Raw genomic sequence first — 896,242 nt, 5'->3', positions numbered from 1 at the left:
CCCGTCGAACTGTTCGTCCTGCGGCTGCTGATCGGATTCGGCATCGGCGCCGACTACGCGCTCGGGCCCACACTCGTCGCGGAGTTCGTACCGCGTCGCTACCGAGGCGGCCTGCTGGCGTCCCTGACCGTCTTGTGGACCGTCGGCTACATCGCCGCCTTCTTCTTCGGCACGTACCTCGTCGGCCTGGGCGGCGACTCCTGGCGCTGGCTGCTGGCCAGCAGCGCCCTGCCCGCGATCGTCGTGCTCCTGTTGCGGATCGGCACGCCGGAATCGCCGCGCTGGCTGATCGGCAAGGGCCGGATCGACGAGGCTCGCCAGGTCATCGCCCGGCACGTGGGCGGCCAGGTCGACTTCGAAGCCTTCGTCGCACAGCAGCGCAGCGAGCGGAAGCCGGCTCCCTACCGGGCGCTCTTCGGCCGGCAGCACTGGAAGAACACGGCGTTCGGCGTCCTCTTCTACAACTGCCAGGTGATCCCGTACTTCGCGATCTACACCTTCCTCCCGCTCGTCCTCGTCAAGATCAGCCTGGACGGCCAGGGATTCCTCAGCGAGGCGCTGCTCAACCTGTTCCTGTTGCTGGGCGGTGTCGCCGGGCTGTGGTGCGTGGCCAGGCTGACCCGGCGCCGGCTGACCATCGGCTCCTTCGCCGTGCTCGCCGCGTCCCTGGCACCCATGGGCATCTGGCCGGACGCCCCGGCCGCGGTCCTCTTCCCGCTGTTCCTGGTCTTCACCTTCACCATGGCCGCGGCCACCAACCTCGACCAGGTCTACCCGCCCGAGCTCTTCCCCACGCAACTGCGCAGTTCCGGCGTCGGCCTGCTCAACGGCATGAGCCGCGTCGGCTCGGCCATCGGAACCTTCCTCCTCCCGGTCAGCCTGAGCAGTTTCGGCTTCGCACCGACCATGATCGCCCTGGCCGTGATCCTCCTGATCGGCGCCCTGGTGTCCCTGCTGTGGGCCCCCGAGACGAGCGGCGCCGCGCTGGACTGACGCCACCGGGCGGGTGTGCGTCGTCGTCGCCCCACAGGCACAGTGCCACGTGCGAACAGGCCCGGCGCTCCGGCGACCATGCGGATGATCGTCGAAGCGCCGGGCGGGAGCGGCCTCACGCGACACCGAAGTGACCGCCCGTCCGACGAGCCGCCAGCAGAAGCCCGCTCCCCGTGCTTCCCACTTCTCCGCTGAGACGACCGGAGGGATCGGAAGAAACTCCCCGATTCCTACGGTGTGTCAGATTCAGCTCACAGGAGTGCCCCGCCACATCCCTTCCTTCTGCGTCTTGCGTGGCGCAGAATCCCAGCGGCGGGCGTCGGCTTACTGATCTGACCAGACGTCAAGTCCCTGCCAACGGGAGGCTGTCATGCGTCTGCGCCGCGCCGTCCTACCCCTTGCCCTCGGACTGGCGATGCTGTGTGCGGTCATGGTTGCCGGCCCTGCCACGGAGCCGGCAGCGGCCGCGCGGACAGTCACCTGGTCCGCGCCGTTGGCCGCGCGGAACGGGCGGGCAGCCGCCTGGGCCGTCCCCTCCGGCACCGTCACCGGGCCCGACGGCCGTACGTTCTTCGCCGATCGGGACGGCCGGGTCCTGCGACCGCGCGGGCTCAACCTCGGCAAGACCGACACGGTGACCGAGGAGCACATCGCCCAGTTGGCCGGCGACGGCTTCGACCTCGTGCGGCTCAACATCCAATGGGAGAAGGTCGAACCGCACCGCGGCCGCTACGACTCCGGCTACCTGCGCTACCTCGACCGGGTGCTGGGCTGGGCCGACCGCTACCGGGTGCTGGTCCTGATCGACTGGCACCAGGACGCCTTCGGGCCGGCGTTCGGCCACAACGGCATCCCCGCCTGGGCCACCCGCACCGACGGACTGCCCTTCCACCCCAACCCCGACGACTGGTTCGCGGACTACTTCCAGCCCGCCGTCCAGGCCGCCTTCACCCACCTGTACGACGACCCCGACCTGCGCGCCGCCCAGCAGGCCGCCTACGCCAAGGTCGCGGCCGCTCTGCGGGGACACCGCTCGTTGTTGGGCTACGACCTGTTCAACGAGCCCTTCGGACCGGTTCCCGGCGATCCGACCAAACCCGACGACCAGATCCGTGCTTCCGCCGCCCTGGAGCGCGGGCGGTTGGCGGCCATGTACCGGCGGTTGATCGGCGCCGTCCGCTCCGCCGACCCCGACGCGTGGCTCTTCGTCGAACCCACCGTCCTGGTCGGCCAGGGCGTCCCCACCAGCCTGCCCGGCTTCCACGACCCGCGGCCCGGCGCGGCGCGGTTGGGCTACGCCCCGCACTACTACGACACCGCCGTAGAATCGGGCGCCGACTGGGACCCCTCGGGGCGCTTCATCGAGCGGTACGAAGCCGCCATCGGCCGCTACCCCACCGCCCACCGGCTCCCGGTACTGGTCGGCGAATGGGGCCCGCCGCAGGCCCGCACGCCCGGCAACGCAGAGCTGATACGGCGTCAAATAGTCTCCATGGACGGCTTCGCCTCGGGATGGGCGCTGTGGTACGACTGCCGCGCGGACAGCGGCGGCGGCTACTGCGCCTACGACCGCGACGGCAGCCCCGCCCCCGGAAAGGAACCGGCCTTCGCCCCGTACGCGCCCGCGGTGGCGGGCATCCCCGGCGCCGAGTCCTACGCCCCGGCCACGCGGACCTACACCCTCACCTTGACCGCGAACCGCACGACACGGCGCGCCTGGACACTCCTGTCCCTACCGACCAGGGCCTTCCCCCACGGAGTGCACGTAACCGTCACCGGGGCCGGCCCGGCCGTCGTGGTGGTCGCGGGCGGGTCTGGCCGAGCGAAGTTGCGGCTGCCCGCGGCACGACCGGGGGCTCGGGTGCGAGTAACCGTCTCGGTTCGTTGATTCTCCGTCACCAAATAAACACACAACGGAAGTTGAACCTCCCGCCCTCCCCCGCAGGCCCATCGTCGCGCGACGGCAGACATCTTCGCGGATGGGTGATCTGTGCCGAGGAGAGCCGGCCCTACCTGGGTTCCCGCGGGGGCTTTCCTCCCTGGCCGAACGCGGGCCGCTGTCCTTGCGCGTCGCGGACGGGCTGCCGCCGGATCGCGCCACTGAGGAACACGAGCGACTGGCCGAAGGCGCCTGCGGGGACGGCTCGTTCTGACGCCGTGACATCGCCGGCCGGGCGGCGGAGCGAGGGGCGGACGACTCCTTCTACGGACCCGTAATCACTAGACCGGTCGTCATAGTTGGGTTAGCGTGACGGGCATGGCTCGCCGAACTGACACCCGGCGGCGGATGCTTGAGTCCGCTGCCGAGCTCTTTCACACGCAGGGTTATCACGCCACCGGCCTCAACCAGGTGGTCACCACCAGCGGGGCCCCGAAGGGATCGCTGTACTTCCATTTCCCGGGCGGCAAGGAACAACTGGCCGCCGAGGCGCTCCGGATGTCCGGCAGCCAACTCTGCGAGGTGCTGCGGGAGGTCGTCGCGGAGGCTCCGGACGCGGTGAGTGCGGTCCGCGCGGTCGTGGATCTCCTGATCGGCGCGCTGACCGGGTCCGGTTTCCAGCGTGGCTGCCCACTCGCGGCCGTCACGCTGGACGCCGCGGCGGACAGCGAACAGATCCGGCAGGCATGCGCCGAGGGTTACGACTCCTGGCGCGAGCTGCTCGCCGGATTCTTCACCGAGCAGGGGCTGGCCGCGGAGCGGGCGGGCGCCCTGGCAACCGTTGTGCTCGCGTCGATCGAGGGTGGCCTGCTGCTGGCGAAGGCCAGTCACGACCCCGCGCCGTTGCACGCGGTCGCCGACCATCTGTACGCCACGGTCGAGAAGGAGCTTTCCTGATGCGCGTCCACCACTTGAACGGCGGCACCCTCCGTCCGCTCGGCGGTCGACTCCTCGACGGCGAGGCAGGGCTGTTTCGGCGCGCCGAGATGGTCTGCCACTGTCTGTTGCTGGAAACCGATACGGGCCTGGTCCTCGTCGAGACCGGGTTCGGCACCCAGGCCACCCATCGTCCCGAGGAGTGGCTCGGCCGGCGGTTCCTGCGGGTGAGCAGCCCGGACATCGACGCCGAGCAGCCAGTCGTCCGGCAGATCGCGCGGCTGGGATTCGACCCGGGCGATGTGCGGCACATCGTCCTCACCCACCTCGATCTCGACCACGCCGGCGGGCTGGTGGACTTCCCCCAGGCGACCGTGCACGTCTACGCCGAGGAACTCCGCGCGGCTGAGCAGCCCCGCACCACGCTCGACCGCAGCCGGTACCGGGCAGCCCAATTCGCGCACCAGCCGAAGTGGGCGCCCCACGCGGGCGGCGGCGAGCCGTGGTTGGGCCTCGAAGCCGTCCGCGAACTGGACGGCCTGCCGCCGGAGATCCCGCTCGTCCCACTCGCCGGCCACACCCGCGGTCACGCCGGGGTCGCCATCGACACGGGCGACGGCTGGTTGCTGCATGCCGGCGACGCCTACTTCCACCCCGGCGAACTCGACCCGGTCCGACCGCACTGCCCGCCCGCGCTCGCCCTGTTCGAGTCGATGATGCAGACCGAGAAACGAGCGCGGCTGCACAACCAGCAGCGGCTGCGTGAACTGGCCCGCGACCATGGCGGCCGCGTCCAGATCTTCTCGGCGCACAACTCCGCCGAATACCGCCACCACGCCGCCACACCGTCCAAGGCCGCCGCCACCTGACCGACCCGGCCCGGCACGACCGTTGACGGGCAGTGCGGAGCGAGCTTCGGACCGTCCTCCCGTCGAGGGGCGCGACCGGTTGCCGCGGACGCTGGCACGGTACGTCCACCGAGCCACCTCCCGGCCACCCGCATTCGCCTCCGACGAAAATCATGAACCCATGAGACGCACCACGCCTGCCCTCGCCCTCGGACTGTGCGCCCTGCTCGCCACCTCCGTGCCCGCTCAGGCCACGCCCGACGCCGCCAAGCCCATCCCCCACGACCACATCCGCAACCACGGCTACAGCTACAGCACCAAGGCGTCCTACGAGCCCCGACAGGATCCAGGGACCTACCAGCCGGCCCCGCACGGCTTCGTCCCCGTGTTCACGGAGAACGTCTCCCGTCACGGATCCGGCGCCGCCACCGACAGCAAGGACGGCGACCTGATCCTCCGTCTGTGGGACCAGGCCCGCAAGAGCGGCCAACTCACCGTCCTCGGGTAGGAGTTCGGGCCGAAGGTGCGTGCCCTCCTCGCCGCGATGGAAAAGGTCGGATACGGCAACCTCAGCGGACGTGGCGAGGGGGAACTCCGAGGCACGGCCGTACGGATGACGCAACGGCTGCCGCAGCTGCTCGCGACGATCGTCGAGGACCACGAGCCGATCGACGTCGTCAGCTCCGGACAGGGTCGCGCCGTCGGCAGCGGCAGCGTCTTCACCGACACCCTCACCCGGACCGACCCGGCGCTGAAGCCGCTCATCGGGCCCACCCGCACCGACAAGGACCTGCTCTACTTCCACAAGTCCGCCGGCGGCGCCGCCTATCGGGACTGGCTCGCCCGTGATCAGCGCCTGGCGCACACTCTCAAGGCCATCACCGACCAGCCCGCCACCCACACCGCCGCCCGCCGCGTACTGGCGAAAGTCTTCAAGCCGGCGTTCGTCCAGCGCGTCGTGGACGGGGAGTTCGCGTCCGTCGGCGGCGACGTCGACGCCGCGGAGGCTGTCTACAACCTGTACGGCATCGCACTGGCCATGAGCGAGGAGAGCCCGAACGGCCGTGACTGGCACCTGGACCGGTACATCGCGCCTCGCGACGCCGACTGAGCCCGGTCCTCGCCCCCGCCCGCTGCCGGCGGGCCGGCTGATCACCCCGGGGAATGATGTCGCCCTTGATGTGCCGCGAGCGCAGCGGGGCGATCTCCTGGTACGCGGGTGAGACCCACCAGGCCCGTGCCTGGTCGATCCCGGTGGGTCGGGCTCGTATGCCGGTGATCCTGGCACGGGGCTGCCCTACGGATCGATGACTTGCGACACCTCGAAAGCGACCCGGCCTGCAACTCGGGTGTCGGATGGGCCACTTCGACCGGGGTACACACCGCGGGCCGCCCACGTCCCGACGCTGCCTCGCGCACCCGCCGCCTGCGCCGCCTGCGCCGCCTGCGGGATGCCGTCCCCGCCGGAAAAGTGTTTGACACCCGCCGACGGCCGGCGATCGGATGGTGCGTCATGAGCGCAGGGCAGATGCATCCGGGCATGTACCCCATCGACGACGACCTCGTACGGCGTCTGGTCTCCGGGCAGTTCCCGCAGTGGGCGGAGTTGGCGGTGGAGCGGATCCCGTCCGGTGGCACGGTCAATGCCATGTACCGGTTGGGCGACGGCATGGTCGTACGACTGCCGTTGACGCAGGGCGGAGCCGAGGACGTCGTGAGGGAGCAGGAGTGGCTGCCACGCCTCGCGTCCCGGCTGCCCGCGGCGATCCCGGAGGTGCTCGGGGCCGGACAGCCGGCCGAGGGGTATCCGTCGCCGTGGTCGGTGTACGGATGGCTGGTGGGGGGAGTCCCGCAGGCAGGGGCGCTGAGCGGGGCGGTGCGGCTGGCCGAGGATCTGGCCGCGTTCGTGGCGGCGATGCGGAGCATCACCCTGCCAGACGCGCCGGCGGCCCACCGAGGAGGGGTGATCTCCTCGCTCGACGCGGCGACCCGGGCGGCGATCGAGGACCTGCGCGGGATCCCACAGGAGGGCGTCGACTGTGCTGCCGCGCTGGCCGTTTGGGAGGACGCACTGCGGGCTCCGGAGTGGGACGGCCCACCGGTGTGGCTGCATGCCGATCTGATGCCGGGCAATCTCCTGGTGGACGGTGGCAGGCTGACGTCAGTGATCGACTTTGGGTGCATGGGGGTGGGCGATCCGGCCTGCGACCTGTTCCCGGCGTGGAATCTGCTGCCGGCCGAGGCCAGGCAGGTCTTCCGTGCGACGCTCGGCGTGGACGACGCGACCTGGAATCGAGGCCGGGCGCGCACGCTCTCTCAGGCGCTGATCGCGCTGCCGTACTACCGGCGGACGAACCCGGCGATGGCACACAACGCCCGATACGTGATCCGGGCGGTACTGAGCGAGCGTTGACGCCCGCCGACACTCCGGCACGCAGTTACGCGGACGGTACCCGTAGTGGCATGGGGCAGTGGCCCATGGTGACTTGGGCCGGTGGACCGCAGTGACTGGGGTGGTGGGCCGTGGAAACCTGGGCAATGCCCCGTTGTGACTGGGGCGGTGGCTGGTGTTGCGCACGCCCGAGGTCCGCGATAACTGCCGTTGTAGCGCTGGGAGTTGCTTGCGGGTGGCGGCCCACACGCGCCCCTGCTGTCCGTCCGTCTCGCCGGCCCGCTCGCATACGTCGAAGGGGGTGCGGGCCGTTAGGCTGCCGGTCCGGGTCGGTCCGGGACCCGGTCGAGGAGGTGTCCGACCCGGTCCGCGACGGTGCCTGGCCGCTCGGCCTGGACGAAGTGGCCGGAGTCGACCTCTTCGAACCGTCCGTCCGGCAGGGTGTCGATCCAACCTCGCTGGTGCTCGGCAAGGACGACGTGCTGTTGGGCCCGGCCCTTGGCGGGGCGGGACGCCGAGAGCAGGACGGTGGGGCAGGTGGGGAGCGCGGGCGGTGCGGCGCGGAATTGCGGGATGGCTGCGGCGACGGCCTGCAACTCCTTCCGGGTCTGGGCGATGCCGTCGGGGACGAAGTCTTCGGCGAGCATGGTCGCGTAGGTGTCCGCGGGGAAGACCCGGCGGATGTTCCCGCTGGCCATCCGGGCCAGCGGGCGGAAACGGACCAGCTGCTGGGTCAGGCTCAGTGCGCGGTCCACCTTCGCCACGGTCTGGTCGAACGTGTCGTAGACCGGCGCGCTCTCCGGGGTCGGATCGACCAGCAGGAGCCCGCGGAGTCGTGGTTCCAGGCTCTCCACCGCGCGGCGCGCGACCAGCCCGCCCATGCTGTGCGCGACGAGCACGAACCGCTCGGGGACGACCGCCTCGACCATGGCGACCAGGTCCGCGGCCAGGTCGTCGATACTCAGGGGCGCAGCCGTCCGGCCGCTGCGGCCGAAGCCGGCCCGGTCGTAGGCGACCAGCCGTGCGCGATCCGTCAGGAGCGGCAGCACCGCGTCCCAGCTGGTACGTCCCAGACCCTGGCCCGCTTCGAAGACCACCCAGTCCGGCCCCTCTCCGGACTCCTCGACGTGCACGGTCCGGCCGTTGACCTGTACTGCCCGCCCCGTTTCCCGGCGCATGTTCCCCTCCCACAGGCTTACATTTCCAATTTAGATAATGGTATCGCTCGTGGAACAGTAGAGCCATGGACATCACCGAACTGCTTCTCCACCCGGTGCGCCTGCGCGTGGTGCACGCGCTCTCCGGCGGCCGGATGCTGACCACCGCGCAGCTGTGTGAGCGCATGCCCGAGGTCCCGAAGGTGACCATGTACCGGCAGGTCGGTCTGCTGGTCGAGGCGGACTTCCTGGAGGTCGCCGAGGAACACCGGGTGCGGGGTGCCGTCGAGCGGCACTACCGGCTGCGTCCGAACCGACCCGTCGTCGACGCCGACGCGGCCGCAGCGATGTCGCTGGACGACCACCGGCGGGGCTTCGTCGCCGCCATGGCCGTGCTGATCGCGGAATTCAACGCGTACCTCGACCGCGACGGCGCCGACCCGGTTGCCGACGGGGTCTCCTACCGCCAGGGCACGTTCTGGCTCAGCCCGGACGAACTCGCCGAGCTGAGCGGTGAGTTGCTCACGGTCCTGGCACCACGGCTCGCCAACCAGCCGGCGGCGGACCGCGCACCGTACCTGCTCAGCCCGATCCTCTTCCCGACCGAGACCGAGCAGGAGCACCCGGCCGAGGCGCGGTCGTAACCTCAAGGACGCACCGCGCGGGTGAGGACTTGCGACTCAACGGCCGATGCGGGGTCCTGCGGCCGGGCGTGGATGGCGTGGGCGGGTCCGGTCTCAGGCGCCGTGGTCGGCGAAGGGGCCGTTGGCAGTGAAGGCCAGTTTGGCGAAGCGTTCGCCCATCCGGCGGTGCGTGGCGGCGTCCGGGTGGAGTTCGTCAGGCAGGGGCAGCTCGGCGGAGTCGGACCGACCATAGAGGTCGCGGCCGTCGAGGTAGTGCAGGTTGGGGTCTTCGGCCGCCCGCTGCTGCACGATCCGGGCCAGTTCGTCCCGGATGCCGGTGAGGGTCAGCTTTCCGCTCGCGCGCTCCGTCGGATCGCCCGTGGCCCGGAACCGCAGGCGTCCGGCGCTGAGGGCGGCGAAGTCCGGGGCGCTGGGGCCGGGGGTGTCCTCGTGGATGGGGCACAGGATGGGCGAGATGACCAGTAGTGGCGCGGCGGGATGCCCCTCGCGGATGGTGTCGAGGAAGCCGTGGACGGCGGGGGTGAAGGCGCGCATGCGCATCAGGTCGGCGTTGACCAGGTTGATGCCGATCTTGATGCTGATCAGGTCCGCGGGGGTGTCACGCAGGGCTCGGGCGGTGAACGGGTCGAGCAGGGCACTGCCACCGAAACCCAGGTTGATCAGTTCCACACCGCTCAGGGAGGCCGCGAGTGCGGGCCAGATGGTGGTGGGACTGGCCGCGTTGGTGCCGTGACTGATCGAACTGCCGTGGTGCAGCCACACCTTGCGCCCCCGGTTCGGCACGGGCTCGATCGGGGCGTCGGTGCGCAGGGCGATGAGTTCGGTGGTCTCGTCGTACGGCAACCAGAGCTCGATGCCCTTGACGCCGTCGGGCAGATCGGCGAAGCGGAGGGTTCCGCTCGGGCCGGACGCGTGGTGAGCGGTCCCCTTGGCCATGTCGATGGTCAGGGTGTTGCCGCAGGTCACGCTTGCCTGGCCGGCCAGGCGGCCGTCGACGAGCAGGTCGTAGACGCCGTCGGGGCGGGGCGGGGCACCGGCGTAGACCCGCTTGGTGGGGAGCGTGTCCAGTTCGATGGCGGTGGCCCGGGTGCGGAAGACCAGCCGTACGCCGGAGGGTTGGGACTCGGCCATGGCGAGCTGCCCGTCGTCGCACTGGGCGCGGGCCCGGGCGGGCAGCCGGTGCGGGAGCACTCCGCGCTCGGTGCGCTCCAACTCCAGGGCGCCGCGCAGGATGTCGGCGGTGAGCGGGGTGGTGATCCAGTTGCGCTTGGCGTTCATCGGCTCAACCTGTTCGTCGAAGTGTGGCGGGGTGTGTTCGGATGCGGCGGCGCGGCGCGGGGGCGCCGCCGGCTCCGGCGGGCCTGACCGCGGACCCGGCCATGACCCACCGGACAGGCCCTGGCGATCAGGGCGTGGGCCAGTTCCGCAGTAGGGCGTCGAGGGCGTCCACGATGCGTGACCACGTTTCCTCCGAGTCGGGGGCGCTGTGGCTGAACCCTCCCCCCAGCTCCAAGCTCACGTAGCCGTGGAAGACGCTGCCCAACATCCGGACCGCATGGGTCTGTTCCGGTTCCGGCAGGTCGTAGCCGCGCAGGATCGCCCGCGTCATCTGGGCGTGCCGGACGCCGGCGCTGGCGACCGCCGCCTCCGGGGCGAGCCGGAACTGGGTCGCGGCGTAGCGGCCGGGGTGCTCCCGGGCGTAGTCGCGGTAGACGTTCGCGAAGGCGGTCAGAGCGTCCTTGCCGGCCCGGCCGGCCAGGGCTTCCGCGGCCCGGTCGGCGAGCTCTTCCAAGGCGAGGAGGGCGATCCTGGTCTTGAGGTCGTGGGAGTTCTTCAGGTGCGAGTACAGGCTCGCGACCTTGACGTCGAACCGCCTGGCCAGCTCGGAGACGGTCACCTGCTCGAAGCCGACCTCGTCGGCCAACTCCGCTCCCGCCCGGGTCAGGCGTTCCGTGGTCAGTCCTACCCTCGCCGCCATGTCCACCCTTTCGTTTGCCTGTATTGATTATGCGCATGCCTAAAGCTATTAGGCAAATGGCGAACGCTCGGTCTCGTGCTCGCGCTCGTCGAGGTTCCGTGATCGCTTGAGACGGGCGGGACTGGCGGGACTGGCTCGGCACCCACCCTGAGAAGAGTCAGGGTGGGTGCGTCTACAGGATGACGGCAGACGCGACCGTGGTCTGACGACGCCCGCCAACTCCCGCTACTACGTTCAGGCATGACGTTCAGACATGGACGTTCAGACATGACGTTCAGACAGCAGAGATCGATCCGGCACAGCCGAGTACGGGAGCGACATGAGCAACGAAGTGGTCAGCGCGCAGGATGTGGCGGGCCGTCGGCGGAAGGCGCGGCGGGGCCGGCGGGCGCGTGCCGGGGTGGCGTTCGGCGCGGCCATGGTCGGCGTGACCGCGGCGCTGGGCGCGGCCGGTCCGGCGCAGGCCATGTCGGGCGGCACACAGCTACCGCAGCGGGGTGCGGCACCGTGGCTGGCGACACTGGCGATCAAGGGCGACGCCCCCTTCCTGAACCGCGCCTCGTGCGGCGGGGCGCTGATCGCCCCGGACCGGGTGCTCACCGCCGCACACTGTCTCGACGGCCTGGACTTCCGGAAGGCGGAGGTGCACATCGGTTCCTCGGTCCTCTCGCGGGACCTCGGCACCGTTCGGGACATCCGCGGTGTCACCCTTCACCCGCGGTACAAGCTGCTCCCCTCGCCCGTCGATCCCCACGCCCCGGAGCTGTCGTCGGCCGCCTACGACATGGCCGAAATCCGGCTCAGTGCCCCGGTACCCGGCGTCTCACCCCTTCCCCTCGCCCAGCACCGGCCGGCCCCGGGCACCCCCGTATCGATTTTCGGCCACGGCACCACGGCCGCACCGGACCCGTCCCAGCCCGGTAAGGAGATCCGCGGCGATGTGCTGCGCCGCGGCGACCTGACCGTCCGGACCCATGCCCAATGCGCCGCCCAGACCCCAGCCGTCGTCGATGAGGCATCGGTCTTCTGTGCCCGCGATCTGCCCAGCGGCCGGACCACCATGTGCTTCGGGGACAGCGGTAGCCCCCTGGTCACCTGGGGGCGACGCGGCCCGGAACTGGTCGGGGTGTTCAGCTTCGCCGGGGAGACGGCGGGCAAGGTCTGTGGGCAGCCGGCCGACGCCGCGTTCGCCGACGTCCCCGCGCTCATCGGCGCACTGAGCTGACGCTTTGGCGGAGTGCCTGGCGGAGTGCCCGCAGTGCCGGAGTAACGATGTGATGAGGGAGCGAGGTGGTGTGGGCGCTGGCCGCCGAGGAGCACCTGGCCGGTCGTGGCGCGGAGCCGCAGGCGGTGGGCGAGGAGGCCGCCGGATAGCGCGGCGGCGGGTCAGGTCTGGGCGGCGGGGAGAGTGACCTCGAAGCGGCAGCCGCCCGCGACGTTGTGGACGGCGGCCCGTCCGGCGTGGGCCTCGACGATGCCGCGGACGATGGCCAGGCCCAGCCCGGCGCCGGCCGGTGGCGTACGGGCCGTCGTACCGCGCCAGCCCGTGTCGAAGACCCTGGACAGGTCGGTCTCGGGGATGCCGCCGCAGCCGTCGGTGACGGACAGCACGACGGTGTCGGCGCGGCGTTCCGCGGCCAGTGCCACGGTGCCGTCGGCCGGGGTGTGGCGGATCGCGTTCATCAGGAGGTTGGCCAGCGCTCGGGTCATCTCCTTGCTGTCGACTTCGATGGGGACGGCTTCGACGCGGTCGCCCACCAGGCGCACCCGGTGTTCCCGGGCGAGCGGGCCGACGCCGGCCAGTGCGTCGTCCACGAGGTCGTAGACCGACACCCGGGAGGGGGCGAGGGCCAGTACGCCGGCGTGGATGCGGGAGAGTTCGAAGAGGTCGCCGACCATGGTGTTGAGGCGGTCGACCTCGGTGCGGATCTGGCGGTGGTAGCGGGCAGGGTCGTCCGCGACGCCGTCCTCCAGAGCCTCGGACATGGCCCGCAGGCCGGCGAGCGGGGTGCGCAGGTCGTGCGAGATCCAGGCGACGAGTTCGCGGCGGGATTCCTCCAGGGCGCGTTCGCGGTCCCGGGAGGCGGCCAGGCGGGCGCTGGTCGCCGTCAACTCCGCGCTCAGTGTGGCGAGTTCGGCGGCCGCGGGGCGGTTGGGCGGGACGAAGGTGCCGCCCTCACCGAAGTCGCGGGCGGCCCGGGCCAGTGCGCGGGAGTCGAGCACGACCCGGCGACCCAGGGCGAGCGCGGTGGCCAGGGAGACGACGGTGGCCACGGCGACCACGGTGGTGACCACGCTCAGGTCGTGGGAAGACAGGAACATCGCCCAGGCGACGGCGAGTGTCCCGGCGAGCATCGCCCCGACGGCGACGGCCGCGACCACGGCCAGGGACACCGCGATCGAGCGTCGTCGCAACAGGTGCAGGACGCCGGCGCCGAGGAGTCCGGCGCCGGCCGCACCGGCGGACGCGTACAGGGCGATGAGCAGCATGTCCCGCACGGTCACGGCCTCTCGTCGGGGTGGGGGGCTGATTCGTCGGACTGGGGGGAGGATTCTTCGGACTGGGGGTCGAAGCGGTAGCCCACGCCCCACACGGTCTGGATCAGTCGGGGGCGGGCCGGGTCGTCCTCGATCTTGGCGCGCAGTCGGCGCACGTGGACGGTGACCGTCGACAGGTCCCCGAATTCCCAGCCCCACACCTCGTGCATCAGGCGCTCCCGGCCGCAGACCTGGCCGGGGTGGCGGAGGAAGTAGCAGAGCAGGTCGAATTCGCGCAGGGTGAGGGCGAGTTCCCGACCGTGGTGCAGGGCGCGGCGGGCCGCCGGGTCGACGTCGAGTCCGGCACCGCTCAGGGCGGGTCCCGGTGTGTCGGCGGTGCCTGCGCGGCGCAGTACGGACACCACGCGCAAAACCAGTTCCCGCGGGCTGAACGGTTTGGTGACGTAGTCGTCGGCGCCGACTTCCAGGCCGAGGATGCGGTCCTCCTCGTCGCTGCGGGCGGTCAGCATGATCACCGGGAGCGGGCCGTGGGACCGCAGTTCCCGACAGACGGTCAGGCCGTCCATTCCGGGCAGCATCAGGTCGAGGACCACCAGGTCGGGGCGGTGTGCGCGGGCCGCGGTGAGGGCGGCGGGGCCGTCGGCGGCCCGGCGCACGGTGAAGCCGGCGCGTTCGAGGTAGCCGGCCAGGACCTCGGAGACAGTGGGGTCGTCGTCCACGACCAGCACGTTCTTCATGCGTCCAGCCTCCCATCCCGGCGGGGCGGAGCGTCGGGCCCGGCGGCCGTACGGCGTCGACGTCCGTGTTTCGTAAGGTCTCGGAGCCCCACGGGGCGCTTCGCGGTTCGTACGGTGAGAGCCGTGAACGACTCGATGGAACAGCAGGTGGCGGGCCCTCCCGCCGCGTCCCGTGCCGCGGCGCCGCGCCGTCTTCCCTCCCCCGGCTCCCCTCCCCCGGCCCCGCCCGCCGCAGGGTCGGTCGCCGTGGTGCTGCCGTGTCTCGACGAGGCCGGTGCGCTGCCCTGGGTACTGGCGCGGATCCCGGACGGCTGGCAGGCGATCGTGGTCGACAACGGGTCCACCGACGGTTCGCCCGAGGTGGCCCGGTCGTGGGGCGCGACGGTGGTGAGCGAGTCACGGCGGGGCTTCGGGGCCGCCTGTCACGCCGGGCTGCTCGCCGCCCGCGCGGACATCGTCTGCTTCTGCGACTGCGACGCCTCCCTCGACCCCGGCCACCTGGTGCCGTTCGTCGGTCAGGTGGCGGCGGGCGAGGCCGATCTGGTGCTGGGCCGCAGGAGGCCGCAGGCCAGGGGTGCCTGGCCGGTGCACGCCCGGGCCGGCAATGTCGCCCTGGCCCGGATGGTGCGTCGGCGCACCGGCTTGCGCCTGCGGGACCTCGGGCCGATGCGGGCGGCCCGGCGCGAGGCGTTGCTCGGGCTCGACCTGACCGACCGGCGCAGCGGCTATCCGTTGCAGATGGTGGTGCGTGCCGCGGACGCGGGCTGGCGGGTGACCGAGCGGGACGTGGCGTACCTGCCGCGTACCGGCCGGTCCAAGGTGACCGGGACCTGGCGGGGCACCTGGCAGGCGGTCCGTGACATGCGCCGCGTGCTGGCCGAGCCACCGGTGGCGGTGCGGGACGGGGTCGCCCGGTGAGCACGCTGCTCGTCATCGCCAAGGAGCCGGTCCCCGGGCACGTCAAGACCCGGCTCACTCCGCCCTTCACCCCGCGGCAGGCCGCTGACCTGGCGCGCGCCGCCCTCGCGGACACGCTGGAAGCGGTGCTGCGCACGCCGGTGGACCGCCGGGTGCTGGTGCTCGCCGGCGCCCCCGGGCCGTGGCTACCGGACGGCATCGAGGTGGTGCCGCAGTGCGGCGGGGGTCTGGACGTGCGGCTGGCCGCGGCGTTCGCGGGCTGTACCGGGCCGGCCTTCCTGATCGGCATGGACACACCGCAGGTCACCCCCGAACTACTGGCCACCGGGCTGGACTTCGCCGCGGCCGACGCGCGTCTCGGTCTCGCGGCGGACGGCGGATTCTGGGGTCTGGGCCTGAAGGCGCCCGATCCCGCACTGCTGCGCGGTGTCCCGATGTCCGTACCGGAGACCGGACGGACGCAGCGGCGGCGTCTGGTTGCGGCCGGGCTGGCGGTGTCCGACCTGCCGGTGCTGCGGGACGTGGACACCGCGGCGGACGCGCGGACCGTGGCCGGCCTGGTCCCGGGCAGCCGCTTCGGCGCTCTGCACACCGCACTGGCCGGGGCGGGTGTCCGATGAGGGCGGCGCGCACCGCGGTGGTCGGGACCGCTTCCGGGGCCCCGGAGTGGCACGCCGATCCGTACACCGATGCCCTGCGCACCGGCCGTGGGCCGCTGTTCCTGCGACGCGGCGACGGCTGGCTGCTGCCCCTTGAGGTGGAGCGCTGGTGCGCCCCGCCGGACGAGGCCGATGCCACGGTGCTCGCCCGCTGCCGGGGCGGGGTCCTCGACGTCGGCTGCGGGCCGGGCCGGCTGGTGGCCGCCCTCGCCGCGCGGGGCCGACCGACGCTCGGCATCGACGTGAGCCGGCACGCCGTGGACCGGACGGTGCGGGCGGGCGGTGCCGCGCTCTGCCGTTCGGTGTTCGATCCGTTGCCCGGTGAGGGTCGGTGGACGACGGTGCTCCTCATCGACGGCAACATCGGCATCGGGGGCGATCCTTCGGCCCTTTTGACGCGCGCCCTCGAACTCGCCGCGCCGGACGGCACGTTGATCGTGGAGACGGCCGGGATGGACCTCGACGAGCGGGTCGTGGTGCGGGTGGACGACGGCCGGGGCGGGCACGGTACGCCGTTCCCGTGGGCCCGGCTCGGCAGCCGGGCGCTGCTGGCGTACGGCGGCCGGGCCGGTTGGGAGGCTGTCGAGCAGTGGCGGGTGGACGAGCGCCGGTTCGTTCAGCTGCGCCGCCGCTGAACCGTCCGCCACCACCGCACGAGGAGCCGCACCCCGACGAGGGCGCCGGTACTGGCCACTACGGCCAGTACCGACACCAGCCACCCGCGCGGGTAATCCAGCGGCAGGACCGAGGAGTTGGCGGGGGCGCCGGGCCGGAACAGGGCCGGCAGGGCCACCGCGGTCAGGGCGCCCGCGGCGATCAGCGCACCGCGCACCGCACCCCGAACGGGCCCCCGTCGCCCCGCCGGGCCCGTGAGCGGCAGCCCGGCCCCCAGCACCAGCGGTGCGAGCACCCCGTCGTGCAGGACCACCGCCCCGGCCAACCAGGCCGCCACGTGGCCCGCCCACCCGGTGCCCGTTACCAGGAGCACGCCCACCGCCATGCCGGTCGCGCCCAGGAGGCCCAGTGCGTACCGGATCCGTGTCGTGGTCACAGGACCTCCAGTCGGGTGACCCACTTGGTCTGGAGGACTCCGGGGCGGTTGGGTGCGATCAGGCGTGCGGGGTGGCCGTGGTCCAGGGAGAGTTCCTGGCCGTTGAGGCGTAGCGCCAGCAGCGTCAGCGGATCGGCGGCGTAGGTGGGGCCCATTTCCGTGACCCGGTAGGCGCCGTGTCGTTCCAGCGACACGACGCGGACCCGGGCGTGGGGGTGGGCCCCGGCGTGTTGGAGGAGGTCGCGCACCCGGACTCCCGTCCAGCGGGCCGAGACGCTCCATCCCTCCACGCAGGCCAGCGGCAGGTGCACCTCGTGCTGGGGCAGGGCCCGCAAGGCGGCCAGGCTCAGGTCGTACGGTCGCGGGCCGACGACGGTCAGCCGCCAGTCCGGGCCGACGGTCGTGATTCCGGCCGCCCGTGCCGTGCGGTTGACCGGCAGCCCTTGCGGCCCGTGGCCGGGGTGGCGGGGAGCGAGCAGGTCCAGTTTTCCCAGCGGGGTGAATGACTGGCCCACGGTGGTCAGCGTCACCGCGCCGACCGCTGCCCCCAGTCCGGCCAGCAGTGACCGCCGGTCCGGGCCGTCCTCGGCCGGCAGCCCGCGTGTTCCCGGTGCGTTGCGGGTCCAATGGTCGCTGATCTGGGGCCACTTGACGGCGATGTGGAGCAGCACCGCGCCGACCAGGAGCCAGCCGACGGCGAAGTGCACGGGCACGAACGGGAACGGCCACGGGTACCACTGCACGATGTTCAGCAGTCCGCTCAGCAACTCGAAGACCGCGCTCGCCACCAGCACCGCCACCGAGATCCGCTCCAGGGCGTGCCGTGCGGACCGCACCGGCGGCCACACGAACAGTTTCGGATACACGGTCCACAACTTGGCGAGCAGCAGCGGCAGCGCGGCGGTGCCGCTGGCCACGTGCAGCCCCTGGGTGAGTCGGTAGCCCCATGCGGGTCGGCTCGGCAGGTGGTCGACCAGCCAGTGCGGGGGGTGTTGGAGGACGTGGCTGAGCAGACCGGTGGCGAAGCACAGGCCGACGGTCAGGCCCAGCCAGCGGCCCACCACCGTCGCGGTCCGGGCATCGTGCAGCGGAGCGGAGGGGACGGGCACGGGCAGCAGCCGGTGCAGCCGGCGGCGCGGTGACGTTTCCATGCTTCCCATCACACCGCCCACAGGCCGGTACGAGGGCCTTGAACTCCTTACGAAACAGGGACGGTGGGCCGTGCGCCCTCGGCACGGCCGGACGTCGCTGCGAGGCTGCAAGCGTGATCAAGCCGCGCACTCGTCTCCTCCTCGCCGCCGCCCTGACCGCCGCCCTCGCCGCCGCCCTGGTGTGGACGATCGGCTACGACGGCTACCGCCGCGACCCCGCCGGACTGTCCTGGCGGTACGCCGTCTGCTGGGCGCTGTTCGCGGCCGCCGCCTGGGCCGTGCGGCGGGCCCCGGTGCGCCAGGCAGGCGCCCTGATCCTGGCCGGGTCGGCGGTCGTGGCCGCCACCGGGCTCCTCGCCCCGCCGCGCACCAGCACCGACGCCTACCGGTACGCCTGGGACGGCCGCGTCCAGGCATCCGGCACCTCCCCCTACGACTACGCGCCGGCCGCGCCGGAGCTCAGTCCGCTCCGCGATCCCTGGCTCTTCCCGACCGGCGCCGCCTGTGCGGGCCCCGACCGCGCGCCCCTCCCCTCCTCCACCACCACGCCCCAATGCACCCGGCTGAACCGCCCCACCGTGCACACCATCTATCCGCCGCTGGCGGAGACCTACTTCTACGGCGTGCACCTGCTCTCCCCCGAAGGGTCCCGGCTCAAGCCGCTCCAGGTCGGTGGCGCGCTGCTGTCCGTCGCCGTCACCGGGGTCCTGCTGCTGATCCTGCGCCGTCGGGGAGATCCCCGTACCGCGGCCTTCTGGGCCTGGTGTCCGGCCGTTCCCGTCGAGGCCGTCAACAACGCCCACGTGGACGTGCTCGGCGTGCTGTTCACCGTGGCGGGGCTGGGCACGGTGGCGCTGCGGCGGGTGCGCGGCGGCACGCTCCTCGGTGCCGCCGTCGCCGCCAAGCTCATGCCCGCCGTGGTCCTGCCGGGCGCCCTGTCCGGTGTGCGCCGCCCGCGCGAAGCGGCGGCGGTGCTGCTGCCCGCCGCCGCCCTGCTCGCCCTCGTCTACCTCCCGTACCTGCTCACCTCGCACGACTCCGTCCTCGGCTACCTCACCGGATACGTCAACGAAGAGGGCTACGGCGACGCGTCCGCCGGCAGCCGGTACGCGCTGCTCCGGCTGCTCCTGCCGGATGCCTGGGCGCTGCCGGTCCTGGTGGTCGTCCTGGCCGCACTGTGCGGCTACGTCCTGTGGCGCGGCGATCCCGAACGCCCTTGGAACGGCGCCCTGTTGGTGACCGGAACAACGTTCCTGCTTCTCACCCCCGGCTACTCCTGGTATGCCTTGCTGCTGATCGCCCTGGTCGCCCTGGACGGTCGGTGGGAATGGCTCGCGGTCGCCGCGGCGGGCCCGGCCGCGTACGTCACGGCACGGGCCTTCCAGGCCCACGGTGCGGTGGGGACCACGGCGTACGCCCTGGCGGCGGCCGCTGTGCTGCTGGGTTGGCTGGTGCGGCGCCGGTTGACCGCCGGCGGCTATCCGGCCCGTAGCACGTCGCAGATGGCGGCGACCACGTCAGCGGGACGCGAGAGTTGGGGGAAGTGACCGGAGTGCAGTTCGGTGACCTTCGCACCGGTCCGTTCGGCGAACCATCGTTGCAGTGCGGGATCTAGGAGCTGGTCGTCGAGGGCGAGGACGTAGCCGCACGGCAGGTCGTGCCAGGCACCGCGCCCTGAGGGACTGGAGAAGCATGCGTCGTGGGTCGGCTTCTGGACCGCCGCCAGCATCCGGGTCGTCGCCGCCGGCAGGTCCGCGCCAGCCACCGCCCCGAACAGCTCGCGGTCGAGGGAGGTCCAGCCGTCCTCGGCGAACCGGATCGCATCGGAGCCGGGGGTCTTCGGACCACGCCTGGTCAGCGTCGCGCTCGTCTCGGCCGTGTCGGGGGCGTAGGCCGCGACGAACATCAGCGCGGCGACCTGCTCGTTGGCGTGCGCGGCCCCGGATATCACCGCCCCGCCGTAGGAGTGCCCGACCAGTGTCACCGGCCCGTCGAGGCTCGCGATCTCCCGCCTCGTCCAGGCAATGTCGTCCTCCAGGGAGGTCAACGGCAGCTGGACGGCCCGCACTTGGTGCCCGGCGTCCTGGAGGGCGGGGATCACCGCCTGCCAACTCGACCCGTCACTCCAAGCTCCGTGCACCAGCACCACGTTCGCCATGTCCGCCTCCGTGTTCCGTCCGACCGCCGGCCGGCCCCGTGGCCGTCCTCGTCGCGGACGAACTGCCTTGCGAACACCAGTCAACCGTGCCGGGGCAACGGATTTCGCACCGGAGAGCCGATTTCGCCACGTTTCGACATCAGCCCGCGAACGGACGACGCTTTCCGACCCGGGACACTCGCCTGAGGGCTGTGGCGCGATGCCGCAGCCCCCAGGCACTGTCGCAGGTGAGGGATCAGGCAGTTGGCGTGCGGCGGTCGATGACGGTGCGGAGTTTGCCGCTGGTGGGGGTGCGTTCGAAGGCGAGGGTGGGGGTGGTTTCGACGGTGCAGGTCAGGAGGGCCTCCGGGCCGACCGCGGAGCCGAGTTCGGGGATGTGGGCCAGAAGGGCCGTGCGGGCGGTGTCCGGTTCGGGGGCGTAGCGGTCGTCGAGGCGGACGGTGAGGTGTTCGCGGCCGGTCTCATTGGTCACGACCAGTTGCAACTCGCCGCGGTATCCGAGGTGTTCCTCGGCGACCTGGGTGAAGCGGCGGTAGTTGAAGTGGTAAGTGCCCATGCGGAACACCTCGCCGTAGCGGCCGAGGAGTTCGATGCGCGGGGTGTGGCTCCCGCAGGGGCACACCCCCTCGACGGCGCGGCCCAGGTCGCCGATCTGGTAGCGCTCCAGGTGCTGACCCGCCCGGGTGCGGGTGGTGAAGACGAGCCTGCCCGGCTGGCCCTCGGGGACGGGGCGGTCCTCCTGCGGGTCGAGGATCTCCAATGTGTGCAGGTCGGTCAGGACGTGGTGTTCCGTGCCCTGGGAGTGGGTGCACTGGTAGCCGAGCGGGCCCAGGTCGGTGCTTCCGTAGGCGGCGGAGCGGATGATGTCCACGCCGAAGGTTTCGGTGAGGATGCGGCGTTGTTCGCCTGTGAAGTGCTCCCCGCCGTAGAACACCTTGCGGATGCCGCCGTAGGACCGCAGTCGCTCGCCTTGGGTGTGGAAGAGCTGCCACAGGTAGGACGGCATCCCGAAGAGGGTGTCCACCTGGTACGTGACGAGGGCCTCCGCTATCGCCTCGTGGTCGGGGCCCGCGGCCATCGGGATCTGGGTGGCGCCCAGGCGTTCGAGGATGGAGAAGAAGCTGATGAAGCTGCCGTACATGCCGCCGCAGTAGAAGAGGTTGGCGGCGCGGTCGTGGGCCGGTTCGAAGCCGGCGGCGAGCAGGCCGTGTGCCGATGCGCGCATCTGCGTGTCGTAGTCGTCGCAGGTGAAGACGGACAGGGCCGGCGTGCCGGTGGTTCCGCCGCTGCGGAAGTACAGCTGGGCGTGGTGCGGTGCGAGCGAGCGCAGTTGGGCCTGGGCCGCCGCCTTGTCCATCAGCGGGCCGGTGGGCGCGGCGGGCGGGGTGGTGGGCGCGATCAGGTCGTCCAGGCACGGGGTGGCGGCGAATTCCGTACCGGTGGCTTGGACGCTGACCCGTCGGCTGTAGCGCTGGAGGGCGTAGACACCGTCGTGGGGTTCGCCGTGGTAGCTGTCGAGCATGGCGCCGAGCGGGGTGATCCGCTGGACGCCTGCGGTGATGAGCGTGCGGGACAGCTGGGCGATGTCGGCGCGGGTGCCGGCCACGGAGGCGGTCTGGAGGTAGCGGCGCATGGGCCGCAGGGTCGCGACGATGTCGCGGCGGGGCAGGGGTTTGATCCAGATGGTGCGGTGGAGGGGGGAGGCGGTGAGGGCCGGGCGCGTGTCGGCGAAGACCCGCCAGCTCCCGTCGTCGGCGGTGATGACCTTGGTCAGGCCGAGGTGCTGCTCGGCCCGGGCGACCAGTTCGGTGTTGGTGATCTCGGCCTGCTCGGCCGCCTCGGCCAGGGCAGCGCCGTCGATCCGGTCAGTATGCGAAGTCTGGTCGGCGCTATCAGTGCCGTCCGCCGCCGCTTCGGCCGCGCTCCGCGGGCCGGGGAACTTGGCGGAAACCTCGCCCAGTACGGCGGCGAACTGCTCCGCGAAGGCGAAGAGTTCCTCGCGTGCGGCGGCGGCGACCGCGGCGTCGCCGCCCGTTTCGACGTCCAGGTAGATGACCTGCGGGCTGGAGCACGCCTGCTGCTCGGCCCGGCAGACGTCGGAGGCGAGCGCGGCGAGGGCGGCCCGGTCCGTGACGGCCTCGCGGGTCAGGTAGGCGAACGAGATCTTGTGACCCCATTCGACGAGCCGGCAGCCGGGCGGGATGAGGGCCGCCGCTCCTTGCACGGCGTCCTCGCCGCCCCATACGGCCACGGCGTCGGCGGGCTCGCACATCAACCGCATCAGGTCCTGGCGGCTGGAGGGGAAGCGCAGCGCGACGATGCGGCGGCCGACGGCTCCGGTGGGGTCGGCGGCGGCCAGTTCGGCGAGCAGGTGCGGGGCGAGTGCGGTGTCGCTGCTGCTGGTCTTCAGCACGTTCATGTTGCCGGCGAGGAGGCCCTCGACCACGCTCAGCGAGGCGACCGCGGCGGCGTTGCCGGGGGCGATGTGCACGAGCAGGCCGACCGGGGCCCATGCCTCGTAGACGGTCTCGCGGGCGTCGGGGCGGGTGAACCGTTCCGGGCGCGGGCCGCCGAGTTCGCGCCGGAGTTTGCGCTCCAGGGCCGGCCGGGCGAGGGCGTCCGCGATCTCGGCGAGGGTGGCGGCGGCCTCCTCGGGATCGGGGGGCGTTGCGCCTCCGGGGCCGGTCAGCTGGGCCAGGAGTCGGGCGTGGACGGCGCTGTGCGGCTGCTGGAGGGCGCGGCTGACGGTGTCGCAGGCGACCAGGACCGTCTCGGTGGACAGCGGCTCCGCCAGGGCGCGTTCGACGAGGCCCGGCAGCTCGGCGAGGCGTTCGGCCGCCTCGGTCTCGCCGATGAACTCGCCCTGCCAGAAGTGGAGTTCGCGGATCATCACATTCCCTTCAGGAGTTCTGCGGCGGCCACCGCACAGCTGCGGTTGCGGCTCACCCCGGCGCGGCCGTGGATCGTGAACCACGGGGTTTCCAGGGAGCAGGGGCACGCGTCCCCGGGGTGCAGGGAGGCCAGGTCGCCCATCACGACGCTCTGCGCCGGCACCGAGGTGATGTACGGGGAGACCAGGTGGAGATAGCCGAGTTGGCCGTACGGCAGTGGTTGCAGGGTGCGGGTGTCCCGTACCGCGGCGCGGGACCAGACCGGCACGTGCAGGTGGTGGTGGGTGCACTCGACGTACGGCACGCAGTGTTCGACGGAGCCGTAGGTGTCCCGGATCCGCTCCGGGGGGATGCCGAGTTGTCGGGTCACCTCGTCGTAGAACTCCTCCTTGGCGATCTGCCGGTCGGCGTGCCCCTTCCAGCCGCCGCCGAGGATGACCAGGGAGCCCGGTGGGAGTTGGAGCGGCGGGACGCCGGCGGCGCGCATGCGTTCCAGGGTGAAGTGCAGGAACGCCGGGAAGCCCAGGACCCGTACCGGCAGTCCGTCGTCGGCGTAGCGGCGGAGAGCTTCGATGCAGCCGTGCACGTCGAAGGCGTGGCCGGTGCCGGTGTGCCGCAGGGCGTGGGTGGTGTGCCGGGCGGGTGCGAAGTCGCAGAGGTAGTTGTCGGTGAAGGAGGTGCCCAGGCGCACTTCGGGGGCCGGCTCGTAGCTGTAGAGGAGGTAGTTGACGGGCTGGTCGGGGGTGATCCAGCCGTAGTGGTCGAAGATGCGGGCCACCATGCGCTGGGCGGCGCGGATGGTCCACCGGTCGTAGAACATCTGGGACTTCTGGCCGGTGGTGCCGGAGGAGGTCAGGTGCAGGAAGACCTCGTCGCGCGGGATGGAGAGCACTTCGTGGCGCTTGAAGAAGTTGGCGTGCAGGAGCGGGGTGCGGGTCTGCGCGCCGACGGTGGGTGCCGGGGCCTCCGGGGCGTCGTCGAGGAGGGCGCGGAACAGCGGTGAGCGTTCGGCGTGCCAGGCATGCGACTCGGCCATCGCGGTGGCGAACAGCGCGTCGGCCTCGGGGCCGGTGGCGTAGGGCGACGTGAGGTCGCAGAGGCGTTGGACGGTGGCGAGGGCCGTCGGGTCGGGGACCTCGACGGGGGCGAGATGCGGGTTCATCGGACAACCTCGTGCTGGGGCAGGTAGGTCGACGCCCAGGCGGTCAGGTATGCGCTGAGGTACGGCTGGATCAGCGGGCTGACGGCTGTGGTCCGGAAGTCGATCTGTCGGTCGGTGCGGGAGAGGACGACGTAGTCGTGGAAGCGGTCGTCGACCCGGCGCATGGCCGGGTAGCCGGCGCTGGGGACGAAGCCTGCGGAGAGGAAGGCGTGCAGTGCGGCGGTGTCGGACAGCGGCACCAGCGTCTCGACGTAGTCGGCACCGGCCCGGGTGAGCGCTGTCATCAGCGAATCGAGGGCCCGGGTGGCGGCCGACGGGTACGGGTGCACGGCGACGAGGGCACAGCTGCTGGCCGCCGGATCGAGGTCGGCGTAGATCTCGAACTCGCCGTCCGGCGTCGTCAGTACCGTGTTCGGGGTACGCAGCGGGGAGTAGGCGCCCGCGGGGTCGGGGAACAGCTCGCGGAAGCGTCGGCGGACGAAGCCGGGTGCGGTGATCACCTCGATGGGGATACGGGTGGTGGGTCGGGTGGCCACGGGGGCGGTCAGGAGGGCGCCCGGGGACGGGTCGGCCGCCGGGGTGTTGCCCGGGTGCGGCAGTGGCGGAGCGAGGTCCGCACCGGCCAGGGGAAGGACCCCGGTGCAGGGGATGCCGATGCTCTCCTCGGCCGCTTCCAGCAGGGGCAGCAGGGCCCGGGGTACGGCGGTCACCTGTTCCCGGCGTTCGAGGACGCCTTCGGCGTAGCAGGCGAACAGTGCCAGGGTCTCGCAGCCGGAGACGTCGGCGGCGTTGGGCAGCAGGCCCAGCGGCCGGTATCCGTTGCGGGCGACGACGCGTTGCGGCGCCTGGGTGACCATGCGGACGGTGGTGTGGATGGAGTCGAGGGTGCCGGCGGCGAAGGCGTCGGCGGTGACCGCACCGGTCAGTCGGCCGGCCAGTCCGCACTGGCGTTGGCGTGGGTGGACCGCGAGGCCGACGAGCTTGCCGACGCGGTTGCCCGGGTCGGTCTGTACGACCACGGAGCCGACCAGTTCGCCGCTGTCCGTGCGGCGTGCGGTGAGCCAGTGGCTGTGCGGGTCGGTGATCAGGCGGTGCATCTCGGTCGGGTCGCTGCCGAGGGCCACTGGATAGCCGTGGCCGTACACCTCGAAGTACAACTGCCGCAGTTCGGCGATGTCCTGGGGTGCGGCGGGGCGGAGGGTGGTGGTCATCGGGCCTCCCCCAGCGGCGTGCTGCCGGCGGGCGCAGGAGTGGGTGCGGTGGGGCCGGACGCGGCCGGTGCGCGTTCGGCGGCCTCCGGGGGTGCGTCCGCGCGTCGTCCGGTCCACCACAGCGCCGCGGCGAGCGGGAGGAGTCCGACGGCTTGGATCAGGCACAGGATCCGCGGTGACAGGTGGTCACCGAGCGCGCCGAAGAGGAGGGAGGACAGCGGGAAGGTCGCGCCGAGCAGGGCCTGCATCACGGCGAAGAAGCCGGGCTTGTCCGCGGCCGGGACCAGTCGTTGGAACAGCGCGACGAACCGCACGCCGATGGCTCCTACGCACCAGCCCGCGACGACCAGCGCTCCGACGACCGCGCCCCGGTCCGCGAGCAGGCCCGGTGTCCCAAGGGCCACGGCCAGCAGTGCCAGGCAGGCCCCGCCGACGGTGGTGGCCGATCCGGGCAGGCGCGCGCCGGTGAACGACCCGAGCAGGGTGCCGATGCCCAGCGCCGTCTCCAACGCGGCCGCCGTGGGACCGTGCGCGTGCAGCACGGCGCGCGTATACAGGGGCATGACAATGTAGAGGGCGGTGGAGAAGACGTTCACCGCGGCGAAGCAGAGCAGCACCCGCCGGATGAAGGGGTGGTCCGCCAGGATCTGACGGAGCGTCCGCCGGGGTGGTGCGCCGTCGGCCGGGGCGTCGCCGTCCCGCGCCGCGCCGTCCCGGGGGAAGCGGGTGACGGCCACCAGGCCGGCCGCGACGAGGTACGCGCCGGCGCACCCGGAGACGATGCCCGTCAGGTCCCAGGCATCCACCACGAGCGGTCCGAACAGCCCGCCGGCCAGGCCGGCCAGTGACTGGGTGGCGAGTTCGAAGCCGGTCGCGGCCTCGATGTCGGCGTCGTCGACGAGTTCGGGAACGGAGGTGGTCAGGCACGGGTCGAAGAGGGCCTGGCAGCCGGCCAACAGCAGCGCGGCCCCGTAGGCCACCACCATGGGCGGCGAGCCGAGGTACGTCCATCCGGCGGTGGCGGCGGCGACCAGGCCGGCCACGGCGGCCGACGCACCCAGCACGGTGCGGTGCGGGCAGCGGGCGATGACGGAGGCCACCAGCGGGGCGAGCGCCACCGCGGGCAGCGTGCTCACCGCCAGGAACACCCCCGAGGCGAGGCCGCGGTCGCCTGCGCCACCGATGGCGTGGCCGACCAGCCACCAGACCACGCCGACCTGGAACATCCGGCCCGCGGCCTGGGTGAGGACCTGTGCGACCCAGACGGCGCCGAAGGCCCGATTGCGGAGGACCACCGGGAGACGGCGCGGGGTCGAGGTCGCGGTCATGAGTGCGGCCGTTCGTCGATGACCCGCATCAGCTTGCCGGTCCGCGCGTTGACGACGAGTTCGTCGTGCCGGACCCACTCCACGGCGATCGGGTGGATGCGGGCCGCGTCGACTTCCTCGGCGTACATCGGGCGGGCCGCGAGGATCTCCTTGGCGATGGCGGCGGCGAGGTGTCCGAGCTCGCTCGGGCCCCCGGCGCCACCGGCGGTCGGGTCTCCGTCCACCGCCAGCCGCAGGACCAGTCCGTCCCGACCGTCCCAGCGGCGCACCACGAGCTGTGTGCCGATCACCCGGCCGGTCGGGTCGGCGGCGCGCACCAGGTCGTACACGTCCTGGGTGTAGAGGGACACCGCGCCCATGCGCACGCCTTCCTCGGCCCGGCCGAGGATGCGGAAGTGCCCGGCGGCGGCGTCGGTCCACTCCGCCCGGTCGCCGACGGGGTACCGGATGATCGGCATCAGCCGTCGGCGCAGGTCGGTGACGACGACGCGACCGGCAACGCCCTCGCGGGTGACCGGCTCGCCGGTGTGCTCGTCGAGAATCTCGACGACGGTGTACGGCGTGAACGCGCGGTGGACGCGGGGGTCGGCCCCCGGGACGGCCTGTCCGAGCAGCCCGGAGTCGACACCGGCGTAGCCGATGGAACGGGCCTCCGCATGCGGGAACGCCTTGCGGAGCAGCGGCCGCTGGTCGTCGAAGAGGCCCTCGCCGCCGAAGAACAGGATCCGCACCTCGGGGAGTTGACGCCCGTTCCGCACGAGGTGGTCGGCGAGGCCGCAGAGTGTCGTCGTGGTGCCGGCGATGACGTCGACGTCGAATTCCGCCAGCGTGTGCACGGTCGATTCGAGCGGTGCGGCGCCGCCGATCGGCAGCCGGACGTTGGCGACGGGTGCCCGGTGGAGGGAATCCAGGATGAAGGTGAAGCTGGCGTAGAGCTCACCTGCGTAGAAGAGGTCAGCGACCCGGTGTCCGGGGCGCAGTCCGGCTTCGACGAGTCCACTGCCGAACGCGGAGGTGAATTCCCGCCATTCTTCCCGGGTATAGACGGAGAACTTCGGCGCGCCGGTCGTACCGCCGCTCTTGAAAACCACCGCCTCGTCGAGCGATCCGGTCAAAAGGCTGTTGTTGCGGGGCGTGTTGGCTCGCCAGAATGCATCGTGCGGGGCGACCGGTAAGTCCGTCAACTCGTCCAGGCGGTCCGGGAGGCCGGCGTAGAGCTCCCGGTAGAAGGGCGAGTTGCGACGCACGAAGCGTATGAGTTCCGTTAATTGTTGAACGGGCATTGCATTCCTGCTTTTCGCATTCCGAAGAACCGGTACCGCGGGGTGTGCGGCACCAGCTCGTGAGGTGGGGGCAGCGACGGAAGGTGCGGGAAAACCCGGTCAGGGTCGTTCCAGCACGCCTTTCCGCACTGGGTACTTCGCTCAGTGATGGTATGTCATGGCCGAAGTGCCGGCTAACACACGGTGGGGCCGCAAGCGGTATTTTTCCCAACCGAGATCACACTGGATGCATCATGCATCCAACTGGTTCCGCTATACGCAGTGACGTGCCTCACCACGTAGCTTTTCGGCCGGGCACCGGATCGGTTTTTGAGGTTCAGTTGACCATTCTAGTAATTCTTCGGCCGGGTGCCTGGTAAGGGAATCGACCCCGGGGCGGGACCGTGCTCCGGCAACACCGCCGCCAGAATGCGCACGGCCTTCGGGCCGGCCCGTGCGTCGCCGGGAGTGCGGACGCGGAGGCCGGTCGGGATGTCCCGCCGCACGAAGCGCGCACCCTTCGCGAGCGGTCACTCGTGGGACGGGCCGGTCACCCTCAGGTCCGCTCGCATGGTCGCCCGCATGTCGGACAGCACCCGCCAACTCGCTTTGATCCGGTCCCGGGCGGTGCTGAGGGTGTCGCCGTCGGCCGCGGCGCCACGGGTGAGGCGGACGAGGATGCCGTAGATCCCGCCCAGGGCGGTGTTGGCCCGGCGCACCTCGGCCAACACGGTGTCCGGCACGACCATTTGCGCCTCGGCGTACCGCTGGCGGAATTCGATACGGGCGGTTTCCATGGCGTCGAGCGTCTCGTCGGGCTCGGCGGGATCACGTTGCAGGGCGTGGGCATGCTCGTTGAGGCAGGCGAGGTAGTTCCGCGCTGCGGCGTTGAAGGCCGTGTACGTGGACTGGCGGGCGGCCAGGCCGTCTTGGGTGTGTTGGGCGGCCAGTTCGGCGCGGCGGGTGCGTTCGAGGTGTTCTCGTTCCTCGCGTCGGTCGGCGTTGCTGCGGCGCTGGGTGAGCCAGGCCGAGCCCAGGGTGCCGCCCACGCCCACCAGCGCTGCGAGCAGGCCGGCTACGGCCGCGTCCATGGTGTCTCCCCTGTGGTGTGATGACCGATCCGGTCACTGTCCCTGACAGGCGAATGCCGCCCACAGTTCCAGGGCGGCCGGATCGCCGTCGTCAAGGATGTCGGCCACCCGCCGCGGCATGTCAGGGGGGATGCGGCGTGCGGGGTCCAGCAGCCACAACTGGGCCTGGCGGAGCGCGCGGACGGGGGTGGCGCCGCCGCGGAGGTGGTCGTGGAGGACATACATCATCAGGCCGGTCTGTCCGTCGGGGACCTCCCAACGTGACCCGATGACGCCGGTGGCACCCGCGGCGAGGAACGCCGTGGAGAGGGTCAGGGCTTCGTCGAAGTCGCCAGCGGCGTGGTCGCTGACGCAGGCGTCGAGGATCACCAGGCCGCCCGGCGCGCCGGGTGGGCGGCCTTGGGCCTGGTGCAGGATCTCCCGGACCGACAGGTGCCCGGCGTCCTCCTTGTCCCCCGCCCCCTCGGGGGCGAGCGCGAGGTGGGCGTCCAGGGGTGAGCTGGCGGAGGGGAAGGCGTGGCAGGCCAGGTGGAGGACGGAGGCGCCGGCCCGGTGGCGGCCGGGGAGCGCGGCCAGGATGTCGGTGGGTGTGCCGGGACCGTCGGCGCCACGCACCTTGCCCAGCAGGCGGCCCTGGGGATAGAGGGCGGCGTGGATCTGGCGGGCCTCACTGGCGGCCCCGGGGAGGGAGTCGTCCGGATTGCCGACGATGGCCGGCGCGGTGTGCAGGGGCAGGCGGGGGCGGCCCAGGACTTCTTGGAGCTGGCGGGCGGACGCCGCGTAGGAAAGGGTGAGGCGTTCGACGGCGCGGACCGGGCGGCCGCCGTGGCGCAGGCCGCTGCTGAGCAGGGCGGCGTGCCAGGGGATGCCGCCGAGTTCGCCGAACGGGACCAGGACGAGGTGGGGTTCGGGGCCGGCGGCGCGGATCAGGGGTGCGCGGGTGAGCGGCCCCATCACCGTGGGCCCGGCCCAGTCGCACAGTTCCTGGAGTGCGGCCTGCCAACGGGCGTGCGCTACCTGGTGTTCGGGGTCATCGTGGGGCAACTGCGCCAGGGCGTTCTGGCGGTGACGGTGGGCCTCCCGGTAGGTGTGAAGGTGCCGGAGGCCCTGGGGGCGGAGGAGGCCAAGGTCGAGAGTGCCGAGCCGTCCTTCGTGGGTGAGGATGACGGCGGCACCGCTGCCGGCCACTTCGGCGGAGAGGGAGCCGGCGCCGCCGGGTGGCAGCAGGTAGACCAGTGCACGGGCGTCGGCGGCGCGCAGGGTGGCGGCGATGGCGTCGGGGGTGGCTACGGTGGTCAGTGCGGTGCCCGCGTCCGACTGGGCGAGGGCGGTGAGTACGCGGTGCCGCAGGTCGTCCGGGAGCGCTGGTTCGGCGCCTTCGGCGCCTTCGGCGACGGGGCCGAGGAGGGCGTCCGGGCCGCCCAGGAGTGCCCCCAGGTCGGGGGTGGCCGGTGCCCGGCGTCGGCCGGCCCGGCCCTCCCATTCGTCGGCGAGGTCGGCCCGACCCGCCGCGCGCAGCAGCGCGGGGACGTCGGCGGTGGTGGTGGAGGCGTGCAGGACCTGTCCGCGGCCCAGTTCGAGCGCTTCGACGGCGCCGGTCAGGTCGCCGTCGGCCAGGCACCACCGGGCGATCTGCAACGCCCGGTCGGCGGCCGTGCGGGCCATCTGGAGGGCCGGTTCGGCGGCGGCCTGGAGCAGGACGACGGTGGCGGCCTCTTGGAGCGCGGCGATGCCGGTCCGTCGGGCGGCGTCGGCGTCCCCGGGGGCCGAGCGGGCCCGTAGGGCGTCGGCGAGGACGTTGCCGAGCAGGGTGCTCACCGGGGACGGGGCGCGGGTGCGGATCCGGTCACGGGCGGCCTGCGCCACCTCGACGGCGCGGTCGGCGTCGTCGGGGGCGCCGGTGTGCCGGAAGCGGTGGTGGAGCAGTAGCGCGTACAGGGCGCTGGCCCGGAGCCCCTCCTGACTCTCGGGGACGACGGCCGCCAGGGTGTCCTGGAGCATCTTCTCCGCCGCGGCGATGCCGCGGGCGCGGTAAGGGGTGGCGGAGGTCATCAGCAGGGCGCCGGCGGTCCGCAGCAGGAGGCGGGGGCGGTGCGGGTCCTCTGTGGGCAGGGACTCGACGGCGTCGACCATGAGGAGGAGGCCGTCGATCCGGTCCCGTGGGGTGCCGCCGAAGTAGGAGTACGCGAGCAGCATCAGCCCGTAGTCCGCTTCGATCGGCAGGCGCCAGGGGTCATCCGGGGCGAGGGCGTCCCGCACCCGACGCTGTACCGCGATGGCCGCCGCCATCGCCTTTGCGTTGCGGGAGTTGAGGGCGAGGGCGAACTGGAGCTGTGCCAGGCCGTGTTCGAGGTGGGGGCGGTCCCGCTCGACCAGGTGCCGGACGTCGGGCGCGACGGTGCCGCCGTCCAGGGCGGCGTTGATCTCGTTCAGGTAGTGGTGGGCGGTGTGCAGGTCCTGGAGGTCGCCGCCGGCCAGATAGCGCTGGTAGAGGCCGACGGCGAGGTTCTGCAGGTAGACGATCCGGTTCGGGTCGTCCACGGGGGTCTGCCGGAACGCGGCGGTCAGGTGGCGGAGCGAGGCGCCGAGGTCGTCGGCGGAGTGGGACAGGGCGTGCCGCTGGCTGAGCGCGGCGGCGTACGCGCCGTGTGCTTGGGAGCCGAAACCGGGCGTGGGGGACGGCATCCGCATCGATTCGTTCAGCAGCGCCAGGGTGCGGTCGATGCCGTCCAGGTCGGGGGTGGCACGGTCGTCCACGAGGGTGGCGTGGGCGAGGTGGTGGAGCAGGTTGCTGCGCATCGGGTCGTCGGCGGGGTAGCCGTCGAGGGCGCGTTCCAGGTGGTGCCGGGCCTCGGTGAGGTCGTACCGCTCGGGGTGGTGCTCCTGTAGGAAGCTCAACACGCTGCCGAGGAGGGCGTGGCCGGGCGGGCTCAGGGCGTCGTCCGGGGGCAGTCGGGTGAGGGCGGTCCGCAGCAGGTCGACCGCCTCGTGCAGTTCGGGGGGTGGCGTGCGGCCCGGGGGCTGCCGCTCGACGAGGGCGCCGCCCAGCATGACCGTCGCACGGGCGTGGTCGGGGTCGTCGGGGTCGAGCAGCCGGTGCAGGTCGCGCAGCCGGGCGAGATAGGCCGGTTCGTCGTCCGGTCGTACCGATCCGCCGCCCCGCTGCTGGTAGGCGTCGATCAGGTGCCCGCTGGCGAAGATCCGGGCGGGGTGGTCGTGCGGTGCGGTGGTGGCCAGCAACTCCAGGTGGTGGCCGGCCCGTTCGGCGTCGGTCGGCTCCGGGGACTCCTGGAGGAGCCGGATCAGTCGGATGCGGGCCTCGATCTCCAGCTGGTCGGCCTCGTCCGCCCAGGAGCCGGCGCCGTCCGCCGCGGGCCGCCAGCCGGGCGGGCGGAGCGCGTCGAGGAGTTCCGCCAGCAGGGCGGCCGCGTCGCGCAGGTCCTCCGCGGCGCGGTCGCGGGCGTAGCGGTCGGCGAGCGCGCAGGCGTAGGTGACGAACACTCCCGGGTGGGGCTCCTCGTCGAGGAGCGGCAACCCCTCCTGGAAGGCGGCCAGGGCCTCGTCCAGGTCGTCGTGGTGGGCGGTGTGCGGGGGCGACGCGGCGTCCGGGCCGGGGGCCTCGTGCCGGTCGTGCAGGAGCAGTCCCAGGCGTAGGCATGCGGTGGGGTAGGCCGGGGCGTCGTCGGGCAGGGTGGCGCGGCTCAGGGCCAGCAGCCGCGCCGCGTCCTCCCGCAGCGTCCACGCGTCGTCGATGCCGTAGGCGTCCGCCCGGCCGCCGGTGGCCTGCCAGTACCCCACCGACAAGGTCAGGCCCAGCAGGTACCGGGCCCGGGCCAGGGCGTCCGGATCGGCGGCGGCGCCCTGGGCTTCCAAGGCGTCGCGGGCTCCGTGCAGCACCGCGCGGCAACGGTTCCAGGCACGGCCCGCTTCCTCGGGCCGCTCCTGCGCGTCATGGTGTTCGAGCAGCTGCTCGGCGAGGTCGAGCAGGGGGAGCGGCCCGGTACCGGGCGCCGGATCCGGCGGAGCCGACGACGTGGTACCGGGCGCGGGCCCCGGTGGGGTGGGCGGCGCGGGTGGCGGCGTCATCGCGCGGCGCGCCGGGTGCGGCGTACGGCGAAGGCACCCGCGTACACGCTCAGCGGCAGGGCGAGCAGCAGCGCCGCCCAGAACGCCCCGTGCCCCCAGGTGGCGGCGAGGCCGGTGAAGAGGTCGTGCAGTACGGGCACGCTCAGCGCCTGGGCCGGCTCGACCGGCGGCGGCAGCAGACCGAGTGCGGCGACGGCGACGACGGCCCATCCCCACACCTGGCGGGCGCCCGCCGGCCGGCACAGCGCCGCCGCGGCACAGATCGCGGCGCAGACCAACAGGTACTGCGACTGGTAGGCGGCGCCCTGCTGACCGGTCCCCCACGAGGCGAGGGTGTGGTGTTCCCCGCTGAAGAGGGCGACCCGGATCTCGACGGCCGCCCACAACACGGTGACCAGGGTCAGCAGTGCGGCCAGACCGAACTGGACGCGGTCCCGGGTGCCGTCCGCCCCGGTCCGCCACTGCCGGAGGTTGTGGTGTGGGCGCGCGGGGAGCCCGGCCCGGACCCGCCGCCGCTCCGCCCGTTCGCGGCGCAGTCCGGCCTGGGTCTCCTCGGCCGTGCGGGCCTGTCCCAGCAGCCAATGGGCCAGGGCGCCCAACGCCACGCATCCCAGCGGGAAGATGACGAGGGCCACGAGGCCGTTCCCGCTGCGCCAGCCGCCCTCCAGGTGGCGCAGTCGTTCCGCCAGGTCGTCGCCCAGGTGCAGCAGGTCGAGCGGGGGGAGGTCCTGGCGGGCGTAGCCGAGGTAGCCGGCGAGGAGCGCGACGGCCAGCAGCAGGGGGCGGTTGAGCCTGGCGGGGGCCGCCGCGAAGGCCAGCGCACCGGCGAGCGCCACCGCGCACAGTCCGGCCTGGGTCGTGATGGCGGCGTTCGCGGCCCGGGTGAGCGGGGTGATCAGGGCGTCGTGGGGCCACAGCGCCGCCCAGCCGCGGTCGGTGCGGTAGACGTACCGGAACACCGCGCCGGACCAGATCAGCAGCCACAACAGGGTGCACAGGGTGACGGCGGCGATCAGCCGCTGTGCCAGGGGGATCCGGGTGGCCGACCACCACTCGCGCAGGGTCACTTGGTGGTCGGTGCCGAGCGCGTCCGCCCGTAGCACCCGGGGCAGGAGCGCGGCGGCGGCGACCAGGGCCGCCCGCCCGGGCACGGTGGCCGGGTCCCCGCCCGCCGCCCGGCGGTGCAGGTCCGCCCAGCTCCGCAGGAAACGGGCGTCCTCCTTGCGGCGACGCAGCAGGGCGAGCGCCTGGTGGCGCAGTGCGCTGACGTGGGCGAGGAACACCAGCAGGGCCACCGGCGCCTTGGCGGCCAGCGGGGCGAGTACGCCCGGCAGCCCGGCCAGCGGCACCAGGGCCCGCCGGCGGTTGCCGGGGTGCACGATCAGGGCCGCGGCCAGACCGTAGGCGAAATTCGTCTCGTAGGTGTTCAGGGCGCCGTCGGTGCGGTGATCGCCGCGGCGTTTGAGCGTGCCGGCCTCGGAGCGGATCCGGTCGAGGGTGCGGGGCAGTTCGTCGGCGAGGGTGAGCAGTACCTGGCAGCGTCCGTCGGTGCACTGCTCGTGGCCGCAGACGAAGCCGGCGGCGACGGTGGGAACGGAGGCGGCCAGGAGTTCCTCGACGAACCCGACCGCCTCGCCGCCCTGGGCGATCCGGGCGATGCCCTCCGCGTCCACGCGCCGCCCCCGGTACTGCGGGGTCGCGGTGGGCGCGAAGACGGCGACGAAGGCCAGCGCGGCGACCGAGGCACGGATCAGCCGCTGCCCGTCCCGGCCTCGGTTGAGGGTGAGCAGTTGCTCGCTGTCGTAGGCGGTGTCCGACAGGTCCTCGCGCAGCCAGGTCGCCAGGCGTGGCCCGCCCTCCTTCATGAGCCACTTCGCGGCCGCCTCCGAGTGCTGGGCCATGGCGGCGGCCAGGCTCTCGGCTTCGTGGTGGGCCTGGCCGCGGAAGGTGATCGGCCGGTTGGCGTGGCGGGCGGCGGCCGGGGCCGTGGGAGCGGAGGGCCGGACGACGTCCGGGGTCTCGCCCTTGAGCCACCGGTGGATCTCGGCCGCGGTCCACCGGTCGTCGGGGTCCTTGGTCAACAGGCCCTGGAGCAGCAGGTTCTGCCGGGCGTCGGTGACCGCGCTGAGGTCGACCTCGCTGTGCAGGATCAGTCCCCGGGTCCATGCCTCGTCGGTGATCCGGGCGTCGTCGTCGAGGACGTACAGCGGGCGGCCGGTGAACACCTGGTACAGCACCAGGCCGAGGGTCCACCAGGGCGTGGCCTTGAGGTTCTGGTGGACGATCTGTTCGGGCGCCATGTAGAGGGCGGTGATCTGGAAGTCGCGGTAGCTCTGGCTCGCGGTGAACTTGGCGATGCCGCCGAAGTCCGCGACGACGAACTCCGGTGGGCCGTCGGGCCGTTGCCTGACCAGGATGTTGGCGGGCTTGAGGTCCAGCGGGTTGCGGTCGATGCGGGTCTGCCAGAAGTCCAGGAGATCGGCCAGTTCGCGGACGGTGTGTTCGGTTCGGGTGTGGTCGTCGCGCCGCTGGCCGCCGCGCAGTTGGCGGGTGAGGTGGTCGTCGAGTGCCGTGGGCAGGTACTCCATCGCCACCCAGCCGCATACGGCGGGGCCGACCGGTATCTCCCCGAAGTCGTGGATGCGGGGCACGTGGCGCCGGAACTCCGGTGTCGCGAGGTGTTCGAGGGTGTCCATGTCCATGGCCTGGCCCGGGTGGGCGACCTTCACCGCCGCGTCGGAGCCGTCGGCCAGCCGCCGCACGTGCCAGACGGTGCCCTCACTGCCGGCGCCGGCGACGCCGTGGGGCTCGTAACGGTCCCGCAGGCCCGGTGGGAACTCGCGGTGCGCGGTGTTGCCAGCCTCGCGGCGGGTGGGCGGATCGGGGCGGCGCGGGTTGGGGCGGGTGGGGGCGTCCGGGGAGACGACTTCGGGGTGTTGGGCGCGGGTCGGTGGGCTCGTGGGGCGGGGTGGGGCGGCGTCCGGGTCCTGTTGGCGGGTCGGCGGGCTCGGTCGGCGCGCGGCGTCCGGGTCCTGGACGCGGGTCGGCGGGCTCGTCGGCTTCGGGGGCGCGGCGTCGCGGTGCTGTTTGCGGGTCGGTGGGCTCGGGCGCTTGTGGGGCGTCCCGGCGTCGCCTGCCGGGTCTTCGGTCGGTATGTCGGCCATGAGGGTTCCTCGTTCCGGCGTCGCGGTGCCGGGTGCGTGCGGGGACGGGTCGTGGTGCTGTTCAGCAGGGCGCGCCGAACTCGTCGAGTGCGACGAGGGTCACCTCGACGTCCCGGGCGAGTCGGAGCCGGTGGCTGCCCGGCCAGATCTGGGTGGGGCCGGTGATCCTCTCGTCGTCGACGTAGGTGCCGTTGGCGGAGCCGGTGTCGGTGAGGAGGAGCCGGCCCGCGTGCCAGGACAGTTCGGCGTGTGCGCGGGAGATCTGGTCGAGCGCGGACAGCTCCGGTACGTGCGCGCAGTCGGGGGCGTCGCGGCCGAGCAGCGTCGGTGCCCCGCCCTCGTCGCGCACCGGCACCAACGCCCCGGCGAGTACCAGGGCGAGCCGGACCGGCGGACCGGTGGCACCCCCGGCCTCGTGCCCGGTCGCCTCCCCGGCCGCCGCCGGCTCGTCCACCGCATCGCCCACCGCATCGCCCGCCGGATCTCCCGCCGGATCGACTGCTTCCTCCTCCAACTCGGCGGCGAGGAAGGTGCGTTCGGGTACCAGTCGCTCCCACTCGTGTACCGGGCAGAAGCCGCGCCGGGGCGACGTCGGGCACGCTTCCGGTGTCACGGGACAGCGGTATCGGGTGGTCACGGTCGCCATGAGTTCTCCTGGAAGGTCACACCGCGGGCCGCCAAGTCCCGTTCCAGGGCGCTGAGTTCGCCGGGTCGGGGGATTCCGATGAGGTGGACGGCGTCGGCGGTCACCCGTACCTGCAGCTCGGACCGGTCGGCGAGCCGGGTCAGATGGGGGCCGTAGCGGCGGTGGCCGAGCGGGGTGCGGGGCGCCAGTCGTTGATTGGCGGAGCCGCGCCAGACCAGCCGGGTCGGTTCGCCCACGCGGTACCGCCCGGTGATGACGGCGTCCGCGTGGGTGAGGGCCGCGGCGGCCTGCGGCGAGGCGGCGAGCTCGGCGTCCTCCCGGCCCGTGTAGACCAGGAGGTCAACGTCCGGGCGTCCGGCTTCGCGGCGTACCCGGTCGGCGGCGGCCAGCAGCGCGGCCAGTGCCCGCGGCTGTTCCAATGGTTCGCCGCCGCTGACCGTCAGCCCGTCGTAGCCGTCGGCCAGCCCCTGGCGCCACAGCGCGGCGAGCTGCCCGACGCCGACGTCCCGGCCGCCGCGCGGATCCCAGGTGTGCCGGGACATGCACCCGGCACAGGCGAGCGGACAGCCCTGCACCCACACGCCCAGGCGGCGCCCCGGCCCGAGGGTGGTGATCGGCCCCAGGACGTCGGACACCCGCAGCGTCTCCCCCGTCAGTTCCATCGCCGCACCTGCACCCTGTACGCCTCGCCCTCGCCTTCCACGGCTTCGACCTCCAGGTGTTCCCCGCGCCGGGCCGGCTGGTGGAACAGCTCCCGGGACAGCGGGTTGACCAGTGCCGACTCGACGGCGGTCACCACGCCCCGGCCGCCGTGGTCCAGTCGGCCGGCGGCCTCGACGCGCAGCACCTCCCAGGGATCGTCGGCGACCGTGAGTTCGGCGCCGTGCACGTCCCGGACGCGGGCGATCACCGAATCCAGGGACTTGTTGAGGATCAACGGCACCGATTCGGGCTGGATGAAGTCCATCGGGACGAAGCTGTCGCCGAACCGGTTGCGCAGTTCGGGCCGGCCGATGTGGTCGTTGAAGAACGTGTCGAACGCCGAGCGCAGCGCCTCCCGCACCATTTCGGGCTTGTCGTGCCGGGTGAGCCGGGGCTGTCGCTTGGCCTCCTCCGCTTCTTTGCTCCCCGCGTCACCACCGCTGTCGCCGGCGTCGCTGCCGGTACCGCCGGTGGGAGCGGCGCGCTGCGCCGAGGAACGCACCACCTGTGCGGCGACGCCCAGGTTGGAGGTGAAGATCAGGACACATTCGGTGAAGTGCACGGTGGCGCCCTGTCCGTCGGTGAGTCGGCCGTCCTCCAGGATCTGGAGGAACAGGTCGAACAGCCGCGGGTGGGCCTTCTCGATCTCGTCGAAGAGCAGGACGCTCATCGGGTGCGCGCGGACCGCATTGGTGAGCTCGCCGCCGGCGCTGTGTCCGACGAAGCCGGGCGGCGCCCCGATGAGCCGGTCCCGGGCGTGTTCCTCGGCGAACTCGCTCATGTCGAAGCGGATCGGCCGGGCGTCCTCGCCGAGGATCATCTTCGCGACGCCCTTGGCGAGTTCGGTCTTGCCGACGCCGGTGGGGCCGGACAGGAACAGCGTGCCGCGCGGTCTGCTGGGCGAGCTGGCGGACTGCGCGCCGGTGAGTCCGGCAGCCGACCGCATGAAGATCTCCACGGTGCGCCGCACGGCGTGCGGTTGGCCGATGACCTGGGCGTTGAGGTAGTCCTCGCCGTTGAGGATGTTCTCGCGCACCGCCCGGGTGGCCCAGGGGTTGTCGAGCACGCCCACCCGGTACAGCCGGGCCGCCTCGTCCAGGCGGGCCAGTGACAGCCCCCGGTCGGCGGCCATCCGCCCGACCGCCAGGATCTCCCCGACCCCGAGGCCGTACGAGGAGCGGCTCAGCGCTTCGGTGGCCCGGGCCCGCTCCGGTTCCGCCACCGGTTCGCCGCCCTCGCGCGTGCGGCGGGCGGCGAGCCGTTCGACGACGTACCGGCTGGCCTCGCGGCGCTGGTCGTGCGGTGGTTCGGGCACCGTGATCACGCGGAGCGCGCGGCTGCCGATGGCGAATTCGAGCGGCAGGTCCTCCTGCTTCTCGGCCACCCAGAACAGGGTGTTGTACGGCGTGACGCCCCCGTCGCCGGCGACCGGACGCGCGGTGTGTCCCAACTCCTCGACGGTGGCCAGCAGTCGCGCCGCCTGGCCGGCGACCGGGCCGCGCGAGGAGCCCAGCCGGTCGGTGTAGGGGACGATCAGGCCGATGGCCGGGCCGGTGTGCCGGACCGTGCCGATGATGATCTCGCGCAGCCGGGCGGTGCCGGCCTCGGTGTCGTCGTCCTCGTCCGCCTCCTGTTCGGCGTCCGGTCCGTCGTCCTCCCGCCGGGCCCGGTCCCGCTCGGTGCGGGCGTCCTCCTCGGCCATCCGGCGCAGGGCCGGCGGGAAGGTGAACCCGCCGGTGAGCCGCCAGGCGACCACCCGGTCGATCACGTTGTCCTGCCGGGCCAGGGCGCCGTAGCCGCGCGCCCGGCAGACGGATTCGACGACGTCCTCCAGGCTGTAGGGCATCAGGGGGCGGTCCGGCTCGGGCAGGGCCACTCCCCCGTCGCCGTCCTCGGGCAGCAGGAACTGGTCGCGGACGTTGCCGGTCAGCAGGATCTGCGGGTACACCGCGAGTGCCATGTCCAGTTCCCGGATCCAGGCCGGGGCCGGGGCCGGGGGCGGTGCGGGTTCCGGGGCCGGCGGGTCGGGTTTGTGGAGCGGGGTGGGGGTGTCAGCGCTCACGCTGCCGCTCCTGCGGGTACGCGGTGGTCCGCGGCGGCGTGGCCTTCTTCGCCGGCCGCCGGGCCGGTGCGCGCTCGCCGGCCGCACGGTCCTCCGCCGTGCGGTCGTCGGCCGTGCGGTCGCCGGTCGTCCGGTCGCCGGTGCGGTCGTCGTGGGCGCGTCCGGTCTCGGGCCAGGGGGCGTCGGGCACCACCACGGTGCGCCGCACGCCGGGCGGTAGCGCGGAGGTACGGTCCAGACCGACGCCGTGACCGCGGATCGCGTCCTCGATGCCCGGCAACTGGCCGTCGCAGAACCAGCGTTGGACCCGGTCGTCGGTCTCCGCTCCCGGGTCCGCGACGCTGCCGCCGTCGTCCGTGCCGACCTGCGGGGCGCGTACCAGTGCGGTGGTCAGGCCGGGCCGGTCGGCGGGCAGCGCGACCCGCAGGCCGTAGCCCTCGGGGACCGCGCCGGTGCCCGGTCCCCCGGCCGCGGCGCCGAACGGCACGATGACGCTGCCGTCCGCGGCGAGCAGGTCGGCGAAATCCTCGCCTACGGCGTAGTCGCGTTGGCGCAACACCTGCATCACGGTGTCCGCGACCGTGGAGCGGTACCGGGCCGCATCCGCGCGCTGCACGGCCTGCTCCACCTCGTCCTGGAGGTGGGAAGGGTCGGGTGCCTCGGCCACGGCCGCCGCGAGCCGCTGCCGGTCCGCCGGTTCGGTGTCCGCCAGGCGGTCGAGCAGCCGGGCCCGGAGCGCGGCGGTCCGGGCGGCGACCCGTTGCCGCAGCGCCGACTTGTGCACCAGGACCCCCAGGTCGGCCAGGAGCGTGCGGGCCGTCTCGGGGCTGTCCGCCCGGCGCAGCGCCTCCAGGCGGCGGGCGAAGCCGGGCAGGTCGGCCGGTTCGCAGGCGGGCCCGTCGCGGTGCAGCAGGGCCTCGGCCTCCACCAGCGCCGCCGCCCTGACCTGTGCGCTGCGGTCCTGGCGCGCCCGCTCCGCCTCCTGCGCGGCGCGCTGCCGGGCCGCGGGCGGAGGCGTCGCCGGGCGGTCGCTCCGTTCGGGCGGGAGGGACCAAATGCCGGCGGCGGCCCGGCCGAGCTCGGCCTCGGCCCGCCGGTTGGTCCGGCGGGCCGACTCCAGGGCCGTGCTGAGCTCCTCGGAGCCGGCCTGCGACGACACGGTGACGACGGGCACGTCGACCGGCGCGGTGCGGTGCACCCGGCGCAGCGCCCTGGCCTGTTCCTGTAGTTCACGGGCGTGGGCGGTCTCCTGCGCCAACTGGGCGCGCAGTTCCCGGCGTCGTTCGGCTTCCACGTCCACGTAGGACCACCGATATGCCGCGGAGTTGCTCACTGCCCCTCCCCCAGGGCCGTAGGTGAACCGCCCGGGACGGGCGCACGGTCGGTACCGGGCGGTGCCCGGAGCCCGTGGACCTGACGACGTGCACCGATTCCCGCGGGCGATGCGAGGTACCCATGATGCCTCACCCGACCCACCCCCGGGTCCCCTTCGACGATCTCAACTCCCCTTCGTCTCCGCGCTGTTACGGTGACCGGCGGGGAGAGGGGGTGTCGCGTTGGCCGCCAACCGCAACGAGGGCGCATCGTTCCTGGCTACGGCCGTCGAGACGATCCACCGGCACTGGGCGGACCTGTCCGGGCGACTGGACCCGGCGGCGCGCGAGGAACTGTGGGAGATCCTGGCCGAGGCGGAGGGCGACCCCGTGGCCGCCGCCCGCGACCTGCGCGAGCTGATCAAGCCGTTCGCCCCGCCCGGTCACCCCGCCCGGGAGGCCCTGACCCCGCCCGGCGTGCGCTTCCGACCCGGGGCGGCGGCACCGCCGGACCCCCATCTGCTGCCCTTGCTCCTGGCGCTGCGCACGGATGTGCTCACCACCCCCGGCCACAGCCCGGCGGCCCTGGCCGGCGCCGCGGCCCGACCCGGGACCGACGGCCCGCACGACACCGGGGACGCCGCCCCACCACCCCCCGAAGAGGCCACTCCCTACCGCCCGGACGCCGACGATGCCTGGCTGCTCGCCGAACCCGCCGTCCCCGCCGCGTCCGTGGACCTGGCCGCCGACCAGACCCATGACCTCATCCTGCTGACCGACGAGAACGACGTGGAACTGATCCCCACCTTCCAATTCGATCCGGGATCCGGTGCGCCGTACCCGGTGGTCATCGAGATCAACCGGCTGCTCTCCGCCGAGGAGGACCCCTGGGGCGCCGCCGACTGGTGGCTGGGCTCCAACGTCTGGCTCGACGCCCCGCCGGCGCGGCTGCTGGGCACCGGAGCGGACGACGCCCTGCGGTCCGCCGCCTGGGCCGAGACCCCGGAGTGGTGAGGACATGCCCGACCAGATGATCCCCGCCCCGACCGTCCGGGCCCTGCCAAGCCGGCACGTCCTGCCGGCCGGTACCGCACTGTGGCGCGTGCACAGCGCACGCCGGGCCGCCACCGAGTTCAAGGAGCTGCCCGCCGATCTGCATTGGGGTGGTGGGCGGTTCTGCGACATCCGCGACGAACTGAGCACCGGCCCGGCCCCCTACCTGTACGCGGCGCTGTCCCCGCTCGCCGCGCTGTGCGAGACCCTCGCCCGTGACCTGTGCTTCCGGCCCGACGGCCGGCGCCGCATCACCCAGCGGCGGGTGCGCGACATGCTGCTGTCCAAGGTCGTCGCGGTGGCCGACCTGCCGCTGGTCGACCTCACCGACCGGGCCGGTTTGACCGCGGTCCACCAGGACATCTGGCTGGTCCAGTCCCCGGCCCCGGACTACCCGCGCACCCGCCGCTGGGGCTCCTGGATACGCCACCAGGCCCCGTGGGCCGCGGGCTTCCGCTGGCCCTCCCGTCAGGACTTCGGCCCGGACTCCAGCGACGTCTGCGTCCTCTACACGTCCGACGACGCCCCCGCCCGGCTCGCACCATCCGGCCAGGACTCGCTGCCCCTGGACAGCGCGGCCGGCCGCGACTACGTCAACTCGCTCCTGGCCCCCTTGCGGATCCGCGTGGAAACGCCCCGCATCCGCAAGTGACCATCCCACACCCCACCGCTGTCGCCGCCGGCTACCCCCGCGAGAGCTACCAAAATCGTCCGCTCTCAGGCCATGCGCTGGCGTCGCTGCACTCGTAGCGTTTCAGTGGACCGCAGCTGATCCGGCGCTCCGGGAGTCGGGGCGTCCGGTTCCGCAACCGGTCTCGGGGGTGCTGCGTCCCCCCCGTGTGCGAGGACTCGGAGTGCCGGACGAAGCGGAAAGGGCGGTCGACGGTGAGCAATTCGTTGGGCATGGCGATGTGCGGTGCGGTTGCCCTGCTGCTGCTGAGCGCAGTGGCCTTCACCGGCGCCGCCGTACTGCTCGCCCTGAAGAACTGACCGCGGCCGCGAAAGGTCTGGTGGGCCTGTTGGGAAAGTGCTGGCACTGTGCGTGACCTCGATGTCTGATGACCGCCAGCGTCCTCCGCCCTTACTGATCACACTTGCGGCATGACGATGTCACCCACTGCAGACTCGGTTACGGTCCTCACCGGCATGTATGCGGCTGAGGCCGAGTACCTGGCGGCCGGAGGCCCTGGCGAGGCTTCATTCGACTTGCTTGCCCCCTTCTTCGCACCGGATGTCGTGCTGCATCAAGCCGAGGCTCTGCCTTACGGCGGCACGTGGCGTGGGCACTCGGGAATGACGCGGTTCTTCCTTTCGATGGGTGCGGTTTGGGAGTCGTTCAACATGGTGGAGCAGGAGTTCCTCGCCACTGGTGAGACTGCCGTAGTACTCACCCAGGTCCGTGCTCGCGCCCGTGCGACAGGCCGCGAACTCTCCTTTCCGATCCTGCAGACAATCACGGTCAAGGACGGGCGGATCACTGAGATCCGCCCGTTCTACTGGGACACACGAGTCATCGCCGACGCCTGCGCAGGGCCGGCGACGACCGGCTGACGTGGACGCGGGAGCCAAGGTTCTTGCGGTTCCTGACCTGGTCCGCCTTCTCCGGAATGGTGCCGGGCGCCACCCGGCTCGCGGCACCGTAGCCGACCGAGGTGATGTTCGCCTGGACGGCGATGTCAGCCGCGTCGGTGGGCATGCCCCTGGTCATGACGCCCTCGAAGAAGGAGCCGATGGAGCCGTTGCTGTTGTCGCCACCGGTGCCGAGGACGATGGCGCCCTCCTGGTGCATCGGGGAGTAGCCGGGGGTGTTCGGCTCCGGTCCGGCGTACTCGGTCGTGAGGCCGCCCGACTGGGCGTTGCCGTCCCGGATGGCGAAGTGGTTCTGACCGTTGTTCTTCAACAGGGCGGTTGCGAAGGGGGCGTGGTTGCCGGTGTTGGAGCTGTTCTTGCTGTAGCCGTCGTCGGACTGGAAGAGCCCGTTCTCAAGGTCGGCCTGGACCCAGGGGCCGGAGCCGCGGCACGGCGCGAACCAGCACTCGGTGCCGAAGTTGATCGCGTCCATATGGCCGTTGCCGGTGTCCTTGTTGTTGGTCTCGGCGTTGCCGTAGTCGAAGCAGCAACGGTTGTTGACGTGCGTTCCGGAGGTGACCATGTACGTTCCTTCCGGCTGGCCGTTGACGGCAACACCGGAGGTGGCGTTGTCGCGGTAGCCCATCCGGCCGGAGAAGGAGAGCCCGTAGACCTGGTGGCCGCCCGCGGTGACGGGCAACGCGTCGGCGGGGACGCCGGTGTCCGCGGAGCCCGCGCCGCCGGCGCCTTCGATGGTGAGGTGGTTGTGGCGCGGTGACTGGTCGTAGACGACCGTGACCGTACAACTGGTGGCCGCGCAGAAGGAGTCCTGGGCGGCAGCGTTCGCGTAACCGCCCCTCGACAGCAGGGCGATGTCCTTGCTGGCCCCGTCCGAGGCGCGCTTCACCCGGTACAGCGGGCCGTCGTACGCGACGTAGAGCGCGCGGGTGCTGCTGTGTGCGGCGACGCACGGGGTGCCGGCGGCCGCATAGACGTCACACGGCCGCTGGTCGGCGGCCTGGGACGGGGTGGCCGCGGTGAGCGCGCCCGCGACCACCGCGATGACGGCGGTCACGGCGAGCACCAGTCTTCTCAGATGCCGATGGAGTGGCGCAGGGATCACGGTGTCTCCCTTGCTCGATGGGGGGTGGGGAGGGGTGGATCGGCTCCAGGTGGAACGGCGTAGCGGACCGGGGGTGGGCGCTCATATCGGGGGCATGGCACGGGTGCTTTCCCGATGGGAGGCGCCGCGCGTGTCAGGTGCGCCGGGCCATGCTGCGGGCGCGCAGTCGGTCGGCGACGACGGCCAGGCCGAGGACGCAACCCAGCACGATGTTGGTGTAGTTGGAATTGACCTGAAGGGCCGTCAGGCCGTTGTTGATCAGCTCCAGGAGGGCGGTCCCGGCCACGATGCCGAGGATGCGGCCCTGGCCACCGACGAGGCTGACCCCGCCGATGACGGCCGCGGCGATGGCGGACAGCTCCCAGCCGACTCCCACACCGCTGGCCGACCCCACGCCCATCCGTCCCAGCACCATGATCCCGCCGAGCACCGACAGCAGGGAACTGGTCACGTACATCGAGATGATCCGCCGATCGCCCCGGATGCCTGCCAACCGTGCGGCCTCTGCGTTGCCGCCGACGGCGTAGACCTGCCGGCCGGCGTAGGTGCGTTCCAGGAAGAACCAGGCGGCGGCCGCCACCACGGCGAACACGATCAGCGGGAGGGGGATCTGCGCCACGTATGTCTGGCCGATGTCGCCGAACATCCCGGAGACGCCGGTGATGGAGGTGCCGGAGGTGACGGCGAGGGTGACGCCCTGAGCGACGGTGTAGGTGACGAGGGTGACGACGAACGGGGGCATCTTCAGCCGGGTGACGGCCAGGCCGTGGATCAGGCCCACCGCCCCGGCGATCGCCAGCGTGATCAGGATGGCGAGCAGCGGCGGCAGCCCGGCCCGTACGTTGAACCAGGACATCAGGATGACGCTGGTGCCCAGGAGGGCGCCGACCGACAGGTCGATTCCGCCGGTGAGGATGACGAGGGACTCACCAATGGCGATGAGGCCGTACTGGGCCAGGTCGAAGCCCATGCCTTGGAGGTTGACCGCGCTGGCGAAGGCGGGCTTGTCCAGTGCCAGCGCGGCGAAGACCAGCGCGCAGGCGACCACGACGCCTACTTCCGGTGTCTCTGCCAGGCGGCGCACCAGCGGTCTGCTCGGTTGCCTGCCGACGTCCACCGCGGCCGGGGCCGGTGCGGTGCCGAGGTTCATGCGATCGCCTTCCCTTGCGCGCCGCCGGCGTGCGTACCGGACTGCGTACCGGCCGCTGCGGTCATGATCACTTCCTTGCCGAACCGTTCGCGGGGGATGTCCGCGACCACCCGGCCGTGCGCCATCACCACGATGCGGTGACAGATCCACATCAACTCCTCCAGTTCCGAGGAGGCGGCGAGGACCGCGAGCCCCCGCTCGGCTGCGGCGTCGATCAGACCGTAGATCTCGGCTTTGGCGCCGACGTCGACACCCCGGGTGGGCTCGTCGAGGAGCAGCAGCTTGGGCTCGGCCGCCAGCCAGCGGCCGAAGATCGCCTTCTGCTGGTTGCCTCCGGAGAGGTCGCCGATGGGCTGCTCCTGGCTGTGCAGCCGCACCCCCAACTCCTCGACGATGCGGGCCGCATGGGCCTTCTCGGTCCGCGGCCGCAGCACCCCGTGGCGGCTGATCTTGCGCAGGGTGGTCAGCGTGACGTTCCACCGCACCGGGTGCGCCGGCAGCAGCGACTGCGCCTTGCGGTCCTCGGGCACCATGCCGATGCCTGCCTCGACCGCGTCGGCCGGGTGCCTCGGACAGAAGTCCGCGCCGTCGAAGAGCACCGTGCCGCCGGTACTCCGCTGGGCGCCCATGATGGTGTGCAGCAACCGACTGCGGCCGGACCCCATCAGACCGGCGACGCCGACGATCTCCCCGCTGCGCACCTCCAGGTCGACGGGTCCGAGGCCGTCGGCGGTCAACTCCCTTACGGAGAGGACCGGGTGGCGCCCCACGGTCGGCGGGGGCTCCAGTTCGGCGCGGGCGAGTTCGCCGCCGACCATCTCCCGGATCATCCGCTCCTCGGTGGCCTCGTCGGGGGTGAGGTCGGCCACCAACCGTCCCCCGCGCAGAACGAGGACCCGGTCCGCGATGGCCTGTACCTCGTCCAGGCGGTGTCCGATGAACAGCACCGCGCCGCCGGCCGCCGCATGCGACCGGGCCAGCTCCAGTACCCGCTCGGCCTCGACGGGTCCCAGGGACGAGGTCGGCTCGTCCAGGACCAGTACGAGCGGGCGGTGGCCCCACGCCTTGGCGATCTCGATCATCTGCCGTACCGGCACGGGGAACCGCTCGACCGGCCGGTCCACGTCGACGTCGGTCACACCCACCTCGGCCAGCAGGGCACGGGCCTCGGCACGAGCGCCGGCCCGGTCGAAGACCATCCGGTCCAGAAGTCGGTGCCAGCCCGAACGGCCGTCCTGGGCAGGGTGGTGGTGGGAGTCGGGCGGAAGGATGCGGGCCCGCTCCGGGCGGCGCCCGAGCAGCAGGTTCTCCGCCACGCTCAACTGCCCGACCAGCGGGAACTCCTGGGCGACGAGGGCCACGCCGAGTTCCCGGGCGTGGCCCGGGCGCCCGGCCGCCAGGCGCCGCCCCGCGACGTCGATGGTGCCGGTGGTCGGGGTGACGATGCCGGAGAGCACTCCCATCAGGGTCGACTTGCCGGCGCCGTTCTCCCCCACGACGGCCACGATCCGCCCACGCACCAGATCCAGGCACGGGATGTCCAGCACGGTCACCGGGCCGTACGCCTTACTCACATCCCTTAGCGACACGGCGAGTTGGGCGGTCGCGGCCATCAGCGGATGCCCATCTTGGCCATCTTGGCCTGGTACGCGGCCAGGTTCTGCTTGGTCACGAGGCCGACACCGGAGGACAGCGTGGTGCCGTCACTCTCCAGATAGGGCTTGACGATCTTCATAGTGGCCTCCTTGCCGAGCACCTTCAGCGCTGCCTGGAGATACGCGCCGGTGTACCCCTGCTGGTAGGGCTGCTGGAGGACGGTGGCCTGGATGACACCGGACGTGAGGAACTCCATGGTCTGCGGGTCGCTATCATCGGAGACGATTTTGACCTTTCCGGTCTTGCCCGCGGCCTGCACGGCCTGCGCGGCGGCCGGGCCGTCGTAGGAGTAGACGCCGTAGAGGCCGTTGACGTCGGGGTTGGTCTGGAACGCGGTCTGGGCGTTGGACAACGCCTTCGAGGAGTCCATGCCGTCGGAGAGCTTCTGCACCACCGTGACGCCGGACCCCTTCAGCGCGTCCTCGAAGCCCTGGATCCGCTCCACGGCGTTGGAGGTGGTCAGCGATCCGACCAGGATCACCACCTGGCCCTTGCCGCCCAGCGCCTGCTTCATCGCCTCGCCCGCCGTGTGGCCGGCCTGGTAGTTCGGGGTGCCCAGGTACAGATCCGCGCCGTCTTCCTTCGGCAGCGGCGAGTCGATCGCGAGCACCGGGATACCGGCCCGCTTCGCCGAGGCGATGGGTGCCTTGATGGCCGTGGGGTCGATCGCCGAGACGCTCAGTCCGGTGATGCCCTGGCCGCGCAGCGTCTGGATGATCGACAGCTGCTGGTCAAGACGTCCGTTGGCCGGTGCCTGGTAGGTGCCCTGCACTCCCAGGTCGGACAGGCCCTTCTGGAAGCCGGCCTTGCCGGCGTTCCAGTAGTCCACCGACACGTTGACCACCATGGACTGGCGCAGCTGCGACAGGTCCTTGCCGGCCAGCGCCTTCTTCAACGCCGCGTGCAGCTTGGCGAGGTTGGCGTCGTTGAACGCGATGTCGCCCTTGATGGCGGTCGCGCCGCCGTTGCCTGGGATGGATGAGGAGTCCCCCGCCCCCTGCTTGCTGCATGCGCCGACGGTCGCGACCAGGGAGAGCACCAACGCGGCGGCCCTCCGGTGTCCGGGTCTGACGGTGGCGGTTCGGGCTCTGCGCATAACCGATCATCCTGTTCGGGAGAGGGCCTTGCCTGGGGCTTTCCAAGGACTTTCCGAGGGCCTTCTGGAGGCCGTCTGTTAGCGCTCACATTTCGCAGTGCGTCGCATGCGCACACGGGGAACCAGCGGCCGGGAACCCCAGCCGTAGGTTTCGTTCTCGACAGATGGGGCGGTTCAGGAGTGTGGGAGGAGTCCGCCTCGATGTCCGGTCGACATCGACACGCACCTCCGGACCAGACTCCGGCGACTTCTTGGTCAGCGATTGTTAGCGCTCACGCAAGGGCCGTCAAGGTGTTACGCGGAAGAAAAACGACCGACACCGGTACCAGTAGGGGAAGTTGAGAGGCGCCAGGGGTCGTAAGTCGACGGTGCGGCCGTCGGCGAGCGTACCGGCGGTGGAACGGGGCACGGTGGACATGACTGTCTCCGGGAGTCAGGGGCCGGCGTTCGTCGACTGACCGGCAGCGCCCACCGTCCGCCGGCAACCCGGCGGGACTACCGGAGGTGAGGGGGCTAACGGCCGCCCGCGAACCGGTAGTACACCTGGTTCCACCGGATCTCCTTGGCGAACTCACGCATCGTCGTCCCCTCGTCGATGAGCAGCAGCTCGGTGCCGAGCATGTCGGCGAGGTCCGCGACTTCCTCGGGGCCCACGGCGGTGGACAGGACGGTGTGGTGCGGGCCGCCCGCCGTCAGCCACGCCTCGGTTGAGGTGCGCAGGTCCGGCGCCGGTCGCCATACCGCGCGGGCGACCGGGAGCTTCGACAGGGGCTCGGCCGGCGGGACGACCTCGACCCGGTTGGCGACGAGCCGGAAGCGGTCGCCCATGTCGGCCAGGCCGACGACGACGGCTGGTCCGGGTCGGGCGTCGAACACGAGACGGACCGGGTCCTCGCGGCCGCCGATGTCCAGGGGATGGATCTCGCAGGAGGGCCGACCGTCGGCGATGCTGGGGCAGACCTCCAGCATGTGGGCGCCGAGGATCATTTCGTCGCCGGGCGCGAGGTGGTACGTGTAGTCCTCCATGAAGGAAGTACCGCCGGGCAACCCGGCGGCCATGGCCTTCACGGTGTGCAGCAGTGCGGCCGTCTTCCAGTCACCCTCGCCGCCGAACCCGTACCCGTCCGCCATCAGCCGCTGCACCGCCAGGCCGGGCAGCTGCCGCAGCCCGCCGAGGTCCTCGAAGTTGGTGGTGAACGCGCCGAAGCCGCCGTCAGCGAGGAAGGACCGCAGACCGGCCTCGATCCGGGCGGCGTACCGCAGCGACGCGTGCCGCTCGCCACCGGGTGCGAGCTCGGGCGCCATGCGATACAACTCACCGTATTCCTCGACCAGTTGACTAACCATCACGTCATCCGCCGCATCTACCACCGCGACGAGGTCGTTGACGCCGTGCGTATTGACGGAAACCCCGAACCGCAGCTGCGCCTCGACCTTGTCCCCCTCGGTGACGGCGACGTCACGCATGTTGTCCCCGAACCGGGCCAGCCGCAGCGCACGCAGCGCGTGGCGCCCCAGCGCCGCGCGCATCCAGGCATGGATGCGGGACACCACGGCCGGAGCGGAGACATGGCCGGCCACCGTCTTGCGGGCGACACCGAGCCGGGACTGGATGTACCCGAACTCCCGGTCGCCGTGGGCGGCCTGGTTGAGGTTCATGAAGTCCATGTCGATGCTGGACCAGGGCAGTTCCACATTGGCCTGGGTGTGCAAGTGCAGCAGCGGCTTGCGCAACGCGTCCAGCCCGGCGATCCACATCTTGGCCGGAGAGAAAGTGTGCATCCAGGCGATCACGCCCACGCAGTCGGGCGCCGAGTCGGCCTCCCGGAGCGCTGCGACGATCGCCGTCGCGTCGGTGAGCACCGGTTTCCACGCGATGCGCACCGGTGATCCGGGCGGCTGGGCAAGCTGCTCCACCATCCGGCGGGACTGCTCGGCCACCTGACGCAGCGTCACCTCCCCGTACAGCCCTTGGCTGCCGGTCAGGAACCACACCTCACGCTCGTCGGTCGTTGCCATGATCCGGGCTCCTCACTCGGCGGACGATGCGGGCTGGCCGTACACGTTCTGGTGGCGGTCGTGGAGGCGGTCGATATGGGACCGGTCGATGGTCAGGGGTTCCCCGAGCTGCCGGGATATGTGCACGGTGCGAGCCACGTCCTCACACATGACGGCGGCCTTGACCGCGGCGCGCGCGTCCTTGCCGAGGGCGAAGACGCCGTGGTTGCGCATCAGCACGGCTGCGGAGCGATGCCCCCTCAGCGTCTCCACGACGCCTCGCCCGATGGAGTCGTCACCGATCAGTGCGAACGGCCCGACGGGGATCTCGGCGCCGAACTCGTCGGCCATCGCGGTCAGCACGCACGGCACCGCCTCGCCCCGCGCCGCCCAGGCACTGGCGTACGTGGAGTGGGTGTGCACCACGCCTCCCACCTCGGGCAGGTGACGGTAGACGTAGGCGTGCGCGGCGGTGTCGGAGGACGGCGCCAACCCTCCCTCGACCACAGTGCCGTCGAGGTCGCAGACAATCATGCTGTCGGGCGTCAGCCGGTCGTAGTCGACACCGCTGGGCTTGATCACGAAGAGGTCGGCGCCAGGCACGCGCGCCGAGACGTTGCCGGCGGTCCAGACCACGAGCCCGTACCGGACCAGCTCCTGATGTAGGTCACTGACCTGGCGGCGCAATGACGCGAGACGGTGGTCCGGTTCGTCGGGCGACGGGAGAACGCCATTCATACGGAGACCTCGGCTTTCTGCGGATGAGCATTCACCTGGTGAATGTGAGCGCTAACAATCTGGCGCGAGCTTCTGCGGGCGGGTTCGTCAGTCGGTGCGGCGCAGGGCACGCAGGCGGTGCATCACCTCGTTGCCGCCGCGGCCGAAGTGGTCGTGCAGCACGCGGTACTCGGCGTACAGCCGCTCGTAGCCAGCTGCGCGCGCCGGATCCGGCAGGTAGGCACGGCGCTCCAGCCGGCCCATTGTGGCGGACGCGGCATGGATGTCGGGATACGCGCCGGCGGCAACCGCGGCGTGCACGGCGGCCCCGAGGGCGGGCCCTTGTTCGGAGGAGAGCACGTTGACGGGCCGGTTCAGCACGTCGCTGTAGGTCTGCATCAGGAACCGATTGCGCAGCAGCCCGCCCGCGGCGGTGAACTCCCGCACCGGCACCCCGGACCGTTCGAACGCCTCCACGATGGTGCGCGTCCCGTACGCGGTCGCCTCGATCAGGGCGCGGTAGATGTCCTCGGGGCGGGTGTCCAGCGTCAGGCCGATCAGCAGTCCGGACAGGGCGTGGTCGACCAGCACCGAGCGGTTGCCGCTGTGCCAGTCCAGCGCCAACAGGCCGTGGCCGCCCACGGGTTGGCCGGCCGCCTTCCGGGTCAGCAGTTCGTGCAGCGAGATCCCGCGCCGGCGGGCCTCCTCGGCGTACCCGTGCGGTGCGGCGGTGCGCACCGCCCAGGCGAGGAGGTCGCCCACCCCGCTCTGCCCCGCCTCGTATCCATACAGGCCCGGCACCACGCCGTCGCGGACCACGCCGCACATGCCGGGCACTTCGGCGAGCACGTCGGAGTTCATGATGTGGCAGGTCGACGTGCCCATGATGGCCAGCATGTGTCCGGGCTCCAGGGCCTGCGCGGCCGCACTGGTGACATGGGCGTCCACGTTGCCGACCGCCACCACAGTGCCCTCGTGCAGACCGGTCAGCTCGGCGGCCGCGGCACTGAGTGTGCCTGCGGGCGCCCCGAGAGCCGACAGGGGATGGTCGAGCTTGGCGACGAAGTCACCGAAATCCGCGTGGAGTTGAGTCAGGAAGTCGGCGTCCGGATAGGAACCGTCCTGGTGCATCCCCTTGTACCCGGCCGTGCAGAGGTTGCGGTTCTCCGAGCCGGTGAGCTGCCAGACGATCCAGTCAGCGGCCTCGATCCAGCGGTCCGCGGCCGCGTACACCTCCGGATCCTCGTGCAGGACCTGTAGCGCCTTGGCGAACTGCCACTCGCTGGAGATCCGCCCGCCGTACCGGCCCAGCCAGCGCTGCCCGGTCACCTCGGCGCGCCGCACGATCAGGTCGGCCTCGGGCTGGGCGGCGTGGTGGCGCCACAGCTTGGGGTACGCGTGCGGGCGGCGGGCGAAGTGCGGCAGCTCGCACAACGGGGTGCCGTCGGCGGTTGCCGGCAGGACGGTACAGGAGGTGAAGTCGGTTGCCACGCCGATGACTTGGTCGGGTCGGACGCCGGCGGCCTGGAGCGCCCGGGGCACCGCGAACCGCAGGACATCACGCCAGTCGCGGGGCAGCTGTAGTGCCCAGTCAGGCGGCAGCTCGGGGCCGTCCGGCAGGGCGCGGTCGACCACGCCATGGGCGTACTCGTGTACCGCACCGCCCAGTTCCGTACCGTCCTCGACGGCGACGACGAGGGCGCGGCCGGACAGCGTGCCGAAGTCAACTCCGACGGTGACGGCGAGCGAATCGGTCGTCATGCTTGTCTCCAGACATGCGGGAGGTCCCAGCCGGCGCCGGAACCCCTACTGAGTGTGGGGCTGCACTCCTCAGGACGCGGTACTGGCGCGCACGATCAGCCGCGGTTCGATCGATACTCGCTGGTCGGGGCGGGTGACGCCGGACTCCAACTGGTCGATCAGAAGACGGATGCTGGCCTGGCCGACCGCGGCGAAGTCCTGGCGGACGGTGGTCAGCGGTGGGGTGAAGAACTCGGCCTCCGGAATGTCGTCGAACCCGGCGACGGCCACCTGTCCCGGCACCGAGAGCCCGGCCTCCCGGAACGCGCGCAGCACGCCGAGCGCCATCTGGTCGTTGGCCACGAAAACCGCCGTGACGGACGGTGCGCCGCCGCGGGCCCCGACGCCGCTCACCCGCCCGGCCAGCTCCTGCCCGGCCCGGTACCCCGACAGCGGCGTCCAGTCACCCACCACCGGCGGCGGCACCTCGGCCCCCGCCTCCTGGAGCACGGCCCGCCAGCCGTCCACACGGGCCTCGGCCTCCAACCAGTCCAGCGGCCCCGCCACGTGCCACACGGTGCGGTGCCCGGCGGCAAGCAGGTGCCCCGTGGCCAGGCGTGCGCCCAGGTCCTGGTCCACCGAAACGCCGGGGATCGGCAGTGCGTGCCCGCCCTCCACCGTCACGACCGGGAACGGCAGCTTCAGTTCCGACAGCGCCGCCACCGCCTCCCGATGCGGCACCATCACGACGATCCCCTCGACCCCCCAGTCACTGAGGTGGTCGATCGCCTCCTTCAGGGCCGTCGCCGAATACCGGCGCAGTGTCACGGCGGACACCATGTACCCCTCGGCCCGCGCCGCCTCCTCCAGACCGAACAACGTGCTGGTCGGCCCGAACAGCGTGGGGTTGGACGCCACCACCCCGAGCGTCCGGGTCCGCCGGGTCACCAACGCCCGGGCCGACGAGTTCCGCCGGTACCCCAGCTCCTCGATCGCCCGCAGCACCTCGCCCCGCGTCGACTCCCGCACGTTGGGGTGATCACCGAGCACCCGCGACACGGTCTGATGCGACACCCCGGCCCGCTGTGCGACGTCCGCCATCGTGGGGGCCCGACGGCGCCCGGAGCTCTCCGCGGTCTGCGACATGACCCTCCGATCAGTGACGAGAGCGATTGTTAACGCTCACAGTAGGGGGCGTCAAGAGGTCTCGAAGGGGATGGAGCGCTCGGTGGCCACCAGTCGCGCGCAGCGGGCAGAGCCCGGGGACGGGCAGGAAGGGAGCCTGAGTTCCGGATCCCGGCCGGCCGGTGGGGCCGACCCGAAGAGATCGTCGGCGCCGCCATCTACCTGGCCGGCGAGCGTCACTGAACACCACCGGCAGCTGTCTGACGGTCGACGGCGGCCAGACCGCCTACACGGCCGACTCAGGGATGGTCGACGTGCTCGAACTCGGCCGCATCACCAACACCTGACAACCGCCGCAGCGCCGGCTTCGACGCTTTCCGGCCTTGAGCCATCGGCGCACTTATCGGTGGCCCGCCGCCCGGGCCGCCACCGCAACACCAACGGCCCCCGCTGCGCCGGCAGCCTGCTGCCGGACGCGGTGTGGAGGCGGCCGGACATCGGGGCAGTTGGACGGTGGCGATACCGCTCACGGCAAGCGGCACAGCCCAGTCCAAGCGAGGCGCGGCCGGTGATCACGAGGTAGCTGCTTGCCTGGCGTGCCCAGCGGTGGGGGCGGCGGGTCCGGTGTGGGCGGCGGTGGGCTGCTGCACGGAGACCGCAACGTGGTCGACGAGCATCGAGGCGCCGGGCTTGGTGGCGTCGGTGGGGGTGGGTGAGCCCGCCACGCCGTCCGGGAACGCCCCGCCCATCGCGAGGTTGAGCAGCAGGAAGTGGCCGTGGTGGGTGGCCTTCGCCCAGGTGTCGGCGTCCATCTCGGAGGCGATGACGGTGTGGAACTGCTGCCCGTCGACGTACCAGTGCAGCGCCTCGGCGGCCGGGTTGGTGCGGTCGAGCTCCAGCGCATAGGTGTGGAATCCGGCCTGACAGGCACTGCCCGGGCAGTCTCGGGAACTGCTCTTGCCCTGGGTCTCGTTGCACGGCCCGCCGGGGTTGACGCCGCAGTGCAGGGTGCCCCAGACCTTGTTGAGGCCGTTGGCGTTCTCCATGATGTCGAACTCGCCGATGCCCGGCCAGTTTTGGTAGTTGCCGCGGTAGTCGGCGCCCAACGTCCAAAACGCCGGCCAGTAACCGAGCGCGGCGCCGCCGGAGACATCGGGCACCCGGATGCCCGCCTCGATCCGGAGCTTGCCCCCGGCCGGGGCCGCGAAGTCGGTGCGCCGGGTCTCGATGCGGCCCGAGGTCCAGGCGGCACCGTCCCGTTGCGCGGTGATCTTGAGGTGACCCGCACCATCGAGCTGAAGGTTCTCCGGGCGGTCGGTGTACGTCTGATGCTCACCGGTGCCCCAGTTGGGCGGGCCTCCCGGGTAGCCGGTACCGGTGTCGATGATCCAATCGTCGGTGGAGGGAGTCGATCCGGCGGCGCCGTCGAAGTCCGTACGCCAGACTTCCTCGAAGGCAGGGGCATGTCTCGCAGGAGCAGCCGCTGCCCCCACGGAGGCCGCGGGGAAGGCGAGGGCGCACGTGGTGAGAATCGCGGCGCTCGCGACCCAGAGCACCGCACCTCTTCTCATGCTCATGACGTTCTCTCCTCGGCGCAGTGGGGGGTGATGAGGAGTTCGATGGAGCGGCATCCGGCATGAGAGTGCTCTCATCCCGAGTCCGGTGAACCCTGCCGACTCGACGACGGAACGTCAAGTGACCACGGGAGAACGGGAATTGCATACCCCCTCGTGCGCCACTTGACCCCGCGATTTCGGCTCGTGGCACCTGGAGATCTGAGGGGTGCGCAGGGGGCGGACCCGCGGCCGGTGGACGCTCCGACGCGCCCACGCCGAGATCGCCACCGCCCTCATCCCGGCACGGCCAACGCGCCAACCACGCGTCAAGGCGTACGTCGGCGCACCCAACGGCAACCGGACGCACGGCAGGCGAAGCCGTTCGGGCACGACAGCGCAGAGCTGTTCAGGCACGACAGCGCGGGCCAGGGCGCGTCAGCAATTGCATGTACGGCACAGGAGTATGCTCGCCCCGTGGTTGAGCATCGCATGATCGACGTGAACGGTATCCGGCTGCACATCGCGGAGGCGGGTGAGGGGCCACTAGTCGTGCTGCTGCACGGCTTCCCCGAGTCCTGGCACTCCTGGCGCCACCAGTTCGCCCCGCTGGCCGCCGCCGGGTTCCATGTGGTCGCCCCCGACCAGCGCGGATACGGCCGCAGTGACCACCCGGAGGACGTGGAGGCGTACAGCATCCTCCACCTCGTCGGGGACGTGATCGGGCTGATCCATGCCTTGGGCGAGAAGGAGGCGTTCGTCGTCGGGCACGACTGGGGCGCACCGGTGGCCTGGCACACCGCGTTGTTGCGGCCCGATGTGGTGCGCGGGGTAGCGGGGCTGAGTGTGCCGCCGCCCTTCCGCGGCGAGCGCCCGCCGCTCGCGGCCATGCAGGAACGGTTCGGCGGACGGTTCTACTGGAACTACTTCAACCGGCCTGGGGTCGCCGACGCCGAGTTCGCCAAGGACACCCGTACCGCCCTGCGCAAGCTGTTCTACTCCGCCTCCGGTGACGCCCCCGGCGCCGGCCGCCCCGACCAGGCCCTGGTGGCCGACCCGGCGCGCGGCTGGCTCGCGGACATGACCGACCCCGAGGTACTCCCGGACTGGCTCACCGAGCAGGACCTGGACGAACTCACCGAGAGCTACACCAAGGGCTTCACCGGCGCCTTGAACTGGTACCGCAACCTGGACCGCAACTGGGAGCTGACCGCCGCCTGGCGCGGCGCGGTCGTCAGTCCGCCCGCACTGTATGTGTACGGTGACCGTGACCTGGTCCCGGCGTTCCCCGGTACACCCGAACTCATCCCGAAACTCCCGCAGTTGATGCCCAACCTGCGCCGGGAGCCGATCGCGCTGCGGGGCTGCGGCCACTGGACCCAGCAGGAGCGGCCCGAGGAAGTGAACACCGCACTGATCGAGTTCCTGACGGAGCTGCGGGGCTGAGGCCAGTCCACCAGCGCGACTGTGGAGTCGGCGACGCCGCACAGGGCCGACCCGAGGATGAGCGGGACGCAGCCGACCAACAGCATCCGGCATTGCCGTACAGGTCGCCGAGTCGCCCGGACACCGGGTACGGACCCCGGTGACCGGGCTGCGGCGGGGCGCGGCCGGGGCCGTGGTCCCGGCCCGCCCGCGTACGGTCAGCGTGCGCTGCTAGCCCGTGCGGCGCAGGGCTTCGACCGTGCCGAGCCCGGCGGCCGAGGCGCCGACCACCAGGACGCCGGCCGGCGACGTGCTCATGCGGACTCGTCCAGCACGATCGCGGCGGCGGGGCAGACGCTCGCCGACTCGCGCACCGCGGCGTGCTGTTCCACGGGCGGTTCGGCGTCGAGCAGGATGACGATGCCGTCCTCCTCGCGCTGGTCGAACACCTCCGGCGCGATCAGCACGCACTGACCGGCACCACAGCAATGGTCCTCAGCGACGGTGATCTTCATCGCGGCGTCTCCTTCGCAGACCAGGCCCTGTGGGCCGGAGCTTCACGGACGGTCGGGCCGTGGGGTGACGGGCGCGAGCAGCAGGCCAACGATCGCGTCGGTCAGTGCGAGGGCCGTGTCCTCCCACGCGGGCTGGAGCGGGGTGGTCCCCGCGGCCAGGGCGCGTTCGCGCTCGGCATAGGTGTGCATGATCAGATGGCGCATCATCGCGGCGCGCTCGGCACGTGCGTGTGCGGGTAGTTCGGGGAGGCAGCGGCCCAGTCCGTCCAGGGTCTGCCGTAGCGGCGCTCTGGTGAGGGCCTCGTCCTCGATGATCACCCGCAGCACCGGATCGCTCATCACCTGGACGGCGAAGCGGGCGTACCACGAGGGACTGCCGAGTGTGGCCAGATGCTCGGATGTCGGGCGGACCAGGCAGCTCACCCAGCCCCGTACGTCGTTGCTCTCTCCGATCTCGCCGAGCATGCGCTGCCGGATCCGTTCGGTTGCCTCGGCGTGCTTGCGGATGATCGCGCGGACCAGGTCGTTCCTGGTGCCGAAGTGGTAACCCACTGCGGTGTTGTTGCCCTGCCCCGCGGCCTCGCTGATCTGACGGCTCGACACCTCCGCCAGTCCGTGTTCGGCGAAGAGCCGCACCGCCGCAGCCATGATCACCTCACGGGTCTGGGCTGCCCGCTCCGTACGCGCTGACTTGACGGCCATGCTCACCACCTCACGGGGAGTTCGCGCAACGGGGTGGTGATGAGTCCCTCGACGCGATGCAGGTCCGCGGGGTCGACGGCGAGGTCGAGGGTGGGCAGGCGGCGCAGCAGCACGCCCAGCACGGTCTGTAGCTCGGTGCGGGCCAGCGGCTGGCCCAGGCAGGAGTGCGGCCCGGCGCCGAAGGCGAGGTGCGCGTTGGGGGTGCGGGCCGGGTCCATCTCGTCGGCGCCCTCGAAGGCGCCTGCGTCCCGGTTGGCCGCGGCCATGCTGCACACCACGGTGGTGCCACCGGTCAGCACCTCACCGCTGGGCAGTTCGGTGTCCTGATGGACGTAGCGGAGCATGCCGAAGCCGGTGTACGGCTCGAACCGGAGCACCTCCTCCACGGCCGGGCGGATCAGTGAGCGGTCCTCCAGAAGTCGCTGCCAGTGCCGCCGGTCGGCGAGCAGCACGGCCGTCATCGTGGTGAGGAATCCGGCGGTGGTTTCATGGCCGGCCAGCAGCAGCGCCTGCCCGGTGGCGGCCAGGGCGGCATCCGACATCGGCTGCCCCTCGGTATCCGTCGCGACGATCAGCTGGCTGATCAGATCGTCCTGGGGGTCCGTCCGCTTGTCGGCGATCAGGGTGGACATGTACGCGCCGAAGTTCCGGTGGGCCGCTGCCATTTCGGCCGCGGTGTACTTCGACAGGTTGAGGAAGGCATCCGACCAGTGCTTGAAATCGTCCCGGTCACTCTCCGGGACGCCGAGCATGTCGCAGATCACGAACACGGGCAGCGGGAAGGCCAGATGGGCCACCAGGTCCGCTGGGTGCCCGTGCGCCAGCATGTCGTCGATGAGTCGCTCGGCCGTCGCCTCGATCTTCGGCACCAGCGCCTGCATCCGCCTGGCCGTGAACCACTTGCCGATCATCCGCCGCCAGCGCGCATGTCCCTCGGCGTTGAGCGCCTGCGCCATCGGGCACTTCCGCCGCAGCTCCGGCCACTCCCCCGGCCACGGCGCGTCGAAGCTCTGGCGTTCCACCGGAGTGCCCCAGGGCCGCTTACCAGAACTACGTCAGCTAGCCGACATCGGGCGCAGACCGTACTTCGATCCGGTCTCCGGTCCGCTCCATCTCCAGCACGACGAGCTCGTTCGGCCCCCTGCGCCACAGATGGCTCGGCGCGTACAGGGTGACCTGTGGCCCGAGGGACCAGTACCGACCGAGCGCGAACCCGTTGAGCCAGACCATGCCCTTGTCCCAGCTCGGAAAGGCGAGGAAGCCGTCCGCGGGGGTGTCGACCTGGACCCGGGCCCGGTGGAACGCGGGGCCGGTCGGGGTGTCTCCGCTGCCGAACTTCAGAGCCGAGAGGTCGTCCAGGGGCAGTCGGCGGATCTCCCAGTCGCGCAGTTCTTCGTCGTCGAGGAGTACCTTGCCGCTGATTCCCTTCGGGTCGTTGAGGCCCTGGCCGAAGTTGACCCGCCCGGTGGGGTCCACCAGGAAGTCGAGGGTGCTGGACGCGCCGGCCACGGTGAAGTCGACCGAGTGGCCCGGCTGGTTGCGGTCGAAGGTGCCGATCCGTTTGCCGTCGCCGAACACCAGCGCACGGTCGCCCAGCCCCGTGATCCTCAGGCCCTTGGTCTCCTGCGGCCCACGCACCCGAGTGCGGTAGTGGATCAGTCCGTGCGGCTGCCCGAGGGCCTCCATATGGACGGGGGTGGTACGTCGCACCGGAGCGCCGCTCAGTGCATCGAGGACGTCCATCAGCGGCACCGACTCGCGGACGACGACCCTCTGGGCCGGCATCCGGCGTGGTGTGGCGGGCGGGGGCGTGGCCGGCAGCGTGGTGTATTTGGCGAGCACCTCACGCACCTTGTGGAACTTCTCGGTGAGTTCGCCGGATTCACTGATCGGGGCGTCGTAGTCGTAGCTGGTGACGGTGGGCTGATAGGCGCTACCGCTGAGATTGGCGCCCGCGGACCAGCCGAAGTTCGTTCCGCCCACCGCCATGTAGAAGTTGACCGACGCTCCCGCTTCGAGGATCTTCTCCACGTCGGCGGCGGTCCGCGCCGGGTCGGTGGTGTGGTGGCGCTCGCCCCAGTGGTCGAACCAGCCGTCCCAGAACTCCGTGCAGAACAGGGGCTTGTCCGGCTGGAATTCACGCAGCTCGGCGAAGGGACCGGTGGGGTCCCCGGCGAAGTTCACGGTGGACAGGAGATCGGGGAGACTGCCGTCCTCCAGCGCTTGCCGAGTGGCACCGTTGGAGCAGAACAGCAGGCTGTCCACGCCCTGCGCCCGCATGGTGTCCCGCAGATGTTCCAGGTACGCGTGGTCGTCGCCGTAGCTGCCGTACTCGTTCTCGACCTGCATGGCGATGACGGGCCCGCCGCGCGTGGCCTGGAGATCGACGAAGTGGGGCAGCAGTTCGGCGAACCAGGCGTCGACCGCGCGCTCGTAGGCGGGGTCGGAACGGCGCAGCGGTGCGTCCTTGTCCTTCAGGAGCCAGGCGGGCAGGCCACCGAAGTCCCATTCCGCGCAGATGTACGGCCCCGGTCGCACGATCACCTTCAGTCCGACCTCGTGCGCGGTCCGCACGAAGGCGGCGACGTCGCGCCATCCGGTGAAGTCGGCTTTCCTCTCGTACGGTTGGTGGAAGTTCCAGGCGACGTAGGTCTCCACCGTGTTCAGGCCCATGGCCCGCATGCGCGTCAGCCGGTCGCGCCAGTCCTTGGGGTGCGTCCTGAAGTAGTGGAAGGCCCCCGAGAGGATGCGGAACGGCTTGCCGTCCAGCAGGAATTCGTTTCCACGGATGGTGAGCCCCCTCGGGCTCACGGCCTGGGCGAAGGCCGTACGGCAGCTGCCCAGAGGGACGCCCACAGAAGCGGCCCCCGCCATGGCCGCGCCCAGGAATCTACGTCGGCTGAACTGCGTCATGTCTGCTCTCCTCGACTCGACCGGTCGCGCCCCAAGACTCGGACATGTTCAATGGTGAGCGTTTCTGTTGCAGTCAGAGTGTTGTGTAGAACAGCAACGAACACAAGGGCTCGTAGCCGCACGCGGTGAACCAGCGAAGGACGAGTCACACGCGAACTGCCGGGCGGGAGCGATGCTTTCAGGGCTCCGGGAAAAACCTGACTCCGGCTGGCAGCCGGAGCATGGTGCACCGCCAGGCTGGCGATGGACACCGCGATGACGAAGTCGCCGGACGACAGGCCGTGCAGGCAGAGCCAAGGCAGCAGCGCCTCCGAGGTCTTCGGGGGCTTGCGGCACTACGGCGGCAAGATCTTCGAGTGGAACCGCTTGCACTCGCCGGCGCCAGGCACGAGGCGCAGGCGTCAGGCGCCCTTCTCCCTCGTCGGCTGCAAGCGTTCCAGTAGGGCGTAGAGCGTCGCGCCCTCCACGTCGCTCAGGGCGTCGAGGGTGCCGTGCGTCCCCTGCATCTCCTCGCGCACGCGGCGGATGATCTCGCGGCCCGCGTCGGTCGCGACGACGTGCTTCACCCGACGGTCCGTAGGGTCGGCCGCGCGGCGGACCAGGTCGCGGGCCTCCAGGCGGTCCACGATCCCCGTGACGTTCGACGCGTCGCACACCAGCAGGGCAGCCAGGCCACGCATCGGCAGCGGGCCGTCGAGCCGGGCGAGGACCTTCGCCTGCATGGCGGTGAGGCCGTGGTGGGCGGCGGTGGCCGCGAAATCGCGCCATTGGGCGGCACCGATGGCGGCGAGCAGTTCCAGCAGCTGCAGCTTGGTCGGTGCCTGTGGGGCGGCGGTGCTCATGGCAGGAGCGTACCCAAGGTGCTTCATGTCATCAATTGTTTACTTGACCTTCTTAACTATTGGGGTCTACCGTCTACGGAAATACTTGATGCCATGAAACATCTATGGCCTGAAGCACCGAAAAGGTCCCCGTCAGTCATGAGCCACGCCGCATCCGCCCCCGCCGCAGGGCGGCGGAACGAGACGCTCATCATCTTCGCCCTGAGCCTTGCCGCGATGGTCGTGTCGATGATGCAGACCTTGCCCGTCCCGATCCTGGGCCTGATCCGGAATGACCTTGGCACCTCGACCGCCAATGTCAGCTGGGTGACCACCGCCACCCTGCTGTCCGCCGCCGTCTTCACCCCGCTGCTCGGCCGCTTCGGCGATCAGCACGGCAAGAAGCCCACCCTGGTGGCCGTGCTCGTCGTCATGGTCGCGGGCTCCGTCATCGCCGCGGTCGCGAGCACGCTGCCGCTGCTGATCCTGGGCCGGGTGCTCCAGGGGGCCGCCACCGCGATCTTCCCGCTGGCCCTTTCCGTCCTGCGTGAAGAGGTTCGGCCGCAGAAGCTGCCCGGCGCCATGGCCCTGGTCAGCGGCACTCTGGCGTTCGGCAGCGGGCTGGCGCTCGTCGCCACGGGCCTGCTCACCTCCGGCGCCGACGCCGATTACCGCAACGCCTTCTGGATGGCCACCGGCTTCGCGGTCCTCGCCCTGCTCGCCGTCGTCTTCCTCGTCCCGGCGACCCGGCACAAGACCGGCGGACGCACCGACTTCCTCGGCGCCCTCACCCTCGGCATCGCCCTGCTGCTGCTCCTGCTGCCGATCTCCCAGGGCCACGAGTGGGGCTGGGCCTCCGGCCGTACGCTGGGCACCTTCGCCGGCGCGGCGGTCATGACCGCGGTCTGGGTCCTGACCGAGCTCAAGGTCCGCGAGCCCCTCGTCGACATGGGGATGTTCATCCACCGCCCGGTCCTCATGGCCAACCTCGCCGGCGTCTTCGTCGGCTTCGGCATGTTCGCCAACTTCCTCGGTGTCTCCTACCTCGTGCAGATGCCCAAGGCGCTCGCCGGTTTCGGCTTCGACGCGTCCATCCTGCGGGCATCCGTCCAGTTCCTGCTGCCGGGCGCGATCATCTCCCTGCTCGCCTCGCCCATCGGCGGACAGCTCGTCCGCCACCGCGGCCCCCGGTACGTGCTCGGTGTGGCCGCGGTGTTCGGCGCCGTCGGCTTCGGCTGGCTGGCCCTCGACCACGGCCACACCGCCTCGGTGATCGGAGCCGGCCTCCTGACCGGCGCGGCCGTCAGCTTCGGCTACGCCGCCATGCCCGCCGTCATCATGGCGAGCGTCCCGCACCACCAGAGCGGCATCGCCAACGGCATCAACTCGATCTCCCGCTCCACCGGCAGTGCGATCGGCAGCGCCATCGTCACCACGATCCTGGCGTCCAAGACCATCGAGCACCTGCCGGCGGGCGTTCCGCCGCTGCCCGCCGAACCCGGGTTCACCCTCACCTTCGCCATCGGGGCCGTCGCCTTCGCGCTGGTCGCGGTGATCAGCTGGCTCGGCCTGCGCGGACAGCACGGCCCCCGAGCCGTCGAGGCGAGCAAGGCAAGCGCGGACGCCTCGTCAACTCCCGTAGTGGAGAAGGTCATTGCCGATCCGACTCCGGCGCCTGCCGGCCAGGCCGATGCCGTCCAGGCCGGGTCCGGGTTCCACGGGCTGGTGCGGGACGCCGACGGCGAGGTGTTGGGCGGTGTCGCCCTCACCCTCATCTCGCCGGACGGGCGGCAGGTGGGCCGCACGCTCTCCCAGCCCGACGGCCGGTACGCGCTGGACGCCCCGGCCAGTGGCCCGTATGTCCTGATCGCCGCCGCCGACGGCCACGAGCCGCGAGCCACACCGGTCATGGCGGCGGCCATACCGGTCGCGTACGGTGTCCGACTCCCCCGCGCCGCGGGAGCGGACGGTGCGCAGGTGCGGGGCACCGTACGCGCCGGGGAGGGTGGCCGTCCGCTGCCCGATGCCCGACTGACGCTGGTCGACGCCGCCGGGAACGTGGTGCGCACCACCCTCACGGACGCCGACGGCGGGTACGCCTTCACCGACCTGACCGCGGGCGAGTACTCGCTCATCGCCAGCGGCTACCCACCCGTGGCGTCACCGCTGGCCGTCGAGAGCCACGGTACGGACGGCTTCGACATGGAACTGGCATACCCGGCGGCGCAGTAGACGGCGGTGTCCGGGAGCACAAGGCAGCTCGCCGGACAGAGGACACGCCGTGACCGCCGGGGCAGTCGCCCTCCGCCCCTTCAATGCCCGATACCCACACCTACTGATACGTACAAGGAGCACTCCATGACCGTCACTCCGTCCTCCGCCTCGCGCGCGGCCGAGATCCTCTCCCGGCCGGTCGCGCTGAACGGCCTGACCGTCCCGAACCGCATCGCGATGGCACCGATGACCCGCATGTTCTCCCCAGATGGCATCCCCGGAGAAGACGTGCAGTCCTACTACGCCCGCCGCGCCGCCGCGGGCGTCGGCCTGATCATCACCGAAGGCACCTACGTCAACCACGAATCCGCCGGGTCCAGCGACCGCATACCGCGCTTCCACGGCGAAGAGCAGCTGGCGGGATGGGCGAAGGTCGCCCAGGCCGTGCACGCGGCGGGCGGCACCATCGTGCCGCAGCTGTGGCACATCGGCATGGTGCGCAAGCAGGGCGAGCCGCCCTACGCCGACGCCCCCGCCATCGGCCCCTCCGGCCTCCGCGTCGACGGCACCGCAGGCACCGGCAAGGCCATGACCCGGCGCGACCTCGACGACGTCATCAGCGCCTTCGCCGAAGCCGCCGCGGCCGCCGAACGCATCGGCTTCGACGGCATCGAACTCCACGGCGCCCACGGCTACCTCCTCGACCAGTTCCTGTGGGCCGGCACCAACCACCGCACCGACACCTACGGCGGCAACCCCGTGGCCCGCACGGCCTTCGCCGCCGAAATCGTCGCCGCAATCCGCGAAACCGTCTCCCCCCACTTCCCGGTCATCTTCCGCTACTCGCAGTGGAAGCAGGACGTCTACGACGCACGGCTGGCCGAAAGCCCGACAGAACTCGAAGCGATCCTCGCCCCGCTCGCCGCGGCCGGCGTCGACGCCTTCCACGCCTCCACCCGCCGCTACTGGCACCCCGAGTTCGAAGGCTCCGACCTGAACCTGGCAGGCTGGACCAAGAAACTCACCGACAAGCCCACCATCACCGTCGGCTCCGTCGGCCTCGACGGCGACTTCCTGCGCGGCTTCCAAGGCGAAGGAGCCCCCATCAAGGGCATCGACAACCTCCTCGACCGCCTGGAACGCAACGAGTTCGACCTGGTCGCCGTCGGCCGCGCCCTACTCCAAGACCCGCAGTGGGCAGCAAAGATCCTGACAAACCGATCCGAGGAACTGAAGCCGTACGACGCCACGGCGCTCAAGACACTCAGCTAGGCAGCCGACTCCGCATCAGGCAAGGTTCGCCCTCCGCCTTGCCAGCCAAGGCAATTGGGGGCTTGACGTACGATGACATGCCCCACGATGAGACGGCGACCTGCGGTGCGCCCTTGACAGTCGTTTCACCGTCGGGCGGGACGGTGGGTGCGCACTGGGCGCGGCTGTCGAGTCGGGGGCATGTGGTGGAAGATGGCGGTTCTCCGGACCACGTTGAGATACTGGAGCGTTGGGCCTGGGGCTTACAGATGCTCCATGTGGCGCACAACATCGCCTCGGAGCGATTCAACCACTGGAACCGCCTCACCGGGATCACCACAGCCATGCTGTCCGCGGTCGTCGGAACAACGCTCTTCGCCTCGCTCTCGGCCTCCAGCCTGAACGGAGTTCGTGTGGTGGCCGGCGCCTCCAGCCTGCTGACGGCCGCGCTCAGTGCCGGGCAACTCGTCTGGAACTATCCCGAACTCGCCTCGCGCCACCGAGCAGCCGCCGTGCGCTACGCGACCCTCCGTCGACAGGTCGAACTGCGGCTGGCGAACCGGGACCGGGTGACCGAGGCAGACGTCGACGTCACGTCGTCGGAGTGGGAAGAGGCCGAGCAGTCGGCTCCACAGCTGCCGATCGGCGTCCGCCGCCGCGCCAGGAAAGAGATCTCCAGCCTCCCGCCACGTGCCTGAACACCGCGACGTCATGCTGTTGCGGTGGCAGAACGCGTGCACGCCCGTGAGATCGACGACGAAGAGGGGCAGCGGCCGCTGCGGACGTCCGTCGGGGCACGGGGTCGGTGGTGGCCTGGCGGCGTGCGCTGGTGGTGCCGCTGTCCGCGCAGGGCATGAGCGTGGCGAACCCGGTAGGGACCACGCGGATCTCCGTGCCGTACACGTATCGCATAGGCTCGCCGGCGTGATGAACAGCGCCTTCACACCGCTCGTGAGCAAGGCCGGCCGGGACGGTATGCGGCGGCACAATCTGAGTCTGGTGCTGGGGGCGATCCGCAACGAGGGCGCAGCGACCCGGGCCGCGGTCGCGGCACGCGTCGGGCTCACCAAGGCCGCGGTCTCCTCGCTCGTCGAGCAGTTGCTGGCGGCCGGGTTTCTCTCCGAGTCCGGCAAGACGTCCAGCGGCCAGGCCGGGCGGCCGGGCACCATGCTCACGATGGCGCGCACCGGCGTTGCCGGGGCCGGTGTGGAGATCAACGTCGACTATGTGTCGGTTTGTGTGGTGGATCTGGCGGGGACGGACCGGGTGCGGCTGACCGAGCACCGGGACAACCAAGGCGCCCCACCCGCCGAGGTGTTGGAGCGTGCCGCCCGGATCACGACGCGGGCGCTGGCCTCGGCGGGCGAGCAGGAGTTGCGCCCGGTGGGAGTACGGCTGGCGCTGCCCGGTCTGGTCTCCGCCGGAAGGGTGCGGCAGGCGCCAAACCTGGGCTGGCGACAGGTCGCGGCGGAAGGGTTGTTCAAGAAGACGCTGGCGGCGCTGGCGCCGGACCGGTCCGCGCTCCGGGTGAGTTCCGAGAACGAGGCGAATCTGGCGGCATTGGCCGAGCTGTGGTTCGGCGGCATGGACGACCTGTCCAGCTTCCTCTACCTCTCGGGCGAGATCGGTGTCGGCGGCGCCCTGGTCATCGGCGGTGAACTCCTACGTGGCGCGCACGGTTTCGCCGGTGAGATCGGGCATGTGGTCGTCGATGCGGCGGGCCCTGCCTGCCGGTGCGGCTCACGGGGCTGCCTGGAGCGGTACGCGGGGCAGTCGGCGCTGCTGCGGGCGGCCGGGATCAACGAGGACGCGGGAGCCCCGGGCATCGCCGAGTTGGCACGGCGGGCCGCCGACGGTGACGAGCGGGCACTGGCCACGCTGCGCGAGGCCGGCACGGCACTGGGCCGGGCGCTGTCGGGGGCGGTGAACCTCCTCGACCCGGACGCGGTGGTGCTCGGCGGCGTCTACCGAGACCTGGTTCCGTGGCTGGGGCCGGCGGCGGAGGGTGAGTTGGCACGCCTGGTGGTGTCCGGGCTCTGGTCCGCCGGGAGCGGCCGGCTGCGCGCATCGTCGCTGGCGGGCGACGCGGCGCGCGGAGCCGCCGCGGGGGTCGTCCGGGACGTGGTTGCCGACCCCGTCGCGTACGCCGCGTGCTGACGGGGGCGACTCGCTCGCCCCGGCGACCGGGATCCCAAGGTCAGCACGCGCCCAGCAGGTGCTCCATGGCCAGCTGGTCCAACTGCTCGAAGGCCATGCCGCGTTCGCCGGCGGCGGTGGCATTGAACTCCTCGTAGGCGTTCCGGTCGGCGAGCAGCGCGGCGAGTCCGTCCTCCGCGGTGGGCCGGGCGAGGTCGTCCAGACGGGCGGCGCGCAGCGCCTCCCGCACCAGCGGATCGGCGCGGAAGGCGGCGGCGCGCTCCTTGAGGATCAGATAGGTGCGCATACAGCCTGCGGCGGAGGCCCACACCCCGTCGAAGTCCTCGGTGCGCGGAGGTTTGAAGTCGAAGTGGCGGGGTCCCTGGTAACCGGCGCTCTCCAGGAGGTCGACGAGCCAGAAGGCGGCGCGCAGGTCACCTGCACCGAACCGGAGGTCCTGGTCGTACTTGATACCGGACTGGCCGTTGAGGTCGATGTGGAAGAGCTTGTCCGCCCACAGGGCCTGGGCTACGCCGTGCGGGAAGTTGAGCCCGGCCATCTGCTCGTGCCCGACCTCCGGATTGACGCCGTACAGCTCCGGGCGGTCCAGCCGCTCGATGAAGGCGAGGGCGTGGCCGACGGTGGGCAGCAGGATGTCACCCCGCGGCTCATTGGGCTTGGGCTCGATCGCGAAGCGGATGTCGTAGCCCTGCTCCAGGACGTACTGGCCCAGCAGATCGAACGCCTCCTTCATGCGGTCGAGCGCGGTGCGTACGTCCTTGGCGGCGCCGGACTCGGCGCCCTCGCGGCCGCCCCAGGCGACGTAGATCGCGGCGCCCAGTTCGGCAGCCAGGTCGATGTTGCGGAGCGTCTTGCGCAGTGCGTAGCGCCGCACGTCGCGGTCATTGGCGGTAAAGGCGCCGTCCTTGAAGACCGGGTGGGTGAAGAGGTTGGTGGTGGCCATCGGGACGGTGAGGCCGGTGGCCTCCAGCGCCTGCCGGAACCGCTTGACGTGTGCTTCGCGCGCCGTGTCGCTCGCGCCGAAGGGGATCAGATCGTCGTCGTGGAAAGTGACGCCGTACGCCCCCAGTTCCGCAAGCCGCTGAAGGGACTCAACCGGGTCGAGGGCGGCGCGGGTGGCGTCCCCGAACGGGTCCCTGCCCTGCCAACCGACCGTCCACAGGCCGAAGCTGAACTTGTCGCCGGGGGTGGGCGTGAATCGTTCCGTCATGTCCGGCCGCCTTGCTCCATCGGGTCCGGCAGGCGCCGGACCTATTTGTTGTCTGACTTGACTAATCATGCCCGCAGGGGCTCCGCCGCAGAAGCCCTCGCATGCTCCGGCAGAGACAAAGCCCCGGTCCTGACTCAGGAAGCCGTCACCGCATGACGGGCCCGCGGGCATCAGCAGGCCGACGCGGTCCCCCGGGCGGACACCCGCCGCAGTCAGCCCGCCGGCCGTTCCGGCACTGGCACTGGCACTGGCACTGGCACTGGCACTGGCACCGAGAGTGGGCTGCCTGGCGGGAGGAGGAACAGGCACCACAGGACGACGGGGATGCTGCCGGGGTTGTCGCCGGTGTGGACGTTGCAGGGGCCGGGTGGTTCGACGAAGCTCGTGCCGGCTGGGTGGAGGGTGGCGCGTCCGTCGGGCAGTTGGCGGCGCAGGGTTCCTTGTTGCACGGTGGTCAGCAGCGAACCGTGGTGATAGTGCCAGCCGGTCGATGCGCCGGCGGGCAGGGTGATCCGTTGGAATTCCAGTGAGGCGATCTCGCCGTCCTCCCAGGGGAGTTGGCCGGCCAGCGGGCCGAACGCCATGGTCGTGGCCTGTGGTGTGGGGCGGTGCCGCGGCAACGGCGGCTGCGCCTGCGGGGACTGCCGTATGCCGACGGGATCCGTCGTGGTCTTGTCGGGGGACTGCGGTTGCATCGTGAACCTCCAGGCGGCGTTCAGTCCGGGTCGAAGGTGGGCCGTAGGTCGCGGGCGACGAGGACGTCGTCGTTGGGTACGCCTGGGGGGACCATCGGCCACACCATCTCGTCCGGTGAGACCACGAAGTCGATGACGACCGGGCATCCGGTGACGGCGCGTGCCGCGGCGAGGATGGTGTCGACGTCCTCGGCTCGCTCGCAGCGCAGCCCCATGCAGCCGTTGGCCTCGGCGAGTCCGACGATGTCGGGGCGCCGGTGCGCGGTGCCGAGGTCGGTGTGCGCGTGGTCGCCGTCGTAGAACAGGGTCTGCCACTGGCGGACCATGCCCAGTACGCCGTTGTTGATCACGGCAACCTTGACGGGCAGCCCGGCCGCGGCGCAGGTGGCCAGTTCGCAGCAGGTCATCTGGAAGGAGCCGTCACCGTCTACGGCCCATATGTCCGCGTCGGGGCGGGCGGCCCGGGCGCCGAGAGCGGCCGGGATGGCGAACCCCATGGTTCCGGCCCCGCCGGAGGTGATGAACGACCGTGGCCCCGGGAGCCGAAGGTACTGGGCAGCCCACATCTGGTGCTGCCCCACCCCGGTGGTGTACACGGTGCCGGGGCCCGAGGCGACCGCAAGTCTTTCCATGACGAACTGGGCGGACAGTACGCCGGGTTGGGTCTCGTAGCCGCGGGGATATCGGCGCTTCCAGTCCTCGACGCGGCACAGCCAAGCGCCGGTGCGCGGCGCCCGTCTCTCGGCTGCCGCCCGTGCGCCCAGCAGGGGCAGCACGACGGCCAAGTCACCGACGAGGGCGTGGTCGGCGTGCCGCTTGCGGGAGATCTCCCGCGGATCGATGTCGAGGTGAACGACCACGGCCTCGGGAGCGAAGGTGTCCAGTTCTCCGGTGACCCGGTCGTCGAAGCGGGCTCCCAGGGCGACGATCAGGTCCGCGTGCTGCAACGCGGCCACCGCCGCGACCGTCCCGTGCATGCCGGGCATGCCCAGATAGAGGGGATGGCCGTCGGGGAACGTGCCACGGGCCATGAGTGTGGTGACCACCGGCGCCTGGACGGTTTCGGCGAGGTCGACCAGCGCACGGTGGGCCCCGGAGGCGACGATCCCGCCACCGGCGTAGAGCACGGGGCGGCGCGCATCGAGCAGGACGCGGACGAGAGTTGCTATTTCCTCGGGACCGGGCGGCAGGGGTGTGGGCATCGGCCGGGGGTCGCAGGGCAGGTGGGCGGCGGCCTTGGCTTGGAGGGCGTCTTTGGTGATGTCGACCAGGACGGGGCCGGGCCGGCCTTCGAGCGCGGTGTGGGTGGCATGATGCAGCGTCTTGGCGATGTCGGCCGCGTCGGTGACCTGGATGGCCTCCTTCGTCACGGGCGCGGCGATGGCGCAGATGTCGGTCTCCTGGAACGCGCTCGTGCCCAGCAGATGACGGGGCACCTGGCCGGTCAGTGCCAGCACGGGTACGGAGTCCATGAAGGCGTCCATCAGCGGGGTGACGAGATTCGTCGCTCCGGGACCGGAGGTGGCGACACACACCCCGAGGCGCCCGCCTGCCTGGGCATAGCCCCGTGCCGCGTGGCCGGCGCCCTGTTCGTGGCGGACGAGGATGTGCCGGACAGCGGGCTCCGTGTGCAGCTCCTGATAAAGCGGCAGGACCGCCCCGCCCGGAATGCCGAAAAGGGTGTCCACGCCCTCGGCCAGCAGGGTACGAAGCGCGATGCGCGCACCTGTGTACTCCATCGGGGCCGTAGCCCCGTCACCGAGGTCCTCGGACGCCGCTGGCGGAACCGAGGACGAAGCAGCGCGACGGCCGGCTGAATCGTGGGAGAGCAACGGAACTCCTAGCAGAACACGATCACGGTGCAGAGCAGGACGCAGACGAACGACACAGGAGGGAGAGGAGTAGGAAGAAGCGGTGGAAACCGCTTACGCACAGGGCAATTTCCCGCACGAGCCGACGGCATGCCTCGCGGGAAGTAGATGAGTGTTGAACATGCTGAAAGCAGCTGACCCGGTGTGACCAACGCCCCGTCAGAAGCCGATGGAGGCGGTGCGGCGGCGGCCCCAGCCACCACGTGCTCGCTCCGACCCTCACGCTCGGCACCAGCGCGGTTTCTTGAAGCGGTCCAGTCGGTCAGCGTGGCAGGCGATCAGCGCGTCGGCGTTGGCCTTCGCGCCGGCGTGCGGCTCGACGACCGACCTGGCGGCCTCGCCCCACTGCTCGTCGGGCCCGTCGACCCAGGAACCCGCCCGCCACCAGCGGGAGCGACGAACCGGCCGAGGCCCTGCGGTACCACGCGGTCAGCGCCCCGGCCGGGCGAGCGTCGCGCGGACCCACTTGCCACCGTCGGCGTCCAGGCCGCAGGTCCAGCACTCGGCGAGCGCCGCGATGATCGCCATCCCCCGTCCGCAGTCCTCGTCACGGCCGGCCGTCCGCTGGACCGGCAAGATCGCGGACCCGTCGCGCACCTCGATGTGCAGCACGTCGGGTTCCAGCGCCAGCCGGAGAGCGATCACGGAATCCGGTCCTTGCTCGTGCCCATATGGGGTGCGCGGTCGAGCTCCGTGGCGAATGGCGTTCGTGGCCAGCTCGCAGACGATCAGTACGGCCGCGTCGATGAATTCCTCGTCCTCGCCCCACAGCCTCAGCGATTCCGCGGTGAAGTTCCGCGCTTGCCGGGCGGAGGACAGGACCGCCGGCAACGTGAGTGAGGTGGACGTCGGTTCGACATCCCGGGGGATGACGAAGTTGGCCACAGTAGCCATTTCATTGACCCTTCAAGCAAGCCGGCGCACGGTTGGCGCAACAGCCACATATGCGGCTTTCACTCATTGCTCAGGTGAGCATTCATAGCTCAGATATCCAGTTAGCACCCATTAAAGATGTGCAAAGAGGGATGTCAATGGATTTGGCGAAGTGGTTTCCAAATATGAGCGGAAAACGCTCAGACGAGCAGTCGGCGCCGTCTTCGTAGCCGTGTGCAGCGAACCGGCGATATCTGGTGAGCGGCCGAACGTCATTTCACGGCACCGAGCGAGAGGCCCTGGACGAGCTTGTCCTGGGCGGCGAATCCGGCGAGGAGCACGGGAAGGGAGATGAGGGCCGCGGCGGCGCACAGTTTGGCTAGGAAGAGGCCCTGGCTGGTGACGAAGCCGGTCAGGAACACCGGGGCGGTGCCGGCGACGACTCCGGTCAGGACGCGGGCGAAGAGCAGTTCGTTCCAGCTGAAGATGAAGGAGATCAGTGCGGTCGCGGCGATTCCGGGCAGGACGATCGGCGCGACGATCCGGGTCAGGGTCGCGGCCAGCCCCGCACCGTCGATCGCGGCTGCTTCAACCCCGATCCACCGGCTTGATTCCGGAGTGATCGTTTCGGTGGGTTCGGGTCCTTGAGGTTGGTTGATCCGGTGGAGGGTGTGGGGTGTCCGCTGGTCTGCCCAGCTTTTCCACATGTCCACAGGTGTCGGGCCCTCGCGGGCGGGTCGGATGGGGCGTCAGGCCGCTTGGGGTGGGGCGTGCACGGCGGCGAAGAGATTGTCGAACGCCTCCTTCCAGGGCCAGTGTTCGGGCAGGTGCAGCGTCAGCTTGCGGGCTGAACGCGCCAGCCGGGCCGGGGCGTTGATCAGGTGGTCGCGCAGGGTGGTGGTGGTCGCCTTGGCGTGGAAGGTGCCGGCCAGGGTGCCCGCGGCGCGGGTCAGGTTGAAGGCGCAGGCGGCCAGCGCCAGCCAGGCGGCGTTCGCCTGGAAGTCGCCGGAGGGTGCGTGCGCGAACGGCCCGCCCTTGACATCGGCGATCACCTGCTCGACGACAGCGTGCCGCCGGTGATCGGCTTCGGCCTCCACAAGCGGCAGCGGGGAGTCGGTAAACGCGGCGTGGTAGCGGTAGAGCGTGAACAGCTCACCCTGGCCCTGCGGGGCCGCGTCCGGGTTGAGGCGCTTGACACGGCGGACGATGAGACGGGCGGTGACCTGCTGCTTCTTCGGTTTCGAGGTGAACGCGGTGTAGGTGACCTCAGCGATCTCGGCGTCCGAGATCCAGCACTGCTCCTCCTGGTCCCACACCGCCTTCGGGTACTTGATCGGCCTCCAGGCGTCCTCGTCGATCGTCGCGATCGCCTTCTTGACGGAGGCGTTCATCCGCACCGTGATGGAGAACTTCGCGCCCAGGGACCGGCAGGCGGCGATCACCTCGGCGGCGTAGAACGCGGAATCCGCCCGCAGTACCACCAGACCACCGGCGCCGCAGGCCCTCGCAGCGCGGATCGCCTCAGCGGCGAACGAAGCCGCACCACGCACCGAGTTGGTCGCGCCCTTGCGCAGCCTGCTGGCCGCGATCACCGGGGCGGCCATCGGCGTGGAGACTACTGCCAGCAGCGCGTTGAGCCCCTTGACCTTGTTGTAGCCGTAACCGGTGCCCTGCTTCGCGTAGCCGTAGGTGCGCTTGATGGTGTCGTCCAGGTCGACGTAGGCCACCGTGTCGATGCCGAGCAGCAGCGGGGTGTGCGCGGCCAGTTCGGGCAGGAACCGCCGTGCCACCGCGTGCAGTTGCTTCACATGCCCGTGAGTGAAGGACCGCAGGAAGCTGCCCAGCGTCGAGGGCGCACGCACCCCGCCGAAGAGCTTCCCCATCGCACCGTGCCGCAACCGGTCCATGTCATCGATGCTGTCCGCCCCGGCCACCATCCCGGCGATCAGCGTCATCAGCTTCGCCGCGGCGAACGCACCGGTGCCGTCCCGGTTCTTCGGCAGCCGGATCAACTGCCCGGCCAGCCGAGGCAACCCGCACCGCTCCGCCAGGCGCACCACCGGGGCCAGCCCACCGTACGCGACCAGATTCGGATCATCGAACCGTGCGGAAACCCTCGCCGTGCTGTGAGAAGATCGCATCCCGGAAGTGCCTTGTCGATCGTGCGTGGTGGAAGCCTCAAGAACTCCCATCATCGCAGGTCACAAGGCACTTCCTCGTTCCCGGCCCCCGCCCGCCTCGATCACCGACCGGTGGATCGGGGATGAGGCAAGATCGCCTCCCCGGGCGTCACCCCGACAACACCGGAATCTGCCGCCGTCGGCGGTGTTTTTCGGACATTGCCGTTGCATTGGTGAACTCCCGTACCGGGCGTCCGCTTACAGTTCCCCGCATGGCTCACGCGCAGGGCGTTCCGCAGGCGCCCCGACACGACACGCCACTGGCGGACCCGCGGGGCGCGCGGGGTGATCTGACTGCTCGCCGGACTGGGGCTTCGGTGCTGGTCGTCGGGGCCTATTCGGTGGACCTGGTGTTCCGGGAGCTGGCCGGACCGGTCGCGTTCGGCTCTGAGGTGTGGGCCGGCGGACTGGGCATGGTGCCCGGCGGCGCGTTCACCTTGGCGATGGGTCTGCGACGACTGGGCCGCGACGTGGTGTGGGCGGCCGACTTCGGCTCCGATGTCTTCAGCCGTGAGGTCCTCACCGCGGCGCGCGCCGAAGGCTTGGACGAAGACGGATTCCGGCATCATCCGCAGCCCGTACGGAATGTGACGGTCGCACTGTCCGGCCCCGAGGACCGGGCGATGATCGCGTACGAGGACCCGATCGCCGTGCGCCCGTTGGAAGAGCTGATCGAAACCCACCGTCCCGCCGTGGTGATGTTGCCGTACCTACAGTTCGGGCCGGAGGTGTCGGCTGCGCTCGACGTGGCTGCCCGGCACGGGGCCGAGGTGTTCATGGACTGTCAGGACTATCCCGGCCACCTCGGGATGCCCGACGTGGCCAAGGCGCTCTCCCAGGTTCAGGTGTTCGCGCCCAATGAGGCCGAGGCGTTGCGGATCACCGGGGCGGACAGTGTGGTGGAGGCACTGGAGATCCTGGCGGACATGGTGCCCGTTGCGGTCATCAAGCGGGGCGGCGACGGCGCGGTCGCCGCCGAGGGCGGTCGGCGTGCCGAACGGGCGGCGCTGCCGGTACCGGTGGTGGACACCACCGGAGCCGGTGACTGTTTCAACGTGGGCTTCCTGCACGAGCGGCTGGCGGGCGGATCGCTCGACGCCTGCCTGGCCGCGGGGGTGGTCTGCGGTGCGGCCGCGGTCACCGGTCCCGGATCCAGCGCCGCGCTGGACTCCACCAGGCTACGGACCTGGCTAGCCCGCCTCCCGGCCTGAACCGACGGCACGTCAGACAGCTCAGTTGCAGTGCACCGGCGGCGAAGGAGCGAGATGCCCGAACGAGCGTGGGACGACACGGTGATGGCACAACCACCCAGCCAGGACGTGCGGGTCCTGGTGACCGATCTGGACGGCACACTGCTCGGCGGCGACCGGGCCGCGCGCCAGCGACTGCGCCGGGCCCTGGACCGGCACCCGGAGATCACCGTCGTCTTCGCCACCGGCCGCGGCCTGCCCTCGGTCCGGAGCCGCCTCGCCCGCGACCCGCTGCTCCCCGCCCCACGCTGGATCATCGCGGACGTCGGCGCCAGCATCATCGACGGCTCCGGAATGACCCACGTCGACGGGCTGGAAGCGGAACTCCGCGCCGGGTGGCCCGGCGCGGAACGCGTCCGGGCGGCCCTCCGCCGCTTCCCCGAACTCGTGCACCAGGACGGGGTGCCGCAGGACGGCCGCTGCTCCTTCTTCCTGGCCCCCGAGCACCTGTCCGCCGAGATCACCGGGGTGGTGGAACGGTTGGGCTGCTCCTGGTCCTACTCCGCCGGACGCTACTTCGACGTGCTGCCGCCCCACGCCGGCAAGGGCCAGGCCGTGCAGCGACTGGCGGACAAGGTGCAGTGGCCGGTCTCCGGTCTGCTGGTGGCCGGTGACTCGCTCAACGACCTGTCGCTCTTCCGCCTCGGCGCGCACGGCGTGATCATGGGCAACGCCGAACCCGCGCTCCCGGCGCAGGTGCCCGACAGCGATCTGGTCCACCGCCCCCCGCTGGACGGCGCGGCGGCAATCCTGGACGCCCTGGAACGCCTGGGCTGGGTGCGGCGCACCGCACCGGTGGTCATCGGCTACCACCGCCCGCCGGTGCACTGGTCGCGGGGCCAGTGGCGCCGGCCCGTCAGCCCGAACGGGATCCTGCCCACGCTCACCTCCGTCCTCGGCGACGACACCACCGACCTGGATGCGACGTGGGCTGCCGCCCTCGTCGAGGAAGAGCCCGCGGCCCGCCCCACCGCGCCCACCACGGGACTTCCGCTCGCCCTGCTGCCCGTGACGTCCGAGCGGTGGGCCGGCTACTTCCACGGCGCCTGCAAGGAAACCCTGTGGCCGGCGCTGATGTCCCAACCCCACCTCATCCGCCGTTCGCCGTCGCACTGGTCCCACTACGAAGCGGTCAACGCCGCCTTCGCGCACCACATCGGCGCGCACGCCGAGCACGGCGCGACGGTGTGGCTGCACGACTACAACCTCTGGCTCGTCCCCGGCATCCTCAAAGCGCAACGGCCGGACCTGCGCATCGGACTGTTCCACCACACCCCTTTTCCGCCCCCGGACGTCTTCCGACACCTCCCGGACGCCGACCAGCTGCGCCGGTCCCTCGCCCGACTGGACTGGGCGGGCTTCCACACCACGACCTTCGCCCACAACTTCCAACAACTGCTCGGGGAATCGCGCCACGCCCCGCGCACCGGCGTCCACCCGTTGGGCATCGACCACGAGACCGTCTCCGCCCTGGCACGGGACCGGGATCGGGCCCGTGCGACGGACCGCACCGCCGGTGCATCTCCCCTGCTGGTCCTGTCCGTTGAGCGCCTGGATTACGCCAAGGCACCCGTCCACAAGGTCCGCGCCATCGACGCACTCCTGACACGGGAACCGCAGTTGCGGGAGCGGTTGCGCTTCCGCCTGGTGTGCCCGCCCCCCGAACCGGGCATCCGCGCCTACGACGCCACCCGAACCGCCCTCGAAACGGCCGTGGCCAACGTCAATGCCCGCTGGCGGAGCGGAAGTTGGGAGCCCGTCGACTACCGTCCGTACGCGCTGCCGTTCCCCCAGGTGGTCGACCAGTACCTGGCGGCCGACGTGTTCTGGGTGACCTCCGTGGCGGACGGCATGAACCTCGCCGCCAAGGAGTACGTCACCGCCCGGGCCGCCACCGGCCGGCCAGGCGTCCTCGTCCTGTCCCGTCACACCGGCGCCGCCGAACAACTCGCCTCCGCGGCCCTCCTCACCGACCCCCACTCGCCCCAGGACCTCGTCGACATCCTGTACCGGGCGCTGACCATGCCCGCCTCCCAACGCGCAGCCCATACCGCCGACCTGGTCGCGCTCCTCGGCACCCGGTCCCCCGCCGACTGGGCCTGCACCATCCTCGCGGAGATCCGCGGCGTGACCGGTGCGGTGACTGACGACGCGAGGTGAACCGTTTCACGGTCCGTGACGCGTGACTCGTGACTCGTCACGGGTCACGGGTCACCACCCGACCGACCCGCCCGATCCCCCCGACTACGCCTGCCAGCCCGCACGTACGGACCCGGAATCACCCCTGCCCAACTCCTCGACCGTCCGTCGGGCGGCCTCCCGGAGGGCCAGGTCAGTGGCGTCCGCACGGCCGTTGGGCGCCGCACCCCTCGTCCGTGACGGAGGCGCGCTATAGGGTGCCGGCATGTCCAAATCGGGCGTGGGTTTTCTTGCGTGTTTCGGCCTGGGCTGGTGGGTGTTGGGTACCAGCGCGTTCGACGGAGCCGTGCGGCTGGTCTTGACCGTGGGCGGTTGCCTGGTGCCGGTGGGGCTGCTGCTCGCCGCGCGGCGGTCGCTTCCCACGACGGGTGGGGGCTCCTTCCCCGCGGACCGTCAGCGGCGGTTCCGGCAGGTCAACCTCGTCCAGTGGCTGCTGATCGCCGCCGTTGTCGTGGGGTGTCTGCGCATCGGGGTGCCGGTGCTGGTGGGTCCGCTGGTCGCGGTGGTCGTGGGGCTCCATTTCCTGCCGCTGGTGGCGGTGTTCGAGCAGCCGCGGTTGCGCGTGCCGGCGGCCCTGTTGGTCGCGGCCGGGGCGGCGGGCGGCGCCGTGTGGTGCGCGCACGGGTCGGATGCGACGGTCCGTCTGGTGGTGGGCCTGATGTGCGCGCTCTCGCTGTGGGGTGTGGCTGCCTGGACGCTCGCCGCGACATCGGCTGCCGGGCGAGCAGTCACGGAGTGACGGGTGCCTCCGATCCGCGCGATGCCTGGAGTGGCCTACCGCAGCGTGCGCCCCGGTCACCGCTCCCGCCAGGAGGAAGGGCCGCAACGGGCGGCCGGGCGGTGGCCGGGCTACGGCACGACCGAACCGGGCAGAGGAACGGCACGGCGGCACCGTGCCAAGGAACCGGCCGAACGGGCTCCCGCGGCGTTGCCCGTGGTCAGTTGCCGCGGGCGCGGCCCACGCGGGCGTAGCGTCCCGGCGGGACGCCCAGGATCCGCTTGAAGTGCCGGGTCAGATGCGACTGGTCGTAGAAGCCGGTCTCGGCCGCCACGGCGGTCGGTGGCCGGCCGTCGAGCAGCAACCGGCGTGCGTGCTCGACCCGGCGGGCCATCACGTACTGGTGCGGGGCGATGCCGAACGCGGCACCGAACGCCCGCACCAGGTGCGTGGGATGGGCGTGCAGCAGCCCGGCGGCCTCGTCCAGGGTCACCCCTTGCCGCAGCCGGTCGTCGAGGAGTTCCCGCAAGGTGTGCGCCACGCCCCGGGCCACCTGGCGCGGAGGGGCGGCCAGCCGGGGCCGCAGGTGGCTACGCAGGTGCTCGCCGATCAGAGCGAGCCGGCTCTCGGCTTCCAATTCGTCGCCGCGGTGGGCCAGTGCGGCGTGCAACTGTCCGACGCGGCGGCGCAGGAGCGGGTCGGCCAGGTCGGGGCCGTCCACCGCGGGACCGATGTAGCTCTCGTCCAGCTGGGTCAGGTCGAGGTAGAGCACGCGTTTACGGAATCCTCGCGCGGTGGTGGGTGAGCCGTTGTGCGGAACGTGCGGCGGGAGCAGGGAGACCGTGTCGTGCGGGGTGCCGCGCTCATGACGGTTCAGGTCGTAGCGGACCGCACCGTCGTCCACTATCAGCAGCGTCCACACATCGTGCACGTGCATCGGGTAGGTGTGCTCGGTGAAATGGGCGTGGAAGACCTCCACGATGCCCGGGACCTGCGGGCGCCATGCGGAGACCTGCTGCTGGGCGACCATCAGGACCTGGCCAGGTGACGCCCTGTTGGGGCGAGGTGGGGAATGGCTTCGCTGGCCCGGTCCGACCTCGACGCGCCGCGCGGATCTGCACTGTTCACCTGTATCACCCTGCCATCGGACTGGATCTGTTGCGGGTCTCCAGAGGCTGCTGCCCACAATTGATCTTCGTGCGATCCGCTCGGCAAGTGTCGTGCGGGCAGCGTCCCGCGAGGATCCAGCGGCAACGCCTCAACCTCCACCACAAGGCCGCGAACGATCTGATCCGCGACCGGCTGGTCCGCTGCGCGGCGGCTTGGCCGCCAACGCAGCAAGCTCGCGACTCCAGTGGGGGGGCACGCAAAGAACGTACAAGACGGCGCGGCCGACCCACCGGCAGCCTGGGGCCATGACACCAACCGAACAGGCCCCCGTACGTTTCGACACCAAGATCGCCGTGCTGTTGCGGGACGACCTGGAACCCTGGCAGCGGCTGAACGTGACCGCTTTCCTGGTCAGCGGTCTGGGGACAGGGCTGCCCGAGGTGATCGGCGAGCCGTATGCCGACGCCGACGGCACCCCGTACCTGCCGATGTTCCGTCAGCCCGTCCTGGTCTTCGAGGCCGGCAAGGAGACGCTGACCGCGGCGCACGGCCGCGCACTGGACCGCGCCCTCCCCCGGTCGGTCTTCACCTCCGACCTCTTCGCCACCGGCAACGACCTGGACAACCGCGCGGCGGTGCGGGCCGTGCCGGGGAAACAGCTCGATCTGGTGGGCCTGGCCGTGTACGGGCCGCGGAACGCGGTCGACAAGGTGCTCAAGGGTGCCCGAATGCATCCGTGAGCCGGTTCCGACGGTTTCGCACCGCGCTCGGCAGTTCTGCTGGTCCGGTCCCGGTACGCCCTCCGAACCGGTGGACGCACGCCGGCGCCGGCGCGTAGCTGCGCCGCGGTCAGGCATGCCTGGGTTCGTCGCGCCCGGCGGCGTCTCCCGGTTCCGTGCCCGGTAGCCCAGCCACGGCGCGGCAAGCGGTCTCCGCCATTGACCTGATATATCGTCAGAAATGCTCATACGCCCACACATCCGGACGGGGCGGGCGCCCCGTCCCCTGAAGACTTGCGGAGTGCCACACCCATGTCGGACGTTGCCTACGTCGGCCTGAGGGCCGTGGTGTTCGCCCCCATCGGCCTGGCCGCCAAGGGGGTCGGTCGCCCGTGAACGTGGAGAACATCGTCGGTCTGATCGTCGCCGCCGTGCTGGTGATCTACCTCATCCTCTGCCTGATCTTTCCGGAGAAGTTCTAGGAAGGGCGCGCCTGGGCGACACCGCGGCCGGTTGGCTCCAAGTGACGGCTCTGGTGGTGGCGCTGGCGCTTTCCCACCGCCCGTTGGGCGACCATCGGGCACGCGTCCTGACCACCGAGCGCCACTGGCGGGTGGAACGCCTGGTCCACCGGGTGGGTGGGGTGAACGGGGACGTCGACCACCGCTGGCCGGCCCACCTGCGCAGTCTCCTGGCCTTCTCCCAGGTGTCGGTGCTGTTCCTGTACGCGTACCTGCGCCTACGGGACCGACTCCTGCTCTCCCTGGGCCGGAAGCCGGTGCCGGCGGACCTGGCGTTCTCCGCGACGGTGGCCATCGCCGTGGCGGCCACGCTGATCCGCGGCTTCACTCAGGCTCTGGTGGCCGCCGGCGACGGTGGCGACGGGGCTTCTTCAACGCCAACTCCGCCCACCCCTTCGAGAATCCCAGCGGACTGACCAACCTGATCGAGATCTAGCTGATGCCGGTGATCCCGTTCGCGCTGCCGCGGGCCTTCGGCACGTTGGTCGGCGACCACCACCACGGCTGTGCGATCGTCACCGTGACCGTGGCGTTCCCCGGTGAACAGGCGGCCATGCTCAACCCTGGGGCGCACGGCTTCTCCGAAGTGCTCTACGCGCTGGCCTCGTCCGCCAACAACAACGGGTCGGCGTTCGCCGGGCTGAGCGCCGACACCGTCTGGTACATCACGGTCCTCGGTGTGGTGATGCTCCTGGGCCGGTTCCTGCCGATGGTGTTCGTCCTGGCGCTGTCCGACGCGGCCGGTCCAGGCAGCCGCGGGCTCAGGCGCGTACGGGGCTGACGGACGCGAAGGCCACCCCGACCTGGTTGGCCAGCGTCACCGCGACCAGCCGGGCGGCGAGCGGCGGCGCGGCGCCCGGGGCACCTTGCAGCATGAACCGGCCGTGGAAACGCCCACCGCGGCGCACCCGCAACTCCACCTCCTGGCCCGGCAGACCGTCCCGGTCGGCGTCCCAGCGGCGACGTCCCCAGGTGATCGAGCCGTCCTCCAGCAGACGGGGCGGGTGCCCGATGAGCGTGCCGTACTCGAATCGACAGCCGTTCAGGCCCAGCAGTCCCACCAACTGCCGCCGCACCTGGTCGATCACGGCGTCCGGAGCGGCGGCCGTCTCGACGAGGCGGGCGGTGTGGTGGATCTGTGCCAGGTAGTCGTCGTCGGTGATGGCGATCACCTTGAGTTCCCGGGTGCGGGCGGCCAGTTGGGACACCGCGAAGCCGACGGCGAGCAGCAGTACGGCGGTGGCGATGTCCGCGGACTTGGTGATGGCGAACCGTTCGTAGGGCCGGGTCAGGAAGAAGTCGAACCACACCGTGGCGGAGAGCGCCGCCAGCGCACCGGCGAGACGACGGCCCAGCACGGCGACGGCCACCACCACGACGACGAGCACCAGAGCCGCGTTGGTGTTGGACATCCAGCTTCGGAACGGCAGCAGCAGCGCGCAGACGGCGGGCGGGAGCACGAGCGCGGCAGCGAGGGCGACCCGGTCGCGAGCGGGACGGCGCAGCATGGAGCTCACCTCCATCTCAGGTGTAAGCGCCGGCCACCGCTTCCGGACCGGTCGCGGGCCGGCCTTGACCCGGTCTTGACGAGGCGGTCGGGGTAGGTGTCCAGGCGGGGGGCGCGCCACGCTGGGCGGGGCGGACCGCTGCGGTGCCCGGCGGTGTCCGGCATGCTGGGCTGGCACCGTCCCGTGGGAGGAGGCGCCTGGATGGGCGCGACGTACGGACTGGTGGCGGCGGTCTTCCTGGCCTCGGTGGTCGAGGCCGTGGAGGCGCTGACCATCGTCATGGCGATGGGCATGACCCGGGGTTGGAAGTCCGCCTGGGCCGGCACCGCGGCGGCCGTCGTGGCCCTCGCGGCCTTCACCGCCGCGGCGGGCTACGCACTGGCCACCTGGCTGCCCAAGGCCGCACTACAGCTGACCGTCGGCACCCTGCTGCTGATCTTCGGACTGCAATGGCTGCGCAAGGCGATCCGCCGCGGCGCCGGGCTCACGGCACGACACGACGAAGCGGCAGCCTTCGCTGAGCAGACCTCCGCGGCGCGCGGCGCCGGACGAGCCACCCGCCTCGGCCTGGACTGGTTCGCCTTCACGGTCTCCCTCAAGGGCGTCTTCCTGGAGGGGGTGGAGATCGTCTTCATCGTGATCACCTTCGGGACCAGCGCCCACAACGTGCCGGTAGCGGCCGGCACCGCGGCCGTCGCGGCGGTCTGCGTGGCGGTCGCCGGGTTCTTCGCCCATCGACCGCTGTCCCGGATCCCGGAGAACACCCTCAAGTACGGCGTCGGGCTGCTGTTGGCCAGTTTCGGCACGTACTGGGCGGTGGCGGGACTCGGTGCCTTCACGCCCAACCGGGCGAGCATCGTGTGGTTCGGCCACGACTGGGCGATCCCCGTGCTGATCGCGGCCTGGTTCGCCGTCAGCCGCCTGCTGATCCGGGTCGCCCCCGCCGTCGCCCGACGCCCCGACCCCACCCCGCCGAACGAGATCGAGGGAACGCCGTGAACGTCCTGGCTCTCGCCAAGGGCTTCGCCCGCTTCTGGTACGCCTTCCTCATCGGCGAGGACTGGAAGATCGCCGTGTCCGTGGTGACGGTCCTGCTGGTCGGCCTGGTCGCGGTGCTCGCCGGCGCCGCCCCCGGCGGACTGCTGGCCGCGCTGCTCGGCCTGCTGCTGATGGCCGGCTTCGCCCTCGCGCTCCTCCTCGACGTGGGCCGCGGCAACCGTCCTTGACGGAGCATCACCACATCAGCCATCCAAGTGCCCTGGGCCGGCCGAATCAGGAAAACGTCAACATCGCTGGGTTCCGCGGCGCGCCGGCCGGGCCGGTGTGACCATATCGGACAACCCATGTCCGCTCGGCCGCCCGAGGTCCCCCTCGCCGAACCAGGCGTCGTGGGGCCGTGCAGGCAGCGTGAGGGAGGGGCCTTCGGTGGCGCCGAGAGGATCCGTCGACGCAGCGGACGAACGGCCGGGGAAGCTCAAGGTCTTCCTCGGTGCGGCGCCCGGGGTCGGCAAAACGTACCGGATGTTGGACGAGGGGCGCCGGCGTCTCAGGCGCGGCACCGACGTGGTGGTGGCGTACGCCGAGTGCCACGGTCGGCGGCACACCGAGGAGATGCTCGCGGGGCTAGAGGTCGTGCCCCGGCTGCATCGCGCGTACCGCGGCACGACGTTCAGCGAGCTGGACCTCGATGCCGTGCTCGCCCGCGGCCCCGCGGTCGCCCTCGTCGACGAGCTGCCGCACACCAATGTGCCCGGCGGCCGGAACGCCAAGCGTTGGCAGGACATCGACGAGCTGCTGGCCGCCGGGATCGACGTGGTCACCACCGTCAACGTCCAGCACCTTGAATCGCTCAACGACGTCGTCGAGAAGATCACCGGGGTCCCGCAGCGGGAGACCGTGCCGGACGAGGTGGTCCGCCGTGCCCATCAGATCGAGCTGGTGGACATGCCCGCCGAGGCGCTGCGCCGACGCATGGCACACGGCAACATCTACCAGCCGGAGAAGGTGGACGCCGCGCTCGCGCACTACTTCCGCATCGGCAATCTGACGGCCCTCCGGGAACTCGCGCTGCTGTGGGTCGCCGGGCGGGTCGACGAGACCCTGCAGAGGTACCGCTCCGAGCACGGCATCGGCACCGTCTGGGAGACCCGCGAACGCGTGGTGGTGGGGCTCACCGGCGGCCCGGAGGGCGAAACCCTGATCCGCCGCGCGGAGCGGATCGCGGACCGCCCCCGAGCTCTCAACTCCGTTCGAGCAGGGGGGACCCCCATCTCCGGCGGCGATCTGCTGGCCGTGCACGTCGCCCGCAGCGACGGTCTCGCCTACGCCTCCCCCGCCGCCCTCGCGAAACAGCGCGCCCTGGTCGAGAGCCTGGGCGGCAGCTACCACTCGGTCGTCGGCGACCATGTCCCCACCGCACTGCTGGACTTCGCACGCGCCGAGAACGCCACCCAACTCGTTCTGGGCACCAGCCGGCGCGGCTGGCTGTCCCGCCTGGTGGCGCCGCGCGGCATCGGGGAGGACACCGTGGAACTCTCCGGGGACATCGACGTCCACATGGTCACTCACGAACGGGCCGGCCGCGGCCGTCGACTGTCGATCCCCGGCCGGCAGTTGCCGCACGCCCGCCGCATCGCCGGACCGGTCGCCGGCCTCGTCCTCCCCTTCCTCCTGACCGCCGTGCTCACCCACATCCGGGGCCCGCTCAACCTGACCAGCGAGGCGTTGCTCTTCCTGGTCACCGTCGTCGGCGTGGCCTGCCTGGGCGGTGTGGTCTCCGCGCTCCTCGCTTCCCTCACCGCCTCCCTGCTGCTCAACTACTACTTCATCCCGCCCAGCCGAGAGTTCACCATCACCGAACCCAACAACGCGCTCGCCCTCGCGGTCTTCGCGCTGGTCGCGGTCACCGTCGCGGCCCTGGTGGACCGGTCCCTGCGGCTGTCCCGGCGCGCCGCGAGCGCCACCGCGGAGGCCGAGACGCTGTCCTCTATGGCCGGCACCATCCTGCGCGGCGACCAGGGGGTGTCGGTGCTGCTGGAACGTACCCGCGAGACGTTCGGCATGGAGTCCGCCGACCTCGTCCCGCGTACGGACCAGGAGACCGAGGCCGACATGGACGGTGCCGGCCTGATCAAGGTGCCGGCCGGGCCGGACCGTCTCCTCGTCCTCCGCGGCCGCCGCCTGCCCGCCTCCGAACACCGTGTGCTGATCGCCTTCGCCGCCCACCTCGCCGCCGCCCTCGACCACGCCCGCCTCATGGAGGCCGCCGCCGAGGTCGAACCCGTCAAGGCGGCGGACCGGCTGCGGACCGCGCTGTTGGCCGCGGTCAGCCACGACCTGCGCACTCCGCTGGCGAGCGGACGGGCCGCCATCAGCTCGCTGCGCAGCGTCGACGTGCACTTCACCACGGCGGAACGGGAGGAACTGCTGGCCACCGCCGAGGAGTCGCTCATCGAGCTCAACCGCCTGGTCGACAACCTGCTCGACATGAGCCGCCTCCGCGCCGGCGCCCTCGCCCTGCACCTCCAACCCACCTCGTTCGCCGACGTGCTGCCGCTGGCTCTGTCCACCCTGGCCGCGGCACCGGTACGGATCGCCTCCCGGGGGCTGGCGGAGGTCTGCGACGTCCTCGCCGACCCGCCGCTACTGGAACGGGTCATCGCCAACCTCGTCACCAATGCGGTGCGCCACTCCGCCGCGGCACAACCGGTGTTGATCACCGCCAGCTCGCTGGGCGCGCGGGTCGAACTGCGGGTCATCGACCGGGGACCGGGACTGCGCCCGGAGGACCGGGACCGGATCTTCGTGCCCTTCCAGCGGCTCGGCGACCGTGACAACACCAGCGGCCTGGGCCTGGGCCTGGCACTCTCCCGGGGCCTGGCCGAGGCGATGGGCGGCACCCTCAGCCCCGAGGACACTCCGGGAGGCGGGCTGACCATGGTCCTCTCCCTGCGCGCCGCCGCAGCCGATCCGGTGGAGGCGGTGGACCCCAGCTAGTCGGCCCGCACACCACCGGGACGCACAACAGCACACCAGGCGAAGGGAATCCGAAGGAGTCAGCCGATGGATGGAGGAGCCGTGGCAGTGCTGGTCGTATTGGCCGGGGTTGCCGCGTTCGGCGGTCTGCTCGGCGTGCTCGCCGGCGTGCACGGGCTCCGGCAGGTGCGCCGGGTACAGCGGACGGGCGTGTGCGTTCCGGCCCTGGTCAAGCAACCCCCGGGCCGGATCACCGACGAGCCGCACCGGCCGCGCCCGCTGCTCCAGTTCGTGACGGAAGACGGCCGGGTCATGGAAATCGTCTGCCCCGTGGCACCGGTGCGCCGCCGTCCGCTCGACGACGGCGACCGCGTGCTCCTCCACTACGACCCCGCGGATCCCCGTACCGTCGTCGTCGAGGGCCGGGAACGCCTGGGGCTGGAACGTGCCTTCATCGCCGGCGGTGCGGTCGTCCTCGCCCTGTCCCTGCTGCTCACGGTCGCCTGCACGCGCCCTTGAGCAACGCCCGCTCCCCCAGTGATCGTGACCGCCGGACGGTGGTCGCGACGATCAAACCACCCTCGTCGTCCCGTGCTCCGCAACTCAACTCGTCGGCCCTCGCCGGCTACTACGCCCGACCACCGACGTGGGCGTCTTCACCCCCGCCCTCCACACAGCTCCAACGGTCTTACGCGGACCACCACATCAGCGACACCACACGGCGCCGGATGCAACACGATGCGGACCTCGAAGGCGCCGGCCTCGGCGAGGGCTGATCCGCTCAGAACCGGTCCGGGAACTTGACCCCGGCCACCAACAGCCCGACCAGTGCCACCGCCACCAGCACCCCCACGATGCGCTCCACGCTCACCACGCCACCACCGGCACGGTCCCGCCACGGCCATCCATCACGGATCTCCTCATCTGCTCCGCCCGATCGGGGTCCGCTCCACCGTGGCGGCAAGCACCGCCCCCTGTGCGTGCGGCGGCCGGTTCCCTAACGGAATCCGAACGGCGCGGCCGCCCGCGGCACGCCGGCGGCGGGCAGCGGACACTCGTCGGGGCGGGCGGCCACCAGGAGCTCGGCGGGCGACCGCGGGTCCCGGTGCAGCGCAGCGCTCTCCGACGGGGTGCTGATCGTGGACAGGATCGGGTGCACGGTGCGCTGCCCCTTGAGGCGGCCGACCTCGGCGCCCTGCTTGGCGTACCCGACCACGCGCCGGCGGGTGGGGTCGATGCCGACGAAGGCGAGGGTGTCGGCGCCGGCGCACTTCGCGCCGATCAGCGTCATCGCCTTGGCATCCGCGTGGGCGCCGGCGTGGTTGCCGGCGTTGCGCAGGTGCAGGTGGTCGGCGAGCAGGCGCGGCAGCCCGACCCGCTCGGCGAGGCGCAGGAGCGGGACGAGCCCGACGTCGGGGGACGAGGTTGGGATTCAGCACGTCGATCGAAGGCGACGGATTGGCTCTTACTTTGCTGATCTGGGGTTTTTGCGCTGGTTGGCATTGAAGCGCGCTTTCTTCTGACGATTCCCGCACGTGTTCATTTCGCACCATCTGCGGGTGCGACTTTGGCTGGTGTCGAAGAAGGCAGCTTGGCAGGTTGGCGATGCACACAAGGCCAATTTTCCGTCTCGTTCGCCCGCGATGATGCTGATCGCGTCGGCGGCGATCACGCCTAGGGCATCTTCTACGCAGGAAGCCGAGCTGAGTCGCCATCGCCGATTGCTCTCGGGCGTCAAGATAGCCGCGGCCCGACCCTGAGTGCTGCAGTCATTGATGACTTGGACAGCAGACGCAGGGAGAGAGTCTTGGATCGCGGCCGCTGTCAAGGCAGCGTGAATTGATTCCCTCAGTTCCCAAGCGAGTTCGAGCTGGGCGGTGGTGCAGGACTCCACGGCGAGGCCGTTCACTGCCAGCCAGTCGACGAGTCGCTGCGGCGTGGGAATGCGTTCCACGGCGTTGCCACGACGCTCCGTCAGAGTCGCCGTGAAGCTGGTCGCCAGCACCTTGCCGAGACGGAAGTCAGGGAACTGAGCATGCATGGAACCACCTTAGCCGGTTGCGCGCTGACATCGAGACACGCTAGAACCGTCTTAGCCGGTTCGCACAGATCCAAGCCGGTTCCACGATGACCAGGAGGTCTCATGCCCAGCGACGTGCAAGCATTTGAAGCCCACGCAACTGACGCTGACCTCGACGATCTGCGCGCGCGATTGGCCGCGGCGCGGCTGCCGGAAGCCGAGACGGTCTATCGCGCCGCGCCCGACCCTCGCCGATGGGAACAGGGCGTTCCTCTCGCCGACCTCGTCGGTGTCGTGAACTACTGGCGCACCGGGTACAACTGGCGGTCGTTCGAAGAGCGCCTTAATCGGATCGGCCAGTTCCGCACGACCATTGATGGTCTGGGAATCCACTTCCTACACCGCCGATCCGCGCGAGCAGATGCCACGCCTCTGATCTTGACGCACGGCTGGCCAGGCAGCGTTGCCGAGTTCATCGATGTAGTGGACGAGCTGGCAGATCCGAAAGATGCGGACGCGCCGGCGTTCCACGTCGTGGCCCCGTCGTTGCCAGGCTTTGGCTACAGCGACAAGCCGGCCACCACCGGGTGGGGAATCGAAAAGATCGCGGCCGCATGGGTGGAACTGATGGGAAGGCTCGGCTACAGCAAGTTCGTAGCCCACGGCGGTGACTGGGGAGGTGTGATCACCACGGTCCTCGGCGGCAGGTTCCCGGCGCACGTTCTCGGCATCCACACAACGACCGCGCAGGAACCGCCCGGGTTGACAACGGACGGGCTGACGGCGGCCGAGCGCAAATGGACCGAGGAAACCCGCGATTTCTGGCTCTATCGCGCGGCGTATGCGAAGCAGCAGGCGACCCGACCGCAGACCATCGGCTACTCGCTCGTCGACTCACCAGTCGGGCTTCTCGCCTGGATCCTTGACAAGTTCGCCGAATGGACAGACACCGAAGACAGCCCGTTCGAGACGATTTCCATGGACCGCGTTCTTGACGACGTCACTCTGTATTGGCTGACGCGGACCGGAGCGTCGTCGGCCCGCATTTACTACGAAAGCCACCTCTCGCTCGACCCCGAACTTCGGGTCGATGTCCCGACAGCAATCAGCATGTATCCCCGCGACATCGAGAAGAGTCCGCGCGCCTGGGCACAGGAGCGGTACCGACAGATCGTCCGATGGAGGTCGCCTGAAACCGGGGGACATTTCCCGTCGCTGGAGGTTCCCGAGTATTTCGTCAAGGACCTGCAAGAAGGCCTCGCGGCAGTGCTGGCCGCTAATCGGTGAACGCCGCTGGGTCTGAGCCCGAATCCACCGGCTGATGATCTGATGGCATGAGCTGACGGAGCATGAGGCAATCCGGCGAGAGCCGCCGGTTCCAGGCAGGGATCAGCCGCCGGCCCGCACCGGCACTTCCACAGGTTCGCCTTCGATCGGGCCTTTGGCGGGCGGGGCGGGCAGCGGCAGGTCAGCGCGGCGGTGGACCGTGGTCGGCGTGGAACAGTTCGATGAAGGCGTGGTGCCACCGCCACCGGACGGGCAGATGCAGCGTCAGCCTCCTCGCAGAGGAAGCCAGCCGGGCCGGAACGTGCACCAGATGCGCGCGGGTGGTGGAGGTCATCGCCTTGGCGTGGCAGGCGCCGGACAAGGCGCCTGCGGCGCGCAGTCTGCGTGTGTGCCGGCGTGGTTGCCGGCGTTGCACAGGTGCAGGTTGTCGGCGAGCAGGCGCGGCAGCCCTGTCAGCGCGTCACTCCGGCCGCACCTGCTCGGCTTGCATGCCTTTCTGTCCCCGCGCGGCGACGAAACTCACGCGTTGCCCCTCCTTCAGGGACTTGAACCCGTCCGATTCGATTGCCCTGAAGTGCACGAAGAGATCGTCACCTCCGCCATCCGGGGTAATGAACCCATATCCCTTCTCGTCGTTGAAGAACTTCACCGTGCCGCTCTGTCGGTCAGCCATGAGTACTCCCTAAGTCAAGCGCGGGGCGTGGTTTCCCCCGGCCATCACAGACGCGATCGTGCCACAACCAAGACGGTACGTAAATAGACACTCACAGTGTGTAGCAGAGTGCAGGTCCTGTTCAGCGACAGGAACAGCAACAATCCCGCCTGGCCCAAGAGTCGTGCCCCTTAGTACTCCAGTGCGGTTTCGTGATCTATCCCGTGGGTGCGCTGGTGATCCGTCGTCGGTAGTGGCTGCGTCTGGCTGTTGCCTGGTGGCGTCTGCGCCAGTTGGACCAGTGCAGCAGCCTGGTCGCAGTCACGGCCGGTGGGTGGAAGACGGCGGTGAGTAGGTGGCGGATTTCTGGGACGGTCAGCGTGATCGAATCACTGCTGCGGACAGGCGGGTGCGTGTCGGCGGGCCGTTCGGGGGCCGCATCGGCGGCGAGGGCAGTCAGGAAGGCCAGGGCGAGCATGGCGAGCGTGATGTGCCGGTGCCATGAGGTCCAGTGCCGGACCTGGTAGTGGTCGAGGCCGACCTGGCCTTTGGCGGCCTGGAAGCACTCTTCGATGCTCCAGCGGACACCGGCGACGCGGACCAGTTCGGACAGGGGCACTTCCGTGGGTGACCAGCATATGTAGAAGGCGAGTTCGCCGGTGGACCGGTTGCGTCGGATGAGCAGGTGCCGGTGGCTGCCGGTCCCGGTGTAGATCCACGCCCAGTCGTAGTATCGCGGGCCTTTTGCGCCGTTTCCGGCGCTGTACCGCTGCCAGGCTGTGGCGGGCAGCCGGTCGGCGACGGTGTCCGCGCGGACAAGGGTGCGGCCGTGGTTGATTCTCACCCGCGTCGAGCAGGCGACGGCCATCACGTAGCCGATACCGCGTGCTTCGAGTGCGGCGCGGAGCTGGGGGTCTTGTCCGTAGGCTTCGTCGCCGGTCACCCAGGGGGCGGTGATCCCGCTGTCCAGCGCGGCCTCGATCATCTCCTGGGCCAGACGGGGCTTGGTGGCGAAGTGCACGGTCTCGGGTATCCCGGCTGCAGTGCGGCGATCGCAATCATTGGACCAGGAGTGTTTCGGGAGGTAGAGCCGCCGGTCGATCAGGGCCCGTCCCCGGCTGGTGGCCAGGGCGAGGAACACGCCGACCTGGGCGTTTTCGATGCGTCCTGCGGTGCCGGTGTACTGCCTTTGCACGCCGGCCGAGGACCGGCCCTTCTTCAGGAAGCCGGTTTCGTCGACAACGAGAACGCCGCCATCTGTGCCGAGGTGTTCGGCGGCGTAAGCACGTAGGTCGTCGCGGACCGTATCGGCGTCCCAACGGGCGTAGCGCAACAGGCGCTGCATCGGCCCGGGCCGCGGAAGGCCCGCCTGCTCGGCCAGCTGCCAGCAGTTCTTCCGTTCGACGCTTGACAACAGCCCGAGCAGGTAAGAGCGAGCCGCGGCCCGGGGCTCAACTCGGCTGAATCTGCCCGCGATCCGAGCCATGGCCTGGTCGAACATCGCCCGCCAGCGGGCAGGGTCTACGCTATGGCCTGCGGCCACCGCACGATCTTCAGGAGTCCACACAACCCCCGATGATCACGCGGTGGCCGCTCCCACTGTCGGCCAGGGGCACCCCAAGAGGGCGACGTCAGACTGGAACGGCTACTCCGGCAGGCCCTCGGCGAATAGAAGTCGCCGGTCAAGTGCGACCTGACGCATTTTCAGTGCCTCTGCGTACTCGGGCGAGTCATACCACGTCTTGGCTCGATCCATGTCGGGGAACTCGACAATCACGAGACGTCGTTCGGGAGGCCAGGCGCCTTCAACAGGGTCTGGTTGCGCACCGCGGACAACGTAGCGGCCTCCGTAACGATGGATCGAAGCCTCAGCCAACCTTCTGTACTCGTCCGCAAGCGCCTGGTTCAAAATCTCCACCTCGGAGATCACATAAGCAGCCATGCGGGTCATGCTTCCACGCTCCAGGAGCGCGTGCCCTTGTATACCCCTACGACCGCCGCTGAGGCACGGTCAAATCACGCAGATCACAAAGTCGCGCTGGAGTATTAGCAGGGTGAGGTTCCTGGTTCGAGTCCGGGGGCGGGCACACAACGACGACCACCACCAGGGGGACGAAGCTGCGCGGTATCGAACTTGCCGCATTGCCCCGAGAGGTGATCCACCCAATACCGCGTAAGCCCCGCCCTCCGTGCTCCGTCACCGGGTGTCCCGAGCCGACCCGAGCCGGCGGACGCTGTAGAGCGTGGATCACGCGCGGCCCCTCGCGTTGAGAGGGACCGACACGGACGGGAATGTTCAGGTCTTGTGCCAAGGGTGCCCTCGGCTGAAGACACGTATGGAGTTTGGGGTACTGGATGCTGAGGACGGCAAGCGGTTCGCCTCGGTGGCGTGGCAGAGCCCCCAGACAGGTTGTCCAGGGGCTCATGAAGCCGCTCGCTATCAGCTGCAAGAGCCGCCGCACTGACAGGGGCCGCCACTCTGGCAGCCGCAGCTACAGCCGGGGCCGCACTGGCAGCCGCTGGCAACAGTGCCTTCGTTCGTCGTCATGACGCCTCGCTTTCACGTGTCCTGGGGTCAGTGGACGGTGCACTGTGGCATGGAAGCGTGCGGCGCCTCCATACCTCTTGATGCGTTTCAGACAGTCTGGCCGAGGGCGGCTGGTCACAGGCCGAAGCTGCCTTGCGCGGCTCGCCGTAGTCCTATAGGCCCTGGACCACGCGCGGCCCGTCGCGTTGGGAGGGACCGACACGGACGGGAATGTTCAGGTGTTGCGCCGGGGGTGTTACGCGTACGAGATAGACCCGGGTCTGGTGGCCAAGGAGAGTCCAGCCGTGGACCGTGCCCGGTACGTGTGCTCGGACATCAAGGGTGAGAAGGACTCGGCGACGGTCCAGCGGCACGCCGCAGCGCGGTTCGAAGGCGGCACGGTGCCGAGCCTCACGGACGACCAGGCCGCGAACATCGTGACCGCTGTCAAGTCGTCGTTCTGCCACTGACCAGACAGTAAGACGGACGCCCGTTCGGTCAAGTGCCGGGCGGGGCTCAGTGGTTGGCGCTGACGTGGACGTACGCTCGGAACCGGTAGGCAGGAGTGTTGGGGTCGGCCAGGGGCACCTAGCCGGTTCCGTCGGGGCTGCGGTGACCACCAACCACCGTGGCGCCCAAGGCGAGAACGCGTTCCACCTCCTCGTCCCGCGACCGGTCCTGGGGTTGCGGATCCACATGCACCCCATCGCCGGCCAGCGAGCCGTCAAGGACCGCGGCCCAGAACTGTGCAAGGCGGTAGGCGTCGGAGCAGTCGAAGGTGAGGCGCCGCACGAGAGAAGACATGCGGCGCACTGTCTGGCAGTCGCGGGTGGCCGTCCAGTGGATTCGCCCGTGGAGCGATTCCGGCCAAGAACTTGAAAGCGACAGCGAACTCATAGCGGGTGCAATCGCCCCGCGCCAGTCGCCCATTTGGCCTATATAGTGAGAAAAGTAGCCACCGTACATCCACAACCCGGGAGCTAGGCGTGGCTCGCATCACCATCAACGGCGTGACTGTCGACCCGTTGGCCCAGTCCGCAGAGCTGGCCAGTGAATCGCTGGTCTTCGAGGATGCTTCGGCATCAAACTATCTGCTTGTGCAGACCACGCATGTGCCCACCGCGGCGGAGAAGGAACAACTGTCGGCGCTGGGTGTGGTCATCCACGAGTACGTACCGGACAGTACCTACCTGTGCGGATACCGACCGTCCGACCTGGAGGCCGTCCGGGCCCTGCCGTTCGTGGCCTGGGCGGACGTCTATCTAGAAGGATTCAAGCTCGCCCCGTCGCTGCGCTCGGGCCGGTTGCGGCCGGGCATTGCCGTTCTCGCCGAACCGTTGGAAGCGGCGAAGCCGCGTACGCACACCGTTGACGTCGTCCTGCACCAGGACGTCGATCCGAGCGGGGCCGAGGTGCGGGAGCGGATCGCCGCAGCCGGTGGCGTGGGGGTCGGCGACGTCCGATCCGGCCGGCAGAAGGTGCGCATGACGGTGTCGGAGGAAAACCTGACCGCGCTGACCTCCCTGGACGAGATACGGCACGTCGAGGAAGTCCCCGACATGGTGCTGTACAACTCCGTTGCAGGGCAGCTCCTGCACGCGCGGGTCTCCCACAACGGCACGGAGTTCCGGGGCGCGGAGCAGGTGGTGGCCATCGCCGACACCGGTCTCGACAAGGGATCCACCCAAGACGTGCACCCGGCGTTCCAAGGCCGGGTCAAGCGCTTGATCGCGCTGGGCCGGACCGGACCAGACCAGACCAATGACCCCGACGGCCACGGCACCCACGTAGCCGGCTCGGTCCTCGGCAACGGCACGTCCGCGTCGATGGGCGGCGCCATCGCCGGCACCGCTCCCGAGGCGACCCTGGTCCTGCAGTCGCTGCTCGACGACAACGGTGCGTTGAGCGGCATCCCGACCGATCTGCAAGACCTGTTCGAGCCGCCCTACACCGAGGACAAGGCACGGGTCCACACCAACTCTTGGGGCCCGATCCGGCCGAGCCTGCCCTACAACGAGCAGTCGACCGAGATCGACCAGATGGTGTGGAACAACAAGAACCTCGTCATCTGTTTCGCCGCGGGCAACGCCGGCCGTGATCTGGGCGGCATCGGCCGGATCAGCCCGGCCTCCGTCAGCGGTCCGGCCGCGGCCAAGAATTGCCTCACGGTCGGCGCCAGTGAGAGCGAACGCCCCGATATCCCGCTCACCTACGGCCAGTTGAGTTCGTCGTCGTTCCCGGTCAATCCGATCCACGACGACCGGCAGGCGGACAACTCCGCCGGGATGGCGGCGTTCAGCAGCCGGGGCCCCACGCAGGAAGGCCGCATCGCGCCGGACGTCGTCGCCCCGGGCACGTCGATCCTGTCGACCCACTCGCGTGCGGCGAAGTTCAGCAATGTCTTCGGGAACTCCGATGACCCGGACTTCTTCTTCGACAGCGGCACGAGCATGGCCACGCCGCTGGTCGCCGGCTGTGCGGCGGTGCTGCGCGAATCCCTCGTGAAGAACGGCACCCCCGATCCGAGCGCCGCACTGGTCAAGGCGATGCTGATCAACGGCGCGGACGACCTCCCCGGCCAGTACAACCCGACCGAGGCCGGCCCCTCCCCCAACAACAATTCCGGCTTCGGCCTGGTCAACCTCGAACAGGCCATCGTGCTGCCGGATGCCGGCAACCAGGCGGGCTTCGCCGACGAGGACGCGTTGGACCAGGACCAGGAGCGTCCGTTGACCCTCACGGTCCCGCAAGGCGGCAGTCACCAGCTGAAGATCACGCTGGTCTGGACGGATCCGCCCGGTCCTGCCCTGCAGAACGACCTCGACCTGATCGTGCGGGCCGGCGGGCAGGAACGCCACGGGAACATGGGCACGGACCCCGGCTTCGACCGCGTCAACAACGTCGAGCAGGTGCGCTGGGCCGACATTCCGAGCGGGGACGCCCAGATCGTCGTCCGCGCGCATCGGATCACGCAGTTCGCCCAGCCGTACGCCGTGGCCTGGCGCCTGTCCTGACGGTCCGGCTCCCCCACCGGCCCAACCAGCGCCACATGACGCCACATGACGCCACACGGTGTCATGTGGCGTGCTGCGTCAGGGCGCCGGCCGTCGCCAGGAGTTCGGGGAGCGTCCCGGCGAAGGTCGGCACCAGGGCTCGTTGTCGAACTCGTCGTCACACCGGTCACCGGGCTGGTGGTCGGCATACTGCCGCGCCGCCGTGAGGGCGATCCAGGGCGGTACCAGGCCCTCGCTGCGGAGCCGTTGCAGTCGGTCCCGGGTCTACGACGCGGTCCAACGCTGCGACGTCTTCCCGGGCTCGCAGGCCGCCGTCGCCACCCCACCGCCGTAGGCGATGTCCAGGCACTGGCCGTTGTACACGCTGTGGAGCGTCCCGCCGGTGCCCGCGCGCCATGACTGACCGGTTCCCCCGCAGCCGACCGCCAAGGCGTTGTTGCCGGGCATCCCCGCCGTCAGACAGTCGCCGGTGCGCTGGTTGACCACGGTGAACGTGCCGTCCGATGCCTGGTGGTACGTCCACGCCCCGGAGGGGTCACCCGTGCAGTCGCCGAAGGCGGGGGCGTTGCCGTAGACCGTCTCGATCAGGCACTGGGCGTTGCCGGCGTTCTTGATCCGGTGGTACCCGCCCGGCGTGGGGCTCTCCGGCGGCTTCTTGGTCGCCGTGCCACCCGAACCGCCGGAGCCGTTGGCTCCCGAACCGCCGGAACCCCCCGCTCCGTCACCCCCGCCTGTCTCCTTCCGGGAGCCCGACGACGTGCCCTTGTCGTCCCCCGTGCCGGAGCCCCCGGTCGCGTCGCCCGACGAGGCGGGCTGTGGCTGCTGCCCCGGTGTCGCCCGGCCCGACGGCGCACCCGAGTGACCGGCTCCGGAGGAGGGCGCTGTCGGGTGGAGCTGCGTGGAGACCGATGCGGAGGGTGCGGCCCGTCCGTTGTCGTGCAGGGGCGACGTGTACGGAAGCAGTTGCAGTGCGAGGGTGGTCCCGCCGCCTACGACCAGGACCGGAAGGATGGCCAGCAGGAGGCGTTTGCGTCGGCGCTCGCGGGTGGGCCGGGGTTCGGTGGAGACGACCGGCGTGGCGTCCGCGCTCTCCCCCACCGGTTCCGGCGGTGCCGCGGGAAGTGTCCGTGCGGGCCTGTCGGGGGCCGCGAGATCGGTGGTCCGGACGTCCTCCGCCTGAGCTTCGTCGTCCTCGATCCGGGGCACCGTGGTGGCGAAGGCGGCACGTTCGGACAGCCGTTCCGCGACGGCCGACGGCCAGGCACCGGCCACGGACGCTCCCCGCCCGACGGCGAGTTCGTGGAGTTCGGCCGACGTGGGGCGGCCCTCGGGGTCCTTGTCCAGGCAGGACGCGACGATACGGGCGAGTTCCGGGTCCAGGTCCCGCACCGGCTGGAGATCCGGCTCGTCGTGCACGATGCGGTACAGCGTGCCCAGTCCGGCGCCGTCCCCGAAGGGCGGGTTGCCGCTCGCCGCGAACGCGATCAGCGACCCGAGCGCGAACACGTCCGTCGCACCGCTCAACTGCCGCTTGCCCGAGGCTTGTTCGGGCGACATGTAGGCAGGCGTGCCCACGATCATGCCGGTTTGCGTCAACCGGCTCTGGTCAACGGCCCGTGCGACCCCGAAGTCGATCAGGGTGAGGCCGTCGACGGTCACCATGACGTTCGAGGGCTTGAGGTCCCGGTGCACCATGTCCTGTGCGTGGACGGTCTTCAGGCCGGCGGCCGCCTCCCGCAGCAACAGCCACAAGGCGTCGGCGGGCAATCGGCCGCCGTGTAGATCGACCGCCTCGCTCAGGGTGAGGCCCGGGATGTACGCGGTGGCGAACCACGGCGGCCGAGCGGAGCGGTCGCTCGCGAGCAGCGGCGCCGTCGCCTCCGCCGGCAGTCGCGCGAGGTTGTCCAACTCGTGCCCGAAGTGCCGTAAGAATCCCTCGTCTTCGGCGAGGAGCGGCAACACCTGTTTGACGGCGGCATAGCGGCCGGACGCGACCCCCAGGTACACCCGCCCCATGCCACCGGCGCCGAGCTTGCCGACCAGCCGGATTGAACCGATCCGCTGCGGGTCCTCCTCCCCCAACGGCACAGCTCCGCTGCCGTCGAGGTCGGACCCCTCCCCCTTGAAGGTCATGTTGGAGAGGCTATCGAACGCCGGAGCGGCCGGCAGTCGGGGCTGCCCCGTCACCTACCGACAAGAGCGGACGAGCGCGGCGGCTCGGTGGCCGGAACGCCGGACACCCGCCCCGCCGCGCCGTCCTCACCCGGCAACCTTCCCACCGGCGTGGTCGGCAGACGGGTCCGTCAGGACTCGGGCGCCGGGCTGCGTTCGGCGGTGCCACGGCGGCGTCGGCGAACGAGCGAAGCGACGAGGGCCAACAGCTTGCGCAGCGGCCCGGAGCGCGGGCGCCCACCGGCGGGAGAAGAGGACGTGAGGGGAGGGGAGGTGAGGGAAGCGGGCTCGGGTGAAGGGGACGAGGGAGGAGGGGGCGAGGTGGTTGCGGGTTCGTTGTGTGGTCTGGCCGGTGGGGTGGGGTGCTGCGCCGGAACGGGGGCCGCCGGGCCCTGCGGCTCAGGCGGATCAGCCGGTGCGGGCGGGGTCGGCGGACGGGGTGCGTTGCGGCGGGCCTCGGCGCGTACGAGCGCACCGAGGGCGGCGAAGATGTCGGCGGGCATGCCGGAACTCCTGCGGGGCGAAGGCGTGGACGTTGCTGCGGCAGGCCGCGACCGTCCCATCGGCCCAGGTGCGGGGAGGGCGGGGCGTGGTGCGCGACCGGGCCCGCTCAGCAGCGCAGAACGGTCACCCGCGCAGGCAGGCCGGTGGCGGCAGCCGGGCGGACGGCCCCTGGGGCGGCGTGCCCCGGCGCGTCCGGGGACTCCCGCACGGGGGATTCCCGCAGGGCCTTGCCGTTCGGTCCGGTCGGGACGTGATGGCGCAGATGGCAGGCCGTGGCATGGCACAACCGCCGGAAGCCGTTGCCCGGATGCTGGTGTGCGTCGCTCGACGGTGCCAGTACGTGCCCCGTGGTGTCGCAGGTTCGTTCCGTGGCACCGCTGAGGGCAGGGGCGGCGGCGCGGGTGGGGCACTTGCCGACGCCGGACGATGCGGCGTCGGCGTAGCCGGCGGTCAGTGCTGTGACCAGCAAGGCCAGCAGCGCCAGGAGGAACAGCATGCGGCAGCCGCCGGTCGCCGCGGAGCGGCCGGTGCTGGCGGTGTCACACATGCGGATCTCCCAACGCTCTTCCGGGGAGGGAATCCCCTGGGAGAGATCGGGACATTCGGGAGAGAGCGGAAAGTGTCGGTTATTCCACTCGTTCCGGCTATGGGTCGTATGTGTGACCCCACTTCCGCTGGAGGGCGAGCGGCGGGGGATCTGTCGTGTGGCTGCGGCTCGGTGTGCCTGGGGCGGTTCTTCAGAGGGGTCGGGTGAAGGTGACCCGGTCCAGCGACGGGCCGTCGTAGTCGGCGATCGGGGCGGAGTTGGTGAAGCCCATGGCGTTGTGGAAGGCGATGGAGCGGCTGTTCTGGGGGGAGGTGATCGCCTTGACCAGGATGCGGCCGTCGGCGCGCGCCAGCTCGAAGAAGCGCTCGTAGAGGAAGCGGGCGAGGCCGGAGCGGCGCCAGGCGGGGGCGACGCCGGTGAAGTGGATGTACGCCTCCTCGGGCTGGGACGGTGAGAGGAAGCCGATGACGAAACCGGCCAGTTCGCCGTCGCGCTCGGCGATCAGGCTGGTCGCGAAGAAGTGGCTGACGAAGACCCGGGTCAGGTCGCGGGAGGCGGGGCGGCCCCACCAGTCGTCGATCACCCCGACGACGGTGTCGAAGTCCTCCGGCTTCGCCGGGCGCGTCGTGAAGGGCTCCAGTGTGCCCGGGCCCGGTGCGCCGAGCTTCCTGCGGAAGACCGCCCGATGCTGCGCGGGGCCGTCGTAGTCGCTGTGTACGGGCAGGCCGCGGGCCTCGTGGTCACCGGGGACCAGCTCGAAACCCATGGCGCTGTGGAAGGCGAGGGAACCGGTGTTGTGCGGTGAGGTGATGGCACACACCTCGGTGCGGCCGGCCGCGGCGGCGCGCTCGAAGAAGAGGGTGTAGAGCCGGCGGGCGATGCCCTGCTGGCGCAACTGCGGGTCCACGCCGACGAAGTGGATGTATGCCTGGTGCGCGTTGTCGGCGGAGTGGAAACCGACCAGGAACGCCCGGATACCGGTCGTGTCCTCCAGGACCAGGCTGGTACCGGCGAAGTGCTGGAGGAACAGCCGGGGCAGCAGCAGTGACAGCTCCCGCGCCTGTTCGGGCGTGCGGGAATCGCCCCACCGCTTCTGGACGCACTCCACGAGCGCGGGGTGGTCGGCCGTGCGGGCCCGGCGTACGTGGTGCATGCCTTGCCTTTCCGTCGGTTCGGTTGCCGTGGTTCTTTCGTCTGCATCGGGAGGGTCGTCGTCGACCCTACTTTTGCGGGGTGGGTCGCTGACGTGGGGCGGGCCGCCGGCTTCACGGTGATCGGTCCGGTGACGGCCGTTCCTCCCGACCGTCGGGGGCCTGGTCCGCGTGGCGGGTCATACCGATCAGGAGCAGGGCCAGTTGGGCGCCGGCCGGTCCCAGGGCTTCCCGGTAGCCGCGCAGTACGGCGTTCTCCCGCGCCAGGTCGGTACGCGCGAAGCCGGCCGCGCGGCGTGCGCCCTGCAGCAGCCGGTCCTCCCGAACACGCAGTTGGATCAGCCGGATGAGGTCGCCGTCCAGCTCGCGGAGGCGCTCGCGATGCTGTTCCACGTCCTCGCCGGCGGCTTCCCGCCGCGCAGCAGCGGGGCGCTCGCTCATGTGCGGTCCGCCCCGGCGGCCAGTTCCTGGAGCAACCGGCGGTAGGCCGCCGCCACCTCCGCCACGAAGGAGGGGGAGGTGGTCTCCGGCCGGTGCCCGAGAACCACTTCCGCGCCACCGTCGTGCTCCGGCCACACCTCCACTTCCAGTTCGTGCAGGGCGCACCCGGCCCGGGGTCGTACGAAGACGGTCTCGCAGCCGTCGAGCGCGAGGCGTTGGGGCGGGAGGCTCTGCAAGGCGAACAGCGTCTGGAACAACGGGTGGCGGGAGCGGTCGCGGGCGGGGTCGGCGGCCAGCCGTACGACCTCCTCGAACGGCACGTCCTGGGCGGCCAGTGCCGCGTGCACGCCGTCCAGGAGCGCGGGCAGGCGGTTCGCCGTACCGTCGCCGGCCGGGCGCAGGCGGAAGCAGATGACGTCGATGAGACAGCCGATGGCATCGGCGGTGTGCGGGTGGTAGCGCTTGGCGATCGGTGCGCCGATCGCCAGGTCCCGGTCGCCGGAGACCGCGGCGAGCGCTTCGGCGTAGGCCGCCAGCGCCACCGCGAAGCGGGTGCTGCCCCAGCCGTGGGCGCGCACGTCAAGCGCGGCCCAGTCGGCGGCCGGTATCCGGAAGGTGGGCCCGGGTGACGTGCCGTTCCCGTCCGGGCCCGGCACGGTGAGCGGCGGTACGCCGGTCAGCTCCTCGCTCCAGAACGTGCGCTGCTCCGCCAGCCCGGCCTCGTTCACCTGGGCCCTGGCGCCGGCGAGGACGGCCGCCAGTGGAGGAGGGGGCTCGGTGTCCGGTGCCCGGTGCCGCAGGCGGGCGGCGTAGGCCGTCGAGAGGTCGTCGGCCAGCGGTCGGGTCGAGCTGCCGTCGAAGGCGATGTGGTGGACGACGATGCCCAGCACCCACGCACGGCCTGACGCCACGGGTGCCATGACACACCGCCAGTTCTCGCCTGCCCCGATGTCCAAGGGCGCTCCGAGCGCGCGGCGGACCGCCGCCAGGCCCGCGTCCCGGTCCGCGGCCGGGGCCAGCTCCGTCGTCTCCGCCGGTGTGATCTGCCCGTCGAGCAGCGCGACGGGGCGCCGGTCGAAGACGTACCGGGCGTGCAGCGACTGGTGTCGCCGGTGCACATCGGCCACCGCGGCCCGGAACGCCTCCGGGGCGAAGTCTCCGGTCGCCTGCCAGATCAGCTCGCAGTGGGCCGAGGTATCGGCGGGGTCGAGTTGCTGTTCGTACAGGAACCCGCTCTGCGTGGGCAGCAGCGGCAGTGGTTCCCCGGGCGCCGGCGGGTCCTCGGGGGCGGGCGTTTCCGCCGCGACCGCCCGGGCCTCGATCCAGTGCGCCAGCTCCCGTACGGTCGGGCCCGCGATGAGCACCGAGGCCGGAACGGGGACGCCGGTGCGCGCCCCGATCCGCACGCACAGGCGGGCGCCGTCCAGCGAGTCGCCGCCCAGTGCGAAGAAGGAGGTGTCGTGCGGAACGGCGCCGTCGGTACGCAGGGTCTCGGCGAAGGCGTGCGCCACCTGGCCGGTGACCGAACCGTCGTCGGGGCGGTGGCGGGGGCCGGCTCCGTTCCGGGGGCTCGCGCGCCGTGTCACCAGGTCCAGCAGCGCGCCGGTGTCCAACTTGCCGTTGCCGGTCAGGGGGAACGTGTCCACGGCGGCGAGCGCCCGGGGCATCAGGTACTCCGGCAGTTGTGCGGCCAGTGCGCCACGGACGGTGTCCTCGGTCACCGCCGCCCCGTCCGCGCGGGTGTACGCGGCGGCCAGCCCCACGCAGGCGCCCTCCTCCATGAGGGGGATGACGACGCACCGGCGGACTCCGGGGAGTTGGGCCACCCGGGCCTCCACCTCGCCCGGCTCGATGCGGTGCCCGCGCACCTTGACCTGGCGGTCGGCGCGGCCCGCGTAATGCAGCACCCCGTCGGCCGAGAGGTGGCCGAGGTCCCCGGTGCGGTAGATCCGGCGCGGGCCCCCGGGACCGAGTTCGCGTTCGGTGAAGCTGTTCGCGGTCTGCTCGGGGTCGGCGAGGTAGCCGTTCGCCAGGCCGGCGCCCGCCACGCAGATCTCGCCGGTGATGCCCGGCGGGCACGGCCGCGACCGCTCGTCGAGGACGAACACCTCGGTACGGGCCACCGGGCGGCCCACCGGGATGTCCGCGCCCTCGGCGCAGTCGGCGGGCGTGATCCGGTGCGTCGTCGTGAAGACCGTGGACTCGGCCGGCCCGTACCCGTTCACCAGGGCGGTGTCGGGGTGCGCCGCGACGAACCGGCGGACGTGTGCGGGGGAGAGCCGTTCGCCCCCGACCAACAGCTGCCGTATCCCGTCGAAACAGTCGAGGTCCTCCTCGACGAGCATGTGGAAGACCGAGGCGGTGAGCCAGAGGGTGTTCAGACCGGCGCCGCGGACGAGGGTGCGCAGGGCGTCCGCGGTCAGGTAGGGCTCGTCGATCAGCACGCTGGTGCCGCCGCCCAGCAGCATCGACCACAGTTCCAGCGAGGCGGCGTCCCAGGGCAGCGGGGCGGCCTGCGGCATGACCGTGCCGGGGCCGACGGTCATGAAGCGGGCCGGGTCGAAGAGCCGTACCGTGCCGGCGTGCGGGGACAGCACCCCCTTGGGGCGGCCGGTGCTGCCCGAGGTGAAGAAGACGCACGCGGTGTCCGTCTCCCGGACCGGCGGGGTGTCCGGGCGTACGGCGGGTCCGGCGGCCACCTGCGCGAGGTCCGCCTCGGGGACCCACACCGGGCAGGACCAGCCCTCCGCATGGGGCGGGGCCGCGGCGATCAACGGGGCGGCGGTCTGCTCCACCAACTGCGCCACCCGGGAACGCGGCCAGCGCGGGTCCATCGCCGCGTAGGCGGCACCTCGTTTGAGCACCGCGAGCACGGTCGCCACGAACCGCGGTGACCTCGGCATCAGCACCGGCACCACGTCGCCGGCGCCCACCCCGGCACGGGCCAGTTCCACCGCGAAGGCGTCCGAGGCCCGCTCCAGCGTCCGGTAACTCACGGCGGTGTCCCGGTGGACCAGGGCGAGGGCGTCCGGGCGCTCCGCGGCCCGTCGCCGGAAAAGCCCGTGCATCGTGGCCCGGTCATCGCCGGGGCCGTATCCGTCCGTCATCGCACCTCTCCACCCTCCAACTGCTCCAGCCGGTCGGGTACCTCGGGCGTCCCGCCGTCGTACGTGTCCCGTGCCGACCGCGCCACCACCCGGGCTTCGGGCACCTGGCGGCCCAGCAACAACGCACCACCGGCACACCCCACACACCCCAGGCCCAGGACGACCGGCAGCAGCCAGGCGTGTGCGCCGCCGAGGAGTTGTCCGCCCAGCAGCGGACCGATCACCAGGCCCGTGGACATCGCCGCGGAGTAGGCCCCGTTGTACCGGCCGCGAACCGCGTCGGGGGCCAGGCCGTTGACCAGCGTGGGCAGCGCGACGGCGAGCAGCGCCTCGCCGACCGCGAAGACCGCCAACGCGCCGACGATCAGGGCCGCTTCGAGGGCCGTTCGCTCGCTCGTCGTCGCCAGGAGCAGCAGCAGCCAGCACCCCGCCCAGCTGGCGGCGGTGGCGGCGAGCAGCACGGCGGGCCCGGTCCGGGAGATCCGCGTGACGGCCGCGGCCTGGATCAGCACGATGCAGCAGGTGTTGGCCACGAACGCCCACGCCATGATGCGGGCGTCCATGTCCTGCACCGCGACCAGCCCCGGGATGCTGGACTCCAGCTGCCCGTATCCGACCACCGTGAGCGCGACGGTCAGTACCAGGACCTTGAGCAACCGGCGGTCGCGCAGGACCACGCCGTAGCCGCGGTCGCCGGTGGTGGGCTCGGGGCCGGTGTGCGGGTCGGACGGCACCGGCGCCCGTTGCCCGCCGATCGCGAGGACCAGCAACGTCCCGGCCACCAGGAACGAGAGGCCGTCGCACAGGTACAGCAACTGGAACCGGCCGGGATCCGCGGTCGAGGCGAAGACCCCGCCCAGCACACCGCCGAGCCCGACGCCGGCGTTGAGCGCGACGAACTGGAGCCCGAAGGCAGCGGAGCGGCCCTCGCCCTCCGTGCTGCGCGCGATGACGACGTTCCACACGGAGAGCATCGCGCCATGGGCCAGACCGTAGGTCAGCCCGGCGAGCACGGCGCCCCACACCGTCGTGACCAGCGCGAATCCGGCCGTGCCCACGGCGGCGGTGGCCATGGCCACGGCCGCCGTGCGCCGTACCCCGAAGCCGTCGGCGAGCCGCCCCGCCACCGGACCGCCGACCAGGGACGCCACCGCGATCACCGAAATGAGGGCGGTGGCGGTGCCCACGGACAGCCCGCGTACGCGGGTCAGGTACAGGACGAGAAAGGGCTGCACGAGGCCGGTGCCCACCGAGCTGACCAGGTTGGCGCCCATCACCACCCGTGTGCGGGGCGGCAGTTTGCCCAGGGCGGCGACGGACTCGAACCTCATGACCGGGCGACTCCCCCGGCGGTCGTGACCGCGGCGCCGAGCCCGCCCAGCGTGGCGTCCTCCACCACCACGCTCAATCCCACCGGGACCCCGAACTCCTCGCGCAGCCGCTGTACCAGGGCCATCGCCTGCATGGACGTGCCGCCCAGGGCGAAGAAGTCGTCCTCGACGCCGATGGCGGCACCGGGCGCCAGGTCCGGTCCCAGAATCTCCCGCCAGATCGCGGCGATCCTCTCCTCGACAGGTGACATGCTGATTCAGCCCTCCACGGCGCGTAGCAGAACGGCGGCCAGATGTGCCGCACTCGATCCCAGCAGGACGACCACGGGGTACGCCGACCTCGTGGTGCCCGATTTCGTGCGGTCGGTGAGATTGATCAGCGGATCGCTGCCCAGGCAGTGCGCGATCCGTCCCACGTTGTCCTGGTAGAGCTGCCCGGGCGCGAAGCCGGCCTCGCCCAGGAACATCCGCAGGGTGTCGGCCGCAAGGTTGCTGGGCAGGACCGCGGCGACCTCGTGCGGCGTCAGGCCGGTGGTCGACCAGAGGTCGTCGAACAGGTCCTGATATGCGGTCAGTTGCGCCTTGAGCCGGTGGGCGGCGGGGGCCGGTCCGACGAGGTCGTAGGAGACCTGACGGGCACCGCCGAGGATCTCCCATCCGTGCCGTCGGCCGGAGACGACGGCCGCGGCGGCTCCGTCGCTCGCGACCGCGGAACCGCCGAGGAGGACCCGGCTGCCCGATCGCACCGTGCTCACCAGATCCCCCGAGGCCACCGCCACGGTCCGGGCCGCCCCCGAACTCACCAGCGCCGCGGCCAGGGTGAGGGCCGCCGTAGCGGTGGAACAGTCGGCGAAGCCGAGCGTCACCGGGTACGCGTGGGGCATCCCCAGGTCGCCCAGCAGTTGGGCGACGGCGGTCTGGGACGCCTCGCCCCGGGGCAGCGACTCCGTGGCGAACAGGACGGTGTCCACCGCCGCCGGGGGCGTCCCGGCAGCGGCCAGTGCGTCGGTCAGTGCCGGGCGCAGCAGGTCCAGCACGCTGCCTCGGGCGAGCCGGTACTCGTCGAACGCAGCTCCCGGACGCGGCGGTTCCGCTGCGTATGCGGGCAGGTCGGCCACCTTCTTCCGCAGGTCGCCCAGTGCGGCGGCGCAACCGTTGAGGTAGGCGGCGCTTGCGGCCGGGGCGTTGCCGTTCAGAAGGCTCCCTCCGATGCGTGGGGCAGCGGCTGCGCGCCCAGCAGTACGGCCGCCAGGTGTGAGACCCCCGCGCCGAGCAGCACCAGGTGGCCGTCGTCCGTACCGGGCGCCGTCCGCGTACCGGCCGTGCTCGTCTCGGCGAGCCGGTCGGTGAGGTTGATCAGCGGATCGCTGCCCAGGCAGTGCGCGATCCGCCCCACGTCGCCGAGTGCGAGCTTCTCACCGCCGTAGCCGACGTCGGAGAGATAGATCTCCAGCACCATGCGGGCGAAGTTGCTGGGCAGCACTGCGCGGACGTCCTCGGGCCGGTGCGGGTGGCGCGCCGCCAGGCGGGCGAACAGTTCGCGGTGTGCGGTGATCTTCGCGGTCAGCTCCTGCCGTGCCCCGCCGCCCGTACGGGTCACCGGCGAGGTGTGGTGTGCCATGCCCAGCACCGGAAGGCCCGCCGCGGTGGCCGACACCAGCGCGGCCGCCGCCGCGTCGCTCGCGATGGCCACGCCCCCCGCCACGACGCGCTCGCCGCCGGTGGCGTGGTCGGCCAGGTCTCCGGAGACCACCAGGACCTGGCGTGCGCTGCCGTCCCGGACGAGGGAGGCCGCGGTGCCGAGGGCTGCCATGGCGGTGGCGCAGTCCATCAGGCCGAGCGTGCTCGCCGTGGCCCGGGTCAGCCCGGTTTCGGCGAGGAGTTCGGCGACCTCGCGGTGTCCCGCGCGGCCGGCCGGTAGCGAGTCGGTGGCCAGCAGCACGAGGTCGACCTCGTCGCCCGGGACTCCGGCCTCGCCCAGGGTGCGCTGGACGGCGGCGGCCATCAGCTCCGCGACGGGCGCGTCCGACCAGCGGTAGGTGTCGAACCCGGCCGCGGGGGAGGTCAGTTCGGCGGCGGTCTTGGGGTCCGCCTGGAGCTCGGGCAGCTCGGCCACCGGGGCTGCGTACTCGCCCAGCTCATAGGCCGGGGCACAGAGCCGTGCGGTGATCATGCCGGTCCCCCGTTTCCGGGTTCGGCCCTTGCCGCGCTGTCGGCGGCTTCCTCGGCGAGCGCCGTGAACCGCTCGACGATCCGGCGCGCGGTGCTCTCCTCGTACAGTTCGGTGTCGTACTCCAGCCAGCCTCGGGCGCCGTCCGGGCCGGGGTAGACGGCCAGCGTCAGGTCGTAGCGTGCGGTGCCCTTGTCGAGGTCGGCGGTGGCCACCCGGGCGCCTTGTATCTCCCGGGTGGCCTCCCCCAGGTTGTCGAAGACGAAGACGGCGTCCAGGAGCGGGTGGGTGCCCGGCACGCGGCGCCGCTCGGTGATCAGCTCGCCGGGGTAGGCGGCGTGGGCGAGTCCGGACCTGGTCGCCGCGCGGGCCGCCCGGGTGCGGGCGGCGTGCGAGCCGTCGCCGGCGTCCCGCAGCCGTACCGGCAGCACGTTGAGCAGGTAGCCGACGGCGTCGGTGCTGCCGGGCCGGTCCCGGCCTGCCGTGAACGTGCCGAGCAGCACGTCGTCACGGCCGCCGTACTCGGCGAGCGCGGCCCAGGCCACGGCGAGCCAGCCGGTGTACGCGGTGGCCGCCTCGCGCTGCGCCGCCGCCAGGATCCCGTCGGCGACGGGGCGGGGCAGCGTGAAGTCCACCCGGGCGCCCGCCCGGCCGGTCCCGGTGGAGCGCGGTCGGTCGGCAGGCAGCGGCGGCGGGGCATCGGCGACCTCGGCCGCCCAGTACGCGGCCGCCGCCCGACCCGCCGCGCTGTCCAGCCAGGCGCGCTGTGCGTGTGCGAGGTCGCTGAAGGGCGGTGCGGGTAGTGGATCGGTGTCCGCGGGCCGGGCCAGTGCGTCCAGCAGCAACTCGAACGACCAGGCGTCGAAGACGAGGTTGGGCACCACGACCAGCAGCCATGCCTCGTCGGCCGTCGCCCCCGCGGCGAGGACCACCCGCAGCAGTGGGCCGCTGGCCAGGTCGAACGGTTCGGCGGCCAGTTCGCGGGCCCGTGCGTGTGCCTCCTCGGCCCCCGCGCAGCGGGTGCGGATCAGCCGGGGAGGCAGTTGCGCGTGGACGACCGGGCGGACGCCGGCCCCGTCCCCCGCACTGTCGAACGTCGTGCGCAGCGCCTCGTGGGCCGCCACGAAGCCGAGCACCCGCTCGGCGAGCAGGTCGAGGTCGACGGGGGCCCCGGTGAGGTGGACGGCCTGGCAGACCACGTCCACCGGGCGATCGGCCACCCACTGCCTGGTGTCCCATAGCCGTAGCTGACTTGGTGTCAGTTTCCGGCGGGCGGCTCGTACTTGGGGCAGGCGGGCGCGGAGGAGTGCCCGCTGCTCGGGGGTGAGTGCGGCGAGCCGGGCCTTGAGGTCGGCGGTCATGCGTAGCGCCTCCGGAGTTCGTTGAGGTGGCTGAGGCTCTCCACGACGAGGGCTTCGTCGACGCCGAAGTCGATGAGGCAGGCGATCTCGCCCACCCCCATGCCCTGGAAACGGTCGACGACCTTCGTGCAGGAGTCCGGAGTGCCGAGCAGCGCACCCTTCTCGAAGTACTTGTCGAAGGCGAACTTGATCAGCTCGTCCTGCTCACCGGCGGAGATGTCCCGGACGCCCGCCCCCGGGGCGAGGTTCTTCTTCTGCGAGTCGATGACGGTGAAGAACGACCGCAGATATTCGCTGAACGGCGGCCAGACGGTCTTCCGCACCTCCTCCAGGTCGGTGCCGATGAAGGTGTGCAGCATCAGCGTGACCGTGGTGCTCTCGGGGTCGTGTCCGTATTCCTCAAGGGTCCTGTAGTAGAGGGCGAGCTTCTCTTCCAGTTCCTCGTTGGTCATGTCGATGAGCGCGGTCAGCACGTTGCAGCCGAGGCGCCCCGCCATCTCGAAGGTCTCGGGACTCTTGGTGCAGGTGAGCCAGATGGGGAGTTCGGGCTGTACGGGCTGCGGATGCAGTTCCACCTCGACGTGGTTGCCCAAGCCGTCCTGGACGTAGACCGGTGCTCCCTCCCACAGTTCGCGGAGGGTGCTGACCGCGTCGAAGGTGCGCTGCCTGCGGTCCTGCCAGCCGTCGGGCTTGATGGCGAAGTCCAGCGGGCTGAAGCCGGTGGCCAGTGCGATGCCGGCGCGGCCACGGGAGAGGTTGTCGACCACCGCCCACTCCTCGGCCACCCGGATCGGGCTGTGCAGCGGCAGGATGACGCTGCCGGCCCGGATCTGCAGCCGTTGGGTGGCCATCGCCAGACCCGCGCCGAGCACCGAGGGGTTGGGGTAGAGGCCGCCGAAGCGGTGGAAGTGCCGCTCCGGGGTCCAGATCGCGGTGAACCCGTTGTCGTCCGCGTAGCGGGCCGCGTCAAACACAAAGCGGTATTTGTTCTTCTCGTCTCCGGAGAAGAAGATCAGGCTGAAGTCCACGGTCAGCGCTCCTGTTCCTGCGGGGCCCCGTCCTGCCGGGCGGTGGTCTGCTGGGCCTCGGTCAGCAGTCGTTCGACGTCTTCCGGATCGAGCCCGGCCAACTCCGCCGCCAGCGCCTCGATATCGTCGTCACCGGCCGCCGCCGGTCCTTGCGCACGGGCGTCGATCCGCTCCTGTACGAAACGGGCCAGCGCGCTCGGCGTCGGCTCCCCGAGCACATCGGCGAGCGGTACCTCGGCCGAGAACTGCTCCCGGACGTCGGACAGCAACCGCACGATCAGCAGCGAATCACCGCCGAACTCGAAGATGTCACCGTCCAGCGGCATGTCCTCGCGGCCCAGCGCCCCGCGCACCAACCGCGCCACCTGGTCGGTCAGGTCGTCCGCCGCATCGCCCGGCGCGCCCTCGCCGGTGGCGGCGCCCGGCGCCGCGCCCGCCGTCGGCCGGGCGATCCGCTCGTCACGCACCCACTGGTCCAGCCGGTGTGCGATGTCCCAGGTGGAGACGGCGACATGGGAGACATCGCGCAGCATCAGCAGCCGGCGGACGGCCTCCAGGCCCTCCTCGGGCTGGATCGCCTTGTCGTCCATGCTCCGGCCGATCGCGGAGATCGCCCGTTTCTCGTCCTGATGGTGCTGCCAGACGTCCCAGGCCGCGCTGATCCACACGGTACGGTCCAGACCGCGGTTGGCGCGCTCGGCGGCGGCGTCCATGAAGTGGTTGGCGGCGCCGTAGCCGAGGAGCCGCAGCCCGCCGAGCACCCCGGCCAGCGAGGACAGCAGCAGGCAGAAGTCCACCGGGTGGTCGGCGAGGACCTTCTCCAGCGCGATCTGGCCGTGTGCCTTGGGTGCGAAGTGCCATTGGCACTGCTCGACGCTGGCCGCGGTGATCGCCCGGTCCCACTGCTCGCTGGGCAACCCGGCCGCGTGCACCACCCCGTCCAGCGCGCCGTAGTGTGCGGTGACCTGCTGTACGGCGGCCCGCAGCGCGTCCTCGTCGGCCACGTCGGCGTGGACCAGGAGCGGTTCGGCGCCTTCGGCCGCCAGCTCCCGCAGCCGGGTCACCCGCAGTGCGGTCGCGTCGTCCGCCTCGTGTTCGGCCAGCCAGGCGTCCCAGCTCTCGCGTGGTGGCAGCGGATCGCGGGTGAGCAGCGCGAGCCGGGCACCGGGGCATTCCCGGCGCAGCCAGTGCGCGAGGGTGGAGCCGATCTCGCCGAGTCCGCCGGTGATCAGGTAGACGCCGCCGTCGCGCAGCCGGGAGGTGGCCTTGGCGGTCCAGTCGGCGCGTACGGGTTCCAGGTCGGCGATCCAGCGGGTGGCGCCGCGCAGCGTGGTGGCGACCTCGAGGCGGCGCCGTCCGGCCAGTTCGGCGGCGAGGGTGCGCAGCGACCGGTCGTCGGGGGTGGCGGGGAGGTCGAAGTGGCGGGAGCCGATGTTGCCGTGTTCCTGGCCGATGACGCGGGCGGCGACAGCGAGGGAGACCAGTTCGGCGGCCGGTTCGGGCTCGGCCGGGCTGATGGCGTAGGCGCCCGCGCTGATCAGGTCGAGGTGCAGGGGGTGCGTGACGCCGTGTGCGCTGACGGCCTTGACCAGGGCTATCAGGCTGTACAGGCCGTTGCGCTGGGCTTGTTCGAAACGCTCCTTTCCCCGTTCGGCGGGCAGCGGCGAGGTGGACCAGGCGTGCACGGTGCGGTCCGGGAGCCGGTCCTCGGCGAGCAGGTCGCCGATGAGCCGGGCATGGTCCTCCTCGGAGTCCGGTCGCAGGGTCCAGGTGTCGCCGTCGCGTCCGTAGGCGGTGCCGGGGGTGACGGTGAGCACCTCGCCCGCGAAGGCGTGCCGGGCCAGCCGGGCGGCGGTGCCCTGGGGGTCGGCGAACAGCAGGACGGGGTCGGCGATCGGTTCGGCGGTCGCGTCGAGGGTGCCGACGGCCTGCCGCCACACGGGGGTGGAGAACCACGCGTCCAGCGGCAGTTTGCGTACGGCGCTCTCGCGGCTGCCGGTGCCGGTGAGCGGGCCGCTGCCGGGCTCGACCCAGTACCGGGCCCCTTCGAAGGGGTAGGTGGGCAGCGGCACCCGGGTCCGGCCGCGGTCCGCGTAATAGCCCTGCCAGTCCACGGTGAGACCCGCGGCCCACAGTCGACCGAGCGCGGCGGTCACCGCGGTCAGGTCGGCGCCCGCGTCCCGGCCCCGGGCCGCGGAGGTGAGGACCGGCACACCGGTCTCGCGGTCCGGGTGCCGGCGGGTGAAGGTGGCCAGTGTCTGGCCGGGCCCGGCCTCCAGGAAGACGTGGTCGCCGTCGGCGAGCACCGTGCCGAGGCAGTCGGCGAACCGTACGGTTTCGCGCAGGTGCCCGGCCCAGTACTCCGGGTCCCGCGCCTCCTCGTCGCGTATCCAGGTGCCAGTGCGGTTGGAGAGGAACGGGATCTGGGGGCGGCGCAGTTCGATGCCGCGCAGCACCTCGGTGAACGGGCCGACCGCGGGGTCCATCATTGCCGAGTGGAAGGCGTGCGAGGTGGCGACCTTGCGGTGGGCGACGCCGTCGGCGGTCAGCCGGGTAGTCAGGTCCCGGACGGCTTCCTTCGTGCCGGCGACGGTGCACACCGCGGGTTCGTTGACGGCGGAGAGGGCCACCTCGGTGCCTTCGAGGTACGGGGTCAGTTCCTCGGGCGAGAGCATCACCGCGGCCATCACCCCGCCGGGCAACTCGTCCATCAGGCGGCCGCGTTCCGCGATCACCCGTAGCGCGTCGGGCAACCGGAACACCCCGGCGAGGGTGGCGGCCACGTACTCGCCGACGCTGTGGCCGATCAGGGCGGCCGGGCGCACGCCCCACGCCGCCCACTGCCGGGCCAGCGCGTACTCGACCGCGAACAGGGCGGGCTGGGTCAGCCGGGTGCGGCCCAGGTCGTGGGTCTCGCCCTGGTATCCGCGAAGCCGGGGGTGGAGGGCGTCCCGCAGGTCCAGGCCGAGGTGTGGCGTCAGGAGTTCGGCGCATTCGTCCAGGACCGCGCGGAAGACGGGCAGGTGCTCGTACCAGCCCTGTCCCATGCCGGGGTGCTGGGCGCCCTGGCCCGGGAAGAGCAGGACCACCGGACGGTCGGCGGGCTGCCCGGAGTCCTGGTGGGTGAAGCGCGGATCGGCGGTGCGCAGGGCGCGTACGGCCGTGGTCCGGTCGGGGGCGGTGATCACGGCGCGGTAGTTGAAGGTGCGGCGGCCGGTGGCAAGGGTGTATGCGGTGTCGTCGAGGGCGGTGTCGCCGGGGGAAGTGGTGTCGTCCGGCGCGGTGTCGCCGGGTGCGGGCGCCGGTTCCTGCGCGAGCGCTTCCAGGTGGTCCGCCAGCTCCCGGCGCGCGGTCTCCAGCGCGGCCGGGGACTTGGCGGAGACCGGTAGCAGCACCACCGGTGGTGCGGGCGCGGTGCCCCGGGTCGCGGGGGCCACCGCCGGGGCCTCCTCCAGGACGACGTGCGCGGTGGTGCCGCCCATGCCGGTGGAGGTGACCGCGCAGCGCAGCGGTCCGCCGTCCGCGGACTGCCACGGTTCGGTGCGCGTACCGACGCGGAAGCGGGTGCCCGCCACGGCGCACTGGGGGTTCCACTCGGTGAAGTGCGGGGTGCCGACCAGGGTGCGGTGGTGCAGCATCAGCACGCACTTGATCAACCCGGTGACCCCGGCCGCCGTGCTGAGGTGGCCGAGGTTGGCCTTGACCGATCCGATGGTCAGTGGTGGCGCGCCGGTGACCTGGTAGGACTGTGCCGCGGCGGCCAGTTCGATGGGGTCGCCCATCTTGGTACCGGTGCCGTGCGCCTCCAGATAGCTGACGCTTGCGGGGTCCACGTCGGCCACCGCGAGCGCCTCGGCCAGTACGGCGGCCTGGCCCGCGACGCCCGGCGCCGGGTAGCCGACCCGGTCGGCGCCGTCGTTGCCGACCGCGGAGCCGCGCAGCACCGCCCAGACCGTGTCGCCCTCGGCGAGCGCGTCCGCCAACCTCTTGAGGACGACGACCCCGATGCCGTTGCCGAAGACCGTGCCGTCCGCCGCCGCGTCGAACGGGCGCACGGTCCCGGTCGCCGAGGTGATCCCGTCGGTCTCGTGGAGGTAGCCGGCCTCCTGCGGGAAGCGCAGTGCCACCCCGCCCGCCAGCGCCGCGTCGCACTCCTGCGCCAGCAGGCTCTGCACCGCCAGGTGCACGGCCACCAGCGAGGTGGAGCAGGCGGTCTGCACCGAAATGCTCGGGCCGGTGAGGTTGAGGTGGTACGAGGCCCTGGTGGCGAGGTAGTTGGGGTCGTTGCCCATCAGCGTGGACAGGTCCTCGCGCATCCGGGGCAGCGAGCCGTTGAATCCGCGTTCCCCGGTCAACACGTTGTGCAGGAGGTAGGTGCTGCTGAGCGCGCCGGCGAAGACGCCGATCCGGCCCGGGTACTGCTCGGAGTCGTGGCCGCTGTGCTCCAGCGCGGACCAGGAGGACTGGAGGAAGAGCCGCAGCTGCGGGTCCATCCGCTCGGCCTCGCGAGCGCTGAGGTAGAAGAACGAGGCGTCGAAGAGGTCGGTGTCCTCCAGGACCGAAGCGCGGCGCACATAACGGGAGTTGGCGACCGTTTCAGGCGCCACTCCGGAGGCGTTCAGCCGCTCCTCGTCCACGTCGGTGAGGTGTTCGGTGCCCGCCACCAGGTTGCGCCAGAACTCGCTGTGGTTCCGGGCGCCGGGCAGTCGGCAGTCCAGGCCGACGACGGCGATCCGGCCGTCGGGGGCGGGGTCGGCGGGGGTCGCCGTGGCGGCCGTCTCACCGCGGGGACGGTCAGTCACAAGTGCCTCCTGCTTGCCGGTCGTTGGGGAACGATGACGCGTTACGGGTGCGGGCCGCGGCACGGCGGACGCCATGGGCGGTACGGCGGCGGGCTCCTCGGGCGGCGCCCGCCGCGGAGTCCGGCCGGCCGCCACCACCGATGAGGTCCACCAGTCTGCGGAGGGTGGGCGCCCGGTACAGGTCGGTCATCCGCAGATCGGGCGCGACGGTGCGGGTGAGCCGTTCGTGCACGGTGGCGATCCGCAGCGAGGTGCCCCCCAGGTCGAAGAAGTTGTCGTCCGGGCCGACCGTGGCGACGCCCAGTGCCTCGCACCAGGCTTCGGCCACCGCCCGCGCCAACGGCCCGGCGCCCACGGGACCGGAGCCGCCGCCCCCTCCGGCGGTCCGGCCCGGGTCGCCCGCGCTCAGCGGGTCCGGCAGCGCGGCGCGGTCGATCTTGTGGTTGGGCGTCAGCGGCAGGGCCGTCAGGAAGACGAACGCGGTGGGTACGGCGTGGTCGGGCAGCGCGGTGCGCAGCGCGGCCCGTAGTGCGGACGGTTCGGGCCGTGCGCCGTCGGCCGTCACCAGATGGGCGGCGAGCTGCCGTTCCCCCAGCCGGTCGTCGAACGGCATGACGACCGCCTCGCGCACCTGGGGGAGATTCTTCAGCGCGCTCTCCACCTCCCCGGTCTCCACCCGGATCCCGGAGATCTTCACTTGGAAGTCACGGCGCCCGATCAGCAGTAGCGTGCCGTCGTCGAGCCGCCGGGCGAGGTCGCCGGTGCGGTAGGTGCGGCCGTCCGCGACCGCGCCCGGTGCGAGATAGGGGCTTTCGACGACGATCTCGCCCTCGCCCGGCCCCGACACCGCGCGCCCGTCGGCGTCCTCCAGCCGTACGGCCGTCTCGGCCACCGCGAACCCGAGCGGGAACACCCCGGTGGGGGGCCGGTAGTCCCGGTCGGCGACGCGCAGCAGGGCACACGAGCACTCGGTGGAGCCGTAGGCTCCGGCGACCCGGCAGTGTGCCCCGAAGGACCGCCGGGCGGCGTCGAGGTCGGCCAGGTGCAGGGTGTCGCCGCCGAGCGCGAGCATCCGCATCCCGGGCAGCTCGGTGGCACGCGACGCCATGGCCCGTACGAGCGCCCGGAAGACGGGGAGCGTGGAGTGGTAGACCGTGACGCGTTCGGCGGCCATCCAGTCCAACAGGCCGCTGATTCCCAGGGACTTCAGGTCGACGGGGTACAGCGCGGCGCCGTTGAGCAGTGCGGCGAAGGTGTCCTGGACCGCGGAGTCCCAGCTGTAGGCGGACTGGAGGGTGACCCGGTCCAGCGGGCCGATGCCCAGGCCGTCGGTCCAGACCCGGGTGTGGTGCAGCACGTTGCGGTGGAGCTGCGCGACGGGCTTGGGCCGCCCGGTGGAACCGGAGGTGTAGAGAACGTACGCCTCACTGTCCGGGCGTACCGGTACCGTCGGTGCCTCGCAATCGTGCACCGCTTCGGCTCCGGACGGGTCGGCCCCCTCCGTCCGCACCAGATCCTCGTAGGCCAGCACCGGCCGCCGCGTACCGGCCAGCCGGCCGGCGAGCGGTGCGTTGTCCGCGAGGGCGACCAGTGCCCGGACGTCCGCATCGTCGACCATGAAGCCGAGCCGGGGTTCCGGGTACGAGGCGTCCAGCGGTACGTAGGACATACTGGCCCGCAGCACCCCGAGGAGGGCTGCGACCATCTCCGCGCCGTGGGAGAAGAGCAGGCCGATCCGGTCACCGGGTCGCAGGCCCGCCGTGGTCAGCGCGGCGGCGACCTGGGCGGAGCGCCACGCGGTCTCGCGGTAGGTCCAGCGGACCTCGGGGGTGACCACGGCCTCGCGCCCGGGGTGCGCCGCGACCTGCTCCAGGAAGCGGTGGACGAGTGTCCCCGCCCGCTCCGCGGTGGGGAACGGCCGGTGTTCCGAGGCCACTTCGGACACCGGGGTGGCTGGTGTCACAGCGTTACACTCCCCTCGTGCGGGCCGTAGCCAAGGAGGACGGCGGGGTGCGCGGGGCGCTCACGCAGGTGCGCATACGCCTGCGCCGCTCGTTCCAGGGGCAACCGCGGCAGGCCCATCGCACGGGGGCGGATGGCGCCGGTGTCGATCAGGTCCAGGGCCCGCTGGAGGTTCTCGGTGACCGTGCCCTCGCCGTCCGGGGCCGTCACGTCGCGCAGTCCGCGTGCGTACGAGGCGTCCCGGTATCCGGCGCCGCAGCGGGCCGCGTAGCGGATGTCGAGATTGCCGAGTTCCACGCTGAAGTCGATGTGTGCGGCGAAGCGACCCACGCCGACCAGCCTCGGCCGGCCTGGCGCCCGGCCCGCCCAGCGGGCCGCCGCCGCGATCACCTCGCCCGCGTCGCCGGTGCCGCACAGGAACACGCACCGGCCGCCGGCCGGACGCGTTTGCGCGGTGTCCTCCGCGAGGAAGCTTCGGCCGTCGGCGGCGGCCAGGCCGAGCGCCGTCGCCGTACGCAGCCGTTCGGGGCGAAGATCGACCAACGTGACCGGGACTTCGCGGGCCGCCGCGGTCTGGGCGACCAGCTGCCCGACCATGCCCGCGCCGATCACGACCACCTCGTCGGCTGGTTCCAGCACCGCCCGGTCCACCGCGTGGACGGCCGTCGCCGCGAGGCCCGCCACCACCGCGTCCGCCAGGTCCAGGCCGTCGGGGACACGGCGGCACAGCCGGTAGGGGACGGTGACCGCCTCACTGTGCACGGCCTCGCCCCAGCCCATCGCGATCACCCGGTCCCCGGGTGCGTATCCGGGGGCCTGCGGGCCGACCGCGTCGACCACCCCGGCGGAGCAGTAGCCGAGGGGGAAGCGTTCGCCGGTCCGTGCGCTGCGGTCCAGGTAGTGCAGTTCGGTACCCGGGCTGACCAGGCTCCACTCGGCGCGCAGCCGCAGTTCGCCGCGCCCCGGCGGTTCCCGCCGCACCTGCTCCACGACCGGTTCGACCGCCCCGTTGGCTACCAACTGCCGTACCAACAAGGCGGGTTCGGAGGGTTGCCGAGTGGCGTCCGGTTCCGTTGCCGAGCCCCCCGCCGGGGTTCCGCGCACCGCCGTCACCTGCCACCCTCCCCTTCCGGAGCCGCGATCCACTTCTCGTCGGGCACGATCTCCAGCTCCTCCTGGTACCCGGGAATCGGCCCCAGCGGCACCGGCTTGCCGGACCGCTCGTAGGACGCCCGCCGGTTGCGCTTGCGCTCCAGTCCGAGGTTGAGTCCGGCCAGGTCCACCAGCGTGTGGCTGAGCAGTCCGTGTTCCCGCGCCGCGGCGACCGCTTCGACGCCGGCCCGGGTGCGGATGAACACCCTTCCGTGCTTGGGCTGTTCGGCGCCGGTCACGCTCGCGGCGAAGATGTTCGGATCGCCGTCGCTGACACTGATGTCGGCCAGCCCGGACATCCAGTCGCCGCAGGACAGACAGCGGTGCGTCTTGTTCCCCGCGAAGTCCCGCACCGCGCGCCAGAACTCCACCCGGTGGTCCGCGCCGTCGTCCGTGCGGACGGCGATGTCGCCGGGGTACGCGCCCTCGCGGTAGCGCAGCCGGACCACGGAGTCCAGCGGGACGCCCGCGCGCTCCCGGATCACGGCGGCGGTGCCTTCGGGGCGCGTACTGGAGGAACAGGCGGGTTCGACCAGGAGCACCACCTGGTCACGGGCCCAGCGGCCCACCTCCGTGTCCCTCGCCTGGAGCTTGCGCATCGCCTGGATGTGGCAGGCCACCCCGGACATGGCGACCCGGGCCTGGGGTTCCTCGACCATGAGGTGGCGTAACGCGCCTAAATACGGCGCGAGTTGATAGGTGGACTGGGCGGTCTCCACCAGCTCGTCCGGGTCTCGTACCAGGGTCGGCGCGGCCCGCCAGGGCTCCTTTTCGTCCCGCCCCATCGACAGCACCGCCGTCACGCCCAGGCGGTGCATGGCGGTCTGGAGCAGGGCGGTCAGGCTGCCGCCGCTGGCGGACGCCTCGTAGACCACGGGGTCCAGGGCGTGCCCGGCGACCACTTCGGAGAAGACGCCGATCCAGCGTTCCCGCGGGGTGCGGGTGCGGCCGAACAGCCTCGCCTCGGTCTCCGGGGTGCCGGGGTCGGCTCCCGGGCAGACGTCGAGGCAGTCGGAGCAGTCCGCGCAGTCGGCGGCGGTCCAGGACTCCGCGGTGAGCACCGGGTCCAGCCCGTCGAAGCCGATCACCCCGGCCGGGCAGGCAAGCTGGCAGACCCCGCACACGGTGCACAACCCCGGTTCCAGCACGTCCCTTTCGAGTTGCTGGAACGTCATATTCGACCGCTCCCGTCCGTCGCCTCGGCCTGCGCCACCGCCGACCCGATCCGCTCCGTCAGCCAGCGGTAATCCGCCCCGTCCAGGAGGGCCGGCGGCACCATCTTGACCGTGGCGCCCTCCGGTCCGCCCCCGAACAGCAACAGTCGCCCCCGCAGCGCAGCACCGGTGACGGCCTTGGCCAGTGCGGGGTCGGACCGCCCGTCACGTACGCAGTCGAAGGCGGCCAGCGCCCCGACCGCGCGGACGGCGTGCATCCACGGGTGGCGGGTGGCCAGCTCCGTGAGGTCGGTGTGCAGCCGCTCGCCGAGCGCCCGCGCCCGGCCCGCCACGTCCTGCCGCTCGACGATGTCCAGCACGGCCACGGCCGCGGCGCAGGAGAGGGGATGGCCGGAGAAGGTGGAGGTCTGCACGCTCGGCGGCAGCGCGTCCAGCACCGCCCGCTCCCCCACCACGGCGGCGACCGGGAAGCCGTTGCCCAGTGTCTTGCCGAGCAGTGTCAGATCCGGGGTCTCGGTCATCAGCTCGGCGGTGAACAGTCGCCCGGCCCGGCCGAGCCCCGTATAGATCTCGTCCAGTACGAGCAGTGCGCCCCTGGCGTGTGCCTGCCGGGCGATCTCGTCGAGGATCACGCCGGGTACGGGGAGCACGCCCTCGGTCACTTGGACCGGTTCGAGCACCACCGCCGCGGTGCCCCCGCGCTGGTCGGCGGCGTCCAGCGCGGTCGAGAGGCCGACCGCGAAGCGGGCCGTACCGTCGGCCGGGTCGCCGGTGCGGGGGTCGGGCAGCTCCGCGGTGACGACGTGGTCGGGCTGCGGCGCGCTGTAGGTCTTGAACTCCGGGCGCCAGGTCAGGGCCAGCGCTCCGGCGGTCTTGCCGTGGTAGCCGTACCGGAAGGTCACCACCGCCTGGTGTCCGGTGGCGGCCCGGGCGATCTTCAGCGCGGACTCCACCGCCTCGGCCCCGGTCGTGGTGGGCAGCACCGCGGGCTCCTGGTACGGGGACAGTGCGCCGATCCGCTGGACCATGCGGGTACGGGCGTCGGAGCCGACCTTGCAGCCGGTGTGGGTCAGGCGGTTCAGCTGAGCGACCGCGGCGGCCGTGACGTCCGGGTGCTGATGGCCGAGGGTCGCCGCGCCGCTCCCGGAGGTGCCGTCGAACCAGGCGGTGCCGTCTTCGGTGAAGAGCCAGGGGCCGCTGCCGGTGCTGAATTCCGGGCCGAGCGTGCTGCCGGTGGACCGCGCCTCCACGGCGCCGTGGCGCCTGTCGCTCCTCCCCCGCCGACTGGCCGCCGGGTCGGTCACTAAGTCGGTCATCGCTGGCTGTCCTCCACGATCCGGGCGCCGACGGCACGTTGCACATCGGCGAAGTCGGGAAATGACGTGTGGTAGCAGGCGCCGCCGTGCACCGTCGTGCGCCCGGGGAGGCGCATCGCGAGGGTCGCGGCGGCCATGGCGATGCGGTGGTCCTCGAAGCTGGGTACGGTCCCGGCACGCAGCGCGGCGCCGCCCCGTACCGTCAGCCCGTCCGCCACCACCTCTGCCCGGGCCCCGAACGCACCGACCATGCGCGCCGTGGTCGTCAACCGGTCGGTCTCCTTGAACCGCAGTTCCTCGGCGCACCCGATCTGTGACGTGCCGGGCAAGAGGGCGGCGACCGCCGCGAGCAGCGGTACCTCGTCGATCAGCGCGTGCAGGACGGCGGGGTCGTCGACCCGCAGCGACTCCAGAGCGTCCAGTCCGCCGCTGGCCACCACCGTTCCGGTCGGTTCACCGCCGCTGGTACGCCGTTGGTCCTCGTAGGAGATACCGGCACCGGCCCGCCGCAGCACCTCGAAGAATCCCAACCGGGTCGGGTTGAGGCAGACGCCGGGGATGCGCAGTTCCTCGCCGTCGCCCCACATCAGATGGGCCGCCACGGGATATGCCGCGAGTGAGGGGTCAGCGGGGACGTCGATGACGGACGGGACGGTGTACGGTCCGCCGTCCCAAGTGATCGTGCGGTCGTGCTCGCCCAGCCCGGCGCCGAATGCGGCGAGCATCCGCTCGGTGTGGTCGCGCGAGCGGACGGGATGCCGCACGGTGGCGGGGAGCCCCGCAGCGGCCACGGCCAGGAGCACCGCGGACCGTGCCTGTGCGCTTCCCACGGACAGTTCCACCGTCCCGGGCCGGCACACCGGTTCGCGCACCAGCACGGGTAATCGCCCGGGTTCTCCCAAGTGATCTATCGCGGCTCCGAGTTCAGCGAGGGGTTCGACGATCCACTCCATCGGCCGGTGGCGCAGCACCTCGTCACCGTCCACCACGGCGCGGGTTCCGGTCCCGGCCAGCAGCCCGATCAGCAGCCGTGCCGCGGCGCTGGATCCGCCGGTCTCCAGATAGGGCACGCCCGAGGGCCAGGTGGTGATGCCGGGGTGTTCGCGAACCGTCTGCGGGACGGGTACGGCGCCCCGGCGCACGACGAGCGTGCCACCACCGTCGTCGTCCACCCGTAGCCCCAGCGCGTGCAGGGCGGGCAGCAACGCCCGTACCGCGCCACCCGAGTTGGCGTTGCGAACGGTGAGGGCGGTGGGGGCGCCGGGCAGCAGGGCCGCCAACAGCGCCCGGTGGCTCACCGATTTGTCGCCCGGCACCACGACGGCCAGTGGGCCGCGGGGACGTGAGGTCCGCCCGCCGTACACCACGAGGTGCGCCGCTTCGGTGGCCGGTCTGTCGAATTCCCCGGCACCGTCGCCAACGGTTTCCCGGGCGGCTTCCTGGCCGTCCTTCCAGGCTTCAGGCACACCATGCTCCTTTTCCTGGGGCCACGAGACCCCGGGCAACCGACCGCACCGTTCCCTGTAGCGATTCACCCGTGCGCTGGCGCACGCAACACTCCGAAGCGGTCACCGAACGAGGAGAGGAGAAACCCCTGCCGGAGGGGGCCATGACACTCGTGAACACGGTGGAATCGAGTGACGGCACCAACGTCCGCGGCAGTTCGGCAACCCGGGGTGGGCTCCCCGGCGCGTTCGACTCAACCATCCCCGCCGAGCGAATGTCAACGAAAACGGATCACTACCCGCTAGCCGACCATCCCCCCATAAGCACAAAGAAAAGCGCCGCTTCCCCTGCGCAAGATCCCGTAATCACCCAAAATCTCAAAGGATTCCAAGGCGACCCGAGCGGTCATCTGCGGGGCGCGGACAGGGCGGCGACAGGAGCCCGGCCACCGCTGCCCACCCGTCCGCTTCCTCGCTCCGAGGGGCCCCGTTGCCCAAAGAGTTCCGAGCGTCGACCGTCCGGCCGATCACCGACCGGCTCACGGCCGCCGCCGACGGATCAGCCCTCCGCGCTGACGGCCTTGTCGTACAGGGACTTGATGGCGTCGTTGAAGTACGGGCTGTAGGAGACGTCGTCGGTGTCACCGCCGGTTTGATAGCCGCCGATGACCCCGACGACCTCACCGGTGCGGGTGGCGCGGTCGAAGTTGGCCAGCCAGGGGCTGCCGCTGGTACCGCCGCTGTACCCGGTGCAGTCCACCTTCATCTGGTCCGCCTGGAACTTCACGGTCTTGTTGGCGCACGAGATGGGGTCCTCGCCGCTCGCCGGATAGCCGGTGATCTTCACATGGTTGGTGTAACCCGCGTTGTAGCCGAAGCGGTTGGCTCCCAACACATCGGCGATCCGCTTGCCGTCCAGCTTGTCGACGACGACGAAGCCCACGTCGAAAGCGGGGTCGGAGGACTGTGTCCAGTGGTCGTCCACGATCATCTTGCTGATCAGCCAAGTGCCGTTGGGCGTCTGCCCGTTGCGGTACCCGGGGACGAAGGCCAGGTCGGTCTGGTAGCTGCCGCCCTTGCCGCCGTGGATGCAGTGTGCCGCGGTGATCACGATGGACTTCTTGGGGCTGTCCACGACGCTTCCGGTGCAGAAGTGGTCGCCGGTCCCGTCGTGGCTGAACAGCGCGCCCACGCGGGCGTTCGCCGTGGTGGGCGGCGAGGTGTGGGAGACCCCCGGCTGGTGGCGGAACGAGTGGGCGTCACGCATCCGGGCGGCCGTCCACCGTTGATGGTGCGGGGCCGACGGCGCGGACGAGGCGGAGGGGGAGGCGGAGGCGGAGTGCATGCTGCCCGCGGCCGACACCTCACTGCCGGCGCAGCCAGAGGCGGCGGCAAGCACGGCCAGGACGGCCACCGTCACAGCGAACCTTTGGTTCATGGGCGGGATCGTAGGGCACCGGACCGGAGTGGCGGTACGTGGCGAATCCGGCAGCAGCCCGACCACCTGACTGCCGACCCACCGGTGGCGTCCGACCGCGTCCGGGATCCGCAGACAGGACCGCACCCGCTCCCGCCGCCCGGGCAACCACCTTCCGCCCATACCCCCGCGCACGGCCGCATACCGGCCCGGCCAGCGCCGAAGGGGCAGCGGGAGAGATACGCGGCCACCGCTACGTCCGGGCGCCCCTCGGCGGCCGGCCCCTCCTCGGCCCGCTCGCACCCCGGCCGCTACCGCGAACTCCTCCGTAACGGACAGCCGCCGCCCTGGCCGCCCGGCGCCACAGGGCACATCAACACCGTTTCGATGCCACCGAGTTGACGGTCCAACAGGGAAGGTGCCGGTGCGGTGCAGGCAGGAGCGCTCGCACGACGGACCAACCCAGTGGGGCGCCCGTCACTCACTCTCGCGGGCGCGGGTGTAGTAGTGGGAGAACCGCTCCAGCGGCTCGCCCTCCGCGTTCCACGGCCAGGGCGCGGCCATGCCTCCGGTGGCGCGCAGGGCGTTCGCGGCCTCGCCCGGCCGCGCGGCCTTGATCAGCGCGTAGGCCAGCAGGTTCATGTCGGCGAGCGCCTGGGCGTGGCCGAGGTATCCGGGGCTCGGCCAGTAGTGCGCCGCCTGGTCGAGCGCCGCGACCGCGTCGTGACGACGCCAGAACTCGCCCGCGCCGAGTGCCGACACCCCTCCGGGGGCCATGGTCCGTTGGTGGTTGCGGACGAGGGCGGTGAGTTCCAGGCCGGCCGCGGGGGCGTTCGGGGGCATCGCGGAGCGGACGCCGTCGAGCAGCTCCAACACCTGGCTGCTGGAACCGCACTCGTCCGGCGAGAGGTAGCCCAGGGCCTGGAGGTGGGCCTCGCGGTTCCACGGGTCTCGGGCCTTGATCTCACGCCAGATCGCCGCCAGCTCGGCGGACGGACTCCGCTCCAGGCGGAGCGTGGCCAGGTACACGGTCCAGGGCGTGGGGTCGGCCGGCAGCAGTTCGGCCGCGAGGTGGCAGGTCTCCCGGGTGGCGTCGAGGTCGATGGTGGCCCCCGCCTGCCCCACGCGCAGCAGGTCGGACCAGGCATGCAGCAGCAGGGCATGCTGGTTGCGCGGGTTGTGCTGCCGCCAGATACCAGGCAGGGCCCGCCCTGCGGACGCGGCCAGCACCCGGAGACGGTGCGCCTTGCGGTCCCAGTCCTCCCCGGCGTCTTCGAGCGTCTCCGCCATCAGGGCCATGACAGGCGTATCGAGCGAACCGCGGTCCCAACAGGTCTCGACGCGCCGGCGGACCCGGCCCAGGGCGGCATCGTCGAGTTCGGGGAGCAAACGGGGACGACTGCCTTTGCGGCGTCTGAAGACGGGCATTCCGCGGTGGCCTTCCGGGAGGTGCGGACGGGACGGAGCCCCGGCATCGTACGGGCGTCGACCGGCCACGCAATCCGCCGCCCGCACTCCGAGACGCACCCGATACTCAGGCCCATCCGTTCAGATCCCGGAACATCCTCGTCCTGAACCTTCACCCACATGGGCCCCATTTTCAACTACTTTGTCAGATAGTTGTCATTTGTTGAGCGAATCTGTGCGCGGTGCGCGGCTCAACTCGGCTCCACTGCGACGCTCATCCAGGGACGATCACCGGTTCCCCCTTTGGGGAGAGCCTGGCGTACCGCACCGGCCCGATCAGCGGCACCCCGCCCACGACCGGTGACTGCGCCGCCTGCGCGCCCAGGGCGACGAGGACCCAAGTGCCGTCGGGGAAGGTAGCGGCGACGGTGGTCCCTTCGACCGCGCACTGTACCCGTGGCGGTGCGGAATCCGCGCCTCGGCCGGTGAGGCCGACCAGGGCGACGTGCACGGTCCGCGCCGTCGTGCGCCGGCCGGTGGCATGGGGAACGGCCGTGTGGCGGCCGAAGGCACTGGTGCCCTCCGCGGTCGCCACGGCTACCTCGGAGTGCCCGGCGAGGGAGAAGAACGTGCTGGTCAGGCCGTCGTCGGTGACCGCTTCCGCCAGGAGTCCGGCGGTCCGGAGACGGGGTGGCCGTTCCCCCGCGACCTGCCAGCCACTGTCGCGCAGCGGCAGGTGCGGGGGCGCGTCGACCAGATGGGCGCGCAGTTCGTACGCTCCCCAGACCACGCTCGCGGTCTCGATCCGGGCGTCGGTGACTGCCTGGTCGCGCCAGACAGGTCGGTGCCAGGACGCGGCGTAGCGGTCCTGGACGTGCAGGCGATGGATGCGGGTGCGGCGGGACGGCCCGAGTTCGGGGTGGAGGAGGGCGACATGGTTGTCCGACTGGTGGCGGCGCGGGTCGCCAGTGCCGTGGCACGGGCCGGTCGCCGTGGAGTAGGCGAACCGTGCGTAGTGCGGATCCCCGTCCGCACGCACCGGCGTATAGGTGCCGCTTCTGGCGCCGCCCGGTACCGGGTCGCCGGTTGCCTGGTCGGCCGTGGCGTAGTTGTCGCTGCCGTGGTTGACGAGCCGGACGATACCGTCCGCGCGGGTCGCCGAGATCACGAAGCCGGGGACCGGCAGGGCCTGGATCCGATCGCCCCGTTCGACCGGCAGCGGCTCCTCCGGTTGCGTCCAGCACGGGTGGTCGGCCGGCAGGAGGAGGCCGAGAAATGCCTTGGAGAGCCAGTACGGGGACGCCGGACCGGAGTAGCCCTGCACCAGGGGCGGGTACGGCCCGTACCAGCCGAGGGTGGCGATCCCGTTCCGGTCGCAGAACCCCCGGTCGGTGAAGTGTCGCAGCGCACCGCTGGCCAGTCGCCGAGTCTGGCCCGGGGTGAGCGGGGTGGCGTCGGCCAGCGCTCCCAGCCACGGTGCGGTGGCCGCCGCGAACCGGTAGATCAACGAACGCCCCTGGTGCACGGGGGCTCCGTCGGCGCCGAAGAAGAGCGCGTAGTCCGCCAGGAACCGCCGCAACCGCGCCGTGAGCACCGGCAGCCGTCCCGCCTGGTCCGTCGTGCGCTCACCCGCCATCAGGGCCCACAGGAGGGGGTAGGTGTGCAGGGCCCAGCCGTTGTAGTGGTCGAAGTTGTCCGCGGTGTGGGCGTCGCCGCCGTCGCGGTACCAGCCGTCGCCGACGTAGAACTCCTCGGTGCGCGCCAGGTCGGCGTCCATTTCGGCGCGGTCGTGGGCGCCGCCGACGCCGGCCAGGAACTCGCCGACGATCACCCGGAACATATGCCAGTTGTTGTCGGGGATCCGCAGTCCCCAGGCACCCTGCAACCAGCCGACGACCCGTTCCTGGACCGCGCCCGGCAGCTGGTCCCACAGCCACGGCCGGGTGAGGTGCAGGCCGAGTGCGAGGGAGCACGCCTCGACGAGCGTCTGCCGGCACTCCTGGCCGAGGGCCGGCCAGGCTTCGCGGTGCCCCGGGTCGGTGCCGGCGCCGAGGCCCTCGGCGTAGGACTGGAGCAGGCCGGCGGGCGCGTCCCCGCCACAGCCGGCGGTGCGGAAGGCCAGTAGTAGGAACGTCCGTGCGAAGCCTTCGAGTTGGTCGGAATCGGTGCCCGACGAGGAGGGTCTTCCGGACAGCACGATGCGGGCGCCGGAAGGGGACGCGAACCGGTGTACGGCCGTCAGCAGCCGGTCGGCGAGGGCCAGCCAGTGGGTACGGCCGTATCCGGTGAAGGGGGACAGCGTGCGGTCCTCGGGCGGCAGTGGCGGTCCGGTCCAACTCGTGTGCTGCATGGGGCCCCTTGAGGTGTTGTGGCCTGGTGGCGTGCGGCTCCCGTGGTGTGCTGCTCTTGTGGTGTTGCGCTCCCCCGTCCGTAACGAAACGCCCCACCGCTTCGCCCCGAAGGAAGGTTGACGACGTTGTCACAGACCCGGGATGAGTCCGCCGCACGGCAAGCGCCCGCAGCACAGCGGAAGTCCGAGGCACGGCGGAAGTCCGGCGCTCGGGAAGACCTGCGGCTCGCCGTGGTGGGCCTCGGCCTGCGCGGAACGCTCGGCAGGCACGTGGCCGAGCAGGGCTTGCCGGCGCGGGTGGTGGCGGTGTGCGACCCGGTCGCGGCCCGTCGGGAACGCAGTCGGGAGTGGTATCCGGAGGCGGCCCGGTTCGCCGACCACCGCCGGTTGTTCGACATGGGGCTGGACGGGGTGGTCCTGACGACTCCGGACGACACCCACGAGGAGTTGGCCGTCGCCTTCCTGGAAGCCGGCGTCGCGGTGTTCGTCGACAAGCCGCTGGCGATCACCACGGCGGGGTGCGACCGGGTGCTGGACACCGCCCGATGTACCGGCACCAGGTTCTACGTCGGACACAACATGCGGCACATGCCGGTCGTCCGGACCCTGCGCGCACTCGTCACCAAGGGCGTCATCGGCGAGGTCAAGGCGATCTGGTGCCGTCACTTCGTCGGCCACGGCGGCGACTTCTACTTCAAGGACTGGCACGCGGACCGGCGCAGGACCACCGGTCTGCTGCTACAGAAGGGTGCGCACGACCTCGACGTGATCCACTGGCTGGCCGGCGGCTACACCGCGCGGACCCAGGCGATGGGCGGGCTGACCGTCTACGGCGCCATCACGGCCCGGGGCGGGCAGGGCGAACGGACGATGACCGAATGGTTCGATCCGGAGACCAACTGGCCGCCCACCTCCCTGACCGGCCTGAACGACGTGGTCGACGTCGAGGACCTCTCGATGATGACGATGCGGCTGGACTACGGCGTGTTCGCCACCTACCAGCAGTGCCACTTCACGCCCGACTACTGGCGCAACTACACCGTCATCGGCACCCACGGCCGGCTGGAGAACTTCGGCGACACCGAGGGTGCGGTGGTGAAGGTCTGGAACAGTCGGCGCAGCGGTTACCGGGCGGACGCCGATCTGGTGGTCGAGGTGCCCTCGGACGACGGCGGGCACGGCGGGGCCGACCCACGACTCGTGGCCGAATTCGTGGACTTCGTGCGCGACGGCATTCCCACGCTCACCTCACCGGTGGCGGCACGGCAAGCGGTGGCCGCCGGCTGCGCCGCCACCGCATCACTTCGCGCGGACGGTGTTCCCGTCGACGTCCCGGCACTGTCCCGGGAGTTGGCCGGCCATTTCGCCAACGAGGTCGGGTAAATCCACCGGGGCCGCCAGGAAAACCTGAGCTTCCCGGGAGGCCAACTCCTTCGCCACGCACGCTCTTCCCACCACCAGCAAACACCACCACCCACCTACCAGAAACCCACACTTTCCCGGCACGCAAATCGCTCACATTGCCCAGACCGGTGGAATTCTCCGACGAAGCGACAGGTCGTGGCCCTCGCGCCCATCCTGGCCACTGGCGCAACTTGGACACTGTCGGACCACTCGTTCCGGTAGCAATGTCGTGGGCGACTACGGGGGTTCCGACAACGGAAAACCCGTATCGGCCATGGAGCGAACGCACACAAAAGGAGTGGTGGAAAACATGGTCAAGGGTAAAAGGATCGCCCTTGCGCTGGGACCGGTGCTGGGGCTGAGCATGGTGGCGGCGCTGCCCCTGTCGGCGCAGGCGGCTTCCCGCCCGGACGCGCTGCCGAGCAAGAGCGAATGGCTCAACGACGTCGCTCCGATTGCCGCATCTCTCCAGGACTACCTGGAACATCGCCTGGCCCACGGCAACAGCGGCAAAAGGCCCGCAGTGGTCCTGGACATCGACAACACCTCCCTGGCGACGCACTACGACCGGGGCAAGCCGATCGAGGCGATCCTCAAGGCCACGCATTACGCGCACGAGCACGGCGCGGCGGTGCTGTTCGCGTCCTATCGCGACGCCGACAAGCAGGACGCCACCACCCGGGAACTCACGTCGGCCGGATACACCGTCGACGGCCTCTGCCTCAAACCGCACGGTGACAGCCCCGGCAAGGCCCAGGTCAAGCTCGGCTGCCGGAAGAAGTACGAGGCACAGGGATACACCCTCATAGCCGACGTCGGAAATCGCAGCACCGACTTCGAGGGCGGACACTACGACAAGGGATTCAAGCTGCCCGATTACGACGGGCAGCTGAGCTGATTCCCGAACTCCCGGGATTCCGGCCGGACTCCGGGGATGCCGGTATGTGTGTGGGCCCGCCGATATCGGCGGGCCCACACACATACCGCATACCGTGGACCGCACCTCGGGACGGGGATCACCCCATGCGGGCGCCGCGCCCGCCGAGTTCCTCGTACCCTCCCCGCCCCCACCACCCCACGCCTCCCGCGAGCCCCCGAACCAGTCGCCCATCGCGCCCCCACACCCGCGATCGCGCTGCTCCCCCCACACAACCCCGCTCACCCGCCCGGAGCCCCTCATGAGCGAAGACGACCGGCCGGCCCATCTCATCCGACTCGGCCTGTCCGAAACCGAGGCCGCCACCTACCTGACCATGCTGGACAGCGGCCCCACCACCCTCACGGCACTGTCCCGACGACTGGACCAGGAAGCCGCCGACAGCGAACGCACCGTCACCCGGCTCATCCACCTGGGTCTGGCCACGAGCCACGGCTCCGATCGAGCCGGTATCGCCCCGATCGAGCCGTCCATCGGCCTGGGTCGCCTCGCCAGCGCCCGTACCGCGGAGCTGCAACAAGCCCATCTGGTCGCGCTGGACGCCTACCGCACCTACCGGCGCCAGGTGCACCCACAAGCCACCGATGATCTCGTCGAAGTGGTCACCGGACCGCAGATCGTGGAGCGCATCATGCAGGTGGAGGACGCCGCGACCGCCGAGGTGCTGCGCTTCGACGCGCCGCCGTGGCACACCGGCGGTACGCCCAACCCGACCGAGATCCGCAACCTGGAGCGCGGCGTGTCCTACCGCATCGTCTACTCCAAGTCCGCGGTGGAGCACAGCGGTTACTACTCCTGCAACATCAAACCGTGCATCGCGGCGGGCGAGCAGGCCCGGGTGTTGCAGTCCCTGCCGGTCAAGCTCGGCATCTTCGACCAGCGGCTGGCCATCGTCTCGATGGCGTTCGGTGACGCCGAGGTGAACGACTCGATGCTGCTGGTCCACCCCTCCAGCCTGCTCCGCGCGCTCACCGGCCTGTTCGAGGCGTCCTGGCGGTCGGCCTATCCGCTGCACTTCGGCGAGCGGGTGCCACCCGCACTGCGCCCGGTGCAGCGCCGGATCCTGGAACTGCTCGGCAGCGGCGTCACCGACGAAACCATCGCCGAACTACTCGGCATCAGCCGCCGGACCCTCTCCCGCCAGCTGGAACAGCTCAACCGCGCCGCCGATGCCACCACCCGCTTCCAACTCGCCCTGTACGCAGCGCGGAAGGGCTGGATCTGACGCGTGTCGTTGCGTGCGGTGGAGTGGTGCCCCGCAGGGGAACGGGGTCGGTCTCCGCCCCCGTTGAGCGCGAAGACCGACCCCGCCCGAACCCGCTCCCCTGTGGAAGGGGACATCCTGGTCGGCTATTCCCCGTCCTCGACGACGCGGACGGCGCCGGACGGGCAGAGGTGGCCGGCCTCGCGCGCCGCGGCCCGGGCGTCGGCGGCGGGGTCGGACTCCAACACCGTCACGATCCCGTCGTCATCCTGGTCGAAGACGCCGGGAGCGGTCAGGGCACACAGTCCGGCACCTACGCAGACCGTGCGATCGGCGCTCACCCGCATGGTCATTCCGTTCCCCCTTTCCCGCGTCACCAGGTGACCGGGAGCTCGTTGACGCCCTGGATGGTGGTGCCCGGCCGCAGCGCCAACTGCTCTACCGGGACGGCCAGTCGCAGCGTCGGGACGCGGTCGAACAGTGCGTTGAGGATGACCTCCAGCTCCAGGCGGGCGAGGTTCTGCCCCAGGCACTGGTGCACGCCGAAGCCGAAGGAGAGGTGGTGGCGCGCGGAGCGGCGGACGTCGAGCGTGTCCGGGTCCTCGTACACCGAGCCGTCGCGGTTGGCTATGGAGTTGGAGACGATCACGGCGTCGCCGGACCGGATGAGCTGCCCTTCGATCTCGATGTCGGCCTTGGCCACGCGGCCACCGGCGATATCGGCGATCGCGAGGTAGCGGAGCAGTTCCTCGACCGCATCGGGAATGAGGCTGCGGTCGGCGCGCAGGGCGGCGTACTGGTCGGGGTGTTCCAGCAGGGTGATCACGCTGAGGGAGGTCATCGAGGCCGTGGTCTCGTGGCCGGCGATGAGCAACAGCATTGCGGTGGAGCTCAGTTCCTCGCGGTCGATCTCGCCGTTGGCCAGTTGGTTGGCGACCAGACTGCCGACGAGCCCCGGACCGGGCTCGGCCTGGAACTGGGTGATGAGGCCGTCCATGTAGCGTGCGAGCTCATCGCGCGCGCCGGCCGCGCTCTCCGCGTCCGGGGCCTGTACCAGCCGCTTGCTCGCGTCCTGGAAGAAGTCATGGTCGGCGTAGGGCACACCGAGCAGTTGGCAGATCACCATGGACGGCACCGGCAGTGCGAACTGACTCACCAGATCGGCGGTCGGGCCCGCGGCGAGCATCTCGTCGAGGAAGCCGTGCACGATCTGCTCGATCTCGGCGCGCATGCCCTTGATCCGCTTGACGGTGAACTCACTGATCGTCATCCGTCGCTTGGTGCCGTGCTCGGGCGGGTCCATTCCGATGAATGCCTGGCGACTCTCCCTGATCACCTGGATGCGCGGTGAGGTGGCCGGGAAATTGGCGTCGGCGCGATTGGAGGACAGGCGCGGGTCGGCGAGCAGCTTGCGCGCGGCCTCGTGCTTGGTCACCACCCACACCTGGCGGCCGTCGTAGAGGGTCACCCGGTGCAGTGGTCCGGGGGCGTCGCGCAGCTTGGCGTAGCCCTCGGGTAACTGGTAGGGACAGGTCCGGTCGCTTGGGAAGGCGGGTGCGTCAGTGGTCTGGGGAGGCGTGGCGGTATCGGTCATCGGTCCACTCCGAATCGGAATCTCTCACCGTTAAAGAACGCCATGTTCTCTAATTTGGAGAATAGACTGACCCCATAGAGAACGCAACGGCCTCTACCGGACATCTTCAGGAGTCACGCTGTCACCCAACGCCGATCCCACCGCCGCCCCCGCCGCTGACCACCGCAAAGGCCCCCGCCGCCGCGGCGCGGAGCTGGAGAACGCCATCCTGATGGCAACCCTGGAGGAGCTCAGCGAGACCGGATACGCCGCACTGACGATGGAGCGGGTGGCCACCCGGGCCCGCACCGGCAAGGCCGCCCTGTACCGACGCTGGTCCAACCGCGCCGAACTGGTCGTGGACGCCTGCCGGTTGGCCGGTCTCGCCGAGATCAAGCAGCCCGACACCGGCGCCCTGCGTACGGACGTGATCGCCCTGATGCAGCAGATCGCCGCCAAGGTGGCCAGCCCGCTCGGCGGCATCCTGCGCGGCCTGCTGGCCGAGATGACCCGCGACCCCGACTTCGCCACGCTGGTCCGGGAGAGCGTCCACACCGTCGGCCCGGCGACCCTGCGCGTCATCCTGGAGCGCGCCGCCGAACGCGGCGAGATCGAAGCCTGGATCCTGGATTCCCGGCGCGCCACGGTCGCCACCGACCTGCTGCGCAACGAATTCCTGCTCTTCGGGGCCCCGGTCGGGGACGACGCCATCACGGACATCGTCGACGACGTCTTCCTCCCACTGATCCTGCACCCGGCACCGAAGCGGGCGGGCGACACCCGCTAGCACGGTCGTCACCGAGGTCGTGCCTGTTCCGGCTCAGGCGGTCCCCGGAACGCCGGTGTGCGTCGGCGCCGGCCGTGCGGCATCCGTCGTTCGCCCGTCCGGGACCGCCGTGCGGACCGGGCGGTCACCCCCGCCGTCTCCCCTCCCCTCGGCCCCGCCGTTCGAGGGACTACGGGCGCGGCGAGGGCCGCTGGCCGGTCGTCTGCCCTTACGAAGGGACCGACCTCGCACCGGGCGATCCGCCCGGTGCGGAGCGAGCGCAGCGCAGAGCGAAAGGAGCCCGCATGTCCGCACCGACCGCGATCGATCACCATGCGACCACCGGATACAGCCTTCCCCTGGCCTACTGGTTGGCTCAGGCATCCGATCTGGCTTACAAGGACGAGGCCACGATCGAGTCCGGAGCCCGCTCCTGGGGCTTCGACCAGGTGCGTCACCATCAGACGCGGTTCACTCCGCCGTTCCCGCTGGAGGACACCCAGGCGTACACGGCCGCCAGCGACCACATGATCATCACTGCCTTCCGCGGCACGGAGCCGGCGCAGATCCGTGACTGGCTGTCCGACGCCAGCACTCCCCCGTGGCCGGGCCCGGCCAAGACCGGCTACGTCCACTACGGCTTCGCCGAGGCCCTCCAGTCGATCTTCCCGGAAGTCAAGGACACCCTGGCCGAGTTGCGCACCAACAACCAGACGGTGTGGTTCACCGGCCACAGTCTGGGCGGCGCGCTCGCCATGCTCGCCGGTGCGCGGATGTACCTGGAGGAGCCGCGGCTCCAGGCGGACGGCGTCTACACCTACGGGCAGCCCCGGACCTGCGACCGCCTCCTGGCGGCCGCGTACAACAAGGGCTTCACGCAGCGCATGTACCGCTTCGTCAACAACAACGACATCGTTCCGCAGCTCCCGCCGGAGCCCGTCTTCACTCACGTCGAGGCGTTGAAGTACATCGACTCCCACGGCAAGCTGCACGACTCCATGGGCCTGCTGGGCGGTCTGGCGGACCGGGCCAAGGGGCTGACCGCAGACGCCTTCGCGCCCGCCACGGACGGAGTCCGGGACCACTCGATCAAGCGTTACATCGCCGCCATCGAGCAGAACATCTCCTGAGCGGATCGCCGGATCGGACCCGGCCCGGGCCGCGATGACGTCGCGGCCCGGGCCGGGGGGGTGTAACGGCTCGGTCGCCGGGCCCCGTCAGGCGTTGTTGAGGCTGGTGTGGTTCCACCAGCCCTGGCGGCCGACGGTGAAGTCGATCGCCGGGCTGCTCCCGTTGATCTTGCCCTGGTACTTCTGGCCCTTCTTGAGCTTGCTTTCCTTGATCACGTCCTTGGGGTCCTTGATCGACTCGATGACGAGGGTCGGGACCTTCTTCAGCATGGCCGGGTCGATGGCCTGCTGGGGGGTGACGGTGACGACCTCGTCCCAGTTCGGCTGCTTCGCCAGCTGGTGCGCGAGGTGGATCTCCTGGCCCTCGCCGAACACCAGGTAGGTGAGGTAGTCGGGGTATTCCAGGCCGCCGAGCTCACGGAAGTGCAGGACGTCCGCCGGCTTGCAGACCACCTTGGTCACGGCCGTGGTCATCTTCTGGAAGTCGCGCTTGGCGCCGCCTTCCGAGACCACGACGCGCTCCAGGTGGACGTTGAACTCCTTGCCTTCCTTCAGCTTCGGCAGCTCGAAGTGGTCCGGACAGTACAGGGAGTAGAAGACCCAGTTGTTCTCGTTCTTCTTGAGGTCCTCCAGGTACATCTTGCGCAGGCTGCCGTCGTCCTTGATCTCGAAGGTGAAGACGGCCTGGTAGTTGTGGCCGTAGGCCGGGTTGTAGAGGGCCAGGTGGTAGAAGAAGAGCTTTTCCTTGCCCAGGATGAGGAAGCGGTGGAAGTGCTGGTGGTCGCCGTGCTGGGTGGACTCGGGTGCGGTGCTCATGGTGTGTGCGTGCCTTTCGTTGAGTGGGGGGTGTGGTGCCGCCGGGCCCAGAAGGGGCGGTCGGCCCATCGGGTTTCCTGGGCGTGGACGGCGCGGTGGCCGTCCTGGTAGGCGGTACGAGCGGTGGCAACCTTCTCCGCGTAACCGGCCAACGCCCTTCGGTCGCCGCCCAGTTGGGCGTCGACCGCCTCGCCCGCGCTCAGCCCGGTGTAGAGGGCGGTCAGGATGCCCTGGGAACTGAGCGGGTCGAAGGCGGCGGCCGCGTCTCCGACGGCCGTCCAGCCGTCCCCGTGCACCCGGTCCAGATGGGCGGTGTGCGCGGGGGCGCGGCGGGGCGGCCGGAGGGCGGTGAGCCCGTGCGGACGGGCCCGGTGGGAGACGTACCGAGTGGCCAGTAGTCGGTCGCGGAATCCCTCGGCGCCGCGGCCGGCGGCGAGGGGCAGGTCGGGGTCGGTGAAGTAGGCGACCAGGCGCTGCCGGGAGGGCAGCAGGGCGGTGTACCACCAGCCGTCCTGGTCGGACTCGACCAGCGAACGACCGTCGGGGGTGCCGTCCCGTGCCGGGTCGAGGAGCAGGTGCAGGGCGGTCAGTCGGTCGCCGGTCCGGCGGCGGGCGCCGGCGCGGACCGCCAGCGCCGCGCCCCGTCCGGTGGCGTCGACCAACCAGCGGCAGCGGACCGTGCGTTCACCATGCCGATCGGCACGGTGCCGCAGCAGGACCCGCCAGGTGCCGTCCGGCTGCCGGACGGGGCGCCGGACGGCGGTGCGTTCGGCGACCTCCGCGCCGGCGGTACCGGCGGCGGCCCGCAGCCCGCGGTCGAAGAGCGAGCGGTCGAGGTGCCAGCCGTGACCGTGCGGGTCGCGGAGGAAGTCCACCTCGTGGAGTGCGGACGAGCCCCAGGCGGACTGGTTGCCGTGGCAGGGCAGGTGGCCGGCGCCCAGGGCCTGGCGTTCGGCGCCCAGATCGGCCAGCAGCAGCCGTCCCACGGGGACCAGCGCCTCACCGACCTTGGGCGGGCCGGTGCCGGCGTCGGCCAGCAGCACCCGGCGCCCCGCCCGGACGAGGGTGAGCGCGGCGGCGCAGCCGGCCGGACCGCCGCCCGCGACCACCACGTCGTAGGCGGGTCGGTCGTTCACGGGGCGTCGTGGAAGGGGTCGAGCTTCTCCAGGTAGCCGGCGGCGATCGCCTCCTCGTCGTAGCCGGTCAGCTCCTTGACCTCTTCGACCGCCTGCTGGACGAGGGCGGCTTCCACGTCCTCGGCCGCGATGGTGCCGCGCCAGGCACCGGCCGCCACGGCCAGCTGGGGTACGCCCGCCTCGGGCACTTGGATGTTGATGAGGTTGGCGTGGTCGTGGGGAGGCGGATAGCCGGGCTCGGACTCCACCTGCATGTACGTGGGGAACTTGCCGTCTCCCACGGTGTACTTGCGCGGTTCGACGACGCCGAACTTGTACCAGTCGTCGATCATCTGCCGGCGCTGCTCGTTGAAGTCGACGCCTTCCAGTCCGCGCAGCCACACCGCCCGGTTCTCGAATGCCTTCTCACGGGCGCTGTCGTCGCCGGTCGGCTTGGTGTTGACGGTCTCGAAGTCGCGCTTGGTGAGCACGTGATTGGGCATCTGGGCGGGCCAGAAGGTGGGCAGATAGGGGCTGTAGCGTGGACCGAGCCCGGCCTGCACCTGGTAGCCGAAGCGGCAGCTCGCCGTGTCGCACTGCCAGGGCGCGGCCATCCAGCGGGTGAGGTCGCCGGGACCCTGGGCGTACAGCGGGCCGTTCTTGCTCATCACCTTGTCGTGGCTGAGCACGTCGCCGTAGTCGGGTTCGGGGTCGCCGGGGTCGCGGTGCAGGATGCGGAACGGTGCCGAGAACATGGTCTTATGGCGGATCGGCCAGGTGATCTCGCTGCCGGGGTGGAAGGCGTCGGCGGCGCAGTTGTCCAGCGCGGCCCGGTCCAGCAGGCCGGGCTGTTCGGCGACGGGTGCCTGGTCCACGTCCGGGTAGCCGGTGCGGGGCGGGCCGGGCGTGAAGTCACCGGCGGCCCACCGGGCCAGTCGCCGGTCCTGGGTGGGCGAGAGGGCGAGGTGCTGCCGGACGGAGGTGGCTTCGCGGCCGACCATGGCATCGCCGTAGAGCCACGGCCAGGGCACCGGCGACATCCCGTCCCGCTTGTAGTCGCGCATCTGGACGTAGATCTGGCGGCGTAGTTCGCGACTGGTCTCGCCCGGGTCGTTGAGCCGCTTGCGCATGTCCGGGTCGAGGAAGTGGTGTGGGCCCTTCCAGCCGAACTGGGTGGCGAAGCCGTGGTTGACCCACTGGAGTTCGCAGAACCGGGCCAGCAGCGGTTCGATGTGCTCGGGGTAGGAGGGCTTGTCCTCCAACACCAGCGTCTGCTCGGTGACGAACACGTCGAACAGCAGGTCATAGAGGGTGCGGATGGTTTTCACACCCGGTGCGTAGTGGGGCGGGCCGACCACGACCCAGGCGGGGCTGGCGGTCCTGGCGGCGCCGTCGATGGTGACCTCGGCCGTGATCGGGCCGTCGGAGACGTTGTCGTACCAGGTGTCGTTGTTGGCCACGCCGCTGATCGGGTTGTTCTTCTCGTCCCAGGAGGCCGATGCGCCGTCGCCGCCGACGACGACCAGTCGGCCGTCGGCCTCGGTGCGGGCCGAGCCCAACCCGACCTTCCTGGCCATGATCTGACCTTCGAAGACGGCGGCCTCCTGCTGCGCGGCGCTGAGGGTGTGCCGGCCGGGGTCGATGACCAGCTTCTTGCGGTCGGCTCCCGTGACCTTGGCGTTCCGCCGGCCCCGCTGGGCGTCCGACAGCTTGGCGGCCTCCTCGATGTCGAGCGGGATGTGGAACTGGTACCAGGCGGGCTTCTTGTTGGCCAGGTGCACCGACCACTTGATCTCGGTGACGCCGCCTTCGCCGAGCTTCAGTTCCCTGACGACCTGCCCGGCCTTGTTGTAGCCGTATATCCGGAAGCGGGCGGCCTGCTTGATGATCTTGCCTGAGCTGTCCTTGTACGAGCCCAACGCCAGCGCCGGCTGGTCCGGTGACTCCGGCGCGATGAACGGTGTCTGGTCGCTGTTGCCGACCCGGGCTATGCCGATGGCTGGGTGAATCTTGACCTGGACTATCTGCTGATCCATTACGGGACCTCATGATGGAGAGTTGTCTGAATGTCCCCCCAGTTACGTAATGGTCGCTATCTCCGCGTCGTCCGGCGATTCCACCGCGTCCCAATGGGTGGCCATCACTCCGTCGCGCCGCCGCGGATGCAGGCGGCGCCCTCGGCGTCCAACTGGCGGGTGCAGCGGGGGGGCGGACAGCGCCTGCTCGGCGTCGTCGTGGCGGTCAGCTGCGAGGCCCGGTGACCGCCGGCCATCTCAACTCATCGAGTGCACTCCGGGGGAGGTCGTCGTCTCGGGGGCGCGGGCCCGATACCCTCCGCGCCATGGGGACCTTCGCCGACGAGGCACGGTCGCGGCTGGCGAATCTGCTGCGCATGGCAGGGAACAGCGAGCGGGACCGGGCGCTGATCATCGCCTATGTGGAGTCCACGCCCGAGCCGCCGCCGCTCGGACCGCGCGGCATCCACACCAGCGGCTGCCCGCAGTGCCGGAACACCATGTGGGGCCAGCGCGACCGGGACGGGCGGCCGATCGCGGTCTGCGCGCGGTGCGGATTCGTCAAGGAGGCCGACAGTGGACTGTCCTGACTGCCGCTTGTCGATGCTGGAGCCGGGACCGCAGAGTAACCGGCACTGTTGTTACCGGTGCGGTCGCGTCGCGGCGACGGGTGAGACCGCGGACGACATCACCATCCGCGAGCGCGGCCGGCAAGAGGCGTTCGTCCTGCTCGACTACGCGATGGCGCTGCGCGGCGACTGCCGCACGCGCCGCCCGATGGAGGATCTGCCCATGGGCCAGCTCATTGAGACCCGAGGCTGCGGCAAGTGCGGCGGCACCATGTACCGGACCGTCGAGACCGACGAGGAAGGGAATCCGACGCACGAGAGTCAGTTCGTCTGTTCCGTCTGCGGACACATCGAGTGAGACACCGTCAGCTCCGGCCGGTACGTGCGGCTTTGGTGGGTCGGGCGAGGTCGTAGGGCCGGGGGTAGGGGCCCGGCCGGAAGGGGCGGTAGCGGGCGGCGGAGGTGGGGTCGATGCGGTGGGCTTCGGCGTTGAGCGCGGTCGCTCCGGTGTCGCCCCAGTGGCCGGTGGTGATCCGCCGCTCGACGGTGTGCAGTGCGGCGATCCGCTCGGCGGGGGTAAAGGTGCAGTGGCCGGCGTTGTCCACGTACGCGTGGCGGAGCAGGCCGGTGGTGCCGGCGGTGGCCGCCGTGCGCTGGTAGGCGCTCTCGGACTGTACGGGTATCAGGGGGTCGCCGATGGTGTGGATGTTCAGCTGGGGTGTGCGGAGCCGGCCGGTGAAGGCGACGTTTTCGGCCAGGTAGGCGACGGCGGTGGGGTCGGCGCGGAGCCGGGGGGCGGTGTTGAGGGTGGCGAGGTCGCGGGTGAGGGACAGTCCGGCGGACTTGTAGAGGGCCTTGACCTCCTGGTAGTCGGCGGAGTTGCGGAGCATGGCGGTGTAGTCCACGCCGGTGTTCCACGACATGCTGCCACCGGCGCGGTGTTCGGCTTCCTGGCGCCAGGCGAAGGCGGGCATCGCGATCAGCCCGGTCAGTGCCTGGTACTGGTTGGCCTGTTGGGCGGGGAAGTCGGTGGGGGCGGGACGGGTCTGGGCGGGGTCGTTCCAGCCGGGGATGTTGTGCAACGCGGCGGCCAGCGCGATCCGGGCGCGGCCGGTGGCACTGCGCTGTGCCTGCGTGACGACGCCGGTCAGGGCCTGCGCCGCGGCCCGGGCGTGGGCCGGGTCGCCCAGGCGGGTCAGCGGGATGTCCGAGCCCGGCGCGAGCAGGGACTTGACGGCGAAGACCGGGTCGAGGGTGGAGTTCCAGTTGGCGACGCCGCCTTGGACGAGACCGCAGGTGGAGAGCGAACCGTCGATGCGGTCGGGGTGGCGTTCGGCGAGGGCCGTGGTCACCAGACCGCCGTACGACTGGCCCCAGGCGAGGGTGCGGCGGGCCTTTCCGACCTTCGCGGTGAAGGTGTCGAGGGTGGCGAGTTGGTCGGGCACGGCCTGTTCGGCGGCCCAACCGGTGCTGGCGTAGGAGGAGCCGGCGAGCGCGTAGCCCTCGGCGAGGAGCAGCTTCCGGCTGGTGTCGTCGGAGGCGTCCTCGGCGGGGTTCGGGGCGCCCGCCGGGCGGTAGCCGTGGCTGAAAAGCAGCAGGGTGCCGTTCCAGCCGGTGGGCACGTCGAGTACGTACGTGGCGCCGGAGGCCAGCGTGCCTTCGAGGCGGACGGCCGGTCCGGCGGCATGTGCCGGGGCGGTGGCGCCGAGGGTGCCTGCGGTGAGCAGGGCGGTGGTCAGGACGGCGGTGCCTCGCGAGGTGCGCGTGCAGTGTTTCACGGGCGGGCTTCCTCCTCGATCGGAGTGCAGGGAAGGGCGTCGCTGAGGACTGTGGGACGTCACTGCGGGCGGACGGGCGTCGCTGAGGACTGAGGGACGTCACTGCGGGTGGCGCTGCTGTCTCGCGGGTGAAACGGGTATCCGCCGGCCCCAGCTGCGGAACCGTGCGTCAGGTCCGGTCGGGCTCCGAGGTGCGGAGCAGCAGCGCGTGCAGGGTGTTCCGTTCGTCCTCCGACAGCGGCTGGAGCAGTTGGTCGGTGACGTCGCGGCTCATCCGGTCGGTGTCGCGCAGGAATGCCCGACCGTCGTCGGTGAGGACCACGATGCGGCTGCGCCGGTCACCGGGCGCGGGGCGCCGTTCGACGAACCCGAGACCTTCCAGATCGTCGACGAGGCCGACGATGGCGCTGGGGTCGTAGCCGAGGCGGGCGCTCAGCTCGCGCTGTAGGGCGCCTTCGACGGTGGCGAGGTAGCGCAGCAGCGCGTAGTGGCGCAGCCGGACGCCGGATTCCTGGAGTGCGGCGTTGAACAACTGCCCGGAGCGCAGGCCGAGTCGGTAGAGGAGATAGCCGGTGTCGGCGTGCAGGCCGCGCATCCAGGGCTGGTCCGCCTCGACGGGTTCGGGCTTGCGGGTCTGCGGTCGCTGACTGGTGATGGCGTGCTCCCGAGTTCGGGCCCTTGGGGCCGGTGCGATGTGCGATGTGCCCAGCATGGCGAAATCTGATGTCGACGACAACCATTGACGTCAACAATTATTGGTCTTAACGTCCCCATGGCGGATCGGTACGGATCGAGCCCGGCTCTCCGACGCCGCCGCCCGCCCTGCGCAACTCCCCGCTCAATGAAGGGACTTACCGTGTCGCACCGCACACCCATCGATCTCACCGGCAAGGTCGCCGTGGTCACCGGCTCCGGCCGCGGACTCGGCCTCGCCTACGCCACCGCGCTCGCCGCGGCGGGCGCCGCCGTCGTCGTCAACGACATCGACGAGGCCGTCGCCGAACAGGCGGTTGCCGCCCTCACCGCGGCCGGCGGGACGGCGGTCGCCGAGACCGTGGCGGTCGGGACCGCCGAGGCCGCCGACCGGCTGGTCGCCCGCGCCGTGGACACCTTCGGCCGCCTGGACGTGCTGGTCACCAACGCCGGGATCCTGCGCGACCGGGTGTTGTGGAAGATGACCGACGACGACTTCGACGCCGTCATCGCCACCCATCTGCGGGGCACCTTCACCTGCGCCCGGGCCGCCGCCGTCCACCTGCGGGAACAGGGCGAGGGCGGCACCCTGGTGCTGGTCGGCTCGCCCGCCGGCCAACGCGGCAACTTCGGGCAGACCAACTACGCGGCGGCCAAGGCCGGCATCGCGGCCATGGCGCGCACCTGGTCCATGGAACTGGCCAGGGCGGGGATCACGGTCAACGCCGTGGTGCCGGTCGCCGCGACGGCCATGACGGAGACCGTCCCGGCCTTCGCCCCGTACGTCGAGGCGATGAAGCGGGGCGAGCCGCTGCCGGACGTCCTGCGCAAGCGCGAGGGGTTCGGCACGCCCGAGGACTGCGCCGCCCTCGTACCCTTCCTCGCCTCCGACGCGGCCCGCGGGATCACCGGCCAGTGCATCGGGATCGGCGGAGACAGACTCGCCCTGTGGTCACACCCCGAGGAGATCGCGACCGCGTACGCAGACGGCGGCTGGTCCCCGGACACGATCGCCGCCGCCTGGCCCACCTCGGTCGGCAGCGCGCCCCAGTCCGTCGGCATCCCCGCCCCGACGCTCCCGGAGGCCCGATGACCGGCATCGACGTGGCCGCGCTCACCGCGATCGACGTCCACACCCACTGCGAGGTCTCCTCCCGGGGGCAGGCGTCGCTGCCGGCGGAGCTGCACGCCGCCTCCAGTGCGTACTTCAAGGTCCAGGGCGCGCGGAAGCCGACGCTCCAGGAGACGGCGGCCTACTACCGGGAGCGGAAGATGGCCGCGGTGATCTTCACGGTGGACGCCGAGCACGCCACCGGGACCGCACCGGTGCCCAACGAGGAGGTCGCCGAGGCCGCCGCCGCCAACCCGGACGTGCTGATCCCCTTCGCGTCCATCGACCCCTTCCGGGGGCGCGCCGGGGTGCGGCAGGCCCGCCGCCTGGTCGAGGAGTACGGGGTGCGGGGCTTCAAGTTCCACCCCAGCATCCAGGGCTTCTTCCCCGACGACCGGCTCGCCTACGGGCTGTACGAGGTGATCGAGGAGACCGGCACCATCGCACTGTTCCACACCGGCCAGACCGGCATCGGCGCCGGCGTCCCGGGCGGCGCCGGCATCCGGCTGAAGTACTCCAACCCGCTGCACGTCGACGACGTCGCCGCCGACTTCCCCCACCTGAAGATCATCCTGGCCCATCCGTCGTTCCCGTGGCAGGACGAGGCGTTGGCCGTGGCCACCCACAAACCGGGCGTCCACATCGACCTGTCCGGCTGGTCGCCCAAGTACTTCCCGTCGCAACTGGTGCGGTACGCCAACTCGTTGCTCAAGGACAAGGTCCTCTTCGGCTCCGACTACCCCGTCCTGACCCCGGACCGCTGGCTGGCCGACTTCGCCGACCTCCCGATCAAGGACGAGGTCCGCCCGAAGATCCTCAAGACCAACGCCGCACGGCTGTTGGGGCTCACCGGCTCCGACTCCTGAAGGGGGACGTGATGCGCAACGACGGACTGGGGTCGTGGCCCGCCCGCCGGGCCCGCAAGACCCCGCACCGCACCGCCCTGATCCACCGGTCGACCGCCGTCAGCTACGCCGAACTCCACGAGCGCACCACCCGCCTCGCCCACGCCCTGCGGGCCGCCGGCCTCCGCCGCGGCGACCGTATCGCCTACCTCGGCCCCAACCACCCCTCCTTCCTGGAGACCCTCTTCGCCGCCGGCCTGCTCGGCGCGGCCTTCGTCCCGCTCAACACCCGCCTCACCGCACCCGAACTCGCCCACCAGATAGCGGACTCCGGTGCCGCGGCCCTGCTCCACTCCCCCACCTGCACGCCACTCGCGGACGCGGTACGCGCCGGGACCGGCCTGCGGACCGTCCTCGCCACCGACGGTCGGGCGTACGAGGACCTGCTCGCCGCCGCCTCCACCGCACCGGTCGACGAACCCGTCTCCCACGACGACCTCGCCCTCATCATGTACACCTCCGGCACGACCGGCCGGCCCAAGGGGGCGATGCTCACCCACGGCAACCTCACCTGGAACGCCGTCAACGTCCTGGTCGACGTCGATCTGTCGGCCGACGAGACCGCCCTGGTGTCCGCGCCCCTGTTCCACACCGCGGGGCTGAACATGCTCACCCTGCCGGTCCTCCTCAAGGGCGGCCGCTGCGTGCTGGTGGAGTCCTTCGATCCGGGCGACACCCTCGACCTGGTCGAAGCGCACCGGGTCAGCTTCATGTTCGGGGTGCCGACCATGTTCGACCTGATCGCCCGGCATCCGCGCTGGGCGGCGGCCGACCTCTCCAGTCTCCGCATCCTCAACTGCGGCGGCTCCCCCGTACCCACCCCGCTCATCGCCACCTACCAGGCGCGCGGCCTGTCCTTCCGCCAGGGATACGGCATGACCGAGGCGGCACCCGGCACGCTCTTCCTGGACGCCGAACACGCCGTGACCAAGGCCGGATCGGCCGGCGTGCCGCACTTCTTCAGCGACGTGCGGGTCGTCCGGCCCGACCTGAGCCCGGTGGACGTCGGGGAGACCGGCGAGGTGGTCGTCCGCGGCCCGCACGTGATGCCGGGCTACTGGGGGCGGCCGGAGGAGACCACCGCCGTCTTCACCGACGGCTGGTTCCGCAGCGGCGACGCCGCCCGGATCGACGCCGACGGCTACCTCACCATCGTCGACCGCATCAAGGACGTGATCATCTCGGGCGGGGAGAACATCTACCCCGCCGAGGTGGAGAACGCCCTGCTCGCCCACCCCGACGTCGCCGAGTGCGCAGTCATCGGCGTCCCCGACGAGAAGTGGGTCGAAGTGCCCCGGGCGGTCGTCGTCCCCCACCAGGGCACCGCACCCCACCCGGACGACCTCCTCGCGTCGCTGAGCGACCGCCTCGCCAAGTACAAGATCCCGAAGTCCGTCGTGCTGGTGGCCGAACTGCCCCGCAACAGCTCCGGAAAGCTCCTCAAGCACCAGGTCCGCAGCGCGCACGGCACCGCCTGAACACCCCACCGACCCTCCCAGGAGGCCCCCATGACCCGCACCGTCAACGGACTCGACGCACTCAAGCAACTGGCCGGCAGCGACTTGGGCACCAGTGACTGGATCACCGTCACCCAGGACCGGATCACCGGATTCGCCGACGCCACCGGCGACCACCAGTGGATCCACGTGGACCCCGAGAAGGCCAAGGACGGCCCGTTCGGCGCGCCGATCGCGCACGGCCACCTGACGCTGGCGCTGTTCATCCCGCTGTTCACCGAGCTCCTCGACGTCCACGGCGTCACCACCAAGGTCAACTACGGCCTGAACAAAGTGCGGTTCCCCGCCCCGGTCCCGGCGGGCTCGCGGCTACGGCTCGCCGCGCGACTGGCCGCCGTCGACGACGTACCCGGCGGAGTCCAAGTCACCATCGACGGCACCATCGAGATCGCGCACGGGACGAAGCCGGCCTGCGTCCTCCAGAGCCTGTCCCGCTTCTACGCCTGACGCCCGCCCCGGCACGCCGGATCCGTCGCCGGCGACGAGCTGCAACCAGTCGGTGTGCAACAGGACTTGGCAGGCGCGGCTCACGGCCGGGTGAGCGCACGATCGGTGAGGGCCGCCGCCGCTCCGGTGTAGTGGGTGGGGTCGGTGAGGGCAACCAGGTCGAGGTCCTTGAGGGCCGGCTCGGCCGACAGCGCGTCGGCCAGGCTTCCACCTCCCGTACGGACGGTGTGCGCGGCCTCGGCCAGCAGGCGGCGGGCACCGGACCGGCCCAGCCGGGCGGCGAGGACGGCGGTCAGCCGCTCCGACACCACCATCCCGTCGGTCAGGTCCAGATTCGCCCGCATCCGCGCGGGGTGCACGTGCAGTCCGGCGACGAGTTCCGCGGCGTCCCGGGCCGCTCCCCCGACCAGGCGCAGCAGGTCCCGCAGGGTTTCCCCTTCCGCGTGCCAGGCACCGGCGGGCCGCTCGTCCTCCGCGGCGACACACCCGTACAGCACGGCGGCCATCGCGGGCGCCCGGCGGGCGGCCGCGGCGATGAGCGTGGCCCGCACCGGATTGGCCTTGTGCGGCATGGCCGACGAACCGCCGCCGGCGCCCTCGCTCACCTCGCCGACCTCCGTACGGGAGAGGACCAGTACATCGGCGGCGAGCTTGCCCAGTGCCCCCGCGGTGAAGGCCAGGGCGCCGGACAGGTCGGCCACCGGGGTGCGCAGGGCGTGCCAGGGCAACGCGGGCTCGGCCAGGGCGACTTCCCGGGCGTAGGTGGCGAGCAGCCGCACCGTGGACTCCGGCGGCACCGCGCCCTCGGCCTGCGCGTAGGCGTGGAAGGCCGCCAGGGTGCCGGCGGCGCCGCCGAGTTGGGCCGGGAGGGTGCGGCGTACGGCGGTGAGACGGTCCCTGGCGTCCAGTACCAGGCTGCGCCAGCCCGCGGCCTTCAGCCCGAAGGTCGTCGGAACGGCGTGCTGGGTGAGGGTGCGGCCCGGCACGGGAGTGTTGCGGTGCTCGGCGGCCAGGCGCGCCAGGGCGCCGGCGGTGGCCTCCAGGTCGGCCAGGACGAGCCCCGTCGTCCGGTGGGCGACCAGCATCAACGCCGTGTCCAGGATGTCCTGACTGGTGGCGCCGCGGTGCACGTACGGCGCATGGGCTTCGGGCACCGCCGCGGTCAGTACGGCGACCAGGGGGATGACCGGGTTCCCGCCGCCGCGCCCGCGCAACGCAAGGTCACGGGCGTCGAAGCGGGCGGCGCGGGCGGCCTCGGTGACGGCCCGGGCCGCCGCCACGGGCGCCAGGCCGAGCGTCGCCTGCGCCCGGGTGAGCGCGGCTTCGGCGTCCAGCATCGCCTGCAAGAAGGCGGTGTCGCCGGTGGCGGCCTCGGCTGCCGACCCCACCCGCACCAGGTCGAGCAGGCCGGCGTCACGCTCGCCGTGCGGCTCGGCAGGACCGTCGCACGCGTCGCAGTCGTGGTGAACATCGCAGTCGTGGTGATCGCCGTGGTCGTGGTGATCATCGTGGTCGTAGCTCATGCGAACTCCAGGAACACCGTCTCCGCCGCACCCTGCAACCGGATGTCGAAGCGATAGCTGCCCTGCGGTTCCGCGGCGGCCCACAGCGTCGCGCGCCGTTCGGGTGACAGCGCGGCCAACAGCGGGTCCATGGTCGGCCCCCGGTCCGGCGCCGGCAGGTACACCCGGGTGAACAGGTGCCGGGTGAGGCCGCGGGCGAAAACACAGATCGCGAGGTGGGGGGCGTTGCCGCCGCGGGCGCCGGGGCGGAGGGTGCGGACCGCCCAATGGCCGTCCGCGTCGGTCGGGACGCGGGCGAAGCCGGTGAAGCGGACGCCGTCCCGACCGAGGAAGCCGCCGGTCGCCGGCTCACGGCGCAACGATCCGGTGGCACGCGGCAGTTCGCCGTCCGGGCCGGGGCCCCAGAATTCCAGCAGCGCGTCCGGGACGGGGGCGCCCGCGCCGTCCAGGACGTGGCCGTGCAGGGTGAGGGTGTCCGGGTGCGCCGCCGGGGCCGCGTCGCCTCCGCCGGGGAACGGCAGGGCGTAGCCGTAGAACGGGCCGACCGTATGGGCGGGCGTGGGCAGTGCGGGTGGGGTCGTCATGTCAGCGGCCCTCCTCGATCCAGGTGGCGGTGGGGCCGTCGAGGACGATGTCCCAGCGGTAGCCGAGCGACCACTCCGGCTCCGACCGGTCGTGGTCGTAGCGGGCGATCAGCCGTTGCCGGGCGGCCTCGTCGGTGACCGACTGCAGGATGGGGTCGTGGCGGAAGAGCGGATCGCCGGGGAAGTACATCTGGGTGATCAGCCGTTGGGTGAACGCGGTCCCGAAGAGCGAGAAGTGGATGTGGGCGGGCCGCCAGGCACCGCTGTGGTTCCGCCAGGGATACGCCCCGGGCTTGATCGTGGTGAAGCTGTAGCCGCCGTCGTCGCCGGTCAGCGTCCGGCCGACGCCCGTGAAGTTCGGGTCGAGCGGCGCGGGGTGCTGGTCGTGCTGGTGGGCGTAGCGGCCGGCGGCGTTGGCCTGCCAGATCTCGACCAGTTGGCCGCGCACGGGACGGCCGGACCGGTCGAGCAGCCGGCCGCTGACGGTGATGCGTTCGCCGAGCGGCGCGCCCTGGTGCTGGCGGGTGAGGTCGTGGTCGAGTGCGGTGACGTCGGTCCGGCCGAACGCGGGCGAGCCCAGTTCGACGGCTTCGGGGTCCCGTTCCAGCGCCACGGCGACCAGCGGCTGCTTGGGGTGACGGAGCGCACTGGACCGGTACGGCGGGTAGTCCCGGGCCGGTTGCGCGGTGCGGGTGGCGCCCTCGGAGACGGCCTTCTCGTACGCCTCCCGCGCCCGCGCGATCTCCCGGTCGATCTCGCCTTGGGTCACTGCCATGGCCCTCAACTCCCTTGCTCATGCGGCTTGTTGCTGTCATCCCTGACCGGTGCGGCCGTCTTCGCGATGATCTCCTCGACGGTGACGCCCGGCGCCCGCTCGACGAGGACGAACCCGTCCTCGTCGATGTCGAGCACGCCGAGGTCGGTGATGATCCGGTCGACGCACCCCCGACCGGTCAGCGGCAGCGTGCAGTCCGTGACGAGCTTGGCCGAGCCGTCCTTGGCGGTGTGGGTCATGGCGACGAGGACGGTCCGGGCGCCGTGCACGAGGTCCATGGCCCCGCCGATCCCGGTGATCATCTTGCCGGGGACGGCCCAGTTGGCGAGGTCGCCGTGGCGCGACACCTGCATGGCGCCGAGCACCGCGACATCGATGCGGCCGCCCCGGATCATCCCGAAGGACAGGGCGGAGTCGAAGTAGGAGGCGCCGGGCAGGACCGTGACGGTCTCCTTGCCGGCATTGATGAGGTCGGGGTCGATCCGGTCCTCGGTGGGGTACGGCCCGGTCCCCAGGACCCCGTTCTCCGACTCCAGGATCACCTCCACGCCCTCGGGAAGGTGGTTGGGGATGAGGGTGGGCAGTCCGATGCCGAGGTTGACGTACTGACCGTCCGTCAGTTCACCGGCCGCCCGAGCGGCCATCTCCTCACGGGTCCAGGGCATCAGCGGCTCCCCCTTCCCCGGGTTCCGGGCGCGGTGACGGTGCGCCGTTCGATCTGCTTGTCGGCGGCCTGCTCGGGCGTGAGCGGCACGACGCGCTGGACGAAGATGCCCGGCAGATGGACCTGGTCCGGGTCGATCCCACCGGGCTCAACCAGTTGCTCCACCTCGGCGACGGTGATGCGTCCGGCCATCGCCGCAAGGGGGTTGAAGTTCCGGGCGGACTTGGCGAAGACCAGATTGCCGTGCCGATCCCCCCGGGCGGCCCGGACGAGTCCGAAGTCGGTGCGGATCCCCCGTTCCAACACGTAGGGGCGCCCGTCGAACTCCCGCACCTCCTTGGGCGGCGAGGCCACCGCGACCCCGCCGGCGCCGTCATACCGCCAGGGCAACCCGCCGTCGGCGACCTGGGTGCCGACCCCGGCCGGGGTGTAGAAGGCGGGGATGCCCGCGCCACCGGCGCGCAGCCGCTCGGCGAGCGTCCCCTGGGGGATCAACTCGACCTCCAGCTCGCCGGCCAGGTAGCGGCGCGCGAATTCCTTGTTGGCGCCGATGTACGACCCGGTGACGCGGGCGATCCGGCCGGCGGCGAGCAGCACGGCCAACCCCCGGTCCATCGCCCCGCAGTTGTTCGAGACGACGCCGAGCCCTCCGACCCCCGCCTCGTACACGGCTTGGACCAGGACTTCGGGCACGCCGCTGAGCCCGAAGCCACCGACGGCCAGTGAGGCCCCGTCCCGCACATCAGCCACCGCCTCGGCAGCCGAGCCCACCACTTTGTCCATGCCCAACCCTCCCCTACCGTCGCCGAATTACTCAGTACACTGACTAACTTCCGACAGTTCCGAAGCGTGGCATGATGAGGAAATGAGGGCAAGACCCTCAGTGCAGTGAGCATTGGCGAGAGGAACAGGAACGCACCGTGCCCGCGCTCGACCTCAGCACCCACCCCGGCCATCTGGCCCGGCGGCTCCAACAGGCACACACCCTGCTGTGGACCACGATCGTGTCGGAGGACGTCACGTCCCCCCAGTTCGCCGTGCTCAACACGCTGGTCGGCGAGGACGGCCTCGACCAACGGACCGTGGGCGAACGGGTCGGCCTCGACCGCTCCACCATCGCCGAAGTGGTCCGCCGCCTGGTCGCCCGCGAGCTGGTCGACAAGGTGCGCGACGCCAAGGATGCCCGGCGCTCCGTCCTGCGCCTCACCGAGCAGGGCACCCGGCTGCACCACAAGCTCTCCGGGCGCACCGCCCGGATGAACAAGATCTTCCTGGCCCCCCTGGACCCCCAAGAACAGGCCACGTTCCTAGAGTTGCTGCACCGGGTCTCGGACGCGGCCGAGGCGCTGCGCAACCCCACGGCACGGCCGTCGGACAGGCCGGCACCGTGACCCACCGGAGCGGACCGGACGAGAAACGACCGGGCCCGCCCCGCCCCTGGCCGGAGTGGCCGGAAGGGACGGGACGGGCCCGCTGCCTGGAAACCCTGGCTTACCGGGTCAACGGCGGTCGCCTCAGCGCTCGCCGTGGTGGCGGTGACGCTCCTCATGCTCCTTGGAGCTGCTGTTGATGCACAGGTTGCCGAAGGCCGGGTTCAACGCCCCAATCAAGTTCCCGGTGTTGCCGCACAAGTTGATGGGAATGTGCACCGGGACCTGGACGAGGTTGCCCGAAATCACGCCGGGCGAACGGACTGCGGAGCCGGCCGCGTGACTGTCGGCGAAGGCAGCCGAACTCCCGCCCAGTGCGGTTCCAGCCGCGAGAGCAGCCATGGCGGTAATCCGAGTGATCCGTGACATTCCGAACCTTTCGATCATTCCAAGCGACCCACTGCCGCTCTCTGTTCTTCCCTTCGGCACACAGATCGTCACCATTAGGGCAACCGTCGACAATTCCCCCTTTCGCGTTGTTTCGCTCATGTCGCCCACCCTCTCGTGCCCCCTTCCAGCGACCCGCGCCCCTGCACACACGGCACCATCAGGCCACCCGGCACCGGACCGACCGACCCCACCCACGCGTCAACCCTCCATCGGGGCACGGCAGTACGGGCAAGTGGCGGCGGACCGGACCACGCAATGGCGACCGCAGTCCGGGCACACCCAGCCCAACCAGCAGGCGTCGTCGCCGCCCTGCTCCCGCGGACCGCCCACCGCACCGGTCCGCAGGTGCCGCGCCAGGACCCGGGCGTGACTGAGGTGTATCGGCATAACGGCAGTCTGTAGGACCAACGGCCCGCCCCCAGCCAGCCCGTGGAGGCGCCGGAGCCCCGCGGCGCGCACCGGGTCGCCGAGTTCACGCTCGTACCGGTCGGCGAACACCGGGTACCTCGCCTCCTGCAGTCCGTACCATCGCCACAGCGCGGCCGACGGTGCGACGGCCGTCAGCCACACGTCCGGGTACGTGATCCCGGACGGGCGCCCCAGCGGCAGACTCCGGTCGACCAACACTCTTGTCCCGGGCCACGGCCGCGCGACGGCGTACATCGATTCCGTCCAGACGCTGCGGGCGGTCTCACCGGCGGCCTGGCCCTGGCGTTCCGGTCGTTCCTCACCACTCACCGGGCGCACTCCTTGTCATCGGACAGCCCTTCGAGGCTCTCACGCGCCGCTCACCCCGGAGCGGATCCGCGCCCGGCCCGTTGATCAGACCTCACCGTCGGAACCGGGAGCGCCGACCGGTCGCACGCCAGCACTAAGGTGGAGGGTGGTTCGTACGATGCGAGGACTGATGGCTGAAAGCGAGCAGGAGCTGGCGGCCGCGCAACGGCGCCACTGGCAGGAGACCTACTCCGTGCACCCCGGCATGTACGGGGGTGAACCCTCCGCTCCGGCCCGGCACGCCGCCGAGGTGTTCCGCACCGCCGGTGCCGAACGGGTGCTGGAGCTGGGCGCCGGTCATGGCCGCGACACCCTCCACTTCGCCCGTGCGGGCTTCCTGGTCCACGCCACCGACTTCAGTCCCACCGCCCTCGACCAGCTGCGCGGCGCCACCCAGGATCAGGACCTCGGCGACCGGGTCACGACCGCCGTACACGATGTCCGCGACCCCCTGCCGCTGCCGGACGATTCGGTGGACGCCGTCTTCGCGCACATGCTGTTGTGCATGGCCCTGTCGACGCAGCAGCTACGGGACGTGGTCGCCGAGGTCCGTCGCGTGCTGCGCCCCGGAGGCGTCTTCGTCTACACGGTCCGGCACACCGGCGACGCCCACTACGGCGCCGGTATCGCGCACGGTGACGACATCTACGAACACGGTGGTTTCGCGGTCCACTTCTTCGACCGCGATCTGGTGGAAGACCTCGCCGTGGGCTGGCAGCTGACCGAGGTGCACGGCTTCGAGGAGGGCGATCTTCCGCGCCAACTGTGGCGCGTCACCCAGACCCTGCCCCGGTGAGACGGGCGAGCGACCACTGAGGCAACCGCATTGCGGCCCCCTCCTGCCGGCGGCGGAGGTCACGACCGCCCCAGGCACTCACCGGTGGCACGGCCCGACACGCTGTCTGCCGACGCGGTCTCGGCGCACGGTGGCCGGGAGCCGGCCGTCACAGACTCAGGACGATGGCGGCCCCGACGCCGCCGAGGATCAGGGCCAGCGCTGCGGCGCGCCAGCTGCCGTGGCGCCAGGGGTAGAAGCGGTCGACAGCGAGGGCGCCGGGGCCGATGAGGGTCACGGCGAGCGCCACCAGGGCGATGATCATGGGGTACTCCAGGCCGCTTTCGGTCGCCCACAGGCCGTGCGGTGCGGTGACGACCATGGCATTGATCATGACGCCGATCACTGCGGAAGCGGCCAGTGGGGTCAGGAACCAGGACGGCGAGCGAGGTCAGCGAAGCATCATCGAGGCCCACGTATCCACGTGGTATCGCGCACCTGCGTGGGTGTATCGGTTCGCGGCGCGGCTCCGATCGGTCGTCCTTCGACCGCCGGACTCATTTCGCCAAAGGACATTGGCGCAAGGACATTGGCGAAATGCCGGGGGTACCGCAACGGGGGAATTCCGCCCCTCCGCACAGGTCGGGCCCCGGTGCGGGGAAGGTCCTAATGCAGGGAGTAGACGACGAGGACCTGCTCCGGGGCGTCGGCGACGGTGAACGCCGCATGGCCGAGGGTCAGCTCACCGCGGGAAGGGTGCCGGACGCGTTTGCTGCCGGTGCGGTGGGTGGCGATGTCGTACCGGGGCCACCAGGCGTCCGCCGCGGCGCTGCCGGCGCGCAGTTCCGCCGCGAGCCGGGTGAACCGCTCGTCGCCCGGGTGCCGTCCGGCGTTCGTCCGGAGCCGAGCGAGGACCGACTGCGCCACCGTCTCCCAGTCAACGAGTACGTGCCTGGCATCGGGGTCGAGGAACACCCAGCGTGCGAGGTTCGGTCGGTCGGTGTCCGGTCGGTGGATGAGCCCGGGGAAGAACTCGGCAGCCGGGTCGTTCCAGACGAGCACGTCGGTGGTGGCGCCGGTGACGTAGGCCGGGGCGGGAGCGACGAGCGCGGGGACCGCGGCCACCTCGGGAGCGACGGTCTCGACCGCGGACGGGAGGCGGCCCTCGCGGGTGACGGCGTGCCGCTGGCCGGCGGCCCCGTCGGCCAGGGCGCGGAGGTGCGCGCGCTCCTCCCCGGTGAGCCGCAGGGTATCCGCGATCGCCGCGAGGACCTGGTCGGACGGGCGCACGTCCCGCCCCTGCTCCAGATACGCGTACCAGGTCGTGCTCACCCCTGCCAGGACCGCGAGTTCCTCCCGTCGTAGGCCGGGCGTACGGCGGCGGGCCGAGCCCGGAAGTCCCACCTCGGCCGGGCCGGTCCGCTCGCGCCGCGCGCGCAGGAACGCTCCGAGCTCGCGCCGCCGCGCGACCGCCACCGCGTCCTTCCGCTCGGCGCTCATCCTGGTACTCCCGGTTCCACCATCAGGCACGTCTGGATACCGCCTCTCGCGGCGTGTGGACTACGTGGTCATGAAGGCATGGCACATGACCACACCCGAAGGCGGCCTGCATCTCGCGGAGTTGCCCGACCCCCTGCTGCGCGGCGGCGGTGCGACACTCGACGTCCTCGCCGCGCAGGTCCCTGCGTACACCGGTGTCCTCGCGGCCGGCGGACGCGGCGGATTCCCTACGCCGATCGTACTGGGCCCCGGTGGGATCGGCCGGGTGACGGCCACCGCTGACGACGTGTTCGCGGTGCGGCCGGGCGATGTCGTCGTCGCAGGCGGCCTCTTCCGGTCCGGCCGTGTGTCGCACCCGGAGGAGGCGCTGCTGGCGTGGACCGGTATCGGCGGTGACGGCCGGGCCACCCCGACCACCGCGCGCATGCGCGAGGTGTGGCGCGACGGGCTGTACGCCGAGCGGGCCGTACTGCCGGAGCGGACACTGGTCGCGCTGCCCGACGCGGACGCGTACCCGGCTCCCGAGCGGCTCGCGTTCCTGCCGTGGCTGGGCATCGCGGCGGAGGCGGTCGACCGCGCGGGGGTGCGCGCGGGTCACGTCGTCGCCGTGGTCGGCGCGACCGGACAACTCGGGGCGGCGGCCGTGCTCATCGCCCTCGCCCGCGGCTCCGCGGCGGTCGTCGCGGTCGGTCGCCATCACGGCTCGCTCGACGCCCTCGCGGGCCTCGATCCACGCGTGGTGCCCGTGCCGCTCAGCGGCGACCGCGCAGCCGACGGGCGGGCCATCGCGACGGCTGCCGGGCCGGTCGACGTGGTCATCGATACGCTCGGCGCGGTGCCGAGCTCCGACCCGACGATGGCCGGGTACGACGCGCTGCGTCCGGACGGGTCCTGGGTCCTGGTCGGCGGGGTACGGCAGGATCTGCCGATCCCGTACGGCGACTTCATGCACCGTCGGCTGACGCTGCGCGGATCGTGGGGGTACCGCGACACGACCGTCTTCGAGCTGTGGTCGATGGTCCGCGGCGGCGTCCTCGACCTCTCGGTACTCGACGTCACGGTCGTCGGGCTCGACGACCCCGCTGCGGCGCTGACCGCGGCCTCCCACTCGCACGGGCTGGGCATCGTCGTCCTGGTGCCGTGACATGTGACGAAACGGCGTGGGGACCACTGAGCAGCGGTCCCCACGCCCCGCCCCAACTCGCCCACTCCCAGGCAGGCCAGGGGTCCTTCCACGACGAGCGGCCCGGCTACTACGACGCGATGGCTGCCGCGGATGCCTGGCAACGACCTCGGAGTGCGCTCGCGCGGCACGTCCGGTCCGAGGGGGCGCAGCCGGCCCCGCCGCTCTCGGAGGCGGGGCCGGCTCCTTGCCGCACACCTCTCGCACCAACCCCCTTGGCATGGGCATGATTTGATGCTTCACTGCGCACGTTAGGAAGGTTTCCTAACAACTCTGGGCATGGGTGTTCACCTCCACTTCCGAGAGGACGGTTCTCCGATGGGCCGCAAGACCACGACGTCCCTGATCGCCGGCGCAGTGCTCACCGCCCTCCTCACGCTCACCACCCTCTCGCCCGCCGGGGCCGGTTCGGCGCGCACCGCCGCCGCGAGCCCGGTGGCCAGGGCCGCCGATCCGGGGCCGGACCGTGACCCGGCGCGGCCGTTCCGCCACCCCGGCGTCCTGGTCGGCGGCCAACAGCTGGCCTTCGTCAAAGACCGGTTGGCCGCCGGGGCCGAGCCGTGGACGTCCGCCTTCGCGGAACTGCGGGCCAGCCGGTACGCCTCCCTCGACTGGCAGGCCAAACCCCGCGCCATCGTCGAGTGCGGATCCAGTTCACACCCCAACAACGGCTGCTCCGACGAACGCGACGACTCGATGGCCGCGTACACGGACGCGCTCCAGTGGGCCCTCAGCCACGACCAGCGCTACGCGCACAAGGCGATCACGATCATGGATGCCTGGTCGGCCGTCATCCAGGAACACACCAACTCCAACGCCCAGCTGCAGACCGGCTGGGCGGGCAACAACTGGGCCCGGGCCGCCGAGTTGATCCGGCACACGGGGGCCGGCTGGCCGGCCGCCTCCGTCGACCGCTTCGCCACGATGCTGCGCACCGTCTACCTGCCCGAACTGACGCCGGGCAGCCCGCGCAAGAACGGCAACTGGGAACTGATCGAGACCGACGCACTCATGGGCATCGCGGTCTTCCTCGACGACCACGGGGCGTTCAACCGGGCCGTGACGATGTGGCGGAGCCGCCTGCCCGCGTACGTCTACCTGGCGTCGGACGGAGCGCTACCGGTGCCACCACCGCACGCCGGGATCAACGGGCGGGACGCACTCGTCAAGTACTGGCAGGGCCAGTCGGACTTCAGGGACGGGCTCGCACAGGAAACCTGCCGCGACTTCGGGCACACCGGTTGGGGACTGGAGGCAGCCGCGCAGACCGCCGAGACCGCCCGGCTACAAGGGCTCGACCTGTGGGCCGAGGGCCGCGAACGCCTGGTCAAGGCCCTGGAGTTCCACACCGCGTACGCCAACGGGGCCAGCGCGCCGGACTGGCTGTGCGGCGGAACGGTCAAGACCGGCCTCGGCCCAGCCGTCCAGCTCGCCTACGACGAGTACCACCTGCGGGAGGGCATCGCGATGCCGCAGACCGAACGGTACGTGGCCGCGCACAGCCCCTTCGGGGCCAACTACTTCATCGGCTGGGAGACCCTGACGCACACCAACGCCCCGTGAGCGGCGAGCCCGTGCTGCCCCGGCCGGAGCCCGGCCGGCCCGGCTGTCGCACCGCGGCCCGTGCCACATACGAGCAGGCGCCGCAGGACTGGCGTCAGGAACGGAAGCCGATGACACCGAAGCCTGGCCGCGCCTGCGCATGCCGCATCCACTCCAGGCACTGCATGACGGCCTCCACCACCTCGGGCTCCAGCGGCGGCGCGTGATCCGCCCGCTTGGTGGCCTCGAACTCCTCCAGCGCCTGCGCTATCTGCTCGGGCGTCCACGCGCCGCACCCCGGCGTGTCCGCATACGGAACGGGAGCGGGCGGAGTCCCGTAGCTGAACGCGCTCACGGACACGGACGTGATGCGCAGGTCCTTCAGCCCCTGGTCGACCGTCTCCAGCCAGCCACCGCGGTGCGGAGTGAAACAGTCGTTGGCCAGGAACGAACCGGTCAACGCGCAGAGCCTCTTGTAGGCGTAGCCGTACTGGAAGGCGTGGTGGGAGTGGTCGCTGAAGGGGCCGCCGTGAAGGACCGCGCGGAGCGCGTCGTACGCGTTGGGGGCGCCTGCCTCGATCTCGTGGCTGAAGTAGTCGTCGTCCCGGGCCAGATCGTCCGCGAACCGGGTACGGATCACGTCCAGTAGTTCGTCGTCGCGGGATCCGACCAGGGCGCGGGTCGCGGCGACGTCGAGCAGATAGACACTCAGTGAAGAACTCATGGCACGACCTTAGAGGCGACCACTGACAGTGCCGTTTCCCGCGTCGTCGTCGTGACCGGCTCGCTCCCCCTTAGGAAGCCGGGGCCTGCGCGGTGGTGCCGAGTCGGGCGGGAAGGTGGGCATAGCCGCGCAGGATCCGGGTGCTGCGGCGACGGGCTCCGGTACGGAGGGTGAGGTGCGGAAAGCGGCCATAGAGGGCTTGCAGGCCGACTTCGGCTTCCATGCGGGCGAGGGCGGCGCCCAGGCAGTAGTGCCGTCCGCCGGAGAAGGAGAGGTGTTCCTTGGCGTTGGGCCGGGTGATGTCGAACCGGTGCGGTTCGGCGAAGAGTGCGGCGTCGCGGTTGGCGCCGGCGAGCAGCAGGGTGACGATCGCTCCGCGCGGCACCCGCTGGCCGCCAACCCTGGTGTCGCGAACGGCGGTTCGCCCCGTGAGGAACACCGGTGGGTCGAAGCGGAGCATCTCATCGACGGCGTTCGGCCACCGGGACGGGTCGTCGTGGAGGGCGTCGCGCTGGTCGGGGTGACGGTCGAGCAGGGCGATGCCGTTGCCGAGCAGATTCACCGTGGTTTCGAATCCGGCGGCGAGCACGAGGCCGGCGGTGGCGCGCAGCTCGGTCCTGGTCAGGCCCCGGCCGTCGTCGTCGCGGGCGGTGACCAGTTGGCTGAGGAGGTTGGTGCCGGGCTGCCGTCGGACCTGTTCGATGTGCTGCGCCAGCCACCCGTCGAAGTCGGTCAGGCAGCGTTCGACGGTCAGGAAGCGACGCCAGGACAACCCGAAGTCGAGGCTGGGTGCCGCGCCCGTACCGAGGCGGAGCACACGGTGCCGCTCGGAGTGGGGGACGCCGAGGATTTCGGCGATCACGGTGACGGGCAGCAGGCCGCAGTACGTGGCGACCAGATCGACGTCGGCGGCGCCGGGCGCGCGGCGTTGGAGGTCATCGAGGAGTTCCTCGGCGATCTCCTCGGCACGGGTGCGGAGTTGCTGCACGGCGCGCACGGAGAAGACGCGGGTGACGAGCCTGCGGTATCTGGTGTGCTCGGGTGGCTCGGTGACCAGCAAAGACGGGGGCTTCAACGGCCCGACGGGCGCGGACGCACCGGCCCAGGAGGCCAGTTGCGTGAGCGGTCCCCCCGTGGCGCGTACGGCGCCGGTGCGGAAGTCGTTGCTGGTGAGCACCTCGTGGACGGTGGGGTGGGAGGCCGTGACGAAGCCGTAGCGACTGCGGTGCACGGGCCCGTCCGCACGGATGCGGTCCATCAGTTGGCGCTCGATCACAGCCGCCTCCCCCTGGGGGCGCGGGTCCCGGGAGAGCGCCACCAATTGGCCGTTGAGGTCACCCCGGCGGGCCGCGCGGTCCATGGCCAGCCGGGGCAGGGCATGCCCGAGGGCCCACCGGACGTGGCGGGCGAACAGCCGTTGGGTGAGGGGGAGGTCACTCATGACGTGGGTCGCTTCCTTCCGTGGTGCGCCGTCCCGTACCCGCTCGTGCGGCGGCACGGCCGCTCGCGTACCGGGGCGCGGAAAAGCGGGGTGGTCGGGCTCCTCGCGCGGGGCCGGCTCGGCGAGGCCGGCACGGTCACCTCACCGCGCTACGAAGACTTGCACTGCAAGTCACCGGCGAGAGGACGCTAAACTTGCAGTGCAAGTGATGTCAAGGAGCGGGTGATCGCCGCAGCCGGATCGGCCGCGGGCAGGAGGGTGATGTGACGGTTCGAGGCACTGGCCGCGGCAGAAGACTCGGCCTGACGCGGGAGAAGGTGATCGCCGCGGCCGTGACGATGATCGACCGCGACGGCGCCGACGCCTTCTCCCTACGCAAACTGGCCATCGAACTCGACGTCGAGAACATGTCCCTCTACAGCCACGTGCCCAACAAGGACGCCCTCCTGGACGGCGTGGCCGAAGCACTCCTCGCCGAGGTCGACTTCCCCCACAACGACACCGACAGCTGGCAGGACCGGATACGCGCCCACGCCGCGGCCTTCCGCGCCGAAGCCCAACGCCATCCGAAGGCGTTCCCCCTCGTGCTCACCCGCCCCACGCGGTCCCCCGCGGCGCTGCTGGCCCTCCACTCCACCCTGGCCACCCTCACCGACCTCGCTCTTGAGCCGGAGGAGCGGGTCCACGTCCTGCGCAGCTACACCGCCTTCATGATCGGCTCGATCATGCGGGAGCTGGGCCACGCCCTCTACCTGGGCTCCCTGGACGACCACCAGGTCCAGCAGCAGAGCGACGACATCGCGGCCACCGGCGACCCGATCCTGATCGCCACCGCCCCGTACCTGGCCGCCCGCAACCACGACGCCGAATTCCACTACGGACTGGAACTGCTGATCGCCGGCCTGGCAGCCCGGGCCGGCGTTCCGTACGACGGCGGCCCCTCGAAGCCCTGACGCCGGCCCGCGGCGCCCTGTCCGCGACACGGGTACGACATCAGGCGAACGGGCCCCGCACGCAGCTCAGCGCCGGTTTTCCGGCACCCTCCTCACCTTCCCGGCTCGTGTCGCCGCGCCAACCGGCCACGCGCGGCGTCGTGGGCACCGCGCAGCAACTGCGCGAGAAGGTCCCCCGTCCGCTCGCCGGGGTTGACGACGGAGATCCAGCCGAGTGCCCCGTACACCGGGTGGGGCAACACCACATCGACGGCCGAGTGGTCCCGGGGCCGGGTGAGGCTGCGCGGCTCCTCCTCCGTCAGCTCCCGGAACGTCGCCCGGTCGACGTGGATGTTCACCCGCCAGCGTCCCGCAGGGTCAAGGTCGGATGTGGCGTCGTCGGGGTAGTTCTTGGTGACGATCGTCCCGTAAGGCTGGGTGGTCCGCGGCATCTGGCCGTCGGGCGCGTAGTAGAAGAACGCGTCCCCCCACACGAGCTCCGGCAAGTCGCCGCCGGGCTCCGGGAGGACCACGAGCGCCCCGTCGAAGCCGCGCACCGTCGCGATGATCTGTTCCATACTCATGGTTCAAGCATCTCCTTCAAGTGCTTCTGTGGGGTTGGCCGATGGGTGAGCTGGTGAGCGGTGGGCAACGGGCACCGCTGCGCACGGTCGAGGTCGCCAGGGAGTCGGGGTACTCGGTGCAACAGGTGCGCGACTTGGAGCGGCTCGGGGTCCTTCCCCCGGCCGCTCGGTCGAGCAACGGGTACCGCGCCTACACGGCCGTTCACGTGCACGCACTGCGCGCCTATCGAGGGCTCGCGAGCGCCATGGGTCCGGTCGCCGCCCGACGGATGCTCACGGAACTGCGAACGGGCCCGCTCGCGGAGGCGGCCTCGGCGATCAACGAGGTCCATGTGCGGCTCGCGCGGGAACGGGACGAGGCCCTGCGCGCCCAACGGGCGTTGCGGGCGATTCAGGCCGAGGCGCAGACATCCGAGTTCGAGCAGGACAGCGACGCGATGACGATCACGGAGCTCGCCGGAGCGCTCCACGTACGCACCTCGACCCTGCGGTTCTGGGAGCAGGAAGGACTCATCACGCCCGAGCGCGTGACGTCGCTGCGAGCACGTCGTTACGATCTCTCCGCCATCAGGGCGGCCCGTATCGTCGCGGCCCTCCGCAGCACCGGCTACGGCATTCCGGCCGTGCGCGAGATCATCGGCTCCCTGCACCAGCTCGACGGCCTGGAAAAGACCCAACACGTCCTGCAACAGCGTCTTGGCCAGATCGCGACCCGGACCGTGGCATTGCTCCGTGCCGGCGCAGACCTGGCAGCCGTCGTCACGTCCCCCGTCGAACCGACTGCCACGGCCACAACCGGGACTGGGACCAGGAGCGGGACTGTCTAGGCGACATCGCACGCTGGCGATCCGGAGTCGTGCCGGGAGGGCTGCTGGGCGCCCAGGTCGCGTAGGTCGCGCAGTCATCGGCCCGACGCTGAACGTCGTGTCACCCTCCGCCCGTCCACGTCTCCGGGCCACCGCCCTGCCACTGGATCAGGTCCGGGTCATGAAGATCGACCTGGTCGGGGTCGAGGCCGGCGCGGCGGACGAACTCCAGGACGTCGATCATTCCGTAGGCCAGGCCCACCGAGTCGTGGCCGATCCAGACCCGGCGCCCGCCGTCCGCCGCCGGCGCGTCGACCATGATCTTGGGAGCGTTGTCCATGGCTCCACGGTGCAGGCTCCTTGCCGGCGGCGCGCCTGCCGTCGGCCCACCTGGGCGAGCCACCGACGGTGGCGCCGCCCCCCTCGCTCTCCGTCAGGTCACTCATTCCGCCGCGGCGGGGTCGGGAAAAGCGGCGTGCCAGGTGCGCTGGGCCGTGCCGCGCAGGTGATCGAGGACGTCGGGGTCGGCGTCGAGGGTGTAGTCCGCGTCGAGGCCGACCAGGGTCTGAGCGATGCGGGGCAGGTAGTCGTCGGAGGCATCGACCAGGCAGGTGTTCCCGTCGCCGGGGCGGACGCGGGTGGCCAGACCCGGAGTGCGGGCGCGGACCTGCTCGGCGGAGGTGTGCACGGTGGCGACGGCCCGGTAGCGGGTGGGGGCGGCGGACAGCCGGCTCGCCACGAAGGCGGCGGGGTCTTCGCCGGGTATGGGGCGGGGTGGGACACGTCGGCCGGTGGGGGTGGCGTTACTGATGCGGTCGAGGCGGAAGAGACGCCAGTCGTCCTTGTCGGTGTCGTGGGCGAGGAGGTACCAGAGGTTGCCGGAGGCGACCAGGTGGCAGGGCTCGGCCCGGCGGCAGGTGGTGGTGCCGTGGCGGGTGCGGTAGTCGAAGCCGACGATCTCGTGGTCGCGGCAGGCCACGGCGAGGGCCGCGAGGAGCACGGGGTCGGCGCGGGCCCCGCGGGTTTCCCAGGCGATGCCACTGGCGGATGCCTGGACAGCGGTGACCTGGCCGCGCAGGCGGCGCGGGAGGACCTGTTCGAGCTTGGCCAGGGCACGCACGGCGGTCTCCTCGATACCGGTCAGTCCGCCGGCGGCGGTGCGCAGGGCGACGGCGATGGCGACGGCTTCGTCGTCGTCCAGGAGGAGGGGCGGCAGGTCGGTGCCGGAGGCGAGGCGGTAGCCACCGGCGTGGCCGCGTGCGCTGTCGACGGGGTAGCCCAGCTCGCGCAGGCGGTCGATGTCGCGGCGGACGGTGCGCACCGTCACGCCGAGTCGTTCGGCGAGCTCGGCACCGGACCATTCCCGCCTGGTCTGCAGCAGGGACAGCAGCCGCAACAGGCGGGCGGTCATGTCGCTCGTCATGCATTCCACTATGCCCGAGTCAAAGGACACCGCCTGTCCTGAATTCCCGTCCGGCTGCCCGCCCACCGGATCCGCCTGGCTCCAGGCAGATCCAGGCGGTTCCAGGCAGCTCCAGGCAGCTCCAGGCAGCTCCAGGCATGAAGAACCGTCCGGGCAAGGAGAGCGGGGCGGCGCCGGTCCTGTCAGGTGAGGAGGCGGTGGCCACCGTCCACGTCCAGCACCGTGCCGGTGATGAATCCGTTGCGCATCACCGAAAGGAACGCCTGGGCAATGTCGTTGGGGGTGCCGATCCGCCTGGCGGGGAGTCGCTCGGCCAGCTCGGCGAAGGCAGCCTGCTTGTCCATGCCGAGCTGGTCCCAGATGGCGGTGTCCACCCAGCCCGGAGAGATCACATTGACGCGCACGGGCGCCAACTCGACCGCCAGGCCGTATGCCAACGACGCGAGCGCACCATTGGCCGCGGCCACGATGGTGTTCGCTCCATTCGGACGGTACGCGTTGATTCCCGAGGTGTACGTGATCGACCCGGTCACCCGCCCGACCGCGTATTTGCCGACGAGCCAGGCACCGAGCAGCTTGGTGTCCACGACGGCCTCGGCTGCCGCCATGGCGACATCGGTGATCCGGCCGTACGCCCCGGTCACGTCTGCCGCGGTGACCGCCACATGGTCCACGCGCTCCACCCGGGCGAACAGTTCGGCCACGTCCTCCTCGCGGCCGATGTCTGCCCGCACCGTGCTGATCTTCCCTTGCGCGGCCTCGCCCAACTCCTCCTTGGCGGCCGCGAGTCGGTCGGCAGACCGGCCGACGATCGTTACGTCCATGCGCTCGGCGAGCAGGGTCCGGGCCAGGGCTAGGCCCATCCCGGAGCCGCCGCCGATGATCATTGCGTCAGTCATGATCCGAGCTTCTGCCGAACGTCGGGGCCCGGGAAGGCCGTGCGGTTCCTGGGTGTGACAGGGCCACCCAGGAGTGGATCATTCGATGGCACACTCAGGGGCGTGAACGCGATGGCGGAGTTCCTTCGGATCCGGCGCGGGCGGATCGGCCCGGCAGACGTCGGATTGCCCACCGGGCCGGGGCTCCGGCGCGCCCCCGGGCTGCGTCGCGAGGAACTGGCCGCGCTGGCCGGGGTGAGCGTGGACTACTACACCCGCATCGAGCAGGGCCGGGAGACCGCGCCCAGCGACGCGGTACTGGACGCACTGGCCCGGGCCCTGCGCCTCACCGACGACGAGCACGCCCATCTGCTCGCCCTCGCCGACCGGACGGCCGGACGAACACCGCGCCGCCCGCCCGCCGACCCACAACCAGTCAGCGCCGGCCTGCGGCTGCTACTGGAATCGGTCCGGCCCAACCCGGCGTACGTACTCAACGAGATCAATGACGTGCGGGCCGCCAACCCCGAGGGCCTGGCACTGCTGTCCGGGCTCGCCGACTGGCCGCCTGGCCAGCGGAACATGATCCGGTACGCCTTCCTGCACCCGGCCGCGCGAACGGTCTTCACCGACTGGGACCGGGTGGCCCGCAACAGCGTCGCGCACCTGCACACCGCCGAGCAGACCGCCCCGGACCGGACCGCCACGCTGGTCGCCGAACTGTCCTCGGCCAGTGGCGAGTTCGCCGCGCTGTGGCTGCGGCACGAGGTATGGGTCAAACGCGGCGGCGAGACCGCGTTCCACCATCCGGCGCTCGGCCCGCTCACCCTCACCAACGAGGTGCTCAACACCGCCGACCACAGTCAGCGCGTCCTGCTCTACCAAGCCACACCCGGCACCGCCGAACACGACGCGCTGGTCCTGCTGGCGATGACGACCCAGGACACCGGCACCTCGTAGACCTCACCGACCCGCCCGCGGTCGACGAGGGCAAGCCCTCCCCCGTCGCGTACCTGCGGGCCGGAATGACGGTGTGGGGCGCGATCGCCGCCGTCGCGGTGCAGGGCGTGCACCGTCACTTCAACAGCCTGCGTGAGGCGGTCCCGCACGTCCCGGCCTTCGCGTCCGGAGCACGGGGGCACGCCGCGGCTTGAGCCCGTCCGCCAACGGGCCGGCCGCCTGCGGCCCTGGCGCGGGAAGCAACCAGGAGTTCCAGCGGTACACCGTCGTCGATCGCGGCCGACTCGGGCGGAGCTCGACAAACGGCCGGGATGCCACCCCGCTCCTCACCCACACCCCCATTTTGAACACGTTCAATTCTGCGGGTTACGCTGATGTCCACCGAAGCTGAGGGGGCTCGATGAAGGTAGTGCTGCCCGGGGGAACCGGACAGGTGGGCGCGATCCTCGACCGTGCGCTGACGGCCGCCGGCCACGAGGTCACGGTGGTGACCAGACACCCGACGCGGGAGCGTGACATCGGCTGGGACGGGACCACGCTCGGTGCCTGGGCCGAGGCGGTCGACGGCTGCGATGTCGTGATCAACCTGGCCGGACGCAGCGTCTCCTGCCGCTACACCGCCGGCAACCTGCGGGCCATGATGGATTCCCGGGTCGACTCGGCGCGGGTGGTCGGCGAGGCGATCGCCGCCGCCGCGCGGCCACCACGTGTCTGGTTGCAGATGAGTACCGCGACGATCTACGCCCATCGCTTCGATGCGGCGCACGACGAGGCGACGGGGGTGATCGGCGGCTCGGAGGCCGGGGTGCCGGACTACTGGGCGTACAGCGTCGAGATCGCGAAAAACTGGGAGCGGGCGCAGGCCGAGGCGCGGACGCCGGCGACGCGGAAGGTGGCGCTGCGCTCGGCGATGGTCATGAGTCCGGATCGGGGCGGGGTCTTCGACGTACTGCTGCGGCTGGCACGACTGGGGCTGGGCGGGCCGGTCGCCGGCGGTGCGCAGTACGTCTCCTGGATCCACGACGAGGACTTCGTCCGCGCGGTGGAGTTCCTGATCGCCAGGGACGACGTCGAAGGGCCGGTGAACCTTGCGTCGCCCGGCCCCCTCCCGCACCGGGAGTTCATGCGGGCACTGCGCGCGGCCCGGGGCGTCCCGGTAGGGCTGCCGGCGACGCGGTGGATGGCGGAGCTGGGGGCGTTCGCGCTGCGCACAGACACGGAGCTGCTGCTCAAGAGCCGCCGGGTGGTGCCGGGTCGGCTGCGTGCGGCCGGGTTCGACTTCGCGCATCCTGAATGGGAGAGGGCGGCCGCGGACCTCGTTCGGCGGACCAAGGCGTTCCGTTCGGATCACCGGGCGGGCCGGACGTACCCGGGAGCGGTACCACGGCAGCGATCCTGAACGTCGTCGGTGGTCGCCACCGCAACGCGGGCCGGGGCGACGCACGTCACATGCGTTCGTGTCACATCGTGCCGGGCCCCATCCGTCAGAGGTGTGTAGCCACCGACAACGGCAGAGGAGCTCATCGTGGATGCCCGTTTGAACGTCTTCGAAAGTCCGACCGCAGGCAAGTTCCTGAAGCACATCGTCTCGGCGGGCAAGGTGATCTCGGACTCACCACTGCCGGCCGCGACCCAGCAACTGGTGGCGCTGCGCGCGAGCCAGATCAACGGCTGCGGCTTCTGCGTCGACATGCACACCAAGGACGCCACGGCCGCCGGTGAGACATCGGTGCGCCTCAACCTGGTCGCGGCGTGGCGGGAGGCCACGGTCTTCACCGAGGCCGAGCGCGCCGCGCTGGAACTGGCGGAAGAGGGGACCCGGATCTCGGATGGTGCCGGTGGGGTCACGGACGAGGTCTGGGCACGTGCCGCCGAGCACTACGACGAGGAGCAGCTCGTCGCCCTGGTGTCCCTGATCGCGCTGATGGGCACCTTCAACCGACTGAACGTCATCACCCGGCAGCCCGCCGGCGACTACCAGCCCGGGCAGTTCGGATAGCCGGCAGCACCTGCCCCGGAGCCGGGGCCGTCCCCGCCCACACCACAGGCGGCGGCCCCGGGCCCCGGACTGCGGACTGCGGACTGCGGACTGCGGACTGCGGACTGCGAGCCCTTCGTTCCGGGACCCGAGCGGGCTCCCGGCAAGGACCGGCATGGGGAAATCGGAGAATGGCCGACTCACGGCAGGCGACCTCCCCGTCGCGGGGCGGGTCGCCTACCGTGACCACCATGTCGTTTGGGATTCCTGGCAATGACCCGGCATCGGTGCCGTCGCGCCGCCACATCTTCGGCGACGACGCCGAGCAGTACGACACGGCCAGGCCCGGCTATCCCCACCAACTCGTCGATGACGTCCTGGACTTCTCCGCTCCGGCCGCGAGCGAGCCGACACTGGAGGTGGGTGCCGGAACCGGCAAGGCCACACTCGCCTTCGCCCGGCCCGGCGTACCGATGACGTGCGTCGAACCGGACGTCCGCATGGCCCAGGTGCTGCGCCGCCGCTGCGCGCGACTGCCCGGCGGCAAGGTCAGCATCGAGGTCGCCGACTTCGAAACCTGGCGTCCCTCGCGACGCTACGGCCTGCTGTACTGCGCACAGGCATGGCACTGGGTCGACCCCGCCGTCCGCTGGGCCAAAGCGCGGGCCGCGCTCGCACCCGGCGGAGCGATAGCCCTCTTCTGGAACCACTGGTTCCTCCAGTGCGGGAAACTGACGGACCGGCTGACCGCCGCCCACACCCGGCACGGCATCGAGATTCCGCCGGACACCCTTCTCGATCCCCGCCTCCGTCCCGCGCGCCGGGGCCCCGAGGCGCGCCAGTGGCGCGAGATGACGGCGTCCGGCTTCGTCGACCCGGACCACCGCCTCTACGCCTCCGTACACGAACGGTCCACGTCTGCCCTCATCGGCCTGTTCGCCTCCTACGGGGGCTACCGCGCACTCCCGTCCGAGCCCCGCGAGCAGCTCTTCGACGACATGACCCACCTCGTGGACGAACACGGCGGACACGCCCACGTGAAGGTGATCACGAGCCTCTTCCTGGGGCGCACACGAGTCGATGCCGCCCCGGCGGCCTTGCAGTCGTAGGGAACCGACGTGACGCGAGGACACCGCCCACGCTGGCCGTCACCCACGAACTGGGCATGACGAACCGACCCACAGGGGGGGCGGCGGAAGGCGGGTCAGGCGCTGACGAGCCCGCCCGCGTGAACGCCTCCCCGGCCGGTGAACCCGCCCGAGAACACCGAGCAGACCTCAACGCACTGACGGCCCAGCTGGACGGCCGCCCGGCCAAGCTCGCCGACGACGCTGGTCTTCAACGCGCGCGGCGGGAACCGGGGCCGTCCACGGTGACGCACCGTCCGGGACGACTTCTTTCGCCGTCACTTCACTGGTACGGAATGATTACCAACCGTAACTTACTCGTCAGTCACCACGTTGGCCCTTGCGATCCGGGGCTCAGGCGAACGGCTCACGGATCATTTCGGAGTCCTCTTCCCCCGCAAGGAGCACCGTATGAAGCTGCCTTGGTCGAGACTGCTCACCGCCCTTCCGGCGGTCACCTTGGCCGCGGGTCTCACCACTGCGCCCGCCGCCGCTGCCCGCCCGTCGGCCACCGTGCTTCCCAACAAGTCTCTCGGGGTGCCCCTCCACACGCCCCCCACCGCGATTCCCCGGGGGCCTTTGGGACGGCCCCTCCTCAAGCCGTCCGCCGTAGGCGCCCCACGGCACGCCCCCTGGGCGGCCAGCGTCAGCAGTGGCTGGAACAACTTCTCCTGCGAGCCGTCCGCTCGGCACCCCCGCCCGGTCGTCCTCGTCCACGGCACCCTCGCCAACTCCGTCGACAACTGGCTGGGTCTCGCGCCCTACTTGGTGGCCCGCGGCTATTGCGTCTTCTCCCTGACCTACGGCCAGTTGCTCGGCCTTCCCCTCGTCGGAGGGCTCGGTCCGATCGACAACTCGGCCAGGCAGCTGGCCGTGTACGTCAACCGGGTGCTGGCCGCAACCGGCGCCAGGAAGGTCGATCTCGTCGGACAATCGCAGGGCGGCATGATGCCGCGGGTGTACTTGAAGTTCCACGGCGGCCGCCACAAAGTGCACACGTTGGTCGGGCTGGCCCCCGACAACCACGGCACCGACCTGCACGGCCTGGCCAACCTGCTGGACATCGCCCCGATCAAACAGTCCCTCCACGCGCTCACCCCGGGGCTGATCGAGCAAAAGGCCGGCTCCGCCCTGCTGCGTCGCCTCAACGCCGGCGGCGACACCCTCCCCGGCATCCACTACACCGTCATCGCCACCAAGTACGACGAGGTCGTCACGCCCCACGGCTCGGAGTTCCTCCACGGCCCCCATGTGCACAACATCGTGATCCAGGAACTGTGCCCGACCGATCTCTCCATGCATGCGAGCCTCGGTCTCGTCGACCGGATCGCCTTCCACGAAACGGCCAACGCGCTCGACCCGGCACACGCCACCCCCACCACCTGCGCGTCCGCCCTGACCTGACCTGACGGACCGGACCCAGCGTCCCCGTTCTGCGCTGTCCAGGCGGCGCACGCAGAGGGCTTACCCGGCCGGGACGGGGGTGCCCGGCCGGGACGGGGGTGCCCAGCCGGGGACAGCGTCCATGGGCGTAAGCGTCTTCGGCCGGACCGTCGGGGTCGTGGTACCCCGTCGTCGACGGCGACATCGTCACGGACGGCTTGCCGACCCGGTCGGACACGGTGGCCGGACGCCGCCGCGCACCCGGGGCCGGTGCCTGGCGTCAGTCGCCGGGGGCGGCCACCAGTTTCCGTACGGTCATCGGCTCGGCGAGGGCGAGTTCGAGCACCTGGCTGGTGTGTTGGAAGTGGGCGGTGGCGAAGTGCGCGGTCAGGGGCGGGCCGGGCCCGTGCCGGCGCCGGAGGTGGTGATGGCCGCGGCGGTCTCATCCAGGTCGGCCGGCGTCAGTTGCACCGAGCCGGTGCCGATCCAGCCGTCTACCTGAGTGGTCTTGCGGGCGCCGACGATGGCACCGGTGACGCCGAGCCAGGCAAGTGCCCAGGCAACGGCGGTCTCGGCAACGGTGGCGCCGTGGCGCTCGGCGACTGGCCGTAGCGCGTCGGCCAGGCGGAGGTTGGCGGCGAGTCCGGAGGTGAAGTCGCACACCGGGTCACGCCGCGACCGGGACCGGTTCGCCGGTGCGCGCGGCCCACGAACCGCACTACGGAATGCGCGAAAGCACTTGCTGGAGGCGTGCGGTCGGGGAGCGGGCACGGCCCGTAACGCTGTGCCCTCGCGGGTGCTACTTGGCCGGCTTGCCTGGTTGGTCGTGGGTCGAGCAGTGGATGCCGCCGCCGCCCGAGGCGATGGTGTCAATCTTCACCTGCACGATGTCGCGCTGCGGGAACTGGTCCTGCAAGATGCCCTTCGCGCGATCGTCGGCCTTGGCGTCGCCGAAGCGGGGGATGAACACCGCACCGTTGGCCACGTAGAAGTTCGCGTAGGTGGAGACGAAGGCGTCACCCCGGCCGGTGATCTTGTCCAGGTCGGGCTGGGGCAGGTCGACGACCTCCAGGGACTTGCCGCGAGCGTCGGTGGCGTCCTTGAGCACTGACCGGGCCTGGTCGGCCGCGCGGGACCAGACGTCCGGGGGGCTGTCGGGGAAGGCGCGGTCCACCAGGACGACACCCGGCGCGGTGAACCGGGCGATGCTGTCGACGTGCGCGTCGGTGATGTCCTTGCCGCGCACCCCGGCCAGCCAGATCACCTTCTCGATGCCCAGACTGCTCTTGATTTCGGCCTCGATCTGGTCGCGGCTCTTCCCCGGGTTGCGGTTCTCGTTGACCACCGAGCTCTCGGTGATCAACAAGGTGCCCTCCCCGTCCGTCTCGAAGGAGCCGCCCTCGGCGACCAGCGGGGCCTTGGCGCGCGGGATGTCGTACTTCTCCAGCAGGAGGCGGCCGACCTGGGCGTCGTTGCGGTGCGTCTGCTTGTTGCCCCAGCCGCTGAAGTTGAGGTCGACGCCCAGGATGCCCCCGGATTCCGCGACGAACAGGGGGACGGTGTCGCGCGCCCACAGGTCGTCCACCCCCAGCGGGATCACCTCGACCTGGGAGCCGCAGGCCCGTTGGGCCGCGTCCTGCTGCTCCGAGCGGGCCATCAGGACCACGGGTTCGTACTCCGCGACGGCACGGGCCACCCGCGCGATGTCGTCCCGTACGGACGGCAGTTGAGCACCCCAGACCGACTCCAGGGCCGGCCAGGACATGAAGGTGCGGGTGTGGCTCTCCCACTCGGCACCGAACCGGTGCCCCGTCTTCGTCCCGGAGGGCGACGAGGGGGCGGGTGCGGCCGGGGTGTCGCGCGGACCGCAGGCCGCGGCTCCGAGGGCGAGGGCACCGATGCCGGCAAAGGAGCGCAGGACGTTGCGGCGGGACATGGCGGGATGGGACACAGAGAACTCCGGAATTCAGCTGGCGAGCCTGATTTCAGGAGAGGGTGAGCATCCTGAAATTCGAGCCCTGAGGGCAAAGAACATCCGACGACTATGACGTGTTCGGGAGGGCGCGTATCGGTGCGGCGTGTGGGTGACGGGGATTACGGGACGGGTTCGTGCATGGTGGAGCAGTGGATTCCACCACCGCCGCCCATGAGGCGGTCGACGTCCAGCTGGACGACCTCGCGCCCGGAAAACGCCTCGGCCAGGATCCGGCGCGCCGCGGCGTCCTTCCGGTGGTCACCGAATTGCGCCGTGATGACCGCGCCGTTGACGAGATGGAAGTTGAGGTACGAATCCACGAACGCCGAGCTCCGCGAGCGCACGGTGTCCGGTCCGTCCACGCGGATCACCTGGAGGCGCCGCCCCTTGGCATCGGTCGCGGCCGACAGAACGGCGTACTGCTCCCGCGCGTCCCGAGCCCAGACGTCGTTCCGGTCGTCCGGGGGAACCTGCACCATGACCACGCCGGGAGCGACGAAGCGGGAGGTGACGTCGATGTGGTTGTCGGTGATGTCCCGGCCGCGGACGCCGGGAACCCAGATCATCTTTTCGGCACCGTATGCGGCCAGGACTTCTTCTTCGATCTTGTCCCGGCTCATGCCGCGATTGCGGTTCTTGTTCACCAGGCTGCTCTCGGTGGCCAGCACCGTGCCGTCGCCGTCGGTCTCGATCGATCCGCCTTCTCCGACGAAATTCGCCTCGCTGAGGGGAATTCCGTTGAATTCGGCAACGCACCAGGCGACTTCGGCGTCATCGCGGTGCGTCTGCTTTCCGCCCCACCCGTTGAAGTGAAGGCTGATGGCGTCGAGATTCCCCTGGCCGTCACGCCGGAATACGGCGCAGGTGTCGCGCATCCAGAGATCGTCCGTGGGGATGGAGTCGATGACGGTGACCCCCGGGCCGCAGGCGGCCCGGGCGGCCGCCGCGGCGGTTTCGTCCGGCGCGCACATGAGGACGGGTTCATAGGCTGCGACCGTGCGGGCGATGAGGGCGATGTCCTGCTGAACACCTGCCAGTTGGCGGCCCCAGATGGACCTCCGTGACGGCCAGGACATCCAGGTCCGGGTGTGCGGAACGTCGTCGGCGGGCACCCGCCACCGGAGACCTCCCGCGTCGTCGGGGGAAGGTCCGCGCGCCGGGCGCGGGCCGAGGAAGGCATCGAGCAGCCACCTGCCCGCGGAGAGGTCGTTCATGGGGGGGCTCCACATCGGATCCGTTGCTTCGGGCGGCCGTCGGCCGTCGGGGCCTGGGTTGCCTAGGGGCGGGACTTCCCCTCGCCGTCGCCCGGCGGCGTTCACACCGACGACGTGTGCGGCGGGATCGGGGGCGGTCACGCCGCCCGCACCCCTCCATGCAGTCGAGGCGGGGCGCAGTGCGTGAGCCCGACGTGAGCCAGAGGCACGGCGCCGCCTTGTCTCACACTGTGGCACTGACTGGATTTTCAGTCAACCCGGGGCCGCGCGTGTCCCCGTGTATGCGCGCCGCCCCGGACTCAGCCCTGCGAGACGCCGACCAGCTCACGCTCCAGCGCGGCGGCCACATGCGCCCTGGCTTCGGCAGTGGTGAGCAGGCTGGCCAACCAGCGCCCGCTCAACCCTTCCACCAGGGAGGTCAGCCGGACCGCGGCGGCCCGCGAGTCGACCGATTCGGGGATGTTCCCCTCGTCCTGCCCGTCCGCGATCAGCTCGGCGATGTCGACGAGCCAGCGCTCGGTCAGTGACGCGAGGGTCGGCCGCAGTCCTTCGTCGAAGGTCGCGGCCGCACGCACCTCGCCCCACACGGCGGAGTTCTCCCGTACGGCGGTGTCGTCCTGGAACTCCGCCGCCAGGAGGCCGAGCAGCAGATCGCGGACGGGGACGTGGTCATCGCCCGTGCTGCCCACGTAGCCCTCGGCCCGGTCGTTGACGTACTCCAGGGCACTGGTGACCAGGCCCGCGCGATCGCGGAAGTGGTAGTAGATCAGCGTCTTGGACACGCCCGCGTCGGCGGCGACGTCTTCCACCCGCAACCCCCGGACCCCCCGCAGGGCTATCACTCGGCAGGTCGCTTCCAGCAGTTTGGCTCGTCGGGTAGTCACGTTCGCACAGTAACCACTCGGGTGTACTGGGGTTTCCGGGTAAGGCAACGCCGGGCGCCGGGCCCTACCGGCGCTCCAGTCGCGCCAGCTCCGCGTCGATGGCGTCCCGCATCAGTGCACGGGCGTGCTCCAGCGGCAGGATGCCGCTGAGCCAGCGCATGCTGAGCCCTTCCACCAGTGCCGTCAGCCGCTCGGCGGCGATGGCCAGACTTGCGGCGGTCGCCATGGGGCGCACCCGGCCGAGCAGATCGGCGATTTCCTGGACCCAGACCAGCGTGGCCCTGGCCAGGTCCTCCCGCAGGTGGGGCTCGAAGATGGCGCTGGCGCGCAGCTCTCCCCATGCGGTGCTGTTCTCCCGGACGGCCTCGTCGTCCTGGAGCTCCAACAGCAGGGTCTGTTCCAGCTCTTGCCGGGGATCGAGGGGGGCGGCGTCCGGGCCGCGCTCCGTGGTGTAGCTCCCGGCGCGGTCGTTGATGAACTCCAGGGTCCGGCGCAGGATGCCGGCCCGGTCCTTGAAGTGGTAGTAGATGAGCGCGGTGGAGACCCCGGCCTCGGCGGCCAGCTCCTCGACCCGCAGCCCGCGGACCCCGCGCCGGGCGATGACCCGCGCAGCCGCCTCCATGATCGCTGTTCTACGGTCGCTCACGATTGCCCAGCTTAACCAGCCCTTTCGCGCCTGCTTCCTGCGGGGCGAATGAATTGACTGAAAATTCAGTTAGAGTCGGGGCGCGGAGCCGTGCCAGCTGCCCCGCCTTTCTGCCGGCCCGCGCTTGCCGCCTCCATCCGAAAGAGCCACCGCATGACCACCGAGCCTCCCGGCGCGTCGCCCTCCTTCGCGGTTCTGACCGCTGACGATCCGGCGGAGATCGGCGGGTACCGACTGCACGCCCGGCTCGGCTCGGGCGGCATGGGGCATGTCTATCTGGCGTACACGCCGGGCGGCCGGCCGGTGGCCCTCAAGACGGTACGGCCGGAGCTCGCCGGGGACCCCGAGTTCCGTCACCGGTTCGGGCAGGAGGTGGCCAACGCCCGGCGTATCCACGGCCTGTACACCGCCCAGGTCATCGACGCCGGCGTCGACGCGGTGACGCCGTGGTTGGCGACGGCCTACGTGCCCGCCCCCTCGCTGCACGAGGTGGCGCGTCGGCACGGTCCGCTGCCGGTGGAGACCGTGCTCCTGCTGATGGCCGGCGTCGCGGAGGCCCTCCAGTCGATCCACGGCGCCGGCGTGGTCCACCGCGACCTCAAGCCGGCCAACGTACTGGTCACCGCCGACGGCCCCAGGGTGATCGACTTCGGCATCGCGCGTGCCGCCGACGCGGTCGCGCTCACCAGCGCCGGCCTGCGGATCGGCACGCCCGCGTTCATGGCGCCAGAGCAGGCCCTGGGGCAGCCCGCCACATCGGCCACCGATGTCTTCGCGCTCGGTGCGCTGGCGGTGTACGCCGCCGGCGGCACACCCCCCTTCGGCGACTGTCCCGAATCCGTGGCCCTGTACCGGGCGGTCCACGAACAGCCCGACCTCACCCGCGTACCGGCCGAACTGCACGCCCTGTTGGGGCAATGCCTGGCGAAGGACCCCGCTGAACGGCCCACCACCAGCGCCGTGATCGAGGCCGTGCGCCGCCACCCTTCCGTGGGCGCGAGGGTGCGGTTCACCGACGGCTGGCTGCCGACCGCCGTCCGTACGGAGCTCTCCCGCCACGGCGACCTGCCCGAGCCGCCCGCATCGCCGCACGCGCAGCCCACCGTCACCGCCACACCCGTGCCCCTCCCGCGGGCCGAGGTGCCCGGCCCCGCCTCGCCGCCGGCCCCGACCCGGCGCGCCGGAAGACCCGTTCGCTGGATCGTGTTGACGGCGATCGCCGCGCTGCTGCTGGGCGGCGGCGCGGTCTACTACCTCGACTACCCCCCGGAAGATCCGGCACCGCCCTCCGGGACCGAGCAGTCGCAGGACGCACCCGGAGACGAATACCGGCCCGGGTATGCGGGCGTGGAGCTGACCTCGCCGGATCTGAGTTACGAGTTCGACCTGCAGAACGGCAAGGTCGTTCCGGAGTCCAGCGTCGACTGGTACCTGTCGCGCACGGCCACCGCATTCACGATCCCCGACGACAGCGACGCCTTCGTCGCTTCCGGCGACAGCCTGACTCCCGATGGCTGTCTCAAGGGGCTCGACAGCAGCCCGGTCACCTCGCTGAAGTTCAGCGAGCTCGAAGAACAGCACCCCTTCTGCATCCGGAGCGCGAACGGCCGGGACATCATGATCGTGCGACTGGTCGAAGCCGTTCCCGGCGGCGGTGCGGTGACCGTCTCCCTCAGCCACTACGGCAAGGACGCCTGATCCTTCCGGGCGCTCCCCGTCACGGCTCCGGCAGCTGATCGGCACTCGCCGCCAGCGTTCGCAGGAGACATGCCCGATGTATTGGCTGAATTTGGCGGCGTGCTGAGCGCCGACGACGTGGTGTTCAGCCTGGGCCGGCAGATGAATCGTCGTGGGCCTGGAACGCGCGGACGCCGGCCGGGTCGTGGTGCGCGGCCGGGCGCGCGGAGGCCGGGCCCGCGGACGGGCCGCCCGGCTGGCGCGCGCCCGGGACGTGCAGATGGTCTTCCAGGACCCCTACCTCTCCCTCGACCCGAGAGTCAGCGTCGACGCGGCGCTGCGGGAGACCCTGCGGCTCCACTTTCCCCGGGCCGACCCGTCCCACCGTCTGGCCGAGCTCCTCGATCAGGTCGGCCTGGGCACCCGCGCCGCGGGCGCACCGCCCCGCCAGCTCTCGGGCGGCCAGCGGCAGCGGGTCGCCATCGCCCGGGCCCTGGCGGTGGAACCGGCCGTCCTCGTGCTGGACGAGGCCGTCGCCGCACTCGACGTCTCGGTGCAGGCACAGATCCTCAACCTGCTCGCCGACATCCGCGAGCAGACCGGCATCAGCTACCTGTTCATCACCCACGACCTCGGGGTGGTGCGCTGCGTCACGGACGACGTCGCCGTCATGTGTCGAGGACGGATCGTCGAATCCGGCAGCACCGCCGACGTCCTCGGCGCGCCCCAACACCCCTACACCCAGCTGCTGCTGGACTCCGTCCCCCGTCCGGGATGGGATCCCCAGGCCATCGCCACGGCCCGGCGGAGCCGGTAATTCCTCTGCCGTGGTGGGTCTTCTCAGGCTTCCCATCAAGCCAGTTCGTGCGCGGTGGATGTCCGTCGTCGTACACCGGCTGTGCCTGGACGAGGCGTTGGTGGGTCGTGTGCGGAGTGGCTGCGCCGCCCTCGACGTGCCCGCCGCACGGGCCCGCACCCGCCGTCCGTGAACGGCTCAAAAGCGACGCCCACCAGCAGTCATTGCCAATTCGTGGTTGTCACATGACCAATCCTTTTCCTAACCTACTGACGCGGAGGGCGACAACCGCACTCCGCACGGGTCAGCACACGCATGACAAAACCGGGGGCACGCCACTCAAGCGTGCCCCCGATTTGCTTGGCCCGTGACGCGTCGCACCGACCACCAGCTCTGGCGGGCAACCGGTCGGCCGCGACGCGCAGTCCACGCGACCACGCATCGGAGGGTACCGTGAACCACCCCGACCGATTAAGAGCCGCGATAGAGGCGGCCGGCACCACCCCGCTGATCGGCGTCTTCGACATGTTCTCCGCGTCCCTGGCGGCGCGCCACTACGACGGGATGTTCGTCTCCGGCTTCGGCTTCGCGGCGTCCCACTACGGCTTACCGGACATCGGGTTCATCGCCTGGCCCGACATCGTCGCCTTCGTGCAGCGGCTCCGGCTGGCCTTCCCCCGGCAGCACCTGCTCGTGGACATCGACGACGGCTACGTCGACCCGGAGACCGCGTGCCACGTCGTCCAGCAGTTGGAGTCCATCGGTGCCTCCGGCGTCATCCTGGAGGACCAGCAACGTCCCCGGCGCTGCGGCCACGTCGACGGCAAACAGGTCCTACCGCTGGAGGAGTACCTCGCCAAACTCGACCTGGTCCTCCGGTCGCGCCGGGACCTGCTAGTCGTCGCCCGCACCGACGCCACCGAGGAAGAGGAGATCCTGCGCCGCGCCAAGGCACTGGCCGCGACCGACGCCGACGTGATCCTGGTGGACGGCGTGCGCAGCGTCGACTGGATCCACAAGGTGCGCCACGTCATCGACGACAAGCCACTGCTGTTCAACCAGATCGCGGGCGGCAAGTCACCCCGACTCTCGCTGACCGAGCTGCACCAACTCGGCGTCGACGTCGCCATCTACAGCACCCCCTGCCTCTTCGCCGCCCAGACCGCCATCGACCGGGCGCTGGGCGACCTGAAGCGGGCTGACGGCCGTCTGCCGGAGCACACCCCCGACGCCGTGGGCGTCACCGAGTGCCTGGCACTGCTGGAGCAGAACATCAGCCGCCACCACGACCGCATCCCGGTCGACGCCGCGCGCTGACGCCCGGCTTCCGCATCTGCGCAGGGGCCGCGCCGCCATCCCCGCCGGCGGCGGCCGCACGGCGCGGCCCCTGCTCTCCCCCGCACGTCTCCCCCGCCCCCGCCCTCCGGAGGAATCCGTGCCGCACCACTCCCCCGGCGCCGCGCGCCGGGTGCTGCGCCGCGTCGACTGGTACATCGTCGCGCTGTTCGGCGTCATCGGCCTGGCCGCACTCGCCCCGGCTAACGGGGCCGCCGCCGACGGCGTCTCGTTCACCGCCCGCCTGGCGGTCGGACTGCTCTTCTTCCTCTACGGTGCCCGACTCTCGCCGCAGGCCGCCCTCGACGGCGTACGGCACTGGCGACTGCACCTCCCCGTCCTCGCCCTCACGTTCGTCGCCTTCCCGGTGGCGGGCCTGGCGGTCGGGCTGCTGCCGCCCGGCCTGCTCAGCCCCGAACTGGCCGCCGGTGTCCTCTTCCTGACCGTGCTGCCCTCCACCGTCCAGTCCGCCATCGCCTTCACCTCCATGGCGCGCGGCAACGTGGCCGCGGCCATCTGCGCGGCGTCGTTCTCCACCGTCCTCGGCGTGGTGCTCACCCCGCTGCTGGCGGTCACCTTGCTGCGGCGGACCGGTGCCGGGCCCGGCGACGTCCCCATCACCCCGTCCCAACTCACCGACATCGCGGTCCAACTCCTGTTGCCCTTCCTGGCCGGACAGGCGTTGCGGCGTTGGATCGCCGACTGGTTGGGCCGGCACCGGGCCCTGACCACCCTCTGCGACCGCGGTTCGATCCTGCTCGTGGTCTACTCGGCGTTCAGCCACGGTATGACCGCCGGGATCTGGCACCGCATCCCGCCCTTCCGGCTGCTGCTCCTGGCCGGGGTCTGCGCACTGCTGTTGGCCCTCGCCCTGTCCGCCGCCCACGGCACCGCCCGCCTGATCGGACTGTCGCGCGCCGACCGGATCACGGCCGTCTTCTGCGGTTCCAACAAGAGCCTGGCCAGCGGGTTGCCGATGGCCACCGTGCTGTTCCCACCGGATCGGATCGGGATCACGGTCCTGCCCCTGATGCTCTACCACACCCTCCAACTCGTGCTCTGCGCCTACCTCGCCCGGCGCCGGCCCGCCCCGTCGACCGCACCGCCCACCGAGCCCCCATCCCCAACCCCGGCCCCCACCGGGCAGCATGAGCCTGGCATCCCCGGCACGACGAGGTAGGCCCGGCCCCGCACAGACGCAGCCCAGGCACAGACACAGCCTCATCCTCAGGCACAGGCGCAGACACGGACCCGACCCCGGCCCCGTCACACGTAGCCATCAGGGCTGTTGCACGCCCCATACCCGGCCTGCGCCAACGCGCGGATGCGCGTACGGAATACTGCGGTACTCAACTGCAGGCACGGGTGGGGGTACGGGTGGAACCGCTGGCGAAGAACGATCCACGGCAGATCGGACCGTTCCGGGTGATCGGGCTGCTCGGAGGCGGCGGCATGGGGCGGGTCTACCTCGGTCGCGCGAGCGACGGGCGGACGGTGGCGGTGAAGACCGCGCGCTCCGAACTCGCCGACGACCGCGGCTTCCGCACCCGCTTCGCCCGTGAGGTGGCCGCGGCCCAGCGGGTGGGCGGACCGTTCGTGGCGCCGGTGGTCGAGGCCGCGCCGCACGACGACGTGCCGTGGATGGCGACCGAGTACGTGCCGGGCGTCCCGCTGAGCGCCGCCGTGCACGACCACGGGCCGCTGCCCGCGCGGACGGTGCGGCTGCTGACGGCCGGATTGCTGCACGCGCTGACGGCGGTGCATGCGCATGGCCTGGTGCACCGCGACCTCAAGCCGTCCAACATCCTGCTCACCGCCACCGGCCCGCGCGTCATCGACTTCGGCATCGCGCACTCCGCCGCGGACACCGCTCTGACGATGACCGGCACCGCCCTCGGCACCCCGGGGTTCATGGCCCCCGAACAACTCTCGATGACGGGCGCCCGGATCACGGGGGCGGCGGACATCTTCGCGCTCGGCGGAGTGATCGTCTTCGCGGTGACCGGCGACGGCCCGTACGGGAACGCCGAGCCGCAGATCCTGATGTACCGCACCGTGCACGAGGAGCCGCAGTTCGGCGAACTCCCGGACGGCCTCTCGGAGTTGGCCGGGTCATGTCTGGCGAAGGATCCGATGCGGCGGCCCACGCTGCCCGCCCTCGTGGCGCGGATGGGCGCCCCCGGCCCGTACCACGACTGGCTGCCGGAGCCCCTCGCCCTGCAGCTACGCCGACTGTCCACACAGCTCGGCGACCCCAGGTCCGGGGAGGCTGTGCCGCACCCCCCGGTCGAGGGACCCGCCAACGTCGCCTTCGATGGACTGCAGACCCGCACGATGGCGGCCAGCCCGGCGCCCCCGCTGCCCACCGCTCCGCCCCAGGGCCCGTACCGCTCCGACCTCGCCACTGCGCCACCGCCCCCACCCGGGCAGCCCGCGTCCCCGGGCCCGAGTCGACGCGGGGTGCTCGCCGCCCTGTCCGCCGTCGGGGTCGTGGCCGGCGGCGGGGCGCTCGCCTGGACGCTGTGGCCGGACGGTGCGAACGGCCACAGCGGCGGCACGGGCGCCGGCGTCGGGCCCAGCAGCAGCACGAAGCCGTCCACCCTGTTGCCGCAGGCGATACGCGACAAGGGCATCGTCACCATCGGCTCGGACCTCGCCTACGCGCCGATGGAGTTCCTCAAGGCGGGCGCGCCCGCCGGTCTCGACGTCGACCTCGCCGACGCCCTCGGCCGTGCGCTCGGGGTGCGCTGCGAGTTCCAGAACGCCACCTTCGACGCTCTCCTCGCCGGACTGAACGCGAACCGCTTCGACCTGGCGATGTCGGCGCTGACCGACACCAAGAACCGGCAGGACGGGCGCGCGGGCGCTGGGAAGACCGTCGGCGGCGTCGACCTGATCGACTACTTCAGGTCCGGGCTGACGCTCGTCGTCCGCAAGGGCAACCCGGAGGGTGTCAAGAGACCCGAGGACCTGTCCGGCAAGCCGGTCGCCGTCCAGCGCGGCACGTTGGCCCAGAGCTATCTGGACGAGCTGAACCGGAAGGTCCCCGCGCAGGTCAAGGTCCACACCTTCGACTCACCGGCCGAGGTCTACGACGACGTCGCCCAGAACCGGTCCGTGGCCTGCCTAGACGACTTCCCGGTCGCGGCCTATACCGTGGCGACCGGTTCAGGCGGCGGCGCCCTCGCGCTCATCGGCGTACAGATCGACCCGCAGCCCCTTGGCATTGCGGTCGCCAAGACCAACCCGGCCCTGCGCGACGCCATGCGGCAGGCCCTCGACCACGTCATCAAGACCGGCGAGTACGCGAAGATCCTCAAGAAGTGGTCCGTCGAGGGCGGCGCGGTGGAGCGTGCGGTCGTCAACGGGGGCCGGTAGGACGACGCGGGGGCGGGCGTCGGCGGCGCCCGGCCCGGGTCAGCGGCAGCAGCCCGACGGATTCACCGCAGGTATGACGCCCCGTTGACGTCGAGCACGGCGCCCGAGGACCAGCCCGCCTCCGGTGAGGCGAGGTACATAACGGCGGCGGCGATCTCCTCGGGCGCAGCGACCCGTCCGAACGGGCTCTGCTGCTGCACGGTCTCGGTGATCCGGTCGGTGACCCGTTCGGTGGCGACGAAGCCGGGGGCGACGGAGGCGACCGCGATGCCGTGGGGGGCGAGGGAGACGGCGAGTGACTGGCCCAGTGCGTGCACGGCGGCCTTCGTCGCCCCGTAGGCGGGATGGTCGGGCTCGCCCTTGAAGGCGCCGCGGGAACCGATGTTGACGATCCGGCCCTTGGTCCCGTGGTCGATCATGTTGCGGGCCGCGCAGTAGGTGACGTGGGCCGTGCCCAGCAGGTTCACGTCGACGACGCGCCGCCAGGCGTCCTGCCAGTCCTCGAAGGAGGTGCGGTCCAGTGGGTGCTCGACGTTCGCCGCCGCGTTGTTGACCAGCACGTCGAGCGGGCCGAGCGCGTCGACGGCCGCGGCGACCACCGCGGCCGCACCGTCCGGGGTGCTGATGTCTCCCTGCACCAGGACGTGGCCGCTGCCCTCCAGGGCGTGCAGGGCGTCCTCGGCGGCCTCCCGGCGGGAGGCGTAGTGCAGGGCGACCCGGTCGCCGTCGGCGGCGAAGGCCGTGGCGATCGCGCGGCCGATGCCGCGCGCGGCTCCCGTCACCAGTACGGTCCGGTTCCCCTTCATCGGGCGTCCTCCAGCGGTCGGGCGTCGCGACGGCCGCGACGACCTTGCTCGACACCCTTGCACGCCACGCCACGGGACGGAAGCCCGGGGCGGCTTCCGCTGGCGGGTCCGTGGGTCCGTGGGTCCGTGGGTCCGCGAGCGGAAGCCGCCCCGGTTGTCGAGCGGGCCGGTGACGACCGACTCCGCGTACGCGCGGGCCAGTTGCTCGACTGCCGCCGGCCGTGACTCCTCCAGCGCGTGCGCGGCCGCCTGGAGCGGTGGGCCGGTGAAGGCGCCGGTGAGCGCCGGGCCCTGCCAGAGCGACAGCGCCGCGTTGAGCATCCGCACGGCGCCGGCGGGGTCGCGCTGCTCCCACGCCAGCGTCAGCAGTTCCTCGAACCGCTGGGAGTCCAGGAGGGTTTCCGGTGGCACCCGAAGTCGGGGCACTGAGGAGGAAAGCCCAGGATATCGGGGGTGCCGTGGAGGCTGCGTCGACACCGTCGGCCCGCCGGTCGGCGGGTTCGGGTCAGCCGTTCAGCGCGGCGACGCCGGCCTGGGCGAACTGCTCGTCCAGGTCACCGCTGGGCGCGCCCGCGACACCGATGCCCGCGATCGGGGCGCCCTTGGCCTGGACGGGGGCGCCGCCGGCGAGGAACAGCGTGCCCGGAATGTCCTTCAGGGTGGGTGCCTGCTCCAGGCGCTTGACCAGGGCCGAGGTGGGCGCGTTCCAGGACACCGAGGTGAACGCCTTCTCCTCCGCCGCCTTGTACGACTGCGGGCCGGCACCGTCGCCGCGCAGCGTGACGACGGTGTTGCCGTTGCGGTCGACCACGGACACCGACACGTGCTGGTTGGCCTTCTCCGCTGCGGACAGCGCGGCCTGGGCCGCCTTGGCCGCCGCGGCGATGGTCAGGTGGTCGGTGGCGACGACGTTCTGGGACTGCGCCTGGGCTGCGGTGGCCGCACCACTGCGGCTGGCGTCGTCCGGGGCCGCGACGGCGACCGCGCCGACGGCGGTCACCCCGACGGCGGCCAGCACGGCCGCGCCGGCGATGACCCGGGTACGGGTGGACGGCATCTGCATGGGATGTGCTCCTCTTCGTCGACCGGGGGCCGGGTGGCCCCGTGGTCCGCAGCGGTTGCGGTGTTTCCATCCTTGGCGGCCCCGGGCGGGCAGCGGTCCTCGGAGCGGATGGCGTCGCGGAGCATGATGGATGACGTCGGTGTCAACCGATCGGTTGACGGGCGTGGGCCGGAAACCAGGCTACGAATCAAGGATGGACGTGAAGCACGTGAGCGGTGGCCGGACCCGGGCGGCGGACGGCCTACCGCGGACGGACCCCGCCGCGAGACCGCCGCCGGCACGGCCACCGCGGGGGCCGCGACGGAGTCGCCGGGCGGGGGCCCGGCCGTGCACTTCCGGATCGACGGCGATCCCGTTCCCCTGCCACCGGCCGTCGAGGCGGGTCTGCTCCGGGTGGCCCAGGGCGCCGTCGCCAACGTCCGCGAACACGCGCACGCCAGCGATGCCGTCCTGACCCTCAGCTACCTCGGCGAGGACGTGGTCCTCGACATCGCCGACAACGGCTGCGGCTTCACCCCGGGCCAGGAGAACGCACCGGGGGCGGCGCCGCATCGCGGCCACGGGCTGCGCGCCATGGAGGTCCGGTTGCGGCAGCTGGACGGCACACTGACCATCGAGTCCCATCCCGGGGAGGGGACGGTCGTCTCCGCGGCGGTTCCGCTCCGGGCGAGCGGCCCGGGCATCGACCCGGACGAGGAGTGACCCGCATGTCCCGTACCCCCCACTCCCCCGACGTCCCCGGCGGCGCGCCCGGCCGGCGGGTGCGCCTGCTGCTGTGCGACGACCACGCCGTGGTCCGGGCCGGTCTGCGCGCCCTGCTCTCCGCCGACCCGGGCATCGAGGTCGTCGGCGAGGCGGCCACCGGCGAGGAAGCCCTGGCCGTCGCCGCCCGGCAGCGGCCCGACGTGGTGCTCATGGACCTCAGCCTCGGCGCCGGCATCGACGGGGTCGAAGCCACCCGCCGTATCGTCGCCGAGGTACCCGGCACCCGTGTCCTGGTCCTCACCACGTACGACACCGATGCCGACGTCACCCGTGCCGTCCAGGTCGGCGCGACCGGCTACCTCCTCAAGGCCGAACGGCCCGAGGAGTTGTTCGCCGCGATCGCCGCCGCCGCGGAGGGGCGGGCCGTGCTCTCCGCCCTGGCGGCGAACCGCGTGATGGAACGCGTACGGAAGCCCCATGCCGCCCTCACCGAGCGCCAGTTGGACATCCTCGGCCAGCTCGCCCGCGGACTCGGCAACCGCGAGATCGCCCGCGCCCTGTTCATCAGCGAGGCCACCGTCAAGACCCACCTGGTCCGCATCTACGCCAAGCTCGGCGTCGAGACCCGTGCGGGCGCGGTCGCGGCGGCCAAGGAGCAGCGGCTGATTCCCTGAACCGGCACGGTCGGTCGCCCCGCCCTCGGGAGGCGCGCCGCGCGACCCCGCCGCGGGCGTCAGTCGGTGTCGGTCGCGGTGAGCACCGCGAGTCGGCGTCGGTCCGGGGAGAGGCAGGCGACGCCGTAGTCGTAGATCTCGTTGTGGAACCACTCGGCGTCGGCCAGGAATTGGAACCACGTGCCGTGCAGGGCACGTCGTTCGACGTCTGCCGCGCTGCTGCCCCGTGGCGCTCCCGTCAGACCGCGCAAGGACCGCCATGCCGCGAGCCGACCGTAGGCGCCGTGCGCGCCGTCGCTGTACATGCCGCCCATCGACGCGGTGGCGAAGAGCAGGCTCCAGATGGCGTCGAGGGGCCGCTGCGCGATCTCGAAGCGGTCGGTGGGGCCGAGCCCGTCGAGGCAGGCCATGGGGAGGGTGGGGAGCAGGGCGGGCACGTCCTCGGGTGCGGTGGGCTCGTCGAGGATGAAGACCCATGCGTCGGCGTCGCCCCAACCACCGGCCGTCACGGCGGAGACGACGTCCTGGTGCACCTCCGCGGTGGCGCTGTCCTGGAGTGCGGAGCGCACGGTCGTACGGGGCGTCGGCGGGTCCGTGCGTCCCTCGGTGGGCAATCCGGTGTCCGTTCCTTTGGCGCCGCCGCGGACAGAGCGGCTCGGGAAGTCGGCATCGGACTCGAACGGGCGGCGGTCCACCGGCAGCCAGCTCAACGCGTGCCAGGCGGGCCGCACGAGGGGCCAGTACCGCAGGGGCGGGAAGTCGTCGATGTCCACACCGCGGAGCACCAGTTCGTGGAACAGGCAGGAGCGCAGTTCCTCGGACCGGCCGTGTCCGCGCCGGTCGAAGACCTCCGCGGCGAGGTCGGCGACCCGCTGGCCCTCGGCCAGGAGCGAGGCGACGGCGGGTATCCGGAGGCCGGCGTGCGCGGTGGAGGTGCGCTGTTCGTCGAGGAGGTGGAGCAGCTGCACAACATTGTCCCGGCCGGGGCTGAGCGCGAGGGTACGGACGACGTGGGCCAGGCTGCGCTCGTACGCCCGGACGCGCTCCACCGCGTCGGCGTGCCGATCGGTCAGCAGCGACCCCAGCTCCCGCAGGTATCCGGCATCGTCCGGGGACGCGGTCCGCGCCGTCTTTTCCCAGACGAGGCTTCCGAGTTCGTCGTCGGCAAGGTCCTGTGCGTGGTTCACAGGGGGTCACCCTATGCGTGCCCAAAAGCCTTGAGGACGTCGCTCATCGCCGTCCGCCGTCTCGCCCGCCCCGGTCCGCGACGCCTGCCCGGCGAACAACCCGTCTTCTTTTTCATACAGTTGACATAATACAGCTGACCGATAACGCTGGAGGCCCACGCAGGAAGGGACATGACACATGCCTGAACAACCAAGGGTCCGCACCGCGGAGGGGGTGGTGCTGGGACGCCGGCGACAACGGAACGCGGAGTTCCGCGGCCTCCCCTACGCACCACCACCCGTGGGAACGCTCCGCTTCGCCGCACCCGCCCGCCCTCCGCGCTGGACCGGGGTCCGCCAGGCGACGACGTTCGGGCCGGTGGCACCGCAGTCCGGGCCGGCCCCGACCGGCGCGTCGGCGGACACCAATTGGCTGACGCTCAACGTCTGCACGCCGGATCCGGGTGCGGCGGGCCTCCCGGTACTGGTGTGGATCCACGGCGGCGCCTACATCGCGGGGGCCGCCAGTGACCCGATGTACGATCCGGCGGCGCTCGCCGAGGCGGGCCTCGTCGTGGTCAGCATCAACTACCGGGTGGGCGCGGAGGGTTTCGCGCTCATCGACGGCGCCCCGGCCAACCGCGGGTTCCTGGACCAGATCGCGGCGTTGCACTGGGTGCGGCGGAACATCGCCGCCTTCGGCGGCGACCCCGACCACGTCACCGTCGCCGGACAGTCCGCCGGAGCCGGCTCGATCGCCGCGCTGCTGACGATGAAACCGGTGCGCGGCCTGTTCCGACGCGCCATCACCCACTCGGTACCGGGCAACTTCTGCACCCGCGCCCTGGCGGAACAGGTCACCCGCGCGCTCGCGGACCGGCTCGGCACGACGCCCACCGCCGCGGCCCTCGCCGACGTCCCGCCCGCCCGCCTGGCCGAGGCGGTCACCGCCCTCGGCGCCGAGTCCCCCGGCCACCGCGAGCGGTGGGGACGGCTCGCCCAGACGGGTGTCGCCGTGTGCCCGGTCGTGGACGGCCAGGTCCTCTCCGCGACACCCTGGTCCGCACTGGCCGACGGCAGCGCCGACGGGATCGAACTGCTCGTCGGCCATACCCGCCAGGAATTCCGGCTGTTCAGCGTCCTGAGCGGGCGGCTGGGCCGGTTCACCGAGCAGGACTCCCGAACCGCCCTGGACCTGTTCGCTCCGGCTCCGGGCGGCGCGGCGGCCTACCGCGCCGCCCACGCCCAGGCCACCGCCGAGGAATTGCTGGAAACGGTGTACTCCGACGCCCTGTTCCGGATGCCGTCACTGCACCTGGCCGAGGCGAACGCCGCAGCCGGCGGCACCTCGTTCCTGTTCGAGCTGGCACTGACCTCCCCGGGGCTCGGTGGGGCCCTGGGCGCCTGCCACAGCCTCGATGTCCCGTTGGCGTTCGGCACGCTGGACAGCCCCACCGGCAGCCAACTCTTCGGCGATCCGCCCGCCCCGGAGGCCGTCGCGGTGTCGCGGGAACTCCAGCGGGCATGGGTCCGTTTCGCCACCACCGGGGATCCCGGATGGGCCGCCCACCGCCCCGACCAGCGGCTCACCCGCGTCCTGGACGTCACATCGGCGACCGTGCCCTACCCGGAGCGGTCCTCCCGCCTCATCTGGGACGGCCGGCCCCCGACCCCCTTCACGCTCACGCCGGAGCACTGAGGCCACCAACACCTCACGACTGTACCTACTAGTATGTACGTTCATGGCCGAGGCATCCGCCAGTCGCCCGACACACCGATGCCACTCGACCCCGTACCCCGACCCCGACCCCGACCCCGCGAGGAGACCCCGACATGCCCTTCGTTCGCATCGATGCACTGCGGGCCGACGGCGCGCGGCTCGACGCGCTCAGCCGAGCCGTGCACGACGCCCTGATCGAGACGATCGGCATCCCGCCGGAGGACCGGTTCCAGGTCCTGGTCGGCCACGACGGCGTCAACAGCACGCTGCGCTACGGCAATTACCTCGGCGTGCAGCGCGACGACGACATCGTGTACGTCGCGATCACCCTGCGCGCCGGACGCACACCCGAGCAGAAGCAGGCGCTCTACCGGCGGATCGCCGAACTCGCCCGGGAGTACGCGGGGACCGAGCCACGGAACGTGTTCGTCCTCCTGACCGAGAACGACTCGATCGACTGGTCGCTCGGCAACGGGGTGGCCCAGTACGCCGCACTCTCCGGCACGCCCGGCTCCGAGGCGTCCGATTCCGACGCGTCCGAGGCGGCACGCTGAGGGCTTGACGCGCGTCGTGGCGCGTTCCCCTGCTGCGGGCCCGAAGGTCAGGCGATCCGCTGGCGGTTGGTGGTGATGAGGGTGTGGAGCACCGCCTGGGCCGTGGGGAGGCGGTTGGCCGCTTGGTTCCAGACCAGGGACCGGGGGCCATCGAGCACGTCCGAGGTGATCTCCTCGCCGCGGACGGCGGGGAGGCAGTGCAGGGCCACCGCCTCGCGCGGAGCGTGGGCCAGCAGGGCGTCGTCCACCCGGTAGGAGGCCAGGCGCTCGGCGCGTTCATCGCGTTCGTGCGGCTTGTCCATGGGCACCCACACCTCGGCGTAGACGGCCTGTGCGGTGCGGACGGCGTCGACGGGCTCGGTGGTGAGCGCGACCGAACCACCGGTCTGGGCTATCACTTCACGGGCCTCGCCGAGGATGTCCGGATCCGTCGGGTACCCGGGCGGACTGGCGATGGTGAGGTGCATCCCGGTCGCCGCACAGGCCGCGAGGAACGAGTTGCAGGTGTTGCTCGTGCCGTCGCCGAGGAAGGCCGCGGTCAGGCCGGCCAGGCTGCCGAAGTGCTCCCGCAGCGCGAGGAGGTCGGCCAGGGACTGGCACGGGTGGTGGGTGTTGGACAGGGCGTTGACGACCGGGATCGTCGCGGCTTCGGCCATCTGCTCGACCGTGGCGTGGTCGAAGGTGCGCACCGTGACGGCGTCGAGGTAGGACGACAGGACGCGGGCGGTGTCGGCGACGGTCTCGCCGTGGCCGAGCTGCATCTCGTCCCGGTTCAGGACGATGGCCGTCATGCCCAGCCGGTGCGCGGCGGTGGCCAGCGAGACGCGGGTGCGGGTGGACGGCTTCTCGAAGAGGCAGCCGATGGCGCCGCCGCGCAGGTCACGCTCCCAGCCCAGCGGTTCCTGTTTCATCGCTGCCGCCAGGTCCAGTAGCTCGACCAGGGTCTCCGGGGCCAGGTCACTGACCCGGAGCAGATAGTCGGGGATCTTGCCGGTCACCGCGGGACGGCCGTCGTCGGACGCGGATATCGGGTGGGGCATCGGGGTCTCCGGGTTCGTTCGCACGGTCGGGACACTGCGCCACCAGTGTGAACGGCGGCGGCAGGCGGGGCACCCCGGCTTCTCCCGGGCGGGTGAACCGCTGTGGCACGGCCTTGGCCGCGGCCCGACGATGGGGCGCAGGAGATCGACGAGGTTCCGGCGGCAGGGGCGACCCGGGCCCGGACGTGTGCCCGGCTCTGCTGCGGGACCTCTTCGCGTCCACCCGGTCGGCTCTTGAGGAGGCCGGGGGGTGGTGCGCAACGGCAGCGGGCCGCGTTCGCGCGCCGGGGCGATGCCCGGGACGCCGTCGACGAACTGATCCGGCACACCGCACCGGCGCACGCCCTGCACGCGGCCCACTGAGCTCCTGCCCCCCAGCCAACGCGTCCCACCCCGCCACGACCGCCTTCGCGGTGATAACCATCGGCTATCACCACAGCTCTTGGACGGGTAACGGGCGGGCGCGGCAGGCTTGTTCCGCAAGAGCCCAGGCGCGAGCGAGGGAGCACAGGGATGAGCAGGGTATGGCTGGTGACCGGGGCAAGCAGCGGTTTCGGGCGGGCGATCGTGGAGGCCGCGGTCGCCGCAGGTGACCTCGTGGTGGCTGCGGCCCGGCGCACCGCGGCACTGGACGATCTCGTCACGGCGCACCCGGGGCAGGTGGAGGCGCAGCCCCTGGACGTCACCGATGTCGCCGCCGTCGGGACCGCGGTGCGGGAGATCGTCGAGCGGCACGGCCGGATCGACGTGCTGGTCAACAACGCCGGCCGGGGCATCGTCGGGGCGGTCGAGGAGACCACCGACCAGGAGTTGCGCGAGGTGATGGACCTGCACCTGTTCGGACCGGCTGCGCTGACCCGGGCGGTGCTGCCGCACATGCGCCGCCGCCGGTCGGGGGCGATCGTGCAGATGACCAGCATGGGTGGCCGGTTCGCGTTCGCCGGTGTCTCCGCCTACTGCGCGTCGAAATTCGCCTTGGAGGGGCTGCCAGAGGCCCTCGCGGCCGAAGTGGCGCCGCTGGGGATCAAGGTGCTGATCGTCGAACCGGGTGCGTTCCGCACCGGGTTCGCGGGCGCCGGCGCCCTCCAGCTTTCCGCGGCCCTGCCTGCTTACGAGGAGACGGTCGGCCCGGTCCGGGCGTCGCTCTCGGAGAGTGACGGCAAGCAGCCCGGCGATCCGGCCCGGGCCGCCGCCGCCCTCCTCACCGCCCTCGACGCCGAACACCCCCCGCTGCGCCTGCCGCTGGGCAACGACGCCGCCGATGCGCTCTCCGCCCATCTCGACGACTCCCGTGCGGAGTTGGCGACGTGGGAGAAGCTGATCCGGTCCACGGACTTCGACGCGTAGCGGTGCGGTGCGGTGCAGTGCGGTGCAGTGCGGTGCAGTGCAGTGCGGTCGGCCTGTACGGGGAGCGCTGCGGCGCACTGCCCGACGCCCGACGCCCGGCGGCTGCCGCGCGCTGAGGAGCGCGCCGTAGCCGCCGGGCGGGCGGGTGGGCGGGTGGGGCGGAACGGCCCTACTGGCCGGGCACCGCGGTTGCATGGCGCTCGCCGCCGTTGTTCTCCTGCCAGAAGCGGTAGACGTCCACTGCCGCGTCGCTCGGTGCGTAGCGCATCGGCAGGCGGCGCTGGTCCCAGTCCTTGGCGAACTCGTCGTAGAAGGTGGCGAGTTCGAAGTACTTGCGGTCGTCTACGTAGTGCGGCTCGTAGGCGTCGCGTGTGGTGAGGAAGACGACCTCGTCCGGGGAGCAGTAGTACAGCGCGCCCAGGCACATCGGGCAGGGGTGGGCGAGGACGTAGATGGTGGTGCCGGTCAGGTGCTCGGTGCCCAGCTTCGTGCACGCCTCGCGGATGGCGAGGACTTCGGCGTGCGCGGTGGGGTCGTTGGTCTGGACGACCCTGTTGGGGCTTTCGGCCAGGATCTTGCCGTCCTTGACGATGACGGTGGCGAAGGGGCGGCCGCCCTCGATGACGTTCTGGCGGGCGAGGTCGACGGTGCGTTGGACGAAGTCCATGGGGTGGGGCTTCCTTCGGATGGGGACGGGTGGGTCGCTGGCCGGGGTCAGAAGGGCTTGGTCGGCAGGTACTTGCCATCCAGGGTGATGACGGCGCGTTCGCCGCCCTCGGGGTCGGCGACCTTCTTCACGTCCAGCTTGAAGTTGATCGCGCTGATGATGCCGTCCCCGAACTGCTCGTGGACCAGGGCCTTGAGAGTGGTGCCGTAGACCTGGAGCATCTCGTAGAAGCGGTAGATGGTCGGGTCGGTGGGGATGCCGCCGGGGATCGAACCGCGGGTGGGGATGGTCTGCAGCAGCAGCACCGCGTCCTCGTCGAGACCCAGCAGTTCGGCGACGGCCTGGGCGGACCGGGCCGGCAGGGCGTGCTGGCCGAGGACGGCGGCGGTGACGAAGGCGACCGACAGTTCGGCGGCATCGGCGATCTGCTGCCAGGTGAGGTTCTTGCGCGTCTTGGCCTCGACCGCGGCGTTGGCGAGGGCCTGGCGGGCGGCGGGGTGGAACTGGGCGTGGGGCGTGGTGGGGGTCGTGGCGTCCGCCATGGGAGAGGTTTCCTTTCGGAGGAGAGGAGAAGAGGAGGAGGAACGGAAGGGGGGAAGGGGGGAAGGGGGGAAGGAGGGGTAGGAGGGTCAGGCGGTGCGGGTTGCGTCGCGCGGGGTCGCCTCGCGTGGTGCTTCGGTTCGCTCCACGGCACCGGTCGCGATGTCGTAGACCCAGCCGTGCAGGCGGACCGCGTTCTCGGTGCGGGCCTGGGCGACCGCGGGGTGGGTGACCAGGTTGGCCAGCTGCGCGCGGACGTTCTGCCGTATCAGGTCGGCCACACCCCCGGCGTCCCCGGCGGCCGTGGCGCGGGCCCGGGAGGCGTCCGCATGGTGCAACCAGTGGGCAATCGCGGGAGTGCCAGAGAGGTCATGGTCTTCCGCGAGGGCGGTCATCGCCCCGCACGCCGAGTGTCCGCACACCACGATGTCCGTGACCCCGAGTACGGCGACGGCGTACTCGATGCTGGCCGTCACCCCGTCGCCGGACCTGCGGTCGTAGGCGGGGACGAGGTTGCCGGCGGTGCGGACGACGAACAGTTCGCCCGGCTCGCATGACGTGATCAGTTCCGGGACGACGCGGGCGTCGGAGCAGCCGATGAAGAGCGTGTGCGGTTGGTGGTGGCTGGCCAGGTGGCCGAACAGATCGGCCTTGGCCGGGTGGACGTCGCGTTGGAAACGCGCGACGCGCTCGGCGAGGTCAGGCATGGTCGTTCCCTTCGGTCGGTGCCGGCCGGTCCGGATTGGCTGGCGAGATCCACCATGCACGACCTGGCGCTATAGAGTCCAAGAGCTGCTAGCCATGTCTCCTATAGATCGCATCTATGGCTTCTTCTATAGTGGTGACATGGCCCTGGAACTGCGTCATCTGCGCTATCTGCTCGCCGTGGCGGAGCACGGCAGCTTCACCCGTGCCGCCGAGGACCTGCACATCTCCCAGCCGACCCTCTCCCAACAGATCAAACAGTTGGAGCGGACCGTGGGAGTGCAGCTGCTGGACCGCACCGGTCGCACGGTGCGGCTCACCGACGCCGGCGAGGCGTACACCCATCACGCCCGGCACGCCCTGCGCGACCTGGCCGCCGCTGAGCGGGCCGTCCATGACGTGCAGGACCTCTCCCGCGGCCATCTGCGCCTGGGGCTCACCCCGACGTTCACCGCCTATCTCGTCGGTCCGCTCACCGCCGAACTCCACGCGCGGCACCCCGGTGTCACCTTGGCGGTCCGGGAGATGCCGCAGGACCGCATCGAGACGGCGCTGCTGGACGACGAGCTGGATCTCGGCATCGCGTTCGCGGGCCCCCACCTGGCCGGGATCGAGGCGGCCGCCCTGTTCACCGAGACCCTGAGCCTGGTGACCGCCGCGCCCGGTCCCGGCGGCGGCCAGCCGGAGTCACTGCCGGTGACCGCCCTCACGGACCGCCAACTCGCCCTGCTCAGCGGCGACTTCGCCACCCGCACGCATATCGACGCCTACTTCGCCCGGCACCACGTCAGCCCGCGCATCGCGGTGGAGGCCAACTCCATCCAGGCGCTCACCGAGATCGTCCGACGCACGTCACTCGCGACCGTGCTCCCCGACGCCATCACGCACGACCACCCCCATCTGACCCCCCTGCCCCTCGCTCCTGCCCTCCCCACCCGGACCGTCACCCTGCTCCGCCGCACCGACGCCTACCGGAGCGCCGCGGTGCGCGCCTTCACCCGCCTCGCCCGGGAGCTCGTGCGCAGTCGTGGTTACGCGCCGGCCTGACGCGCGGCCGGTCGCGGTACCTCCGGCCCGCCAGGAAGCCGTACGAGAAGTTCGACTTCGTGCCCTGCGGGCCGTGCACGGACCACCGGCCCGACCCCAACAGTGCCGTTCACGACGCGCACGCTGTAGCCCCCGTGCCCCGGGCGGTGCCCGGGACGGACGGTCGGTGGCGTCGTCAGTGGTCCGTCCGGTCAGCCGCCGGTGGTCACCGGTCCGGTCTCGGGGCCGGTGGCGAGTCGGAGTTCGCGGTCGCCGAGCGGCGCGAAGAAGCGGGCGACGTCCGCGTCGGTCACCTCGGCGAGGGTGGCCGGGGACCACCGCGGGGTGCGGTTCTTGTCGATCACCTGGGCCCGGATGCCCTCGACCAGGTCGGGAGCGGACAAGGCCGCGCAGGAGACGCGGTACTCCTGGTCCAGAACGCGTTCCAGGGAGCCCAGTCGGCGGGCCCGGCGCAATGCGGCCAGGGTGACCTTGAGCGAGGTCGGCGACCTGGTGAACAGGGTTTCCGCGGCTTCCTTGGCCGCCTGGTCGTCGTCGACCGGCAGCCGTTCGAGGATCTCCTCGACGGTGTCGGCGGCGTAGCAGACATCGATCCACGACCGCCGCGCGGCGAGTTCGCCCAGCGGCGCCTGTTCGACGTACCGGCCGACGGCCTCGTGCGCGGGGACGTGGGCGAGGTCCGCGAGCAGCTGGGACAGGGACGCGGCGGGCACGAAACGGTCGGCGAGGCCGCACAACAGGGCGTCGCCCGCGCCGATCTGAGTGCCCGTCAGTGCCAGGTGGGTGCCGAGTTCGCCGGGTGCCTGGGCGAGGAGGTGGGTGCCACCGACGTCGGGGACGAAGCCGATACCGGTCTCCGGCATCGCGATCCGGGACCGCTCGGTGACGATGCGGACGCTGCCGTGTCCGGACACGCCGACCCCACCGCCCATGACGATGCCGTCCATCACGGCGACGTACGGCTTGGGGTAGTGCGCGATCCGCGCGTTGAGCCGGTACTCGTCGCGCCAGAAGGCGGCCGAGGCCGACCCGCCGCCGGTGCGGACGTCGTCGTGGATGGCGCGGATGTCGCCGCCCGCGCACAGGCCGCGCTCCCCCGCGCCGGTGAGCACGACGGTCTCGACGGCCGGGTCGGACTCCCAGGCGGTGAGCGCCTGGTCTATCCGGCGCACCATGGCGTGGGTGAGGGCGTTGAGTACCCGTGGGCGGTTGAGGGTGAGGTAGGCGGCCCGGCCCTCGGTCCGCAGCAGCACGGTGTCGTCGGCGGTCACTGGGACACCTCCGTGGTGCCGGTGGTGGTGGCGGTAATGGTGCGCATGGTGGTGACGGTTCCTTCCGGGAGTGGGGCACGGGTCTCGCTGACGATGTTCTCCGTGCCCTGGGCGTTGCGGGATCCGGCGCTGCGCCGGCTGTTTAGCATGGGCCGGTGGCCGTGTTCCGGGTCGAACGTACAACGCCCCTCTCCCCCGACGTCGCGTGGCAACGGCTGACGGACTGGGAAGCCCACGCCGCGCACGTGCCGTTCACCACGCTCACCGTGACGACACCACCGCCCACCCGGGAGGGGACCACGTTCGTCGCCCGTACCGGCCTCGGCCCGCTCGGGTTCGACGACGTGATGCACGTCGTGCGGTGGGAACCGCCGGACGCCGCCGGCGCGGTGGCGGCGGGCCGGTGCCGGCTGGCGAAGCGGGGGCGGGTCGTGGCCGGGTGGGCCGAGATCGAGGTGGGTCCCGGGGCCGGGGGTTGTCGCGTCGTCTGGCGCGGCGAGGTGCGCCCGCGCGGGATTCCCGGCGTCTTCCGCCCAGTGGTGGCCCGGTCGGCGCGGTGGTTGTACGGCCGTGTCGTGGACGGCCTGCTCGGCCCGTAGCCCGTGCGTGTCGGCCCGTAGCCCGTGCCTGACAGCGCCCGGCCGGTGCACCGCACCCCCGGAGCCGGCCGTACGGGCCGACCGCGTACGGGCCGACCGCCGCGGCCCCTCACAGCGCGGTGAGGAACTCCCTTACGGCCGTGGCGAATCCGGCCGGATCGTCGCCGTGCAGCCAGTGGCCGCACCCGGGGAACTCCCGGAGGGTGGTGGCCGGCCGTCGCTCCGCCATCTCCCGTGCCATCGACGTCGGCAGCACGAAACTGTCCAGGCCGTGCAGCAGCAGCGCCGGACAGTTGGTGGCCAGCCAGTCGGGCCACCAGTCACCGATCAGCGCTTCCTGTGACCGCACCATGTCCTCGTGGCCGAAGAGGAATCCCCAGCCGTCGGGGCGTTCGACGGCGCTCTCCAGGAAGTAGCTCGCGTCCGGGATCCCGCGGGCCTCCACCTGGCGGCGCAGCTCGCCCAGCGTCGGTGCGCGGCGCGGCCAGTCCCGGACGTCCAGAACCGGATGGGCCACCTCGGGCCGGCGGTTGAGTGCGCCGGCCTCCTCGATGATCAGCGCCCGGGCCAGTTCCGGATGGCGCGCGGCCAACCGGAAGGCCACGACCCCGCCCATCGAATGGCCGAGCAGCACCAGCGGCCCCAGCCCCCTCGCCCGCACGAACGCGGCGGCGTCGGCCACGTAGGCGTCCGGGGACATGTCGTCGTCGTGTGCGCTGAGCCCGTGGCCACGTTGCTCCAATGCGATCACCCGGAACTCCGGTGCCAGGGCGGCGGCCAGTCCGGCGAACGCCCGGGCCCGGCCGAAGTGCCCGTGCAGGGCCAGCACCGGCACCCCCGGGCCACCGGAATCCGCGTAGGCCAGTCGCCGGCCCCGCACCGTCACGGTCTCCATGGTCATGGTCGAAGTCATGGTGGTGCCTCTCCGAGTCCGATCTGACGAGGGGTGGTGGACGACGATAACCGCGGCGCCTGCCGGGCCCAACGCACCGGCCGGGCCCGGAAAACCAGTTGCCACCGCCCGTACTGTCGTGTGCGTGACGGACATCGACGGCTTGCTCGCGGCCTACGAAGAGCAGATGCGGGGCGTACCGCCGACCCCTCCCCACGGGGTCTGCTACGAACAGGACGGTCCGGTGCTGCGGGTCGTCGGCCAGTTCCGCGGCTTCGTGAGCACCCCGTCGGACGTCGGCGTGCGCGGTGCAGAACTGGACCAGCTGATCGCCCGCCAGCGTGACTACTTCGCCGCCCGCGGCGAGGCGGTGGAGTGGAAGACCCGCGGGCACGACCGGCCGGCGGACCTCACCGACCGGCTGCGTGCCGCGGGCTTCGTCCCCGAGGAGCCGGAGACGGTGCTCATCGGCCGGGCGGACGAGCGGGCCGCGGCTCCGGTCCTGCCGGACGGCGTCGTCCTGCGGCAGGTGACCGCGGACGCCGACATGCACCGCATCGCCGCGATGGAGTCGGCGGTCTGGGGGCAGGACTGGAGCTGGCTCGGCGAGGACCTGATCAGCCGGGTCGCGGCGGACCCGGACGGGATCGCCGTCATGGTGGCCGAGGCCGGCGGCGAGGTGGTCTGCGCGGCGTGGTTGGTGTTCCGCGAGGGCACCGAGTTCGCCGGTCTGTGGGGTGGTTCGACGGTCCCCCAGTGGCGCGGCCGGGGCATCTACCGTGCGCTGGTCGCCGCCCGCGCCGAACTCGCCGTGGCCCGCGGCGTCCGGTTCCTCCAAGTCGACGCCTCCGCGGACAGCGCCCCCATCCTGCGGCGGCTGGGCTTCCGCGCCGTCACCACCACCACGCCCTACGTCTGGTCGCCGCCCCGGCCCTGACCCGCGGCGGACCGGCCCTGGAAGGCGGTGCGGTAGGCGTGCGGGGTGGTGCCGACCACCCGGCGGAACCGTTCGCGGAAGGCGGTCGGCGAGCCGAAACCGGCCTGGTGGGCGATGCGTTCGACCGGGTGGTCGGTGTTCTCCAGGAGGTACTGGGCCCGGCGGACCCGGGCCCGGAGCACCCATTGCACCGGGGTGGTGCCGGTCTGTTCGCGGAAGCGCCGGCTGAAGGTCCGCTCGCTCATGCCGGCGCGGTGCGCCATGTCCTTGAGGGTGATGTCGTGGGCGAGGTCGTCCTCGATCCAGTCCAGTACGGGCTGGAGCGTGGAGCCCTGCGGCACCGGCGGATGTGCGTGGACGATGAACTGCGCCTGGCCGCCTTCCCGTTCCAGCGGCATGACGGACATCCGTGCCGCGTCCGCGGCGACCGCCGAGCCGAGGTCGCGGCGGATCATGTGCAGGCACAGGTCCATGCTCGCCGCGGCACCGGCCGAGGTGAGGATCTGGCCGTTGTCGACGTAGAGCACATCGGGCTGAACGTCGATGCGCGGGTAGCGGCGGGCGAGTTCGGCCGCCGCCACCCAGTGGGTGGTGGCCCGCAGACCGTCCAGCAGCCCCGCTTCGGCCAGGACGAAGGCGCCGACGCAGACCGAGGCGATCCGGGTCCCGGCGGCCGCGGCGGCGCGGAGTGCGCGCAGTGCCTCCGGAGGCGGTGCGGGGGCCCGTTCCGCACAGCCAGGCACGATGACCGTGTCGGCCTCTGCCAGTGCTTCCAGTCCCCGTTCGACGTGCAGGGCGAAGCCCTCGGTCCGCACCTGTGGGGTGGGGGCGCAGATCCGCGTCCGGTACGGACGGCGGCCGTCGGGCAGCCGGGTGCGGCCGAAGATCTCCAGGGGGGCCGCCAGATCGAACGGCACCACGTGGTCGAGGGCGAGGATGGCCACCGTGTGCATGGCCACACGATAGTCGGGTTCCCGCCAGCAGCCAGAGTGCGAGGTGGGCGGCTCCCGTGCTGCTGGATGCCCCTGTGTGAGGGCTGGCGGGAATCCGTTGCTCATTGTCGTTCCAGCCGCTGTGCGGGCTCCGTCGATCTTCCTAGCGTGGGTCGGGCACTGGTGATCACGACCGGAGAAGAGGCACCGCATGCTCGCCCAGTTCGTTCTGTTCGACGGATTCGACCCGTTGGACGTCGTCGCGCCCTACGAGGTACTGCACTGCGCCGGTGAACTCACCGCCGGCGCCGTCCGTACGGAGCTGGTCAGTGCCGAAGGGCCGCGGGAGGTTCCCAGCGGGCTGGCGGACGTGTCCCTGCGGGCCACCGCGGCACTGGACCCGGAGCGCGCCGACCTCGTCGTCCTGCCCGGCGCGGTGGGCGAGCTGAGCGATCCGGCGGGGCTGACCGAGGCGGAGCGGGCGCGGACGATCCCGGCGATCCTGCACCGCGCCCTCGACACCGCTCTGCCGCGCCTGGTCGGTGCCGCGCTGGCCCGGCCGGAGACACTGGTGGCGGCGGTCTGCGGCGGATCCCTGATCGTGGCGATGGCCGGACTCGCCCAGGGACGCCCGGTCACCACCCACCACCTCGGCCGACAGCTCCTGGACGGCACCGGCGCCCAGCACGTCGACGCCCGGGTCGTCGACGACGGTGACCTCCTCACCAGCGGCGGGGTCACCTCGGGCCTGGACCTCGCGCTGCACCTCGTCGAACGGGAAATCGGCCCCCGGGTGGCGTGCGCCGTCGAGCAGGCCCTGGTGTACGAGCGCCGCGGGATCGTCTGGTCGGCCACCGGTGCCGTTCCGGCCCTCGCCCTGTGACGGCGGCCACCCGATGACGAAGATCCTGCTCTCGCTGCACGTGCTGGCCGCCATCATCGCGGTCGGCCCGGTCACCGTGGCCGCCAGCATGTTCCCGCCCGCCGTCCGCCGTGCCGGGGCGCGGGGCCACGGGGCGGCCGACCGGCCGGAGGCGGTGGGCACCGTACGCCTGCTGCACCGCATCTGCCGGGTGTACGCCGGGGTCGGCCTGGCCGTGCCGGTCCTCGGCTTCGCCACCGCCTCCGCCATGGGAGTCCTCGGCGACGGCTGGCTGCTCACCTCCATCGTGCTGACCGCGGCCGCCGCCGGCGTCCTGGCCGTCCTCGTGCTGCCGCGGCAGGACCTGCTGGTGGCCGCCCTCGACGAGGACGCACCGGCCGCCCCGGACCGTGCCGGAACCTCTCAACTGGCCATGTTCACCGGCCTGTTCAACTTCCTCTGGGCGGCCGTGACCATCCTCATGATCGTCCGCCCCGGTTCGTCCACAGGAGCCTGACGTGCCCGATCCGTATCCCCGCCGCCCACTGCGCACCGCCGCCACCGTCGAGCTGATCTCGCTGATCGTTCTGCTGACCAACCTCGCGACGGTCCACCTGCCGGCCGTCGCCTCGCTCGCCGGCCCCCTCCACGGCTGCGCGTACCTCTTCACCATCGGAGCGGTCGCCCGCGATCCGCAACGCACCGGTCGGCCGGTTATCCTCGCGTGTCTCCCCGGCATCGGCGGCCTGCTCGCCCTGCACAGACTCACGCACACCGGTCCGCTCGCCGTCCGAGCTTCCTGACCGGGGTGCGGCGCCTCCGGCCGCCCCGGCCGGAGCAGCGCGCGGGCCCCGAGCCCGGGGTGGCCGGCGGATGCTGCCACACTGTGCGTGCCGCAGCTGTGCCCGCTCCCCGCGGTAGCGGCTGAGGACGGCGCGGTTTTGTGATCGGCGCCGTCGGCAAGCACATCGAACTGCCTGGTGAAAGGGTGCGCATGGTGGCCTCCGCAGGGAACACGAACAACGACGACACGACGACAAAGAGCTCCGGCGGCAAGTGGCGCACCTACACGCTGACCGCCGTCGGCCTCGCCGTGGTCTGCGGGGCAGCCGTCGTGGTCGGCCAGTTCTCCCGGGCCAGTGAGGCGACCGCGTTCGAGGCGCCCTCCGGTGCCGTGGGCACGTCGGACGCCACGAAGCTGGCCCTGCCGGTCAAGCCGACCGTGCCGGTCACGCTGACGGTGTACGAGGACCCGCGGAGCCCCCGCTCCCGCGATTTCGCCCAGCAGTACGCCGCCACGTTCTCGCAGCTCCTCGCGTCCGGCCAGGCCCAGGTCGAGTACCGCCTGGTCACCCAGAGCGATCAGCAGTACGGGGGGACCGGTGCGAAGGAAGCCGCCGCCGCGGCCGCCTGTGCGCAGGACCAGGGCCGCTTCCCCGAGTTCATGGACGAGCTCTGGAAGCGCCAGCCGGCTCCGCAGACCGACGGCCTCAAGGACCCCAAGCTCCTCAAGGCGATCGCGAAGAAGGCCGGGAAGATCCAGCACGACACGTTCGACCTGTGCCTGGACCGCAACCAGCGCCAGGGGTGGGTGAAGAAGTCGCAGGAGGATTACGCCGCCTCGGGCCTGGGGCCGGTCCCCGTCGTCCAGATCAACGGACAGACCCTCGCGGACCCGGCGAAGCAGCTGACGCCGAGCAAGCTGGCCGCGCTGGTGGCCAAGGAGGCGCGTCAGGTGGCGGCCGCCGCCCCGGCCAGCCCCGCGCCCACGGCCACGCCCACGCCGTGAGGTGAGGGCAGCGTGATCCCGGGCCCCGGCCGCCGACGCGGCCGGGGCCCGATTCGATCGCTGTCCGCCCTGATCAACCCTGATCGGTCCAAGTAGGTCCGCTGAGGCCGGATCGGTCAGGCGAGGGCAACCAGGTCCCGGTACTCCTCGCTCCACAGGTCCTCGTCCGCGTCCGGCAGAAGCAGCACGCGGTCGGGGCGCAGGGCATCGAGGGCGCCCTCGTCGTGGGTGACCATCACGATCGCGCCGGGATAGGAGTCGACCGCGGACAGGACCTCGTCGCGGGAGGCCGGGTCGAGGTTGTTGGTCGGCTCGTCCAGCAGCAGCACATTGGCTCCGGAGTGGACCAGCCCGGCCAGCGCCAGGCGGGTCTTCTCTCCGCCGGAGAGGACTCCGGCGGACTTGTCGGCGTCGTCCCCGGTGAACAGGAACGCGCCCAGGACACGTCGGGCGTCCTGGTCCGTCAGGTGCGGGGCGGCCGCCGCCAGGTTTTCCCGGACCGTGCGGGCGCCGTCGAGGGTGTCGTGTTCCTGGGCGAAGTAGCCGAGTCGTAGCCCCTGGCCGTGCACCACGCGACCGGCATCCGGGGTTTCCGCGCCGGCCAGGAGGCGGAGCAGGGTGGTCTTCCCAGCGCCGTTGAGGCCGAGGATCACCAAGCGGCTGCCCCGGTCCACGGCGAGGTCCACGCCGGTGAGGACCGCGTGGTCGCCGTAGGACTTGGCGAGGCTGATCGCACCGAGCGGCATCCGTCCGCAGGGTTGCGGTTCGGGCAGCCGGATCCTGGCGACCTTCTCGGTCCGTCGGGCCGGTTCCAGGTCGGCCAGCATGCGGTCGGCGCGGCGGGCCATGCTCTTGGCCATCACGGCGGTGGCCGAGCGGGCCTTCATCTTCTCCGCCTGGGCGTGCAGGGCCGTGGCCTTGCGTTCGGCGTTGGCCCGTTCGCGGGTGCGGCGTCGGGCGTCCGTCTCCCGCTGCGCGAGGTACGTGGTCCAGCCGGTGTTGTGGAGGTCGATCGTCGCGCGGGTGGCGTCGAGGTGGAAGACGCGGTTCACGACGTCCGCGAGCAGGCCGGTGTCGTGGCTGATCACGACCAGTCCGCCCTGGTGGGTCCGGAGGAAGGTGCGGAGCCAGCCGAGGGAGTCGGCGTCGAGGTGGTTGGTGGGCTCGTCCAGCAGCAGGGTGCCGTCGTGCCCGGCGAACAGGATGCGGGCCAGTTCGACCCGGCGCCGCTGGCCGCCGGAGAGCGCTCCGACCGGCCCGGCCAGTGCCCGCTCCGGCAGGCCGAGGCCCGCGGCCACCCGGGCGGCCTCGGCCTCCGCCGCGTATCCGCCGCCGGCCTGGAAGGCGGCCTCCGCGTGGGCGTAGGCGGCCATCGCCCGTTCCAGCCCGCGGGGGCCGTCGGCGTCCGCCATCGCGGACTCGGCCGCGCGGAGCCGGCGCAGGGCGGCGTCCAAGTGGCGGGCGGAGAGGATCCGATCGATGACGGACCCGGCCGGGTCGGCCGCGCGGGAGTCCTGGGCGAGGTGGACGACCGGGCCGGTGTGGGTGATGCTCCCGGCGGCGGGCTTGGCCCGTCCGGCGAGGGTGGTCATCAGGGTGGTCTTGCCCGCCCCGTTACGGCCGACCAGGCCGATCCGGTCGCCGGGAGAGATGGTGAACGACACATCGGACAGCAGCAGGCGGGCGCCGGCACGCAGCTCGACATCACGAATGGTGATCATGGGTTAACGCTCCGAAAAAGCACGAGGACACACTTCTGGCGGGGAAGCGGGTCCTCGGCTAGGAAATTCGGGGCGTAGACATGCGCACACCGTAACGGGCGGCCTCCGGCCGGCGCATCCGCATTTCTCCGGGCGGGGTGCCTGGTCAGCCCGCCAGCTCGCCCAGGAGTGCCCAGGTGCGGCGTCGGTCGGCGGCGCCGGCGACCTCCGTCCCGGCGAACACCACCTCGGTCGCTCCGGCGTCGCGGTAGCGCCGCACCTCGGCGGCGACCTTCTTCTCGTCACCGATCACCGCGACGTCGGCGGCCCGCTGGCCGCCGGACAGCCCGATGACCCGGGCGTAGGAGGGAACCTGCTCGTAGAACGCCAGATTCTCGGTGACCGTGGCCCGGACGGCGTCGACGTCGTCGGTGACCACGCCGTGGACGAGTGCCACGATCCGGGGTGCGGGGCGCCCGGCGGCCTCGGCGGCCGCGGTGACGGCCGGGACGATGTGTTCGGCGAGGGCTCGGGGTCCGGCGAGGTAGGGCAGGATCCCGTCGGCCAGCTCGCCGCTGACCCGCAGTGCCTGCGGTCCCATGGCGGCGACCAGCAGCGGGACGCCGGGCTCCGCACCGGGCACCCGGGCCGGGACCGGCGTGGTCGCGGTGAGCAGTTCACCGTGGAAGTCGGCACTGCCGGTTTCGTTCAACTGCCGTACCGCGGTGAGGAATTCACGCAGCCGGGCGATGGGCCGCTCGAAGGGGATGCCGAAGCCCACCTCGGTCAGGAGTTTGGTGCCGAGGGCGAGTCCGAGGTGGTAGCGGCCGTGCGTGGCCGCCTGCGCGGTCTGGGCCTGACTGGAGACGTGCAGCGGGTGCCGCCCGAAGACGGGGATGGCGGACGTGCCCACGTGCAACCCCGGTACTTCGCGGCCGACGATCGCGGCGAGCTGGGGCGAGTCCGCGCCGAAGGTCTGGCCGAACCAGGCGGAGCGCAGTCCGGCGTCCGCGGCCTCCTTGGCGAGCTGCACGCTCGCGTCGATCTGATTCGTGGGGTCGATCGGATTGAGGGAAACTCCAACAGTCATGTCCCTTCAAAACAGTCCGGGTTGATGCCTGATTCCCGTTTTTGTGTGACGGCTTGATGCCGGGCGTTTGTCATGGGGCCGGGTGGTCAGGGGCGGGCCTCGCCGCCCGCGCTCACGACGCTCCCGGTCATCAGCTTGCTCCTGCTCTTCCGACTGCTTTCACAGCCTGACGCCGCCGGTGGCGTCGATCACCTTGCCGGTGACCCACCGCGCGTCGTGCGAGGCGAGGAATGCTACGACATCGGCCACGTCGTCCGGCTGGCCGACCCGGCCCAACGCGGCCCGTGCGGCGGCGTCCGCCTCTGCGGCCGGGTTGCCGCGCAGCCACTCGGCGTTCACGTCGGTGTCGATGATCCCCGGCGCCACCGCGTTGGCAGTGATGCCTCGGGAGCCCAGTTCCTTGGCCAGATTGAGGGTGAAGTTGTCCAGCGCGCCCTTGGTGGCGCCGTAGGCGATGGCCTCGGGCATGGCCAGACGACCGGCGCCGCTGGAGACGTTGATGATCCGGCCGCCGTCCCGCAGACGCTTGAGCCCCTCCCGTACGACGAAGAACGGGGCGCGGACGTTGACCGCGAAGACCCTGTCGAAGTCGTCCTCGGTCAGTGCGGGAAGGGCCGCCAGCATCGCGATTCCCGCGTTGTTGACGATGATGTCGACCGCCGGCTGCGTCCCCGTCCCGGGGGCGCATTCCGTGATCCGTTCGTCGAAGGCCGACCACAGGTCGACGGCGTCGCCCCGGTGGCCGAGCGGCGCGTGCAGCGCGACGGCGCGGCCGCCGTCCTTGCGGATCGTTGCGACCACCTCGTCCGCCGCAGCCGCGTCGCGGGCGTAGGTCAGCGCGACCACGGCCCCGTCGCGGCCGAGTCGTTCGGCAATGGCGCGCCCGATCCCCCGGCTGCCACCGGTGACCAGGGCGATCTTTTCGTCGAGCGGGCGGGGGTTGTGGGTCATGGCAGGTGAGTCCCTCTTTGGTGTGCGGGCGCTGGTGCGCGCGCTGGTGATCGGGACGCTAAAGCCTCACACGGATGTCAGAGTCAAGCTGCGGCACTCCGACGGAGGGGTCGGGCGGCGGCCGACGGCGGTACGGATACCGAGGGTTGGCTCCCGCCTCGATCGACTCCGCCTTCTGGGATCCAGGGGAACCAAGGGTTCCGAGGCATCTAGGACAGAAACTGACCTCGATGGTCTTTAGCGTGGTCCTGACCGACGGAACGGGAACACCGAAAGGCGAAGACCATGACCGACAACGACGTGACCACCCGCGACCTGACCGCGCAGCCGGCCGTCACTGATGAGCGCGCCGAATGGCTTGAAAGCCTCGCCAAGCACCGGCATTTCCTGCGCTTCACCACCCGGGACCTCACCGACGAGCAGGCCGGACTGCGGACCACCGCCAGCGAGTTGTGCCTGGGCGGCCTGATCAAGCACGTCACCTCGGCCGAGCGGCTCTGGGTGGACTTCATCCTGAACGGCCCCTCGGCGCTGCCGGACTTCACGGCGATGACCGAGTCCGACTGGGCCCGTCGAGCAGACGATTTCCGGCTGCTGCCAGGGGAGACGCTGGCCGGCGTATTGGCCGCGTACGAGGAAGTGGCCCGCCGGACCGACGAGGTGATCGCCACCCTGCCCGACCTGGGCCGCTCGTGGCCACTGCCCAAGGCCCCTTGGTTCGAGGCCGATGCGCAGTGGTCGGCCCGCCGGGTGCTGATGCACATCGCCGCGGAGACCGCTCAGCACGCCGGCCACGCCGACATCATCCGTGAGGCCCTGGACGGTGCCAAGAGCATGGGGTAGGTGCTGTCGCCACGCTCCCGTCGTCCGCCTGCCGGGCGGAGGACGGGAGCGTGACGACAGGTTCGGGGGCGCCGATACGAAGGGGGGGGAGACCCGCGCATGAGGGTCTCCCCGTTCATCCCCCCGTCGCGGAGCGGGGGATGGTCACAGGGTGCGTTCCAGGCGGTCCGCCACGACCTTCACGAAGCGTGCGGGATCGGCCGGCCGGCCGCCCTCCGCCAAGACGGCCAAGGAGTAGAGCAATTCGGCGGTCTCGGTGAGGTCGGAGCGGTCCTCGCGTTCCCGGTACGCCTGGTTCAGGCCCTTCACCAGCTGGTGGCCGGGGTTGAGTTCGAGGATGCGCTTGGTGCGCGGCACTTCCTGGCCCATGGCCCGGTACATGTTCTCCAACGCCGGTGTCATATCGTCCGCGTCCGCGACGACGCAGGCCGGCGACACCGTCAAGCGCGACGACAGGCGCACCTGCTTGACGTCCTCGTCCAGTTGCTCCCCCATCCAGTCGAGCAGGCCCGCGTACTCCTCGGCCTGCTTCTCCCGCTCGCCCTCGGACTTCTCGTCCCCCTGCGCACCGAGGTCGATCTCCCCCTTGACGATCGACTGGAGCCGCTTGCCCTCGAACTCACCCACTGCGTCGACCCACACCTCGTCGACGGGGTCCGTGAGCAGGAGTACCTCGATGCCCCGCTCCCGGAGGGCCTCCACGTGGGGGGAGTTGTCGATGCTCTGCCGGGACTGGCCGGTGATGTAGTAGATGTCCTCCTGCCCGTCCCGCATCCGCTCGACGTACTGCGCCAGCGTGACCGTCTCGTCCTCGCCGTGCGTGGTCGCGAACGACGACACCGCGAGCACGGCGTCGCTGTTGTCGGAGTCGGTGACCAGCCCTTCCTTCAGCACGGCGCCGAACTCCCGCCAGAACGTGGCGTAATGCTCGGCGTTGTTGGTCATCATGCTCTTGATCGACGACAGCACCTTCTTCGTCAGCCGCCGCTGCATCATCTGGATGTGCCGGTCCTGCTGCAGGATCTCGCGGGAGACGTTGAGCGAGAGGTCCTGTGCGTCGACCACGCCCTTGACGAAGCGGAGGTACGGCGGCAGCAGCGCCTCGCAGTCGTCCATGATGAACACGCGCTTCACGTACAGCTGCACCCCGCGCTTGAAGTCCTGGGTGAACAGGTCGTGCGGGGCGTGCGACGGGACGAACAGCAGGGCCTGGTACTCGAAGGTCCCCTCGGCCTGCAGCTGGATGGTCTCCAGCGGGTCGCGCCAGTCGTGGCTGATGTGCTTGTACAGCTCGTGGTACTCGTCCTCGGACACCTCGTCACGGGAACGCGCCCACAGCGCCTTCATCGAGTTCAGGGTCTCGGGTTCGGCCGGCCCGTCGTCCTCGCCCGCCGGCTGCCCGACCAGCTTGACGGGCCAGGTGATGAAGTCCGAGTAGCGCTTGACGATCTCCTTGATCTTCCACACCGAGGTGTAGTCGTGCAGCTGGTTGTTGGGGTCGGCCGGCTTGAGGTGCAGCGTGATCGAGGTGCCCTGCGGCACGTCGTCGGTCTCCTCCAGGGTGTAGGTGCCCTCGCCGCGGGACGTCCAGCGGGTGCCCTTCGTCTCGCCCGCGCGCCGCGTCAGCAGGGTGACCTCGTCCGCCACCATGAAGCCGGAGTAGAAGCCGACGCCGAACTGGCCGATCAGCCCCTCCGCGCCGGCGGCGTCCTTCGCCTCCCGCAGCTCTCGAAGGAACTCGGCCGTGCCCGAGTTGGCGATCGTGCCGATGAGCTGCCCGACCTCGTCGTACGACATCCCGATGCCGTTGTCCCGCACCGTGAGCGTGCGGGCGTCCTCGTCGATCTCCAGCTCGATGTGCAGGTCGGAGACGTCAGCGTCGAGTGAGTCGTCGCGCAGCGCGGCCAGGCGCAGCTTGTCCAGCGCGTCGGAGGCGTTGGAGACGAGTTCACGCAGGAAGACGTCCTTGTTCGAGTAGATCGAGTGGATCATCAGCTGGAGCAGCTGACGGGCCTCTACCTGGAACTCAAACGTTTCGGTCGGCATGGTGGGCTTTTACCTCACTTGGTCCGTGGATCACCGATAACTGACGCCGTCACTGTAATGAAGAGCGTCCGCCAGTAGGTGATCGGATGGGTGCACAGCGGTGTCACGAGTCTGCGGCAACCGGTCCGCTTCGTGCAACGAAAGGATCATGGACCTGCGCAGGCTGTCTACGATGCGGGCATGTTGGCCTATGCCCCCGCGATCCTGTTCTTCCTGTTCTTCCTGTTCTTCTGTTTCGGCGTGCTGCGCGACCGCCGCCGGTTCGGGTCCGGGCTGATCGGTGGGTCCGAGGTGCCGCCGCTGCTGGCCAGTCGGCTGGAGCGGGGGCGCGCGATGTACGAGCGGCTGGTCGCCCGCGGTTCCGCGCCGCTGCTGCTGACCTCCGGGGGCCAGGGGCCGGACGAGAAGCTTCCGGAGTCCCATGCGAGGGCGGAGTACCTCATCGAGCGCGGGTTTCCCGCGGACCGGATCGTGCGGGAGGACCGTTCGCGGACCACGGAGGAGAACCTGGAGTCCAGTCGGGCACTCATGGCGGAGGCGAATCCGGACTACCGGTGCGTGGTGGTGACCAACAACTACCACGCGTTCCGGGCCGCGTTGATGGCCCGGAAGACCGGCGTGCGGGGGGCAGGTCGTGGGCTCCCCCACCGCCGCGTACTTCTGGCCGAGCGCGACGATCCGCGAGTTCGCCGCGGTGTTCCTGGCACACAAAGTGGTCAATCTCGGCGTGTGTCTACTGCTCGTCCTGGGCGGTGCGTTGATCTGGTGGGTCCGCTGAACGTCCGCAACGCAAGGCCGCGCGACCTGCCGACGAACCGTCGCGCCCGGCGCCGGAGCGGCACGCGGCAGGTCCGGGCGATGCCGTCCCTGAGCGGGACGACCGGCGCCCAGCCCAGGGAGACCGGATCCGGGTCAGGCGAGCTGGTCGATCAGCGAGGTGAGGAAGTCGGGGGTGTCCTTCGGGGTGTTGGCCTCGGTGCACAGGCGGTCCATAACCGCGGCGTACTGGTCGACCGACTCCTGCTTGTCCAGGTACAGGGCGCTGGTCAGCTGCTCCAGGTAGACCTTGTCGGGCAGCTCGGGTTCGGCGAACCGCAGGATGCTGAACGGCGCACCGGCCGCCGCGTTCGCCCCCACGCTGAAGGGTGCGATCTGTAGCGTCACGTTCGGCATCTGCACCGCTTCGAGGAGGTACCGCAGTTGGGCGGCCATCACCTCGGTGCCGCCGAACGGCCGGCGCAGCACCGCCTCGTCGACCACCGCCCACAGTCGTGGGGCGTCCGGTCGGGTCAGCAGCCGCTGGCGTTCCATCCGCAGGGCGACCAGGCGGTCCACCTTGGTCTGCGGCGCGTTGGGGTAGCCGATGCGGGTGACGGCGTGGGCGTATTCCTCGGTCTGGAGCAGGCCGGGCAGGAACTGCACCTGGTAGGTCCGGATGAGCGCGGCGGCTTCCTCCAGGCCGAGGTGGAGTTCGAACCAGTCTTCAAGGACGTCGCTGTACTCGTGCCACCAGCCGGCGGAGTTGGCCTGGTCGGCCAGCTCGAAGTAGTCGTCCCGACGTTCCGGATCGAGTACTTGGTAGAGGGTCAGAAGATCGGCCAGGTCCGGTCTCTTGAAGCCGACTTGGCCCCGTTCGAGACGGGTGATCTTGGCGTGAGAGCCACGGATGGCCTTGCCCGCGTCTTCGCGTGAGATGCCGGCGCCGGTGCGCAGTTTTCGGAGCTGGGCTCCCAGCACGATACGCGCGGCGGTGGGCCCCACCTGCGGTTCTTGCAGGTAGCGCGCTATCGACAGCTCGCCTTCAGGCCGCCTCATCGCGGTCATCCCAACTCCCGTGAGCGACAGTGTTGATACCCCCAGTGTCGCACTTACCGGCCGTCAGGTACAGAAATGCGCCATCGATGGCGACGGGGGCGGTCCCGCCGCGCGACGGGCCCGCACCGCGTCCGCTCAGCCCAGCATCGCGTCGAAGTCGCCGTCCTTGGCGCCGCCGACGAACGCGGCCATTTCCGCACGGGTGTAGATCAGTGCCGGCCCGTGCGGGTCACGGGAGTTGCGGACCGCGAAACCGCCGTCGGCCAGCGCGGCGACCTCGATGCAGTCGCCCCCGGGCGCGCTGCGCCGGCTCTTCCTCCAGACCGCACCCTCGATCAGGTCCGCGGCCACGCCGTTGTCGAACTGCTGCATCCCGCTACTCCCTTGCTCCACACACAAGCCTCTGACCAGGCATCACGTGCATCCGCACGGGCGGCTGCACTTACTGATGCAATTACGTTCGACTCGAATGTAATTGCAGATGCACTTGCAGCGCCAGCGGCCGCCGGGGATAGTGGTGCCGGATCACCCGTTCGTGACGAAGGTCCGAGAGGCGCCACGGAGTTCGTGATGACAACCCACCCGGCAGGTCCGGCTGCCGCCCTCTTCCCCACCCAGCCGCTCAGCCGCTGGCTCGTGCAGGCGCCGCGCGACATCCGGCTCGACGAACACGCCATCCAGCCCGCCGGACTGGCCGCCCGCGCCCTCTCGGCGGACGGCAAGGCGGCCTCGGAGGCACGGCGGTTCACCGGGGCCACCCTCAGCGGTTGGCAGCTCAAACCCCTCGTCGACAACGCCGCACTGGTCGTCACGGAGCTGCTCTCCAACGCCCTGCGGTACGGGCTCGCCAAGCCCGCCGGGCCTTCGCGCCCGGCGGCGCCGCATCAGCTCTGGATGGGACTGCTGCGCTGCCGGGACCTCGTCCTGTGCACGGTCTGCGACCACAGCACGGACGTACCGGTGCTGCGGGAGCCCGACCACCTGGCCCAGAGCGGGCGCGGGCTGCACATCATCGACTGCCTCAGCTCGTCATGGGGCTGGACCACGCCGACCGCGGCCGGCAAGGCCGTCTGGGCGGCGCTGCCGGCCACGGGTTGACGCCTCGTCACTGCGCCCCCGCGCCGGCCCAGTGACGCGGGTCAGCTCTTGCGGCCGAGCCCGGCGTACAGCGGAATGTCCGCGTCGGACCCTGCGGCGCCCACTTCCACGGCGTCCGGACGCCAGCGGTGCACCACCGTGAGCCCGGGGTCGACCAGGTCCAGGCCGTCGAAGAAGCGCAGTACCTCGTCCTTGCTCCGCGCATTCACGTGGGAGCCCTTGGCCTCGAAGTTGTCCGAGACCTCCTGTAGGGCTTGCGGCTCGAAGTCGGCGGTGACGTACGTCAGGGCCAGGAAGCTGCCCGCGGGGAACTCGCCCATCAACTCCCGGACGACGGCGTAGGGGTCGCAGTCCGCCGGGAGCCAGTGCAGCACGGCGATCAGGGTGAGGGCCACCGGTTGGGAGAGGTCCAGCGTCTGCCGCAGGGTCGGGTTGTGGAGGATCTCCCGGGGGCGGCAGAGGTCGGCCTCGATGTAGGCGGTCCGGCCCTGGGGGTGGCTGGTGTGCAGGGCGCGTGAATGCGCCAGCACGATCGGGTCGTTGTCGGCGTAGACGACGCGGGCCTGCGGCGCCGACTCCTGGACGATCTCGTGGAGGTTTGGGGAGGTCGGGATGCCGGTGCCGATGTCCAGGAACTGCCGGATGCCGGCCTCGGCCGCCAGATGGTGGGCGGCACGCTGCATGAAGGCGCGGTTCTGGCGGGCGATCGCGCCGGCGTTGGGCAGTGCCGCGAGCGTCTGCTCCGCCGCCTCCCGGTCTGCCGGGTAGTTGGTCTTGCCACCGAGCAGTACGTCGTAGACGCGGGCGGCGTGCGGCCGGTCCGTGTGCAGGTCGATCGGCTGCTGGGGCCGGGCCCCCATCCAGTCCTCCGGCACCGCCATGTCCTGGTCACCCCTCGCTCGTGCTGCCTTACGGCCCCCGCAACTTCCGTTTCCACCTTAGTGCGTTGGCCCATGCGGTCACGAAGCGTCGACGGGTCGCGGTGCCGTGCTGCCGTGCGGGGGAGCCGGGCCCTGCCGGGTGGTAGGCGCGGCCGACGTGGCACAGTGTCGGTAAGGGAGGGTTTGCGTACTGTGTCTGCTCACGTGGCGCGTCGGCGCCGATCCGTCCTGCTCGCCGTCCTCGCCGCGGTCGCGCTGCTCATTCCGGGGCTCGTCGGCGCTCCCTCCGCGACGGCTGCGGCGGCCGCGTCCGCCGCGGCCTGCGTGCACCACACGGCGTCCCAGGACACCGTCGACCGCGGCCTCCCCCACCTGACCTGTCCGACGACCCGTCACCTCCCCACTCCCGCGCCGGCGCCGGGCGCCCTGCCCCGGTCCCTCGGCGGCGGCCCGCCGCGCCGTGCGGTCCGCGCCGCGCCGCCCGGTGCCGTCGTCGCCGACTCGCTCGACTACGCCGGCCGGTGCCGGGACCGGGCCCCGCCCGTGCCTCCAGCTCCTCCGCATTTCCACCCGTCGGGGCCGCACCCGCGGCCCACGCATGCCTGCTGGAGGCACCTTGACCCGCGCCACAAGGGTGCGGGCGCTGTTCGCGCTCGCGATCCTTGCCCTTTCCACGTTCCTCGCGCTGACCCAGCCCGTACGGCTCGGTCTCGACCTGCGCGGTGGGACCCAACTCGTCCTGGAAACCCGCGACTCCCCCACCGCCAAGGCCGATCGGGAGGCCACCGACCGCACTCTGGAAGTGCTCCGCCGCCGCGTGGACGCCCTCGGGGTGAGCGAACCGCACCTCGCCCGGGCCGGTCAACACCGCATCATCGTCGAGCTGCCCGGCGTCGACGATCCCGACGAGGCCGCCGAAGTCCTCGGACGCACCGCCCAACTCACCGTCCATCCGGTCCTGGGCACCGCCCCCGGACCCCTGTCCGCCCCCGGCGACCGCGGCAGCGTTCTCCCGGACGACTCGGGCACCCCGCTGCGGCTGGGTCCCGCGGCCCTTACCGGCGCCGAAGTGCAGCACGCGAAGGCCGAGTTCGATGCACAGGACGGCAGCGGATGGTCCGTCGGACTGAGCCTGCGCGGCGCCGGCGAACGGGCCTGGGCCCAGCTGACCGGCAAGGCGGCCTGCGCCGCACCGCACGATCCGGCCCGCCGCGCGGCGATCGTCCTGGACCGCGAGATCATCTCGTCGCCGCGGGTCGAGACGTCCGTGGCCTGCGGGGTCGGCATCACCGGGGGTGCCACCCGGATCACCGGCGGCTTCGACCAGCGCACGGCGCACGAGCTGGCGCTGCTGATCAACGGCGGGGCGCTGCCGGTACCGGTCGACATCGTCGAACAGCGCGCCGTCGGCCCGACCCTGGGCACCCTGGCGATCATCTTCAGTGCTCAGGCCGCGGTCATCGGGATCGCGCTGACCGCCGTGTTCCTGACCGTCGTCTACCGCCTGCTCGGCGCGCTCGCCACGCTGGCCCTGGCCTGCTACGCGCTGATCTCCTACGCGGCACTGCTGGCTCTGGGCGCCACCCTCACCCTCCCCGGCCTCGCCGGTTTCGTGCTGGCGATCGGGATGGCCGTGGACGCCAACGTGCTGGTCTTCGAACGCGCCCGGGAGGAGTACGCGGCGGGTCCGGACGCCCGTCCGCGGACCCTGCGCAGCGCCCTGGCGGCCGGCTTCCGCAACGCGTTCAGCGCCATCGCCGACTCCAACGTCACCACCCTGCTCGCGGCGGTGCTGCTGTTCTTCTTCGCGTCCGGGCCGGTGCGCGGCTTCGGCGTCACCCTGTGCATCGGGGTGGCCGCCTCGATGGTGAGTGCGCTGCTGGTCACCCGGGTGCTGGCGGAGTGCGCGGTCGGGCTCCGACCGGTCCGGCGCCGGCCGCGCCTGACCGGTCTGGCCGGTCTCGGCCGGGTCCGGTCCTGGCTCTCGCGTCGTCGGCCGGACCTGATGCGCCACCGGCGCCGCTGGTTGGCGTTGAGCGGCGTCGCCCTGCTCCTGGCCACGTTCGGCATCGCCGTCCGCGGCCTGGAATACGGCGTGGAGTTCACCGGTGGCCGGATGATCGAGTACACCACCACCCGGCCGGTCGACGCCGAGCGGGCCCGCGCCGCGCTCGACACCGCGGGCCTCGACCGGGCCCAGGTCACCACCTCCGGCGAACGCACCCTGACGGTGCGCACCGAACGGCTCTCCGCCGAGGAACTGACCACCGCGGGCCGGGTCGTCGACGAGGTCGGCGGCGGAGCGCGGAAGGTGCGGGACGAGCTGATCGGCCCGAGCCTGGGGGGTGAACTGCGCCGCGGTGCGCTACTGGCCCTCGGCCTCGCCCTCGCCGCGCAGTTGGGCTACCTCGCCGTGCGCTTCCGGTGGACGTTCGCGCTGTCCGCCGTGGTCGCCATGGCACACGACGTCGTGGTGCTCGTCGGGGTGTTCGCCTGGCTCGGCAAGTCCCTCGACGGGGTCTTCCTCGCGGCCCTGCTCACTGTGATCGGGTACTCCGTCAACGACTCGGTGGTGGTCTTCGACCGGGTACGCGAACTGCGGGCGGCCGCGGGCCGGACCCCGTTCCCGGAGCTCGCCAACACCGCGGTGCTCCAGACCGTGCCACGCACCGTCAACACCGGGATGGGAGCGGTGTTCATCCTCGCCGCGCTCGCCGTGCTGGGCGGCGATTCGTTGGCCGACTTCGCCCTGGCCCTGCTGATCGGCATCGCGGTCGGCACGTACTCGTCGGTGTGCACCGCGACGCCGCTGGCGGTCGTCCTGGAGCGGAGCGGTGGGACGACGTCCCGGCGGCCGGACCGCCGTGCGTCGCGCCGGCGCGACGACCGCCGCGAACGCCGGGACAACGGTGCCCGCGTGTGACGGCTGATCAGCGCCGCCGGTCGCCGCACGGCTGACGTGCCGCGTCGCGTGCGTCGGTCCGCGCCGGCGGCATCCTCCGCCGGTGCGGACCGGGCGTCCTCGCCTCATCCGGGGTGCGTCAGCCGCCGGGCCGCCAGCTCCGCATAGACCGCCGCGCCGTCCGCCAGCACCGCGTCGTCGAACTCGGCCAGCGGGGAGTGGTTGTTGGGACTGTGCTCGGGGTCGGCGCCGGCCGGCGGGGCGCCCAGGGTGAGCATCGCGCCGGGGACCTCGGCCAGCACCCGGGAGAAGTCCTCGGAACCGTGCAGCGGCTGCGGCAGCGGGGCGAAACGCTCCTCGCCGAGGGCCTCTCGTACCGTGTGCGCCGCGAATTCCGCCTCCGCATGGTCGTTGACGGTGACCGGGTACAGCTCGGCGAACTCCGCGTCCACCGCGACGCCGTACGCCGCGGCGATGCCCCGACACACCTCCACCGTGCCGTCCTTGACCCGGGCCTGGGCGTCGGCCGAGAAGCTGCGGACGGTCGCCTCGAAGACCGCGGTGTCCGGGATGACGTTCTGCTGGGTGCCGGCGTGGAACGTGCCGACGGTCAGGATCACCGGGTCGAAGACGTCGAAGGTACGGGTGATCCACGCCTGGAGCGCGGTCACCATCGCACAGCCCGCCTGTACCGGGTCCTTGGCGCGGTGCGGCATCGAGCCGTGTCCGCCGGCGCCGCGCACCGTCACCCGCAGCACGTTGGACGCGGCCAGGGCCGGGCCGCCGCGGGTCCCGAAGACGCCGCTGGGCAGCCCCGCGGACATCACGTGGACGGCGTACGCGGCGTCCGGCCGCCGTCCGGCGACGTCCAGCAGCCCCTCGGCCAGCATGTGCCGGGCGCCGTCGAAGCCCTCCTCGCCGGGCTGGAACATGAACACCACGTCGCCCGCGAGCCGGTCGCGGTGTGCGGCGAGGAGTTTCGCGGCGCCGGTGAGCATCGTGGTGTGCAGGTCGTGGCCGCAGGCGTGCATCCGTCCGTTGTCGGCGGCGAAGTCCAGGCCGGTGCGCTCGGCGACCGGCAGTGCGTCCATGTCGCCGCGGAGCAGGACGACGGGGCCTGGGGCCGCCCCGCGCAGCACCGCCGTCACCGAGCTCAGTCCCCCGCCGGTGCTCACCTCCAGCGGCAGCCCGGCCAGTTCGGCCAGCACCGTCTCCTGGGTGCGGGGCAGGTCCAGGCCCACCTCGGGGGTGCGGTGCAGGGTGCGGCGCAGGCGTACCAGGTCGTCGGAGAGGGCGCGGGCGTCGTCGCGGAGGTTCATGCGTGGTCCTCACGGGTCGAGAGGGAGGTGGCGTGGGTCGCGGAGGGAGTGGTCGAGGCGCGGACGAGGTAGGTACCGAGGAAGGAGATCGCTGCGGCGCCGGCCGCCCACCAGGGCACCAGCGTCAGCTGCCCGGCTTTGCCGAGTGCCTGGGCGAGCAGGGGGAAGGTCCCGCCGAACAGTCCGGTGGCGAGGGTGAACGGGACGCCCATCGCCACCACCCGCACCGCCACCGGGAACAGCTGGGCGAAGAGCACGTTCGCCAGCCCGATCGGTGCCGCGATCAGCAGCAAGTAGACGACGGTCACCAGCCACATGGGCAGCGTCCGGTGCGCCAGTGCGGTCATCAACGGCACCGTGCCCACGGCCAGCAGGGCCAGTCCGGTGCGCAGGGTGCGCAGCGCCCCGAGCCGGTCGGCGAGGCGGCCGACGCCGGCCATCGCGGCGATCAGCACCAGCAGCGGCGGCAGCATCGCCGCGGCCGAATCGGCGGCCGAGGCGACGCCCAGCTGCGCGGCGTACTGGGGCAGGTAGGTGGTGCCGAAGTAGTAGCCGACGGTCGCGCCAAGGGTGATCAGGAAGACCGCGGCGAGATGGCGGGCGTGGGTGCGCAGCAGCGCGCGCCGCTCGGCGCCGGTGGGCCGGTGGGCGGCCTGCGCGGTGAACTCCTCGCTCTCCTGCGCGCCGCGTCGGATCCACAGCGCCAGCAGCCCCAGCACGGCCGCCATCAGGAAGCCGATCCGCCAGCCGCCGCCGGTGACGCCGTCCTTGCCGAGGGTGGTGAGCAGCAGCGTCAACACGCCGAAGGAGAGGACGTTGCCGATGATCACGCCGGAGTAGGAGATCGCGCTGTACAGGAACCGCAGGGCGCGCGGCGCGGTCTCGGTGACGTACGCGGCGGCGCTGGGGTTCTCACCGCCCATGGACAGGCCCTGGACGAGTCGCAGTACCACCAGCAGTACGGGTGCGGCCGCGCCGATCGTCGCGGCCGTCGGGAGGGCCGCGATCAGCACGCTCGCCGCGGAGATCACGGCCATGCTGAGCGTCAGCCCGAAGCGGCGACCGCGGGCGTCGGCGATCCGTCCCATCAGGTACGAGCCGAGGGGCCGGACGACGAAGCCGACCGCGAAACCGAGGTATGCGCCGAGCAACTGGGTCACGGGGTCGTCGCCGGGGAACACCTGCACGGCGAAGAACGGCGCCAGCACCGCGTAGACCGTCCAGTCGAAGGACTCGACGACGCCGCCGACGGTCGCCGCGAGCAGCGCTCGGCGGCTCTTGCGGGCGTCCTCGTCGGCGCTCAGGGTGCCGCTCCCTCCGGTCTGCGTACCGCTGTTGACGACCGCTGGAGTCATCGCGAACCTCTTTCCCCACGGGGCCCGGGACCTCCCTGGGCCGCCCGTGCCGGGCTGCCTGCCCGGCTGGGAGGACATGCTGCTCAGCGGCGTGAGCGGGGCAAACGGAATACCTTGGGAATGCAGGAAAGACACAGCAAGGCGGCACTCATGCAGGAAACCGGTGTGCTCGGCGGTCTCGACGCGCGGTTGGTCCATGCGTTGCAGATCTCCCCACGGGCGTCCTGGCAGACCGTCGCGCCGGTCCTCGACATCGACCCGGTCACCGCGGCCCGGCGCTGGAGCCGCCTGGAGAGCTCCGGGCTGGCCTGGGTCACCGGCTACCCGGGCCGCCGCCTCCTGGAGCGGCTGGTCACCGCCTTCATCGAGATCGACTGCCGGTCGGGCAGCGTGGAAGCGGTCGCCCAGGCGCTGGCCGCCGTCCCGCAGGTCGCCACCGTCGAGCACATGGCCGGCGGCCGCGACCTGCTGATCACCGTCTTCGTGCCCGGTCTCGGCGAACTCTCCAGGCTGCTGCTGGGCACGATCGCGGCGCTGCCCGGCGTCACCGCCACCCGTGCGGGGATCGCCACCCGCCTCTACGGCGAGGGCAGCCGGTGGCGGCTGCGGGTGCTGACCGCCGCCCAGGGCGAGCAACTGCGGACCGCCGCCGCGCCGCCGCCGCGCACCGGCGCGGCGGTTCCCCTCGACGGCACCGACCGGGCACTGCTGCCCGAGCTGTCCCGGAACGGCCGGGCGAGCGCGGTCACCCTGGGCCGGGCGGTCGGGCTGAGTGCGCCGACCGTCCGCCGTCGGGTCGGCCGGCTGGTGGCCGACCACGATCTGGCGCTGCGCTGCGAGGTGGCCCGTGAACTGACCGAGTGGCCGGTGTCCGCCACCTTGTGGGCGAGCGTGCCCGCGGAGCGGTTGCCCGAGGCGGTCCGGGTCCTGCTCACGCTCCCCGAGGTCCGGCTGTGCTCCTCGGTGACCGGTCCGCAGAACCTCCTCTTCACGGTGTGGCTGCACACCGTGGCGGACGTCCAGCGGCTGGAGACCCAGCTCGGCGAGCGGCTGCCGCAGCTGGTCCTGCGCGACCGCTCGGTCGTCCTGCGGCAGACCAAGCTGATGGGGCGGCTGTTGGACACGCGGGGCAGGGTGACCGGGGTGGTCCCGGTGGACCCGTGGGCGAACGGCCACTTCGCGGGGGCGTGATCCTTCCCTGCGGTATCGGGAGGCGTGGGCGTCCGGTGTCAGACGGAGTCGCTCACCCCCGGGCGCTTCCGAGACGGAGTCGTAGCTGCCGCGGTCCGCGGGTGAAGACGCCCGTGTCGGCCGGCGCGGTGTCGTCCGCGAACCCCAGGTCGGGGAAGGCGTCGAGGAGTTGGTTGACTCCGGTCTCGATCTCGGCCTTGGCCAGCAGGGCGCCCACGCAGAAGTGTCGGCCGAGGCCGAAGGCGATGTGCTGTGCGGCGGCGCTGAAGGCGTTGGCGGGGGTGAGGTCGGGGCGGAACACGTCGAACGCGTCGGGCCGGGCGTAGCGGCCGGCATCGCGGTTGGCCGCGCCGATCAGGCAGGTGACGGTGGCGCCGGCGGGCACGGTGCCACCACTGAGGGTGACGTCCGCGGCGGGCTGCCGCATGATCATTTGGATCGGTGGGGTGTGGCGCAGCGTCTCGGCGAAGGCGGCGGGTATCAGCGAGCGGTCGGCGCGGACCGCGGCGAGCTGGTCGGGGTGGGCGAGCAGGTTGCGGACGATCAGGGCGAGGGCCTTGTCCGAGGTCTCGCCGCCCGCGGACAGCAGCAGGCTCACGAACGCGGTGATGTCCTGGTCGTTCATCCGGATGCCCTCGACCTCGGCGGTGCACAGCCGGGACAGCAGGTCGTCGCCGGGCGCGGCACGCCGTTGCTGGATGATCGGGTGCAGGTAGGCGGCGAGTTCCTCCCCCGCGCGGCGGCCGGCCGCCGCGGTCCCGGGGTCCTGGGCGAGGTTGGCGATGAAGGCGACGACCGCGGTGTACCAGTGGTGGAAGCGGTCGTGGTCGGCCCGGTCCAGTCCGAGCATGTCGACGATCACGTTGATCGGGAGGCGGGTGGCGAACTGCCCGACCAGATCGGCCTCTTCCGCGTCGCGGAAGGCGTCGATCAGCTCGCGGGCGTTCCGCTCGATGATCGGCAGGAACGTCTCGCGCAGTTCCCGGCCGCGGAAGGCGGGGGCCACCAGGGCCCGGCGTACGGCGTGTTCGCGGCCGCTCATCTGCGGGAGGGTGCGTCCGCCGTGTGCCGGTTCGAGTTGCCAGATGTAGTTGTCGCTGGTGAACACCGGGTCGCGGAAGGCCCGTTCCACGTCTTCGTAACGGGAGATCAGATAGCTGTTGGTGGCCTCGTGGTGCAGGAGTGGGTAGTGCTCGCGCAGTACGCGGTACGCCGGGTAGGGGTCGGTCGCGAACTCTGGTGACAGGATGTCAGGAGCCTGCGGGATGCTAGTCACGACGCGTGACGCTAAGGCCCGGCCCGGGGGCCGTCCAGAGAGCCCCCCGGGGTGCGCGGGGGCGCAGGGGGCGCATGACGGACCGCCGGCCCATCCGGCACCGGATGCCCGCCGAGGGCGGCGCCATCGGCGGGCTCTGGCCTCCGGCCCTTCAGGCGCGCAGGAACTCCTCGATCGTCCGGGTCTGGCCGAAGATGGCGTGGCCGACCTCGGGCAGGAGGTGCACCGTGGCCCGCGGTACGCACGCGCGCACGCGCCGAGCGGTCTCCGCGGAGTCGAACAGGGCGTCCCGGTCACCGGCGATCACCAACACCGGCATGCCCAGTCGACGCAGCACCTCGTCGGGGAAGACAGGCAGCCGCTCGGTACGCGGCTTGAAGTGCGTGAAGACGAGGGTCACGGTGTCGAGAACGGAGTCGAGCGCGGGATCTTCCAGCCCCGTCCCCGCGCGCACCGAACGGCGGACACCCTTGCGTCCGAAGGCGCGCAGCAGCACGGCCTTGAACAGCCAGCCCATCTTCTGCCGTCCCACGCCGCCCGGGCACAGCAGCGCCAGCCGCGTCACCCGCTCCGGCCGGCGGTTGGCGTAGTCCAACGCCAACCATCCGCCGAGGGAGGCCGCCACCACAGCCGCGGTGGAGATGCCCAGCCCGTCCCACACGTCGTCCAGCCACTCCTGGAAGGCGCCCGAACCCAACGGCGGCCGGCTGGGCGCGCTCAGGCCGGGCTCACCGATGACGTCCACGGCGTAGGTGCGGAAGCGCTGCGACCAGGACGCGATGTCGCCCTGCCACATCGTCGCGTTGGCTCCCGAGCCGTGCAGCAGCACCACGGGCGGCGCGTCCTTCGGGCCGGAGACGACGACGAAGGTCTCGCCGTGCCGGGTCGGCACCCGCACCCGCTCGGCCGGCACCGGCCAGGCGTCCAGTGCCTCCTGGTAACGCCCCAGGATCTCCGCCGCCCCGGCCTCGGACTTGTAGAGCGCGCTCGTCCCCGCGCCCCTTCCGGTGCCCGTACTCTCGCTCGTGCTCACGACGCGAGTACCCCCTCCATGTAGTCGAACAGCCGGGCCGTGTCGGCCAGTCCACCCAGGACGATGACCTTCATCCGAGCCCGGTCCTTGTCATGGACCGTCTCGATCCGCAGAGGCTGCTCCCCCGGTCCGCGTCCGGCGGCCGCGGCCATCAGGAGCGAGGTCAGCCGGTCGACCGTCCCGGGGTCGATGTCCTCGACCTCCACGATGCTCGACACCTCGGTGTGGCGCTGCCGCCCCGCCGGTCCGCTCTCGGGCGCGGGGACCGGGCGGCCGGTGAAGGTCTCCAGATCCTCGTGCGCGATGCGGTACTGCTTGCCGATGCGAACCGCGGGGAGCCGCCCGTCGCGCACGTAGTTGCGGACGGTGCGCGCATGCAGGCCCAGCCGTTCGGCCACCTGCTCCACGGAGTACAAACGATCACTCATGAAAATACCTTAACCTTCCCTATCGGCAGCACCAATAGGGAAGGTTAAGGAAAATGAGGGAGGTGGTGGAAGGTGATGGAAGGTGAAGGGGGTGGTGGAGTCAGTCAGGGCAGCCGACCTGACTGTCCGTCACGTCAGGACTGCCGCGTCGTCATCGAAGCCGATCCGCCCGCTCGCCCGCCCGCTCGCCCGCTCACTGGCAGAGGACTCCGTCGCGGGCGACCACCTGGCCGGCCCGGACGACCATCCGCCGGTGCGGTACGTCCACCACTGCCTGGGCCAGGCACTCGCCGTCGACGAGGAGGAAGTCGGCGGGCGCACCGGGCGCGAAGCCGGTGACGGCGGCCGCGGCCGCGGCCACGGTGACCCCACCGCCGGCCAACTCACCGGCCGTCTCGGCAGCCCTCTCGGCAGCCAACGACCGTACCTCCAGCGCGATCTCCGCTCGGTGCGGCACAAGTACGATGCCAACCAGCGGTGTCATGAACGAGGACCCTACGGCTCGGAACGCCGTTCAGCAATACCGACCAAGGAGTGGTTCATGGTCCAGGCGGTGCACAGGGCGATCCACGTACTGCGGGAACTCGCCACGGCGACACCGCGCTTGGGCGTGACCGAACTGGCCGACCGGGTCGGCGTCGCCAAGCCGACCGCCCACGCACTGCTGCGCACCTTGGAGGCGGAGGGGCTGGTCGTTCAGGACCGCGAGACCGGCAAGTACCAGCTGGGACCGGGACTGGTGACGCTGGGCAACGCCTACCTGGACTCGCACGAGTTGCGGACCCGCGCGGTGACCTGGGCCGACCGGCTGGCCGCGCAGGCCGACGCGGCAGTCTGGGCCGGCATTCTGACGGACGGCCATGTCCTCGTGGTCCATCACGCGTTCCGGCCGGGCGGGGCGGTGCAGGTCCTGGAGACCGGGGCCAGTCTGCCGTGGCACGCCTGTGCACTGGGGAAGGCGATCGCGGCCTTCCTGCCGGCCGAGGGTCGTACCGCCCTGCTGGCGGGCGCACTGCCGCCGGTCACCGGCTTCAGTCTGGACGATCCGGCGCGGCTGGAGGCCCAGCTGGACCGGGCGCGCGAGACCGGATACGCGGTGGACGAGAACGAATTGACGCTCGGCGACGCGGGGATCGCGGCGCCGGTCTTCGACCGCACCGGCGATGTGGTCGGCGGACTGGGCCTGGTGGGCCCGGTGGAACGCCTGATGGCTGAAAACGTCCGTCAGGAACACGCCATTGCGGTGCGCGAGGTCGCCCGCAGCCTGTCGCGGGACCTCGGCGCACCGCGCAACGCGGGTCTGCGTGCCCGTGGTTGACGCCGACTGACGCTCCTCCGCGCCCCGCACCGCCCGAAGGCCCCGGCCCCGCCGCACCATCCCGCTCCGCCAGCGCGTCACCGCCGGTTCATCAACGTGCCCGCCGCAGGCCACCGTTCGCCCTACGAACCGTCAAGCCGGCGATCACTTGTGTGGGAAAACCTTGACGCGGTCGGGGTCGCTGCGTTTTGCTTCCTATCGGCGTTCGGTAATGCCGAACACCTTTCGGTAATGCGTTGGCAATCCGGTAGCCGCCCATCACTGCGGCACGGGGGATCGTAAGGAGCGCCTGCCATGCGGGAGCCTACGGGGGAGCCCGAGGTGTTACTGGGCCGTGCGGATGCGCCCGGCCGGGACGCGGTCGACCATTCCGTCGTCCTCGACTGGCTGCGGCGCGCCAGCACGGCAATGCACCACCACCAGGACCACCTCATCCGACTCGACTCGGCCATCGGGGACGGGGATCACGGGGCCAACATGGCCCGTGGCTTCGCCGCGGTACGCGTCACGCTCGACGCCCCGTCCCGTCCGCCGACCTCGCCCGGCACCACACTGGTCGCCGCGGGCAAGACACTCCTCTCCGTGGTCGGAGGCGCCTCCGGGCCTCTGTACGGGAGCGCCTTCCGCACTCTGGGAGAGGCCCTCGGCACCGCGCCGGAGGTCAACACCCTGCGGTTCGCGGCCGGCCTCACCGCCGCGTTGGCCACCCTGCAGCGGCTCGGCGCGGCCGTGCCCGGCGACAAGACCATGATCGACGCCTACTCCCCCGCGGTCAGCGCCTTCCGGGCCGCCGCGGAGTCCGGCGCCGGCTTCCCCGCCGCCGCCCGCGCCGCGGCCCGGGCCGCCGAGGACGGTATGCACGCCACCGTCCCGCTCCAGGCCCGGAAGGGCCGGGCCGCGTACCTGGGGCTGCGCAGCATCGGCCACCAGGATCCGGGCGCCACCTCGACCTGTTACGTCTTCCGCGCCCTCGCCGAAGCGGCGGGGGCACCGGCGGCCCCCTTGCCATGACCGCGTGGCCACCCCCTCGCGGCGTTCCGCCAGCGGAGCGGCCCGGTGCGCCCGCACACCCTCCCGCACAAGAGATTGGATCAGTGTGACCGCCCATTCCGTCGACCATGTCGAGTTCTTCGTCGGGGACGTCAACCAGGCATCCCACTACTACTGCGGCACCTACGGATTCCGTGTGGTGGCCGAGGCCGGCCCGCTCACCGGACTGGCCGGCGCCCGCTCGCTCGTCCTGGCCCACGGCGGGGTGCGCCTGGTGCTGACCTCGGCCCTGCACGCCGACCACGCCGCCTCGCACTTCGTCCGCCGGCACGGCGACGGCATCCGTGACGTGGCCCTGCGGTCCACCGACGCGGCCGGCGACTTCGCCCGCGCGGTGGCCGCGGGGGCCGATCCGGTCGCCGCGCCCGAGACGTTCGAGGACGCGGGCGGCCGGGTCATCCGGGCCACCATCGCCGCGACCAACGACCTGGTGCACACCTTCATTCAACGTGACGATGCATCAGGTCCCTTTTTGCCGGGGCGGTTCCTGCCCGTCGTCGACGGCGCGGCCGACCGCGGGCTGCTCCGATCCGTCGACCACCTGGCGTTCGTCCTGCGACCCGGTTCCCTGGACACCATGGTCGACTTCTACGGCCGGGCGCTGGGCCTGAAGCACACCTACGACGAGTACATCGTCGTCGGCGGCCAGGCGATGGCCTCCAAGGTCGTCCAGGACGAGACCCGGGGCATCACCTTCACCATGGTGGAACCCGACCCGGGCAGCGACCGCGGGCAGCTCAACGACTTCCTCGACGGCTTCGACGGCCCCGGCGTGCAGCACGTCGCCTACGCCACCGACGACATCGTCACCGCCGCCCGCGAACTCCGCAGCTCCGGCGTGGAGTTGCTCAACACGCCGGCCGGGTACTACGCCTCGTTGGCCGAGCGCGGCATCGAGGTGGGCGTCGACCCGGCGGTCCTCCAGGAGCTGGGACTGCTGGCCGACCGGGATGAGTGGGGCCAGCTGGTGCAGGTGTTCACCCGGTCCCCGTACGCCCGCCGAACGGTGTTCTTCGAGCTGATCCAGCGGCTCGACGCCCGCACCTTCGGCAGCGGCAACATCAAGGCGCTCTACGAGGCCGTCGAACGGGAGCGTGCGGGGAACGCCGTACCGGCGGGTGCCGCGGCGAGGACCAGCGAGTGACCGCACCGGCCGCCTCCCCCGACACCCGGCCCGACCTGCTGCTGAACCCGCGGGACTACGAGACCGCGGCCCGCGCCCGGCTGGACCGGCCGGTGTGGGGCTACATCGCCGGCGGCAGCGGCGACGAGGTGACCCTGCGCGAGGACCGCGCGGCCTACGGCCGCTACCGGCTGCGTCCCCGCGCCCTGGTCGACGTGTCCCACTGCGAGCCCGCCACCACCCTGCTCGGCCGGCCGGTGGCCTTCCCCGTGGGCATCGCGCCCATGGCCTACCACCGGCTGGTCCACCCGGACGGCGAGCTCGCCACCGTCCGCGCGGCTGGCACGGTGGGTGCGCTCACCATCGCCAGCACCTTCGCCAGCACGTCACTTGAGGAGATCGCCGAGGCCGCCACCGGACCACTGTGGCTCCAGCTGTACGTGCTGCGCCGCAGGGAGGTCACCGCGTCCCTGGTGCGCCGGGCCGAGGCCGCCGGCTACCAGGCCCTGGTGATCACCGTCGACACCCCGCGGATGGCCCGCCGGGAACGCGACCTTCGCAACGGCTTCCGCCTTCCACCACACATCCGCCCGGCCAATCTCGACCAGGACCACGCCGCCGGGCTGCACGAGGGCCGCTCCGGCAGCTCCACCCTCGCCGGCCACGCCGCCCAGCACCACGACGCCGCGTTCACCTGGGACGACCTGGCGTGGATCCGGTCACTGACCGATCTGCCACTGGTGCTCAAGGGCGTGCTCACCGCGGAGGACGCCGACCGGGCGGCCGGACTGGGCGTGGCCGGGCTGGTCGTCTCCACGCACGGAGGACGCCAACTCGACGGTGTCATACCGGCGTTGGACGCCCTCCCGGAGGTGGTCGCGGCCGCCGGCGACCGGTGCGACGTGCTCGTCGACGGCGGCGTCCGGCGCGGGACGGACGTGCTCAAGGCACTGGCGCTCGGGGCCCGCGCGGTCCTGGTCGGCCGGCCCGTCCTGTGGGGCCTGGCCGTCGACGGCGAGAGCGGGGTGGAGCGGGTGCTGTCCACGCTCCGCGCGGAGCTGGAGGAGGCGATGGCACTCACCGGCCGGCCCCGCCTCGACGCCCTCACCCGCGATCTGCTGCATCCCGCCGCGGACCGAACGCACCACCTCGCCACCACACATCCCCACCCCACCGAAACACATCCCCACTCCACCTACGCAAAGGACCCGGCATGACGACCGACGACGCCCGTTTCCCGCTGACCGCCGCCGAGCGGGAGCTCCTGCCCACCGCAGAGGAGGTGCAGTTCTTCCAGGAGCACGGCTGGTACCTGTCGAAGAAGCTGCTCACCGACGAAGAGGTCGACCTGCTGGACTCCGCGGCCGACCGCTTCTACGCCGGCCACCGGGACCGCACCCTGCCGGTTCGGCCGCCGCAACTGGCGTACTGGGAGCCGGAGAAGGGCGATGTGCACCGGCACAACGACTACATCTTCTACGAGGACGACACCATCCGCTCCATCCTGTCCAAGCCGATCATCGCGGCGGTCGCCGCACGGATCGCGCAGACCGGCCAGATACGCCTGTGGAACAGCACCCTGATCCACAAGCCGCCGCGCGCGGAGGACACCCGCAACATCGTGCCCTGGCACTTCGACCGGCACTACTGGCAGACCTGCTCCTCCGACGAGATGCTCACCGCCTTCGTCCCCTTCCACGACTGCGGCGAGGAGATGGGAACCATCACGATGGTGGACGGCAGCCACCGCTGGAAGGAGATCGGCGGCGACGATTCCACCAGCCGCCACTTCGCCGAGCGCGACCGGTCCGAACTGGAGGAGATGCTTGCGGAGAACGCCGCCTTCAACGACGCGGAGGTCCGCAAGGTGCCCATCACCATCCCCAAGGGACACATCAGCTTCCACCACAGCCGCACGTACCACGGCAGCGGCCACAACGTCAGCGACCGGCCCCGCCGCGCCATCTCCCTCCACCTCCAGGACCGCACCAACCAGTGGCGCCCCTACGAGCTGTCCACCGGCGACCTGGTGGTCTACAACAACGACGTCCTGGTCCGCCGGGACGCGGCCGGCAACCCCGACTACACCGACCCCGACTTCTGCCCGGTCCTGTGGGAGGACGCCAGGTGAGCCAGGATCCCCCCACCACCGTGCTGCCGGCCCACGCACTGCACGGCTCGCTCGCCGATCCGCTGATGGAAGTGATGAACTTCCTCAACGAGGTCACCTCCCGCTACCCGCAGGCGATCTCCTTCGGCCCCGGCCGCCCCTACGAAGGGCTCTTCGAGGTCGAGCAGATCGGCGACTACCTCACCGCCTACCAGCGGTACCTCACCGAGGAGCGGGGCTGCTCCCCGGACCAGGTCCGCACCCTGCTGTTCCAGTACGGGCGCACCAACGGGCAGATCCACGAGCTGGTCGCCCGCGCCCTGCACAACGACGAGGGCATCACCGCCGACCCGGCATCCCTGGTGGTCACGGTGGGCGCGCAGGAGGGCATGTTCCTCGTCCTGCGCGCCCTGTTCGCCGACCCGTCGGACGTCCTGCTGGTCTCCTCGCCGTGCTACGTCGGCATCACCGGCGCGGCCCGGCTGCTGGACATCGAGACGGTCCACGTCCCCGAGGGCCCGGAGGGGTGCGATCCGGACGTCCTGCGGCGAACGGTCGCCGAGCTGCGCGCCGCCGGGAAGCGGCCGCGGGCGTTCTACGTGGTGCCGGACTTCTCCAACCCGACCGGCACCTGTCTGCCGGTCGCCGGCCGACGCCGGCTGCTGGAGCTGGCGGCGGCCGAGGATCTGCTCGTCCTGGAGGACAATCCGTACGGGTTCTTCACCCCGGCCGGCAGTGGGCTGCCCACGCTTAAGGCCCTGGACGAGCGGCAACGGGTGATCTACCTCGGCTCGTTCGCCAAGACCTGCTTCCCCGGCGCCCGGGTCGGCTACGTGATCGCCGACCAGCACGTGCAGGGCCCGGACGGCAGTCGTACGCTGCTGGCCGACGAACTGTCGAAGATCAAGGGCATGGTGACGGTGAACACCCCGGCGCTCAGCCAGGCGGTCATCGGCGGCATGCTGCTCACGCACGACTTCCGACTGCGGGAGGCCAACAAACCCGCCGCGGACTTCTACCGGTCCAACCTCAGGACCTTCCTCGACAGCCTCGACCGGCTGCTCCCCCGCGAGCGGCGCGAGGCGGCCGGAATCAGCTGGAACGTGCCGGCGGGCGGCTTCTTCTTGACCCTGACCCTCCCGGTTCCGGCGGACAATGCCTTGTTGGAAGAGTCCGCCCGCGAACACGGAGTGATCTGGACACCGATGAGCTACTTCTATCCCGACGGTGACGGCGGTCGTCACCAAATGCGCCTCTCCCTCAGCTATCTGACACCGGATCAAGTAGCCGAGGGCGCCCGCCGGCTGGTCGGACTGCTGGAAGGGAGCTGCGGATGAACGCCGTGCTGTACGTGGTGACGGTGCTGATCTGGGGCTCCACCTGGCTGGCGATCAAGGGCCAGTTGGGGGACGTGCACCCCACGGCATCCATCGCGTACCGCTTCGCGCTGGCCGCCGTGATCCTGCTGGCCTGGGCCAGGCTGCGCGGGCTGCCGTTGCGCTATCCGCTGCGGGTGCACGGTCAGTTCGTCCTCATGGGCGGGCTGATGTTCTCCACCAACTTCGTCTGCTTCTACTTCGCCGAGCAGTATCTGACGACCGGCCTGGTCTCGATCATCTTCGCCATGTCGCTCTTGGTGAACATGGTCTTCGCCCGGGTCTTCTTCCGGCGCACGATCGCCGCGAAGATGCTGGTCGGCGGGGCCGTTGGACTGCTGGGGATCGTCACGGTGTTCTGGCCGGAGTTCCAGAACTTCGGTCTGTCCTCCGGCTCGGGCCAGGGCATCGTGCTCTCCGTGATCGGCACCCTGGTCTTCTGTCTGGGCAACGTGGTCTCCGGCAAGACCCAGGCGGCGGGCATCCCGGTGGTGCAGGGCACCGGCTACGCCATGGCGTACGGGGCGCTGTTGATGGCCCCGTTCGCCGTCTTCTTCGGGCACGGCGCGCTGTTCCAACCCACCCTGAAGTACACCGGCTCACTGCTCTACCTCGCGGTCTTCGGGTCGGTGGTGGGCTTCGGCGCGTACCTCACCCTGCTCGGCCGGATCGGCGGTGAGCGCGCCTCCTATGCGATGGTGCTCTTCCCGATCGTGGCGCTCCTGCTGTCCACGGTCTTCGAGAAGTTCACCTGGACGGCCCGGGACCTGGCGGGCGTCGCGCTGATCCTCATCGGCAACGCGGTGATGCTCACCAACCCGGCACTGCTGCGGCGCCTGACCGGCAGACCGGCCCCGGCGGAACAACCCGCGGCCCCCGCCCCGGCAGACCGCTGACACCGCCTGCTACCCGCACACCGTAGGACCGGTACGACCCGTGGGACCGGCACGCCCCCCACGGGTCGTAGGTCCAGCACCACCCGAACGCCCTTCCCGGGCCCGTCCGTCCGCCGTTCCGGCCGCGCCCGGGAACCCGCACCGCCCGCCCCCTCACGGCCGAGGAGCGCCACCTTGCACACCGCCGCAGTCGTCGGCACCGGACTGATCGGTACCTCCATAGCCCTGGCCCTGACCGCTCGCGGCGTGACCACCCATCTGATCGACCGCGATCCCGACCGCGTCCGGATCGCCGCCGCACGCGGCGCCGGCACCCCCGAGCCCCCGTCGGCACCGGTGGACATCGCGGTCATCGCCGTCCCGCCGTCGCACACCGCCCGGACCCTCGCCGACCACCAGAAGGCCGAACTCGCCCGCGTCTACACCGATGTGGCGAGCGTCAAGGCACTCCCGCACGCCGAGTGCCTGGCCCTCGGCTGTGACACCACAACCTTGGTGGGCGGCCACCCGCTCGCCGGACGGGACCGCTCCGGCCCGCTCGCCGCCCGCGCCGAGCTCTTCCAGGACCACCACTGGGTGCTCACCCCTTCCCCGGACACCAGCGAGTTCGCCCTCAACCGGGCCCTGGAAATGGTTTCGCTGTGCGGCGCGGTGCCGGTGCTGCTGGACCCGCCCGACCACGACCGCGCCGTGGCGCTGGTCTCCCACCTCCCCCACCTCATGGCGACGCTCACCGCCGCCCGACTGCGCGAGGGCGAGGCGTACGCGGTCCGGCTGGCCGGCCGCGGGATGCGCGACGCCACCCGGGTCGCGTCCGGCGACGCCGGGCTCTGGGCCGACATCCTCGCCGCCAACGCCGCCGCCCTCGCCCCGCTCCTGACCGAACTCAGCGCGGACTTGGCCACCGCCGCCCACGCCCTGTCCCGACTGTCCGCCACCGCCCCGGAACCAGAAGCGACGGCCGACGCCCTGGCCGATCTGACCGCGATACTGCACCGCGGAGTCGAAGGCCGCTCCCGCATCACACCCCCGTACGACGGCCCCGGAGCGCGCCCCCACACCGTGCTCTCGGTCACCCTCGGCGGCCGCGACCGGCCGCTGGCGCGACTGCTGGACGACGTGGACGAGGCCCGACTGGAACTGACGGGCCTGGAACTGACGGGACCTGAACCATCGGGACCGGCCACGGCAGTACCGGACCCGGCGGTCACGGGCCTTCCGTATGCCGGAGCCACACCGGCTGCGGCCGACTCCGTCGGACTCAAGGTGGCCCCGGACGTGGCCCACGCCCTCACCGAAGCCCTCCGCAACCGCGGCTGGACGGTCCGCTAGCCAACGACGACGTCCACGCCCACGTCCACGTCCACGTCCACCCACGCCCTCCCCGTCCGTCCGCTCATACCAGCGCCCCTTTCGCCCCGTTCTCCCTGAGTTCCGCGGTATCTGCTTGCACCTGGCGGTAGTTATCGGAAGTCTTCGGTGTCCGCTGCCAGCCCCACGTCTCGGAGGAGACCCCATATGCCGCACATCCTCGTCGACCACGACGCGCCACTGCGGGAGGTCCTGGACCGCCGCCGCTTCGCACACGAGCTCCACGCCCTCGCCGCGAAGACGGTCGACGGCATCACCATCGAGAGCTGCAAGACCCGGTTCCGCTGCGTCGACGACGTCGTCATCGCCCACGACGAACCCCAACAGGCCCTGATCCACGTGGACTTCGCGATCCTGCCGGGCCGCACCACGGAGACCAAGAGGGAACTGGGCCAGGCAGTCCTCGACCTGGTGCGCGCCCACACGGCGACCGCAACGGGCCTGACGGTGCACGCCTCCGTCGAGGTACGCGACCTCGACGCGGCCTACGCCAAGCACGTGCAGCCGGCGACCACCGGGCCGTGACGATCGGTAGCCGACTTCGGGAGCGTTACCGCTTTGCGGCGCTGCGGTTTCCCACGCCTCGCGGCGGGTGCGACGGGCTCAACAGTCGCCGATGGACGCTCGCGCTGTTCGCCGTGGACGCCCGAGGGCCGCGCCTCGGGTCCTCACCCGGGCGAAGGCACGCCGGACCCGGGTGGTCGTCCCCTGGCCGGACCCCGTGATCTACAGTCCTGCCCATGGTGCGGAAGCACGTGATCGTGTCTGGACGGGTGCAGGGCGTCTTCTTCAGGGACACCTGCCGCCAAAACGCGCTGGCGCGCGGTGTCTCGGGGTGGGTGCGCAACCTGCCCGACGGGGACGTCGAGGCGGTCTTCGAAGGTCCCGAGGAACGCGTCGCGCAGATGGTCGAGTGGGCACACCAGGGACCACCGTCCGCCGATGTGGCAAAGGTCGAGGTACGGGACGAGGGGCCGCAAGGGCTGAGCAGCTTCGAGGTCCTGCCCGCTCCTCGTCCGTGAGGGCGCGGCGCCCGGGCGGGGCGCAGCTCGCACCCGCCCGGCGCCCGTCTGCGCTCAGCACTGCGGTCCCCGGGCGTCCACGCTCCGCAGCCGCGCCCACCGGCCCATGAGCCGGGCCAGGCAGGTGAGCGTCAGCCCCCAGACCGTTGTGCACGCCGAGATCACCACCGCAGCGGAGGCCGTGGCGACCGAGCCCAACAGGACCCGGAACACGGCTCCCAGTCCGTGGGCCGCCCCACAGGCACCGCCACGCCGCGCGGACGGTGGTGTCCGCGACGGCCGGACGTCCCATCGCATGGTCGTCAGACGGCGGTCCAGTTCCGCGTCCTGCCCGCGCAAGTCCTGTTCGATCTGTGCCAGGAGGAATCGCTCCCGGCGGGAGAGTGCCTCAGCCATAGCGGTACGCCTCCGTGAGACCGCCCCCACGCCTTCCGCTCTCCCTCCCACTCTGATCCCGCCCCGCCCACCCGGCAATCGCTGCACCCCGGCCGCCGCGCCGCACCCCTGGTCGTCCGGGTCCCGCCCACGACGTCCCACAGGTGGCAGCAGCCGCGGCCGAGGCCGTCACCGTGGCGTGACCGCACCGTCACGACGCCGCCCACGAAGTGGAACCGACCGCCCCCGCGCGCAAGCATCGAAGTGAGGCACGCGGCACAGCCTCGTCGGATCCGCAAGTCGGCGGATTTCCGGGGCGCACGAGCGCGGGAGTTGGCATGACAACCGAAAATTCGGTGGCCCGTCATGAGACCCGGCTGGCACTGGTCCTCAACGGTGGCGTCAGCCTCGCTGTCTGGATGGGCGGGGTCACGCATGAAATGGATCTGCTGCGCAGGGCCTCCGACCTGGGCTCCGAGGAACCCGAAGACGCACGCGACCGGGAAGTCTTCGCTATCTGGCGCAGACTCGCCCAGAAGGCCCGGACGAAGGTCGTGATCGACATCGTCTCGGGCACCTCGGCGGGCGGCATCAACGGCTTGATCTTGGCGACGGCGATCGCCCGCGGAGCGCAGCTGCCGCCGCTCAAGGACCTCTGGACGCACTCCGCCTCCCTGGAGAATCTGCTGACACCGCCGCCCCGTATGAGCGTGCTGAACGGTGACACCTTCGCGTCGGAAGTCCACAACGCGCTCCAGCACATCAAGGGAAGCCCGGAAGGCAGTACGCATCCGGTCACGTTGTTCGTCACGGCGACCGCACTGGACGGGCGCGATCAAAGCTATCGCGACGGATTCGGCACGGAATTCCAGGTCCGCGATCACCGACGCCTTTACCGTTTCCAGCAGGAGAAGAAGAGCGAACACCTCAGCTACGAGCTGGACGACCAGCAGGAGTGGAATTTCACCAAGCGGGCCGTCTCGCATTTCACGGGCGAAAGCCTGCCGGAGCTCGTTCAAGCGGCTCGGGCCACCGCCGGCTTCCCGGTGGCGTTCCGGCCGGTTTCCGAGTTCCCGATGGTGGATCGCCGCGTGCTACCTAATCCCGAACTCGATTTTCCGGCCAGTTGCGTGATCGACGGCGGCGTCCTCAACAACGCGCCCTTCGGGCCGGTGCTCCAGGAAATCACCCGCCGCAAACTCGACGTCCCCATGAAGCGGGTCGTCGTCTACGTGGTCCCGTCCGTAGGCCGGCTGGCCCAGGAAAGCACCAAGAAATCCCTGTGCAGCGAGATCACCTGGAACACTGCCGCGTTGAACGCGATCCGCTATCCGCAGGAGGTGAATCTCCGGTCTGGTATGGAGGACCTCGCCGCCCTCCTCAGCACGAGCATCCGGGACCAACAGGCCGACCTGTTCCAGCGGCTGAGCGCGCCGGAGAGCCAGGGCGAGGGGAAACTGTACGAACACGTCCGCGGTGTGGCGAAAAAGCTCAACAACGAGTACCGCCGCAACCGGGCCATCGCGCTCCTCTACAACCTGCGCAAGCAGATCAGCCAGAGCAGCGACATCAGCACCCTGATCGTGACACCGGAATTGGACAGCGAACGGGTCGACGGCATCCTGGGCGCCCACCGATGCGACAACGGCACCTGGAAGAACCCGAGTTGGCTGCCCCGCTGGGACCAGGACCTGGATTTCGATCCCGCGCAGCCCTGGAACTGGGGGATCATCGCCGCGGAGCGCGTCATCCAGTGTCTGATCGGCCGCCTCCTCGAACTGCTCGAAGAGGAGAAGAGGGAACACGCACAAGAGTGCCTCGGTGTGGGCGGCCGCAAGGTCAGCCGCTGCCTGCGGGAAGTGCTGGCACTCGCCGACGCCCTCGATGCCGAACTCCGCAGGACCGCCGACCCGAACGACCTGGCGGAGGAAGGCGCCGCTCGCCTCTATGACGAGGTGTTCGTCCGACTGGGGATCCCGGACCGGCTGCGGGAGATCGTGCGGACGGCGAGCGAGAGCTACGTGCAGGCGATGGCGGAGGCGGAACTCCACAACGGCTGGAGTGCGCAGGAAGTGGTGAATGCGTGCCTGACCGTCGAAGTGCTCACCCGGGTGTACGCGCCGCCTTCGCAACTCGTGGAACCACTCGCGCCGAAGTTCGCCTTCCTGCGGCTGGGGCCAGACACGATGAGCCCGCTGTTCCACGTGGACCACTTCGACGACTTCGGCGAGCGCAAGCTGTACGGGACCCGACTGGCCCACTTCGGCGCGTTCGCCAACCCCGCCTGGCGGCAGTCCGACTTCGCCTGGGGCCGGCTGGACGCCGCCCATCATCTGCTCCGCCTGCTCGGCGGCATGGGCGAGCAGGAGCGCAGGCGCGAGGAGAAGTTGCTGCACCAGGCCATCCTCACCGCCGAGGCCCGCCGGACGGAACGCCCGGCGGGCCTCGGACGGCGCAGGGTGCCTGGCAGTGGATGGCGGGCCATCTCCTGGAACTCCGGCAAACCGACGAGGCGTTGCTGCTCGGGCACCTCAAGACCGACGAAGGGAAGAAGAACCTCAAGCAGATCGGCGACGCCGTACTGCGGCTGCTCGACGACACCGGCAGCCCGGATACTCCGGGAACTCATGGATGGCACAAGGTGTGGCGGACCGCCGTGGAATACGGCCGGTCCACCTTCGCCGACCGCCGGCACCTGGTCAGCAACGACCCCGAGCTCTCCCTCCGCCAGCGGAGCCCGGCGCGTCGTATCCCGACGGCGTACGTGCGGCACAGCGCCCGGGAGACCTACGAACGCTCCCCGCTTGACGTGCCCGAGGCCGTGAAGAAGGCGGCTGCCAAGACCGCGTGGGCGTTCCTGGCGTCCTCCTTCCTCTCCGGTGCCGCCTACCGCCGGTTGTGGCAGTCACGGCGTTCGGCCGCGCGGTTGGTGACCCGTCTGACCGGCCCGTGAGCCGGGGCGGCACGGGGTCACAGGGTGCGCAACCATCCCGTGCGGGCGAGCTCTTCGAGTGCGTCCAGGGACTGTCGGGCCCGGGCGGCGGCGGCCGGATCGCGGACCTCGATGCCGCTCTGGGCGAATTCGTCCTCGTCCAGGCGGAGCACGGTCGCCCCGTCCGCCGACTGCCACAGGTCCAGGTCCAGGTCCTCGACCGCGATGCCGTCCGGACCGACCTCGGCGGGGCGCGTCACATCGCAGTACCAGCCCTTGACCGAACCGTCGGCGGCCCGCACCTCCTTGACCGCGTACCAACGGTCACGCCAGTAGTGCTCGGTGAAGACGTCGCCCGGCTCGAACCGCACGAACCCGAAGTCCCGGGCGGTGGGCCGCGCCCAGGGTGCCCGTACGACGGCGCGTACCCCGTCATCGCTCACGACGGTGGCGGGGTACCGCACTTTGGTCCGCCCCGCCTTCGTCAGCGTGACGTGCACTTCGCCACCCACCGCCAACGTATTCCCAGTCACCACAGCTCCCCTTGCTCCCTCGCACGCGCGGATTCCGCCACCGAACGCTCGCACCCTCTCCCGGACCGCAGCCGCGAGGCCAGCGCTTTTACGGGGCGGCGCCGGCGTCGGCCCCGGCCACGCCCGGGCCGGGGCTCCTCGTCAGTCCGCCGGGCCGCTGGCGGGCCCGATCGGCCTGCGCCGCAACCCCGTTGACCTCGGGTCTGCGGAATCGTCCCTGCACCGCAGCGATAAGGTCGCGGTCATGACAGCACCGGACCCCACCATTCTCGCCACCTCCGGAGGACACCGGACGGGGGGCCGCACCATGGTGCAGTTCAACGCGCTGGTGCACCACGCGGTCGACCTCTCGGGCGCCCACGGCCGCCGGCCCCGCGTCATGTACGTCGGCACCGCCATCGGGGACGCCGAGCACTTCACCTCCCGGATGACCGAGGCCGCTCGGGTCGCCGGGTTCGATCTGACGCCCCTACACCTGTTCCCCATGCCCAACCTTGAGGACGTCGAGGGCGCGGTACTCGATCAGGACGTGGTCTGGGTCATGGGCGGCTCGGTGGCGAACCTCCTGGCCGTGTGGCGGGTGCACGGGCTGGACCTCGTCATGCGCCGCGCATGGCAGGCGGGGGTGGTGCTGAGCGGGGTGAGCGCGGGGTCCATCTGCTGGTTCCAGGGCGGCGCGACCGACTCGTTCGGCCCAGAGTTGCGCCCTCTCACCAACGCCCTCGGTTTCCTCCCGTACGGGAACGGTGTGCACTACGACGTCGACGAGGGCCGCCGGCCGCTGATCCACCGGTTGGTCGCGGACGGCACCCTGCCGGTGGCCCACTGCACGGATGACGGGGTGGGGCTGGTCTACCGCGGTACCGAACTGGTCGAGGCGGTGACCGAAGTCCCGGGCAAGGGCGCGTACCTCGTCACCCGCGACGGCGACTCGGCGGTCGAGGAGCGCATCGAGCCGCGCCGACTCGCCGCCGTTGTGTAGCGCCGCCGCGCCCCCGTCAGTCCAGGGTGCCGAGTGGGGCGGGGCCCTCGGGTGGGCCCGGGTCCGTACCGTCGGTGTGGTGCCCGGGCCGAGTTAGCCTGCCGGTATCGCCCCTACTCCAGGGAGCCGTTCGATGTCTGCCTCCGCTGCCGCGGGTACCCGTCTGATCGTGCTGCGGCACGCGAAATCGGCCTGGCCGGAGGGCGTGCCCGATCACGAGCGTCCGCTCGCGGGCCGGGGTCGTCGTGATGCGCCGGCGGCCGGCCAGTGGCTTCGGCAGAAGCGTTACACACCCGACGTGGTGATCTGCTCGACGTCCCGGCGGACCCGCGAGACCTGGGATCGGGTCGCCGCGGAACTCCGCCCGCCGCGCACGCCCCCTACGGGTCTGCCGGCCCCGGAAGTGGTCTTCGAACCCCGGGTCTACCAGGCGAGCGCGTCCACCCTGCTCCAGGTGGTGCGCGCGCTACCGGACCGGTGGCGGACCGCGCTGTTGATCGGCCACCAGCCGGGCGTACAGGACCTGGTCGTATCGCTGGCCGGTGGGGGTGACGACGACGCGCTCGCCGGGGCCCGCGGCAAGTTCCCCACGGCGGCGGTGGCGGTGCTGACGCTGCCCGGCGGGTGGGCCCGCCTGGCGCCGGGCACCGCGACGCTCACCGCCTTCGCCGTGCCCCGCGGTCCGAAGGGCGGTCGCTGAAGGCCCCGGCCCGAGGCGCGGCGAACATTCACCCCCATGGTCCGCACGCCCCGCCTGCCCGCCGCGCGGGCCGGGGAGTCCCCGGCGATCCTGTGAGGCATGGCGGATGGTACGGGCGCCGGCGACCGGACAGACGATCCGGGCCGAGGCATCGCCCAGCGGCAGGAGGAGCCGCACACCGATTACGGGGGTGCGGTCTACGGCTCCCTCCAGGCCGCGTCGGTGGTGGCCGGCACCGCCGCGTTCGGGCCGTTCCCCCGGGCCGGGCTCGTGCTCCTGCTGCTCATCACCGGCCTGGTCTTCTGGGTGGCGCACGTGTACGCCCGGCTCGTCGGTGACCTGGCGTCGTACCGGTACCTGACGTGGGACCGGATCCGGCATGTGGCGGGTCAGGAGTGGCCGATCGCGCAGGCGGCGGTGGCGCCGGCCGTGGCCGTGGCGATCAGCCCGCTGCTGCGGCTGGACCTACCGGGGACCGCGTGGTTCGCGCTCTCCGTCGCCGTGGCCGAACAGATCGGCTGGGCCACCGCGGCCGCGATCCGCGCCCGGGCCTCGCGCCGCCTGGTGGCCCTCTCGATCGCCGTGAACCTGGTACTCGGCCTGATCATCGTGGTCCTCAAGGCCAACCTGCACTGAGCGCGCCCGGCGTGACCCGACGGAGCCCTGCGCCAGGTCACGCGGCCGGCGGGTCGGGCTTGGTCGGTCCGCCCGGTGGGGAGCGGAGCACGGCCAGCCGCCGCTGGTACTCCTCGTCCTCGATCTCACCGCGGGCGTACCGCTCGGCGAGGATCCGTTCCGCCGTGGGCGACCCGCCGGGTGGGGCGCCACCGGGGCGCCAACCGGGGTAGCGACGGCTCGTCTCGTCTTCGCCGGACGGTCCCGGCCGGAGCACGGCACGGAAGATCAGCACACCGACCGTGATCACCAACGCCCAGAACAGGACCATGCCGACCGTGGCCGCCAGCCAACCCCACCCGCCGCCACCGTGGCCGTACCAGAACAACATCGGACCTCACCTTCCCGCTCGGGACGGGTGCGGACCCTGTCGAGGGCCGCACGCTCAATGGTGCCCTCACCTCGATTCTCGCTCGCCGGGGCCGGGGCAGGCGCATGCTGGAGGTGCGGGGCGGCGGCCCCGTCAGGTCGTCATGGTGGTGGCGATGCGACTGACCTTCCTCGAACCGCTCTACAAACAGCCGGGCCCGTTCGCGTCCGTGTACGTGGACACGTCGCGGGACGGCGCCCTAGCCGATCCGGACGCCGCCCTCGCGCTGCGGTGGCGACGGCTGCGCGACACCTTGGTGGCCGAGGGCGCCGATCCAGACTCGATCACCGCCGTGGCGGGCACGGTGGGCTGCGATGCCGACGTCCCGGGGGCGCACGGGCAGGCGCTGTTCACCGCGCACGGGGCGCTGGTGCTCCAGGGCGAACTGCCGGATCCGCCCGTCCGGGACACCGCCCACTTCGGTGCGCTGCCCGACACCATGCCCCTCATCGCCCAGCACGCCCCGGAGATCCCGTACCTGGCCGGTTACGTCCACTACACGGGGCGCCATTCCCTGGAGGCCACCGGCACCGTCCACGTCGAGGCCGAGGCCGGCTGGTGGCCGCTGACCAAGGTCTCGCCCGGTGAGCGGATCGACGCGCGGGTGCCGGTCGCCGACTGGCCGCAGACCGCGGAACGGCTGGGCCGTCTGCTGGCGGCGCGGGCACACCGGCTCGACGCCGAGGCGCTGGTGCTGGCCGGTGACACCTGGGCCCGCGGCATCCTGACCCGACGGCTCCCCGCGCGGCTGCGCGACCGGGTCGTCGCGGTCGACTCGGGTGGCGCACCGCGGCCGGGGCGCGCGCTGCTGGAGCTGCGGTTGGAGCGTCTGTTCCGCGGGCGGATGGCCGCGCACGACGAGTTCCTGGTGGGGGCCTTCCTGGCCCGGCGGGCGCACCGCGGGGCGGCTGCCGAGGGGCTGCCGGACACCGTGTCGGCACTCCAGCGCGGCCAGGTCAGCGCGCTGTTCCGCACGGACCGCGGCGACTCGGCAGGGCGGTGGTTGTGGGTGGGGCCGGAGCCGGCGCAACTGGCGCTGTCGGAGGGCGAGTTGCGGTCGTACGGCGTGCGCACGGTCCGCCGGGAGCAGGTCGACGCCGCCCTGGCGCGGGCTCTGGTGGGGACGGGCGCGGAGTTGGTCCTCGTACCCGAGCGGCGACTCCGGCTGCGGGACGGCACCGGTGCGCTGCTGCGGTACGCGGATTCCCCGGTGTCCCCGTGAGCGGTGTCCCCGTGAGCGTGGGGCGCCGGCCCGGCCGGACGGTCGGGTCAGGGCGGGGGGTGTGCGGGCCCGGTGGCGTGGCCTTCGGGGCCCGTTCCCGGCTGCTGCCGTAGCACGTCGTGGACGACCGAGCCGTCGATCGTCTCGCGCGTGGTCAGCAGGTCGGCGAGGTGTTCCAGGGCCGACCGGTGGTCGCGGAGCAGGGTGATGGCGCGCTGTTCGGCCTGTCGGACCAGGCGGGCGGTCTCCTCGTCGATGAGGCGTTGGGTCTGCTCGGAGTAGGGACGGTGCAGGGTGTCGCCGGGGGCTTCGTCGCCGAGCCGGTGCAGGGCTCCCGTGGTGGCGTAGCCGACCGGGCCGAGGGCCGGTGAGAGGCCGAAGTCGCGGACCATGCGGCCGGCGATCTGGGTGGCGCCGGCCAGGTCGTCGGCGGCGCCGGTCGAGCCTTCGCCGAAGACCACGAGTTCGGCGGCCCGGCCGCCGAGCCGGACGGTGAGCAGGTCGGTGAGGTAGCCCTCGGTGTAGAGGTGCCGCTCGGCTTCGGGGAGTTGTTCGGTGGCGCCCAGCACGGGGCCGGCCGGCAGGATGGTCACCTTGGCGACCGGGTCGGCGTGTTCGCACAGCGCGGCCACGAGGGCGTGGCCGGACTCGTGGACGGCGACCGCGTGGCGTTCCTCGGGGAGCAGGGCGTTGGAGGACTCCCGGCGCCCCAGGAGGACGCGGTCCCGGGCGTCATCGAGGTCCTGGGCGGAGATGACGGTGTTGCCGGCGCGGACGGCGTGGATCGCGGCCTCGTTGACGAGGTTGGCGAGGTCGGCGCCGGAGAAGCCGGGGGTGGCCCGGGCGACCACGTTCCAGTCCACGTCGGGGGTCAGTTTCTTGCCTCGGGAGTGCACGGCGAGGATCGCGGCCCGCTCGGTCTGGTTGGGCAGCGGGACGGTGACGTGCCGGTCGAAGCGGCCGGGGCGCAGGAGTGCCGGGTCGAGGGCTTCGGGGCGGTTGGTGGCGGCGAGCACCACGATGCCGCTGCTCTGGTCGAAGCCGTCCATCTCGGCCAGCAGCTGGTTGAGGGTCTGTTCGCGTTCGTCGTTGCCGCCCAGCCGGACGCCGCCGCGGCGGCTGCCGACGGCGTCGATCTCGTCGATGAAGATGATCGACGGGGCGCGTTTGCGGGCCTCGTCGAAGAGGTCGCGGACGCGGGAGGCGCCGACGCCCACAAACATCTCCACGAACGCCGATCCGGTCACCGACAGGAACGGCACCGCCGCCTCGCCGGCGACGGCCCGGGCGATCAGTGTCTTGCCGGTGCCGGGCGGTCCGACCATGAGCACTCCGCGCGGCCCGGTGGCGCCGACCACCGCGTACCGCTCGGGGTGTCGCAGGAAGTCCACGACCTCGCTGATCTCCTGTTTGACCCCCTCGTACCCGGCGACGTCGTCGAAGCGGGTGGTGGGGCGCTCGGCCTCGATGATCTTGGCGCGGGAGCGGCCGATGCTGCTGAGCCCGCCGGTGAGGCTGCGCGCGGCCTGGCGTCCGGTCCACAGGAACAGTGCGCCGAGCAGAACCAGCGGTAGCAGCACGGCGGCCAACGGTCCCACCCAGCTCCCGCCGCCGTTGACGCTGGAGGCGGTGATGTCGATGTTCTTCGCGCGCAGTTGCTGGGCGAGGCCGGTGTTGCCGAGGGCGGTGGGGATCTGGGTGGTGAACTTCCGGCCGTCCTTGAGTTTCCCGGCGACGCCGCCCTTGTCGTCGATGTCGACGGTCTTGACCTGCCCGGTGTCCACCTTGCCGAGGAAGGCGCTGTACGTGAGGGAGGTCCCCGAGGGGTTGTGCGCCCGGCTGAGCAGCAGGACGAAGATCGCCACCAGGATGATCGGCAGCAGCCACGGCCGCCAGACGGGGGCCCGTGGGTCGGCCGGCGGCTTGGGCGGCTCCCGGGGTGGCCCCGGCTTCGCCGAGCGCGTGGCGTGGCGCCCCGACAGGCGCACTGCGGTGATCACGACGGCCCCCTACGGCTCCTTCGCGGGTGGGACTTCCCCTTCCAGGAAACTCCTGGCGGCCCCGTGACGGGCTTGGCGGCGGGCTCCTCGTCTCCTCCGCCGACACGTTCCGCTCCCCCTCCTCCACGATCGGCTGTCCCGACCGGTTCCGCAGGGCGGGACGCCCGCTGTGGTGTGGGGCCGACGGGCCAGATGTGGGACGCTCGTAGAGCAGGCGAAGGGGGTGCGTGATGCCTCTTGGGAAGCTCCGTCCGCCCTGGCGGCACGGGCCGCTCCGGCGGAGCACGGACGTGGCGCAGTCCTGGATCGTCCTGGCCACGGGCGTGCTGATCGCCGTGGCGGCCCCGGCCGCGGGCGTGGTGGCCGGCAGCGCGGTGGACGCGGCGGCCCATCGGGAGAGCGCCAGCTGGCGCCCCGTTTCCGCGGTGGTGACGAAGGAACCCGCCACCCGGATCAGTGTCGACAGCGGGACCGGCACGGGGAGCCGGGTCCACACGACTGTGCGCTGGACGGCCCAGGACCACACCGTGCGGACGGGGGAGACGTCCGTGGCGCCGGGCGTCCACGTCGGGGACCGGACGACGGTCTGGCTGGACCGGAACGGGACGCTGGTACGGGACCCCAGCACCCCGACGGACTCGCTGGCCGAGAGCGTCGTGGCCGGCACCGTGGTCGCGTCCGGCACCGGGCTACTGTTCCTCGGCGCGGAGAAGGCCGCCGTCCGCTTGCTGGACCGCCGGCGCTACGCCCAGTGGGAGAAGGAATGGGCGGAAGTGGACGCCCGGTGGCGGCACCCGCAGCAGTGAGGGGCGGTGGACCCGGCCCCGCCCGGCGCCGGGTCGGCGTCTCGCGTGGCGGCCCCGGACCGTCCCTGCCACGCTGAAGTTGGCGGCTGTCCCGCCCCGACGTTCCCGGCCGGCTGCCGAGCCGGAACCGCCGAGGTCACCGACGTCGGACGCCGGGGCGCCGTCCTGGTGGTGGCGACGCCGCCGACCGAAGTCCGCGGGATTTCGAGGGGCTTCATCGACGCGGCATCGCCGCACCGCCCCTCGATCACGGAGGTTCCCATGGCATCAGCAGCAGGTCACCCGACCGGAACGCCGCACCCCGGCTACGGCGGGAGAGCGACCACTCCACGGCCAGCGGACCGCACGAGCCACGGCCTGGTGATGTTCGCCGGGGTCATGTTGGCGTTGCTGGCCCTCTTCAACGGCCTCGACGGCATCGCGGCGATCGTCAACTCCCATGTCTTCGTGGGGAACGTCTCCCTGGTCCTGGGGGACCTGCGAGCCTTCGGCTGGTTGATGCTCGCCCTGGGGATCCTCCAGGCGGTTGCCGCCGTCGGCGTGCTCACCAAGGGTTCGGAAGCCGCCCGTTGGTTCGGCGTCTCGGTGCTGGGTCTGAACGCCTTCGCCCAGATGTTCTTCATCCCCTCCTACCCGGTGTGGTCGGTGATGATCATCGCGCTGGACGTCCTGGCCATCTACGGACTGTGCATGTACGGAGGGCGGTCCTACGACACGGCCGGGCAGGAGCAACAGCAGGGAGGGTGAGCGGGAGCGGACACAGCGCAGCGGACACCTAGGCGGGCGAACCTCCTCCGCCGTCCACGAAGATCCGGTCCAGGTGGTGGGCCAGGACGTCGGCGGCGGACCGCGCGCTGCGTTGGCCGACCAGGACGCTGGTGCCGAGTCCCGCGGACATGGCCAGCAGACCGATCGCCTCCTTGCGCGCGTCCACCTCGGGCCGGGTGAGGTCCGCTTCCTGGGCCTGGCGCAGGAGCGCGGCCAGGGTGTCCTCGGCGGCGTCGGGGTTCTGGATGAAGGGCTGGTCGGCGAGCGCCTGATCGGTCACGGCCAGCACGGCGTACGAGGTGTAGACGAGGTGGAAGGTGCGGCTCGCCTCGTCGGTCGGCAGCGACGTCATCAGAAGCGCTTCGATCACCGCACGCGGTCCGGCGCCGTCCTCTCCCGCGGTCCGGAGCCGGGCGGCGACCCGTTCCCCGAACCCCTCGGCCAGCCGTTGCAGCCCGTACAGCAGCAGCTTCTCCTTGGTCTCGAAGTAGTACTGCACCAGCCGCAGTGAGACGCCGGCCTCCGCCGCCACGTCCCGCATTCCCACGGCGTGCAGCCCGCGTCGCCCGGCGACCCGGAGGAGCGCCTCGGCGATCTCGTTGCGTCGCTCTGCATGGTCCACACGCTTGGGCATCGGTCGCGTCTTCCCTCGTCGGTCGCATCGGTACGGGCACTGGACACTGCCAGATCATTTTGATGGTACAGCCGTACCAGGATCATGGTACGTTCGTATCACGAAGACCGTGAACAACCGTTTCCGGAGGTGGCCGTGTCCGAGACCACGACCCGCACCCAGGCCGATGTCGGCCGCTACGTGAGCGACGCCTTGCGCGACCGCTACTTCGCGGCCTGTGATGCGCTCTACGCACTGGGCGCGTCCGCGGTCGCCGAGGACGACGTGGAGACCTCCTTCGGCACCACGCACGTCTACCGGTACGAGCCGGCCGACCCCGTCGCCCGCTCCCGCACCCCCGTCGTCCTCGTGCACGGCTCGGGATCCTGCTCCGCCATGTGGTACCCGAACACCCCCGCCCTGAGCGCCGCCCGCCCGGTGTACGCGATCGACACCCCGGGCGAGCCCGGCCGCAGCGTGCAGCGCGTCCCCATCCACCAACCCGAGCGCGCCGCACAGTGGTTGGACGAGACCCTCGCCGCGCTCGGGTTCGACCGCGTCCACCTGGTCGGCGCCTCCTACGGCGGCTGGCTCACCCTCAACCAGGTACACCGCAGGCCCGGCCGGCTCGCCTCGGTCACGCTGCTCGACCCCGGCGGACTGGAGAAGGTGGGGCTGCGCTTCTTCGCCTGGATCTTCGTCAGTCTCTTCGCGACCTTCGCCCCCAAGGCACTGCGTCCACGGCTGGCGGCCTGGCTGGAGCAGCCGGTGCTCGTCGTACCGGAGCTGCGCAGGATGGTCAGAGCGAGCGTCCGGGCGTACCGCATCCGGCGCCCGGCCCCGCTGCCCCTGTTGGACGACGAACTGACCACCATCCGCACCCCGCTCTACCTGGTACTCGGCAAGCGCAGCCTGCTCGTGCACCCGAAGCGGCAACTGGAGCGCGTACCACGCCTGATACCGGGAGCACGCACCGAGATCATCTCGGACACCGGCCACGGACCGCAGATCGACCACGCGGACGAAGTCAACCGCAGGATGCTGCGCTTCATGGACTCCGTCGACTGACCCACCGGCCACCACCACGGCCGAGGGGCTCGGGGGCCGGCCGCAACCACCCGGCCGGCCCCTGAGCCGGAACTCGGATGCGGCGGCGATCCACCGCCCGGCATGATGGCGATCATGAACAGGTATGTCACCGCCCCCGCCCGACTCGGCGAAACCCGGCTGCCGGACGGCCGGTTGCTGGGGTGGGCCGAGTGGGGCCCACAGGACGGAGTTCCGGTACTGCTGTGCTCGGGGGCGGCGACGAGCCGATGGCTCGGTTTCGGCCCGGACGTGGTGGCGGCCCGGGGGCTGCGACTGGTGTCCCTGGACCGGCCCGGCCTCGGCGCCTCGACCCCGCACCCGGGCCGGAGCTTCGCCGATTTCGCCGCGGACGTACGGCACTTGGCGGCACTGCGCGGCCTGGGACGCCCGCCGGTGGTCGGCACCTCGCAGGGCGCGCCGTTCGCCCTGGCCTGCGCGGCGGCGGGCGCGGTCTCCGCGGTGGCCGTCGTCGCGGGGGCGGACGAGGTCGCGGCGGCCGTCGTCCCGGCAGCGGACGACGTCACGGCGGCCGACGAGGCCCTGGTGGCCGAGTTCGCCGCCGCGCTACCGCCGGAGGCCCGGGACCTCGTCGAGCGCACCGCGGCCGACCCGGCCGACGCCCAGGACTTCTTCGCCGAGTTCACGGCGGACGCGATGTGGCACCTGGTACGGGGAAACAGCCCGGCGTGCGACCTGGCCGTGTATCAGGACCCGCAGTTCGCGGCCGCGTACCGCCGGGCCCTCGACGAGGGCTTCGCCCAGGGAGCGGCGGCCGGGTACGCCCGCGACACCGTGCTGGCCATGGGCCGCTGGCCGTTCGCCCTCGGGGGGATCTCCGTCCCGGTCGACCTCTGGTACGGAGAACACGACACCAGCCACTCCCCCGACCGCGGCGCCTTCCTCACCACCCGGATTCCCGGCGCGCGCCGCCACCTGGTGCCGGGGGCGGGCGGCGCACTGCTGTGGACGGACCCGGGCCCGATCCTCACCACCCTCCTGAACCGGGCTGGCGCCTCCTGAACCGGACAGCACTGGCTGAACAGGCTGGCTGAACAGGGCTGGGGGTGGGTGCGCCGCTCCCGGCAGGCGGACCGGGCCGGAGACGCGTTGGGGACCGACGCGGGCCACGGCCGTCAGGCGGCCGGCCCCCGCAGGTCACCGACGAACAGCGGCATCTCCAGGACGTCAGGGGTGAAGGACACCCCGGTGACTTGGGCCGCCAGGGCGAACGCGGCCGCGATCCGGTGCTCGGACCGCCGTGTCTCCCCGCGCGGGTCCAGGCCGACCTGTGCCATGGCCGCGTTCAGCCGGTCCGGCGCACTGCCGTGCCGCATACCGGGCATCCCGAGGCCGAACGCGGTCACGACAGCGCCGTCCACCGCGTGCACGAAATCGTCCTCGGCGTAGTCGTGCCGGCTGACGGTCACGGACTCCGCCGCCGCGGACAGTACGGTCGCCACCTCTGTCAGGGCGCCCCGCCACCCCCACGGTTCCACGGCCACGCTCCAGTCACCGAGTTGCACAACACCCACGTAGCCGCCGCCGTCCCCGCCCTGGGTCTGCTCGACGAACTCCCCGACCCGGCCGAGGAGTTCTGCGAACCGCATCCGTTCGGGCAGTGGGGCGTCGGCGCCGAAGCGGCGCAGGACCTCTGCCGGGGTGAGCCCACGGCAGAAGGACACACAGAAGATGCTGTCCAGCGGACTGTGGGCGTCCGCCAACCAGCGGAACGGTGCCAGGGGATCGGGCTGCATACCGCGCCTTCGCCTTCCTCGGGTGGTGTCGGGTGCGCGGGCTTCCCCCGCTCTTCCGTCGCACCTGGAGTCAACCAGCCTGGCGGGCGTTGCGGAACCGTTCCGGCGATCCGAGGGGGCGAGGTCAGCGCGTCGTGTACCCGCCGTTGATGAAGAGGGTCTGCCCGTTGAGCCACCAGCCGTCGGTGAGCAGGAAGATCACATGGGGCGCGATGTCCTCGATCTTGGTCAACTCACCGTTCATGGAAGAGGACTTGTGGTACGCGATGGAGTCGTCGGTCTCGGCCGGGTAGAAGAACGGGGTGTCCATCGGGCCCGGGGCGATGTTGTTGACGCTGATGTTGCGGCCGAAGAGTTCCTTCGACAGCGCGCGGGTGAAGTGCTCGACCGGCGACTTGCTGCCGGCGTAGACCGAGTACAGGCCGGTGTAGGCGGCCAATAGCGAGGTGACGACGGTGACGATCGAGCCGTCGCGGTCGATGCGCTTGGCGGCCTCCCGCATCATGAAGTAGGCGGCCTTGGAGTTCACCGCGAACATCCGGTCGTACTCGGCTTCCGAGGTTTCGGTCATCGGCTTCTTGATCACCATGCCTGCGGTGTTCACGCTCGCGTCCACCCGCCCGAACGCATCGATCGCCGCGTCGAAGAGTCCCTCGACCTCGGCCACCCGCGTCAGGTCCGCCTGGTGCGTCACCGCGTCCCCGCCCGCCTGCTTGACCGCGGCGGCCGTCTCCTCCGCGCCGGAGCGGGAGGAGACGCTGTTGTAGTGCACCACGACCTTCGCGCCGTGCTCGCCGAGCTGTCGGCTGATCAGGCCACCGAGGTTCCTGGAGGCGCCGCCGACCACAACGACCTTGTCCTTGAGCGTACGAGCGGGCATGACGCGTCTCCTCACCACAACGATGTCCGTCCCCGCGCGTGCCTGCCGGCGCACCCCTGCGCCCGCACGCCGGGCCGTGTTCCCCCTGACGTGCGACGCGCGGCCACCCCGACGCTAAGCAGGCGCCCCGGTGATCGCATCCGCAGGCCGTCCGCAGCTCACCCGGCCGGCCCACTGCGCCGCCCTACGGCCGCACGGGCGGGGGCAGACACTCCCGGGCTGCCAGGCAGTCCCTAGTTGGCCCACGGCGGGGTGAGGGTGCTGCCGTCGGCGAGTTGGGCGTTGAGGCCGACGCGGGTGGTGACCCAGATCTCCGCGGTCCGGTCGGTGGGGTTGCTCAACGACAGCTGGGAGCCGGCGGGGGCCACCGCCGCGTCGCCTGCGCCCAGTTCGGCCGTCTCGCCGTCGATGGTGAACTCCGGCCGGCCGGAGAGTACGTAGAACGCCTCCTCATGGCTGATGACGTGTGCGGGGGCGACCGTCCCGGCGGGTATCTCGGCGCGCCAGCCGGCCAGGTCCCGGCTGCCCGTAGCCGGGCGGAGGTACGAGGTGAAGCGGGCTCCGTGGATCTCGTGGACGACGGTCTCGGCACTGCGGACGAAAGGCATGACAACCTCCAGATGGACAAGCAACTTGTCCATATAGACAAGCAGCTTGACCAGTTATAGTCAAGGCATGGATGACGCCCTCGCTCTCTCCGCGCTCGTGCTCGCGCTCTCCGGCCAACTGGTGCAGGAGATCCACACCCGCGTCTCCCAGCAGGGATTCGAAGACCTCCGACCGGTGCACGGCTTCGCGTTCGCCCGTATCGCCGCCGGCGACGCCACCACCGCGGACCTCGCCGAACACCTCGGCGTGACCAAGCAGGCCGCCGCCCAACTCGTCGCGGACCTGGTCCGCACCGGATACCTGGACCGGCGCCCGCACCCCGGCGACGCACGCGCCAGGCTCCTGGAACTCACCGAGCGCGGCCGGGCCGCCACCCGCGCCGCGGATCAGGCAGCGCGCTCCGCCGTCGCACCGTGGCGCGAGGCACTGGGCGAGGCCCGCTTCACCGCACTGGTCAGCGACCTGACCCGGATCGCACCGCGCGGACCGATCCGCCCGGTCTGGTGAGACGGCGGACGCCTACGGCCCCCGGCCGCACGGTAGCGGCCGGCGGCTCAGCTCACGGTGATGCCGGGGTAGAGGAGCCCGATCTGCCGGGCGACTCCGTCGTCCCCGCCGAGTTCCGGGAAGTCGACCATGGCGTCCGCGCAGAGCTTCTCCAGCGCCTTCCGCAGGTCTTCGCCGTGGCCGAGGGTGAAGGTGTGGAATTCGAAGGACGGGCCCACCGCCCGTCCGTTGTCGTCGGTTGCCCGCCTCATCATGAGTTCGGCGACGGGGTAGAGGACGCCCTGCATCAGCGCGATGAAGACCCGCTCCATGTGGTAGCGGTTGCTGTGGCCATCACCGTCAACGTCGTTCGTGGGCGTCGCGTACAACTGGTCCAGCAAGCGCAGCATGTAGGTGAAGGAGGCGTTGAACAGGCGCATCAACTTCTTCGCCGTATCCGTGATGTTCTCGTCGGCGACGTGCGGGTTGGGGACGGCATAGTGCCGCACGGCATCGTCGGACTCGATGTTGACGCTTCCCTCGCGCGTGCCGTCGACGATGCCGATGCCCTCGATGTGCTTCAGCATGCGCTGGAAGCGCACGTAGTGCGTGTACTCCTCCAACCCGGGCCGCGGATTGGCCGGGTCGAGCGGGACCGTGCCCTTCGCCGGGTCGGCCCCCTCCCCCTGGTCGATGACCGTGTTCAGGGCCTTCTTGGCGGTTTCGAGGTTCTCCACGACGATCGTCCGGCCACCGCCGTACTCGTTCCAGTACGCGCGCTTGTACTGGAGGAGCTTCCGCCTCTTCAACTCCTCCCCCGTCCCGAAGGAGATCTTCCCCGCCTTGGAGAGGTCTTCGAGCCCCTTGATGATCCGCTTGTACAGCTCGCCGATGCTGGCGTACTGGATGGCGTCCTCGTTCTCGTAGACGATGCCGTCCTCCAGTACCTGTCCGGCGGAGAGGAGCTCGGGCACCGGAACGGACGGTTTCTCGATGGCCAGGAAGACGTCCCGCACCAACGCGTCGGAGAGCGGCGCCAGTTCGAGCTTGAGGTCCGGCTTGCGGTGCTTCAGGTCGCTCGGGTACGTGGGGACGAAATTCCGGTCGCAGAACCTGATCCGGTCACCGGCGCCGATCCCGATCATCACGTTGCGGACCAGGCAGAGGTGGAGCATCTCCTCGATCGCGACACCGATCAGCGTGCGCAGCGCCCCCTTGCCCGGGGCCCACTGCGAGTACCCCTTGGTCTTGATCGAGTAGGCGGCGAACAGGTACGGCGGGATGGTGGACAACTCCACCTGGGCCGCCGCGTACAGGTGCTTCACCAGCTGTTCCCGCGTGGTGATCTCCTTCACCGGCTCCAGCTCGCCCGGCCAGGTGAAGGCCGGCGGCTGTAGCAGGACGGGGGCTGTGGTGGTGGCCATGGGTCGTCGCCCTTTCTGATGGCGGATGTGCGGAAGTACGTCAGTGCGGAATTGCGGAAGTGCGTCAGTGCGGAAGTGCGGAAGTGCGTCAAGACACCGGTGTCGGTGTCGGTGTCGGTGCCGGTGTCGGTGTCGCGTTCAGTGCCGGGCCGGCGGTCGCCGCGGGTGCGGGGTCCACGGCGGGGCATCCGGTACCGGCGTGGTGGTCGGCCGTGGTGAGGAAGCCGGCCATGGTCCATTCCCGTAGCCAGGGCCAGCCCCGTTGGGGATCCACACCGGCCGCGCGCAGGGCCTCCCCAGCGGTCGCCCCTTGACAGACCGCCGCCAGCACCGCGTACGCGTCCGGTCCGATCTCCCGGACCACGACGGTGAAGTCGCGTCGGCTCACCGCAAGGTGGGTGGGCCGGTACTCGGGCAGGTCCCAAGCGGCCTCGTGGCCCGGGCCACGCTGGTGCGCCGCGTGCAGATAGGGGTGCACCACGGCGCGGGTGCGCAGCAAGCGCAGGCAGGGTGCGGGGCCGAGTCGTGGGGCGTCGAGCCAGGCGGCGTCCGGGACCTGTTCGGGCAGCGGCCCACCGGCCGTGCGCTCGCCCGTCCACTCCCCGTACCGCTCGCTCCCCGGTTCGGCCTCGGTCCCCTCCGCGTCCAGTACCTCGGTGTACAGCTGCTCCAGCCGGGCGAGGTCGACCAGCAGGTCGATCCAGTCCTCCCGCCCGGCGGTCGGCAGGTCGGCATCGGGGCGGTGGCGTTCCAGGTGGTCGGCGAAGTGCTCGCCCAGGGTGCTCAGGGTGTGGCAGTGGGAGGGGTGCGCCCGTAGGTAGTCCTCGGCGAACCCGTCGAAGAGCTCCGCGCCGAGCAGGTCCACCATGGCCGGGAACAGGGTGCGCAGACACGACGTCAGGCGCAGGCGGTAGCTGTCCTGGTAGAGCGCCAGTGACTGGCGCGGGGTCAAGGCGGCGGGCGCGGTGAGGGGGAGGGCGCCCCCGTGCGTGCGGTTGTCGTCCGGGGGGCCGGTGTCCTCGGGGTACAGCAGCGCGGACTGCAACCAGTGTTGCAGTGCGGCGAGTTGACCGGTTCCCTCAGCCACTGACGCCTCCGGTGGCGACCTGGTCCTGGGACGTCCCGGCCTGGGCGTGGCGGGCCTCAATTCTGGCCTGCTCGGCGTGGGCCACCAGGTCGGGGAAGGTCGGTAGGTCCTCGTCCCATTCGATCAGGGTGGACACACCGCCGGTGAGCCGCACCGCCTGTCGGTACAGCTCCCACACCGGCGCGGCCACCGGCCGGTCGTGGGTGTCGATGAGGTGCGTACCGCAGTGCCGATGTCCGGCCAGGTGCATGTAGGCGACCCGTTCGTGCGGGATGCCGTGCAGATAGGCGTACGGATCGAAGCCGTGGTTGACCGAGGAGACGTACACGTTGTTCACGTCCAGCAGCAACGCGCAGTCGGCCGCCTCGGCCACCCTCGCCAGGAACTCCCACTCTGGCATGCTGGACGCGGTGAAACCGGCGTAACTGCTCGGGTTCTCCAGCACCAACTGACGCCCCAGGACCTCCTGGACGCAACGCACACGGCGCACCACATGCGCCAGGGCTTCCTCGGTGAACGGCATCGGCAGCAGTTCGTGGGTGTGCACGCCGCCGACGCCCGTCCAACACAGATGGTCCGAGACCCAGACGGCGTCCACGTCATCGGCCAGGCGGCGCAGTTCGCCCAGGTAGGTGCGGTCCAGCGGGTCGGTGCCGCCGATCGACAGGCAGACGCCGTGCAGGATGACCGGATACCGTTCGGCGATCTCGTCCAGGGCGCGGCGCCGTCCGCCATGGCTGCCGAGGAAGTTCTCCGTGATCGCCTCGAAGAAATCGACCTGCGGCCAGTGCGCCCGCACGTGCGGGAGGTGCGGGGTGCGCAGGCCAACGCCGAATCCCAGGTAGCGGTCGCCCGTCGGGCGCCGGGCGATGCGCGCCGGCGTCCTGGCCTCAGGCACGCTCCCGTGCTCCATCGCAGGTCAGGGCTTCGGCTTGTCGTAAGCGGGCACCAGGTTGTCCTCGATGCCTGCGCCCGGGGACGGACCGAAGGCGATGCCGGCTTCGTACATCCGCCCCTCGAAGAGCTTGCGCGCGGTCTTCCACACGCTCTTGCCCTTGTACGGGCCCGCGCAGAACACCCGGCTCTCGTTGATGGGACTGGCGCAGCTGCCGTTCCACCGGCATGCCTGCTCACCGGGGTGCGCCTGCTGGAAGTCGCTGCCGGCGTAGCCGCACCCGCCCTGGCCCCGGCAGGCCCCCTCGCCGTGGCAGACGTGCTGCACCGTGGCGCACTGCCCGGTGCCGGCCATCTCCGCCTTGCCGTCCTTGTCTTGGTGCCGGCAGGCGTTGAGCCCCATACAGACGTGCAGGTCCCTCGGTTGCTCGTCCTCCGGATACTTCTTGTCCGCCAGCAGCATCTCGCTGGCGTGCGGGTGGGCATCGCCACCGGACTCGTGACTCATCGCTTTGGCGTCGCGCACCAACGCCCGTACGTCGTCGGGGGTGACGTCCGCCACCGATTCGCCGTTCGGATGCGGGGTGATTCCCTGGCTCATGACGGTTTTCGCTCCTGGATCGACTGCGACTTCGGTCTGTACCTGCGAGGGGTACGCGAAAACACCCGAAGAAGCTGCCGTCGCGCCACCGACCATCGCTTACCACCGGACGACGCTCATATCCCGGACCGGCCGACATCGCACGCAAACGGATCAATAGCCACAGCCGGCGAACGCATCCCGCACCCGGGGAAGGCGATGCAGGTCACCGGAACCCACGCCCCTCGGCGTCGAGCCGTGATTTATCCGCGGGAATTCGGGTGATTTCTCCGTCGAGTCCGTCGCATACCACCAGGGCGCGGGCGCGGGCGGCGCGGCCCATCCCCCAATGTGGGCCGCGCCCCCAGTCCCGCCGCCTGTCTACACCAGCACCCGTTGCGTCAACTCGCGTGTGCCGCACCGGGCGGAGGTGCCGAGCCCACCCCACGATGTCCCCCAGTGGTAGCCGAGGCGCCGCCCCGGACCCCACCACGAGCGTAGGAGGAAGAGGACGACAACGGACCTGCACATGGTCAGGATGCCCGTGTCCCCGTGGACGGTTGGTGTGCGGAATTTCAGCGTCACCACGTCACCACTTCACCACCCATCGTCCCAGCAGCTCGTCGAGCCCGTCCTGGTACCAAGCCTCCGGCGACAGGTCGGGGTGTTCGAGCGGATGTGCCGCAACGGCCTGCACCTCGGCAGCCGTTGACAGCATGTCGTACCGTGCGTCCCAGTCGCGTGCGCTGCGCGCGTCCGGAGGCACGAGCTGGTCCCCCTCCAAGAGGTAAGCCAGCATCCTCTCGTGCGGAGAGGAATGGCCATTCTTCATGATCACCCTTCCATCAGAAACTGTTGGGTGTGGATCGGTCCCACCCAAGGGCCACGGGTCGGATTGCTGACCAACCCGTGGCCCCGGGGCGAAGTCCGGTCCGGCACCGCGCCAGGGCCGGGCGCGGCGACCGCACACCGCGGCCGCCGGAGCCCGGGCCACGACCTACGCGGAAGCCGGTTCCTCATCGTCCCGGCAGAGCTTGGCCCTGGCCTCGGCCGAGGCCAGCTCGCGGCTGACCGTCGCGGACGAGATCTCCAGCAGCTCGGCGATCTCCACGCCCTTCAGTCCCCAGACATGCGTGAGTTCCCAGACGGCGGCCTGCCGTTCGTTGGCGATCGCGGCCTTCACCGACTCCAGCAGTTCGAGGTATTCCAGCCCGACGGCCGGACCGGTCCCGAACTGCCGGGCATGTTCGGGCGGTTCGTCGTAGAGCCGCTCGCTGGAGGACGCCTTGCGCCAGTGGTCCCGGAGCTTGTTACGGGCGACCACGGTCGCGAACACGATGACCGGCTTCTCGAACCTGGTGCCGCGGCGGAACTCCTGGAGGACCGCGATGCAGGTCTCCTGGGTGATGTCCTGGGCCAGGTGGTAGTCGCGGGTGACCCGCGTGACCGAGGAGATCAGCCGGGGCTCGATGGCGCGCAGGGCCTCCTCCATCAGCTCGGCCTCACGTGCCTTCGACAGCCGGCGATGCGCCTCCCCGGAGTCGTCGCCGCCCCCTGAGAGCTGCCTCATGTGTCGTCCTCTCCACTGACCGGGTACCGCAACTGCGGCCCCGGGCTCAGTAGGAGGACGTGTGGGCTCCCCGATTCTTTTCATGACCGCCGGATGAAAATTCCGGTGGCCTCGACGGGACCTGAGGGCATGAAAACGCGTACTGCCCTCGCCCTCGTACTCGGCGGCCTCGCCGTCTACCTCGCCTACTACAACCCGGTGCTCGGCGCGGCCATCGGCATCGGCGTCGTCGTGGTCACCCTGCTGCTGTCGCTCCTCGACGAATAGCGGGGCCGCGGCCCCGACTCGGACAGGCCCTATCGCAGCAGGGCGAGGACGAGCGATGCGACCGCCAGTCCCAGGTACCCGGCGGGGCCCACCATGGTGGAGTAGACGCGCATCCGGACGTGGGCGACGACGGCGCCGATGAAGAACAGGACGAGGCCGGTGGCGGCGGCGATACCGAGGGAACGGACCCCCAGGAGGCCGATCAGCAGCCCTACCGCGCCAGCGCCCTTGAGCGCGCCGAGCCAGGGGAGCCAGGACCGCGGAACCCCCACTTCCGCGGAGTTGGCGAGGACGAACTCGGCCCTCGCGAAGTCCGCGGCGGCGATCCCGGCGTTCGCCACGATCGTGAGGACAGTGATGATCACGTAGGCCATGTCCATGTGCCGACGCCTCCCTTTTCCGAGTACCCGATGCGACGAACCCGCCGGCCGGTCACGGTCGCGGTGCCGCCCTGGACGTCTCGTCCGTACGGCCCGTCCGCGCGGCCAGTACCGTCCGGTCAGTGCCATGCGGTCAGCACCTTGCGGTCCGTCTGTGACCAGGCTCGTCGCGCCAGGAGCCGGCGTCCAATACCTGCAGCTATAACCTGACGGCATGGACGTCGACACCCGACTGTTGCGCTACTTCGTCGCCGTGGCGGAGGAAGGGAGCCTGACCCGTGCCGCGCAGCGCTTGTTCGTGTCCCAGCCGGCGCTGACCAAGCAGATCAGGCAATTAGAGACGCAGCTCGGGGTACGCCTGTTCACGCGGTCCCGGACCGGGATGGCCGCGACGGAGGCGGGGCGTGCCCTGGCGGAGCGGGTGCCCGCGCTGCTGGCCGACTGGGACCGGACTCTGCGGGAGACGAAGGCCGCGGCGAGCCGGGCGGAGCGCGTACTGCGGGTCGGTTTCGTGGCCAGTGGCGCCAACGAGGCGACGCCGCGCATCGTCGCGGAGTTCGCGCGCCGCCGACCGGGTTGGCGGGCCGAGATGCGACAGGCGGCCTGGTCCAACCCATCGGCCGGACTGGCCGATGCGGAGGTCGAGGTCGCCCTGGTGCGGCTGCCGTTCCCCGGCCAGGACGCCGTGCGCGTGGTGGCCCTGTTCGCCGAACCCCGCTGTGTGGTGCTCGCCGATACCCACCCTTTGGTCGCGCACGGGGTGATCCCGTTCCGCGAACTGTGGGACGAGCCGTTCGTGGCCGCCCCGCCGGAGACGGGCCGCTGGCGGGACTACTGGCTGGCTACCGACGAACGCGAGGGACACCCGGTCCACATCGGCGCCGTCACGGACCAGCCGGACGACTGGCTCACCGCGATCGCCAACGGCTACGGCATCGCCCTCGCCCCGGAATCCGCCGCCCGTTTCTACGCGCGCCCCGGCGTCACCTATCGGCCGGTCACCGGCGTCAGCCCCAGTCAGGTGGGGGTCGCCTGGGCACCTGCCGACGACACCAACCCCGTGGTTCAGGACTTCGTACAGTGCTGCCTGGACGGGCTGGGTGATTCGAGCGGCCGGAAGGACGACAACGGGCCGGTTGCGGAAGGCGGTTGAGGCCACGGGGCCACGGGCCACGGGCCGCGGAGTCGCGAGGCCGCGGAGCGACGACCGCCGAAGGTTGGCTGGGAACGCCCGGAGTTGCGGTTCGTCGTGGCCTGATACAGGCAGCGGCGTTGCCGACGAATGGCGCTGCTGAGAAGTGGCACTGTCGCGGAGTGGCGCTATCGAGGAGTGGCAATGTTGGGGAATGTTGTTCGTCGGGATGATGTTGGTAGGGCATGGCTGTTATCCACAACACATCCCTCAAGCCCACCAAGCTGGAGGTTCTCACCGCCTGGCTGCCGAGCCAGCCTTGGTACCAGGGCAGCCCCCAGGCACCGCAGCTGGCCAGGTCAGGTGGCTTCCGGATCGACGATCCGCAGGGCGAGGTAGGCATCGAATGCATGGTGGTCACCGACCGGTCCGGTGACGTTCCGCGCTCCTACTTCATCCCGCTGACCTACCGCGGGGCCCCGCTCGACGGTGCCGAGCAGGCCCTCGTCGGCACCACCGAGCACGGCATACTCGGCCGGCGCTGGATCTACGACGGGACCCATGACCCCGTGCTCGCCGCCCAATTGCTCGCCCTGCTCCAGGGGCGCGCCGAACCGCAGGCGCAGAACGCCAGCAACGTCCGGGACGAATCCGTCACCCGTCACGTCGGTGCCGGTGCCGGCGCCGGATTCGGCTCGTCGAGAGTGCTGGGGGCAGCCGGCGTCGCCAACGGTCCGCACGGCACCGACCTCACTTTGGAAACCACCACGGAGTTGGAAGAGGAACCGGAAGCGGAGCCGGACGACCACCGGTCGGGGCCGGCTCGGACCACCGTCATACTCCACATCGCGCGCGTACTGGAACCGGTGGCTGAGGCCGGGTCCGCCGCCCAGGCGGCCGACGCCCCGGGACGCCTGGCATCCGTCGCCGGTGTCTGGCAGTCGGGCGACGGTACGGAGCAGCGCGGCCTGTTCGTCGCCCTCCGCTCGTCGGACCGCTGACGCGTCGCGTGCCGCCGGTCTGCCGTTCGGCGGCGTGGACCTCGCGGTCTCGGGCGGGGACTGCGTCTTCGAGGTCAACGTCCATCCCGTCATCAATGTCGAGGGGGCCTGGAGAGCGTCACCCTGCCGCTGGTCCGGGCCCATCTGGACCGGGCGGCGCCGGGCGTAATCGACGGCACCGAGCGCTGATCACCTCGTCGGGGCCGGCGGGATGCCCGTTCCAAGTCCAGATGCCGATGCGCGTCGGGATGCCCCATGCACGTCCGGATCCCCGGCGAACGTCTGGGTGCCCGGCGAACGTGCGGATCCCCTGCGAACGTCCGGGTCCCCAGTCACGTCGCGATGCTGGGTACGGGTACCTCTCGCCTCTCGCCCGCACAACCACCCGCTGTGTCGTCTCCCCCGTTGATTGCCCACGTTGATTGCTTGATGGGTAGGGATCGGGACGCTTTGCCCACGAGGAACAACCACCCGTTGTCAAGGTCACGAGTCGATCGACTCCGGACTCACCCCCAGACCGGGTCGCCCGCACCCCGTCGGCCCGGTCCATCAGCGGTGACGCCACCATCGCGGGACTGACCACGTCCTGGTGATTGCTCGCCCGTCGCACCGGCACCCGTAGTGCCCTCGTCCTCGGCGGGGCGCTCCTCCTGTTCACCGGCCCCGGCGGTCGTGGGCGCGGCGGTGGTCGTGGGCGTGGCGCTGGCCGGGTGGCTGGACGTCGCGTCAACCAAGGCTGGATCGACGGTAGTTGTGCTGGATCGTGGTCGAGCGGACGACCTTCCCGGCGCACCGTCTCGGCTGGAACGGGGCTCGGCTGGAACGTGGCTGGGCTGGAGGGCGTCGCCGGGTTCGGCGCGGTGGTGGGTAATTTCCCTGCGGCGGGGCGGAGTTCCGGGGTGCCGGAGCGGTGGGCGGGGCGTGGTCCGGTGGGGCGGGCTGCCTGCTTCTGGGTGAACAGTGTGGTCGGGTTGGGCGCGCCGGGATTCGAAACGGGGCGCCTTCTCCCCCTTATAGCCTTGTGACCGATCCTGTGGACGTGGCGATGGTGTTGCTGGGCGGGTTGCCCGCGGTGCGTGCGGCCGGCGAGGGGGAGGACCACCGGTCGTCGGAGGGGCGGGGGCACGGTCCGGGGGCTGCGGAGGGGGCCGGTTCCGACCTCACCGGGCCGTCGCGCGCAGACGCTCCCGGAAGGCTTTGACGTGGGGGTTGCGCTGATGGGGCGCGAACCGTTGGGCCAGCCGGGGCAGGGTGCCGTGCACGGACCCCGCGGTCAGCTGCCGGTGGTGGCGCAGGGCGCGGAGGGAGTGGTCCACGGCCGCGTCGACGTCGTGCAGGGCGAGCAGGGTGTGCGCGAGCTGGGCGTGCAGCAGGGTGCGGGCCTTGTGGTGGTCGGCGGGCCGGCAGGCGAGGGAGTTCCCCAGTTCGGTCAGGGCGGCCTTGTGATCGCCCAGGCATGAGAGCACTTCGGCGCGCTGGTAGCGCAGTGCGGTCTCCGGGTAGCTGGTGAAGGGGCCTTCGGGGCCGGTGGCGCGCGCCAGGTGCTGTTCCGCGATCAGCAGGTCCGCGGTCGCAGCGCGGTTCTGGCCGGCGCCGGCCCGGACGACGGCGCGCCCCGCGTGCAGGTAGGCGCGGACGGCGCTGGGTACCGCGGATCCCGCGATGTCGGTGGCGGCCTCGCCGAGGACGAGGGCCTGGTGGTGGTCGCCGAGCTGGTGCGCTTGCACGCTCAGACAGCGCAGGATGATCGCGTAGGAGCCGCGGTCGCCGGCCGCGTGGGCGAGTTCGAGCGCGATGTCGTAGTGGTGCTGGGCGAGGGCGGGGTGGCCGGTTTCGGAGGTGCGGCCGGCCAGGAGGAGGGTCAGGTGGGCGGCGCCGGTGAGGAGGGCGCGTCGGACCGCCGGATGTGCCGGGGCGGTGAGCAGTGGCACCACTTCGGCGGCGAGGTACCCCGCCAGCGCGGACCGGCCGTGGGCGCCGCCGTACCGCTCCCCGAGTTGGGCGCTGTGAACGGCCACGGCCTCCAGGCGTCCCGGGGTGGCGGCGGATGCCTGGGGTGCGCGCGGGTCGGCCGGGGGCAGGGCCGGCGGCAGGCTCCCCCAGCCGGTGAACACGGGGGGCGGCGCGGAGAGGACGGTGCGGGCGAGGTCCGCCCGGCGCGCGGGGTGGGTCTCGGCGCGGCAGAGGACGGCGAGGCGGTGGACCGGGTCGCCGCCGCGCAGGGCGGACATCAGCGCGCCGCCGGTGGTGTCGGGGTCGGCGAACCCGGTGTCCCGGGGCGTCAGCCGGCGGCCGACGCGGTGGCTCAGTGCCTGGCCGATCAGTTGCCCGGCGGGCGGCCGGGGGCGGGCGCCGTTGAGCCAGCGGGCCACTGAGGTGCGGTCGTAGCGCAGGCGCAAGCCCTGGGCGGCGCCGAGGGCGTTGACGGCGCGGGAGAGGTCCGTGGCGGTCCAGTCGGCCTCGGCCAACAGTGCCGCGAGCATGCGGTTGGGGCGGCGCTGGGGCGTCATGGTCAGTCTGCCTCGCTCACTGTCAGGCCGTCCGGCCAGGGGTTGCCCGGTGTCACGGGGGGTGGCTTTCAACACGTTCACGCTTCCCGCCGCGGTCCGGCGTTCCGCCTCGGCTTGATTCATGGTTCCGTTGGTGGAGGGCTGTTGGCTACGGCGCGGCGGTCCGCAAGGCGTCTTTCCGGCCACCGTAAGGCTTCCCCGGAAAGATTCCGGGGATACTCTCAAGGGCTCCGGCAGCGGTGGGCAGGAAATTGATCAGGCACAACGGCAATACCAGCTACGGACATCACTCCCTATGAACTCCTTTCGCATCATCTGTTTCTCGGGTTCCCCTCCTTCAAGTGTCCACGGTGTGACCGTGGAATTGACTCGGATTGACGCGGGCAGTGTGGTCAGAACAGGACCCGAACTACCGTGCCGGGAGCCTTAGGTGTCGGCGTCACGCCGCCGTAACGTGAACTTGCGGGCCCTGCTGGCAGAGGCCCGCTGGACGCAGGCGGCGTTGGCGCGCACGGTCAACACCCTCGCCGCGGAGATAGACCTCGACCTGAACTACGACCGCACGGCCGTGGCGCACTGGCTCAGCGGGACCCACCCGGCGCCACCCGTGCCGGAGCTGATCGCGGAGGCGCTGTCCCGTCGGCTGGGCCGCTCGGTCTCCCCCGCCGCGGCGGGGCTCGCCGGGGAGCCGTCCGCGCCGGCGGGCGGGCGGCTCCCCCTCTCCAGCATTCCGGTCGGCACCGCGCTCACCGAGCTCTGCACCATGGAAAACGATCCCGCGCGCCGGGCCTCCGCCCGCATGATGCCGTACCGGGAAGCGGAGTTGGCGAAGGTGACGGTCGGGTTCGCGGACCGGGCAAGGGCGCCCGCGGTGCCACGCGGGGAGCAGGACGCCGGGGACGACCTCGGCGTCGTCCGGCTCGCGGTGCGCTTCTACTCGGCCTCCTTCGACGCGCACGGTGGGCGCCGGGCGCGCTCGGCGCTGGCCGCCTACCTCGCGGACGACATCGCTCCGCTGCTGCGCGAGCGGGAGGGCCACCAGCCGCACCGCGGCCTGCTGGTGGAGGCGTCCCGGCTCTCGTTCCTGCTCGCCCGGATGTATCAGGACGCTTCCGTGCACGGGCTCGCCCAGCGTCATTTCACCACCGCGCTGCGGCTCGCCGGGGAGTCCGGGGACGCCACGGCGCGCGCCGTCGTACTGCGCGGGCTGAGTGCCCAGGGGCTCGCGCTGGGCCACCGGCGCATCGCCCTGCACGCCGCCGAGGCCGCCGCCGCGACGCGGGCGTCCGAGGGCCCGGCCCGGGCATTCCTGCTGTCCCAACTCGCCGTGGCACAGGCGGCGTGCGGGCGCCACCGTGCGGCGCGGGACACTCTGAACCGGGCCGAGCGCGCGCTGACAATGGGCGAGCGCGCGGGCACGGCGGAACCTTTCACCGCGTACTCACCCGGCTCCCTGGAATTCCAGCGCGCCGCGGTCCTCAGATATACGGGAGACCTGCCGGCCGCGCGCACCGCCCTGGCCAACTCGCTGGCCCACCGGTCCGCCGGGGAGCACCGGGGCATGGCGCTGAGTCATGCCCAGCACGCGGAAATCCTCATGGGTCTCGGCCATGTGGAAGAAGCCTGTGCCTCGTGGAATTCCTTCCTCGACCACTACGTCCATCTGCGGTCCGGGACGGCGGATCTCGCCACGGCCCGCTTGCGGCAGCTGCTGACGCCCTTCCGCAAACTCCCGGTGGCGAACGCGGTGTTGCACCGTGCGTTCGCCGCGACGTCACCTTCTCAGCATTCCTGAGACGCCGCGTCGCCTGCGCGTTCACCCCCTTCAACAATCTCGGACGTGAAACGAAGACCACAGGCCGGGCCACGGATGTTGAATGGCACAACACCGACCGGAATCCACCGGAAATGGGGTGAGGAAATGTGTGCTGCCGCCGCGTCCAACAACGGGAATCGCAAGTCGACGCCGCTCCGCATCGTCCATGTCTTTCCCGGGCAGGGCGACTTCTCGGTAAGTCCGCTCAGTCGTGCACTGCGCACTCACACAGTCGTGCGAAAAGCAGTCCGCGAGGTATTCGAGGAAGCCGAAGAAGTGGGCGATGAATTCGGTATCGTGCCGCTGGCGAAGGCATTGCTGAGCGCGACGCCGCCCAGCGGTCGGGAGCTCGCCGCCGGCAGTGTGGGCACCCCCCAACTCGCCCTGTTCTGCTCCTCGGTGGCGGTGCACCGTGCGCTGTGCTCCGCCGGGTTGGTGCCCGACCAGGTGCTCGGGGTGAGTTTCGGGGAGATCGCCGCCCTCACCGCGGCCGGTGTGTTCGAGGTCGCCGAAGGCGCCCGCATCGCCTGTCTGTTGGCCCGTCAACTGGCCGGCTGTGCGGGCGGGATGACACTGATCGGGGCTGGTGAGGACCGCACGGAGGCCCTGCTGCGCGGCGCCGGCTCCCCCGAACTCGCCCTGGCCTGCGTCAACGCTCCCGACGAGAGCGTCGTCAGCGGCCCACTGCCGGCCCTGCGGACCCTGGAGGGGTTGGCCGCACGGCAGGGCGTTCCGGCCGCCCGGCTCCGGCTGCCGTTCTCCTCCCACCACCCGTCCCTCACCGGGCCGGCGGACGCCTTCGCCGCCGCGATCGGTCGTCTCGACCCCCGCCCGGCTCGGATCCCCGTGCACTCCGCGGTCCGTGGCGGCCCCTACGGTCCCCGGGACGACGTCCACCGCGGCCTGGCCAACTGCCTGGTCCACCCGGTCCGTCTGCCGCCGGTGCTCCGCGGGATGACCACCGGCAGCCGCACCCTGTTCTTCGAAGCGGGCACCGGTCAGGCACTGACCCACAGCATCCGGCAGACCCTGCCGCCCGACACGGCCGGCGCCCGCGCGCCGCTCGCCGATCCCACCTTTCCCTGGCCGCGGCCCGGCGCCCCGGCCGCCAGCCGGCCGAACACCGCACTCGCCGCCGCTTTCTGGAGCCATCACGATGACCACGTACACGCAACCGCTCGGTGAACTCGGCGAGATCGTCAGCGGTTCCCGCCCCTACACCCTGCGCAGCCGCCTGCTGACCGCGCTCGCGGCCGACCGTGAGCAGACTGCCCACTCCCCCGAGGACTCCGCCCACCGGGTGCACCGGCGACTGCGGCTGATCGTGGACAACCTGCCGACGGTGGGCGAGTTGTTCCGCGATCCGGAGCAGCTCGCGGTGGTCAGCGAGTGTGTGGCGCTCGCCGACCCATCTCTGTACATGGCCGTCATCAACCACTACGTGCTCTGCCTGGGTTCCGTCGCCACCCTGACCGATGCCCCGGCGGCGCTCGGCCGTCCCTGGCAGGCCCTGGCCACCGGCCGCACCAAGGGCGCCTTCCTGGTGACCGAGGTCGGGGACGCCAGCAGCCATCTGGGCATCCGGACCACCGCCCGATTCGACCGGGACACCCGCGAGTTCGTGCTCGACACGCCGGTGGCGGGCGCGGCGAAGTTCTCCGGCGTCGGCGGTTCCGGGGTGCCGCAGAGCGCTGTGGTGTGCGCCCGCCTCGTGGTCGACGGGACCGCTCGCGGGGTGTTCTCGTTCGTGGTGGAGCTCACCGACGCCGTCGGCCCGCGGCCGGGCGTGGCGGTCTCCCGCAGCATCGGCCTGCCGTCGCTGCCGCTGGACTACGCGCTGGTGCGGTTCGACGGAGTACGGGTGCCGTACGTCCAGTGGCTGCGCGACCGGGCGCACATCGACGCGGACGGCACCTTCCACGATCCGCTCGGCGGCCCGGACGCCCGGCTCCAACGGACCCTGTCCGTCGGGCAGATCCTGTGGGCCACCCTGCCCTCGGCGGTCGCCGCGATGGCCCGCCAGTGCGCGGTGACGGCCCTGCGCTTCTCCACGCACCGCCGGGCCCACGGCCGGCTGGCCCCCGGCGCGCGCGTGCTGGAGTTCCGTAACCAGCAGCATGCGTTGCTCGGGGCGCTGGCCGAGTCGTTCGCCCTGACCTGCGCCGGCCGGACCGCGCGGGAGATCTGGGCCCGGTCGCGCACTGCGGCGGCCCACCGCGCCCCGGCGCGCCGCACGGACGGGATGACCTTCTCCCCCTGGACGGCCGTCGACCGGACGTTGGCGGTACTCAAGGCGGTCACGGTGCGTGGCGCCGCGCGGGTGGCCGCCGAGTGCCAGCACCGCTGCGGGTTGGCCGGATTCCTGCACCCCAACCTGCTCGACGGCTACCACGGTTTCGCGCACGCCTTCGACACCGCGGGCGGCGACAGCCAGTTGATCCTGTTGGACGCCGGGCGGGCCCTCGCCCAGGAGAGGGGTGGCGGGGCGGGCGGCACCGTGCCGCCGGTCGACGTTCCCGCGGATCAGCTCGGGTGGTGGCCGGCGCTCGCGCGGGCCCAGGAGGGCTGCCTGCGGGACGAGCTGCAGCGCTCCGTCCGGCGGGGCGTCCAGGCCGGGCGGACCGGACTGGAGTTGTGGAACCCGCTGCTGGACACCGCGCACGGACTCGGCGAGGCGTACGGCGCCCGGCTCGTCGCGGATGCCACGGCCGCCGCCGTCGAGGCCGTTCACGACCCCGAACTCCGGTGCGTGCTCCGGCCGTTGGCCGCACTGTACGGGGCCGTCGAGGCGCGTCGGACGGCCGGCCGGCTGCTGGCCGCGGGCACCCTCGCGCCCGCCACCGTCCGCGCGCTGCCCGCGGTGATCGACGGCCTGTGCGACCGCCTGCTGCCCCATCTCCCGCTGCTGTGCGAGGCGATGGGCGCACCGTCGGGCGCGGTTCCGGCGCCCTTGGGGGCCGACGACTACGCCGCCGCCCTGTACGACTTCCTCGACCGGTGATCGGAAAGGCCGTCATGAGCCCGTACTCCTCCCCCGTGTCGCGCATCGGCGTGCTGGGCATGGGCACCTACCTCCCGTGCGACACCCGCACCAACCAGGACATCGCGGCCGCGGCCGGCGTCACCCCGGAGTGGATCGCCCAGCGCACCGGCGTGCACACCCGGCACGTCGCCGGTCCCGACCAGGCCGCATCCGATCTGGCGGCGGCCGCGGTCCGGGCCGCGGTCGCCGCCGCCGGCATCGACATCGACCAGCTCGACGTACTGATCGCCGCCACCTCCACGCCCGACGAACTGGGCCCCTCCACGGCCTGCCGCATCCAGGCGCTGACCGGCGCCCGGTATGCGGTGGCACTCGACGTCAGCGCGGCCTGCGCCGGCTGGCTGTTCGCGGCCCGGGTGGCGCACGACTGGCTGCGGGGGAACGGCGGTGCGCGGTACGCGGCGGTGGTCGGCGTCGAGGCGTACTCCAAGTTCGTCGATCCGACCGACCGGGGCACCGCGGTGCTCTTCGCCGACGGGGCGGCGGCCGCGGTACTGGGCCCCGTCCCGGACGGCGCCGGCTTCACCGACTTCCGCCTCGGCTCGGACGGCGCCGGCGCGCACCACGTCCTGATCCCGGCCGGCGGCAGCCGCATCCCGGCCAGCCCCGCCACGCTCGGCGAACACCGGCACCACATCCACATGGACGGCCGTGCGGTACGGGACTTCATCGTCGAGATCTTCCCCCGGCTGGTCCGGGAGAGCCTGGCCGCCAACGACCTGCGGCTCCAGGACATCGACGCGGTCATCACCCATCAGCCCAACCCGGTCCTGCTGCGCAGCCTCGGCGAACGGATCGGCATCCCGCCCGGGCGGCTGGTCATCGTCGGTGACGAGGTCGGCAACATCGGCGCCGCGAGCGCCCCGTACGCACTGGCCGGCGCAGCAGCCCGCGGGCTGCTGCCGCGCGGCGGGCGGATCCTGCTGGCCGTCTTCGGCGCCGGCGTGACCTGGGGCAGCGCCCTGCTGACCTGGACCGGGGCGCCCACCATCCGCATCGCACCCACCCGAGTACCGCAGGCCACCGCCTCCCCCGCCCCTTCCTCCCTCTCCGCTCCCACGTTGCAAAGGAGTTCCTCATGAAGACCCCGCACGACCCGTTCCGGCTCGACGGAGCACGGGCCCTGGTCACCGGCGCCTCCCGCGGTATCGGCAAGGCCACCGCGGTGGCCCTCGCCCGGGCCGGCGCCGATCTGGCGCTGTCCGCGCGGAGTTCGGGCGCGCTCAAGGAGACCGCCGCGCTGGTGGAGGACGAGGGCCGCAGCGCGGTACTGGTCCCCGGCGACCTCGCCGAACCGGGCGCCGCGGAGGCGGTGGTGGACCAGGCGGCGACCGCGCTCAGCGGGCTCGACGTCATCGTCCACAACGCCGGCGTGCTGCCCGCCCAGGACGACGGCACCCCCACCCTGGTGCCCCTCCAGGACTCCGCACAGGCCGACTGGGACCACGTCCTGTCGGTCAACCTCAACGCGACCGCGGCGCTGTGCCGGCGCGCCCACCGCCACCTGACCGGCTCGTCCCGGGGCAGTGTGGTGCTGATGTCCTCGCTGGCCGGGGTCGTCGGTACCCCGCGGATGGAGGCGTACGGCGCTTCCAAGGCGGCGCAGATCGCGCTCGCCCGCAGTCTGGCGGTGGGCTGGGCGCGCGACGGCATCCGGGTCAACGCGCTGTGCCCGGGCTGGACCCGCACCGACATGACGGCCTTCGCGTATTCCCTGGCGCCGCTGTCGCAGTGGCTGATGGCGCACGTCCCGTTGGGCCGCTGGGCGGAACCGGACGAGATCGCCCACGCCGCGCTGTTCCTCGCCTCCCCCGCCGCGTCGTACCTGACCGGGCAGGCCCTGGTGCTCGACGGCGGGGTCTCCGTGCCCGACGGCGGACTGGCCGGCATCCCCAAACCCCCGTCCCCGTTCACCGCCTGACCGCCCCCCGAATCGAGGGATACCGCCATGACAACGGTGAGCCCCACCGCCGTGATCGACGGCATCGGCAGTTGCCTACCACCGCGCGTGCTGACCAACGAAGACGTCCGGCGCCGCGGCGTCCTGGACACCAGCGACGAGTGGATCCGCTCCCGCACCGGCATCGCCCGGCGTCGGGCCGCCGAGGACGACACCAGCACCGGCGACCTCGCGGCGGCCGCCGGCCGGGCCGCCCAAGAGTCCGCGCAGGCCCCGGCGGACCTGCTGCTGGTCGCCACCACCACCCCCGACCGGCGCTGCCCGGCGACCGCACCGGAAGTCGCCCACCGCCTGGGCCTGGGCACCGTGCCCGCCTTCGACCTGGCAGCGGTGTGCTCCGGTTTCCTCTACGGCCTCACCGTCGCCACCGCGCTGATCCGCACCGGCGTCTGCACCCGGCCCCTGGTGATCGGCGCCGAGACCTACTCCCGCATCATCGACCCGCTGGACCGGGACACCGCGGTGATCTTCGGGGACGGCGCCGGAGCGGTGCTGCTGCGCGCCGGGGACCGGGCCGAGCCCGGCGCGATCGCCAGTACCGACTGGGGCTCCGACGGCGCCGGCAGCGACCTCATCACGATCGCCGCCGGCGGTGCCCGACTGCCCGACCCGGGGCGCCGGCTGTGCCGCGACGACCACTACTTCCGGATGCGCGGCCGCGAGGTGTACGGGCAGGCGGTGCGCCGGATGACCGAGTCCTCGCGCGCCGTCCTGGCGAAGTCCGGCTGGCCGCCCACCGCGGTCGGGGCGTTCATCGGCCACCAGGCCAACCAGCGGATCCTCGACTCGGTCGCGGACCGGGTCGGCATCCCGCCCCGCCACTGCTTCGGCAACCTCCGCGACGTCGGCAACACCGCCGCCGCGTCCATCCCGCTGGCCCTCGCCGACACCGCCGCCCACCGTCAGATCCGCCCCGGAACCCCCACTCTGCTGACCGCGTTCGGCGGCGGACTCACCTGGGCTTCCGCCGCCCTGACCTGGCCGGCCGTCCGGCCCCGCGCCCACTCCCCGGAACCCCACCGCACCGTCTCCACCACCCGTCCCACGCACCGGAGGAACTCATGGCCCCTGTCTACGACCACCTCGTGACCGTCCTCACCGACAAGTTCGAGGTCGACGCCAAGGAAATCCGCCCCGACCGCACCCTCGCCGCACTGGAACTCGACTCCCTCGCCGTCGTCGAGCTCTACGTCACCCTCCAGGAACACTGGGGCATCCCTCTGGAGGAGGACGACTCCGCCGCCGAATTGACCCTGGAGCAGGTGGCACAGGCCGTGACGGCACAGCTGTCCGGCGCGGGCGCCACCGCCGACCGGGGAGGAGCCCCGCGGTGAGCGTCCCAAGCGACGACGCAGGTCTCGCGGTCACCGGAATCGGCCTGGTCACCCCGGCCGGTTCCGGCACCGCGGCGACCTGGGAGGGGGTCTGCGCCGGGCGGGGCACCGCGGCACCGGACCCCGAACTGGCCGGCCTGCCGGTCGGATTCTCCTGCCGCGTCCCCGACTTCGACCCGCGCACGCAGGTACCGGGCGCCCGGCCCTGGCAGCACGACCGGTGCACCCAGTTCGCACTGGCCGCCGCCCACGAGGCGGTCACCGCCGCCGGACTGGATCCGGCCGCCTGGGACGCCGCCCGCGTCGCGGTGATCCTGGGTTCGGCGGCCGGCGGCGTGGGCACCTACGAGCAGCAACACCGCAAACTCGCCGAAGGCGGCCCCCGAGCCGTCTCCCCCCTCACCCTCCCCGCGTTCCTGCCCAACATGGGCGCGGGGCAGCTGGCCATCGCCCTCGGCGCCCGGGGTCCGGTCCTGCACACCGCGACGGCCTGCGCATCGGGCGCCGCCGCGGTGGCGCTGGCCGCGCTGCTCCTGTCCGCGGGGGCCTGCGACATCGCCGTGGCCGGCGGCGCCGACGCCATGGTCACCCCGCTCTGCGCCACCGCGTTCGCGCGCATGGGCGCCCTGTCCCGCCGCCACCACACCCCCGCCCACGCCTCCCGCCCCTTCGACGCGGACCGGGACGGCTTCGTGCTCGCCGAGGGCGCGGGCGTGCTCGTACTGGAGCGCGCCGCGGATGCCGCCGCCCGCCGGGCACCGGTCCAGGCCCGCCTCGCCGGCTACGGCATTTCCGCCGACGCCCACCACCCGGTGGTCCCCGACCCCGAGGGCCGGGGCCTGCGCCTGGCCACACAGGAGGCGCTGCGCTGCGCCGGCGCCACCCCGGCCGATGTCGCCCACGTCAACGCCCACGGAACCAGCACCCCCCTCAACGACCGGTCAGAAGCCGCCACTCTGGACCGTCTCTTCGGTGCCGCACCGCCCTCGGTGACCTCGGCCAAGGGCGTCCTGGGCCACACCATGGGCGCCGCCGGCGCGATCGAGGCCGCGCTCACCGCGCTGACCGTTAAACACCAACTCGTCCCGCCCACCGCCAACTTCCACCACCGCGATCCCGACTCCCCCGCCCTCGACCTGGTCACCGGTCGTCCCCGCCCCCAGACCGTCCGCCTCGCCCTCAGCAACTCCCTGGGCTTCGGCGGCCACACCACGGTGCTCGCCTTCCGACCGGCCGCCTGACGCCGGAATTTGTGCGCGCGGCCGATGCCGAGCATGGTGTGCTGGACACCTTTGCCCTTGGCACTGCAGCGAGTGGCCACCCCCACCGCAGCCCGGCTGACTCCGGAGACTCGCTCTCGTGCCCCACTGAAGAAGGGACGGCGACCATGGCAAACAGCGCCCTCCTCGTGATGGACGTCCAACGGGACATCATGGCTATCGCGGACGACGGCTCCGGGTATCTGCTGCGCCTGCGCCGAGCGATCGACGGCGCCCGAGCGGCCAAGATCCCCGTGATCTACGTGGTCATCGGGCTGCGCCCGGGCCAGCCGGACGTCAGCCCTGCCAACAAGGTGCTCACCGCGGCGGTGCGCGACGGTCTGTTCGCCGAGGGAGCCCCCGGTACCGGGATCCACGACGACGTCGCGCCCCAGCAGGGCGACATCGTGGTCACCAAGCGGCGGGGCAGCGCGTTCTCGGGCAGCGATCTCGACCTGGTGCTCAGGTCGCGTGGTATCGACAGCCTCGTGCTCGCTGGCATCGCCACCAGCGGTGTCGTGCTGTACACCCTGTGCCAGGCCAACGACCTGGACTTCGGCCTCACCGTCCTGGCGGATGTCTGCCTCGACACCGACCCCGAGGTGCATCGGACCCTCACCGAAAAGCTATTTCCGCTGTGGGCAGACGTCGTGACCGTCGGAGACTGGCTCAAAACCGTCGCACCGGCCCAGGGCCTATCCGATCCCGCCCCGTCGGCCAGGCGCTAACTCCCCTCCGCCGGCCCCCGATTGTCCCCGACCACTCCTCCTCGCAGGGCCGGTGTCGAGCCACTCGGCTGATCGACACCGTCGCCCCCGGTACCGCCCGGGGTGCGTTGGTCAGCGCGGTGCGAAGAGGGAGTTGAGTTCCGGGAAGGCTATGCCGTCGGCGAGCGACTGGTAGCCGCCGGTGCCGTACAGCTCCTGGGCGGCACGGCGGGCGGCGGCGTAGGCGGCCTGCGCCACGCCCGATCCGAGGCTGACGCGGGCCACGCCGAGGCCGCCCAGTTCGGCGACGTCCGGTGCTCCGGGGCCGGCCATGACGTTCAGCGGTACGGAGATGTCGGCCGCGAGGGCCGCGAGGGTGGTGGGGTCGGTGACGCCCGGGACGAAGATGCCGTCGGCGCCGGCCGCCACGTAGGAGCGCGCCCGTTCCAGGGTGTCCTTCAGCCGGGTGGCGGGGTCGCCGAGGCCGAACAGGTAGGTGTCGATACGGGCGTTGAGGAAGAGCTCCCCGCCCGCCTTCTCCACCGCGTCCCGGGCCGCCGTGAGCCGCTCCCGGAGCTCGGCCGGGGGCCGGGTGCCGTCCTCGATGTTGACGCCGACCGCGCCCGCCTCCACCACCCCGACGACCGTCGCCGCGACTCCGGCCGCGTCCTGCCCGTACCCGCCCTCGATGTCGGCGGTGACCGGTACGGCGACGGCCGAGGCGATACGGGCGATCAGGTCCAGTGCCCGGTCGCGGGCGAGGGCGTCCCCGTCCGGCGAGCCGAGCGCCCAGGCGACGCCGGCGCTGGTGGTGGCGATCGCGGGCGCGCCCGCGGCCTCGATGACGCGGGCGCTGGCGACGTCCCAGGCGTTGGCGAGCGCGAGCGGACGGGCAGGGGTGTGGAGGGAGCGGAAGAGCCGCACCCACTCCGCCTGTGTCGTGGTCATGTCGTCATCCAACCAGGGGCCGCTGACCGGTGTCTGGCGGAAATCCGACACGATCGCTGGCCTCGACCGGGCGCACGCGTGAGCGCGCCGGCGGACGATTCCGACGATCAGGTACGTGTCGGCGCGGTCGATCCCGTTGGCGTGCGGCGCACCAACCGGTCGTCAGCGGCGGCCTTTAAGCTCCACTGCCATGACCTTCGTCTTCCCACTGCACCTCGATGCCCGTGAGGACCTGCACCCTCACCGGCAACGCGCAGGTCCTCAACGAGCGGCACATCGACTTCCGCCACGCCCCGGTCTGCGGTCTGCGGTCTGCGGTCTGCGGTCTGCGGTCTGCGGTCTGCGGTCTGCGGTCTGCGGTCTGCGGATCGTCCTGACTGATCCGGTTTCGGCTATGGCTACGGCACCCCCTACGTCCAACTCACCGCCAAGCCAACGGAATTCACGAACCGCGCGGACGAGGTCATCCACTCCTTCACGCTGAGGACGGCGCCTTCACGGGCCGCCTTCCGTAAGGTGCGGGGCTGCACCGCCGCACCGGCCAACTCACCGTCGGACCGGCCGCCCCCCACCCACACTCCGACCCCCACCCCTAACCCTCAACTCTCCTGAAAGTCACCGGAATTGATGCGCATCCAGGCAGCCGTCGTGGAAGCCCCCGGCGGACCCTTCACCCTTCGCGACGACCTCGTCATCGACGCGCCCCGGTCCGACGAGGTCCTGGTCAGAATCGTGGCGGCCGGCATCTGCCACACCGATCTCAGCAGCCGGCAGAAGTGGCCGCAGCAGCTCAGCCCGATGGTCTTCGGTCACGAGGGCGCCGGCGTCGTGGCGGCGGTGGGTGACGGGGTGACCAGCGTGCGGCCGGGCGACAACGTGTGCCTGAGCTACCGCAGTTGCACCACCTGCGGTCAGTGCACGGCGGGCCACCCCGCCTACTGCGAGACGGGCATCTTCGCCCTCAACGCCAGCGGCACCCGGCCGGACGGCACCAGTCCGCTGTCCCGGGCCGGGGACGGGAGCACCGTCTACGGCAGCTTCTTCGGCCAGTCCTCCTTCGCCACGTACGCCCTCGCGCACACCAGCAATGTCGTCAAGGTGCCCGCGGACCTCCCGCCGGCCGTTGCGGCGCCGCTCGGCTGTGGTGTGCAGACCGGGGCCGGCACGGTCCTCAATGTGCTGCGTCCGCCGCGGGGATCGTCGGTTGCGGTCTTCGGCGCGGGCAGTGTCGGGCTCACCTCCGTCATGACCGCGGTCGCCGAGGGCTGCCGGGTCATCGCCGTCGATCCACTGGCGGCCCGGCGCGCCAAGGCCCTGAAGTTCGGTGCCGTGGCGGCCGTCGATCCCGCCGCCGTGGCGGATGTCGGGGCCGCGGTCCGCGACCACGCGGAGGGCGGCGCCCGCTTCGCCATCGACACCACCGGGCAGGCGGGGGTGATCTCCCAGGCCATCGCGGCGCTCGCCCAGCGCGGCACGCTGGCCCTGGTCGGGGTCGGTGGCCGCGCCGAATTCGACATCATGACGGTGCTGACGAAGGGCATCCGGATCCGCGGCGTCATCGAAGGGGACGCGGCACCCGCGGCGTTCCTCCCCCGCCTTATCTCCCTGTACCGCGAGGGCGTCCTCCTGCTCGACGAGATCATCACCGAGTTCCCGTTCCACGAGATCGAGGACGCCGCCCGGGCCGCGGCCGCGGGCGAGGTCATCAAGCCCGTACTGCGCTTCCCCTGAGCGGGACGGTCCGGCGGGCGCCGAGGGGCCGGCCGGCGTGGGTCGTCGGCCCCTCAGCGAGCCGGTCGGCCCGGCGTGGCGAAGCCGTAGTCGGCCCAGTTGTCGAGCACTTTCCGTTGGAGCGCGGCGGGGTACGCGTGCCGGAAGTCGGTGGTGACGCCGTGGGTGCGCCCGGTGAAGTGTTCGGGCAGCAGGCAGCTCACGACGGCCTTGCCGCCGCGGCCGGAGCGCGCCTCCTCCGCCGTCAGGTAGGGGAACCATGGGGATGCCCCGTGCGTCGGGGTACACGTACTCGCCGGCGCCAGGGTGGTAGCGGGTGGCCATCGCCCACACCACCTGGTCGATGTCGGTGATGTCGATGTCGATGTCGGTGATGTCGATGTCGTTGGCGACGAGGAGGACCTTGGGCACCAGCCATCCGGCGTGCGAACCGAAGAGGCTGTCGGCCACCGCGTCCGCCAACTGCCGTTCGCTCATTCCGGTTTCGGCCAGTCGCCGGATGTCGAGGGAGACCACGATCCAGCACGTCGCGGCCTCGTAGGAACACCAGGCCAGATCGACCGGCAGGCCGTCGGCGCGCAGCTGGTCCAGGCCGACGGCGGAGATCATCGTGCCCCAGATGGTGTGGTTCTCCTCCGGCGGCAGGCCCGCGACGCAGATCGGCAGGATCGGAGCGGAGCGGTGGGTGACGGCCTCGACGTGGAAGACGGGTTGGGGCTTGCGCTCGGTGAAGGTGTAGCCGTGGTACTCGCCCATCGGCCCCTCGGGGGCGGTCTCGTCGGGGCTGATGTACCCCTCCAGCACGATCTCGGCTTTGGCCGGGACGTAGAGGCCGTTGGTCTCGGTGCGGACCACTTCGACGGGGCTGCCGGTCAGCGCGCCGACGTAGCCGTCCTCGTTGGCCTCGGCGGGCAGCGGCATGCCGGCGGCGGCCAGCGCCGCGGGCGGGGCGCCGAGCACCATGGCCCACGGTGTGGGTTCGCCCTTCTCCTGCCACATCCGGTGGATCATGCCGAGGTGCTGCTGGGGCACGGCCAGGCCGACCAGGGTGGTGGGGCCGTGGAGCATGCTGCGGCTGATCGACCAGCTCGTCCACCGCCCGTCCGGGGTGCGCACCACGTGGAAGCCGTAGGTGCCGAATTGACTTCCGATCCCCTCCCTAAAGGGAGGAGATTCCTACCACGGTCATCTGACCGTCTCGGTGGGTTCCTGGTTCATCGCGCTGCGCCGGGACGAGTCCCGGTCTTACCCGCGCTCCGCAGGCTGACACGGCCAGTCCGGCCGCCTTGGCGACGTTGACCGCCGCGTTGATGTCCCGGTCCAGGACGGCCCCGCACGCCCCGCACTCCCACACGCGGATGTGGAGGGGTTTAGGGCCGTCCTTGACGCCGCACTGTGAGCAGACCTGAGAGGTCGGCTCGAACCGGCTGATCTTGGCGAGGGTGCGCCCGTACCGGGCGGCCTTGTACTCCAGCATCGCGACGAACGTGGACCATCCGGCGTCGTGGACGGACTTGGCCAGGCGCGTGCGGGCGAGTCCCTTGACCGCCAGGTCTTCAACGGCAACCGCTTGGTTTTCGCGGATGATCTTCGTTGAGAGCTGGTGGTGGAACTCGCGGCGTGCGTCGGCCACCTTCGCGTGTGCGCGGGCGGCCTTGAGCCGGGCCTTCGTCCTGTTCCTGCTTCCCTTAGCCTTCCGGCTCAGGTCCCGCTGTGCCTTCTTCAGCTTCTTCTCGGCCCGGCGCAGGAAGCGGGGGCTGTCGATCTTCGTGCCGTCGGAGAGGATCGCGAAGTGTGACAGGCCCAGGTCGATACCGACCTGCCCCTCTGCCTCGGGTAGGGCCTCGCCGGGCCCGGTCTCGATGACGAACGAGCAGAAGTAGCGCCCGGCTGCGTCCTTGACCACGGTCACCGTGGACGGGGCGGAAGGAAGGGGTCGGGACCACTTGACCCGCACATCCCCGATCTTCGGGAGCGACAGGTCACCACCCATCGTGATCTTCCAGCGGGCGTTCGCGGTGAACCGTACGGCCTGCCGGTTGTCCTTGCGGGACGTGAACCGGGGCGCGCCCATGCGCGGGCGCTTGCCCTTCAGCCCGTCGAAGAAGTTCCGGTATGCGGTGTCCAGATCCCGAAGGGACTGCTGGAGCACGACGGCAGACACTTCGCCGAGCCAGGCCCGTTCCCCGGTCTTCTTCGCCTCGGTGATCAACAGCTTCGACAGGTCCCCGGTCTTCGGGAACGCCTTCCCGTCGGCGCGGGCGGTCTCGCGAGCCCGAAGCGCGTCGTTGTAGACCACCCGTGCGCATCCGAACGCCCTGGCAAGGCTTGAGCACTGAGGGCCGTTCGGATACATCCGGAAGGAGTACCGAAGCTGCATGTCGATCAGCGTACTACAGTTGGTTTATGGCTGAGTACGACAACATCCGGACTGGCAGGCACTGCTTGTTCGTCATGCACGCGCATTTGGTTTTCGTGACGAAGTACCGGCATAAGGTCTTCAACGACCGGCACCTGACGCGCATGGAAGAGATCATGCGGGCGGTCTGCAAGGACTTCGAATGTGAGCTGGTCGAGTTCAACGGCGAGACCAACCACGTTCACCTGCTGGTGAACTTCCCGCCGAAGGTCGCCCTGTCGAAGCTGGTCAACTCCCTCAAGGGCGTCTCCTCCCGCAGGCTCCGCCAGGAGTACCCCGAGCTGGTCCGGCACTACTGGCGGGCACAACGGCTGTGGTCCGGCTCCTACTTCGCCGGATCGGTCGGCGGCGCTCCACTGTCGACCGTCCGTCAGTACATCGAGCAGCAAAACCGCCCGCTCTAGCCTGCGAGTCAGACCAGCGCTCAGAATCGCTTCACCTCCCCCGTAAACGGGGGAGCACTGCGATCAGTCCCGGTAGCGGCCGCCGTCCTGTTGGTGGAGCAGCGGGACCGGGAACCGTTCCAGGTCCACCGCGTCGCCCCGTAGTACGTGCTCCGTGCAGGGGCCGGATTCCACGATGCGCGGGGCGACGGGTTCGGCGTGCAGGGCGGCGATGAGCTTCTCCAGCAGCTCCCGGGGTGTGGTGTCGCGTGGCAGTCCGAAGTGCGCGGCGAGCCTGCCGTAGGTGCCGGCGGCGCGGCCGTTGAGGCCGGCGGGCGCGCCGAGCAGACGGAAGCCGGGCTCCGTGCCGATCAGGTTCCCGAACAGCGGGGCGGGGCTCCGGGTCTCGTAGACGCGCCGGGTCACGGCGGCGGCTTCGAGGGTGGGGGCGACGGGGCGGCGGATGTCCACCGCGTCGCCGGCGGCCAGCAGTTCGTCGACGAAGTCCCGGAAGTTGAGCGCACTGCCGCGTTGGGTCCTGGCGAGCCTTTCTCATGGAGGGGGGACAAGCGGAGGGAAGTATCAGGTGCGTCTCCACCTCCAGTTCCCTCAGCGCCTCCAGTAGGCGCACGCTCAGGGGCGCGCCGGTGGCACCGGTCATCGCGACGACGAGGCGCATGGCACGGTCCCCCACCTCGACAAGTCGACCGCCGCACCCCTGCTGGACCGCCTGCGGCGACGGGGCCTGGTCGAACTCGCCAAGGGACGCGACCGCCGCCGCCGCCGCAAAATGATCCGCATCACCGGCGCCGGGCGCACCTGGACCACCGGCCTCGCCCCCGCGGTCCTCGCGGTGAACGGGCAGATCCTGGCCGACTTCTCCCCCGAGGAACGCGAGCAGTTCCTCACCCTGCTCCGCCGGGCGGTCGAGGGGGCACCGGCCACGACGGATTCCCCGGCGGAATCCGGCCATGATCACCAGGAAGGTGACGCTAGGTAAGGTACGCGGGTGACAACACCTCAGCCCTCGCCCCAGGACTTCGGCGGCACGCCCGGATACGGCGCACCCGGCGGTAGCCCGTACCCCGGACCGCCGGCCGGTCCCCCACCGCAGATACCGGGCGGTCCCCCGGCGCCGGGCGCGGGCCCCTACGGTCAGCCCGGCCCTTACGGCGCCCCGCAGGCACCCTACGGAGGGGCACCACAGGCCCCGTACGGCTACCCGGGTCCGGGCATGCCCCCGCCGGTCCCGCCCCAGCGCAACACCGGGAAGGTGTGGGGCATCATCGGGGCGGTCGCGGGCGTCCTCGTGATCGGCGGTATCGCGTCCGTGCTGGCCTTCGGCGGCGGGAGCGGGGGCGGGGGCGGCACCGGCGGCACGTCCGGACCGAAGTACCGGATCACGGTGCCGCAGACACTGGCGGGCGGCACCTTCACCCTCACCAAGGACATCTCCCAGCAGGCCGGCGCCTCCGTCCCCCGGGACGGCGCCAACGAGCACGGCATCACCTCCGTGGGCGGGCAGTACACCAGCGGGACCATGTCACTGGTGATGGTGGGGCTCTACGGCACGATCGACGACCCGCAGACGACCGTCGACCACTCCATCCGCGGCATGAAGGACGACGCCGGGACCCAAGTTGCAGTGCCGGAGAAGGAGTTCAGGCCCAGCGGTGGCGGCGCCCCGGTGACCTGCGGGGTGGATGTGCGCGAGGAGATGGGCCAGAAGATCACTCTGGCGTTCTGTGTCTGGGCGGACTCCCGTACGAGCGTGAACCTCGCCCGGACCGACGCCGCCGACCTGGCGAAGGACCCGCGGTCGGTGGACCTCCAGGCGTTCGCGGACACCGCCGGCAAGATTCGCGGCGAGGTCACGAAACCGTTGGGCTGAGCGGCCGCCTGCGCGATGGCGAACCGCCGCGCTCCCCGGGGTCGGCCCGTTCGCGCCCGAGCCCCTCAGACCGTTTCCGCTCAGACCGTTTCCGCGGCGCAGGGCCGCGGCTCGGGTGCGCCGGCCTCGGTGGTCGCGGCCGGCGTGCGGGCGCCGGTCCGGGTGGCGCCGGCCCCCGCGATGACGACGAAGACCACGCCGACCGCGGACGCCAGGCCCGGCGTCTGGCCGAGCACCAGCAGCCCGATCACGAGCGCGATGGCGGGTTCCAGGCTCATCAGCGTGCCGAAGGCAGCGGTGGTCAGGCGGCGCAGGGCGAGGAATTCGAGGGCGAAGGGCAGTACGGGGCTCAGCGCTGCCAGCACCAGCATGATCCCGACCGCTTGCCAGGTCAGGTGCCCCCACAGACTGGGGGCGGCGATCGCCGTGCCGATCAGGCCGGCGACGGGCATGGAGACGGCGAGACCCGTGAGTCCGGTGACCCGGTCGCCGACGCGCTGGGTCAGCAGGATGTAGACGGCCCAGCAGCCCGCGGCGGCCAGCGCGCAGGCTAGGCCGACCACGTCCAGGCCACCGTGCCAGGGCTCGGTCAGCAGCAGCACGCCGAGCGCGGCCAGGGCCGTCCACAGTTTCCGTCCGCCGCCCGGTCCGTACAGGGAGACCGCCAACGGACCGAGGAATTCCAGTGCGCTCGCGGTGCCCAGCGGCAGGTGTGCGACGGCGAGCATGAAGAACAGCATCATGCCGGCGGTCGCCACCCCCAGCACGGCGCAGGCGAGCAGGTCCTGCCGGGTGAAGTCGCGGAGGCGGGGGCGTATGAGGACCAGCAGGAGAAGTCCGCCCCACGCCAGTCGCAGCCCCGCCGTGCCCAGCGCGCCGAGCTGTCCGAACAGCGGGACGGCCAGGGCCAGACCCAGCTGGACGGAGGTCATCGAGGCGACCGCCATCAGGAAGCCGGTCTCGGCACCGCCGGGGCGCAGTCGGCCGCGGGTCGCGGTACGGAGGCGGGGCAGGGGACGGCCCTGGGGGCGCTGGGGGTCGAACGCACTCATGGGGGCAGTAGATGCCCTGGGCATCGTTCGTGTCCACGTGCCGATCATGGACATTCTGTTCGGGAATCCCGAACAATGAAGGGATGGAAACACGCCGACTGCAACTGCTCGTGGAACTCTCCCGGCTGGGGTCGATGCGCGCCGTCGCCGAGGCGACCGGCACCACGACCTCCACCGTCTCCCAGCAGATCGCCGTCCTCGCCCGTGAGACGGGGGCCGCCCTGATCGAACCGCACGGCCGCCGGGTCCGCCTCACCCCGGCCGGCCGCCGCCTGACCGAACACGCCCTGACCATCCTGGGCGCCGTGGAGGCCGCCCACCTCGACCTCGCTCCCGGCGCGGAACCCAACGGCACCCTGCGCACCGCCGGATTCGACACCGCCATCCGCGCCCACCTGCTGCCCCTGGTCACCGAGCTGGCCACCAGCCATCCGCGGGTGCACCTCCTCATCCGCGAACACGAGCCCGCCGAGGCGCTGTCACTGCTGGCCGCGGACGAGACGGACCTGGCACTCACCTACGACTACAACCTGGCGCCCGGCACCTTCGACCCCGCGCTGCGCGCCACGGCACTGTGGACCGCCCCCTGGGGCCTGGGCGTCCCCGCGCAGGACGCGACCGACGGCGGGACGACCGTGGAGGTCTTCGCCCGCTTCGCCGCCCACGACTGGATCGTCAACTCCCGCAACACGGCCGACGAGACCGTCATCCGCACGCTCGCTTCCATGGCGGGCTTCACCCCGCGCATCACCCACCGGGCCGACAACCTCGATCTGGTGCAGGGCATGATCACCGCGGGCCTCGGCGTGGGACTGCTGCCGGCCGGCATCCCCACCTTCCCCGACGTACGCCTCGTCCCGCTGACCGCCCCCGACGCGGTGTTGCGCGCCTACGCCGTCGCCCGCCACGGCCGCCTGAACTGGCCCCCGCTCGCCCTGATCACCGAGCTCCTCACCCAGCGGTCCACCCGCCCGGATGCCGCCGGCTGGGGCGCCGGGCAGGGCGCCGGCCGGGGCGAGACACCGGGCTAGGGCCGGCCCGCCGGATCACGGCCGGCACCGCGGCGTACCGGCCCCGCCCCTTCTCGTCAGCCGTGCGCCATCCCGGCGTCCCACCGGTCGAGGCAATCCCGCAGTCGGGCCGGGGTGGTGAAGAGGTGTCCGCGCATCCCGGTCGCTTCGGCGGCGCGGACGTTCTCCTGGCGGTCGTCGACGAAGAGGATGCGGTGCGGCGGATCGGACAGCGCCCGCTGACACCAGCGGTAGGCGGCCGGTTCGGGTTTGGCGTGGCCGATGCGGCAGGAGAAGGCGCACACGTCGAAGTGGCCGAGCCAGGCATGGTGGGATGCGTAGTGGCCGGCCAGTTCCTCGGGGATGTTGGAGAGTAGGCCGATCCGCCGACCGCGCGCCGCCAACTCCGCAACGAGGGCGACCATGGTCTCGTCGACGGTGCTCCAGCTCGCGATGTCGGCGGCGATCAGCGCGGCGGTCCGCGGGGCGTCGAAGCGGGTACCGAGGCGGTCGGCGACCTGTCGCCAGTAGCCGGGCCCGTCGGTCTCGCCGCGGTCGTAGGGCGGACGCGCCGCCCAGTAGGCGTCCCAGAAGTCCGGTGCGGGCACACCCGCCGTGCGGACCAGGCGCTGCCGGCCGTCGGTGCACTGGTGGCGGGCGAGGACGCCGAAGAGGTCGAAGAGGACAGTGCCGGGCGTCATCGGTCACACCGTCCGAACGGCCACGCCCGCCGCGGTCAGCCGGTCCGTGCGGTCGTCCGGGGCGGCGTCGGTGACGATGGCGTGCAGGGCGGCGGCGGGGGCGACGTGGGCGAGGGCGGTGCGGGAGAGCTTGTCGGCTTCGGCGACGGCGATGACGCGGCGGGCGCAGCCGATCGCGGTGCGCTTGATGGCGGCGTCGTCCAGGTCGTAGGCGGTCAGGCCGTGTTCCGCGGTGAGTCCGCAGCAGCCGAGGACGGCGGTGTCGAAGCGCAGGGCGGTCAGTGACGCCTCGGTCAGCGGGCCGGTCAGCGCGAGTTCGCCCGGCCGGGGTCGGCCGCCCGGCACCAGCAGGGTGAGGTGCGGACCGTCGGCCAGGGCGTTGACGGCGTGCAGGGAGAGCGGCATGACGGTCAGCCGGCGGTGGGCCAGTGCGCGGGCCACTTCCAGGCAGGTGGTACCGCTGTCGAGGACGACCGACTCGCCGTCGGCGATCAGTCCGGCGACCTCGGCGGCGATCCGCCGCTTGGCCTCCAGCCCTTCCTGGGCACGCAACGCGAAGGGGGGCTCCACACCCCGCAGCAGCAGACTCTTGGCTCCCCCGCGATAGCGCTCGATGACGCCCTGGGCGGCCAGCGTCTCCAGGTCGCGGCGGATGGTCATCTCCGAGGCACCGGTCAACTCGGCCAATTCGGCGACGCCGATGCGCCCCGCCTCACGTACGGCCTCGGTGATCCGCCTCAGTCGTTCGGTACCAGACATACCCAGATTGAACATCAAGTGTACTTGAAGGGCAACCTTTCGCACATTTACTTTGTTCGTTATGTTTGTTTCATGGAGACACAGACACGACCGGCGACGCGACCGAGCACACCACCGGGGACCCGGCTGCGGGCCGGGCGGGCAGCGACCTTCGCCTACTTCGCCCTCAACGGCTTCCTGATGGGGATGTGGATCGTCCACATCCCGAGCATCGAGCACCGGGCGGGGATCAGTCATGCCGTGCTCGGTTGGCTCCTGCTACTGCTCGGCGCGGGCGCCTTCGTCGGCATGCAGATCGTCGGGCCGCTCACCGACCGCTTCGGCGCCCGCACCGTCGTACCGCTCAGTGCGGCACTGTGCAGCCTCACCCTGGTCCTGCCCGGACTGGCCACGCACGCCTGGGCGTTGGGGGCGGCACTGCTACTGCTCGGGCTCGGCAACGGCTGCCTGGACGTCAGCATGAACGCCCACGCCGTCCAGGTCGAACGCGACTACCGGCGGCCCGTCATGTCCGCCTTCCACGCCACCTTCTCCATCGGGGGCGTACTGGCCGCGCTGGTGGGCGCGCGCACCCTCGCCCTGGGCTGGAGCCCGGCGGTGGCCCTCGGCGCGGTGGCCTTCCTGGGCCTGGTCGTCGCCGCGCTGGCCGCTCCGGCACTGCTGCCGGCCACCCGTCGGCCGGCCCACGCCCCGGACGCGACGCCCCACGACTCCACCGCCCCGGATGCCGACACCGGCTCGGTACGCGCCCGGCGCGGCACTCCCCGCCACATCTGGGTCCTGGCCACCCTCGCCCTGATGATCATGCTCTGCGAGGGCGTGGCCAACGACTGGAGCGCGCTCCACCTCCGCACCGTCCTGGACGCGCCCGCCGCCACCGCCGCCCTCGCCTACGGATCGTTCGCCACCACCATGACCCTCGGCCGCCTGCTGGCCGACCGGGCGGCCGCCCGCCTCGGCCCGGTGGCGATCCTCCGCTACGGCGCCGCCACCGCCGCCACCGGCCTCACCGCGGCGGCCCTCTCGCCCTGGATCCCCCTGGCCCTGGCCGGCTGGACGGTGTTCGGCGCCGGGCTGTCCGGTTGTGTCCCCCAACTCTTCAGCGCCGCCGGCCACACCGACCCCGACAACGCCGGCGCCAACGTCTCCCGGGTCGCCGGCCTCGGCTACCTCGGCATGCTCGCCGGCCCCGCCGTCATCGGCCCCCTGACCCACGTCGTTCCGCTCAACCTCACCCTCCTCCTGCCGGTGGCGTTCTGCATCGTGGCCGCCACCACGGCCGGGATCCTGCGCCCCCGTCGCAGCCCTCAGCGCACCGCTGCCGCCCCGGGTGACGCCGGTGCGTCGGCATGACCTACCCCAGCATTCCGCGCGCGGGGGCGGGGAGCGTCCGCGCGGGGTTGCCAGCACGGCGCCGCGGACCGGCGGTTAACCTCGTCCTCCGTCCATCGTGCTTCCAGGGGGCCCGGCCGTGCGCAACGCCGTAGTGACAACCGAAGGTGACCGGATCCGCTGGGTCGAACTGCCGGGTCAGGAGCCGGCCCGGGTATACCTGCACGGCCTGGGCGCCACCTCCCCCGCCTACTTCACCGAGAGCGCCGTCCACCCGATGCTGACCGGTCACCGCTCCCTGTTGATCGACCTGCTCGGCCACGGCATCAGCGACCGTCCGACGGACTTCGACTACACCCTGGAAGCCCACGCCGACGCCCTCGCCGACGCACTGACCGCGGCGGGGGTCACCGGTGCGCAGTTGATCGCCCACAGCATGGGCGGCTCGGTGGCCATCGTCCTGGCCGCCCGGCACCCGCAGTTGGTCTCCCGGCTCGTGCTGATCGACGCCAACCTGGACCCGATTCCGTGCCGCCCCGGTGCGGGCGGCAGCAGCGGCATCGCCGGCTACTCCGAGCCGGAGTTCCTCGCCGGCGGCTGGGAAGAGGTGCGCGACCGGGTCGGCCCGCACTGGTGGTCCACCATGCGCCTGGCCGGCCGCGAGGCCCTGCACCGCAGCGCGGTCCACCTCACCCGCGGCACCGTTCCCACCATGCGGGAACTCCTGCTGGACCTGAAGATTCCGCGCACCTACCTGCTGCCGGCGGCCGACGGCCAACTCCCCGGCGCCGCCGCGCTCATCGAGGCCGGGGTGGCCCTGGTCCCGATCCCGGACTGCGGCCACAACATCATGCTGGACAACCTGGACGCCTTCGCCCGCGCCACTGCCGCCGCACTGACCGACCCGGAGTAGGGGTGGTGACGAGGCGGCGGACGGCGGCTGTCGGCGTCCGCTTTCCGTAGGGCCGAACCGGCCCGGCTCGCGGCCGGTCGTTCAACACCAGCCCTGCGGCGCCGCCCTGCGGCTCAGTCGTGCCGGTCCTTCGTTCGCCCCACCTTCCGCCAGAGCAGCGTCATGCCGCACGCCAGGACACCGAGGGCCGCGATCACGATGACGATCTTGATGGCGCGGTCCAGCAGCAGGTGCTCAAGGAGATCGGACGACCCCGTGGCGAGGCCGGTCATCGCCAGCCGTCCCGCCGCTTCGACCCGGACGTGCCGCGCCTCCCGCCATCTTCGAACCGTCGGGCGGCAGCACGCAGTCCGGCCCGCACCGCGGGGTCGGCGTACCGACGCACGTCGTCGAGGCGCCCGCGACGCTTGAGGGCCAACGCGACGGCGAAGACCAGCAGTGCCAGCACCACCAAGCCGCCCACGATCACGCCGAACCTGACGAGCATGAGATTGAGGTACGTCTCCACGAGAAAGCCTCCACCCGTTCTGTCACACCTGTGATATTTCCCTTCCCCTCCGTTGTATCACAGGCGTGATAGAAAGGTCCCATGCCCAAGCATGTGGATCCGGCGGCCCGCCGTCGACTCGTGGTCGACGCACTGTTCCGCGTCGTCGTCCGGGACGGACTGCAACGCACCTCACTGCGCGCCGTCGCCGCCGAGGCGGAACTCAACATCGGCTCACTGCGGCACTACTTCGCCAGCCAGCACGACCTGATGCAGTTCGCGATGGAGTCGATGATCGACCGCGTCAGCAGCCGCCTGCTCGCGCACCTCAAGCGGATCGACGACCTCAGCCGCCACCCCCGTACGGAACAACTCCGGCTCACCGCCGAACTCCTGGCCGAGCTGCTGCCCCTCGACGAGAACCGTCGCGCCGAGGTCACCGTCTTCCTGGACTTCAACGCCGCCGCCCGCACCAACACGGCGTTCGGCGACCTGTCACGCAAGGCCGCCCGAGGCACCAGGCGACTGGTGCGCGGCGCGCTCACCCGGCTCGACGCCGCGGGCACCCTGCGTCCCGACCTCTATCTCACCATCGAGACCGAGCGGCTGACGGCGCTTCTGGACGGACTCTGCCTCAGCGCCGTCCTGCACCCCGAAGCCCTCGATCCGCAGACCTGCGGCGACGTGCTGGTGACCCACCTCGGCAGCCTGTCACTGCCCGGTGAGACCGCACCCCCGGCACGGTAGGAACCAGCCGGACAACGAGACTTCCGGAGAGCCCGGAAGCTGCGGAGCCACCGGAACTTCCCCACCTCCGGGGCTTCCGGCGCCTCCGGTGACGAGAACGAGGAGTCATGATGCAGCACTTCATCCGGCCCGAGGGCGCACCGCCGGTCAACGGCTACAGCCATGCGGTGGCCTTCACCGGGCCGATGGTCGTGGTCTCCGGCCAGATCCCCGTGGACCAGGCCGGCCAACTGGTCGGTGAGGGGGACGCCGAAGCCCAGATACACCAGATCTACGCGAACCTCGCCACCGCTCTGAAGGCAGCGGGCTCCGACCTCGACCACGTGGTCAAGCTGACGGTGTACCTGACCGACCTCGCGGACCTCGACGCGTTCCGTCGCGTCCGGGACCAGTATCAGGACGCCGCACGCCCGGCGGCCTGTTCGTTGGTCCAGGTCGCCGGTCTGGTCAACCCCGCCTTCCGGGCCGAGGTCGAGGCGTGGGCGGTGGTACCGACGGCCTCCTGAGCGCCCGGCCGCCCGGCGCCTCGGCCGGCGGGGCGCCTGTCTGCGGGCGCCCGGGACCGTCGAGGGACGCCGGTCGCCCCGTCGGGTTGGTTGTCGCGGGACGCGTGAGAATGCCCAGCATGGACATCCGACAGTTGGAGTACTTCCTCGCCATCGTCGACCACGGCGGCTTCACCCGGGCGGCATCCGCGCTGTACGTGTCCCAGCCGTCGCTGTCCCAGGCGGTCCAGGGGCTTGAGCGCGACCTGGGCGGCGACCTGTTCCACCGGATCGGCCGGCGGGCGGTGCTCACCGAAGCGGGGCGGGCGCTGATCGAGCCGGCCCGCGCGGCCGTGCGCAGTCTGGAGACGGCACGGGCGAGCGTGGCGGCCGTGCAAGAGCTGCGGGAGGGGCGACTGGACGTGGCCTCGATGCCGTCACAGGCGGTGGAGCCACTGACGACCATGGTGCACGCCTTCAGCGGACGCTATCCGGGGGTGTCCGTGGCGCTCAAGGCGGCCTTCACCTCCCGGGACGTGGTGGACCTGGTGCGCACCGGCGCGGCCGAGTTGGGCCTGCTGGCCGTTCCGGGCCCGCTGCCGGAGGGGGACGTCGTCGCGCATCCCCTCGGTGAGCAGCGCTTCGTGCTGGTGGTGCGCGGCGGCGCCGACGACGCCCCATTCCTCGGCCAACGGACCGTGAACTGTGCGGAGTTGGCAGGTCAACGGCTGATCGTCGGGCAGCGGGGCACCGGGATGCGCGCGTACGTGGACGGGTTGCGGGAGCGAGGGATCGCCTTCAGCATCGCCGCCGAGACCGAGCACCGGGTGTCCGTGCTCCCCCTCGTCCTGGCCGGAGTGGGGATGGCGGTGCTGACCGAGTCCTGGCGCGGCCTGGCCGAGCGGGCCGGTGCCCGGGTGTTGGACATCGAGCCGCGGACCACGTTGCGCATCGGGCTGATCAGCCGTCGCTCCGGGTTGTCCCCGGCGGCACGGGCGTTCGTGACGACCGCCCTGGACGCGCTCGCCCCGGGCTGCTGATAAGCGCCGCCGATGACGTAGATCGGGATTGTGTCTTGGACCTGCCGAGCGCCGCTTGCTGCAATCGGACGCATGACCACCCACCACATTGCCCTCATTCCCGGCGACGGCATCGGCACCGAGGTGCTGCCCCCGGCGCGGCGCGTGCTCGACCGCGTCAGCCGCCGGCACGGGTTCGGCCTGTCCTACACCTCGTACAACGACTGGTCGTGCGCGCGGTATGTGCGCGAGGGCGCGATGATGCCCGAGAACGGCCTGGACCGGCTGCGCGACAAGGACGCGATCCTGCTCGGCGCGGTCGGCCACCCGGACGTACCGGACCACGTGTCGCTGTGGGGCCTGCTGATCCCGATCCGCCGCGCCTTCCGGCAGTACGTCAACCTGCGCCCGATCCGGGTCTTCGAGGGCGTCGACAGTCCGGTGCGCGGTGCGGTACCCGGGGCGGTGGACCTCGTGGTGGTCCGCGAGAACACCGAGGGCGAGTACAGCGAGGTCGGCGGGCGACTCAATCAGGGCCTTCCCGAAGAACTGGCCGTGCAGGAGGCGGTGTTCACCCGGGCCGGGGTGACCCGCGTGGTGGACTACGCGTTCGGCCTGGCGGCGGGCCGGGGCGGCCGGCTGACCTCGGCCACCAAGTCGAACGGCATCGTGCACACCCTGCCGTTCTGGGACGAGCTGGTCGCCGAATGCGCCACCGCCCACCCCCGCGTTGCCTGGGACCAGGAGCACATCGACGCACTGGCGGCCAAACTCGTCCTGGATCCGGCCCGTTACGACGTGATCGTCGCTTCCAACCTGTTCGGGGACATCCTCAGTGACCTGGCCGCCGCCGTGGCCGGCTCGATCGGCATCGCCCCGGCCGCCAATCTCAACCCCGAGCGCGAGTACCCCTCGATGTTCGAGCCGGTACACGGCTCCGCGCCCGACATCGCCGGTCGGGGTATCGCCAACCCCCTGGGGGCCATCTGGTCGGCGGCCCTGATGCTCGACCACCTGGGCCATCGGGAGGCGGCCGACGACATCACCGCCGCGATGGCGTCCGTCCTGGCCACGACGGACGTCCGCACACCGGACCTGGGCGGCACCGCCAGCACCGAGGACTTCACCGAAGAGCTACTCCAACTCCTTTGAAATGATGGGGAGTTGCAGCAGTCGCGGGGCCTCGGCTGCCGCGGCGGCCCCCAGTCACCGGGAGCTTCCCCACGTCCGCGCCCGACCGGGCGTGGTGGAGCGCACTCCACCACGCCCGGTGGAGCAGACGCGCAGGGGCGATGGGGTGCCAGCTGGATTCCGTCACGCGACGGGTCTCCGTAGCGTCGCCGCCATGACGAATCACTCAGCGGCGGGGGATCCCGTGCGGCGGCGGCGCGGGCCCGTGGTGTACCTGGCGATCGCTTATCTGGGCATGTGGCTGGCGATGTCGCCGCTTCTGATCGGCGGCTTCCAGCGTGGTGACGCGCGGGAGGAGACCGGGGCGCTGGCGGAGGTGTGCATCACGGCGGCGATGTGCGCGCCGGCGCTCGCCGCGCTCCTCGTGATCCGCCTGATCGAGCCGGGCCGTCGGGTGCGGGACGCGCTCGCGCTGCGCTGGCCGCGACCGTGGGGGCGCGGCGTGCGGCACTGCCTGACAGGGCTCGCCGTGCCCGCCGGCCTGACCGTCGCCGCGCTCACCGTCGGCGCCGCCGCAGGGGCCTATCCGGTGGGTGAGCTGCGGTGGAGCGCGGTGGCCGGATGGATGGGCGGCATGGTGGTGCAGATCGTGGTGTCGTTGCCGCAGTTCTTCGGCGAGGAACTGGGCTGGCAGGGTTACTTGTTCCCGCGGCTGGCCCGGGACGGCGGCGGGAAGCGCCTGGTGTCGGCGTATCTCCTCACCGGTTGCGCCTTCGCGCTCTGGCACCTGCCCACGTTGTTGATGGGTGGTCAGTATCCGGGCCGGCCGTGGTACGTCTCGGTGCCCGCGATGCTGGTGAGTTGCACGCTCATCCTGCCGATCTTCACCTGGCTGCGGCTGCGCTCCGGCTCGGTCCTGCCGGCTGTGCTCGCGCATGCCTTCGTCAGCACGGCGAGCGTCGGTATGGTCAAGCGGTTCGCCGCCCCCGACGCCGCGCTGGACCCCCTGCGCATGGGCCTCACCGGCTGGCCCGGTTGGATCGTGATGGGTGCGCTGGTCGCCTTCCTGGCCCTGACCGGCAGGCTCCGCATGCCGCCCCGCGTCCCGGCCTCCCGCACCCTCACGGGCGGCGGAACGGAGCCGGCGGCCACCGGTCCGGGCACAGTTGCCGAGGACACCGCCTCGTCATCGACCGCCGAGGCCCGGTACCCACATGGCGAACCCGCCCAGGGCCAGTGAAGACCGTCCCCTCACTCCCATCACGATCCTCGCCCGGCACGTGGCACACCGTCTCGTCGGCCTCCGAGCCGACGTCGCCGGCTCCGTTCATGACGCGCCGGACGGTTCCCTACGCGTCGGCCGGGTGGCGCGGCTCGCGCCACATCCCCCACAGCACCGGCCCGCCCCCGGGCAGCCGAACCTCCGCACGCACGGTGAAGCCGAAGTGCTCGTAGAAGGGCAGGTTGGACGGCTTGGAGGACTCCAGATAGGCGGGCAGACCCGCCGCGTCGGCCTTGGCCAGCCCCGAGCGCAGCAGGGCGGCCCCGTGTCCCTGGCCCTGGGCGGCCGGGTCGGCGCCGATCAACGCCAGGTACCAGTGCGGTTCCTGGGGCGTGTGCTTGGCGGCCGTCTCGACGGCGTCCCGGAACAGCGGAGCCCGGTCGCCGAGGATGTTCTGGAGTTCCTGGATGGTGTCCGCGTCGGGAACGGCCTTGGCCTGCGCCTCCGGCGCCACCCAGAACGCGGCCGCCGACTCGGTGCGCTCGCACACACCGTGGTGGACGTACTGCCGGGTGAAGATCGTGGCGAAGTAGCGGCCCAACGTCGCCTCGCGCGAGGTGTCATCGGGGAAGAACCAACGCATCATCGGGTCGTCGTCGAAGGCGCGGGCCAACGTGCGGCTGATCGACGGGGCATCGTCGACCGTTGTCGTCTTCGGCATGTTCGTTATCGACATACGGGTCATTCTGCACGCGGTGATCTTCGACGGAAGGGTGGGGCCGGTCCACTCACGGAAGCAATGAGACGGTAAAGTACGGAAGTTCGGGAACGGCGTCGGGCCGCTGCTGCGGCGCGCTCCGAGGCGTACAGGGCCTGTCCCGCCTGGCCACCTCCGTGGACACGACCGGCCGCACCTCCCGGTCCGGGCTCAACCGTGACGCGGCCCCTGCGGTCGGCCATCTCCTGGATGAGCCAGGGTGAGTCGAGGTCGAGCTTCTGTCCCTCGCGGCCGGTGATCAGGGCCAGCGCGACACCGACGCTGCGGCCGTTGGCCACCTGGCGCCAGTCGTTGCGGTGGTGCCCCGCGTGTTCTTCCCCGTCCGTCTCCCACCTGGCCCATGGGAGTGCGCGGGTGGCCCGGCGACCGCGTCAGCGACCTCACCCAGGCATTCGCCCTCGGCCTCCCGGCATGCGACCGCCGCACTCTGCGCCCGGCCGGCCCTGCGCCTGGGCCGCCGAATCCGCGTCACAGTCCGGCAGCTCGAAGGCTGCCGGACTGTGACGGTCGGCGGTGGCAGTCGGCTAGCTGACGGCCTTCTGCATCACCGTGTCCTCACGGTGTCCTGCGCTGTTCCACCTCACCTCACGGTGTGAAGGCCGCGGTGCCGTTCGGGGTGCCGAGGCCGGTCGGACCGTCGTAGCCGCTGCCTGCGGTGCACAGGTACGACGGCGAGCAGGAGCCGTTGGCGCCGCTGCTGACGTCGTTCAGCGCCGAGGCGTGGGAGTAGGGGTAGGACGCCGGGGTGTCGGACGCGCCCGGGGTGCCCGCGAGGGCGTAGACGCCGGCGATGAACGGGGCGGAGGCGCTGGTGCCGCCGTACACGTTCCAACCACTGGCCTGGTAACTGTCGTAGACCGCCAGGCCGGTGGCCGGGTCGGCGACCGAGGCGACGTCCGCGACGGTGCGCTTGGCGCAACCGGTGTCTTGCTGCCAGGACGGCTTGGCGTCGTACTGGGAGCAACCGGAGCCGGCACCCTCGCCGCCCGCCGTGGAGCCCCAGACACTCTCGCTCCAGCCGCGGGCGCTGCCGTCCTGCTGGAGTGAGGTGCCGCCGACCGCGGTGACGTACTGCGAGGCCGCCGGGTACTCGACGCCGTAGCCGCTGTCACCGGAGCTGACGGTGATCGCCACGCCCGGGTGGTTGAAGTACTGCTCGTCGGAGGTGGTGTCGGTCGAGTCCTCCGAGCCGCCGTAGCTGTTGGAGACGAACTTGGCCCCCATGGCGACCGCGCGGTTCACCGCCGTGCCCAGGTCGTCCATGCTGGCGCTGTTCGCCTCGACCAGCAGGATGTGGCACTGCGGGCAGGAGGCGCTCACCATGTCGACGTCGAGGGATATCTCGCCGGCCCAACCAGAGTCCGGCGCGGGGTAGTTGGTGCCGCCGTTCTGGTCGACCTTCTGGAAGCACCCGTTGGCGGTGGTGCATTCCGGCAGGCCGTACTGGGTGCGGTAGGTCGCCAGGTCCTGTTCGGCGTTGGGGTCGTCGTTGGCGTCGATGATCGCCACGGTCTGGCCGGAGCCGCCCGACTGGGGCAGGTTGTAGGCGCTCTGTAGGTCACTGGGGCCGAAACCGGAGGGGGCGACGTGCGGCCGCAGGGACAGCTGCTGCTTGACGTCGGTGCGGGCCACCGCGTTGCAGGCCATGTAACCGGGCTTGGCCGGCTCCGCACACAACCGGTGGATGGGGACCTTGGCGTGAGTCATGGACGTGATGGGGGACGTGTGGGGTGCGGGTGCCGCCGGTGCGGCATGGGACGGGCTGGCGGCGATCATGCCGCCGATGACGAGGGTTGCCGCCGACAGCAGGGTCGGGACGGCGCGGTGCGCCAGTCCACTCGTGCGATCGGATCTGCCCTTTCGTAGAGAACGCAAGGGAACGACCTCCGTGGGGGAAGGGGCCGACGGTCGACTCTCCGGAGACACCTGCCGTGCCGTGCCCTTCACGCACAATGTCAAGGGCATGACATGTTGCACCAGGTGCAGCCACGACACCCCATCAGGGGTGCGCCAATCCGCCGGTGATGAGTTGCGCACGTGCACTCACTGATGCCACCCCGGTGAGTGGTGGCTTTATGGAAAAGTAGTGAACCCTGCGTCAAGGAGACACCGAGCTACGGCAAAGGCTTCCCCTGGGTCCGTAGAACGTCCTCGCCGCCCTGCCCCAGCCTCTGGACGCCCGCCGCCCCGTCCCAGCCTCTGGACGACAGTCGTCCGGTGGCCTCTGGATGCCAGCAGCCGTACGGTGCTCGCTGGCGTCGCCAAGCGTGCGTAACGCGCCACCGGCCGGGGCCAGTTCATTTCAGCGCAGCACAGCGAGATCCTTTCGGGCGCCGGTCGATGTGATGCGGATGTGTCGGCGCCGGCCCGACTGGCCCGACTGGTTCACCCGATCCGCCTGGTCCGCCCGGTTCCCCTCCCCCACGCCGCATCCGCAACTGCAACTGCAACCGAGGTCAGGCCGTTCCCGATGCGGCCGGACGCAGCAACTCGGTGGCGAAGTCCTCGACCGTGCGCGGCGCTCGGCCCAGGACGCGCTGGACTCCGTCGCCCAGGCCGGCCACACCTTCGCGACGGTAGTTCGCGTACAGGTCGTGCAGTCCGTCGACGATCCGTGGCGCGACCCCGTGCTCCGCCAGCCCGGCCCGCCAGACATCGTCGAGTGGTACGTCGACATACCGCACCGGCGAGCCGATCGCGGCCTCGAAGGACGCAGCGAGCTCTGCGAGGGTCAGTGCCGCGGGACCGCTGATCTCGATCTCGCCACCCGTCGGACGGTCCGCGAGGAGTTCGGCGACCGCGACCTCGGCGATGTCCCGAACGTCCACATAGCCGCGTGCACCGGGCCCGGCGGGATCGGCCAGCGTGCCCCGTACGAGGGCGGGTGCCGACGGCAGGAAGTTCTGCAGGAAGCGGTCGGGCTGCAGGACCGTCAGCTCCTCGACACCGGCGGCGCGCAGGCGGTCGGTGATGACGTCGTGGTTGCCGGTGACCGCGTCAGGGACGAGGTCACCGCCGAACCGCCGGGCGCCGAGCTTGACGATCCGCCGCGCACCGGCTTCGACAGCGGCCACACCGAGCGTGGTCTCCGCGGCGATCTGGTCCTCGGCGAAGGGGTGCGCGAGGAAGAGGCGGTCCACGCCCACGACCGCGCGGCGCACATCCGCGGCGTTCGCGGCGTCCCCGCGGAAGACCTCCCCACGTACCGTCCCGTCCAACGCCTCGGCACTCGCCGCCGAACGCACCAGGAACCGCACATCGCTCCGGTCGCGCAGCGCCTCGGTCACATAACGGCCCACCGCTCCTGACGGCGTGGTCACCAACACAGTCATCGACGACTTCCTCCCTCGTCATCGTCCAGCACGACGGGCACTGCGGAGCGCCCTGGAACACCCTCGAACCGACCGTTGATCAGAACGTTGATCAGACCGTTCATTCGGTGCCAACCACCGTCCAGGCCAACGCCATTCCCCGTTCCCATTCCCCGTGCCCCATTGCCCGCACCTGGCGGGCCCGGAACGCCAACGCCAGTCAGCCAGGGCAGCCTGCATTCACCCACCAGCAACCAGCAACACGGTCCGCCACATCTGGCCATGACTCGCGACAATCGGCGACGACTCGCAACGACTGCTGCGGACGTGGCGTATGCGCGGCGCCGGAGGCCCGCAGGCCCGGAGGTCGGGTTCCTGCGCCCCCTACAGCGTCTGTCCGAGCAGGGCGACGAACTGGGCGATGCGCTGTTCGTCGCGCTTGTAGTGAGTCCACTTGCCCACGCGCGTCGCCCGCACCAGCCCGGCTCGCTGGAGTTCGGCCATGTATGCCGACACCGTTGACTGGGCGAGCCCCGCCTTGGCCTGGATGTGGCTGACGCAGACGCCCACTTCGACCGGGTCGGCGATCGCCTGCATGTCTGCGAAGTGGCGCTCGGGATCCCGCAACCACAGCAGCATCTGCAACCGCATCGGGTTCGACAACGCCCGCAGTGCATCGACCAGGTCGGGATCCGGTGAGGTCGCAGTTGCCGTCGCCGTGTCCGTCATGGGACCAGGGTACAGGCCGCCACCGACGTTTCGAAGAATCTCGATGCGAGGGTGACTGTGGGGTGCGACGCCTGGTGCGCTGGGCGGCCGCATCACAGGTGGGCCGAGCGGCCGGGCTCAGGTACGCCGAGCGACCGGGCACCGGCGCACGGAGCGACCGAGCGCAGGTGCGCAGTGCTCCGCGGAAGATCAAGCACCCCCGCCGCGCGGCAGCAGCGCCTCGCCCAGCCTGCGCCAGTGCGGCAGCGCGGACCGGCCCGGCTCGATGCCGATCACCTGCACGCCCACATGGTCGGCGCCCGCCTCGACGTGACCGTGCAGCTTCTCGACGATGGTGTCCAGGTCCCCCCAGAACACGAAGTCGTCGATGAGCCGGTCGCTTCCGCCATGGCCGATCTCCTCCTCCGAGTAGCCGAGGCGACGGAACTTCGCGACGTTGTACGGGGTCGCCAGGTAGCCCTGGAGGTGCTCGCGGGCGACGGCGCGGGCCGTGGCCGGGTCGGACTCGAACAGCACCGGGTGCTCCACCCCGAGGAAGGCGTCCGGGCCGAGGATCTCCCGCGTCTGCACGGTGTGCGCCACATTGACGTGGTAGGTGTGGGCACCGGCCGAGCGGTCGCGCGCCAACTCCAGCATCCTGGGCCCGTACGCGGCCAGGACCCGGCGCATCGGGGCCCGCGGCGCGGGGTTGGTGGACACGAGGGCGTCCATCTCGTCGAGGTAATCGATCATCGCCGCCACGGGCTTGACCCCGGGCCGCGGCTCGCCGCCGAATCCCAGGCCGAGCACGTGCCGGTCGGGGTAGGCATCGGCCAGGAGGAGGCTCGCGCCGTACGTCGAGCGGGCGCCGCGGGACCAGATCCGGGCGATGCCGTTGATGACGTGCATCTGCTCGGTGCTGGACAACAGGAAGCCGGCGTGCGTGAGCGCCTCGCGCCCGCCGACCTCAGGGATCCAGAACGTCCGCCATCCCTGCTCCTCCACTTCCTGGATCGACTCGCGCAGCTGCGACGCCGGTTGGCCCTCGAAGTCGAAGGTGTAAATCCCGAACGTTCCGAGATCCAGCCCGTCAACGCCACCCATGGCACATCCCCTCGTGCACGTCGCCGGCACCTCGCAGTCGATCAAGAACGCATCGAACTATCGCAGAATCCCGATGCGACAGGCAAGCCGCCTCGCCCCGGCGGCCGACACACACAGGACCCGCAGCACGGTCGCGCCCGGTGCCCCGGCCCCGCTCAGGCGTCGAGTCCACCGCGCCGGACGAGCTCGCGGGCGATGACGTTGCGCTGGATTTCGTTGGTGCCCTCGCCGACGATCATCAGGGGTGCGTCGCGAAAGTAGCGCTCGACGTCGAATTCGGTGGAGTAGCCGTAACCGCCATGAATGCGGACGGCGTTGATGGCGATCTGCAGGGCGGTCTCGGAGGCGAGGAGCTTGGCCATGCCGGCTTCCATGTCCACCCGGTGTCCGGCGTCCGCCTCGCGGGCCGCGTAGAGGGTGAGTTGCCTGGCGGCCGTGAGTGAAGTCGCCATGTCAGCAAGGTAGTTGGCGATCGACTGGTGTTGCCAGATCGGCTTGTCGAACGCTTCGCGCTGCTGGGCGTAGGCGAGCGCGTCCGCCAGTGCCGCGCGCCCGACGCCGAGCGCCCGGGCGGCGACCTGTAGCCGGCCGGTCTCCAGGCCCTTCATCATCTGCGCGAAGCCCTTGCCCTCGACGCCGCCGAGCACGGCATCGGCCGGCGCCCGGTAGTCCTCGAAGGTCAGCTCGCAGCTTTCGACACCCTTGTAGCCAAGCTTGGGCAGATCGCGGGAGACCGTCAGACCGGGGCCGTGCTCGACGAGGAGCAGGGAGATTCCCCGGTGGGCGGGGGTGGCGGCCGGGTCGGTCTTGCAGAGCAGGGCGATCAGTTGTGAGCGGCGGGAGTTGGTGATCCAGGTCTTGGTGCCGTTGACGACGTACGCGTCGGCGTCGCCGCTCCGGTCCTTGCGGGCGACGGTGCGCAGGGCCTGGAGGTCGGAACCGCCGTTCGGTTCGGTCAGGGCCATGGTCGCCCGGACCTCGCCGGTGGCCATCCGCGGCAGGTAGCGCCGCTTCTGTTCCTCGGTGCCGTAGTGCACGAGCAGCTTGGCGACCACGGTGTGGCCGCCCATCGCGCCGGCCAGGCTCATCCATCCGCGGGCGAGCTCCTCGGTGACGAGGACGTAGCACGGGGTGGAGACCGGCGTGCCGCCGTATTCCTCCGGGACCGTCAGTCCGAAGACGCCGAGCCGCTTCATCCGGTCGATCAGCGCAGCGGGGTAGGTGTTGGTGTGTTCCAGTTCCCGGACGACCGGCCTGACGTGCTCGTCGACGAAGTCGCGCACGGTGCCGATGATCAGCTGCTCGTCCGCGGAGAGGATGTCGAGGGTGCTCATACGGTGACGCTCCTTGGGTGGGTGCGGCGTGCCTGGATCCTTCAACGGTCTCGGTGTCTGGCGGTGGTTCCGGGAGTGAGCTGGGCTGCGCCTGCGAAGGGTCGGGGAATCCCTTCCCGGAGTACCATCATCGACGCTCATGACCGTGTGGGTGTGAAGAGCGAGAGGTGGTGTCCCATGCCGGTTGCGGAGGGCGCGGACCGGGCAGCAGGGTCCGCGTGGGGCCGTTCGGTGGGCGTCCGGGGCGTGCGGAAGCCACCCCTGCCAGACAACGATCACCGGCTCCACGCCCGTACCCGCGCCCAGGACGGGACCACCCTGGCCTACCAACACCATGGCACCGGGCGCCCGTTGGTACTCCTGGCCGGCCAGGCGAACAACCACCACTGGTGGGACGGTGTCCGCGAGGACTTCCACACCGGGCATGCCACGATCACCATGGACTACCGCGGCACCGGGCAGAGCGGCGCGCCCGACGGGCCTTACTCCACGCAGCAGTTCGCCGATGACGTGGTGTCGGTGTTGGACGACCTCGGCGTCGAGTGCGCCGACGTCTACGGCACGTCGATGGGCGGCCGGGTCGCCCAGTGGGTCGCCGCCCGCCATCCGGACCGGGTGCGGCGACTCGTCCTCGGGTGCACCTCCCCCGGTGGCCCACAGGCCGTCGAGCGCGACGGGACGGTGCGGCGGGCCCTCGCCCAGGCCGACCCGGAGGCGGCCCGGGGCGCCCTGCTCGACCTGATGTACGCGCCGGAGTGGCGGGCCGCGCACCCCGGCCCGTACACCACCCTCGGCGACCCCCGGATGCCGGCGCACGCCCGGCGGGGCCACCTGGTGGCCAGCAATGAGCACGATGCCTGGGAGGCGCTGCCCGGGATCGCCTGTCCCACCCTCGTCCTGCACGGCGACCAGGACCGGATGACGCCTCCGGACAACGTCCCGCTCCTGGCCGCACGCATCCCCCGGTCCCGTACACACCTCTTCCCCGGGGCCCGCCACGCCTACTTCGTCACCTGCCGTCCGCTGGCCAGCACCCTGGTGGCGGCCTTCCTCGACGAGGCGGAGGAAACGCTGCGCTGAGGATCCGGTGTCTGTCTGGCGGGGCAGGCACCGGGCCCAGCGAGGGAAGCTGACGACGGCCTCCTCCGGGGCAGGGCGGCGACGTCAGGGCGGCCGCACGACCCGTCAGACACGCCCTACCCTTCCTCGTGGGCCTCCTCCTCGTGAGCCTCCTCCTCGTAGGTGACGTGGTACTGACGCGTGTACCGGTTCAGTGCGGCCGGGTCGAAACGTCCTGCCCTACTGACCTCGGCCCGGTGCTCGATCAGGGTCTCCACCACACACTCCCAACCGCCGGGAGAGGAAATCTGGAGCACGCGGGGCGGCGGGGTGGAGCCGGGGCGGATCGCGTGCGGGACGCCGTGCGGCAGCAGGACGAACTGCCCCCGGCCAGCGGTGTGGACGCGCCCGTCGAAGTCGATGTGCAGTGCTCCGTCGAGCACGTATATGCACTCGTCGGCCCCGTGGTGGGTGTGCAGCGGGATCGGCTGCGCCACCGTGACTTCCAGGAACGAGAAGCGGCCGGCGGTGTCGGTGGTGCGCGCCTTGATGCCGAAGGCGGGCGGCACCGCGATCCGGCCGGGGCGCACCGCACCGCGGTCCAGGACGTAGCAGCGCCGCGGGTCGCCCGGATCGTCGCTCCGGTCGCCGGGGACCGTCAACTGGAGGGTGTGCACCAGGGAGTCGGCTCCGCCGAGGTTGTGCAGCGCGTGGTCGACGCCGCTGGGCAGCAGGGCGCACATGCCGCTGGTGAGGTGGTGGGTCCGGCCGTCGACGTCGATCCCGAGGTCGCCGTCGAGCACGTAGATGAACGTGTCGGAGGGGTGGGAGACCTCGGAGGGGCGGGCGGGGTCGTGGGTGGTGAACTCGCCCTTGGCCGGGGGCACTTGGGTGGGGACGCCGTTGCCGCCCTTCCCTCGGACCTCCATCAGGGTGAAGCGGCCCTGGGTGTCTCCGGCGCCGGCCTTGAGGGTCACCCCCGGGGGCAGGGGGGCGCGGGCGGTACGCGAGGCGTTCGCGTCCAGCAGATAGAAGCGGTCCTTGGACATCCGGAGTTCCTTTCTGGAACCGTTCTGGGCCGACATCAGCACGATACGGAATCGGAATCCGATTCCGTTTACTGAATAGCAGGAGGCTCCGAACGATGTCAAAACCTCCCGCCCGCGGCGGCGCCTACTTGGGCCGGTCTCTGCCGCGCCGGCGCGCGAACAGGGCCGTACCGCCGACCACGAGGCCGATGGCCACCAGCTTGGCTGGTCCGTAGAGGTGCGACAGGCCGTCCGGCGAGTCGGCATTGTGGAGGAGGACGAACGCCCCGACGACCAGGCCAAGCAGGACGAGCACCCCGCCACCGACCGGGCCCAGCCCCGCCCACCAAGGGTCATTGCCGACCGGCATCCGGTCCTGGGTGTCGGTCTCCTGGGTGTCGGACTCCTGGTCGGTCACGAACTCTCCTTCGTCTGCGTTCACCACGACGGTTCGCTCACTCTCGTCGCGTTGCGGAATTCCGTACTTCTGACGTGACATCAGCTTCGTTGCCACCCTGAACTCGCTCGATGCAACCAGCTCCCCGGAGCGAGACGCTGGTGGCGGCCGGCGGGTTGCCTTCTGCGATCATCACCGTCGTCCATAACCTGCCGATCAGCGCGGCCACCCCGGTCGTACGCCACCGGTCCGCGCGCCCTCATCCGGAGACAGACACCGTGACACCACCCGCAGCGCAACCATCCGAACAATCCCAACAGTCCCAGCACACCGGCCGCCCCACGCCGAACGACGCCACGGACGTCCACCAACCCTTCGACGCGGAGTTCTTCCACGATCCCCATCCGGTCTACGCCCGGCTCCGGAACTTAGGCCCCGTCCTCAAGGTCGCCCTTCCCGACGGATCCCGAGCCTGGCTCGTCACCCGCGAGGAACACGTCCGGGCGGCCTTCACCGATCCGCGACTGTCGGTGAACAAGGCGCGCTCCCGCAACGGTTATCAGGGCTTCTCCCTGCCGCCCGCCCTGGATGCCAACCTCCTCAACATCGACCCGGACGACCACCTCCGCCTGCGTCGGCTGGTCTCCAAGGGGTTCACGGCACGGCACGTCGAGCGGCTCCGCGGCCGCGTCGTCGCGGCGGCCGCCCACTACGCCGACCGACTGGCCGACCGCCTCGCGGAGCACGGAGCGGCCGATCTCGTCGCGGAGTTCGCCAATCCGCTGCCACTGGTCGTCATCGGTCACCTCCTGGACGTTCCCGAGACGGACGGCAAGGCGTTTTCCGGTTGGGTCGACGCCATGTTCGCGCCTTCGTACCCCGGTCACACCGCCGAGGCGATCGGTCACATCCACCGCTATCTGCTGGGCCTGATCGGCGCGCGCCGGGCGACTCCCGGGGATGACCTGCTGTCCTCGCTGATCGCCGCGCGGGACGCCGACGACCGGTTGAGCGAGGACGAACTGGTCTCGTTGGCCTTCCTGCTCCTGATGGCCGGCACCGAGAACGTCCAGCACCTCATCAGCGGCGGGCTGCTCGCCCTGCTGCGCCACCCCGAGCAGCTCGCGGCGCTCCGCCGCCGACCGGAACTCATGCCGAACGCCGTCGAGGAACTGCTGCGCTACGCCCACCCCAACCAGATGGCCGTCCGCCGGTTCCCCACCGAAGCCGTCGAGATCGCCGGTACGCGGATCCTGCCCGGGGACACCGTGCTGCTGTCGCTCGCCTCCGCGCACCGCGACCCGGCCCGCTATCCGGAGCCGGACCGCTTCGACATCCACCGGGCGGACCCGTCCCCGCTCGCCCTCGGGTACGGCCCGCACTACTGCCTGGGGGCGGCGCTGGCCCGGATGGAGATCAGTACGGCGTTGAGCACGCTGCTCGATCGGTTTCCTGATCTCCAACTGGCCGTTCCGGATGCCGAGTTGGAGTGGCGGCAGTCGTTCCGGTCGCATGCGCTCCGGCGGATGCCGGTGGCGGCTTCGGTGTCAACTTCGGCTTCGGTGGGGTGAGCTTGACAGGCGCGGTGCGGGCGGTTGTCCGCCCGGTGGATGACGGGGGGGGTCAGAGGCCGTGCTCGCGTACCCGCTCGACCAGGGCCGCGGCCTCCGTCCGGTTGCCGACCCGGAGCTTGGCGAAGAGGTTGTTGACGTGGGTCTTGACGGTGGCGACGGAGACGTAGAGGGTCTCGGCGATGGCGCGGTTGGTGCGGCGCTCGCTGAGCAGTTCCAGGACCCGGGTCTCCTGGACCGTCAGGGCGTAGGCCGCCGCGATCCGTTCCAGGGCCGTGCGGTGCGTCAGCCCGCGCACCATGGCCGAGGCGATCTCCGGGGCGAAGGTGCGGTGCCCGTCGGCGGTCGCGGTGATCGCGGAGACGATCTGGGCCCGGCCGGCGCTCTTGGTGAGGTAGCCGGCGGCGCCCGCCTTGAGCGCGCCGACGATGGAGGCGTCGTCGGCGTAGGTGGTCAGGACCAGCACCGCCGGTGCCGGGTCCCATGCGGCGAGGGTGCGGGTGGCGGCGATGCCGTCGACCCCCGGCATCCGCAGGTCCATCAGCACCACGGCCGGGGCCAGGCGTCGCGCCAGGTCGACGGCGGTGGCGCCGTCGGCCGCGGAGCCGACCACGTCGATGTCGGGTTCGTGGTCGAGGATGGTCACCAGGCCGTCGCGGACCGCGGCCTGGTCGTCGGCGACGATCACCCGGACCGGTCGGTCACGCATAGGGCACCCGGCATTCCACGATCCACTCCCCCTCCACTGGGCCGGCGGTCAGTCTGCCACCGACGATCTCCGCACGCTCCCGCATGCCGGGCACGCCGTGGCCGCCGGAGATGCCTGGTTCCGACCGCTCGGCCGGCGGTGCCAGTCGGTTGGTGACGCGTAGCAGCACGGCGTCCCGGCCCGCCGTGACGGTGACGTCGGCGGGGGTGCCGGGTGCGTGCTTGCGGGCGTTGGTGAGGGCCTCGACGGTCAGGGAGGCGATCACCTCGCCCACCGGGACCGGCACCCGAGCCGACTCGCCGCGTACGTCGACGTCCACCGTCATCCCCAGTGCGCGGACGCCGGTGACGATCTCGCCGAGTGCCGCGTCGATGCCTGTGGGGAGGCGACGCAGGGCGTCCACGGCGTGCTTGGCGGCCACCAGGCCGTCGGCCGCCATGGCGCGTGCGCCGCGAACCCGGGCCACCACGTCCTGGTCCGCGCCACGGGCCACGGAGACCGCCTCCAACGCGTCCAGTTGGATCACCAGGCCGCCGAGCGAGTGGGCCAGGACGTCGTGGATGTCCCGGGCGATCCTGGCGCGTTCCTCCTGCACGGCGTGCTCGGCCCGACGTTCGGCCGTACCGCGTTCGGCACGGCGGTCGAGGCTGTTCAGGCGGCCGAGGAAACCGAAGCCGCCGGCGGTCACGGCGGAGATCAGCACCGAGACGGCCACCCGGGGTCCGCCGCCGGCCGCGTCGTGGGCGACGACGAAGCCGGCGACGCCGACCGTGAGGGCGCCGCTGATCCACAGTGCGGACGTTTCGACGGCCGAGATCAGCAGGAACAGGCCGGCCGCGCCCACGAAGGCCGGGGCGGACGGGTCCGTGGGGCTGAGCCCGGCGCAGACCGCGCCGCCGACCAGCAGCACGCTCCACCCCAGGTCGGGCCAGGGTGGTGCGAGGACGTGCCGGACGGTCGCGGTCACCGTCCACAGTGCGAGCAGCGCGCAGAGCAGTGCGGTGTTCCACGGCGGGTGGGGGCTGGAGGTGTGCAGGGCCACGGTGAGGGCGATGGCCAGGGCGTGCAGGGCCAGCCGGCGGAGCCGGGCCGTGTCGAGGCCGTCCCGGAACCCGCCGGCCGGCCGTCTGGGTATGTCGTGGTCGTTCCGCACGGCTCCATCTTGCCGGCGACGGCCCGGCGTGCCGTATCGGGCCGTCGTGATCTCCACCCTTTTCTCCAACCCGGTGGTCGATCCGCGGAGGGTGGCCCGGCCCGCAGGGTGGGAGGTGGCGGCACACCGCCGCCCACGCTCGTCCTCGTACAGAAGGTTCTGGGGGTCATGGACAATCCCACCGTCACCAATCTCGCCATCACTGCCGTCGTGCTGCTGTGGTTGCTGTCCCGTCAGCTCGTGGAGCGCCCGCTGCGGGAGAAGTCCCCGGTCGGTCTGGTCCTGATCACCATCGGTGCGGTGGAGACCGGTTGGTACGTCACGGCTCATCCGCTGTCCTGGCGGGACGGTGTGCTGGTCGTCGTGAGCCTGGCCGTCGGGGTGGCGCTGGCGGCGGTGCGGGCGTTCACCGTGCGGTTGTCCGTGCGCGGGGACCGGGTCGTGCGGCAGGGTACGCCGCTCACCGCGGCGCTGTGGGTCGCCGGTCTGGGCCAGCACTTCCTGATCAACGCCGCGGTCTCGGCCGGGCTCGGCGCGGTCAGTGTCCTGTTCTACTTCGGTGTGGTGCTGCTGGCGCAGCAGCGGGTGTTGGTGGGGCGGGCCGCCACGGCGGGCCTCTCCGGTCGCTGACCGAGGACGCCCGCCGGCGATGACTGTGGGGCGCGCTCAGTGCCCGGCGTCGTCCCCGTCCGCCGCTGCCGGGGCGAAGTGGCGGATCCGGGCGGGGGTGGCGGGTTCGTAGGCGGGGATGCCCCGCGGGGTGCCGGTGGTGACGAAGGTGGCGACGGCGCCGGCGAAGGCGTCGCCGAGCGCCCGGGCGGCGGCGTCCGGGCGACCCAGCATGGGGCTGTCGGGGTAGTTGTCGAACGTGCGGAAGAGGAAGGGCAGTTCACTACAGTGGCAGGCGCCGAGGACGTTGCCGGCGCCGGGGGCGGTGTAGTCGAACTGGTAGACGTAGGTGCGGTTGCCGGCGGCGGCGTGGTGGTCGGCGATCTCCAGTGCGCCGTTGCGGAAATCGGCATCGGTCTTGGCGGCGATGGCGATCTGGCCGGGTGTGGCCTGCGGGAGCTGCCTGGCGTACCGCTGGTAGAGCTGCTCCGCTTCCCCCTCGGCGGGGGCCTGTTGGGCCAGGAGGGCCAGGGCGCCGGCGCGGCTGAGGGACTGGATGTTCGGGTCGAGTCCCATGAAGGCGGTCATCTCGTCGCGGGTGGTGCCGATCAGCACGTCCTTGCCGTCCAGGGCGCCCGCGGTGAGTGCGTCGCGCCAGGCACGGGCGGCGCCGACGCCGCCGAGCACCGGGTACATCGCCGGGGCGACGCCGCCTGCACGGGCGACTTGGACCGCCAACGTGCCGTAGGCGGTGAGGAGTTGTTCGACGGGCAGGGCGCGCAGGGCCTTGCCGGGGTCGGTCTGGCTGGTCACTTCCAGGAGGCGTAGGTATGCCTGGGCGTGCTCGGTGGCCAGGGCCGGGTCCTGTGGTGCCAGGCCCCAGGGGCCGCTCTGTAGCAGGACGCGGCGGACGAGTCCGGCGGTCTGCGGCTCGGTCGCGAGCGACAGCGCCGAGAACGCGCCGGCGGACTGGCCGCCGACCGTCACGGCGTCCGGGTCGCCGCCGAACGCGGCGATGTTGTCCCGTACCCAGCGGAGCGCCGCGGCCTGGTCCTGCACGCCGAGGTTGTCCGCGCCGATCTCCGGGAGGTGGAGGTAACCGAGCGGCCCCAGGCGGTAGTTGGCGGTGACGACGACCAGGTCGCCGTGGGCGGCGAGCCGGGCGCCGTCGTACCAGTCCCAGCCGCCCGAGCCGCTGCTGAACCCGCCGCCGTGGAACCACAGCAGGACCGGCCGGGCCGTTCCGTCCTCGCCGGACCCGTTCGGGCGCCAGACGTTCAGGGTGAGGCAGCCGTCCTCGTTCCAGTCCGGGGTGCGGCGCCCCATGACCGCTTCCAGCCGGGACGGGCCCTGGGGCGCGGCGGGTCCGGCGTGCTCCGCTTCCCGGATCCCCGACCACTGCGGGCCGGGCCGCGGCGGAGCGAACCGCAACGCGCCGACGGGGGACGCGGCGTAGGGGATCCCCCGGTAGGCCACCGCCCCCGCCTCGCTCCGCCCCCGGACCCGGCCCTGGTTCGTGGCCACGACCTGGTCGCTGTCCTGGGTCATCGTGCTCACCTTTCGTGGGTCGCGTGTTCCGCTCACCTGCTCCGGACGTTCTATCCCGGATGTGGCGATCCGGACCAGTGACCGCCGGGCGGTCGGCCGGTCGTGGGGCGGTCCGCGGCGGCCTCGGTCACGCCGGCGGGTCGTCCTGTGGCCCGGTCAGCTCGGCGGCCTGTTCCCGTAGGTGATCCAGCATCAGGCGGGCGGAGGGGGTGAGCGGCCGTCGGTCGGGCAGGGTGACGCCCACCGTGCGCCGCACCGGCTCCAACGCCACGGGCAGCGGCGCGATCTCCCCGTCGGTGCGCGCCACCAACTCCGGTAGCACCGCGATCATGTCGGTGTCGCGGACGAGGGTGCGGACGGCGAGCGCCGAGCTGCACTCGACCAGGTTGGTGGGCAGCGGCAGGCCCGCGCCGTGGAACACCTGCTCCAACTCCTGTCGTAAGGCGGTCTGTCGGAGCGGGACGACCCACGGGTGATCCAGCAGGTCAGCGAGGGTCAGACCGGGGCGGGAGCGGGCCGGGTGGCCGGGCCGGGCGACCAGGAGCACCGGCTCGCTGTAGAGGGTGATCTGACGGAGCGCCGGCTGGTCGTCGATGGGGTTGAGACGGCCCAGGACCAGGTCGACCTCGCCGTCCAGCAGCCGTGGCACCTGGGCGTCGAAGGTGGCTTCCTGGACGACCACGGTGATGCCGGGCCGGGCCGCCTTCAGTGCCGCGATGGCTCTGGGCAGCAGGACGTTGGAACCGGCGACCAGGGTGCCGACGGTCACCGTGCCGACCTCGCCGTCGGCCAGGCCGCTGATCCGGTCGCCGGCCCGCCGCAGCTCGGCGAGGACCGACCGGGCGTGCTCGATGAACGCCGCACCGAACAGCGTCGGCGTCGCCCCGCGAGGTCCGCGGACGAACAGTTCCACGCCCAGGATCCCTTCGAGTTCGCGCAGGCTCCGGGTGACCGCGGGCTGCGCCAGTCGCAGGTGTTCGGCGGCGCGCAGCACGCTGCCGTGCTCCTCGATGGCCACCACCAGCACCAGGTGCCGCAGCTTCAACCGTCCGTTCAGCAGATCCATCCCGCACCCACCCCCACCGGGCCCGCCCTTCCCCCGGAATACCCAAACGGCTATACCAGCCTCGCGAATTGGTATTGGACGAGCATATCTCGCGCCCCCAATGATGGCTCCACGGGCCGGAACACCAACCGGCCCGGGATCCACCGAGAGGAGCGGTATCGGTATGCAGCCGGCTCACTACATCGGCGGGGCGTTCCTGCCCCCGGAGCCCGAGGCGTCCGGCGGCGGTTTCCCGCTGGTCGACCCGGCGACCGGGGCGGTCGTCGGACGGGTTCCGGAGGCGTCGCGCGAGACGGTCGACGCGGCGGTGCGCGCGGCGCGCCAGGCACTGCGGGGTCCGTGGGGCGCGGCCGGGGTGCCGGAGCGGGCGGCCGCGCTGCGGATGATCGCCGACGGCATCGAGCAGCGCTTCGAGGCGTTCGTGGCGGCCGAGTCCGCCGACACCGGCAAGCCGCGCGAGTTGGCCGCCACCGTCGACATCCCGCGGGCCATCGGCAACTTCCGCTCCTACGCCGATCTGCTCTCCGCACAGGCGGAGCGGGCCTACCTCACCGACGTTCCCGATTGGAGCGGCGGCGCCGGGCAGGCACTGAACTACACCGTCCGGCGTCCACTGGGCGTGGTCGCGGTCATCGCGCCGTGGAACCTCCCGCTGCTGCTGCTCACCTGGAAGGTCGCCCCCGCGCTGGCGGCCGGCAATGCGGTGGTCGCCAAGCCGTCGGAGGAGACCCCCTCCACCGCGACGCTGCTGGCCGACGTGATCGACGAGGTGGGGCTGCCGGACGGTGCGTTCAACGTCGTCCACGGCCACGGGCCGGGCGCCGCCGGCGAGTTCCTCACCGCCCACCCGGACGTGGACGCGATCGCGTTCACCGGCGAGTCGGCGACCGGCACCGCCATCATGCGGGCGGCCGCCGACCACGTCACCCCGGTCTCCTTCGAACTCGGCGGCAAGAACCCCGCGGTGGTCTTCGCCGACGCCGACCTCGACGCGGCGGTGGCCGGCACGGTCCGGTCGGCGTTCACCCACTCCGGGCAGATCTGCCTGTGCACCGAGCGGGTCTACGTCGAGCGCCCGGTCTTCGACGCATTCGTCACCGCACTGGGCGCCCGGGCCCGCAAGCTCTCCGGCTACGGGCCGCTGATCTCCGCGCGCCACCGCGACAAGGTGCTGTCGTACTTCCGGCTCGCCGTCGAGGAGGGCGCCACCGTCGTCGCCGGCGGCAGCACCCCGTTCTTCGGCGACGAGCGGGACCACGGCTTCTACGCGGAGCCGACCGTGCTCACCGGGCTGCCGCCGACCGCCCGCGCGGTCCGCGAGGAGGTCTTCGGGCCGGTCTGTCACATCGCCCCGTTCGACACCGAGGAGGAGGCGGTCCGGCTCGCCAACGACAGCCCCTACGGCCTGGCGGCGACCGTGTGGACCAGCGACCTGTCCCGGGCGCACCGGGTGGCGCCGCGCATCGAGGCCGGCATCGTCTGGGTGAACTGCTGGAACCTGCGCGATCTGCGCACCCCGTTCGGCGGACGGAAAGCTTCCGGGATCGGCCGGGAGGGCGGCGAGCACTCGCTGGACTTCTTCTCCGAACCCACCAACATCTGCGTCCGGATCGGTGGGTGAGCGCGGTGACGGCAACCCCGACGACCGCCACCCGCGAGGTCGGCGTCAGCGCCGCCGCCCGGCAGCTGCTGGCCGCCCACGCCACCCGCACGCCCTGCGACCCGGTGCGCGACCTGATCGACGGTGTGGACGAGGCGTACGCCGTGCAGGAGATCCTGGCCCGCTCCTGGCTGGCCGCCGGCCGACGGCCGGTGGGCCGCAAGATCGGTCTGACCTCCCGCAGCGTGCAACGTCAACTCGGCGTCAACAGCCCGGACTTCGGGGTGCTCTTCAGCGATATGGCGGTGCCGGACGGGGCCGAGGTGCCGGCCGGTGCGGTGTTGCAGCCCCGGGCGGAGGCCGAGGTGGCTCTCGTCCTGGAGCGGGACCTGACCCACGAACGGCACACCGTTGCCGATCTGTTGCGCGCCACCGCGTTCGCGCTGCCGGCGATCGAGGTGGTCGGCAGCCGCATCCGTGACTGGGACATCGCGCTGACCGACACCATCGCCGACAACGCCTCGTGCGGGATGTACGTGCTCGGCAACCGCCCGGCCCGGCTGGCCGACCTGGACCTGCGGTTGTGCGGCATGGTCCTCGAACGCCGGGGGGAGCAGGTGTCCACCGGGGCCGGCGCGGCGTGCCTGGGCCATCCGTTGAACGCCGCGATCTGGTTGGCCGACACCCTGGTGCGGTGCGGTCGGCCGCTGCGCGCCGGGGACACCGTGCTGACCGGGGCGTTGGGCCCGATGGTCCGCACCGCGCCCGGCGACGTGCTGGAGGCCCGGATCGAGGGACTGGGGGACGTCCGGGTCGCGTTCGCCCAGGACGAGCCGGTCGACGACGGGGCCACAAGCGAGGAAGGCAACACGGCATGACCGACATCCAGGAGCTGGCCGCCACGCTCGACGACGCCGAACGGGGCGTCCGGGCGATCGCCCCGCTCACCGAGACCGGGCCGCTCGGCGTCGCGGACGCCTACCGGGTCCAGCGGGCCGTCCTCGCCCGCCGCACGTCCCGCGGCGAGCGGCTGATCGGGGTGAAGATGGGCTTCACCAGCCGGGCCAAGATGGTGCAGATGGGCGTCGACGACGTCATCTGGGGACTGTTGACCGACAGCATGTTGGTCGAGTCGAGGCTGGACCTGAGCGGCCTGATCCAGCCGCGGATCGAGCCCGAGATCGCGTTCCTGATCGGCCGCCGGATCCGCTCGGCCGCCGAGGCGGACGCCGCGGTCGCGGGCGTCGCGGTCGGCTACGAGGTGCTCGACTCCCGCTACCGCGACTTCGCGTTCACCCTGCCCGACGTGATCGCCGACAACGCGTCCGCCGCGGCCTTCGGCGTCGGCGCCTGGCACGACCCCCGCGACCTGGGCGGCATCGACAACATCGGCCTGGTGATGGAGATCGAGGGACGGCTCACCCAGACCGGTTCGTCGGCCGCGATCCTCGGCGACCCGATGCGCTCGCTGCGCGCCGCGGCCCGTCTCGCCGAACAGGCCGGCACCCCGTTGGAACCGGGCTGGGTGGTGCTGGCCGGCGCCGCCACCGCCGCCGTACCGCTCCCCCGGAACGCCCACGTCCGGGTCACCGGGGCGGGCCTGGGCAGCGTGGCGGTGACCACGGTATGAGCGACGCGATCCTGGTCGAGGGCAAGGCCGCACCGCGCGGGCGGTTCCCGCACCTGCGGCGAGCCGGCGACTACGTCTTCGTCTCCGGCACCAGCTCCCGCCGGCCCGACGGCAGCTTCGCCGGCGCCACCGCCGACGACCTGGGCGTCACCCGCGTCGACATCCGCGCGCAGACCCGGGCGGTCATCGAGAACCTCCGCGAGCTGCTGCGGGCGGCCGGCGGGGACCTCGGCGACGCGGTCAACCTCACCACCTACCTGGTCAACATGCACGACTTCGGCGGCTACAACGAGGTCTACGCCGAGTACTTCGACGAGACGGGGCCGGCCCGCACCACCGTCGCGGTCCACCAGCTGCCCCACCCTCATCTGCTCATCGAGATCGCGTGCACCGCGTATCTCCCGCGCCGGGCCGACCCCCGGCCCGACGGAACCGCGTCCCGTGTGTCACCGGCCAACGAGTCCTGAGGAGGGCAAAGGAATGACCCTGCCCAAGCTGTCGTGCGGAGTGCCGTTCAACTTCGAGCGGTGGATCGAGGAACACCGCGATCTGCTCCGCCCGCCGGTCGGCAACGTGCAGGTCTGGCAGGACAGCGACCTGATGGTCACCATCGTCGGCGGCCCCAACCAGCGCACCGACTTCCACGACGACCCGACCGAGGAGTTCTTCTACCAGCTCAAGGGCAACATGGTCCTCCGAGTGATGGAGGAGGAGGGCAAACCCCCCGTCGATGTGCAGATCAACGAGGGCGACGTCTTCCTGCTGCCGCCGCACGTGCGCCACTCACCGCAGCGGCCGGAGCCCGGCTCGATCGGCCTGGTGGTGGAGTTCGCCCGCCCCAGGGGCAGCAAGGACGCCTTCGAGTGGTACTGCACCGAGTGCTTCCACCTCGTCTACCGCGCCGAACTCCAACTCCACTCGATCGTCAACGACCTGCCGCCGATCTTCCGCGGCTTCTACGCCGGCGAACGCACCTGCCCGCGCTGCGGGGCCCGCCACCCCGGCGAGGACTGGCCCGAGCACCAGCGCCCGCAGACACTCCCCCGCGCCCGCAGTTGAACCCGGGGGCATCCCCCGTTCCGCCCCTGTACGGGGCCCACCATGCCCCGTGGGCGGGCCAGGCACCCCCGGCCGGCCCGCCCACGGGCCTTCGAAACGGAGTCCCGTGACCGTCACCGACGACCACCCTCGCACCCCCACCGACCGCCCCGACCGCGCCGCCGTCATCGACGTCCACACCCACCTCTTCCCGAGGATCTCCCGCGCCGAGAGCCGCATCCTGGCCGGTGCCGGGGAGCCCTGGCTGCGCGAGGTGGGCGACGGCACCGGCATGATGATGAGCGGCGCCGACGACTACCGCCCGGTCCACGCGGAACTGTGGGAGCCCGGCAGCCGACTCGCCGCCATGGACCGCTCCGGCGTCGACGTCCAGGCGGTCTCCTCCACTCCCCTGCTGTTCGGCTACGCCGCCGACCCGGCCCGCGCCGTCGACTGGTGCGAGCTGGTCAACCAGCGGATCCTGGACTTCTGCGGACAGGCCCCGGACCGGCTGCTGCCGCTGTGCCAAGTCCCGTTGCAGGACGCCGCATCGGCCGCCGCTGCGGTCACCAGGGCCAAGGCCGCCGGCCACCGCGGCGTGCACATCGGCAACCACGTCGGGCAGCGCTACCTCGACGACGCCGACCTCCTCGCGTTCCTCGCCCACTGCGCCGACGAGGACATGCCGGTCCTCGTCCACCCGTGGGACATGCTCGGCGCCGACCGGATGGCCCGCGGGTACATGCTGCCGTGGCTGGTGGGCATGGCAGCCGAAACCCAGCTCTCGCTCCTCTCACTGATCCTGTCCGGCGGCTTCGAACGGCTCCCGCGCTCGCTGCGGATGTGCTTCTGCCACGGCGGCGGCAGCTTCGCCTACCTCCTCGGCCGGGCCGACAACGCCTGGCACCACCGCGACATCGTCCGCGAGGACTCCCCACACCCGCCTTCCTTCTACACCGACCGCTTCTGCGTCGACTCGGCCGTCTTCGACCCCAGGGCGCTGCGCCTGCTGCTGGACGTGATGGGTACCGAACGGGTCATGCTCGGCACCGACTTCCCCTTCCCGCTCGGCGAGCAGGAACCCGGCGCGGCCGTCCGCGCCTGCGCCGGCCTCACCGACGCGGACCGCGCGGCGCTGCTCGGCGGCAACGCCCGCCGCTTCTTCGCCCCGTCGGCGCCCGCGGCGGACGCCCGATGAGCCTCGCCGCGCCCCGCACCAAGGTCGCGATCATCGGGTCCGGCAACATCGGTACCGACCTGATGATCAAGGTGCTCAGGACCTCCGAGGTGCTGACCGTCGCCGCACTGGCCGGCATCGACCCGGCCTCCGACGGTCTGGCCCTGGCCCGTCGTCTGGGCGTCCCCACCACCCACGACGGCGTCAACGGCCTCTTGGCGCTACCCGACTTCGACGCGATCGACATCATCCTGGATGCCACCTCCGCCGCCGCCCACCAGCACAACGCCACAGTGCTGGAGCCCTACGGCAAGCAGCTGATCGATCTCACCCCGGCCGCCCTCGGCCCGTACGTCGTCCCGTCGGTCAACCTCGACGAGCACCTGTGGGCACCCGACCTCAACATGGTCACCTGCGGCGGCCAGGCCACCGTACCGATCGTCGCCGCGGTCTCCCAGGTCGCCCACGTCCGCTACGCCGAGATCATCGCCTCGATCTCCGCCCGGTCCGCCGGCCCTGGCACCCGCGCCAACATCGACGAGTTCACCGAAACCACCGCCCGCGCCCTGGAGGTGGTCGGCGGCGCGGCCCGCGGCAAGGCCGTGATCATCCTCAACCCCGCCGACCCACCGCCTCTGATGCGCGACACCGTCCACTGCGTGGTCGACGACGACGCCGACGGCGTGGCCCTCACCAAGGCCATCGACGCCATCGTCACCGAAGTCGCCGCCTACGTGCCCGGATACCGGCTCAAACAACAGGTCCAGATCCGCCCGATCGGCCGGGACGACCCACTCACCGCACTCGCCGGCGGCAACGGACAGCTGGTCTCGACCTTCCTCGAAGTCGAGGGCGCCGCCCACTACTTGCCCGCCTACGCCGGCAACCTGGACATCATGACGTCCGCAGCACTGCGCGTCGCGGAAAGGCTGGCCACCCGATGACCCACGACCTCTACGTGCAGGACGTCACCCTCCGGGACGGGATGCACGCCATCCGGCACCAGTACGGCCTCGACCACGTCCGCGCCATCGCCCGGGCCCTGGACGCCGCGGGCGTCGCGGCCATCGAGGTCTCCCACGGCGACGGCCTGGCCGGCTCCAGCGTCAACTACGGCCCCGGCGCGCACACCGACGAGGAGTGGATCGCGGCCGCCGCCGACGTGGTGCAGCGCGCCACCCTCACCACCCTCCTGCTGCCCGGCATCGGCACCCTCGCCGAACTCAAGCGCGCGCACGCCCTGGGCGTGCGCTCCGTCCGCGTCGCCACCCACTGCACGGAAGCCGACGTCGCCGCCCAGCACATCGGCACCGCCCGCGAACTGGGCATGGACGTCGCGGGGTTCCTGATGATGGCCCACCTGGCCGATCCTGCGACCCTCGCCGCGCAGGCCAAGCTGATGGAGTCCTACGGCGCCCACTGCGTCTACGTCACCGACTCCGGCGGCCGCCTCACCATGGACGGGGTGCGCGACCGGATCCGCGCCTACCGCGACGTCCTGGACGCCGACACCGAGATCGGCATCCACGCCCACCACAACCTCGCGCTGGGCGTCGCCAACTCCGTGGTGGCGGTGGAGCACGGCGTCCGCCGGGTGGACGCCTCCCTCGCGGGCATGGGGGCGGGCGCGGGCAACTGCCCCCTGGAGGCGTTCGTCGCCGTCGCCGACCTCATGGGCTGGCGGCACGGCTGCGACATGTTCCGCCTGATGGACGCCGCCGACGACCTGGTCCGCCCGCTCCAGGACCGGCCGGTCCGGGTCGACCGGGAAACCCTCTCCCTCGGTTACGCCGGCGTCTACTCCAGTTTCCTCCGACACGCCGAGGACGCCGCCGAGCGCTACGGCCTGGACGCCCGCGAAATCCTCGTCGAGGCCGGCCATCGGGGCCTGGTGGGCGGCCAGGAGGACCTGATCGTGGACATCGCCCTGGACCTGGCGGAACACTCCTACTGACGCGAACCCCCTCCCCCGCACACTCATCGGGCACGTGTACCAGACACCGCACCGACCTGAGAACCCTGTCCGGAACCCGTACGGACCTCAGTGCGGCGCCGCGGCCACAGTGCCCCAGGCCCGCGCGATCTCGGCGGCCGGAAAGGGCGTCCGCTTGCTCTCGTTGAGCAGGCGACGGTGAAATTCGTCCAGCACCACGGCAGTTCGGGCATGCCGGTCGATGATCGCGGCGATCTCACGCGGAACGCGATCGGGCCGGTGGCCGGCGATCCACGCACGCAGGAAGGCGTCCTGCTCCATGCCGCCGAACAGCCCCTCGGGCAGGTGGTGGCGGAGCAGATGGCTCACGGAGTGGCAGCGGTCGTAGGCGAGATGGTCGGAGAGGAACTCCGCCTCGACCGCGTCCAGTTCGAAGTCGGAGCTCAGGGCGAGTCCGAAGTCCGCGAAATACAGCAGCCGGCCATCGGTCAGGACATTGGCGAAATGGGCGTCGAAGTGAACGAGTCCATGCGCGCTCATGAAGGCAGCACCGCGCATCAGCGCGTCCTCCACCCACAGGTACGGCGCGCCCTCCCCGCCTTCCGACGCGGCGGTCCGGTGGTCGTGCAACCAGTCGCCGAGTGTCTGCGGGACGTGTTCCAGGAAGAGCACCAAGCTGGACGACGACCGGCCGATGGCCTCCAGGCGCTCGCGCACGGCCGAGGAGCCCGCCCAGTGCACGACCGCCCCGTCGATGCCCCCGAGCTCGTCGGCGAACCCTTCGGGAGGGGAGTCGGGCAGGACGCGCCAGTGGTACATCAGCGGGAAGCCCGCGTACGCGTTCCCCAGGACCCAGTTGGTGGTCATGAGGTGCACGGCCAACTCGCGCCAGGCCCCGAACCCGGCTGAGCCCGCCCCGTACTGGTAGAACATCGGCAGTCCGAAGAGGTTCGCCGTCGACCGCAGGTTCTCCGGCCGCAACTCGAGGTCCGTCAGGGGGACCCGCTTGACGAACACCCGCGTGCCGTCGACGTCCAACTCCGCCGCCCGGCCGCCGATACCGGACCCGAGCGGGACTGCGCCAGTCACGATCTCGCCGAGCCGACGGTCGCTCAGCAGCGCCAGGCGCGTGGCCACGGTTCCATACGTGGCGAGCCGCGCGGCGTGGCTCGGGTCCGGGTGGTGCATCGACGACTCCTCGCTGTCCGGAACCTGACCTTCGGTGATCGCGCGGACGTGGTCGAGCCTATCCGCCTCACCGAAGCCACCGGAGGGGTACGAGCCGGTGCCGCCCTCCCCACATGGCGGCTGCCCAATGGCAGGCGGGCACTGCCGCCATGACGGGCCGCTAGCGGCTGTGCCGCTGTAGGGCGTCGTCGGTGACGGGCGTGAAGAAGTTGATCAGATTCCCGTCGGGGTCCCGGAACAGCAGGGAGCGGTTGCCCCACGGCATCGTCGTCGGCTGCTGGACGAACTCGCAGCCAAGCGGCGTCAATCGCTGGTATGCGGCGTCGACGTCGGCGACGCGGAACTCGGTGATCACCGTGCGGTTGGCGGCGGGCTGCGCGGAGCCGACGCCGAACAGCGGCACCGTGCGGTCGCTCGCGATCGCCAACGTGCACGAGGCGGTCACGAGTTCGGCGAAGTCGGGGGTCGACCACGTCGCGGTGACGGCGGTGACCTGCTCGTAGAACGCGACGAGGCGAGCGACGTCGTGGGTGATCACGCGAATCGAGACAAAGTTCATGAAGGGCTTGCTTCCTGTGAGAGGTGACGCCGGGGAAGGGCCGCCGGCTGACGGGACGCCTCGCACGCTAGGGCCGATACCGGGCAGAATCCGCCCGGTATGGGAGGCAGACTTGCCCGAGTGACCACATCGACCACTCGGGTGCTCGCCCTGCTGGAGATCCTTCAGGGCGGCGGCATCCGCACCGTCCCCGACCTGGCCGCTCGCCTCGGCGTCGACGAACGCACCGTCCGTCGCTACGTCGGCCACCTGCTGGATCTCGGCGTGCCCGTCGACTCGGTGCGCGGCCGCTACGGCGGTTACCGGCTCGCCCCCGGCTATCGGATGCCGCCGCTGATGCTCACCGACGAGGAGGCCCTGGCCGTGGTGCTCGGTCTCCTGGCCGCGCAGCGGGCCGGGCTGGTGACCACATCCGCCGCAGCGAGCGAGAGCGCCGCGGCCAAACTGCGGCGCGTCCTGCCCAAGGCCCTGGGACGGCGGCTGGAGGCGCTGCTGGATACGGCCGATTTCACCGCCCGGCCCCGCCCCGCCGCCGCTCCGGAAACGGAGGTACTGCTCGGACTTGCGGAGGCCACGCTCCATCAGCGGCCGGTGGCGCTCACTTACACCGACCGAACGGGCCGCAGTAGCGACCGCACCGTCCTGCCCTACGGCCTCGTGGCGCATTCCGGACGCTGGTACCTCACCGGCGCGGACCCGGCCGCCGCCGACGGGAACATACGGACCTTCCGGCTGGACCGGATCACCGCCCTGACCGTGCAGTCCGGTTCGTTCGTCGTCCCGGCAGAGTTCGACCCGGTGACAAGAGTGCTGGAGGGCCTCGCGCAGACGCCCTGGACCCACGACGTGTCGCTGCGCATCCGCGGCAGCATCGAACAGCTCCGCAGCCGTCTCCCGGCCGACATCGCGACGCTGTCCACGATCCCGGCCACCGCCGCACTCGGCGACACCGACCCGTCGGACGGCGGCGGGGCCCCGTCCGACGGCTCCGCCGACCCCACCACGGACGACGCGCACACCGGATGGGTCCGGGTCCGGATTCGAGCCGAGCGGCTCGACTGGATTCCCCCCGTACTGGCCGCTCTGGACCGCCCGTTCGTCATTGAACACCCCGCCGAACTGCGAGTCCTCGTACGCGCGTTGGCCCGCCGGCTTGCTGAGTACGGCGATCTCTGAGGTGGCCCTGGCTTGGCACGGCAGCGTCGTCGTAGCGGCCAGGTCTCCCCGGCGCCGGCTCCATGGGTCTCGCGCAGAGGCGGCCCGGCCGGGTCACTCCGGTGCGGCGCTCGGCACGTGGTCGACGAGGGTGAAGTAGTCGGCGGTCCCGGTGACCTCGAAGAGCCGTCGGACCACCGGCTGGAACGGGCCCGCCACCAGAAGCTTGTGCTGCCGGCGGTGGTGGGCACGCTGCGCGCCGAGCAGGACGTGGAGGACGGTGGAGTCCGCGAAGTCGGTGAGCGAGAGGTCGACCACGGTCCGTCGGGCCTCGTGCGACTCCGCCAACGCACACGCCTCTTCCAGGAGAGCGGCACTCTCGTGGTCGAGGGAGCCGGTGACGCGGATGACGAACACCTGATCCTCAACTGCGTGGGTGACCACGGCCGGTGTGGGTGCGTGCATGAGTGACAGGATGTCACGGGTGGTGGTCGTCGGACTCCCGGAGATCACGGGTACGGCCGGAATAGGCGTGCGGTTGCGGCCGGAATGAGCGTGCGGTTGACGCAACTTCCCGGCCAGGCTTGGGCGTTGCCCGGGCGATGGGCGGTCGGGCGGCATGTCGTGCGGAAGATTTGGCCGGGGGCGCATTGCGCGCGGGAGCCGGGCAGTGGAAGGGTGGGCGGCAGCCCCCTCGCACGCACGACCACGGAAGGTGAGCGGCTCCCGAAGGCCCGGAGCCCGACATCTGGTGAACTCCGCCAACCGCTCCGCCGACAGTACCTGGAGTGACGCAGCGCTGTACGCGGCGCCCCACCCGGCCCTCGTGGCCGACCCCGTGGGAACGGTGCGTAGGGCCAACGAGGCGTTCGGCCGGCTGGTGCCCGGCGCCGTCGAGGGCAGCCCGCTGCGCGAGGTACTGCCCGACTGGCTCCTCCTGGCCCACGACCGGCTCACCGCCACACCCGCGCCGCACGCCCCGCCGCCCCGGGGCGAGGTCGCCGGGCGCAGCTTCGAGGCGCACGCGACCCGCCTGCCCGACGGCGAGGTCGTGTGGTGGCTGACCGACGACACCGAGGTCCGGCTGGCCGAACGGCAACTGCTCCAGGAGCGCCATCGGGCCGCGTTCCTGGCCAGGGCCTCCAGCGAGCTGCTGTCCTCGCTGAACCTGGACCGCTGTATGGAGGTGGCCGGCCGGCTGGCGGCCGCCCACCTCGCGGATGCCGCCGTCGTCATCGCGCCCCCGCGCGGGCGGATGCTGCCGATGGTGTCCGCCGACGCCACCGGGACGTGCTCCCGCCAACTGGCCGGTGTCGAACCGGAGATGGTGCCCGGACTCGCGGAGGCTCTGCGGGGCTTTCCGCCGGTGCCCTCCCGGTGCATCGATCCGGCGGCGGCACCGGAGTGGCTGGTGCCCCAAGGCTTCGGGCCGGTGGGGGCGATGGTGGTCACCCCGCTGCCCGGCCATGGTGTCCCGGCCGGCGCGCTGGTCCTGCTCAGGCGCGCCCAGCACGTCGCGTTCAGCGAGAGCGAGGAGGTCTTCGCGCGGCTCTTCGCGGCTCGGGCCGGGGCGGCGATGTCCGCGGCCCGGCTCTACGCGGAACAGGCCCACATCACCGAGACGTTGATGCGCGACCTACTGCCGCCGCGCGTCGGCCAGGTCGACGGGATCGAGTTCGCGGCCCGCTACCGTGCGGCCAAGGACGGCGAGCGGGTCGGCGGCGACTTCTACGACATCCATCCGGCCGCGGCGTCCGGGGATGAATCCCTGGTGGTGCTGGGGGACGTGTGCGGCAAGGGGCTGGACGCCGCGGTGCTCACCGGCAAGATCCGCAACACCCTGCACGCGCTGCTGCCGCTGGCCGGGGACCACGTCCGGATACTGCGGCTGCTCAACGGCGCACTGCTCAGCTCCCATCACACCCGGTTCGCGACCCTCGTCGTCGCCTCGGCACGCCGCCGCGCGGACCGGGTGGAACTGCGGGTGACCTGCGCTGGGCACCCCGCTCCGTTGGTGGTCCGTGCGGACGGCAGCGTGGCGGAGGTCGAGACCCTCGGCAACCTCGTCGGCGTCCTGCCGGAGATCAATGCGGTGACCGCACCGCTCACCCTCGCCCCGGGCGAGTCCGTGGTGCTGTTCACCGACGGCATCACCGAGTCCAGGGGCGGCCCGCTGGGCGACGAACTCTTCGGCGACGCACGGCTGCGGCGGGCGCTCGCGCACTGCGCGGGAATGCCCGCCGAGGCGGTGGCCGAGCACGTCCAGATGCTCGCTGCCGAGTGGGTCGGTCCGAACAAGCACGATGACATGGCCGTGGTCACCATCACCGCGCCCCGGGGCGCTCCCTCCCCCGCGGCCGACGTTCCCTCGGCGGATGGGCACGGTGTATGACGACGTCCTCGACGGTCCCGTCCCCGGCGATGGCCGGAGACGACATTCCTGGAGCGCCCGACCTCGAACGGCACGACCCCGGAAAGCCCGCATGACCGACGCACCGCCCGCCCGGATACTCCGCCTCTCCTCGGCCGCCATCGGCCCCGACGCGCTCCGGATCACGGTGCGCGGCGAACTCGACGTCGGCAGCGCCCCCGAGTTCCAGGACGCCGTGGCCGAACAGCTCACCGCCCACGCGGGCCTGCGGGCCCTGCACGTGGACTGTGGTGGGCTGGTGTTGTGCGACTCCATGGGCCTGTCCGCCCTGTTGATGGTCCACCGCCGCACCAGCGCGCTGGGTGTGCGGTTGCACTTGGAGGAGCGTCCGCCGGCCCTCGACCGGCTGCTGACCGTAACCGGCACGCTGGAGCATCTCACCGCTCCCCCGGCTCCCCTGCACTGAAATGAAGCCGGTAACGCCCCGGGCGCGACCCGGCGGTGTGGCAGAGTGACCCCCTGATGCACGATTCTCAGCACGGCGGGTAGGCGCACACCCGAGGCCGGATCCTGCACCATCAGGGAGGTGAACGGTGGCTCTCACAGCGGAACTGCCCGCTACCTCAGGCGAAGCGCGCGACCGCGTGCTCGCCCTGCTGCACGCCTGTCACCGGCAGATCGACGACCTGGTGGTGGCCGACGCCTTGTTGATCACCTCGGAACTGGTCACCAACGCCCTGCGCCACGCCGGCGGGGTCACCGGCTTCGCCGCCCGCATCAGTGGGGGTCGGCTGGAGCTGACCGTCGAGGACGCCAGTGCGGTCCACCCGTTCGTCCCGTCCGACGACCGGGACGGCCGGATCGGCGGCTACGGCTGGTCGCTGGTCCGCCGGCTCGCCACGTCCGTCGCCATCACGCCGACGGCGCTCGGCAAGGGCATCCACGTCGCACTGCGCCTCGGGTGAGGAGTGTCGTGGGGGTGCCTGGCCCGGGTGATGGCCCCGGCTTCCCTCTCCTGGCCGCCCCTGGCCGGTGACCGTCGGTGTCCGGAGCGCCAGGTCCCCCGCGGCGGCGGGAATCGCCTCCGGTGTGCATGTCTCAGCCCGGGCCGGGTATGCGCCGGCACAGGTGCCCGCGGGGCCGGGCACGGAGGGAGGCGTGATGACCATCGTCGTGAACGGCACCGCGACCACGGCGCACACCACGGAACGCGACGGCGGTCTCCCGGAGGTGAGGCGTCCGAGCGCGGTGGCACCCCGGGACGCCCGCGAACTGTCCAAGCAGTTCTTCGTCCGGCTGCGCGAGCTCGAAGAGGGCACCCGCGCGTACCAGTACGCGCGGAACACGCTGATCGAGATGAACATGTCGATGGTGCGCTACGTCGCCCGCCGGTACCGCCACCGTGGCAACGACATGGAGGACATCGTCCAGGTCGGCACCATCGGGCTGATCAAGGCCATCGACCGCTTCGACCTCTCCCGCGAGGTGGAGTTCTCCACCTTCGCCGTCCCCTACATCCTCGGTGAGATCAAGCGGTTCTTCCGGGACACCGGTTGGGCGGTGCACGTGCCGCGCAGGTTGCAGGAGCTGCGCACCGAACTCGCCCGGGCCAAGGAGCAGTTGCACACGGTTTTGGACCGCGACCCCACCGTTGCGGAACTCGCGGCGCACCTCAGGCTGTCGGAGGAGGACGTGATCGAAGGTCTCGTCGCGGCCAACGGCTATTCCGCCGACTCCCTGGACACCCCGGTCGACCCCGATCCGCTCGACCAGCGACGCGCGTTGACCGAGGTCCTCGGTGCGGACGACCCCGCCTTGGAGACCGTCGAGGACCTCCACACCCTCGCGCCGCTGCTGCGGCAGCTCGACGCCCGCGAACGCCGCATCATCGAGCTCCGTTTCGGCCAGGAGATGACCCAGTCACAGATCGGGGTCGAACTCGGCGTGTCGCAGATGCACGTCTCCCGCCTGCTGAACCGGACGTTGAGCCGGCTGCGCACGGGCATGCTCACCGACCCCGAGCCCGACCCGTCGCCGGGCCCGTGAGCGGGCCGGCCCGCCCTCACGACCGTGGGGCGGACCGGCTCGCTGCTCAGCGCAGGTACTCCTCGATCACCTCGGCACCGCGTGCGGCACCGCCGCTCTCCCGTACGACCTTCCACATCCGGTCGAGGTTGGTGCGGACCGTGGCGTCGGATGCGACCCTGGCCACCGTGGAGCGCAGCGTCTCCGCGGTCACCGTGCGCGCGTCGAGCTGTTCACCGAGCCCGAGTTCCCGCACCCGACCGGCGTTGGCGGCCTGTTCGGGCATCTGCGGGACGGCGATCAGGCCGACGCCGTAATACAGGGCTTCCATGGTGGAGTTCATGCCGGTGTGCGAGACGAAGGCGGTGGCCCGCTGGAGCACGGCCGGCTGCGGGAACCGCGCCCGGACGTCGAACGACGCCGGAATCGGCCCCAATGCGGCCGGGTCCAACCCGCCCACTGACATCGCCACGTGGTACGGCTCGTCGGCGAAGGCTTCAATGCAGGTGCGGTAGAACTCTGGGCGGTCGTTGAAGACCGTGCCCAGCGATATGAACAGCACCGGGGCCTCGGGGTCCGGCGGCGACCACGGTTCGTCCTCCCGGCTACCCAGCGAGGGACCGATGAAGTGGAACCGGTCGTCGAAGGAGTCGCCGGCCGGTTGGAACTCCCTGGGTATGAATACCAGGTTGAGCTTTTCGATCACGTCCAACAGGTTCGTCGGGTCGAGCGTGAGGCCGTGCTCCGCGGCGAATTCCTCACAGTCGGGGCCGATCGCGGCGGTGACCGGATTCACCCCGTCGGTCTCCCGCATGAACTGGGAGAACAGTGAATATGTCTCGTTCGATGCGAAGTTGGGGATGAGGCGGACGGCCGGCAGGCCCAGGTCCTCGGCGAGGACCCGGGCGCACCAGTTCATCGCGTCGTAGCAGATCGCGTCCACGGACTCGGCGGTGCAGTGTTCCCGCAGCAGCGGATAGGCCGCCCGCATTCCGGTGAACAAGTGGCGCATGAAGCGGCCGAAGGTCTCCGGCCCGAACTCGGTGGGGGGTTCGATCGGTGGGAGCGGCGGCAACTCCACCCAGCGGGCGCCGGACCTGGTGACCGCATCGGCGTGTTCCGCGCTGGTGGCGTAGTCCACGCGATGGCCGCGCCGCACGAGTTCCTCGACCAGCGGCAGCGTGGGATTGATGTGACCGTGACCGAGAAGGGCCACGAATAACAGGTGTTTCGCCATGCCGAAAATCCTACCGATACCGGATTTTCGCCCCGGGTCCGCCCCCCTCACCCAACGGCGCCGCCGCCACCGCCGCCGGTTACTGCTCGGACGGCAGCCGGCGCACCAGGTTCCGCGCCAAGTGCCGGGCGGCGTGCGATCCTTCACCGTTGCCCGCCGCCAATAGTCGCAACAGTTCGATCGCGGCCTGCGCTTCCCGCAAGGTCAGCAGCGGCAGTCGTTCCTCGTCCAGATCCACCACGCCGTCGACGTGGCTGAGAAGGCGGGCGTTCATTTCGCTCATGGACGGGTTAACGGCCACTTACTTTCCCGGTTACGGTCGTGTGAACGGGCGGACGGCGGACAGCGGACGGAACGGTGGCGCACGGAGGCGCAGAAATACGGGCCCGAATCGCCCCACAGGAATAAATTCCCCACCCATACGCCAATAACGTCACCATTCGCACCACTCCCATGATTCGCATAATGGCCAGTTGTGCATGGTGGCGACCGTGCGCCGGCAGGCTCGCGGGCGCGACGGTCGGCGTATGCGCGGGCGCGAGCGCGGGAACGCCAGCCGCAACACTGCTCAACTCCCCAGGTCCGCACAGGACTTACCAATCCCTCGAAATCCCTTCCGGGCCCGACAGCCGGGGGTCATACTGCCTCCATAGCAACTCCGTCAACTCCTTACAACGGAGAACGAGTTCGATCACGGGGGTGCATGACCATGCCCGTTCCCGAACACCCGGCCACCTCACCGTCGAACACTTCACCGTCGGCGGCTCCCTCCTCCTCATCGGACACCCCACCACCTGAACACGGCCGGAGCGAGGCCACCCGGCTGCTCTGTGCGGGGGTCTACTTCGACGGGCAGTTCCGTCGCCGCGTCATCCAGGAACTGGTCGAACACGAGGAACGGCCGATCGCGCCCTCGCTGGGCTACGACGCGCTGCCGGTCCTCGCCCACGCCTTGCAGGCCCGTCGCCGAGAGGCGCAGACCGGGCTGTTACTGCTGGCCGTCTGGGGCGTGTTCGTCGGGCTCGACATGGCTGGCGTCGGCGCGCAGACGTTGCTGCCCATCCCGTGGTTCCTGGCGTACCTGGCGGTCTGTGTCGTGTCCTGGCTGGCACGCGGGACCCGCAGTTCCCTCTTCGCCCTCGGGCGCTCGGTGATCAAGGAAGCCACCCGCGGCCGACTCAAGGCCGTGCTGCCGGTGCTGCCGTTCGTGATCGCCGTGGCGTACTGGGCGGCCGTGCTCTTGACGCTGTTCCGCGGCGGTGATGCCTGGATCGCCGTGGTGTTCCCGATCCTGCTGGTGCCGCCCGTCTGGGCGTACCGGACGCACGTCGTCTCCGTGATGCGCCATCAGCTGAGCCGCGACGCCTTCGCCAAGGGAGGGCGTGCGGTGCTGCCGGCCACCGTCCAGTACCGGCGCATCGGTGCGGCCATCGCGCGAGAACAGCACGCCCGGCTGGCCATCTACGACCCGTTCCGACCCTTCGTCGGCGCCGGCACGCCGTACAAGCCGTGGTCGGTCGCCATGGAGCTGAAGCAGAAGACCTGGACGGGGTCCGAGGAGCGGGAGGAAGCAGACTCACCGCCACGGCCGCAACCCCTCTCGTTCACCAAGTCGCGGCCCGAGACCGACATCGCACCGCTCACCGGCCGCGAGGTCGTCGATCTGATCAAGCCTCGCCTGGAGGCGCTGCGCACCTCGGCCGCGGCCACCAGCCGGGACCGGCTGCGCTCCCTCGAAGTCGAGGAACTGGTCTATCTGCCGGTCGGGCTGCCGCGGCAGGAGGTGAACTACGCTCCCGACGTCATCCGCGACCACCTCGACCGGGCGGTCGGCGAGGGCGCCGAGGCCCGCCGCCACTTCCTGCGGGTGCGGGTCGGGGCCTGGGACGAGCAGGTCGCGATCTGTCTGCTGGTCCGCATCCACACCCAGGGCGGGATGTTGGTGCTGGAGGTCGCCCCGCACGTCCTGACGCCGGTGCGCCCGGAGTTCAAGTCGGTGGACGTGCTCGCGGCGCACGGCGGGGACGGCCCGCTGCGCGATGCCGTCCGCGGTGTGCTGACCAGCCCCTCGGCGGGGTGCGCCGCCGCGGTCTCGCTGGGTCAGGCGGTGGTGTCCCTCTTCCGCACCTGGCTGGCGATGCCGCAGTACGCACTGCCGGACGCGCCGGCCGCGTCCGTGCGGGAGTTGGGGAGCGTGGCGGAACTCTCGCTGTTCCAGGAGATGGACATCAGCCGTTACGTGAAGACCCTGCAGGACCGGATCGCCAACGGGGTGCAGGAGGCCCTGCGGAATAAGGGTTACGAAACGGGCGTGTTCGATCAGTACATCATCAACGTGGGTGAGGGCGGGGTGTTCATCGGCGGGATGAGCGGCGGCGCGGTCGCCTCCGGCGAACGGGCCTCGGCGAAGCACACGGACGCATCGACGGAGACGGGGGGCGGTCGAGGATGACGGTCAAGGACCGGGAACCGACGGAGGGCCGGGAGGCTTCCGCCGCCGAAACGGGCGGCTCTCCCCCGCCCCGCGACGAGGCGCCGGGCGGCAACAGCGCCAGCGGCGGCGGCATCAGCATCGGCGTACTGACCGGCGGCGCGGTCGCGGCCGGGGAGCGGGCCAGTGCCGAGGACCGCTCGCTGCGGGACGGCCGCCCGGCACCGCCGCTCGGGCTCGTGGACGGGGCCGCGGCGCCCGTCGTACCGCCGAGCACCGACGGCGGGATCAGCATCGGCGTCATGGCCGGCGGCGCCGCCGCCGCGGGCACGGATGCCCGGGCGCTCGACGCCTCCACCCAACCGGCGATCGACGCGCCGCCGGAGCTCCGCGCGGCCCTGGGCACCCTGCGCCAACAGCTGCCCCTGCTCAATGCGACGGACGAGACGGCGGAGATCGACGCCCAACTGGCCGATGCCGAAGCGGAGATCGACACCACGGGGCAGGTACGACGGGACCGTCTGCAACGGCTGCGCGACCGCCTCGACCTCGGTACGACGGCCGTGGCGGGGCTCGCCTCGGCGACCGCCGTGGTCCAGCAGATCATCCAACTCCTCGGCGGCCAGGGCTAGGAGGGGGCCGGCATGGACCAGTGGAACGAGGACACCCAGGAGTGGGTGGAGCCGTCGCGTCCGACCAACGCGCTACCGGACGGCAGGTCGCATCGCATGCTGATCGTGACGGTCACGGTGCTCGTGCTGGTCGCGGCGGCCGTCGTCGGCCTGTGGCAGCTGGCGCGCGACGACAGTCAGGGCTCCCCGGGGTGGAGTGGCATCCAGCCTTCCGCGCCCGGCGTCAGCTGGTCGGGCACCCCCGGCCAACCCACACCCTCGTCGGTGCCGGGCGACCTCGGCACGGCCGCCGACCCCTGCACGGCGCTCGACGCGAACACGGCCGCGACCTTGGGCCTGTCCCCGGGCCGCTCCGAGAATCCCACCAACCCGCAGGCCGGGCTGAAGGCGTGCAGTTGGAGCGGGACCGGGTCCTCGGGCGGCGCGTCCGTCACCTACACGCTGATCTACTCCAGGGACGTCCCGGTGTCACCGGAACCCACACCGACCAGCATCGCCGGCCTGCCCTCTGCGTCGGTCACCGGGAACGACCTGGGGTGCGTGGTCCTGTGGCCCACCTCGTTCGGGAAGGCGATGGTGCACGCCAAGTCGGACAGCGGATCACAACCGAACCTGTGCAACTCCGCCGCCGGTTTCGCCACCGAGGTGGCTCCGAGGGTGCCGTCCTGACACCGGGCAGTGGGTTCGCTGCCGTACGGGACGGTCGTCACCCTTGTCCGCAAGGTCAACGGCCAGGACGTCCCCGGCAATCCGCACTGGTACGAACTCGGTGCAGGCCCGTTCGCCTGGTCGTCGGGCCCGGGCTGGGGGCCGGCAACTGTCGAGCCCCGGCCCGTGGTTCAGGCGGCGTCGGTGCGCACGGCGGTGACCGCTACCGTCGCGTAGCCCATCGTGAAGCTGCCGCCCCGTGCGTCGATGGCGGCCCCGACGCCCGCCAGTACCTCCGTCAGCGCGGCCGGTGGGAGCCGGGTGAAGGCACCGAGGGTGGGCATCTGGTCCAGCCATGCGTCCCTGGTGTAGGTCCACTCCCAGTCGTATCGCCACTGCTCCGGTGCGTCGAACCGGCCCGCGCTCCGGATCCCGTCGACGGCCCTGGCGGACACCGGCCGGTAGGAGTCCAACCCTCCCTTCGTCATCGCCGTAAGGTCGAACGGGGCGTCGGGCAGCACCCGCCGGCAGACCTCGGCGAAGGCGTCCGCCAGGTCGGAGGGGAAGCGGAAGACGTTCCAGAACGGTGCCAACAGGCCGCCGGGGCGCAGCGCCCGGGCGGCCTTGTCCGCGCCCGCGACCGGGTCGATCCAGTGCCAGGCCGTACCGGCGACCACAGCGTCGTAGTTGCGGCCGCTGGGCTCCCAGTCCTCGAACGTCGCGACGTCGACCTCAGTACCGAAGTCCCGTGCCACGTCGGCCATCCGTGCGTCGGGCTCGACCCCGAGCACCCGGCAGCCGGCCGCCTGGAACTGCCGGGCGGCGATGCCCGTTCCGCAACCGACGTCGAGGACGTCGAGATCGGGTCGACCGGCGACGATCCGCTGTATCAGGGCGTCGGGGTAGCGGGGGCGGGCCCGGTCATAGCGTGCGGCGTCCGAGCCGAACGACTCTGCCAACCGGCGGTGTTGATGAGGTTCGGGGCGCCCGGAGGGCGGTAAAGTGGGCATGCGCCCACTATGGTGGGCACTTGCCCACTCGTCAACCGGGTGGGCAGCAACCGGGGGCCGATCAACGAAGAAGGGGTGCACCGTGCCGACAGGGGTAGCCATCCGCGACGTCCGGGAGCAGCTGTTCGACGCCGCCGAGCGGATCCTGCTGCGGGACGGGTCGAACGCACTGACCAGCCGGGCGGTCACCACGGAGGCGGGCTGCGCCAAAGGGGTCCTGCACCGGCACTTCGCCGATTTCGACGCCTTCCTGGCCGAGCTCGTACGGGACCGGATCGGCCGGATCGACGAGCAGTCCGCCGCCCTGCGCAGGTCCGCCGGGACCGGCACGGTGGCCGACAACCTCACTACCGCGCTGCTGGACGTGTTCGGATCGGTCGCCGTGGCGATCGTCGGCCTCGTCATCTCCCGCGACGGTCTGCGCGCCCGGCTGCGGCAGGGCGGCTCGGTCGGCATCCCGCTCCTCGCCGAGGCCACCGCGATGATCACCGTCTACCTGGACGCCGAGCGCGAGCTGGGCCGGGTCGCGGCGGACGCCGACGTCGACACCCTGGCGCCGACTCTGATCGGGGCCGGCCACCTGCTGTTCGCCGATCGGGAGGCCGATCGGGAGGGCACGCCACCGGCGCCCGCGGCCGTCCGCAAGGTCGTCACGACGGTCCTCGCCGCCGTGACACGACAACCGTGACGCGAGAACCAAGAGGCGAAAACCAGGACGCGAGAGTCCCGGCAGGTGTCCCCGTGCGAGAGTCCCGAAGCGGGAGTCGTGACGCCTGTGACGCCGAGGGGCAGCCGGTCAACAGTCTGTTGGAGAGGGCCCGGTGGTGGCACAGGGCGATCCGGCGGCGCTAGGTGTCCGCCTTTCGCGCGAGTCGTCGGCGGGCGTCACACCTGGCGCTTGAGGTGGCCGGCAAGGAGTTGCTGCCAGCCGCTCCTGGCCTGCTCCCACTCGTCGGGGCAGCCTTCGGCACGGTCCTCGGTGACCCGTCCGCCGGCACCGACGAGGTCCTCGTGCCGGGCCGGCTGCACACCGTAGACGTAGCAGGCGTAGTTCGCCGCGCGTTGGCCGTCCAGGCTGTGCTCGTCGAGCAGATCGGCCGGGTCGAACGGGGTCTCCTTGGCGGCCAGGGCGTAATCCGTGGCGGCGGCCAGGGCCTTGGTCTCGCCGGCGCGGCCCTGGCCGATCAGCAGCACCGCGGCGAGCTGGTCGGCCACGTCCTCCTCCCGGCCGGTGAAGCGCAGACCGAGGCGGTCGATCAGGGCGTGGGCGCTCTCGTGGTAGGCGGTCTCCTCCAGTACGGCGGCCACATGTGCGTCGGCGGCGTCCGGGTCGCCCTGCCGGTCGGCGCCCTGGCCGACGCCCTGGCCGACGTGTGCGAAGCGGTCGCGTATCTCGTCGACGTGCTCCGCGCAGAAGTCGATGGTGCCGGTCTCCGAGTCGTAGGCGGGTTCGGCCGCGCCGCACGAGCGGACCACGAACGGTATGCGGTGCGGCACCTTGACGGTGTCGTTGAGTCGCTCGGCCGCCTTGTCCAGGATGCGCCGCGTGCGCAGATACGCGGTGGCGGACGCCGCCTTGCCGCCGGTGCGGTACTGGACGACGAAGCCGCCCGAACTGCCCTTGCCGTGGGTCCGGCGGGAGGCGGCGTCCGCCGGGCCGGCCGCGTCCTGGCCGGCCGTGCAGCCGGTCATCACGGCCGCCAGGGCCAGCGTCAGCAACGCCCGTGTGCCGTTTCCCGTCCGGCGTCCCATGTCCGTTCCTTCCCGCGCCGCCCGCTGCGGCGGTTCGTCCGTTCGTCGGCTCTTTCGTCCGAGGGGGAAAGAGGTGTGTTCGGAGCCTGAGGTTCCCTTCCGTGGGCAGACATGCCGGGAATCACCAGAGTTTGTCGACGTCTCCTGAGTGGAGCGCGATGCGGCTGCCCCGGAACGACGCGCGGGCCTGCCGGGCGCGGGGCGAGAAGAAGTCGGCCATGGTGACCTTGTCGAATCCGAGCCGGTCGCTGGGGAAGGGGGCCTGCGGTGTTCCGCCGACGAGAACGGTGTCCGGGAGGTGGTGCCAGCCTGCGCTCTCGTAGAACGCGCGCAGCGGTCGGTCGCAGGTGAACAACCCCAGGTCGTACCCGTCGCCGGCCAGGGCGTCCCGGGCCGCGGTCACCAGGCGCCGGCCGTGCCCCCGGCCGCGTGCCTCCTGGTGCGTCACCACCGTGCTCAGGCCACCGGCGACGTAGCTGCGGCCGGCGTGGTGGATCTCCTTGGTGAGGACGTCCAGGGCGGCGAGGACTCTCCCGCCGGTCGTCAGCAGCATCGACCGCGGTCGCAGCGCCGGGTCGTGGACCGGCGCATCGGGCCGGAGGGACACGCCGGGCTCCGAGGGCCACGCCTGCTCCTGGATCTCCCGCACCTGGATGCGGAGTTCGACGGGCGTGGCGGCTTCGGGGAATACAAGGATCTGCACCCGCTGATTCTGTGCCGACGGAGTGCGGGCGCCGCAACGGGTTTTCCCGGTACCGGAGGCCGGCCCCGCGGCCCGGGCAGTGGGTGTCGCGTCCCCGGCGCCCGTGCGTGTCCGTCAGCGGCCGGGCGGACCGCCCGGGAAAGGATGCGGGCATGCACCCCGTCCTGCATGCGCTGTCGATCACCGGCTCGATGACCTGGGAGATCGCCTGGGCGCTGATCCTGGGCTTCGGTCTGTCCGCCGTCGTCCAGGCGGTGGTCCGCAAGTCCACCGTGGTCGCGCTCCTCGGTGACGACCGCCCGCGCACCCTCGCGCTCGCCGCCGGACTGGGTGCGGCCTCGTCGTCGTGCTCGTACGCCGCGGTCGCGCTGGCCCGTTCGCTGTTCCGCAAGGGGGCGGACTTCACCGCGGCGATGGCGTTCGAGATCGCCTCGACCAATCTCGTCGTGGAACTCGGGGTCATCCTGGCATTGCTGATGGGGTGGCAGTTCACGGTCGCCGAGTTCGTGGGCGGACCGATCATGATCGTGGTGCTGGCGGTGTTGCTGCGGTTGTTCCTGCGCGAGGCGCTGCTGCGCGAGGCCCGGGCGCAGGCCGAACGCGGCCTGGCCGGTTCGATGGAAGGGCACGCCGCGATGGACATGTCCGTCCGGCGCCCGGGCTCCTTCCTCCGCCGGCTGTGCTCCCCCGAGGGCGTCACGGCCACCGCGCACGTCTTCGTCATGGAGTGGGCGGCGATCCTGCGGGACCTGGTGATCGGCCTGTTGATCGCCGGTGCCATCGCGGCGTGGGTGCCCGACGCCTTCTGGCGGTCCTTCTTCTTCGAAGGCCATCCGCTCGCCGCCAAACTGTGGGGGCCGCTCATCGGTCCCCTGGTCGCGATGGCGTCGTTCGTCTGCTCCATCGGCAATGTGCCGCTCGCCGTGGTGCTGTGGAAGGGCGGGATCAGCTTCGGCGGTGTGGTGGCGTTCATCTTCGCCGATCTGCTGATCCTGCCGATCCTCACCATCTACCGGAAGTACTACGGCGTCAGGATGGCGCTCTTCCTGCTCGTCACCTTCTACGTCGCGATCGTCGTCGCCGGCTACGTCGTCGAGTTCGTCTTCGGCGGTCTCGGCCTCGTCCCGGACCAGGCCCGGGCGAGGATCCCGCAGGAAGGCGTCACCCTGAACTACACCACCTGGCTCAACATCGCCTTCCTCGTCCTGGCCGCCGCCCTCCTGGTGCGGTTCTTCCGCACCGGTGGCCGGGAGATGCTCCGCATGATGGGCGGCGCACCCGCTGCCGGTCATGACGGCGGGGAGGGGAACGGGACGGGTCCGGGGAGCCCTTGACGGACCGTACCGACGGTCAGTCGTCGTTCTGGTCGCCGGGGCCGTCGTCGTCGTGGTCGATGCCGTGGCTGACCACCTTTCCGTTCGCCACGCTGACGTCCACCTCGTGCTCGACGCCGTTCCCGGTGCGGAGTTCGACCTCCCACACCCGGACGCCGTGCTCGTGGTCCGGCTCCACCGAGACGACCCGGCCGTCCGGCACCACCTTGCGCGCGGCGTCGACGGCCCGCTGCTGGCCGGCGTCCAACGGCCCGACGGTGTCGCCAGTGGCCGCGACGGCGACCGCGGTGCCGCCCGCGGCGAGCACGGCCGCGGCGGCGCCGGCCGCGATCCAGCGGCGTCGGCCGGTCAGTGCGCGGCGGATGCGGGATGCTGCCATGGGAACCTCCTGGTGGTGACGGCCGGACCCGATCCGGCCGACGGTGTATCAGAACGGTCACCACCGTGCCGTCCCGAAGCTGAAGCCGGCCTGAAGCTTCCTGAAGAGCCCTTCAGGAACGGTCTGGCAGTCTGACGTCATGCGCTTGTTGCTCGTGGAGGACGAAAAACGTCTCGCCACCACCCTGGCCAAGGGGTTGGCGGCGGAGGGCTTCGCCGTTGACGTGGCACACGACGGCCGGGAGGGTCTGCACCTGGCCACCACCCAGGGCTACGACCTGCTCGTCCTCGACATCATGCTGCCCGGGATGAACGGCTACCGGGTCTGCGCGGCGCTGCGCACGGCCGGGGACGAGACCCCGATCCTGATGCTGACCGCCAAGGACGGCGAGTACGACGAGGCGGAGGGGCTGGACACCGGCGCCGACGACTACCTCACCAAACCGTTCTCCTATGTGGTCCTGTTGGCCCGGGTCCGCGCGCTGCTGCGCCGCCGGACCCGCGGCGGCAGTCCCGTGCTCCGGCTCGGCGACCTGGTCCTGGACCCGAACGGTCGCCGTTGCGCCCGCGGTGAGGAGGAGATCCCGCTCACCGCCAAGGAGTTCGCGGTGCTGGAATACCTGGCGTCGCGCTCCGACCAGGTGGTCTCCAAGGCGGACATATTGGAGCACGTCTGGGACTTCGCCTACGACGGCGACCCGAACATCATCGAGGTCTACATCAGCGCGCTGCGGCGGAAGATCGACGCCCCGTTCGGTCGCCGCTCGATCACCACCGTGCGCGGTGCCGGTTACCGGCTGGCGGCCGACCGTGGCTGAGCAGGCCACCGCCGCGCCGTCGCAGCCGCGCCCGCCCTGCTGGTGGGGATCCGTCCGGGCCCGCACCACCTTGGCATCGACCCTGGTGGTGGCCCTGGCACTGGTCGCCGCCGGGGCCGCGGTCCTCGCCGAATTGCAACGCAACCTCGTCGACAGCGCCGGTCTCCAGGCGGAAGTGGCCGCCCGCGGGGTCGCCACCCAGGTCGCGGTCGGTACGCCCTTCGACCACCTCAACCTGCCCGACGAGAACGACCGGCCCGTCCAGGTGGTCGCCGCCGACCGCACGGTGCTGGCCGCCGGCGACGACCTCCACCACGCCCCGCCGCTGGCCGACTTCGCCCGCGCACCGCACCGCACGGCGACGTCGGACGCCCGCGACGACCACGACGACGATGACGACGACACCCCGGCGCGCGGCTCCGCCGCCGACCACGCCACGTTCCGCACGGTCGCCCTGACGCTGCACGACGACCACCCCGCCGGTCAGGACTTCCGGTTCGCCGGGCTGCTCGCCACCACTCCGACCGGACGGACCGTCACCATTTACGCCGGCTCCTCCCTCAACACCGAACGGCAGGCGGTGGACGGAGTGCGCGACGCGATGCTGATCGGGCTGCCGGCGCTGCTGCTCGTCGTCGCCGCGGTGACGTGGTTGGTGACCCGCCGCGCCCTGCGCCCGGTCGAGGGCATCCGGGCCGAGCTCGCCGAGATCATGGGCGGTGACCTGTCCCGACGGGTTCCCCAGCCCGCTTCGCGCGACGAGGTCGCCCGGCTCGCGCAGACCACCAACGTCACGCTCGCCGCCCTGGAGAAGTCGGTGGAACGCCAGCGGCAGTTCGTCGCCGACGCCTCGCACGAACTGCGCAGCCCGATCGCCAGTCTCCGCACCCAGTTGGAGGTCGCCCGGGCCCATCCGCACCTGCTGGAACTGGACGGCCTGATCGAGGACACCGTCCGCCTGGAACGCGTCGCGTCCGATCTGCTGCTCCTGGCCCGTCTGGACGCCGGCGAGCGGCCCCGCGCCGGGCGCCTTGACCTGGCCGAACTCGTCCGGGACGAATTGGCGCACCGGTCCGGCGACCGCCTCCCCGTCGCCGCCGACCTGCCCGACGAGCCCCTCCCGGTCAGTGCCAGCCACACCCAACTCGCCCGGGTGCTGGGCAACCTGCTCGACAACGCCCAGCGCCATGCCTGCTCGGTCGTCCGCGTCGCCGTACACCGCGGCGCGGCCGGCACGGTCGCCCTGGACGTCACCGACGACGGCCCCGGAGTCCCCCCGGCCGACCGGGATCGCATCTTCACCCGCTTCATCCGCCTCGACGACGCCCGCACCCGGGACGAGGGCGGGGCCGGCCTGGGGCTGGCCATCGTCCGCGACGTCATCCACCGGCACGGCGGCCGCATCGAGGTCGGCGACGCCGACGGGGGCGGCGCACGCTTCACGGTCACCCTGCCCGGCGCGGCCCACCTCAACGATCACGTCCCGGCCGTTCCCTAGGTCCGGTCGTCACACCCCGGTCATCCTCCCGCCCGAGGGCCTTGCGTCCCGCGCCGTCTCACGTCAACTACCTCACACCCATCCCACCGGAGGTCAGTCATGCGTACTTTCGTCAGCTCCGCCCACCCCCTCCCCCACCCGCCGGCCGATACCGGCGTGGCCGCCGACGAGCCGTCGCACCGCCCGGCCCCCCGGGCGCTGTTCATCACCTGCTCCGACTCCCGGGTCGTGCCCACCCTGCTCACCGGCACCGCACCGGGCGAACTCCACGAACTCCGCACCACCGGCCATATCGTCCCGCGCTACCGCTCCGACGCCCACTGCGGGATCGCGGCCACCCTCGAATTCGCCCTCGGCGCACTTCAGGTCCCCGACGTCATCCTGTGCGGCCACACCGACTGCACCGCCCTCCAGTCCTTCGAGGACAAGCCGCCGTCCTCGGAACTGCCGCTCGCGCGCAACTGGTTCACCCGCCCCGCTCACCGCCCCGGGCCCGACCGCGACCAGCGGGCCGCCGGCACCCCCGGCAGCCGCACGCCGGAACAGCGCCACCTGCTGGCCCAACTCCACCACCTGCGGACCTACCCGTGCGTCACCCGCCGCCTCGCCACCCGTCGGCTCCGCGTCCACACCTGGCAGTACGACGACCGCACCGGGCGGACCCTGGGCTGGGACGCCGCCGCCCGCACGTTCCGGCCGCTGCGGCCCGCACTCCCCGCGGCGACGGCGCCGGCCGCGCGGTAGGCGGGTCAGGAGCCGGCGCGGCTCTTGATCTGCAGGCCGGGGCGGCGGCGGTGGACCGTGAGGTACGCCAGGCCGGTCCGGCCCGCGGTGAGACTGCGGCGGGACCCGTGGGGCAGCCACACCACGCTGCCCTCGGTGAGCGACTGCCGGTCCTGCGTCGTGTCCACGACGCCGTCGCCGGACACGACGTAGAGGATCACGTCGAGGTCCGGCTCGACGTGGGTGTCGATGCGCCCTTCGGGCGGGAGCCGGACGAGGTTGGCGTCGAGTTGGCGGCCGGACTCGGCCAGGCGCCACAGCGCTCCGGCCGGCGCCGGATCGACCGCGACGAGCTCCCGGGCATCGCAGAGCAGCCGCGGCACCAGGTCTGCGGTGGCGTCGGTGCCGCCGGGGGATTCGGCGCTGCCGGTGTGCGGGGCGTCAGCCATCAATGGTCACCATCCGATGCGTGTCCACGCGGTTCTTGCGCGTCCATTACTACTCCTCCGCGTCCTGGTCCTGTGCGACGACGGGCATGAGGACGCAGCCGACGCGGCCGACGCAGACACCGCGCCCTCCCCGTGGATACGACCCTTGACCACGACCTTTGAATACGAAACCACCCCTGAATAGGAACCTAACATGCGCATTTGATAACGTCGTGGCGTGCGGTTGACGAAGTTCACTGATCTGGCGCTGCGCGCCGTCATGCGCCTGGCCGTCGCGGAGCGGGGTGCCTCCCTGACCACCCGCGAGGTGGCCGAGGTGATGGACGTGCCGTACACGCATATGGCGAAGGCGATCAGCCGGCTCCAGCACCTCGGCGTGGTCGAGGCCCGGCGGGGACGCGGCGGCGGACTCGAACTGACCGGACTGGGACACCAGGCGTCGGTGGGCTGGCTGGTGCGCGAGCTGGAGGGCGAGGACGAGGTCGTCGCCTGCGAGGGCGACCCACCGTGCCCGCTGCGGGCGGCCTGTCGGCTCCGCCGGGCGCTGCGCGAGGCGCAGGAGGCGTTCTACGCCACGCTCGACCCGCTCACGGTGTCGGATGTGGTGGCCTCGCCCACCGGTCCGGTATTGCTCAGCCTCACCGGCCTGACCGGCCGACGTCCCGACTGACCCGACGCACCACCCCGCGCCGGCGCTCCACCCTGGAGCGCCCGCCACGGATCCATCGCGCTCTTAAATTGGTAGATCACATACAAGATATTGGAGGTGGCTGGTGCTCTCCGAGCAGTCCACACCCGTCATCCGTGCAACCCTGCCCGCCGTGGGCGCCGCCATCGAAGAGATCACCACGCTCTTCTACCGGAAGCTGTTCGACGTCCGTCCGGAACTGCTGCGCGACCTCTTCAACCGCGGCAACCAGGCCAACGGCGAGCAGCAGCAGGCCCTGGCGGGCTCGATCGCGGCCTTCGCCGGCATGCTGCTGGCGCACCCGGACACCCGCCCCGACGCGATGCTCGCCCGGATCGCGCACAAGCACGCCTCGCTCGGCGTCACCGCGGACCAGTACAAGATCGTCAATGAGCATCTGCTCGCGGCGATAGCCGACGTCCTCGGCACGGCCGTCACCCCCCAGGTCGCAGACGCCTGGGACGAGGTCTACTGGCTGATGGCCAACGCGCTGATCTCCGTCGAAGCCCGTCTCTACGAGCAGCACGGCACCCCCGAGGGCGGGACGTGGCAGCGGATGACGGTCGTCGGCCGGCACGAGGAGACCCCCGACGCTCTCGCGCTCTCCCTGCGCCCGGCCGACGGCACCCCGGCCCGCGACTTCCGCCCCGGCCAGTACGTCAGCGTGCAGGTCGAACTCCCCGACGGCGCACGGCAGATCCGCCAGTACAGCCTCTCCGGCGCCCCCGGCCGGCCGGAGTGGCGGATCACCGTCAAGCGCCTGTGCGCCGGCACCGGACCGGCCGGCGAGGTGTCCTCCTGGCTCCACGACCAGACGCGCATCGGCGACGTGCTCGCCGTGTCCGCCCCGTTCGGCGACCTGACGCTGCCGGACGGCGACGGACCGCTGCTGCTGGCCTCCGCCGGCATCGGCGGCACCCCCATGCTCGCCATGCTCCACCACCTGGCCGCCATCGGATCGTCCCGGCCGGTCACCGTCGTCCACGCCGACCGCACCCCGGCCGACCACGCCCACCGCGACGAACTGCACCACCTGGTCAGCAGACTGCCGCACGCCACACTCCACCTGTGGTACGAGGAGCCGAGCCACCAGACGACCGCCCCCCTGTCACCCGTGCCGGCCCCGCCCTCCTTGCCCTCGCTGCCCTCCCTTCCCGCACCGGCGACGGTGTCATCGGGCCGGGTGGACATCGGCCGGCTCCCGCTCCCCCAGGACCTCACCAGCTACCTCTGCGGCCCCCTGCCGTTCATGCGCGCTCTCCGCGGCGCCCTGCTCCACCGCGGAATCCCGCCGCAGACGATCCACTACGAGGTGTTCGGCCCCGACCTCTGGCTCGCCCAGCAGTAGGCCGGCGCCTCAGCGCTACACCGACGCCTCAGGGGCAGCGCGGCGACTCGACCTCGGGCCACGGGCCACGGGCCACGGGCCAGGCCACCGCTCGTCGTGCTGCGTTGATTCACAGGAACCTACTGTCAGCTGACCCGGACGCCCCCGGGTGAGACCCGCGTGCGAGGCGTCGGCCCGCGTCACTGATCCGGCTCGACCAGGACACATCCGACACCTGACAGCCGAAGTCGTCGGCGAATGCCTGCACGAGCATGGCGCCGCCTCTGGCGGCAGCGGTAGGTGTCCGTCACCCAGATCATTGGGTGAATGCCCGTGTTCGTCTGGCAATGTGAGGCGCTCGTCGCGGCGGAGTCGTGGGAGGGATTTCGCCGAGCGGCTCTTGCCAGTCACAATCACCCAGCACCTTTCCCCGTTTTCCCCTGGACCGGGTCCGGTCCCGCGGCGGCGACACCTGCCGCGGGACCGGACCCGACCTGTGGGGTGGGTGCTTTCGGATGCGTGAAGGAGATGAGCTCCCTTTCGAGGAGGCACGTTGGTGGAAGGAAGGCTGGACATGACGTCGGATGCGCGTATGCAGGTGGAGCAGTTCATCCTGGGCGACCGGTTCGCCTGCCTGGCGGGACGCTCCGCCTGGCGGCAGGGCGGCATCACACACCGGCACTACGACCTGCTGGGGGGCGCCGAATCAGCTCGGCTGATGGCGCTCGACCTTGCGGAGTTCGTGAACGGCGCGGACTGGAGCGCCCGCTCGTTCACCAGCTTCATCGCGACCTTCGAACGACCGGGGGGAGTGGATGAGCTGCGGTTCGAGGAACTCCTCTGGCAGCATCTGCAACTGCTGCACGAGACGGACGCCGATACCCATCGCTGGGCCGACGGCTATGCGTCGGATCCGCAGGCCAAGGAGTTCGCCTACAGCGTCGCCGGCCATCCGTTCTTCGTGATCGGCCTGCACGAGACCCACCGCCGGTGGGGCCGCCGTCCTCCCTTCCCGATGCTGGCCTTCAACTCCCACGAGCAGTTCGGCCAGATCAAGGGCGCCGGTATGTGGGACCGGCTGGCGGAGAAGATACGCAAGCAGGACATCAAACTGCAGGGCGACATCAACCCCAACCTGACGGAGTACGAGGAACTCTCCGAGGCCCGCCGCTACTCCGGCCGCCCCAAGCCCGCCGAGTGGCAGTGCCCCTTCACTGCCCGCGAAACCGAGCGGGAGCGGGAACTGACCCCGTCGGGCGCCTAGCCGCCCCGTGCACGGGGCAGCCCGCGCACCCGCCGGGCCGCCCGTACGCAACCCCAGGGACCGCCGTGATCTTCGCCCTGGTCCCGCCCTTCCCCCCTCCAACAGGCCCGGGCCTGGCCCAGACCTGGCCCGGATGCCGCTGGCTGGCAGTGCTCCGCTGCCTGGCCTCGGCCCTGCTGGTGGGGAGACGGTACGGGCGGTGTGGCTATGGGTGTGCGGGAGCGAGGAGGTCCCGAACCCGGCCCCCGCCGACCCGGACCGGACCAACCCGGTTCGGGGGGAAGGGCGACGGTCTTCCCCTTGGCTCCGGAGGCCGGAGGCCGATCCGGCTTCGGCTTCGGCTCCGGCTCCGGCTCCGGCTCCGGCTCCGGCTCCGGCTCCGGCTCCGGCTCCGGCTCCGGCTCCGGCTCCGGCTCCGGCTACCGATCGTCCTCGCGGCCGCGGGGTAGTTCGCTGGTGCCGCGCGGGTCCGGGGCAGTCGCGCGTCAGCTCCACTCGCGTGGGGAAGACGGGTCCGCCTCAGTGCGTAGGAGATCCGCGAGAGTGACCGTCGCTCAAGTGGTCACGTCCATGCGCTGGGTGCCGATGACCGACAGCAGTCGCAGCGCCTCCTCGGACGGTGAGCCGGGGGTGGCGGTGTAGATCACGACCTGTTGGTCCCGGTCGCTGATGTCGAGGACGTCACAGTTGACGGTGACCGAGCCGACCAGCGGGTGCTGGAAGGTCTTGCACAGGGTGGCCTCGGCGCACACGTCATGGGAGGCCCACAACCGGGCGAATTCGTCGCTGCCGTCGAGGAGTTCGCCCACCAGCTCGGCCACCTCGGAGTCTTCGGGGTAGCGGGCGGCGGTGGCGCGCAGCTTCTGCGCGGAGGTGCGGGCGAACGCGTCCACGTCGGACACCCCGTACAACCGCCGCCCCTCGGGACGCGGCCCCAGGAAAGCGCGCCGCACGAGGTTGCGGTCGCGCCGTGACAGGGCGGAGAAGTCCTCCATGAGGGCGGCCGCCAGATCGTTCCAGGCAAGCACCTCGTACGTCGCGGACGTGACGATCGCGGCGGCCTGCGGCAACCGGTGCAGCAGGTCGAAGATGCTCTGCCGCACCTCGCGCGACGGCCCGGGCAGGGGGCCCGGCGGTGTGCCGGCGAGGTGGTGGAGGTGGTCCCGCTCGGCGTCCGAGAGGCGCAGGGCCCGGGCCAGCCCAGCCAGCACCTCGCGCGACGGGCGCGGGCCGCGGGCCTGTTCGAGGCGCGTGTAGTACTCGGTCGAGATGAACGCCAGTTGCGCCGCCTCCTCGCGGCGCAACCCCGGGGTGCGGCGCCGCGGCCCGACGGGCAACCCCACGTCGGCGGGGGTGATCCGCTCGCGCCTGCTGCGCAGGAAGGCCCCCAGTTCTCGTCTGTCCATGAGCCCAGTGTGCGCGGCGCCGGGGAGGCTATCCAGACACTGCTGGTGCCTGGATGGGACCGGCGCACCGGTGCAGGCTCGTTGCCATGGACAACACACCCACCACAGACACCTCCGCCCCCGCCCCCGTGGGCCTGCTGGCGGACAAGGTCGCCTTCATCACCGGTGCCGGGCGCGGGATCGGCGCCGCCGCGGCACGACTGTTCGCCCGGGAGGGCGCCCGGGTACTGCTCGCGGCCCGGACGGAGGCACAGCTGAACGCGGTGACCGAGGAGGTCCGGGCGGCCGGCGGCATCGCGGACTACGTGGTGTGCGATCTGGCCGACCCGGCCGGTGTGCGCGCCGCCGTGCACCGTGCCGTGGACCTGCACGGCCGGCTCGACATCGCCTTCAACAACGGCGCGACCAACCAGCGGCCGGGTCCCCTGGACCAGCTGCCGGAGGCCGACCTCGACCACCTCTACACCGTGAACCTCAAAGGCCCGTGGCTGGCCATGGCCGCCGAGGTCGCCGCGATCCGGGCCACCGCCGGGACGGGCGCCATCGTCAACAACTCCTCCATCGGCAGCCTGATGGGCAACCCCGAACTGCCCGCCTACGGGGCGATGAAGCGAGGCGTCAACAGCCTCACCGAGTCGGCCGCCGTCACCTACGGCCCGGAAGGCATTCGCGTCAACGCGATCGCCCCCGGTCTCACGCTGACCGAGATGGTCCGTGCCTGGGAAGCGGACTCGCCCGGTGTCTGCGAGCGCGTCACGGCGCACACCCCACTGCGCCGCGCGGCCGACCCCGACGAAATCGCCCAGGCCGCCGCCTGGCTGCTCAGCGACCGCGCCTCCTACGTGACCGGTACGGTCCTGCGGGTGGACGGCGGCGCGCGGGCCTGAGTCGGGGGGAGCCGCCCCCTCGTCGGCGGGCATTCCGGGGGATGCGAGGATCGTTGCCCGGCGCCGGCGGCCGTTGTTGCCCGGTGCCGAGGATTCCCATCCGACGAGAGGACGGCACACCCATGAATGCCCTCCACTGCACCGGCATCATGAGCGGCCCGGCGATTGCCGTCGCGGTCACCTTCGTCTGGCTCGGGATGGTGCTGGCGATCTCGTTTCTGGAGGCGCCGCTGAAGTTCCGCGCCCCCGGCGTCACCGTTCCGTTGGGGCTGGGCATCGGTCGGCTCGTTTTCCGGGCCCTCAACATGGTGGAAGCGGTGCTGGCGGTGGCCCTCGTCGTCGCGGTCGTGCTCGCCGCCCCGACCGTGCCGGTCGTCGTGCTGACCGCCGTCGCCGTGCTCCTCCTGGCCCTCCAACTCGGCGTGATCCGCCCCGTCCTCAACCGCCGTTCCGATCGAGTGCTGGCCGGCGAAACACTCCCCCGGTCCCGTGCCCACCTCCTCTACATCGCCGGCGAACTCGCCAAGGTGGCCACCCTGCTCGCCCTCGGCATCACCGTCCTGGGGTCGGGCGCCTGAGGCATCCGCACCCGCGGGCGGGCGGCCGGTAACCGGCTCGGCGCACGGTCCGGAAGGAGGCCCGCACGTCGGCGACGAGGGGATCAAGACCTGACGGGACGCGAAGTGGCCGCCGGTGTCGAGGCGTTGATCGGTGCATCGACGTGGGCGCTGAGACGTTATCGGGGGCTGTCCTCCTCGGGAACGCTGCGACCGGCGAGCGCGCCGGCCCGCCTGCACCGCCCGGGGGCCGGGGGCCCGGGCGCCGCCGTCCCACGATCCGCGGCCCCGGCACGCTGGCCCCGGTCTCCCGCCACCCGGCAAACGCAGTTGACGAACGAGGGCATCCAGGATTTCCTTCGGCAATGTCCGACCTTCGCCTCATGCAGCCGGTCACCGAGGCCGAACTCACCGACTGGCAGCACGTCCACAACACGATCATCCCCACCCACGTCCTGTCCCTGGACGACGTGCGGGAACGGTCCCGGCGACACCACCTGGAGGTCGCCTACCTCGGCGACGCGCTGGTGGGTTGCAGTACCGTGCGCCCGCCGGCCGACGACACCCGGACGGCCACCGTGATCGCCCGCGTGCTCGCCGCCCACCGCGGGCACGGATTCGGAACGGAGCTCTACACGCGGGGCCTGGAACGGGCGCGGGAACTGGGTGCCCAGGTCATCGAGACGGTCGTGCTGGCGTCGAACGAGGACGGCCTGCGGTTCGCTCAGCAGCACGGGTTCATCGAGATCGAGCGCTACCTGCTGCCGGGCGACACGATCCCCTGGATCGACTTGCGGCTGCGCTGACCGCCGGCCACAGGGTGCCCCGGGCCGCTACCAGCCCCCAGCGGCGCGGCGCTTGGCGGCCGGGCCGTTCGGGCGGCCCGGCCAGGTCGCCCAGCGCAGTGCCCCGGCCTCCTCGGGCAGCAGCAGACCCGCACCGATCAGCGCCGCCCGCCCCGCCTGCGCGCCGGCTATCCGGTATCCGAGCTCGCACGAATCCACCTCGTGGAACGTGCCGTCGGTGATCAGCACTGCCGCGTCGACCCCGGCGAGTCCTTCAAGCAGCCCGGCCCGCAGCGCCGGCAGATACTCCCGGGGCAGGCGCGCCTGCGGCACCGCGCTGAGCAGCTCCAACCCACCGCCGGCCCCGGGTGGTTCGAAGCACGCCACGATGTGCGCGTAGGGACCGCAGGCACCGACATCCAGTCGCACGCGGACGGCCACGTCGGGCACGGGAACGGGGAGATCGGTCATGTCCCCCACCGTACGGGCGCCCACTGACATCGGTGGGGCCCATCCGCCTCACCTGCCCACTGTCCCCCCGATCAGCACCACTGCCACCGCCCCGGCGACCACGGCGTAGCCGGGCAGGAACCACCAGAGGAAGGCCCGTGTCGGGCAGGGCCACGGGGACGCCCCTCGGGCCGGAGGCCGCAGGCGCAGTGCGGCCCAGGCCCGGCGGGTCGCGTGCAACTCGTGGCCGCGGCGGGCGCGGGCCAGCGCCGTGAGCAGCAGGGCTGCTCCGGTGCCGAAGGCGGTGACGGCGCCGAGCGTGGTCCAGGAGGCGGCCGCCAGCAGCAGCGGGGCCGACAGCGCGATCGTTGCCCAAGCGGCCAGGCAGGCGGCGGCCGCCAGCCGTCGGGACGTGGGACGGTCGGCCCCGGCCCGTAGGTCGGCCGCTGCGGGCAGGTACCAGACGCAGCCGGAGGCGCTGAGGGCAGTGGCCCCGAGGGCGAGTACGGCGGGAGACGGCATGACCGCTCCTTCCTCCCTCAGCGGTCGGCCGTGGGGCGGGCCGCGACGAGGGCGTCGATGGTGGGGTGGTGGAGGTCGAAGGCGGGCGATTCGCTGCGTATCCGGGGCAGCGAGGTGAAGTTGTGGCGCGGCGGCGGGCAGGCGGTGGCCCATTCCAGGGAGCGGCCATAGCCCCAGGGGTCGTCGCAGCCGACCTCGGTGCCGTATTTGGCGGTCTTCCAGACGTTGTAGAAGAACGAGAGGAAGGAGAGGCCGAGGAGGAAGGAGCCGAGGGTGGAGAGGGTGTTGAGGGTGGTGAAGCCATCGGCGGCGAGGTAGTCCGCGTACCGGCGGGGCATCCCGGCGGCGCCGAGCCAGTGCTGGACGAGGAAGGTGAGGTTGAAGCCCACGGTGAGCGTCCAGAAGGTGATCTTGCCGAGGCGTTCGTCGAGCAGTTTGCCGGTGAACTTGGGCCACCAGAAGTGGAACCCGGCGAACATCGCGTAGACCACGGTGCCGAAGAGCGTGTAGTGGAAGTGCGCGACGACGAAGTACGTGTCGGAGACGTGGAAGTCCAGCGGCGGGGAAGCCAGGATGACGCCGGTCAGGCCGCCGAAGACGAAGGTGACCAGGAAGCCGGTGGCCCACAGCATCGGGGTTTCGAAGGACAGCGAGCCGCGCCACATGGTGCCGATCCAGTTGAAGAACTTCACCCCGGTGGGGACGGCGATGAGGAAGGTCATGAAGGAGAAGAACGGCAGCAGCACGCCGCCGGTGACGTACATGTGGTGCGCCCAGACCGTCACGGAGAGGCCCGCGATCGAGATCGTCGCGGCGATCAGGCCGATGTAGCCGAACATCGGTTTGCGGGCGAAGACCGGGATGACCTCAGAGACGATGCCGAAGAACGGCAGGGCGAGGACGTAGACCTCGGGGTGGCCGAAGAACCAGAAGAGGTGCTGCCACAGCAGGGCGCCCCCGTTGGCCGCGTCGAAGATGTGGGAGCCGAACTTGCGGTCCATCTCCAGGGCGAGCTACGCGGCGGCGAAGACCGGGAAGACCATCAGGATCAGCACCGCGGTCAGCAGCACGTTCCAGGTGAAGATCGGCATCCGGAACATCGTCAGGCCCGGGGCGCGCATGCCGATGATGGTGGTGATGAAGTTGACCGCGCCCAGGATCGAGCCGAATCCGGAGAGCGCCACACCCATGATCCACATGTCGGCGCCCACACCGGGCGAGTGGACCGCGTCGGACAGCGGCGCATAGGCGAACCATCCGAAGTCCGCGGCGCCCTGAGGGGTGAGGAAGCCGGCCGCGGCGATCAGCGAGCCGAACAGGAACAGCCAGAAGGCGAGCATGTTCAGGCGGGGGAAGGCCACGTCGGGGGCGCCGATCTGAAGCGGCATCAGCCAGTTGGCGAAGCCGGTGAACAGCGGCATGGCGAAGAGCAGCAGCATCACCGAGCCGTGCATGGTGAACGCCTGGTTGAACTGCTCGTTGGAGAGGATCTGGGTGCCCGGTCGGGCCAGTTCGGCGCGCATCAGCAGGGCCATCAGGCCACCGACGAGGAAGAAGACGAAGGCCGAGACGAGGTAGAGCGTCCCGATCTGCTTGTGGTCGGTGGTCGTCAGCCACCGCACCACCTTGTGCCGGCGTGGCGGCCGGGCTGTGGCCCGGCCGCGCACCGGTTCCCTGACCGCCGTTGTCCGTACTTCCCAACCATCCACGGTGCTGTGTCCTCCACCTCGTAAACGTGAATCGGTCCGGGAAGCGGCCAGGACCGGGAAGAGCCATCGGCACGGGGGAGACCGGCCCTTCCCGGCAGACACATCGTCAGCCGGCGGCAACCGCGGCCCCCAGGGCCGAACAGCCCTCCCCCGGGCCGCGACCGACCCTCGCTACGGGGCTGGCCGGCCCGGTGGCACGCCCCTCCGGATGGCCGGTCGGCGCCGGTGCCCGCCGGCGCCCCCGCGATGATCACGTACGCTGCCGAGCAGACGTACGGGATCTTTGGGAGCAGCACGGTCATGTCCGAATCGCAGCAGTACGCACCGGCCGCGAGCGGTCCGCACGGGCCCCAGCTCCACGAACCGGACCGGGTGCGCGGCCTGCTCGACGCGGTGATGAGCCTGGGCCGGGGGCTCGAACTCCCGCAGGTGCTCAGGGGCATCGTGGAGGCGGCGGTCACCCTCACCGACGCGGAATACGGGGCGCTGGGCGTGGTCGGCGACGGGCAGCTGTCGCAGTTCCTGCCCGTCGGGATGTCCGACGAGCTCATCGGGTTGATCGGCCGGACGCCGTGCGGCCACGGCATCCTCGGGGAACTGATCCGCAACCCCGCACCGCTGCGGCTGACCGACCTGACCAGCCATCCGCACAGCTATGGCTTTCCGGCCAACCATCCCCCGATGCGGACCTTCCTCGGGGTGCCGGTCCGGGTCCGCGACGAGGTGTTCGGCAATCTCTACCTCACCGAGAAGCGGGGCGGCGGCTCGTTCGACGCGGACGACGAGGCGGTGCTGACCACGCTGTCCACCGCGGCGGGAGTGGCGATCGACAACGCCCGCATGTACCACGAGAGCCGCCGCCGGGAGCGGTGGTTGGAGGCGCTGGGCGAGATCACCCGCAGTCTGTTGTCCGGTACGGACGCGGACGAGGTGCTGCGGCTGATCGCCGAGCGGGCGCGGGAGGTCGCCGGCGCGGACTGTGCGGCGGTCCTGCTGCCGGCGGCCCCGCCCGCGGACCAGCTGACGGTGACGGTGGCGTGCGGTACGGGCGCGAGCCGGATCACCGGGCTGCGCGTACCGGCCGACGGTTCGCTGCCCGGGATGGCCGTCCGCAGCGGCCGTCCGGTGGTCAGCGCCGATCTGCGGGCCGACCCGCGGGCGTACCCGCTCGGCCCGGGCAGCGGGACCGGGACCGCGGAAGCGTTGAACGGGGCGGCTCTCAACGGGGAATCCGGGGAATCCGGGGAGTCCGGGGAGCCCGGGGAGCCCGGGGAGCCCGGGGAGCCCGGGGAGGTGTACGGGCCGGCGGTCGCCGTCCCGCTCCAGGTGGACACCGGCTGCGGTGCGCTGCGGCTGAGCCGCCTGGCCGGGCGACCCGCCTTCGACGACGCCGAGGTCAGGCTGATATCGGGCTTCGCCGACCAGGCCGTGATCGCCCTGGAACTCGCCCGCCGGCGGGCCGAGTCGGAGGAGCTGACGGTCCTCCACGACCGCGACCGGATCGCCCGGGACCTGCACGACCTGGCCATCCAGCGACTGTTCGCCACCGGCATCACGTTGCAGAGCGCGACCCGGTTGATCGAACGGCCGGAGGCCGCCGAACGGGTCGGCCGCGCGGTCAATGACCTGGACACCACCATCAAGATCATCCGGTCCACCATCTTCGGCCTGCGCACCACCGGGGACGGCAAGGACGGCCGCAGTCTGCGCCGGGACCTCACCGAGACCGTGCGGCGGGCGGGCGGTCCCCTCGGTTTCACCCCGGCGCTGCGGATCGACGGCCCGGTGGACGCGGCGGTGCCCGACGATCTGGCGCAGCACCTCGTGGCGGTGACCGCCGAGGCCCTCAGCAACGCCGCCCGGCACGCCCGCGCCCGCCACCTGGACGTGGCACTGTCGGTGACCGCGGACGCGGTGACGCTGGCGGTGACGGACGACGGGGTGGGTGTCGGGGCCGCACCACACACCGGGGGCCTGGCGAACATGCGGGCCCGGGCGGAGATGCACGGCGGTCAACTGGCCGTCGAGACACCGGAGGACGGCGGTACCCGCATCGTGTGGTGCGTCCCGCTGCCCGACTGACCCGGTCCGGGGCGGTCCCGGCGGCCGCCGGGCCCCCGGTGCACCGCGCGGCTCGCGGCGCACCGGGGCGGCGGATCAGGCCCGCCGCACTCGCGAGGCCGCGCTCACGCCCGCGGCTGCCCCTTCAGCCGTTCGACGACCATCGCCGCCTGCACCCGGCGTCCCACCCCCAGCTTGGACAGGATCGCGGACACCCGGTTCTTGACCGTCTTCTCGGCGAGGAACAGCCGGTCCGCGATCTGACGGTTCGTCAAGCCCTCGCCGATCAGGTCCAGTACCTCGCGTTCCCGCGGCGAGAGCCGGTCGAGTTCGGACGGCTCCGCCTCGGCCGCCTGGTCCCGGCTCGGGCCGCGCAGGCGCTCCATCACCCGCGTCGCGGTGCGCGGGTCCAGCATCGACTGCCCCGCCGCGACCGTGCGGACCGCGTGCACCAGGGCGGTGCCGTCGATCTGCTTGAGCACATAGCCGGCCGCCCCGGCCATGATGGCGTCGAACAGCGCCTCGTCGTCGTCGAAGGACGTCAGCATCAGGCAGGCCAGCTCCGGAACCCGGGCCCGCAACTCCCGGCAGACCTCGATCCCTTCGTGGTCGTCGTCGGTACCGCCCAGCCGGACGTCGAGCACCGCCACCTGCGGCCGGACCGCCGGTACCCGTGCGAGGGCCTGCCGGGCGTCACCCGCCTCCCCCACGACCTCGATGTCCTCCTCCGCCTCCAGGAGGTCCCGCACGCCGCGACGGACCACCTCGTGGTCGTCCAGGATGAAGACGCGCAGCGGCGTTTCCGGGGCGGCGACGGACGGGGCGGGGGCAGGGGGGACGGACTGCTGGTTCATGCACTCTCGCTCTGTGGTTCTGCGCGGATCGGCCGGGCACAAGGGGCCCGACCACGAGGTTCGTCGGGCCCGGCGATCCGCACAAGGGCCGAACGGCCCTGAGGGAACGGGGCCCTTCGGGCACGGTGCGGCGTTGCGATACTGGCGCCCCCGTCAGGAGGTCGATCCCATGCAGCAGCCCCGCCAACCCGCGCGTTCCACTTCGTCCGTGCCGTCCGAACGGTCCGCCGTGGTCACCGTCGGTGGCGAGTACCACGCCCTGCTCGCCCGGCACGACGCCATGCGGCTGCGCCGGCGCATCCTCGGGCAGGGCCGGGCCCCCGCGCCGGACTTAACGGCCACCACCTACGACGGCGCCGCGGACCAGCGGCTGATCACCCAGTACCTCGACCTGGTCACGCCGTTCGGCGAGCTGATCGCCCACCTCTACGACGAAATGTTCGCCCGGTGGCCCTACCTGCGGTCGCTGTTCCCCGCGTCGATGGACTTCCAGCGCGCGCACCTGGCCCGCGCCTTCTGGTACCTGATCGAGAATCTGCACCGCCCCGCCGAGGTGGCCGCCTACTTCCGGCAGCTCGGCCACGACCACCGCAAGCTCGGGGTGCGCCCGGTGCACTACGAGGCGTTCGAGGCCGCGCTGTGTGCGGCGCTGCGGCGCACCGCCGGGCCCCGCTGGGCCGAGGCGGTGGAACAGGCGTGGGTGCGGATGTTGCGGTTCGCGGTCGGGTCGATGGTCGAGGGCGCCGACGCCGCACTCGCCGAACCCCCGTGCTGGCAGGGCACGGTGACCGCCCATGAGCGGCGCCGCCCGGACCTCGCCGTACTGCGGATCCGGATGCACGAGCCGTACCCGTACCGGGCCGGCCAGTACGCGGCCGTCGAGTCACCCCTGATGCCCCAGGCATGGCGGCACTACTCCCTCGCAACCGCGCCGCGGCCCGACGGCGAGGTGGCCTTCCACGTCCGGCAGACCGGCTCCGGCGGGGTCAGCGAGGCTCTGGTCAGCCGCACCGGGATCGGCGACACCCTGCGACTGGGCCCCGCGCACGGCACGATGACGCTCCCGGACGAGGAGCACTCCCGCGATCTGCTGATGGTGGCGGGCGGCACGGGCTGGGCTCCGGTCAAGGCGCTGCTGGAGGAGTGGGCGGGCCGGCGCCGCGGGGCCGGCGGTCTCCCGCTGCGCCGGGCGGGCCGGGTGCACCTCTTCGTCGGCGCCCGCAGCCGGGCCGAGCTGTACGACGCCGAGGCGCTGGCCCAGTTGGCGGCGCGGCACGAACGGCTGCGGGTGGTGCGGGTGCTGGACGAGGACGCCGTCGGGGAGGGCGACGGCCGGCTGACCGAGTACGGTCCGCTGGCCGAGGCGGTGGCCCGGGACGCGCAGTGGTCCGGTCACCTCGCCTTCGTCAGCGGTCCGGCGGCCATGGTCGGTGCCACGGTCGCCCGGCTGACCGCGGTCGGAATGCCGGCCGACCGCATCCGCCACGACCCGGTGCCGGACCCCGTGGCCCCGCCGGCCGGCCGCCCCGCCGTGTGCCCGGCGGACGAGGCGGTGACCGGAGCGGCACGGTGACGCGGGCCGGGCCGGGTGCGCCGTCCGGCGGGGCGGGGCCGAACGGCCCTGGCGGGCGGCCGCCGGGGGCCTTCTACTGGCCGGCAGCCAGTGCGTCAGCAGCGTCAACAGGACAGGGAGCACGCCGTGAACGACATCCCGGCCCGGCACACCGCCGGCACCGCCACCGACTCCACGCTGGGGGCCTGGGCCGACCGCGAGGCGTCCCGCCGCAGCACCGAACTGGACCGCACCGAGGCCCTCCGGCTGCTGGGCAGCGTGTCGCTGGGCCGGATCGTCTTCACCCAGGACGCGCTGCCGGCCATCCGCCCGGTGAACCACCTCCTCCACCACGGCGAGGTGATCATCCGCACCCACGAGGGGGCGGCGCTGACCACCTTGACCGAACACGCGGAGGACGAGGGGGTGGTCGTCGCCTACGAGGCCGACGCCATCGACCCGGCCACACACTGCGGCTGGAGCGTCGTAGTGACCGGCTACTGCCACCTGGTGACCGACCCCGACGACCTGGCGCACTACCAAGCGTTGCTGCACCCCTGGACCGACCACCGGATGGCCCATGCGCTACGGATCCGCCCGGACCTGGTCACCGGGGTGCGGCTGTCGCACTAGGACCGGTCCAACTCCGTGCGCCGTCCTCCTGGTCGCACGGTGGGGAGGTGGGTCACACCAGGTGCCGACCGCCGTCCACCCGCACCACCTCGCCCGTGGTGTACGCGGCATGGGCCAGCGCGTAGACCGCCTCGGCGACGTCCTCGGGGGTGCCGACCCGGCGCTGCGGGGTGTGGGCGGTGATCCACTCCTGCGAGCCCTCCCACACCTCCGGGGCCTCGTCGTACCAAGGGGTGTCCACCAGGCCGGGTGCCACCGCGTTGACCCTGATGTCGGGGCCGAGGGTGGCGGCGAGCAGCCGCGTCATGTGGTCGACGGCGGCCTTGCTCACGGCGTAGGGGATCGAACTGCCCATCGCCCGGCTGCCGGAGACCGAGGAGATGTTGACGATCGAACCGCTCCCGGTGGCCTTCAGATGCGGGACGGCGGCGGTGGTCACCTGCCAGGTGCCGATGACGTTGACGTCGAGGATGTCGCGCCAGACCGCGCCGTCGACGGCGGACAGGTCGTCGAGCGGGATGAAGCGGGTCTGGCCGGCGTTGTTGACGAGGATGTCGAGCCGGCCGAACCTCTCGATCGCGGTGTCGACGAGGCGCTGGGCATCTGCCGGGTCCGAGATGTCGCCCTGAACGTACAGCGCGTCCGGCAGCGCGGCGGCGAGGGCGGCTCCGGTTCGGGCGGACGAGGCCGAGTTGACGACCACGCGCAGTCCGGCGTCCGCCATGCGGCGGGCCACTGCGGCGCCGATACCGGATGACGAACCGGTGACCAGGGCGACGCGCTCTTCACTCACACGGACCTCCACGCAACTCACGTCAGGAATAGGGAACTTCGCCTCGCGGACCGACGGGCCGCCGGCCGCGCGGAGGATCCCTGACGACGCGCGGGTTCCACTAGAATATCACTCAGGGAAATTCTCATTCCACAATGCGAAATATAGGTAGGGCGGGCTCCCTAGCCATGGGCGTACGGACCGAGGGCCGGGCGGCGCCCCGGCCCCGCCCCTCACCGCCCCGGCGCCCCCGCGCGGAGCCCGTCCATCACGAGGTCGAGGAGGCGGCCGGCGCGGGAGTGCCAGTCGGCGTGCGGGTCGAGCTGCCAGAGGCCGGCGATGGCGAGGAGGAAGTCCTCGGGGGTGACGCCGGGGCGGATGGTGCCGGCCTCCTCGTTCGCGGTCAGGAGGAGGGCGACGGCAGCGGTGAGGGGGCCGCGGGCCACGGCGGCGAGGGCGCCGGGGGCGGTGGTGGCCTTGCGCAGGGCGGCGGCCAGGCCGGCCTTGGCCATGGCGTACTGGGCGAGGCGGTCCATCCATCCGCGCAACGCCAGGTCCGGTGGCTGGGTGGCCAGGAGGTGCGCCGCGGCGTCGCAGACCTGTTGGACCTCGTGGCGGTAGACCTCCAGGACGAGGGCCTCGCGGTTGGGGAAGTTGCGGTAGAAGGTGCCCTGTCCGACGCCGGCCTTCTTGGCGATCGCGCTCAGCGGGACATCGGCGGCGTGCGTCAGCTCGGTCAGGGCCACTTCCAGGATGCGGTCGCGATTACGTCGCGCGTCCGAGCGCAGGTGCGCGTCCTTGGGATGCTGCACGCGTCCTCCTCCCGGAATGCGCTGGTGAGTTGGGCTCGTTGACGGGTGAAGCGTGGCGAACAATTGGCCTTGCTAACCGGACACCTGTCCGTTAAGTTTCAACGGTAGTGGACAGCTGTCCGCTTGAGGACCACCATAGCGGCCGACGAGTGGCAGATGAGACCAGCTGGGGAGCCTGACGGCCACCGCGACCGGTGTCCCACCACCACGCCCCACGGCATCCCGCCGCGCTGCCCGCAGCACCTTCCGACGCTGCGACGCACCGCACCACCCGTCCGCCCGGACCACCCGATTCCGCCTGGCCGATGCCGCCCGGCGGGGACGGCCCGATCTGCTGACCTCCTGCGGGGGCCGGCGTCCCCGACCGGGGGCCGGCGCGCCCCTCGACGCGTGAGACCCGAAAGAAGGCTGAGCTCATGGCCCCATCGACGGCCGGTGCCATCACCTTGACGATCAACGGCGAGAAGCACACGCTGCCCGTCGACAACCGCACCACCCTGCTCGACGCACTGCGCGAGCGGCTCGATCTGACCGGCACCAAGAAGGGCTGCGACCAGGGGCAGTGCGGTGCCTGCACGGTGCTGCTCGACGGGCGCCGGGTGGTGTCCTGCCTCCAGCTGGCGGTGGCCGCCGAGGGGCGGGAGATCACCACCATCGAGGGCGTCGCGGACGGGGACCGGCTGCACCCGGTGCAGCAGGCGTTCCTGGACCTCGACGGTTACCAGTGCGGCTACTGCACGCCCGGACAGATCTGTTCGGCCATCGCCGCGATCGAGGAGCACGCCGCGGGCTGGCCCAGCGCGGCCACCGCCGACGTCCGGCCGGAAGCGGGCGTTCCGCCGCTGACCGCCGACGAGATCCGGGAGCGGATGAGCGGCAACCTCTGCCGCTGCGGCGCATACGTGTCGATCGTGCAGGCGGTCGCGCGGGCAGCGGGGGACTCGGCGCTCGCCGGTCCGACGGACGAGACGAACGTGGCGGGTGCGGCATGAGGGAATTCGACTACCGGCGGGCGTCCGACATACCGGGCGCGGTGGCGCTGCTCGGCGCGGAGCCCGAGGCGCGCTACCTCGGCGGCGGCACCAACCTCGTCGACCTGATGAAGAGCGGCGTGGAGCGACCCGCGCTCCTCGTCGACGTGCGGGAGCTGCCGCTCGACCGGATCGAGATCGCCGACGACGGCGGGCTGCGGATCGGGGCGACGGTCACCAACAGCGACCTGGCCGCCCATCCCGAAGTGCGGCGTCGTTACCCGGCGTTGACGCAGGCGGTGCTGGCCGGCGCCTCGGGACAGCTGCGCAACATGGCCACGGTGGGCGGCAACCTGCTCCAGCGGACCCGCTGCGCCTACTTCACCGACCTGTCCCAGCCCTGCAACAAGCGGCTCCCCGGCAGCGGTTGCCCGGCCGTCGCAGGCGAGCACCACAACCACGCGATCCTGGGTGCCTCCCCGCACTGTGTGGCCGTCCACCCCTCGGACATGGGGGTCGCGCTGGCCGCCTTCGACGCGGTCGTCCACTACGCCACCGAGGACGGGCCGGGCGCGTTGCCGCTCTCGGAGTGCTACCTACCGGTCGGCGACACCCCGCACCGGGAGACCGCACTGCCGGCCGGCGCACTGATCACCGGCATCACCCTGCCGCCCGCGCCGGTCGCCGCCGCCTCCCGCTACCGCAAGGTGCGCGAGCGGGCGTCGTACGCCTTCGCCATCGGGTCGGTGGCCGCCGCCCTCGACGTCCGGGACGGCACCGTCCGCGACGCCCGACTGGCGTTCGGGGCAGTCGCGTCCCGGCCGTGGCGCGCGCACGCGGCCGAGCGCGCGCTGATCGACGGACCGGCCACCGCCGAGGCGTTCGCCGCCGCCGCGGACGCCGAACTGGCCGCCGCCGAGCCGCTGCCCGGCAACGCCTACAAGGTGACGCTGATCCGGAATCTCGTCGTCGCCGTGCTGACCGAGCTGGCCGAGGAGACCCGGCGGACCGAGGAGACCACCCGATGACCACCACGACGACCGGAACCACCCCGGTGACCGGCGCCGTCGGCACCGCGCACACCCGCATCGAGGGCCGGGACAAGGTCACCGGCGCGGCCCGCTACGCCGCCGAGATCCCCTTCGCCGAGCTCGCCCACGGCTGGCTGGTGGTGTCCACCATCACCCGCGGCCGGATCCGTTCGATCGACACCGCGCCCGTCCTGGCCATGCCCGGCGTGCTGACCGTGCTCCACCACGGGAACTCCCAGCCCCTGGAGTCGAACTACCCCGGCCCGATGGGGCCGCCCGACCCGGCACTCCAGATCTTCCAGCACGACCGGGTGCCCTACGCCGGCTGGCCGGTGGCGCTGGTCGTCGCCGAGACCTCCGAACAGGCCCGGGAGGCCGCCGAGTCACTGGTGGTCGAGTACGACACGGAACCACACGACGTGGCGTTCGTCACTGGGCACCCGGCGACCTACGTCCCGGAGAGCACACCGCGGGCCGCGGCGGAGCAGGAGAAGGGCGACCTGGCGGCCGAACTCGCCGCGTCCGCCGTCGTGGTGGACGCGGAGTACACCACTCCGGAAGAGCACCACCATCCTATGGAGCCGCACGCCGCGGCCGCGTACTGGGACAGCGGTCGGCTCGAAGTCGTCGACTCCAATCAGAGCAGCATCTTCGTCGCCCAGGAACTCGCGCGGCTGTTCTCGCTCGACCCGTCCGCGGTCCGGGTGCGCTCCGAACACGTCGGCGGCGGCTTCGGCGCCAAGGGCACCCGCGCGCACCAGGTGGCGGCGGCGATGGCGGCAACGATCCTGCACCGCCCGGTCCGCGTCGTCCTGACGCGGCGTCAGATGTTTTCGCTGATCGGCTACCGCAGTCCCACAGCGCAGCGGGTCCGGCTCGGCGCCGACCCCGACGGGCGACTGCGGGCCCTGCACCACCAGGGGCTGAACCAGACGTCGACGGTGCACGAGTTCGTCGAGCGGAGCGCCGACGTGGCCCGGGCGATGTACGACGCCGACGCCCACCACACCGTCAACCGCGTGGTCCGGCTCGACGTGCCGACCCCGACCTGGATGCGCGCCCCGGGCGAGGCGCCGGGCTCGTTCGCGCTGGAGTCCGCGCTCGACGAACTCGCCGAGCGGTGCGGCATCGACCCGATCGCCCTGCGCGCCCGCAACGAGCCGACGGTGGGCCCCATCTCCGGGCTGCCGTACAGCGGCCGCAAGCTCCTCGCCTGCTTCGAGGAGGGCGCCCGCAGGTTCGGCTGGGCCGACCGCGACCCGCGACCCGCGGTGCGCCGCGACGGGCGCTGGCTGCTCGGGACCGGCACCGCGGCTGCCTCGTTCCCCACCCTGGCCGGTCCGTCCACGGCGGGCGTGACGGCCGAAGCGGACGGCACCTTCACCGTGCGGATCACCGCCGCGGACATCGGGACCGGCGCGCGGACCGCGCTGACCCTGGTCGCCGCGGACGCGCTGGAGGTGCCGCCGGACCGGGTGACGGTTCGGATCGGCGACAGCGACTTCGGTCCGGCGATGCTCGCCGGCGGCTCGGCGGGCACCCGCTCCTGGTCCTGGGCGGTCACCCTCGCGGCCCGCGCGCTGCGCGAACAACTCGCGTTGGGCGGCGACGTTCCACCGGAGGGGATCACCGTACGGTCGGACACCACGGAGGCCATCGGCGCCCTGCCGCCCCGTGAACGGCACGCCTTCGGTGCGCAGTTCGCCGAGGTCGCGGTGGACGTCACGACCGGCGAGGTGCGGGTCCGGCGGATGCTGGGCGTCTTCGCAGCCGGCCGGATAGTCAACCCGCTGACCGCGCGCAACCAGTTCGTCGGCGGCATGGTCTGGGGGCTCTCCATGGCCCTGCACGAGGAGGCGGTCCGGGACGGGGTCACGGGCACCCACGTCGGCCCCGACCTCGCCGGCTACCACGTCGCCGCCAACGCCGACGTCCCGCTCATCGAGGCGGATTGGGTGGACGACCCGGACGAGGACGACCCGGTGGGCATCAAGGGCATCGGCGAGGTCGGCATCGTGGGTGCCGCGGCGGCCATCGCCAACGCGGTCTGGCACGCGACCGGCGTCCGTCACCGGCACCTGCCGATCCGCCCGAACCGGGTGCTCACGTCCTGGGACGGCGCGCTGCCGCAGTCGTCCGACGGTCGCGGCTGACAGCCGGCGGTCGCCGCTCCCACCCAGGAGCGGCGACCGTCTTCGGCGGACCTGCTCCGCCGTTCCCCCCACCGTGCCACCCGGCAGCCAATGGCCGCCGGGTGGCACCGGTCATGGCCGGGTCAGCGCACGTGGACGGTCCGCACGCTGGTGGTGAAGTCCGCGCGGGGGTGGCCCCCGTGCGGGCCGTCGACGCCGAAGAGCACCCCGCGGAACTGCAGGACGCCACGGTGCGCGGCCTTGACCTTCACGTCGACCTTGGCCTCACCGGCGTCCATGTTCACGACGTGGCCACACTTGACGGTGTGCCAGGCGCCGTGCGTGCCGACGCGCTGCTGCGCACAGAACTCGGCGTACCGGAGGGCGTCGCTGTCGCCGCGCCCTGTGAGGTGCACGGCCTGGCCCAGCTTGACGGTGCCGGGTGACGCACTGAGGGTGGCGCTGCCCTTGGCGAACGCCGGGGTGACGGCCAGTACCGCCACGGCCGCGCCCATGGCCCCCACCGCGGCGAAGCGGGCGACGCCCCGACGCCCGCGGACCCCCCGCGCCGCGCGTCCGTTCCCGATCTTCTCCACTTGCTCTGTCATTTCTGTCCTCCCCTTTGAGGTGGGCCGTTGTTACGACCCACCACACAAGAGGGGGATATGGCGCAGTACGTTCCCGGCAGCGGCACCAAATGCCGTACGCCCCACCCTCGATGGGGGGACAACCCCACCCCGACCACCCCGGCCAGCAGCATGGCCCACCAGACCCGATCGTCCCTACGGTGGCCGCATGCCGATGACCGTGAACGTCCCCGCGCCGAGGGCCGGATGTGCCCCACGGGCCGCCGTACGACACCTCCCCCGCCGGGCGGCCGCCGCGCTCCTCACCGCCGCCGCCCTCCTCACCGGACTCGTCCCCGCCCGGGCCGACGCCGCGACACCCACCGCCCACCCGTCGCCCTCCCGACTCCAACGGGACGCCGACGCGGTGCGCGACACCGGTGTCACCGGCGTCGCGGTCCGACTGACGACGGACCACCGGTCGCGCACTGTCCGCAGCGGCACCGGAGACCTGTCCACCGGACGGCCCGTACCGCCAAACGGATTCGTCCGGATCGGCAGCAACACCAAGACGTTCGTGGCGACGGTGGTGCTCCAACTCGTGGGCGAGGGACGGCTGTCGCTCGACGACACGGTGGAGAGGTGGCTGCCGGGCGTGGTGCGCGGCCACGGCAACGACGGGCGCCGGATAACGGTGCGTCAGCTGCTCCAGCACACCAGCGGCCTGCCGGACTACACCGGCGAGGTCGCCCCGCACCCCAGTGCCGCCGAGTACCACCGCAACCGTTGGACGACTCACACCTCCGCGCAGCGCGCCGCGTTCGCGCTGCGTCACCCGCCGTCCTTCGAGCCGGGTGCGCGCTGGCAGTACTCCAACACCAACTACGTCCTCGCCGGGATGGTGATCAAGGCGGTCACCGGCCACTCCTGGGAGCACGAGGTGCGGGCGCGGATCCTGCGCCTGCTCCACCTCACGCACACCTTCGCACCGGGCAACGACCCGTACCTCCCCCGCCCGCACGCCGCCGACTACCAGCAGTTCGCCCCCGGCGCCCCGCTGATCGACACCACCGTCGCCTACCTCCCCTTCGACGGGGACGCCGACGGCTCGATGATCAGCACGACGGCGGACACCAACGCGTTCTTCTCGGCGCTCGTCCGGGGCCGGCTGCTGGCCCCCGCGCAGCTGGCCGAGATGCGCCGGACGGTGGCGGTGCCCGGCGACCCGGGCACTCCGCCCGGCGGCCGCTACGGGCTGGGCCTGTCCTGGACTCCGCTGACCTGCGGCGGCGGGTACTGGGGGCACAGCGGTGACGGCTACGGCTACATGCTCTGGCCCGCCACCACCGCCGACGGCCGGACCACCGTCACCGTCTCCCTGCACAGCCGCCCCGGTGACCCGGACACCGCCACCCGCCAGATCCGGGCCACCACCGCGCTGATCGACCATGCCCTGTGCGACGTGCGGCGCGCGAAGGACGGAGCACGTCGCGGCTGAATTCCGGTGCGATCCGGGGTATCTGTGCCGGTGGCTGCGCGAGCGCCGGGCCCGGGTCGCCTTGGAAGGGAGCGGTTGTGGTGGAGCGGACGACGTGTTGTGTGGTGGGCGGCGGACCTGCCGGAATGGTGCTCGGACTGCTGCTGGCGCGGGCCGGGGTGGCGGTGACGGTCCTGGAGAAGCACGGGGATTTCCTGCGCGACTTCCGGGGGGACACCGTGCACCCGTCCACGCTGGCGCTGCTGGACGAGTTGGGGCTGAGCGATCGGTTCGCCAGGCTGCCGCAACGGCGGGTGACGGCCGTTCAGCTGCCGCTCGGGCCGGACGGCGCTCTGACGACCGTGGGGAACATCGCCGCGCTGGGCGGCCGGTTCAACTACGTCGCGATGGTGCCGCAGTGGGACCTGCTCGACCTGCTGGCGGACGAGGCCCGGCGGGAGCCGTCGTTCTCCGTGCGGATGAGCACCGAGGTGACGTCGTTCCTGAAGGAGCGCGGCCGGGTGACGGGGGTGCGGTACCGCACGGCCGACGGCCGGACCGGCGAACTGCGGGCGACGCTCACGGTGGCCTGCGACGGCCGGGGTTCGCTCGCCCGGGCCCTGCCCGAACTCGGGCTGCGGGCCTTCAGCTGCCCCATGGACGCCTGGTGGTTCCGGCTGCCGCGGCACGACGGCGATCCGCACGGTCTGGTGGGCGGCGCCGGCGACCGGCTGCTCGCCGCCCTGATCGACCGCGGGGACTACTGGCAGTGCGCCGCGCTGATCCCCAAGGGCACGGACGGGGTGCGGCGCGCCGCCGGCCTGGAGGCGTTCATGGTGAACTTCGCGTCGGCCGCGCCCTGGCTCGGCGATCGGGTGCGGGCGCTGGACTCCTGGGACGAGGTCAAACTGCTGGACGTGCGGCTGGACCGGCTGCGGCGCTGGCACCGCCCCGGACTGCTGTGCATCGGCGACGCGGCGCACGCGATGTCGCCGGTCTTCGGGATCGGCATCAACCTCGCGGTGGAGGACGCGGTGGCGGCCGCCCGGCACCTGGTCGGGCCGCTGCGGGCCGGCGCGGTCGGCCTGCCGGACGTCCGTGCCGTGCAGCGCCGCCGGTGGCCGACCGCGGCGCTGACGCAGGCGTTGCAGCGGTTCGCCCACTCCCGGGTCATCGCACCGGTACTGGCGGGCCAGGCGCCGTTCGGCCACCCCCGGCGGGCCCAGTGGGTGGCCGAGCGGCTCACCACCTCACGGTGGCTGAACCGGGTCCCGGCGTACTTCCTCGCCTACGGGGCGGTACGCGAGCGCCCGCCGGCCGAGTCGGTGCGCTGAACCGGTGACGGGGGCGCGCACGCCCCCGTCACCGCCCCGTCACGCCGTCACTCGCCTCTCTCCGTCACTCCGTCACCTCCGCCAGCCGGAAGGGTCCGGCCCCTCCGGGGGCGTACATCAAGGGCAGGCTGCGGCCCAGCGGAACGACCACGATCGGTTCCTCGCGGTACTCCCGCAGGAAGTGCTCCAGCGGCTCCCAGATCATGCTCCGGTACCCGGCCTCGGTCCGCTGGCGCTCGAAGGACAGGGTCAGCGCGGATTCCTCCACGGTGACGCTCACCGCGTCCACCTCGACCCACTCCCCGCCGATCCACGCTTCGAGTCGTACGTATGACATGACGCAAGAGTGCCCCGTCCCCCACTGGACTCGCAATCAGCGGGGAACGGGGCCGGGCGGCGCGGGCCGGGTTCACGGGCGAGCGGCGTGCCGCCCAGGTCACAGAGCGCCGGGCGCGGCAGGCGTTCCTCGTTCCCGGCCGCCCCGGCACGGTGTCACGGTGACGGTGTCACTGTGACGGTCGTTGCGTTCCCACGCCGCATTTCTCGGCGATGGAATTTTTTGGGGCATCCGGGCCCGGCCCGGCGGTATCGGATTCCTTTGCGGATTGGCTCTTGGAATTCCGGCGCATTTCCTGGAGACCCTTTTGAATTCCATTGCGCAGCCATTTACCCAGAGGCCGTTCCACCAGTCGGTGCACGGCGTAGGAAAGCATCACCATGAACGCGACGATGGAGAGCAGGAGGACCGGCGCCGGCATCTTGTTGCGCAGCATGTCGATGAGGGTGAATCCGATGTACATGTGCAGGAGATACAGCGGGTACGTCAGCGAGCCGGCGGTCAGCAGCCAGCGCCACCGCACCTTGTCGAATACGCCGAGGGCGATGGCCGCCATGACGGCGAAGGCCAGGATGACGCCCACGCGGGCCGGCCAGCCGTGCGCCATGCTCGCCTTGGCTCCGACGTTCATCACCAGGCGGCCGCGGACGTAGTGCTGGGCCAGCAGGAATTCGACCGCGACGATCGCCCAGAGGAGGAGCGTGGGCTTGAAGCGGTGCATCAGGTAGAAGGCGATGCCCGCGATGAAGTAGGGCGAGTAGGGAGCGATCGCCCACACCGAAAGAAAGTTGCTGTTGGCCTTGAGGGCGACGACACCGGCCACCGTCCACAGCCCGCAGAAGAGCACGCACCTGCGGTAGGTGACACCGCGGTACACGACGAGGGCGAAGAGCAGGTAGAACTTCAACTCGACGAAGAGGGACCAGTAGACATCGTCGAGGTCGGAAACCCCCACGCCCTGCTGCAGCATGGTGAGGTTTGTCAGCACTGTTTCCAGATTGTCCGCACTGCGGACCCGCGGCCAGATCATGAGTACGGCCGCGGTCAGCAGCACCCCGACCCAGTACGCGGGATAGAGGCGGGAAGCCCGGGATTTCACGAAGTCGCCGAGCGAACGCCCCCAGGCGCTCATGCAGATGACGAATCCGCTGATCAGGAAGAAGACTTCGACGCCCAGCCAGCCGAATTGGGACAGGTGGTAGATCGTCGGCGAGATCGCATGCGGATCATTGCCCCAGCCATCACGGAGGGTGATGTAGTGATACGCCAGGACCATCAGCGCCGCCACGAGGCGTAGTCCGTCCAGGACATAGAGTCTGGATTGTCCTTGCCCCTTCCCTGGTGCGGCCAGATTTCCAGGCAGAGCAAAGGGCATACCGTGGTTCCTCAACTTCGTAGGGCAGTGTTCCACTCCATCCCATCTCATGGCCGGGACGGAGGAGGCAAGTTCGGTTGAAATAATCGCAAAGATTTTGGCCATGGCGCACATCGAGCGTTACGTAAATCACGTTTCGACCGATGCTGGATGTCGTGGGCGAATCCGGGTCAATACGGATACCCCGTACCCGATGACCGACTCTTCCACATGCCCGGGACGCGCGGGGAACACTATCCGGAACTTCTGATTCCGCCGTCGCACACCCGACCCCGGCACTGCCGTTCCCTTGCGCTTCGACTTTCAGAAACCTTCCCGCCATCCCGTATTCGTATGCTGCGCCATAAGGGTTCCGGAGCGTATTTGACAGCGGCACGGGAAAAACCGGCGCGCTGGCCGGCGGGAATTTTCCGCGGGACCGGGGGACGGGGACGGCTTGGCGTTGACGGGCCGTGGCGCCCCCTCCGCTCCGGTGGCCGACCACCGCCGCTGCGCCCTCACTCCACGTGCACACCCCTCCGGCCCAGCACCGCCCGCGCCACCCGCCCGGGGCGAGTAGGACGGAGTGGACGGCTCGCGCGGAGGAGCGGTGCGGAATGCAGATGGTGGTCGACCTCAACCGGTGCCAGGGGTACGCGCAGTGCGTTTTCCTCGCGCCGCAGGTGTTCGAGCTGCACGGCGAGGAGGCGCTGCGCTACGCCCCCGCGCCCCCGGACGCGCAGGCGGAACGGGTGCGGCGGGCGGCGGCGGCCTGCCCGGTACAGGCCATCCTCGTCGGCGCACAGGCCGGCGCGGCGGCCGGGGCGGGTGCGGATGCCGATGTCCGCTGACCTGAAGAAGGGGCGGATCGTCATCGTCGGCGCGTCCCTGGCCGGACTGCGGGCGGCCGAAACCCTGCGGGACGAGGGCTTCACCGGGGACCTGACCCTGGTCGGCGACGAGCCGCATCCGCCGTACGACCGACCGCCGCTGTCGAAGCAGGTGCTGCTGGGCCGGGTACCCGCGGCGGATGTCGGTCTGCCGGCCCGCCGCCCGGTGGACGCGCGGTGGAAGCTGGGGGTGCGCGCCAGTGGGCTCGACCCGGCCACGAAGGACGTGTTGTTGGCGAACGGCGAGCGGCTGCCGTTCGACCGACTGCTGATCACCACCGGGACCCGCGCCCGGCCCTGGCCGCATCCCGATGAAGCCCGCCTGGACGGCGTGCTGACGGTGCGGACGCTCGACGACGCGGGCCGGCTCGCCGAGCGTCTGGACGCCGGGCCGCGCCGGGTCCTGGTCATCGGGGCGGGGTTCACCGGCTCGGAGATCGCCTCGGCCTGTCGGGAGCGCGGCCTGGAGGTGACGGTCGCCGAGCGCGGACCGGCGCCGCTGGTCGGGGCGCTCGGCGGCACGCTGGGGGCGTTCGCCGCACGGTTGCAGCGCGCGCACGGCGTCGATCTGCGCTGCGGGGTGACGGTCACCTCGCTCACCGGCAGCAACGGGCGGCTGACCGGTGCCGAGCTCTCCGACGGGAGCCGGATCGACGCCGAGGTCGCGGTGGTCGCCCTGGGCGCCGTGCGCAACACCGAGTGGCTGGGCGGCACGGGGCTCGCCGCGGGCCCGCGGGGTGTGGCCTGTGACGCCGGGTGCCGGGCCTTCGACATGTACGGGATCGTCACCGACGACGTGTTCGTGGCCGGGGACGTGGCCCGTTTTCCGCATCCGCTCTTCGAGTACCAGATGTTGGCGCTGGAGCACTGGGGGAACGCCGTGGAGCAGGCAGAGGTGGCGGCGCACAACATGGTCAACCCCGGGCCGCTGCGGCGCCCGCACCTGGCGGTGCCGGCCTTCTGGTCCAGTCAGTTCGGGCTGAACATCAAGTCCGTCGGCGTCCCGACCTTCTCGGACCAGGTGACCATCGCCCAGGGCTCCATCGAGGAGGGCCGGCTGATCGTGGTCTACGGGTACCGCGGCCGGGTCACCGCCGCGGTCAGCGTCAACCGCGCCAAGTGGCTGGAGTACTACCGGCGTCTGATCGAGACCGCGGCGCCGTTCCCGCCCGAGCCGGGCGCCGCCGACCGGCCCGCGTCCCCGCAGGTCGTGCCCTCCGACGTCCCGGACCCGAAGGTGCTCTCGCACGGCCCGACCGTCGCGCTCACCGGTCATCTGCCGGACCGGCGCCTGGCCGTGGTGCGCCCGATGGGCTGACCGCCGCACCGGGTGCCGCCCGTCCGCCGCTTGCCCCTGCCCTCGACGAGGAGAGCCCCGCGCATGTCCACGGAGACCCTGCTGGAACGGATCAACGCCTACGCCAGCCGCGCCAACCCGTACCCGCTCTACGCCGAACTCCGTGAGCACGGTGTGGCGCGGCAGAACGACGGCAGCTACCTGGTCGGCACGTACCGCGAGATCGCCGCGCTGCTGCACGATCCGCGGATCAGCTCGGACGTGCGCCACCGCACCGCCCCCGACGCGCTGGGCAGGTCCGGCGAGCTGCCTCCGTCCTTCATCGGCGTCGACGACCCCGAGCACGACCGGCTCCGCCGGCTGGCGATGCGCCCCTTCGGCCCACCGCACTCCCCCGGCCGGGTCGACGCGCTGCACGGGGACATCGGGGACATCGCCCGGGAGCTGATCGACGGATTGCGGGACCGGGACCGGATCGACCTGGTGGACGACTTCGCCTACCCGCTGCCGGTCACCGTGATCTGCCGCCTACTGGGCGTCCCCCGGGAGGACATGCCCGAGATCCGTGGCTGGACGAACACCATCATCGCCTCCCTGGACCGCTCCCCCGACGACGATCCGCAGGCGAGGCAGCGTGCGGGCGCGGAGGCGCGGGTCGCGATGGCCGGCTATCTGGGCGGGCTGGCCGACCGCCGGCGGAAGCACCCGGCCGACGACATGATCTCCGCCCTGGTGCACGACGACGGGCCCGAAGGGCGGCTCAGCAAGCCGGAGTTGATGACGACGCTGACCCTGCTGATGATCGCGGGGCACGAGACGACGGTCAATCTCATCACCAACGGAATGCTCACACTGCTGCGCCGCCCGGACGCACTGGAGCGGCTGCGTCGGGAGCCGGAGCTGATGCCGTCGGTGGTGGAGGAACTGCTGCGGTACGAGCCGCCGGTCCAGATGTTGCCGCAGCGCACCCCGTTGACCGACGTCGAGGTGGGCGGGGTGACCATCCCTCAGGGCGCTCCGCTGTTCCTGATCCTGGCGTCCGGCAACCGGGATCCGCTGCGGTTCGAGGACGCCGACCACTTCGACCCGGCCCGTCGGGACAACCAGCACTTCGGCTTCGGCAGCGGCGTCCACAACTGCTTCGGCGCCCCGCTGGCCCGCCTGGAGACGCAGGTCGCGCTGGCCGAGTTGCTGCGCCGCCTGGACGGTCCGCGCCTGGTCGAGGATCCCCCGCCGTACCGGCAAAGCCCGATCTTGCGCGGGCCCCGGCACCTGCCGATCGTCAGCGGTGTCCGGGCGGGCGCGGGGACATGAGGGAGCGTCAGGGACCCGTACCTGCTGCCGTTTCGGCGGATTCCCCTCGTCCGGCTGCGCCGGGGGTGGTATCAGCGGGCCGCCCCCGGTGCCGACGACGGCCGCGATAAAGAGAGTGCCGCCCCTTCCCCGACCATGTAATGTGCACAGCCGTTAAGTGACACTTACTCGGGAGGGTTCGATGGTTCCGGAACTCGTCAGGATCTGGGCGGCCGGCTGGGTCGTCTCACGTCAGCGCCCCCGGGCCGTCGAGCATCCCTGGGGGCTCTACATCGACGTGGGCCTCCCGGACCAAGTAGGCCGCCATGTACTGCCCGACCCCGACGCGTCCTCGGTGCGCGCGGCCACCGCGTCGGTGACCGCCCCGCACACCTGGCTGAAACTGCCCGTGGAGACGGAGACGGCGGACTCGTGGCTCCCGGAAGGCTGGGTGGCGGACAAGGAGGAGTCGGGGCACCTGATGACCGCGGACCTCCGGGCCACCCATCCGGTGGCGCCGGACGGATATCGCACGACCGTGGAAACCACGGACGGCGTCACCTACGTCCGAGTACGCGACGCGCACGGCGAGTTCGCCGCCACGGGGCAGATGGCCGTCCTCGGCCCGGCCACGGTCGTCGACAAGGTGGTGACCGAGGAGGCGCACCGCCGGCGCGGTCTGGGCCGCTTCGTGATGCGCACGCTCGCCAACCACGCCGTGGCCGAGGGGGCGACGCTCGGCATCCTGGGCGCGACCGACGAGGGCCGGGCCCTGTACGAATCGCTCGGCTGGCAGCGGCGCGCAGGACTCGCGGCCTGCCTCCATCGCCCGTAGCCGAAGCCCGACGACCCCGTATCCGCAGGTGATCGGCCCCACTCGCCGGTACCACTTGACCCTCACATCAAGGTGAAGTTTCGACGATACTGAGCACGGAAGCACCGAACCACAACAGGCACAAGGTGAGCCCCATGGACAACCAGCTCTACGACTACAGCCCGATCACCGAGCGGGACCCGATCTCCTGGCCGGGCGGCGCTCGATCGCCTTCTACGTCGGGCTGAACGTCGAGCACTACCAGGTCGACCGCCCGTCGACGAGCAACTTCCCCGGCACCGCCGGACTCGCCCCGGACCCGCTCAACTACGGCTGACGCGATTACGGTCCGCGGGTGGGCATCTGGCGGCTGATCGAGAGCCTCGACCGGCACGGGATCCGCGCCAGCGTGATGCTCAACTCCGACGTCGGCGAGCGCTACCCGCAGATCATCGAGGCCGGCCGGGCCCGGAACTGGGCCTGGGTCGCCCGCGGGAAGAACAACTCCCTCTTCCAGGCGGACATGACGCCCGACGAGGAGCGCGCCTTCCTGACCGAGGTCGTCGGCGCCATCGAGAAGACCACCGGCCACCGCCCCGCGGCTGGCTCGGCCCGGCCCTCACCGAGACGTTCGAAACCCCGAAGCTCCCCTCCGAACTGGGCCTGAACTACGTACTGGACTGGAGCAACGACGACCAGCCCTACCGCCTCAACGTGCCGGGCATGCTCAGCGTCCCGTATTCCATCGAGGTCAACGACATCAGCCTGTTCGTCGGCAAGAGCCTGAGCGGCCCGGACTTCGCACAGATCGTCAAGGACCAACTGGACCAGCTGCACGAGGACGCGGCGGACAGCGGCCGGCTGATGTCGTTGGTGCTGCACCCGTTCGTCATCAACCAGCCGTTCCGCCACAAGTACCTGGACCAGGCACTGGAGCACATCGCCCAACACCCCGGGGTGTGGCTGACGACCAGCGACCAGATCGCCGAGCACTACGCCCAGACCACCGCCGAGATACGGGCCTGACCTCGCCGCCCTGACATCACCGGGCGCCGCGTTGGAGGGGCCCCCATCGGGCACCCCCCAACGCCCCGTCCCGCCCCGCACCTTCCACTACACACCCCTTCCGCCCGATTGATTGCATTTACTCCATGTATCAGCCGGAGGGCATGGCACTGACCCCGGCCGCCGCCCCTGCGGTACTGACCGGCCTGGCGGCCCGGTTGCCGCCCCCCGAGGTCACCGACGCCGACCTCCGCACCCATCTGGGCACCTCGGACACCTCAGCCACCTGGAACCGCGAACGGCTCGGCACCTCCGTCCGGCGCCGTTCGGACCCGAAGACGACCACCGGGGATCTGGCTGCCGAGGCCGGCGCCCGCACCGCGGTCGCCGAGACCCTGGGTGTCCCGCCCGAGCGGGTGCCGGCGACCATCGGGACGGCAGGGGGAACGCCTCCGTCCCCCCACTTCCGTAAGGAAGTGGCCCTGTACGCCGCCCGACTGGAGCGCACCCTCGCCACCGCACCGGATTGCCCGGCGAACCGATCGTCCCTGAGGCACCGCTCCCCCGGGCCGGCACCGTTCGCCCGGGCCGGCATCGACGCCCTGGCCGTCGCCGTGCTCTGCATCGCGCCGGAGGACCAACTGGGCCTGACGGACGGCCTACTGCCGCCCGCGCGGCAGCCCTCACGACGGTGACCTGCGGTGGGTGCTAGGGCCTGTGCGGAGTTCGGATCACTGGATCGATTGTTCCCGTCCCAGGAGAGCGTCAGCTCCGGTGCCAGGCCCGCCGACAGGGTCGTGGAGCAGTTCGCCGAATCGGCGTGCGAGCGCGGCGGTCAGCCGGTCTCGTGCCCGAGTCAGTCGCTCGATGCGCTGGTTGAGCTCGGCCACCCGCCGGATGGTGACATCGGCGACCGGGCAGTGGCCCGGCCCGTCTTCGCCGGTCACCCCGGCGGTCTCGTCATCGGAGGGAGACCTCGTGTCGAGGACATGGGCGAAGGCCCGTACGTCACCTATCGTCAAGCCCGTATCGAGCAGCTCACGGATGGCACGCAGCCGCTCGATGTCATGCTGCCCGTAGTCGCGATGACCCGACGGCGTGCGCCGCGCCGTGAACAGCCCCCGCTGCTCGTAGTAGCGCAGCGCCCTCGGGGTGAGGCCCGAGGCCGCCGCCGCATCACCGATCCGCATCGTTGCTTCCTCCTCGGGGTCAAGGCTTCAGAGCTCTACCAACACCGCTCCGACATGGCGCCCTTCGAGCAGCTCGCACAACGCCCGTGGTGCTTGATCGATTCCCGACAGCCGGGTGTGCGGGAAGGTGAGGGTGCCCTCGTGCAGCCCACGGCTGAACTCCTCGAACCACTGGGGGATCGCGTCCAGGTGATCGCTGCCGGACATGCCGCGCAACGTGATGCCCCGCAAGATGAGGGCGCCCGTGTCGATCCCGACCGGTGCGGTGAAGCCGCCCGACATCTGGCCGGACAGCGTGCCGACAAGACCGACGCGGGCACCGCGGCGGGCGAGGGCCAGCGCGGCCAGCAGCTGTTCCCCGCCGACGTTGTCGAAGACCGCGTCGATGCCGGCGGGAGCCGCCTTGCGCAACTGGTCTTCAATCGGGCCCGCATCCCGGGTGACGACGGCGTCGTAGCCGAGTTCCTCGACCAGGTACGTGCCCTTGTGCCGGGAGCTGGTAGTGCCGATCACCCGCGCCGCTCCTCGCAGGCGGGCAAACTGCCCGGCCAGGGAGCCGACGCCACCTGCCGCAGCGGTGACCAAAACCGTGTCCCCGGGCCGCACCTCGGCTCCCCGCACGATGCCCAACCACGCGGTCAGCCCCTGTGACAGGTGGGCAGCCACATCCGGCAGAGCTCCGGCATCGAGACGCTGAGCGTCGGTTTCGTCGATGACCGCATACTCGCGCCAGCCACCGTTGTGGGCGATGAGATCGCCGGGTTCCAGGCCGGTGCCCGGCGCCGCGATCACCACGCCGATCGCCGGTCCGCCCAGGACCTCTCCCGGCTCGTAGGACGGCATGGGCAGATCGGGGTTGCCCCGCACAAGGGTGTCCATCACCGCAGTGACGCTCATCAGCCGGTTGCGCACGAGCACCTGCCCTGAGCCCGCCTCGGGCACCGGAGCCTCGACAGTGCGGAAATGGCCCGCGCTGAGGGGGCCTTGCGGACGTGTGGCCAGACGTACCTCTCGATGGGTGGCGGGGACGGCAGTGGTCATCAGGACTCCTCGACAAGAAGGCGGGCGGAACCCGCAGAGCGCGGCCGCCCCGTATAAGGCCGGCGCACGAATCCCGGCGACGTTAGAACCTGACGCACACGTCAAGTGCAAGCTCCCACCCGGACCCAAGGCGCCGAGCCGGTTTCGGCGCACCGGCCCTATCACAAGTGGAGTCCTGGCACAGGCGCTACCAGGTGCACCACGGCACGCTGACGTGCTCCTCGCCCCGGGCCTAAGCACTTGGGCCGCCCTGGATGGGGCATCCACCATCCTGCGCCGTCTCGGCGTTCGTGACGCTGGTGGATTGGGGCCTGCGCGGAGCCGTGCTCAATGGGAGGGACGGAGGCTGCGGAGCCAGCTGATCGCGCCGGGTAAGTGGAGTCCGGCCAGGTAGCTGGCCGGGGTCTTGTCGTAGCGGGTGGCGATACCGCGCCACGCTTTGAGTTTGTTGATCAGGCGCTCGACGGTGTTGCGGTCCCGGTAGAGGCCGGCGTCGTGGGTGACGGGCCGCCCGCCACGACGGCCCTTCTTCTTCCGGTGGGCGGCCTGGTCGGCCTTCTCCGGGATGACCGCCTTGATCCCGCGGGCGCGCAGGTGGGCGCGGTTGCAGCGCGAGGAACACGCCTTGTCGCCGGCGACCGCGTCGGGCCGGGTACGCGGTCGGCCCACCGGGCCGGGGACCTTGATGGCCCGCGGGACAGGGATGAACTGCGGGCTGCCGGCGGCCTGCCCGGGGGTGAGCACGAAGGACAGCGGACGGCAGCGCCGTTCGGCCGCGAGGTGCACCTTGCTGGTCAGCCCGCCCCGCGAACGCCCCAGGGAGGCGGCCTTCAGCCGTGCGCGGCGCCTGCGACGGACCCGGCGCCGCTCGGCACGGGCAGGGTCGGCCGCGGCGGAGTCTTCGGCTCCTTCTTGATCGTTTTGTGTCTTTCTGCGGCCCCCTTTGAGGGCTCGATGGCTTCCTCCAGGACGGCCAGGACGTCCTCACTCACCTGTGCGCCCGCCGCGTCGTGATGCGCATGGACGACCGTGGAGTCCACGCTGACCAGCGACAGGTCTACCTGTCCGCGCCGTGCGACCTCGGTGATCATCACCTCCCTCAGGCCCTGGAACACCCCGGCATCGCGCCACTGGCAGAACCTGTCGTAGACCGTCGACCAGGGCCCGAACTCCTCCGGCATCTCCCGCCACTGGCTCCTGGTACGAACCCGCCAGACCACACCCTCGAACTGGTCCCGCAGCCGGTGCGGATACGGCCCGAATCCGCCTATCGGCAGCAACGACTCCACCAACGCCCAATCGTCATCGCTCAGTTCACGTCTCGCCACACGAATGTTCTACCGGCACGTTCATCACGACTCCGCACAGGCACTAGGTCAGCGGATCCGCTGCGAGCAGGCCCGCCAGCACCCGCCGGACCACCCGCTCGAAGCGTGCTCCGGCCTCGCCGGACGCCCCGGCACCGGGCTGGTTCCCGCCGGCCGGGCCGCCCGCCGCTCCCCCGGCCAACGCCCGTGCCAGCAGGGGATGTCCGCCCCGCCCGGCCACCGCGCCCAGGTAGGCGGACTGCGCCGCCTGACGACCCGTCGGTGACCGGCGGGCGCGGAGTTCGACCCCGGACAACATGGCGACCAGGGCGTTCAACACGGCAACCGCCTCCAACTTCCGCTGCCCGGTAAGGTCCGCCACCGGCTCCAGCGCACGCAGCGCGAACTCCAGGTAGTCCAACCCCCGCGGCCCGACCCGCATCGCCTCCGGCGCCACCTCCAACAGCCACGGATGCCGCAGTTGGACCTCCTGCGTCCGGGCGGCCAACGCGACCAGATCCGCCACCGGATCCCCCGTCAGCTCGACATCGAGGTCGATCTCCCCGGTCACGGCGTCCACCATCAGATCCACCAGGTCATCCCGGCCGGCCACATACCGGTAGAGCGACGCGGGCCCGGTGCCCAGCTCCCTGGCCACCTGCCGGACGGACACCGCGGCCAGGCCGCCCCCGTCGGCAAGCCCGATCGCGGCCGCGGTGAGCTGCTCCCGGCTCCGCTCGGGCGCGGGCCCCCGCGCACCCCGCTCGGGCCGCTCCCACACCAAGACGGCCCCGGCCTCCTGGTCCTCCTTACCGGCCATCGGACCTCACCCGCCCCTTCCGTAACCCAACCCTCTACTGATAACTATAACTACATAACCGCGAACATCGTTCGCAGTATCACGCAGGCGCCGACGCAGACACCGGCCGAGCCGGAAGGGAACACGATGACGTCAGAGGTCTCGCCCCCCGTATGGAGCCCCGTATGGAGCCCGACCCAATGGGCATCCAACGGTGAAGTCCGGCTCGCCTACGACCGGTTGCTGCCCGAAGAAGCCGGTGGGGAGCCCCTCCTCCTGGTGACCGGCCTGGGCGTCGCCCGACACTGGTGGCCCACCGGCCTGGCCCGGGCACTGGCCGCCCGGGGATTCACCATCGCCCGCTACGACCAGCGGGACGCGGGCGAATCGACACACCTGCCGCCCACCGCCCGCACCGGCCCGATCACCGCCCTGCTGCGCAAACGCGGTGACGCCTACACCGCCGAGGACATGACCGACGACGCCATCGCCGTGCTGGACGCCCTGGGCTGGGACTCCGCGCACCTCTTCGGCCAGTCGCTCGGCGGCGCGGTCGCCCAGCGCATCGCGCTGCGTCATCCCCGGCGCATCCGCACCCTCACCTCCGTCTCGGCCGTCCCTGGCGACAGCGCCGGCCTGGCCACCCTGCGCCACATCCGGCTGCGCACCCTCGCCCGACTCGCCCGCATGGGGCGGCGCTCCCACCTCCTCGAAGGGCACATCGAGGCGGGGGTGGCGCTCGCCCGCCTCCTCCACTCCCCCGCCCACCCCTTCGACGAGCCGGCCATCAGGGCCATGCTGGCCGAGACCCCCGACCCGGGCGTCCGGGACGCCCGCAGTCAGAGCCGCCAGATCGGCGCACAGTGGAGCGGGCCCGCCATCGGCCGCATCACCGCACCGACCCTGGTCCTGCACGGTCTGGACGATCCCCTCGTCAAGCCGTCGGCGGGTCGCACGGTCGCCGCCCGTATACCGGGCGCACGTTTCGTCCCCCTGCCGGGAGTGGGTCACGACCTGCCGGAACCGCTGTGGGAGGACGTCGCCCACCAGGTACGCCAACTCGCCGGCGGCTGACGCCAACTGGCCGCGCGCGACCCCGTACGCCCCCGCACTACCCCGCTCCCCGACGGCGTCCACACCGCGATGCGGGACCGGTCGGCACCCGGACTGAGCATCCGAGCCGTCGGGGGCGCGTGGCTCCCGTAGGGAAGGAGGCGTTGCGGCGGCGCCCCGTCCGCCGCCTCCCGGGACCCGCCGGACGCACACTTGCGGACGCCCACCGGGCACTGTGGACTGCTCGGGTGACGACGACTCGGACCCTGTACGTGATCGCCTGCGCCGCCCCTCCCACCCGCCGCATCGAGATCCCCCTCCGTGCCGCCCGGACCGCCGGCTGGGACGTCTGCCTGGTGCTGACGCCCGCCGCCTACCGATGGGCGACCGAGGATGCCGAAGGCGAGATCGAGGCCCTGGCCGAACTCACCGGACACCCGATCCGCCACCAGCACAAACTCCCGAGCCAGGAGGACGTACTGCCGCCACCGGACGCGATCCTCGCCGCCCCTCTGAGCTGCAACAGCCTCAACAAGTGGGCCGCCGGGATCTCCGACACGCTGGCGCTCGGACTGCTGACGGAGGCAATCGGCCTACGGATCCCGACGATCGCACTACCGTGCTGGAACGCCGCGCAGCATGCGCACCCCGCCACCGCCGGGAGCGTCGCCACTCTGCGGGCCGCCGGCGTCACCGTACTGCTCGGGGACGACGGGTTCGTACCGCACCCACCCAAATCCGCACAGCGGAGCGCCTTCCCTTGGCACGCCGCCCTGGACGCCCTCCCCTGATAGCGTCGCCCCGCACCCCCGCCTCCCCCACGTCATCCATCTGCACCTTGACGCCACCGCCGGGCGGGCATCCTCACAGAGGCGTGCTCTACTGCCGCAGCACCACCCCCCACCCTTCCCCTGCACGAAGGAGACCGCGAACATGCCGCACTCCCGGACATCCGACGACATGTCACCCAACTCCACGCCTGCCGCCTCGCCCGCTGCCGCCGATCGGCCCTTGGTGGGACGCCGCTGGGTACTGGCGGGCCTGGCCGCGGCGGCCCCGGCGGTGCTCGCGGCCTGCGGTGGCCACAAGGGGGCCGCGGCTGCCCTCAGCCCCCACGGCTCCGGGAAGGCCACACCCGGGAACTCCACCGTGATCATGATCATTCGGCACGGCGAGAAACCCGACAAGCACCACCCCGGCATCGACGAACACGGCCACGAGGACCACAAGTCGCTCACCCAGCGCGGCTGGGACCGGGCCAACGCGCTGCCCAAGCTCTTCGATCCGCCCGCCGGACGGCCGCTCCCGGCCGGCATCCAGCGCCCGCGCACGATCTACGCCGCAACCGACCAGGGCCCGAACGCCGGCGCGCACCGGATGCGACAGACCGTCACCCCGCTCGCCCGTCACATGGGCCTGACGGTCAACACCGACTTCGCCGAATCCGAGGAGGGCAACCTCGCGAAGGGCGCCCTCTCCGCCACCGGGCCGGTGCTGATCTGCTGGGAGCACAGCCGTATCCCCGACATCGTCTCCGCGCTCGGCGCGTCCGACACCGACGTCCCCAGCGAGTGGCCCGACCGCTTCGACCTGGTGTGGGTGTTCACCCACGCCAACGGCACCTGGGCGTTCCGCCAAGTCAACCAGCACCTGCTCCCCGGCGACGCCTGACGAGGCAACGCGTACCTGAGGGTGGCATCCCCCGCCGATCAACCCACGGGTGGAGACCACCATTCCACCCACGCTCCGACGCGCCACGACTCCGCTGAGTGATGCACTGTTCTCGGAACGGCACCCGCTCACAACGACGAGCGAACCGCGGGCGGCAGGCGGGACGTTACGACCCGCCGAAAGCGGCAAGCAGCAGACCGCACGCGGACAGCGACCATGAGGAGTGGAGGTGACAGCGACCGACGGCGGATGCCTTCCCTCACCCACGCCTCACCACTCACGGGGAGCCCAGCATGGCGGACAAGGTTTCACACCCACTCTTCGCACGCATCTATCCACGCATCAGCGACTACGCGGACGCGCATGGTTCGCTGGACCACCGCCGGGAGTTGCTGTCGGGCATCCGCGGCAGCGTGGTGGAGATCGGGGCGGGCACCGGCGCGAACTTCCGGCACTATCCACCGGAGGTGGAACGGGTCGTCGCGGTCGAACCCGAGCCCAGACTCCTTGACCACGCCGTACGGGCCGCGACGCAGGCGACCGTACCCCTTGAGGTGGTGCCCGGCCGGGCCGAGCGACTGCCGCTCGCCGACGCGAGCATGGACGTCGCAGTGACCTCGCTGGTCCTGTGCACCATCGCGGACGTGCCCGCCGCACTCGCGGAGGTCCGACGGGTCCTCAAACCGACCGCTGAACTGCGCTTCTACGAACACGTCCGAGCACAAGAGCCACGCGTCTACCGGCGGCAGCGGATACTCAACCCGCTGTGGCGACTGGCCGGCGGAGGGTGCAACGTCACCCGGGACACCGAAGCCGCCATCCGCAGGGCGGGTTTCACGATCGAGACCGTGCGCCGGTTCGACTTCCGTCCCAACGGCAGATCCACCCCGGCTTCCCCATCGATCATCGGGACCGCTCGCCTGGCAGGGTGAGCGGCGAGGGCGAGGGCCCACACGTGAGGCGTGAGACAGGGCAACAGGTCAACAGGGTGACGGGCGTGGTGCGGAACGCCTCGGCGGGCGACCTCCGGGGCGCGCACCACTCCTGTCGCCGCCCCCATCCCGGGCCCATCCCGGGTCCGTCCGTCGAGTTAGCCGAGGGCTCGGTCCAGGTTGAATGCCGCGCTGATCAGGGCAAGGTGGGTGAACGCCTGGGGGAAGTTGCCGATCTGTTCGCCGGTGTAGCCGATCTCTTCGGCGTAGAGGCCGACGTGGTTGGCGTAGGTGAGCATCTTCTCGAAGGCGAGCCGGGCTTCGTCCACCCGGCCGGCACGGGAGAGCGCCTCCACGTACCAGAACGAGCAGATCGAGAAGGTGCCTTCCTCGCCGCGGAGCCCGTCGGGGCTATTCCTGGGGTCGTACCGGTAGACGAGGGAGTCGGAGACCAGTTCGTTGCCGAGCACGTCCAGGGTGGAGAGCCACTTCGGATCGGTCGGCGAGATGAATTTGGCCAGCGGCATCATCAGGACCGCGGCGTCCAGGACGTCGGCGCCTTCGTACTGGACGAACGCCTGGAGCTCGGTGGACCAGCCACGCTGCATGATGCGCCGGTAGATCGCGTCGCGCGCCTGGGACCAGCGGGGCATGTCCGCGGGGAGACCGCGGCGGCGGGCGATCCGCATGGCCCGTTCGATGGCCACCCAGCACATCAGCTGTGAATAGAGGAAGTTCTGGATCTTGCCGCGCGTCTCCCAGATGCCCTCGTCCGGCTGGTCCCAGTTGTCGCACACCCAGTTCACCAGGCCGCAGACGGTGTCCCAGTGGTCACTGGAGAGCGGCTGCCCCCATTTGTCGTAGAGGTAGAGGGAGTCGATGAGTGCACCGTAGATGTCGAGTTGGAGCTGACTGACGGCGGCGTTGCCGATGCGGACCGGGGCGGACCCCAAGTGGCCTTCCAGGTGCGGGAGTTCGACTTCGGGGAGTTCGCTGCGACCGTCGATGCCGTACATGATCTGGAGCGGGCCTTGGGCGCAGTCCTTCAGGCAGATCTTCGTGGACAGGAAGTGCACGAAGGATTCCGCCTCATCGGTGAAGCCGAGGCGGAGCAAGGCGTAGATGCAGAAGGCGGCGTCCCGGACCCAGGCATAGCGGTAGTCCCAGTTGCGCTCGCCGCCGATCTGCTCGGGCAGGCTGGTGGTGGGGGCGGCGACGATGGCGCCGGTCGGTGCGTAGGTGAGCAGTTTGAGGGTGAGCGCGGAGCGGTGCACCATCTCCCGCCAGCGTCCGCGGTAGCGGGAGCGGGCGAGCCAGTTGCGCCAGTAGCGCACGGTGGCGCCGAAGAGTTGCTCGGCCTCCTGGACGGCGCAGAAGCGGGGCTCGACGCCGTCGCCAATGCGGTCGAGGGCGAAGACGGCGGCTTCGCCCTCGGCGAGCGTGAAGGAGGAGCGGGCGTCCGGTCCGTCCGGTGCGACGGGCACGCTGGAGGTGAGGGCGAGGGAGAGTTCCGGGGAGTCGAAGACGGTCACGCCGTCCTGGTGGGTGCGGACGGTGTGCGGTTGCCGGCCGTAGTCGAAGCGGGGTGCCACGCGTACGGAGAACGGGAGGGAGCCGCGGACACAGAGCACCCGGCGGATCAGCCGGTGCCGGCTCGCCTCGCGGGAGTCACCGACGATCGGCATGAAGTCCTGGACCTCGCCGACGCCGTTGTCCGCGAAGAAGCGGGTGATGAGGATATTGGTGTCGGGGAAGTAAAACTGCTTGGTGCGGGCCGGTACGTCCGGGGCGAGTTCGAAGGCCCCGCCGCGGTCGGCGTCCAAGATCGCGGCGAAGACGCTGGGGGCGTCGAAGCGGGTGCAGCAGTACCAGTCGATGGTGCCGTTGGTGCCGACGAGGGCGGCGGTGCGCATGTCGCCGATCAGGCCGTGTTCGGCGATGGGGACGTAACGGGGGGCGTCGGCTCTGCTGGGGCGGAGGCTTGGGGTCGGTGTCGCCATGGGCCCCGTGGGCGTCGTCATCGGTCCTCCCCTGCGCTGGGGGACGAGCAGGAGCAGTGGATTCAGGCTACCTCCGGGCGACCCCGTGCCGCCCGTCCGCCTGGTGGGCGGAGCCGGTCCGGGTGTCGGTCCCGGGGCCGGTCCGGGGGCCGGTCCGGGGGCCGGTCCGGGGGCCGGTCCGGGGGCCGGTCCGGGGGCCGGTCCGGGTGTCGCTGGTGGCAAGCCGTGGCCAGAGCCGTAAGAGAGCCGCAAATTCCGTTCGCGGCCGGGCCTGTGCCGGTGGGCGAGGCCCTAGATTCGATTCCGGCCGGGAGACGGTCATGGACGGCGGATGCGCAGGTCAAAGGCCGTCTGATGCCTCATGCGCAGGTCCCGGTCCGGCGTCTCCGCGGCCTCTTTCCCGTGCCCGTTCGTCCAGAAAGCATTCGCATGCCTGCTGCCCCGTCCCGTGTTCCCACCACCCCGCCGACGGCTCCGGCGCACGGCGCGGGCGGGGTCCCATTCCGGGACGTGTCCGGGGGCGGGGGCCACCGGGGGCGGCGACGACGGGCGCCGGCCGGGCTGTTCGATCCACGGGTGCTGCTGACGGCCTTGCCGGAGGCGTTGCGCAAACTCCATCCGCGGGTGCTGGCCTCGAATCCGGTGCTCTTCGTCGTGGCCTGTGGTTCGCTGCTGACCACGTTGTCCGCGGTGCTGCATCCGTCGGTGTTCAGCTGGGTGATCAGTGGCTGGCTGTGGCTGACGGTGCTCTTCGCGCAGCTCGCGGAGGCGGTCGCGGAAGGCCGGGGCCGGGCGCAGGCGGCGTCCCTGCGGCGGGCCCGGACGGATCTCATGGCCCGGCGGCTGCGGGACAACTGGCGGGTGGGCGTCCACCTCGGCAGTGCCGTCACCGAGACGGTTCCGGCGTCCGATCTTCGGCCGTTCGACTTCGTGCTGGTCGCGGCCGGTGAGACGGTCCCGGCGGACGGTGAGGTGGTCGAGGGGGTGGCGAGCGTCGATGAGTCGGCGGTGACCGGGGAGTCGGCGCCGGTACTCCGTGAGGCGGGCGGCGACCGGTCCGGTGTGACGGGCGGGACGACGGTGCTCTCGGACCGGATCGTGGTGCGGATCACCTCGCGGGCCGGGCATTCGTTCCTGGACCGGATGATCGCGCTGGTGGAGGGGGCGGCGCGGCAGCGGACGCCGAACGAGATCGCGCTGCACATCCTGCTGGCCGCGCTGACCATCATCTTCATCCTGGTGGTCATCACGCTACAGCCGATGGCGACGTACGCGGGGGCCGCCCAGCAGACGGCGGTGCTGGTGGCGTTGCTGGTGACGCTGATCCCGACGACGATCGGGGCGTTGTTGTCGGCGATCGGGATCGCCGGGATGGACCGCCTGGTGCAGCGCAATGTGGTGGCCATGTCCGGGCGTGCGGTGGAGGCCGCGGGGGACATCAACACGCTGCTGCTCGACAAGACGGGGACCATTACGCTCGGTCACCGGGAGGCGGTGGCCTTCGTGCCGTTGCCGGGACTGGACGAACTGGCGCTGGCCGACGCCGCTGCGCTGTCGTCGTTGGCGGACGGGACGCCCGAGGGGCGTTCCGTGGTGGCGCTGGCGCGGGAGAAGTACGGGCTGCAGGCACCGGACGAGAAGGAGCTGTCGTTCGTCCGGTACGTGGCGTTCAGTGCGCGGACGCGGCTGAGTGGGGTGGATCTGCGCTGGTCGGAGGGTTCCGGAGCGGCGGGTGTGGTCGGCTCCGGGGCGGCGGGTGCGGCCACGGGCGGGGCGGTCGGTGTGGCGGGCGGTGCGGGGCGTCCGTCGGAGTATCCGGGTGAGGTGGTGCTCCGCAAGGGAGCGGCCGCGCAGATCATCGAGTGGGTGGCGCAGCGGGGCGGTGAAGTGCCGGCGGAGGCACGGTATTTCAGCGATGCGATCAGTGCGTCCGGCGGGACGCCGTTGCTGGTGGCGGTGGATGACCGGCAGGGGCCGCGGGTGTTGGGGGTGGTGCATCTCAAGGACGTGGTGAAGGAAGGGATCCGGGAGCGGTTCGCCGAGTTGCGCCGGATGGGCATCCGGACGGTGATGGTCACGGGTGACAATCCGCTGACGGCCGCGGCGATCGCGCGGGAGGCCGGGGTGGACGACTATCTGGCGGAGGCCACGCCGGAGGACAAGCTCGCGTTGATAGTCCGGGAGCAGGCGGGCGGCCGACTGGTGGCGATGACCGGTGACGGGACCAATGACGCGCCGGCGTTGGCGCAGGCGGACGTCGGGGTGGCGATGAACACCGGTACGTCCGCTGCCAAAGAGGCCGGCAACATGGTCGATCTCGATTCCAATCCGACCAAGTTGATCGAGATCGTGGAGGTGGGCAAGCAACTGCTCATCACCCGGGGTGCGTTGACCACCTTTTCGATCACCAATGACGTGGCCAAGTACTTCGCGATCATTCCGGCGATGTTCACGGGGGTCTATCCGGGGCTGTCGGCGCTGAATGTGATGGAGCTGCACAGTCCGACGTCGGCGATCACATCGGCGATCATTTTCAATGCATTGGTGATCGTGGCGCTGATTCCGTTGGCGCTGCGCGGGGTGCGGTATCGGCCGGCTTCGGCGCATGACTTGTTGCGCCGGAATCTGGCGTTCTTCGGGCTGGGTGGGCTGGTGGCGCCGTTCGTCGGCATCAAGCTGATCGATCTGGTGATCTCGGGGATTCCGGGGCTGGGGTGACGGGGGCGGCTCCGGTGTTCAGCCGACGTGGACGCGGGGGCGTCGACTGCGATCCGGTTCGGCCTCCCGTAGCACTTCCCGGGTGACGGGGGCGACCTCGCCCTGGCCGAAGAGGAAGAAGCGGAGGAACTGCGCGAAGGGGTTGCCCTCGGTCCACTCGAAGTAGATGTGCGGACGTCGCCCGGTGGTGTCGCGGACGTAGAGCAGCAGGGCGGCCAGGGCGTTGGAGACGGTGGAGCTCTCCAGGCACAGCACGCGGTAACGGCCGTGCATGACGTAGCCGTGGACGTGGAGTTCGCTTTCGAATTCGGAGGGGTCAAGGATGGTGACTTCGACGAACACCAGGTCGTCTTCCGGGGGGATGTCGTTGTCGGCGCGGATCTGCTGGGCCTTGTCGCGGTATTCGGCGAGGTCGCGTTGGTCGGGCTCGTTGGCGATGAAGCGGATGCGGCGCTGGGCGATGTCGCGGACGAAGCGGGCGGCGGTGTCGTCGAGGATGACGTCGCTGACGCGCAGTTCGAAGGCGCGGGCGAGCCGCGAGGTGAAGGAGAGCAGGATGATGCCGGCGATGAAGCAGGCGCCGATCTTCACTCCGTCGGGGCGTTCGATGACGTTGGCGACGGTGGTGTAGAGGAACACCACCGCGATGACCGCGAATCCGATGGCCCAGCCGCGTTGCTCGGCGCGCCGGGCGGCGATGGTCACGGCGATGGCCGCGGAGCTGATGAGGACGAGGACGCCGGTGGCGTAGGCGCTGCCCTGGGCGTCGACGTTGGCGTCGAAGATCCAGGTGACCAGGAAGGCGACGGCGGTGAAGACCAGCACCATGGGGCGGACGGCGCGGGCCCAGTGGGGTGCCATGCCGTAGCGCGGGAGGTACTGGGGCATCAGGTTGAGCAGGCCGGCCATGGCAGAGGCCCCGGCGAACCAGAGGATGGCGATGGTGGAGACGTCGTAGATGGTGCCGAAGGCGGAGCCGAGGTATTCGTGTGCGAGGTAGGCGAGGGCGCGGCCGTTGGCGGGTCCGCCGGGTTTGAAGGCGGCCGCCGGGATGAGGAGGGTGGTGACGAAGCTGGTGATGATGAGGAAGACGCTCATGATGACGGCGGCGGTGGTGAGCAGCTTCTTGGCGCCTCGGATCCGTCCGGTGGGGCGTTCTTCGGTGTCGTCGGGGTCGCCTTCGATGTGGGGCATGACCGCGACGCCGGTTTCGAATCCGGAGAGGCCGAGGGCGAGTTTGGGGAAGACGAGCAGGGCCACCGCGACCATGGCCGGAATGCTGCCGTGTTGGGTGGTCAGGGCCCGGGTCCAGTCGGTGACGACGTGTCCGGCGGTGGCCACGTGCCAGACACCGACGACGGCGACGACCGCGTTGAGCACGAGGTAGCCGCCCACGAGGACGACGGCCACCCCGATCGCTTCGAGGAATCCCTTGAGGAAGACCGCGCCGAGCAGGGCGACCAGGATCAGCGTGACGATCATCTGCCGGCCCTGGAGCGCGCTGTGGACGTGGGGGTTCTCGACGAGGTGGGTGGCGGCGTCGGCGGCCGACAGGGTGATGGTGATGAGGAAGTCGGTGGCGGCGAAGCCAAGGAGGGTGAGGACGAACAGCTTGCCCTTCCAGAAGGACAGCAACCGTTCCAACATGGCGATCGAGCCCTGGCCGTGCGGGCTCTCCGTGGCGACGCGGCGGTACACGGGGAGTGCGCCGGCGAGGGTGACCGCGACGAGGACGAGGGTGGCGACGGGCGAGAGGAGCCCGGCGGCCAGGGCGGCGATGCCGGGCTGGTAGCCGAGGGTGGAGAAGTAGTCGACGCCGGTCAGGCACATCACGCGCCACCAGCGTTGACCGTGGTGGCCGGTTTCCGGCTCGGCACGCTCGTGTTTGCCCATGTCGGCCACCCCTTGCAGCATCCAGGTGCGCAGGCGGTGTCGCGCCGTGGGCCTGGAGCGAGCACCGGCGGGGGCGGAGGCGGCCATCGTGAGCTCCTGTCGTACACCGAAAGGATCCGGCCATCGTGAGGCAGCGGGCTCAGCGTACGCACTTCCGGGGCGCTCGCCGTGGTGTTCGATGCCTCGGCAGGATCGTGTCTCGGGTGTGCCGGCGGGTGGAGTGGTGCCCGGCACCGGACCGAGGGGGCGGTCCGCGGCAGCGGTGCGTGTTCAAACGCCGGCGGGTCGAATACCACCAATTCGATGGAATGGTTTCGCTCTTCGCCCCGGTGCGCCGCGGCGTCCTTGAGGATCGCTGGACGAGGAGGGGTCCTGGCCGATTCGGATACGGAGGCGGAATGGCACGGTCATGGCTGCGGGGTGGGGCGGCGGCGGCCGCGGTGTTCGGTGCGGTGCTGGCCGCGGTGCCACCGGCGACCGCGATGGCGGGCCGGGCGGCGCTGGACACCCGCATCGTGGGCGGGAAGAACGCGGACGTGCGGGACGTGCCGTGGCAGGTGTCGCTGCGCAGCCGCGGGGGGCACATCTGCGGTGGATCGATCATCCGTGCCGATGCGGTGGTGACCGCGGCCCACTGCACCGTGGGGGCACCGCCGGCTTCGCTGAGCGTCCGGGCGGGCAGTAACGCCCGCGGGTCGGGTGGACAGCTCGTACCGGTGGCGCGGGTGCTGCGGCACCCGAAGTACAACGCCGACACGATCGACTACGACGTGGCGGTGCTGGTCCTGGCGTCCCCGCTGAAGTTCGGGGACGGCGTGCAGGCGGTCCCGTTGATGGCGGAGGGGAACGAACCCACGGCGGGCACGCCGGCGACGGTCACCGGCTGGGGGGCGACGCACGACGGCGGTGCACTGCCGGAGCGGCTGCGGCGGGTCGACGTGCCCAAACTCAGTGACGCCTACTGCAAAGGGGCGTACGGACCGTCCTCCATCACCCCGCGGATGACGTGCTACGGCTACCAGGAGGGCCGTAAGGACGCGTGCCAGGGCGACAGCGGGGGGCCGTTGGTGGTGGACGGGTATCTGGCGGGCATCTCGTCGTGGGGGACGGGGTGTGCCGCGCCGCGGCATCCCGGGGTGTACACCAAGGTCAGCGATCCGGCGATCCATCAGTACATCGCGCAGTCGTAGGGCGGGCTTGGCACCTATGCTGACGCGGTGTTCGCACCCGAGGGTCCTACGTTCCGTGAGCTCGCCGTTCAGGCACTGTCGTCCATCGAGCGGGGCTATGGCCTGCTCGCCCCGAAGTTCGACCGGACACCGTTCCGGACGCCGGACGTGGTGCTGGATCCGGTGGTGCGGGAGTTGCGGGAGCTCGGCCCGTTCCGCAGTGGTCTGGATCTGTGTTGCGGTACGGGCGCGGGGATGGACGTGTTGCGGCGGGTGTGCCGGGAGCGGGTGACCGGTGTCGACGTCAGTGCGGGGATGCTCGCGGTGGGACGGGACCGCGCACCGGTGCCTGGGCGCGACGGGGCCGGGCCGCTGCTGGAGTGGGTACGGGCCGATGCGCGGGCGCTGCCGTTCGGGCCGGTCTTCGATGTCGTGGTGAGTTTCGGGGCGTTCGGGCATTTTCTGCCGCGGGAGCGCCCGGAATTGTTCACACAGGTGCGGTCGGTGTTGCGGCCCGGCGGGCGGTTCGTGTTCCCGGTGATGGCGCCCGCCCGGCCGGGGTCGCCGCTGTACTGGGCGCTGTGGGGTTTCGATGCGGCGATGCGGGTGCGCAATGCGCTGTGGCGGCCGCGGTTCGTGATGTATTACCGGGGTTTCCGGCTCGCGGAGGTGCGTGCCGAGTTGGCGCGGGCCGGGTTCGCGGTGGAGTTGCGGGCGGTGCCGGAGTTGGGGCGGCGGGCGGACGGCAGTCCCCGGTGCCGGCTGGTGGTGGCGACCCGGGTGGGCCCGCCGGCCGGCTGAGCGGCCACCGACGGCGGGCCGGCCGGGCTGGACGGCCCGCCGTCGGTGACCGGAGGGGTGCCGCTCGCGCCTGGTGGGCGGCAGCGGGTGTCCGGTGGTCAGCCGATACCGACCTTGGACAGTGCGGTGGTCCAGTCGGTGGCGATGGCGTTGCGCGCGTCGTCGAGGGTGACGTCGCCGTTGCAGACGGCGGTCTTCAGCCTGTTCTCGACGGAGTCCTTGCTGGCGGCGGGCTGGTTGCCGTAGCGGGGCTCGGGCCAGAGGTTCTTGGGGTCGCGGGGCGCGCCGCCGAGTTCGAGGGGGACGAGGTGGTCCTCTTCGTAGTCGGCGGTGTTGGTGTCGGTGTAGCCGTATTGGCCGATCTGCTTGATCTTCAGCGGGGTGGTGTAGGAGACCGGCGGGCGGACCGTCTTGGTCCAGCCGGGGACGCAGATGGTCGAGTCGATGGTGGACTGGGTGACGTCCGGGTTGAAGGCGCCCGGGGTGCAGACCTGGTCGGGGAGCGGCAGCCGGGACTGGGAGCAGGTGGCTGCGTGGGCGCTGCCGGTGGTGAGGAGGAGTCCGGCGGAGGCGAGGGCGAGTGCGGTGGTCGCGGAGGCGAATCGGCGTATCGATCGCATGGGGGCTCCGAGGTCGGCCCGGCCTCGTGCCGGGCAGGTGTCGTCATGGCACCACCGTGCGGTCTATGCGGGTAGATCTCAGAGATGAACAAGACGTGTACATGTCCAATTATGGCCGTCGCGTGGGAAACAATTGGCCAACTTCTAGGCCAGGTAGGGTTGTTCACATGAGGCAGGACGACGTCGCATCGTTGCCGGAGTTCGCCACCCGTGAGCCACGCCACCTGGTCACGTTTGTGTCGTTGAGTCCTTCGTGAGCTCATTTCCGGACCCCTCGATCACCGGCGCGGCCACCTGTGACCTGTGCCATGACCGTCGTCCCGCCATGGGAACGCCCGCCCTGGCCGTGCGGCCCCCGATCGCCCCGCAGCGGCAGGTGCGGCTGTGCGCACCGTGCGGGGAGGACCGCCCCGGTCGCCGGCGCCGCGAACTGATCGAGGAGGACTTCAGCTGGCAGGCGATGTCCCGCCATGCCCACGACCTGGCGGACGCGTACACGGCCGGCCGATGGCTGCCCTACGAGGACGAGCACCGCTGGGCGTGGGGCCTGGCCAGGACGCACTGGACGCGGCCCGCGCTGGAAGCCGCACTGGGCGACCCGAATCCCTACCTCCGGGCCGGCCGCCTGGTCCGGGTGGTGAAGCCGCTGCCCCGCATCCTCACCATCGTCGACCCCGGCGACCGCGCACTGCGGCCGGTCCAGGCCCTGCTGGACACCCTCGCGACACGATCCGCGCGACGCTGACTCAACTCCGCCCGCTGGTACCGACCGGTCCGCGGGCTCGGCTCCGGCCACCGCCCGAAGAACGGCGCCGGCGACGCCAGTACGAGACGGTGACAGCTCCCAGCAGCGGCCCCCACAGGAACAGCGGCTGGTAGAGGATGCCGACCACGATGTTCCCGGTGGGCGTCATGTCCCGGTGCGGATACGACCACCACCAGGGCACGCCCGCCCAGAGCACGGTCAGCGCCAGCGCGCCGAGTCCGGCCGTAACGGCGGCGGCCGCCGGGTGGACGGTCCGCCCGCCGATCAGCGGCACCCAGCCCGGCACGACCTCGCCCCACGGCCGCACCAGGCCGATCGTCAACAGCGCCGCGAGCTCGCTGAACACACTGAGCGCCAGCATCACGACCTTGGCGCCGGCGGTGTCGAACGGTACGAAGCCCTCGGTGCTGTAGCCGGCCGGGCATCCCACCACCAGGGCGAGCCGCCACAGTCCGCTGGGCAGCACCACCAAGGTCGTCAGATGCGCCGCCCAGACAGCCCAACGTGGCGCTGGAGCAAGGGAGTTGGAGGGATACGCGGCGGTGTTCGGCGTGTCTGTGTGCATACGTCGATCGTGCCGGGCGGACGGGCGGACGCCATCGGCCCGCGGGCCGGACCCGTATGGTCCGCGGGGGTGATCCCGGGCCGCCACGCTTCCGCCATGCGGCGGAGCGGCCGTCCACCCCGGTGCGCCGGACGGCGGCCGTCCGCCCGGCTTGCGACGATGGCCGGACCGCACCGCAGCCACCGGCCGTCCCCCACCGTACGGAGCCGCCATGTCCGCCAGCACCGATCTGCTCGTCGACGCCTTCGGCCGGATCCACGAGGTCGTCGAGGAGGTGGTCGACGGCCTCGACTCCGAGGAGCTCGGCGCCCGTCCGGACGGGCGCGCCAACTCCATCGCCTGGCTGGTCTGGCACCTCACCCGGGTCCAGGACGACCACATCGCCGGGGTGGCCGGCACCGAGCAGATCTGGACCGCGGACAAGTGGCACGAGGCGTTCGGGCTGCCGTTCCCCGCCGAGGACATCGGCTACGGGCATTCCCGCAAGGACGTCGCGAAGGTGCGGGGCCTGGGCGCGGAGCTGCTGACGGACTATCACGCGGCGGTGCACGAGGGCACGGTGCGGTACCTCTCCACGCTCGCTGTGAAGGACCTCGGCCGGGTCGTCGACCGGAGCTGGTCGCCGCCGGTCACCCTGGGCGTCCGGCTGATCAGCGTGGTCGCGGACGATCTCCAGCACGCCGGGCAGGCCGCCTATGTGCGCGGCCTGTTGGGCAGGTGACCCGCCACGGGGCACCGCTCACTGCCGGCGTGGCAGGCGGTGCAGCGCCACCTCGGTGAGCCGGCCACCGGCGATCTCCGCGGTCATGTACGTGCAGGCAGGCTGCCGGCGCCGGTCCGTCGGCGATCCCGGGTTCAGCAGGCGCAGTCCCGTCTCCGTCGTGGTGTCCCAGGGGATGTGACTGTGCCCGAAGACCAGCACGTCGAGGTCGGGGAAGCGGTCCGCGCAGCGACGTTCCCGGCCCTGGGCGGGGCCGGTCTCGTGCACCACGCCGAGCCGTAGTCCGTCGAGGTCCTCGTGGGCCACCTCCGGCAGGCGGGCGCGCAGTGCCGGGCCGTCGTTGTTGCCGTACACCCCGATCAGCCGGTGGGCCCGGGCCTGGAGCAGGTCCAGGGTGGCGGCGTCGGTCCAGTCGCCGGCGTGCACCACGACGTCGGCATGCGGGAGGGCGTCGAGCAGTTGCGGCGGCAGGGCCTTGGCGCGCTGCGGGACATGGGTGTCGGAGGTGAGCAGAAGGCGCAGCGGCACGGGTCAGCGCTCCTGGGCGGTGGGCCGGACCATGATCTCGTGGATGGCCACACGGGCCGGCTGGGTGACCACGAAGGCGATGGCGCGGGCGATGTCCTCGGCGTGCAGCCAGGCGTCCCGGGGCATGCCGTGGGCCGACGCGGCCTGGCTGCCGAGGGTCATCTCCGTGGTGGTCATGCCTGGTTCGACCAGTCCGACCCGGACCCCCCGACCGGTCACCTCCTGGCGCAGGGCCTCGCTGAAGGAGCAGACCGCGTGCTTGGTGGCGGAGTAGACGCTGTTGTCCTTGCGTGGCACCCGGCCGGCCACCGAGCTGACGGTCACCAGGTCGGCGACGCCGCGCGGTCCGGAGTCGGCGGCGCGCAACAGGTGCGGGAGCGCTGCGTGCGACATCTTCAGGACGGCCTTGAAGTTGAGGTCGACCATCCGGTCCCAGTCCTCGGGGTCGCTGTCCTCGACCGCGCCGCGGGCGCCGTATCCGGCGTTGTTCACCAGGACGTCCAGGCGGCCGAAGCGCTCCACGGTCCGCTGGACCGCCTCCTGGGCCTGATCCGCGTCGCTGAGGTCGGCGGAGAGCGCGACGGCCGGGCCGCCGCCCTGCTCGGCGATCGTCTCCGTCACCGCGTGCAGGCGGTCGGTGCGGCGAGCGACCAGGGCGAGCGCGCAGCCCTCCCGGGCCAGTGCCAGTGCGGTGGCGGCCCCGATACCGCTGGAGGCGCCGGTCACCAGCGCGACGCTGCCGGCCAGTGGTGTGCGGTCGGTGGCGGCGGGCGCCGGGCTGGTGGCGTGGTCCGCGGTCGCCGGGGTGTCGGTGCTGTCCGTGGCCATGGTGGTGTCGTGCCCCTCGTCGTCGGCGGTGCCCCCCGTTGCGGTCCCGTCACAATTACCCCGCCGGGTCACGGATGCACCATCATTCACCGGCGCCACTCGCCGCTACACGCTTGCGCGTCCGGCGACCCGAAGACCTCCCGTCGCGCGGTGCGGGCGCTCGAACAGCGGGTATCACCGAGGGGAATCCGCTTCTCACGCTCCCAGGAGCCGCTCATGAAGCACACCCATCCCCTGCCCGGCGACATCGGGCTCACCCAGATCTCCGGTGTCACCGGCCGGTTGATCCGCTTCGGCGAGTGGATCAACGGAGACGGCTTCGCCGACTACGAACACGCCTTCCTGGTACTGCCCGGCGACCGGCTGCTGGAGGCCGAGCCGGGCGGTGCCCGCATCCGGCCGCTCAGCCAGTACGACGGCTCCGAGGTGCTCTACGTGTGCCCGAAGCGGCTCACCGAGCAACAGCGCGAAGGGATATGTGCGGCAGCCGATCGCCACGTGGGCGTCCCGTACAGCTTCCTCGACTATCTGGCGATCGCAACGCACCGCGTCCATCTGCCCGTTCCGGGACTGCGCCGCTATGTGGCCAGCACCCGGCACATGATCTGCTCCCAACTCGTCGACCAGTGCTATCAGGACGCGGGCGTCCACCTCTTCTCGGACGGCCGTTGGCCCGGCTATGTGACGCCGATGGCCCTGTACACCCTGCTGGCCCACTGAATCGGGCGGCGGAGGCGGCCCGGCGGGGCACCGGCCGGCGGTCCGGGTGACTCCCACGGGCCGTTCGCCGGGGCGGCGTTGTCAGAAGCCTCGGCCAGCGTTCGTGGAGGGACGCTGACGCGCTGCCGTGACGATGCCCCAAAGGGCGCGGGCGTGCCGGCCGGAACGGCGGCACGCCCGCGGGGGGGGTGCTCAGGTGCCGGGCTTGCGCCCGTAGACGTACACGTCGTCGCCGTTGTGCAGCAACGACCAATACTTCTTCGCGTCGTTGGGGCGCATGTTGACGCAGCCGTGCGAGCCGGGGGCGGACCAGACGCTGCCACTGATGGCGTGGAACGCCTCACCGCCGTCGAAGAACTGGCTGTAGGGCATGGGCGTGTGGTAGATGGTCGACACGTGGTGCAGGTGCCGCCAGTAGACACGCTTGAGTCCGGTGCGAGTCTCGTCGCCGTTCCGGCCGGTGCGCACCGGTACCGGCCCGTACACCAGCCGTCCGCCGTCCTGGATCCAGCTGAGCTGACGCGTCAGGTCGACGCAGGCGATCCGTCCCTTGCTGGTGGGGCATTTGTGGGCGCTGTTCGGGTGGTCGCCGGCGGCCCGTTGCTTGGCGACCAGCTGCATCACGTTCCAGGTGACCGGGCCGGCGTAGCCGTAGTCGGGGGTGATGCCGTGACTGTTCTGGAAGGCGCGGATCGCCCGGCAGTCGGACGCCGACTGCTGGCCGTCGACCTTGAGCCCGAGGAACCGTTCGGCCTGCTTCTGGTAGGGGCCGCGGAGTCCGTAGCAGCCCGAACCGGCGGCCTGGGCGGGGGAACTCAGGGCGACCGTCAGCGGGAGGGTGAGGGTCGTGAGGGCGAGCGCCGCGCCTGTTCGGCGGCCGAGGGCGCCGGCCGCGAGTCTGCGGAGTCGGAAGGGTATGCGTCGCTTCATGTCCGGTAGGACTCCTGGCCGCGCGGGGTGGTTGCGGACGGAGGCGGGCGGCAGCACCTTATGCGCCAAAAAACGGGCGGATCGACGTCCGGTAACTGCGCTCAGGGGCGGTTCCGTCCGCCGCGGTATGAGGAGTTGATGGCTAAAGGTGACGCTTTCTCCCTTGGGTTCCCCACCAGCCCGGCAGATCGATTGACGAGGCCGAGGCGCGCCACCTAGGGTCCTCGCATCCATCGACATGCGGATTTTGCATTCCACTGCCATGTGATCACCCATGTGGCGCGCGCCGCCGACAGTCTCTGCCGGCTGCTCACCTGGGCCCGCACCGGCGTGGAGACCCCCTGGTACGCCAGCATGGACGCCCGGCCGCGGAGATCGAGGCCGGCGCCCGGCGCCCGGTCCACGAGCTGGTGGCCGATGTCGTGGCGAGCGCCGAGCGCTTCAACCACGCCGTGCGGGCCCTGCCGGACGCGGCCTGGAGCCAGGAGGTGCGCATGCGCACCGGTGAACTACGGACACCGGGCGCCCTGGCCCCCACCCGCCTGCGCGAACTCGAGGTCCACCACGTCGACTTGACCGCCGGCTACACCTTCGCCGATGTGCCGGCCGCGCGGGGGAAGCCCCAGCGCGTGGCGATGGTGTGGATGGGGGTGGTGCGCAGCGCTGGATCAGTGAGGTCGCGACGGGCGGCCTCCAGGCGCCGCCGGCGGATCCAGGCAGCGACGGTGGCCTGCTCGCACTGGAAGAGGCGGTGCAGATGACTGATGGAGATGTGGTGCGCTGCGGCGACGGCGGACGGGGTGAGCTGCGGTTCGTGGAGGTGTTCCAGGAAGAACCGCTGCAGGCGCAGGGTGAGGGTTCGGCGGTGCGTCTCCGTCGACAAGGCGCGTTCGGCATCGATGCTCTGGGCGAGGAGCGCGGTGCACAGATCGATGAGGACCGTTCCCAACCGCGCCCCATCGGTGGGCTGGTAGGAAGTGGTGTCGGAGATCAGTTGGGTGAGGAACTGCGCCAGCAGCGCACCGATCCCTTCATGGGCCGGCATCCACCCCGGGAGCCTGCGACCGGTCGTACCACCCGTCAGCGGCACCAACGCCTTGGGGATTTCGAGGGCCAACACCCACTGCGATGCCCGGAAGTCGTGGGCGTGATCACTCTTCATCCGCACGGGAGCGTGGGTGCTCCCCACACGCTCCGCCCAGTAGGCCAACCGGTCCGCCGGCGGCACGTCTTCACTCCGAAACACCGTCTCGTCCAGCATGACTTCTCCCCCCCCATTTGTGCGCCCCGGAAGATCGAACCAGGCAGCGATAAGTATCGGATAATTGATTCCAGATTACGGAAGTTGGGTGCGGGGTAAAGCCGCAGCCCGAGAACCGCAGATGCGTACGGATGTCTCCGTTCACCGAGCCGCCCACTCCCGCCCGCCGGGCAGCAGCAAGGGCATAGGTACACCCGCGGGCCCTGGTCGAGGTGACGTCGCTCGGGTGCGTCTCCGCCGACGCGCGGGGATTGCTACGGTGGATCGCGCGGACGGCGCGGACGAAACCCTCCGCGCCCGCAGGTCAGGTGGAGGATCCGATGAGCAGCTCCGGTCGGTCGTGGACCGTCGACGGCATCTCCCACGCCCTGCCACATTCCGAGTTGCGGGCGACGTTCATGCAGGAGGTCGCCTTCACCGACGTCCGCGACGTACCGGCCGTCCTGAACCGTTGGATGAAGTTCATCGAGTCCTTCGAAGCCGACCGCGAACGGGTCGAGCACCTGCGCACGACGTTCCGCGGGGCCGGGCACCTGCCCTCCACCTACCGTGCGGGCCTGATCGACGTGACTGCCGAGGAGTTGCGTTCCGCAGCCGGCGAGGACGGCTCCCGTGGGCGGGGCGCCGCGTGACCTACCGGCTCCACCTCGACCCCGCCCTCCACGCGACCTACAAGGCCCTCCCCGACGAGGCCCGTCAGGACCTGTCGGTGCTCCTGCTGGACGCGCTGATCGACCCTCCCTCCCACTCCGAGCCCTACGGAACCGACGACGGGGTCATGCGGACCATCGCGCGCAGCCACGTCGCGGGCGTCATCCTCATCGGCGACACCGAAATCACCCTCGTCCACCTCACCTACGCGGGTTGACGCGAGGCCCCCACGCGCCCCGGACGGGGCCCAGCCGCCCGGAGAAGCGGAGAAGGCTCGGCTCCGTCTCTCGCGTTGTGGGGTGAGGCGTACGGCCACAAGGTCACCGACATGTCTTTGCGTCTTCGTATGCGTCAGGCACCGCCGGAAGCGATGCGCGCCCGCGACAAGGGCCGCGGTCAGTGCGCCGCGCGCAACGCTTGCCGCGCTGGACAACGCCGAGGCGGCGCCCGTGGACGAAGCCCAACTCCGCGGTGTGACCCCTGAGCAGTCGTCGGTCGGTGTCGGCGCCACCGAAGTGGTGCGGCGTGAGCTGAGCGATTACAGGGTGGTTGATGTGGTGCGCGCCGAGGCCACCGAACGGCTGGAGGCTGCCGCGCAGTTGACCGCGCCCGCGCATGTCGGCGGTACGAACCCCAGGTTCTTCTTCGCGGCGGCGAGGTTGAACCCGTGCGGGCAGGTGAGTTCGGCCGCCAGGAAGCGGCTCAGTTGGCACGTGCCGGAGCCTGAGCCTGCACGCGTCGGCGAGAGGCCCTATCCCCAGGGTGGGCAGCCCCCGCCGATCCAACGGGCCAGGCCACGTCCGTCGATCAGCCGGAGGGGTTCGGGGAGCGAAGCGTTGGCGAGCTCGGCATCCCGGGTGAAGCGGGACGTCGTGACGATGACGGCGTGATCGCAGCGGTGGTAGGCCCGGTATGTGCCGTTCGCGGTGTAGATAGCGGGGGCACCGACCCGGTTGCCCTCGGCGTACCGCTTGCACTGCACGGCGATGCGACGACCGTCTCGAAGGACGACGAGGACGTCCAGCCCGCGATCGTTGGCGCCGCCGGAAACGGTGGCGGAGCGAACCGCGGGGTCCCGGCGGGCGAGATCGGCCACCGCGTACTCGAACTGGGTGCCGGTCATGTGCTGGAAAGCGGCAAGGGTGTGGGTGACGTCCTGGCGGGGCCCAGGGGAACCGGGAAGGTGGAGGCGGCCGGTTCGGGCGAGGAAGACCAGTGTGGCGGTGGCGAGGATGCCGAGGGTGACGGTGGCGACGGGGTGCTCGCGGGCGAACGCGACGATCGAGGCGAGAACCAGGGCGGCGAGGGCGAAGCGCGTGAAAGCCTGCTCGCGTGCGCGGCGTCGGGCGGCCTGGCCGCGGGGCCGGCGGGCAGGACGCCGAGGAGTGCTGCGTCGGCGGGCAGGACGTCGGGGAGTGCTGCGTCGTCGTCGGGCTCGCGTGGTCATGCACGTTCCTCCCCTGTCGGGCTGGCTACCACGTCGCGGCCAGTCGCCACGTCACGGCTTTCCCCTCGAAGGGGCCGGGCGGGCCCGGCCCCGTGCCGTCTGACGGCCGTGCGGTCGGCGTTCAGTCCCCGGACTGCGATACGCCGTGCACGAGTTGAGTGAGGAACTGCACGATCCCTTGCCCGACCGGAGTCGGTGCGATGAGGACGCCCAGTGCCAGCACGATGACCACGGTCACCTTCTCGTCGAACCGGCTTCTGGACTGCGTACGACGACGCAACCGCAAGAACACGATCACCGCGAGCAGCACCACGATGTTGATCGTCAGCAACCGTCCGAACCTCCAGGTCGACCGCCGTCGCCCCACTCATCAGCGGGACCCCTCCGACCCCTCTTGTGTAGCCCGAACCAGGTCGCTCCGTACCGCAGTTGCAAAGGGTTGGCGCGAAACGTACCGATGGCCGGATAGGCCAGAGGTGTGCCCGACAGCGGAGAGAACAGCAACGTCCCAAACACACCCGGCACTTGCTGGACCTCCCGGCCCGGAACCGTTGGCGGGCATCCACTGCTCAATTCCCACCCGCGCAGGCTCCACGGACGGCCCGCACTGCGCGACCGCCAGGCAACCCAGCTGCGGAAGGCCGGGCTCATCCGTCATCTGGGCCGGTCCGGTGTCACGCCCGAACTTCTCGCCGAGGCCCAGGCCATCGTGCCCGTGGTCCGTGGTCCGTGTGCAGAACGTACGGCCTTGACCGGCGGCTCACGGACACCAGTGCTGGCGATCCGATCCCAGGCACGTCCGACACCGCCCATACGACGATGTCCCTGGTGCGGCGTTGGCTGTCCTGGGCGTCTCTCTTCGACTGACGGCCGATATCTCAACCGCGCTCGCGGAGGTACGCCTCCAGCTCGGCGTGGCCGATGGCGACGAACGGGTGCCCGCCGGGGCATGCACGTTCCCGTGCTTGCGGTCGGCGGCGGGCCCTGGGCTTCTGGCAGGCCCTGGCAGAGGTGTTCCCCGCCACCCGCCAGCAGCGATGCCTGGTTCACAAAGCCGCAAACGTGCTCGATTCCCACCCGGGAGCGATCACTCGGCCTACTCGCCGGCTTGACCTTGACGCTAGCGTCAAGGTTCTAGCGTCCCCACCATGTTGAAGGAGATCGAGATGCGGATCGGAGAGCTGGCCGACCTCACCGGCGTCAGCCCGCGATCCCTGCGCTACTACGAGCAACAGGGCCTGTTGGCCCCGCAGCGCGCCGACAACGGCTACCGCGCGTACGACCCGTTGGATGCCGTGCGGGTCGCGAACATCAAGGAGCTCCTGGACGCGGGGCTCACCCTGGAGGAGGTCCGCCCCGCCCTGGAGAAGCGCTGCCTGGACGCGCCGCTGCGGCAATCCCCCTTCTGTGCCGAGGAGTTGAATCTGGCCACCGACCGGCTGGCCACGCTCGATGACCGGATCGCCGCGCTCCAGGAGCTCCGGGGACGGCTGGCCAAGCACATCGACGAGACGGTGGCCACGCGCCCGGTGGTGGGCAAGGACTGATGAGGAGCACCGCAGCGCGGTCCGGAACCCCGGCGCCGCGCCGATCACCCGTGCCCTGCCGCTGGCTCTCGCCTCGTTCGCGGCCGGCCCCGACGAAACTCCAACAGTTCCCTGGGGGGCCATCGGAGTACGAAGTGACACTTCATGACACGGAATTACAGGTGGCAGCGCCGGATTTCGGCCTCCCTGAAAGCCGACGCCGATGGGCACTCGTTCTCCTTGCCGGAGCGCTGGCGCTGGACACCAGCGGAGTTGCGGTCATCAATGCCGCCTTGCCCTCCATCGGTGATGAGTACGGCATTGACAGCTCCACGCTTCAGTGGGCGATGACCGCCTATGCCATTACCTTTGCCGGGTTCCTCCTGTTCGGGGGCAGGATCGCGGACGTCCTGGGCCGCAGGAAGATCTTCGCGGTGGGCGTCGCGCTCTTCGCCGCGGCCTCGCTGGGCGCCGCGCTCGCTCCGACCGTTGGGGTGCTGATCGCGGCTCGTGCACTGCAGGGGATCGGTGCAGCGCTGTCCGGCCCTGCGTCGCTTGCTCTGCTCAGCCAGATCTTTCCTGAAGGACCGCAGCGGAACCGGGCGTTGGCGGTCTATGCGGCGACCGGCGGGTCCAGCTTCAGCGCCGGGCTGGTTGTTGGCGGCGCTCTCACCGACATCCTTGGCTGGCGCTCGGTGTTCGCCGTCAGTGTCCTCGCCGGAGTTCTGATCCTGGCGGGGGTCCGGGCGCTGCTTCCTGCGGGCCGGCGCCAACCGCGCCCCCTGGACATCCCGGGCGCGATCCTGGTCACCCTGGGTATCGGCCTGGTCGTGTACGGCGTGAGCGAGGGCAGTGAAGTCGGCTGGGGGTCCGCACAGGTCCTGATCTCACTGGTGTTGGCCGTGATCGGGCTGGTGGGCTTCGTCGTGTGGGAGGAGGGGCGTACGGAGCCGCTGCTTCCGATGAGTATCTTCCGTAGCCGCCCGGTGCGAGCCGCCTCCCTCACCGGCGCTGTCTTCTACACCGGTGCCGGTGGGCTGCTGTTCTTCTCGCCTCTGTACGCGCAAGGAATACTCGGTTACTCGCCGTTCGAGTCCGCACTGGCCGTCCTGCCCGTGGGCGTAGTCGTGATCATCAGCTCGCAGATCGCCGGACGTCTGATGTCGCCAACGGCTTACAAGCCCCTGATGGCTGCCAGCCTGCTTCTCATCGGAACCGGCGTCACTCTGTGGGTGGGCACACCTGAGGACGGCTCGTACTGGGTGCACATGCTCCCCGGCATCGTGGTCATGAGCACCGGCCAGGGTTTGGGTTTCGGCGCGATGACGGCCGCCACGCTGGAGGGCCTGCCGCTCCACCAGCACGGAGTCGCTGGTGCGGTCAATGTGACCGCGCAGCAGATCGGCAACAGCGTCGGTTTGGCGATCTTGGTTGCCGTTTCGACCGGTGTCAGCGGCGGTGCCACAAATCCAGCCGATCAGCTGTCAGGTTTCCACGCGGCATATTGGGTGGCCGGCGCCATCGGGCTCCTGGGTGGGCTGACTGTTCTGCTCACCAGGTTTCCCAAGGTGGACACCGCGCCATCAGCTTCCGAGTTGAGGCCGTGACAGTGCAGGCCGGACGTACCTGAACATGCCCGGCGGCCGTGTCCCTGCCCCCCTTTGAGGGCAGGGACACGAGGTCGACGGCACGCCACGGACCCGGAAAGCCCGCGGCACCGGGCCCTGAAAGAACGCGTCGCGCGCGCCGCTGAGCAGGCGGGACACCCGAACTGGGGGTCTTCCCACGTGCGTTGAGGTGATCCGCCGGGTTGAGAGGTACGGAAGTGGTCGGGCGTGCAACCGGTGCCTCGCGGGGGCAGGTCTCGCCACGGGCTCCCAGTGCGGTATGCGCCGCTCCGAGAGGGCGCGGCGCTCCCGCTGCTACCGGTTCACAGTGGTGAGGGCAGGTGCACCGCGGGCAGCAGCCCCTGCTCGATCTCCCGACGCGGCAGCGACAGCCCGAGATGCTCGCCCACCGCCCCGAACAGCCGCCTCGCCAACTCCTCGTCCTCGTCCTCGGGGTCCTCGCAACCGGGGAAGGTGTCCCGCACCGCCCCGGCCTGGCGCATGGCCCCATCCAGTGCGGCGAACGCCCCGAGCCGGTCCTCGGGCGGGAACGCGGTCTCCAGCAGGCTTTCGCCGGGCTCGATGGACCTCATTTCGCCGGCTGCGTCTCCGTAGTACACCCACGGGGACTCGTGCAGGAAGCGATCCAGGCAGACGAGTTCCTCGCCCTGCCCCACCAAGGTGTCCTGGCCCAGCCGGTCGAGGAGGATGAGGTGCCAGGTAGACCGCTCAATCTCCACGACATACGCCCACTCGCCGCTACGGCCGAACATCGCCACACTGTCGCCCCAGTCCACGCTCAGCCTGTCGAAGTCCTTGAACAGTGCGGGCCGTTCGGCCATGCGGCGGTCGGCACCGAGGCGGACCACGAAGTCCACCGGGTCCACGCCCCGCACCGCCGTCAGGCAAATGTCCGAGAGCATCCCCTCCTTGACGATCGCACCGCTGTACCAGTGCTCGCCGACCCACGCCAAGCCGCCCGTCATCGTGCCAACCCCTCTCCTCGGTCTTCGCGCGCACGTTACCGAGCCTTGGGACGGCTCGTGCGGGTTGAGTAACAGCGGTACAGCCAGGCACGGCGCACGCACCAAACTCGTACGCCTGGCGGTCACCGAGGAGCAGGTTGCTGCCTACGAGCTGCCGACCGCGCCGCCCAAGCCCAGTGACCGCCACTCATTCACCCCGGCCGCGAGCACGCATCTGGAGGCCAAGCTGTCGACCGTGGCCACCGGGGCAACGCCGGCAGGGTCGGGTGCGTGTACGGCGCCGGGCGACAGGAACCGTGGAGGGCCGCGCAACCGTCCGACCCGCCGCAGCGGCGGCAGCCTCGACGGTGCGGGGGCTCCTCCAGGCGGACCTTGTCGTCCAGACCGCCGTCTCCGAGCGCATAGTTCCGGCGGCGCTGACCCGTTTCAGCAGAACGCGGCGACATTGCGGGCGGCCCAGTCGGCGAAGGGGCGCGGGGCGCGGCCCAGGACCTGTTGGACGGCCGGGCTGACGCGCAACTCAGCCGGGCTCGGGGAACCGAGGATGTCCAGCGTGTCGTCGGCGAGCTCCGCCGGCATGTTCTGGGTCATGGCGGTCTTGGCCTCGTCGCGGGTGAGTTCGTGAAACCTCACGGGCGAGCCCAGCGCGGCGGCGATGGCCTCCGCCTGCTGGCGCGGAGTGATCACCTCAGGGCCGGTCAGCTCGTAGGCGCCGCCGGTGTGCCGGTCGTCCAGCAGGCAGGCCGCCGCGACCGCGGCGATGTCCACCGGGTCGATGATCGGCACCCCGACGTCGCCGAAGGGCGCGGCGACGACCTGCTGCGCGCGGACGGACTCGGCCCACCACAGGGCGTTGGAGGCGAAGCCGCCCGGCCGGAGGATGGCCCACTCCAGGCCGGACTCCCGCAGAGTGTCCTCCAGCGCGCGCATCGCGATCCGCGTTGTGCCGAAGGGCCTGGTCACCACGCCGAGCGTGGAGAGCAGGACGACGCGGCGGACCCCGCTGGCCGCGGCTTCGCCGATGATGTCGGCGGGGTTGGCTCCAGCGGCGTGCAGGTCGCCGGAGAGCAGCAGGAACAGCGACTTCGCACCAGCCAGCGCGGGCTTGAGGCCGGCCGGCTCGGCCAGGTCGGCCACCACGTGGCGGACGCCGCCCGGCACCGCCGCCGCGTGCCGTGACACCGCCGTCACCTGCTCGCCCGCCTCGGCCAGCGCCCGCGTCAACGGCCGCCCGATGTTCCCGGTGGCCCCAGTCACTACGATCATGATCAGCTCCTTGTCGGATGTCTCTGTGGCCTTCACGCTAGGAGCAAGGGCTAACTCTTTGTAAGGGCATACCTTTAGGTAAGCTCATGACATGGTGGAAGGCGTGCAGCACAGGCGAGTTGAGGCAGGGCAGCGGTATGACGTGCTTCACACCGACTGTCCCGCGCGCGATGTTGTCAACCACGTGACCAGCAGGTGGGGCGCCTGGGTACTGATCTCCTTGCGAAGCAAGGACCTCCGGTTCTATGAGCTGCGCGAGAGCATCCAGGGCATCAGCGAGAAGATGCTCGCCCAGACCCTGCGCGCGCTGGTCCAGGACGGCCTGGTCTGGCGGGAGGTCGAGCCGACGACACCGCCCCAGGTCACCTACGGGCTGACCGAGTTCGGCCGGGACATCGGCGAGCCACTGACGGAGCTGTTCGACCGGATCACACAGCGACTGTCGCCGAGCAGCGCGGGATAGCGGGATAGCGGGGTGGCGGGGTGGCGGCTGGTGCACATCCGCGACGCGATGGAGACCTGCTGAGCCAGATCTTCGTCCTGATCCAACAGCGCCCTCTGGCCGCCCTGAACGCACCGCATGACCTCCAGGTGCAAGCTCACCGCGGCCGTGACCCAGAGGTGCTCCCCGCTCACATGTTGATCATGTGGCCCGCGAGGCCGTGGATCGCTTCCTGGATCGCCTCGCTGAGGGTGGGGTGGCCATGGACGTTGCGGGCCACCTCGTGGACGGTGAGGTCCCATTTCTGGGCGAGGGTCAATTCCGGGAGGAGTTCGGTCACTTCGGGGCCGATGAGGTGGGCGCCGATGATCTCCCCGTGTCGGGCATCGCTGATGATCTTGGCGAAGCCCGCGATGTCGCCGATGCCGTGGGCCTTGGCGTTGGCGGTGAACGGGAACTTGGCCACCCGGACGTCGTAGCCCTGGTCGCGGGCCTGTTCCTCGGTCCAGCCGAAGCTGGCGATCTGCGGCTGGCAGAAGGTCACCCGCGGGATCATCACGTAGTCCAGCTCCATGGTCTCCGTGCCGGCGATGGTCTCCGCCGCCACGATGCCCATCGCCTCGGCGGCGTGCGCCAGCATCAGTTTGGCGGTGACGTCGCCGATGGCGAAGATGTGCGGCACGCTCGTCCGGCACCGGCCGTCGATGTCGACGGCGCCGCGCTCGGTCAGTCGGACGCCGGTGTTCTCCAGTCCGAAGCCGGTGGTCCGCGGCTGGAAGCCGATGGCTTGGAGGACCTGGTCGGTCTCCAGGGTCTGGCGTTGGCCGCCGGTGGTGACCGTGACGCGGACCCGCTCCCCGGAGTCGTCGATCCCCTCGACGCGGGTGGAGGGAAGCACGTGGATGCCCAACTTGCGGTAACGGCGGGCGAGTTCGGCGGACACCTCCGCGTCCTCCAGCGGGACGACGCGGTCCAGGAACTCCACGAGGGTGACCTCGACGCCGTAGTTGTGGAGGACGTAGGCGAACTCGACGCCGATGGCGCCCGCCCCGGCGATGACGATGCTGCGCGGCAGTTCGTCGGAGAGGATCTGCTCCTCGTAGGTCACCACCCGGCGGCTGAGGGAGGTGCCGGGCAGTAGGCGGGTGACCGAGCCGGTGGCGATGATCGCGTGGCCGAACGAGAGGGTCTCGGTCCGGCCGTCGCCCAGGGTGACGTGGAGAGTGTGCGGGTCGATGAAGGCACCGATGCCCTCGAACTGCTCGATCTTGTTCTTCTTCATCAGGAAGTGCACGCCCTTGGCGCGGCCGTCGGCCACCTTGCGGCTGCGCAGGAACGCCTCCCGGTAGTCGAAGGTGACCTTGCCCTCGACGTGCATGCCGAAGGTCTTCGCCTCCCAGCCCACGAGGTGGGCGATCTCGGCGTTGCGGAGCAGGGCCTTCGACGGGACGCAACCGATGTTGAGGCAGACGCCGCCCCAGTACTTGGCCTCGACGATCGCCGTGCGCAGGCCGAGCTGGGCGGCCCGGATGGCCGCGACGTACCCTCCGGGGCCCGCGCCCAGGACCACCACGTCAAAGTGCGTGCTCATGCCGAGCGCCCGCTTCGTTCGCCCCCGGAGGCGCCGGGCGTGCACCGTCCCATGCTTCGCTCGCTCATGCTCGGCAGCCTAAGCGGGGGTGGTCGAGGTCGCAGCGCGTCGCGGTCCAGGTGGGGGGCGGCCCGGTGCGCCGCCGGACGGGTTCGAGCGGCCGCGGACCTCGCCTGCGGGGTCGGGCCGGAACGGACCGGTGTCGGTCCGGCCCCGACCCCTCGGTCGGTGCGGTCAGTTGGCGAATGGACCGGCCTCCGCAGCCGTACCGTCCGCCCGCGGTCGGGAGGTCACCGTGCCGTGCTGGGCATGTGGCGCTTCACGTGCACTCGACGGTGCCGGTCATCGACGGTCGTCCCCCGGCGCCGCGCGGAAGGCGGCGGCGTGGTCGCGAAGGAAGTCCTCCAGGGAGCGAGCCGGCCGGCCCAGCAGGCGCGGGACGGTGTCGGCGACGGTCGCGGCCTCGCCGGCCGCGTACATGCCGTGCAACTCGACCAGACCGTCGACCTGCCAGGGTGCTCGACGCCTGCCGGGGTGCGGGCTTCGAGCCCGTCCTCGACGGCACCGCTTCCGGCACCACTGCCTGGGCCGGGATAGCCGCCGGCCGCGGCATCAACCTCGTGGTGGCGTCGCTGGCCCGTCAGCTCCCCCGCAACATCACCCTGGTGTCGCTCACGCCGCCGGGCCCTTCGCTCACCATCGAGGCCGTCTGGCGTACCGATCACCGGCATCCGGCCACCACACACCTGCTGGACGTCTGCGCCGACCTCTACGGGGCGGAGGACCGTCTCGCCACCGGGTAGCACCCGCGGGCGCCGGATACGGGCCAGGGCCCGGCGACCGGAGTCGCCGGGCCCTGGCCCGTTTGCCGTTGCGGCGGGTGTGTCAGTTCACCGTGTCGTGGCTGAGCTCGATATCGCACTCGGCCTGTCCGGAGGCGGTCAGCCGCAGCGGGGCGGCGGCCGGCGGATAGCCGCTGGCGATCAGCGTGTAGTCGCCGCTGTCGAGGTCGGTGAAGACGTACTCACCGTCGTGGCCGCTGGTGGCGCTGCCCACGACGTTGCCCGCCGGGTCCAGCAGGGTCACCCGGGCGTCGTTGAGCGCGCCGCCGTTGGCGGTGCGGACGGTGCCGCGGACCTGGGCGCCCAGCGTCAGCCGGATCTCGTACCAGTTGCGGGAGCCGGAAGCCACCTCCACCTGGAGGGCGGACGGACGGTGGCGCTCCGCGCTGACCGCCAGGGTGTAGCTGCCCGGGGTCAGTTCGTTGAAGGCGAAGCCGCCGTCCTGGCCGACGACGCCGGAGGCCACGACCTCACCGCGGACGTCGGTGGCCACGACCAGCGCACCGGGCATCGGGTCGTCGTTCTTCTCCTCGCGGACCTCACCGGACAGTCCGGCCGCGCCGCTGAGCGTCAGATCGAAGGAGACCGGTTCGGCGCCCACCACGACGGTCAGCGCCTGCGGCTTGCGGGCGCCCGCCGAGCCGATCAGCACGTAGGTGCCGGGGCCGGTGGTCGGCAGCGCGTAACCACCGTCGGCGTCGGTGCTGGTGCGGCCGAGCTGCCGTCCGCCGACGCTGATCAGGGTGACTGCGGCCTGCGCCACCGGTCGGCCGCCGCTGTCCCGCACGGTGCCGTGGATCAGCGGGCCGGACGCGTCCGCTGCGGGATCCGGGACGCTCCCGGCGGCCACGGCGACGGGGGCGACCGCCTCCGGGGCCGGCACGGCGGCCGGTGCGGTCTCCGCCACGGGCGGGACCTCGCCGTTGGCCTCGGCCTCCGCCTGGGCCCGTGCCTGGAGGCCGGAGATCTGCCGCAGCGGCACCTCCTTGATGAACCACATCAGCAGGAAGGCCAGCGCGACGACGATGGCGCCCATCAGGAAGACGGTGTGCATGGAGTCGGCGAAGCCGCGCTTGAACGGCTCGGCCAGTCGCGGGTCGAGGTGCTGGATGAACGAGGAGTCGCTCAGCACGCCCGAGGAGCCGCCGTTGCCGGGGTGCTTGAGCATGTCGAGCACCGGCTTGTTGGCCGGGTTGTGGAGCACCGCGGGGTCCTTGAGCGCCTCCTGGAAGCGCACGGTGGAAGCGGCGCTCTTGAACGCGTCGCCGATCTTGTCACCGACCGTGCTGAACAGCACCGAGAGGAAGATCGCCGTACCGGCCGTGGCACCCATCTGCCGGAAGAACGTGGACGAGGCGGTGGCCACGCCCATGTCCTGCGGCGGCACCGCGTTCTGCACGGCCAGTACCAGAGTCTGCATGCAGCCACCCAGGCCGAGGCCGAAGACCAGCATGTAGACCATGGTTTCCCACAGCGGGGTGTCCCACTGGACCCGGTAGTGGAAGAGCAGCATGGCGGCGACCATCAGGGCGGTGCCGATGATCGGGAAGATCTTGTAGCGGCCGGTCTTGGAGGTGATCTGGCCGGACGCGATCGAGGCGATCATCATGCCCGCCATCAGCGGCAGCATCTGCAGGCCCGACATCGTGGGGCTGGCGCCCTTCACGATCTGGAGGTACTGCGGGATCATCAGCATCCCGCCGAACATGCCCATGCCGATCAGCACGGACAGCAGGCTGGTCTTGCTGAAGGTGCCATTGCGGAACAGTCGCATCGGGATCAGCGCATCGTCGCCGATCCACCGCTCCACGAGGATCCAGGCGATGATCCCGACCACGCCGATGACGTAGCAGGCGATCGACTGCGACGAGGTCCAGCCCCACTCCCGGCCCTGCTCGGCGACGAGCAGCAGCGGGACGACGCCGAGGGTGATGGTGAACGCGCCCCACCAGTCGATGCGGCGGTTCCGGCGGGTGTGCGGGATGTTGAGGACCTTGGCGACGACGAACAGCGCGATGATGCCGATCGGCACGTTGACCAGGAAGACCCAGCGCCAGCCGGTGATGCCGAGCAGGGTGGCCTGGCCGGCCAGCGCGCCGCCGATCAGCGGACCGGCGACGCTGGAGGTGGCGAACGTACCGAGCATGTAGCCCTGGTACCGGGCGCGCTCCCGGGGCGGGACGATGTCACCGATGATCGCCAGCGCCAGCGACATCAGACCACCGGCGCCCAGGCCCTGGAGGGCGCGGAACCCGGCGAGTTCGGTCATCGAGGTGGAGAAGGTGCAGAGCACCGAGCCCACCACGAAGATGCTGATCGCGGCCAGGTAGTAGGGCTTGCGGCCGTGGAGGTCGGACAGCTTGCCGTACAGCGGGGTGGCGATCGTGGAGGTGATCAGGTAGGCCGTGGTCGCCCAGGCCTGCTCGCTGAGCCCGTGCAGATCGTCGGCGATGGTCCGGATGGAGGTGCTGACGATCGTCTGGTCGAGCGCGGCAAGGAACATGCCCAGCATCAGACCGCTGAGGATGGTGAGGATCTGGCGGTGGGTGAGAACCCCCGCCCCCGGTATCGCCTTGGCTTGCGCCCCCGGCGGAGAGGTGGCTGTGCTCATCTACGTATCTCTCCCTGCTCCACGGCGGCGCCCTGGTCTCCCCCGGGGTCCGGCCGTGCGTGTTGACGTTCTGCGAAGTCCTTGTTGAGCCGGCTCATCAGCCGGATCAGGTCTGCCCTGTCCTGTGGCGACCAGGATTCGAGGATCCCGGCCAGCTCAGCGTCGCGCTGACGCCGGTAGTCCTCGAAGCGGGCCCGCCCCGCCTCGGTGGCGGTCAGCAGCGAACCGCGCCGGTCCTCCGGGTCCGGGCGCCGGGCGACCAGGCCGCGCTCGACCAGCGAGCGCACCTGTCGGCTGACGGTGGACAGGTCAAGGAACGCGTCGGCGGCCAGGTCGGTCGCCCGCTGGTCCCCTCCGCACACCAGCCTGGCCAGCAGCACGCGGTCGGCGGCGCCGGCGTCGTGTTTGACTCGCTGTTTCCAAGCTGCGATCAGCCGGGTGAAGCGGACCATTTCCGTCCCCAGCCCGGCGGCTGCTTCGTCCAGGCTCGACGCGGTGGTGATCTCCGAGACCCCAGCCCCATCGCAGGCATGGACCGTGCCGTTGCTCATCGTCGTGATCCCTCGCACTGAATGCGTGCATGCGTGATCCAGCCGGTCCACTGGATACATTGCTTGTATCCAGCAAGCATAGCGGCTGCGCGAGGGTGCCGCCGACCACGGGGGGATTCACTGCGGCACGGAGGAGCGCCGAAGCGTCAACCGCGCGCCCCTGACACCACCACCGCCCCCCCTTGAGGCAAAACCCTTTGAAGCCCTCCACGCTCTAAAGGACGTGGATTCCAGCCTGGGTCGTCTGACCCTTCTGGGGGGTTCCTGCTTCACCGCGCTGTGCGGGCACGGATGCCCGTCTTACCGGCGCTCCACAGGCGTTTAGTCTGTCGGCCCTTCCGGCCGCCAGGATGTTGCGAGCTGCGTTGACGTCGCGGTCGTGGACGGTCCCGCACTCCTGGCACGTCCATTCGCGGACGTGGAGGGGCTTGGGGCCGTCCTTGATGCCGCAGGCAGAGCAGACCTGAGAGGTCGGCTCGAAGCGCCCGATCTTGCCGAAGTACCGGCCGTGCTTGGCGGCCTTGTATTCCAGCATCGCGACGAACGTGGACCATCCGGCGTCGTGCACGCTCTTGGCCAGGCGGGTGCGTCCGAGGCCGGACACCGTAAGGTCTTCCACGTACACCGCTTGGTTGTCGCGAATGATCTTCGTGGATTCCTTGTGGTGCCAGTCTCGGCGCCGGTCCGCCACTTTGGCGTGCTGCCGGGCGACGAGCTTGCGAGCCTTCGCCCGGTTGTTGCTGCCCTTGGCCTTGCGGCTCAAGTCCTTCTGCAACCGCTTGAGCTTGCGTTCGGCACGTCGTAGGAACTTCGGGGCGTCGATCTTCTTTCCGTCGGCCAGGACCGCGAAGTGCGACAGGCCCAGGTCGATACCAGTTTCGGTCTCCAGCTCGGGGAGGAACTCGGGGTCGGTGTCGATGACGAACGACGCCCAGTACCGGTCGGCGGCGTCCTTGGTGACGGTGACCGAGGTCGGGACGGCGGGAAGTGGTCGGGACCAGCGGACCTCAAGGTCTCCGACTTTCGCCACGTACAGCGTGCCGTTGTCGCGAAGGGTGAAGCCGTTCGCGGTGAGCCGGATCGACTGCCGGTTGTCCTTGCGGGACTGAAAACGCGGGGGCGCGACCTTCGGCCCCTTGCGCTTGCCGGTGACGGAGGAGAAGAAGTTCCGGTACGCGGTGTGCAGGTCCCGCAGGGACTGCACGAGCACGACGGAGGACACCTCACCCAACCAAGCGCGTTCCTCGGTGCGCTTGGCGGCGGTGATGACCTGCTTTTGCAGGTCAGTGTCCTTGAGGTACGGCTCCCCGGCCGCGTGGGCTTCCTGACGCGCCCGAAGGCCGTCGTTGAAGACCACGCGGGCGCACCCGAATGCCTGGGCCAGCGCACGGCGCTGCGGGGCATCCGGATAGACCCGGTAGTTGTATCGGAGCCGCACGATCGCGATCGTATCATTTGGTCTATGAGTACAGACACTGAGTACAGGCGCGGCAGACATGTGGATTCCGCGATGCACGTGCATTTGGTCTTTGTGACGAAGTGCCGGCACGGGGCCCTGGACGACGAGATGCTGACGCGCTGCGAGGAGACCATGCGGAAGGTGTGCGAGGACTTCGAGGCGGAGCTGAAGGAGTTCAACGGCGAGCACGATCACGTACACCTGCTCGTGCACTACCCGCCGAAGGTGGCCGTGTCCGCCCTGGTGAACAGCCTCAAAGGCGTCTCCTCCCGCTACCGGCGAAAGGAGTTCACCGGCCGCGTGAACCGGGCCATCATGCACGGGCACTTCTGGTCGCCGTCCTACTTCGCGGCCTCGTGCGGCGGGGCACCGTTGGCGATCATCCGGCAGTACATCGAGCAGCAAAAACGTCCGCTCTAACCTACGGCTTAGAGCAGTCCTGAGATGCGCTAACCCCGCCCTGAAGGACGGGGCTTGCACGCAAGACCACTGGTCAAGGTGATAGATATGCCGGAAATGCACCATCGGCCCCTTGGTCAGAAGGGAGAACCCATGTCGTCGAAGCGTCGCCGCAAGAAGAAGTCACGCCGCAACCACGCGGCCAATCACGGTAAGCGCCCGCAGTCCTGAGCCCGGCCCGCGGCTAACTTGGGCGGGGCGTCCTGGGGAGCTGCTGGGTGATGCAGTGGGCCCCGCCGCCGAAGGCGAGCGTCGGGGCCGGCACCCCGACCACCCGGCGACCGGGCAGCGCGGCGGCGAGCACCGCGGCGCCCCCTCGCCCCGCTCGCCGCCGCCGACCGGAACCACCGCCCCACCGGTGGCGCGGTAGAAGTTGAGGTACCGACCTCGACGTCGGGGCCGCACATCGCCTCGGCCGCCGCGTCGTGGCCCGGCGCGGCCACCTTGATCACCGGTTCGAACGCGGAGACCCGCGCCGACCATCTCCGCGTACTCCCGCCGGGCGGCGTCGCACCCGTCCCCCACACCGGCGTCCGACTGGGCCAGGCCATCAGGTGGCCGGCTTCGCGCCCGGCCTGTTCGGCGGGCGTTCGGGGTCCCAGATGGTGCGGGGGGGGGCGTCGCGGTCAGTGCGCGATGCCGTCGATCAGCTCGCGGGCGCCCTGGCGCAGCAGCGCCACGGCGACGGAGGTGCCCAGCGTCTCGGGGGTCAGCGGACCGGCCCACTCGTGCGCGTTCAGGACGGTCTTGCCGTCGGGCGTGAAGACGCTGGCCCGCAAGGAGAGTTCCCCGCGCCGGTCGGTGGTGGCGAACCCGGCGATCGGGCTGTTGCAGTGGCCCTGGAGGACGTGCAGCAACATCCGCTCCGCCATGGTCTCTCGGTACGTCGCGGGGTCGCCGAGGCCGCTGACGGCCGCAATGGTGTCGGTGTCGTCCTCGCGGCACTGGAGCGCCAGAACACCGGCGCCGATGGGCGGGCACATGACGTCCACCGACAGGATCTCGGTGATCGCGTCGCGGCGGCCGATCCGCTCCAGTCCGGAGACGGCCAGCAGCAGGGCGTCGGCCTCGCCCGCGGCCAGCTTTTCCATGCGGCGGTTGGCGTTGCCGCGCATCGGCACGAATTCTAGGTGCGGGTGCGAGGCGGCGAGCTGGGCGATCCGGCGTACCGAGGAGGTGCCGATGCGGGTGCCGGCGGGCAGCTCGTCGAGGGTGAGCCCGCCCGGGTGGATCAACGCGTCCCGGACGTCGTCCCGCTTGAGGAAGGCGGCGAAAGCCGTCCCGGCCGGCAGCGGGCGGTCGCCGGGGATGTCCTTGACGCAGTGCACCGCGAGGTCCGCCTCGCCGGCCAGGAGGGCGGCGTCGACCTCCTTGGTGAACGCCCCCTTCCCCTCCACCTGGGAGAGCGCCCCCATCCACCGGTCGCCGGTCGTCTTGACGGGGACGACCTCGGTGGTGATGCCGGGATGCAGCGCAGCCAGTTCGGCGCGGACGCGCTCCACCTGGGCGAGGGCCATCGGGGAGTCACGGGACACGATACGAATCAGTTCTGGGGCGGACATGGCGCCGATGATAGACCGTCAAATTCGGACAGTTACCGACAGCTCGTCGGAGTTCGCGTGCGTCGCGTCACCTCCGCTCCGGCCGTGGACGGACGGCCGGCGGCCCACCGATCGGGCCGCCTCGCGCGGCTCTCCCCCGGCCCGACGCCCGCGGTAACGTCCAGGCATGTCCCGATCAAGCAACCAGGCCGGAGCGGACCACCGGCCCCCTCCCGTCAGCACGACCCCCGTCACCGCGGGTCCCGTGACCGCCGACGACCTCGCCCGCGCCGTAGGGCTCTCGGTGCACCTCCTGCGGACCGCGCCCGCCTCTGCCTGGGAAGGCCGGGCGGCCGGGTCGTTGGAGTGGGACTGCTGGGAGACCGTCGAGCACCTGAGTGACGACCTTTTCGCCTACGCGGCCCAACTGGGGCCCAGCACACCGCCGTTGGACCGCGAGGTGCCCTTCTCCTGGCAGCGTCGCCGCCCCGGCGGCCCGGCCAACGCGGTGCACGCCGACCGTGCCGCCGGGCCTGCCGGGCTCCTCCAGACCCTGGAGGCGTGCGGCGCCCTCCTGGTCGCCATGGTGCGGACCACGCCCCCGCAGGTGCGTGCCCATCACGTCTTCGGCGTCTCGGACCCGGAGGGCTTCGCGGCGATGGGGATCGTCGAGACGGTGGTCCACACCCACGATCTGGCCTCGGGGCTGGGGCTCGACTGGGATCCGCCGGCCGAGGTGTGCGCGCGGGTCCTGACCCGACTGTTCCCGGACGTTCCGACCGGGGCGGACCCCTGGCCGACGCTGCTCTGGGCCACCGGGCGTGCCGCGCTCCCTGGGCACCCGCGCCGCACGGAATGGCGCTGGGACGGCACCGTGCGCTCGTGAGGGCCCGGCCGCACGGGCGGTTCGGTGGCCGGGATCGGCGTGGTCAGTGTCGGGCCCAGGGGTGCCGGAGCCGGATCCAGATGTCCCGGGCCCGGCGGCCGGCCTCGGTGCGACTGTGGGCGACCAGCTGCCGGGCCTGCTCCGTGGTCTCCACCATCGGGCCGGAGCCCCGCAGCGGCTTGCCGGCCGTCTCGTGCAGGAACAGCGTCGACACGAAGCCGACCAGGCCGGCGGCCATCAGGTAGTACGCGGGGACCATGTGGCTCCCGGTCAGCTGCACCAGTCCGGAGGCGAACAGCGGCGTGGTGCCGCCGAAGAGCGACACCGAGATGTTGAAGGAGATGGACAGCGCGCCGTACCGCAGTCGGGTCGGGAAGAGCGCCGGCAGTGTGGCGGCCGAGGTGCCGGCGAAGCACACCAGCAGCAGGCCCAGGATGAGGCAGCCGAGGGCGGGCAGCAGGATGCCGCCGGCCCGGATGAGGAGTACCGCGGGGGCGGCGAGTGCGATCAGGGCGATGCTGCCGGCCATGAAGACGGGGCGTCGGCCCCACCGGTCGGAGGTGCGGCCGACGGTGGTGATGGTGAGCGCCACGACGATCATGGTGCCGAGGACCAGGAGCTGCGCGGTGAGCGGGTCCTGGCCGAGCGTTTCGGTCATGAAGGTCGGCAGGTAGGAGGTCACCATGTAGTTGGTGACGTTGTAGAGGAGCACCAGGCCCATGCAGATCAGCACCGCCTGCCAGTGCCTGGTGAAGATCTCCTTCAGTCGGCCGTGGCCGGACTGGCGGGCGTCCTCCACCGGGTCCTCGCCACCCGCGGCGCGGGCCTCCGCCGCCGCCTGGTGGGCCTGCTCGGCCTCGCGGAGGAAGGCCGGGGTCTCCTCCAGTCGCAGCCGCATGTAGAGGCCGATGAGCCCGAGCGGTCCGGCGACGAGGAACGGCAGCCGCCAGCCCCAGGACACCAGTCCGTCCTCGCCGAGTACCGCGGTGAGCACGGTGACCAGACCCGAGCCGAGCGAATAGCCGACGAACGTGCCGAAGTCGAGCCAGCTGCCGAGGAATCCGCGTCGCGTGTCGGACGCATATTCGGCGATATAAGTGGTGGCTCCGGCATATTCGCCGCCGGTGGAGAATCCCTGTACCAACCGGCAGATCAGCAGCAGAATCGGCGCGGCGAAACCGATGGCGTGATATCCGGGCAGGAATCCGACGGCGAAAGTGCTGATCGCCATCATGATCATGGTGGCGGCCAAGACCCGTTGGCGCCCGATACGGTCCCCGAGCGGCCCGAACACCATGCCGCCGAGGGGCCGGACGAGGAATGCCGCGGCAAAGGTCGCGAACGACGAGACCACCTGGGCGCCCGGTGAACTGGTGGGGAAGAACACCTTTCCCAAGGTGCCTGCCAAATAGGCGTAGACGCCGAAGTCGAACCACTCCATCGTATTGCCGAGGGCGGCTGCCGACACCGCCCGGCGCACCGCCGGCCGGTCGGTAATCATCACGTCCGCGGCGCTCAGCGGCTGTTTGCGGCGGCGCAGCAGAATGCGCAGGAGGCGGTCGGTGGAAGCACTGCCTCCGGCCGCTTTTCGGGTCGGGCGCCGACTCGGCGGATTACGGCGGCCGGCGCTCATTTCACCTCATCGGGGAGCGGAATTCGGTGCCTCATATTCGCCATTATTTCCCCGTGGGTTCCGCGGTGAGAGCAGCTCCGCCGGCGCCGCGTGTCGAACGGCGCCCCGGGCACTCGCCCCCGCCCGGCAGTCGGGAGCCCGGTCCGGTGAGGAGCCGGCCCGGGCTCCCGGCCCGCGCTGGCGTGCGGACCTGTGGTGCTCTACGCCTAGGCGTGCTTCGACGAGACGAGGTGCGCGAAGGCCACCACGTTGGCCACGTAGTCCTTGACCTTCCGGTCGTACGAGCCACCGCAGGTGATCAGGCGGAGCTGGGCGTCCGGTGTGTCGGCGTAGACCTTGTCGTTGGGGAAGGTCGCCTTGCTGAAGGTCTCCACGGAGTCGATCTTGAACGTGGCGACGATGCCGTCCTCGCGGGTGATCTCGACGGTGGCACCGGGCTTGAGGAGCTCCAGTTGTAGGAAGACCGCCGGGCCGGTCTTGGTGTCCACGTGACCCGCGACGATCGCGGCGCCGCGCTCTCCCGGCGCCGCACCGTCCTGATACCAGCCGACGAGGTTCTTGTCGGCGGCCGGGGGCGGGTTGAGCTGTCCGGTGGGGCCGAGGGTCAGCGAGGTGAACGGCGCGTCCACGGCGATTTCCGGGATCGTCAGCCGCTTCGGCGCGGAGCGGGGCAGCGCCAGGTCGGGGGTGGGCGAGGCGGCTCTGCGCTTGACGGGGGCGGCGACCCCGGGACGGGACTGCGATTTGGCGTCCGCCGAGGTGTCCACGGAGTTGTAGACGAGGAAGGCACCCAGCAGAAATGCTCCCGCGGCCCAGATCAGGCCACGTCCCACGGGGCGGACTGCGGTGGCTGCCTTGGGCGGATCGGGTTTCGGATTCGGCTGGGGCGACTGCTGGGCGGTCATGAGGGGCCTTTCGTGAGCGGGCGGGGCACGGTGCGGAGGGACCACGCGGCGTCGGCAGCGGGTCCGCGCGGACCTGCGGAGCGGCGACGACTACGCAATCGCCGCGGCCACCGTCCGGTGAGGACGGTGGCCGCGACTGCACATCGACCTCCGGAGGTGGCAGCCTTATCAGGCCGCAGTGCCCGACGTGTTGCGGCGACGCAGCATGTAGGCACCGGCACCCAGACCACCGAGCATCAGGACGGAGCCGGCAGCCAGGCCACTGCCGGACATCGCCATGCCGCCGCCACCGGTGTGGACACCGCCGTGCGGGCGACGTCCCCAGTGGTCGTGGTCGCCGTAGCCACCGTGGTCGCGGTCGCCGTAGCCACCGTGGTCCCGGTCGCCACGCCCGTGGTCCCGGTCGCGATCGCCGCGGCCGTGGTCCCGGTCCCGGTCGCCACGTCCGTTGTCGCGGTCGCGGTCGCCGCGGCCGTGGTCCCGGTCCCGGTCGCCGCGGCCGTGGTCGCGGTCGCCACGCCCGTGGTCGTCGCCGTAGTTGCTGCTGGTGTCCCAGTCCCCGATCACGGCCGTGGCCAGCGCGCCACCACCGGTGTGCACACCACCGTGCGGCATGCGGTGGTGGCCCCAGCCGTGGTCGCGGTCGCCGTAGCCACCGTTGTCGCGGTCCCGGTCGCCGTAGCCACCGTTGTCGCGGTCGCCACGTCCGTAGCCACCGTTGTCCCGGTCGCCGCGGCCGTTGTCGCGGTCGCCGCGTCCGTGGTCCCGGTCGCCGCGGCCGTGGTTCCGGTCGCCGCGGCCGTGGTCGTCACCGCTGACCGAGGTCCCGATGCCCGAGGCGAAGCCCTCGGCCAGACCCATGGCAGTCGCGGCGGGTGCAGTGATCGTGAGCGCCGCCATCACGGCGGCGGATGCGAACAGAGTGCGGGCAGTGCGCATGGAGTCATGTTCCTTTCGGCGCGACTGCGAAGGCTGACACTTCGTCGGCACATCGGATCGCAGTAGCGACGTGATCACCGTCAGTCGGAATCCGGCTCGGCACCACCGGAGAACGTCGCATTCGGGGGACAACGTCGGCTCTTCGGGTGGCGGAAGGCGGCATATTCACCCGTTGGACGGCGCGTGGCTCCGGCGTGTCGTCATCAAGGTGGGCTAGAGGGGGTCTAAGGGCGCCCGGAAGCGGCTTCCGGGCCCGTGGCAGAGCGCTTGGCGCGGGCCGCCCGGACGTCCAGGCCCCTGTCGCGGTTCCGGTCGGGCGGCGGATGTGCGGGCGTTTCCCAGGCACCGTTTCGCCCGTCACGGGTCGGGAGCGGGCCGGTAGCTGACGCGGCCACAGACACGAACACAGACACGGACAGACACGAACGCAGACACAGCCCCGGGCCCGGGCGCAGACTGCCTGGCCTTCCTGCTCCTGGCGGTCGCTCCCTGACGTTGCGTCAATTGATGGTGTGCACCGTAGAGTCCCGGAGGGGACGGCGCGGGCCGTCGGACGGCGGCGGTACGGCGGGGAGCGGAGGGTGGCGGGTGACCATCGGAGGTCCGGGCGGGCCCGCGATCCTGCTCGACATCGGCGGGGTCCTCTCACCGGATCACCTGCCGGCGGCCGCGGCCGAGTGGGGCGACCGGCTCGGAATCCCCCAACACGCTTTTCTGGCCGCGCTGTTCGCCGGCAACGACGACCAGGCGCTGATCGGCCGGACCAGCCAGGAAGCCTGGTGGCGCACGGTCCGGCAGCGACTGGGGGCCGACCGCGCTCTGATGGCGGAGATCCGGCGGGACCTGGCGGCCCGACAGCGCTGGGACGGCGACCTGGCGGCCGGGCTACGGGCGCTGCGTGGCCGGGCCAGGACCGTCCTGGTGAGCAATGCCTGGCCGGAGATGCGCCCCGCGCTCGCCGCCGCCGGAGCGCTGGACGCCGTCGACGGCACCGTGCTGTCCTGCGAGGTCGGCCACGCCAAGCCCGACCCCCGCAGCTACGCGCTCGCGCTGCGGCGGGCGGGCTTGGCGGACCCGGCACGTGCCTTGTTCGTCGACGACACCGTGGGCCATGTGCGCGCCGCGCGGGCGCTGGGCATGGCCGGTCATCTGCACACGGACACCGGGGGCACGCTCGCCCGGATCGAGGAGTTCGTGCGGAGGGCGGGCGGCGGCGGGTGAGGGGCGGCCGCGCGGGTCAGCCGGTGCCGGCCCGCAGCGCTTCTTGGACGATGGCCTCCAGGCGGGCGTGATGGGCGCCGCGCCAGTAGACCCGTCCGCACGAGGTGCACTGCGCGAAGATGTCGTAGGTGCGCTGCGTGCCGTGTTGGAGCTGCTCCTGGACCGCGTCCTTGTCGGCGGCGGCCAAGCGGCCGTTGCACGCGGTGCAGCGGGTCCAGGGGGCGAGGGTGGGCGCGAACCTGCCGAGTACGTCCCGGAGTTGGTCGTCCGGTCGGTCGCTGTAGATGTAGGCCCCGGCCCAGATCTCCCGGCGTTGCAGCAGCCCCCGGTCGCGGGAGAGCAGCACCCGCCGGTCCTTGGCGGAGAGCGTGGCCAGCGCAGCGTCGCCGGGGTCCTCGTTGGTGTACGCCGCATCGACGCCGAGCAGGCGCAGCCGGCGGGCCAGCGTCCCCAGGTGCACATCGAGCAGGAACCGCAGCGGAGCGCCGGGGACGCGCTGCGGCCGCTCGACGGCCCGTACCTCGATGTGTTCGCCCGGCCGCGGGACGTGCGAGACGGATGCCTGTGCGCCGTCCACGACCAACCGCCCGACCTCGGTGAGCGGGACGCCCAGCGATTCGACGAGGTGGCCGAGGGTCGAAGCGCCGTCGGTCACCAGCGGCGTGCGTCCGGCGCGCCGTTCCGCTCCGACGAAAAGGTGCAGCTCAGGGGCGAAGCTGAGGGCGATCTCGGGTCCGTTCACGTCGCCCAGCATGGCATCGGGCGGGCCGTGCCAGCCAGCGGATTCCGTGGTGGGGGCGACCGGGGGCGGTATCCGCCGGTGTCGTATCCGGCCCTTGTGGCGCTACATACGGACCGTAGCGGTCCGACGAGCGGATTGTGCACCGTGGCACAGGACCGGTCCGGCCACCGCCCCTAGCCTCACCTGCACGTCGGCAACATCAGCGACACCAACGAGGGGCGGCACCGGTGAACTGGCTCATCCACGACTACCGCGAGAAGGACCTCGCCGAAGTGGTCCACCTGATCGACTCCACGGCCGAGCTCGGGCAGGAGTCCGTCTTCTCGCTCGCCGAGTGCATCAGCGCCCTGACCTCGCGACAGCCCGCCGTGGTCGCCGTCCACCAGGGCGTTCCCATCGGGGCGGCACTCGCCTGTGTCGCGGGCGAGCGGGGCTGGGTGATGCGGATCGCGATCTCCTCGGCCTGGCGCGGCCGGGGACTGGCCAGTGCGCTGCTGGTCGAGCTGGAGCGGCGTCTGATCGCCGCCCGGGTGAGCCGGATCGCGTACGTGCTCCCCGAGGAGGACCTGCTCGGGGAGGGGCTGCTCAACGCGGGCTACACGCGGCAGCCCGCGGTCGCCTACTTCGAGAAGGTCGAGCCGCACCACGGGCCGGCGGCCAGTCTCCTGGACGACCTGGGCGGGCGGTTCCTGCCCACCGACCTGTGGGCCAAGGTCGCCGGTATGGAGGCGGAGAAGGACCTGATCGAACGGCGCGTGGTGCTGCCGCTGGCGGAGCCGGAGCGGGCCGCCCGGCACGGGGTGCGGCCGCCGCGGGCGATCGCCCTGTTCGGGCCGCCGGGGACCGGGAAGACCACGTTCGCCCGCGGGATCGCCGCCCGACTGGGCTGGCCGTTCGTCGAACTGTTGCCGTCCCGGTTGGCGGACGAGGGCAATCTGGCGGCGGCGCTGCGCAGCGCGTTCGCCAGGATCGCCGAGTTGGAGCGGGTGCTGGTGTTCATCGACGAGGTCGAGGAGATCGCGCCGGTGCGCGGTGAGCCGGCGCAGCCGGGCGGTCTGCACGGGGTGACCAATGAGCTGCTCAAGCTGATCCCCGGCTTCCGGGAGCAGGACGAGCGGCTGCTGGTCTGTGCGACCAATTCCATCCGCTCGCTCGACCCGGCGTTCCTGCGCCCGGGGCGCTTCGACTACCTGATTCCGATCGGGACGCCCGACCAGGCCGCCCGGGCGGCGATCTGGTCCCGGTACACCGACGGCCGGCCCGATGTCGCCATTCCGGCGCTGGTCGCGGCCAGTGAGCTGTTCACCCCGGCGGACATCGAGCACGCGGCCAGGGTGGCCGCCCAGGCGTCGTTCGAGCGGGATCTGGAGGCGATCGGTGGCGGGACGGCTGCCCCGGGCCGGCTCGGTGCGAGCACCGAGGACTACCTCGCCGCGATCGGGCAGTGTCGGCCGACCGTCACGCCCGCGATGATCGACGAGTTCAGCGCCGACATCACCGCCCACGCCCGCTGCTGAAAACCCAAGAGCGCGGCGGCCACCGCCGGCCGCCGCGTTCTCGGCCAGGGGCCGGGCATTCTCCACCACCGCGATGACGCCGTCGCACTGCGTCTGGAGGAGGTCCGTCCGCGCCGGCTCCTCCGCTGGAACGACGTTGCCGCGTCGCCGGCTGCATACGGTGAGAAGTGCAGCCGGACCGCACGGTGCGGCATTGCACCAAGTGTGGTGGAACACCGAGACAGTTGCGAGTCGAGAGAGGCGGGACGGCACATGCCGGAGAATCCGCAGGCCCCGCAGGCCGGGCAGACCCCTCGGGCCCCCGAGGTCACACAGGATCCGCACGGGTCACAGGGGCCGCAGGGCTCCGAGATATCCGCATCACGGCCTGCCCCGTCCACCGAACCCGCGGACGATCCCGGGGTCCTTCCGGTGGTCGATCTGCCCGCCTACGGCGAGGACTTCATCACCGACCCGTACCCGTATTACGCCAAGCTGCGGGCCCAGGGCCCCGTCCACCGGGTGCACACCCCGTACGGCCAGGAGGCGTGGTTGGTCGTCGGCCATGAGGCGGTCCGTTCCGCACTCGCCGACCCGCGGCTGGGCAAGGACTGGAGCGGCGCCAACCTGAAACGCCTCGCCGGTGACGAGACGCCCCTGTTCACCAACATGCTGGACGCGGATCCGCCGCACCACACCCGGCTGCGGAAGCTGGTGGCGAAGGAGTTCACCAGTCGCCGCGTCGAGGCACTCCGCCCCCGCGTGCAGCGCATCACCGACGAACTCCTCGACGCCATGCTGGCCGCACCGGACGGCCGGGCCGACCTCATCGAGGCGCTGGCCTTCCCACTGCCGATGACCGTCATCTGCGAACTGCTCGGCGTCCCGTCCATCGACCGCGACGCCTTCCGCGACTGGTCCCACGAGCTCGTCTCACCGTCCAGCCCCGAAGCGTCGCAGCAGGCCGTCCAGGAGATGGCCGCCTACCTCACCGCCCTCGTCGAGGTGCTCCGCCGCGAACCAGGCGACGGATTGCTCAGCGACCTGGTCCGGACCAGCGACGAGGACGGCGACCGACTCTCCCACGAGGAAGTGATCGGCACCGCCTTCCTCCTGCTGGTCGCCGGCCACGAGACCACGGTCAACCTGATCTCCAACGGTGTGCGGGCCCTACTGGAGCATCCCGCCCAACTGGCCGCCCTGCGGGCCGACGACGGTCTGGTGGACAACGCCGTGGAGGAGATGTTGCGCTACGACGGCCCGGTGGAGACCACCACCTGGCGATGCGCGTCCGAGCCGGTGGAACTCGGCGGCACCGTGATCCCCGCCGGCTCCGCCGTGCTGATCTCGCTGGCCTCGGCCTCCCGCGATCCCGAACGGTTCGTCAGCGCCGACGACTTCGACATCACCCGCGATCCGCGCGGTCATGCCGCCTTCGGCCACGGCATCCACTTCTGCCTCGGCGCACCGCTGGCCCGTCTAGAGGGTCGGATCGCCCTCCGCTCCCTACTGGACCGTTGCCCCGACCTCGCCCTGGACACCGCCGCTGACGCCCCGGCCTGGCGCCCCGGTCTCCTCATGCGCGGCATGAACCGGTTGCCGATCCGCTGGGACGGTTAGCGGGCCCGGTGCCTGTCCGGTGGATCAGGGTCGGACAGGCCCTTGACGCATTGTGGGGGGGAGGTTGGTGACGAGGCTGGTACGACCGCTGCGGCCGACCGGCCTCCAATGGTCGCTGGCCTGCCCTGGTCGTAGGGCAGGCCACGGCCGGCCGGCAGCTACGGGGACGTACCCCGACGGCCCAGTGCGGGGCCGTCCACCACGCTGTGCCACAGTGTCCCGATGAAGACCATCGGATTGATCGGCGGCATGAGCTGGGAGTCCACGGCGGAGTACTACCGCCTGCTGAACGAGCTGACGCGGGAGCGACTGGGCGGGCTGCACTCGGCCAAGTGCGTGCTCTACTCAGTGGACTTCGCGGAGATCGAATGCCTCCAGGTCGAGGGGCGCTGGGACGAGGCGGGCGCGGTCCTGGCCGAGGCCGCAGGGGCCCTGGAAGCGGCGGGCGCGGAGCTGTTGCTGATCTGCACCAACACCATGCACAAGGTCGCCGACCAGGTGTCGTCCGCGGTCGGCGTCCCGCTCCTGCACCTGGCCGACACCACTGCGGAGGCCGTACGAGGCCAGGGACTGCGCCGCATCGGACTGCTGGGCACCGCGTTCACGATGGAGCAGGACTTCTACCGCGGCCGCCTCGTGGACCACGGCCTTGACGTGGTGGTCCCGGATGCCGCCGGCCGCGAGACCGTCCACCGCGTGATCTACGAGGAGCTGTGCGTGGGCGTCGTCAAGGAGGAGTCCCGCACCGCCTACATCGCCGTCATCGACGAGTTGATCGCCGCCGGGGCGGAGGGCATCGTGCTCGGCTGCACCGAGATCGAACTGCTCATCCGCCCACAGGACAGCCGGGTCCCCCTCTTTCCCACGACCCAGCTGCACGCCGAGGCCGCGGTCGCCCGCGCACTGGCCACGCCCTGAACACCGCGCACCCCGTCGCCGGCCACCTGCGCCAACTCACGCCCCTTGTGGTCGCGTTCGTCGCCGTACCTCCGTCGCAACCCGGGCGCGTCGTGACGGCAGGTACGCTGACAGGGTGTCTCACACCGAGTTAGAACGCCTGGCCAGGATCCGGATACAAGTCACCGGAGAAACCCTCGAACGCGCCCTGGCCGTTCTGCGCGGAGACACCACCGAGGCGGGACCCGCCCCCCTGACCAGGGTCGGGGCGGGCGCTCGCCCCCATCCCGGCCCTAACCTCGACTCCGAAGCCGCCGCCACTTCCGCCTCCGATCCCGAGGGGGAAGCGGAACCCCCGCATCAGCGCCCGCACCCTCGACATCCGCACCTGCGCGGCCTGTGACAACTCCGGGTCAGCACCAGGGCGTTACTGCCGGCAGCCACCGACTCCCCCATCGGCGAAGCGACGCGCCCCCGGGCCCCACCTCCCGCAGTGACGCACACAGCTCCCCCTCCCGTCCCTCTTCCGCTCCCCCGTACCCCGCACTTCCCCTGCCGCCCTATGGGAGCGAACGCCCGCTACGCCACCGCCGTACGTGACCGCACCAGCCTCCGCGCCATGCCGGCACCCGCCAGGACCGCGGCGCAGTGCAGCACCCCGGCGACCGCAAGGTTCTCCGGCGGCAACGCGTCCGCCGGCTCGGCCAGGGCCACGAACACCGTCAGCGCCAGCTTCCAGGCGCTCCACGCGAACAGCGACCCCGAACCGAGCCAACCGAGCGCCAACGGGAGCCAGCGGGGCAGCCGCACCGGACGGGCCCGCTCCAAGGTCCAGACGGCGGCGGAACCAACGAGCGCCCAGAGTGCCCCCAGGCCCATCAGCAGGTATCCGTCGCCGTTCCACCGGGCGGCATGGTCGATTCCCCAACTGCCACCGAGTGCCCAGTACAGCCAGACCGCCCCGATCACCGCGCCCACGACGGCCGGCCACGCCACGCCGGTACGGGCGGCACCGTCCCCGACCCGCCCGGCGAACAGCTCCGGCCGGCGGCGTCGTGCGTAAGCGGGCAGCGCGACCGCCAGCCCCACCCCCGTACCCACGAAACTGCACTGGATCAGCACGGCCTCCCAGCCAGGCATCGCCGGCTCGCCGCCCCCGCCCGGTTCGCCGGGCGCGCTGGGCAACCGCAGCACTGCGCTGAGTACGAAGTACGGCAGCACCGACACCAGGAATCCGGCTCCCGTCCAGGCGCAGAACGCCAGCGGCCGGCCCGGTATCCGCATCCCCCACGGCCGTACCAGGGCGAGCGCCAGGACGATCCCGAGGGCCGCCATGCCGATCGTCACCAGGTTGAGCAGGACCCATCCGAGCAGGTCGAAGCCCGCTCCTATGGGGGCCGCCCCGAGGATCGCAAGGACCACCCACGACACCTTGACCAGCGCATACGGCGTCAATGCCCACGCCGCCCCATACGCCGCCCAACTCCCGACCCGATCCCAGCGCTCCACTGGACCTCCCCTTCCGCCAACGGGAACCCCAGCTTCACCCACCTCCCCACCCGTCCTCCTCCACCGTGGGAACCATCCGCCTCCGCCACCAGGCGGAGCCCGGCATACGACCAGCTTCCGGGCAGGCCCCACCGCTGAGCCGTGGGGAGCCCAGGGGTGCGGCCGAGAGGTGCGGCGGATCAGCGCGTCATGGAACCAGCCGCCTCGCCAGGAGCGGGGTCCGGGGTGCCTGGTGCCCTCCGCTGGCCACCATGCGGACCTCCCCCCGGTCGCTGATCTCTGCGCGCACGATCCCCGATTCGTCCTCGTAGATCGGATACCCGCCCGCTCCCGCCTGGTCGGTACGCCGGACGATCACCACGTCGTCCTCCACCGCGAGGGCCTGAAATACCAGCTCATAGCGTTCCGGGTAATCCATCGGGGCCTCCCGATACTGCTCTGCGGGTTCTGCCGCCCAAGACGCCGCCCCGCGGCCGCTCCGCGCGGGCCGCACCGCCCCGGCCCTTCCATCCTCGCCCACGCCGGAGCCGCACGCCTCACCACACATCATTGAACGCTTAACGGATTACGGCGATGGCGATGCATGTCACACCACGCTCGTACTCCCACCACAGAGATTCGAGATCAAGGTAGACCCGTGGGTTGATGTCTCGTGACGTGAGCGAAGCGAAAATCAAAGCAGTGAAACACCGATGAGTGACCTACACCGATCCGCCCCTGCCTTCTAGGCCCCGAACTCCCGGAGCAACCATGCCCATTGACTATTCCTCACGCCGCCGCCCGCGGCTGACCCTCACCACCACTGCCGTCGCGTTATCCCTCCTCGCCCTCCCCACCACCGCCTCCGCGGCCGCCCTCACCTCCCCCGTTCCGTCACGGGCCACAGTCGCCGGCGCACCGGCCGCAACCTCGACGTCGACGAGCCCCACCCACGACACCGGGCTCGACCGCCAGGCCCTGACCAAGTCCCTCCAGGCATTCCACGACGCGGGTATGTACGGCGCCTACTCGGCCGTGCGGGACGGCTCCGACACCTGGCAAGGCGCGACCGGGGTCGCCGACATCGGCACCGGGCGCCCCACGACGCCGCAGATGCAGCACCGCATCGGCAGCATCACCAAGACCTTCACCGCGGTCGCCGTGCTCCAGGAAGTCGGCAAGGGCCGCATCGGCCTCGACACCCCGATCAGCCACTATCTGCCCGATCTCATAACGGGCGAGCGCGGCCGGGCCATCACCGTGCGGATGCTGCTCAATCACACCAGCGGCATCGGCGAATACTCCGGAGCGATCTTCAACACCGCGGACAGCTTCGAGGGCAATCGCTACCACCAGTTCGCCCCGGAAGAACTGGCCCGTCTCGGAATCGCGGCACCCCCATTCGGCAAACCAGGTCAAGGCTGGCACTACTCCAACACCAATTACGTCCTCGCCGGCCTCCTCTTGCGCAAGGTCACCGGCCAATCCCCCGAGTCCTACATCACCGCACACGTCATTCGTAAAGCCGGCCTGCGGCACACCTACTTCCCACAGTCGCCCACCCTCTCCGGACCGCACGCGAAGATGTACGAGGCCGCCTACGGAGGTTTCAACCCGCCGCGTGACTTCAGCGTCTACAACATGTCCTGGGCCTCCACGGCCGGCTCCCTCATATCGACGATGCCCGACCTCAACCGCTTCTACCGCGCCCTGCTGGGCGGCGAGTTGATCGCCCCGGCAGAGCTGCGCCAGATGAAGACGACCGTGCCGATCGAGGGCTCATTCATGCGCTACGGCCTCGGCCTGCTGAAGACGACCTCCGCCTGCGGAGACTTCTGGGGCCACAACGGTCTGGTACTCGGCGCGATGACCTGGTCCCTCTCCAGCCCGGACGGTCGCCGCCAGGTGTCCCTCGGCTTCAACCTCACCCGCTACCAGAAGCTCGATGCCCACAACCAACCCATCACGGGCCCGATCGACGACGCCATGAACGCCTACATCGCGCAGGCCGCCTGCGGCACCAAAGCCAACACAGGCACCGGCACCGGCACCGGCACCGGACGCCCACTTACCGCGACCCCACCCACCCACCTGGCCTTCACTCCAGAACACCAGGCCCGATAGGTCTGTACGCAACCCGCGAGCGTGGATGCCCTCCAGGCCGCGCACACCCCAGGACCAGACATGGACGACAAAGCAAGCGCCCCCATGGACCAGCTACTCGCCGAGCGAGCCTGCGAACGTCTGATCATCGACTTCGTGCACCGCCTCGACCTCGGAGACCCGAGCTCCGTGGCCGAACTCTTCACGGCCGACGGCATCTGGGAGTGGCCCCACGGCAACCGCCGCATAGCAGGCCGCGAAGCACTGCGCGAGTACTTCGGCTCCCGCCCGGCGGACCGCCTGTCACGCCGCCTGATGACGAACGTCCTGGTCACCGTCACCTCCGCCACGACAGCAACCGCCACGTCCTACCTCACCACCTACCGCGTCGACGGCTTTGTGGACGGCATAGTCCCGTCGCAACACCCCACCAACGTGGGCCACTACGAGGACGCCTTCCGCAAGGTCGACGGCACATGGCTACTCGCCACCAGAACCACCCACCTGGCCTTCGGGACCGACACCCAGCGCGTCACGCCCCCGAACAGCAACTGAGAAGGAGAGGCCGAAGAGAGGGGAGAGAGAAGGGCCCCGCTCCCGTGCATTGCCACGGGAGCGGGGCGGGTCCGAGAAGCGCCAGCAGCTCGGATAGTGACGAGGACTACCGTACGGGCGACCACTGACACCGCCGCTCTGTACCGGCACAGACCGGCAACGCACAGCAGCAAGGCGCCCATCCACAGCCGTACGCCCTGGCCAGCCCGGCGGCACCTTGCCGCACACCCCCGCCCTCGTCCCAAGCCCCGACCCACACCGGACCCACGCAAGAAGCACCACCCGATCCAGGGAATGCACTCCGACAGCATGCACGTCGACGGATCGGCACGGGATCCTCATCCGGCGGCGGATCGGCCGGCTGAAGAGCCCTGCGCGACCTCGGACGCCGTCACCGCGAAGCACTTGGCGCTGCTGACCGGTCACGCGACAGCGGGCCGACGCTCCGCGGGCGACAGTAGGAGGACCTCCAGGGCGCGGGCGCAGGCCCGAGCCTGGGTGAGGAGCCAGTCCGTGCGGTCCGGCGTGATCATCTCCGGTGTGCCGCGGACGGCCAACGCGAAGCGGGCGGACTCGGCGCGGTCGAGGACGGGCACGGCCAGCGTACGGACTCCGTACGCCGACTCACCGTCGTTGACGGCATGTGCATCGGCGCGCACCCGCGCCAACTCGGCGGCCAGCCGGGTGGGTTCGACGATGGTGCGGTCGGTGAAGGCGTACAGCGGCGGCAGTGACTCCGGGCCGCCCTCGCCGGCCCGCGGCCAGGCCAGCAACACTTTGCCGAGCGCGGTGGAGTGAAGCGGCCGGCGCAGCCCCACCTTGGGCGTTACCGAGCCGCCCGCGACGATCACCGCGTACGGGCCGCTGCGTAGGGCCAGGTCGACCGTGGTGCCGGTGCGTTGGGCCAGGTCGGCGAGCTCGGGCGAGGCGAGGTGCAGCCCGCGCTGATGGTAGGAGAGACGGCCCAGCTCGGTGACGGCCGGGCCGAGTCGGTAGCGGGCGGTGCGGGGGTCCTGCTCCAGGAATCCCGCGGCCAGCAGGGTGCGGGCGAGCCGGTGGGCGGTGGAGGTGGCCAGTCCCAGTCGGCGCGCGAGTTCGGAAGCGCTCAGGTCCGGGGCGTTGTCGTGGAAGCAGTGCAGCACGTCCAGGGCGCGCCGGACCGCCTGGGCGCCGGTGGGCGCCGGTGCCTGGGTCATGGGTGGCTCCTCCCGCCGCCCCGGCGACTGCCGGGGAGTACCGCAGGGGGCGCCGGTGCGGGGCCCTCCGCGCTCACCATCAGTCCCACATTACGGCACATGGAGGCGGCTCGAAGGAGTTCGCGGAAGCAGCTGAGAAGAGGAGTGGGCAATGTTCACAGGGACTCAAGATGGGCTGTGCAATGCCGCGTTCACGCTCAGTCCCATATCGTGGGAAGCAGGTTGTCTGGGTGGCGAGGCCGTGCCAGGCTGCGGTCAGCCGCTGGGGAGTCCGGCGCCGAACCGGAGGAAGGGAGCCGTGCGATGCGTATCACCGCTGCTCCCGGTCTGTTCACCGCGCGCCGTCATATCGACTTGGGCCGTGTCTTCAGCGCTTCCTGTCGCTGATCACTCTCCCCAACGGCCCCACAACGCGGCTCGCCACGTCCCTGCGCCGCATCTGCTGCACGTGCGGCGGGTACTGCACGTGCTGTATGTGCCGCACGTGTCGCACGTGCCGCATGCCGCGACGGCGTAAGCCGCGCTCACGTGTGGTGCCGGACGCCCCGGCCGCGCACACCACGTCAGGCGCCCTACCCCACAACCACCACACACCCCGTCACGCGTCCTGCCACACCCCCATCACGCGTCCAGTCGTGCGTTCTGTCGTGCGTTCTGTCTCGTGACGGCCGGACGCATCGGTGCCCGTCCCGGTACGTGAAGTCAGGAGAGCCGTGCCAGGCACGTGCCGGATGACCGGCCGCGCCCCCACCGGCCGCCCCCTCGACCGCGCCCCGCCGCACAGGCACCTCCCCCACCTCATCAATGCCTGCCCTTCCCACGCCCGTTCCCGCGTGGGCCCGCCCACTCCTTCCCGGAAGCCCCATGACGACGCATCCTCCGCTGCCCGACACCCTGTGGTTCACCCGCTGTCCGGTGCCCACCGCCACCGGGATCGCCGCCGACCGGAACTGGCTCGCCGACGAGTTCGCGCCCGACGGCATCGCCGTGCGGTCCCTCCAGGACGCGGCCCCCGACCTCGACACCGCGGCCCGCCAGACCCACTACACGCACGCCCTGCCCGGACTGTTCCGCGAGGGCGGTAACGTGCCCGCGCTATGGGCTCGTTCGGGCGGTGCGCCGACCCGGCTGATCGGCCTGACCTGGATCGAGGAGCGGCAGTCGGTCCTGGTCGCGCCGGGGTCCGGGATCCGCGGCGCCGCTGCCCTGCGCGGTCGGCGCCTGGCGGTTCCCCGGCATCCGATCGCCATCGACTTCTGGCGGGCCATGGCGCTGCGCGGCTTCGAGGGCGCACTCGCCTCCGCCGGACTCGCCCTGGCGGACGCCACCCTCGTCGACGTACCCGCCGACGGGCACACCGGGCAGTGGGCCGCCGGCCTCGACGCCCTGCGGCGCGGTGCCGTGGACGCCGTTTACGTCAAGGGCGCGCTGGCCGTGGAGGCGGCCCGGCGTACCGGGGCGGAGGTCGCCGTCGAACTGGACGCACTGCCCGACCGGAGGCACCGGGTCAACAACGGCACCCCGCGCCCGATCACCGTTCACCAACGCCTGTTGGACGAGCACCCGGACCTCGTCGAGCGCTTCCTCGCGGTGCTGCTGCGGGCCGCCGACTGGGCCGCGGACCGGCCGGCGGAGGTCACCCGCATCCTGGGCGCCGAGACCGGTGCCGGCGCGGAGGGCGTGCACGGCGCCTACCGGCCCGGCACCCACCGCACCCTCCACCCCGATCTGTCCCCCGAGCGGCTGGGTCTGCTCGTCCAACAAGAGGCTGCCCTACGAGCCCAAGGCTTCCTGCCCGAGACCGTGGACGTGCACGCCTGGGCCGATCCCGAGCCGCTGCGACGCGCCCGCCGCCGGCTCGCGGCCACCGCTCCCGCCGGCACCCGCCACGCCGCGGAAGCCGTATCCGTGCCGGGCCGGTACGGCACGCCCACCCTCCCGTCCGGTACGGACACGTAAGGACCCACCATGCGCATCCCCGACATCCCCCGCATCCGCCGCGTCCCCCGCACTCCCCGCTGTGTCTCCATGGCGCTCGCGGCCGTCGCCGTGCTCGCCGTCGTCACCGGATGCGGCGCCTCCGGGGCCGACGCCGACTCCGGGCGATCCGGGATCACCATCCGCATCCCCGACCCCGGCAACTCCGGTGTGCTGGCGCGCGGCAAGAAGGACGGCTCCCTGGCCAAGGCCCTGGCGAAGGTCAACGCCACGGTCGTCTGGACCGGCAGCGCCGGCCCCTTGGCCCCCGCCGCCCAGGCACTCAACGCCGACCAGTTGGACATCGCCACCGGATCGATCACCTCCGGCCTCACTTCGCTGGCCCAGACCCCCGGTTTCGCGTTCTTCACCGCCACCGCGCCCGACCCGGTCGGCGAGGGCATCCTGGTCAGGAACGGTTCCGGGATCAACTCCGTACAGGACCTGGTCGGCAAGAAGGTCGCCGTCAATCAGGGCGGCACCGGCGAGTACCTGCTCCTCAAGGCCCTCGCCAAGGCGGGCGTCCCGGCGGACAAGGTGGAACGGGTCTCCCTGCGCCCGGACCAGACGGCCGCGGTCTTCAACACCGGCAAGGTGGACGCCTGGGCCGTGTGGTCAACGTACTCCGTGGCCGAACTCGGCCGCGGCAGCGCACACTTCATCGCCGACGGACGGGCCGTCGACTCCGACAACTACAGCCTGACCGCGGTCCGTTCGGCCTTCGCCGACCGGCATCCGGAAGTCGTCACGGCCCTCTACCGGTATCTGCACGACGGCAGCGTGCAGGAGAAGCGAGATCCGGCCGGGTTTCTCAACGTCACCACCGACGCCGGTCCGCAGGCCCTGACCGGCGCGGCCAAGCGCACTCAGATCGCGTTCACGCGGCAGGGCGGCACGGTCGAGCCGATCACCGACGCCGACGTCAAGCGGTTCAAGGACGTCGCCCGCTTCTACGCAGAGCAGAAGGTGACCCGGGCCGAGGTGGACATCGCCGCCCACGTCATCGACGTGCGCAAGCTCGCCGCGGGGAAGGCGTCATGAGCACGGCCCTTGAGGGGCTGGTCGCCCCCCGCGCCACCGTGCGGCGGCCACGCTCCCGCGCCCACACCCTAACGGTGCGTGCCCTGGGTCCGCTGGTGCTGCTGGTGCTGTGGTGGGTGGCGTCCGCCACCGGTGCGCTCGCCTCCGACGTCCTGGCGTCGCCGGCCGGCGTGCTGCGGGCGGTCGGTGAGCTGTGGGGCAACGGACAGTTGCCCGACGCGCTCGCCACCTCCCTCGCCCGCTCCGGTCTGGGCCTGCTCATCGGTCTCACCGCCGGACTCACGCTGGGCATCACCACCGGCTTCACCCGGCTCGGTGACGAACTTCTCGACTCCTCGCTCCAGACGTTGCGCACCGTCCCGTTCCTGTCGCTGGTGCCCCTGTTCATGGTGTGGTTCGGGATCAACGAGATCGCCAAGGTCCTGCTGATCGCGGTCGCCACCACCTTCCCGATGTACGTCGCCACGTCGAGCGGGGTCCGCAACGCCGATCACAAACTGGTCGAGGCGATGCGCAGCTTCGGCATGAGCCGGTTCGGCGTCGTCCGCGAGGTGGTGCTCCCCGGCGCCCTGCCGTCGCTGCTCGCCGGACTGCGTCTGTCCATGACGCTCAGTGTGATCGCGCTGATCGCTGCCGAGGAGATCAACGCGACCGCCGGCATCGGCTATCTGATGGCCCAGGCGCAGAGCTACGCCCGCACCGACATCCTGGCGGTCTGCATCCTGGTGTACGGGGTGTTCGGGCTGCTCGCCGACGGGATCGTGCGGCTGCTGGAGCGGGTCCTGATGCCCTGGCGAAAGGCGGCCCACCGATGAGCGACACCGTACGGACGTCCGTCCCCGCAGCCACCGCGACCCGCGCGCCGTCGACCGGCGGCGTCGCCGTACATGTCCGCGGTCTGCGGCGGGCGTTCGGGCCGCGGGCCGTGCTCGACGGGCTCGAACTCACCATCGGACGCGGGGAGTTCGTGGCACTGCTGGGTGCCAGCGGCAGCGGGAAGACCACCCTGCTGCGCATCCTCGGCGCACTGGACGGCGCCGACGCCGGCGAGGTCCTGGTGCCCGAGGCGCGCACCATCGTCTTCCAGGAGCCCCGGCTCGTCCCCGCCAAGCGGGTGCTGGCCAACGTGACCGTCGCGCTGCCGCGCGGCCAGGCGGAACGCGGCCGCCGGGCACTGTCCGAGGTCGGTCTCGAAGGGCACGCCGATGCCTGGCCGGCGACCCTGTCGGGCGGTGAGGCCCAACGGGTCGCGCTCGCCCGGGCCTTGGTCCGCGAGCCCGAACTCCTGTTGCTGGACGAGCCGTTCGCCGCCCTCGACGCGCTCACCCGGCTCCGGATGCAGGACCTGGTGGGCGAGCTGTGCCGGACCCACCGCCCAGCCGTGCTGCTCGTCACCCACGACGTCGACGAGGCCGTACGCCTGGCGGACCGCGTCTGCGTCCTGCGTGACGGGCAGCTTGTCACCGACGCACCCGTCGCCGTGGACCGCCCCCGGGACCCCGGCGCCCCCGCGTTCGCCGCCCTGCGCCGACGGTTGCTGACCGACCTCGGCGTGCACCCACCCGAGGCCGCCCCCGGCACCGACCGCCCCACCCCACCGCACCCGCCCCGTCCGTCCGATCCGAAGCGAGCGTGATCTGAATGCCCGTCACCATCGGTGTACACCACAGCAATCCGACCCTGTACTACCTCTCCCGACTCGACTACGCGGCCCAGGAACTAGCCACCGTCGGCGAGACCGCCGCCTTCCACACGTACACCAACGGCGTGCGCACCGGCGAACTCCTCACCCAGGGCGTCATCGACTTCGGCGGTACGGGCTCCACCCCGCCGATCACCGCCCAGGCAGCGGGCCACGACATCGTCTACACCGCGGTCTCCGCGCCCCGGCCCGACCACGGCGCGCTCCTCGTCACCGAGGACGGTCCGGTCCGCACCGTCGCCGACCTCAAGGGCGGCACCGTCCACCTGGCCATCGGCTCCTGGCAGACCCACCTGGTCGCCAAGGCCCTCGACAACGCCGGACTCTCCTACGCCACCGACATCACCGCCGTGCACGGCGACGAGCACAGCGAACGGCTGCTGCGCTCCGGCGGGATCGCCGCCTGGGTCGCCCAGGGCGCGCAACTCGTGGCCGCGCGCCGGACCGGCGGCGTACGGGTCCTGGTCCCCACCGCCGACGTGCTCACCGACCGGTCGGTGTTCTTCACCCGCCGGGACCTCGCCGAGCAGCGGCCGGAGGTCGTGGCGGCCCTGACCCGGGCCCTGCACCGCGCCGACGCCTGGGCCGCGGCCCACCCCGGGGAGGCCGCCGAGATCGCCTCCGCGCACCAGGGCGGCACCGCCGACGACTGGGAGACCGCACTGCGCGCCCTGCCCTGGCGGACCGAGGACGTGAGCGGGGCGTTCCTCGCCGAACAGCAGCATGCCGCGGACGTCTTCGCCCGCACCGGCTTCATCGCACACCCGGTGACCGTCGCCCGCGCCGTCGCCGCCCGGTCCTGAGGAGCGTCCCCGACCATGCCCTCCGAAGTCCTCTGGTACCTCATCCCGCTCGAAGGCGCCTACCCCTGGGAGCCGGCCGGGCGTCGCCCCGTCGACCTCCGCTACCTCCAACAGCTCGCCGGCACCGTCGAACGGCTCGGCTTCACCGGCGCACTGCTGGCCACCGACCTCTACGACGTATGGCCACTGGGCAGCGCGCTGTCCGCCGCCACCAGCACCCATTTCAAACCGCTCCTGGCGGTCCACCCCGGGCTGATCTCCCCGACCCTGCTCGCCAAGATGGCGCTCAGCTTCGACAACCTCTTCGGCGGCCGGCTGCGCTTCAACGTCGTCAACGGTTCGACACAGACCCTGCGCGAGTACGGGCTCCAGGTCGGGCACGACGAGCGTTACTCCCTCAGCGCCGAATACTGGTCGATCGTGAAGCGACTGACCGCCGGCGAGGTCTTCGACCACAAGGGCCGCTTCTACGAGCTGACGGATGCGGGCGCCTCCTTCCGCGACCTCAAACCGGTCCAGAGCCCGCACGTCCCGCTCTGGTTCGGCGGCTCCTCGGCCCCCGGCATCGAGATGGCCGCCGAGCACGTCGACGTCTACCTCACCTGGGGCGAACCCCCGCATCTGCTCCAGGAGAAGCTCGACCGGGTCCGCGAGCGCGCCGCCGCCCACGGGCGCACGCTGCGCATCGGACTGCGCCTGCACCTGATCGTCCGCGACACCGAGGACGCGGCGTGGGCGGCCGCGGACCGGCTCCTCGACGTCACCAGCGAAGCCACCTATGCCCGCCAGCTCGGTGCGCGGGCGGGCGAGGACGGCGTGGGCTGGCAGCGCCAGTTCCGCCAGCACGGCGGCAAGGTCCCGGCCCGGGCCAGGGAGTTGGAGACCCACCCCAACCTGTGGCCAGGCATGAGCCTGTTCCGACCCGGACCCGGCACCGCCGTGGTCGGCTCCACCGCTCAGGTCGTCGAGCGGTTGCAAGAGTTCGAGGCACTCGGCGTAGACACCTTCATCCTGTCCGGCAACCCCCTGCTGGAAGAGGCGTACCGGGTGGCCGAGACGGTGCTGCCGGCCCTGGGGGTCCGCCGCCCCACCACCCCGTAGCGGAGGAGGCGGGGCAGCCCGGCCGCTCCTCGGCCCGGGGGATCGGCTGCCGCCAGTCCTCCGGGCCGACAGGGGCACCGTCACCTGCTGCGACAACCAGGCCGTCGGGGGCCGTACCGCTGACGACCCGGCGCACATGCCCGACGGACGGTCGACGCCGCGATCTAGGCGCGCCCGGTCGGATGTTGGTGCAGGTACTGGAGGCGGGTCTGTGCCGTGTACACATGGCGGGGGTCGAGCGCGGGCAGCTGCCGCAGCAGGTTGATCAACTCGGGGCCGTTCTCGATCGCCTGCTCGGTGTCAGCGATCTGGTTCCAGCAATAGTGCGCCCCGCGCGCCGCGTTGAGGACTTCGGCGGAGTCGGGCGACTGATGGGCCAGCCGGGTCCGGGCAGCCGCCACCCACAGCTGTGTGGCGAGCGGCCAACGACCCGCGATACGGGCGAGGTCGGCGCGGATTTCGGCCCATTGCGTGGCTTGCGGCGAGTCGTACCCGTAACGCTGGAGTGCCTGCTGTTCCCATGACGCCGCCATCTCCGCGGCTTGGTCGTGCCGCCCGGCCTGCGCCGCCTGCCAGATGAGCGGCCTGGGGTCCGGGGCGTTCGCCGGCCCGGCGGACGGGACGGGTGACTGTGGGGCGGGAGGGGCTACGGATGGCGCCGGGGCGGGTGCCGGTGCCGGTGCCGACGGCGAGGGAGATGCCGCCGGGGAGGGTGATACCGGTGCGGCCGCTGCTGGTGGGAGTTGTTGCGGAAGTGCGGGTTGCGACAAGGGCGTTGGCTGTGTCACAGGGGCCGGCTGCGGGTGAGGCGCAGGCTGTGGCTGCGGGGACTCCAGGGGCACGTTCCCCTGGCCCGGGGAAGCGGGGAGGGTCGGGCCGGTGCGGGACACGGCGGCGGGAACGGGCGCGGGGCTCTGTGTGGGCGCGGCGGCAGGAGCGGGCGGGAGCGGCGCCGACTGCCCTGCCTGCACGGGGAACGGCCCCGGCACAACGGGCGCGGGGTACGGACCCGGCGCGACGGGCTGCTGCTCTCGGGGCCGGTCGTCGACGAAGGGCTGGGCCCCGTACCTCACAGCCGTCGGGAGCGGCGGGAAGTGATCGAAGTCCGCCGGGGCCGGTGCAGGCTCGGGTTCCCTGCGCCGCAGAGCCGGGAGGAGGGCACGGTCGCCGGAGAGCAGGCGCTTGATCGGTGCTTTTGGCTGGGTTTCTGCGGTGTCGTGCGGGTAAGAGGGGGCGAGTTGTGGTGTGTTCGGCAGGACGAGCGTTCCGGGCGGTATGGCGGCGGCGGCCACGGCCAGCGCGTGCAGCCGGGCGTTCGACGGCCGGTCGGGATGGGAGCGCAGCACGTCGATCAGGTGCTGGGTGTAGACGCTGATGCCGTCGGCCGTACCGGAGAGACCGGGGGGCGTCACGACGCCGTAGACCTCGGCGTTCACCTCCGGCAGGCCGCCGAGTTCGTGGAGCACGGCCCAGGCGCCCTTGTCGGCGGCCATGTCGATCAGCACGGTCGAGGGGCCGCGCCGCTGTCGCAGCTCGTTCTTCAGCCATTCCCAGGGCAGCGCCGTGTAGCGCGTGGTGGCCGCGGTCGAACCGGCGGAGGCGAGGTGGAGCCGATGATGCTTGCGGTCCACGGTCAACTGACCGGCGAGATAGACGAGCAGGGGCCCGGAGGCCGCGGCGGCCGTTCGCAACCTGATGAGCAGGGTGTTCTGGTCACGTGCGCCGTCGAGGTGGACGAGGTCGGCCGGCAGGGTGCTGCCGAGCAGCGCGGGCACGGGAACGGCGGTCAGCGCGGCCAGATTGGCGCTGGGTATCACCTGGACGGTGCGTCGGTGCGTGGCCCTGGCCCCCGCGATCAGCAGCACGTGGCCGCGCTGTTCCTCCCCGCTGGTCTGCATGGATGCACCCTACTCATGCGGCGGCCCGGACGTCGGATCGGCTGTCGGTTATTTGCCGGACCGGGGCGCGCCGCGCCACACCGCGTCGTGCCACGCCACACTGCGTCGCGTCATGTCGCACCGCGTCGTGCCGAACCGCACCGCGTCGCGGCATGGGGCGCTCGGCGGGCCGGGCTCGTAGGACGCAGACCCGGAGCCCAAGGTTCCGATCAGTCGATGGGGCCGGCGGGGACAACAGCGACGTAGGAGGCGCGGGCGGCCCACACACCGGCGCAGCCGTGCTCCGCGCCCGGAGCCGGCGGTCGTTGCCGGAGCGGCCCAAGTCGGCGACGGGACAACGCGCTTGCTCGGCCGTACTTACGCTCGCACCGGCCGAGGCACGAAGATGGGGCATGCTCAGATGGGTCCTGGATGTTTTGTTGGGCGTCGCGCTCACGGCCGTCGAGGTGGCGGCCCTGGTCGCGTTCTGGTTCGCGGAGAACCTCAAGCTGTGGGCCGCCCAGGGGAAGCACCCACCCGGCTCGGCGGTGCGGCTCTGGCTGGTACTGACGGCGGGACCTGCCGGTCTGGCCCTGGTCAGCCTTCAAGCCTTCCGGGCCGGCCTACCCGCGACCGGCCTGACCCAGGCCCTGATCGCCGCCCCCCTCGCCGTGATCATGACACTGGGACTCGGAACAGAGTCCTCCCGCTGGGTCGCCCGCACCTTCGAACGTCACCTCGGCAAGCGCCGACACCCCCACGCCAGACACGGTACGCACGGACGCGACACGGGCAGACATGACACTGGCAGATGCAACTCGGGCAGACATGACGTGGGCAGACGCAACTCGGGCAGGCATGACACGGGCACGGACGACTCGGACGGGGGCGGCCCGGCCGGGGGCTGAATTCCGGGCCGGTCGGTCCAGGCAAGCAGGCCGGACGGACGGACGGACAGCAGGCGATGACGGTCCACACTCAAGGTGCAAGGGCACGGGGCACCCACCCTCCCCCCGACCTCGACGCGACCGGCGGCCCGCACCCTCCCCTGCCATCGCATCCACCACTTCCACTACCACTTCCACTTCCACTTCCACTTCCCACCGCTCGGCGGGAACCCGCGTATCAGCCCGCCCCGCGCGACCTGTCACCGGGGCGCGGTGCACCGTGCCCCACGCATGGCCGAAGATAGGTGCATAGCGAATACGTACGCGAGAGGTCCGTCATGCCCCACATCACCGTCGATTACTCCGCACAGCTGGCCGGCGCCTTCGACCTGCGGGCATTCGTGCGGGAGCTGCACCCGATGGTGCGCGAAGAGACCGGTTCGGCGGGTGTGTGCAAGACGTTCTTCCGTCCGGCTGCGGACACCTACGTCGGCGACCGGGATGCGGGGAAGGTGGCTTTTGTGCACGTGGAGGTGGGCCTGCTGCCGGGGCGCACGGAGGAGCTCAAGGCCCGGCTGTCGGAGGACGTGCTGGCCCTGCTCGGCAAGCATCTGCCCGGGGACGACGCGCACGAGGTGGTGTCCTCGGTGGAGGTCCGGGACCTGGCCGGCTCGTACCGCTTGCACCACTCCCCGTAGGAGCCGCGGCCGGGCATGGGCGAGCCGCTAGCCTGCCGTCATGTCCGGGGCTTCGGCGGTGGCACGCTTCTACGATCGGCTCCCGGCCGAGGGAATTTCGATCGTCGTGGCCAGCTCAGCGGGCCGGTTTCTCCCAGGTCAGCGAGTACCGGCGGAGCACGTGTCGGCGGTAGCGCATACCCGGCAGCAGCCGTCGTGCCGCAGCCCGTACCTGCCCGTAGCTCATCTGCGGGACGGCGACTGGCATGCCCTCCGGCCCGCGGGCGCGATGCAGCACCTTCGCGATCCGCACGATGGGGGCAGCTGCGATCATTGCTGCCCACTCCGACCGGCTCGCCTCGCGGGCCAGGCCGACGACCACCAACGTGCCGCCGGGCCGTAACAGCTCACGCATGCGGACGAGAGCCGCCTCGAAGTCGATGTGATGGATCGTGGTGACCGAGCAGATGAAGTCGTAGCCCGCGGCGGGGAGTTCGGTGGTGAGGAAGTCACCCTCGACAAAGGTGAGATCCGGGTGGCCGGCAGCGAGCTCGTGTGCGCAGGCGATCATCTCCGGCGACTTGTCGATGCCTGTGACGCGCTTCGCCCGCTCGACGAGCTTCCGCGCCAGCAGCCCGTCCCCGCAGCCGACGTCCAACGCCTCGCCGCAACCCTCGGGCACGGCGCGGAGGATGCCCGGATGCCGGGCGACGTTGGTGTTCCAGTACGGGTTCGGGTGGGCCTGGCGCATCGGGACATGGTAAGGGCACGGCCCAGGCTCTCCCAGTGCGCACCGACGGACAGTCCGCATGCTCGCGAAGCGCCACGGCCTCCGCTGCTGGGACGTCCGCTTCGCCCTGGAGGCTCAACGCCCGAACACCTCAGAGACGCATCAGATGGCCGATCCGGGGCCTATCGAGGGCCTATCGGGGGCCTACCGGGGGCCTATCGGGGGGTCAGCACACAGAACTCGTGACCGTCGGGGTCGGCGAGCACCACATGCCCCTCCTCCGGGCGTTGGCCGATGTCGATGTGCCGGGCGCCGAGTTCCAGCGCCCTCTCCACCACCTGCTTCTGGTCGTCGAGGGAGGTGCTCGTCAGATCGAAGTGCATGTGGTTCTGGCCCGTCTTCCGTTCCTGGGTCGGGAGGAAGCGGAGCTGGAACCCGGTGCCATCGCCGGGCAGCAGCGTGATGCCGTCGGAGGAGTCCTCGGACGTCTCCCAGCAGAGAAAGTCCGCCCAGACGCGCGCGAGAAGGAGCGGGTCGTGCGCATCAAGGCAGAGCGCGTGCGGGTGAGAAGTCATCCGTGGGTCTCCCGGTGGTAGGAGGCGGGTCGCGCTGGAGCCTGCCCAGTCGGTGTCACCCGGTGAACTGATTGACGTCCCAAGCCCGTTCGCGGTCGAGTCACATCGAAACGGCGGCCCGTCCACGACCTCACAGTCTCGCGAAGAGGCCGTCGAGCGGGGGCGGTGTCCGGTCCGGTGCGAGGGCCTCGACAAGGAGACGGCCGTAGCGGATCTTGCGGCCCTTCTTCGTGCCGAGGAAGCGTCGCACCTGCTGATGCCGGGGTCGGCCGTGCTGTGCGGGCTGGCGCTGGAAGGTCAGCCAGGCGCGGAAGTCGCCCTCGGCGCGGAAGATCTCCTCGACTCCTGCCGTGCCGAGCGCGCGGATGAGTTCGTCCTCCAGGTCCGCAGCGCATACGTAGATGTCCTGGAGCGGTGCCTGTGCGCGCGTCAGGCCGCGCTCGTAGAAGCCCTGTTCGCGCTCGTCGCACAGTCCTGTCAGGCGCAGGCCGAGGCCGGGCGGCCCGAGGAGGCCGGCATAGCGGCCGACGCTCATCGCCCCGCCCATCGGCACGACACACACTCCCTCGGCGGCCAGGTCCCGACCACGCCGGGCGGCCAGCGCCTCGACGGCCGCGAGATCGCTCAAGCCTTCCAGGAGCACCGCGGTCCGCGCCCCCAGGCTTTCCGCCAGCTCGCGCGCCGGCCCGTCGGGACCGCCCGCCGCCCAGCTGGTGACCGCCTCCCGGAACGCCCTCATGTCCGCCATGGGGCGAGTCTGCACGTCCACCGGCGGCACGGCATGTGGTTATTCCACGGCCTCGGGAGCCGCTACGGCCCTCAGGCCCCGACCCCGGCCCCGGCCCCGGCCACCGCAGGCCCGCACAGCTCGCAGAGGTCCGCGCCGTCCCACTGCGGCCCATCGTCAAGGCCGAACGCAACGGGGTTGCCATTCCCGCGTGTTGGGCGTTCGTATGCCGTCGGTCACGGTGCGAATGTGGCACCCGGCCGGGCGGAAGGGTGTCGGCCGCCGGAACGATCCCCTTCCGCCTGCGGGGTGAGCGGCCCGGCTCCTTGGGTGCCCGCCGTCAGATGTCACTCAACGCGGCGGGTGGGGCGGCGGTAGTCGGGCGTCGTCCACGCGCATGGCGGCGAGCGCGGCGTCCGGGGTGGCGGCCAGCGGACTGGTGGCGTGGGCGTGCGGGACGGTGCAGGCGCGTAGCCAGGCACGTAGGAGGGTGCCTGGCCAGGCGGCTGTGCGGGCCGGGTTCATCGGGCCCGGGCATGGTCGACGGCCGCGGTGGCCAGGCCGGTGATCAGTGGGTGGGCGCGGGTGCCGTCGCCGTCCAGTTCGGGTTGGAAGAGGGTGGCCAGGAAGAAGGGGTGGTCGGGCAGTTCGGCGATACGGACGTCGCCGGCGTCGTCGGTGCCGGTGAAGGCCAGGCCGTGTGCGCGCAGCAGGTCCAGGTGGCGGGGGTTGGGGGTGTAGTTGCAGTGGTAGCGAGCTGGGGTGCGCTCGGTGCCGAGCAGTCGCGCCGCCCGGGACCCGGGGGTGACGTCGACGGTTCCCTCGTGACCGACCAGTGAGCAGGCCAGCGGGACTACCACCGCGTCCTCGTCGGCGAGGTCCGGGGTGTTCTCGGCGTGGCCGGCGCGGGTCAGTCCGCACACGTTGCGGGCGAACTCCAACAGGGCGTGTTGGAAGCCGCCGCAGGTGCCCAGGAAGGGGATGCCGGACTCGCGGGCCGTGCGGATCGCGGCCAGGACGCCGGCCTCGCTGCGGTAGGGGCTGCCGGGCAGTACCCAGATCGCGTCGAATCCCGTCAGGTCCTCGTCCGCGTCAACGGACGGGATCCAGTAGGCGTCCAGGTCCAGCCCGTCGCGTACCCGCAGGGCGTCGAGGAGGGCGGGGATGCGGGCGTGCGAACGGACCGCTTCGGAGCGGTCGCCGACCAGGGCGATGCGTGCGACAGGTGCACTGTGTGCGGTGTGGTTCATGACAGTCATCCTGCTGCGCACACAGGATCAGGTCCAACGATGATTCATGCATTGCGGATAAGTGATTCTGATCGGCGTGCGATACTGAGGCCCATGGACCCGCATCTGCTCCGCACCTTCGTCGCGGTCCTCGACCACCGTTCCTTCTCCGGCGCCGCCGTGGCGCTCGGCTACACCCAGTCCGCGGTTTCCCAGCACATCGCCGCGCTGGAAGCCGACTTGGGCAGCCGGCTGGTCGAGCGCCGGCCGGTCGCTCCCACACCGGCCGGCGCGCGCCTGTTGGAGCACGCTCCCGCCCTCCTGCTGCGCCTGGATGCCGCCCGCGCCGACGTCGCCCGCCTGCACCAGGCCCGGCCCACCCGGCTGACCGTCGTCTGCGCACCGGCCGCGCTCGGGACCACGGTGGCCCGGGCCCTCGCCGATCTGCGCGCCGCGATCCACGCGCTGGACCTGGAGGTACGGGTCGCGGGCCGGGAAGCGGTGCTCGCGGACGTGCTCACCGGACGCGCCGACCTCGGGTTCGTGGACGGTGCCGCCGCCCCCAGCGACCCGCTCCCGATGCCGGACCTCGGGCCCACCACCACCCTCGCGGCAGCCGAAGAGACCCTGGCGGTGCTGTTTCCGCACGGCCATCCGCTGGCGGGGCGCCGAGCGGTGCGGCTGACCGATCTGACCCAGGCACAGTGGATCGACGCCCCCGACACCGCGGTCCCGCTCGACCGGTTGCGTGCCGTCTGCCGCACCGAGGGGTTCCGTCCGCGGGTCCGCCACCGCGGAACCGACCTGCACGGTCTGGCCGCGCTGACCGCCGCCGGACACGGTCTGGCCGCGCTTCCCCTGCCGGTGGCGGCCGCCCTGCCCGGCATCGCCACCGTACCGGTCGAGGATCCCCGCCTGGTCCACCGCACCGAGCTCATCCACCCCGTCAACCCCACTGCTCCCGCACGGCAGTTGGCCGATCTGATCACCGGCCGACCAGTGGCCGATGCCTGACCGACCTGGGCCCGGCAAGGCATCGCGGTCCGCACCACAGCCGGCCGACAGACGCCAGCGATCCGCCGCGACCACCCCGATAGCCCGGCGGGTCATGCACCCCATCGACCCGTTCGAGGAACCGCTGATACCCACGGTCCGGTCGCCGGGCACCCGCTCCGGCCGGGACGCCGCCGGACTCCGCGACCGGCGGACTGGCCGGCGGTCGCCCACCCACCGAGGGCAGCACGGGCACTCGACCCCTACGGCGACTTCGTCGTACGACGGCTTCAGCACGGCGAACGCGACCAGTTGCAGCGCCTGTTGTGGCGGGCGCAGGGCGACGCCTTGCGTGCGGCGCAGGGCGAAGGCGACTGAGCCGGCGCCACGCCGCACACTCTGGACGTACGCGTCGCACGCCTGAGCGCCTGCGGGGCCAGACCGCCTGGCGTCTGCCCCGGAACTCCCGACGCACCACCGCCACCCCCGGTCAAGGCACCGGTCGGCGAACCCCATCGGCCGGCTTCTGCCCTGGCCGGAGGGCTGCCAGGCAACTGACCGCCCGCTGCCCGGAGCGCGTTACGCAGGCACGGATCGCCCCACCGGGACAGGGTGTCGCTTCCGCCAGATCACCCCGGCAAGGCCGTCCCCTCTCCCGCCGCACGGTCGTTGGGCGTATGGTGACTGGAATCTCATTCCCCCGTGAGGTTAGGAAACACATGACTGACTCCGTTCTCCACCAGACGATCCAGAATCTCGAAGGCGTACTGCCGGAACTCGAAGAGCAGGAACGGCACCTGCGCAACCAACTCGACGCCGTGGTGCAGCAGGCGACCTCCGCCCGCAGCGCCCTGGAGCACCTCCGCGTGCTGACCGGTGCCGCTCTCTCCGACAGGCAGCCGGTGGCCGCTGGTTCGGCCGCCGCGGACCTGCCGGCGGATGCGCATCCCACCGCCGGCCAGGAAGAGTCCGGCGACGTCCGGACTGCGACTGCCAGCAAGGCGGCCTCGGCACCGGTCGCCGCCGAGCCGGCGGCGGATGCGACGTCGGAGCCTGCCGCCGAGGCGGACGGTGCGACATCCGTCGTCCCCCAACCGCGGACCGCGACGTCGCCGCGCAGCAAGCGCCGCACGGCGAAGAAGCCGGTGGCCAAGAAGGCCCCGGCGGCGAAGCCCACGGCGAAGAAGGCCGCCACCAAGCGGGCCGTGGCCGCCAAGCAGCCGGCCGTACAGGAGAAGGAGTCCGGCAGCCTGTTGGACGCCGCACTGGACGTGTTGAAGGACTCGGGCGCACCGATGCGTCCGCGGGACATCAACGCGGCACTGGGCCGGGAAGCCACCCCGGGACAGATCGAGTCCGTGCGCAACACCCTTGACCGGGCCGTGAAGAAGACGGACCTGGTCACCCGGCCGGGACGGGGCACCTACGCGGCGGCCTGACCCGTCCGCAACGGTGTGACTGCGGGCCCGCCCACCAGCGGGCCCGCAAGGCACCCGCCCCACCCGTCCACCTTCCCCCCTCTCCCCTCAACTCCCTTGCGGCACAAGGCCATTGCTGCGTTCCTTGAGAGAACACTCTCGGCTGATCGAGGAAGACGCCGGCGCAGGCACCCGGAGGGGTGGCGGGACGGGCGCGGCTGAGCGTCCCGACTTCGACGAGTTCCCGCACGTGCCGGCCCGGCCGTTGACCGTCGCGCCCGCCTCGGGAAGCCTCCCCCGCTCCCTGAGCAACACTTGTACGGGCCAAGGGGTACGGTGTGGAAATGACCAACGTGCAGGGTGTATCACTCGACCTCCCCACACCGGACGGTACCGCCGACGCCTATTTCGCCCACCCCGACGACGGCGCCCCGCACCCCGGAGTCCTGCTCTACATGGACGCCTTCGGGTTGCGCCCGAGGCTGGAGGAGATGGCCAGGCGACTGGCCGGGCACGGCTACGCGGTGCTGGTGCCCAACGTCCTCCACCGCGCCGGACGCGCTCCCTTGGTGGAGCTGCCAGAACATATCAATCCCGCCGAGCGGCCCGAGCTCTTCCACCAACTCATGCCCCTCATCGAGGCGCTCACCCCCGAGCTGGCGATGCGGGACGCCGGTGCCTACCTCGACTGGCTGGCCGCCTCGCCACTGGTCGCCGACGGCCCCGTGGGCGCCACCGGATACTGCATGGGCGGCGTCCTCGCGCTCCGTACCGCCGCGGCCTACCCCGACCGGGTCGCGGCGGTGGGTTCCTTCCACGCCGGCCGTCTGGTGACCGAAGCGGAGGACAGCCCGCACCGACTCCTCGACCGGATCACGGCGGAGCTGTACTTCGGCCACGCCGACCAGGACGCTTCGCTGCCGACCGAGCAGATCCAGGCTCTGGAGCGGGCGCTGGACGTTGCGGGGATCCGGTACCGCAGCGAACTGTACGAGGGTGCCCACCACGGGTACACCCAGGCCGACACCGCCGCGTACAACGCCGAAGCTAGCGAGCGTCATTGGCAGGCGCTGCTGGACCTCTTCGGGCGGACGCTCTGAGGCAGGGCGCTACCGGGCTCGGTGGCCGGGCGACCAACCCCGGCTACCGGGCCGCCCGGGACACCGCCCGGGTGCTGCCGCGGGCGGTGCCGTCGGGGATCAACAGCCGGTTCCGGTCGGGGTGAACCGCAGGCGGGCGCGGGTGTCCGTGCCGAGTGCCTGGTGGTAGGTCGTGGAGGTGACGCGGTACCAGACGGCGTCCTTCTTCGGGTCGCCGTTGACGTCGTCCAGCTTCACGCACCACCGCTCCGGCCGGATCACCCGGCGGTAGGTCTCGGTGCCCCTGGCGGTCTTCCGGCAGTCCTGGTAGTGCTCGGTGGTGTACCAGGTCTTCTTGCTGCGGCCACTGCGCTTGGTGTGTTTGACCTGCCTGGTGGCGGGCGTGCAGGTGGTGACCAGGTGCGGGCGGGTGCCGCTGGTCGTCTGTTGGGTGAGGTGGCGGACGCCGGACCGCAGCCCGAAGACGCCGTCCTGGTGCGGCGGAGCGCCCTGACCGCTCGTACCGGTGCCGCGGCCGTCGTTGCCCGGGCCCGCGGCACCGTTCGGGCCGGTGCCGCACGCGCCCAGGCCGGCCATGAGGAGTGCCACCAGTCCCACGCGTACCAGTCCGTGCTTGTTGCGCATGTCTCCCTCTGCGGTCGGTGGGCGGGTCCACTGGGCCGCCCCGGCCCGGGCTCCCGGATCGTGGTGGCGCCCGCGGCCGCCGGACGGTCCTCCGGCAGTTGGGCGCCGCCTGCGCTGCGGCAGCGGTCAGGGTATCCGAGTGCCTGTTCCGGGCCGTGGCCGGGGCGTTGGCGGACGCCGCCCGATGGTCGGTGTCAGCGTCTGAGCACCTTGCGGGAGAGGACGTTGCCCAGCAGCTGCGCCGCCTGCACCAACACGATGAGGATGACGACGGTCACCACCATCACCCGGGTGTCGAACCGCAAATAGCCGTGCGTGATGGCGAGGTTGCCGACTCCCCCGCCGCCCACCGTGCCCGCGATCACCGAGAAGTCGATCAGGGCGACCAGCATGAACGTCATGCCGAGGATCAGCGGTCCCAGTGCCTCCGGTACCAGCACCGTCAGCAGGATCCGGACCGGTCCGGTGCCCATGGCGCGGGCCGCCTCGATGACGCCGGGCTCGACGGCGAGCAGGTTGCTCTCCACGATGCGGGCCACCCCGAACGTCGCGATCACCGTCATCGGGAAGATCACCGCATCGGTGCCCACCGCGGTCCCGATCAACTCCCGGGTCATCGGGGAGAGGACGACGATCGCGATCAGCGCGGGCACCGGACGGACGACGTTGACCACCGTACTGAGGACGATGAAGACGGCGCGCTGTTGGAGGATCCCGCCCTTCCGGGTGGCGTAGAGGGCCAGTCCGACGACCAGGCCGAGCAGGCCGGCGAAGGCGAGGGTGGCCAGCACCATGTACAGCGTTGCGCCGGTGGCATCGACGATCTTGGGCCAGAGCAGGCTCCAATCCTGCTGGATCATGCGCCCACCTCCGCCAGTACCGACGCGGCGACGGCCTCGGACACACCGTGTTTCCGCAGCGCCGCGGGGAGCAGGTCGAGGAGCGGCGAGGCCTGCACGGCGCTGCGGACGAACGCCCGGGTGGTGGGGTGTTGCGGCGCGGCAAAGATCTCGTGGACCGGGCCCGTCTCCACGATCCGTCCGCCGTCCAGCACCGCCATCCGGTCGCAGACCGCCCGGACCACCTCCATCTCGTGGGTGATCAGCACGATCGTCACGCCCAGTTCGTCGTTGACCCGTCGCAGCAGCGCCAGCACCTCCTGTGTGGTCTGCGGGTCGAGGGCCGAGGTCGCCTCGTCGCAGAGCAGTACCCGGGGCTCGGTCGCCAGTGCGCGGGCGATGCCGACGCGCTGCCGCTGCCCGCCGGAGAGCTGCTCGGGATAGCGCCGGGCCTGTTCGGCGAGTCCGACGAAGTGCAGGGCTTCCGCGGCCCGTTCGCGGGACTGCGCCCGGGAGGCTCCGGCCTGCCGCAGGGGGTAGGCGACATTGCCCAGGACGGTGCGGGAGCGGAAGAGGTTGAACTGTTGGAAGACCATGCCGATGTCCCGGCGGGCGGCGCGGAGTTCGCGGCTGCCGAGGGCGGTGAGTTCCTGCCCGGCCACCGTGACGGTGCCTGAGGTGGGTGTCTCCAGCAGGTTGATCAGCCGTAGCAGCGTGGACTTGCCGGCGCCGCTGTGGCCGACGATGCCGAAGACGCTGCCGGGTTCGACGGCGAGCGTCACCCGGTCGACGGCGACCGTACCGCCGGTGAACTCCTTGGTGACGTCGTGGAGTTGGATGACGTGGCGGGGTGTTGCGGAGTGGGGCGGGGTGGTCATGACGTCCCCTTCAGCTGTCGGTCGACACGGGCCAGTTCGTGGGCCAGTTCGGCCGCGGAGAGGTTGAGGTGGACGGCGGTGCCGTTGGACGTCCGTCGAGCCTCGTCCTGTACCGCCTTGCTCGCGTAGAGCTTGACGACCTTGGCGTAGTCCGGGTAGTCCCGGTCCTTGGCACGGGCCGCGATGACGTTGAGGTACGGGCGGATGTCCGGGCTGTGCGGGTCGTCCTTGAACAGTGCGGTCTGCGCGCGGAGGCCGGACAGCGTGGCGACGCCGTCGTTGATGACCGCCGCGTCCACGTCGGACAGCAGCCGGGGGGTCTGTTGGGCGTTGACGGGGGTGAAGCGCAGGTGGTGGGGGTTGGCGGCGATGTCGTCCGCGGTGGCGAAGAGTCCGGTGCCCTTCTTCAGCTCGATGAGCTTGGCGCGGGCCAGCAGGCGCAGGGCGCGGCCTTCGTTGGCCGGGTCGTTCGGGTGGGCGATGCGGGCGCCGTCCGGAAGGTCGGCGAGCCGTTCGACCTTCTTGGAATACAGGCCCATGGGGACGACGCTGGTGGGGGCCAGCGGCACGATGTCGGTGCCGTTCTCGGTGTTGGACTGGGCCAGGAACACCAGGTGTTGGAAGGCGTTGAGCTCGATGTCGCCGGCGGCGAGCGCCTTGTTGGGCAGGGAGTAGTCGTCGAAGGGCACCACCTCGACGTCGAGGCCCTCCTTCTTCGCCTCCTTGGCGAGCACGTCCCATTCGGTGGAGTCCCCGCTGACGCCGACCCGGATGTGGTGGGCCTGGGAGCCGGCGGAGCCGCAGCCCGCGACGACGAGGGCGAGGGTGGTCGCGGCGGCGGTCGCCAGGAGCGCGCGGCGGCGCGGTGCGGTGGGGCGTCTCGGGTCGGAGCGCCGTGCGGCGGTGCGCGAGGTGATGTGGTGCATCGTTGCCATTCCCTTGGGTGGTGGGTGTGGGTGTGGGGCGCCGGACTCTTGTGGAGGAGCGGCACCCCGGGCCGGGTGGGCGTGGAGCCGGGCCGGTTACGGCAGTTCGGCGCAGCGGCAGGCGACCGCGGCGCGGCCGGGACCAGGTGCGGTCAGGGTCGGGGCTTGCCGTTCGCAGTGGATACGGCGGTCGGCGTCGCGTGGCGCGGACAGCGCGGCGTACCGCGGGCAGCGACCGCGGATGCCGCAGCCGGTGGCCCGTCGGGTGGGGCTCGGTGGGACACCGGCGAGGAGGATCCGTTCCAGATTCCAGACGCTATCGCACCGAGCGGGCCGCGCCAGGCAGTTGCGTGAACCCTTCATTGCAGCCTTGATAAATGCCCTGACCTGGGACTTTGGAAAGGTCTGGACCGGCTTACGGTGCCTGTGTGCCGCGGTCGTGCGGCACACAGGCACCGAGAGGAAACGCGGTATGAACCGGGCCCGCAGGGCGACTACACCTTCAAGAGTTGCGGCGGGATCTCCTCCCCCGACGTCAACCGGTGCTACTGGAGGCGTCCCGGTCCACGGCCCACCGACGCAAAGAAGCGGATCGGCCTCTGCGGCAAGGTCGACGCCATGGACTGGCAACTCGGCCACTCGCTTCCGCGCCAGCGGCGTCCGCAGCTCTCCGCGGTCCGCGAGGACCGGGCCGACTACGGTTCGACCGGGCTCGGGGGCGAACACCTCGCCGATGTGGGCCAGTTGACTTGGCCAGGACGCCGGAGGACCGGCTCACTGGGACGCGCCGGTGCGGGGAACCTCCCGCCCCGACGCGGGACCGTGTCGTCAGCTCCAGAGTTTCCACGTGACGACGCGCGGCGTGTCGGCCGGCCGGTCAGCGGGGTACGTCAACGTGACCTGGGTGAAGTGGCGCTGCCCGGAGTGACCGGACCGGGATTGCGGGTTGTCCAGGCGCACCTTGACGGGGTAGCCGTGGAAGTGGCCTGCCGCGCAGTAGGGCCGGCAGTCGTTGACCATGTCCGTGCCCCGGGCCACCGCGGACCCGGACTGCCACTGCGACCAGCGCAACGACGTCAGGACGTTGTTGCCGTCGCCGCAGGCGAGCATGAAGGTGCCGGGTCGTTGCTGGGCGTTCCCGGTGCAGTCGATGACCGCCACGCGGTTGCCGGTGGACGGTGCGGGGGCGGTGGACGCGGATGCCGGCATGGTGGCCGTCGCCAGTGCCACCCCGGCACAGACCATGAGTGCTGCCGTTGCCCTGTGAACTCGCATATCCGCTCCTCAGCCGCTTCGCACGGGTGGACGCCTCGGACACCGGCTGCGACGCAGGGTGCGGTTCCCGTCACGGCCCGAACACGTCCCCGCGGGGCTGTCGCTGCCTCTCTCTGCGGAGAGGCTACGACCGCTGCACCCGGCGGCGCCACCCGGGCCGACACAGACCGGCGGACGTTCCGCAGCGTAGGTCGGGAAACACGGAACGTGCCTCTCGCCGGAGCGTATCGCCGCGTCAGGACGATGCTTTGTGCGCCCGCCACTCCGGCGCGAGCACGGACCAGATCTCCATGTCGTGCCGCTCCCCGCGGTACAAGTAGTTCTCGCGCAGCACGCCTTCCTTCGTCATGCCGAGCCGGCGGGCCACCGCGATGCTGGGCGCGTTCGCCGACGCGACCCACCACTCGATGCGGTGGATCCCCCGTGCCTCGACGGCCCAGTCGACGACCGCACGTACGGCCCGGGTCACCAGCCCCTTCCCGGCCGCCGACGGCTCCAACCAGCAGCCCGCCTCGGCGACGCCCTGCTCGATGTCCATCGTCCGCAGGAGGATCGCCCCGACCAGCTCGCCGTCCGCCCGGATGCCGTAGATCCGCCCGGTGTCGGAGGCGGTCTTCTCGGCGTACGACTGGAGGTACGCGCGGCTCGACGCCAGGTCGGTGATGACGTCCGGCAGTCCGTTGTACCGGCCGATGAACTCCCGGCCACGGTCGATGTGGGCCAGGAACTCATCGGCCTGCCACGGCTCCAGCGGCCGCAGCTCCGCGCCGTCCGTACCCAGGGTTATCGCGAACACCGTCACCCTCCACGGCCGCAGCCGGTTGCCGTTCCCATGGCGCGCTCAGGCACCGCTCGCGCCGGGATCTTCTCACGGGTGCGGTCCTGGTCGTCCCGGGTGGTGAGCCGCCGCGGAGCGGGCCGCCCGGCCGTCGCTCAGGCGGGTTCGTCAGTCACGGCCAACAGGCGTTCCACCGCGGCGAGTTCGACGCACAGGGCCAGGCCCTCCACCGCGTCGCGGAGCTCGTCCGGGCCCGGGTAGCTGGGGGCGAGGCGGATGTTGCGGTCCCGGGGGTCCTTGCCGTAGGGGAAGGTGGCCCCGGCGGGCGTCAGGGCGATGCCCGCCTCCCCGGCCAGTGCCACCACGCGGGCCGCGCAGCCGTCCAGGACGTCCAGGCTCACGAAGTAACCGCCCTGGGGACGGGTCCAGGAGGCCACTTCGGTGTCCCCGAGTCGCTTCTCCAGTACGGCGTTGACCAGCTCGAACTTGGGTTGCAGCACGGCGGCGTGGCGTGCCATGTGGGCGTGCACGGCCGGCGCGTCGGGCAGGAAGCGGGCGTGCCGCAGCTGGTTGACCTTGTCGGGCCCGATCGTCCGCTTGGCGAGGTGGCCGAGGAGCCAGGCGACGTTGGCCGGCGAGGAGCCGAAGAAGGCGACGCCACTGCCGGCCGTGGTGATCTTCGAGGTCGATCCGAAGACGAACACCCGGTCGGGATGGCCGTGTTCCGCACTCAGGCCGAGCACGTCCGCCAGCGGCTCGCCCGTCCCGGCCACGCGGTGCACGGCGTAGGCGTTGTCCCAGAAGATGCGGAAGTCGGGGGCGGCGGTCTCCATGGCGGCCAGGCGGCGCACCGTCTCGGCGGAGAAGGTGACGGCCGTGGGGTTGCTGTACTTGGGGACGCACCATATGCCCTTGACCCGCTCGTCGGCGACGAGGCGTTCGACCTCGGCCATGTCCGGGCCGGTCTCCGTCATCGGCACGGGAATCATGTCGATGCCGAGCTTCTCGCAGATCGCGAAGTGCCGGTCGTAGCCGGGCACCGGGCACAACATGGCTGTTCGGCCCTCCCGCTGCCAGGGCGCGGCCGCACCCGCCACACCGAACAGCACGGCGTCCACCAGGCACTCGTACATCAACTCCAGGCTGGAGTTGCCGAAGGCGACCAGCTGCTCCGCCGGCACCTGGAGCGGTCCGGCGAACGTCGCCCGCAGTTCGGGCAGGCCGTGCAGGCCGCCGTAGTTGCGGCAGTCGGTGCCGTCCTGCGCGGTGTGGTCGTCGAGGCCGGGCAGATCCAGCAAGGGCTGCGACAGCGCCAGCTGCTCGGCGGCGGGCTTGCCGCGGGTCAGGTCCAGGCGCAGGCCCCGGCGCGTGAGCCGGTGATGCTCGTCACGGAGCGCGGTGAGCCGGTCGGACAGTTCGGCGGGCGTGAGTACGGTCAGGTCCATTCCTCGTCCTTCGTCGGGTCCTGCCCCCGGCCGGTGCCGGCGCGGGGCAGCGCCAACGGTAGCCAGGTCGGATCAGGAACACCTGCCCATTTCTGCCCGACCGATGCCTGGCAGGTGCCGGGCAAGCGCCTCACCGGTGCCCGCCGGGTGCCTGGCACCGCGCGGGCGCTCGCGGCGGCCCGGCGCGGTCCGCCCGGCGCGGTCAGCCCTGCGTCACCGGATGCGGCGGGGCGGAGGCCAGGGCGTTGCGCAGGGCCGCCAACCAGTGCGCGGTGGTGCGCCGGGCCAGTTCGGAGCCGGGTGCATAACCTTCGAAGAAGTGCCAGGCACCGGGGACGTCCTTGGTCTCGACGGGGACGTCGGCCTCGGCCAGGCGGCGCGCGTAGTCGAGCCCCTCGTCGCGCAGGGGGTCGAGTCCGCAGGTGAGGACGTAGGCGGGCGGGAGGCCGGCGAGGTCGGCGGCACGGGCGGGAGCCGCGTAGGCGGGGGTGTCCGGGTCGCGGTCGGGGCCGAGGTAGGTGTCCCACGTGTGCCCGATGCCGGCGCCGCTGATGATCCGGCGGTCGGTGAAGCGTCGCGCGGAGGCCGTGCGGCGGCGGTCGTCCAGGCAGGGGATGAGGAGCCCCTGCCAAGCGATGCGGGGGCCCTGGCGGTCGCGCGCCATGAGGCAGACGGCGGCGCTGAGGTTGCCGCCCGCGGACGCGCCGGTGACGGCGATCCGTTCGGCGTCCAGGCCGAGTTCCCCGGCGTTGGCGACCATCCATTCCAAGGTGGCGTAGCAGTCCTCGACGCCTGCGGGGTAGCGGTGTTCGGGAGCCAGTCGGTAGTGGACGTTGACCACGACCGCGCCGGCCGCGACGCATGCGTCGCGCGCCATGGGGCTGGGCCCGTCCAGTTCCCCGTAGACGAAGCCGCCTCCGTGGAGGTAGAGCACGCCCGGCAGTACGCCCTCCGCGCCGGCGGGCCGGAGCACCTGTACGTCGAGGGTGTTGCCGTCCGGCCCGGGCAGCGAGAGGTGCCGGACGGTGACGCGGCTGTCGTGCGCAAGCATCAACGGGGCCATCAGCTGCTTGAAGTGGGCGCGGAGGGCCGCGACATCGGTGTAGGGATTCTCCGGCCGCTCGGGCAACGTGGCGAAGATGTCGGCCAGTTCGGGATGCACGGCGAGGTGCGACGAGGTGGTGCGGGCGTCCATGCGGTATCGGTCCCCGTTCTTCGTCAAGGAGACGGCCACTTCCGCAACCATCTCATTGATATCGTCTCAACGGAAGGAAAGGTATGGTCTCAATGAGACCGTGTCAAGGGACTGGGACAGACAGGGGGAACGATGGCGGAGTACAGCCCGGCGAGATACGTCGTACTGGGCCTGATCGCCCGGCACGGCCCGATGACGCCGTACGAGCTCAAGGCCCGGGTCGAGGACGACGTCCAGCCCTTCTGGCCGATCCTGCACGCGCAGCTCTACCGGATTCCGCCCGAGTTGGCGCAGGCAGGTCTGCTGCGGGAGGAGTCCGAGACCACCGGGCGGCGGCGCCGGGTCTTCCACCTCACCACCGCCGGCCGCGCCGCACTGGCACGCTGGCTGGCCGACCCGGACACCCCCGAGGCGGAAACCCGCGACCCGGCACAGCTCAAGCTCTTCTTCGCCGACCTCGGCGACCCGTCGGACATCGTCGCGCTCGCCACCCGCCAGGCGGCACGGCACCGCGAATGGCTCGCGCACTACACGTCGCTGCGCGCCGAACTCGATCCGGCGGAGGATTCGCGGCAGCGGTCCCGGGCCCGATTGCTGCGGCTCGGCGTCTTGCACGAGCAGGCCCACGCGGAGTTCTGGGAATCGGTGGCCGCCGACCCGGGCCGCCTGGACGACCCCCTTTCCTAGCGCCCCGCCACACGAAATTCCGGGCGTCACGAGTTACTCCGACACCGGAATTGGCGTCACGGACGGCCCGGATACGGGAATCACGGACGGGCCGCCGACCCCCGCACCACGAATTCCGCCGCGGAACCACACCTCTGATTCCAGCCGCCGCGAATCCCCTGCACTGGCCGGCGGCACACCAACCGCATCCGGCCCCGGGAACAACTACCCCTGGTGACAACGCAGTCGCCGCCAGGAACAAGGGACATCGGACAGTCCCAGCAGGTCGAACAGGGGTAGCATCTTGTATAGCGGGTGACTCATAGGCGACTCATGCCCTCACCGCATTCCGGGAGTTGACCCGAGGCGGTCGCATGATCCGCTGTCGATTCCTCTCCGCCGCGCGATTCCATGTGCGGCGGATCGAGCCAGGTCGAGTCATAGCTCTGCTTCCGGCCCTCAGATGGAGATCACCATGAACACCGCGGCAGGGAACCAATCCACGGCAGGGACACACACCGAGCACGAGAACCACCCATGGACGATTTCCGTGGCGGACCACCCCCAACGCACCGAAAGTGACCAGTACAAGGCGAGCCGGGCACTGATGCTCAAGCTCGTCGACACGACCAGTGACTGGACGTTCGCACCGGCTCCGTACCAGGACCACCACGGCGGTGGGGTGTGGGTCAAGGACACGAACGGCTGGCTGTGCCTGTTCCTGCCGCTCGGCATCGAGTGGTCGGCACAGTTCTGCGCGGACCCGGCGAAGGTGGACCAGGTCCGCACCTGTGCGGCGCGCGTGGTCGCGGCGTTCCCCGACACACTGCCGGGCTATGTGGAGTTCGGCTACGAAGACGGCGAACGGCTCCTGAACACCCCGATACAGACCGCCGAGCAAGTGTCCGAGTGGACCGATTCGATATTCAACGCTTCGGTGCCACTACCTGCCGGTACCCACTCCGGGGTGCTCCCGACAGCGGCCGGCTACCACCACTACCCGAAGCCGATCGTGGACATCGACCACTTCCGATTCGACGACTTCAGCCTGTTCGTCGAGGACAGCAACGGTCTCTCGGTCGCAGTCGTCCCGGTCGCCCCGCGCGGCTCCGGCGACGGCCGGGTACGCGTCCTGGCCGCCCACCCCAGCTCGCCGTACGCCAAACACCTCGTACCGCCCAGCGGCGGCAAGCGCGCCGAGACGACCGGCCACACCGAAGCCCTGGCCGCCGATGCCGAGGGGGCCGTCCTGCCCGCCGACGACGCGCTGGCCCAGCAGGCGTTCCGCCGACAGCAACCCCAACTCGCCTAGGTCGGGTCGTCACACTCCCCCGTCTGCCTGGAGGCACCTCATGCCCATCGCGTCATACGGCGTCCTAGCTGGCCGTGCCGTGGACCGGCGCCGCGAGGGCGCCGGCGGCACCCCGCACTACCAGATCCACCTCACCGACGACGCCGGCACCCACTACCGCGCCGCGGTGAACGTCCTGTCCCAACAGAGCCCGCCCGACCTGCGCTACCTGGCCGACGACGACTTCCGGCATCCGCTGACCCAACTGCTGCCGGACGCAGGCAGCGGATGGACGGCGTTGGAATCACACGCGGGTACGGCCAGTCTCGACTACATCCGCGGCAACATGTTCGTCCCGTCCGCGATGCGGATCCTGCCACCGGACCTGCCCGGCGTGGACAACGACCTGGCCGACCTCCTGGACCACTACGTCCAACGCGCCATCGCCGATCCCACCATGGCGGTGTACGTGTTCGGCCAGCGGTTCGGCCCCGAACCGTCCGTCCGCGACAAGGCATTCCACTTCCGGCCGGACAACGGGGTCCATGACATCCACATGAACCAAGGCAACACCGGCCGGTTCCAGGACGACGACGGTGTCTGGCAGGACGGCGGACTGCTGATCCAGGTGCCGGCCGAGTCGCGCTGGATCGCGGTGTTCCTGGCCTTCCAGTCCCAGTCCTGGCACACCGACGACACCACCGGCCACACCATCGAGACCGAGGCCCTGGTTCCCGGCGACGGCGGCGCACCCCTGCGCATCGTGGCCGCGCTCGTCCACTCCGGCGGAGCGATGCCTGGCACCGAATCCGTCACGCTGCTCAATACCTCGCCCGGCCCCGTCGACCTGGCTGGTTGGCAACTCGCCGACCAGCAGGGCCACCGACTCCCCCTGCCCGCGCAGACGGTCGCGCCCGGGACCACCCTGGCCGTTGCCGGCGGCGACGGGTTCCACCTCGGTGACCACGGCGGAGCGATCACCCTGCTCGACCCGGCCGGACTCAACGTCCACGGCGTCGCCTACACCGAGGACCAGAGCCGTCGGGAGGGCTGGACGATCGCCTTCTGACGGGCCGCCACCATTCATCTGCATCCCCCTGCATCTGTGGGCCCGCCCCCGACCACCCAGCCGGGGGCGGGCCCACAGACCTGCTCAGGCACCAATCAGGACTCAGGCATTCGCTCAGGCAACGACGGTGGAGGCGGCGGAGGTGGCGACGGTCGCCGGGGCGTTGATGCAGAACTGCAGGAGCCCCGCGTTCACGTCCTTGATGATGTTCTCCATCTCGTTCCACGACGGCTGGAACTCCGTGCCCCACTCGATGGTGTAGGCGAGGACCCTCTCCTTGGACGGATCGACGAAGTGCCGGCCGAACGCGTAGTCGTCACTGGTCCCGGACGTCGGGTACAGGTCGAAGGCCGACTTGGCGGTGTACGTCCGGCCGCGCACCCCCTGTACCCCGTCCTGGAAGTCCCGGGCGAGTGCGGTCTCGTGATCGAAGTCGATCTTGGGGATGAACTCGCGGTACCCGGTGTCCCCCGCATCACCCCGCAGACCGTCGAAGGCGTGGTTGAGGAAGTTCATCGACGGGTCGGTGGACTGGTCCTGATCGTCTCCCCAGACGTACAGCATGTCCTCCGAGTAACTGTGCACGTCGATGAACCAACGGGTCCGGGGGTGGGCGTCCAGCAGCCACCGGACGTTGCGCGTCTCGGGCTCGGAGAACGGCGCGGGGCCGTGGTACAGCTGCGGGTCACACGGATCGGTCGACACCCGCACGCCCGAGGTGGGCGAGAAGGCCGTCGCGGCGTCGAAGAGGAAGTCGTAATTGCGGTTGATGTCGACACCCACGCAGTCACCCTGGCCGCTCCCGTAGGCGGGGTTGCGGTTCTTCCGCCACATCGGTTCGGCGGTCTGGCTGTAGTTCCGGCCGTCCGGGTTGACCAGGGGGAAGAGCACGATCTCCACGTTCCCCAGGAGTGCCTTCACCTCGGCTGCGGTGTACTTCTTGCCGCCGTAGACCAGCCCGGAATCCGTGGTGTACGCCCGCAACAGATCGGCGGCGAAGTAGACGAGGATCTCGCAACTGCCCCATTCCCGGGCGTGCACGCCCCCGATGAGCATCACGCAGTCCCGAGTGCCGGCCGGTGCCGCGCCCAGGCGCAGAGCGTGGCAGTCGACGCCCTCGATCGACCGCTCGGGAAGGTCGATCAGCTCACTCAACCCCGGGTAGGCCCGGGACAGGTTCACCAATGCGGAATCGACCTCGGTGGTGTTGAGGTACGACATCTCAGCCTCCTGGCCCTTCTTCCTTCACCATCTCGCCCAGTCCGTACGGCACTTCGTCCGCGTTGGCGTACCGGTTGCCGCGTCCGACCTCCGCCTGCCGGGCGTGCCCGGTCTCGGTCGCGTCCCTGAGGACGTCCACGGAGACGCCCGCGCGCTCCAGGCGATCGGCCCTCCCGCGCGGTACATACGCCTCGATGGTCATCTCGTTCCCGGGCCCCGGGGTCTCCCGCGGGCGCCCGCCGACGTCCAGTGGCTCCTCCCGCAGCAGGGTCCGCAACGTCTCGGCGTCGTCGGCGGTCACCCGCACGTGCAGGATGTTCTCGCGCTCCGACATGTCAGCCTCTTCGTGGTGTCGAGCCGTGGCGGTGTCCAACGACTCGTCTCGTGGTATCCGATGTCTGGGGTTGTCCGGTCTCTGGGGTTGTCTGATGTCTGGGGTTGTCCAATGTCTGGGGTTGTCCGGTGTCCTGGGGTTTCCTGGACCTTGTGGTGCCGGCGCAGCCGTCCCGCCGCCCGGCACCTCCGGCACCTCCGCAAGACGACGCTCAAGGACTGACGGCTGCACCGCCCTCACCGATCAACCCACGGTGTGCCGTCAGTCCATGGCGTACCGGCTGCGGAACGGACGGCCGGCACGCATCCCAGCTGCTCACGACAGCATGCCCAATCGGGCGTCACCGCGGCGTCACCGCGGCGTCATGCCCGTGGGCGACCGGGCCCGCCGGCGCACCGGGTCGCGGCCGAGCGCAGATCGGCGACGAGACCGAGCAGCCGGGCCGTCGGACGCAGCCCCAGCTCGGCCTGGAGCAGGGCCCGGTAGCGCTGGAATTCGCGGAGGGCCTCGGACTGGTTGCCCTCGGCGAGGTGCGCCTTGATCAGGATGGCCCGGGCGGTCTCGCGCAGCGGCTCGGCGCGCACCGCGGCACCGGCGGCCCACACGGCGTGACCGAAGTGTTGGGCGCTGATGAAGCGGGTGGCGAGTGCTTCGAGGGCGTGCATCCGCAGTTGCCGCCATTCCTCGGCCTCACGCAGCGCCCACTCGTCGCACCAGCCCGGCAGCAGGTCCTGGGACAGCGCGTCGATCTCCGAGGCGCCCAGGCCCAGGGACACGGCCGTTCCTGGGGACGCCAGAGCAGAATCGACCAGCAGGTGCGCGAGCGGCCTGAGTTCCTGGAAATCGACTCCCACGCCGCCCGCGAGGGCGAGTTCCACGGGGCCTACGTCGAGGATCCGGCACCCGGCACCGCGCAAGCGGTTGAGCGCCGACCGCAAGGACGCGTACGCCCGGCAATCGGACACGTCCGGCCACAGGTTCTCCGCGACGACGCTCCGCGGCACCGGGCCCGAATGCAGCGCGACGAAGGCGAGCAACCGCTCCGATCCCGCGGGGATCCGTGCCGGATCGCGGCCGGTGACCAGCCGAAAGCCGCCGAGCAACGCGATGCGGGCGTCGGCGCTCCGGCGTGGAGGTGGGGCGTACTGCGCTTCCCCCGTCCCGGGCGGACGAACCACCGGGATTCCGCGCACGGCGCCGAGATCCGTACCGATGCTGTGGCTCATCGCCTCCGCATCTCCTGATGGCCGGCCAGACACTCCCATGGGATGCGGGTCATATGAGGAGGGTCATATGCCCTCGCGCATCCCTTTCCTCCATCGTGCGTCGCGCATCCGACCGATGTCGAATGCTCCGGGGCCACACCACCGAAAAGAGGACCCGGACATCCGCCCGTTGAACCCGAGGAAGTCGAACGGACAATATTTGCCACTTCAAGCAGGCATCCGGACTCCCTGAACTCCCCGCACTCCCCGCACTCTCCGGAAAGGTCTGAACGCCAGGTGCCGTGGCGATCCGAGGATCGCCACGACGACGCCACCGCGACCACTCCGCAGCACGCCGCTCCAGATGCCCCGGCCGCACCACGGCGAGAAAATGGAAACGGCCCCTGCGCACGACCAGGGGCACCGGTGCTGCCCCGACAGCACGCCCTCCCAAGGCGCTGCGACGCCTCCCTCACCGCCACGGTGCGATGCGCCATGCCGCCATCCGCCGGAAAACGAAAGAGGCACCGTCAATAACCGGCAAGGAATGAACCGACCATGACCGTCAAAGGGATCGACGTTTCGTCAGCCCAGCCGGAGAAATACAAGACATCCGGCAGCGACTTCGTGTTCATCAAAATCACCGAAGGCACCACCTACACCAACCCCAAGTGGGTGGCCCAGCGAAAGACCGGGCGCGATGCGGGACTGGTGACCGGCTTCTACCATTTCGCCCGCCCGGGCCCGGTCACCGCCCAGGTCAACTATTTCCTCTCGAAAATCAATCTGATCGACGGTGACGTTCTCATCCTCGACTGGGAGGACGCCCGCGTCCCGAATTCCTGGAAGGACAGCTGGCTCCAGCAGGTGCAGCAGCGCACCCCCGGCCACCAGACGATCCTGTACTGCAACCGGGACTTCTGGCTGCACCGCGACACCACGTCCTTCGCCGGCAACGGGCTCTGGATCGCCCAGTACAACGGCAAGCCCGGCCAGCCGGACATCAAGAGCCGGTGGCTGTTCCACCAGTACACCGACAAACCCATAGATACGAACCTCGGCAACTTCAAGGACCAGACGGAACTGCGCACTTGGGCCCGCCACGTCGCCGTCCCGGCATAGCCCGGCACAACGAACACGTTCGCCACGTACTTGTTCGTAACGAACGTGTTCGTTACGCTGGAGCCATGCCCACCACGCCAGGACCAGCCGAGCCCACCGAGCCCCCCGCCCCGCGCGGCCGCCGCGAGCGCCCCGCGAAACCCGCCCTGACCCGTGCGGGGATCGTCGCGACCGCGGTCGCGCTGACGCGGAGCGAGGGCCTGGAACGGGTGACCATGCGCCGCCTGGCCAAGGAGCTGGACACCGGCCCGGCCTCGCTCTACGTGTACGTGGCCAACACCGCCGCATTGCACGCAGCCGTCCTGGACGACCTGCTGGGCGAGGTCGATCTGCGGCCGGCCCGGGCCGACGGCGCCTGGCGCGAGCGGCTGGTGCGCATCCTGTCGTCCTACACGACGGTGCTGTTCAGGCACCCGGCACTGGCCCGCTCGGCGTTGGTGACCCGCCCGTCGGGACCGCACTACCTGGAGCTGTTGGAAGCCGTCCTGGCCCTGCTGGCCGAAGGCGGCGTCCCCGACGACCGCGCCGCCTGGGGAGTGGACGCCCTCCTCCAGTTCGGCACCGCGACCGCCGCCGAGCAGTCCGCCCGCGACGCCGCGCCACACGCCCAGGACGAGCACGACGCCCTGACGGCCGCGGTGCTCAACGCCTCCCCCGAGGCGTTCCCACGACTCGCCGCGCTGGGCACCGAACTCTTCTCCGGCACCGGTGAAGACCGTCTGGTCTGGGGTTTCCACGTGCTGATCAACGGGATGTCGGAGACCGCCCGGCCGGACCGCACCGACCCCGCCTGACCGCCCCCGGAGCGCCCCTCCCCGGGCACACCGCACCCCAAGGAGCCTCTCCCCCCATGACCACCCACCACCCCCTCGCCGTCATCGGCGGCGGCCTCGGCGGCCTGACCCTGGCCCGTGTCCTGCACGTGCACGGCATCGAGACGGCCGTCTTCGACCGGGAGGACTCACCGGCCGCCCGCACCCAGGGCGGCATGCTCGACATCCACGAGGACTCCGGGCAGTTCGCCCTGCGCGCCGCCGGTCTGTACGACGCCTTCCGCGCCTTGGTCCACCCCGGCGGAGAGGCGCTGCGCATCCTCGACCCGCACGGTGCGGTCCGTCTGACGGAGGAGGACGACGGTACCGGCACCCGCCCCGAGGTCGACCGCGGTCAGCTGCGAGACCTGCTGCTGAGCGCCCTCCCCCAGGGCACGGTCCGCTGGGGCAGGAAGGCCACCGGGGCCCGTTCCCTGGAGGACGGGCGGCACGAAGTCACCTTCGCCGACGGCAGCGCGATCACCACCGACCTGCTCATCGGGGCCGACGGCGCCTGGTCCCGCGTACGCCCCCTGCTGTCCGATGTGCTCCCCGCCTACACGGGGATCTCGTTCGTGGAGAGCGACCTCTGGGAGGCCGACGTCCGCCACCCCGGCAGCGCCGCCCTGATCGGCGACGGCTTCTTCCTCTGCCTGGGTGACGAGAAGGGCCTGCTCGCGCACCGCGAGAGCGACGGGAGTCTGCACGTCTACGCCGCCCTCAAGACCGGCGAGGAGTGGCTCGACACCATCGACTTCACCGACCCGGACACCACCAAGAAGGCCGTCCTGACCCAGTTCGAGCACTGGGACGACGGTCTGCGGAAGCTGATCGCCGACGCCGACGGCGCACTCGTTCCCCGCCGCATCCACGCCCTGCCCGTCGGCCACCGCTGGCCCCGCACCCCCGGTGTGACGTTGCTGGGTGACGCCGCGCACCTGATGTCCCCCTTCGCCGGCGAAGGAGCCAACCTCGCCATGCTGGACGGCGCCGAACTCGGCCAGGCCCTCGCCGCACACCCCGACGACCGCGAAGTCGCCCTCGCCGCGTACGAGGAGGCGCTCTTCCCACGCAGCGCCGCCTCCGCCGCCGAGTCGGACGCCAACCTGCGGATGATGTTCGGCGACGACGCCCTGGCGCATCTGCTGGACCAGTTCACGGCCCGCCCGCAACACGAGCACTGATCGCCCAGGGCGTGAGCGGCGCACCCGATCCTCGGAATACACCCCGGTGCAGGGGAGTTGGAAGCAGGGAAACCCACCGACCCCTTCGGGTGGCGATCGGCGCATGCCGCCGCGGCAGCCAAGTCCGGAGACCCTAGACCGGAGCAGATATGACCACGCCCAACGCCTCGGCCACCGGCCCGGATCGTTCGTTCCTCTTCGTCCTCGGCAGCTCCCGCCCCGACGGCAACACCGAAATCCTCGCCCGCGCTGCCGCCGCCCAACTCCCCTCCGACGTCCGGCAAGAGTGGGTGGACCTGTCCCGGCTGCCGCTGCCCGACTTCCAGGACGGCCGGCACGAGTCCGGCACCTGGACGGCCGGGGAGCACGAGGAGGCACTACGACAGGCCACGCTCCGGGCCACCGACGTGGTCATCGCCTCGCCGCTGTACTGGTACACCCTCTCCGCACAGGCCAAGCGCTACCTCGACTACTGGTCGGGGTGGCTGACGGTCCCCGGCTCGGACTTCGAGGAGCGGATGGCGGGCCGGACGCTGTGGGGAGTGACGGTCATGGCGGACCACGACGAGACCGTCGCCGACGGCCTGGTGACCAGCCTCCACCACAGCGCGGCGTACCTGCGGATGCACTTCGGCGGGGTGTTGTTCGGCAACGGCTCCCGCCCCGGTCAGGTGCGGAACGACGACCGCGCCATAGTCCGCGCCAAGAGCTTCTTCCAAGGCCCGGCCGCCCTCGCCCGCTTCCCTTCCCAGGAACAGCCGGCGCAGCCGTAGCCCGCCACCCGGTCGCCGGCGGGGCGCGGACCCCGCCGGCGCTGCCCCGTACCGGTGCTGGCGCGGCTCAGTCGGCGTCGATGCGCAGGGAGGCGAAACGCAGGTTCCGGTGCTTGCCGGGGCCGAGGTCGGCGACCGGCCGCCCCTCGCAGTGCGGCCGGGCGTAGAAGTGGGCGGTCTTGCCGACCAGGGAGAGGTTGGAGGTGGTGCCGGCGCCGGCGATGGCGTAGCAACGGCCGGGTTCGGGCTGCTTCAAGGTGGCGGCCTGGCCGGCCGGGGTGGTGTAGGTGATCATGCCGAGGTCAGCCGCGTCCGCGGTCGCCACCGGCAACAGGACCGCGCCGACGGCGAGCGCCACGGCCGCGACCGCGCGGCCACGCCCATGACCACGACCACATCCACGGCCTCGTACAACGGAGTTCATGAAGGGCTCCAAATGAGGGGAGAGCAGGTTGTCGACCGGTCCAACGACGGACCGGCCGCCCCGTGACGCCGACCGCGCCAACTCCCCTGCTCCCCCACTCTGCTGCGTCGTCGGACGCTGCGCCGGGCGTCACGTCCGCATCGCGTCGCTCGCGGTGAGGTTCCGGGCGTCGCCCGAGGCCCGCGGTGCGGCCGGCGCCGGCAGGCCGAAGAGCGGAATGCCGTACCGGTCGCGGAAGGCGCGGCTGCGGCGCATGGTCAGTGCCACCATCGTGCCGAGGATCGCGAAGGACTCGATCTTGCCGATCACCGGCACCAGGTCGATGGGCAGCCCCAACGCCGCCACGGTGCTCAGCGCGGCATCGAGCAACTGCGCGCCACCCCACAGGAGGGTCAGTCCGCGCAGTGCGTTCCGGAATTCCGGGAGTTCGCGCCAGGCACGCTCGGCCGCCTCCGCGCCGGCCGGCCCGCCCAGCCGCCGCCCGAAGTGGAACGCGAAGGGCCGGGCCGCGAACAGGGTGCCCAGGATCCACAGTCCCAGGACGGCGGGGATGCCCGCGTCCTTCAACAGCAACACCCGTGGGCTGCCGCTGATCGCCGAGAGCCCCGCCGACGCCGCCAGCAGCACGACCACGAGGAGGTCGAAGACCTCGACGCGCCGGCGCACCAGGGCCGTGCCCACGGCGTGCGCGGCCGGGATCACACCGCTCAGCAACAGGGCCTGCCACTGGGCGACGCCCTGCGCGCGCAGGACGTAGTACAGGACCAGCGGTAGGAGGAGGTTGACGGTCAGTGGTACGCCCATGGCACGCCATCGCTGCGCACCACGCGTGTGTACGGTTCCCTCGGTTCCCACGACGGCCTCCGACGGTCCGGTACCGGACCCTCCGGCACCACGTTGACCTGCCTCGACGCTAGGAGTCGGGCGGGTGGAGAGGCATCGGCCCCCAGGCCGGACCCGTCGCGCCGGCTCTCCGCCCGCCCGCTCCACCATCGGGTGGAGGGCCGCCAACTGGCCTGTCTGATCCGCTCGTAGGAAGAGTCCGCCCGGCCGTCGGGCGGCCGGAGCTGACCGGGCGGGTGCGGCGGCGTCGGCTCGGCGGCCGGCGCGGCCGGCGCGGCCAGGCGTGCCGCTCGGCTCCGGCTTCCGGCGTCAGAAGCTGTCGCCCAGCCGCTCGATCAGCGGCGCCGCCGCCTTCAACGTCGCCAGCTCCGCGTCGGTGAAGCGCTCTCCGAGGGCCTTCGCCAACTGTTGGGCCCGGGCGTCGCGCTTGTGTCGCAGTACCTCGACGCCGGCCTCGGTCAACGACATGATGATCCGTCGGCCGTCGTCGGGGTCGCGGCGGCGCTCGACGAAGCCGCGCTCCTCCAACACGCCCAACGTGGTCCCCATTGCCTGGGACGTGATCTGCTCGGCCCGCGCCAGTTCGGCCGCCGTCGCCGGGCCGCCCCGGTCCAGTCGCGCCAGCGCGGCACGCTCGGGCAACGAAAGGTCGCCGGGCGCCTGTAGCTGACGCAGCCGGCGGGCCAGCAGCCCCATGCTTCCGTAGAGCGCACCGGCCAGGTCGTCGACGTCCGAGCTCTGAGTCATGGTGATAAGCCTAGGTTGATCAACTCGGCCAATCAACCGACGTTGATCGAGGTCCCCGCGCCGGCGCTCCGAGGGCGGCCGGAGGCTGCCGTGCCAGCCGGCACCACCGCACATCACACGATTGCAGCAGGCCCGCGTGAAAGACCCGGAAGGGGGAACCAGTCTGTACGCATCGGCCGGTCTTCAGGAGAGGGTGCGGACATGGGAATCATCGCGTGGGCCTTGATCGGGCTGCTTGCCGGTGCCATTGCGAAGGCGCTGATGCCTGGCAAGGACCCCGGTGGCTGCCTGATCACCATGCTGATCGGGATCGCCGGCGGCCTGCTGGGTGGCTGGCTCGGCAAGGTGATCTTCGGAGTGCACTCGATCAACGGCTTCTTCCACCTTTCGACGTGGATCGCCGCCATCGTCGGCTCCCTCATCGTCCTGCTCCTCTACCGCTTCACCCTGGGACGCAACCGCGAGCACTGACCGCGCGTCCGACGTGGCGCGGACCGACACCCGGCGGGGCCGGAGGGCGATGCCTTCCGGCCCCGCCGCACGGGAAAAACCAGTTGCCCAGGCCACCCCGAGGCCACCAGGGTGGTCGCCGGCCGATCGTCAGCAGAGCAGGAGCACCGCCATGCGCCGATTCCTCGAAAACCCCCAGCGCCCTTACCGGACGGTGAATTTCGAGGACTTCGGCACCCATGCAGATCCAGCACACCCTGAACATCGGCATTCTCGCGCACGTCGACGCGGGTAAGACCAGCCTGACCGAGCGTCTGCTGTTCGACACCGGCGCCATCGGCCGGCTCGGCAGCGTCGACGCCGGTGACACCCAGACCGACACCGGCGCCATCGAGCGGCAGCGCGGCATCACCGTGCGCTCGGCGGTGGCCTCCTTCACGGTCGGCGCCACGCAGGTCAATCTGATCGACACCCCCGGGCACTCCGACTTCGTCGCCGAGGTGGAGCGCGTCCTCGGCGTCCTGGACGGCGCCGTGCTGGTGCTCTCCGCCGTCGAGGGGGTCCAGGCACACACCCGCGTCCTGATGCGGACGCTGCGGGAGCTGCGACTCCCGGTGCTGCTCTTCGTCAACAAGATCGACCGGCCGGGCGCCCGCGGGGACGCGCTCCTCGCCGACATCCGGCGCAAGCTGGCCCCGCACCTCGTCCCGATGACGGCGGTGCGGGACCTCGGCACGCCGTCGGCCCGCGCGGTCCCGCGGGCGCTCGACGACCCGGAGTTCCGCACCCGCGTCGCCGAAACGCTCGCCGAGGTCGACGACGCCCTGCTCGCCCGTGTCGTGGACGGTCCGTTCCCCACGCCGAACGAGGTGCGCACCGCACTCGCCGAGCACACCCGGAAGGGGCGGGTGCATCCCGTCCAGTTCGGCTCGGCGCGCAGCGGACAGGGCATCGGAGCGCTCATCGACGGCATCACCGGCCTGCTCCGGCCGGCGCTCGTCGGCGGCAGTGCGGACCCGGCCGGTGCGGCGCCCCCGCGCGGCACGGTGTTCGCCGTCGAGCGCGCTCCGTCCGGGCGGAAGACCGCCTACGTGCGCCTGTTCTCCGGCACGTTGGCCGCCCGCCAGCGCGTGACCCTCCACCGGCACGGCCCGGCCGGCACGCCCCTGGCGTACCCCGGCCAGATCACGGCCCTCCACATCGTCGGGTGCTCCGGCCCCGGCAGCGACGCCACCCGGCACTTGGCCGCGGGCGACATCGGGAAGATCAGCGGCCTCCCGGAGGCCCGGGTCGGCGACCGGCTCACCGACCCCGCCGGACAGGACGACGGCCCGCGCCCGCCGCACTTCCCCGCGCCGACCCTCCGGACGCTGGTCCGCCCCCGGCGCCAGGCACCCGGCGCGGCGGCCCGCCTGTACGCGGCGCTACAGCACCTCGCCGAGCAGGACCCGCTCATCCATGCCGACACCGGGCCCGAAGGCGCCACATCGGTGCTGCTCTACGGCGAGATCCAAAAGGAGATCCTGGCAACGACGCTCGCCCACGACTTCGGGATCGAGGCGGTCTTCGAACCCAGCCGGATCGTCTGCCTGGAACGCCCCGTGGGCGTCGGCGAGGCGTCCGAGGAAATGGGCCGGAAAGCAGCCAGTCCCAGTGGTTTCGTGGCCACCGTCGGGCTGCGCGTCGAGCCCGCGCGCCGGAATTCCGGAGTTGTGTTCCGGTACGAAACCGAATTGGGCGCCCTCCCCCACGCCTTCCACACCGCCATCGAGGAGACCGTGCACACCGCTCTCCGTTCCGGCCCGCGCGGCTGGCCGGTCACGGACTGCGCCGTCACCCTCATCCGCTCGGGCTTCGCCAGCCCGGTGAGTACGGCGCGTGACTTCCGGGGCCTGACCCCGGTGGTCCTCGGCCGTGCCCTGGAGCGTGCCGGCACCCAGGTCTACGAGCCCTGCCACGCGTTCGACGTGGACATCCCCCTCGACACCCTGCCAGCCGTCACCTCGTGCCTCGCCGCCCTGGGGGCCGATATCGAGGACACCGCGGGCGGGCTGACGTCGTGGCTGGTCAAGGGAACGATCCCGGCCAGTCGGGTGCGCTCCGCCGAACACCGGCTGCCCGGCCTGACCCGTGGTGAGGCCCTGTGGTGGTCCCGGCCCGGCGGGGACCGGCCCGTGAGCAGTACGGCCGCCCGGGCACTCGGACACTGATCCGCAGGCCGAACGCGCGGCACCACGGTGGGATTTCCTCGGCCGGGCCGGCTGAGGAAATCCCGGCCGGCGGCCGGTCCGTCGGCCAGCCCGCCCCGGCCCGCGCACCGTGCCGGAGAAAAGAAAAAACCCCGACGCATCCGCATGCGATCGAGGTTTGACAACCGGGGTATTTCTCCGCGTATATTGAGCGTTTGCATATCGCGAGAAAAGCAACCCAATTCATTTCACTACGGCACAGTCTATTCGAGCGGAGCTGAATTGTCAAACGAGGAATTGCGTAAGGAGCAGGAATTCATGGACCTGCTCCACGAACGCCTCGACGCCCTGCGATCCGGGGCACGGGCGGCCATGGATCGAGCCCTCCCCCAGACCGGGGGAACGTTCCAGGCACGGCTGGAACGGGACGTGATGGTCGCCGAACAGGCCGAGCTGCTGGCCGGTTTCGAGGCCGGGGAACACGGACTGTGCTTCGGCCGACTGGCGTTCCGGGACGGCCGCGACCACCACATCGGCCGGATCGGCATCCGGCGTGCCGACGCCGAACGCACTCCGCTGGTCATCGACTGGCGGGCCGACGTCGCCCGCCCCTTCTACCTCGCCACCGGGCACACCCCGATGGGCCTGCGGCGCCGACGCCACCTCACCACCGAGGGCCGCCGGGTGACCGCACTGCACGACGAGATCCTGGATCTCGCCGACACCGAACGCACCGGCCACGAAGGAGCGGACGCGGACGCCGTCCTGCTGGCCTCGCTGGACGCGGCGCGCACCGGCCGGATGCACGACATCGTGCAGACCATCCAGGCCGACCAGGACCGCATCATCCGCGCCCCGCACCACGGCGTCCTCGTCGTGGAGGGCGGTCCGGGCACCGGCAAGACGGTCGTGGCGCTGCACCGCGCCGCGTATCTGCTGTACGCGCACCGCGAGCAACTCGCCCGCCGCGCGGTGCTGATCGTCGGGCCGAACCCGGCGTTCCTCGGCTACATCGGCCAGGTGCTGCCGTCGCTCGGCGAGACGGGCGTGCTGCTGGCGACGCCCGGCGAGCTGTTCCCGGGCGTGACCGTGACCGGCACCGACACGCCCCGCGCCGCCGAGATCAAGGGCGACGCGGCGATGGCGGACGCCCTCGCGCGCTTCGTGGCCGACCGGCAGACACTTCCCGATCCCGTCCTCGTCATCGACCACGAGGACGGCGAACTGCACCTGGACGCGGAGATCGCGGACGCGGCCCGCCGGCGGGCCCGGGCCACCCTGCTGCCGCACAACCTCGCCCGCCCGCACTTCGCGTTCCACGTGATCGACGCGCTCACCGCCCAACTCACCGAGCGGATCGGTGCCGACCCCTACGGCGGCCCCAACCTCCTCGGCCCGGACGACGTCGCCCAGCTCAGCAAGGCCATCGCCACCAGCCGCGACGTGCACCGTGCCATCGAGGAGCTGTGGCCGCCCCTCACCCCCCAGCAGCTCGTCGCCGACTTCCTCGCCGAACCGGTCCACCTCCCCGACGCCGATGCGGCGGCGATCCGCCGCGCGGAAGGTGCCTGGACCCCGGCGGACGTCGCGCTGCTGGACGAGGCGGCCGAACTCCTCGGCGAGGACGACGCGGCCGCCCGGGCCGCCGCCGAGGCGGAACGCCAGGAACGCATCGCCTACGCGCAGGGCGTGCTGGACCTCTCGTACGGTTCGCGCACGCAGGAGTTCGAGGACCGGGAGGACGAGGACTCGGAGGTGTTGGCCGCGCACGACCTGATCGACGCGGACCGGCTCGCCGAACGCCAGGAGGAGGCAGATCACCGCAGCGCCGCCGAACGCGCTGCGGCCGACCGCACCTGGGCCTTCGGCCACATCATCGTCGACGAGGCACAGGAGCTCTCACCGATGCTGTGGCGGCTGCTGATGCGTCGCTGCCCGACCCGCTCGATGACCCTGGTCGGTGATCCCGCGCAGACCTCGGAACCGGGTGGCTGCGGTGCCTGGGAGACGATCCTCGCGCCGTACGTCGAGGACCGTTGGGAGCACGTCCGACTCGGCGTCAACTACCGCACGCCGAACGAGATCATGACGGTCGCGGCGGAGATTCCCCGGACCGCCGACCCGTCCTTCGTGCCGCCGCGGTCGATCCGTTCCACCGGCGTCCACCCGTGGGCCGAGCGGACCGACGACCTGCCGCGGGCCGTCGCGGAGGCGGTGGCGCGCGAGACGGGGTACGACGCTCAGGGCCGGCTCGCCGTGATCGCGCCGCGCGAGCGCTGTGCCGCCCTGGCGGCCGCCCTCCCGGCCGCGTCCGCCGGCCCCGCCCCCGACCTGACCCGGCCGGTGGTGGTCCTCGATCCGCGCCAGGCCAAGGGGTTGGAGTTCGACACCGTCCTGGTGGCGGAACCGGCGGAGTTCGGGATGAGCGATCTGTACGTCGCGCTCACCCGGGCGACGCAGCGGCTGGGTGTGCTCCACACGGGCGCGTTGCCCGCGGGGTTGGCCGGATTGGTGGGCTGACCGGGCGCGGGACGCGAAGGGCGGTGTGCGGGCCCTCGCCGTACGGGTGAGACGGCGAGGGCCCGCACCGCGCGGCGGTGACCGCCCGTGGTGCGGCGGCGGGCGGCGAGCACGAGCGCGGCGCCGGTGGTGAGGGCGGCGGCCGGCCGCCGATCGCCCACGGGGTGGCCGGGCCGACCCCGGTGGCGGCCAGTTCGCGGTCACCGACCGCGGAAACGGAGCCGGTGCTCAGCGGGGCCACGACCGTGGGCCGGGCGCCGGCGCGACGCGGTCGGCGGCCATCGCCGGCGAGGAGAAAAGGACGGCCGGTGCTATCGCAGCAGCGGCGATAATGACCGAAATACCGGCCAACTTCACGCACTACACCCCCTTGCCCAAGAACTATCCACAAGCTGTCATTGGCATGGCACAGCAGACGTAGGCTGATGTGATCAGCGGGGTAGTCGCGTGATGCGGCAACCGCCTCGCCCGGCATGTCTGACGCCTCGCCTTCCCGGCAGGCCATGGAGGAGAAAAGGATGACCCGTCACCACCACCGCACCCTGCACTCCGCCCTCATCGGCGCCGTCGCAGTGACCTCACTGGGCATCACCGCAACACCGGCCTCGGCGAAGTCCTCCCTCTCCTTCACCGCCGGCCCCCGCTCGGTCGGCCTGGGCGGACTCGTCCACACCTCCGCCAAGGCGAGCGACGACAACCCCTCGTTCAACAAGGTCTGCGTACAGCAACGCTGGACGGCCGCCTCCTGGCGCAACGTGACGTGCTCCAAGCCGGTGCGCCGCGCCGGCGGCACCGTCAACGTCGCCCTCCGCGTCAAGCAACGCGGCCACCTGCACCTGCGCGCGGTCCTCTTCGAAGGCCGCTCACCCCAGGACAAGCACCCCAGGACACTCTCGGTTTCCCACCCGGTCACCGTCACGGTCCACTGAGGCCCCATCGAGGGGACCCAGGTCAGCGATCAAGGGCGGGGAGTCCGGCCAGACCGGTTTCGTGCAGGATGCGGTGAGCGGTCTGCGCGAGGGTGCTGTCCGGGCCGATGACGGTTTCGATGCCGTCGGGCAGCAGATCGCGTTCCCGGTACCACTGCCGCATTTCCGCCTCGCCGTACGCGGTGGCCTCGGGCTTGGTCTCATGACGCCGCAACGTCTCGGCGAACGGGACGTGCAGGTAGTAGCAGTGCGTCGGGCCACGGTGATCCGCGCACAGTCGTTGGAGCATGGCGCCGTAATGCGACGTGTAGAGGATGCCCTCGACGATGACGTGGTAGCCGGCGTCGAGGGCGTATCGGGCAACGGAGTCGATCAGGCCGATATTGATGCCGTCGGGCCGGTCGCGTTCACGGAGGACGACCCGGCGGAGGTTGTCCTGGCCGACCAGGGCCAACCCGCGACCGAAACGGTGCCGGATCTCGGCGGCAGCCGCGGACTTGCCCGAGGCGCTGTTGCCGCGCAGGACCACGAGTCGGGTTTCCGGGGAGCCCACCATCGCCATTCCGGCACGCTACCGGGAGTGCGGCGTCGGCGTCAGTCCCGCCGGGCGTTCCAAGGCGGCGGGGCGCAGGAGCACTCCGACTGCGAAGGCGCCGGCCAACGCCACTGCGCCCACTGGATCCACTGCATCCACTGCATCCATCGCGCCTCGCGCCTCGCGCCTCGCGCCTCGCGCCTCGTTCCCACGTGCATGTGGTGCGTCAATCCGTATCGAACTTCAGTTCGCCGCCGCGCCTCCGGTCGTGAAACAATCGCGGTATGTCAGTTTCTGTACAGGTTTATCGGGAGTGTGGGGCGGTCCCTGAGTTCTGGTCCGACGACCGGACGTTCGCCGTGGTGGTGGCGCGGGAGGCCGGGTCGGTCATCGGCTCGGTCGTGGTGTTGGACTTGGGGGCGGACGACCCCGATCTCCGCTTCGTGGGTGTGGTGGAGGGATCCGTGGACGTGCGGGTGCCGTTGGTGGAGGCGGCGGCGCCGGTGGTGCGGGACGCCGGAGGTCGGACCCTTCGGTGGGTCGAGGAGACCGGCGAGATGTCCCTCGGCGCTGCTGCCGCGCTGGAGCAGTTGGGTGCGGTTGCCGGGGACGAGGTCCATCGCTGGTGGCGGCGGGAGTTGCCGGCGGAGCTGCCTGCCGCTCCTGACGGTCGGGGGACCGAGTTGCCGGCTGCGGAGGGCGCCCTGTTCCGGGTGGGGGTGGGTGATGCCTGGTGCGAGGTGGAGGTGGACCGCGACCGGGCGGTGCTGGTGCACGACCGGCAGGAGGAAGGGACGGCCGATGCGCTGGCGGCGCTCGTGTCGTTGGCGGTGCGTCAGGTGACGGCGGGGTCTTCCGGGATCCGGGCGGTGGAGACGGGCGTGGCGCCGGGGGACGACGTCTTCGAGACGGCCCTGGTCTCGCTGGGTTTCGCACCGACGACCCGGCGGGCCGTCGAATACCACCTGGCGTTGGGTGCCTGACGAGCGTCGGCCGGGCCGAGGGGGTCGGAGGGGATGGGAAGGGATGGGAGGGGGTCGGAGGCGGTCGGAGGGGTGTTGCGGCCGGGTCGCCAACCACCGTTCCGGGAGCTGAGGCAGCCCCCGGACGACTCGCCTCTGACCTCAACACCGCACACTCCGCGTCGAGTTCAGCGGAATGCGGCCGCGTTCTCCTGCACCCAGGAGCGGAAGGTGCGCGCCGGCGCGCCGGTGAGTTCGGCCACCGTGGACGTGACCACCGTGGAGGCGGGCCGGTTCTCGGCGCTGGACAGCAGGGCCTCGACGAGAGCGGGCGGCCGGCCGTCGGCGAGCATCTGCTCCCGTGCGGCCGCCACGGGGACCGGCTCGAACGCCACCGGGTGGCCGATCTCCTCACCGATGGTGCGCGCCTGGTCGGCCCGGCTCAGGATCTCCGGGCCGGTCAGCAGATGGACGGCGCCGGTCTGTCGGTCGTCGGTGAGTGCCCGGGCGGCCACGGCCGCGACGTCCTGCTCGTGGACCACCGCGGTGGCGGCGATCTCAGGGCCGCGGACGGTGTGGGTGGTGCGGATCTGCTCGGCCCAACCCCGTGCGTTGGCGGCGAGGGTGTCCGAGCGGAGGAGGGTGTGCGGGACGCCGGATTCCTCGATGAGGCGTTCCATGTCGGCGTGGAGTTGGTTGATCGCGTCGGTTTGGCGTGCGGCGGCCGGGTTCACGCCGGTTGCGGAGAGGTAGACGAGACGGCGGGCATGGCGGGCGATCGCCTCCAGGACGTCCGGGGCACCCTCGGCGGTGAGGAAGGGCCAGATCAGGAAAACCGTGTCGATGCCCTTCAGGGCCGCCACCAGGGTGTCCGGTTCCGTCAGGCTTCCGCCCACGGCCCTTACCTGCTCGGGCAGTTGGGCCGTGGTGGGCTTGCGTACGAAGGCCCGTACCGGGGCGTCCGCGGTCTGGAGGTGGGCCACGACGTGCCGGCCGACATTGCCGGTCGCGCCCGTCACGAGGATTTCGGTCATGATCGGCTCAGCCATGGGCGGGCGCCGCTTATTCCGCACGGCGGTGCGTGGTGGTGGCGGCACACAGGCACGGGTGTGGGCGAGCGGGAGCCTGCGGCCGCGCCGGGCTTGAGTCCGACCGGCGCACCTGCCACGGGGCGCCGGCCAGGGGGATCCCCACCGTCCGCCACCGCCACCGCCATCGGAGGGAGTGGACGGACGGTAGTGGTTGATGCCGCTTCCCCTCGGAGGGGGGAGCATGGGCCGTCAACCAGGCCCAAATCGACGTCAGCCAAAGGGAGTTCGAGGGGGATCTGACGCCCGGCGCGGCGGTCTCCTACTGCCCGTGCGGACCGTCTCCGGGGAGGAAGTCTTGGTAGTCCAGGCGGGAGTGCGCCCAGGCGATGCGGGGGTCGAGGCGGCGGACGAGGGTGTAGCGGGCGGGGGTGAAGCCGTGGCCGCGCCAGAAGGCGTCGCTGACGAGGTTCACCGATGACCACGACACCGCACAGGCACGGTGGCCCTGGCGCGTGGCCCATTCCAGCACCCCCGACAGCAGGGCGGTGCCCAGTCCCCCGCCCCGGACCGCGGCGGTCACGGCCGCGATGCCGATCGCGACCGCTCCCGGGATGCCGCTGTGGGGTTCGACCACCATCAGCCCCGCCGGGCGGCCGTCCACCTCGGCGACCAGGGCCAGTCGGCGGGCGTCGGTGACGGACGCCTGGAGGTTGTCGCGCATGGCGTGCAGGTCGATCAGCGCGGGCAGGTGGATCGGCGCCTCGGCGTGGAACTTCTGCACCTCCAGTACGAGAGCGAGGAGTTCCGGCAGGTCCTCGGTGGTGGCCTGGCGCACGCGGGCCTTTCCGGCGGTGCCGTTCGGGGGTGTCAGCGGGCGCAGGCCCCTGATCTGCTCGATGCCGAAGCCGAGCTGGACGAAGACGGCGAGGGTGTCGCTGTGGTCGGCGGCGACCTTGATGCGGTGTTCGAAGCAGCCGATGTCGACCAGGCGCCGGGACAGGGCCCGGTAGAGGTGCCGGTAGGTCGCGCGGGCGCCGCCGGGGGCGGTGGCGTGGTGCGACAGGGGGATCCGGCCGACGGGATCGCCGGGGGACGGGGCGACGTTGGCCACCATGAAGCCGGCGAGGGTGCCGTCACCGGCGAGTGCGGCGACCGCCGGCCCCGCGGCGCGCCAGGCATCGAGGTGGCTGCGGGCCGTGTCGGAGTCGGCCGGATCGACTGCGGCGGCCGGTGTCCCGGCGGCGGGTGTGTGGACGGCGGCGAGGAGTTCCCCGGCCGCCTCGACCATTCCATCCTCGAACGGGACGACGTTCAGATCCATCAGGCATCCGGCCCTTCACGTGCGGCGGCGGCAACCCTATCGAGTCGGCAGGGCCGGTTCCACACCACACGAACGATCCGCGCAAGCGCCCTACACGAGCGATCTGCACAACCGCTCTACGCAACCGGGCCACCCAACGCCCCCCACCAGCGATCTCCACAAGCGACCCCCACCAGCGATCCATACATACGTCTTAGACAAGCGTCATACGTGCATGTACTGTTCGGCAACAGGCGCTCGGGACGGTCCTGTTGCGCCGGCCTCAGCGCAGGGGCGCCACCACGTGATCAGCGCAGGGGCAACCACATGAGGGGGATGGCGATGTCCGAATCGACCTTGGACCACCACGCCGTACGGTGCGAACTGTCCATCGGCGGGCGCAGGTTGTCGTACCTCGACTTCGGCGGGGACGGCCGTCCGCTGGTCGCGCTGCACGGCCATCTGTCGGAGGGCGCCACGTTCGCCCACCTCGCCCGGGAACTGGCCCCCGCCTGGCGGCTGATCGCCCCGGACCAGCGCGGCCAGGGCGAGTCCGACCGCGCCGACGACTACACCCGCGAGGGATATCTAGCCGACCTCCGAGCCCTCCTGGACCACCTCGCACTGGACCGGGTGGTGCTGCTCGGGCATTCCCTGGGCGCCATCAACGCCTACCAGTTCGCCGCCCGCCATCCCGATCGCGTCGGTGCACTGGTCAACGTCGAGGGCCCCGCCGCGCTCGGCCTTGAGGGCCCGAACCCCCTCGCATTCCTGCTCGACCTGCCCTTCCAGGCAGCCACCCGGGAGGCGTTGGTCGCCGGTCTGGGCCCGGCCGGCCCTTACTTCTCCGACCGGCTGCGGCAGCACACCGACGGCAGTTGGCGACTGCCCTTCCACCCCGAGGACATGTACCAGTCCGAGGAGCACGTGCACGGCGACCACTGGGACGACTGGACGGCCGGCACCTGCCCTGCCCTGCTGGTCCACGGTACCCAGGGGGTCATCCCGCCCGAGCGGGTTCGCGCCATGGTCGACCGCCGACCCGGCACCGTGGTGGCCGAACTGGACGGCGACCATCTGTTGCCCGCCACCGCTCCGGAGGCGTTGGCCGGCGCGGTCCGGGACTTCCTCGCGACGTTGTAGGCACGGCGGTGACGCGGTCCGGCCCCGTCGGTACGGTGCGTCAGGCGTTCCGGCCGGGGTGTCCACCGTCACCCGGCCGTACGCGCCGCCCCCACGCCATTCCCGCGATCACCGCCCACCGTGCCCGAGACTGACCTAGGAAATCGGAAACGTGCCATGCGGCACCGGCCGCAGGCACCCGCAGGACCAGACCCTCGGTCGCGACGGAGGAACGCATGACGGAGGAGGACCGTGACGCACCGGCCCCGGTGCCCGGGACGGCCGGCGACGAGCGGCGGTTGCGCTATGAACTGCTGAGCTGCGCGCTGCACGGTCACCACCTCGAAGGCGTGACGGCGGAACGGGTGCGGCCGGGCGACGCCCTACTGGTCCGCGAGGACCGGGACGGACTGCGCTGGCACCGATGCCTGCGGTGCGATGCCTGGGTGCCGGTGGCCCCGCCGCGACAGCCGGACCGTCCGCACCCACCCGACCGGCACGAAATCGCCCTCCCGTTGCGCGGCAAGGCCCTGCGCGACCGCTACGTGCTACGGCTGATCGCACTCGACCGGCTCCTGCACTTCGTGGTACTCGGGGCGCTGGCCGCCGGGATCCTGATCTTCGCGGACAAGCGCGCCAGTCTCCAGGCACCGTTCTACCGGTACATGGATCTGCTCCAGAACGGGGTCGGCGGGACCGGCGGCGTCTCCGAGCGCGGGCTGCTCGGCGAGGTGGCCAAGGCGTTCGCGGTGCGCTCCTCGACGTTGTGGCTGATCGGGCTGGTGATCGCCGCATATGCGCTGTTGGAGGGCGTCGAGGCGGTCGGACTGTGGCGCGGCAGGCGGTGGGCGGAGTACCTCACCTTGGTCGCCACCACCGTCCTGCTGGTCCCGGAGGTCTACGAGCTGACCTCTAAGGTGACCGTCACCAAGGTCCTCACCCTGATCATCAATCTCGCGGTGGTGGTCTACCTGCTCTTCGCCAAGCGACTGTTCGGTGTGCGTGGGGGCGGCCGGGCGGAGGCCGCCGAGCGGGCACGGGACGTCAGTTGGGAAGCGCTGGAGCGGGTGCCACCCGGCAGGACGACGGACTGAGCGGCACCGGCATCGGTCGATGCCGGGCGGTATCGGTCGATGCCGGGCGGCGTCAGGGGGCGTCAGGCGGTATCGGTATGCCGGGCGGCGTCAGGCGGCGTCCAACGCCCGCCGCACCTCCGTCGCCACCGTCTCGTCCGTCAGCAGGTCGTTGTGCTTCAGGCAGGGCGCTTCGATGTTGTCGGCCCCGGTCAGCGCCGTGCTGGACACCGGGACGATCTGCTCGTCGCAGCGGGACCGAACGGTGGTGTACCGGACCGGCCCCGGCGTTTCCGTCCCCTCGTTGAGCCGGTTCACGACGTAGGAGCCCGGCGTCATGTCGCGACATCCCTGGTCGTACGGGGCGCAGAGCCAGGCCAGTTGCGTGCCGTGGTTGGGGCCGGCCAGGGACACCCAGTGGTGGACCTTGGCCGCGCCGGTGCCGAACTTGACGTACCAGCGGGTGGTGAGGCTGCCCAGACTGTGGGCGACGATGTCCACCTGGGTCGCGCCGGTCCGCCGCAGCACCTCGTCGACGTACGCCTGGAATTTCGGTGCGAGCGTTTCGTTGGCGGACTGCGCGGTGTCGTAGTCCCAGGCGAAGAGCCGGTCCGCCGGCTTCCCGGCCGCGGTGAACCGGCTGATCATGCTGTCCCAGACACCCGGACCGGCATTGCGGCCGTGCACGAAGATCACCGGACGGTCGGAGCCGGCGGGCGCCCGCTCCGGTGCGGCCGCGGCCGGCGCGCTCACCACCACGACGGACATCAGCGCTGACAGGACGGGCACGGTGAGACGGCGCACGGGGGACCTCCGCGGCGGTTGCGAACGGGCGGCGTCAGGCGGCGAGCAACGGGCGAGAGGAATTCTCGACCGTCGAGGGGGCGTCCAAACGTACGAGGGAGGCCGGCGGCCGGCCTCCCCCGCGCGCACCTGCCGCACCGTCACCTCAGGCCGAGCGCCTCGCGGATGGTGGTGAACAGATCGGTCTGGTTCGTGACACCGAGGACCCGGTACGCCTGCGGGCCCTGGGCGGCGATCCGCACCTGGGTGCCGGTGTGTTCCTGTGACTGGCCCGGGGCGTTGGTCGAGTAGTTGACCTTCAGCTGCTGGCCCTCGTTGGTAACGAGGGTGGAGGTCAGGCCGGGCGGGGTGGCCTCCAGGGGCACGATCTGGCTGGTGTGGCCGTGGTCAGCCGTGGTCACCACGAGCGTGTCGGGGTGCTTGGCCGCGTAGTCGCGGGCCACCTTCACCGCACGGTCGAACGCGGCCGTCTCACCGATCTGCCCACAGGGGTCGGCCGCGTGGTCCTGCTTGTCGATCGACGCGCCCTCGACCTGGAGGAAGAAGCCCTTCTTGGTGTGCTTCTGCTTGGCTTCCAGGAGCCGGATCGCCTGGGTGGCCGAGTCGGCGAGGCTCGGGGTCGCCGACGGGCGCTTGGGGTTGGAGGTCACGCACCGCTGCGGGGCGGTGCCGCCGACCGCCGCCGGCTTACCGGTCCACTCGGTCGGCACGTTGCCGGGCGCGAACAGGCCGAGGACCGGCTTGCCCGCCTTGACCCCCTTCAGTCCCGTGGTGTCGGTGACGACCTGGTAGCCCAGCTTCTCGGCCTGTTCGGTGACCGTCAGGCCCTTGTACCTGCCTTCGGTGACCTTCTGGTCGAACCGCTGCTTCCCGCCGCCGAGGAGCACGTCGACCTTGTGGTTGACGGACTGCTCGGCGATCGAGCCCGGACCGCCCTGGGCGAGGGTGTCGGTGGGGCACTTGGCCATGTCGCCGGGCCCCTGGCAGGACCGGTCGGTGGCGTGCGAGGCGAGCACCGCCGGGGTGGCGTCGGTGAGTTCGGCGGTGGTGACGCTCCCGGTGGCGTAGCCGCTCTTCTGCGCCAGTTCGAGGATGGTGGGGACGGCCTTGTCGGTGTCCGGGGTCTTGGAGATCCGGCCGTTGACGGTCTTGCGGCCGGTCGCCCAACCGGATCCGCTCGCGGCGGAGTCGGTCACGTAGTCCGGGGTGCCGTCGGCGTGGACCGCGTACGTCGTGTAGGCGCCGGTGAGTGGGAACGCGTCCATGTTCAGGCGGCCGTTGGCGCCGACCGCGTAGTCGCGGGCCAGCGTGATCTCGGAGTCCCCCATACCGTCACCGATCAGCAGGATGACGTTCTTTGCCTTGCCGCCCTTGATGGCGTGCTGGGCCTGCTGCCTGGTGTCGGAGGCGCCGGCCGCGGTGGTCACGGCCACGGCAGCCGCGGTGGCGGCGACCAGGGCGGTGGCGGTCACGACGTGCCTGCGGGAGGGTCTGTGCATGGAACGACTCCTTGAAGCGTTCGGGGAACGGGGCATCGGGTCCAACGCGCCCCAGCCCACCAGCCGTTGGTGAACCGAAAGTGACGCGTCGACAGCACCGCCGCATCCGGGACATAACGGCACGGCGCGGGACCGGCGGCGACGAGGGCCGGTCGGCCGGCGAAGGACTCCGCCCCGAGGCCGAGCCCTCCGCCCCGGATGCCCGTCCGCCGCTCAGGCCCCGGCCAGCAGTCGTTCGGTGCTGCGCCGGAGTCGCCGGGCCACCGCCACCTCCCAACCGGGGCCGTCCGGCCGAAGCGGCACGCCCTGCACGAAGGCGCTCAGCGGTGCCTCGGGCGGGGCGTCCAACACCGCGGCGAGCGGTCGCACCGCGTTCTCGACCATCTGCGCGGAGCGCCGGATGGCGTCGACCTGGGCCTGTACGGCCGGCGTGTACTGCCCGGAGAAGCTGGTGTTGACCGTGCCCGGGTTGACCAGCACGTACCGCGTCCGCGCCGTCGGCCAGGCGTCCGCGAAGCCGACACCGAGCAGGTCGTTGAGGCGCCCGCCCTGTGCCAGTGCCCGCAGCCCGTCGTACGCCCGGGCTAGTTGGAGGTCGCCCCAGGCGATCTCCCCGGCACCGCCCGGCCCGGCGACGTTGAGGATCACCGGCCGGCCGGCGGCTTCGAGTGGTTCGACGAGGCCGTGGCTCAGCAGGAAGCGGCTCAGGTAGAAGTGCGCGAAGGTGTTCTCGAAGCCCTCGGTGGTGACCAGGCGTGTGGTCCGGAAGTGCCTGGCGCAGAGCACCAGCGCATCGATCCTGGGGAAGGACGCCCGGAGGCCGTCGATCACCGCCCGGTTCTCGGCCACCAGGCTGAGGTCGGCGGGCAGGAAGTGCGCCCGCTCGGCGGCCCCTTGCTCCCGGGCCGCCGCGAGCCAGGCTGCCCCCTTCTCGCCGCTCCGGCCGACGACCACCACCTCGTCGCCCCGTCCCAGGCACCGGAGGGCGAGCGCCTTGCCGATACCGTCCGTGCCCCCCGTGATGACGTATGTCTTCACCCTCGTCCTCCTGCTGTTCCGGCGCCGGTCGCCCGGTCGCGCCGCTCGCGCCTCGGTTGGTGTTTCACAGGAACCGGGCCGCGATCTTCTCGGGGGTGAGGTGCACGGTGACCAGCTCCGGAAGCGCTGCGTACGCCTCCGGGTTGTGCTCGGCGTACGTCAACCCGGTGTATTTGACGGCCAGTTCGTCCATCCGTCGGCGGCTTCCGGAACTCTCGAACCGTGCGGTTCCGCTGATCACCGCGTAGCCGTAGGGCGCGTCCGGCGGGTTCACCGTCACGCTCAGCCGGGGATCGCGCCGCAGATTGCGGATCTTGCGCTTGTCGACGCCGGTGACGAAGAACAGGTCGTTCCCGTTCCGCCCCACCCACACCACCGACTGATGCGGACTGCCGTCCGGCTGGAGGGTCGCCACCGTGCCGAAGACCTGGGAATCGAGGAGGTCCTGCAACTTCTCGGACATACGGACTGGACTCACGGAGCACTCCAGGGGTGAGGAACGAGTTCAGGCGCGACACCGAACGGGCGCGCCACCGGGCCGCACCGGTACGACGGCCGGGCAACCGCCACAACTCTGTGACAATTACTGCTTGGATTGCAATAGCCATGTGTCGCTTTCTGGTCAAACGGCCCCGCGCCTGCCTAAGCTCCGAGCACGATGAGAGCTGACGCGGCACGCAACCTGGACGCGGTCCTCCAGACCGGAGCACGCCTACTGGCACACGACCCCTCGACGAGCATCGCGGCGATCGCCACCGCAGCAGGTGTGGACCGACGCACCGTCTACCGTCGTTTCCACACCCGCGAGGCGCTGATGGCCGCGGTGTACACCGCCAAGCTCGACGCCTGCGAAACGGTCCTCGCACAGTCCCGGCTGACCGAGGCGCCGGTGACCGTGGCCCTGCACCGGTACGCGGAGGGCATCATCACCGCCAGCCGGAAATGGCCGGTGGATCTGCGACAGGTACCGGACGAGGCGGCAACCGCCCGTCTCGATCGGCTGCTCCAGCACCTCGACGCGTTCATGGCCCGCGCCGTCCGCGAGGGCGTCATCCGCCCGGGGCTACCGGACCGGTGGGCGCGCACCCTGCTGACGCACCTCACGAGCATGGCTTCCCACGAGATGCCCGACCTGACTCCCGCACAGGGAGCCGACATGGTGACCCAGACCCTGCTCGCCGGACTGGGTCCGGCCTGACGACCGTCCGGACCGCCGGTCAGCCGCGAGCGGCTCCGACCCCCACTCCCCCGGCGTTCACCGCAACCACTCCCCTTCCTTACTGCCGATTTACGGCTCCTTTGAGCACTATGGGTGTGTCTTGGCAACTTTCGTGTGCCTCAGCACACCTGAGGAAGAATCAAAGGACCAGCAGTGCGCCCACTCGTCATCCCGTTGCCCCTCCCCTCCGCCGCTTCGCCGGGGCATCTGGGCTGACCACCGTGACGACCTCTCCCCACCCCACCGCGGCGCTGCGGCCGGTCCCGCCGAAGCCCTCCCGGCGCCCGCTGCCCGATCCGCACCACCGTCCCGCACCGTGGTTGCGGCCGACCATCCGGATCCGGCTCACGCTGCTGTACGGCGGCATGTTCCTGATGGCCGGCGTCGTCCTGCTCGCCCTCATCTACATCCTGGCGGCCAACACCCTCAGGCAAGGCACCCCCGACTTCAGGGTCTTCGGCACCGACCTCAGGGTCAGCAACGTCAACTGCCCCATCCTGCCGATGTCCGGCACCGTCGACGAGATCAACAAGGCGATCAGCACCTGCATACAGGACCAACGCTCCCTGGCGCTGGGCCAGTTCCTCAACCGTTCGATGCTGGCGTTGTTGGGGTTGACGATCGTGGCGTTCGCGTTCGGTTATGCGATGGCGGGGCGGGTGTTGTCGCCGTTGGGGCGGATCACGCGGACCGCGCAGCGGGTGGCGGGGTCGGATCTGCACCGGCGGATCGAGTTGGGGGGTCCGGATGACGAGCTGAAGGAGTTGGCGGACACCTTCGACGAGATGTTGGACCGGTTGGACCGGGCGTTTGAGTCGCAGCGGCGGTTCGTTTCGAACGCGTCGCATGAGTTGCGGACGCCGTTGGCGATCAATCGGACGTTGTTGGAGGTGCAGCTGGCCGATCCGGAGGCTTCGGCGGAGGTGCAGCAGCTGGGGAGGACGCTGTTGGCGACCAATGAGCGCAGTGAGCAGTTGGTGGAGGGGTTGCTGCTGCTGGCGCGTAGTGAGAACAAGATCGTGGACAAGCGTCCGGTGGATCTGTCGGAGGTGGCCTCGCAGGCGGTGGATCAGACCCGGGAGGAGGCGCAGGGCAAGGGGGTGGCGCTGCGGGGGGTGCGGCAGCAGGTGTTCGTGCAGGGCAATGGTGTGCTGCTGGAGCGGATCGCGTTGAACCTCGTGCAGAACGCGGTGCGGTACAACGTGCCCGAGGGGGGCTGGGTGGAGGTGACCACCGAGCCGCAGCCGGGGTGTGCGGTGCTGGTGGTCTCCAATACGGGGCCGGTGGTGCCGGCGTATGAGGTGGAGAACCTCTTCGAGCCGTTCCGGCGGCTGCGCACCGAGCGGACCGGCAGCGACAAGGGCGTCGGCCTGGGCCTGTCCATCGTCCGCTCGGTGGTCCGGGCCCACGACGGCACCATCACCGCCGCACCACGCGAAGGCGGCGGACTCGACATGCGGGTGGTACTCCCCCACGCTCCGTGACGCCCGCACGCCCGCGCAGTGCCCGGTCATCGCCACCACGGTCCGGGTCGGCCCGGACGGCGAACGCCCGCCGCCCGGGCGCCGGGTCGCCCGGGCGGCGGTCAGGCGGAGGGGCAACGGAGCGCGTGGCCGGCCGGTCCGCCAGCCAGTCGGTCCGCCAACCAGCCAGTCGACCAGTCAGCCAGTCGGTCAGTCACTCGGCCGGTCGGTCAGTCGGCCGGTCGCTCAGTCCGGGAGCAGCGGCCCGGCGGCGAGCTTGGCCCGGGTCAGTTCGAGCAGGCGCCCCATCCATGCGGGCACGCTACCGCCCGGGCCCGACCCCCTCCCGACCAGCTCCGTGCCGCCCCGGGGCGGGGCGTCTCCCCCCTCGCCTCAGGTACGGCGCGCCAGGACATAGCCCCGACGGGTGGCGACCTCGTGGGCGTAGTGGGTGCGCTCCGTCCGCATCTCCACGACGAATCCGGCGGTCTCCAACAGGTCGGCGATACGGGCGGGGTCGAGGAAACGGAAGTCGACGTTGACCCGGTGTCCCCACCACGTGTCGAAGTGCCGGATCTCGTCACCGATGTGGAACGAGAGCAGGAGGAGCCCGGAGGGGCGCAGCACCCGCCGCACTTCCTTGAAGGCACGGTGCAGTTCGCCCGGTTCGAGATGGATGATCGCGTAGAAGGCGACGGCAGATCCGAACTCGCCGTCCTCCGCGGGGAGTTCCAGCAAGTCCCCCTGCCTGAACTCCACCGTCGGATACCGGTGGCGGCCCACCTCGACCATCGTGTCCGACAGGTCGACGCCGACCGTCTTCGTACCGTGGGCGGCGAGCCAGGCCGCCACATGTCCCGGACCGCACCCCAGGTCGGCGACGGTGGCGCCGGGCTCCGTCTGTTCCAACAGGCTGCTGAGCAGGGCCCGGTCGAGCGGTTTGCCGGCCAGCTCGTCGCACAGACGGTTCGCGTACTCCTCAGCGACGGTGTCATAGCTGCGCCGGACGGCATCGTGGTGCGGTTGCTCACCCATACGGGCCAGCATGGCACGGTCGTCCTCCGGACGCTTCCGGGCCGCCTGGCGGGCAGCCCACCAACCGGTCGCCGGGACGTCCCGACGGATCCAACTCACCGCCAGCGCCGCGCTGTTGACCGCCTCGCCGGCCGGCCTGCGGCGGCTGACCGGCCGTCTCCTTGTCCGTCTGCTACGCGCCGCTGGTCCTGTGTGGGCCGTTGCCGGCCGTGCCGACCGTGGCCCACGGGGAGCGCCGTCGCGCGGCTGGGGGTGTGCCCGGCAGCACTGCCTGACCACAGGGTTGCGGTCTTGCGTCCCCACTCCCAGCCCGCGGCGGTCCGCCCACCCGTCCTTACCCCTCGGCGGCCGGCCGATAGGTACACACCTGGGCTCCGGTGCCGCTGCTGACCGTGGACACCAACTCCAGCGCCCGCAGTGCACCGTCGTCCGGGAAGATCCTCTTCCCGCCGCCGAGGAGCACCGGCATGACGATGAGTCGCAGTTCGTCCATCAGGCCCTCGCTCAGCAGGGTGCGGACGAGCGTGGGACTTCCCATCACCAGCAGGTTGCCGCCGTCGCTCGCGCGCAGCTCGCGGATCCGGGCGACGGCCTGGTCACCCGGAATGAGTTCGGTGTTGTCCCACGTCAGCTCGTCGGCGCCGAGCGTCTTGGACACGACGTACTTCGGGATGGCGTTCATCCGGTCGGCGAACGGGTCGCCGGCCCGCTCGGGCCACGCCGCGGCCATCGTCTGCCAGGTGCGGCGCCCGAACAGCAGCGCCTCCGCCTTCTCCAATGCCGCGGCGAAGGCCCCGCCCACGACCTCCGGATCGAAGAACTGGTGCGACCAGCCACCATGGGCGAAGCCACCGTCCCGGTCCTCATCCGCTCCGCCCGGCGCCTGTACCACGCCGTCCAGGCTCATGAACTCACTGATCACGATGTGCATGGGACTCGCTCCTCTTCCACACTCAGGTCCTGCTCACGCAAGGAACAGGGGTTACGGCAGTGGAGACTGCCGCGTCACACGAGAATCATCGCTCCCCTGCGCACCACAGCGGTGACGTGACGCACAGTGCGTGGCATCCGTGCTCCGCCGACCGCGCAACCGGCGCGGCCCACCCCCAGCGCCCTCCCCTGCCCTCGGTCCCCACCACCCGGCGGAACACCTCCCCTTTCCCGTACGCGATGCCCCACCAGCACAGGAACGGCGGAATCTCGTTTCCGCAGCGGCGCAACGCAAGAATGTGGGGTACGGCCACACCGCACACGTCGCTCAGAACTCTGCCGAATCAGCCGGAAAGCAACGGGAGATGTCCGCGGCCACCCGCCACATGAAGCTCAGCTGCGATGACGGCCCGAGTCATACATGAGTCACTCCTGAGCCACCCGCGAGTCATCCCCAGTCACTTGATCATGGATCTTATAACCTCTCGTCATGGCCATGACCCTGAGACAACTCCAGTACTTGGTGACCATCGTGGACGCGGGATCCTTCACCAGGGCCGCCGAGCGACTGCATGTCTCGCAACCCGCCCTGTCGCGCCAGTTACAGATCCTGGAACGATCCTGCGGCGGGCCCCTGATCGAGCGTGGCATACGCCCGATCACCCCCACACCACTGGGTCGGGCGATACTCCCGCACGCGCGCGCCGCCTTGGTCGAGGTCGACAAGGCCCACTCGGCCGCCGTGCGCGTGACCAACGCTCACGGTGGCGAGTTGCGACTGGCCACGTTGCATTCGGTCAGCCTCGGCGTGCTGCCCAACGTTTTGGGCGTATGGCGGCGCGCACACCCCGGAGTTCGCCTGTCGCTGGTCGAAAAACTGCATGACAACGAACTCCAACTCACCTTGGCTGCCGGTCAGGCGGATGTGGCCATCGGCCCGCCACCCATTGACTGGACGGGCCCCATCTTTCCCTTGGAATCGGAAGAGTTCGTTATCGTTCTGGCCGCTGACGATCCCCTGATCTGGCGGGCCGGTTCCCGGCTCAGCCTTTCCGAACTCGCGGCACGGGAATGGGTCCACTTCACCGAGCCGAATGGCTTGTCGAAGATCTTCGACCACGCGTGTGCGAGCGCCGGATTCCGTCCGCAAGTCGCAGCGCGGACGCAGCAGACGGCGGCCGCACTCCAACTGGCGTTGGCCGGGGTGGGCCCGACGCTGCTCCCCGCGAACATGATCCCCGCGCATCTGGTCGCCCGGGTCCTGCTGCCCGATCCACCGGTCCGGCGCCCCTTGGCGGCGTACACCCGCAGCCAACCCGATGCACTCACGGCCACCTTCATCGACGTCCTCACCGAGCACGCCCGCCCGGTCCCGGCCCATGTCGCCTCCCTCGCCGGCATTCCGGCGCACCGCCCGGCGCAGACCCCGTAACACCACGGCCACCACGGCCCCCACGGCCCCCACGGCCCCCACGGCAGCAGCGGAACAGACACCTCCGCACCACCCCTCCCCTCTTTTCACGTCCCCCTTGCCCCTGCACGTAATATGCAACATGCTTGACGGGTCCTTACCTCCCGCCCAGGATGCGGAGCCACGTCATGCCCCGTCTGCTGCCGGACGCCGGACCCCAACGCGTCATCGCCGCCTCCAACTTCGTCAACACCATCGGCAGCGGCCTCTACCTGACCGCCGGGGTCCTGTACTTCACCGAGGACGCGCGCATCCCGGCGGCCCAGGTGGGACTCGGACTCGGTATCGCCGGCGTCGCCTCCCTCGCCGCGGGCATCGCCGTCGGCCACCTCGCGGACACCCGCGGCGCACGTGGCGTCTACGCCGGCACCCTCGTCGTTCGCGCACTGGCAACGGCCGGCTTCCTCCTTGCGGACAGCTTCTGGCCGTTCGTCCTCGCGGTCGGCGCGGCCACCGGCGCTCATACCGCCGGACAGGCCGCCCGCGGCCCGATCATCCGGAGCCACGGCGGTGACCGGCCACAGGAGTTCCGCGCCTACCTCCGTGCCGTGACCAACATCGGCATCTCGCTCGGCGCGCTGCTCGCCGGCTGGGCCATCCAGGTGGGCACCCACACCGCCTACCAACTCCTCGTCCTCGGCGCCGCGCTCTCCGTCGCGGCCTCCGCGACGATCCTGGTCCGGCTGCCGCCGGTCCCGCCCGGGCGGACCGCCCGCGGCCCGCGCTGGATCGCCCTGCGCAACCGGCCCTACCTCCTGCTCACCGCCCTCGATGGCATCATGGCCATCCAGTTCAAGGTCCTCACCGTGGCCGTTCCACTCTGGCTGGTCCAGGCCACCACCGCCCCGCGCTGGCTGGTGTCGGGCAGCATGCTGGTCAACACCGTCATCGTCATCGCGTTCCAGATGCGCGCCAGTCGCCACATCGACACCCCCATCGCCGGTGGGAACGCCTACCGCCGCTCCGGCCTCACCTTCCTTCTCTCCTGCGCACTCCTCTCGCTGGCCGCAGGCATCCCGGACTGGGCCGCGGCGACCTTGCTCATGGCCGCCGTGGTCATCCACACGATCGGCGAGTTGTGGCACTCCGCCGCCGGCTTCGAGGTGTCCTTCGCCCTCGCCCCGGCCCACGCCACCGGCCAGTACCTCGGGGTGTTCGGCCTGGGCGCCGGACTGTCCGACGCCGTCGGGCCGGGTCTGCTCATCTCCCTCTGCATCACCTGGGGCCGCCCCGGGTGGTACGTCGTGGGCGCGCTGTTCGCCCTGACGGGGCTGGCCGCACCCTTCGCCGTCCGTTGGGCCCGACGCGCAGGCCGCACAGTGGCCGGAGGCGAAACCCGTACCGCTGCCCCCAGGGTGGCCACCTGACGCGGGTCCGTGTCGGAGTCGGGACGCACTACGGGTCGCGGGTAGTTTGCGGGGAGAGCAGCCACGCCTTCCACCTGCGTCAGACGTTGCGGCCCAAGGGAGCGTCCCACGATGCGTCCGCGCTTCTCCTCTTTCGGGACCGGTCCCCGGTGACCGGCGACGAGCAGGCGCTCACCCGTCGGCACCTCGTGACGGGGATGGCGGCGCTCGCCGCCACCTCGGCCTGTTCGAGCTCCGGCGCCCCGGGCCCAGGCAGCACGCCGGGCTATCCCCAGGCACAGTGGGTGCCCGCCAACATCACCAACTACACCCCCGCCGACCGTCCGACCAGTCACCCGGTGCAATTGGTGATCGTGCACGTCACGCAGGAGACCTTCCCCGACACGCTGATGCTGTTCGGCCGCCCCGGCTACCGCGCCTCCGCGCACTACACCGTGCGGTCCCACGACGGCTACCTCGCCCAGTGCGTACGCGAACAGGACGTCGCCTGGCACGCCGGGAACGCCGCGTACAACTGGCGCAGCATCGGTGTGGAGCACGAGGGACGGGTCGACGAACCCCGCTGGTTCACCGATGCGCTCTATGAACGATCCGCCGCCCTGACCGCCGCGATCTGCCACCGGTACCGGATCCCCGTCGACCGCCGGCACATCATCGGCCACAACGAGGTGCCCGGCGCCGACCACACCGACCCCGGCCCGCTGTGGGACTGGCCCCGCTACCTGCGCCTGGTGACCGCCGCCTTCTGAGCGCCGTCCCGCGCGGCACGCCCGTGACCCGGCCCCGCCGGGCCCACCCCGACCGGGTCAGCGGTTGCCACCGGATCAGCAGGTGAGGCTGAGCGAGCGCAAGGTCACGCTTCGTCCTTTTCGGGAGCCGATCTCGGCCTCCGGCACAGTGCCCCATGCCCCCTCACCTCCAACGGCCCGTGCAGGGACGCGTGTTGGCACCGGGCACTCCGGGGACCGGTCATGCGCCGCCGCTTCGCTCCCCACTCCGCGAGGACTGTTCGGCCGCATCCGCATCCGCATCCGGCTCGGGCGCTTCGTCGAACGCCGCAAGCATCTCCCGGGACCACGTCAGGCTGCCGTCCCTCAGGTCGTCGATCACCCCGCGCAGCCAGCGTTCCTCGGCGCCGAGGACGGTGAGCAGGTACTCGTTCTCGATCAGCGTGATGCGCGGGAGTCCGGCGGGGGCTCCGGCGGTCTGGCGCTCCAGTTCGGCGCGCTGGGCCGTGAGCCGTGCCAGCCGGCGCTCCAGGATCGGCGCCACCTCGTCCGGGTTGAGCATCAGCATGTTCGACAGTGCCGCCGGGAACACCGGGAACTCCGCCTTGGGGACCGCCAGCATCTGCTCCAGCCACTCGCGGGTGACCGCCCGACCCTCGTCGGTGACCTCGTAGACGGTCCGCTCGGGGTACTGCTGGTCCCGCTCGGTGTGCCGGACGGTGATCAGCCCGCCGGTCTGCAGCCGCTCGATGGTGCGGTAGAGCCCGGCCCGCTGGCCGACGTTGACCACCTGTTCCTTGCCCCACTGCTTGAGCAGTTGCTGGATGCCGTACGGGTGCAGCGGGCGGTGGTGCAGCAGCACCAGCACGGTCAGGCCGAGCGGCGAGCTCTTCACGGGGGCGGTCATGCAGGTCATCGTAGTCACCATTCGAACTAGTTGCACTGAGACTAGTTTCTTTGCAACTATGTGCGCGTCAGGTCCAGGCACTTCCTTTGGGAGGGGTAATGAGCAACAACAGCGGCCGCAACGGCCACCGCACCGGCATACGGACGGCGCTCGTCATCGGGGGTGGGGTGGCGGGGCCGGTGGCGGCCCTCGCGCTGCGCAAGGCGGGCATCACGGCGACGGTCTACGAGGCGTACCCGACCGCGGCGGACGGCGTCGGGGCCTGGCTGGGCCTGGCGCCCAACGGGCTGGCGGCACTGGCGACGGTCGGTGCCGATGCGGCGGTGCGGGCGGCGGGACAGCCGGTGCCGGGGATGGTGATGGCGGACGGTGCCGGCCATCACTTCACGAGCTTCGACGGCTTCCCCGAGCTGCCCGCCACGATGACGATGCCGCGCGACCGACTGTTCCGGGCGCTCGCCGATCACGCGGCCAGCGAGGGCATCCGGTTCGTGTACGGGAAACGGTGTGTCGACGCCGAGGAGACGCCCGACGGGGTCACCGCCCACTTCGCCGACGGGACCTCCGCGACCGCCGACCTCCTGATCGGCGCCGACGGCATCCGCTCCACCGTCCGCACGGTGATCGACCCGCAGGCGCCCGCACCGGAGTACGGCGGGGTGCTGAGCTTCGGCGGCCAGACGGCGGCGGGCAGCGGCATCGACGCCGAGGTCGAGGTCGAGGCCGCACCGGGCACCATGTACTTCGCGTTCGGCCGCGCCTTCATGGGCTACTGGCGGGGCCCGGACGGGCGGTTGATCTGGTTCGCCGGGCTGCCCACGGACACGCCGCCGAGCCAGGAGGACCTGGTGCGGGTACCCACCACCGAGTGGTTGCGCAAGCTCCGCGACCTGTACGCCGGCCACGTTCCGGGCGAACGGCTGCTGCGGCACACCGACCCCGACGCGCTGATGGTGGTCGGCCAGATGGAGCGGATGCCGTCCGTACCGCACTGGCACCGCGGGCGGATGGTGCTGGTGGGCGACGCGGTGCACGCGCCCTCCTCCAGCTCCGGGCAGGGCGCCTCACTCGCCATCGAGAGCGCCGTCGAACTGGCCCGCTGTCTGCGCGATCTCCCCACGCACCGCGAGGCGTTCGCCGCCTACGAGGCGCTGCGCCGGCCGCGCGTGGAGGCGATCGGGCTGAACGCCGCGGCCGTCAACAAGGTCAAGGCGGGCAAGAGCGAAGCGCCCGTGCCCGCGTTCCCGGCACCCGAGGAGATGTTCCGCGCGCTCCACTTCCATCGGATCGCATGGGAGGAGACGGTGCGGCCGTGACCTGGTACGGACCGATGTCCTGGGCCTCGCCGCCGACGGGGAGGTCGTAGGGGGCGGCCGCGCCCGTTGCGCGGGCGGTGGCGCAGGCCATCGGGCGGCGGCCACTCACCCTCCCCGCTCACCTCTATCGCACTCCCTTCTCACTCACCACCGCCCAGTCATCACCTCCCAGTCACCACCTCTCACTCACCACCTCTCACTCACCGTTCGGCGCTTCCGGCACGGCAGTTGCCAGGGCGTTCAGGCAGGCCCGGACCGGTGGGCTCTGCGCGCGGGTGTTCCAGGCAACGCGGATGTCGCGGCGGAGGGCGGGACGGGTGGGGAGGAACCGCACGCCGGGCGGGGCGGGTCGGCGGGACATGGCGGGCGTGAGACAGGCGGTGAGGTTGCGGGAGACCAGGGCGAGTTGGGTGGGGTGGTCGGCGAGGAGGTAACGGACGTCGGGTTCGACGCCGCGGGTGCGGAGCGTCTGGACGAGGGCTTCGTACGCCTCCGTACCGGGTGGGCAGCAGGCCCAGGCGGTGTCGGCGAGTTCACCGAGGTCGGCGGGGGCGGTGAGGTCGAGGGTGGCCCGGTCGGCGAGCGGGTGGTGCGCGGAGAGCGCGACGTAGACCTCTTCGCTGACGAGGGTGCGGAGTGTGACGCCTTCGGGGACGGTGAGGGGGCGGGGCGCCCAGCTCTCCACGAGGAGCAGGTCCAGTTCGTCGTTGGCGAGGCGGGGCAGCAGGTCGATGGCCTCGCCGTCGACGACCGTGGGAAGAAGGCGGGGGTGCGCGGCGGCGAGGGCGGCGAGCGCGTCGGGGAGCAGGGTACGGATCGCGCTGCCCACGCCGCCGATGCGGAGGGGGCCCAGGACCTCGCTGCCGAGGTCGGCCAAGTCGGCTTGTGCGGCGGCTAGTTGAGCGATCAGGTGGTCGGCGTGGGCGGCCAGGACGCGGCCGGCGTGGGTCAGGCGGACGCTGCGGCCGTGCGGCTGGAGGAGGGAGTGGCCCGCCTCGCGTTCGAGTTTGGCGAGCTGCTGGGAGACGCCGGAGGGCGTCAGGTGCAGGGTGCGGGCTGCCTGGGCGATCGATCCGTGGGCGGCAACGGCGGCGAGCGCCCGGAGCCGGTCAATGCTGAACACGTTACGGATGCTACCGATTATCGGGCTTGAATCATTGCTTTTCGTTCACGGTCAGGCCCGGCACAGTGGATTCCATGACGACTGGAGACAAGGCGGTGGAGTCCGGGTCGGGGACAGGGGCGAGGGCAGGGACAGGGGCAGGGGCAGGGACAGGGGTGGGGTCACGCGAGACGTCGTCGAAGGCTCGGGTGGGGGCCGGGTCGGGGGCCCTCGGCTCCGTGTGGCGGTGGTCCCCACCAGGCGGCCGGGCGGGGAATCCCGTAGTGCTGGCCATCGCGGGGTCGGCGTGCATCTCCGCCTCGGCCGTCTTCATGAAACTCTCCGGGACGAACGCCGGGACGGCGGCGTTCCTGCGCTGCGCACTGGCGCTGTTCCTTCTGGTTCCGCTCGCCTGGCGGGAGGTGCGGCGGATCGGTCCGCGGCCGGTGCGCTACCAGGTGATGGACGTCGGCGCCGGGGTACTGCTCGGCGTCGACATGGTGTTCTGGGCGGCCAGCGTCCTCACCGTGGGCGCCTCGGTCTCCACGGTGCTGCTCAACGTCCAGGTGGTGGTCTTCCCACTGCTAGCCCGGCTGGTGTCGGGGACCCGACTGTCCGGGCGGTTCGTACGGATGGCCCCGCTGATGTTGGCCGGGGTGGCGCTCGCGAGCGGGGCGATCGGGCATCCGCAACCCGGCAGTGACCCGGTCGCCGGGGTGGCGTTCGGATCGGCGGCGGGGGTGGCGTACGCGGGATACCTCTTCCTCATGCGGCTGGGTGGCGGACGGGAGCACACCCTCAGCCCGGTGTGCCTCTCGACCGCGGCGGCCGCGGTGACGGCGGCGGTGATGGGCGGACTGTGGACCGGGATCGACCTGAACCCGGGTTGGCCGGCGTGGGGTTGGCTGATCACGCTCGCCGCCGTCGGGCAGGTCCTTGCCTGGCTCCTGATCACCTCCGCGTTGCCAGGACTGGCACCGAGCGTCGGTGCCGCGCTGTTGCTGCTCCAGCCGGTGATGGCCTTCGCGCTCGGCATCGCGATCGGCGAACGCCCGACCCTGACCCAGGCCGCGGGCTGCGCCCTGGTGGTCGCGGCGGTCTGGCACAACAGCCGGCCGGTGCGGGGGCGTCGGAGGGCGGCCCGGTGAGGAGGCGGTGCCCGTCCGTCCCGAGGGCGCGCCGCCCGGACGCTGCGCCGCGATACGGTCACGGCATGGCTGATTCCCCCCGGGCAGACCCCCGCCTGACCACGCCGTCGTTCCTCGTGCTCGGCTTCATCGACCAGTTGGGCGAGGCCAGTCCGTACGACATCAAGGGCGCGGCCGCCAGCACGGTGGCCCCCTTCTGGTCGATGCCGCACGCGCAGGTCTACGCGCAGTGCGACCGGCTCGTCGCGGCCGGCCTGTTGTCGGAGTCCCGGCAGGCGGGCGGGCGCAACCGGCGGCTGCTGAAGCTGACTCCGGCGGGCCGGGCGGCCTTGCAGGAGTGGCTCGCCGACTCGACCTTCGTCCCCGTCGAGGCGCGGGAGCGCGGCATCCTCAAGCTGTGGTTCGGCGGGCGGCCGGAGGTCCACTCCCCCGTACAGCTCGAAGCACACCACCGCACGCTCGCCGAGTACGAGGAACTCGCCGAGGAAGTAGGGGAGTTGCTGACGCGGGGACAGCGCGAGGCGCTGGAATTCGGCATCCGCTACGAGCGGATGATGATTGATTTCTGGCAGTGGGTGGAGCAGCGCGGCGAGTAGGACGCCCGGCAGGAAACCACGACCGACGGCACCGAACCGGCGGCCGATGTCGCCGCCCACCCGGCGCCCATCCGCCGCCCGTCCACCGCTCATCCGCCGTACTCACGGCGCCACTTGGGGCACCCACCCTCCCCCTGCCTCCACGCTCCTCCCCATTTTTCCGCCAACGCCACGTGTGTCCTACCGGCGCGTAAAGACGAAGCCGCGCCACCCATTGACCACGGCACGGATCCCCTTTACCTTCGCGACAGTCCAATTAGGACCATCCAGTAAGGACTGTCCAGTAAGGACAGTCATCGGCCACCGGGTCAGTCAGGGACAGGGCCGCGATCCAGGGAGTCGCCATGAACCGTCTGAGGGGGGCCACTTGGCGCCGCACGGCCACCATCGCCGTGGTCGTCGTCTGCGTGGGGTATGCACCGATCGCGATGACCGAACTGTGGCCGTACGCGCACCGGGGCGCACCGGCCGTCGGCGAATGGCTGCTGGGCCGGGCGGTGTCGCCACGGTACATCGCCGACGCCCTCGCCACCCGCATCGGCCCGTACGGGCGCAGCCTGGCCGCGATGATCCTCCATTCGGTGTTGGGCGGCGTCCTGATGCTGCTCGGGCCCGCGCAACTGCTCTCGGCGGTCCGGCGGCGCATCCGGCTGCACCGCGCCCTGGGCGTGGTGTTCGCGCTGACGGTGTACGCCTCGATGACGGGCGCCGCGATCTATCTGGCGCGGACCGCGCCGCGTGACGCCTTCAGCGGACCGGCGTTCTGGATCGTGCTCGCCACCATCCTCGTCGGCACCGTCCTGAGCGTCACGTTCGGCATCCTCGCCGCCGTCGGCAACCGCCCCGATCTGCACCAGCGGTGGATGCTGCTCTGCTACGGCTACCTGATGACCGCGCCGCTGCTGCGCCTTGAGTGGGGCGCGCTGCCGGTGCTCCTGCCCGGGCTCTCCATGGCAGACGTGAACCGCGTCGCGGTCATGCACCTCGGGTCGGTCGTCGCCTTCGGGGCGCTGCTCGCCTCCCGCGCGATGGACAAACGGGACACCGCCCCCGGAGTGCGCGGCACCTGGGTGCCGATGCCCGTGCTCGCCGCGGCCCACGTGGTCGGTGCGTCGGCCCTCGTCTGGATCGTCAAGTCCTTCCTGGGATGGGGCGCTACGGGACAGCGCCTGCTGGCCGCCTACCTGATCCCGTTCCTGGCGACCTACCTCATCATGTTCGTCTGCCAACGGCGGGCGGGCCAGAGCGGCAGGAGTTGGGCGCGCGAGGAGTGGCGGCTGCACCTGGTCGCACTGTGCCTGGCCCCGCTCTTCTCCGCCGCCGCCGGGCTGTTCTTCGAACGCTCTATGGGTCTGGACCGGGGTACCGCACTGGCCGCGGGGATCGCCATCGGCTGCGGGATGTTGGCCTTCGCGGCGACCACGATGGTCAGTCTGCGGCTGATGTTCGGACGCGAGGTGCTCAAGCGGGAACGGCTGACGACCACCGCGCGGCCGGAACGGGGCCCGGCCCGGGTGGGGTGAGCGGAGGGACGACACCGAGCCGTTGACCGGACCACCGCAGGGCACGCCAGGCCCGAACGCCTCCCTGGCCTGGCCCAGTCGGTAGGCGTCGCTCCTCCGCACAACAAGCCCGGAGTCCAGCGCGCGCTGGAGGTCGCCGACGGCCGCGAGGGGCTGCGCCCGAAGCCGCGCCCGACAACGGCACGGCAGGCGGGAACCGCCCTCCTTTGGGTGGGCGAGGATGTCAAATCAAGCACGGCTGGTGTGTAGACGGCGGACGACGGCCCGGCTCCGGGGGGGAGCCGACTACGTGCGGATCGAGGTACGCCACGACGCCCCTATGCGCCGGCCACCCGGCACCCGGCACCCGGCCATCACCGCAGCCGATTTACGCGCCTTCATGTGATGCCGGCTCGGATCCGTCGCGGGCTCGGGGTAGCAGATGCCCAACTGGTCGACGTCGACGAAGTCGGTCTCGATCCCGGGCCGGGTGAGGCGGGTGTACAACTCCCAGGCAGCAGTGGGCCTACCGACTCCTGGCGGGCCGCAGAGCCACGGCACGGGCGACACCGCGTTCCTCATCTGCCCAGCACCGGCCCCCGGCGACGCGCCAGAACTCCGGGGAAGGGCGAGTCGGCGACCGGCCCGGCGTCATGCCCCGGAATGTCACGATCACGTCCATGCCCGTCGACGGACTTACCGCAGTCCAGCAGGATCGGACGGGTCCCGACTCAACCAGGCAGCCAGCAAGCACGTCTTACGGACAGCCACAATCCACAATCCACCGTCCGCAGCCCGCAGCCCGCAGCCCGCAGCCCGCAGCCCGCAGCCCGCATGACAGAAAGCCCGGCAGTCCATGTCCCTGCAAGCCCGTCGCCGTTCCCTCGGCACTGCCTGTCTCGCGCTGGGCGGGCTCGTCCTGGCCTGCCTCGTCGTCGGTTCCGGACTGTGGGCCAAGGACCACACCGTCTGGTTCAAGCGGTTGCGGGGCGGGAATGCCTGGGCCCTGACCTACCAGGGCGATGCCGTCGGCGGCCCGGGCCGTGCCACCGCCGTCCGTTACCGGTTCAACCCGGACAGTTTCCGGCCGGTCCACCGCATCGAACGGCTCGGCCGCACCCCGCTCCCGTGGAGCGGCCACGTACTGGTCAACACCGGAGAACTGGCCTGGGTGGAGGTGGACCCGGCAGGTGACAAGGTCGCGACGTGCCGGATCCTTCTCGACGGTGTCCGCGTGGTCGCCGAGGGCAGGTCTCCCGCCCCCGGGCGCCCCGCTGTCTGTCAGGTCACCACCAGCAGCACACCCGAGAAGTGGCCGCACTGATCCGCGCCGAACGGTCAGGAGCCGCAGAACCTCCGCGGCGCCGGCCCCACGCCCCTCCCCCATAAGGTCGAGGCATGCTTCTGTGGATCAACGGCCCCTTCGGCGGCGGCAAGACGCAGACCGCGCATGAACTCCAACGACGCCTCCCCGGCAGTGTCCTCTGCGACCCGGAACCGCAGTTCACCGAGCACGTCTGGACCGACCACCTGACGATCCATCAGGTCGCCGACCGCATCGCCGCCTCGGCCGGCCTGACGCTCGCCCCGAACACCGACGGCCCACTCCGCGCCCGACTCCGCCGGGCCTGGACCGGCATCCGGCACATCCGCTTCGACTGACCCGTGCCGAGGCCGGCCGGACCGACTCATCCGGCCGGAGGACTACGCATCGCGGCCGGCGCGCCCGTACTCATCCGCCAGCCGGACGACCCGTTCGGCGAGCGGTCCCAGCTCCGGTTCCCGGCGCACCGCGGCCCGCGCCAGGCGCGCGACCTCAGCGGCCCATCCCCGCCGGTCTCCACCGGCCTCATCCCTCTCACGTACCTCTGGCACCTCCCGCACCTCGTGCGGTTCGCCGATGCGGGCGAAGCCGCGGTCGAGCAAGCCGCGGGCTTCATCCGGGTGGTGCCTGGCCAGCGCCTTGACCGCCCCGAGGGCATTGGCCAGGGCACTGGCCGGCCGCGACCATTCGTCGTCCCGGGCGCGCGCCCGCGGGTTGTCCCGGTCGTAATCCGGATCGTCCTCGATGGACTCCGCGCGTACGGACAGGTCGAGCCGCCAGAACAGCGGCAGCCGGGCGAAGCGGACGAACAGCAACCGGCGCCGGTCGGAATGGCGAAAGTCGGGATCGCAGCGCACTTCCGCCACCGGCTGCACCCGCCCCAGTACGCCCCCCACCCGCGCCAGGCACGCCGCGAACGCGCGGTCCGGCACGACCCATTCGACGTCGATGTCGCTGTAGTCGTCCGCGGTGCCTGCCGCCAGGGAGCCCAGCGGCAACGCCCGTGAACCGGGGCAGTCGGCCTCCAGGGCGGCTCGCACCGCGTCCGCGAGCGCCTGGCGATCGGCCGCACCGTCCATGGCGGAAGCGTAGGGCAGCCTCGGCCGAACCGCGCCCAGGTCGTCGACCGCTGAGCCGTCCCGACCCTGACCCCACCGAACAGGCCCTAACCGCGCAGCGCGCCGTACACCGACCACACCACCGACACCAGCGGCACCGCGACGACCGCACCGAGCACCCCGGCCGTGACGCCCCCGCAGACCACCGCCAGCGCCACCACCACCGGGTGCAGGCTCACCGCGCGGCTCATCACCAGGGGGTGCAGGATGTGGCCTTCGAGCTGACCGATGACCACGATGAGCAGGACGACGAGCAGGGCCACCAACGGGCCCTTGGCTGCCAGGGCCACCACGGCCGCCACCGCCAGCGCGACCGGCGAGCCGACGAGCGGGATGAACGCCGCGAAGAACTCCAGGACCGCCAGGGGCAGGACCAGCGGAACGCCCAGTACGAACAGGGCACAGCCCACGAGGACGGCGTTGGTCGCGGCGATCAGCACGATGCCGCGGGTGTAGCCGGTGAAGGTCGTCCACGCCGCGCACCCCGCCGTACGCGCCGCACTGCGTCCACGCTCCGGCAGCTGGCCGCCGAACCACAGCCACATCCGGCCGCCGGAGTGCAGGAAGAAGATGGAGCAGAACAGGGCCAGCACCGCCACCGTCAGAACCTCCGCCAGGCGGCCCACGCCGCTGAGCGCGGTGTTGATCAGGTTGGCGCGATTGCTGGACACGAAGTGCGAGACCCACGTTTGGAGGTGGGCGAGGGAACCGTGCTGGAGATGGAACGGCGGGCCTTCGAGCCACCGCTCGATCCGCGCCACACCGCCGGTGAACACCTCGCGCAGACCGGGCCACTCATCGGCCACATTGGCGCCGATCAGGCTGAGTACGCCTAAGAGGAGCACGATCCCGAGCAGCAGTCCGAGAGTGACGGCCGCGGAGCGCGGCAGCCACCGGTCCAGCAGACCGGTCAGGGGTTCCAGGAGCGCGGTGAGCACCAGGCCCAGGAACACCGCCAGGGTGACGAGGTGGAACCGCCCCAGGCCCATGAAGACCACGTATACGGCGGCGCCCACGACGAGCAGCCGCCACCCGTAGGCGGCGGCCACCCGCAGCGGCCTGGGCACGACGGCGGCCTCGCGCAGCCGTGAGCCCGGGATCTCGCCGGCCGGCGGCCTGGTCGGCCACCGTCTCCGGCGCAGGACGGCCCGTCGCGCCGGGGTCGCGGCATCCCGCGGCCGGCGGCTCGGGTGGGCTCGGCGGGCTCCGTTCGACACCTTGAGCCGCCACCTCCTCCCTCCCACGGGCCTCCATATGGGCCCTCCTGCCACGGGCCCTGAAGGGACCGGTATCACCGCTGGGCGGTCACCGAACGCGACCGGCCGGTATTCCCTCGAAGGCACCCGGCCGGCGTCGTCGGGCGTCGCCCGTCGTCATCCGGCGTCACCCGTCGTCATCTGTCGCGATCTGTCGTGGCTGGCTGCTGTACGTGGTGCCGCCCCGCCGGGGAGTCCTGCCGGGGAGTCCCGCCGGGCACCGCCGCGCCGGAAGCCTTCCAGGGTACGGCGCGGTGCCAGTGGCGCCCGGGCCGATCGTCCGGCCCCGGCTTGCCGATACCGGGCGTGACCTGGGCCGTTACGCCCGCCCCGCCCTGCCGCGAGAGGAGTTGCCGTTACTCCGACTGAGGCACACAGTGAAAGAGAAGACTCGAACGAGATCGGAGCACATCGTGGTCGTTCTCGGCATCATCTTGCTCATCATCGGCTTTCTGACCCACCTGGCGTTCCTCTGGACCATCGGCATCATCATCCTCGTCGTCGGCGCGGTCCTGTGGCTGCTCGGCGCGGTGGGACACGCGGTCGGCGGACGGCGACACTACTGGTAGCTGCCGGTGACACCGCTGGCAGCGGCTACGGGTGGCGGTCGGTGGGAGCGGCCGCCGGCCGGACTGTGGGAACCGGCTCGTTCTTCCGCGGGGATGCCCGAGCCCCCGCCGCACCTCACCGACACCCCACCGCGGGACGGTCCAGAGCCAGTCAGGAGACAGACGGTATGAGTGCGGAAGCGGACCACGGCGGGACGACGTACATCATCCAGCCGGCCGGCGGAAGCGGGCAGCACGCCGGTCACCACCAGACCTTCCCCCATCCGCTGAAGGCCCGGGTCGTGGACAGTCAGGGCCAGAAACCGGTCACGGAGCTGCCGGTGACCTTCGCCTGGGATTCGCTCAGTCAGCAGGCCCTCTTCGAGGGCGACCAGGCCGTCGTCACCGTGCTCACCGACCCACAGGGGTACGCGGAGACCCCTCGGCTTGAGGCCGGCGACGCGGCCGGCACCGCAGCCTTCACCGTCACGGCGGCCGGCGCGCCCCCGGTCCACGTCGAGATCATGGTCGACCACTGAATCATGGTCGATCGCTGAGTGGATCGCTGAGTCGCTGAGTCGATCGCTGAGTCGCTGAGTGGATCGCTGGGTCGATCGCTGAATGGTCCGCCGCCGGTCGCGCCGCCAAGGGTGCACGGCGGCCCCCGTCCCGGGCCCGCAGTCCGCAGTCCGCAGGTCGCTGTGCTCGGCCCCGAAGCTGCCGCCCCGGCTCGTCAACCGACCAATGTCCGGACGTCGGTGTTGGCTCCGCACAGCACGATGCCGGTCGTCGTTCCCTTGCCTGGCTCCGCACCCCCGCGGGGCGGCCAGGCATCCTCCGCATCGAGGGGGCTCGCCTGCCATGCGGCCCAGGCGGCCAATGCGGCGCCCGCCGCATGCTCGACCGCGATGCGCTGCTCCGCCCACAGCAGCGCGCGGGCGCGCACGATCTCGGCGTCGGACACGGTCACGCAGTACACCCCGTCCTGTTGCGCGGCGTGCAAGGCCAGCGCGGAGGCCCGCCGGGCGCCCAAGGAGTCCGCGGCCACCGAATCCACCGTGACGTCGACCGGCCGTCCGGCCCGCACGGCGGCGTTCAAGGCACAGCAGTTCTCCGGTTCGGCGGCGATGACGCGGATGCCGTGGTGTCGGGCGGCGGCCGCCACTCCCGCGAACAGTCCCCCGCCACCGACCGCGACGACGACGGTGTCCAGGTCCGGCACCTGGGCGCGGAGCTCGTCCAGCACGGTTCCCGCACCGGCGGCGATCAACGGGTGGTCGTACGCGTGCGAGGCGAGCGCGCCGGTCGCGGCGGCGAACTCCCGGCACGCCGCCAGTGCCTCCGCGTACTCCGCGCCCACGAGTCGCACCTCGGACCCGTACGCCGCCAGTTTCGCGACCTTCACCTCCGGTGCGTTCTTCGGCAGGAAGATGGTGGCGGGCACGCCCTGCTGCTGCGCGGCCCAGGCACCGGCCAGTCCCGCATTGCCGCCGGAGGCGAGGGTGACGCCGACGTCCGGCAGGGTTCCGGCGGCACGGTGCGCCAGCAGGAAGTTCTGCGCGCCGCGGGCCTTGAACGACCCGGTGTGCTGCATGTACTCCAACCCCAACCACACCGGCCCGCTGCCGGGCGGCTCCGCCGCACCCTCCGTGCCCGCCGCTCCCGTCGTGCTCCGCTGGAACGCCGCCACATCGAGCGGCGCGACGGCGAGCGGCCGCACCTGCCCGGCGATCCGCCCGGCCGCAGCCGTCACCTCGTCGTAGCTCAGGTCCTCACCCATCGCTCGCCCCTCACTCCCCACAACTCTTCCTCGAAGGACGGCCAGCCCCCTCCCTCCACCCTACGTGCAGCCGGCGCCACGAACTGCCCCGGCACAGACGCTGACCCGCGATACAAAGACCGCATGCATCGCATCCCCGTCTGCGGCCCAGAAGGCCCCCTGCGCGTGTCCCCCGCCGCCCATGCCCCGGGACCGCACCCGATGGCGGAACCCCCGGTCCGGGCCGTGCTCTTCGACTTCTCCGGGACGCTGTTCCAGATCCGCTCGTACTCGGAACGGATCCGGGCGGCGCTCCCGCAGCCGGTCGACGACGCGACAATGGAGCGCATTCTCAACGGACTTGAGGCAGGTCTCGCCGACCCCGTCGTGGTGGCGGCGCAGCGCGCCCGCGACGTCTCACCGGAGGCGCACCGGCACGCCTTCACCACCTGGTACTCCTCGGCGCCCGAACTGGCACCGTTCGCCGACGCGCTGTACGCGCACCTCAAAACCCCCGAGCAGTGGCAGCCGTACGCCGACACCGGGTCCACGCTGCGACGACTGGCGGACAGCGGCCTGGCGTTGGGCATCGTCAGCGATGTCGGCTGGGACCTGCGCCCCACCTTCGCTCACCACCGCCTGGACTCCTACTTCTCCTCCTGGGTGCACTCCTACGAACACGCCACCGAGAAGCCGGATCCGCGGCTGTTCCACCACGCCTGCGAGGAACTCGGCGTCGAGCCGGCCGCGACGCTCATGGTGGGCGACCATCCCGCGAAGGACGGTGGCGCGGTCGGCGCCGGTCTGCGCTCCTACGTCCTGCCCGCGGGCGCCGCAGCCGGCTCGTACCGCGGGCTGGCGGCGGTACTGCGCCTCGCCGCGATCGGCTCGTGACGCGTGAGGTGCCCGCCCGCCGTGACGTACTTGCGTGCGGCCCCGGGGCTGCCGATAGCCTGAAAGGCTTTCCACTCCCGTGGAGGGCAGCGTAGTTCGAGGAAGCGGAAGGAGCGTGACGCCGTGAAGTGGCGAACCTGGCCGCCCGCCCGGAAAGTCCGGGAGCCCGGGTGGCGGTTCCGGAAGGAACGCGATGTCCCGTACGGACAAAACGAAGCCCTTGTGGGTGCGCCACGCCGAGCACGGCCCACGGCCGGTCCACGATCACCGCTACGGCGTCTGCGACCTGCCGCCCCGACCGACGCGGGAGACCCCCGACACCCGGTGCCGGTGGGAACACCCCGGCATGCTGCTGTTCGGCCGCACCTGTTGCGCAGGATGCCATGCGCGCGGGTGCGTCAAGGAGTGGCAGGGGTTCGTCAAGGCCGGCAACCGCAAGGAGCGCTACGCGGGCCGGCGAGCGGCCCGCCGCCTTGTCGCCGTAGGGGACGACGGCTGACTGCGGAGCAGGATCGACGGGGAGCCGTCGCACCTCGTCAACGGGGAAGTGAGCCGCTGGCCGGATCGCTGCGCCGGCGGCCGCTTCACCGGTGCTGCCGGCCGGTGACTGGGCTATGGTCGCCGGCATGCGCGGCGTGCGGGTGGTGCTCATCGGAGGGACCTCGAATGTCGGCAAGTCGACGGTGGCCCAAGTGGTCGCGCAGCGGCTGCGGTTCGCCTACCGGTCGACGGACAGACTGGCCCGGCATCCGGGGCGCCCCTGGCGGACACCGGAACGGGCCGTCCCGGCGCATGTCGCCGAGCACTACGCCACGCTCCCGGTGGACGAGCTGATCGACTCCGTCCTCGATCACTATGCGCGGCTCTGGCCCCGCATCGAGGCGCTGATCACCGCCCATGCGACCGGGGCGGAGGCGGAGACGGGGCTCGTTCTGGAGGGCTCGGCGCTGTGGCCCGCCCAAGTCGCCGGGCTGACGGTCCCGCACACCGCCGCCGTATGGCTCGCCGCCGATCAGGGCGTGGTGCGCTCCCGGGTGCACGCCGGCGGCGGCTATGCGACGGCAACGGCCGAGGAACGGCACCTCATGGACAAGTTCCTGGCCCGGACCGAGCGTTACCAGGAGCTCATGCTGTCCGTCGTGCACCGCCTGGGCCTCGATCTCCTCGACGCCGGGGACGGTCGGTCGCCCGGCGAACTCGCCGACGCGGTCCTGGCGGTCGTCTCGGCACGGCCCTCGAAAGAATCGTGACAGCACTTATATAAGTGCTGTTATTGTGGTGGGATGGGTGAGGAGAGGGCGGACGGGCGAGGGACTGCGACGGGGGCCGCGGGCGATCCGAGTCGGGAGAGTCTCTGGCGGCCGTTGCGGGCGCTCCAGGAGGCGATGGATGCGGAGATCGCGCGGGTCTACTCGGAGCGTCGGATCGAGGGTCTGAAGCCGAGCTTCGTACGGGAGATGCTGCGGCTCAACGCCCACGGGCCGATGACCATCGGCGAGTTGGCGGAGTCGGTCGGCCTCACGCATTCGGCGCTCAGTCAGAAGGTGGCCGCGATGCGGGCGGCCGGCTGGGTCGAGACCGTGCCCGGTGAGGACGCGCGCAGCAAGAAGGTGACGCTCACGGCGAAGACCCGGAAGGTCATCGGGCGACTGGCGGCGGAGTGGCGGGCCACCGAGGCCGCGCTCGCCGAGATCGAGGCCGAGGTGCCGTATCCGCTCAGCAGGGTCGTCGTCGACATCGAGCAGGCACTGGAACGCAAGAGCTTCCACGACCGGATCGCGGAGAAGCTCGCCGAGGATCCCGCGTGGGAATGAGGCGCGCGCTGATCGACGTCTCGCCACTGCGTGCGTCGCCGGCCTTCCGGCGGCTGTGGGTCGGGCAGACGCTGTCCGGGTTCGGTGGCCAGATGACGGTGGTCGCCGTGATGTTCCAGGTTTGGCAGGCGACGCACAGCACCACCTGGACCGGTGCGGTCGCGCTGGCCCAGGCCGTGCCGCTCATCGCGCTGGGGCTCTTCGCCGGGGCGGTCGTCGACCGGGTGGACCGGCGGAAGTTCTATCTGGCGATGACGGCCGGACAGGCCGTTTCTTCGGTGTTGCTCGCGGTACAGGCGCTCGTCGGCGGCGTACCGGTGGTGGGGGTGGTGCTGCTGGTGGCGGTGCAGTCCTGTTTCGTGGCGGGGGGCGGGCCGGCGTCGAAGACGTTCGTTCCGGCGTTGCTGCCCCGGGAGCAGTTGGCGGCCGGGCTGGCGCTGCGGCGGATCTCCTTCCAGGGCGCGATGTTGGTCGGACCGGCGTTGGCCGGACTGGTGCTGGGTGGGCTGGGGGTCGGTGCCTGTTACGCGATCGACGCGGTCAGCTTCGCCGGGACGTTGTACGGGGCGTGCAGGCTGCCGTCGATCACCGCGGAGGGCGGGACGACGGCCCGTTCCGGGGTGCGGGGCGTCCGGGACGGGCTGGTCTTCCTGGTCCGCACACCCGTCATTCGCGGGGCGCTGCTGACGGATCTGGCAACCACCGTGTTGTCGATGCCGATCAGCCTGTTCCCGCTGGTCAACGCCGAGCGGTTCGGGGGCGATCCGCGCACGCTCGGCCTGTTCCTGTCCGCGATCGCGGTCGGCGGCATCGGTGCGTCGCTCTTCTCCGGGACGTTCACCCGGCTTCCGCGGCCCAGTCTGGTCATGCTCGGTGGGTCGGCCGCCTGGGGCCTGGCGATCACCCTGTTCGGCCTCGCGCCCGGCAGGTGGCCGGGGCTTGCCTGCCTGGTCCTGGCGGGTGCGGCGGACACCGTTTCCGTGGTGTCCCGGAACACCCTCGTCCAGGCGCACACCCCGAACGCGCTGCTGGGCCGGGTCGGCGCCGCCGAACAGATCGTGGGGCAGGCCGGTCCGGACGTCGGCAACATGCGGGGCGGGGTGGTGGCGGATGCGACGTCGGGGGTGGCGGCGCTGGTGAGTGGCGGGGTGTTGTGCGTGGTGGCGGTGGTGTGGGTGGGAGTTGCGACGCCGGGGTTGCGACGGGGTTCCACCGGTGCGGCCGACGGCGCCGATCCCGGTGACGCGGGTGACGTGGACGGCCTGCCGGCTCCGGGGTGAGGGTGGTGGAAGGGGCGGAGAGCGACAGAGGCATACTTGCCCGTCGGCGCGACGCGATCTTTCCCGCATGTGAGGAGCAGTCATGTCCGACCAATCCACCACCGAGAAGACGGCCTTCAAGACGGTCTTCGAGGTGAGCCCCGCCGTCCTGGGACAGGTACAGGCCATTGCCGACACCTTCCAGTACGCGATCGCGCCGGCAACCGTGGACTTCGACTTCGGCGAGATCAGCCGGGCCGCGAACGCCATCCCCGAAGGTTCGACCGTGAAGATCGTCCGGGGTTGGGGGCTCCAGGAGACCGCGCCCATCGGCGTCATGGTGATGTCGCTCAGGGAGGCCGTCCGCCAGGCGCTCACCCAGCCGTTCGGCAACCCCGCCTTCTGGGAGCGGACCGAGGCCGCGCTCACCGACGTCTTCGTCGGCCTGGCCGGTCAGGAGGGCCCGCACCTCTCCTTCTACGGTGACTCCCCCGACGCCACGAGCTACTACTACAACCTGCTGTTCGCGCTCCAGGACGAGGAGACCGAAGGGTACGTCTACGCCCTCGCCTTCTGCGTGAACGTGACGATCGCGCTGAGCGCGGACCAGGCCGGTGCGCTGGCGATGGACGACGTCGCCCAGTGCGCGATCCGGCTGAACGCGATGGCGGTACGGCAGCCGGTGCACGCGGCGGCCTGACGGCGGTGGTGGGGAGCGATCCCCACCACCATCCCGGCGGCACGAGGGGCCGGCGGCCCACGTCAACCGCCGTGCCCCCGCCCGGAGTTCGACGGCCAGCGTCAGGGCGCCCCGGGAGGAAACGCTGCACGGACGGCGGCACGGTGCCGGGGCCGAACCCCACGCACCCGAACCGTGCCCCCGTTGCCGAGCAGCGCGTCCGTCACCTTCAGCGGGGGACGTGGGAGATCGGCCCCACCGGGTCCTGCCGGTCCGCTGTCGGCGCCGGCAACTGCCGGTCCGCTGTCGGTGCCGGCAGGATCCGGTGGTCGTCGGGCCGGTCCGTCGACAGGCCGGCGGCGAAGCGGGGCCAGGCGAGCAGGACGATGGGGTAGATGGCGTAGCCGATGCGGGTCGCCGGGGACAGCACGATCGCCAGGATCAGGCCGAGAGCCAGCCGGTCGGCGCCGGCCACGGCGCTCCGCGGCGGGCGGAACAGGAGCGATGCGCCCACGCCCAGGGCGCTCAGCCCGATGAGTGCCACAGTGACCGTCTCGCCGTGGGGGACGAGCGTGCTGATCAGGTGCCCGAGCAAGGGACTCTGGGCGGAGGACGCCGTGGGGCCGAGGCCCAACGGGTAGAGGACGACGTTCTGGTAGAACGCGCCGCTGTCCACCAGGGCCGCGGGCAGGACGGCGCACACGGCGATCCCCAGGGATCCGACGGCGCACTTGGCCGCGGCACGCTTCCCCTTGGATACCGCGAGGACGGCGACGAGCACCGGGATGGCCGGCCAGGCGGTCCACTTCAGCGCGGCCGCCAACCCCAGGGCCAGGCCCGCGCGTCCGGCGGCGCCGCGCTGGGTGAAGGCGAGGGCCAGGCATATCAACCCGATGACCGGCGGGTCCACGCCGCCGATGGTGAGCGGGAGCGCGACGACGGGGCAGGCGATCAGCCACAGCACCCCGGTCCGGCCGGTGGTGCCGCGCGAGGTGGCGGCCTGACCGATGCTCAGGTTCCGGCCGCGCGTCAGCACCCGCACGGCCCCCGCTACGGCCACGAGAAAGCCGATCAGGAACCACAACCGGGCGCTGGTGAACGGGGTGTCGCCGAACAGCATGTGCGGTATCCCGAAGAGCGCCATACCGGGGAGGTAGGGATTGAAGTCCCGGACCACCTGCGGTGTGGGGTGGTACGGGGTACCGGAGGCGAACAGCAGGTCGGCCGCCCGTTCCACCACGCCGACTTCCATCTGCGCCTTACTGATCACCGTCAGGTACACCAGGGGGACGACCGCCGCCCCGACCACCGCGACCACGGCCGGGGTCGGCGCCCACGGCGTGGACGACTTCGCCGCGATCAGTGCGGCACAGCCGTATCCCAACGCGGCGGCCAGGCCCCATGCTTCCTGCGACGTGTCGGCGGGTGAGAGCAGCCCCACCACGAGCGCGGACACCGCGCAGACCACCAGCAGCGGCCAGTCCCACCGCCGGCCGGCGCGTGGTGACCTACCGGCGGCCGCGGTGCCCGCCTTCCGTGCGCGAACGTCCAGCAGCATCAGGCATCGGCCCTTCGCGCGGTCCGGGAGCCGAGGGCAGCCGCGCCGCACCTCTGCCGGTGGATACCGGATGCGGGCAGGCCAGGTGGGGGGAAGTTGGTGATCATGAGGCGACTATACATGCGCTGTATACCCGTCGCGTATACAGGGGTTGTATACGGAGACCGCATGCGGGCTCCGTATACGGGCTCCGCATACAGCCGTGGGTGGAGGTGGAGGTGGAGGTGGAGATGCGTGGTTCCCGACGACCGGGCGGCCCCGTTGCACGATGCCCGTTACCCGTTGGCCGTTACCCGTGGTCGTTGATCGTTGGCCGTTGTTAGTCGTTGACCATTGGTCGTTGGCCGTTGCCAGGAAGGCGCCGCCCGCCCCGGTGTTCGGGGCGGGCGGCCGGCCCGGAGGTCACACCTCCAGGGCCAGATGGATGCCTTCGTAGGCGAGCCACTGGGCGTGGGTGTGGAGGCCGTAGTGGAGCTCCGTGACGGGCTTCCAGCCGGGTGGGGGCGGAGGCCAGGCGGCGCCCTGGGAGGCGGGGCGCGCGGCGGGTCCGGGTGGGGTGAGGGGGACGGGGCGGACCGCGGTGCGCACGGCCTCGGCCAGTTCGAGGGCGGTGACCGGGGCGTCCGCCAGGCCGACCACCGGTTCCGGGGGTGGCGTGCGGAGCAGTTCCGAAAGGGCGGCGACCAGGTCGCGGGTGTGCAGGGGGCGCAGCGGTTCGGCGGGGTCGTCGAGGGTCAGCGGGAAGCTGCGCAAGGCGTCCCAGACCAGGCGGCCGATGCGCGAGTCGTGGGGGCAGCCGGGGCCGTAGAGGTCACCGAGACGGAGGGCGAACTCGGCGGCACCGATGGGGAGTTGGCGAGTGAGGGTGAGGGTGAGGGTCGGAGTGTGGTGGGTGCCGGGCGGCTCGGATTGCGGGAGGGTGAGGGCGGTGAGGTCCAGGAGTGCGGGGGCGGGGTGACCGGCCGGCCGGTGGGGCGAGGTGGTGACCCGGTGTCCGGCGTCGGCCAGCCCGCGGACGAGGTGTTCGCCGAGGGGGGTGGCGGCGCCGACCACCTCGACGTGCGGGAGATCGCTCCGGTCGGCAGCACTCCGGTCGGCAGTACTGCGGTCGGCAGTACTGCGGTCGGGGTCACTGCGACGGGGATCGGGGCGGCGGGAATCGGACCGGCGGGCAGCGCTTCGGTGGGCAGCGCTCCGGTGAGAATCGCTCCGGTGGGATGCGGACGGCTCGTCGCGGAACCGGCGGGCCGGTCGGGCGCGTTCGGCCGTCTCGTGGCCGGCTTCCAGACCGGCCAGGGTGATCCGCGCCAGTTCGTCCCGCTGCTCGGCGATCCGGTCCTCCGCCTGGGCGTAGCTGATCCCGCCGGGGCCCACGGTGGCCAGGGCTTCGGCGAGCACGGCCGGGTCCGGCAAGGCGTCCGTCGCGGCGCCCGTTGCCGGGGCCGGGCCGGAGTGGCCGTCGGGACCAGCGGTCGACGGATCGCAGCGGAGTCCGTCCCTCCGGTGGACGATTCCCATCGTGAAGGCGGTCAGCCAGGCCCCCTTGGCCGCCTCGGGGGTAGTGTCTTCGGCCATTCGCACAATGGCTGGTTGATGCCTTTCCAGGCGGACACCGGCGCCCTCCAGGTACTGCTCGCAGTCGAGATGAAGCCAGCGGCCGCTGCCCTGGGCGAGCCCGTCGCCGGGGTCGTCGACGCGTACTGCGCATTGCGCCACGCCCTGTTTGAAGAACGGCAGCACCCGCAGGCCGGTCAGCCGCGACCCTTCGCGCCCGGGAACGTCCTGAGGCACGAAGCACACCGAACGGCGCGGTCCGCGGAAGGCATTGCCGGAGATGCTGCCGTGGTCCTCGTGTTCGGCGAGGCTGGGCACCGAAACGTATGCCGGGATTCCGTGTGCGCGTAAGTAGTGGTTCATCAGGATGTCGTCGGGCCAGCTGTCAAGATGGCGTCGGCCGAAAGCCGCAAATCCGGAGGCGACTTCCCTGGGAAGAATGATGGCCACGCAGGGGAAGTACTCGTTGACGGCGCCCACCCATCGGGCACCCGTCAGGGCACCGAAACGCACCGCGGCGCCGTTCCGGGAGTCCCAGAGCGCGAAAAGCGCGAGAGCGGCGTGCGGCATCTCGGCAATCGCCATCCGGGCACGCTCGAAGAACGTATCGGAAAGGATCATGTCGTCCTGGACGACGAGCTGATGCGTGGCGCCGTCCTCGATTGCCTCCCAGGCGCACAGTGCGGTCCGCAATACGGACGGTTTGCCGGCCGGGTCGGGGTCCATGACGACCTGCAGCGCTCCCGGTGGCGCGTCCCGCGCCAGCCGTTCCGCCGCCGCACGGCGTTTGGGGTGGGTCATCACGGCTCCACTCAGCCGATAACGCGTCATCAATTCCTCCGGTTCTCCGCTTTTCCGGCCCGCCGGGCTTTTGTGTCGGGCCGGGTCGATCCGGCACAGGTGAATCCGGACAGTACGGCGGTCCGGATGCGCGCCGCAAGACTGCCGAAATGGCGCTCTGGCCACCGGAATCGGCGCCGGACATGCTGACCGCTGGCCCACGCCGGGCCGGCTCGTGCTCCGTTATGCGGGAAGAGAGGGACCCATGCCCGGAACGGTGAACGGAAAGAAGAACGTCGGGGCGCACGACAATGCGAACGGTAATGGCGCTGCCGGAACGGGGAGTCCGGCACATGATGTCTTCGAGGAATCGGTGGAGGCGCGACTGGAGAAACTCCGGGATTCCCGGGTGGTGGTGACCGGCGGTGCCGGACTGGTCGGCAGCCGACTGGTGCGGCTATTGCGCCGGGCGGACGCCGAAGTGACGATTCTGGACCGGCTGGACGCCTATCCGGATGCGGTGCACTCCACACTGTTCGGGGTCGACCGCCTCGGAGCGAATGTGGTGGTCGGGGACATCTGCGACCGCGAAGCGGTACGCCGTGTGCTCACCGGTGCCGACTACGTGGTGCACGCCGCGGCATATGCCGACGTGGCGGCCTGCACCCGGCGGCCGGACACCGCCTTCCGGGCGAACATCCAGGGCACCGAGGTGGTGTTGGAGGAGGTCGCGGTCTCCGACGTGCGCCGGCTGGTGCTGGTGTCGTCGGCCGCGGTGTACGGGAACGGCGATGCCGCCATACGGGGACCGCAGGTCTTCCGCGAGGACCAGCAGTTGCTCCCGGTATCGGTGTACGCCAACTCCAAGCTCTGGGCGGAGCATCAGACCCGGCTGCTGCTGAGCGGACCGCACACCCCGGAGTACGCGGTGCTGCGGTACTTCTCCGTCTACGGCGATCCACAGATACCCAAGCCCGGCAGCCACTCGTGGATGGTCGCCTGGCTGTCCATGCAGGCCCGGCTGGGCCGCCCGATGCGGCTCAACGGGGGCGGAGTCCAGGTGCGGGACCTCGTCCACGTCGAGGACGTGGCCGCGGCCACCGCGCTCGCCCTCGTGGAAGAGGGAATGGCCGGGGCGACCGTCAACGTCGGTACGGGCGCGCCGACATCGGTCCGCGAGGTCGGCGAACTGATCGCCCCGCATTTCCCTCGGGCGCACTTCGTCACCACTCCGCTGCCGGAAGGCGATCCGCTGGGCGGCTATGCGGCCACCGAGCTCTGCCGTGAACTGCTGCGCTGGGCGCCGCGGATCGACGTCCGGGCGGGCGTGGAGCGGTACGTGCGTTGGCTGTCCACCACCCCGCACGCGGTGCCGTCATGGCTGACCGCCGAGCCCGCCGCATGACAACCTGCCACCACACATATGGACAAGACGCCAGGAAAGGTGACATCCAGGTGAGTTATGTCGGCTCGTACCTCTGGGAGTTGCGGCAGAAGGTGGGCAGTCGGTCGCTCCTCGTGCCCGGTGCCCAGGTCCTGCTGTTGGACGCGGCCGGCCGGGGGCTGTTCCAGCAACGTGCGGACACCGGTGTGTGGGAGCTGCCGGCCGGTGCGTGCGAGGAGGGCAGCGACTTCGCAGGGACGGCCCAGCGGGAGCTGGCGGAGGAGACCGGGCTGCGCGTGGAGCGGGGCGACCTGGAGGCGTTCGGCTCCCTGTCCGATCCCACGGTCCACACCCTGACCTATCCCAACGGCGACATCACCCACTGCTTCGCGCTCTGTTTCGTGGCGCGCCGGTGGTCCGGGGTGCTCTCCCCCGGCCGGGACGAGGTGACCCGGGCGCAGTTCCGGGTGCTGGCGGATCCGCCGGGGCCGCTGCATCCGCCCACCGCTGTGGTCCTGGAGATGTTCCGGGAGTTCAGCTCGACCGGAAGGTTCCAGGCCCGATGAACGGACCGACGACGGTGTCCGGAGCGGACGAGGGGGCGGCGATGCCCGACGCCGCCCCGACGGCGGGGCCTGCGGTGGTGCCGTGCCGGGCCTGCCTCGCCGGGGAGGACCTGGACTGGCTGGGCGGCAGGTCGGTCAGCCTGGCGCTGGACCTGATGACCTCGGTCACGGTGCGGCCGCCGGGTGCCCGGCCGTCCGGCGGTGCGGCCCCGGAGGGCGGTGCGGTACCGGACGGTGGTGCCGGTGCCTGGGCGGACGAGGTGTGGGCGTTCCTGCGCCAACGGCTGCCCGGCCTCGGTGCCCGGCCGCCGGCCGTGACCGCGCACAGCGACGCGCCGGCGGCCAGCGGACTGTCGTCGTCGACCGCGCTGATCGTGGCGCTGTTCCGGGCGTTCACCGGGGCCGCGGTGCCGGCGGCCGGGGGCGGCGGGAGCTGGCCGGTCCCGGCGCGGACGCTGGCCCAGTGGGCGTACGAGTTCGAGTTCGCGATCTTCAACGGTGGCGGGATGGATCATCTCGCGGTCATCGCCGGCGGTCTGCTGCTGCTCGACGGGCGGACCACCGGTCTGCCGGAGATCCGGCATCGGACCGCCTTCCCCGACGAGTGGGCGGTGGTCGTGCTCGACTCGGCGACCAGGAAGGACACCAGCGACCACATCCGTTCGGTGCGCGCGCAGTTGGCCGCCGGGGACGCCCGGCTCGCCGCGTACCGGGAGCGGACCGACGCGGCTTCGGCCGCGGTGTGGGAGGCCGTGCGGGGCCGTGATCTGTCCGGCCTCGGTGCGGCGATGAGCCGGGCGCACTGCGCGATGCGGGACCTCCAGGGCATGTCCACACCGCTGTTGGAGGAGCTGCGGGAGCTGGCCCTGCGCTCCGTCGGGCTCCCGTTGAAGCTCAGCGGGGCCGGTGGCGGCGGGGCGCTGGTCGGCGTCTGTCCGGCCGCCGACCAGGCCGAGGTGGTGGCGCGGCTGCGGCGGGCGCTCGGCCCGGCGCACCCCCGGGCCCGGGTGATCCCGGCCAGGGCCGCGGCGGGCCTGGCACCGGAGATCGCCGCGGCACCGACCCCGTAGGCGGGGCTCCCCGCGCCCCGCCCCTTAGATGAACGGGTCGTAGTCCGTACCGGACTCCGGTGCGGCCACCGTTCCCGCCACCGTTCCGGCCCCGATCCTGTCGAGTTCGAGGTTGGAGCGGTGGCGGGCGCAGTGGAAGCGGCAGTCCCGGCTCGGGTCGACGATGCCGCGGTCCGAGGTACGCCAGATCTCGGGAAGGCTTTCGGTCACCGCGTCCCCGATCCGGGCGCCGGCGTTCCCTCGGTGGTACGAGCAGACGTACACCCCGGACGGGGTGACCAGGGTGCGCAGTTCGGCGACCCGGCAGCGGTGGTAGTCCTTGTCCTGGACGGGCCCGACCCGGTTCCGCAGGGAGGTCAGCGTCGAGGAGTTGACGATCTCGAAGCCGTCGCCGGCCAGGACTGCGGCCTTGTCGAGCTGCTCATCCACGGAGGCGAGGATCTCGTCCGGCACCTGGATGACGTGGTGTCCGTCGTCGAACATCGCCTTGGTCTCGAAGTAGTCGCAGCCGATGTCGTGGGCGAGTTCGGCGGCCTGGAGGACCTCGTGGTGGTTGCTGACGACGGTGCCGTCCGGCTCCTGCCGGGTCATGACGAGGAACGAGTAGCCCAGGGCGCCGCGCTTGGCCTCGGCCAGCAGCCGCATGTTGCCGATGACCTTGTCGAAGACGCTGCGGCCCTTGCGGTCGGGGCGGAAGCGCCGGTACGTCTCGCTGGTGCCGGCGTCCATGGAGACCCGCACCCAGGAGGCGTAGGCGGCGAGTTCGGCGAGGTTCTGCTTGATCAGGGTGCCGTTGGTGACCACGCCGATCGCGATGCCGGCCGCACCGAGAACGCGTAGGACCTGGCGGGTGCCCCGGTGGGCGAGGGGTTCCCCGCCGCCTATCAGGACCACCGCGCGGACCTGCATCTCCACGAGTTCACCGGCCAGTTCGGCGAGCCGTTCGGGGGTGAAGCGCCCCTGGTTGAGCAGCTTTCCGCTGATGCACTCGGGGCAGGCCAGGTCGCAGAAGGTCGTCGGGTCCAGGTCCACGACCAATGGGCCGCTGGAGCGGGTCCCGGTGGCCGCTTCGAGGATCCGGGGCCAGCCGGACGGCTGGTACAGCTTGGACACCAGGTCGAGACGGTCGAACGTCACGTGTTCTCCTGCAAGGTCGGAGGTTGCGTACACCGGCGGATCGTCGGTCCGCCGGCCGAGCGCGTGCCACATGGCGCTGGGGCGGCATGCCCGGTGGGGGTGGTCGGGGGCGGGCGGCTGGTGGGCGCGGCGGCTCAACGGTGGGGGGCCGTAGCCGCGCCGGCGGCCCGTCTTCGGCGGGTCACCCTTTGACCGCACCGGTGGTCAGGCCCGCGCCGATCCGCCGCTGGACGAGGGCGAAGAAGACGGCGACGGGGAGGGCGGTGAGCGTGGCGCCGGCCATCAGTGCGCCGTAGTCGGTGCCGAAGCTGGTCTGGAAGGACACCAGCCAGATGCTGAGGGTCTGTTTGTCGTTGCTGGACAGCAGGACGTAGGCGAGGACGTACTCGTTCCACGCCTGGACCAGGGCGTAGATGGAGGTCGCCACCAGGCCCGGGGCGAGCAGCGGCAGCACGACCCGGCGGAACGCGCCGAGGCGGGTGCAGCCGTCGGTCATCGCGGCCTCCTCCAGCTCGACCGGGACGGCGGCGATGAAGCCGCGCAGCAGCCAGACGGTGAACGGCAGCATGAAGACGAGGTAGGTGAGGATCACGCCGGGCAGGCTGTCGGTCAGTCCGGCGTCGCTGAGCAGCAGGTAGATGGGGATGATCAGGCCGGCGAGCGGGATCATCTGGACGCCGAGGATGACCAGGACGAGGGCCTTGCGCCCGGCGAACGAGAAGCGGGCGAGGGCGAACGCCGCCAGGGTCCCGATCAGCAGGGAGACCAGCACGGTGCCGGCGCCGATCAGGACGCTGGAGCGGACGTTGGCCCAGAACGTGGAGGTGCTCAGGGCGCGGCGGAAGTGCTCCAGCGTCAGGTGGTCGGGCCAGAAGCGCGGCGGGTCGGCGTGGATCTCGGTGGCCGGGCGGAACGCGGTGAGCAGCATCCAGTAGAGCGGGAAGGCCATCAGTGCGCTGAAGGCGAGGCCGAGGGCGTTGGCCGCGGTGCGGCGTCGGCGGCGGACGCCGGACGCGCTCCCGGTGCCGGGGACTGTGTTCACTCGGCCGCTCCCAGGTGGACGAGCTGGCGGACGTAGACGACCGCGCCGGCCAGCAGCATCAGGACGGTGAGGACGGCGATGGCCGCGCCGACGCTGTAGCGGTTGACGGCGAAGGACTGGATGAACGAGTAGACGCCGAGCAGGTAGTACTCCTTCTCCGGTTGGCCGCCGCGCATCAGCCAGATCTCGTTGAACACCCCGAAGTCCCAGATGGCGGTGAGCGAGGTGACCAGGACGACGGACGGTTTGATCACCGGCCAGGTGACGTGCCGGAACAGCTGGCCGGGGCGGGCGCCGTCGACCAGTGCCGCCTCCTCCAGTTCGGCGGGGACCTGGCTGAGCGCGGCCTGGAGGGTCAGTGCGGCGAACGGGACGGCGCCCCAGACCACGACGCCGGTGATGACGGCGAAGCCCTGCCAGGGGTTCTCGAACCAGTTGTGCTTGCTGAAGTCGAGTCCCGGCAGCAGGCTGAGGAGCCAGTTGACGATGCCGTAGTCGGCGTCCGAGAGCCAACGGAAGATGGACGCCGCCACCATGACCGGCATGGCCCAGACGGCGACCAGGACGCCGGTCATCGTCGTCCGCACCCACCGCGCCACCCGTCGCATCAGCAGCGCCACCAGGAGCGACAGCACCATCGTGGCGGCGACGCAGGCCACGGTGAACAGGGCGGTGCGGCCGACGACGGTCCAGAAGAAGCCGTCGGAGAGGATCGAGCGGTAGTTGGCGAGCCCGGCGTAGGGCGGCGCGGCCCCGGAGAACAGTTCGCGCCGGGTCATGTCCTGGAAGGACAGCAGCACCAGGTCGACGAGCGGATAGCCGAGGACCGCGGCGAGCGCGAGCACGGTCGGCGCGATCAGCAGATACGGCAGCAGCCGCCGTCGGACGGTGTGCCGCGGACGGGTGGCCCGGTCCGTCCGTGGCCGTTGCGGCGGCCGGGCGGCGCGGGGCCGTCCCGGCAGATCCACGGTCCCCACGGCCGTCAGCGCTCGTTGATCACGGCGTCGATGCGGCGGTCCGCGGCCCGCGCGGCGTCCGGCACCGATCGTTTCCCGGTCGCGATGTCCTGGAGCATCTCCGGGAGGACGTTGGACTTCTCGACGGCTCCCCAGCCGGGGGCGAGCGGCGTCACCCAACCGTTTTCGGCGGCCTGCGCGGCCGGGCCGTTGATGCCGCCGGCGGCCACCTCCCGGAGTTGGGCGGTGTTGTTGGGCAGGGTGTCGGCGGCTATCAGACGGCGCTGTGAGGTGCGGTCGGTGAACAGCCGGATCCAGTCCTGGGCCAGGTCCTGGCGGGTGGACTTGACGGGGATGGCCAGGGTGGAGCCGCCCAGGAACGGTGGCAGGAGTTTGCCAGAGGGGCCGGGGAACGCGAACGTGGCGAACTTCCCGCGCAGCGCCGGGTCGCCGCCCGACCTGCTGTCGGTCGCGGCCTTGGCCTCCCAGGTGTTGCCGTAGAACATGCCGACCTTGCCCTGGCCGACGACGCCCGGTTCGTCGCCGTTGTCCTTGGAGCGGTCGCCCGTGTAGTAGGCGTCGAGGAGGTCCTTCCAGGCGGTGAGTCCGGCCACGGACCGGGCGGAGGAGAGCGCGCCGTGCCAGCGGCCGTCCTTGCACACCGCGATCTCGCCGCCGGCGTCCTTGACGAAGGCCATCGCCGCGTTCCAATAGCGGCCGGGCATGTAGAAGGCAGAGAAATTCTTGTCGGCGGCGCCGAATTTCGCCTTGAGTTTGTCGAGGTCGGCGTGGAGTTCGGTATAGCTGCGCGGGGCCCGGTGCACTCCGACCTGGGCGAGGAGATCGGTACGGTAGATGCCCACTCGGGCACCTACGTAATATGGGACGCAGTAGGTCTTGCCACCGTCGCGGCAGGCATCGCGGAGGGCCGGGAGCCATTCCGCGGAGTGATCGAATTTCGCTGGGTCGACGGGCGCGAAGGCGCCGTTGACTATGTAATTGGTGGTCTCACTGTTACCCATTTCGACCACATCGGGGACTTTCCGCCCGGCGAGTGCGGCGTCGATCTTCTGGTTCTTCGTGGTCCACTGCTGGTACTGCACGGTGACCTTGATCTTGGGATAGGTCTTCCGGAAGCGGTCGTTGACCTCGGCCACCAGTCCCGGCCAGCTCTCCTGGGCGTCCACGGTCAGCCAGACCGTGAGTTCCCCGGTCCGGTCCGCGGCGGCGACCGGTTTGCCGCCGCCACAGCCGGCCACCGCGCCCAGCACAACCATTGCCCCCAGGCCCGCCGCTAAACGGGAGATGCGTTCGGCCATGATCTCCTCCGTCGGGTTGTCGGAACCGGCTGTATCTACCCCGGGCGCCTCGCCTCTCACCTCGTGGAGTCTTTCCGGCCAGAAAATCCGACGGCCGGATCTGGCCGTTGGAATATTCCGCGAACAGCCGTATGCCAGGCCGGGCCATATGCTGATCTTGTGTTCGCCGCGGCAAAGCCGCCGTTGTTTTGACGCAAAAGGCGCGCTGCCCGAATGATCGGCTCTTGACGGTGCCGCCTCCGCTGCCTCAGTTTTGCTCGGGTGTCACCCACGTCCCCTATCGAAGGGTTTGCACGTGACTGAGTACGGCACGACGGCCGCAGATTCGGCCAACCGCCCGGTGCAGGTCAACTCCTGGAACGGTTGGGATCCCCTGCGGCACGTCGTCGTCGGGCGCGCCGACGACGCGGTGGTGCAGGCCCCGGAGCCGGCGGTCCGACGGGACTTCCCCGACGACGGGTTCCCGCTGGGCACCTACGGCCCGATGCCGGCCGACATGACCGCCGAGGCCAACGAGCAACTCGACGCCTTCGCCGCGATGTTGAGCCGCCGCGGCATCCGCGTCGACCGCCCCACCCCCGTCGACTTCAACCAGCAGGTCACCACCCCGGACTGGACCCAGGAGACCATGTCCGGCTGCATGCCGCCGCGCGATCTGCTGCTGACCGTGGGCAACGAGATCCTCGAAGCCACCATGTCGTACCGCAGCCGCTGGTTCGAGTACCTCTGTTACCGGCCACTGCTCCAGGACCTGTTCAAGGCCGACCCGCGCATGCGCTGGGAGGCGGCCCCCAAGCCCCGGCTGACCGACGCCACCTACAAACCGGGCTTCTGGGACACCTACAACTCCCTCCCCACGGACGTGCAGTTGGCCCGGGTGCGGGACTACGACCTCGTCCTGACCGAGGAGGAGCCGCTGTTCGACGCGGCGGACATCGCACGCTTCGGCAAGGACCTCTTCGTCCAGCTGTCGTTCGTCACCAACCGCAGTGGCTACCAATGGCTCAAACGCCACTTCCCCGACCACCGGGTGCACGCGGTGACCTCCACCAACACCCACCCGCTGCACATCGACGCCACCTGGGTGCCGCTGCGCCCCGGACTGGTGCTGCACTGCGGTGAACGGCTCGCGGACGCCGAGCTGATGGAGTTCTTCCGGCGCAACGACTGGGAGATCATCGAGGCGGTCCAGCCGGCCAGTTGGGACCACCCGCCCAAGCTGTCGTACTGCAGCCCGTGGCTGGCCGGAAACATGCTCAACCTCGATCCGAACACCCTGTGCATCGAGGAGAAGGAAGTGGCGCTCGCCGACCAACTGTCCGGCTACGGCTTCGAGATCGTGCCGGTGCCGTTCCGCGCGGTGGGCCCGTTCGGCGGTGGACTGCACTGCGCCACCTTCGACATCGAACGGGAAGGGACGCTGGAGGACTACTTCCCGCACCGCCACGGACGGTACTGAGGCCGGTGTCGGCCCCGTCACCGCCCCGCCGGCCCGCCGTCCGGGCCGTGATCTTCGATTTCTACGGCACGCTGGTGCGGCTGGTCGAGCCGCTGCCGCCCAGTCACCGGTCGTCCTTCCTCCGTCGGGGCCTGGCCGAGGCCGCCGACGCGTGGGGCGACCAGTGGGCCGTCGGCCCCCGGGACGGCGAGGAGCACACCGCGCACTCCACCAGTGAACGGGCGTATCTCGCCTGGGAGTTGGACCGGCTCCGGCGACGGGCGCTGGCCTGCGGCGTACCCGAGCCGGAGGCCGGTCCGCTGGCCGCCGAGATCGATCGGGCCATGAAGGACCTGCACCTGGCCCTCTTCGACGACGTGCCGGCGGCGCTGGCCGGGCTGCGCACCCGCGGCCTGACGGTGGCGGTCTGCTCCAACTGGTACTGGGACCTGGACCGCGCCATGGAGGACGTGGGGCTGGCCGGGCTGGTCGACGTCGCGGTCCCCTCCGCCCGCGCCGGGGCCCGCAAACCGCATCCCCTCATCTACCGGACAGTGCTGGAACGGTGCGAGATCCGCCCCGAACAGGCCCTGTTCGTCGGCGACATGTGGGAGGCGGACGTCGCGGGACCCTTGGCGTGCGGGATGCGGGCGGTGCACCTGTGGCGCCCCGACCGGGCGGTGGCGGGGACGGCCCCGCCACTCCCGGACGGGGCCGCCCGCATCCCCTCACTGGCCGCGCTCAGCGGTCTGTTGTAGCCGGGCCCGGACCGGCGAGTCGATCCAGCACGTTGCGGGTCACCCGGACCACGCCGGCGTCGAGTTCCCGGCCGCAGACCACCGACCAGTCGGTGGTCCCGGCCGTGAACACCGTGCCGCCGGCGGTGTAGAGCCCCATCGTGGCGGCGCGCGGGCTGGTGATCGCCGGTTCGCGCGCCGGGCAGTTCCAGTGCCCCCATTTCAGGTGGTGGAAGTCGTCGTGCACCGGATCGAGGAGATAGATCCCCAGGATGAGAAAGGACCCGGGCGTGCCGTCCGTCCCGGTGGCGTGCGCCACGCCGTCCGCGTCCCGGGCGAAGGCGGCGCCATCGCACTCGTAGCCGATCAGCGGCGTGCCCGCTCCCAGGGCGTCGGCCGGCCCGCCGTCGGAGCCGTCCCGCAGCCCGGTGCCCTCGTACACCCAGTGGTCCGCGTGCTGCACCCGATAGCCGTCGCGCGGCCGGTCGCCGGGCCACTCGCCCGGCCACATCCCGCCGTTGCGGAAGCTGACCCCGGTCAGGGCGTTCTCCGGTTCGCCGACGCCGTCCGGCGGGGCCAGCCACCACTGGTCGGTGGCCGGAAGGTGCGGGTACTCCGCGCCGACGTGGTGGTCGGTGTCGGAGACGAACGCGGTGTTCCCCGCCACCGGGTGGACCCGCCACCAGCAGGTGTTGGCGCTCAGGAACGCCACGTTCCCGCCGTCCCGGACGAACTCCGCGACGTGGCTGCGCATCGCCGCGCTCCAGTACTCGTCGTGGCCGACGCTGAGCAGCAGCCGGTAGGGGGCGAGCAGCTCGGGGTCCTCGTGCAGGTCGAGGTCGGTGCAGTAGTCGACGTGGTAGCCGTTGCGCTCCAGCCAGGCGATGAACGGCGCGTCCCAGTAGGCGAGGTCGATGACCCCGCCGGGCCGGTGCAGACTGAGCCGGTGGCCGCGCGGCCCGTCCGGGCCGGCCTGCTGGTGGACCGGGTTGTCGTAGAGGCTGGCGGCCCGCTGGACGTCCGCCCGGTCGGAGCGGTTGTACGCGTGCCGGGTGTACGTCGATTTCTTGTAGAGAATGCGCGCGCCGGTCGCCGCGGGCCGGGCCGGACGGACGATGAAGAACTCCCGTCCGAAACCCTCGATTCCGGAGTCGTCGAGCAGCGGTACCTGCCGGGCCCGATGCTCCGGGCCCTCGATGAAATGGGCGAGATAGATTCCCGGCGGCCAGTCCTCGGGAAGGGTGTGGTGATACGTCGGCCAATTCCAGTCCACGGCGGGCGAGGCATGCTCGGGGACGCCGTCCGGGTGTGGTGGCGGGGTGGCCGGCACCCCCGGATACGGTCCGGTTTCCGCCATGAAGGACAGGTCCTTCCCCAGGCGGTAGAAGCGGACCCAGAATTCCTCGGCGGCTGTCGACACATGAAATTCGAGACGCCGACCGACCGGCACACTCTCACGTTCCATATATCCCTCTATCACGCGCGCCATGCTAGGAGCGCGGACAAGGCACCGACAACAGAACTTCCAGCCAAGGGAGACAGCGGAAAATGGACCGAGAATTCCGGGTACGTGAACTCATGTTGGGCATCGAGGGGTTGGCGTTGCTGCGTCATGCATTGGACGCCGACGAGGACTTCCTAAAAGCCCGGAGCGAGGAAATCCAGGCGCTGGTCACCGGCCAGGAAAGCTCGCTCCCGGACGGCCGGGCCGCGCTCGACGAACTGGACGTGGCGGCCGGCTACGCCTCCTGGGCGGCCCGCTACGACTCGCTGCCCAGCTCGTACATCGAGGTCGAGGAGCCGGTGGTGCACCGGCTGCTGGACCGCGGTCCGGTGGGCACCGCCCTGGACGCGGCCTGCGGCACCGGCCGGCAGACCGCCGCCCTGGCCGCCCGCGGCTACCGCACCATCGGCGTCGACCAGTCACCGGAAATGCTGGCGCAGGCCCGCCGTAAGGTGCCCGGTGCGGAATTCCGGCGCGGTCGGCTGGAAAGCCTCCCGGTCGAGGACGAAAGCGTCGACCTCGTGGTCTGTTCCCTGGCCATGACGCATCTCCCGGACGTTTCCCCGGGGATCGCCGAACTGGCGCGGGTGCTCCGCCCCGGCGGCCGGATCATCCTCTCCGACCTGCATCCGTTCGTCATCTCCCTCCAGGGCCAGTGCGTGTTCGTCCACGGCGCGGACCAACTGGCCTTCGTCCGCAACCACGTCCATCTGCCCGGCCGCTATCTCGACGCCTTCCACGCCGCCGGGCTGACCGTACGGGAATGCCACGAACCGGTCTTCAACGGCCGGCTGGCACCGGGAGGTTACGAGGAGAGCATCGCGGACGCCGCACGGGCCGCCTGGAAAGACTTCCCGCTGGTCATCGTCTGGGCCGCGGAGAAGCCCGGAGAGCCGCAGGAGAGCACCGTATGAGCCTGGAGTTCGTGCACCATTCCCAGCGTCCGGAATTGTGGGACCGGATCACCGGGGAATTCGCCGGAGTGGTCCCCGAATACAACCTGCACGGCGACATCAACGCCGGTTTCTGGGACCGCCTGTTCACCGACTTCCCCGACCACCAGTTCCTCCTCCACGACACCGCAACGGACACCGTGCTCGGCACCGGCCGGACCCTCCCCCGTGCCTGGGACGGCACCCCCGAGGGCCTCGGCACCGGCCTCGACGCCTCCATCGCGGCGGCCTTCCACGACCACGACACCGGGGCGAAGCCGAACGCCCTCTGCGCCCTGGGCATCGAGATCGCCCCCGCCCACCAGGGCAAGGGGTACTCCACCCGCCTCCTGGACCACATGGCCCAGATGGCTCGCGCCGCCGGCCACTCCCATGTGATCATCCCGATCCGCCCCACCTGGAAGGACCGCTACCCGCTCGTCCCCATCGACCGCTACGCGTCGTGGACCCGCGCCGACGGCGCCCCGTTCGACCCGTGGATCCGCACCCAGGTGCGCCAGGGCGGGACCATCGCCGCGGCGGTGGCGGAGTCCTCCCGCATCACCGGCACCGTCGCCGAATGGGAGGCGTGGACCGGGATGGCCTTCCCCGACGACGGCCGCTACGTCTTCCCCGGCGGCCTGGCCCTCCTCGACATCGACCACTCCCGCGACCGCGGCGCCTACTGGGAACCCTGCGTCTGGATCACCCACGACGTCCGCGCCTACTGAACCTCCCCCAGCAGCTCCGCCGCCGGCCCGAGCAGCAGACCGCCGCACCGCACCGCGCTCTCCGCGTACGCCGCCATGAGCGCGGTGTGCTCCGGGATCAGGTCGGGCCGCCGCTCGGGGGGCAGCCCGGCCGGGCCGACCGTGGAGAGCGCGGCGGCCCGGACCCGGGCCGCGGCCTCACCCACCGGCCCGGCCGCCGCCCGTCGGGTCGCGTGCCGGCGCGCGGCGTCCTCGGCCTGTCGGCCCAACAGCAGGCAGTGGATCCACAGTTCGTCCGCGAAGGCGCGCCCGAAGAGACGTCCCACCGACGCCGCGGCGTCCTCGGGCCGGTGCCGCCGCACCACGTCCCACACCTGACCCGCCGTCAGGCCAGTGTTCGGCAGCGCTTCGGTCCACCGCAGGTGTCGCCGCGGATCGGCGTCGTGCTCGTGCCCCGCCGGCCGCAGGTACCCCTCGCCGTACCGCATGTACGGCAGCCAGTCCAACTCCTCCAGCACCCATCCGCGGTCCAACAGCGGACGCGCTTCCGCCGCCCCCACGGGGCACACCGCCAGCCGGATCCCCTGCGCGGCATGCCCGTTGATGCTGCTCGTCCCGATGTGCTCGACCACGGTCGGCACCGCCAGCAGCCCCGGCCGCCCCGTGGCACGCAGGAACGCCGCCATCACCTCGTCGTCATGGCGCTCGGCGCTGTCCGCGGCGAACGCCCGGAACGCGTCCGCGGTGTGCGCCGGCAGGCAGATGGCCAACGTCGGTGCGAACTCCTCCGGCACCGCCCGCACCCACCCCGCCCCGGCCAGCGCCGCCAGTCGGGCCGCGGCACCGTTCCGGGCATGCCAGTTGGTGTAGAAGATCAACGCCTCGTCCGGAAACCGCGCCACCGATCCGGCCACCAACTCCAACAGCTCAGGCGGCGCCGCCACGTCGTCCTGGACGACCAGGTGGTGCCCGGCTCCCGCCGCCCGCGCCGCCCACGCCACCAGCGCGGTTCGCAACGCGGACGGCGGGCCGTCCGGGTCCGGGTCGCGCGCCAGTCCCCCGAGCCCCAGCCGGGCGGCGAGCGCCGCGGCCTGTTCCGCGCGCACCGGGTGGGTCATCACGGCCGAACTGAGGGAAGTCGTGCTCACCGGGCCACTCCTCTCACCACGCGGAGACACCGCGCACACATCGCGATCGGGCCGCCTCATCGTGGCAGATCACCAGGCATCGCCCGCCACAGCGGCGGAGAGTGGCCGAATCCTTACGTCCGGCGTCCGGCGTCCGGCGGTTGGCGTCCGGCGGTTGGCGTCCGGTAGCTGGCGATGGCCGTTCGCCGGGCGCCAAGTGCCGGGGGCCGGACGCCGAGTGCCGGGTGCCAGGTGCCGGGTGCCGATGGGGACGGCTGGAGCGTGCGCCGTTGCGCAGCACACCCACCACGTGCGGCGTCCGGACTCCGACCGGGGCCCGCCACGTCCGCATAGCCCCAGGGGGTATCGTCGGACCGCAGTGCCGTGCGTGACGTGCAGGTGACGACACCTGTCGGCCCGTACGGAGCGAGGCGCGTGCAGCGGGAAGGGGGCAAGGGAACGTCAGCATGCGGACGCGGAGTCGGCGGGCGCGGACGGCCGCGCGGGGACGCGCGGTGCGTCACACCGCGCGCCCGCACCCGACTGCCGCGGGCTACCGGCGACCGGCGGCCCTGTGCGCCCTGCTCTGGCTGATCATTTCCGTGATCGCTCACCACAACCTGCCCGGCACCGCCCTGCCGATGTCGTCCATGGGGCAGCCGGCGACCGTGCGGGAGTCCGCGGTCCGGCCCCCGGCCGCCCTGCCCACCGCAGTGACCGCAGCAGTCCACCCCCAGCACGAGCACCACGACAGCGGCGCCCATTGTTCGTCGTACGACGTCCGGTCCGAGCAGTTCGTGTCGCCGCCACCGCTCCTCGACCATGCCCGCGCGCCCCGCCCCGCGGCCCCCTCCTGGCCCGGATCCCGCCCGGCCGGCGGACCCTCCCCACCCGATTCGGCAACCCTCTCCGTCCTACGCATTTAGGCCGACCACCCCTTCCCTCCCGTACTCGGCCTCTTTCTCCCACGGCGCACGAGCGCTGCGCCCCACGGCGCGTGCACCGAGCGCCTGGCACACCTGCGTAAGGACACCACTCCATGAACACGATCAACCGACGCTCCGTCCTGCTGGCGGGTCTGGGCGCGGCGGGTTCCGGCCTGCTCGCGGCCTGTTCCGGGGACGCCCGGGGCTCCGGCCCCACCCTGGTCAGCCCGTCCGGGGCGGCCGTGGCAGCCGCCGAGAAGCAGCGGCAGCACTCCGGCCGGGAACGCCGGGTCAGGCTCACCGCGACCGCCGGCCCCGTGGACCTGGGCGGCGGGAAGACGGTCCGGACCTGGAGCTTCGACGGTCAACTGCCGGGCAAGGAACTCCGGCTCACCGCGGGCGACACCCTCGTCGCCGAGCTCGCCAACCACCTGCCGCAGAGCACCTCCGTCCATTGGCACGGCCTCGCCCTGCGCAACGACATGGACGGCGTCCCGCCCGTCACCCAGCGGGCCGTGGCGGCCGGCGGCGCCTTCACCTACCGGTTCGTCACCGATACACCCGGGACCTACTGGTTCCATCCGCACGTCGGCGTCCAACTGGACCGCGGTCTGTACGGTCCGCTGATCGTCGAGGACCCGCACGAGCCGTTGCGGTACGACGACGAGTGGGTCGTCGTACTCGACGACTGGCTCGACGGCGTGACCGGCACCCCGGACCAGGCACTCGCCGCCCTACAGCGCGGCATGGACCACGGCCCCGCGTCCCACGGCGGGAAGGGCGGCAGGCACGGCGGCATGGATGGCATGGACGGTATGGATGGTATGGACGGCATGTCAGGCATGGGCAAGGCCACGGACATGGGCACGGACATGGACATGGGCACGGGCACGGACGCGCACATGGACATGGGTATGGATGACCCGTTCATGCTGATGGGGGCGACCAGCACCCTGTTGGGCGGCGATGCCGGTGACGTAAAGTACCCGCACTACCTGATCAACGGTCGCGTCCCGGCCGCACCCGCCACCTACCAGGGCAAGCCCGGCCGGAGACTGCGGCTGCGGATCATCAACGCCGGCGGGGACACCGCCTTCCGGGTCGCGCTCGGCGGCCACCGGCTCACCGTCACCCACACCGACGGCTATCCCGTCGTCCAGGAACCGGCCGACGCCCTCCTGATCGGCCCCGGTGAGCGGTACGACGCACTGGTCACGCTGGACGACGGCGTCTTCCCGCTCGTCGCCCTGGCCGAGGGCAAGGGGGCGGCCGGGTTGGCCCTGGTACGCACCGGCTCCGGCCACGCCCCGGCCGCCACCGTCCGGCCCAAGGAACTCAACGGCCGGATCCCGGTCGCGACCACCCTGCGGGCCACCGAGGAAGTCCGCCTGAAGGCCCGTCAGCCGGACGTCACCCACCGCATCAAGCTGACCGGCGGTATGGCGAAGTACGACTGGGCGCTGAACGGCAAGCGGTTCGACATGAACCACGCGGACGCCCATCCCTTCACCGTCGGCAGCGGCCAGCGGGTGCGCCTACAGTTCGTCAACACCACCGATATGTGGCACCCGATGCACCTGCACGGGCACACTTCCCAACTCGGTGCGAACGGTCCCCGCAAGGACACCGTCATCGTCCTGCCGGGCTCGACGGTCACCTGCGACGTCGACGCGGACAACCCGGGCCAGTGGCTGATCCACTGCCACAACGCCTACCACGGCGAGAGCGGGATGATGGGGCTACTCGCCTACGACGCCTGACCCTCGGGGGGGGGGCGGCACCGGCTTCCGTGCCGCCCCCGGCACCCGGCACCCGGCACCCGGCCGTTGTGGTCCGCCGTGGCGCAGCGCCGGGGAGTCGCGGCATTCGTCGCCGACGGGCTGATCCGCGATCTCGCCGAGGCGCGGTGCGGTGGAGTGGACGTGTTCGCCGGGGACGTTGGCGCGCCGAGCGGCGAATCCGGCCGGCCCCGCCCATGGGCGCACCGACGCGGTCCGGCCGGCCCATATGCGGGAATTCTGCGGGCTGTTCGGCGCCGGACCGAAGGACACCGGGTGGGGCGGATCCACCCGTCCCACGGCGCGGCTGGCAGTCTTGCCGGGCGCCATGCACTACGTCATCCTCGAATCCCCGTTGCTGACGGGGCGGTCCTGCCGTTCCTGGACACTGCCGCCGACTGACCCCACGGTTCCCGTCGAGGAGCCGGTCCGGCGCGTCGGGAGGCCCTAGGCCGGAAGGCCGAGACGGAGATCCGCACTTGGGCGGTGCCGGGGGCGGGAGGACGCGGCAAGAGTGAGGTGGGCACCTGCCCGACTCACGGACCACCTGCCCGGAGGCTGACGGTGAACACCCCGAACCCGACCGACCACCCCGACCCGACCAACCACTCCGACTCGACCGACCACCCCGACCTGACCGACGCCACGGCACACGCGGCGGCGACGCACCTGATCGAACAGTCGCTGGGGCATCTGTACTCCGCGGCCTTACGGATCGCCGCCCACCACCACCTGGCCGACCATCTGGCCGGCGGCCCCCGCACCGCCGCCGAACTCGCCCGACTCACCGGGACCGACGCCGTCTTCCTCCGTCGCTGCCTGCGCTACCTCACCTCGCGCGCCGTCTTCCACGAGGACGACAACGGCGCCTTCCACCTGACTCCGGCCGCCCAGTTCCTGCGCACCGGGGTGCCGGGCTCGCTGCGCGACGCGGTGCTGATGCTCACCGACGAGATCTTCGTACGCTCGTCGTCGGCCCTCGACCACACCATACGGACCGGCGAACCCGGCTTCCCCACGGTCTACGGGGCCCCGTTCTTCGAGTACCTCCAGGGCGACGCCACCGCCCGGGAGCTCTTCGACACGGGCATGGCGGCGTTCTCCGAACCGCTCGACGACCTGGTGGCCGGCGCGTACCCGTTCCCCGACCAGGGCACCGTGGTGGATGTCGGCGGCGGGCGGGGCGGGTTGCTGCGGCACGTCCTGCTGAGACACCCGGGTCTGTCCGGGGTGCTGTTGGACCAGGCGCCCGCCTTGGCGGACCACGTCCTGGACACGTCCGAGCTCGCCGGGCGGTGGCGCGCCGAACCGGGCGACTTCTTCACCGCCGTCCCGGACGGCGGCGACGTCTACGTGCTCAAGCACGTCCTGCACGACTGGGAAGACGAGGCGGCCGTCCGCATCCTGAGCGCCTGCCGGCGCGGTCTGGCCCCGGGCGGCAAGGTCCTGGTCGTCGACTCCGTTCCCACGCCGGGCGGCGATCCGCACCCGGGCAAGGCCCTGGACATGGCGATGATGACGATCGTGACCGGCAAGGAACGCGGCCCGACGGACCTGGACGTCCTCTTCTCCCGTGCCGACCTGCGCCGCACCCGGATCCTGCCCACACCCACCTTCGCGTCCATCGTGGAGGCGGTCGCGGCCTGACCGCGGCGGCGGCACGGTGACCGTTCCGCCGCCGCGGTCTCACCCGGTGGTGGACCGCTCGCGCCACCAGTCCACCGTCGCCTCGACCTGCTCGTCCACGGGGGTGGCCCGTACGGCGAAGGCGGCTTCGTAGGCGCTCGCGTCGATCACGAACGGGCGGTCGAACTGGTAGCGGATCTCCTTCAGTTCACGGATCAGCGGGGAGAAGAACCCGGCGAGGCCCAGCACGGCCGGCGACAGTCCGCGCACCGCGACCGGTCCCGTGCCCGCCCGGGCGGCCAGGCGGTCGACCATCTCCCGGGTGGACAGCGCGGGCTCCGTCGGGACGTGCCAGGCACGTCCCCAGGCCCGTTCCTCGCCCGCGACCTCGACCAGGGTCCGGGCCACGTCGGGGAGGTAGCTCCAGCTGTGCGGCGCGTCCGGGTCCCCGAGCGCGGAGACCGGCTTGCCGCGCAGCAGCCGCGGCATGACCCGTGCGGCCAGGTGCCCGCCGTCGGTCACACCGGGTCCGAAGAAGTCCGAGGCCCGCACCTCGACGGCCTTGATGCGGCCCTGGTCGTGCAGGTGCTTCGCCTGCTCCCACACGGTGGCGCGGACCCGTCCCTTGGGGCCGGTCGCCGCGAGCGGCAGTTCCTCGGTCAGCGGACCGTCCACCGGGCCGTAGCCGTAGAGGTTGCCCAGCATGACGAGGACGGCGCCGGTCGCCTCGGCCGCCGCGCAGAGCGACCCGGCCAGCGGCGGCCAGTCACTCGCCCAACGGTGGTAGGGCGGTGCGGCACAGCTGTACAGCGCGGCGGCGCCCCGCGCGACCTCGCTGAGCCGCTCGTGGTCCGTCGCGTCGCAGGCGATGTGCTCGATGCCGGGCTCCGGGCCGCGGCCTGACGTGGTGACGACTCGTACCGAGTGTCCCTGCTCGACCAGCAGCCGAGCGGTGGCCGCCCCGGCGGGCCCGAATCCTATGACGACATGAAGGCTCACGCCCGCACACTAGCGCGCGAACGGGTTGCGGCCCTCCTCCACGCCTTCCGCCAGGGCGGCCATGCGGGACTTGTACTCGGCCTGCGGCATCTGCCCGAGGACCACGCGGCGTTCGAGTTCGGCGGCTTCGGTCTCCTGGGCGATCCGGCGGCTTTCCGCCACGAGCTCTTTGCTGTACTTGACGGCCTTGGCGCGCTGGATGGAGCGCCGGCGCGCGATCTCCTCAGCGACGACCCGTACGGTCTGTTCCACGTAATCGTCGTGTTGGCCCGACCACATGTTGCCCCCTCGTTCCTCGATGTTCCCCCCGGACATCGCCTTCAGGGTAAGGCAAACCCGGCGCCTCGCCCCTCCCGTGTCTGGGAACCTCAGTCCTCTTCTGCCGCCACGGTCCCCCCGGTCAGGGATGTCGTGACCGGCGCGGGCCGAACGGGCTCGGCAGTATCCGCGTCCGCTGCCGGTGGCCCGGTCACGGCAACCGCCTGCGCAGGCAGGGTGGTTGTGGACGGCAGTGGTGCCGTCCGGCCCAGAGGTGCCGGTATCGGCGGGAGGTGTGGCTCCGGTGCGGCCGGCAAGGAGACGACCATGGTGAGGCCGCCACCGGGCGTCTCCTCCGGGGTGAGCGTGCCGCCCATCGCCTCCGTCAGACCGCGGGAGAGCGCCAGGCCGAGCCCGAGACCGGTGGTGTTGTCGGTGTCGCCGAGTCGTTGGAACGGCTCGAACGCCCGCTCCCGGTCAGGGAGTTGGATGCCGGGGCCGCGGTCGGTGATCCGCAGTTCGACGCGGCCGGCGAGCGCGCTGGCGCGGATCGTGACCGGGCGGCCGGCGGGCGAGTGGCGTACCGCGTTGGACACCAGGTTGGCGATGACGCGCTCCAACAGCGGCGGGTCAGCGAGCACGTCGGGGGCGGTCTCCAGCCCCTGGGGCACGACGCGTCCGGGCGCCTGCGGGGGTGCGTCGGGGAGGGTGTCCAGTGCGGCGGGCAGCACCTCGGTCAGTGCCACGGGCTCCAGGTGCAGGGTCAGCGCACCGGCCTGGAGTCTGCTCAGGTCCAGGAGGTTGTCGACCAGGCGGCTGAGCTTGGCGAGCGATTCCTCGGCGGTGGCGAGGAGTTCCTCGCGGTCCTCGGCCGAGAAGTCCACATCGCGGCTGCGCAGGGAGCTGATCGCGGCCCAGCTGCCGGCGAGTGGGGTGCGCAGGTCGTGGCCCACCGCGGCCAACAGTGCGGTGCGCATCCGGTTGGCCGCCTTGACCGCTTCGACCTCGGCGGCGGCCTCGGCGAGCCGGGCGCGTTCGACGGCCGCCGTCAGGTGCGCGGCGAAGACGGTGAGCACCCGGTGCTCGGAGGCGGGCAGCCGGCGCCCGGTCAGCACCAGCACGCTGTCGTCACCTATCCCGACCTCGGTGCGGTGGTCGGCGCCCGGCCCGCCGGCCGCCCCCGAAGCCGGAACGACCCCCGTGGCGGCGACGGCGTCGGTGGCTCCTCCGGCCCCTGCGACGCCGCCCGCGCCAGCCGGAACGTTCACCGCCGCGCCCCCGTCGTTCGCGACCACTCCCCCGTCGTTCGCGGCAGCCCGCCCGTCGTCGGTGGCCGCCGGCGCCACGTCGGACGGCCACACCTCCCCCACGTCCTCGCGCGGGCGCAGCTCGATGCGGTCCATGCCGAAGGTCTCCCGGGTGCGTTCCAGGAGGGCGGGCACCGCTCCGTCCCCGCGCAGGATGCCACCGGCCAACGAGGACAGCGTCTCGGCCTCCGCGGTCGCCCGGGCGGCACGCCGGCCCAGGCGCAGCGACCGGTCCACGATGGCGGCGACGGTGACCGCGACGGTGGTGAACGCAGCCTGGGCGACCACGACATTGGCCTCGGCGAAGGTGAACTGGCCGATGGGCGGAAGGAAGTAGTAGTTCAGCAGCAGCGAGGTCGTCACGGAGGCGAGCAGCGCGGAGACCACACCGCCGATGCAGGCCACGCCCAGCACGGTCAGCAGGAAGAGCAGCGCCTCGCTGGTGAGGTTGAGCGACAGCGGGCCCGAGACGCCGCGCAGCACGAGGGTCAGCAGCAAGGGCAGCACCAGGCCGGCGATCGGACCGGCCGCTCTCCGCGAGCGCGGTAGGCCACTGCCGGGGAGGACCCAGGTACGCCCCTGGCCGGCGTATTCGTGGGTGACCGTGTGGACGTCGATGTCACCGGAGAGTTCGACGACGGTCTCCCCGACGCCGCGCGGCGCCAGCAGCCGGCGCAGTCTGCCGCGCCGGCTGGCGCCGATGACGAGTTGGGTGGCGTTCTGGGCCCGGGCGAATTCCAGCAGGGCGGCGGGGACGTCATCGCCGACCACCGCGTGGTAGCTGCCGCCGAGGCTCTCGGTGAGCTGCCGTTGGCCGGCCAACGCGGCCGCCGAGGAGCCGGCCAGCCCGTCGCTGCGGGTGATGTGCACGGCCAGCAGATCACCGGTGGAGAGGGGGGTTCCCTCCGCTCGAACGGAGTGGAGGGCTCGGGGGAGATTCACGATCCGGGCGGCCCGACGGATCAGGGTCGTGCCCTCCGGGCCGCCGGTGAGCGCCACCACCACCCGTTCGCGGGTCGCCCACACCGGCCCGATCCGGTGCTCGTGCCGGTACTTGCGCAGCGCCTCGTCCACCCGGCCCGCGACCCACAGCAGCGCCAGCTCGCGCAGCGCGCTGAGGTTGCCGAGCCGGAAGTAGTGCGACAGCGCGGCGTCGACCTTTTCCGGCGGGTAGATGTTGCCGTGCGCCATCCGCCGCCGCAGGCCCTCGGCCGGCAGGTCGACCAGTTCGATCTGGTGGGCGCGGCGGACCACTGCGTCGGGCACGGTCTCGTACTGCGGCACCCCGGTGATCTTCTCGACGACGTCGGTGAGCGATTCCAGGTGCTGGATGTTGAGGGTGGCCACCACGTCGATGCCGGCGGCGAGCAGTTCCTCGATGTCCTGCCAGCGTTTGGTGTGCCGGCAGCCGGGTGCGTTGGTGTGCGCGAGTTCGTCGATGAGCACCACCTCCGGACGCCGCTCCAGCACCAGGTCCAGGTCGAGTTCGGCGAATTCCGCGCCACGGTGCCGGCAGACCGTGCGCGGTAGTACGGCCAGCCCGTCGAGCATGGCCTCGGTGACCGGCCGCCCATGGCACTCGGCAAACGCCACCACCACGTCCGTACCGCGTGCGGTCCGGCGCCGGCCCTCGTCCAGCATCCGGTAGGTCTTGCCGACACCGGGGGCCGCCCCGAGAAAGACCTTGAGTCTGCCGGGACGCGGCCGGCCCGCCTCCGCGGTCCCCGCACTGCCCCACCCCATGACGTACTCCCTTTCCACACCACGGCGCGCCGGACGGCACCGCGCGGAACGTTTCCCCGCGGTCTGTCACCGGCCGGCGCGCGAACTCCTCCTCCGAGTCCTCCGAGCATCGTCACCGCCCACCCCCACGAACCGAACTGCGCTGCGCGGACGTTGACGCAACCCTGACCCGTCGGTGGGGCGCACCGCACTCGGCACGGAACGGAAAGCGGCCGCCGACGCCGGCCACCTCCTGGTGGACGAACGGCCCGGGTACGCGGCGTCGCTGGTGGGTGGGCCGACTGCCGGGTGAGCGGCTGCCGGCTGCGTGGTGGGCCTCCGGGCGCCGGTCAGCGCTCCGGGGACGGGTGGGACGCGGTGGACTCCGGCGAGCACTGGTAGAGCTGGTACGACGGGCCCGGCACCCGGTCGCAGTGGGCGCGTACCCACGGGCCGATGGCACGACCGGGGTCGGTCGCCGGACCACCGAGTACGACGTACCGCAGCTGGCCGGCAGCGACGAGGTGGCGGAAGGCGGCGGCGGTGGGCGCGGGCGCGGTGCCGGTGAAGCCGCCCATGGGGAGCACCGCGGCGCCGGCGTTGAGGATGTAGGGGGAGGCGGTGCGCCAGCTGGTGGTGGCGAAGAGGTACCTGGCACCGCTCCGGTGGGACCGGGTGTAGGCGAGGAGCCACTGCTGGACGGGGCTGAGCGAGGTCCCGTCGGAGGACTTGCCGGAGGTCTTGGCGGAGGTCTCGGCGGAGGTCTCGGCGGACGTCTCGGCGGACGTCTTGGCCGAGGTCATTTCGGACGTCTTGGCGGACGTGTGGTCGTCGGGGTGTTGGGGGCGGTGCGGGGTCGGGGTGCCCGGCCGGCCTGGGCGTCCCGCCGTCGGGTGGGCGGCGGCGCTACGGTGAGCTGCCTGGCGATGCCGTAGGGCCACCGGCCCGGTCGAGCCCATGCCGGAGTGACCGTACGTCGGGTCGAGGACCGACGACGCCCAGGCAGCGGACGGCAACAGCATCGCCACGAGGCCCGTGACCAGCCCCAACACGGCGGTCCGCCGCCGCACCGCACCTCCGCCGGCATCGGAGCCGTCATCGGAGGCGGAGGCAGTGGCGGTGGCGGCGTCGGTGGTGGAGCCGGAGACGGCACCGGAGGCCGGCAGGTTGCGGGATACCAGAGGAATGCGGGAGAGCAGGCGGTGGCGGAATCCCGGGCGGGCGCAGGCCAGCAGCACGAGCGCGCCCGCCCCCAAGGTGACCGCGGCCGGCGCCAACCACGGCAGGAAGGTCGGGAACAGCTGCGCGACCGCCGCCGACCAGGCCACCGTGCTGACCACGACCGTCGGCAGCGCCCACGCCCGGGCCCGCCCACCGCGCAGCCAGGCACGCCAGAACTGCACCGTCCCAGCGCCGAACAGCGCCGCCAGCGGGACGGCCACCACCCCCATGTAGTACGTATGGCCACCGATCGCCCCGGCGCTGAACACCAGGAAGTACGTGGCCAGCCACACCGCCCACAGCACGAAGCCGGCCCGCAACGGATCCGTTCGCGGCCGACCGCGCCGCCACACCAGTCCGCACACCGCGGCGAGTGCCGCGGCCGGGTACAGCCAGCCGACCTGCGAGATCAGCGACGGCGCGAACATCTTCACCCACTGTGCGGCAGTGGGCCGGGAGTGGCCGGTCGGTGGCGCCGGGGCGGTGCCGGCCATGGTCGACACGGCGACGCTTCCGGTGTCCTTGGCGCTGACGCTGAGACTGGAGAAACGGTTGAGGAAGTTGTAGCCGACCACTTGGCTAATCGCGGAGTTGTTGGTCGTACCGTCGACGTACGGGCGATCCTTGGCGGGGGTGAACGTCACCAACAGCACCCATGACGCCGACACCGCCACGCACACCGCACCCGCCACCGACAGGTGCGCCAGCCGCCGCCGGAGCGCCGTCGGGGCCGAGAGCAGGTACAGCAGGCCGAGCGCCGGGAGCACCGCCCACGCCTCCAGCATCTTGGCCTGGAAGCTCAGCCCCACCCAGACGCCGGCCGCCAGCAGCGGACGTAGCCGGGCCCGGCGTGCCGCGCGCAGCGTGGCATCGGCGGCCAGCAGGACGCACAGGGTGAACGCCGGGTCCTCCACCTCGGTACGGAACAGTCCGGCGATCGCCGGGGTGAGGGCGAAGGCACCCGCCGCCAGCAGGGCCGCGTGCTCGCCCGCCCAGCGACGGACCGCGCGGTACAGGACCGCGACGCTGAGCACGCCCTCGATCACCTGGGGCAGGGTCAGTGCCCACGGGTGGAAGCCGAAGAGTCGCACGGAGAGCGCCTGTGGCCAGAGGAAGCCCGGCAGCTTGTCGATCGTGATCGAGTTGCCGGGGTCGAAGGAGCCGAAGAGGAAGCCGTGCCAGCTCTCCGACATGCTGCGCGCGGTCTCCGCGTAGAACGCGTGGAACGCGCTGTGCTGGATGTCCCAGGCGAACAGCACCGCCGCCAGGACGAGGATCGCCAGCAGCGCGGGGCGGGCGTATGCCGGCCGGGGCGCCGCGTCCTGCCGCATTGCCTGGAAGCGGGCGAGCAGCCGCCCGCCGCCCGCACGCCCGGTCGGCGCGTGCGCAGTCGAGGACGCGCTCTCCGGCAGGGACGCCGTCCCCGCTGCGGACACGCTCTCCTCCGACGACACACTCTCCGCTGAGGTGGTGCTGGCCATGGACGATCCTCCCTGGTGGAACTCACCGGTCGGTGTGCCAGATGACCGGACGGACGCCGGGGATCCACGGGCCGCCGATTGTTCAGCCAACGTTCAGATCGTGCGGCGGGGGCCCTGCGACCGGGGCCAGGCACCTGGGGACCGGGCGACGTGCCCGGAGCACGCGACCGGACTACGGGCCGGGAGCACCGGACCGGACTACGGGCCGGGAGCACGGGACCGGACTACGGCGCGCGCCGAGAGTGCGGGGACGCACCACCGGTAAGGACCCAAGCCGCGGCTCGAACCGACGCACCGCCGACTCTGCAACAAAGCTGTTGCAAAGACATTCTTGAGATTTATCCAGCCCAACTGGTTAAATTTTGCATCACCGTTGTGGCCCACGGTCACGTTCATGCGAGAGATGTAGGGGACCTGGTGGGAGACGGCCTCAAAGCTGACATAACGTCACTGCGTACCGGCGGCAGTGATTTCGACAGCATCGGCAAGGACTACCAGAGCCTCGTCGACAAGTTGCAGAGCGGACTGACCTCCCTGGAGGGCGACGGCACACCTCCCTGGGGAGACGACGACCTGGGCGAGAAGTTCGGAATCGTCTACGAGGGCCTACGGGACGGCATGTACGAATCCATGGGACACCTCGCCACCAAACTCCAGGAAATCGGCGGCGGCTTGACCAACATGGCGAAGAACCACGAGGCCGACGAGGACTTCAACGACTCGATGATGAAGCAGCACCTCACGAACGCCGAGGCGGAAAGCCAGGTAATCGCCCGCTTCAAGAGCCCCAGCATCTAGCGGCTACCCAGGGCGACGTTTCTCCGTTCACCCCTTCCTTCCGCTTTGCGCCGCTCCCCGCCCGTTTATCCACTCCTCCCCTTTTGGCCTGCGCATGTTCGCTTCCTTATCCCTTGCCATACCTTCTTCCGCTCCGTACATATGTGACCTAGAGCCTGCCGGGGGAACCCAGCCGTGTCGTTGATGCTGCCGGACGCACTTGAGTGGGTCCTTGAAATGCTGGGGTTCGACTGGCCCACGGCAGACGAAGACAAATTGCGGGATTCCGCCCAGCAGTGGCGAGACTTCGCCTCCGGCGTGGCAGATCTCCAACAGCGGGGCGTCACGGCGGCCGGCAACGTCCTCTCGCAGAATTCCGGCGACTCGATCGACGGCTTCAACACCACCTGGGAGAAGTTCACCGGTGGTTCCGGATCCGGATACTTCGCCGACGCCCGGACCGCCGCGGAGACCATCGCCGTCGCCCTGGACATCGCCGCCGGCCTCGTCATCGGCATGAAAGTCGCGGTGATCGCCCAATTGGCGATCCTTGCGGCGGAGATCATCGCGGCCCAGGCTGCGGCACCGTTCACCTTCGGCCTGTCGGAGATAGGCGTGGCGGCGGCTACCGCGGCCACCCGCGCGATCGTGCGGAAAATCATCAAGGAAGCCGCGAAGCAAGTGCTCGACGCGGCTCTGGAAACCGCCAAGGAACCCGCGGTCTCCGCACTACAGGCCATGATTTCGGATGTCATCGCACAGTCCGTGAACATGAGCTTCGACGCGCAGAGCGGATTCGACGTCGGCCGTACCGTCAAGAAGGGCGCCGAGGAAGGCGCCAACGCGCTGGAGAACTCGGGGCAGACGTTCACCGAGGCATTGCGCGACGGCGCCGGCGCCAAGGCGGGCCACCATGTCCGCAACGGCCTGGATTCGGCCGCCGGACACCAGTCCGGCGGAGACTCGGGGCACGAATCCACCAGCGGGAGCGGCACTTCGTCGGAGAGCACGGGCTCAGGCTCGGGTTCGGGCTCGGGCTCGGGCTCAGGTTCGGGTTCGGGTTCGGGTTCGGGTTCGGGTTCAGGCTCGGGCTCATCAGGAGGCGGCACTTCGTCGACGGTCGGCGGTGGTGGTACGTCCTCCGGGAGTTCGTCACTGGGGAATTCCCCGACGGGCAACGCCTCAGCAGGCAACACCTCATCGGACACCGCAGCATCGCATGACGTACCGTCAGACGGCGCCGGCCACAGCGGCGGTGCGGGTGCCCCGACCGGAGCGAACAACAGCAACGCCTCTCCGAACTCCACTTCTACCAACGGGAGTTCGCCGACTTCCGGGAGTGGCAGTCACCCGACCGACGGCGGAGGCCCGCCCGGGTCGACGCCTTCCGACTCCCCGCCGCCGAGCCGGCTGACGCCGTTCGACGAGGGGTACCGGGAGGCCCAGTCGACCGGGCAAACGCCCGACGGCTCGTCGCCCCCCGCCTCGCCCCCGTCGTCACCGTCCCCGGACTCGGGCCCCTCGCCCGCGACGGGCACGGACCACGGTTCTGCCAACGGAATCGGTGACGGAAACAACCACGGCTCCGACCACGGATCCGATCACAGCTCCGATCACGGCTCGGGCTCGACGACGCGGCCGGACTCGGACTCGCCCACCAGGCCGGACACGGCATCGGCACCGCCTCCCGCCCCCGGCCACTCCCCCACGGCGGACTCCTCCGGCCCGGACACTTCCCACACCACCGGTCCGGACACTTCCCATGCCACCGGTCCGAACACGCCGCCCGACAGCGGGCCCGCGCCGGCTCCCACCCACACCGACGGCCCCGGCCTCACCGGAAACCCACCGGAACACCACGACACCGCACCGCAACACCACGACACCGCGCCCCAACACCAAGGCACGGCGCCGGAACACCAAGGCAGCGGCACCACGCGCACGGGGGCCGATGCGAACCCCTCGCCGCATCACACCCCACCGGCCACCCCAACATCTCCCCAGGCTCCGACCCCGACACCGACACCGACCCACGACTCCTCGCCCACAGCATCCCCGGACTCCGGGAGCCGCCCCGAGGCGAGCGTTCCCCCGCCCTCCCCAGGGCAGGACCACACCTCCCCCTCGGCCCCCACGTCGGACCACTCCACCGACTCCACCGCACAGAACGACAGCGGCAACGCCGGCGGGAGCAGCCGGGGCGGTATGCCAACGGGCGGCGGTGCGGCAACGGGCGCCGCGCCCCATACGGCCTCGTCCGGTCACGGGTACTCCGGCCCCTCCTCATCCGGCACGCCGCACCAGACCGCTCCGCACCGTCCCCACGAGGACGGCCCGATCACCGTGGAAACGGAGAGCGCGACCCTGGCTCCGCCGCCCCCGGGCATCGCACACCCGTCGCCGTCCGGCGGAGACACACCGGGTACACCGGGCCCGGCTGGCACGCCCCCGCCGTCCACTCAGCACGCCCCGCCGCCCGGCGTCGTCATGGGTGGCGGAACCGTCCCCACCACGGGCGCCCCCACGGCCTCGGCCCCTTCATCCGCAGCGCCCCCACGGTCCACCCCCACGCCTCCCTCCGGGGCCTCACCGACCGGCAACGGTGGTGCGCCCCCGCGAAACGCCCCTCCCCGGGCCGGACAACCGCCGCGCACCGAGCGGCCGCACGGTGTGCAGCCGTCCCCGCGCCCGTCCCGCCCTCCGCAGCACGTACCGCCCGCCCACGACGCACCGCCTCCGCCCACCGCACGGCCGTCCGCAAGTTCCGCGCCGGCCGCACCTGACCACGGCTCACCGTCACCGGACGCCCCACCCAAGCCCGACCACGACCACAACCAGACACCGAATAACAACCAGGAACACGGTCCCGTCCAGGACGAGAGCCCGACCAAGAAGGATGAGGGGCCGACCAAGGACGCGAGCCCTGACAAGGACACGACTCCGGAACACAAGGGCACGACTCCGGAGCACAAGGACGAGGCCCCGGAACACCACGACAAGACCCCGGAGCACAAAGACGAGGCCCCTGGGAAACACGACCCGGACCCCTCCGAGTCCCCGTCCACGGACCAGAAGCCGGACCAACCGGACCAGTCCGAGCACTCCCAGCACCCGGAGCAATCGGAGCAGTCGGAGCACCCGGATGCGGACGGGTCCGCCGGGTCCGACGCGCCCCACACGCCCGACGACCGTCCGGACCTCGACGAGATCCGGGCCGGCATCCAGGAGTCGCCCGGCGGCCTGCTTCCGCCCCACACCGCGGACCAGCAGGCGTTGGAGAACGCCGTCCCACGGAACGACGACGGAACTCCGCAACGCTTCCCCGACCCGACCTCCGACTGGTCCCAGTTGCAGAACGACGGCGGCACCAACGTGCCGGGTCGTTCCAACAACTGTGCCGACTGCAGCCGTTCGTTCCTGGAGACCTGGTACGGCAACCCCCAGGTCTCCGCGCCCCGCACTCCCGACGTCACCCCGGACGGGACCCCGGACCACTGGTCACCGGAGTCCAAGGCCAACGAGAACATCATCGACTGGGCCGGCGCACCGCACTCGTACGCGGGCACCAGCCCGGACGGTCACCATGCGGTCGCCCAGGACCTCCTGAAGGCCGGGCCGGGCTCCGCGGCGATCGTCCAGGTCAACTGGGCGGGCGGCGGCGGCCATGCGTTCAACGCCGTCAACCACAACGGGAAGATCGTCTGGGTCGACACCCAGAGCGGCGAGGTCAGCCACCACCCCATCAACACCGATGGCGCCACCGACGTCTTCTACATCCCACTGGACGCCAACCGGAACCCGCTCCATCCGGCCCAGGACCATCCCACCGACTCCGGCAGCGCCGACTCCCACTCCGACTCCCAATCCCAATCCCACGACGCATCGTCCACGACCGGGCCGCCTCACCCCTCGAATGGCTCCGAAGGCTCGAACGCCGGCACCGCGGGGCACAGCACGTCGGATCCGAACCATGCGGAGGGCGACCGGCCACAGGCCACCGAACCCTCCGGAGACAAGCGCAAGGCCACCGATCAGCCTTCGCGTGACGGCGAATCCGCTGCCCCGGCCTCCGAGTCCGATAACAACAAACGGACCCGGATGGAGGTGGACGACGAGGGCGGGCCGACCCAGCAATCGGTTCTCGACTCCCACACCAGTACCGCGTCACCGCCGCAGACCCCTCCCAACTCCCTCGCGGACCGCGTCCATGCCCTGGACCTCGGCGACCGCATGGACGTCGACGGCTCCACGCACCCATCGCAGCCGCACCACGAGCCACAGGGCGGGGGTACGGACAACAATTCCGGGAAGCCCACCAAACCCGACCCCGACTCCAACTCCAACTCCAACACGTCGATGGAACTCGACAGCCAGCCGCACACCGCGCAGCCGGACACGAACGGGAACAGCACCACCAAGCCGGACCACGACCAAACGACGACGTCCACCGCGGACGCGACGAAGGGCGACGAGCACAAAGCCGAAGCCAAGTCCGACAACAAGGACGACAGCAAGGTCGACAGCAAGATCGAGGCCAAGACCGACGCCACACCCGATACGAAGGCCGACTCGAAGGCCGACTCGAAGACCGACGCCAAGGCCGACGACAAAAAGCCCTACTCCGATCCGCGCGACCGCGGTGACAGCGACACCGCCAAGCAGGAGAAGGAAGGTAAGCACACCCTCGACGCGGAGAAGCCGGATTCGAAGGAGTACGGGAAGAAGCCGGACCCAACACAGGGGAAGCTTCGCGACGAGCGGGACGTGCACCGCATCCCGCTCGACCGGGTCCACTCCCATCTGACCCGCTGGGCGGATGACGGGAATCTGGCCAAGGTCTTCCGGGCCTCGACCGGTCATGCGGACTCCAGTGACCCGGACGCGGGGAAAGGACCGCAGAAATTCTCCGAAAGCGACCTGGAGAAGCGGCTCCCCGGTTTCAAGGACCTGGAGCGCGGCGAAAAGCTCGCGGTCGTCTCGTCCTTGGCGCGGCTGAGCGTGGGATTCCACGAACAGCACGGCGTGGGACAACATCCGGTCAAGGTCGAGCAGCCGTACCGCAAGCCGAACGAGGCCGATCCCAAGGACGGCTCGAAGGACAGCGGCGCGAAGAACGCCAAGGAGTCGCTGGGTGTCCGGGGGCACCGCAACAGCGGTAACAACGTCCTCAAGCAACTGAAGCTCAACGACGGTGCTCCCAACAGCCTGAAGCAGAACTCCCCGGACTTCTCCGACCGCAACTACGCGGTACTGGAGGTCGAAGGGCCGCCGCCCGCGAAGGAAATGCAGTACGTCGCGGACTCTTCCGTCCCGGTGGGCGAGAAGAACGTTTCGTCGCGGCACTCGGAGAAACACCTCCTGGAGTGGCTGGCACGGGCCAACAAGGAGGGCAAGGAGTACACGGCGAAGGCGCTCTACACCGAGCGTGAACCGTGCGGTAAGGGGCCGGGCTATGCCCGGTGTTCGGATGTGCTGCGCACCATGACCCCCAAAGACACGAAGGTGTACTACAGCACGACGTACCGCGCCGATCCGCAGGATGTCCAGGCGAAGAAGGAGCTCGACAAAGAGAAGGCGAAGCTGAAGAAGGCGGTTGCCGATCAGCCCTTGGCCGATGTTCGGAAGGACATCACGGCTCGGCTCGACGGTCGCCCGGGCCATACTCAGCAGTGGATCGAGAAGGAGAAGAAGAAGATCGACGGGCTCGACGAGGCGAAGACCCGCAAAGCACTCCAGGACATGATCGAATACGAGTACAGGAAGCGGAAGGAAGAGTCCGAGACGCCCGAGAAACAAGCCATGACCCGCGAAATGGAACGGCACATCGAGCATCTGGACGCGACTTGGCGCAAGATCCAGCCGAGCCTGGCGTAGCGGCGCGCGCCGAGGGGCGCGCGGTGCCGCCGCCGGCGTCCTGCCACGGCGGCGGCACCCGTCTCCGGAAGGGCCCTCAGATGTGCAGGGCGCCCCGGAACCGGCCGTGGCCGACCTCCGGATCGGTCACGGCGAGCCAGCCGTGACCGACCTTGTCGAGCACCTCGACCACGGTCGGCTGAACGGAGATGAGGGACGCGACCTCTTCCGGGTCGCGGACTCCCTCGGCGTACTCCTCGGCGGCATCGTCGTACTCGTCCGCATCCTCGTCCGCGTCCTCGTCCGGCATCAGGTCCCGCTCGAATTCCATCGGTTCACCGACCCACTCCGGATCCCCGTAGGTGCGGTAGCCGCGCCGGTCCTGTCCGTTCTCCGAAATCCACCACACCCATGCGCCGTCGTAGTCGTCGACGGCGTAGAAATGAGCTTCCCCGCAATGCCTGCTGAGCCGGCTCACGACGTTCCACCAGTGGTCGTTGAGGTATTCCGTTCCGTAGAGGAGCCGCCAGCCGTCGAATTCCGGGGTGATGAAGACCCGGTAGGCGGTGCGTGCACTGCCGGCCTCGCCCGGGTAATCGAGTGAGTTCTCGTTCTCCACTGCGGCGGAGATGCCCATGGCCGTGGTGACGGGGCGGACGTCGTGCAGATCCAACGCGCGGACGATATCGGCGACTTCCGCCTTGGGCAACGCGACCCAACGGCCCGTGGGGAGGTCGCCGGGCTGCTCGTCCGGCAGTTTGATCCGCACCAGGCGCTCGACGGCCGCCCGGTCCGCTTCGCTCAGGGCGTCCCCGCCACCGAGCACGGCCAGCATGCGCAGCGCGGCCTTCCGGAGGCTGCCCGGGCCCTGTGCACGCACCTCGCGGAGCGGGGCGATCGCCGCGTGGCCGAGGCTTTCCAGGCAGGATTCCGCGGCCGTGTTGCCCGGCGTTTCTTCGTTCCGCAGCAGCGGCAGCAGGTGCTTGACGACCGGGGCGCCGAGAGCGGTCAGCGCGTCCCGTGCGGCCGCGCGGTCCTCCCGGCTCTCGGCTGCCAGGCGACGTACCAGTGCGGCAATGTCCTCACTCATGCACACGACCCTAACCGAGCGGACCGGGCGGCTTCCGCGGTCCGCCCGGAAACCGGAGTACCGTCACGTCGACAGCCGAAACTCCCCCTCCCGTCACACCAACTCCCCGTAATGAAACACCTCTTCCCCGTTATCCCCCGGGCGTTCTTCGCGCCCTCCGCAGAGAAGGAATCACCATGACGTCCGACCACGGCTCTCCTGCCGGCCCGCAGTCCGTTCCCACCAATTCCGAGGAAGCCCTGGAAGCCGTGCGGAGCAGGTTCGGTCAGCCGCGTTCCTTTGACGGAAACCCGGCCCCCTTGCACGTGCAGGAATTCGACCTGGGCTATCTCGTCTACGCCATCTACGCCAAGCCGGTGGATCCGAACGGCCGGCCGCTGCCCACGCCGCCGGGCGGCAGCAGCTTCGTCGTGGCCAAGGGCACGGGCGTGATCTCGACGCTGCCCAACTACCCGCCGGAACAGGCCATCGCGCTCTACCGGAAGCAGCAGCACGACACGGAGAAGTAGTCCACCAGTCCGGACACCGCCGAAGAAATGCCCCAATTATTCACTTGCGCTACATTTCCGCCATGACTGATCAGTCCACACGCTTCCCCGACCTCTCCTCCCGACCGCACCAGCTTTCCGTCGAGCGCCTCATGAGCGGGACGCCCACCGCGCTGTACCGCGCCTGGACGGAGCAGTTCGACCGCTGGTTCGCGGCCCCCGGGTCGGTGCTGATGCAGGGCCGGGTGAACACGGCGTTCTTCTTCGAGACGGAGCACGAGGGGGTCCGCCACCCGCACTACGGCCGTTTCCTGCGGCTCGATCCGGATCGGCTGGTCCAGCTGACGTGGGTCACCGGCGCGGGTGGCACCCAGGGCGCGGAGACCGTGGTCACGGTCGAATGTGCCGCCGAGGGGGCCGGGGCGCGGCTGCGGCTCACCCATGCCGGGTTCGCCGATGAGGCGGCGCGCGATCGACACCGGGACGCCTGGCCGCACGTCCTGGAGCAGCTCGACCGGCAGATCGCCACTTCGAACTGACGCCCCGTCAGCACCATCGCCGGCGCACCGGCCCTCTCGCGCCCACCACCGGGACACCCACCACCGGGACACCCGGCACCGGCGCCCCCGACCCCCGGCCGTTCGGTGGGCACGTGTAGGCCGGCGGAGTTCCGTATCGCCTCCGCGACAAGAGCCTGACGGCGCGTCAAGACTCCGGGTGGCGAAAAGGGAACGCAAGGTGTTTCGTCCCGCGAACGAAGGGCAGACGCCGCTTACCGGACCATGATCCAATGGGAGGGCAGCCATGACGACGGCAGTCAGCACGCACACGGGAACGCGGCACGGCCAGGGCCGGGACCACCGGACCGTGAGCTCCGGAGCCGGCGGACTGCCGTACATCGCGGACGCCTCCAAGGTCGCGCCCAAGAGCGCCAAGGCCCTGTCCCGGCCGTTCTTCGAGCGGCTCGCGGAGTTGGAGGAAGGCACCCACGCGTACCAGTACGTGCGCAATACGCTCGTCGAGATGAACCTCTCCTTGGTCAGGTACGTCGCGGCCCGGTTCCGCAACCGCGGCGGCGACCCGAGCGAGATGGAAGACATCATCCAGGTCGGCACCATCGGGCTGATCAAGGCCATCGACCGTTTCGAGCTCTCCCGCGAGGTCGAGTTCACGACGTTCGCGGTGCCCTACATCATGGGCGAGATCAAGCGGTTCTTCCGGGACGCCACCTGGGCGGTCCACGTGCCGCGACGACTGCAGGAGCTCCGGATCGAGCTCGCCCAGGCGAAGGAGCGCCTGTTCGCCCGCCTGGACCGGGACCCCACCGTCGCCGAACTCTCCGAGCACCTCGGGATCGGCGAGGACGAGGTGATCGACGGGCTGATCGCCGGCAACGGCTACACCGCCGGGTCGCTGGACCAGCCCACCGACCCGGGGGAGGACGAATCGGCCCGCAGCCTCGCCGACGCCCTGGGCGACGAGGACCCGCGGCTGCAACTCGCCGAGGACCTGCACGCCCTGACTCCCCTGGTGCGGAAGCTGGACCAGCGGGACCGCCGGATCCTCACCCTGCGGTTCGTCCACGAGAAGACCCAGTCCGAGATCGGGGAGGAGCTCGGCGTGTCGCAGATGCACGTCTCCCGGCTGCTCGCCCGGATCCTCGGCCGACTGCGTACGGGGCTGGTCGGCCAGTCCTGACGTCGACGGCCCGTCAGGCACGGCCCCGGGCGCGCTTGAACCGGGCCAGCCCGTCGGCGAGTTGGACCAGCGGCTCGGGGTAGTCGTAGCCGGCGCGTTCGTCGGCCGGCAGCCGCCACGGCTGGTGGACGGCGGGCGCGGCGAGCCCGGCGAGTTCGGGCACCCAGCGGCGGACGTAGGCCCCGTCGGGGTCGTAGCGCTTGGCCTGGAGGACCGGGTTGAGAACGCGATTGGGGCGGGTGTCGGTGCCGGTGCCGGCCACCCACTGCCAGTTGAGCTGGTTGTTGGCGAGGTCGCCGTCCACCAGTAGGTCCAGGAAGTGCCGGGCGCCCACCCGCCAGTCCACGTACAGCGTCTTGGTGAGGAAGCAGGCGGTGAGCAGGCGGCCGCGGTTGTGCATCCAGCCCTCGTGGCGCAGTTGGCGCATGGCCGCGTCGATCACGGGATATCCGGTGCGGCCGGCCTTCCAGGCGGCGATCTCGTCCGCCGCCGATTCCTCGGTGCGCCAGTGGTCCTGGCGGGTGCGGTAGTCGGCGGCGGCCGCGTCGGGCCGGGCGGCGAGGACCTGGTGGTGGAAGTCCCGCCAGGCGAGCTGGCGGACAAAGGCGTCGGCGCCGGGGCCGCCGAGCCGGCGGGCCCGGTGGACCAGCTCGACGGGTGAGAGGGTGCCGAAGTGCAGATGCGGGGAGAGTCGCGAGGTGGCATCGCCGGCCAGGTCGTCGTGGCGGTCCGCGTAGGCCGCCGCATCGCTGCGCAGCCAGGCCGTCAGGCGGGTCCGGCCCACCGCCTCGCCGCCCGCCGCCAGTCCTTCCGAGACCCCGGACCGGTCCTTGGTCGACGGGAGGGCCGCCGAGCCGAGGCACCCGGGTACCGGGACCTCGCGCGGGGCGGCCAACGGGGCGCGCAGCTGCTGCCGGGACCAGTGCCGGAAGTAGGGGGTGAAGACCGCGAAGTGGTCGGAGGACGCCGGGACGACCGCGCCGGGCGGGACCGCGGTGATCACCGCGTCGTGCACACACAGCCGGCGCCCCTCGGCCTCCAGCGCACGGCGCAGCCGTTCCTCCCGGCGGGTGGCGTAACCGCTGACCCCGGCCGCCAGGTGCACCTCGGTGGCGTCCGCCTCGGTGGCCACCCGGCAGACCTGCTCGACGGTGTCACCGGCCCGGACCACCAGCCGGCCGCCGCGCTCGCGCAGGCCGGCATCGAGTTGGGTGAGGCAGTCGGCGAGGAACGCCCGGCGGTTGGGGGCGCTGAAGCCGGTCGCGGCGAGGGCGTCGTCGTGGACGAACAGCGGGACGACGGCGTCGGCGGAGCGGAGGGCCGCGCGCAGCGGCGGATGGTCGTGCAGCCGCAGGTCGGAGGTGTAGAGGACGACGGCGACGGTCACGGCGCAACTCCCTTGCCGCTGTGGCGTGTTGGGCCGGTGGTCGTGGCGGCTGCCCGGGCGATGTTGCGCGCCATCCCGCCGAAGACCACCGCGTGGAACGGTGACACGCTCCACCAGTACGCGTGGCCGAGCAGCCCGTGCGGGTGGAACACGGCGCGCTGCCGGTAGTGCGCCCGTCCGCCGTCCGTGGCCCGGCAGGACATCTCCAGCCAGGCAAGGCCCGGCAGCCGCATCTCGGCGCGCAGCCGCAGCAGCCGCCCCGGTTCGATCTCCTCCACCCGCCAGAAGTCCAGCGAGTCGCCGACCCGGAGCCGGCTGGCGTCGCGCCGGCCGCGGCGCAGTCCGACCCCGCCGACCAGCCGGTCCAGCCAGCCGCGGACGGCCCAGGCCAGCGGGAAGGAGTACCAGCCGTGCACTCCGCCGACACCCTCGATGACGCGCCAGAGCACGTCGGGCGGGGCATCCACGTCGCGTTCCCGACAGTCGGTGTAGAGGCTGCCGCCGGCCCAGTCCGGGTCGGTGGGAAGGGGGTCGCTGGGGGCGCCGGGCACCGAGGCGGACGACCACCGGGTGGTGACCTGGGCGTCGCGGATGCGCTGGAGTGCCAGGGACACGGCGGTGTCGAAGTCGAACGGGTGGCCCGGCGGGTCGGGCACGTAGCGGGTGATGTCGTGCTCCTGGCGGACGACTTCGTGGCGCAGCGACTCGGTGAGCGGGCGCGCGATCGTCGAGGGCACCGGTGTGACCAGGCCGACCCAGTGGCTGGAGAGTCCCGGGGTGAGCACCGGCACGGGCAGGATGAGCCGGCGCGGCAGTCCGGCGATCTTCGCGTAGCGGCGCATCATCGCGCGGTAGGTGAGGACGTCGGGGCCGCCGAGGTCGAAGGTGCGGTTGACGTCCGCCGGCAGCCGGGCGCAGCCGACGAGGATCCGCAGCACGTCGCGGACGGCGATCGGCTGGGTCCGGGTGCGGACCCAGCTCGGTGTGATCATGACCGGGAGCCGTTCGGTGAGGTAGCGCAGCATCTCGAAGGAGGCCGACCCGGAGCCGATGATGACGGCGGCGCGCAGCACCGCGGTCGGCACGCCCGAGGCCAGCAGCACCCGGCCCACCTCGGCGCGCGATCTCAGGTGAGGGGATAGCTCGTCCTCGGGGACGTCCGCGGGGGTGAGCCCGCCGAGGTAGACGATGCGCCGGACGCCTGCGGCGCGGGCCTGTTCGCCGAAGATCCGGGCGGCCCGGCGGTCGGTCTCCTCGAAGTCCTTGCCGGTGCCCAGGGCGTGCACCAGGTAGTAGGCGACGTCGACCCCGTGCAGCGCCGCGCCCACCGAGGCGACGTCGGTGACGTCGCCGCGTACCACCTCGACGTCACCCGCCCAGGGATGGTCGCGCAGCTTCTCCGGGGAGCGTGCCAGGCAGCGGACGGTGTGCCCGGCGGCCAGGAGTTCGGGCACCAGTCGGCCACCGATGTACCCGGTGGCGCCGGTGACCAGACAGGCCCGCCGGCGGCGTTCCTCCAGGGGTGTCGCCGGGGGTGTCTCCGGGGGTGTCTCCGGGGCGTTCATGCTGTCGCCACCGCCTCTCGCCTCGTTGCCGTGCGGCCTCCCCGGACATCCCATCGGCTCCGGGAGCCCGTGCGGACGCGCCACGCCGCCGGGCCGGCAGGGCCTGGGCAACGGCGGCGGGCGCGGCTCGGCCCGGTGCGGGTCAGGTGCGCCGCCGGTGCCGAACCGGTGGCCTTCGACTGGCCACCAGGCGGTGTTCGAAGAGGAGATGCGCGCGCGGCACGCACGGGTGCTGCCGCCGGACTTCGCGGCGTTCCTGGCGGACCTGGACCGTCGGATCGCCGACGGCGCCGAGGACCGGGTCACGGATGCCGTGGCCCGCGTCACGGGTCGCCCACTCCGCTGCTTCGCCGCCTACGCCGCCACCAACGCGCGCGCCCTCACGGCACCGTGACCAGAGATGACGACCCGTCACTAATGACGGGGAGGGGCATCGCTACGGCAAAAACGGCGGGGCGTCAATTCTGCTAGCCCGCCTTCTACCGGGCCTGGACCGGCAGTTGGCAGTCATGCTCCGCACAGCCGCGCGTCCCCCCGCCCGCCCGCGTCACCCCCGCGTCACCCGGACCTCCGCGACTTCCATCAGGCCGTCGAGTTCGACCCGGCCGACGGTCTGGGCGGGGCGCACCGTGAGGCCGTCCCGGCGCACCAGATCGAGGAGGCGCTCGGCGAGCGGCAGCACCATGTGGCGGCCCCAGCAGCGCTCGTTGGCGTGGCCGAACGGCAGGTAGCCGGGGTGATCGTCCGGGTCCAGGTCCGCCCACCGCTCGGGCCGGAAGGCGTCGGGGTCCTCCCACAGCGCGGGGTCGCGGTGGCTCAGGAGGGGCAGCAGCAGGACGTCGTCGGCCGGGCCGATCCGGGCGTCCACCGCGGTGAATTCGGGTGAGGCCGACCGGAGGATGTTCCAGGACGGTGGCAGCAGTCGGAGCGCCTCGGCGAGGAGGTGCCGGTTCGGGACGGTGTCGTCGAACGGTGTGCCCAGCCAGACCGCGTTGGTGACGAGTGCGGCCACGGTGAAGCAGATGGGTGCCGCCACCCGCCGGTAGAGGTACATCGCGTATCGGCGGTCCGGAAAGCCGGTGGAGTCGAGGACGAGGGTGGCGAGTTTCGAGAGGGGTTCGACGCGGTCGGGGCGGCGCAGGAGGGCGGCGCCCGATGTGACGGCGGACCAGGTCAGTTTCGGGGTGAGTTCCAGTCTGCGGTCGACCAGGATCCGGAAGCGCCGGAGTTCCCGTCCGAAAACGAGGTCCCGGAGGTAGGCGTGCGGCACCTGCGGCCACGGACCGGTCAGGTCGACCGACGTCTCCAAGGGGCGCTGGAGCGCCTTCCGCACGTCCGCCGCCACGGCCTGCATGTAGGCGGCGGCGTCGGCCCGGTTGACGTGCCGGCCGAGGACGGGTTTGAAGGTCGGGCGCTCCTCGGCGTTGGCCGGCCGGCTGCGGAGCAGGGCATCCATCAGGTCGGCGCCCGCGACGCCGATCGTGGTGGGCTCCAGCCGGAACAGGTCCTGGCCGGTGTGGCGGCTGAGCAGCGCATCGATCCTGGGCGCGAAGCGCACCCGCCGGCCGCCGCGGCTGACGGTCGGTCGCTGGGGCATCAAGAACCTCCGGGAACGCGGGCCGGTGGCGGGCCGTCACGCCCGGCCCACCACCGTCCTCTACGGGCATGGGCCGATCAGATCCAGCCGTACCACGCATACGCCTTGAGGCTCTTGTCGCTGCGCATCCGCTTCACGAGACGAACGAACTTCATCCGTACCTCCATAGCGGGGAAGGGTCTGTTCCCCAGTGGCAGGCCGTCGAATGGGTCTTCGACCGCCGCAGAAGTGAATGTCGGGGCCTCGGTGGCGTCAAGTGACCCGTATCACGTCAAAGAACGACCACCCCGGGTTTCACGGGCGTTCGCGGTGCGGGGTGGCGAAAAGCGCCCCCCGCAGCGGGCGATTGATCCCGATGTAGCGGATATACATGCCAAATGCCGTATAGAACGGTGGTGTTGGCCCTTGTCATGAAGCATCGAAGATTTTACGGAACGGGGACCTGAGCACCCACGGTGTGCCGAACAGGTCACTCCCGCGGGCCGGCCGCCGCCCCGTACCGGCCGGCCAGGACAGCCACCGCCTCGGCGACCGCCCGGCGCAGTGCGGGCGGCCCGAGGACCTCCGCCTCCGCACCCAGTCTGAGCAGGTCGCCGACGGCCACGGCCGGCCCCTCGACCGGCATCTCCACCACCGTCCAGCCGTCCGCGTCCGGCGCTCCGGCATCCTCCAGGGCCCGCCGGCCCACCGCGCCGTAGAGCATCGGCAGCAGCCGGCGCGCCTGTGGGGAGATCCGCAGGCGTGCAGTGTCCTGGTGCAGCGCCGCCTCCAGGCGGCGGGACGACTCCGCCCAGTAGGCGGCCAGATCGAAACCGGCCGGTCGCACGAACGCCTCGTCCGTGCGGTCCACGGCCAGGAACCGGGCGATCCGGTACGTCCGCACCGCCTCGTCGACGAGCGCCACCAGGTACCAGATGCCGCCCTTGAGGACGATGCCCAGCGGGCGCAGCACCCGGTGGACCTCGCCGCGCCAACGCCGGTAGTGGGCGCGCAGCACCCGCTGTTCCCACACCGCCCGCGCGATCGGCGCCAGGTGGGCGACCGGGTCGGCGTCCCGGAACCACGCCGGGGCGTCCAGGTGGAAGCGGTCCTGGATCCGTCGGGTGCGCTCGGCGAGTTCGGCCGGGAGTGCCGCCTGGACCTTCAACTGGGCGGTCGCCAGCACCGCGCCCAGTCCCAGGTCGCGGGCCGGGCCGGGGGCTCCGGCGAGGAAGAGCGCACCGGCCTCGGCGTCGGTGAGCCCGGTCAGTCGGGTGCGGTAGCCGTCCATCAGGCGGTAGCCGCCGTCGGGCCCGCGGTCGGTGCGGACCGGGACGCCGGACGCACTGAGCGCCTCGATGTCCCGGTAGACCGTGCGGACCGATACCTCCAGTTCCGCGGCGAGTGCGGTGGCGGTCATCCGTCCGCGGTTCTGGAGCAGCAGGAGCAGGGCGAGGAGCCGGTCGGCGCGCATGGTCCGATTGTCCCGCGTACCTGACAGAAGGTGTCAGGTACGACGGTCAGGCTGGTCGCACACCGCACACGTACCAGCCGTGCGGCAGACCGAAAGGACAGCCATGCCCGCGCAGACCACCGGCCGCATCACCTACGCCAACTGGGAGGAGCGCCCGGTCGGTTCGGAGGACACGAGCCCGCGGCTCGCCCACGCCTCCGTCACCAACTCCTTCTCCGGCGGTATCGAGGCCGCCCACACGATCTGCGAGTACAGCATCGTCTACACCTCGGACAAGACCGGGACGTTCACCGGCATGGAGCTGCTGACCGGCCGCCTGGACGGGCGGGCGGGCACCTTCGTCGTCGAGGAGCGCGGCACGTTCGACGCCGACGGCACGGTGCGCTGCGCCTTCGCGGTCGTGCCCGGATCGGCCACCGGGGACCTGGTCGGGCTGACCGGGTCGGGCAGCTACGCCTGCCGGGCCGGCGAGCCGTCCTTCCCCTACGCCTTCGACTACCAGGTGGGCTGAGCGGTGCCGGACGGGCGGGCCGGCGGGGTGCCGGCCCGCCCGGTGTCGGCGGCGGCCGAGGAGTGTCGAAGAGCGGCGGGAGGATCGTGCCACTGCCCTTGACGAACCGTGCCGGCTCGCGGGCGGCGAAGTGGGTAGCCGGGCGGCACGAGTCGACTGACCGTCAGGGGTACGCCACCACGGTCGACGGGACGGTCGTGCTGCCCGAGGTCGGTGCGCCGGTGTCGTTGATGACGCGTTCGAACTGGCCCTTGCCGCCGAGCGAGACGACCAGCAGGTCGTGGAACTTCACCCCCGGGGCGTTGGGCGCGGCAAAGCCGTGGTGTTGGACGATGCCGGGATCGACGTTGTAGTAGCAGTAACTGCCGAGGCCCCATGCCTCGTGGGTGGTGACCGAGTCGGCGACCTTGTAGGCGGCATAGCCCTGTACGTCGCCGTCCTGGACGGCGGCCTGGTTAGGGGCGTCGTACGCCTTCTCGTTCTGGAGGAAGACGGTGCGGCCCCGCTGCCCGTACCACTGCACGTCGTACTTGTTGAAGTGCTCCACGAACAGACCGGTGGCCAGCACGTCGTCGCCGTTGACGCGGATGCCGTAGTCGGCGCGGTTGGTCTCCCAGCCGACGCCGTCGCCGTGGTCGGCGCGCCAGACCCAGGTGTGGTCGATGAGCGTGTGCCGGCTGTTGACCACGATGCCGGTGGTGGCCTTGCCGGGGCCGGCGCCGCCGATGCGGAGGAACACGTCCTGGACGGTGATCGGGTTGGCGGAGTGGTCCGCCGAGGCACCGGCCGGGCCGATTTCGAGGAGGGTGTCGGAGTTGGCCGGTCCGGCGTCGATGAGGAAGCCGGCCAGCCGGATGCCGTCGACGTCGGCGGTCTTCAGGGCGCTGACACCGTTGTCAGGGATCAGTGTGGCGTAACCGAGGCCCAGGACGACGGTGTTGGCCGCGGTGACCTGGATCGGCTGGTCGAGGTGGTAGATGCCGGGGGTGAGCAGCAGGTGGAGTCCCTGGGCGAGGGCCTGGTTGAGGGTGGCCGCGGCGTCCCCGGGCTTGGCGACGTAGAACTGTGACAGGGGCAGTGAGGTGCCGCGCGGGGTGCCGTTTCCCCAGGTGACGCCGCGGGCGTTGGTGCGCAGCTCGGGCAGGAAGACCCGGTAGGCGCTGCCGTCGACGTGGAGGAAGGGCTTTTCGCGGGAGGCGGGGGTGGTGTCCAGCACGGTGTAGGGCGGGTTCGGGAAGGTCTGGGCGGGGGCGCCCTCGACACCTGAGAAGACCATGTTCCACACCCCGTTGGACCAACCGCCGACCGTGCTGTCGCGGGTGTACCACTGCTGTTGGGAACGCGGTTCCACCGTCCCGTCGATGCGACTGTCGGCGAGGTAGCCGCCGCTGGCCCAACCGTCGCCGGCGGGCGCCAGGTTGAGGCCGCCGCGGACGTGCATCCGGCGGAACGGGGCGGCCTGGGCGACGGCCCAGCGGTTGGTGCCGCTGACGGGGACGAGGGCGAGGTTCTCGGCGGAGCGCCAGAAGTTCTGGGTGGCGTTGCCGTTGAACCAGCCGGCGTCCACGGTGACGTCGCCGTTGATGGTGGTGTCGTCGGGGGACAGTCCCAGGCCGGCTATGGAGGTGTAGAAACCGAGTTGGGCGTTGAGGCCGTGGTACGTGCCCGGGTTGAACAGCAGGGCGTACCGCCCGCTGTCGAACTGGGCCTTCTCCTGCTTCGCGAACACCTCGTCCAACGTCGCCTGGATGCCGGGGGTGGACGGGTCGAAGACCAGGACGTTGGGGCCCAGGTCGCCGCCGCCGGGCAGGGCGCCCGGCGTGCTGCGTGGTGCGGCGGCGGCCGTCCCCGCGAGGCCGAGCAGGGTGGGGGCCGCGGCGGCAGCGGCGGCGGCTCCGAGGACGGACCGGCGGCGGACGGCGGGCCGTTCGGGGGTGGGGGATTCCTTGGAGGCAGGGGTCATGGGCGACTCTCCTGATTCAGGAAGTGAAGATGTGGGGGGTGGGGAGCGCGCTCCCGCCGTCGCATGCTTCAGCTTCGTGAAGGGTGCGTCAAGAGCCATGACCGGAGTTCCGCGTAGCGACACCAATGCACGGTCAAGGTACGTGCCCATAAGGGAAGTTGGTGCCGTTACGCGGCGCTGGACGCGATCAGCGGCGCACTCCTGTCGCGTTCAAGAAGTGTCCGATGCGTCCGATGCGGTGGTTCAGTTCACCGTCTGGTCCCCGTCCGGGAGGTCCCAGACGGTGACCTTGCCGCGCGGCTGGCCGAGCCCGTCGGCCACCGCCCGGGCCAGGCCGTCGGGGTCGGGCCGGGAGGGCACCGGGACCTGCGCGCCGTCCGGGTAGCTCTCGATCGCCTTGGTGAAGTAGCCGGGGTGCCAGGCACCGACCGCGCCCCGCACCTCCACGGCGCGTACCGCCCGGGTACCGACCCGCTGTTTGACCGCGGCGAGGATCCGGTCCGACCGGTACTCCCCCGGCACCTGGAACAGGCTGGCGTGCGCGCCGATCAGCCCGCCGTCCGCCAGGCGGACGGTGACCGTCAGACAGCTGGTCACCGCGGGGTAGATGAGCGTGCCACCGGGCCCGACCTCGCCGACCTGGCCCTCGGTGACCCTGATCGCGGCGGCCGGGGACGCGGCAGGGGCGCTCGCCGCCGCCGGACCCGCCTGGGCCAGCACCGCTCCGGCCGCCCCTGCCTGAAGGGCCAGCGTGACGGCGAGCGCCGCTATCGCACGGTTCCGTGTACGCGTCATCGTTGGGCCGCCGGTCACTCGAACCGCGACGGGTCGCCGGCGCCGCGCCGCACGATCTCGGCGTCGCCCCCCGAGAAGTCGATGACCGTGGTGGGCTCGGTGCCGCAGTCGCCGGAGTCGACCACCGCGTCGACCACGTGGTCGAGGCGTTCCTTGATCTCCCAGCCCTGGGTCAGCGGCTCTTCCTCGTCGGGCAGCAGCAGGGTGCTGGAGAGCAGCGGTTCGCCCAGCTCGGCGAGGAGCGCCTGAGTGACGGTGTGGTCCGGGATCCGGACGCCGACGGTCTTCTTCTTCGGGTGGAGCAGCTGGCGCGGGACCTCCTTCGTCGCGGGGAGGATGAAGGTGTAGCGGCCGGGGGTGGCCGCCTTGATCGCGCGGAACACGTCGTTGTCGATCTGTACGAACTGGCCCAGCTGCGCGAAGTTCTGGCACATCAGGGTGAAGTGGTGACGGTCGTCGAGGTTGCGGATCGACCGGATGCGGTCGATGCCGTCACGGCTGCCCAGCTGGCATCCCAGGGCGAAGCAGGAGTCGGTGGGGTAGGCGATGAGCGCACCGGAACGGACGGCGTCGGCGACCGTGGTGACGGTGCGGCGCTGGGGGTTTTCCGGGTGGACGTCGAAGTACTTGGCCATTTTCGCGAGTCTAGGTGATCGTCGCGCCGGTGGACGTTCCCGGCACGGGCGGCACCGACCGGGTTTGCGGGTGCTTCAGCAGGCGCGGCGGACGTAGCCGTGCTCGCCGGGCCGGCTGACATTGCGGTCGCGCAGAGTGAAGGAGAGCCGGTCGCCCCAGGTGTGGCAGGCGGTGTCGAAGTCTGGACGCCGGTACTCGATGTCGAAGACCCGGTCGTCGTAGGTCTCGGCGTAGTCCGAGCACTCCTGGTAGCGGGCGCACTCCTCGGTGACAGCGAAGTCGAAGCCGGTGCGGCGGCGTTCGGGGAGGAGGTCGCTGGTGTTCTTCTGCGCGGCGGCCAGTCCCCGGTCGTGGGCGCGGCGGGTCAGGAGGGCGGCGAAGGCCCGGGCGTCGTCCTTGGTGAGCAGGTCGTGGGAGCGTTCGTAGGAGTCGAGGTTGTCCGGTTCGACGGCGTCGAAGCCGGCCTTGGCGCAGCCGTCGATCCACGGTCCCACCACGCCCATCAGGGCGGTGCGCTTGGCGGGCGTGGAGATGTCGAGCAGCGGCTCGTCCCAGTCCTCGTCGATGGCCGGCTCGCCGTCCCGGTCGCGCAGGAGGAGGGCGGGGTGGTGCCGCTGCCACCACTGGCGGGCGTCGGCGCCGGGCTGTGCCTGGAAGGCGTTGACGTAGCAGATGGTGTAGCGGCCGGGGGCGGGCGGTGCGGTGCGGTCGCGGGAGACCACGGTGACGTCGTCGGCCGGGGGGTACGGGCCGCCGATCTGGTAGTCGAAGACGGCGTTGGCGGCCGGCAGTCGGAGGCCGTGGCGGGTGGTCTGCGCCGCGGTCGGGTGGTCGGGTCCGGGCGCCGGCCCGGCCGTGGAGCAGCCGGCGAGCGGCAGTGCGACGAGCGCGAGGGCACCGGCGGCACGGCGGAGCGGCACGGGCATGCGAGACATAGAGGACACAGTAGCCACGGCGCGTCACCGTAACGGCCCGACCGGCGACCGCCCCAAAGGTCCGCGGCCGGGCAGGTCAACACCACGTCGCGAAACGGAGATTGACTGAGCGTCAGCACTGGCGAACGCGTGACGCACCTCACATGGTCCAAAATGGATGATTGGCCCTTCGGTCGGCTCCCCCGGCGGTTAGCTGAGCGCGTCAGTCGTTCGACCACTTGAGCACCACACGGGGAGTGATCGCATGTTCCGCGTTCTGCGCGCGCTCGGCGCCGCCGCCCTCTTGGCGAGTCTGTCCCTCTCTGCGGCCCCGGCCGCGAGCGCGAGCACCGCCACGCGCACGGCCGTCGGCGGGGGCAGCGGCATCATCTTCCGGATGCAGCCGACGCCGGAGGAGCACAAGAGCTACTACGTCTGCACGCTCACCGCGGTCGGGCGCGACCAGGCCGGCAATCTGGTGGGCCTGACCAATGCCCACTGCTTCATCGACGAACAGGGCAACAAGCTGGTGGGCGAGCAGGTCTACCTGGACTCCTCACCCGTCGGGACGGCAGCCGCGCCCGCCCCGCTGGAGAACAGCACCCCGGACCTCAACACCGGGTCCATCGGCACGGTGACGTACGTCAGCACGCCCAACAACCTGCTCAACACCGGACCCAAGGGCCTGGACTACGCGGTGATCCGCCTGGACGAGAGCCGGGTGGCGCCCACCACCACCGTCGGCGGGGTGACCATCACCTCGATCGGGGCGCCGCCGGCCAACGGAACCCGGATGTGCAAGCAGGGCCACCGGACTGGCCTGACCTGCGGCATCAAGCTCGGCACCCACAACATGTGGTTCACCCACCTGATATGGACCAACGGCGGTGACTCCGGCTCCCCGGTCGTCAACGGCCAGACACTGGTCGGCAACGCCTGGGGTGCCCAGCACAGTTCGCCGATCCTGAGCATCATCGACGAGATGAACGCGCACGGCGGGGTGGGGGCCGGTTTCCACCTGGCGACCTGAGCCGCACCGCGCGTCCGTGCCGCCCGGGGCCCGCCCCGGGGGGGCACTTCGCGCAGTGGTCCAGTCCAAAGTGTTGACGTGCCCACGATGAGGGTTCACGCTGTGGGGCGATTGGTCTGGACCACCCCCTCGTCGGCTCGTGGAGGTCAAGTGCCACCTCGTCACGTCAGAACTCTCGCCGCCGCCCTCGCGACGGCCGCACTCGCGCTCGGCGCCGCCGGCACGGCGCTCGCCACCGGCCACCGCACCGCCCCGCAGCCCTCCGTCGCAGCGGCCGCCCCGGCCCCCACGTCCCTGGGCAGCAACTGGTACGCGGCGGCGCCCTACTTCATGCCGCTCGACAACGACCCGCCGGACGCCGGCACGGTGATGGACGCCACCGGACTCAAGGCGTTCCAACTCGCCTTCATCCTCGCGCCCAACGGCGGCGGCTGCTCGCCGACCTGGGACGGCCTCCACCCGGTGGCATCGGACACCGCGGTGACCGGGGTGATCTCCGCGATCCGCGCCAAGGGCGGCGACGTCTCCGCGTCCATCGGCGGCTACAACGGCACCAAGCTCGGCCAGGCATGCGGCACGCCCGAGGCGACCGCCGCCGCCTACCAACAAGTCATCGACAAGTACGGCCTCAAGGCACTCGACTTCGACCTGGAGGAGCCGGAGTACGAGAACACCGCGGCCATCCACAACGAGATCGGCGCCGCCAAGATCCTCCAGCAGAAGAACCCCGGCCTCTACCTCTCCGTCACCACCGCCGGGACCGCCGACGGCACCGGCTGGTTCGGCAAGCAGATGCTGAACGAAGCCAAGTCCCAGTCCTTCGTCCCGGACAACTTCTCCATCATGCCGTTCGACGGCGGCTTCAACGGCGCCGCCGCCCAGACCTCCGCACTGACCAACCTCAACGCCGTACTGCGGTCCACCTTCGGCTGGGACGAGGCCACCGCCTACGCCCACGAAGGCATCTCGCAGATGAACGGGCGCAGCGACACCGGCGAGTTCTTCACCCAGGCGGACTTCCAGACCGTGCTGGACTTCGCCACCTCCCACCACATGGCGCGCTTCACCAACTGGTCCGTGAACCGGGACCGGCAGTGCACCCCGCCGGACAACAACGGCCGGACCTCCGGCACCTGTAGCAGCGTCCCGCAGGGTGCCTGGGACTTCACCAAGTTCTCGGTGAAGTTCGCCGGGGCCACCCCGCCCACCACACCCCCGACCACCCCGCCGCCCACCACACCCCCGGGCGGCAGCTGCGCCGCCAGCCCCTACAACGCGGGGACGGTCTACGTGGGCGGCGACACCGTCTCCGCCAACGGCCACACCTGGAAGGCCCGGTGGTGGACCCAGGGCGAGGCCCCGTCCACCGGCGGCTCGGGGGTCTGGCAGGACCTGGGCGCCTGCTGACCCCACACGGGGGGAGCGGTCCACCGGGCCGCTCCTCCCCTCCGCCCTTCCTGCCGCGACCCCGCGCGCCCGGTGCGCCGAAGATCACACATCCCGGCAGCCTGCCGGGGCAGACTCGGCGGTATGAGCGCCACTCCCCCAGGCCCCCACCCGCCCCGGACCATCGACGAGACCGACCTGCTGCGCGCCCTGTCGATGGCCGCGGCCGTCGACGCACTCCGCGCCGCACTGCGCGACGGGCCGGACCCCGAAGCCGATCCGCCGCGCACCATCGTGCCCGTCGAGCACGGCCAGCTGCTGCTGATGCCCGCGCACCGCAGCCGGTACGCGGGCGTCAAGGTCGCCACCGTCGCCCCCGACAACCCGGCCGTCGGACTCCCCCGCGTCCAAGGCCAGTACCTGCTCTTCGACGCCCCGACCCTCGCCCCGCTCGCACTGCTCGACGGCATCGCGCTCACCACCGTGCGCACCGCCGCGGTGTCCGCCCTCGCCGCCGACCTGCTCGCCGTCCCCGAGGCCGGCCGCCTGGTGGTGTTCGGCACCGGCCCACAGGCCCGCGGCCACCTGGACGCGCTGCGCGCGGTGCGTCCGCTCACCCACGTCACCGTGGTGGGACGCACCCCCGCGAACGTCGAGCGGTTCATCGCCGCGGCCCGCCGGGACACCGGGCTCACCGTGGAGGCCGGCGAGCCGTCCGCCGTCGCCGGCGCCGACCTGGTCGCCTGCTGCACCACCGCCCGCACCCCGCTCTTCGACGGCGCCCTGCTCCCGCCGCACGCCACGGTGACCGCGGTCGGCTCCCACGAGCGCGGCAGCCGCGAGGTGGACGGCACCACCGTCCTGCGCAGCACGGTGGTGGTCGAGTCCCGGTCCGCCGCGGCCCGGGAAGCCGGCGACCTCATCCCGGAGCTGGAGAGCGGCCGGCTCGACCGGGAGGCACTGGTGACGCTCGCCGGCCTGGCCACCGGAGCCGCCGCCGTGGACCCGGACCGTCCCCGGCTCTTCAAGAGTGTCGGCATGGCGTGGGAGGACCTCGCGGTCGCGGGCGCCGCGTACGAAGCCACCTGACGGCACACTCACCGGCCGTTCCGACGGTCCTCGTGCAATGCTGGGGGCGCCCGGCCGAGGCGCGTGACCTCGGTCGATGCCAAAGATGGGGGCGTACGGCAGCGTGAAGGCAGCAATACGACGGACCGTTACCGGCACCTGGAACCGCTTCGCGGCATCCGACCCGGGACTGCTCCGGCTGATGGCCGGACTCCGCACGGTGGGGGCGATCGTGCTGGCCCTCGTCGTACTGGCCCTGCTCGGCACCGGCGTCACGCTCCTGGTCGCGGGTGCCATGGCCGCGATGGTCGCCACCTTCGCCATCCGGGAGAAAGAGGTGCGCGGCCAGGCCGTCACCCTCGCCCTGGGCCTGCCGGTGGCCCTGGCCGCGGTGGCACTGGGAGCGCTGCTGCACAGCCGGATCATCGCCGGTGACCTGTTCTTCATCGCCCTGATCTTCGGCGCCGCCTACGCCCGCCGGTTCGGCGACCGCGGGACGGCACTGGGGCTGATCGGCTTTCAGGTCTACTTCGTCTCGCTGTTCGTGCACGCCACCGTGGCAACGCTGCCGGAGCTGTTCCTGACGCTGACCGTCGCGTTCGTGTGCAGCGCGGTGGTCCGGTTCGCGGTCTTCCCTGACACCCCCGAACGCACCCTGAGCCGACTGCGGGAGGCGTTCCGGGCCCGCCTGGCCCAACTGGTGGCCACCCACCGGGAGCTGGTGGACACCGGGCCCGAGGAGTTGGACAGCGTCCTCGACGACCTTCGGCGGCACACCGCCCGGCTGCACGAGACGGCGCTGATGATCCAGGGCCGCCTGGAGGAGGGCACCCGCGACTCCGCCACCGCCGCACTGCTCCAGCGCCGGATCGCGGACGCCGAGATCGCCGCCGAACGCCTGGGGATGACGCTGCTCAACGCGCGCAGCGCGGAGCGCACCGACACCCTCACCCTGCACCTGCCGCACGCCCCGGTACCGGCCACCGCGAACCGCATGCAGTCCGAGGGCGACGCCGTGGCCACGCTCCGCCGGGACCTCGACGCACTGGGCCTGCTGGTGGCCCGCCGGGCACCCGGGGACCGCGGCACCGCCCTGGCCCACGTACGGAACCGGCTGCTCGGCTACCGCGACGAGGAGGACCTGCCGCGCGGCTCAATGGCCGTCCAGGACGCCTTCCGCGCGCTCGGTGAGGCCGCCCGCGCGGTGCTGGGTCTGCGACTGGCGCTGGACGGGCCGCAGGACGAGTCCGACGACACCTCCGCCACCACCCGCTCGCGGGAGGAGTTCGACGCCGAGGACCTGGCGATAGTCGGTGTGGAGGAGGACGAGGAGGACGAGCGCACCGGCCTCCAGCGGCCCACCACCCGGGCCGCGTTCCAGGTCGCGGCGGGCTCCGCGCTGGCCATCGTCGGCGGGGAGTTCCTGTCCACCCAGCGTTGGTACTGGGCGGTGCTGACCTGCTGGGTGGTGTTCCTCAACACCGGCTCCACGGGCGAGGTCCTGGTCAAGGGCTACCGCCGGCTGTTGGGCACGGTGCTCGGTGTGGTCGCCGGTGTGGCGCTGGCCGGGTTGGTGGGCAACCACACCTGGACGGCGTTCGCCCTGGTGCTGCTCTGCGTCTTCGGGATGTTCTTCACCGCGCCGCTGTCGTACGCGCTGATGTCCTTCTTCGTCACCGCGATGCTCGGCCTGCTCTACACCCTCCTCAACACCTACAGCGTCGCGACGCTGGTGCTGCGCATCGAGGAGACCGCGCTGGGCGCGGCGTGCGGGATCATCGCCGCGGTGCTCGTCCTGCCGGTGCACACCGACCGGCGGACCGACGAGCACCTGGGTGCCGTCCTGGACCGGTTGCAGGAGGCGGTGTCGGCGGCGGTGGCGCAGCTCTCCGGCGGGCCGGCGGCGGACCTGCTGACCCTGGCGCGCGATCTGGACACCGCGCTGAACGACCTGCGCGACTCCACCCAGCCGTTGATGCACCCGATCACCCCGCTGCGGGTGCGCCGGCAGACCGCGCGGTATCTGGTGGCGCTCCTGGAGACCTGCGCCTATCACGCCCGGTCGCTGGCGGCGACGGCCGAAGTCCTGCCGTCCAGCCGCTCGGTGGCGGCCGACCCCCGGCTCGAACGCGTCGGCCGGCGCATCGCGCGCAACATCGATCTGATCGCCGCCCGGGTGAAGGAGGAGCCGGCCGACGGCGAGGTGGAGGCGGGCGCCAGCATCGCCTCACTGCTGGACGCGGACGGCTCCCCGGTGCCGCCGTCGCACACGGTCACCTTCCGTGTGCTGCGGCACCTCCAGCGTCTCGACGAGGGTGTGGTGGGCATCGCCCGTGCCCTGGACGTGCCGGTGACCGGGCGGGCCGGGCGGAAGAACATCTGACGCGGGTCGCGGGCGCCGGGCGGGGCGGACCGGCCGGCGCCCGCCCCGCCTCCGTCACCTCCCGGTAAAACCTTTCCCTCGTTCCCGTAGGGCGCCCAGCCCTCCCGCCGTGCCGCCCGATCTGCTCCCCCCTTACGAACCCGCAGGTCAGACCTGCTGTGCGGAAGATCGTCGACATCTCCCGTGCCCCGCGGCGCGTCCTTGCACGCCCCGTCTCCTGTTACGCCCCGGTTGACGCGACGGGCTCCCGAGGAACACCCTCGTTACATAGGTGCTCGATACAACTGACTCTGGTGGAGCGAGTCGGGCCACCGATCTTCGGCGTTGCCCGCCCTCCCTGATCCCCGGCCTGCCGCGGCGCCTCCCGCGACCCGCGGCACCGGCGGCCCCAGGGTTCGGAGCAGGAGGACATGGCATGTGTGGCATCACCGGCTGGATTTCCTTCGACCGCGATCTGCGTTCCGAGCAGGAGACCGTGGACGCGATGACCGAGACGATGTCCTGCCGCGGACCCGATGACCGCGGCACCTGGGTGCGGGGGCCCGCCGCACTCGGCCACCGCCGCCTCGCGATCATCGACCTGCCCGGTGGACGGCAGCCGATGACCGCCGAGCGCCCCGACGGCAGCCAGGTCGTCATCGTCTACTCCGGCGAGACCTACAACTTCGGCGAACTGCGCGGCGAACTGGCCGGCAAGGGCCACCGCTTCACCACCGACTCCGACACCGAGGTGGTGCTGCGCGGCTACCTGGAGTGGGGCGAAGCCGTCGCCGAACGCCTCAACGGGATGTTCGCGTTCGCCGTCTGGGACGAGCAGCGCCGACGGCTGGTGATGATCCGCGACCGGATGGGCATCAAGCCCTTCTACTACTACCCCACCGCCGACGGCGTGCTGTTCGGCTCCGAGCCCAAGGCGATCCTCGCCAACCCGCTCGCCGAGCGGCGGGTCGGCCTGGACGGCCTGCGCGAACTGTTCGCCTTCGTCAAGACGCCCGGGCACGCCGTATGGGACGGCATGCACGAGGTCGAACCGGGCACCGTGGTCACCCTCGACGCCGACGGACTGCGCCGGCACGTCTACTGGTCGCTGCGGACCCGGGCGCACCAGGACGACCGCGAGACCTCGATCGGGCACGTCCGGACCCTGCTCGACGACATCGTCCGCCGCCAGTTGGTCTCCGACGTACCGCGCTGCACCCTGCTGTCCGGCGGGCTGGACTCCTCCGCGATGACCGCGCTGGCGGCCCGTCAGCTGGCCGAGGTGGGCGAGACGGTGCGGAGCTTCGCCGTCGACTTCGTCGGCCAGACCGAGAACTTCATCGCCGACGACCTGCGCGCCACCCCCGACACGCCCTTCGTGCACGACGTGGCCCGGCTCGCCGGCACCGAGCACCAGGACATCGTGCTGGACTCCGCCGCCCTGGCCGACCTCGACGTCCGCGCCAAGATGCTGCGGGCCCGCGACCTCCCGATGGGCTTTGGCGACATGGACGCCTCCCTCTACCTGCTGTTCAAGGCGATCCGGGAGCACTCGACGGTGGCGCTGTCCGGCGAGTCGGCCGACGAGGTCTTCGGCGGGTACAAGCAGTTCTTCGACGAGGACGCCCGCACCGCCAACACCTTCCCCTGGCTCGTCCGCTTCAGCCAACACTTCGGCGACGACGGGAACATCCTCACCTCCGACGTCACCAGCGCCCTCGACCTCGGGACCTACATCCAGGACGGCTACGACCGCGCCGTCAAGGACGTCGAACGGCTCGACGGGGAGAGCGACTTCGAGTTCCGGATGCGGAAGATCTGCTACCTGCACCTGACGCGCTTCGTCCGGATCCTCCTGGACCGCAAGGACCGGGCGAGCATGGCCGTCGGACTGGAGGTGCGGGTCCCGTTCTGCGACCACCGCCTCGTCGAGTACGTCTACAACGCCCCGTGGTCCCTGAAGTCCTTCGACGGACGGGAGAAGAGCCTGCTGCGCGAGGCCACCGCCGACGCGCTGCCCCGGTCGGTGTACGACCGGGTGAAGAGCCCCTACCCCTCCACCCAGGACCCGCAGTACGCGGTCGCGCTCCAGCAGCACGCCAAGGACCTGCTGGCGCGCCCCTCGCACCAGGTCTTCGACCTCGTCGACCGCGACTGGCTCAAGCGCGCGGCGGACCACGAGACGCCGCAGATCACCCAGGCGTCGCGGCGCGGCCTCGAACGGACCCTGGACCTGGCCCTGTGGTTGGAGATGTACTCCCCCACCATTACGCTCTCCTGATCCACGGCGGGCCCTGAGCAGGGGATCCACCGCGGACGAGGTCCGGCACGGCAGGCGATGGGTGGGCGATGACGATCGGTGACGACGCGGCACTCCAGCTGGTGATCTCGCTGCACCGGCTCACCCGGAGCCTGCGCAGGTCCGCCACGACGGGCAGCATCCAGCTGACCCACATCTCCGTACTGGCGCTGCTGACCCAGCGCGGGCCGTCCCGGATCGGGGAGATCGCGCAGTGGGTGCCCTGCTCCCAACCGACCGCCACCGCCGCGGTCCTCGCCCTGGAGTCGGCGGGCCTGGTGCGCCGGGAGGCCGACCCGAAGGACCGGCGCGCCAGCCGGGTCCTGCTCACCGAACAGGGCACCGCGACGCTGACGGACGTCGCCCGCGGTGAGGCACAGGTGCTCGCCCGGCGCCTCACCGCGCTCCAGCCGGACGAGATCCGCCGGCTGGTCGAAGTGGAACCACTGCTGCGCCGACTCGCGGAGGCCGGGGACCGACCGGTCAGCGGATCGTGAACGACCTGCGGAGCGCGGCCCGGTCCTCCCAGGGGTCGGCCGCCGGGCCCTCGGCCAGATCCTCCTGCCAATCGGGGGAGGCCGACGGGTCGTCACCGGCCTATTTACGCCCACCCGCTCACCCATCACGATGACCGTGTTAGCCCACCTGGCCCCCAACTACGAGCTGACGGAGCCTCAGATCGGCGATGCTTCCAACTCCTCATGGAGGTCGTCGTGGAGGTGCTCAGGTAATGGCTGGAGACCGACAGCAGATCACCGACTCGCTCGCGGGAAGCCCGCGGCGGCGCGTGCTGGCCGTGGCGGCCCTCGCCCCGCTGCTGGCCGCGGCGCCCACCCCGGCTCGCGCCCGTCCCGCCGCCCTACCGACCGAGCCGGTCGCACGGGCCGCACAGAAGCTGATCAAGCCGGTACACACCACCAGTTCCGACTGGAAGGCCGTGGCCAAAATCCTGGGCGGGCCCGGCGACATGAAGCACCGGGTCATGTACCACACCGGGTTCCCCCGTCGGGACCTACGGGTGTTCTCCCATCACGTCCACGTCCAACCGTCCCTCGCCCTGGGCTCGCACGTCTCCTTCGTCCGTTACTCCGACCACAGCAACCTGCTGATGGGCGACGTGGTGGTGACCGAAGACGAACTACAGGACTTCATCGACACCCTCCAGGAACACCGCATCGGCGTGACCGCGCTGCACAAGCACCTGCTGTCGCAGAAGCCCGACATCTGGTGGCTCCACGTGCACGGGCACGGCCACGACCCGGTGGCCCTGGCGCGCGGCATCCACGCCGCCTTCAAGGGCACCAGCACCCCGCACCCCAAGAAGTCCGACCAGACCAAGCCGCACGATCTGGACACCGACGGGATCGACCGCGCCATGGGCACCAAGGGTTCCGCCGACGACGGGATCTACAAGTGCATCTTCGTCCGCCGGGAGCAGATCACCGACGGGGACATGGTGCTGCCCCCCGGCCTGGGATCGACCAGTGCCTTCAACTTCCAGCCGCTGGGCGACGGCCGGGCTGCGCTCAGCGCGGACTGCTGCATGGTCGCCGACGAGGTCCAACGCGTTCTGCGGCTGCTCCGGAAGGCCGGCGCCAAGCTCATCGAACTCCACAACCACGGCCTGCGGGACAAACCCCGCCTGTTCTTCGTCCACTTCTGGGCGGTCGGCGACGCCGTCCGGCTCGCCCGTGCCCTGCGGCCCGTAGTGGACGCGACCAACGTCACCCCGACGGGCTGACCCGGCAGCGCACCGCCGGGAGGAGGCGGACCTAGGCGGAGGGACGTACGCGGACGGTCTCGGACGGAGGGCCACAGGCGGATGTCCGCACGGCACCGGGCCGGCACAGTGGTCCTCGTGCTGTCCGTGTCCGTCCGACGAAGGGACCACGCCGGTGACCGTGCTGCTGCTCGACGACGACGATGTCCGCGCCCACCTGGACGCCCCGACCGCGGTCCGGGCCGTGCGCGCGGCGCTGCTGGCCGCACACCACGGCGAGCTGGAGGCGCCGCCCCGGGTCCGGGCCGGGCTCGGGGACGGCGACCTGGTGATCACCGCGGGCCATCTGCGGTCCCGGCGGCTGTTCGGCTTCCGCTCCTACGACACCCTCGTCGGCGCGGAGCAACTGGTCGCCGTCTGGAGCACGGCGGACGGCCGACTCCAGGCCGTGGTGCACGGAGCCGAGCTGGGACCGCGGCGGACGGGGGCGATCGGCGCGGTGGCGGTGGACGCGGCGGTCCGGCCCGGACCGGTCCGCACCGGGCTGGTGGGGGCCGGGCCGCAGGCGTGGGCGCAGCTGTGGGCCCTGTGCGCGGTGCGGGAGGTGACGGAGGTGGTCGTGGTGGCCCGGCACCATGAGCGGGCCGCGGCCTTCGCCCGCCGGGCCGCCGGTGGACTCGGTGTGGCGGCCCGTGCGGTGACCGCGGTCGAGGACGCGGTCCGCGACCGGGACGTGGTGATCGTGGCCACCGGCAGTGCGACGCCGGTCCTGGACGCCGACTGGCTGGCCCCCGGTACCCACCTCACGACCCTCGGCCCCAAGTCCGCCGCCCGGCACGAGGTGCCCGCCCCGCTGGCCGACCGGGCCCGGACCGTGCTCACCGACTCCCTCTCCCAGTCGGCCGGTTCCCCCGAACCACCCCTCTTCCCCACCGACCGGCTGGTCTCCCTCGGCGCCGTACTCGCCGGAGCCGCCCCGGCCCGCACCGGCCCCGACGACCTCACGGTCTTCAGCTCCGTCGGCCTGGCGGGCACCGAGGTCGCGGTCGCCGCGGCACTGTGCGAGGCCGTGCCGCGCTGAGGCGGCCGCCGCGGCCACCACGGCGCGGCCCGACGCGGTCGTCGCCAGTGTGCTGGATCCCGTCGGGCAAAAAGGCGGGCGGAGCGGTGGCCGATCGCAGTACGGTCCGGCCATGGACGACGAGGACGGTTACTTCGGGAAGAGCGTCGCGGCGACCTATGACGAGTCGTCAGCGGAAATGTTCGCGGCGGATGTCACGGATCCGGCCGTCGAGGTCCTGGCCCGGCTCGCCGGCCCCGGGCGGGCCCTGGAACTGGGCATCGGGACCGGGCGGATCGCACTGCCGTTGGCGGGCCGCGGCGTCCCGGTCCACGGCATCGACATGTCGCGGGCGATGGTCGCCCGGATGCGGGCCAAGCCGGGAGGCGACGGCATCGGCGTGACGATCGGCGATTTCGCGACCACGAAGGTGGACGGGACGTTCTCCGTCGCCTATCTGGTCTTCAACACGATCATGAATCTGACGTCCCAAGAGGCACAGGTCGCCTGTTTCCGCAATGTCGCGGCGCATCTGGAACCGGGTGGTTGTTTCGTCATCGAGGTGATGGTCCCCGAGTTGCGGAAGCTCCCGCCGGGGCAGCACGCCGTGCCGTTCCACGTCAGCCCGACGCGGTGGGCGTTCGATGTCTACGACGTCGCCACCCAGGCGATGAGTTCGAACTACGTCAACGTGGTTGACGGGCAGGGCACTTACCAATCGATCCCCTTCCGGTACGTCTGGCCGGCGGAACTCGATCTGATGGCGCAGCTCGCCGGGCTGCGGTTGCGGGAGCGGTGGGAAGGGTGGGCGGGCGAACCGTTCACGAACGAGAGCCACCGGCAGGTGTCCGTCTGGGAGAAGCCCGTGGGCGAGGGCGGGTAAGGGCGGACGAGGATCGCCGGCCGCCTTCCGGTCCGCGGGTGAGGTGGCCGGTAAATGCGGTGTCGCGGGGAAATCCGCTTGGCTGGTGGGCGCCGTACAGGGAAGAGTGCGACGGGAGTTCACCGCGCGGGGGTGCCGCTCACCCTTCCGATACAGTGACAAAGCGGGCCGCGTTCGCCCGTGGGAATGCCGGTGATCGCGCGGCGTTCGGTGGAATGTTCTTTGTTTTCTCGATTTCTCAGTTTGGGCCGATTCATGGGGCATGTCGAAGTCGCGCACGTGGAGTACTACCTGCCGGACGGGCGGGTGCTACTCGACGACGCCTCCTTCCGGGTGGGCGAGGGGGCGGTCGCCGCCCTCGTCGGGGCGAACGGCGCGGGCAAGACCACGCTGTTGCGGCTGATCTCGGGCGAGTTGAAGCCGCACGGCGGGTCGGTGACGGTCAGCGGGGGCCTGGGGGTGATGCCCCAGTTCGTCGGGTCGGTGCGGGACGAACGGACCGTGCGCGATCTGCTCGTCACGGTGGCGCCGGAGCGCATCCGGCACGCGGCACACGCCGTCGACGAGGCCGAAACGGCCATCATGGAGCGGGACGACGAGGCCGCACAGATGCAGTACGCCCAGGCACTGAGCGACTGGGCGGAGGCCCGCGGGTACGAGGCCGAGACGGTCTGGGACATGTGCACGATGTCCGCGTTGGGGATCCCGTACGAGAAGGCGCAGTGGCGGGCGGTGCGGACGCTCTCCGGCGGGGAGCAGAAGCGGTTGGTGCTGGAGGCGTTGCTCCGGGGGCCGGAGGAGGTGCTGCTGCTCGACGAGCCGGACAACTACCTCGACGTGCCGGGGAAGCAGTGGCTTGAGGAGCAGTTGCGGGAGACCCGCAAGACGGTGTTGTTCGTCTCGCACGACCGGGAATTGCTGGTGCGTGCGGCGCAGCGGATCGTGAGCGTGGAGCCCGGGCCGGCGGGCAGTGACGTGTGGGTGCACGGCAGCGGCTTCGCGACGTACCACGAGGCGCGGGCGGAGCGGTTCGAGCGGTTCGAGGAACTGCGGCGGCGGTGGGACGAGAAGCACGCCCAGTTGAAACGGCTCGTGGTCGACATGCGGCAGTACGCCTCGCGCAGCGATGAGATGGCGTCGCGGTACCACGCGGCGCAGACGCGGTTGCAGAAGTTCGAGGAGGTCGGCCCGCCGCCCGAGCCGCCCCGGCCGCAGAAGATCACCATGCGGCTGAAGGGCGGCCGCACCGGCGTCCGGGCAGTGACCTGCCAGCGACTGGGGCTGACCGGGCTGATGCAGCCCTTCGACCTGGAGATCTTCTACGGGGAGCGGGTCGCCGTCCTGGGCTCCAACGGGTCAGGGAAGTCGCACTTCCTGCGGCTGTTGGCGGGCGAGGAGGTCGCGCACACCGGCCAGTGGAAGCTGGGTGCCCGGGTGGTGCCGGGGCACTTCGCGCAGACGCACGCGCGACCGGAGCTGCTGGGGCGCACCCTCGTCGACATCCTCTGGACCGAGCATGCGAAGAGCCGGGGGCCGGCGATGAGCGCACTGCGCCGGTACGAGCTCGACCAGCACGGCGACAAGCCGTTCGAGAAGCTGTCCGGTGGGCAGCAGGCCCGCTTCCAGATCCTGCTGCTGGAGATCGGCGGGGCGACCGCGCTGCTGCTGGACGAGCCGACGGACAACCTGGACCTGGAGTCCGCCGAGGCCCTGCAGAAGGGCCTGGAGGCGTACGAGGGGACGGCGGTGGTGGTCACGCACGACCGCTGGTTCGCCCGGTCGTTCGACCGGTACCTGGTCTTCGGGCAGGACGGGAGGGTCCGGGAGACCCCGGAGCCGGTGTGGGACGAGCGGCGGGTGGCGCGCCGCCGCTAGTGCGATGCGCCAGAAATCCCGAGCTTAAGTTTCTTGTTGGTTGTTGGTGTCTGGAGGAGTGATCCTGGTGAGGTAGTCGGCGAGGGATTTGAGGATCTCGTCGGCGGTTTTGGTCCACTTGAAGGATCTGGGGTTCTCGTTCCAGGTGTCGATCCAGGCCCTGATGTCGGCTTCAAGGGCTTTGACGGAGGTGTGGACGCCGCGGCGGATGAGCTTGTCGGTCAGCAGTGCAAACCAGCGCTCAACCTGGTTGATCCAGGAGGAACCGGTCGGGGTGAAGTGGATATGGAAGCGCGGATGCCTTCCCAACCATGCCTTGATCTCGGGGGTGTTGTGGGTTGCGTAGTTGTCACATACGAGGTGCACGTCGAGTCCGGCGGGGACCGCCTTGTCTATCGTGATCAGGAACTTCTTGAACTCAATGGCCCGGTGACGGCGGTGGAGTTCGCCAATGATGGTGCCGTCGGCGATGTTGAACGCGGCGAACAGGCTGGTAATGCCGTGCCGCAGGTAGTCGTGTGTGCGGCGTTCGGGCATCCCAGGCATCATCGGCAGGACCGGCTGGGACCGGTCCAGTGCCTGAATCTGGGCCTTCTCGTCCACGCATAACACCACGGCTTTCTCGGGCGGGTTGTGATACAGGCCGACGACATCGACGACCTTCGCGACGAACTGCGGGTCGGTGGAGAGCTTGAAGGAGTCCTGCAGGTGAGGTTTGAGGTCGAACCTCTTCCAGATCCGACCGATGGTGGACTTTGACAGTCCGGTGTGGGCGGCCATGGAGGCACGTGACCAGTGCGTGTCCTTGCCTGGCGTGGACTCCAGGGTCGCCACGACGACGTCTTCGACCTGGTCGAGCAGGATCGACGGTGGCCGGCCCACCCTGGGCTCATCGACCAGCCCGTCCAGCCGATGGGCGATAAAGCGGGCTCGCCATCGGTTCACCGTCTGGTGGCCGACGCCGAGTTCGGCAGCGACCCGCTTGTTGGTCCCGCCCTCCGCACACCGCAGCACGATCTTCGCCCGCAGAGCCAGGAATTGAGCGGTCTTCGCCCGCCGCGACCAGCGCGTCAGCTGGGCCCGCTCGGCCTCGCTGAGCACCAACTCCGCCTTGCGCCGACCTGGCCGCGACTCATCTGCAAGTCCTGCCATCCGCTGGGCGGCAAACCGTGAACGCCACTTCCTCACGGAGTCTGTGGTGACCTTGAACTTTGCTGCTACGCGCGCATTGGGCATCCCGTCCGCACAGGCAAGGACGATGCGCGCTCGTTCAGCAAGACGCGGCACGACCGCTCCGCCCGCCCAACGCAGCAACTCCGCGCGTTCCCTACCGGACAGCGCAACTTCGACAGCACGAGGTCCTCGAGACATAAAAACAGGCTACAGACTTAAGCTCAGGATTTCTGGCGCATCACACTAGGGCCGGGCCGGCGGATCAGGGTCGGATAGGCCCTGGCCCCAGGGGGCACGGCAGTTGAGGTCCGCCTCATGCGTGGGGCGGACTTCTCGGCCGTGTTCGGACCGGTTTCCGCTGGGCCGTTCGGGCGGTTGTCGGACGGAGCGGGGCGGGGCCCGGCCTCGGCGGGCGTTCTCGTAGGGCGACGGTCGCCGCGTGCTCGCGCCACAGGGCAGTACCTGCGTCTCACTGGCCTCAGGTGTGCGGGCGATGCGCTGTGCGAGTGCCCTACCGCACGGAATTCGTCCGCGTCAAGGCAGCCAACCTCCACCCGGAAGAGTGCCGTTGACCCTCTTCTTGACCCAGTGGTTCACTTCCCGCGTCACCCGCATCACGCCGCGCACCCCGGCAGACATCAGCGCGTCCCCGGAACCGTCGAAGCCGTGGGCACCGCCACGACTCCGGGTGAGCATCGGTCACGGATTTCCTTCACCAGGCTGCCGCCCGTCGAGGAATGAGGCCCACCGGAGCATGAGGATCAGTGTCGTCATCCCCGCCTACTGCGTCCGGGACGCGCTGGAGCTGTGTCTGCTGTCCCTGGCCCGTCAGTCGCTCGACGCGGAGCACTCGGCCGAGGTGATCGTGGTGGACGACGGCTCGACCGACGGCACGGACCGGATGGTCGCCGCGCTCCCGGCCGGCCTCGACCTCTGCTACGTGTACGAGCCGCGCTCCCCCGCGTCCGGCCGCGCCCGGGCCCGCAACCTCGGACTGGCGCAGGCGGCCGGCGACCTCGTCGTCCTGCTCGACGCGGACCAGGTGGTGGCGCCGACGTTCCTCGCCGAGCACGCCCGGGCCCATGCCCAGGGCGACGATCTGGTGGTGGTCGGTCGGCGGTTCCAGTTGGCGGACGGGCCGGTCGACCGGGAGCGGCTGCGCTACGAGTTCAGCTTCGAGGCCCTGCCGCCGGTCATACGGGGCGACGAACGGGAGCCGGTGCTGGAGGCGTTCGACTGCGACCTGGCCGGGCTGGAGACCGCCTGGCACTACCTGTGGGCGTGCAACGCCTCGGTCCGGCGGAGCCATCTGACGGCCGCCGGCGGCTTCGACGAGGCGTTCGTCGGCTGGGGGCTGGAGGACGCCGAGCTGGGTTTCCGGCTCACCCGGCGCGGCCTGCACCTGCATTACGCCACCGAGCCGGCGGTCTACCACCTGCACCGGGCGCCGGCCTCCCCGGTGCGGCACCGCCAATGGCGCCGCAACCTCGCCTACTTCACCGCCAAACACGACGACCTGGTGGTCGTCCTGCAGCGGGCGTTCGAGCCGGCCATTGATCCGGCCGGCCCGGGCCAGGGCCGGCACGAGTGCGCACTGCGCTTCGAACTGGCCGCCCGGGCGCTCGCCGGCCGCCATCGGGCCGCTCCGGTGGCCTGAGCCCGGCGGCGGGGAGCGGGGGCCTGGCCGATGGCGTGGTCGTCGGGTTCGCCTGCCTCGACTTCCACGGCCCGCACTCGGTAGGCACCCCGCGATCCCCTGGTTCCTTAGCCAATAACCCAGCCGCGGGCTGTCGTCTTTTTGTGCTTGGCACCAGTAGTGCGCGCCCTCGGGACGCTGCTTCAATCGGCTCCGCCCGCAATCCCCCGAACACCGAGGATCCGGCATGGATCTGCGCACTTGGCCGCGTCCGGCAGTCGCCGTCGTGGCCTTTCCGCCGACGACTGCGCTGATGCGCCCAGCCGACTGAGCCGACGTCAAGGAGGGGCGTCGGGCTCCGGAGCGTCTGCCTCTGCGCCCAATGTGGCGGCCGGCGTGTGCACCGTTTCCCTCCCCAGCCGACCAGCATTCGGCCTTCCATCAGGCGGCCTTCCACCATTCGGTCTTCCACGTCGACGGACACAACGGCACCACGGGCCGAGGGCTGCGCATCGAACAACGCCGCCAGGCCCGTTGTGCACCACAGGGAAACCCCGAAAGGGAGAATTCAGTGACAAAGATGTCTCGGCGGCGCTTCGCCGCAGGAAAAGCGCTGGTCATAGGGGCCCTACTGGTTCTGGCGGCGCCAGGGGCCGCGTACGCCAACACCGTGAGCGTCACGGTGCGAACCCCTGGCGCCACGCTCGGACCCGCAACCCTCGACTCTTCGATCTCCACCAGTGCCGACTGCACCAGCGGTCTCCTTTCCGGCGGCGGGATCGACCAGGCCACCGGCACCGGTACGGGGGTGAACGGCAACCATGTACTGGGCACCGAGCCCAGCTCGGACGGGGCCGCCGAATACACCGGCACCACCGGGGTCGTAGGTACCGACGTGGCGTACTGGATCGCAAAGGGCGGTAGCGGAGGACAGGTCAACTCCTCTTTCTCCACCACCCCTTACGCGGTGTGCTTCACCAGCAACCTCATCAACCACACCCAGGTGGTCATGAACAAGGTGAACGCGCCCACCACCGCGTCGACACCGGGTCTCGTGACGGCGACCTGCCCGGCCAACACGGCCCTGCTCGGTGGTGGTGCTCTGGTCACCCCCGGCAACACCGGCAACTTCAAGGCGATCGCCAGCTTCCCCACCTTCAACAACGCCGCACATGACTTCGGCCAGAAAGCCGCTGCGGACGGCGAGACCAACCCCGACTCCTGGACCGCCGTCGGATGGGACAACAGCACCAACGCCGGCAACGAGACCTACGCCTACGCGATCTGCAGTGGTAGCGGCATCAACGTCACCGGCGTCACGGTGAAGGTCCGCTACAGCGAGGCGAACGGCCCGAACACCGGGAGCACAGGCCAGAACACCACTGCCGGCTGCGGTGTCGGGGACGGGAACCTGGTGAGCGGCGGCGCCGCCATCAGCGGGGGCAATGTGACCACCGCCGACTTCACCGGACCGGGCTCGGCCGGCGACCACCTCAACGGAAGCTTCCCGAGCGACTCCAGCGGCAACCCCGTCAGCGACGGGACCACGACTGCGGCGTCCTGGACGGCGTTCACTCACACCGGTGGGATGGCGTCGACGACCAACCACTCCGACGTCTGGGCGCTCTGCGCCAACGACGGCATCTGAGTCACCGGCACCACCGACCTGCGGGCGGGCACGACACCCGGCGCCCGCCCGCGGAGCACCCCGCTTCCGATGCACGCTGTCCCGCCACGTTCACCGCTTGACACCAGAAAGGCAGAAGTCGATGAAGAAGAGGCTTTCCCGGAAGTCCGCCCTGGCGAAGATACTCATCCCGGGTGCCCTGCTCGCCGTGGCAGTGCCAGAGATCGCGTACGCCGACACCGCGAACGTCACCGTGACGACCCCCGGACCCACCATGGGCCCCGCAACCCCCTTCACCGGCGTCTCGTCCCACGCGGACTGCGGCCAAGGTCTTGTTTCCGGCGGCGGGGTCGACCAGAACACCGGCAGCGACAGAGCAGGAAACGGCAACCATGTGATGGGCATCGCGCCCAGCCCCGACGGCAGCACCGAATACACCGGCTCGACCGGGGTCGTCGGCACCGACGTAAAGCACTGGCTCGCCTTCGGCGGAAGCGGGAGCAACTCCAGCCCCGACTTCTCCACCACGCCCTACGCGGTGTGCCTTTCCAGCAACCGGATCAGGCACACCCAGGTGGTCATGAACAAGATCGCCGGACCGTCCGTAGGACAGACGTCGAAGACCGTCGTGGCAACCTGCCCGACCGGCACGGTCCTGCTCGGTGGTGGCGCCCGGACCACCCCCGCCAGCGTCGGCAGCCTCAAGCCGATCGCCAGCTTCCCCACCTTCAACGACGCCGCACACGACTTCGGTCAGAAAGCCGCCGCGGACGGGGAGACCAACCCCGACTCCTGGACCGCCGTCGGGGGAATCGGCGGCGGCCGCGACAGCGACAACACGACATACGCCTACGCGATCTGCAGTGGAGACGGCGTGAACGTCCGAGGCATCACCACGACAGTCCACTTCCGCGAGCTGAGCGGCCCGACCACGGCAGGCACGAGCCAGACGGCGACGGTCGGCTGCGCCGATGGGGCAGGGGAACGCGACAACGGGAGGGCGCACCACGTGTTGGTCAGTGGGGGCGCCGCCGCCAGCGGAGGCAACGTGACGACGACCGACTTCACCAAGGCGGGGTCGGGCGGAACCCACCTCATCGGAAGCTTCCCCAGCGACTCCGATGGCACGCCGGTCAGTGACGGGACCAGCACGGCCGCATCGTGGACGGCCGACATCCACGTCGGGGGATCACCCTCACCGAACACCTACTCCGACGTCTGGGCGCTCTGCCTGAACCTCGATCACGGGCACGAAGAATGATCAATCCCGTGCTCGGCACACTGATCCAAACGAAGGCGCCCAGTTCCCGTCCTCACGCCCGCTGCGGCTCGGGCTCGGGGAGCGTCTCGCCGGTCTCCAGCAGGGTCTTGAGGCTGGACAGCAGGGCGGGCCAGCCGTGCTGGACCATGCCGCGGGCGGTGGAGTCGGGGGCGAAGCCGTCGTGGACGACGGTGAGCTTCACCAGGTCGCCGAGCGGCTCGATCTCGAACGACACCTTCGAGCGCGGCTCGGCCGCGAGCTGGGCCAGCACGTCGTCCGCGACACCGGCGCTCGCGGCCCACTCGGTGGTGAAGGTGTGCCAGGTGTACGACAGCCGCCGGTGCGGGGTGGACTCCAGGACGACCTGTTCGGGGTGGGCGGTGGTGGCCCCGTGCTCGGTCCAGGTCATGGCCGAGCCGGCCTGCCAGTCCGTCGCGAACTCCACTCCCCAGTAGCGGCGGGTGAAGGCGGGGTCGGTGAGGGCCCGCCAGAGCCGTTCCGGTGTGGTCCGGATGTAGGTGGTGTAGACGAACGCGTTGCTGTCCATGGGAGGTGTCTCCAGTGCGTGCTTGAGGTCGGCGAGGGCGCGTGCGCGGCCCCGGTCGTAGTGGCTGATCCAGCGGTCGGCGAGGGCGTTGATCGGCTCGGCGTTGAGGTAGTGCAGCTTCTCCCGCCCGCGGCGGAGGGTGGTGATCAGGTTGGCCGCCTCCAGGACGGCCAGGTGTTTGCTGACCGACTGCCGTGTCATGTCCAGCTCCGCGCACAACTCCCGCAGGGTCTGTCCGTTGCGGGCGTTGAGGCTGTCCAGCAGCCGGCGGCGTCCCGCGTCGGCCAGTGCCTTGAAGACCTCGTCCATGCCCGCCCTCCTGTCCCACCCCTCATACGCAACCGAATGGCTGCCTAAAAACAATAGGCAGCCATTCAGCTGCATGTCAATCGCGGGAAAGCGCCCCAGCTCGCTGGGGCGCCCGGGCCCACGCACCTCCGGGACATCGTCCGGACGCCACGGGGAGCGTCGGACCACGACGAGGCGTCAAGTAGCGGTTTTTGCAGGCGAGTTGGGCGGATGGTCCGCCGACTGTCGGTCGGCTACGACCCGTGTCAGTCCGTGATCTCGATGTGCCGCGGTGTCGCGGCCTCCGCCTTGGGGATGGTCACGGTCAACACCCCGTCCGTCAGATTCGCCGTGACCTCGTCGGACCTGACGTCGACGGGCAGCGCCGCGCGGAACTCGAACTGGCCGGTCCGGCGGGTGGTGCGGCGCAGTACGCCCTCCCGCACGCACTCCCGGTGCTCGCCGCTGATACGCAGCTCCCGGTTGTCGATCTCGACGTCGATGTCGTCGCGCTGCACGCCGGGCAGTTCCGCCTCGATGACGTAGGCGTTGTCGGTCTCGTGCAGGTCCGCCAGCGGCGCCCAGTGGGTCCGTCCGCCGAGTGCGGACACGCCGCCGGCGGACTCCAGGAGGCGGCCCATCCGCTCGTAGAGGTCGTCGAACTCCGAGGCGATCGGCTCGCCCCAGTTCAACGGCGGCAGAACCTGCTCCAGGAGGCTGCCGGGCCGGTGTCGCGCGGGCATGTTCATCGCGGTCACCTCCGCGAAACGACGGTGTTCGGCCCAGGCACGCCGGCATGCAAGCCAGAGATACGTGCCTGGGATACGTGCCTGGGTTACGTACTTGGTTCCATGCTGCGCGCCCGGGCCGGGAGCGGCGACCCCGGGCGACCGGGCCGCCGGTTCAGCCGAACAGGCCGGGCACCCGGATCGTCCGGACCGGGCGCTTCGGCTTCGGCTCTTGGTGCGGTGGCAGCCGGCCGCCGGGGGCCGTGTCGGCCCGCGCGGGGCCGTCGGCCGCGCGCGGTGACTGCCCGATGCCACCGGAGAGACCCGTGGTGCCTGGTTTCCCGGTGCCGCCCGGCTCCCCGGTGCCGCCCGACTGTTCCGGCTGGTCTATGCGGCCCGGATTTCCGGTGCCGGTGGGCGCCGTCCGGTGCCGGCGGCGGGCCGCCGCTTTGCGTCCCATGGGGCTACGCCCCGTGCCGGGTCGCATCGGACCGCGCCGGCCCGCCCACGGCCGCGCTCTCGGCGACGCAGCCCGGGCCGGGGAAGATCTCCGTCTCGTGGCCGTCCTCGTACCGCACCCGGTACGGGGGCGCACCATCGGGCCCGAGCACCTCGACCACCGTGACCCGGTGCTCCGGATTGCCCACCGCGCGTCCGGTGAAGCGCAGTACGTCTCCCTTGTGCGCCTGCATCGCCACTCACCCTTCCCTGCACTTGCCGTGACTCTGTGCGCACGCCCGGTCGGGGGCGCGCGCCCCGCCTCCTTCCAGTGTGCGTACGCGGCTGCGGACCGCACGAGGAAGGTGGACGATCGGCCGCCGGCGCGTACGGAGGGACCTCGGCGGTACGGTCCGCGGCACCCGCCGGCGGCGGCAACGCCCCGCCGCGCCCCGGCGGTTCAGTCCTGGATCTCGACGTGGCGCGGTGCGGCGGCCCACATCTTCGGGACCGTCACCGTGAGGACACCGTCCGAGAGCGAGGCGGTCACCTCGTCCGGCTTGACGTCCACCGGCAGCAGCGCCCGGTACTCGAACTTCCCGGTGGGGCGACCCCGGCGGCGCAGCGCACCCGCCCGCTCGGACTCCTTGAGCTCCCCGGAGATGGTCACCTCGTGTTCCCCGACCTCGACGTCGATGTCCTCGCGGGCGATCCCCGGCAGTTCGCACTCGACGACGTAGGCCGCGTCGGTCTCGTGCAGGTCGGCCGGTGGGGCGAAGGCGATCGTCCCGGTCAGGGCCGGGGTGAACGCGGCGGACTCCAGGAAGTGGTTCATCCGGTCGAAGACCTCCTGGAACTCGGCCATCGGCTGGGGCCGGCCCCGCCCGCGCTCCCACGGGCTGTCGGACCGGTGGCGGATGGGCAGATCCATCAGGGTCACCTCCCCTACGGGCGGCAGAACGCTTCTGCTGCTTCCATGCTGGGCACCGTCGGCGCGCCGGCGCGACCCGGACGGACCCCGGGCAGCTGACGGAACGTCAGGGGGAGGCGGTCACTCGCCGTGGTAGAGCCGGTCGGCGCCGATCAGCAGGACCTCGCCCTTGGCCTCCGCGGCCCGCAGCTCCGGGCCGAAGCCGACGCCGCCGTAGCAGGCCGGCACGGCCTGGCTGGTGTCCTCGCCGGACGCGGTGAGGAGGGCGAGGGTCCGGCGCAGCCGCTCCAGGTGCGGGGCGTCCATGACCTCGTTCCAACGGGCCAGCCCGACCGACAGCAGCACCCCCGGCCGCCCGTCGGCCGTACCGCGGACCACCACCTCGGCGTCGAGCCGGGTGTTCCCCTCCGGCTCGGGGACGGTGCCGCGGACCGCCGTGCTCACCTCGCCGCCGAAGGTTTCCCAGGCCGCGTACCGGGTCGCCCAGTCCCGACAGAGCTGGGCGAAGTGCGGGGCGGCCACCATGGCGTCGAAGACCGGGCGGATCCGGCGCCAGACGGCGGGCGCCTCCTCCTGTTCCAGCGCGGCGCGGTGTGGCCAGGCGATGGCGTGCTCGAAGGCCAGCAGCGGCTCGGCGATGCGGTAGCGGGTCAGTCCCGGACGGAACGCATCGGGTTCGCCGTGCAGCAGTCCGTGCTTGTGCATCACGGCCAGGACGTGGCTGACGTCGTGCAGCGAGGCGCCGAGGCGGTCGGCGATACCGCCGGGGGTGGAACGGCCGCCGGCGATGGCGACCAACGCCGAGTGGCACAGGGCGCGATCGGCGTAGTCACCCTCCTGTTCCAGCAGGTGGCGAGCCTCCCAGAACAGTGGCACCCGGGGATTGAGGACGGTCCGGCACACCCAGGCGTCGAAGTCGTCCGGGCCGGCGGGCACGTCGTCGCAGACCAGGTCGCCGCGGTAGGCGGGGGTGCCGCCGACGACGGCGTGCACCTGCACCGCGAGCCGGGGAGCCCGGATGCCCCAGAAGCGGGCCGCCTTGCGGAAGCTGAACGGCCGTACCTCCACCTCCAGGGAGGCCACTGCGTGCAGCGAGGACGGGCCGGCGAAGAGCCGGCGGATGACGGCGGGGCTGGCGCCGCTGAGGACCAGGCGGGTGCGGTTGTCCGGGCGCTCCTGGCGCATGCGGAGGTAGGCGCAGTGCAGGACCGAGGGGAGCGCGGGGCTGTGGCCGACGAGTTCGGGGAAGTCGTCGAGGATCACCAGTGCCGGCCGCTCGTCGCCCAGCGCGAACAGCGCGTCGGCCGCTTCGTCCCAGCGGTGCCAGTGCTCCGGCCGCGCCGCGCCGGTGTACTCGGCGAGCCGCTCGGCCAGGCGGCGCAGGGATTCCGCCTCGGCCGCCGCCTGCCCGTCGAAGTAGAAACCGTCGGTTGCCCGGCTCACGGCCTCCAGCAGGAAGGTCTTGCCCTGCCGGTGCTGCCCCGAGACCAGCGCGAGGGTGGCCCCGGGGCTCGGCTCGCAGGCGAAGCCCACGAGGTCCGCCCACTCGTCGGCACGGTCGAACATCTGGTCCGGCCGGTCCGGAAGGGCAGTGGCGTCCGGTGGCGACACGGGCCCGCTCCCCTCGTTCACGTCGCCGCCGGCGGCGACCGGCGGCCGACCTCGCTGTCCGTATGGGTCGCTGTGGGTCAAGTACACCTCCGGCCGCCGGTCGCTGCCCGGCCCGGTGGGCCGTCCGGGGCACCGTGTCGGCGGCCCCGTCAGCCTGGTTCGGGCGCCGGCTGCCCGGACCGGGCGGTGCTGCCGTCCGGTGCGCCGCCGTTCTGGACGGAAGCGTCGTGGGAGGCGTCATCGTGGGAGGCGTCGTCCTCCTCGAAGGTGAGGCGGTCGATCACCTCGATCACCCCGTCCACGCTCTCGCAGAGCCGGACCGCGATCGGGACCAGGCTCTTGCGCTCCAGTACGCCGATGAGCGTCACGGTGCCGTCGGCGACGTCGACGGTGACCGCGGACGGTGCGACGCCGAGCGTGCGGGTCAGCACCTCTTCCAGGATCTCCTCCTGGATCGCCCGGTCGCGCCGCAGGAACAGCTGGACCAGGTCGCTGCGGCTGATCACCCCGATGAGCCGGCCGGTGTCGTCGACCACGGGCAGTCGCTTGACCCTGCGGTGTTCCATCGTCCGGGCCGCCTCGACGACGCTCCACTCCGGCCGCGCCACCACGGCGGGGCTGGTCATGATCGCCCCGGCGGTGGCGGCCCCGGCCTTAGAGAGCTGGCGGCGCAGCAGATCGGCTTCGGACACCACCCCCACCGGCCGCCCCTCGTCGTCGACGACCGGTACGGCGGTGATGTCGTACTCGTCGAGCAACCGCGCGATCTCCCGGAACAGGGTGCCCCGTTGGACGGTGACGGCGTTGGGGGTCATCAGGTCGGCCACTCTGCGGTGCCTCATGGTGGGCCACTACCTCCGGATGTGCGGCAATCTGTCGGCCCCGGACGGATGCGCCCGGATTCCTGTCTTCATGATCCCCCGTCGCGCGCCCGAACGGCGTACGGGGCCGGTGGACCACGACGACCCACCGCCGCGCCGGCCCGTCCGGGGCCCGTCCGACCCTGCTCCACCGGACCAGCCCTAGTCGTGCGGAACCACGGCAACGGGGCAGGCCACGTGGTGGATGGCGGCATGGGCGACGGCCCCGATCCGGGGCGCCGGCAGTCGATGGTGCCGGCGGCGGCCGACGACCAGGAGTCCGGCTCCCGGGGCGGCCTCGACGACGGCCCGGGCCGGGCTGTCCGGCAGCACGGTCCGCTGCACCGGTACGCCCGGGAACCGCGCGCGCCACGGACGGAGGGCGTCGTCCAGTTCGCGTTCCGTCGCCGCGGTCGCCTCGCCCGCGGCGTCCGGGTCCACGCCCCACGGGGTGTAGACCTGCACGGGGAACGGGCGGCCGTGCACCACCTGGAGCAGCACCCCGCGGCTGGCCGCCGCGTCGAAGGCGAACGCCAGCAGGTGCTCGGCGGGCCCGCCGAGGCCGATCCCGGCCACCACCCGCGGTCCGGTGGCCTCCGCGGGGCCGTCCGGCGGCTCCGCGGCCGGTGGTCGCGTGCCGTCCTGCGGTCCCGGCCCACCGGCCCGTACCAGGACGACCGGGCCCGCGGCCCGGGCCACCACGCTCAGGCTGACGTCGCCGAGGACGAAGCTCTCCCACGCCGAGAGGGCCCGCGACCCCAGCACCAGCAGCCGGGACTCCGCCGAGGCCCGTAGCAGCGCCGGTTCCGGTTCGTCGCCCACCAGGTCCTCGATGATCCGCAGGTGCGGGTGGCGGTCCCGGACCGCGTCCGTGGCCTCCTGGACGACCTGGCGGGCGTAGATGTTCTGGTCCCGCTCGGGGGCGGTGTCCGGCGCCTGGGCGGCCAGCAGGATCCAGGCGTGCAGCAGCCGCAGCACGGCTCCCCGCCGGTGTGCCTCGTCGGCGGCCCAGTGTGCCGCCGCCAGGCTCTCCGCCGAGCCGTCGAGCCCGACGGTGATGATCTCCGGCTCCATGGCTGCCCCTCGACGCGTCCGATGGCGGAGCAACTCGCCCCGCGTTATCGAGCCTGCGCGTCCGCGCGTCGCGGGGCCAGTGGGCCGGTGGGCACCGTGCGGGGGCCGAACGGCCCGGGCCGCCGCGGACGGGCGGCCCGGAACCTCACCGCAGTGGCACGCTGAGCTCGGCGGGGCCGCCCGCCGGCGAGCCGAACGAGACGCTGCTCCCCCGCGGCGTGCGGCCGCCGTACAGCGGGTCCGCGGTGTCCAGGACCAGGGCGAGGCGGTGCCCGGCGGGCAGGTCGTACGCGGTGGGGAAGAGCGTGACGTCGAGCGGGAAGGCGTGCCCGGGCTGTTTGCCGGACCAGCTCTGCGGGGCGTGCGCGATCAGCTTGCCGACGCCCAGGGCGTTGACGTCGTAGAGGTAGGCGAAGGCGGTGCCCTGCGGGGCGGACGCGGTGACGGCGGTGTGCAGCCGCGCGGCGCCGCGCAGGTGCTGGTCGGTCGGGTACGGCGCCGACTGCCAGACCGCCGCGGAGCTCCGGGGCAGGAGGGGGACGACGACGGTGGGAGGCAGGCCGACGACCTGGTCGAGCAGCCCGGACAGCTCGGCGATACCGCCGTCGGCGCCCGAGTCGGTGCCGCCGGACAGCTGCCGCCACCAGCCGGTGCCGGCCGCGTCGGTCCCGGCCGGCCCGCCGAGCGTCCCGGTGCCGTGGGAATCGGGGCGGCCCAGCCGTAGGTGGTCGGTCCGGGAACTGACGGCCCGCCAGTTCGGGTAGCTCTCTTCCCGGCCGCCCGGCCGGACTTCCAGTTCCACGCCCTCGCGCGGCCCGCCGGTGCCGCCGGAGCCCTTGAGGTGGTGGTCGAGCCACTGCCGCGCACTCGCCCAGGTGGCGTTCGGCAGGCCGAGCAGGCTGGTCATTTCCTGGGTGGCGTGGTCTCCGGGGCGCAGTTCGAGCCGCTTGGGCCCGGTCAGTTGCTGGTAGAAGGAGGTCATCTGGCCGGGGTTGAAGATGCTGTCGCCCCAGGCGTTGGCGAGGAAGACGGCGGTGCCGTGGGCGTTGATGCGGTCCACGTAGGCGGCCGGGGACCGGGTGTGTGCCCACTGGACGACGCGGGGCAGGTCGCGGTCGGCGAAGAGGTCCGCCAGCGTCCGGGCGAACTCCGGGCTGCGGCGGCCGGTCGGTGTCTGGATGGCGGCGAGGAGGCCGGCGGCCTGGAGGTGCCGGGTCTGTCCGCTGTAGAGCGAGTCGGCGAGGTCCGCCCAGCCGCTGAGTGAGGCGACCGCCTTGACCCGCGGGTCGAAGGCGGCGCCCAGCAGCGTGAGGCCGCCGCCCAGGGAGAGCCCCACCATGCCGATGCGGCTCCGGTCGGCCGGGGTGTGGGCGAGCGACCAGTCGATCACCGCGGAGATGTCCGCCACGTCCTTGGGCCCGGCGACGTCGATCTTTCCGCCGGAGCCCCAGAAGCCGCGCACCGTGTACGTCACCGCGACATAGCCGTCGGCGGCCAGTTGTCGGCCCTGGGCCACGTACTCCAGGTCGTTCTGGCCCCAGCTGGCCGGCTGGACGACCAGGGGGTAGTGGCCGTTCCGGTCGGCGCCGGGGGTGCCGGGCGCGGGCGTGAAGACATCCGCCTTGAGGACGGTGCCGTCCTTCATGGGGATGTCGGCCAGCCGGAATGCGGGGGCGGCGAAGGCGCCGGCGGTGCTGGCCGCGGGCCGGTGCCGGACGGCCGCCGCGGCGGGACCGGCGGGCACGGCCACGGCCAGCGACGCGGCAACTACCGCCGCGCACAAGGATGTTGCCGCCCTTCGTCGTCGGCCGAGGGGGTGGTCTGCGGTACGGCGGGATCGCGCCATCGTTGCTCCAGGGGTCTGACCGCGGCGCCACGGTGTGGCGTCCGTCCAGTGCGGTGATCGGGAGCGTAGGACGGTGCGGCCCCCCGGGACGAGATCATGATCAGCCAAATTACTCGCCGGTAACAGACCCTCCGGGGCGGCTACTTGGACGCACCCCAGGGGGCGAAATGCGAGGGATGAGGCAAATGGTTTAGGGTACCGGGATGATCTTTATCGTTGTGAAGTTTTCGGTGAAGCCCGAACACGTCGAAGAGTGGCCCGAGAAGGTCAGCGCGTTCACCCGCGCCACCCAGGAGGAGCCGGGCAACCTGTGGTTCGAGTGGTCGCGCAGCCTGACGGACCCGAACACCTACGTCCTGGTCGAGGCGTTCCAGGACGACGCGGGCGAGGCCCACGTGAACTCCGACCACTTCCGCGCCGGCCTGGAGGCGATGCGCCCGCTGCTGCGCCGCACGCCCGACATCGTGAGCACCACGATCAAGGACGCGGACGGCTGGAGCGCGATGGGCGAACTCACCATCGACTGACCCCCGCACGACCCGACGAAGCGGCGGGCCGCCCCGGAGCGGCCCGCCGCTTCGTCATGTCCGCGTGCACCAACGCGAACGGAGGCAACGGCGGGAAACCGGGCCGGAAGCAGGAGCGGGCCCGGGGGCGTAGCCTGCCCCCGAGCCCTCGGATGCCACCCCACTGCACACGCCGGAACACTTGAGGGCGCGGGTCAGTCATCATGTCGTCGTGTTCTGCCTTTGAACTACCGCGCATCGAGCTGCACGGGCCGGACTTGAACCGGCATCCGACGACCAGGGCCCGGCCCGGTCGATCCGGCGATGGGTGGCGGATGCTGAGACTGGAGCGAGAGTCTGAGATTGATCGCGGTCTGCCTCTGCCGAGTTGGGCTACCGCGGCCCGGAAGGCCGCGGGGAGGACTCGAACCTCCACTGGAACCGCGTTGGTCACGACGAACTTCAGTGTCAGCTTGCGCTCCTCGCGCACCCCGGACGCACTGCGGCGCCGGGGAGTTGTAGACGCTACCCGAACAGGTAGCCGAAGACGACCTCGCCCACCCGCTGATCGGTGATCTCGGCGCCGTTCGCCTCCTCGCGGGCGAACTTCACCGCCTGCTGGAGCTTCTCGACCCGGTCGAGCAGTTCGTTCACGCGCTTCGCCGGCAGCGCGCCGGAGAACTTCACGGTCGTCCAGTAGCCGACCGGCACGTCCTCGTAGTAGACGTCGACCTGCGCCGGGTGCTTGTCGGTGGCCTCGGCCTTGACGTGGTTGCGGGGCACCTTCTTCGTCCGCACGGTGCGCACCGGCTCGGTCTTCCAGGCGTCCGTGGAGGGGTCCTGCACCCACGCCTCGGAGGCGTCCAGCACCGGCAGCTTGCGGATCAGGGTGTTGACGTCGGTGAGCTGCTTCTCCAGGAACAGCAGGTACGACACCGGGACGTCGCGGAGCAGCGTCCGCCCCTCCACGGTCACGTCGGCCCGCGCCGTGCAGTTGGCCCAGTCCTTGGTGGCGGTCACGTCGAACAGTCGGGTCAGCGCCCGGGCGGTGTCCCGCAGTACGTCCTCGGCGTGCACCTGCACCCGGGTCGACTCGGGCGGCAGTTGCTCGCCCTCCTCGTCCTTGGGCTGGTACGTACGGGAGATGCCGGCCAGCAGCGCCGGCTTCTGCAGTCCGTGGTGAGCGGACGTCAGGTCCTGATGGGACTTGGACTTGATGCCCTTCTCCACGGCAATGATCTGGTTGAGTTTCGCCACGTCGGCAACGTATCAACGATCAGCGCCCGGGACGAAAGGCTTTTCGAGCGGTGGTGCGGGCAGGCAGCGGGCGGGCATCCGTCGCCCGCCCGGGGCGCCTGCCGCGCGTCGCTGACCGCTCGTCACCGGGGTTTCCGCCGGGCCGGGTTGCCTGTGCGGGCGGCGGGCTACTGCCCGGGCGGCGTACGGGTCACCGTGCGGCCCGCTGCGGTGGCCGCACGGGCGAAGTGGCCGGCGTCGAGGACGGCGGCCCCGTCCAGGTCGTTGTTGAAGTACGCGTAGACATCGGCCCGGTCGGGCCAAGCGTCGGCGATCCGCCGTACCCAGGCATCCAGTGCCTGCCGTCCGTAGCGCGGCCAGGGCGCGGCGGCGCCTCCGTGGAAGCGCAGGTAGCCCCAGTCTGCGGTCCGCCACAGGGGCGTCACGGGCCGGGATCCACGGTCGGCCCAGCACAGTGCGGCACCGTGGCGCTCCAGTACGGTGCGGATCGCGTCGGTCCACCACGAGTCGTGGCGGGGTTCGACGGCCACCCGGGTCCCGGCGGGGAAGCAGCCCAGGCAGGTGTCCAGGAGGGGTGCGTCCGCGGGCAGGGTGGGCGGCAGCTGGAGCAGGACGGGACCGAGCCGGGGGCGCAGGTGCGCGGCGCGGGACATCAGCCGCCGGACCGGTTCCTGCGGGTCGTGGAGCTGTTTGATGTGGGTGAGGTAGCGGCTGGCCTTGACGGCCATGACGAAGTCGGCCGGCGTCCGGTCCCGCCAGTCGGCGAAGGTCCCGGCCTCGGGCAACCGGTAGAAGGCGGCGTTGCTCTCGACGGTGGCGAAGTGCCGGGCGTACTCCTCCAGCCAGCGCCGCTGCGGCAGGTCGGGTGGGTAGAGGACGCCGCGCCAGTCGCGGTACTGCCAGCCGGAGGTTCCCAGGTGGAGGGTCATGCGGGATGCGTCCCCGGTCCGGGGCGCCACGTACCAGCGGCCGGGCGGGGGCGGGCCGAGGCCCCGGGGCCGGGCCGCAGCCCGCCCCGGGACCGGTGGGATCAGAAGCGCACCGAGGCGTCCCGGGTCACCGTGGGGACGGCGAGGACGGCGTCGAACGCCGTGGGAACCGGGGTGGCGAGGGTGGCGCTCTGCGACCGGATGCCGTTCGGCAGCGGCGTCCCGTCGGCGTCGCGCGGCGGCCGGCGGAGGTCGGTGAGGGTGATCCGGTCCCCGAGTCCGGCGTCGATGAGGGCGGCCTCGACGCTGCCGGGCTCCGGGGCCGCGAGCGGGGTGTCCGCGACCGTGAAGCCGACGCTGCTCTGCTCGTCCAGCACCATCTCGGGGACGTGGTCCGCGGTGTGGGTCACGGCCACCGCGCGGTAGTCCGTGCCGAGTGTCCGGGCCAGGTGGTAGCCCATGGGGAGTGCGGTGAGCGGGCCGCCGAACTCGATGGGCGTCTGCTGGATGTGGTTGTTGTGCGCGGCGAGCACGATGCGGGTGCCCGGGGCGCTGCGCTCCAGGTGCCAGCGGACCGACTCGGCCAGGTAGATCTCGCGGATCGCGAGATCGGCGCTGCTGCCCTGTCCGGTCTGGAGGGCGTGCATCGCCCGGAACATGGCGTCGGTGTGGCAGGCGCCCTCCACTCCGCGTCGGGCGATGTCGTAGCGGTCCTGGCCGCCGCGGGCCGCGTACCGCACTTCCTCGGCGCGCAGGCGGAGCAGGAGCCGGGCGAGGGTGGCGGTCAGTTCGTCCTGCGCGGCCGGTTCGAGGCGGGCCCAGGCGGGTGCGGCCGCGGCGCCGGAGCCGACGCCGGCGAGAAACCGGTCGCTGATCTCCAGTGCCGTGTCGAGCAGCGGCAGCGCGTCGGGGCCGACCTCGTCCAGGTAGTCGCGCACCGGGTCCAGGGCGGGCCGCAGCGCCCCGCCGGCTTCGGGGACGTCGAGGCCGGCGAAGCGCACGGGGTGGCGGCTGGTGCGGTTGTGGTGGCGCAGCCAGTGCATGAAGTCCGCGGCGCCCCACTCGGCCGCGGCCCGGCTCGCCTGCGCCAGGCCGTCGTCGGCGCCCTCGCCGCGCAGCCACCGGTCGAGGGCGAAGCCTTCGCTGAAGCCGAATTCGAAGGCGAGGACGGTGAATCCGCAGCGCTCGGCGAGGAAGCGCAGGACGCGTTGGCGGGCGAGCGAGAACTCGGTGACGAAGTGGGCGCCCTCGCCGACGGCGACGACCCGGGCGTCGCCCGCGATCTCCCGGAGTGGTTCCCACTCGTCGAGGTCCCCGTGCGGGTCGAGGGTGGTCAGTTCGGCGGCGTGCGCGCGGAACCAGTCGGCGAGCGGGCGGTGGGAGGAGGTCTGGTCAGGCATGGATCGCAGTCTCTTCTCTTACGAAGGTCCGGAGCGGTTGAGCGTCCGCGGGCCGGCTCGGCGCGGGGACGCGTACGCGCGGGCGCGAGCGGCACCGGGCCGCTGGGCCGCCGGTGCACCGCGCCTGGGGCGGACGTCGTCAGAGGAAGTTGCTGTGTACTGCCATGCGGCGGACCGTAACACCGGCCGTCGCAGCCACGCAGCGGATTTTCGCGGGCCCGACCGCAGCCCCACCCACCATGGGGAATATTCGCAATAAAAGGTGCATCTTGACAGGCGTCGGGGCACGTTCTATGCAGATGATGTAGCCGGCTTGGTCGCCGTATCAGCAGGTGAGAGGCGTTGCGAGGGATGCGGTCGGGCGCTGGCCCGACGGGCACCGACCCTCGGCCACGCCGTCGCCCCGGATCGGGCCGCAAGACGAGGAGAAGACCATGGCACGAGCAGTCGGTATCGACCTCGGGACGACGAATTCGGTGGTCAGTGTGCTGGAGGGCGGCGAGCCGACGGTCATCGCCAATGCCGAGGGCGCCCGGACCACTCCCTCGGTGGTCGCCTTCGCCAAGGGCGGGGACGTCCTGGTCGGCGAGATCGCCAAGCGCCAGGCCGTGACCAACATCGAGCGCACGTGTCGCTCGGTCAAGCGCCACATGGGGGACGCGCAGTGGCGCTTCCCGGAGAGCGGTGACATCGACGGCAAGAGCTACACCGCACAGGAGATCTCCGCACGGGTGCTGCAGAAGCTCAAACGGGACACCGAGAACTACCTGGGCGAGGAGGTCACCGACGCGGTCGTCACCGTCCCGGCGTACTTCAACGACGCGCAGCGCACCGCGACCAAGGAAGCCGGGGAGATCGCCGGGCTGAAGGTCCTGCGGATCGTCAACGAGCCGACCGCCGCCGCCCTGGCCTACGGCCTGGACAAGGAGAACGACCAGACCATCCTGGTCTTCGACCTCGGTGGCGGCACCTTCGACGTGTCGCTGCTGGAGATCGGCGACGGCGTCGTCGAGGTGAAGGCCACCAACGGCGACACGCACCTGGGCGGCGACGACTGGGACCAGCGGATCGTCGACCACCTGACCAAGCAGTTCAAGAACGCGTACGGGATCGACCTGTCGCAGGACAAGATGGCCACCCAGCGGCTGCGCGAGGCCGCGGAGAAGGCCAAGATCGAACTGTCGGCGGCCACCGAGACCACGATCAACCTGCCGTACCTGAGCGCCTCGCCCGAGGGCCCGCTGCACCTGGACGAGAAGCTCACCCGCGCCCAGTTCGAGCAGCTGACCGCGGACCTGCTCGACCGCTGCAAGGCGCCGTTCCACAACGCGATCGACGACGCGGGGATCAAGGTCGCCGACATCGACCACGTGATCCTGGTCGGCGGTTCGACCCGGATGCCCGCCGTGACCGAACTGGTCAAAGAGCTGACAGGCAAGGACCCGCACAAGGGCGTCAACCCGGACGAGGTCGTCGCCATCGGGGCCAGCCTCCAGGCCGGTGTCCTCAAGGGCGAGGTCAAGGACGTCCTCCTGCTGGACGTCACCCCGCTGTCCCTCGGTATTGAGACCAAGGGCGGCATCATGACCAAGCTGATCGAGCGCAACACCACGATCCCGACCAAGCGCTCGGAGATCTTCACCACGGCCGAGGACAACCAGCCGTCCGTGCAGATCCAGGTCTTCCAAGGCGAACGGGAGATCGCGGCGTACAACAAGAAGCTCGGGATGTTCCAACTGACCGGTCTGCCGCCGGCCCCGCGCGGCGTCCCGCAGATTGAGGTCTCCTTCGACATCGACGCCAACGGCATCATGCACGTCACCGCCAAGGACCTGGGCACGGGCAAGGAACAGAAGATGACCGTCACCGGCGGCTCCTCGCTGCCGAAGGACGACATCGACCAGATGGTCCGCGACGCCGAGCAGTACGCCGAGGACGACCGCCGCAAGCGGGAGGCCGCCGAGACCCGCAACCAGGGCGAACAGCTCGTCTACCAGACCGAGAAGTTCCTCAAGGACAACGAGGACAAGGTGCCCGCCGACGTCAAGGCCGAGGTCGAGACCGCCGTCGGCGAGTTGAAGGAGAAGCTCAAGGGCGAGGACACCGCCGAGATCCGGGCCGCTTCCGAGCGAGCCGCGGCGGTCTCCCAGAAGCTGGGCCAGGCCATGTACGCCGACGCCCAGGCCGCCCAGGGCGCGGCCGGTGCGGACGGCGCCGGTGCGCACGGCCAGCAGGCTCCGGCCGAGGACGACGTGGTCGACGCGGAGATCGTGGACGACGACAAGCGGGAAGGAGGCGGACGATGAACCGTCCGACCGATGTCGGTCGCCTCCCCCGCCCGCCGCTCGCACTCGTCGGGCGCCCCGGGCCGGAGCGGGGCCCGGCCCCACCACCCCGGCCGGAACCCGACCCGGTGCGGCCGGACCGCCTCGCCTCCCGTGCGGCGACGCACCCCGCCCGGCGCGGCACCGCACCACCCGGCTCCGCCCAGCGGGGCACCGGGGCGCCCGACAGCGAACGGCTGGCGGCCGTGCTGCGGGAGCGCACGGCCGACCTGCAACGGCTCAAGGCCGAGTTCGACAACTACCGGCGCCGGGTGCACCGCGACCGGCTGGCGGTCGGCCAGATCGCCGTGGCCAACGTGCTGGAACGGCTGCTGCCGGTGCTCGACGCGATCGCCGAGGCCGCCGGGCAGGGCGAGGTGACCGACGGCTTCCGGCGCGTCGCCGACCTCCTGGAGACGGAGTTGGCGTCCTTGGGCCTGACGTCCTTCGGCACGGCGGGCGAGCCGTTCGACCCGACCGTCCACGAAGCGGTGGCCTACACCCCGCCGGAGCCGACCGCCCGGAGCGCACCGGGCGAACGCGCGGTCTGCACCGAGGTCGTCCGCCAGGGCTTCCGGGTGGGCGACCGGCTGCTGCGCCCCGCCCAAGTGGCCGTGACCGGTGCGCCACCGGACCCCCATAACACCCAACTCACTTAGCAACAGCGCCAGTTGTCACGGCTCAACCGGCGCGGCGGGCGGTCGGCGCCCGGCTGCCGCGCCGGCCACGAGCAGCGCCCCGACGGTCGCCAGGCACAGCCAGGCGAAGGTGTCGCCGATCCGGTCGTAGACCGTGGTGGTACCGCGCACCGGTACGTACGCGACGGTGACCTGCCGGTCGGTGGTGAAGTAGTCCGTGGTGGCCAGGACGCGCCCCTGGTTGTCGAAGGCGGCCGTGACCCCCTCGCCGTCCGGGCGGACCAGCGCGTAGCCGGCCTCGATCGCCCGGAGGGCCGCCTTGCGGGTGTGCGTGCGCCCGTACTCCCGCCAGTCGTGCGAGGGGACCAGCATGATGTCGGCGGGGACCCGCATCATGCCGGGGAAGTCGGCGTCGTAGCAGATGACGTTGGCCAGCCGGCCGTACGGGGTGGCGGCGACCGGGACCCGGCCGTCGCCGGGGGTGAAGGTCTCCGAGCCGGGGATGGGGTGGGCCTTCTGGTAGGTCCAGTGCACGGTGCCGCGGGGGTCGATGAGCAGCGTCTCGTTGCGGCCGTAGGCCGGTGCGTCGGCGGTGTGGACGCCGATGCCGATCTCCAGGTAGATCCGGGAGCGGCGGGCCTCCTCCTGGGCCGCCGCGAGGGCCGCGGGCTCGTCGACGGGCAGTACCCGCACCCCCTGCTCGGGCCAGACCACGATCTTCGCGCCGGCCGCGGCCTCCCGCCGGGTGGCGGCCAGCAGGCTGTCCCGGACGGCGCGCTGGGCCGGCCGGAGGCCCGGCGGAGGGTGGGCAACGAGGTCAGCGCGTCCGCCGGTGGCCCGGGCGTACGCCGCCTTCTGGGCGCGGATCAGGGCCGCGTCCGCGGTGACCGCGGCGACCCGCACCGTCGGCCCGTCCGGCGGGAAGAAGGCGAGCCGCGCCCCGCCGGCGAGGACGACGGTCAGCAGCACCGCCGCGCAGGTGGCCACGGCGCGCCGGGCGGCGCGCCACGAGGCGGTCTCCCAGAGGAGGTTGACGACCGTGGCGCACCAGGCGAGGAGGAAGCCGATCCCGTAGGAGCCGGTGACCGAGACGAGTTGCAGCAGCGGCAGGGCGCCGAACTGGGTGGTCGCCTGCGAGCCGTAGGCGGTGCCGAACGGGGAGAGCAGGGTGATCAGGAACTCCGCCCCGGCCACCGCCGCGGGGAACACCAGCAGCGCCGCCCACGGTCGCAGCCGGCCGACGAGCAGCCGGTCCAGGAGGTACGGCAGGGTCAGCAGGGCGGCGAGCGCGGCCGTCCCGGCCAGGGTGACCGGGGTGAAGCCGAGCGCCGACTCGGCGAGCCAGAAGGCCGCCGCCGCGAAGTTGGCCGCCCACAGCCACAGGGCGCCGGACCACGCCCGGCCGGTGCGGGCGAAGCGCAGCAGGAGGACGGGGAAGATCCAGGCCGCGGCGGCGATGTCCCAGCGTCCGCCGTCGGCGAGGAGATGGGCCGCGGTGCCCAGTGCCAGCAGTGCCCAGCGGGCGCGGGCCGCCGGTGGGCGGGGGCCGGTGCGGTCCGGCCGCCCGGCGGTACTCGTCGTGTTCACGTGGTTCGTCGGTCCCTTCGAGGTGGCGCGAGTGGCGCGCTCCGGTCAGGTCTCGACGCTAGGAAGGCGGGGGCGGCCGGGGCGTCGTCCTGGGTGCCGATCCCCGGCGGCCGCGCGCAACCGTGGTTGCGTCGGCGGCGGGCCCGTTCCCTCCTTGGGCACGATCGCCGCGGCCGGTGCGGCTGGTTAGCCTTGCGGTCAGTTATGGACACACATCCCACGGCCGCTCTGGGCGGCGCCCGGCGCCGGCTCGTCGACCGGCGGCCGTGGCTGACCGATCTCGCGCTCGGCGGCGGCCTGACCGCGTTCGACGTGCTGACGCTGCTGTCCCGGGAGCCGGCGCCGGGACCTCTCGGCGTGCTGCTGTGGGGGCTCCAGACGGTGCCGCTGGTCTGGCGCCGCCGCTGGCCGCGGACCGTACTGTGCGCGATGACCGCGGCGTTCGTCGCCTTCGAAGTGGTCGATCCGGTGCCGGGCAAGATCCCGGGACCTTATCTGCTGGTCTTCGCGGTGTACGCGGTGGCCCGGCACACGCCGGTGCGGGCCGGTCTGCCTTGGACGGTGCTGTCGCTGCTCACGGCGGTGACGACGGATCTGCTCACCGGACGGACCGGGCCGCCGCAGCCCGGTTCGGTGGAGCCGATCACCGCCACCACCTTCGTCGTCTTCTACGGCGCCGCCTGGCTCGTGGGGTACGGGCGGCGGCGGATCGTGCACCAGGCGGACCGGCTCCGCGACCTCAATCTGCGGCTCGCCGACGCCAACGGGCAGTTGCAGGACGCCAATGCCCGGCTGCGGGACGCCAACGAACGGCTGCGCGCCGAGCAGGAGATCAACGCCCGCCAGGTGGTCGTCGCCGAGCGGGCCCGGATCGCCCGCGACCTCCACGACGTGGTCGCCCACCATGTGAGCGCGATCGCCGTCCAGGCGCGCGCCACCGAGGAGGTGCTCCCGGACGCTCCGCCGGACGGGCGGCGGGGCGTGGTGCGGATCGCGGAGACCGCCGACACCGCACTCATCGAGATGCGTCGCATCCTCGGCCTACTGGCGGCCGGCCCGGAACGGGACGGCGACAGCGGCCTGCCGCCGGAGCCGTCCCTCCGCCACCTCGACCGGCTCTTCGCGGCAGCCGGGGCGGCCGGCTGCCGGATCACCACGGCGCTCGACGAGACCCTCGGCGACCTGCCGCCCGCGCTCCAGGTCTCGGCCTACCGCATCGTCCAGGAAGCGCTCACCAACGCCCTCAAGCACGCCGGCCCCACGGACGTGCGGGTCGCGCTGCACCTCGACGGGCCGACGCTGAGCGTCGCCGTCGAGAACGGGCCGCCCGCCGCCGGACACCGCCCCCCGCCCGGCTCCGGCCGGGGGCTGCTCGGGGTCCGCGAACGCGTCGCCGCGTTCGGCGGCGCGGTACGCACCGGGCCGCATCCGCACGGCGGCTGGCAACTGTCCGCCACCCTTCCCCTGGAGGCCCCGGTATGACGATCCGGGTGCTGCTCGCCGACGATCAGGAGATGGTCCGGGACGCGCTGTGCGCGGTGATCGGCCGCCGCCCGGACTTCGAGGTCGTCGGTACCGCCGCCGACGGCGCGGAGGCGGTCGCGCTCGCCGCCGAACTGCGCCCGGACGTGGTGGTGATGGACGTCCGGATGCCCGGCACGAACGGCGTCGAGGCCACTCGCCGACTGCACGCCGACTGGCCGCACCCCGGCCCGCCGCCCCGCGTCCTGGTCCTGACCACCTTCGACCTGGACGAGTACGTCCATGCGGCGCTGCGCGCCGGGGCCGGCGGATTCCTGCTCAAGAACAGCCCACCGGACCAACTCGCCCACGCCATCCGGGCGGTGGCCGAAGGGGAGGCGATGCTCGCCCCGAGCGTCACCCACCGGCTGATCAACGCCTTCACGGCGTTGCCCGCCGGGCTGCTGCCGGGCGCACCGCCCTCGCGTGACGGCGCCGACCGGCTCATCGACACCCTCACCGCCCGGGAACTGGAGGTGCTCGTCCTGGTCGCCCGGGGCCGGTCCAACCTCCAGATCGGCGAGGACCTGGGGCTGTCCCAGGCCACCGTGAAGAGCCGGCTCAACCGCATCCTGACCCGGCTCGGCCTCGACAACCGCGTGCAGGCCGCACTCCTGGCCCATGAGGCGGGCCTCCTCCGGTCCGGCCCGGACGCGCCCCGCGACGACAGGGACGGCCGTCCGTGACCGCCGCCGGCGAGCGCCCGGCCCCCCGGGCGCACCCACCGCTCACTCCCCCGACCCGCACCGGCCACTGCCGACTCCGCCGTCCGACCGGGCTGCCGACACCGCACGCTCGATGCGCCGCAGCGCATCCTGGGCCGTCGACAGCAGCGCGGCGTCCGCACCGTGCTCGCCGCCCTCGCCGTCCGCCGCGGCCCGTTCGGCATCCGGGGCGGGGACCGGGGCCGCGTAGTGCCGGAGTACGGGCAGCGCGCCGTCCGCGTCCCCGGTGATCCGCCACAGCGCGTACGCGGCGGCCACCCGCAGTGCGCCCGGCTCCGTCCGGTCGTCGCGCATCCCGCGCAGCGCGGGCACCGCGGCCCCGGCCCGTGAGCCCAACTCGCCCAGCCAGCCACAGGCGTTGTCGTCGAACCGCCAGCCGCGCCGGCCGGCGACGCGGCCGGGCCGGTGCCGGCGGGCCAACACGTTCAGCAACAGCGGGACGACTTCGGACACCATCTCGGGCGCCGTCCCGTCCGCCGAGGTGTCCCGTCCCATCAGGGCGCGGATGGCGGCGAGCCCGGTCTCCAGGTCGGCGCCCACGGCCACCCGCCGCAGCGCCGCCAGCGCCCGCGCATCACCCAGCCCCCACCGGCGCAGGAACGCACAGGCCGCCGCCGCTGCCTCCAGTTCGACGAACCCGGGCCGCCCCTCGTCCGCGGGGCCTCCGTCGGACCCACCAGAGACCGTGGCGTCGATGCGGCGACTCAGCCGCTCCAGCACGGCCACGACCTCCGGCACCGCCGGGCCGCCCGCGCGCCACTGCTCCGTCCCGGTCAGCAGCGCGCAGACCTCGGCGGCCGGGAGGTCCTTCCCCAACCGGTCCCGGACCGCCGGCCACAGCTCCCCCGCCAACTCTCCTGCCGTACACAGCAGTTCGGACCGTGCGGTGCCCGCCGCCACCCGCTCCCGGATCCCCGGCACACCCCTGGGGTCGCCGCGCCGGGCGAGCCGGGCCAGCGCCGCCTCGGCCACCGCGGGGTCCCGCCCGGCCGCGGGACCGCTCGCGGCCACCGCCAACGCGTCCAGGTAACCGCCGTACACGGCCAGGTAGTTGGTCGCCACCGCAGCCCGCCGTACCGTCGGGTCGGGGTGGTCCAGCAGCGCGCCGACGGCCGCCGCGTGGCACGCGTACCGCTCGGGGTCCGCGGCGCACAGCCGGTCCGCGGCCACGACCAGGACGCGCGCCGCGGTGGCGTCCAGCCGGCCGTCCCGCAGGGCCGCCAGCATCAAGGTCAGCCATCGCGAGCGCACCGCGGGCGCCGGCGCGAGCCAGGAGTCCACGGTGTCCACCGAGCCGTACGGCACCGAGCCGGCCCACTCCGGATCACACCAGGCCAACTCCCCGAGCACCGCGCCGGCTTCGCCACCGCACAGTGCCAGCGCCTCGACGACCTCGTCCCCGACGGCTCCACTCCCGTCCCCTGAGGATGCCCCGCCCCCGGCCCCCGTCACCGGGCGCAGCAGCAGGCCGAGCGCGGCGCCCAGCGCATCGGCCGGTTCGCCCCGCAGGCACCGGTGCAGCTGCGCGCGCACGGCGGGCTGATCCGCGTACCGGCCGAGCACCACCAGCAGCCCGAGCCGGACCGCGGGATCGGGAGCGTGCCGGCTGTGCTCGTGGATCCCGGGGACGATCTCGTCGGCGGGAACGTCCGCGTAGGCGAGCACCACCGGCACCACCCGTCGCACCGCGGCGTCCGGGTGGGACAGCCTCCGGAGCAGCGCCGGCACCCCGGCCGCCAGCGCCCGGGACAGCCGCTCCGCCCACGCGCCGACGAGCGCCCAGCCCGCACCCTCGGGCACCCCCAGGTCGTCCAGCAGGGCGTCGAGAGCCGCACCGCTCCGGCCGCCCGGCTCGTCCAGATCGACGTCGAAGTCCCGATGCACCACGCTCTGCCAGTCGAACGCGGCGCGCCTCTCACCTGCACCTTCCATGGGCGCACAGCCTAATCGCCGCCCCGGACCACCACGATCGGGTTTCGCCCGGCGCGGTTCCGGTGACGGGGCATCATGCCGGCCGAACCCGGGCGGCGTCGGGCGCGGCGCCCTTGCGGGGCGGTGCGGTGGCGGCCAGGCTGGTCGGAGTCGTCCGTCCGCAGGCCGGCGGTATCCGGCCCGGAACACAGGTGGAGAGCGCGTGGCTTCCTTCATCCTCCCGCACACCCTGCACGGCGGGGGTCCGCACAAAGTCATCGCGGTGCACGGGTGGTTCGCCGACCGGTCGGCCTTCGACCCGATCGTGCCGGACCTCGACCGGGAGACGTTCCATTACGCCCTGGTCGACCTCCGCGGCTACGGCGCGGCGAAGGACGAGCCAGGGGCGTACACCACGGCCGAGGGGGCGGCCGACGTGCTGGCGCTGGCCGACCGGCTGGGCTGGGAGCGGTTCTCGGTGATCGGTCATTCGATGGGCGGGAGCGTCGCCCAGCGGGTGCTGGCCGCCGCGCCGCACCGGCTCCGCAGGCTGGTCGGAATCTCCCCGGTCCCCGCGTCCGGGCTGCCGTTGCCGCCGCCGCAGTGGGAGTTGTTCTCCGCCGCGGCGCACATCCCGGGGAACCGGCGGGCCATCATCGACCTCACCTCCGGTGGGCGGCGCCCCGCCGCGTGGCTGGACCGGATGGTCGCACGGTCGCTGGCGTGCAGCGATGCCACGGCGTTCCGGGCCTGGCTGGACTCCTGGGCCGGGGAGGGGTTCGCCGAGGAGGTCGAGGGGTCCGCGGTGCCGGCGCTGGCGGTGACCGGGGCGCTGGATCCCGCGCTGTCCGCCGAACTGGCCCGGCAGACCTGGCTGCGCTGGTACGCCACGAGCGAGCTGGTGGAGCTGGCGTCGGCCGGGCACTACGCCATGGACGAGACGCCGCTGGAGCTAATCCGGGCGGTGGAGGACTTCCTGCGCGCGGACGCGGACGGTGCGGCGACCGGTGATTCCCCGTACGGCGGGACGGCCACCGGCGGTGCCGACTCCGCCGGCGGCGCATCGGCGGCCGGGTGACCGGCGGCACCGACCGCAGGGGCAGCACCGACCGCACCGGCGGGGCCGACCACACGGGCGGGGCGGCGGAGCTGCGGCGCGGTCCGGAGGCGGTCCGCGCGCCGGACGTCCCCGACGTCTTCGATCCGCGCCGCTACGCCGAGGGACTGCCGCACGGCGCCTACCGCCTGCTGCGCGACCACCATCCGGTGGCCTGGCAGGACGAGCCCGAGGTGCTCGGCTGGCCGGCCGGCCCTGGCTTCTGGGCGGTGACCCGGCACCGGGACGTCCTACGGGTGTTGAAGGACGCGCGGACCTTCTCCTCCCATCTGGGCGCCACCCAGATCCGCGATCCCGACCCCGCCGATCTGCCGTTCATCCGCCGGATGATGCTCAATCAGGACCCCCCGGACCACGGCCGGCTGCGGCGCCTGGTCAGCCGGGCCTTCACCCCACGCCGGGTGGACCGCTTCGAGACCGCCGTACGGGACCGGGCGCGCGCCCTGCTGGCCGCGGCGGTGGGCGCCGCGCGAACCGCCGATGGGGTGTGTGACCTCGTCGGCGCCGTGACCGACGACTACGCGCTGCTCAACCTCGCCGACCTGCTGGGCGTGCCGCCCGGTGAACGCGGCCTGATGCTGGACTGGACCCGGCGGGTCATCGGCTACCAGGACCCCGACGAAGCCGGCCCGGCGGTGACCGGGGCGGACGGCCGACCCGCCGACCCCCGCTCCCCGGCGCTGCTCCAGGACATGTTCGCGTTCGCCCGCGAGCTGGCCGCGCACAAGCGGCGGCACCCGGGCGACGACGTGCTGACGGTGCTCGCCGCGGACCGCGAACTGACCGTGCCCGAGCTGGAGATGTTCTTCTTCCTGCTGACCATCGCGGGCAACGACACCGTGCGCAGCGCAGCGCCCGGCGGGCTGCTGGCACTCGCCCGGCACCCGGACGCCTACGCCGCGCTGCGCACCGGCGCGGTGCCGGCGGGTAGGGCCGTGGAGGAACTGCTGCGTTGGCATCCGCCGGTGCTCAGCTTCCGCCGGACCGCGGCGGCGGACACGGAGCTGGCCGGCCGCCGGATCCGCGCCGGTGACAAGGTCGTGGTCTTCCACGGCTCGGCCAACTACGACGAGCGGGTCTTCGCCGAGCCCGGCCGGCTGGACCTCGCCCGCACCCCGAATCCGCACGTCTCCTTCGGGGACGGTCCGCACGTCTGCCTGGGTGCGCACCTGGCGCGGTTGCAGCTGCGGGTGCTCTACGAGGAGACCTGCGCGGTGCTCCCCGCTGTGGCGGTCGCCGGACCGCCACAGCGGCTGGTGTCGAACTTCATCAACGGGCTGAAGTCGCTGCCCCTGCGGGTGGCGACGTGAGACGGGCGGTCAGCGCGGGGCCGGGGTGACGTGCCGGCCGGGGGTGTGTGCCGTCGTCCAGTCCACGATCTGGACGGCCGCCCCGGCTGCCTCCTGGCCGCGGCAACGGGCGTGGTGGCGGCGGGCGATGGCGTCCAGGTCGAGGTGCCGGCCGAAGGCGGGCAGGGCGGCCAGTCGGCGGGCGTAGGACCACAGGCCGCGGTGGCCGGCGATGCGCTGCACGGCCGCGGCGTCGAGGTGCCAGCGGTGAACGGTGTCGAGTTGGACCAGGGTCACCCACAACTGCACGTCGGCGGCGGTGAGTTCGGTGCCCAACAGGTAGGGGCGGTCGGCCAGTCTCCGCTCCAGTGAGGCGAGCGTGCCGAGCAGGGTGCCCAGGGCGGTCTCGTAGTCGGGGTGGTCGCTGCCGAGGCGGCCGGCGTGCTGGGCGGCCTGGTTGATGTCCTGCTCGCAGCGGTGCGCGAGCGCGTCGATGGCGTCCCGGATGGGGGCCGGGTACAGGGCGGGAGCGCCGGTACCGAACCGCTCGGCCAGGTCGCGGAGGATGTCGGGGGCATGGGTGCTGACGATCCGTCCGGTCCAGTCGTCGCTGAGCACCGGGACCGTGGCCGGCCCGCGGTACTGGTGCGCGCTGGCCTCGTACAGGGGGCGCAGCGCGGCGTAGCCGCAGTCCGGGGTGTCGGGGACGGCGGGGAGCAGCGTCACCGGGAGGGTGGCGCCGAGGTCGAGCAGGCTGTGGGTGATGGCGATGCCCAGACAGTGCGGACACGACGGGGAGAGGTAGAGGCGGTAGCGGTGCGGGACGGGGTAGTGACCGCTGCGGACGTCGGAGCCGATGCGGCCCCGGAAGGCCGGCGCGGCGGCGGATGCGGCGGAGGTGGTGGTCATACGAGTCCCTGGGTGCGAGGTCCGGTGCGTGGACGTACGGGCGGGCACCTGGCGGCGTTCGCGGGCGGGCGTGGACGGGCGTCCGCACGCTGGCGCCGGGCAGGGGCCGGGGCCCGGGAGAGTGGCGCGGCGTCGGGGGAACCGGCCCGCCGGCGCCTCGTGGGGGACTACGCCGAGCTGCAGACGCGCAGCAGATCGATGTGGCGGCGGGAGGTGAGGAGGGGAAGCGGCCGGTCCGCGCGTCCCGCGCGCTCGCCGTCCCGCTCTGTGCGCCCCATGGTTTCCCACCTGTTCACTAGGGTTCCCGCCCTTGAGTGTCGAGGCGGCACCGGGCTGCGTCAAGGGTGGTGCGCCGGTGTGATTCCGGTGGTGCGGCGCTCGGCGCGTGCCCCGTACGGCCGCCCGACCCGCTCGGGGATAATGCCGGCATGCGGATTTCAGCGAGAGCGGACTACGCGGTGCGCGCCGCACTGCAACTCGCGCACGCCCGGGACGGGGGCCCGCTCAAGGCGGAGGCCATCGCCGACGCCCAGGACATCCCGCGCAAGTTCCTCGAAGGCATCCTGAACGACATGCGGCGCGGCGGCCTGGTCCTCAGTCAGCGCGGCGGCAACGGCGGTTACCGCCTCGCCAAGGCCCCGAAGGACATCAGCATCGCCGATGTGATCCGCGTCGTGGACGGACCGCTGGTGTCCGTACGGGGCGTGCGGCCGCCGGAGTTGTCGTACACCGGTCCCGCCGAGTCGCTGCTCCCGCTGTGGGTCGCGCTGCGGGCCAACGTCCGCCAGATCCTCGACGGCGTCTCACTGGCCGACGTGGCGTCGGCCGACCTCCCCAGCCGCGTATCGGCCCTGACCCGCGACCCGGCTTCCTGGACGAACCCGTAACAGGCCCGGGGCCCTGGGGATTGTCCCGTGGCAGCAGTGGCGCCAGCAGTACCCACTCCCGATCGGTCGGATCATGGCGTTCCAGGCGATCTGTATCCACAAGGGCGATCTGCACCAGCCCGCCCGAAGACCACGGGCACGCTACTGGAGGCGGGCCAGCAAGTGGGCGTCGAGGAAGCCCCGCTCGGAGGCCGGGTCATGGAGCAGCCGGGCGAACGTGACGAGCCCGGCCCCGGCCAGCAGCTCGGCGAACCGGTCCACCGGCCAGCTGTAGGCGGGCGTCACCTTGTGGTCGAAGCGGACCGGCTCCGCCTCCTCGGTCCCGAAGAACGAGACCAGGAGCAGGCCCCCCGGTGCCAGGACACGCACCAGCTCGGCGAGGAGCGCAGGCAGTTCCCCGGGCGGGGTATGGATCAGCGAGTAGTGGGCCAGCACGCCGCCGAGCGCACCGTCCTCGACCGGCAGGGCCTCGATCCGCGCCTCGTCGAACCGCAGCGCCGGATGGGCCCGCCGGGCGTGGTCGACCATCGCCGGGGAGAGGTCGAGCCCGAAGGCGTCCAGCCCCAGGTCGTGCAGCATGGCCGTCAGATGTCCCGGCCCGCACCCGACGTCCGCCGCCCGCGGGTTCCCGGTCCCACGGACCAGCTCGGCGAAGGTGCCGATCATGTTCCGCGCGAACGGCTGCGTCTCCAACCGATTGGCGAACAGCGACGCATACAGCTCGACGACCCCGTCGTAGGCCGCCCTGGTCTCGTCCTGGTGCTCCATCACGGGAAAGGAAGCTAGCATCCGCGCACATTCGCAGCTTCGCCGGCCCCGTGCCGCCCCGACCCCTTAGGACCTGCCCGTCCCGTCGCATGATCACGGGACGGGCAGGTCGTAAGGGGTCGGCTTTCTTTCGGAACGGACCCTGCGGCGGCTGCCCGGACGCCATACTGACGGAGCGATCGACACAGTCGCTTTGCGCGCCCAACTCCCTTGAATTCAGGGTGAGTTGGACGCGCGATGCAGGTCCGGCTCCCCTCGGCGTCGGGCGGCCGGTCGCACCCGACCCGTCCTCGACTGAAGGGGGATTGAGAGATGGGGAAGCCGAAGAGGATCGTCAGCCGCGCCGCGGCCGTCTGCGCATCGGCGGCGGCCATGGCACTCGGCACCGTCATGGCACCCGCCGCGCACGCGGACGCTCCTGAGCACTACTACATCGAGATCGGCGGTACCGGTAACGCGCTGCCCGCGGACCAGGGCTGCACCAGGGACTACCAGGCCGCGAACGCACAACTCGACGGCGTGCCGGTGCCGGTGTGCTATCCGGCCACCGCGGGCCCGTTCATCGGCGGCCTCACCGCGCCGAACTACGACGCCAGCGCCAACGAGGGCTACCAGAGGGCGATGGAGAAGGTGGACGAGGTCCACCGCGACCACCCGGACGCCCTCCTGACCATCACCGGCTACTCGCAGGGCGCCCAGATCGCCGACCAGGTGCTCCAGACGCTCGTGAACCGCCCCGACATCCCCAACTCGCAGGTGAACGGCATGCTCTACGCCGATCCGATGCAGCCGGGCACGGGATTCGCCGCCCGGATCCCCAAGGGCGTGGGCGCACTGGGGTTCACCTCCCCCGGCGCCGGGCCCGACAACTTCGGCGGCATCCCGGTCCGGCGCTTCTGCATCCACACCGACGGTGTGTGCGACGCGACGTCACTGGAGTCGGTCGGCGGCTACTTCACCCTGCACCCGACGTACCCGGCGAACTACATCCCGCAGACCCTCAAGGACAACGGACGCAACGGCATTCAGTGGCTGCCGTGAGCCGGCCGCACCCGGCGGCGCACCCCGGCCCCGGCTGAACCCCCGGACGCCCGGACGGCCCACAGCGGACCGTCCGGGCGTCTGCGCTTCTGCGCGTCCGGGCGTCCGGGCGTCCGGAATACGACCCTGATCCGTCCACCCCTTGAACACCCCTTGCCCGGAGCGAAAGTTCGCCAGCATCATTCCTGTATTCCCTACCAATCCAGTGGGAAAACTAGGAAAGCGAAGCCCGGGTAAGCCCGGCTGGGGGCGGCCACCGCCTCCGGTTCCAGCCGACGAGGACGGTGAACGGCGCCATGCCGAAGAGGTCCGCAACACCCCCCACCGCCCCGCAGGCCAGCCCCCCGGCGGAGGAGGAGATCTGGCCGCGCGTCACCCGGGAACTCGCCGACGACCTCGCCGTCGACGCCCTGATCCGCGACCGGGCCGGGAAGCCGCCCTTCGACGAGCTGTCACGACTGCGCGAGGCCGGCCTGCCGGCCCTGCTCACCCCACCCGGCCCGCTCCGCGGCGGCAGCGACTGGCGCACCGCCTGTGCGGTCATCCGCGAGATCGCCGCCGCCGACAGCTCCATCGGCGAACTCCTCGCCCGCCACTACGCGCTGACCTGGAGCGCCCGGTTCTTCGGCACCTCGCACCAGGCCGACGCGCTCGAACGCCGGGCGGCGGACGAGCAGTGGCTGCTGGCCGGCGACGCCGGCAACCCGGCGACCGATGCCGAACCGCCCACCCAGGACACCACCCCCGACCTCACCCTCACCCCGCACGGGTCCGGCTACCTCCTGCACGGCCGCCGGTCGTTCGCCGCCGGCGTCACCGTGGCCGACCGCCTGGTCATCGGCGCCACCTGTGCCGAGTCCGGCGACTGGCTGCTCGCGCTGGTCGACCCGGCCCACCCCGGCCTCACCGCCGACCCGGCCCACGACCGCCTGGGCCAACGCCTCACCGACGCCGGCAGCATCACCTTCGACGCCGTACCGGTGCCGGCCGAACAGATCCTCGGCACCACCTCCCACGACGAGCAACACATCACCCCGTACGCCACCCTGGCGCCGCTGGCCCTGCGGCTGGCCCTCGTCCACGTCGCGTTGGGCATCGCCGAAGGGGCGCTCGCCGAGGCCCGCGACCTCAGCCGCGCCGCCCCGCGCACCTGGCAGGCCGCGGACGCCCTCCCGACCCCGTACGCGGAGCAGCCGGGCGGCGACCCCTACCTGCTGCTGGCGTACGGCGAACTGGTCGCCGCCGCGCACACCGCCGCGGCCGTCGTGGAGCCGGCCACCGAGGCGTTGGCCAGGGGCCTGTTGATGGGGCAGGAGCTGGGCGTCAACGAGCGCGCCGACATCGCGGTGCTGGTCGCCGCGGCCGAGGCGGTCACCGGCCAGTCCGCCCTACAGATCACCACCCGCATCCTGGAGCTGACGGCCACCACCGACGCCACCGCCGGCGATCCGGGCTTCGACCGGTTCTGGCGGAACGCCCGCGTCCTGACCGCCCAGCGCTCGGCCGCGCACAGCCTCCGGGCCATCGGCGACCACTACCTCAACGGCACGCATCCGCCGCTGACCCTGCGGATCTGAGGGTCAGCGGCGGACGTCGGGCGGTGGGGCCTCAGACGGCGGCCAGCATGCTCCGGCCGAGCCAGTCCGAGGCGTCCCGCACGCCGGGCAGTGCGAAGAAGTAGCCGCCGCCGGTCGGCGAGATGTAGTCCACCAGCGGCTCGTCGATCAGCCGCTCCTGGGTGGCCTCGAACTGGCGGCGGACGTCCTGCTGGTAGGAGCAGAAGGCCAGCCCCATGTCCAGGTTGCCGACGTTGTCGACGCCCCGGTCGTAGTTGTAGCCGCGGCGCAGGATGCGGGAGTCGTCGGTCTTCGCGGTCCGCGGGTTGGCGAGCCGGATGTGCGCGTCGAGCGGGATCGCGGTGCCGTGCGGGTCCTTGTGGTACGCGGGCACGTCGAACTCGCCGGCGCCGTCCAGCGGGGCACCGGTGTCCTTGCGGCGGCCGAACATCTTCTCCTGCTCGGCCAGCGAGACCCGGTCCCAGAACTCCACCAGCATCCGGATGATCCGGATGACCTGGTAGCTGCCGTCGGTGGTCCAGGCGGGCTCGCCGTGGCCGTCACCGACCCACACCAGGCGCTCCATCTCGCGCCCGGACTTCACGTCGGGGTTGGCTATCCCGTCCTTGAAGCCGAGCAGGTTGCGCTGGGTGCCGCTGGGCCGGGGCGCGTTCTGGAAACCGTCGATGCGCCACTTGATCTGCATCCCGCCGCGGGTGTGCCGGGCGATGTCGCGCAGCGCGTGCAGCACGGTGTCCTGGCGCTCCGCGCAGATCTGCAGCGAGAGGTCGCCGTGGCACTCGGCGGCCTGGAGGTTGTCGTTGGGGAAGGTCCGCATCGGGACGAGCTTGCGCGGCTTGGCCTTGGCCAGGCCGTACCGGTCGTCGAAGAGCGAGGCGCCGACGCCGACCGTCACGGTCAGCGCGTCGGCCGGGACCACCGGCCCGAGGATCCCGTTGTCGGACGGCGGGGCCCCGACGCCGAGGTCCTGCGGGGCGCCGCCGGCGGTCAGGAAGCGGGCGCGTTCGGTGATCGTCCGCAGCAGGTCGGTGAGTTCCTTGCGGTTGTCCGCGATGACGTTGAGCGAGACGAACGCGGCGGCGGCCGGCTGCGGGGTGAGGATGCCCGCCTGATGGGCGCCGTGGAACGACACCTTCCCGGCGTCGGCGGTGTCGGCGGCCTGCGCCGTACCGGCGTTGCTCTGGCTCAGCGCGAAGCCGCCGCCGGCCAGCACCGCACCGGCCGCGCCGGCGCCCAGCGCGGTCTTCACGAACGAGCGCCGGTCGGCGGGACAGCGACCCTGGGTGCCGGGCGTTTCGGCGGACATCTCGTGGTTCCCTTCGGAGCGTGCGTGGGGTGGTGCGGTGTGTCTGTGGGTGGGGCGGATGGTGCGGGGACCGTCGGGCGGGGCGCCCGGTGTGTCCGGCGCTGTGCGCGGACGTCCGGGCGTCCCGGCCCTCGGGCGGGTCAGGCGGACTTCCGGATCTCCAGGAGGTCCGGCACCGGCGCCAGGTGCTCCAGCAGCTGCCCGGTGATCCCGTTCAGCCGCTGCCGGGCGGTGGCGTCGAGCTTCTCGACCGGCGTCCACGTGCCGCCGTGGTGCGCGTCGTCGAGGAGCTTCTGCATCCGCGCGATGTCGCTCTCGATGGACGCCAGCAGCTGCGGCTCGCGCTTGGCGATCAGCGGGCGCAGGACGTCGAGGAGTTCCCGGGTGCCGGCGAGGTTGGCGTCGGCGGTGGCGAGGTTGGTGCCGCTGCCCTGGTCGGTGTCGCCGGTCAGCTCGAACTGGAGGGTGTTCTCCAGGATCTCGTGGGTCCGCAGCGGCAGGTCACCGGGGTCGAAGTCCTGGGTGGGGAACGCCTTCCGCAGTCCCATCACGTCGCCGTGCAGCTGCTGCGCCGGGCCGGTCAGCTCCTCCGCGGACGCGCCGTGCCAGAGCCCGTACTCGATCCGGTGGAAGCCGCTGAAGTCCTTGTCGTGCACGCCGCCCGGGAGCCCGTCGGCCCGCCCGTTGATCTTCTTGTCGAAGTCCTCGAACGTGCCGTAGGCGGCGCCGAGCGAGGAGTACGTGCGGTGCGCGGTGAGCCAGTCCGTCCGCGCGCCGTCCAGGTCGCCGCCGGCGAGGTCGTCGCTGAGCTTCTGGGTCTGGTCGGTCAGCGTGGCCAGGCCCTGGTCGACGTACTGCCTGTAGGCGCGCAGCGGCCCGGCGAGGTCCTCCTCCGCGACCGGCACGACGGCCTTGGCGCCGCCTCCGCCGCTGACCCGCACGGCGGCCGAGGTGACCGCCTTGCCGCCGGTGGGCACACAGCGCCAGGCGTACGAACCGCCGGCGATGGTGGCGACCAGGTCCCGGGTGGTGCCGGGGGCCAGGCCCTCGATCTCGCCGTAGACCGCGTTGGTCGAGGGGTCGATGAGGTACACCTCGGAGGTCTTGTCTCCGGTGTTCTGCATCTGGAAGGTCTGCCGCCCGGGCTTGGGCGCGGTGAAGCCCTTGCCGCATTCCTTCTCGGACACCGCGATCGTCGGTGCCCCGGCCGGCTTGGACTTGCCGAAGGCGACGATCCCGCCCGCGACGACGGCGGGCACGGCCACCACGGCGACCGGCAGCAGCCAGGCGGGCCGCTTCCGGCCCGCACCGGCCGGCGCCGCCGCCGGCTCCGGCTGGGCCGCCGGCTCCGCCTCGGACTCCGACTCGGGGGCGCCGTCGCCCGCCGAACCGTCCTTCTCCGAACCGACCTCCGCGGCACCGCCCTGCTCGGCGACGGCCTTCTCGTCCACCGGCTCCGCCGCCGGCTTCTCCTCCGCCGCCTTCTCCTCGACCGGCTTGTCCGCCGCCGGCCGCGGCGCAGGAGCCGGCTTCGCGGCGGACCGCAATCCGCGGACGAACAGCGTCATCACGATGGCGAGGTACGCCACGTACGCAATGATCTGCAGCCACGTCATGGCCGGCATCAGGTTGAAGACGCCCTGCACCAGGGTGGTGTACCAGGCGCTCGGGTCAATGCTCTGGCTGAGGTCGAACGCGAACGCGGCCTTGCCGGGCAGGACCCCGCCCTCCTGGAGGTCCCGCAGGCCGTATCCCAGGACGCCGGCGGCGATGACGATGAGCACGGCGCCGGTCGCGGTGAAGAACTTGGTGAGGTTGATCTTGAGCACCCGGCGGTACAGGCCCCAACAGAGCCCCGCCGCGATGACCAGGCCGATCCCGGCGCCGATCATCGGCCCGGCGGATTCGCCCGCCGCCCGCGCCGTGGTCCACAGGAACAGCGCGGTCTCCAACCCCTCGCGGCCCACGGCCAGGAAGGAGGTGACGATCAGCATGCCCGCGCCCATGGCGAGCGCCCCGGTGACCTTCTCCTTGATCTCACCGGAGAGGTTGCGCGCGGAACGGCGCATCCAGAACACCATCGCGGTGACGAACGCGACCGCGATGACGCTCAGGGTCCCGCCGAAAGCTTCCTGCGCGGTGGCCGAGAGCGAAGCGGCGGTGAACGTGAGCACCGCGCCGAAGCTCAAGGAGAGCGCGATCGCGGCCAGTACACCGGTCCACACCTGCGGGAGACGGGACTTGGCCCCGGCCCGGACGAGTGTGGCCACGAGGATCGAAACGATGAGTCCGGCTTCTAGACCTTCCCTCAAGCCGATCAAGAAGCTCGGAAACGCGTCGTCCCACATAGTTGTCCTCTCCGGCCCGCGCAACCGCACCGGTATGCCTTACCTCAGTTAGCGAAGGCATACCTTAGTCAGACGGTCTGAAGATGTCTACATCGCTGTAGTCACTTAGTCACGGACGGATAACGACCCTAGCTCAGGCCCCACCCGACCCCACCAACACCCCCCACCTCACCCCACCCGGCCACCTGACGATCCGTCGTGACCCCCACCCCCACCACGCGTTCTCCAGACATGGACAACACGCACATCACACACACAGCACGCATCACAGACAGAGCAGGCACCCGCATCTCAGCGGGCATCACAGACATTGTTCGCAGCGCGAACGCAACAGGCGATACGCGCGATGCACACAGGCGAGCCGACGCCGCTCGACGCCCCGGCTCCCCTCTCCGTGGCCCCCTGGCATCCGTCGCACCCCTCGTCGCCGCAGCCCTCACCCTGACCGCCCTCGCCGCGGCCGGTCCGGCACACGCCGACGGCGGCACCATGCCCGACGTCAGCGGCAAGGGACTCGTCGCCGCCTACCAGGCGCTCAACTACGACAACACCGTCCACCTCAAGGACGGTCGGGGCGCCGGCCGCCACGTCCTGTGGCCCGGCAGCTGGAAGGTCTGCGACCAGTACCCCAAGGCCGGCACCCCGTTCTCGCACCGGCCGATCACCCTCACCGTGGTCAAGGCCCGCGAGTCCTGCGGCGCCGGACGCTAACGCGAGGCCGGCGGGCACCCGATGCAGCCGTACGCCCTGGAGGTCGCGGGACGTACGGTCCCCGAGCGGGACGCCGACGCGGCGCTCGCTGCGGATCACCGGCGGCCACCTGGAGCCCGGTCGGGGCCATGGAGGACCCGACCAACGGCCTGACGATGTCGTGGAGTTCGGCCCCTCAGGGGCCATGGAGTCGGCGGGCACCGCGTGCAGCCCGGGAGCGGTGCGCCGAACGGTGCGCCCCGGAGGTCGACTCCCGGAGCGGGTGATGCGCGGCGGCCGTAGATCCGTGGACCAGATCCCCGTAGACGAGCCGGAACCCCGCCGGGGCGTACGCAGACACCCCTGCGCGCCGAGGCACAGGGGTGCAGGGGTACAGGGCCAGGCCCGATGCCGGCAGGCGACGGTCCAGGGTGGCGATCAATTCGGCGATCAGTACGTCACGGGCGGCGAAGTGGCCGCCCACCCCCCGCGCCTCCCCGGACAACACAGTCCCCGGGAGTCCACATCGCCACCATCTACCTCAGTCGTCGCTGAGGCTCCGGTTCGCGGGGCTTCCGGGGGCCTGACCAGAGCCACGTCAAGGGTCTCCTGTCAACAAACGTCTTTGTCGACGGTGCGGCTCTCCGGTTGTCTGGATAAACACCAGTTTCCTCCCGTTTTATCCAGAGTCAAGAGGTACGCCGGGAGCGGGCGGAAAAACCCGTCGGGGCGGCTCCGCGCAGAGTGCTGCACATCAACAGCGCGTAAAGATTGCCGGGATACGGCAATGTGCGACTCCCTCACCGCGTGTGACGATCATCCCCGTTCGAGCGGAATGAGCGAGTACGGGAGGGCTGCACATGGCCTGGTTTCTTGGTCTCGGCATCGGCGGGATCGCCGTGCTCGCACTCTCGCTGATCTTCGACGGGGTGCTGGAAGGACTGTTCGGCGGCGTGCTGGACGGGCTAGACGGGCTGCTGTCCCTGCCGGTCATCGCCGGCTTCCTGTCGATGTTCGGGTTCGCCGGCGCGATCGTGTGGGGCAGCACCGGACTCGGCGCCGGGCCCGCCATCGGCGTCGGGCTGGCGGCGGGGGCCGCGGCCGGGGGCGCCACCTGGAAGTTCAGCCGGGCGCTGATGCGCGACCGGACCGACTCCGCGCCACGCCGGGAAGACCTGGTGGGTACCGCCGGGTCGGTAGTGACCGCGATCCCCGCCGACGGATACGGCGAGGTGCTACTGCGCCTCGCCGGGCATCCCGTGAAGCTGGCGGCCCGGAGCGCCGCTCCAGTGGCCCGCGGCGCCGAGATCTGGGTCGAGGCATCACTCTCGTCCACGTCGGTGGCGGTCCGTCCCGTCGAACGCTGAGCGGGGGCGGGGCCCGACCCGACCGCCGATGCGGGCCCGGCCCCGCCCCCGCTCCCCCGGTCCGGTGGATCCGCCGCCGGACCGGGACCGCAAACCATCACCTTGATCTGCCTACCCCCAGGAAGGCAGGGGGGATTTGTTATGAGTTCAGTCATCGTCGCCGTCATGGGCGCCGTCGTCCTCGTCGTGTTGCTCGCCCTGGTGGTGATCACGCGCTACAAGGTCGCCGGGCCGAATGAAGCGTTCATCATCACCGGCCGACGCGGCCAGAAGTCCACCGACCCGGAGACCGGCCGGATCAGTGTCGATAACAGCGGCCAGAAGGTCGTCGTCGGAGGCGGCGTCTTCGTCGTCCCGTTCGTCCAGCAACGCTTCTCGCTGGACCTCTCCAGCCGGCACCTGCCGGTGGCCGTGCGCGGCGCGGTCACGCTGCGCGGGGTGAAGGCCAACCTCGACGGCGTCGCGATCGTCAAGGTCGGCGGCGGCGAGGACGCCATCCGGGCCGCGGCCCAGCGCTTCCTCCAGCAGCAGGACGGCATCGTCGGGTTCACCCAGGAGGTGCTGTCGGGTGCGCTGCGGGCGATCGTCGGCCGGATGTCGGTCGAGGACATCATCCGCGACCGGGCCGCGTTCGCCGGGCAGGTCGCCGAGGAGGCGGAGGCCAGCCTGTCCGGGCAGGGCCTGATCCTCGACGCGTTCCAGATCCAGGACATCACCACCGAGGGCTCCTACTTGGAGGACCTGGGCCGCCCGGAGGCCGCCCGGGCCCGCCAGGAGGCGGACATCGCCGAGGCGAACGCCCAGCGGGTGTCGGAACAGGCGCGCCTGAAGGCCGCCGAGGAGATCGCGGTCGCGGAGCGGACGCTCTACCTCAGGCAGGCCGAGATCCGGGTCGAGACCGAGGCCGCGGCCGCCAAGGCGAACGCGGCCGGCCCGCTGGCCGAGGCCGCGCGCCAGCAGGAAGTGCTGTCCGAGCAGGAGAAGGTCGCCGAGCGGCAGGCGGCGCTCACCGACCGGGAACTGGACACCAAGGTCCGCAAGCCCGCCGACGCCGCCCGCTACCAGGCCGAGCAAGAGGCCGAGGCCCGCCGGATCGCGCAGGTCAAGGAGGCCGAGGCGGCCGCGGAACGGGCCCGGCTGACGGGTGAGGGCGAGAAGCTGCGCCGCGCCGCGCTCGCCGAAGCGGTGCGGCTGGAGGGCGAGTCGGAGGCGGCGGCGCTCGCCTCGAAGGGAACCGCCGAGGCCGACGCGATGCACAAGAAGGCCGACGCCTTCGCCCGCTACGGCGACGCGGCCGTCCTCCAGATGCTGGTCGAGGTCCTCCCGCAGGTCGTCGCCAAGGCATCCGAACCCCTGGGCGCCGTGGACAAGTTGACCGTGATCTCCACGGACGGCGCGGGCCAGCTCTCCCGGACGGTCGCGAACAACGTGGCCCAGGGGATGGAACTCCTCGGCTCGGTGTCGGGGGTCGACCTGGCAGGCATGTTGAAGCGCGTAGCCGGAGGAACCGGCGGCCACGGCGCGTCCGACGCCCCCGTCGGCGCGAGCCCCGCCTCCGCAACTGCCTCCCCCAACGGCAAGATCGAAGTCACCGACTAACGCCACCGCACGGGCAGTTGCCACTCTTCTGACGCTCTCCGCCAGCGAGGCGCAGTGCGACTGTCGAGCGAACCCGCACCCGCGTGCAAGGGCTGCCGGACCGGAACCATTCCCGGTCCGGCAGCCTCTTCGTGCAATGCCCCCGTCCCAAGGAGCCTCAGTAACAAGCCCCGCAGATACGGCCCACCGGCACCCGGCACCCGGCCCACCGGCACGCGATCGTCCCTGTCCAGTACGCGAGGAAGCGGGGGTGGGGCCGCCGGGCCTCGTCTGGATTGATTCCATGTTCGGGCTTTGCGTGGAGATTTCGAAAAGATCACTGATAGATTTGTATAAGTGGTGAAGACTGCGGCGTAGCTGGGGCCGGGGATGGCAGCTGCGTCTGCGGCGGCCGTGTCGCCCCGTGCGGGTCACCCGCGTAGCGCGGAGGGAAGACGGAGTGACAGCGACTGGGCGGGGGCCGGGCGAGCCGGATGAGGCCCGCGGGCCGTTCGGCCGCCGACGGAGCACGCCCCGGGAGCCCCTCGCCGGCGAAGGAGACGGCGTCCGGACAACTACGTCCGCAGACCCCGAGCGCACGTTACGGCTGAGAGTTCCACCGCCCGCATCGACCGACGAGACCGCGCTGGCGCAGCGGCCGGAACGGTCCGGTGAGCGGGCCGCCCGTCGCAGGGACGCGCCGTCGCTCTCCGCCCGAATACGCACCGGTGCGCTGCTGGGTGCCCTCGTCACGCGGCTGGCGCCGTACGCGCGCCGGGTCAGGCCGCGTTATCCGCGCCCGGGCCGCACCGGTTGGCGCCGCTGGGTGCCGTCCTGGCGGCAGTGGCTGGGCATCGCGTCGACGACCGTCGGCCTGACCGGCCTCTTCCTGACCATCGCCTACGCCGCCACCGACATCCCCAAGGACCTCAACGCGTACGCCACCCAGCAGGACAACGTGTACTTCTGGTCCGACGGCACGCCGATGGCCCGCACCGGATGGGTTCAGCGGCAGGCGATGCCGCTGAAGGAGATACCCGAGGACGTCCGTTGGGCCGTGCTGGCGGCCGAGAACGAGAGCTTCTACGACGACCCCGGCGTCTCGTTCAAGGGACTCACCCGCGCCCTGTGGCGCACGGTCGGTCGAGGCGAGACCCAGGGCGGCTCGACCATCACCCAGCAGTACGTCAAGAACGTCTACCTGAACCAGGACCAGACCCTCAGCCGCAAGTTCACCGAGGCGATGATCGCGCTCAAGCTGGACAACCGGATGAGCAAGGACGCGATCCTGGAGGGATACCTCAACACCAGTTGGTTCGGCCGCGGCACCTACGGCATCCAGCGCGCCGCGCAAGCCTATTACGGCAAGGACGTCAGCGAACTCAACGTGAGCCAGGCGGCCTTCCTGGCCTCGCTGCTCAAGGGCGCCGGCCTGTACGACCCCACGCTGAGCGCCGCCAACCACAAGCGGGCGGTGGAGCGTTGGAAGTGGATCCTGGACCGGATGGTGCGGATCGGGAAGCTGTCGCCGTCCGAGCGGGCCGGGTACCGGACCTTTCCCGAGCCGCTCAAGCAGAACCCGCTGTACGACACCGGCCAGCAGAGCGACTACCTCGTCGAACTCGCCTCCCAATACGCCCAGAAGGCCGGGCACATCCCGGCCAGGGCGTTCGACCTGGGCGGCTATCAGATCTACACCACCTTCGACCGTAAACGGGAGGCGGCGCTCGACGGCGTGGTGGCCGGGGCGCGCAAGAAGTCCCGGCAAACCCACCCGGACGCGGCGGCCGCCGCCCACTACGGCATCGCGTCGGTGGCCGCCGACGGCCGCGTCCTTGCCGTCTACGGTGGCCCTGACCACCGGAAGCAGGGCTACAACGAGTCCAACGCCGGGACGGTACCGGCCGGTTCGGCCTTCCTGCCGTTCGTATACGCGGCCGGTCTCGAACACGGCGTGGTCAAGCGGCGGGACGCGCCCCGGGAGAAGGTCACCCCGCAGTCCCTCTACGACGGCGACGACGGCGTGCCCATCAGCACGCCGGAGGGCCCTTACTGGAACCGCAGCGGCAAGAAGGTCGCCGCCCACAATGACGGCCGGAAGTCGTGGGGCCGGCTGACGCTGCGCGAGGCGCTCGCCAAGTCGGTGAACACCCCCTTCATGCAACTGGGCATGGACACCGGCCTGGACAAGGTCAAGCAGACGGCCCAGGCGGCCGGGCTGCTGCCCTCCACCATGGGGCCCCAGGTCCCCGCCCTGTCCCTGGGCAGTTCCACGCCGAGCGCGATCCGCATGGCCAGCGGCTACGCCACCTTCGCCGCCGCGGGGCAGCACGTCGAGCCGTACTCCGTGCACCACATCACCCGCAACGGTGCGACCGTGCGCCTGGACTCCCCCGAGGCTCGCCGCGCGGTCACCGCCCAGGTGGCCGCGGAGGTGACGCGGGCGCTCACGGACTCGTTCCGCTCCGCCCACCCGGGCGCGGCTCCCGCTACGGCCGCGGTGTCCGGCAAGGTCGGCACCACCGCCGGCACCACCGTCGACGACACCGCCGAGGACACCGCCGCCTGGTACGTCGGCACGGCCCGTGACGTCTCGACGGCCGTGGTCGTCTACCGCATGGACCTGGCCAAGAGCCTCGAACCCTTGCCGCTGAAGGGGCTCGCGGGAACCGCCACCGACAGCGTTCCGTACGACATCTGGGCGGGCGTCATGAGCCCACTGCGCTGACCAACGGACCGGCTGACTGACGGACCGGCGGACCGCCCGAACCCGCACTCGCACCCGCACCGCATCCGCACTGGAACCCCCCTTCGCAGATTTGAGCCCCCGTATGAAGTCGACTCCAGGTCGCCGCCGCAAGGCGCGCGCACCCCGCCGCACCGTCCGCACCCGCTCCGCAGTCCTCGCGTCGGCCGTCCTCGTCGTGTGCTCGGCCGCCGCGGGGTACCTGGTGTTGAACCAGACCGAAGGCGATGCCCTGGCGTCCTCCGGCGACCGGGGCGGGTCGGTCGACCAGGGTTCGGTGCAGCCCCGCAAGGAGCCGGCGTGGGACGGTACGACCAAGGTCCTCGGGGACGGATCGACCTCGTACACCGGCCCGCAGAAGGGCCAGTTGGCGGTGAAGCCGCTCAAACCAGGTGAGCGGCCACCGCAGTTCGTCGTCTTCTCCTGGGACGGCGCGCTGGAGGGCGAGGAGCGGCTCTTCTCCCACTACCGCGAATTGGCCAAGACCTACGACGCCCATATGACCTTCTTCCTCACCGGCATCTACCTGCTGCCCAAGAGCAAGCAGGACCTCTACCACCCGCCCCAGCACCCGGTGGGCTCCGCCGCGATCAGCTACCCCACCGACGAGCACATCCGCACCACCCTGACCCAACTCGCCGCGGCCTACCAGGACGGCAATGAGATCGGCACCCACTTCAACGGCCACTTCTGCGGCGCCAAGGGGGGCGGTGACTGGAGCGTGGAGGAGTGGAAGAGCGAGATCGACCAGTTCTACGACTTCGTGGAGAAGTGGCGGACCAGCACCGGCTTCCGGGACGTTCCCGCCCTGCCCTTCGACTTCCGCAAGGAGGTGACCGGTGGGCGCGCCCCCTGCCTGGAGGGGCAGCCGAACCTGCTCAAAGCCATGAAGAGCTACGGCTGGCGCTACGACGCGAGCTCCCCGGGCGACTTCCAGATATGGCCGACCAAGAAGGACGGCATCTGGGATTTTCCGCTACAGATGTTGCCGTACCCCGGCGGCAACTACCAGGGCCTGTCGATGGACTTCAACTTCCTCTACAACCAGTCCCACGGCGAGACCAAGGGCGATCCGGCCAAGTACGCCACCTGGGAGCGGCAGACCGTCGACTCCTACATGGCGGGCTTCAACCGCGTCTACTACGGCAGCCGGGCGCCGCTGTTCGTCGGCAACCACTTCGAGGACTGGAACGACGGCATCTACATGAAGGCCATCGACCAGGTGGTCAAGAACATCTGCACCAAGAAGGGCGTCAAGTGCGTGTCCTTCAAGGAACTCGCCGACTGGCTCGACGTGCAGCGGCCCGAAACGTTGCAGCGGCTGCGCGGGCTGGATCCGGCGCAGTCGCCGGACTGGTCCACGGTCGTCAAGTGACCCCGAAACCAACCTGGTTGCCCTTGTGCACACCTCTTCACATCACGTGCACATCTCATGCAAAATTATGACTGTCCGGAGCATGTACTGATATCGAGGGGAATATCGTTGAAATCGAGAAGAATAGGCCGCGGGCGGAGCCGCGCCACTGTGATCGCGGTGGCGGCAGCCTCAGTGGCCGCCGGAGTCGCGCTACCCAACTGGAGCGCGAGCGCGGCGGTCGCTGACGACCCGCCACTGAACTCGGCCACCAAGGCCGCCTTTCAGCGGCTGGCCGACGCGGTCTTCGCCGATCGCACACAGTCCCTGGTGGATGGCGCCCGGAGCGGGCATCAGGAGTCACAGCCGCGGCGGACGTCCGGCTTCACCGGAAAGGTGCGACTGTCCCAGGCCCAGGCCCGCGAAGAGGGATCGACGCTCGACGCACTGCGCGCCCGCAAGTCCCGCCTGGCCCAACTCGGCGAGAAGTACAGCGGAGCCAGCACCAAAGTCACCCTCAACGGCACCAAGACGACGGGGCGACGGGCCTCGGTGGACGTCACCGAAACCACGACCCTGACCTACGAGAAGGTCGAGGGCACCGGGCCCAGGACCACCGGATTCCAGGCCCACCACCAACTGGCCTTCCAGGCCGACCACAAGGGTGACTGGCAACTGACCGGCATCCGCGACACCGACGACGGCTACCTCGCGGTGAACCAGGTGACCAAGCCCCGCGGCGCCGCGCCGGTCACCACCGACGCCCCGCCCTCAGCGACCCGCTCGGCCACCACACGACCCGCGCCGGCCAACCCGAAGAATTTCACGGCCACCGGGTACGACTACAACGCCATGGCGGCCTACGCGACGACGTACTGGAGCAGATACAACCCGGACTACCCCGACTTCAATGGCATCGGCGACGGCGGGGACTGCACCAACTTCGTCAGCCAGGCCCTGAAGGCGGGCGGTTGGCAGCACGTACCCGGCTACACAACGGACTTCCACAAGTGGTTCGGCAACTCCGAGATCCAGTCGGACTCCTTCGTCGGCGTCAACGAGTTCTCCTGGTTCGCCCTGTCCTCCAAGCGGGCCAGCAGCCTCGCCAACGTCTACCAAATGGACATCGGCGACGTGCTGCAGCTGGATTTCGACAGGGACGGGTCCAAGGACCATTCCATGATCGTCACCAACCGCAGCCGGCAGGGCATGCCGTACGTCACGTACCACTCCACCAACACCTACAACAGGTCGGTGGCCAGCATCGTCGCGTCGTACCCGAACGCCGCGTACTACGCCTACCGCACCTGAGCGGCGTCCGGCCCCAACGGGCGTCCGCCCGCGTCGAGTTGGCGAAACGCCCGCTTTCAGGAATCGCGCTGAAGCGGGTAGTCCAGCCATGCGGCGACGTCCGTGATGACCGCCGCGTCGACGTGTTGGGGTGCCATGTAGCCGGCGGGCGTCGACGGCCCTGTCCCGGGGAAGAAGAGGTGGTCGTCGGCTTCGTAGATCTTGATGGTGACGTCCGGACGCCCGGTCAACCCCTCTCGCCAGAGGGACAAGTCGTGCTCGACGGTGACCTGGTAGTCACGGCCGCCCTGGAGGATCAGCAGCGGCTTGTCCAGGGCGGCGGCGGTCGCAACCGGGTCGTAGGAGCGCAGGTCCAGCCAGTACGAGGCGGGGAGGCCGAAGGGCAGGTCCTCTCGGGGTGTTCGGGGCGACAGGGCGGTCTCCACGGTCGCGGCCTGACGGGTGATCTCGGCGAGGACCGCCTCGGAGTGCGGGCCGGGGTCGAGGGCGGCGAGGTGGCCTACGACCCGGACGGCCGCCCGGTGCATGGGCTCGGCGTCACCCGCCAGGATCACCACGCCCGCGACGGAGGGCTCGGCCTCGGCGACCCGTGGCGCGACCTTGCCCCCCATGCTGTGACCGGCGACGAACACCCGGCCGGAATCGACGCACGGCTCCTCCTGGAGCAGACGGACGGCGGCGATGGCGTAGGGGGCGTACTCGCGTGTCATCGTGAAGTCGTCCGCGGCAGCCACCTCCGCTGCGTGCGTGAAGGTCACCTTGTCGTGGCGCAACACGGCCACGCCTCGGCTGGCCAGACCCCAGGCGAGGTCCTTGAGGGGCTTGTTGGGTCCGCTGGTCGCGTCCCGGTCGAAGGGACCTCCGCCGCTCAGGAGCACGACCCCGGGCCACGGGCCGTCGCCACGTGGAACGGTAACGGTGCCAGTCACGGCGAGAGCACCTGCTCCGATGGTGACGTCGTGCTCCTCGAAGGCGTCCGGATCCGCGTAGGAGGGCGCCGCCCATGGTTCGCAGGCAGGGGGCGCGAGGCGTAGCCCGTTCAGCAGGCCGGCGGAGTCGAGCGACATGACGGCGGTGAACTGGCCTCGTGCGCAGACCACGGGAACGCTGACACGGATCAGGTCCTCCCCCAGGGGCTCGCTCGACGGTTCGCCGAGGTCCGTGACCGGACCGGTCCCCGCGGTCCCGGCGAGCCAGGCCGCCTGGAGGGCCTCGGCGGTCAGCGCGGCACGCAACGGCGGGGCGAACAGTGCGGCGATCTCCTCGAAACGGCCATCGCGCGCCAACTCGACCACCGACACGGCGGTCTCCTCCGTGGTCTGCATCCGCTCACCTTTCTTAGTTTTTGGAAAGGTAGCATGTGTGAGAAAGTTAGACCATGGACACCTTGGAACTCCTGGCGCATCCCGTCCGCCTGCGCGTGGTCCACGCACTGCGCGGCGGGCGGATCCTGACCACCGGGCAGCTGTGCGCCCTGATCCCGGACGTGTCCAAGGCGACCGTCTACCGTCACGTCGACCTTCTCGCCGCGGGCGGCATCATCGACGTAGCCGACGAACGGCGGGTGCGGGGCGCCGTCGAACGCCGCTACCGGCTACAGCAGGAACGCGCCGGCATCGACACCGAAACCGCACGCGCGCTCACCCCGCAGCACCACGAGCGGGCCTTCTCTGCCGCCATGGCCGCCCTGGTCGCGGAGTTCGGCGCTTACCTGGAGCGCGAGGGCAGCGATCCCGTGGACGACCTCGTCGGCTATCGGCAGCACGCGGTCTGGCTCAGCAGGGACGAACTCGAAGCGCTCATCGGCGCGATGCAAGCCGCCATCGCGCCCCTCCTCGCCAACGAACCCACACAGGAACGCACCCGCTACCTGCTCAGCCCCATCCTCTTCCCCGCCGAACAGCAAGATCCTCTGTAGGTGAACTCGCCGCGGTTCGCGTGTGCCGCTCGGCACTCGTCATTCACGGCGAGGGACGTTTCGGGTTCCCCACCAAAGAGCCTCCAGGCTTCCCGCCTGCCGTGTGCCAGACCGGCTCAAGCAACCTGCTCAGCTTGTCCGTTCGCTGTGACTGGTGCCGGGAGGTGTCTGTACGGGCAGGAGGTGCGGGCGCTTGGCGGTGTGGCCGTCGCCGGTGGATCGGCCGCGCAGGCGTCTGCCCAACCAGGGGCCGAGGAAGGCGGCGGCCCAGCGCAGTTCGTGCGCGGCCGCGCGCCATCCGACGGGGAAGGCCGTCTCCGGAGGCGACAGGGGGTGGGTCCAGGTGTCGTCGCTGTGGGGGAGGTCGAGGGCATGGGCCACGGCGGCGGCGATCCGCTGGTGGCCGAGAGGACTGGCGTGGAGCCGGTCCGGGCTCCACAGGCGGGGGTCGGTGACCACCGCGTGGTGACTGGTCTCGGCGAGGGTGACCCCATGGCGACGAGCCGCCTGGCGGATCCGTTCATTGAGGGCGGCGACGCGCGCGCTGAGCGGTCGGGCGAGCGGGGTGATGCGTGCGACGTCGGGGAAGGTGAGGGTGGCGACGCGGGCGCCTTGGGCGGTGAGCGCGGCGAACATCGCCTCCAGGTGACCGGCGACTTCGTCGGCGTCGAACTGTGGCCGCAACAGGTCGTTGACCCCGGCGACCACGGTGGCCAGGTCGGGGCGCAGGGCGAGGGCCGGGGTGAGCTGTTCGGCCCGTACCTGCCCGGCGAGCCGGCCGCGTACGGCCAGGTTGGCGTACTGCAGAGCGGAGTTGTGCTGGGCGAGCTGTTCGGCGAGCCGGTCGGCCCAGCCACGCAGGCCCACCGTGTCGTCGCCGTCGCCGAGCCCCTCGGTCTGACTGTCGCCCAAGGCGACGTAGCGCGCGTACCGCGGGTCAGTGCCTGGCATGGGCCACCTGCCTGTCCCGCAGGATCGCGAGGGTGCGTTCGCACCAGTCGTGGTTGCCCTGCTCGAAAGCGAGACCGCGCAGACACGTCAGGTATGGGCCGATGCGCTTGCTGTGGCGCAGGTACTCCTCTTCGGTGCGCTCGCCACGCATGGTGTGCAGTAGCCGGCCGAACAGGTCGGTCTTGGCCTGTGCGAAGGCGGCACGCTCGGCCAGTTGCGCCATCAGCGTCTCGGTGTCGACGTGGTCGGCTGCCTGCACCTTGACCGCCAGGTCGTCGCGGATGAAGGAGGGTTTGGTGGCGGTGGCCGTGAAGTGCTCCAGTTCCGCCAGGCCGGCGTCGGTGACCCGGAACAGTCGTTTGTTGGGCCGCGTGTCCTGGACCACCTCGCGGCCCGCGATCAGACCGCCTTCTTCCAGTTTGGTCAACTCGGTGTACAGCTGCTGCGGTTGGGCGTACCAGAAGTTCGCCACGCCCAAGTCGAACGACTTGGCCAGCTGATACCCGCTCAGCTCCTCATCGAGCAACGCCGCCAGGACGGCATGGCGCAAGGCCATTGCATCGCCTCCCTCTTGTTGCCCCTGTTCCCGATCTTTCCGCGGGGGACGCCGTCACCATACTCAAGAAAATGATTACTCACATCCATGACTATGAAGAGGAGGCATGGCCACAGCAGCCTGGCCGCTCGCCCTCACGCCCGCGCTTGAGGCGCACCGCCCCGCGATCACGGAACGCCTCGCGTGCCCGCCGGTGCGCTCCACACTGAGCACACCGCTGGTCTTCGAACCTGTTCCCATGGGTGCATGAGTGACGCAAGCATGTCTTTGGGACCCCTGGAAAGGGTCAACGGCCGCTGGTCCGCAGGCAATCACACGAAGCCGGGTGGCACCTGGCTGGAGTTCAGCACGGACGGGCTGCTCCAGCACGTATCGGACTCCGAAGAGCAGTTCATTCCCTGGAAGGACCCGCCGAGGACGACCCCGCGGTGGAGACCGCCCGCCGCTCGGTGGAGGCGCTGCTGGAGCAGCTGGGCTGGACCTCCGGCCCCGGCCTGGACATGCGCAACCCCGCCCACCGGCGGCTCATCGACTCGGTCGCCGCGCTGGTCCGGCTCGGCTACCACTGCGACACGGAGCAATTGCTGCCGTACGGGCGGCTGGCAGCGCAACTAGCGGTCACCGACCTGGACATGGTCGAGGAGCAGCCGACCCCGACTGGCCAGATCGAGGCGGCCGTCGCGCTTACGGTGCTGTACGAACCGGTACTGCTGAGCCTGCGGCGCATGGCCCACGCGCAGGAGTCGGCCCGGCGGTTCTGAGGCGCCTCCGCCCCGTCCGCGACGCCCCCGCCGCCCTCGTCCGCCGCCTCAAGAAAGCAGGAACGCATGGGCACGTGGTCGTCGGCCAGTGGCGGGAATCCGGCAGCCTGGCTGATCTCACAGATGTACGAGATCCCGCGGCGCCGTCCCGGTCTCGGCTGCGGACGATCGTGCAATCCCCCATCCGTTTGGTCGCTGATTGCACCGCCTTGTCGATGGCGAGATGTCCGTTCTGGGGGACATGACTGACTGGCCAGTGGCCTCTGGAAGACTCTCCGGCATGGGACTGTTCAAACGGGCCAAAGAGGCAGGCAGTGCTGGTCAGGCCGCGGAGCGGGCCGATCTGAGCACATTGCTGCTGCAAGGCGAAGACATGATCGACCAGTTGGCCCGTGCGCACATGTCCTGGGGCTGGGATCCGCGAACCGCTGGGATCTCGACCAGACGTCCGGCATGATCACCTGGATCTTCGCCGACAAGACAGCCACGGCACCGGCTCAGATTCTCGGCAGCTTCAGCCCTGCCTCGGGATCATGGCTGTGGGCCTGGGCCAATCAGAGCATCCTTCGCGACATGAGCCGAGACGCGCGCACCTTCCGGGACTGGGCAGAAGCCAACGGGCACCCCGCTCTCGCCCAGCCGAAGATCGAGGCCGATGAGAAGACTGCCGCGACGCTCGCGGCCTTGGCCGTTCGGGTCACCGAGGCGACCGGCTATTACCGGAGCCCGGGAGGCAACTCCAGCGTGATCATCACGTTCGGCCCGGTCACCCTGACCACCGCGGACGGCACAGTCTCCAGCTTCAACATCGGCATCGACTAGCTAGAACTAGGGCTTGCCCGGTTCAACAGCGGCATCGGCTAACAAGTGCCGCATCAAGCAACGTTTGCCCTGCCTGTACGGTCAGGACATGGATGCCAGCGGTCAGCCCACTCTTGATGAGATCGAAGATCGCTTCGTCGAGCTCGTCGCGGGTCGGCTGTCCCGGGACGAGGCCGACTGTTGGGCGGCGAGGTGGGTGACGGAGGACGGGATCGTCTGGGACGACCTCTCCTGGTGGGCGCTGAACCTGCTCTACGGAATCGATCTCCCCGCAGGCGAGAACGGCGACTACCTGCACGACGACGAACAGGTTCGGGCATGGCTCGCTGAGCTGAGGAAACGCCGAGCGAAGTGAAGCAGCCACAGCGTCCTCTCCCCTCCCGGTCACTGCCAGGCTGTGCGCATGGCCGAACGGCAGGCGGCCGGTCCGGCTGTCGGACTTCTCCGGGATGGCGTGCCGGATGCCCCGGCGTCGCGGGTACTGACGGTACGGGCGGGTGCTGTATGCCTATGCGTTGTCCGCCGCGAAGCTGTCGGGCTTCTTGTGTGGCCTGCCCCGACCAAGGTGCGGGACGCGGATCTTCTCCAGCAGCGCCTCGAATGAGTCTCGAATGAGTGCGGTCCGCCCGCTGGCCCGCCGTGGTCACCGTGCCGTCCGGATTTCCCCCTCCCCCGCGGGCCCGGAGGCAACCGACGAGGGCTCATTGACAGGGGCATTGCCTAGGGTGCGTCTGGCTGGGGCAAGTTCACGATGCCACCTCATCGATGGGAGCTTGGTCAATGACGTTCACTTTTGGTCGAGGCAGAGCGCGAGCGGCTGCGCTTGCGCTTCTGGTCATAGCGGCACTGTTAGTCGGTGCCAAGGCGACCGCCCCTGCGGCGGCGGTGTCTGCCAAGAAGGGGCCAACCTCGGTGGCCTATGTCGAGGTGAACCGCAACAGCATGCTCAATGTCGGCAAGTACACCCTGGCCGAGGGCGGCGCCAACGTGTTCGATGTCGCGGTCATCTTCGCCGCCAACATCAACTACGACACCACCAAGAAGTCGGCGTACCTGTACTTCAACGAGAACGTGCAGCGCGTCCTCGACGACGCGGCGACCCAGATCCGACCGCTCCAGGCCAAGGGCATCAAGGTCATGCTGTCGGTGCTCGGCAACCACGAAGGTGCCGGCTTCGCCAACTTCCCGTCCAAGGAGGCAGCCTCGGCGTTCGCCAAGCAGTTGTCCGACGCCGTCGCCAAGTACGGCCTGGATGGCATCGACTTCGACGACGAGTACGCCGAGTACGGGCAGAACGGCACGGGGCAACCCAACGACAGCTCTTTCGTCCACCTGGTGTCCGCGTTGCGTGACTACATGCCCGACAAGCTCATCTCCCTGTACAGCATCGGCCCGTCGGCGGACCGGCTCTCCTACGGTGGCGTGGACATCTCGTCGAAGTTCAACTACGCCTGGAACCCGTGGTACGGGCAGTGGCAGGTACCGCGCATCCCGCTGCCCAAGTCGAGCCTGTCACCGGCAGCTGTCCAGATCGGAGCTACCTCTGCGAGCACCGCAGCCGACCTCGCCCGGCAAACCGTGGGGGAAGGCTATGGGGTGTACCTGACGTACGACCTGGACGGTTCCGACCGGCACGACTACATCTCCGGCTTCACCAGGGAGCTGTACGGCAGTGACGCCGTCTACACCCCTTGACGACAATCCGGCCGGTCATGGACGGAGCCGGTGAATCTTGGTGATGAGCCGCCACGAGAGCGGCCCACGGGCGCTGGCCAGCCACGCGACCCGTCGGGCATGCCTGGGGCTTGTCCGATGGGTCGGACAAGCCCCAGCTAGCTTCCGAGGAAGCGGAGCACCGCCAGGACCCGGCGGTTGGTGCCGCTGTCCCGTGGCAGCCGCAGCTTGTCGAAGACCGCGTTGGCGTACTTCTCCACCGCGCTTTTGGACACGAACAGTTGTTGTGCGATGCCGGCGTTGGTGTGCCCTTGGGCCATGAGGGCCAGGACGGCCCGTTCACGATCGGTCAGCAGGCCGAGCTCGTCGGCGTGGCGTGAGCGGGTCAGCAGACGGCGCACCACCTCCGGGTCGAACACCGTCTCCCCCGCGTTCACCCGCTCCAGTGCGGAGAGGAATTCCTCCACCCTCGCGACTCTGTCCTTCAGCAGGTATCCCACGCCCCGGGTGTCTGCTGCCAGCAACTCCGCGGCGTATCTGTGCTCGACGTACTGCGACAGCACCAGCACCCCCACCCGGGGGTGTTCGGCCCGCAGCCGCAGTGCGGCCCGCAAGCCCTCGTCGGTGTGACTGGGGGGCATGCGTACGTCCATGACGGCGACGTCCGGTGGCCCGGCGGCGACCGCGGCCAGTAGCGCGTCCCCCTCGCCGACCGCGGCGGACACCTCGTGTCCTTCGTCGGCCAACAGATGGACCAGGCCCTCGCGCAGCAACGCCGAGTCTTCGGCAATCATCACTCGCACGGCAGCTCCGCAACCACTCGTGTGGGACCGCCCGGCGGGCTGTCCACGCTCAGGCGTCCGTCCAGGGCACGGATCCGGCGTGCCAGCCCGGCCAGTCCCGGACCGTCGGGGTCGGCTCCGCCACATCCGTCGTCGCGTACCGCTACGCGCACCAGGTGGGTCTCCTGGCCGATCTCCACATCGATCCTCAGGGCACCGGCGTGCTTGGCGGCGTTGGTGAGCGCCTCGCGTACCGCGAAATAGGCGGCCGTCTCCACGGCCGGGGCAGGGCGCCGCGCCAGGTCGCCGGTGATGTGGACGGGGACGGGTGACCGTTCGGCGTCTTGGGCCAGGGCCTCGCGCAGTCCCAACTCGTCCAACGTGGAGGGATACACCCGCCAGGCCACCTGGCGCAGCTCCTCCACCGCCTGCTCGGCTTCGGCCTGTGCCTGCCGGTACAGTTCCGCGCTGTCCTTGCGACGCGCTCGTCCGAGCAGCATCGCCACCACGACCAGGCGCTGTTGCAGGCCGTCGTGCAAGTCACGCTCGATGCGGCGCCGTTCGGCGTCCACGGCTGCCACGATCCCCGACCGTGTGGCGGTCAGTTCGTCGAGCCGACGGCGCATCCGGGCCAGTTCGTCGGGGCCGAGGAAGCGGCGCACCAACCGTCGCTCCAGCTCGACGACGGCGGCCAGTCCGGCCAGGTCGAGGAAGAGCAAGAGCAGGCCGACGGTCAGGAAGTATCCGACGATCGGCCAGGTGGGGCTCATACCGTCGACGTCCTGGCCGGTCAGCCAGCGCGAAAGCCCGGAGACGGCCGTCCAACCACCCGTGGCCAACAACGCCAGTGCCCCGCCGCCGAGCAGCCCGACGGGGATGCGGCACCACAGGTACGCGGCGGCCCGCCGCGGCTCGATGCCCTCCGGACAGCCGGGCTCCCCGCCGAACAGGACGGCCACTCGCCGCTGCTCCCATGCGGCCACACCGACCACCGGACCGCTGCCTCGCGCCACGCCCCAGGCGGCCAGGACGGCGAGGGCGGCGCACACCGAGACGGTGCCGAGCACGAGACCGGCGACCGTGCGCACGGGCCTCATGCGCGGTGCCGGGCGCTCGGACGACGACGCAACCGCACCAGGAACCAACGGGCAACGGCCAGGACCGCCAGCACCACCAGTGCCTTGGACACCATTCCCCCGTACTCCTCCACCAGCCGCCAGTTGTCGCCCAGCCAGTATCCCAACAGCACGAACGCGGTGTTCCACACCAGGCTGCCGGCGGCGGTCAGGGCGGTGAAGGCCGGCAGCGGCATGCGCTGGATCCCGGCCGGAACGGAGATCAGGCTGCGCACCACCGGCACCATGCGCGCGAGCAACACGGCGGCGCGACCTCGCCGTTCGAACCACGCCTCGGCTCGGTCGATCTCGTGCGGGCGGACGAGCGGGATGCGGGCGGCGAGCGCGCGGGTGCGGTCGCGCCCCAGGAGGGCACCCACCCCGTAAACGATCCATGAGCCGACGATGGAGCCGACGGTGGTCCAGACGATGACGGCCGCCAGGCTCAACCGGCCTTGCCCGGCCGCGAATCCGGCGACGGGGAGGACGATCTCGCTGGGAATGAACGGCAGAACGGTGTCAACGAGGTTGGTCACCCCCGCGCCGGCGGCACCGAGGACGCCCATGACGTCGGCGGCCCACCCGGCGATACCACCGGCGGGTTCGGCAGAGGATGCGAGAAGCGGCGCGGAAGCCGACAGTGCGATCATGCCGCTCACGCTAGGCAGCGAGCCGGCGCCACACCATGCGGTTGACCGCCCGGCCGCACTGCGGTTTTCCGCAATTGCCTGCCGGCGCTGCGCCCGGTAGGTGCGCGCGGGATGGTGCGTCAGCTGGCGTCGAGGGCTTGGTTGAGGTCGGCGGCGAGGTCGTCGGTGAGGCTGTCTGCGGCTTCGGGGCCGGTGGACAGGCGGGTCAGGTCTGCCTCGGATCCGGCGGCGGTGAACACGGTCCCGGGGGCCCGGCGCCGATCGGGTCGGCGACTAAGTCGGCCAGGTTCGTCACACAACGATCTTGGACGCCCTCGTTCTCGTTGTGACTGGGCGCGCCACATGGCCAGTTGGTGCTTCAAGTGGTCAGTTGACCGGACCACTTGACCTCAACTGCACTTTAGGTAAGAGCCTGGGGGCATGAAGAATGACACCACCGCTCAGCAGGGCTCCCTTCCCTCACGTACAGGGTCGTCCGATCCTCGGCGCGCCAATGCCGTCCCGCTGTCCGACGCCACGCTCGATGAGCTTGCCGAGAAGATTGCCGCCGCTGCAACGGTCATCGGCATCGGGGAGTCCAGTCGATTCTCCCGGGAGACCTTCGGGGTACGAGAACAACTCTTCCGCCGGCTCGTCCAGCACCACGGGTTCCGGGCACTGGCCCTCCAGGACAGCGCCGGCATCGCCGCCGACCTCGACAGGTACGTGCGCGCCGGCGAGGGTTCGGCCGAATCCGCCCTCGACGCCGCCTGGCGCCCCTGGCGCACCGCCGAGATGGCCGCGACGTTGGAGTGGATACGGGCGTTCAACCAGGACCACCCCCACGACCCCATCCGGATCTTCGGTGTGAAACCCGTACAGGCACAGCCCGGGGACTACGACGCCGTCCTGGATCACCTACGTGCATCGGTTCCGGAACGGTGGGCGGAGGTGGCGTCCCACCTGGAGCCGATCCGGACCGCCCACCACACCGAGGAGCACGTGCAGCGCGCTCGGGGGATGCATCCGGGGCGCCCGTTCGTCGACCATGCCCGCGATGCGCTCGCGCTCATCCGCTCGTTGCCCGGTGTCGGCCACGACGACGGCATCGTGGCGCGCATGCGCCTGATCGTGGACTTCCATGAACGCAGTGTCGCGGGGCGCGGCAACTACACCGGCGATGATGCCGTTTGGGCCGATGCCATCAGTGACTACCAGCGTCGGACGGGCCTGCGCGTGGTCTACTGGGACGGGATCGGTCACACCTCGGCGGCCGCGGTGACCACGGGGCTGGCGCCCGAGCGCGGTCCGCAACCGAGCGTCGGCAGCCTGCTGCGCGATCGATACGGCACCCGGTACGTCTCCGTGGCCATCGGTTTCCATCACGGAGACCTCGGTGTCGTCACCGTCCCGGAGCCGGCCGGAGATCTGATCGACGCGATGCTGGGCGAGGCGGATCCGGCCGCCCACTGGCTGGACCTGCGCCTCGACGACGTACGCCGCCGATGGGACGGTCCCGCGAAGGCCCGCGTCATCAGCGGGGTCTACGACCCGTCCCGTGATGCCGCCGAACACATCGCCGTCGCCCGCCTTGCCGACGCATTCGATGTGCTCATCCACATCCGCCAGGCATCCCCGGTGCGATGGTTGCCGTGAGCGGCTCCCACCCACCTGACGCCCGAGGCGACTGATCGGGTCGCGTGTGATGCGGGCGGGCGGCCGGTGCCGAGGTCCGCAGAAAGCAGGGAACCGCTCGTGCAGGTTCCCTGCGTGCGTCCGGCCGGCCGCGGCGGCAAGGTCGCGCCCCGCCCCGTGGTGTCACAACTCCGCGTCGAGCGGGAGGCGGTGGACGCCCGGAAGGTACTCGTCCAGTTCGCCGGGGGTGAAGCGGGCCATGCCGACGACGTGCCAGAACTCGCCGGCCACCTCGCCCTCGTACTTGTAGCCGCCCTCGGGGGTCAGCGCCGCCCAGCCGCCGGGGACACCGATGAGCGTGGCGTGCGGGGTGGGCGGGCCGTCCGGTGCGGGGATGTTCCACAGGCGGACCGTGCCGTCCTCGCCGCCGCTGGCCAGGAGGGTCCCGTCGGGGCTGAAGGCGAGGGAGAAGACCCGTCCGGTGTGGCCGGTGAGGCGGGCGGTGCGGGTGCCGGTGCGGGCGTCCCAGAGGCAGACGACGCGGTCGTCGCCGGCGGTGGCGACCAGTGGCAGCCGGGGGTGGGTGACGGTCGTCCAGAGCCGTCCGTGGTGTCCGGTCAGGACGTGGCGGGGGGTGCCGTCGCGCCAGATGATGGCGGTGCCGTCCCAGGAGGCGCTGGCCAGCCAGTCGCCGTCGGAGCCGAAGGCCACGGCGTAGACGCGGTCGCTGTGGCCGTCGAGTTCGCCCGTCAGGCGGCCGCTGTCCTGGTGCCAGAGGCGGACCCGGCCGTCGTCGCAGCCGGTGGCGAGGGCGGTGCCGTCGCCGCGGAAGCTGATGGACCGCACCCGGCCCCGGTGGTCGGAGAGGGTGGCGACATGGGCGCCGGTGGCACGCCACCACAGGCGGACGGAGTCGTCGTCGTTGGCGGTGGCGAGCAGCGTGCCGTCGGCGCTGAACGCCTCGGCCCAGGTGTGGTCGGTCTCCACGTCGACCTCGCGGAGGTACTCGCCGGTCACGGCGTTCCACAGGTAGACGTCGCCGTCGTTGCTGGCGGTGCCGAGTATCGGGCCGGCGGGGCTGAAGACCGCGGAGATCAACCGGTCGCCGCGGCCGGTGAGTTCGACGGTACGGCGGCCGGTGCGGGCGTCCCAGAGGCGGACGATTCCGTCATTGCCGCTGGTCGCGAGGCGGGCGCCGTCGGCGCTGAAGGCGACGGTGTTGACCCGACGGCCGTGGCCGCGCAGGATGCGCTGGCCCTGGCCGGTGTCGGCGTGCCATATCTGGGCGCCGCCGTCGTTGCCGACGGTGACGAGCTGGCTGTCCTGTGGGCGGAAGCGGCAGGCCCAGGCGGAGCCGCGGTGCTCGATGGGCTGCTGGCGCAGCAGGCTGATGGCGCGGTGGCCGCCGGAGAGGGCGACGCGCCACAGGCGGACGGTGCCGTCGCTGTCGCAGGCGGCGAGGAGCCGTCCGCCGTTGCCGAACATCACCTGGTAGACGGCGCCGGTGCACCGCTCCAGGACTCCGGCGGGGGCGCCGACGACCGGGTCCCACAGGCGGACCTGGCCGTCGGTGTCGCCGCTGACGAGGAGGGTGCCCTCGGGGTGGAAGTCGAGGGTGTAGACGCGGCCGGTGTGGCCGGTGAAGGTGTGCAGCAGGCGGCGGTCGGCGAGCTGCCAGACGCGGACCGTGCCGTGGCCGTCGGCGCCGTGGTCGCCGGTGGCCAGGAGGGTGCCGTCGGGGCTGAACCGGGCGCGGAACACGGCGCGTTCGTGGCCGTCGAGACTGCCGGTGCGCTTTCCCGTACGGGTGTCCCAGATGCGGAGGTTGGCGGCGGCGTCGCCGGTGACGAGGGTGTGCCCGTCGGCGCTGAACACCGCGGTGTAGACGGGGGCGGTGTGGCCGGGGAGCTGGTGCAGCGGTTCGCCGGTGGCGGTGTCCCAGAGGGTGATCAGGCCGTCGGCGTCGCCGGTGGCGACGAGGGTCCCGGCGTCGTCGAGGGAGACCGGCCAGACGCCGCCGGGGTGAACGTCCAGACGGTGCAGTTGGCGTCCGGAGACCGGGTCCCACAGGCGTACGGTGCCGTCGGAGCTGCCGGTGGCGAGGACCCGGGAGCGGAACTTCACGGCGTAGACGCGGCCTTCGTGGCCGTGCAGGGTGCGCAGCGCGCGGCCGGTGTCGGCGGCGCAGATCAGCACGCCGCCGTCCTCGCTGCCCACGGCGAGGAGTTCGCCTCCGGGGCTGTACGAGAGGGGTTCGGGCAGCCGGCTGGTGCGCATGTCGAAGCCGTACGGGACGCCCACGGCGGCGGGGCGGAAGCCGACCTCGACGGGCATGCCGGGGGCGAGGGCGGCGGTACGCAGTTCGGGGGCGGCGCGGACCTGCGGGTCGGTGAGCGGGTCGATGAGCGCGGCGCGGTGCCAGCGGCTGCGGGTCAGGCGGGCGCCGCGCAGGTCGACGCGGGTGAGGCGGGCGCCGCGCAAGTCGGCGCCGGTGACGTCGGCGCCGGAGAGGTCGGCGTGGTCGAGGCGGGCGCCGTTGAGGCGGGCGTCGCGCAGCACGGCGCCGGAGAGGTTGGCGCCGATGAGACGGGTGTCGGTGAGGTCGGCGCCGGTGAGGTCGACGCCGGAGAAGTCGCGGCCGGAGAGGTCCTCGCCGGACAGGCGGGCGGCGCGCAGGTCGGCGCCGGCGGGCACCCGGAGCCGGTCGATGACGCGGACGGCGTTGGCGCGGGCCGCGTCGCTGACGCCGGGCCCGGGGGTGTTGAGGACGGTGCGGACCCAGGCGGTGCTCAGGTCGTGGTCGGCGAGGTCGCAGAAGAACTCGGCGGCGAGGGCGCTCAGCGGGCGGGCGGCGAGCAGGGTGCTGTCGCCGTCGGCGAGGCGGTCGGCGGCCTGGCGGGCGATGAGCCATTCCACGACGGAGCCGTGGATGAACTGGAACAGGCCGTCGTCGGTGCGGATCAGCAGGCTTCCCGCGCCGACGGCCTGGGCGCTCTCCTGGGTGGTGAGGGTGGTGCCGGCGAGCCCGGCGAGGGCGGTGGCGACGGTGTCGGTCAGTTCGTCGAGGTGCAGACCGCTGCGGCCGGTCTCCCACAGGCGGCGGGCGAGGGCGGTGACGGCGGCCCAGAGGTGGTCGAGGGTGAGGCCGGGGGCGGCGCCGGGGCCGCCCTGGCCGCGGCGTTCCTCGTGGGCGAGCCAGGAGGTGAAGACGTCCTCGTAGAGCCGGGCGGGGCTCAGGGCGCGTCCGGCGCCCGCGACGGCGCGCAGTTGGTCGGGGTCGAGGTCGGCGACGAAGCTGAGCAGCCGGGGGTTGGCGCACAGGGCGAGCAGGTCGGGGATGTTGCCGAGGAGTTCGAAGCGGCGCTCGGCGGTCTGCTCGTCGCCGTAGCGGTTGACGAGGTAGGCGCGGATCTGTTCGGGGACGAAGCCCTCGACGGCGAGGATGCGGCGCTGCGGGAGCAGGCCGATGCGTTCGCCGAGGGCGGTGAGGATCTGGTCCTGCGACTTGAAGTGCTGGGTGCGGCTGCTGACCACGATCTTGGCGTTGTCGACGGCGGCGTTGAGGAGGACCTGGAGGTGGTCGGCGGCGCGGTCGTAGCTGACGCGGTTGACGAGTTCGTCGAAGCCGTCGAAGAGGAGGACGACGCGGCCCTGGCCGAGCATGTAGCGCAGGGCGCGCAGGTCGATGGTGTCGACGTCGTGGCCGGCGAGGTGGGCGGCGACGAGCCCTTCGAGGCTGTGGGCGCGGTCGAGGGTGTGCAGGGGGATGAGCAGCGGGGTGAGGTGCGGGAGGCATTCGGGGATGCGGCGGGCCAGCTCGCGCAGGGCGAAGGTCTTGCCGTGTCCGAAGTCGCCGAGGAGCAGCACGAAGCGGCCGTGGTCGGTCTCCAGGAGTTGGAGCATGGCCTCGACGAGGTGGTCGCGCTCGTCGGCGTCGCGGCGTTCGGCGTCGCGGTAGCGCTGCGGGAGGTAGAGGTCGGGGGCGTAGCGGTCGTCGTTGCTCAGCCGGGCGGTCTGGGCGGCGACGTAGGTGCGCAGGTCGAGGAGGCCCTGGAACTCCAGAAAGCTGCGGACGCGGACGCCGCGGCGCCCGGCGCGTTCGCGCAGGGACTGCTCGGGGGGCGGGCCGTCGTGGACCAGTTCGGCCTCGGAACCGGTGTCGGTGGCGTGGGCCTGGGCGAGGAAGCGGTCGAGTTCGGTGTCGGTGGGGGTGCCGGGGTGGACGGCGATCCGCTGCTGGCGTACGACGCCCTCGTCGCTCCAGGTGACCATGATCTGGGCGAGGTCCTCGGGGGCCGCGCGGGGGACGTCGCGGAGGCGGACGCCTTCCTGGCGGGCGCGGCAGACCTCCTTGACGCGTTCGACGAGGGAGTCGGCGGGCTCGTCGACGGCGCGGTTGTCGGAGGGCCGGACGGCGGCGGGCGGGGCCGCGGGCTCGCCGGGCGGGGCGAAGATCCGTCCGGCGCCGTGCCAGGTGACGGGGAAGACGGCTGGTTCGGTACCGCCGGCGCCGGTCCAGCGGGTGACGCCGTCGGCGGTGACGCGCAGCAGCTCGAACCCGGCGGGGGCGGCCGAACCGTACAGCGGCAGGGCGCCGTTCTGGAGCGGGAGGTGGTCGAGAAACGGTTCGCCGCCGGTGGTGCGGGGGCCGCCGCTGGGGCCGTGCAGGACGAAGTGCAGGCGGGGCGCGGCGAGGCGGGTGAAGGTGTCGACGTCGCGGAGCGTGCCGGGGCCGCCGGGGGCGTCCTGGGGACGGCGGCGGCCGGTGAGCGGGTGGCGGAGCGCGCCGATCCGCAGCCAGCCCTCGTCCTCGTAGCTGCGCAGTGCCTCGGCGAACCAGGCGGCCTGGTCGCGGCCGAGGAAGCCGTACTGGTCGTCGGGGCGGTGGCTGGCGGCGATGGAGGAGTTGAACCCGGCGACGACGGTGTGGAGTTCGGGCATCGGGAAGAGGGTCCAGGGCTGGTCGCTGTCGAAGACGGTGTCGAGGCCCTCGTAGAGGCCGCGGAAGAGGCGGGTGTAGTGGCGCCACTTGGGCCAGTACGGGGGCTGCGGCGGGATCTCGTCGGCCTCGCAGGTGTGGAAGTAGCCGCGGCAGGCGGCCTGGCTGACGTCCTGGTTCCCGGGGACGACGACGACGCGCTGCGGCGGCAGGTTGAGCTGGGAGCGGAGCCCGGTGAGGAAGCTGAGGGCCTGGTCGCATTCGCGGGGGCTGCCGGAGGCGGTGAGGTCGCCGGTGACGACGAGGAGGTCGGGTGCGGGGGCGCCGGCGTCCTTCAGTTCGACGAGGTCGCCGCGGATCTCCCGGCGCAGCGCTTCTGGTTCGCGGCCGCGGCCGAAGTCGGGGCCGGCGAGGTGCAGGACCGTCAGGGCGCCCTGGTCACGGGCCGTGCCGGGGGCCTGCGGGTACTGGGGCGCGCGGGCGGGGCGGCGGCGGCCGGACCAGCCGGTGCGGCCGAGCGGACGCTGCCGGTCGTCGGCGGCGGTGGCGGGCAGCTGGAAGGAGCCGCTGGCGGTGAGGGCGCCGGGGTAGCCGGGGCGGCGGCCGGGGCGGGCGTGGCCTTCGACGGCCTGGCCGACGCGGGTGAGCAGCATGCTGCGGGCGGTCGCGGCGTCGGCGACGCCGACGAGGTCGACGTAGGTGATGGTGGCGAGGAGGCCCTCGATGGGGATGTCCTCGACACGGACGGTGAGCAGTTTGCGCTCGGGCTCCTCTGGTTCGGCGCGGAGCGCGGCCTGCCATTCCATCCGGCCGTAGGTGGAGCGGCCGTAGTGGCCGGAGAGGACGGCGATGACGGCGACGGATTCGCTGACGCCGCGGTCCATGAAGTCGATGAAGTTGGTGCCGGCGACGAAGTCCCACGCCTGGATGACGGTGCGGTACCCGGCTTCCTCCAGGGTCCACGCGATCCAGGACGCCCACTGTTCGTCGGCGGGTGAGTAGCTGATGAAGAAGTCCAAGTCCCGCGTCTGGCCCAGCAGTTCTCCGTCAGTCGCCATGTCCCCATCGTAAGAGCTCGGGGGGTGGCGGGGCAGGTGGTTGGAAGGATCACGCGGGGTGTCCGTCGACGGGTGGCAGGGCTGCGGGAGCAGGTGGCACCGGTGGGGTGCGAGGTCCGTGCCGCATCGCGGCCGGCCGTCCGCCGCGGCGGGTGTCCGCATGTCGTCGGCGCCGGGACCGGTCCCGGCGCTCGCGGTCTCCCCCTCTCCCCCGCCCCGTAAGGCCGCGTGTGCGAGGCTTTCGGGCATGCGACTCCTCAAGCGTCTGCGTCCCCTGGACTGGCTCGCCGCCGGCCTGCTTGCCTGCGGCCTGGTGTGTGTGGCCACGGGGCTGCTGCCGGCCGCGCCCGCCGGGGACGCGATGGCGCGTATCGGGCCGCTGCTGGTCTTCCTGGCGACGGTCATCGTGATGGCCGAGCTGACCGGTCGGGCCGAGGTGTTCGACGCGGTGGCGTCCTGGGTGGCGCGGACCGGGAACGGCAGCTATCCGCGCCTGTTCGGGCTGTGTGTCCTCTTCGCATCGGTCACCACCATCGTGTTGAACCTGGACACCACGGCGGTGCTGCTGACGCCGGTGATGCTCGCGCTGGCCGGGCGGGTGGGCATCGCGCCGGTGCCGCTGGCGATGACGACGGTCTGGCTCGCCAACACCGCGAGCCTGCTGCTGCCGGTGTCGAACCTGACGAACCTGCTGGCGGCGAACCGGGTCGGGCTCTCCCCCACCGCGATGGCCGCCACGATGGGCCTGCCCCAACTGGCGGCCATCGCCGCGACGATGGTGTGCCTGTGGTGCTTCTACTGGCGGCGCGGACGGCGGGGTTCCGACGCGTACGTGCCGCCCGAGCGGCGGGCGCCGGCCGATCCGGTGCTGTTCCGGGTGTGCGCGCTGGCGTGTGCCGGCTTCCTGCTGGCGATCCTCGTCGCGAACGTGCCGCTGTGGTCGGCGTCGCTGACCACGATGCTGATCGTGGTCGTCGCGTTCGCGGTGCGGCGCCCCGCCGAGCTGCGGTTGTCGCTGGTGCCGTGGCAGCTGCTGGTGCTGGTGCCGGGGATGTTCCTGGTCGTCGAGACGGTGAACGCGCACGGGCTGCACACGCTGCTGACGGCGGCGATCGGGCCGGACGGCGGCCTCGGCGGCATGCTCCGCTCGGCGGGCGTGGGCGCGGGCCTGTCCAACGTCCTCAACAACCTGCCGGTCTACATGGCGGGCGAGGCGGCGGTGCCGGTCGGCAACCACCACCAGTTGCTGGCGCTGCTCATCGGCACCAACGTCGGCCCGCTGGTCACGCCGTGGGCGTCGCTGGCGACGCTGCTGTGGTTCGAGCGGTGCCGCGGGCAGGGCATCGTCATCCCGCTGCGGCGCTTCATGGGGACGGGGTTCGTCCTGGCCGGGACGGCGACCCTGGCGGCGACGGTGGCGCTGGCGGTGGGGTGACCCGCCCCAGGTCCCGGCCCCAGGTCCCGGCCCCCGCTCAGGCCGCCCGCGCGCCTGCGACCACGTCGAGCAGGTACGTCAGGGTGTCGCCACGGGCGGCGACGAAGCTACGGTCGGTGTCCGGGCCGCCGGAACCCACCGTGAAGGGCCCGCCGGTCAGGGTGCGGAACTCCACGCCCGTCTCGGCGGCCAGCAGGGCGCCCGCGGGGAAGTCGATGCCCTCCGCGCGGTAGCCGACGAAGCCGCCGATCGCGCCGCGCGCCAGCATGCTCCAGCCCAGCAGCGGCGCCCACAGCTGGAGCACCCGCCGGGTGCGGCGCTCCAGCTGGCCCCGCAGTCCCGCGGCCACCGGGTCGGCCCGGTCCACCGCGTGGCCCTGGGTCCAGGCCACCACCGGCCCGCTGCGCGGCACCGCGCCGGTCGGCCCCGGCAACCGGTCGGGGCCGCAGGACGCGCCTTGGCCGCGGACGGCCCGCCAGGTGGAGCCGGTGACCGGTTCGTGCACCACGCCGACAACCGGCGCGCCGTCCACGCACAGCCCGATGCCGACGGCGTACGCGGTCAGGCCGATCGCGACGTTGTTGCTGCCGTCGAGCGGATCCACCAGCCAGGTGCGGCGGCCGACGGCGTCGAGGAGGCCCGCCTCCTCGGACAGGATCCGGTCGTGCGGGAAGCGCGTCTGGAGGCGGGCGAGGATGAGTTTCTCCGCGGCCAGGTCGAGGTCGGTGACGACGTCGCCCGCGGCGTCCTTGACGCCCACCGCGCGCGCCGTCCCGAAGCGACCGCGTAGCAGGGCTCCCGCCTCCTCCGCCGCGGCGACGGCCACCCGCGTCTCGCTCGCGTACGGTGCGGCGCCCCGGTCACTCGCGCTGCTCGGCATGGATCCTCCTGAGTGCTGTGCGGACGGTCCGTTCGGTGTGTTCCGCACTGCACAGCCGACGCACCGTACGGTGGCCACGGCCGTGCAGGGGGCCCAGGGACAGGTCGGTGTGGCCGGGCAGCGACCGGCCGAGCACCAAGGTGGCGGCGGGTTGCCCGCGCGTGACGACGGTGGCGTGGAACTCCCCGGCCGGCAGGCTGTACGTCTCGCCGCTGCCGCTGGAGGCGGCGGGGCCCGGTGCGCAGTGCACCAGGCGGGAGGTGGGTCGTAGTTCGTCGACGCCCGAGGGGGCGCTGAAGACCTCGAAGATCCGGTGGGTGGGGGTATGCGCCTCGTCCGTCACGGTGACCGGGAGGTTGCCGACCCGGCCGTAGAGGACGTAGCTGCGCAGCTCCCAGCTGTGGGCGTGCATGGGGGCGGCGGTGGGGTCGGCGGGGGTGCCGGTGCCGAAGAGGTGGACGCAGACGCCGCGGGCGCCGTCGCGGACGAGCGGCAGGCACAGGAAGCCGAGCGGGTGGCGGACCGCGCGTAACTCCCTTTTGCCGCAGGCGATGTCCTCCAGGGCGCCGGTGACGCTGGCGCGGGGCGCCTCCCGCGGGGCGCCGGGCCGGAGCAGTCGGTCGAGCGTGTCGTAGTCCATGAGCCGCGCCCGAGGCGTCTCACCTCCGGTAGGGGTCCTCAGCGTGCAGGGCTTTCCCGACGATCTCCGCGACGTCGGCGTCGCTGAACACCGAGGGAAGGGGGAGGTCGACGTCGTTGAACACCGCGCGGACCTCGTCGACGGTCGGCTCGTCGCCCAGGGGGGCGATGCCGCGCAGATCGAGGCGGACGGCCTGTTCGCGGCTCTGGTGCAGTTCGGTGACGTAGTAGTCGTAGAGCGGCTGATCGCGGGCGACCAGGAGGTTGACGCGGTTCGGGTCGTCCTGGGTGATGATCAGGCAGGACTCGGAGAGGTCGAAGCGGAGGGTGGGGACGCCCGGGGAGAGGTGGACGCTGATCTCCAGGGTGTCGAGCCGCTGGCGGAACCAGCAGGCGGCCAGGACCGTGGCGTACGCCTCCTTGCGGGTGCGGTCGGCGGTCCAGGCGTGCGCCGCGTCGTCGTTGTGGCGGCGGGCGAAGGTCTGGCGGAAGCGGGCGTAGGCGGCGCAGGCCCGCTCGTCCGCCGGGTTGATGATGTCGATCTTCACGCTGAGTTGGGCGCGCTGGCGGGTGGCGGCCTCGACGCACCGGGGCAGCGTGACGGCGCGCAGGTAGGTGCCGGTGCCGCCCTTGAAGTACCAGAGGTTGGTCTGTGCGCGGGCCCGTTCCAGCGCGTCGCCGACCTGGTCCCCCGAGAGGGAGCGGACCATGGCGAGGTCCTCCAGGGCACGGCGGGTGCCCGCGGACGCCTCCCGGATGTCGGACTTGCGGCGCACCCGCTCCGTCATCGAGCCGACCGCGAGCGTGCCGAGCACCAGCAGCGTCGCGCCGGACGACACCTTGTCGCTGATGACGTCGCCGAGGACGTCCATCAGGCCGATGGTCAGGCCGAGCCCCACGGCGATGAGCCCGTCGAGGTTCCTGATCGCCCAGGCGACGCCGGATTCCACCCGCCCCACACGCTGTACCACGTCGAGTCCCCCTCCCCGTTCCCTGGCATCGTAGGAGCAACGGGACAGCTCTGGCCAGAGCTACCCGGCGGCCGCAAGATCCTTTCCAGGGTGGGGAGTTGCCGCGTCGGGCGGGCGACGTGGCGCCGGAACCGCTGGCCCCGGAGGGGCTCAGCGGCCAACGCCCTCGCCGGCGCATCGGGTCAGCGGGTCAGCGGGTCTCGGACCAGCGAGTCTGAGGTCAGCGGGTCACGGTCCACTTCTGGTTTTCGGCGCCGTTGCAGTCCCACAGGCCCGGTCGCGCCCCGTTGGCGGTGTTGAACCCCAGGACGTCGAGGCACTTGCCCGACATCGGACTGAAAAGCGTCCGGTCGTCGCGGACCTGCCAGGTCTCGGAAGCCGAGCCGACACAGTCATAGATCTCGACGAGCGTTCCGTTGTCCTTCCCGCCCCACACGACGTTCAGGCACTTGCCCAACGCGCTGATCGTGCCGTTGGAGTTGAGGGTCCAGTCCTGCGCGGCCGTGCCGTTGCAGTCGTACATCTGGATAACGGCGCATCGTTCGGATACTCGCCTGAGGGGTCGGTGCCTGGCCGCTGGCGAACATGTCTCTCGTCGTGCTGGGCGTGACGGTGCTGCGGCGGTCCGGGCGTGTGCGGTGCGAGGACGGACTCGGCGAGCCCGAGCCGGTGACCGGTGTTGCTGCCGTCTTCGAGGACACGCATGCGCGTGGTGCCCAGGAAGATGGTCTCCCCCTCGCCCGGCCCGACCACCGATACGGCGGGGTCGGCGATCGGCTCGCTGGCCTTCGGTTGATCAGTCATGCCTCGATCCCACAGCCAGGCACCGCGACTGTCCAAGACCCGTTCTGTGCGGTCGATACCGTACGGGTATCGTCGCGCCATGGAGCTACGCACGCTGCGCTATTTCGTGGCCGTCGCCGAGGAACTCCACTTCGGCCGGGCCGCCGCCCGGCTGCACATGAGCCAGCCGCCCCTGAGCCGGGCGATCAAACAGTTGGAGACCGAGGCCGGCGCCCCGCTCCTGGACCGATCACCTGCTGGTGTCACGCTCACCCCGGTGGGGGTGGTGCTGCTCGACGAGGCGCGCGCCCTGCTCGATCGGGCCGACCGGGCACGCGCTCGGGTGGCCGCGGCGGCCGGCGACGCCACCCTCACCGTCGGCATCCTGGGCGACAGCAGCGACCCGGGCGCCACACGGCTGGCCCGCGCCCACCACCGGCAGCACCCGCGCGTCCAGACCCGCATCCGTGGCACGGACCTGACCGACCCCACCTGCGGGCTGCACGCCAAAGTGGTCGACGTCGCCCTGACCCGCGGGCCGTTCGACGAGACCGGCCTGACCGTGCACGAGCTGCGCGCCGACCCGGTGGGGGCCCTGCTGCGCGCCGACGATCCACTGGCCCGCCACGACCGGCTGAAGCTGGCCGACCTGGCCGACCGCCGCTGGTTCCGGTTCCCGCAGGGCACCGACCCCCTCTGGCAGTCGTACTGGAACGGCGGGGAACCCCGCGAGGGTCCGGTGGTGCGCACGGTTCAGGAATGCCGGCAAGCCGTTCTCTGGAGCGGCACGGTCGGGATGACCCTCCTGGACCACGAGCCGGTGCAGGGGCTCACGGTGGTGCCGCTGATCGACATGGCACCGAGCCGTGTGGTGGTGGCATGGAACGCGGGCGACACCCATCCACTGGTCCGCTCGTTCGTCCAGCTCGCGGTCGCCGCCTACCGCGACTGAGCGCCCCACCCACGGCGCGCCGACACGAACCCGGCTCGAACGATTCCGCCGGCGAAGAGGGACCAGCTCGGGACGCGGACCGCTGCTGGAATACCCAGGGCCGATCCGACCCTGGCCGACCGGACCGGCCCTAGGGCGGCGGAAGCCGACGCAGCCGATGGCTCAGCGACTGGGGGGGCGACCTACCTCATCCACACACCCCTGACAAACACCAACCAGTCCGGAATCCCAAAGCACCGTGCGCGCCTATACGCGTGCCACCACATCCACCCAAAACACCAGGCCACAAGACCCCAACTACCGCAGAACTAAAACCCCGTCACACTGGGCGCTCAGTGACTAACACCGATCCTGATAGATGCCAGGATTCTGCTGGTGACGCCGAGACTTCAGCACATAGAATGTCGCGCGCTGCTCGCGATGGCGGTCGGTGAGGTCAGCGGTGGGGGCGGGGGTGCCGTGATTGAGCTGCAAGAACACACAAATGCAGGGCGGTCCCACCCGAGGCCCTGAACAGGCGTTCGCTTTCCCTCGCCCACGCTACTCAGGCATCATCCGCCACATCCTCACACCACAAAACCGTCCGCTCACCGGCAATGGGCGCTTTCCCGTTTCCTGGTGCCCGCGTCTGGGGGCTTCGGCGTGAACGTGCAGCGAGAAGTAGGTGCTTCGTTTTCCTGCCGAGAAGAAGTGCGGAGTGTGATGCCATGAACCAAGTTGGCAGAGGTTCGGGCCGGCCGGTCCGAAGGCTCGCGGCGCCGCTGGCGCGCATAGGGTTATCTGCGGTTTTACTGACAGGCGGCGCCATGGGGGCGACGGCTGGACCGGCCGCCGCTTCGCCCGCCGACGGCACGCTGACGGTTCAGGTGCTGCGCGACTTCTTCGGCACCGGCGTGATCAACACGACGATGGACGTGCCGCAACGGGGCATGGAAGTGCAGGTCTCCGACCCCGCTGGGCACGTTGTCACCGGCGTCACGGACGCCACCGGAAAGGTCGTGGTGACGCGGTCGACGGCATTGAGCGGCGGCCAATACCGCGTCGACGTCAGCATCCCGGCGCCATACGACAACTACCTACGGGCGGCGCCCGCGTCGACGGCGGAAAGCCACTTCAACAGCTTCACGTCGTTCGTGGATGTGTCGGGCGGAAAGAACGCCTCGGTGGTGACAGGGGTCTGGGATCCGGCCGACTACGCACTGCCGGACTCCCGATACTTCGTGCCGGTCCAGAACGGCGCCAACGGAACCGACACCCGGGCGTTGGTGGCGTTTGGAACGAAGACCCGTGGCACGTGTCCCACCGATGTGTCGTGCCCCACCACACTGGCCACGCAGGCCCAGGTGGGCACGACGTTCGGGCTGGCGTACGACAAGTACCAGAACCGGCTGTTTCAGGGCGCGTTCGCCCGCCGATACGCCCCGTACGGGCCGAAGGGCGGTGGCGCGATCCATACGGTGCCGGTCAACGGCTCTGGTGCACCACAGCTGTTCGCGCAGGTGCCGGGCGCTACGGCAACGCCGCACGACACCGCCAACATGATCAAGGACCCCGGCTTCACCGACGCACCGGGCAAGGAGAGCATCGGTGGCCTGGCCCTGTCCGAAGACGGCTCCACGCTGTACGCGGTGAACCTGCTGACCCGCAGCCTGGTGAGCTTCAACGCGACCGGGGCCACCGCCTCGGCGCCCAAGGCGACGGTGCGGATCCCGGACCCGGGGTGCGCGAGCGCCGGCGACTGGCGACCGTTCGGTCTCGCCGTCCACAACAACACGCTCTACGTGGGCGGTGTGTGCGACGCAGAGAGCACCCAGCAGCGCGCGGATCTGAAGGCCGTCGTCTACGCCTACGACGGTAAGCGGTTCACCACGGTGCTGACCCACTCGCTCACTGACAAGCGCGGCACTGTCTTTGTCGGTGCCGGCAACGTCGCCCAGGCCACCCACTGGAATCCGTGGAACACCACCTTGAAGACGTGGGACGAACGGAAGATGGGCGGCGCCTTCATCGATCCACAGCCGGAGCTCGCCTCCCTCGCCTTCGCCCGCGACGGTTCGATGATCCTGGGTTTCCGCGACCGGTTCATGGACGTTCTCAGTGCGAAGGGGCTGGACCCTCGCCCGACCAACAACACGCGGGAAGTCGGCATGTCCGGTGGTGACATCACCATGGCCTGTGCCGATCCCAGTGGCGGATACGCGTGGGAAGGCACGGGAAATTGCCCCAACCACGCCAGTCCCGCCACCGATGGCGGTGAGGAGGACGGGGTCGTCGAATACTTCCCGGGCGACTTCTTCAGCGGCGGACACCAGGAGACCGCGCTGGGATCCGTGGCCTATATTCCGCAGCAACAATGGGTCGTCAGTACGGAGTTCGACCCGACCGTCAACGTCGAAACCGCCGGGACCGGTTACCACAACATCACGACCGGTCAGGGCCCAGGCAACAATCCGGCCGCCAACGCGTACCAGTTCATCGGTCCGGAACAGAACGGGTTCGGCAAGGCCGGCGGGCTCGGTGACATCGCATACGCGGCGGCGAACGCACCGATCCAGATCGGTAACCTCGTATGGTTCGACGCCGACCACAACGGGATCCAGGACCCGGCGGAAACGCTATTGCCGGGGGCGACTATCAACCTGCTGGACACAAACGGCAAGCAGGTCGCCACGACCAGGACCGATGCCGCCGGGGAATACTATTTCGGTGGTGTCGGCGCCGCGTACCAGCTCACACCGGGCGCGAAATACACGGTGCAGTTCAACGTGTGTACCGCGGACACCAGCAAGGTGCCCGGCCGGCCCCCCACAAGCGAACTGCGCTTCACGCTCCCGCGAGCCGGCGCCAACCGTGCGCATGACTCGAATGTGACCCCGCCGACCACCGGGAAGTTGTGCAACGGCTACGCGCCCGTCACAGCGCCGACCAAGCCGGGCGGGGTCGATCACACGATCGACGCCGGGGTATACATCCCGAAGGCAACACCGACGCCGACACCGACGCCAACCCCGACGCCAACCCCGACCGCGCCACCGGCCTCCACGCCGCCGTCACCCGCGCCACCCGCCAACCCGGCACCGGCCGGCAGGAGCGGCACGGGTTCGCTGGCGCACACCGGTATGTCCAGGCTGCCAGGGATGATCGCCGCCGTCGGCCTGCTGGTGGGTGGGGGCCTGGCCCTCGCGTTCGTGAGCCGGAAGCGTCGCGCCCAGAAACACTGAACGAACGGAAAAACAGTGATCTGCCTGGCCGCGATCCAGATGGCGCGGTCGGGCAGCTCACGTCTCGGCCGGCCCACGAGGGCCGGCCTCGGCGTCGTCTGTCACGGACTGCCGAGTGCCACCGTGACCGCACGGCGGCCGAACGGTGTGGTGACGGAGAGGGTGAATCAGAAGAGTGTCAGCGTCGAGCCGCGTGCGGAGCGTCAGAACCCAGCCAGCTCTACCGGTCCGTGCGGCTGACCGGCGCCGATGGCTGCGGCCACGATGGGTAGCAGTCGGCATCGGCATGGCGGTGGCCGCGGTGGCAGTGTTCTTGGTCGCCGACGGCAGCTCGGGCCCCAGCGGTCGGCGCGCACTGACGTTGGATGAGGCGAACAGGCTGGCGATCACGCGGTTCCGTAACTACCAGGCGCACGGCCGCACGGTGACGCTCACTGTGCCTGGTACCGCCGGCGGGCTTGTCGTCACCGGATCCCTCGACTTCCAAGGCAAGCTCGGGTACGGCGTGGTGCACGGCACCGGGCGCGACACATCCAGCGACGGGCTGATCCAGTGGACGGCCGCCTCGGTCTTCGTCCACCCGATGGCGCATGCCCCGGCGCACGCGCCCGCGTCGCCGCCCCGCTCGGGCTGGTACGGCCGTCCGCTGCAGTCGTCCGGCAGCACACTGGACAGTGTGCTGGCCATCGCACTCAACCTCGGCAGCGACCGACCGGACAACGCCGAACTGCTGCCGCAGAACGGCGCCGCCTGGTGGGGACAGGACGAGGTGGCCGGTCATCGGGTGGACGTCATGACCGGGCCGTACTCCCATGGCCGCTCCGGAACGGCGGGCACCGTGCGCTACTGGGTCGGTGAGGACGGCACCATGTATCGGGTCCGCGTCGGCGTGGGCTCTGAGACACAGCCGGTAGTCATCGATTTCGGCACCCAGAAGTACGTTCCGGTCAAGCCATTACCCGGAGTTGCTCCACGGCGGTAGCCGCTGTTCAGGGCGACTGTACCCGTGCGTGCGCGGCGAGCAAGGACGTCGGCGGCAGTCGGATGCCTGCCGGGTCCGGTAGGGCCGGAACGGACGGGACAGCGGTGGCGCCCGCAGTGGTGGCGTTGGAGAACTGCGGCTGTGGACCAGGCACCGCGACCTCGGTAAACGGGATGCCACCGGGCGCCGTCGGCATCGCCCATCTGCCGCCTGGCGAAGGCGATTTGGTCGGAAGCGGGCAGGACGCGGTTGTCGCGAGCGGGGCGGGCACTGTGGTGCGCAGATCATTGCCGCGCAGGCAGTTGCCCCGCCCCCGCGTGGCGGTGGGGAACGTCCAGCCGACGTCGACGCCATTGCCGGTGAACGTGTTGGCCACGATCTGGTTGCCGACCGGAGGTACATCAGCGGTTGCTGTGATCACCAGCCCGGCACTGCTGTTGTCGGCGATGCGGTTGCGGACGAACTGGTTGTCGCTGCCACCGTCGATGCCGATGCCGATGCCCCATCCGCCGTCGGCCTGCGCCGGAGTGGCCCTCTGTTGGTTGGCGGCGATCAGATTGCCGGCGATGACGGCGCCCCGCTGCGGCAGCAGTTTCTCCTGGTGGTCGGAGTTGGTGGTCAGCCCGACCCGGTTGCCGACCAGGCGGTTGCCGATCACGTACATGTCTTCGCTGGCGTTGGTGCCTTCGTAACCGACCGCGTTGAGTTCGGCGATGTTGTCCCGCACCACGATGTGACAGGGCTTGCACTGTCCGACGTAGATCCCCGAGTCGGCCCCGCCTGATGTGTACGAGTGCTCGATGACACCGTTCTGCGCGGAGAACGCGTAGATGCCGTACAGGCCGTTGCGGGTCGCGGTCACATGGGAGACCAGGAACGACTTCAGGAAGGTGACCGGCTCAGCTCCGGTGTCGTAGCCGCCGCTTCCCCCCGGTAGGCCGGCGGCCGCCTTCGCCGAACCGGTGACGAGGACACCGTTCTGCGTGTTGTCCTTCACGGTCAGGTTCTCCACGGCCACCCCGGGCGCCGCGACGACGATGCCGTTCGGCTGCCGCAACCGCCCGTCGATCACGACCGTGTCCCGCGACTCCCCACGAAGAGTGACACGAGGCGTGGAGACCTGCACCGACTCGTGGTACACGCCCGGAGCAACCAACACCAGGTCGCCGGGGCGAGCGAGAGACACCGCAGCCGAGATCGTCGGGGCATTGCCAGGTACGCGGATCGTCACCTGCGCACCGCTCGGTCGCCTGCCGTTGCCCGACCCGCCATCACCGCCGCCGCAGCCGACCACAAGCGTCAGCGTGCCCAGTACCGCTGCCAACGCGCGAAGAGCTAATCGAGACATGTTCCCAGTCTGGCATGGCGCCCAATCCCCCACCAGAATCCCGAAGTTGACCGGTATCCGCGATTCCGGTGTGGCACTCTGCACACCATGCACCGAGCCGAACGCCAGCCGTCGCGCCGCACGTTCCTCAATGTCACCGGCACCATGGTGACCGCCGGCCTGGCTGCCGGGTGCACATCGGACTCCGCCCAGCCAGGTCGGCGCGCCCCTACCCCAGCGGCCCCGCCCATGCCGGTTCCGGCGACGGGCCGCCATCAGGCGGGCATCACGCTCCCCCAGCCGGCCCAGCCCAGCCTGCTCGTCGTGGTGGCCGACCTCGGTGCCACCGTGGCGATCGGTCCGTTACTGGCCGAACTGGGCCAGGCCATCCGCACACTCGTCGCGGGGACCGACCGGCGGCTGCTGGGCCTGCCGCCAGGCGACCTCACCGTGACCGTCGGCGTGGGCCCCCGACTGGTGCGCACAGCCGGTGCCCCGCTGCCCGGCACGGCCGATCTCCCGCGTTTCTCCCGCGAGCGGATCGCCCCACCGGCGCGCGGCGGTGATCTGCTGATCCAGATCTGCGCGAGCGACGCGCTGCTCCTACCGGTCGTCGCCGCCGCGCTCCTGGACCAGGCCGGCGACCGCGTCCACGAACGCTGGCGGCAATCCGCGCGCCGCGGTACGAACGTACCCGTCGGCAACGGCCTCACCGCGCCACGTAACCCGCTCGGTTTCATCGACGGCATCGTGGGCCCGCACACGACTTCCGAACAACAACGCGACCTGTGGCTGGCCGGGCCTCCCGCTGTCGCCGGCGGCACCCTCGCCGTACTGCGGCGCATGGAACTCGACCTGCCGCGGTTCGCCGCCCTGTCCGTAGCCGAGCAGGAAGCGGTCTTCGGGCGGCGTCGGGCCAGCGGTGCCCCCCTCTCCGGCGGCACCGTCGCCTCAGGCCCGGAACTCGGAGCCAAAACACCGGACGGACGCTATCTCGTCCCCGCGGACGCCCACGTGCGCAGGGCGAACCCCGCCGTGGTCGGCACCGGCCTCATGCTCCGCCGCTCCTACACCACCGACGAGCCCGCCCCCGGCCTGCTCTTCATCAGCTTCCAGAACGACCTGCGGACCTTCACCGCCACCCTCACCCATATGGACACCTCCGACGCACTGCTGCAATTCACCACCACAACCGCCAGCGCGACATTCCTGATCCTCCCCGGCTTCGACCAGCAGCACCCGCTCGGTTCCCGTCTGTTCGGCTGATCAGGCCGCACCCAGGGGCCTGGCATGGCGCCAGCCACGTCAGCCAGCGCGACTTCGGTAGCGAGAAAGAGGCGGGCGGCGGTGCCGGCTCCCTCCGGCCAGCCGAGCTCTACGAGTTCCTTCCGGGTCCGGGAGAACACCGGCGGCGTCATACCCGAGCTCGCGGCGAGCCGGCTGACCTTCCGCTTCAGGCAGGCCGAGGGTCCTCGTCGCCCTAGTACACCGGCAGTGCCAGCAGTGTCGCGTGGTTGAGGACGAAGAGGCGGTTGCCGCTGGCGGCGATGGAGCGGGGTTGGCCACCGGAAAGGGGGTACGTCTGGGGTTGGCCCTGTCCCGAGCGCGGCAGGCCGGTCACTCCGGTTTCCTCGCTCTCCACGATCCAGACGCCGTTGCCCTGGACGACCGGTGGCAGCCACGGCGGGACGACGCCGGCGACCATCATCGGGTCGGCGGCCTGGCTACCGTCGACGCGCAGCGACCGCAGTGCGTCACAGTCCAATGCGTGGACCACGCCGCCGGCCACGGCGGGCGGGCCCCAGCCGCCGGCGCCGCGCTTGGGCGGTCGCAGCGGGTTCAGGGCCCACAGCTGGCGGCCGCCGGCGACCTCCACCGCCGCCAGGGTGCGGCCGCCGAGATAGACGGTCCCGCCGTCGATGGCGGGCCGTAGCGCTCCGTCGGTCTGGCCCCTGCGGACCCAGGCGCGGGCGCCGTTCTCGGCGCGGACCGCGGCCACGTCGCCCGACGGTGTGTACAGCACCAGATGGCCGGCGCCGAGGGCCGCGACGGGGTGGCCGCCGGACAGTGCCAACGGTGGCTGCTGGGTCCAGCACACCTTCCCGTCAGGCGCGTTGCGGCAGTGAGCCTATATACGGCCCGGAGGCGAGGGGAACGCGGGTCCGCATCCGGGCGACGGGACGATGCGCCGCGCCTCGGGCCGCCCCGGTGACGCGCCCTGGGGGCGTGTGATCGCGGGACGCTACCCACTCGTGGAGATGCTCGGCAGCGGCGGCTTCGGCCGCGTCTGGCGCGCGCGGGACGGGGTACCGGGGGGGACGACGTCGCCATCAAGGAGGTGTGGCTACCGGAGCTGTTGAGCGATGCCGAGGCGGCTGAGCGACGGGTGCGCGCCGAGCGGGAGGCCCGCTGACGGCGCCCCTGTGGCCGCGGGTGCACTGACCGGCTTTGCGTGATGTCTTCGAGTAGCCCGAACCGGGGTGCTCTGTCGCCGGCTTCTCGGGAACGTCATGCCCGGCATCGGCGGGCCCTGCCCCCGACCGCAATGCGGAATCCCTACGGAGGTCTTGCGCCAGGAACGGCGCTTCGCCTCGGGCGAGCGCACCCGCCATCGCGCCCCCGACCGGTCGGGCCGTGCCATTGGCGCTCCCCCCGCACCCCGGAGCAGCGTGCTCCGGGGTGCGGGTCTGGTGTCAGCGGCCTCGTCGCCGGCCTTCCACGTCGATGCCGTAGATGCTGCCCCCGGCGCTCTGGACGACCTTGACGATCCGCTTGTGGTTGTCGATGCCGACGTCCGTGCGGCAGCCGTCCGCGGGCGGGAACAGCAGGCTGAGGCTGAACGACGGTGCGCAGCGCACGTCCTCGATGAACCGGTCGCCCCCGCCCTTGGCGCTGGCCGTGCCTGCCACTGACAGCAATAGCGCACCGGCCCCGAGGCTTCCCGCGACCACACGCAATGCCTTACCCATGGCGGAACTTCCTTCCTGTACTGGTCCCGGTCCGAAGCCGGGATCACCGCGACAACGAACCAGAAACCGGAAGATCACGCTCCGTTACTCCGTCGCAGTGACGCGAGTTTTGAGACTGCCCGGACACCAGCCCGCCCGGCGGGACGACAGTGGCAGGAATGCGCCGCCGACCCGGGGCGCGGGACGCCGGGGCACCCTGCGGTTCCTACGGAGAGGTAGCCGGCCGGCTGTGATTCCGCCGCGCCCCGGTGGCGATCGGTCGGCCGAGCACCGGCGATGCGGACCCGGTCCACGACGGATCACGATCGGGGAGGTACCCGTCCTTGACCCGGACGCCGCGCCGGCCAGCCGGCACGGAGCGCCGGGCTGTGGACCTCGCCGGCCGGGGATGTCATGCCGGCGACTGCTACCAGGGCACGGGCTGGTCCTGGTAGTTCAGGTATTGCAGGCCCGGTTCGCCGCCGTGGCGGTCGATCGTGTCCACCACGCCCGGGATGGACTGGTCGATGGTCAACGGTGCGGTCGGTCCGCCGAGTTCGGTGCGGACATGGCCGGGGCAGACGAGCAGCAGGGTGTGTGCGGCGTCGGCGTACCGGGCGGCGTAGCTGCGCATCAGCTGGTTCAGGGCGGACTTGCTGGCGCGGTAGACGTCCTGACCACCATGGGTGTTCAAGCTGAGGCTGCCTTGGCGCGAGGACATGACGCCGATGGTGCCGGTCGGCGCGACCAGCGAGCGGAGGGACTCGACCACGCGCATCGGACTGAGCGCGTTGGTGACCATGACCTCGACGAACATCTCCGTCGGGACCTCGCCGACGGGGATGTCGCCCCGCGCGATGCCGGCGTTGACGAACAGCACGTCGAGGGTGCGTTCCGCGAGGCGTTCGCGTAGCGCGGCGATCTCCTGCGGTTTCGTCATGTCCAGCGACTCGACGGTGACGCGACCGTCGGAGGCGTCGGCCAGGTCGTGGAGGCCGGTGCGCCGATCGCCCCGGACGGTCCCGATGACGTCCCAACCCCGGTGCGCGTACTCGGTGGCCAGGCCGAGCCCGAGGGCCCGGGAGGCGCCGACGATGAGGACGGTACCGGCGCTCATCCCTGGACCGCCGGCCTGAGGACCTGCTCGCACCACTCGCGGAAGGTCGTCGGGCTCGCGGTCTGCGGGGTGCGCCGCACCCCGTCGTCGAGGCCGTCTTCCTTGGCCCGCATCATGTCGAGGTAGCCCTGCGCGATCGCGTCCTCCATGCCGCGTCCGGCGAGTGCGGTGCGGAAGTCGTCGAGCGTCTGGCGCTCGTAGCGGATCGGGCGGCCGAGTACGTCGGACATGATGCGCGCCAGATCGTTCGGCGAAAGGTCGTCGGGGCCCAGCACCGGGACCTCGTCGGTCCCCGTCCACGAGCGGTCGAGCAGCAGGCCGGCGGCGGCCGCGGCGATGTCGCGGGTGGCTGCCCGCGGTGCCTTGCGGTCGGCGGCGACGGTCTCGGTGAACACGCCGTGGTCGCGGATCGAAGCCACCTGCCATAGCAGGTTGTCGAAGAACGTCGGGTTGGCGAGCGCCCGGTAGGCCACGCCCGTGCCCGCGATGAGGTCGTCCATGGCCAGCGACGCCGTCACGTGTCCGGCGCGGCCGGCGACGGGGGTGCCGCGGCCGAGCGCCGAGACGCCGACGACGTGTCCGACTCCGTGGGTCGTGAACGCCTTCGCGGCGGCGCGGGTGTACCCGGAGTACATGGCGTCCAGGCTCGGTACCTGTGGGTGCGACGGAACCAACCAGAAGACGGCGTCCGCGCCGGCGAAGGCCCGGTCGACGACCTCGGCGTCGTCGTGCGAACCGGTGACGACGTCGACCCGGGCGCGGACCGCGTCGGGGAGTTTCCCGGGGTCACGCACGATGACGCGCAGTTCTTCGCCGCGCGTACGCGGTTCGTCGAGGAGGATCTCCAGGAGCCGGCTGCCGATCTGGCCGGTAGGAGTGGTGATGACGATCATGCTTCGAGTCTCGGGGCGGCCAACTGCGGCGTCCAATACCCTTCCCGACAATTGATACCTTCAGGGCATGGATCTCGATCTGCGCAAGCTCCGCTACTTCGCCACGGTGGCCGAGCACCGGCACTTCGGCCGGGCGGCGGAACAGCTCTACATCGCCCAGCCGGTACTCAGCCGTCAAATCAGGTCGTTCGAGCAGGAGTTGGGGTGCACCCTGCTCGTGCGGACCACCCGCAGCGTGGAACTGACCGCCGCCGGAAAGCAGCTCTACGAGGAGGCCCAGCAGATCCTCCCGTCGGTCGCCGCGGCGGTGCGGCGCGTGCGCGACGCCGATCAGGGCGTCCAACGGCTCGTGGTCGCCTTCTCCGCCGGGCTCCATGTGGCGGATGCGATCCGGGCGTTCGCCTCGCGCCACCCGGACGTCGAGACCGACGTCATCCCGGCACGCTGGTGGGAACCGGACGCGCCGCTCCGGGACGGTCGGGCCCAGGTCGGGTACCTGCGGCGGTCGTTCGACGAGTCGGGCTTGCGCACCATTCCCATCGGCAACGACCCCAGGGTCGCCTGCATGCCCGTGGCGCACCCGCTGGCGGGTCGTCAGGAGCTCACCTCCGCAGACCTCGACGGGGAGCAGATGCTCGACGCACCAAAACGGCGGACGTCGTCGCTTGAAGAGAAGTTCGAGCTCATCGCCTCCGGGCACGGCATCGCGCTCATCCCGCTGAGCGTCGCGCGGTCCTACTCCCGCCCCGACCTCGTCCATCTCCCCGTCACGGACGCCCCGGGGATCGAGACCTGCCTGGCCGTTGCCGCGGACCGGCGCGAGAAACTGCTGCACGACTTCTTGGAGATCGCCACCGCGACACTGCGGCACACCTGAGCGGTCGGCGCGCGAGGCCACGGCCAGCGGGGGCACCGGCCCGCACGCCCGCACGCCCGCGGTCCTCCGCCGGACGGCACCGAATGCTCTAGTGATTTGCGTAGTGTCGGGTGCAGTTCGATGCGGGGATGACGTCAAAACCAGCCACCATGGCCAGCTCCGACTGCTTCGCCAGAACAGTGGTCCCCTTCGAGCACTGGTACTTGGGGTTTCCCGCCGCGCTGTCGCCGGTGCTCAACCTCGTCGTCGAGGGCACCGGCCGGATCGCGGCCGCACAGCTCCGCCGGGCGGTCGATACGGCCTCGGCGTCCTGCCCCGGCGCCCGGCTGGCCCGCCACGGCTCCCGCTGGTCGGACAGTGGTCAGCCGCCGCCGGTCCGGTTCGCGGCCGGCACGGTGCTGGACCGCACCACCCTCAACGACGTCGCGGAACTGCGGCGGCCCCTGCCGGTGCGCGGTGCGTACTGCGAAGTCGTGCTGTTCGACGGGGAGTTCCCGGCCGTCGTCTTCCGCGCCTCGCACGCGGTGATGGACGCGCGCGGGCTGCGCATGTGGGCGCTGGACGTCTTCCGGGCGCTGCGCGGTGAGGAGCCGGAGGGTGCGCTGTCGGTGACGACCGTGGCCGATCTGGACGACCCGCTGATCGGCCAGGCGGACGCCAAGAACCAGGAGTTCGTCCTCCCGTCGCTGCTGGGCGTGCCCGCGGACGCGCGGTTCGGCGGCTACCGCTGGTGGCGGCGCTCGATCGACGGCACCTTTCCGGCGGTGGCCGCGCGGCTGGCCACCGAACTGGCGCGACTGTCGGGGCAACAGACGGTGCCGGTGAGCATTCCGGTGGACCTGCGGCCGTTCCACCCGGAGGTGCGGTCCACGTCCAATTTCGCGGTCACCGTCTCGCTCCAGGTCACCCCGGACGAGGGGTGGGAGGCCACCCAACAGCAGCTGCTGACGGTGCTGTCCGAACGCCGGGGCACCGTGCGCGCGCCGGGGCCGGAGGTGCTGAAGGTGCCGCTCGGGCTGCTGCGCATGGCGGTGCGCGGGGTGGACCGTAAAGCGCGCCGGACAGATCGTTTCTCCTCACTGGCCGGGGTGAACAGTCTCGGCCGGACCTCCCCCGACGCGTTCGCCACCGACGACTTCGAGCCGAACGCGGTCTATCTGCTCTGCCCGCGCGAGCCGGCGAGCCCGTTGGGCCTGAACGTCGTGGAGTCCGAAGGCCGTACCGAGTTGACCCTGTCCTGGTGGCCGGGCGAGGAGGCCGCGGCCCGGGCGGAGCAGCTGCTCGACACGCTCTGCGAGACGCTGTCGCCCGCCGCCCATCGGGAGCAGGCGACGCTCCTGCCGTCGGTCCCGGCCGACCGGGGCGCCGGGCCCGCGGACCGGACGGTGGTCGAGCTGTTCCGGGACCAGGTGCGGTCCCGGCCCGACGCCGTGGCGATCAGCGGCCCCGAAGGCGAGGTGAGCTACGCGGAACTCGACCGCCGGGCGCGGGTGATCGCCGCGGAGCTGCGGGCCCGCGGCATCGGCCGGGACACGGTCGTCGGACTGTGCGCGGATCGTTCGGTGGCCGCGGTATCCGGGGCCTGGGGGGCGCTGCTGGCCGGTGCGGCCTACCTCCCGATGGACACCAAGCACCCGGACGGGCGGATCCGCGCCCTGCTCCAGGACGCGCGGGCGCCGCTGTGCCTGACCCAACGCCCGCACAACGGGCGGGACTTCCTGCCCGACGGCTGCGAGCAGCTGGTGCTGGACGAGCTGTCGTACGCGTCCGATCCCGCCGCACCGCCGACGCCGCCCGCGCCGTCGGACCTGGCGTACGTGGTGTACACCTCCGGCTCGACCGGCCGGCCCAAGGGCGTCGACATCGAGCACCGCAGCCTGAGCAACTACGCGGACTGGGCGGTGCGCGAGCACGGTATCGGCCCGAACACCCGGCTCCCCCTGCTGTGTTCGCTCTCCTTCGACGTCGCGCAGATCTCCCTGGTCCTGCCGTTCCTGGTCGGCGGCACGCTGCTGCTCATGCGCGACGAGCTCGACCACCTGTCGTTGCAGGAGGTGATCGACGCCGGTGCGACCGCACTCGCGCTGACGCCGTCGCACCTCGACCTGATCACCCGGCTGGGGCTGCGCCCCGGCGCGGTCGGCACGCTGATGGTGATCGGGGAGCAGTTCACCCGGGCCCTCGCGCTGCGGGCCCGCGAGGTGTTCGGCCCGGCATGCCGCATCATCAACCTCTACGGGCCGGCCGAGGCGACCATCGGAGTCAGCCACCACGTCTTCGACGCCGAGCGGGACACCGGTGCGAACGTGCCGATCGGGCTGCCGCAGGACGGGGTTTCGCTGTTCCTGCTCGACGCGGAGCGTCGTTTCGTCGCCCCGGGCGAGACGGGCGAGCTGGCCATCGGCGGCGTACAGCTCGCCCGTGGCTATCGCGGACGCCCGGACCTGACCCGGCAGCAATTCGTGCGCCTGGCCGACGGCACCCGCGTCTACCGCACCGGAGACCTGGCGCGCCGGCTGCCGTCGGGCGAGGTGGAGTGCTGCGGGCGCGTCGACGACCAGGTCAAGGTGCGCGGACACCGCATCGAACCGTCGGAGATCGCGTTCACGCTGGAGACCCACCCGGCGGTCGCCGCCGCGGTCGTCGTCCCCCGCACCCCGCCCGGCCGCACGGACCGGGCGTTGTGCGGCTACGTCGTGCCGCGGCCCGACGTCCCCGCGGTCGAGATGGCGGAGCTGACGGCCCATCTCCTCGAACGCCTGCCGTCGTACATGGTGCCCGCGGCCATGTTGGCGGTCGCGGAGATCCCGCGCACCGTGAACGGCAAGGTCGCGGTGTCGGCGCTGCCCGACCCGTTCGCCGACGCGGAGGCGCCCGGTGACGCGACAGCGCTCAGCGACACCGAGGCGGCCGTCGCGAAGATCTGGGCGCGGGTGCTGGGCACCGAACCGGACGGGATGGGTCCGGCCAGCGACTTCCACCAGTTGGGCGGGGACTCGCTGGCGATGATCGCCATGGTCGCGGAGGTGGCCAGCGAGATCGTCGGGGCCGCGGGAGCCGAGGCGTTCACCCGCCGGGCGTCCGACTTCCTCGCGCGGCCGACCCTGACGCGCGTGGCCGGTCTCGCCGAGACGGTCCGCACGACTTGACGGGCCCGGGGTCTGTCCCCGCCGGACCGGACGAACGGTGCGGGCGCGGCGGGGGCCCCGGGACGACACGCGCCGCCCCGGGGCCCGCATCGCGCCCGCGCGGTCCGCGCCCACCGCCACCTGCGCCACCTGCGGCGATGGCAGACTGAGCCGATGGACTACCTCAATGGTGAACCGGTCGGCGTCGATGAGCTCAAGGCACTGGCGCTCACCAATTTCGGGCACTTCACCACGCTGCGCATCGACGACGGGCGCGTCAAGGGGCTGTCCCTGCACCTCGACCGCCTGGACGCCGACTGCCGGACCGTGTTCGACGCCGCGCTGGACCAGGAGCGCGTGCGGTCCCTCATCAGGCAGGCAGTGGGCGGGCGGACGGGTTCGCTGGCCGTGCGGGTGACCGTGTTCGATCCCGGTCTGGGGGTGGCGCGGCCAGGGGCCGACGCCGAACCGCACCTCCTGGTCACCTGCCGACCCGTGGGGGACGCGTCGTCGCCGCTGCGGGTCACTACGGTCGCGTACCAGCGGGACATGCCCGAGGTGAAACACGTCGGGCTCTTCGGGCAGTTGGCCGCCCGGCGGACCGCCCAACGGGCCGGCTTCGACGACGCGCTGTTCACCGAACCGGACACCACCTTCGTGGCCGAAGGGGCGACGTGGAACGTCGGTTTCATCGACGCCCGGGAACGCGTCGTGTGGCCGGCGGCCAAGGTGCTGCCGGGGGTGACCATGCGTCTGCTCCAAGCAGCGCATCCGTGGGAGCAGCGTGCCGTGCCCCTCGCGGAACTCCCGGAGATGCGCGCCGCGTTCGCCACCAACGCCGCGATCGGCGTCCGGGCCCTCGCCGCCGTCGACGACGTGCCCCTGGACCCGGAGCACCGGATGCTCGACGTGCTGCGGCGACGTTATCTGGATCTCTCCGACGACCGCCTCTGAAGCCTCTACGGGGTGGCGGTTGAGCTGGCCGAGCCGCCCGGGACCGAAGGCGTCGGACGGCGGGCGCACGGCGGCGGTCCGGCGCTCGCGCAGCCGGCCGTGCGGTCGGCGTGGGCGGCGGCCGGGCGCGGCGCCTGTCCGCGGATCAGGTCAGCAGGTGACGGGTGTGCGAGAGGCGGCGCGCCGTTGCCGCGAGGGCGTGGATCCGGGGGCCGGCCTGGTCGACGTGGGTGAGCGGTGTGCTGAAGGGCAGCCGGACGTCGTGGTGGCCGTGCGCGTATTCCAGGCGCAGGGTCAGGCCGTAGCGGTCCATCCGCACCGGGAGCACGCGCAGCACGCCGCCTCCCGGCAGTGGACGGACCAGGCGCAGCAGCAGTGGAACGAGTTCGGCGTGGTGGTCGACGAGGTGGGTCAGCATGCCCGCCTCACTCGTCGCCACGGGGTCGGGTTCCGCGGCCTCCAGGGCTTCGAGGGTGACGTAGGCGCGCCCCTCGGCGTCTTCGAGGACCGCTTGGCCGAACTCCATGCAGGTGCCCTTCGTGGACTCCGGGTCGTACGGGGCGGCCAGCAGTCCGGCCACCGTGACGCGGGCCCGCAGTCGGTCGCGCACGGACGTGGGCGCGATATCGGTGAGTTCCAGCCGGACCGGGACGCGCCCGGCCTCCTGGCCACGGCCCCCCTGACAGGGCGCGTGCAGGTGGAAGTGGCCCATCGCGCCGGCGCCGTCGAGCCGCCGCAGTTCGGAGTGCAGCCCGTCGCTCACCACCGTCATGGAGTGGGCGGCGGCCAGGATCGAGCGGACACGCTCGGCGGCGGACGGTGTACTGGCGCGAGCACTGAAAAGACGCATCCGGGTTCTCCAGGGGCAACCGGGGAGGGCTACTTAGGTTTGCCTAACCTAACTTACACCTCGAACCCCTGCGCGCGAAGGAACCCCGGCCCGGCGGGCGCGCACCCCGCCGCGGTAGCTTCCTGCGATGACTCCTGACGGAAAGACCGTGATCCGACGCGCGGACGCGGCGGATGCGGCCTCGGTCGCCCGCATCCACCTGGCCTCTCGGGCGGCGACCATGCCGTACCTGCCGCCGCAGAAGCGCAGCCACGACCAAGTGACCCAGTGGGTCCGGGATCTCGTGTTGACGCAGTACCGGACGTGGGTCGCGGTGCGCGGCACGGAGATCGTCGGCTACGCAGCCGCCGAGAGCGGCATGCTCCACGACCTGTACCTACGTCCGGACGTCCTGCGTCAGGGCATCGGAACGCTGCTCCTCGACGAGGTCAAGCAGGACAGCCCCGGCGAGGTGTCGCTGTACGTCTTCCAGCAGAACACCGGTGCGCGGGCGTTCTACGAACGGCACGGATTCACGGTGGTCGACACCAACGACGGCAGCCGCAACATGGAGGCGCTGCCCGACATGACCCTGCGCTGGCGAGCGGACGGCGCGCGGTAGGCCACGTCGGGTCGGCGCGCCGGCGCGGGGGCGAGGGCCCACCGCGCCGGCGCGAGGGTTCAGCGGGCCCCGTTCCCGCCTCCCCCGCGGCGCCGACGCTCAGCCCAGCGACGCGGCGGACGGGACGACGACCCCGTAGGCGTCGGCGATCGTGGCGAGGGCGCCGTGGTGGATCTGGTCGGCGGGCTGTTCGGCGACCGCCGTCTGCAGGGGCCGGGTCGCACAGGCATCGGCGACCACGGTGGGCTGGTTGCCGCGCAGGAAGGCGCCCTGCGCGGTGAAGGTCACACACATATGGGTCATGAATCCGACGACGATGACGTCCTTGTTGCCGGCGGCGTCGACGTGCTCACCCAGGTCGGTGCCGACGAACGAATCGGGAGCGGCCTTGACGACGACGTGCTCACCGTCAAGGGGCGCCACGCTGGGGTGGATCTGGCCGATATCGGCGCGGATGTCGAACGCGGACCCCTCCCCGCTGTCGTGCATGACGTGAATGACCGTCGCGCCGGCCGCCCGGGCGTCGGCCAGCAGTGCGGCGGCGGCGTCCAGGGCGGGCCGCCACCCCGTCAGCTCCATCACGCCACGGGTGTAGGTGTTCTGGTAGTCGACCAGGATCAGGGTCGCGTCGGCCAGTGACGCCGGAGTCTGGTCGAGACCGTTGAGTTCGCGCAGGGTCGTCGTAGGCATGGAAGTGTCCCCTCGGGCTGCAAGTCGAATGGTCAGGGCCATCACGCGGTGGCCGTCTCCCACGCTAGAAGGCACCGCACATGTCGGCAATGACATGTAACCTGCAGATCCGGACACCCACGAGGCGTCGCGTCTCCCCTCGCGCGCCACACACCACGCACCTCGCCCCTCTTCCCGCCCCACGCACCTCGCCCCGCGCGGCACGCATCCCACATCGCCGTGGCCGTCGCCATCACCGTGGCCGTCGCCGTCGCCATCACCGGCCGGATGGAGCCCCCTTGAGCAGCATCGAACGGTTCATCGTCGTCGTCCTCTTCGACGGCGTCGACCTGCTGGACGTCACCGGCCCGCCGGAGGTGTTCGCCCTGCTGCAACGCGAGTTGGACGACGCGGCGGGGTACCGCGTCGTGCTGGCCGCCGAGACCATGGACCCCGTCACCACCTTCGCCGGGGTCCGCGTCCTCCCCGACACCACCTTCCACGAGGTGTCCAAGAGAAGCATCGACACCCTGATGGTTCCGGGTTCGGTCGAGGTCGACGGCGAACGCCGCATCCGCGCCCTCGCCGACCCCACCGTGGTCAACTGGGTGAAGACGCTCGCCGGCCGGACCCGGCGCATCGCCTCCGTCTGCGTCGGAGCGCACATCCTCGCCGCCGCCGGACTCCTCGACGGCAGACGCGCCACCACTCACTGGTCGACCGCGCAGCAACTCGCCGCCGAACACCCGGCGATCGAGGTCGACGCCGATCCGATCTTCATCCGTGACCGCGAGGTGTGGACCGGCGCGGGCATCAGTGCCTGCCTTGACCTGTCGCTCGCCCTGGTGGCCGACGACTTCGGCGAGGCCGCCGCCCTGCGCGTCGCCCGGCAGCTCGTGATGTATCTCAAACGCCCCAGCGGACAGAGCCAGTTCAGCGTCCCGATGGAACCCGTCTCGACCACCCGACGCATGGACGAGCTCCGCCACCACATCACGCGCAACATCGCCGAAAGCCTCACCGTCGCCACGCTCGCCACACACGCCCGGGTGAGCGAACGACAACTGACCCGCATCTTCAAGACCGAACTCGGTATGACCCCCGCCGCCTACATCGAAGCGGCCCGGGTGGAAGTGGCCCGCAACCAACTGGAATCCACGGACGACACCCTCGAACGCGTCGCGTCCGCCTGCGGATTCAACACGACCGACACCCTCGTCCGCGCGTTCCGCCGGAAGCTCAACACGACACCGACGGAATATCGGAACCGGTTCCGGTCGTCCGTCTAGCGGGCCCGTGTCGCGAGGCGGCGGTGACCCGGTCGGCCGCCTGGCCGGACAGCCACCGTCACTTGGCCAGGTAGCCACCGTCCACCACATGGTCGCTGCCCGTCAGGTACGAGGCGTCGTCGGACACCAAATACGCGATGAGCGCGGCGACTTCGGCCGGCTGGGCGGTGCGCCCCAGGGGGACGGCGGAGAGCAGACCGTCAGTGGCCCGGGGCGGCAGTGCGGCGACCATGGGGGTGTCGACGATGCCCGGCGATACGGACAGCACCCGGATCCCGCGGTCGGCGTACTCACGCGCCGCGGTCCTGGTCAGGGCGAGGACCCCCTGCTTGGCGGCGGCATAGGCGGCGTGACGGCGGAAGCCCGAATGCGCCGCGATGGAGGCGAGGTTGACGATGACGCCGCCCGTGGAGGCCATGGCGGGCAGCTGAGCGCGCATCGCGTGGAAGACGCCGTACAGGTTCACCTTCATCACGGTGTCGAAGTCGGCGGGCGAGAGGTCGGCCAGTGGGCTGAGCGGGCCGTTGATCCCGGCACTGTTGACCGCGATCCGCAAGCCGTTTCGCAGGGTGGCGGCGTCCGCGACGACCCGGGCGACGTCGTCCGGGTCGGTGACGTCGATCCGGCGGGGCAGCGCCCTACCACCGGCCTCGACGAGCTGCCCGACCACCCGGGTCGCACCGTCCTCGTCGAGGTCCGCGACCACCACCACCGCACCCTCCGCGGCCAGGCGCGCCGCACACGCCGCGCCGATCCCGGAGGCTCCGCCGGTCACCAGGGCAACCCGGTCCCGTAGTCGACCGGACCGCGGGAGGGGCTGCGAGAGGGGCTGCGCCGCGTCGTCGGAGGGCGGGGCGGGTGTGGGCATCTGCGGCTCCTGCCGAGGGGAAGAGGGGCGAGCGGGTGGCGGCCGGGACGGTGCGACGGGGTGGAGTCAGGAGGAGCGGGGTGGAGTCAGGAGGAGCGGGGTGGAGTCAGGAGGGGCGGGCCTGCGCGGTCAGTGGCAGTCGGTCCGGGCGCAGGACGGTGCCGACCAGGGGCCGTACGGGCGTGGAACCGGCCGGTGCCAGGCGTCGGTGGGCCATGAACGCGGCCACCGCCAGGGTCAGTTCGGTCCAGGCGTAGTCTTCGCCGATGCACAGTCGGCTGCCCGCGCCGAACGGCAGGAAGGTGTGACGCGGTGCCTTCGCGGCGGCGTCGGCCGGCCAGCGGTCGGGGTCGAAACGCTCGGGGTCCTCGTACAGTTGCGGATCGCGGTGCAGGGCGTACGGGCTGAAGAACACCTCGTCGCCCGGGGCGAGCGGTACGCCGCCGAGCGTGACGGGCCGCACCGCACGGCGCATCAGCAGCCAGGACGGCGGGTACAGCCGCAGGACTTCGGTCAGCACCTGCCGCGTGTAGACCAGTGCGGGCAGGTCCTCGAATCGGGGCGGTCGCCCGTCGAGGACGGTGTCGAGCTCGTCGTGGATCCGTCGTTGGACGGCGGGACGGCGCGAGATCTCGTGCAGCGCCCAGGCCAGGGACGCGCTGACGGTGCCGGTCCCGGCCAGGAAGAGGGTGATCAGTTCGTCGGTCACTTCGGCGTCGGTCAGCGCGCCCGCCGGGCCGCCCGCGAGCAGGAGCATCGACAGCAGATCGCCGCGGTCGCGCCCGTCGGCACGGTAGCTCTCGATGATCCGCAGCTGGACGTCGACCAGCCGTTGCAGCGGACCGGCGTCCGGCGGACGCCAACCCGGTAGCAACGGGAGGCGTTCGGCCCAGGCGTACAGCGGGGACAGGGCCAGGCGCATCGAGTGGTACTTGACGGACAGCCAGTCCTTGACGGCGGCGTTCAGGCCGGGGTCCTGCGGCTCCGCGAAGAGGGTGCGCAGCAGGACGTCGAGGGTCAGGCGGTGGATCTCCGGCACCAGATCGCGGGTGGTGCCGGGCTCCCAGCCGTCGGCCCGGGCCTGGGACCGTTCGGACATGATCCGCGCGTAGCGGGCGATCCGCTCGTGGTGGAAGGCGGGTTGCACCAGCCTGCGGTGCCGGAGGTGGCGGTCGCCGGCGGCGGTGATCAGCCCGTCGCCGAGCGGGACGCGCAAGGCGTCGAACATCGCACCCTTGTCGAAGGAGCGAGCCTGGACCGTCAGCAACTCCCTGATGTTTTCAGGGTCGTTGACGACATGCACCGGTCGCGGGCCGATGTAGATCTTCGTCACCGGGCCGTGGTGCCGCAGCTCGCAGAGGAAACGCAGCGCGTCACGGTGCAGCGACGGGGCGTGCCCCACCAGCGGCACCCGGCCCGGGGCGACGACGGCCCTGCTCATGCCGCTCCTCCACATGCCGAACCTCCCGTACCGCTCCTGCTCATGCCACCCCAGCTCACACAGCCCCGGCTCATGTCGCTTCTGCCCATGTCGCTTCTCCTCGTCCCCGGGCGCACGTCAGCGTGGCTCGTGTGCAGGGGCGGCGGCCCCCGGGCCGGCCCCCGCGGCGGCGCGGAGGCGACGCAGGCCGGCGAAGAGGCCATCGGCGGCGAGCGCATGATTCTGGGTGGGAAAGTGCGTCAGGAGCGGGCGCGGGCCGTACATGAGCGGCACACCCGGCCACGTACCGTCAGCACGCTGGGTGTCCATGAGATGGCCGAGCCCCGGCAGCCAGTACGCGTCGTCGAGGACGCCGCTGCGTTCCAGGGCGGCGAGCGTGATCCCGGTGGCGACGGGTGCGCTCGGGCCGCCCGGCTCGACGGGCCAACCACCGTCGGGATTACGGGTTTCGGCCAGCGCCCGGGCAGCGGGGTGGCCGCCCTCGTGGGCTGCCGCGTCGAGCGCCGGCAGCACCTCGGCGGTGGCATACGCGGGGCCCCGGTACCACCCGGCATGCCAACACTTCTGTTCGGCAAAGCGCTTGGTGAGCCAGTCGCGCGCCGCGGCCAGCGGTACCCGGTGACGGCCGGAGTGGCGGTCCAAAGCGGTGACGACATGGGCGATCACGTCGTCCACCGGAGGGTCACCGGCGGACTGCCAGGTCCGCCAGAGCCCGTCGGGCGTTTGCTGCCCGGCCAGGTGACGCAGGCCGGCCCGGATCGTCGTACCGGGCGCGCCGCTCGCGCCGTCCAGGGCGATCAGGGCGGCCGCGGTGGTGTCGTTGTCGGACTCGACGCCCGAGCGGTACGGCCATCCGCCGTCCGGGTTCTGTGCCGCGACCAGGAACGCCACGGCGGCCGGCAGCCCGCGTCGGTCGAAGGCCGCGGCACCGCGGAAGACCCGCACGGTCAGCGTGGTGTCCCAGACATCGCTGGAGACAAAGCGCCAGGTCCCGTCGAGAAGTTGACTGGTGATCAGGTGCTCGGCGCAGCGTCGGGTGGCGACCGTGCCGGGGGCGGCTGCCTGGAGCGCGAGGGCCGCGAGTGCGGTGGTGACCGGGTTGGCGAAGAAGTCACCTGACGGGGATTGCTGGTCGGCGATCATCCGGGCGGTACGCCGGGCGGACATCTGGTCGCCGAAGTGGCTCTCCACCAGGGCGTGGGTGGACCAGAGTTCCACCTGGGTCCAGCGCTTGAGCCGACCCGGGGCTGCGACGGCGGCGGCCAGTCGTGTGCGCAGTGCGGTGGGTTCGGGGCCGACACGGGCCGGTCGGGCGGTGTGCAGGGCGACGGCCTGAAGGAGCCTGGCGCGGGCCGAGAAGGCCCGGTCCGCGAAGGCGGGATGGCTGACGTCGACGGTCTCACCGGTGTCCAGGGCCAGCGAGAGCAGCGCGGTCTCCACGGCATGGGCCACCGGATGGTGGCGCTGCGGGGCGGCGCCGGCGGCGAGCCACGCCCTGCCGCGCTCGGCGGCGCGGGCGGCACCGGGGATCGGTGAGCGCGCCAGGGCCAGCGTGCACAGTGCGGTCTCGGTGATGCGGGGGTCGGGGACGGCGAGCCAGGAACCGTTGTCCCGTTGGGTGGTGAGGAGGTGCCGGGTGGCGAGGGCGGAGGCGCGGTTCACACGGCGTAGGAGGGCCGGCGATAAGTGCGCGTCCGGTATGGCGGGTTCAGCACGTCCGTTTGACATCGGGCCCCTGCTTCTCCTGATCTTGCTTCGACTTCTCCGGGTTCCGCTTCCGCTGTCCCTGGCGCCGAACGGAGGTCGACGGGCCGGACGTAGCCTGACGGCGTGGACACTTCGCGACCTGCCTGCCACCCTCCCCGAGAGATCGTTTCCATAGCGGACACATGCTCCGCCGCATTGCAGAACATGCCGCGGCTGGAGATCTGGCTCAAAGGGCTCGGACTGCCCGTGAGCACCGCGCTCGTCCCCCTGATGTGCCTTCAAACGGCGTTCTTCACCCCGTGGTTGCCTTCGGAGACCTGCTATCAGATCTCCCGGCTCACGCTGTGGCTGATGGCGATCGACAACGTCCTGGACGCACCGGAGGCACCGGAGACGCCAGGCGAACCGGACCCGTCGAGGAGACCGCGGGGTCGGGAGGAGCCAGGTGACGGGAACACCTTGGATGTCCGGAATGCATCGGACTCCGCCGGCCCGGATCCGGCGGACGCCCGTGTCCGGACCTGGCACCGGGTCCTCGCCGGGCGCGAGAACGGCAGCGCCAGCATCGATCCGATGGCGCGCGCACTGGCGGAGATCGCCGAGGGCCTGCACCACGGCGGTCGGCCCGAACTCGTCGCCCTCTGGCGGAAAAGCATGCACCAGACCCTGACGGGCATGGACCGCGAACGCGCGGCGGCGCGGACCGCGAACGCGGGTGGCGGAGCACCGCGACTGACGGAGTATCTGGAGCACGGCGCCTGGACCATCGGCGTAGAACAGCAGGTCACCGCCCTGTGGGCCCTCATGGACGAGCCGGGTCTGTCCCGCCGCCTCCCCGTGCTGCTCGGCGCGCTGCGCCAGGCCGCGATCGCGATCCGGCTGCTCAACGATCTCCGCGGCCACCACCGGGAACAGCACGAGGGGAAGGTCGACGCACTCGCCATCGGCCTGAGCGAACCGGAGGCGTACGAACGGGCCGAGGCAGCGCTGGGCACCTGCCGGCGGGCCCTGGCTCCGCTCACCTCGGCCGGGTATGGTTCCGCGGTGGCGCTGGAGCGGGTGGTGCTCTGGCACGCGCGGATGTACCACCGTTTCGACCCCGTACGGCCCGGCCGGGCGGTCTCCGCTGCTCTGCCGGGCGAGCCGGACGGCGCCGCACACACCCGGCACACCCCGTTCGCCCACCGGCCGAAGGAGGCCCCGCCCATGGACATCGAGCAGGAAGTCCTGGACGTCATCGCGTCCGGAGGGGAGTACGACAGCACGAAGCTGGCCGAACTCTTCGACCGGCTCGAACCGGTCGACACCGCCCTCCTCATCGGCACCTGGCAGGGCGGCGGGTTCGAGCGGACCAGCGAGAACGCCGCGTTGCTGGCGCAGATGCGGTGGTACGGCAAGCGGTTCGTCGACGCCGATCACGTCGAGCCGCTGCTGTGCCGCGACGAGCAGGGGGCGGTCTTCTCGTTCGAGGAGATGGGCCTCGCGACGTTGCGCGGGGTGGTCTTCCGCGGCAAGCAGTCCACGGCGATGGTCTACGACCAGTTGCCCGTCATCGACCACTTCCGTCGGCTCACCGACGACGTCCTGCTGTGCGTGATGGACAAGAAGGGGGACCCAGCGGACTTCTTCTTCCACCTCACCCGCGTACCCCGGCCGGTGCCCCCACCACCCGGCGACGGCGGGTGACCAGCACGATTCCGCACGGACGGCAACTAACGGGGCGCGGCCCTGCCGTGGCGGTGACCGCGGTCAGCGCCCCGCCAACCGTTCCGCCAGGACCACGAGCCGCCGCGGTGCCGCCCCGCCGGCCGGTCCGCCAGTGCACGCCGGATCCCGCCCCGCTGGTCACCGCCCTCGTCTGACCTCCGACACCCCTTGCCGCCCCTTGCCGCCTCCTGGCGCCTGGTGGCGCCTGGTGGCGCCTGGTGGCGCCTGGTGGCACCTACTGGGATTCCCCAACATCCGTAGCGTGAGGGTCGGTTGATGCCGATCGGGGCTGACCGCCTGGCCGCGGCACCGCCTTCCGTGCTGCCTGGAACGGCCGGCTCCGAAAATTCCCACCCCCGCCCCACACCGCACGACATTCACAAACAGAGTCCATCCGTCGGCGCACTGGCGACCAGGGACGAGCAGCGGTTTCCGTAGGTTCGGCTCCCCGGGCCGGCCGCCCCGGAACGCTCCGCACCGCCACGACACGCCCCTCACGCACACCGTACTTTCACGAACATCCCTGTTCGCAGAAGCTCGCTCAGCGCTACCTTTGGCGTCGCACTGGGCCGGAACTCCCGTTCCGCCCAAGCCCATTCGAGACGAGGTGCACATGCGAAAGGCACGATCGTTCCTCGCATTACTTGCCGCGCTGCCCGTCCTGGGGCTGAGCGTGCCGCAAGCCGTGGCCGCCCCACAGGCACAGCCCCGGGCCGACTGCCCGAACACCATGATCTTCGAGGTCGGCGGTCACCTCGATCCCGATGCGGGGGTCTACGACCCCAGTAACGCCAGGCTTCCCGAGGGCGTGGCCTTCACGAAGATCCATTACTCGGCGTCGATCGCCCCGTATCCGGGCGACACCGTGTCATTGGACGACTCCGTGGCCGAGGGCATCGCCAAACTCGACTCCGCGGTAAAGGAGTTCCACGGCGCCTGCGGGGCCAGTCACCTCACCATCGCCGGCTATTCGCAGGGCGCCATCGTCGCGGGCGACGAGCTGGCCGCCCTCTCCGGCAGCGACGCCGTCCCGCACGACCAGATCAACGGCGTGCTCTACGGGGATCCCCGGCGGCCCGGTGCGAACGGCGGCCCGGGCGGCATCGAGACCAACCTGCCGACGATCCTGCCGGGCATGACCATGAAGGGGCCGCGCGGCTTCGGCGACTTGACGGTCAAGGAGATCTGCAACACCAACGACGGCATCTGCTACTCCGAGAACGTGATCACGAACCTGGCGTGCTTCGCCAACGGCGTGGTCGGCTACTTGACCGGTGACCACGGCTACCCCATCGACCCGCACGCCGTCTCCGGCGGGGGCGACCAACTCAACCGTCAGGCACCGAAGATTCCGATCTGCGGCCCGGGGTTGCCGATCCCGAGCAGGACACCCCACGAGCTGTTCAAGGGAAACCTCACCGAGAGCCGGCAGCAGATGGCCGGCTACCGCTCGCTGGTGACACCACTGCTTCCCGCCAACCTACGGAACCAGCTGGGGAACGTCGCCTGGCTCCCCGCGGCCGGCTAGCCGCTCAGCCCAGCAGCCGTACGGCGAGACGGACGAGCGGATCCTCCAACCCACGGATGCCCTGCACGTCGTCCGCGACCAGGTGCACCGTGACCAGGTGTGCCGCGGCCGCGACCAGGGCCTCGCAGTCGAAGCGCCGCTCGTCCGCACCGCCCTCCGCGCCCACCTGGAAGATCTCGGCGATGGCGTCCGCGAACCGTAGCTGCCACGCCATGCGCCGGGCCATCGCCTCGGGCCCGGCGGCGTACACCTCGACGAGGAACAGCCGCGCGAAGGCGGACCGTTCGGTGAGGGTGTGCAGATAGAGGCGCAGCAGTCGGCGGAAGGTCTCCTCCGGCGCGACCGGCCGGGTCGCCTCCGGGGAGCCGTCCGCCGACTGCCAGGCCGTCTCCAACAGGCCCGCCAGTTGGTGCGTGGCGGCGTCGAGGGCCTGGACGAAGCAGTCCTCCTTGGACCGGAACTGCTGGTAGAAGGTCTCCCGCGACACCCCGGCGCGCCGGATGACCTCGGCGACCGAAGTCCCCACGTACCCCTTGTCCTTCATCGCGTCCGCGAGCGCGGTCAGCATCCGCACCCGCTGCGAGGCCACCACCTCCGCGCGGCTGAGGTGGTGCCGACCGTTGGGTAGCGGCCCGGGCCGTGCAGCGTTCCGCAGGGACTCGGCCACTGTTGCCTCCACGTAGCGTCTGATCGGGCGCACGGCGCCGGCCGGTGACCGCCGCGGCCACCCCTGTGATGGTGCCCGACCGTGACTGCGGGGTGGGCGGGACCCCGCACGGAGCCTTCCCACCTTCTCCGGCGTGGGTGCCGCCGCCTCGGCCGCCATCGCCAGTCCACAGCGACTCCCGTCGATATACCCCTATGGGTATTCTACCGAAGGGGGGGCACCACCCACGAGAACGGAACGATCTTCATGAGCACTGCTACCGAACTCACCCCGGACCAGGTCAGCGCACGCCTGGCCGAGCTCACCGTGATCGACGTGCGGACCCCCGGCGAATACGCCGCCGGCCACCTGCCCGGCGCCCACAACATCCCCCTGGACCTTCTCGATGCGGCGCTCGACGTCCTGCGGACCGCAGCCGGGCGCGGCGACCTCGTCGTCGTCTGCGCCTCCGGTGTCCGCTCCGCCCAGGCACGCGAGCGCCTCGCCGCGCACGGCGTCCCTGCCGTCACCCTCTCCGGCGGTACCGGCAACTGGACCCGGCTCGGGCACGACGTCCACCGCCTGGCCGGCGCCCGCCCGGTCTGGGCGATGGAACGCCAGGTCCGGCTCGCCGCCGGTGCCCTCGTCCTGGCCGGACTGCTCACCGGCCGGCGCTGGGCCGCCGCCCGCTGGCTGTCCGCGGGAGTCGCCGGCGGACTGGTCTTCTCCGCCGTCACCGACACCTGCGGCATGGCCCGGGTCCTCGCCAAGCTCCCCCACAACCAACCCCGCGCCATCGACCTCGACGCGACGCTGACCGCCCTCGGCGGCTGAAGGAGGGTGCGCCGGCGGCGCGGTGACTGGCACCGTTCCTGCCCTGCCCGGCTCCGGGCGCCGGTCGGGACGGTGCCGCCGCCCCAACTCACCGACCGGACGTGTCAACGGGCGTGAGCGGCCGGCCGATCGTCGCCGGGCCGTCCCGTCACCCGACCCGATCTCCACGTGGCCCGCGTGCGGCCGGTGCTCCCCCGGCCGTCGCTCGCCTGGACGCCCCACACCCCCTTTGTGTTAAGAAAGTGTCAAGGGAACGTCAAGAAAACACACCGAGGAGTGGGGAACGCGTGACGGGGCGGGAGCTGCCCGAGGAATTCCTGGCCGGGTACGCGGGGGTCCTCACCGATGTGGCACGGACCGGGCGGCGGCTGAATCGCGACGAGCTCCAGGCGCGGCGCGCCGCGGGCGAACGGGCCGCCGAGGAGGGGCACAGCCTGCGGGCCCTGGTCAATGCGCACCTCGCGGTCGCCCGGGCGGCCTGGCCGCGGTCCGCGTCGGCGCCGGCCGACAGCGTGCTGGCGGCGCTGGCCCAGGCGGTGGACGCGCTGGCCGGCGGCTACGAACGCGCGCAGCACCTCGCGGTGCGCCAGGAGGAGGCCGCCCGGCGGGAGTTCATCGACGACCTGCTCTACGGGGGCAGCGACCTGGGGCGGCTGGCGGAGCGGGCGGAACGTTTCGGACTGCGGCTCTCGCACGCCCACGCGGTCGCGGTGGCCGAGGGCTCGGTGGCATACGCGGAGGCCGACCCGGTGGCCCGCCGGGTGCAGCAGGCGTTGGTGGGGCGGTTCGGGGACCGGCAGTTGCTGCTGACCACGAAGGAAGGGCGGCTGATCTGCATCGCGCCGGGCGATCCGGCGGAGGTGCTGGCACACTTCGCCCGGGAGTCGCGCACCGCCATGGGTGGGGGCCGGGTGGCGGTCGGCCGGACGCACGGCGGCGCCGGGGGCATCGTCCAGTCCTACGAAGAGGCGCTCAACGCGCTGGAGTTGGCCGACCGGATGGGGCTCGGCGACCCCGTGCTGTACGCCGCCGACCTGCTGGTCTACCCGGTGCTCACCCGGGACCGGCAGGCCATGGCCGACCTGGTGCTCAGCACGCTGGGGCCGTTGCGGGAGGCCCGGGGCGGGGCCGGGCCGCTGTTGGAGACCCTGGCGGTGTATTTCGACGCGGGGTGCATAGCGGCGGAGGCGGCCCGACGGCTGTCGCTGAGCGTGCGGGCGCTGACCTATCGGCTGGCGCGGGTGCACCAGCTCACCGGCGCGGATCCGGCCGATCCGGTGCACCGGTACACCCTGCATACCGCCGTGATCGGCGCGCGGCTGCTGGACTGGCCCGCCCAGGAGCTGTGAGCGGCGCGGTACGCCGCACGGGCGGTGCGCCGGGAGCCGGGCGCGGGCGGTGAGCCGGGCGCGGGCGGGTGCGTTCGCCGGCGGTTGCCGCTGCCGTCCCGGTAGGTCTGCTCGTACTTGCGGGTGATCTTGTACTTGTGCCAGACGCGCTCCAGGCTCTCCAGTTCGGAGCGGAGCACGCCGTCCTTGTGCGGGCGGGCCTGGCCGACCACCTCGCAGCGGTAGCGGAAGTGCCCTACCCGGGACGGCCGGTGGCAGGGCAACCGCGGGGACGGATCGACGACGACCTCCTAGGCTCATGGCATGTTCACTCATGACATGTTCACCGCGCTTCTATGGTTCGCGGGTGTGGCCGCGCTCATCAACATCACCCCGGGACTGGACACCATGCTCGTCCTGCGCACCTCCCTCGCACACGGCCGGACCGGCGGTCGGGCCGCCGCGCTCGGCATCCTGACCGGCTGCCTGGCGTGGGGCCTGGCCACCGCCGTCGGCCTGACGGCGCTGCTGACCGCGTCCCGGCTGGCCTTCGACGCGCTACGGATCGGCGGCGCCCTCTACCTGGTGTGGCTGGGCGGTTCGGCGCTGTGGCAGGCCCGGCGGCGCGCGGGGAGCGGGGCGGCCGGGGAGCCCGCGGCCGCCGCTGCGACCGCGGACACCACTCCGGAGCCGATGTCCGCAGCGGCGGCCGGGACGGCCGCGCAGGGGCGGTGGGCCGCCTTCCGGGCCGGGATCGGCACCAATCTGCTCAACCCCAAGGCCGGCATCTTCTACATGAGCCTGATCCCGCAGTTCCTCCCGCACGACACCCCGGCGTTCGGCGCGACCCTGCTGCTCACCGCGATCGACGTCCTCGAACTGGCGCTGTGGTACTGGGTCGTCACCACGGCCGCCGCCGCCCTGGGTGAGCGCGTCCGGCGCCCGTCCGTCCGGCGCCGCATGGAGCAGATCAGCGGCCTCGCCTTCCTGGGATTCGCCGCGAACCTGCTGCTCACGGAGCGGGCCTAGTACGGCAACGGTCTTGCTGTGACGGCCTTGCTGTGACGGTCTCGCTCTGACGGGCGGGTAGTTGTGGGTGCCGGATCAGGGCCGTGGGAACGCCCCGGACACGTGCCGCGCCCGGCCGGGCCGACCGCTGTGGGCGGTGGGCCGGCCGGGCGCGGAGGGTGCGGTCCCGGGGGTCACCCGATTCAGGCCGTGCGCTGCCCCTGGCGGCGCCGGAGGGCGAAGAAGGTGCCGGTGGCGCCGGCGGCGACCGCGGCCGCGCCGATGCTCACGGGCAGGACGGGGAAACCGGACCGGTCGTCGACGGCCGCGGTGTTCTGCATCGCGGAGCCCGCGGTGATGCTGGTCTGGACCGGCTTGACCGGGCGGATCGGGCCGACGGACTTGACCGAGCCGTCGGCGTTGAGCAGCACCTGCTTGTCGTTCGGGTGCCGGAAGTCGAACATCGTGGTCAGCGCGCCGGCGCGGGCGTCGAAGGAGGCGTCACCGACTCGACCGGTGTGCCAGTTGTCCTCGATGAACTTGATGATCGAGGTCTGCTCGGTGGCCGTGTGGTCGATGTGGTTGGTCCTGCTGTACGGGGAGATGACCAGCAGCGGCTGACGGGTGCCCGGGCCACAGCGGTCCTGGTAGCCACCCGCGGCCGCCGGGCCGGACTGGCAGGCCGGGCTGTCGGTGGACTTGCCGTCGGAACCGGCGGCGGTGTCCTTGGAGCCGTTGCGCGGCTTGGCGAAGGCGTGGTCGTACCAGCCGTCCGAGTCGTCGTAGGCGACGACGACGGCGGTGTCCTTCCACTGCGGCGACTGCTGGATGCGGTTGATCTGGTCGACGAGGAAGTGCTGTTCGTCGATCGGGTCGGAGTTGCCGGCGTGGCCGTCCTGGTAGGCGGCGGCCTTGAGGAAGCTGACGGCCGGCAGCTTGCCCGCGCGCAGTGCGGCGTCGAAGTCGGTCAGGTCGTAGTTGTGATTCGCCTGGCCGGCGTGGCCGATCTCGTCGACGCTCTTGGGCGGCAGGTGGTGCGGGTTGGCCGTGGACTTGTAGTACTGGAAGGGGGCGTGGTGCGGGCTGTAGTCGGCGACGGCCGCTCCCCCGACGTTGGCGTGGGTGGTGCCGTGGCACTGGGCGTAGTGGCCCTGCTGACCGTCCCACGGGGTGCTGGGCCGGAAGCCGCCCTGGAACCAACCCCAGCTGACGTTACGGGTGTTGAGCAGGTCGCCGATGTTGCGGCCCTGCATCGCGGCGAGCGCGCTCTTGCCGGTGTGGTCCTTGCCGGAACAGTCGTCGTACGCCGGGTCCGGGTCGTTGATCATCGTGCCGACGCCCCGGGCGTCCGGCGACTGGACGGCGTAACCGTCCGGCTTGGCGGTCTGCTTGGGGTCCTCGGTGCCCGAGGTCGGGTCCGTGGAGATCACACCGTGGGTCTGGCCGGAGACCAGGTTGATCGCACCCGGGCTGGAGGGCCCGTAGACCGAGCCGAAGGAGCGGTCGTTGAGGGCGTAGTGCTGGGCGTAGTTCCACAGGCCGGTGACGGTGTTGCCGTCGTAGTAGTCCATCACCAGGCCGGGCTCGCCGAAGAGGCCGCCGGAGCACTTGCCGGAGTCGGTGTTCTGGACGAACTGGTCGGCCTTGCCGCCGTGGTACGCGTACTGCTCGGGGCCGTACTCGTGGTTCTGGTCGCAGGTCATGGCCTGCTGCGGGGTGAGCCGCTTGGGGAGGTACTGGTTCGGGTTGTGCTTGAGCAGCCCGGCGGTGCGCAGGTTGTCGATGTCCCGGGGGGTCTTCGGGGACGGGGTGAACTTCGTCCCGTCGGTGTTCGCGGCCTTGGGGTAGGTGGCGAAGTAGTGGTCGAACGAGATGTTCTCGTCGAAGAGGACGACTACGTGCTTGATGGGGGTGGCGGTTCCGGAGGTGCCGGGGTGCGGGCCGCCGGCCGCCAGTGCCGGGGCTCCCCCGCCCAACGCGGCGAGCGCCGCGGCGCCGGCGACGGCACCCACCATCCGTATCGCTTGGGTCTTTCCCCTGATGGCCATGTGGTTCTCATCCTCCGGGCGGTTCGCGGTTGCTCCGTACGGCCGGATGCTCTGCCGGGCGGACGGCGTCGGGGCAGAGCCATGATGGCGGGTGAGTGAACACCGGGTCAGGTATCCAAGGGCAAAGCTTGACCGTCTGTTGACCGTTGGGGCTCACGGATGGCTCGTACCTCCGTTCTACGCGAACGGTGGGCGGGCTGCCTGGCGGCGGGCCGGACCAGGATCCGTCCGGTGGACCAGCGCCGCAGACCCGGCCGCGCTCCACCGGACCGGCCCTACGGCGCCAAGAGGGCCCGGCCGTACCAGTCGGACCGGTCCCGTACGCCCGGTAGCGCGAAGAAGTAGCCGCCGCCGAAGGGCTTGACGTAGTCGGTCAACGGCTCGCCCGCCAGCCGGCGCTGGACGGTCTCGAACTGGCGGGCCAGGTCCTGTTGGTAGCAGCAGAAGAGCAGGCCCATGTCGAGGTTGCCGTTGGCGTCCATGCCGCGGTCGTAGTTGTAGGCACGGCGCAGCAGCCGCTGGTCGGCGGTGTCCGCGGTGCGCGGGTTGGCCTTGCGGATGTGGCTGTCCAGGGGGATGACGTCGCCCTTGGGGTCGCCGGGGTAGTCGGGGGTGTCGTGCTCGGCGTTGCCGTCGAGCGGGGCGCCGGTCTCCCGGGCGCGGCCGAACATCCGCTCCTGCTCGGTCAGCGAGACCCGGTCCCAGAACTCCACCAGCATCCGTATCAGGCGGACGACCTGGTAGCTGCCGCCGACCGCCCAGTCCGGCTCGCCCGTGCCCGGTCCGACCCACACCAGGCCCTTCATCTCACGGGCCGATCCCGGGTCGGGGTTGGCGGTGCCGTCCTTGAAGCCGAAGAGGTTGCGGGGCGTACCGGTGGGGCGGGGTGGGCTGGCGAAGCCGTCGAGCCGCCAGCGGACCTGGAGGGCGCCGCGGGTGTGGCGGGCGATGTCGCGCAGTGCGTGCAACACGGTGTCGGTGTCGTCGGCGCACAGTTGGAGGCTCAGGTCGCCGTGGCACCAGTCCGGTTGCAGGTCGTCGTCGGGGAAGGCGGGCATGGCCGTGAGGCGGCGGGGCGCGCGGGCCCGCAACCCGAACCGGTCGTCGAAGAGCGCCGCGCCGACGCCGACGGTGACCGCCAGTGCACCGGCCGGGAGTTGGGGGCCGAGGATGCCGGAGTCGGCGGGCGGGCCGGTGATGCCGAGCGGGTCCGGGACGCCGCCGCCGGTGAGGAAGCGGGCCCGTTCGGTGAGGGTGCGCAGCAGGTCGGCCAGGTCCCGACGGCCCTCGGCGGTGACGTCGAAGGCGACGAACGCGGTGACCCGGCGGGGCGGGGTGAGGACGGCGGCCTGGTGCGGTCCGTGGAAGGGCACGGCGGGTGCGGTGCCGCCGAGCGGTCCGGTGCCGGGCAGCGGGAGCTGCGGGCCGGGGCCGTCGGCGGAGGGGGTCCGGGCGGGCGCGGCGCCGCCGGCCGCGAGTCCGGCGCCGGCCAGTGCCGCGCCGCGCAGGAACCCGCGCCGGGCGACGCGGGTCCGCCGGGCGCCCGTCGTACCGTCGTCGCTACTGCCGCCGTGCTGGGCGTCGTTCACACCGTCCTCCGCGGATCGCACAGGGTGGCCACCGAGGCCAGCCGCTCCACCAGGTCGCCCACCGCCGCGTTGGTCCGCTGCCGTTCGGGGCGGCTCAGGCCGTCCAGTGGGGTCCAGCGCCCGTCCCGGTGGAAGCCGTCGAGCAATCGGCCGGTGCGGTCCAACGCGCTCTCCAGGGAAGGGAGTTCCGGATAGCGGGTGGTGAGCAGGGGCCGTAGCCGGGCGAGCACCGCGCGGGTGCCGTCGAGGTTGGCGCGGGCGGTGGCGAGGTTGCTGCCGCTGCCGTAGTCGGTGCGGCCGGTCAGCTCGAACTGTGCGGTGTTCTCCAGGATTTCGTGGGCCCGCAGGCCGAGCGCCGCCGGGTCCATCCGGGCCTGCGCCCAGTCGTCGCGCAGGGCCCGGACCGCCTCGGCGAGCGCGGTGGCCGGGGCGCGTAGCCCGGCGGCCGGCTCGCCGTGCCACAGGCCGTACTCGACGCGGTGGAATCCGGTGAACCCGGGATCGTGGACGCCGCCCGCGAGCCCGGCCGTGGTCCCGTTGATCTTCTTGTCCGCGTCGCCGAACTCGCCGTAGGCGGCGCCCAGTCGCTCGTAGGTCAGATGGGCGGGCAGCCAGGCGGTGCGGGCGGCGGACAGGTCGCCGTCGGTGACGGCGGCGCGCAGGGCGTCGGTCTGGCGGACGAGGCCGTCGAGGCCGCCGGCGACCCACTTCTGGTAGTCGATGGCCGGCTCGATCAGGTCGTGCTGGGTGACCGGCGCGGCGGCCGGGCCGCCGGGGCCGGCGCCGGCGATGCGGACGGTGGGCCCGGTGACCGCGTCGGCGTCGTCGGGCAGGCAGGTGAAGGCGTACGCACCGGGGCCGAGGCGGACCCGCAGTTGCCGGGTGGTGCCGGGGCCGATGCCCTCGACCTCGCCGTAGACCGGACCGCCGCCGGCGCCGCGCAGGTAGACCTCGGCCGCGCGGCTGGAGCTGTTGCGGAGGTCGAAGACCTGGGTGCCGGGGCGGGGGTGCTGCCAGCCGTGGCCGCACTCGCCCGTGGAGATCTCGACGGTGGTGTGCGGGAGGCCGTCCGCGGTGGCGCCGACGTCCGGTCCGGCGCCCGCGGTCAGCGTGACCGCGGTGATCACGCCGGCCACGACCACGGCGCCGCCGGGACCCCAGACGCGCGGCGACCGCAGTCGGCGCAGGCCGGCTCGTGGCACGGGTCCTCCTGGGGGCGTACGGGGAACGGCGTCGGAAGGGCGGGAGGGACCCGCGGTCGCTCCGCCGCACATGCTAGGCAGATGCGGCGCCGCCGAACATCCTTCCGGTGCCCTGGACACCAAGAGTTTCCCCTGGCTTCACCCCCGCGTCGGGCGCCGGGCGCGGGTTCCGGCCGGTTCCGGAAAATCCACGGGGTACGGGGGTGAACCTTCCCCTCACCACGACCGTCTACAGTCCTGTAGACATTTACCGATCAGGGAACGTGCGCAACCGTGCGCCGGAAGGGCGGAACATGACGATCGGACAGCCGGGCAGCGCGACGGCGACCCCCGAGGCCCCAGGAAGATACCTCGGCGCCGCTCCCGGCCGGAGCAAGGTCCCCGAGGTGACGGCGCTGTTCTGGGTGGTGAAGATCCTCACCACCGGCATGGGCGAGACCGCCTCGGACTACCTGGGCCGGACGCTCGGGCCGATCCCCGCCGGCGCCCTGGGCTTCACCTGCTTCGCCGTCGCGCTGGTGGCACAGTTCCGCTCGACCCGCTACCGGGCCGGGATCTACTGGTCGGCGATCGTCATGGTGAGCGTCTTCGGGACGATGGCCGCCGACGTCGTCCACGTCATCGCCGGCGTCCCGTACGTGGTCTCCACCCTCGCCTTCTCGGTGGCGCTGGCCGTCATCCTGATCGCCTGGTACGCCTCCGAGGGCACCCTGTCCATCCACAGCGTCCGCACCCGGCGCCGGGAGACCTTCTACTGGGCGACCGTGCTCACCACCTTCGCCCTGGGAACCGCCGTCGGCGACCTCACCGCGGGCACCCTGCACCTGGGGTACCTGACCTCGGGCCTCGTCTTCGGCGCGCTCATCCTGGTGCCCGCGCTCTCCGGACGGTTCCTCGGCCTCAACGCGGTCGCCGCGTTCTGGGGCGCCTACATCCTGACCCGCCCGCTCGGCGCCTCCTTTGCCGACTGGATGGGCGTTTCGGCCACCCGCGGCGGCCTCGACTGGGGCACCGGTCCGGTCACCCTCGCCCTCACCGTGCCCATCGCCCTGCTCATCGGCTATCTCGCGGTGACCGGCAAGGACACCCCGAGGGACGCGGCCGACGCCGCCCCCGTGGAGGACGTACCGGTCATCGCCGGCTGAGCTGCGCCGGCCAGGGGTCCGCGGCGGGCACCCGCCCGTCGCGGACGCCGCCTACCGGACCGCGACCAGTACGCAGCTGTCGCCGAACTGCCATACCGGGACGATATGCGCGAAACCGGCCTCACGTAGCAGTGCGGTGTGGTCGGACACCGACAGCCCGTTGTCCGCGCAGCCGTCACCGCCGCCGTCGGCGGGCACGCGCAGTCGGCGGCGGCGCTCGGCGAGCGGCTCGGCCAGCTCCGGCTCCGCCGCCACCGCCGCCCACCAGGACTCCCAGTCCTCGTGGGTGCCGTCCTGTAGTCGCTCGGCGCGCCGGCGCCCGACGTGAGCGGCGAGCGCCCCGGCGACGGCCCCGGACTGCGGGAGGTGGTCGCCGTTGACCAGGGCGCCGCCGGGCCGGAGCAGGGCGGCGAGTTGGGCGTAGGTGCGACGCAGGACGGGCTCGGGGAGGTAGTGCAGCGCGGTGGTGGAGACCGCGGTGTCCAGCGGGCGGCCGAGCGCCAGCGTCTCGGCCCAACCGTCCGCACCGATCACGGCGTCGACGTAGCGGGCGGCCGAGGAGTGGTGGGTGCGGGCCAGTTCCAACAGCAGCGGGTCCATGTCCACCCCGACAACCTCGGCGCGCGGCAGTCGCTCCGCGAGCCGGGCGGCGAGCGAGCCCGGGCCGCAGCCGAGATCGACGACCAGCGGACTGCGCTGACCCACCGTCACATACTCGACGACATCGGCGATCACCGTGAACCGCTCCTCGCGGTCGATGGCGTAACGCCGTTGTTGGCGCTCCCAACGCTCCACCCACCACTCCGCGACGGCCATGCTCAGCCCCATCTGGTCGCACCACTCCATCCGTTTCCACCCGCGCCGCACCGTCGACCACGAGGCTACAGGTGGAAACGGTTTCCATTAGCCATAGGGCCTCTCTTTCACTCCGGAGAGGCACCGCACGACAACGAACGGGCACCCGGCGGTACGGAACGGGCACGTAACGGCAGTCAAGTCAGGGAAGCGAGCACGGCGAGCAACCGGTCGATCTCCTCGGGGGTGTTGTAGACGTGCAGACTGACCCGCACGGAACTGCTCCGCTCCCCCGCACCCGCCTGGCAGTGACCGTCCGTGCGCACCATGAAGCCGTGACTGAAGAGGATGAAACCGAGGTCGCCGGCGCCGATGCCGCGGTGCCGGAAGGTGACGATCCCGCAGCGCTGCTGGACCGGCGAGTCGACGGCCAGACTGCGCTGGCAGCCCAGGACTTCGTAGGCGTCGAGGTGACGCAGGCCGTCGGACAGCCGGGCGGCGAGCGCGACCGTCCAGCGTGCGATCCGGTCGGTGCCCGCGGCGTCCAGCCAGTCCAGCGCCGCCGCCAGGCTCGCGATCCCCGTGGTGTTGGGACTGCCCCGCCAGCCACCGGGTTGCAGCTCAGGGCCACGGGCCTGCCGGGCCCAGAGCGCCCCGGAGCCGGGCAGCGCCAATGCCTTGTGGCCGGAGAACACCACGAAGTCCACGTCGAGTTCGGCCACCGAGACCGGCAGGTGGCCGACGCTCTGCGCGGCGTCCAGGCAGATCGGCACCTCCGGCCCGACCGCCCGGCGGATGAGGGGGACGTTCATGTTGCCGCCGTAGACGTGGTGAACGTGGGTGGCGGCCACGAAGCGGGTGCGGGGGCCGACGAGTCGGGCCAGGGCCGCGGGGTCGTAGTCGCCGGAGGAGGGCTGGTGCGGCATCTCCCGGACCCGGATCCGCACGCCCTGCCGGTCCAGCAGGCGCTGCGCCTCCAGCCACGGCGCCAGATTGGCCTCGTGGTCGGCGAACGGAACGATGATCTCGTCCCCGTCCGCGAGGAGTTCGGGCAACCAGTCGCGGGCGATCAGGCGCAGCCCCTCGGTGGTCCCACCGGTGAAGTGGACCGCCGAACGCTCCGGCTCCGGATCGCCGAGGAAGGTCTTGACGCGGTCGCGGACGTCGGCCACCAGCGCGGTGGAGGCGTTGGCCCACGGGTAGGAGCCGCGGCCGGCGTTGGCGTGCGCGGCGGTCAACTGGCCCAGCACGGCGTCCAGTACGGCCTGCGGCTTCTGCCCGGTGGCCGCACTGTCCAGATAGGTCAGCTCCGGGTGGGCGGTGATGATCGGGAACTGGGCGCGCAGGGCGCGCTGCCACGGCCCCAGCTCCGTGAAGAGCGCGGCACCCTGGCCGTGCGCGGCGATCGGGGCCATCGCGGTCAGTCCCGGACCAGCGGCGCGCCGGCGTCCCGCCAGGCGATGACGCCCCCGGTGAGACTGCGGACGTCGGGATGCCCCATCCGGGTCAGCAGTGCCGCGTAGCGGGCGGACTGCTCGCCGACGGGACAGACCAGCAGCACCGGTTGCCGGGTACTGAACGGCAGCCCGCCCCGCACCAGTTCGTCGAAGAGCTCGTCCACGATGTTGATCGCCCCCTCGATGTGCAGCGCGGCGTACGCGAACGGACTGCGCAGATCGACGACGAGCGGGCGGTCCCGTTCGATCCACTTCCGTGCGTCCGGGGTCTCGATGGCCGGGGCCGCGGCGATCTCGGCGTCCGTCAGGTCCGCCGGGTCGTTCCGGCGGGGCGGCAGGCGGAACAGGTCGGGGCGGCGCCGCTTGGTGTAGCTGAGGTAGCTCTCGATCCGGTCGCAGACGATGAACACCGCCGCCCTGCGAGCCTGCGGCCCCGCCTGCTGATCCATCGTCAACTCGGCGTCCACGGCGCGGAGATGGCGGACCGTGCCGTAGTACGCGGCGCCGCCGGTGGGGCCGGCCAGGATGCCGCAGCGCCGGGCGAGCGTCAGCATGCCCTCGATGGCCTCGTCGGAGCTGACCGCCTCCACCGTGTCGTAGGTCGCCGGGTCGAAGAGGCCGACCTCGTGGACCTCGTCCAAGGTGCGGATGCCGGGGATGAAGTCGGACTTGGCGGCGACCAGGCCGACGACCTGCACCCGGGGGTCGTGCTCGCGCAGCACCCGGGCCACCCCGGTGGACGAACCCGCGGTGCCGACGCAGGCGACGAACCAGTCGGGGGCTCGCCCGTCCAGGTCCTTGACGATCTCCGGGCCGGTGCCGGTGGCGTGCGCCTCGGTGTTGCGGGGGTTGAAGTACTGGTCGGTGTGGAGGTAGCTGCTGCCGGGTTCGGACAGCTCCCGGTGGAAGAGGGTGAGCGGGTCCTCGGTGTTGCTCGGGTCCAGGCATTCGCTCTGCCCGGGCAACTCCTCGATGTCGGCGCCCAGCAACAGGAGCAGGTCCTTGATCTCGGGTATGCGCATCCGGTTGGTCACGCTCTTGAACGAGAGGCCGTGCATCCCCGCGATCACCGCCAGCGCCTTGGCGGTGTTGCCGCTGGAGAGCTCCACGACCTGGCTGCCGTGCTCGGCGGCGGCCGCCAGGCCCGGCCGGGCCATGTTCCAGGCGGCCCGGTCCTTCACCGACCCGAAGGGGTTGAGCAGTTCCAGCTTGGCGTACAGGTCGATGTGGTGCAGACCGTGCACGGCCGGATCGATCCGTACCAGCGGCGTGTTCCCGATGGCCTCGGTGATGCTCTCGTACCTCATGGCTCTCCCCCTGGACGTGTGATCGGCCAGTACTGCTCGTCGAGGCACCAGCGCCAGGAACCGTCCTCCTGCCAGGCGGCGACCTTGCGCGCGACGGGCTGGTGCTGCGCGCCGCTGGTCTGGAAGTCCATGCAGTAGCCGGCGGTGTTGGCGAAGACCAGCAGCTCACCGGGGCGGGGCAGCCGGGGCAGGAAGACCATCCGGCGGGTGATCAGGTCGGCCTCCAGGCAGAGACTGCCGGCCAGGTAGACCCCGGCCGCCGGGCCGTCGCCCGCGACCGCACGGACCCCGTCCCGCCCGAGCAGGACGGGGTCCATCAGCACCCCGTGCTCCTCCAGCCCGGCGTCGTCGGCCTTCATCGCCAGGCGCACCAGCGGCTCCCCACTGTCCGTGCGGCGCACCTCCACCACCCGGGCGAGCACCAGCCCGCACTGGTCCACCAGGGCCCGCCCCGGCTCGGTGTACAGGTCGTAGAGGTTCTCCAGCAGGAGGGTGGCCAGCGTGCGGCCGCCGAACGAGGAGGCGGGCAGTGCCAGGAGTTCGTCGAGGTAGCGGGCGCCGGCGACCGGGCGGTGGGCCGGGTAGAGGCCGAGCGCCCCGCGCAGGGTGCCGGCGTCGTTGCGGAGCCCGTAGCCGTGGCCGCGCCAGGTGAGCGGGGGGCGGCGGCCGAGCACGGCGGCGGTCAGTTCGGAGGTGTAGCGCTCCCACTGCGCGGCGTGCGCGAGGTAGTTGACGCCGAAGCCGCCGCCGATGTCCACCGCCCGCGGCCGCAGGCCCCGGCTCCGGCAGACGTCCATGGCCCGGACGCAGCCCTCCAGGGCGCGCGCCTTCTCCTCCGGGCTGGTGGTGTCGAGGTGGTAGCCGACGCCGGTCAGCTCCAGGACGTCGGCGTACCGCTCGACGGTCTTGAGCAGGGTGTCCAGCTCCCCGGCCGGGGTGCCGAAGCGGCTGGGCCGGGTCAGTACCCGCACGCCGGGCCCGTCGAAGGCGGACAGCCGCACCAGCACCCGTATGCGGGCCAGTTGGTGCGCGCGCGCCAGTGCCGCCAGTTCGTCCAGTTCCGCGGCCGAATCGGCGTTGACGGTGACGCCGACCCGGGCGGCGAGCCACAGGAACTCGCGGTTCTTCGGCCCGGTCGCCATGATCCGGTCCGGGGCGAAGCCGGCACCGAGGGCGTGTTGCAGCTCGCCCAGCGAGGCGACGTCCACCGCCGCGTCGGTCGCCGCCAGCCGTCGCAGCAGCGCACTGGAACGGTTCGCCTTGTGCGCGTAGAAGACCTGGCCGCCGAGCCGGTGGGTGCCGTACGCGGAGCGGAACCGCGCGGCGTTCTCGGCGATCTGGTCGGGCAGCACCACGTTCAGCGGCGAGCCCAGGGCGTCGACGAGCGAGGGGAGGAGGTCCCCCGCGCCCAGCAGCGACGCCAGTCGCGTTTCCAGGCGCGGTTCCAGAGACAGCGGCTCCGGAGACGAAGGCACAGCAGCCGCCAAGAGACCCCCTTCGAAGTGGGCGCGAACTCGACCCGCACGGTTCGCCGTTAACCACTTCCCGCTCCCGACGGCCTTTACGCCCGCCCGCCGCGGCCCGCCCGGACTTGACCCGATGCGGGCCCGCCGGCGGCTGCGGGCGCCCGGGCCCGGTCCGACGGGTCGTTCACAGGCGCACCAACGCCTCCGGGCCGAGGGAGTCCAGGGTCGGGTAGCCGTCCACGGCCATCAGCAGGTCGGCCTCGGCGAGCAGCGAGCGCAGGACGTGCACCACGCCGTCGGCGCCGCCCAGCGCCAATCCGTAGGCGTACGGGCGGCCGACCGCGACGGCGGTGGCGCCCAGGGCCAGTGCCTTGATCACGTCGGTGCCGGTGCGCACGCCGGAGTCGAAGAGCACCGGCAGGCCGCCGGCGGCGGCCACCACGCCGGGCAGCGCGTCGAGGGCGGGGAGACCGCCGTTGGCCTGGCGGCCACCGTGGTTGGAGCAGTAGATGCCGTCCACGCCGCCGTCCCGGGCCCGGCGGACGTCCTCCGGGTGGCACAGGCCCTTGAGGATCAACGGCAGTTCGGTCAGGGACCGCAACCAGGGCAGGTCGTCCCAGGTCAGCGGGTTGCCGAAGACGCTGGCGTAGTGGGCGACGGCGGCGGCCGGGTCCTCCTCCGGCGGCTTGCGGAGCCGGGAGCGGAAGACCGGGTCGGAGGTGTAGTTGGCGAGGCAGTGGCCGCGCAGCTGGGGGAAGTTGGCGGTGGTCAGGTCGCGCGGGCGCCAGCCGACGGTCCAGGTGTCCAGGGTCACCACGATGCCCTGGAATCCGGCCGCCTCGGCGCGGCGCACGAAGCTCTCCGCGAGGTCCCGGTCGGCGGGGGTGTAGAGCTGGAAGAGGCCGGGGGTGTCGCCGTATTGGGCGGCGACCGCCTCCATCGGGTCGGCGGAGAGGGTCGAGGCGATCATCGGGACGCCGGTGCGGGCCGCGGCCCGCGCGGTGGCCAGATCACCGTGCCCGTCCTGTGCGCAGATGCCGAGCACCCCGATGGGCGCCATCAGCAGCGGGGACGGCAGCGTCCGGCCGAACAGCTCGACGGACAGGTCCCGGTGCGCGGCGCCCACCATCATCCGCGGCATCAGCCCCCAGCGCGCGAAGGCGGCGACGTTGGCCCGCTGGGTGTGCTCGTCCCCGGCGCCGCCGGCCACGTACGACCAGACGGACGGGGGGAGCGCGGCCTCGGCGCGGGCCTCCAGGTCGGCGGCGGCCACCGGCAGTCCGGGGAGTTCACCGCGCAGGCCGCCCGCGTAGATCTCGTGTTGGTAGTCGCCGAAGTGCTGGGGCATGGACGGCATCGACTGCGTCTCCGTTCGGTCGCCGGTTCCGCGCTGGCACGCGATTCCCTGGACCCCGCGAAGTTACCCACGGGTTCCCAGGGATTCCTATCGTGTTCCGGGGGTGGGCGACACGGGCGGACGCGCCAAGATCCGGTCAACCGCGCCGGGAGGGGGCCTCCAGGCGGCACAGGTGCAGTTCGCCGTGCGGGTCGGCCGGGTAGGAGTGGTCGAGCTGCCAGCCCTGCTCGGCGGCCACCCGCAGCACGCCGTGGGCGCCGACCCCGCGGAAGTGCCAGCTGCGGACGCCGACCCGGCGCAGGATGCGGGCGTGCTCGTCCTCCTTGTAGTGCCGGCCCGGGGCCTTGGCCAGCTCTTCCTCGAACTTGGCGGTCAGGTGCTTCCGTAGGTGGGCCAAGTAGGCGTCCGGATCGCGGCGCAGTTCCAGAGTGCGCACCCTCGACAGAAGGCGATCTCCGGCGGCCCGACATTGGCGCTGGAGTTGGCATCGAGCCAGATCGCCAGCACGGTGAGGCCGATCGCGAGCAGCGCCCAGATCGGGAGGTAGACGCACTGCAGCACGTATTGCGTCACCAGCCCGGTCCGCGAACGACGCGGCCCCGGGCCGGGGTCGGGCTTCGGCTTCGGCCGGTCGCCGGACTTCTGTGGCGAGAGGGACGCGGGCGGCGCGGGGAAGCCGGGAGCGGTGGGGTGTTGGTGTTGGGGCGGGGCGGCCGGCGCGGGGTGGCCGGCCGGCCAGGACTGACCGGGGCTCATTCGGCCACCCGCGTGCGGAACTTGGCCAGGAGGGCCGCCCTGAGCGCCACCAGGAGCTCCGTACGAGCCGTAGCCGCCATGGCCTCCGGGGGCGTGCTCATGGGTCTCCTCGTCGGGTGGCGCATTCAGGGGGACGGCGGTGCGGCGCCGGGGTGGGGCGCGGCAGCGTGCCGGTGCGAAGCCGTCGGACACCCGCCGGCGGGCCGTTCGGCGACACATCATGCCGCACCGTCCGGGGCGGCCGACCCACCGGTCACGCGCCCGGCGACAGGCGGCGGGCGGGGTCGGGGAGTTGCGCACGGCCGCTCCGCCTATGGGGTGTTTGCGGCCTCCGTCAGGGTCGTTTTGGAGTCGGGACGATTTCTCCATACGATCCGGCGATGATCACCAGAACGATCAGCAAACGGATCACCAGAAAAAGGCTGGCGGCCGGGGTGTGCGGGCTGCTCGCCGCGATGGCGATGGCGCTGTCGCCCACGCCGGCCAGTGCCGGCGACCCCACCCCGGGAGCCACCCCGGCGGCCGCCCCCAAAGTGGAGCTGACCCTCGACGTCAGCGGCTCGATGCGGGCCCGGGACATCGACGGGCAGAGCCGGATGGCCGCGGCGAAGCAGGCGTTCAACGAGGTGCTGGACGCCGTACCGAAGGACGTCCAGCTCGGCATACGGACGCTCGGCGCCACCTACCCCGGCAACGACCGGCAGGTCGGCTGCACGGACACCAAGCTGCTCTACCCCGTCGGACCGCTCGACCGGACCGAGGCGAAGACCGCGGTGGCCACGCTCGTGCCCACCGGCTGGACGCCGATCGGCCCGGCCCTCCAGGCCGCGGCCAAGGACCTCAAGGGCGGCGACGGGCAGCGCCGGATCGTCCTGATCACCGACGGCGAGGACACCTGCCAGCCGCTGGACCCCTGCCAGGTGGCCCGGGACATCGCCGCCCAGGGCATCCACCTCACCGTCGACACCCTCGGGCTGCTGCCGGACGCCAAGACCCGCAGCCAGCTGAGCTGCATCGCCGAGGCCACCGGCGGCACCTACACCGCGGTGCAGCACACCGACCAACTCCGGGACCGGGTACACCAGTTGGTGGACCGCACGGCCCGTCGGGTGGCCACCCCGGTGGCGACCCAGGGCGCCGCGCAGTGCGCCACCGCCCCCGAGCTCAAGCCGGGCCTGTACAGCGACCGTGAGAAGTTCGCCGAGCACCGCTGGTACCGGGTCGACGTCAAGCCGGGCCAGGAGCTGCGCGCATCGGTGAGCATCGGCGCGGACCGCGCGGTGAACAACGACTACGGGGTGCTGCTGCGGGCCTCGACCCTGCACGGCCGGGAGATCGTCCGCGGCGCGGAGGCCGGTGACGGCCGGACCGACGTCATCTCCACCGGGCTGCGCTACGCCAAGCCCGAGGCCGACTCCTCCGACAGCGCCACCAAGGACGCCGCCGAGACGGTCTGCCTCCAGGTCAGCAACTCCTTCTCGGCGGCCCCCTCGGTCAAGACCGAACCGGGCCTGCCGGTGGAGCTGGCTGTGGACCTCGTCGACGGGCCGCACGACGCCTCCGACGTGGCCTCCTTCGGCCTCGGCCGGGGCTGGTGGCTGCTCGGCGCGCTGGTGCTCGCCGGTCTGGTGGGCGGCCTGGTGTGGGGCTGGATCTCCCGTTGGCGCGTCACCGTCTGGAGGACCAACTGATGCGTAGCGTACGGAACATGACGGGCCGTGCGGTGCGGGCGGCCGGACTGCTCGCGAGCGCCGCCGCCCTGGCGTTCGCCGGCGGTGTGGCGGGGGCGGGCACGGCGGTCGCCGACAGCCCGAGCCCGAGTGCGAGCGCGAGCGACGGCGGGGACGCCGCCAAGGGCCCCACGGAGGCCGGCACGTCCTTCCGCACCGCGACCCCGATCGCCCTGGACAAGCGGGCCACCGCCAGCGCCTCCACCGGCGACTACCTGTACTGGGTGCTGCCGGCCGACGCCGGGCAGCGGGTCACGGTCAAGGCCAAGGTGAGCCTCCCGGAGTCCGCGCGGCACGGCACGGCAACCTGGCAGTTGGACGTCTACGACGGGCTGCGCCGCCGACAGGCGTGCCGGTACGGCGTGCAGACCAAGGCGGCGTCCCAGGACGCCGCGACGGTCGAGCTGTCCTGCGCGCTGCGCACCGTGCGCGGTTGGTCCGAGCAGTGGGCGAACGACCCGTTGCCGGGCAACTACTACGTGCGGCTGACCGCCGTCGGTCTGCCGGCGGAAGACCTGGGGCAGCCGGTCCAGGTGGAGGTCCAGGCGTCCGCGGCCGATGCGAGCGGCGCCCAGGCGGTGGACGGCAAGCTGTCCGCTCCCCTGGTGCCGGGCGCCGGGGCGGCCTCGCCCGAGCCGCAGCCGAGCGGTGCGGCGCAGCAGCCGGCCACGGACGGTGCGCCCGACGGCGGCTGGTCCTCGGGCTGGTGGTCGGACCGCTGGGTGTGGACCGCGGTGGGCGGTGCGCTGGCCGCGCTGGCGGGCATCGGCGGCTACCGCATGACGCGCGGCTCGGGCCGGCCGGCGCACCTGCCGCCGGGCGCCTGATCGGACCGGTGGTCGCGCCGGGCGGTCGCGGTGGGGCTCCCCCGCCCCACCGGGGCCGCCCGGCTGCCGGAACTCACCCCTCCGGAACCTGCCGGCCCCCACCGGCAACCAGGCGGCGGGAATCGCCATCCCTCCCGACGACAGCCGCGCCATCCGCGCGCCCCGCACTCGTGGAGGAACACCAGTGAAGCCAGCCCGTCCCGTCCGCCGGGTCGCCGGCACCGCCGTCACCGCCCTGCTGCTCGCCGCCGGCGCCGTCGGCGCGCTGGCCTCCCCGGCCGTCGCCAAGGCCAACTCGGTGGCCGTCGGGAAGGTCGCGCTCGGCGCCGGGCGCCCCGCGGTCGTCACGGCCGAGATCGCCTACTCCTGCGACCCGGGGTCGGACGTGCACCTCGCCGCCACCGCGACGAGCCGGCCCGCCAAGGGCCACCGCCCGGCCGTGGCCTCCGGGACCCTCGCCAACAAGAAGCTGGTGTGCGACGCCCGGGTGCACCGGGCGCGCCTGGTCCTGCACCCCAAGCCCGGTGCGACGTTCCACAAGAAGGACCGGGCGACCGTCGCGGCCAGCGTCGTCACCCCGCGCGGCGCCCACTACGCCGACGCGCGCCGGACCGTAACGCTCTGATCCCGCACTGCGGCGGCCCTGGGGCCGGTCCGACCTGATCCACCGGACCGGCCCGGACCGGCCCTGGGGGCGCGGAGGCCGCCGCAGGTGTAGAGAAGAGGTATGCGCGTCCGGCGCGATCTCCCCCGCAGCGGCCGGTCCTGGCGGCTGAGCCACGGGCTGCTCGTCGTTCCGCTCGCGGTGATCGCGGCGATCACCCTGCTGGACATCAGCACGCCCACCACCATCCACCTGGGCCCGTTCCTGGTGGCGGCGCCGGCGATCACCGCCTCGTTCGCCGGGCCCGGCCTCACCGGCGCCATCGGTGCCCTGGCGGTGGCCGCCCAGATCCTGATCGGCCAGCTGCACGGCGGGCTGACGACCGCGAACCACGAGGCGCAGATCGCCGCCCTCGTCGTGATCTCGGTACTGGTCACGCTCTTCCGCTACGCCCGTGATCGGCACCAACGGCAGCTGAGCCAGGTGCGGTCGGTGGCGGTGGCGGCCCAGCAGGTGCTGCTGTGGCCGCTGCCGCACCGGATCGGGCGGCTGCGGATCGAGTCGGCGTACATCTCCGCGGAGGCCGAGGCCGAGATCGGCGGCGACCTCTACGGGGCGGTGCCGGTGCCCGGTGGGACCCGGTTGGTGATCGGGGACGTCCGCGGCAAGGGGCTGGCCGCGATCGGGGAGGCCGCGGTGCTGGTCGGGGCGTTCCGGGGCTCGGCCTACCGACACCTCCCCCTGGCCGCGTTGGTGGCGCACCTGGGCAACTCGGTGCACTGGAACTTGGCGCACGCCCCCGAGGAGGACCTGGAGTCCTTCATCACCGCCGTCGTCCTGGACGTCCACGACGACGATCCGGCCATCGAGATGGTGAACTGCGGGCACCCCCCGCCACTCCTGCTGGGCGACGGGCGGATCCGGTCGCTGGAGGTCGCCGAGCCGGCGGTGCCCCTGGGGCTGACGACCCCGGCGGAGAGCGACTACAAGGTCGAGAGCTTCACGTTCGCACCGGGCGAGGTGCTGCTGCTCTACACCGACGGCGTGATCGAGACCCGGGACCGCTCGGGGGCGTTCTATCCGCTGACCGACCGGTTGGCCCAGTGGAACGAGCCCGACCCGGCCGCGCTGGTCCGACGCCTCCACGACGATCTGCTGCGGTACGCGGACGGCAATCTCAGCGACGACGTCGCGATGATCGCGATCACCCGGCCGCCGGGGCCCGACTCCGGGTGACCGCGGCCGAGGTGCCCGTATCCGGGTGTCCGGGCCCGGTCACCGGCGGCGGATCCGCGCGGCCAGCACCGCCACGTCGTCCTGCGCGAACCGGCCGTCGAGGCGGACCAGCACCTCGTCGAGGACGTCGGCCGGGCTGGCCCGGGCGGGCAGCCGCATCCCGGCGAGCCGGGCGAGGGAGACGTCGATGTCCTCACCGCGCCGCTCGACCAGACCGTCGGTGAACATCAGCAGGGTGTCGGCGGGGGTGAGGGCGCGGGTGACGAGCGCGTAGCCGCCGGCGCCGGTGCCCAGCGGCGGGCCGGCCGGTACCGGCAGCAGCCGGGCGGTGCCGTCGGCGCCGAAGACGGCCGGCGGGAGGTGGCCGGCGCTGGCGAAGGAGGCGATCCCGCGGGCCGGGTCGAGCTGGGCCAGCAGACAGGTCGCCGGGCGGCGGCGGTCGTCCCGGGCCACCACGGCGTCGAGTTGGCGCAGCACCCGGTGCGGCGGCAGTTCGGCCGAGGCGACGTAGCGCAGGGCGGAGCGGTAGGCGCTCATCTCCACGGCGGCCTCCAGACCGTGGCCCATGACATCGCCCATCACCAGCAGGGTCCGCCCGAAGTGGAGCCGTACCGTCTCGCACCAGTCGCCGCCGACCAGGGCCCCGCTGTCGGCCGGCAGGTAGCGGGTGGCGAGCTCCAGGTTGGGGTGCGGCCGGCCGGGGTCGGCGAGGAGGGCGCGCTGGAGGTCCAGCGCGGTGCGCCGGGCCGCGGCGTGCCGGCGGGCGTGCGCGAGGTGGACGGCCGCCAGGCGCGCCGCGTGGTGGAGGGTGGCGGTCTCGTGCGCGGTGAAGCCGCCGGCGGCGCGGGCGGCGCGCAGCACGCCGTAGAGGTGGCCGTGGGCCAGGAGCGGGACCGACACCGGGGCACTGGGGCCGCCCGGTTCCAGGAGGCGGGTGCGGCCCTCGGCCGCGACCTGGTGGAGCGCCGCCGTGGCCCCGCCGGTGGCCGGGTGCGCGCCGGGGTGCCGGGCGCTCGGGTAACGCCCGTCCTCGGTGTCGTCGGGGAGCAGTTCCACGGCGGCGGCGTCGCACAGCGACCGGCAGACGAACCGGGCCAGTTCCGCGCAGGTGGTGCGGGCGTCCAGCGTGGTGCCGATCCGCTCGGCGGCGTCCTCGGCGGCGCGCAGCCGCGCCCGTTCGGCGTGGCCGGTGTTGCTCGCGCTCATGGGCCCACTTCCGGGACTGCTGGTGCGGAGGGCTGGCGCGGTGGGGTGGTGGGGTCACTCCCCCGCACCTTCGATCAAACACGGTGCGGAAGCCACCGGTCCGCACCAGCGGGCGGAGAGCGGATGAATTCTGGGTGTACGACCGTACGCGGGGCGTACGCCGGGGCGTCACCGGGTGGCCGGCGCGGGGGCCGTGGGGGTCCGCGGGGCGGGCGGGAGGTAGGCGCGGTAGCCGCGGAAGGTGCCGGTGTCGGCCAGCGGCACGGGCCGCCAGCCGCGGGCGACGGTGGGCGGGGCGGCGGACGGCGGGACGAGCAGCGCCACGGGCCGGCGGGCGGCCTCGGCGGGCAGTTCCCGCGGGGCGGCGCTGGCGTCGGGGCCGGCGGTCTGTCGGGAGGCGCAGCCGGCGTAGTAGGCGAGTTGGACGGCGTGGTCGCCGGACAGGACGCAGGGCGGCCGCACCCCCATGGCGTGCAGGGCGGTGGCGGCCGCCGTGAAGTCCTGCCGCATATGGCGGTTGCGGGCGGTGTTGCCGGTCAGCACGGCGCACTGGACGGCCAGGTGGGCGGCGAGCGCCGCCGCGAGGAGGGCGGTGGCGCGCGGCCGGAGCCGGCCCTCTGGGGCGACCAGCCGCCACAGGCCGTCGGCCACGGGGAGGGACAGCAGCGCGTAGGCGGGCAGCAGGAAGCGGGGTGCGGCGTAGTCGATGAGGAAGAGGTACGGCACCGCGGTCGCCAGCGCGACGGCGGTGGGCAGCAGGGCGGTGGCCGGGCGCCGGGCCCGGACCGCGGCCCGTATGCCGACGGCGGTGAGGAGCGGCAGCGCGAAGAACCACACGGCGGTGACGGGATGGGTCCACGGCACGTCGCAGGGCCGGCACAGCCCCCGCCCGTCCAGGCTGCGGATCTGGTCGTCGACGGCCAGATTCCAGCCGATGCCGCCCTGGATCTCGGCGGCGCGGTGCAGCCGGGCGAACAGGCCCCCGTAGTGGGTGTACGCCTCGATGACCCAGTCCGCGGCGCCCAGCAGCAGCCCGCCGGCCATCAGGAGGACCAGGGCGGGGCGCCGCCACCGGGGCACCGCGAGGGCCGCCGCGGCCGGCACCAGCACCAGCCAGCCGGCGTCCGGTGGGCGCATCAGCGCGACCACCGCGACAGCCAGCGGGAGCCCGGCGAGCGCCCGGCGGTCCGTGCGGTCCTGCACGGCGCGCAGGAAGCAGCCGGTGGCGGCGAGCGCCCCGTAGGCGGTCCAGAGGTTGGGCATGACCTGGGGGCCGTAGTAGAGGGTGATCCAGAGGGTGGCGAAGAGCGCGCCGCCGAGGGCCAGCACCCGGGTGGGGAGCAGCGGTCGCCAGACCCGCAGCGCGGCCCAGAGGCCGACGCCGGACAGGACGGCGAGGGCGAGCCGTAGGGCGGTGGTGGAGGACGTCAGGGCGGTGACCGGGGCGATGAGGTAGGTGATGCCGCGGGCCCGGGGGGCGCTGAAGAAGGCGGCCGGTACGTCCCGGGCGACCTGGCTGGCGTAGACCGTCTCGTCCCAGCCCAGGCCGGTGCCGGGGACCACCAGGACGAGCTGGAGGAGGGTGAATGCCGCGCCGGTGAGGGCCAGCCAGGGCAGCGGGCGGATCGGGGACCGCGGCGCGGCGGGCGGGCGGCGGGCGGGCGCCGGTGCCGTCCGCACCGCCCGGCCGCCCGGGACGGACCGGCTCTCTTCCATGAGCAGACCTCGCGGGGTGGGGTGGGCGCCCGTGGGGGCCGGTCGGGTACTGGCGCCATCATGCGGGTCGCGGGCCGGCCTGGCACCCCTCATGCACCTGTTCGGCACCGGGCTTCGGCCTGCCGGCGGATCCGGCGCGCCGCCTACACTGGGCGCTCCGGGGCAAGGGGCTCCCAAAGGGACGGAGTGCGGCAGTGGTGAGGAGCATCGAGGGGAAGGCGACACCGGCCGACCCGTCCGCCGAGGTGCTGGCCGAGGCAGCCGCGATGTTCGGACTGCTGGCCTCTCCCCCGCGGCTGCACATCGTCTGGGCACTGGCCCAGGGCGAGAGCGACGTCAGCGGACTGGCCGAACGGGTCGGCGGCGCGCTGCCCGCGATCAGCCAACACCTGTCCAAGCTGAAACTGGCCGGCCTGGTCCGCTCCCGCCGCGAGGGCCGACGAGTGGTGTACTTCGTCGACGACCCCGAGACGGTCGCGGTGACACGGAAGCTCGTCGTCCAACTCGCCGCCCGCAGCAAGGGTGTGTCGCCGGCCCGCCTGCGTCAGCTCGGTGCCTGAGATCACCGCGGCGCCCGGGGCCGGCCCGGTGCCCCCGGACGCCGATGCGGTGCGCGCGGGTACGGCGGATCCCTCGGGCACAGCCGCGGCGGTGGAGCCGGCGGCGCTGACGGCGTTGCAGCTGATGCGGCGGCTGGACAGCGGACCGCGTGGGCTGACCGACATGCAGGCCGAGGAGCGGCTGGCCCGGTTCGGGGAGAACACCGTGCCGTCGTGGCGGCCGGTGACCTGGCCGCGGCGTTTCCTGGGCGCACTGCGGGATCCGTTCACCACGGTGCTGTTGTGTCTGGGGCTGGTCTCGGCGGTCGTTGCGTCCTGGGGCACGGCCTGCGTGATCATGACGCTGGTGGTGGTCAGCTGCGCGCTGCGGTCCGGCGGTGAGCACCAGGCCGGCCGGGCGATGGCGGCGTTGCAGGAGTTGGTCGCGACCACCGCGGCGGTGCAGCGCCGGCCGGGCGAGGACGAGGCGCCGCAGGTGCGGGAGGTGCCCGTCGACCAGTTGGTGCTCGGTGACGTGGTGCGGTTGGGCCCCGGCGACCTGGTGCCGGCGGACGTCCGGCTGCTGCGCGCCAGTGGGCTGACGGTCCATCAGGCGGCGTTGACCGGGGAGTCGGCGCCGGTGTCGAAGCAGGCCGTGGACGCCCCGCCCGGCGCGGACCGGGACGCGTCCGAGCCGCCGCACATGTGCTTCCAGGGGAGCAGCGTGGCGACCGGCAGCGGGACCGCTCTGGTGGTGGCGACGGGTGCGGACACCCGGTTCGCCGCCGCGTACCGCGAGCGGGCCCGGCGGCGCGGCGAGACCGCCTTCGACCGGTCGGTGCATGGCATCGCCTGGACGCTGATCCGCTTCATGCTGCTGACCCCGCCGCTGGTGCTGATGGCCAATGCCGCGCTGCGCGGGCGGGGGCTGGAGACGCTGCCGTTCGCGGTGGCGGTGGCGGTGGGGCTGACGCCGGAGATGCTGCCGGTGATCGTGACCACCGCGTTGGCCCGGGGCGCCGCCCTGCTGGCCCGGACCAGCGGCGTGATCGTCAAGCGACTGCCCGCGCTGCACGACCTCGGCGCGGTCGACGTGCTGTGCCTGGACAAGACGGGCACCCTCACCCAGGACCGGCCGGTCGTGGTGCGGTCCGCCGGCCCGGACGGCGCGCCCGATCCGGAGGTCCTGCACTGGGCCGCGGTGAACAGCTTCTGGACGATCGAGCTGGCCGAACTGCCGGTGCCGGACGCGCTGGACGAGGCGGTCCTGGCGGCCGCGGAGGAGCAGGGCGCGGATCCGCTGGAGTACGACGGGATCGCGGCGCTGCCGTTCGACCCGATGGTGCGGATGTCCACGGCGGTGATCCGCCGCCCGGGGCAGCACGGCATCCACACCCTGGTCGTCAAGGGCGCGGTGGAGGACGTGCTGGCCCGGTGCGGGCGGGTGTGGTCCGGCGGGGCGGAGACCGTGCTGGACGAGGCGGCCCGGGAGCGGCTGTTGCGGTGTGCCGCCGAGGAGGCGGCCGCCGGGCTGCGCCTGTTGGCGGTGGCCCGCGGCGACCGCCGGCCCCGACTCGGCGGGTACACCGACGGGGACGTGCGGGGGCTGACCTTCGTCGGCTTCGTGGCGCTGAGCGACGCACTGGCGCCGTCGGCGGCGGACGCCCTACGGGTGCTGGCCGAGCGCGGGGTGGCGGTGAAGGTGCTCACCGGTGATCATCCCGGGACCGCGGCCCGGGCCTGCCGGGACCTGGGGCTGCCGCCGGGCGAGGTGCTCACCGCCGGCCGGCTCGCCGGGCTGGCGGGGCCGGCGCTGGCGGAGGCGGTCGGGCGGGCCACGGTCGTGGCGCGGTGCACGGCGCAGGACAAGGCCCGGATCGTGACGGCACTGCGGGCGGACGGGCACACCACCGGGTTCCTGGGCGACGGGGTCAACGACCTGCCGGCGCTGCACGCGGCCGACGTCGGGATCTGCCCCCGCGGGGCGGTACCGGTGGCGCGGGAGGGCGCCGATGTGGTGCTGGCCGAGAAGGACCTGACCGCGATCGACCGGGCGATCACCGCCGGTCGGCACGCCAGTGGCAACATCGCGGCCTATCTGCGGATCACGCTGTCGTCCAACCTCGGCAACGTGATCGCGATGCTGGCGGCGGGACTGCTGCTGCCGTTCCTGCCGATGCTTCCGGCACAGGTCCTGGTGCAGAACCTGTGCTTCGACGCGGCGCAGCTCTCGCTCGCCTTCGACCAGCCGGCGGTGGGTGCGGCGCGTCGACCGGCGGTGCTGCGGCCGCGGGTCTTCCTCCGTTTCATCACCGTGTTCGGCCTGATCAACGCCACGGCGGACCTGGCGACGTTCGGGGTGCTGGCGTTCGCCGCGAAGGTCACGGCCGGGACGGACAGTCCGACGATGTTCCACGCCGGGTGGTTCACCGAGAACCTGCTCACGCAGGGGATGGTGATGCTGCTGCTGCGCACCGGGCGACGGGCCGCGGAACGGCGGACGGTGGGCCCGGTGCACCTGGCCGTGACCGCACTGGCGGTGGTCGGTCTGCTGCTGCCGGTCTCCCCGCTGGCGCCGCTGCTGGCCATGTCGGCGCCGCCGCCGCTGTACTACCTGCTGCTCTCGGTGGTCCTGACGCTCTACGGGGCGGCGCTGGCGTTCGTCCGGATCCGGTACGCGCGCCGGGAGAGCGACGCGGGCGTGCCCGGCGGATCGTCGAGCTGATCCGCGGGACACGCCCTCGTGGGTGTCGGAACGCTATCGGGTCGGGCGGCTCACCAGTCGCCGCCGCCGTCGAACCCTCCGCCGTCGAAGCCGCCGCCGTCGCCGAAGCCGCCCGCGAAGTCCCCGGGGTTGAAGTCGGCGCCGGATTGGCTGCCGCCCTCGGGACCGTTGAGGAACGACGCGGAGTCGGCGTAGGCGCTGGGGGCGCTGAGCACCGAGCCGAGCAGGGTGCCGGCCACCATGGCGGTGAGCACGCTGCCGCCGCCGAAGTAGCCGCCGGCCCACGGGGAGTAGGCCGGTCCGGCGTCCCAGTAGGGCTGCGGGCCGCCCGGGGTCTGGACGGTGCGGGCCATCGGCTCCAGGCCGTCGGCCAGCCGGGTCGCGTCGGCGGCGCACGCCGGGACCGGGCGCGGGGCGGCGCCGGGCGGGGCCCACTGGACGTCGGCGGTGGAGGGGCCGTGCCGCGGGTCGAAGAAGCAGGGCAGCCGGCGCTCGGGCAGCGGGGCGCCGGTCCGGCGGGCGGCCAGGGTGGCCAGCGCGAACCGGCCGTCCTCCAGGGCCACGGTCACCGGGCGGACGTCCTCGGGGCGGCGGGCCTCGGCCATCCGCGTCTTGGCCAGGTCGTAGGCGTCGAGGGCGCTGGTGTAGTCGGTGCGCATGGCATCGGTGGCGTCGGGCTCGGACGGGCTGAAGTCGAGGCGGTCCAGCTCCTCGCCGAAGGCGGTGATGTCCTCGTCGACGACCACCCGCAGCGCCTCCAGTTCGGCGCGTTCCCGCTCCTCGCGCTGCTTCTTGGCCCGGCGGAAGAGGGCGTAGGCGCCCACGCCGCCGGCCACCACCACGGCACCGCCGACGAGCAGTCCGGTGGCGGAGCCGCCGGCGCCGTCGCCCTCGTTCCAGGCGGTGGGCGCCGCGCCGTGGGCCTGTGCGGCGGCCTGCTGGGCGAACTCGGTGACCATGCCCTTGGTGTCGCCGGGGTGGGACCGCCGCACGGCATCCGTGAGGTTGGCGGCCGCGTTGTGGGACAGCACCTGCCGGTCGGCCCCGGCGTTGAAGCCGTTGGCGCCGAGGTGGACGGCGTAGACGCCGGTGATGCCGACCTTGGTGCGCAGCTCCCGCAGCAGGGTCTTCTTGGGGAACTCCGGGGCGTCCGGCAGGACGGCGACGAAGACCGGCTTGTCGGCGTCCCGTATCTTCTGCGCGAGCGCGTTGCGGTCGGCGTCCGGGAGCTGGTCGCGGACGCGCGGGTCGACGTAGACCGGGCTCTTCTTGAGGGCCTCGGCCACGGCGTCCAGGCCGGTGCCGGCGGCGTGGGCCGGCTGGGGCAGGACGGCCGCCGCGGCGAGCAGCATCAGGGCCGCCAGCAGGAAGCCGGTGAGAACTCTGGGCAGAGCTCTGGGCAGAACGCCGGGCGAGGGCCGGCGAAGGGCTGTCATGGGGCTGATCTTCTCCTCAACGTCATAGCGACATAGGGGACATGGGCGACAAGTGACGTACTGGTGCCGGTGACCGCCGCAAGGTGCGCTCCGGTTAACCGTACGAGAGATCGGAACAAGGGTCGTCGTCCGCGGAGCGCGCGGCACCACCCCCGCGCTCCGGCGGCACGGCCGGGGTGCCGGCACCGCCGGCGGGCCGGTCGGCGTAGTCCCGGCCGAGGGTGACGCCGACGCCGGGAGCGGTGGCCTGCTGGAGGACCGCGCCGGGGAAATATCGGGCCACCGTCCGCGCCTGCTCCTCTCGGCCGGGGCCGTACCCGACGACGGTGGCGGCGTACTGCGGGGAGCCGGCGGTGGCGGTGCGCAAGATGGTGAAACCGGCCGACCGCAGCTCGGCGGCGGCGTGCGCGGCGAGCCCCGGGACGCTGGTCCCGTTGTAGACCGCGACGCCGATGCCGGTCCCGGGCGGTGCGGCGGTCGGTGCCGGGGCGGCGGGCGCGGCGCCCTTGCCGTCGTCCGTCGCGCCGGGGCGGGCGGTACCGCCGGCGTCCTGGCCGTCCACGGTGCGGTCGGCGCGCAGATCGGCCCACAGCGCGTCGGCGTCCGGGTGGACGACCGCGACCCGGGCGCCCTGGTAACGCCAGGGCAGGGTGAGGAACTTCGTGTTGTGCAGGTCGATGTCCTTCATCGCCAGGGCGAAGGACAGCAGCCGGTCCGCGGAGCCCAGCCCCGGGTCGACGGTCAGGGCCGCGGTGGCCGCCCGGGCCAGCGGCAGCAGCGCGGACGGGTTCATGCCCCGGGCCCTGACCTTCTTGACCAGCGCGGCGGTGAACGCCTGCTGGCGCTTGATCCGGCCGATGTCGGAGCCGTCCCCGAGGCCATGCCGGAGCCGGACGTAGTCCAGGGCCCGCTGACCGGAGACGGTCTGCGGCCCCCGGGCGAAGGCCAGCGCGCCGCGCGACCCCAGGTGCGGGTTGAGGTCCCCCTGGTAGACGTCCTGGGGCAGGCAGACGGGTACCCCGCCGACGGCGGTGGTCAGCGCGGCGAAGCCGGCGAAGTCGACGACGACGGTGTGGTCCACCCGCAGCCCGGTCAGCTGTTCCACGGTGTTCTGGGTGCAGGCGGGGTTGCCCTTGATCGTGCTGCCCACGGTGAACGCGGAGTTGAACATCGCGCCGGACCGCGGCGGGGTCCAGCTCCCGTCCGGCAGCCGGCACGACGGGATCTCCACGAGGGCGTCACGGGGGAAGGAGACCGCGAGCGCGTGCCGGCCGTCGCCGTAGACGTGCAGCAGGAAGGCGGTGTCGGAGCGCCCCACGTCGCCCTCTCCTCCGCCGAGCCGACGGTTGCCGCCGGCTCGCGAGTCGGAGCCGATGACCAGGACGTTGCTGCCGCCGGCGCCGGCGGCTGGCCGGTCCTGGCTGAGGCCGTCCGCGCCGAAGGTGGCGATGTTCCCGTTGAGCTGGAGGTAGAGCCAGCCGGCGCCGGCGACCAGCAGCACCAGGATCGAGAGGGTCAGCGCGGCGGCCGTCCGGACCCCGCGCCACGCCCCCTGGACGAGCCCGTCCCCGCCCCCCTGGCCGCCTCCGTGTGCGGCCCCTGCCGCGTGGCTGCGTGTCACGTGTGCACCCTCGTCCGTGCGTTTTCCTGCCGGCAGACGGATCCCCCCTGCCCAGGGTTATACAGTTGCGCAATGTAGCAAGTGAAATTCCGGCCGGGCCGCACGACCGCGGCCGCGAAGACCGACCGTGGTGACAACGAGAGAAGGGTGGCAGCGATGCTGCGCAATGGACTGGAACCCTGGCATCTGCTGATCGTGGCGCTCGTGGTGATTCTCCTCTTCGGTTCCAAGAAGCTGCCGGACACCGCCCGCGCACTGGGCAAGTCGCTGCGCATCCTCAAGAGCGAGACCAAGGCGATGAAGGACGACGACGGCACACCGCCCACCGCCACCTACGCGCCCGGCCCGCAGGAGCCGGCGGAGGCGCCGCGCACGATCCACTCGGCGCCCGGCGCGGCCGCCACCGGCACCACCACTGGCACCGCCACCGGCACGGCGCCCGGCGGCGTCGGCACCGAGCGGCCGGCCGCCGCCCACGCGGACCGGGAGGCCGGCCCGAACCCCGCGCATTGAGGCGGGGCCGGCCACACCGGGACCACACACCACAACCACCCGGCGCGCTTCACGGGCTCACCCCGTCGAAGCCGTACCGCAGCGGCTCGCTCTTCACCTTCAGGTCGCGGCGGTAGATGTGCAGCGCCGCGATCTGCATGTCGTCCGGGGCGTTCTCGACCCGACAGGGGTGGCTCACCTGAAGCACGCTCGGCCGGCCGGTCAGCCGCAGCCGTACCCCGTCGGCGGGCCCGCCGGACAGCACGGCGGCCTCCCACCGCATCGCGTCCGCCCGCACGTCCGTCACCGCGTCCATTTCGTCCATGAGCAACACTTTAGGGATTGCGCAATCAGGGAACCATCATGGGGTGCACCCGCGTTGTCCGGATAGTGGCCGCACCACGCCACTGTCCGGACAACGTGGCCGAGCACCGGGCCGGACCGTCGGGCAATCTTGACTCTCAACCCATCGGGGAATACACGTGCACCAGAACGACCGCTTCCAGGCACCGGACGCCGCCGCATTCGAGCGCACCGTGGACCAGGCGCTGAACTCCCCGGAGATCAGGGCGGCGCTGTCGCACACGGTCGGTTCGCTCAACGCCGAGCAGCTGCGCAGCGCGGCGTTCGGAGCGCGCGACGCCCTGGCCGCCACGGCGGCCACCGAATACCGCGAACTCGTCAGGCTGCGCGCCGATGCGGCCGGTGACGACACCCGCCCGGTCCCTCCCCCGCCCGCCACCGGGACGACGTCCCGAAGTGGTGGGGTGCTCCCCGCTCTGGGGGTGCTGGTGCCCGGTCTGGCCGCCACCGCCGCGGCCGTCTTCCTGCTGTTCGGCTTCGGTCTGCGCGCCGTGGTCACATCGTCCCGGCTCGCCGACGAGCTGATCGTGGCCGGTTGGACGTCCGCCGGGGTCGCCGGGGTGGCGACCCTGACGGGGCTGATCTGGATGCTGGTGGCGGCCTCGCGCAACCGCGCGGCGGCCGACGCGCAGTCGCCCGACGAGGGCGATCCGGCGGCCGCCCGGGCACACGATGTCTGGCAACTGGCCCTGCTGGAGCGGGGGATCATGCCGTTCCTGCTCGGCCGGATCGATGGCGCGGCGGGCGGCGGGAGACCCGGCGGACGACCCGCCCTCCCCCGCCCGGCCACGGCCGGGGTGTCCGGCGGCGGGGGCGAGGCCCGTCCGGCGGCGGCCGACGGCCCCGGCTTCAGCTCCCCCGACTACGCCAGCCCGGACTTCGCCGGACCCGACTTCAGCAGCCCGGACTTCGGCCGTCCGGGCTTCTCGGGGCCGTCCGCGCCCGGGGCGCCCTGACCCGCGCCGCCGAGGGCTTCACCCCTCGGCGGCGCCGGCATCGTCCCCTTGCGCCCGCGGCCGCCGGTCCGCGACTCCCCGGGCAGCCGGGGCCGGGAGCGCGCGGACCGGGGGCTCACAGGTGCGCGGCGATGGCGGGCATCAGGTCCTCGAAGGTGCGGCCCTGGGCGGGCGTGCCGAGCGCCGCCATCTCCCAACCGCCGTCCGACCGGAAGACCTTGGCCATGATCTGGGCGGTGTGCGAGCCGCCGCCGGAGAGGGAGTAACGGGCCAGCTCCTGGCCGGTGGTGTCGTCGAGCAGACGGCAGAAGGCGTTCTCCACCTCCTGGAAGGTCTGTCCGGTAAAGGAGTTGACGGTGAAGACGATCTGGTCGACGTGGACCGGCACCCGCTCCAGGTCAACCAGGATCGACTCGTCGTCACCCCCCTGGCCGGCGCCGCCGACGAGGTTGTCGCCGGTGTGCCGCACCGAGCCGTCGTCGCTGACGAGGTGGTTGAAGAAGACGACGTCCACGGGCTGCTGGCCGGCGAAGAGCACGGCCGAGGCGTCGAGGTCGATCTCGCGGGCGGTGAGCCGGGCGAGGAAGCCCTTGCGGCGCGCCGCCTGCCAGCCCAGGCCCATCCGGACCACGCTCAGCGCGCCGCCGTCGGACTTGCTCAGGCTGACCTTCTGGCCCTTGCTCAAGTTCACACTCATCTGATTCCCCATATGTCGGTCTCAACTGGAAACGGACGCGCCGGCACGGCAGTTCCGGCTTCCACCGACGAATCCAGGATCCACCTCACAGTAGAAGCCGACATTCCGGGACGGAAATCGACACCGCCGCCGGTACGGGCATCCGCTCAGTCCCGGGAGTTCCCGAACAGCACGCGGTAGAGGACGAGCAGGACCAGGGCGCCGGCGATGGCCGCGATCCAGGTCGCGATGTCGAAGAAGTTGTGCGCGACCGGCCGGTGCAGGAACTTCGCCGACAACCAGCCGCCGATGAACGAACCGGCGATGCCGATGAGCGTGGTGCCCACCAGTCCGCCCGGATCGCGTCCGGGAAGAAGGAACTTGGCTATCGCCCCGGCCAGGAGTCCGAGCACGATCCAGCTGACGATGCCCACGGGACATCCTCTCCTTGGTCGTTGGGTAGGTGCGGACCGAAAATCTACATCACTGTAGAAGTTGCCTGCGCACGATCGAGCCAGGCCGGCCGGCACAGCGTTTGCCCGGGTGGCGGGCGGGCGGGACGCTGAGGGTATGGCGTGCGCCGCGCACCCGGAGACGCTGACCGGGTGGGCCGTCGAGCGACCGGGGCCGGCTGACTCCGGGCCGCTGACGCGGGTGCGCCGCCCCGTCCCGGAGCCGGGGCCCGGGGATCTACTGGTGACGGTGGAGGCTTGCGGTGTCTGTCGTACGGATCTGCATCTCGCTGAGGGTGATCTTCCGCCGCACCGGCCGGCCACCGTACCGGGACACGAGATCGTGGGCCGGGTGGCGGCCGCGGGTGCGGCGGTGACGCGCTTCCGGGTCGGCGACCGGGTCGGCGGGGCCTGGCTGCGCGCCACCTGCGGGGCGTGCCGGTACTGCCGGGCCGGGGCCGAGAACCTCTGCCCCGCCTCGCGGTACACCGGCTGGGACGCCGACGGCGGCTTCGCGGACCTGACGCTGCTTCCGGCGGACTACGCGTACCCGCTGCCGGAGTCGGCGCCCGCGACGACGCTCGCCCCACTGCTGTGCGCGGGCATCATCGGCTACCGGGCGCTGCGGCGGTGCGCACTGCCACCGGGCGGACGGCTCGGCATCTACGGCTTCGGCGGTTCGGCACACCTGGCCGCACAGGTCGCGGTGGCCGAAGGCGCCCGGGTGCACGTGCTCACCCGGTCCGCACGGGCCCGCGACCTGGCGCGCGAGTTGGGCGCGGTGTCCACCGGCGGCGCCTACGACCGCCCGCCCGAACCGCTGGACTCCGCGATCCTCTTCGCGCCGGTGGGCGATCTGGTACCGGTGGCACTGGCGGCGCTCGACCGGTCCGGAACGCTCGCCGTCGCCGGGATCCACCTCACCGACATCCCCCCGCTCACCTATCAGGAACACCTCTTCTACGAGCGGAACCTGTGCAGCGTGACGGCGAACACCCGGCGCGACGGGCGGGAGTTCCTCAAGACCGCGGAACGGATCGGGATCAAGGTCACGACCAGCCGGTATCCGCTCAGCCGGGCGCCCGAGGCGCTCGCCGATCTGGCCGGCGACCGGGTCCAGGGGGCGGCCGTCCTGGTGCCCGACGAGGAATTCAGCCCGTCGTGAGGTAGGCCGCGACGAGGTCGGCGGGGGCCGCCTGCCGCCACGAGTCGACGAGGATGTCGCGGAGTTCGTCCAGGTCATCGAGGGCGGTCAGCCGCACCCGCACCCAGTTCGAACCGGCCTCGTGCGGCGGCACCCAGAACTTCTCCGGCTCCGCCGCAATCAGCTCACCGCGCTCGTGCGCGGGACACCGCACGGCGAACGAGGTCTCGTCGTCGGGCACGGTGATGAACATCTTCCCGGCGACCCGGAAGGTGGGCATGCCCCAGGCTTGCTTCTCCGTGGTCTGCGGGAGCGAGAGCGCGATGCGGCGGACGTCGTCGGAATCGGGCTCGGAAGCGGAGCCGGATGTGGTCGTGGTCACGTCACCAGGGTACGGCGCGGTGATCTCCAGCCGAACGGCCGGAGCCGCCGGAGGGCGGCACCGCGCCGACGTCCCGCGGGCTCACCAGGGAGACGGGGCGTAGTCCTTGAGGAAGCAGCCGTGCAGGTCCTCGCCCTGTTCGCCGCGGACGATCGGGTCGTAGACCCGGGCCGCGCCGTCCACCAAGTCCAGCGGGGCGTGGAAGCCCTCGTCGGCCAGCCGCATCTTGTCCGGGTGCGGGCGCTCGTCGGTGATCCAGCCGGTGTCGACCGCGGTCATCAGGATCCCGTCGGTCTCCAGCATCTCGCGGGCGCTGGTGCGGGTGAGCATGTTGAGCGCGGCCTTGGCCATGTTGGTGTGCGGGTGGCCGGCGCCCTTGTAGCCGCGGCTGAACTGGCCTTCCATCGCGGAGACGTTCACCACGTACTTGCGTCGGGCCGGGGCCGCGGCGAGCGCCGGACGCAACTTGCTGACCAGGAGGAACGGCGCGGTCATATTGCAGAGCTGGACCTCCAGGAGCTCGACCGGGTCGACCTCGTCCACCGTGTGGATCCAGCTGTTGGTCGGGTGCAGGTCGGGCACCAGCCCACCGGCGTCGATCGCGGTCCCCGCCTCGATGCGGGCCGGCGAGGCGGAGCCGCGGGTCAGGGCGAGGGCCGTGAGGTTCTCGGCGGTCAGCGCGGTCGGACCGCCGGGCGCCGCGGCGGGCAAGGCGGGGGCGCCGCTGCCGAAGTGGCCGAGGACGACGGAGGCGGGCAGTTCCCCGGCGGGCAGCGGCGCGGACTCGGCCTCCACCAGCTGGCGGTACGCCTCGGGCGAGCGGCGGACGGTCTGCGCGGCGTTGTTGATCAGGATGTCGAGCGGGCCCTCGGCGCTCACCGTCTCGGCGAGCGAGAGGACCTGGGACGGGTCGCGGAGGTCGATCCCGACGATCTTCAGGCGGTGCAGCCACTCCGCGCTGTCCGGCATCGCCGTGAAGCGCCGGACCGCGTCGTTGGGGAAACGGGTGGTGATGGTGGTGTGGGCGCCGTCCCGCAGCAGCCGGAGCGCGATGTACATGCCGATCTTGGCGCGGCCGCCGGTGAGCAGCGCACGCCGCCCCGTGAGGTCCGTGCGGGCCTCCCGGCGGGCCCGGTTCTCCTGGGCGCACGAGGGGCACAGCTGGTGGTAGAAGGCGTCGACCTCGACGTACCGGCTCTTGCAGACGTAGCAGCTGCGGGGCCGCTCCAGGACGCCGGCGAGGTCCGAGCTCACCGAACTGGCGAGGGCGCGGCCCATGGTCTCGTCGTCGATCCGGTCGGCGGCACCGGTGGCGGTGGCCTCGGTGACGGCCTTGTCGTGGGCGGTCTTGGCGGCCCGGCGATCCTGCCGGCGGCGCCGCTTGACCTCGCGGAAGATGCCGGCGGTGGCCCGCCGTATGGTGATCGCGTCCGGGTGGTCCACCGGCAGGGCGTCGAGCTCTTCGAGGACGCTCAGGCAGATCGCCATCCGCTCGGCGTCGATTCCCGTGCTCTCGGCCCGGTCTGCTTCGGTCACCGTCATCGCCGCTGCGGCATTCACTGGGATTTCCCTGGGTTCGTTCGGTCTCTCCAGGCCGGCCTTGGGCCCATGGGATTGCCTGTTCGAGCTTCGGCGGAACTTTACGTCAGCGGTGCGCGACTGCGCCAAACCGGCGGCGACAGCGTACGGGCCGCGGGCAGTGACCGGGCGCGCACGGCGGCCGGCGGGGCGCACCGCGCGGGGCCGCCGCGGCCGGTGCCACACACTCCGCCTCCCGCGGGAATCTTCACGCATGGTAGTGAGTTGACTACACAGCGAAGCCCCATCGCGCCGCTCGATCCATAGGGGGAGTCACATGGCCGTGCACACGATCCGCGCCGGTGCCGCGTACGGCACCGAGGTGCGCCCGGGGGACGCCCGGTACGAAGCGTTGCGCCGGGGGTTCAACCAGCGCTTCATCGCCACGCCCGACTACGTCACCGTGGCCCGTTCGACCGACGAGGTGGTCGGGGCCGTCACCAAGTACCTCGCCGACCGCCGTTCCGACGACGGGCCGGCCCGCCGGCTCACGGTCCGCTCAGGCGGCCACTGCTACGAGGACTTCGTCTGCGGCGACGACGTGGCCGTGATCCTGGACCTGGGGCAGCTCGACGCCGTCTATCTGGACGAGGAGATGGGCGCGTACTGCGTCGAGGCCGGCGCCACCAACTGGCACCTGGCCACGCGCCTGTACGCCCCGTTCGGGGTGGCGGTGCCCGGCGGGTCCTGCTATTCCGTGGGCGCCGGCGGGCACGTGACCGGCGGCGGGTACGGCCTGCTGTCCCGGCAGCACGGCCTGACCGTGGACTACCTCTACGCGGTGGAGGTGGTCGTCGTCCGGGACGGGCAGCACGCCGAGGCGGTGGTGGCGCGGCGGGACTCCCCGGAGCCGGAGCTGCGGGACCTGTGGTGGGCGCACACCGGCGGGGGCGGCGGCACGTTCGGGGTGGTGACCCGCTTCTGGTTCAAGGGGCTGCCCGAACCGCCGTCGCTGGTGCTGCTGCACGCCGTCGCCTGGCCGTGGGACCAGCTCAAGGACCACCCGGAGCGCCTGAAGTCACTGGTGCGGAACTACGGGCTGTTCTTCGAGCACGAGAACACCACGCGACTGCCCGCGCCGCTCCGCGTCGACTACAGCGACATGTTCACGCTGCTGAAGCTGAACCACCTCGCAGGCGGCAAGATCGGGCTGATCACCCAGCTCGACGCCACCCGGCCGGACAGCGTGCAGCGGCTGACCGCCTTCCTCGACTGGATCACCCAGGACCTGGGCGTCGAACCGACCCCGCTGGACCGGCGGATGGGTGAGCACGCGCCCATGGGCGGACTGCACGTACCGACCCGACTGCCCTGGCTCACCGCCACCCAGACGCTCAACGGCTCCGGCGACAACCAGTGCGGTAAGCACAAGTCCGCGTACATGACCCGGGGTTTCACCGAACCGCAGCTCGACGCGATCTTCCACCACCTGCGGCGGCCCGACTACACCAATCCGCAGGCCCTTCTCCAGGTGGACTCCTACGGCGCCGCGGTCAACCTCCCCGGCAGTGCCGACACCGCGGTCCACCAGCGCAGTTCGGTGCTGAAGCTCCAGTATCAGACGTACTGGAGCTGGCAGGAGGACGTGAACCGGGACGGCGCCGCCGACCAGTCGGACGCCGCGGCGGATCCGGAGACCGCCGGCCGGCACCTGCGCTGGATCCGGGAGTTCTACCGCGACGTCTACGCCGACACCGGCGGTGTGCCGGTGCTGGCCGGCACCGCGGAGGAGGGCCGGCCGGAGCCGGTGACGGACGGCTGCTACATCAACTACCCGGACACCGACCTCGACGACCCCGAGTGGAACACCTCCGGCCAGCCCGCGCACCGCCTCTACCACGGCGGCAACTACGAACGGCTACGGCAGACCAAGACCTACTGGGACCCCCGGGACGTCTTCCGACACGCCCAATCGATCCCGCCCGCTACCGACTGAGTCCATCGGCCTTCCGTCGGGCCCACCGGCCTACCGTCGGACCCACCGCTCCTCCACCGGGGCCGACGGCCACCGCCGATCCGGCCGTTCCACCGCCCTCACCACCCGTGATCGGCACAATGAAGGACGTGCCGCATGACGCTGAACTCACCCTCGCCGACGGGACGTCCGTCCGCCTGGAACTCGCTCCCGTGCAGGGCGCGTACCGGCCGGACGGCACGCCCGGCGGGGAGGCGGCGGCCTCGCCGGAGGGGGCGGGACCGGGGGTGCCGGCGGCCCGCGGCGGCGAACGGGCCGCCGCGGCCGCGGTGGCGGCACTGCGCACCACCCTCCGGCCGCTGGGCCCGCTGCTCCAGGAGATCCACGATGCGGTCACCTCCGCCGAGCAGCCCCCGGATGAACTGTCGGTGCAGTTCGGTGTGCAGGTCGGCCAGGACCTCAAGCTCGGCATCGTCGCGGGCAGCGGGCGGGCGTCCCTGACGATCACCGCGACCTGGCGACCGCCGCGGGCGCCGTGACGGCCGGTGACGGTGGCCGGGGTCAGGGGCGGCCCAGCAGTTGGGCGCCGGCCGCGGTGTCGCTGCGGGCGGTGAAGTAGGCGGTGAACGCCGCTAGGAACTCGTCCTCGGTGATCTGCCCGTCGCCGTCGGCGTCGAGTTGGCGGAAGCCGTGGTTGAGTTCGGCCGGATCGACACGGGAGCCACCGAAGAGGACACGGTATTCGTCGGCACCCAGGTACCCGCTGCCGTCGGTGTCCGCGGCGCGGAACAGGGCCCGTAGCGCGGGGTGCAGGCCCTTGTGGAGGTAGTCGGGGTCCTGGTCGGTGCCGGCGAGCACGGCCGTGGTGAACTCCGCCAGGGAGACCCGGCCGTCGCCGTCGGTGTCCATGGAGGTGCGGATCTGCTGCCACCAGACGTCGAAGCCCTCGTACACCAGCGCTTCCCGCTCCTCGGCCAGTTCCAGCTGCCAGCAGACGTTGTGTGCCATCGCCTGGAAGTCGGCGGCGGAGAGGTACCCGTCGCCGGTCTGGTCCAACACCTGCCGGAAGAACGTCTCCACCCGCGCCCGGCGGGCGGTGCCGCGACCGGATCGGCGCGGCCGCGGCAGCCACCCGTTCCGTGCGGCGCCACCGGGACCGTGATCCGCAGCGGCCGGAGCCTGCTGGGCAGTGCCGTCACCCGGCACCTGGCGGCGGTAGCGCAGCCGGTCGGGCAGGCGGGTCAGGACGTGCCGCCCGCCGCGGTGCAGCACCCAGGACAGGGCGGCGGCGCTACGGCTGCGGCGCAGGCCGAAGCGCTCACGGAAGGCCGGTGGCAGGTCCGCGAGGGTCAGGGCGGTCAGCATCCGGGCGATCACCGGGCGCAGCAGCGGCCAAGCGGGACGCAGGCGCCCCAGGCGGCGCGGGGCCGGTGCCCGGCGCAGCATCTGGAACAGCAGGTCGTGCGCGGCTTCGGTGTACTCCAGGCGTTCGCGGACGGTGCGGTCCACGTAGGCGGGCACGTCCGCGGCGGTCGGCGGGAAGAGCTCCGCCGGTAGTCCGAAGGCGGCGCAGACGGAGCGGAACTCGGCGTACAGCTGGTCGCGTTGGTCCGGGGTCAAGGGGGCGCCGGACAGTTCGCCCATCGCCGTCATCGACTCGTACACCGTCACCAGCACCCACACCCGCACCGCCGGGTCCTGCGCCGTGAACGACCGGCCCTCACCGTCGGTGCCGTGGATCCGGCGGTGTGTCCGCTCCAGGCGGGCGATCTCCCGGGTCAGTCCCTCGCGGTCGGAGAAGAACAGCCGCTTGCCGCTGTCCATGGTGTGCTCCACCCGCCGCCAGGGATGGGCGCGGTAGGTCGAGAACTCCGCGAGTCCCGCGGCGACCGTCGGGTCGGCGTTCTGCAGCACCAGCAGGCGCCAGGCCACCAGGGCGATGCGACGCTCGCCGAGGGTACGGCGCAGCAGGCGGTCGGAGCCGGGCAGGACAGTGGACACGGGCGTCTCCCCATAGGTGGCGGTGCAACGGCGGTGCGGCGGGCGTCGGACGCCCGTTCCGCCGTACAAGTAGCCTTCACTCATCGGTTCTTGACAGACACTCAGGCGTGAAACCACACGTCCGGGCGATCCACCGCCCCAGCACGTTTGCCGCAACTGGCCCTAGACCGGGCCGCGGTGACGCTGCCGGGCGAGGCGCTCCGCATCAGCTGGCGGGGGCGGCGACGGTGTCGAAGAGGAGCTTTTTGAATCCGGCCTCGGCGACGCGTCGCACGAGGGTGAGGTTGGGGGCCGGTGCGGAGACCCGCCGGTCGATGATCAGCTGTCCGCGGGTCTCGTCGGCGACGGAGATCTGCACGTGGGCCTGCTCCTGCTCGGTGATCAGGGCGGGGTCGAGGGCGACGGCCATGGCGATGGGGTCGGGCAGGTCGTAGCCGGCCAGGCCGGTCACGTTGCGGGCGAAGTCCGCGACGGTGCGGTTGATGCGGTGGGTGAACGTCGCCATGGGGGTGCCGAGTTCCACCAGGCGCTGCTGGTCGACGGGGGTCATCACGGCGTCCTTGCGGGAGACGTCCCAACCGATCCAGGTGACCTTGTCCGCGCTGGCGGCCCGGGTGACGATCCGGGCCGCCTCGGGGTCGGCCCACACGTTGAACTCCGCCGTCGGTGAGACGTTGCCCACCAGGTCGGCGGCGCCGGCCATGCAGTACACGTGCCGGTAGCGGGTGAACAACTCCGGATCGAGCAGGAGGGCGGCGGCGATGTTGGTCAGGGGGGCGAGGGTGACCAGCGTCAGCTCCCCGGGGTGCCGGCGGGGGTAGGACAGCAGCGCCTCGACCGCGTGCCCGTCCCGGGGTGCGGTGCTGGGGTCGGGCAGGCCGGTGTCCCCCATCCCGTCCGCGCCGTGCACCTCCGGTGCGCCGGACGCCTCGCGCAGCATCGGCCCGTCGCAGCCCAGGTGGACCGGGATGTCGGTGCGGCCGGCGGTCTCCAGGGAGATCAGGGCGTTGCGGGCGGCGACGGCGACCGGCACGTTGCCGGCCACGGTCGTCACCGCCCGGATGTCCCCGAGCCCGCTGGCGGCGGCCAGGAGCAGGGCGACGGCGTCGTCGGAACCGGTGTCGGTGTCGATGATCAGTGGGAGAGCGGGCATGGCCGTGCCCCTTTCGGCAGGTGGTGGTGCGGGGTCGGGCGGGGGACCGTCAGCGTACGGCCGCGCACGCTGGCGCCGAGGGGGAAGTCCGTTTCCTTCGCCCCGCGTCGAGCGGTCACGGCTCGCGCGTCGGCGGGGGTCAGGTCAGGGTGGGCGCGTTCGGGGCGAGGGTGGCGCCGAGGGCCGCGCGGTCGATTTTGCCGTTGGGGTTGAGGGGCAGGGCGTCGAGTGCGGTGAGGGAGGCGGGGACCATGTAGGCGGGGAGGCGGTCGCGCAGGGCGGTGTGGAGGGCGTCCGGGGTGGTGGTCGGGCCGTCGGTGGTGTCGTCGGTGGTGTAGGCGGCGGTGAGTTCGGTGCCGCCGGGGGTGGCGGCGGGCAGTACGGCCGCGTCGAGGACGCCGGGGAGGGCGCGCAGCGCGGCTTCCACTTCGCCGAGTTCGACGCGGTAGCCGTGCACCTGGACCTGCTGGTCGTCGCGTCCCAGGTGGACCAGCGGCGGGGGTTCGCCGGCCGCGCCGGGCAGTGGTTCCACGCGGTCGCCGGTGCGGTACCAGTGCGCGTCGGTGAGGGGGGTGGTGGGGTCGTAGCGGGATCCGTCGGGGGCCAGGAAGCGGCCGGTGTTGTCGGCCGGGTCGAGGTAGCCGGGGAAGCGCTGGGGGCCGCGCATGCACAACTCGCCGTCTTTCAGGCGTAGTTGGAGGTCGGGGTGGGGGGTGCCGATGGGGACGGTGCCGTTGGTGGGGGTGGGCCAGGCGGCGGGATCGGCGGGGAGGCGGTAGGTGACGCAGGTGACGGTCAGTTCGGTCGGGCCGTAGGCGTTCTCCAGCGTGCTGGTGGGGGCGGCCCGGTGCCAGGCGGCGGCCTGCTGGAGGGTGAGCGGTTCGCCGCAGAACATGCTGTGCCGCAGGGTCGGCAGACTGGCGGGTTTGAGCGCCCGCAGGCGCTGGGCGAGGGAGATCAGCGACGGGACGGAGTTCCAGTGGGTGAGGGCGCGGCGGTTGACGAACCGGACCGGTGCCAGGAGTTCGCCGCGGGTCGGGACGACGAGGGTGGCGCCGCTCCCCCAGGCGGTGAACATGTCGTGGACCGACGGGTCGAAGGTCAGGTCGAAGGTCCCCGAGAAGCGGTCGCCGGGGCCGGCGGCGGTGCGCGGCACGATGTGCGCGAGATAGGCGCAGACATTGCGGTGCCGGACCGGGACGCCCTTGGGGACGCCGGTCGAGCCGGAGGTGAAGAGGAGGTAGGCGAGGTCGTCGGGGCGGGCGGTGCGGGGGGCCGGGGCGGGGTCCGCCGGGAGGGCGGCGAGTGCGTCGTCGGTGAGGGTGAGCGTCGGGACGCCGAGCGGGTCGGGGTGGTCGGCGGTGGTGTCGGCGAGTACCGCATCGAGCCGGGCGGCCCGGGCGATGGCGGCGTTGCGTCCGGTGGGGAAGGCGGGGCCGAGCGGGACGACGGTGGCGCCCAGGCGCTGGACGGCGAGGTAGCCCGCGTAGGCGACGGCGGTACGGGCGGCCAGCAGCCCGACGCGGTGCGGGGGCCGGCGGTCGCCGAGGTGGACCAGCAGGCGGGCGGCCAGGGCGGCGGCGCGGGCGGCGAGTTCGGCGTAGCTGAGGGTGGTGCCGGCGACTTCCAGGGCGGGGCGGTCGCCGTGCCGGGCGGCGGAGGCGGCGAACCAGTCGTACAGGGTGCGGGGGGTGGCGGCGGGCGTGGTCATGCGGGCGTCCCGGCTTTCTCGACGCGGGCGTCGTGGTCGGTGAAGGCGCAGCTCAGCGGGAGCGCGGAGCGGTCGCGGAGGGTGATCCAGCGGTAGCCGGCCCAGTGGCCGGAGCGGGCGCCGGGCGGGACGGGGATGGTCCAGGGGCGGCCGGCCAGGCCCGCGCCGCTGGCCTTGACGCAGGCTTCCTGGGCGGTCCAGACCCAGGCGACCTCCTCCGCGGCGCGCTCCGGGGGCAGGGCGGCGAGGTCCCGGGCGTGGTCGGGCAGCAGTCGGCGGGTGAGGGAGGGGCTGACGTGGGCGGTGGGGCGTTGCAGGTCCACGCCGAGGGCGCGTCCGACGGCGACTCCGGCGGCCGTTCCGCCCTCGGTGTGCGAGACGCTGATGCCGATGCCCAGGTGGCCGTGCAGGGCGGGTTTTCCCCGCGGGTCGGGGGTGATCTCGGCGTCGGCGAGGTCCGGGCGGACCGCGGCGAGGAGTTCCCGCAGCAGGCCGCGCCCGGCGAGGAATTCACGGGCCCGCCATTCGGGCAGGGTGGCGGCCCGGCGCAGGTCGCCGCGGTGGCGGCTGACCGGGGCCGGGCCCGACCGGTCGGGCCCGGCCCCGGTGGCGCTCAACCAGACCTGGTCGGCGACCTGGAAGGTCCGGGTCACGGCAGGGTGCCGGGCCGGGCGAGGCCGTCGAGGACGGTCTCGGCGGCGTCCGCGACGGTGCCCAGGACGACCTCGCCGGCCCCGCCGCCGATGTCGAACAGCGCGGCCTGGGCGCGGATTTCCTGGATGCCGCCGGTGGTGAAGCCGTCCGCGCCCCACAGTTGGCCGCAGGTGGCGAGGACGTGGTTGACGGTGGCGCCCGCGGCGGCCTTGAGTGCGGCGGCGGCCGTCGCGTCGTGGCGGTGTGCCACCGCGTCCGCGGAGTCCGTGGTGAGGGCCTGGAGTTCCCGTACCCGGACCAGGCAGGCCGCGAAGCGCTGCCGCACCGCGTCCAGGTCCCACAACGTGCCGGCGCCGTGCGGGCGCCCGGTCAGGTGGCGGTGGGTGTCCGTCAGGACGCGGCGGCACAGGGCGACGCCCCACTGGGCGCCGGCCAGCCGTTCGGTGGCGATGTGCCGGGCGAAGAGCGGCAGTCCGAAGCCGGTCCGGCCCACCAGGTGGTCGCGGTCCAGTCGGACGTCGTCGAGGGTGAGGTGCCCGGCGCCGGAGGCGGCGAACAGGGTCGAGTCGGCGGGGTGGACGGTGACGCCGGGCGCGTCGGCGGGGACCAGGACCCAGGTGAAGTGGGTGAAGTGGCGGCCGGGCCGGTGTCGGGCCAGGACCAGGTGCCAGGCGGCGGTGGTGGTGTTGGCGATCCACCGTTTGCTGCCGGTGAGCGTCAGGCCGTCGTCGTCGATCCGGACCTCGGTGCGCAGGGCGGTGAGGTCGGTGCCGGTGCTGGCGTCGGTGGCGGCGAGGGTGACGGTGGCCCGGCCGGTCAGCGCGCGGCCCAGGGCGTGTCGGGCGGGCGGGGTCTGACTGGTCGCCAGGATCGGTAGGGCGGTGGCCAGTTGGACGCTGGACGAGAGGGTGGCGGGGATGCCGAAGCGGGCGTCGACGGCGGTGAGCAGGTCGGCGAGGCCGTCGGGGTCGGTGCCCGCGGTGACCGACCGGTCGCGGTAGGCGCGGGTGAGCAGCCCGGCGTGCCCGAGCGCGGCCCACACCTCGGCGCCGGTGGCGGTGGGCGGTAGGGCGTCGAGGGCGGCGTAGCGGGCGGCCGGTGGTGCCGGTGCGGTCCGGGGGGCGGTCGCCGGCAGTGAGGTCTCAGGCAAAGGTGACCCCCTGGTCGCGCAGTGCCAGTCGGCCGTCGGCGAGGTGCAGGCGGTCGTTGCTGTAGTTGAGGGCGGCGGAGCGCAGGTCCCGCAGGGCCCGTTCGAGGCCGGTGGGCGAGTCCTGGAAGTAGCCGTGGCGCAGGCCGAGGGCGGTGATCAGGTCGTCGACCGCGGCGTGGCACTCCTCGGCGGCGGTGATCTTCAGGGCGTTGAGCTGGAGTTGGCGGGCGGGCACGGCGAGGTCGGCGCCGGACTCCAGGGTGCGCAGGGTCTGGTGGAGCAGGGCGTGGACGGTGTCCAGTCGCTGTCGGGCGCGGGAGATCCGGGTGAGCAGCAGTTCGGAGCCGAGGTCGAAGCGCTCGCGGCCGGCCGGGCTGCGCAGGATCCGTAGGACGCGGGAGAGCGCGCCGGCTGCCGTCCCGAGCCAGACCGCCGACCAGCCGATGTGCGCGAGCGGGCCGAAGACCTGGGCGGCGATGTGGTGGAACCCGCCCGGTTCGCCGATGACGTGATGGTCGGGGACCCGGCCGGTCAGCCGCAGGGCGACGCTGTGACTGGCCCGCATCCCCATCGGCTGCCAGTCCCCCGAGGGGGTGCGGACGAGTTGGTCGCGGTGGGCGTAGACCAGCGACACCTCGCTTGCGGTGGCGTCCGCACCGGGACTGCGCATGGTGATCAGGAAGCCGTCCGCGTGGCTGCCGCCGGTGACGATGGGGGCGAACCGGTCGATCTCCAAGTGGCCGTCATCGCTGGCGAGTTGGGCCTGTGCGGTGAGGAGGTGGCCGCCCTTGCCAGCCTCGGTGGTGACGGAGGCGAGGTAGCTCTCGCCGGCCGCGATCCGCGGGAGGAGTTCCTTGCGCAGCCGCTCACCGGCGTACCGGACGACCGCCTGGACCTGCTGGCAGTGCATCGCGAAGATCATGCCGACGGACATGTCGACCCGGCCCAGGGATTCCGCCGCGGTCACCAACTCCCGTGCGGTACCGCCGAGTCCGCCGTGCTCGGCGGGGACGAGGAGCCCGAGCAGACCGGTGCGGCGGAGGGCGTCCAGCGCGTCCGTGGGGAATTCCGCGGCCCGGTCGGTGCGGGCCGCGTGCCGTTCGGCGACCTCGGCGACCTCGGCCAGTCGGGCCGTCAGGTCATCGCCGGTCATGCGGTCACCTCGTCGGGCAGCTGTGCGGCGATCGCCTGCCAGAGGCTGCCGGCGGTGGCGAAGGTGGCGTCGTTGAGCTCCTCGTCCGGGAGGGAGATCCCGAAGGTGTCCTCGATGGTGAAGAGCAGTTCGATGGCCTGCATGGAGTCGACGCCGAGCCGTCGGAGGTCGGTGTCGGGGGTGAGGGTGAGCGGGTCGGTGCCGGCGTGCTTGAGGAACGGGCGGAGCAGGTCGGTGAAGCGGGGGTCCATGGGGCCTCTTCCGGGGGTCCGGGGCGGTCAGCGGGCGATGCGACAGAGGTCGTCGACCCGGCGGAGGTTCTCCGGGATGAGTTCGTCGGCGTCGAGTTCGCGGTCCAGGGCACTCTCCAGGCGTTCGATGATCTCGACCAGGCGGAACGAGCTGAACGCCGGGAAGGAATCGAACGGTGCCCCGCCGAGCAGGTCGGACGCGGGAACGCCGAGGACGTCGGCGGCCACCGCGGCCACCCGGCGACGCAGTTCCCCGTCGTCCGGGGCGGGCGGTCCGGCGGGGGCGGGGACCGTGCCGAAGACCGTGCGGTCGGCGGTGAGTACGCCGCGCAGGCGGTCGACCACGCCGGGCGGTTCGGCGCGGCCGCGGGAGACCCGGCGGTGGGCGAGGTAGGTCTGTTCGACGGCCTTGTCCCAGGCGCGCAGGTGGTCGGCCTCGGGGCCGGGTTCCGGGCCGTCGGCGCGGCCGGCGAACAGCGCGCGGTAGGTCGCGTGCAGTTTGCGGGTGCGGGCCAACAGCCAGGTTTCGACGGTGAGTTGACCGAGCGCCCGGGCCCGGTCGGGGCAGGCGTCGTAAGGGGCGAGGTACGCGTCGGTGGCGGCCGGGTCAAGGGCCGCGGCGGGCGGCTGGGCGGACAGCGGCGGAAGGTCCGCCGGCGCCAGCTCGACGACGTCGGCCGAGGTGAGTCCGGCGAGGTCCACCTCGGGCAGTACCCAGTGGCCGGGGGTGGCCGGTCCCCACTCGGTCTCGTTGCGGTAGGCGTCGGTGACGTGCCAGCCGTCCGGGCCCGCGGCCAACAGGAAGCTGTGCGGCATGTGGGCCCGCCCGTGGTACGGCAGCCAGGGCAGGTGGTAGGCGTCCGCGACGACGTAGCGGGGGCCGTCGTCGTCGGCGCGGTCGGCGAGCAGTTCCGCGCGGGTCAGCCGGGCGTGGTCGACGACGCGCAGCCCGACGAGGGCCGGGAGGGTGGCCAGGTGCTCGGTCAGCGGCGGGTCGACGGTGGGCAGCCCGTCCTCGGGGCGCTGCCAGGAGCGCAGGTGCAGGGGGGCGCCGAGCCGCAGGTGGGTGCCGGGGCCGTGGTGGTGGTCGGCGAGCACCGCGAGGTTGACCTGGATGCAGTCCAGCAGGCCGGTGTGGACGGGGCCGAGGTCGAGGTGTGCCATGTCCGTTCTCCTTCGTCCCTTTCCGCTTCCTCCGGTCACAGCCATCGCGGCAGGACGGGCAGCGGGCCGGTGGTGGAGCGCAGTCCGGTGCCGGTGGACCGTCCGGACAGCCAGGCGAGGGCGTCGGCGGGGCTGCCGGAGACGACCGGGCCACCGGTGCCGTAGCGCGCCAGTTCCGCTCCGGCGTCGTCGCGCAGGGCGAAGTCCGGGACGTCCGCCGCCTGGGCGTAGTAGCCGAGGACGTCGGCGAGGATGACGGCGCGGGCCGGGGCGGGGATGTCGGCGACGCGGTAGCCGAGGTCCAGGTCCACGTGGTGGAGTTCGAGTTCCCGGATGCGGATCACCAACACCCTTTGTGGGGTGCAGAGTTCGCCGGTGAACGGCCTGATGGTGGCCTGCCAGGCGGGTTCGGGCAGGGTCTCGACGGTGTGCTGGAAGTGTGCCGCGGTCTCCCGGACGTCCGCGATCAGGGCCGCGGCGGAGCGGTGGGCGCCGGCCTCGATCTCCGCGTCGCGGGTGGCGCGGTCGGGGTACTGCGGGGTCTCCACGCCGGTGCTGGCCCAGGTCAGGAGCCGCTCCAGGGCCGGTGCCTGGCGGGCCAGGTGGCAAAGGACGTGGCCGCGGGTCCAACCGGGGAGCCTCGCCGGAGCCGACACGTCCGCGTCGGTGAGGCCGGCCAGGCCGGACAGCAGCCGGTCGGCGGCGGCAGCGAGTTCCCCGAAGGACTCCGGCGTGGGGGGTATTTCCTTCATGGTGCGATTCCCTTTCGGTGGTGCGCGGTCGGTCCGGCGGTCCGGCCGGGGGCTGGGCCCGGTCGGCCCGGGGGCGCGGGCCCGCTGGGTCTGCCGGGCCCGTTGGGTCTGCGGGGTCTAGGCGACGAGCCGGGCGAAGCCCTCGGCGATCCGGGCGAGTTCACCGGCTATGTGCGGCAGCCGGGTGGGGTCGTCGGCCGCCAGTGCCTCGGTCTGTTGCTGCTCGTCGCCGTAGAGGAGGCTGGTGGCGGCCTTGAAGCGGAGGCCGTGCGGGTCGTCGCCGAGGAGGTGTCCGGCGAGGACGACGAGGCCGGACTCGTCGAGGAGGGCGGTCGCCAGGGATGCCGAGTCGGTGATGCCGCGGGCCGCCAGGCGGGGGCGCAGCGGCCCGAAGTCCGGGTAGACGTAGAAGCCGCCGGTGGGCGGGCGGCAGGCAGCGCCGGCGTCGACCGCGATGTGGTGGACGGCCCGGGCCACCGCGCCGTGCAGCCGGGCCGCGGCCCGCACCCGGGCGGTGATCTCCGGCGGCTCGGCGTAGGCGTACGCGGCGACGTGCTGCATCGGGCCGGCGAGTGTGGACCACAGTTCGCTGGCGGCGGCGATCACGCCGGCGCGCAGTTGCTCCCCGGTGTCGCCGGCCGGGAAGCGTGCCACGCCGATCCGCCAGCCGCCCAGGCCCAGGGTCTTGGACAGTCCGCTGGTGACCACGGTGCGTTCGGGGGCCGCTTCGGCGGGGCTGAGGAAGGGGGTGCGGTCGGGGTCGTGGACGATGTCGCGGTAGATCTCGTCGGCGACGACCAGCAGGTCCTCCTCGCGTGCCAGCGCGCCGAGTTCGCGGATCAGCGCGGGCGGGGCGAGGGTGCCGGTGGGGTTGTCGGGGAGGGTGAGGATCAGCAGGCGGGGGTCGGCGCCGGCGGCGCGGGCCTCACCGAGGACGGTGCGGAGCGCGTCGGGGGCGGGCACGCCACCGCACTCCGCGGGGACCGGGACGCCGAAGACCCGTTTGCCGGCGTAGCGGGCCTGGGGTGCGTAGGTGTTCCAGGCGGGGCGAGGCAGCAACACATCGCCGGGGACGGCTAGTTGAAGGGCCATCAGGAGGGGCTTGCTGCCGGGGGCGACCACCACCTGGTCGGCGGTGGTGGGCAGCCTGCGGCGGGTGAAGTAGCCGGCCACCGCGGTGCGGACGTCCGCGCCGCCGGCCACCGGTCCGTAGGCGGCGCGCCTCGCACCGGCCGCCAGTTGGGCGGCGAGTTGTGGCAGGACCGGCAGCCGGGCCTCGCCGAAGGCCAGGTGCACCAGGGAGTCGCCGCGGGCCCGGCGCCGGTCGACCAGTTGGTTGAGGGCGAGATTCGGGGAGGGCGCGGGGGTGGCGGGGGTCATGCCGGGCTTCCTTCGGTGCGGGGCGCGGTCCCGCCGCGGACGGCCGCGGCGAGGTCGGCGGGGGTTGCAGGGTCCAGCTCCAGGTCGTCGAGCCAGGCGGCGGTGGCGGAGTAGCGAGCCCGGAACGGCCGGCCGACCAGGGACGGTTGCCGCGCCTGGAGCATCCGCAGCCGGAAGAACGCTCCCTCGGGGGTGTCTTCCACCCCGTCGACCACGACCTTGCCCGGGGTGGCCGACATCACCGGACCGCGGACCGTGCGGGCGAGTCCGGGGAGGGTGCGGTAGGCGTCGGCGAAGATCTCCACGGCCCTGGCCAGTGGCACCTTGAAGTAGTCGTGGGGGCCGGTGTCCCGCTCGACGAACAGGTAGTAGGGGACGGCGCCGGCGGCGAGTTCGGCCCGCCACAGCCGGCTCCACACCTCGGCGTCGTCGTTGACGTGGGCGATCAGCGGGGCCTGGCAGTAGAGGACGGCGCCGGTGCCGCGGATCCGGGCCAGGGCCCGCCGGGCGAGGTCCGTTTCCAGCTCCCGCGGGTGGCTGAAGTGGGCCATCACCGCCAGCTGCCGGCCGGAGGCCACCACCTGCTCGAAGAGCCGGAGCACGTCGTCGGCGTCGGGGTCGGTGACGAAGCGCTGCGGCCAGTAGGCGACCGACTTGGTGCCGATCCGGACCGTCCGCACCGACTCCACTCCCAACAGCGGCTCCAGGTGCGTCCGCAGCCGGTCGGTGGACATCACCATCGGGTCGCCGCCGGTGACCAGCACGTCGTGGACCTCGGGGTGCGCGCGGAGGTGGTCGAGCAGCTCGCTCGGGTCGGGGGCGGCGAACCGCAGGTCGGCGTCGCCGATGAACTGGGCCCAGCGGAAGCAGTAGGTGCAGTAGGCGTGGCAGGTCTGGCCCTGGCCGGGGAAGTACAGCACGGTCTCGCGGTACTTGTGCTGGAGGCCGGGGATCCGGTCGCCGTCCCGGGTGGGGACGTTGAGCTGCTGCTGTCCGGAGGGGTGCGGGTTGAGCCGGTCGCGGATCTCCTGGACGGCCTCGCGGAGCAGCAGGGTGTCGGCCGGGTCCGCGGAGAGCTTGCCGAGCCGGTCCTCGTCGTCGCCGGTGAGCATGCCACGCTGCGGGAAGGTCAGTTGGAACATCGGGTCGCCGGGTACGTCGTCCCAGTCGATGAGCTCGTCCAGGACGTGGGCGTTGACGCGGAAGGGCAGCACCAGGGAGACCCGGCGGACGGTCTCCCGGACCTCGTCGGGCAGCCCGTGCCGGGCGGCGATGGTGTCGAGGTGGCGGGGGCCGTACGCGCGAAAGCGGGTCGGTGCCGGCAGGCCGGCCGTCATCGGCGGGCACCCCCGGTCCGGCCGGGCTTGCGGTAGAGGTCGTCGCCGAGCACCAGGAAGTCCAGGTCCATGGCGCGGAAAGCGGTCAGCGCGTCGGCCGCGGTGTTGACGACGGGTTCGCCCTTGTCGTTGAAGGAGGTGTTGAGCAGCACCGGTGGTGCGCCGTGCCGGTCGAGGGCGTCGAGGACGGCGCCGACGGCCGGGGCCTCGTCGCCGTGCAGCACCTGCGGCCGGGTGGTGCCGTCGATGTGGACGACGCCGGGGGCGACCTGCCGGCCGAGCTCGGTGGCCTTGGCGGCGCCGAGCATGTAGCGGCTCAAGTACTCCTGCTGCTCCCAGAGTTGGGCGCCGTAGTCGGGGCGGGTGACGCCGGCGAAGGGGCGCCACTGCTCGCGGTTCTTGACGGTGTTGACCCGGGTGTTGACGTCGGCGGTGTTCGGTACGGCGATGATCGAGCGGCGGCACAGGGCGCGCGGGCCGACCTCGGCGCGGCCCTGGGCGACCGCGCCGATCCGGCCGTCGAGGAGGAGGGCGGTGAGGGTGTCGGTGTCGAGGTCGGTGCGGAGCAGGTCGGAGGTGTCCAGCGCCGCCTCGCGGCCGGCGTAGTCGGGGCCGTGGACGTCGGTGCCCAGGTAGGGACTGAGCGGGGTGGTGTGGCGGCGGGGCGGGCGGACGGTCCAGGCGGCGCCGAGTGCCACGCCGGCGTCGTGCGGCACCGGCGGGACGTAGAGCGGGCCGGGCAGGGTGCCGTTGGTGCTGCAATTGAGGGCGACGCCGCCGCTGAGGCAGAGTTCCTCGACGCCGGCCGCCTTGCGGGTGAGCGCGGCGAGGTGGTGGACGGTGCCCTCGACGATGCGCTGGGCGGTGTAGGCGACGAGGACGGCTCGGGGGTCGTCGGCGAGGTGGTCCTCGGGGGCGCCGGGGCCGTCGGCGCCGGCGATGCGGGTGTAGCGCTCCCGCCACCGGCCGACGACGGTGTCGTACTGCTCCTTGATCTCGTCGGCGGTGGCGGTGCCGTGGTGTTCGGTGAGCGGGGCGACGGCCAGGTGGAAGTCGTCGGCGGTGAGTTCGACGAGGGGTTCGGTCTCCAGGCCGGCGGCGCGGCCGTAGGCGGCCAGGCCCATGGTCTTGCCGGCGTTGAGGAAGGAGAAGCCAAGCCAGGTGGAGGCGGCGTCGTAGGCGTAGCCGAGGGAGGCGGTGCGCTGCCAGGTGCGCTCCTGGCGGGGGGCGGTGCCGTCCTCGTAGGTCCAGATGGTGGAGGACTCGTTCTCGCCGTGGCCGTCGATGACCAGGACGCCGGCCTTGCGGAACGGCGAGGCGTAGAAGGAGGAGGCGGCGTGTGCCTGGTGGTGGGGGACGCGGACGACCTCGGGGGTGCGGCCTGCGAAGTCCAGGCCGACGGCGTAGGCGAGGAACTCGGCGTCGGTGGCGAACCGCTTCGGGTAGAGCTGTTCGCTGTCCCAGCCCAGGGCGACCACGTCGATGTCGGCGGGGGTGAGGCCGGCCTGGTGGAGGACGAAGCGGGCGGCGCCGTAGGGCTTGCGGTAGAGGGAGTGGCGGTGGCGGTTGAGGCGTTCCTCCTCGGAGAAGGCGACGATCTCGCCGTGTTCGTCGATGAGGCAGGCGGCGCTGTCGTGCCAGCCGGTGGGCGGGGCGTTGACGCCAAGGATCCACATGACGCGTGTCTCTCTTCCTAGGTCGGTGTCCGGGTGGACCGGGTCACCGAAAGGGGGGTGAGGGAGTACCGCACGGTGTGCTGGGCGCGGTCGAGGGCGGCCGCGCAGTCGTCGGGGGTCTCACCGGTGGCCAGCAGGGCGGCCAGGCGTGGGACGATGCCGCGCGGCGGCAGGTGGAGTCGGGTGCCGGGGGCGGCGAGCGGGACGGCGCGTTCGATGCCCGGTTCGGCCGCGGCGGCGGTCAGGTCCAGCGCCTGGACGGTGCCGTCCTGTTCGGGGTAGAGGAAGCGGACTTCGGCGCAGCGGTCGTGGGTGGGGGTGAGGTCCGGGGTCCGGCCGAGGGCCAGGTCGGCGGCGGTGACGACCGGGTCCAGACCGGTGGCGAGGGTGCAAAGGAGCGGGATGAAGTCGCCGCCGAGGCGGCCGTTGACCTCGACGATGCGGGGGCCGGCGGGGGTGAGGCGGAGTTCGGTGTGGGTGAGGCCGGTGCGGATGCCGAGGACGGTGTGGGCGTCGGTGACCACCGAGCGGACGTCGTCGGCCCAGGGTTCGTGGCGCCAGGGGGCGACCAGGTGGCCGGTCTCCTCGAAGTGGGGCGCGAATCCCAGCCGTTTGCGGGCGACGTTGACGAGGTGGACCGTGCCGTCGGAGACCGCGCAGTCCACGCTGATCTCCGGTCCGGAGAGGTATTCCTCCACGATCGCCCCGTCCAGTGCGCCCAGTCCGGGGAAGGCGGCGCCGACGGCCCGGGCGTAGGCGCGGGTGACCTCGGCGGGGTCGGTGGCGAGGGTGACGCCGATGCTGCCGGCCAGGGCGCGCGGTTTGACCACGACCGGCGGGCCCAGTTCGTCGGCGGCGGCCCGCGCCTGGGCCGCGTTGTGGACGTGTCGGAAGCGGGCGGAGGGCACGCCGGCGCGCTCCAGGAGCCGTCGGGTGGTCAGTTTGTCGCGGCAGCGGCGGACGGCCTCGGGGCTCATGTGCGGCAGGTGGAGCCGGCGGGCGACCTCGGCGGTGGTCTCCAGCAACGCCTCGTCCCAGGTGAGGACGGCGCCGGGGCCGGGGTGGTCGGCGAGCAGCGCGGCGGTGGCGTGGGCGGTGGCGGTGGGGTCGGTGGTGTCGGCGGGGCGGAACCGGTGGGCGACGTACCGCCGTTGCCAGTCGATGTCCGCGGGTTGGACCAGTGCGGTGGTCAGGTGCGCGGCGAGGGCGTGCAGGGCGTATTCGCGGTAGGGCGGGTTGCCGCAGCCGATGACGACGAGGCGGGCGGGTGCGTGGGGGTCGACGGGGGTGCAGTCCAGGACGGTGTCCCGCTTGGCCCGGTGGACCGCGGCGGTCACCGCCGCGCTGCTGTCGCCGCGGAAGCGGAACCGGGCCCCGGCGTGCTCGTATCCGCCGCCGGTGAGCAACGCGCCGGTTTCCGGGACGACCTGCGCGTACGGTCCGTCGTGGTGGGGGGCGGGCGGGGTGCGGACCCGGCAGGGCATCGGTACGGACGGCGGCACGAGCAGCCAGCCCGCGACCTCGGCCGGCGGGTCGGTCGGTGAGTCGTGCGGTGTGTCGTGCGGCGCGGCGGGGCCCTCGGTGCCGGTCTGGTGGGCGCAGGCCACGGCCATCAGGTCGATACCGTGCACCTCCCGCCAGACGAAGGGGACTTCGGCGCCGCCGGGCCGGGAGCCGATCTCCAGGACGGTCAGCTCCCCGCAGTCGCCGAGGAAGAGTTCCAGGTGGAAGACGGCGGGCCCGGTGAAGAGGGTGCGGGTGGTGGCGGTGGTGATCTCCGCGAGGGGGGCGAGGAGTTGGGGGTCGTCGATCTCGACGGAGGCCAGCGCGGTGCCGGCGGTGAACTCCAGACACGTCGTCAGGTAGCGGGCGGCCCGCCAGGGGCCGAGGCGGTCGCCGGTGAACACGCCGTCCACGTGGAGGACCTGGTCGGGCAACCAGGTCTGGACCAGCATCGCGCCGTCCCGGGGGAAGGCGTAGGCGGCCAGCGCGGCCGGGGAGTCGAGGCGGGTGATGCCGGCGCTGGCGGTGCCGCGGCGCGGTTTGACCAGTACCGGCCAGCCGTGCCGGGCGGCGAAGGCGGTGACCGCGGCGTGGTCGGGAGCGTCGGCGGTCGGCGGTACGGCGATGCCGGCGGCGGCCAGGCGCCTGGCCATGAGGAGTTTGTCGCGGAGCGGTTCGAGGTCGGCGCCGCGTTGGCCGGGCAGGTCGAGGGCGTCGCGCAGGTCGGCGGCCAGGTCGAGGTCGGTCTCCTGGAGGGCGACGATGCGGGTCACCGGCCCGGATCGTGCGACGAGGGCGTCGATCGCCTCGCGGACCACCTTGACGTCCTCGGTGCTGTCCACGAGCCGTACGCCGGCGGCCTGTTCGACGGGCAGGTGGCGGGCGGCCCGCTCGGTGGTGATGTAGCTGACGCGGTGGGTGGTGTGGTCGAGGTAGTCGGCGTAGTCGGCGTAGCGGTCGGTCCAGCGATGGATGACGAGCACATGGTCGGGCACCGGGGGGCTCCTGGGCGAGGCGGGCGGGGCGGGCGCGGGCGGTGGGCGGGCCGGACACCGGTGGCGGCAGGGCGAGGTGACGTCCCGTGCGGAAGGGTGTGGTGTGGAGAGCCGGGGCGGCCGGGGTCGGGCCGGGCCACCGGGGTCGGCCGGCGCGGTCAGCGTCCGGCGGCGGCCAGCAGGGTTGTGTGCAGGCCGGTCAGCAGGGCGGCGCACCGGTCGCGGCCGAGGTCCTTGGCGGTGAGCCGGACGGTCAGGTCGCGGTCGCTCTCCAGGGCGCGGGCGTAACATCGCGGGCCGATGGTGGTGAAGGGCTCTTCCCAGGTCAGCACCGGTTCCTCGGCGGACGCCGGGATCACGGGCGGGTCGAGTGGGGAACTGCCGGGCAGCGCGACGTAGTTGAAGGCGCAGGTCGGTTCGGCGGCGCCTGGCATCCGGTCGCGCAGTGCGGCGACGGCGGTGACGTCGTGCATGCCGTGCCGGAAGGCGGCGAGGGAGCTCCAGTGGACGGCGTCGGCGAGGGTGACCAGGTCGCCGGTGCGGGCCTGCTCGATCAGCGCCGGGACCCACTGGTTCATGGAGGTGACCACGTCCTTCCAGCGGGCGCCGAAGCGGTTGGCGCTCATCAGCTGCACCAACAGGGTGTCGGCGTCGCACAGCGTGGCCACGGTGTGTACGTAGGCGGCCAGGATGACGCTGGAGACGGAGACCCGGGCGCGCTCGGCGACGGCGTGTGCGGCCGGCCGGGCGGCGGCGGAACGCAGGGTGGCCTGGACGGTGCCGCCCTCGGCGCCGGGGGTGCGCGGCAGGGCCACCGAGGGTGCGTCGCCGAGGAGTTGGGCCCAGTGGTCGAGGGCCGCGGCCTGTCTGCGGAGTCCGGCGGGGGTGTGCTGGGCGGCGGCGAGGTCGGCGGGTCCGGGCGGGGTGGGGCCGAGCCCTCCGGGGTCGGTGAGGGCGTGCCGGAACTCGCGGTGGAGGAGTTCCTGGGCCCAGGCGTCCGCGGCGATGTGGTGCTTGACGAACAGCAGGTGGGACGGGTCGCCCCGGTGGGCCAGCAGGCGGGCGCGCCAGCCGTGGTGGCGGCCGAGGTCGAAGGGTTCGGTGGCCAGGCGGGCGGCGTGGCGGTCGGGATCGCCCGGGTCGTGGCGGTCGGCCGGTGGCGCGTCGAGGGCCGGCAAGTGGTCGTCGAAGTCCGCGTCGGGCGGCAACTGCCGCGGTGCGGCGGCATCGTGGACGTCGTAGCGGGTCCGTAGGGACGGGTGTCTGGTGACGACGGTGTGCAGTGCGGTGCGGGCCTGCGCGACGGTCGTGCCCGGTGGCAGGGGCCAGGCGGCGGCGTTGTTGGGCTCGTGCCACCGGGTTGCCGGAAGGTCGCGGATGTCGTGCCACACCGAGAGCTGACCCAGCGACAGCGGTCCTGCCTCGGACATACAGATCCCCCATGCCATATTTCCATGATGTGGAATATGAGTTCCATGCACAGCTGACGCTGCCACAATCCGCCGAACGTGGCAAGAAGTGATCGGCGTCATGGCGTGATCCACCTCACATGCGGCCACCCGCGAAGCCATGAGAGCCTGATTGCCACTCCCCGGAATCACCTTTCCGAATAACGGAATCCGGGCGCGGCGCTCTCCGCCGCTATCCCATGATCTGCCCTGCTTTTCACTCCGAACCATCGTGTGTGCACGCCACAGGGGGCTTCAGCAACGTGAGTCAGCAGCCGCACCCACCCGCCGACGGCGCCGCCGCGGACCTCCGCCAGGACTTCCTGCACGCCTTCCTACTCGACCCGGCACGCCACTCCCCCGACGCCCCCGCCGTCGTCGAATCGCCCGAGGCCGGCCGGACCACCGTCACCACCTACGCCGAACTCCGCGCCCACACCGCCGCGTTGGCGTACGCGCTGGACGCGCTGGACCTCGAACCCGGCGCCCGGGTCATCCTGGAGGCGGACACCACCGCGTCGGCCCTCGCGATGCTCCTCGCCTGCTCGCAAGCGGGGCTGACCTTCGTCCCGGTCAGCCCGCAGACCCCGCGGCAACGCCTGAACACCCTCCTCGACACCGTCCGACCCGCCCTGCACCTCCAGGAGTCGACCGGCAGCCGGACCGACGTCCCGCACCCCGTCGGAACCGCGCGCTTCGGCCGCGACGGGCTCACCGTCGAACGCGCCCCCGAGCGCCGGCCGCCGCGCCGCCACACGCCCTGCCCCACCGACCCGGCGTACATCATCTTCACCTCCGGAACCACCGGCCGGCCCAAGGGCGTGGTGATGAGCCACCGCGCGGTGGTCGCGTTCTACCGGGGCATGCTGGCGCACCGGATCGCCGGCCCCGAAGACCGGATCGCCAGCACCTCACCGCTCCAGTTCGACTTCTCCCTGCTCAACATCGGACTGGCGCTGGGCAGCGGCGCCGCCGTCGTCCCCGTCCCGCCCCAACTGGTGCGCTGGCCCCGGCACTTGCTGCGGGTCCTGCGGGAGGCCGGCGCCACCCAGGTCAACGGCGTCCCGTCGATCTGGCGGCAGGTCCTGCGCCACGAAACCAAGCGGTTGGCCGCGCTGCCCCAGCTGCGCGGCGTCCTCTTCTGCGGTGAGGAATTCCCCCTGCCCGAACTCCGGCGCCTCCAGGAGCTGTTGCCCACCGCCCGGATCGTCAACTGCTACGGCGCCACCGAGTCCATGGCCTGCTCCTTCGCGGACGTGCCCAACCCGCTCCCGGACACCACCGAACGGCTCTCCATCGGCACCGCCCACCCCGGCGCCGAAATGCTGCTGGTCGACGCGGACGGCCGGGTCATCGACGAGCCGGGCACGGTCGGCGAGATCCACCTGCGCAGCCCCGCCCTCTTCTCCGGCTACTGGGACGACCCGGAGGCCACCCGCGCCACCCTGGTCCCCGACCCGCTGTGCCCGGAGTCCGGCCAGTACGTGCTGCGCTCCGGGGACCTGGCACTGCGCGGTCCGGACGGCGCCTTCCGCTTCGCCGGACGGGCCGACTCCCAGGTCCAGATCAACGGCAACCGCATCGAACTCGGCGAGGTGGAACGGCGGTTGGCCCAACACCCCGGCGTCACGGCGGCGACCGCACTGCCGGTGCCGCTGCCCGGCGGAGGCCGGCAGCTGGCCGCCTTCGTCGTCCTCGCCGCCGACCACGCCCCCACTGACACCGGCGACCTGTGGACCTTCTGCGCCGAGACGCTGCCGCCGTACATGGTCCCCCAGGAGATCCGGCTGCTGGACCGGCTGCCCACGACCGCCCACGGCAAGGTCGACCGGGCCGCGCTGGCGGCAGAGGCCGGGCCGGCCGCCGCGGCCGACGTCGCCGGGAGCGCCCGGTGACCGGCCCCGGCGGACCCGCCCCCGCACCCGCCGGCACCACCGGGGAGGGCCGGCTGCGGGCCTTCGTCCGCGTACGGGCCGGCGGACTACCCGGCGCGTTCTGGGTGCTGTGGGGCGGCTCGCTGGTCAACCGGATGGGCGCGATGGTCAATCCGTTCCTGAGCCTCTACCTCACCGGCGCCCGGCACGTCCCGGTCGCCACCGCCGGCGTCGTCCTGGCCGTCGGCGGCGCCGGCGCGGTGATCTCGCAGCCGCTCGGCGGCTACCTCGCCGACCGGTTCGGGCGCCGGGCGGCACTCACCGGCGGGATGCTGGCCAACGGCGCGACGCTGCTCACCCTCGGCCACGCGCGCAGCCTCCCGGTGCTGGTCGCGGCCTGCTTCGTCCTCGGCATCACCCTCGACCTGTTCCGGCCGGCCGCCCAGGCGCTGGTCGCCGACGCGGTGCCGACCGCCGACCGGACCCGCGCCTACGGCCTGCTGCTGTGGGCGATCAACCTCGGCTTCTCGATCGCCATGGTCCTCGGCGGCTACCTCTCCGCGCACGGCTTCGGGCTGCTGTTCTGGCTCGACGCCGGGGCCTGCGCGGTCTTCGGACTGCTGGTGTGGCTGGCCGTCCCCGAGACCCGGCCGGCCGCCCGGGACCGGTCCGCCGGCGGCTTCCGCACCGTCCTACGGGACCGGGTGATGGTGGCGTTCGCCGGCATCATCGTGCTCTACGCCGTGGTCTTCCAACAGACCTTCGCCACCCTGCCGTTGGCCATGCGCGCCACCGGCATGTCCAGCGGCGCCTACGGCACGGTGATGGCGATCAACGGCATCGTCGTCATCGCGGCCCAGCCACTGATCGGCCACCGGCTGGACGGCCGCGACAAGAGCCGCGTACTGGCCTTCGGCTTCACCGTCGCCGCGGCCGGCAACGCGGTGGCCGCCACCGCCGGGTCGGCCACCGGCTACGGCCTGGCGGTCGCGGTCGCCACCCTCGGCGAAATCCTGGTCTTCGCCATCACCGCGGCCGTCGTCGCCGACCTCGCGCCGCCCGCGCTGCGCGGCCGCTACAACGGCCTGATCGGCATGGCCTGGGGCACCGGTTTCCTGATCGCCCCGGTCGTCGGCACCCGCCTGCTCGTCATCGGCCCCACCACCCTCTGGCTGAGCTGCACGGCGCTGAGCCTGCTGGCGGGGCTGGGACAGCTGGCCCTGGCCCCCGCGCTGCGCCGCCGGGCGTCCCGCTGAGCCCACCGCCCCGCCACCCCACCGCCCAGGAGGGAGCGTCGAGCCCGCCGAGCCCCGCAGGGCAGTGCGGGCCGACGCCCCCGCCGAGGCCCACGCGGCCGCCGACCCGGCCCTGACCGCCGTCCCCGTCGGACTTGCCCCCGCTGGTAGCCCGCACCACCAGGACTGCCACCGACGGCCCGGCGGCGTAACGTCAGCACTGTGCCGCGGCCGTGGGTAGGTGGACCATGACGACCGGCGGGACCGACCGGGCCCCGCTGGGCCGGGAACTGCTGCGGACGATGGCGGAGACCGGGGCCTCGTCGGCCATGGTCTACGAGCTGGCACCCGACGCGCCGGTACTGCGGCTGACCGCGCTGAGCGGCATCCCCCCTCCGGTGCTGGACCCCTGGCGGCGGATCGCGCTGGCGGCGCCCATCCCGGTCGCGGAGGCCGCGCGCCGGCAGCGCCTGGTGTGGGCGGCCGGCCACCAGCAGCTGGCCCGGGACTTCCCCCGGACGGCGGTAGCGCTGCCGTACGACTTCGCGCTGGGCGCGGCGCCCCTGGATGACGGGACCGGCTGCCGGGGCGCGATGGTGCTGCTGTGGCCGGCCGGCCACGCGCCGGAGCTGTCCGACGCCGAACGCACCGCCTTCGAGTCCGCCTGCCGGCGGCTGGCCGGACTGCTGCCCGCGGGCCGCAGCCCCGACGGGCCACTGGTGGTCCCGACGCCCCCGGCCCGTACCGTCGGCCTCGACGAGGCGCTGGCCGCGGTCGACTACGTGGAGCGGCTGCCGGGCGGCGGCTGCGCGCTCGACCTGGAGGGGCGCGTCACCATGCTGAGCGCCGGCGCGACCGCGCTGCTGGACACGGCCCCGGCCCGACTGCACGGCGCGCGGCCCTGGGAGGTGCTGCCCTGGCTGGCCGGGCCGGTCTTCGAGGACCGCTGCCGGGCCGCGGTGATCAGCCGGCGACCGGTGTCGTTCACCGTCTGCCGTCCGCCGGCGCAGTGGCTGACGTTCCGGCTGTTCCCGGACGGCCGGGGGGTGAGCGTGTGGATCAGCGCCACGGACGAGCAGCCGGATCCGGAGGCGCGCTGGCCGGCGGAGGTCATGCCGTTCCGCGCCGGCCAGATGTACCACGTGCTGCACCTCGCGGCCGCGCTGACCGAGGCGGTGGGCGTCAAGGACGTCACCGACCTGTTCGCCGAGCAGATCGTGCCGGCCTTCGGCGCCCAGGGCATGCTGATGTACGCCGCCGAAGCGGGCCGGCTGCGGACCGTCGGGCAGCGCGGCTACGCCCGAGAGGCCGTGGAGGCGTACGAGGGGCTCCCGCTGAGCACCGCGAACAGCCCCACCGTGCGCGCCCTGGCCACCGGCGAGCCGAGCTTCTTCGGCTCCGCCGAGGAGACCGAACGGCTCTTCCCGGGGCTGGTGAAGGTGACCGGGATGGTGGCCCGGGCGGTGCTGCCGCTGATCGTCTCCGGCCGCCCGGTCGGCTGCTGCGTCCTGGCGTACCGGCATCCGCGGACCTTCACCCCGGAGGAGCGCCAGGTCCTGACCTCACTGGCCGGGCTGATGGCCCAGGCCCTGGACCGGGCGTTCCTCTACGACACCAAGCAGCAGTTGGCGCACGACCTCCAGGCCGGGCTGCTGCCGCACCGCCTGCCGCCGGTCCCGGGGCTGTCGGTCGCCGCCCGCTACCTGCCGTCGACCCGCGGGATGGACATCGGCGGCGACTTCTACGACCTGATCCGGCTCGATGAGCACCAGGTGGCCGCGGTGATCGGTGACGTACAGGGGCACAACGCGGCGGCCGCCGCGCTCATGGGGCAGGCCCGTACCGCGGTGCACGCCCACGCCTCGGCCGGCGCGGCACCGGACGAGGTGCTGGCCCGCACCAACCGGCTGCTCACCGACCTGGACCCGGACCTGTTCACCAGCTGCCTCTACGTCCATCTCGACCTGCGCACGCACCTGGCCTGCCTGGCCAGCGCCGGCCATCCGCCGCCGGTGCTGCGCCACCCCGACGGGCGCACCGACGTGCTGCGGGTGCCGCCCGGGCTGCTGCTGGGCGTCGCGCCCGGCACCCGCTACACCTCCACCACCGTCGCCCTGCCGCCCGGGGCGGTGCTCGCGCTCTACACCGACGGGCTGGTCGAACGGCCCGGCCGGGACCTCGACGACGGGGTGGCGGCGCTGGCCGCCGATCTTGCCGGGGCGCACCCCTCGGACCCCGGCGGCCTCGCCGACGTGATCCTGACCCGCCGCGGCGCCCATACGGAGCGGATGGACGACGTGGCGCTGCTGCTGCTCGCCCCGACGGAGGGCGGCGGACCGGGCGGCGACGCATGACCGGGTGTGCCCGGCGGCGGTGCGTTGCACAGGCGGCGCACGCGGAGGAGGGGAGCGGATGAGCCGGGAGCTGAGCGGGGGGTCGCCCGGCCCGGCGGACCACGGGTATCCGGCCCACCGGGCGGCGCGCTGCGGCGGGCTGCCGGCGTTGGACGCCGCGGTGGCGGAGTGCCGGGCGTGCCCGCGGCTGGTGGCCTGGCGGGAGCGGGTGGGGGCGGAGCGCCGGGCGGCGTTCCGGGACTGGGAGTACTGGGCGCGGCCGGTGCCGGGGTTCGGCCCGCCGGACGCGGCGCTGGCGGTGGTGGGCCTGGCCCCGGCCGCGCACGGCGGCAACCGCACCGGCCGGATGTTCACCGGCGACGCGTCCGGGGACTTCCTGTTCGCGGCGCTGCACGCGGTGGGCCTGGCCTCGCAGCCGACCGCCACGCACCGGGGCGACGGGCTGGAGCTGTACGGCGTGCGGATCACCGCGCCGGTGCACTGCGCTCCGCCGCAGAACCGGCCGACTGGGGCCGAGCGGGACACCTGCCGTCCTTGGCTGGCGGCGGAGCTGGGTCTGCTGGCGCCGGGGTTGCGGGCGGTGGTGGCGCTGGGCGGGTTCGGCTGGCAGGCGCTGTGGCCGGCGCTCGGTGCGGCGGGGTGGCCGGTGCCGCGGCCCCGGCCGGTGTTCGGCCACGGCGCGGAACTGGCCCTGCCGGCGGGCCGGCGGCGCGGGGAGCTGCGGGTGCTCGGCTGCTACCACCCCAGCCAGCGGAACACCTTCACCGGCACGCTCACCCCGGACATGCTGGTCGCCCTGCTCACCCGGGCCCGGGAACTCGCCGGGCTGTGAGAGGGACCGAAAGTCCCGGGGCCAGTACCCTCAGACGGGGTAAACATCCCATATAGCGGATTAGTCTCTTTCGTCTATCCCGCATTCGTCCGGCTCGTCCGGCAGAGACGGAACGGCTCTGATGGTGGACTTCAAGGAGCACGGCCACGACGGACGGCAGGCGCCGCTCGACATCGCCGACGCCGCCCTGGTGCTGTGCGACGCCCGCGGCCGCGTGGAGAGCTGGCCGGACGGCGCCGAGCGGCTGTTCGGCCACCCGGCCGCGGACGTGGTGGGGCGGGGCGCCGCGGCGCTGCTCGCACCGGACGACGCGGCCCGGCTCTCCGAGCTCGCCGCGGAGTGCCGGGCGCACGGCGGCTGGAGCGGGACGCTCACCGCCCGGCGCAAGGACGGTGCACTGGTCGACCTCATGGTGCAGCTGGCCCGGGTGACCGACAGCGACGGCACCCCGCACTGGCTGGCGGTGGCCGCCGAGGCGTCGTCGTTCCCGGGCTGGGAGATGAGTCGGGCGGTGCTGGAGAAGCTCCTGATGCAGGCGCCGGTCGGGATGGCCGTGGTCGACACCGACCTGCGGTTCGTGTGGTCCAACCTCGCCCTGGAGCGGTTCGGGGGCGGCCCGGCGGCGGAGCGGATCGGACGGCGGCTGGCCGAGGTCCAACCGGGCTTCGACGCCGCGGCGCTGGAGGCCCAGATGCGGCGCGTCCTGGAGAGCGGCGAACCGGTCCTGGGCTACGAACACATCGGCCGCCCGCAGTCCGAACCGCGCTACGAACGCGCCCACGCCATGTCGTTCGTCCGGCTCGACAGCGGCAACGGCCGGCCCATCGGCGTGTGTTACACCGTCATCGACATCACCGAGCGGTACCGCAACCGCCAGCGGCTGACCCTGCTGGACCGGGCCGGCACCGCCATCGGCCAGTCCCTCGACGTGCTGCGCACCGCCCAGGAGCTCGCCGACGTCGCGGTGCCGGACCTCGCCGACTTCGTCACCGTGGACCTGCTCGACTCGGTGATCCGGGGCGGGGATCCGCTCACCGGGCCGCCCGGTGACGCGGACCGGGTCGCACTGCGCCGCGGCGGCCAGCAGTCCGCCCGGCCGGGCGTCCCCGAAGCGGTCGTCGCCGTCGGGGACCTGGCGTCGTACCACTCCTGGTCCCCGCCCATCCGGGCCCTGGCCGACGGCAAGTCCTGGCGGGTGGAGTGGCTGGACCCGCACGGCGCGGAATGGGCCGCGGACGTCCCCGGCGGCCGGCGCCGGCAGCTGCGGGAACAGGGCCTGCACACCGCGATGGTGGTGCCGATCCGGGCGCGCGGCACGACGATGGGCGTCACCAGCTTCTTCCGCCGCGAGCACGGTGAACCGTTCGGTCCGGACGACCAGCGGCTGGCCGAGGAGTTCGTGGCCCGGGCCGCGGTCTGCCTGGACAACGCCCGCCGCTACACCCGGGAGCGCACGGCGGCGCTCACCCTCCAACGCAGTCTGCTGCCGCAGGGCGTCCTGGAACACAGTGCGCTGACCCTGGCGACCTGCTACCGGCCCGCGGACGAGCTGGCCGGGGTGGGCGGCGACTGGTTCGACGTGATCCCGCTGTCCGGGGCGCGGCTGGCGCTGGTGGTGGGCGAGGTCCGCGGGCACGGCATCGGCGCGATCGCCACGATGGGGCGACTGCGCACCGCGGTGCAGACGCTGGCCGCCCTGGACCTACGGCCGGAGGAACTCCTCGCCCGCCTCGACGACCTGGTCAGCCGGGTGTCCGAGGAGGGCGGCCAGGGCACGGACGCCGTCGCGGTGGGCACCAGTTGCCTCTATGCGGTCTACGATCCGCTCGGCCGCTGCTTCACCATGGCCAGCGCCGGGCACCCGCCGCCGGTCATCGTCGGGCCCGACGGCACCGCCGCGTTCGCCGAACTGCCGGTCGGCCCCCAACTCGGCGTCAGTGGGCTGCCGTTCGAGGCCGTCGAGGTGACTGTCAAGGAGGACAGCGTGCTCGCGCTGTACACCGACGGGCTGCTGGCCGGCGCGGCACCCGGGGCCGGCGAACCGGCCCAGGACCGGCTGCTGCACGCCCTCGCCACCCCCGACGACTCCCTCGACGCCCTGGGCGAGTCGGTCATCGGCGCGCTGGCGCCGCGCCGGCAGCACGACGACGTCACGCTGCTGCTGGCCAGGACCCGCGGGTTGGCCCCGGACCAGTTCGCCTCGTGGGAACTGACCGCCGATCCGGCCGTGGTGGGCCGGGCCCGGGAGATGGCCGCCCGGCAGCTGACCGAATGGGAGCTGCCCACGCTGACGTTCACCACCGAGCTGGTGGTCAGCGAACTGGTCACCAATGCGATCCGGTACGGGTCGGGGCCGATCCGGCTGCGGCTGATCCTGGAGCACACCCTGATCTGCGAGGTGTGCGACGGCTCCAGCACCTCCCCGTACCTACGGCATCCGCGGACGACCGACGAGGGCGGCCGCGGGCTGTTCCTCATCTCCCAGTTCACCCACCGGTGGGGCACCCGCTACACCACCGACGGCAAGGTGATCTGGGCGGAACAACTGCTGGCCTGACCCGCCCGGCCCGGCTCACCCGGTCAGCGTGGCACCGGCCGCCTGTGCCGCCGCCCGTTGCCGGGCCGCCGCCGCGCGTTCCGGTGCGCCCAGCCGCTCCTCCAGGCGGGCCTTGGCCGACCAGTTGTAGGGGCAGACCGGACGGAGCCGGCTGCGTTCGCTGAGCAGGGTGCGGGCCAGGTCGTGCCGGCCGGCCCCGAGCGCGGCCTCCACCAAGGTGCGCTGGACGGCGTCGCGCTGGGCGTGGCTGCCGCCGAATTCGTGCAGGCGGTACCGGACGGGCAGGAGCAGGTCGGTGGCGCCGGCGTAGTCCTTCCGGCCGTAGGCGATCAGGGCCCGGCAGACCGGCAGGCCGACGTCGGCGGTCATGGCGCGGTTGGCGGGCACGGGGCCGGCCGGGGTCTTCGCCAGCCAGCGCTCGCGGTCCCTAACGAGCAGTTCGGCCCGGTCCAGGCGGCCCGCGCCGACGTACGCCATCACCGCGTGGGCGTCGTTGAAGGCGTAGTGCGGGCCGTCGCCGCGGTGCTCCCAGGCGTCGGCGAGGGCCGCCCAACGGGCGCTCTGGTCGTCGCCCGCGAGGTGCAGGCGCCACAACAGGGCGGCGGCGTTGACGAGTTCCAGGGCTCCGCCGTCCGCGGCCACGTCGTGCAGTGCGGAGTCGTAGATGTCCAGGACCCGGCCGGTGTCCCCACGCTCCAGGGAGAAGAGGGCGTAGTGCCACCAGTTGTGGCCGGTGAGCAGGGTGTTGCCGGCCCAGGCGTCGGTCCGGGCGTCCAGGAAGCGGATGCCGTCGGTGAACCGGCCGCGCATCTCGTAGGTGTGCACCACGCCGTGGATGCCCCAGACGTCGTGCGGCTGCCGCTCCAGGGCCGCCAGTCCGGTCTGTTCGGCGTGTTCGTAGTGGCCGTTCTCCTCCAGGCCGAAGGCGTACATGCCCAGCAGCGGTCCGTAGTGCGGATCGTCCTCGTCCCAGGCGTCGAGCGCACCGCCGATCCGGTCGCGCAGCCGCGGGGCGTCGCCGGTCAGGAAGTCGACGTGGTGGCCGGCGAAGAGGGCCAGCTCGTCGCGGGGATGGGCGATGCCGATCTCGTCGAGGATCCGGCCCGCGGTGCCGAAGTCACCGTTCAACCCGGCTTCGGCCGCGGCGATGTGCCGCCGCTCGCGCGGGGTGAGCCGGTCCGGGTCGAGCTCCGAGCGGAAGGCGGTGAAGGTGGCGCGAGCGGCCTCGACGGCCCGTTCCTCGGTGGCCAGCACGCCCAGATGGACGGCGAGGGCGTGGCCCATCGGCGAGCGGGGCGCGGCGGCCAGCACCGTCCGTACCCGCTCCTCGACGGCGGGGCGGAAGAACAACAGGTCGTCCAGGGCCCGTTCGTAGTGGTCGAGGGCCTCGGTTCCGGTATCGGTGAGGACGTGCCCGTGCCGGTCGGCTGTCATGGTGACTCCTACAGGTAAGTGGGGGTGCCGCCGGATCCCGTCGGATCCGTGGATCGGTCGGTCCGGATCCACGGGCAGATAGGTACCCCTCTCGCCCGGCTCCGCCCCGTCTCCTCAGGAAAGGTCCACCTATGCTCCCTCTGGACGGCATCACCGTGGTCGCGCTCGAACAGGCGGTCGCGGCGCCCTTCGCCACCCGCCAACTCGCCGACCTCGGCGCCCGGGTCATCAAGGTGGAACGCCCCGGGACGGGCGACTTCGCCCGCGGCTACGACGAGACGGTGCGCGGGATGTCCAGCCACTTCGTCTGGCTCAACCGCAACAAGGAGTCGATCGCCCTCGACCTGAAGAGCCCCGGGGACGCCGCGGTGCTGCGACAACTGCTCGCCCGGGCCGACGTCTTCGTGCAGAACCTCGCACCGGGGGCCGCCGAGCGGCTGGGCCTGACCGCCGCGGCCCTGCTGGCGGCCCATCCGCGGCTGGTGGTGTGCGGCATCTCCGGCTACGGCACCGGTGGACCGTACGCGCACGCGAAGGCGTACGACCTGCTGGTGCAGTGCGAGGCCGGGGCGATGTCCCTGACCGGCACGGAGCAGGAACCGGCCAAGATCGGGATCCCGGTGGCCGACATCGCCGCCGGAATGTACGCCTACAGCGGGATCCTGACGGCCCTCTACGAGCGCGAGCGCACCGGTCGGGGCGGCGCCTTCGAGGTGTCGATGCTGGAGGCGCTGGGCGAATGGATGGGCTACCCGGCCTACTTCACCCGCTACGGCGGCGCCACCCCGCCCCGCTCCGGTGCCGAGCACGCCGCGATCGCCCCGTACGGCCCGTACCGTGCGGCGGACGGGACACGGGTCTTCCTCGGCGTGCAGAACGAGCGGGAGTGGGCGGTGTTCTGCGCGCGGGTGCTGGAACTCCCGGAGCTGGCGGCCGATCCGCGGTTCGACCGGAACTCCGCCCGGGTCACCCACCGGGCGGCGCTGCGGGAGCGGATCGAGGAGCGTTTCGCCCACCTGACGGCGGAGGAGATCGAGCGGCGGCTGTCCGACGCCCGGATCGCCCACGGACGGCTGCGGGACGTCGCGGAGTTCACCGGGCACCCGCAGCTCGCCGCCCGGGACCGCTGGCGCACCGTGGACTCCCCGGTCGGCCCCCTGGAAGCCCTGCTGCCGCCGGTCACCGTCGCCGGCCGGGAGCCTCGGATGGACCGGATCCCGGCGCTGGACGAGGACCGGGAGCGCATTCTGGCGGAACTCGACGGTACGGAACGGGAAACGCCCGGCAACCGGTGACGCCCCTCTGGCCAGCCGCCTTCCGCCGTACGACCATGTCGGCCTACCCTCCGCCCGAAAGGAACCCGTCCATGGGCAGACCTCTCGCCGCCCGCGGCCGCTCCGTCCCCGCGCCGCTCGCCGCCCTGCTGGTGCTCGTCCTGGCACTGCTCGCGGTGCCCACACCGCCCGCGCACGCCGCCGGCACCCCGAGTGACCCGGCCTCCTCCGTCGACGCGTACTGGACCGCGGGGCGCATGAAGGCCGCCGAACCCGTGGTGGTCAAGAGGCAGGAGCCGTCGCCGCCACGTCCGTCCGCCGCGCCGGTACCGCCCAGCCACCCCTTCCAGGGGCTGCCCCAGGTGGGCACGTTCTTCTGGACCGACGGCAGCAACACCGGCCGGTTCTGCGGCGGAACGGTGGTCCGCAGCCCGCACCGCAACCTCGTGGTCACCGCCGGGCACTGCCTGCGCTCCCCCGACCCGAAGAAGTACCTGTCGTTCGTGCCGCAGTACCACGACGGCCTCAAACCGCACGGCATCTACCCCGTCGAGCGGATCTACCTCGACCAGCGCTACTACGACCTGGGCACGGACGGCGGCGCCCGCTGGGACTACGCGGTGGTCCGGGTCGGCCCGCGCGAGGACGGCGCCCGGGTGCAGCAGGTGACCGGTGGCTTCGACCTCCTCCCCTACCCCGGGTACAACCACCCCGACGTCCGGCTCATCGGCTACCCCGGCAACAGCGACACCCACTACCCCGAGCCGCTGGACTGCTCCTCGTCCACGCACCGCTACACCAGCACCGACCCGGCCGCCCCGGGCGACTTCCTGGAGATCCCCTGCGCCGACTACATCGGCGGCACCTCCGGAGGGCCGTTCCTGGTACGGGACTTCGACGGCTACGCCCTGATCGGCGTGATCGGCGGCTACCACACCGGCGGGGACACCCCGGACATCTCCTACAGCTCGTACTTCACCCTCGACACGGCGCTGCTGTACCTGCACGCGGTACGGGGTGACACCCCGGCGGCGCCGCGCACCGCGACCTGACCCGCCGGGGGCTCGCACCGGCCGCGGGATTTCCGCGGGGTGGCCGGAATTCCCCTGTGCTCGTGGCCGGTTGGGCGCCACCATCATCGTTCGACCGTGGAGAAATTCGTTCGTTTGTTCTTCACCCGGTGGACGCGGCCGAGTCCACCGGGCGCTTCTAGGGTTACCGCGCTCCCTCCCCCCATACGCTCGTCACTCCTGTCCGGAGGACAGTCATGACCGCAGTCAAGGCGCGCAAGCGCACCCGGCGTTCCCTCACCGCGCTGGCCGGCGCGACCGCCCTCGCCGCCGCCTCGCTCGGGCTGTGGGCCGCCACCGGCGCCACCGCCACGGCGCAGACCGCCGGGCTCCCCGCCCCCGACCACGTGGTCGTGGTGATGCTGGAGAACCACGCCTACGGGCAGGTGGTCGGCAGTTCCAGCGCGCCCTACCTGAACTCCCTCAAGGCCGGCGGCGCCGACCTCACCCAGTCGTTCGCCCTCACCCACCCCAGCGAGCCGAACTACTACATGCTCTTCTCCGGCTCCAACCAGGGCCGCACCGACGACAGTTGCGTCCCGGTCGGTTCGATGTCCGCGCCCAACCTCGCCTCCGAGCTGATCGCCGCCGGCAAGACCTGGGCGAGCTACAACGAGGGACTGCCGAGCCAGGGCTCGACGACGTGCAGCAGCGGGGACTACGCACAGAAGCACAACCCGTGGTTCGGCTTCTCCAACGTGCCGACGGACACCGCTCAGACGATGGACCAGTTCCCGTCCGACTACAGCACCCTGCCGAAGGTCTCCTTCGTCATCCCGGACCTCTGCAACGACATGCACGACTGCTCGGTGGGCACCGGTGACACCTGGATCAAGAACAACCTGAGCGGCTACGCGGAGTGGGCCAAGGCCCACAACAGCATGCTGGTCGTCACCTTCGACGAGGACAACCGGCTGGCCGGCAACCGCATCCCGACGCTGTTCTACGGCGCGCACGTGACGCCCGGCAGCTCCAGCGGCACCACGTACAACCACTACAACGTCCTGCGCACCCTGGAGGACCTGGCCGGTCTGAGCAGCCACGCCGGCAATGCCGCCGCGGCGTCCGACGTCACCGGCATCTGGAACTAACGGCCCGTGTACCTCGCGGACTCCCGCAACAACACGACCGGCACCACCGGTTCCACCGCCGCCCCGGGCAGCACCCGCCCGGGGCGGCGGCCCGCGGTGCCCGGCACGGTGCTCGCGCTCGGCGCGGTCAGCCTGATCACCGACGTCTCCGCGGAGATGATCACCGCGGTGCTCCCGCTGTACGTCGTCACCGCCCTCGGACTGTCGCCGCTGGGCTTCGGCCTGTTGGACGGCATCAACAACGGGGTGGGGGCGCTGGTCCGGCTCGCCGGCGGCCACCTCGCGGACGGCGGCGGCCGCCGGCACAAGGTGGTCGCCGGCATCGGCTACGGCCTGTCCGCGGTGTGCAAACCGCTGCTGCTGATCGCCCAAGGACTGCCGGCGATCAGCGCGGTGCTGGCCGTGGACCGCGCAGGCAAGGGACTGCGTACCGCACCCCGGGACGCGATGATCTCGCTGGCCACCCGGCCCGAGCACCGCGGCCGGGCGTTCGGGGTGCACCGCGCGATGGACACCGCCGGCGCGCTGTTCGGACCGCTGGCGGCGTTCGCGGTACTGCGGATCGCGGTCGACGGCTACGACGCGGTGTTCACGGTGAGCACGTGCGTGGCGGCGCTGGGCGTACTGGTACTGGTGCTGTTCGTCCCGGCCCGGCCCGCGGTCGCCGCCCCGGCACCCGGCTCCGCGCCCGCTCCCGCCCGCCCCACCCTGCGTGACTCGCTGGCCCTGCTCCGCCGCCCCGGACTGCGCCGGCTGACGCTGTGCGCCACCCTGCTCGGGCTCACCACCGTCAGCGACGCCTTCCTCTACCTCCTCCTCCAGCGCGAACTGGGCGTGCCCGCCGACCTGTTCCCGCTGCTGCCGCTGGGCACCGCCGCGGCCTTCCTGCTGCTCGCCGTGCCGCTGGGCGCGCTCGCCGACCGGGCCGGGCGGCGCCGGCTCTTCCTGGCCGGGCACGCCGCACTGCTCCTCGCGTACGGGCTGGTGCTCTCCCCGCTGCGCGGCCCGGGCACCGTGCTCGCGGTGCTCGTCCTGCACGGTGCGTTCTACGCGGCCACCGACGGAGTGCTGGCCGCCGCCACCGCGGGCGCGGTCCCGGCGGAGCACCTGGGCGCCGGACAGGCCCTGGTGGGAACCGGCCAGGCACTGGCCCGGTTCGTCTGCTCGCTGGCGTTCGGCGCGGCCTGGAGCCTGTGGGACGGACGGGCCGCGCTGGCGGTGGCCGCCGGCGCACTCGCGGTCGCCGCGCTGATCGCCGCGCGGCTGCTGCGGACCACCGACGCACCGGCCCCGGACCGCAGCCCCGACGATGACCGCCCTACCCCCCAGGGAGCACCCCGATGAACCGGAAGACCCGCCTGGCCGTGCTGCTGTTCGCGGTGGTGTTGCTGGGGGCGGTCGGCACCGCCGCGGTGCTGCGGGCCGCCGACCGGTCCGCCGTCCGCGACCGGCAGCAGGCCGGCGGCCCGGCCGTCCACACCGGTGCCGTCTCGCTCAACCGGGCCGGGGAACGGCAGTTGCTGGTGCGCAACCTCGCCTGGGGCCCGCACCGCGACGAGATCGCCGCGGTGCCGGCCGGGCAGCCGCAGGGCCCGCGCACCGCCTCCGGAGTGAAGTGCCTGCGCTTCCACGCCGCCGCCGGCACCGGCATCTGCCTCCAGGCCGAACGCGGCGCCCTACAGGACACCTACCGGGCGGTGGTCCTCGACTCCCACCTCCGGGTGCGGCACCGCTTCCCGGCGCCCGGCATCCCGACCCGGGCCCGGGTCTCCCCCTCCGGCCACACGGTCGCCTGGACCGTCTTCGTCAGCGGCGACTCGTACGCGGGCACCGCCTTCTCCACCCGCACCGCGCTCGCCGACACCCGCACCTGGGCGCTGGACGACAACCTGGAGGAGTACGCCGTCATCAAGGACGGCCGGCCCCACCACGCCTCCGACATCAACATCTGGGGCGTCACCTTCGCCGACGACACCCACTTCTACGCGACCCTCGCCACCGGCGGCCGGACCTACCTCGTCCGTGGCGACCGCACCGCCCGCACCTTGACCACCCTGCACGGCAACGTCGAGTGCCCCTCGCTCTCCCCCGACGGCACCCGGATCGCGTACAAGAAACGCGTCCCCGGTGCCTCCCCCGACGCCCCCTGGCGGCTCTACGTCCTGACCCTCGCCACCATGCAGGAGACCGCCACCGCCGAGCACCGCAACATCGACGACCAGGCACTCTGGTCCGACCACGGCACCCTGGTCTACGCCCTGCCCGGCGACTACGGCTCGGACCTGTGGACGGTCCCGGCCAACGGCTCGGGCACCGCCCGCCGGAGCATGACGTCGGCGGTCGCACCCGCTTACGTCGGGTGAGCCGGCGGCCGGTCCAATCGTTCCCCCATCTGACCGGTCGCCAGGTCCCGGGCGAGCGAAACCTGGGACAGCAGGACCGCACCCCACAGGATCAGGCCGACGCCCAGCGCCTCGGGCACCAGCCACCACCCGATGCGGACCTGTTCGTCGAAGAGCGTCACCCCCAGCGACAGGCTGATCAACGCGTCCCCCAGGGTGAGCACCGGCTGGGAGGCGGTCAACGGACCGGACTGCATGGCGTTCTGCATCATGAACAGCGCCAGCACACCGGTGAGCGCGAAACCATAGGTCTGCCAGGACACGAAGAACTCGGCCGGACCGCCGCGCTCCCACGCGTGCGTGGCGTCCTTGAGCAGAGCGGCGGTGAGCGCGTAGCCCACCGCGGTCGCGGCGCCGAAGCAGGCCGCGCGCACGCTGCCGGCACCGCGGCGCAGTCCCGCCCCGACCGTCACCGCGATCACCGACGCGCAGACCACCAGGGCGGGCACCCAGCGGCTCAGCGGGGCGTGGTCCCGGCCGACGGTGGGTGCGGCCGCCGCCAGTGCGCTGCCCAACCCCACGACCAGGAGGCCCACACCGGCCCAGCCGCGCCCGGAGATCCGCACCGGCACCGGCCCGCCGAGCAGCACCCGGCCGATGAGCAGGGCCAACGGGAGCTCCAACACGAAGATCGGCTGCACCACCGACAGTGCGCCCAGCGACAGCGCCAACGCCTGGAAGCAGGCGGCCGGCAGCACCATCAGCATCCCGCCGAGCCACGCCGCCCGGTGCAACAGATCGGCGAAGAGGCCGAGCCGGAGCCGGCCGGAGACCGGCACGGTGCGCGCCGCGCGGCGCTGGAGCACCGTGGACAGCGCGTTGCACGCCGCCGCGAGCACCGCGAAGACGACGGGCACCCACACCGTCACGCGCCCACCTCTCCCTCGACCGACCCCGCCCCGACGCTAACCGCAGCCCGGCCGGGCCGCCCGGCACAGTCGTGCAGGAGGGTCCGTGGCTGTCGTTCGTCCGCGTGACACCCCGGCGCGTCGCTTGGCCACCCGGCGCCCCTCCCGCACCGTGAGACCGTGCGTCGCATCTCACCCCTCCTCGCCACCGCGCTGACCGCCGCCTCCGTCGCCGCGGCCGGCTGCACCTCCGCACCGCCCTCCGACCCGGGCCCCGGCGGCTCGGCCCGGCGCACGGTCGCACCGGGGCGGCCCTCGCCGGTGCTGATGCCATGGCCAGTGTCGGCGGAGGGGCAGGCGGGGCCGGAGCCGCACCCGGTGCTCCAATGGGAGCACGTGGCGATCGGCTGACGCCCGGCCGGCCCCGGGCCCCAGGCCCCAGGCCCACCGGCCCGGGCCCGACGAAAGGACCGCCATGTCGCCGCACGCCCCTCCCGCCGACCCGGCACCGCCGTGCGGTTGCGCGGGACTTGCCCGTACGTTGCCGGGTGCGGCTCCGTTTCGCCTGCGGCGCGGGTCCGCTGCGCGGGGCTGTTGGGTGCGGTGCCGGGTCTGCGGGGCAGGGGTAGGCCGAACTGCTGCGCTTTACGTCCGGCCTACCCCTGCCCCGCAGACCCGTCCCCTCCCGTGTGTGGGTGGAGGAACGGTGAGTGGGAGTACGCCTAGCTGGGCTGCTGCGGGTTCTTTGTTGAGTGGTGACCGGTACTGGACCACTCACCTTCGGCCGCACCCACCTGTCTTTCCCACCCACAACGGGAGGGGACGGGCCGGAGGGGGTGGTGTGCAGGACGTAAAGCGCAGCAGTCCTGCACACCACCCCCGCAGGCCCGGCACCGCACCCAACAGCCCCGCGCAGCGGACCCGCCCGCCGCAGGCGCAACGGCGAGGAAGCCAACAACGTACGAAGGCGCCCCGCGCAGCGGACCGGCCCCGCGCAGCGGACCCGCGCAGCGAAGGTCAACCCCGCGCAGCGACGTGGTTGACCGCAGCCCAACTGAAGGTCATCGCGGGGCCGATCGTCGCGCCCGGGCCCGGATACGTTTCGCCCATCGGGGCGGCCGAGACGTTGCCGGAGGCGTAGAGGCCGTCGATGGGGCTGCCGTCCTCCCGCAGTACGCGGGCGTCCGCGTCGGTGACCAGGCCGCCCTTGGTGCCGATGTCGCCGGGGTGGACGGGGATGGCGTAGTAGGGCGGTTGGGTGAGCGGGGCGAGGTTGGGGTTGGGCAGGGTGGGGTCGCCGTAGTAGCGGTCGTAGACGCTGTCGCCGCGGTGGAAGTCGTCGTCGCGGCCGGTCCGGGCGAAGGCGTTGAAGCGGTCGAGGGTGGCGGTGAGGCGGTCGGCGGGGGTGCTGGTCGCGCGTGCCAGGTCGGCGACCGAGTCGGCCTTCTTGACGAAGCCGTCGGCGAGCCACTTCCGGGGGAAGGGCTGGCCGGGGAAGAGGCCCGTGAAGAGGTATCGGGACTTGGCGCGGGCGTCGAGGATCAGCCAGGACGGGACGGTGGACGCCTCGGCGGTGTGCCGGGCGTACATCGCGTCGACGAACTCGTGGTACGGGGCGGCCTCGTTGGCGTAGCGCTCGCCGGCCTGGTTGACGATGATCATGCCGGGGATGCCGCGGTCGGCGACGAGGAAGAAGGGGCGTTCGCCGGGCGGGCAGACCGAGGGGGCGCCCCAGACCTTGTCCAGGAGGTCGGTGGCGGCGCCGGCCTCGATGCCGAGTTGGAGGGCGTCGCCGGTCTGGCCCTCGGAGGCGGAGGACCAGGCGGTGGAGGTGGGCGCGGGGAGGTGTTTCTCGCGGAGTCGTTGGTTGTGGGAGAAGCCGCCGGAGGCCAGGATGACGCCGCCGGTGGCGCGGATGGTGACCTCGCGGCCGTTGCGCTGGGCGCGGACGCCGGTGATCCGGCCGTTCTCCTCGATGAGGCCGGTGAGCGGGGTGGACAGCCACAGGTCGCCGCCGAGGGTGGCGAGGGAGTGCCGCATTCGGGCGATCAGGGCCTCGCCGAGGGAGAGCGGTTTGGCGCCGGTGGCGAGGGCCTTGGCGGCGCGCAGCCCGACCTTGAGGGAGGCGCGGCGGCCGGCCCAGGTGCGGGCGACCATGTTGAGGTAGCGGAAGTCGTAGCTGGTGATGGTGAGCCCGTAGGTGGGCAGGCCGGCGCGGCGCATGGTGCGGCGCTGTTCGGCGGTGAGGGTGGTGAAGTCGAAGATGGCGGGTTCGACGGACCGGCCCTGCGGGTAGCCGCCGAGCCGCTCGGGGAAGTAGTCGGAGTAGCCGGGGGTGTAGACGAACCGGACGGCGGTGCGGTCGTGGAACTCCCGGACCATACGGGGCCCGTTGGTGAGGTAGGCGTCCTTGAGGGCGTCCGGGACGCGGTCGCCGACGGTGGCGTCCAGGTAGGCGCGGGCCTTCTCGCGGGTGTCGCCGAGGCCGGCGGCGTCCAGGTGGAAGTTGGTGGGTACCCAGATCGCGCCGCCGGACAGGGCGGTGGAGCCGCCGTAGTGGTCGGTCTTCTCGATGATCAGGGCGCGCAGGCCGCGCAGCCGGGCGGTGAGTGCGGCGGCGAAGCCGGCCGCGCCGGACCCGGCGATCACGACGTCGTAGGTGTGGTCCCAACTGTCTTTCATCGCAGCTCCGTTGGTGCGGTGGGTGGTCAGCGGACGGTGACGGCGGCGTGGCTGAGGACCACCGCGTCGTCGCGGTCCGGGGCGGTGGCGCGGAGCAGGTAGCCGTCGCCTTCGGGGTGGTGCCACAGGTGCAGCCGCAGGGTCTCGCCGGGGAGGAAGACGCCGGCGAAGCGGGTGCGGCAGCCGGTGACCTTGGTCGGGTCGGACCGCAGCAGCCGGTCGGTGACGGCCTTGACGGCCATGCCGAAGGTGCACAGGCCGTGCAGGATCGGGCGGTCGTAGCCGGCGGCGCGGGCGGTGGCGGGGTCGGCGTGCAGCGGGTTCCAGTCGCCGGTCAGGCGGTAGAGGAGGGCCTGCTGACGCAGCGTCGGCAGGTCGAAGAGGTGGTCGGGGGCCCGGTCGGGGACGGGGGTGGGGTCACTCGGGCCGCGGTCGCCGCCGAAGCCACCGGCGCCGTGCACGAAGATGTGGTTGCGCTGGGTGAGCAGCGGCCGTTCGTCCTCGTCGAGGAGGGTGGACTCCTGGACGAGGACGGCGGCCCGGCCCTTGTCGTACACGGCGGGGACGTGGGTGACGGCGGTGGCCCGGGCGGCGGCGGGCAGCGGGCGGTGCACGGTGATCTCCTGGCCGCCGTGCAGTGCCTGCGCCAGGTCGAGGTGGACGCCGGGCAGGTCGAAGACCTGGAAGCCGATGCCGCCGGTGCCGCCGGCCACGGTGCCGAAGGTGGGGAGCACCGTCAGGCCGCGGGCGTGCCGCTCGTAGACGTAGGCCAGTTCGTGGTCGTCGGTCTCGGGGACGCCCGCGCCGAGCGCGAGGTGGTAGAGCCGCACATCGCGGTCGTCCCAGGTGACCTCGGTGCGCACGGGTGGTGCGGAGGTGACCTCGGCGACGTCGATGGGCGGTGGACCGAGCTTGCTGAAGAGGGAGCTGGCCATGTCTTAGAAGGCTCCCGTCGCGTAGCCGCCGCGGAAGTACAGCAGCGGTGCGCCGTCCTCGCGCGCGTTCAGGTCCAGGACCCGGCCGGTGACGAGGAGGTGGTCGCCGGCCTCGTGGACGGCGTCCAGCTCGCAGTCCACGGTGGCCAGCGCGCCGTCCAGGTGGACGGTGCCGTGCGGGCCGGGGCGCCAGGCCAGTTGGGCGAACTTGTCGGTGCCGGACGCGGCGAGGGAGGCGCACGCCTCCCGGTGTTCCTCGGCGAGGACGCTGACGGCGAAGCGGCCGGCGGCCTCGATCCGCGGCCAGCTGGTGGAGTGCTTGCCGACGCAGAGCAGGATCAGTGGCGGGTCGAGGGAGAGCGAGGCGAAGGACTGGCAGGCGAGTCCGGCGGGGGCACCGTCGGGGCCGAGGGTGGCGACCATGGTGATGCCACTGGCGAACCGGCCGAGGACGTCCCGGAACGCCGTGGGGTCGATCAGCCGTTCCACTGGTGGCCCCAGAAGCTGTCGGCGGTGATCTCCTTGGTGACCCAGGTGGCGGGGTCGACGAGGAGGCCGTCCCAGCCGTATTCGACCTGGAAGCCGCCGGGGGCCTGGGCGTAGAAGGAGACCATGTGGTCGTTGGAGTGCCGGCCCAGGGAGGAGGCGATGGGGATGTTGGCCTTGTTCATCCGGTCCAGGCAGAAGCCGACGTCGTCGAGGGTCTCCAGTTCGACCATGAAGTGGACGATGCCGGGCGGCAGGGCGCCGGGGTAGAGGCCGAGGCTGTGGTGGCGGGCGTTGGGGCTGAGGAAGTTCATCCAGTAGTGGTCGCGGCCGGGTTCGCCGGTCGGGACGGCGATCGGGGGGAGTTTCATCCGGTCGCGCAGTTGGAAGCCGAGCAGGTCCTCGTAGAAGGCGACGGCGGCGTCCATGTCGGAGGCCGGCAGGACGACGTGGCCGAGGCCGAGGTGGTCGCCGGTGACGAAGCGGTTGCCGTAGGGGGTGCCGAGCGGGGTGTGGTCCTGGGCCTGGCCCCAGTAGATCTCCAGGGGGTTGCCGGCCGGGTCGGTGCAGTGGATGAGGCCCTGCACGCGGCGGTCGGCGAGGGTGGCCTCGTCGGCGTGCTTCACGGCGACGCCGGCGGCCTCCAGTTCGGCGGCCGCCTCGGTGAGCGCCGCGGCTCCGGCGACCTCGAAGCCGGCGGCCAGCAGCCGGTCCTGTGCGCCGGCCTCGAAGGAGAAGCGGCGGATCCGGTCGTCGATGCGGACGTGCAGCACCTCGTCGGTGCTGTCCGCGCCCTCGGCCATGCCGAGGATGTCGAGGGTGTAGGTGCGCCACTCGGCGAGCCGGGCGGTCTCGATGCGCAGATAGCCCAGAGAGCGAATGTCCATGGCCGTGCCTTTCGGTGCCGGGTGGCGTCAGGGGCGGAAGAAGTCGAGGGCGAGGCGGTTGAATTCGTCGAACTTCTCGGTCTGCGCCCAGTGGCCGCAGTGCGGGAAGACGTGCAGCCGGGCGTCGGGGATGGTCTTGAGGGCGACCAGAGCGCCGTCGAGCGGGTTGACGCGGTCCTCGCGGCCCCAGGTGAGCAGGGTGGGGTGGGTGATGCGGTGGGCCTCGCGCCAGAGCATGGTGTCGGCGGGCCACTTGGCGAACGAGGCGGCCATCCGGTCGTTGCCGAGCTTGGCCTCGGGGTCGGTGGCGCGGGTGTAGCGCTCCTCGACGAACGCGTCGGTGATCAGGGCGGGGTCGTACGCGAGGGTGGTGAGGAAGTCGCGCATCATGGCGCGGGTGGGTTCGGCGGTGCCGTTGAAGGCGAAGAGCTTCTTGATGCCTTCGGTGGGGTCGGGGGCGAAGAGGTTGACGGAGATGCCGCCGGGGCCCATGAGAAGGAGCTTGTCGACCTTGTCCGGGTGATCCAGCGCCATCCGGGTGGCGGTGCCGCCGCCCAGCGAGTTGCCGATGAAGTGGGCTTTCTCCAGGCCGAGTTGGCCCATGAGGGCGGCGACGGCGTCGGCCGCGAAGGAGAAGAAGTCCTTGGTCGGCTCGGGCTTGTCGGAGGCGCCGTAGCAGGGCTGGTCGACCAGCAGGGTGCGGAAGTGCTCGGCGAAGACCGGCAGGTTGCGGCCGAAGTTGGACCAGCCGGAGGCGCCGGGGCCGCCGCCGTGCAACATGATCACGGCGGGCGCGGCGGGGTCGCCGGCCTCGTTGTAGTGGAGGGTGAGCTCCCCGGCCTTGGCGGTCTTCGAGGTGCTCGCGTAGGTGAGGTTCGCGTGGGTGGTCACAGCATCGTGTCCTGGATGTCGAGGCCGAGGGCGGCCTGGCCGTAGAGGACGAGGGCGCGTTCCGGGTCGTTGGCGGCGTGGCCGCGGCCGGTGTGCGCATCGCGCCAGGCGCGCTGGACGGCGTTGGGGCCGGTGCGCATGGCCTTGCCGCCGGCGTTCTCCATCAGCAGGTCCACGGCGGCCACCGCACGTTCGGTGGCGAGCACCTGATCGCGGCGGGCGCGGGTGCGCAGGGCCATCGGCAGGTCTTCGCCGCGCACCGCGAGGTCGTACAACTCGCTGATGTTGCGGCTGAGTTGGAGCCAGGCGGCGTCGATGTCGCTGGCCGCGCGGGCGATCCGGACCTGGGCGAAGGGGTCCTCGACGACCTTTTGGCCATAGGAGACCCGGAAGCGTTCCCGGGTGGCGGCGACGTAGCCCTCGTAGGCGCCCTGGGCGATGCCGACGAGGGGGGTGGAGATGGTGGTGGTGAAGACCGCGGCGTAGGGCAGCCGGTAGAGCGGTTCGGGGTTGACGGCGTGGCCGGGGCAGTCGAGGGCGCTGACCGGGCCGAAGCCGAGCGCGCGGTGCTCGGGGACGAAGACGTCGTCGACGACGATGTCGTTGCTGCCGGTGCCGCGCAGGCCGACGGTGTCCCAGACGTCGATGATGCGGTAGTCGGTGCGCGGCACGAGGAAGGTGTAGACCTCGACGGGCTTGCCGTCGGCGTCGGTGACCAGTCCGCCGAGCAGTGCCCAGTCGGTGTGGTCGCAGCCGGACGAGAAGTGCCAGCGGCCGGAGATCTTGAAGCCGCCGCGGACCGGGGTGACCTGGCTGGTGGGGGCGTAGGAGGAGCTGATGCGGGTGTGCCGGTTCTCGCCCCAGACCTCGTCCTGGGCCCGCCGGTCGAAGAGCGCCACGTGCCAGGGGTGGACACCGACGACGGAGGCGACCCAGCCGGTGGAGCCGCAGGCCCGGGCGATCTCCTTGACAGCGCGGTAGAACACCAACGGGTCGGCGGCGAGTCCGCCGTACGCCCGGGGTTGGAGGAGCTGGAAGAAGCCGGTCTCGGCGAGGTCTTTGATGGAGGTGTCGGGCACCCGGCGCAGTTCCTCCGCCTCGGCGGCGCGTTCACGCAGGGTGGGAGCGAGTTCGCGGACCGCTGCGAGGACGTCTTCGTCGCGCATGCGCATCCCCTCTCGATTCGATCTGAGGTAGGGCCCTGCCGCGCCGTCCCGCGGCAGGGGTGGCAGGAACCTACGCTTTACTATTCCGAAACGAAATACCCTCTTCCCACTCAGCGGGAGGGCTGGCAACGTTCGCGACAATCCGCGAGAACCCGGTAGGCGGCCTCCGTTTCGGCCTGGACCTGGGGTTTCGCCGTTGTTGTGGGAGGTGTGCCGATGCCGGAGCAGACTGCCGGGGGCGACTGCGGGCCGCTGTCGCTGCTGGAGAAGGCGGCGCGGGTGATGAACGCGTTCAGCAGTACCGAGGCCCGGCTCACCCTCACCGAGGTGGTGCAGCGCTCGGGGGTGCCGCGCTCGTCGGCGCACCGGATCCTGGACCAGTTGCTGGGGCTGCGCTGGCTGGAGCGGGAGGGCCGCGGCTACCGGCTGGGCATGGGGATGCTGGAGCTGGGCGCGCTGGCCTCCCACCACCACCGGCTGCGCCGGGCGGCCCTGCCCCATCTGCACGAACTCCACGAGGCGACCGGACACCTGGTGCACCTGGCGGTGTTGGACGACGCCGAGGTGGTCCACGTGGAGCGGATCGGCGGGGCGGCGGACACCGTGGTGCCCTCGCGGGTGGGCGGCCGACAGCCGGCGTACTGCACGGCCTCCGGCAAGGCGATCCTGGCGTTCAGCGACGACGCGGTGGTGGAGCAGGTGGTGCGGCGCGGGCTGCGGCCCCGTACGCCGCGGACCCTCTGCCGGCCGGAGGCGCTGCGCACCGAACTGGCGACGGCGCGGGCCCGTGGCGTCGCCTACGACCACGAGGAGGCGTACCGGGGGGTGTCGTGCGTGGCCGTGCCGCTGCGCGGTTCGGGCCGGGCGATCGCCGCGATCTCGCTCTCCGGCAACGGCGCGCACCGGGATCTGGACCGGCTCGCGCCGGCCGTGGCGGACTGCGCGCGGACGGTGTGGCGGTCGCTGTTCGGGCCGGGGCGGCGCACCGTCCGGCCGCACCGGGCCGCGGAGGTGCCGCCCCCGGGGCCGGTGCTGTCGCCGGCGGCGATGGCGAACACCCTGGCCTGGCTGCGGGACAGCGAATGGGTGTGAGGGTGGGTGACGTGACGGGAGGCGCGGCGGGGGTGGCGCACGGACGTGCGGCGGGGGCGGCGGGAAGGTTTCCCACCGCCCCCACCGCCCCCGCCGCCCCGCCGGTCAGCCGGTCAGCCGGTCAGCCGGTCAGCCGGTCAGCCGGTCAGCTGTAGCTGATCGCCACCTCGCCGCCGGTCGCGACCGCCTGGCAGGCCAGGACGTAGCCCTCGGCCAGGTCCTCCGCGTCCAGCACCTCGTTGTGGGTCATGGTCACCTCGCCGCTGACGACCCGGCAGGTGCAGGCCGCGCAGGCACCCTCGCGACAGGAGTACGGCGCGTCGACCCCGGCGGCCAGCAGGGCGTCCAGCAGCGGGGTGCCGACCGGCCAGCGAACCTGGTGGGTCGCACCGTCGAGCTCGACATGGGCGGTGGCGTCGCCCAGGTCGGGCCGGTCCGGGTCGCCCGGCCGGTCCGCGCCGGCTGCCGCGACCGGCTCGAACGCCGCGACCGCCGCGACCGACTCCGGCGGCTCGAACGCCGCGGCGCCGCTGAGCGAGAAGAACCGCTCCCGGTGCAGCCGTTCGCGGGGTGCGCCCAGGGAACGCAGGGCCTGTTCGGCGGCGTCCATGAGCGGCTGCGGACCGCACAGGTACGCCTCGCGGCCGACATGCGGGGCGAGGGCGGCGGCCAGCCGCCCCGGGTCGGGCAGCCCCTGGAGGCTCTCCAGCCAGTGCAGGACCACCAGCCGGTCCGGGTAGTCCTCGGCCAGTTCGCGCAGTTCGCCGCGGAAGATGACGGTGGACTCGGTGCGGTTGGCGTAGAGCAGGACGTGCCGGGCGGTGCCTTGGGTGAGCGCCGACTTCAGGACCGACATCACGGGTGTGATGCCGCTGCCGCCGGCGATGAGCAGCAGGTCGGTGTCGAGGGCGGCGGGGGTGAAGGTGCCGGCCGGCGGCAGCACCTCCAGTTCCGTGCCGGGCCGGGCGTGGTCGCACAGCCAGTTGGAGCCGTGGCCGCCCGGGACCCGTTTGACGGTGACCTTCATCGGTTCGCCGGTGTGCGGGGAACTGGCGAGGGAGTAACAGCGGGCCGCCGCCCCACCGTCCCGCCCCGGCAGCTTGAACGTGAGGAACTGCCCTGGAAGATAAGGGAGTTGAGGGTTCGGTTCGAAGACCAGCGAGCGGGCGTCGGCGGTCTCCTCGACCACCTCGGCGATCCGCAGCAGGTGGGTGCGCGGTTCAGGCATCGGCCACCGCCGGTTCCGCGGCCGCGCCCGGCACCGGGTTGCCGTCCTTGTCGGCCACCGGCAGGCTGCCGTCGGCGACCGCGCGGGCGATGCCGGCGCGCAGCGCGTCGCAGGAGCGGACCTGGGCGCTCGGCTCGCCGGCCGCCACCCGCGCGCCGATCCGCGGGCAGCTCGCGGCGGCGTCGCCGGTCCACTGCACCTGGGTGTGGGCGGGGCTGAACTTCTCGCACAGGACCTGGTTCCCGCAGGTCCCGCAGATCACGGGCCGCACCGTCAGGCCCCGGCCGCGCGGCGGGCGAGGTTGTCGGCGACCTCGGCGCGCCAGGCCGTGTTGGCCCGTTCGGTGTCGATCTCGAACTCGAACCGGCGCACCATCTCGTCCTTGACGTCGGCGACATCCACGTAGAACTGCTCGTACCAGCGGCGGAGTTGGTAGACCGGGCCGTCCTCCTCGGTCAGCAGGGGGTTGTCGATGCGGGTCTTGTGCTGCCAGATCTCCACGTCCTGCTCGAAGCCGACCTTCAGCCCCTCGGACGCCAGCCGGGCGGCCTCGGCGGCCTCCTCGTCGGTCATGCCGGGCAGCTTCTTGATGATCGCGCCGTACATCAGCACGAAGCTGTTGGCGTCGATCGGATAGTGGCAGTTGATCAGGACGGACTCCATCTCGACCTCGGCGCCGACGTCCGTCCACAGCTTGTCGATCATGTAGGAGGGGCCGTAGTACGAGGCGTCGGAACGGAGGTCGCCGACCGAGGCGGGGGTGGTCAGGTCGATGTCGCCGCGTGGCGAGGACTCCATGTACTGGGTGGCGATGTGCCCGTCGAAGACGTTCTTGAAGTACGTCGGGAACGAGTAGTGGATGTAGTAGAAGTGCGCCATGTCCACGACGTTGTCGACGATCTCCCGGCAGTTGGAGTTGTCGACCCGCAGCGTGTTCCAGGACCAGGCGGACCAGTCCGGGTGGCCGGCGCCCGCGATCTCGGGGATGGTGGCCTCGGGCGGCGGCGGGTTGCCCTCGGGGTCGTGCCAGACGTAGAGCTGCTGATTGCGCTCCAGAGCGGTCCAGGCCCGGGTGCGGGCCCGCGGCGGGACCCGGCGGGCGTACGGGATGCCGGCACAGCGGCCGTTCCCGGACCAGCGCCAGTCGTGGAACGGACAGGCCACGGTGTCGCCCTTGACGCTGCCGCGGGCGAGGTTGCCGCCCATGTGGGGACAGTAGGCGTTGAGGACGTGCAGGACGCGATCGTCCTCGCCCTGGAACACCACGAGTTTGGTGCCGAACGCCTCGATCTCGTGCGGCTGGCCGTCCTTGAAGGTGTCGGCCAGACCCAGGCAGTGCCAGCCCCGGGCGAACCGGGTGGGCGGCGCGGCCGCCTCGATGACACGGGCCTCGTCGTTGAGTGCGGTCATCGTTCTCTCCCTGCTACTTCTGCGCCGCGAGTTCGACGGCGATGTCGATGAGCTGGTCCTCCTGGCCGCCGACGAGCCGGCGTTCGCCGGCGCGCAGCAGGATCTGCGCGGCGGGCACGCCGTACCGCTCGCCCTGCCGGAAGGCGTGCTTGAGGAAACTGGAGTAGACCCCGGCGTGGCCCATCAGGAGCGCCAGCCGGTCGAGTTGGCACTCGCCTTCCATGACCGGGCGGACCACGTCCTCCGCCGCGTCGATGATCTTCAGTACGTCGATCCCGGTGCGGATGCCCATCTTGGCGCAGACCGCGACCAGCGCCTCGACGGCGGTGTTGCCCGCGCCGGCGCCCAGTCGGCGGGTGGAGCCGTCGATCTGGCGGGCGCCGGCCTGGATCGCGGCGATCGAGTTGCCGGTGCCCAGGGCGAGGTTCTCGTGGCCGTGGAAGCCGACCTGGACGTCCTCCCCGACTTCGGCGACCAGGGCCTGGACGCGCTCGGTGACGTCGTCCATCACCATCGCGCCGGCCGAGTCGACGACGTAGACGCACTGGCAGCCGGCGTCCGCCATGATGCGGCCCTGCCGGGCGAGCGCCTCGGGGGTGGTGGAGTGCGCCATCATCAGGAAACCGACGGTCTCCAGGCCCATCTCGCGGGCCAGACCGAAGTGTTGGACGGAGATGTCGGCCTCGGTGCAGTGGGTGGCGATCCGGCAGACGGTGGCGCCGTTGCCGTGCGCGGCCCGGATGTCGTCCTTGACGCCGAGGCCGGGCAGCATCAGGAAGGCGATCTTCGCCCGCCGGGCGGTCTCCACCGCGGTCCTGATGAGCTCCTGCTCGGGCGTCTTGGAGAACCCGTAGGTGAAGGAGGAGCCGCCGAGCCCGTCGCCGTGGGTGACCTCGATGACGGGCACGCCCGCGTCGTCCAGCGCCGCGACGACGGACCGTACGTCCTCGACGGTGAACTGGTGCCGCTTGGCGTGCGAACCGTCGCGCAGCGAGGAATCGGTGATGCGGATGTCGAGGGTGTCGGAGTAGCTCTTCATGCCTGCCTGCCCTTCGCGAACTCCTCGCCGACCTTGGTGGCGGCGGCGGTCATGATGTCGAGGTTGCCGGCGTACGGCGGCAGGAAGTCGCCGGCGCCCTCGACCTCCAGGAAGACCGCGACGCGGGCCATCCCGCCGTTGACCACCGACGGATCGTCGAACTGCGGCTCGGCCCGCAGCCGGTAGCCGGGAACGTAGGTGGCGACCTGCTCGGCGACCTCCTTGACGGACTGGGCGATGGCGTCCCGGTCGGCGTCCTCGGGGATCGAGCAGAAGACGGTGTCGCGCATGATGACCGGCGGCTCGGCGGGGTTGAGGATGATGATCGCCTTGCCGCGCCCGGCGCCGCCGATCCGCTCGATGCCGCGGGCAGTGGTACGGGTGAACTCGTCGATGTTGGCGCGGGTTCCGGGCCCGGCCGAGACGGAGGCGACCGAGGCGACGATCTCCGCGTAGGGGACCGGGACCACCCGGGAGACCGCGTACACCATGGGGATGGTGGCCTGTCCGCCGCAGGTGATCATGTTGACGTTGTCGGCGTCGAGGTGCGCGGTGAGGTTGGCGGGCGGGACGACGGCGGGGCCGACCGCGGCCGGGGTCAGGTCGATGGCCTTGATACCGCGTTCGGCGTAGCGCGGGGCGTTGGCGCGGTGGACGGCGGCGGAGGTGGCCTCGAAGACCAGGTCCGGGGTCTCGTCCTGGGCCAGGAGCCAGTCCACGCCCTCGTGGCTGGCCTCGACACCGGCGCGACGGGCCCGGGCGAGCCCCTCGCTGTCCGGGTCCACGCCGATCATCCAGCGGGGTTCGATCAGCGGGGAGCGCTGGAGCTTGTACAGCAGGTCGGTGCCGATGTTGCCGGAACCGACGATGGCCGCGGTGGCCTTGGACGTGCGGGTCATCATCACCTCTCGGGTGAAGGGGCTGAGGGGAGCTGTGGATCCGCCGGTGGCCGGGCCGGCCCGCGTGGGTCTCCCGGCCGCCGGGTCCTCAGACGAAGGAGAGCGAGACCGGGCCGAGCCCGGTGAAATCGGCGGTGAAGGTCGCCCCGGAGGCGACGTCGACGGCCCGGGTGCAGGAGCCGGGCAGGACCAGGTGCCCCTTCCTCAGGGGTACGCCGAAGCGGGCGACGGTCCGGGCGAGCCAGGCAACGGCGAGGGTGGGGTCGCCGAGGACGGCGTCGCTGCGTCCCTCGGCGATCCGCTCGGTCCCGCGGTGCAGTACCGCGTCAACGGCCTTGAGATCCAGTTCGCGCGGGTCGCGACCGTCGCCGATGGCGTACCCGGCGGAGGAGGCGTTGTCGGCGACGGTGTCGGGCAGCGTGATCCGCCAGTCGCGGATCCGGCTGTCGATCAACTCCAAGACGGGGACGACCCGTTCGGTCGCGGCGAGGACGTCGTCGGGGGTGCAGCCCTCGCCCGGCAGATCGTCACCGAGCACGAAGCCGACCTCGACCTCGATGCGCGGGGCGCAGTAGCGGGCGAGCGGGACGGGGGTGCCGGGGTGCAGCTCCATGTCGTCCAGCAGGTGGCCGTAGTCGGGCTCGTCGACGCCCATCATCCGCTGCATGACCTCGGACGAGAGCCCGACCTTGTGCCCGGTGACGGTGGCGCCCGCCCGTTGCCGCTCCTGAATGTTGAGCAGTTGGATCTCGTAGGCGTCGTCGGCGTCGAGGCCGGGCAACTCCCCGGTGAGCGGGGCGACGGGCCGGCCGGTGCGCTCGGCATCACGCAACTGCCGTGCCGCGAGCTGCCGTTGGCGGTCCGTGAGCATATGGTCCTCCACGGGGCGGTCGGTCTGTGCCGGGAGGCTAAGGGCCGCGGTGGGCGGCGGGGGAGCGTGCGTTCCCGCTCAGCGGGATTTGTGGCCTCCCACGTGGTTGGGTGCCTCGCCGTGGGGGTTCGGGTTGTGCGCCCCGGCTGCGCCGGGCTGGCTCGTACGTTGCCGGGTGCGGCGTCGTTTCGCCTGCGGCGGGGGCTATTGTCCGCTGCGCGGGGCCGGTCCGCTGCGCTTGGCTGGCCTCGTACGTTGCCGGGTGCGGCGTCGTTTCGCCTGCGGCGGGGGCTATTGTCCGCTGCGCGGGGCTGTTGGGTGCGGTGACGGGCCGGAGGGGTGGGGAAAGACGGTGAGTGGGGGCCGAGGTGAGTGGTCCGGTGCCGGTCTCTTTTCGTCCATGGGTCTGCGTTTCTTTCGCCCATGGGCCGGCGTCGCATCAACAGGCCCCTCGCAGCCGCCCGCAGGCGCGAACCCTCATGGTGGCATCTGCGCAGGTCAGGACGCGTACAGGCCGCCTGGTGCCGGCAGCACCCCATGCCGCGCCGTTCCAACGTGAGGGATCACAGCGCTTTGCTGGCCTGGCATGCGGAACCGGGCTACGTCTCACGACGCAGCCCGGCACACGGCATCAGTCCTGTCGGCTGGAAACCTCGATGAGGTGGAACCCGAACTGGGTCTTCACCGGGCCCTGGACGGTGCCGACCGGGGCCGAGAAGACGACCGTGTCAAATTCCTTGACCATCTGTCCCGGACCGAACGATCCGAGGTCGCCACCCTGACGGCCTGAGGGGCACGTGGAGTGCGCCTTTGCGACCTCCGCGAAATCCGCTCCGGCCTCAATCTGCGCCTTCAGCTCCGCGGCCTTTTCCTCGCTGGGGACCAAGATGTGACGTGCAGTTGCCCTAGCCATTTGTTACACCCTTTCGAGTAGACATCAACGCCGCCAAAGATTATGTGCCCAGGGACCTTCGAGGTGGTGGCAATCACAGCCCCAACCCGCCACAAGTCCCTTCGGGCTTCCGTGAGCAGCTTCCGTAAGTCAGGCTGCACTATCTCACAGGCGATCACACCACGGCCCACCAGACAGCGGCCTTCCGCTGTTGTCGGTACCGGCCGCTACTTCCGCGGCCTAGAGCGGGTGTACCTCGGATCCCACGGTTCCGGGGCGCCCGGGGTCCATCCGTAGTACAGCCGACGAGCCCACGAGAACAGCTCTTGCCCTGCGTGATCAGCCTCGGGAGTCCTATGCGTCGCCGACCCGCTCAACGATGTCCATGGCCATACCGACGCGGTGTTCCATCGCCGCGAGCTGATCGCGGATTCCCGCGGGGGCGCCCCTTTTCCCTCCTCCATTTTATCGGCAGGTCGCGGACTTTCGCATGACTAATTGAAGTGTTTCTGCGGAATGCAGGACACCAGAAAAAGGGAGCCCTTTTTTATCGCAGGATGCGAGTTTGCTGGATAGGCGTCCAGGACGGGGCCTACGCGAGTTCCTTCCGCATCAACGTGCACATCGTTTCGTGGCGGCGCAACGATCCATCAGGGGCTTGCTCGTCCCACGAGTCCGGCTGACGGTCGTACGCGACATATCCCAGTCGTTCGTACAGTGCACGTGCCCGGGGGTTGCTTTCCTCCACAGCCAGCTCGGCCTGCCGCAGACCGCGGTTCCTGATCCGCAGTTCTGCGGCTTCGACGAGGATCGTGCCGATCCCGCACGATTGCAGTGCGGGGTGGACCGCCAGCTGCCACAAAGTGCCGACGCCCTCCTTGACCTGGTAGTCGACGCCGCCCTTCGCCACAGGGATGTTGGTCGCCGGGCAGACCGCAAGGTAGTCGACCGCACCGAGCCGAACACGTTCCAACTGCCTGGCAACGCCGGCCAGGTGATGGGCCGAGCCTGCCCACCCGCACGACGCCAGGTCCGCATGCGCGAAGTCACGGGCCGACAGCTTCAACACAACATTGATCATCTTCAGTACCTCCGGCGCGCCAGCATCCACGCCGATCGCACGAAGCGCAAAGCCGTTTCCGCAGCCCGCGCCCTCGGCTCACCGGCCGCCGCTGCTCAAGCATCAGATGAACACCGCTGCCGCAAGCGGTTGCGCGAAGACACCGCCCGCACCGCCGCGAGCGAGGCCAGGATTCGCCTTGTCCGCGTTCGCCGGCGAGGGGAGCGCCGCATGACTGGTGTGGGGGTATCCGGGTCGACGCCGGCCGTAGTCGTGATGAGCTTCGGGCAGCGAAAAAACGTGGGAGGCGAGGCAAACGCGCCGCTACCGCGCCCCATACACCGGCTGCGCCGGCTCCGCGGCGGTCAGCAGGTCGCGGACGGCCTGGCCCACCTTCGCCGGGGCCCAGCGGGCGCCTTGGTCGGTGGTGGGGCCCGGCCGCCAGCCCTCCATCACGGTGATCCGGCCGCCTTCGGCTTCGAAGACCCGGCCGGTCACGCCGGTGCTGTCGGCCGAGGCCAGCCAGACGACCAGGGGGGAGACGTTCTCGGGGGCCATGGCGTCGAAGGCGCCTTCCGCGGGCGTTGCCATGGTCTCGGCGAAGGTCTGCTCGGTCATCCGGGTGCGGGCCGCCGGGGCGATGGCGTTGGTCTGGACGCCGTAGCGGCCCAGTTCGGCGGCGGCGACGAGGGTGAGGCCGAGGATGCCGGCCTTGGCCGCGGAGTAGTTGCCCTGGCCGACGCTGCCCAGTAGGCCGGCGCCCGAACTGGTGTTGATCACCCGGGCGTCGGGAGTGCGCCCGGCCTTGGCCTCGGCCCGCCAGTGTGCGGCGGCGTGCTTGAGCGGCAGGAAGTGGCCCTTGAGGTGGACCCGCATCACCGCGTCCCAGTCGTCCTCGTCGAGGTTGACCAGCATCCGGTCGCGCAGGAACCCGGCGTTGTTCACCAGGGCGTCCAGGCGGCCGAAGGCGTCCAGGGCGGTGGCGACGAGGGAGCCGGCGCCGTCGTCGGTGGTGATGTCGCCGGTGTGCGCGACAGCCCGGCCGCCGTGGGCCCGGATCTCCTCGACGACCTGCTGGGCGGGGCCGGTGGAGGCGCCGGCGCCGTCGGCCGCGACCCCGAGGTCGTTGACCACGACGGCGGCTCCCTCGGCGGCCAACGCGAGGGCGTGGGCGCGGCCCAGGCCCCGGCCGGCCCCGGTGACGGCGGCGACGCGTCCGGTGCAGATTCCGGTCATCTCATGACTCCTTGGGGTGGTTGGCGGTGGCGGCGTCGAGGAAGGCGGGGCGTTCCCCGCCGCCGTGGACGAGCAGGCTGGCGCCGCTGACGTAGCCGGCGCGGCCGGAGGCGAGGAAGACGCAGGCGTCGCCGATCTCGGTGGGTTCGGCGAGCCGGCCGAGCGGCACGGTCGCGCCGACCGCGGCGAGGCCCGCCTCGTCCCCGTAGTGCAGCGCGGAGAGTTCGGTCCGGACCATGCCGAGGACGAGGGTGTTGACCCGGACGTGGGGCGCCCATTCGACGGCCATCGAGCGGGCGAGGTTGTCCAGGCCGGCCTTGGCGGCACCGTAGGCGGCGGTGCCGGGTGAGGGTCGGGTGCCGCTGACGCTGCCGATCATGATCACCGAACCGCCGTACGGCTGGCCGCGCATCACCTCGTATGCGGCGAGCGAGGCGGTCATCGGGGCGATCAGGTTGAGCTCGACGACCCGGGCGTGGCGTTCCGCGGCGGTCTCGCCGAGCAGCCGGTAGGGGGTGCCGCCGGCGTTGTTGACCAGGCAGTCCAGGCGGCCGTGGTCGGCGGCGACGGTGTGGAAGAACTCCCGGACGGCAGCCGGTTCGCGCAGGTCGAGGGGGCGGAAGCGGGCCGTGCGGCCGTCCGCCGTGACCGGGGTGTCCGGTGGCCGTCGGGCGCACACGACGACCTCCGCGCCGGCCTGGAGGAAGGTCCGGGCGATCCCGGCGCCAACGCCCCGGGTACCGCCGGTGACGACGGCGACCCGTCCGGTCAGATCGAGGTTCAGGGACAACTGGTACCTCCCGCAGCGGGCGATCCGCTGCTAACTTCGCTACCTAACAAACGCTTGGTGGAAAGGTAGCTGATCTGCTCATGGGTGTCTCCACCTCCGCACCCGACCAGGGCGTCGCGGTCGTCACCGTGGACTTCCCCCCGGTCAACGCCCTGCCCGTACAGGGCTGGTACGACCTCGCCGACGCCGTACGGGCCGCCGGCCGGGACCCCGACGTCCGCTGCGTGGTGCTCACCGCACAGGGCCGCGGATTCAACGCCGGCGTCGACATCAAGGAGATGCAGCGGGACACCGCGGCCGGCGGCCACGGGGCGCTGATCGGCGCCAACCGCGGCTGCGCCGAGGCGTTCGCCGCGGTCTACGAGTGCGAAGTGCCGGTGGTCGCCGCCGTGCACGGCTTCTGCCTGGGCGGCGGGATCGGCCTGGTGGGCAACGCCGACGCGATCGTGGCGAGCCACGACGCGACCTTCGGCCTGCCCGAACTGGACCGGGGCGCGCTGGGCGCCGCCACCCATCTGGCCCGCCTGGTCCCCCAGCACCTGATGCGGGCGCTGTACTACACCTCGCGGACCGCCACCGCCCACGAACTGCAGGCGCACGGCTCGGTCTGGAAGGTGGTGCCGCGCGACGAACTGCCCGACGCGGCAATGGAGTTGGCCCGGGAGATCGCCCGTAAGGACGGCTCCCTCATCCGGCTCGCCAAGGCCGCCATCAACGGCATCGACCCGGTCGACGTACGCCGTAGCTACCGCTTCGAGCAGGGCTTCACCTTCGAGGCCAACCTCAGCGGGATCGCGGACCGGGTCCGCGACACCTTCGGCACGGACCGGCCCCACAAGGACGAGGAGGACCGATCGTGACCGACAAGACCATGACCCCCGAGGACGTCGTCGCGCGGCTGCACAGCGGGATGACCCTGGGCATCGGCGGCTGGGGCTCCCGCCGCAAGCCGATGGCGCTGGTCCGGGCGTTGCTCCGATCCGACGTCACCGACCTGACCGTGATCTCCTACGGCGGACCGGACGTGGGGTTGCTCGCCGCCGCCGGGAAGATCCGCAAGCTGATCACCGCGTTCGTCACCCTCGACTCGATCCCCCTGGAGCCGCACTTCCGCGCGGCCCGCCAAGCCGGCGGGTTCGAGCTGAGCGAGGTCGACGAGGCGATGTTCATGTGGGGGTTGCAGGCGGCCGCCAACCGGCTGCCCTTCCTCCCGGTCCGGGCCGGCCTGGGCTCGGACGTGATGCGGGTCAACCCCGACCTGAAGACGGTCACCTCGCCGTACGAGGACGGCGAGACCTTCGTCGCGATGCCCGCACTGCGGATGGACGCGGCGCTGGTCCACCTCAACCGCGCCGACCGGCTCGGCAACGGCCAGTACCTGGGCCCCGACCCGTACTTCGACGACCTGTTCTGCGAGGCGGCGGACCACGCCTACCTCTCGTGCGAGGAGCTGGTGGACGACTTCGGGTCCGCCGTCCCACAGACCCTGCTGGTCAAGCGGCACGCGGTCACCGGCGTCGTGGCGACGCCGAACGGCGCGCACTTCACCTCCTGCGTCCCGGACTACGACCGCGACGAGGCGTTCCAGAAGCTCTACGCGACCACGCCCTGGCCGGAGTTCGCCGCGCGGTTCCTGCACGGGGACGAGAAGGGCTACCAGTCGGCCGTCCAGACCTGGCACGAGGAGAACCGATGACCAGCCGCGCCGAATACGCCGTGCTCGCCTGCGCCGATGCCTGGCGCGACAACGGCGAGGTGCTCGCCAGCCCGATGGGCGCCGTCCCGTCCATCGGCGCCCGGCTCGCCAAGCGCACCTTCTCCCCCGACCTGCTGCTCACCGACGGCGAGGCGCTGCTGGTGGGTCTCGACGGGCGGCCCGAGGGCTGGCTCCCCTACCGCCAGCACCTGGCCATGGTCACCGGCGGCAAGCGGCACGTGATGATGGGCGCCAGTCAGCTCGACCGGTTCGGCAACCAGAACATCTCCTGCATCGGTGACTGGGAGCGGCCCACCCGGCAGCTCCTCGGCGTCCGCGGGGCCCCCGTCAACACCCTGAACAACCCGACGAGTTACTGGGTGCCCAAGCACTCCCGGCGGGTCTTCGTCGAACAGGTCGACATGGTCTGCGGGGTCGGCTACGACAACGCGGCCGCCGCCGGGCCGTCCGCCACCCGCTACCACCACATCCCGCGGGTGGTCAGCAATCTGGGCGTCTTCGACTTCGCCACCCCGGACCACACCATGCGGCTGGTCTCGCTGCACCCGGGCGTCAGCGCCGCTGAGGTGCAGGAGGCCACCGGCTTCCCGCTGGTCCACCCCGACGAGGTCCCGTACACCCGGGAACCCACCGCCGAGGAGCTGCGGCTGATCCGCGAGGTGATCGATCCGAAGGGGCTGCGCGACCGCGAGGTGCCGGCGTGAGCACCGACCACACCCCGGCCGCCGACCGCACCCCGGCCACCGTCCCCGCCCCGGACGGCGCCCCCCTCGACGCCCCCCGCACGGACGACGGCCCGGTCCTCGCCACCCGGCTGACCAAGCTGGTCGGGGTGCGGCATCCGATCGTGCAGACCGGGATGGGCTGGGTGGCCGGCCCCCGCCTGGTGTCCGCCGCCGCCAACGCCGGCGCACTGGGCGTCCTGGCCTCCGCCACCATGACGCCCGACCAGCTGCGAGCGGCGGTCCGCGAGGTCAAGTCCCGCACGGACCAGCCGTTCGGGGTCAATCTGCGGGCGGACGCCGGCGACGCCGCCGAGCGCGTGCGGATCATCGCCGACGAGGGCGTCCGGGTCGCCTCCTTCGCACTGGCGCCCTCCCGGGAGCTGATCGCCCGGCTCAAGGACGCCGGGGTGGTGGTCATCCCGTCCATCGGGGCCCGGCGGCACGCCGAGAAGGTCGCGGCCTGGGGCGCCGACGCGGTCGTCGTCCAGGGCGGCGAGGGCGGCGGCCACACCGGGAACGTCGCCACCACCGTGCTGCTCCCCCAGGTCGTGGACGCGGTGGACATCCCGGTGATCGCCGCCGGCGGCTTCTTCGACGGCCGGGGCCTGGTCGCCGCGCTCGCCTACGGGGCGGCCGGGATCGCCATGGGCACCCGCTTCCTGCTGACCTCGGACAGCACCGTGCCACCGGCCGTCCAGGCGCGCTACCTGGAGGCGGCGGTCAAGGACGTCACCGTCACCACGAAGGTCGACGGGCTGCCGCACCGGATGCTCCGCAGCGAACTGGTCGAGGCCCTGGAGCGGTCCGGGCGCACCACCGCGCTGCTCAAGGCGGTGCGGCACGCCGCGTCGTTCCGGAAGCTGTCCGGCCTGAGTTGGGCCCAGATGGTCCGCGACGGGCTGGCGATGAAGCACGGCAAGGAGCTGACCTGGAGTCAGATCCTGCTGGCGGCCAACACCCCGATGCTGCTGAAGGCATCGATGGTGGACGGCCGCACCGACCTCGGCGTGATGGCCTCCGGGCAGGTCGCCGGGGTGATCGAGGACCTTCCGTCGTGCGCCGAACTGGTCGACCGGATCATGACCGAGGCGCACCGGTCACTGGCGGGCCTCCCCCGCTGACCCACCGTCCGGGGTGCGGACCGGCACCGACCCGCACCCCGGGCCCCCTCCCCCTCCCTCAGGAGCTGCCGCGTGTACCCCTCCCGACGACGCGTCACCACCCTGCTCTTCGGCTCCGCGCTCACCCTCGGCGGGCTCACCGCCGCCGGCTGCGGAGCCACCGCCGATGCCGCCACCGCACCGCGCACCCCGCGGAGCACCCCGCCGCCGGACCGCCGGGTCCCGCTGCGCGGCGCGGTCAACTGCCGTGATGTGGGCGGCTACCGGACCGAGGGCGGAAGGCAGCTGCGGTACGGCCGGCTGTTCCGCTCCGACGCGCTCGCCAAGCTGACCCCGGAGGACGTGACCACGCTCGGCCGCCTCGGGCTGCATACGGCCATCGACATGCGGGTGGCCTCGGAGGTCTCGTTCGACGGCGCGGACCGCCTGCCCGTCGGTCTGACGGTGACGTCGCTGCCGATCGACGACACCGGGCTGTTCGCCGCCATGCAGGCGGCCATCGCCACCAAGGACCCGGTCGAACAGCAGCGTCTGCTGGGCGACGGCAAGGCAGAGAGCCTTATGCGTGACATGTACCCAACATTCGTCACCAACGCCGCCAACCGCACCACCTTCGGCACGATGCTCACTCGGATCGCGGACGGCGACCGACTGCCGCTGCTCTTCCACTGCACCTCGGGCAAGGACCGCACCGGCTGGCTGAGCTACCTCCTGCTGCGCCTGCTCGGCGTCCCGCACACCACCGCCGCACAGGACTACCTGCTCTCCAACGCCCTGCGCCACGACGCGGACGCCGCGGTGCGCGCACAGCTCAAACAGGCCGGGCTGATGCAGGACCCGGACCTGCTGATCCCGCTCCAGGAGGTGCGCACCGGCTATCTGACGGCCGGACTCGACCGACTGCACCGGGACTACGGCAGCATCCCGCGCTACCTCACCGCCGGACTGGGCGTCGACGCCAGGACCACGGCCAGGATCCGCGCACAACTGCTGCACTGACGCGGCCCGCGGCCCGCGGCCCGCTGGACGGCAGCCCGGTGACGCTCCATGAACTGATCGGCTGACCTTGCGGCGGGGCAAGTGACTTGGCGGGATACGGAGGCCCCGGCAGCCTTTCCAACCGACGGCGCAATGCGCTATGCCTGCCTGATCCGCCTAAGGAGGCACCCGGATGACGAAGGCTCGGAACCAGCACGCATCGGGTACACCCGCGCAGATGACCCGCTTCGACGACATCTACGGCCAGCCGGACCCGCGTGCGTACTTCAGCGCTTTGGGGGCGCTGGGGTATCGGACACCCCACCACGCCCAGAGCGTCTTCCGCCGCCTCCTGCCCCTTGTCGGCTTTCCCGAAGTCGCCGAGCGCCCGGCCGGCCAGGAGGGCGGGCCACCGGCCACGGTCTTGGACATCTGCTGCTCGTACGGCATCAACGCGGCCTTGCTCAACCACCATGTGACGCTGGAGGAGTTGTACGACCGCTACACCTCACCGCAGGTGGCCCGCCTGACGACCGCCGAACTGATCGAGTCGGACCGCGAGTACTACGCGACGCGCCGCCGTCCGGATGCCGTACCCGTCGTCGGCCTGGACATCGCCACGCCGGCCATCGCCTACGGTCGCGCGGCCGGTCTGCTCGATGCGGGGTTCGCCGAGAACCTGGAAGTCGCCCCGCCTACCACGGCGTTGTACCGGGCCACCCGCGGCACCCGCCTGATCACCGTCACCGGCGGGGCGAGCTTCCTGTCCGCCCGCACCTTCGGTCCGCTGTTGGAAGGCAGGCTGGAGCCACCATGGGTGGCCGCCTTCGTACTGCGTACCGGCTCCTACCAGAACATCGCCGACGGCCTGGCCTTGTGGGGCCTGACCACGGAGAAGGACACGTCCCGCACCTACCCGCAGAGGCGCTTCACCGACGCCGACGAACAGCGCTACGCCCTCGCCGCGGTGTCCGCGGCCGGCGACGACCCCCGCGGCAAGGAGACCGACGGCCACTTTCACACGGCCCTGCACCTCACACGGCCCGCCGCGCACGCGGTTGCCCGCCCGCTGCACACCCTGCTGTGAGATCCGTGAGCCCCGACGGCGCCACGGCTCGCTCCGGGACGACGAGCATCTGCGGTAGGAATCTCAGAGACGTTCGATGATGGTGACGTTGGCCTGTCCGCCGCCCTCGCACATGGTCTGGAGGCCGAACCGGCCGCCGGTGCGCTCCAGTTCGTTCAGCAGCGTGGTCATCAGCCGGACCCCAGTCGCACCCAGCGGGTGGCCGAGCGCGATGGCACCGCCGTTGACGTTGACCCGCTCCGGATCGGCGCCGGTCTCCTTCAGCCAGGCCAGCACCACCGGCGCGAACGCCTCGTTGATCTCGACCAGGTCGATGTCGTCGATCGTCATCCCGGCCTTCTTCAGCGCGTACGCGGTGGCCGGGATCGGTGCGGACAGCATCCGGATCGGGTCCTCGGCACGGACCGAGAGGTGGTGGATCCGGGCACGCGGGGTCAGACCGTGCTCGGCCACCGCCCGCTCGGAGGCCAGCAGCATCGCGGCGGCCCCGTCGGAGACCTGTGAGGAGACCGCGGCGGTCAGCCGGCCGCCCTCCACCACCGGCGCCAGCCCCGCCATCTTCTCCAGCGAGGTGTTCCGGCGCGGCCCCTCGTCGGTGGTGACCTCTCCGTACGCGACGATCTCCCGGTCGAAGCGGCCCTCGTCGATGGCCCGGATCGCCCGCTGATGGGAGCGGAGCGCGAACTCCTCCATGTCCTGGCGGGAGATGTCCCACTTGTTGGCGATCAGTTCGGCGCCGTGGAACTGGTTGACGGGCTGGTCGCCGTAGCGGGCCCGCCAGCCCTCGGAACCGGCGTACGGGCCCTGGGTGAGCCCCAGCGGCTCGGCGGCCTGGCGGCTGGCGAAGGCGATCGGGATCTGCGACATGTTCTGCACCCCGCCCGCCACGACCAGGTCCTGGGTGCCGGACAGCACCCCCTGGGCGGCGAAGTGCACGGCCTGCTGCGAGGAGCCGCACTGCCGGTCGACGGTGACACCGGGCACCTCCTCCGGCAGCCCGGCGGCCAGCCAGCAGGTCCGGGCGATGTCCCCGGCCTGCGGCCCGACCGTGTCCAGGCAGCCGAAGACGACGTCCTCCACCGCGGCCGGATCGATGCCGGTGCGCCCCATCAGCGCACTCAACACGTGTGCGCCGAGGTCGGCCGGATGGACCGCGGACAGTCCGCCGCCCTTCTTCCCCACCGGGGTGCGGACGGCATCGACGAGGTACACCTGGGACATGATGAACTCCTTGGTCAGATTGTGCGGATGTACCGGTCAGTCCCGCAAGGCGATGCCGTCCAGGACCATCGAGAGGTACTGGCGGGCGATCTCCTCGGGGCTGTGCTGTGCGCCCGGCCGGTACCAGGACGCGGCGACCCAGACGGTGTCGCGGACGAACCGGTACGTCAGTCGGATGTCGAGATCGGCGCGGAAGACCCCGTCGGCCACCCCGCACTCCAGCGTGCCGAGCCAGGCCCGGGCGAACCGGCGCCGGGCGTCGGCGAGGTAGCCGAACCGCGGATGCCGGTCCGCGAGGTGCCGGGCCTCCTTCTGGTAGATCGCGACCGCGGCGCGGTGCCGGTCGATCTCCCGGAACGACTCGGTGACCAGCGCCTCGATGGTCTGCCGCGGGCCGAGGCCGGCCGCCAGGACCGCGTCGTAGCCGGCCCACAGCTCGTCCAGGAAGGCGGTGAGGATCTCGTCGACCATCGCTTCCTTGGAATCGAAGTGGTAGTAGAGGCTGCCCGCGAGCATCCCGGCCGCGTCCGCGATCTGCCGGACCGTGGTCGCGTTGTAGCCCTGCGCGGCGAACACCTCGGCGGCGGTGGCCAGGAGTTCGCCGCGCCGCTCCTCACGCATGCTGCGAGCTGACCGAGACGGTCTCCCCGGTCATGTACGAGGCGTAGTCACCGGCCAGGAAGACGATCACGTTGGCCACCTCCCACGGCTCGGCGTAGCGGCCGAACGCCTCCTTCGCGGTCAGCTCGGCGAGCAGTTCGGGGGTGGTGACCTTCACCAGGTGCGGGTGCATGGCCAGGCTGGGCGAGACCGCGTTGATCCGCACTCCGTACTCGGCGGCCTCCATCGCGGCGCAGCGGGTCAGCGCCATCACCCCGGCCTTGGCGGCGGCGTAGTGCGCCTGGCCGCGCTGGGCGCGCCAGCCCACGACGGAGGCGTTGTTGACGATCACGCCGCCCGCACCCGCGGCCTTCATCCGGCGCAGCGCGGCCCGGGTGCAGCGGAAGGTGCCGCCCAGGGTGACGTCGATGACCTTCGCCCACTGGTCGTCGGTCATCTCCACGAGATCGGCGGTGCCGCCGAGTCCGGCGTTGTTGACCACGATGTCGAGCCGGCCGTGCCGCTCCTCGGCGAGCGCGTACAACGCCGCCACCTGCGCCTCGTCGGTCACGTCGCAGGGCAGTCCGGCGACCCGGTCGGCCCCGAACTCCTCCGCCAGCGCGGCCACGCTCTCCGCCAGTCGGCGGGCGTGCGCGTCCCCGAGGACGATCCGGGCGCCCTCCTCCAGGAACCGGCGGGCGGTGGCGCCCCCGATCCCCGCCCCGGCAGCGGCGGTGATCACCGCCGTCCGCCCGTTGAGCAGATCGTGACCGGGAACGTAGGACGGTGCCGTCATGCCTTCGCCTCCTTCGGCAGGCCGAGCACCCGCTCGGCGATGATGTTCCGCTGGATCTCGTTGGAGCCCGCGTAGAGGGTGTCGGCGCGGGAGAAGAGGAAGAGCCGCTGCCAGTCGTCGAGGTCGTACGGCTCGCCGGCGGTGAGCATGCCGCCCGCGCCGCAGACGTCCATGGCGAGTTCGCCCAACTCGCGGTGCCAGGTCGCCCAGTAGATCTTCCCGATGGACGCCTCGGGGCCGGGGGCGCCGGCGGCGACGCCCTCCAGCATCCGCAGGGCGTTGCAGCGGATGGTTTCCAGGCCGATCCAGGCCCGCGCCAGCCGGTCGCGGATCAGTGGGTCGTCCGCCGCGCCGTTCCGCCGCGCCAATTCCATCAGCGTCTCCAACTCCCTTCGGAAGCCGACCTGTTGGCCGAGGGTGGAGACCCCGCGCTCGAAGCCGAGGGTGGCCATCGCGACCCGCCAGCCGTCGCCCGGTGCGCCCACCACGTGCGGGGCGCGGGCCCCGTCGAAGAACACCTCGTTGAACTCCGAGGTGCCGGTGAGCTGGGTGATCGGCCGAATGTCGACGCCGGGCTGGCCGAGCGGGACGAGGAGGTAGGAGAGGCCCCGGTGGCGGACGGAGCCCGGTTCGGTGCGGGCGACGACGAAGCACCACTGGGAGTCCTGGGCGAGTGAGGTCCAGATCTTCTGGCCGTCCACGACCCAGTCGCCGCGCTCCTCGTCCCGGGCCGCCCGGGTCCGGACGTTCGCCAGGTCCGAGCCGGCGTCCGGTTCGCTGTACCCCTGGCACCACAGCTCCCGGACGGCGGCGATCTCCGGCAGGAAGCGGGCCCGCTGCGCGTCGGTGCCGAAGGCGATCAGGGTGGGGCCGAGGAGTTGCTCGCCGATGTGGTTGACCCGGGCGGGGGCGTCGGCGAGCGCGTACTCCTCGTGGAAGGCGACCTGTTGTTCCAACGTCGCCCCGCGCCCGCCGTACTCCACGGGCCAGCCGACGCAGGTCCAGCCCGCGGCGGCCATGTGCCGTTCCCAGGCCAGGCGTTCGGCGAACGCCTCGTGTTCCCTGCCGGGGCCGCCCCGGCCGCGCAGGGCCGCGAACTCCCCGGTGAGGTTGGCCCGCAGCCAGCTGCGGATCTCGGTGCGGAAGCTCTCGACGGTGGTGGGGGCCTCGACGCTGCTCATGGCCGTACGTTAACCTACCAAACACTTGTTAGGGAAGGAGGTCGCCGATGACCGCCGGCGAAGAAACGCCCGTGGTGCGCTACGCCCGTCAAGGCCCGGTCGCCACCGTCACGATGAACCGCCCGGACTACCGCAACGCCCAGAACTCCGCGATGACCTACGCCCTGGACCGCGCCTTCTACCGCGCCGCGGACGACGAAGAGGTCAAGGTCGTGGTGCTGGCCGGCGAGGGCCGGCACTTCTCCGCCGGCCACGACATCGGCAGCCCCGGCCGGGACGCCCATCTCCCCTTCGACCGCAAGGCCGGACTGTGGTGGGACCACTCGGACAAGAGCGGCGCGGAGAGCCGCTACGCCCGCGAGTCCGAGGTCTACCTGGGGATGTGCCGGCGCTGGCGGGAACTGCCCAAACCGGTGATCGCCTCCGTTCAAGGGGCGTGTGTGGCCGGCGGCTTGATGCTCGCCTGGATCTGCGACCTGATCGTCGCCGCCGACGACGCCTTCTTCGCCGACCCGGTCGTCCGGATGGGGATCCCCGGCGTGGAGTACTTCGCCCACCCGTGGGTGATGCCGCCACGGATCGCCAAGGAGTTCCTCTACACCGGCGACCGGATGCCGGCCCAGCGGGCGTACGAACTGGGCATGGTCAACCGCATCGTCCCGCGCACCGAACTCACGGACCGGACACGGGAGTTGGCGGAACGCATCGCCGAGATGCCGCGGATGGGCCTGGCCCTGACCAAGCGCGCCGTCAACCAGGCCGAGGACCTCCAGGGCCTGCACACCGGCCTGGACTCGGTCTTCGGCCTGCACCACCTCGCACACGCCCACAACGCCGAGACCGCCCGGGACTCGCTGGGCGGGATGGACATCAAGAAGATGAAGGAGGCCGGTTCCTGATGGACCTGGACGCCAGCGACGCCGACGCCGCGTTCCGGGCCGAGGCCCGCGCCTGGCTCGCCGCGCACGTCCCCACGACGCCACTGCCGTCGCTGGAGACCCGTGCGGGCTTCGCGGCACACCGCGCATGGGAGCACCAACTCGCCGCCGACCGCTGGTCGGTGGTCTCCTGGCCGGCCGAGTACGGCGGCCGGGACGCCACGCTCTTCCAGTGGCTGATCTTCGAGGAGGAGTACTACGCCGCGGGCGCCCCCGGCCGGGTCAGCCAGAACGGCATCAACCTCCTCGCCCCCACCCTCTTCGAACACGGCACACCGGAGCAGCGCACCCGCGTCCTCGGCCCGATGGCGACCGGTGAGGTCATCTGGGCCCAGGCATGGTCCGAGCCGGAGGCCGGTTCGGACCTGGCGGCGCTGCGCTCGACGGCCGTACGGATCGACGGCGGCTGGCTGCTCCGCGGCCAGAAGACCTGGTCGTCCCGGGCCGCCTTCGCCGACCGCGCGTTCGGCCTGTTCCGCAGCGGGCCGGGCACCGCCCGACCGCACCAGGGCCTGACCTATCTGATGTTCCCGCTGGACGCGCCCGGGGTGACGGTGCGTCCGATCGGCCGACTGGACGGCAAACCGGCCTTCGCCGAGCTCTTCCTCGACGACGTCTTCGTCCCCGACGCGGACGTCATCGGCGAGCCCGGCCAGGGCTGGCGGGTGGCGATGAGCACCGCCGGCAACGAACGCGGGCTGACCCTGCGCAGCCCCGGCCGGTTCACCGCCGCCGCCGAACGGCTCACCGCGCTGTGGCGGGAGACCGCCGACCCGGCCGATACCGCGCTGCGCGACCGGGTCGCCGACGCGGTGATCGGCGCCCGCGCCTACCAGCTGTTCACCTACGCCAACGCCTCCCGAATTGCCGCCGGAGGCACCCTCGGCGCCGAGTCCAGCCTGAACAAGCTCTTCTGGTCGGAGCTGGACATCGCCCTCCACGAAACCGCGCTGGACCTGCTCGGCCCCTACGGCGCACTCGCCGACGACGCCGACGACGCCCCGGCACACGGCAGTTGGGCCGAGGGCTACACCTTCTCCCTCGCCGGCCCCGTCTACGCCGGCACCAACGAGATCCAACGCAACATCATCGCCGAGCGGCTGCTCGGCCTGCCGAAGGAGGCCCGGCCCGGGCTCCCGGAAGGGCGCCGCTGATGCGCTTCCTGCTGACCGATGAGCAACGGGAGTTCGCCCGCACCCTGGACTCCCTGCTGGGCGCGGCCGGCACCCCGGCCGCGGCGCGGGCCTGGGCCGCCGGGGAGCACAAGCCCGGCCGCGACCTGTGGGCCCGGCTCGCGGAGACCGGGGTGTTCGCCCTCGCGGTCCCCGAGGAGCATGAGGGGATGGGCCCACTCCCCCTCGAACTCGCCGTTGCGTTCACGGAGTTGGGCCGTCACGCGGTACCGGGCCCACTGGTGGAGACCGCCGCCGCGGCGGTCTTCCTGCACCGGTTGGGGGACGCCGAGGCGGCGGCCGCCTGGCTGCCGCGGATCGCCGCCGGTGAAGCGGTCCTCAGCCTGTGCGCGGACGGCGCCCCGTTCGCCCTGGACGCGGACGCCGCCGACACCGTCCTGGTGGTCCGGGGCGACACGGTGTGCCGCACCGAGACCCACGGCCCGGTCCAGCCCTCCCTCGACCCGGCCCGGCGGCTGTCCCGCCCGCTCGGCGGTACGGTCCTCGCCCGCGGCCCGGCGGTCATCGCGGCGGCCGGGCACGCCACCGACCTCGCCCGTCTGCTCACCGCCGCGCAGGCGCTCGGGCTGGGCCGCGCCCTGCTGGCCGGGACCGTCGACTATGTGCGCCAGCGCACCCAGTTCGGGCGGGCGATCGGCTCGTTCCAGGCGGTCAAGCACCGGCTGGCGGACGCCCTGATCGGGCTGGAGTTCGCCCAGCCGCTGGTGCACGCGGCGGCCCTGGCGCTGGCCGCGGACGCCCCGTCGGCCGGCGCGGAGGTAGCGGCGGCGAAGGTGGCGGCCGGCGAGGCGGGTTACGCCGCGGCGCGCACCGCCCTCCAGTTGCACGGCGCGGTCGGCTACACCGACGAGCCGGACCTCTCTCTGTGGATCCGCAAGGCCCGCCCGCTGCGGGACGCCTGGGGCACCCCGGCCGAGTGCCGGGCCCGGGTCCTGGCCGGTTAACCCCCGCAGACACCGTGGCCCCGTGCCCCCGGATCACCTCCGGGGGCACGGGGCCGCAACTGCTTCCTCCTACTTCATCTCCTCATGAATCGACTTCATCACCCCATGAATCAAGCGACTTGACGAACCGTCAGTCCCAGCTCGGCGGCCAGGCGTCGCCGGTGTGCGGCGGGCGTGCCGAGGAGCTGGGCGCTGCCGTGCGCCCGCTTGAAGTAGCGGTGGGCGTCGTGCTCCCAGGTGATCCCGATCCCGCCGTGCAGTTGGATCGTCTCCCCGGCCACCGCCGAGAACGCCTCCGCGCACGCGGACTTGGCGGCCGCGGCGTACCGGGGCAGCTCCCCGGCACCGTCGGCGGCGGCGCAGGCGGCACCCAGCGCGATCGACCGGGCCGCCTCCACCTGGACGTAGGCGTCCGCCAGCCGGTGCTTGACGGCCTGGAAGGAGCCGATGGGGCGGCCGAACTGGACCCGCTCCCGGGCGTAGCCGACGGTCATTTCCAGGCAGCGTTCGGCCGCCCCGACCTGCTCGGCGGCGAGCGCCACGATCCCCAGGTCGCGCACCCGGGCCAGGACCCGTTCGCCGTCCCCGTCCGCGCCCAGCAGCCGGCCCGCGGCCCCGTCCAGCACGATCCGGGCCTGCGGACGGGTGGAGTCCATCGGCACCAGGCGCTCCCGGCGGACGCCGGGCCCGTCCACCGGGACGTCGAAGAGTGAGACGCCGGCATCGGTCCGGGCGACCACCACCAGCAGCTCGGCGTCCGCACCGTCCAGTACGTGGTCCTTGACGCCGGTCAGCCGCCAGCCGCCGTCCGGTGACCGGTGGGCCGCGGCGCGGACCGCGGCCGGTTCCCAGGAGCCGGCCTCGGCCCAGGCCAGTGCGCCCACCGCGGACCCCTCGGCGAGCCCGGGGAGCAGTTCGGCGTCCCCGCAGGCGAGCAGGGCCTGGGTGGTCAGCACCGCGGACCCCAGGAAGGGCACGGGAGCCAGCGCGCGCCCCAACTCCTCCAGCACCACATGGACTTCGAGCGGGCCGCAGCCGGCCCCGCCGTACTCCTCGGGCACCGCCAGCCCGGCCGCGCCGATCTGCCCGGCGAGCGGGCCCCAGGCGTCCGAACCGGGCTGCCGCGCCAACAACTGCCGTACTGCGACCCGCAGTTCCTCCTGTTCATCGGTCGGCCTCATCCGCCGTTCCGCCCTTCGTTCCCGGCCGTCCGGCGCAGCTCGCCCTTGAGGATCTTGCCGCCGGCGTTGCGGGGCAGTTCCGGTACGAGGTGGTAGCGCCGGGGCACCTTGAAGTTGGCCAGCCGTGCGCGGGCCCAGTCGGTCAGCTCCCCCGGTTCGGGCGCGGCGCCTCCGGTGGGGACGACGAACGCCACCCCGACCTCGCCGAGCCGCTCGTCGGGGGCGCCGACCACGGCGACATCGGCGATCGCCGGATGGTCGCGCAGCACTCGTTCCACCTCCGCCGGATAGGCGTTGAAGCCGCCGACGACGTACATGTCCTTGATGCGGTCGGTGAGGGTGAGGAAGCCGCGGTCGTCGAGGACGCCGACGTCGCCGGTGTGCAGCCAGCCGTCGGGGTCCACGGCGGCGGCGGTGGCGGCGGGGTCGTCGAGGTAGCCGGGCATGACGTGGTAGCCGCGGACCACCACCTCGCCCGGTTCGCCGGGTGGCAGCGGCTGGTTGGCCGGGTCGACGATCCGCAACTCCGTGCCGGGGAGCGGCAGTCCGACGGTGTGCGCGAGGGTTTCGGCGTCGGCGTCGGTCGGGCAGATGGTGACGACCCCGGCGGATTCGGTCAGTCCGTAGGCGGTGAAGACGTCCGGGATCCCGAGTTCCGCGCGGATCCGTACGACGAGTTCGGCGGGGACGAGGGCGGCTCCGGTGCCGGCCAGCCGCAGCGAGTCGAGTCGGTGCCGGGCGCGTTCGGGGTGGTGGAGCAGGCCGTGGAAGACGGTCGGCGGGCCCATCAGCACGCTGATCCGCTCGTCGGCGGTGCGCCGCAGGATCCGGTCGGCGTCGTAGACCGGTTCGGGCAGCATGGTGGCGCCGCGCAGCAGGCAGGCGAGGATCCCGGCCTTGTAGCCGAAGGTGTGGAAGAAGGGGTTGACCAGCAGGTAGCGGTCGCCGGCACGCAGGGTGACCAGCCGCGCCCAGGCGTCGAAGACCCGCATGGTCTGGCCGTGGGTGGCGAGCACGCCTTTGGGGCGGCCGGTGGTGCCGGAGGTGAAGAGGATGTCGGACAGGTCGTCGGGGCCGACGGCGTCGGTGCGCGCGCCCAGTTCGGCGTCGCCGGTGCGCCGGCCGGCCGCGAGGTAGGTGTCGTAGGAGAGGGTGCCGGGCCGTTCCGCTTCTCGGGGCGGGCCGTCGTCGCGGAGCAGCACGGTGCCCCCGAGCCGCCCCAGGTCCTCGCCGGAGTCGTGCAGCAGGTCGTCGTAGTCGCAGCCGAGGAAGCCGCGGGCGGTGAACAGCACGGTGGCGCCGCTGCGCCGGATGATGTCGGCGGCCTCGGCTGCTTTGTAGCGGGTGTTGAGGGGTACGAGGACGGCTCCCACGGAGACCGCGCCGAGGACTGCGGTGATCCACTGGCGGCTGTTGGGGGCCCAGACGGCGATCCGGTCCCCGTGGCGTATTCCGTAGGCGATCGCGGCGCGTGCCGCGGCGGTGATCTCCTTCTCCAACTCTGCGAAGGTCCAACGGACTTCACCGTCGGACAGCGCTTCACGGTCACCGTGGGCGCGGGCCGCGTGGGCGGCGAGTCGTGCGACGGTGGCCGGTGCCGCCGGCTGCGGCGGCCCTTGCGGGGTGTGGTGTGCCCAGGTCATTGGCCCTCCCGCTCCCTTGCTCGGAGGTGGCGGTGATGTGCAGTGCGCTACCGCCTACTTGACGTGCGGACGTGGCCGGTATCCAATCACAGTGTTTCGGTTAGGCATATACCTAGTAGAAACACGTAGAGAAATTAACTCCACTCGGGAGGTCGCGTGCCCACCTACACCCCGCCCACCACTCCCGCCACACGGTGCGACGACGCCGCGATGCGGGAAACCCTCGGCCGCTTCTGCACCGGCGTGGCGGTGATCACCGCAAGCCAGCCCGACGGACGGCCGGTCGGCATGGCCGTCCAGTCGTTCTCCTCGGTGTCCCTGGACCCGCCGCTGGTGTGCTTCTGCCCGGCCGGGACGTCCACGACCTGGCCGAAGATCAACGCGGCCGGACGGTTCGCAGTCAACGTCCTCGCCGCCGACCAGCAGGAGCTGTGCCGGCAGTTCGCGGTCACCGGCGGCGACAAATTCGCCGGCGTCGACTGGCGTTCCGGCATCAACGGCGCACCGCTGCTGACCGCGGCGCTGGCCACCCTCGAATGCGAGGTGGCGGACGTACTGCCCGGCGGCGACCATCTGATCGTGCTCGGCCGGGTCACCGCCCTCACACCCCCGGAGCGACTGCGCGAGACCGACCCGCTGCTCTACTTCCGGCGCACCTACGGGCGCTTGGACCCGTCTTCGCCGGCGTCGGCGTCGGCGGCCTCCGCGGCCACCATCTCGTCCAAATCGGCCAGCATCGCGTCCGCCAGGTCGCGTTCGGAGGCGTAGTACCGCTCCGACCACTTCAACGCGAGCGAGGGGTAGGCCCAGGCCGCCTCGGCGCGGGCGCCGGCGGCGTCCGCCTCGGCGCGCTGCCGCATCGTCTCGGCGTACTCCCGGTGCCGACCCAGCACCTCGCGCATCTGCTCGGCCTCCAGCAGGTGCCCCAGCCAGAGCCGCAGCATCACGCCGTGCTTGAGCACCGGCGGCTCCACGGGCGCCTCGCGCGCCCATCGGCGCACCGCCGCCATGCCCTCGTCGGTGATGACGTAGACCCGCTTGTCGCGGTTGCCGGTCTCCTGGGCGACCATCCGCGAACTGACGTAGCCGACCTTCTCCAGGCGCTTGAGCTCGCCGTAGATCTGGCTGAACGACGGGCTCCAGTAGAAGAAGCGCAGCGACCAGTCCGACCACTTCTTCAGGTCGTAACCGGACAACTCCTCACCGAAGGAGAGGAGTCCGAGCACCGCCCAGCTGGTCGCCGGCAGCGCCGGGCGCTCCGCGTCGTCCCCGGCCTGCGCTCCGCGCGCCTTCTTCTCCGTCACGCTCCGCAGTCTACGGCCTCGCCGATCCCCTACCTGACGGGACATCGCAGGCCCCCTTCCCTCTCACCACGTATACCTGCTAGACATATTCCTATTAGAAATAGTCTTCCCATCCTCCAGAACCAGGAGGCAGTTCCGTGAAGTTCTCGATGATCTTCGAGGCACAGCTGGCCGACCCGACGCCCGAACGGGAGCGCCAGGTCATCCACGACTGCGTCGAACAGGCCGTCTACGCCGAGGAGATGGGCTTCGACCGCATCTGGGCGGTGGAGCACCACTCACTGACCCAGTACGCGCACATGAGCGCCTCGGAGATCTTCCTCACCTGGGTCGCCGCCCGGACCTCCCGGATCCGGATCGGCCACGGCGTGGTCACCATGCCGTTCGGCTACCAGCACCCGGTGCGGGTAGCCGAACGGGCCGCGATGCTCGACGTCCTCTCCGGCGGCCGCGTGGACATCGGCGCCGGACGCGGCGCCACCCAGCAGGAGATGTCGATGTACGGGGTCCGGCCCGAGGACACCTACCCGCAGATGGAAGAGGCGTTGCAGATCTTCAGCAACGCCTGGCGGGAGGAGACCTTCGAGTGGCACGGCACGCTCGACATCGGCCCCGGCGCGATCCTTCCGCGCCCCGTGCAGGGCCCGCACCCGCCGCTGTTCATGGCGTGCAGCAAGCACGACACCCTCAAGCTCGCCGCCGAACTGGGCATCGGCGCCCTGGTGATGGGGTTCGCCGGCGCCGACGACGTGCGCACCATGCGCAAGGTCTACGACGAGGCGATCGCCACCCGCAGCGGCGACCGGCTGGTCTCCACCGAGACCAACGACCACTTCTCCGCGCTCTGCCCGACGATCGTGCTGGACGACGGCCCGGCCGCATACCGCCTCGGCACCCGCGGCCAGCGGTTCTTCGCCGAGGCGATCGCCCACTGGTACGGCAACGGGCCGGCGCCCACCGTCCACGACGAGCACGACGACCACGTGGCGGCGCTGGCACAGGACCGCCAGGAACTGGTCGCCACACTGCACGAGGCCAACATCCCGGCCCGCCCGGTCGACACCGGCACCTACAACGCCCAGCACGCCTACGGCACCGCCCAGGACGCCATCGCCTACGTCGAGCAGCTGCGGGAGATCGGGGTGGACGAGGTGATGTGCCTGATCCAGATGGGCACCGTGCCGCAGGAAGCCTGCATGGAGACCATCCGGCACTGGGGCGAGACGGTCATCCCGCACTTCCGGGCCCTGGAGGGACAGGCATGACCGCCGACGGGGTGTCCCTGGACGGCAAGGTCGCGGTGATCACCGGCGCCGGGCGCGGGCAGGGCGCGGCCGAGGCCCGCCTGTTCGTGGCCTCCGGCGCCCGGGTGGTGCTCGGCGACGTCCGCGAGGAGGAGGGCCGGGCGCTCGCCGCCGAACTCGGCGACGCGGCCCGGTTCGTCCGGCACGACGTCACCGACGCGGACGGCTGGCGGGCGGTCGTCGACACCGCGGTCACCGCCTTCGGCCGGCTGGACGTCCTGGTGAACAACGCCGCCCTGTGGCGGACCGCACCGGTCGACCAGGAGACCGAGGAGAACTTCGACCGCCTGCTGCGGGTCAACCTCCTCGGCCCCTTCCTGGGCATCCAGGCGGCCGTCCCCGCACTGCGGAGCGCGGGCGGCGGCTCGATCGTCAACATCTCCTCGACCGCCGGCCTGCGGGGCATCCCGGGGCACTCGGCCTACGGGGCGAGCAAGTTCGGGCTGCGCGGGCTCACCAAGTCCGCCGCGCTGGACCTGGCAACGGACCGGATCCGGGTCAACTCCGTCCACCCGGGCATGATCGACACCCCGATGGTGGCGGACGTCCTGGGCCCGGCCCCCGGCGAACAGGACTGGCCGAGGGTGCCGCTGCGCCGCATCGGCCGCCCGGACGAGGTGGCGGAGCTGGTCCGCTTCCTGGCGTCCGACGCGTCCGCGTACATCACCGGCGCGGAGTTCGCGGTGGACGGGGGGTTGACCAGCCGATGACCGACGCCCCGCCCGGCCCCGCGGCCGGCGCCCCCGACCCGCTCTCCCCCCGGGCGCGGGCGATCGTGGACGCGATGTCCGCGGGCTTCCCGGACCCGGCGCGCGGCCCGTTGGACGCCGCCGCACTGCGCCGCGCCTCCCGGGCCGCGCGGCCCGAACCCGGGGACGGCACGGTGACCGCGGCCGACCGCACCGTCCCCGGCCCGCCCGGCGCCCCCGCCCTCCCGGTCCGCGTCTACCGGCCGGATGCCCCCGCCGCCGGCCCCCGCCCGCTGGTCGTCTTCTTCCACGGCGGCGGCTGGGTCCTCTGCGACCTGGACACCCACGACGGGCTGTGCCGCCAACTCGCCCGGCGCTGCGATGCGGTGGTGGTCTCGGTGGACTACCGCCGGGCCCCGGAGGACCGCTTCCCGGCCGCCGCCGAGGACGCCTACGCGGCGACCCGGTGGGCCCTCTCGCATGCGGCGGAGCTGGGCTGCGACCCGGCCCGGGTGGCCGTCGCGGGCGACTCCAGCGGGGGCAACCTGGCCGCCGCGGTCACCCTGCTGACCCGGGACCGCGGCGGGCCGCCGCTCGCCGCCCAGCTGCTGGTCTACCCGGCCCTCGACCACCGCCTGGCGGGCCGCTCGGCCGTCGAGTACGCCACCGGCTTCTTCCACACCACCGCCCACATGCGCTGGTACTGGGACCAGTACCTGGGCCCGGACGGCGACCGGGGCAACCCGTACGCCGCGCCCGGCCTCGCCCCGGATCTGACCGGTCTGCCGCCCGCCCTGCTGGTGCTGCCCGAGTGCGACCCGCTGCGGGACGAAGGGCGCGCCTACGGGCGGGCGCTGCGGGCCGCCGGCGTCCCGGTGCGGGTGGACGCATATCCGGACACCTTCCACGGGTTCCTCGGCGCGGCGGGAACGCTGCCGGCGGCGGACGCCGCGTTGGAGGCGGCCGGCAACTGGCTGGTCGGCACCCTGCGTGACAGCGGCGTGACGAGCGGGTGAGGGACGGGTGGCGAGGATGGTGACAGTGTGCGGGGGAGCCGTGGCGGCCCGTCGATGCGGTGCGCCGCCGCACGTCGAGTGCCAGACTTGAAGCACCGCGCCCGGCGGCCGGCCGGGGCCTGGGGACCGAGGGGTACGACATGACCTGGGCATCTTGGACGACGGTGGGGATTCACGCCCGCCCCGGCGCGGTGCAGACCGAGGAGATCGGCCCGATGCAGGGCGATCTGACCATCCACACCACGTGGTCGGAGGACGAGGCGCACGTCGCCGTGCAGTACACCGGGTCCTCGGACTGGTACACCATGATCGGCAGCCCCGTCCCGTGCCACTCGGAGGCGGACAGCCGCGCCTTCCACCAGGCCGTCGTCGAGGCGGTCCGCGGCGGCGAGAAGGCCCAGGCATCGCTGGAGGAGCTCTTCCGCACCGGCTAGGGCGCGCCCTTCACCTCTGACCGACCGGCCGGGACGGCATCAGCCGTCCCGGCCGTCGTCGTGTCCGGAAAATCTTCCGCGCGCCCGCACAACCCCCGTGCGGTCCGGTGAGTCTTTCCCGCCAGAACACGATTGGTCATCTTCCGGCTACCTAAAGCTGATCAATTATCAATTTTTGACTACCAAGCGTTGAAAATTGATCATTCCTCTTTACATGCCCATGCCAGACATACCAGGGTCTGTGCGGGGCCGGACGGCCCCCGCGGTGTGCAACGCCACCGCGTGTACGGGCGGTTGACGCATGCCACCGCCCACAGCACATAAGGACGCAATTCTGTGCGTAGACCCCACATACGCAGCCGCCACCTGGCGATAGCCCTGGCCGTCACCACGGCCGCCACCCTCACCGCCGGCGCGGCCGTCGCGGCACCCGCCGCCCCCGCCGCCCCCTCAACTGCCGGCACCCCCTCCCTCGTCGCCACGGCACGCGCCGCCGCCTACGCGCACTCCGCGACGACCGGCGTCAGCAAGCAGGACACCCTCACGGTCACCGACACCCTGGTCGACCCCGACGGCAGCCGACACGTACGGTTCGTCCGCACCCACCGCGGCATGCCGGTGCTCGGCGGCGACCTGGTCATCCACCTCGGTGCGGACTCCGCCTACCAGGGCGTGACCCGGGCCGCCCGCCACCAGGTGGACCTCCCCGCCACCGACCCGAAGCTGTCGGCCCGCCAGGCCGCTGCCAAGGCCGCCACCGCGGCACAGGGAACCGCCGGCGAGCCCCAACTCGTCGTCGACGCCCGCGAAGGCCGGACCACGCTCGCCTACCAGGTGCAGGTCGACGACAGCCGCACCGTCGAGGCCGGCGGCGCCCGGACCGTCGTCATCGACGCCACCACCGGCAGCGTCCTCAGCAACATCCCGGTCAACGACCCGTTCCTGTCGCCGTCCGTCCTGCACAAGCTCCGGCAGCGGGGCGAGCGCCTCACCCCCGGCACCGCGGCGGCCACCACCCCGGCCGCCCCGAACAAGCCCGCCGCCGGCCACTACCCGGCCCCGGCCACCGGCACCGGCGCGTCCCTCTTCGTCGGCACCGTGCCGCTGTCCACCACGCAGACCGCCAAGAACGCCTTCGTCCTGCGGGACGGCACCCGCGGCAACACCGAGACCCGGGACGCCGGTGGCAAGGAACTCGACAAGTTCATCGCCGCCAAGCCCCTCACCCACGGCACCAACCGCTGGGGCAACGGCACCACCGCCGACCGGACCACCGCCGCCGTCGACGCCCAGTTCGGCATCACCAGCACCCTGGACTTCTACAAGAAGACCTTCGGCCGCAAGGGCATCAAGAACGACGGCGCCGGCGCGCACGCCCTGGTCCACTTCGGCACGAACGTCGGCAACGCCTTCTGGTCCTCGGACTGCGGCTGCATGCTCTACGGCGACGGGGACGGCAAGCTCTTCACCAAGCCGCTGGTCGTCCTGGACGTCACCGGCCACGAGCTGACCCACGGCGTGGTCGACGCCACCGCCGGCCTCCAGCCCACCCGCGTCGACGCGGAGGGCCACCAGTTCGGCGAGCCGGGCGCGCTCAACGAGTCGCTCGCGGACATCTTCGGCAGCGCCGTGGAGTTCGCCACCAACAACCCGAAGAACCCGCCGAACTACCTCATGGGCGAGAAGCTCGGCCTGGCGCAGAAGTTCCTGCGCCGACTGGACAAGCCGTCCCTGGACAAGCTCGAAGGGACCGTCGACTACTGGTCGAAGGACACCTACGACACCGAGGTGCACGCCGGCTCCGGCGTCTCCTCGCACGCCTTCTACCTGCTGGCCGAGGGCAGCGGCAAGAAGACCATCGGCGGTGTCGCCTACGACTCCCCCACCTACGACGGCGCCAAGGTGACCGGCATCGGCCGGGACAAGGCCACGGCGATCTTCTACCGGGCGCTCACCCGGTACATGGTCTCCAGGACCGACTTCCACGACGCCCGGACCGCCACCCTCCAGGCCGCCAAGGACCTCTACGGCGCGGGCAGCACCGCGTACCGGACGGTCGACCGGGCCTGGGCCGCCGTCAACGTCACCGCCGCCAACGCACCCACCCGGTGACGCGATGACGCGACGCTGACCCGACGGGACGCGGCGCCCCGCCACGCGCGGGGCGCCGCGTCCTGGCCCGCCCGGGCCACCGACGCCTACGTTGACGCCATGACCGTGCGCACCAGCCGGGCCCGTCGACCCGGCAGCCTCGCCGCGGCGGGCGTCTTCGCGATCGGCATGGCGGGCACGACCCTGCCCACCCCGCTCTACGGGCTCTACCGCCAACAGCTCGGCATCTCCGAACTGATGGTCACCGTGGTCTTCGCCACCTACGCCCTCGGGGTGATCACGGTCCTGTTCGGCGCGGGCAACCTCTCCGACGAGATCGGTCGGCGCCCGGTGTTGTTCGCCGCGCTGGGCCTGTCCGCGGCGAGCGCCCTGTGCTTCCTCTTCGAAGGCGGGCTGCCGATGTTGCTGCTCGGCCGGGTGCTGTCCGGGTTCGCGGCCGGGTTGTTCAGCGGCGCCGCCACCGCCGCCGTCCTGGAACTGGCCCGCCCCGGCCGGGAGTCCCGGGCCGGCTTCGCCGCCACCGCCGCCAACATGGGCGGTCTGGGCTGCGGCCCGCTCCTCGCCGGTCTGCTGGCGCAGTACGCGCCCCGGCCGCTGGCCCTCCCCTTCCTCGTCCACCTGCTCCTGCTGGCCGTCGCCGCGCTGGTGACCCGGCTCCTCCCGGAAACCGTCGCGCACCCGCACCGGCCGCGCTCCCGCCGGCCCCAGGGGCTCGTGGTCCCGCCGGCGGTCCGTGCGGTGTTCGCGCCCGCCGCGGTCGTCGCGTTCGCCGGTTTCGCCCTGCTCGGGCTGTTCACCGCGATCGCGCCGAGCTTCGTCGCGCAGACCCTCGACGTGCACAACCTCGCGGTTTCCGGGGCGGTCGTCTGCACGGTCTTCGTCGGCTCGACCCTCGGCCAGTCCTTGACCGGCCGGATCGGCGTCCGCGCCGCGCTGCCGACCGGCTGCCTGATCCTGGTGCTGGGACTCCTGCTGGTCGGCGCCTCGCTCGCCGCGGCCTCGCTGCCCGTCCTGGTCGCCGGCGCGCTCTGCGGCGGCACCGGCCAGGGCCTGGCGTTCCGCGCCGGGCTCACCGCGGTCGGTGCCGCCGCCCCGCCGGAGCACCGCGGCGGCACCCTGTCCGCCTTCTTCCTCGTCGCCTACCTCGGCATCTCCCTGCCGGTGGTGGGCGTCGGCGCGCTCAGCACGGAACTCGGGCTGCGCGGCGCGGGCCTCACCTTCGCGGGGTGCGTCATCGCGGTGGCGGTCGCGGTCGGCGGGTACGTCCTGCGGCGCCCGCTGCCGGCGGAGCGTCCGGCCTGACGCCGCACGGCCCGGCCGGGACTGGCCCGCCGCATTCCGGGAAGGGCTCCAACGACGGCTGCCCGCCGTCGAGTTGAGACATCGACTCCAGAAGGTGAGACCTCGGGAAGGAGGACTGCCCGTCCGCCGGCAGACCCGGCGGTGACGATCCGGTGGCCGCGCACCACACCGGTACAGGGCCCGCGCGCAGGCATCGTGCCCCGTGCCGGAGCATCGGCACACCGCATCACAGGAGTCCTCGCATGACCGACCCCCACCACCACGCCCGTCCGGACGACGGCACCGCAGCAGCAGCCGACCCGGCATCCCCCTACGATCTGCTCGTCCGGGACGCCCGCCTGCTCGTCATCGACGGCGACACCGAGATCCCCGGCGGTTGGATCGCGCTGCGGGACGGCCGCGTCGCGGCGTACGGTCCCGCCGGCGCCGAGCCGGCGCGGGCCGCCCGTACGCTCTCCGCCGCCGGCCGCCTGGTCACCCCCGGCCTGATCAACACCCATCACCACCTGTACCAGAACCTCACCCGCTCCTACGCGCCCGCCGTCAACGGCACCCTCTTCGCCTGGCTCACCACCCTCTACCCCCGCTGGGCCGCCCTCGACGAGGAAGCCGTCCACCTCTCCACCTACGTCGGCATCGCCGAACTGCTCATGGGTGGCTGTACCACCTCGATGGACCACCACTACGTCCATCCGCGCCCCCGCCTGATCGACGCCCAGATCCGCACCGCCCAGGAGTTGGGCTTCCGCTTCCACGCCACCCGTGGCTCGATGACCCGCTCGACCGAGGACGGCGGTCTGCCGCCCCGCTCGGTCACCCAGACCGCCGAGGAGGTGCTGGCGGACAGCGAACGCCTGGTCCGCGCCTACCACGACCCGTCCCCGGGCGCGCTGACCCGGGTCGCGCTCGCGCCCTGCTCGCTGTTCTCGGTGACCCGGGAGCTGATGACCGCCACCGCCGAGCTGGCCGAGCGGCTGGACGTCCGGCTGCACACCCACCTCGCCGAGGACCCGGACGAGGACACCTACTGCCTGGAGACCTACGGCTGCCGGCCCGTCGAATACTTCGAGTCCGTCGGCTGGATGACCGACCGCACCTGGGTCGCGCACTGCATCCACCCCACCAAGCAGGAGCGCGCCCGGCTCGCCGCCGCCGGCGTCGGGGTGGCGCACTGCCCCAGCTCCAACATGCTGATCGCGGGCGGCACGGCGGCGGTCCAGGAGATGCGCGGGCTGGGGATGCCGGTCGGTATCGGCTGCGACGGATCGGCCTCGACCGACCACGCCTCACTCTGGCTGGAGACCCGGGGCGCCCTGCTGCTGGGCCGGTACCGCGGCGGCCCGGCGGCGATGACCGCCCGGGACGCCCTGGACGTCGCCACCCGCGGCTCGGCCCGCTGTCTGGGCCGGGCGGACGAGCTGGGGCACCTGCGCCCCGGGGCCTGCGCCGACCTCGTCGTCTGGGACACCCCCGAGGTGGCCCTGGCCGGGGCGCTCACCGACCCGGTCGAGGCGTGGCTGCGCTGCGCCCCGTCCCGGGCCTGGACCACGGTCGTCGGCGGCCGGGTCCTCGTCGACGACGGGGAGCTACAACTCCCCGAGCTGGCAACGAAGTTGCGGGAGCACGCCCGGGTCGCCCGGCGGATGCAGGGCCTTGACTGACGTAGCGTCAGTTTGCTGCTGACGCCCCCTCGGCCCGGCGCCGCCCGTGGTGGAACGCGACGTGGAGACCCAGGGCGACCACCAGCGCCGCGGTCGAGGGGCTGCCGAAGACCAACTGCCACCACTGCGGGAAGCGGTGGTAGAGGTGCGGGGCGACGACCGGCAGCATCCCGGCGCCGATCGCCGCCGCCGCGATCAGCAGGTTGTCGCCCTGGTCGAGTCCGGCCCGGCGCAGGATGTTGATGCCCACCGCGGCGACGGTGGCGAAGCACATCAACGAGGCTCCGCCGACCACGGGTTGGGGAAGCGAGGCGATCAGCTCGCCCAGTTTGGGGAGGGTGCCCAGGAACACCATCACGACGCCGCCGGCCGCGGTGACATACCGGCTGCGGACGCCGGTCATGAGGGTCAGCCCGATGTTCCCGGCGAAGACCGTGTCGGGGAAGGAGTTCATGGCGCCGCCGAGCACCCCCGACAGGCCGTCGGCGGCCAGGCCGCGGCCCAGCGCCCGGTCGGTCAGCGGCCGCTCCACCGCCTCGGCGACCGCGATCATCTGCGCGGTGGACTCGGCGAACACCACCAGCATCACCACGCACATGGAGACCACCCCGGCGAGCGGGAAGGTGGGGGCGCCGAAGCGGAACGGGGTGACCAACCCGAACCAGTCCGCGTCCGCGACGCCGGAGAAGTCGGTGAGCCCCATCGGGATCGCCGCCAGGGTCCCGGCGAGCAGCGCCAGCAAGACGCTCACCTGGGCCAGGAAGCCGCGCAGGAACCGCCGGAACAGCAGCAGGAAGCCGATCACCGCGCCGGCCAGGGCCAGATGGGCGGGCGGGGCGTAGTCCGCCGCCGCGGGGTCCGGTCCGGCGATCATGCCGGGGGCGGCACCGATCAGCGCCAGCCCGACGACGGTGATCACCACCCCGCTGACCAGCGGGGGGAACGCCCGCAACAGCCGGGCGAACGGGACGGCGACCAGCATCCCGAAGAGCCCGGCGGCGATCATCGAGCCGTAGACCGCGGGCAGCCCGTACTCCCGGGCGATCATGATCATGGGAGTGACGCAGACGAAGGACCCGCCGGTCACCAGCGGCAGCCGGACCCCGAGGAACCGCCCGGCACCCAGGCTCTGCACGACGGTGACGAGGCCGGCGACGAAGACGTCCGCGTTGACCAGGGTGCCGACCGCCGCGCCGGTCAGTCCCGCGCCGGCGCCGAACATCAGCGGGACGGCGATCGCGCCCGCGTACATCACCAGTGCGTGCTGCACGCCCAGGCTCATCGTCCGGCCGGCGGTGGGGTGCCGTTCGCCGTCGGCGCGGACGGGTCGGGGGCGGCGGAGCGGCGCGCGACGCGGCGTCAGGGGCATGACGGACCTCTCGGGCACGGGTGGGGCCGGGCGGTGAGGGGGAGGCGCCCGACCCCCGCCGTCTGCGGCGCGGGACCGGTCGCAACTGCCGTGGGAGAAGAGTCAGGTGTCGGTCAGTCGCCGCGGGCCGCGAGCAGCCGGGCGGCCTCGCGCGGCGAGTTGGCGTTGGGCTTCCCGGCGCGCGAGCCACCCAGCTTCTCGGCGAGGTGCCGGCCGACGGTGGTGGGCGGGTACAGCGGCTCGGTGCCCACCGGGACGCAGCCGGGCAGGCAGCTGATCTCGGCGTCCCAGTTGCCGTCGTGGAAGAACGCGGCGGAGCGGCGGCGCACCACGCGTCCGGTGGCGTCGGTCGGCGGCAGCACCCGGTGCATGGTCGACAGCCATCGGTCGTTGGTCCAACGTGCCAGCAGATCACCGAGGTTGACCAGCAGACAGCCCGGCTCGGGCAGGACGTCGTGCCAGCGCCCCTCGGTGTCGAGGATCTGCAGCCCGGGGACCCGGTCGGCCCACAGCACGGTGACGATGCCGTAGTCGGTGTGGGCGCCCATCCCCATCTGGTCGCGGTCGACGACGAGTTCCTGCTCGGGGAGCAGGTAGTGGTTCATCCGGAGCACGTCGAGCGAGTGGTCGGTGAACGGTGTGAAGTAGTCCGCGGGCAGTCCCAGGGCGTGCGCGAAGATCCCGGTCAGTCGCCGGGCGAGCCCGCCCGCCTGCGTGCACCACTGCGTCACCGCTTCCCGGTAGCCCGGCACCGGCGGCCAGAGGTTGGCCGGGTAGTGCGCCTCGGGCAGGTCGAGGCCGGGGAAGGCGGCCGCCTCCGCGCCGACGTTGAACGCTTCGAAGAGGTCCTCGGCCGCGGCGGGCACCCCCAGGCTCAGGCTGAGCTTCTCGGTGCGCGGCGGGGTGTAGCCGCGGTTGACGTCCGGCGACGGGGCGCGCAGCGCCTTCTTCTCGTCCATCGGGAGGCCGAAGAAGTCGTCCAGCGCCGCGGCGAACGCGCGCGCCGCCGCTTCGGGGATCCCGTGCCCTGCGATCTGCATGAATCCGACGGTGCGGGCCGCCTGGTCGATCTCGCCCGCAATGCCGACCCGGTCGGCGGCGGTGCCGTTCGTCCAGGCGGAGATGTCGATGACGGGTACGTCGAGTACGCCGTTCACGGCCGTGGCCCTGCCCATCGCATGCCTTCCTTCTGTCGCGCTCGGTCCTCTCCGGGGGCGTTCCGCGGTCCCGTGCGGCGCCCACCCACCCCTATCCGCTTCAACAGTTTGATGAACGCCTTGTGAACGACCTCCTGGGGAACCAGCTGAAAGCAGCCGCCCGTTGGCCGATATCCGCAGGTCAAATCCCCTCTATGCGACGACACTTCGCCGAATACCGAACAGTTGCCGGCCTAACCTCCCCTGCATGACCACTCCCTCCCGGGATACCACCCGCCCACCCCTCATACCGCCCACCGGCCCCGCGCCCTCCCACCCCTCCGCCAGCCGGCCCGCCCTGGCCGCCGCGGTCGTCACCGTCGTGCTCTGGGCCTCCGCGTTCGTCGCCATCCGCAGCGCCGGCGCCGCCTACTCCCCCGGCGCACTGGCCCTCGGCCGACTCCTGACCGGCTCCCTGGTCCTGGGGGCGTTCCTGCTCGTCCGGGGCGGCGGCTGGCCGCCGCGCGCCGCCTGGCCGGGCATCCTCTGCTCGGGCGTGCTGTGGTTCGGCGTCTACACGATCGCCCTCAACTGGGGCGAACGCGAGGTGGACGCCGGCACGGCGGCGCTGCTCGTCAACACCGGCCCCGTCCTGATCGCCCTGCTCGGCGCCCGGTTCCTGGGCGAGGGGCTGCCGCGCCGGCTGTTCGCGGGGCTGGCGGTCTCCTTCGCGGGCGTGGCGGTGGTGGGCCTGTCGATGTCCGGCGGCGGGCGGTCGTCCGTGCTCGGCGTCCTGCTCTGCCTGCTGGCCGCCGTCGGCTACGCCGGCGGGGTGGTCGCCCAGAAGCCCGCCCTGCGCCACACCGGCGCGCTGACGGTGACCTGTTACGGCTGCCTGACCGGCGCCGTCGCCTGTCTCCCGTTCGCCGGCACCCTGGTCTCCGAGGCGGCCCGCGCGCCCCTCTCGGCGACCCTGAACATGGTCTACCTCGGCGTCTTCCCCACCGCCGTGGCCTTCACCACCTGGGCATTCGCCCTGGCCCGCAGCACCGCGGGCCGGATGGGCGCCACCACCTACGCGGTACCGGTGCTGGTGGTCCTGATGTCCTGGCCGACCCTGGGCGAGGTCCCCGGCCCGCTGACCCTCGCCGGCGGGGCACTGTGCCTGGCCGGCGTGGCGCTCGCCCGCCGACCGGCGCGACGGCCCGGCTTCCCCGATCGTGCGTGAGGAGTCCCAGGGCCTGTCCGACCCCGTTCCACCGGACACGCCCTAAGCCCGCAGGGCGACCGCCGCGCGGGGCCAGACCTCGTCCGGCGCCGCGCGCGGGACGTCCCAGGTGGACGACGTCACGGTGCCGCGCCCCCGGTAGCGGAGCATGACCGCCACATGCGCCGGCGTGCCCAGGAATCCGGCGAGGGCGGCGCGGTCCCGCCAGATCGCCACCGCCCCGCAGCGGCGGGCCATCGGGCGGGCCCAGAGCCACATGCCGTGTGCGCCGTCCAGTGCGGGCCAGTCCTCCGCGAGCCGGCGTGCCGCGCGGTACACACCGGGCAGGTTCGCGACCGTGGACAGCCGGAGGTCGGTGACGCTGACGAGTGCGGGGCCGGCCCGGCCGCTGTCCGGGCCGGCGATCCAGGAGGTCCTCAGCACGCCGGTGCCCGCCAGTCCGGTGAGCGGCCCAGCATCGCCAGGATCCGGTCCAGGGTCCCGGTGCCCTCGGCCACCGGCAGGCCGGGCCGGAAGGAACTGCCGGGGGCGAGCCGGGCCGCGCCGTCCGGGACGGCCCGGGCGATCGGCAGGGCCGCGTCGAGGAGTTCGGGGTCCGGGTCGTAGCACAGGTCCAGGCTCCGTGCGAGGTCCCAGCTGTGGACGACGTAGTCGATGAGGTGGAAGCCGATGGCCTGGATGGCGGGGAAGGTCCGGTCGGTGGTGAATTCCGGGAGGGCGAACGGGAGGTCGGGGTCCGCCACGGTCGCGAAGGCCGCGAGGACGTCCTCGGCGGCGTGGCGGTAGCGCATCGCCGCCAGTGGGACGTCGTCGCCGAGCGGGCGGACCGCCCAGTGCGCCAGGTCCCGCCCGCGGCCCAGTGCGGCCGCCGCGAACCCCTGGTGTTGGGCCGTCAGATGGCCGAGCAGCGCGGCCAGGTCCCATCCGGCGCAGGGGGTGGGCCGGGCCAGGTCCCCGGGGGCGAGCCGGTTCACCAGCGTCACGCTGTCCCGCACCGCGCGGGCGTTGGACTTCCGCAGGCGGTCCAGGTCCGCCCGTTCCGTCGTCGCGGACGCCGCGTGCGCCGCGTCCCGTCCTGCCGATTTCATATGCATGTGCTTACGATCTGCGTGAGCACATGATCTGTCAAGGGGTATTTTCCTCTGCATGGCCGAGCACGCAGCACCCAGCGACACCCCGACCGAAGGGCGGTCGACCGCCCGCCCCGACCTGGCCGCGATGCTGGTCCCGCTGTGCCGCGCCCTGATCGACGCCGAGCGGCCGGTCCTCGACGCGCACGGGCTGACGATGTGGGCGTACGCGGTGCTGCTGCGCCTCGACGAGACCCCGATCCGCACCCAGGCCGCCCTGGCCGAGGCCATCCGGGCCGACAAGACCCGGATCATTCCGATCCTGGACGACCTGGAGACCCGCGGGCTGATCCACCGCCGGCCCGACCCCGGGGACCGCCGGGTCCGGCTGGTCTCCGTCACCCCTGAGGGACGACGGCTGCGGGACGCCGTCCAGGCCGACATCCAGCGCGGCGAGGAACGCCTGCTCGCCCACCTCCCGACCGCCGACCGGGAGGGGTTCCTGCGCGGCCTGCTGGCGCTGCACGCCCTGCCCGAGATCCCCCCGCACCTCCCCTCGCGCGACGCCTGACCGGGCCCGGCGGCCGTACGGGGCCGCACACGGCAGATGCCGGCCGGGCCGCCCGTAGGCGGTGGGTCCCGGCCGGCACCCGCCGATGCGGCGTCCGCTCACGTCACGCGGCGACCATGTCGCTCACTTCCACTTGCCGTGCTCGAAGTGCCCCTTGTGGAAGCCGTCGTGGAAGATCGGGTTGCCGTCGATGACGGCCGCGTCGAACGAGCGGCCGACGTGCCAGCCCTTGCCGTAGTGGTGGTCCTTCCCACCGGCGAGTGCGGTGCCCGCTCCACCCAGGACGATGCCGGCGGCCAGGGCGCTGGCTACGATCGCGGCGCGGATGCGCATGTCTGCTCCTCAGGAGTCTTGAGGGGTGATATCGATCCTTTCAGGAATCACCCTGGCGAAAGATCTTAAAACCTGACTTACCACCAATCGCGTGAGCCTGCGCCGGCCGGCCGGCGGCCCGACCGGTCGCCATCAACTCCCCGCATCTGAGGTGGAGTTGGCCGCGACCGTCGGGGTCCCCGCAGGGTCGTCGTGGGGCCGTGCCGGCCCCGGCCGCAACCCGAGTGTCACCAGAATGACGGCCACCGCCAAGAAACCGGCGAGCACCGCGAAACCGGTCAGGCTGGTGCCGGTGGCGTCGGTGAGCCAGCCCACCAGGTACGGGCCGGCGAAGCCGCCGAGGTTGCCCAGTGCGTTGATCAGGCCCATCGCCACGGCCACCACCTCGAAGCGGAGCAGCTGGCCGGGGATGGCCCAGAAGGGGCCGTAGGGCGCGTATACCGCGGCGGCCGTGACGCACAGCAGCAGCATGCGCGGCAGTGCGCCGTGCACCACCTGCCCCAGCAGCAGGGCCGCGATGCCCACCACCAAGGGGATGGCGACCGCCTGTCGCCGCCGGCCGGTGCGGTCCGACCAGACGGCGTTGGCGATCATCACGACCAGCGCCACCGTGAACGGGACCGCGGTCAGCAGCCCGACCTCGGTGGCGGAGCCGTTGTGGGTGAGCTCCTTGATGACGGCGGGCAGCCACAGGCTGAAACCGTAGAAGCCGGTGATCCAGAAGAAGTAGACCCCGATGAGGACCAGGACGGACCGCTGACGGACCGCGCCGAGGTAGGAGCCGCCGCCGGTCGCGGGCTTGGCGGCCTCGTCGGCGGCGATCGCCCGCGCCAGGTGGTCGGCCTCCGCTGGGGAGATCCAGCGGGCCTGCGCGGGGCGGTCGGAGACCGCGAACCACCAGACCACCGCCCACAACAGCGGCGGCACCCCTTGGAGCACCAGCACCCAGCGCCAGCTCGCGTGGTCGAGCATCCAGCCGGAGAGCGGGGCCATCAGCACCGACGACAGTGGCAGGCAGGCCATCCACAGGGCGTTGGCGCGGGCCCGCTCGCGGAGCGGGAACCACGAGGCGAGGAGGATCAGCACGGCCGGCCAGACGCCGCCCTCGAAGAAGCCCAGCACGAACCGTGCGGCGTAGAACTGGGTCCGGGTCTGGACCAGACCGGACAGCACCGCGGACAGGCCCCAGGCGACCATGAGGATCAGGACGGTCTTCCGGGCGCTCCAGCGCTGTGCGAGCACCGCCGCCGGGATCTGGAGGAAGACGTAGCCGAGGAAGAAGATGCCGCCGGCCAGTCCCTTGTCGGCGTTGGACAGGTCCAGGTCGCCGTGCATGTAGGGGAGGACGACGGAGACGTTGTTGCGGTCCAGGTACGCCAGCATGTACATGATCGCGGCGACCGGGATGACGTAGAGCCAGCGCTGGGCCGGTACCGCCCCGGAGAGCGCGGTGCCGGTGCCGGCCGTCGGGTCGCCGGTCTGCGGAGCGTCGTTCATCGGGCCACTGCCGTCCCATAGGCGGCGCGGATCCGGTCCGTGCAGCGGCTGAGGTCGGCGGCGGCGCGGAAGGCGGCGGCCATGGTGGCGTGCGAGGCGCGCCCGCTGCCCGCGATGTCGAACGCGGTGCCGTGGTCGACGGACGTCCGCAGGATCGGCAGGCCGACGGTGACCGAGACTGTACCGGCGAAGTCGACCGTCTTGGCGGGGATGTGGCCCTGGTCGTGGAAGTGCGAGAGCACCCCGTCGAAGCGGCCTTCGAGCCCCTGGTGGAAGACCGAGTCGGCGGGGACCGGTCCGGTCACGTCCAGCCCCTCGGCCACCGCCGCGGCCACCGCCGGGGCGAGCACGGTGATCTCCTCGTCGCCGAAGTGGCCGCCCTCGCCGCCGTGCGGGTTGACCGCGGCGACCGCGAGCCGGGGCGCGTCGTGGCCGAAGACCCGCAGTGCGGTGACCGCGTGGCGGATGCTCGCCCCGACCCGGTCCTCGGTGACCTGGTCCAGGGCCTTGCGGAGCGAGAGGTGACGGGTGGTGAAGAAGATCTTCAGGCCGCGGACCACGAACATGGTGTCCACCCGGGCCGCACCGGTCAGCTCGCCGAGCATCTCGGTGTGCCCCAGGTGCCGGGAACCGGCCGCCCAGATCGCCTCCTTGTTGATCGGCGAGGTGACGACGGCGTCGACCTCGCCGGCCAGCGCGGCCTGCGTGGCGGCCTCGATCGCGGCCACCGCGGAGCGGCCGGCGACCGGATCGACCCGCCCCCAGGGCAGATCGCCGGGGGCGACGCCCAGGTCCAGGACGTCGAGGGTGCCGGGCGCGAACCGCGCCTGGCCGGGCGCGCCGACCGGGTTCACCCGGACGTCGAGTCCGCAGACCTCCACGGCCCGGCGCAGCACGGCGGCGTCCCCGACCGCCAGCCCGCGCCCGAGTGCGGCGGTCGCCGGGTCGGCGAGGGTACGGGCGGTGATCTCCGGTCCGATCCCGGCCGGGTCGCCCAACGTCACGGCCAGCAGCGGGAGTTGACCGTCGGGAGGTCGCCGGTGGTCCGTCGTGTCCGTCGTCGTCATCAGTCACCTTTCAAGGGGTGAGCGCGGTGCGGGTGCCGGCCGCGCGCAGGTGTTCCAGGCAGTCGCGGGCCGCGTCCGGCCCGCCGATCAGCCCGCCCTTCGTGGCGAAGAGCAGTCCGTCGTGGGCGCCGCCGACCAGGCGTCCGGCGATGGCCAGCGGCAGCACCTCGCTGTCGATGGCGAAGCCGTCGGCGCCCAGCGCCGCGGTCACCGCGGCGGCGACATCGCCGCCCGAGGCGTACAGTCCGCCGGGGCTCAGCTCGTCGACCGCCCGCCGGGCGACCTCGGCCAGGCAGCGCAGAATGCCCGCGGCGGCGGACGGATCGGGGACCGCTCCGGCCGCCCGCGGCCCGGCGGGCAGGACCCGGACGCCGAGGACGGTGGCGCCCTCCGCCGCGGCGGCGCGCAGCGCGTCCAGCACCCGGTCGGCGTCGGGGCGGTCCGGGTCGAGATCGGCCCAGCGGGCACCGAGTGCCGCCTCGGTACGGGCGAGTTGGTCGCGGGTGCGGTCGGTGACGCTGCCGACGACGGCGAGCACCCGGACCGGGGCCACCGCGGGACGGATCCCGAGTTCGGCGGCGAGGGCGGCGCCGAACGGCCCGGAGTCCAGCGCCAGCCAGCGGATCCCGTCCTCGACGGCCAGCGCCGCGGCGGCCCGGGCGACCGTCCGCAGGTGCGCGTTCTCGGTGGCGTCGCAGACCACCACCTCGGCCCGGCTCGCCCGGAGCGCCGCGGCCACCGCGTCGGGCCCCTGTTCCACCACGTCCAGCGGCAGTTCGCCCAAGGTCCGGCGGCTCTGCGTGCCCAGCACGGCGGCGACCCGGGAGTGCCGCACCGGGTCGAACGGGTCGCGGGCCACCGCCGTCCGGGTCAGCGGCACCCCGTCGACGAGGTGCAGTCCGCCGACCGTGGTGCGGCCGGCGTCAGGGAAGGCGGGGACGGCCAGCGTGCGGATCCGGGCGGTGGGGGCAGGGGCCGCCAACGCATCGGCCACCGCGTCGAGTTCGCTGCCGGGGTTGCCGCGCAGCGTGGTGTCCACCCGCTTGACGATCAGGGGCGCGTCCCCGGCGGTGTCGGCAACGGCCCGGACGGCGGCGTAGGCGCGGGCGGCGGGCCAGTGTCGGGAGGCGGTGTTGACGACGAGGACGTCCACCCGGTGGGCGTAGCGGGCCACCTGGGCGGGGTCGCTGACGGTGACGGCCCGCAGGCCGCGCCGGGCATAGAGGGCACCGGTGGCGTTGCTGCCGGTGAGGTCGTCGCCGATGACGAGCACCTGGGCCATGGGCTCCCCTCCCGCCGGTTGCGCAATGACCGGACCGCGCAAGGAAGTTGCGCGATTCACGCAATGCAGGGTGGCGAGCGGCGGGACGGCCTGTCAAGAGCCGTGCGCGGGAGCCTCCGGCGCGTCGGGGCCCGACTGCTGCGCACACGGCAGCACCGGCCAGCCCGCCGCGGCGAACGCCGCCAACCGCCGCCCGTCGCGCCCCTCATGCCCGTCGCCCCCGTCGCCCTGAGCGCCTGAGATCAGCCCGGTGCCGTACGGCATCGCCGCCCAGTAGGGGAAGCCCCCTCCCCCCGCGAGCTTGGAGCCGTCGGCGAGCACCCAGGCGGCCCGCGCGCACCGCGCCATGGTCTCCTTCAGCGCGGCCTGTTCCGGGTCCGGGCAGTTCACCCCGCGCCGCGGATCCACGCCGTCCACGCCGAGGAAGGCGAGGTCCGGGGTGATCCCGCGCAGCGCCTGGTCGGTTCGGGTGCCCAGCAGGGACTCGTTGGGCCGTCGCAGCCGGCCGCCCAGCACCACCACCTCCACCTCCGCGTCGGCCAGCTCTACCAGGGTGGACAACCCGTTGGTGACGACGGTGATGTCGGTGCGGGCGCGCAGCTCGTGCGCCAGCCGCGCCACCGTGGTGCCGGCGTCCAACAGGACCACGTCGCCGCTGCGGACGAGGGTGGCGGCGGTCCGGGCGATGGCGCCCTTCTCGCTGCGGTGCTCCCGGGCCTTGTCGTGCCAGGACCGCTCGGCGGCCCGGTGGTCGACCGCGCCGCCGTACGTCCGGGTGATCCGGCCGCCCTCGGCGAGCGCGGCCAGGTCGCGGCGGACGGTGGACAGCGAGACGTCGAAGGCGGCGGCGAGGTCGTGCACGGTGATGTCGCCCGCGCCGAGCAGCTCCACCATGCGCTCCCGCCGGTGCCGGGTGGCCGGACGTTCCCCACTGGTCACGTGACTGCGCCCTCCCCGCCGCGTCCCGCTGCTCCCCCGACTGCCGTAAGTTGCGCGCTTCGCGCAACTGGAGGGTAGCAGCCGGGAGTTGTCCCGGTCAGGGCCCGTGGTCGTCGGGCGCCTCCGGAGCCCGGTCCGCGTCGGACAGTGCCTGCTCGGTCCAGATCACCTTGCCGTCGCCGGTGTAGCGAGTGCCCCACCGCTCGGCCAGCTGGGCGATCAGGAAGAGGCCGCGGCCGCCCTCGTCGGTGGTGGCGGCGTGCCGCAGGTGTGGGGAGGTGCTGCTGTGGTCGGCGACCTCGCAGATCAGCGCGCGGTCGTGGATCAACCGGATCCGGATCGGGCCGGCGGCGTACCGGATGGCGTTGGTGACCAGCTCGCTGAGGATCAGCTCGGTGGTGAACGCCTCGTCGGCCAGCCCCCACTCGATCAGCTTGCGGACCGCGGCGGCGCGCACTTGGGCGACCGCGGACGGGTCGGCGGGGACCTCCCAGTCGGCGATGCAGGTGGCGTCCAGCCGTCGGGTGCGGGCGACCAGCAGGGCGATGTCGTCGGTCGGGCAGTCCGGCAGCAGCGCGTCGAGCGCCGCCTCGCAGGTCTCCTCCGGGGTCTGCCCGGGACGGCCGCCGAGGGTGCGGCCGAGCAGGGCCATGCCCTCGTCAATGGCGCGGGAGCGGTCCTCCACGAGCCCGTCGGTGTAGAGCACCAGGCGGCTGCCCTCGGCGAGTTCCAGCTGGCAGGTGTCGAAGGGCATCCCGCCGAGCCCGAGCGGCGGGCCGCCGGGCACCTCGGCGAACTCCGCGCTGCCGTCCGGCCGCAGCACCAGCGGCTGGACGTGCCCGGCGCGGGCCATGGTGCAGGTGCCGGTGACCGGGTCGTAGATGGCGTAGAGGCAGGTGGCGCCGGTGATCGGGGCCTTGGGGCCGTTGCCGTTGCCGGTGCCGTCCGCGCCCTCGTCCTGGTCGATCCGGGTGACCAGCTCGTCAAGGTGCCACAGCAGCTCGTCGGGCGGGACGTCGAGGGTGGCGAAGTTGTGGATCGCGGTGCGCAGCCGGCCCATGGTGGCGGCGGCGTGCAGGCCGTGGCCGACGACGTCGCCGACGACCAGGGCGACCCGGGTGCCGGGCAGCGGGATGATGTCGAACCAGTCGCCGCCGACGCCGCCCAGCCCGCCGAGGCCGGCCTGCGCGGGCAGATAGCGGAAGGCGGCCTCGACGGCGTTCTGGTCGGGCAGGCCGCGCGGCAGCAGGCTGCGCTGGAGGGTGATCGCCATGGTGTGCTCGCGGGTGTAGCGGCGGGCGTTGTCGATGCTCACCGCGGCGCGGGCGACCAGCTCCTCGGCGAGCGAGAGGTCCTCCTCGTCGAACGGCTCGGGGGTGTGCGCACGCCAGAAGAGGGCCACGCCCAGGATCGCGCCGCGGGCCCGTAGCGGGACCGCGATCAACGAGTGGATGCCGTTCGCGACGATCTGCCGGGCGCGTTCGGGGTCCTGCCGCTGCCAGCCGGAGAACGTGGTCAGGTCGGCTTCCAGGACCGGTTCGCCGGCCGGCAGCCGGGTGCCGAGGACGGTGGTGGGCGCGAACTGCATCGGCTCGCCCACCGGGTACAGCGACCCGTCGGGCACCTCGCCGCCGATGGCCGTGCGGCGCATCGCGACGGCCGGGCCGGCGGTCTCGGGCTCCTCGCCGTTCAGCACCGACTCGGCCAGGTCGATGGTGGCGATGTCGCTGAACCGCTCGGCGGCGAACCGGGCCAGTTCCTCGCAGGTGCGCACCACGTCGAGGGTGGTGCCGATCTCGGCGCCGGCGTCGTAGAGCAGTTTCAGCCGCCCTCGGGCGAGGTCGGCGCGGCCGGTCAGGGCCCGGAGTTCGGTGGTGTCACGGAGGGTGGTGACGCTGCCGGGCGGGCCGCCGGCGCGTTCGGTGGAGCGCTGGTTGACCGCGAGCAGTCGTTCCCCGACCGGGTGCACCTCGTCGGTGACGACCCGGCCGGACTCCAGCAGCACCGTGGTGGCCGGGTCCAGCCCCAGCTCGGCGACCTGGCGGCCCTCGACGTCGGGCGGCAGGTCGAGCAGCCGCCGGGCCTCGTCGTTGGCGAGCACCAGCCGCCCGTCGCCGCGGACGATGATCACTCCTTCCCGGACCGCGTGCAGCACCGCGTCGTGGTGCTCGTACATCCGCGTCATCTCTTCCGGTCCCAGCCCGTGGGTCTGGCGCCGGAGCCGGCGGCTGACCAGGGCGGTACCGCCGGTGGTGAGCAGCAGCACCCCGGCCGCGGCACCGAACAGCAGCGGGAACTGGTCGTTGACGACGCCGCTCACCTTGCTGATGGTGATGCCCGCGGAGACCAGGCCGACGACCTGGCCGCCGTCGCCGACGACCGGCACCACGGCCTGCACGAGCGGCCCGATGGTGCCGGTGATCTTCTCGGTGACCACCCGTCCGGCCAGGGCGGGCCCGATGTCGCCGACGAACTTCTTGCCGATGCGGTCGGTGAGCGGGTGGGTGTAGCGGATGCCGTCGGTGTTCATGACAACGAGGAAGTCGACCCCGGAGCCCTTGCGGGCGGCTTCCGCCTCGGGCTGGAGCACGGCGGTGGGGTGGGGGCTCTTGAGGGCCGCTTCGAGACCGGGCGCGTTCGCGAAGGTCTGGGCCACGGCGACCGAGCGGTGTTGGGCCTCCCGTTCGGAGTCGGTCCCGGACTGCAGCACCAGGGCCGCGATGGCGGCGGCGACGAGCAAGACCACGATCGCCACTTGCAGGAGAAAGACCTGACCAGCGACAGTTCGCATCCTCAGAACCGAACGCGGGCGGCCGTAGCGTCCGGCCATGTCCTCTTTCTACACCTCCCGCATACGGTGGGCGAGCCGCGCACTGCGCAGCGCAGCGGCCCCGGAAAGACTGCGGCACAGCAGCGTCAGTAAAACCTGTCGGTAGGTTTCCCGGCTACGGGTGTGCGCTCACCGGCTCCCTCCATGTAACTCTTCCCACAGGCCGCGGCGGTTGCGGAGCGGCCGCTGATCTGCCGGGAGGCGCCGGCGCCGCGCGCAACGTTCCTGGTCAGCGGCGCTTACTCGGGAGTCGGGCGGGGCCCGGGGGCGGTCGCCGGGCGGTCGGAGCCGGCCCCGGGGCCGCCGGGCGCGTATGAGACGTTCGTGGGCATGCATGTTGCAGCAGAGGAGATCCGGGCCGAAGCGGCGGTGCTCATCGACGACCATGCGCGCGGGGCGTGGCAGCCGAACGACGCGGACCGCCGGGCCGCCGTCGCGTTGTTCCGCTGGCTGGAGACGGGACTGCCGCTCACCGGCGAGCAGGTCCGCGCCGCCGTCGCGCACCCGGAGCCCGCGGGGCGGGCGACCGCCGGGCTGCTGGCGCTGCTGCGGGCCACCGCAGGTCTGCTGGACGACGCGGACGTGGCCGACGGCCCCGCCGGGCGGGATGCCGTCGACCACGTGTGTCTGCTGTTGGACGCGCTGGCGCTGTCCCGGCCGGACGGCCGGTGAAGGCGCGGCCCGGTCAGGACCGGGCCGGCTCGGCGGCCGTGGCCAGTTCGTCCTCGGGGACCGAGATGACCCAGTGGCTGTCCTGCCGCGGGCGGAGGTAGAGGGCCCAGTAGGCGGTGGCCACCGCGATCACCCCGCCGGTGATCAGCAGGCTCTTGGCGCTCTGTTGGCAGAGCACCCAGGCCAGGACCAGGACGATCAGCGCCGGGACCACCGGCCACAGCGGCATCCGCCAGGCGAGCCGGTTCTTGTGCTCGCCGCGGCGGGAGACCAGGGCACCCAGCGCGACGAAGACGTACATCGCGGCGACGGCCACACCGGTGACCTCGTTCAGGGTGTCGAGGGTGACGAAGCACAGTGCGGCACCGGGGACGCCGACCGCGAGGGTGGCCGCCCAGGGTGAGCCGAAGCGCTTGCCGACGTGCGAGAAGATCCGGTTGACCGGGGTCGGCCAGGCGGCGTCGCGGGCCGAGGAGAAGACCACCCGGGAGTTCTGGATCACCATGACGATCGCCGCGTTGATGATCGCCAGGGCGATGCACAGGCTGACGAACGTGCCGACGGCGGAGTTGCTCCAGCCCTGCACCATGCCGGCGACGTCGCCGGCGCCGAGCGTCTTGAGGTCGGGGGCGCCGAGGGTGATGGCGACGACCGGGACGAGGACCACGGCGGCGCCGATGGCCAGCGTCCACAGGACGGTCCGGGAGACGTTGCGCCGCGGGTTCTCCATTTCCTCGGCGAGGTACACCGCGGTGGAGAAGCCCTGGAGGATGAAGAGCGCGGTGGCGAGCCCGGTCACGATCAGCCCGCCGGTGACCGCGGCGCTGGTGCCGTGCCCGGCGTCCATGACGGGGTGGATGAGGGTGCTCGCGGACCGGCTGGTGTGGCTGAAGCCGAGGAACGCCACGACCGCGGCGGCCACCACCTCCAGGACCAGGAAGATGCCGGTGATCCAGGCGTTGGCGCGCAGGTCGAGCAGGCCCATGGCGGTCGCCAGCAGCATCACCGCGGCGGCGGTCGCCTGCTTGTCCAGGTGCACGATCGGAGCCAGGTAGTCGGCGGTGCCCAGCGCGATGATGGGCGGCACGATCATGACGACGATCAGGGAGAGCACGAAGACCAGCCAGCCCGCGAGCCGGCCCATCAGGGTGCCGACCATGGCGTACTCGCCGCCGGAGCTGGGGATGAGAGTGCCCAGCTCGGAGTAGGTGAAGGCCACGCCCACGCAGAGCACCGCCGCGATGGCGATGGTCAGTGCCGTGCCGGTGCCGAGGGTGGCGAACGAGTCCGGCACGATCACGAAGAGCGAGGACGCCGGGGTCAGGCAGGACAGGGTGAGCAGGGTGCCGCCGACCACACCGATGGACCGGGTGAGTTTGGGACTGTCCGCCGGTTTCGCGGTCCGGGCTTCCGGCGCTGCGGCGGCGGTGACAACTGGCGTGGTGGGCATATCGGTCATCCGGATCCCATCGGTGCTGGAGGGCAAGAAGGGGCGGCACTGTAGGGAGAAGTGCCGGTGAGCGGTCGCACCAGAGGCACTGCGGGGCCGCTTCGGTGACCGGAATACAACCTCCGTCGGACCCTCCCGTCAAGAGTTCGTTAAGCCCATATGGCAACGGAATCCGTAGCAGTTGCCACACCAAACGCGGTTTTCCATGTCACCCAGGCCCCATCCACGCGGATTTCGCGGGACTTTGCCGGGCTGCGGATTCTTCGGCCGCGCGGTCCGGCGACTTTCGCCGTGCGGTGCCGGCACCGGCGGGATTCAGCCCTCGTGGCCCCGGATGCGGGCGATCAGCAGCGCCACGTCGTCGTGGTCGTTGCCGTGCCGCAATTCGCTCAGGAGGCGGTCGCAGAGTTCCTCCAGCGGCTGCTCGGGCTCGCCGAGCAGCCCCAGGAGGCGGTCCAGGCGGGCGTCGATGGCCTGATCGCGGGTCTCGATCAACCCGTCGGTGTAGAGCACCAGCTGGTCGCCGGCGCGCAGCGGCACGGCGGTCTGCTCGAAGACCACGTCGCCGACGCCGCCCACGCCGAGCGGGGCGCCGGTGGGCAGGTCGAGGAGTTCCGGCGGCTGGCCGGGGCGCACCACCACGGGCGGCAGGTGGCCGGCGACGGCGATCCGGCACTCCTCGCGGTGCGGGTCGTGGACGGCGTAGAGACAGGTGGCGAAGGCCGGGTCGAGGCCGCCGGCGATGTGGTCGAGGTGGTGGAGCACGTCGGCCGGCGCGAGGTCGAGGTCGGCCAGCGCGCGCGTGGTGGTGCGCAACTGTCCCATGGTGGCGGCCGCGTTGATGCCGCTGCCCATCACGTCGCCGACGACCAGCGCGGTCTTGTCACCGGCGACCGGGATGACGTCGTACCAGTCGCCGCCCACTTCACTGGCCGCCTGCGCGGGCTGGTAGCGGTAGGCGATGTCCATCGTGGCGGGCTGTGCAGGGCGGTGGTTCATCAGATGCCGCTGGAGGGTGAGCGCGGTGCGTCGTTCGCTCTGGTAGGAGCGGGCGTTGTCGATGCAGACCGCGGCCCGGGCGGCCAGTTCGACGGCGAGCACCGCGTCGTCCTCGTCGAAGGGCACGGGGTTGTCCGAGCGGTAGAGCGAGAGCGCGCCCAACACCTCGCCGCGGGCGATCAGCGGCACCGCCAGATAGGAGTGCAGCCCGGCCTCCCGCAGCAGCTCGGCGCCCTGCGGGTCGGCGGCGATGTGCCGACGGTCCTCCGGGCCCACCTCGGTGACCAGCACCGGGCGGGCCGTGGTGACGCAGCGGGTGATCAGCCGCTCGGTCTCGTAGGCGGCGAGGTGTCCGGTGGGGTCGGCGGCGCGGACCGCGGGCGTCTCACCGGCCGCCGCGACCGCCAGGGCCCGGAAGCGGGCCGGGCCGCCGCGGCCAGGTACGCCGGGCCGGCGGCCGTCCAGTACGGCGTCGAGGACGTCGACGGCGGCCAGGTCGGCGAGTTCGGGCACGATGACGTCGGCCAGTTCCTGGGCGGTCTGGCCGACGTCCAGGGTGGTGCCGACGGTCGCCGAGGCGTCCGCGATGATCGCCAGCCGCCGGCGGGCGCGGGCCGCCTCGGTCGCGGCCCGGTGCTGCTCGGTGACGTCCACGACGGAGGTGGCCAGGCCCAGCACCCGGCCGTTGGCGTCCTCCAGCCGGTAGTACGAGACCGACCACGCCTGGTCGACGTCGGGGTGGGCGGCGGTGCGGCCGACGGAGAACTGGTCCAGCAACGGCCGGCCGGTGGCCAGCACCTCGCGCATCCGCTCCTCGATGACGTCGGTCTCCAGGAACGACAGGGCGTCCTGGACGTGCCGGCCGATGTGCTGCTCGGCGGGCAGGTCGTTGATCCGCTCCAGTGCCGGGTTGACCATCACGAACCGCAGTTCGGCATCGAGCACCGCCAGCCCGATCGGCGACTGGGCCACCAGCCGCACCGACAGCGCCAGGTCCCGCTCCACCTCGCGCAGCACGGCCTGGTCGGTGGCGATGCCCAGGGCGTAGGAGGCACCGTGCTCGTCCTGGAGCCGCATGTTGCGGAATTCGACCAGCCGGGTGCTGCCGTCCTTGTGCCGGACGGGGAAGACCCCGGCCCAGCTCTCACCGGCGGACATCACCTCCGCGAAGAGGCGCAGGACGAGGTCGATGTGCTCGGGGTGGACCAGCAGCTGGGCGGCGGACCGGCCGAGCGCCTCCTCGGCGGTCCACCCGAAGAGCGCCTCGGCTTGGGGGCTCCAGAGCGTGATCCGGCCCCTGGCGTCGAGCATGACGGCGGCCACGCCCAGCACGTCGAGCAGACCGCCGGGCTGCGCGGGCCCGGCCCCGGACTGGGCAGCACTGTCCGGGAACGCGTCGGTCGCACCCATCCAGGCACTCCTTCCGCCGGTCTCCTGACCGACAGCCGTGGCGCTCCGTGCACGGCCGGGTCGTGCCGTGCTGCCGCTGCCCTCCATCATCCCTCGACACCGGACGGACCCGCAGGCAGAGCGGGGCCCACCAGAGGCGGGGACCGTACCGGATGGAGCATTATGGGCCGCCCTCGCCCGCCCCGGCGACCGGGTTGACGATATTGATCCACTCGACGATGGCCGGAACAACGCCCGCGCGCGGACACTCGACTTGGAGATGTCGATCTCTTGGGACTACTCTGACTTTAGTTGCTGGAGGCAACCAATAATCATTGTCGCACCACCGACGTACCCCCGTACGCCGCCGGGGTCAGGAGGACACCCTCAATGCCCATATCCGACCAGCCGTTCCGCACATACGTGGAGGAGAACCTCGATGCACTTAACCGCGACCCGGCCCGCGAGGTCCTGGTCCACCAGGGCCGCCGGGTCACCGGCGGCGAGTTCCGCACCCTGGTCCTGCGGATGGCCCGCGCGCTGCGCGACCGAGGAGTCACCCGCGGCACCACCATCACCCTGCTGAGCGGCAACCTCCCCGAGACCGTCGCCGCCCGCTACGCCGCCAACCTCGTCGGCGCCCGGGTGAACCACCTGTACAACAAGCTCTCCGTCGACTCCCAGGCCGCGATCGTCCGCGACGTCGAGACCCGCGCCCTGATCGTCGACCCGCGGCTGGCCGAACGGGCCGCGGAACTGGTCGAGTTGGCGCCCGTGCCGGACGTCCTGGTACTCGGTCCGGCCAAGCTGGGCACCGACCTGCTGGAGCTGGCGGCCGGCCAGAGCGACGAGCCGTTCACCGCCGACGCCCGGCCCGAGGACATCTGCACCATCCGCCACACCGGCGGCACCACCGGCCACCCCAAGGGCATCTGCACCACCTTCGAGCAGGTGCGGTGGTTCCAGGGCGTGCTCCCGGAATACGAGGACGTAGAGCACCGGCAGCTGGTCTGCACCACCCTCGCCCACGCGGCCGGCTACATGGCCGACACCATGTTGCAGTCCGGCGGCACCGTCGTCCTCCTCGACGACTTCGACGCCAAGGAGGTCCTCGCCGCCATCGAGCGCGAGCGGATCACCGCGCTGTTCCTGCTGCCGCCGCTGCTGTACCAGCTGATGGACCACCCCGACCGCCCGCACACCGACACCTCCAGCCTGCGGATGGTCACCTACGGCGGCTGCCAGGCATCGCCGGCCCGACTGGCCGACGCGGTCCGGGCGTTCGGGCCGGTGCTCTTGCAGGGCTACGGCCAGAACGAGGCCGGCGGCATCAGCGTGCTGCTGCCCGAGGACCACGACCCGGACCGCCCCGACCGGCTGCGCTCGGCCGGCAAGGTGCTGCCCGACGTCGAGGTGGCGATCCGTGACGAGTCCGGGCGTGATCTGCCGGCCGGCGAGCACGGCGAGGTCTGCGTCCGCTCCGCCATGATCATGCAGGGGTACTGGAAGCAGCCGGAGCTCACCGCGGAGGTACTGCGGGACGGTTGGCTGCACACCGGGGACGTCGGATTCCTGGACGACGAGGGCTACTTGACCATCGTCGACCGGCTCAAGGACATGATCGTCGTGGTCGGCGGCCATGTGTACACCACCGAGCTGGAGGACCTGCTGAACTCGCACCAGCAGGTACTCCAGAGCGCCGTCTACGGCGTCCGCGACGCGGACCGGATGGAACGGGTGCACGCGACGGTGGTGCGGACCCCCGGCGGTGACGTCGACGCGGAGCAGCTGCGCGCGATGGTGCGCGAGGTCCGTGGCGCGATGTACGAACCGGCCCGGATCACCTTCGTCGACGCGCTGCCGCTGACCGACGCGGGCAAGCCGGACAAGAAGGAACTCCGGCGCCGCGCCGAGGAGTCGGGCGCCGCGGTCTGATCCGGCCGGCCGGTCCGGAACACCGGCGCCGGGCCGACGATGGCGGGCCGCCACAGTACGCAACTGCGGCGGCCCGCCGGGCTGCCTACGGTCAGAACCACCAACCGAACAGGCCGTGGAGGATAAGCCCGAGCAGCCCGAAATTGCGGCCCTCGCGGCCCTCGCAGCCCTCCCGGTGCTCACGACCGCGGTGGCCTTCGCGACCGTGATGGCCTTCCCGGCCCTCGTTGCCGAACCGACCGAAGCCGAAGAAGCCGCCGCACTCGTCGTCGTGCCGGTGGTGACGGAAGTTGCGGCCGTGGTCACCACGTCCGTGGTCGCCGCTCACCGCGACGGTCTGGCCCTGAGGGGCCGCCTGGGCCATACCGGCGACCGGGACGACGGTCGCGGCGGCGAGCGCCGCGGCGGCCAGGGAACGCCCTATGTACTTGCGCATTGCGTTACTCCTGATTGGCAGGAAATCGGACACGTGATGGGTACCTCGTGCCGATGCGTTCCTCGCAGGCGCGGCGCGCGACCACTCCAACGGCCGCCGGAATTGGGCCGATCGAGGCACCGCCGCCGGGGCGGCGGGCCGAGCGCACTCCCGTGACCGGTCAGTGTTTGCGGGCCCGGCTGGGCTGGACCCGGGACGGTTCGCCGGGCATCTTCGGGTGGTCCGGCGGGTACGGCAGGTCTCCCAGGCCCTCGTCGGCGGTGTGCCGGTCGGCCAGTTCCAACAGCGACTCCAGGCCGAAGGCATGGTCCGCCATGTCCGCGTGGACATCGCCGAGTTCGGCGAACCGGGGCGGCACGGTCCGCAGGTCGAAGTCCTCGGGCGCGGCGTCGGACAGTTCCTCCCAGCGCAGCGGGGTGGAGACCGTCGCCCGGGGGCGGGCGCGCAGCGAGTACGGCGAGGCGATGGTGCGGTCACGGGCCATCTGGTTGTAGTCGACGAACACCTTCGCGCCGCGTTCCTCTTTCCACCAGGCGGCGGTCACCAGCTGCGGCAGCCGCCGCTCCAGACTCCGTGCCACGGCGATGGCGGCCCGTCTGACCTCGGTGAACGTCCAGTGCGGGCGGATCGGCACATAGACGTGCACGCCGCGGCCGCCGGAGGTCTTCGGCCAGCCGCGCAGCCCGTGCTCGGCCAACAGCGCGCGCAGTTCGTGCGCGACCGTGACGGCGTCGGCGAAGCCGGTGCCGGGCTGCGGGTCGAGGTCGATCCGCAGTTCGTCGGGGTGCTCGGTGTCCGCGCGCCGGACCGGCCAGGGGTGGAAGGTCAGACACCCCAGGTTGGCCGCCCAGACCACGGCGGCGGGTTCGGTGGGGCACATCTCGTCCGCGAACCGTCCGCTGGGGAAGGTGATCCGGGCGGTGGGCAGCCAGTCCGGCAGCCCCTTGGGGGCCCGCTTCTGGTAGAAGAACTCGCCCGCTACGCCGTCCGGGAACCGCTGCATGGTGGTCGGCCGGTCCCGCAGGCCCCGCAGTACCCCGTCCGCGACGGCCAGGTAGTACTGGGCGACGTCCAGCTTGGTGAACCCACGCTCCGGGTAGTACGTCTTGTCCGGGTTCGACACGCGCACCGCGCGACCCGCGACTTCCAGCTCCACAGCTCGGGATCTGGCCATGCCTCCACGCTAGGTTCCGCCGGGAGCCCCCGCCCGCCGGGACCGGCCGGTCCGTCCCGGCGGGCAGGAACGGGCGGCGGCCCGCAGGATCGGGACCATGGACCTGCCCGTGATGCCCCCGGTCTCCCCCATGCTCGCCAAGCCGGTGGCGAAGATCCCCGCCGGCATGCAGTACGAGGCCAAATGGGACGGCTTCCGCGTCCTCGTCTTCCGGGACGGCGACGAGGTCGAGATCGCCAGCCGCACCACCAAGTCCCTCAGCCGCTACTTCCCCGAGGTGCTTGCGGCGGCGCGGGCCGAACTACCGCCGCGCTGTGTGCTCGACGGCGAGGTGGTGATCGCACACGACGGCCGGCTGCACTTCGAGGAACTCCTGGAGCGCATCCACCCGGCCGACTCCCGGGTACGGACGCTGGCCGCCCGCACGCCCGCCTCGCTCATCGCCTTCGACCTGCTCGCGCTGGACTCCGCGTCACTGCTGGACGAACCGCAGACGGCCCGCCGGGAAGCCCTGGTCGAGGCGCTGCGGCCGGCCCGGGCGCCGGTGCACACCGCGCCCGCCACCACCGACCGGGAGCTGGCACAGCGGTGGTTCGCGCAGTTCGAGGGAGCGGGGCTGGACGGGGTGATCGCCAAGCCGCTGGACCTGCCGTACCGGCCGGGCGACCGCGTGATGTACAAGATCAAGCACGCCCGGACCGCCGACTGCGTGGTCGCCGGCTACCGGCTGCACAAGAGCGGGCCGGTGGTCGGCTCGCTGCTGCTCGGGCTGCACGACGACGCGGGGCACCTCCAGCACGTCGGGGTGTGCGCCTCGTTCCCCATGGCCCGGCGGCGCGCCCTGGTCGAGGAGTTGGCGCCGCTGCGGATGGCCGACGACGAGACCACCGGCCACCCTTGGGGCGACTGGGCCGACGAGGCGGCGCACGATGCCCGCCGGATGCCGGGCGGACCGAGCCGCTGGAGCGGCGGCAAGGACCTGTCGTGGGTGCCGCTGCGCCCGGAGCTGGTGTGCGAGGTGGGCTACGACCACATGGAGGGCAGCCGGTTCCGGCACACCGCGCAGTTCCGCCGCTGGCGGCCCGACCGCACACCGGAGAGCTGCACCTACGCGCAGTTGGAAGAGCCGGTCGGCTACGACCTGGGCGAGCTGCTGGGTGACTGACGCGGGGCGGCCGGTCAGCCCTCCGGTGGCCAGCGGCGCCGGCTCTCCCCCGGCGCCAGCCGGTCCACCACCTCGGCGAGCTCCCGACACACCTGCTCGATCCGTCGGCGGATGGTGCTCTGCTCGGTGACGATCGCCGACAGCAGCAGCGCGGTGAGCGCGGCGGAGGCGTTGAGGGCCTGGAGGTTGACCATGGTCTCCAGCAGGCTCAGACCGGTGAACGGGCCGTACCCGCCGTTCGCCGCGCTGATCGCGAAGACCGAGATCACCAGGACGCAGGGTGCCGCACCGATCAGCTGGAACCGCAGCGCCGCCCACACGATCAGCGGGAAGACCAGGAAGAGCAGAGACAGCGGTGTACGGGTGATCACCAATGAGACCAGCACCGTGGCCGCCAGCAGCGCGGCCGCCTCGACCCACCGGTAGAGGGGGATGTGCCGGGGCGGCCGGAGCATCCGGCAGGCGAGCACCAGCGGGGTGATCACCAGGACGCCCATCGCGTCGCCGGCCCACCAGGAGGCCCAGGTGCGCCAGAAGTCCCCGGCGGGCAGCGCCCCGGTGAGCACCTGGGTGCCACTGCCCAGCGTCGCGCTGATCACCATCGCGGCGAAGGCGCCGAGGGAGACCAGCGCCACCCCGTCGCGCAGCCGGTCGAGTTCGATGCGGAAGCCGACCCGCCGCAGCATCAGAGCGGCGCACACCGGGGCGGCGGTGTTGCCCGCCACCACACCGAAGCCGGCGAGGTCCAGGCTGGTGAGCGTGGAGAGGACCAGGAGGGTGCCGACGGCGATGCCCGGCCACATCCGCAGGCCCAGCAGGAGCAGGAAGCTCAGCGCGATGCCGGTGGGCGGCCACAAGGGGGTGACCACGGCACCCGCGACCACCACCTGCTCCAGCAGACCGACCTTCGCGGCGCCGAAGTAGAAGGCGGCGAGCGCGAGGTTCCCCAGAGCTGCCGGGGCCATCCGACGGATTTCCCCGGTGCGCACCACATCTGCCATCAGACAACGCCGGTGGCCGGGCGCCGGACGCGACACGCGCTGCCGGTCCGTGCTTCACCCGGCCCCGCGCCGCGCCGCGTCGTGGCGCAGCACGATCACCGCGGCGTCGTCGGTGTGACCGGTCAGTTCGGCCACGCACATCACCGCGCCGGCGACCTCGGCCGGGTCCTCCCCGGCCTTGGCCCGGACCAGCCGGGCCACCTGCGCCAGCCCGGCCTCGATGGGGAACGACGGCCCCTCGATCACCCCGTCGGTGAACAGCACGAACGCACCCGCCGTGGTGAGCCGCCGGCGGGTGACCGGATACCGCTGTCCGGGCAACACGCCCAGCGGGATGCCCCCGGGGTCCTCGACCAGGCCCCAGCGCCGGTCGGTGGTGGCCCAGATGCCGGGGACGTGCCCGGCCCGGGCGCTGGTCAGTTCCCAGGTCATCGGGTCGAAGCGGACGAAGGTGCAGGTCGCGAAGAGTTCGCAGTCGATGGAGAGGAGCAGGTCGTTGGCCCGGCTGAGGACCTCGCCGGGGTCGGCGGCGTACGCGGCGACGGCGCGCAGCCCGATCCGGATCTGCCCCATGAACGCGGCGGCCTCGACGTCATGGCCCTGCACGTCACCGACGGAGAAGGCCAGCGACCCGTCCGGCAGCGGGAACCCGTCGTACCAGTCGCCCCCGATGGCGAGGCCGTGCCGGGCGGGGGCGTAGGTGGCGGCGGTGCGCAGACCGGGCAGCTCCGGGAGGGCGCCCGGCAGCATCTCGCGCTGCAGGACCTCGGCCAGTTCCACTCTGGCCCGCTGGAACTCGGCGCCTTCCCGCGCCTGGGCGGTCAGCCGCCCGAGCGTGGTGAGCAGATCGTCGGCGCTCGCCGACCGCGGGGGACGACGCCGAAGCATGGGCCCATCATATTTCGGGGGTCCGGTATCCGCTTGACGGCCGTGCGGCCGGTCCGGTGGACCACGGCCGGGTCCGTGGGCTCAGGCTGCGGGCTGCCGGGCCGTGGTCAGCTGGCCGACGCCGGACCGCACCGCCCAGAAGAACACCGCCAGCGCGACGGCGGCGACGGTGACCGAGTCGTACGGGGCGGGCAGGTGACCGGAGCCCTTGAAGGTGCCCAGCCAGGACAGCGCGGTGAGCGCGAGGAGGTAGACCACCAGCCAGGCGCCGGTGCGGAGTTCGGCCGCCAGCGGGCGGCGTGGCCCGGCGCCGTCGTCCTGCGCGGCCCGGGCGCCGGGCCGCCGCATCCCCAGGAAGAGCAGCAGTCCGGCCAGGACCAGCGGCAGCGCCAGCCGCAGGTGCTGCCAGCCCGACCAGTAGACGAACTCGCTGGCCACCACGAAGCTCAGCGGGGCGATCCAGCGCAGTCCGGGGACCCATCCGGCGGTGCCGCCGCCGGCCTCGGTGCGGAAGACCGCCACGGCGACCGCGGAGGCCGCGTAGATCAGCAGGTACATGTCGCCCATCACGCTGACGATGTCCTGCCAGCCGCCGAACGGCAGCAGGAACAGCACGATCACGATGAGGTTGACCGCCAGCGCCCGGCGCGGCATGCCGGAGCCCTCGTCGACCTTCATGAAGTAGCGGGGGATGGTGCCGTTCTTGGCCAGCGCGTAGGTGTGCCGGGCGTCGATCGCCACGCCTACGTAGGCCGAACCGCCGGGCGAGAGCACCGCGTCGGCGTAGAGCAGGGTGGAGAGCCAGTGCAGGTTGAGGATCAGGGCCAGTTGCCCGAAGGGGGAGTCGAAGGAGACGCCCTTCCAGCCGCCGCCGAGCAGGTGCTCGGGGACGGTGAACAGGTAGGCCACCTGGAGCGCCAGGTACATCAGGAGCGCCAGGCCGATACCGGCCAGGACGGCCCACGGGAGGGTGCGGCGGGGGTTGCGGGTCTCGCCGGAGAAGTCCAGTGGGGCCTGGAAGCCGTTGACGGAGTAGACGATGCCGCCGCCGGCCAGCGCGGTCAGGCAGGCGACGTAGCCGTAGGGGGCGAATCCGCCGTGGTCGGTGAGGCGTCCGGCGTGCCAGCCGGAGGCGATCAGGGCGAGCACGGTGGCGACCGGTACCGCGATCTTGAAGATCGAGACCAGGGTGTTGAGGCGGGCGAACAGCCGGACCGCGAACCAGTTCAGCGCGGTCAGCAGCACGCTCAGGCCGCCGGCTAGGGCCAGCCCGGCGAGGGTGAGGGTGTGGCCGTTGTAGAGGCCGGGGAGGTAGTGCGCGGTGTACTGCATGATGGCGCTGATCTCGGCGGCGGTGCCGCCGACCGACAGCAGTACCGACCAACCGATGATCGTGCCGACCAGCCGGCCGTTGGCGAACAGCGGCCAGCGGACGGTGCCGCCGCCCTCCGGTCGGGACGCGCCCAGCTCGATCATGACCAACGCGACCAGCCCGCACAGCACGCCCGCGCCCACCCAGGACAACAGCGCGGCCGGGCCGGCGGTCTGCGCGGCGTACATGGCGGCGAACAGCCAGCCGGAACCGACGATGTTGGAGAAGCCGATCCCGGTCAGTCCCCAGAACCCCAGGTCCCGCCGCAACCGGCGCTCCTGCGCCTGCACTTCGGGTGCGGCGCCCCCGGCCGGTTCACCCGATACCTGACGTTCCGCCACGGAACGGCCTCCTCGACTCGCTGTCTGCGCTGGTCAGGACCCTACTCGACATGTTCGCGCCACAGGGCGGGTCGCCGGCGTTCAGGAGGAGGGGCGCGCTGGGGCCGGTCCGGTGGGTCAGGGTCGGATGGGCCCTAGGCGAGTTGCTCGGGGGTGAGGCCGAAGGTTTCGGTGAGTCCCCGGCGTCCGGCGTCGGTGGGTCGGACGACCCTCCGGTACCGGCCGTTGCGCAGCCAGTCCAGGGCGAACAGCCGGGCGGTGACCGCGCCGCCGAGCGCACCGGCGAGGTGGTGGCGGTGCTCGGCCCAGTCGATGCAGTAGCGCACCGCGGAGCGGCGGCGTGGCAGTCGTTCCAGGTCGACGCCGAGGGCGGCCAGTTCGCGGCGGCCGTGCGGGGTGAGGAGGTAGGAGACCTGGGCGGGCCCGGTGCGCTCCTCTTGGAGGGTGCCGTCGGCCAGCAGGGCGTCCAGCAGGGCGACGCCGAGGCGGCCCGCCAGGTGGTCGTAGCAGAGGCGGGCGCGCAGCAGGGCCTTGGCGCGGGTGTCGGCGTTGAGGGAGCGCACCGGCAGCGGCCGGGCGATCAGGGCGAGCTGTTCCAGGGCGCGGGCAACGTCGGGGGTGGCGAGCCGGTAGTAGCGGTGCCGGCCGTCGAGTTCGACGGTGAGCAGCCGCGCCTCGCGGAGCCTGGCCAGGTGGGCGCTGATGGTGGAGTTGCTCACTCCGGCCTCGGCGGCCAGGGCACTCGCGGGCAGCGCGCCGCCCCCGGCCAGGGCGAGCAGCACCTTGGCGCGGGAGGGGTCGCCGATCGCCGCGGCGACCTCGGCCACGTCGGTCTCGGTGCGGGTTGCGGGCTCCGTCCGGGCGTCCATACCGCGACCGTACGGCGCGCACGGTTCGTCGGCCAACGAAACGTTCTCGCGCTCGCGCGCTGTGGAGGGCGGTCCGACGGCCGCACGCTCCCGCCCCGCCCCGGGCCGCCCCATGGCGAGAACGTTTCGCCCGGGACCGTAGCGATCCGGCCCGACACTGACCGCATGTCGACACTCAGCACCTCCGCACCCGCCACGCCACGCACCGGACGCGCCTCACCGCTCCCCCTGGTGGCCGTGTGCCTGGGCTACTTCCTGGTCATCCTGGACGTCACCGTGGTCACCGTGGCGCTACCGGACCTGGGCCGTGCGCTGGGCGCCGGGGTGACCGGCCTTCAGTGGACGGTGGACGGCTACACCCTGGTCTTCGCCGGACTGCTGCTGTTCTGCGGCGGACTGGCCGACCGGTTCGGCGGGCGGACGGTGTTCCTGGCCGGACTGGCGGTGTTCACGACGGCCTCGGCCGGGTGTGCGCTGGCCCCGTCGGTCGCGGTGCTGGTCCTGGCCCGGCTGGTCCAAGGCGTCGGCGCGGCGCTACTGGTGCCCGCTTCGCTGGCGCTGCTACGGGCCGCGTACCCGGAACCGGCCGCCCGCGCCCGTGCGTTCGGCGTCTGGGGCGCGGTCGCCGGGCTGGCCGCCGGGGCCGGGCCGGTGCTCGGCGGGGTGCTGGTCGCCTCGTTCGGCTGGCGCGCGGTGTTCCTGGTGAACCTGCCGGCCAGTCTGGCCGCCCTGGTATTGACGATCCGTCAGGTGCCGCGCTCCCCCGCCGCTCCGACGCGCCGTGGCCTGGACGTGCCGGCCCAGACGGCCGCGGCGATCAGCGTGGCGGCCCTGGCGGCCGGCTGCATCGAGGCCGGTGCCCCGGGCCGGCCCCGCGCCGTCGTCCTCGGCGCGTTCGCCGTCGCGCTGCTCGGCCTGGCCGCGTTCCTGCTCCTGGAACACCGCGCGCCCGCCCCGATGCTGCCGCTCGCCCTCTTCCGCAACCGGGCCTTCACCGCCTCCACGGCCGTCGGCATCCTGCTCAACACCGGTTTCTACGGGCTGTTGTTCCTCGCCCCGCTCTACTTCCAGCAGGTCCACCACTACAGCGCGCTGCGCACCGGCTTCGCGCTCCTGCCGGCCGTCGGCCTGGTGGCGGCCGGCTCGGCGCTGGCCGGGCGCCTGACGGCCCGGACGGGGCCCCGGCCACCGATGGTGGCGGGCCTGGTCATCGGGGCGGCGGGGCTGGCCGGCTGGCTGTGCGCGGGGCCCGGTACGCCCTATGTCGCGCTGGTCGGTCCGATGGCCGCCGCCGGTTTCGGCACCGCGCTGACCATGCCGGCCGCCACCACGGCGGTGATGGAGTCCGCCCCCGGTGACCGCGGCGGCGCGGCGGCCGCGGTCTTCAACGCCGCCCGACAGGTGGGCAGCGTCCTCGGCGTGGCGGTCTTCGGCACGCTGACCGCCGGCGGGCTGGTGGCGGGGCTGCACGGCGCGGCGCTGGCCGCGGCCGCCGGGTTCCTGGCCGCGGCCCTGCTCGCGGCGCGCTGGGTGCCGGGCGCGGCGCGGCGGCCGGATCCGGCCGGTTAGCCAGAGGGGTGGGCCGCCCGCGCCGCCCGCCCGCGCCACCGCCCGCGGCTCAGCCGAAGGCGATCAGCCCGGCCGCCACCAGCACGACCACCACCGCCCCGACCCCACACGCGGTGATCACCTTCCGCTGCCAGGGGGCGAGCCAGCCGCCTCCCAGAGCGCCGCCCATCCGCCCGTACTGCTCGATCCGTCCCATTGGGGTCAGCGGCTCGGTGGTCCCCTGCGGCATCCCGCTGGTCCAGTCCGGGCCCGGCTGCGGATAGCGGCGGCGCCAGCTCTCGTCCTCCCGCCACGGCAACGTCATAGGGCTGCTCCTCACGGTCGTTCCCCCCTTCCGCATGCCCGTGGTCCGCACCGGCACACCCGCGGGGCGGGGGCCGGCGGTCACCCACAGGTCCAGCAGCCCGCCCAGCAGGCGGAGCGGACTCGGTGGTGGCGCAGCTGGAGCTCGGTGAGCCCGTCGTTGCGGGCCTCCTCGTGGGGGTCGTCCGCGAGCGCACGGGCCTGGGCGAGCCGGCCGCACACGATGACGGTGAGCGCCGCCAGCTCTTCGGGCTCGGCACGGCCCCGGACGATGCGCAGCGGCACCTCGGCGGGGTCCTCGGTCGGGCGGGTCACACGGCCGACGCTAGGAGCGGGTGCCGGTGGCGGCGCGGCGGCCTGCGCCGTTCGGCGGCCGGGCGGCCTCCCCAAGCGTGATTTCGGTGGGCCCGACCGTGTTGTTCCCAGGCGGCGCCGGGCCGGCGGCGAGGATCGCGCGCAAATACGGGCACGCACACCGGCGGCGGATGCCGCAGTGGGGATGGCTGGGCGATGAGACGTGAGCGGACCGGCGACGACCGGGGAGTGGCGCAGGGCGACGGGCGCCGGGGGTTCCTCAAGTACGCGGCGGGGGTCGCGGGCGTGGCGGCCGGCGCCGGGCTGGGCGGCGGCGCGGCGGCAGCCGTGCCGGCGGGCCGGTCGGCGACCGGTCCCACGCCGGAGCGGGCCGTGGACGGCCGGCTGCTGCCACCGGACCAGGTGCCGTTCCACGGGCACAACCAAGCCGGCGTCCTCACCGCGCAACAGTTGTTCTCCGGTTTCGCGGCGTTCGACGTACTGGTGCAGGACCGGGCGGACCTGACCCGGCTGCTGAAGAAGCTCACCGAGCGGATCCGGGTGCTGACCGCCGGGGTGAAGCCGTGGGACGAGAAGACGGCGGAGGAGCCGCGGACCCCGGACTCGCTGACCGTCACGGTGGGCCTCGGGGCGTCCCTCTTCGACGACCGGTTCGGGCTCGCCGGGCACAAACCGCGGCACCTCAAGGCGATGCCGGCGTTCCCCAACGACCGGCTGGACCCGGCGCGCTGTCACGGCGATCTGTCGCTCCAAGTCTGCGCGGAGCACCCGGACGCGATCGTGCACGTCCTGCGCGACCTGGGCCGGGAGACCCACGGGATGATGCGGCCGCGGTGGCGGATGGACGCGTTCATGAACCCGTCGCGGCCCTCGGGGTCGCCGCGGAACTTCCTCGGTTTCAAGGACGGGATCGTCAATCCCGACACCGAGTCGGCGAGGGAGATGGACCAGCTGATCTGGGTGACGCCGTCGTGCGGGGAGCCGGACTGGGCGGAGGGCGGCAGCTACCAGGTGCTGCGGCTGATCCGTTTCCACTCCGAGTCCTGGGACCACGTGGCGGTATCCCGCCAGGAGAAGATCTTCGGGCGGCACAAGGCGAGCGGCGCGCCCCTGGGCCACGAGAAGGAGGACTCCCCGCCGGACTACCGCGATGACCCCGACGGCCGGACCATCCCGCTCGACGCGCACATCCGGCTCGCCAACCCGCGCACCCCACACTCCGACAAGTCCCGTTTCCTGCGCCGGAGTTACAACTACGACCAGGGCTACGACCAGCGCGGCCAAATGAACCTCGGGCTGGTCTTCTGCGGCTACCAGCAGAACGTGCAGCGCCAGTTCGCCACCGTGCAGCGCCGACTGCGGCACGAGCCGCTGGCCCCCTTCATCACCCCGGAGGGCGGCGGCTACTTCTTCGTCCTGCCCGGCGTGCGGCACGAGGAAGACTGGTTCGGTTCACGGCTGATGCAGGACACCCCGTAGGGCCCTGAGTCGGCGGTCCGCCGTGCGTTGGGTATGAGTCGTCCTGGACGACCGAAGATCCCGCCGTGGTCGGTAACCGATGCCCAACGGCGTGCGCTTGAGGGGTGGGTGCGTCGCCGCACCCACCCCTCAGGCCCTGGCCCCACACCGCGCACAGACTTTCAAGCTGCCCACCGACCCACCGTTCATCGACAAGGTCCGTGACGTCGTCGGCCGCTACCTCGGCCCGCCGGCCGGGAGGAACCGCGCCCCCGGGCGCCGGACCGGACGGGCCGCCCCACCGGTTCAGGAAGCGTCTCGCTTTCCCCTCATGTGGCATGCGGCCAAGATACGGATCTTCGTCCGGTCAGCCCCGTGTGAGTCGTGCGTCGCCCCTCCGCACGCACGCGGAGGGGCGGGGAGATCACGGCCCCCGGGCCGATCAGCGTGCCCGGCGCCGGGGCCGTACCGGCGCGGAGTGCCACGCCCGCCCCGGTCACCGCGCCGAACGTCGTCCGGCCGGTGCTGCTCCGGCGGCCGCCGAGGGGCACGGCGATGGCGGGACGGTAGCCGGTTCGGTCACCGTCCCGCCATCGCCGCACAGCGCCGTCGTGGTGACGAACGCCCCGACGTTCACGTTGCCGCCGCGATCAGAATCCCCACGAACGGCGGCTGGTTCACGAAGCAGCCGCCGGCCAGGACGTACGGGTGATCTCCGAAGCGAAGCCGACGTGGCAGTTCAGGCCGATGATCGTGTGGTCCCGCACCAGAGCGCCGGCGGAGATGACGGGCCGGAGCAGCCGGAGCAGATGAGCACGGGCCGACGATGCGGGCACCGGCCTCGACCCGGGCATCTCCTGCACTCTCAGCGGCCTCCGCCGGCGCTCGCGGCCGAGAACGACATCGCGACCGCGCTCGCCCGTCCACCACTCGCCGAGTGGCGCGTCCGGTGCGACCACCCGCCGTCGTAGATCGGGTTCTGTGCCTGGCTCGTCACCGGAGTCTGTGCCTGCTGGCTCGTCACCGGAGTCTGCACCTGGCTCGTCACCGGGGTCTGCACCTGGCGCTGCGGGACGCTGTTCATCTGCGCCTTCGCGTGGATCACCCGGCGCTTCGTCCCGTGCATCCCCTGACGCTTCTTCAGGCTCTGGACCGCCACCTTCCCGTCCGTCGGGTTCACCGTGTAGCGCACGCCCTCGTGCGTGACGGTCCGGTGGGTCGAGTTGAGGGTGGCGATCTGCTTGTTCTTGACGTGGATCTTCGCCGTGTAGCTGCCGTTGACCTTCTGCACGGTGGCCCGCGCGCCGTTGGTCAGCGTGACCGTACGGACCGGGCCCGGCTTGATCCTGCCGTGGTTGCTCACGCCGTGCGGCATGGCATGGACGCGCGTGCCGTCGAAGTAGACGTAGAGGCCCTTGGTGTAGAACTGGCCCTTCTTCAGGGTCGCGAACGGCTTGCCGCTGCCGATCGTCTGGAGATCGCAGACCCCGTTGTGGATCACGGCCTCCATGGCGCCGCCGATGTAGACGGCCCTGACCTTGTCCTTGGCCGTTGCCTGGGGTGCGGTGCGCGCGGCGCCGGCGGATGCGGGCCGGTCCTGCTGCCCCGGCGTGCCCGCGGCGAACGCGGTGGCCGGTACGGCCACGGCCCCGGCGAGCGCAGCGGCGGCGCAGATGGCACGCAGGGAGGTGCGCGAGGCGGGGAAGGTGCGGGAGGTCTTCATGGAGCTCGTAACCCTTCTCGATGTGCAAAGTGCGTGAAGTGGTTCGCCGAACCGATGCAAATCGGTCCATTTCTGGATCAATTCTGACAGCTCGGCATATTAGACACGGTTCACCCGGTCGAAAGGACAAGGCGCACGGTTCGCGGATGTCGTGTCCGACCCTTGGCCCCGCCCGAACTGGGGCGGGGCCCGCACGAGACTCCCTCGGGCACCGCGGCTTCCTGGCCCACAGGCCACGCGACGGCAGAGCGCGGGGGCTGTTGGGACCGGATCAGTCGCGCTGTGCGCCCATCGGGAGCGCGCGCAGCTGCATGCTCCTCGCGGCGCTCGAACCGAATCCGTAGTCCAGCATTTTCGCCGCGTCGGCGTACCGGTCGGCGCTGTTCAGCACGGTCCCGACGAGGGTCTTGCCGCCACGGATGGCCGCGAAGACCAGGCAGTCTCCTGCCGGAGTGGTCGTACCGGTCTTGATCCCGATGACCCCGTCGTACGAGCCGAGCAGCTGGTTGGTGTTGGTCCAGGTGTAGTAGCGGGTGTGGCCGTTGGCGGCCGGGGCTTCGCCCTTGTACTGCTTGGTCTTGACGATCGTGCGGAAGGTGTCGTTCTTCATGGCGTGCTGGGCCAGCTTGGCCAGCTCGGTCGGAGTGCTGGAGTCCGAGCCCGCGCCGTCGAAGGAGTTGAACTCCGTGTGCGGCAGGTGGAGATCATCGGCCTTGGTGTTCATCTTCGCGATGAACGACGTGGTGCGCTCGGCGCTGGTGGCGCCGGTGCCGAAGGTGTCGGCGAGAGCGTAGGCGGCGTCCGCGCCGGAGGGGAGGAGGGTTGCGTACAGCAGCTGACGCACGGTCACCTGGTCGCCGGTCTGCAGATCCGCAGTGCTGGAGCCGTGCTGGGTGACGTAGTCCCGGTACTCCTGGCGCACCGGGACCTGGCGCTCCAGGTCGACTCCCGTGGTGTCGAGCACCACGGATGCGGCCATGATCTTCGCGGTGCTGGCTATGGGACGGGCCGTGTCCGCGTCCTTGGCGAACAGCGTGTCGCCGCTGGTGTCGTCCGCCAAGGCGGCACCCTTGGCGGCGAGCGTCGGCTGCGGTTCGGGCTGGGTGGGGGCCGCGGCCTGAGCGGTCAGCGGGGAGAGGGCGAGCAGGGTGCCACCCGCGAGGGCGACTGCGCGTTTGGTGAGAGTTCCGACAGTCAAAGAGAGTGCTCCGTACCTGTATTGCTTCTTCCGAACCGTGTGTTCGGGACGAGCAGTTGAGCCGAGGTGTCCCCTCCATCAAACGTCATGAGTGACAGATCGGGTTTGCCAGCCCCCGTTCTCCCTCATTGCCTGCCCCACTCCGGGAACGCCGCCGTCTCTACGGTGGGTGGCATGCCCTCCCACACCACTGCACCCCGCCCTCGCCACCGGTTGCCGCTAGCGTTCGCCTTGGTCGTGCTGGCGCCACTGGTAGGTGAGTACCTCCTGGGCAACCAGCCGATCACCGCGCTGCCCGCGGTGTTGATGCTGGCGCCGATGTACGGATGCGGCGCGCTGCTGATCAGAGGGGGGGCGCGGCGGGCCGGTTGCGGCTGGCCGACGATGCTGCTGCTCGCCGCGGCGTACGCGCTGCTGGAGGAGGGGCCGATCGACCAGATGCGGCCGGCGTCGGGGGGCTGTGCGCCCGCTGGTCACGCAGTCCCGGATGGGGCCCGCACCACCGGCTGGCCCTGGCCTCCGGCGCCTTGCTGACCTATGTCTGGCTGGGTTTCACGCACGCGCGGGAGATGGACGTCCCGTACGGCATGGCACTTGTGGGCAACGTGGTCTTCAGCGCGGCGGCCGTGGTCCTCCTCGGCGCGGCGACGGTGCGTCTGCGCCGGCGGACCCGTGCCCCGGAGGTCGGGTGACGGTGCCGTCCGCCAAGGGGGACCGTTGACCGGCGCCGACGGCCTTCGGGTCAGCAGCTCAGGTTGTCTCCGGGCGTGGTGCCGAGGATCTGCACGAAGCGCGTGTAGTTGTCGATCCGGTTCTGCACCTGGCCGGGGTTGCCGCCGTTGCATTCGAGGGAGCCGTTGATGCTGCGGATGGTCTCGCCGAAGCCGGCGCCGGTGACCATGGCGTTGTGCGGGGTCATGGTGCCCGGACCGGTCTGGGTGTTCCAGTACCAGAGCGCGGTCTTCCAGGCGACGGCGGCGTCCTGCTCCACCAGGTACGGGTTGTTCAGCAGATCGATCCCCAACGCGTCGCCGGCGGCCTTGTAGTTGAAGTTCCAGCTGAGCTGGATCGGTCCGCGTCCGTAGTAGGCGGCCTGACCGGCCGGGCACCCGTACGGCTGGGTGGCGTCGCAGTAGTGCGGGTAGTTGCCGGTGTTCTGCTCCACCACGTAGACCAGACCGCCGGTCTCGTGGCCGACGTTCGCCAGGAAGGCCGCCGCCTCCTGGCGCTTGACGGTGTCACTCCCGGTGTTCGCGAACTCCGGGTAGGCGCTGAGCGCGGCGGTCAGTCCGCTGTAGGTGTAGAACGGATTCCGGTTCGGGAACATCTGGTTGAACTGCGCCTCGCTGACGACGAATCCCTCCGCCCGGGTCGCGGCGCCGGCCGGGGCCGTACAGGAGGGGCAGGCCGCCGTGGCCGCCGCGGGCGATGCCGGTACGGCGAGGGCGAGGCCCACGGCCATGGTGGTGGCGCTCAACAGGGCGGCGAGGCGGGATCTCATGGCGGTGACTCCTTCGTGCGGCCGGGCTCCGGGGGACCGGGAGGGCGGCCGCGGTGGGGGGAAGTGCCGTACGAGACATACTTTTTGACGCGTAATCAGACAGGGCGCGCTGCGGCGACCAACGAGGGTCTGCGGTCTAGACCAGGTCACCCTACGGGCGGCCGAGTGCGCATGTCCATACCCCTACAGGTCCCGGGCGGCGCCCCGGCGAACCGGCATGACCGCCCCGAAGCGGCGGCGGCCACAGTGGCGGTCAGGCGCAGTTGTCGGGGGCCGGCCGGTCGGCGAAACGGCCGGCGAGCCAGTCCGCGGCCGGTGCCGCGCCCACGATCGCGCCGAGCACGTGCTCGCCGAGCGGTATCGGGGTCCACTGGACACGGGCGCCCCGGGCGCACCAGTCGGCGCGCAACTGCTTGCCGACGGCGTACGGGATCAACTCGTCGGCGGTCCCGTGGTAGAGGTACACCGGCGCGTCCGGGGTCCGGGTGCCGAGCGCGGATTCCCGCAACCGGGTCTGCCAGTCCGGTTGGTACAGCGGATTGCTGACGGTCACGTCGGAGATCCTCTCGAAGAGCCCAGCGGCGACGTCGGCGGCGACGCAGTGGGTGCGCAGGAAGGCGACGTCACGCCGACCCCGGTCGTTGAGGTACTTCTCCAAGTGCAGTTCGGGGAAGGCGGCGTTCTGGCCGATGGCGGCCATCAGGATCAGTCCGGCGCCGACGTTCCCGTCGTTGGCGTCCGCCACCTTCAGGAGGTCGGCCGGGACGCCACCGGTCGCGGTGCCCTTCACCTTGAGGTCGGGCGCGTAGGTCCGGTGCAGTTCGGCGGCCCAACTGCTGGCCTGGCCGCCCTGGGAGTAGCCCATGACGCCGACCGGGGAGTCCTCGGTGACGCCGGCGGCGACCGCTTCGGGGAGCCGCTCGGCGGCCCGGGCGGCGTCCAGGACGGCCTGCCCCTCGGCGCGTCCGACGGTGTAGGTGTGGTCGCCCGGGGTGCCCAGGCCCTCGTAGTCGGTGACCGCGACCGCCCAGCCGCGGGCGGTGAGCTGCTGGATGAGGTTGGCCTCCATGGTGGTGCCCTTGGGGAAGCCGGCCGAGGGCGCGCAGGAGTCGCCGAGACCGACGGTGCCCACGGCGTAGGTGACCAGTGGGCGGGGGCCGGTGCGGCCGTCGTCGGGCACGAGGACGGTGCCGGAGACGGTGGTGGGGGTGCCCTTGGCGGTGGTGGAGCGGTAGGTGAGGTGCCAGGCGCGGGTGCGGGTCGGCTGGCCAGGCAGCGGGTGGAACGACGTGGGGGCGGAGGTCACGATGTCGCCGGGGCGGCCGGCCGCGGTCCGCGACGGGTCCGCGACGGCGGCGCCGACGGTGCCGAGGGTCAGGGCCAGCGCGGCGGCGACGCTCGGTGCGATGGTGCGCAGGTGCATACGGATCTCCCAACTGGCTTGTGTGCCTTGGTGGTTGGGCCGACCGTAGTGAGTTGCGGGTGAGGTAGGAGCTGACCGGAACGCTCAGCTTTGCTGGCCGCGGGTCACAGCCGGCGGCCGCCCGCCGGGCCGTGGCGTGGTGCCGGTCAGCCGGTAGGCGCCGGGGGTGGTGCCGGTCCAGCGGCGGAAGGCGCGGTGGAAGGCGGCGTCCTCGGAGAAGCCGATCCGGGCGGCGAGTGCGGCGATCGGCTCCGGCCCGGCGGCCAGCGCGGCGAGCGCGACATCCCGGCGCACCGCGTCCTTGAGCCGCTGGTACGAGGTGCCCTCGGCACGCAGCCGGCGCCGCAGCGTCGCCGGGCTGACCGCGAGCCGGGCCGCGACCTCGACGGCATCCGGCAGCCGCGCCGGCGCCGGGGACCGCAGCGCCTGGACGAGGGAGCGACGCACCTGCTCGGCGACGGTGGTGCCGTAGTCGCGGCGGCCCAACAGGTCGGCCGGGGCCCGGTACAGCAGGGCGGCCAGGGCGGGCTGGTCCCGGACGACCGGCGCGGTGAGCCAGCGGGCGTCCCAGCCGGCCGCGGTGTGCTGCGCGCCGAAGCGGACCGGGCAGCCGAACAGCTCGCGGTACTCGTCGGCGTACGCGGGCGCCGGGTGCGCGAACCGGGCCCAGCGCAGCGGGATCCGACGCCCGATCAGCCAGCCGGCGAGCCGGTGCCAGATGAGCAGCAGACAGGCGGCGACGAAGGCGGCCTCGTCGTGGTGGTGCAGATCGCTACGGACGGCGAAGACGGCGAGTCCGTCGTCCGGGTGGGTCTCGACGGCCAGGTCGGGGCCGCCGGGGAAGAGCCCGTAGAAGCGGGTGGCCCGCTCCAGGGCGGAGCCGAGGTCCGGGCAGCTCAGGCAGGTGTGGCACATCATGGCGAAGGTGCCGCGGCGGCTGGGGACCGGGCCCAGGCCCAGGAACTCGTCGTCGGTGGCCTGGTGCAGGGCCCGGACCAGGCGGGTGAACTGCTCCGCGGTGACCCGGGCCCGGTCGTCGGCGAGCAGCAGCGGCGGGATCCCGGCGCCCTGGAGCAGCGGTGCGGTGTCGATGCCGAGCCGCCGCGCCCCGCCCAGCGCCGCCCGCACGTGGTGCACCGCGATCGTCAACCGACTCATACCGGGATCCCCCGGCCGCCTGCCGGGAGGGCTCCCGTGCTCCGTTCGCCCATGGCCCGACACCGTAGCGGCGTGCGGCGAAGAGGTCAGCGGCTGCGACAGCACCGGTCGGCCGGGGCCGGCGCGCCCGGCCGACCGGTGGCGAACTGCCCGGCCGGCTCAGCAGATCCGGGGCAGCTGCTCCCCCAGCGGCAGGTCGACCACCCGCGTGCCGCCGAGCGGGGTGCGGGCCACCACCATCCCGGGGTGGGCGGCGACCGCCTCGCCGATCACCGCGGCCCCGGCGCCCAGCGGGTGGGCGCGCATCGCGTCCAGGACGGCGTCGGCGTGCTCGCGGGGGACGAACGCCACCAGCTTGCCCTCGTTGGCGACGTACATCGGGTCGAGGCCGAGGATGGCGCAGGCGTTGGCGACGGTCGGCGGTACGGGGACGGCGCGCTCGTCGATGACCACGCCGGTGGCGGAGGCGGTGGCGATCTCGTTGAGCGCGGCGGCCAGTCCGCCGCGGGTGGGGTCGCGCAGCACGTGCAGGTCGGGGGTGACCGCGAGCATGGTCTGGACGAGTCCGCCGAGGGCCGCGCAGTCGCTCTCGATCTCGACGCCGAACTCCAGGCCCTCGCGCACGCTCATGATGGCCACGCCGTGCACGCCGATGTCACCGCTGACGATCACCACGTCGCCGGGCACCACCCGCTGCGGCCGCAGGTCGACGCCGGGCGGGATCACCCCGATGCCGGCGGTGTTGAGGTAGACCCCGTCGCCGCGGCCGGCCTCGACGACCTTGGTGTCGCCGGTGGCCACCTCCACACCGGCGACCCGGGCCGCGGCGCCCATCGCGTCGGCTACCCCGGCGACCACCGGCATCTCCACGCCCTCCTCCAGGATGAAGCCGCAGGAGAGGTAGGCGGCTCGGGCGCCGCTCATGGCGAGGTCGTTGACGGTGCCGTTGACCGCGAGGTCGCCGATGCAGCCGCCGGGGAAGAACAGCGGCCGGACGACGTAGGAGTCGGTGGAGAAGGCCAGCCGCTGCCCGCCGAGCGCGAAGACCGCGGAGTCGCCCAGCTGGGCGAGGAGTTCACCGCCGAAGGCCGGCACGAAGATCTGCTGGACGAGTTCGGCGGAGAGCGCCCCGCCCCCGCCGTGGCCCATGACGACCCGCGGGGTCTCGCGCAGCGGGGTGGGACAGGTCCAGTCGGTGATGTCGACGGTGGGCAGGTCGCGGGGGCCCTGCCCGGTGGCGGGGGTCCGCGAGGTGGTGTCAGACAACGGGGGTCGCCTCCAAGGGGGTCGGCATGCTGCCGAGCCGGCGGTACAGGTAGTACGCGGCGCAGGCGCCCTCGCTGGAGACCATGGTGGCGCCGAGCGGATTGCGTGGGGTGCAGGTGGTGCCGAACGCCTGGCACTCGTGGGGTTTGATCAGCCCTTGCAGGACCTCGCCGCTGCGGCAGGCGGCGGGCTCGCGGGTGGCGATGCCCTCGACCGAGAAGCGGTGTTCCGCGTCGTAGTCGCGGTAGCGCTCGGAGAGTCGCCAACCGCTGGCGGGGATGGTGCCGATGCCGCGCCAGGCGCGGTCGGTGACCTCGAAGACGTCGGCCAGCATGGCCCGGGCGGCCGGATTGCCGTCGGGGCGGACGGCGCGCGGATAGGCGTTGTCGACGGTGTGCTCACCGCGTTCCAGTTGCCGGACGGTGCGGCGGATGCCCTCCAGGATGTCCAGCGGTTCGAAGCCGGTGACGACGATCGGCACCCGGAAGCGGTCGGCCAGTGCGGGGTACTCGTCGGTGCCCATCACGCTGCACACGTGTCCGGCGGCCAGGAACGCCTGGACCCGGCAGCTCGGCGAGGTCATGATCGCCTCGATCGCGGGCGGTACCCGGACGTGCGAGACCAGCATGCTGAAGTTGCGGATGCCCAGCTTGCGGGCCTGATAGACCGTCATGGCGTTGGGTGGGGCGGTGGTTTCGAAGCCGATGCCGAAGAACACCACCTCGTGGTGCGGGTTCTGCTGAGCGATCTTCAGCGCGTCCAGCGGGGAGTAGACCACGCGGACGTCGCCGCCCTCGCTGCGCACCCGGAACAGGTCGCGGTCGGTGCCGGGGACCCGGAGCATGTCGCCGAACGAACAGAAGATCACCCCGGGGCGGGCGGCGATCTCCAGCGCCTTGTCGATGACCGAGAGCGGGGTGACGCACACCGGGCAGCCCGGCCCGTGGATCAACTCGACCTCATCCGGCAGGAGTTGGTCGATGCCGTGCCGGATGATGGTGTGCGTCTGGCCGCCACAGACCTCCATTAGCGCCCACGGCCGGGTCGCCGTGGCGCGGATGTCGTCCAGCAGTCGCCGGGCCAGCTCCGGATTCTGGAACTCGTCGAGGTACTTCACTTCCGCGCCTCCTGCGCCTGTGGTTCGTCCTGGCCGGCGGCCGCTTCCCAGGGATCTCCGAACTCCTCCTGGAGCAGCCCGAGTTCCTCGAAGAGGGCCAGGGTCCGGCGGGCCGACTCCTCGTCGAGCCGCTGCAACGCGAAGCCCACGTGGACGATCGCGTACTCACCGACCGCGAGGTCCGGGACGTATTCCAGGCACACCTCCTTGACCACCCCGCCGAAGTCGACGGTGGCCATCCGGGTGCCGTCCCGTTCCTCGATCTCCATCACCTTGCCGGGCACCGCCAGGCACATGGGTCCTCCTCGTCGTACGGGTGCGGATGCGGGTACATACGGGCTAGGCGTCGCGCCTGCGGGCCGCGACCAGCAGCTGACCGAGGGCCAGTCCGCCGTCGTTGGGCGGGACGAGGCGGTGCCGCAGCACCGTGAAGCCGTCCTGCCGCAGCATCCGGGCGACGGCCTCGGCCAGCAGGGTGTTGACGAAGACCCCACCGGTCAGTGCCACGGTCGCCAGGCCGGTGCGCTCCCGGGCCAGGCCGCAGCAGCGCCGGACCAACCCGGCGACCGCGGTGTGGAAGCGGGCCGCGACCAGCGCCGGGCCGGCGCCGGCGGACACGTCCTCGGTGACCGCGGCGAGGACCGGGGCCGGGTCGGCGACCAGCGCGGCGCCACCGCCGGCCGCGGCGCCGGTGCGCAGCGCGAAGGTGTAGCCGGGGCCGCGGTCGTCGCCGGCGGAGCGGGCGGCGGCCTCCAGCGCGACGGCGGCCTGGGCCTCGTAACCGGCGTGGTGGCAGATCCCGGCGAGCGAGGAGACCGCGTCGAAGAGCCGACCCATGCTGGAGGTCGGCGCACAGTTGAGGTTGCGGTCCAACTGGCGTTCCAGCAGCCGTAGTTCGTCGGGCGGGCAGGCGGCCACAGGGGGCAGGTCGGCGGTCCAGGGGAGGCCCGCGGCGCGGAGGTGGGCGAGGGCCATCCGGTAGGGGCGGCGGACGGCGGTGTCGCCGCCGGGCTGCAGGACGTAGCCGAGTTGGGCGAAGCGGCGGTACCCGGCGTAGTCGGCGAGGAGGATCTCGCCGCCCCAGATCGCGCCGTCATCGCCGTAGCCGGTGCCGTCGAAGGCCACGCCGATCACCGGCTGCCGGCCGTCCAGCCCGTGTTCGGCCATGGCCGCGGCGATGTGGGCGTGGTGGTGCTGGACCCGGACCAGAGGTCTGCCGCGGGTGTGCCGGCGGGCCCACTGGCCGGTGCGGTAGCCGGGGTGCCGGTCGGTGGCGAGCAGCCGCGGCCGGACCCCGGTGATGGTCTCCAGGTGCGCGCCGGCCCGCTCGAACGCCAGCTGGGTGGCCAGGTCGTCCATGTCGCCGATGTGCGCGGACAGCCAGGCCCGGCGCCCCTCCCCCAGGCACAGCACGGTCTTGAGGTCCCCGCCGGTGGCCAGCGCGGGCCGGACCGGCACCGGGAGCGGCACGGGGTACGGGGCGCAGCCGCGCGAGCGCCGGACGTACAGCGGCTCGCCGTCGCTGATCCGGACCACCGAGTCGTCGCACGGGACCTGGATCGCCCGGTCGTGGCCGAGCCAGGCGTCCGCCAGGTGCGCCAGCCGGACCAGGGCGTCCGCGTCGTCGGTGACGAGGGGGGCGCCGGCCACGTTGCCGCTGGTCATCACCAGCAGCCGGGGTCCCGGAAGGTCGCCCGGCAGGCCGAACAACAGGTGGTGCAGCGGGGTGTAGGGCAGCATCAGCCCGAGGTCGGGGCAGCCGGGGGCGACGGCCGCGGCGACCACGGGCGCGCCGGGCGTGGGCCCGCCGGGGCGCCGGCGCAGCAGCACGATCGGCCGCACCGGCCCGGTGAGCAGCGCCCGCTCCTCCGTGCCGATCTCCACCAGCTCGGCCACGTCGTCCAGGTGACGCGCCATCAGGGCGAACGGTTTGTCGCCGCGGGCCTTACGGCGCCGCAGCTCGGCCACCGCGCGGTCGTTCCCGGCGTCGCACACCAGGTGGTAGCCGCCGAGCCCCTTGACGGCGACGATCGCGCCGTCGGCGAGCAGCCGTCGGGCGCCGGCCACCGGGTCACCGGACACCGGGCGCGGCGCGCCGCCGGGGTCGTCCGGGCCGGCGGCCAGCAGCCGCAGCCGGGGGCCGCAGTCGTGGCAGGCCAGGGGCTGGGTGTGGAACCGCCGGTCGGCCGGATCGGCGTACTCGGCCGCGCAGCGCGGGCACATCGGGAAGCCGGCCATGGTGGTCTGGGCCCGGTCGTAGGGCAGCGCGCGAACGATGGTGAAGCGGGGGCCGCAGTGCGTGCAGGTGACGAAGGGGTGCCGGTAGCGGCGGTCGGCCGGGTCGGTCAGCTCGGCCAGGCAGGCGTCGCAGGTGGCGGCGTCCGGGGCGACCAGGGTGCGGGCGGGGCCGCGGGTGTGCGAGGCGAGGATGGTGAAGCCGGTGCCGCCGGTGACCGCGATGTCCTCGCCGTCCACCGCTTCCACGAACGCGAGCGGGGGCGCCTCGGCGCGCAGCCGTGCTCCGAAGCGGTACAGGGCGCCGGGCGGCCCCTCGATCTCGGCGACCACGCCCTCGCCGGTGTTGCTGACGTGGCCGGTCAGGCCCAGTTCCGTGGCGAGGCCGTGGACGAACGGGCGGAATCCGACGCCCTGGACGACGCCGCGCACGGTGATCCGGCGGCGGGCGGCGGCCGTTGCGGAAGGCTCGGCGGGGCGCGCGGTGCACGGCGCTCCAGTGGTGCGGGCCTCGTCTGCTCCACCCGATGCGAGAACGGGGGGAACGGTGCCGGCACCGGGCTGCCCGACGGTCATGAGCGGCTCGACCCCACCGCGCCGCGGTCGCCGACCCGGTCCGCCGGGCCGTCGTGCACGTGGTGCGACTGACGGGTCATCACCGGAATGTGTGCCGGCCCGCGGTCCCGGGCCGCCAGGGCCCGGTCCAGCAGCGTCCCGAGGCCCTCGCCGCCGCGGACCGAGGTGCGGACGACCTCGGCACCGGGGTTGACCCGTTCCACGTTGTCGCGGAAGGCCGCCTCGTCGAAGTCCACCGCCGCGGCGATGTCGGTCTTGGTGACCAGGACCAGGTGGGCCAGGCCGAACGCGGTGGGGTACTTGAGGGGTTTGTCCTCGCCCTCGGTCACCGAGGCGAGCACCACCCGCAGCGTCTCCCCCAGGTCGTACGAGGCGGGGCAGACCAGGTTCCCGACGTTCTCGACGAACAGCAGCCGGGTCTCGGTGGGCAGCCAGCCGTCCAGGTGCCCACCGAGCATCTCGGCCTCCAGGTGGCACAGCCCGTCGGTGAGCACCTGTTTGACGGGGACCCCGGAGCGGGCCAGCCGGACCGCGTCGTTCTCGGTGGCGAGGTCGGCGGTGAGCGCCGCGACCGGCACCCCGCGTTCCCGGGCGAGGGTCAGTTCCCGTTCCAGCAGGGCGGTCTTGCCGCTGCCCGGGCTGGAGAGCAGGTTGACGACCGCGGTGCCGCGGCCCGCCAGCTCCTCGCGCAGGGTGTGGGCGCAGGCGTCGTTCTTGGCGAGCACGGCCTGTTGCAGTTCAAGGACACGGCACATGGGATCAGCGCTCCTCGTGCGTCGGAGGGGGTACCGGGGTGTCCTGCCAGCTGACGTCGGCGATCCGCAGTTCGCGGCCGGAGAGCAGTTCCACGGACGCCCCGCCGCACCCGGGGCAGCTCAGGCGCGGCGGCATGCCCGCCGGCCAGGTCCGGTCGCAGGAACCGCAGCGGGCGCGGGCCGCGACCGGTTCGGTGATCAGCTCGGCGCCGGCCAGCACCGTGCCCTCGCACGCGAGTTGGAAGGAGAAGGCCAGGGCGTCGGGGACCACGCCGGCCAGTTCGCCGACCTGGAGCCGGACCCTGCTGACCCCGGTCGCGCCGGCCGGTCGTAGCGCGCTTTCCACCTGGTCGATGACCGCCAGCGCGATGGACATCTCGTGCATCGGTCCGTCTCTCTCTGGTGTGACGACCGGTTGCCGCTGGCTTCATTAGACGGTGCGGTCCCGGGGCGTCCGGGGTGCCTCGCCGGGGTGGCGCGGCGGCATACACCGTTCGGTGCAGCGCGCCCGCCACCCGTGGGACCGGCCCGGCCTCACATGGCGCGCATCCGCAGATAGCGCTTGACGTCGGGCAGGTTGCGCAGGGCGAGGGCGAGGGCGGCGGCCAGGGCGCCGCCGAGGACGAGCTTCAGCATGGTGACGTGTTCCTCTCACTGGTGGCAGCCGGGGCACCGGTGGTAGCCGGCTCCGGTTCGTCGGCGCCGACCAGCCGCAGTACGAGCCGGACGGCCTCGTCGACGGCGGCGGCGACCGGCGCGCTCAGGCCGATCCCTTCGGTGGTGTCGGCGGGTTCGCAGCCGACGACCAGGACGCGTTCCGGGCGGCGGGCGCCGGTGCCCGCGCTGAGCGTGTCGAGCAGCGCCAGGACGGCGTCCGGGGTCATGTGGTGGGCGTCGATCGGGGTGTTTCCGGGGCGGGCGGCGGCGTCGGCGGGGTCGGTGGCGTCGAGGAGGTAGAGCGCGCCGGGCTCGCCGCCGCGCGCCGCGGCGTCCACCAACAGCACCGTCGCGTAGCCGTCCAGCATCCGGTAGGCGAGGTGTACGCCGCGGACACCGGCGTCGACCAGTTCCACGCCGTCGGGGAGGGCGTGCGCCCCTAGTGCGCGGACCGCTTCGACGCCGAAGCCGTCGTCGCCGAGGAAGATGTTGCCGACGCCGGCGATCAGGGTGCGGCCGGGCGGCAGGATGGGGGGCGGGTCGCCGCTCACTCTTCCTCCAGGAGCGCGAGTTCGTCGGGTTGGAAGTAGAGGAACCGGCCCTGTTCGCGCCGGATGTCGGCGCCCGGGTCGCCCTCGACGGTCACCGCGAGGTGCACCCCGCCGTCCACGTCGTGCAGGACGGCCTCGATCTGCGCGGCGCGGCCGTGCAGGAAGAGGTCCTGGGCGTCGGTGCGGCGTCGGCCGGGGCGCAGCGCCACCCGGCTGCCGGCGCCGACCGAACGGCCGTCGACGGTGATCCGGTCGGTCAGCGGATCCACATCGCGGTCACCGGCCGGGTCCCACCAGGGCGTGTCGGGACGGGCCGGTTGCGGGGCCGGGGCGGGTCCGGTGACCTCGCGCAGCGCGCGTACGGCACCGTGCAGCCGCTCCAGCACCTCGGGCGGCATCCCGTCGGCCAGGTCGATCACCTCGGCGGCCCGGGGGTCGGTGCCGCGGGCCTCGCGTTTCTCCTGGTCGGTGAGGGCCGCCGTGCGGAGGGCGAGGATCTCGTCGATCTCCAGGGCGTCGTAGAGCGCGCCGGGGCTCTCGGGGGCAATGGCCGGGTGGTCCTCCAGGATGATCGGGGCGGACAGCATCACCTGGGTGCTCCCGGGCGGGCCGGCCAGCACCGGCCAGGTGTGTTCGTTGCGGCAGTCGGAGACCGCGCCCCGGGCCCATTCGGGCGGGTCGGTCTGGGAGTGGAACCGGCCGGCGCTCAGTCCGAGGAGGAGGTGCGCGGCGACCAGTGAGCGGGGCAGCGCCGCGTCCCGGTCGTCCGCCGCCGGGTCCGGGACCCAGTCGCTGGTGTTCTGCACCGTCGCGGTCAGCTTGAGCACCGCGTACGGGCCGGCGATCTCCTCCGCGGTCAGCCGCAGCACCCCGTTGATCTCTTCTCTACGGCGCACCAGCCGGCCGACGAGCTGACCGTCGGCGTCGTGCACCGGCTCGGTGTCCTCGCCCGGGGGCCAGGTCAACGGGACGGTGACACCGTCCCCGGCGAGGTCGGCGACCGCCACGTCGAGCGGGCAGCGCTCCTCGGTGCCCTCGTCCCACGGGACCAGCACCCGGTCGGGCAGTTCCAGTTCCGGTACGGTCACGAACTCCCCGTCGGGGCACCGGCGTTGGACGGTACGCCGCTGGGCGCGCAGAAACCTGAGCTCGACGCGGAGCCGGGCGCCGGCGCGGGGCTCCATGAGGCATTCGGTGCGCTGGTGGGAGGTTTCGGCCCGGTCGGCGCCCCATCCGGGAGGTACGAGGACGCCGAACTGCCAGCGCAGCCGGTTCTTCGCGGCGGACGCCCGGTAGGGGTAGAGCACGTAGCCCTCGAAGAGCACGGCGTCCGCGACGTGCCGGGCGGCGGCGAACCGTTCCGCCAGGGGGTCCGTGGGCGCGGGGGTGGTCACGGTGCGGTCCTCTCGGTGACGGGGCGGGCGACGGCGGTGGGGAAGCCGGGGGATCCCGGTCCGGCGCCGTCCGCGGCGGCCAGCAGCGCCGCGACGGTGGCCTCCCAGGACGGCAGGGCGTGCCGGGACCGGAACGCCAGCAGCCCGTCCAGGCTCTCGCGCGGCAACCGCAGCCAGCCGCAGCCGGGGAAGTGGGTGTCGGTCATCTCGCGCCACACGGCGGTCGGGAGCCGGCACTCGGCTTCCTTGTGCCAGGGCACCGGAGTGACCTGGAAGCCGCCCGGGCCGGCGAAGACGGTGCCGGAGAAGAGCAGCAGCAGCGGCACCTCGCCGTCGCGCAGGGCGTTGACGTAGCGGCCGGCGGCGACTTCCAGGTCGTAGCTGCACGGGACCGGCAGGTCCACCTCGGTCTCGTCGGTGAAGCCGGGGACGATCTGGGAGACCTGGGCGAACTGGAGGGGCTTGAGGGTGCTGCCCCAACGGGACCGCACCCCGAAGAGATCGGCCAGCGCGGCGGCCTCCTCGGGGTCGTAGTCGCGCCGGGCCGGTTCGATGCGCAACTGGCAGCGCAGTGCCAGGGCGTGCACCCGCGCCGCTCCGGCGGCGGTGATCCGCAGCCGGAAGAGGAGGGTCGGGGCGGCGGCGTAGCGGTCGGCGCGGACGCCGGTGCAGACGAAGGACAGCTCGGTCACGGCCGCTGGGCCTCCTCGCGCGGTTCCCGGGCCCGGCGGGCGATGTCGGCGAAGAAGTCCGCCAGGGCGGCGCGGGCCTCGGCGCCGCCGTCGAAGCCGCGCCACAACAGCCGCAGCCGGCCGGTGAGTTCGTAGGCCAGGTCGACCGGGATCAGGTGGCAGTCGGTGCGGCCGTCGCCGCGGTGCAGCAGCAGGGCCTCGACGTCGGGGGTGAGGAGGTCGGCCAGTCGGGTGGCGTCGCGGACGGCCTGCCAGGCGGCCGGGTCGAGTTCGCTCTCGGTGGCGCCGGCCGGGCTGGGGTAGAGCGCCACCACCCGGCCCAGGGCGGCGTTGTCCAGGAGGAAGGCGACGCCGACGGGGATCCGGAGCCGGTCCCAGACCGCGTCGTCGAGGTGGTGGCCGGGGTCGGTCAGGAAGCGGTCCGGGACGGTGCGGAACTGCCCGCCGCCGGCCCCGGGCCGCTCGAAGAGCAGCGCGCAGTGCGGGCAGGCGCAGGCCAGTGCGCGGTTCCGGGTGTCGACCAGGTGGCGGTGGCGGCCGGCGAGTTCGGTGCCGCACAGTTCGCAGCGTTCGGGCGGCGGGGGCGCGGGGGCCCGGAAGCGCCGCAGGCCGCGGTGGGCGGCGGTCGACGGGGCGCTCACGATGCCGGGGCGGCGGTCGGCGGACGGCGGGAGATCTGAAGCAGGGGCAGCTCCGGAGCCGCGGTCAGGGTCTCCCACGCGACCGAGGTGACCTCCGGCGCGAAGCAGGACAGCGCGCCCTCGACCGCCGGCCGGTCGGCCGCGCCGCCGCACCCGCAGCCGCCGGCGGCGCTCTCCGCCAGCCGCAGCGCCCCGGTCTCCGGGACGAACTCCGCGACCTCGACCGCTTCCTGGCTCCGGGCGCTGGCCAGTGCCCGGTCGATGCGGGTGGCGGCGTCCTCCGGGTGCAGGTCGTGCAGCACCAGCAGGCTGCTGACCAGGGCGTCCCCCAGCAGGGCGGTCCGTGGCCCGTCCGCGCCGGTGCGCCGCTCGACCAGGTGCATGATGCGGGTCAGTCCGGCGCCGTAGAAGTCCATCAGGACGCGGACGAGTTCCTCGGCGGTCGCGGCCGTCGCGGCGTCACCGTGCTCGGTGAGCCGGTCCAGCAGTTCCTCGACCCGACGGCCGGTCAGTTCGGCGTCGGGGGCGGCGACGGGCGCGGTCATCCGGCGAGCCCGCTCAGCCCGGTGGGGACGTGCATGGTCTGGACGGTCCGGCCGCCGACGTACATGTGGACGCCACAGGGCAGGCACGGGTCGAAGCTGCGCACCGTCCGCATGATGTCGATGCCCTTGAAGTTCTCCGGGGAGTTCTCCTCGAAGATCGGGGTGTTCTGCACCGCGTCCTCGTAGGGGCCCGGGGTGCCGTAGGAGTCGCGGGTGCTGGCGTTCCACGGGGTCGGCGGGTAGGGGTGGTAGTTGGCGATCTTGCCGTCGCGGATGACCATGTGGTGCGAGAGGACGCCGCGCACCGCCTCGGTGAAACCGCAGCCGATGGACTCGTCGGGGACCTCGAACTTCTCCCAGGTCTGGGTGCGTCCGGCGCGCACCTCCTGAAGCCCCTGTTCGGCGAAGTGCAGCGCCATGGCCGCCGCGTACGCCTGGAAGTAGGTGCGGGCGCGGTTGCGCTCCAGCGCGTTGCTCCACTTCGGGATCTTCCACTCGAAGCGGGTCTCGGGCCGGGTCATGCTGCGCGGCAGGTCGATGACGACGCTGTTGCCGGTGGCCTTGACGTACGGGGTGTCGACGAGCCCGGACAGCGCGGTGGACCACAGGCGGGCGATCGGACCGCCGCCGGTGTCCAGCGCCAGGTGCTCCTTGCCGTCGAACCAGCGCGGCGACATCACCCAGCTGTACTTGTCGTTGAAGTCCCGCTTCTGCGGGGCGGGGATGGTGTGCTGGTTCCAGGGGTGGCGCGGGTCGATGGGGTTGCCGAGCGGGTCGTGGGTGACGAACTGCTCCTGGCCCTCCCAGTCCTGGTAGTAGGAGCTGCCGAGCAGGATGCGGATGCCGAGGTTGATCTCGGTGAGGTCGTTGGTGACCAGCTTCCCGTCGACGATGATGCCCGGGGTGACGAACATCTTGCGGCCCCAGTCCGTCATGTTGCGGTAGGTGAAGTCGCAGTGCTCGGGGTCGTTGAGCGCGCCCCAGCAGCCGAGCAGCACCCGCCGCCGGCCGACCTCCTCGTAGCCGGGCAGCGCCTCGTAGAAGAAGTCGAAGAGGTCGTCGTGGAGCGGCACCACGCGCTTCATGAATTCGACGTAGCGCATCAGCCGGCTGAGGTAGTCGGTGAAGAGCTGGACGCTGGCCACGGTGCCGACGCCGCCCGGGTAGAGCGTGGAGGGGTGCACATGGCGGCCCTCCATGAGGCAGAACATCTCCCGGGTGTACCGGCTGACCTGGAGCGCCTCGCGGTAGAACTCGCCCTCGATGGGGTTGAGGGAGGTCATGATGTCGGCGATGGTGCGGTAGCCGTGGTCGCCGGCGTGCGGGGCCTCGGTGCGCTGGGCGAGCTCCCAGACGCCCGGGTTGGTCTCCCGGACCATCTTCTCGCAGTAGTCGACCCCGACCAGGTTCTCCTGGAAGATGTTGTGGTCGAACATGTACTCCGCGGACTCGCCGAGGTTGATGATCCACTCGCCGAGGTGCGGGGGCTTGACCCCGTAGGCCATGTTCTGGGCGTAGACCGAACAGGTGGCGTGGTTGTCGCCGCAGATCCCGCAGATCCGGCTGGTGATGAAGTGCGCGTCGCGCGGGTCCTTGCCGCGCATGAAGACGCTGTAGCCGCGGAAGACGGACGAGGTGCTGTAGCACTCGGCGACCCGCTTCTGCTTGAAGTCAATCTTGGTGTGGATGCCCAGGCTGCCCACGATCCGGGTGATCGGGTCCCAGGACATCTCCGTCAGACCGCTGCCGTCACCGGCCGTCTTGGTCTTCGGTGCCATTGTCTGTGCCATGCCCTTCTTCGCGTGCCGGGGTGGGGGTCTGACGGAGCGTCGGATGGGGGTGTGGTCACCAGGGGCGGCGGTAGCCGGTGGTCAGCTTCTCGCCCCGGTGCCGCCACTTGGGCTCGTGGTCCACGGTCCGGGCCGTGATGCCGCGCAGTCGGCGGACGACGTTGCCGTAGGCGGAACTGGCGGTGCTGGAGAGCTTGGCGCCGGGCGGCTCGTCCATGAACGGCATGAACTTGTCGGGGAAGCCGGGCATGGTGCAGGCGATGCAGACCCCGCCGACGTTGGGGCAGCCGCCGATGCCGTCCATCCAGCCCCGCTTGGGCACATTGCATTTGACCACGGGACCCCAGCAACCGATCTTCACCAGACACTTGGGCGAGTCGTAGGTCGTGGCGAACTGGCCCTGCTCGTAGTACCCGGCCCGGTCGCAGCCCTCGTGCACGGTCTCGCCGAAGAGCCAGGTGGGCCGCAGTTGCTCGTCCAGCGGGATCATCGGGGCCGCGCCGGCCGCCTGGTAGAGCAGGTAGACCAGGGTCTCGGAGAAGTTGTCCGGCTTGATGGGACAGCCCGGTACGCACACGATCGGGATACCGGCCTTGGACTTCCAGTCCCAGCCCAGGTAGTCGGGCACGCCCATGGCGCCGGTCGGGTTGCCAGCCATGGCGTGGATACCGCCGTAGGTGGCACAGGTGCCGATGGCGACGACGGCGAGCGCCTTGGGGGCCAGCCGGTCGATCCACTCACTGGTGGTGATCGGCTGCCCGGTCTCGGGGTCGTCGCCGAAGCCGCACCAGTAGCCCTCCGGCTTGATGGCCTCGTTGGGGATGGACCCCTCGACGACCAGCACGAACGGGTCGATCTCACCGCGTTCGCCCTTGAAGAACCACTCGATGAAGGTGTCCGCGCCCTGGGTGGGCCCGCTCTCGAAGTCGATCAACGGCCAGTGGACCTGGATCTTGGGCAGGCCCGGCAACACGCTGAGTGCGATCTCTTCGATGCTGGGCTGGGTCGCGGCGGTCAGCGCGACCGAGTCACCGTCGCAGCTCAGGCCGGCGTTGATCCAGAGGATGTGGATCGGGGACTCGTCCTCGCCCTTCCGTGCGGACGGGGCGGTCGCGGGGGCAGGTGCGGCATCCATGGCGATGTGCCTCCTCGGGGAGGTGGGCAACGGAAGCGCTCGGCACGGCTTCCGTCCACCTTGGTAACACCGCCGGGGAGGCAAGGAGAGCCGACAAGGGCCGTTCCGGTGACGCACCAGCACCGGAACGGCCCCACGGCCCGAGGAGGGACTGCCGTCAGGACGGCACCCCGGACTCCACCGTGGACACGGTGAAGGTGCCGCCGCACACCCGCAGCCCGCCGCTGCCGGTGGTCATGGACTCCTTGGAGCCGGGCGGGTAGACGAACACGATCTGCGAGTTCTTCCAGCAAGGGATGTCCGAGACGCCCTCGTTGACCGTGTGCAGCACGGCGTGTGCGCTCTGTCCGGGCTGGAGCCGCACGCTGCCACCGGCGCCGCCCTCGCGGGAGGCGGGCGTACCGACCGCCGAGCCGTCGCGCTGGATCAGCGAAACGCCCGGGAAGCCGCGCAGCGAGCACGCCTTCTTGCCCTTGTTGGTGAAGACCAGCGGCACCCGGATGTTGCCCGCGCCGATGTCGGTGCGGCCCACGTGCAGCGACATGTCCGTCGCGGTGCAGCGGTCCGAGGCCGTCATGGCCGAGGGGTTGGCCTGGCTGGCGTTGGGAACGCCGGCGGTGCCGGCGGAGGGCTTGGCCACGTTGGATGGCCGGGCCGAGTTCCGCGCGGACTGCGCACTGCCACCGGTCGACGGCGCGCCGTTCGCGCTGGAGGTGGCGGGCGCGGCGGCCGACGAGGACCGGGACGCGCTGTCCGTGCCGTTCTGGCAGGCAGAGAGCGTCAGCGCGGTGACGGCGATCAGCGATCCGGCGGCGACACGGCGGCCGCGGCCGAGGGTCTTGATGGTGAGCGACATGAGTCCCCCTCGTCTGGTAGGTGGGTACCCTCGTAAAGGTGGGTGCGTACGGTCCGTCCGTTGCTCTTCCAGCGTGCTCCCGGGCACTGCCAGTCCGCTAACGCGGCACTAACACCCCGCTAACGAGGCCGCGCGCCCGGTTCGACGCTGCTCCGGCGACCGGTGTGACCAGCCGGAACACCGGTGCGCCGCCCAGGCTCGCAGAAATATCCGCGGTTGCGGGCGCGGCACTACGAGGTTCGGCCGTTTCAGCCTTCCCGCCCACCGGCCCCGGAAGACTCCTTGTGCCCCGGGCGTCCCGTGCCACAGGCCCGTGCCCCTGGTAAGTGCGCAGGGCCGGGCCCCGGGCGTCAGCGCTGGTGGAGTCGCTGTGCGCCCGGGGCGGACCGGGGTCCGCACTCGACCGAAATCCCACCATAGGGTGTGGACGAGACGCTTCCCTTGACGCTGAGGTTGCACGGGGACGGCGCTTTCCGGCCACCGGCCACCGGCCGCCCGGCGGTGCTTCCGGGCGGCCTCGCGGGTCCGGTGGCGCTACGTCCGCGCCGCCCGATTGACGGCCGCCAGCACGGCCCGCACCGACGCGGTCAGTACGGAGCGGTCCTGGCCCGCGCCCCTGTGGACGCCCCGCCCGGTCCGACGGCAGAGGTGGGCGACGGCGGTGGCGTCCGGCCGGCGGCGGTGGCGTCCGGCCCTGCGGCGGTGGTGCGTTCGGCGTACGCGGTGGGGTCCGCTCGGTGGCCGGCCGCGGCCGGTGCCCGGGCGAATGCGGCCGGCGGCCCGTTGCTACGCCCCCCGTACGCCCGTAGGCCCTGGCCGGTGCCCCGTTCGTGGCGGACGAGGTGTTCCTCCGGCGAGGGTTCGGTGGCGCGCCAGGCACCGCGGGTCAGCGGACCGTTCACACCCGGGTCGAGACAAGCACGGCGGAACAGTTCCCACGGTCCTTCGGCCTGGCCTCCCGCCCGCTGTCGTCGGTCGCGCGCTGCACGGTGTGGGAAAGGCCCGACCACAGCCCCTTGGACAGGTCCAGCCCAACCAGCAACCAGCAACCATCGCACCGCAGTTAGCGACTCTCGCCCCGCCGGGCGGGCAGTCGTCGGCGGGGCGGCGGAGGTGGCGTACGGGCGGCGGGAAGCCGACGACTCGGGGCGCGCCCTCAGCGCTCCCCCGCTCCGCCCGGCTGCACCAGGTCGAGATCCAGCCGCTCGTCCGTACCCCCCGCCAGGGATATCGGCGCCGCGTGCGGCGGATATCCGGCCGCCGACAGCGTGTAGTGACGGCCCTTCAGATCCGTGAACGCATAGGCACCGTCCGGCCCGGTGACCGTGTGACCGGCCACCGTCCCGTCCTCCAGCAGGGTCACGGCGGCATCGGCCAACGGCTGCCCGGCCGGCCCACGGACAGTGCCGCGCACCGTGGCGGTGATCCGCAACCGAACGTCCTGGCCAACCGGCTCACCTCCCGCGTCCGCCCCGGCGCCACCGGTCAACTGCACGGCACGCGCCTCCGGTTGGTGGTCCGCGGCACTGAGGACGAGCGTGTAGTCACCGTCCGGCAGCTGGCCGACCTCCCAGCGCCCGTCGGCACCGCTCGACGTGCGGGTCACCACATCGCCCCGGCCGTCGGTGATCACCACGCTCGCACCGGCCAGCGCGGTCCCGTCCGGACCGCCGCGCAGGATGCCGTGGAGCCGGCTGCCGGTGGATGCCAGGACCAGCTCCACCTCGGCCACCGTGCCCTCGCCGTAGTACGTGGCCGAGGCGGCCTGCGGGGTGTGGCCCGGGGCCGCGCCGGTGAGGACGTAGGTGCCCGCGGCCGGGGCGGCGAGCGCGTAACTCCCGTCGGGCGCGGCCGCGGTGACCCCGGCCTGCTGCCCGTGCCGGTCGATCAACGTGACGGTGGCACCCGGAACCGGCCCGCCGGCGGTGTCGACGACCCGCCCCCGGAACCCGGCAGCACCGCCGTCGACCACACCCACCACATCGACGAAATCAACGGAATTGGCAGAATCGGAAGAATCGGCGGAATCGGCAAGACCAACCGAACCGGCCGCAACGGGCGTACCGACCGAAGTCCCGGACTCGGTCGGCTTCCTGACCAGGGGCGAGCCCCCGTCCTCAAGCGAGCCGTCCGCCGCTACACCCCGCTCCTCCGCACTCTGCGCCACCAACGTCTCCCGCGCCCCGGCCGCCTTCCGCTGGGACGGCAGGAAGGCCGCCACCAGCACGCCGAGGGCGACCGCGGCGGTGGCGATCAGGAACGAGACCCGGAACCCGGCCATCGTGGGCACCGCGACCGGTCCCAGCGGCTCGGACATGTGGGCCAGCACCATGCCGATCACGGCGCTGGACACCGAGGTGCCGATCGAACGCATCAGGGTGTTCAGGCCGTTGGCCGCGCCGGTCTCGGACGGGTCGACGGCCCCGACGATCAGCGCCGGGAGGGAGGAGTACGCCAGGCCGATGCCGGCGCCGACCACCACCGCGATGATGATCGTCTGCCAGGGGGCCTGCATCAGGCCGATCCCACTGCCGTAGCCGATGCCGATGATCAGCATGCCGAGCAGCAGCGAGATCTTGGGGCCGCGCCGGGCGGCGATCCGGGCGTACACCGGCGCCACGAACATCATCGTCAGCCCCAGCGGCGCCACGCACAGCCCGGCGACCACCATCGACTGGCCGAGGCCGTAGCCGGTCGACTTGGGGAGTTGGAGCAGCTGCGGCAGCACCAGCGAGATGGCGTAGAACGCCACCCCGACCGTGATGGAGGCGAGGTTGGTGAGCAGCACCTCGCGCCGGGCGCTGGTACGCAGATCGACCAGTGGGTCGGAGATCCGCAGCTCCATCACGCCCCACAGCGTCAGGATCAGCACCGCGGCCCCGAACAGGCCGAGGGTGGTGGGCGATCCCCAACCCCAGTCGCTGCCCTTGGTGATCGGCAGCAGCAGGGTGACGAGGCCGACGGACAGACCGAGGGCGCCGGCGACGTCGAAGCGGCCGGGCGCCCGCACCGAGCTCTCCGGGACGGCGAACAGGGTGAGCAGCATCGAGAGCACACCGAGTCCGGCGGCGGCGAAGAACAGCGTGTGCCAGTCGGCGTGCTGGGCCACCAAGGCCGCTGCGGGCAGCGCGAGCCCGCCGCCGACGCCGATCGAGGAGCTCATCAGGGCCATGGCCGAGCCGAGCCGTTCCCGGGGCAGTTCGTCGCGCATCAGGCCGATGCCGAGAGGTATCGCGCCCATCGCGAAGCCCTGGAGCGCCCGACCGACGATCATGATGATCAACTGGTTGGTGAATCCGCAGATCAGCGAGCCGACGACCATGACCGCGAGGCTCGCCAGCAGCATCCGCCGCTTGCCGTAGAGATCGCCGAGGCGGCCCATGATGGGGGTGGCGACGGCCCCGGCGAGGAGGGTGGCCGTCATGACCCAGGTGGCATTGCTGGGCGCGGTGCCGAGCAGCGTCGGCAGGTCCTTGATGACCGGCACGAGCAGCGTCTGCATCACCGCGACGACGATGCCGGCGAAGGCGAGGACGGGGACGATGCCGGCGCGCGCTCTGCGGTGTCCACCCTCTGGGGGCGGGGGCAGCGGCAGCGCGGTGGCGGAGTCCGCCGTCCTCGCGGGGTGCTGGTCCGTCGTCGTCCGGGTCATGCGGGCGGCCTCCAGGGCGGCAGGAGTGAGCGGAAGGTGCGCCGTGCGCTGCGGTGCGCGGTGCGCGGGCAGGGGGTTGCACCCCCTGATACGTGCATGGCGAACGTTTCAGTCCAGAGAGCTATTCCGAGCCATGCCGATCGATCTCAGACCGCGGACGGTGATCTCTCTCACGCCCATCGGCCACCGCTCCGGTCCACGCCAACTGACGTACGCTGCACGGCCGATCGCGCCCTCCGGCTCCTGAGCCGTCCCGGCTCGCGCCCCTCGATCCGCGCCGCCTCCGCTCGCCACCCCACCCATTGGCTCTCCCCCGCCCTTGTCACTGACACTGGATCCAGTGAACCGCACGCCACTGACATTCATCCGGCCGGGGGATCAGGAGCGGGTCAAGGATGGAGCGCACCGATCGACGTCACGCCGGGACAGAACCGACTTTCCTGCCCAGCAGCGGAACTTCCGCCCCCGGAACGGTTTCGCGAGGACGAGCCGTCGCTCCCGCTACGGCGCCACGTCCAACAGGTCCGGCCCCGGCTCCTCGTCCTCCGGATCGGCATGCTGCTGGAGTTCCGCGTCGAGTTGCGCCCCACGCTCCGGATCGAGTCGGAGCTTGGCGAGTATGGCGGGCACGGCGATGGTGGGCAGGGTGTGCTCGAAGAAGACGGTGAGCCGTTGACTCAGGTCGTTCTGGTTGGTGAACGCCTTCGACATCATCTGGAGTCCGGCGAAGGCGCCGACGAACAACTCGGCGGTGTCCCGTACGTTGACGCTGTCCATCACCTCGCCCCGCGCCTTGGCTTCCTTCAGGAGCCCTTCGACGAAGGACGACCACGCCGACATCGACTGCCTGCGGTCAAGGTGGTTCGAGCTCTGCTCGATGGCGAGACGGGCAGCGCCACGCTGGATCGCGTCATGGCGAAGCCGGTACGCCAGGATCTGCCCGGCGTCCACGAACTCCTGCAGTTTGATCGCCTGTGGCCGCACCGCGATGTCCAGCACCTGTTCGTGAAGTACCGCGAGCGCAAGATCCTCTTTGGAGGGGAAGTGGAAATACAGGGCGCCCTTGGTCACGCCCGCGCGCGTGAGGATCTCCGCGATCGTCGCGCGGTCGAAGCCGAACTCGTCGAAGACCGACGCAGCGGCTTCCAAGATCACTCGCCGAGTCCTGATCGCGCGGTCCTGACGTGCCACAGAACGCCTCCCGTCCCTCAAAGGCTTGAGCCTCTCAGCAATTCGCTACCGCCTAAGTCTCCTCCAGATTCACAGCTGCTCCGCACCTCGGCATCGGCATTGAAAAGAAAACCGGATGGTACGTATCTTAACCGTTGTCCGGAAGTCCGCTGTATTGATGCCTAGGGGCGGTCATGAGCGACACGTTGCAGGTCAGCGCCACAGATCGACCCACGACCCGACGTCACACGCAGCCGGTGTGGAATCGCCCCGCCGCGGTCCGCCCGGAGCACGATGGGAACCTCGCCGTGCCCGGCACGTTCGTGCACCGCCCGCACCCCGAGGACATCCTCATCACCTCGTGGCGGCGGGTCGACGACAGCCATTTCACCGTCCAGGCACGGTGGCCCCACGATCACCCGTACTTCGTCCCGAGCCACGGCCGGCACCACGTCATGCTCGCCGGCGAAACCATCCGCCAGGCAGGTCTGCTGCTGTCGCACGCCGAGCTCGGCGTGCCACTCGGCCATCACTTCATCCTCGACGACCTCGTCTACACGACGGATCCCGAACACCACGTCCTCGGGGACGCACCGACCCGGCTGACCATCGACGTCCTCTGCCGGAAGACCCGCATGCGGGCGGGCGTACTGGCCAGCAGCCGGTTCGACATGACGATCCGGGCCGGGGGGCGAATCGTCGCCACGGGGCACTCCAGCGTGAACGTCACCCCGCCCGCCGTCTACCGTCGGCTCCGGGGCCAACGCCTCGCCGCCCGCCGCGCCGCGGGCCCGATCAGCCCCGCACTGACCCCGGAGTTGACCGGCAGCGTCACCGAGCACGACGTGCTGCTCGCTCCCACCGGCCAGTTCGGCACGTGGCTGTTGCGGATCGCGCCGGGACACGCCACGGTCGTCAACCCCGAGAACGATCACGTCCCCGGGCTGTCGCTCCTCGACGCGGCGCAGCAAGCCGCCCGCGCACTGACCGCGCCTGCGCCCTTCGTCCCGTACGCCTTCGGCACGGAGTTCCGCCGTTACGCGGAGCACGGCATCCCCTGTCTGATCGAAGCGCGCCGGGTACCGTGCGCGATTCCCGGCACCGCCACGGTGGAAGTCACCGGCTTCCAACACGGCGAACCGGTCTTCGTCTCCACCCTGACCGCACTGGACATGTGCCGGTCCCCTCTCTGAGTCCGCACGGCTCATATCCGATCTCACGAGCCGCAGGGGCTCGTGCCGTGTGCGGGTGAGCGACGAGCCGGAGGACCGGGCGGCCGCACGATGCCGACCGACTCGCCGGACGGCCCGACGCGCCCGCGCAGCCACCAGTCACGGTGACAACGAACCACGCTCAGCACTACGGAAGGCCGAAAACCACCATGGGTGACCTCAACGGAAAGACCGCGCTGGTAACGGGATCGAGCCGAGGAATCGGCCGGGGCATCGCGCAGCGCCTCGCCCAGGACGGTGCGCTGGTCGCCGTCCACTACGGGAGCAACGACAGCGCGGCCAAGGAGACCGTCGAGAGCATCCGGGACGCCGGCGGCCGGGCGTTCCCGGTCGCCGCGGAGCTGGGCGTCCCGGGCGACGCCGAGGCGCTGTTCACCGCCTTCGACGCCGAACTGGCCGCGGCCGGCGCCGAACCGGGCCTGGACATCCTCGTCAACAACGCCGCGATCAGCCTGCCGGGGCACATCGACGAGGTGACGCCGGAGGAGTTCGACCGGACCATCGCGGTCAACACCAAGGCCCCGTTCTTCCTCATCCAGCACGGTCTGCGGCGGATGCGGGACGGCGGGCGGATCGTCAACATCTCGTCCGCGGTGACGACCACGGCCTTCCCCTCGACGATCGCCTACGGGGTCTCCAAGGGTGCGATCGACACGCTCACCCGCACGCTCGCCAAGGACGTCGGTGGGCGCGGGATCACGGTGAACACCGTGGCGCCCGGCTTCATAGAAACCGACATGAACGCCGCCATGCGGGCAACTCCCGAGGCACACACGGCACTTGCGGCCATCTCGGTGTTCAACCGGCTCGGCCGTCCCGCCGACGTGGCCGACGTGGTCGCCTTCCTGGCCTCGGACGACTCCCGCTGGGTCACCGGCCAGCGCATCGACGTCACCGGCGGGTCGATGCTCTGACGGTCGCGTCCGGGCGCTCCGACCCCCGTCCGGAGCGCCCGGGCCGCGCCCCGCCGTCTCAGGCGGCGCCCGACGGCGCCCCTTCCAGCCCCAACAGCAGCCGCTTCCGCTCCAGGCCGCCCGCGTAGCCGGTGAGCGAGCCGTCGGCGCCGATGACGCGGTGACAGGGCCGGACGACCAGGAGGGGGTTGGCACCGATCGCCGTCCCGATGGCGCGGACGGCGCCGCGCGGTGCGCCGATGGCGGCGGCGATCGCCCCGTAGGTGGTGGTCGTGCCGTACGGGATGGCCTCCAGCGCCGCCCAGACGCGTTGTTGGAAGTCGGTGCCGCGAGGGACGGCCGTGAAGGTGAACGGGGCCGGCACGCCGTCGAAGTACCCGCGGAGCTGGCGGGCGATCTCGGCGAACGCGGCCGGATCGTGCGTCCAACCCTCCTGGACGACCGCCCCGCGCTTCTGGCCCGGTACGGAGAGCGAGGCCAGTGCGGTGCCGCCGGGCGCGGTGGCCGATCGCTCGCCCACCAGCAGGAGTTCGCCCAGGGGGCTGTCGAGGGTGGCGTACAGGGTCATGCGTCGATCCGTTCTGTCGGGTTCCGGTGCCGTGCGGCGGAGTCGCTGGGGTCGGTGAAGTCGGCGGGGGCGGTGAAGTCGGCGGGGGCGGTGGAGTCGGTGAAGTCGGCGGCCCAGAGGTGATGGGTCGCGTAGGAGCGCCACGGGCTCCAGAGCGCCGGGGCGGTGCCCGAGGGCGGTTCGCCCAGGAGGACGTCGGGGTCGCCCAGGGCCCGCATCCGGAGGTAGCCGGCGGTCCATGGGCCGATGCCGGGGAGTGCGCGCAGCGCGCGTTCGGCCCGGTCGCGGTCGGTCCCGGCGTCCAGGATGACGTCCCGGGCGGTGAGCGCGGCGGCGAGGGCGCGCAGCGCGGCGGCCCGCGACGGGGGCAGGTCGAGCCCGGTGAGCGGCGCCCGGGCCAGCTCCGCGGCCCGCGGGAAGAGGTGGGTGAGGGTGCCGGCGGGCCGCGGCAGCGGCTCCCCGTGCACGGCGACCAGGCGTGCGCCCAGGACCCGGCCGGCGGCGGTCCCGGTCCGCCGGCCGAGGACGGCGCGCACCGCGAGCTCGTCCGGGTCCACCGTGCCCGGGGACCGCAGTCCCGGGCACCGGGCGACCAGCGGGGCCAGCACGGGGTCCGTGCCGAGTCGTTCACCGACCGCGCAGGGGTCGGCGTCGAGGTCGAACAGGCGGCGGATGCGTTGGGTCGCGGTGGTGAGGTCGCGCAGTTCGGTGAGGTGCAGCCGGCAGTCCAGCCAGCCGTCGCCGACGGCCTCGTCGACCTCCGCGATGCCGGTGCCGTGGGGCAGCCGCAGGGTCCGCCGGTACGTGCGGCGGCCGGGTGCCCCGGTGACCTCCTCGATCCCGTCGTACGCCCGCTGTTCCAGGTAGTCGAAGACCTGCCGCGCCGCGTACGGGCCGCGGAACGCCAGCCGCAGCGGCAGCACACCGGGCGTGCCGGACGGGGTCGCCGGGCCGGAGCGGGCGCCGGGGCGGACCGCTCGCAGCCCGCTCGGGGTGAGGGCGTAGATCTCCTTGATGGTGTCGTTGAACTGCCGGACGCTGGCGAACCCGGCGGCGAAGGCAATCTCGGCGACCGGCAGGCCGGTGGTCTGGAGCAGCACCCGCGCGGTGTGCGCGCGCTGCGCCCGGGCCAGTGCGGTGGGCCCGGCGCCGAGTTCGGCGGTCAGCTGTCGTTGCACCTGCCGGGCGCTGTAGCCGAGCCGGGACGCCAGTCCGGCCACGCCCTCCCGGTCCACCACGCCGTCGCCGATCAGCCGCACCGCCCGTCCCACGACGTCTGCCCGGGCGTTCCACTCGGCCGAGCCGGGCACCGCGTCGGGGCGGCACCGCCGGCAGGCGCGGTAACCGGAGCCCTGGGCGGCCGCGGCGGTCGGGAAGAAGGTGACGTTGCGCCGCCGCGGGGTCGTGGCGGGGCAGCTCGGCCGGCAGTAGATCCCGGTCGTCGACACCGCGAAGAAGAAGGCCCCGTCGAACCTGGCGTCCCGGCTCCGCACCGCCTCGTACCTGCTGTCCTCACTCATCACACCCCCACTGTGCGCCATCCCGCACCCGCGCTCTGGCGGAAATCGGACACGGCGTTCGGCGGTGCCGTCAGCGCGTGGGCAGCTCCGGTGGCCGGGTGCCCGGCGTGAGACCGGCCAGGGCGGCCGTCCGGAGGGCCGCGTCGAGGGCGAACGGGTGCGCGCGGCCGGGGTCCGCGCAGTGCAGGACGGGGCGGAGCAGCTCGGCGTCGAGGGCGGCGCGGCGTGCGGCGGCAAGGAGCGCGTCGGCGTGGGCCTGCGCCCTGTCGAGGTCACCGACACCGTGGTACGCGTCGAAGAGCGGGCAGTCGAAGTCGCTGTACGGGGCGCTGACGAGGTGGCTGCCGTCGTCGTGGGAGCCGTCGGTGGGGACGGTGTGCCAGCCGCTATCCGGGTCCACCCAGGAGAAGAAGCCGATGGGTGCCTGCTTCAGGACGGCGGACCGCAGCCGGCCGTCGGGCGTGCCCTCCCAGGCGTCGCGGAGCCAGTCAGGGCCGGTGGCGAGAGCCCGTGGCAGGTCGTCGTAGAGGTCCCCGGGCAGATCGTGGTCCTTGCCCATGACGACGGCCCGGCCGTCGCCGAACGGCGGAACGGTATCGCTCAGGTACCGGGCGGGGGCTGGCGCCCCTCACGCCGACGGCATCGGCCAGTCGTTCAGGGAGCCGCCGCGCCACTCGACCAGGCGGGGGTCGTCCAGGGCGATGTCCTCGGCCGGGTTGGCGACGCCCGCGCGGCGGAGGAACTCGGCCACGTCGCCGCGGCCGTGGGCCAAGCCGACGATCTGCCCGTGCACGGTCACCCGGCGTCCTCCGGAGGACGTCGGTGGGTGCACGATGACAGGCGGATGCTCGGACATGCCTCCAGCGTGCGCCGGGCTCCGCACGCTCGCACCTCGGCGGTGGGATCTCACCCGGACGGAAGGGCGGGCGCGGATCGAAATCGAGAGCGAGAGCACGAGGGTGCCAGTGAACAACCCCATGGAGTCCGCCGAGTTCTCCCGGGACCCGTATCCGCTGCTAGCCGCGCTCCGGGCGCGCGGCCCGGTGCAGCGGGTGCGGACCGGCAAGGACCGTACGACCTGGGTGGTGACCGGCTGGGCGGAGGCGCGGGCGGCGTTGGCCGACGGGCGGCTGTCGAAGGACACCGCGCGGTATTTCGCGGACCGGCCGTCCGGGCGCGATCTGGCGCCCGCCGTCAGTCGGAGCATGCTGGCCACCGACCCGCCGGACCACGGCCGGCTGCGGAAACTGGCCATGACGGCGTTCACGCCGGCGGCGGTGGGCCGACTGGCGCCCCGGGTCCGGGAGATCGCGGAGGAGCTGGCCGCGGCGCTGGGCCGAGCCGGGGAGGCGGCCGGTGACGGGCCGGTCGATCTGGTCGGGGGCTTCGCGGCACCGCTGCCGATCGCGGTGATCTGCGAGCTGCTGGCGGTGCCGGAGGCGGACCGGGCTGCGGTGCGCCAGTGGTCCGACGCGCTGTTCGCGGCGGCGGATCCGGACACCGCCGACCGGGCCTCGCACGCGCTGGCCGGGTACGTGACGGAGCTGATCGCGGCGCGGCGCGCGGCGCCCGGGGACGACGTGCTGAGCGCTCTGATCGCCGCCCGGGATGCCGGCGACCGGCTGACCGAACCCGAACTCGTCTCGCTGGCCGTGCTGTTGGTGGTCGCCGGGCACGAGACCACGGCCAATCTGATCGGCAACGGTCTGCTGGCCCTGCTCCGCGACGACGCGCTGCGCGCCCGCCTACGGGACGATCCGGGACTGCTGCCCGCCGCGGTGGAGGAGTTCCTGCGGTACGAGGCGCCGGTGACGCTGGCGACCTTCCGTTACGCCACCGAGGAGTTCGACCTCGGCGGGGTCCGCATCGGGGCGGGGGACGTGGTCCTCGTCTCCCCCGGTGGCGCCAACCGCGATCCGGCGCGGTTCGACGAGCCGGACACGGTGCGGCTGGAGCGGGCGGCACCGGGCGGGCACCTGTCGTTCGGGCACGGTCCGCACCACTGCTTGGGTGCGGCGCTTGCCCGCACCGAGGCCCGGATCGCGTTCGAGGTGCTGCTCGCCCGCTTCCCCGGACTGCGGCTGGCGGCGGACGGTCGCCAGGACGCCGCCGGCTCCGAGGGGTCCGAAAGCCCCGACGGTCCCGACAGCCCCGACGGTGTCACGTGGCGACGGACGCGGCTGATGCGCGGACCGGCCCAACTCCCCGTCGTCCTGGGGCCGCTGCGGGCGGCACCGGTGGTGCGGACGTAACGTGCCCCTCCCCCCTCCCCCCTCCCCCCCCGAATTCGCGTGCAGCATGAGCGAACCGACCGGTCTGGCCGGCGGCGCCGAGCGGCTCACCGCCCCTTCAGGGGATGCGTGCGGGACGCGTACGGGATGCGTGCGGGACAGGTAACGGACGTGTCCGGGACGTGTGCTGGCCGCGTGCGGGGCGTGGCCGGAAACAACGCACCGGCGCCGCGGCCGCAGTGCGGCAGCCACGGCGCCGGTTGTCCGGTGCCGGTTCGCGGTGTGGAGCCGCTACCCGGGTCTCAGTCCTTGAGGTCGTATCCGGAGAGGCGTTCGACGCCGCGGAGGAGGGCGGAGTGGTCCAGGCCGCCGTCGCCCTGGGCGCGGAGGGAGGCGACCAGGGAGGCGACGACGGAGCCGACGGGCAGGGCGGCGCCGACGGTGCGGGCGGCGTCGGTGACGATGCCCATGTCCTTGTGGTGCAGGTCGATGCGGAAGCCGGGCTTGAAGTCCCGGTTGATAAAGTTGTCGGCCTTGCGGGCCAGGACGGTGGAGCCGGCCAGGCCGCCCCCCAGGACGTCCAGGGCGGCGGGCAGGTCGACGCCGGACTTCTCCAGGAAGACTACGGCCTCGGCGCAGGCCTGGATGTTGACCGCGACGATCAGCTGATTGGCGGCCTTGACCGTCTGGCCGGAGCCGTGCGGACCGCACAGCACGATGGTCTTGCCCAGCGCGTCGAAGAGCGGCTTGGCGGTGTCGAAGTCGGCCTGCTGACCACCGACCATGATCGACAGGACGGCCTCGATGGCGCCGGCCTCACCACCGGAGACCGGGGCGTCCAGGACCCGGATGCCCTTCTCGGCGGCGTTCTTGGCCAGGTCGATGGAGGTCTGCGGGGTGATCGAGGACATGTCGATCAGCAGCGCGCCACGCTTGGCGTTGGCCAGAATCCCGTCGGGGCCATAGGCGATGGCCTCGACGTGGGGGGAGGCGGGGACCATGGTGATGATGACGTCGGCGTCGGCCACCGCCTCGGCGATGCTGGTGGCCGCGGTGCCCCCGGCGTCAGCCAGCCGCTGGAGCTTGTCGGCCTCCAGGGTGTAACCGGTCACCGCGTAGCCGGCCTTGATCAGGTTCTCGGCCATGGGCGAACCCATGATGCCCAGCCCGACCCACGCAATCTTCGGCAGGTTGCTCATTGAAAAGCCTCTTTCACACTCAAACAAAAGGGGAACGGCGACGGCGCCAGGTGATGCCGGCGGATGCCGGGTTACCGGGCGGCGCGTAGCGGCGCGGGCAGCCAGGCGAAGGAGGAGGCGCTGGGCGCCTGGCCGGGCTTGTACTCCAGGCCGACGTAGCCGTCGTAGCCGTTCTTCTTGAGCCGGCCCAGCAGCGCCACGAAGTCCAGGGCGCCGGTGCCGGGCGCGCCGCGGCCGGGGTTGTCGGCGATCTGCACGTGCGCGGTCTTGGCGGTGTAGCGGTCGATGACCTCATCGAGGTCTTCGCCGTTCATCGACAGGTGGTAGAGGTCCATCAGGAACCGTGCGTTGTCCAGGCCGGTGGCGGCGTTGACCGCGTCGACCACCTCGATCGCCTTGGGCGCCGAGACGATCGGGCACCGGGGCGACTCCGGCGCGTTGAGCGCCTCGATCAGCAGCGTGCCGCCCACCTCACCGACCGCCCGCGCGGCCCAGACGAGGTTCTCCAACGCCAGCGCGTCCTGCTCAGCCGCACTGACACCCTCGACGCGGTTGCCATAGAGAGCGTTGAAGGTGGTGCAGCCCAGCGAGGTGGCGAACTCGATCGCCACCGGCACGTTCGCCCGGAACTTCTCCGACTCCGCCCCCGGAACCGAGAGCGCACCACGGTCGGGACCCGGCAACTGACCGGCATAGAAGTTCAACCCCGTCAGCTGCGTACCCGCATCCCGCAGGGCATCGCGCAACGCGTCCAGCTCGGACCGCTCCGGGGTCGGGGCATCCACCCACGGCCACCACAACTCCACCGCCGTGAAGCCCGCCGCCCGCGCGGCAGCCGGCCGCTCCCACAACGGAAGCTCGGTGAACAGGATCGACAGATTGACGTTGAAGCGCGTGTCCGTGAAACCCATAGGGCCCGGCGCTCCTTCCGGATAGCGGATTTCTATTTCTGCTTTACGGGATGCTGAGGGGCGCCGGGCGCGACCGTCAAGCCGCACCCGGCACATCGTCCGGAACGGGTCCGGAAACCGACCCTGCCCGTCAGACCTTGAGCGGCTTGATCGCGGTGGGGGCGTGACCGGGCTCGGTCGCGACCTCTTCCCACTCGTTGACCTTGTCGATCTCCGCGGCGGCCATCGAGATGTTGGTGATCCGCTCCAGGATCGCCTCGACGACGACCGGGACGCGGTGCTCGGCGGCCAGCTTCTTGGCCTCCTCGAAGGCGGCACCCAGCTCGCCGGGGTCGGTGACCCGGATCGCCTTGCAGCCCAGGCCCTCGACGACCTTGACGTGGTCGACGCCGTAGACGCCCAGCTCCGGCGAGTTGATGTTCTCGAACTCCAGGTTGACCTGGAAGTTGATGTCGAGGTTGCGCTGTGCCTGGCGGATCAGGCCCAGGTACGCGTTGTTCACCAGGACGTGGACGTAGGGAATCCGGTGCTGGGCGCCGACCGCCAGCTCCTCGATCATGAACTGGAAGTCGTAGTCACCGGAGAGTGCGACGACCGGGGTCTCCGGGTCGGCCTTGGCGACGCCCAGCGCGGCCGGGATGGTCCAGCCCAGCGGGCCGGCCTGGCCGCAGTTGATCCAGTGGCGCGGCTTGTAGACGTGCAGCATCTGCGCGCCGGCGATCTGGGAGAGGCCGATGGTGGTGACGTAGCGGGTCTCCGGGCCGAACGCCTTGTTCATCTCCTCGTAGACGCGCTGCGGCTTCATCGGGATGTTGTCGAAGTGCGTACGGCGCTGGAGCTGGGCCTTGCGCTCCTGGGTGGAGGCGGCCCAGTCGCTGCGGTCGGGCAGCTTGCCGGCGGCCTTGAGCTCCTTCGCCACCTCGACGAACAGCTCCAGGGCGGCCTTGGCGTCGGAGGCGATGCCGTAGTCCGGGGCGAAGATCTTGCCGATCTGGGTCGGCTCGATGTCGACGTGGACGAACTTGCGGCCCTTGGTGTACAGGTCCAGCTTGCCGGTGTGGCGGTTGGCCCAGCGGTTGCCGATGCCGAGGACGAAGTCGGACTCCAGGAAATTCGCGTTGCCGTAGCGGTGCGAGGTCTGCAGGCCGACCATGCCGGCGTTCAGCTCGTGGTCGTCGGGGACGATGCCCCAGCCCATCAGGGTCGGGATGACCGGGATGCCGGTCAGCTCGGCGAACTCGACCAGCAGGTCGGACGCGTCGGCGTTGATGATGCCACCGCCGGCGACGATCAGCGGGCGCTCGGACTCGTTGAGGAGGGTGATCGCCTTCTCGACCTGGGCGCGGGTCGCGGCCGGCTTGAAGGCGGGCAGCGGCTCGTACGTGTCCGGGTCGAAGTCGATCTCCGTGAGCTGGACGTCGATCGGCAGGTCGATCAGGACAGGGCCGGGACGGCCGGAGCGCATCAGGTGGAACGCCTGCTGGAAGACGCCCGGGACCTGGGCGGCCTCCATGACCGTGGTCGCGGCCTTGGCGACCGGCTTGGCGATCGCGGCGATGTCGACGGCCTGGAAGTCCTCCTTCTGGATCACCGCGGTGGGGGCCTGGCCGGTGATGCAGAGGATCGGGATGGAGTCGCCGGTCGCGGAGTAGAGACCGGTGATCATGTCGGTGCCGGCCGGGCCCGACGTGCCGATGCAGACGCCGATGTTGCCCGGGTGGGTCCGGGTGTAGCCCTCGGCCATGTGCGAGGCGCCCTCGACGTGGCGCGCCAGCGTGTGGTCGATCCCGCCCGCGGCCTTGAGCGCCGCGTAGAAGGGGTTGATCGCCGCGCCCGGCACTCCGAAGGCGTTGGTCACGCCCTCGCGCTTGAGGATCTCCACCGCAGCGCGGGCGGCTGTCATTCGAGGCATCGAGTACTCCTGCGTCGACCTGTCACGGGCAAGCCCGGCCGAAGAGGCCGGGAGGCTTAATTCCGCATCATGGAATTAATGTTTTGCTTTATGGAAGGAGAACGTAGAGCGAGACGTTCAACGCGTCAAGGGGCGTTCGGGGGACGGCCTGAACAAGACGTGCCGGTCAGGCCGAGAAAGCGCCGCGTAGCGGCGCCCCGGCACGCGGGCACTCCCGCGGCGCGGCGGGCCACCTGGCCTCCGAGTTCCCTGGGCCCGGCCCCGCGCGCGCGTACCGCGAGCGGGTGGACCGTGCGTGCGACCGACCTCAGGCCGTCCTGGAGGCCCTGCCACGGGCGGCGATCGTGCAAGGCGGGGACGCACACGTGGTCGCCGTCAACCGCCGCTTCATCGAGATGTTCGGGCTCGACGGGGTGGACCACTCCCCCGGCGCGCCCCTGGGCCCGGTCGTCGAGGACGACCCCGACGTGGCAACCGCGCTGCGCACCCTGCTCACCCGGGCCGGCTACCAGGTGCTGGCCGCCGCGGACGGCCGCACGGGGCTGCGCCGGCTCTTCGCCGACGGCCCCGATCTCATGGTGCTCGACATCGGACTGCCCAGCCTGGACGGCTGGCAGGTGCTGGAACGCACCCGCGACCTGACCGACCTGCCGGTGCTGCTGCTCACCGCACGCGGGGCCGAGAACGACCGGTTGGCGCAACTGGCACAACTCGGGCTGATCCCCGACGACTTCGTGCTGGCCACCGTCCACCGGCCCGAGAACACCGACGACCCGGCCGCGCTGCGGGCCGTCCTCGGCGAGCTGGCCGCGCTCGCCGCCGAGATGCCCGTCGTCCTGCCGCTCCACCCGCGTACCCGGGCCCGCGCCGAGGCCGCCGGGCTGGCCGGCCTGCTCGCCCCACTGCGGGTGACCCGCCCGCTCGGCTACCGGGACTTCCTGGCGCTGGCCCGGCACGCGGCACTGCTGGTCTCCGACTCCGGAGGCGTCCAGGAGGAGGTCACCGTGCTCGGCCGGCCGCTGGTCGTGGTGCGCAACTCCACCGAACGCCCCGAGGCGATGGCCGACTTCGCCACGCTGGTCGCCCCGGGGCCCGCGCTCGGCCGGGCCGCGCGGGAGCGCCTGGCGCTGGGGGCGGCCGACCGCGCCCGGCTCGCCGCGCTGCCCAGCCCGTTCGGCGACGGCCGCGCCTCGCACCGGATCGCCGGGCTGCTGGCCGGCCTGGTGACCGAGCGGACCGCGCCGTACGCCGCGGCCGCCTGACCGCGCCCGCCCCGACCACGCCGCCCCACCGGAGGACCCCGTGTTCGACAGCCTGCTGATCTTCCTGTTCCCCTTCGTGCTGCTGGCCTGCTTCCTGCTCTACTGGGCCGGGGCCCGCCATGCCTACCACCACCGCCCACAGCCCGAGGCCGGCGAACCGACCGCACTGGACTGGCACTTCTTCGTCCCGTGCCGGGACGAGGAGGCGGTGGTCGGCGCCACCGTCGCGCAGCTGCGCGGCGACTTCCCGGCCGCCCACGTGTGGGTGATCGACGACGACAGTGACGACCGGACCGGGCACATCGTCGCCGCGCTCGCCGAGGAGGACCGCCGGATCCACCTCGTCCGCCGGGTACGCCCCGAGGCCCGCACCGGCAAGGGTGACGCCCTGAACGCCGCGTACGACCAGCTCGGCGAGTTCCTGCCGGCGGGCAGCGACCGCGCCGAGGTCGTGGTGTGCGTCGTTGACGCCGACGGGCGGCTGGATTCGGGGGCGCTCGCCGCGGTGTCGGGTCCGGCCGGCTTCGGCGATCCGGAGGTCGGCGGGGTACAGGTGGGCGTGCGGATGCGCAACGTCGACGAGCAGCGCCCACTGCCCGACCGGGGCCGGTTCGTCAACGCCCTGGCCCGACTGCTGGTCCGGGTCCAGGACATGGAGTTCGCGGTGTCCAACGCGGGGATGCAACTGCTGCGGGTCCGCACCGGCTCGGTCGGACTGGGCGGCAACGGCCAGTTCACCCGGCTGTCCGCCCTCGACCGGATCGCCGCCACCGAGCGCCGCCCCTGGAAGCGGGGTGCGCTGCTGGAGGACTACGAGCTGGGCCTGCACATGATCCTGGCGGGTTTCCGGGTCACCCACGTCGCCGGCACCCGGGTCTCCCAGGAGGGCCTGCCGCACCTCCGCCGGCTGCTGACCCAGCGCACCCGCTGGGCCCAGGGCAACCTCCAGTGCGTGCGCTACGCCCCGCGCATCATCTCTTCCCGCCATTACAGCGGCCGGGGCGTGCTGGAGACGCTCTACACCTTCTGCCAGCCGGTGGCGCACCTGGTGACGCTGGGACTGACGGCGGTGCTGTTGGTGCTCGCCGGTTTCGGTTCGCTGGTCCTGTGGCCGTTGGCGCCGATCCTGGCGGTGCTGGCCATCGGCCCCTTCCTGCTGTGGGGTCCGGTCTACCGTCGCGACCACGCGCCGGAGGCGTCCCGACTGACGGCCGTCCTGTGGGGCCTTGCGCTGTGGCTGTACGCCTATCACCTGTTCGTGGTGTCGGCCCGGGGCTTCGTACGGATGCTGCGGGGCCGCAACGGCTGGGCGAAGACCCGGCGCAACGCGGAACCGGTGATGGACGGCCCGGTGGCCCGGGAGTCATGACCACCCCTCAGGCATCGCGTCTCACCATCCGGACGTGTAACTGATCACATAGGCGGCGAGGAGTGGGCTCGGCATGATTGGGTAGTCGGGCGCCGGCGGCGTGCACCGTACCCGGCTGCCGCCGTCCGCCCGATCGATTTCAGGAGTAACGCATGCCCGCCCCCCTGCCAGCCACCGCGCCCGCCCCCGCGAGCGGTTCACCGATCTACGAGAGCCTCGTATCGAAACACGGCGATGTGGTCGCCGAGAGCCGCCGCGTAGCGCAGGAGACCCAGCAGGAGGCCGACCGGCTGTTGCACTTCGCCCCGCGCGACGGCCGGGACTGACGCCACACCGGAGGGCGGGACCGGGGCACTCCCCCAGCCCCGCCCTCCGGCCTGCCGGACCAACACCCCGGCACATCACCGGACTTGCCGCTCTCCTCCGCAACCCGCCCCGCCCGCGGCCGCTGAACTGCCCGCCACGGCCACCTCGCCGGGGCCGCACGCCGAGGCGGAATTCCGGGGGGGGGTCGGCGACCTTTAGTGCGGGAGCCCGTTCGACTTCCTGGCCCCGCTCTTCGCCCCCGACGTCGTACTGCACCAGGCCGACGCACTGCCCTACGACGGCACGTGGCGCGGGCACCCGGACAGGGAATGGTTCTTCCTCGCGATGAGCCGGACGCCGGACGTGGGAGTCGTTCAAAATGGTGACGCAGGGGTTCCTCGCCACCGGCCCGACCGCGATCGCCCTCACCACTTCCGCGGCCGCGCCCGCGCCAACGGTCGAGAACTCGCCTTCCCCATTCTTCGAACACTCACCATCAGGGGCGGCATACTCGCCGAAATTCGGCCCTTCTACTGGGACACCGCGGAAATCGCTGCCGGCTGCCGCGCCCCCACTCGGCCCCGAAGTGAGATTCCCGGATCGCTCTGCCGCGCAGGCATACGCGGCATGAGCCGGGCGGGAAAAGGGCCTGCCCCTCCTTCGGCGCCAGCGCTGAAGCAGGGGCAGGGGCAGGGTCGTAAGGGCTTTACCTGTCCTCGTCAGGACTGGTCTCCGAGCCGTCCTTCTTTCCCTCCTTGCCCTCCTTGCCCTCCTTGCCCTCCTTGCCCTCCTTTCCTTCCTTGCCCCCCTTGCCGTCCTTGCCGTGATTTCCGTCCTTGCCTTCCTTGCCGTGCTCCGAGCCGTCATCGCCGAAGACCCAGCCAAGTGAATCGTCGGTGTTCACGTCTTGCATGACCTGGTTGCCGACGCTCATCACGTCTCCCGTGTGTTCGTCGGCGACGGCGGTGCCGACGGACCCGAGGAAGGCGCCCGAACACAGGATTGCGGCGGTGAGAGCAGTGCGCATGCGCATGGTGAGCTCCGATATATCGTTGGGGTCGCTAGGACGTGGAATTCATGCCACCGATCCCAGGCCATCAGTCCACGTTTCACCCGCTCGGAGGTTCGACGCCGCACCCTCTCGGCCTATTCGCCACAAACCCCGGAGGCTACGGAACTTCGCAGCAACGGCCGCATTGACTGCATTAACGCCACAACAGCAGCACCGGCGACACTGTCAAATGAAGAGCGTGGCCCACGGGAACCTCCAGGACATGACGACCCGAGGAAGCCATCCATTCCTCAGCAGCGGCGCCCCCGGCCCCGCACCGCCCCCACCCTCCACGGAATTCGTCACCCCCATCGCCCCATAACAGGGAACCTTTTCATTCCTTTCCCTGGTGACCTAAAAATCGACAGGTCAGCCTTCTGCCTGCGTTCCCGACATTGCGCACACCCGACGCCCTACCGAGTTACCGCTGACATCGCCACTTCGCCACTTCGCCACTTCGCCACTTCGCCACGATGCGACGGTTTCCTGCCGTTGTCGGCAGCCACCCGCGCGGCGCTCAGCCCTGTGCGGGCTTTCCCACCGGTGCGTGCTCCCGCAGGATCTCGACGAACGCCCGCATCCACTCCGGCTGGTCCGGCCAGGCACGGGCCGAGACGACCTTGCCGTCCACCACCGCCGGGCCGTCCACGAAAACCCCGCCGCCCAGTTCCACCTCCGGCGCACAGGCGGGGTAGGCGGAGGTCCGGCGGCCCTTCAGCACGCCGAGCGGGGCCAGCGCGATGGCCGCGTGGCAGATGTGCGCGACCGGCTTGTCCGCGTCGAAGAAGTGCGTGACGACGCGCCGGAAGTCGGCGTCGTGCCGGAGGTATTCGGGCGCCCGGCCGCCGGGGAGAACCAGCGCCGCGTACTCCGCCGGGTCGACCTCGGACAGCGCGAGATCGGCCGGCCAGGAGTGGCCCTGGCGCTCGACGTAGGTGTCGAAATCGTCGACAAAGTCATGCACGACGAACTGCAACTTCTTGCAGGACGGGGCGGCGATCCGAAGCTCGTAGCCCTCCTCCAGCAGCCGCTGGTACGGGTAGAAGAACTCCAGGTCCTCCGTGGCATCGCCGGCGATGAGCAGGATCTTGGGCATGGCGGTACTCCTCGTGAGCGCAGCGGCCGGGCCGATCGGGGATGACCGGGACCGTATCGGATCCATCGGTTCCCCACTCGGTGGCCTCGAATGCCTCATCCAGCGCCGGTTTCCGGTGTCCGGTGTCCGGTCTCCGGCCTCCCGCTGCGGAGAGCGTCCACACGCCCGTCGTCACAGACTGGGGGCGACCGGGTGGAGCGGCTGATAGAGGGGGAGTTCGGCGCCGCTGGGGAGGCGGACAGCGGTCAGGAGGCCCCAGCGCTGCTCGCTAACCGGGCGGGTGACCTCGACGCCCTGCGCGCGGAGCTGATCCAACTGGGCGTGGAGGTCGTCACACATCAGGTAGAGCTCGTGCCGTGGTGCGTCGTCGGTGGGGTGTACGGCGACCTCGGCCGGGGGCAGTTTGAAGACCAGCCAGCCCCCTCCCGCGTCGACGCCGGGAAAGCCGAGGACGTCGCGGATGAAGGCGCGGTCAGCATCCGCGTCCTGGCTGTAGAGGATGACGTGCGATCCACTGATCATGCTGGTTCCTCGTGCGTCTCACCCCAGACACCGCCTGAGGTGCGGGGCGGTCTCCGCAGCCCGTCCGATGGGGTGCCGCGGCGGTCGGTGCGCGGGCATCCTGCCACGGCCGGACCCACAGGCCGGTGAGCGCCACGTCGAGGTCCACGAGCAGGCGGCGGAGCAAGCACGGTCACCGTTGCAGCGATCCTGCTCCGGCTCCGCTCGGGACACCGCGAGACGGCCCATCCAGTCTGATCCATAAAGAGCCCAAAAAAATCGGACGGCGATGTCGAGAACCCGTGGCTGGCTCCGTCCCCGTGGTGAACGCGACCACAATGGGTCGCACCCGCACCGAGGAGAACCACCATGGCCAAGTACTTGCTGCTCAAGCACTACCGCGGCGCCCCGGCTCCGGTCAACGACGTCTGCATGGACCAGTGGACGCCGGAGGAGATCTCGGCGCACGTGCAGTACATGCAGGACTTCGCGGCCCGGCTTGAGAAGACCGGCGAGTTCGTCGACGGCCAGGCGCTCGCCCCCGAGGGGGCGTGGGTCCGGTACGACGGTGAGGGGCGCCCGCCGGTCACCGACGGCCCGTTCGCCGAGACCAAGGACCTCATCGCCGGCTGGATGGTGATCGACGTCGACAGCTACGAGCGTGCCGTCGAGCTGGCCGGGGAACTGTCGGCCGCCCCCGGGGCGGGCGGCAAGCCGATCCACGAGTGGCTCGAAGTGCGCCCGTTCCTGGCCGCGCCGCCCACCATCACGGAGTGACCTCGCGGTGACTCAGATGGACGAGGCCCTGCTCCGGAGCCTCACGCCACGCGTGCTCGCCATCCTCGTCCGCCGCGGAGCCGACTTCGCGGCGGCCGAGGACGCCGTGCAGGACGCGCTGGTCGAGGCCGTCCGCGTCTGGCCGGCCGACCCACCACGCGATGCGAAGGGCTGGCTGGTCACGGTGGCCTGGCGCAAGTTCCTCGACGCGACCCGGGCGGACACCGCCCGCCGCCGGCGTGAGGACCTCGTCGACGAGGAGCCGGCGCCCGGGCCCGCACCCGCGGTGGACGACACACTCCAGCTCTACTTCCTGTGCGCCCACCCGTCGCTGACGCCGGCGTCCGCGGTCGCGCTCACACTGCGCGCCGTCGGCGGACTCACCACCCGCCAGATCGCCCGGGCCTACCTGGTGCCCGAGGCGACCATGGCGCAGCGCATCAGCCGGGCCAAGCGCACCGTCTCCGGAATTGGGGTGTCCCCTGTCGGAGCGAAGCCGAGAGCTCGGGGAAAGTTCGACCAGCCCGGCGATGTCGCCACCGTGCTGCGCGTCCTCTATCTGGTCTTCAACGAGGGCTACTCCGGCGATGTCGACCTCGCCGCCGAAGCCATCCGGCTCACCCGGCAGCTCACGGCCCAGGTCGACCACCCCGAGGTGGCGGGGCTGCTCGCCCTCATGCTGCTCCACCACGCCCGGCGCGCCGCCCGGACCGCGCCCGACGGCAGTCTGGTACCGCTCGCCGAGCAGGACCGCGGCCGGTGGGACACCGAGTCGATCGCCGAGGGCGTGGAGATCCTGCAGGCGGCGCTCGCCCGCGACCGGCTGGGCGAGTTCCAGGCCCAGGCCGCCATCGCGGCACTCCACGCCGACGCGCCCACCGCCGAGGAGACCGACTGGGTGCAGATCGTCGAGTGGTACGACGAGCTCGCGCGCCTGACCGACAGCCCGGTCGTCCGGCTCAACCGCGCGGTGGCCGTCGGCGAGGCCGACGGTCCGGGCGCCGGCCTGGCTGCGCTCGCGGCGCTGGACGCCGCACTCCCCCGGTACACCGCGGTGGCCGCGTACCTCCACGAGCGCGACGGCGACCTGGCGACGGCGGCACGGCTCTACGCCGAGGCGGCCCACATGGCACCCAACCTCGCCGAGCGCGACCACCTGACGCGCCAGGCCGCCCGGCTCAACTCCCGCCGGAGTCGCTGACGACTCGCGCTCGGGTCGTCCCGCAGCGCTCCGCCCTGCCCGTCACGGGCCAGACGGGTCTTCCTGGTCAGCCCGCTTGCCGGACATCCTTGAGTCCGCCGGTCACCACCAGGTTGCCGTCCAGGGTGCGCCGCGCGAGGTCGCCGGTGCGGAAGTAGCCATCGGCGGTGAAGGCGCGTGCGTTGTGGTCGGGCGCCCGGTAGTAGCCGTGCAGGGTGTACGGACCGCGGGCGAGGAGTTCGCCGGGCTCCCCGTCGGGCACGTCCTTGCCGTCGGCGTCGACTATGCGGATCTCGTCGTCGGGCGAGAGCGGGCGGCCCTGCACGGTGAGCGCGGTCTCGCCCGGATCGGTGGGCCGGGTGAAAGTGAGCGGCCCCTCGGCCGTGCCGAAGACCTGCCGCAGGCGACAGTCCCCTGCGGGCCCATCCGTTCGGCGGTCGCCCGGGGCAGGGGCGCGCCGCCGATCTGCACGAGACGCAGACTGCTCAAGTCGGCCTGGACCGTGGGAAGTACGTCGAGCCAGAGCTCGGCGTCGGCGGACGCCACCGACGTGATGGTGACCCGCTCTCGGTCGATGGCCGGAAGGCATGCGGCGGGTCCCGGGTTCTCGACCAGGACGACGGTGCCATCGACGGAGCGAGTGCCGACGATGCCGGGGCAGCCGAAGGTGAAGTGGAACCCGGCGGGCAGCGCGGCGATATACACGTCGTTCTCGGTGAGCGAGACCGACTCGGCGGCGGCCCGCGCCTGGTAGGCGTAGTCGTTGTGGGTGCGCGGAATGAGCCTGGGCGCCGCGGTCGTACCGCCGGAGAGCAGGAAGACCGCCACCTGGTCGGCGGTCTGCGCGCGCGCCGGTGGGAGCCGGAATCCGGCGGCCGTACGGTCCACGCGCCGGTTCAGGTTCGCGTACGTGAGGCGGGTGCCGCCGTGCACGAGCGCGGTCCGCGGTCCGTACTCCAGGGCCCAGCCGCGCAACAGGTTGTCCAGCGTGTTGCCACGCCAGTGCCCGGCCGCCCAGTAGCGGTCGACGAACTCCTCGGGCCAGGGCGTACAACCGTCGAGCATGGATGCCATGCGCTTCCTTCTGTACCGGTTTCCAAACCGGAAGCCGTGCGGGTCGAGTGTCGCCGTGACCGGGCCGGGTCAGTAGCGATCTCGACGACCGCGGCCCCAGCGCCTCCGCCATCGCCCCCGTCTCCAAACCGGGGAGCAACCCCACCACCTTGACCTCGGCCTCGGCCTCGGCCTCGACCCCGACCTTGGCGATCCGATCCGCCAACCCCCTTAGACGCAATGCGCTTTCCCCACCATGGACGCTCAATTCCCTCAGCAGAAAACCCAATAAGCGGCGCTGACCAGGGGAAATGGTCGGAGCTCCATCCCACTCACCCTCGCGCGACGGGCATGCCGCTGGGCACTCTTTCTGAGCAGGTGCACCGCCGGGCGTACCGCGCTGGCACTCAGAGGCCAGGGACGTAGGACGTTATGAGAGCGAACGTCGAGAGCGCGAGCAGGCCAAGACAGTTGACCCAGAACTCGGACGTGAGGAAGCGGGCCCGAATGTGCGCGACGGACGCCGCGAGGAAGTAGCAGACGACGCCGGCGTTCGCAGCCGCGCCGATGCCCGCCACACAGATTCCGGTGATGAGTCCCGCGGCGGCGAGCAGCTTGATCACGATGAGCGTCCACCACCAGTCCTCGGGGAGCCTCCGTGCCCACGCCGGAAGGCGCTCTCCTCACACGATGCCGCCAGCGATTCGGCCCGGCCACGAGCCGTCAGCACGGCATCCGCCAGTTCGAACAAGGCGTCCGCACGACGGCGCAGACATCCTTACGGTCCGGCACGGAAACCCGTCAACTCCGCACACCGCAATCCGGTGCCGGTTCCGGCTTGCGGTTTCCGCTGCGTCAACTTCTACCGTCTTCGGTGTGGCCGGAGAGACCGGCCCGGCGATGGGAGGCGGGGCAATGGCCTGGTCGATCGCGGATGTGGCCCGGATGTCCGGTGTGACGTCCCGGACGCTGCGGCATTACGACGAGATCGGCCTGCTGCCGCCGGCGTGGATCGGGAGCAACGGGCACCGCTACTACGAGGAGGCCGATCTGCTGCGGCTGCAGCAGATCCTGCTGATGCGGGAGCTGGACCTGGGGCTGCGCGAGATCCAGGCGGTCCTGGACAGCCAGGTCGATCAGGTGGCCGTGCTCCGCGAGCACCATCAACGACTGCTGGCGGAACGGGACCGGCTGGATACGCTCGCCCGCACGGTCGGCCGCACCATCGCCGAACTGGAGGAAGGCAAGGACAACGACATGGCGAAGATCAACAGGCCGGAGAACCTGTTCGAGGGCTTCGAGCCCGGCCGCCACGAGGCGGAGGCGCGCGAGCGGTGGCCGGAGCAGTGGGAGCAGTCCCGGCGGGCCTTCGAGGGGATGACCGCCGAGGGTATGGAGCAGTGGCAGCGTGAGGCGACGGCGCAGATGATCCGCATGGCGGAGTTCATGGTGGCCGGCACACCCGTCGCCGATCCTGTGGTGCAGGCCGAGGTGGACGCCCACTACCAGGGTGTGTGCCGGTTCTGGACCCCGTGCGCGGCCGCGTACAAGGGACTGGGTCAGACCTACGCCGACGACCCTCAGTTCCGTACCAACTTCGACCGGATCGCCGACGGACTGGCCGTCTACCAGCGTGACGCGATGGCCGTCTACGCCGACGCACGGCTGAGCTGACCGACGGCTCACGCTGCCGGGGGGCTGCAGACCCCCGGCAGCAGGTCAAAGATCAAGCTGAGGCGCGTCAGCTGCTGCTGGCTGCTGGCCGGTCGTCGATGACGATGCGGGTTACGGGTGGGCAGTCGTTGCCGGGTTGGTGGTGGGCGTCGGGGTCGTCGGTGTCGACTTTGTGTAGGGCGATGCCGATGCGTTTGTAGATCTCGCCGGCGAGGTTTTGGGTTGTCGGGGCGGCGGCGGGGTCCTGCCTGGTGGCGCGTAGTGCGTCGAGTGTGGCGATGAGGGTGCGGCCGGAGATCTCGGCCTGGATGAGGCCGTTGGCTTCTTTGACACCTGCGGGGAGTCGGAAGTGTTGGCCGCGGCTGGATTGGGTGACGCGGAAGTCCCAGTGGTCGCGGTGGCAGATGATCTGCGCGTAGGCGATACCGGCGGCGAGGGTGAGGAGTTCGTCGAAATCGTCCGGGGCGACGGCGGGTTCGTCGGTCTTCTTCGTGGCGGCCTTCGTGGGTGGTGCGGGTGGTGCGGGTGGCGCGGGCGGTGTGGGTGGCTCGGGTGTTGCGGTGACTGCGAAGTCGGCGCGGAGGGCTTCGACGATGCTGTGGAGTTGGGCGAGTTGACTGAGGATCTGCTGGTCGTCGCGTGGCGGTGTGGCGGGTTGTAGGCGTTGGATGTCGTTGCGGAGGCCCTGGAGTTCACTGTGGATGACATCGGTTCTGGCGTGGGCGAGAACTGCTGCGTCGCGGGCGTTTTGGGCTGCGGTCAGTGTGGTTTCAACGGTGGCGCGGAGGCAGGCGAGGCTGCGGTCGAGTGCTTCGGTGATTGCCTTTTGCGTGTTACTGATTGCCGTGCCGAGCTCTCTGATGACGCGATCGGCGCCGAATGCCACGTTCCCCCCTGGTGTTGGCGGCTGGTGTTGCAGCGGGAGGCTCCCCGTTGGTCGTGGAGGTGACGCGGCGAGTTTCGGTCGCGATGACCATTGGGGCGTGTTGGCGCACTTAGGGTTGTGGGGAAGCCCCGAGTAAGCCCTTTGCTTCTGTGCGCTCCTAGTTGGTGACTTCGCGTTCCGTCGACTATTGCCGTCCTCTGGCAGGCTTTCGCTTTCCGTCCTGCTCCAGGACCGTAGCTTTCCTGTAAAAATGCGCCATTTCAGGGGCATGCAGGAACCCGGTACGGGAAAGTCGACTCCTCACTCGCAGAGATGCACATCGGTGTGTCCGATACGAAGTGGGGGCAATATGTCACGTATGGCGCAACGGCCCGTAGGAGCACGGAGGGTGACCGCCGGCTCCGCGGCGGCGGTGGTCGCCGGGCTGACCCTGGTGATCGGGGCGGCGGCCCCTGGGCAGGCGGTCCCCGTAGCGGCGACTGCGGGGGCACGGCCCATGCTGAACTGCGGTGCTGCTGCGACGGCGCCCATGGCTGCGGCGACGCGGACAAACACCGCGGCGGCGACGGAATCGGCCCCGGCCCCGGCCGTCACCGGAAATGCGGCGCAGAAGCTGTCCTACAGCCTCGCCCCGGAGGCGCCGATCGGCCTCTGGTCGTCCTCGAACGTCACCCTGCGCACCCCGGTCTCCAAGGGCACCGTCCGCCTGGACGTCACCACACAGGGCTTCATCGCCGATTCTCTCCTGATGCAGCGTTACGACGAGAAGAGTCACCGCTGGGTCGACCTGGATGTCCGATCGGTCGGCAGCGAAAACCCGAACAAGGGGAGGCTCTCCTTCCCCGTCTCGGTGGCGGCGAGTCCCGGCCGCCCCGCCACGGTCGCTCTCCGGGTCCAGGCCATCGACCGTCCCGGTCGGCTGGCCGTGGCCGCTTCGGTCGACGACGGCCACGGCCATACCTACCGCGCGCCTACGCGTAGCGCCGTCGTCGACCGGCCCACCACCACCGTCACCGGCTGGCCGCGTGGTGCCGGCCTGGTGCGTGGCGGCGCGGCGAAGGAGTTCGAGCTCACGGTCAAGAACACCACCAAGCGGGCCTACCCGGCGCTCAACGCCGGCTACTCCGCCTACGGTCAGAGCGGCGACCGTACCGTGGCCCCCAAGGACCTGGTGCTGCAGCAGTACGTGCCCGGCCACGGGTGGCAGCGCGTGTCGTTGGTGCCCGGCGGCTGCGACCCAGGCATGAGCGCCGAGCTGATCCCGACCGCCAAGACGCCGCTGGCACCCGGCGCCACCACCGTTTACCGGATGCGCCTGGCGGTCGCGGGAGACGCTCCCTTGGCCAACGTCGAAGCGGGTGTGTCGGTGGGTGCCGGCGACACGTCGCTCTCCTACCAGACGTTGCCGTTCAAGATTCGCGCCAGGTAGCCCTGCCGAGTACCTCGAACACGCGGGGAGTCGGAGGGGAGAAGAGGCCGGCGCCTTCTCACCTTCGGCTCCCCGTCAGCGCGTGTCGCCGATTACAGGTGCGTGCACACCCGTGTGTGCGCTGCCTCCAGAGTCCTTCCGCCTGGATCTACCAGCGGGGTTCCTCGACCTTCGTGAGCAGAGTTCGGTCTGCGCCGCCGGATTGCGCCGGCTCGACCTCGGACGCGGGAGAAGCTTCCGCGCGATGCTTTCCGGTCGCAGCTCGTATGACCGTCCGGGACGCCTTACCCCGCCTTACTGGGGTGGGGTAACTCGCTTCTGCGTGCCCCTTGTTGGCGACTTCGCACCCTGTCGATCGCCGTCTACCCATGGAAGGCTTTCGCTTTCTGACCTGAGGGGGGCTTATGGCGTTTGTGTGTCCGCGGTGCAAGGAATCGAGTCAGGTGTTGCACCTGCCGGAGTATTGGCGCTCGTTGCCACAGGATGCGGAGGCGAAGGAAAAGCACGCACCGCCGCCGGAGTGTGCGATGCAGTGGCTGCTGCCGGTGGGGGTCGGCGTCGTGGGTGTGGTGGCGTTGGTGTTGGGCTCGCTGGCCGCGGGGATGGTGCTGGTGCTGGGCGGCATCGGGTTGGGCTTCTGGTTGTCGCGGCGGGCGTCGGCTGCGGAGGATGCGCGGGCGGCGTGGGAACGGTCGTTGATCTGCCGGCGGTGTCCGGCCGTGTTTCCGCAGGAGGACGCGGTCGTGGCGTGAGCTCGGGGTGGGCGTAGGCCCCGTCCCAGCCGGGAGCGGGGCCTACAACATGAGAGCGGTCTATGCGTGTCTCACTGCGTCGATGCTTAACGGATCGGCATTCCCGACAGCGTCCGGGCGATGACCAGTCGCTGGATTTCACTGGTGCCCTCGAAGATGGTGTAGATCGCGGCGTCGCGGTGCATCCGCTCGACCGGGTATTCGCGGGTGAAGCCGTTGCCGCCGAGGATCTGGATCGCCTGGGCGGTGACCTTCTTGGCGGTCTCGCTGGCGAAGAGCTTGGACATCGAGCCCTCGGCGCTCTCGAACTTCTTGCCGGTGGTGGCCATCCAGGACGCCCGCCAGACCAGGAGGCGGGCGGCGTCGATCTGGGTCCGCATGTCGGCCAGCTGGAAGGCCACGCCCTGGTTGTCGATGATCGGGCGGCCGAACTGCTCGCGGGTCTTGGCGTACTCCAGGGCCTCCTCGTACGCCGCGCGGGCGGTGCCGACGGCCATCGCGCCGACGGCCGGGCGGGACGCCTCGAAGGTGGCCATCGCGGCGTTCTTCACACTCCCCCAGCCTCCGCTGCCGCCCTTGGCGCGCTCGCGGGCGCGGGCCAGTCGCTCGTCGAGCTTCTCCTTGCCGCCGAGCAGGCAGTGACCGGGGATCCGGACGTCCTCCAGCACGACCTCGGCGGTGTGCGAGGCGCGGATGCCGTGCTTCTTGAACTTCTGGCCCTGGGAGAGGCCGGGGGTGTTCGGCGGGACGATGAACGAGGCGTGCCCCTTGGAGCCCAGATCCGGGTCGACGACGGCGACCACGACGTGGACGTTGGCGATGCCGCCGTTGGTGGCCCAGGTCTTGGTGCCGTTGAGCACCCACTCGTCCTTGGCCTCGTCGTAGACGGCCCGGGTGCGCATCGAGGCGACGTCGGAGCCGGCGTCCGGCTCGGAGGAGCAGAAGGCGGCGACCTTGATGTCGTCGGCGTCGCCGTACATCTGCGGGATCCAGGTGCCGATCTGCTCCTCGGTGCCGTTGGCCAGGACGCCGACGGCGGCGAGGCCGGTGCCCACGATGGACAGTGCGATGCCGGCGTCGCCCCAGAACAGCTCCTCCATCGCCATCGGGATGCCGAGGCCGGTGGGGTCGAAGAACTGCTGGGCGTAGAAGTCGAGGGAGTACAGGCCGATCTTGGCGGCCTCCTGGATCACCGGCCAGGGGGTCTCCTCGCGCTCGTCCCACTCGGCGGCGGCGGGGCGCATGACGTCCGCGGCGAAGCCGTGAATCCAGTCACGGACTTCCTTCTGCTCGTCGTTGAGTTCCATGGTGAACTCGGCCATGTCCCCTCCAGTGGTGCGTACAGCCAGCCGTTACTTGCGGTAACCGAAGTGTGTTACCGGTCAGTAATGGATGTCAACTCCTCGTGGGCGCCGATTTGGCCCGCGGAGTTCGGGAGACGCCGAGTCAGGGTGTTACGTTGCGCGAGCGCCACGGATTCACAAGGGTGGGGAGCACGACCATGGACAGCATCGACAGCACCGGACAGACAGGTCCGGCACAGGCCGGCACGGCAGGCGACAACCGGCAACAGACCGCGACCGAGCGCAGACGGCGGGAACTCTTGGAGGCCGCCGAGCGCATCGTGTTGCGCGACGGCCCAGGCGCTTCGATGAACGCCATCGCCGCCGAGGCCGGGATCACCAAGCCGATCCTCTACCGGCACTTCGGCGACAAGGGCGGCCTCTACCGCGCCCTCGCCGTCCGGCACACCGACGCCCTGCTGGCCAACCTCCGGGCCGCACTGGACGCCCAGGCGCTACGCCGGGAACGGGTCGAGGCCACCCTCGACGCCTACCTGGTCGCCATCGAGACCCGGCCGCAGGTCTACCGCTTCCTCATGCACCCGGCCGACGAGGACAACCCCTCGGAGTCAGGCTTCGACGTGGGCCGGCACTCCGCTCCCCTGCTGCGCCGGCTCGGCGAGGAACTGGCCAAGGTCATCTCCGAACGGCTCGACCTGGGGCCGGACGGTGCGGAACGGGCCCGGGTGTGGGGGCACGGCATCGTCGGCATGATGCACGCGGCCGGCGACTGGTGGCTGCGTGAACGCCCCTGCTCCCGCGAGCAGTTGGTACGCCACCTCACCGATCTGCTGTGGGGCCAGCTGGCCACCGCCAAGGATCTCGCCAACGGTCCCGGATTCTGACATTCCGGGCGGGCGGCGTCAGGCCGGTGCCGCCGCCCGGTCGTCCGTCGCCGCCGCCCACGGGGCCCGGGCCACCGCACGCAGCGCCCGGCGCCGCCGCAGGCCGGTGAGCCGGTCGACGTAGAGGCCGCCCCCGAGGTGGTCGCACTCGTGCTGGAGGCAGCGGGCGAAGAAACCGGTGCCGGTCACCGTCACCGGCGCGCCGGTGAGGTCGAACCCGGTCACGACGGCGTGGTCGTGACGCGGGGTGCCGGCCTCGATACCGGGCAGCGACAGACAGCCCTCGGGCCCGCGGAACACCGGCCCGTCCGCTTCGACCAAGTGGGGGTTGACGACGTGCCCCAGGTGCCGGCGGTCCTCGTCGTCGGGGCAGTCGTAGACGAACACCCGTAGGGGAACACCGACCTGGTTGGCGGCCAGGCCCACCCCGTTCGCGGCGTACATTGTCGCGTACATGTCCTCGACCAGGGCGGCCAGCTCACCGTCGAAAACGGTGACGTCCGCACAGGGGCGGGTGAGGACGGGATCGCCGTACAGGCGCAGTGGACGAGGGCGGCCGGAACTGCCGGGGATGGTGCGGTGGCGCATGGGCCCAGGGTACGGGCCGGGCATTCCGGATGGCGTCACACAGGTGGCGGAGTTCGGGCCGGCCGCCGGATCTCGATAGGCTGATCCCCGACCGACAGCCTCCGGACGGTCGATGGTCACGGAGGAGGCGCACTCTTCCGGCAGCCTCAGGGCAGGAGTGCGCCGGATGCAAGGAGGATCTGAGACGATGGCAGGCAACACGGAGCCGCTGTCGCCGCGGGCCAAGCTGGCCGTGACGGCCGGCAAGGCCGCGGCAGCGGTGTCGCGCGCGGCAGGCCGCGGCAGCGGATCGGTGATCGGCGGCCGGGTGGCGCTCAAGCTCGACCCCGACCTGCTGGCTTCGCTGGCCAGGCACCTGGACGTGATCCTGGTGTCCGCCACCAACGGCAAGACGACCACCACCCGGCTGATCGCCGAGGCGCTGCGGGCCAGTGGCCCGGTGGTCTCCAACGCGCTGGGCGCCAACATGCCCGCGGGCATCACCTCGGCGCTGGCGGGCGGCTCGGACGCCAAGTACGGCGTCATCGAGGTGGACGAGAAGTACCTGGCCACGGTGGCCCGGGACGTCACGCCGAAGGCCATAGCGCTACTGAACCTCTCCCGGGACCAGCTCGACCGGGCCGCCGAGACCCGGATGCTGGCCGAGCGCTGGCGCGAGGGCCTGTCCGGCTCCAAGGCGCTGATCATCGCCAACGCCGACGACCCGTTGATCGTCTGGGCGGCCTCGTCGTCCGCGAACGTGGTGTGGGTCGCCGCCGGGCAGGAGTGGAAGGACGACGCCTGGTCCTGCCCCTCGTGCGGCGGCGTGATGCAGCGGCCGGGCGACGACTGGTTCTGCGCCGAGTGCGGTTTCCGCCGCCCGACGCCCACCTGGGCGCTCTCCGGCGACCACGTCCTCGACCCGCACGGCAGCGCCTGGCCGATCAAGCTCCAGCTGCCGGGCCGCGCCAACAAGGCGAACGCCACCACCTCCGCCGCCGTCGCGGCCGCCTTCGGGGTGCCGCCGCAGGTCGCCCTGGAGCGGATGTTCGCGGTGCAGGCCGTCGCCGGCCGCTACGACGTGGTCACCTTCGCGGAGCGGGAACTGCGGCTGCTGCTGGCGAAGAACCCGGCCGGCTGGCTGGAGACCTTCTCGCTGATCGACGGGCCGCCGACGCCGGTGATCATGTCGGTGAACGCCCGCGGGGCGGACGGCACCGACACCTCCTGGCTGTGGGATGTGGACTACACCCGGCTGGCCGGGCACCCGATCTTCGTGCTGGGCGACCGCAGGCTGGACCTGGCGGTGCGCCTGGAGGTCGCCGGGCTCGACTTCGAGGTGTGCGAGACCCTCGACGAGGCGGTCCAGATGGCGCCGCCCGGGCGGATCGAGGTTATCGCCAACTACACGGCCTTCCAGGACCTGCGCCGCCGCGTGGGCAACTGAGTGCGGTCCACCGACAACACGGACAAGGACGAGCGAGCATGAGTGACAACAGCCTGCGCGTGGTGTGGATCTATCCGGACCTGCTCAGCACCTACGGCGACCAGGGCAACGTCCTGGTGGTGGAGCGGCGGGCGCGGCAGCGCGGCCTGGACGTCCAGCGCGTTGACGTCCGGTCCGACCAGCAGATTCCCACTTCGGGAGACATCTACCTGATCGGCGGCGGCGAGGACCGGCCGCAGCGGCTGGCGGCCGAGCGGCTGATCCGCGACGGCGGCCTGGAACGCGCGGTCTCCAACGGCGCGATCGTCTTCTCGGTGTGCGCCGGCTACCAGATCCTGGGCCACGAGTTCATCAACGACCTCGGCGAGCGGCAGCAGGGACTGGGGCTGCTGGACGTGGTGAGCACCCGCGGCGAGGGCGAACGGTGCGTCGGTGACGTACTCGCCGACATCGACCCGCAGTTGGGGCTGCCGCCGCTGACCGGATTCGAGAACCACCAGGGCGTGACGCACCTGGGGCAGACCGCGCGGCCGTTCGCCACGGTCCGGTTCGGCAATGGCAACGGTGTCGGCGACGGCTACGAGGGCGCGTGGAACGACACCGTCTTCGGGACGTACATGCACGGCCCGGTGATGGCCCGCAACCCGCATATCGCGGACCTGCTGATCAAGCTGGCGCTGGACGTCAACGCGCTGCCGCCGGCCGACGACCGGTGGTACGAGGCGCTGCGCCAGGAGCGGATCGCGGCGGCGAGCCAGACCGCCTGACGGTCCGGTCACCGCGACGGCCGGATTCGGGTCAGCTGACCCGGGTCCGGCCGTTTTCCGTGCGCCGGTGTCCGCACTCCGGGCGCCCGTGCCCCGGGGCGCCGCGCGCTTGTAGGCTGAGCGGAATCCAACCGGACGACGGGGTCCGGGCGTCCGGTTGAGTTGCGATGGGTTACTACGAACAATGCGAATTGGTGTCCTCACGTCCGGCGGCGACTGCCCCGGCCTGAACGCCGTCATCCGGTCCGTCGTCCACCGTGCCACCGCCGACCACGGGGATGAGGTGATCGGCTTCAAGGACGGCTGGAAGGGCCTGCTGGAGTGCGATTACCGCAAGCTCGACCTGGACGCTGTCGGCGGCATCCTGGCGCGCGGCGGGACCATCCTCGGCTCCTCGCGGGTACAACCCGCCCACCTGCGGGACGGCGTGGAGCGGGCCCGCGGCCACGTCGCGGAGCTGGGCCTGGACGCGATCATCCCGATCGGCGGTGAGGGCACGCTGAAGGCGGCCCGACTGCTGTCGGACGCCGGGCTGCCGATCGTCGGCGTGCCGAAGACCATCGACAACGACATCGCCGTCACCGACGTCACGTTCGGCTTCGACACCGCGGTGGGCGTGGCGACCGAGGCGCTGGACCGGCTCAAGACCACCGCCGAGTCGCACCAGCGGGTGATGATCGTCGAGGTGATGGGGCGGCACACCGGCTGGATCGCGCTGCACTCGGGGATGGCGGCCGGTGCGCACGCGATCGTGGTGCCGGAGCGGCCGTTCGACATCGAGGAGCTGACCGCCCGGGTCGCGGAACGGTTCGAGGCCGGCAAGAAGTTCGCGATCGTGGTGGTCGCGGAGGGCGCGAAGCCGCGCGAGGGCACCATGTCGTTCGACGTGGGCGGCACGGACGTGTACGGCCATGAGCGGTTCGCCGGTGTGGCCCGGCAGTTGTCGCTGGAGCTGGAGAGCCGGCTCGGCAAGGAGGCCCGTCCGGTCATCCTCGGCCATGTCCAGCGCGGCGGGACGCCGACCGCGTACGACCGGGTGCTGGCCACCCGCTTCGGTTGGCACGCGGTGGAGGCCGCGCACCGCGGGGAGTTCGGGATGATGACCGCGCTGCGTGGTACGGACATCACGTTGGTGCCGCTCGCGGAGGCGGTGGCGAGCCTGAAGACGGTGCCCGCCGAGCGCTACGACGAGGCCGAGTGCGTGCTGTGATCCGTCCGTAGCCCACCCGCGGGGTTCGGGTCGTTCGGGGCGCCCCCGGCCGTTGCGCCGGCCGGGGGCGCCTCTACGCTTGTCGCCGGAGCATTGGTACGAATCAGGAGCGAGCGGATGCATCACAGCGGGCACGGCATGGACGGCATGAACATGGATCTGCCGCCGTTCACGCTGGGGCGGGGCCTGGAGTTCGGTGGTGATCCGTTCTTTCTCGTCGGCTGCCTGCTGGGGTTGGCGCTCTACGGCTGGGCCGTGATCCGGCTGCGGCGGCGCGGGGACGGGTGGCCGATGGGCCGGGTCGTCGCCTGGGTCCTGGGCGTGCTGACGGTGGCACTGTCGATGTGCACCAAGCTCAACGACTACGGCATGGCGATGTTCAGCGTCCACATGGTCCAGCACATGATCGTCAGCATGCTCTCGCCGATCCTGCTGCTGCTCGGGGCGCCGGTGACGCTGGCGCTGCGCGCCCTGCCGACTGCCGGGCGGGGCCGCAAGGGGCCGCGCGAGTTGCTGGTGGCGCTGCTGCACAGCCGGTACATGCGGATCATCACGCACCCGGCGTTCACCATCCCGCTGTTCATCGCGAGCCTCTACGCGCTGTACTTCTCGCCGCTGTTCGACCTCCTGATGCAGTCCCGGGCCGGGCACATCGCGATGATGGTGCACTTCCTGGCGGTGGGGCTGGTCTTCTTCTGGCCGATCATGGGCGTGGACCCGGGCCCGCACCGGCCGGGGTACGTGATGCGGATGCTGGAGCTGTTCGCCGGGATGCCGTTCCACGCGTTCTTCGGGATCGCGCTGATGATGGCGTCCGAGCCGATGGTGGACACCTTCCTGCACCCGCCGGCCTCGCTGGGCATCGACGCGCTGGGCGACCAGCAGGCGGCCGGCGGGATCGCCTGGGCGTTCAGCGAGATCCCGTCGGTGGTGGTGCTGATCGCGCTGGTCTTCCAGTGGTACAAGTCCGAGGCGCGCACCTCGCAGCGCGCCGACCGGGCCGCGGACCGCAACGGGGACAAGGACCTGGCGGAGTACAACGCCTACCTGGCGTCGCTCAACGCGCGGGGGCAGTAGCGGGGCGCCGGCGGGGCGCGGCGGACCGGCAGCGGTCGCCGCGGCGCGTTCGGTCATCTGGCGGCACGGGCCGCGGCCGGGGACGATGGTCTCCTGGCCGCGGCCCGCGGCGTTGTGCCCACGGCCGCCGTGAGGAGGTTGCGGGTATGCCCGGATCCGCCAGGACGATGGCTGTGTGCACGGTGTGCGGATTGGTGGCGGCGACCGCCTACACCGTGGCGTTGGGTGGCAACGGTTGGGTCTGGTTCCTGTGGGTGGTCCTGGCGCTGCTCACGGTCGGGGTGGTGACGGCGCGGCGGATCTGAGCGTCCGGCGCCGGACGCTGGCGCCCGGCGCCGTCGGCGGGCGTCAGAAGCGGAACAGCGGGCCGGTGGCGGCGTCCATGGTGCAGGCGTTGGGGTACTCCCGGTGCCAGTTGACGGGCGCGCCCCGCCAGGTGCCGGAGGCGGTGACGGTCACGGGGTCGTACTCCCGGGTGCAGACGTGCGGTTCGCCCCGCAGGGCGTTCAGATCGCCGTGGGCCGAGGCCAGCGCGTGGCAGGCGGCGGCGCCGTGCGGATGGGTGCCGCGGGTGTCCGGGCAGCTGAGCCGTACCCCGTGGATCCAGGTGTCGCCCGCGCCGGACACGGTCAGGAAGAGGCCGTCGGCGGCGCCCGGAGCGGCGGCGCGGGCCGACGCCCCGCCGAGTGCGGTGCACAGCGCCACGGTCACGCCCGCCGCCAGAGCGGCACGGGAGGTTCGGCGTCGGCGGCTCACGGACATCGGGGTCTCCTGGAACGCTCGGGGCGGTGGCCCGGTGGGGTCACGCGGTGGGCCGGGGGCCGGCGCCCGGCGGGGACGGCGGACGGCGCCCGGCGGCTCCAGGCCATCCCGCCGCGACCCGGCGCACAAGCGGCCACGCCGTGCGGTCGCCCGGACGGGTCCGCGGTTTCGCGGGCCCGGCGGTTCCGGACCGTGCCGGGGCAGTTACGGACGGCGGCTCGCGCGCCTACACTGACGGCCCTGGACGCCCCTGTGACCTGGCATGATCCGGACTCGCAGGTGGTCCGGAGGGACGGAAGAGGGGGCCGCCGTGCTGTACCAGGTGTTGAAGTACGTCCTGCTGGGCCCGCTGCTGCGGCTGATCTTCCGGCCGCGGGTGGAGGGGCTGGCGCAGGTGCCCGACGAGGGGCCGGCGATCATCGCGGGCAACCACCTGTCGTTCGCGGACCACTTCGTGATGCCGGCGCTCGTGCCGCGCCGGGTGACGTTCCTGGCGAAGTCCGAGTACTTCACCGGGCCCGGGCTCAAGGGGCGGCTGACCGCGGCGTTCTTCCGCGGGGTCGGGCAGATTCCGGTGGACCGCTCCGGGGGCCGGGCCTCGGAGGCGGCGCTCTCCTCGGGGCTGTCGGTGCTGCGCAGGGGGCGGCTGCTGGGGATCTATCCGGAGGGCACCCGTTCGCACGACGGGCGGCTGTACAAGGGGCGCACCGGGGTGGCGGCGTTGGCTCTCAAGGCGGGGGGGCCGGTGGTGCCATGCGCGATGATCGGGACGTTCGAGGCGCAGCCGACCGGGCGGCGGCTGCCGCGGGCGATGCGGGTCACGGTCCGCTTCGGGCCGCCGCTGGACTTCTCGCGGTACGCGGGTCTGGTGGACGAGCGCATCGCGCTGCGGGCCGTCACCGACGAGATCATGTACGCCATCCTCATGCTGTCCGGGCAGGAGTACGTGGACGAGTACGCCACGGACGCCAAGGCCGCGGCGCAGGCGGCGGCGCGGGGCCGCGGGTGGCGGGGGCCCGGCGGCGGCAACGGGGCGGGCGGTTAGGGGCGGGCGGTTAGGGGCGGGCCGGATAACCGTTCGCGGAGCGCGGTGGCCGCCCCTACGGTGAGCTGCGTGAAGGTACGGATACGGGGGCGGCGCCGGTGAGCGCCCGGCTGCGCGGGATGGCGCAGGAGACGGAGCGGATCGTCGCGGCGGGAAGCTACCGCACGCCGGGCGGACGGACGGTGGAGCTCGCTGCGGCACTGGCCCGGGCCCGGGCCGGGACCCGGCTGTACGGGCCGGGGCCGGTGGCGGTGACCGGGGCGGCGCCGGGCCTGCGGACGGTGTTCGAGGTGACGGCGGAGGGCAGTCTGACAGCCGGCGGGCGACTGGCCGCGGCGGCCGGTGAGTTCGGTCCGGTCGCGGTGTTGAACTTCGCGTCGGCCCGCAATCCCGGTGGCGGGTACCTCAAGGGCGCACAGGCGCAGGAGGAGGCGCTGTGCCGCGGCTCGGCGCTGTACACCTGTGTCCGCGCGGCGCCGGAGTTCTACGCGGCGCACCGGGCCGACCCGAGTCCGTTCTACAGCGACCGGGTGATCCTCTCCCCCGGTGTGCCGGTGTTCCGCGACGACCGCGGCCGGCTGCGCGAGGTGCCCTACGAGGCGGGGTTCCTGACGGCGGCGGCGCCCAACGCGGGGGTGATCGCCCGGCAGCGGCCGGACGAGGTGGGGCGGTTGCCGGCGGCGTTGGCGGCGCGCGCCGAACGGGTGTTGGAGGCCGCGGCCCAGGGGGTGCGGTGCGCCGCGCCGCCGACCGGGGCGGTGGTCGGGCCACCGGCGGGCGGGTACCGCCAACTGGTGCTCGGGGCCTGGGGGTGCGGGGTGTTCCGCAATGAACCGGCCCAGGTGGCCGAGGCGTTCGCGGGGCTCCTGCTGCCCGGCGGCCGCTTCGCGGGGTGGTTCACCCGTGTCGTGTTCGCCGTGCCGGACCGCCGGGTGGACTCCCCCAACAGGGCGGCGTTCGCCGCGGTGTTCCCGGCCTGACGACGAGGTTCCGCGGGCGGCGCGGGGGCGGCGGAGGACCGGGGGCGGTCGGGAGGGATCCTCCCGACCGCCCCCGGCGATGGATCAGCCGGCGGCCTTGGCCGTCTGCTTCTCCGGGACGGGCGTGGCGTGCGGGGCGCACGTGACGTCCTTCGGGTCCGTGGTGCCCTTCAGGAAGTACGCGTCGACGCGGCCGTTGATGCAGGGGTTGACCAGACCGGTGACGCCGTGCGAACCGGCGTCCCGCTCGGTGATCAGGCGGGAGCCGGCGAACCGCTTGTGCAGCTCGACGGCGCCGTCGTACGGGGTCGCCGCGTCACGGGTGCCCTGCACGATCAGGACCGGCGGCAGGCCCTTGCCGGTCTTGACCTCGACCGAGGTCTGCTGCTTGACCGGCCAGGTGGCGCAGGGCAGGTTCATCCAGGCGTTGGCCCAGGTCATGAACGGTGCCTGCTGGTGGATGCGGGTGTTGTCGCGGTCCCACTTCTGCCAGCTGGTGGGCCACTTGGTGTCGGTGCACTCGACGGCGGTGTAGACGGCGTTGCCGTTCTCGGCCTTGATGTTGCCGGCCTTGTCGTCGGGGTGCGGACCGGCTTTGTCGATCAGCGGCTTGGTGTTTCCGGCCAGGTACGCGCTCCAGACCCCGGCGACCTCGGCCCACGAGTCGTCGTAGTACGGCGCGTTCTGGAAGAAGCCGATGAGCTCGGCGGGGCCGACCACGCCGCCGATGGGGTGCTGCTTGGCGGTGGCGCGCAGCTTCTCCCAGGCAGCCTGGACCTTCGCCGGCGTGTCACCGATGTGGTAGGCGGCGTCGTTCTTGGCGACCCACTTCTTCCAGTCGCCCCAGCGGGTCTCGAAGGCGATGTCCTGGTCGAGGTTGGCCTGGTACCAGACCTTCTTGCGGGAGGGGTTGACGACGCTGTCGACGAGCATCCGGCGGACGTGGTCCGGGAAGAGCGTGGCGTAGACGGCGCCGAGATAGGTGCCGTAGGAGACGCCGAGGTAGTTGAGCTTCTTCTCGCCCAGCGCGGCGCGGATCACGTCCAGGTCACGGGCGGTGTTCGGCGTCGTCATGTACGGCAGGAGGTCGCCGCTGCGCTCCAGGCAGCCTTGCGCGTACTCCTTGGCGAGCTTGCGCTGGGCGCGCTTGTCCGCCTCGCTGTCCGGCACCGGGTCGGCCTTGGGGGCCTTGACGAACTTCTGCGGGTCCTGGCAGGAGATCGGCGCGGAGTGGCCCACGCCCCGGGGGTCGAAGCCCACGAAGTCGTACGCCTGGGCGGTCTTGGCCCACAGCGCACTCTTGTTGGTGATGCGGGTCGGGAAGCGCATGCCCGAGCCGCCGGGGCCGCCGGGGTTGTACAGGAGGGCGCCCTGCCGCTGCTGCGGGCCGCCGGTGGCGACGGCGCGGTCGACGGCGATTTTGATGGTCCGGCCGTTGGGCTTGGCGTAGTCGACCGGGACGGTGACGTAGCCGCACTGGACCGGGGCCTTCAGTCCCCAATCGGCGGGGCAGTCCTGCCACTTGATGCCTGCCTTGGCGGCCCGGGCGGCGGCGAGCGCTTCTCCGCGCGCCTCGGTCGTGCCTCCAGGGCGCCGCTCGCCGGCGGTGGCCGGTGTGGCTATCGCGCCGGCGAGGAGCGCGCCGGTCACCAAGGTGCCGGCAGCGCCGAGCGCTACTGTTCGTTTCACGTGGTTGTTCCCCCAGCATGGTGCGCCGTTTGTGGCGGCGGAGTTCACAGAGCTATGGGGGAATCCTGTCGTGTACGGGCCACACTTGAACAGATTTGGCCACAATTTCTTTACCAAGCTGTAGGAATCGCACGGTTGCGTACCGCGTGGATCGTGGGGCGCGGCAGCGGGTAATTCTCCGGGTATGACCACGCCGCCCCCCATGGTGTCCGGCCGGGACATCGGCAAGTTCTTCCGGTCCGCCGACGGCCGTGTCGTACCGGCCCTCGACGGCGTCTCGCTGACCGTGCACGAAGGCGAGTTCGCCTGCGTCGTCGGCCCGTCGGGATGCGGGAAGTCCACCCTGCTGCGGATACTCGGCGGGCTGATCGAGCCGTCGGCGGGCAGCGTGGCGCGGCATCCGGGCCAACCACCGGTCCCCGCGACGGCGTTCGTCTTCCAGGACTTCGCCGTACTCCCCTGGCTGACGGTCCGCGCCAACGCCGCCTTCGGCCTGCGGATGGCCGGGGTGCGCCGCCGGGACGCCGAACGGGCCGCGGACGCCTGGCTGCGGCGCATGGAACTGGCCGAGTTCGCCGACGGCTATCCGGAACAACTCTCCGGCGGGATGCGCCAACGCCTCGCGCTCGCCCGGGCGTTCACCACCGGCAGTCCGGTGCTGCTGATGGACGAACCGCTGGGGTCGCTGGACCCGCAGACCCGCCGGCTGATGCAGGAGCAACTGCTCGCCCTGTGGCAGGAGGAGCGCAAGACCGTGGTGCTGGTGACCCACTCCCTGGACGAGGCGCTGTTGCTGGGCGACCGGGTGCTGGTGATGTCGGCGCGGCCGGGCCGGATCACCGAGGAGCTCACGGTGCCGTTCCCGCGGCCCCGCGATCCCGGTATCCAGGACGGCCCGGAGTTCGGCCGGTTGCGCGCCCGGCTCTGGGACCGGCTGCGCGGCGAGTTGTCGGTCGGTGCCCGGTGACCGCCCCGACCCGCCCCGTGGAGACCGCCGCCCCGGACGCCGCGGTGGCAGCCCGCGCGGTCGCCGTACGGGCCCGGCGGACCGCCTGGTGGCACGCCGCACTGGGGCTCGCGGTGCCCGGGGTGCTGCTGCTGGGCTGGCAGCTTGCGGCGATGGCCGGGGTCATCGACACCCTGCTCTTCCCGCCGCCCACCCGGATCGCGGCACGGTGCGTCGCGCTGGCGGCCTCCGGCGAGTTGGGCCGGGACACCGCGGCCACCGTCGGCCGGCTGCTGCCCGGGTACGCGCTGGGCGCGGTGGCCGGTGCGCTGGCCGGGTTCGTGATGGGCGTCTCGCGGACCGCAGAGGCCGCCCTGGGCCCGCTGTTCTCCGCGCTGTACTCCGTCCCGAAGATCGCCGTGCTGCCGCTGCTGCTGCTCCTCTTCGGCCTGTCCGAGACCCCGAAGATCCTCTCCGTCGCCATCACGGTCTTCTTCGTCCTCCAGATCAACACCGCCGCGGGGGTCCGCCAGATCGATCCCCGGCTGCTGGAGTCGGCCCGCTCGTACGGCGCGTCCGGCCTGCGGCTGCTGCGCTTCGTGCTGCTGCCGGGCGCCCTGCCCGGGGTGCTGACGGGGCTGCGGACGGCCGCGGGGCTGGGCGTGGTGGTCGTGGTGGCCGTGGAGTTCGTGGCGTCCGAGAGCGGTCTGGGCTATCTGATCTGGAACGCCTGGACGCTCTTCCAGCCCGACCGGATGTACGTGGGGCTGGTGGCGGTCGCCGTGCTCGGCGCGCTGTTCTCCGGGCTGGTGGCGCTGCTGGGGCGGTGGGCGATGCCCTGGCAGCGGTCCCGGTAGCCGTGCGTCCCGCAATCCGGTCGGCGCGCCACGGCCGGGGTGCGGCCGCGTCCCGTCCCTGCGGTCCCCTCCCGATCCCGTCCGGCCCGGTCCGCCCCTGTCCGGCCCTGTCCGGCCTCCTCTGACCCGCCCGACCTGCCCGGCACCCGCTACCCATCTGACCCACCTGACCCACCTGACCCACCTGACCCGTCAACCGGAAGGTTCGCTCCGCGATGCGCCGTCTCCGCCTGCCGCTCCTCCTGGTGGCCGTCCTCGGCCTGCTCGTCGCCGCCTGCCAGAGCAGCGGGGCCGGCCCGGGTGGGCCCGGCGGGTCCACGATCCGGGTCGCCCATGTCCCGTCCACACTCTTCGCCCCGCTCTATCTCGCGGACGCCAAGGGCTACTTCAAGGCGGCGGGGCTCACGGTCACGTTGCAGACGGTGAAGAACGGCCAGGACGCGGTGCCGCTCGCCGCCACCGGGCAGGTCGAGGCGGTGGTGGCAGGGTTCTCCGCCGGGCTGTTCAACGGCGTGGCCAAGGGCCTGGGGGTGAAGGTCGCCGCGTCCATGGGCGCCGCCACCGGGGCGCACCCCTCGCCCTCCTCTCTGGAGGTGGCCAGCCGCTTGCTGGACGCCGGGACGGTACGGACGCCGGCCGATCTGCGCGGCCGGAAGATCGCCGTCTCGGGTGGGCCGGGCGCGGCCGGCGGCTACCAGCTCGCCGCCATACTGCGCGGTTCGGGGCTGACCCTCAAGGACGTCACGGTGGTCAACGTCGCCATCCCCGACATGCGCACCGCGCTGGCCAACGGCGGTGCGGACGCGGCCCTGCCGCCGGCGCCCTTCAGCACGCTGATGGAGGAGGCCGGTACCGCCCGGCCGCTGGCCGTACCGCCGAAGGGCACCGTCGCGTCCGGGGTGGTCCTCGGCGCGCGGTTCGCGGGGCAGCCCGCCGCCCGGAAGTTCCTGGCCGCACTGCGCAGGGCCGCCGCCGACCTCCAGGGGGCGGGCCGGACGTCGGACGAGAACGTGGCCATCCTGGCCAAGGCCACCGGGCAGCGGCCGAGCGTGCTGCGCCACTCCCCGCCGTACCAGTGGGACCCCGAACTCCGGCCGAACGGAGGGCAGTTGATGGCGCAGCAGGCGGCGTACCGGCAGGCGGGGCTGCTCAGCGGCCGGACCCTGACGGCCGGGGACCTGGTGGGGTGAGCAGCGGCCCGGGTGCAGGGCCGCGGTCAACAGAGCGCCGACAACGGGCCGAGGAGTGACGAGAACAGGTCAATTGCCACTGCCCGACTGCATATGCCGGTACGGGCCGCGCCGCCTTCAGTAACCTTCCGTGCAGGCTCTCCCACACACCGCCACGTGGGGGAGCCTCCGCGTTGTGCCCGTGTGCTGCGCCGTGCAGCGTGCTCGCCGGAAGGAGACGTCAAGTGCCCGGAATCGACCAGGTGTTGGCCCGCGCGATGGGGATACCCGGAGTCCTGGGGGCCGGGCTGACCGACTGGACCAGCGGGCTGACACTGGGGACGGCCGGCCGGGCCCCGCACGGCGACCGTGACGCGGCGGCCGCGGACACCGCCGAGGTGGTGCAGGCGGTGACCCGGAACGCCACGTTCGACACCACGGGCGGCGACGGGGAGGCGCTGGAGGACCTGATCATCACCACGGGGAACAGCTACCACCTGATCCGCCTGGTGCCCACCGCCTTCGACAGTCAGACCTGCCTCCACCTCTGGCTGGACCGGGCGCAGGCCAATCTCGCCATCGCCCGGTTGCGGCTGCGCGAACTGGCAGCGGAGCTGGCAGCGGGCTGACGTTCCCTCATGGTGACCACGCCCTCCTTCCGTTCTGGCCCCACCGGCGGCGACGGCCGGCCCGGCCCGCTCGACCGGTACGCCGCCGAACGCGCCACCGGCGCCCTGCGCGGCCCGAACGGCTGTGTCTACCTCCACGAGGGCGCGGTCTACTGCGTCGAGTGCCCGGCGGCGCCCGACGTCGGGGCCCGGCTCGCCACCGCCGGACGGCTGCCCGCGGAGTGCTGGCGGCACGCGGCGGACGCCGCGGGAGCGGACCACCTGGGCGGGCAGTTCCTCCTCCGGCAAGGCTGGTTGACCCGCGGCGAGCTGGAGGTGTGCCAGCTCACCGCGCTGCTCGACGCGGCGTGCTTCGTCCTCCCGCCGGAGCCCGCCGCCACCTCCTTCGCCCCCGGTGAAGCGCACTGGCTGGGCGTGGTGCGCCCGGTCGGCACCGCGGTCCTGCTGGCCGCGGTGGCCCGCCGGCGGGCGCAGTTGGACCGGCTGGGGGCCTGGGCGGCGGCCGACGGCGCGCCGGTCGTCCCGATCCGGCCGGAACTCCCGGACCGTCCACCCCTCACCGGCCGGCAGCGACGGCTGCTCGCGCACGCCGACGGCGTCCGCACCCCCGGCGAACTCGCCCACGCCCTGGGGCAGTCGGCGTATCTGACCCTGTTGGAGATACGGCGGCTGGCCGCGGCCGGGCGGGTGCGGCTGCCTCCGCCCGGGGCGTTGCCGAGGCGGCGCCCCGGGGCCTTCCGGCCCGAGCGGCGCGGGCCGGACGCCGTGGCGGGCGCCCCGGTCTGGCACCTGCCGGACCCGGGCGTGCTGGAGACCGCCGATCCGGACGTCGCCCTCCTCGTCCGCCTGCGCACCGCACTGGAGGAGAACCTGTGAACCCCTGTGACCCGCGGTCATGAGGCCCGTATTCGGAAAGCGTGTCAGGAGAAGGAGCGTCAGAAGACCGATGACGAGCGAGACCGAGGCGATCGCATCCGGGATCCGGGAGGAGTTGCGCGCGCTGCGTGCGCACATCCGGCATCTACACGGCGGCATGGTGGCGAGCGCGGACGGCATGGTGATCGCCCATGACCTGCCGGACATCGAACCCGACGGTCTGGCCGCGCTGACCGCCGCCGCCATCGGCGTCGCCACCCGACTGACCGACGCCACCGGGCAGGGCGGATTCGAGGAGTCCCTGACCCGCGGCAGCCGCGGCTACGTCGCGGCGTACGCGGCCGGGAACCGTGCCGTGCTCACCGCCGTGGCGGGCCCGGACACGAATGTGGGGCGGCTCCACCTCCAGGCCCGACGCACCGCCGCGCGCATCGCGACCCTGCTCGACGCGCCGCCGGGCCACTGACCGCATGGTCGCCGGACCGCGATCGCGGTCCGGCGGCCGTCGATGCCGCCCGGCTGTTCCTCCTCGCCGGTCGACGGTCACGTACCAACGGCCGTCGGCCACCGGCGAGAAGTCCCACCCTCCCGTACGGAAATCCAGCGAAACCCACGGAAAGGCCCGACCCCTCATGGCACAGATGGAAACCGCTCTCAGCGAAGCGATGTCGACGATCGAGGGGGCGATAGGTGTCGCCCTGGTCGATCACACCAGCGGAATGGCGCTGGCGACTTTGGGCGATCCGCAGACGTTCGACCTCAACGTGGCGGCGGCCGGGAACACCGATGTGGTGCGCGCCAAGTTGCGCACGATGGAGATGTTGGAACTCCAGGGCGCCATCGAGGACATGCTGATCACCCTGACGTCGCAGTACCACATCATCCGGCCGGTGACGGGCAAGAACGGCAGCGGTCTCTTCCTCTACCTGGTGTTGGACCGCAAGCGCGCCAATCTCGCGCTGGCGCGCCACCGCCTTGCCCGTCTGGAGGCCGAACTGGAGGTGTGAGCCTCCTCAGCCGGCCGCGGCCTCGTCCAGCAGCCGCCGCAGCGACAGGCCGTCCGGGGCGACCGCGGTGGCCAGCGCGGCGGGGCCGGCGAGCGGCGCCAGGACGGCCTGGCCCCGGGCCGGGCCGTCGCCGTGCGCGCCGCCGAGCAGCCGGACCTCGGCCGGCTTGTCGACGAACTCCGGTCCGGCGAGCAGGAGTTGCCCGATGGCACGGTGGCCGCCGAGGACCGCGGAGGTGTCCCAACCAGGGGCGCCGGGTCCGTAGGCGGTCTCCTGGTCGAGCAGCGTGCGGCCGGCCTGACGGATCGTCAGGCGGCTGCGCAGCGCGCCCGGGTGCTCGCCGCTGCGGCCCAGCACCTGCTCCTCGCGGAAGACCAGCCGGGCGGTGGGCGCGAGGTCCACGGTCGTGGTCATCCGCAGATCGCTGCCTTCCGCGGAGATCAGCGGTTCCGGCAGCCATTCGAGCCGGGCACCGTCGCCGACCGTCAGGTGGACGTCGTAGGTGGCGAGGTCACCGGTCCGGCCGGGCAGGGCGACGGTTGCCGCGGCCGCGGTGATCCTCAGCGACGTGCCTGCCTCGGCGGTGGCCTCGATGCGCAGCCGGTCGCCGCCCAGCGGGGCGCTCATGGCGCCGACCAGGCAGACCCGGGCCTGGTCGGCGTGTGACTGGACGCGGCGGAGCGCGAACGGGCCGCCGCCGTCCAGGACCGGCAGTCGACTGGCTCCGTGCGCGTCGGCCCGGGCCACGATGCGGGCGGTGGCCCGCAGACCGCCCGCCGGGAGGGCGGCGGTCTGCGGAGCCGCGGGGTGCGGAAGGGTACGGGTCATGCCTGGGCCGCGGTCCAGTTCGCCAGCTGCGCCCGGACCCACTCGGCCACCGGCTTGACGCCGTCGGGCTGCTTGAGGGCGGTGAAGGCGACCGGGAGTTCGCCGCGCTGGGCCTTGGCGTCGCGGGCCATGCCGTCGAGGTCGACGCCGACGTAGGGGGCGAGGTCGGTCTTGTTGATCACCAGCAGGTCGGCGGTGGTGACGCCGGGGCCGCCCTTGCGCGGGATGTCGTCGCCGCCGGCCACGTCGATGACGAAGACCTGGGCGTCGACCAGGCCCTTGGAGAAGGTCGCGGTGAGGTTGTCGCCGCCGGACTCGACCAGGACCAGGTCGAGCGGGCCGACGGTCTCCTCCAGGTCCTCGACGGCCTCGAGGTTGGCGGAGATGTCGTCGCGGATGGCGGTGTGCGGGCAGGCGCCGGTCTCCACGGCGGTGATCCGCTCGGTGGGCAGCACCGCCTCGCGGCGCAGGAACTCGGCGTCCTCGCGGGTGTAGATGTCGTTGGTGACGACGGCGATGGAGAGTTCGTCGCGGAGCTCGCGGCACAGGGCGGCGACGGTGGCGGTCTTGCCGGTGCCGACCGGGCCGCCCAGGCCGATCCGTAGGGCGCGGCGGGTGCCGTCGTGGCGTACCGGGTCGGCGGCGCTGTAGGTGTGGCGCTCGGGGAAGCCGTCCTGGTGGTCGAGGTGCATGGTGACTCCGGTGGTTCGTACGGCCGCGGGGTACGCGGCGCGGTGGGCGGACGGAAGGTCAGGACGCGAAGAGCCGGACCGGCCAGGCGGCGTGTGCTTCGGCGGCGATGTCGAGCAACGGCGCGGAGGCGGCAGGCAGGGCGCCCGGTCCTTCGGTGACGGCGCGGTGCGCCGCGGCCGCGCCCTGTTCCGCGACCTGTTCGAGGTCGGCGGCCAGGCGGGCGAGGACGGCGGTGGCGTCGAACGGGTCCAGGCTCAGCAGGCGGACCACGGCGGTGGCCGGGCCGCTGATGTTCTCGTAGGCGACCGCATGGGCGGCGTCCAGCGGTGTCAGGCCGGCGGACCGGGCGGCCAGGCCGAGGACGACGGGCTGGTGGGCGCCGCGTGGGCGGGCCGCGGCGAGCGCGTCGAGTTCGGGGCTCGGCCAGGTGGCCCGGGCGGCCCGCATCATCTGCCGGCCGAGCCGGCGGGCGACCTGGCGCAGCGCCGGGACCGGCGTACGGGCGTCCGCGGCGTCGTCCAGCACGAGCGGGTCCAGGCCGGCCGCGGCCGCGGCAGCGAGGCCCGCGGCGACCAGCCCCGTGGTGTGCAGCCGGCCCCGGCAGAAGCTCTCCAGGGTGGCGGCGTCCTTGATGTGCCCCGCGGTGACGGCCGGTTCGGCGCCGCCCGAGTGGGCGTGCCCTCCGGCGGGGAACCGACCGTCGGCGAGGACGAGCAGCGCAGCGCGGCTCATCGATGGTGCTCCGGATCTTTCATTGACGGTATGTCAGAAGAGGAAGTACCGCTGAGCCATGGGGAGTTCGGCGGCGGGGGCGGGTTCGACCACCTCGCCGTCGATGGTCACCGTGAAGGTGTCGGGGTCCACGTGGACGCGCGGCAGGGCGTCGTTGTTGCGCATGTCGGCCTTCTTCACGCCGCGCGTGGAGCGGATGGCCTCGAAGGACTTCCCCAGCGGGAGGCGCTCGGGGAGCTTGTCCTCAAGGGCCTGCTGGGAGACGAAGTTGAGCGAGTTGCTCCCCGGGGCCTTGCCGAAAGCGCCGAACATCGGGCGGGGCAGGACCGGCTGCGGGGTGGGGATGGACGCGTTGGCGTCACCCATCTGCGCGTAGGCGATCTGTCCGCCCTTGATGACCAGCTGCGGCTTGACGCCGAAGAACGCCGGGTCCCACAGGACGAGGTCGGCGAGCTTGCCGGCCTCGACCGAGCCGACGACGTGGTCGATGCCCTGGGCGAGGGCCGCGTTGATCGTGTACTTCGCGACGTAGCGCTGGGCGCGGTGGTTGTCCGCCCGGCCGTCGCCGGGCAGGGCGCCCCGGCGACGCTTCATGACGTGCGCGGTCTGCCAGGTCCGCATCACGACCTCGCCGATCCGGCCCATGGCCTGGGCGTCGGAGGACATGATCGAGATGGCGCCGAGGTCGTGCAGGATGTCCTCGGCGGCGATGGTGGAGGGCCGGATCCGGGACTCGGCGAAGGCCAGGTCCTCCGGGACCGCGGGGTTGAGGTGGTGGCAGACCATCAGCATGTCGAGGTGTTCCTCGACGGTGTTGACGGTGTGCGGCCGCGTGGGGTTGGTGGACGCGGGGAGCACGTTGGGCTCGGAGACCATCGCGATCATGTCGGGGGCGTGACCGCCGCCGGCACCCTCGACGTGGAACGCGTGGATGGAGCGGCCCGCGATGGCGGCGATGGTGTCGCCGAGGAACCCGGCCTCGTTGAGGGTGTCGGTGTGGATCGCGAGCTGGGCGCCGCTCTCCTCACACACCGTCAGACAGGCATCGAGGACGGCGGGGGTGGCGCCCCAGTCCTCATGGATCTTGAAACCGAGGATGCCGGCGCGCAGCTGGTCGCGCATCGACGGCAGGGACATGGTGTTGCCCTTGCCGAGCAGGCCGACGTTGACCGGCAGGTTGTCCATCGACTCGAAGAGCCGGGCGATGTGCCAGGCACCGGGAGTGATGGTGGTGGCCTTGCTGCCCTCGGCGGGGCCGGTGCCGCCACCGATCATGGTGGTGATGCCCGCGGCCAGCGCCTCGTCCACCTGCTGGGGGCAGATGAAGTGGACGTGGGTGTCGATGCCACCGGCGGTGAGGATCTTGCCGTTGCCGGCGATGACCTCGGTCTCCGGACCGATGACCAGGTCGGGGTGGACGCCGTCCATGGTGTCCGGGTTGCCGGCCTTGCCCAGGGCGGTGATCCGGCCGTCGCGGATGCCGACGTCGGCCTTGACGATGCCCCAGTGGTCGAGCACCACGGCACCGGTGATCACGGTGTCGGGGGCGCCCTCGGCGCGGGTGACGCGGGACTGGCCCATCGACTCGCGGATCACCTTGCCGCCACCGAAGACCGCTTCGTCGCCGGCGCGGCCGGGGCCGCCGGAGCGGTCCTCGGTGATCTCGATGACCAGGTCGGTGTCGGCGAGCCGGATCCGGTCGCCGGCCGTCGGGCCGAACAGGTCGGCGTATTCCTGGCGGGTCAGTTCAGCCATCGAGGGGACCTCCGGTCTCACCGCGCAGACCCACGACGATCCGCTTGCCCGCGAGGGGGACCAGCTCGACTTCGGTGGGGATGCCGGGCTCGAAGCGCACGGCGGAGCCGGCCGCGACGTTCAGCCGCTTGCCGTGCGCGGCGGCGCGGTCGAAGTCGAGGCCGGGATTGGCCTCGGCGAAGTGGTAGTGGGAGCCGACCTGGACGGGCCGGTCGGCGGAGTTGAGGACGGTCATGCGCGTGAGGGGGAGGCCTTCGTTGAGGCGCACCGGCTCGTCGGCGTAGAGGATCTGTCCCGGGATCATCGTCTGCTCTCCCGTGGTCAGTTGATGGGTTCGTGAACGGTGACGAGCTTGGTGCCGTCGGGGAAGGTGGCCTCGACCTGGACGTCGTGGATCATCTCCGGGACGCCTTCCATGACGTCGTCGCGCGCAAGCACCTTGCGCCCGGAGGACATGAGCTCGGCGACGGTACGGCCGTCGCGCGCTCCTTCAAGGATGTGCACCGTCAGCAGGGCGATGGCTTCGGGGTGGTTGAGCTTCAGTCCCCGTGCCCGCCGCTTTTCAGCCACGTCTGCCGCCACATGAATCAACAACCGTTCCTGCTCATGCGGGGTCAGTTGCATACGTTCCACCTCACAGGTTTTCGCCCGGGCGCATTTACCCAGGTCACAGGCATGGACACACCTGTGAAGATAGATGTACCACACAGTGTTTAAAGGCGAAGCAAACCGACATCCAGCACTTGACCATCAACTTCCCCATCGCGGAAGGATAGTTAGGCGAGATTTCGACGCCGTTACGGCGGGCGGCGCATTTCGCAACCCTTGTCGCACCTGACGTAACACCACGGAAATCACCGCTGCTCACAGGCCGGCGACCGGATTCGAGGGCGGAGCCTTCCGCGTCACGACCCGAAGGTTGCACGGAATCGTGGTGGCGAATTCCACACCCCCAACCCCCTTCCGGAATGCGGAAAAAAGAGCGGGTGCCAGGTAATCAAACGGCATTATCTCGGCAAACCCGACACCCCTTCCGATGTGCGAACGCAGGTGTCCGGTATCCGCTCTTGACGGATTTCAAACGAGCTCGTAATCCTCATGCTCGCGTCAAGCATTCCGCTGCACTTCAACCCCCCACAACAGCATCGGAGAACTCCGTGACCCGTACGACCCGTATCCGCCGCGCGGCACTCGCCGCCGGCGCCTGCACCGCCGTCGCCGCCCTGCTGGGCACCGCGGCGGCCGCCCAGGCCACCTCCCCCACGACGCAGGCCGCACCGGACATCCCGGTCGCCGCCATCAAGGCGCACCTGGACCAACTCCAGTCCATAGCCAACGCCAACGGCGGCAACCGCGCCCACGGACAGGCCGGCTACCGGGCCTCGGTCGACTACATCAAGGGCAAGCTGGACGCGGCGGGCTTCACCACCGCCGTCCAGGAGTTCAGCAGCGGCGGCGCGAAGGGCTACAACCTGATCGCCGACTGGCCCGGCGGCGCCGAGGACTCGACCGTGATGGCCGGCTCGCACCTGGACTCGGTCGACGCGGGCCCGGGCATCAACGACAACGGCTCCGGCTCGGCCGGCATCCTGGAGGTCGCCCTGGCCGTCTCCCGGGAACACCTCAAGCCCACCAAGCACCTGCGGTTCGCCTGGTGGGGCGACGAGGAGGACGGCATGGTCGGCTCCCGGCACTACATCGACGCCCTCGGCGCCGACCGGTCGAAGATCTCCGCGTACCTCAACTTCGACATGATCGGTTCGCCCAACCCCGGCTACTTCGTCTACGACGACGACGCCAAGCTGGAGAAGGTCTTCAAGGACTGGTTCGCCGCGAAGAACATCGCCACCGAGCCGGAGACCGAGGGCGACGGCCGCTCCGACCACGCCCCCTTCAAGGACGCCGGCATCCCGGTCGGCGGACTCTTCTCCGGCGCCGACTACATCAAGACCGCCGCCCAGGCGAAGGAGTGGGGCGGCACCGCGGGCAAGGCGTTCGACGCCTGCTACCACCGCTCCTGCGACACGTCCAAGAACATCGACGACACCGCACTGCACAACCACACCGACGCTATCGCCAACGCCGTGTGGCAGCTCAGCTCCTGACGATGCGAGAGCGCTGACGGCCGCCGCACCGCGCGGCCGTCAGCCTTCTCGCGGTCACTTCTCCCGACCCGGTCGCCGGCCCCCGGCGGCCGGGTCGCGGTGTTCCGCCGCGATGCCGAAGCGCTGCCGTTCGCCCGGAGCGGACGTAAGAGGCCGCTCGGAGGAGACCGTACTGATCACCCGCTCCTGCTCGACGGCCGCCGCCTGCCGCCCCAGTTCTTCGAGTCGCTCCAGGTCAGCGGCGGACACCAGCGCCACGAGGGGCTTCCCGTGGCGGGTCACGACCACCCTCTCGCCGCCGTAGACAACGCGGTTGATCAGATCCGCGAGCTCGGCCCGGGCTTGCGTCACCGGAATTTCGTAGGCCATGCTCCCAGCCTATGCAACGTCCACCTGGTCCGCCGTAGTCCGGGGCGACAGCGAATGTCCAGGTCAGAGGTTCTCGCGTGCTGCCGTGCGCTCTCGTCTGTGAGAGATGTGTGAGACGAGGTGAGACGAAGAGCTTCCTGGTCGCCGTGAACCCTGGCGGGTCTCCGGCACGGGGAACGCCTCACTCGACCGGCCCTGCACCAAGTCCGGACAGAGTCGAACAGGTCGCCGCGATCCGCGCCGAGGATGCGCCCCTCCAGCCAGATGGCGGCCCAGTGCAGCCCGAATGTCCGACTGCCCGGGTTGGTCGGGCTGGCGTAGGTCCAGCGGGCAGGGTCGTCGCGGTCGGCCGGGTCGGGCTGGCAGCGGTAGCGGACGGACCGTCCTACGGTACGAGGTCGGTAGCTGGCGTGGAACGCCCGCTGTCAACTGCGGCGGACGATGATGAGCCGTTCTTGTGCACTCTTCGGCAGCGTGCGCCGTGGCACCGGGACCGGTGAGGCGAGTGAGGAGGCGAACGCGACGACCAGGTCGTGGGGCACGCTCGCGCTGAAGCTGGCGCACCACAGGTACGGAGCCCCTAGGACGGGTTCCGCCCACGCCTGCCACCAGAGAAGGTCGTCGCGCAGGTCCGCATCGTGGATGAGTGGCGGCCCTGCGCGACCATGGCGCTTCTGGCGGTTGTCGAGGAACTGCTGAAGGACGAAACCGAGTCCGAGTTCGTCGTCACCGTCCTGGAGAACCTTCAGAATCTCCTGTCCCACGGCCTCGGCACGTTTTGGTCCGCCGACGAGGTACGCCTGCTGCTCGGGCCCGAAGCGCGATCTGCTGGGAGACCCTGACCGGTTTCTGGACCACCGTGGCCGACTGGCGGATTCGTACCGGCATGCCGCTGGAGTCCGTGACCCCGCTCCTTGACATCCAGAACGAATGAAGCCGTCGAGTCGGTCCCCCGGCCGCTGGACGCCGCGGGGGCGTGACGGGAGGCGTACGCGGTGCTACTTGACGCCGACGACGAGGTACTCCGGGCCGTCCAGGTGGCTCACGGCGATGTCCCGGAAGCCCGCCGCGCGCATCCAGTCGCCGCACTCGGCACCTGTGTAGCCCAGTCCGCCGGCCGAGACCGTGGAGACGTTGAGGCTGATCAGCAGGCCCGTGGTGCGTTCGCGGCGGTCGTCGTCGATCAGCGACTCGTAGATCAGCAGCCGGCCGTCCTCCGGCAGCGCCTTGTACGCCTTGCCGATGAGGGTCTTCTTGGTGTCCAGGTCCCAGTCGTGCAGGACGTGTCCCATCACGATCGCGTCGGCGGTCGGCAGCGGGTCGGTGAAGAAGTCGCCGCCGGCGAAGCGCGCCCGGTCGGTGAGGCCGACCCGTTCGAGGTGGGCGTCGAAGCCGGGGCCGACCACGGGCAGGTCGAAGCCGATGCCCTGGAGGTGTGGGTTCCGGGACAGCACCTGAGCCAGCAGCGAGCCCTCGGCGCAGCCCACATCGGCGACCGTCCGCGACCGCGACCAGTCGCACCGCTCCGCGATGGCCTGGTTGGCGCCCATGCTGTAGCCGGTCATCGCCCGCAGGAATCCGGTCACCTGGTCCGGGGCGGCGTACGCCTCGCCAAAGGTGTCGTCCGTGGCGTCGGCGCCCACCAGCTTCGGGCCGCCGGGCCCGCCCTGGTCCGCGGACTGCGAGGCGGCCAGCGCCGCGGAGAAGTCCAGTCGGCCGCCGCTGCGCAGCGCGTCGGTCAGCCCCGCCCAGCAGCCGAAGCCCGCGTTGAGGAAGGAGAGGTAGCCGGAGATGTCGGTGGCGGGCTTGCGAGGGTCCAGATAGCGGTCGGCGACCGGGGAGTTGCGGTAGACGCCGCCGTCGCGCTCCAGCAGTCCCAGGGACACCAGGGCGTCGAGGAAGTCGGCGGCGCCGCGGCCGGCGATCCCCAGCCTCCCGGTGAGTTCGGCGCGGGTGGCGGGACGTACGGCAAGCTCCTCGAACACGCCCAGTTCGACCGCGCTCAGCAGCGCCTTGGACTTCCAGAAGGCGACCGCGACGTCGATGATGGCATGCGGTGAGTCGGCCGGGAAGGCGTCCTCGGGTTGCGGGGTGGTCATGCTCGGTTCTCCGTTCCTGCGGTGCGGGTGTGTGCGGGCGCTTCAAGGGGCCCGGGCATCAGGTCAGCCGGAGGTCCTGGTAAACGGCGTCACCGATGGTGATCATTCGTTCCTGGTGCTCTTCCTGCCAGGTCTTGCCGTTGAGGTGCAGCGCGACCACCAGGCCGGCGTCCGGGTCGGCGAAGGCCGCCGAGGTCCACAGCCCGTAGTGGCCGAAGGTGCGCGGCGAGGCGTGGCGGCTGAAGGCCGTGCACTCGTCGCCGAGGTGGCGGGACTCGACGCGGAAGCCCAGCCCCCAGTCGGCGTTGCCGAACGGGTCCACCAGGCCGACCCGGTGGTGCGCGGTGAGCGCCATGACGGTCTGCGGCAGCAGGATGCGCCCGTGGCGCCCCCGGCCGCCGTCCGCCAGCGCGGCGAAGAACTGCGCCAGGTCGGACATCGGCCCGCGGATGTTCAAGCCGGGGATGGGCCGGGTGCAGGAGTCCTCGGTGGCGTACCAGTGGGTGGGCTGGGCCGGGAGGCCGCCGCCGGTGATGTGGATGAGTGGCAACCGGTCCGCCTCGGCGCGGTACTCCTGCGGGGTGAGCACCACGCGGGTGTCGGTCATCCCGCAGGGCGCCAGGATCTCCTCGGCGAGATAGCGCTCGTAGTCGCGTCCGTCCACGGCGCGGACGACCTCGGCGATCAGGAACCACGCCCACCACGGTCCGTAGTTGATCCGCGCGCCGGGGGGCGTCCCCGCCGGGACCTTCATGTTCCGCAGCTGCTCACGGCGGAGCGCGACCGGGGCGGCCATGGCCCCGTGCAGCGGGTCCAGGCCCATGGGGACGGCCGAGGTGTGGGTGAGCAGCTGGTAGAGGGTGACCCGTTCGCGCCCGTCGCCGTCGTACCAGGGGAGGTAGCGTGCGACCGGCGCCGCCGGGTCCAGCAGGCCCCGCTCCCACAACTGGCCGATCGCCACCGCGCCCAGCGTCTTGGAGCAGCAGTACCAGATGGGCAGGGAGGCGCGGGTGAAGGGCACTCCGGGGCGGCAGCTGCCCAGGGCGGCGGAGACGGTGGTGCCGCTCGGGGCGTGGCTGACGTGGAGCTGGGCGCCGGGGGTGGTTCGGCCGAGTTCGGCGCGCAGGGCGGCCACCGTACGGGGCAGCGCCTCGGTGGCAGCGCGGACCGCGTCGGCCTCGGCGTCCGGCGCGGTGACCGCCGCGGCGGCGCCCGGCCACGGGCCCGCCGCCTGCGGCGCGTCGGCGGTGAACCCCCGCAGCCGGGCCAGCGCCCCGGACGGGTCCTGTTGCAGCAGCCGGTCCAGGAAGAAGATGAAGAGGAACACCCCTTCCAGGACCAGCCGTCCGTGCTCGAAGAGCCGCACCCGCCGCTCGCCGTCCCCGAACAGCAGGACGGCGGCCTCCTCGTGTCGGAGTGTCAGGACGAGTGTGGGCCGTTCGTCCCACTCGCCGGCGCGGAACCACAGGGCGCCGGTGACCAGATCCGTCAGGACGAGGATCTGCCCGGCCACCCCGACAGGCGGATCGGTCAGGCGCAGGCCGAGCCGGAGGGCCTCGCCTTCCTCGGGCCGCTGCCCGGCCGTGGCCTCGGCGTGCCGCAGCCACTCCCGGGAGAACAGCGGGTGGGCGGCGGGTGCCGCCGTACGGGACCCGTGCGGCGCTGTGCAGGCGGCGCTCACCGAGCGACCTCGGCGACGGTGAAGCGGACGATGTTCCGACTGGTCAGGCTCCCGTCGGGGGCGCGCAGTTCGGCCAGCTCGGCCTCGACCGCCTTGACCGCGTCGGCCATCGCGTCCTCGGGCACGCTCTCCCAGAACTGCCGGCCCGCGGTGGACCACACCCACTGCCACCACTGGTGGGGGCCGCGGAAGCGGGTGACACAGGTCCGCTCCACGGTGTCGACGGAGCTGAAGCCCTCCTCGGACAGCATGGCGTGCAGGTCCTCGACGGAGCGGAACGGGCTGTCCGGCGGGAGCCGGTGGGAGGAGGCGCCGCCGTAGGGGGCACTGGCGGCGAAGACCGGGTTCCAGCGCTCGTCCTGGCGGCCCCACCAGGAGATGGCGAACCGGCCACCGTCGGCGAGGAGTCGGCGGTAGCGGGCGGCCGCGGCCCTGGGATGGGGGAAGAAGAACATCGAGATCCCGGCGAGTACCGCGTCGAAGGTGCCGTCGACGGGCGGTCCGGGCTGCCAGTGGGCGGTCTCGGCGTCGGCGACGAGGGCGCGGGCGTTGCCCAGCCCTTCCTCCGCGATGGCCGCGCGGGACCGCTCCACCATGCCCGCGGACAGGTCGATTCCGGTCACCGAGCCGCTCGGCCCGACGGCCCGCGCCGCGGGAACGAGCACGGCGCCGGTGCCGCACCCCACGTCCAGGACCCGCTCGCCCTCCCGGACGCGGGCCTCCTCCACCAACTGGCGGCCGAGGGCGTCGAAGTGCGAGACACCGACCTTTTCGTACGTCGGGGCGCTGCGGTCGAAGAGCCGGGCCAGGGCCTCCTTGTGCTCGTCCGGCGCTGGGTGCCGAAGGGTCCCGCTCATGGGGTCCTCCCCTTGTCCTGTGTGAGGTTGCCGCTCTCGTCGAGCCGTACGGTGCGCCCGGTGCGGGCGGAGGTGTACACGGCGTGCACCACCGCCACCGCCCGCCGTCCCGCGGCGCCGTCGACCAGGGGTGGTCGGCCGGTGCGGACCGCGTCGCAGAAGTCGGCGAGCTGGTCGCGGTGGGGCTGGTGGAGCAGGCCGATGCGGTCGCGCAGCGGGGGCTTCCGCGGCGGCGGGCACCGGTCGGCGGCCTGGTTGCCGTCGCCGTACGCGCCGTAGGCGGTGGGCCGCTCGCCCTCGCGGGCGGTGTGGAAGTAGGCCAGCTCGTCGTTGTCGATGACGACCGATCCGCGCTCGCCGTTGACCGCGACCCGGGTGGTACGCCCCGGGTAGGCGGCGGTGGTGGCCAGCAGCGCGCCGAGCGCGCCGTCGGCGAACTTCAGGCTGGCGGTGGCCACGTCCTCGACCTCGATGCCGTCATGGGCGAGCAGGCCGGTGTGGGCGGCGGCCTCCACCACGGGGCCGGCCAGCCACTGGGCGAGGTCGACGGCGTGCACGGCCTGGTTCATCAGGGCGCCGCCGCCGTCCAGGGCGCGAGTGCCGCGCCACTGCCCCGACGCGTAGTAGGACCGCGCCCGCCACAGGGGGACCTCGATGAGGACCGAGGTGATCCGGCCCAGGGTGCCGTCCTCGATGGCAGCCCTGGCCACTTCGGCGGCGGGGTCGAAGCGGTGCTGGGAGATGACGCCGAGGGTGCGGCCGGTGTGCCGGGCGGCGGCGATCAGCCGGTCGGCGGCCTCCGGGGTGACGTCGACGGGCTTTTCGACCAGGACGTGCTTGCCCGCGCGCAGGGCTGCGGTGCCCAGTTCGGCGTGGGTGCCGGAGGGAGTGCACACGGCGACGGCGTCGATGTCCGTGCGGGCCAGCAGCTCGGGGACGGCGAGTGCCTCGCAGCCCAGTTCGGCGGCGAGCCGGTGTGCCCGTACCGGATCCCGTCCGGCGACCGCCACCAGACGGGCCCGCTCACGCAGCGGGCCGTCGGGCCGGGCCAGCAAGCGGCCGAGGAAGCCACCGATCGAGCCGCAGCCGAGGATGCCGAAGCGCAGCACTGCCGCCTCCTCAGCCCGCCACCGGGGCAATGGCGTTGCCCAGGTAGTTGGGGAGTTCGGTGAGCCGCTGCTGCTGGTGGTCCAGGTCGGTGGGGTAGGCGGCGCGGTAGCGGCGGGTGACCTCCTGGACCTCGTGCCAGGTGGCGGGCAGCACCCCGCCGTTGTACCGGGGGGCGAGCTGGTCGTAGAGGGTGGTGCCGGGCCGCAGGTAGAGCTGGTTGATGCCGAACCAGGCGGGCAGCTTCGCCGCCCAGTCGACCAGGCGACCGGAGATGCACGCCTGGTCCTGCGGCAGCCCCAGCAGGACGAAGGCGAAGGGGGTGATGCCGGCGTCCCGCAGCTTGAGGACGGCCTCCTCGATCTGTGCCTCGCTGACCCGCTTGTGGACGCCGGTGTCGGCGATGGCGGGCGATTCGGCGCCCAGCCACATGCCCCGGCAGCCGGCCCGCGCCCAGGCGGTGACGTCGTTCTTCAGGACGACCTCGGCGCGGGTCTGGCCGACCCAGCCCACCCCGCGGCCCTCCAGCCGGGCGCACAGCTCGCTGTAGAAGGCGCGGTTGATGCCGAAGACGTAGTCGAGGAAGAACACGAACTCCAGGCCCGCGGCCTGCTGGGCCTCGATCTCGCGCACCACCCGGTCCAGCGGCTGGTTGCGCATCTTGGTGCCGAACGGCAGGTGGCAGAAGGTGCAGCCGTAGGTGCAGCCGCGGGCGGCGAGCACCATGCCGCAGGGGCCGGGCAGCGGCAGCCCACCGGAGATGACCTCGGCCGTGTAGTCGGCGGTGGGCACCAGGTCGTAGGCGGGGAAGGCGAGTTCCTCCAGGGGGAGGTTGGGGAAGGGACGGGGGCGGGGCTCGGGTGAGTCCAGCAGGTTGTGCGGGGTGGCGGCGCCCGGGAGCACGGGTGCGTCGGCGCCGGCCAGCAGGGCGCGGACCGCGCCGACGGTGGCCGAATCGGTCTCGCCGCAGGCGATGTGGTCGACGCCCAGCTCGGCGCGGGTGGAGGCGGGCAGGTGGGTGCCGTGCGGGCCGACCGCGACGGTGCGGGCCGTGGGGTAGCGGGACGCGGCGCGCTCGACGGCGGCCCGTACGGAGTCCAGCTCCAGCGGGTAGCACTGGGCGCGGTCGGCGATCGCGGAGAAGACGACCAGCAGGTCGAACTTCTCGCCGTCGGGCGCCTCCTGGAGTCGCTGGTCCCACACGGTGACGGTGTGGCCCTCCGCTCTCAGTTGGCCGGCGGCGGTGGCGGCGTCCAGGGGGAGCTGGATGAAGTACTGGTCGAACTTGTTGCTGGGGATGACGAGGCAGATCCGGCTCATGGGCGGTTCACTCTCACAGTCGGGTCGGCAGGGCGGCGGGGGTCGGGGGGCCGGAGGGCGCGGGGCGTTCGGCACGGGCCAGTTCGGCCAGCCGGCCGATGCGGTCGAGGGACCGCAGGTCCAGCGCGGGGCGCGGGCCGGGGCCGAGCAGGGCCGCGATGCCGTGCCGCAGCGCGTTGTCCATCGGGGAGTCGGGGATCAGCCACTCGCGGTGGCCGTGCGGCCCGTCCATGGTCAGCCGGTGGGTGTTGCGGGGCAGCCGGGTGCCGTTGGGCAGGAAGACCGGGTCGAGTTCCAGGGTGAGGAGGACCGGTCCGGCCTCGATCCGGGCCAGCCTCAGCCGGCTGTCGGCGGCGGGTGCGGTGCGCCGGGCCCAGGAGGGCGCGGGGGCCGCGTGCGGGGCGTCGTGGCCGACGATGGTGGAGTACAGCTCGACCTCGACCTCGCCCGCGGGGCCGGCACCCGCGCTCAGTGTCGTGGTGTCGTGGGCCGCGGTGCTGACCAGGTGGGGGTCACGGGCGATCCGTACGGCCTGTGGCTCGGGCCCGGCCAGCAGATAGTGGTGGAAGGCCCGGGCGGGCAGGAAGCCGCCGAGGACGGCGAGCATGTGCAGCCACTCGTAGCCGAAGACGCCGTAGTCGAGGTCGACGAAGCGGCCGGCCGCGATGTCCTCGCGGCGGTCCTTGCAGAAGGCGATGCGGATGGCCGCCACCGGGTGCCGGTGGGCGAACTCGGCGCGTACGGCCTCGAGTATGGCGGGAGCCTTGGCATGCGCGTACTGGTTCATCACCACCAGCCGGGCCCGGTCGTACGTGCCGAGCAGCGCGGTGAGTTCGGGGCCCTCCCAGGACCGGCAGGCCGGCTTCTCCAGCAGGATGCGGGCCTCGGGGTCGCGGGCGAGGACGGCGGCCACGGCCTGTACGTGGCCGGCGGTCGGGGTGCAGACCGACCAGACGTCCACCGGCCTGTCCGTGGACAGTTCCCCCACGGTGGCGGCGGTGGGGAAGGGGGTGCCGCATCCGGGGGCGGTGGGGTCGACGACGGACACGGACATGCCCATGCCGTCGAGCAGTTGGTGGTGCAGCCGGCCGGCCACGCCGTGGCCGACGACGCACACATGCGGCCTACCGGGCATGGGCGTCCTCACCGGAGGTCTCAGCGGTGCCGGAAAACGCTCCGGTGCCCAGCGGGGCGGACCGCGCGCACAGGTACTGGGTGTAGTACGCGTCGAACAGCCCGGCGTCGTCGATGATCCGGTCCACCGGCTCCAGGTGGAGGCCGGGCGGGAACCGCTCCGGATCGCGGCAGAGGGCGAGCGCGGCGAGCAGGGTGCCGGCGCGGTAGGCGTCGTAGCCGCGGTTGGCGATGCCCTCGTACTCGAAGAGGTTCAGCGAGCGGCCGTCGCCCAGCACGGTGGCGGTGGTGGCGTGAGGCAGGTCGTAGCGCACGCCGACGTGCGGGATGCGCTGCGCGGTGGCACCGGGGTAGCCGTCGGTCAGCACGCTGAAGTCCTTGGTGGCGAAGCCGGCCAGCAGCACGCCGTCGGGCAGCAGCGGCACGTCCTCGGCGGTGACGGCGGTGCCGCCGCTGCTGCCGAGGATGAGGAACGGCCGCTGCCGGTCGAGGGCCTCGGCGATGCTGCGGTGGGTCTCGAAGCCGTCCTCGGCGGCGGTGATCAGCGCCAGGATGTCGGTGTCCACCACGGCGACCCGGCAGCCCAGCGCACGCAGCGAGCGGGCCGCCCGTGCGCCCAGGGTGCCGTAGCCCAGCAGCAGGACGTGCCGGCCGATGAATTTCTGGCCGGGCACGATCGCCCGCAGCCGGCGCACGCAGGAGTCGGCGATCTCGTTGTAGCCCAGCCGTGACTTCAGCTGGGAGCGGGCCATGTTCAGCACGGGGACGGCCAGTTCGCCGGGGGCAGCCGTGATGCGCTTGAGCCCGCTGACCGTCAGCTCGATGGCGGCGTCCACCCGCGGTCCCGGCCCGTCGGCGCCGTAGCCCTGGGCGAGCAGGCCGCCGTCGTCGATGACCAGGACCTTGCGGCCGGCGACGTGCGCCCGGCGGATGAAGTTGGCCACCTGGGCGTCCACCGCCCGTGCGCGGGCCGCTTCCGCCGCTCCGGCCGTGCCGTTGATGACGGAGTTGTCCAGGGTGTCGCTGGCATAGCCGCGGCGCAGGAACCAGGAGTGCACCCGCTCGCGGTGCTGCGTCCGGTCGCCCTTGGACAGCGCGAAGATCCACTCGGGGTCGAGTCCGGCGCGCTCCATGGCCAGCAGGAAGCCGACGCTGTTCTCCACATAGTGGTCCCGGAAGATCAACGCCCATCCGGCGAGCGCCGGTTCGGGCTGGGCATAACGGTCCGTCAGCGGCATGCCGGCCGCGATGGCGGCGGCCTCGGCCTCTGTGTAGCACCGGGCCCGCCGGCCGATCGCCTCGGTCAGCGCCGTGAACAGGTCACGGGCTCGCTCCGAGGGGGCGCCGGAGGCGGTGAGCACGATCCGGCGGGCCCCCGGCCCGTCGAGGACGGGGTCCAGGGTGCCGGGCGGCTGGTCGGACAGCGGCCGGCTGCGGATGTCCAGCCGGTCGCCGCCCACCCGCACCGTGTACTGGCCGGACCCGTGCACGGTCAGCTCCGGTCGCGCCGGCGCCCCGCCGTGGCCGTCGAGGACCGCGCGCACGGCCGCCAGCAGGTCACCGACGCCGAGCGGCCCCTCCAGCACTTCGCACGGGCCCGGCGGATGAGGATCCCCCACTCCCCCGCCGGGGACGGTGCGACGCGAAGTAACATCAGATACCGACATATATCCACCCACGCCAGGCGTGCATTCCTCGTGAGAACGGACTTGTTACGGCCGGGCCGGGATCAGGAGGCGCTCCTGGTCCGGCTGGTGTTCTCAGGTCAGCCTGCCGTGCGGGGGATCTTGACGGCCATCGTGGAGATCCACGATCCCGGTGGTCGCCCGGCGTGGGCGACGGCCCTGGTCAGCCGGATGTGGTGAGGCTCCGCGCGCTGGAGGAGGCCGCCGTGCCCGTCCCGGTCAGCCGGGAGGCGAGCTGGGTGCGGCGGGTCACGCCAAGTTTGCGGTAGGCGTGGGTGAGGTGGGTCTCCACGGTGCGGCGGGCCAGGTGGAGCACCTCGCCGATCTGGGCGTTCGTCTGGCCCTGGGCCGCCAGCTCGACGATGCGCCGCTCGGCCCTGGTGAGTGCGGCGCTGCCCGTCGCGTCCCGGCGGGTCCCGCGGGCGCCGCTGGCCCGCAGGGCGTTACCGGTGGCGCGGAGCAGGCGTCCGGTGGCGGGCGCGTCCGGGGCGTCCGGGTGTCCGGTGGGGTCGGGGGCCAGCAGGCGCAGTGCCAGGGCGTGGGCCTCGTGCAGGTCCTCGCGGCCCTTGCGGCTGTTCCCGGCGTCGATCCGCGCGTGGCCCAGGTCGAGGAGGGTCTCGACGAGTTCGACGGGGGCCGGTGCGGTCCTCAGCACGGCCGCGGCCTCGCTCAGCGACTCGCGCCCCCGGCGGCCGCCCACGACCGCGGCGTGGGCCCGCAGGGCCCGGCTCACCGTGCGGGGTGTCCCCCAGGTCCGCGCGTAGCGCAGTTCCTCCTCGGCGAGGTCCAGGGCTCTCGCCGGCTGTCCGAGTCCGACCAGGGCAAGGGCGGCGCCGGAGCGCCAGGGGGTGGCCACAGGGCTGAGGAAGTCGCGGGCGCTCTGACCGCGGCCGCAGGACAGGTAGTCGTCGAGGGCGGCCTGCCAGTTGCCCTCGGCCATGTGCAGAAAGGCTCTGGCGTAGTGCAGTTCGTTCCATTCCCAGGAGCTGTCGGCGCTCTCCTCGTCGAGGCCGGCCAGCAGCCGCCGGGCGTGGGCACGGTGGCCGAGTTCGCAGTGGGCGAGTGCCACCATGGACGCCAGGTGGGGCATGCGGATCCCCTGCCCGGCGCACGCGTCGAGGAGCGGGGCGTTCTCGGCGATCACGCGCCGGAAGTCACCAGCCCACAGGGCCGCTTCGGCCCGTACGCTGATCAGGCACTGTCGGCCGATGTCCGTCAGATCCGGGAGCGCGGGCGGGGCGGGGAGGGCCTCTTCGGCGAGGGCGCGTGCCTCGTCCAGCCGGTCGGCCCACTGCAGTAAGGTGGCCGCGGTTCCCAGCCAGCCGTCGCGGAGCCGGGGGTCCACCGGTGCGGCCAGCCGCGGCAGCACACGGTCGAGGGCCTCGGCCGCCGACAGCCGGCCGGTCCCGACCTCGTACTCGGTGACCAGGCCGCAGGCGAGCGGCTCGACGGCGGCGGGGGCCGTCGCCGTCAGTTCCCGCATGCGGGCGACGGCGTTGCGCCACGCGACCGCGTCGTGGGAGGCCATGACGGCGGCGGTGGTCTGCAGCACACGGACGAGCTCGCCGTCGTCCACGGCGCTGCCCACTTGGCTCATGACGCGCATGGCGGTGTCCGTGCGGCCCCGGGCGACGAGCGCCGCGCCGAGGGCGGGTGCGACAGCGGCGCGTTCATGACGGTCGGCGTGCAGCTCCAGCGCCGCGCGCAGCCTGCGGATGCCGGCATCCGCGCTGTGGGGCAGCTCCAGGGCGCCGAGGCGCAGGGTGAGCCCGGCGCGACGGCCGGGGGCGAGCGGAGCGGTGAGGGCGTGGCGGAGGAAAGCGGTGGCCTCGTCGACCCGGCCGCCGCGTACGGCGTCCTCGGCCGCGTCCTCCAGGGACTGCGTCATCCACTCCTCGCCGGGCCGGTCGAGGTGGAGCAGCTGGGCGGCGACGTCCGCCGTGGGCGCGCCGCGCTCGTCGAGCAGGCGGGCGATACGGCCGCGCAGCGCGCCCAGTTCGGCCGGATCGACCGCCTCGAGGGCGGCCTCGCGTGCCAGCGGGTGGGAGAAGAGGCGGCGGAGGGCGGACGCGCCCGCGGACGCGGCGCGGTGGTCCGGGCGGAGGCCGGCGGCCTCGTGGAGCAGGGCCCCGCCGAGCGGCGCGGCGCCGCCCCCGGCCACGGCAAGCGCCAGGGAGAGGCAGCGCGACCACGGGGTCGCCCGGGCCCGTATCCAATGGACGATCGCGTCACGGTAGCGGTTTCCGCCCAGCTCGGACAGGCTGCGGGGCAGCGGCCCCTCACGGAGGTCGGCGAGGAGGGCGTGCACCAGCACCGGATTGCCGGCGCACGCCCGGATACACAACTCGGCCCGGTCGGCGCCGTGTCCGCGGGCGGACACCAGACGGGCCACGGCCTCCGGGCCCAGCGGGCGGAGCACCACGGACGTGCCCGTCGCACTGGGCAGCACGGCGGTGCCCTTCTCCCGGCACTCGGTCAGGACCAGCAGCACGGGCAGGTCCGCCAGCCGACGGGCCAGGTAGCCGAGCCAACGGCGGGACGCCATGTCGGCATCGTGCAGGTCGTCGACGGCCAGAAGTACGGGCCGACGGTCGGCGGTCCGCGCCAAGCGGGTCACAAGGCGGTGGAAGACCATCTGCTCCTCGGCCGCCGGTAGGTCCGCGAAGGGCACCTCCCCGCCCTCGGGAAAGAGCTGGCGCACGAGAGCGAAGGGGAACCCCGACTCCTCCGGCGAACAGTCCGCGCGCAGCACACGCATCGCCCCGCCCGCCGCCTCCCGCCCCACCACCCCCCGCAACAGGGCGGTGCGGCCTATCCCCGCCGCCGCACCGAACACCAGCCAACGGCCCGCACCGGACCGCGCGGACTCGCCGGCCCTCGCCGCGGCCGCCAGCGCTTCCTCGCGTTCGAGAAGCACACTGCCCATACCCACACTCCTCCACCTCGGTGCACACGACGCCCCATCGGTGCAGGACGCCCGAGATGAATACTGCATGCCGAAAGTCGCCAAATCCCCTATTCTGGGCCAGCATTCTCTCCGGACGATATCCCGCATGACCTGGCCAGACACGTAATGATCTTGCTGTGGGTGGCGTGACGTCGGGGCCGGGCCGGGTGGCACCTCGCGTCGACCGCACGGTGCCTTTTGAGGCGGTTGACACCGCACTCGACGGAGTGCCTCTGCCTGTAGACCGTCTTGCCGCAGGCCGGCGGGCGGCCACCAGCGGAGCCGCGGTTCTTGCGGTTGCGGACCTGGTCAGTCCGCTCCGGGACGGTGCAGCGGATACCGCGCCTTCGCAGTTGGGCGCGATTGACGCGAGAGCCGTACGCCTTGCCGCCGAGCACGCGGGCGGGCCGCGTGCGGGAGCGTCCGCCCTTTGGCCGGGCCACGCGGACGCGCCCGAGGACCGCCTGGTGGGCCGAGCGCCGCGCCCCTCGATGCGGGCTCGTTCCTCCTTGGACGCAGCCCAAGGAGGCATCTGCGGCCGGAGGTTCGATGCGATGTCGTGAGGCGGCATCACGCACAGCAGCCCCACCCCGAGCGCCGGGCGAGAGATACCCTGCGGAAACCTCAGTTTGCAGTCGACGACGCCGGGAGCGGTGAACCTGCCGAAAATGCAAGGGTGTTGGAGGTCGCGGAGCTGACCGAGGCCGTGCTCGCCGACGCGGGGGTGGAGCGGGCAACCGCGCTGACGCTCGTGTACGACGACGAGACCAACATCCGTGCCGCGCTCACCGCCCGTCGGCTCAATCCCCGGTTGCGGCTCGCCCTCAGGCTCGACAACCGGCGGTTGGGGCAGCACGTCGAGGAAATCCTGGACCAAGCCGCCGCGTTGACGACCGGTGGTGGGGCCGGGGACGGCTCCGAGTCCGATGCGTCCACGACCGCGCTGTGCGACCCGGACCCCGCCGCGCCCGCGCCGTCCGCCACCGCACTCGCCGGTACCAGCGAGGTCGTCCAGGCCGACGGGCTGCTGCTACGCACGGTGGAGCGGCAGCCGCCGGGGCCGGGGGAGGCGGCCGGTAGCGAGGAACAAACACAGCCAATGGCCTGGGACTTGTAAATGATCACTAGAACTGCTCCCATTCTCACGGGATGTACGTCCTGTACATTTTTTACAGAGGGAGGGAGCAGCCATGCTGTCGCCGACGGCGCGCTATGTCCTGCCGGAGTTCACCGAGCGCACCAGCTACGGGACCCGGACGATGGACCCCTACTCCAAACTGCTCAGCGAGCGGATCGTCTTCCTGGGAACGGCCATCGACGACGCCTCCGCCAACGACGTGATGGCGCAACTCGTCCATCTCGAACACGCCGCGCCGGACCAGGACATCTCGCTCTACATCAACTCGCCCGGCGGCTCGTTCACCGCGATGTGCGCGATCTACGACACGATGCGCTACGTCTCGTGCGACGTGGAGACCGTCTGCCTGGGCCAGGCGGCCTCGGAGGCCGCGGCCCTGCTGGCCGCCGGCGCCCCGGGAAAGCGGCTGGCGCTCCCGCACGCACGGATGGTGATCCATCAGCCGTCGCTCGACGAACCGACCCAGGGCCAGGCCGACGACCTGCAGATCCAGGCGGACGAAATGCTGCGCACCCGCAACAAACTGGCGGAGATGCTGGCCGAGCACACCGGGCAGCCCGCCGAGCGGATCGCCGCGGACATCGAGCGGGACACCTTCTTCGACGCGCCCGCCGCCCAGCAGTACGGCCTGATCGACGGGCTCACCCGCGGCCGCAAGCGGACCTCCCCGCAGCCCCTCGGGCGGTGAGGCGAGGTGCTGCCGCCCGAACTGCCGCCGCTGCCCGCCCTGACCCGGGCCGAGGGGCAGCTGATCGACAGCTATCTGGAGGTCCTGGACCTGTTGGGCCGGATCAACCCGGCCCACGGCACCGCGACGTACAGCGGACTGCGCGCGGCCCAGGCCCTGGTCCGCAAGTCCGCTGACCTGCGGGACGCGCTGACTTTGATGCACAACCGCGGGGAGAGCGAACTGCACACCGAGACCCTTGTGCGGGCACTACGGGTCCTGGACGGGGAGCGCCGGGCGCGCCGGGTGACCGTACCGCCGCAGGAGAGCGTCTGACCCGGCTCCCCAGAGGTGCCCACGGAGCCGTACGGCCCCCGGCGCGGGGCGCGTTGCGCGGGTGGGCGCGCCGCACACCCGGGACACGTACGGCTTCGGAGTGCGCATACGGCGTAATGTGCGCGGCTGCGGTAAGGGGGCGAGGAATTGCGCGGGTCAGCGGAGTTTCCCGCCCCCCTTGGGTTTCGGCGCTGGTCCCGGCCTCGCCGTTACGGCCGATACCGCGACGTACTGAGCAAAACCACTCATTAAGCCTAAACGTGACCAATATCACACACTGCATTTTCAGCTCGGAAATCGGGTGGGCGGTGCGTGACGATCCCTTCGACGACAAGCCCCCGCCACAGCGACGGGGCGGTCCGGACGGGCAGCTGCTCCCGCCGTCGTCCGGATCACCGGCTGACGAAGGGTTGCGCATGACCCTGCGCATGCAGATGCCGCACCGCCTGGTGCGTGCCGGCACCGTCTCCGCCCTCACCCTGGTCGCCCTGGGCGGCCCCACACCCGCCCCAGGCGCGGCCGCGGAGGCCGAATTAGCGTCCATCCCCGTCAAGGCCCTGCGGATCGCCGCCTCCAAGCAAGGCGCCCCGTACAAGTGGGGGGCCAAGGGGCCGGACAGCTTCGACTGCTCGGGACTGACGCTCTACTCGTACCGGCGCGCCGGCCGGGCCCTGCCGCGCACCGCGGCACAGCAGTACCGCCGCACCGAGCATGTCGCGCGCTCCTCCCGAAGGGACGGCGATCTGGTCTTCTTCCATTCCGGCAGCGGGATTTACCACGTCGGCATCTACGCCGGCGACGACCGGATCTGGCATGCGCCCAAGGCCGGTGCGGTGGTGCGGCTGGAACGGATCTGGAGCCGCGCCGTCTGGTACGGGCGGGTGCGCTGACCTGCGGCTCCGCGGTCCCCGCTCAATTGTCAGTGGCCTTGGGTAACTTGACGGTGTGACCTCGGAGCTGAGCGAGCTGCTGACGGCCGCGGCGCGCGGGAGCTTTCCGCCCGCCGACGGCTCGGTGACGGTGCTGCCCGCGCCGTCCCCGCGCGATGCCGGGGTGGTGTCTTTCACCGCCCATGCCGTGGTGTTCGCCGATGTGCCGGCGGCGTGGGTGCACGAGCGCATACCGCCCGGTGACCTCGCGGCGCCGCTCAACCCACCGTTCCTGGGCGCGCTCGGCGCCCGGCTCGGCCGCGAGGTCCACACCATCGACCTGCTGACGGTCGCCGAGGCGCTCCCCGGTCCGCCGTCCCTGGAGCTGGCCCGGGCCGCGGACCGCGATCACCCCCGCACCGCCCGGGCCCGCCGGCACCGCGACACGGTGCGGGCCTGGACGACCGCCGGCGGCGGGACGGTCGTGGTCGGCCGCGGGGTGGCCGGCCGTTGGGAGCTCGCCGTGGAGGTCGACGGCGCCGCCCAGGGGCGCGGTCTGGGACGGGAGCTAGCGCGGGCCGCGCGGCATCTGGTCCCGGCGGGTGAGCTGCTGTGGGCCCAGGTGGCCCCGGGCAATGCGCGCAGCGTCCGGGCTCTGCTGGCGGCCGGTTTCCGGCCGGTCGGGGCGGAGGCGCTGCTGGTACCACCCGGGGAGCGCGGCTAGGGCCGGTCGGGTAGGTCAGGCGCGGATAGGCCGCGGCGTCTGGCGCGGTGTAGTGCAAGGCGCCGGAGCGGCCTGAGAGCGGGAGCTACCAGGGCGTTTCGGCAACGCGGCGTGGGGCACCTCCCAGCGTCAGCTGGAAGCGGGCCGTGCCGGACACCGCGGACCCGGCCATGACCCGCCGGGCAGTCCCTAGGCCCGGTCCGAGCCCGATCCGCCGGACAGGCCCGAGGGGATGGCCGCCCGGCACGGGGCGGACGGGGGCCACGGCACCGTGACCCAGACCGTCTTGCCGCCGGCCGCGACGGGCTCGACCCAGAGCCGGCCACCGTGTTCGGCGGCCAGGGAGCGGATGATGACCAGCCCCCGGCCGTTGTCCTGTTGCACCGCGGCGGGCAGTCGGCGCGGCGGGCGCGGATGGCCGTCGGTGATGCCCAGGCACAGCTGTTCCTCGCACTCCAGGCGGAGCTCGATGGTGAAGGCCGGGGAACGGCCGCGGGTGTGCTGGACGGCGTTGGTGGCGAGTTCGGAGACGATCAGCAGGAGGTCGTCGGTATCGGCCGACCCGGGCGGCAGGCCCCATTGGGCGAGGACGTCCCGGACGTGTCCGCGGGCGGCGGCGACCGAGTCGGGGAGGCTCGGCAGAGTGCGGGTGGATTCCTGGTGGTCTGCCATGACGACGCCGTCCCTTTCCCACCGAGGCGCGGCTCCGGCCCGCCGGACAGCCGGGATGCCGGCCGGGGTGCCGACGGCCTCGGTTGTGTACCGTGCGCCAGACTGCCACCCATGCTGCCGGTGTGGTGAGCAATCGCCCAACATATACGGAGTTCTGTCGCGATTCTCTCGCTCGATGCGGTGAACAGTGCTGCGGCAGACGGCGTTTGGGGTGTATGGGGCGCGCGATGCGGCGCCGCGGCCCTCATGTCCGCGACGCCGCCGGTGCCGGGCGACGACTTCAGGCCACCGGGGCGGTCGCCACGATGATGCCGGCCGCGGTGTCAATCTGAGCATCCGTCAGGTCTGCTCGGGCGGTGAGCCGCAGCCGAGAGATCCCGTCGGGCACGGACGGCGGACGGAAGCAGCCGACCGCGAGCCCGGCCGCCCGGCAGTCCGCGGCCCAGCGGACCGCCGCCTCCGGTGAGGGGGCGCGCACGGAGACCACCGCGGCGTCCGGGCGGACCGCCGTCAGACCCGCCGCGGTCAGCCGGGCGTGCAGTTCCCGCGCCACCCGCCGGACCCGTTCGGGACGGTGCGGCTCCCGGCGCAGCAGCCGCAGGGCGGCGAGCGCACCGCCGGTCGCCGCCGGGGCCAGCCCGGTGTCGAAGATGAACGAGCGGGCGGTGTTGACCAGGTGCTCGATGACCCGGGCCGGGCCGAGTACCGCACCGCCCTGTGCGCCCAGGGACTTGGAGAGCGTCACGGTCGCCACCACGTCGGCGTCCCCGGCCAGCCCGGCGGCCCGCAGCGCACCGCGGCCCCCGTCACCCAGCACGCCCAGCCCGTGCGCGTCGTCGACCAGCAGCGCGGCGTCCCGGCTCCGGCAGGCGTCGGCGAGCGCGGGCAGCGGCGCGGCGTCACCGTCGACCGAGAAGACCGAGTCGGTGAGCGCCAGCGCCCGGCCGCGGTGCCCGGCCAGCGCGGCGCGGACGGCCGCCGGATCGGCGTGCGGAACCACCTCGGTGCGGGCCCGGGAGAGCCGGCAGCCGTCGATGAGGGAGGCGTGGTTGCCGGCGTCGGAGACGACCAGGGTGCCGGGGGCGGTGAGCGCGGTGACCGCGGCGAGGTTGGCGGTGTACCCGGAGGAGAGCACCAGGGCCGCCTCGAAGCCGCAGAACTCGGCGAGTTCGCGCTCCAGTTGGGCGTGGAGTTCGGTGCTGCCGGTGACCAGCCGCGAGCCGGTCGCGCCGGCGCCCCAGCGGTCGGCGGCCTCGGCCGCGCCCCGCGTCACCTCGGGGTGCCGGGCCAGGCCGAGATAGTCGTTGCCGGCCAGGTCGAGCAGGGGGGAGTCGGCGGGCCGGGGCCGCAGGGTGCGGACCAGGCCGGCGCGGTGGCGTTCGGCGCGGGCGGCGTCGATCCAGTCGAACGCGGCGCCGGACGCCGGCCGGGGGGCCGCGGCGGGCGGCCCGGCCGGGGCGTCGCACAGCAGCGGTGGGGCGTGGTCCGGCAGCATCGGCGTCCTTCGTCGGTGGGCGTCGGGAACGAGCCCGGCCGCGGGCCCGACGAACGGGTCCCGGCAACGGGGCTGCGGGGCCTCGATTGTGGGCTGTCGATAGACGTTAGCGGTCGTTCCGCACGGAGACGGTGTGGTGATGCACACACCCCGATCGCCGGGCATTGTGGGAATCCTCCTTGGCCGGGGGCCGGGCCGTACGTCAGGATCATCGCCATGGACCTGCTGAACACACTGGTGGACAAGGGACTGCGGCGCGAGGTGCCGACCCGTGACGAGGCGCTCGCCGTACTGGCGACGTCCGACGACGAACTGCTCGATGTGGTGGCCGCGGCGGGGAAGGTGCGCCGCGCATGGTTCGGGCGGCGGGTCAAGCTCAACTACCTCGTCAACCTCAAGTCGGGCCTGTGCCCGGAGGACTGCTCGTACTGCTCGCAGCGGCTGGGCTCGAAGGCGGAGATCCTCAAGTACACCTGGATCAAGCCCGATGACGCCTCCAAGGCGGCCGCGGCCGGGGTGGCCGGCGGCGCCAAGCGGGTCTGCCTGGTCGCCAGCGGCCGGGGCCCCACCGACAAGGACGTGGATCGGGTCTCGGAGACCATCTCCACCATCAAGGAGCAGAACGAGGGCATCGAGGTCTGCGCCTGCCTGGGACTGCTGAACGACGGCCAGGCGGAGCGACTGCGCGCGGCGGGTGCCGACGCCTACAACCACAACCTCAACACCTCGGAAGCCACCTACGGCGACATCTGCACCACGCACGACTTCTCCGACCGGGTGGACACAGTCCAGCAGGCCCAGGCGGCGGGGATGTCCGCCTGCTCCGGGCTGATCGCCGGCATGGGCGAGAGCGACGCCGACCTGGTCGACGTGGTCTTCGCGCTGCGCGAGCTGGACCCGGACTCGGTGCCGGTCAACTTCCTGATCCCGTTCGAGGGCACTCCGCTGGCCAAGGAGTGGAACCTCACCCCGCAGCGCTGCCTGCGCATCCTGGCGATGGTCCGGTTCGTCTGCCCGGACGTGGAGGTCCGGCTGGCCGGCGGCCGCGAGGTGCATCTGCGCAGCCTGCAGCCGCTCGCCCTGCACCTGGTCAACTCCATCTTCCTGGGCGACTACCTGACCAGCGAGGGCCAGGCCGGCAAGGACGACCTGGCGATGATCGCGGACGCCGGGTTCGAGGTGGAGGGCACGGACACCACCACGCTGCCGGCGCACCGCAGGGACGCGGCAGCCGCCACGGACACCGAGCCCGGTGCGTCCTCGGAGGCCGTCGTTCCGGCCCCCACCGAGGACGCCCGACGCGATCTGGTCGCGGTGCGCCGCCGCGGCACCGGCACCGACCTGCCGCCCAATGCCTGAGCCGCTCACCCCCGATGACCTGCTGGCGCTCGACCGGCAGCACGTCTGGCACCCGTACGGGCCGATGCCCGGCCGGAGCGAGCCGCTGCTGGTCGAGTCGGCCAGCGGCGTCCGGCTGCGGTTGGGCCGGCCGGCCGAGGGGCGCTCCGAGCTGGTGGACGGGATGTCGTCCTGGTGGTCGGCGGTGCACGGCTACAACCACCCGGTGCTCAACGACGCGGCCCGCGGCCAGTTGGAACGGATGAGCCACGTGATGTTCGGCGGGCTCACCCACGAGCCCGCGGTACGGCTCGCCAAGCGGCTGGTGGACATCACCCCCGAGCCGCTCCAGCACGTCTTCCTCGCCGACTCCGGTTCGGTGTCGGTCGAGGTGGCGGTCAAGATGTGCCTCCAGTACTGGCGTTCGCGGGGCAAGCCCGGCAAACAGCGGCTGCTGACCTGGCGCGGCGGCTACCACGGCGACACCTGGCAGCCGATGTCGGTCTGCGATCCGGACGGCGGGATGCACCACTTCTGGCAGGGCGTGCTGCCCCGGCAGATCTTCGCCGACGCCCCGCCGGCCGGCTTCGACGCCCCGCCGGACGCCGCCTACGCGGCGCAGCTGCGGGAGTTGATCGGCCGGCACGCCGACGAGCTGGCGGCGGTGATCGTGGAGCCGGTGGTGCAGGGTGCGGGCGGGATGTCCTTCCACTCCCCCGGCTATCTGCGGGTGCTCCGGGAAGCCTGCGACGCCCACGGCGTGCTGCTGGTCTTCGACGAGATCGCCACCGGGTTCGGCCGTACCGGCACCCTCTTCGCGGCCGGGCACGCCGGTGTCGCACCGGACGTGATGTGCGTGGGCAAGGCCCTGACCGGCGGTTACCTCACCCTCGCGGCGACGCTGTGCACCGCAGAGGTGGCCGAGGGGATCTCCCGCGGCGACCTGCCGGTGCTGGCGCACGGCCCCACCTTCATGGGCAATCCGCTGGCCGCCGCCGTCGCCGAGGCGTCCATCGAGCTGCTGCTGTCCCAGGACTGGGCGCAGGAGGTCAAACGGATCGAAGCCGGGCTCCGGGAGGGGTTGGCGCCCGCCGCGGAGCTCCCCGGGGTGCGCGAGGTGCGCGTCCTGGGCGCGATCGGCGTGGTCCAGCTCGACCATCCGGTGGACATGGCGGCCGCGACCCGGGCCGCCGTCCGGGAGGGCGTCTGGCTGCGTCCGTTCCGGGACCTGATCTACACCATGCCGCCGTACATCACCGGCGACGAGGACGTGGCGCGGATCTGCGCCGCGGTGCGCGCCGCCGCCCGCGAGGGCTGACCACCTGCCTCGGGCGGGGGCGGTCGGCCGGTGCTCCGGTCCGCCCCCGCCCCACCACCATCAGCGAAGAGTTCGGAGGCACACCACATGTCGGTGCTGTTCGTGACCGGTACCGGTACCGAGATCGGCAAGACCGTGACCACGGCCGCGATCGCCGCGGCGACGCTCCGCCAGGGCCGCTCGGTGGCCGTCCTCAAGGCCG

827 protein-coding genes, 1 tRNA gene and 21 pseudogenes (2 of these 849 cut by a window edge) are annotated in these 896,242 nt (G+C 71.8%); 398 read left to right on the top strand and 451 right to left on the bottom strand.

What is annotated here, in order from left to right:
• The 6 genes from ACO0M4_RS17125 to ACO0M4_RS17100 form a co-directional block, all read left to right on the top strand.
• On the top strand, positions 1–993 hold the 3' portion of the coding sequence (locus tag ACO0M4_RS17125) for an MFS transporter (protein WP_430371143.1). 393 nt of this gene lie to the left of the window's left edge; only the last 993 of its 1,386 coding nucleotides appear in the window; its start codon lies beyond the left edge, outside the window; its stop codon occupies positions 991–993.
• A 370-nt stretch (positions 994–1,363) separates the two neighbouring features.
• Positions 1,364–2,881: a cellulase family glycosylhydrolase gene (locus ACO0M4_RS17120; protein WP_430371141.1), complete on the top strand. Its 1,518-nt coding sequence runs from the start codon at positions 1,364–1,366 to the stop codon at positions 2,879–2,881.
• A gap of 369 nt (positions 2,882–3,250) precedes the next feature.
• The gene (locus ACO0M4_RS17115; protein WP_430371140.1) at positions 3,251–3,829 is read left to right on the top strand and encodes a TetR/AcrR family transcriptional regulator; all 579 of its coding nucleotides are present in this window, start codon (positions 3,251–3,253) and stop codon (positions 3,827–3,829) included.
• Complete coding sequence (locus ACO0M4_RS17110; protein ID WP_430371138.1) at positions 3,829–4,677, top strand: MBL fold metallo-hydrolase; 849 nt, start codon at positions 3,829–3,831, stop codon at positions 4,675–4,677. The genes ACO0M4_RS17115 and ACO0M4_RS17110 overlap by 1 nt, the downstream gene beginning before the upstream one ends.
• A gap of 160 nt (positions 4,678–4,837) precedes the next feature.
• Positions 4,838–5,164, top strand: coding sequence for a hypothetical protein (locus ACO0M4_RS17105; protein ID WP_430371137.1), 327 nt, complete (start codon positions 4,838–4,840; stop codon positions 5,162–5,164).
• A 15-nt stretch (positions 5,165–5,179) separates the two neighbouring features.
• Entirely contained in the window at positions 5,180–5,767 is a 588-nt protein-coding gene (locus ACO0M4_RS17100; RefSeq protein WP_430371136.1) for a hypothetical protein, read from the top strand.
• 16 nt (positions 5,768–5,783) lie between these two features.
• Here ACO0M4_RS17100 and ACO0M4_RS17095 read toward each other — a convergent pair.
• Positions 5,784–5,909, bottom strand: a pseudogene (locus tag ACO0M4_RS17095) (DUF1330 domain-containing protein); the annotation flags it as partial.
• Positions 5,910–6,169: 260 nt separating this feature from the next.
• Here ACO0M4_RS17095 and ACO0M4_RS17090 point away from each other — a divergent pair.
• On the top strand, positions 6,170–7,069 hold the full coding sequence (locus ACO0M4_RS17090) for an aminoglycoside phosphotransferase family protein (RefSeq protein ID WP_430371135.1): 900 nt from the start codon (positions 6,170–6,172) through the stop codon (positions 7,067–7,069).
• A 290-nt stretch (positions 7,070–7,359) separates the two neighbouring features.
• Here ACO0M4_RS17090 and ACO0M4_RS17085 read toward each other — a convergent pair whose 3' ends face one another.
• Positions 7,360–8,226 (bottom strand): alpha/beta fold hydrolase, encoded by an 867-nt coding sequence (locus ACO0M4_RS17085; RefSeq protein WP_430371134.1) that lies wholly within the window; start codon positions 8,224–8,226, stop codon positions 7,360–7,362.
• A gap of 65 nt (positions 8,227–8,291) precedes the next feature.
• On the opposite strand from ACO0M4_RS17085, the gene ACO0M4_RS17080 reads away from it, so the two are divergent.
• Positions 8,292–8,849 (top strand): helix-turn-helix domain-containing protein, encoded by a 558-nt coding sequence (locus ACO0M4_RS17080; RefSeq protein WP_430371133.1) that lies wholly within the window; start codon positions 8,292–8,294, stop codon positions 8,847–8,849.
• A 93-nt stretch (positions 8,850–8,942) separates the two neighbouring features.
• On the opposite strand, the gene ACO0M4_RS17075 is transcribed toward ACO0M4_RS17080, so the two are convergent.
• Together ACO0M4_RS17075 and ACO0M4_RS17070 are read right to left on the bottom strand one after the other, a co-directional pair.
• The gene (locus ACO0M4_RS17075) at positions 8,943–10,127 is read right to left on the bottom strand and encodes a GDSL-type esterase/lipase family protein (protein WP_430371132.1); all 1,185 of its coding nucleotides are present in this window, start codon (positions 10,125–10,127) and stop codon (positions 8,943–8,945) included.
• A gap of 127 nt (positions 10,128–10,254) precedes the next feature.
• The gene (locus ACO0M4_RS17070; protein WP_430371131.1) at positions 10,255–10,827 is read right to left on the bottom strand and encodes a TetR/AcrR family transcriptional regulator; all 573 of its coding nucleotides are present in this window, start codon (positions 10,825–10,827) and stop codon (positions 10,255–10,257) included.
• Positions 10,828–11,146: 319 nt separating this feature from the next.
• Between ACO0M4_RS17070 and ACO0M4_RS17065 the strand changes: the two genes are divergently transcribed.
• Positions 11,147–12,052, top strand: coding sequence for a S1 family peptidase (locus tag ACO0M4_RS17065; RefSeq protein ID WP_430371129.1), 906 nt, complete (start codon positions 11,147–11,149; stop codon positions 12,050–12,052).
• 161 nt (positions 12,053–12,213) lie between these two features.
• Here ACO0M4_RS17065 and ACO0M4_RS17060 read toward each other — a convergent pair whose 3' ends face one another.
• Together ACO0M4_RS17060 and ACO0M4_RS17055 are read right to left on the bottom strand one after the other, a co-directional pair.
• On the bottom strand, positions 12,214–13,326 hold the full coding sequence (locus ACO0M4_RS17060; protein WP_430371422.1) for a sensor histidine kinase: 1,113 nt from the start codon (positions 13,324–13,326) through the stop codon (positions 12,214–12,216).
• A 2-nt stretch (positions 13,327–13,328) separates the two neighbouring features.
• A complete protein-coding gene (locus ACO0M4_RS17055; RefSeq protein ID WP_430371127.1) occupies positions 13,329–14,063 on the bottom strand; it encodes a response regulator transcription factor in 735 nt (244 codons plus the stop codon).
• 123 nt (positions 14,064–14,186) lie between these two features.
• Here ACO0M4_RS17055 and ACO0M4_RS17050 point away from each other — a divergent pair, with 123 nt between their 5' ends.
• Genes ACO0M4_RS17050 through ACO0M4_RS17040 form a run of 3 tightly spaced genes read left to right on the top strand, consistent with a single transcriptional unit; the run spans position 14,187 to position 16,275 of the window.
• The gene (locus ACO0M4_RS17050; protein WP_430371126.1) at positions 14,187–14,981 is read left to right on the top strand and encodes a glycosyltransferase family 2 protein; all 795 of its coding nucleotides are present in this window, start codon (positions 14,187–14,189) and stop codon (positions 14,979–14,981) included.
• Complete coding sequence (locus ACO0M4_RS17045) at positions 14,978–15,601, top strand: TIGR04282 family arsenosugar biosynthesis glycosyltransferase (protein WP_430371125.1); 624 nt, start codon at positions 14,978–14,980, stop codon at positions 15,599–15,601. The genes ACO0M4_RS17050 and ACO0M4_RS17045 overlap by 4 nt, the downstream gene beginning before the upstream one ends.
• Entirely contained in the window at positions 15,598–16,275 is a 678-nt protein-coding gene (locus tag ACO0M4_RS17040; protein WP_430371124.1) for a class I SAM-dependent methyltransferase, read from the top strand. The genes ACO0M4_RS17045 and ACO0M4_RS17040 overlap by 4 nt, the downstream gene beginning before the upstream one ends.
• On the opposite strand, the gene ACO0M4_RS17035 is transcribed toward ACO0M4_RS17040, so the two are convergent.
• Entirely contained in the window at positions 16,257–16,691 is a 435-nt protein-coding gene (locus ACO0M4_RS17035; protein ID WP_430371123.1) for a hypothetical protein, read from the bottom strand. The two genes, ACO0M4_RS17040 and ACO0M4_RS17035, sit on opposite strands and share 19 nt — an antisense overlap.
• A complete protein-coding gene (locus tag ACO0M4_RS17030) occupies positions 16,688–17,842 on the bottom strand; it encodes a molybdopterin-dependent oxidoreductase (RefSeq protein WP_430371122.1) in 1,155 nt (384 codons plus the stop codon). Before ACO0M4_RS17030 ends, ACO0M4_RS17035 begins: the two co-directional genes overlap by 4 nt.
• Positions 17,843–17,955: 113 nt before the next feature.
• On the opposite strand from ACO0M4_RS17030, the gene ACO0M4_RS17025 reads away from it, so the two are divergent.
• A complete protein-coding gene (locus tag ACO0M4_RS17025) occupies positions 17,956–19,389 on the top strand; it encodes a glycosyltransferase 87 family protein (protein WP_430371121.1) in 1,434 nt (477 codons plus the stop codon).
• Here ACO0M4_RS17025 and ACO0M4_RS17020 read toward each other — a convergent pair.
• The 13 genes from ACO0M4_RS17020 to ACO0M4_RS16960 form a co-directional block, all read right to left on the bottom strand.
• Positions 19,320–20,000 (bottom strand): alpha/beta fold hydrolase, encoded by a 681-nt coding sequence (locus ACO0M4_RS17020; protein ID WP_430371120.1) that lies wholly within the window; start codon positions 19,998–20,000, stop codon positions 19,320–19,322. The two genes, ACO0M4_RS17025 and ACO0M4_RS17020, sit on opposite strands and share 70 nt — an antisense overlap.
• 235 nt (positions 20,001–20,235) lie before the next feature.
• Entirely contained in the window at positions 20,236–22,890 is a 2,655-nt protein-coding gene (locus ACO0M4_RS17015) for an acyl-CoA reductase (RefSeq protein WP_430371119.1), read from the bottom strand.
• Positions 22,890–24,053: an acyl-protein synthase gene (locus ACO0M4_RS17010; protein WP_430371117.1), complete on the bottom strand. Its 1,164-nt coding sequence runs from the start codon at positions 24,051–24,053 to the stop codon at positions 22,890–22,892. Before ACO0M4_RS17010 ends, ACO0M4_RS17015 begins: the two co-directional genes overlap by 1 nt.
• On the bottom strand, positions 24,050–25,264 hold the full coding sequence (locus ACO0M4_RS17005; protein WP_430371116.1) for a GNAT family N-acetyltransferase: 1,215 nt from the start codon (positions 25,262–25,264) through the stop codon (positions 24,050–24,052). Before ACO0M4_RS17005 ends, ACO0M4_RS17010 begins: the two co-directional genes overlap by 4 nt.
• Complete coding sequence (locus ACO0M4_RS17000) at positions 25,261–26,592, bottom strand: MFS transporter (RefSeq protein ID WP_430371114.1); 1,332 nt, start codon at positions 26,590–26,592, stop codon at positions 25,261–25,263. The genes ACO0M4_RS17005 and ACO0M4_RS17000 overlap by 4 nt, the downstream gene beginning before the upstream one ends.
• A complete protein-coding gene (locus ACO0M4_RS16995; protein WP_430371113.1) occupies positions 26,589–27,875 on the bottom strand; it encodes a phenylacetate--CoA ligase family protein in 1,287 nt (428 codons plus the stop codon). The genes ACO0M4_RS17000 and ACO0M4_RS16995 overlap by 4 nt, the downstream gene beginning before the upstream one ends.
• A gap of 509 nt (positions 27,876–28,384) precedes the next feature.
• Positions 28,385–28,945: a hypothetical protein gene (locus ACO0M4_RS16990; RefSeq protein ID WP_430371111.1), complete on the bottom strand. Its 561-nt coding sequence runs from the start codon at positions 28,943–28,945 to the stop codon at positions 28,385–28,387.
• Between the two features lie 33 nt (positions 28,946–28,978).
• Positions 28,979–33,031 carry a CHAT domain-containing protein gene (locus ACO0M4_RS16985; RefSeq protein ID WP_430371110.1) on the bottom strand — a complete coding sequence of 1,351 codons (4,053 nt, stop codon included), beginning with the start codon at positions 33,029–33,031 and terminating at the stop codon, positions 28,979–28,981.
• On the bottom strand, positions 33,028–36,195 hold the full coding sequence (locus ACO0M4_RS16980; RefSeq protein ID WP_430371109.1) for a protein kinase domain-containing protein: 3,168 nt from the start codon (positions 36,193–36,195) through the stop codon (positions 33,028–33,030). The genes ACO0M4_RS16985 and ACO0M4_RS16980 overlap by 4 nt, the downstream gene beginning before the upstream one ends.
• A gap of 61 nt (positions 36,196–36,256) precedes the next feature.
• Entirely contained in the window at positions 36,257–36,808 is a 552-nt protein-coding gene (locus ACO0M4_RS16975) for an FHA domain-containing protein (RefSeq protein WP_430371108.1), read from the bottom strand.
• A 20-nt stretch (positions 36,809–36,828) separates the two neighbouring features.
• Positions 36,829–37,503 (bottom strand): 4Fe-4S single cluster domain-containing protein, encoded by a 675-nt coding sequence (locus ACO0M4_RS16970; RefSeq protein WP_430371107.1) that lies wholly within the window; start codon positions 37,501–37,503, stop codon positions 36,829–36,831.
• The gene (locus ACO0M4_RS16965) at positions 37,494–39,605 is read right to left on the bottom strand and encodes an AAA family ATPase (protein ID WP_430371105.1); all 2,112 of its coding nucleotides are present in this window, start codon (positions 39,603–39,605) and stop codon (positions 37,494–37,496) included. Before ACO0M4_RS16965 ends, ACO0M4_RS16970 begins: the two co-directional genes overlap by 10 nt.
• Positions 39,595–40,938 carry a hypothetical protein gene (locus tag ACO0M4_RS16960; protein ID WP_430371103.1) on the bottom strand — a complete coding sequence of 448 codons (1,344 nt, stop codon included), beginning with the start codon at positions 40,936–40,938 and terminating at the stop codon, positions 39,595–39,597. Before ACO0M4_RS16960 ends, ACO0M4_RS16965 begins: the two co-directional genes overlap by 11 nt.
• Before the next feature lie 223 nt (positions 40,939–41,161).
• Here ACO0M4_RS16960 and ACO0M4_RS16955 point away from each other — a divergent pair, with 223 nt between their 5' ends.
• The 3 genes from ACO0M4_RS16955 to ACO0M4_RS16945 all read left to right on the top strand — a co-directional run bounded on the left by ACO0M4_RS16955 (position 41,162) and on the right by ACO0M4_RS16945 (position 43,522).
• On the top strand, positions 41,162–41,932 hold the full coding sequence (locus ACO0M4_RS16955) for a hypothetical protein (protein WP_430371102.1): 771 nt from the start codon (positions 41,162–41,164) through the stop codon (positions 41,930–41,932).
• A 4-nt stretch (positions 41,933–41,936) separates the two neighbouring features.
• Positions 41,937–42,623, top strand: a complete 687-nt coding sequence (locus ACO0M4_RS16950) for an RES family NAD+ phosphorylase (RefSeq protein ID WP_430371100.1) — start codon at positions 41,937–41,939, stop codon at positions 42,621–42,623.
• Positions 42,624–43,072: 449 nt separating this feature from the next.
• The gene (locus tag ACO0M4_RS16945; RefSeq protein WP_430371099.1) at positions 43,073–43,522 is read left to right on the top strand and encodes a nuclear transport factor 2 family protein; all 450 of its coding nucleotides are present in this window, start codon (positions 43,073–43,075) and stop codon (positions 43,520–43,522) included.
• On the opposite strand, the gene ACO0M4_RS16940 is transcribed toward ACO0M4_RS16945, so the two are convergent.
• From ACO0M4_RS16940 to ACO0M4_RS16900, 9 genes are all read right to left on the bottom strand, one after another.
• Positions 43,482–44,615 (bottom strand): arabinofuranosidase catalytic domain-containing protein, encoded by a 1,134-nt coding sequence (locus ACO0M4_RS16940; protein WP_430371098.1) that lies wholly within the window; start codon positions 44,613–44,615, stop codon positions 43,482–43,484. The two genes, ACO0M4_RS16945 and ACO0M4_RS16940, sit on opposite strands and share 41 nt — an antisense overlap.
• 181 nt (positions 44,616–44,796) lie before the next feature.
• Complete coding sequence (locus ACO0M4_RS16935) at positions 44,797–45,813, bottom strand: ABC transporter permease (protein ID WP_430371096.1); 1,017 nt, start codon at positions 45,811–45,813, stop codon at positions 44,797–44,799.
• The gene (locus ACO0M4_RS16930; RefSeq protein WP_430371094.1) at positions 45,810–47,426 is read right to left on the bottom strand and encodes a sugar ABC transporter ATP-binding protein; all 1,617 of its coding nucleotides are present in this window, start codon (positions 47,424–47,426) and stop codon (positions 45,810–45,812) included. Before ACO0M4_RS16930 ends, ACO0M4_RS16935 begins: the two co-directional genes overlap by 4 nt.
• Positions 47,426–48,565 (bottom strand): substrate-binding domain-containing protein, encoded by a 1,140-nt coding sequence (locus tag ACO0M4_RS16925; RefSeq protein WP_430371093.1) that lies wholly within the window; start codon positions 48,563–48,565, stop codon positions 47,426–47,428. The genes ACO0M4_RS16930 and ACO0M4_RS16925 overlap by 1 nt, the downstream gene beginning before the upstream one ends.
• A gap of 513 nt (positions 48,566–49,078) precedes the next feature.
• Complete coding sequence (gene araA / locus ACO0M4_RS16920) at positions 49,079–50,584, bottom strand: L-arabinose isomerase (protein WP_430371092.1); 1,506 nt, start codon at positions 50,582–50,584, stop codon at positions 49,079–49,081.
• Positions 50,585–50,596: 12 nt separating this feature from the next.
• A complete protein-coding gene (locus ACO0M4_RS16915) occupies positions 50,597–51,301 on the bottom strand; it encodes an L-ribulose-5-phosphate 4-epimerase (RefSeq protein WP_430371090.1) in 705 nt (234 codons plus the stop codon).
• Positions 51,302–51,388: 87 nt separating this feature from the next.
• Positions 51,389–53,041, bottom strand: a complete 1,653-nt coding sequence (gene araB, locus ACO0M4_RS16910; protein ID WP_430371089.1) for a ribulokinase — start codon at positions 53,039–53,041, stop codon at positions 51,389–51,391.
• A gap of 69 nt (positions 53,042–53,110) precedes the next feature.
• The gene (locus tag ACO0M4_RS16905) at positions 53,111–54,166 is read right to left on the bottom strand and encodes a LacI family DNA-binding transcriptional regulator (RefSeq protein ID WP_430371088.1); all 1,056 of its coding nucleotides are present in this window, start codon (positions 54,164–54,166) and stop codon (positions 53,111–53,113) included.
• A 551-nt stretch (positions 54,167–54,717) separates the two neighbouring features.
• Complete coding sequence (locus tag ACO0M4_RS16900; RefSeq protein ID WP_430371086.1) at positions 54,718–55,722, bottom strand: glycoside hydrolase family 16 protein; 1,005 nt, start codon at positions 55,720–55,722, stop codon at positions 54,718–54,720.
• A gap of 468 nt (positions 55,723–56,190) precedes the next feature.
• Here ACO0M4_RS16900 and ACO0M4_RS16895 point away from each other — a divergent pair, with 468 nt between their 5' ends.
• Positions 56,191–57,144 (top strand): alpha/beta fold hydrolase, encoded by a 954-nt coding sequence (locus tag ACO0M4_RS16895; RefSeq protein ID WP_430371420.1) that lies wholly within the window; start codon positions 56,191–56,193, stop codon positions 57,142–57,144.
• A 293-nt stretch (positions 57,145–57,437) separates the two neighbouring features.
• Here the strand turns inward: ACO0M4_RS16895 and ACO0M4_RS16890 are convergent, their stop codons facing one another.
• The 6 genes and pseudogenes from ACO0M4_RS16890 to ACO0M4_RS16865 form a co-directional block, all read right to left on the bottom strand.
• The gene (locus tag ACO0M4_RS16890; RefSeq protein WP_430371085.1) at positions 57,438–57,638 is read right to left on the bottom strand and encodes a ferredoxin; all 201 of its coding nucleotides are present in this window, start codon (positions 57,636–57,638) and stop codon (positions 57,438–57,440) included.
• A 42-nt stretch (positions 57,639–57,680) separates the two neighbouring features.
• Positions 57,681–58,340, bottom strand: coding sequence for a TetR/AcrR family transcriptional regulator (locus tag ACO0M4_RS16885; protein WP_430371083.1), 660 nt, complete (start codon positions 58,338–58,340; stop codon positions 57,681–57,683).
• Between the two features lie 2 nt (positions 58,341–58,342).
• Positions 58,343–59,362, bottom strand: a complete 1,020-nt coding sequence (locus tag ACO0M4_RS16880; protein WP_430371082.1) for a cytochrome P450 — start codon at positions 59,360–59,362, stop codon at positions 58,343–58,345.
• 37 nt (positions 59,363–59,399) lie between these two features.
• Positions 59,400–61,253: a glycoside hydrolase family 35 protein gene (locus tag ACO0M4_RS16875; RefSeq protein ID WP_430371080.1), complete on the bottom strand. Its 1,854-nt coding sequence runs from the start codon at positions 61,251–61,253 to the stop codon at positions 59,400–59,402.
• Between the two features lie 248 nt (positions 61,254–61,501).
• Positions 61,502–61,630 (bottom strand): annotated as a pseudogene (locus ACO0M4_RS16870) (IS256 family transposase); the annotation flags it as partial.
• A gap of 24 nt (positions 61,631–61,654) precedes the next feature.
• Positions 61,655–62,095, bottom strand: a complete 441-nt coding sequence (locus ACO0M4_RS16865) for a MarR family winged helix-turn-helix transcriptional regulator (protein ID WP_430371079.1) — start codon at positions 62,093–62,095, stop codon at positions 61,655–61,657.
• A gap of 138 nt (positions 62,096–62,233) precedes the next feature.
• On the opposite strand from ACO0M4_RS16865, the gene ACO0M4_RS16860 reads away from it, so the two are divergent.
• The 4 genes from ACO0M4_RS16860 to ACO0M4_RS16845 all read left to right on the top strand — a co-directional run bounded on the left by ACO0M4_RS16860 (position 62,234) and on the right by ACO0M4_RS16845 (position 67,696).
• Complete coding sequence (locus ACO0M4_RS16860; RefSeq protein ID WP_430371078.1) at positions 62,234–64,306, top strand: MFS transporter; 2,073 nt, start codon at positions 62,234–62,236, stop codon at positions 64,304–64,306.
• A gap of 126 nt (positions 64,307–64,432) precedes the next feature.
• Positions 64,433–65,560, top strand: a complete 1,128-nt coding sequence (locus tag ACO0M4_RS16855) for an NADH:flavin oxidoreductase (RefSeq protein ID WP_430371077.1) — start codon at positions 64,433–64,435, stop codon at positions 65,558–65,560.
• A gap of 143 nt (positions 65,561–65,703) precedes the next feature.
• Positions 65,704–66,237 carry an SLATT domain-containing protein gene (locus ACO0M4_RS16850; protein ID WP_430371419.1) on the top strand — a complete coding sequence of 178 codons (534 nt, stop codon included), beginning with the start codon at positions 65,704–65,706 and terminating at the stop codon, positions 66,235–66,237.
• A gap of 229 nt (positions 66,238–66,466) precedes the next feature.
• Entirely contained in the window at positions 66,467–67,696 is a 1,230-nt protein-coding gene (locus ACO0M4_RS16845; protein ID WP_430371076.1) for an ROK family protein, read from the top strand.
• Positions 67,697–67,736: 40 nt separating this feature from the next.
• Here the strand turns inward: ACO0M4_RS16845 and xylA are convergent, their stop codons facing one another.
• The 6 genes and pseudogenes from xylA to ACO0M4_RS16815 form a co-directional block, all read right to left on the bottom strand.
• Positions 67,737–68,906: a xylose isomerase gene (xylA, locus tag ACO0M4_RS16840; protein ID WP_430371074.1), complete on the bottom strand. Its 1,170-nt coding sequence runs from the start codon at positions 68,904–68,906 to the stop codon at positions 67,737–67,739.
• Positions 68,907–69,118: 212 nt separating this feature from the next.
• Complete coding sequence (locus ACO0M4_RS16835; RefSeq protein WP_430371072.1) at positions 69,119–69,601, bottom strand: cupin domain-containing protein; 483 nt, start codon at positions 69,599–69,601, stop codon at positions 69,119–69,121.
• 20 nt (positions 69,602–69,621) lie between these two features.
• Complete coding sequence (ilvB, locus tag ACO0M4_RS16830) at positions 69,622–71,340, bottom strand: biosynthetic-type acetolactate synthase large subunit (RefSeq protein WP_430371070.1); 1,719 nt, start codon at positions 71,338–71,340, stop codon at positions 69,622–69,624.
• A gap of 561 nt (positions 71,341–71,901) precedes the next feature.
• Entirely contained in the window at positions 71,902–72,366 is a 465-nt protein-coding gene (locus tag ACO0M4_RS16825; RefSeq protein WP_430371068.1) for an ATP-binding protein, read from the bottom strand.
• Between the two features lie 251 nt (positions 72,367–72,617).
• Positions 72,618–72,938, bottom strand: a pseudogene (locus ACO0M4_RS16820) (ABC transporter permease subunit); the annotation flags it as partial.
• 156 nt (positions 72,939–73,094) lie between these two features.
• Entirely contained in the window at positions 73,095–74,486 is a 1,392-nt protein-coding gene (locus ACO0M4_RS16815; protein ID WP_430371067.1) for an IS1380 family transposase, read from the bottom strand.
• A 251-nt stretch (positions 74,487–74,737) separates the two neighbouring features.
• Here ACO0M4_RS16815 and ACO0M4_RS16810 point away from each other — a divergent pair, with 251 nt between their 5' ends.
• The 3 genes from ACO0M4_RS16810 (at position 74,738) to ACO0M4_RS16800 (ending at position 78,713) form a co-directional block, all read left to right on the top strand.
• The gene (locus ACO0M4_RS16810) at positions 74,738–75,736 is read left to right on the top strand and encodes a carbohydrate kinase family protein (RefSeq protein ID WP_430371065.1); all 999 of its coding nucleotides are present in this window, start codon (positions 74,738–74,740) and stop codon (positions 75,734–75,736) included.
• 54 nt (positions 75,737–75,790) lie between these two features.
• Positions 75,791–77,935 (top strand): trehalose-6-phosphate synthase, encoded by a 2,145-nt coding sequence (locus tag ACO0M4_RS16805; protein WP_430371064.1) that lies wholly within the window; start codon positions 75,791–75,793, stop codon positions 77,933–77,935.
• A 244-nt stretch (positions 77,936–78,179) separates the two neighbouring features.
• Positions 78,180–78,713, top strand: a complete 534-nt coding sequence (locus tag ACO0M4_RS16800) for a hypothetical protein (protein WP_430371062.1) — start codon at positions 78,180–78,182, stop codon at positions 78,711–78,713.
• Positions 78,714–78,912: 199 nt separating this feature from the next.
• Here the strand turns inward: ACO0M4_RS16800 and ACO0M4_RS16795 are convergent, their stop codons facing one another.
• Entirely contained in the window at positions 78,913–79,722 is an 810-nt protein-coding gene (locus ACO0M4_RS16795) for an AraC family transcriptional regulator (RefSeq protein ID WP_430371060.1), read from the bottom strand.
• A 385-nt stretch (positions 79,723–80,107) separates the two neighbouring features.
• Here ACO0M4_RS16795 and ACO0M4_RS16790 point away from each other — a divergent pair, with 385 nt between their 5' ends.
• From ACO0M4_RS16790 to ACO0M4_RS16770, 5 genes and pseudogenes are all read left to right on the top strand, one after another.
• Positions 80,108–80,542: a DUF2000 family protein gene (locus ACO0M4_RS16790; RefSeq protein WP_430371059.1), complete on the top strand. Its 435-nt coding sequence runs from the start codon at positions 80,108–80,110 to the stop codon at positions 80,540–80,542.
• 371 nt (positions 80,543–80,913) lie between these two features.
• Positions 80,914–81,003 carry a K(+)-transporting ATPase subunit F gene (kdpF, locus tag ACO0M4_RS16785; protein ID WP_430371058.1) on the top strand — a complete coding sequence of 30 codons (90 nt, stop codon included), beginning with the start codon at positions 80,914–80,916 and terminating at the stop codon, positions 81,001–81,003.
• 41 nt (positions 81,004–81,044) lie between these two features.
• Positions 81,045–81,278 (top strand): annotated as a pseudogene (locus ACO0M4_RS16780) (potassium-transporting ATPase subunit KdpA); the annotation flags it as partial.
• Positions 81,188–81,478, top strand: a complete 291-nt coding sequence (locus ACO0M4_RS16775) for a potassium-transporting ATPase subunit KdpA (protein WP_430371417.1) — start codon at positions 81,188–81,190, stop codon at positions 81,476–81,478. The pseudogene ACO0M4_RS16780 and the gene ACO0M4_RS16775, both read left to right, overlap by 91 nt.
• A gap of 84 nt (positions 81,479–81,562) precedes the next feature.
• A pseudogene (locus tag ACO0M4_RS16770) lies at positions 81,563–81,775 on the top strand (potassium-transporting ATPase subunit KdpA); the annotation flags it as partial.
• Between the two features lie 28 nt (positions 81,776–81,803).
• Here the strand turns inward: ACO0M4_RS16770 and ACO0M4_RS16765 are convergent.
• Positions 81,804–82,550, bottom strand: a complete 747-nt coding sequence (locus tag ACO0M4_RS16765; RefSeq protein ID WP_430371057.1) for a DUF4118 domain-containing protein — start codon at positions 82,548–82,550, stop codon at positions 81,804–81,806.
• A gap of 201 nt (positions 82,551–82,751) precedes the next feature.
• Here ACO0M4_RS16765 and ACO0M4_RS16760 point away from each other — a divergent pair, with 201 nt between their 5' ends.
• The 4 genes from ACO0M4_RS16760 (at position 82,752) to ACO0M4_RS16745 (ending at position 87,044) form a co-directional block, all read left to right on the top strand.
• Positions 82,752–83,549, top strand: coding sequence for a COG4280 domain-containing protein (locus ACO0M4_RS16760; RefSeq protein ID WP_430371055.1), 798 nt, complete (start codon positions 82,752–82,754; stop codon positions 83,547–83,549).
• On the top strand, positions 83,546–83,776 hold the full coding sequence (locus ACO0M4_RS16755) for a hypothetical protein (RefSeq protein WP_430371054.1): 231 nt from the start codon (positions 83,546–83,548) through the stop codon (positions 83,774–83,776). Before ACO0M4_RS16760 ends, ACO0M4_RS16755 begins: the two co-directional genes overlap by 4 nt.
• Before the next feature lie 199 nt (positions 83,777–83,975).
• Complete coding sequence (locus ACO0M4_RS16750) at positions 83,976–86,546, top strand: ATP-binding protein (protein WP_430371053.1); 2,571 nt, start codon at positions 83,976–83,978, stop codon at positions 86,544–86,546.
• Between the two features lie 66 nt (positions 86,547–86,612).
• A complete protein-coding gene (locus ACO0M4_RS16745) occupies positions 86,613–87,044 on the top strand; it encodes a hypothetical protein (RefSeq protein WP_430371052.1) in 432 nt (143 codons plus the stop codon).
• A 262-nt stretch (positions 87,045–87,306) separates the two neighbouring features.
• On the opposite strand, the gene ACO0M4_RS16740 is transcribed toward ACO0M4_RS16745, so the two are convergent.
• The 3 genes from ACO0M4_RS16740 to ACO0M4_RS16730 all read right to left on the bottom strand — a co-directional run bounded on the left by ACO0M4_RS16740 (position 87,307) and on the right by ACO0M4_RS16730 (position 88,566).
• Positions 87,307–87,396 carry a K+-transporting ATPase subunit F gene (locus ACO0M4_RS16740; protein ID WP_067356479.1) on the bottom strand — a complete coding sequence of 30 codons (90 nt, stop codon included), beginning with the start codon at positions 87,394–87,396 and terminating at the stop codon, positions 87,307–87,309.
• Between the two features lie 126 nt (positions 87,397–87,522).
• Positions 87,523–87,816 (bottom strand): hypothetical protein, encoded by a 294-nt coding sequence (locus ACO0M4_RS16735; RefSeq protein ID WP_430371050.1) that lies wholly within the window; start codon positions 87,814–87,816, stop codon positions 87,523–87,525.
• A gap of 174 nt (positions 87,817–87,990) precedes the next feature.
• Positions 87,991–88,566, bottom strand: coding sequence for a CGNR zinc finger domain-containing protein (locus ACO0M4_RS16730; protein ID WP_430371048.1), 576 nt, complete (start codon positions 88,564–88,566; stop codon positions 87,991–87,993).
• Positions 88,567–88,668: 102 nt separating this feature from the next.
• Here ACO0M4_RS16730 and ACO0M4_RS16725 point away from each other — a divergent pair, with 102 nt between their 5' ends.
• Positions 88,669–89,832 carry an epoxide hydrolase family protein gene (locus ACO0M4_RS16725; RefSeq protein WP_430371047.1) on the top strand — a complete coding sequence of 388 codons (1,164 nt, stop codon included), beginning with the start codon at positions 88,669–88,671 and terminating at the stop codon, positions 89,830–89,832.
• A gap of 181 nt (positions 89,833–90,013) precedes the next feature.
• Here ACO0M4_RS16725 and ACO0M4_RS16720 read toward each other — a convergent pair whose 3' ends face one another.
• The 4 genes from ACO0M4_RS16720 to ACO0M4_RS16705 form a co-directional block, all read right to left on the bottom strand.
• Entirely contained in the window at positions 90,014–90,166 is a 153-nt protein-coding gene (locus tag ACO0M4_RS16720; RefSeq protein WP_430371046.1) for a hypothetical protein, read from the bottom strand.
• A gap of 126 nt (positions 90,167–90,292) precedes the next feature.
• Positions 90,293–90,505: a cold-shock protein gene (locus ACO0M4_RS16715; protein WP_430371044.1), complete on the bottom strand. Its 213-nt coding sequence runs from the start codon at positions 90,503–90,505 to the stop codon at positions 90,293–90,295.
• A 196-nt stretch (positions 90,506–90,701) separates the two neighbouring features.
• Positions 90,702–91,985, bottom strand: coding sequence for an IS701 family transposase (locus ACO0M4_RS16710; RefSeq protein WP_430371415.1), 1,284 nt, complete (start codon positions 91,983–91,985; stop codon positions 90,702–90,704).
• A gap of 144 nt (positions 91,986–92,129) precedes the next feature.
• Positions 92,130–92,435, bottom strand: coding sequence for a DUF1330 domain-containing protein (locus tag ACO0M4_RS16705; protein ID WP_430371043.1), 306 nt, complete (start codon positions 92,433–92,435; stop codon positions 92,130–92,132).
• Between the two features lie 881 nt (positions 92,436–93,316).
• Here ACO0M4_RS16705 and ACO0M4_RS16700 point away from each other — a divergent pair.
• On the top strand, positions 93,317–93,481 hold the full coding sequence (locus ACO0M4_RS16700; RefSeq protein WP_430371042.1) for a hypothetical protein: 165 nt from the start codon (positions 93,317–93,319) through the stop codon (positions 93,479–93,481).
• Positions 93,482–93,599: 118 nt separating this feature from the next.
• On the opposite strand, the gene ACO0M4_RS16695 is transcribed toward ACO0M4_RS16700, so the two are convergent.
• Positions 93,600–93,815: a VOC family protein gene (locus ACO0M4_RS16695; RefSeq protein WP_430371040.1), complete on the bottom strand. Its 216-nt coding sequence runs from the start codon at positions 93,813–93,815 to the stop codon at positions 93,600–93,602.
• A gap of 182 nt (positions 93,816–93,997) precedes the next feature.
• On the opposite strand from ACO0M4_RS16695, the gene ACO0M4_RS16690 reads away from it, so the two are divergent.
• Positions 93,998–96,025 carry a S8 family serine peptidase gene (locus tag ACO0M4_RS16690; protein WP_430371038.1) on the top strand — a complete coding sequence of 676 codons (2,028 nt, stop codon included), beginning with the start codon at positions 93,998–94,000 and terminating at the stop codon, positions 96,023–96,025.
• 264 nt (positions 96,026–96,289) lie between these two features.
• On the opposite strand, the gene ACO0M4_RS16685 is transcribed toward ACO0M4_RS16690, so the two are convergent.
• The 20 genes from ACO0M4_RS16685 to ACO0M4_RS16590 form a co-directional block, all read right to left on the bottom strand.
• Entirely contained in the window at positions 96,290–98,158 is a 1,869-nt protein-coding gene (locus tag ACO0M4_RS16685; protein ID WP_430371037.1) for a protein kinase domain-containing protein, read from the bottom strand.
• A gap of 649 nt (positions 98,159–98,807) precedes the next feature.
• Positions 98,808–99,248, bottom strand: coding sequence for a hypothetical protein (locus ACO0M4_RS16680; protein WP_430371036.1), 441 nt, complete (start codon positions 99,246–99,248; stop codon positions 98,808–98,810).
• A 190-nt stretch (positions 99,249–99,438) separates the two neighbouring features.
• Positions 99,439–100,401 (bottom strand): N-acetyltransferase family protein, encoded by a 963-nt coding sequence (locus ACO0M4_RS16675; protein ID WP_430371034.1) that lies wholly within the window; start codon positions 100,399–100,401, stop codon positions 99,439–99,441.
• A gap of 112 nt (positions 100,402–100,513) precedes the next feature.
• On the bottom strand, positions 100,514–100,840 hold the full coding sequence (locus tag ACO0M4_RS16670; protein ID WP_430371032.1) for a hypothetical protein: 327 nt from the start codon (positions 100,838–100,840) through the stop codon (positions 100,514–100,516).
• On the bottom strand, positions 100,837–103,947 hold the full coding sequence (locus ACO0M4_RS16665) for an amino acid adenylation domain-containing protein (RefSeq protein ID WP_430371031.1): 3,111 nt from the start codon (positions 103,945–103,947) through the stop codon (positions 100,837–100,839). The genes ACO0M4_RS16670 and ACO0M4_RS16665 overlap by 4 nt, the downstream gene beginning before the upstream one ends.
• Positions 103,944–105,278: an MFS transporter gene (locus ACO0M4_RS16660; protein ID WP_430371029.1), complete on the bottom strand. Its 1,335-nt coding sequence runs from the start codon at positions 105,276–105,278 to the stop codon at positions 103,944–103,946. Before ACO0M4_RS16660 ends, ACO0M4_RS16665 begins: the two co-directional genes overlap by 4 nt.
• A complete protein-coding gene (locus ACO0M4_RS16655; protein ID WP_430371028.1) occupies positions 105,275–105,529 on the bottom strand; it encodes an acyl carrier protein in 255 nt (84 codons plus the stop codon). The genes ACO0M4_RS16660 and ACO0M4_RS16655 overlap by 4 nt, the downstream gene beginning before the upstream one ends.
• A gap of 6 nt (positions 105,530–105,535) precedes the next feature.
• A complete protein-coding gene (locus tag ACO0M4_RS16650; RefSeq protein ID WP_430371027.1) occupies positions 105,536–106,396 on the bottom strand; it encodes an acyl carrier protein in 861 nt (286 codons plus the stop codon).
• Positions 106,397–106,470: 74 nt separating this feature from the next.
• Positions 106,471–107,451 (bottom strand): acyl carrier protein, encoded by a 981-nt coding sequence (locus ACO0M4_RS16645; RefSeq protein ID WP_430371026.1) that lies wholly within the window; start codon positions 107,449–107,451, stop codon positions 106,471–106,473.
• Entirely contained in the window at positions 107,448–108,809 is a 1,362-nt protein-coding gene (locus ACO0M4_RS16640) for a condensation domain-containing protein (RefSeq protein WP_430371025.1), read from the bottom strand. The genes ACO0M4_RS16645 and ACO0M4_RS16640 overlap by 4 nt, the downstream gene beginning before the upstream one ends.
• Positions 108,806–109,837 carry a MupA/Atu3671 family FMN-dependent luciferase-like monooxygenase gene (locus ACO0M4_RS16635; RefSeq protein ID WP_430371023.1) on the bottom strand — a complete coding sequence of 344 codons (1,032 nt, stop codon included), beginning with the start codon at positions 109,835–109,837 and terminating at the stop codon, positions 108,806–108,808. The genes ACO0M4_RS16640 and ACO0M4_RS16635 overlap by 4 nt, the downstream gene beginning before the upstream one ends.
• A 2-nt stretch (positions 109,838–109,839) precedes the next feature.
• Positions 109,840–114,639 carry an SDR family oxidoreductase gene (locus tag ACO0M4_RS16630; protein ID WP_430371022.1) on the bottom strand — a complete coding sequence of 1,600 codons (4,800 nt, stop codon included), beginning with the start codon at positions 114,637–114,639 and terminating at the stop codon, positions 109,840–109,842.
• Entirely contained in the window at positions 114,632–116,602 is a 1,971-nt protein-coding gene (locus ACO0M4_RS16625) for a non-ribosomal peptide synthetase (protein WP_430371021.1), read from the bottom strand. The genes ACO0M4_RS16630 and ACO0M4_RS16625 overlap by 8 nt, the downstream gene beginning before the upstream one ends.
• The gene (locus ACO0M4_RS16620) at positions 116,599–117,705 is read right to left on the bottom strand and encodes a 3-hydroxyacyl-CoA dehydrogenase NAD-binding domain-containing protein (RefSeq protein WP_430371019.1); all 1,107 of its coding nucleotides are present in this window, start codon (positions 117,703–117,705) and stop codon (positions 116,599–116,601) included. Before ACO0M4_RS16620 ends, ACO0M4_RS16625 begins: the two co-directional genes overlap by 4 nt.
• A 5-nt stretch (positions 117,706–117,710) precedes the next feature.
• Positions 117,711–118,928 (bottom strand): Coenzyme F420 hydrogenase/dehydrogenase, beta subunit C-terminal domain, encoded by a 1,218-nt coding sequence (locus ACO0M4_RS16615; RefSeq protein ID WP_430371018.1) that lies wholly within the window; start codon positions 118,926–118,928, stop codon positions 117,711–117,713.
• Positions 118,925–120,244: an aspartate aminotransferase family protein gene (locus tag ACO0M4_RS16610; RefSeq protein ID WP_430371017.1), complete on the bottom strand. Its 1,320-nt coding sequence runs from the start codon at positions 120,242–120,244 to the stop codon at positions 118,925–118,927. The genes ACO0M4_RS16615 and ACO0M4_RS16610 overlap by 4 nt, the downstream gene beginning before the upstream one ends.
• Positions 120,241–121,710: a 3-phosphoshikimate 1-carboxyvinyltransferase gene (locus ACO0M4_RS16605; protein ID WP_430371015.1), complete on the bottom strand. Its 1,470-nt coding sequence runs from the start codon at positions 121,708–121,710 to the stop codon at positions 120,241–120,243. The genes ACO0M4_RS16610 and ACO0M4_RS16605 overlap by 4 nt, the downstream gene beginning before the upstream one ends.
• 538 nt (positions 121,711–122,248) lie before the next feature.
• Positions 122,249–123,127 (bottom strand): trypsin-like serine peptidase, encoded by an 879-nt coding sequence (locus tag ACO0M4_RS16600; protein ID WP_430371013.1) that lies wholly within the window; start codon positions 123,125–123,127, stop codon positions 122,249–122,251.
• A gap of 456 nt (positions 123,128–123,583) precedes the next feature.
• Complete coding sequence (locus tag ACO0M4_RS16595) at positions 123,584–124,534, bottom strand: hypothetical protein (RefSeq protein WP_430371011.1); 951 nt, start codon at positions 124,532–124,534, stop codon at positions 123,584–123,586.
• 253 nt (positions 124,535–124,787) lie between these two features.
• Positions 124,788–126,863 carry a DUF2264 domain-containing protein gene (locus tag ACO0M4_RS16590; RefSeq protein ID WP_430371010.1) on the bottom strand — a complete coding sequence of 692 codons (2,076 nt, stop codon included), beginning with the start codon at positions 126,861–126,863 and terminating at the stop codon, positions 124,788–124,790.
• A gap of 219 nt (positions 126,864–127,082) precedes the next feature.
• Here ACO0M4_RS16590 and ACO0M4_RS16585 point away from each other — a divergent pair, with 219 nt between their 5' ends.
• From ACO0M4_RS16585 to ACO0M4_RS16575, 3 genes are all read left to right on the top strand, one after another.
• Positions 127,083–128,246: a Gfo/Idh/MocA family protein gene (locus tag ACO0M4_RS16585; RefSeq protein WP_430371414.1), complete on the top strand. Its 1,164-nt coding sequence runs from the start codon at positions 127,083–127,085 to the stop codon at positions 128,244–128,246.
• 331 nt (positions 128,247–128,577) lie between these two features.
• Complete coding sequence (locus ACO0M4_RS16580) at positions 128,578–129,165, top strand: HAD family acid phosphatase (RefSeq protein WP_430371413.1); 588 nt, start codon at positions 128,578–128,580, stop codon at positions 129,163–129,165.
• A gap of 280 nt (positions 129,166–129,445) precedes the next feature.
• Positions 129,446–130,429: a helix-turn-helix domain-containing protein gene (locus ACO0M4_RS16575; RefSeq protein ID WP_430371009.1), complete on the top strand. Its 984-nt coding sequence runs from the start codon at positions 129,446–129,448 to the stop codon at positions 130,427–130,429.
• Between the two features lie 125 nt (positions 130,430–130,554).
• Here the strand turns inward: ACO0M4_RS16575 and ACO0M4_RS16570 are convergent, their stop codons facing one another.
• Entirely contained in the window at positions 130,555–130,755 is a 201-nt protein-coding gene (locus ACO0M4_RS16570) for a ferredoxin (RefSeq protein ID WP_430371412.1), read from the bottom strand.
• Between the two features lie 26 nt (positions 130,756–130,781).
• Entirely contained in the window at positions 130,782–132,002 is a 1,221-nt protein-coding gene (locus ACO0M4_RS16565) for a cytochrome P450 (protein WP_430371008.1), read from the bottom strand.
• A 211-nt stretch (positions 132,003–132,213) separates the two neighbouring features.
• Between ACO0M4_RS16565 and ACO0M4_RS16560 the strand changes: the two genes are divergently transcribed.
• Positions 132,214–132,768 (top strand): TetR/AcrR family transcriptional regulator, encoded by a 555-nt coding sequence (locus tag ACO0M4_RS16560; RefSeq protein ID WP_430371006.1) that lies wholly within the window; start codon positions 132,214–132,216, stop codon positions 132,766–132,768.
• Between the two features lie 284 nt (positions 132,769–133,052).
• Positions 133,053–133,877, top strand: a complete 825-nt coding sequence (locus ACO0M4_RS16555) for a lipase family protein (protein ID WP_430371004.1) — start codon at positions 133,053–133,055, stop codon at positions 133,875–133,877.
• A gap of 87 nt (positions 133,878–133,964) precedes the next feature.
• Here the strand turns inward: ACO0M4_RS16555 and ACO0M4_RS16550 are convergent, their stop codons facing one another.
• From ACO0M4_RS16550 to ACO0M4_RS16540, 3 genes are read right to left on the bottom strand one after another with little or no spacing between them, the layout of a single operon-like run.
• Entirely contained in the window at positions 133,965–134,693 is a 729-nt protein-coding gene (locus ACO0M4_RS16550; RefSeq protein WP_430371003.1) for a hypothetical protein, read from the bottom strand.
• The gene (locus ACO0M4_RS16545) at positions 134,690–135,829 is read right to left on the bottom strand and encodes an NAD(P)/FAD-dependent oxidoreductase (protein WP_430371001.1); all 1,140 of its coding nucleotides are present in this window, start codon (positions 135,827–135,829) and stop codon (positions 134,690–134,692) included. The genes ACO0M4_RS16550 and ACO0M4_RS16545 overlap by 4 nt, the downstream gene beginning before the upstream one ends.
• Complete coding sequence (locus ACO0M4_RS16540; protein WP_430371000.1) at positions 135,826–137,844, bottom strand: LodA/GoxA family CTQ-dependent oxidase; 2,019 nt, start codon at positions 137,842–137,844, stop codon at positions 135,826–135,828. Before ACO0M4_RS16540 ends, ACO0M4_RS16545 begins: the two co-directional genes overlap by 4 nt.
• A 93-nt stretch (positions 137,845–137,937) precedes the next feature.
• Between ACO0M4_RS16540 and ACO0M4_RS16535 the strand changes: the two genes are divergently transcribed.
• The 3 genes from ACO0M4_RS16535 to ACO0M4_RS16525 all read left to right on the top strand — a co-directional run bounded on the left by ACO0M4_RS16535 (position 137,938) and on the right by ACO0M4_RS16525 (position 138,750).
• A complete protein-coding gene (locus tag ACO0M4_RS16535) occupies positions 137,938–138,069 on the top strand; it encodes a hypothetical protein (RefSeq protein ID WP_430370998.1) in 132 nt (43 codons plus the stop codon).
• Between the two features lie 80 nt (positions 138,070–138,149).
• Positions 138,150–138,413, top strand: a complete 264-nt coding sequence (locus tag ACO0M4_RS16530; protein WP_100603715.1) for a hypothetical protein — start codon at positions 138,150–138,152, stop codon at positions 138,411–138,413.
• Positions 138,400–138,750: a hypothetical protein gene (locus ACO0M4_RS16525; protein WP_430370997.1), complete on the top strand. Its 351-nt coding sequence runs from the start codon at positions 138,400–138,402 to the stop codon at positions 138,748–138,750. The genes ACO0M4_RS16530 and ACO0M4_RS16525 overlap by 14 nt, the downstream gene beginning before the upstream one ends.
• A 7-nt stretch (positions 138,751–138,757) precedes the next feature.
• Here the strand turns inward: ACO0M4_RS16525 and ACO0M4_RS16520 are convergent, their stop codons facing one another.
• Positions 138,758–140,170, bottom strand: coding sequence for an alpha/beta hydrolase family protein (locus tag ACO0M4_RS16520; protein ID WP_430370995.1), 1,413 nt, complete (start codon positions 140,168–140,170; stop codon positions 138,758–138,760).
• A 169-nt stretch (positions 140,171–140,339) separates the two neighbouring features.
• Complete coding sequence (locus ACO0M4_RS16515; protein ID WP_430370994.1) at positions 140,340–140,882, bottom strand: MarR family winged helix-turn-helix transcriptional regulator; 543 nt, start codon at positions 140,880–140,882, stop codon at positions 140,340–140,342.
• 129 nt (positions 140,883–141,011) lie between these two features.
• On the opposite strand from ACO0M4_RS16515, the gene ACO0M4_RS16510 reads away from it, so the two are divergent.
• The 4 genes from ACO0M4_RS16510 to ACO0M4_RS16495 are packed head-to-tail and all read left to right on the top strand — an operon-like array spanning position 141,012 to position 144,843.
• Complete coding sequence (locus ACO0M4_RS16510; RefSeq protein WP_430370992.1) at positions 141,012–141,956, top strand: SDR family oxidoreductase; 945 nt, start codon at positions 141,012–141,014, stop codon at positions 141,954–141,956.
• Positions 141,953–142,840, top strand: a complete 888-nt coding sequence (locus ACO0M4_RS16505) for an amidohydrolase family protein (protein WP_430370991.1) — start codon at positions 141,953–141,955, stop codon at positions 142,838–142,840. Before ACO0M4_RS16510 ends, ACO0M4_RS16505 begins: the two co-directional genes overlap by 4 nt.
• A gap of 11 nt (positions 142,841–142,851) precedes the next feature.
• Positions 142,852–144,357: an o-succinylbenzoate--CoA ligase gene (gene menE / locus ACO0M4_RS16500; RefSeq protein ID WP_430370989.1), complete on the top strand. Its 1,506-nt coding sequence runs from the start codon at positions 142,852–142,854 to the stop codon at positions 144,355–144,357.
• A 30-nt stretch (positions 144,358–144,387) separates the two neighbouring features.
• Positions 144,388–144,843: a MaoC family dehydratase gene (locus ACO0M4_RS16495; RefSeq protein ID WP_430370987.1), complete on the top strand. Its 456-nt coding sequence runs from the start codon at positions 144,388–144,390 to the stop codon at positions 144,841–144,843.
• An 80-nt stretch (positions 144,844–144,923) separates the two neighbouring features.
• Here ACO0M4_RS16495 and pcaB read toward each other — a convergent pair whose 3' ends face one another.
• From pcaB to ACO0M4_RS16470, 5 genes are read right to left on the bottom strand one after another with little or no spacing between them, the layout of a single operon-like run.
• On the bottom strand, positions 144,924–146,366 hold the full coding sequence (gene pcaB, locus ACO0M4_RS16490; RefSeq protein WP_430370986.1) for a 3-carboxy-cis,cis-muconate cycloisomerase: 1,443 nt from the start codon (positions 146,364–146,366) through the stop codon (positions 144,924–144,926).
• On the bottom strand, positions 146,363–146,950 hold the full coding sequence (gene pcaG, locus ACO0M4_RS16485; protein WP_430370985.1) for a protocatechuate 3,4-dioxygenase subunit alpha: 588 nt from the start codon (positions 146,948–146,950) through the stop codon (positions 146,363–146,365). The genes pcaB and pcaG overlap by 4 nt, the downstream gene beginning before the upstream one ends.
• Position 146,951: 1 nt before the next feature.
• Entirely contained in the window at positions 146,952–147,725 is a 774-nt protein-coding gene (pcaH, locus tag ACO0M4_RS16480; protein WP_430370984.1) for a protocatechuate 3,4-dioxygenase subunit beta, read from the bottom strand.
• A 5-nt stretch (positions 147,726–147,730) separates the two neighbouring features.
• On the bottom strand, positions 147,731–148,390 hold the full coding sequence (locus tag ACO0M4_RS16475) for a CoA transferase subunit B (protein ID WP_430370983.1): 660 nt from the start codon (positions 148,388–148,390) through the stop codon (positions 147,731–147,733).
• Positions 148,390–149,172: a CoA transferase subunit A gene (locus ACO0M4_RS16470; RefSeq protein ID WP_430370982.1), complete on the bottom strand. Its 783-nt coding sequence runs from the start codon at positions 149,170–149,172 to the stop codon at positions 148,390–148,392. Before ACO0M4_RS16470 ends, ACO0M4_RS16475 begins: the two co-directional genes overlap by 1 nt.
• Before the next feature lie 137 nt (positions 149,173–149,309).
• Here ACO0M4_RS16470 and ACO0M4_RS16465 point away from each other — a divergent pair, with 137 nt between their 5' ends.
• Positions 149,310–149,780 (top strand): MarR family winged helix-turn-helix transcriptional regulator, encoded by a 471-nt coding sequence (locus tag ACO0M4_RS16465; protein ID WP_430370981.1) that lies wholly within the window; start codon positions 149,310–149,312, stop codon positions 149,778–149,780.
• A gap of 123 nt (positions 149,781–149,903) precedes the next feature.
• On the opposite strand, the gene ACO0M4_RS16460 is transcribed toward ACO0M4_RS16465, so the two are convergent.
• Both ACO0M4_RS16460 and ACO0M4_RS16455 read right to left on the bottom strand, forming a co-directional pair.
• On the bottom strand, positions 149,904–150,308 hold the full coding sequence (locus ACO0M4_RS16460; protein WP_430370979.1) for a chaplin: 405 nt from the start codon (positions 150,306–150,308) through the stop codon (positions 149,904–149,906).
• Positions 150,309–150,407: 99 nt separating this feature from the next.
• Positions 150,408–150,947: a DUF488 domain-containing protein gene (locus tag ACO0M4_RS16455; RefSeq protein ID WP_430370978.1), complete on the bottom strand. Its 540-nt coding sequence runs from the start codon at positions 150,945–150,947 to the stop codon at positions 150,408–150,410.
• Positions 150,948–151,116: 169 nt separating this feature from the next.
• Here ACO0M4_RS16455 and ACO0M4_RS16450 point away from each other — a divergent pair, with 169 nt between their 5' ends.
• Complete coding sequence (locus ACO0M4_RS16450; protein ID WP_430370976.1) at positions 151,117–151,782, top strand: class I SAM-dependent methyltransferase; 666 nt, start codon at positions 151,117–151,119, stop codon at positions 151,780–151,782.
• A gap of 148 nt (positions 151,783–151,930) precedes the next feature.
• On the opposite strand, the gene ACO0M4_RS16445 is transcribed toward ACO0M4_RS16450, so the two are convergent.
• Positions 151,931–152,155: a hypothetical protein gene (locus ACO0M4_RS16445; protein WP_430370975.1), complete on the bottom strand. Its 225-nt coding sequence runs from the start codon at positions 152,153–152,155 to the stop codon at positions 151,931–151,933.
• 272 nt (positions 152,156–152,427) lie between these two features.
• The gene (locus ACO0M4_RS16440; RefSeq protein ID WP_430370974.1) at positions 152,428–153,261 is read right to left on the bottom strand and encodes a helix-turn-helix transcriptional regulator; all 834 of its coding nucleotides are present in this window, start codon (positions 153,259–153,261) and stop codon (positions 152,428–152,430) included.
• An 85-nt stretch (positions 153,262–153,346) separates the two neighbouring features.
• Between ACO0M4_RS16440 and ACO0M4_RS16435 the strand changes: the two genes are divergently transcribed.
• Together ACO0M4_RS16435 and ACO0M4_RS16430 are read left to right on the top strand one after the other, a co-directional pair.
• Complete coding sequence (locus tag ACO0M4_RS16435; RefSeq protein WP_430370972.1) at positions 153,347–154,405, top strand: zinc-binding dehydrogenase; 1,059 nt, start codon at positions 153,347–153,349, stop codon at positions 154,403–154,405.
• A 357-nt stretch (positions 154,406–154,762) separates the two neighbouring features.
• Positions 154,763–156,007, top strand: coding sequence for an alginate lyase family protein (locus ACO0M4_RS16430; RefSeq protein ID WP_430370971.1), 1,245 nt, complete (start codon positions 154,763–154,765; stop codon positions 156,005–156,007).
• A gap of 94 nt (positions 156,008–156,101) precedes the next feature.
• Here ACO0M4_RS16430 and ACO0M4_RS16425 read toward each other — a convergent pair whose 3' ends face one another.
• Complete coding sequence (locus ACO0M4_RS16425; protein WP_430370969.1) at positions 156,102–156,710, bottom strand: DUF7691 family protein; 609 nt, start codon at positions 156,708–156,710, stop codon at positions 156,102–156,104.
• A 70-nt stretch (positions 156,711–156,780) separates the two neighbouring features.
• Positions 156,781–158,151 (bottom strand): cytochrome P450, encoded by a 1,371-nt coding sequence (locus tag ACO0M4_RS16420; protein ID WP_430370967.1) that lies wholly within the window; start codon positions 158,149–158,151, stop codon positions 156,781–156,783.
• A 338-nt stretch (positions 158,152–158,489) separates the two neighbouring features.
• On the opposite strand from ACO0M4_RS16420, the gene ACO0M4_RS16415 reads away from it, so the two are divergent.
• On the top strand, positions 158,490–159,104 hold the full coding sequence (locus tag ACO0M4_RS16415; protein WP_430371410.1) for a TetR/AcrR family transcriptional regulator C-terminal domain-containing protein: 615 nt from the start codon (positions 158,490–158,492) through the stop codon (positions 159,102–159,104).
• Between the two features lie 92 nt (positions 159,105–159,196).
• On the opposite strand, the gene ACO0M4_RS16410 is transcribed toward ACO0M4_RS16415, so the two are convergent.
• Positions 159,197–159,661, bottom strand: a complete 465-nt coding sequence (locus ACO0M4_RS16410; RefSeq protein ID WP_430371408.1) for a DUF6194 family protein — start codon at positions 159,659–159,661, stop codon at positions 159,197–159,199.
• 47 nt (positions 159,662–159,708) lie between these two features.
• On the opposite strand from ACO0M4_RS16410, the gene ACO0M4_RS16405 reads away from it, so the two are divergent.
• Positions 159,709–160,494: a MerR family transcriptional regulator gene (locus ACO0M4_RS16405; RefSeq protein WP_430370966.1), complete on the top strand. Its 786-nt coding sequence runs from the start codon at positions 159,709–159,711 to the stop codon at positions 160,492–160,494.
• A gap of 100 nt (positions 160,495–160,594) precedes the next feature.
• On the opposite strand, the gene ACO0M4_RS16400 is transcribed toward ACO0M4_RS16405, so the two are convergent.
• The 3 genes from ACO0M4_RS16400 to ACO0M4_RS16390 all read right to left on the bottom strand — a co-directional run bounded on the left by ACO0M4_RS16400 (position 160,595) and on the right by ACO0M4_RS16390 (position 162,795).
• Entirely contained in the window at positions 160,595–160,813 is a 219-nt protein-coding gene (locus ACO0M4_RS16400) for a hypothetical protein (RefSeq protein WP_430370964.1), read from the bottom strand.
• 102 nt (positions 160,814–160,915) lie between these two features.
• The gene (locus ACO0M4_RS16395; RefSeq protein ID WP_430370962.1) at positions 160,916–161,896 is read right to left on the bottom strand and encodes a helix-turn-helix transcriptional regulator; all 981 of its coding nucleotides are present in this window, start codon (positions 161,894–161,896) and stop codon (positions 160,916–160,918) included.
• A gap of 182 nt (positions 161,897–162,078) precedes the next feature.
• A complete protein-coding gene (locus ACO0M4_RS16390; protein ID WP_430370961.1) occupies positions 162,079–162,795 on the bottom strand; it encodes an SDR family oxidoreductase in 717 nt (238 codons plus the stop codon).
• A gap of 111 nt (positions 162,796–162,906) precedes the next feature.
• Here ACO0M4_RS16390 and ACO0M4_RS16385 point away from each other — a divergent pair, with 111 nt between their 5' ends.
• The 5 genes from ACO0M4_RS16385 to ACO0M4_RS16365 all read left to right on the top strand — a co-directional run bounded on the left by ACO0M4_RS16385 (position 162,907) and on the right by ACO0M4_RS16365 (position 168,243).
• Positions 162,907–163,734, top strand: a complete 828-nt coding sequence (locus tag ACO0M4_RS16385) for a helix-turn-helix transcriptional regulator (RefSeq protein ID WP_430371406.1) — start codon at positions 162,907–162,909, stop codon at positions 163,732–163,734.
• Positions 163,735–164,134: 400 nt separating this feature from the next.
• Positions 164,135–165,133: a TIGR01777 family oxidoreductase gene (locus ACO0M4_RS16380; protein WP_430370960.1), complete on the top strand. Its 999-nt coding sequence runs from the start codon at positions 164,135–164,137 to the stop codon at positions 165,131–165,133.
• A 126-nt stretch (positions 165,134–165,259) separates the two neighbouring features.
• Entirely contained in the window at positions 165,260–165,733 is a 474-nt protein-coding gene (locus ACO0M4_RS16375) for a carboxymuconolactone decarboxylase family protein (protein ID WP_430370959.1), read from the top strand.
• A 230-nt stretch (positions 165,734–165,963) separates the two neighbouring features.
• On the top strand, positions 165,964–166,821 hold the full coding sequence (locus ACO0M4_RS16370; protein WP_430370957.1) for a class I SAM-dependent methyltransferase: 858 nt from the start codon (positions 165,964–165,966) through the stop codon (positions 166,819–166,821).
• A 429-nt stretch (positions 166,822–167,250) separates the two neighbouring features.
• Positions 167,251–168,243: an esterase/lipase family protein gene (locus ACO0M4_RS16365; RefSeq protein ID WP_430370956.1), complete on the top strand. Its 993-nt coding sequence runs from the start codon at positions 167,251–167,253 to the stop codon at positions 168,241–168,243.
• A 366-nt stretch (positions 168,244–168,609) separates the two neighbouring features.
• Here ACO0M4_RS16365 and ACO0M4_RS16360 read toward each other — a convergent pair whose 3' ends face one another.
• The 5 genes from ACO0M4_RS16360 to ACO0M4_RS16340 all read right to left on the bottom strand — a co-directional run bounded on the left by ACO0M4_RS16360 (position 168,610) and on the right by ACO0M4_RS16340 (position 172,917).
• Positions 168,610–168,885 carry an aldo/keto reductase gene (locus ACO0M4_RS16360; protein WP_430370955.1) on the bottom strand — a complete coding sequence of 92 codons (276 nt, stop codon included), beginning with the start codon at positions 168,883–168,885 and terminating at the stop codon, positions 168,610–168,612.
• Positions 168,886–169,021: 136 nt separating this feature from the next.
• Positions 169,022–170,158: an agmatine deiminase family protein gene (locus ACO0M4_RS16355; protein ID WP_430370954.1), complete on the bottom strand. Its 1,137-nt coding sequence runs from the start codon at positions 170,156–170,158 to the stop codon at positions 169,022–169,024.
• 158 nt (positions 170,159–170,316) lie between these two features.
• On the bottom strand, positions 170,317–171,411 hold the full coding sequence (locus ACO0M4_RS16350; RefSeq protein WP_430370953.1) for an agmatine deiminase family protein: 1,095 nt from the start codon (positions 171,409–171,411) through the stop codon (positions 170,317–170,319).
• A gap of 299 nt (positions 171,412–171,710) precedes the next feature.
• Complete coding sequence (locus tag ACO0M4_RS16345; protein ID WP_430370952.1) at positions 171,711–172,295, bottom strand: TetR/AcrR family transcriptional regulator; 585 nt, start codon at positions 172,293–172,295, stop codon at positions 171,711–171,713.
• A gap of 64 nt (positions 172,296–172,359) precedes the next feature.
• Positions 172,360–172,917: a TetR/AcrR family transcriptional regulator gene (locus tag ACO0M4_RS16340; protein WP_390013898.1), complete on the bottom strand. Its 558-nt coding sequence runs from the start codon at positions 172,915–172,917 to the stop codon at positions 172,360–172,362.
• A gap of 177 nt (positions 172,918–173,094) precedes the next feature.
• Between ACO0M4_RS16340 and ACO0M4_RS16335 the strand changes: the two genes are divergently transcribed.
• The 5 genes and pseudogenes from ACO0M4_RS16335 to ACO0M4_RS16315 all read left to right on the top strand — a co-directional run bounded on the left by ACO0M4_RS16335 (position 173,095) and on the right by ACO0M4_RS16315 (position 180,127).
• The gene (locus ACO0M4_RS16335) at positions 173,095–174,639 is read left to right on the top strand and encodes a protein kinase domain-containing protein (RefSeq protein WP_430370951.1); all 1,545 of its coding nucleotides are present in this window, start codon (positions 173,095–173,097) and stop codon (positions 174,637–174,639) included.
• A 145-nt stretch (positions 174,640–174,784) separates the two neighbouring features.
• Positions 174,785–175,435, top strand: a pseudogene (locus ACO0M4_RS16330) (ABC transporter ATP-binding protein); the annotation flags it as partial.
• Between the two features lie 432 nt (positions 175,436–175,867).
• Positions 175,868–176,731 carry an isocitrate lyase/PEP mutase family protein gene (locus tag ACO0M4_RS16325; protein ID WP_430370949.1) on the top strand — a complete coding sequence of 288 codons (864 nt, stop codon included), beginning with the start codon at positions 175,868–175,870 and terminating at the stop codon, positions 176,729–176,731.
• 118 nt (positions 176,732–176,849) lie between these two features.
• Positions 176,850–177,929 (top strand): bile acid:sodium symporter family protein, encoded by a 1,080-nt coding sequence (locus ACO0M4_RS16320; RefSeq protein WP_430370948.1) that lies wholly within the window; start codon positions 176,850–176,852, stop codon positions 177,927–177,929.
• 197 nt (positions 177,930–178,126) lie between these two features.
• Complete coding sequence (locus ACO0M4_RS16315; protein ID WP_430370947.1) at positions 178,127–180,127, top strand: bifunctional serine/threonine-protein kinase/transporter substrate-binding domain-containing protein; 2,001 nt, start codon at positions 178,127–178,129, stop codon at positions 180,125–180,127.
• Between the two features lie 62 nt (positions 180,128–180,189).
• Here the strand turns inward: ACO0M4_RS16315 and ACO0M4_RS16310 are convergent, their stop codons facing one another.
• The 3 genes and pseudogenes from ACO0M4_RS16310 to ACO0M4_RS16300 form a co-directional block, all read right to left on the bottom strand.
• Positions 180,190–180,933: an SDR family NAD(P)-dependent oxidoreductase gene (locus ACO0M4_RS16310; RefSeq protein ID WP_430371404.1), complete on the bottom strand. Its 744-nt coding sequence runs from the start codon at positions 180,931–180,933 to the stop codon at positions 180,190–180,192.
• Between the two features lie 198 nt (positions 180,934–181,131).
• Positions 181,132–181,344: pseudogene (locus ACO0M4_RS16305) on the bottom strand (BTAD domain-containing putative transcriptional regulator); the annotation flags it as partial.
• Between the two features lie 94 nt (positions 181,345–181,438).
• Positions 181,439–181,996, bottom strand: coding sequence for a GlcG/HbpS family heme-binding protein (locus ACO0M4_RS16300; protein WP_430370945.1), 558 nt, complete (start codon positions 181,994–181,996; stop codon positions 181,439–181,441).
• Positions 181,997–182,323: 327 nt separating this feature from the next.
• On the opposite strand from ACO0M4_RS16300, the gene ACO0M4_RS16295 reads away from it, so the two are divergent.
• Together ACO0M4_RS16295 and ACO0M4_RS16290 are read left to right on the top strand one after the other, a co-directional pair.
• On the top strand, positions 182,324–182,698 hold the full coding sequence (locus ACO0M4_RS16295; protein ID WP_430370943.1) for a sensor histidine kinase: 375 nt from the start codon (positions 182,324–182,326) through the stop codon (positions 182,696–182,698).
• 5 nt (positions 182,699–182,703) lie between these two features.
• Positions 182,704–183,375 (top strand): response regulator, encoded by a 672-nt coding sequence (locus ACO0M4_RS16290; protein ID WP_430370941.1) that lies wholly within the window; start codon positions 182,704–182,706, stop codon positions 183,373–183,375.
• Between the two features lie 59 nt (positions 183,376–183,434).
• Here ACO0M4_RS16290 and ACO0M4_RS16285 read toward each other — a convergent pair whose 3' ends face one another.
• Complete coding sequence (locus ACO0M4_RS16285; RefSeq protein ID WP_430370940.1) at positions 183,435–184,562, bottom strand: DUF6183 family protein; 1,128 nt, start codon at positions 184,560–184,562, stop codon at positions 183,435–183,437.
• A 178-nt stretch (positions 184,563–184,740) separates the two neighbouring features.
• Between ACO0M4_RS16285 and ACO0M4_RS16280 the strand changes: the two genes are divergently transcribed.
• Both ACO0M4_RS16280 and ACO0M4_RS16275 read left to right on the top strand, forming a co-directional pair.
• Positions 184,741–186,240 carry a carboxylesterase/lipase family protein gene (locus tag ACO0M4_RS16280; protein WP_430370938.1) on the top strand — a complete coding sequence of 500 codons (1,500 nt, stop codon included), beginning with the start codon at positions 184,741–184,743 and terminating at the stop codon, positions 186,238–186,240.
• 134 nt (positions 186,241–186,374) lie between these two features.
• Positions 186,375–186,815: a tautomerase family protein gene (locus ACO0M4_RS16275; RefSeq protein WP_430370937.1), complete on the top strand. Its 441-nt coding sequence runs from the start codon at positions 186,375–186,377 to the stop codon at positions 186,813–186,815.
• 47 nt (positions 186,816–186,862) lie between these two features.
• Here the strand turns inward: ACO0M4_RS16275 and argF are convergent, their stop codons facing one another.
• Positions 186,863–187,855, bottom strand: a complete 993-nt coding sequence (gene argF / locus ACO0M4_RS16270) for an ornithine carbamoyltransferase (protein WP_430370935.1) — start codon at positions 187,853–187,855, stop codon at positions 186,863–186,865.
• 513 nt (positions 187,856–188,368) lie between these two features.
• On the opposite strand from argF, the gene ACO0M4_RS16265 reads away from it, so the two are divergent.
• On the top strand, positions 188,369–189,202 hold the full coding sequence (locus ACO0M4_RS16265) for an oxidoreductase (RefSeq protein WP_430370933.1): 834 nt from the start codon (positions 188,369–188,371) through the stop codon (positions 189,200–189,202).
• Positions 189,203–189,371: 169 nt separating this feature from the next.
• Here the strand turns inward: ACO0M4_RS16265 and ACO0M4_RS16260 are convergent, their stop codons facing one another.
• The 3 genes from ACO0M4_RS16260 to ACO0M4_RS16250 form a co-directional block, all read right to left on the bottom strand.
• Positions 189,372–189,869, bottom strand: a complete 498-nt coding sequence (locus ACO0M4_RS16260) for a nucleoside deaminase (RefSeq protein ID WP_430370931.1) — start codon at positions 189,867–189,869, stop codon at positions 189,372–189,374.
• Between the two features lie 47 nt (positions 189,870–189,916).
• Entirely contained in the window at positions 189,917–190,411 is a 495-nt protein-coding gene (cynS, locus tag ACO0M4_RS16255; protein WP_430370929.1) for a cyanase, read from the bottom strand.
• An 87-nt stretch (positions 190,412–190,498) separates the two neighbouring features.
• On the bottom strand, positions 190,499–191,116 hold the full coding sequence (locus ACO0M4_RS16250) for a carbonic anhydrase (protein WP_430370928.1): 618 nt from the start codon (positions 191,114–191,116) through the stop codon (positions 190,499–190,501).
• Positions 191,117–191,255: 139 nt separating this feature from the next.
• Here ACO0M4_RS16250 and cynR point away from each other — a divergent pair, with 139 nt between their 5' ends.
• A complete protein-coding gene (gene cynR, locus ACO0M4_RS16245) occupies positions 191,256–192,161 on the top strand; it encodes a transcriptional regulator CynR (protein ID WP_430370927.1) in 906 nt (301 codons plus the stop codon).
• 191 nt (positions 192,162–192,352) lie between these two features.
• On the opposite strand, the gene ACO0M4_RS16240 is transcribed toward cynR, so the two are convergent.
• Complete coding sequence (locus ACO0M4_RS16240) at positions 192,353–193,432, bottom strand: enoyl-CoA hydratase/isomerase family protein (RefSeq protein WP_430370926.1); 1,080 nt, start codon at positions 193,430–193,432, stop codon at positions 192,353–192,355.
• Entirely contained in the window at positions 193,429–193,581 is a 153-nt protein-coding gene (locus tag ACO0M4_RS16235) for a hypothetical protein (RefSeq protein WP_430370924.1), read from the bottom strand. Before ACO0M4_RS16235 ends, ACO0M4_RS16240 begins: the two co-directional genes overlap by 4 nt.
• 6 nt (positions 193,582–193,587) lie before the next feature.
• Here ACO0M4_RS16235 and ACO0M4_RS16230 point away from each other — a divergent pair, with 6 nt between their 5' ends.
• A complete protein-coding gene (locus ACO0M4_RS16230; RefSeq protein WP_430370923.1) occupies positions 193,588–194,031 on the top strand; it encodes an SRPBCC family protein in 444 nt (147 codons plus the stop codon).
• A 109-nt stretch (positions 194,032–194,140) separates the two neighbouring features.
• Here the strand turns inward: ACO0M4_RS16230 and ACO0M4_RS16225 are convergent, their stop codons facing one another.
• Positions 194,141–194,944 (bottom strand): alpha/beta fold hydrolase, encoded by an 804-nt coding sequence (locus ACO0M4_RS16225; RefSeq protein ID WP_430370921.1) that lies wholly within the window; start codon positions 194,942–194,944, stop codon positions 194,141–194,143.
• A gap of 124 nt (positions 194,945–195,068) precedes the next feature.
• Here ACO0M4_RS16225 and ACO0M4_RS16220 point away from each other — a divergent pair, with 124 nt between their 5' ends.
• On the top strand, positions 195,069–195,860 hold the full coding sequence (locus ACO0M4_RS16220) for a GNAT family N-acetyltransferase (RefSeq protein ID WP_430370920.1): 792 nt from the start codon (positions 195,069–195,071) through the stop codon (positions 195,858–195,860).
• Here ACO0M4_RS16220 and ACO0M4_RS16215 read toward each other — a convergent pair.
• Complete coding sequence (locus ACO0M4_RS16215; RefSeq protein ID WP_430370918.1) at positions 195,833–196,813, bottom strand: GlxA family transcriptional regulator; 981 nt, start codon at positions 196,811–196,813, stop codon at positions 195,833–195,835. The two genes, ACO0M4_RS16220 and ACO0M4_RS16215, sit on opposite strands and share 28 nt — an antisense overlap.
• A 190-nt stretch (positions 196,814–197,003) precedes the next feature.
• On the opposite strand from ACO0M4_RS16215, the gene ACO0M4_RS16210 reads away from it, so the two are divergent.
• The 4 genes from ACO0M4_RS16210 (at position 197,004) to ACO0M4_RS16195 (ending at position 199,443) form a co-directional block, all read left to right on the top strand.
• Positions 197,004–197,675 (top strand): DJ-1/PfpI family protein, encoded by a 672-nt coding sequence (locus ACO0M4_RS16210; protein WP_430370916.1) that lies wholly within the window; start codon positions 197,004–197,006, stop codon positions 197,673–197,675.
• Positions 197,676–197,688: 13 nt separating this feature from the next.
• Positions 197,689–198,171 carry a DUF2269 family protein gene (locus ACO0M4_RS16205; protein ID WP_430370914.1) on the top strand — a complete coding sequence of 161 codons (483 nt, stop codon included), beginning with the start codon at positions 197,689–197,691 and terminating at the stop codon, positions 198,169–198,171.
• 1 nt (position 198,172) lies between these two features.
• Positions 198,173–198,457 (top strand): DUF3817 domain-containing protein, encoded by a 285-nt coding sequence (locus ACO0M4_RS16200; RefSeq protein WP_430370912.1) that lies wholly within the window; start codon positions 198,173–198,175, stop codon positions 198,455–198,457.
• Between the two features lie 140 nt (positions 198,458–198,597).
• Complete coding sequence (locus ACO0M4_RS16195; RefSeq protein WP_430370910.1) at positions 198,598–199,443, top strand: DsbA family protein; 846 nt, start codon at positions 198,598–198,600, stop codon at positions 199,441–199,443.
• Between the two features lie 116 nt (positions 199,444–199,559).
• Here the strand turns inward: ACO0M4_RS16195 and ACO0M4_RS16190 are convergent, their stop codons facing one another.
• The 3 genes from ACO0M4_RS16190 to ACO0M4_RS16180 form a co-directional block, all read right to left on the bottom strand.
• Positions 199,560–201,164, bottom strand: a complete 1,605-nt coding sequence (locus ACO0M4_RS16190) for an ABC-F family ATP-binding cassette domain-containing protein (RefSeq protein ID WP_430370908.1) — start codon at positions 201,162–201,164, stop codon at positions 199,560–199,562.
• Positions 201,165–201,309: 145 nt separating this feature from the next.
• Entirely contained in the window at positions 201,310–202,233 is a 924-nt protein-coding gene (locus ACO0M4_RS16185) for an LLM class F420-dependent oxidoreductase (RefSeq protein ID WP_430370907.1), read from the bottom strand.
• Positions 202,234–202,392: 159 nt separating this feature from the next.
• Positions 202,393–203,184, bottom strand: a complete 792-nt coding sequence (locus ACO0M4_RS16180; protein ID WP_430370906.1) for an SDR family oxidoreductase — start codon at positions 203,182–203,184, stop codon at positions 202,393–202,395.
• A 285-nt stretch (positions 203,185–203,469) separates the two neighbouring features.
• Here ACO0M4_RS16180 and ACO0M4_RS16175 point away from each other — a divergent pair, with 285 nt between their 5' ends.
• The gene (locus ACO0M4_RS16175) at positions 203,470–204,027 is read left to right on the top strand and encodes a DinB family protein (protein ID WP_430370904.1); all 558 of its coding nucleotides are present in this window, start codon (positions 203,470–203,472) and stop codon (positions 204,025–204,027) included.
• 144 nt (positions 204,028–204,171) lie between these two features.
• Here the strand turns inward: ACO0M4_RS16175 and htpG are convergent, their stop codons facing one another.
• Positions 204,172–206,073 (bottom strand): molecular chaperone HtpG, encoded by a 1,902-nt coding sequence (gene htpG / locus ACO0M4_RS16170; protein ID WP_430370903.1) that lies wholly within the window; start codon positions 206,071–206,073, stop codon positions 204,172–204,174.
• Between the two features lie 186 nt (positions 206,074–206,259).
• On the opposite strand from htpG, the pseudogene ACO0M4_RS16165 reads away from it, so the two are divergent.
• Positions 206,260–206,851, top strand: a pseudogene (locus ACO0M4_RS16165) (YdcF family protein); the annotation flags it as partial.
• A 134-nt stretch (positions 206,852–206,985) separates the two neighbouring features.
• Here the strand turns inward: ACO0M4_RS16165 and ACO0M4_RS16160 are convergent.
• Together ACO0M4_RS16160 and ACO0M4_RS16155 are read right to left on the bottom strand one after the other, a co-directional pair.
• Positions 206,986–207,897: a helix-turn-helix domain-containing protein gene (locus tag ACO0M4_RS16160; protein WP_430370902.1), complete on the bottom strand. Its 912-nt coding sequence runs from the start codon at positions 207,895–207,897 to the stop codon at positions 206,986–206,988.
• Positions 207,898–208,023: 126 nt separating this feature from the next.
• A complete protein-coding gene (locus tag ACO0M4_RS16155) occupies positions 208,024–208,260 on the bottom strand; it encodes a DUF397 domain-containing protein (RefSeq protein WP_390016955.1) in 237 nt (78 codons plus the stop codon).
• Positions 208,261–208,458: 198 nt separating this feature from the next.
• Between ACO0M4_RS16155 and ACO0M4_RS16150 the strand changes: the two genes are divergently transcribed.
• A complete protein-coding gene (locus ACO0M4_RS16150; RefSeq protein ID WP_430370901.1) occupies positions 208,459–208,986 on the top strand; it encodes an ATP-binding protein in 528 nt (175 codons plus the stop codon).
• Positions 208,987–209,027: 41 nt separating this feature from the next.
• Here the strand turns inward: ACO0M4_RS16150 and ACO0M4_RS16145 are convergent, their stop codons facing one another.
• Positions 209,028–209,867 carry an SAM-dependent methyltransferase gene (locus ACO0M4_RS16145; protein WP_430370900.1) on the bottom strand — a complete coding sequence of 280 codons (840 nt, stop codon included), beginning with the start codon at positions 209,865–209,867 and terminating at the stop codon, positions 209,028–209,030.
• 616 nt (positions 209,868–210,483) lie between these two features.
• Between ACO0M4_RS16145 and secD the strand changes: the two genes are divergently transcribed.
• Positions 210,484–212,790, top strand: coding sequence for a protein translocase subunit SecD (gene secD, locus ACO0M4_RS16140; protein WP_430370898.1), 2,307 nt, complete (start codon positions 210,484–210,486; stop codon positions 212,788–212,790).
• Positions 212,791–212,894: 104 nt separating this feature from the next.
• Here secD and ACO0M4_RS16135 read toward each other — a convergent pair whose 3' ends face one another.
• The gene (locus ACO0M4_RS16135; RefSeq protein WP_430370897.1) at positions 212,895–214,088 is read right to left on the bottom strand and encodes a M20 metallopeptidase family protein; all 1,194 of its coding nucleotides are present in this window, start codon (positions 214,086–214,088) and stop codon (positions 212,895–212,897) included.
• The gene (locus ACO0M4_RS16130) at positions 214,085–215,443 is read right to left on the bottom strand and encodes an MFS transporter (protein WP_430370895.1); all 1,359 of its coding nucleotides are present in this window, start codon (positions 215,441–215,443) and stop codon (positions 214,085–214,087) included. The genes ACO0M4_RS16135 and ACO0M4_RS16130 overlap by 4 nt, the downstream gene beginning before the upstream one ends.
• A 150-nt stretch (positions 215,444–215,593) precedes the next feature.
• On the opposite strand from ACO0M4_RS16130, the gene ACO0M4_RS16125 reads away from it, so the two are divergent.
• On the top strand, positions 215,594–216,634 hold the full coding sequence (locus tag ACO0M4_RS16125; protein ID WP_430370894.1) for an Lrp/AsnC family transcriptional regulator: 1,041 nt from the start codon (positions 215,594–215,596) through the stop codon (positions 216,632–216,634).
• 52 nt (positions 216,635–216,686) lie between these two features.
• Here ACO0M4_RS16125 and ACO0M4_RS16120 read toward each other — a convergent pair whose 3' ends face one another.
• From ACO0M4_RS16120 to ACO0M4_RS16105, 4 genes are all read right to left on the bottom strand, one after another.
• Positions 216,687–217,910, bottom strand: a complete 1,224-nt coding sequence (locus ACO0M4_RS16120) for a cytochrome P450 (protein ID WP_430370893.1) — start codon at positions 217,908–217,910, stop codon at positions 216,687–216,689.
• A gap of 151 nt (positions 217,911–218,061) precedes the next feature.
• Complete coding sequence (locus ACO0M4_RS16115; RefSeq protein WP_430370892.1) at positions 218,062–218,943, bottom strand: alpha/beta fold hydrolase; 882 nt, start codon at positions 218,941–218,943, stop codon at positions 218,062–218,064.
• A complete protein-coding gene (locus ACO0M4_RS16110) occupies positions 218,940–219,371 on the bottom strand; it encodes a helix-turn-helix domain-containing protein (protein ID WP_430370891.1) in 432 nt (143 codons plus the stop codon). Before ACO0M4_RS16110 ends, ACO0M4_RS16115 begins: the two co-directional genes overlap by 4 nt.
• A 193-nt stretch (positions 219,372–219,564) precedes the next feature.
• The gene (locus tag ACO0M4_RS16105; protein ID WP_430370890.1) at positions 219,565–219,855 is read right to left on the bottom strand and encodes a hypothetical protein; all 291 of its coding nucleotides are present in this window, start codon (positions 219,853–219,855) and stop codon (positions 219,565–219,567) included.
• Between the two features lie 57 nt (positions 219,856–219,912).
• Here ACO0M4_RS16105 and ACO0M4_RS16100 point away from each other — a divergent pair, with 57 nt between their 5' ends.
• The 10 genes from ACO0M4_RS16100 to ACO0M4_RS16055 all read left to right on the top strand — a co-directional run bounded on the left by ACO0M4_RS16100 (position 219,913) and on the right by ACO0M4_RS16055 (position 229,637).
• Positions 219,913–220,689, top strand: a complete 777-nt coding sequence (locus tag ACO0M4_RS16100) for an IclR family transcriptional regulator (RefSeq protein ID WP_430370889.1) — start codon at positions 219,913–219,915, stop codon at positions 220,687–220,689.
• Between the two features lie 294 nt (positions 220,690–220,983).
• Positions 220,984–221,700, top strand: coding sequence for a dihydroxyacetone kinase subunit DhaL (gene dhaL, locus ACO0M4_RS16095; RefSeq protein WP_430370888.1), 717 nt, complete (start codon positions 220,984–220,986; stop codon positions 221,698–221,700).
• 85 nt (positions 221,701–221,785) lie between these two features.
• Positions 221,786–222,883, top strand: a complete 1,098-nt coding sequence (gene hppD, locus ACO0M4_RS16090) for a 4-hydroxyphenylpyruvate dioxygenase (RefSeq protein WP_430370887.1) — start codon at positions 221,786–221,788, stop codon at positions 222,881–222,883.
• Positions 222,880–224,079, top strand: coding sequence for an alpha-hydroxy acid oxidase (locus tag ACO0M4_RS16085; RefSeq protein ID WP_430370886.1), 1,200 nt, complete (start codon positions 222,880–222,882; stop codon positions 224,077–224,079). The genes hppD and ACO0M4_RS16085 overlap by 4 nt, the downstream gene beginning before the upstream one ends.
• A complete protein-coding gene (locus ACO0M4_RS16080) occupies positions 224,076–224,993 on the top strand; it encodes a phytanoyl-CoA dioxygenase family protein (protein ID WP_430370885.1) in 918 nt (305 codons plus the stop codon). Before ACO0M4_RS16085 ends, ACO0M4_RS16080 begins: the two co-directional genes overlap by 4 nt.
• Positions 224,990–226,309, top strand: coding sequence for a PLP-dependent aminotransferase family protein (locus ACO0M4_RS16075; protein WP_430370883.1), 1,320 nt, complete (start codon positions 224,990–224,992; stop codon positions 226,307–226,309). The genes ACO0M4_RS16080 and ACO0M4_RS16075 overlap by 4 nt, the downstream gene beginning before the upstream one ends.
• Positions 226,306–227,244 (top strand): DMT family transporter, encoded by a 939-nt coding sequence (locus ACO0M4_RS16070; protein ID WP_430370882.1) that lies wholly within the window; start codon positions 226,306–226,308, stop codon positions 227,242–227,244. The genes ACO0M4_RS16075 and ACO0M4_RS16070 overlap by 4 nt, the downstream gene beginning before the upstream one ends.
• A 174-nt stretch (positions 227,245–227,418) precedes the next feature.
• Complete coding sequence (locus tag ACO0M4_RS16065) at positions 227,419–228,576, top strand: prephenate dehydrogenase (RefSeq protein ID WP_430370881.1); 1,158 nt, start codon at positions 227,419–227,421, stop codon at positions 228,574–228,576.
• A 186-nt stretch (positions 228,577–228,762) separates the two neighbouring features.
• Positions 228,763–229,140, top strand: a complete 378-nt coding sequence (locus ACO0M4_RS16060; protein ID WP_430370880.1) for a 5-carboxymethyl-2-hydroxymuconate Delta-isomerase — start codon at positions 228,763–228,765, stop codon at positions 229,138–229,140.
• A gap of 215 nt (positions 229,141–229,355) precedes the next feature.
• A complete protein-coding gene (locus ACO0M4_RS16055; protein WP_430370879.1) occupies positions 229,356–229,637 on the top strand; it encodes an acylphosphatase in 282 nt (93 codons plus the stop codon).
• Between the two features lie 54 nt (positions 229,638–229,691).
• Here the strand turns inward: ACO0M4_RS16055 and ACO0M4_RS16050 are convergent, their stop codons facing one another.
• On the bottom strand, positions 229,692–230,033 hold the full coding sequence (locus tag ACO0M4_RS16050) for a DUF3040 domain-containing protein (RefSeq protein ID WP_430370878.1): 342 nt from the start codon (positions 230,031–230,033) through the stop codon (positions 229,692–229,694).
• A gap of 209 nt (positions 230,034–230,242) precedes the next feature.
• Here ACO0M4_RS16050 and ACO0M4_RS16045 point away from each other — a divergent pair, with 209 nt between their 5' ends.
• Together ACO0M4_RS16045 and ACO0M4_RS16040 are read left to right on the top strand one after the other, a co-directional pair.
• On the top strand, positions 230,243–232,837 hold the full coding sequence (locus ACO0M4_RS16045; RefSeq protein ID WP_430370877.1) for a patatin-like protein: 2,595 nt from the start codon (positions 230,243–230,245) through the stop codon (positions 232,835–232,837).
• A complete protein-coding gene (locus ACO0M4_RS16040) occupies positions 232,822–232,965 on the top strand; it encodes a hypothetical protein (protein ID WP_430370876.1) in 144 nt (47 codons plus the stop codon). Before ACO0M4_RS16045 ends, ACO0M4_RS16040 begins: the two co-directional genes overlap by 16 nt.
• Before the next feature lie 17 nt (positions 232,966–232,982).
• Here the strand turns inward: ACO0M4_RS16040 and ACO0M4_RS16035 are convergent, their stop codons facing one another.
• Positions 232,983–233,477: a DUF402 domain-containing protein gene (locus tag ACO0M4_RS16035; protein WP_430370875.1), complete on the bottom strand. Its 495-nt coding sequence runs from the start codon at positions 233,475–233,477 to the stop codon at positions 232,983–232,985.
• 244 nt (positions 233,478–233,721) lie between these two features.
• Between ACO0M4_RS16035 and ACO0M4_RS16030 the strand changes: the two genes are divergently transcribed.
• From ACO0M4_RS16030 to ACO0M4_RS16020, 3 genes are all read left to right on the top strand, one after another.
• Positions 233,722–234,459 (top strand): Type 1 glutamine amidotransferase-like domain-containing protein, encoded by a 738-nt coding sequence (locus tag ACO0M4_RS16030; protein WP_430370874.1) that lies wholly within the window; start codon positions 233,722–233,724, stop codon positions 234,457–234,459.
• Positions 234,460–234,592: 133 nt separating this feature from the next.
• On the top strand, positions 234,593–235,159 hold the full coding sequence (locus ACO0M4_RS16025; RefSeq protein WP_430370873.1) for a SixA phosphatase family protein: 567 nt from the start codon (positions 234,593–234,595) through the stop codon (positions 235,157–235,159).
• A 99-nt stretch (positions 235,160–235,258) separates the two neighbouring features.
• Positions 235,259–235,795 (top strand): hypothetical protein, encoded by a 537-nt coding sequence (locus ACO0M4_RS16020; protein ID WP_430370872.1) that lies wholly within the window; start codon positions 235,259–235,261, stop codon positions 235,793–235,795.
• Between the two features lie 37 nt (positions 235,796–235,832).
• Here ACO0M4_RS16020 and ACO0M4_RS16015 read toward each other — a convergent pair whose 3' ends face one another.
• Entirely contained in the window at positions 235,833–236,165 is a 333-nt protein-coding gene (locus ACO0M4_RS16015) for an SHOCT domain-containing protein (protein WP_430370871.1), read from the bottom strand.
• A 154-nt stretch (positions 236,166–236,319) separates the two neighbouring features.
• Here ACO0M4_RS16015 and ACO0M4_RS16010 point away from each other — a divergent pair, with 154 nt between their 5' ends.
• Complete coding sequence (locus tag ACO0M4_RS16010) at positions 236,320–237,426, top strand: hypothetical protein (protein WP_430370870.1); 1,107 nt, start codon at positions 236,320–236,322, stop codon at positions 237,424–237,426.
• A gap of 47 nt (positions 237,427–237,473) precedes the next feature.
• On the opposite strand, the gene ftsH is transcribed toward ACO0M4_RS16010, so the two are convergent.
• Positions 237,474–239,426 carry an ATP-dependent zinc metalloprotease FtsH gene (ftsH, locus tag ACO0M4_RS16005; protein WP_430370869.1) on the bottom strand — a complete coding sequence of 651 codons (1,953 nt, stop codon included), beginning with the start codon at positions 239,424–239,426 and terminating at the stop codon, positions 237,474–237,476.
• 230 nt (positions 239,427–239,656) lie between these two features.
• Between ftsH and ACO0M4_RS16000 the strand changes: the two genes are divergently transcribed.
• Positions 239,657–240,232 (top strand): Rv1733c family protein, encoded by a 576-nt coding sequence (locus ACO0M4_RS16000; RefSeq protein WP_430370868.1) that lies wholly within the window; start codon positions 239,657–239,659, stop codon positions 240,230–240,232.
• A gap of 261 nt (positions 240,233–240,493) precedes the next feature.
• Positions 240,494–240,979 carry a DUF7144 family membrane protein gene (locus ACO0M4_RS15995; RefSeq protein ID WP_430370867.1) on the top strand — a complete coding sequence of 162 codons (486 nt, stop codon included), beginning with the start codon at positions 240,494–240,496 and terminating at the stop codon, positions 240,977–240,979.
• Between the two features lie 28 nt (positions 240,980–241,007).
• Here the strand turns inward: ACO0M4_RS15995 and ACO0M4_RS15990 are convergent, their stop codons facing one another.
• The gene (locus tag ACO0M4_RS15990) at positions 241,008–241,634 is read right to left on the bottom strand and encodes a TetR/AcrR family transcriptional regulator (RefSeq protein WP_430370866.1); all 627 of its coding nucleotides are present in this window, start codon (positions 241,632–241,634) and stop codon (positions 241,008–241,010) included.
• A 135-nt stretch (positions 241,635–241,769) separates the two neighbouring features.
• Here ACO0M4_RS15990 and ACO0M4_RS15985 point away from each other — a divergent pair, with 135 nt between their 5' ends.
• Together ACO0M4_RS15985 and ACO0M4_RS15980 are read left to right on the top strand one after the other, a co-directional pair.
• Positions 241,770–242,681 (top strand): alpha/beta fold hydrolase, encoded by a 912-nt coding sequence (locus ACO0M4_RS15985; RefSeq protein WP_430370865.1) that lies wholly within the window; start codon positions 241,770–241,772, stop codon positions 242,679–242,681.
• Between the two features lie 114 nt (positions 242,682–242,795).
• The gene (locus ACO0M4_RS15980; RefSeq protein ID WP_430370864.1) at positions 242,796–243,722 is read left to right on the top strand and encodes an alpha/beta fold hydrolase; all 927 of its coding nucleotides are present in this window, start codon (positions 242,796–242,798) and stop codon (positions 243,720–243,722) included.
• A gap of 113 nt (positions 243,723–243,835) precedes the next feature.
• Here ACO0M4_RS15980 and ACO0M4_RS15975 read toward each other — a convergent pair whose 3' ends face one another.
• From ACO0M4_RS15975 to ACO0M4_RS15965, 3 genes are all read right to left on the bottom strand, one after another.
• Complete coding sequence (locus tag ACO0M4_RS15975) at positions 243,836–244,456, bottom strand: DUF6461 domain-containing protein (protein ID WP_430370863.1); 621 nt, start codon at positions 244,454–244,456, stop codon at positions 243,836–243,838.
• Positions 244,457–244,580: 124 nt separating this feature from the next.
• Entirely contained in the window at positions 244,581–245,336 is a 756-nt protein-coding gene (locus ACO0M4_RS15970; RefSeq protein WP_430370862.1) for an SDR family oxidoreductase, read from the bottom strand.
• A gap of 233 nt (positions 245,337–245,569) precedes the next feature.
• Positions 245,570–245,944: a cupin domain-containing protein gene (locus ACO0M4_RS15965; protein ID WP_430371402.1), complete on the bottom strand. Its 375-nt coding sequence runs from the start codon at positions 245,942–245,944 to the stop codon at positions 245,570–245,572.
• 67 nt (positions 245,945–246,011) lie between these two features.
• Here ACO0M4_RS15965 and ACO0M4_RS15960 point away from each other — a divergent pair, with 67 nt between their 5' ends.
• Positions 246,012–246,452, top strand: a complete 441-nt coding sequence (locus tag ACO0M4_RS15960) for a MarR family winged helix-turn-helix transcriptional regulator (protein WP_430370861.1) — start codon at positions 246,012–246,014, stop codon at positions 246,450–246,452.
• 47 nt (positions 246,453–246,499) lie between these two features.
• Here ACO0M4_RS15960 and ACO0M4_RS15955 read toward each other — a convergent pair whose 3' ends face one another.
• From ACO0M4_RS15955 to ACO0M4_RS15930, 6 genes are all read right to left on the bottom strand, one after another.
• Positions 246,500–247,855: a ferritin-like domain-containing protein gene (locus ACO0M4_RS15955; RefSeq protein WP_430370860.1), complete on the bottom strand. Its 1,356-nt coding sequence runs from the start codon at positions 247,853–247,855 to the stop codon at positions 246,500–246,502.
• 88 nt (positions 247,856–247,943) lie between these two features.
• Entirely contained in the window at positions 247,944–248,942 is a 999-nt protein-coding gene (locus ACO0M4_RS15950) for an HvfC/BufC family peptide modification chaperone (protein ID WP_430370859.1), read from the bottom strand.
• Positions 248,935–249,840 carry an MNIO family bufferin maturase gene (gene bufB / locus ACO0M4_RS15945; RefSeq protein ID WP_430370858.1) on the bottom strand — a complete coding sequence of 302 codons (906 nt, stop codon included), beginning with the start codon at positions 249,838–249,840 and terminating at the stop codon, positions 248,935–248,937. The genes ACO0M4_RS15950 and bufB overlap by 8 nt, the downstream gene beginning before the upstream one ends.
• Before the next feature lie 21 nt (positions 249,841–249,861).
• Positions 249,862–250,437: a hypothetical protein gene (locus tag ACO0M4_RS15940; protein ID WP_430370857.1), complete on the bottom strand. Its 576-nt coding sequence runs from the start codon at positions 250,435–250,437 to the stop codon at positions 249,862–249,864.
• 568 nt (positions 250,438–251,005) lie between these two features.
• Positions 251,006–251,248 carry a hypothetical protein gene (locus ACO0M4_RS15935; RefSeq protein ID WP_430371400.1) on the bottom strand — a complete coding sequence of 81 codons (243 nt, stop codon included), beginning with the start codon at positions 251,246–251,248 and terminating at the stop codon, positions 251,006–251,008.
• Between the two features lie 165 nt (positions 251,249–251,413).
• On the bottom strand, positions 251,414–251,986 hold the full coding sequence (locus ACO0M4_RS15930) for an RNA polymerase sigma factor (protein WP_430370856.1): 573 nt from the start codon (positions 251,984–251,986) through the stop codon (positions 251,414–251,416).
• A gap of 129 nt (positions 251,987–252,115) precedes the next feature.
• Here ACO0M4_RS15930 and ACO0M4_RS15925 point away from each other — a divergent pair, with 129 nt between their 5' ends.
• Positions 252,116–252,253: a hypothetical protein gene (locus ACO0M4_RS15925; protein WP_430370855.1), complete on the top strand. Its 138-nt coding sequence runs from the start codon at positions 252,116–252,118 to the stop codon at positions 252,251–252,253.
• Positions 252,254–252,282: 29 nt separating this feature from the next.
• Here ACO0M4_RS15925 and ACO0M4_RS15920 read toward each other — a convergent pair whose 3' ends face one another.
• On the bottom strand, positions 252,283–252,633 hold the full coding sequence (locus tag ACO0M4_RS15920) for a DoxX family protein (protein WP_430370853.1): 351 nt from the start codon (positions 252,631–252,633) through the stop codon (positions 252,283–252,285).
• 214 nt (positions 252,634–252,847) lie between these two features.
• On the opposite strand from ACO0M4_RS15920, the gene ACO0M4_RS15915 reads away from it, so the two are divergent.
• Both ACO0M4_RS15915 and ACO0M4_RS15910 read left to right on the top strand, forming a co-directional pair.
• A complete protein-coding gene (locus ACO0M4_RS15915) occupies positions 252,848–253,786 on the top strand; it encodes a LysR family transcriptional regulator (RefSeq protein WP_430370852.1) in 939 nt (312 codons plus the stop codon).
• A 224-nt stretch (positions 253,787–254,010) separates the two neighbouring features.
• Entirely contained in the window at positions 254,011–254,766 is a 756-nt protein-coding gene (locus ACO0M4_RS15910; RefSeq protein ID WP_430370851.1) for a maltokinase N-terminal cap-like domain-containing protein, read from the top strand.
• Positions 254,767–255,926: 1,160 nt separating this feature from the next.
• On the opposite strand, the gene ACO0M4_RS15905 is transcribed toward ACO0M4_RS15910, so the two are convergent.
• Positions 255,927–257,276 (bottom strand): hypothetical protein, encoded by a 1,350-nt coding sequence (locus ACO0M4_RS15905; RefSeq protein WP_430370850.1) that lies wholly within the window; start codon positions 257,274–257,276, stop codon positions 255,927–255,929.
• Between the two features lie 454 nt (positions 257,277–257,730).
• Between ACO0M4_RS15905 and ACO0M4_RS15900 the strand changes: the two genes are divergently transcribed.
• From ACO0M4_RS15900 to ACO0M4_RS15860, 9 genes are all read left to right on the top strand, one after another.
• A complete protein-coding gene (locus ACO0M4_RS15900; RefSeq protein ID WP_430370849.1) occupies positions 257,731–259,071 on the top strand; it encodes a hypothetical protein in 1,341 nt (446 codons plus the stop codon).
• A 255-nt stretch (positions 259,072–259,326) separates the two neighbouring features.
• Positions 259,327–260,277, top strand: coding sequence for an acyltransferase domain-containing protein (locus ACO0M4_RS15895; protein WP_430370848.1), 951 nt, complete (start codon positions 259,327–259,329; stop codon positions 260,275–260,277).
• A complete protein-coding gene (locus tag ACO0M4_RS15890) occupies positions 260,249–262,093 on the top strand; it encodes an acyl-CoA dehydrogenase (RefSeq protein ID WP_430370847.1) in 1,845 nt (614 codons plus the stop codon). Before ACO0M4_RS15895 ends, ACO0M4_RS15890 begins: the two co-directional genes overlap by 29 nt.
• A gap of 14 nt (positions 262,094–262,107) precedes the next feature.
• Positions 262,108–263,217 (top strand): 3-oxoacyl-ACP synthase III family protein, encoded by a 1,110-nt coding sequence (locus ACO0M4_RS15885; protein ID WP_430370846.1) that lies wholly within the window; start codon positions 262,108–262,110, stop codon positions 263,215–263,217.
• On the top strand, positions 263,214–264,056 hold the full coding sequence (locus ACO0M4_RS15880; protein WP_430370844.1) for an SDR family NAD(P)-dependent oxidoreductase: 843 nt from the start codon (positions 263,214–263,216) through the stop codon (positions 264,054–264,056). The genes ACO0M4_RS15885 and ACO0M4_RS15880 overlap by 4 nt, the downstream gene beginning before the upstream one ends.
• A 27-nt stretch (positions 264,057–264,083) precedes the next feature.
• Entirely contained in the window at positions 264,084–265,184 is a 1,101-nt protein-coding gene (locus ACO0M4_RS15875; protein ID WP_430370843.1) for a beta-ketoacyl-ACP synthase III, read from the top strand.
• Positions 265,157–265,429, top strand: coding sequence for an acyl carrier protein (locus ACO0M4_RS15870; RefSeq protein WP_430370842.1), 273 nt, complete (start codon positions 265,157–265,159; stop codon positions 265,427–265,429). Before ACO0M4_RS15875 ends, ACO0M4_RS15870 begins: the two co-directional genes overlap by 28 nt.
• On the top strand, positions 265,426–266,670 hold the full coding sequence (locus ACO0M4_RS15865; RefSeq protein ID WP_430370841.1) for a beta-ketoacyl-[acyl-carrier-protein] synthase family protein: 1,245 nt from the start codon (positions 265,426–265,428) through the stop codon (positions 266,668–266,670). Before ACO0M4_RS15870 ends, ACO0M4_RS15865 begins: the two co-directional genes overlap by 4 nt.
• Before the next feature lie 146 nt (positions 266,671–266,816).
• Positions 266,817–267,416 carry a cysteine hydrolase family protein gene (locus tag ACO0M4_RS15860; protein WP_430370840.1) on the top strand — a complete coding sequence of 200 codons (600 nt, stop codon included), beginning with the start codon at positions 266,817–266,819 and terminating at the stop codon, positions 267,414–267,416.
• A gap of 111 nt (positions 267,417–267,527) precedes the next feature.
• On the opposite strand, the gene ACO0M4_RS15855 is transcribed toward ACO0M4_RS15860, so the two are convergent.
• A complete protein-coding gene (locus ACO0M4_RS15855) occupies positions 267,528–268,343 on the bottom strand; it encodes an isocitrate lyase/PEP mutase family protein (RefSeq protein ID WP_430370839.1) in 816 nt (271 codons plus the stop codon).
• 218 nt (positions 268,344–268,561) lie between these two features.
• Here ACO0M4_RS15855 and ACO0M4_RS15850 point away from each other — a divergent pair, with 218 nt between their 5' ends.
• Positions 268,562–268,720 carry a hypothetical protein gene (locus ACO0M4_RS15850; protein WP_430370838.1) on the top strand — a complete coding sequence of 53 codons (159 nt, stop codon included), beginning with the start codon at positions 268,562–268,564 and terminating at the stop codon, positions 268,718–268,720.
• 250 nt (positions 268,721–268,970) lie between these two features.
• A complete protein-coding gene (locus tag ACO0M4_RS15845; RefSeq protein WP_430370837.1) occupies positions 268,971–270,074 on the top strand; it encodes an NAD(P)-dependent alcohol dehydrogenase in 1,104 nt (367 codons plus the stop codon).
• 53 nt (positions 270,075–270,127) lie between these two features.
• Here the strand turns inward: ACO0M4_RS15845 and ACO0M4_RS15840 are convergent, their stop codons facing one another.
• The 3 genes and pseudogenes from ACO0M4_RS15840 to ACO0M4_RS15830 all read right to left on the bottom strand — a co-directional run bounded on the left by ACO0M4_RS15840 (position 270,128) and on the right by ACO0M4_RS15830 (position 272,454).
• Entirely contained in the window at positions 270,128–270,277 is a 150-nt protein-coding gene (locus ACO0M4_RS15840) for a hypothetical protein (protein WP_430370836.1), read from the bottom strand.
• A 106-nt stretch (positions 270,278–270,383) separates the two neighbouring features.
• A pseudogene (locus tag ACO0M4_RS15835) lies at positions 270,384–271,190 on the bottom strand (UbiD family decarboxylase); the annotation flags it as partial.
• Between the two features lie 43 nt (positions 271,191–271,233).
• The gene (locus ACO0M4_RS15830) at positions 271,234–272,454 is read right to left on the bottom strand and encodes an RNA-guided endonuclease InsQ/TnpB family protein (protein ID WP_430370835.1); all 1,221 of its coding nucleotides are present in this window, start codon (positions 272,452–272,454) and stop codon (positions 271,234–271,236) included.
• Between the two features lie 26 nt (positions 272,455–272,480).
• On the opposite strand from ACO0M4_RS15830, the gene tnpA (ACO0M4_RS15825) reads away from it, so the two are divergent.
• Complete coding sequence (gene tnpA, locus ACO0M4_RS15825) at positions 272,481–272,897, top strand: IS200/IS605 family transposase (protein ID WP_430370834.1); 417 nt, start codon at positions 272,481–272,483, stop codon at positions 272,895–272,897.
• A gap of 63 nt (positions 272,898–272,960) precedes the next feature.
• Here the strand turns inward: tnpA (ACO0M4_RS15825) and ACO0M4_RS15820 are convergent, their stop codons facing one another.
• Complete coding sequence (locus ACO0M4_RS15820; protein WP_430371398.1) at positions 272,961–273,365, bottom strand: UbiD family decarboxylase domain-containing protein; 405 nt, start codon at positions 273,363–273,365, stop codon at positions 272,961–272,963.
• A 301-nt stretch (positions 273,366–273,666) separates the two neighbouring features.
• Here ACO0M4_RS15820 and ACO0M4_RS15815 point away from each other — a divergent pair, with 301 nt between their 5' ends.
• Together ACO0M4_RS15815 and ACO0M4_RS15810 are read left to right on the top strand one after the other, a co-directional pair.
• Positions 273,667–273,876: a hypothetical protein gene (locus ACO0M4_RS15815; RefSeq protein ID WP_430370833.1), complete on the top strand. Its 210-nt coding sequence runs from the start codon at positions 273,667–273,669 to the stop codon at positions 273,874–273,876.
• A gap of 9 nt (positions 273,877–273,885) precedes the next feature.
• On the top strand, positions 273,886–274,767 hold the full coding sequence (locus ACO0M4_RS15810; RefSeq protein ID WP_430370832.1) for a hypothetical protein: 882 nt from the start codon (positions 273,886–273,888) through the stop codon (positions 274,765–274,767).
• An 80-nt stretch (positions 274,768–274,847) separates the two neighbouring features.
• Here the strand turns inward: ACO0M4_RS15810 and ACO0M4_RS15805 are convergent, their stop codons facing one another.
• On the bottom strand, positions 274,848–275,819 hold the full coding sequence (locus ACO0M4_RS15805) for an EamA family transporter (protein ID WP_430370830.1): 972 nt from the start codon (positions 275,817–275,819) through the stop codon (positions 274,848–274,850).
• Positions 275,820–275,902: 83 nt separating this feature from the next.
• On the opposite strand from ACO0M4_RS15805, the gene ACO0M4_RS15800 reads away from it, so the two are divergent.
• Complete coding sequence (locus ACO0M4_RS15800) at positions 275,903–276,850, top strand: LysR family transcriptional regulator (RefSeq protein WP_430370829.1); 948 nt, start codon at positions 275,903–275,905, stop codon at positions 276,848–276,850.
• A gap of 56 nt (positions 276,851–276,906) precedes the next feature.
• On the opposite strand, the gene ACO0M4_RS15795 is transcribed toward ACO0M4_RS15800, so the two are convergent.
• Positions 276,907–277,530 carry an HAD family hydrolase gene (locus tag ACO0M4_RS15795; RefSeq protein ID WP_430370828.1) on the bottom strand — a complete coding sequence of 208 codons (624 nt, stop codon included), beginning with the start codon at positions 277,528–277,530 and terminating at the stop codon, positions 276,907–276,909.
• 3 nt (positions 277,531–277,533) lie between these two features.
• Positions 277,534–278,289: a DeoR/GlpR family DNA-binding transcription regulator gene (locus ACO0M4_RS15790; RefSeq protein ID WP_430370827.1), complete on the bottom strand. Its 756-nt coding sequence runs from the start codon at positions 278,287–278,289 to the stop codon at positions 277,534–277,536.
• Between the two features lie 72 nt (positions 278,290–278,361).
• Between ACO0M4_RS15790 and ACO0M4_RS15785 the strand changes: the two genes are divergently transcribed.
• Together ACO0M4_RS15785 and ACO0M4_RS15780 are read left to right on the top strand one after the other, a co-directional pair.
• Positions 278,362–279,642 (top strand): MFS transporter, encoded by a 1,281-nt coding sequence (locus ACO0M4_RS15785; RefSeq protein WP_430370826.1) that lies wholly within the window; start codon positions 278,362–278,364, stop codon positions 279,640–279,642.
• A gap of 118 nt (positions 279,643–279,760) precedes the next feature.
• Positions 279,761–280,534 (top strand): alpha/beta fold hydrolase, encoded by a 774-nt coding sequence (locus ACO0M4_RS15780; protein WP_430370824.1) that lies wholly within the window; start codon positions 279,761–279,763, stop codon positions 280,532–280,534.
• 113 nt (positions 280,535–280,647) lie between these two features.
• On the opposite strand, the gene ACO0M4_RS15775 is transcribed toward ACO0M4_RS15780, so the two are convergent.
• Together ACO0M4_RS15775 and ACO0M4_RS15770 are read right to left on the bottom strand one after the other, a co-directional pair.
• Positions 280,648–280,806, bottom strand: a complete 159-nt coding sequence (locus tag ACO0M4_RS15775; protein WP_430370822.1) for a hypothetical protein — start codon at positions 280,804–280,806, stop codon at positions 280,648–280,650.
• Positions 280,803–281,042: a hypothetical protein gene (locus ACO0M4_RS15770; protein WP_430370821.1), complete on the bottom strand. Its 240-nt coding sequence runs from the start codon at positions 281,040–281,042 to the stop codon at positions 280,803–280,805. Before ACO0M4_RS15770 ends, ACO0M4_RS15775 begins: the two co-directional genes overlap by 4 nt.
• An 81-nt stretch (positions 281,043–281,123) precedes the next feature.
• On the opposite strand from ACO0M4_RS15770, the gene ACO0M4_RS15765 reads away from it, so the two are divergent.
• From ACO0M4_RS15765 to ACO0M4_RS15745, 5 genes are all read left to right on the top strand, one after another.
• Complete coding sequence (locus ACO0M4_RS15765; protein WP_430370820.1) at positions 281,124–281,768, top strand: TetR/AcrR family transcriptional regulator; 645 nt, start codon at positions 281,124–281,126, stop codon at positions 281,766–281,768.
• 110 nt (positions 281,769–281,878) lie between these two features.
• Entirely contained in the window at positions 281,879–282,274 is a 396-nt protein-coding gene (locus tag ACO0M4_RS15760) for a RidA family protein (RefSeq protein ID WP_430370818.1), read from the top strand.
• A 119-nt stretch (positions 282,275–282,393) separates the two neighbouring features.
• Entirely contained in the window at positions 282,394–283,293 is a 900-nt protein-coding gene (locus tag ACO0M4_RS15755) for a LysR family transcriptional regulator (protein WP_430370817.1), read from the top strand.
• Between the two features lie 72 nt (positions 283,294–283,365).
• A complete protein-coding gene (locus ACO0M4_RS15750) occupies positions 283,366–284,424 on the top strand; it encodes a tartrate dehydrogenase (protein ID WP_430370815.1) in 1,059 nt (352 codons plus the stop codon).
• A gap of 193 nt (positions 284,425–284,617) precedes the next feature.
• On the top strand, positions 284,618–285,643 hold the full coding sequence (locus tag ACO0M4_RS15745; RefSeq protein ID WP_430370814.1) for a CPBP family intramembrane glutamic endopeptidase: 1,026 nt from the start codon (positions 284,618–284,620) through the stop codon (positions 285,641–285,643).
• Positions 285,644–285,752: 109 nt separating this feature from the next.
• On the opposite strand, the gene ACO0M4_RS15740 is transcribed toward ACO0M4_RS15745, so the two are convergent.
• The 6 genes from ACO0M4_RS15740 to ACO0M4_RS15715 form a co-directional block, all read right to left on the bottom strand.
• Entirely contained in the window at positions 285,753–286,361 is a 609-nt protein-coding gene (locus tag ACO0M4_RS15740; protein WP_430370813.1) for a GNAT family N-acetyltransferase, read from the bottom strand.
• Positions 286,362–286,988: 627 nt separating this feature from the next.
• On the bottom strand, positions 286,989–288,110 hold the full coding sequence (locus ACO0M4_RS15735) for a S53 family peptidase (RefSeq protein WP_430370812.1): 1,122 nt from the start codon (positions 288,108–288,110) through the stop codon (positions 286,989–286,991).
• A 749-nt stretch (positions 288,111–288,859) separates the two neighbouring features.
• Positions 288,860–289,735 carry an NmrA family NAD(P)-binding protein gene (locus ACO0M4_RS15730; RefSeq protein WP_430370811.1) on the bottom strand — a complete coding sequence of 292 codons (876 nt, stop codon included), beginning with the start codon at positions 289,733–289,735 and terminating at the stop codon, positions 288,860–288,862.
• Between the two features lie 363 nt (positions 289,736–290,098).
• A complete protein-coding gene (locus ACO0M4_RS15725) occupies positions 290,099–290,443 on the bottom strand; it encodes an ArsR/SmtB family transcription factor (RefSeq protein ID WP_430370810.1) in 345 nt (114 codons plus the stop codon).
• A 189-nt stretch (positions 290,444–290,632) separates the two neighbouring features.
• A complete protein-coding gene (locus ACO0M4_RS15720) occupies positions 290,633–291,526 on the bottom strand; it encodes a TIGR03620 family F420-dependent LLM class oxidoreductase (protein ID WP_430370809.1) in 894 nt (297 codons plus the stop codon).
• A 155-nt stretch (positions 291,527–291,681) separates the two neighbouring features.
• Complete coding sequence (locus ACO0M4_RS15715; RefSeq protein ID WP_430370808.1) at positions 291,682–292,860, bottom strand: acyl-CoA dehydrogenase family protein; 1,179 nt, start codon at positions 292,858–292,860, stop codon at positions 291,682–291,684.
• Positions 292,861–293,037: 177 nt separating this feature from the next.
• On the opposite strand from ACO0M4_RS15715, the gene ACO0M4_RS15710 reads away from it, so the two are divergent.
• Complete coding sequence (locus ACO0M4_RS15710) at positions 293,038–293,940, top strand: alpha/beta fold hydrolase (protein ID WP_430370807.1); 903 nt, start codon at positions 293,038–293,040, stop codon at positions 293,938–293,940.
• Positions 293,941–294,056: 116 nt separating this feature from the next.
• On the opposite strand, the gene ACO0M4_RS15705 is transcribed toward ACO0M4_RS15710, so the two are convergent.
• Positions 294,057–294,968: a cupin domain-containing protein gene (locus ACO0M4_RS15705; protein ID WP_430370806.1), complete on the bottom strand. Its 912-nt coding sequence runs from the start codon at positions 294,966–294,968 to the stop codon at positions 294,057–294,059.
• 124 nt (positions 294,969–295,092) lie between these two features.
• Entirely contained in the window at positions 295,093–295,365 is a 273-nt protein-coding gene (locus tag ACO0M4_RS15700; protein ID WP_430370805.1) for a hypothetical protein, read from the bottom strand.
• Positions 295,366–295,475: 110 nt separating this feature from the next.
• On the opposite strand from ACO0M4_RS15700, the gene ACO0M4_RS15695 reads away from it, so the two are divergent.
• Complete coding sequence (locus ACO0M4_RS15695) at positions 295,476–296,915, top strand: cytochrome P450 family protein (RefSeq protein ID WP_430370803.1); 1,440 nt, start codon at positions 295,476–295,478, stop codon at positions 296,913–296,915.
• A 52-nt stretch (positions 296,916–296,967) separates the two neighbouring features.
• On the opposite strand, the gene ACO0M4_RS15690 is transcribed toward ACO0M4_RS15695, so the two are convergent.
• Positions 296,968–297,624, bottom strand: coding sequence for a response regulator transcription factor (locus ACO0M4_RS15690; RefSeq protein WP_430370801.1), 657 nt, complete (start codon positions 297,622–297,624; stop codon positions 296,968–296,970).
• Positions 297,617–298,777, bottom strand: coding sequence for a sensor histidine kinase (locus ACO0M4_RS15685; protein ID WP_430370800.1), 1,161 nt, complete (start codon positions 298,775–298,777; stop codon positions 297,617–297,619). The genes ACO0M4_RS15690 and ACO0M4_RS15685 overlap by 8 nt, the downstream gene beginning before the upstream one ends.
• Before the next feature lie 168 nt (positions 298,778–298,945).
• On the opposite strand from ACO0M4_RS15685, the gene ACO0M4_RS15680 reads away from it, so the two are divergent.
• Positions 298,946–299,407, top strand: coding sequence for a hypothetical protein (locus tag ACO0M4_RS15680; protein WP_430370799.1), 462 nt, complete (start codon positions 298,946–298,948; stop codon positions 299,405–299,407).
• Between the two features lie 36 nt (positions 299,408–299,443).
• Here the strand turns inward: ACO0M4_RS15680 and ACO0M4_RS15675 are convergent, their stop codons facing one another.
• Both ACO0M4_RS15675 and ACO0M4_RS15670 read right to left on the bottom strand, forming a co-directional pair.
• Positions 299,444–300,934 carry a carboxylesterase/lipase family protein gene (locus ACO0M4_RS15675; protein ID WP_430370798.1) on the bottom strand — a complete coding sequence of 497 codons (1,491 nt, stop codon included), beginning with the start codon at positions 300,932–300,934 and terminating at the stop codon, positions 299,444–299,446.
• Between the two features lie 127 nt (positions 300,935–301,061).
• Positions 301,062–302,000 carry a LysR substrate-binding domain-containing protein gene (locus ACO0M4_RS15670; RefSeq protein ID WP_430370796.1) on the bottom strand — a complete coding sequence of 313 codons (939 nt, stop codon included), beginning with the start codon at positions 301,998–302,000 and terminating at the stop codon, positions 301,062–301,064.
• 163 nt (positions 302,001–302,163) lie between these two features.
• Here ACO0M4_RS15670 and ACO0M4_RS15665 point away from each other — a divergent pair, with 163 nt between their 5' ends.
• The 8 genes from ACO0M4_RS15665 (at position 302,164) to dmpG (ACO0M4_RS15630) (ending at position 309,399) form a co-directional block, all read left to right on the top strand.
• Positions 302,164–303,621, top strand: coding sequence for a 2-hydroxymuconic semialdehyde dehydrogenase (locus ACO0M4_RS15665; protein ID WP_430370795.1), 1,458 nt, complete (start codon positions 302,164–302,166; stop codon positions 303,619–303,621).
• The gene (locus ACO0M4_RS15660) at positions 303,618–304,478 is read left to right on the top strand and encodes a 2-keto-4-pentenoate hydratase (protein WP_430370794.1); all 861 of its coding nucleotides are present in this window, start codon (positions 303,618–303,620) and stop codon (positions 304,476–304,478) included. Before ACO0M4_RS15665 ends, ACO0M4_RS15660 begins: the two co-directional genes overlap by 4 nt.
• Entirely contained in the window at positions 304,475–305,230 is a 756-nt protein-coding gene (locus tag ACO0M4_RS15655) for a 2-keto-4-pentenoate hydratase (protein WP_430370793.1), read from the top strand. The genes ACO0M4_RS15660 and ACO0M4_RS15655 overlap by 4 nt, the downstream gene beginning before the upstream one ends.
• Complete coding sequence (locus tag ACO0M4_RS15650; RefSeq protein WP_430370791.1) at positions 305,227–305,697, top strand: RidA family protein; 471 nt, start codon at positions 305,227–305,229, stop codon at positions 305,695–305,697. The genes ACO0M4_RS15655 and ACO0M4_RS15650 overlap by 4 nt, the downstream gene beginning before the upstream one ends.
• Before the next feature lie 13 nt (positions 305,698–305,710).
• Positions 305,711–306,289: a 3-hydroxyanthranilate 3,4-dioxygenase gene (locus ACO0M4_RS15645; protein ID WP_430370790.1), complete on the top strand. Its 579-nt coding sequence runs from the start codon at positions 305,711–305,713 to the stop codon at positions 306,287–306,289.
• A gap of 106 nt (positions 306,290–306,395) precedes the next feature.
• Entirely contained in the window at positions 306,396–307,466 is a 1,071-nt protein-coding gene (locus tag ACO0M4_RS15640) for an amidohydrolase family protein (RefSeq protein ID WP_430370789.1), read from the top strand.
• Positions 307,463–308,389 (top strand): acetaldehyde dehydrogenase (acetylating), encoded by a 927-nt coding sequence (locus ACO0M4_RS15635; RefSeq protein WP_430370788.1) that lies wholly within the window; start codon positions 307,463–307,465, stop codon positions 308,387–308,389. The genes ACO0M4_RS15640 and ACO0M4_RS15635 overlap by 4 nt, the downstream gene beginning before the upstream one ends.
• Positions 308,386–309,399, top strand: coding sequence for a 4-hydroxy-2-oxovalerate aldolase (gene dmpG / locus ACO0M4_RS15630; RefSeq protein WP_430370787.1), 1,014 nt, complete (start codon positions 308,386–308,388; stop codon positions 309,397–309,399). Before ACO0M4_RS15635 ends, dmpG (ACO0M4_RS15630) begins: the two co-directional genes overlap by 4 nt.
• 87 nt (positions 309,400–309,486) lie before the next feature.
• Here the strand turns inward: dmpG (ACO0M4_RS15630) and ACO0M4_RS15625 are convergent, their stop codons facing one another.
• Both ACO0M4_RS15625 and ACO0M4_RS15620 read right to left on the bottom strand, forming a co-directional pair.
• Entirely contained in the window at positions 309,487–310,566 is a 1,080-nt protein-coding gene (locus ACO0M4_RS15625) for a protein kinase family protein (RefSeq protein WP_430370785.1), read from the bottom strand.
• Positions 310,567–310,726: 160 nt separating this feature from the next.
• Complete coding sequence (locus ACO0M4_RS15620) at positions 310,727–311,125, bottom strand: VOC family protein (RefSeq protein ID WP_430370784.1); 399 nt, start codon at positions 311,123–311,125, stop codon at positions 310,727–310,729.
• Positions 311,126–311,245: 120 nt separating this feature from the next.
• On the opposite strand from ACO0M4_RS15620, the gene ACO0M4_RS15615 reads away from it, so the two are divergent.
• Positions 311,246–312,301, top strand: coding sequence for a helix-turn-helix transcriptional regulator (locus tag ACO0M4_RS15615; protein WP_430370782.1), 1,056 nt, complete (start codon positions 311,246–311,248; stop codon positions 312,299–312,301).
• 93 nt (positions 312,302–312,394) lie between these two features.
• On the opposite strand, the gene ACO0M4_RS15610 is transcribed toward ACO0M4_RS15615, so the two are convergent.
• Positions 312,395–312,745, bottom strand: coding sequence for an STAS domain-containing protein (locus tag ACO0M4_RS15610; RefSeq protein ID WP_430370780.1), 351 nt, complete (start codon positions 312,743–312,745; stop codon positions 312,395–312,397).
• Positions 312,746–313,028: 283 nt separating this feature from the next.
• On the opposite strand from ACO0M4_RS15610, the gene ACO0M4_RS15605 reads away from it, so the two are divergent.
• The 4 genes from ACO0M4_RS15605 to ACO0M4_RS15590 all read left to right on the top strand — a co-directional run bounded on the left by ACO0M4_RS15605 (position 313,029) and on the right by ACO0M4_RS15590 (position 316,697).
• Complete coding sequence (locus ACO0M4_RS15605) at positions 313,029–314,672, top strand: SpoIIE family protein phosphatase (protein WP_430371396.1); 1,644 nt, start codon at positions 313,029–313,031, stop codon at positions 314,670–314,672.
• A gap of 91 nt (positions 314,673–314,763) precedes the next feature.
• Positions 314,764–315,117, top strand: coding sequence for an STAS domain-containing protein (locus tag ACO0M4_RS15600; RefSeq protein WP_430370779.1), 354 nt, complete (start codon positions 314,764–314,766; stop codon positions 315,115–315,117).
• Between the two features lie 127 nt (positions 315,118–315,244).
• On the top strand, positions 315,245–315,616 hold the full coding sequence (locus ACO0M4_RS15595) for an ATP-binding protein (RefSeq protein ID WP_430370777.1): 372 nt from the start codon (positions 315,245–315,247) through the stop codon (positions 315,614–315,616).
• 196 nt (positions 315,617–315,812) lie between these two features.
• On the top strand, positions 315,813–316,697 hold the full coding sequence (locus tag ACO0M4_RS15590; protein ID WP_430370776.1) for an RNA polymerase sigma factor SigF: 885 nt from the start codon (positions 315,813–315,815) through the stop codon (positions 316,695–316,697).
• A gap of 46 nt (positions 316,698–316,743) precedes the next feature.
• Here the strand turns inward: ACO0M4_RS15590 and ACO0M4_RS15585 are convergent, their stop codons facing one another.
• Together ACO0M4_RS15585 and ACO0M4_RS15580 are read right to left on the bottom strand one after the other, a co-directional pair.
• Positions 316,744–317,913 carry a macrolide family glycosyltransferase gene (locus ACO0M4_RS15585; RefSeq protein ID WP_430370775.1) on the bottom strand — a complete coding sequence of 390 codons (1,170 nt, stop codon included), beginning with the start codon at positions 317,911–317,913 and terminating at the stop codon, positions 316,744–316,746.
• 79 nt (positions 317,914–317,992) lie between these two features.
• On the bottom strand, positions 317,993–318,187 hold the full coding sequence (locus tag ACO0M4_RS15580; RefSeq protein WP_430370774.1) for a hypothetical protein: 195 nt from the start codon (positions 318,185–318,187) through the stop codon (positions 317,993–317,995).
• Positions 318,188–318,622: 435 nt separating this feature from the next.
• Here ACO0M4_RS15580 and ACO0M4_RS15575 point away from each other — a divergent pair, with 435 nt between their 5' ends.
• The 3 genes from ACO0M4_RS15575 to ACO0M4_RS15565 are packed head-to-tail and all read left to right on the top strand — an operon-like array spanning position 318,623 to position 321,645.
• A complete protein-coding gene (locus ACO0M4_RS15575; RefSeq protein ID WP_430370772.1) occupies positions 318,623–320,365 on the top strand; it encodes a hypothetical protein in 1,743 nt (580 codons plus the stop codon).
• Complete coding sequence (locus tag ACO0M4_RS15570) at positions 320,362–320,976, top strand: hypothetical protein (protein ID WP_430370771.1); 615 nt, start codon at positions 320,362–320,364, stop codon at positions 320,974–320,976. The genes ACO0M4_RS15575 and ACO0M4_RS15570 overlap by 4 nt, the downstream gene beginning before the upstream one ends.
• 12 nt (positions 320,977–320,988) lie before the next feature.
• Entirely contained in the window at positions 320,989–321,645 is a 657-nt protein-coding gene (locus ACO0M4_RS15565; RefSeq protein WP_430370769.1) for a DUF3558 family protein, read from the top strand.
• Between the two features lie 170 nt (positions 321,646–321,815).
• Here the strand turns inward: ACO0M4_RS15565 and ACO0M4_RS15560 are convergent, their stop codons facing one another.
• Positions 321,816–322,634 carry a class I SAM-dependent methyltransferase gene (locus ACO0M4_RS15560; protein WP_430370767.1) on the bottom strand — a complete coding sequence of 273 codons (819 nt, stop codon included), beginning with the start codon at positions 322,632–322,634 and terminating at the stop codon, positions 321,816–321,818.
• Positions 322,635–322,716: 82 nt separating this feature from the next.
• Between ACO0M4_RS15560 and ACO0M4_RS15555 the strand changes: the two genes are divergently transcribed.
• Positions 322,717–323,322 (top strand): TetR/AcrR family transcriptional regulator, encoded by a 606-nt coding sequence (locus ACO0M4_RS15555; protein WP_430370766.1) that lies wholly within the window; start codon positions 322,717–322,719, stop codon positions 323,320–323,322.
• 197 nt (positions 323,323–323,519) lie between these two features.
• Here ACO0M4_RS15555 and ACO0M4_RS15550 read toward each other — a convergent pair whose 3' ends face one another.
• Both ACO0M4_RS15550 and ACO0M4_RS15545 read right to left on the bottom strand, forming a co-directional pair.
• Entirely contained in the window at positions 323,520–324,386 is an 867-nt protein-coding gene (locus ACO0M4_RS15550) for a DUF4344 domain-containing metallopeptidase (RefSeq protein WP_430370764.1), read from the bottom strand.
• Between the two features lie 121 nt (positions 324,387–324,507).
• A complete protein-coding gene (locus ACO0M4_RS15545) occupies positions 324,508–325,089 on the bottom strand; it encodes a GNAT family N-acetyltransferase (protein WP_430370763.1) in 582 nt (193 codons plus the stop codon).
• Positions 325,090–325,241: 152 nt separating this feature from the next.
• Here ACO0M4_RS15545 and ACO0M4_RS15540 point away from each other — a divergent pair, with 152 nt between their 5' ends.
• The gene (locus ACO0M4_RS15540) at positions 325,242–326,423 is read left to right on the top strand and encodes a permease (protein WP_430370762.1); all 1,182 of its coding nucleotides are present in this window, start codon (positions 325,242–325,244) and stop codon (positions 326,421–326,423) included.
• 16 nt (positions 326,424–326,439) lie between these two features.
• Here the strand turns inward: ACO0M4_RS15540 and ACO0M4_RS15535 are convergent, their stop codons facing one another.
• Positions 326,440–326,802: a PepSY domain-containing protein gene (locus ACO0M4_RS15535; protein ID WP_430370761.1), complete on the bottom strand. Its 363-nt coding sequence runs from the start codon at positions 326,800–326,802 to the stop codon at positions 326,440–326,442.
• A 139-nt stretch (positions 326,803–326,941) separates the two neighbouring features.
• Between ACO0M4_RS15535 and ACO0M4_RS15530 the strand changes: the two genes are divergently transcribed.
• The 3 genes from ACO0M4_RS15530 to ACO0M4_RS15520 all read left to right on the top strand — a co-directional run bounded on the left by ACO0M4_RS15530 (position 326,942) and on the right by ACO0M4_RS15520 (position 329,861).
• On the top strand, positions 326,942–327,619 hold the full coding sequence (locus ACO0M4_RS15530) for a response regulator transcription factor (RefSeq protein ID WP_430370760.1): 678 nt from the start codon (positions 326,942–326,944) through the stop codon (positions 327,617–327,619).
• Positions 327,612–329,117 (top strand): sensor histidine kinase, encoded by a 1,506-nt coding sequence (locus ACO0M4_RS15525; RefSeq protein ID WP_430370759.1) that lies wholly within the window; start codon positions 327,612–327,614, stop codon positions 329,115–329,117. Before ACO0M4_RS15530 ends, ACO0M4_RS15525 begins: the two co-directional genes overlap by 8 nt.
• 99 nt (positions 329,118–329,216) lie before the next feature.
• On the top strand, positions 329,217–329,861 hold the full coding sequence (locus ACO0M4_RS15520) for a carbonic anhydrase (protein ID WP_430370757.1): 645 nt from the start codon (positions 329,217–329,219) through the stop codon (positions 329,859–329,861).
• 5 nt (positions 329,862–329,866) lie between these two features.
• Here the strand turns inward: ACO0M4_RS15520 and ACO0M4_RS15515 are convergent, their stop codons facing one another.
• On the bottom strand, positions 329,867–330,289 hold the full coding sequence (locus ACO0M4_RS15515; protein WP_430370756.1) for a cupin domain-containing protein: 423 nt from the start codon (positions 330,287–330,289) through the stop codon (positions 329,867–329,869).
• A 217-nt stretch (positions 330,290–330,506) separates the two neighbouring features.
• On the opposite strand from ACO0M4_RS15515, the gene nsrR reads away from it, so the two are divergent.
• The 3 genes from nsrR to gntA all read left to right on the top strand — a co-directional run bounded on the left by nsrR (position 330,507) and on the right by gntA (position 333,568).
• On the top strand, positions 330,507–330,959 hold the full coding sequence (gene nsrR, locus ACO0M4_RS15510; RefSeq protein ID WP_430370755.1) for a nitric oxide-sensing transcriptional repressor NsrR: 453 nt from the start codon (positions 330,507–330,509) through the stop codon (positions 330,957–330,959).
• A 103-nt stretch (positions 330,960–331,062) separates the two neighbouring features.
• A complete protein-coding gene (locus ACO0M4_RS15505; protein ID WP_430370754.1) occupies positions 331,063–332,325 on the top strand; it encodes a globin domain-containing protein in 1,263 nt (420 codons plus the stop codon).
• Between the two features lie 553 nt (positions 332,326–332,878).
• The gene (gene gntA / locus ACO0M4_RS15500; protein ID WP_430370752.1) at positions 332,879–333,568 is read left to right on the top strand and encodes a guanitoxin biosynthesis heme-dependent pre-guanitoxin N-hydroxylase GntA; all 690 of its coding nucleotides are present in this window, start codon (positions 332,879–332,881) and stop codon (positions 333,566–333,568) included.
• Between the two features lie 554 nt (positions 333,569–334,122).
• On the opposite strand, the gene ACO0M4_RS15495 is transcribed toward gntA, so the two are convergent.
• Positions 334,123–334,974 carry a helix-turn-helix transcriptional regulator gene (locus tag ACO0M4_RS15495; RefSeq protein WP_430370750.1) on the bottom strand — a complete coding sequence of 284 codons (852 nt, stop codon included), beginning with the start codon at positions 334,972–334,974 and terminating at the stop codon, positions 334,123–334,125.
• Positions 334,975–335,060: 86 nt separating this feature from the next.
• On the opposite strand from ACO0M4_RS15495, the gene ACO0M4_RS15490 reads away from it, so the two are divergent.
• The 3 genes from ACO0M4_RS15490 (at position 335,061) to ACO0M4_RS15480 (ending at position 337,224) form a co-directional block, all read left to right on the top strand.
• The gene (locus ACO0M4_RS15490; protein ID WP_430370749.1) at positions 335,061–335,861 is read left to right on the top strand and encodes an SDR family NAD(P)-dependent oxidoreductase; all 801 of its coding nucleotides are present in this window, start codon (positions 335,061–335,063) and stop codon (positions 335,859–335,861) included.
• Between the two features lie 122 nt (positions 335,862–335,983).
• The gene (locus ACO0M4_RS15485; RefSeq protein ID WP_430370748.1) at positions 335,984–336,439 is read left to right on the top strand and encodes a hypothetical protein; all 456 of its coding nucleotides are present in this window, start codon (positions 335,984–335,986) and stop codon (positions 336,437–336,439) included.
• A gap of 344 nt (positions 336,440–336,783) precedes the next feature.
• Positions 336,784–337,224, top strand: a complete 441-nt coding sequence (locus ACO0M4_RS15480; protein WP_430370747.1) for an N-acetyltransferase family protein — start codon at positions 336,784–336,786, stop codon at positions 337,222–337,224.
• Between the two features lie 27 nt (positions 337,225–337,251).
• Here ACO0M4_RS15480 and ACO0M4_RS15475 read toward each other — a convergent pair whose 3' ends face one another.
• From ACO0M4_RS15475 to ctaD, 3 genes and pseudogenes are all read right to left on the bottom strand, one after another.
• Positions 337,252–337,674: a hypothetical protein gene (locus ACO0M4_RS15475; protein ID WP_430370746.1), complete on the bottom strand. Its 423-nt coding sequence runs from the start codon at positions 337,672–337,674 to the stop codon at positions 337,252–337,254.
• A 48-nt stretch (positions 337,675–337,722) separates the two neighbouring features.
• The gene (locus tag ACO0M4_RS15470; protein ID WP_430370744.1) at positions 337,723–338,175 is read right to left on the bottom strand and encodes a hypothetical protein; all 453 of its coding nucleotides are present in this window, start codon (positions 338,173–338,175) and stop codon (positions 337,723–337,725) included.
• Positions 338,176–338,192: 17 nt separating this feature from the next.
• Positions 338,193–339,842, bottom strand: a pseudogene (gene ctaD / locus ACO0M4_RS15465) (aa3-type cytochrome oxidase subunit I).
• A gap of 438 nt (positions 339,843–340,280) precedes the next feature.
• Here ctaD and ACO0M4_RS15460 point away from each other — a divergent pair.
• Positions 340,281–341,966: a GAF domain-containing protein gene (locus ACO0M4_RS15460; RefSeq protein WP_430371395.1), complete on the top strand. Its 1,686-nt coding sequence runs from the start codon at positions 340,281–340,283 to the stop codon at positions 341,964–341,966.
• A 104-nt stretch (positions 341,967–342,070) separates the two neighbouring features.
• On the opposite strand, the gene ACO0M4_RS15455 is transcribed toward ACO0M4_RS15460, so the two are convergent.
• Complete coding sequence (locus ACO0M4_RS15455) at positions 342,071–342,799, bottom strand: response regulator transcription factor (RefSeq protein WP_430370743.1); 729 nt, start codon at positions 342,797–342,799, stop codon at positions 342,071–342,073.
• 169 nt (positions 342,800–342,968) lie between these two features.
• On the opposite strand from ACO0M4_RS15455, the gene ACO0M4_RS15450 reads away from it, so the two are divergent.
• Positions 342,969–344,372: a globin domain-containing protein gene (locus tag ACO0M4_RS15450; protein ID WP_430370742.1), complete on the top strand. Its 1,404-nt coding sequence runs from the start codon at positions 342,969–342,971 to the stop codon at positions 344,370–344,372.
• 126 nt (positions 344,373–344,498) lie between these two features.
• Positions 344,499–344,984, top strand: coding sequence for a pyridoxamine 5'-phosphate oxidase family protein (locus tag ACO0M4_RS15445; RefSeq protein ID WP_430370740.1), 486 nt, complete (start codon positions 344,499–344,501; stop codon positions 344,982–344,984).
• A 52-nt stretch (positions 344,985–345,036) separates the two neighbouring features.
• Here ACO0M4_RS15445 and ACO0M4_RS15440 read toward each other — a convergent pair whose 3' ends face one another.
• Both ACO0M4_RS15440 and ACO0M4_RS15435 read right to left on the bottom strand, forming a co-directional pair.
• Positions 345,037–345,777 carry an SDR family NAD(P)-dependent oxidoreductase gene (locus tag ACO0M4_RS15440; protein WP_430370739.1) on the bottom strand — a complete coding sequence of 247 codons (741 nt, stop codon included), beginning with the start codon at positions 345,775–345,777 and terminating at the stop codon, positions 345,037–345,039.
• A 212-nt stretch (positions 345,778–345,989) separates the two neighbouring features.
• The gene (locus ACO0M4_RS15435) at positions 345,990–346,568 is read right to left on the bottom strand and encodes a TetR/AcrR family transcriptional regulator (RefSeq protein ID WP_430370738.1); all 579 of its coding nucleotides are present in this window, start codon (positions 346,566–346,568) and stop codon (positions 345,990–345,992) included.
• A gap of 416 nt (positions 346,569–346,984) precedes the next feature.
• On the opposite strand from ACO0M4_RS15435, the gene ACO0M4_RS15430 reads away from it, so the two are divergent.
• Genes ACO0M4_RS15430 through ACO0M4_RS15420 form a run of 3 tightly spaced genes read left to right on the top strand, consistent with a single transcriptional unit; the run spans position 346,985 to position 350,723 of the window.
• Complete coding sequence (locus ACO0M4_RS15430) at positions 346,985–347,560, top strand: (2Fe-2S)-binding protein (protein WP_430370737.1); 576 nt, start codon at positions 346,985–346,987, stop codon at positions 347,558–347,560.
• Complete coding sequence (locus tag ACO0M4_RS15425; protein ID WP_430370736.1) at positions 347,557–348,567, top strand: FAD binding domain-containing protein; 1,011 nt, start codon at positions 347,557–347,559, stop codon at positions 348,565–348,567. Before ACO0M4_RS15430 ends, ACO0M4_RS15425 begins: the two co-directional genes overlap by 4 nt.
• Positions 348,564–350,723, top strand: a complete 2,160-nt coding sequence (locus ACO0M4_RS15420; protein WP_430370734.1) for a xanthine dehydrogenase family protein molybdopterin-binding subunit — start codon at positions 348,564–348,566, stop codon at positions 350,721–350,723. Before ACO0M4_RS15425 ends, ACO0M4_RS15420 begins: the two co-directional genes overlap by 4 nt.
• Positions 350,724–350,845: 122 nt before the next feature.
• Here the strand turns inward: ACO0M4_RS15420 and ACO0M4_RS15415 are convergent, their stop codons facing one another.
• Positions 350,846–351,310, bottom strand: a complete 465-nt coding sequence (locus ACO0M4_RS15415) for a hypothetical protein (protein WP_430370732.1) — start codon at positions 351,308–351,310, stop codon at positions 350,846–350,848.
• A 187-nt stretch (positions 351,311–351,497) separates the two neighbouring features.
• Here ACO0M4_RS15415 and ACO0M4_RS15410 point away from each other — a divergent pair, with 187 nt between their 5' ends.
• Together ACO0M4_RS15410 and ACO0M4_RS15405 are read left to right on the top strand one after the other, a co-directional pair.
• Complete coding sequence (locus tag ACO0M4_RS15410) at positions 351,498–352,766, top strand: serine hydrolase domain-containing protein (protein ID WP_430370730.1); 1,269 nt, start codon at positions 351,498–351,500, stop codon at positions 352,764–352,766.
• A gap of 80 nt (positions 352,767–352,846) precedes the next feature.
• Complete coding sequence (locus tag ACO0M4_RS15405; protein WP_430370729.1) at positions 352,847–354,079, top strand: FAD-dependent oxidoreductase; 1,233 nt, start codon at positions 352,847–352,849, stop codon at positions 354,077–354,079.
• A 64-nt stretch (positions 354,080–354,143) separates the two neighbouring features.
• Here the strand turns inward: ACO0M4_RS15405 and ACO0M4_RS15400 are convergent, their stop codons facing one another.
• Together ACO0M4_RS15400 and ACO0M4_RS15395 are read right to left on the bottom strand one after the other, a co-directional pair.
• Positions 354,144–354,416, bottom strand: coding sequence for a hypothetical protein (locus tag ACO0M4_RS15400; protein ID WP_430370727.1), 273 nt, complete (start codon positions 354,414–354,416; stop codon positions 354,144–354,146).
• A gap of 169 nt (positions 354,417–354,585) precedes the next feature.
• A complete protein-coding gene (locus ACO0M4_RS15395) occupies positions 354,586–355,791 on the bottom strand; it encodes an acyltransferase family protein (RefSeq protein ID WP_430370726.1) in 1,206 nt (401 codons plus the stop codon).
• Between the two features lie 596 nt (positions 355,792–356,387).
• On the opposite strand from ACO0M4_RS15395, the gene ACO0M4_RS15390 reads away from it, so the two are divergent.
• From ACO0M4_RS15390 to ACO0M4_RS15360, 7 genes are all read left to right on the top strand, one after another.
• Positions 356,388–356,621: a ferredoxin gene (locus tag ACO0M4_RS15390; protein WP_430370724.1), complete on the top strand. Its 234-nt coding sequence runs from the start codon at positions 356,388–356,390 to the stop codon at positions 356,619–356,621.
• A complete protein-coding gene (locus ACO0M4_RS15385; RefSeq protein WP_430370723.1) occupies positions 356,611–357,978 on the top strand; it encodes an NAD(P)/FAD-dependent oxidoreductase in 1,368 nt (455 codons plus the stop codon). Before ACO0M4_RS15390 ends, ACO0M4_RS15385 begins: the two co-directional genes overlap by 11 nt.
• Before the next feature lie 63 nt (positions 357,979–358,041).
• The gene (locus ACO0M4_RS15380; protein ID WP_430370722.1) at positions 358,042–359,271 is read left to right on the top strand and encodes a cytochrome P450; all 1,230 of its coding nucleotides are present in this window, start codon (positions 358,042–358,044) and stop codon (positions 359,269–359,271) included.
• Between the two features lie 181 nt (positions 359,272–359,452).
• Complete coding sequence (locus ACO0M4_RS15375; RefSeq protein WP_430370721.1) at positions 359,453–360,085, top strand: GNAT family N-acetyltransferase; 633 nt, start codon at positions 359,453–359,455, stop codon at positions 360,083–360,085.
• A 334-nt stretch (positions 360,086–360,419) separates the two neighbouring features.
• Positions 360,420–360,731, top strand: a complete 312-nt coding sequence (locus ACO0M4_RS15370) for a hypothetical protein (RefSeq protein ID WP_430370719.1) — start codon at positions 360,420–360,422, stop codon at positions 360,729–360,731.
• 56 nt (positions 360,732–360,787) lie between these two features.
• Positions 360,788–361,090 carry a hypothetical protein gene (locus ACO0M4_RS15365; protein WP_430370717.1) on the top strand — a complete coding sequence of 101 codons (303 nt, stop codon included), beginning with the start codon at positions 360,788–360,790 and terminating at the stop codon, positions 361,088–361,090.
• Between the two features lie 125 nt (positions 361,091–361,215).
• Positions 361,216–361,764: a hypothetical protein gene (locus ACO0M4_RS15360; RefSeq protein ID WP_430370715.1), complete on the top strand. Its 549-nt coding sequence runs from the start codon at positions 361,216–361,218 to the stop codon at positions 361,762–361,764.
• A gap of 36 nt (positions 361,765–361,800) precedes the next feature.
• On the opposite strand, the gene ACO0M4_RS15355 is transcribed toward ACO0M4_RS15360, so the two are convergent.
• The 4 genes and pseudogenes from ACO0M4_RS15355 to ACO0M4_RS15340 form a co-directional block, all read right to left on the bottom strand.
• Positions 361,801–362,259: a MerR family transcriptional regulator gene (locus ACO0M4_RS15355; RefSeq protein ID WP_430370714.1), complete on the bottom strand. Its 459-nt coding sequence runs from the start codon at positions 362,257–362,259 to the stop codon at positions 361,801–361,803.
• 27 nt (positions 362,260–362,286) lie between these two features.
• Complete coding sequence (locus ACO0M4_RS15350; RefSeq protein WP_430370713.1) at positions 362,287–363,300, bottom strand: MDR family NADP-dependent oxidoreductase; 1,014 nt, start codon at positions 363,298–363,300, stop codon at positions 362,287–362,289.
• A gap of 327 nt (positions 363,301–363,627) precedes the next feature.
• Positions 363,628–364,628: pseudogene (locus tag ACO0M4_RS15345) on the bottom strand (IS5 family transposase).
• Between the two features lie 43 nt (positions 364,629–364,671).
• Complete coding sequence (locus ACO0M4_RS15340) at positions 364,672–365,427, bottom strand: TetR/AcrR family transcriptional regulator (protein WP_430370712.1); 756 nt, start codon at positions 365,425–365,427, stop codon at positions 364,672–364,674.
• A 126-nt stretch (positions 365,428–365,553) separates the two neighbouring features.
• Here ACO0M4_RS15340 and ACO0M4_RS15335 point away from each other — a divergent pair, with 126 nt between their 5' ends.
• From ACO0M4_RS15335 to ACO0M4_RS15320, 4 genes are all read left to right on the top strand, one after another.
• The gene (locus ACO0M4_RS15335; protein WP_430370710.1) at positions 365,554–366,480 is read left to right on the top strand and encodes an alpha/beta fold hydrolase; all 927 of its coding nucleotides are present in this window, start codon (positions 365,554–365,556) and stop codon (positions 366,478–366,480) included.
• A gap of 227 nt (positions 366,481–366,707) precedes the next feature.
• Positions 366,708–367,250, top strand: coding sequence for a flavoprotein (locus ACO0M4_RS15330; RefSeq protein WP_430370708.1), 543 nt, complete (start codon positions 366,708–366,710; stop codon positions 367,248–367,250).
• 142 nt (positions 367,251–367,392) lie between these two features.
• Positions 367,393–368,130, top strand: a complete 738-nt coding sequence (locus ACO0M4_RS15325; protein WP_430370707.1) for a hypothetical protein — start codon at positions 367,393–367,395, stop codon at positions 368,128–368,130.
• Positions 368,131–368,423: 293 nt separating this feature from the next.
• A complete protein-coding gene (locus ACO0M4_RS15320) occupies positions 368,424–369,062 on the top strand; it encodes a class I SAM-dependent methyltransferase (RefSeq protein WP_430370706.1) in 639 nt (212 codons plus the stop codon).
• A gap of 158 nt (positions 369,063–369,220) precedes the next feature.
• Here the strand turns inward: ACO0M4_RS15320 and ACO0M4_RS15315 are convergent, their stop codons facing one another.
• Positions 369,221–371,083, bottom strand: coding sequence for a glycoside hydrolase family 15 protein (locus tag ACO0M4_RS15315; protein ID WP_430370705.1), 1,863 nt, complete (start codon positions 371,081–371,083; stop codon positions 369,221–369,223).
• A gap of 408 nt (positions 371,084–371,491) precedes the next feature.
• Between ACO0M4_RS15315 and kdpB the strand changes: the two genes are divergently transcribed.
• A complete protein-coding gene (gene kdpB / locus ACO0M4_RS15310; protein WP_430371394.1) occupies positions 371,492–373,780 on the top strand; it encodes a potassium-transporting ATPase subunit KdpB in 2,289 nt (762 codons plus the stop codon).
• A gap of 18 nt (positions 373,781–373,798) precedes the next feature.
• On the opposite strand, the gene ACO0M4_RS15305 is transcribed toward kdpB, so the two are convergent.
• Entirely contained in the window at positions 373,799–375,760 is a 1,962-nt protein-coding gene (locus ACO0M4_RS15305; protein WP_430370704.1) for an amino acid transporter, read from the bottom strand.
• 311 nt (positions 375,761–376,071) lie between these two features.
• On the opposite strand from ACO0M4_RS15305, the gene ACO0M4_RS15300 reads away from it, so the two are divergent.
• The gene (locus ACO0M4_RS15300) at positions 376,072–376,863 is read left to right on the top strand and encodes a serine protease (RefSeq protein WP_430370703.1); all 792 of its coding nucleotides are present in this window, start codon (positions 376,072–376,074) and stop codon (positions 376,861–376,863) included.
• Positions 376,864–376,890: 27 nt separating this feature from the next.
• A complete protein-coding gene (locus ACO0M4_RS15295) occupies positions 376,891–377,643 on the top strand; it encodes a class I SAM-dependent methyltransferase (RefSeq protein WP_430370701.1) in 753 nt (250 codons plus the stop codon).
• A gap of 98 nt (positions 377,644–377,741) precedes the next feature.
• Here ACO0M4_RS15295 and ACO0M4_RS15290 read toward each other — a convergent pair whose 3' ends face one another.
• Positions 377,742–378,263 (bottom strand): hypothetical protein, encoded by a 522-nt coding sequence (locus ACO0M4_RS15290; RefSeq protein WP_430370700.1) that lies wholly within the window; start codon positions 378,261–378,263, stop codon positions 377,742–377,744.
• 253 nt (positions 378,264–378,516) lie between these two features.
• Here ACO0M4_RS15290 and ACO0M4_RS15285 point away from each other — a divergent pair, with 253 nt between their 5' ends.
• A complete protein-coding gene (locus ACO0M4_RS15285; protein WP_430370699.1) occupies positions 378,517–379,008 on the top strand; it encodes a hypothetical protein in 492 nt (163 codons plus the stop codon).
• Position 379,009: 1 nt separating this feature from the next.
• Here ACO0M4_RS15285 and ACO0M4_RS15280 read toward each other — a convergent pair whose 3' ends face one another.
• Positions 379,010–379,594 (bottom strand): hypothetical protein, encoded by a 585-nt coding sequence (locus ACO0M4_RS15280; RefSeq protein WP_430370698.1) that lies wholly within the window; start codon positions 379,592–379,594, stop codon positions 379,010–379,012.
• Positions 379,595–379,805: 211 nt separating this feature from the next.
• Here ACO0M4_RS15280 and ACO0M4_RS15275 point away from each other — a divergent pair, with 211 nt between their 5' ends.
• Positions 379,806–380,315, top strand: coding sequence for a mycothiol transferase (locus ACO0M4_RS15275; RefSeq protein ID WP_430370697.1), 510 nt, complete (start codon positions 379,806–379,808; stop codon positions 380,313–380,315).
• 18 nt (positions 380,316–380,333) lie between these two features.
• On the opposite strand, the gene ACO0M4_RS15270 is transcribed toward ACO0M4_RS15275, so the two are convergent.
• Both ACO0M4_RS15270 and ACO0M4_RS15265 read right to left on the bottom strand, forming a co-directional pair.
• Positions 380,334–380,837 carry a metallophosphoesterase family protein gene (locus ACO0M4_RS15270; protein ID WP_430371392.1) on the bottom strand — a complete coding sequence of 168 codons (504 nt, stop codon included), beginning with the start codon at positions 380,835–380,837 and terminating at the stop codon, positions 380,334–380,336.
• A gap of 9 nt (positions 380,838–380,846) precedes the next feature.
• Positions 380,847–381,671, bottom strand: coding sequence for an SDR family oxidoreductase (locus ACO0M4_RS15265; RefSeq protein WP_430370696.1), 825 nt, complete (start codon positions 381,669–381,671; stop codon positions 380,847–380,849).
• 216 nt (positions 381,672–381,887) lie between these two features.
• On the opposite strand from ACO0M4_RS15265, the gene ACO0M4_RS15260 reads away from it, so the two are divergent.
• On the top strand, positions 381,888–382,391 hold the full coding sequence (locus ACO0M4_RS15260) for a hypothetical protein (RefSeq protein WP_430370695.1): 504 nt from the start codon (positions 381,888–381,890) through the stop codon (positions 382,389–382,391).
• A gap of 192 nt (positions 382,392–382,583) precedes the next feature.
• On the opposite strand, the gene ACO0M4_RS15255 is transcribed toward ACO0M4_RS15260, so the two are convergent.
• Complete coding sequence (locus ACO0M4_RS15255; RefSeq protein ID WP_430370694.1) at positions 382,584–383,321, bottom strand: L,D-transpeptidase family protein; 738 nt, start codon at positions 383,319–383,321, stop codon at positions 382,584–382,586.
• A 191-nt stretch (positions 383,322–383,512) separates the two neighbouring features.
• Between ACO0M4_RS15255 and ACO0M4_RS15250 the strand changes: the two are divergent.
• Positions 383,513–383,884 (top strand): annotated as a pseudogene (locus tag ACO0M4_RS15250) (maleylpyruvate isomerase N-terminal domain-containing protein); the annotation flags it as partial.
• 20 nt (positions 383,885–383,904) lie between these two features.
• On the opposite strand, the gene ACO0M4_RS15245 reads toward ACO0M4_RS15250, so the two are convergent.
• Positions 383,905–384,483: a helix-turn-helix domain-containing protein gene (locus ACO0M4_RS15245; RefSeq protein WP_430370692.1), complete on the bottom strand. Its 579-nt coding sequence runs from the start codon at positions 384,481–384,483 to the stop codon at positions 383,905–383,907.
• Between the two features lie 419 nt (positions 384,484–384,902).
• On the opposite strand from ACO0M4_RS15245, the gene ACO0M4_RS15240 reads away from it, so the two are divergent.
• The 3 genes and pseudogenes from ACO0M4_RS15240 to ACO0M4_RS15230 all read left to right on the top strand — a co-directional run.
• Complete coding sequence (locus ACO0M4_RS15240) at positions 384,903–385,214, top strand: hypothetical protein (RefSeq protein ID WP_430370691.1); 312 nt, start codon at positions 384,903–384,905, stop codon at positions 385,212–385,214.
• Complete coding sequence (locus tag ACO0M4_RS15235) at positions 385,211–385,450, top strand: hypothetical protein (protein WP_430370690.1); 240 nt, start codon at positions 385,211–385,213, stop codon at positions 385,448–385,450. Before ACO0M4_RS15240 ends, ACO0M4_RS15235 begins: the two co-directional genes overlap by 4 nt.
• Before the next feature lie 153 nt (positions 385,451–385,603).
• A pseudogene (locus ACO0M4_RS15230) lies at positions 385,604–385,850 on the top strand (hypothetical protein); the annotation flags it as partial.
• Between the two features lie 134 nt (positions 385,851–385,984).
• Here ACO0M4_RS15230 and ACO0M4_RS15225 read toward each other — a convergent pair.
• A complete protein-coding gene (locus ACO0M4_RS15225) occupies positions 385,985–386,680 on the bottom strand; it encodes a restriction endonuclease (RefSeq protein ID WP_430370689.1) in 696 nt (231 codons plus the stop codon).
• Between the two features lie 121 nt (positions 386,681–386,801).
• Positions 386,802–387,011: a hypothetical protein gene (locus ACO0M4_RS15220; RefSeq protein ID WP_390027799.1), complete on the bottom strand. Its 210-nt coding sequence runs from the start codon at positions 387,009–387,011 to the stop codon at positions 386,802–386,804.
• Between the two features lie 609 nt (positions 387,012–387,620).
• Here ACO0M4_RS15220 and ACO0M4_RS15215 point away from each other — a divergent pair.
• From ACO0M4_RS15215 to ACO0M4_RS15205, 3 genes and pseudogenes are all read left to right on the top strand, one after another.
• Positions 387,621–387,769: pseudogene (locus tag ACO0M4_RS15215) on the top strand (transposase); the annotation flags it as partial.
• A 59-nt stretch (positions 387,770–387,828) separates the two neighbouring features.
• Positions 387,829–388,227: a MerR family transcriptional regulator gene (locus ACO0M4_RS15210; protein WP_430370688.1), complete on the top strand. Its 399-nt coding sequence runs from the start codon at positions 387,829–387,831 to the stop codon at positions 388,225–388,227.
• Between the two features lie 134 nt (positions 388,228–388,361).
• Positions 388,362–389,813, top strand: coding sequence for an MFS transporter (locus ACO0M4_RS15205; RefSeq protein WP_430370686.1), 1,452 nt, complete (start codon positions 388,362–388,364; stop codon positions 389,811–389,813).
• Positions 389,814–390,136: 323 nt separating this feature from the next.
• Here ACO0M4_RS15205 and ACO0M4_RS15200 read toward each other — a convergent pair whose 3' ends face one another.
• Positions 390,137–390,799 carry a hypothetical protein gene (locus tag ACO0M4_RS15200; RefSeq protein WP_430370684.1) on the bottom strand — a complete coding sequence of 221 codons (663 nt, stop codon included), beginning with the start codon at positions 390,797–390,799 and terminating at the stop codon, positions 390,137–390,139.
• A 426-nt stretch (positions 390,800–391,225) separates the two neighbouring features.
• Complete coding sequence (locus ACO0M4_RS15195; protein ID WP_430370683.1) at positions 391,226–392,065, bottom strand: SDR family oxidoreductase; 840 nt, start codon at positions 392,063–392,065, stop codon at positions 391,226–391,228.
• A gap of 91 nt (positions 392,066–392,156) precedes the next feature.
• On the opposite strand from ACO0M4_RS15195, the gene ACO0M4_RS15190 reads away from it, so the two are divergent.
• Complete coding sequence (locus tag ACO0M4_RS15190) at positions 392,157–392,528, top strand: winged helix-turn-helix transcriptional regulator (RefSeq protein WP_430370681.1); 372 nt, start codon at positions 392,157–392,159, stop codon at positions 392,526–392,528.
• A gap of 169 nt (positions 392,529–392,697) precedes the next feature.
• Here ACO0M4_RS15190 and lpdA read toward each other — a convergent pair whose 3' ends face one another.
• Together lpdA and ACO0M4_RS15180 are read right to left on the bottom strand one after the other, a co-directional pair.
• The gene (gene lpdA, locus ACO0M4_RS15185; protein WP_430370680.1) at positions 392,698–394,098 is read right to left on the bottom strand and encodes a dihydrolipoyl dehydrogenase; all 1,401 of its coding nucleotides are present in this window, start codon (positions 394,096–394,098) and stop codon (positions 392,698–392,700) included.
• 342 nt (positions 394,099–394,440) lie between these two features.
• Entirely contained in the window at positions 394,441–394,578 is a 138-nt protein-coding gene (locus ACO0M4_RS15180) for a hypothetical protein (protein WP_430370678.1), read from the bottom strand.
• A 35-nt stretch (positions 394,579–394,613) separates the two neighbouring features.
• Here ACO0M4_RS15180 and ACO0M4_RS15175 point away from each other — a divergent pair, with 35 nt between their 5' ends.
• On the top strand, positions 394,614–394,901 hold the full coding sequence (locus tag ACO0M4_RS15175; protein ID WP_430370677.1) for a LysR substrate-binding domain-containing protein: 288 nt from the start codon (positions 394,614–394,616) through the stop codon (positions 394,899–394,901).
• A gap of 82 nt (positions 394,902–394,983) precedes the next feature.
• Here ACO0M4_RS15175 and ACO0M4_RS15170 read toward each other — a convergent pair whose 3' ends face one another.
• From ACO0M4_RS15170 to ACO0M4_RS15160, 3 genes are all read right to left on the bottom strand, one after another.
• Complete coding sequence (locus tag ACO0M4_RS15170) at positions 394,984–397,551, bottom strand: MFS transporter (protein ID WP_430370676.1); 2,568 nt, start codon at positions 397,549–397,551, stop codon at positions 394,984–394,986.
• Positions 397,548–398,102, bottom strand: coding sequence for a MarR family winged helix-turn-helix transcriptional regulator (locus ACO0M4_RS15165; RefSeq protein ID WP_430370674.1), 555 nt, complete (start codon positions 398,100–398,102; stop codon positions 397,548–397,550). Before ACO0M4_RS15165 ends, ACO0M4_RS15170 begins: the two co-directional genes overlap by 4 nt.
• A 214-nt stretch (positions 398,103–398,316) precedes the next feature.
• Positions 398,317–399,540, bottom strand: coding sequence for an RNA-guided endonuclease InsQ/TnpB family protein (locus ACO0M4_RS15160; protein ID WP_430370673.1), 1,224 nt, complete (start codon positions 399,538–399,540; stop codon positions 398,317–398,319).
• A 24-nt stretch (positions 399,541–399,564) separates the two neighbouring features.
• Here ACO0M4_RS15160 and tnpA (ACO0M4_RS15155) point away from each other — a divergent pair, with 24 nt between their 5' ends.
• Entirely contained in the window at positions 399,565–399,981 is a 417-nt protein-coding gene (gene tnpA, locus ACO0M4_RS15155; protein WP_430370672.1) for an IS200/IS605 family transposase, read from the top strand.
• 223 nt (positions 399,982–400,204) lie between these two features.
• On the opposite strand, the gene ACO0M4_RS15150 is transcribed toward tnpA (ACO0M4_RS15155), so the two are convergent.
• Positions 400,205–400,285: a hypothetical protein gene (locus ACO0M4_RS15150; protein WP_430371391.1), complete on the bottom strand. Its 81-nt coding sequence runs from the start codon at positions 400,283–400,285 to the stop codon at positions 400,205–400,207.
• 361 nt (positions 400,286–400,646) lie between these two features.
• Positions 400,647–401,582 carry a hydroxymethylbilane synthase gene (gene hemC, locus ACO0M4_RS15145; RefSeq protein WP_430370670.1) on the bottom strand — a complete coding sequence of 312 codons (936 nt, stop codon included), beginning with the start codon at positions 401,580–401,582 and terminating at the stop codon, positions 400,647–400,649.
• A gap of 166 nt (positions 401,583–401,748) precedes the next feature.
• Here hemC and ACO0M4_RS15140 point away from each other — a divergent pair, with 166 nt between their 5' ends.
• Complete coding sequence (locus ACO0M4_RS15140; RefSeq protein WP_430370668.1) at positions 401,749–402,447, top strand: hypothetical protein; 699 nt, start codon at positions 401,749–401,751, stop codon at positions 402,445–402,447.
• Positions 402,448–402,490: 43 nt separating this feature from the next.
• Here the strand turns inward: ACO0M4_RS15140 and ACO0M4_RS15135 are convergent, their stop codons facing one another.
• From ACO0M4_RS15135 to ACO0M4_RS15125, 3 genes are all read right to left on the bottom strand, one after another.
• Positions 402,491–404,080 carry an MFS transporter gene (locus ACO0M4_RS15135; RefSeq protein WP_430370666.1) on the bottom strand — a complete coding sequence of 530 codons (1,590 nt, stop codon included), beginning with the start codon at positions 404,078–404,080 and terminating at the stop codon, positions 402,491–402,493.
• Positions 404,081–404,286: 206 nt separating this feature from the next.
• On the bottom strand, positions 404,287–404,985 hold the full coding sequence (locus ACO0M4_RS15130; protein ID WP_430370665.1) for a class F sortase: 699 nt from the start codon (positions 404,983–404,985) through the stop codon (positions 404,287–404,289).
• Positions 404,986–405,153: 168 nt separating this feature from the next.
• Positions 405,154–405,924 (bottom strand): hypothetical protein, encoded by a 771-nt coding sequence (locus ACO0M4_RS15125; RefSeq protein WP_430370663.1) that lies wholly within the window; start codon positions 405,922–405,924, stop codon positions 405,154–405,156.
• 588 nt (positions 405,925–406,512) lie between these two features.
• On the opposite strand from ACO0M4_RS15125, the gene ACO0M4_RS15120 reads away from it, so the two are divergent.
• Positions 406,513–407,145 (top strand): HAD-IA family hydrolase, encoded by a 633-nt coding sequence (locus ACO0M4_RS15120; RefSeq protein ID WP_430370661.1) that lies wholly within the window; start codon positions 406,513–406,515, stop codon positions 407,143–407,145.
• A gap of 16 nt (positions 407,146–407,161) precedes the next feature.
• On the opposite strand, the gene ACO0M4_RS15115 is transcribed toward ACO0M4_RS15120, so the two are convergent.
• Entirely contained in the window at positions 407,162–407,887 is a 726-nt protein-coding gene (locus tag ACO0M4_RS15115; protein ID WP_430370660.1) for a Mut7-C RNAse domain-containing protein, read from the bottom strand.
• 227 nt (positions 407,888–408,114) lie between these two features.
• On the opposite strand from ACO0M4_RS15115, the gene ACO0M4_RS15110 reads away from it, so the two are divergent.
• The 3 genes from ACO0M4_RS15110 (at position 408,115) to ACO0M4_RS15100 (ending at position 411,921) form a co-directional block, all read left to right on the top strand.
• Positions 408,115–409,404: an ATP-binding protein gene (locus ACO0M4_RS15110; protein ID WP_430370658.1), complete on the top strand. Its 1,290-nt coding sequence runs from the start codon at positions 408,115–408,117 to the stop codon at positions 409,402–409,404.
• Positions 409,405–409,815: 411 nt separating this feature from the next.
• Positions 409,816–411,003 (top strand): cytochrome P450 family protein, encoded by a 1,188-nt coding sequence (locus ACO0M4_RS15105; protein WP_430370657.1) that lies wholly within the window; start codon positions 409,816–409,818, stop codon positions 411,001–411,003.
• Between the two features lie 222 nt (positions 411,004–411,225).
• A complete protein-coding gene (locus ACO0M4_RS15100) occupies positions 411,226–411,921 on the top strand; it encodes an aspartate/glutamate racemase family protein (protein ID WP_430370655.1) in 696 nt (231 codons plus the stop codon).
• 558 nt (positions 411,922–412,479) lie between these two features.
• Here the strand turns inward: ACO0M4_RS15100 and ACO0M4_RS15095 are convergent.
• Positions 412,480–413,409, bottom strand: coding sequence for a hypothetical protein (locus tag ACO0M4_RS15095; protein WP_430370654.1), 930 nt, complete (start codon positions 413,407–413,409; stop codon positions 412,480–412,482).
• A 187-nt stretch (positions 413,410–413,596) separates the two neighbouring features.
• Entirely contained in the window at positions 413,597–413,827 is a 231-nt protein-coding gene (locus ACO0M4_RS15090) for a DUF6296 family protein (RefSeq protein ID WP_430370653.1), read from the bottom strand.
• A 332-nt stretch (positions 413,828–414,159) separates the two neighbouring features.
• Between ACO0M4_RS15090 and ACO0M4_RS15085 the strand changes: the two genes are divergently transcribed.
• Both ACO0M4_RS15085 and ACO0M4_RS15080 read left to right on the top strand, forming a co-directional pair.
• Positions 414,160–415,512, top strand: coding sequence for a serine hydrolase domain-containing protein (locus ACO0M4_RS15085; RefSeq protein ID WP_430370652.1), 1,353 nt, complete (start codon positions 414,160–414,162; stop codon positions 415,510–415,512).
• A 60-nt stretch (positions 415,513–415,572) separates the two neighbouring features.
• Positions 415,573–416,046: a nuclear transport factor 2 family protein gene (locus tag ACO0M4_RS15080; RefSeq protein WP_430370650.1), complete on the top strand. Its 474-nt coding sequence runs from the start codon at positions 415,573–415,575 to the stop codon at positions 416,044–416,046.
• 422 nt (positions 416,047–416,468) lie between these two features.
• Here the strand turns inward: ACO0M4_RS15080 and ACO0M4_RS15075 are convergent, their stop codons facing one another.
• On the bottom strand, positions 416,469–417,242 hold the full coding sequence (locus tag ACO0M4_RS15075) for an IclR family transcriptional regulator (RefSeq protein WP_430370649.1): 774 nt from the start codon (positions 417,240–417,242) through the stop codon (positions 416,469–416,471).
• An 864-nt stretch (positions 417,243–418,106) separates the two neighbouring features.
• On the opposite strand from ACO0M4_RS15075, the gene ACO0M4_RS15070 reads away from it, so the two are divergent.
• From ACO0M4_RS15070 to ACO0M4_RS15045, 6 genes are read left to right on the top strand one after another with little or no spacing between them, the layout of a single operon-like run.
• Positions 418,107–419,201: an ABC transporter substrate-binding protein gene (locus ACO0M4_RS15070; protein ID WP_430370647.1), complete on the top strand. Its 1,095-nt coding sequence runs from the start codon at positions 418,107–418,109 to the stop codon at positions 419,199–419,201.
• Between the two features lie 9 nt (positions 419,202–419,210).
• Positions 419,211–420,260, top strand: coding sequence for an NrtA/SsuA/CpmA family ABC transporter substrate-binding protein (locus ACO0M4_RS15065; protein WP_430370646.1), 1,050 nt, complete (start codon positions 419,211–419,213; stop codon positions 420,258–420,260).
• Positions 420,257–421,075, top strand: coding sequence for an ABC transporter permease (locus tag ACO0M4_RS15060; RefSeq protein ID WP_430370644.1), 819 nt, complete (start codon positions 420,257–420,259; stop codon positions 421,073–421,075). The genes ACO0M4_RS15065 and ACO0M4_RS15060 overlap by 4 nt, the downstream gene beginning before the upstream one ends.
• Positions 421,072–421,896, top strand: a complete 825-nt coding sequence (locus ACO0M4_RS15055; RefSeq protein ID WP_430370642.1) for an ABC transporter ATP-binding protein — start codon at positions 421,072–421,074, stop codon at positions 421,894–421,896. Before ACO0M4_RS15060 ends, ACO0M4_RS15055 begins: the two co-directional genes overlap by 4 nt.
• A gap of 5 nt (positions 421,897–421,901) precedes the next feature.
• Complete coding sequence (locus ACO0M4_RS15050; RefSeq protein WP_430370641.1) at positions 421,902–422,765, top strand: ABC transporter substrate-binding protein; 864 nt, start codon at positions 421,902–421,904, stop codon at positions 422,763–422,765.
• Positions 422,766–422,780: 15 nt separating this feature from the next.
• Positions 422,781–423,866 carry an LLM class flavin-dependent oxidoreductase gene (locus ACO0M4_RS15045; protein ID WP_430370639.1) on the top strand — a complete coding sequence of 362 codons (1,086 nt, stop codon included), beginning with the start codon at positions 422,781–422,783 and terminating at the stop codon, positions 423,864–423,866.
• Between the two features lie 164 nt (positions 423,867–424,030).
• Here the strand turns inward: ACO0M4_RS15045 and ACO0M4_RS15040 are convergent, their stop codons facing one another.
• Positions 424,031–425,764, bottom strand: coding sequence for a hypothetical protein (locus ACO0M4_RS15040; RefSeq protein WP_430370638.1), 1,734 nt, complete (start codon positions 425,762–425,764; stop codon positions 424,031–424,033).
• A gap of 392 nt (positions 425,765–426,156) precedes the next feature.
• On the opposite strand from ACO0M4_RS15040, the gene ACO0M4_RS15035 reads away from it, so the two are divergent.
• Together ACO0M4_RS15035 and ACO0M4_RS15030 are read left to right on the top strand one after the other, a co-directional pair.
• Positions 426,157–426,651 (top strand): DUF6234 family protein, encoded by a 495-nt coding sequence (locus ACO0M4_RS15035; protein WP_430370637.1) that lies wholly within the window; start codon positions 426,157–426,159, stop codon positions 426,649–426,651.
• A 317-nt stretch (positions 426,652–426,968) separates the two neighbouring features.
• Positions 426,969–427,328: a 5-carboxymethyl-2-hydroxymuconate Delta-isomerase gene (locus ACO0M4_RS15030; RefSeq protein ID WP_430370636.1), complete on the top strand. Its 360-nt coding sequence runs from the start codon at positions 426,969–426,971 to the stop codon at positions 427,326–427,328.
• A gap of 115 nt (positions 427,329–427,443) precedes the next feature.
• On the opposite strand, the gene ACO0M4_RS15025 is transcribed toward ACO0M4_RS15030, so the two are convergent.
• The 5 genes from ACO0M4_RS15025 to ACO0M4_RS15005 form a co-directional block, all read right to left on the bottom strand.
• Positions 427,444–428,058, bottom strand: coding sequence for a class I SAM-dependent methyltransferase (locus tag ACO0M4_RS15025; RefSeq protein WP_430370635.1), 615 nt, complete (start codon positions 428,056–428,058; stop codon positions 427,444–427,446).
• 194 nt (positions 428,059–428,252) lie between these two features.
• Positions 428,253–428,612: a VOC family protein gene (locus ACO0M4_RS15020; protein ID WP_430370634.1), complete on the bottom strand. Its 360-nt coding sequence runs from the start codon at positions 428,610–428,612 to the stop codon at positions 428,253–428,255.
• Between the two features lie 130 nt (positions 428,613–428,742).
• Positions 428,743–429,360, bottom strand: coding sequence for a TOPRIM nucleotidyl transferase/hydrolase domain-containing protein (locus tag ACO0M4_RS15015; protein ID WP_430370632.1), 618 nt, complete (start codon positions 429,358–429,360; stop codon positions 428,743–428,745).
• 330 nt (positions 429,361–429,690) lie between these two features.
• A complete protein-coding gene (locus tag ACO0M4_RS15010) occupies positions 429,691–429,864 on the bottom strand; it encodes a hypothetical protein (RefSeq protein WP_430370631.1) in 174 nt (57 codons plus the stop codon).
• A complete protein-coding gene (locus ACO0M4_RS15005; protein WP_430370629.1) occupies positions 429,861–430,589 on the bottom strand; it encodes a CTP synthase C-terminal region-related (seleno)protein in 729 nt (242 codons plus the stop codon). The genes ACO0M4_RS15010 and ACO0M4_RS15005 overlap by 4 nt, the downstream gene beginning before the upstream one ends.
• A 93-nt stretch (positions 430,590–430,682) precedes the next feature.
• Here ACO0M4_RS15005 and ACO0M4_RS15000 point away from each other — a divergent pair, with 93 nt between their 5' ends.
• From ACO0M4_RS15000 to ACO0M4_RS14990, 3 genes are all read left to right on the top strand, one after another.
• Positions 430,683–431,582: a LysR family transcriptional regulator gene (locus tag ACO0M4_RS15000; RefSeq protein WP_430370627.1), complete on the top strand. Its 900-nt coding sequence runs from the start codon at positions 430,683–430,685 to the stop codon at positions 431,580–431,582.
• Between the two features lie 698 nt (positions 431,583–432,280).
• Positions 432,281–433,000: a hypothetical protein gene (locus ACO0M4_RS14995; protein ID WP_430370626.1), complete on the top strand. Its 720-nt coding sequence runs from the start codon at positions 432,281–432,283 to the stop codon at positions 432,998–433,000.
• A gap of 323 nt (positions 433,001–433,323) precedes the next feature.
• Positions 433,324–434,079, top strand: coding sequence for a dienelactone hydrolase family protein (locus ACO0M4_RS14990; protein WP_430370624.1), 756 nt, complete (start codon positions 433,324–433,326; stop codon positions 434,077–434,079).
• 99 nt (positions 434,080–434,178) lie between these two features.
• Here the strand turns inward: ACO0M4_RS14990 and ACO0M4_RS14985 are convergent, their stop codons facing one another.
• The 9 genes from ACO0M4_RS14985 to ACO0M4_RS14945 form a co-directional block, all read right to left on the bottom strand.
• Positions 434,179–434,703 (bottom strand): hypothetical protein, encoded by a 525-nt coding sequence (locus ACO0M4_RS14985; protein ID WP_430370622.1) that lies wholly within the window; start codon positions 434,701–434,703, stop codon positions 434,179–434,181.
• Between the two features lie 194 nt (positions 434,704–434,897).
• Complete coding sequence (locus tag ACO0M4_RS14980; protein WP_430370620.1) at positions 434,898–435,563, bottom strand: methionine ABC transporter permease; 666 nt, start codon at positions 435,561–435,563, stop codon at positions 434,898–434,900.
• Complete coding sequence (locus ACO0M4_RS14975) at positions 435,560–436,420, bottom strand: methionine ABC transporter ATP-binding protein (RefSeq protein WP_430370618.1); 861 nt, start codon at positions 436,418–436,420, stop codon at positions 435,560–435,562. Before ACO0M4_RS14975 ends, ACO0M4_RS14980 begins: the two co-directional genes overlap by 4 nt.
• Complete coding sequence (locus tag ACO0M4_RS14970) at positions 436,417–437,346, bottom strand: MetQ/NlpA family ABC transporter substrate-binding protein (protein WP_430370617.1); 930 nt, start codon at positions 437,344–437,346, stop codon at positions 436,417–436,419. Before ACO0M4_RS14970 ends, ACO0M4_RS14975 begins: the two co-directional genes overlap by 4 nt.
• Positions 437,347–437,442: 96 nt before the next feature.
• Positions 437,443–437,709 (bottom strand): hypothetical protein, encoded by a 267-nt coding sequence (locus tag ACO0M4_RS14965; protein ID WP_430370615.1) that lies wholly within the window; start codon positions 437,707–437,709, stop codon positions 437,443–437,445.
• Positions 437,710–438,174: 465 nt separating this feature from the next.
• A complete protein-coding gene (locus tag ACO0M4_RS14960; RefSeq protein WP_430370614.1) occupies positions 438,175–438,621 on the bottom strand; it encodes a hypothetical protein in 447 nt (148 codons plus the stop codon).
• Positions 438,622–438,856: 235 nt separating this feature from the next.
• A complete protein-coding gene (locus ACO0M4_RS14955; protein ID WP_430370612.1) occupies positions 438,857–439,417 on the bottom strand; it encodes a GNAT family N-acetyltransferase in 561 nt (186 codons plus the stop codon).
• A gap of 137 nt (positions 439,418–439,554) precedes the next feature.
• The gene (locus ACO0M4_RS14950) at positions 439,555–440,844 is read right to left on the bottom strand and encodes an aminotransferase class I/II-fold pyridoxal phosphate-dependent enzyme (protein ID WP_430370611.1); all 1,290 of its coding nucleotides are present in this window, start codon (positions 440,842–440,844) and stop codon (positions 439,555–439,557) included.
• Between the two features lie 202 nt (positions 440,845–441,046).
• Positions 441,047–442,090, bottom strand: a complete 1,044-nt coding sequence (locus ACO0M4_RS14945) for an alpha/beta hydrolase (RefSeq protein ID WP_430370609.1) — start codon at positions 442,088–442,090, stop codon at positions 441,047–441,049.
• 81 nt (positions 442,091–442,171) lie between these two features.
• Between ACO0M4_RS14945 and ACO0M4_RS14940 the strand changes: the two genes are divergently transcribed.
• The 3 genes from ACO0M4_RS14940 (at position 442,172) to ACO0M4_RS14930 (ending at position 445,065) form a co-directional block, all read left to right on the top strand.
• Entirely contained in the window at positions 442,172–442,726 is a 555-nt protein-coding gene (locus ACO0M4_RS14940) for a PadR family transcriptional regulator (RefSeq protein ID WP_430370608.1), read from the top strand.
• Between the two features lie 454 nt (positions 442,727–443,180).
• A complete protein-coding gene (locus tag ACO0M4_RS14935; RefSeq protein WP_430370606.1) occupies positions 443,181–444,017 on the top strand; it encodes a DUF6424 family protein in 837 nt (278 codons plus the stop codon).
• A gap of 40 nt (positions 444,018–444,057) precedes the next feature.
• Positions 444,058–445,065 (top strand): DUF2278 family protein, encoded by a 1,008-nt coding sequence (locus ACO0M4_RS14930; RefSeq protein WP_430370605.1) that lies wholly within the window; start codon positions 444,058–444,060, stop codon positions 445,063–445,065.
• A 114-nt stretch (positions 445,066–445,179) separates the two neighbouring features.
• On the opposite strand, the gene ACO0M4_RS14925 is transcribed toward ACO0M4_RS14930, so the two are convergent.
• The 3 genes from ACO0M4_RS14925 to ACO0M4_RS14915 form a co-directional block, all read right to left on the bottom strand.
• Positions 445,180–446,286, bottom strand: coding sequence for a M14 family metallopeptidase (locus ACO0M4_RS14925; protein WP_430370604.1), 1,107 nt, complete (start codon positions 446,284–446,286; stop codon positions 445,180–445,182).
• Position 446,287: 1 nt separating this feature from the next.
• A complete protein-coding gene (locus ACO0M4_RS14920) occupies positions 446,288–446,620 on the bottom strand; it encodes a hypothetical protein (protein ID WP_430370603.1) in 333 nt (110 codons plus the stop codon).
• A gap of 362 nt (positions 446,621–446,982) precedes the next feature.
• Complete coding sequence (locus ACO0M4_RS14915) at positions 446,983–447,846, bottom strand: AfsR/SARP family transcriptional regulator (RefSeq protein ID WP_430370601.1); 864 nt, start codon at positions 447,844–447,846, stop codon at positions 446,983–446,985.
• Positions 447,847–448,383: 537 nt separating this feature from the next.
• On the opposite strand from ACO0M4_RS14915, the gene ACO0M4_RS14910 reads away from it, so the two are divergent.
• The 4 genes from ACO0M4_RS14910 to ACO0M4_RS14895 all read left to right on the top strand — a co-directional run bounded on the left by ACO0M4_RS14910 (position 448,384) and on the right by ACO0M4_RS14895 (position 451,716).
• Positions 448,384–448,947, top strand: a complete 564-nt coding sequence (locus ACO0M4_RS14910; protein WP_430370599.1) for a glycoside hydrolase family 25 protein — start codon at positions 448,384–448,386, stop codon at positions 448,945–448,947.
• 65 nt (positions 448,948–449,012) lie between these two features.
• The gene (locus tag ACO0M4_RS14905; RefSeq protein ID WP_430370597.1) at positions 449,013–449,741 is read left to right on the top strand and encodes a TetR/AcrR family transcriptional regulator; all 729 of its coding nucleotides are present in this window, start codon (positions 449,013–449,015) and stop codon (positions 449,739–449,741) included.
• A gap of 56 nt (positions 449,742–449,797) precedes the next feature.
• Positions 449,798–450,943: an FAD-dependent oxidoreductase gene (locus tag ACO0M4_RS14900; protein ID WP_430370595.1), complete on the top strand. Its 1,146-nt coding sequence runs from the start codon at positions 449,798–449,800 to the stop codon at positions 450,941–450,943.
• Between the two features lie 149 nt (positions 450,944–451,092).
• Positions 451,093–451,716, top strand: a complete 624-nt coding sequence (locus ACO0M4_RS14895; protein WP_430370594.1) for a flavodoxin family protein — start codon at positions 451,093–451,095, stop codon at positions 451,714–451,716.
• A 67-nt stretch (positions 451,717–451,783) separates the two neighbouring features.
• Here the strand turns inward: ACO0M4_RS14895 and ACO0M4_RS14890 are convergent, their stop codons facing one another.
• From ACO0M4_RS14890 to ACO0M4_RS14880, 3 genes are all read right to left on the bottom strand, one after another.
• A complete protein-coding gene (locus tag ACO0M4_RS14890; RefSeq protein ID WP_430370592.1) occupies positions 451,784–452,074 on the bottom strand; it encodes a hypothetical protein in 291 nt (96 codons plus the stop codon).
• Between the two features lie 195 nt (positions 452,075–452,269).
• Positions 452,270–452,944 carry a VC0807 family protein gene (locus ACO0M4_RS14885; protein WP_430370591.1) on the bottom strand — a complete coding sequence of 225 codons (675 nt, stop codon included), beginning with the start codon at positions 452,942–452,944 and terminating at the stop codon, positions 452,270–452,272.
• A 348-nt stretch (positions 452,945–453,292) separates the two neighbouring features.
• Entirely contained in the window at positions 453,293–453,730 is a 438-nt protein-coding gene (locus ACO0M4_RS14880; RefSeq protein WP_430370590.1) for a MarR family winged helix-turn-helix transcriptional regulator, read from the bottom strand.
• 201 nt (positions 453,731–453,931) lie between these two features.
• Here ACO0M4_RS14880 and ACO0M4_RS14875 point away from each other — a divergent pair, with 201 nt between their 5' ends.
• The 4 genes from ACO0M4_RS14875 (at position 453,932) to ACO0M4_RS14860 (ending at position 459,818) form a co-directional block, all read left to right on the top strand.
• Positions 453,932–454,201, top strand: a complete 270-nt coding sequence (locus ACO0M4_RS14875) for a GlsB/YeaQ/YmgE family stress response membrane protein (protein ID WP_430370589.1) — start codon at positions 453,932–453,934, stop codon at positions 454,199–454,201.
• Positions 454,202–454,419: 218 nt separating this feature from the next.
• Positions 454,420–456,390, top strand: coding sequence for a tetracycline resistance ribosomal protection protein Otr(A) (otr(A), locus tag ACO0M4_RS14870; protein WP_430370588.1), 1,971 nt, complete (start codon positions 454,420–454,422; stop codon positions 456,388–456,390).
• Positions 456,391–456,687: 297 nt separating this feature from the next.
• Complete coding sequence (locus tag ACO0M4_RS14865) at positions 456,688–458,889, top strand: HelD family protein (protein ID WP_430370586.1); 2,202 nt, start codon at positions 456,688–456,690, stop codon at positions 458,887–458,889.
• A gap of 518 nt (positions 458,890–459,407) precedes the next feature.
• Positions 459,408–459,818, top strand: coding sequence for a hypothetical protein (locus ACO0M4_RS14860; RefSeq protein WP_430370585.1), 411 nt, complete (start codon positions 459,408–459,410; stop codon positions 459,816–459,818).
• A 22-nt stretch (positions 459,819–459,840) separates the two neighbouring features.
• Here the strand turns inward: ACO0M4_RS14860 and ACO0M4_RS14855 are convergent, their stop codons facing one another.
• Positions 459,841–460,374 carry an AAA family ATPase gene (locus tag ACO0M4_RS14855; protein ID WP_430371389.1) on the bottom strand — a complete coding sequence of 178 codons (534 nt, stop codon included), beginning with the start codon at positions 460,372–460,374 and terminating at the stop codon, positions 459,841–459,843.
• 263 nt (positions 460,375–460,637) lie between these two features.
• Here ACO0M4_RS14855 and ACO0M4_RS14850 point away from each other — a divergent pair, with 263 nt between their 5' ends.
• A complete protein-coding gene (locus tag ACO0M4_RS14850) occupies positions 460,638–461,336 on the top strand; it encodes a hypothetical protein (RefSeq protein WP_430370584.1) in 699 nt (232 codons plus the stop codon).
• Positions 461,337–461,503: 167 nt separating this feature from the next.
• Here the strand turns inward: ACO0M4_RS14850 and ACO0M4_RS14845 are convergent, their stop codons facing one another.
• Together ACO0M4_RS14845 and ACO0M4_RS14840 are read right to left on the bottom strand one after the other, a co-directional pair.
• Entirely contained in the window at positions 461,504–462,364 is an 861-nt protein-coding gene (locus tag ACO0M4_RS14845) for an NAD(P)H-binding protein (protein ID WP_430370583.1), read from the bottom strand.
• A gap of 301 nt (positions 462,365–462,665) precedes the next feature.
• The gene (locus tag ACO0M4_RS14840) at positions 462,666–463,667 is read right to left on the bottom strand and encodes an N-acetyltransferase family protein (protein ID WP_430370581.1); all 1,002 of its coding nucleotides are present in this window, start codon (positions 463,665–463,667) and stop codon (positions 462,666–462,668) included.
• Positions 463,668–463,988: 321 nt separating this feature from the next.
• Here ACO0M4_RS14840 and ACO0M4_RS14835 point away from each other — a divergent pair, with 321 nt between their 5' ends.
• Positions 463,989–464,789 carry an alpha/beta fold hydrolase gene (locus ACO0M4_RS14835; protein WP_430370580.1) on the top strand — a complete coding sequence of 267 codons (801 nt, stop codon included), beginning with the start codon at positions 463,989–463,991 and terminating at the stop codon, positions 464,787–464,789.
• 215 nt (positions 464,790–465,004) lie between these two features.
• Complete coding sequence (locus ACO0M4_RS14830; protein ID WP_430370579.1) at positions 465,005–465,862, top strand: DUF2127 domain-containing protein; 858 nt, start codon at positions 465,005–465,007, stop codon at positions 465,860–465,862.
• A gap of 90 nt (positions 465,863–465,952) precedes the next feature.
• Here ACO0M4_RS14830 and ACO0M4_RS14825 read toward each other — a convergent pair whose 3' ends face one another.
• The 4 genes from ACO0M4_RS14825 to ACO0M4_RS14810 all read right to left on the bottom strand — a co-directional run bounded on the left by ACO0M4_RS14825 (position 465,953) and on the right by ACO0M4_RS14810 (position 469,660).
• Positions 465,953–466,645: an esterase/lipase family protein gene (locus ACO0M4_RS14825; protein ID WP_430370578.1), complete on the bottom strand. Its 693-nt coding sequence runs from the start codon at positions 466,643–466,645 to the stop codon at positions 465,953–465,955.
• Between the two features lie 140 nt (positions 466,646–466,785).
• Positions 466,786–468,144: an alkaline phosphatase gene (locus ACO0M4_RS14820; RefSeq protein ID WP_430370577.1), complete on the bottom strand. Its 1,359-nt coding sequence runs from the start codon at positions 468,142–468,144 to the stop codon at positions 466,786–466,788.
• Between the two features lie 213 nt (positions 468,145–468,357).
• Positions 468,358–469,182, bottom strand: coding sequence for an SDR family NAD(P)-dependent oxidoreductase (locus ACO0M4_RS14815; RefSeq protein WP_430370576.1), 825 nt, complete (start codon positions 469,180–469,182; stop codon positions 468,358–468,360).
• Between the two features lie 64 nt (positions 469,183–469,246).
• Positions 469,247–469,660, bottom strand: coding sequence for a PPOX class F420-dependent oxidoreductase (locus ACO0M4_RS14810; protein ID WP_430370575.1), 414 nt, complete (start codon positions 469,658–469,660; stop codon positions 469,247–469,249).
• A 180-nt stretch (positions 469,661–469,840) separates the two neighbouring features.
• Between ACO0M4_RS14810 and ACO0M4_RS14805 the strand changes: the two genes are divergently transcribed.
• Together ACO0M4_RS14805 and ACO0M4_RS14800 are read left to right on the top strand one after the other, a co-directional pair.
• Positions 469,841–470,380 (top strand): TetR family transcriptional regulator, encoded by a 540-nt coding sequence (locus ACO0M4_RS14805; protein ID WP_430370574.1) that lies wholly within the window; start codon positions 469,841–469,843, stop codon positions 470,378–470,380.
• Positions 470,381–470,622: 242 nt separating this feature from the next.
• Entirely contained in the window at positions 470,623–471,885 is a 1,263-nt protein-coding gene (locus tag ACO0M4_RS14800) for a sensor histidine kinase (RefSeq protein WP_430370573.1), read from the top strand.
• A gap of 372 nt (positions 471,886–472,257) precedes the next feature.
• Here ACO0M4_RS14800 and ACO0M4_RS14795 read toward each other — a convergent pair whose 3' ends face one another.
• Together ACO0M4_RS14795 and ACO0M4_RS14790 are read right to left on the bottom strand one after the other, a co-directional pair.
• Positions 472,258–472,899, bottom strand: coding sequence for a class I SAM-dependent methyltransferase (locus ACO0M4_RS14795; RefSeq protein WP_430370572.1), 642 nt, complete (start codon positions 472,897–472,899; stop codon positions 472,258–472,260).
• 334 nt (positions 472,900–473,233) lie between these two features.
• Positions 473,234–473,830, bottom strand: a complete 597-nt coding sequence (locus tag ACO0M4_RS14790; protein ID WP_430370571.1) for a dihydrofolate reductase family protein — start codon at positions 473,828–473,830, stop codon at positions 473,234–473,236.
• A 489-nt stretch (positions 473,831–474,319) separates the two neighbouring features.
• On the opposite strand from ACO0M4_RS14790, the gene ACO0M4_RS14785 reads away from it, so the two are divergent.
• From ACO0M4_RS14785 to ACO0M4_RS14775, 3 genes are all read left to right on the top strand, one after another.
• Positions 474,320–475,261, top strand: a complete 942-nt coding sequence (locus ACO0M4_RS14785) for a LysR family transcriptional regulator (RefSeq protein ID WP_430370569.1) — start codon at positions 474,320–474,322, stop codon at positions 475,259–475,261.
• Between the two features lie 167 nt (positions 475,262–475,428).
• Positions 475,429–476,667, top strand: a complete 1,239-nt coding sequence (locus tag ACO0M4_RS14780) for an MFS transporter (protein ID WP_430370567.1) — start codon at positions 475,429–475,431, stop codon at positions 476,665–476,667.
• A 197-nt stretch (positions 476,668–476,864) separates the two neighbouring features.
• Entirely contained in the window at positions 476,865–477,416 is a 552-nt protein-coding gene (locus tag ACO0M4_RS14775; protein WP_430371387.1) for an N-acetylmuramoyl-L-alanine amidase, read from the top strand.
• 220 nt (positions 477,417–477,636) lie between these two features.
• Here ACO0M4_RS14775 and ACO0M4_RS14770 read toward each other — a convergent pair whose 3' ends face one another.
• Positions 477,637–478,302: a PadR family transcriptional regulator gene (locus ACO0M4_RS14770; protein ID WP_430370565.1), complete on the bottom strand. Its 666-nt coding sequence runs from the start codon at positions 478,300–478,302 to the stop codon at positions 477,637–477,639.
• Between the two features lie 98 nt (positions 478,303–478,400).
• Here ACO0M4_RS14770 and ACO0M4_RS14765 point away from each other — a divergent pair, with 98 nt between their 5' ends.
• Positions 478,401–479,618: an FAD-dependent monooxygenase gene (locus ACO0M4_RS14765; RefSeq protein ID WP_430370564.1), complete on the top strand. Its 1,218-nt coding sequence runs from the start codon at positions 478,401–478,403 to the stop codon at positions 479,616–479,618.
• Positions 479,619–479,814: 196 nt separating this feature from the next.
• Here ACO0M4_RS14765 and ACO0M4_RS14760 read toward each other — a convergent pair whose 3' ends face one another.
• Positions 479,815–480,741 carry a LysR family transcriptional regulator gene (locus ACO0M4_RS14760; RefSeq protein WP_430370563.1) on the bottom strand — a complete coding sequence of 309 codons (927 nt, stop codon included), beginning with the start codon at positions 480,739–480,741 and terminating at the stop codon, positions 479,815–479,817.
• Positions 480,742–481,004: 263 nt separating this feature from the next.
• Between ACO0M4_RS14760 and ACO0M4_RS14755 the strand changes: the two genes are divergently transcribed.
• The 5 genes from ACO0M4_RS14755 (at position 481,005) to ACO0M4_RS14735 (ending at position 485,628) form a co-directional block, all read left to right on the top strand.
• Entirely contained in the window at positions 481,005–481,868 is an 864-nt protein-coding gene (locus ACO0M4_RS14755; RefSeq protein WP_430370562.1) for a DMT family transporter, read from the top strand.
• A 65-nt stretch (positions 481,869–481,933) separates the two neighbouring features.
• A complete protein-coding gene (locus tag ACO0M4_RS14750) occupies positions 481,934–482,464 on the top strand; it encodes a PadR family transcriptional regulator (protein ID WP_430370560.1) in 531 nt (176 codons plus the stop codon).
• Positions 482,465–482,808: 344 nt separating this feature from the next.
• Positions 482,809–483,987 carry a DUF2306 domain-containing protein gene (locus tag ACO0M4_RS14745; RefSeq protein ID WP_430370558.1) on the top strand — a complete coding sequence of 393 codons (1,179 nt, stop codon included), beginning with the start codon at positions 482,809–482,811 and terminating at the stop codon, positions 483,985–483,987.
• A gap of 835 nt (positions 483,988–484,822) precedes the next feature.
• A complete protein-coding gene (locus ACO0M4_RS14740; RefSeq protein ID WP_430370557.1) occupies positions 484,823–485,290 on the top strand; it encodes a hypothetical protein in 468 nt (155 codons plus the stop codon).
• 74 nt (positions 485,291–485,364) lie between these two features.
• A complete protein-coding gene (locus ACO0M4_RS14735) occupies positions 485,365–485,628 on the top strand; it encodes a hypothetical protein (protein ID WP_430370555.1) in 264 nt (87 codons plus the stop codon).
• Between the two features lie 42 nt (positions 485,629–485,670).
• Here ACO0M4_RS14735 and ACO0M4_RS14730 read toward each other — a convergent pair whose 3' ends face one another.
• Positions 485,671–486,369 carry a hypothetical protein gene (locus ACO0M4_RS14730; RefSeq protein ID WP_430370553.1) on the bottom strand — a complete coding sequence of 233 codons (699 nt, stop codon included), beginning with the start codon at positions 486,367–486,369 and terminating at the stop codon, positions 485,671–485,673.
• Between the two features lie 86 nt (positions 486,370–486,455).
• Complete coding sequence (locus ACO0M4_RS14725; protein WP_430370552.1) at positions 486,456–487,475, bottom strand: AI-2E family transporter; 1,020 nt, start codon at positions 487,473–487,475, stop codon at positions 486,456–486,458.
• A 602-nt stretch (positions 487,476–488,077) separates the two neighbouring features.
• Here ACO0M4_RS14725 and ACO0M4_RS14720 point away from each other — a divergent pair.
• Entirely contained in the window at positions 488,078–488,233 is a 156-nt protein-coding gene (locus ACO0M4_RS14720) for a DUF6131 family protein (protein WP_430370551.1), read from the top strand.
• Positions 488,234–488,400: 167 nt separating this feature from the next.
• Entirely contained in the window at positions 488,401–488,751 is a 351-nt protein-coding gene (locus tag ACO0M4_RS14715) for an Ig domain-containing protein (protein WP_430370550.1), read from the top strand.
• A 194-nt stretch (positions 488,752–488,945) separates the two neighbouring features.
• On the opposite strand, the gene ACO0M4_RS14710 is transcribed toward ACO0M4_RS14715, so the two are convergent.
• Positions 488,946–489,992, bottom strand: a complete 1,047-nt coding sequence (locus ACO0M4_RS14710; protein ID WP_430370549.1) for a pyridoxal-phosphate dependent enzyme — start codon at positions 489,990–489,992, stop codon at positions 488,946–488,948.
• 123 nt (positions 489,993–490,115) lie between these two features.
• On the opposite strand from ACO0M4_RS14710, the gene ACO0M4_RS14705 reads away from it, so the two are divergent.
• The 6 genes from ACO0M4_RS14705 (at position 490,116) to ACO0M4_RS14680 (ending at position 494,638) form a co-directional block, all read left to right on the top strand.
• A complete protein-coding gene (locus ACO0M4_RS14705; protein WP_430370548.1) occupies positions 490,116–490,865 on the top strand; it encodes an HAD family hydrolase in 750 nt (249 codons plus the stop codon).
• A 193-nt stretch (positions 490,866–491,058) separates the two neighbouring features.
• On the top strand, positions 491,059–491,364 hold the full coding sequence (locus ACO0M4_RS14700; RefSeq protein ID WP_430370546.1) for a hypothetical protein: 306 nt from the start codon (positions 491,059–491,061) through the stop codon (positions 491,362–491,364).
• A gap of 127 nt (positions 491,365–491,491) precedes the next feature.
• Complete coding sequence (locus ACO0M4_RS14695) at positions 491,492–492,115, top strand: hypothetical protein (RefSeq protein WP_430370544.1); 624 nt, start codon at positions 491,492–491,494, stop codon at positions 492,113–492,115.
• Positions 492,116–492,250: 135 nt separating this feature from the next.
• Positions 492,251–492,679: a MarR family winged helix-turn-helix transcriptional regulator gene (locus ACO0M4_RS14690; protein ID WP_430370542.1), complete on the top strand. Its 429-nt coding sequence runs from the start codon at positions 492,251–492,253 to the stop codon at positions 492,677–492,679.
• Positions 492,676–493,959, top strand: a complete 1,284-nt coding sequence (locus ACO0M4_RS14685; RefSeq protein WP_430371386.1) for an MFS transporter — start codon at positions 492,676–492,678, stop codon at positions 493,957–493,959. Before ACO0M4_RS14690 ends, ACO0M4_RS14685 begins: the two co-directional genes overlap by 4 nt.
• Before the next feature lie 82 nt (positions 493,960–494,041).
• On the top strand, positions 494,042–494,638 hold the full coding sequence (locus tag ACO0M4_RS14680; protein ID WP_430370541.1) for a Type-2Aa cytolytic delta-endotoxin: 597 nt from the start codon (positions 494,042–494,044) through the stop codon (positions 494,636–494,638).
• 208 nt (positions 494,639–494,846) lie between these two features.
• Here the strand turns inward: ACO0M4_RS14680 and ACO0M4_RS14675 are convergent, their stop codons facing one another.
• On the bottom strand, positions 494,847–496,175 hold the full coding sequence (locus ACO0M4_RS14675; RefSeq protein ID WP_430370539.1) for a glycosyltransferase 87 family protein: 1,329 nt from the start codon (positions 496,173–496,175) through the stop codon (positions 494,847–494,849).
• 402 nt (positions 496,176–496,577) lie between these two features.
• Entirely contained in the window at positions 496,578–498,530 is a 1,953-nt protein-coding gene (locus tag ACO0M4_RS14670) for a hypothetical protein (RefSeq protein WP_430370537.1), read from the bottom strand.
• A gap of 244 nt (positions 498,531–498,774) precedes the next feature.
• Between ACO0M4_RS14670 and ACO0M4_RS14665 the strand changes: the two genes are divergently transcribed.
• The 3 genes from ACO0M4_RS14665 to ACO0M4_RS14655 are packed head-to-tail and all read left to right on the top strand — an operon-like array spanning position 498,775 to position 501,529.
• Positions 498,775–499,914 (top strand): NAD-dependent epimerase/dehydratase family protein, encoded by a 1,140-nt coding sequence (locus tag ACO0M4_RS14665; RefSeq protein WP_430370536.1) that lies wholly within the window; start codon positions 498,775–498,777, stop codon positions 499,912–499,914.
• 50 nt (positions 499,915–499,964) lie between these two features.
• A complete protein-coding gene (locus tag ACO0M4_RS14660) occupies positions 499,965–500,459 on the top strand; it encodes an NUDIX domain-containing protein (RefSeq protein WP_430370535.1) in 495 nt (164 codons plus the stop codon).
• Entirely contained in the window at positions 500,456–501,529 is a 1,074-nt protein-coding gene (locus ACO0M4_RS14655; RefSeq protein ID WP_430370533.1) for a galactokinase, read from the top strand. The genes ACO0M4_RS14660 and ACO0M4_RS14655 overlap by 4 nt, the downstream gene beginning before the upstream one ends.
• A gap of 24 nt (positions 501,530–501,553) precedes the next feature.
• Here the strand turns inward: ACO0M4_RS14655 and ACO0M4_RS14650 are convergent, their stop codons facing one another.
• The 4 genes from ACO0M4_RS14650 to ACO0M4_RS14635 all read right to left on the bottom strand — a co-directional run bounded on the left by ACO0M4_RS14650 (position 501,554) and on the right by ACO0M4_RS14635 (position 505,983).
• Positions 501,554–502,666, bottom strand: coding sequence for a radical SAM protein (locus tag ACO0M4_RS14650; protein WP_430370531.1), 1,113 nt, complete (start codon positions 502,664–502,666; stop codon positions 501,554–501,556).
• Between the two features lie 181 nt (positions 502,667–502,847).
• Positions 502,848–503,708, bottom strand: a complete 861-nt coding sequence (locus tag ACO0M4_RS14645) for a carbohydrate ABC transporter permease (RefSeq protein ID WP_430370529.1) — start codon at positions 503,706–503,708, stop codon at positions 502,848–502,850.
• Complete coding sequence (locus ACO0M4_RS14640) at positions 503,705–504,685, bottom strand: carbohydrate ABC transporter permease (RefSeq protein ID WP_430370528.1); 981 nt, start codon at positions 504,683–504,685, stop codon at positions 503,705–503,707. The genes ACO0M4_RS14645 and ACO0M4_RS14640 overlap by 4 nt, the downstream gene beginning before the upstream one ends.
• Before the next feature lie 5 nt (positions 504,686–504,690).
• Entirely contained in the window at positions 504,691–505,983 is a 1,293-nt protein-coding gene (locus ACO0M4_RS14635; RefSeq protein WP_430370526.1) for an extracellular solute-binding protein, read from the bottom strand.
• A 295-nt stretch (positions 505,984–506,278) separates the two neighbouring features.
• Here ACO0M4_RS14635 and ACO0M4_RS14630 point away from each other — a divergent pair, with 295 nt between their 5' ends.
• On the top strand, positions 506,279–507,442 hold the full coding sequence (locus ACO0M4_RS14630; RefSeq protein WP_430370524.1) for a serine/threonine protein kinase: 1,164 nt from the start codon (positions 506,279–506,281) through the stop codon (positions 507,440–507,442).
• A 47-nt stretch (positions 507,443–507,489) separates the two neighbouring features.
• Complete coding sequence (locus ACO0M4_RS14625; RefSeq protein ID WP_430370523.1) at positions 507,490–508,179, top strand: HAD family hydrolase; 690 nt, start codon at positions 507,490–507,492, stop codon at positions 508,177–508,179.
• On the opposite strand, the gene ACO0M4_RS14620 is transcribed toward ACO0M4_RS14625, so the two are convergent.
• Positions 508,163–509,623 carry a N,N-dimethylformamidase beta subunit family domain-containing protein gene (locus tag ACO0M4_RS14620; protein WP_430370522.1) on the bottom strand — a complete coding sequence of 487 codons (1,461 nt, stop codon included), beginning with the start codon at positions 509,621–509,623 and terminating at the stop codon, positions 508,163–508,165. The genes ACO0M4_RS14625 and ACO0M4_RS14620 overlap by 17 nt on opposite strands.
• A gap of 83 nt (positions 509,624–509,706) precedes the next feature.
• Here ACO0M4_RS14620 and ACO0M4_RS14615 point away from each other — a divergent pair, with 83 nt between their 5' ends.
• Both ACO0M4_RS14615 and ACO0M4_RS14610 read left to right on the top strand, forming a co-directional pair.
• Positions 509,707–510,576, top strand: a complete 870-nt coding sequence (locus ACO0M4_RS14615; protein WP_430370521.1) for a class I SAM-dependent methyltransferase — start codon at positions 509,707–509,709, stop codon at positions 510,574–510,576.
• Positions 510,573–511,325, top strand: a complete 753-nt coding sequence (locus ACO0M4_RS14610) for a GNAT family N-acetyltransferase (RefSeq protein WP_430370520.1) — start codon at positions 510,573–510,575, stop codon at positions 511,323–511,325. The genes ACO0M4_RS14615 and ACO0M4_RS14610 overlap by 4 nt, the downstream gene beginning before the upstream one ends.
• Here the strand turns inward: ACO0M4_RS14610 and ACO0M4_RS14605 are convergent.
• On the bottom strand, positions 511,319–512,452 hold the full coding sequence (locus ACO0M4_RS14605; RefSeq protein WP_430370519.1) for a hypothetical protein: 1,134 nt from the start codon (positions 512,450–512,452) through the stop codon (positions 511,319–511,321). The genes ACO0M4_RS14610 and ACO0M4_RS14605 overlap by 7 nt on opposite strands.
• Positions 512,453–512,898: 446 nt before the next feature.
• Between ACO0M4_RS14605 and ACO0M4_RS14600 the strand changes: the two genes are divergently transcribed.
• The 3 genes from ACO0M4_RS14600 (at position 512,899) to ACO0M4_RS14590 (ending at position 516,782) form a co-directional block, all read left to right on the top strand.
• Complete coding sequence (locus ACO0M4_RS14600) at positions 512,899–513,357, top strand: hypothetical protein (protein ID WP_430370518.1); 459 nt, start codon at positions 512,899–512,901, stop codon at positions 513,355–513,357.
• 113 nt (positions 513,358–513,470) lie between these two features.
• Entirely contained in the window at positions 513,471–515,117 is a 1,647-nt protein-coding gene (locus ACO0M4_RS14595; RefSeq protein WP_430370517.1) for a multicopper oxidase family protein, read from the top strand.
• Between the two features lie 582 nt (positions 515,118–515,699).
• A complete protein-coding gene (locus ACO0M4_RS14590; protein WP_430370515.1) occupies positions 515,700–516,782 on the top strand; it encodes a methyltransferase in 1,083 nt (360 codons plus the stop codon).
• A 39-nt stretch (positions 516,783–516,821) separates the two neighbouring features.
• On the opposite strand, the gene ACO0M4_RS14585 is transcribed toward ACO0M4_RS14590, so the two are convergent.
• The 4 genes from ACO0M4_RS14585 to ACO0M4_RS14570 form a co-directional block, all read right to left on the bottom strand.
• On the bottom strand, positions 516,822–517,760 hold the full coding sequence (locus ACO0M4_RS14585; RefSeq protein WP_430370514.1) for an NAD-dependent epimerase/dehydratase family protein: 939 nt from the start codon (positions 517,758–517,760) through the stop codon (positions 516,822–516,824).
• A 9-nt stretch (positions 517,761–517,769) separates the two neighbouring features.
• Entirely contained in the window at positions 517,770–518,075 is a 306-nt protein-coding gene (locus ACO0M4_RS14580) for a hypothetical protein (RefSeq protein WP_430370513.1), read from the bottom strand.
• A 53-nt stretch (positions 518,076–518,128) separates the two neighbouring features.
• A complete protein-coding gene (locus ACO0M4_RS14575) occupies positions 518,129–521,068 on the bottom strand; it encodes an ATP-binding protein (protein ID WP_430370512.1) in 2,940 nt (979 codons plus the stop codon).
• 329 nt (positions 521,069–521,397) lie between these two features.
• Positions 521,398–523,749: an ArnT family glycosyltransferase gene (locus tag ACO0M4_RS14570; RefSeq protein ID WP_430370511.1), complete on the bottom strand. Its 2,352-nt coding sequence runs from the start codon at positions 523,747–523,749 to the stop codon at positions 521,398–521,400.
• A 417-nt stretch (positions 523,750–524,166) separates the two neighbouring features.
• Here ACO0M4_RS14570 and ACO0M4_RS14565 point away from each other — a divergent pair, with 417 nt between their 5' ends.
• A complete protein-coding gene (locus ACO0M4_RS14565) occupies positions 524,167–524,547 on the top strand; it encodes a hypothetical protein (protein ID WP_430370509.1) in 381 nt (126 codons plus the stop codon).
• A gap of 183 nt (positions 524,548–524,730) precedes the next feature.
• A complete protein-coding gene (locus ACO0M4_RS14560) occupies positions 524,731–530,400 on the top strand; it encodes a toxin glutamine deamidase domain-containing protein (RefSeq protein ID WP_430371385.1) in 5,670 nt (1,889 codons plus the stop codon).
• Between the two features lie 76 nt (positions 530,401–530,476).
• Here ACO0M4_RS14560 and ACO0M4_RS14555 read toward each other — a convergent pair whose 3' ends face one another.
• Positions 530,477–531,469, bottom strand: a complete 993-nt coding sequence (locus tag ACO0M4_RS14555) for a hypothetical protein (protein ID WP_430370508.1) — start codon at positions 531,467–531,469, stop codon at positions 530,477–530,479.
• A gap of 176 nt (positions 531,470–531,645) precedes the next feature.
• On the opposite strand from ACO0M4_RS14555, the gene ACO0M4_RS14550 reads away from it, so the two are divergent.
• The 3 genes from ACO0M4_RS14550 (at position 531,646) to ACO0M4_RS14540 (ending at position 533,655) form a co-directional block, all read left to right on the top strand.
• Positions 531,646–531,978 carry a hypothetical protein gene (locus ACO0M4_RS14550; RefSeq protein ID WP_430370506.1) on the top strand — a complete coding sequence of 111 codons (333 nt, stop codon included), beginning with the start codon at positions 531,646–531,648 and terminating at the stop codon, positions 531,976–531,978.
• Between the two features lie 62 nt (positions 531,979–532,040).
• Positions 532,041–532,496 carry an SRPBCC family protein gene (locus ACO0M4_RS14545; RefSeq protein ID WP_430370505.1) on the top strand — a complete coding sequence of 152 codons (456 nt, stop codon included), beginning with the start codon at positions 532,041–532,043 and terminating at the stop codon, positions 532,494–532,496.
• Between the two features lie 265 nt (positions 532,497–532,761).
• Positions 532,762–533,655: an RNA polymerase sigma factor SigF gene (locus ACO0M4_RS14540; RefSeq protein ID WP_430370503.1), complete on the top strand. Its 894-nt coding sequence runs from the start codon at positions 532,762–532,764 to the stop codon at positions 533,653–533,655.
• 13 nt (positions 533,656–533,668) lie between these two features.
• On the opposite strand, the gene ACO0M4_RS14535 is transcribed toward ACO0M4_RS14540, so the two are convergent.
• A complete protein-coding gene (locus ACO0M4_RS14535; protein ID WP_430370501.1) occupies positions 533,669–535,042 on the bottom strand; it encodes a cryptochrome/photolyase family protein in 1,374 nt (457 codons plus the stop codon).
• The gene (locus ACO0M4_RS14530; protein WP_430370500.1) at positions 535,039–536,607 is read right to left on the bottom strand and encodes an SDR family oxidoreductase; all 1,569 of its coding nucleotides are present in this window, start codon (positions 536,605–536,607) and stop codon (positions 535,039–535,041) included. Before ACO0M4_RS14530 ends, ACO0M4_RS14535 begins: the two co-directional genes overlap by 4 nt.
• Before the next feature lie 208 nt (positions 536,608–536,815).
• Here ACO0M4_RS14530 and ACO0M4_RS14525 point away from each other — a divergent pair, with 208 nt between their 5' ends.
• The gene (locus ACO0M4_RS14525; RefSeq protein ID WP_430370498.1) at positions 536,816–537,001 is read left to right on the top strand and encodes a hypothetical protein; all 186 of its coding nucleotides are present in this window, start codon (positions 536,816–536,818) and stop codon (positions 536,999–537,001) included.
• A gap of 153 nt (positions 537,002–537,154) precedes the next feature.
• On the opposite strand, the gene ACO0M4_RS14520 is transcribed toward ACO0M4_RS14525, so the two are convergent.
• The 3 genes from ACO0M4_RS14520 to ACO0M4_RS14510 form a co-directional block, all read right to left on the bottom strand.
• Positions 537,155–538,204 (bottom strand): cytochrome P450, encoded by a 1,050-nt coding sequence (locus ACO0M4_RS14520; RefSeq protein ID WP_430370496.1) that lies wholly within the window; start codon positions 538,202–538,204, stop codon positions 537,155–537,157.
• A gap of 77 nt (positions 538,205–538,281) precedes the next feature.
• On the bottom strand, positions 538,282–538,371 hold the full coding sequence (locus ACO0M4_RS14515; RefSeq protein WP_020930389.1) for a tryptorubin family RiPP precursor: 90 nt from the start codon (positions 538,369–538,371) through the stop codon (positions 538,282–538,284).
• Between the two features lie 302 nt (positions 538,372–538,673).
• Positions 538,674–539,657, bottom strand: a complete 984-nt coding sequence (locus ACO0M4_RS14510; protein ID WP_430370494.1) for a helix-turn-helix transcriptional regulator — start codon at positions 539,655–539,657, stop codon at positions 538,674–538,676.
• Between the two features lie 103 nt (positions 539,658–539,760).
• Between ACO0M4_RS14510 and ACO0M4_RS14505 the strand changes: the two genes are divergently transcribed.
• Positions 539,761–540,168 carry a DUF3224 domain-containing protein gene (locus ACO0M4_RS14505; RefSeq protein WP_430370492.1) on the top strand — a complete coding sequence of 136 codons (408 nt, stop codon included), beginning with the start codon at positions 539,761–539,763 and terminating at the stop codon, positions 540,166–540,168.
• 163 nt (positions 540,169–540,331) lie between these two features.
• Here the strand turns inward: ACO0M4_RS14505 and ACO0M4_RS14500 are convergent, their stop codons facing one another.
• From ACO0M4_RS14500 to ACO0M4_RS14485, 4 genes are all read right to left on the bottom strand, one after another.
• Entirely contained in the window at positions 540,332–542,131 is a 1,800-nt protein-coding gene (locus ACO0M4_RS14500) for a coagulation factor 5/8 type domain-containing protein (protein ID WP_430370490.1), read from the bottom strand.
• Positions 542,132–542,374: 243 nt separating this feature from the next.
• Complete coding sequence (locus ACO0M4_RS14495; RefSeq protein ID WP_430370489.1) at positions 542,375–542,926, bottom strand: hypothetical protein; 552 nt, start codon at positions 542,924–542,926, stop codon at positions 542,375–542,377.
• 14 nt (positions 542,927–542,940) lie between these two features.
• Positions 542,941–543,561 (bottom strand): L-threonylcarbamoyladenylate synthase, encoded by a 621-nt coding sequence (locus tag ACO0M4_RS14490; protein WP_430370488.1) that lies wholly within the window; start codon positions 543,559–543,561, stop codon positions 542,941–542,943.
• Positions 543,562–543,636: 75 nt separating this feature from the next.
• Positions 543,637–544,488: an endo alpha-1,4 polygalactosaminidase gene (locus ACO0M4_RS14485; protein WP_430371384.1), complete on the bottom strand. Its 852-nt coding sequence runs from the start codon at positions 544,486–544,488 to the stop codon at positions 543,637–543,639.
• A 253-nt stretch (positions 544,489–544,741) separates the two neighbouring features.
• Here ACO0M4_RS14485 and ACO0M4_RS14480 point away from each other — a divergent pair, with 253 nt between their 5' ends.
• The 10 genes from ACO0M4_RS14480 (at position 544,742) to ACO0M4_RS14435 (ending at position 558,159) form a co-directional block, all read left to right on the top strand.
• A complete protein-coding gene (locus ACO0M4_RS14480) occupies positions 544,742–545,506 on the top strand; it encodes a trypsin-like peptidase domain-containing protein (RefSeq protein ID WP_430370486.1) in 765 nt (254 codons plus the stop codon).
• A gap of 150 nt (positions 545,507–545,656) precedes the next feature.
• The gene (locus ACO0M4_RS14475) at positions 545,657–546,913 is read left to right on the top strand and encodes a chitinase (protein ID WP_430370484.1); all 1,257 of its coding nucleotides are present in this window, start codon (positions 545,657–545,659) and stop codon (positions 546,911–546,913) included.
• Positions 546,914–547,036: 123 nt separating this feature from the next.
• On the top strand, positions 547,037–547,981 hold the full coding sequence (locus ACO0M4_RS14470; protein ID WP_430370483.1) for an ornithine cyclodeaminase family protein: 945 nt from the start codon (positions 547,037–547,039) through the stop codon (positions 547,979–547,981).
• Positions 547,982–548,066: 85 nt separating this feature from the next.
• Positions 548,067–550,343, top strand: a complete 2,277-nt coding sequence (locus tag ACO0M4_RS14465) for an FUSC family protein (RefSeq protein WP_430371382.1) — start codon at positions 548,067–548,069, stop codon at positions 550,341–550,343.
• A 415-nt stretch (positions 550,344–550,758) separates the two neighbouring features.
• Positions 550,759–552,603: an asparagine synthase (glutamine-hydrolyzing) gene (gene asnB / locus ACO0M4_RS14460; protein ID WP_430370481.1), complete on the top strand. Its 1,845-nt coding sequence runs from the start codon at positions 550,759–550,761 to the stop codon at positions 552,601–552,603.
• Positions 552,604–552,671: 68 nt separating this feature from the next.
• Positions 552,672–553,118, top strand: coding sequence for a MarR family winged helix-turn-helix transcriptional regulator (locus ACO0M4_RS14455; RefSeq protein WP_430370479.1), 447 nt, complete (start codon positions 552,672–552,674; stop codon positions 553,116–553,118).
• A gap of 233 nt (positions 553,119–553,351) precedes the next feature.
• Positions 553,352–554,362, top strand: coding sequence for a DUF1259 domain-containing protein (locus ACO0M4_RS14450; RefSeq protein ID WP_430370478.1), 1,011 nt, complete (start codon positions 553,352–553,354; stop codon positions 554,360–554,362).
• A gap of 154 nt (positions 554,363–554,516) precedes the next feature.
• Positions 554,517–555,422 (top strand): ornithine cyclodeaminase family protein, encoded by a 906-nt coding sequence (locus ACO0M4_RS14445; protein WP_430370476.1) that lies wholly within the window; start codon positions 554,517–554,519, stop codon positions 555,420–555,422.
• Positions 555,423–555,534: 112 nt separating this feature from the next.
• A complete protein-coding gene (locus ACO0M4_RS14440; protein ID WP_430370475.1) occupies positions 555,535–556,284 on the top strand; it encodes a class I SAM-dependent DNA methyltransferase in 750 nt (249 codons plus the stop codon).
• Between the two features lie 255 nt (positions 556,285–556,539).
• Positions 556,540–558,159, top strand: a complete 1,620-nt coding sequence (locus ACO0M4_RS14435; RefSeq protein ID WP_430370473.1) for an ABC-F family ATP-binding cassette domain-containing protein — start codon at positions 556,540–556,542, stop codon at positions 558,157–558,159.
• Positions 558,160–558,183: 24 nt separating this feature from the next.
• On the opposite strand, the gene ACO0M4_RS14430 is transcribed toward ACO0M4_RS14435, so the two are convergent.
• A complete protein-coding gene (locus tag ACO0M4_RS14430) occupies positions 558,184–559,530 on the bottom strand; it encodes an IS630 family transposase (RefSeq protein WP_430370472.1) in 1,347 nt (448 codons plus the stop codon).
• 556 nt (positions 559,531–560,086) lie between these two features.
• Between ACO0M4_RS14430 and ACO0M4_RS14425 the strand changes: the two genes are divergently transcribed.
• From ACO0M4_RS14425 to ACO0M4_RS14415, 3 genes are all read left to right on the top strand, one after another.
• Positions 560,087–560,989 carry a glycosyltransferase family 2 protein gene (locus tag ACO0M4_RS14425; RefSeq protein ID WP_430370471.1) on the top strand — a complete coding sequence of 301 codons (903 nt, stop codon included), beginning with the start codon at positions 560,087–560,089 and terminating at the stop codon, positions 560,987–560,989.
• Between the two features lie 559 nt (positions 560,990–561,548).
• Positions 561,549–562,616 carry a hypothetical protein gene (locus ACO0M4_RS14420; RefSeq protein WP_430371381.1) on the top strand — a complete coding sequence of 356 codons (1,068 nt, stop codon included), beginning with the start codon at positions 561,549–561,551 and terminating at the stop codon, positions 562,614–562,616.
• A gap of 121 nt (positions 562,617–562,737) precedes the next feature.
• A complete protein-coding gene (locus ACO0M4_RS14415; RefSeq protein ID WP_430370470.1) occupies positions 562,738–563,856 on the top strand; it encodes a hypothetical protein in 1,119 nt (372 codons plus the stop codon).
• Positions 563,857–563,908: 52 nt separating this feature from the next.
• Here the strand turns inward: ACO0M4_RS14415 and ACO0M4_RS14410 are convergent, their stop codons facing one another.
• From ACO0M4_RS14410 to ACO0M4_RS14370, 9 genes are all read right to left on the bottom strand, one after another.
• Entirely contained in the window at positions 563,909–564,712 is an 804-nt protein-coding gene (locus tag ACO0M4_RS14410) for an ArsR/SmtB family transcription factor (protein ID WP_430370469.1), read from the bottom strand.
• A 245-nt stretch (positions 564,713–564,957) separates the two neighbouring features.
• Entirely contained in the window at positions 564,958–565,440 is a 483-nt protein-coding gene (locus tag ACO0M4_RS14405) for an Hsp20/alpha crystallin family protein (RefSeq protein WP_390018642.1), read from the bottom strand.
• A gap of 154 nt (positions 565,441–565,594) precedes the next feature.
• Entirely contained in the window at positions 565,595–565,879 is a 285-nt protein-coding gene (locus tag ACO0M4_RS14400; protein WP_430370468.1) for a hypothetical protein, read from the bottom strand.
• Between the two features lie 4 nt (positions 565,880–565,883).
• A complete protein-coding gene (locus ACO0M4_RS14395; protein WP_430370467.1) occupies positions 565,884–566,111 on the bottom strand; it encodes a DUF1918 domain-containing protein in 228 nt (75 codons plus the stop codon).
• Positions 566,112–566,317: 206 nt separating this feature from the next.
• Entirely contained in the window at positions 566,318–566,788 is a 471-nt protein-coding gene (locus tag ACO0M4_RS14390; RefSeq protein WP_430370465.1) for an Hsp20/alpha crystallin family protein, read from the bottom strand.
• A gap of 120 nt (positions 566,789–566,908) precedes the next feature.
• Positions 566,909–568,399: an AAA family ATPase gene (locus ACO0M4_RS14385; protein ID WP_430370463.1), complete on the bottom strand. Its 1,491-nt coding sequence runs from the start codon at positions 568,397–568,399 to the stop codon at positions 566,909–566,911.
• A gap of 149 nt (positions 568,400–568,548) precedes the next feature.
• Entirely contained in the window at positions 568,549–569,241 is a 693-nt protein-coding gene (locus ACO0M4_RS14380; protein WP_430370461.1) for a CBS domain-containing protein, read from the bottom strand.
• A gap of 180 nt (positions 569,242–569,421) precedes the next feature.
• Complete coding sequence (locus ACO0M4_RS14375) at positions 569,422–570,333, bottom strand: universal stress protein (RefSeq protein ID WP_430370460.1); 912 nt, start codon at positions 570,331–570,333, stop codon at positions 569,422–569,424.
• A 145-nt stretch (positions 570,334–570,478) separates the two neighbouring features.
• On the bottom strand, positions 570,479–572,179 hold the full coding sequence (locus tag ACO0M4_RS14370) for a CocE/NonD family hydrolase (RefSeq protein ID WP_430370459.1): 1,701 nt from the start codon (positions 572,177–572,179) through the stop codon (positions 570,479–570,481).
• A gap of 203 nt (positions 572,180–572,382) precedes the next feature.
• Here ACO0M4_RS14370 and ACO0M4_RS14365 point away from each other — a divergent pair, with 203 nt between their 5' ends.
• Positions 572,383–572,706 carry a putative quinol monooxygenase gene (locus tag ACO0M4_RS14365; protein ID WP_430370458.1) on the top strand — a complete coding sequence of 108 codons (324 nt, stop codon included), beginning with the start codon at positions 572,383–572,385 and terminating at the stop codon, positions 572,704–572,706.
• Between the two features lie 388 nt (positions 572,707–573,094).
• Here the strand turns inward: ACO0M4_RS14365 and ACO0M4_RS14360 are convergent.
• The 4 genes from ACO0M4_RS14360 to ACO0M4_RS14345 all read right to left on the bottom strand — a co-directional run bounded on the left by ACO0M4_RS14360 (position 573,095) and on the right by ACO0M4_RS14345 (position 576,271).
• Positions 573,095–573,192: transfer RNA gene (locus ACO0M4_RS14360), tRNA-OTHER, on the bottom strand.
• Positions 573,193–573,210: 18 nt separating this feature from the next.
• Positions 573,211–573,942: a hypothetical protein gene (locus tag ACO0M4_RS14355; protein WP_430370456.1), complete on the bottom strand. Its 732-nt coding sequence runs from the start codon at positions 573,940–573,942 to the stop codon at positions 573,211–573,213.
• A 167-nt stretch (positions 573,943–574,109) separates the two neighbouring features.
• Positions 574,110–574,871, bottom strand: coding sequence for a DUF72 domain-containing protein (locus tag ACO0M4_RS14350; protein WP_430370454.1), 762 nt, complete (start codon positions 574,869–574,871; stop codon positions 574,110–574,112).
• Between the two features lie 101 nt (positions 574,872–574,972).
• Positions 574,973–576,271 (bottom strand): erythromycin esterase family protein, encoded by a 1,299-nt coding sequence (locus ACO0M4_RS14345; RefSeq protein ID WP_430370453.1) that lies wholly within the window; start codon positions 576,269–576,271, stop codon positions 574,973–574,975.
• 434 nt (positions 576,272–576,705) lie between these two features.
• On the opposite strand from ACO0M4_RS14345, the gene dnaK reads away from it, so the two are divergent.
• Both dnaK and grpE read left to right on the top strand, forming a co-directional pair.
• Positions 576,706–578,577 carry a molecular chaperone DnaK gene (gene dnaK, locus ACO0M4_RS14340; RefSeq protein ID WP_430370452.1) on the top strand — a complete coding sequence of 624 codons (1,872 nt, stop codon included), beginning with the start codon at positions 576,706–576,708 and terminating at the stop codon, positions 578,575–578,577.
• Entirely contained in the window at positions 578,574–579,254 is a 681-nt protein-coding gene (gene grpE / locus ACO0M4_RS14335) for a nucleotide exchange factor GrpE (RefSeq protein WP_430370451.1), read from the top strand. Before dnaK ends, grpE begins: the two co-directional genes overlap by 4 nt.
• Positions 579,255–579,269: 15 nt before the next feature.
• Here the strand turns inward: grpE and ACO0M4_RS14330 are convergent, their stop codons facing one another.
• Positions 579,270–580,820, bottom strand: coding sequence for a nitrilase-related carbon-nitrogen hydrolase (locus ACO0M4_RS14330; protein WP_430370450.1), 1,551 nt, complete (start codon positions 580,818–580,820; stop codon positions 579,270–579,272).
• Positions 580,821–581,024: 204 nt separating this feature from the next.
• Here ACO0M4_RS14330 and ACO0M4_RS14325 point away from each other — a divergent pair, with 204 nt between their 5' ends.
• Both ACO0M4_RS14325 and ACO0M4_RS14320 read left to right on the top strand, forming a co-directional pair.
• The gene (locus tag ACO0M4_RS14325) at positions 581,025–582,302 is read left to right on the top strand and encodes a histidine kinase (RefSeq protein ID WP_430370448.1); all 1,278 of its coding nucleotides are present in this window, start codon (positions 581,025–581,027) and stop codon (positions 582,300–582,302) included.
• The gene (locus ACO0M4_RS14320) at positions 582,299–583,027 is read left to right on the top strand and encodes a response regulator transcription factor (protein ID WP_430370447.1); all 729 of its coding nucleotides are present in this window, start codon (positions 582,299–582,301) and stop codon (positions 583,025–583,027) included. The genes ACO0M4_RS14325 and ACO0M4_RS14320 overlap by 4 nt, the downstream gene beginning before the upstream one ends.
• A gap of 42 nt (positions 583,028–583,069) precedes the next feature.
• On the opposite strand, the gene ACO0M4_RS14315 is transcribed toward ACO0M4_RS14320, so the two are convergent.
• A complete protein-coding gene (locus ACO0M4_RS14315) occupies positions 583,070–584,998 on the bottom strand; it encodes a hypothetical protein (RefSeq protein WP_430370445.1) in 1,929 nt (642 codons plus the stop codon).
• 202 nt (positions 584,999–585,200) lie between these two features.
• Between ACO0M4_RS14315 and ACO0M4_RS14310 the strand changes: the two genes are divergently transcribed.
• Both ACO0M4_RS14310 and ACO0M4_RS14305 read left to right on the top strand, forming a co-directional pair.
• Positions 585,201–586,055, top strand: a complete 855-nt coding sequence (locus ACO0M4_RS14310) for an alpha/beta fold hydrolase (protein ID WP_430370444.1) — start codon at positions 585,201–585,203, stop codon at positions 586,053–586,055.
• 71 nt (positions 586,056–586,126) lie between these two features.
• On the top strand, positions 586,127–587,404 hold the full coding sequence (locus ACO0M4_RS14305) for a cytochrome P450 (protein WP_430371379.1): 1,278 nt from the start codon (positions 586,127–586,129) through the stop codon (positions 587,402–587,404).
• Between the two features lie 9 nt (positions 587,405–587,413).
• Here the strand turns inward: ACO0M4_RS14305 and ACO0M4_RS14300 are convergent, their stop codons facing one another.
• Both ACO0M4_RS14300 and ACO0M4_RS14295 read right to left on the bottom strand, forming a co-directional pair.
• Positions 587,414–588,292: a glutathione S-transferase C-terminal domain-containing protein gene (locus ACO0M4_RS14300; RefSeq protein WP_430370443.1), complete on the bottom strand. Its 879-nt coding sequence runs from the start codon at positions 588,290–588,292 to the stop codon at positions 587,414–587,416.
• Between the two features lie 167 nt (positions 588,293–588,459).
• A complete protein-coding gene (locus tag ACO0M4_RS14295; RefSeq protein ID WP_430370442.1) occupies positions 588,460–588,570 on the bottom strand; it encodes a putative leader peptide in 111 nt (36 codons plus the stop codon).
• A gap of 150 nt (positions 588,571–588,720) precedes the next feature.
• On the opposite strand from ACO0M4_RS14295, the gene ACO0M4_RS14290 reads away from it, so the two are divergent.
• Positions 588,721–589,179 (top strand): RrF2 family transcriptional regulator, encoded by a 459-nt coding sequence (locus ACO0M4_RS14290; RefSeq protein WP_430370441.1) that lies wholly within the window; start codon positions 588,721–588,723, stop codon positions 589,177–589,179.
• Between the two features lie 141 nt (positions 589,180–589,320).
• Here ACO0M4_RS14290 and ACO0M4_RS14285 read toward each other — a convergent pair whose 3' ends face one another.
• Positions 589,321–589,950: a class I SAM-dependent methyltransferase gene (locus ACO0M4_RS14285; RefSeq protein WP_430370440.1), complete on the bottom strand. Its 630-nt coding sequence runs from the start codon at positions 589,948–589,950 to the stop codon at positions 589,321–589,323.
• Between the two features lie 309 nt (positions 589,951–590,259).
• Here ACO0M4_RS14285 and ACO0M4_RS14280 point away from each other — a divergent pair, with 309 nt between their 5' ends.
• The gene (locus tag ACO0M4_RS14280) at positions 590,260–590,988 is read left to right on the top strand and encodes a PE-PPE domain-containing protein (RefSeq protein ID WP_430370439.1); all 729 of its coding nucleotides are present in this window, start codon (positions 590,260–590,262) and stop codon (positions 590,986–590,988) included.
• 296 nt (positions 590,989–591,284) lie between these two features.
• Positions 591,285–592,565: an acyl-CoA dehydrogenase gene (locus ACO0M4_RS14275; RefSeq protein WP_430370438.1), complete on the top strand. Its 1,281-nt coding sequence runs from the start codon at positions 591,285–591,287 to the stop codon at positions 592,563–592,565.
• Between the two features lie 31 nt (positions 592,566–592,596).
• On the opposite strand, the gene efeB (ACO0M4_RS14270) is transcribed toward ACO0M4_RS14275, so the two are convergent.
• Entirely contained in the window at positions 592,597–593,871 is a 1,275-nt protein-coding gene (gene efeB, locus ACO0M4_RS14270; RefSeq protein ID WP_430370436.1) for an iron uptake transporter deferrochelatase/peroxidase subunit, read from the bottom strand.
• A gap of 140 nt (positions 593,872–594,011) precedes the next feature.
• The gene (gene efeU, locus ACO0M4_RS14265) at positions 594,012–596,219 is read right to left on the bottom strand and encodes an iron uptake transporter permease EfeU (RefSeq protein ID WP_430370435.1); all 2,208 of its coding nucleotides are present in this window, start codon (positions 596,217–596,219) and stop codon (positions 594,012–594,014) included.
• Between the two features lie 489 nt (positions 596,220–596,708).
• On the opposite strand from efeU, the gene ACO0M4_RS14260 reads away from it, so the two are divergent.
• From ACO0M4_RS14260 to ACO0M4_RS14235, 6 genes are all read left to right on the top strand, one after another.
• Positions 596,709–596,930: a PASTA domain-containing protein gene (locus ACO0M4_RS14260; RefSeq protein WP_430370434.1), complete on the top strand. Its 222-nt coding sequence runs from the start codon at positions 596,709–596,711 to the stop codon at positions 596,928–596,930.
• A gap of 839 nt (positions 596,931–597,769) precedes the next feature.
• Positions 597,770–598,276 (top strand): hypothetical protein, encoded by a 507-nt coding sequence (locus ACO0M4_RS14255; RefSeq protein WP_430370432.1) that lies wholly within the window; start codon positions 597,770–597,772, stop codon positions 598,274–598,276.
• 141 nt (positions 598,277–598,417) lie between these two features.
• Positions 598,418–599,875 (top strand): SPFH domain-containing protein, encoded by a 1,458-nt coding sequence (locus ACO0M4_RS14250; RefSeq protein ID WP_430370430.1) that lies wholly within the window; start codon positions 598,418–598,420, stop codon positions 599,873–599,875.
• A 439-nt stretch (positions 599,876–600,314) separates the two neighbouring features.
• Positions 600,315–602,582 (top strand): transglycosylase domain-containing protein, encoded by a 2,268-nt coding sequence (locus ACO0M4_RS14245; RefSeq protein WP_430370429.1) that lies wholly within the window; start codon positions 600,315–600,317, stop codon positions 602,580–602,582.
• 103 nt (positions 602,583–602,685) lie between these two features.
• Positions 602,686–603,975: a hypothetical protein gene (locus ACO0M4_RS14240; protein ID WP_430370427.1), complete on the top strand. Its 1,290-nt coding sequence runs from the start codon at positions 602,686–602,688 to the stop codon at positions 603,973–603,975.
• 174 nt (positions 603,976–604,149) lie between these two features.
• The gene (locus tag ACO0M4_RS14235; RefSeq protein ID WP_430371378.1) at positions 604,150–605,265 is read left to right on the top strand and encodes an amidase domain-containing protein; all 1,116 of its coding nucleotides are present in this window, start codon (positions 604,150–604,152) and stop codon (positions 605,263–605,265) included.
• Positions 605,266–605,321: 56 nt separating this feature from the next.
• Here the strand turns inward: ACO0M4_RS14235 and ACO0M4_RS14230 are convergent, their stop codons facing one another.
• Positions 605,322–606,590: a hypothetical protein gene (locus ACO0M4_RS14230; protein ID WP_430370425.1), complete on the bottom strand. Its 1,269-nt coding sequence runs from the start codon at positions 606,588–606,590 to the stop codon at positions 605,322–605,324.
• A gap of 53 nt (positions 606,591–606,643) precedes the next feature.
• Between ACO0M4_RS14230 and ACO0M4_RS14225 the strand changes: the two genes are divergently transcribed.
• Entirely contained in the window at positions 606,644–607,183 is a 540-nt protein-coding gene (locus ACO0M4_RS14225; RefSeq protein WP_430370424.1) for a helix-turn-helix domain-containing protein, read from the top strand.
• Positions 607,184–607,312: 129 nt separating this feature from the next.
• Here ACO0M4_RS14225 and ACO0M4_RS14220 read toward each other — a convergent pair whose 3' ends face one another.
• Both ACO0M4_RS14220 and ACO0M4_RS14215 read right to left on the bottom strand, forming a co-directional pair.
• Positions 607,313–608,134 (bottom strand): SGNH/GDSL hydrolase family protein, encoded by an 822-nt coding sequence (locus ACO0M4_RS14220; protein ID WP_430370423.1) that lies wholly within the window; start codon positions 608,132–608,134, stop codon positions 607,313–607,315.
• Complete coding sequence (locus ACO0M4_RS14215; RefSeq protein ID WP_430370422.1) at positions 608,121–608,690, bottom strand: PadR family transcriptional regulator; 570 nt, start codon at positions 608,688–608,690, stop codon at positions 608,121–608,123. Before ACO0M4_RS14215 ends, ACO0M4_RS14220 begins: the two co-directional genes overlap by 14 nt.
• A 428-nt stretch (positions 608,691–609,118) precedes the next feature.
• Between ACO0M4_RS14215 and ACO0M4_RS14210 the strand changes: the two genes are divergently transcribed.
• The 5 genes from ACO0M4_RS14210 (at position 609,119) to ACO0M4_RS14190 (ending at position 611,968) form a co-directional block, all read left to right on the top strand.
• Positions 609,119–609,451, top strand: coding sequence for a hypothetical protein (locus ACO0M4_RS14210; RefSeq protein ID WP_430370420.1), 333 nt, complete (start codon positions 609,119–609,121; stop codon positions 609,449–609,451).
• Between the two features lie 280 nt (positions 609,452–609,731).
• Positions 609,732–609,908, top strand: a complete 177-nt coding sequence (locus tag ACO0M4_RS14205) for a hypothetical protein (protein ID WP_430370419.1) — start codon at positions 609,732–609,734, stop codon at positions 609,906–609,908.
• Complete coding sequence (locus ACO0M4_RS14200; protein ID WP_430370418.1) at positions 609,905–610,273, top strand: DUF6882 domain-containing protein; 369 nt, start codon at positions 609,905–609,907, stop codon at positions 610,271–610,273. Before ACO0M4_RS14205 ends, ACO0M4_RS14200 begins: the two co-directional genes overlap by 4 nt.
• 88 nt (positions 610,274–610,361) lie before the next feature.
• Entirely contained in the window at positions 610,362–610,628 is a 267-nt protein-coding gene (locus ACO0M4_RS14195; RefSeq protein WP_430370417.1) for a hypothetical protein, read from the top strand.
• A 425-nt stretch (positions 610,629–611,053) separates the two neighbouring features.
• Positions 611,054–611,968, top strand: coding sequence for an endo-beta-N-acetylglucosaminidase H (locus tag ACO0M4_RS14190; RefSeq protein ID WP_430370415.1), 915 nt, complete (start codon positions 611,054–611,056; stop codon positions 611,966–611,968).
• A 137-nt stretch (positions 611,969–612,105) separates the two neighbouring features.
• Here ACO0M4_RS14190 and ACO0M4_RS14185 read toward each other — a convergent pair whose 3' ends face one another.
• The 3 genes from ACO0M4_RS14185 to ACO0M4_RS14175 are packed head-to-tail and all read right to left on the bottom strand — an operon-like array spanning position 612,106 to position 614,494.
• Positions 612,106–612,741 carry a response regulator gene (locus ACO0M4_RS14185; protein ID WP_430370414.1) on the bottom strand — a complete coding sequence of 212 codons (636 nt, stop codon included), beginning with the start codon at positions 612,739–612,741 and terminating at the stop codon, positions 612,106–612,108.
• Positions 612,741–613,826 (bottom strand): sensor histidine kinase, encoded by a 1,086-nt coding sequence (locus tag ACO0M4_RS14180; RefSeq protein WP_430370412.1) that lies wholly within the window; start codon positions 613,824–613,826, stop codon positions 612,741–612,743. The genes ACO0M4_RS14185 and ACO0M4_RS14180 overlap by 1 nt, the downstream gene beginning before the upstream one ends.
• Positions 613,823–614,494 (bottom strand): DedA family protein, encoded by a 672-nt coding sequence (locus tag ACO0M4_RS14175; RefSeq protein WP_430370411.1) that lies wholly within the window; start codon positions 614,492–614,494, stop codon positions 613,823–613,825. The genes ACO0M4_RS14180 and ACO0M4_RS14175 overlap by 4 nt, the downstream gene beginning before the upstream one ends.
• 420 nt (positions 614,495–614,914) lie before the next feature.
• On the opposite strand from ACO0M4_RS14175, the gene ACO0M4_RS14170 reads away from it, so the two are divergent.
• Positions 614,915–616,129 carry an erythromycin esterase family protein gene (locus ACO0M4_RS14170; protein ID WP_430370409.1) on the top strand — a complete coding sequence of 405 codons (1,215 nt, stop codon included), beginning with the start codon at positions 614,915–614,917 and terminating at the stop codon, positions 616,127–616,129.
• Positions 616,130–616,291: 162 nt separating this feature from the next.
• Here ACO0M4_RS14170 and ACO0M4_RS14165 read toward each other — a convergent pair whose 3' ends face one another.
• The gene (locus ACO0M4_RS14165; RefSeq protein ID WP_430370408.1) at positions 616,292–622,105 is read right to left on the bottom strand and encodes a TIR domain-containing protein; all 5,814 of its coding nucleotides are present in this window, start codon (positions 622,103–622,105) and stop codon (positions 616,292–616,294) included.
• 247 nt (positions 622,106–622,352) lie between these two features.
• Here ACO0M4_RS14165 and ACO0M4_RS14160 point away from each other — a divergent pair, with 247 nt between their 5' ends.
• Positions 622,353–623,540 carry an SLC13 family permease gene (locus ACO0M4_RS14160; protein WP_430370406.1) on the top strand — a complete coding sequence of 396 codons (1,188 nt, stop codon included), beginning with the start codon at positions 622,353–622,355 and terminating at the stop codon, positions 623,538–623,540.
• Between the two features lie 37 nt (positions 623,541–623,577).
• Here ACO0M4_RS14160 and ACO0M4_RS14155 read toward each other — a convergent pair whose 3' ends face one another.
• From ACO0M4_RS14155 to ACO0M4_RS14135, 5 genes and pseudogenes are all read right to left on the bottom strand, one after another.
• Positions 623,578–624,420 (bottom strand): inositol monophosphatase family protein, encoded by an 843-nt coding sequence (locus ACO0M4_RS14155; RefSeq protein ID WP_430370405.1) that lies wholly within the window; start codon positions 624,418–624,420, stop codon positions 623,578–623,580.
• Positions 624,401–625,060 (bottom strand): hypothetical protein, encoded by a 660-nt coding sequence (locus ACO0M4_RS14150; protein ID WP_430370404.1) that lies wholly within the window; start codon positions 625,058–625,060, stop codon positions 624,401–624,403. Before ACO0M4_RS14150 ends, ACO0M4_RS14155 begins: the two co-directional genes overlap by 20 nt.
• Before the next feature lie 19 nt (positions 625,061–625,079).
• On the bottom strand, positions 625,080–626,030 hold the full coding sequence (locus ACO0M4_RS14145) for a hypothetical protein (protein ID WP_430370403.1): 951 nt from the start codon (positions 626,028–626,030) through the stop codon (positions 625,080–625,082).
• Positions 626,031–626,250: 220 nt separating this feature from the next.
• Positions 626,251–626,553, bottom strand: a complete 303-nt coding sequence (locus tag ACO0M4_RS14140) for a ricin-type beta-trefoil lectin domain protein (RefSeq protein WP_430370401.1) — start codon at positions 626,551–626,553, stop codon at positions 626,251–626,253.
• 68 nt (positions 626,554–626,621) lie between these two features.
• Positions 626,622–626,834: pseudogene (locus ACO0M4_RS14135) on the bottom strand (cupin domain-containing protein); the annotation flags it as partial.
• 79 nt (positions 626,835–626,913) lie between these two features.
• Between ACO0M4_RS14135 and ACO0M4_RS14130 the strand changes: the two are divergent.
• From ACO0M4_RS14130 to ACO0M4_RS14120, 3 genes are all read left to right on the top strand, one after another.
• Positions 626,914–627,765 (top strand): LysR family transcriptional regulator, encoded by an 852-nt coding sequence (locus ACO0M4_RS14130; RefSeq protein WP_430370400.1) that lies wholly within the window; start codon positions 626,914–626,916, stop codon positions 627,763–627,765.
• A gap of 806 nt (positions 627,766–628,571) precedes the next feature.
• Complete coding sequence (locus ACO0M4_RS14125) at positions 628,572–630,986, top strand: SdrD B-like domain-containing protein (RefSeq protein WP_430370399.1); 2,415 nt, start codon at positions 628,572–628,574, stop codon at positions 630,984–630,986.
• Between the two features lie 286 nt (positions 630,987–631,272).
• Positions 631,273–631,968 (top strand): hypothetical protein, encoded by a 696-nt coding sequence (locus tag ACO0M4_RS14120; RefSeq protein ID WP_430370397.1) that lies wholly within the window; start codon positions 631,273–631,275, stop codon positions 631,966–631,968.
• A 7-nt stretch (positions 631,969–631,975) separates the two neighbouring features.
• Here ACO0M4_RS14120 and ACO0M4_RS14115 read toward each other — a convergent pair whose 3' ends face one another.
• Positions 631,976–633,316 carry a right-handed parallel beta-helix repeat-containing protein gene (locus ACO0M4_RS14115; protein WP_430370396.1) on the bottom strand — a complete coding sequence of 447 codons (1,341 nt, stop codon included), beginning with the start codon at positions 633,314–633,316 and terminating at the stop codon, positions 631,976–631,978.
• 87 nt (positions 633,317–633,403) lie between these two features.
• Between ACO0M4_RS14115 and ACO0M4_RS14110 the strand changes: the two genes are divergently transcribed.
• Positions 633,404–634,561, top strand: a complete 1,158-nt coding sequence (locus tag ACO0M4_RS14110; protein ID WP_430370394.1) for a Dyp-type peroxidase — start codon at positions 633,404–633,406, stop codon at positions 634,559–634,561.
• Between the two features lie 214 nt (positions 634,562–634,775).
• On the opposite strand, the pseudogene ACO0M4_RS14105 reads toward ACO0M4_RS14110, so the two are convergent.
• The 4 genes and pseudogenes from ACO0M4_RS14105 to ACO0M4_RS14090 form a co-directional block, all read right to left on the bottom strand.
• Positions 634,776–635,399: pseudogene (locus ACO0M4_RS14105) on the bottom strand (PQQ-binding-like beta-propeller repeat protein); the annotation flags it as partial.
• 589 nt (positions 635,400–635,988) lie between these two features.
• On the bottom strand, positions 635,989–636,264 hold the full coding sequence (locus tag ACO0M4_RS14100) for a hypothetical protein (RefSeq protein WP_430370392.1): 276 nt from the start codon (positions 636,262–636,264) through the stop codon (positions 635,989–635,991).
• 406 nt (positions 636,265–636,670) lie between these two features.
• A complete protein-coding gene (locus ACO0M4_RS14095) occupies positions 636,671–637,360 on the bottom strand; it encodes an SDR family oxidoreductase (protein WP_430370391.1) in 690 nt (229 codons plus the stop codon).
• A complete protein-coding gene (locus tag ACO0M4_RS14090; protein ID WP_430370390.1) occupies positions 637,357–638,253 on the bottom strand; it encodes an NAD(P)H-binding protein in 897 nt (298 codons plus the stop codon). The genes ACO0M4_RS14095 and ACO0M4_RS14090 overlap by 4 nt, the downstream gene beginning before the upstream one ends.
• Before the next feature lie 67 nt (positions 638,254–638,320).
• Between ACO0M4_RS14090 and ACO0M4_RS14085 the strand changes: the two genes are divergently transcribed.
• From ACO0M4_RS14085 to ACO0M4_RS14075, 3 genes are all read left to right on the top strand, one after another.
• Positions 638,321–639,130, top strand: coding sequence for a LysR family transcriptional regulator (locus ACO0M4_RS14085; protein ID WP_430370389.1), 810 nt, complete (start codon positions 638,321–638,323; stop codon positions 639,128–639,130).
• A gap of 149 nt (positions 639,131–639,279) precedes the next feature.
• Entirely contained in the window at positions 639,280–642,279 is a 3,000-nt protein-coding gene (locus ACO0M4_RS14080; RefSeq protein WP_430370387.1) for an amino acid adenylation domain-containing protein, read from the top strand.
• 153 nt (positions 642,280–642,432) lie between these two features.
• Positions 642,433–643,212: an aminotransferase class IV gene (locus ACO0M4_RS14075; protein ID WP_430370385.1), complete on the top strand. Its 780-nt coding sequence runs from the start codon at positions 642,433–642,435 to the stop codon at positions 643,210–643,212.
• A gap of 145 nt (positions 643,213–643,357) precedes the next feature.
• Here ACO0M4_RS14075 and ACO0M4_RS14070 read toward each other — a convergent pair whose 3' ends face one another.
• Entirely contained in the window at positions 643,358–644,062 is a 705-nt protein-coding gene (locus tag ACO0M4_RS14070) for a DUF2470 domain-containing protein (protein ID WP_430370384.1), read from the bottom strand.
• A gap of 127 nt (positions 644,063–644,189) precedes the next feature.
• On the opposite strand from ACO0M4_RS14070, the gene ACO0M4_RS14065 reads away from it, so the two are divergent.
• Positions 644,190–644,663 carry an N-acetyltransferase family protein gene (locus tag ACO0M4_RS14065; RefSeq protein ID WP_430370383.1) on the top strand — a complete coding sequence of 158 codons (474 nt, stop codon included), beginning with the start codon at positions 644,190–644,192 and terminating at the stop codon, positions 644,661–644,663.
• A gap of 99 nt (positions 644,664–644,762) precedes the next feature.
• Here ACO0M4_RS14065 and ACO0M4_RS14060 read toward each other — a convergent pair whose 3' ends face one another.
• Positions 644,763–645,353, bottom strand: coding sequence for an isochorismatase family protein (locus ACO0M4_RS14060; RefSeq protein WP_430370381.1), 591 nt, complete (start codon positions 645,351–645,353; stop codon positions 644,763–644,765).
• A gap of 278 nt (positions 645,354–645,631) precedes the next feature.
• Between ACO0M4_RS14060 and ACO0M4_RS14055 the strand changes: the two genes are divergently transcribed.
• The gene (locus tag ACO0M4_RS14055; protein WP_430370379.1) at positions 645,632–646,621 is read left to right on the top strand and encodes a GlxA family transcriptional regulator; all 990 of its coding nucleotides are present in this window, start codon (positions 645,632–645,634) and stop codon (positions 646,619–646,621) included.
• Positions 646,622–646,679: 58 nt separating this feature from the next.
• Here ACO0M4_RS14055 and ACO0M4_RS14050 read toward each other — a convergent pair whose 3' ends face one another.
• The 3 genes from ACO0M4_RS14050 to ACO0M4_RS14040 all read right to left on the bottom strand — a co-directional run bounded on the left by ACO0M4_RS14050 (position 646,680) and on the right by ACO0M4_RS14040 (position 650,592).
• Entirely contained in the window at positions 646,680–647,489 is an 810-nt protein-coding gene (locus ACO0M4_RS14050) for an SDR family NAD(P)-dependent oxidoreductase (RefSeq protein ID WP_430370378.1), read from the bottom strand.
• 106 nt (positions 647,490–647,595) lie between these two features.
• Complete coding sequence (locus ACO0M4_RS14045; protein ID WP_430370376.1) at positions 647,596–648,930, bottom strand: cytochrome P450; 1,335 nt, start codon at positions 648,928–648,930, stop codon at positions 647,596–647,598.
• A 117-nt stretch (positions 648,931–649,047) separates the two neighbouring features.
• Positions 649,048–650,592 (bottom strand): prenyltransferase/squalene oxidase repeat-containing protein, encoded by a 1,545-nt coding sequence (locus ACO0M4_RS14040; RefSeq protein ID WP_430370374.1) that lies wholly within the window; start codon positions 650,590–650,592, stop codon positions 649,048–649,050.
• A gap of 249 nt (positions 650,593–650,841) precedes the next feature.
• On the opposite strand from ACO0M4_RS14040, the gene ACO0M4_RS14035 reads away from it, so the two are divergent.
• Both ACO0M4_RS14035 and ACO0M4_RS14030 read left to right on the top strand, forming a co-directional pair.
• Positions 650,842–652,323, top strand: coding sequence for a DUF4334 domain-containing protein (locus tag ACO0M4_RS14035; protein ID WP_430371376.1), 1,482 nt, complete (start codon positions 650,842–650,844; stop codon positions 652,321–652,323).
• A 634-nt stretch (positions 652,324–652,957) separates the two neighbouring features.
• On the top strand, positions 652,958–653,872 hold the full coding sequence (locus ACO0M4_RS14030) for a PE-PPE domain-containing protein (RefSeq protein ID WP_430370373.1): 915 nt from the start codon (positions 652,958–652,960) through the stop codon (positions 653,870–653,872).
• Positions 653,873–653,876: 4 nt separating this feature from the next.
• Here the strand turns inward: ACO0M4_RS14030 and ACO0M4_RS14025 are convergent, their stop codons facing one another.
• Positions 653,877–654,539 carry a TetR/AcrR family transcriptional regulator gene (locus tag ACO0M4_RS14025; RefSeq protein WP_430370372.1) on the bottom strand — a complete coding sequence of 221 codons (663 nt, stop codon included), beginning with the start codon at positions 654,537–654,539 and terminating at the stop codon, positions 653,877–653,879.
• A gap of 246 nt (positions 654,540–654,785) precedes the next feature.
• On the opposite strand from ACO0M4_RS14025, the gene ACO0M4_RS14020 reads away from it, so the two are divergent.
• From ACO0M4_RS14020 to ACO0M4_RS14010, 3 genes are all read left to right on the top strand, one after another.
• Positions 654,786–655,352: a rhodanese-like domain-containing protein gene (locus ACO0M4_RS14020; protein ID WP_430370370.1), complete on the top strand. Its 567-nt coding sequence runs from the start codon at positions 654,786–654,788 to the stop codon at positions 655,350–655,352.
• Positions 655,353–655,639: 287 nt separating this feature from the next.
• A complete protein-coding gene (locus tag ACO0M4_RS14015) occupies positions 655,640–656,701 on the top strand; it encodes a PucR family transcriptional regulator (protein WP_430370368.1) in 1,062 nt (353 codons plus the stop codon).
• 303 nt (positions 656,702–657,004) lie between these two features.
• Complete coding sequence (locus ACO0M4_RS14010) at positions 657,005–657,709, top strand: LysE family translocator (RefSeq protein ID WP_430370366.1); 705 nt, start codon at positions 657,005–657,007, stop codon at positions 657,707–657,709.
• 182 nt (positions 657,710–657,891) lie between these two features.
• Here the strand turns inward: ACO0M4_RS14010 and ACO0M4_RS14005 are convergent, their stop codons facing one another.
• From ACO0M4_RS14005 to ACO0M4_RS13995, 3 genes are all read right to left on the bottom strand, one after another.
• Positions 657,892–659,736, bottom strand: coding sequence for a phospholipase C (locus ACO0M4_RS14005; RefSeq protein ID WP_430370365.1), 1,845 nt, complete (start codon positions 659,734–659,736; stop codon positions 657,892–657,894).
• Between the two features lie 275 nt (positions 659,737–660,011).
• Positions 660,012–661,325: an iron uptake transporter deferrochelatase/peroxidase subunit gene (efeB, locus tag ACO0M4_RS14000; RefSeq protein WP_430370364.1), complete on the bottom strand. Its 1,314-nt coding sequence runs from the start codon at positions 661,323–661,325 to the stop codon at positions 660,012–660,014.
• The gene (locus tag ACO0M4_RS13995; protein ID WP_430370362.1) at positions 661,322–662,527 is read right to left on the bottom strand and encodes an EfeM/EfeO family lipoprotein; all 1,206 of its coding nucleotides are present in this window, start codon (positions 662,525–662,527) and stop codon (positions 661,322–661,324) included. The genes efeB (ACO0M4_RS14000) and ACO0M4_RS13995 overlap by 4 nt, the downstream gene beginning before the upstream one ends.
• 293 nt (positions 662,528–662,820) lie before the next feature.
• Here ACO0M4_RS13995 and ACO0M4_RS13990 point away from each other — a divergent pair, with 293 nt between their 5' ends.
• Positions 662,821–663,672 (top strand): COG4705 family protein, encoded by an 852-nt coding sequence (locus ACO0M4_RS13990; protein ID WP_430370360.1) that lies wholly within the window; start codon positions 662,821–662,823, stop codon positions 663,670–663,672.
• A gap of 51 nt (positions 663,673–663,723) precedes the next feature.
• Here ACO0M4_RS13990 and ACO0M4_RS13985 read toward each other — a convergent pair whose 3' ends face one another.
• The 7 genes from ACO0M4_RS13985 to ACO0M4_RS13955 all read right to left on the bottom strand — a co-directional run bounded on the left by ACO0M4_RS13985 (position 663,724) and on the right by ACO0M4_RS13955 (position 670,810).
• Positions 663,724–664,500, bottom strand: a complete 777-nt coding sequence (locus tag ACO0M4_RS13985) for a class I SAM-dependent methyltransferase (protein WP_430370358.1) — start codon at positions 664,498–664,500, stop codon at positions 663,724–663,726.
• A gap of 164 nt (positions 664,501–664,664) precedes the next feature.
• Positions 664,665–665,882, bottom strand: a complete 1,218-nt coding sequence (locus ACO0M4_RS13980; protein WP_430370356.1) for an aminotransferase class V-fold PLP-dependent enzyme — start codon at positions 665,880–665,882, stop codon at positions 664,665–664,667.
• Positions 665,883–665,887: 5 nt separating this feature from the next.
• The gene (locus ACO0M4_RS13975; protein WP_430370354.1) at positions 665,888–667,231 is read right to left on the bottom strand and encodes a pyridoxal-phosphate dependent enzyme; all 1,344 of its coding nucleotides are present in this window, start codon (positions 667,229–667,231) and stop codon (positions 665,888–665,890) included.
• Complete coding sequence (locus ACO0M4_RS13970) at positions 667,228–668,706, bottom strand: Y4yA family PLP-dependent enzyme (RefSeq protein WP_430370352.1); 1,479 nt, start codon at positions 668,704–668,706, stop codon at positions 667,228–667,230. Before ACO0M4_RS13970 ends, ACO0M4_RS13975 begins: the two co-directional genes overlap by 4 nt.
• Before the next feature lie 175 nt (positions 668,707–668,881).
• Positions 668,882–670,045, bottom strand: a complete 1,164-nt coding sequence (locus ACO0M4_RS13965) for an alpha-hydroxy-acid oxidizing protein (protein ID WP_430371374.1) — start codon at positions 670,043–670,045, stop codon at positions 668,882–668,884.
• A gap of 145 nt (positions 670,046–670,190) precedes the next feature.
• Complete coding sequence (locus ACO0M4_RS13960) at positions 670,191–670,451, bottom strand: hypothetical protein (protein WP_430370350.1); 261 nt, start codon at positions 670,449–670,451, stop codon at positions 670,191–670,193.
• Complete coding sequence (locus ACO0M4_RS13955) at positions 670,427–670,810, bottom strand: hypothetical protein (protein ID WP_430370348.1); 384 nt, start codon at positions 670,808–670,810, stop codon at positions 670,427–670,429. Before ACO0M4_RS13955 ends, ACO0M4_RS13960 begins: the two co-directional genes overlap by 25 nt.
• A 380-nt stretch (positions 670,811–671,190) precedes the next feature.
• Here ACO0M4_RS13955 and ACO0M4_RS13950 point away from each other — a divergent pair, with 380 nt between their 5' ends.
• The 4 genes from ACO0M4_RS13950 to ACO0M4_RS13935 all read left to right on the top strand — a co-directional run bounded on the left by ACO0M4_RS13950 (position 671,191) and on the right by ACO0M4_RS13935 (position 675,207).
• Complete coding sequence (locus ACO0M4_RS13950) at positions 671,191–672,501, top strand: VWA domain-containing protein (protein WP_430370347.1); 1,311 nt, start codon at positions 671,191–671,193, stop codon at positions 672,499–672,501.
• A 17-nt stretch (positions 672,502–672,518) separates the two neighbouring features.
• Positions 672,519–673,367 carry a hypothetical protein gene (locus tag ACO0M4_RS13945; RefSeq protein ID WP_430370345.1) on the top strand — a complete coding sequence of 283 codons (849 nt, stop codon included), beginning with the start codon at positions 672,519–672,521 and terminating at the stop codon, positions 673,365–673,367.
• Between the two features lie 184 nt (positions 673,368–673,551).
• Positions 673,552–673,992 (top strand): hypothetical protein, encoded by a 441-nt coding sequence (locus tag ACO0M4_RS13940; RefSeq protein ID WP_430370344.1) that lies wholly within the window; start codon positions 673,552–673,554, stop codon positions 673,990–673,992.
• A gap of 102 nt (positions 673,993–674,094) precedes the next feature.
• Positions 674,095–675,207 carry a PP2C family protein-serine/threonine phosphatase gene (locus tag ACO0M4_RS13935; RefSeq protein ID WP_430370343.1) on the top strand — a complete coding sequence of 371 codons (1,113 nt, stop codon included), beginning with the start codon at positions 674,095–674,097 and terminating at the stop codon, positions 675,205–675,207.
• A 39-nt stretch (positions 675,208–675,246) separates the two neighbouring features.
• Here ACO0M4_RS13935 and ACO0M4_RS13930 read toward each other — a convergent pair whose 3' ends face one another.
• Complete coding sequence (locus ACO0M4_RS13930) at positions 675,247–676,413, bottom strand: PP2C family protein-serine/threonine phosphatase (protein ID WP_430370341.1); 1,167 nt, start codon at positions 676,411–676,413, stop codon at positions 675,247–675,249.
• 168 nt (positions 676,414–676,581) lie between these two features.
• Positions 676,582–678,129, bottom strand: coding sequence for a hypothetical protein (locus ACO0M4_RS13925; RefSeq protein WP_430370340.1), 1,548 nt, complete (start codon positions 678,127–678,129; stop codon positions 676,582–676,584).
• 266 nt (positions 678,130–678,395) lie between these two features.
• Between ACO0M4_RS13925 and ACO0M4_RS13920 the strand changes: the two genes are divergently transcribed.
• Entirely contained in the window at positions 678,396–678,689 is a 294-nt protein-coding gene (locus ACO0M4_RS13920) for an ArsR/SmtB family transcription factor (RefSeq protein WP_430371373.1), read from the top strand.
• Positions 678,682–681,393, top strand: a complete 2,712-nt coding sequence (gene mgtA / locus ACO0M4_RS13915; protein ID WP_430370338.1) for a magnesium-translocating P-type ATPase — start codon at positions 678,682–678,684, stop codon at positions 681,391–681,393. The genes ACO0M4_RS13920 and mgtA overlap by 8 nt, the downstream gene beginning before the upstream one ends.
• A gap of 50 nt (positions 681,394–681,443) precedes the next feature.
• Here the strand turns inward: mgtA and ACO0M4_RS13910 are convergent, their stop codons facing one another.
• Both ACO0M4_RS13910 and ACO0M4_RS13905 read right to left on the bottom strand, forming a co-directional pair.
• Positions 681,444–682,829 (bottom strand): hypothetical protein, encoded by a 1,386-nt coding sequence (locus tag ACO0M4_RS13910; RefSeq protein WP_430370336.1) that lies wholly within the window; start codon positions 682,827–682,829, stop codon positions 681,444–681,446.
• Between the two features lie 94 nt (positions 682,830–682,923).
• The gene (locus tag ACO0M4_RS13905; RefSeq protein WP_430370335.1) at positions 682,924–684,450 is read right to left on the bottom strand and encodes an LCP family protein; all 1,527 of its coding nucleotides are present in this window, start codon (positions 684,448–684,450) and stop codon (positions 682,924–682,926) included.
• 156 nt (positions 684,451–684,606) lie between these two features.
• Between ACO0M4_RS13905 and tatA the strand changes: the two genes are divergently transcribed.
• Complete coding sequence (gene tatA, locus ACO0M4_RS13900; RefSeq protein ID WP_430370333.1) at positions 684,607–684,963, top strand: Sec-independent protein translocase subunit TatA; 357 nt, start codon at positions 684,607–684,609, stop codon at positions 684,961–684,963.
• A 49-nt stretch (positions 684,964–685,012) separates the two neighbouring features.
• Here tatA and ACO0M4_RS13895 read toward each other — a convergent pair whose 3' ends face one another.
• Positions 685,013–685,267, bottom strand: coding sequence for a hypothetical protein (locus ACO0M4_RS13895; RefSeq protein WP_430370331.1), 255 nt, complete (start codon positions 685,265–685,267; stop codon positions 685,013–685,015).
• 157 nt (positions 685,268–685,424) lie between these two features.
• On the opposite strand from ACO0M4_RS13895, the gene ACO0M4_RS13890 reads away from it, so the two are divergent.
• Entirely contained in the window at positions 685,425–686,261 is an 837-nt protein-coding gene (locus ACO0M4_RS13890; protein WP_430370329.1) for a hypothetical protein, read from the top strand.
• Positions 686,262–686,376: 115 nt separating this feature from the next.
• On the opposite strand, the gene ACO0M4_RS13885 is transcribed toward ACO0M4_RS13890, so the two are convergent.
• Complete coding sequence (locus ACO0M4_RS13885) at positions 686,377–686,958, bottom strand: TerD family protein (protein ID WP_390020390.1); 582 nt, start codon at positions 686,956–686,958, stop codon at positions 686,377–686,379.
• 146 nt (positions 686,959–687,104) lie between these two features.
• Entirely contained in the window at positions 687,105–687,371 is a 267-nt protein-coding gene (locus ACO0M4_RS13880) for a GlsB/YeaQ/YmgE family stress response membrane protein (RefSeq protein ID WP_430370327.1), read from the bottom strand.
• 136 nt (positions 687,372–687,507) lie between these two features.
• Here ACO0M4_RS13880 and ACO0M4_RS13875 point away from each other — a divergent pair, with 136 nt between their 5' ends.
• The gene (locus ACO0M4_RS13875; RefSeq protein WP_430370325.1) at positions 687,508–688,554 is read left to right on the top strand and encodes a zinc-binding alcohol dehydrogenase family protein; all 1,047 of its coding nucleotides are present in this window, start codon (positions 687,508–687,510) and stop codon (positions 688,552–688,554) included.
• Here ACO0M4_RS13875 and ACO0M4_RS13870 read toward each other — a convergent pair.
• Positions 688,541–688,915, bottom strand: a complete 375-nt coding sequence (locus tag ACO0M4_RS13870) for an MmcQ/YjbR family DNA-binding protein (protein WP_430370324.1) — start codon at positions 688,913–688,915, stop codon at positions 688,541–688,543. The two genes, ACO0M4_RS13875 and ACO0M4_RS13870, sit on opposite strands and share 14 nt — an antisense overlap.
• Before the next feature lie 81 nt (positions 688,916–688,996).
• Complete coding sequence (locus ACO0M4_RS13865) at positions 688,997–690,457, bottom strand: SDR family NAD(P)-dependent oxidoreductase (protein ID WP_430371372.1); 1,461 nt, start codon at positions 690,455–690,457, stop codon at positions 688,997–688,999.
• A gap of 313 nt (positions 690,458–690,770) precedes the next feature.
• Here ACO0M4_RS13865 and ACO0M4_RS13860 point away from each other — a divergent pair, with 313 nt between their 5' ends.
• Complete coding sequence (locus ACO0M4_RS13860) at positions 690,771–692,429, top strand: FAD-dependent oxidoreductase (protein WP_430370322.1); 1,659 nt, start codon at positions 690,771–690,773, stop codon at positions 692,427–692,429.
• Positions 692,430–692,548: 119 nt separating this feature from the next.
• The gene (locus ACO0M4_RS13855; RefSeq protein WP_430371370.1) at positions 692,549–692,947 is read left to right on the top strand and encodes a CU044_2847 family protein; all 399 of its coding nucleotides are present in this window, start codon (positions 692,549–692,551) and stop codon (positions 692,945–692,947) included.
• 22 nt (positions 692,948–692,969) lie between these two features.
• On the opposite strand, the gene ACO0M4_RS13850 is transcribed toward ACO0M4_RS13855, so the two are convergent.
• The 14 genes from ACO0M4_RS13850 to ACO0M4_RS13785 all read right to left on the bottom strand — a co-directional run bounded on the left by ACO0M4_RS13850 (position 692,970) and on the right by ACO0M4_RS13785 (position 710,718).
• On the bottom strand, positions 692,970–694,409 hold the full coding sequence (locus ACO0M4_RS13850; protein ID WP_430370320.1) for an oxygenase MpaB family protein: 1,440 nt from the start codon (positions 694,407–694,409) through the stop codon (positions 692,970–692,972).
• Positions 694,410–694,614: 205 nt separating this feature from the next.
• A complete protein-coding gene (locus ACO0M4_RS13845) occupies positions 694,615–695,562 on the bottom strand; it encodes a nucleoside hydrolase (protein WP_430370319.1) in 948 nt (315 codons plus the stop codon).
• 139 nt (positions 695,563–695,701) lie between these two features.
• Positions 695,702–697,273, bottom strand: a complete 1,572-nt coding sequence (locus ACO0M4_RS13840) for an AMP-binding protein (protein ID WP_430370318.1) — start codon at positions 697,271–697,273, stop codon at positions 695,702–695,704.
• Positions 697,270–697,926 (bottom strand): 4'-phosphopantetheinyl transferase family protein, encoded by a 657-nt coding sequence (locus ACO0M4_RS13835; protein WP_430370317.1) that lies wholly within the window; start codon positions 697,924–697,926, stop codon positions 697,270–697,272. Before ACO0M4_RS13835 ends, ACO0M4_RS13840 begins: the two co-directional genes overlap by 4 nt.
• A complete protein-coding gene (locus tag ACO0M4_RS13830) occupies positions 697,923–699,077 on the bottom strand; it encodes an acyl-CoA dehydrogenase family protein (protein ID WP_430370316.1) in 1,155 nt (384 codons plus the stop codon). Before ACO0M4_RS13830 ends, ACO0M4_RS13835 begins: the two co-directional genes overlap by 4 nt.
• Positions 699,070–700,230: an acyl-CoA dehydrogenase family protein gene (locus tag ACO0M4_RS13825; RefSeq protein ID WP_430370315.1), complete on the bottom strand. Its 1,161-nt coding sequence runs from the start codon at positions 700,228–700,230 to the stop codon at positions 699,070–699,072. The genes ACO0M4_RS13830 and ACO0M4_RS13825 overlap by 8 nt, the downstream gene beginning before the upstream one ends.
• A complete protein-coding gene (locus ACO0M4_RS13820) occupies positions 700,227–700,481 on the bottom strand; it encodes an acyl carrier protein (RefSeq protein WP_430370313.1) in 255 nt (84 codons plus the stop codon). Before ACO0M4_RS13820 ends, ACO0M4_RS13825 begins: the two co-directional genes overlap by 4 nt.
• A gap of 27 nt (positions 700,482–700,508) precedes the next feature.
• Positions 700,509–701,645: an acyl carrier protein gene (locus ACO0M4_RS13815; protein ID WP_430370312.1), complete on the bottom strand. Its 1,137-nt coding sequence runs from the start codon at positions 701,643–701,645 to the stop codon at positions 700,509–700,511.
• Between the two features lie 35 nt (positions 701,646–701,680).
• On the bottom strand, positions 701,681–702,397 hold the full coding sequence (locus tag ACO0M4_RS13810; protein ID WP_430370310.1) for a maleylpyruvate isomerase family mycothiol-dependent enzyme: 717 nt from the start codon (positions 702,395–702,397) through the stop codon (positions 701,681–701,683).
• Between the two features lie 117 nt (positions 702,398–702,514).
• Positions 702,515–703,777: a pyridoxal phosphate-dependent aminotransferase gene (locus tag ACO0M4_RS13805; protein ID WP_430370309.1), complete on the bottom strand. Its 1,263-nt coding sequence runs from the start codon at positions 703,775–703,777 to the stop codon at positions 702,515–702,517.
• Complete coding sequence (locus ACO0M4_RS13800; protein ID WP_430370307.1) at positions 703,774–705,114, bottom strand: KamA family radical SAM protein; 1,341 nt, start codon at positions 705,112–705,114, stop codon at positions 703,774–703,776. Before ACO0M4_RS13800 ends, ACO0M4_RS13805 begins: the two co-directional genes overlap by 4 nt.
• Positions 705,111–706,790 carry a carbamoyltransferase C-terminal domain-containing protein gene (locus tag ACO0M4_RS13795; protein ID WP_430370306.1) on the bottom strand — a complete coding sequence of 560 codons (1,680 nt, stop codon included), beginning with the start codon at positions 706,788–706,790 and terminating at the stop codon, positions 705,111–705,113. The genes ACO0M4_RS13800 and ACO0M4_RS13795 overlap by 4 nt, the downstream gene beginning before the upstream one ends.
• A gap of 17 nt (positions 706,791–706,807) precedes the next feature.
• Positions 706,808–709,288: an ATP-grasp domain-containing protein gene (locus ACO0M4_RS13790; protein ID WP_430370304.1), complete on the bottom strand. Its 2,481-nt coding sequence runs from the start codon at positions 709,286–709,288 to the stop codon at positions 706,808–706,810.
• 158 nt (positions 709,289–709,446) lie between these two features.
• Positions 709,447–710,718 carry a condensation domain-containing protein gene (locus tag ACO0M4_RS13785; protein WP_430370303.1) on the bottom strand — a complete coding sequence of 424 codons (1,272 nt, stop codon included), beginning with the start codon at positions 710,716–710,718 and terminating at the stop codon, positions 709,447–709,449.
• 281 nt (positions 710,719–710,999) lie between these two features.
• On the opposite strand from ACO0M4_RS13785, the gene ACO0M4_RS13780 reads away from it, so the two are divergent.
• The 5 genes from ACO0M4_RS13780 to ACO0M4_RS13760 all read left to right on the top strand — a co-directional run bounded on the left by ACO0M4_RS13780 (position 711,000) and on the right by ACO0M4_RS13760 (position 719,588).
• Positions 711,000–712,631 carry an amino acid adenylation domain-containing protein gene (locus tag ACO0M4_RS13780; RefSeq protein WP_430370301.1) on the top strand — a complete coding sequence of 544 codons (1,632 nt, stop codon included), beginning with the start codon at positions 711,000–711,002 and terminating at the stop codon, positions 712,629–712,631.
• Positions 712,628–713,866, top strand: a complete 1,239-nt coding sequence (locus ACO0M4_RS13775) for an MDR family MFS transporter (RefSeq protein ID WP_430370300.1) — start codon at positions 712,628–712,630, stop codon at positions 713,864–713,866. The genes ACO0M4_RS13780 and ACO0M4_RS13775 overlap by 4 nt, the downstream gene beginning before the upstream one ends.
• Positions 713,867–714,093: 227 nt before the next feature.
• Entirely contained in the window at positions 714,094–716,199 is a 2,106-nt protein-coding gene (locus ACO0M4_RS13770; protein ID WP_430370298.1) for a SpoIIE family protein phosphatase, read from the top strand.
• Positions 716,200–716,257: 58 nt separating this feature from the next.
• Positions 716,258–717,031, top strand: coding sequence for a uracil-DNA glycosylase (locus ACO0M4_RS13765; RefSeq protein WP_430370297.1), 774 nt, complete (start codon positions 716,258–716,260; stop codon positions 717,029–717,031).
• Between the two features lie 121 nt (positions 717,032–717,152).
• Positions 717,153–719,588, top strand: coding sequence for a SpoIIE family protein phosphatase (locus ACO0M4_RS13760; RefSeq protein WP_430370295.1), 2,436 nt, complete (start codon positions 717,153–717,155; stop codon positions 719,586–719,588).
• Positions 719,589–719,603: 15 nt separating this feature from the next.
• Here ACO0M4_RS13760 and ACO0M4_RS13755 read toward each other — a convergent pair whose 3' ends face one another.
• Positions 719,604–721,022, bottom strand: coding sequence for a tetratricopeptide repeat protein (locus tag ACO0M4_RS13755; protein WP_430370294.1), 1,419 nt, complete (start codon positions 721,020–721,022; stop codon positions 719,604–719,606).
• Positions 721,023–721,153: 131 nt separating this feature from the next.
• Between ACO0M4_RS13755 and ACO0M4_RS13750 the strand changes: the two genes are divergently transcribed.
• The 5 genes from ACO0M4_RS13750 (at position 721,154) to ACO0M4_RS13730 (ending at position 726,820) form a co-directional block, all read left to right on the top strand.
• Complete coding sequence (locus tag ACO0M4_RS13750) at positions 721,154–722,317, top strand: CaiB/BaiF CoA transferase family protein (protein ID WP_430370293.1); 1,164 nt, start codon at positions 721,154–721,156, stop codon at positions 722,315–722,317.
• 71 nt (positions 722,318–722,388) lie between these two features.
• The gene (locus ACO0M4_RS13745) at positions 722,389–723,348 is read left to right on the top strand and encodes a trypsin-like serine peptidase (RefSeq protein WP_430370291.1); all 960 of its coding nucleotides are present in this window, start codon (positions 722,389–722,391) and stop codon (positions 723,346–723,348) included.
• Positions 723,349–723,563: 215 nt separating this feature from the next.
• The gene (locus ACO0M4_RS13740; protein ID WP_430370290.1) at positions 723,564–724,457 is read left to right on the top strand and encodes an alkaline phosphatase family protein; all 894 of its coding nucleotides are present in this window, start codon (positions 723,564–723,566) and stop codon (positions 724,455–724,457) included.
• Between the two features lie 6 nt (positions 724,458–724,463).
• Positions 724,464–725,801, top strand: a complete 1,338-nt coding sequence (locus tag ACO0M4_RS13735) for an MFS transporter (RefSeq protein ID WP_430370288.1) — start codon at positions 724,464–724,466, stop codon at positions 725,799–725,801.
• Positions 725,798–726,820 (top strand): TolB-like translocation protein, encoded by a 1,023-nt coding sequence (locus ACO0M4_RS13730; protein ID WP_430370287.1) that lies wholly within the window; start codon positions 725,798–725,800, stop codon positions 726,818–726,820. Before ACO0M4_RS13735 ends, ACO0M4_RS13730 begins: the two co-directional genes overlap by 4 nt.
• Here ACO0M4_RS13730 and ACO0M4_RS13725 read toward each other — a convergent pair.
• On the bottom strand, positions 726,808–727,728 hold the full coding sequence (locus ACO0M4_RS13725; protein ID WP_430370285.1) for a DMT family transporter: 921 nt from the start codon (positions 727,726–727,728) through the stop codon (positions 726,808–726,810). The two genes, ACO0M4_RS13730 and ACO0M4_RS13725, sit on opposite strands and share 13 nt — an antisense overlap.
• 159 nt (positions 727,729–727,887) lie before the next feature.
• On the opposite strand from ACO0M4_RS13725, the gene ACO0M4_RS13720 reads away from it, so the two are divergent.
• The gene (locus tag ACO0M4_RS13720; RefSeq protein WP_430370284.1) at positions 727,888–728,118 is read left to right on the top strand and encodes a hypothetical protein; all 231 of its coding nucleotides are present in this window, start codon (positions 727,888–727,890) and stop codon (positions 728,116–728,118) included.
• A gap of 606 nt (positions 728,119–728,724) precedes the next feature.
• On the opposite strand, the gene ACO0M4_RS13715 is transcribed toward ACO0M4_RS13720, so the two are convergent.
• The 6 genes from ACO0M4_RS13715 to hsaA are packed head-to-tail and all read right to left on the bottom strand — an operon-like array spanning position 728,725 to position 734,754.
• A complete protein-coding gene (locus tag ACO0M4_RS13715; RefSeq protein WP_430370283.1) occupies positions 728,725–730,389 on the bottom strand; it encodes an FAD-dependent oxidoreductase in 1,665 nt (554 codons plus the stop codon).
• A 26-nt stretch (positions 730,390–730,415) separates the two neighbouring features.
• Positions 730,416–731,324 carry a MaoC/PaaZ C-terminal domain-containing protein gene (locus ACO0M4_RS13710; protein WP_430370281.1) on the bottom strand — a complete coding sequence of 303 codons (909 nt, stop codon included), beginning with the start codon at positions 731,322–731,324 and terminating at the stop codon, positions 730,416–730,418.
• Positions 731,325–731,327: 3 nt separating this feature from the next.
• Entirely contained in the window at positions 731,328–731,813 is a 486-nt protein-coding gene (locus ACO0M4_RS13705; protein WP_430370279.1) for a flavin reductase family protein, read from the bottom strand.
• Positions 731,801–732,697, bottom strand: coding sequence for a VOC family protein (locus ACO0M4_RS13700; protein WP_430370277.1), 897 nt, complete (start codon positions 732,695–732,697; stop codon positions 731,801–731,803). Before ACO0M4_RS13700 ends, ACO0M4_RS13705 begins: the two co-directional genes overlap by 13 nt.
• A gap of 27 nt (positions 732,698–732,724) precedes the next feature.
• The gene (hsaD, locus tag ACO0M4_RS13695) at positions 732,725–733,588 is read right to left on the bottom strand and encodes a 4,5:9,10-diseco-3-hydroxy-5,9,17-trioxoandrosta-1(10),2-diene-4-oate hydrolase (RefSeq protein WP_430370275.1); all 864 of its coding nucleotides are present in this window, start codon (positions 733,586–733,588) and stop codon (positions 732,725–732,727) included.
• Positions 733,585–734,754, bottom strand: coding sequence for a 3-hydroxy-9,10-secoandrosta-1,3,5(10)-triene-9,17-dione monooxygenase oxygenase subunit (hsaA, locus tag ACO0M4_RS13690; RefSeq protein WP_430370273.1), 1,170 nt, complete (start codon positions 734,752–734,754; stop codon positions 733,585–733,587). Before hsaA ends, hsaD begins: the two co-directional genes overlap by 4 nt.
• A gap of 216 nt (positions 734,755–734,970) precedes the next feature.
• On the opposite strand from hsaA, the gene ACO0M4_RS13685 reads away from it, so the two are divergent.
• Positions 734,971–735,846, top strand: coding sequence for an IclR family transcriptional regulator (locus ACO0M4_RS13685; protein ID WP_430370272.1), 876 nt, complete (start codon positions 734,971–734,973; stop codon positions 735,844–735,846).
• 145 nt (positions 735,847–735,991) lie between these two features.
• Here ACO0M4_RS13685 and ACO0M4_RS13680 read toward each other — a convergent pair whose 3' ends face one another.
• The 10 genes from ACO0M4_RS13680 to ACO0M4_RS13635 form a co-directional block, all read right to left on the bottom strand.
• Complete coding sequence (locus ACO0M4_RS13680) at positions 735,992–737,074, bottom strand: 2Fe-2S iron-sulfur cluster-binding protein (RefSeq protein WP_430370271.1); 1,083 nt, start codon at positions 737,072–737,074, stop codon at positions 735,992–735,994.
• A complete protein-coding gene (locus ACO0M4_RS13675) occupies positions 737,067–737,336 on the bottom strand; it encodes a hypothetical protein (protein WP_430370270.1) in 270 nt (89 codons plus the stop codon). The genes ACO0M4_RS13680 and ACO0M4_RS13675 overlap by 8 nt, the downstream gene beginning before the upstream one ends.
• Positions 737,337–737,347: 11 nt before the next feature.
• Positions 737,348–738,484: a Rieske 2Fe-2S domain-containing protein gene (locus ACO0M4_RS13670; RefSeq protein ID WP_430370269.1), complete on the bottom strand. Its 1,137-nt coding sequence runs from the start codon at positions 738,482–738,484 to the stop codon at positions 737,348–737,350.
• A 13-nt stretch (positions 738,485–738,497) separates the two neighbouring features.
• Positions 738,498–739,523 carry a 4-hydroxy-2-oxovalerate aldolase gene (dmpG, locus tag ACO0M4_RS13665; protein ID WP_430370267.1) on the bottom strand — a complete coding sequence of 342 codons (1,026 nt, stop codon included), beginning with the start codon at positions 739,521–739,523 and terminating at the stop codon, positions 738,498–738,500.
• The gene (locus ACO0M4_RS13660) at positions 739,520–740,422 is read right to left on the bottom strand and encodes an acetaldehyde dehydrogenase (acetylating) (protein ID WP_430370265.1); all 903 of its coding nucleotides are present in this window, start codon (positions 740,420–740,422) and stop codon (positions 739,520–739,522) included. Before ACO0M4_RS13660 ends, dmpG (ACO0M4_RS13665) begins: the two co-directional genes overlap by 4 nt.
• 88 nt (positions 740,423–740,510) lie before the next feature.
• Complete coding sequence (locus ACO0M4_RS13655; protein ID WP_430370263.1) at positions 740,511–741,293, bottom strand: 2-keto-4-pentenoate hydratase; 783 nt, start codon at positions 741,291–741,293, stop codon at positions 740,511–740,513.
• Between the two features lie 631 nt (positions 741,294–741,924).
• On the bottom strand, positions 741,925–742,206 hold the full coding sequence (locus ACO0M4_RS13650) for a peptidylprolyl isomerase (protein ID WP_430370261.1): 282 nt from the start codon (positions 742,204–742,206) through the stop codon (positions 741,925–741,927).
• A gap of 571 nt (positions 742,207–742,777) precedes the next feature.
• On the bottom strand, positions 742,778–743,266 hold the full coding sequence (locus tag ACO0M4_RS13645) for a GNAT family N-acetyltransferase (RefSeq protein WP_430370260.1): 489 nt from the start codon (positions 743,264–743,266) through the stop codon (positions 742,778–742,780).
• A 303-nt stretch (positions 743,267–743,569) separates the two neighbouring features.
• Positions 743,570–744,481, bottom strand: coding sequence for an SDR family oxidoreductase (locus ACO0M4_RS13640; RefSeq protein ID WP_430370258.1), 912 nt, complete (start codon positions 744,479–744,481; stop codon positions 743,570–743,572).
• A 1-nt stretch (position 744,482) separates the two neighbouring features.
• Positions 744,483–745,271 (bottom strand): SDR family oxidoreductase, encoded by a 789-nt coding sequence (locus ACO0M4_RS13635; protein WP_430370257.1) that lies wholly within the window; start codon positions 745,269–745,271, stop codon positions 744,483–744,485.
• A gap of 80 nt (positions 745,272–745,351) precedes the next feature.
• On the opposite strand from ACO0M4_RS13635, the gene ACO0M4_RS13630 reads away from it, so the two are divergent.
• From ACO0M4_RS13630 to ACO0M4_RS13605, 6 genes are all read left to right on the top strand, one after another.
• Positions 745,352–746,131, top strand: coding sequence for an enoyl-CoA hydratase family protein (locus tag ACO0M4_RS13630; protein ID WP_430370256.1), 780 nt, complete (start codon positions 745,352–745,354; stop codon positions 746,129–746,131).
• A complete protein-coding gene (locus tag ACO0M4_RS13625; protein ID WP_430370255.1) occupies positions 746,128–746,967 on the top strand; it encodes a CoA transferase subunit A in 840 nt (279 codons plus the stop codon). Before ACO0M4_RS13630 ends, ACO0M4_RS13625 begins: the two co-directional genes overlap by 4 nt.
• Entirely contained in the window at positions 746,964–747,692 is a 729-nt protein-coding gene (locus ACO0M4_RS13620) for a CoA-transferase subunit beta (protein WP_430370253.1), read from the top strand. Before ACO0M4_RS13625 ends, ACO0M4_RS13620 begins: the two co-directional genes overlap by 4 nt.
• 155 nt (positions 747,693–747,847) lie before the next feature.
• The gene (locus ACO0M4_RS13615) at positions 747,848–748,834 is read left to right on the top strand and encodes an NAD(P)H-dependent flavin oxidoreductase (protein WP_430371368.1); all 987 of its coding nucleotides are present in this window, start codon (positions 747,848–747,850) and stop codon (positions 748,832–748,834) included.
• A 72-nt stretch (positions 748,835–748,906) separates the two neighbouring features.
• The gene (locus ACO0M4_RS13610) at positions 748,907–749,833 is read left to right on the top strand and encodes a tyrosine-protein phosphatase (RefSeq protein ID WP_430370251.1); all 927 of its coding nucleotides are present in this window, start codon (positions 748,907–748,909) and stop codon (positions 749,831–749,833) included.
• A gap of 172 nt (positions 749,834–750,005) precedes the next feature.
• Positions 750,006–750,899, top strand: coding sequence for a hypothetical protein (locus ACO0M4_RS13605; protein WP_430370249.1), 894 nt, complete (start codon positions 750,006–750,008; stop codon positions 750,897–750,899).
• 63 nt (positions 750,900–750,962) lie between these two features.
• Here the strand turns inward: ACO0M4_RS13605 and ACO0M4_RS13600 are convergent, their stop codons facing one another.
• From ACO0M4_RS13600 to ACO0M4_RS13585, 4 genes are read right to left on the bottom strand one after another with little or no spacing between them, the layout of a single operon-like run.
• A complete protein-coding gene (locus ACO0M4_RS13600; protein WP_430370247.1) occupies positions 750,963–752,120 on the bottom strand; it encodes an acetyl-CoA C-acetyltransferase in 1,158 nt (385 codons plus the stop codon).
• Positions 752,121–752,156: 36 nt separating this feature from the next.
• A complete protein-coding gene (locus tag ACO0M4_RS13595) occupies positions 752,157–752,741 on the bottom strand; it encodes a TetR/AcrR family transcriptional regulator (RefSeq protein WP_430370246.1) in 585 nt (194 codons plus the stop codon).
• Positions 752,734–753,516 carry an SDR family oxidoreductase gene (locus ACO0M4_RS13590; RefSeq protein WP_430370245.1) on the bottom strand — a complete coding sequence of 261 codons (783 nt, stop codon included), beginning with the start codon at positions 753,514–753,516 and terminating at the stop codon, positions 752,734–752,736. The genes ACO0M4_RS13595 and ACO0M4_RS13590 overlap by 8 nt, the downstream gene beginning before the upstream one ends.
• On the bottom strand, positions 753,513–754,697 hold the full coding sequence (locus tag ACO0M4_RS13585) for an acyl-CoA dehydrogenase family protein (protein WP_430370243.1): 1,185 nt from the start codon (positions 754,695–754,697) through the stop codon (positions 753,513–753,515). Before ACO0M4_RS13585 ends, ACO0M4_RS13590 begins: the two co-directional genes overlap by 4 nt.
• Before the next feature lie 47 nt (positions 754,698–754,744).
• Between ACO0M4_RS13585 and ACO0M4_RS13580 the strand changes: the two genes are divergently transcribed.
• The 3 genes from ACO0M4_RS13580 to ACO0M4_RS13570 are packed head-to-tail and all read left to right on the top strand — an operon-like array spanning position 754,745 to position 757,772.
• Positions 754,745–755,596, top strand: coding sequence for an enoyl-CoA hydratase (locus tag ACO0M4_RS13580; RefSeq protein ID WP_430370241.1), 852 nt, complete (start codon positions 754,745–754,747; stop codon positions 755,594–755,596).
• Positions 755,596–756,789, top strand: a complete 1,194-nt coding sequence (locus tag ACO0M4_RS13575; RefSeq protein ID WP_430370240.1) for an acyl-CoA dehydrogenase family protein — start codon at positions 755,596–755,598, stop codon at positions 756,787–756,789. The genes ACO0M4_RS13580 and ACO0M4_RS13575 overlap by 1 nt, the downstream gene beginning before the upstream one ends.
• Entirely contained in the window at positions 756,789–757,772 is a 984-nt protein-coding gene (locus tag ACO0M4_RS13570; RefSeq protein WP_430370239.1) for an acyl-CoA dehydrogenase family protein, read from the top strand. The genes ACO0M4_RS13575 and ACO0M4_RS13570 overlap by 1 nt, the downstream gene beginning before the upstream one ends.
• A 110-nt stretch (positions 757,773–757,882) precedes the next feature.
• Here the strand turns inward: ACO0M4_RS13570 and ACO0M4_RS13565 are convergent, their stop codons facing one another.
• Both ACO0M4_RS13565 and ACO0M4_RS13560 read right to left on the bottom strand, forming a co-directional pair.
• A complete protein-coding gene (locus ACO0M4_RS13565; protein ID WP_430370238.1) occupies positions 757,883–758,953 on the bottom strand; it encodes an acyl-CoA dehydrogenase family protein in 1,071 nt (356 codons plus the stop codon).
• Positions 758,950–760,596 (bottom strand): FadD3 family acyl-CoA ligase, encoded by a 1,647-nt coding sequence (locus ACO0M4_RS13560; RefSeq protein WP_430370236.1) that lies wholly within the window; start codon positions 760,594–760,596, stop codon positions 758,950–758,952. The genes ACO0M4_RS13565 and ACO0M4_RS13560 overlap by 4 nt, the downstream gene beginning before the upstream one ends.
• Before the next feature lie 156 nt (positions 760,597–760,752).
• Between ACO0M4_RS13560 and ACO0M4_RS13555 the strand changes: the two genes are divergently transcribed.
• Entirely contained in the window at positions 760,753–761,364 is a 612-nt protein-coding gene (locus ACO0M4_RS13555; RefSeq protein ID WP_430370234.1) for a flavin reductase family protein, read from the top strand.
• Here the strand turns inward: ACO0M4_RS13555 and ACO0M4_RS13550 are convergent.
• Positions 761,253–761,900, bottom strand: a complete 648-nt coding sequence (locus ACO0M4_RS13550) for a PadR family transcriptional regulator (RefSeq protein ID WP_430370232.1) — start codon at positions 761,898–761,900, stop codon at positions 761,253–761,255. The genes ACO0M4_RS13555 and ACO0M4_RS13550 overlap by 112 nt on opposite strands.
• 137 nt (positions 761,901–762,037) lie before the next feature.
• Between ACO0M4_RS13550 and ACO0M4_RS13545 the strand changes: the two genes are divergently transcribed.
• From ACO0M4_RS13545 to ACO0M4_RS13515, 7 genes are all read left to right on the top strand, one after another.
• Positions 762,038–763,165: an LLM class flavin-dependent oxidoreductase gene (locus ACO0M4_RS13545; protein ID WP_430370230.1), complete on the top strand. Its 1,128-nt coding sequence runs from the start codon at positions 762,038–762,040 to the stop codon at positions 763,163–763,165.
• On the top strand, positions 763,162–763,914 hold the full coding sequence (locus ACO0M4_RS13540; protein WP_430370228.1) for a glucose 1-dehydrogenase: 753 nt from the start codon (positions 763,162–763,164) through the stop codon (positions 763,912–763,914). Before ACO0M4_RS13545 ends, ACO0M4_RS13540 begins: the two co-directional genes overlap by 4 nt.
• Positions 763,911–764,909 (top strand): alpha/beta hydrolase, encoded by a 999-nt coding sequence (locus ACO0M4_RS13535; protein ID WP_430370226.1) that lies wholly within the window; start codon positions 763,911–763,913, stop codon positions 764,907–764,909. Before ACO0M4_RS13540 ends, ACO0M4_RS13535 begins: the two co-directional genes overlap by 4 nt.
• 140 nt (positions 764,910–765,049) lie before the next feature.
• A complete protein-coding gene (locus ACO0M4_RS13530; RefSeq protein ID WP_430370224.1) occupies positions 765,050–765,343 on the top strand; it encodes a hypothetical protein in 294 nt (97 codons plus the stop codon).
• A 336-nt stretch (positions 765,344–765,679) separates the two neighbouring features.
• Entirely contained in the window at positions 765,680–767,455 is a 1,776-nt protein-coding gene (locus ACO0M4_RS13525) for a M4 family metallopeptidase (protein WP_430370222.1), read from the top strand.
• A gap of 99 nt (positions 767,456–767,554) precedes the next feature.
• On the top strand, positions 767,555–768,757 hold the full coding sequence (locus ACO0M4_RS13520) for an MFS transporter (RefSeq protein WP_430370220.1): 1,203 nt from the start codon (positions 767,555–767,557) through the stop codon (positions 768,755–768,757).
• 242 nt (positions 768,758–768,999) lie between these two features.
• On the top strand, positions 769,000–770,418 hold the full coding sequence (locus ACO0M4_RS13515; protein WP_430370218.1) for an 8-oxoguanine deaminase: 1,419 nt from the start codon (positions 769,000–769,002) through the stop codon (positions 770,416–770,418).
• Positions 770,419–770,425: 7 nt separating this feature from the next.
• On the opposite strand, the gene ACO0M4_RS13510 is transcribed toward ACO0M4_RS13515, so the two are convergent.
• Positions 770,426–771,787: a solute carrier family 23 protein gene (locus ACO0M4_RS13510; RefSeq protein WP_430370216.1), complete on the bottom strand. Its 1,362-nt coding sequence runs from the start codon at positions 771,785–771,787 to the stop codon at positions 770,426–770,428.
• A gap of 113 nt (positions 771,788–771,900) precedes the next feature.
• Positions 771,901–772,962: an isopenicillin N synthase family dioxygenase gene (locus ACO0M4_RS13505; protein ID WP_430370214.1), complete on the bottom strand. Its 1,062-nt coding sequence runs from the start codon at positions 772,960–772,962 to the stop codon at positions 771,901–771,903.
• A 229-nt stretch (positions 772,963–773,191) separates the two neighbouring features.
• Between ACO0M4_RS13505 and ACO0M4_RS13500 the strand changes: the two genes are divergently transcribed.
• Positions 773,192–774,151 (top strand): DMT family transporter, encoded by a 960-nt coding sequence (locus ACO0M4_RS13500; protein WP_430370212.1) that lies wholly within the window; start codon positions 773,192–773,194, stop codon positions 774,149–774,151.
• Positions 774,152–774,193: 42 nt separating this feature from the next.
• On the opposite strand, the gene ACO0M4_RS13495 is transcribed toward ACO0M4_RS13500, so the two are convergent.
• Positions 774,194–774,574, bottom strand: coding sequence for a hypothetical protein (locus tag ACO0M4_RS13495; RefSeq protein ID WP_430370210.1), 381 nt, complete (start codon positions 774,572–774,574; stop codon positions 774,194–774,196).
• A complete protein-coding gene (locus ACO0M4_RS13490) occupies positions 774,568–775,239 on the bottom strand; it encodes a TIGR03086 family metal-binding protein (RefSeq protein WP_430370209.1) in 672 nt (223 codons plus the stop codon). Before ACO0M4_RS13490 ends, ACO0M4_RS13495 begins: the two co-directional genes overlap by 7 nt.
• Before the next feature lie 58 nt (positions 775,240–775,297).
• Here ACO0M4_RS13490 and ACO0M4_RS13485 point away from each other — a divergent pair, with 58 nt between their 5' ends.
• On the top strand, positions 775,298–775,792 hold the full coding sequence (locus ACO0M4_RS13485) for a MarR family winged helix-turn-helix transcriptional regulator (protein WP_430370207.1): 495 nt from the start codon (positions 775,298–775,300) through the stop codon (positions 775,790–775,792).
• Between the two features lie 123 nt (positions 775,793–775,915).
• On the opposite strand, the gene ACO0M4_RS13480 is transcribed toward ACO0M4_RS13485, so the two are convergent.
• The 6 genes from ACO0M4_RS13480 to ACO0M4_RS13455 all read right to left on the bottom strand — a co-directional run bounded on the left by ACO0M4_RS13480 (position 775,916) and on the right by ACO0M4_RS13455 (position 783,740).
• Positions 775,916–776,125 carry a hypothetical protein gene (locus tag ACO0M4_RS13480; protein ID WP_430370206.1) on the bottom strand — a complete coding sequence of 70 codons (210 nt, stop codon included), beginning with the start codon at positions 776,123–776,125 and terminating at the stop codon, positions 775,916–775,918.
• A gap of 132 nt (positions 776,126–776,257) precedes the next feature.
• Positions 776,258–777,622, bottom strand: coding sequence for an MFS transporter (locus ACO0M4_RS13475; RefSeq protein WP_430370204.1), 1,365 nt, complete (start codon positions 777,620–777,622; stop codon positions 776,258–776,260).
• Positions 777,619–778,689: a 4-hydroxythreonine-4-phosphate dehydrogenase PdxA gene (gene pdxA / locus ACO0M4_RS13470; protein ID WP_430370202.1), complete on the bottom strand. Its 1,071-nt coding sequence runs from the start codon at positions 778,687–778,689 to the stop codon at positions 777,619–777,621. The genes ACO0M4_RS13475 and pdxA overlap by 4 nt, the downstream gene beginning before the upstream one ends.
• A 10-nt stretch (positions 778,690–778,699) precedes the next feature.
• Entirely contained in the window at positions 778,700–779,971 is a 1,272-nt protein-coding gene (locus ACO0M4_RS13465) for a four-carbon acid sugar kinase family protein (protein WP_430370201.1), read from the bottom strand.
• A 93-nt stretch (positions 779,972–780,064) separates the two neighbouring features.
• Positions 780,065–780,910, bottom strand: coding sequence for a DeoR/GlpR family DNA-binding transcription regulator (locus ACO0M4_RS13460; protein ID WP_430370200.1), 846 nt, complete (start codon positions 780,908–780,910; stop codon positions 780,065–780,067).
• Positions 780,911–781,007: 97 nt separating this feature from the next.
• On the bottom strand, positions 781,008–783,740 hold the full coding sequence (locus tag ACO0M4_RS13455) for a SpoIIE family protein phosphatase (RefSeq protein WP_430370198.1): 2,733 nt from the start codon (positions 783,738–783,740) through the stop codon (positions 781,008–781,010).
• 330 nt (positions 783,741–784,070) lie between these two features.
• Between ACO0M4_RS13455 and ACO0M4_RS13450 the strand changes: the two genes are divergently transcribed.
• The gene (locus ACO0M4_RS13450) at positions 784,071–784,412 is read left to right on the top strand and encodes a hypothetical protein (RefSeq protein WP_430370197.1); all 342 of its coding nucleotides are present in this window, start codon (positions 784,071–784,073) and stop codon (positions 784,410–784,412) included.
• A gap of 13 nt (positions 784,413–784,425) precedes the next feature.
• Here ACO0M4_RS13450 and ACO0M4_RS13445 read toward each other — a convergent pair whose 3' ends face one another.
• Positions 784,426–785,871: an APC family permease gene (locus ACO0M4_RS13445; RefSeq protein WP_430370195.1), complete on the bottom strand. Its 1,446-nt coding sequence runs from the start codon at positions 785,869–785,871 to the stop codon at positions 784,426–784,428.
• Positions 785,872–786,177: 306 nt separating this feature from the next.
• On the bottom strand, positions 786,178–788,271 hold the full coding sequence (locus ACO0M4_RS13440) for a SpoIIE family protein phosphatase (protein WP_430370193.1): 2,094 nt from the start codon (positions 788,269–788,271) through the stop codon (positions 786,178–786,180).
• 369 nt (positions 788,272–788,640) lie between these two features.
• On the opposite strand from ACO0M4_RS13440, the gene ACO0M4_RS13435 reads away from it, so the two are divergent.
• On the top strand, positions 788,641–790,185 hold the full coding sequence (locus ACO0M4_RS13435; protein WP_430370191.1) for an AMP-binding protein: 1,545 nt from the start codon (positions 788,641–788,643) through the stop codon (positions 790,183–790,185).
• Positions 790,186–790,276: 91 nt separating this feature from the next.
• On the opposite strand, the gene ACO0M4_RS13430 is transcribed toward ACO0M4_RS13435, so the two are convergent.
• Together ACO0M4_RS13430 and ligD are read right to left on the bottom strand one after the other, a co-directional pair.
• Positions 790,277–790,621 carry a hypothetical protein gene (locus tag ACO0M4_RS13430; protein ID WP_430370190.1) on the bottom strand — a complete coding sequence of 115 codons (345 nt, stop codon included), beginning with the start codon at positions 790,619–790,621 and terminating at the stop codon, positions 790,277–790,279.
• Between the two features lie 160 nt (positions 790,622–790,781).
• Positions 790,782–791,795 carry a non-homologous end-joining DNA ligase gene (gene ligD / locus ACO0M4_RS13425; protein ID WP_430370189.1) on the bottom strand — a complete coding sequence of 338 codons (1,014 nt, stop codon included), beginning with the start codon at positions 791,793–791,795 and terminating at the stop codon, positions 790,782–790,784.
• 97 nt (positions 791,796–791,892) lie between these two features.
• Here ligD and ACO0M4_RS13420 point away from each other — a divergent pair, with 97 nt between their 5' ends.
• A complete protein-coding gene (locus ACO0M4_RS13420; RefSeq protein ID WP_430370187.1) occupies positions 791,893–792,960 on the top strand; it encodes an ATP-dependent DNA ligase in 1,068 nt (355 codons plus the stop codon).
• 14 nt (positions 792,961–792,974) lie between these two features.
• Here ACO0M4_RS13420 and ACO0M4_RS13415 read toward each other — a convergent pair whose 3' ends face one another.
• From ACO0M4_RS13415 to ACO0M4_RS13400, 4 genes are all read right to left on the bottom strand, one after another.
• Positions 792,975–793,952, bottom strand: a complete 978-nt coding sequence (locus tag ACO0M4_RS13415) for an MASE1 domain-containing protein (RefSeq protein WP_430371367.1) — start codon at positions 793,950–793,952, stop codon at positions 792,975–792,977.
• Between the two features lie 63 nt (positions 793,953–794,015).
• Complete coding sequence (locus ACO0M4_RS13410) at positions 794,016–794,849, bottom strand: PP2C family protein-serine/threonine phosphatase (protein WP_430370186.1); 834 nt, start codon at positions 794,847–794,849, stop codon at positions 794,016–794,018.
• 81 nt (positions 794,850–794,930) lie between these two features.
• Entirely contained in the window at positions 794,931–796,490 is a 1,560-nt protein-coding gene (locus ACO0M4_RS13405; protein ID WP_430371365.1) for an APC family permease, read from the bottom strand.
• A gap of 206 nt (positions 796,491–796,696) precedes the next feature.
• Positions 796,697–797,431, bottom strand: coding sequence for an ArsR/SmtB family transcription factor (locus ACO0M4_RS13400; RefSeq protein ID WP_430370184.1), 735 nt, complete (start codon positions 797,429–797,431; stop codon positions 796,697–796,699).
• A gap of 165 nt (positions 797,432–797,596) precedes the next feature.
• Here ACO0M4_RS13400 and ACO0M4_RS13395 point away from each other — a divergent pair, with 165 nt between their 5' ends.
• A complete protein-coding gene (locus ACO0M4_RS13395; RefSeq protein ID WP_430370183.1) occupies positions 797,597–799,000 on the top strand; it encodes an MFS transporter in 1,404 nt (467 codons plus the stop codon).
• 49 nt (positions 799,001–799,049) lie between these two features.
• On the opposite strand, the gene ACO0M4_RS13390 is transcribed toward ACO0M4_RS13395, so the two are convergent.
• Both ACO0M4_RS13390 and ACO0M4_RS13385 read right to left on the bottom strand, forming a co-directional pair.
• A complete protein-coding gene (locus ACO0M4_RS13390) occupies positions 799,050–799,304 on the bottom strand; it encodes a hypothetical protein (protein ID WP_430370182.1) in 255 nt (84 codons plus the stop codon).
• Positions 799,305–799,384: 80 nt separating this feature from the next.
• A complete protein-coding gene (locus ACO0M4_RS13385; protein WP_430370181.1) occupies positions 799,385–799,618 on the bottom strand; it encodes an acyl-CoA carboxylase subunit epsilon in 234 nt (77 codons plus the stop codon).
• A 195-nt stretch (positions 799,619–799,813) separates the two neighbouring features.
• On the opposite strand from ACO0M4_RS13385, the gene ACO0M4_RS13380 reads away from it, so the two are divergent.
• Together ACO0M4_RS13380 and ACO0M4_RS13375 are read left to right on the top strand one after the other, a co-directional pair.
• The gene (locus ACO0M4_RS13380) at positions 799,814–801,097 is read left to right on the top strand and encodes a Dyp-type peroxidase (protein ID WP_430370179.1); all 1,284 of its coding nucleotides are present in this window, start codon (positions 799,814–799,816) and stop codon (positions 801,095–801,097) included.
• A 124-nt stretch (positions 801,098–801,221) separates the two neighbouring features.
• Positions 801,222–801,347 (top strand): annotated as a pseudogene (locus ACO0M4_RS13375) (IS630 family transposase); the annotation flags it as partial.
• Positions 801,348–801,753: 406 nt separating this feature from the next.
• Here ACO0M4_RS13375 and ACO0M4_RS13370 read toward each other — a convergent pair.
• The 3 genes from ACO0M4_RS13370 to ACO0M4_RS13360 form a co-directional block, all read right to left on the bottom strand.
• On the bottom strand, positions 801,754–801,930 hold the full coding sequence (locus ACO0M4_RS13370) for a hypothetical protein (protein WP_430371432.1): 177 nt from the start codon (positions 801,928–801,930) through the stop codon (positions 801,754–801,756).
• An 11-nt stretch (positions 801,931–801,941) separates the two neighbouring features.
• Positions 801,942–802,799: a hypothetical protein gene (locus ACO0M4_RS13365; RefSeq protein ID WP_430370178.1), complete on the bottom strand. Its 858-nt coding sequence runs from the start codon at positions 802,797–802,799 to the stop codon at positions 801,942–801,944.
• Between the two features lie 271 nt (positions 802,800–803,070).
• Positions 803,071–803,997 (bottom strand): D-alanyl-D-alanine carboxypeptidase family protein, encoded by a 927-nt coding sequence (locus ACO0M4_RS13360; RefSeq protein WP_430370177.1) that lies wholly within the window; start codon positions 803,995–803,997, stop codon positions 803,071–803,073.
• A 237-nt stretch (positions 803,998–804,234) separates the two neighbouring features.
• Between ACO0M4_RS13360 and ACO0M4_RS13355 the strand changes: the two genes are divergently transcribed.
• Positions 804,235–804,531, top strand: coding sequence for a hypothetical protein (locus ACO0M4_RS13355; protein WP_430370176.1), 297 nt, complete (start codon positions 804,235–804,237; stop codon positions 804,529–804,531).
• On the top strand, positions 804,525–804,689 hold the full coding sequence (locus tag ACO0M4_RS13350) for a hypothetical protein (RefSeq protein ID WP_430370175.1): 165 nt from the start codon (positions 804,525–804,527) through the stop codon (positions 804,687–804,689). Before ACO0M4_RS13355 ends, ACO0M4_RS13350 begins: the two co-directional genes overlap by 7 nt.
• A 50-nt stretch (positions 804,690–804,739) precedes the next feature.
• Here the strand turns inward: ACO0M4_RS13350 and ACO0M4_RS13345 are convergent, their stop codons facing one another.
• From ACO0M4_RS13345 to ACO0M4_RS13245, 21 genes are all read right to left on the bottom strand, one after another.
• Positions 804,740–805,498, bottom strand: coding sequence for a chitinase (locus tag ACO0M4_RS13345; protein ID WP_430370173.1), 759 nt, complete (start codon positions 805,496–805,498; stop codon positions 804,740–804,742).
• A 253-nt stretch (positions 805,499–805,751) separates the two neighbouring features.
• Entirely contained in the window at positions 805,752–806,921 is a 1,170-nt protein-coding gene (locus ACO0M4_RS13340; protein ID WP_430370171.1) for a lipase family protein, read from the bottom strand.
• 84 nt (positions 806,922–807,005) lie between these two features.
• Entirely contained in the window at positions 807,006–808,079 is a 1,074-nt protein-coding gene (locus ACO0M4_RS13335) for an AraC family transcriptional regulator (RefSeq protein ID WP_430370170.1), read from the bottom strand.
• A 159-nt stretch (positions 808,080–808,238) separates the two neighbouring features.
• Positions 808,239–809,345, bottom strand: coding sequence for a hydrogenase expression/formation protein HypE (hypE, locus tag ACO0M4_RS13330; protein ID WP_430370168.1), 1,107 nt, complete (start codon positions 809,343–809,345; stop codon positions 808,239–808,241).
• Positions 809,338–810,462 (bottom strand): hydrogenase formation protein HypD, encoded by a 1,125-nt coding sequence (hypD, locus tag ACO0M4_RS13325; protein WP_430370167.1) that lies wholly within the window; start codon positions 810,460–810,462, stop codon positions 809,338–809,340. The genes hypE and hypD overlap by 8 nt, the downstream gene beginning before the upstream one ends.
• Positions 810,459–810,758 (bottom strand): HypC/HybG/HupF family hydrogenase formation chaperone, encoded by a 300-nt coding sequence (locus tag ACO0M4_RS13320; protein WP_430370166.1) that lies wholly within the window; start codon positions 810,756–810,758, stop codon positions 810,459–810,461. The genes hypD and ACO0M4_RS13320 overlap by 4 nt, the downstream gene beginning before the upstream one ends.
• Positions 810,759–810,801: 43 nt before the next feature.
• On the bottom strand, positions 810,802–813,273 hold the full coding sequence (gene hypF, locus ACO0M4_RS13315; protein ID WP_430370164.1) for a carbamoyltransferase HypF: 2,472 nt from the start codon (positions 813,271–813,273) through the stop codon (positions 810,802–810,804).
• Entirely contained in the window at positions 813,270–814,028 is a 759-nt protein-coding gene (gene hypB, locus ACO0M4_RS13310; RefSeq protein ID WP_430370163.1) for a hydrogenase nickel incorporation protein HypB, read from the bottom strand. The genes hypF and hypB overlap by 4 nt, the downstream gene beginning before the upstream one ends.
• A 4-nt stretch (positions 814,029–814,032) precedes the next feature.
• Positions 814,033–814,413, bottom strand: coding sequence for a hydrogenase maturation nickel metallochaperone HypA (locus tag ACO0M4_RS13305; protein WP_430370161.1), 381 nt, complete (start codon positions 814,411–814,413; stop codon positions 814,033–814,035).
• 149 nt (positions 814,414–814,562) lie between these two features.
• Entirely contained in the window at positions 814,563–814,664 is a 102-nt protein-coding gene (locus tag ACO0M4_RS13300; RefSeq protein WP_430370159.1) for a DUF6893 family small protein, read from the bottom strand.
• The gene (locus ACO0M4_RS13295) at positions 814,658–815,236 is read right to left on the bottom strand and encodes a hydrogenase maturation protease (protein ID WP_430370157.1); all 579 of its coding nucleotides are present in this window, start codon (positions 815,234–815,236) and stop codon (positions 814,658–814,660) included. The genes ACO0M4_RS13300 and ACO0M4_RS13295 overlap by 7 nt, the downstream gene beginning before the upstream one ends.
• Entirely contained in the window at positions 815,233–816,630 is a 1,398-nt protein-coding gene (locus ACO0M4_RS13290; protein ID WP_430370155.1) for a hypothetical protein, read from the bottom strand. Before ACO0M4_RS13290 ends, ACO0M4_RS13295 begins: the two co-directional genes overlap by 4 nt.
• Positions 816,627–817,322 carry a DUF6084 family protein gene (locus ACO0M4_RS13285; protein WP_430370153.1) on the bottom strand — a complete coding sequence of 232 codons (696 nt, stop codon included), beginning with the start codon at positions 817,320–817,322 and terminating at the stop codon, positions 816,627–816,629. Before ACO0M4_RS13285 ends, ACO0M4_RS13290 begins: the two co-directional genes overlap by 4 nt.
• The gene (locus ACO0M4_RS13280) at positions 817,319–817,966 is read right to left on the bottom strand and encodes a DUF5947 family protein (RefSeq protein ID WP_430371364.1); all 648 of its coding nucleotides are present in this window, start codon (positions 817,964–817,966) and stop codon (positions 817,319–817,321) included. The genes ACO0M4_RS13285 and ACO0M4_RS13280 overlap by 4 nt, the downstream gene beginning before the upstream one ends.
• Entirely contained in the window at positions 817,960–818,508 is a 549-nt protein-coding gene (locus ACO0M4_RS13275; RefSeq protein ID WP_430370152.1) for a hypothetical protein, read from the bottom strand. The genes ACO0M4_RS13280 and ACO0M4_RS13275 overlap by 7 nt, the downstream gene beginning before the upstream one ends.
• Positions 818,505–820,286 carry a nickel-dependent hydrogenase large subunit gene (locus ACO0M4_RS13270; RefSeq protein ID WP_430371363.1) on the bottom strand — a complete coding sequence of 594 codons (1,782 nt, stop codon included), beginning with the start codon at positions 820,284–820,286 and terminating at the stop codon, positions 818,505–818,507. Before ACO0M4_RS13270 ends, ACO0M4_RS13275 begins: the two co-directional genes overlap by 4 nt.
• Positions 820,287–820,353: 67 nt before the next feature.
• Positions 820,354–821,433 carry a hydrogenase expression protein HypE gene (locus ACO0M4_RS13265; protein WP_430370151.1) on the bottom strand — a complete coding sequence of 360 codons (1,080 nt, stop codon included), beginning with the start codon at positions 821,431–821,433 and terminating at the stop codon, positions 820,354–820,356.
• A gap of 157 nt (positions 821,434–821,590) precedes the next feature.
• On the bottom strand, positions 821,591–822,289 hold the full coding sequence (locus ACO0M4_RS13260) for a DUF4232 domain-containing protein (protein WP_430370150.1): 699 nt from the start codon (positions 822,287–822,289) through the stop codon (positions 821,591–821,593).
• A gap of 587 nt (positions 822,290–822,876) precedes the next feature.
• Complete coding sequence (locus tag ACO0M4_RS13255) at positions 822,877–823,191, bottom strand: hypothetical protein (RefSeq protein WP_430370148.1); 315 nt, start codon at positions 823,189–823,191, stop codon at positions 822,877–822,879.
• 254 nt (positions 823,192–823,445) lie between these two features.
• Entirely contained in the window at positions 823,446–825,941 is a 2,496-nt protein-coding gene (locus ACO0M4_RS13250) for an MFS transporter (RefSeq protein ID WP_430370146.1), read from the bottom strand.
• A 501-nt stretch (positions 825,942–826,442) separates the two neighbouring features.
• Entirely contained in the window at positions 826,443–827,132 is a 690-nt protein-coding gene (locus ACO0M4_RS13245) for a ScbR family autoregulator-binding transcription factor (protein ID WP_430370144.1), read from the bottom strand.
• Between the two features lie 173 nt (positions 827,133–827,305).
• Between ACO0M4_RS13245 and ACO0M4_RS13240 the strand changes: the two genes are divergently transcribed.
• Positions 827,306–828,304: a ScbA/BarX family gamma-butyrolactone biosynthesis protein gene (locus ACO0M4_RS13240; RefSeq protein ID WP_430370143.1), complete on the top strand. Its 999-nt coding sequence runs from the start codon at positions 827,306–827,308 to the stop codon at positions 828,302–828,304.
• 188 nt (positions 828,305–828,492) lie between these two features.
• The gene (locus ACO0M4_RS13235; RefSeq protein WP_430370141.1) at positions 828,493–829,257 is read left to right on the top strand and encodes an SDR family oxidoreductase; all 765 of its coding nucleotides are present in this window, start codon (positions 828,493–828,495) and stop codon (positions 829,255–829,257) included.
• 58 nt (positions 829,258–829,315) lie between these two features.
• Here the strand turns inward: ACO0M4_RS13235 and ACO0M4_RS13230 are convergent, their stop codons facing one another.
• The 4 genes from ACO0M4_RS13230 to ACO0M4_RS13215 all read right to left on the bottom strand — a co-directional run bounded on the left by ACO0M4_RS13230 (position 829,316) and on the right by ACO0M4_RS13215 (position 832,201).
• Entirely contained in the window at positions 829,316–829,825 is a 510-nt protein-coding gene (locus ACO0M4_RS13230; protein ID WP_430370140.1) for a methylated-DNA--[protein]-cysteine S-methyltransferase, read from the bottom strand.
• A complete protein-coding gene (locus ACO0M4_RS13225; protein WP_430370139.1) occupies positions 829,822–831,345 on the bottom strand; it encodes an AlkA N-terminal domain-containing protein in 1,524 nt (507 codons plus the stop codon). Before ACO0M4_RS13225 ends, ACO0M4_RS13230 begins: the two co-directional genes overlap by 4 nt.
• A 70-nt stretch (positions 831,346–831,415) precedes the next feature.
• Entirely contained in the window at positions 831,416–831,904 is a 489-nt protein-coding gene (locus ACO0M4_RS13220; protein ID WP_430370137.1) for a hypothetical protein, read from the bottom strand.
• A gap of 69 nt (positions 831,905–831,973) precedes the next feature.
• Positions 831,974–832,201: a hypothetical protein gene (locus tag ACO0M4_RS13215; protein ID WP_430370136.1), complete on the bottom strand. Its 228-nt coding sequence runs from the start codon at positions 832,199–832,201 to the stop codon at positions 831,974–831,976.
• 109 nt (positions 832,202–832,310) lie between these two features.
• On the opposite strand from ACO0M4_RS13215, the gene ACO0M4_RS13210 reads away from it, so the two are divergent.
• Entirely contained in the window at positions 832,311–833,597 is a 1,287-nt protein-coding gene (locus tag ACO0M4_RS13210; protein WP_430370135.1) for a cytochrome P450 family protein, read from the top strand.
• 281 nt (positions 833,598–833,878) lie between these two features.
• Here the strand turns inward: ACO0M4_RS13210 and ACO0M4_RS13205 are convergent, their stop codons facing one another.
• From ACO0M4_RS13205 to gcl, 3 genes are all read right to left on the bottom strand, one after another.
• A complete protein-coding gene (locus ACO0M4_RS13205) occupies positions 833,879–834,775 on the bottom strand; it encodes a 2-hydroxy-3-oxopropionate reductase (protein ID WP_430370134.1) in 897 nt (298 codons plus the stop codon).
• A gap of 71 nt (positions 834,776–834,846) precedes the next feature.
• On the bottom strand, positions 834,847–835,686 hold the full coding sequence (locus ACO0M4_RS13200) for a TIM barrel protein (RefSeq protein WP_430370132.1): 840 nt from the start codon (positions 835,684–835,686) through the stop codon (positions 834,847–834,849).
• Positions 835,687–835,816: 130 nt separating this feature from the next.
• Entirely contained in the window at positions 835,817–837,598 is a 1,782-nt protein-coding gene (gcl, locus tag ACO0M4_RS13195; protein ID WP_430370130.1) for a glyoxylate carboligase, read from the bottom strand.
• 284 nt (positions 837,599–837,882) lie between these two features.
• On the opposite strand from gcl, the gene ACO0M4_RS13190 reads away from it, so the two are divergent.
• The 4 genes and pseudogenes from ACO0M4_RS13190 to ACO0M4_RS13175 form a co-directional block, all read left to right on the top strand.
• Positions 837,883–838,860, top strand: coding sequence for a UDP-N-acetylglucosamine 2-epimerase (locus ACO0M4_RS13190; RefSeq protein ID WP_430370129.1), 978 nt, complete (start codon positions 837,883–837,885; stop codon positions 838,858–838,860).
• Between the two features lie 40 nt (positions 838,861–838,900).
• Complete coding sequence (locus ACO0M4_RS13185; protein ID WP_430370128.1) at positions 838,901–840,229, top strand: glycosyltransferase family 2 protein; 1,329 nt, start codon at positions 838,901–838,903, stop codon at positions 840,227–840,229.
• A 152-nt stretch (positions 840,230–840,381) separates the two neighbouring features.
• The gene (locus ACO0M4_RS13180; RefSeq protein ID WP_430370127.1) at positions 840,382–840,555 is read left to right on the top strand and encodes a hypothetical protein; all 174 of its coding nucleotides are present in this window, start codon (positions 840,382–840,384) and stop codon (positions 840,553–840,555) included.
• Between the two features lie 211 nt (positions 840,556–840,766).
• Positions 840,767–841,108, top strand: a pseudogene (locus ACO0M4_RS13175) (nuclear transport factor 2 family protein); the annotation flags it as partial.
• 133 nt (positions 841,109–841,241) lie between these two features.
• Here the strand turns inward: ACO0M4_RS13175 and ACO0M4_RS13170 are convergent.
• The 3 genes from ACO0M4_RS13170 to ACO0M4_RS13160 form a co-directional block, all read right to left on the bottom strand.
• Entirely contained in the window at positions 841,242–841,568 is a 327-nt protein-coding gene (locus ACO0M4_RS13170) for a hypothetical protein (protein WP_430370126.1), read from the bottom strand.
• Between the two features lie 535 nt (positions 841,569–842,103).
• Complete coding sequence (locus tag ACO0M4_RS13165; protein WP_430370125.1) at positions 842,104–842,682, bottom strand: DJ-1/PfpI family protein; 579 nt, start codon at positions 842,680–842,682, stop codon at positions 842,104–842,106.
• A gap of 171 nt (positions 842,683–842,853) precedes the next feature.
• The gene (locus ACO0M4_RS13160; RefSeq protein ID WP_430370124.1) at positions 842,854–843,204 is read right to left on the bottom strand and encodes a VOC family protein; all 351 of its coding nucleotides are present in this window, start codon (positions 843,202–843,204) and stop codon (positions 842,854–842,856) included.
• Between the two features lie 348 nt (positions 843,205–843,552).
• Between ACO0M4_RS13160 and ACO0M4_RS13155 the strand changes: the two genes are divergently transcribed.
• A complete protein-coding gene (locus tag ACO0M4_RS13155; protein WP_430370123.1) occupies positions 843,553–843,960 on the top strand; it encodes a YciI family protein in 408 nt (135 codons plus the stop codon).
• 16 nt (positions 843,961–843,976) lie between these two features.
• Positions 843,977–845,161, top strand: a complete 1,185-nt coding sequence (locus tag ACO0M4_RS13150) for an RNA polymerase sigma factor (RefSeq protein WP_430371362.1) — start codon at positions 843,977–843,979, stop codon at positions 845,159–845,161.
• A 67-nt stretch (positions 845,162–845,228) separates the two neighbouring features.
• Here the strand turns inward: ACO0M4_RS13150 and ACO0M4_RS13145 are convergent, their stop codons facing one another.
• From ACO0M4_RS13145 to ACO0M4_RS13135, 3 genes and pseudogenes are all read right to left on the bottom strand, one after another.
• Entirely contained in the window at positions 845,229–845,750 is a 522-nt protein-coding gene (locus tag ACO0M4_RS13145) for an AMP-binding protein (protein WP_430371361.1), read from the bottom strand.
• A pseudogene (locus ACO0M4_RS13140) lies at positions 845,645–846,226 on the bottom strand (AMP-binding protein); the annotation flags it as partial. The gene ACO0M4_RS13145 and the pseudogene ACO0M4_RS13140, both read right to left, overlap by 106 nt.
• A 395-nt stretch (positions 846,227–846,621) precedes the next feature.
• On the bottom strand, positions 846,622–846,837 hold the full coding sequence (locus ACO0M4_RS13135) for a hypothetical protein (protein ID WP_430370122.1): 216 nt from the start codon (positions 846,835–846,837) through the stop codon (positions 846,622–846,624).
• A gap of 292 nt (positions 846,838–847,129) precedes the next feature.
• Between ACO0M4_RS13135 and ACO0M4_RS13130 the strand changes: the two genes are divergently transcribed.
• Positions 847,130–847,888: a MerR family transcriptional regulator gene (locus ACO0M4_RS13130; RefSeq protein WP_430371359.1), complete on the top strand. Its 759-nt coding sequence runs from the start codon at positions 847,130–847,132 to the stop codon at positions 847,886–847,888.
• Between the two features lie 67 nt (positions 847,889–847,955).
• Here ACO0M4_RS13130 and ACO0M4_RS13125 read toward each other — a convergent pair whose 3' ends face one another.
• Positions 847,956–848,774, bottom strand: coding sequence for a hypothetical protein (locus ACO0M4_RS13125; RefSeq protein ID WP_430370121.1), 819 nt, complete (start codon positions 848,772–848,774; stop codon positions 847,956–847,958).
• Between the two features lie 388 nt (positions 848,775–849,162).
• Between ACO0M4_RS13125 and ACO0M4_RS13120 the strand changes: the two genes are divergently transcribed.
• A complete protein-coding gene (locus ACO0M4_RS13120) occupies positions 849,163–850,203 on the top strand; it encodes a hypothetical protein (RefSeq protein WP_430370120.1) in 1,041 nt (346 codons plus the stop codon).
• A 443-nt stretch (positions 850,204–850,646) separates the two neighbouring features.
• The gene (locus ACO0M4_RS13115) at positions 850,647–850,955 is read left to right on the top strand and encodes a hypothetical protein (RefSeq protein ID WP_430370118.1); all 309 of its coding nucleotides are present in this window, start codon (positions 850,647–850,649) and stop codon (positions 850,953–850,955) included.
• Between the two features lie 86 nt (positions 850,956–851,041).
• Here ACO0M4_RS13115 and ACO0M4_RS13110 read toward each other — a convergent pair whose 3' ends face one another.
• Positions 851,042–852,277: an acyl-CoA dehydrogenase family protein gene (locus tag ACO0M4_RS13110; protein WP_430370117.1), complete on the bottom strand. Its 1,236-nt coding sequence runs from the start codon at positions 852,275–852,277 to the stop codon at positions 851,042–851,044.
• A 179-nt stretch (positions 852,278–852,456) separates the two neighbouring features.
• Between ACO0M4_RS13110 and ACO0M4_RS13105 the strand changes: the two genes are divergently transcribed.
• On the top strand, positions 852,457–853,143 hold the full coding sequence (locus ACO0M4_RS13105) for a TetR family transcriptional regulator (protein ID WP_430370115.1): 687 nt from the start codon (positions 852,457–852,459) through the stop codon (positions 853,141–853,143).
• Between the two features lie 18 nt (positions 853,144–853,161).
• Here ACO0M4_RS13105 and def read toward each other — a convergent pair whose 3' ends face one another.
• Positions 853,162–853,731: a peptide deformylase gene (gene def / locus ACO0M4_RS13100; protein WP_430370114.1), complete on the bottom strand. Its 570-nt coding sequence runs from the start codon at positions 853,729–853,731 to the stop codon at positions 853,162–853,164.
• A gap of 187 nt (positions 853,732–853,918) precedes the next feature.
• On the opposite strand from def, the gene ACO0M4_RS13095 reads away from it, so the two are divergent.
• The 5 genes from ACO0M4_RS13095 to ACO0M4_RS13075 all read left to right on the top strand — a co-directional run bounded on the left by ACO0M4_RS13095 (position 853,919) and on the right by ACO0M4_RS13075 (position 858,516).
• Positions 853,919–855,157, top strand: coding sequence for a MurT ligase domain-containing protein (locus tag ACO0M4_RS13095; RefSeq protein WP_430370112.1), 1,239 nt, complete (start codon positions 853,919–853,921; stop codon positions 855,155–855,157).
• Between the two features lie 38 nt (positions 855,158–855,195).
• Entirely contained in the window at positions 855,196–855,924 is a 729-nt protein-coding gene (locus tag ACO0M4_RS13090; RefSeq protein ID WP_430370110.1) for a type 1 glutamine amidotransferase, read from the top strand.
• A 184-nt stretch (positions 855,925–856,108) separates the two neighbouring features.
• Complete coding sequence (locus tag ACO0M4_RS13085; RefSeq protein ID WP_430370109.1) at positions 856,109–857,134, top strand: 6-phosphofructokinase; 1,026 nt, start codon at positions 856,109–856,111, stop codon at positions 857,132–857,134.
• A gap of 117 nt (positions 857,135–857,251) precedes the next feature.
• The gene (locus tag ACO0M4_RS13080; protein WP_430370108.1) at positions 857,252–858,211 is read left to right on the top strand and encodes a cytochrome c oxidase assembly protein; all 960 of its coding nucleotides are present in this window, start codon (positions 857,252–857,254) and stop codon (positions 858,209–858,211) included.
• Between the two features lie 146 nt (positions 858,212–858,357).
• On the top strand, positions 858,358–858,516 hold the full coding sequence (locus ACO0M4_RS13075) for a hypothetical protein (RefSeq protein ID WP_430370106.1): 159 nt from the start codon (positions 858,358–858,360) through the stop codon (positions 858,514–858,516).
• Positions 858,517–858,559: 43 nt separating this feature from the next.
• Here the strand turns inward: ACO0M4_RS13075 and ACO0M4_RS13070 are convergent, their stop codons facing one another.
• Positions 858,560–858,973: an SSI family serine proteinase inhibitor gene (locus tag ACO0M4_RS13070; protein WP_430370105.1), complete on the bottom strand. Its 414-nt coding sequence runs from the start codon at positions 858,971–858,973 to the stop codon at positions 858,560–858,562.
• Between the two features lie 310 nt (positions 858,974–859,283).
• Between ACO0M4_RS13070 and ACO0M4_RS13065 the strand changes: the two genes are divergently transcribed.
• Both ACO0M4_RS13065 and ACO0M4_RS13060 read left to right on the top strand, forming a co-directional pair.
• The gene (locus tag ACO0M4_RS13065; protein WP_430370103.1) at positions 859,284–860,018 is read left to right on the top strand and encodes a lysophospholipid acyltransferase family protein; all 735 of its coding nucleotides are present in this window, start codon (positions 859,284–859,286) and stop codon (positions 860,016–860,018) included.
• 98 nt (positions 860,019–860,116) lie between these two features.
• On the top strand, positions 860,117–860,998 hold the full coding sequence (locus ACO0M4_RS13060; protein ID WP_430370101.1) for a TIGR02452 family protein: 882 nt from the start codon (positions 860,117–860,119) through the stop codon (positions 860,996–860,998).
• 84 nt (positions 860,999–861,082) lie between these two features.
• Here ACO0M4_RS13060 and ACO0M4_RS13055 read toward each other — a convergent pair whose 3' ends face one another.
• Positions 861,083–862,687: an alpha/beta hydrolase gene (locus tag ACO0M4_RS13055; protein ID WP_430370100.1), complete on the bottom strand. Its 1,605-nt coding sequence runs from the start codon at positions 862,685–862,687 to the stop codon at positions 861,083–861,085.
• Positions 862,688–862,871: 184 nt separating this feature from the next.
• On the opposite strand from ACO0M4_RS13055, the gene ACO0M4_RS13050 reads away from it, so the two are divergent.
• From ACO0M4_RS13050 to ACO0M4_RS13020, 7 genes are all read left to right on the top strand, one after another.
• Entirely contained in the window at positions 862,872–863,654 is a 783-nt protein-coding gene (locus tag ACO0M4_RS13050; protein ID WP_430370099.1) for an ABC transporter ATP-binding protein, read from the top strand.
• Complete coding sequence (locus ACO0M4_RS13045; protein ID WP_430370097.1) at positions 863,651–864,490, top strand: ABC transporter permease; 840 nt, start codon at positions 863,651–863,653, stop codon at positions 864,488–864,490. The genes ACO0M4_RS13050 and ACO0M4_RS13045 overlap by 4 nt, the downstream gene beginning before the upstream one ends.
• A 215-nt stretch (positions 864,491–864,705) precedes the next feature.
• Complete coding sequence (locus ACO0M4_RS13040; RefSeq protein ID WP_430370095.1) at positions 864,706–865,680, top strand: ABC transporter substrate-binding protein; 975 nt, start codon at positions 864,706–864,708, stop codon at positions 865,678–865,680.
• Between the two features lie 224 nt (positions 865,681–865,904).
• Positions 865,905–866,288 carry a hypothetical protein gene (locus ACO0M4_RS13035; RefSeq protein WP_430370094.1) on the top strand — a complete coding sequence of 128 codons (384 nt, stop codon included), beginning with the start codon at positions 865,905–865,907 and terminating at the stop codon, positions 866,286–866,288.
• 9 nt (positions 866,289–866,297) lie between these two features.
• On the top strand, positions 866,298–867,164 hold the full coding sequence (locus ACO0M4_RS13030; RefSeq protein WP_430370093.1) for a hypothetical protein: 867 nt from the start codon (positions 866,298–866,300) through the stop codon (positions 867,162–867,164).
• 70 nt (positions 867,165–867,234) lie between these two features.
• Positions 867,235–867,630 carry a roadblock/LC7 domain-containing protein gene (locus tag ACO0M4_RS13025; RefSeq protein WP_430370092.1) on the top strand — a complete coding sequence of 132 codons (396 nt, stop codon included), beginning with the start codon at positions 867,235–867,237 and terminating at the stop codon, positions 867,628–867,630.
• A 166-nt stretch (positions 867,631–867,796) separates the two neighbouring features.
• A complete protein-coding gene (locus tag ACO0M4_RS13020) occupies positions 867,797–868,171 on the top strand; it encodes a hypothetical protein (protein WP_430370091.1) in 375 nt (124 codons plus the stop codon).
• 6 nt (positions 868,172–868,177) lie between these two features.
• Here the strand turns inward: ACO0M4_RS13020 and ACO0M4_RS13015 are convergent, their stop codons facing one another.
• From ACO0M4_RS13015 to ACO0M4_RS12990, 6 genes are read right to left on the bottom strand one after another with little or no spacing between them, the layout of a single operon-like run.
• Positions 868,178–868,999 carry an urease accessory protein UreD gene (locus ACO0M4_RS13015; RefSeq protein ID WP_430370090.1) on the bottom strand — a complete coding sequence of 274 codons (822 nt, stop codon included), beginning with the start codon at positions 868,997–868,999 and terminating at the stop codon, positions 868,178–868,180.
• On the bottom strand, positions 868,996–869,691 hold the full coding sequence (gene ureG / locus ACO0M4_RS13010; protein WP_430370088.1) for an urease accessory protein UreG: 696 nt from the start codon (positions 869,689–869,691) through the stop codon (positions 868,996–868,998). The genes ACO0M4_RS13015 and ureG overlap by 4 nt, the downstream gene beginning before the upstream one ends.
• A 58-nt stretch (positions 869,692–869,749) precedes the next feature.
• Complete coding sequence (locus ACO0M4_RS13005) at positions 869,750–870,424, bottom strand: urease accessory protein UreF (protein ID WP_430370086.1); 675 nt, start codon at positions 870,422–870,424, stop codon at positions 869,750–869,752.
• 33 nt (positions 870,425–870,457) lie between these two features.
• The gene (locus tag ACO0M4_RS13000; RefSeq protein ID WP_430370085.1) at positions 870,458–872,179 is read right to left on the bottom strand and encodes an urease subunit alpha; all 1,722 of its coding nucleotides are present in this window, start codon (positions 872,177–872,179) and stop codon (positions 870,458–870,460) included.
• Positions 872,172–872,483 carry an urease subunit beta gene (locus ACO0M4_RS12995; protein WP_390025196.1) on the bottom strand — a complete coding sequence of 104 codons (312 nt, stop codon included), beginning with the start codon at positions 872,481–872,483 and terminating at the stop codon, positions 872,172–872,174. Before ACO0M4_RS12995 ends, ACO0M4_RS13000 begins: the two co-directional genes overlap by 8 nt.
• A gap of 17 nt (positions 872,484–872,500) precedes the next feature.
• Positions 872,501–872,803, bottom strand: coding sequence for an urease subunit gamma (locus ACO0M4_RS12990; RefSeq protein WP_016572110.1), 303 nt, complete (start codon positions 872,801–872,803; stop codon positions 872,501–872,503).
• A 533-nt stretch (positions 872,804–873,336) separates the two neighbouring features.
• On the opposite strand from ACO0M4_RS12990, the gene ACO0M4_RS12985 reads away from it, so the two are divergent.
• Complete coding sequence (locus tag ACO0M4_RS12985; protein WP_430370084.1) at positions 873,337–874,284, top strand: M28 family metallopeptidase; 948 nt, start codon at positions 873,337–873,339, stop codon at positions 874,282–874,284.
• Between the two features lie 54 nt (positions 874,285–874,338).
• On the opposite strand, the gene ACO0M4_RS12980 is transcribed toward ACO0M4_RS12985, so the two are convergent.
• From ACO0M4_RS12980 to ACO0M4_RS12935, 10 genes and pseudogenes are all read right to left on the bottom strand, one after another.
• Positions 874,339–874,653, bottom strand: a complete 315-nt coding sequence (locus ACO0M4_RS12980; RefSeq protein WP_430370082.1) for a type II toxin-antitoxin system Phd/YefM family antitoxin — start codon at positions 874,651–874,653, stop codon at positions 874,339–874,341.
• Positions 874,654–875,078: 425 nt separating this feature from the next.
• Positions 875,079–875,306, bottom strand: a pseudogene (locus tag ACO0M4_RS12975) (DUF317 domain-containing protein); the annotation flags it as partial.
• A 345-nt stretch (positions 875,307–875,651) separates the two neighbouring features.
• Positions 875,652–876,752, bottom strand: coding sequence for a methyltransferase (locus tag ACO0M4_RS12970; RefSeq protein ID WP_430370081.1), 1,101 nt, complete (start codon positions 876,750–876,752; stop codon positions 875,652–875,654).
• A 58-nt stretch (positions 876,753–876,810) separates the two neighbouring features.
• On the bottom strand, positions 876,811–878,433 hold the full coding sequence (locus tag ACO0M4_RS12965; protein ID WP_430370079.1) for a serine hydrolase domain-containing protein: 1,623 nt from the start codon (positions 878,431–878,433) through the stop codon (positions 876,811–876,813).
• Positions 878,430–879,290: a class I SAM-dependent methyltransferase gene (locus tag ACO0M4_RS12960; RefSeq protein WP_430370077.1), complete on the bottom strand. Its 861-nt coding sequence runs from the start codon at positions 879,288–879,290 to the stop codon at positions 878,430–878,432. The genes ACO0M4_RS12965 and ACO0M4_RS12960 overlap by 4 nt, the downstream gene beginning before the upstream one ends.
• Positions 879,287–880,399, bottom strand: a complete 1,113-nt coding sequence (locus ACO0M4_RS12955; protein WP_430370075.1) for a Gfo/Idh/MocA family protein — start codon at positions 880,397–880,399, stop codon at positions 879,287–879,289. Before ACO0M4_RS12955 ends, ACO0M4_RS12960 begins: the two co-directional genes overlap by 4 nt.
• Before the next feature lie 10 nt (positions 880,400–880,409).
• Positions 880,410–881,717: a B12-binding domain-containing radical SAM protein gene (locus ACO0M4_RS12950; RefSeq protein WP_430370073.1), complete on the bottom strand. Its 1,308-nt coding sequence runs from the start codon at positions 881,715–881,717 to the stop codon at positions 880,410–880,412.
• 13 nt (positions 881,718–881,730) lie between these two features.
• Positions 881,731–882,852, bottom strand: coding sequence for an ABC transporter ATP-binding protein (locus ACO0M4_RS12945; protein WP_430370071.1), 1,122 nt, complete (start codon positions 882,850–882,852; stop codon positions 881,731–881,733).
• On the bottom strand, positions 882,842–884,470 hold the full coding sequence (locus ACO0M4_RS12940; protein ID WP_430370069.1) for a hypothetical protein: 1,629 nt from the start codon (positions 884,468–884,470) through the stop codon (positions 882,842–882,844). Before ACO0M4_RS12940 ends, ACO0M4_RS12945 begins: the two co-directional genes overlap by 11 nt.
• A gap of 229 nt (positions 884,471–884,699) precedes the next feature.
• Positions 884,700–887,462 (bottom strand): LuxR C-terminal-related transcriptional regulator, encoded by a 2,763-nt coding sequence (locus ACO0M4_RS12935; protein WP_430370067.1) that lies wholly within the window; start codon positions 887,460–887,462, stop codon positions 884,700–884,702.
• Between the two features lie 694 nt (positions 887,463–888,156).
• Between ACO0M4_RS12935 and ACO0M4_RS12930 the strand changes: the two are divergent.
• The 5 genes and pseudogenes from ACO0M4_RS12930 to ACO0M4_RS12910 form a co-directional block, all read left to right on the top strand.
• Positions 888,157–888,558, top strand: a pseudogene (locus ACO0M4_RS12930) (NAD-binding protein); the annotation flags it as partial.
• A gap of 115 nt (positions 888,559–888,673) precedes the next feature.
• On the top strand, positions 888,674–889,309 hold the full coding sequence (locus tag ACO0M4_RS12925; protein ID WP_430370065.1) for an ATP-dependent Clp protease proteolytic subunit: 636 nt from the start codon (positions 888,674–888,676) through the stop codon (positions 889,307–889,309).
• 6 nt (positions 889,310–889,315) lie between these two features.
• Positions 889,316–889,624 carry a hypothetical protein gene (locus tag ACO0M4_RS12920; protein ID WP_430370064.1) on the top strand — a complete coding sequence of 103 codons (309 nt, stop codon included), beginning with the start codon at positions 889,316–889,318 and terminating at the stop codon, positions 889,622–889,624.
• Between the two features lie 416 nt (positions 889,625–890,040).
• Positions 890,041–890,514 (top strand): C40 family peptidase, encoded by a 474-nt coding sequence (locus ACO0M4_RS12915; RefSeq protein WP_430370063.1) that lies wholly within the window; start codon positions 890,041–890,043, stop codon positions 890,512–890,514.
• A gap of 55 nt (positions 890,515–890,569) precedes the next feature.
• A complete protein-coding gene (locus tag ACO0M4_RS12910; protein ID WP_430370062.1) occupies positions 890,570–891,217 on the top strand; it encodes a GNAT family N-acetyltransferase in 648 nt (215 codons plus the stop codon).
• 189 nt (positions 891,218–891,406) lie between these two features.
• Here the strand turns inward: ACO0M4_RS12910 and ACO0M4_RS12905 are convergent, their stop codons facing one another.
• Positions 891,407–891,889 carry an ATP-binding protein gene (locus ACO0M4_RS12905; RefSeq protein ID WP_430370061.1) on the bottom strand — a complete coding sequence of 161 codons (483 nt, stop codon included), beginning with the start codon at positions 891,887–891,889 and terminating at the stop codon, positions 891,407–891,409.
• A gap of 280 nt (positions 891,890–892,169) precedes the next feature.
• Positions 892,170–893,384: an 8-amino-7-oxononanoate synthase gene (locus tag ACO0M4_RS12900; RefSeq protein WP_430370060.1), complete on the bottom strand. Its 1,215-nt coding sequence runs from the start codon at positions 893,382–893,384 to the stop codon at positions 892,170–892,172.
• Between the two features lie 216 nt (positions 893,385–893,600).
• Between ACO0M4_RS12900 and bioB the strand changes: the two genes are divergently transcribed.
• The 3 genes from bioB to bioD form a co-directional block, all read left to right on the top strand.
• Positions 893,601–894,743, top strand: coding sequence for a biotin synthase BioB (gene bioB / locus ACO0M4_RS12895; protein WP_430370059.1), 1,143 nt, complete (start codon positions 893,601–893,603; stop codon positions 894,741–894,743).
• Positions 894,736–896,040: an adenosylmethionine--8-amino-7-oxononanoate transaminase gene (locus ACO0M4_RS12890; protein WP_430370058.1), complete on the top strand. Its 1,305-nt coding sequence runs from the start codon at positions 894,736–894,738 to the stop codon at positions 896,038–896,040. Before bioB ends, ACO0M4_RS12890 begins: the two co-directional genes overlap by 8 nt.
• 87 nt (positions 896,041–896,127) lie before the next feature.
• Positions 896,128–896,242: the beginning of a dethiobiotin synthase gene (bioD, locus tag ACO0M4_RS12885; protein WP_430370057.1), read on the top strand. 617 nt of this gene lie beyond the right edge of the window; the window shows 115 of its 732 coding nt (coding positions 1–115); the start codon lies at positions 896,128–896,130; its stop codon lies beyond the right edge, outside the window.

This window comes from Streptomyces sp. RGM 3693 (genome assembly GCF_050471125.1).
Taxonomy (GTDB): Bacteria; Actinomycetota; Actinomycetes; order Streptomycetales; family Streptomycetaceae; genus Streptomyces.
The sequence above is the reverse complement of the archived record's forward strand: the minus strand, read 5'-3'. Positions and strand labels throughout refer to the sequence as shown.

What these genes read in the sequence shown, in the direction of transcription:
- ACO0M4_RS17120 (WP_430371141.1), top strand. Translation starts at nt 1,364, where the DNA reads ATGCGTCTGCGCCGCGCCGTCCTACCCCTTGCCCTCGGACTGGCGATG.
- ACO0M4_RS17115 (WP_430371140.1), top strand. Translation starts at nt 3,251, where the DNA reads ATGGCTCGCCGAACTGACACCCGGCGGCGGATGCTTGAGTCCGCTGCC.
- ACO0M4_RS17110 (WP_430371138.1), top strand. Translation starts at nt 3,829, where the DNA reads ATGCGCGTCCACCACTTGAACGGCGGCACCCTCCGTCCGCTCGGCGGT.
- ACO0M4_RS17105 (WP_430371137.1), top strand. Translation starts at nt 4,838, where the DNA reads ATGAGACGCACCACGCCTGCCCTCGCCCTCGGACTGTGCGCCCTGCTC.
- ACO0M4_RS17090 (WP_430371135.1), top strand. Translation starts at nt 6,170, where the DNA reads ATGAGCGCAGGGCAGATGCATCCGGGCATGTACCCCATCGACGACGAC.
- ACO0M4_RS17085 (WP_430371134.1), bottom strand. Translation starts at nt 8,226, where the DNA reads ATGCGCCGGGAAACGGGGCGGGCAGTACAGGTCAACGGCCGGACCGTG.
- ACO0M4_RS17080 (WP_430371133.1), top strand. Translation starts at nt 8,292, where the DNA reads ATGGACATCACCGAACTGCTTCTCCACCCGGTGCGCCTGCGCGTGGTG.
- ACO0M4_RS17075 (WP_430371132.1), bottom strand. Translation starts at nt 10,127, where the DNA reads ATGAACGCCAAGCGCAACTGGATCACCACCCCGCTCACCGCCGACATC.
- ACO0M4_RS17070 (WP_430371131.1), bottom strand. Translation starts at nt 10,827, where the DNA reads ATGGCGGCGAGGGTAGGACTGACCACGGAACGCCTGACCCGGGCGGGA.
- ACO0M4_RS17065 (WP_430371129.1), top strand. Translation starts at nt 11,147, where the DNA reads ATGAGCAACGAAGTGGTCAGCGCGCAGGATGTGGCGGGCCGTCGGCGG.
- ACO0M4_RS17055 (WP_430371127.1), bottom strand. Translation starts at nt 14,063, where the DNA reads ATGAAGAACGTGCTGGTCGTGGACGACGACCCCACTGTCTCCGAGGTC.
- ACO0M4_RS17040 (WP_430371124.1), top strand. Translation starts at nt 15,598, where the DNA reads ATGAGGGCGGCGCGCACCGCGGTGGTCGGGACCGCTTCCGGGGCCCCG.
- ACO0M4_RS17030 (WP_430371122.1), bottom strand. Translation starts at nt 17,842, where the DNA reads ATGGAAACGTCACCGCGCCGCCGGCTGCACCGGCTGCTGCCCGTGCCC.
- ACO0M4_RS17020 (WP_430371120.1), bottom strand. Translation starts at nt 20,000, where the DNA reads ATGGCGAACGTGGTGCTGGTGCACGGAGCTTGGAGTGACGGGTCGAGT.
- ACO0M4_RS17015 (WP_430371119.1), bottom strand. Translation starts at nt 22,890, where the DNA reads ATGATCCGCGAACTCCACTTCTGGCAGGGCGAGTTCATCGGCGAGACC.
- ACO0M4_RS17010 (WP_430371117.1), bottom strand. Translation starts at nt 24,053, where the DNA reads ATGAACCCGCATCTCGCCCCCGTCGAGGTCCCCGACCCGACGGCCCTC.
- ACO0M4_RS17005 (WP_430371116.1), bottom strand. Translation starts at nt 25,264, where the DNA reads ATGACCACCACCCTCCGCCCCGCCGCACCCCAGGACATCGCCGAACTG.
- ACO0M4_RS17000 (WP_430371114.1), bottom strand. Translation starts at nt 26,592, where the DNA reads ATGACCGCGACCTCGACCCCGCGCCGTCTCCCGGTGGTCCTCCGCAAT.
- ACO0M4_RS16995 (WP_430371113.1), bottom strand. Translation starts at nt 27,875, where the DNA reads ATGCCCGTTCAACAATTAACGGAACTCATACGCTTCGTGCGTCGCAAC.
- ACO0M4_RS16990 (WP_430371111.1), bottom strand. Translation starts at nt 28,945, where the DNA reads ATGGACGCGGCCGTAGCCGGCCTGCTCGCAGCGCTGGTGGGCGTGGGC.
- ACO0M4_RS16985 (WP_430371110.1), bottom strand. Translation starts at nt 33,031, where the DNA reads ATGACGCCGCCACCCGCGCCGCCCACCCCACCGGGGCCCGCGCCCGGT.
- ACO0M4_RS16980 (WP_430371109.1), bottom strand. Translation starts at nt 36,195, where the DNA reads ATGGCCGACATACCGACCGAAGACCCGGCAGGCGACGCCGGGACGCCC.
- ACO0M4_RS16970 (WP_430371107.1), bottom strand. Translation starts at nt 37,503, where the DNA reads ATGGAACTGACGGGGGAGACGCTGCGGGTGTCCGACGTCCTGGGGCCG.
- ACO0M4_RS16950 (WP_430371100.1), top strand. Translation starts at nt 41,937, where the DNA reads ATGCCCGACCAGATGATCCCCGCCCCGACCGTCCGGGCCCTGCCAAGC.
- ACO0M4_RS16945 (WP_430371099.1), top strand. Translation starts at nt 43,073, where the DNA reads ATGACGATGTCACCCACTGCAGACTCGGTTACGGTCCTCACCGGCATG.
- ACO0M4_RS16935 (WP_430371096.1), bottom strand. Translation starts at nt 45,813, where the DNA reads ATGAACCTCGGCACCGCACCGGCCCCGGCCGCGGTGGACGTCGGCAGG.
- ACO0M4_RS16930 (WP_430371094.1), bottom strand. Translation starts at nt 47,426, where the DNA reads ATGGCCGCGACCGCCCAACTCGCCGTGTCGCTAAGGGATGTGAGTAAG.
- ACO0M4_RS16925 (WP_430371093.1), bottom strand. Translation starts at nt 48,565, where the DNA reads ATGCGCAGAGCCCGAACCGCCACCGTCAGACCCGGACACCGGAGGGCC.
- araA (WP_430371092.1), bottom strand. Translation starts at nt 50,584, where the DNA reads ATGGCAACGACCGACGAGCGTGAGGTGTGGTTCCTGACCGGCAGCCAA.
- ACO0M4_RS16915 (WP_430371090.1), bottom strand. Translation starts at nt 51,301, where the DNA reads ATGAATGGCGTTCTCCCGTCGCCCGACGAACCGGACCACCGTCTCGCG.
- araB (WP_430371089.1), bottom strand. Translation starts at nt 53,041, where the DNA reads ATGACGACCGATTCGCTCGCCGTCACCGTCGGAGTTGACTTCGGCACG.
- ACO0M4_RS16905 (WP_430371088.1), bottom strand. Translation starts at nt 54,166, where the DNA reads ATGTCGCAGACCGCGGAGAGCTCCGGGCGCCGTCGGGCCCCCACGATG.
- ACO0M4_RS16900 (WP_430371086.1), bottom strand. Translation starts at nt 55,722, where the DNA reads ATGAGCATGAGAAGAGGTGCGGTGCTCTGGGTCGCGAGCGCCGCGATT.
- ACO0M4_RS16895 (WP_430371420.1), top strand. Translation starts at nt 56,191, where the DNA reads ATGATCGACGTGAACGGTATCCGGCTGCACATCGCGGAGGCGGGTGAG.
- ACO0M4_RS16890 (WP_430371085.1), bottom strand. Translation starts at nt 57,638, where the DNA reads ATGAAGATCACCGTCGCTGAGGACCATTGCTGTGGTGCCGGTCAGTGC.
- ACO0M4_RS16885 (WP_430371083.1), bottom strand. Translation starts at nt 58,340, where the DNA reads ATGGCCGTCAAGTCAGCGCGTACGGAGCGGGCAGCCCAGACCCGTGAG.
- ACO0M4_RS16875 (WP_430371080.1), bottom strand. Translation starts at nt 61,253, where the DNA reads ATGACGCAGTTCAGCCGACGTAGATTCCTGGGCGCGGCCATGGCGGGG.
- ACO0M4_RS16865 (WP_430371079.1), bottom strand. Translation starts at nt 62,095, where the DNA reads ATGAGCACCGCCGCCCCACAGGCACCGACCAAGCTGCAGCTGCTGGAA.
- ACO0M4_RS16860 (WP_430371078.1), top strand. Translation starts at nt 62,234, where the DNA reads ATGAGCCACGCCGCATCCGCCCCCGCCGCAGGGCGGCGGAACGAGACG.
- ACO0M4_RS16855 (WP_430371077.1), top strand. Translation starts at nt 64,433, where the DNA reads ATGACCGTCACTCCGTCCTCCGCCTCGCGCGCGGCCGAGATCCTCTCC.
- ACO0M4_RS16845 (WP_430371076.1), top strand. Translation starts at nt 66,467, where the DNA reads ATGAACAGCGCCTTCACACCGCTCGTGAGCAAGGCCGGCCGGGACGGT.
- xylA (WP_430371074.1), bottom strand. Translation starts at nt 68,906, where the DNA reads ATGACGGAACGATTCACGCCCACCCCCGGCGACAAGTTCAGCTTCGGC.
- ACO0M4_RS16835 (WP_430371072.1), bottom strand. Translation starts at nt 69,601, where the DNA reads ATGCAACCGCAGTCCCCCGACAAGACCACGACGGATCCCGTCGGCATA.
- ilvB (WP_430371070.1), bottom strand. Translation starts at nt 71,340, where the DNA reads ATGGAGTACACAGGTGCGCGCATCGCGCTTCGTACCCTGCTGGCCGAG.
- ACO0M4_RS16825 (WP_430371068.1), bottom strand. Translation starts at nt 72,366, where the DNA reads ATGGCTACTGTGGCCAACTTCGTCATCCCCCGGGATGTCGAACCGACG.
- ACO0M4_RS16815 (WP_430371067.1), bottom strand. Translation starts at nt 74,486, where the DNA reads ATGCGATCTTCTCACAGCACGGCGAGGGTTTCCGCACGGTTCGATGAT.
- ACO0M4_RS16810 (WP_430371065.1), top strand. Translation starts at nt 74,738, where the DNA reads ATGGCTCACGCGCAGGGCGTTCCGCAGGCGCCCCGACACGACACGCCA.
- ACO0M4_RS16805 (WP_430371064.1), top strand. Translation starts at nt 75,791, where the DNA reads ATGCCCGAACGAGCGTGGGACGACACGGTGATGGCACAACCACCCAGC.
- ACO0M4_RS16800 (WP_430371062.1), top strand. Translation starts at nt 78,180, where the DNA reads ATGTCCAAATCGGGCGTGGGTTTTCTTGCGTGTTTCGGCCTGGGCTGG.
- ACO0M4_RS16795 (WP_430371060.1), bottom strand. Translation starts at nt 79,722, where the DNA reads ATGGTCGCCCAGCAGCAGGTCTCCGCATGGCGCCCGCAGGTCCCGGGC.
- ACO0M4_RS16790 (WP_430371059.1), top strand. Translation starts at nt 80,108, where the DNA reads ATGACACCAACCGAACAGGCCCCCGTACGTTTCGACACCAAGATCGCC.
- ACO0M4_RS16765 (WP_430371057.1), bottom strand. Translation starts at nt 82,550, where the DNA reads ATGCTGCGCCGTCCCGCTCGCGACCGGGTCGCCCTCGCTGCCGCGCTC.
- ACO0M4_RS16760 (WP_430371055.1), top strand. Translation starts at nt 82,752, where the DNA reads ATGGGCGCGACGTACGGACTGGTGGCGGCGGTCTTCCTGGCCTCGGTG.
- ACO0M4_RS16745 (WP_430371052.1), top strand. Translation starts at nt 86,613, where the DNA reads ATGGATGGAGGAGCCGTGGCAGTGCTGGTCGTATTGGCCGGGGTTGCC.
- ACO0M4_RS16735 (WP_430371050.1), bottom strand. Translation starts at nt 87,816, where the DNA reads ATGACGCTGATCGGCGCGAAGTGCGCCGGCGCCGACACCCTCGCCTTC.
- ACO0M4_RS16730 (WP_430371048.1), bottom strand. Translation starts at nt 88,566, where the DNA reads ATGCATGCTCAGTTCCCTGACTTCCGTCTCGGCAAGGTGCTGGCGACC.
- ACO0M4_RS16725 (WP_430371047.1), top strand. Translation starts at nt 88,669, where the DNA reads ATGCCCAGCGACGTGCAAGCATTTGAAGCCCACGCAACTGACGCTGAC.
- ACO0M4_RS16720 (WP_430371046.1), bottom strand. Translation starts at nt 90,166, where the DNA reads ATGACCTCCACCACCCGCGCGCATCTGGTGCACGTTCCGGCCCGGCTG.
- ACO0M4_RS16715 (WP_430371044.1), bottom strand. Translation starts at nt 90,505, where the DNA reads ATGGCTGACCGACAGAGCGGCACGGTGAAGTTCTTCAACGACGAGAAG.
- ACO0M4_RS16710 (WP_430371415.1), bottom strand. Translation starts at nt 91,985, where the DNA reads ATGTTCGACCAGGCCATGGCTCGGATCGCGGGCAGATTCAGCCGAGTT.
- ACO0M4_RS16705 (WP_430371043.1), bottom strand. Translation starts at nt 92,435, where the DNA reads ATGACCCGCATGGCTGCTTATGTGATCTCCGAGGTGGAGATTTTGAAC.
- ACO0M4_RS16695 (WP_430371040.1), bottom strand. Translation starts at nt 93,815, where the DNA reads ATGTCTTCTCTCGTGCGGCGCCTCACCTTCGACTGCTCCGACGCCTAC.
- ACO0M4_RS16685 (WP_430371037.1), bottom strand. Translation starts at nt 98,158, where the DNA reads ATGACCTTCAAGGGGGAGGGGTCCGACCTCGACGGCAGCGGAGCTGTG.
- ACO0M4_RS16680 (WP_430371036.1), bottom strand. Translation starts at nt 99,248, where the DNA reads ATGTGTGACACCGCCAGCACCGGCCGCTCCGCGGCGACCGGCGGCTGC.
- ACO0M4_RS16675 (WP_430371034.1), bottom strand. Translation starts at nt 100,401, where the DNA reads ATGCACCACGTACGCCGGGCCCGCACGGCCGACCACCCCGCGCTCGTG.
- ACO0M4_RS16670 (WP_430371032.1), bottom strand. Translation starts at nt 100,840, where the DNA reads ATGAGCGAGCGCCCCGCTGCTGCGCGGCGGGAAGCCGCCGGCGAGGAC.
- ACO0M4_RS16665 (WP_430371031.1), bottom strand. Translation starts at nt 103,947, where the DNA reads ATGACGGACGGATACGGCCCCGGCGATGACCGGGCCACGATGCACGGG.
- ACO0M4_RS16660 (WP_430371029.1), bottom strand. Translation starts at nt 105,278, where the DNA reads ATGAGGTTCGAGTCCGTCGCCGCCCTGGGCAAACTGCCGCCCCGCACA.
- ACO0M4_RS16655 (WP_430371028.1), bottom strand. Translation starts at nt 105,529, where the DNA reads ATGTCACCTGTCGAGGAGAGGATCGCCGCGATCTGGCGGGAGATTCTG.
- ACO0M4_RS16645 (WP_430371026.1), bottom strand. Translation starts at nt 107,451, where the DNA reads ATGATCACCGCACGGCTCTGTGCCCCGGCCTATGAGCTGGGCGAGTAC.
- ACO0M4_RS16640 (WP_430371025.1), bottom strand. Translation starts at nt 108,809, where the DNA reads ATGACCGCCGACCTCAAGGCCCGGCTCGCCGCACTCACCCCCGAGCAG.
- ACO0M4_RS16615 (WP_430371018.1), bottom strand. Translation starts at nt 118,928, where the DNA reads ATGACGTTCCAGCAACTCGAAAGGGACGTGCTGGAACCGGGGTTGTGC.
- ACO0M4_RS16610 (WP_430371017.1), bottom strand. Translation starts at nt 120,244, where the DNA reads ATGACCGACTTAGTGACCGACCCGGCGGCCAGTCGGCGGGGGAGGAGC.
- ACO0M4_RS16600 (WP_430371013.1), bottom strand. Translation starts at nt 123,127, where the DNA reads ATGAACCAAAGGTTCGCTGTGACGGTGGCCGTCCTGGCCGTGCTTGCC.
- ACO0M4_RS16595 (WP_430371011.1), bottom strand. Translation starts at nt 124,534, where the DNA reads ATGCCCGTCTTCAGACGCCGCAAAGGCAGTCGTCCCCGTTTGCTCCCC.
- ACO0M4_RS16590 (WP_430371010.1), bottom strand. Translation starts at nt 126,863, where the DNA reads ATGCAGCACACGAGTTGGACCGGACCGCCACTGCCGCCCGAGGACCGC.
- ACO0M4_RS16580 (WP_430371413.1), top strand. Translation starts at nt 128,578, where the DNA reads ATGGTCAAGGGTAAAAGGATCGCCCTTGCGCTGGGACCGGTGCTGGGG.
- ACO0M4_RS16575 (WP_430371009.1), top strand. Translation starts at nt 129,446, where the DNA reads ATGAGCGAAGACGACCGGCCGGCCCATCTCATCCGACTCGGCCTGTCC.
- ACO0M4_RS16570 (WP_430371412.1), bottom strand. Translation starts at nt 130,755, where the DNA reads ATGCGGGTGAGCGCCGATCGCACGGTCTGCGTAGGTGCCGGACTGTGT.
- ACO0M4_RS16565 (WP_430371008.1), bottom strand. Translation starts at nt 132,002, where the DNA reads ATGACCGATACCGCCACGCCTCCCCAGACCACTGACGCACCCGCCTTC.
- ACO0M4_RS16560 (WP_430371006.1), top strand. Translation starts at nt 132,214, where the DNA reads ATGGCAACCCTGGAGGAGCTCAGCGAGACCGGATACGCCGCACTGACG.
- ACO0M4_RS16555 (WP_430371004.1), top strand. Translation starts at nt 133,053, where the DNA reads ATGTCCGCACCGACCGCGATCGATCACCATGCGACCACCGGATACAGC.
- ACO0M4_RS16550 (WP_430371003.1), bottom strand. Translation starts at nt 134,693, where the DNA reads ATGAGCACCGCACCCGAGTCCACCCAGCACGGCGACCACCAGCACTTC.
- ACO0M4_RS16540 (WP_430371000.1), bottom strand. Translation starts at nt 137,844, where the DNA reads ATGGATCAGCAGATAGTCCAGGTCAAGATTCACCCAGCCATCGGCATA.
- ACO0M4_RS16535 (WP_430370998.1), top strand. Translation starts at nt 137,938, where the DNA reads ATGGGTGGCCATCACTCCGTCGCGCCGCCGCGGATGCAGGCGGCGCCC.
- ACO0M4_RS16530 (WP_100603715.1), top strand. Translation starts at nt 138,150, where the DNA reads ATGGGGACCTTCGCCGACGAGGCACGGTCGCGGCTGGCGAATCTGCTG.
- ACO0M4_RS16515 (WP_430370994.1), bottom strand. Translation starts at nt 140,882, where the DNA reads ATGCTGGGCACATCGCACATCGCACCGGCCCCAAGGGCCCGAACTCGG.
- ACO0M4_RS16510 (WP_430370992.1), top strand. Translation starts at nt 141,012, where the DNA reads ATGAAGGGACTTACCGTGTCGCACCGCACACCCATCGATCTCACCGGC.
- ACO0M4_RS16505 (WP_430370991.1), top strand. Translation starts at nt 141,953, where the DNA reads ATGACCGGCATCGACGTGGCCGCGCTCACCGCGATCGACGTCCACACC.
- menE (WP_430370989.1), top strand. Translation starts at nt 142,852, where the DNA reads ATGCGCAACGACGGACTGGGGTCGTGGCCCGCCCGCCGGGCCCGCAAG.
- ACO0M4_RS16495 (WP_430370987.1), top strand. Translation starts at nt 144,388, where the DNA reads ATGACCCGCACCGTCAACGGACTCGACGCACTCAAGCAACTGGCCGGC.
- pcaB (WP_430370986.1), bottom strand. Translation starts at nt 146,366, where the DNA reads ATGAGCTACGACCACGATGATCACCACGACCACGGCGATCACCACGAC.
- pcaG (WP_430370985.1), bottom strand. Translation starts at nt 146,950, where the DNA reads ATGACGACCCCACCCGCACTGCCCACGCCCGCCCATACGGTCGGCCCG.
- pcaH (WP_430370984.1), bottom strand. Translation starts at nt 147,725, where the DNA reads ATGGCAGTGACCCAAGGCGAGATCGACCGGGAGATCGCGCGGGCGCGG.
- ACO0M4_RS16475 (WP_430370983.1), bottom strand. Translation starts at nt 148,390, where the DNA reads ATGCCCTGGACCCGTGAGGAGATGGCCGCTCGGGCGGCCGGTGAACTG.
- ACO0M4_RS16470 (WP_430370982.1), bottom strand. Translation starts at nt 149,172, where the DNA reads ATGGACAAAGTGGTGGGCTCGGCTGCCGAGGCGGTGGCTGATGTGCGG.
- ACO0M4_RS16460 (WP_430370979.1), bottom strand. Translation starts at nt 150,308, where the DNA reads ATGAGCGAAACAACGCGAAAGGGGGAATTGTCGACGGTTGCCCTAATG.
- ACO0M4_RS16450 (WP_430370976.1), top strand. Translation starts at nt 151,117, where the DNA reads ATGGCTGAAAGCGAGCAGGAGCTGGCGGCCGCGCAACGGCGCCACTGG.
- ACO0M4_RS16445 (WP_430370975.1), bottom strand. Translation starts at nt 152,155, where the DNA reads ATGATCAATGCCATGGTCGTCACCGCACCGCACGGCCTGTGGGCGACC.
- ACO0M4_RS16440 (WP_430370974.1), bottom strand. Translation starts at nt 153,261, where the DNA reads ATGAGCGCCGAGCGGAAGGACGCGGTGGCGGTCGCGCGGCGGCGCGAG.
- ACO0M4_RS16435 (WP_430370972.1), top strand. Translation starts at nt 153,347, where the DNA reads ATGACCACACCCGAAGGCGGCCTGCATCTCGCGGAGTTGCCCGACCCC.
- ACO0M4_RS16430 (WP_430370971.1), top strand. Translation starts at nt 154,763, where the DNA reads ATGGGCCGCAAGACCACGACGTCCCTGATCGCCGGCGCAGTGCTCACC.
- ACO0M4_RS16425 (WP_430370969.1), bottom strand. Translation starts at nt 156,710, where the DNA reads ATGAGTTCTTCACTGAGTGTCTATCTGCTCGACGTCGCCGCGACCCGC.
- ACO0M4_RS16420 (WP_430370967.1), bottom strand. Translation starts at nt 158,151, where the DNA reads ATGAGTGACCTCCCCCTCACCCAACGGCTGTTCGCCCGCCACGTCCGG.
- ACO0M4_RS16415 (WP_430371410.1), top strand. Translation starts at nt 158,490, where the DNA reads ATGATCGACCGCGACGGCGCCGACGCCTTCTCCCTACGCAAACTGGCC.
- ACO0M4_RS16410 (WP_430371408.1), bottom strand. Translation starts at nt 159,661, where the DNA reads ATGGAACAGATCATCGCGACGGTGCGCGGCTTCGACGGGGCGCTCGTG.
- ACO0M4_RS16405 (WP_430370966.1), top strand. Translation starts at nt 159,709, where the DNA reads ATGGGTGAGCTGGTGAGCGGTGGGCAACGGGCACCGCTGCGCACGGTC.
- ACO0M4_RS16400 (WP_430370964.1), bottom strand. Translation starts at nt 160,813, where the DNA reads ATGGACAACGCTCCCAAGATCATGGTCGACGCGCCGGCGGCGGACGGC.
- ACO0M4_RS16395 (WP_430370962.1), bottom strand. Translation starts at nt 161,896, where the DNA reads ATGACGAGCGACATGACCGCCCGCCTGTTGCGGCTGCTGTCCCTGCTG.
- ACO0M4_RS16390 (WP_430370961.1), bottom strand. Translation starts at nt 162,795, where the DNA reads ATGACTGACGCAATGATCATCGGCGGCGGCTCCGGGATGGGCCTAGCC.
- ACO0M4_RS16385 (WP_430371406.1), top strand. Translation starts at nt 162,907, where the DNA reads ATGGCGGAGTTCCTTCGGATCCGGCGCGGGCGGATCGGCCCGGCAGAC.
- ACO0M4_RS16380 (WP_430370960.1), top strand. Translation starts at nt 164,135, where the DNA reads ATGAAGGTAGTGCTGCCCGGGGGAACCGGACAGGTGGGCGCGATCCTC.
- ACO0M4_RS16370 (WP_430370957.1), top strand. Translation starts at nt 165,964, where the DNA reads ATGTCGTTTGGGATTCCTGGCAATGACCCGGCATCGGTGCCGTCGCGC.
- ACO0M4_RS16365 (WP_430370956.1), top strand. Translation starts at nt 167,251, where the DNA reads ATGAAGCTGCCTTGGTCGAGACTGCTCACCGCCCTTCCGGCGGTCACC.
- ACO0M4_RS16355 (WP_430370954.1), bottom strand. Translation starts at nt 170,158, where the DNA reads ATGTCCCGCCGCAACGTCCTGCGCTCCTTTGCCGGCATCGGTGCCCTC.
- ACO0M4_RS16350 (WP_430370953.1), bottom strand. Translation starts at nt 171,411, where the DNA reads ATGAACGACCTCTCCGCGGGCAGGTGGCTGCTCGATGCCTTCCTCGGC.
- ACO0M4_RS16340 (WP_390013898.1), bottom strand. Translation starts at nt 172,917, where the DNA reads ATGGAGGCGGCTGCGCGGGTCATCGCCCGGCGCGGGGTCCGCGGGCTG.
- ACO0M4_RS16335 (WP_430370951.1), top strand. Translation starts at nt 173,095, where the DNA reads ATGACCACCGAGCCTCCCGGCGCGTCGCCCTCCTTCGCGGTTCTGACC.
- ACO0M4_RS16310 (WP_430371404.1), bottom strand. Translation starts at nt 180,933, where the DNA reads ATGAAGGGGAACCGGACCGTACTGGTGACGGGAGCCGCGCGCGGCATC.
- ACO0M4_RS16300 (WP_430370945.1), bottom strand. Translation starts at nt 181,996, where the DNA reads ATGCAGATGCCGTCCACCCGTACCCGGGTCATCGCCGGCGCGGCCGTG.
- ACO0M4_RS16290 (WP_430370941.1), top strand. Translation starts at nt 182,704, where the DNA reads ATGTCCCGTACCCCCCACTCCCCCGACGTCCCCGGCGGCGCGCCCGGC.
- ACO0M4_RS16280 (WP_430370938.1), top strand. Translation starts at nt 184,741, where the DNA reads ATGCCTGAACAACCAAGGGTCCGCACCGCGGAGGGGGTGGTGCTGGGA.
- ACO0M4_RS16275 (WP_430370937.1), top strand. Translation starts at nt 186,375, where the DNA reads ATGCCCTTCGTTCGCATCGATGCACTGCGGGCCGACGGCGCGCGGCTC.
- argF (WP_430370935.1), bottom strand. Translation starts at nt 187,855, where the DNA reads ATGCCCCACCCGATATCCGCGTCCGACGACGGCCGTCCCGCGGTGACC.
- ACO0M4_RS16265 (WP_430370933.1), top strand. Translation starts at nt 188,369, where the DNA reads ATGAGCAGGGTATGGCTGGTGACCGGGGCAAGCAGCGGTTTCGGGCGG.
- ACO0M4_RS16260 (WP_430370931.1), bottom strand. Translation starts at nt 189,869, where the DNA reads ATGGACTTCGTCCAACGCACCGTCGACCTCGCCCGCCAGAACGTCATC.
- cynS (WP_430370929.1), bottom strand. Translation starts at nt 190,411, where the DNA reads ATGGCGGACGCCACGACCCCCACCACGCCCCACGCCCAGTTCCACCCC.
- ACO0M4_RS16250 (WP_430370928.1), bottom strand. Translation starts at nt 191,116, where the DNA reads ATGCCTGACCTCGCCGAGCGCGTCGCGCGTTTCCAACGCGACGTCCAC.
- cynR (WP_430370927.1), top strand. Translation starts at nt 191,256, where the DNA reads ATGGCCCTGGAACTGCGTCATCTGCGCTATCTGCTCGCCGTGGCGGAG.
- ACO0M4_RS16235 (WP_430370924.1), bottom strand. Translation starts at nt 193,581, where the DNA reads ATGCTAAACAGCCGGCGCAGCGCCGGATCCCGCAACGCCCAGGGCACG.
- ACO0M4_RS16225 (WP_430370921.1), bottom strand. Translation starts at nt 194,944, where the DNA reads ATGACTTCGACCATGACCATGGAGACCGTGACGGTGCGGGGCCGGCGA.
- ACO0M4_RS16215 (WP_430370918.1), bottom strand. Translation starts at nt 196,813, where the DNA reads ATGCACACGGTGGCCATCCTCGCCCTCGACCACGTGGTGCCGTTCGAT.
- ACO0M4_RS16210 (WP_430370916.1), top strand. Translation starts at nt 197,004, where the DNA reads ATGCTCGCCCAGTTCGTTCTGTTCGACGGATTCGACCCGTTGGACGTC.
- ACO0M4_RS16205 (WP_430370914.1), top strand. Translation starts at nt 197,689, where the DNA reads ATGACGAAGATCCTGCTCTCGCTGCACGTGCTGGCCGCCATCATCGCG.
- ACO0M4_RS16190 (WP_430370908.1), bottom strand. Translation starts at nt 201,164, where the DNA reads ATGATCACCATTCGTGATGTCGAGCTGCGTGCCGGCGCCCGCCTGCTG.
- ACO0M4_RS16185 (WP_430370907.1), bottom strand. Translation starts at nt 202,233, where the DNA reads ATGACTGTTGGAGTTTCCCTCAATCCGATCGACCCCACGAATCAGATC.
- ACO0M4_RS16180 (WP_430370906.1), bottom strand. Translation starts at nt 203,184, where the DNA reads ATGACCCACAACCCCCGCCCGCTCGACGAAAAGATCGCCCTGGTCACC.
- ACO0M4_RS16175 (WP_430370904.1), top strand. Translation starts at nt 203,470, where the DNA reads ATGACCGACAACGACGTGACCACCCGCGACCTGACCGCGCAGCCGGCC.
- htpG (WP_430370903.1), bottom strand. Translation starts at nt 206,073, where the DNA reads ATGCCGACCGAAACGTTTGAGTTCCAGGTAGAGGCCCGTCAGCTGCTC.
- ACO0M4_RS16160 (WP_430370902.1), bottom strand. Translation starts at nt 207,897, where the DNA reads ATGACCGCGATGAGGCGGCCTGAAGGCGAGCTGTCGATAGCGCGCTAC.
- ACO0M4_RS16155 (WP_390016955.1), bottom strand. Translation starts at nt 208,260, where the DNA reads ATGCAGCAGTTCGACAACGGCGTGGCCGCGGACCTGATCGAGGGTGCG.
- ACO0M4_RS16150 (WP_430370901.1), top strand. Translation starts at nt 208,459, where the DNA reads ATGACAACCCACCCGGCAGGTCCGGCTGCCGCCCTCTTCCCCACCCAG.
- ACO0M4_RS16145 (WP_430370900.1), bottom strand. Translation starts at nt 209,867, where the DNA reads ATGGCGGTGCCGGAGGACTGGATGGGGGCCCGGCCCCAGCAGCCGATC.
- ACO0M4_RS16135 (WP_430370897.1), bottom strand. Translation starts at nt 214,088, where the DNA reads ATGAACCTCCGCGACGACGCCCGCGCCCTCTCCGACGACCTGGTACGC.
- ACO0M4_RS16130 (WP_430370895.1), bottom strand. Translation starts at nt 215,443, where the DNA reads ATGACTCCAGCGGTCGTCAACAGCGGTACGCAGACCGGAGGGAGCGGC.
- ACO0M4_RS16125 (WP_430370894.1), top strand. Translation starts at nt 215,594, where the DNA reads ATGCAGGAAACCGGTGTGCTCGGCGGTCTCGACGCGCGGTTGGTCCAT.
- ACO0M4_RS16110 (WP_430370891.1), bottom strand. Translation starts at nt 219,371, where the DNA reads ATGAGTGATCGTTTGTACTCCGTGGAGCAGGTGGCCGAACGGCTGGGC.
- ACO0M4_RS16105 (WP_430370890.1), bottom strand. Translation starts at nt 219,855, where the DNA reads ATGACACCGCTGGTTGGCATCGTACTTGTGCCGCACCGAGCGGAGATC.
- ACO0M4_RS16100 (WP_430370889.1), top strand. Translation starts at nt 219,913, where the DNA reads ATGGTCCAGGCGGTGCACAGGGCGATCCACGTACTGCGGGAACTCGCC.
- dhaL (WP_430370888.1), top strand. Translation starts at nt 220,984, where the DNA reads ATGCGGGAGCCTACGGGGGAGCCCGAGGTGTTACTGGGCCGTGCGGAT.
- ACO0M4_RS16080 (WP_430370885.1), top strand. Translation starts at nt 224,076, where the DNA reads ATGACGACCGACGACGCCCGTTTCCCGCTGACCGCCGCCGAGCGGGAG.
- ACO0M4_RS16070 (WP_430370882.1), top strand. Translation starts at nt 226,306, where the DNA reads ATGAACGCCGTGCTGTACGTGGTGACGGTGCTGATCTGGGGCTCCACC.
- ACO0M4_RS16060 (WP_430370880.1), top strand. Translation starts at nt 228,763, where the DNA reads ATGCCGCACATCCTCGTCGACCACGACGCGCCACTGCGGGAGGTCCTG.
- ACO0M4_RS16055 (WP_430370879.1), top strand. Translation starts at nt 229,356, where the DNA reads ATGGTGCGGAAGCACGTGATCGTGTCTGGACGGGTGCAGGGCGTCTTC.
- ACO0M4_RS16050 (WP_430370878.1), bottom strand. Translation starts at nt 230,033, where the DNA reads ATGGCTGAGGCACTCTCCCGCCGGGAGCGATTCCTCCTGGCACAGATC.
- ACO0M4_RS16030 (WP_430370874.1), top strand. Translation starts at nt 233,722, where the DNA reads ATGACAGCACCGGACCCCACCATTCTCGCCACCTCCGGAGGACACCGG.
- ACO0M4_RS16025 (WP_430370873.1), top strand. Translation starts at nt 234,593, where the DNA reads ATGTCTGCCTCCGCTGCCGCGGGTACCCGTCTGATCGTGCTGCGGCAC.
- ACO0M4_RS16020 (WP_430370872.1), top strand. Translation starts at nt 235,259, where the DNA reads ATGGCGGATGGTACGGGCGCCGGCGACCGGACAGACGATCCGGGCCGA.
- ACO0M4_RS16015 (WP_430370871.1), bottom strand. Translation starts at nt 236,165, where the DNA reads ATGTTGTTCTGGTACGGCCACGGTGGCGGCGGGTGGGGTTGGCTGGCG.
- ACO0M4_RS16010 (WP_430370870.1), top strand. Translation starts at nt 236,320, where the DNA reads ATGCGACTGACCTTCCTCGAACCGCTCTACAAACAGCCGGGCCCGTTC.
- ACO0M4_RS16000 (WP_430370868.1), top strand. Translation starts at nt 239,657, where the DNA reads ATGCCTCTTGGGAAGCTCCGTCCGCCCTGGCGGCACGGGCCGCTCCGG.
- ACO0M4_RS15995 (WP_430370867.1), top strand. Translation starts at nt 240,494, where the DNA reads ATGGCATCAGCAGCAGGTCACCCGACCGGAACGCCGCACCCCGGCTAC.
- ACO0M4_RS15990 (WP_430370866.1), bottom strand. Translation starts at nt 241,634, where the DNA reads ATGCCCAAGCGTGTGGACCATGCAGAGCGACGCAACGAGATCGCCGAG.
- ACO0M4_RS15980 (WP_430370864.1), top strand. Translation starts at nt 242,796, where the DNA reads ATGAACAGGTATGTCACCGCCCCCGCCCGACTCGGCGAAACCCGGCTG.
- ACO0M4_RS15975 (WP_430370863.1), bottom strand. Translation starts at nt 244,456, where the DNA reads ATGCAGCCCGATCCCCTGGCACCGTTCCGCTGGTTGGCGGACGCCCAC.
- ACO0M4_RS15970 (WP_430370862.1), bottom strand. Translation starts at nt 245,336, where the DNA reads ATGCCCGCTCGTACGCTCAAGGACAAGGTCGTTGTGGTCGGCGGCGCC.
- ACO0M4_RS15965 (WP_430371402.1), bottom strand. Translation starts at nt 245,944, where the DNA reads ATGCCTTTCGTCCGCAGTGCCGAGACCGTCGTCCACGAGATCCACGGA.
- ACO0M4_RS15960 (WP_430370861.1), top strand. Translation starts at nt 246,012, where the DNA reads ATGGATGACGCCCTCGCTCTCTCCGCGCTCGTGCTCGCGCTCTCCGGC.
- ACO0M4_RS15955 (WP_430370860.1), bottom strand. Translation starts at nt 247,855, where the DNA reads ATGGCCACCACCACAGCCCCCGTCCTGCTACAGCCGCCGGCCTTCACC.
- ACO0M4_RS15940 (WP_430370857.1), bottom strand. Translation starts at nt 250,437, where the DNA reads ATGAGCCAGGGAATCACCCCGCATCCGAACGGCGAATCGGTGGCGGAC.
- ACO0M4_RS15935 (WP_430371400.1), bottom strand. Translation starts at nt 251,248, where the DNA reads ATGAAGAATGGCCATTCCTCTCCGCACGAGAGGATGCTGGCTTACCTC.
- ACO0M4_RS15930 (WP_430370856.1), bottom strand. Translation starts at nt 251,986, where the DNA reads ATGAGGCAGCTCTCAGGGGGCGGCGACGACTCCGGGGAGGCGCATCGC.
- ACO0M4_RS15925 (WP_430370855.1), top strand. Translation starts at nt 252,116, where the DNA reads ATGAAAACGCGTACTGCCCTCGCCCTCGTACTCGGCGGCCTCGCCGTC.
- ACO0M4_RS15920 (WP_430370853.1), bottom strand. Translation starts at nt 252,633, where the DNA reads ATGGACATGGCCTACGTGATCATCACTGTCCTCACGATCGTGGCGAAC.
- ACO0M4_RS15915 (WP_430370852.1), top strand. Translation starts at nt 252,848, where the DNA reads ATGGACGTCGACACCCGACTGTTGCGCTACTTCGTCGCCGTGGCGGAG.
- ACO0M4_RS15910 (WP_430370851.1), top strand. Translation starts at nt 254,011, where the DNA reads ATGGCTGTTATCCACAACACATCCCTCAAGCCCACCAAGCTGGAGGTT.
- ACO0M4_RS15905 (WP_430370850.1), bottom strand. Translation starts at nt 257,276, where the DNA reads ATGACGCCCCAGCGCCGCCCCAACCGCATGCTCGCGGCACTGTTGGCC.
- ACO0M4_RS15890 (WP_430370847.1), top strand. Translation starts at nt 260,249, where the DNA reads ATGACCACGTACACGCAACCGCTCGGTGAACTCGGCGAGATCGTCAGC.
- ACO0M4_RS15885 (WP_430370846.1), top strand. Translation starts at nt 262,108, where the DNA reads ATGAGCCCGTACTCCTCCCCCGTGTCGCGCATCGGCGTGCTGGGCATG.
- ACO0M4_RS15880 (WP_430370844.1), top strand. Translation starts at nt 263,214, where the DNA reads ATGAAGACCCCGCACGACCCGTTCCGGCTCGACGGAGCACGGGCCCTG.
- ACO0M4_RS15875 (WP_430370843.1), top strand. Translation starts at nt 264,084, where the DNA reads ATGACAACGGTGAGCCCCACCGCCGTGATCGACGGCATCGGCAGTTGC.
- ACO0M4_RS15870 (WP_430370842.1), top strand. Translation starts at nt 265,157, where the DNA reads ATGGCCCCTGTCTACGACCACCTCGTGACCGTCCTCACCGACAAGTTC.
- ACO0M4_RS15860 (WP_430370840.1), top strand. Translation starts at nt 266,817, where the DNA reads ATGGCAAACAGCGCCCTCCTCGTGATGGACGTCCAACGGGACATCATG.
- ACO0M4_RS15855 (WP_430370839.1), bottom strand. Translation starts at nt 268,343, where the DNA reads ATGACCACGACACAGGCGGAGTGGGTGCGGCTCTTCCGCTCCCTCCAC.
- ACO0M4_RS15850 (WP_430370838.1), top strand. Translation starts at nt 268,562, where the DNA reads ATGCCCGTGAGGACCTGCACCCTCACCGGCAACGCGCAGGTCCTCAAC.
- ACO0M4_RS15845 (WP_430370837.1), top strand. Translation starts at nt 268,971, where the DNA reads ATGCGCATCCAGGCAGCCGTCGTGGAAGCCCCCGGCGGACCCTTCACC.
- ACO0M4_RS15830 (WP_430370835.1), bottom strand. Translation starts at nt 272,454, where the DNA reads ATGCAGCTTCGGTACTCCTTCCGGATGTATCCGAACGGCCCTCAGTGC.
- tnpA (WP_430370834.1), top strand. Translation starts at nt 272,481, where the DNA reads ATGGCTGAGTACGACAACATCCGGACTGGCAGGCACTGCTTGTTCGTC.
- ACO0M4_RS15815 (WP_430370833.1), top strand. Translation starts at nt 273,667, where the DNA reads ATGATCCGCATCACCGGCGCCGGGCGCACCTGGACCACCGGCCTCGCC.
- ACO0M4_RS15805 (WP_430370830.1), bottom strand. Translation starts at nt 275,819, where the DNA reads ATGAGTGCGTTCGACCCCCAGCGCCCCCAGGGCCGTCCCCTGCCCCGC.
- ACO0M4_RS15800 (WP_430370829.1), top strand. Translation starts at nt 275,903, where the DNA reads ATGGAAACACGCCGACTGCAACTGCTCGTGGAACTCTCCCGGCTGGGG.
- ACO0M4_RS15795 (WP_430370828.1), bottom strand. Translation starts at nt 277,530, where the DNA reads ATGACGCCCGGCACTGTCCTCTTCGACCTCTTCGGCGTCCTCGCCCGC.
- ACO0M4_RS15790 (WP_430370827.1), bottom strand. Translation starts at nt 278,289, where the DNA reads ATGTCTGGTACCGAACGACTGAGGCGGATCACCGAGGCCGTACGTGAG.
- ACO0M4_RS15785 (WP_430370826.1), top strand. Translation starts at nt 278,362, where the DNA reads ATGGAGACACAGACACGACCGGCGACGCGACCGAGCACACCACCGGGG.
- ACO0M4_RS15775 (WP_430370822.1), bottom strand. Translation starts at nt 280,806, where the DNA reads ATGACCGGCCTCGCCACGGGGTCGTCCGATCTCCTTGAGCACCTGCTG.
- ACO0M4_RS15765 (WP_430370820.1), top strand. Translation starts at nt 281,124, where the DNA reads ATGCCCAAGCATGTGGATCCGGCGGCCCGCCGTCGACTCGTGGTCGAC.
- ACO0M4_RS15760 (WP_430370818.1), top strand. Translation starts at nt 281,879, where the DNA reads ATGCAGCACTTCATCCGGCCCGAGGGCGCACCGCCGGTCAACGGCTAC.
- ACO0M4_RS15755 (WP_430370817.1), top strand. Translation starts at nt 282,394, where the DNA reads ATGGACATCCGACAGTTGGAGTACTTCCTCGCCATCGTCGACCACGGC.
- ACO0M4_RS15750 (WP_430370815.1), top strand. Translation starts at nt 283,366, where the DNA reads ATGACCACCCACCACATTGCCCTCATTCCCGGCGACGGCATCGGCACC.
- ACO0M4_RS15745 (WP_430370814.1), top strand. Translation starts at nt 284,618, where the DNA reads ATGACGAATCACTCAGCGGCGGGGGATCCCGTGCGGCGGCGGCGCGGG.
- ACO0M4_RS15740 (WP_430370813.1), bottom strand. Translation starts at nt 286,361, where the DNA reads ATGTCGATAACGAACATGCCGAAGACGACAACGGTCGACGATGCCCCG.
- ACO0M4_RS15735 (WP_430370812.1), bottom strand. Translation starts at nt 288,110, where the DNA reads ATGACTCACGCCAAGGTCCCCATCCACCGGTTGTGTGCGGAGCCGGCC.
- ACO0M4_RS15730 (WP_430370811.1), bottom strand. Translation starts at nt 289,735, where the DNA reads ATGACTGTGTTGGTGACCACGCCGTCAGGAGCGGTGGGCCGTTATGTG.
- ACO0M4_RS15725 (WP_430370810.1), bottom strand. Translation starts at nt 290,443, where the DNA reads ATGACGGACACGGCGACGGCAACTGCGACCTCACCGGATCCCGACCTG.
- ACO0M4_RS15720 (WP_430370809.1), bottom strand. Translation starts at nt 291,526, where the DNA reads ATGGGTGGCGTTGACGGGCTGGATCTCGGAACGTTCGGGATTTACACC.
- ACO0M4_RS15715 (WP_430370808.1), bottom strand. Translation starts at nt 292,860, where the DNA reads ATGAGCACCCTCGACATCCTCTCCGCGGACGAGCAGCTGATCATCGGC.
- ACO0M4_RS15710 (WP_430370807.1), top strand. Translation starts at nt 293,038, where the DNA reads ATGCCGGTTGCGGAGGGCGCGGACCGGGCAGCAGGGTCCGCGTGGGGC.
- ACO0M4_RS15705 (WP_430370806.1), bottom strand. Translation starts at nt 294,968, where the DNA reads ATGTCCAAGGACCGCTTCTATCTGCTGGACGCGAACGCCTCGCGTACC.
- ACO0M4_RS15695 (WP_430370803.1), top strand. Translation starts at nt 295,476, where the DNA reads ATGCAACCAGCTCCCCGGAGCGAGACGCTGGTGGCGGCCGGCGGGTTG.
- ACO0M4_RS15690 (WP_430370801.1), bottom strand. Translation starts at nt 297,624, where the DNA reads ATGCGTGACCGACCGGTCCGGGTGATCGTCGCCGACGACCAGGCCGCG.
- ACO0M4_RS15680 (WP_430370799.1), top strand. Translation starts at nt 298,946, where the DNA reads ATGGACAATCCCACCGTCACCAATCTCGCCATCACTGCCGTCGTGCTG.
- ACO0M4_RS15675 (WP_430370798.1), bottom strand. Translation starts at nt 300,934, where the DNA reads ATGACCCAGGACAGCGACCAGGTCGTGGCCACGAACCAGGGCCGGGTC.
- ACO0M4_RS15670 (WP_430370796.1), bottom strand. Translation starts at nt 302,000, where the DNA reads ATGGATCTGCTGAACGGACGGTTGAAGCTGCGGCACCTGGTGCTGGTG.
- ACO0M4_RS15665 (WP_430370795.1), top strand. Translation starts at nt 302,164, where the DNA reads ATGCAGCCGGCTCACTACATCGGCGGGGCGTTCCTGCCCCCGGAGCCC.
- ACO0M4_RS15655 (WP_430370793.1), top strand. Translation starts at nt 304,475, where the DNA reads ATGACCGACATCCAGGAGCTGGCCGCCACGCTCGACGACGCCGAACGG.
- ACO0M4_RS15650 (WP_430370791.1), top strand. Translation starts at nt 305,227, where the DNA reads ATGAGCGACGCGATCCTGGTCGAGGGCAAGGCCGCACCGCGCGGGCGG.
- ACO0M4_RS15645 (WP_430370790.1), top strand. Translation starts at nt 305,711, where the DNA reads ATGACCCTGCCCAAGCTGTCGTGCGGAGTGCCGTTCAACTTCGAGCGG.
- ACO0M4_RS15635 (WP_430370788.1), top strand. Translation starts at nt 307,463, where the DNA reads ATGAGCCTCGCCGCGCCCCGCACCAAGGTCGCGATCATCGGGTCCGGC.
- dmpG (WP_430370787.1), top strand. Translation starts at nt 308,386, where the DNA reads ATGACCCACGACCTCTACGTGCAGGACGTCACCCTCCGGGACGGGATG.
- ACO0M4_RS15625 (WP_430370785.1), bottom strand. Translation starts at nt 310,566, where the DNA reads ATGCACCACCCGGACCCGAGCCACGCCGCGCGGCTCGCCACGTATGGA.
- ACO0M4_RS15620 (WP_430370784.1), bottom strand. Translation starts at nt 311,125, where the DNA reads ATGAACTTTGTCTCGATTCGCGTGATCACCCACGACGTCGCTCGCCTC.
- ACO0M4_RS15610 (WP_430370780.1), bottom strand. Translation starts at nt 312,745, where the DNA reads ATGCACGCACCCACACCGGCCGTGGTCACCCACGCAGTTGAGGATCAG.
- ACO0M4_RS15600 (WP_430370779.1), top strand. Translation starts at nt 314,764, where the DNA reads ATGACCGACGCACCGCCCGCCCGGATACTCCGCCTCTCCTCGGCCGCC.
- ACO0M4_RS15590 (WP_430370776.1), top strand. Translation starts at nt 315,813, where the DNA reads ATGACCATCGTCGTGAACGGCACCGCGACCACGGCGCACACCACGGAA.
- ACO0M4_RS15585 (WP_430370775.1), bottom strand. Translation starts at nt 317,913, where the DNA reads ATGGCGAAACACCTGTTATTCGTGGCCCTTCTCGGTCACGGTCACATC.
- ACO0M4_RS15580 (WP_430370774.1), bottom strand. Translation starts at nt 318,187, where the DNA reads ATGAACGCCCGCCTTCTCAGCCACGTCGACGGCGTGGTGGATCTGGAC.
- ACO0M4_RS15575 (WP_430370772.1), top strand. Translation starts at nt 318,623, where the DNA reads ATGCCCGTTCCCGAACACCCGGCCACCTCACCGTCGAACACTTCACCG.
- ACO0M4_RS15570 (WP_430370771.1), top strand. Translation starts at nt 320,362, where the DNA reads ATGACGGTCAAGGACCGGGAACCGACGGAGGGCCGGGAGGCTTCCGCC.
- ACO0M4_RS15565 (WP_430370769.1), top strand. Translation starts at nt 320,989, where the DNA reads ATGGACCAGTGGAACGAGGACACCCAGGAGTGGGTGGAGCCGTCGCGT.
- ACO0M4_RS15560 (WP_430370767.1), bottom strand. Translation starts at nt 322,634, where the DNA reads ATGCCCACTTTACCGCCCTCCGGGCGCCCCGAACCTCATCAACACCGC.
- ACO0M4_RS15550 (WP_430370764.1), bottom strand. Translation starts at nt 324,386, where the DNA reads ATGGGACGCCGGACGGGAAACGGCACACGGGCGTTGCTGACGCTGGCC.
- ACO0M4_RS15540 (WP_430370762.1), top strand. Translation starts at nt 325,242, where the DNA reads ATGCACCCCGTCCTGCATGCGCTGTCGATCACCGGCTCGATGACCTGG.
- ACO0M4_RS15535 (WP_430370761.1), bottom strand. Translation starts at nt 326,802, where the DNA reads ATGGCAGCATCCCGCATCCGCCGCGCACTGACCGGCCGACGCCGCTGG.
- ACO0M4_RS15530 (WP_430370760.1), top strand. Translation starts at nt 326,942, where the DNA reads ATGCGCTTGTTGCTCGTGGAGGACGAAAAACGTCTCGCCACCACCCTG.
- ACO0M4_RS15520 (WP_430370757.1), top strand. Translation starts at nt 329,217, where the DNA reads ATGCGTACTTTCGTCAGCTCCGCCCACCCCCTCCCCCACCCGCCGGCC.
- ACO0M4_RS15515 (WP_430370756.1), bottom strand. Translation starts at nt 330,289, where the DNA reads ATGGCTGACGCCCCGCACACCGGCAGCGCCGAATCCCCCGGCGGCACC.
- gntA (WP_430370752.1), top strand. Translation starts at nt 332,879, where the DNA reads ATGACGTCGGATGCGCGTATGCAGGTGGAGCAGTTCATCCTGGGCGAC.
- ACO0M4_RS15495 (WP_430370750.1), bottom strand. Translation starts at nt 334,974, where the DNA reads ATGGACAGACGAGAACTGGGGGCCTTCCTGCGCAGCAGGCGCGAGCGG.
- ACO0M4_RS15490 (WP_430370749.1), top strand. Translation starts at nt 335,061, where the DNA reads ATGGACAACACACCCACCACAGACACCTCCGCCCCCGCCCCCGTGGGC.
- ACO0M4_RS15485 (WP_430370748.1), top strand. Translation starts at nt 335,984, where the DNA reads ATGAATGCCCTCCACTGCACCGGCATCATGAGCGGCCCGGCGATTGCC.
- ACO0M4_RS15480 (WP_430370747.1), top strand. Translation starts at nt 336,784, where the DNA reads ATGTCCGACCTTCGCCTCATGCAGCCGGTCACCGAGGCCGAACTCACC.
- ACO0M4_RS15475 (WP_430370746.1), bottom strand. Translation starts at nt 337,674, where the DNA reads ATGACCGATCTCCCCGTTCCCGTGCCCGACGTGGCCGTCCGCGTGCGA.
- ACO0M4_RS15470 (WP_430370744.1), bottom strand. Translation starts at nt 338,175, where the DNA reads ATGCCGTCTCCCGCCGTACTCGCCCTCGGGGCCACTGCCCTCAGCGCC.
- ACO0M4_RS15460 (WP_430371395.1), top strand. Translation starts at nt 340,281, where the DNA reads ATGAGCCTGGGCCGGGGGCTCGAACTCCCGCAGGTGCTCAGGGGCATC.
- ACO0M4_RS15455 (WP_430370743.1), bottom strand. Translation starts at nt 342,799, where the DNA reads ATGAACCAGCAGTCCGTCCCCCCTGCCCCCGCCCCGTCCGTCGCCGCC.
- ACO0M4_RS15450 (WP_430370742.1), top strand. Translation starts at nt 342,969, where the DNA reads ATGCAGCAGCCCCGCCAACCCGCGCGTTCCACTTCGTCCGTGCCGTCC.
- ACO0M4_RS15430 (WP_430370737.1), top strand. Translation starts at nt 346,985, where the DNA reads ATGGCCCCATCGACGGCCGGTGCCATCACCTTGACGATCAACGGCGAG.
- ACO0M4_RS15425 (WP_430370736.1), top strand. Translation starts at nt 347,557, where the DNA reads ATGAGGGAATTCGACTACCGGCGGGCGTCCGACATACCGGGCGCGGTG.
- ACO0M4_RS15420 (WP_430370734.1), top strand. Translation starts at nt 348,564, where the DNA reads ATGACCACCACGACGACCGGAACCACCCCGGTGACCGGCGCCGTCGGC.
- ACO0M4_RS15415 (WP_430370732.1), bottom strand. Translation starts at nt 351,310, where the DNA reads ATGACAGAGCAAGTGGAGAAGATCGGGAACGGACGCGCGGCGCGGGGG.
- ACO0M4_RS15410 (WP_430370730.1), top strand. Translation starts at nt 351,498, where the DNA reads ATGCCGATGACCGTGAACGTCCCCGCGCCGAGGGCCGGATGTGCCCCA.
- ACO0M4_RS15400 (WP_430370727.1), bottom strand. Translation starts at nt 354,416, where the DNA reads ATGTCATACGTACGACTCGAAGCGTGGATCGGCGGGGAGTGGGTCGAG.
- ACO0M4_RS15395 (WP_430370726.1), bottom strand. Translation starts at nt 355,791, where the DNA reads ATGCCCTTTGCTCTGCCTGGAAATCTGGCCGCACCAGGGAAGGGGCAA.
- ACO0M4_RS15390 (WP_430370724.1), top strand. Translation starts at nt 356,388, where the DNA reads ATGCAGATGGTGGTCGACCTCAACCGGTGCCAGGGGTACGCGCAGTGC.
- ACO0M4_RS15385 (WP_430370723.1), top strand. Translation starts at nt 356,611, where the DNA reads ATGTCCGCTGACCTGAAGAAGGGGCGGATCGTCATCGTCGGCGCGTCC.
- ACO0M4_RS15380 (WP_430370722.1), top strand. Translation starts at nt 358,042, where the DNA reads ATGTCCACGGAGACCCTGCTGGAACGGATCAACGCCTACGCCAGCCGC.
- ACO0M4_RS15375 (WP_430370721.1), top strand. Translation starts at nt 359,453, where the DNA reads ATGGTTCCGGAACTCGTCAGGATCTGGGCGGCCGGCTGGGTCGTCTCA.
- ACO0M4_RS15365 (WP_430370717.1), top strand. Translation starts at nt 360,788, where the DNA reads ATGCTCAGCGTCCCGTATTCCATCGAGGTCAACGACATCAGCCTGTTC.
- ACO0M4_RS15360 (WP_430370715.1), top strand. Translation starts at nt 361,216, where the DNA reads ATGTATCAGCCGGAGGGCATGGCACTGACCCCGGCCGCCGCCCCTGCG.
- ACO0M4_RS15355 (WP_430370714.1), bottom strand. Translation starts at nt 362,259, where the DNA reads ATGCGGATCGGTGATGCGGCGGCGGCCTCGGGCCTCACCCCGAGGGCG.
- ACO0M4_RS15350 (WP_430370713.1), bottom strand. Translation starts at nt 363,300, where the DNA reads ATGACCACTGCCGTCCCCGCCACCCATCGAGAGGTACGTCTGGCCACA.
- ACO0M4_RS15340 (WP_430370712.1), bottom strand. Translation starts at nt 365,427, where the DNA reads ATGGCCGGTAAGGAGGACCAGGAGGCCGGGGCCGTCTTGGTGTGGGAG.
- ACO0M4_RS15335 (WP_430370710.1), top strand. Translation starts at nt 365,554, where the DNA reads ATGACGTCAGAGGTCTCGCCCCCCGTATGGAGCCCCGTATGGAGCCCG.
- ACO0M4_RS15325 (WP_430370707.1), top strand. Translation starts at nt 367,393, where the DNA reads ATGCCGCACTCCCGGACATCCGACGACATGTCACCCAACTCCACGCCT.
- ACO0M4_RS15320 (WP_430370706.1), top strand. Translation starts at nt 368,424, where the DNA reads ATGGCGGACAAGGTTTCACACCCACTCTTCGCACGCATCTATCCACGC.
- ACO0M4_RS15315 (WP_430370705.1), bottom strand. Translation starts at nt 371,083, where the DNA reads ATGACGACGCCCACGGGGCCCATGGCGACACCGACCCCAAGCCTCCGC.
- kdpB (WP_430371394.1), top strand. Translation starts at nt 371,492, where the DNA reads ATGCCTGCTGCCCCGTCCCGTGTTCCCACCACCCCGCCGACGGCTCCG.
- ACO0M4_RS15305 (WP_430370704.1), bottom strand. Translation starts at nt 375,760, where the DNA reads ATGGCCGCCTCCGCCCCCGCCGGTGCTCGCTCCAGGCCCACGGCGCGA.
- ACO0M4_RS15300 (WP_430370703.1), top strand. Translation starts at nt 376,072, where the DNA reads ATGGCACGGTCATGGCTGCGGGGTGGGGCGGCGGCGGCCGCGGTGTTC.
- ACO0M4_RS15290 (WP_430370700.1), bottom strand. Translation starts at nt 378,263, where the DNA reads ATGCGATCGATACGCCGATTCGCCTCCGCGACCACCGCACTCGCCCTC.
- ACO0M4_RS15280 (WP_430370698.1), bottom strand. Translation starts at nt 379,594, where the DNA reads ATGCACACAGACACGCCGAACACCGCCGCGTATCCCTCCAACTCCCTT.
- ACO0M4_RS15275 (WP_430370697.1), top strand. Translation starts at nt 379,806, where the DNA reads ATGTCCGCCAGCACCGATCTGCTCGTCGACGCCTTCGGCCGGATCCAC.
- ACO0M4_RS15265 (WP_430370696.1), bottom strand. Translation starts at nt 381,671, where the DNA reads ATGGCCACGGACAGCACCGACACCCCGGCGACCGCGGACCACGCCACC.
- ACO0M4_RS15260 (WP_430370695.1), top strand. Translation starts at nt 381,888, where the DNA reads ATGAAGCACACCCATCCCCTGCCCGGCGACATCGGGCTCACCCAGATC.
- ACO0M4_RS15255 (WP_430370694.1), bottom strand. Translation starts at nt 383,321, where the DNA reads ATGAAGCGACGCATACCCTTCCGACTCCGCAGACTCGCGGCCGGCGCC.
- ACO0M4_RS15245 (WP_430370692.1), bottom strand. Translation starts at nt 384,483, where the DNA reads ATGAAGAGTGATCACGCCCACGACTTCCGGGCATCGCAGTGGGTGTTG.
- ACO0M4_RS15240 (WP_430370691.1), top strand. Translation starts at nt 384,903, where the DNA reads ATGAGCAGCTCCGGTCGGTCGTGGACCGTCGACGGCATCTCCCACGCC.
- ACO0M4_RS15225 (WP_430370689.1), bottom strand. Translation starts at nt 386,680, where the DNA reads ATGACCACGCGAGCCCGACGACGACGCAGCACTCCCCGACGTCCTGCC.
- ACO0M4_RS15210 (WP_430370688.1), top strand. Translation starts at nt 387,829, where the DNA reads ATGTTGAAGGAGATCGAGATGCGGATCGGAGAGCTGGCCGACCTCACC.
- ACO0M4_RS15200 (WP_430370684.1), bottom strand. Translation starts at nt 390,799, where the DNA reads ATGACGGGCGGCTTGGCGTGGGTCGGCGAGCACTGGTACAGCGGTGCG.
- ACO0M4_RS15195 (WP_430370683.1), bottom strand. Translation starts at nt 392,065, where the DNA reads ATGATCGTAGTGACTGGGGCCACCGGGAACATCGGGCGGCCGTTGACG.
- ACO0M4_RS15190 (WP_430370681.1), top strand. Translation starts at nt 392,157, where the DNA reads ATGGTGGAAGGCGTGCAGCACAGGCGAGTTGAGGCAGGGCAGCGGTAT.
- lpdA (WP_430370680.1), bottom strand. Translation starts at nt 394,098, where the DNA reads ATGAGCACGCACTTTGACGTGGTGGTCCTGGGCGCGGGCCCCGGAGGG.
- ACO0M4_RS15180 (WP_430370678.1), bottom strand. Translation starts at nt 394,578, where the DNA reads ATGTACGCGGCCGGCGAGGCCGCGACCGTCGCCGACACCGTCCCGCGC.
- ACO0M4_RS15170 (WP_430370676.1), bottom strand. Translation starts at nt 397,551, where the DNA reads ATGAGCACAGCCACCTCTCCGCCGGGGGCGCAAGCCAAGGCGATACCG.
- ACO0M4_RS15165 (WP_430370674.1), bottom strand. Translation starts at nt 398,102, where the DNA reads ATGAGCAACGGCACGGTCCATGCCTGCGATGGGGCTGGGGTCTCGGAG.
- tnpA (WP_430370672.1), top strand. Translation starts at nt 399,565, where the DNA reads ATGAGTACAGACACTGAGTACAGGCGCGGCAGACATGTGGATTCCGCG.
- hemC (WP_430370670.1), bottom strand. Translation starts at nt 401,582, where the DNA reads ATGTCCGCCCCAGAACTGATTCGTATCGTGTCCCGTGACTCCCCGATG.
- ACO0M4_RS15140 (WP_430370668.1), top strand. Translation starts at nt 401,749, where the DNA reads ATGTCCCGATCAAGCAACCAGGCCGGAGCGGACCACCGGCCCCCTCCC.
- ACO0M4_RS15135 (WP_430370666.1), bottom strand. Translation starts at nt 404,080, where the DNA reads ATGAGCGCCGGCCGCCGTAATCCGCCGAGTCGGCGCCCGACCCGAAAA.
- ACO0M4_RS15130 (WP_430370665.1), bottom strand. Translation starts at nt 404,985, where the DNA reads ATGACCGCCCAGCAGTCGCCCCAGCCGAATCCGAAACCCGATCCGCCC.
- ACO0M4_RS15125 (WP_430370663.1), bottom strand. Translation starts at nt 405,924, where the DNA reads ATGCGCACTGCCCGCACTCTGTTCGCATCCGCCGCCGTGATGGCGGCG.
- ACO0M4_RS15100 (WP_430370655.1), top strand. Translation starts at nt 411,226, where the DNA reads ATGAAGACCATCGGATTGATCGGCGGCATGAGCTGGGAGTCCACGGCG.
- ACO0M4_RS15090 (WP_430370653.1), bottom strand. Translation starts at nt 413,827, where the DNA reads ATGGATTACCCGGAACGCTATGAGCTGGTATTTCAGGCCCTCGCGGTG.
- ACO0M4_RS15085 (WP_430370652.1), top strand. Translation starts at nt 414,160, where the DNA reads ATGCCCATTGACTATTCCTCACGCCGCCGCCCGCGGCTGACCCTCACC.
- ACO0M4_RS15080 (WP_430370650.1), top strand. Translation starts at nt 415,573, where the DNA reads ATGGACGACAAAGCAAGCGCCCCCATGGACCAGCTACTCGCCGAGCGA.
- ACO0M4_RS15075 (WP_430370649.1), bottom strand. Translation starts at nt 417,242, where the DNA reads ATGACCCAGGCACCGGCGCCCACCGGCGCCCAGGCGGTCCGGCGCGCC.
- ACO0M4_RS15070 (WP_430370647.1), top strand. Translation starts at nt 418,107, where the DNA reads ATGACGACGCATCCTCCGCTGCCCGACACCCTGTGGTTCACCCGCTGT.
- ACO0M4_RS15065 (WP_430370646.1), top strand. Translation starts at nt 419,211, where the DNA reads ATGCGCATCCCCGACATCCCCCGCATCCGCCGCGTCCCCCGCACTCCC.
- ACO0M4_RS15060 (WP_430370644.1), top strand. Translation starts at nt 420,257, where the DNA reads ATGAGCACGGCCCTTGAGGGGCTGGTCGCCCCCCGCGCCACCGTGCGG.
- ACO0M4_RS15055 (WP_430370642.1), top strand. Translation starts at nt 421,072, where the DNA reads ATGAGCGACACCGTACGGACGTCCGTCCCCGCAGCCACCGCGACCCGC.
- ACO0M4_RS15050 (WP_430370641.1), top strand. Translation starts at nt 421,902, where the DNA reads ATGCCCGTCACCATCGGTGTACACCACAGCAATCCGACCCTGTACTAC.
- ACO0M4_RS15045 (WP_430370639.1), top strand. Translation starts at nt 422,781, where the DNA reads ATGCCCTCCGAAGTCCTCTGGTACCTCATCCCGCTCGAAGGCGCCTAC.
- ACO0M4_RS15040 (WP_430370638.1), bottom strand. Translation starts at nt 425,764, where the DNA reads ATGCAGACCAGCGGGGAGGAACAGCGCGGCCACGTGCTGCTGATCGCG.
- ACO0M4_RS15035 (WP_430370637.1), top strand. Translation starts at nt 426,157, where the DNA reads ATGCTCAGATGGGTCCTGGATGTTTTGTTGGGCGTCGCGCTCACGGCC.
- ACO0M4_RS15030 (WP_430370636.1), top strand. Translation starts at nt 426,969, where the DNA reads ATGCCCCACATCACCGTCGATTACTCCGCACAGCTGGCCGGCGCCTTC.
- ACO0M4_RS15025 (WP_430370635.1), bottom strand. Translation starts at nt 428,058, where the DNA reads ATGCGCCAGGCCCACCCGAACCCGTACTGGAACACCAACGTCGCCCGG.
- ACO0M4_RS15020 (WP_430370634.1), bottom strand. Translation starts at nt 428,612, where the DNA reads ATGACTTCTCACCCGCACGCGCTCTGCCTTGATGCGCACGACCCGCTC.
- ACO0M4_RS15015 (WP_430370632.1), bottom strand. Translation starts at nt 429,360, where the DNA reads ATGGCGGACATGAGGGCGTTCCGGGAGGCGGTCACCAGCTGGGCGGCG.
- ACO0M4_RS15010 (WP_430370631.1), bottom strand. Translation starts at nt 429,864, where the DNA reads ATGAACCCGGCCCGCACAGCCGCCTGGCCAGGCACCCTCCTACGTGCC.
- ACO0M4_RS15005 (WP_430370629.1), bottom strand. Translation starts at nt 430,589, where the DNA reads ATGAACCACACCGCACACAGTGCACCTGTCGCACGCATCGCCCTGGTC.
- ACO0M4_RS15000 (WP_430370627.1), top strand. Translation starts at nt 430,683, where the DNA reads ATGGACCCGCATCTGCTCCGCACCTTCGTCGCGGTCCTCGACCACCGT.
- ACO0M4_RS14995 (WP_430370626.1), top strand. Translation starts at nt 432,281, where the DNA reads ATGACTGACTCCGTTCTCCACCAGACGATCCAGAATCTCGAAGGCGTA.
- ACO0M4_RS14990 (WP_430370624.1), top strand. Translation starts at nt 433,324, where the DNA reads ATGACCAACGTGCAGGGTGTATCACTCGACCTCCCCACACCGGACGGT.
- ACO0M4_RS14985 (WP_430370622.1), bottom strand. Translation starts at nt 434,703, where the DNA reads ATGCGCAACAAGCACGGACTGGTACGCGTGGGACTGGTGGCACTCCTC.
- ACO0M4_RS14980 (WP_430370620.1), bottom strand. Translation starts at nt 435,563, where the DNA reads ATGATCCAGCAGGATTGGAGCCTGCTCTGGCCCAAGATCGTCGATGCC.
- ACO0M4_RS14975 (WP_430370618.1), bottom strand. Translation starts at nt 436,420, where the DNA reads ATGACCACCCCGCCCCACTCCGCAACACCCCGCCACGTCATCCAACTC.
- ACO0M4_RS14970 (WP_430370617.1), bottom strand. Translation starts at nt 437,346, where the DNA reads ATGCACCACATCACCTCGCGCACCGCCGCACGGCGCTCCGACCCGAGA.
- ACO0M4_RS14965 (WP_430370615.1), bottom strand. Translation starts at nt 437,709, where the DNA reads ATGAAGGGTTCACGCAACTGCCTGGCGCGGCCCGCTCGGTGCGATAGC.
- ACO0M4_RS14960 (WP_430370614.1), bottom strand. Translation starts at nt 438,621, where the DNA reads ATGCGAGTTCACAGGGCAACGGCAGCACTCATGGTCTGTGCCGGGGTG.
- ACO0M4_RS14950 (WP_430370611.1), bottom strand. Translation starts at nt 440,844, where the DNA reads ATGGACCTGACCGTACTCACGCCCGCCGAACTGTCCGACCGGCTCACC.
- ACO0M4_RS14945 (WP_430370609.1), bottom strand. Translation starts at nt 442,090, where the DNA reads ATGGTTGCGGAAGTGGCCGTCTCCTTGACGAAGAACGGGGACCGATAC.
- ACO0M4_RS14940 (WP_430370608.1), top strand. Translation starts at nt 442,172, where the DNA reads ATGGCGGAGTACAGCCCGGCGAGATACGTCGTACTGGGCCTGATCGCC.
- ACO0M4_RS14935 (WP_430370606.1), top strand. Translation starts at nt 443,181, where the DNA reads ATGAACACCGCGGCAGGGAACCAATCCACGGCAGGGACACACACCGAG.
- ACO0M4_RS14930 (WP_430370605.1), top strand. Translation starts at nt 444,058, where the DNA reads ATGCCCATCGCGTCATACGGCGTCCTAGCTGGCCGTGCCGTGGACCGG.
- ACO0M4_RS14925 (WP_430370604.1), bottom strand. Translation starts at nt 446,286, where the DNA reads ATGTCGTACCTCAACACCACCGAGGTCGATTCCGCATTGGTGAACCTG.
- ACO0M4_RS14920 (WP_430370603.1), bottom strand. Translation starts at nt 446,620, where the DNA reads ATGTCGGAGCGCGAGAACATCCTGCACGTGCGGGTGACCGCCGACGAC.
- ACO0M4_RS14915 (WP_430370601.1), bottom strand. Translation starts at nt 447,846, where the DNA reads ATGAGCCACAGCATCGGTACGGATCTCGGCGCCGTGCGCGGAATCCCG.
- ACO0M4_RS14910 (WP_430370599.1), top strand. Translation starts at nt 448,384, where the DNA reads ATGACCGTCAAAGGGATCGACGTTTCGTCAGCCCAGCCGGAGAAATAC.
- ACO0M4_RS14905 (WP_430370597.1), top strand. Translation starts at nt 449,013, where the DNA reads ATGCCCACCACGCCAGGACCAGCCGAGCCCACCGAGCCCCCCGCCCCG.
- ACO0M4_RS14900 (WP_430370595.1), top strand. Translation starts at nt 449,798, where the DNA reads ATGACCACCCACCACCCCCTCGCCGTCATCGGCGGCGGCCTCGGCGGC.
- ACO0M4_RS14895 (WP_430370594.1), top strand. Translation starts at nt 451,093, where the DNA reads ATGACCACGCCCAACGCCTCGGCCACCGGCCCGGATCGTTCGTTCCTC.
- ACO0M4_RS14885 (WP_430370591.1), bottom strand. Translation starts at nt 452,944, where the DNA reads ATGGGCGTACCACTGACCGTCAACCTCCTCCTACCGCTGGTCCTGTAC.
- ACO0M4_RS14880 (WP_430370590.1), bottom strand. Translation starts at nt 453,730, where the DNA reads ATGACTCAGAGCTCGGACGTCGACGACCTGGCCGGTGCGCTCTACGGA.
- ACO0M4_RS14875 (WP_430370589.1), top strand. Translation starts at nt 453,932, where the DNA reads ATGGGAATCATCGCGTGGGCCTTGATCGGGCTGCTTGCCGGTGCCATT.
- ACO0M4_RS14865 (WP_430370586.1), top strand. Translation starts at nt 456,688, where the DNA reads ATGGACCTGCTCCACGAACGCCTCGACGCCCTGCGATCCGGGGCACGG.
- ACO0M4_RS14860 (WP_430370585.1), top strand. Translation starts at nt 459,408, where the DNA reads ATGACCCGTCACCACCACCGCACCCTGCACTCCGCCCTCATCGGCGCC.
- ACO0M4_RS14855 (WP_430371389.1), bottom strand. Translation starts at nt 460,374, where the DNA reads ATGGTGGGCTCCCCGGAAACCCGACTCGTGGTCCTGCGCGGCAACAGC.
- ACO0M4_RS14850 (WP_430370584.1), top strand. Translation starts at nt 460,638, where the DNA reads ATGTCAGTTTCTGTACAGGTTTATCGGGAGTGTGGGGCGGTCCCTGAG.
- ACO0M4_RS14845 (WP_430370583.1), bottom strand. Translation starts at nt 462,364, where the DNA reads ATGGCTGAGCCGATCATGACCGAAATCCTCGTGACGGGCGCGACCGGC.
- ACO0M4_RS14840 (WP_430370581.1), bottom strand. Translation starts at nt 463,667, where the DNA reads ATGGATCTGAACGTCGTCCCGTTCGAGGATGGAATGGTCGAGGCGGCC.
- ACO0M4_RS14835 (WP_430370580.1), top strand. Translation starts at nt 463,989, where the DNA reads ATGTCCGAATCGACCTTGGACCACCACGCCGTACGGTGCGAACTGTCC.
- ACO0M4_RS14830 (WP_430370579.1), top strand. Translation starts at nt 465,005, where the DNA reads ATGACGGAGGAGGACCGTGACGCACCGGCCCCGGTGCCCGGGACGGCC.
- ACO0M4_RS14820 (WP_430370577.1), bottom strand. Translation starts at nt 468,144, where the DNA reads ATGCACAGACCCTCCCGCAGGCACGTCGTGACCGCCACCGCCCTGGTC.
- ACO0M4_RS14805 (WP_430370574.1), top strand. Translation starts at nt 469,841, where the DNA reads ATGAGAGCTGACGCGGCACGCAACCTGGACGCGGTCCTCCAGACCGGA.
- ACO0M4_RS14795 (WP_430370572.1), bottom strand. Translation starts at nt 472,899, where the DNA reads ATGGGTGAGCAACCGCACCACGATGCCGTCCGGCGCAGCTATGACACC.
- ACO0M4_RS14790 (WP_430370571.1), bottom strand. Translation starts at nt 473,830, where the DNA reads ATGCACATCGTGATCAGTGAGTTCATGAGCCTGGACGGCGTGGTACAG.
- ACO0M4_RS14785 (WP_430370569.1), top strand. Translation starts at nt 474,320, where the DNA reads ATGGCCATGACCCTGAGACAACTCCAGTACTTGGTGACCATCGTGGAC.
- ACO0M4_RS14780 (WP_430370567.1), top strand. Translation starts at nt 475,429, where the DNA reads ATGCCCCGTCTGCTGCCGGACGCCGGACCCCAACGCGTCATCGCCGCC.
- ACO0M4_RS14775 (WP_430371387.1), top strand. Translation starts at nt 476,865, where the DNA reads ATGGCGGCGCTCGCCGCCACCTCGGCCTGTTCGAGCTCCGGCGCCCCG.
- ACO0M4_RS14770 (WP_430370565.1), bottom strand. Translation starts at nt 478,302, where the DNA reads ATGACCGCCCCCGTGAAGAGCTCGCCGCTCGGCCTGACCGTGCTGGTG.
- ACO0M4_RS14765 (WP_430370564.1), top strand. Translation starts at nt 478,401, where the DNA reads ATGAGCAACAACAGCGGCCGCAACGGCCACCGCACCGGCATACGGACG.
- ACO0M4_RS14750 (WP_430370560.1), top strand. Translation starts at nt 481,934, where the DNA reads ATGGCTGATTCCCCCCGGGCAGACCCCCGCCTGACCACGCCGTCGTTC.
- ACO0M4_RS14745 (WP_430370558.1), top strand. Translation starts at nt 482,809, where the DNA reads ATGAACCGTCTGAGGGGGGCCACTTGGCGCCGCACGGCCACCATCGCC.
- ACO0M4_RS14740 (WP_430370557.1), top strand. Translation starts at nt 484,823, where the DNA reads ATGTCCCTGCAAGCCCGTCGCCGTTCCCTCGGCACTGCCTGTCTCGCG.
- ACO0M4_RS14735 (WP_430370555.1), top strand. Translation starts at nt 485,365, where the DNA reads ATGCTTCTGTGGATCAACGGCCCCTTCGGCGGCGGCAAGACGCAGACC.
- ACO0M4_RS14730 (WP_430370553.1), bottom strand. Translation starts at nt 486,369, where the DNA reads ATGGACGGTGCGGCCGATCGCCAGGCGCTCGCGGACGCGGTGCGAGCC.
- ACO0M4_RS14715 (WP_430370550.1), top strand. Translation starts at nt 488,401, where the DNA reads ATGAGTGCGGAAGCGGACCACGGCGGGACGACGTACATCATCCAGCCG.
- ACO0M4_RS14710 (WP_430370549.1), bottom strand. Translation starts at nt 489,992, where the DNA reads ATGGGTGAGGACCTGAGCTACGACGAGGTGACGGCTGCGGCCGGGCGG.
- ACO0M4_RS14705 (WP_430370548.1), top strand. Translation starts at nt 490,116, where the DNA reads ATGCATCGCATCCCCGTCTGCGGCCCAGAAGGCCCCCTGCGCGTGTCC.
- ACO0M4_RS14700 (WP_430370546.1), top strand. Translation starts at nt 491,059, where the DNA reads ATGTCCCGTACGGACAAAACGAAGCCCTTGTGGGTGCGCCACGCCGAG.
- ACO0M4_RS14695 (WP_430370544.1), top strand. Translation starts at nt 491,492, where the DNA reads ATGCGCGGCGTGCGGGTGGTGCTCATCGGAGGGACCTCGAATGTCGGC.
- ACO0M4_RS14690 (WP_430370542.1), top strand. Translation starts at nt 492,251, where the DNA reads ATGGATGCGGAGATCGCGCGGGTCTACTCGGAGCGTCGGATCGAGGGT.
- ACO0M4_RS14685 (WP_430371386.1), top strand. Translation starts at nt 492,676, where the DNA reads ATGAGGCGCGCGCTGATCGACGTCTCGCCACTGCGTGCGTCGCCGGCC.
- ACO0M4_RS14680 (WP_430370541.1), top strand. Translation starts at nt 494,042, where the DNA reads ATGTCCGACCAATCCACCACCGAGAAGACGGCCTTCAAGACGGTCTTC.
- ACO0M4_RS14675 (WP_430370539.1), bottom strand. Translation starts at nt 496,175, where the DNA reads ATGCTGCTGGACGTTCGCGCACGGAAGGCGGGCACCGCGGCCGCCGGT.
- ACO0M4_RS14670 (WP_430370537.1), bottom strand. Translation starts at nt 498,530, where the DNA reads ATGACCCACCCCAAACGCCGTGCGGCGGCGGAACGGCTGGCGCGGGAC.
- ACO0M4_RS14665 (WP_430370536.1), top strand. Translation starts at nt 498,775, where the DNA reads ATGCCCGGAACGGTGAACGGAAAGAAGAACGTCGGGGCGCACGACAAT.
- ACO0M4_RS14655 (WP_430370533.1), top strand. Translation starts at nt 500,456, where the DNA reads ATGAACGGACCGACGACGGTGTCCGGAGCGGACGAGGGGGCGGCGATG.
- ACO0M4_RS14635 (WP_430370526.1), bottom strand. Translation starts at nt 505,983, where the DNA reads ATGGCCGAACGCATCTCCCGTTTAGCGGCGGGCCTGGGGGCAATGGTT.
- ACO0M4_RS14620 (WP_430370522.1), bottom strand. Translation starts at nt 509,623, where the DNA reads ATGGAACGTGAGAGTGTGCCGGTCGGTCGGCGTCTCGAATTTCATGTG.
- ACO0M4_RS14615 (WP_430370521.1), top strand. Translation starts at nt 509,707, where the DNA reads ATGGACCGAGAATTCCGGGTACGTGAACTCATGTTGGGCATCGAGGGG.
- ACO0M4_RS14610 (WP_430370520.1), top strand. Translation starts at nt 510,573, where the DNA reads ATGAGCCTGGAGTTCGTGCACCATTCCCAGCGTCCGGAATTGTGGGAC.
- ACO0M4_RS14600 (WP_430370518.1), top strand. Translation starts at nt 512,899, where the DNA reads ATGCGGACGCGGAGTCGGCGGGCGCGGACGGCCGCGCGGGGACGCGCG.
- ACO0M4_RS14595 (WP_430370517.1), top strand. Translation starts at nt 513,471, where the DNA reads ATGAACACGATCAACCGACGCTCCGTCCTGCTGGCGGGTCTGGGCGCG.
- ACO0M4_RS14580 (WP_430370513.1), bottom strand. Translation starts at nt 518,075, where the DNA reads ATGTCCGGGGGGAACATCGAGGAACGAGGGGGCAACATGTGGTCGGGC.
- ACO0M4_RS14575 (WP_430370512.1), bottom strand. Translation starts at nt 521,068, where the DNA reads ATGGGGTGGGGCAGTGCGGGGACCGCGGAGGCGGGCCGGCCGCGTCCC.
- ACO0M4_RS14570 (WP_430370511.1), bottom strand. Translation starts at nt 523,749, where the DNA reads ATGGCCAGCACCACCTCAGCGGAGAGTGTGTCGTCGGAGGAGAGCGTG.
- ACO0M4_RS14560 (WP_430371385.1), top strand. Translation starts at nt 524,731, where the DNA reads ATGCTGCCGGACGCACTTGAGTGGGTCCTTGAAATGCTGGGGTTCGAC.
- ACO0M4_RS14555 (WP_430370508.1), bottom strand. Translation starts at nt 531,469, where the DNA reads ATGAGTGAGGACATTGCCGCACTGGTACGTCGCCTGGCAGCCGAGAGC.
- ACO0M4_RS14550 (WP_430370506.1), top strand. Translation starts at nt 531,646, where the DNA reads ATGACGTCCGACCACGGCTCTCCTGCCGGCCCGCAGTCCGTTCCCACC.
- ACO0M4_RS14545 (WP_430370505.1), top strand. Translation starts at nt 532,041, where the DNA reads ATGACTGATCAGTCCACACGCTTCCCCGACCTCTCCTCCCGACCGCAC.
- ACO0M4_RS14540 (WP_430370503.1), top strand. Translation starts at nt 532,762, where the DNA reads ATGACGACGGCAGTCAGCACGCACACGGGAACGCGGCACGGCCAGGGC.
- ACO0M4_RS14530 (WP_430370500.1), bottom strand. Translation starts at nt 536,607, where the DNA reads ATGAACGCCCCGGAGACACCCCCGGAGACACCCCCGGCGACACCCCTG.
- ACO0M4_RS14525 (WP_430370498.1), top strand. Translation starts at nt 536,816, where the DNA reads ATGCGCGCGCGGCACGCACGGGTGCTGCCGCCGGACTTCGCGGCGTTC.
- ACO0M4_RS14520 (WP_430370496.1), bottom strand. Translation starts at nt 538,204, where the DNA reads ATGCCCCAGCGACCGACCGTCAGCCGCGGCGGCCGGCGGGTGCGCTTC.
- ACO0M4_RS14515 (WP_020930389.1), bottom strand. Translation starts at nt 538,371, where the DNA reads ATGGAGGTACGGATGAAGTTCGTTCGTCTCGTGAAGCGGATGCGCAGC.
- ACO0M4_RS14510 (WP_430370494.1), bottom strand. Translation starts at nt 539,657, where the DNA reads ATGCGCGCCGACCGGCTCCTCGCCCTGCTCCTGCTGCTCCAGAACCGC.
- ACO0M4_RS14505 (WP_430370492.1), top strand. Translation starts at nt 539,761, where the DNA reads ATGCCCGCGCAGACCACCGGCCGCATCACCTACGCCAACTGGGAGGAG.
- ACO0M4_RS14500 (WP_430370490.1), bottom strand. Translation starts at nt 542,131, where the DNA reads ATGACCCCTGCCTCCAAGGAATCCCCCACCCCCGAACGGCCCGCCGTC.
- ACO0M4_RS14495 (WP_430370489.1), bottom strand. Translation starts at nt 542,926, where the DNA reads ATGACGCGTACACGGAACCGTGCGATAGCGGCGCTCGCCGTCACGCTG.
- ACO0M4_RS14490 (WP_430370488.1), bottom strand. Translation starts at nt 543,561, where the DNA reads ATGGCCAAGTACTTCGACGTCCACCCGGAAAACCCCCAGCGCCGCACC.
- ACO0M4_RS14485 (WP_430371384.1), bottom strand. Translation starts at nt 544,488, where the DNA reads ATGCCCGTGCCGCTCCGCCGTGCCGCCGGTGCCCTCGCGCTCGTCGCA.
- ACO0M4_RS14480 (WP_430370486.1), top strand. Translation starts at nt 544,742, where the DNA reads ATGTTCCGCGTTCTGCGCGCGCTCGGCGCCGCCGCCCTCTTGGCGAGT.
- ACO0M4_RS14470 (WP_430370483.1), top strand. Translation starts at nt 547,037, where the DNA reads ATGAGCGCCACTCCCCCAGGCCCCCACCCGCCCCGGACCATCGACGAG.
- ACO0M4_RS14465 (WP_430371382.1), top strand. Translation starts at nt 548,067, where the DNA reads ATGGGGGCGTACGGCAGCGTGAAGGCAGCAATACGACGGACCGTTACC.
- asnB (WP_430370481.1), top strand. Translation starts at nt 550,759, where the DNA reads ATGTGTGGCATCACCGGCTGGATTTCCTTCGACCGCGATCTGCGTTCC.
- ACO0M4_RS14455 (WP_430370479.1), top strand. Translation starts at nt 552,672, where the DNA reads ATGACGATCGGTGACGACGCGGCACTCCAGCTGGTGATCTCGCTGCAC.
- ACO0M4_RS14450 (WP_430370478.1), top strand. Translation starts at nt 553,352, where the DNA reads ATGGCTGGAGACCGACAGCAGATCACCGACTCGCTCGCGGGAAGCCCG.
- ACO0M4_RS14440 (WP_430370475.1), top strand. Translation starts at nt 555,535, where the DNA reads ATGGACGACGAGGACGGTTACTTCGGGAAGAGCGTCGCGGCGACCTAT.
- ACO0M4_RS14435 (WP_430370473.1), top strand. Translation starts at nt 556,540, where the DNA reads ATGGGGCATGTCGAAGTCGCGCACGTGGAGTACTACCTGCCGGACGGG.
- ACO0M4_RS14430 (WP_430370472.1), bottom strand. Translation starts at nt 559,530, where the DNA reads ATGTCTCGAGGACCTCGTGCTGTCGAAGTTGCGCTGTCCGGTAGGGAA.
- ACO0M4_RS14425 (WP_430370471.1), top strand. Translation starts at nt 560,087, where the DNA reads ATGAGGATCAGTGTCGTCATCCCCGCCTACTGCGTCCGGGACGCGCTG.
- ACO0M4_RS14420 (WP_430371381.1), top strand. Translation starts at nt 561,549, where the DNA reads ATGTCTCGGCGGCGCTTCGCCGCAGGAAAAGCGCTGGTCATAGGGGCC.
- ACO0M4_RS14415 (WP_430370470.1), top strand. Translation starts at nt 562,738, where the DNA reads ATGAAGAAGAGGCTTTCCCGGAAGTCCGCCCTGGCGAAGATACTCATC.
- ACO0M4_RS14410 (WP_430370469.1), bottom strand. Translation starts at nt 564,712, where the DNA reads ATGGACGAGGTCTTCAAGGCACTGGCCGACGCGGGACGCCGCCGGCTG.
- ACO0M4_RS14405 (WP_390018642.1), bottom strand. Translation starts at nt 565,440, where the DNA reads ATGAACATGCCCGCGCGACACCGGCCCGGCAGCCTCCTGGAGCAGGTT.
- ACO0M4_RS14400 (WP_430370468.1), bottom strand. Translation starts at nt 565,879, where the DNA reads ATGGGACGCAAAGCGGCGGCCCGCCGCCGGCACCGGACGGCGCCCACC.
- ACO0M4_RS14395 (WP_430370467.1), bottom strand. Translation starts at nt 566,111, where the DNA reads ATGCAGGCGCACAAGGGAGACGTACTGCGCTTCACCGGACGCGCGGTG.
- ACO0M4_RS14390 (WP_430370465.1), bottom strand. Translation starts at nt 566,788, where the DNA reads ATGGATCTGCCCATCCGCCACCGGTCCGACAGCCCGTGGGAGCGCGGG.
- ACO0M4_RS14380 (WP_430370461.1), bottom strand. Translation starts at nt 569,241, where the DNA reads ATGAGGCACCGCAGAGTGGCCGACCTGATGACCCCCAACGCCGTCACC.
- ACO0M4_RS14375 (WP_430370460.1), bottom strand. Translation starts at nt 570,333, where the DNA reads ATGGAGCCGGAGATCATCACCGTCGGGCTCGACGGCTCGGCGGAGAGC.
- ACO0M4_RS14370 (WP_430370459.1), bottom strand. Translation starts at nt 572,179, where the DNA reads ATGGCGCGATCCCGCCGTACCGCAGACCACCCCCTCGGCCGACGACGA.
- ACO0M4_RS14365 (WP_430370458.1), top strand. Translation starts at nt 572,383, where the DNA reads ATGATCTTTATCGTTGTGAAGTTTTCGGTGAAGCCCGAACACGTCGAA.
- ACO0M4_RS14350 (WP_430370454.1), bottom strand. Translation starts at nt 574,871, where the DNA reads ATGACCCTCCACCTGGGAACCTCCGGCTGGCAGTACCGCGACTGGCGC.
- ACO0M4_RS14345 (WP_430370453.1), bottom strand. Translation starts at nt 576,271, where the DNA reads ATGCCTGACCAGACCTCCTCCCACCGCCCGCTCGCCGACTGGTTCCGC.
- dnaK (WP_430370452.1), top strand. Translation starts at nt 576,706, where the DNA reads ATGGCACGAGCAGTCGGTATCGACCTCGGGACGACGAATTCGGTGGTC.
- grpE (WP_430370451.1), top strand. Translation starts at nt 578,574, where the DNA reads ATGAACCGTCCGACCGATGTCGGTCGCCTCCCCCGCCCGCCGCTCGCA.
- ACO0M4_RS14325 (WP_430370448.1), top strand. Translation starts at nt 581,025, where the DNA reads ATGGACACACATCCCACGGCCGCTCTGGGCGGCGCCCGGCGCCGGCTC.
- ACO0M4_RS14320 (WP_430370447.1), top strand. Translation starts at nt 582,299, where the DNA reads ATGACGATCCGGGTGCTGCTCGCCGACGATCAGGAGATGGTCCGGGAC.
- ACO0M4_RS14315 (WP_430370445.1), bottom strand. Translation starts at nt 584,998, where the DNA reads ATGGAAGGTGCAGGTGAGAGGCGCGCCGCGTTCGACTGGCAGAGCGTG.
- ACO0M4_RS14300 (WP_430370443.1), bottom strand. Translation starts at nt 588,292, where the DNA reads ATGACCACCACCTCCGCCGCATCCGCCGCCGCGCCGGCCTTCCGGGGC.
- ACO0M4_RS14295 (WP_430370442.1), bottom strand. Translation starts at nt 588,570, where the DNA reads ATGGGGCGCACAGAGCGGGACGGCGAGCGCGCGGGACGCGCGGACCGG.
- ACO0M4_RS14290 (WP_430370441.1), top strand. Translation starts at nt 588,721, where the DNA reads ATGCGGATTTCAGCGAGAGCGGACTACGCGGTGCGCGCCGCACTGCAA.
- ACO0M4_RS14280 (WP_430370439.1), top strand. Translation starts at nt 590,260, where the DNA reads ATGGGGAAGCCGAAGAGGATCGTCAGCCGCGCCGCGGCCGTCTGCGCA.
- ACO0M4_RS14275 (WP_430370438.1), top strand. Translation starts at nt 591,285, where the DNA reads ATGCCGAAGAGGTCCGCAACACCCCCCACCGCCCCGCAGGCCAGCCCC.
- efeB (WP_430370436.1), bottom strand. Translation starts at nt 593,871, where the DNA reads ATGTCCGCCGAAACGCCCGGCACCCAGGGTCGCTGTCCCGCCGACCGG.
- efeU (WP_430370435.1), bottom strand. Translation starts at nt 596,219, where the DNA reads ATGTGGGACGACGCGTTTCCGAGCTTCTTGATCGGCTTGAGGGAAGGT.
- ACO0M4_RS14260 (WP_430370434.1), top strand. Translation starts at nt 596,709, where the DNA reads ATGCCCGACGTCAGCGGCAAGGGACTCGTCGCCGCCTACCAGGCGCTC.
- ACO0M4_RS14255 (WP_430370432.1), top strand. Translation starts at nt 597,770, where the DNA reads ATGGCCTGGTTTCTTGGTCTCGGCATCGGCGGGATCGCCGTGCTCGCA.
- ACO0M4_RS14250 (WP_430370430.1), top strand. Translation starts at nt 598,418, where the DNA reads ATGAGTTCAGTCATCGTCGCCGTCATGGGCGCCGTCGTCCTCGTCGTG.
- ACO0M4_RS14240 (WP_430370427.1), top strand. Translation starts at nt 602,686, where the DNA reads ATGAAGTCGACTCCAGGTCGCCGCCGCAAGGCGCGCGCACCCCGCCGC.
- ACO0M4_RS14230 (WP_430370425.1), bottom strand. Translation starts at nt 606,590, where the DNA reads ATGCAGACCACGGAGGAGACCGCCGTGTCGGTGGTCGAGTTGGCGCGC.
- ACO0M4_RS14225 (WP_430370424.1), top strand. Translation starts at nt 606,644, where the DNA reads ATGGACACCTTGGAACTCCTGGCGCATCCCGTCCGCCTGCGCGTGGTC.
- ACO0M4_RS14220 (WP_430370423.1), bottom strand. Translation starts at nt 608,134, where the DNA reads ATGCCAGGCACTGACCCGCGGTACGCGCGCTACGTCGCCTTGGGCGAC.
- ACO0M4_RS14215 (WP_430370422.1), bottom strand. Translation starts at nt 608,690, where the DNA reads ATGGCCTTGCGCCATGCCGTCCTGGCGGCGTTGCTCGATGAGGAGCTG.
- ACO0M4_RS14205 (WP_430370419.1), top strand. Translation starts at nt 609,732, where the DNA reads ATGGGACTGTTCAAACGGGCCAAAGAGGCAGGCAGTGCTGGTCAGGCC.
- ACO0M4_RS14200 (WP_430370418.1), top strand. Translation starts at nt 609,905, where the DNA reads ATGATCACCTGGATCTTCGCCGACAAGACAGCCACGGCACCGGCTCAG.
- ACO0M4_RS14195 (WP_430370417.1), top strand. Translation starts at nt 610,362, where the DNA reads ATGGATGCCAGCGGTCAGCCCACTCTTGATGAGATCGAAGATCGCTTC.
- ACO0M4_RS14190 (WP_430370415.1), top strand. Translation starts at nt 611,054, where the DNA reads ATGACGTTCACTTTTGGTCGAGGCAGAGCGCGAGCGGCTGCGCTTGCG.
- ACO0M4_RS14185 (WP_430370414.1), bottom strand. Translation starts at nt 612,741, where the DNA reads ATGATTGCCGAAGACTCGGCGTTGCTGCGCGAGGGCCTGGTCCATCTG.
- ACO0M4_RS14180 (WP_430370412.1), bottom strand. Translation starts at nt 613,826, where the DNA reads ATGAGGCCCGTGCGCACGGTCGCCGGTCTCGTGCTCGGCACCGTCTCG.
- ACO0M4_RS14175 (WP_430370411.1), bottom strand. Translation starts at nt 614,494, where the DNA reads ATGATCGCACTGTCGGCTTCCGCGCCGCTTCTCGCATCCTCTGCCGAA.
- ACO0M4_RS14170 (WP_430370409.1), top strand. Translation starts at nt 614,915, where the DNA reads ATGAAGAATGACACCACCGCTCAGCAGGGCTCCCTTCCCTCACGTACA.
- ACO0M4_RS14165 (WP_430370408.1), bottom strand. Translation starts at nt 622,105, where the DNA reads ATGGCGACTGACGGAGAACTGCTGGGCCAGACGCGGGACTTGGACTTC.
- ACO0M4_RS14160 (WP_430370406.1), top strand. Translation starts at nt 622,353, where the DNA reads ATGCGACTCCTCAAGCGTCTGCGTCCCCTGGACTGGCTCGCCGCCGGC.
- ACO0M4_RS14155 (WP_430370405.1), bottom strand. Translation starts at nt 624,420, where the DNA reads ATGCCGAGCAGCGCGAGTGACCGGGGCGCCGCACCGTACGCGAGCGAG.
- ACO0M4_RS14150 (WP_430370404.1), bottom strand. Translation starts at nt 625,060, where the DNA reads ATGGACTACGACACGCTCGACCGACTGCTCCGGCCCGGCGCCCCGCGG.
- ACO0M4_RS14140 (WP_430370401.1), bottom strand. Translation starts at nt 626,553, where the DNA reads ATGTACGACTGCAACGGCACGGCCGCGCAGGACTGGACCCTCAACTCC.
- ACO0M4_RS14130 (WP_430370400.1), top strand. Translation starts at nt 626,914, where the DNA reads ATGGAGCTACGCACGCTGCGCTATTTCGTGGCCGTCGCCGAGGAACTC.
- ACO0M4_RS14125 (WP_430370399.1), top strand. Translation starts at nt 628,572, where the DNA reads ATGGGGGCGACGGCTGGACCGGCCGCCGCTTCGCCCGCCGACGGCACG.
- ACO0M4_RS14120 (WP_430370397.1), top strand. Translation starts at nt 631,273, where the DNA reads ATGGCGGTGGCCGCGGTGGCAGTGTTCTTGGTCGCCGACGGCAGCTCG.
- ACO0M4_RS14115 (WP_430370396.1), bottom strand. Translation starts at nt 633,316, where the DNA reads ATGTCTCGATTAGCTCTTCGCGCGTTGGCAGCGGTACTGGGCACGCTG.
- ACO0M4_RS14110 (WP_430370394.1), top strand. Translation starts at nt 633,404, where the DNA reads ATGCACCGAGCCGAACGCCAGCCGTCGCGCCGCACGTTCCTCAATGTC.
- ACO0M4_RS14100 (WP_430370392.1), bottom strand. Translation starts at nt 636,264, where the DNA reads ATGGGTAAGGCATTGCGTGTGGTCGCGGGAAGCCTCGGGGCCGGTGCG.
- ACO0M4_RS14095 (WP_430370391.1), bottom strand. Translation starts at nt 637,360, where the DNA reads ATGAGCGCCGGTACCGTCCTCATCGTCGGCGCCTCCCGGGCCCTCGGG.
- ACO0M4_RS14090 (WP_430370390.1), bottom strand. Translation starts at nt 638,253, where the DNA reads ATGATCGTCATCACCACTCCTACCGGCCAGATCGGCAGCCGGCTCCTG.
- ACO0M4_RS14085 (WP_430370389.1), top strand. Translation starts at nt 638,321, where the DNA reads ATGGATCTCGATCTGCGCAAGCTCCGCTACTTCGCCACGGTGGCCGAG.
- ACO0M4_RS14080 (WP_430370387.1), top strand. Translation starts at nt 639,280, where the DNA reads ATGGCCAGCTCCGACTGCTTCGCCAGAACAGTGGTCCCCTTCGAGCAC.
- ACO0M4_RS14075 (WP_430370385.1), top strand. Translation starts at nt 642,433, where the DNA reads ATGGACTACCTCAATGGTGAACCGGTCGGCGTCGATGAGCTCAAGGCA.
- ACO0M4_RS14070 (WP_430370384.1), bottom strand. Translation starts at nt 644,062, where the DNA reads ATGCGTCTTTTCAGTGCTCGCGCCAGTACACCGTCCGCCGCCGAGCGT.
- ACO0M4_RS14065 (WP_430370383.1), top strand. Translation starts at nt 644,190, where the DNA reads ATGACTCCTGACGGAAAGACCGTGATCCGACGCGCGGACGCGGCGGAT.
- ACO0M4_RS14060 (WP_430370381.1), bottom strand. Translation starts at nt 645,353, where the DNA reads ATGCCTACGACGACCCTGCGCGAACTCAACGGTCTCGACCAGACTCCG.
- ACO0M4_RS14050 (WP_430370378.1), bottom strand. Translation starts at nt 647,489, where the DNA reads ATGCCCACACCCGCCCCGCCCTCCGACGACGCGGCGCAGCCCCTCTCG.
- ACO0M4_RS14045 (WP_430370376.1), bottom strand. Translation starts at nt 648,930, where the DNA reads ATGAGCAGGGCCGTCGTCGCCCCGGGCCGGGTGCCGCTGGTGGGGCAC.
- ACO0M4_RS14035 (WP_430371376.1), top strand. Translation starts at nt 650,842, where the DNA reads ATGCCGCGGCTGGAGATCTGGCTCAAAGGGCTCGGACTGCCCGTGAGC.
- ACO0M4_RS14030 (WP_430370373.1), top strand. Translation starts at nt 652,958, where the DNA reads ATGCGAAAGGCACGATCGTTCCTCGCATTACTTGCCGCGCTGCCCGTC.
- ACO0M4_RS14020 (WP_430370370.1), top strand. Translation starts at nt 654,786, where the DNA reads ATGAGCACTGCTACCGAACTCACCCCGGACCAGGTCAGCGCACGCCTG.
- ACO0M4_RS14010 (WP_430370366.1), top strand. Translation starts at nt 657,005, where the DNA reads ATGTTCACTCATGACATGTTCACCGCGCTTCTATGGTTCGCGGGTGTG.
- ACO0M4_RS14005 (WP_430370365.1), bottom strand. Translation starts at nt 659,736, where the DNA reads ATGGCCATCAGGGGAAAGACCCAAGCGATACGGATGGTGGGTGCCGTC.
- ACO0M4_RS13990 (WP_430370360.1), top strand. Translation starts at nt 662,821, where the DNA reads ATGACGATCGGACAGCCGGGCAGCGCGACGGCGACCCCCGAGGCCCCA.
- ACO0M4_RS13985 (WP_430370358.1), bottom strand. Translation starts at nt 664,500, where the DNA reads ATGGGGCTGAGCATGGCCGTCGCGGAGTGGTGGGTGGAGCGTTGGGAG.
- ACO0M4_RS13980 (WP_430370356.1), bottom strand. Translation starts at nt 665,882, where the DNA reads ATGGCCCCGATCGCCGCGCACGGCCAGGGTGCCGCGCTCTTCACGGAG.
- ACO0M4_RS13975 (WP_430370354.1), bottom strand. Translation starts at nt 667,231, where the DNA reads ATGAGGTACGAGAGCATCACCGAGGCCATCGGGAACACGCCGCTGGTA.
- ACO0M4_RS13965 (WP_430371374.1), bottom strand. Translation starts at nt 670,045, where the DNA reads ATGCCCCAGCACTTCGGCGACTACCAACACGAGATCTACGCGGGCGGC.
- ACO0M4_RS13955 (WP_430370348.1), bottom strand. Translation starts at nt 670,810, where the DNA reads ATGAGCCCCGGTCAGTCCTGGCCGGCCGGCCACCCCGCGCCGGCCGCC.
- ACO0M4_RS13950 (WP_430370347.1), top strand. Translation starts at nt 671,191, where the DNA reads ATGATCACCAGAACGATCAGCAAACGGATCACCAGAAAAAGGCTGGCG.
- ACO0M4_RS13945 (WP_430370345.1), top strand. Translation starts at nt 672,519, where the DNA reads ATGACGGGCCGTGCGGTGCGGGCGGCCGGACTGCTCGCGAGCGCCGCC.
- ACO0M4_RS13935 (WP_430370343.1), top strand. Translation starts at nt 674,095, where the DNA reads ATGCGCGTCCGGCGCGATCTCCCCCGCAGCGGCCGGTCCTGGCGGCTG.
- ACO0M4_RS13930 (WP_430370341.1), bottom strand. Translation starts at nt 676,413, where the DNA reads ATGAGCGCGAGCAACACCGGCCACGCCGAACGGGCGCGGCTGCGCGCC.
- ACO0M4_RS13925 (WP_430370340.1), bottom strand. Translation starts at nt 678,129, where the DNA reads ATGGAAGAGAGCCGGTCCGTCCCGGGCGGCCGGGCGGTGCGGACGGCA.
- ACO0M4_RS13920 (WP_430371373.1), top strand. Translation starts at nt 678,396, where the DNA reads ATGTTCGGACTGCTGGCCTCTCCCCCGCGGCTGCACATCGTCTGGGCA.
- ACO0M4_RS13910 (WP_430370336.1), bottom strand. Translation starts at nt 682,829, where the DNA reads ATGACAGCCCTTCGCCGGCCCTCGCCCGGCGTTCTGCCCAGAGCTCTG.
- tatA (WP_430370333.1), top strand. Translation starts at nt 684,607, where the DNA reads ATGCTGCGCAATGGACTGGAACCCTGGCATCTGCTGATCGTGGCGCTC.
- ACO0M4_RS13895 (WP_430370331.1), bottom strand. Translation starts at nt 685,267, where the DNA reads ATGGACGAAATGGACGCGGTGACGGACGTGCGGGCGGACGCGATGCGG.
- ACO0M4_RS13885 (WP_390020390.1), bottom strand. Translation starts at nt 686,958, where the DNA reads ATGAGTGTGAACTTGAGCAAGGGCCAGAAGGTCAGCCTGAGCAAGTCC.
- ACO0M4_RS13875 (WP_430370325.1), top strand. Translation starts at nt 687,508, where the DNA reads ATGGCGTGCGCCGCGCACCCGGAGACGCTGACCGGGTGGGCCGTCGAG.
- ACO0M4_RS13865 (WP_430371372.1), bottom strand. Translation starts at nt 690,457, where the DNA reads ATGACGGTGACCGAAGCAGACCGGGCCGAGAGCACGGGAATCGACGCC.
- ACO0M4_RS13860 (WP_430370322.1), top strand. Translation starts at nt 690,771, where the DNA reads ATGGCCGTGCACACGATCCGCGCCGGTGCCGCGTACGGCACCGAGGTG.
- ACO0M4_RS13855 (WP_430371370.1), top strand. Translation starts at nt 692,549, where the DNA reads ATGAAGGACGTGCCGCATGACGCTGAACTCACCCTCGCCGACGGGACG.
- ACO0M4_RS13845 (WP_430370319.1), bottom strand. Translation starts at nt 695,562, where the DNA reads ATGCCCGCTCTCCCACTGATCATCGACACCGACACCGGTTCCGACGAC.
- ACO0M4_RS13840 (WP_430370318.1), bottom strand. Translation starts at nt 697,273, where the DNA reads ATGACCACGCCCGCCGCCACCCCCCGCACCCTGTACGACTGGTTCGCC.
- ACO0M4_RS13825 (WP_430370315.1), bottom strand. Translation starts at nt 700,230, where the DNA reads ATGACCGGCGATGACCTGACGGCCCGACTGGCCGAGGTCGCCGAGGTC.
- ACO0M4_RS13820 (WP_430370313.1), bottom strand. Translation starts at nt 700,481, where the DNA reads ATGGACCCCCGCTTCACCGACCTGCTCCGCCCGTTCCTCAAGCACGCC.
- ACO0M4_RS13815 (WP_430370312.1), bottom strand. Translation starts at nt 701,645, where the DNA reads ATGGCACACCTCGACCTCGGCCCCGTCCACACCGGCCTGCTGGACTGC.
- ACO0M4_RS13810 (WP_430370310.1), bottom strand. Translation starts at nt 702,397, where the DNA reads ATGAAGGAAATACCCCCCACGCCGGAGTCCTTCGGGGAACTCGCTGCC.
- ACO0M4_RS13805 (WP_430370309.1), bottom strand. Translation starts at nt 703,777, where the DNA reads ATGACCCCCGCCACCCCCGCGCCCTCCCCGAATCTCGCCCTCAACCAA.
- ACO0M4_RS13800 (WP_430370307.1), bottom strand. Translation starts at nt 705,114, where the DNA reads ATGACGGCCGGCCTGCCGGCACCGACCCGCTTTCGCGCGTACGGCCCC.
- ACO0M4_RS13795 (WP_430370306.1), bottom strand. Translation starts at nt 706,790, where the DNA reads ATGTGGATCCTTGGCGTCAACGCCCCGCCCACCGGCTGGCACGACAGC.
- ACO0M4_RS13785 (WP_430370303.1), bottom strand. Translation starts at nt 710,718, where the DNA reads ATGTCCGAGGCAGGACCGCTGTCGCTGGGTCAGCTCTCGGTGTGGCAC.
- ACO0M4_RS13770 (WP_430370298.1), top strand. Translation starts at nt 714,094, where the DNA reads ATGACGACCGGCGGGACCGACCGGGCCCCGCTGGGCCGGGAACTGCTG.
- ACO0M4_RS13765 (WP_430370297.1), top strand. Translation starts at nt 716,258, where the DNA reads ATGAGCCGGGAGCTGAGCGGGGGGTCGCCCGGCCCGGCGGACCACGGG.
- ACO0M4_RS13760 (WP_430370295.1), top strand. Translation starts at nt 717,153, where the DNA reads ATGGTGGACTTCAAGGAGCACGGCCACGACGGACGGCAGGCGCCGCTC.
- ACO0M4_RS13755 (WP_430370294.1), bottom strand. Translation starts at nt 721,022, where the DNA reads ATGACAGCCGACCGGCACGGGCACGTCCTCACCGATACCGGAACCGAG.
- ACO0M4_RS13750 (WP_430370293.1), top strand. Translation starts at nt 721,154, where the DNA reads ATGCTCCCTCTGGACGGCATCACCGTGGTCGCGCTCGAACAGGCGGTC.
- ACO0M4_RS13745 (WP_430370291.1), top strand. Translation starts at nt 722,389, where the DNA reads ATGGGCAGACCTCTCGCCGCCCGCGGCCGCTCCGTCCCCGCGCCGCTC.
- ACO0M4_RS13740 (WP_430370290.1), top strand. Translation starts at nt 723,564, where the DNA reads ATGACCGCAGTCAAGGCGCGCAAGCGCACCCGGCGTTCCCTCACCGCG.
- ACO0M4_RS13730 (WP_430370287.1), top strand. Translation starts at nt 725,798, where the DNA reads ATGAACCGGAAGACCCGCCTGGCCGTGCTGCTGTTCGCGGTGGTGTTG.
- ACO0M4_RS13715 (WP_430370283.1), bottom strand. Translation starts at nt 730,389, where the DNA reads ATGAAAGACAGTTGGGACCACACCTACGACGTCGTGATCGCCGGGTCC.
- ACO0M4_RS13710 (WP_430370281.1), bottom strand. Translation starts at nt 731,324, where the DNA reads ATGGCCAGCTCCCTCTTCAGCAAGCTCGGTCCACCGCCCATCGACGTC.
- ACO0M4_RS13700 (WP_430370277.1), bottom strand. Translation starts at nt 732,697, where the DNA reads ATGGACATTCGCTCTCTGGGCTATCTGCGCATCGAGACCGCCCGGCTC.
- hsaA (WP_430370273.1), bottom strand. Translation starts at nt 734,754, where the DNA reads ATGCGCGACGAAGACGTCCTCGCAGCGGTCCGCGAACTCGCTCCCACC.
- ACO0M4_RS13685 (WP_430370272.1), top strand. Translation starts at nt 734,971, where the DNA reads ATGCCGGAGCAGACTGCCGGGGGCGACTGCGGGCCGCTGTCGCTGCTG.
- ACO0M4_RS13680 (WP_430370271.1), bottom strand. Translation starts at nt 737,074, where the DNA reads ATGCCTGAACCGCGCACCCACCTGCTGCGGATCGCCGAGGTGGTCGAG.
- ACO0M4_RS13670 (WP_430370269.1), bottom strand. Translation starts at nt 738,484, where the DNA reads ATGACCGCACTCAACGACGAGGCCCGTGTCATCGAGGCGGCCGCGCCG.
- dmpG (WP_430370267.1), bottom strand. Translation starts at nt 739,523, where the DNA reads ATGAAGAGCTACTCCGACACCCTCGACATCCGCATCACCGATTCCTCG.
- ACO0M4_RS13660 (WP_430370265.1), bottom strand. Translation starts at nt 740,422, where the DNA reads ATGACCCGCACGTCCAAGGCCACCGCGGCCATCGTCGGTTCCGGCAAC.
- ACO0M4_RS13655 (WP_430370263.1), bottom strand. Translation starts at nt 741,293, where the DNA reads ATGCTCACGGACCGCCAACGGCAGCTCGCGGCACGGCAGTTGCGTGAT.
- ACO0M4_RS13650 (WP_430370261.1), bottom strand. Translation starts at nt 742,206, where the DNA reads ATGGCTAGGGCAACTGCACGTCACATCTTGGTCCCCAGCGAGGAAAAG.
- ACO0M4_RS13645 (WP_430370260.1), bottom strand. Translation starts at nt 743,266, where the DNA reads ATGATCAATGTTGTGTTGAAGCTGTCGGCCCGTGACTTCGCGCATGCG.
- ACO0M4_RS13640 (WP_430370258.1), bottom strand. Translation starts at nt 744,481, where the DNA reads ATGACCGGAATCTGCACCGGACGCGTCGCCGCCGTCACCGGGGCCGGC.
- ACO0M4_RS13630 (WP_430370256.1), top strand. Translation starts at nt 745,352, where the DNA reads ATGGGTGTCTCCACCTCCGCACCCGACCAGGGCGTCGCGGTCGTCACC.
- ACO0M4_RS13620 (WP_430370253.1), top strand. Translation starts at nt 746,964, where the DNA reads ATGACCAGCCGCGCCGAATACGCCGTGCTCGCCTGCGCCGATGCCTGG.
- ACO0M4_RS13615 (WP_430371368.1), top strand. Translation starts at nt 747,848, where the DNA reads ATGGGCTGGGTGGCCGGCCCCCGCCTGGTGTCCGCCGCCGCCAACGCC.
- ACO0M4_RS13605 (WP_430370249.1), top strand. Translation starts at nt 750,006, where the DNA reads ATGACGAAGGCTCGGAACCAGCACGCATCGGGTACACCCGCGCAGATG.
- ACO0M4_RS13600 (WP_430370247.1), bottom strand. Translation starts at nt 752,120, where the DNA reads ATGTCCCAGGTGTACCTCGTCGATGCCGTCCGCACCCCGGTGGGGAAG.
- ACO0M4_RS13595 (WP_430370246.1), bottom strand. Translation starts at nt 752,741, where the DNA reads ATGCGTGAGGAGCGGCGCGGCGAACTCCTGGCCACCGCCGCCGAGGTG.
- ACO0M4_RS13590 (WP_430370245.1), bottom strand. Translation starts at nt 753,516, where the DNA reads ATGACGGCACCGTCCTACGTTCCCGGTCACGATCTGCTCAACGGGCGG.
- ACO0M4_RS13585 (WP_430370243.1), bottom strand. Translation starts at nt 754,697, where the DNA reads ATGAGCAGCGTCGAGGCCCCCACCACCGTCGAGAGCTTCCGCACCGAG.
- ACO0M4_RS13580 (WP_430370241.1), top strand. Translation starts at nt 754,745, where the DNA reads ATGACCGCCGGCGAAGAAACGCCCGTGGTGCGCTACGCCCGTCAAGGC.
- ACO0M4_RS13575 (WP_430370240.1), top strand. Translation starts at nt 755,596, where the DNA reads ATGGACCTGGACGCCAGCGACGCCGACGCCGCGTTCCGGGCCGAGGCC.
- ACO0M4_RS13570 (WP_430370239.1), top strand. Translation starts at nt 756,789, where the DNA reads ATGCGCTTCCTGCTGACCGATGAGCAACGGGAGTTCGCCCGCACCCTG.
- ACO0M4_RS13565 (WP_430370238.1), bottom strand. Translation starts at nt 758,953, where the DNA reads ATGAGGCCGACCGATGAACAGGAGGAACTGCGGGTCGCAGTACGGCAG.
- ACO0M4_RS13560 (WP_430370236.1), bottom strand. Translation starts at nt 760,596, where the DNA reads ATGACCTGGGCACACCACACCCCGCAAGGGCCGCCGCAGCCGGCGGCA.
- ACO0M4_RS13540 (WP_430370228.1), top strand. Translation starts at nt 763,162, where the DNA reads ATGACCGCCGACGGGGTGTCCCTGGACGGCAAGGTCGCGGTGATCACC.
- ACO0M4_RS13535 (WP_430370226.1), top strand. Translation starts at nt 763,911, where the DNA reads ATGACCGACGCCCCGCCCGGCCCCGCGGCCGGCGCCCCCGACCCGCTC.
- ACO0M4_RS13530 (WP_430370224.1), top strand. Translation starts at nt 765,050, where the DNA reads ATGACCTGGGCATCTTGGACGACGGTGGGGATTCACGCCCGCCCCGGC.
- ACO0M4_RS13520 (WP_430370220.1), top strand. Translation starts at nt 767,555, where the DNA reads ATGACCGTGCGCACCAGCCGGGCCCGTCGACCCGGCAGCCTCGCCGCG.
- ACO0M4_RS13515 (WP_430370218.1), top strand. Translation starts at nt 769,000, where the DNA reads ATGACCGACCCCCACCACCACGCCCGTCCGGACGACGGCACCGCAGCA.
- ACO0M4_RS13510 (WP_430370216.1), bottom strand. Translation starts at nt 771,787, where the DNA reads ATGCCCCTGACGCCGCGTCGCGCGCCGCTCCGCCGCCCCCGACCCGTC.
- ACO0M4_RS13505 (WP_430370214.1), bottom strand. Translation starts at nt 772,962, where the DNA reads ATGGGCAGGGCCACGGCCGTGAACGGCGTACTCGACGTACCCGTCATC.
- ACO0M4_RS13500 (WP_430370212.1), top strand. Translation starts at nt 773,192, where the DNA reads ATGACCACTCCCTCCCGGGATACCACCCGCCCACCCCTCATACCGCCC.
- ACO0M4_RS13490 (WP_430370209.1), bottom strand. Translation starts at nt 775,239, where the DNA reads ATGAAATCGGCAGGACGGGACGCGGCGCACGCGGCGTCCGCGACGACG.
- ACO0M4_RS13485 (WP_430370207.1), top strand. Translation starts at nt 775,298, where the DNA reads ATGGCCGAGCACGCAGCACCCAGCGACACCCCGACCGAAGGGCGGTCG.
- ACO0M4_RS13480 (WP_430370206.1), bottom strand. Translation starts at nt 776,125, where the DNA reads ATGCGCATCCGCGCCGCGATCGTAGCCAGCGCCCTGGCCGCCGGCATC.
- ACO0M4_RS13475 (WP_430370204.1), bottom strand. Translation starts at nt 777,622, where the DNA reads ATGAACGACGCTCCGCAGACCGGCGACCCGACGGCCGGCACCGGCACC.
- pdxA (WP_430370202.1), bottom strand. Translation starts at nt 778,689, where the DNA reads ATGACGACGACGGACACGACGGACCACCGGCGACCTCCCGACGGTCAA.
- ACO0M4_RS13465 (WP_430370201.1), bottom strand. Translation starts at nt 779,971, where the DNA reads ATGGCCCAGGTGCTCGTCATCGGCGACGACCTCACCGGCAGCAACGCC.
- ACO0M4_RS13455 (WP_430370198.1), bottom strand. Translation starts at nt 783,740, where the DNA reads ATGGCCGGACGCTACGGCCGCCCGCGTTCGGTTCTGAGGATGCGAACT.
- ACO0M4_RS13450 (WP_430370197.1), top strand. Translation starts at nt 784,071, where the DNA reads ATGCATGTTGCAGCAGAGGAGATCCGGGCCGAAGCGGCGGTGCTCATC.
- ACO0M4_RS13445 (WP_430370195.1), bottom strand. Translation starts at nt 785,871, where the DNA reads ATGACCGATATGCCCACCACGCCAGTTGTCACCGCCGCCGCAGCGCCG.
- ACO0M4_RS13440 (WP_430370193.1), bottom strand. Translation starts at nt 788,271, where the DNA reads ATGGGTGCGACCGACGCGTTCCCGGACAGTGCTGCCCAGTCCGGGGCC.
- ACO0M4_RS13435 (WP_430370191.1), top strand. Translation starts at nt 788,641, where the DNA reads ATGCCCATATCCGACCAGCCGTTCCGCACATACGTGGAGGAGAACCTC.
- ACO0M4_RS13430 (WP_430370190.1), bottom strand. Translation starts at nt 790,621, where the DNA reads ATGCGCAAGTACATAGGGCGTTCCCTGGCCGCCGCGGCGCTCGCCGCC.
- ligD (WP_430370189.1), bottom strand. Translation starts at nt 791,795, where the DNA reads ATGGCCAGATCCCGAGCTGTGGAGCTGGAAGTCGCGGGTCGCGCGGTG.
- ACO0M4_RS13420 (WP_430370187.1), top strand. Translation starts at nt 791,893, where the DNA reads ATGGACCTGCCCGTGATGCCCCCGGTCTCCCCCATGCTCGCCAAGCCG.
- ACO0M4_RS13410 (WP_430370186.1), bottom strand. Translation starts at nt 794,849, where the DNA reads ATGCTTCGGCGTCGTCCCCCGCGGTCGGCGAGCGCCGACGATCTGCTC.
- ACO0M4_RS13400 (WP_430370184.1), bottom strand. Translation starts at nt 797,431, where the DNA reads ATGGACGCCCGGACGGAGCCCGCAACCCGCACCGAGACCGACGTGGCC.
- ACO0M4_RS13395 (WP_430370183.1), top strand. Translation starts at nt 797,597, where the DNA reads ATGTCGACACTCAGCACCTCCGCACCCGCCACGCCACGCACCGGACGC.
- ACO0M4_RS13390 (WP_430370182.1), bottom strand. Translation starts at nt 799,304, where the DNA reads ATGACGTTGCCGTGGCGGGAGGACGAGAGCTGGCGCCGCCGCTATCCG.
- ACO0M4_RS13380 (WP_430370179.1), top strand. Translation starts at nt 799,814, where the DNA reads ATGAGACGTGAGCGGACCGGCGACGACCGGGGAGTGGCGCAGGGCGAC.
- ACO0M4_RS13370 (WP_430371432.1), bottom strand. Translation starts at nt 801,930, where the DNA reads ATGCCCGGGTCGAGGCCGGTGCCCGCATCGTCGGCCCGTGCTCATCTG.
- ACO0M4_RS13365 (WP_430370178.1), bottom strand. Translation starts at nt 802,799, where the DNA reads ATGAAGACCTCCCGCACCTTCCCCGCCTCGCGCACCTCCCTGCGTGCC.
- ACO0M4_RS13345 (WP_430370173.1), bottom strand. Translation starts at nt 805,498, where the DNA reads ATGAGATCCCGCCTCGCCGCCCTGTTGAGCGCCACCACCATGGCCGTG.
- ACO0M4_RS13340 (WP_430370171.1), bottom strand. Translation starts at nt 806,921, where the DNA reads ATGCACCTGCGCACCATCGCACCGAGCGTCGCCGCCGCGCTGGCCCTG.
- ACO0M4_RS13335 (WP_430370170.1), bottom strand. Translation starts at nt 808,079, where the DNA reads ATGAGTCGGTTGACGATCGCGGTGCACCACGTGCGGGCGGCGCTGGGC.
- ACO0M4_RS13320 (WP_430370166.1), bottom strand. Translation starts at nt 810,758, where the DNA reads ATGTGCCTGGCGGTGCCCGGCAAGGTGATGGAGATCGAGGAACGGGAC.
- hypF (WP_430370164.1), bottom strand. Translation starts at nt 813,273, where the DNA reads ATGACCGTCGGGCAGCCCGGTGCCGGCACCGTTCCCCCCGTTCTCGCA.
- hypB (WP_430370163.1), bottom strand. Translation starts at nt 814,028, where the DNA reads ATGTGCCGTGTCCTTGAACTGCAACAGGCCGTGCTCGCCAAGAACGAC.
- ACO0M4_RS13305 (WP_430370161.1), bottom strand. Translation starts at nt 814,413, where the DNA reads ATGCACGAGATGTCCATCGCGCTGGCGGTCATCGACCAGGTGGAAAGC.
- ACO0M4_RS13300 (WP_430370159.1), bottom strand. Translation starts at nt 814,664, where the DNA reads ATGCTGAAGCTCGTCCTCGGCGGCGCCCTGGCCGCCGCCCTCGCCCTC.
- ACO0M4_RS13275 (WP_430370152.1), bottom strand. Translation starts at nt 818,508, where the DNA reads ATGACCGCGCCCGTCGCCGCCCCCGACGCCGAACTGACCGGCCGTCGG.
- ACO0M4_RS13270 (WP_430371363.1), bottom strand. Translation starts at nt 820,286, where the DNA reads ATGGCACCGAAGACCAAGACGGCCGGTGACGGCAGCGGTCTGACGGAG.
- ACO0M4_RS13265 (WP_430370151.1), bottom strand. Translation starts at nt 821,433, where the DNA reads ATGGATGCCGCACCTGCCCCCGCGACCGCCCCGTCCGCACGGAAGGGC.
- ACO0M4_RS13260 (WP_430370150.1), bottom strand. Translation starts at nt 822,289, where the DNA reads ATGTCGCTCACCATCAAGACCCTCGGCCGCGGCCGCCGTGTCGCCGCC.
- ACO0M4_RS13250 (WP_430370146.1), bottom strand. Translation starts at nt 825,941, where the DNA reads ATGACCCGGACGACGACGGACCAGCACCCCGCGAGGACGGCGGACTCC.
- ACO0M4_RS13240 (WP_430370143.1), top strand. Translation starts at nt 827,306, where the DNA reads ATGAGCGACACGTTGCAGGTCAGCGCCACAGATCGACCCACGACCCGA.
- ACO0M4_RS13235 (WP_430370141.1), top strand. Translation starts at nt 828,493, where the DNA reads ATGGGTGACCTCAACGGAAAGACCGCGCTGGTAACGGGATCGAGCCGA.
- ACO0M4_RS13230 (WP_430370140.1), bottom strand. Translation starts at nt 829,825, where the DNA reads ATGACCCTGTACGCCACCCTCGACAGCCCCCTGGGCGAACTCCTGCTG.
- ACO0M4_RS13225 (WP_430370139.1), bottom strand. Translation starts at nt 831,345, where the DNA reads ATGAGTGAGGACAGCAGGTACGAGGCGGTGCGGAGCCGGGACGCCAGG.
- ACO0M4_RS13220 (WP_430370137.1), bottom strand. Translation starts at nt 831,904, where the DNA reads ATGGGCAAGGACCACGATCTGCCCGGGGACCTCTACGACGACCTGCCA.
- ACO0M4_RS13215 (WP_430370136.1), bottom strand. Translation starts at nt 832,201, where the DNA reads ATGTCCGAGCATCCGCCTGTCATCGTGCACCCACCGACGTCCTCCGGA.
- ACO0M4_RS13205 (WP_430370134.1), bottom strand. Translation starts at nt 834,775, where the DNA reads ATGAGCAACCTGCCGAAGATTGCGTGGGTCGGGCTGGGCATCATGGGT.
- ACO0M4_RS13200 (WP_430370132.1), bottom strand. Translation starts at nt 835,686, where the DNA reads ATGGGTTTCACGGACACGCGCTTCAACGTCAATCTGTCGATCCTGTTC.
- gcl (WP_430370130.1), bottom strand. Translation starts at nt 837,598, where the DNA reads ATGCCTCGAATGACAGCCGCCCGCGCTGCGGTGGAGATCCTCAAGCGC.
- ACO0M4_RS13180 (WP_430370127.1), top strand. Translation starts at nt 840,382, where the DNA reads ATGCCCGCCCCCCTGCCAGCCACCGCGCCCGCCCCCGCGAGCGGTTCA.
- ACO0M4_RS13170 (WP_430370126.1), bottom strand. Translation starts at nt 841,568, where the DNA reads ATGCGCATGCGCACTGCTCTCACCGCCGCAATCCTGTGTTCGGGCGCC.
- ACO0M4_RS13165 (WP_430370125.1), bottom strand. Translation starts at nt 842,682, where the DNA reads ATGCCCAAGATCCTGCTCATCGCCGGCGATGCCACGGAGGACCTGGAG.
- ACO0M4_RS13160 (WP_430370124.1), bottom strand. Translation starts at nt 843,204, where the DNA reads ATGATCAGTGGATCGCACGTCATCCTCTACAGCCAGGACGCGGATGCT.
- ACO0M4_RS13155 (WP_430370123.1), top strand. Translation starts at nt 843,553, where the DNA reads ATGGCCAAGTACTTGCTGCTCAAGCACTACCGCGGCGCCCCGGCTCCG.
- ACO0M4_RS13150 (WP_430371362.1), top strand. Translation starts at nt 843,977, where the DNA reads ATGGACGAGGCCCTGCTCCGGAGCCTCACGCCACGCGTGCTCGCCATC.
- ACO0M4_RS13145 (WP_430371361.1), bottom strand. Translation starts at nt 845,750, where the DNA reads ATGCCTTCCGGCCATCGACCGAGAGCGGGTCACCATCACGTCGGTGGC.
- ACO0M4_RS13130 (WP_430371359.1), top strand. Translation starts at nt 847,130, where the DNA reads ATGGCCTGGTCGATCGCGGATGTGGCCCGGATGTCCGGTGTGACGTCC.
- ACO0M4_RS13110 (WP_430370117.1), bottom strand. Translation starts at nt 852,277, where the DNA reads ATGGCCGAGTTCACCATGGAACTCAACGACGAGCAGAAGGAAGTCCGT.
- ACO0M4_RS13105 (WP_430370115.1), top strand. Translation starts at nt 852,457, where the DNA reads ATGGACAGCATCGACAGCACCGGACAGACAGGTCCGGCACAGGCCGGC.
- def (WP_430370114.1), bottom strand. Translation starts at nt 853,731, where the DNA reads ATGCGCCACCGCACCATCCCCGGCAGTTCCGGCCGCCCTCGTCCACTG.
- ACO0M4_RS13095 (WP_430370112.1), top strand. Translation starts at nt 853,919, where the DNA reads ATGGCAGGCAACACGGAGCCGCTGTCGCCGCGGGCCAAGCTGGCCGTG.
- ACO0M4_RS13090 (WP_430370110.1), top strand. Translation starts at nt 855,196, where the DNA reads ATGAGTGACAACAGCCTGCGCGTGGTGTGGATCTATCCGGACCTGCTC.
- ACO0M4_RS13085 (WP_430370109.1), top strand. Translation starts at nt 856,109, where the DNA reads ATGCGAATTGGTGTCCTCACGTCCGGCGGCGACTGCCCCGGCCTGAAC.
- ACO0M4_RS13080 (WP_430370108.1), top strand. Translation starts at nt 857,252, where the DNA reads ATGCATCACAGCGGGCACGGCATGGACGGCATGAACATGGATCTGCCG.
- ACO0M4_RS13075 (WP_430370106.1), top strand. Translation starts at nt 858,358, where the DNA reads ATGCCCGGATCCGCCAGGACGATGGCTGTGTGCACGGTGTGCGGATTG.
- ACO0M4_RS13070 (WP_430370105.1), bottom strand. Translation starts at nt 858,973, where the DNA reads ATGTCCGTGAGCCGCCGACGCCGAACCTCCCGTGCCGCTCTGGCGGCG.
- ACO0M4_RS13050 (WP_430370099.1), top strand. Translation starts at nt 862,872, where the DNA reads ATGACCACGCCGCCCCCCATGGTGTCCGGCCGGGACATCGGCAAGTTC.
- ACO0M4_RS13040 (WP_430370095.1), top strand. Translation starts at nt 864,706, where the DNA reads ATGCGCCGTCTCCGCCTGCCGCTCCTCCTGGTGGCCGTCCTCGGCCTG.
- ACO0M4_RS13030 (WP_430370093.1), top strand. Translation starts at nt 866,298, where the DNA reads ATGGTGACCACGCCCTCCTTCCGTTCTGGCCCCACCGGCGGCGACGGC.
- ACO0M4_RS13025 (WP_430370092.1), top strand. Translation starts at nt 867,235, where the DNA reads ATGACGAGCGAGACCGAGGCGATCGCATCCGGGATCCGGGAGGAGTTG.
- ACO0M4_RS13020 (WP_430370091.1), top strand. Translation starts at nt 867,797, where the DNA reads ATGGCACAGATGGAAACCGCTCTCAGCGAAGCGATGTCGACGATCGAG.
- ACO0M4_RS13015 (WP_430370090.1), bottom strand. Translation starts at nt 868,999, where the DNA reads ATGACCCGTACCCTTCCGCACCCCGCGGCTCCGCAGACCGCCGCCCTC.
- ureG (WP_430370088.1), bottom strand. Translation starts at nt 869,691, where the DNA reads ATGCACCTCGACCACCAGGACGGCTTCCCCGAGCGCCACACCTACAGC.
- ACO0M4_RS13005 (WP_430370086.1), bottom strand. Translation starts at nt 870,424, where the DNA reads ATGAGCCGCGCTGCGCTGCTCGTCCTCGCCGACGGTCGGTTCCCCGCC.
- ACO0M4_RS13000 (WP_430370085.1), bottom strand. Translation starts at nt 872,179, where the DNA reads ATGGCTGAACTGACCCGCCAGGAATACGCCGACCTGTTCGGCCCGACG.
- ACO0M4_RS12995 (WP_390025196.1), bottom strand. Translation starts at nt 872,483, where the DNA reads ATGATCCCGGGACAGATCCTCTACGCCGACGAGCCGGTGCGCCTCAAC.
- ACO0M4_RS12990 (WP_016572110.1), bottom strand. Translation starts at nt 872,803, where the DNA reads ATGCAACTGACCCCGCATGAGCAGGAACGGTTGTTGATTCATGTGGCG.
- ACO0M4_RS12980 (WP_430370082.1), bottom strand. Translation starts at nt 874,653, where the DNA reads ATGGCCTACGAAATTCCGGTGACGCAAGCCCGGGCCGAGCTCGCGGAT.
- ACO0M4_RS12970 (WP_430370081.1), bottom strand. Translation starts at nt 876,752, where the DNA reads ATGACCACCCCGCAACCCGAGGACGCCTTCCCGGCCGACTCACCGCAT.
- ACO0M4_RS12960 (WP_430370077.1), bottom strand. Translation starts at nt 879,290, where the DNA reads ATGAGCGGGACCCTTCGGCACCCAGCGCCGGACGAGCACAAGGAGGCC.
- ACO0M4_RS12950 (WP_430370073.1), bottom strand. Translation starts at nt 881,717, where the DNA reads ATGAGCCGGATCTGCCTCGTCATCCCCAGCAACAAGTTCGACCAGTAC.
- ACO0M4_RS12945 (WP_430370071.1), bottom strand. Translation starts at nt 882,852, where the DNA reads ATGCCCGGTAGGCCGCATGTGTGCGTCGTCGGCCACGGCGTGGCCGGC.
- ACO0M4_RS12935 (WP_430370067.1), bottom strand. Translation starts at nt 887,462, where the DNA reads ATGGGCAGTGTGCTTCTCGAACGCGAGGAAGCGCTGGCGGCCGCGGCG.
- ACO0M4_RS12925 (WP_430370065.1), top strand. Translation starts at nt 888,674, where the DNA reads ATGCTGTCGCCGACGGCGCGCTATGTCCTGCCGGAGTTCACCGAGCGC.
- ACO0M4_RS12915 (WP_430370063.1), top strand. Translation starts at nt 890,041, where the DNA reads ATGACCCTGCGCATGCAGATGCCGCACCGCCTGGTGCGTGCCGGCACC.
- ACO0M4_RS12905 (WP_430370061.1), bottom strand. Translation starts at nt 891,889, where the DNA reads ATGGCAGACCACCAGGAATCCACCCGCACTCTGCCGAGCCTCCCCGAC.
- ACO0M4_RS12900 (WP_430370060.1), bottom strand. Translation starts at nt 893,384, where the DNA reads ATGCTGCCGGACCACGCCCCACCGCTGCTGTGCGACGCCCCGGCCGGG.
- bioB (WP_430370059.1), top strand. Translation starts at nt 893,601, where the DNA reads ATGGACCTGCTGAACACACTGGTGGACAAGGGACTGCGGCGCGAGGTG.
- ACO0M4_RS12890 (WP_430370058.1), top strand. Translation starts at nt 894,736, where the DNA reads ATGCCTGAGCCGCTCACCCCCGATGACCTGCTGGCGCTCGACCGGCAG.